The organism is Clostridium sp. FP2 (assembly GCF_011065955.2).
Lineage (GTDB): Bacteria > Bacillota > Clostridia > Clostridiales > Clostridiaceae > Clostridium_AD > Clostridium_AD tagluense.
Map to the genome: position 1 here is coordinate 288,357 of NZ_JAAMNI020000001.1, position 922,746 is coordinate 1,211,102.

Annotated in this window: 801 protein-coding genes, 10 tRNA genes, 18 rRNA genes, 2 other RNA genes, 13 pseudogenes, 9 riboswitches and 5 other annotated features (2 of these 858 running past the window's edge); of the genes and pseudogenes, 638 read left to right on the forward strand and 206 right to left on the reverse strand. The window is 31.7% G+C overall.

From position 1 onward, the window contains the following. Positions 1-1,927, forward strand: the 3' portion of a protein-coding gene (nrdD, locus tag G9F71_RS01400) for an anaerobic ribonucleoside-triphosphate reductase (protein ID WP_164950323.1). It extends 182 nt beyond the left edge of the window; only the last 1,927 of its 2,109 coding nucleotides appear in the window; its start codon lies beyond the left edge, outside the window; it ends in the stop codon at positions 1,925-1,927. 83 nt (positions 1,928-2,010) lie between these two features. After that, entirely contained in the window at positions 2,011-2,511 is a 501-nt protein-coding gene (nrdG, locus tag G9F71_RS01405; RefSeq protein WP_164950324.1) for an anaerobic ribonucleoside-triphosphate reductase activating protein, read from the forward strand. A gap of 80 nt (positions 2,512-2,591) precedes the next feature. On the opposite strand, the gene G9F71_RS01410 is transcribed toward nrdG, so the two are convergent. Beyond that, positions 2,592-3,227: an MBL fold metallo-hydrolase gene (locus G9F71_RS01410; protein ID WP_164950325.1), complete on the reverse strand. Its 636-nt coding sequence runs from the start codon at positions 3,225-3,227 to the stop codon at positions 2,592-2,594. Positions 3,228-3,539: 312 nt separating this feature from the next. On the opposite strand from G9F71_RS01410, the gene G9F71_RS01415 reads away from it, so the two are divergent. Next, the gene (locus tag G9F71_RS01415; RefSeq protein WP_164950326.1) at positions 3,540-5,348 is read left to right on the forward strand and encodes an N-acetylmuramoyl-L-alanine amidase; all 1,809 of its coding nucleotides are present in this window, start codon (positions 3,540-3,542) and stop codon (positions 5,346-5,348) included. A gap of 76 nt (positions 5,349-5,424) precedes the next feature. Here G9F71_RS01415 and G9F71_RS01420 read toward each other — a convergent pair whose 3' ends face one another. After that, entirely contained in the window at positions 5,425-7,323 is a 1,899-nt protein-coding gene (locus G9F71_RS01420) for a glutamine synthetase (RefSeq protein WP_164950447.1), read from the reverse strand. 589 nt (positions 7,324-7,912) lie between these two features. Then, positions 7,913-8,131 (forward strand) — a binding site (T-box leader). Positions 8,132-8,289: 158 nt separating this feature from the next. Between G9F71_RS01420 and ileS the strand changes: the two genes are divergently transcribed. The 4 genes from ileS (at position 8,290) to G9F71_RS01440 (ending at position 17,315) form a co-directional block, all read left to right on the forward strand. Further along, positions 8,290-11,391, forward strand: coding sequence for an isoleucine--tRNA ligase (gene ileS / locus G9F71_RS01425; protein WP_164950327.1), 3,102 nt, complete (start codon positions 8,290-8,292; stop codon positions 11,389-11,391). Between the two features lie 208 nt (positions 11,392-11,599). After that, the gene (locus tag G9F71_RS01430; protein ID WP_164950328.1) at positions 11,600-12,598 is read left to right on the forward strand and encodes a LacI family DNA-binding transcriptional regulator; all 999 of its coding nucleotides are present in this window, start codon (positions 11,600-11,602) and stop codon (positions 12,596-12,598) included. 118 nt (positions 12,599-12,716) lie between these two features. Then, positions 12,717-16,850 carry an AAA domain-containing protein gene (locus G9F71_RS01435; protein WP_164950329.1) on the forward strand — a complete coding sequence of 1,378 codons (4,134 nt, stop codon included), beginning with the start codon at positions 12,717-12,719 and terminating at the stop codon, positions 16,848-16,850. Positions 16,851-16,922: 72 nt separating this feature from the next. Then, complete coding sequence (locus G9F71_RS01440) at positions 16,923-17,315, forward strand: HipA N-terminal domain-containing protein (RefSeq protein ID WP_164950330.1); 393 nt, start codon at positions 16,923-16,925, stop codon at positions 17,313-17,315. A gap of 80 nt (positions 17,316-17,395) precedes the next feature. On the opposite strand, the gene G9F71_RS01445 is transcribed toward G9F71_RS01440, so the two are convergent. Further along, positions 17,396-17,578, reverse strand: a complete 183-nt coding sequence (locus G9F71_RS01445) for a hypothetical protein (protein ID WP_164950331.1) — start codon at positions 17,576-17,578, stop codon at positions 17,396-17,398. 187 nt (positions 17,579-17,765) lie between these two features. Here G9F71_RS01445 and G9F71_RS01450 point away from each other — a divergent pair, with 187 nt between their 5' ends. Then, positions 17,766-18,833, forward strand: coding sequence for a mannose-1-phosphate guanylyltransferase (locus G9F71_RS01450; RefSeq protein WP_164950332.1), 1,068 nt, complete (start codon positions 17,766-17,768; stop codon positions 18,831-18,833). A 128-nt stretch (positions 18,834-18,961) separates the two neighbouring features. Continuing rightward, a tRNA-Pro gene (locus G9F71_RS01455) sits at positions 18,962-19,037 on the forward strand. A gap of 35 nt (positions 19,038-19,072) precedes the next feature. Here the strand turns inward: G9F71_RS01455 and G9F71_RS01460 are convergent. Further along, a complete protein-coding gene (locus G9F71_RS01460; protein WP_164950333.1) occupies positions 19,073-20,041 on the reverse strand; it encodes a TIM barrel protein in 969 nt (322 codons plus the stop codon). A gap of 301 nt (positions 20,042-20,342) precedes the next feature. Between G9F71_RS01460 and G9F71_RS01465 the strand changes: the two genes are divergently transcribed. From G9F71_RS01465 to G9F71_RS01495, 7 genes are all read left to right on the forward strand, one after another. After that, positions 20,343-21,566, forward strand: coding sequence for a hypothetical protein (locus tag G9F71_RS01465; protein WP_164950334.1), 1,224 nt, complete (start codon positions 20,343-20,345; stop codon positions 21,564-21,566). A 223-nt stretch (positions 21,567-21,789) separates the two neighbouring features. Beyond that, positions 21,790-22,251 carry a hypothetical protein gene (locus G9F71_RS01470; RefSeq protein WP_164950335.1) on the forward strand — a complete coding sequence of 154 codons (462 nt, stop codon included), beginning with the start codon at positions 21,790-21,792 and terminating at the stop codon, positions 22,249-22,251. 420 nt (positions 22,252-22,671) lie between these two features. Continuing rightward, positions 22,672-24,024: a 2-isopropylmalate synthase gene (locus G9F71_RS01475; protein ID WP_164950448.1), complete on the forward strand. Its 1,353-nt coding sequence runs from the start codon at positions 22,672-22,674 to the stop codon at positions 24,022-24,024. A 43-nt stretch (positions 24,025-24,067) separates the two neighbouring features. After that, positions 24,068-26,002, forward strand: a complete 1,935-nt coding sequence (locus tag G9F71_RS01480) for an aconitate hydratase (protein WP_164950336.1) — start codon at positions 24,068-24,070, stop codon at positions 26,000-26,002. A gap of 4 nt (positions 26,003-26,006) precedes the next feature. Then, complete coding sequence (locus G9F71_RS01485) at positions 26,007-27,011, forward strand: isocitrate/isopropylmalate dehydrogenase family protein (RefSeq protein ID WP_164950337.1); 1,005 nt, start codon at positions 26,007-26,009, stop codon at positions 27,009-27,011. A gap of 221 nt (positions 27,012-27,232) precedes the next feature. Then, the gene (locus G9F71_RS01490) at positions 27,233-27,913 is read left to right on the forward strand and encodes a pseudouridine synthase (RefSeq protein WP_164950338.1); all 681 of its coding nucleotides are present in this window, start codon (positions 27,233-27,235) and stop codon (positions 27,911-27,913) included. A 113-nt stretch (positions 27,914-28,026) separates the two neighbouring features. After that, positions 28,027-28,572, forward strand: coding sequence for an NADH peroxidase (locus G9F71_RS01495; RefSeq protein WP_164950339.1), 546 nt, complete (start codon positions 28,027-28,029; stop codon positions 28,570-28,572). Positions 28,573-28,648: 76 nt separating this feature from the next. Here G9F71_RS01495 and G9F71_RS01500 read toward each other — a convergent pair whose 3' ends face one another. Then, positions 28,649-28,969, reverse strand: coding sequence for a DUF1540 domain-containing protein (locus tag G9F71_RS01500; RefSeq protein WP_164950340.1), 321 nt, complete (start codon positions 28,967-28,969; stop codon positions 28,649-28,651). A gap of 253 nt (positions 28,970-29,222) precedes the next feature. On the opposite strand from G9F71_RS01500, the gene G9F71_RS01505 reads away from it, so the two are divergent. The 7 genes from G9F71_RS01505 (at position 29,223) to G9F71_RS01535 (ending at position 35,029) form a co-directional block, all read left to right on the forward strand. Further along, on the forward strand, positions 29,223-30,083 hold the full coding sequence (locus tag G9F71_RS01505; protein ID WP_164950341.1) for a sensor histidine kinase: 861 nt from the start codon (positions 29,223-29,225) through the stop codon (positions 30,081-30,083). Between the two features lie 134 nt (positions 30,084-30,217). Further along, the gene (locus G9F71_RS01510) at positions 30,218-30,736 is read left to right on the forward strand and encodes an NfeD family protein (protein ID WP_164950342.1); all 519 of its coding nucleotides are present in this window, start codon (positions 30,218-30,220) and stop codon (positions 30,734-30,736) included. Between the two features lie 74 nt (positions 30,737-30,810). Then, the gene (floA, locus tag G9F71_RS01515) at positions 30,811-31,803 is read left to right on the forward strand and encodes a flotillin-like protein FloA (RefSeq protein WP_164950343.1); all 993 of its coding nucleotides are present in this window, start codon (positions 30,811-30,813) and stop codon (positions 31,801-31,803) included. A 5-nt stretch (positions 31,804-31,808) separates the two neighbouring features. Then, positions 31,809-32,063, forward strand: a complete 255-nt coding sequence (locus G9F71_RS01520) for a hypothetical protein (RefSeq protein ID WP_164950344.1) — start codon at positions 31,809-31,811, stop codon at positions 32,061-32,063. Positions 32,064-32,069: 6 nt separating this feature from the next. Next, positions 32,070-32,813 (forward strand): LytR/AlgR family response regulator transcription factor, encoded by a 744-nt coding sequence (locus G9F71_RS01525; protein ID WP_164950345.1) that lies wholly within the window; start codon positions 32,070-32,072, stop codon positions 32,811-32,813. A gap of 231 nt (positions 32,814-33,044) precedes the next feature. After that, the gene (locus tag G9F71_RS01530; RefSeq protein WP_164950346.1) at positions 33,045-34,055 is read left to right on the forward strand and encodes a phosphodiester glycosidase family protein; all 1,011 of its coding nucleotides are present in this window, start codon (positions 33,045-33,047) and stop codon (positions 34,053-34,055) included. A gap of 833 nt (positions 34,056-34,888) precedes the next feature. Beyond that, positions 34,889-35,029: a hypothetical protein gene (locus tag G9F71_RS01535; RefSeq protein WP_224626142.1), complete on the forward strand. Its 141-nt coding sequence runs from the start codon at positions 34,889-34,891 to the stop codon at positions 35,027-35,029. A gap of 43 nt (positions 35,030-35,072) precedes the next feature. Here G9F71_RS01535 and G9F71_RS01540 read toward each other — a convergent pair whose 3' ends face one another. Continuing rightward, positions 35,073-35,849 (reverse strand): 3'-5' exonuclease, encoded by a 777-nt coding sequence (locus tag G9F71_RS01540; protein ID WP_164950347.1) that lies wholly within the window; start codon positions 35,847-35,849, stop codon positions 35,073-35,075. Between the two features lie 311 nt (positions 35,850-36,160). Here G9F71_RS01540 and G9F71_RS01545 point away from each other — a divergent pair, with 311 nt between their 5' ends. From G9F71_RS01545 to G9F71_RS01570, 6 genes are all read left to right on the forward strand, one after another. Further along, complete coding sequence (locus G9F71_RS01545; RefSeq protein WP_164950348.1) at positions 36,161-38,323, forward strand: DNA topoisomerase III; 2,163 nt, start codon at positions 36,161-36,163, stop codon at positions 38,321-38,323. Positions 38,324-38,515: 192 nt separating this feature from the next. Beyond that, entirely contained in the window at positions 38,516-39,064 is a 549-nt protein-coding gene (locus G9F71_RS01550) for a phosphatase PAP2 family protein (RefSeq protein ID WP_164950349.1), read from the forward strand. Between the two features lie 278 nt (positions 39,065-39,342). Continuing rightward, the gene (locus tag G9F71_RS01555) at positions 39,343-40,635 is read left to right on the forward strand and encodes a VTT domain-containing protein (RefSeq protein WP_164950350.1); all 1,293 of its coding nucleotides are present in this window, start codon (positions 39,343-39,345) and stop codon (positions 40,633-40,635) included. A gap of 199 nt (positions 40,636-40,834) precedes the next feature. Continuing rightward, positions 40,835-41,884, forward strand: a complete 1,050-nt coding sequence (locus G9F71_RS27515; protein ID WP_164950351.1) for an O-antigen ligase family protein — start codon at positions 40,835-40,837, stop codon at positions 41,882-41,884. A gap of 48 nt (positions 41,885-41,932) precedes the next feature. Next, entirely contained in the window at positions 41,933-42,715 is a 783-nt protein-coding gene (locus G9F71_RS01565) for a pseudouridine synthase (RefSeq protein WP_164950352.1), read from the forward strand. A 140-nt stretch (positions 42,716-42,855) separates the two neighbouring features. Further along, positions 42,856-44,631 carry a M3 family oligoendopeptidase gene (locus G9F71_RS01570; protein WP_164950353.1) on the forward strand — a complete coding sequence of 592 codons (1,776 nt, stop codon included), beginning with the start codon at positions 42,856-42,858 and terminating at the stop codon, positions 44,629-44,631. 100 nt (positions 44,632-44,731) lie between these two features. Here G9F71_RS01570 and G9F71_RS01575 read toward each other — a convergent pair whose 3' ends face one another. The 6 genes from G9F71_RS01575 to G9F71_RS01600 all read right to left on the reverse strand — a co-directional run bounded on the left by G9F71_RS01575 (position 44,732) and on the right by G9F71_RS01600 (position 52,931). Continuing rightward, on the reverse strand, positions 44,732-47,284 hold the full coding sequence (locus G9F71_RS01575) for an ABC transporter permease (protein WP_164950354.1): 2,553 nt from the start codon (positions 47,282-47,284) through the stop codon (positions 44,732-44,734). Further along, on the reverse strand, positions 47,284-47,964 hold the full coding sequence (locus G9F71_RS01580) for an ABC transporter ATP-binding protein (RefSeq protein WP_164950355.1): 681 nt from the start codon (positions 47,962-47,964) through the stop codon (positions 47,284-47,286). The genes G9F71_RS01575 and G9F71_RS01580 overlap by 1 nt, the downstream gene beginning before the upstream one ends. 109 nt (positions 47,965-48,073) lie before the next feature. Beyond that, a complete protein-coding gene (locus G9F71_RS01585) occupies positions 48,074-49,114 on the reverse strand; it encodes a sensor histidine kinase (protein ID WP_164950356.1) in 1,041 nt (346 codons plus the stop codon). Beyond that, the gene (locus tag G9F71_RS01590; RefSeq protein ID WP_164950357.1) at positions 49,107-49,790 is read right to left on the reverse strand and encodes a response regulator transcription factor; all 684 of its coding nucleotides are present in this window, start codon (positions 49,788-49,790) and stop codon (positions 49,107-49,109) included. Before G9F71_RS01590 ends, G9F71_RS01585 begins: the two co-directional genes overlap by 8 nt. 288 nt (positions 49,791-50,078) lie before the next feature. Beyond that, a complete protein-coding gene (gene pepF / locus G9F71_RS01595; RefSeq protein WP_164950358.1) occupies positions 50,079-51,893 on the reverse strand; it encodes an oligoendopeptidase F in 1,815 nt (604 codons plus the stop codon). Between the two features lie 318 nt (positions 51,894-52,211). Beyond that, on the reverse strand, positions 52,212-52,931 hold the full coding sequence (locus G9F71_RS01600) for a hypothetical protein (protein WP_164950359.1): 720 nt from the start codon (positions 52,929-52,931) through the stop codon (positions 52,212-52,214). A gap of 367 nt (positions 52,932-53,298) precedes the next feature. Between G9F71_RS01600 and G9F71_RS01605 the strand changes: the two genes are divergently transcribed. The 16 genes from G9F71_RS01605 to G9F71_RS01680 all read left to right on the forward strand — a co-directional run bounded on the left by G9F71_RS01605 (position 53,299) and on the right by G9F71_RS01680 (position 68,469). Next, the gene (locus G9F71_RS01605; protein ID WP_164950360.1) at positions 53,299-53,712 is read left to right on the forward strand and encodes an RrF2 family transcriptional regulator; all 414 of its coding nucleotides are present in this window, start codon (positions 53,299-53,301) and stop codon (positions 53,710-53,712) included. 76 nt (positions 53,713-53,788) lie between these two features. Further along, positions 53,789-55,669, forward strand: a complete 1,881-nt coding sequence (gene cooS / locus G9F71_RS01610) for an anaerobic carbon-monoxide dehydrogenase catalytic subunit (protein WP_164950361.1) — start codon at positions 53,789-53,791, stop codon at positions 55,667-55,669. Between the two features lie 23 nt (positions 55,670-55,692). Continuing rightward, on the forward strand, positions 55,693-56,130 hold the full coding sequence (locus G9F71_RS01615) for a 4Fe-4S dicluster domain-containing protein (RefSeq protein WP_164950362.1): 438 nt from the start codon (positions 55,693-55,695) through the stop codon (positions 56,128-56,130). A 100-nt stretch (positions 56,131-56,230) separates the two neighbouring features. Next, a complete protein-coding gene (locus tag G9F71_RS01620) occupies positions 56,231-57,451 on the forward strand; it encodes an NAD(P)/FAD-dependent oxidoreductase (RefSeq protein WP_164950449.1) in 1,221 nt (406 codons plus the stop codon). A 549-nt stretch (positions 57,452-58,000) separates the two neighbouring features. After that, entirely contained in the window at positions 58,001-58,549 is a 549-nt protein-coding gene (locus G9F71_RS01625) for a GNAT family N-acetyltransferase (RefSeq protein WP_164950363.1), read from the forward strand. 389 nt (positions 58,550-58,938) lie between these two features. After that, on the forward strand, positions 58,939-59,874 hold the full coding sequence (locus G9F71_RS01630) for an NADP-dependent oxidoreductase (protein ID WP_164950364.1): 936 nt from the start codon (positions 58,939-58,941) through the stop codon (positions 59,872-59,874). Positions 59,875-60,126: 252 nt separating this feature from the next. Beyond that, the gene (locus tag G9F71_RS01635) at positions 60,127-60,705 is read left to right on the forward strand and encodes a TerD family protein (protein WP_124996998.1); all 579 of its coding nucleotides are present in this window, start codon (positions 60,127-60,129) and stop codon (positions 60,703-60,705) included. Between the two features lie 123 nt (positions 60,706-60,828). Further along, positions 60,829-61,395 (forward strand): TerD family protein, encoded by a 567-nt coding sequence (locus G9F71_RS01640; RefSeq protein WP_164950365.1) that lies wholly within the window; start codon positions 60,829-60,831, stop codon positions 61,393-61,395. Positions 61,396-61,609: 214 nt separating this feature from the next. Then, positions 61,610-62,365, forward strand: a complete 756-nt coding sequence (locus tag G9F71_RS01645; RefSeq protein ID WP_164950366.1) for a CAP domain-containing protein — start codon at positions 61,610-61,612, stop codon at positions 62,363-62,365. A 303-nt stretch (positions 62,366-62,668) separates the two neighbouring features. Beyond that, positions 62,669-62,968, forward strand: coding sequence for a DUF4491 family protein (locus tag G9F71_RS01650; RefSeq protein WP_124997004.1), 300 nt, complete (start codon positions 62,669-62,671; stop codon positions 62,966-62,968). A gap of 344 nt (positions 62,969-63,312) precedes the next feature. After that, on the forward strand, positions 63,313-63,765 hold the full coding sequence (locus G9F71_RS01655) for a pyridoxamine 5'-phosphate oxidase family protein (RefSeq protein ID WP_224626146.1): 453 nt from the start codon (positions 63,313-63,315) through the stop codon (positions 63,763-63,765). A 90-nt stretch (positions 63,766-63,855) separates the two neighbouring features. Then, positions 63,856-64,698, forward strand: coding sequence for a CPBP family intramembrane glutamic endopeptidase (locus G9F71_RS01660; RefSeq protein ID WP_164950368.1), 843 nt, complete (start codon positions 63,856-63,858; stop codon positions 64,696-64,698). 228 nt (positions 64,699-64,926) lie between these two features. Further along, complete coding sequence (locus tag G9F71_RS01665; RefSeq protein ID WP_164950369.1) at positions 64,927-66,117, forward strand: ABC transporter substrate-binding protein; 1,191 nt, start codon at positions 64,927-64,929, stop codon at positions 66,115-66,117. Next, positions 66,101-66,976, forward strand: coding sequence for an ABC transporter permease (locus tag G9F71_RS01670; protein WP_164950370.1), 876 nt, complete (start codon positions 66,101-66,103; stop codon positions 66,974-66,976). Before G9F71_RS01665 ends, G9F71_RS01670 begins: the two co-directional genes overlap by 17 nt. A 7-nt stretch (positions 66,977-66,983) precedes the next feature. Beyond that, complete coding sequence (locus tag G9F71_RS01675) at positions 66,984-67,793, forward strand: ABC transporter permease (protein ID WP_164950371.1); 810 nt, start codon at positions 66,984-66,986, stop codon at positions 67,791-67,793. A 10-nt stretch (positions 67,794-67,803) separates the two neighbouring features. Beyond that, a complete protein-coding gene (locus G9F71_RS01680; protein ID WP_164950372.1) occupies positions 67,804-68,469 on the forward strand; it encodes an ABC transporter ATP-binding protein in 666 nt (221 codons plus the stop codon). Positions 68,470-68,535: 66 nt separating this feature from the next. On the opposite strand, the gene G9F71_RS01685 is transcribed toward G9F71_RS01680, so the two are convergent. Further along, complete coding sequence (locus tag G9F71_RS01685; protein WP_164945870.1) at positions 68,536-68,796, reverse strand: spore coat protein; 261 nt, start codon at positions 68,794-68,796, stop codon at positions 68,536-68,538. A gap of 36 nt (positions 68,797-68,832) precedes the next feature. Further along, a complete protein-coding gene (locus G9F71_RS01690; RefSeq protein WP_124997358.1) occupies positions 68,833-69,039 on the reverse strand; it encodes a hypothetical protein in 207 nt (68 codons plus the stop codon). A 281-nt stretch (positions 69,040-69,320) separates the two neighbouring features. Here G9F71_RS01690 and G9F71_RS01695 point away from each other — a divergent pair, with 281 nt between their 5' ends. The 7 genes from G9F71_RS01695 to larB all read left to right on the forward strand — a co-directional run bounded on the left by G9F71_RS01695 (position 69,321) and on the right by larB (position 75,932). Next, a complete protein-coding gene (locus G9F71_RS01695; RefSeq protein ID WP_164950373.1) occupies positions 69,321-70,352 on the forward strand; it encodes a glycosyltransferase family 4 protein in 1,032 nt (343 codons plus the stop codon). Between the two features lie 4 nt (positions 70,353-70,356). Beyond that, positions 70,357-71,346 carry a YbhN family protein gene (locus G9F71_RS01700; protein ID WP_164950374.1) on the forward strand — a complete coding sequence of 330 codons (990 nt, stop codon included), beginning with the start codon at positions 70,357-70,359 and terminating at the stop codon, positions 71,344-71,346. A 70-nt stretch (positions 71,347-71,416) separates the two neighbouring features. Beyond that, positions 71,417-72,601: a glycosyltransferase family 4 protein gene (locus G9F71_RS01705; protein ID WP_164950375.1), complete on the forward strand. Its 1,185-nt coding sequence runs from the start codon at positions 71,417-71,419 to the stop codon at positions 72,599-72,601. Positions 72,602-72,759: 158 nt separating this feature from the next. Then, a tRNA-Ala gene (locus G9F71_RS01710) sits at positions 72,760-72,836 on the forward strand. Positions 72,837-73,007: 171 nt separating this feature from the next. Further along, complete coding sequence (gene larC, locus G9F71_RS01715; RefSeq protein WP_164950376.1) at positions 73,008-74,255, forward strand: nickel pincer cofactor biosynthesis protein LarC; 1,248 nt, start codon at positions 73,008-73,010, stop codon at positions 74,253-74,255. A 129-nt stretch (positions 74,256-74,384) separates the two neighbouring features. Next, on the forward strand, positions 74,385-75,170 hold the full coding sequence (larE, locus tag G9F71_RS01720) for an ATP-dependent sacrificial sulfur transferase LarE (RefSeq protein WP_164950377.1): 786 nt from the start codon (positions 74,385-74,387) through the stop codon (positions 75,168-75,170). Between the two features lie 15 nt (positions 75,171-75,185). Beyond that, positions 75,186-75,932: a nickel pincer cofactor biosynthesis protein LarB gene (larB, locus tag G9F71_RS01725; RefSeq protein ID WP_164950378.1), complete on the forward strand. Its 747-nt coding sequence runs from the start codon at positions 75,186-75,188 to the stop codon at positions 75,930-75,932. Between the two features lie 72 nt (positions 75,933-76,004). Here larB and G9F71_RS01730 read toward each other — a convergent pair whose 3' ends face one another. Next, positions 76,005-77,138, reverse strand: coding sequence for a glycosyltransferase family 4 protein (locus G9F71_RS01730; protein WP_164950379.1), 1,134 nt, complete (start codon positions 77,136-77,138; stop codon positions 76,005-76,007). A gap of 208 nt (positions 77,139-77,346) precedes the next feature. Here G9F71_RS01730 and G9F71_RS01735 point away from each other — a divergent pair, with 208 nt between their 5' ends. The 4 genes from G9F71_RS01735 to G9F71_RS01750 all read left to right on the forward strand — a co-directional run bounded on the left by G9F71_RS01735 (position 77,347) and on the right by G9F71_RS01750 (position 80,537). Next, on the forward strand, positions 77,347-78,357 hold the full coding sequence (locus G9F71_RS01735; RefSeq protein ID WP_164950380.1) for a CotS family spore coat protein: 1,011 nt from the start codon (positions 77,347-77,349) through the stop codon (positions 78,355-78,357). Positions 78,358-78,361: 4 nt separating this feature from the next. Next, entirely contained in the window at positions 78,362-78,580 is a 219-nt protein-coding gene (locus tag G9F71_RS01740; protein ID WP_124997035.1) for a hypothetical protein, read from the forward strand. Between the two features lie 49 nt (positions 78,581-78,629). Further along, a complete protein-coding gene (locus G9F71_RS01745) occupies positions 78,630-79,394 on the forward strand; it encodes a spore coat protein (protein ID WP_164950381.1) in 765 nt (254 codons plus the stop codon). An 87-nt stretch (positions 79,395-79,481) separates the two neighbouring features. After that, positions 79,482-80,537: a CotS family spore coat protein gene (locus tag G9F71_RS01750; RefSeq protein WP_164950382.1), complete on the forward strand. Its 1,056-nt coding sequence runs from the start codon at positions 79,482-79,484 to the stop codon at positions 80,535-80,537. Between the two features lie 76 nt (positions 80,538-80,613). Here G9F71_RS01750 and G9F71_RS01755 read toward each other — a convergent pair whose 3' ends face one another. After that, positions 80,614-81,741, reverse strand: a complete 1,128-nt coding sequence (locus G9F71_RS01755; protein ID WP_164950383.1) for a glycosyltransferase family 4 protein — start codon at positions 81,739-81,741, stop codon at positions 80,614-80,616. Between the two features lie 142 nt (positions 81,742-81,883). On the opposite strand from G9F71_RS01755, the gene G9F71_RS01760 reads away from it, so the two are divergent. The 18 genes from G9F71_RS01760 (at position 81,884) to rho (ending at position 101,898) form a co-directional block, all read left to right on the forward strand. Then, entirely contained in the window at positions 81,884-82,888 is a 1,005-nt protein-coding gene (locus G9F71_RS01760) for a CotS family spore coat protein (protein WP_164950450.1), read from the forward strand. Positions 82,889-83,056: 168 nt separating this feature from the next. Next, the gene (locus G9F71_RS01765; RefSeq protein ID WP_164950384.1) at positions 83,057-83,803 is read left to right on the forward strand and encodes a DUF975 family protein; all 747 of its coding nucleotides are present in this window, start codon (positions 83,057-83,059) and stop codon (positions 83,801-83,803) included. Between the two features lie 112 nt (positions 83,804-83,915). Further along, positions 83,916-84,830, forward strand: a complete 915-nt coding sequence (gene yabG / locus G9F71_RS01770) for a sporulation peptidase YabG (RefSeq protein ID WP_164950385.1) — start codon at positions 83,916-83,918, stop codon at positions 84,828-84,830. 314 nt (positions 84,831-85,144) lie between these two features. Beyond that, positions 85,145-85,402: a Veg family protein gene (locus tag G9F71_RS01775; protein ID WP_124997047.1), complete on the forward strand. Its 258-nt coding sequence runs from the start codon at positions 85,145-85,147 to the stop codon at positions 85,400-85,402. A 272-nt stretch (positions 85,403-85,674) separates the two neighbouring features. Next, the gene (locus G9F71_RS01780) at positions 85,675-87,237 is read left to right on the forward strand and encodes an SPOCS domain-containing protein (RefSeq protein WP_164950386.1); all 1,563 of its coding nucleotides are present in this window, start codon (positions 85,675-85,677) and stop codon (positions 87,235-87,237) included. A 244-nt stretch (positions 87,238-87,481) separates the two neighbouring features. Beyond that, on the forward strand, positions 87,482-88,324 hold the full coding sequence (gene ispE, locus G9F71_RS01785) for a 4-(cytidine 5'-diphospho)-2-C-methyl-D-erythritol kinase (protein WP_164950387.1): 843 nt from the start codon (positions 87,482-87,484) through the stop codon (positions 88,322-88,324). Between the two features lie 275 nt (positions 88,325-88,599). Further along, positions 88,600-88,791, forward strand: a complete 192-nt coding sequence (locus tag G9F71_RS01790; RefSeq protein ID WP_124997053.1) for a CLC_0170 family protein — start codon at positions 88,600-88,602, stop codon at positions 88,789-88,791. 41 nt (positions 88,792-88,832) lie between these two features. Beyond that, positions 88,833-90,293 carry a spore germination protein gene (locus tag G9F71_RS01795; RefSeq protein WP_164950388.1) on the forward strand — a complete coding sequence of 487 codons (1,461 nt, stop codon included), beginning with the start codon at positions 88,833-88,835 and terminating at the stop codon, positions 90,291-90,293. A gap of 33 nt (positions 90,294-90,326) precedes the next feature. After that, positions 90,327-91,442, forward strand: a complete 1,116-nt coding sequence (locus tag G9F71_RS01800; RefSeq protein ID WP_164950389.1) for a GerAB/ArcD/ProY family transporter — start codon at positions 90,327-90,329, stop codon at positions 91,440-91,442. Then, positions 91,432-92,607, forward strand: a complete 1,176-nt coding sequence (locus G9F71_RS01805; RefSeq protein WP_164950390.1) for a Ger(x)C family spore germination protein — start codon at positions 91,432-91,434, stop codon at positions 92,605-92,607. Before G9F71_RS01800 ends, G9F71_RS01805 begins: the two co-directional genes overlap by 11 nt. Before the next feature lie 60 nt (positions 92,608-92,667). Continuing rightward, positions 92,668-93,297 carry a stage II sporulation protein R gene (spoIIR, locus tag G9F71_RS01810; protein ID WP_164950391.1) on the forward strand — a complete coding sequence of 210 codons (630 nt, stop codon included), beginning with the start codon at positions 92,668-92,670 and terminating at the stop codon, positions 93,295-93,297. Positions 93,298-93,376: 79 nt separating this feature from the next. Continuing rightward, the gene (ypeB, locus tag G9F71_RS01815; protein ID WP_164950392.1) at positions 93,377-94,747 is read left to right on the forward strand and encodes a germination protein YpeB; all 1,371 of its coding nucleotides are present in this window, start codon (positions 93,377-93,379) and stop codon (positions 94,745-94,747) included. 275 nt (positions 94,748-95,022) lie between these two features. Continuing rightward, complete coding sequence (locus G9F71_RS01820; RefSeq protein WP_124997065.1) at positions 95,023-96,054, forward strand: D-alanine--D-alanine ligase family protein; 1,032 nt, start codon at positions 95,023-95,025, stop codon at positions 96,052-96,054. Between the two features lie 37 nt (positions 96,055-96,091). Continuing rightward, positions 96,092-97,075, forward strand: coding sequence for a tRNA 4-thiouridine(8) synthase ThiI (locus G9F71_RS01825; protein WP_164950393.1), 984 nt, complete (start codon positions 96,092-96,094; stop codon positions 97,073-97,075). 14 nt (positions 97,076-97,089) lie between these two features. Continuing rightward, positions 97,090-97,509, forward strand: coding sequence for a DUF1934 domain-containing protein (locus G9F71_RS01830; protein ID WP_164950394.1), 420 nt, complete (start codon positions 97,090-97,092; stop codon positions 97,507-97,509). Positions 97,510-97,910: 401 nt separating this feature from the next. Then, positions 97,911-99,515, forward strand: coding sequence for a CTP synthase (locus G9F71_RS01835; protein WP_164950395.1), 1,605 nt, complete (start codon positions 97,911-97,913; stop codon positions 99,513-99,515). Between the two features lie 312 nt (positions 99,516-99,827). After that, the gene (locus G9F71_RS01840) at positions 99,828-100,172 is read left to right on the forward strand and encodes a hypothetical protein (RefSeq protein WP_124997075.1); all 345 of its coding nucleotides are present in this window, start codon (positions 99,828-99,830) and stop codon (positions 100,170-100,172) included. Between the two features lie 253 nt (positions 100,173-100,425). Beyond that, complete coding sequence (rho, locus tag G9F71_RS01845; protein WP_124997077.1) at positions 100,426-101,898, forward strand: transcription termination factor Rho; 1,473 nt, start codon at positions 100,426-100,428, stop codon at positions 101,896-101,898. A gap of 48 nt (positions 101,899-101,946) precedes the next feature. On the opposite strand, the gene rpmE is transcribed toward rho, so the two are convergent. Then, positions 101,947-102,174 (reverse strand): 50S ribosomal protein L31, encoded by a 228-nt coding sequence (gene rpmE / locus G9F71_RS01850; RefSeq protein WP_124997079.1) that lies wholly within the window; start codon positions 102,172-102,174, stop codon positions 101,947-101,949. Positions 102,175-102,346: 172 nt separating this feature from the next. Here rpmE and G9F71_RS01855 point away from each other — a divergent pair, with 172 nt between their 5' ends. From G9F71_RS01855 to upp, 10 genes are all read left to right on the forward strand, one after another. Then, positions 102,347-102,931 (forward strand): thymidine kinase, encoded by a 585-nt coding sequence (locus G9F71_RS01855; RefSeq protein ID WP_164950396.1) that lies wholly within the window; start codon positions 102,347-102,349, stop codon positions 102,929-102,931. Positions 102,932-102,933: 2 nt separating this feature from the next. Beyond that, on the forward strand, positions 102,934-103,839 hold the full coding sequence (locus G9F71_RS01860; protein ID WP_164950397.1) for a DUF1385 domain-containing protein: 906 nt from the start codon (positions 102,934-102,936) through the stop codon (positions 103,837-103,839). Between the two features lie 34 nt (positions 103,840-103,873). Beyond that, positions 103,874-104,728, forward strand: coding sequence for a peptide chain release factor N(5)-glutamine methyltransferase (gene prmC / locus G9F71_RS01865; protein ID WP_164950398.1), 855 nt, complete (start codon positions 103,874-103,876; stop codon positions 104,726-104,728). 137 nt (positions 104,729-104,865) lie between these two features. After that, positions 104,866-105,942: a peptide chain release factor 1 gene (gene prfA, locus G9F71_RS01870; protein ID WP_164950399.1), complete on the forward strand. Its 1,077-nt coding sequence runs from the start codon at positions 104,866-104,868 to the stop codon at positions 105,940-105,942. A gap of 66 nt (positions 105,943-106,008) precedes the next feature. Further along, positions 106,009-106,602, forward strand: coding sequence for a hypothetical protein (locus G9F71_RS01875; RefSeq protein WP_164950400.1), 594 nt, complete (start codon positions 106,009-106,011; stop codon positions 106,600-106,602). Positions 106,603-106,699: 97 nt separating this feature from the next. Beyond that, positions 106,700-107,428, forward strand: coding sequence for a ZIP family metal transporter (locus G9F71_RS01880; protein ID WP_187353489.1), 729 nt, complete (start codon positions 106,700-106,702; stop codon positions 107,426-107,428). A 48-nt stretch (positions 107,429-107,476) separates the two neighbouring features. Next, a complete protein-coding gene (locus tag G9F71_RS01885) occupies positions 107,477-108,523 on the forward strand; it encodes an L-threonylcarbamoyladenylate synthase (protein WP_164950401.1) in 1,047 nt (348 codons plus the stop codon). A gap of 53 nt (positions 108,524-108,576) precedes the next feature. Then, entirely contained in the window at positions 108,577-108,774 is a 198-nt protein-coding gene (locus tag G9F71_RS01890) for a hypothetical protein (protein ID WP_124997093.1), read from the forward strand. Between the two features lie 79 nt (positions 108,775-108,853). Continuing rightward, positions 108,854-109,303: a ribose 5-phosphate isomerase B gene (gene rpiB, locus G9F71_RS01895; protein ID WP_164945777.1), complete on the forward strand. Its 450-nt coding sequence runs from the start codon at positions 108,854-108,856 to the stop codon at positions 109,301-109,303. 53 nt (positions 109,304-109,356) lie between these two features. Continuing rightward, entirely contained in the window at positions 109,357-109,986 is a 630-nt protein-coding gene (gene upp / locus G9F71_RS01900; RefSeq protein ID WP_164945778.1) for a uracil phosphoribosyltransferase, read from the forward strand. A gap of 85 nt (positions 109,987-110,071) precedes the next feature. On the opposite strand, the gene G9F71_RS01905 is transcribed toward upp, so the two are convergent. Together G9F71_RS01905 and G9F71_RS01910 are read right to left on the reverse strand one after the other, a co-directional pair. Next, positions 110,072-110,617, reverse strand: coding sequence for an NADH peroxidase (locus tag G9F71_RS01905; protein ID WP_164945779.1), 546 nt, complete (start codon positions 110,615-110,617; stop codon positions 110,072-110,074). A gap of 230 nt (positions 110,618-110,847) precedes the next feature. Continuing rightward, positions 110,848-111,543, reverse strand: coding sequence for a Crp/Fnr family transcriptional regulator (locus G9F71_RS01910; protein ID WP_164950402.1), 696 nt, complete (start codon positions 111,541-111,543; stop codon positions 110,848-110,850). A 183-nt stretch (positions 111,544-111,726) separates the two neighbouring features. On the opposite strand from G9F71_RS01910, the gene G9F71_RS01915 reads away from it, so the two are divergent. The 19 genes from G9F71_RS01915 (at position 111,727) to G9F71_RS02005 (ending at position 129,022) form a co-directional block, all read left to right on the forward strand. Beyond that, a complete protein-coding gene (locus tag G9F71_RS01915) occupies positions 111,727-112,455 on the forward strand; it encodes an ATP-binding protein (protein WP_164950403.1) in 729 nt (242 codons plus the stop codon). 219 nt (positions 112,456-112,674) lie between these two features. After that, on the forward strand, positions 112,675-113,163 hold the full coding sequence (locus G9F71_RS01920) for a deoxycytidylate deaminase (RefSeq protein WP_164945782.1): 489 nt from the start codon (positions 112,675-112,677) through the stop codon (positions 113,161-113,163). Positions 113,164-113,241: 78 nt separating this feature from the next. After that, complete coding sequence (locus G9F71_RS01925; RefSeq protein ID WP_164950404.1) at positions 113,242-114,270, forward strand: glycosyltransferase family 4 protein; 1,029 nt, start codon at positions 113,242-113,244, stop codon at positions 114,268-114,270. A gap of 78 nt (positions 114,271-114,348) precedes the next feature. Next, entirely contained in the window at positions 114,349-115,473 is a 1,125-nt protein-coding gene (gene wecB, locus G9F71_RS01930) for a non-hydrolyzing UDP-N-acetylglucosamine 2-epimerase (RefSeq protein WP_164950405.1), read from the forward strand. A gap of 682 nt (positions 115,474-116,155) precedes the next feature. Continuing rightward, complete coding sequence (locus tag G9F71_RS01935; protein ID WP_164950406.1) at positions 116,156-116,530, forward strand: ATP synthase subunit I; 375 nt, start codon at positions 116,156-116,158, stop codon at positions 116,528-116,530. Positions 116,531-116,534: 4 nt separating this feature from the next. Continuing rightward, positions 116,535-117,215: a F0F1 ATP synthase subunit A gene (locus G9F71_RS01940; RefSeq protein ID WP_164950407.1), complete on the forward strand. Its 681-nt coding sequence runs from the start codon at positions 116,535-116,537 to the stop codon at positions 117,213-117,215. A gap of 33 nt (positions 117,216-117,248) precedes the next feature. Further along, positions 117,249-117,494: an ATP synthase F0 subunit C gene (atpE, locus tag G9F71_RS01945; protein ID WP_164950408.1), complete on the forward strand. Its 246-nt coding sequence runs from the start codon at positions 117,249-117,251 to the stop codon at positions 117,492-117,494. Positions 117,495-117,560: 66 nt separating this feature from the next. Beyond that, positions 117,561-118,040: a F0F1 ATP synthase subunit B gene (locus tag G9F71_RS01950; protein ID WP_164950452.1), complete on the forward strand. Its 480-nt coding sequence runs from the start codon at positions 117,561-117,563 to the stop codon at positions 118,038-118,040. Position 118,041: 1 nt separating this feature from the next. Continuing rightward, positions 118,042-118,575: a F0F1 ATP synthase subunit delta gene (locus G9F71_RS01955; RefSeq protein ID WP_164950409.1), complete on the forward strand. Its 534-nt coding sequence runs from the start codon at positions 118,042-118,044 to the stop codon at positions 118,573-118,575. Between the two features lie 16 nt (positions 118,576-118,591). Then, a complete protein-coding gene (gene atpA, locus G9F71_RS01960) occupies positions 118,592-120,109 on the forward strand; it encodes a F0F1 ATP synthase subunit alpha (protein WP_164950410.1) in 1,518 nt (505 codons plus the stop codon). 94 nt (positions 120,110-120,203) lie between these two features. Beyond that, complete coding sequence (gene atpG / locus G9F71_RS01965; protein WP_164950411.1) at positions 120,204-121,058, forward strand: ATP synthase F1 subunit gamma; 855 nt, start codon at positions 120,204-120,206, stop codon at positions 121,056-121,058. A gap of 15 nt (positions 121,059-121,073) precedes the next feature. Continuing rightward, entirely contained in the window at positions 121,074-122,471 is a 1,398-nt protein-coding gene (gene atpD, locus G9F71_RS01970; RefSeq protein WP_124997121.1) for a F0F1 ATP synthase subunit beta, read from the forward strand. A gap of 43 nt (positions 122,472-122,514) precedes the next feature. Beyond that, entirely contained in the window at positions 122,515-122,913 is a 399-nt protein-coding gene (locus G9F71_RS01975; RefSeq protein WP_164950412.1) for a F0F1 ATP synthase subunit epsilon, read from the forward strand. A 294-nt stretch (positions 122,914-123,207) separates the two neighbouring features. Further along, positions 123,208-123,927, forward strand: a complete 720-nt coding sequence (locus G9F71_RS01980) for a YwmB family TATA-box binding protein (RefSeq protein WP_164950413.1) — start codon at positions 123,208-123,210, stop codon at positions 123,925-123,927. 27 nt (positions 123,928-123,954) lie between these two features. After that, the gene (murA, locus tag G9F71_RS01985) at positions 123,955-125,214 is read left to right on the forward strand and encodes a UDP-N-acetylglucosamine 1-carboxyvinyltransferase (RefSeq protein WP_124997127.1); all 1,260 of its coding nucleotides are present in this window, start codon (positions 123,955-123,957) and stop codon (positions 125,212-125,214) included. A gap of 218 nt (positions 125,215-125,432) precedes the next feature. Further along, positions 125,433-126,476: a stage II sporulation protein D gene (spoIID, locus tag G9F71_RS01990; RefSeq protein ID WP_164950414.1), complete on the forward strand. Its 1,044-nt coding sequence runs from the start codon at positions 125,433-125,435 to the stop codon at positions 126,474-126,476. A 230-nt stretch (positions 126,477-126,706) separates the two neighbouring features. Beyond that, positions 126,707-127,486 (forward strand): M23 family metallopeptidase, encoded by a 780-nt coding sequence (locus G9F71_RS01995; protein WP_164950415.1) that lies wholly within the window; start codon positions 126,707-126,709, stop codon positions 127,484-127,486. 120 nt (positions 127,487-127,606) lie between these two features. Beyond that, positions 127,607-127,861, forward strand: a complete 255-nt coding sequence (spoIIID, locus tag G9F71_RS02000; protein WP_164950416.1) for a sporulation transcriptional regulator SpoIIID — start codon at positions 127,607-127,609, stop codon at positions 127,859-127,861. Between the two features lie 126 nt (positions 127,862-127,987). Beyond that, the gene (locus tag G9F71_RS02005) at positions 127,988-129,022 is read left to right on the forward strand and encodes a rod shape-determining protein (RefSeq protein WP_164950417.1); all 1,035 of its coding nucleotides are present in this window, start codon (positions 127,988-127,990) and stop codon (positions 129,020-129,022) included. A gap of 107 nt (positions 129,023-129,129) precedes the next feature. Here the strand turns inward: G9F71_RS02005 and yyaC are convergent, their stop codons facing one another. Beyond that, positions 129,130-129,684: a spore protease YyaC gene (yyaC, locus tag G9F71_RS02010; protein ID WP_124997139.1), complete on the reverse strand. Its 555-nt coding sequence runs from the start codon at positions 129,682-129,684 to the stop codon at positions 129,130-129,132. A gap of 152 nt (positions 129,685-129,836) precedes the next feature. Here yyaC and G9F71_RS02015 point away from each other — a divergent pair, with 152 nt between their 5' ends. The 13 genes from G9F71_RS02015 (at position 129,837) to prfB (ending at position 142,021) form a co-directional block, all read left to right on the forward strand. Next, positions 129,837-130,520 carry a hypothetical protein gene (locus G9F71_RS02015; RefSeq protein ID WP_164950418.1) on the forward strand — a complete coding sequence of 228 codons (684 nt, stop codon included), beginning with the start codon at positions 129,837-129,839 and terminating at the stop codon, positions 130,518-130,520. A gap of 209 nt (positions 130,521-130,729) precedes the next feature. Beyond that, positions 130,730-130,804: transfer RNA gene (locus G9F71_RS02020), tRNA-Thr, on the forward strand. Positions 130,805-130,809: 5 nt separating this feature from the next. Continuing rightward, positions 130,810-130,894 (forward strand) — tRNA-Tyr (locus G9F71_RS02025). A 26-nt stretch (positions 130,895-130,920) separates the two neighbouring features. After that, a tRNA-Val gene (locus G9F71_RS02030) sits at positions 130,921-130,996 on the forward strand. 28 nt (positions 130,997-131,024) lie between these two features. Next, positions 131,025-131,099, forward strand: a tRNA-Thr gene (locus G9F71_RS02035). 5 nt (positions 131,100-131,104) lie between these two features. Beyond that, a tRNA-Tyr gene (locus tag G9F71_RS02040) sits at positions 131,105-131,189 on the forward strand. 108 nt (positions 131,190-131,297) lie between these two features. After that, a riboswitch (SAM riboswitch) is annotated at positions 131,298-131,399 on the forward strand. Between the two features lie 87 nt (positions 131,400-131,486). Next, positions 131,487-132,662 carry a methionine adenosyltransferase gene (gene metK / locus G9F71_RS02045; RefSeq protein ID WP_164950419.1) on the forward strand — a complete coding sequence of 392 codons (1,176 nt, stop codon included), beginning with the start codon at positions 131,487-131,489 and terminating at the stop codon, positions 132,660-132,662. 285 nt (positions 132,663-132,947) lie between these two features. Beyond that, complete coding sequence (locus G9F71_RS02050) at positions 132,948-135,191, forward strand: ATP-dependent RecD-like DNA helicase (protein ID WP_164950420.1); 2,244 nt, start codon at positions 132,948-132,950, stop codon at positions 135,189-135,191. Between the two features lie 30 nt (positions 135,192-135,221). Further along, positions 135,222-136,250 (forward strand): hypothetical protein, encoded by a 1,029-nt coding sequence (locus G9F71_RS02055; RefSeq protein ID WP_164950421.1) that lies wholly within the window; start codon positions 135,222-135,224, stop codon positions 136,248-136,250. Positions 136,251-136,324: 74 nt separating this feature from the next. After that, positions 136,325-136,903 (forward strand): ComF family protein, encoded by a 579-nt coding sequence (locus tag G9F71_RS02060; protein WP_164950422.1) that lies wholly within the window; start codon positions 136,325-136,327, stop codon positions 136,901-136,903. Between the two features lie 543 nt (positions 136,904-137,446). Next, the gene (gene hpf, locus G9F71_RS02065) at positions 137,447-137,980 is read left to right on the forward strand and encodes a ribosome hibernation-promoting factor, HPF/YfiA family (protein WP_164950423.1); all 534 of its coding nucleotides are present in this window, start codon (positions 137,447-137,449) and stop codon (positions 137,978-137,980) included. Positions 137,981-138,231: 251 nt separating this feature from the next. Further along, complete coding sequence (secA, locus tag G9F71_RS02070) at positions 138,232-140,733, forward strand: preprotein translocase subunit SecA (RefSeq protein WP_164950424.1); 2,502 nt, start codon at positions 138,232-138,234, stop codon at positions 140,731-140,733. Positions 140,734-140,916: 183 nt separating this feature from the next. Then, positions 140,917-142,021, forward strand: a protein-coding gene (prfB, locus tag G9F71_RS02075) for a peptide chain release factor 2 (RefSeq protein ID WP_187353491.1) whose coding sequence is annotated in 2 segments (ribosomal slippage) — positions 140,917-140,994 and positions 140,996-142,021 — 1,104 coding nt in all. Because the reading frame shifts where the segments join, the coding sequence is not laid out codon by codon here. Positions 142,022-142,137: 116 nt separating this feature from the next. Here prfB and G9F71_RS02080 read toward each other — a convergent pair. Next, positions 142,138-143,145, reverse strand: coding sequence for a YeiH family protein (locus G9F71_RS02080; protein WP_164950425.1), 1,008 nt, complete (start codon positions 143,143-143,145; stop codon positions 142,138-142,140). A gap of 152 nt (positions 143,146-143,297) precedes the next feature. Here G9F71_RS02080 and G9F71_RS02085 point away from each other — a divergent pair, with 152 nt between their 5' ends. Continuing rightward, a complete protein-coding gene (locus tag G9F71_RS02085) occupies positions 143,298-144,185 on the forward strand; it encodes a LysR family transcriptional regulator (protein WP_164950454.1) in 888 nt (295 codons plus the stop codon). Here the strand turns inward: G9F71_RS02085 and dhaS are convergent. Beyond that, positions 144,163-144,738 (reverse strand): dihydroxyacetone kinase transcriptional activator DhaS, encoded by a 576-nt coding sequence (gene dhaS / locus G9F71_RS02090; RefSeq protein ID WP_164950426.1) that lies wholly within the window; start codon positions 144,736-144,738, stop codon positions 144,163-144,165. The genes G9F71_RS02085 and dhaS overlap by 23 nt on opposite strands. Before the next feature lie 280 nt (positions 144,739-145,018). On the opposite strand from dhaS, the gene G9F71_RS02095 reads away from it, so the two are divergent. Continuing rightward, positions 145,019-146,722 carry a methyl-accepting chemotaxis protein gene (locus G9F71_RS02095; protein WP_164950427.1) on the forward strand — a complete coding sequence of 568 codons (1,704 nt, stop codon included), beginning with the start codon at positions 145,019-145,021 and terminating at the stop codon, positions 146,720-146,722. A 114-nt stretch (positions 146,723-146,836) separates the two neighbouring features. Here G9F71_RS02095 and proS read toward each other — a convergent pair whose 3' ends face one another. After that, positions 146,837-148,273: a proline--tRNA ligase gene (gene proS, locus G9F71_RS02100; protein WP_164946008.1), complete on the reverse strand. Its 1,437-nt coding sequence runs from the start codon at positions 148,271-148,273 to the stop codon at positions 146,837-146,839. 61 nt (positions 148,274-148,334) lie between these two features. After that, positions 148,335-148,554 (reverse strand) — a binding site (T-box leader). A 282-nt stretch (positions 148,555-148,836) separates the two neighbouring features. Here proS and G9F71_RS02105 point away from each other — a divergent pair. The 9 genes from G9F71_RS02105 to G9F71_RS02145 all read left to right on the forward strand — a co-directional run bounded on the left by G9F71_RS02105 (position 148,837) and on the right by G9F71_RS02145 (position 159,042). Beyond that, the gene (locus tag G9F71_RS02105; protein WP_224626150.1) at positions 148,837-150,639 is read left to right on the forward strand and encodes a sigma-54-dependent Fis family transcriptional regulator; all 1,803 of its coding nucleotides are present in this window, start codon (positions 148,837-148,839) and stop codon (positions 150,637-150,639) included. Positions 150,640-150,910: 271 nt separating this feature from the next. Further along, complete coding sequence (prdC, locus tag G9F71_RS02110) at positions 150,911-152,215, forward strand: proline reductase-associated electron transfer protein PrdC (protein ID WP_164950428.1); 1,305 nt, start codon at positions 150,911-150,913, stop codon at positions 152,213-152,215. Positions 152,216-152,237: 22 nt separating this feature from the next. Next, on the forward strand, positions 152,238-154,343 hold the full coding sequence (gene prdA / locus G9F71_RS02115) for a D-proline reductase (dithiol) proprotein PrdA (protein WP_164950429.1): 2,106 nt from the start codon (positions 152,238-152,240) through the stop codon (positions 154,341-154,343). A 9-nt stretch (positions 154,344-154,352) separates the two neighbouring features. Then, positions 154,353-154,607 carry a CBO2463/CBO2479 domain-containing protein gene (locus G9F71_RS02120; RefSeq protein WP_124997171.1) on the forward strand — a complete coding sequence of 85 codons (255 nt, stop codon included), beginning with the start codon at positions 154,353-154,355 and terminating at the stop codon, positions 154,605-154,607. After that, positions 154,607-155,332: a D-proline reductase (dithiol) protein PrdB gene (prdB, locus tag G9F71_RS02125; protein ID WP_164950430.1), complete on the forward strand. Its 726-nt coding sequence runs from the start codon at positions 154,607-154,609 to the stop codon at positions 155,330-155,332. Before G9F71_RS02120 ends, prdB begins: the two co-directional genes overlap by 1 nt. A gap of 103 nt (positions 155,333-155,435) precedes the next feature. Further along, positions 155,436-156,200, forward strand: a complete 765-nt coding sequence (gene prdD, locus G9F71_RS02130; protein WP_164950431.1) for a proline reductase cluster protein PrdD — start codon at positions 155,436-155,438, stop codon at positions 156,198-156,200. Positions 156,201-156,268: 68 nt separating this feature from the next. Then, the gene (locus G9F71_RS02135; RefSeq protein WP_124997177.1) at positions 156,269-156,742 is read left to right on the forward strand and encodes a glycine/sarcosine/betaine reductase component B subunit; all 474 of its coding nucleotides are present in this window, start codon (positions 156,269-156,271) and stop codon (positions 156,740-156,742) included. A gap of 3 nt (positions 156,743-156,745) precedes the next feature. After that, entirely contained in the window at positions 156,746-157,750 is a 1,005-nt protein-coding gene (locus G9F71_RS02140; RefSeq protein WP_164950432.1) for a proline racemase, read from the forward strand. A gap of 416 nt (positions 157,751-158,166) precedes the next feature. After that, on the forward strand, positions 158,167-159,042 hold the full coding sequence (locus tag G9F71_RS02145; RefSeq protein ID WP_164950433.1) for a sulfite exporter TauE/SafE family protein: 876 nt from the start codon (positions 158,167-158,169) through the stop codon (positions 159,040-159,042). Positions 159,043-159,678: 636 nt separating this feature from the next. On the opposite strand, the gene G9F71_RS02150 is transcribed toward G9F71_RS02145, so the two are convergent. Continuing rightward, a complete protein-coding gene (locus tag G9F71_RS02150) occupies positions 159,679-159,819 on the reverse strand; it encodes a class IIb bacteriocin, lactobin A/cerein 7B family (RefSeq protein WP_164950434.1) in 141 nt (46 codons plus the stop codon). A gap of 765 nt (positions 159,820-160,584) precedes the next feature. On the opposite strand from G9F71_RS02150, the gene G9F71_RS02155 reads away from it, so the two are divergent. Both G9F71_RS02155 and G9F71_RS02160 read left to right on the forward strand, forming a co-directional pair. After that, positions 160,585-160,776: a hypothetical protein gene (locus tag G9F71_RS02155; protein WP_164950435.1), complete on the forward strand. Its 192-nt coding sequence runs from the start codon at positions 160,585-160,587 to the stop codon at positions 160,774-160,776. A gap of 499 nt (positions 160,777-161,275) precedes the next feature. Next, on the forward strand, positions 161,276-161,635 hold the full coding sequence (locus G9F71_RS02160; protein WP_224626153.1) for a hypothetical protein: 360 nt from the start codon (positions 161,276-161,278) through the stop codon (positions 161,633-161,635). Here the strand turns inward: G9F71_RS02160 and G9F71_RS02165 are convergent. From G9F71_RS02165 to G9F71_RS02175, 3 genes are all read right to left on the reverse strand, one after another. Then, positions 161,622-162,485 (reverse strand): IS3 family transposase, encoded by an 864-nt coding sequence (locus G9F71_RS02165; protein WP_164950436.1) that lies wholly within the window; start codon positions 162,483-162,485, stop codon positions 161,622-161,624. The genes G9F71_RS02160 and G9F71_RS02165 overlap by 14 nt on opposite strands. Next, positions 162,428-162,886 carry an HTH domain-containing protein gene (locus tag G9F71_RS02170; RefSeq protein ID WP_164950437.1) on the reverse strand — a complete coding sequence of 153 codons (459 nt, stop codon included), beginning with the start codon at positions 162,884-162,886 and terminating at the stop codon, positions 162,428-162,430. Before G9F71_RS02170 ends, G9F71_RS02165 begins: the two co-directional genes overlap by 58 nt. Positions 162,887-163,291: 405 nt before the next feature. After that, positions 163,292-163,684: a transposase gene (locus G9F71_RS02175; protein ID WP_164950438.1), complete on the reverse strand. Its 393-nt coding sequence runs from the start codon at positions 163,682-163,684 to the stop codon at positions 163,292-163,294. A 144-nt stretch (positions 163,685-163,828) separates the two neighbouring features. Between G9F71_RS02175 and G9F71_RS02180 the strand changes: the two genes are divergently transcribed. The 4 genes from G9F71_RS02180 to G9F71_RS02195 all read left to right on the forward strand — a co-directional run bounded on the left by G9F71_RS02180 (position 163,829) and on the right by G9F71_RS02195 (position 167,015). After that, positions 163,829-164,506, forward strand: a complete 678-nt coding sequence (locus G9F71_RS02180; protein ID WP_164950439.1) for a DUF6431 domain-containing protein — start codon at positions 163,829-163,831, stop codon at positions 164,504-164,506. A gap of 106 nt (positions 164,507-164,612) precedes the next feature. Further along, entirely contained in the window at positions 164,613-165,872 is a 1,260-nt protein-coding gene (locus G9F71_RS02185; protein WP_164950440.1) for a DDE-type integrase/transposase/recombinase, read from the forward strand. After that, a complete protein-coding gene (locus G9F71_RS02190) occupies positions 165,865-166,668 on the forward strand; it encodes an ExeA family protein (protein WP_164950441.1) in 804 nt (267 codons plus the stop codon). Before G9F71_RS02185 ends, G9F71_RS02190 begins: the two co-directional genes overlap by 8 nt. Positions 166,669-166,697: 29 nt before the next feature. Then, complete coding sequence (locus tag G9F71_RS02195) at positions 166,698-167,015, forward strand: DUF6618 family protein (RefSeq protein WP_164950442.1); 318 nt, start codon at positions 166,698-166,700, stop codon at positions 167,013-167,015. A 242-nt stretch (positions 167,016-167,257) separates the two neighbouring features. Here G9F71_RS02195 and G9F71_RS02200 read toward each other — a convergent pair whose 3' ends face one another. Beyond that, positions 167,258-168,034 carry a transposase gene (locus G9F71_RS02200; protein ID WP_164950443.1) on the reverse strand — a complete coding sequence of 259 codons (777 nt, stop codon included), beginning with the start codon at positions 168,032-168,034 and terminating at the stop codon, positions 167,258-167,260. Positions 168,035-168,154: 120 nt separating this feature from the next. Between G9F71_RS02200 and G9F71_RS27700 the strand changes: the two are divergent. Beyond that, positions 168,155-169,620: pseudogene (locus tag G9F71_RS27700) on the forward strand (IS1182 family transposase); the annotation flags it as partial. 334 nt (positions 169,621-169,954) lie between these two features. On the opposite strand, the gene G9F71_RS02215 reads toward G9F71_RS27700, so the two are convergent. Both G9F71_RS02215 and G9F71_RS02220 read right to left on the reverse strand, forming a co-directional pair. Further along, on the reverse strand, positions 169,955-170,158 hold the full coding sequence (locus G9F71_RS02215; protein WP_207712067.1) for a hypothetical protein: 204 nt from the start codon (positions 170,156-170,158) through the stop codon (positions 169,955-169,957). A gap of 231 nt (positions 170,159-170,389) precedes the next feature. Then, positions 170,390-170,596, reverse strand: a complete 207-nt coding sequence (locus G9F71_RS02220) for a hypothetical protein (protein WP_164951064.1) — start codon at positions 170,594-170,596, stop codon at positions 170,390-170,392. A gap of 930 nt (positions 170,597-171,526) precedes the next feature. Between G9F71_RS02220 and G9F71_RS02225 the strand changes: the two genes are divergently transcribed. From G9F71_RS02225 to G9F71_RS27520, 4 genes are all read left to right on the forward strand, one after another. Further along, on the forward strand, positions 171,527-173,758 hold the full coding sequence (locus G9F71_RS02225; RefSeq protein ID WP_164951063.1) for a peptidase domain-containing ABC transporter: 2,232 nt from the start codon (positions 171,527-171,529) through the stop codon (positions 173,756-173,758). Beyond that, positions 173,758-174,918, forward strand: a complete 1,161-nt coding sequence (locus tag G9F71_RS02230) for an HlyD family efflux transporter periplasmic adaptor subunit (RefSeq protein ID WP_164951062.1) — start codon at positions 173,758-173,760, stop codon at positions 174,916-174,918. The genes G9F71_RS02225 and G9F71_RS02230 overlap by 1 nt, the downstream gene beginning before the upstream one ends. 793 nt (positions 174,919-175,711) lie before the next feature. Beyond that, a complete protein-coding gene (locus G9F71_RS02240; RefSeq protein WP_164951061.1) occupies positions 175,712-176,464 on the forward strand; it encodes a LytR/AlgR family response regulator transcription factor in 753 nt (250 codons plus the stop codon). Beyond that, the gene (locus tag G9F71_RS27520) at positions 176,452-177,783 is read left to right on the forward strand and encodes a sensor histidine kinase (protein WP_164951060.1); all 1,332 of its coding nucleotides are present in this window, start codon (positions 176,452-176,454) and stop codon (positions 177,781-177,783) included. Before G9F71_RS02240 ends, G9F71_RS27520 begins: the two co-directional genes overlap by 13 nt. Positions 177,784-177,848: 65 nt before the next feature. Here G9F71_RS27520 and G9F71_RS02250 read toward each other — a convergent pair whose 3' ends face one another. The 3 genes from G9F71_RS02250 to G9F71_RS27710 all read right to left on the reverse strand — a co-directional run bounded on the left by G9F71_RS02250 (position 177,849) and on the right by G9F71_RS27710 (position 179,087). Continuing rightward, on the reverse strand, positions 177,849-177,992 hold the full coding sequence (locus tag G9F71_RS02250; RefSeq protein WP_164951059.1) for a cyclic lactone autoinducer peptide: 144 nt from the start codon (positions 177,990-177,992) through the stop codon (positions 177,849-177,851). After that, a complete protein-coding gene (locus tag G9F71_RS27705) occupies positions 177,973-178,575 on the reverse strand; it encodes an accessory gene regulator B family protein (RefSeq protein ID WP_164951058.1) in 603 nt (200 codons plus the stop codon). The genes G9F71_RS02250 and G9F71_RS27705 overlap by 20 nt, the downstream gene beginning before the upstream one ends. Before the next feature lie 260 nt (positions 178,576-178,835). Continuing rightward, positions 178,836-179,087: a DUF7010 family protein gene (locus G9F71_RS27710; RefSeq protein ID WP_411956137.1), complete on the reverse strand. Its 252-nt coding sequence runs from the start codon at positions 179,085-179,087 to the stop codon at positions 178,836-178,838. A 114-nt stretch (positions 179,088-179,201) separates the two neighbouring features. Here G9F71_RS27710 and tnpA (G9F71_RS02260) point away from each other — a divergent pair, with 114 nt between their 5' ends. From tnpA (G9F71_RS02260) to G9F71_RS02270, 3 genes are all read left to right on the forward strand, one after another. Then, on the forward strand, positions 179,202-179,630 hold the full coding sequence (gene tnpA / locus G9F71_RS02260; protein WP_164951057.1) for an IS200/IS605 family transposase: 429 nt from the start codon (positions 179,202-179,204) through the stop codon (positions 179,628-179,630). A 1,019-nt stretch (positions 179,631-180,649) separates the two neighbouring features. After that, the gene (locus tag G9F71_RS02265) at positions 180,650-182,812 is read left to right on the forward strand and encodes a Tex family protein (protein ID WP_164951056.1); all 2,163 of its coding nucleotides are present in this window, start codon (positions 180,650-180,652) and stop codon (positions 182,810-182,812) included. 57 nt (positions 182,813-182,869) lie between these two features. Then, a riboswitch (FMN riboswitch) is annotated at positions 182,870-182,983 on the forward strand. Between the two features lie 87 nt (positions 182,984-183,070). After that, positions 183,071-183,712 (forward strand): ECF transporter S component, encoded by a 642-nt coding sequence (locus tag G9F71_RS02270; protein WP_164951055.1) that lies wholly within the window; start codon positions 183,071-183,073, stop codon positions 183,710-183,712. Between the two features lie 77 nt (positions 183,713-183,789). On the opposite strand, the gene rimI is transcribed toward G9F71_RS02270, so the two are convergent. From rimI to tsaE, 3 genes are read right to left on the reverse strand one after another with little or no spacing between them, the layout of a single operon-like run. Beyond that, the gene (gene rimI / locus G9F71_RS02275) at positions 183,790-184,239 is read right to left on the reverse strand and encodes a ribosomal protein S18-alanine N-acetyltransferase (RefSeq protein ID WP_124997192.1); all 450 of its coding nucleotides are present in this window, start codon (positions 184,237-184,239) and stop codon (positions 183,790-183,792) included. Then, positions 184,232-184,945, reverse strand: coding sequence for a tRNA (adenosine(37)-N6)-threonylcarbamoyltransferase complex dimerization subunit type 1 TsaB (gene tsaB, locus G9F71_RS02280; RefSeq protein WP_164951054.1), 714 nt, complete (start codon positions 184,943-184,945; stop codon positions 184,232-184,234). Before tsaB ends, rimI begins: the two co-directional genes overlap by 8 nt. Beyond that, positions 184,942-185,400 carry a tRNA (adenosine(37)-N6)-threonylcarbamoyltransferase complex ATPase subunit type 1 TsaE gene (gene tsaE, locus G9F71_RS02285; RefSeq protein ID WP_164951053.1) on the reverse strand — a complete coding sequence of 153 codons (459 nt, stop codon included), beginning with the start codon at positions 185,398-185,400 and terminating at the stop codon, positions 184,942-184,944. Before tsaE ends, tsaB begins: the two co-directional genes overlap by 4 nt. A gap of 184 nt (positions 185,401-185,584) precedes the next feature. Here tsaE and G9F71_RS02290 point away from each other — a divergent pair, with 184 nt between their 5' ends. From G9F71_RS02290 to G9F71_RS02345, 12 genes are all read left to right on the forward strand, one after another. After that, positions 185,585-186,205 (forward strand): CBS domain-containing protein, encoded by a 621-nt coding sequence (locus G9F71_RS02290; RefSeq protein WP_164951052.1) that lies wholly within the window; start codon positions 185,585-185,587, stop codon positions 186,203-186,205. Positions 186,206-186,445: 240 nt separating this feature from the next. Beyond that, positions 186,446-186,521: transfer RNA gene (locus G9F71_RS02295), tRNA-Trp, on the forward strand. A gap of 24 nt (positions 186,522-186,545) precedes the next feature. After that, a tRNA-Trp gene (locus G9F71_RS02300) sits at positions 186,546-186,621 on the forward strand. A gap of 142 nt (positions 186,622-186,763) precedes the next feature. Next, a complete protein-coding gene (locus G9F71_RS02305; RefSeq protein WP_164951051.1) occupies positions 186,764-187,744 on the forward strand; it encodes an NAD(P)/FAD-dependent oxidoreductase in 981 nt (326 codons plus the stop codon). 169 nt (positions 187,745-187,913) lie between these two features. Continuing rightward, positions 187,914-188,173, forward strand: a binding site (T-box leader). Positions 188,174-188,309: 136 nt separating this feature from the next. Further along, on the forward strand, positions 188,310-189,221 hold the full coding sequence (cysK, locus tag G9F71_RS02310) for a cysteine synthase A (RefSeq protein WP_164951050.1): 912 nt from the start codon (positions 188,310-188,312) through the stop codon (positions 189,219-189,221). 35 nt (positions 189,222-189,256) lie between these two features. Beyond that, on the forward strand, positions 189,257-189,841 hold the full coding sequence (epsC, locus tag G9F71_RS02315) for a serine O-acetyltransferase EpsC (protein ID WP_124997204.1): 585 nt from the start codon (positions 189,257-189,259) through the stop codon (positions 189,839-189,841). A gap of 14 nt (positions 189,842-189,855) precedes the next feature. Further along, positions 189,856-190,848 carry a tRNA epoxyqueuosine(34) reductase QueG gene (gene queG / locus G9F71_RS02320; RefSeq protein ID WP_164951049.1) on the forward strand — a complete coding sequence of 331 codons (993 nt, stop codon included), beginning with the start codon at positions 189,856-189,858 and terminating at the stop codon, positions 190,846-190,848. A gap of 38 nt (positions 190,849-190,886) precedes the next feature. Continuing rightward, positions 190,887-191,594: a lysophospholipid acyltransferase family protein gene (locus G9F71_RS02325; protein ID WP_164951048.1), complete on the forward strand. Its 708-nt coding sequence runs from the start codon at positions 190,887-190,889 to the stop codon at positions 191,592-191,594. 285 nt (positions 191,595-191,879) lie between these two features. Continuing rightward, complete coding sequence (locus G9F71_RS02330) at positions 191,880-193,073, forward strand: glycine C-acetyltransferase (protein WP_124997210.1); 1,194 nt, start codon at positions 191,880-191,882, stop codon at positions 193,071-193,073. 103 nt (positions 193,074-193,176) lie between these two features. Then, positions 193,177-194,136, forward strand: coding sequence for an L-threonine 3-dehydrogenase (locus tag G9F71_RS02335; protein ID WP_164951047.1), 960 nt, complete (start codon positions 193,177-193,179; stop codon positions 194,134-194,136). A gap of 146 nt (positions 194,137-194,282) precedes the next feature. After that, positions 194,283-194,912, forward strand: a complete 630-nt coding sequence (gene nth, locus G9F71_RS02340) for an endonuclease III (RefSeq protein ID WP_164951046.1) — start codon at positions 194,283-194,285, stop codon at positions 194,910-194,912. A gap of 83 nt (positions 194,913-194,995) precedes the next feature. Next, the gene (locus G9F71_RS02345) at positions 194,996-196,168 is read left to right on the forward strand and encodes an NADP-dependent malic enzyme (RefSeq protein ID WP_164951045.1); all 1,173 of its coding nucleotides are present in this window, start codon (positions 194,996-194,998) and stop codon (positions 196,166-196,168) included. 75 nt (positions 196,169-196,243) lie between these two features. Here G9F71_RS02345 and G9F71_RS02350 read toward each other — a convergent pair whose 3' ends face one another. Together G9F71_RS02350 and trhA are read right to left on the reverse strand one after the other, a co-directional pair. After that, a complete protein-coding gene (locus G9F71_RS02350) occupies positions 196,244-196,732 on the reverse strand; it encodes a thioredoxin family protein (protein WP_164951044.1) in 489 nt (162 codons plus the stop codon). 127 nt (positions 196,733-196,859) lie between these two features. Then, positions 196,860-197,513, reverse strand: coding sequence for a PAQR family membrane homeostasis protein TrhA (trhA, locus tag G9F71_RS02355; RefSeq protein WP_164946033.1), 654 nt, complete (start codon positions 197,511-197,513; stop codon positions 196,860-196,862). Between the two features lie 376 nt (positions 197,514-197,889). On the opposite strand from trhA, the gene G9F71_RS02360 reads away from it, so the two are divergent. The 3 genes from G9F71_RS02360 (at position 197,890) to G9F71_RS02370 (ending at position 201,481) form a co-directional block, all read left to right on the forward strand. Next, on the forward strand, positions 197,890-198,480 hold the full coding sequence (locus G9F71_RS02360) for a DUF1836 domain-containing protein (protein ID WP_124997222.1): 591 nt from the start codon (positions 197,890-197,892) through the stop codon (positions 198,478-198,480). Positions 198,481-198,617: 137 nt separating this feature from the next. After that, on the forward strand, positions 198,618-199,844 hold the full coding sequence (pepT, locus tag G9F71_RS02365; RefSeq protein ID WP_164951043.1) for a peptidase T: 1,227 nt from the start codon (positions 198,618-198,620) through the stop codon (positions 199,842-199,844). A 353-nt stretch (positions 199,845-200,197) separates the two neighbouring features. Then, entirely contained in the window at positions 200,198-201,481 is a 1,284-nt protein-coding gene (locus G9F71_RS02370; protein ID WP_164951042.1) for a S1C family serine protease, read from the forward strand. 99 nt (positions 201,482-201,580) lie between these two features. On the opposite strand, the gene G9F71_RS02375 is transcribed toward G9F71_RS02370, so the two are convergent. Further along, entirely contained in the window at positions 201,581-203,581 is a 2,001-nt protein-coding gene (locus G9F71_RS02375; RefSeq protein WP_164951041.1) for a fructose-1,6-bisphosphatase, read from the reverse strand. Positions 203,582-203,790: 209 nt separating this feature from the next. Between G9F71_RS02375 and G9F71_RS02380 the strand changes: the two genes are divergently transcribed. Further along, a complete protein-coding gene (locus G9F71_RS02380; protein WP_164951040.1) occupies positions 203,791-204,189 on the forward strand; it encodes a CoA-binding protein in 399 nt (132 codons plus the stop codon). A gap of 64 nt (positions 204,190-204,253) precedes the next feature. Here the strand turns inward: G9F71_RS02380 and G9F71_RS02385 are convergent, their stop codons facing one another. Continuing rightward, positions 204,254-205,918, reverse strand: coding sequence for a SulP family inorganic anion transporter (locus G9F71_RS02385; protein ID WP_164951039.1), 1,665 nt, complete (start codon positions 205,916-205,918; stop codon positions 204,254-204,256). 366 nt (positions 205,919-206,284) lie between these two features. Between G9F71_RS02385 and G9F71_RS02390 the strand changes: the two genes are divergently transcribed. From G9F71_RS02390 to G9F71_RS02405, 4 genes are all read left to right on the forward strand, one after another. Continuing rightward, positions 206,285-207,295, forward strand: a complete 1,011-nt coding sequence (locus G9F71_RS02390) for a MarR family transcriptional regulator (protein ID WP_164951038.1) — start codon at positions 206,285-206,287, stop codon at positions 207,293-207,295. Positions 207,296-207,576: 281 nt separating this feature from the next. Further along, positions 207,577-208,146 (forward strand): LemA family protein, encoded by a 570-nt coding sequence (locus G9F71_RS02395; protein ID WP_164945158.1) that lies wholly within the window; start codon positions 207,577-207,579, stop codon positions 208,144-208,146. Positions 208,147-208,156: 10 nt separating this feature from the next. Next, positions 208,157-208,996, forward strand: a complete 840-nt coding sequence (locus G9F71_RS02400) for a TPM domain-containing protein (protein WP_374197411.1) — start codon at positions 208,157-208,159, stop codon at positions 208,994-208,996. Positions 208,997-209,281: 285 nt separating this feature from the next. Continuing rightward, positions 209,282-210,226, forward strand: a complete 945-nt coding sequence (locus G9F71_RS02405; RefSeq protein ID WP_164951037.1) for an ROK family protein — start codon at positions 209,282-209,284, stop codon at positions 210,224-210,226. Positions 210,227-210,311: 85 nt separating this feature from the next. On the opposite strand, the gene G9F71_RS02410 is transcribed toward G9F71_RS02405, so the two are convergent. Then, positions 210,312-210,923 carry a DUF4230 domain-containing protein gene (locus tag G9F71_RS02410; RefSeq protein WP_164951036.1) on the reverse strand — a complete coding sequence of 204 codons (612 nt, stop codon included), beginning with the start codon at positions 210,921-210,923 and terminating at the stop codon, positions 210,312-210,314. Positions 210,924-211,200: 277 nt separating this feature from the next. On the opposite strand from G9F71_RS02410, the gene glgP reads away from it, so the two are divergent. Further along, entirely contained in the window at positions 211,201-212,820 is a 1,620-nt protein-coding gene (gene glgP, locus G9F71_RS02415) for an alpha-glucan family phosphorylase (RefSeq protein WP_164951035.1), read from the forward strand. A gap of 118 nt (positions 212,821-212,938) precedes the next feature. After that, the gene (locus G9F71_RS02420) at positions 212,939-213,772 is read left to right on the forward strand and encodes a hypothetical protein (protein ID WP_164951034.1); all 834 of its coding nucleotides are present in this window, start codon (positions 212,939-212,941) and stop codon (positions 213,770-213,772) included. A gap of 50 nt (positions 213,773-213,822) precedes the next feature. Here the strand turns inward: G9F71_RS02420 and G9F71_RS02425 are convergent, their stop codons facing one another. The 3 genes from G9F71_RS02425 to G9F71_RS02435 all read right to left on the reverse strand — a co-directional run bounded on the left by G9F71_RS02425 (position 213,823) and on the right by G9F71_RS02435 (position 215,967). Beyond that, positions 213,823-214,932, reverse strand: coding sequence for a branched-chain amino acid aminotransferase (locus tag G9F71_RS02425; protein ID WP_258880961.1), 1,110 nt, complete (start codon positions 214,930-214,932; stop codon positions 213,823-213,825). 153 nt (positions 214,933-215,085) lie between these two features. Next, positions 215,086-215,229 (reverse strand): hypothetical protein, encoded by a 144-nt coding sequence (locus G9F71_RS02430; protein WP_164951033.1) that lies wholly within the window; start codon positions 215,227-215,229, stop codon positions 215,086-215,088. A gap of 99 nt (positions 215,230-215,328) precedes the next feature. Beyond that, a complete protein-coding gene (locus G9F71_RS02435) occupies positions 215,329-215,967 on the reverse strand; it encodes a RusA family crossover junction endodeoxyribonuclease (RefSeq protein ID WP_164951032.1) in 639 nt (212 codons plus the stop codon). 258 nt (positions 215,968-216,225) lie between these two features. Here G9F71_RS02435 and tsaD point away from each other — a divergent pair, with 258 nt between their 5' ends. Next, positions 216,226-217,248 carry a tRNA (adenosine(37)-N6)-threonylcarbamoyltransferase complex transferase subunit TsaD gene (gene tsaD / locus G9F71_RS02440; protein ID WP_124997253.1) on the forward strand — a complete coding sequence of 341 codons (1,023 nt, stop codon included), beginning with the start codon at positions 216,226-216,228 and terminating at the stop codon, positions 217,246-217,248. 9 nt (positions 217,249-217,257) lie between these two features. On the opposite strand, the gene G9F71_RS02445 is transcribed toward tsaD, so the two are convergent. After that, on the reverse strand, positions 217,258-218,364 hold the full coding sequence (locus G9F71_RS02445; RefSeq protein WP_164951031.1) for an AI-2E family transporter: 1,107 nt from the start codon (positions 218,362-218,364) through the stop codon (positions 217,258-217,260). 279 nt (positions 218,365-218,643) lie between these two features. On the opposite strand from G9F71_RS02445, the gene G9F71_RS02450 reads away from it, so the two are divergent. From G9F71_RS02450 to G9F71_RS02470, 5 genes are all read left to right on the forward strand, one after another. After that, positions 218,644-219,111, forward strand: coding sequence for a response regulator transcription factor (locus tag G9F71_RS02450; RefSeq protein ID WP_124997255.1), 468 nt, complete (start codon positions 218,644-218,646; stop codon positions 219,109-219,111). A gap of 251 nt (positions 219,112-219,362) precedes the next feature. Further along, a complete protein-coding gene (locus G9F71_RS02455; RefSeq protein ID WP_164951030.1) occupies positions 219,363-221,390 on the forward strand; it encodes a urocanate hydratase in 2,028 nt (675 codons plus the stop codon). Between the two features lie 265 nt (positions 221,391-221,655). After that, entirely contained in the window at positions 221,656-222,768 is a 1,113-nt protein-coding gene (locus G9F71_RS02460) for a hypothetical protein (protein WP_164951029.1), read from the forward strand. Between the two features lie 126 nt (positions 222,769-222,894). Next, positions 222,895-223,311, forward strand: a complete 417-nt coding sequence (locus tag G9F71_RS02465; protein ID WP_164951028.1) for a hypothetical protein — start codon at positions 222,895-222,897, stop codon at positions 223,309-223,311. 188 nt (positions 223,312-223,499) lie between these two features. Further along, positions 223,500-224,339, forward strand: a complete 840-nt coding sequence (locus G9F71_RS02470) for a formate/nitrite transporter family protein (protein WP_164951027.1) — start codon at positions 223,500-223,502, stop codon at positions 224,337-224,339. Between the two features lie 2 nt (positions 224,340-224,341). Here G9F71_RS02470 and G9F71_RS02475 read toward each other — a convergent pair whose 3' ends face one another. The 6 genes from G9F71_RS02475 to G9F71_RS02500 all read right to left on the reverse strand — a co-directional run bounded on the left by G9F71_RS02475 (position 224,342) and on the right by G9F71_RS02500 (position 230,489). Continuing rightward, positions 224,342-224,725 (reverse strand): metal-dependent transcriptional regulator, encoded by a 384-nt coding sequence (locus G9F71_RS02475; RefSeq protein WP_124997266.1) that lies wholly within the window; start codon positions 224,723-224,725, stop codon positions 224,342-224,344. 202 nt (positions 224,726-224,927) lie between these two features. Beyond that, a complete protein-coding gene (locus G9F71_RS02480) occupies positions 224,928-226,652 on the reverse strand; it encodes an ABC transporter ATP-binding protein (RefSeq protein WP_164951026.1) in 1,725 nt (574 codons plus the stop codon). An 18-nt stretch (positions 226,653-226,670) separates the two neighbouring features. Next, entirely contained in the window at positions 226,671-227,456 is a 786-nt protein-coding gene (locus G9F71_RS02485) for an ABC transporter ATP-binding protein (protein ID WP_164951025.1), read from the reverse strand. Positions 227,457-227,467: 11 nt separating this feature from the next. Further along, complete coding sequence (locus G9F71_RS02490; RefSeq protein ID WP_164951024.1) at positions 227,468-228,481, reverse strand: FecCD family ABC transporter permease; 1,014 nt, start codon at positions 228,479-228,481, stop codon at positions 227,468-227,470. Then, positions 228,478-229,509: a FecCD family ABC transporter permease gene (locus G9F71_RS02495; protein WP_164951023.1), complete on the reverse strand. Its 1,032-nt coding sequence runs from the start codon at positions 229,507-229,509 to the stop codon at positions 228,478-228,480. The genes G9F71_RS02490 and G9F71_RS02495 overlap by 4 nt, the downstream gene beginning before the upstream one ends. Further along, complete coding sequence (locus G9F71_RS02500) at positions 229,506-230,489, reverse strand: ABC transporter substrate-binding protein (protein ID WP_164951022.1); 984 nt, start codon at positions 230,487-230,489, stop codon at positions 229,506-229,508. The genes G9F71_RS02495 and G9F71_RS02500 overlap by 4 nt, the downstream gene beginning before the upstream one ends. Positions 230,490-230,881: 392 nt before the next feature. Between G9F71_RS02500 and G9F71_RS02505 the strand changes: the two genes are divergently transcribed. The 17 genes from G9F71_RS02505 (at position 230,882) to G9F71_RS02585 (ending at position 249,287) form a co-directional block, all read left to right on the forward strand. Further along, complete coding sequence (locus G9F71_RS02505; RefSeq protein ID WP_164951021.1) at positions 230,882-231,853, forward strand: helix-turn-helix domain-containing protein; 972 nt, start codon at positions 230,882-230,884, stop codon at positions 231,851-231,853. A gap of 86 nt (positions 231,854-231,939) precedes the next feature. Continuing rightward, a complete protein-coding gene (locus G9F71_RS02510) occupies positions 231,940-232,833 on the forward strand; it encodes a GNAT family N-acetyltransferase (RefSeq protein ID WP_164951020.1) in 894 nt (297 codons plus the stop codon). 82 nt (positions 232,834-232,915) lie between these two features. After that, a riboswitch (Lysine riboswitch) is annotated at positions 232,916-233,096 on the forward strand. 147 nt (positions 233,097-233,243) lie between these two features. After that, positions 233,244-233,624: a hotdog domain-containing protein gene (locus G9F71_RS02515; protein ID WP_124997282.1), complete on the forward strand. Its 381-nt coding sequence runs from the start codon at positions 233,244-233,246 to the stop codon at positions 233,622-233,624. 55 nt (positions 233,625-233,679) lie between these two features. Then, the gene (locus G9F71_RS02520) at positions 233,680-234,507 is read left to right on the forward strand and encodes a 3-keto-5-aminohexanoate cleavage protein (protein WP_164951019.1); all 828 of its coding nucleotides are present in this window, start codon (positions 233,680-233,682) and stop codon (positions 234,505-234,507) included. Further along, on the forward strand, positions 234,507-235,160 hold the full coding sequence (gene atoD / locus G9F71_RS02525) for an acetate CoA-transferase subunit alpha (RefSeq protein ID WP_164951018.1): 654 nt from the start codon (positions 234,507-234,509) through the stop codon (positions 235,158-235,160). Before G9F71_RS02520 ends, atoD begins: the two co-directional genes overlap by 1 nt. A gap of 1 nt (position 235,161) precedes the next feature. Further along, positions 235,162-235,827, forward strand: a complete 666-nt coding sequence (locus G9F71_RS02530; protein WP_124997288.1) for a 3-oxoacid CoA-transferase subunit B — start codon at positions 235,162-235,164, stop codon at positions 235,825-235,827. A gap of 15 nt (positions 235,828-235,842) precedes the next feature. Beyond that, positions 235,843-236,880 (forward strand): L-erythro-3,5-diaminohexanoate dehydrogenase, encoded by a 1,038-nt coding sequence (locus G9F71_RS02535; RefSeq protein ID WP_164951075.1) that lies wholly within the window; start codon positions 235,843-235,845, stop codon positions 236,878-236,880. Between the two features lie 111 nt (positions 236,881-236,991). Next, entirely contained in the window at positions 236,992-238,245 is a 1,254-nt protein-coding gene (gene ablA / locus G9F71_RS02540; RefSeq protein ID WP_124997290.1) for a lysine 2,3-aminomutase, read from the forward strand. 1 nt (position 238,246) lies between these two features. Beyond that, positions 238,247-239,290 (forward strand): hypothetical protein, encoded by a 1,044-nt coding sequence (locus G9F71_RS02545; RefSeq protein WP_224626157.1) that lies wholly within the window; start codon positions 238,247-238,249, stop codon positions 239,288-239,290. 1 nt (position 239,291) lies between these two features. Then, positions 239,292-240,761 (forward strand): MutS-related protein, encoded by a 1,470-nt coding sequence (locus tag G9F71_RS02550; protein ID WP_164951017.1) that lies wholly within the window; start codon positions 239,292-239,294, stop codon positions 240,759-240,761. Between the two features lies 1 nt (position 240,762). Beyond that, the gene (locus tag G9F71_RS02555; RefSeq protein ID WP_164951016.1) at positions 240,763-242,319 is read left to right on the forward strand and encodes a lysine 5,6-aminomutase subunit alpha; all 1,557 of its coding nucleotides are present in this window, start codon (positions 240,763-240,765) and stop codon (positions 242,317-242,319) included. Continuing rightward, a complete protein-coding gene (locus G9F71_RS02560) occupies positions 242,319-243,107 on the forward strand; it encodes an OAM dimerization domain-containing protein (RefSeq protein ID WP_124997296.1) in 789 nt (262 codons plus the stop codon). Before G9F71_RS02555 ends, G9F71_RS02560 begins: the two co-directional genes overlap by 1 nt. A 520-nt stretch (positions 243,108-243,627) precedes the next feature. Continuing rightward, positions 243,628-245,103, forward strand: coding sequence for a D-alanine--poly(phosphoribitol) ligase subunit DltA (gene dltA, locus G9F71_RS02565; protein ID WP_164951015.1), 1,476 nt, complete (start codon positions 243,628-243,630; stop codon positions 245,101-245,103). Then, positions 245,104-246,249: a D-alanyl-lipoteichoic acid biosynthesis protein DltB gene (gene dltB / locus G9F71_RS02570; protein WP_164951014.1), complete on the forward strand. Its 1,146-nt coding sequence runs from the start codon at positions 245,104-245,106 to the stop codon at positions 246,247-246,249. It abuts the gene before it with no gap. 14 nt (positions 246,250-246,263) lie between these two features. Next, positions 246,264-246,503 (forward strand): D-alanine--poly(phosphoribitol) ligase subunit DltC, encoded by a 240-nt coding sequence (gene dltC / locus G9F71_RS02575; RefSeq protein WP_164951013.1) that lies wholly within the window; start codon positions 246,264-246,266, stop codon positions 246,501-246,503. Further along, on the forward strand, positions 246,503-247,702 hold the full coding sequence (gene dltD / locus G9F71_RS02580; RefSeq protein ID WP_164951012.1) for a D-alanyl-lipoteichoic acid biosynthesis protein DltD: 1,200 nt from the start codon (positions 246,503-246,505) through the stop codon (positions 247,700-247,702). The genes dltC and dltD overlap by 1 nt, the downstream gene beginning before the upstream one ends. A 313-nt stretch (positions 247,703-248,015) precedes the next feature. Continuing rightward, positions 248,016-249,287: a M14 family metallopeptidase gene (locus G9F71_RS02585; protein WP_164951011.1), complete on the forward strand. Its 1,272-nt coding sequence runs from the start codon at positions 248,016-248,018 to the stop codon at positions 249,285-249,287. 729 nt (positions 249,288-250,016) lie between these two features. Here the strand turns inward: G9F71_RS02585 and abc-f (G9F71_RS02590) are convergent. Beyond that, positions 250,017-251,942, reverse strand: a complete 1,926-nt coding sequence (gene abc-f, locus G9F71_RS02590; protein ID WP_164951073.1) for a ribosomal protection-like ABC-F family protein — start codon at positions 251,940-251,942, stop codon at positions 250,017-250,019. A 345-nt stretch (positions 251,943-252,287) separates the two neighbouring features. Between abc-f (G9F71_RS02590) and G9F71_RS02595 the strand changes: the two genes are divergently transcribed. The 13 genes from G9F71_RS02595 to G9F71_RS02655 all read left to right on the forward strand — a co-directional run bounded on the left by G9F71_RS02595 (position 252,288) and on the right by G9F71_RS02655 (position 266,015). Further along, positions 252,288-252,926 (forward strand): redox-sensing transcriptional repressor Rex, encoded by a 639-nt coding sequence (locus tag G9F71_RS02595; protein ID WP_164951010.1) that lies wholly within the window; start codon positions 252,288-252,290, stop codon positions 252,924-252,926. Positions 252,927-253,125: 199 nt separating this feature from the next. Then, positions 253,126-253,905: a short-chain-enoyl-CoA hydratase gene (locus tag G9F71_RS02600; protein ID WP_164951009.1), complete on the forward strand. Its 780-nt coding sequence runs from the start codon at positions 253,126-253,128 to the stop codon at positions 253,903-253,905. 73 nt (positions 253,906-253,978) lie between these two features. Next, on the forward strand, positions 253,979-255,118 hold the full coding sequence (locus G9F71_RS02605; RefSeq protein ID WP_124997312.1) for an acyl-CoA dehydrogenase: 1,140 nt from the start codon (positions 253,979-253,981) through the stop codon (positions 255,116-255,118). 13 nt (positions 255,119-255,131) lie between these two features. Further along, entirely contained in the window at positions 255,132-255,914 is a 783-nt protein-coding gene (locus G9F71_RS02610; protein ID WP_164951008.1) for an electron transfer flavoprotein subunit beta/FixA family protein, read from the forward strand. Between the two features lie 13 nt (positions 255,915-255,927). After that, entirely contained in the window at positions 255,928-256,938 is a 1,011-nt protein-coding gene (locus G9F71_RS02615; RefSeq protein ID WP_164951007.1) for an electron transfer flavoprotein subunit alpha/FixB family protein, read from the forward strand. A gap of 125 nt (positions 256,939-257,063) precedes the next feature. Then, positions 257,064-257,912, forward strand: coding sequence for a 3-hydroxybutyryl-CoA dehydrogenase (locus tag G9F71_RS02620; protein ID WP_164951006.1), 849 nt, complete (start codon positions 257,064-257,066; stop codon positions 257,910-257,912). Positions 257,913-258,241: 329 nt separating this feature from the next. Beyond that, positions 258,242-259,408, forward strand: coding sequence for an iron-containing alcohol dehydrogenase (locus G9F71_RS02625; RefSeq protein ID WP_164951072.1), 1,167 nt, complete (start codon positions 258,242-258,244; stop codon positions 259,406-259,408). A gap of 285 nt (positions 259,409-259,693) precedes the next feature. Continuing rightward, a riboswitch (glycine riboswitch) is annotated at positions 259,694-259,797 on the forward strand. A 138-nt stretch (positions 259,798-259,935) separates the two neighbouring features. Next, entirely contained in the window at positions 259,936-260,805 is an 870-nt protein-coding gene (locus G9F71_RS02630) for a sulfide/dihydroorotate dehydrogenase-like FAD/NAD-binding protein (protein WP_164951005.1), read from the forward strand. After that, positions 260,805-262,187, forward strand: a complete 1,383-nt coding sequence (gltA, locus tag G9F71_RS02635) for an NADPH-dependent glutamate synthase (protein WP_164951004.1) — start codon at positions 260,805-260,807, stop codon at positions 262,185-262,187. Before G9F71_RS02630 ends, gltA begins: the two co-directional genes overlap by 1 nt. Positions 262,188-262,529: 342 nt before the next feature. Next, positions 262,530-263,570, forward strand: a complete 1,041-nt coding sequence (gene gap, locus G9F71_RS02640) for a type I glyceraldehyde-3-phosphate dehydrogenase (protein ID WP_164951003.1) — start codon at positions 262,530-262,532, stop codon at positions 263,568-263,570. Positions 263,571-263,900: 330 nt separating this feature from the next. Continuing rightward, positions 263,901-264,314, forward strand: a complete 414-nt coding sequence (locus G9F71_RS02645) for a C-GCAxxG-C-C family (seleno)protein (RefSeq protein ID WP_164951002.1) — start codon at positions 263,901-263,903, stop codon at positions 264,312-264,314. A gap of 19 nt (positions 264,315-264,333) precedes the next feature. Next, positions 264,334-265,215, forward strand: coding sequence for a DNA-3-methyladenine glycosylase family protein (locus G9F71_RS02650; RefSeq protein WP_164951001.1), 882 nt, complete (start codon positions 264,334-264,336; stop codon positions 265,213-265,215). Between the two features lie 86 nt (positions 265,216-265,301). Continuing rightward, the gene (locus tag G9F71_RS02655; RefSeq protein ID WP_164951000.1) at positions 265,302-266,015 is read left to right on the forward strand and encodes a TVP38/TMEM64 family protein; all 714 of its coding nucleotides are present in this window, start codon (positions 265,302-265,304) and stop codon (positions 266,013-266,015) included. Between the two features lie 33 nt (positions 266,016-266,048). Here G9F71_RS02655 and G9F71_RS02660 read toward each other — a convergent pair whose 3' ends face one another. Next, positions 266,049-266,705 (reverse strand): TIGR01906 family membrane protein, encoded by a 657-nt coding sequence (locus G9F71_RS02660; protein ID WP_164950999.1) that lies wholly within the window; start codon positions 266,703-266,705, stop codon positions 266,049-266,051. A 319-nt stretch (positions 266,706-267,024) separates the two neighbouring features. Between G9F71_RS02660 and groES the strand changes: the two genes are divergently transcribed. The 5 genes from groES (at position 267,025) to G9F71_RS02685 (ending at position 273,220) form a co-directional block, all read left to right on the forward strand. Further along, on the forward strand, positions 267,025-267,312 hold the full coding sequence (gene groES, locus G9F71_RS02665) for a co-chaperone GroES (protein ID WP_164945202.1): 288 nt from the start codon (positions 267,025-267,027) through the stop codon (positions 267,310-267,312). Positions 267,313-267,428: 116 nt separating this feature from the next. After that, positions 267,429-269,057: a chaperonin GroEL gene (groL, locus tag G9F71_RS02670; RefSeq protein WP_164950998.1), complete on the forward strand. Its 1,629-nt coding sequence runs from the start codon at positions 267,429-267,431 to the stop codon at positions 269,055-269,057. A gap of 182 nt (positions 269,058-269,239) precedes the next feature. Further along, positions 269,240-269,337, forward strand: a riboswitch (purine riboswitch). Positions 269,338-269,686: 349 nt separating this feature from the next. Continuing rightward, a complete protein-coding gene (gene guaB / locus G9F71_RS02675; RefSeq protein ID WP_164950997.1) occupies positions 269,687-271,141 on the forward strand; it encodes an IMP dehydrogenase in 1,455 nt (484 codons plus the stop codon). Between the two features lie 32 nt (positions 271,142-271,173). Continuing rightward, a complete protein-coding gene (gene guaA / locus G9F71_RS02680) occupies positions 271,174-272,709 on the forward strand; it encodes a glutamine-hydrolyzing GMP synthase (protein ID WP_164951071.1) in 1,536 nt (511 codons plus the stop codon). A 133-nt stretch (positions 272,710-272,842) separates the two neighbouring features. Then, entirely contained in the window at positions 272,843-273,220 is a 378-nt protein-coding gene (locus G9F71_RS02685; protein WP_164950996.1) for a phage integrase SAM-like domain-containing protein, read from the forward strand. A gap of 183 nt (positions 273,221-273,403) precedes the next feature. Here the strand turns inward: G9F71_RS02685 and G9F71_RS02690 are convergent, their stop codons facing one another. The 4 genes from G9F71_RS02690 to G9F71_RS02705 form a co-directional block, all read right to left on the reverse strand. Then, positions 273,404-273,619 (reverse strand): hypothetical protein, encoded by a 216-nt coding sequence (locus tag G9F71_RS02690; protein ID WP_202017968.1) that lies wholly within the window; start codon positions 273,617-273,619, stop codon positions 273,404-273,406. Positions 273,620-273,678: 59 nt separating this feature from the next. Next, a complete protein-coding gene (locus G9F71_RS02695) occupies positions 273,679-273,891 on the reverse strand; it encodes a helix-turn-helix transcriptional regulator (protein ID WP_164950995.1) in 213 nt (70 codons plus the stop codon). 13 nt (positions 273,892-273,904) lie between these two features. Next, the gene (locus tag G9F71_RS02700; RefSeq protein ID WP_202017966.1) at positions 273,905-274,255 is read right to left on the reverse strand and encodes a DUF2178 domain-containing protein; all 351 of its coding nucleotides are present in this window, start codon (positions 274,253-274,255) and stop codon (positions 273,905-273,907) included. Positions 274,256-274,451: 196 nt separating this feature from the next. After that, positions 274,452-274,586 carry an HTH domain-containing protein gene (locus tag G9F71_RS02705; protein WP_164950994.1) on the reverse strand — a complete coding sequence of 45 codons (135 nt, stop codon included), beginning with the start codon at positions 274,584-274,586 and terminating at the stop codon, positions 274,452-274,454. 27 nt (positions 274,587-274,613) lie between these two features. Between G9F71_RS02705 and G9F71_RS02710 the strand changes: the two are divergent. Beyond that, positions 274,614-274,793 (forward strand): annotated as a pseudogene (locus G9F71_RS02710) (SHOCT-like domain-containing protein); the annotation flags it as partial. On the opposite strand, the gene G9F71_RS02715 reads toward G9F71_RS02710, so the two are convergent. From G9F71_RS02715 to G9F71_RS02735, 5 genes are all read right to left on the reverse strand, one after another. Then, positions 274,768-275,226, reverse strand: coding sequence for a hypothetical protein (locus tag G9F71_RS02715; RefSeq protein WP_164950993.1), 459 nt, complete (start codon positions 275,224-275,226; stop codon positions 274,768-274,770). The pseudogene G9F71_RS02710 and the gene G9F71_RS02715 overlap by 26 nt on opposite strands. Further along, on the reverse strand, positions 275,219-275,518 hold the full coding sequence (locus G9F71_RS02720) for a hypothetical protein (RefSeq protein ID WP_164950992.1): 300 nt from the start codon (positions 275,516-275,518) through the stop codon (positions 275,219-275,221). The genes G9F71_RS02715 and G9F71_RS02720 overlap by 8 nt, the downstream gene beginning before the upstream one ends. 8 nt (positions 275,519-275,526) lie before the next feature. Continuing rightward, positions 275,527-275,667 carry a hypothetical protein gene (locus G9F71_RS02725; protein WP_164950991.1) on the reverse strand — a complete coding sequence of 47 codons (141 nt, stop codon included), beginning with the start codon at positions 275,665-275,667 and terminating at the stop codon, positions 275,527-275,529. 516 nt (positions 275,668-276,183) lie between these two features. Beyond that, a complete protein-coding gene (locus tag G9F71_RS02730; RefSeq protein ID WP_164951068.1) occupies positions 276,184-277,737 on the reverse strand; it encodes a GxGYxYP domain-containing protein in 1,554 nt (517 codons plus the stop codon). Continuing rightward, positions 277,730-278,662 (reverse strand): fused DSP-PTPase phosphatase/NAD kinase-like protein, encoded by a 933-nt coding sequence (locus G9F71_RS02735; protein ID WP_164950990.1) that lies wholly within the window; start codon positions 278,660-278,662, stop codon positions 277,730-277,732. The genes G9F71_RS02730 and G9F71_RS02735 overlap by 8 nt, the downstream gene beginning before the upstream one ends. 206 nt (positions 278,663-278,868) lie before the next feature. Between G9F71_RS02735 and G9F71_RS02740 the strand changes: the two genes are divergently transcribed. The 19 genes from G9F71_RS02740 to G9F71_RS02830 all read left to right on the forward strand — a co-directional run bounded on the left by G9F71_RS02740 (position 278,869) and on the right by G9F71_RS02830 (position 296,575). Further along, positions 278,869-280,263, forward strand: a complete 1,395-nt coding sequence (locus G9F71_RS02740) for a L,D-transpeptidase family protein (protein WP_164950989.1) — start codon at positions 278,869-278,871, stop codon at positions 280,261-280,263. A 141-nt stretch (positions 280,264-280,404) separates the two neighbouring features. Continuing rightward, positions 280,405-280,821 (forward strand): hypothetical protein, encoded by a 417-nt coding sequence (locus G9F71_RS02745; protein WP_164950988.1) that lies wholly within the window; start codon positions 280,405-280,407, stop codon positions 280,819-280,821. A gap of 213 nt (positions 280,822-281,034) precedes the next feature. Further along, positions 281,035-283,053: a hypothetical protein gene (locus tag G9F71_RS02750; RefSeq protein WP_164950987.1), complete on the forward strand. Its 2,019-nt coding sequence runs from the start codon at positions 281,035-281,037 to the stop codon at positions 283,051-283,053. After that, a complete protein-coding gene (locus tag G9F71_RS02755) occupies positions 283,046-283,354 on the forward strand; it encodes a zf-HC2 domain-containing protein (protein WP_164950986.1) in 309 nt (102 codons plus the stop codon). The genes G9F71_RS02750 and G9F71_RS02755 overlap by 8 nt, the downstream gene beginning before the upstream one ends. A 19-nt stretch (positions 283,355-283,373) precedes the next feature. Further along, positions 283,374-283,895, forward strand: a complete 522-nt coding sequence (locus G9F71_RS02760) for an RNA polymerase sigma factor (protein ID WP_164950985.1) — start codon at positions 283,374-283,376, stop codon at positions 283,893-283,895. Beyond that, positions 283,892-284,200: a zf-HC2 domain-containing protein gene (locus tag G9F71_RS02765; RefSeq protein ID WP_164950984.1), complete on the forward strand. Its 309-nt coding sequence runs from the start codon at positions 283,892-283,894 to the stop codon at positions 284,198-284,200. The genes G9F71_RS02760 and G9F71_RS02765 overlap by 4 nt, the downstream gene beginning before the upstream one ends. Before the next feature lie 217 nt (positions 284,201-284,417). Beyond that, positions 284,418-284,972 (forward strand): RNA polymerase sigma factor, encoded by a 555-nt coding sequence (locus tag G9F71_RS02770; RefSeq protein WP_164950983.1) that lies wholly within the window; start codon positions 284,418-284,420, stop codon positions 284,970-284,972. Next, complete coding sequence (locus G9F71_RS02775) at positions 284,965-285,726, forward strand: hypothetical protein (RefSeq protein ID WP_164950982.1); 762 nt, start codon at positions 284,965-284,967, stop codon at positions 285,724-285,726. Before G9F71_RS02770 ends, G9F71_RS02775 begins: the two co-directional genes overlap by 8 nt. A gap of 1 nt (position 285,727) precedes the next feature. Next, positions 285,728-286,621, forward strand: a complete 894-nt coding sequence (locus tag G9F71_RS02780; RefSeq protein ID WP_164950981.1) for an ABC transporter ATP-binding protein — start codon at positions 285,728-285,730, stop codon at positions 286,619-286,621. Positions 286,622-286,625: 4 nt separating this feature from the next. Beyond that, entirely contained in the window at positions 286,626-286,868 is a 243-nt protein-coding gene (locus G9F71_RS02785) for a hypothetical protein (RefSeq protein ID WP_164950980.1), read from the forward strand. Between the two features lie 30 nt (positions 286,869-286,898). Next, positions 286,899-287,879, forward strand: a complete 981-nt coding sequence (locus G9F71_RS02790; RefSeq protein WP_164950979.1) for a hypothetical protein — start codon at positions 286,899-286,901, stop codon at positions 287,877-287,879. A gap of 16 nt (positions 287,880-287,895) precedes the next feature. Continuing rightward, positions 287,896-289,041 carry a hypothetical protein gene (locus G9F71_RS02795; RefSeq protein WP_164950978.1) on the forward strand — a complete coding sequence of 382 codons (1,146 nt, stop codon included), beginning with the start codon at positions 287,896-287,898 and terminating at the stop codon, positions 289,039-289,041. A 335-nt stretch (positions 289,042-289,376) separates the two neighbouring features. Continuing rightward, the gene (locus tag G9F71_RS02800; protein WP_164950977.1) at positions 289,377-290,492 is read left to right on the forward strand and encodes a LolA family protein; all 1,116 of its coding nucleotides are present in this window, start codon (positions 289,377-289,379) and stop codon (positions 290,490-290,492) included. Between the two features lie 135 nt (positions 290,493-290,627). Continuing rightward, a complete protein-coding gene (locus G9F71_RS02805) occupies positions 290,628-291,335 on the forward strand; it encodes a response regulator transcription factor (protein ID WP_164950976.1) in 708 nt (235 codons plus the stop codon). Further along, positions 291,332-292,777 (forward strand): sensor histidine kinase, encoded by a 1,446-nt coding sequence (locus tag G9F71_RS02810; RefSeq protein ID WP_164950975.1) that lies wholly within the window; start codon positions 291,332-291,334, stop codon positions 292,775-292,777. The genes G9F71_RS02805 and G9F71_RS02810 overlap by 4 nt, the downstream gene beginning before the upstream one ends. Positions 292,778-292,817: 40 nt before the next feature. Continuing rightward, a complete protein-coding gene (locus tag G9F71_RS02815) occupies positions 292,818-293,528 on the forward strand; it encodes an ATP-binding cassette domain-containing protein (RefSeq protein ID WP_164950974.1) in 711 nt (236 codons plus the stop codon). Next, positions 293,521-295,128 (forward strand): hypothetical protein, encoded by a 1,608-nt coding sequence (locus G9F71_RS02820; RefSeq protein WP_164950973.1) that lies wholly within the window; start codon positions 293,521-293,523, stop codon positions 295,126-295,128. The genes G9F71_RS02815 and G9F71_RS02820 overlap by 8 nt, the downstream gene beginning before the upstream one ends. Positions 295,129-295,243: 115 nt before the next feature. After that, a complete protein-coding gene (locus tag G9F71_RS02825; RefSeq protein ID WP_164950972.1) occupies positions 295,244-295,768 on the forward strand; it encodes a hypothetical protein in 525 nt (174 codons plus the stop codon). A gap of 72 nt (positions 295,769-295,840) precedes the next feature. Further along, the gene (locus G9F71_RS02830; protein WP_164950971.1) at positions 295,841-296,575 is read left to right on the forward strand and encodes a Fic family protein; all 735 of its coding nucleotides are present in this window, start codon (positions 295,841-295,843) and stop codon (positions 296,573-296,575) included. 102 nt (positions 296,576-296,677) lie between these two features. Here the strand turns inward: G9F71_RS02830 and G9F71_RS02835 are convergent, their stop codons facing one another. Continuing rightward, positions 296,678-297,958 carry a LysM peptidoglycan-binding domain-containing protein gene (locus tag G9F71_RS02835; protein WP_164950970.1) on the reverse strand — a complete coding sequence of 427 codons (1,281 nt, stop codon included), beginning with the start codon at positions 297,956-297,958 and terminating at the stop codon, positions 296,678-296,680. Positions 297,959-298,416: 458 nt separating this feature from the next. On the opposite strand from G9F71_RS02835, the gene G9F71_RS02840 reads away from it, so the two are divergent. Beyond that, positions 298,417-299,766, forward strand: coding sequence for a glucose-6-phosphate isomerase (locus G9F71_RS02840; RefSeq protein WP_164950969.1), 1,350 nt, complete (start codon positions 298,417-298,419; stop codon positions 299,764-299,766). Between the two features lie 4 nt (positions 299,767-299,770). Continuing rightward, positions 299,771-300,211 carry a YaiI/YqxD family protein gene (locus G9F71_RS02845; protein ID WP_164945233.1) on the forward strand — a complete coding sequence of 147 codons (441 nt, stop codon included), beginning with the start codon at positions 299,771-299,773 and terminating at the stop codon, positions 300,209-300,211. A 226-nt stretch (positions 300,212-300,437) separates the two neighbouring features. Here the strand turns inward: G9F71_RS02845 and G9F71_RS02850 are convergent, their stop codons facing one another. Further along, positions 300,438-300,617, reverse strand: coding sequence for a hypothetical protein (locus G9F71_RS02850; RefSeq protein ID WP_164950968.1), 180 nt, complete (start codon positions 300,615-300,617; stop codon positions 300,438-300,440). A 290-nt stretch (positions 300,618-300,907) separates the two neighbouring features. Here G9F71_RS02850 and G9F71_RS02855 point away from each other — a divergent pair, with 290 nt between their 5' ends. The 17 genes and pseudogenes from G9F71_RS02855 to G9F71_RS02935 all read left to right on the forward strand — a co-directional run. Next, on the forward strand, positions 300,908-302,905 hold the full coding sequence (locus G9F71_RS02855; protein WP_224626595.1) for a triple tyrosine motif-containing protein: 1,998 nt from the start codon (positions 300,908-300,910) through the stop codon (positions 302,903-302,905). 122 nt (positions 302,906-303,027) lie between these two features. Next, positions 303,028-303,744 carry a pseudouridine synthase gene (locus tag G9F71_RS02860; RefSeq protein ID WP_164950966.1) on the forward strand — a complete coding sequence of 239 codons (717 nt, stop codon included), beginning with the start codon at positions 303,028-303,030 and terminating at the stop codon, positions 303,742-303,744. A 501-nt stretch (positions 303,745-304,245) separates the two neighbouring features. Further along, a complete protein-coding gene (rnr, locus tag G9F71_RS02865) occupies positions 304,246-306,438 on the forward strand; it encodes a ribonuclease R (RefSeq protein WP_164950965.1) in 2,193 nt (730 codons plus the stop codon). 252 nt (positions 306,439-306,690) lie between these two features. Further along, complete coding sequence (gene smpB / locus G9F71_RS02870; protein ID WP_125005746.1) at positions 306,691-307,158, forward strand: SsrA-binding protein SmpB; 468 nt, start codon at positions 306,691-306,693, stop codon at positions 307,156-307,158. Between the two features lie 226 nt (positions 307,159-307,384). Further along, positions 307,385-307,737, forward strand: a transfer-messenger RNA (tmRNA) gene (gene ssrA / locus G9F71_RS02875). Between the two features lie 320 nt (positions 307,738-308,057). Beyond that, positions 308,058-308,837, forward strand: coding sequence for an ABC transporter ATP-binding protein (locus G9F71_RS02880; RefSeq protein ID WP_164950964.1), 780 nt, complete (start codon positions 308,058-308,060; stop codon positions 308,835-308,837). After that, positions 308,812-310,758: an FtsX-like permease family protein gene (locus G9F71_RS02885; RefSeq protein WP_164950963.1), complete on the forward strand. Its 1,947-nt coding sequence runs from the start codon at positions 308,812-308,814 to the stop codon at positions 310,756-310,758. Before G9F71_RS02880 ends, G9F71_RS02885 begins: the two co-directional genes overlap by 26 nt. A 296-nt stretch (positions 310,759-311,054) precedes the next feature. Then, entirely contained in the window at positions 311,055-311,726 is a 672-nt protein-coding gene (locus tag G9F71_RS02890; RefSeq protein WP_164950962.1) for a response regulator transcription factor, read from the forward strand. Next, the gene (locus G9F71_RS02895; RefSeq protein WP_164950961.1) at positions 311,723-312,742 is read left to right on the forward strand and encodes a sensor histidine kinase; all 1,020 of its coding nucleotides are present in this window, start codon (positions 311,723-311,725) and stop codon (positions 312,740-312,742) included. Before G9F71_RS02890 ends, G9F71_RS02895 begins: the two co-directional genes overlap by 4 nt. Before the next feature lie 569 nt (positions 312,743-313,311). Then, positions 313,312-314,205, forward strand: a complete 894-nt coding sequence (locus G9F71_RS02900; RefSeq protein WP_164950960.1) for a metallophosphoesterase — start codon at positions 313,312-313,314, stop codon at positions 314,203-314,205. 890 nt (positions 314,206-315,095) lie between these two features. After that, complete coding sequence (locus G9F71_RS02905; protein ID WP_164950959.1) at positions 315,096-315,284, forward strand: hypothetical protein; 189 nt, start codon at positions 315,096-315,098, stop codon at positions 315,282-315,284. A 171-nt stretch (positions 315,285-315,455) separates the two neighbouring features. After that, positions 315,456-315,908: a recombinase family protein gene (locus tag G9F71_RS02910; RefSeq protein WP_224626598.1), complete on the forward strand. Its 453-nt coding sequence runs from the start codon at positions 315,456-315,458 to the stop codon at positions 315,906-315,908. Then, positions 315,866-316,594: a recombinase family protein gene (locus G9F71_RS02915; protein WP_164950958.1), complete on the forward strand. Its 729-nt coding sequence runs from the start codon at positions 315,866-315,868 to the stop codon at positions 316,592-316,594. The genes G9F71_RS02910 and G9F71_RS02915 overlap by 43 nt, the downstream gene beginning before the upstream one ends. Next, on the forward strand, positions 316,506-317,057 hold the full coding sequence (locus tag G9F71_RS02920; RefSeq protein WP_164950957.1) for a recombinase family protein: 552 nt from the start codon (positions 316,506-316,508) through the stop codon (positions 317,055-317,057). The genes G9F71_RS02915 and G9F71_RS02920 overlap by 89 nt, the downstream gene beginning before the upstream one ends. Before the next feature lie 81 nt (positions 317,058-317,138). After that, positions 317,139-317,603: a recombinase family protein gene (locus G9F71_RS02925; RefSeq protein ID WP_224626601.1), complete on the forward strand. Its 465-nt coding sequence runs from the start codon at positions 317,139-317,141 to the stop codon at positions 317,601-317,603. A gap of 58 nt (positions 317,604-317,661) precedes the next feature. Next, positions 317,662-317,943: a hypothetical protein gene (locus G9F71_RS02930; RefSeq protein ID WP_164950956.1), complete on the forward strand. Its 282-nt coding sequence runs from the start codon at positions 317,662-317,664 to the stop codon at positions 317,941-317,943. A gap of 108 nt (positions 317,944-318,051) precedes the next feature. After that, positions 318,052-318,148, forward strand: a pseudogene (locus G9F71_RS02935) (peptide deformylase); the annotation flags it as partial. A 177-nt stretch (positions 318,149-318,325) separates the two neighbouring features. On the opposite strand, the gene G9F71_RS02940 reads toward G9F71_RS02935, so the two are convergent. After that, the gene (locus G9F71_RS02940) at positions 318,326-318,490 is read right to left on the reverse strand and encodes a hypothetical protein (RefSeq protein WP_164950955.1); all 165 of its coding nucleotides are present in this window, start codon (positions 318,488-318,490) and stop codon (positions 318,326-318,328) included. 823 nt (positions 318,491-319,313) lie between these two features. Then, complete coding sequence (locus G9F71_RS02945) at positions 319,314-319,601, reverse strand: nucleotidyltransferase family protein (RefSeq protein WP_164950954.1); 288 nt, start codon at positions 319,599-319,601, stop codon at positions 319,314-319,316. A 236-nt stretch (positions 319,602-319,837) separates the two neighbouring features. Between G9F71_RS02945 and G9F71_RS02950 the strand changes: the two genes are divergently transcribed. The 13 genes from G9F71_RS02950 to rrf (G9F71_RS03005) all read left to right on the forward strand — a co-directional run bounded on the left by G9F71_RS02950 (position 319,838) and on the right by rrf (G9F71_RS03005) (position 336,477). Beyond that, a complete protein-coding gene (locus G9F71_RS02950) occupies positions 319,838-320,200 on the forward strand; it encodes an RNA polymerase sigma factor (RefSeq protein ID WP_164950953.1) in 363 nt (120 codons plus the stop codon). Further along, on the forward strand, positions 320,140-320,391 hold the full coding sequence (locus G9F71_RS27135) for an RNA polymerase sigma factor (protein WP_164950952.1): 252 nt from the start codon (positions 320,140-320,142) through the stop codon (positions 320,389-320,391). Before G9F71_RS02950 ends, G9F71_RS27135 begins: the two co-directional genes overlap by 61 nt. Positions 320,392-320,398: 7 nt before the next feature. After that, positions 320,399-320,608 carry an anti-sigma factor family protein gene (locus tag G9F71_RS02955; RefSeq protein WP_164950951.1) on the forward strand — a complete coding sequence of 70 codons (210 nt, stop codon included), beginning with the start codon at positions 320,399-320,401 and terminating at the stop codon, positions 320,606-320,608. 221 nt (positions 320,609-320,829) lie between these two features. Further along, a complete protein-coding gene (locus tag G9F71_RS02960; protein WP_164945256.1) occupies positions 320,830-322,338 on the forward strand; it encodes a 4Fe-4S dicluster domain-containing protein in 1,509 nt (502 codons plus the stop codon). 838 nt (positions 322,339-323,176) lie between these two features. Continuing rightward, positions 323,177-323,731, forward strand: a complete 555-nt coding sequence (locus G9F71_RS02965) for a TetR/AcrR family transcriptional regulator (RefSeq protein ID WP_164950949.1) — start codon at positions 323,177-323,179, stop codon at positions 323,729-323,731. A gap of 145 nt (positions 323,732-323,876) precedes the next feature. Then, complete coding sequence (locus G9F71_RS02970) at positions 323,877-325,676, forward strand: oleate hydratase (protein WP_164950948.1); 1,800 nt, start codon at positions 323,877-323,879, stop codon at positions 325,674-325,676. Positions 325,677-326,107: 431 nt separating this feature from the next. Beyond that, positions 326,108-327,553, forward strand: a complete 1,446-nt coding sequence (locus G9F71_RS02975; protein ID WP_164950947.1) for an esterase/lipase family protein — start codon at positions 326,108-326,110, stop codon at positions 327,551-327,553. A 238-nt stretch (positions 327,554-327,791) separates the two neighbouring features. Continuing rightward, on the forward strand, positions 327,792-328,640 hold the full coding sequence (locus G9F71_RS02980; RefSeq protein ID WP_164950946.1) for a sialate O-acetylesterase: 849 nt from the start codon (positions 327,792-327,794) through the stop codon (positions 328,638-328,640). Between the two features lie 63 nt (positions 328,641-328,703). Then, positions 328,704-329,225 (forward strand): PadR family transcriptional regulator, encoded by a 522-nt coding sequence (locus G9F71_RS02985; RefSeq protein ID WP_164950945.1) that lies wholly within the window; start codon positions 328,704-328,706, stop codon positions 329,223-329,225. Positions 329,226-329,608: 383 nt separating this feature from the next. After that, positions 329,609-330,988 (forward strand): DNA repair protein RadA, encoded by a 1,380-nt coding sequence (gene radA, locus G9F71_RS02990; RefSeq protein WP_164950944.1) that lies wholly within the window; start codon positions 329,609-329,611, stop codon positions 330,986-330,988. Between the two features lie 531 nt (positions 330,989-331,519). Then, positions 331,520-333,038, forward strand: a 16S ribosomal RNA gene (locus tag G9F71_RS02995). A gap of 314 nt (positions 333,039-333,352) precedes the next feature. After that, positions 333,353-336,278, forward strand: a 23S ribosomal RNA gene (locus tag G9F71_RS03000). 82 nt (positions 336,279-336,360) lie between these two features. Continuing rightward, positions 336,361-336,477: ribosomal RNA gene (gene rrf, locus G9F71_RS03005) — 5S ribosomal RNA — on the forward strand. The 16S, 23S and 5S rRNA genes sit together here, the layout of an rRNA operon. Before the next feature lie 699 nt (positions 336,478-337,176). On the opposite strand, the gene G9F71_RS03010 is transcribed toward rrf (G9F71_RS03005), so the two are convergent. The 4 genes from G9F71_RS03010 to G9F71_RS03025 all read right to left on the reverse strand — a co-directional run bounded on the left by G9F71_RS03010 (position 337,177) and on the right by G9F71_RS03025 (position 338,870). Continuing rightward, on the reverse strand, positions 337,177-337,539 hold the full coding sequence (locus tag G9F71_RS03010; RefSeq protein WP_164952532.1) for a VOC family protein: 363 nt from the start codon (positions 337,537-337,539) through the stop codon (positions 337,177-337,179). Between the two features lie 396 nt (positions 337,540-337,935). Next, a complete protein-coding gene (locus G9F71_RS27525; RefSeq protein ID WP_224626603.1) occupies positions 337,936-338,088 on the reverse strand; it encodes a DUF4865 family protein in 153 nt (50 codons plus the stop codon). Next, on the reverse strand, positions 338,054-338,137 hold the full coding sequence (locus G9F71_RS27715; protein WP_164952533.1) for a DUF4865 family protein: 84 nt from the start codon (positions 338,135-338,137) through the stop codon (positions 338,054-338,056). The genes G9F71_RS27525 and G9F71_RS27715 overlap by 35 nt, the downstream gene beginning before the upstream one ends. Positions 338,138-338,441: 304 nt before the next feature. Then, on the reverse strand, positions 338,442-338,870 hold the full coding sequence (locus tag G9F71_RS03025; protein ID WP_164952531.1) for an N-acetyltransferase: 429 nt from the start codon (positions 338,868-338,870) through the stop codon (positions 338,442-338,444). 281 nt (positions 338,871-339,151) lie between these two features. Between G9F71_RS03025 and G9F71_RS03030 the strand changes: the two are divergent. Next, positions 339,152-339,679: pseudogene (locus G9F71_RS03030) on the forward strand (RNA polymerase sigma factor). Positions 339,680-340,227: 548 nt separating this feature from the next. Further along, entirely contained in the window at positions 340,228-340,470 is a 243-nt protein-coding gene (locus G9F71_RS03035) for a hypothetical protein (RefSeq protein ID WP_164952528.1), read from the forward strand. A 97-nt stretch (positions 340,471-340,567) separates the two neighbouring features. Here G9F71_RS03035 and G9F71_RS03040 read toward each other — a convergent pair whose 3' ends face one another. Beyond that, positions 340,568-340,894: a recombinase family protein gene (locus G9F71_RS03040; RefSeq protein WP_164952527.1), complete on the reverse strand. Its 327-nt coding sequence runs from the start codon at positions 340,892-340,894 to the stop codon at positions 340,568-340,570. Positions 340,895-341,407: 513 nt separating this feature from the next. Between G9F71_RS03040 and G9F71_RS03045 the strand changes: the two genes are divergently transcribed. The 3 genes from G9F71_RS03045 (at position 341,408) to rrf (G9F71_RS03055) (ending at position 346,366) form a co-directional block, all read left to right on the forward strand. Then, positions 341,408-342,926 (forward strand): 16S ribosomal RNA (locus tag G9F71_RS03045). A gap of 315 nt (positions 342,927-343,241) precedes the next feature. Further along, positions 343,242-346,167 (forward strand): 23S ribosomal RNA (locus tag G9F71_RS03050). A gap of 82 nt (positions 346,168-346,249) precedes the next feature. Further along, positions 346,250-346,366: ribosomal RNA gene (rrf, locus tag G9F71_RS03055) — 5S ribosomal RNA — on the forward strand. A gap of 599 nt (positions 346,367-346,965) precedes the next feature. Here rrf (G9F71_RS03055) and G9F71_RS27720 read toward each other — a convergent pair. The 3 genes from G9F71_RS27720 to G9F71_RS03075 all read right to left on the reverse strand — a co-directional run bounded on the left by G9F71_RS27720 (position 346,966) and on the right by G9F71_RS03075 (position 348,383). Then, the gene (locus G9F71_RS27720; RefSeq protein WP_164949479.1) at positions 346,966-347,199 is read right to left on the reverse strand and encodes a MerR family transcriptional regulator; all 234 of its coding nucleotides are present in this window, start codon (positions 347,197-347,199) and stop codon (positions 346,966-346,968) included. Between the two features lie 217 nt (positions 347,200-347,416). Further along, positions 347,417-347,665, reverse strand: a complete 249-nt coding sequence (locus G9F71_RS03070) for a hypothetical protein (RefSeq protein WP_164949480.1) — start codon at positions 347,663-347,665, stop codon at positions 347,417-347,419. A gap of 343 nt (positions 347,666-348,008) precedes the next feature. After that, complete coding sequence (locus G9F71_RS03075; RefSeq protein WP_224617397.1) at positions 348,009-348,383, reverse strand: hypothetical protein; 375 nt, start codon at positions 348,381-348,383, stop codon at positions 348,009-348,011. Between the two features lie 339 nt (positions 348,384-348,722). On the opposite strand from G9F71_RS03075, the gene G9F71_RS03080 reads away from it, so the two are divergent. The 3 genes from G9F71_RS03080 (at position 348,723) to G9F71_RS03090 (ending at position 352,517) form a co-directional block, all read left to right on the forward strand. After that, complete coding sequence (locus G9F71_RS03080) at positions 348,723-350,666, forward strand: serine hydrolase domain-containing protein (protein WP_164949481.1); 1,944 nt, start codon at positions 348,723-348,725, stop codon at positions 350,664-350,666. Positions 350,667-350,737: 71 nt separating this feature from the next. After that, positions 350,738-351,436 (forward strand): response regulator transcription factor, encoded by a 699-nt coding sequence (locus G9F71_RS03085; RefSeq protein WP_164947625.1) that lies wholly within the window; start codon positions 350,738-350,740, stop codon positions 351,434-351,436. Next, on the forward strand, positions 351,423-352,517 hold the full coding sequence (locus G9F71_RS03090; protein WP_164947626.1) for a sensor histidine kinase: 1,095 nt from the start codon (positions 351,423-351,425) through the stop codon (positions 352,515-352,517). Before G9F71_RS03085 ends, G9F71_RS03090 begins: the two co-directional genes overlap by 14 nt. Before the next feature lie 167 nt (positions 352,518-352,684). On the opposite strand, the gene pepI is transcribed toward G9F71_RS03090, so the two are convergent. The 3 genes from pepI to G9F71_RS27530 form a co-directional block, all read right to left on the reverse strand. Further along, on the reverse strand, positions 352,685-353,566 hold the full coding sequence (pepI, locus tag G9F71_RS03095) for a proline iminopeptidase (protein WP_164949482.1): 882 nt from the start codon (positions 353,564-353,566) through the stop codon (positions 352,685-352,687). Positions 353,567-353,670: 104 nt separating this feature from the next. Beyond that, on the reverse strand, positions 353,671-354,540 hold the full coding sequence (locus G9F71_RS03100) for a DUF1002 domain-containing protein (protein WP_164949483.1): 870 nt from the start codon (positions 354,538-354,540) through the stop codon (positions 353,671-353,673). Between the two features lie 95 nt (positions 354,541-354,635). Continuing rightward, the gene (locus G9F71_RS27530; protein ID WP_164949484.1) at positions 354,636-355,670 is read right to left on the reverse strand and encodes a 3D domain-containing protein; all 1,035 of its coding nucleotides are present in this window, start codon (positions 355,668-355,670) and stop codon (positions 354,636-354,638) included. Between the two features lie 420 nt (positions 355,671-356,090). Here G9F71_RS27530 and G9F71_RS03110 point away from each other — a divergent pair, with 420 nt between their 5' ends. The 15 genes and pseudogenes from G9F71_RS03110 (at position 356,091) to rodA (ending at position 373,384) form a co-directional block, all read left to right on the forward strand. Beyond that, on the forward strand, positions 356,091-356,810 hold the full coding sequence (locus tag G9F71_RS03110; protein ID WP_164949485.1) for a TrkA C-terminal domain-containing protein: 720 nt from the start codon (positions 356,091-356,093) through the stop codon (positions 356,808-356,810). Between the two features lie 245 nt (positions 356,811-357,055). Then, entirely contained in the window at positions 357,056-357,925 is an 870-nt protein-coding gene (locus G9F71_RS03115; RefSeq protein WP_164949486.1) for a uroporphyrinogen decarboxylase family protein, read from the forward strand. Positions 357,926-358,149: 224 nt separating this feature from the next. After that, complete coding sequence (locus G9F71_RS03120; RefSeq protein ID WP_164949487.1) at positions 358,150-359,199, forward strand: YdcF family protein; 1,050 nt, start codon at positions 358,150-358,152, stop codon at positions 359,197-359,199. A gap of 234 nt (positions 359,200-359,433) precedes the next feature. Further along, positions 359,434-360,375: a tRNA dihydrouridine synthase gene (locus G9F71_RS03125; protein WP_164949488.1), complete on the forward strand. Its 942-nt coding sequence runs from the start codon at positions 359,434-359,436 to the stop codon at positions 360,373-360,375. A gap of 443 nt (positions 360,376-360,818) precedes the next feature. Then, on the forward strand, positions 360,819-362,726 hold the full coding sequence (locus tag G9F71_RS03130) for an acyl-CoA dehydrogenase family protein (RefSeq protein ID WP_164949489.1): 1,908 nt from the start codon (positions 360,819-360,821) through the stop codon (positions 362,724-362,726). A gap of 56 nt (positions 362,727-362,782) precedes the next feature. Continuing rightward, on the forward strand, positions 362,783-363,982 hold the full coding sequence (locus G9F71_RS03135; protein WP_164949490.1) for an FprA family A-type flavoprotein: 1,200 nt from the start codon (positions 362,783-362,785) through the stop codon (positions 363,980-363,982). A gap of 133 nt (positions 363,983-364,115) precedes the next feature. Then, a pseudogene (locus G9F71_RS03140) lies at positions 364,116-364,346 on the forward strand (nitroreductase family protein); the annotation flags it as partial. Between the two features lie 252 nt (positions 364,347-364,598). Further along, positions 364,599-365,525, forward strand: a complete 927-nt coding sequence (locus tag G9F71_RS03145) for a flagellin (protein ID WP_164949491.1) — start codon at positions 364,599-364,601, stop codon at positions 365,523-365,525. Positions 365,526-365,625: 100 nt separating this feature from the next. Further along, positions 365,626-366,060, forward strand: coding sequence for a nucleoside 2-deoxyribosyltransferase (locus G9F71_RS03150; RefSeq protein WP_164949492.1), 435 nt, complete (start codon positions 365,626-365,628; stop codon positions 366,058-366,060). Between the two features lie 384 nt (positions 366,061-366,444). After that, the gene (locus G9F71_RS03155) at positions 366,445-367,125 is read left to right on the forward strand and encodes a response regulator transcription factor (RefSeq protein WP_164949493.1); all 681 of its coding nucleotides are present in this window, start codon (positions 366,445-366,447) and stop codon (positions 367,123-367,125) included. A gap of 1 nt (position 367,126) precedes the next feature. Further along, a complete protein-coding gene (locus G9F71_RS03160) occupies positions 367,127-368,539 on the forward strand; it encodes a sensor histidine kinase (protein WP_164949494.1) in 1,413 nt (470 codons plus the stop codon). Between the two features lie 108 nt (positions 368,540-368,647). After that, positions 368,648-369,436 (forward strand): DUF3919 family protein, encoded by a 789-nt coding sequence (locus G9F71_RS03165; protein WP_164949495.1) that lies wholly within the window; start codon positions 368,648-368,650, stop codon positions 369,434-369,436. A 33-nt stretch (positions 369,437-369,469) separates the two neighbouring features. Then, positions 369,470-370,504 (forward strand): ABC transporter substrate-binding protein, encoded by a 1,035-nt coding sequence (locus G9F71_RS03170; RefSeq protein WP_164949496.1) that lies wholly within the window; start codon positions 369,470-369,472, stop codon positions 370,502-370,504. A gap of 60 nt (positions 370,505-370,564) precedes the next feature. Then, positions 370,565-371,914 (forward strand): MFS transporter, encoded by a 1,350-nt coding sequence (locus tag G9F71_RS03175; RefSeq protein ID WP_164949497.1) that lies wholly within the window; start codon positions 370,565-370,567, stop codon positions 371,912-371,914. 321 nt (positions 371,915-372,235) lie between these two features. Further along, positions 372,236-373,384 carry a rod shape-determining protein RodA gene (gene rodA / locus G9F71_RS03180; protein WP_164949498.1) on the forward strand — a complete coding sequence of 383 codons (1,149 nt, stop codon included), beginning with the start codon at positions 372,236-372,238 and terminating at the stop codon, positions 373,382-373,384. A 147-nt stretch (positions 373,385-373,531) separates the two neighbouring features. Here the strand turns inward: rodA and G9F71_RS03185 are convergent, their stop codons facing one another. The 9 genes from G9F71_RS03185 to G9F71_RS03225 all read right to left on the reverse strand — a co-directional run bounded on the left by G9F71_RS03185 (position 373,532) and on the right by G9F71_RS03225 (position 382,871). Continuing rightward, positions 373,532-373,927, reverse strand: a complete 396-nt coding sequence (locus G9F71_RS03185) for a response regulator (protein ID WP_164949499.1) — start codon at positions 373,925-373,927, stop codon at positions 373,532-373,534. 16 nt (positions 373,928-373,943) lie between these two features. Beyond that, complete coding sequence (locus G9F71_RS03190) at positions 373,944-375,095, reverse strand: ATP-binding protein (RefSeq protein WP_164949500.1); 1,152 nt, start codon at positions 375,093-375,095, stop codon at positions 373,944-373,946. 22 nt (positions 375,096-375,117) lie between these two features. Further along, positions 375,118-376,155 carry a chemotaxis response regulator protein-glutamate methylesterase gene (locus G9F71_RS03195; protein WP_164949501.1) on the reverse strand — a complete coding sequence of 346 codons (1,038 nt, stop codon included), beginning with the start codon at positions 376,153-376,155 and terminating at the stop codon, positions 375,118-375,120. A 6-nt stretch (positions 376,156-376,161) separates the two neighbouring features. Further along, a complete protein-coding gene (locus tag G9F71_RS03200; RefSeq protein ID WP_164949502.1) occupies positions 376,162-376,974 on the reverse strand; it encodes a CheR family methyltransferase in 813 nt (270 codons plus the stop codon). Positions 376,975-377,048: 74 nt separating this feature from the next. Further along, positions 377,049-379,277: a methyl-accepting chemotaxis protein gene (locus tag G9F71_RS03205; protein ID WP_164949503.1), complete on the reverse strand. Its 2,229-nt coding sequence runs from the start codon at positions 379,275-379,277 to the stop codon at positions 377,049-377,051. A gap of 35 nt (positions 379,278-379,312) precedes the next feature. Then, positions 379,313-379,819: a chemotaxis protein CheW gene (locus tag G9F71_RS03210; RefSeq protein ID WP_164949504.1), complete on the reverse strand. Its 507-nt coding sequence runs from the start codon at positions 379,817-379,819 to the stop codon at positions 379,313-379,315. Positions 379,820-379,842: 23 nt separating this feature from the next. Next, positions 379,843-381,897: a chemotaxis protein CheA gene (locus G9F71_RS03215; RefSeq protein ID WP_164949505.1), complete on the reverse strand. Its 2,055-nt coding sequence runs from the start codon at positions 381,895-381,897 to the stop codon at positions 379,843-379,845. Between the two features lie 24 nt (positions 381,898-381,921). Then, a complete protein-coding gene (locus G9F71_RS03220; protein WP_164949691.1) occupies positions 381,922-382,278 on the reverse strand; it encodes a response regulator in 357 nt (118 codons plus the stop codon). A 14-nt stretch (positions 382,279-382,292) separates the two neighbouring features. Then, positions 382,293-382,871 (reverse strand): TetR/AcrR family transcriptional regulator, encoded by a 579-nt coding sequence (locus G9F71_RS03225; protein WP_164949506.1) that lies wholly within the window; start codon positions 382,869-382,871, stop codon positions 382,293-382,295. 308 nt (positions 382,872-383,179) lie between these two features. Between G9F71_RS03225 and G9F71_RS03230 the strand changes: the two genes are divergently transcribed. Genes G9F71_RS03230 through G9F71_RS03240 form a run of 3 tightly spaced genes read left to right on the forward strand, consistent with a single transcriptional unit; the run spans position 383,180 to position 385,995 of the window. Next, positions 383,180-383,353, forward strand: a complete 174-nt coding sequence (locus G9F71_RS03230; RefSeq protein ID WP_164949507.1) for a hypothetical protein — start codon at positions 383,180-383,182, stop codon at positions 383,351-383,353. Positions 383,354-383,358: 5 nt separating this feature from the next. Beyond that, positions 383,359-384,015 carry an ABC transporter substrate-binding protein gene (locus G9F71_RS03235; RefSeq protein ID WP_164949508.1) on the forward strand — a complete coding sequence of 219 codons (657 nt, stop codon included), beginning with the start codon at positions 383,359-383,361 and terminating at the stop codon, positions 384,013-384,015. Between the two features lie 3 nt (positions 384,016-384,018). Then, positions 384,019-385,995 carry a hybrid sensor histidine kinase/response regulator gene (locus G9F71_RS03240; protein WP_164949509.1) on the forward strand — a complete coding sequence of 659 codons (1,977 nt, stop codon included), beginning with the start codon at positions 384,019-384,021 and terminating at the stop codon, positions 385,993-385,995. Positions 385,996-386,177: 182 nt separating this feature from the next. Here G9F71_RS03240 and G9F71_RS03245 read toward each other — a convergent pair whose 3' ends face one another. From G9F71_RS03245 to G9F71_RS03280, 8 genes are all read right to left on the reverse strand, one after another. Next, positions 386,178-387,875 (reverse strand): methyl-accepting chemotaxis protein, encoded by a 1,698-nt coding sequence (locus G9F71_RS03245; RefSeq protein WP_164949510.1) that lies wholly within the window; start codon positions 387,873-387,875, stop codon positions 386,178-386,180. A 249-nt stretch (positions 387,876-388,124) separates the two neighbouring features. Continuing rightward, positions 388,125-390,857, reverse strand: coding sequence for a hybrid sensor histidine kinase/response regulator (locus G9F71_RS03250; RefSeq protein ID WP_164949511.1), 2,733 nt, complete (start codon positions 390,855-390,857; stop codon positions 388,125-388,127). A gap of 22 nt (positions 390,858-390,879) precedes the next feature. Further along, the gene (locus G9F71_RS03255; protein ID WP_207712057.1) at positions 390,880-391,467 is read right to left on the reverse strand and encodes a SpoIIE family protein phosphatase; all 588 of its coding nucleotides are present in this window, start codon (positions 391,465-391,467) and stop codon (positions 390,880-390,882) included. Beyond that, on the reverse strand, positions 391,467-391,928 hold the full coding sequence (locus tag G9F71_RS03260) for an anti-sigma regulatory factor (protein WP_202017927.1): 462 nt from the start codon (positions 391,926-391,928) through the stop codon (positions 391,467-391,469). The genes G9F71_RS03255 and G9F71_RS03260 overlap by 1 nt, the downstream gene beginning before the upstream one ends. Continuing rightward, positions 391,928-392,323: an STAS domain-containing protein gene (locus G9F71_RS03265; RefSeq protein ID WP_164946468.1), complete on the reverse strand. Its 396-nt coding sequence runs from the start codon at positions 392,321-392,323 to the stop codon at positions 391,928-391,930. The genes G9F71_RS03260 and G9F71_RS03265 overlap by 1 nt, the downstream gene beginning before the upstream one ends. Positions 392,324-392,336: 13 nt before the next feature. Next, on the reverse strand, positions 392,337-393,143 hold the full coding sequence (locus G9F71_RS03270) for a PAS domain-containing protein (RefSeq protein WP_164949513.1): 807 nt from the start codon (positions 393,141-393,143) through the stop codon (positions 392,337-392,339). Between the two features lie 10 nt (positions 393,144-393,153). Continuing rightward, positions 393,154-394,263 carry a response regulator gene (locus G9F71_RS03275; RefSeq protein WP_164949514.1) on the reverse strand — a complete coding sequence of 370 codons (1,110 nt, stop codon included), beginning with the start codon at positions 394,261-394,263 and terminating at the stop codon, positions 393,154-393,156. Position 394,264: 1 nt separating this feature from the next. After that, positions 394,265-395,425: a sensor histidine kinase gene (locus tag G9F71_RS03280; protein ID WP_164949515.1), complete on the reverse strand. Its 1,161-nt coding sequence runs from the start codon at positions 395,423-395,425 to the stop codon at positions 394,265-394,267. 236 nt (positions 395,426-395,661) lie between these two features. Between G9F71_RS03280 and G9F71_RS03285 the strand changes: the two genes are divergently transcribed. Continuing rightward, complete coding sequence (locus tag G9F71_RS03285; RefSeq protein ID WP_164949516.1) at positions 395,662-396,864, forward strand: NAD(P)/FAD-dependent oxidoreductase; 1,203 nt, start codon at positions 395,662-395,664, stop codon at positions 396,862-396,864. An 82-nt stretch (positions 396,865-396,946) separates the two neighbouring features. On the opposite strand, the gene G9F71_RS03290 is transcribed toward G9F71_RS03285, so the two are convergent. Together G9F71_RS03290 and G9F71_RS03295 are read right to left on the reverse strand one after the other, a co-directional pair. Further along, positions 396,947-397,396 carry a GyrI-like domain-containing protein gene (locus G9F71_RS03290; protein ID WP_164949517.1) on the reverse strand — a complete coding sequence of 150 codons (450 nt, stop codon included), beginning with the start codon at positions 397,394-397,396 and terminating at the stop codon, positions 396,947-396,949. A 73-nt stretch (positions 397,397-397,469) separates the two neighbouring features. Beyond that, complete coding sequence (locus tag G9F71_RS03295) at positions 397,470-398,441, reverse strand: helix-turn-helix transcriptional regulator (RefSeq protein WP_164949518.1); 972 nt, start codon at positions 398,439-398,441, stop codon at positions 397,470-397,472. 235 nt (positions 398,442-398,676) lie between these two features. Next, positions 398,677-398,905 (forward strand) — a binding site (T-box leader). 350 nt (positions 398,906-399,255) lie between these two features. On the opposite strand from G9F71_RS03295, the gene aspS reads away from it, so the two are divergent. The 10 genes and pseudogenes from aspS (at position 399,256) to G9F71_RS03345 (ending at position 407,240) form a co-directional block, all read left to right on the forward strand. Next, positions 399,256-400,545 carry an aspartate--tRNA(Asn) ligase gene (gene aspS, locus G9F71_RS03300; RefSeq protein WP_164949519.1) on the forward strand — a complete coding sequence of 430 codons (1,290 nt, stop codon included), beginning with the start codon at positions 399,256-399,258 and terminating at the stop codon, positions 400,543-400,545. A gap of 122 nt (positions 400,546-400,667) precedes the next feature. Then, positions 400,668-400,781 (forward strand): annotated as a pseudogene (locus G9F71_RS27535) (class I tRNA ligase family protein); the annotation flags it as partial. A gap of 18 nt (positions 400,782-400,799) precedes the next feature. Next, complete coding sequence (locus tag G9F71_RS03310; protein ID WP_224626160.1) at positions 400,800-401,252, forward strand: hypothetical protein; 453 nt, start codon at positions 400,800-400,802, stop codon at positions 401,250-401,252. Positions 401,253-401,588: 336 nt separating this feature from the next. Further along, the gene (locus tag G9F71_RS03315) at positions 401,589-401,990 is read left to right on the forward strand and encodes a hypothetical protein (protein WP_164949520.1); all 402 of its coding nucleotides are present in this window, start codon (positions 401,589-401,591) and stop codon (positions 401,988-401,990) included. A 243-nt stretch (positions 401,991-402,233) separates the two neighbouring features. Continuing rightward, positions 402,234-402,941 carry a M15 family metallopeptidase gene (locus G9F71_RS27540; RefSeq protein WP_164949521.1) on the forward strand — a complete coding sequence of 236 codons (708 nt, stop codon included), beginning with the start codon at positions 402,234-402,236 and terminating at the stop codon, positions 402,939-402,941. A 71-nt stretch (positions 402,942-403,012) separates the two neighbouring features. Beyond that, the gene (locus tag G9F71_RS03325; RefSeq protein WP_164949522.1) at positions 403,013-404,116 is read left to right on the forward strand and encodes a TlpA family protein disulfide reductase; all 1,104 of its coding nucleotides are present in this window, start codon (positions 403,013-403,015) and stop codon (positions 404,114-404,116) included. A 183-nt stretch (positions 404,117-404,299) separates the two neighbouring features. Then, the gene (locus G9F71_RS03330) at positions 404,300-404,458 is read left to right on the forward strand and encodes a CD1871A family CXXC motif-containing protein (protein WP_164949523.1); all 159 of its coding nucleotides are present in this window, start codon (positions 404,300-404,302) and stop codon (positions 404,456-404,458) included. Continuing rightward, on the forward strand, positions 404,451-405,281 hold the full coding sequence (locus G9F71_RS03335; protein WP_164949524.1) for a 4Fe-4S binding protein: 831 nt from the start codon (positions 404,451-404,453) through the stop codon (positions 405,279-405,281). The genes G9F71_RS03330 and G9F71_RS03335 overlap by 8 nt, the downstream gene beginning before the upstream one ends. Positions 405,282-405,448: 167 nt before the next feature. After that, positions 405,449-406,144, forward strand: coding sequence for a response regulator transcription factor (locus tag G9F71_RS03340; RefSeq protein WP_164949525.1), 696 nt, complete (start codon positions 405,449-405,451; stop codon positions 406,142-406,144). Next, positions 406,137-407,240 carry a sensor histidine kinase gene (locus tag G9F71_RS03345; protein WP_164949526.1) on the forward strand — a complete coding sequence of 368 codons (1,104 nt, stop codon included), beginning with the start codon at positions 406,137-406,139 and terminating at the stop codon, positions 407,238-407,240. Before G9F71_RS03340 ends, G9F71_RS03345 begins: the two co-directional genes overlap by 8 nt. 182 nt (positions 407,241-407,422) lie before the next feature. On the opposite strand, the gene G9F71_RS03350 is transcribed toward G9F71_RS03345, so the two are convergent. Then, entirely contained in the window at positions 407,423-408,286 is an 864-nt protein-coding gene (locus G9F71_RS03350; RefSeq protein WP_164949527.1) for an AraC family transcriptional regulator, read from the reverse strand. Positions 408,287-408,395: 109 nt separating this feature from the next. Here G9F71_RS03350 and G9F71_RS03355 point away from each other — a divergent pair, with 109 nt between their 5' ends. From G9F71_RS03355 to G9F71_RS03390, 8 genes are all read left to right on the forward strand, one after another. After that, on the forward strand, positions 408,396-409,907 hold the full coding sequence (locus tag G9F71_RS03355; protein WP_224626162.1) for a UDP-N-acetylmuramoyl-L-alanyl-D-glutamate--2,6-diaminopimelate ligase: 1,512 nt from the start codon (positions 408,396-408,398) through the stop codon (positions 409,905-409,907). Positions 409,908-409,963: 56 nt separating this feature from the next. Continuing rightward, positions 409,964-411,214 carry a dicarboxylate/amino acid:cation symporter gene (locus tag G9F71_RS03360; protein WP_164946448.1) on the forward strand — a complete coding sequence of 417 codons (1,251 nt, stop codon included), beginning with the start codon at positions 409,964-409,966 and terminating at the stop codon, positions 411,212-411,214. A 223-nt stretch (positions 411,215-411,437) separates the two neighbouring features. After that, complete coding sequence (locus tag G9F71_RS03365) at positions 411,438-412,142, forward strand: response regulator transcription factor (RefSeq protein ID WP_164946447.1); 705 nt, start codon at positions 411,438-411,440, stop codon at positions 412,140-412,142. 152 nt (positions 412,143-412,294) lie between these two features. Next, positions 412,295-413,215 (forward strand): ATP-binding cassette domain-containing protein, encoded by a 921-nt coding sequence (locus G9F71_RS03370; protein ID WP_164949529.1) that lies wholly within the window; start codon positions 412,295-412,297, stop codon positions 413,213-413,215. Further along, positions 413,208-413,954 (forward strand): ABC transporter permease, encoded by a 747-nt coding sequence (locus G9F71_RS03375; protein WP_164949530.1) that lies wholly within the window; start codon positions 413,208-413,210, stop codon positions 413,952-413,954. Before G9F71_RS03370 ends, G9F71_RS03375 begins: the two co-directional genes overlap by 8 nt. A gap of 41 nt (positions 413,955-413,995) precedes the next feature. Beyond that, a complete protein-coding gene (locus tag G9F71_RS03380) occupies positions 413,996-414,901 on the forward strand; it encodes a sensor histidine kinase (protein WP_164949531.1) in 906 nt (301 codons plus the stop codon). A gap of 189 nt (positions 414,902-415,090) precedes the next feature. Further along, the gene (locus tag G9F71_RS03385) at positions 415,091-415,939 is read left to right on the forward strand and encodes an undecaprenyl-diphosphate phosphatase (protein WP_164949693.1); all 849 of its coding nucleotides are present in this window, start codon (positions 415,091-415,093) and stop codon (positions 415,937-415,939) included. A 44-nt stretch (positions 415,940-415,983) separates the two neighbouring features. Next, positions 415,984-416,556: a phosphatase PAP2 family protein gene (locus G9F71_RS03390; protein WP_164949532.1), complete on the forward strand. Its 573-nt coding sequence runs from the start codon at positions 415,984-415,986 to the stop codon at positions 416,554-416,556. Between the two features lie 74 nt (positions 416,557-416,630). Here the strand turns inward: G9F71_RS03390 and G9F71_RS03395 are convergent, their stop codons facing one another. Then, positions 416,631-417,128 (reverse strand): cupin domain-containing protein, encoded by a 498-nt coding sequence (locus tag G9F71_RS03395; protein ID WP_164949533.1) that lies wholly within the window; start codon positions 417,126-417,128, stop codon positions 416,631-416,633. A gap of 182 nt (positions 417,129-417,310) precedes the next feature. On the opposite strand from G9F71_RS03395, the gene G9F71_RS03400 reads away from it, so the two are divergent. From G9F71_RS03400 to G9F71_RS03440, 9 genes are all read left to right on the forward strand, one after another. Further along, positions 417,311-418,408 (forward strand): TlpA family protein disulfide reductase, encoded by a 1,098-nt coding sequence (locus G9F71_RS03400; protein ID WP_164949534.1) that lies wholly within the window; start codon positions 417,311-417,313, stop codon positions 418,406-418,408. Positions 418,409-418,540: 132 nt separating this feature from the next. Continuing rightward, complete coding sequence (locus G9F71_RS03405; RefSeq protein WP_207712058.1) at positions 418,541-418,699, forward strand: CD1871A family CXXC motif-containing protein; 159 nt, start codon at positions 418,541-418,543, stop codon at positions 418,697-418,699. Next, complete coding sequence (locus G9F71_RS03410) at positions 418,692-419,522, forward strand: 4Fe-4S binding protein (RefSeq protein WP_164949535.1); 831 nt, start codon at positions 418,692-418,694, stop codon at positions 419,520-419,522. Before G9F71_RS03405 ends, G9F71_RS03410 begins: the two co-directional genes overlap by 8 nt. A gap of 210 nt (positions 419,523-419,732) precedes the next feature. Then, the gene (locus G9F71_RS03415) at positions 419,733-420,752 is read left to right on the forward strand and encodes a hypothetical protein (protein WP_164949536.1); all 1,020 of its coding nucleotides are present in this window, start codon (positions 419,733-419,735) and stop codon (positions 420,750-420,752) included. Positions 420,753-420,775: 23 nt separating this feature from the next. Then, positions 420,776-421,663: an ABC transporter ATP-binding protein gene (locus G9F71_RS03420; protein ID WP_164949537.1), complete on the forward strand. Its 888-nt coding sequence runs from the start codon at positions 420,776-420,778 to the stop codon at positions 421,661-421,663. 3 nt (positions 421,664-421,666) lie between these two features. Continuing rightward, the gene (locus G9F71_RS03425; protein ID WP_164949538.1) at positions 421,667-422,443 is read left to right on the forward strand and encodes a hypothetical protein; all 777 of its coding nucleotides are present in this window, start codon (positions 421,667-421,669) and stop codon (positions 422,441-422,443) included. A 139-nt stretch (positions 422,444-422,582) separates the two neighbouring features. Then, positions 422,583-423,302, forward strand: coding sequence for a response regulator transcription factor (locus tag G9F71_RS03430; RefSeq protein WP_164949539.1), 720 nt, complete (start codon positions 422,583-422,585; stop codon positions 423,300-423,302). A gap of 2 nt (positions 423,303-423,304) precedes the next feature. Next, a complete protein-coding gene (locus G9F71_RS03435; RefSeq protein ID WP_164949540.1) occupies positions 423,305-424,720 on the forward strand; it encodes a sensor histidine kinase in 1,416 nt (471 codons plus the stop codon). Between the two features lie 52 nt (positions 424,721-424,772). After that, positions 424,773-425,135, forward strand: a complete 363-nt coding sequence (locus G9F71_RS03440) for a YccF domain-containing protein (RefSeq protein WP_164949541.1) — start codon at positions 424,773-424,775, stop codon at positions 425,133-425,135. A gap of 190 nt (positions 425,136-425,325) precedes the next feature. Here the strand turns inward: G9F71_RS03440 and G9F71_RS03445 are convergent, their stop codons facing one another. Beyond that, positions 425,326-427,554, reverse strand: coding sequence for a HelD family protein (locus G9F71_RS03445; protein WP_164949542.1), 2,229 nt, complete (start codon positions 427,552-427,554; stop codon positions 425,326-425,328). A gap of 394 nt (positions 427,555-427,948) precedes the next feature. Here G9F71_RS03445 and G9F71_RS03450 point away from each other — a divergent pair, with 394 nt between their 5' ends. Next, complete coding sequence (locus G9F71_RS03450; protein ID WP_164949543.1) at positions 427,949-428,149, forward strand: hypothetical protein; 201 nt, start codon at positions 427,949-427,951, stop codon at positions 428,147-428,149. 523 nt (positions 428,150-428,672) lie between these two features. Here G9F71_RS03450 and G9F71_RS03455 read toward each other — a convergent pair. After that, positions 428,673-428,843 carry a hypothetical protein gene (locus G9F71_RS03455; protein WP_164949544.1) on the reverse strand — a complete coding sequence of 57 codons (171 nt, stop codon included), beginning with the start codon at positions 428,841-428,843 and terminating at the stop codon, positions 428,673-428,675. Between the two features lie 340 nt (positions 428,844-429,183). On the opposite strand from G9F71_RS03455, the gene G9F71_RS03460 reads away from it, so the two are divergent. Beyond that, positions 429,184-429,606, forward strand: a complete 423-nt coding sequence (locus G9F71_RS03460) for a hypothetical protein (protein WP_164949545.1) — start codon at positions 429,184-429,186, stop codon at positions 429,604-429,606. Positions 429,607-429,869: 263 nt separating this feature from the next. On the opposite strand, the gene G9F71_RS03465 is transcribed toward G9F71_RS03460, so the two are convergent. Next, complete coding sequence (locus G9F71_RS03465) at positions 429,870-430,013, reverse strand: hypothetical protein (protein ID WP_164949546.1); 144 nt, start codon at positions 430,011-430,013, stop codon at positions 429,870-429,872. A 481-nt stretch (positions 430,014-430,494) separates the two neighbouring features. On the opposite strand from G9F71_RS03465, the gene G9F71_RS03470 reads away from it, so the two are divergent. The 3 genes from G9F71_RS03470 (at position 430,495) to G9F71_RS03480 (ending at position 431,414) form a co-directional block, all read left to right on the forward strand. Continuing rightward, positions 430,495-430,794: a hypothetical protein gene (locus tag G9F71_RS03470; protein ID WP_164949547.1), complete on the forward strand. Its 300-nt coding sequence runs from the start codon at positions 430,495-430,497 to the stop codon at positions 430,792-430,794. A 253-nt stretch (positions 430,795-431,047) separates the two neighbouring features. Further along, a complete protein-coding gene (locus tag G9F71_RS03475) occupies positions 431,048-431,335 on the forward strand; it encodes an ATP-binding protein (protein ID WP_318011100.1) in 288 nt (95 codons plus the stop codon). After that, entirely contained in the window at positions 431,319-431,414 is a 96-nt protein-coding gene (locus G9F71_RS03480; protein ID WP_224626164.1) for an ATP-binding protein, read from the forward strand. Before G9F71_RS03475 ends, G9F71_RS03480 begins: the two co-directional genes overlap by 17 nt. Before the next feature lie 245 nt (positions 431,415-431,659). Here the strand turns inward: G9F71_RS03480 and G9F71_RS03485 are convergent, their stop codons facing one another. Continuing rightward, positions 431,660-432,490: a MerR family transcriptional regulator gene (locus G9F71_RS03485; RefSeq protein WP_164949549.1), complete on the reverse strand. Its 831-nt coding sequence runs from the start codon at positions 432,488-432,490 to the stop codon at positions 431,660-431,662. A 107-nt stretch (positions 432,491-432,597) separates the two neighbouring features. On the opposite strand from G9F71_RS03485, the gene G9F71_RS03490 reads away from it, so the two are divergent. From G9F71_RS03490 to pssA, 18 genes are all read left to right on the forward strand, one after another. Continuing rightward, positions 432,598-434,328, forward strand: a complete 1,731-nt coding sequence (locus G9F71_RS03490) for an ABC transporter ATP-binding protein (RefSeq protein ID WP_164949550.1) — start codon at positions 432,598-432,600, stop codon at positions 434,326-434,328. Beyond that, entirely contained in the window at positions 434,325-436,106 is a 1,782-nt protein-coding gene (locus G9F71_RS03495) for an ABC transporter ATP-binding protein (RefSeq protein WP_164949551.1), read from the forward strand. Before G9F71_RS03490 ends, G9F71_RS03495 begins: the two co-directional genes overlap by 4 nt. Before the next feature lie 357 nt (positions 436,107-436,463). Continuing rightward, a complete protein-coding gene (locus tag G9F71_RS03500; RefSeq protein WP_164949552.1) occupies positions 436,464-437,069 on the forward strand; it encodes a GNAT family N-acetyltransferase in 606 nt (201 codons plus the stop codon). Positions 437,070-437,427: 358 nt separating this feature from the next. After that, the gene (locus tag G9F71_RS03505) at positions 437,428-438,075 is read left to right on the forward strand and encodes a response regulator transcription factor (RefSeq protein ID WP_164949553.1); all 648 of its coding nucleotides are present in this window, start codon (positions 437,428-437,430) and stop codon (positions 438,073-438,075) included. Continuing rightward, a complete protein-coding gene (locus G9F71_RS03510; RefSeq protein ID WP_164949554.1) occupies positions 438,065-439,435 on the forward strand; it encodes a sensor histidine kinase in 1,371 nt (456 codons plus the stop codon). Before G9F71_RS03505 ends, G9F71_RS03510 begins: the two co-directional genes overlap by 11 nt. 61 nt (positions 439,436-439,496) lie before the next feature. Then, entirely contained in the window at positions 439,497-441,815 is a 2,319-nt protein-coding gene (locus G9F71_RS03515) for a glycoside hydrolase (protein ID WP_187353470.1), read from the forward strand. 132 nt (positions 441,816-441,947) lie between these two features. Then, positions 441,948-442,775: a metallophosphoesterase gene (locus G9F71_RS03520; RefSeq protein ID WP_164949555.1), complete on the forward strand. Its 828-nt coding sequence runs from the start codon at positions 441,948-441,950 to the stop codon at positions 442,773-442,775. Positions 442,776-443,007: 232 nt separating this feature from the next. Continuing rightward, positions 443,008-443,979: an aromatic acid exporter family protein gene (locus G9F71_RS03525; RefSeq protein WP_164949556.1), complete on the forward strand. Its 972-nt coding sequence runs from the start codon at positions 443,008-443,010 to the stop codon at positions 443,977-443,979. A gap of 90 nt (positions 443,980-444,069) precedes the next feature. Beyond that, a complete protein-coding gene (gene dhaK / locus G9F71_RS03530) occupies positions 444,070-445,068 on the forward strand; it encodes a dihydroxyacetone kinase subunit DhaK (RefSeq protein ID WP_164949557.1) in 999 nt (332 codons plus the stop codon). A gap of 62 nt (positions 445,069-445,130) precedes the next feature. After that, positions 445,131-445,781: a dihydroxyacetone kinase subunit DhaL gene (gene dhaL, locus G9F71_RS03535; protein WP_164949558.1), complete on the forward strand. Its 651-nt coding sequence runs from the start codon at positions 445,131-445,133 to the stop codon at positions 445,779-445,781. A 3-nt stretch (positions 445,782-445,784) separates the two neighbouring features. Continuing rightward, positions 445,785-446,174 (forward strand): dihydroxyacetone kinase phosphoryl donor subunit DhaM, encoded by a 390-nt coding sequence (dhaM, locus tag G9F71_RS03540; protein WP_164949559.1) that lies wholly within the window; start codon positions 445,785-445,787, stop codon positions 446,172-446,174. Positions 446,175-446,311: 137 nt separating this feature from the next. After that, a complete protein-coding gene (locus G9F71_RS03545; protein WP_164949560.1) occupies positions 446,312-446,746 on the forward strand; it encodes a hydrogenase maturation protease in 435 nt (144 codons plus the stop codon). A gap of 130 nt (positions 446,747-446,876) precedes the next feature. Further along, entirely contained in the window at positions 446,877-448,115 is a 1,239-nt protein-coding gene (locus G9F71_RS03550) for an ATP-binding protein (RefSeq protein WP_164949561.1), read from the forward strand. Positions 448,116-448,117: 2 nt separating this feature from the next. After that, on the forward strand, positions 448,118-448,993 hold the full coding sequence (locus G9F71_RS03555; RefSeq protein ID WP_164949562.1) for a DNA-binding domain-containing protein: 876 nt from the start codon (positions 448,118-448,120) through the stop codon (positions 448,991-448,993). 154 nt (positions 448,994-449,147) lie between these two features. Further along, positions 449,148-450,356 (forward strand): sodium/glutamate symporter, encoded by a 1,209-nt coding sequence (gene gltS, locus G9F71_RS03560; protein WP_164949563.1) that lies wholly within the window; start codon positions 449,148-449,150, stop codon positions 450,354-450,356. Positions 450,357-450,506: 150 nt separating this feature from the next. Further along, positions 450,507-452,219, forward strand: coding sequence for a sigma-54 interaction domain-containing protein (locus G9F71_RS03565; protein WP_164949564.1), 1,713 nt, complete (start codon positions 450,507-450,509; stop codon positions 452,217-452,219). A 388-nt stretch (positions 452,220-452,607) separates the two neighbouring features. Further along, a complete protein-coding gene (locus G9F71_RS03570; RefSeq protein WP_164949565.1) occupies positions 452,608-453,786 on the forward strand; it encodes an acetyl-CoA C-acetyltransferase in 1,179 nt (392 codons plus the stop codon). A 249-nt stretch (positions 453,787-454,035) separates the two neighbouring features. Then, complete coding sequence (gene pssA / locus G9F71_RS03575; protein WP_164949566.1) at positions 454,036-454,554, forward strand: CDP-diacylglycerol--serine O-phosphatidyltransferase; 519 nt, start codon at positions 454,036-454,038, stop codon at positions 454,552-454,554. Positions 454,555-454,659: 105 nt separating this feature from the next. Here pssA and G9F71_RS03580 read toward each other — a convergent pair whose 3' ends face one another. Next, positions 454,660-455,457, reverse strand: coding sequence for a polysaccharide deacetylase family protein (locus tag G9F71_RS03580; RefSeq protein ID WP_224626167.1), 798 nt, complete (start codon positions 455,455-455,457; stop codon positions 454,660-454,662). Positions 455,458-455,809: 352 nt separating this feature from the next. On the opposite strand from G9F71_RS03580, the gene G9F71_RS03585 reads away from it, so the two are divergent. The 3 genes from G9F71_RS03585 to hydF all read left to right on the forward strand — a co-directional run bounded on the left by G9F71_RS03585 (position 455,810) and on the right by hydF (position 459,136). Further along, positions 455,810-456,055 carry a TM1266 family iron-only hydrogenase system putative regulator gene (locus G9F71_RS03585; RefSeq protein ID WP_125000247.1) on the forward strand — a complete coding sequence of 82 codons (246 nt, stop codon included), beginning with the start codon at positions 455,810-455,812 and terminating at the stop codon, positions 456,053-456,055. Positions 456,056-456,087: 32 nt separating this feature from the next. After that, positions 456,088-457,503, forward strand: a complete 1,416-nt coding sequence (gene hydG, locus G9F71_RS03590; RefSeq protein ID WP_164949567.1) for a [FeFe] hydrogenase H-cluster radical SAM maturase HydG — start codon at positions 456,088-456,090, stop codon at positions 457,501-457,503. Between the two features lie 427 nt (positions 457,504-457,930). Further along, entirely contained in the window at positions 457,931-459,136 is a 1,206-nt protein-coding gene (gene hydF / locus G9F71_RS03595; protein WP_164949568.1) for a [FeFe] hydrogenase H-cluster maturation GTPase HydF, read from the forward strand. Between the two features lie 200 nt (positions 459,137-459,336). Here hydF and G9F71_RS03600 read toward each other — a convergent pair whose 3' ends face one another. Next, entirely contained in the window at positions 459,337-460,842 is a 1,506-nt protein-coding gene (locus tag G9F71_RS03600; RefSeq protein WP_164949569.1) for a DHA2 family efflux MFS transporter permease subunit, read from the reverse strand. A 4-nt stretch (positions 460,843-460,846) separates the two neighbouring features. Further along, positions 460,847-461,422, reverse strand: coding sequence for a PadR family transcriptional regulator (locus tag G9F71_RS03605; protein ID WP_164949570.1), 576 nt, complete (start codon positions 461,420-461,422; stop codon positions 460,847-460,849). 340 nt (positions 461,423-461,762) lie between these two features. Here G9F71_RS03605 and G9F71_RS03610 point away from each other — a divergent pair, with 340 nt between their 5' ends. From G9F71_RS03610 to G9F71_RS03635, 6 genes are all read left to right on the forward strand, one after another. Next, positions 461,763-462,449: a response regulator transcription factor gene (locus tag G9F71_RS03610; RefSeq protein WP_164949571.1), complete on the forward strand. Its 687-nt coding sequence runs from the start codon at positions 461,763-461,765 to the stop codon at positions 462,447-462,449. 99 nt (positions 462,450-462,548) lie between these two features. After that, positions 462,549-463,976, forward strand: coding sequence for a sensor histidine kinase (locus tag G9F71_RS03615; RefSeq protein WP_207712060.1), 1,428 nt, complete (start codon positions 462,549-462,551; stop codon positions 463,974-463,976). A gap of 62 nt (positions 463,977-464,038) precedes the next feature. Continuing rightward, entirely contained in the window at positions 464,039-465,343 is a 1,305-nt protein-coding gene (locus G9F71_RS03620) for a TolB family protein (protein WP_164949573.1), read from the forward strand. 595 nt (positions 465,344-465,938) lie between these two features. Beyond that, positions 465,939-466,193: a (2Fe-2S) ferredoxin domain-containing protein gene (locus G9F71_RS03625; RefSeq protein WP_125000275.1), complete on the forward strand. Its 255-nt coding sequence runs from the start codon at positions 465,939-465,941 to the stop codon at positions 466,191-466,193. Then, complete coding sequence (locus tag G9F71_RS03630; protein WP_164949574.1) at positions 466,186-467,904, forward strand: [Fe-Fe] hydrogenase large subunit C-terminal domain-containing protein; 1,719 nt, start codon at positions 466,186-466,188, stop codon at positions 467,902-467,904. The genes G9F71_RS03625 and G9F71_RS03630 overlap by 8 nt, the downstream gene beginning before the upstream one ends. 1 nt (position 467,905) lies before the next feature. Continuing rightward, positions 467,906-469,078: a SpoIIE family protein phosphatase gene (locus G9F71_RS03635; protein ID WP_164949575.1), complete on the forward strand. Its 1,173-nt coding sequence runs from the start codon at positions 467,906-467,908 to the stop codon at positions 469,076-469,078. Positions 469,079-469,116: 38 nt separating this feature from the next. On the opposite strand, the gene G9F71_RS03640 is transcribed toward G9F71_RS03635, so the two are convergent. The 3 genes from G9F71_RS03640 to G9F71_RS03650 are packed head-to-tail and all read right to left on the reverse strand — an operon-like array spanning position 469,117 to position 473,322. Further along, a complete protein-coding gene (locus tag G9F71_RS03640) occupies positions 469,117-470,853 on the reverse strand; it encodes an NADH-dependent [FeFe] hydrogenase, group A6 (RefSeq protein ID WP_164949576.1) in 1,737 nt (578 codons plus the stop codon). Positions 470,854-470,902: 49 nt separating this feature from the next. Then, entirely contained in the window at positions 470,903-472,798 is a 1,896-nt protein-coding gene (locus G9F71_RS03645) for an NADH-ubiquinone oxidoreductase-F iron-sulfur binding region domain-containing protein (protein ID WP_374197417.1), read from the reverse strand. A 14-nt stretch (positions 472,799-472,812) separates the two neighbouring features. Further along, positions 472,813-473,322: a complex I 24 kDa subunit family protein gene (locus G9F71_RS03650; RefSeq protein WP_164949577.1), complete on the reverse strand. Its 510-nt coding sequence runs from the start codon at positions 473,320-473,322 to the stop codon at positions 472,813-472,815. A gap of 533 nt (positions 473,323-473,855) precedes the next feature. Between G9F71_RS03650 and G9F71_RS03655 the strand changes: the two genes are divergently transcribed. The 5 genes from G9F71_RS03655 (at position 473,856) to G9F71_RS03675 (ending at position 478,773) form a co-directional block, all read left to right on the forward strand. Then, a complete protein-coding gene (locus G9F71_RS03655; protein ID WP_164949578.1) occupies positions 473,856-474,482 on the forward strand; it encodes a hypothetical protein in 627 nt (208 codons plus the stop codon). 295 nt (positions 474,483-474,777) lie between these two features. Continuing rightward, positions 474,778-476,058: an HD-GYP domain-containing protein gene (locus G9F71_RS03660; protein ID WP_164949579.1), complete on the forward strand. Its 1,281-nt coding sequence runs from the start codon at positions 474,778-474,780 to the stop codon at positions 476,056-476,058. Next, positions 476,059-476,592 (forward strand): DUF5317 domain-containing protein, encoded by a 534-nt coding sequence (locus G9F71_RS03665; protein WP_164949580.1) that lies wholly within the window; start codon positions 476,059-476,061, stop codon positions 476,590-476,592. A gap of 51 nt (positions 476,593-476,643) precedes the next feature. Continuing rightward, positions 476,644-478,389, forward strand: coding sequence for a methyl-accepting chemotaxis protein (locus tag G9F71_RS03670; RefSeq protein ID WP_164949581.1), 1,746 nt, complete (start codon positions 476,644-476,646; stop codon positions 478,387-478,389). Positions 478,390-478,560: 171 nt separating this feature from the next. Further along, a complete protein-coding gene (locus G9F71_RS03675; RefSeq protein ID WP_125000299.1) occupies positions 478,561-478,773 on the forward strand; it encodes a heavy-metal-associated domain-containing protein in 213 nt (70 codons plus the stop codon). Positions 478,774-478,822: 49 nt separating this feature from the next. On the opposite strand, the gene G9F71_RS03680 is transcribed toward G9F71_RS03675, so the two are convergent. After that, positions 478,823-479,680 carry a phage holin family protein gene (locus tag G9F71_RS03680; protein WP_164944838.1) on the reverse strand — a complete coding sequence of 286 codons (858 nt, stop codon included), beginning with the start codon at positions 479,678-479,680 and terminating at the stop codon, positions 478,823-478,825. 170 nt (positions 479,681-479,850) lie between these two features. Next, positions 479,851-480,342 carry a metallophosphoesterase family protein gene (locus G9F71_RS03685; protein ID WP_125000305.1) on the reverse strand — a complete coding sequence of 164 codons (492 nt, stop codon included), beginning with the start codon at positions 480,340-480,342 and terminating at the stop codon, positions 479,851-479,853. Positions 480,343-480,502: 160 nt separating this feature from the next. Here G9F71_RS03685 and G9F71_RS03690 point away from each other — a divergent pair, with 160 nt between their 5' ends. The 4 genes from G9F71_RS03690 to G9F71_RS03705 all read left to right on the forward strand — a co-directional run bounded on the left by G9F71_RS03690 (position 480,503) and on the right by G9F71_RS03705 (position 483,527). Further along, the gene (locus G9F71_RS03690; protein ID WP_369429498.1) at positions 480,503-480,859 is read left to right on the forward strand and encodes a DUF2500 domain-containing protein; all 357 of its coding nucleotides are present in this window, start codon (positions 480,503-480,505) and stop codon (positions 480,857-480,859) included. A gap of 28 nt (positions 480,860-480,887) precedes the next feature. Next, a complete protein-coding gene (locus G9F71_RS03695) occupies positions 480,888-481,598 on the forward strand; it encodes a hypothetical protein (RefSeq protein WP_164949582.1) in 711 nt (236 codons plus the stop codon). Positions 481,599-481,762: 164 nt separating this feature from the next. Next, positions 481,763-482,410 (forward strand): murein L,D-transpeptidase family protein, encoded by a 648-nt coding sequence (locus G9F71_RS03700; RefSeq protein ID WP_164949583.1) that lies wholly within the window; start codon positions 481,763-481,765, stop codon positions 482,408-482,410. 139 nt (positions 482,411-482,549) lie between these two features. Then, the gene (locus tag G9F71_RS03705) at positions 482,550-483,527 is read left to right on the forward strand and encodes a 2-hydroxyacid dehydrogenase (protein WP_164949584.1); all 978 of its coding nucleotides are present in this window, start codon (positions 482,550-482,552) and stop codon (positions 483,525-483,527) included. Between the two features lie 78 nt (positions 483,528-483,605). On the opposite strand, the gene G9F71_RS03710 is transcribed toward G9F71_RS03705, so the two are convergent. Further along, the gene (locus G9F71_RS03710) at positions 483,606-484,070 is read right to left on the reverse strand and encodes a nucleoside deaminase (RefSeq protein WP_125000320.1); all 465 of its coding nucleotides are present in this window, start codon (positions 484,068-484,070) and stop codon (positions 483,606-483,608) included. Between the two features lie 28 nt (positions 484,071-484,098). Beyond that, positions 484,099-484,740 (reverse strand): transcriptional regulator, encoded by a 642-nt coding sequence (locus G9F71_RS03715; RefSeq protein WP_125000323.1) that lies wholly within the window; start codon positions 484,738-484,740, stop codon positions 484,099-484,101. Between the two features lie 242 nt (positions 484,741-484,982). Between G9F71_RS03715 and ade the strand changes: the two genes are divergently transcribed. The 4 genes from ade to xdhC all read left to right on the forward strand — a co-directional run bounded on the left by ade (position 484,983) and on the right by xdhC (position 490,714). Beyond that, positions 484,983-486,707, forward strand: a complete 1,725-nt coding sequence (gene ade, locus G9F71_RS03720) for an adenine deaminase (RefSeq protein ID WP_164949585.1) — start codon at positions 484,983-484,985, stop codon at positions 486,705-486,707. 339 nt (positions 486,708-487,046) lie between these two features. Beyond that, on the forward strand, positions 487,047-489,326 hold the full coding sequence (gene xdhA / locus G9F71_RS03725) for a xanthine dehydrogenase subunit XdhA (protein WP_164949586.1): 2,280 nt from the start codon (positions 487,047-487,049) through the stop codon (positions 489,324-489,326). A gap of 19 nt (positions 489,327-489,345) precedes the next feature. Further along, positions 489,346-490,233, forward strand: coding sequence for a xanthine dehydrogenase subunit XdhB (gene xdhB, locus G9F71_RS03730; RefSeq protein WP_164949587.1), 888 nt, complete (start codon positions 489,346-489,348; stop codon positions 490,231-490,233). Beyond that, positions 490,226-490,714 carry a xanthine dehydrogenase subunit XdhC gene (gene xdhC, locus G9F71_RS03735; RefSeq protein WP_164944829.1) on the forward strand — a complete coding sequence of 163 codons (489 nt, stop codon included), beginning with the start codon at positions 490,226-490,228 and terminating at the stop codon, positions 490,712-490,714. The genes xdhB and xdhC overlap by 8 nt, the downstream gene beginning before the upstream one ends. A gap of 72 nt (positions 490,715-490,786) precedes the next feature. Here the strand turns inward: xdhC and G9F71_RS03740 are convergent, their stop codons facing one another. From G9F71_RS03740 to dpaL, 5 genes are all read right to left on the reverse strand, one after another. Next, complete coding sequence (locus tag G9F71_RS03740; RefSeq protein ID WP_164949588.1) at positions 490,787-492,139, reverse strand: uracil-xanthine permease family protein; 1,353 nt, start codon at positions 492,137-492,139, stop codon at positions 490,787-490,789. A gap of 29 nt (positions 492,140-492,168) precedes the next feature. After that, positions 492,169-493,098 (reverse strand): carbamate kinase, encoded by a 930-nt coding sequence (gene arcC, locus G9F71_RS03745; protein WP_164949589.1) that lies wholly within the window; start codon positions 493,096-493,098, stop codon positions 492,169-492,171. A gap of 94 nt (positions 493,099-493,192) precedes the next feature. Continuing rightward, positions 493,193-494,386 carry a knotted carbamoyltransferase YgeW gene (gene ygeW / locus G9F71_RS03750; protein ID WP_164949590.1) on the reverse strand — a complete coding sequence of 398 codons (1,194 nt, stop codon included), beginning with the start codon at positions 494,384-494,386 and terminating at the stop codon, positions 493,193-493,195. 26 nt (positions 494,387-494,412) lie between these two features. Then, positions 494,413-495,723 carry a YgeY family selenium metabolism-linked hydrolase gene (locus G9F71_RS03755; protein WP_164949591.1) on the reverse strand — a complete coding sequence of 437 codons (1,311 nt, stop codon included), beginning with the start codon at positions 495,721-495,723 and terminating at the stop codon, positions 494,413-494,415. A gap of 49 nt (positions 495,724-495,772) precedes the next feature. Then, complete coding sequence (dpaL, locus tag G9F71_RS03760; protein WP_372481122.1) at positions 495,773-496,987, reverse strand: diaminopropionate ammonia-lyase; 1,215 nt, start codon at positions 496,985-496,987, stop codon at positions 495,773-495,775. 394 nt (positions 496,988-497,381) lie between these two features. Here dpaL and ssnA point away from each other — a divergent pair, with 394 nt between their 5' ends. The 22 genes from ssnA (at position 497,382) to G9F71_RS03870 (ending at position 520,779) form a co-directional block, all read left to right on the forward strand. Further along, positions 497,382-498,713: a putative aminohydrolase SsnA gene (gene ssnA / locus G9F71_RS03765; protein ID WP_164949593.1), complete on the forward strand. Its 1,332-nt coding sequence runs from the start codon at positions 497,382-497,384 to the stop codon at positions 498,711-498,713. Between the two features lie 29 nt (positions 498,714-498,742). Next, positions 498,743-501,745 carry a putative selenate reductase subunit YgfK gene (gene ygfK, locus G9F71_RS03770; RefSeq protein ID WP_164949594.1) on the forward strand — a complete coding sequence of 1,001 codons (3,003 nt, stop codon included), beginning with the start codon at positions 498,743-498,745 and terminating at the stop codon, positions 501,743-501,745. 123 nt (positions 501,746-501,868) lie between these two features. After that, the gene (xdh, locus tag G9F71_RS03775) at positions 501,869-504,427 is read left to right on the forward strand and encodes a selenium-dependent xanthine dehydrogenase (RefSeq protein ID WP_164949595.1); all 2,559 of its coding nucleotides are present in this window, start codon (positions 501,869-501,871) and stop codon (positions 504,425-504,427) included. 126 nt (positions 504,428-504,553) lie between these two features. Then, on the forward strand, positions 504,554-505,288 hold the full coding sequence (gene yqeC / locus G9F71_RS03780; RefSeq protein WP_164949596.1) for a selenium cofactor biosynthesis protein YqeC: 735 nt from the start codon (positions 504,554-504,556) through the stop codon (positions 505,286-505,288). 50 nt (positions 505,289-505,338) lie between these two features. Continuing rightward, complete coding sequence (gene mocA / locus G9F71_RS03785) at positions 505,339-505,962, forward strand: molybdenum cofactor cytidylyltransferase (RefSeq protein WP_164949597.1); 624 nt, start codon at positions 505,339-505,341, stop codon at positions 505,960-505,962. Continuing rightward, positions 505,955-506,764, forward strand: a complete 810-nt coding sequence (yqeB, locus tag G9F71_RS03790; protein ID WP_164949598.1) for a selenium-dependent molybdenum cofactor biosynthesis protein YqeB — start codon at positions 505,955-505,957, stop codon at positions 506,762-506,764. The genes mocA and yqeB overlap by 8 nt, the downstream gene beginning before the upstream one ends. A 2-nt stretch (positions 506,765-506,766) precedes the next feature. Beyond that, positions 506,767-507,576 carry an XdhC family protein gene (locus G9F71_RS03795; protein WP_164949599.1) on the forward strand — a complete coding sequence of 270 codons (810 nt, stop codon included), beginning with the start codon at positions 506,767-506,769 and terminating at the stop codon, positions 507,574-507,576. Positions 507,577-507,628: 52 nt separating this feature from the next. After that, the gene (locus G9F71_RS03800; RefSeq protein WP_164949600.1) at positions 507,629-507,961 is read left to right on the forward strand and encodes a winged helix-turn-helix domain-containing protein; all 333 of its coding nucleotides are present in this window, start codon (positions 507,629-507,631) and stop codon (positions 507,959-507,961) included. A 134-nt stretch (positions 507,962-508,095) separates the two neighbouring features. Continuing rightward, entirely contained in the window at positions 508,096-508,635 is a 540-nt protein-coding gene (locus G9F71_RS03805; protein WP_164949601.1) for a nucleoside-triphosphatase, read from the forward strand. A 6-nt stretch (positions 508,636-508,641) separates the two neighbouring features. Further along, positions 508,642-509,658, forward strand: coding sequence for an ABC transporter substrate-binding protein (locus G9F71_RS03810; RefSeq protein WP_164949602.1), 1,017 nt, complete (start codon positions 508,642-508,644; stop codon positions 509,656-509,658). After that, positions 509,633-510,673: a FecCD family ABC transporter permease gene (locus G9F71_RS03815; RefSeq protein ID WP_202017928.1), complete on the forward strand. Its 1,041-nt coding sequence runs from the start codon at positions 509,633-509,635 to the stop codon at positions 510,671-510,673. The genes G9F71_RS03810 and G9F71_RS03815 overlap by 26 nt, the downstream gene beginning before the upstream one ends. A 12-nt stretch (positions 510,674-510,685) precedes the next feature. Then, entirely contained in the window at positions 510,686-511,450 is a 765-nt protein-coding gene (locus G9F71_RS03820; RefSeq protein ID WP_164949603.1) for an ABC transporter ATP-binding protein, read from the forward strand. A 14-nt stretch (positions 511,451-511,464) separates the two neighbouring features. Continuing rightward, complete coding sequence (locus G9F71_RS03825) at positions 511,465-512,256, forward strand: XdhC family protein (RefSeq protein ID WP_164949604.1); 792 nt, start codon at positions 511,465-511,467, stop codon at positions 512,254-512,256. Between the two features lie 38 nt (positions 512,257-512,294). After that, the gene (locus G9F71_RS03830) at positions 512,295-513,317 is read left to right on the forward strand and encodes a molybdopterin-binding protein (RefSeq protein WP_164949605.1); all 1,023 of its coding nucleotides are present in this window, start codon (positions 512,295-512,297) and stop codon (positions 513,315-513,317) included. Positions 513,318-513,345: 28 nt separating this feature from the next. Next, positions 513,346-514,140, forward strand: a complete 795-nt coding sequence (locus G9F71_RS03835; RefSeq protein WP_164949606.1) for an ABC transporter permease — start codon at positions 513,346-513,348, stop codon at positions 514,138-514,140. Next, on the forward strand, positions 514,133-514,963 hold the full coding sequence (gene modA / locus G9F71_RS03840; protein WP_164949607.1) for a molybdate ABC transporter substrate-binding protein: 831 nt from the start codon (positions 514,133-514,135) through the stop codon (positions 514,961-514,963). Before G9F71_RS03835 ends, modA begins: the two co-directional genes overlap by 8 nt. Positions 514,964-515,004: 41 nt before the next feature. Then, on the forward strand, positions 515,005-516,315 hold the full coding sequence (locus G9F71_RS03845) for a dihydroorotase (protein WP_164949608.1): 1,311 nt from the start codon (positions 515,005-515,007) through the stop codon (positions 516,313-516,315). Between the two features lie 386 nt (positions 516,316-516,701). Beyond that, entirely contained in the window at positions 516,702-517,565 is an 864-nt protein-coding gene (locus G9F71_RS03850) for an FAD binding domain-containing protein (RefSeq protein WP_164949609.1), read from the forward strand. Positions 517,566-517,816: 251 nt separating this feature from the next. Continuing rightward, positions 517,817-518,992 carry a class I SAM-dependent methyltransferase gene (locus G9F71_RS03855; protein WP_164949610.1) on the forward strand — a complete coding sequence of 392 codons (1,176 nt, stop codon included), beginning with the start codon at positions 517,817-517,819 and terminating at the stop codon, positions 518,990-518,992. A gap of 90 nt (positions 518,993-519,082) precedes the next feature. Beyond that, the gene (locus tag G9F71_RS03860; protein WP_164949611.1) at positions 519,083-519,436 is read left to right on the forward strand and encodes a CidA/LrgA family protein; all 354 of its coding nucleotides are present in this window, start codon (positions 519,083-519,085) and stop codon (positions 519,434-519,436) included. Next, complete coding sequence (locus tag G9F71_RS03865) at positions 519,429-520,133, forward strand: LrgB family protein (RefSeq protein ID WP_164949612.1); 705 nt, start codon at positions 519,429-519,431, stop codon at positions 520,131-520,133. The genes G9F71_RS03860 and G9F71_RS03865 overlap by 8 nt, the downstream gene beginning before the upstream one ends. A gap of 79 nt (positions 520,134-520,212) precedes the next feature. Further along, entirely contained in the window at positions 520,213-520,779 is a 567-nt protein-coding gene (locus G9F71_RS03870; protein WP_164949613.1) for a hypothetical protein, read from the forward strand. A gap of 116 nt (positions 520,780-520,895) precedes the next feature. On the opposite strand, the gene G9F71_RS03875 is transcribed toward G9F71_RS03870, so the two are convergent. Then, entirely contained in the window at positions 520,896-522,161 is a 1,266-nt protein-coding gene (locus G9F71_RS03875) for a VanW family protein (RefSeq protein ID WP_164949614.1), read from the reverse strand. 486 nt (positions 522,162-522,647) lie between these two features. On the opposite strand from G9F71_RS03875, the gene G9F71_RS03880 reads away from it, so the two are divergent. The 4 genes from G9F71_RS03880 (at position 522,648) to G9F71_RS03895 (ending at position 530,723) form a co-directional block, all read left to right on the forward strand. After that, positions 522,648-526,076 (forward strand): pyruvate carboxylase, encoded by a 3,429-nt coding sequence (locus tag G9F71_RS03880; protein WP_164949615.1) that lies wholly within the window; start codon positions 522,648-522,650, stop codon positions 526,074-526,076. A gap of 519 nt (positions 526,077-526,595) precedes the next feature. Further along, positions 526,596-528,329: a methyl-accepting chemotaxis protein gene (locus tag G9F71_RS03885; protein WP_164949616.1), complete on the forward strand. Its 1,734-nt coding sequence runs from the start codon at positions 526,596-526,598 to the stop codon at positions 528,327-528,329. A 109-nt stretch (positions 528,330-528,438) separates the two neighbouring features. After that, a complete protein-coding gene (locus G9F71_RS03890) occupies positions 528,439-528,942 on the forward strand; it encodes a hypothetical protein (RefSeq protein WP_164949617.1) in 504 nt (167 codons plus the stop codon). A gap of 215 nt (positions 528,943-529,157) precedes the next feature. Further along, positions 529,158-530,723 (forward strand): FAD-dependent oxidoreductase, encoded by a 1,566-nt coding sequence (locus G9F71_RS03895; RefSeq protein ID WP_164949618.1) that lies wholly within the window; start codon positions 529,158-529,160, stop codon positions 530,721-530,723. 80 nt (positions 530,724-530,803) lie between these two features. Here the strand turns inward: G9F71_RS03895 and G9F71_RS03900 are convergent, their stop codons facing one another. Beyond that, positions 530,804-531,145, reverse strand: a complete 342-nt coding sequence (locus tag G9F71_RS03900; protein WP_164944793.1) for a cupin domain-containing protein — start codon at positions 531,143-531,145, stop codon at positions 530,804-530,806. A 542-nt stretch (positions 531,146-531,687) separates the two neighbouring features. On the opposite strand from G9F71_RS03900, the gene G9F71_RS03905 reads away from it, so the two are divergent. The 7 genes from G9F71_RS03905 (at position 531,688) to hcp (ending at position 539,135) form a co-directional block, all read left to right on the forward strand. Then, the gene (locus G9F71_RS03905) at positions 531,688-532,647 is read left to right on the forward strand and encodes a methyl-accepting chemotaxis protein (protein WP_164949619.1); all 960 of its coding nucleotides are present in this window, start codon (positions 531,688-531,690) and stop codon (positions 532,645-532,647) included. 161 nt (positions 532,648-532,808) lie between these two features. After that, positions 532,809-533,576, forward strand: a complete 768-nt coding sequence (locus G9F71_RS03910; protein WP_164949620.1) for a formate/nitrite transporter family protein — start codon at positions 532,809-532,811, stop codon at positions 533,574-533,576. A gap of 165 nt (positions 533,577-533,741) precedes the next feature. After that, positions 533,742-534,428: a Crp/Fnr family transcriptional regulator gene (locus G9F71_RS03915; RefSeq protein WP_164949621.1), complete on the forward strand. Its 687-nt coding sequence runs from the start codon at positions 533,742-533,744 to the stop codon at positions 534,426-534,428. A gap of 131 nt (positions 534,429-534,559) precedes the next feature. Next, positions 534,560-535,567 (forward strand): anaerobic sulfite reductase subunit AsrA, encoded by a 1,008-nt coding sequence (gene asrA, locus G9F71_RS03920; RefSeq protein ID WP_164949622.1) that lies wholly within the window; start codon positions 534,560-534,562, stop codon positions 535,565-535,567. Then, positions 535,568-536,359 (forward strand): anaerobic sulfite reductase subunit AsrB, encoded by a 792-nt coding sequence (asrB, locus tag G9F71_RS03925; RefSeq protein WP_164949623.1) that lies wholly within the window; start codon positions 535,568-535,570, stop codon positions 536,357-536,359. Positions 536,360-536,372: 13 nt separating this feature from the next. Next, entirely contained in the window at positions 536,373-537,320 is a 948-nt protein-coding gene (gene asrC, locus G9F71_RS03930; RefSeq protein WP_164949624.1) for a sulfite reductase subunit C, read from the forward strand. A 96-nt stretch (positions 537,321-537,416) separates the two neighbouring features. After that, complete coding sequence (gene hcp, locus G9F71_RS03935) at positions 537,417-539,135, forward strand: hydroxylamine reductase (protein WP_164949625.1); 1,719 nt, start codon at positions 537,417-537,419, stop codon at positions 539,133-539,135. Positions 539,136-539,336: 201 nt separating this feature from the next. Here the strand turns inward: hcp and G9F71_RS03940 are convergent, their stop codons facing one another. Then, positions 539,337-540,098, reverse strand: coding sequence for a DeoR/GlpR family DNA-binding transcription regulator (locus G9F71_RS03940; RefSeq protein ID WP_164944790.1), 762 nt, complete (start codon positions 540,096-540,098; stop codon positions 539,337-539,339). 316 nt (positions 540,099-540,414) lie between these two features. Between G9F71_RS03940 and G9F71_RS03945 the strand changes: the two genes are divergently transcribed. From G9F71_RS03945 to G9F71_RS03955, 3 genes are all read left to right on the forward strand, one after another. Beyond that, positions 540,415-541,218, forward strand: a complete 804-nt coding sequence (locus G9F71_RS03945) for a Cof-type HAD-IIB family hydrolase (RefSeq protein WP_164949626.1) — start codon at positions 540,415-540,417, stop codon at positions 541,216-541,218. A gap of 213 nt (positions 541,219-541,431) precedes the next feature. Beyond that, positions 541,432-543,567 (forward strand): diguanylate cyclase, encoded by a 2,136-nt coding sequence (locus G9F71_RS03950; RefSeq protein ID WP_224626618.1) that lies wholly within the window; start codon positions 541,432-541,434, stop codon positions 543,565-543,567. A gap of 66 nt (positions 543,568-543,633) precedes the next feature. After that, positions 543,634-543,687, forward strand: a sequence feature (sodium ion sensor (DUF1646 type); this cis-regulatory element may regulate processes involved in with the transportation of sodium ions). Between the two features lie 98 nt (positions 543,688-543,785). Then, positions 543,786-543,929 (forward strand): hypothetical protein, encoded by a 144-nt coding sequence (locus G9F71_RS03955; RefSeq protein WP_164949628.1) that lies wholly within the window; start codon positions 543,786-543,788, stop codon positions 543,927-543,929. Between the two features lie 224 nt (positions 543,930-544,153). On the opposite strand, the gene G9F71_RS03960 is transcribed toward G9F71_RS03955, so the two are convergent. Together G9F71_RS03960 and G9F71_RS03965 are read right to left on the reverse strand one after the other, a co-directional pair. Further along, positions 544,154-545,347: a leucine-rich repeat domain-containing protein gene (locus G9F71_RS03960; protein ID WP_164949629.1), complete on the reverse strand. Its 1,194-nt coding sequence runs from the start codon at positions 545,345-545,347 to the stop codon at positions 544,154-544,156. Between the two features lie 44 nt (positions 545,348-545,391). Then, positions 545,392-546,849 carry an ATP-binding protein gene (locus tag G9F71_RS03965; RefSeq protein WP_224626171.1) on the reverse strand — a complete coding sequence of 486 codons (1,458 nt, stop codon included), beginning with the start codon at positions 546,847-546,849 and terminating at the stop codon, positions 545,392-545,394. Between the two features lie 345 nt (positions 546,850-547,194). On the opposite strand from G9F71_RS03965, the gene G9F71_RS03970 reads away from it, so the two are divergent. The 4 genes from G9F71_RS03970 to G9F71_RS03985 all read left to right on the forward strand — a co-directional run bounded on the left by G9F71_RS03970 (position 547,195) and on the right by G9F71_RS03985 (position 551,964). Next, the gene (locus G9F71_RS03970) at positions 547,195-547,953 is read left to right on the forward strand and encodes an AIM24 family protein (protein WP_164949630.1); all 759 of its coding nucleotides are present in this window, start codon (positions 547,195-547,197) and stop codon (positions 547,951-547,953) included. A gap of 90 nt (positions 547,954-548,043) precedes the next feature. Continuing rightward, entirely contained in the window at positions 548,044-548,493 is a 450-nt protein-coding gene (locus G9F71_RS03975; RefSeq protein WP_164949631.1) for a hypothetical protein, read from the forward strand. A gap of 192 nt (positions 548,494-548,685) precedes the next feature. Continuing rightward, positions 548,686-550,383, forward strand: a complete 1,698-nt coding sequence (locus G9F71_RS03980; protein WP_164949632.1) for a methyl-accepting chemotaxis protein — start codon at positions 548,686-548,688, stop codon at positions 550,381-550,383. A gap of 267 nt (positions 550,384-550,650) precedes the next feature. Beyond that, positions 550,651-551,964, forward strand: a complete 1,314-nt coding sequence (locus G9F71_RS03985; RefSeq protein WP_164949633.1) for a hemolysin family protein — start codon at positions 550,651-550,653, stop codon at positions 551,962-551,964. A 59-nt stretch (positions 551,965-552,023) separates the two neighbouring features. Here the strand turns inward: G9F71_RS03985 and G9F71_RS03990 are convergent, their stop codons facing one another. From G9F71_RS03990 to G9F71_RS04010, 5 genes are all read right to left on the reverse strand, one after another. Then, a complete protein-coding gene (locus G9F71_RS03990) occupies positions 552,024-552,281 on the reverse strand; it encodes a hypothetical protein (RefSeq protein WP_164944773.1) in 258 nt (85 codons plus the stop codon). Positions 552,282-552,349: 68 nt separating this feature from the next. Further along, positions 552,350-553,375 carry an aldo/keto reductase gene (locus G9F71_RS03995; protein WP_164949634.1) on the reverse strand — a complete coding sequence of 342 codons (1,026 nt, stop codon included), beginning with the start codon at positions 553,373-553,375 and terminating at the stop codon, positions 552,350-552,352. 183 nt (positions 553,376-553,558) lie between these two features. Further along, entirely contained in the window at positions 553,559-554,353 is a 795-nt protein-coding gene (locus G9F71_RS04000) for an acetoacetate decarboxylase family protein (RefSeq protein ID WP_164949635.1), read from the reverse strand. 37 nt (positions 554,354-554,390) lie between these two features. Next, a complete protein-coding gene (locus G9F71_RS04005) occupies positions 554,391-556,328 on the reverse strand; it encodes an FAD-dependent oxidoreductase (protein ID WP_164949636.1) in 1,938 nt (645 codons plus the stop codon). Positions 556,329-556,617: 289 nt separating this feature from the next. Next, positions 556,618-558,186 carry a PucR family transcriptional regulator gene (locus G9F71_RS04010; protein WP_164949637.1) on the reverse strand — a complete coding sequence of 523 codons (1,569 nt, stop codon included), beginning with the start codon at positions 558,184-558,186 and terminating at the stop codon, positions 556,618-556,620. 137 nt (positions 558,187-558,323) lie between these two features. Between G9F71_RS04010 and G9F71_RS04015 the strand changes: the two genes are divergently transcribed. The 4 genes from G9F71_RS04015 to G9F71_RS04030 all read left to right on the forward strand — a co-directional run bounded on the left by G9F71_RS04015 (position 558,324) and on the right by G9F71_RS04030 (position 561,912). Next, a complete protein-coding gene (locus G9F71_RS04015) occupies positions 558,324-559,103 on the forward strand; it encodes an SDR family NAD(P)-dependent oxidoreductase (RefSeq protein ID WP_164949638.1) in 780 nt (259 codons plus the stop codon). A gap of 174 nt (positions 559,104-559,277) precedes the next feature. After that, positions 559,278-560,201 carry a hypothetical protein gene (locus G9F71_RS04020; RefSeq protein ID WP_164949639.1) on the forward strand — a complete coding sequence of 308 codons (924 nt, stop codon included), beginning with the start codon at positions 559,278-559,280 and terminating at the stop codon, positions 560,199-560,201. Positions 560,202-560,547: 346 nt separating this feature from the next. After that, positions 560,548-560,700, forward strand: a complete 153-nt coding sequence (locus tag G9F71_RS04025) for a hypothetical protein (RefSeq protein ID WP_164949640.1) — start codon at positions 560,548-560,550, stop codon at positions 560,698-560,700. 222 nt (positions 560,701-560,922) lie between these two features. Next, complete coding sequence (locus tag G9F71_RS04030) at positions 560,923-561,912, forward strand: D-cysteine desulfhydrase family protein (protein ID WP_164949641.1); 990 nt, start codon at positions 560,923-560,925, stop codon at positions 561,910-561,912. Between the two features lie 222 nt (positions 561,913-562,134). Here G9F71_RS04030 and G9F71_RS04035 read toward each other — a convergent pair whose 3' ends face one another. After that, positions 562,135-563,613 carry a sensor histidine kinase gene (locus tag G9F71_RS04035; RefSeq protein WP_164949642.1) on the reverse strand — a complete coding sequence of 493 codons (1,479 nt, stop codon included), beginning with the start codon at positions 563,611-563,613 and terminating at the stop codon, positions 562,135-562,137. Between the two features lie 268 nt (positions 563,614-563,881). Here G9F71_RS04035 and G9F71_RS04040 point away from each other — a divergent pair, with 268 nt between their 5' ends. Together G9F71_RS04040 and preA are read left to right on the forward strand one after the other, a co-directional pair. Then, the gene (locus tag G9F71_RS04040) at positions 563,882-565,189 is read left to right on the forward strand and encodes an FAD-dependent oxidoreductase (protein ID WP_164949643.1); all 1,308 of its coding nucleotides are present in this window, start codon (positions 563,882-563,884) and stop codon (positions 565,187-565,189) included. A 3-nt stretch (positions 565,190-565,192) separates the two neighbouring features. Next, the gene (gene preA, locus G9F71_RS04045; protein WP_164949644.1) at positions 565,193-566,431 is read left to right on the forward strand and encodes an NAD-dependent dihydropyrimidine dehydrogenase subunit PreA; all 1,239 of its coding nucleotides are present in this window, start codon (positions 565,193-565,195) and stop codon (positions 566,429-566,431) included. Between the two features lie 19 nt (positions 566,432-566,450). After that, a riboswitch (purine riboswitch) is annotated at positions 566,451-566,552 on the forward strand. Between the two features lie 35 nt (positions 566,553-566,587). On the opposite strand, the gene G9F71_RS04050 is transcribed toward preA, so the two are convergent. Both G9F71_RS04050 and G9F71_RS04055 read right to left on the reverse strand, forming a co-directional pair. Further along, complete coding sequence (locus G9F71_RS04050) at positions 566,588-567,880, reverse strand: nitrate/sulfonate/bicarbonate ABC transporter ATP-binding protein (protein ID WP_187353471.1); 1,293 nt, start codon at positions 567,878-567,880, stop codon at positions 566,588-566,590. 32 nt (positions 567,881-567,912) lie between these two features. Further along, complete coding sequence (locus G9F71_RS04055) at positions 567,913-569,640, reverse strand: ABC transporter permease (RefSeq protein ID WP_164949646.1); 1,728 nt, start codon at positions 569,638-569,640, stop codon at positions 567,913-567,915. 494 nt (positions 569,641-570,134) lie between these two features. Between G9F71_RS04055 and G9F71_RS04060 the strand changes: the two genes are divergently transcribed. The 9 genes from G9F71_RS04060 to G9F71_RS04100 all read left to right on the forward strand — a co-directional run bounded on the left by G9F71_RS04060 (position 570,135) and on the right by G9F71_RS04100 (position 580,626). Then, a complete protein-coding gene (locus G9F71_RS04060; protein ID WP_164949647.1) occupies positions 570,135-572,222 on the forward strand; it encodes a methyl-accepting chemotaxis protein in 2,088 nt (695 codons plus the stop codon). Positions 572,223-572,249: 27 nt separating this feature from the next. Continuing rightward, entirely contained in the window at positions 572,250-573,356 is a 1,107-nt protein-coding gene (locus G9F71_RS04065; RefSeq protein WP_164949648.1) for a VanZ family protein, read from the forward strand. A 187-nt stretch (positions 573,357-573,543) separates the two neighbouring features. Continuing rightward, the gene (locus tag G9F71_RS04070; RefSeq protein WP_164949649.1) at positions 573,544-574,197 is read left to right on the forward strand and encodes a pentapeptide repeat-containing protein; all 654 of its coding nucleotides are present in this window, start codon (positions 573,544-573,546) and stop codon (positions 574,195-574,197) included. Positions 574,198-574,260: 63 nt separating this feature from the next. Next, complete coding sequence (locus G9F71_RS04075; protein WP_164949650.1) at positions 574,261-574,860, forward strand: helix-turn-helix domain-containing protein; 600 nt, start codon at positions 574,261-574,263, stop codon at positions 574,858-574,860. Between the two features lie 271 nt (positions 574,861-575,131). Further along, positions 575,132-576,118: an ABC transporter permease gene (locus G9F71_RS04080; protein WP_411956125.1), complete on the forward strand. Its 987-nt coding sequence runs from the start codon at positions 575,132-575,134 to the stop codon at positions 576,116-576,118. After that, complete coding sequence (locus tag G9F71_RS04085; protein ID WP_164949652.1) at positions 576,109-577,014, forward strand: ABC transporter permease; 906 nt, start codon at positions 576,109-576,111, stop codon at positions 577,012-577,014. The genes G9F71_RS04080 and G9F71_RS04085 overlap by 10 nt, the downstream gene beginning before the upstream one ends. A 72-nt stretch (positions 577,015-577,086) precedes the next feature. Further along, positions 577,087-578,631, forward strand: coding sequence for an ABC transporter substrate-binding protein (locus tag G9F71_RS04090; protein WP_164949653.1), 1,545 nt, complete (start codon positions 577,087-577,089; stop codon positions 578,629-578,631). Between the two features lie 74 nt (positions 578,632-578,705). Next, complete coding sequence (locus G9F71_RS04095) at positions 578,706-579,734, forward strand: ABC transporter ATP-binding protein (protein WP_164949654.1); 1,029 nt, start codon at positions 578,706-578,708, stop codon at positions 579,732-579,734. Further along, positions 579,724-580,626 (forward strand): ABC transporter ATP-binding protein, encoded by a 903-nt coding sequence (locus tag G9F71_RS04100; protein WP_164949655.1) that lies wholly within the window; start codon positions 579,724-579,726, stop codon positions 580,624-580,626. Before G9F71_RS04095 ends, G9F71_RS04100 begins: the two co-directional genes overlap by 11 nt. 112 nt (positions 580,627-580,738) lie before the next feature. Here G9F71_RS04100 and G9F71_RS04105 read toward each other — a convergent pair whose 3' ends face one another. Continuing rightward, on the reverse strand, positions 580,739-581,989 hold the full coding sequence (locus tag G9F71_RS04105) for an MFS transporter (RefSeq protein ID WP_164949656.1): 1,251 nt from the start codon (positions 581,987-581,989) through the stop codon (positions 580,739-580,741). A 223-nt stretch (positions 581,990-582,212) separates the two neighbouring features. Here G9F71_RS04105 and G9F71_RS04110 point away from each other — a divergent pair, with 223 nt between their 5' ends. Continuing rightward, the gene (locus G9F71_RS04110; RefSeq protein WP_164949657.1) at positions 582,213-583,454 is read left to right on the forward strand and encodes a tetratricopeptide repeat protein; all 1,242 of its coding nucleotides are present in this window, start codon (positions 582,213-582,215) and stop codon (positions 583,452-583,454) included. Between the two features lie 130 nt (positions 583,455-583,584). Here G9F71_RS04110 and G9F71_RS04115 read toward each other — a convergent pair whose 3' ends face one another. Further along, complete coding sequence (locus G9F71_RS04115) at positions 583,585-584,085, reverse strand: hypothetical protein (protein WP_164949658.1); 501 nt, start codon at positions 584,083-584,085, stop codon at positions 583,585-583,587. Positions 584,086-584,127: 42 nt separating this feature from the next. Beyond that, on the reverse strand, positions 584,128-584,502 hold the full coding sequence (locus G9F71_RS04120) for a hypothetical protein (RefSeq protein ID WP_187353472.1): 375 nt from the start codon (positions 584,500-584,502) through the stop codon (positions 584,128-584,130). Between the two features lie 261 nt (positions 584,503-584,763). Here G9F71_RS04120 and G9F71_RS04125 point away from each other — a divergent pair, with 261 nt between their 5' ends. The 10 genes and pseudogenes from G9F71_RS04125 (at position 584,764) to G9F71_RS04170 (ending at position 594,683) form a co-directional block, all read left to right on the forward strand. Beyond that, entirely contained in the window at positions 584,764-585,141 is a 378-nt protein-coding gene (locus tag G9F71_RS04125) for a hypothetical protein (protein WP_164949659.1), read from the forward strand. Next, positions 585,113-585,496: a 4-fold beta flower protein gene (locus G9F71_RS04130; RefSeq protein WP_164949660.1), complete on the forward strand. Its 384-nt coding sequence runs from the start codon at positions 585,113-585,115 to the stop codon at positions 585,494-585,496. The genes G9F71_RS04125 and G9F71_RS04130 overlap by 29 nt, the downstream gene beginning before the upstream one ends. Positions 585,497-585,586: 90 nt before the next feature. Further along, positions 585,587-585,925 carry a hypothetical protein gene (locus tag G9F71_RS04135; RefSeq protein ID WP_164949661.1) on the forward strand — a complete coding sequence of 113 codons (339 nt, stop codon included), beginning with the start codon at positions 585,587-585,589 and terminating at the stop codon, positions 585,923-585,925. Between the two features lie 281 nt (positions 585,926-586,206). Next, positions 586,207-587,238, forward strand: a complete 1,032-nt coding sequence (locus G9F71_RS04140; protein ID WP_164949662.1) for a PocR ligand-binding domain-containing protein — start codon at positions 586,207-586,209, stop codon at positions 587,236-587,238. Positions 587,239-587,422: 184 nt separating this feature from the next. Then, positions 587,423-588,505, forward strand: coding sequence for a glycerol dehydrogenase (locus G9F71_RS04145; RefSeq protein ID WP_164949663.1), 1,083 nt, complete (start codon positions 587,423-587,425; stop codon positions 588,503-588,505). Continuing rightward, positions 588,505-590,226: pseudogene (gene dhaK, locus G9F71_RS27545) on the forward strand (dihydroxyacetone kinase subunit DhaK). The gene G9F71_RS04145 and the pseudogene dhaK (G9F71_RS27545) overlap by 1 nt, the downstream one beginning before the upstream one ends. Positions 590,227-590,595: 369 nt before the next feature. After that, positions 590,596-591,798, forward strand: coding sequence for a NupC/NupG family nucleoside CNT transporter (locus G9F71_RS04155; RefSeq protein WP_164949666.1), 1,203 nt, complete (start codon positions 590,596-590,598; stop codon positions 591,796-591,798). A 254-nt stretch (positions 591,799-592,052) separates the two neighbouring features. After that, positions 592,053-592,505 (forward strand): hypothetical protein, encoded by a 453-nt coding sequence (locus tag G9F71_RS04160; protein WP_164949667.1) that lies wholly within the window; start codon positions 592,053-592,055, stop codon positions 592,503-592,505. A 143-nt stretch (positions 592,506-592,648) separates the two neighbouring features. Continuing rightward, positions 592,649-594,055 carry a peptidoglycan binding domain-containing protein gene (locus G9F71_RS04165; RefSeq protein ID WP_164949668.1) on the forward strand — a complete coding sequence of 469 codons (1,407 nt, stop codon included), beginning with the start codon at positions 592,649-592,651 and terminating at the stop codon, positions 594,053-594,055. 475 nt (positions 594,056-594,530) lie between these two features. Then, positions 594,531-594,683 carry a hypothetical protein gene (locus tag G9F71_RS04170; RefSeq protein ID WP_164949478.1) on the forward strand — a complete coding sequence of 51 codons (153 nt, stop codon included), beginning with the start codon at positions 594,531-594,533 and terminating at the stop codon, positions 594,681-594,683. A 130-nt stretch (positions 594,684-594,813) separates the two neighbouring features. On the opposite strand, the gene G9F71_RS04175 is transcribed toward G9F71_RS04170, so the two are convergent. From G9F71_RS04175 to G9F71_RS04190, 4 genes are all read right to left on the reverse strand, one after another. Beyond that, positions 594,814-595,899: a hypothetical protein gene (locus G9F71_RS04175; RefSeq protein WP_164949669.1), complete on the reverse strand. Its 1,086-nt coding sequence runs from the start codon at positions 595,897-595,899 to the stop codon at positions 594,814-594,816. 86 nt (positions 595,900-595,985) lie between these two features. Further along, on the reverse strand, positions 595,986-597,059 hold the full coding sequence (locus G9F71_RS04180) for a hypothetical protein (protein ID WP_164949670.1): 1,074 nt from the start codon (positions 597,057-597,059) through the stop codon (positions 595,986-595,988). A 396-nt stretch (positions 597,060-597,455) separates the two neighbouring features. Beyond that, complete coding sequence (locus G9F71_RS04185) at positions 597,456-597,773, reverse strand: hypothetical protein (protein ID WP_164948004.1); 318 nt, start codon at positions 597,771-597,773, stop codon at positions 597,456-597,458. Positions 597,774-597,916: 143 nt separating this feature from the next. Next, positions 597,917-599,614 (reverse strand): methyl-accepting chemotaxis protein, encoded by a 1,698-nt coding sequence (locus G9F71_RS04190; protein WP_164949671.1) that lies wholly within the window; start codon positions 599,612-599,614, stop codon positions 597,917-597,919. A gap of 361 nt (positions 599,615-599,975) precedes the next feature. Here G9F71_RS04190 and G9F71_RS04195 point away from each other — a divergent pair, with 361 nt between their 5' ends. The 3 genes from G9F71_RS04195 (at position 599,976) to G9F71_RS04205 (ending at position 601,935) form a co-directional block, all read left to right on the forward strand. Next, positions 599,976-600,422: a MarR family winged helix-turn-helix transcriptional regulator gene (locus G9F71_RS04195; protein ID WP_164949672.1), complete on the forward strand. Its 447-nt coding sequence runs from the start codon at positions 599,976-599,978 to the stop codon at positions 600,420-600,422. A 94-nt stretch (positions 600,423-600,516) separates the two neighbouring features. Then, complete coding sequence (locus G9F71_RS04200) at positions 600,517-601,221, forward strand: pirin family protein (protein WP_164949673.1); 705 nt, start codon at positions 600,517-600,519, stop codon at positions 601,219-601,221. A gap of 114 nt (positions 601,222-601,335) precedes the next feature. Further along, a complete protein-coding gene (locus G9F71_RS04205; RefSeq protein ID WP_164949674.1) occupies positions 601,336-601,935 on the forward strand; it encodes a nitroreductase family protein in 600 nt (199 codons plus the stop codon). A gap of 447 nt (positions 601,936-602,382) precedes the next feature. On the opposite strand, the gene ftsH is transcribed toward G9F71_RS04205, so the two are convergent. Then, entirely contained in the window at positions 602,383-604,182 is a 1,800-nt protein-coding gene (gene ftsH / locus G9F71_RS04210; protein WP_164949675.1) for an ATP-dependent zinc metalloprotease FtsH, read from the reverse strand. Between the two features lie 319 nt (positions 604,183-604,501). On the opposite strand from ftsH, the gene G9F71_RS04215 reads away from it, so the two are divergent. The 5 genes from G9F71_RS04215 to G9F71_RS04235 all read left to right on the forward strand — a co-directional run bounded on the left by G9F71_RS04215 (position 604,502) and on the right by G9F71_RS04235 (position 610,660). Further along, on the forward strand, positions 604,502-605,140 hold the full coding sequence (locus G9F71_RS04215) for a TetR/AcrR family transcriptional regulator (RefSeq protein ID WP_164949676.1): 639 nt from the start codon (positions 604,502-604,504) through the stop codon (positions 605,138-605,140). Positions 605,141-605,578: 438 nt separating this feature from the next. Next, the gene (locus G9F71_RS04220; protein WP_263488131.1) at positions 605,579-607,012 is read left to right on the forward strand and encodes a L,D-transpeptidase/peptidoglycan binding protein; all 1,434 of its coding nucleotides are present in this window, start codon (positions 605,579-605,581) and stop codon (positions 607,010-607,012) included. Between the two features lie 86 nt (positions 607,013-607,098). Continuing rightward, entirely contained in the window at positions 607,099-608,379 is a 1,281-nt protein-coding gene (locus G9F71_RS04225; RefSeq protein ID WP_224626175.1) for a D-alanyl-D-alanine carboxypeptidase family protein, read from the forward strand. A gap of 125 nt (positions 608,380-608,504) precedes the next feature. Further along, positions 608,505-609,398, forward strand: a complete 894-nt coding sequence (locus G9F71_RS04230) for an ABC transporter ATP-binding protein (protein WP_164947656.1) — start codon at positions 608,505-608,507, stop codon at positions 609,396-609,398. Next, positions 609,398-610,660 (forward strand): ABC transporter permease, encoded by a 1,263-nt coding sequence (locus G9F71_RS04235; RefSeq protein WP_164949677.1) that lies wholly within the window; start codon positions 609,398-609,400, stop codon positions 610,658-610,660. Before G9F71_RS04230 ends, G9F71_RS04235 begins: the two co-directional genes overlap by 1 nt. Positions 610,661-610,812: 152 nt before the next feature. Here the strand turns inward: G9F71_RS04235 and G9F71_RS04240 are convergent, their stop codons facing one another. After that, a complete protein-coding gene (locus G9F71_RS04240) occupies positions 610,813-613,497 on the reverse strand; it encodes an FAD-dependent oxidoreductase (protein WP_164949701.1) in 2,685 nt (894 codons plus the stop codon). 82 nt (positions 613,498-613,579) lie between these two features. Further along, a complete protein-coding gene (locus G9F71_RS04245) occupies positions 613,580-614,260 on the reverse strand; it encodes a class I SAM-dependent methyltransferase (RefSeq protein WP_164949678.1) in 681 nt (226 codons plus the stop codon). A 494-nt stretch (positions 614,261-614,754) separates the two neighbouring features. On the opposite strand from G9F71_RS04245, the gene brnQ reads away from it, so the two are divergent. Continuing rightward, positions 614,755-616,035, forward strand: a complete 1,281-nt coding sequence (gene brnQ, locus G9F71_RS04250; protein ID WP_318011101.1) for a branched-chain amino acid transport system II carrier protein — start codon at positions 614,755-614,757, stop codon at positions 616,033-616,035. A gap of 364 nt (positions 616,036-616,399) precedes the next feature. On the opposite strand, the gene G9F71_RS27165 is transcribed toward brnQ, so the two are convergent. The 3 genes from G9F71_RS27165 to G9F71_RS04260 form a co-directional block, all read right to left on the reverse strand. Beyond that, complete coding sequence (locus tag G9F71_RS27165; protein ID WP_263488132.1) at positions 616,400-616,531, reverse strand: hypothetical protein; 132 nt, start codon at positions 616,529-616,531, stop codon at positions 616,400-616,402. Between the two features lie 290 nt (positions 616,532-616,821). Beyond that, positions 616,822-617,382 (reverse strand): GNAT family N-acetyltransferase, encoded by a 561-nt coding sequence (locus G9F71_RS04255; protein ID WP_164949680.1) that lies wholly within the window; start codon positions 617,380-617,382, stop codon positions 616,822-616,824. A gap of 168 nt (positions 617,383-617,550) precedes the next feature. Then, positions 617,551-618,288, reverse strand: a complete 738-nt coding sequence (locus G9F71_RS04260) for an alpha/beta fold hydrolase (RefSeq protein ID WP_164949681.1) — start codon at positions 618,286-618,288, stop codon at positions 617,551-617,553. A 359-nt stretch (positions 618,289-618,647) separates the two neighbouring features. Between G9F71_RS04260 and G9F71_RS04265 the strand changes: the two genes are divergently transcribed. Further along, positions 618,648-618,899, forward strand: coding sequence for a kinase to dihydroxyacetone kinase (locus G9F71_RS04265; protein ID WP_125005823.1), 252 nt, complete (start codon positions 618,648-618,650; stop codon positions 618,897-618,899). Positions 618,900-619,004: 105 nt separating this feature from the next. Here G9F71_RS04265 and G9F71_RS04270 read toward each other — a convergent pair whose 3' ends face one another. Next, complete coding sequence (locus G9F71_RS04270; RefSeq protein ID WP_164949682.1) at positions 619,005-619,529, reverse strand: nitroreductase family protein; 525 nt, start codon at positions 619,527-619,529, stop codon at positions 619,005-619,007. A gap of 808 nt (positions 619,530-620,337) precedes the next feature. On the opposite strand from G9F71_RS04270, the gene abc-f (G9F71_RS04275) reads away from it, so the two are divergent. The 7 genes and pseudogenes from abc-f (G9F71_RS04275) to G9F71_RS04305 all read left to right on the forward strand — a co-directional run bounded on the left by abc-f (G9F71_RS04275) (position 620,338) and on the right by G9F71_RS04305 (position 628,689). Further along, entirely contained in the window at positions 620,338-622,317 is a 1,980-nt protein-coding gene (gene abc-f / locus G9F71_RS04275; RefSeq protein ID WP_164949683.1) for a ribosomal protection-like ABC-F family protein, read from the forward strand. 169 nt (positions 622,318-622,486) lie between these two features. Further along, positions 622,487-623,026 (forward strand): annotated as a pseudogene (locus G9F71_RS04280) (Rpn family recombination-promoting nuclease/putative transposase); the annotation flags it as partial. 89 nt (positions 623,027-623,115) lie between these two features. Further along, positions 623,116-623,259 (forward strand): hypothetical protein, encoded by a 144-nt coding sequence (locus G9F71_RS04285; RefSeq protein ID WP_164949684.1) that lies wholly within the window; start codon positions 623,116-623,118, stop codon positions 623,257-623,259. 202 nt (positions 623,260-623,461) lie between these two features. Next, a complete protein-coding gene (locus G9F71_RS04290) occupies positions 623,462-624,556 on the forward strand; it encodes an NlpC/P60 family protein (protein ID WP_164949685.1) in 1,095 nt (364 codons plus the stop codon). 260 nt (positions 624,557-624,816) lie between these two features. Beyond that, positions 624,817-625,524 (forward strand): hypothetical protein, encoded by a 708-nt coding sequence (locus tag G9F71_RS04295; RefSeq protein ID WP_164949686.1) that lies wholly within the window; start codon positions 624,817-624,819, stop codon positions 625,522-625,524. Positions 625,525-625,754: 230 nt separating this feature from the next. Then, on the forward strand, positions 625,755-627,230 hold the full coding sequence (locus tag G9F71_RS04300) for a protein adenylyltransferase SelO (RefSeq protein WP_164949687.1): 1,476 nt from the start codon (positions 625,755-625,757) through the stop codon (positions 627,228-627,230). Between the two features lie 316 nt (positions 627,231-627,546). Continuing rightward, positions 627,547-628,689, forward strand: coding sequence for an aldo/keto reductase (locus G9F71_RS04305; protein ID WP_164949688.1), 1,143 nt, complete (start codon positions 627,547-627,549; stop codon positions 628,687-628,689). Positions 628,690-628,877: 188 nt separating this feature from the next. On the opposite strand, the gene G9F71_RS04310 is transcribed toward G9F71_RS04305, so the two are convergent. Both G9F71_RS04310 and G9F71_RS04315 read right to left on the reverse strand, forming a co-directional pair. Further along, complete coding sequence (locus G9F71_RS04310; protein WP_164949689.1) at positions 628,878-630,071, reverse strand: phospholipase C; 1,194 nt, start codon at positions 630,069-630,071, stop codon at positions 628,878-628,880. Between the two features lie 725 nt (positions 630,072-630,796). Beyond that, a complete protein-coding gene (locus tag G9F71_RS04315; RefSeq protein ID WP_224626178.1) occupies positions 630,797-632,212 on the reverse strand; it encodes an ISNCY family transposase in 1,416 nt (471 codons plus the stop codon). A gap of 169 nt (positions 632,213-632,381) precedes the next feature. Further along, positions 632,382-632,562: riboswitch (Lysine riboswitch) on the forward strand. A 175-nt stretch (positions 632,563-632,737) separates the two neighbouring features. Between G9F71_RS04315 and G9F71_RS04320 the strand changes: the two genes are divergently transcribed. The 4 genes from G9F71_RS04320 to G9F71_RS04335 all read left to right on the forward strand — a co-directional run bounded on the left by G9F71_RS04320 (position 632,738) and on the right by G9F71_RS04335 (position 635,634). Continuing rightward, positions 632,738-633,580: a transporter substrate-binding domain-containing protein gene (locus G9F71_RS04320; protein ID WP_164952303.1), complete on the forward strand. Its 843-nt coding sequence runs from the start codon at positions 632,738-632,740 to the stop codon at positions 633,578-633,580. A gap of 29 nt (positions 633,581-633,609) precedes the next feature. Further along, a complete protein-coding gene (locus G9F71_RS04325; RefSeq protein ID WP_164952302.1) occupies positions 633,610-634,392 on the forward strand; it encodes an amino acid ABC transporter permease in 783 nt (260 codons plus the stop codon). 17 nt (positions 634,393-634,409) lie between these two features. After that, the gene (locus G9F71_RS04330; RefSeq protein ID WP_164952301.1) at positions 634,410-635,150 is read left to right on the forward strand and encodes an amino acid ABC transporter ATP-binding protein; all 741 of its coding nucleotides are present in this window, start codon (positions 634,410-634,412) and stop codon (positions 635,148-635,150) included. Between the two features lie 313 nt (positions 635,151-635,463). Further along, on the forward strand, positions 635,464-635,634 hold the full coding sequence (locus G9F71_RS04335) for a hypothetical protein (protein ID WP_164952278.1): 171 nt from the start codon (positions 635,464-635,466) through the stop codon (positions 635,632-635,634). 220 nt (positions 635,635-635,854) lie between these two features. Here the strand turns inward: G9F71_RS04335 and G9F71_RS04340 are convergent, their stop codons facing one another. Continuing rightward, positions 635,855-636,658 carry an MBL fold metallo-hydrolase gene (locus G9F71_RS04340; protein ID WP_164952300.1) on the reverse strand — a complete coding sequence of 268 codons (804 nt, stop codon included), beginning with the start codon at positions 636,656-636,658 and terminating at the stop codon, positions 635,855-635,857. Between the two features lie 252 nt (positions 636,659-636,910). Here G9F71_RS04340 and G9F71_RS04345 point away from each other — a divergent pair, with 252 nt between their 5' ends. The 12 genes from G9F71_RS04345 (at position 636,911) to G9F71_RS04400 (ending at position 649,551) form a co-directional block, all read left to right on the forward strand. After that, positions 636,911-637,966: a tRNA-dihydrouridine synthase gene (locus tag G9F71_RS04345; protein WP_164952299.1), complete on the forward strand. Its 1,056-nt coding sequence runs from the start codon at positions 636,911-636,913 to the stop codon at positions 637,964-637,966. A gap of 323 nt (positions 637,967-638,289) precedes the next feature. Next, on the forward strand, positions 638,290-638,760 hold the full coding sequence (locus G9F71_RS04350) for a GreA/GreB family elongation factor (protein ID WP_164952298.1): 471 nt from the start codon (positions 638,290-638,292) through the stop codon (positions 638,758-638,760). A gap of 29 nt (positions 638,761-638,789) precedes the next feature. After that, positions 638,790-639,191, forward strand: coding sequence for a nucleoside diphosphate kinase regulator (rnk, locus tag G9F71_RS04355; RefSeq protein ID WP_164952297.1), 402 nt, complete (start codon positions 638,790-638,792; stop codon positions 639,189-639,191). A gap of 296 nt (positions 639,192-639,487) precedes the next feature. Continuing rightward, positions 639,488-639,871: a BlaI/MecI/CopY family transcriptional regulator gene (locus G9F71_RS04360; RefSeq protein WP_164952296.1), complete on the forward strand. Its 384-nt coding sequence runs from the start codon at positions 639,488-639,490 to the stop codon at positions 639,869-639,871. A 17-nt stretch (positions 639,872-639,888) separates the two neighbouring features. Then, positions 639,889-641,487, forward strand: a complete 1,599-nt coding sequence (locus G9F71_RS04365) for a M56 family metallopeptidase (protein WP_164952295.1) — start codon at positions 639,889-639,891, stop codon at positions 641,485-641,487. Between the two features lie 427 nt (positions 641,488-641,914). Next, positions 641,915-643,111 (forward strand): TerD family protein, encoded by a 1,197-nt coding sequence (locus tag G9F71_RS04370; protein WP_164952294.1) that lies wholly within the window; start codon positions 641,915-641,917, stop codon positions 643,109-643,111. 282 nt (positions 643,112-643,393) lie between these two features. Then, positions 643,394-644,803, forward strand: coding sequence for a L,D-transpeptidase family protein (locus tag G9F71_RS04375; RefSeq protein WP_164952293.1), 1,410 nt, complete (start codon positions 643,394-643,396; stop codon positions 644,801-644,803). A gap of 154 nt (positions 644,804-644,957) precedes the next feature. Further along, positions 644,958-645,110, forward strand: coding sequence for a hypothetical protein (locus G9F71_RS04380; protein WP_216275562.1), 153 nt, complete (start codon positions 644,958-644,960; stop codon positions 645,108-645,110). Positions 645,111-645,157: 47 nt separating this feature from the next. Continuing rightward, positions 645,158-645,580 carry a VOC family protein gene (locus tag G9F71_RS04385; RefSeq protein ID WP_164952291.1) on the forward strand — a complete coding sequence of 141 codons (423 nt, stop codon included), beginning with the start codon at positions 645,158-645,160 and terminating at the stop codon, positions 645,578-645,580. A gap of 284 nt (positions 645,581-645,864) precedes the next feature. Next, positions 645,865-646,368: a hypothetical protein gene (locus G9F71_RS04390; protein WP_164952290.1), complete on the forward strand. Its 504-nt coding sequence runs from the start codon at positions 645,865-645,867 to the stop codon at positions 646,366-646,368. A 101-nt stretch (positions 646,369-646,469) separates the two neighbouring features. Then, entirely contained in the window at positions 646,470-647,177 is a 708-nt protein-coding gene (locus G9F71_RS04395; protein ID WP_164952289.1) for a DNA alkylation repair protein, read from the forward strand. A gap of 136 nt (positions 647,178-647,313) precedes the next feature. Continuing rightward, positions 647,314-649,551: an ATP-binding cassette domain-containing protein gene (locus G9F71_RS04400; protein WP_164952305.1), complete on the forward strand. Its 2,238-nt coding sequence runs from the start codon at positions 647,314-647,316 to the stop codon at positions 649,549-649,551. Between the two features lie 315 nt (positions 649,552-649,866). On the opposite strand, the gene G9F71_RS04405 is transcribed toward G9F71_RS04400, so the two are convergent. Further along, positions 649,867-650,541 (reverse strand): YczE/YyaS/YitT family protein, encoded by a 675-nt coding sequence (locus G9F71_RS04405; protein WP_164952288.1) that lies wholly within the window; start codon positions 650,539-650,541, stop codon positions 649,867-649,869. A gap of 358 nt (positions 650,542-650,899) precedes the next feature. Between G9F71_RS04405 and G9F71_RS27170 the strand changes: the two genes are divergently transcribed. Further along, entirely contained in the window at positions 650,900-651,031 is a 132-nt protein-coding gene (locus tag G9F71_RS27170; protein ID WP_258881030.1) for a hypothetical protein, read from the forward strand. A 399-nt stretch (positions 651,032-651,430) separates the two neighbouring features. On the opposite strand, the gene G9F71_RS04410 is transcribed toward G9F71_RS27170, so the two are convergent. Genes G9F71_RS04410 through G9F71_RS04420 form a run of 3 tightly spaced genes read right to left on the reverse strand, consistent with a single transcriptional unit; the run spans position 651,431 to position 654,194 of the window. Next, entirely contained in the window at positions 651,431-652,069 is a 639-nt protein-coding gene (locus tag G9F71_RS04410; protein ID WP_164952287.1) for a FlxA-like family protein, read from the reverse strand. A 36-nt stretch (positions 652,070-652,105) separates the two neighbouring features. Next, complete coding sequence (locus G9F71_RS04415) at positions 652,106-653,485, reverse strand: sensor histidine kinase (RefSeq protein ID WP_164952286.1); 1,380 nt, start codon at positions 653,483-653,485, stop codon at positions 652,106-652,108. A 1-nt stretch (position 653,486) separates the two neighbouring features. Next, a complete protein-coding gene (locus G9F71_RS04420; protein WP_164952285.1) occupies positions 653,487-654,194 on the reverse strand; it encodes a LytR/AlgR family response regulator transcription factor in 708 nt (235 codons plus the stop codon). Between the two features lie 331 nt (positions 654,195-654,525). Between G9F71_RS04420 and G9F71_RS04425 the strand changes: the two genes are divergently transcribed. Next, positions 654,526-654,666: a hypothetical protein gene (locus G9F71_RS04425; protein WP_164952284.1), complete on the forward strand. Its 141-nt coding sequence runs from the start codon at positions 654,526-654,528 to the stop codon at positions 654,664-654,666. A 348-nt stretch (positions 654,667-655,014) separates the two neighbouring features. On the opposite strand, the gene G9F71_RS27550 is transcribed toward G9F71_RS04425, so the two are convergent. Further along, positions 655,015-655,833: a GyrI-like domain-containing protein gene (locus tag G9F71_RS27550; RefSeq protein ID WP_164952283.1), complete on the reverse strand. Its 819-nt coding sequence runs from the start codon at positions 655,831-655,833 to the stop codon at positions 655,015-655,017. A 417-nt stretch (positions 655,834-656,250) separates the two neighbouring features. Here G9F71_RS27550 and G9F71_RS04435 point away from each other — a divergent pair, with 417 nt between their 5' ends. The 5 genes from G9F71_RS04435 (at position 656,251) to arcC (G9F71_RS04455) (ending at position 663,048) form a co-directional block, all read left to right on the forward strand. Further along, on the forward strand, positions 656,251-657,522 hold the full coding sequence (locus tag G9F71_RS04435) for a RidA family protein (protein ID WP_164952282.1): 1,272 nt from the start codon (positions 656,251-656,253) through the stop codon (positions 657,520-657,522). Positions 657,523-658,255: 733 nt separating this feature from the next. After that, complete coding sequence (gene arcA, locus G9F71_RS04440; RefSeq protein WP_164952281.1) at positions 658,256-659,479, forward strand: arginine deiminase; 1,224 nt, start codon at positions 658,256-658,258, stop codon at positions 659,477-659,479. A gap of 33 nt (positions 659,480-659,512) precedes the next feature. Then, complete coding sequence (gene argF / locus G9F71_RS04445; protein WP_202018017.1) at positions 659,513-660,514, forward strand: ornithine carbamoyltransferase; 1,002 nt, start codon at positions 659,513-659,515, stop codon at positions 660,512-660,514. A gap of 102 nt (positions 660,515-660,616) precedes the next feature. After that, the gene (locus G9F71_RS04450) at positions 660,617-662,023 is read left to right on the forward strand and encodes a basic amino acid/polyamine antiporter (RefSeq protein WP_164952279.1); all 1,407 of its coding nucleotides are present in this window, start codon (positions 660,617-660,619) and stop codon (positions 662,021-662,023) included. 74 nt (positions 662,024-662,097) lie between these two features. Further along, positions 662,098-663,048, forward strand: a complete 951-nt coding sequence (gene arcC / locus G9F71_RS04455) for a carbamate kinase (RefSeq protein ID WP_164952430.1) — start codon at positions 662,098-662,100, stop codon at positions 663,046-663,048. A 348-nt stretch (positions 663,049-663,396) separates the two neighbouring features. On the opposite strand, the gene G9F71_RS04460 is transcribed toward arcC (G9F71_RS04455), so the two are convergent. Further along, the gene (locus G9F71_RS04460; RefSeq protein ID WP_187353514.1) at positions 663,397-663,672 is read right to left on the reverse strand and encodes a hypothetical protein; all 276 of its coding nucleotides are present in this window, start codon (positions 663,670-663,672) and stop codon (positions 663,397-663,399) included. A gap of 217 nt (positions 663,673-663,889) precedes the next feature. On the opposite strand from G9F71_RS04460, the gene G9F71_RS04465 reads away from it, so the two are divergent. The 7 genes from G9F71_RS04465 (at position 663,890) to G9F71_RS04495 (ending at position 670,859) form a co-directional block, all read left to right on the forward strand. Next, positions 663,890-664,345, forward strand: coding sequence for a DUF3990 domain-containing protein (locus tag G9F71_RS04465; RefSeq protein WP_164952429.1), 456 nt, complete (start codon positions 663,890-663,892; stop codon positions 664,343-664,345). Next, on the forward strand, positions 664,338-664,784 hold the full coding sequence (locus G9F71_RS04470) for a hypothetical protein (RefSeq protein ID WP_164952428.1): 447 nt from the start codon (positions 664,338-664,340) through the stop codon (positions 664,782-664,784). Before G9F71_RS04465 ends, G9F71_RS04470 begins: the two co-directional genes overlap by 8 nt. 252 nt (positions 664,785-665,036) lie before the next feature. Further along, positions 665,037-666,965: a sigma-54-dependent Fis family transcriptional regulator gene (locus tag G9F71_RS04475; protein WP_164952427.1), complete on the forward strand. Its 1,929-nt coding sequence runs from the start codon at positions 665,037-665,039 to the stop codon at positions 666,963-666,965. A gap of 406 nt (positions 666,966-667,371) precedes the next feature. Next, positions 667,372-668,460: a 2,3-butanediol dehydrogenase gene (locus G9F71_RS04480; protein ID WP_164952426.1), complete on the forward strand. Its 1,089-nt coding sequence runs from the start codon at positions 667,372-667,374 to the stop codon at positions 668,458-668,460. 254 nt (positions 668,461-668,714) lie between these two features. Then, the gene (tnpA, locus tag G9F71_RS04485) at positions 668,715-669,113 is read left to right on the forward strand and encodes an IS200/IS605 family transposase (protein WP_164952425.1); all 399 of its coding nucleotides are present in this window, start codon (positions 668,715-668,717) and stop codon (positions 669,111-669,113) included. A 9-nt stretch (positions 669,114-669,122) separates the two neighbouring features. Next, a complete protein-coding gene (gene tnpB, locus G9F71_RS04490; RefSeq protein WP_164952424.1) occupies positions 669,123-670,208 on the forward strand; it encodes an IS200/IS605 family element RNA-guided endonuclease TnpB in 1,086 nt (361 codons plus the stop codon). 240 nt (positions 670,209-670,448) lie between these two features. Further along, a complete protein-coding gene (locus G9F71_RS04495; RefSeq protein WP_125004633.1) occupies positions 670,449-670,859 on the forward strand; it encodes a peptide deformylase in 411 nt (136 codons plus the stop codon). A gap of 124 nt (positions 670,860-670,983) precedes the next feature. On the opposite strand, the gene G9F71_RS04500 is transcribed toward G9F71_RS04495, so the two are convergent. Together G9F71_RS04500 and fliB are read right to left on the reverse strand one after the other, a co-directional pair. Further along, on the reverse strand, positions 670,984-671,724 hold the full coding sequence (locus G9F71_RS04500; protein WP_164952423.1) for an alpha/beta fold hydrolase: 741 nt from the start codon (positions 671,722-671,724) through the stop codon (positions 670,984-670,986). A gap of 122 nt (positions 671,725-671,846) precedes the next feature. Continuing rightward, a complete protein-coding gene (gene fliB / locus G9F71_RS04505) occupies positions 671,847-673,067 on the reverse strand; it encodes a flagellin lysine-N-methylase (protein WP_164952422.1) in 1,221 nt (406 codons plus the stop codon). Between the two features lie 539 nt (positions 673,068-673,606). On the opposite strand from fliB, the gene G9F71_RS04510 reads away from it, so the two are divergent. Together G9F71_RS04510 and G9F71_RS04515 are read left to right on the forward strand one after the other, a co-directional pair. After that, positions 673,607-675,565 (forward strand): ATP-dependent DNA helicase, encoded by a 1,959-nt coding sequence (locus tag G9F71_RS04510; RefSeq protein WP_224626182.1) that lies wholly within the window; start codon positions 673,607-673,609, stop codon positions 675,563-675,565. A gap of 130 nt (positions 675,566-675,695) precedes the next feature. After that, positions 675,696-675,932 (forward strand): type II toxin-antitoxin system Phd/YefM family antitoxin, encoded by a 237-nt coding sequence (locus G9F71_RS04515; protein ID WP_220322096.1) that lies wholly within the window; start codon positions 675,696-675,698, stop codon positions 675,930-675,932. A 133-nt stretch (positions 675,933-676,065) separates the two neighbouring features. Here G9F71_RS04515 and G9F71_RS04520 read toward each other — a convergent pair whose 3' ends face one another. Continuing rightward, positions 676,066-676,248 carry a hypothetical protein gene (locus G9F71_RS04520; RefSeq protein ID WP_164952420.1) on the reverse strand — a complete coding sequence of 61 codons (183 nt, stop codon included), beginning with the start codon at positions 676,246-676,248 and terminating at the stop codon, positions 676,066-676,068. 68 nt (positions 676,249-676,316) lie between these two features. Between G9F71_RS04520 and G9F71_RS04525 the strand changes: the two genes are divergently transcribed. From G9F71_RS04525 to G9F71_RS04555, 8 genes and pseudogenes are all read left to right on the forward strand, one after another. Beyond that, on the forward strand, positions 676,317-676,562 hold the full coding sequence (locus G9F71_RS04525) for a hypothetical protein (protein ID WP_164952419.1): 246 nt from the start codon (positions 676,317-676,319) through the stop codon (positions 676,560-676,562). 98 nt (positions 676,563-676,660) lie between these two features. Beyond that, complete coding sequence (locus G9F71_RS04530) at positions 676,661-676,825, forward strand: hypothetical protein (RefSeq protein WP_164952418.1); 165 nt, start codon at positions 676,661-676,663, stop codon at positions 676,823-676,825. A 2-nt stretch (positions 676,826-676,827) separates the two neighbouring features. After that, positions 676,828-677,182: pseudogene (locus G9F71_RS04535) on the forward strand (hypothetical protein). Positions 677,183-677,385: 203 nt separating this feature from the next. After that, positions 677,386-677,691, forward strand: a complete 306-nt coding sequence (locus G9F71_RS04540) for a hypothetical protein (protein ID WP_164952417.1) — start codon at positions 677,386-677,388, stop codon at positions 677,689-677,691. Positions 677,692-678,288: 597 nt separating this feature from the next. Continuing rightward, positions 678,289-678,417, forward strand: a complete 129-nt coding sequence (locus G9F71_RS27185; protein WP_263488136.1) for a hypothetical protein — start codon at positions 678,289-678,291, stop codon at positions 678,415-678,417. Between the two features lie 889 nt (positions 678,418-679,306). Next, entirely contained in the window at positions 679,307-679,528 is a 222-nt protein-coding gene (locus tag G9F71_RS04545) for a DUF3791 domain-containing protein (RefSeq protein WP_164952416.1), read from the forward strand. Between the two features lie 26 nt (positions 679,529-679,554). After that, on the forward strand, positions 679,555-679,845 hold the full coding sequence (locus tag G9F71_RS04550; protein WP_304519617.1) for a DUF3990 domain-containing protein: 291 nt from the start codon (positions 679,555-679,557) through the stop codon (positions 679,843-679,845). A 2-nt stretch (positions 679,846-679,847) separates the two neighbouring features. Beyond that, positions 679,848-680,090, forward strand: a complete 243-nt coding sequence (locus G9F71_RS04555; RefSeq protein ID WP_164952415.1) for a hypothetical protein — start codon at positions 679,848-679,850, stop codon at positions 680,088-680,090. Positions 680,091-680,568: 478 nt separating this feature from the next. Here G9F71_RS04555 and G9F71_RS04560 read toward each other — a convergent pair whose 3' ends face one another. Then, a complete protein-coding gene (locus tag G9F71_RS04560) occupies positions 680,569-680,724 on the reverse strand; it encodes a hypothetical protein (protein WP_164952414.1) in 156 nt (51 codons plus the stop codon). Between the two features lie 254 nt (positions 680,725-680,978). Here G9F71_RS04560 and G9F71_RS04565 point away from each other — a divergent pair, with 254 nt between their 5' ends. The 17 genes from G9F71_RS04565 (at position 680,979) to G9F71_RS04645 (ending at position 700,540) form a co-directional block, all read left to right on the forward strand. Further along, positions 680,979-681,542 (forward strand): HD domain-containing protein, encoded by a 564-nt coding sequence (locus G9F71_RS04565; RefSeq protein ID WP_207712094.1) that lies wholly within the window; start codon positions 680,979-680,981, stop codon positions 681,540-681,542. Next, on the forward strand, positions 681,539-682,765 hold the full coding sequence (locus G9F71_RS04570) for a MerR family transcriptional regulator (protein ID WP_164952412.1): 1,227 nt from the start codon (positions 681,539-681,541) through the stop codon (positions 682,763-682,765). Before G9F71_RS04565 ends, G9F71_RS04570 begins: the two co-directional genes overlap by 4 nt. A 103-nt stretch (positions 682,766-682,868) precedes the next feature. Next, positions 682,869-683,063, forward strand: coding sequence for a hypothetical protein (locus G9F71_RS04575; protein WP_164952411.1), 195 nt, complete (start codon positions 682,869-682,871; stop codon positions 683,061-683,063). Beyond that, positions 683,042-684,058 carry an alpha/beta hydrolase gene (locus tag G9F71_RS04580; protein ID WP_164952410.1) on the forward strand — a complete coding sequence of 339 codons (1,017 nt, stop codon included), beginning with the start codon at positions 683,042-683,044 and terminating at the stop codon, positions 684,056-684,058. The genes G9F71_RS04575 and G9F71_RS04580 overlap by 22 nt, the downstream gene beginning before the upstream one ends. A 143-nt stretch (positions 684,059-684,201) precedes the next feature. Beyond that, complete coding sequence (locus tag G9F71_RS04585) at positions 684,202-684,345, forward strand: hypothetical protein (protein ID WP_164952409.1); 144 nt, start codon at positions 684,202-684,204, stop codon at positions 684,343-684,345. Between the two features lie 104 nt (positions 684,346-684,449). Next, positions 684,450-684,596 carry a hypothetical protein gene (locus G9F71_RS04590; RefSeq protein ID WP_164952408.1) on the forward strand — a complete coding sequence of 49 codons (147 nt, stop codon included), beginning with the start codon at positions 684,450-684,452 and terminating at the stop codon, positions 684,594-684,596. Positions 684,597-685,370: 774 nt separating this feature from the next. Then, positions 685,371-685,931, forward strand: coding sequence for an McrB family protein (locus G9F71_RS04595; protein WP_164951874.1), 561 nt, complete (start codon positions 685,371-685,373; stop codon positions 685,929-685,931). Positions 685,932-686,069: 138 nt separating this feature from the next. Beyond that, entirely contained in the window at positions 686,070-686,495 is a 426-nt protein-coding gene (locus G9F71_RS04600) for a hypothetical protein (protein WP_164951875.1), read from the forward strand. After that, on the forward strand, positions 686,467-688,878 hold the full coding sequence (locus tag G9F71_RS04605; RefSeq protein WP_164951876.1) for a DUF2357 domain-containing protein: 2,412 nt from the start codon (positions 686,467-686,469) through the stop codon (positions 688,876-688,878). Before G9F71_RS04600 ends, G9F71_RS04605 begins: the two co-directional genes overlap by 29 nt. Positions 688,879-689,970: 1,092 nt before the next feature. Then, positions 689,971-691,518 carry an ABC-three component system protein gene (locus G9F71_RS04610; protein WP_164951877.1) on the forward strand — a complete coding sequence of 516 codons (1,548 nt, stop codon included), beginning with the start codon at positions 689,971-689,973 and terminating at the stop codon, positions 691,516-691,518. Then, complete coding sequence (locus G9F71_RS04615; RefSeq protein WP_164951878.1) at positions 691,511-692,251, forward strand: ABC-three component system middle component 1; 741 nt, start codon at positions 691,511-691,513, stop codon at positions 692,249-692,251. The genes G9F71_RS04610 and G9F71_RS04615 overlap by 8 nt, the downstream gene beginning before the upstream one ends. Continuing rightward, positions 692,251-694,632: an AAA family ATPase gene (locus G9F71_RS04620; RefSeq protein WP_164951879.1), complete on the forward strand. Its 2,382-nt coding sequence runs from the start codon at positions 692,251-692,253 to the stop codon at positions 694,630-694,632. Before G9F71_RS04615 ends, G9F71_RS04620 begins: the two co-directional genes overlap by 1 nt. A gap of 540 nt (positions 694,633-695,172) precedes the next feature. Further along, positions 695,173-695,451, forward strand: a complete 279-nt coding sequence (locus G9F71_RS04625) for a CD3324 family protein (RefSeq protein WP_164951880.1) — start codon at positions 695,173-695,175, stop codon at positions 695,449-695,451. A gap of 243 nt (positions 695,452-695,694) precedes the next feature. After that, positions 695,695-696,231, forward strand: coding sequence for a GNAT family N-acetyltransferase (locus G9F71_RS04630; protein ID WP_164951881.1), 537 nt, complete (start codon positions 695,695-695,697; stop codon positions 696,229-696,231). A 63-nt stretch (positions 696,232-696,294) separates the two neighbouring features. Then, a complete protein-coding gene (locus tag G9F71_RS04635) occupies positions 696,295-696,792 on the forward strand; it encodes a GNAT family N-acetyltransferase (RefSeq protein WP_164951882.1) in 498 nt (165 codons plus the stop codon). A 526-nt stretch (positions 696,793-697,318) separates the two neighbouring features. Continuing rightward, positions 697,319-698,227 (forward strand): HNH endonuclease, encoded by a 909-nt coding sequence (locus tag G9F71_RS04640; protein WP_164951883.1) that lies wholly within the window; start codon positions 697,319-697,321, stop codon positions 698,225-698,227. Between the two features lie 891 nt (positions 698,228-699,118). Continuing rightward, the gene (locus G9F71_RS04645) at positions 699,119-700,540 is read left to right on the forward strand and encodes a Sau3AI family type II restriction endonuclease (protein WP_164951884.1); all 1,422 of its coding nucleotides are present in this window, start codon (positions 699,119-699,121) and stop codon (positions 700,538-700,540) included. A 10-nt stretch (positions 700,541-700,550) separates the two neighbouring features. Here G9F71_RS04645 and dcm read toward each other — a convergent pair whose 3' ends face one another. After that, complete coding sequence (gene dcm / locus G9F71_RS04650; RefSeq protein ID WP_164951885.1) at positions 700,551-701,789, reverse strand: DNA (cytosine-5-)-methyltransferase; 1,239 nt, start codon at positions 701,787-701,789, stop codon at positions 700,551-700,553. Between the two features lie 118 nt (positions 701,790-701,907). After that, positions 701,908-703,230 (reverse strand): MutH/Sau3AI family endonuclease, encoded by a 1,323-nt coding sequence (locus G9F71_RS04655; protein WP_164951886.1) that lies wholly within the window; start codon positions 703,228-703,230, stop codon positions 701,908-701,910. A 230-nt stretch (positions 703,231-703,460) separates the two neighbouring features. On the opposite strand from G9F71_RS04655, the gene G9F71_RS04660 reads away from it, so the two are divergent. The 12 genes from G9F71_RS04660 (at position 703,461) to G9F71_RS04715 (ending at position 712,005) form a co-directional block, all read left to right on the forward strand. After that, a complete protein-coding gene (locus G9F71_RS04660; RefSeq protein ID WP_164951887.1) occupies positions 703,461-703,796 on the forward strand; it encodes a hypothetical protein in 336 nt (111 codons plus the stop codon). After that, complete coding sequence (locus tag G9F71_RS04665; RefSeq protein ID WP_164951888.1) at positions 703,765-705,003, forward strand: DUF2357 domain-containing protein; 1,239 nt, start codon at positions 703,765-703,767, stop codon at positions 705,001-705,003. The genes G9F71_RS04660 and G9F71_RS04665 overlap by 32 nt, the downstream gene beginning before the upstream one ends. A gap of 14 nt (positions 705,004-705,017) precedes the next feature. Continuing rightward, complete coding sequence (locus G9F71_RS04670; protein ID WP_318011102.1) at positions 705,018-705,488, forward strand: nuclease domain-containing protein; 471 nt, start codon at positions 705,018-705,020, stop codon at positions 705,486-705,488. A 107-nt stretch (positions 705,489-705,595) separates the two neighbouring features. Next, entirely contained in the window at positions 705,596-706,150 is a 555-nt protein-coding gene (locus G9F71_RS04675; RefSeq protein ID WP_164951889.1) for a hypothetical protein, read from the forward strand. Positions 706,151-706,941: 791 nt separating this feature from the next. Then, positions 706,942-707,103: a hypothetical protein gene (locus tag G9F71_RS04680; RefSeq protein ID WP_164947436.1), complete on the forward strand. Its 162-nt coding sequence runs from the start codon at positions 706,942-706,944 to the stop codon at positions 707,101-707,103. Positions 707,104-707,317: 214 nt separating this feature from the next. Next, positions 707,318-707,917, forward strand: coding sequence for a type 1 glutamine amidotransferase family protein (locus tag G9F71_RS04685; protein WP_164951890.1), 600 nt, complete (start codon positions 707,318-707,320; stop codon positions 707,915-707,917). Positions 707,918-708,069: 152 nt separating this feature from the next. Then, positions 708,070-708,312, forward strand: a complete 243-nt coding sequence (locus G9F71_RS04690) for a hypothetical protein (protein ID WP_164947434.1) — start codon at positions 708,070-708,072, stop codon at positions 708,310-708,312. A 209-nt stretch (positions 708,313-708,521) separates the two neighbouring features. Then, on the forward strand, positions 708,522-709,457 hold the full coding sequence (locus G9F71_RS04695) for an aminoglycoside phosphotransferase family protein (RefSeq protein ID WP_164947433.1): 936 nt from the start codon (positions 708,522-708,524) through the stop codon (positions 709,455-709,457). A 108-nt stretch (positions 709,458-709,565) separates the two neighbouring features. Further along, on the forward strand, positions 709,566-710,033 hold the full coding sequence (locus G9F71_RS04700; RefSeq protein ID WP_164947432.1) for a VOC family protein: 468 nt from the start codon (positions 709,566-709,568) through the stop codon (positions 710,031-710,033). Between the two features lie 214 nt (positions 710,034-710,247). Continuing rightward, complete coding sequence (locus G9F71_RS04705) at positions 710,248-710,781, forward strand: flavodoxin domain-containing protein (protein ID WP_164951891.1); 534 nt, start codon at positions 710,248-710,250, stop codon at positions 710,779-710,781. Positions 710,782-711,239: 458 nt separating this feature from the next. Next, a complete protein-coding gene (locus G9F71_RS04710) occupies positions 711,240-711,758 on the forward strand; it encodes a hypothetical protein (RefSeq protein WP_164947430.1) in 519 nt (172 codons plus the stop codon). A 64-nt stretch (positions 711,759-711,822) separates the two neighbouring features. Then, positions 711,823-712,005 carry a hypothetical protein gene (locus G9F71_RS04715; RefSeq protein WP_164951892.1) on the forward strand — a complete coding sequence of 61 codons (183 nt, stop codon included), beginning with the start codon at positions 711,823-711,825 and terminating at the stop codon, positions 712,003-712,005. A gap of 68 nt (positions 712,006-712,073) precedes the next feature. Here G9F71_RS04715 and G9F71_RS04720 read toward each other — a convergent pair whose 3' ends face one another. Continuing rightward, positions 712,074-713,396 carry a replication-associated recombination protein A gene (locus G9F71_RS04720; protein ID WP_164951893.1) on the reverse strand — a complete coding sequence of 441 codons (1,323 nt, stop codon included), beginning with the start codon at positions 713,394-713,396 and terminating at the stop codon, positions 712,074-712,076. 381 nt (positions 713,397-713,777) lie between these two features. Here G9F71_RS04720 and G9F71_RS04725 point away from each other — a divergent pair, with 381 nt between their 5' ends. After that, positions 713,778-714,656, forward strand: a complete 879-nt coding sequence (locus G9F71_RS04725) for an SPL family radical SAM protein (protein WP_164951894.1) — start codon at positions 713,778-713,780, stop codon at positions 714,654-714,656. Between the two features lie 111 nt (positions 714,657-714,767). Here G9F71_RS04725 and G9F71_RS04730 read toward each other — a convergent pair whose 3' ends face one another. Together G9F71_RS04730 and G9F71_RS04735 are read right to left on the reverse strand one after the other, a co-directional pair. Further along, the gene (locus G9F71_RS04730; protein WP_164951895.1) at positions 714,768-714,977 is read right to left on the reverse strand and encodes a hypothetical protein; all 210 of its coding nucleotides are present in this window, start codon (positions 714,975-714,977) and stop codon (positions 714,768-714,770) included. Further along, positions 714,971-715,444, reverse strand: coding sequence for a MarR family winged helix-turn-helix transcriptional regulator (locus G9F71_RS04735; RefSeq protein ID WP_164951896.1), 474 nt, complete (start codon positions 715,442-715,444; stop codon positions 714,971-714,973). The genes G9F71_RS04730 and G9F71_RS04735 overlap by 7 nt, the downstream gene beginning before the upstream one ends. Positions 715,445-715,705: 261 nt before the next feature. Between G9F71_RS04735 and G9F71_RS04740 the strand changes: the two genes are divergently transcribed. The 3 genes from G9F71_RS04740 (at position 715,706) to G9F71_RS04750 (ending at position 718,244) form a co-directional block, all read left to right on the forward strand. Beyond that, positions 715,706-716,332 (forward strand): FMN-dependent NADH-azoreductase, encoded by a 627-nt coding sequence (locus tag G9F71_RS04740; RefSeq protein WP_164951897.1) that lies wholly within the window; start codon positions 715,706-715,708, stop codon positions 716,330-716,332. A 166-nt stretch (positions 716,333-716,498) separates the two neighbouring features. Continuing rightward, positions 716,499-717,686 (forward strand): MFS transporter, encoded by a 1,188-nt coding sequence (locus G9F71_RS04745; RefSeq protein ID WP_164951898.1) that lies wholly within the window; start codon positions 716,499-716,501, stop codon positions 717,684-717,686. 207 nt (positions 717,687-717,893) lie between these two features. Then, complete coding sequence (locus G9F71_RS04750; RefSeq protein ID WP_164951909.1) at positions 717,894-718,244, forward strand: glutathione peroxidase; 351 nt, start codon at positions 717,894-717,896, stop codon at positions 718,242-718,244. Positions 718,245-718,408: 164 nt separating this feature from the next. On the opposite strand, the gene G9F71_RS04755 is transcribed toward G9F71_RS04750, so the two are convergent. Continuing rightward, positions 718,409-719,689, reverse strand: a complete 1,281-nt coding sequence (locus tag G9F71_RS04755) for a GH25 family lysozyme (RefSeq protein WP_164951899.1) — start codon at positions 719,687-719,689, stop codon at positions 718,409-718,411. A gap of 836 nt (positions 719,690-720,525) precedes the next feature. Between G9F71_RS04755 and G9F71_RS04760 the strand changes: the two genes are divergently transcribed. The 18 genes and pseudogenes from G9F71_RS04760 (at position 720,526) to G9F71_RS04845 (ending at position 737,067) form a co-directional block, all read left to right on the forward strand. After that, a complete protein-coding gene (locus tag G9F71_RS04760; protein ID WP_164951900.1) occupies positions 720,526-722,280 on the forward strand; it encodes an ABC transporter ATP-binding protein in 1,755 nt (584 codons plus the stop codon). Positions 722,281-722,456: 176 nt separating this feature from the next. After that, a complete protein-coding gene (locus G9F71_RS04765; RefSeq protein WP_164951901.1) occupies positions 722,457-723,329 on the forward strand; it encodes a BglG family transcription antiterminator in 873 nt (290 codons plus the stop codon). Between the two features lie 169 nt (positions 723,330-723,498). Then, positions 723,499-723,558: pseudogene (locus G9F71_RS04770) on the forward strand (helix-turn-helix domain-containing protein); the annotation flags it as partial. Positions 723,559-724,021: 463 nt separating this feature from the next. Continuing rightward, the gene (locus G9F71_RS04775; RefSeq protein ID WP_164951902.1) at positions 724,022-724,312 is read left to right on the forward strand and encodes a nucleotidyltransferase domain-containing protein; all 291 of its coding nucleotides are present in this window, start codon (positions 724,022-724,024) and stop codon (positions 724,310-724,312) included. Then, a complete protein-coding gene (locus tag G9F71_RS04780; protein WP_125004816.1) occupies positions 724,299-724,694 on the forward strand; it encodes a nucleotidyltransferase substrate binding protein in 396 nt (131 codons plus the stop codon). The genes G9F71_RS04775 and G9F71_RS04780 overlap by 14 nt, the downstream gene beginning before the upstream one ends. Before the next feature lie 88 nt (positions 724,695-724,782). Further along, positions 724,783-724,980: an RNA polymerase sigma factor gene (locus G9F71_RS04785; protein ID WP_164951903.1), complete on the forward strand. Its 198-nt coding sequence runs from the start codon at positions 724,783-724,785 to the stop codon at positions 724,978-724,980. 99 nt (positions 724,981-725,079) lie between these two features. Continuing rightward, positions 725,080-726,003 carry a serine hydrolase domain-containing protein gene (locus G9F71_RS04790; RefSeq protein ID WP_164951904.1) on the forward strand — a complete coding sequence of 308 codons (924 nt, stop codon included), beginning with the start codon at positions 725,080-725,082 and terminating at the stop codon, positions 726,001-726,003. 218 nt (positions 726,004-726,221) lie between these two features. Beyond that, a pseudogene (locus tag G9F71_RS04795) lies at positions 726,222-727,078 on the forward strand (helix-turn-helix transcriptional regulator). Positions 727,079-727,426: 348 nt separating this feature from the next. Then, entirely contained in the window at positions 727,427-727,579 is a 153-nt protein-coding gene (locus G9F71_RS04800) for a hypothetical protein (protein ID WP_164951905.1), read from the forward strand. A gap of 152 nt (positions 727,580-727,731) precedes the next feature. Then, positions 727,732-728,124: a hypothetical protein gene (locus tag G9F71_RS04805; protein ID WP_207712082.1), complete on the forward strand. Its 393-nt coding sequence runs from the start codon at positions 727,732-727,734 to the stop codon at positions 728,122-728,124. A gap of 92 nt (positions 728,125-728,216) precedes the next feature. After that, positions 728,217-728,816, forward strand: coding sequence for a DUF4272 domain-containing protein (locus G9F71_RS04810; protein WP_224626186.1), 600 nt, complete (start codon positions 728,217-728,219; stop codon positions 728,814-728,816). 39 nt (positions 728,817-728,855) lie between these two features. Then, positions 728,856-729,329, forward strand: coding sequence for a nitroreductase family protein (locus tag G9F71_RS04815; RefSeq protein ID WP_164951907.1), 474 nt, complete (start codon positions 728,856-728,858; stop codon positions 729,327-729,329). An 83-nt stretch (positions 729,330-729,412) separates the two neighbouring features. Further along, positions 729,413-729,577, forward strand: coding sequence for an SAM hydroxide adenosyltransferase (locus tag G9F71_RS04820; protein WP_309559719.1), 165 nt, complete (start codon positions 729,413-729,415; stop codon positions 729,575-729,577). Between the two features lie 832 nt (positions 729,578-730,409). Next, positions 730,410-732,050: a group II intron reverse transcriptase/maturase gene (gene ltrA, locus G9F71_RS04825; RefSeq protein WP_224626189.1), complete on the forward strand. Its 1,641-nt coding sequence runs from the start codon at positions 730,410-730,412 to the stop codon at positions 732,048-732,050. A 135-nt stretch (positions 732,051-732,185) separates the two neighbouring features. Next, complete coding sequence (locus G9F71_RS04830; RefSeq protein ID WP_164952492.1) at positions 732,186-732,998, forward strand: Rpn family recombination-promoting nuclease/putative transposase; 813 nt, start codon at positions 732,186-732,188, stop codon at positions 732,996-732,998. Positions 732,999-733,155: 157 nt separating this feature from the next. Continuing rightward, complete coding sequence (locus G9F71_RS04835) at positions 733,156-734,034, forward strand: SEC-C metal-binding domain-containing protein (protein WP_164952487.1); 879 nt, start codon at positions 733,156-733,158, stop codon at positions 734,032-734,034. 18 nt (positions 734,035-734,052) lie between these two features. Next, the gene (locus tag G9F71_RS04840; RefSeq protein ID WP_164952488.1) at positions 734,053-735,246 is read left to right on the forward strand and encodes a plasmid pRiA4b ORF-3 family protein; all 1,194 of its coding nucleotides are present in this window, start codon (positions 734,053-734,055) and stop codon (positions 735,244-735,246) included. A gap of 123 nt (positions 735,247-735,369) precedes the next feature. Further along, the gene (locus G9F71_RS04845; protein WP_164952489.1) at positions 735,370-737,067 is read left to right on the forward strand and encodes an oleate hydratase; all 1,698 of its coding nucleotides are present in this window, start codon (positions 735,370-735,372) and stop codon (positions 737,065-737,067) included. 102 nt (positions 737,068-737,169) lie between these two features. Here G9F71_RS04845 and G9F71_RS04850 read toward each other — a convergent pair whose 3' ends face one another. Next, positions 737,170-737,727: a TetR/AcrR family transcriptional regulator C-terminal domain-containing protein gene (locus tag G9F71_RS04850; RefSeq protein ID WP_164952490.1), complete on the reverse strand. Its 558-nt coding sequence runs from the start codon at positions 737,725-737,727 to the stop codon at positions 737,170-737,172. A gap of 194 nt (positions 737,728-737,921) precedes the next feature. Further along, positions 737,922-739,289: a D-serine ammonia-lyase gene (locus G9F71_RS04855; protein WP_164952491.1), complete on the reverse strand. Its 1,368-nt coding sequence runs from the start codon at positions 739,287-739,289 to the stop codon at positions 737,922-737,924. A 576-nt stretch (positions 739,290-739,865) separates the two neighbouring features. On the opposite strand from G9F71_RS04855, the gene abc-f (G9F71_RS04860) reads away from it, so the two are divergent. From abc-f (G9F71_RS04860) to rrf (G9F71_RS04905), 10 genes are all read left to right on the forward strand, one after another. After that, positions 739,866-741,518, forward strand: coding sequence for a ribosomal protection-like ABC-F family protein (gene abc-f / locus G9F71_RS04860; protein WP_164947770.1), 1,653 nt, complete (start codon positions 739,866-739,868; stop codon positions 741,516-741,518). A 423-nt stretch (positions 741,519-741,941) separates the two neighbouring features. Next, positions 741,942-743,459 (forward strand): 16S ribosomal RNA (locus G9F71_RS04865). A 338-nt stretch (positions 743,460-743,797) separates the two neighbouring features. Then, positions 743,798-746,723, forward strand: a 23S ribosomal RNA gene (locus tag G9F71_RS04870). Positions 746,724-746,805: 82 nt separating this feature from the next. After that, positions 746,806-746,922: ribosomal RNA gene (gene rrf, locus G9F71_RS04875) — 5S ribosomal RNA — on the forward strand. A gap of 117 nt (positions 746,923-747,039) precedes the next feature. After that, complete coding sequence (locus G9F71_RS04880) at positions 747,040-748,647, forward strand: IS1182 family transposase (RefSeq protein ID WP_224626630.1); 1,608 nt, start codon at positions 747,040-747,042, stop codon at positions 748,645-748,647. Positions 748,648-749,075: 428 nt separating this feature from the next. Beyond that, positions 749,076-750,374, forward strand: coding sequence for an HD-GYP domain-containing protein (locus G9F71_RS04885; protein WP_164952534.1), 1,299 nt, complete (start codon positions 749,076-749,078; stop codon positions 750,372-750,374). A gap of 55 nt (positions 750,375-750,429) precedes the next feature. After that, complete coding sequence (locus G9F71_RS04890) at positions 750,430-751,908, forward strand: methyl-accepting chemotaxis protein (protein WP_164952535.1); 1,479 nt, start codon at positions 750,430-750,432, stop codon at positions 751,906-751,908. Positions 751,909-752,431: 523 nt separating this feature from the next. Beyond that, positions 752,432-753,949 (forward strand): 16S ribosomal RNA (locus G9F71_RS04895). 316 nt (positions 753,950-754,265) lie between these two features. Continuing rightward, a 23S ribosomal RNA gene (locus G9F71_RS04900) occupies positions 754,266-757,191 on the forward strand. Positions 757,192-757,248: 57 nt separating this feature from the next. Further along, positions 757,249-757,365 (forward strand): 5S ribosomal RNA (rrf, locus tag G9F71_RS04905). A gap of 140 nt (positions 757,366-757,505) precedes the next feature. On the opposite strand, the gene G9F71_RS04910 is transcribed toward rrf (G9F71_RS04905), so the two are convergent. Then, complete coding sequence (locus G9F71_RS04910; protein ID WP_224626191.1) at positions 757,506-759,527, reverse strand: methyl-accepting chemotaxis protein; 2,022 nt, start codon at positions 759,525-759,527, stop codon at positions 757,506-757,508. A gap of 786 nt (positions 759,528-760,313) precedes the next feature. Here G9F71_RS04910 and G9F71_RS04915 point away from each other — a divergent pair. From G9F71_RS04915 to rrf (G9F71_RS04960), 10 genes are all read left to right on the forward strand, one after another. Further along, positions 760,314-761,832, forward strand: a 16S ribosomal RNA gene (locus G9F71_RS04915). 338 nt (positions 761,833-762,170) lie between these two features. Next, positions 762,171-765,096 (forward strand): 23S ribosomal RNA (locus tag G9F71_RS04920). Positions 765,097-765,178: 82 nt separating this feature from the next. After that, positions 765,179-765,295, forward strand: a 5S ribosomal RNA gene (gene rrf / locus G9F71_RS04925). 527 nt (positions 765,296-765,822) lie between these two features. Next, positions 765,823-766,512 carry a response regulator transcription factor gene (locus G9F71_RS04930; protein ID WP_164947985.1) on the forward strand — a complete coding sequence of 230 codons (690 nt, stop codon included), beginning with the start codon at positions 765,823-765,825 and terminating at the stop codon, positions 766,510-766,512. Positions 766,513-766,532: 20 nt separating this feature from the next. Further along, positions 766,533-767,576 (forward strand): sensor histidine kinase, encoded by a 1,044-nt coding sequence (locus G9F71_RS04935; RefSeq protein ID WP_164952526.1) that lies wholly within the window; start codon positions 766,533-766,535, stop codon positions 767,574-767,576. Between the two features lie 198 nt (positions 767,577-767,774). Continuing rightward, positions 767,775-768,464, forward strand: coding sequence for an ABC transporter ATP-binding protein (locus tag G9F71_RS04940; RefSeq protein ID WP_125006558.1), 690 nt, complete (start codon positions 767,775-767,777; stop codon positions 768,462-768,464). Beyond that, complete coding sequence (locus tag G9F71_RS04945; protein WP_164952525.1) at positions 768,457-770,961, forward strand: ABC transporter permease; 2,505 nt, start codon at positions 768,457-768,459, stop codon at positions 770,959-770,961. The genes G9F71_RS04940 and G9F71_RS04945 overlap by 8 nt, the downstream gene beginning before the upstream one ends. A gap of 595 nt (positions 770,962-771,556) precedes the next feature. Next, positions 771,557-773,074: ribosomal RNA gene (locus G9F71_RS04950) — 16S ribosomal RNA — on the forward strand. Positions 773,075-773,389: 315 nt separating this feature from the next. After that, a 23S ribosomal RNA gene (locus G9F71_RS04955) occupies positions 773,390-776,315 on the forward strand. Positions 776,316-776,396: 81 nt separating this feature from the next. Then, a 5S ribosomal RNA gene (rrf, locus tag G9F71_RS04960) occupies positions 776,397-776,513 on the forward strand. A gap of 79 nt (positions 776,514-776,592) precedes the next feature. Here rrf (G9F71_RS04960) and G9F71_RS04965 read toward each other — a convergent pair. Both G9F71_RS04965 and G9F71_RS04970 read right to left on the reverse strand, forming a co-directional pair. Beyond that, positions 776,593-778,377, reverse strand: a complete 1,785-nt coding sequence (locus G9F71_RS04965) for an ABC transporter ATP-binding protein (RefSeq protein WP_164952406.1) — start codon at positions 778,375-778,377, stop codon at positions 776,593-776,595. Then, positions 778,377-780,173 (reverse strand): ABC transporter ATP-binding protein, encoded by a 1,797-nt coding sequence (locus tag G9F71_RS04970; RefSeq protein ID WP_164952405.1) that lies wholly within the window; start codon positions 780,171-780,173, stop codon positions 778,377-778,379. Before G9F71_RS04970 ends, G9F71_RS04965 begins: the two co-directional genes overlap by 1 nt. 283 nt (positions 780,174-780,456) lie before the next feature. Between G9F71_RS04970 and G9F71_RS04975 the strand changes: the two genes are divergently transcribed. Then, positions 780,457-781,023 (forward strand): GNAT family N-acetyltransferase, encoded by a 567-nt coding sequence (locus tag G9F71_RS04975; RefSeq protein ID WP_164947121.1) that lies wholly within the window; start codon positions 780,457-780,459, stop codon positions 781,021-781,023. 42 nt (positions 781,024-781,065) lie between these two features. Here the strand turns inward: G9F71_RS04975 and saoL are convergent, their stop codons facing one another. From saoL to saoT, 8 genes are all read right to left on the reverse strand, one after another. Beyond that, entirely contained in the window at positions 781,066-781,800 is a 735-nt protein-coding gene (gene saoL, locus G9F71_RS04980) for a MerB-like organometallic lyase SaoL (protein ID WP_263488142.1), read from the reverse strand. A 70-nt stretch (positions 781,801-781,870) separates the two neighbouring features. Continuing rightward, complete coding sequence (gene saoA, locus G9F71_RS04985; protein WP_164952402.1) at positions 781,871-782,644, reverse strand: ABC transporter ATP-binding protein SaoA; 774 nt, start codon at positions 782,642-782,644, stop codon at positions 781,871-781,873. Next, the gene (gene saoP, locus G9F71_RS04995) at positions 782,644-783,462 is read right to left on the reverse strand and encodes an ABC transporter permease subunit SaoP (protein ID WP_239591059.1); all 819 of its coding nucleotides are present in this window, start codon (positions 783,460-783,462) and stop codon (positions 782,644-782,646) included. The genes saoA and saoP overlap by 1 nt, the downstream gene beginning before the upstream one ends. Continuing rightward, positions 783,402-784,244: an ABC transporter substrate-binding (seleno)protein SaoB gene (gene saoB, locus G9F71_RS05000; RefSeq protein ID WP_411956126.1), complete on the reverse strand. Its 843-nt coding sequence runs from the start codon at positions 784,242-784,244 to the stop codon at positions 783,402-783,404. Before saoB ends, saoP begins: the two co-directional genes overlap by 61 nt. After that, a complete protein-coding gene (gene saoX / locus G9F71_RS05010) occupies positions 784,204-785,328 on the reverse strand; it encodes an ABC transporter substrate-binding subunit SaoX (RefSeq protein ID WP_164952399.1) in 1,125 nt (374 codons plus the stop codon). The genes saoB and saoX overlap by 41 nt, the downstream gene beginning before the upstream one ends. A 177-nt stretch (positions 785,329-785,505) precedes the next feature. After that, entirely contained in the window at positions 785,506-785,982 is a 477-nt protein-coding gene (saoC, locus tag G9F71_RS05015) for a Cys-Cys-COOH (seleno)protein SaoC (RefSeq protein WP_224626193.1), read from the reverse strand. 43 nt (positions 785,983-786,025) lie between these two features. Further along, entirely contained in the window at positions 786,026-787,114 is a 1,089-nt protein-coding gene (saoE, locus tag G9F71_RS05020; RefSeq protein WP_164952398.1) for an efflux transporter SaoE, read from the reverse strand. Beyond that, complete coding sequence (saoT, locus tag G9F71_RS27190; RefSeq protein ID WP_253199363.1) at positions 787,114-787,371, reverse strand: thioredoxin-like (seleno)protein SaoT; 258 nt, start codon at positions 787,369-787,371, stop codon at positions 787,114-787,116. The genes saoE and saoT overlap by 1 nt, the downstream gene beginning before the upstream one ends. Positions 787,372-787,857: 486 nt before the next feature. On the opposite strand from saoT, the gene G9F71_RS05030 reads away from it, so the two are divergent. The 11 genes from G9F71_RS05030 to G9F71_RS05080 all read left to right on the forward strand — a co-directional run bounded on the left by G9F71_RS05030 (position 787,858) and on the right by G9F71_RS05080 (position 802,381). Further along, positions 787,858-789,576, forward strand: a complete 1,719-nt coding sequence (locus G9F71_RS05030) for a methyl-accepting chemotaxis protein (protein WP_164952397.1) — start codon at positions 787,858-787,860, stop codon at positions 789,574-789,576. A gap of 517 nt (positions 789,577-790,093) precedes the next feature. After that, positions 790,094-791,263: an ABC transporter substrate-binding protein gene (locus G9F71_RS05035; protein WP_164952396.1), complete on the forward strand. Its 1,170-nt coding sequence runs from the start codon at positions 790,094-790,096 to the stop codon at positions 791,261-791,263. A gap of 85 nt (positions 791,264-791,348) precedes the next feature. After that, positions 791,349-792,233, forward strand: a complete 885-nt coding sequence (locus G9F71_RS05040) for a branched-chain amino acid ABC transporter permease (protein WP_164947110.1) — start codon at positions 791,349-791,351, stop codon at positions 792,231-792,233. A gap of 10 nt (positions 792,234-792,243) precedes the next feature. Continuing rightward, positions 792,244-793,194 carry a branched-chain amino acid ABC transporter permease gene (locus tag G9F71_RS05045; protein WP_164952395.1) on the forward strand — a complete coding sequence of 317 codons (951 nt, stop codon included), beginning with the start codon at positions 792,244-792,246 and terminating at the stop codon, positions 793,192-793,194. After that, the gene (locus G9F71_RS05050; protein ID WP_164947108.1) at positions 793,172-793,954 is read left to right on the forward strand and encodes an ABC transporter ATP-binding protein; all 783 of its coding nucleotides are present in this window, start codon (positions 793,172-793,174) and stop codon (positions 793,952-793,954) included. The genes G9F71_RS05045 and G9F71_RS05050 overlap by 23 nt, the downstream gene beginning before the upstream one ends. Next, positions 793,948-794,652, forward strand: a complete 705-nt coding sequence (locus G9F71_RS05055; protein WP_164952394.1) for an ABC transporter ATP-binding protein — start codon at positions 793,948-793,950, stop codon at positions 794,650-794,652. Before G9F71_RS05050 ends, G9F71_RS05055 begins: the two co-directional genes overlap by 7 nt. 563 nt (positions 794,653-795,215) lie before the next feature. Continuing rightward, complete coding sequence (locus G9F71_RS05060) at positions 795,216-796,070, forward strand: DUF1186 domain-containing protein (RefSeq protein ID WP_164952393.1); 855 nt, start codon at positions 795,216-795,218, stop codon at positions 796,068-796,070. Positions 796,071-796,125: 55 nt separating this feature from the next. Further along, positions 796,126-797,571, forward strand: coding sequence for a DEAD/DEAH box helicase (locus tag G9F71_RS05065; RefSeq protein ID WP_164952392.1), 1,446 nt, complete (start codon positions 796,126-796,128; stop codon positions 797,569-797,571). 148 nt (positions 797,572-797,719) lie between these two features. Then, positions 797,720-798,679 (forward strand): helix-turn-helix domain-containing protein, encoded by a 960-nt coding sequence (locus G9F71_RS05070; RefSeq protein WP_164952391.1) that lies wholly within the window; start codon positions 797,720-797,722, stop codon positions 798,677-798,679. Positions 798,680-798,915: 236 nt separating this feature from the next. Then, entirely contained in the window at positions 798,916-800,673 is a 1,758-nt protein-coding gene (locus G9F71_RS05075) for an ABC transporter ATP-binding protein (protein ID WP_164952390.1), read from the forward strand. Between the two features lies 1 nt (position 800,674). Further along, on the forward strand, positions 800,675-802,381 hold the full coding sequence (locus G9F71_RS05080; protein WP_164952389.1) for an ABC transporter ATP-binding protein: 1,707 nt from the start codon (positions 800,675-800,677) through the stop codon (positions 802,379-802,381). Positions 802,382-802,667: 286 nt separating this feature from the next. Here the strand turns inward: G9F71_RS05080 and G9F71_RS05085 are convergent, their stop codons facing one another. Together G9F71_RS05085 and G9F71_RS05090 are read right to left on the reverse strand one after the other, a co-directional pair. After that, positions 802,668-802,859 carry a hypothetical protein gene (locus G9F71_RS05085; RefSeq protein ID WP_125003220.1) on the reverse strand — a complete coding sequence of 64 codons (192 nt, stop codon included), beginning with the start codon at positions 802,857-802,859 and terminating at the stop codon, positions 802,668-802,670. 280 nt (positions 802,860-803,139) lie between these two features. Beyond that, positions 803,140-803,988, reverse strand: coding sequence for a hypothetical protein (locus G9F71_RS05090; RefSeq protein ID WP_164952388.1), 849 nt, complete (start codon positions 803,986-803,988; stop codon positions 803,140-803,142). Between the two features lie 347 nt (positions 803,989-804,335). Between G9F71_RS05090 and G9F71_RS05095 the strand changes: the two genes are divergently transcribed. Beyond that, positions 804,336-804,932, forward strand: coding sequence for a TetR/AcrR family transcriptional regulator (locus G9F71_RS05095; RefSeq protein WP_164952387.1), 597 nt, complete (start codon positions 804,336-804,338; stop codon positions 804,930-804,932). A 94-nt stretch (positions 804,933-805,026) separates the two neighbouring features. On the opposite strand, the gene G9F71_RS05100 is transcribed toward G9F71_RS05095, so the two are convergent. Further along, the gene (locus G9F71_RS05100) at positions 805,027-806,346 is read right to left on the reverse strand and encodes an amino acid permease (RefSeq protein WP_164952386.1); all 1,320 of its coding nucleotides are present in this window, start codon (positions 806,344-806,346) and stop codon (positions 805,027-805,029) included. 986 nt (positions 806,347-807,332) lie between these two features. On the opposite strand from G9F71_RS05100, the gene ppaX reads away from it, so the two are divergent. Beyond that, entirely contained in the window at positions 807,333-807,980 is a 648-nt protein-coding gene (gene ppaX, locus G9F71_RS05105; protein ID WP_164952385.1) for a pyrophosphatase PpaX, read from the forward strand. Positions 807,981-808,071: 91 nt separating this feature from the next. Here ppaX and G9F71_RS05110 read toward each other — a convergent pair whose 3' ends face one another. Next, positions 808,072-809,727 (reverse strand): oleate hydratase, encoded by a 1,656-nt coding sequence (locus G9F71_RS05110; protein WP_164952384.1) that lies wholly within the window; start codon positions 809,725-809,727, stop codon positions 808,072-808,074. Positions 809,728-810,142: 415 nt separating this feature from the next. Here G9F71_RS05110 and G9F71_RS05115 point away from each other — a divergent pair, with 415 nt between their 5' ends. Continuing rightward, on the forward strand, positions 810,143-811,048 hold the full coding sequence (locus G9F71_RS05115; RefSeq protein WP_164952383.1) for an MBL fold metallo-hydrolase: 906 nt from the start codon (positions 810,143-810,145) through the stop codon (positions 811,046-811,048). A gap of 46 nt (positions 811,049-811,094) precedes the next feature. On the opposite strand, the gene G9F71_RS05120 is transcribed toward G9F71_RS05115, so the two are convergent. Next, a tRNA-Leu gene (locus G9F71_RS05120) sits at positions 811,095-811,179 on the reverse strand. An 88-nt stretch (positions 811,180-811,267) separates the two neighbouring features. Next, on the reverse strand, positions 811,268-812,065 hold the full coding sequence (locus tag G9F71_RS05125; protein WP_164947090.1) for a hypothetical protein: 798 nt from the start codon (positions 812,063-812,065) through the stop codon (positions 811,268-811,270). 223 nt (positions 812,066-812,288) lie between these two features. On the opposite strand from G9F71_RS05125, the pseudogene G9F71_RS05130 reads away from it, so the two are divergent. The 5 genes and pseudogenes from G9F71_RS05130 to G9F71_RS05150 form a co-directional block, all read left to right on the forward strand. Beyond that, positions 812,289-812,387, forward strand: a pseudogene (locus G9F71_RS05130) (methionine ABC transporter permease); the annotation flags it as partial. Continuing rightward, a pseudogene (locus G9F71_RS27725) lies at positions 812,356-812,505 on the forward strand (MetQ/NlpA family ABC transporter substrate-binding protein); the annotation flags it as partial. The pseudogenes G9F71_RS05130 and G9F71_RS27725, both read left to right, overlap by 32 nt. Before the next feature lie 64 nt (positions 812,506-812,569). Then, positions 812,570-813,556 (forward strand): hypothetical protein, encoded by a 987-nt coding sequence (locus G9F71_RS05140; protein WP_224626198.1) that lies wholly within the window; start codon positions 812,570-812,572, stop codon positions 813,554-813,556. 162 nt (positions 813,557-813,718) lie between these two features. After that, positions 813,719-814,054, forward strand: a complete 336-nt coding sequence (locus tag G9F71_RS05145) for a uroporphyrinogen decarboxylase family protein (RefSeq protein WP_224617448.1) — start codon at positions 813,719-813,721, stop codon at positions 814,052-814,054. 178 nt (positions 814,055-814,232) lie between these two features. Further along, a complete protein-coding gene (locus tag G9F71_RS05150) occupies positions 814,233-815,681 on the forward strand; it encodes a lipopolysaccharide biosynthesis protein (RefSeq protein ID WP_164950102.1) in 1,449 nt (482 codons plus the stop codon). A gap of 59 nt (positions 815,682-815,740) precedes the next feature. Here G9F71_RS05150 and G9F71_RS05155 read toward each other — a convergent pair whose 3' ends face one another. Then, on the reverse strand, positions 815,741-816,418 hold the full coding sequence (locus tag G9F71_RS05155; RefSeq protein WP_164950114.1) for a YARHG domain-containing protein: 678 nt from the start codon (positions 816,416-816,418) through the stop codon (positions 815,741-815,743). A 400-nt stretch (positions 816,419-816,818) separates the two neighbouring features. Between G9F71_RS05155 and G9F71_RS05160 the strand changes: the two genes are divergently transcribed. After that, positions 816,819-819,116 (forward strand): HD domain-containing phosphohydrolase, encoded by a 2,298-nt coding sequence (locus tag G9F71_RS05160; RefSeq protein ID WP_164950101.1) that lies wholly within the window; start codon positions 816,819-816,821, stop codon positions 819,114-819,116. 150 nt (positions 819,117-819,266) lie between these two features. On the opposite strand, the gene G9F71_RS05165 is transcribed toward G9F71_RS05160, so the two are convergent. Further along, complete coding sequence (locus tag G9F71_RS05165; protein ID WP_164950100.1) at positions 819,267-820,985, reverse strand: methyl-accepting chemotaxis protein; 1,719 nt, start codon at positions 820,983-820,985, stop codon at positions 819,267-819,269. Positions 820,986-821,353: 368 nt separating this feature from the next. Between G9F71_RS05165 and G9F71_RS05170 the strand changes: the two genes are divergently transcribed. The 11 genes from G9F71_RS05170 to G9F71_RS05220 all read left to right on the forward strand — a co-directional run bounded on the left by G9F71_RS05170 (position 821,354) and on the right by G9F71_RS05220 (position 835,097). Continuing rightward, positions 821,354-822,277 (forward strand): NUDIX hydrolase, encoded by a 924-nt coding sequence (locus G9F71_RS05170; protein WP_164950099.1) that lies wholly within the window; start codon positions 821,354-821,356, stop codon positions 822,275-822,277. 37 nt (positions 822,278-822,314) lie between these two features. Continuing rightward, complete coding sequence (locus tag G9F71_RS05175) at positions 822,315-822,971, forward strand: isochorismatase family cysteine hydrolase (protein WP_224626200.1); 657 nt, start codon at positions 822,315-822,317, stop codon at positions 822,969-822,971. A 22-nt stretch (positions 822,972-822,993) separates the two neighbouring features. Then, a complete protein-coding gene (locus G9F71_RS05180) occupies positions 822,994-824,484 on the forward strand; it encodes a nicotinate phosphoribosyltransferase (protein WP_164950098.1) in 1,491 nt (496 codons plus the stop codon). Between the two features lie 42 nt (positions 824,485-824,526). Then, positions 824,527-827,214 carry a sigma 54-interacting transcriptional regulator gene (locus G9F71_RS05185; protein ID WP_164950097.1) on the forward strand — a complete coding sequence of 896 codons (2,688 nt, stop codon included), beginning with the start codon at positions 824,527-824,529 and terminating at the stop codon, positions 827,212-827,214. Positions 827,215-827,521: 307 nt separating this feature from the next. Next, positions 827,522-827,839, forward strand: a complete 318-nt coding sequence (locus G9F71_RS05190; protein ID WP_125003255.1) for a PTS sugar transporter subunit IIB — start codon at positions 827,522-827,524, stop codon at positions 827,837-827,839. 93 nt (positions 827,840-827,932) lie between these two features. Then, positions 827,933-829,267 carry a PTS cellobiose transporter subunit IIC gene (gene celB, locus G9F71_RS05195; RefSeq protein ID WP_164947381.1) on the forward strand — a complete coding sequence of 445 codons (1,335 nt, stop codon included), beginning with the start codon at positions 827,933-827,935 and terminating at the stop codon, positions 829,265-829,267. 384 nt (positions 829,268-829,651) lie between these two features. After that, positions 829,652-829,969, forward strand: a complete 318-nt coding sequence (locus tag G9F71_RS05200) for a PTS lactose/cellobiose transporter subunit IIA (protein ID WP_164950096.1) — start codon at positions 829,652-829,654, stop codon at positions 829,967-829,969. 52 nt (positions 829,970-830,021) lie between these two features. Continuing rightward, the gene (locus G9F71_RS05205; RefSeq protein ID WP_164950095.1) at positions 830,022-831,335 is read left to right on the forward strand and encodes a 6-phospho-beta-glucosidase; all 1,314 of its coding nucleotides are present in this window, start codon (positions 830,022-830,024) and stop codon (positions 831,333-831,335) included. Positions 831,336-831,419: 84 nt separating this feature from the next. Continuing rightward, on the forward strand, positions 831,420-831,680 hold the full coding sequence (locus G9F71_RS05210; RefSeq protein ID WP_164950094.1) for an HPr family phosphocarrier protein: 261 nt from the start codon (positions 831,420-831,422) through the stop codon (positions 831,678-831,680). Between the two features lie 38 nt (positions 831,681-831,718). Next, positions 831,719-832,807 carry a DUF871 domain-containing protein gene (locus G9F71_RS05215; protein ID WP_164950093.1) on the forward strand — a complete coding sequence of 363 codons (1,089 nt, stop codon included), beginning with the start codon at positions 831,719-831,721 and terminating at the stop codon, positions 832,805-832,807. Positions 832,808-833,012: 205 nt separating this feature from the next. Then, positions 833,013-835,097, forward strand: coding sequence for a methyl-accepting chemotaxis protein (locus tag G9F71_RS05220; protein WP_164950092.1), 2,085 nt, complete (start codon positions 833,013-833,015; stop codon positions 835,095-835,097). Between the two features lie 141 nt (positions 835,098-835,238). On the opposite strand, the gene G9F71_RS05225 is transcribed toward G9F71_RS05220, so the two are convergent. Then, positions 835,239-835,886: a hypothetical protein gene (locus tag G9F71_RS05225; protein ID WP_164950091.1), complete on the reverse strand. Its 648-nt coding sequence runs from the start codon at positions 835,884-835,886 to the stop codon at positions 835,239-835,241. Between the two features lie 386 nt (positions 835,887-836,272). On the opposite strand from G9F71_RS05225, the gene G9F71_RS05230 reads away from it, so the two are divergent. The 10 genes from G9F71_RS05230 to uppP all read left to right on the forward strand — a co-directional run bounded on the left by G9F71_RS05230 (position 836,273) and on the right by uppP (position 848,312). Next, positions 836,273-837,406: an SPFH domain-containing protein gene (locus G9F71_RS05230; protein ID WP_164950090.1), complete on the forward strand. Its 1,134-nt coding sequence runs from the start codon at positions 836,273-836,275 to the stop codon at positions 837,404-837,406. Positions 837,407-837,482: 76 nt separating this feature from the next. Next, positions 837,483-838,601 (forward strand): hypothetical protein, encoded by a 1,119-nt coding sequence (locus G9F71_RS05235; protein ID WP_164950089.1) that lies wholly within the window; start codon positions 837,483-837,485, stop codon positions 838,599-838,601. A 136-nt stretch (positions 838,602-838,737) separates the two neighbouring features. Beyond that, positions 838,738-839,475 carry a 2,3-diphosphoglycerate-dependent phosphoglycerate mutase gene (gene gpmA, locus G9F71_RS05240; RefSeq protein ID WP_164950088.1) on the forward strand — a complete coding sequence of 246 codons (738 nt, stop codon included), beginning with the start codon at positions 838,738-838,740 and terminating at the stop codon, positions 839,473-839,475. Positions 839,476-839,630: 155 nt separating this feature from the next. After that, the gene (locus G9F71_RS05245; RefSeq protein ID WP_224626202.1) at positions 839,631-841,388 is read left to right on the forward strand and encodes a sigma-54 interaction domain-containing protein; all 1,758 of its coding nucleotides are present in this window, start codon (positions 839,631-839,633) and stop codon (positions 841,386-841,388) included. Positions 841,389-841,661: 273 nt separating this feature from the next. Continuing rightward, a complete protein-coding gene (locus G9F71_RS05250; RefSeq protein ID WP_164950087.1) occupies positions 841,662-842,900 on the forward strand; it encodes a threonine synthase in 1,239 nt (412 codons plus the stop codon). A 29-nt stretch (positions 842,901-842,929) separates the two neighbouring features. Continuing rightward, on the forward strand, positions 842,930-844,417 hold the full coding sequence (locus tag G9F71_RS05255; protein ID WP_164950086.1) for a pyridoxal-phosphate dependent enzyme: 1,488 nt from the start codon (positions 842,930-842,932) through the stop codon (positions 844,415-844,417). Between the two features lie 137 nt (positions 844,418-844,554). Beyond that, positions 844,555-845,235: a response regulator transcription factor gene (locus tag G9F71_RS05260; protein ID WP_164950085.1), complete on the forward strand. Its 681-nt coding sequence runs from the start codon at positions 844,555-844,557 to the stop codon at positions 845,233-845,235. 2 nt (positions 845,236-845,237) lie between these two features. Then, positions 845,238-846,611: an ATP-binding protein gene (locus tag G9F71_RS05265; protein ID WP_164950084.1), complete on the forward strand. Its 1,374-nt coding sequence runs from the start codon at positions 845,238-845,240 to the stop codon at positions 846,609-846,611. Positions 846,612-846,765: 154 nt separating this feature from the next. After that, positions 846,766-847,446 (forward strand): VTT domain-containing protein, encoded by a 681-nt coding sequence (locus G9F71_RS05270; RefSeq protein WP_164950083.1) that lies wholly within the window; start codon positions 846,766-846,768, stop codon positions 847,444-847,446. 77 nt (positions 847,447-847,523) lie between these two features. Continuing rightward, positions 847,524-848,312, forward strand: a complete 789-nt coding sequence (uppP, locus tag G9F71_RS05275) for an undecaprenyl-diphosphatase UppP (protein ID WP_164950082.1) — start codon at positions 847,524-847,526, stop codon at positions 848,310-848,312. Between the two features lie 57 nt (positions 848,313-848,369). Here the strand turns inward: uppP and G9F71_RS05280 are convergent, their stop codons facing one another. Then, complete coding sequence (locus G9F71_RS05280) at positions 848,370-849,830, reverse strand: amino acid permease (RefSeq protein ID WP_164950081.1); 1,461 nt, start codon at positions 849,828-849,830, stop codon at positions 848,370-848,372. Positions 849,831-850,249: 419 nt separating this feature from the next. On the opposite strand from G9F71_RS05280, the gene G9F71_RS05285 reads away from it, so the two are divergent. From G9F71_RS05285 to G9F71_RS05295, 3 genes are all read left to right on the forward strand, one after another. Next, the gene (locus tag G9F71_RS05285) at positions 850,250-852,025 is read left to right on the forward strand and encodes an N-acetylmuramoyl-L-alanine amidase (protein WP_164950080.1); all 1,776 of its coding nucleotides are present in this window, start codon (positions 850,250-850,252) and stop codon (positions 852,023-852,025) included. A 373-nt stretch (positions 852,026-852,398) separates the two neighbouring features. Next, positions 852,399-853,820 carry an amino acid permease gene (locus G9F71_RS05290; RefSeq protein ID WP_164950079.1) on the forward strand — a complete coding sequence of 474 codons (1,422 nt, stop codon included), beginning with the start codon at positions 852,399-852,401 and terminating at the stop codon, positions 853,818-853,820. A gap of 297 nt (positions 853,821-854,117) precedes the next feature. After that, positions 854,118-855,068, forward strand: coding sequence for a DMT family transporter (locus G9F71_RS05295; RefSeq protein ID WP_202017942.1), 951 nt, complete (start codon positions 854,118-854,120; stop codon positions 855,066-855,068). A 95-nt stretch (positions 855,069-855,163) separates the two neighbouring features. Here G9F71_RS05295 and G9F71_RS05300 read toward each other — a convergent pair whose 3' ends face one another. Further along, positions 855,164-856,183: a DUF3048 domain-containing protein gene (locus tag G9F71_RS05300; protein ID WP_164950078.1), complete on the reverse strand. Its 1,020-nt coding sequence runs from the start codon at positions 856,181-856,183 to the stop codon at positions 855,164-855,166. 329 nt (positions 856,184-856,512) lie between these two features. On the opposite strand from G9F71_RS05300, the gene G9F71_RS05305 reads away from it, so the two are divergent. Both G9F71_RS05305 and G9F71_RS05310 read left to right on the forward strand, forming a co-directional pair. Beyond that, positions 856,513-857,055 carry a carbonic anhydrase gene (locus G9F71_RS05305; protein WP_125003309.1) on the forward strand — a complete coding sequence of 181 codons (543 nt, stop codon included), beginning with the start codon at positions 856,513-856,515 and terminating at the stop codon, positions 857,053-857,055. Between the two features lie 110 nt (positions 857,056-857,165). Then, positions 857,166-858,353, forward strand: a complete 1,188-nt coding sequence (locus G9F71_RS05310) for an AI-2E family transporter (protein WP_164950077.1) — start codon at positions 857,166-857,168, stop codon at positions 858,351-858,353. Between the two features lie 73 nt (positions 858,354-858,426). Here G9F71_RS05310 and G9F71_RS05315 read toward each other — a convergent pair whose 3' ends face one another. Then, a complete protein-coding gene (locus G9F71_RS05315; RefSeq protein ID WP_125003313.1) occupies positions 858,427-858,915 on the reverse strand; it encodes a C40 family peptidase in 489 nt (162 codons plus the stop codon). Positions 858,916-859,162: 247 nt separating this feature from the next. Between G9F71_RS05315 and G9F71_RS05320 the strand changes: the two genes are divergently transcribed. The 4 genes from G9F71_RS05320 to G9F71_RS05335 all read left to right on the forward strand — a co-directional run bounded on the left by G9F71_RS05320 (position 859,163) and on the right by G9F71_RS05335 (position 864,484). Continuing rightward, on the forward strand, positions 859,163-860,323 hold the full coding sequence (locus tag G9F71_RS05320) for a galactokinase (protein ID WP_164950076.1): 1,161 nt from the start codon (positions 859,163-859,165) through the stop codon (positions 860,321-860,323). 67 nt (positions 860,324-860,390) lie between these two features. Continuing rightward, entirely contained in the window at positions 860,391-861,908 is a 1,518-nt protein-coding gene (gene galT / locus G9F71_RS05325; protein WP_164950075.1) for a UDP-glucose--hexose-1-phosphate uridylyltransferase, read from the forward strand. Between the two features lie 23 nt (positions 861,909-861,931). Beyond that, positions 861,932-862,936 (forward strand): LacI family DNA-binding transcriptional regulator, encoded by a 1,005-nt coding sequence (locus G9F71_RS05330; RefSeq protein WP_164950074.1) that lies wholly within the window; start codon positions 861,932-861,934, stop codon positions 862,934-862,936. Between the two features lie 105 nt (positions 862,937-863,041). Further along, complete coding sequence (locus G9F71_RS05335) at positions 863,042-864,484, forward strand: NAD(P)/FAD-dependent oxidoreductase (RefSeq protein ID WP_164950073.1); 1,443 nt, start codon at positions 863,042-863,044, stop codon at positions 864,482-864,484. A gap of 3 nt (positions 864,485-864,487) precedes the next feature. Here the strand turns inward: G9F71_RS05335 and thiT are convergent, their stop codons facing one another. Continuing rightward, positions 864,488-865,120, reverse strand: a complete 633-nt coding sequence (gene thiT / locus G9F71_RS05340; protein ID WP_164950072.1) for an energy-coupled thiamine transporter ThiT — start codon at positions 865,118-865,120, stop codon at positions 864,488-864,490. A gap of 140 nt (positions 865,121-865,260) precedes the next feature. On the opposite strand from thiT, the gene rnpB reads away from it, so the two are divergent. The 4 genes from rnpB (at position 865,261) to G9F71_RS05360 (ending at position 869,259) form a co-directional block, all read left to right on the forward strand. After that, positions 865,261-865,638, forward strand: an RNA gene (gene rnpB, locus G9F71_RS05345) — RNase P RNA component class A. Between the two features lie 150 nt (positions 865,639-865,788). Then, complete coding sequence (locus tag G9F71_RS05350; protein WP_164950071.1) at positions 865,789-866,358, forward strand: hypothetical protein; 570 nt, start codon at positions 865,789-865,791, stop codon at positions 866,356-866,358. Positions 866,359-866,408: 50 nt separating this feature from the next. Further along, positions 866,409-867,101, forward strand: coding sequence for a response regulator transcription factor (locus G9F71_RS05355; RefSeq protein WP_125003348.1), 693 nt, complete (start codon positions 866,409-866,411; stop codon positions 867,099-867,101). Beyond that, positions 867,079-869,259 (forward strand): HAMP domain-containing sensor histidine kinase, encoded by a 2,181-nt coding sequence (locus G9F71_RS05360; protein WP_318011058.1) that lies wholly within the window; start codon positions 867,079-867,081, stop codon positions 869,257-869,259. Before G9F71_RS05355 ends, G9F71_RS05360 begins: the two co-directional genes overlap by 23 nt. Positions 869,260-869,337: 78 nt before the next feature. Here the strand turns inward: G9F71_RS05360 and G9F71_RS05365 are convergent, their stop codons facing one another. From G9F71_RS05365 to G9F71_RS05390, 6 genes are all read right to left on the reverse strand, one after another. Further along, positions 869,338-870,282 carry an ABC transporter permease gene (locus tag G9F71_RS05365; RefSeq protein WP_224626636.1) on the reverse strand — a complete coding sequence of 315 codons (945 nt, stop codon included), beginning with the start codon at positions 870,280-870,282 and terminating at the stop codon, positions 869,338-869,340. A 1-nt stretch (position 870,283) separates the two neighbouring features. Further along, the gene (locus tag G9F71_RS05370) at positions 870,284-871,204 is read right to left on the reverse strand and encodes an ABC transporter ATP-binding protein (RefSeq protein ID WP_164950069.1); all 921 of its coding nucleotides are present in this window, start codon (positions 871,202-871,204) and stop codon (positions 870,284-870,286) included. Positions 871,205-871,248: 44 nt separating this feature from the next. Next, positions 871,249-872,001 carry a hypothetical protein gene (locus G9F71_RS05375; RefSeq protein WP_164950068.1) on the reverse strand — a complete coding sequence of 251 codons (753 nt, stop codon included), beginning with the start codon at positions 871,999-872,001 and terminating at the stop codon, positions 871,249-871,251. After that, positions 872,001-872,696 (reverse strand): ABC transporter ATP-binding protein, encoded by a 696-nt coding sequence (locus tag G9F71_RS05380; RefSeq protein ID WP_164950067.1) that lies wholly within the window; start codon positions 872,694-872,696, stop codon positions 872,001-872,003. Before G9F71_RS05380 ends, G9F71_RS05375 begins: the two co-directional genes overlap by 1 nt. Continuing rightward, positions 872,689-873,066, reverse strand: a complete 378-nt coding sequence (locus G9F71_RS05385; RefSeq protein ID WP_164950066.1) for a GntR family transcriptional regulator — start codon at positions 873,064-873,066, stop codon at positions 872,689-872,691. Before G9F71_RS05385 ends, G9F71_RS05380 begins: the two co-directional genes overlap by 8 nt. Positions 873,067-873,199: 133 nt before the next feature. Next, a complete protein-coding gene (locus tag G9F71_RS05390; RefSeq protein ID WP_164950065.1) occupies positions 873,200-874,411 on the reverse strand; it encodes a M20 family metallopeptidase in 1,212 nt (403 codons plus the stop codon). Between the two features lie 148 nt (positions 874,412-874,559). Further along, positions 874,560-874,663: riboswitch (SAM riboswitch) on the reverse strand. A 156-nt stretch (positions 874,664-874,819) separates the two neighbouring features. Further along, positions 874,820-874,931: riboswitch (SAM riboswitch) on the forward strand. A 136-nt stretch (positions 874,932-875,067) separates the two neighbouring features. Here G9F71_RS05390 and G9F71_RS05395 point away from each other — a divergent pair. From G9F71_RS05395 to G9F71_RS05425, 7 genes are all read left to right on the forward strand, one after another. Beyond that, positions 875,068-876,135 (forward strand): methionine ABC transporter ATP-binding protein, encoded by a 1,068-nt coding sequence (locus G9F71_RS05395; protein ID WP_164950064.1) that lies wholly within the window; start codon positions 875,068-875,070, stop codon positions 876,133-876,135. Continuing rightward, positions 876,083-876,763: a methionine ABC transporter permease gene (locus G9F71_RS05400; protein WP_164950063.1), complete on the forward strand. Its 681-nt coding sequence runs from the start codon at positions 876,083-876,085 to the stop codon at positions 876,761-876,763. Before G9F71_RS05395 ends, G9F71_RS05400 begins: the two co-directional genes overlap by 53 nt. 53 nt (positions 876,764-876,816) lie before the next feature. Next, complete coding sequence (locus G9F71_RS05405; RefSeq protein WP_164950062.1) at positions 876,817-877,662, forward strand: MetQ/NlpA family ABC transporter substrate-binding protein; 846 nt, start codon at positions 876,817-876,819, stop codon at positions 877,660-877,662. Positions 877,663-877,833: 171 nt separating this feature from the next. Then, positions 877,834-878,349 (forward strand): hypothetical protein, encoded by a 516-nt coding sequence (locus G9F71_RS05410; RefSeq protein WP_164950061.1) that lies wholly within the window; start codon positions 877,834-877,836, stop codon positions 878,347-878,349. 262 nt (positions 878,350-878,611) lie between these two features. Beyond that, on the forward strand, positions 878,612-879,418 hold the full coding sequence (locus tag G9F71_RS05415; protein WP_164950060.1) for a TrmB family transcriptional regulator: 807 nt from the start codon (positions 878,612-878,614) through the stop codon (positions 879,416-879,418). Between the two features lie 93 nt (positions 879,419-879,511). After that, complete coding sequence (locus G9F71_RS05420; protein ID WP_164950059.1) at positions 879,512-880,501, forward strand: ornithine cyclodeaminase family protein; 990 nt, start codon at positions 879,512-879,514, stop codon at positions 880,499-880,501. A 137-nt stretch (positions 880,502-880,638) separates the two neighbouring features. After that, on the forward strand, positions 880,639-880,809 hold the full coding sequence (locus G9F71_RS05425; RefSeq protein ID WP_164950058.1) for a small, acid-soluble spore protein, alpha/beta type: 171 nt from the start codon (positions 880,639-880,641) through the stop codon (positions 880,807-880,809). Between the two features lie 108 nt (positions 880,810-880,917). Here G9F71_RS05425 and G9F71_RS05430 read toward each other — a convergent pair whose 3' ends face one another. The 4 genes from G9F71_RS05430 to yjeM all read right to left on the reverse strand — a co-directional run bounded on the left by G9F71_RS05430 (position 880,918) and on the right by yjeM (position 886,443). Continuing rightward, the gene (locus G9F71_RS05430) at positions 880,918-882,873 is read right to left on the reverse strand and encodes an ATP-binding protein (protein ID WP_164950057.1); all 1,956 of its coding nucleotides are present in this window, start codon (positions 882,871-882,873) and stop codon (positions 880,918-880,920) included. A 159-nt stretch (positions 882,874-883,032) separates the two neighbouring features. After that, positions 883,033-884,160, reverse strand: coding sequence for an amidohydrolase (locus G9F71_RS05435; RefSeq protein ID WP_164950056.1), 1,128 nt, complete (start codon positions 884,158-884,160; stop codon positions 883,033-883,035). 179 nt (positions 884,161-884,339) lie between these two features. After that, entirely contained in the window at positions 884,340-884,687 is a 348-nt protein-coding gene (locus tag G9F71_RS05440) for a hypothetical protein (RefSeq protein ID WP_164950055.1), read from the reverse strand. Between the two features lie 244 nt (positions 884,688-884,931). Beyond that, a complete protein-coding gene (gene yjeM, locus G9F71_RS05445) occupies positions 884,932-886,443 on the reverse strand; it encodes a glutamate/gamma-aminobutyrate family transporter YjeM (protein WP_164950054.1) in 1,512 nt (503 codons plus the stop codon). A 267-nt stretch (positions 886,444-886,710) separates the two neighbouring features. Here yjeM and ybaK point away from each other — a divergent pair, with 267 nt between their 5' ends. The 7 genes from ybaK (at position 886,711) to G9F71_RS05480 (ending at position 893,899) form a co-directional block, all read left to right on the forward strand. Beyond that, positions 886,711-887,181, forward strand: a complete 471-nt coding sequence (gene ybaK / locus G9F71_RS05450) for a Cys-tRNA(Pro) deacylase (protein WP_164950053.1) — start codon at positions 886,711-886,713, stop codon at positions 887,179-887,181. Positions 887,182-887,496: 315 nt separating this feature from the next. After that, a complete protein-coding gene (locus tag G9F71_RS05455) occupies positions 887,497-888,843 on the forward strand; it encodes a pyridoxal-phosphate dependent enzyme (protein WP_164950052.1) in 1,347 nt (448 codons plus the stop codon). A 399-nt stretch (positions 888,844-889,242) separates the two neighbouring features. Next, positions 889,243-889,908 carry an ABC transporter permease gene (locus tag G9F71_RS05460; protein WP_220322253.1) on the forward strand — a complete coding sequence of 222 codons (666 nt, stop codon included), beginning with the start codon at positions 889,243-889,245 and terminating at the stop codon, positions 889,906-889,908. Beyond that, a complete protein-coding gene (locus tag G9F71_RS05465; RefSeq protein ID WP_220322255.1) occupies positions 889,909-890,799 on the forward strand; it encodes a glycine betaine ABC transporter substrate-binding protein in 891 nt (296 codons plus the stop codon). It abuts the gene before it with no gap. Positions 890,800-890,870: 71 nt separating this feature from the next. Further along, entirely contained in the window at positions 890,871-891,806 is a 936-nt protein-coding gene (locus tag G9F71_RS05470; RefSeq protein WP_164950051.1) for an ABC transporter ATP-binding protein, read from the forward strand. A gap of 211 nt (positions 891,807-892,017) precedes the next feature. Then, on the forward strand, positions 892,018-892,437 hold the full coding sequence (locus tag G9F71_RS05475; RefSeq protein ID WP_164950050.1) for a MarR family winged helix-turn-helix transcriptional regulator: 420 nt from the start codon (positions 892,018-892,020) through the stop codon (positions 892,435-892,437). 19 nt (positions 892,438-892,456) lie between these two features. Continuing rightward, complete coding sequence (locus G9F71_RS05480; RefSeq protein WP_164950049.1) at positions 892,457-893,899, forward strand: MFS transporter; 1,443 nt, start codon at positions 892,457-892,459, stop codon at positions 893,897-893,899. A 105-nt stretch (positions 893,900-894,004) separates the two neighbouring features. Here G9F71_RS05480 and G9F71_RS05485 read toward each other — a convergent pair whose 3' ends face one another. Next, entirely contained in the window at positions 894,005-894,514 is a 510-nt protein-coding gene (locus tag G9F71_RS05485) for a DUF2179 domain-containing protein (protein WP_164950048.1), read from the reverse strand. A gap of 314 nt (positions 894,515-894,828) precedes the next feature. On the opposite strand from G9F71_RS05485, the gene cax reads away from it, so the two are divergent. Further along, positions 894,829-895,872 carry a calcium/proton exchanger gene (cax, locus tag G9F71_RS05490; protein WP_164950047.1) on the forward strand — a complete coding sequence of 348 codons (1,044 nt, stop codon included), beginning with the start codon at positions 894,829-894,831 and terminating at the stop codon, positions 895,870-895,872. A gap of 151 nt (positions 895,873-896,023) precedes the next feature. Here the strand turns inward: cax and G9F71_RS05495 are convergent, their stop codons facing one another. Both G9F71_RS05495 and G9F71_RS05500 read right to left on the reverse strand, forming a co-directional pair. Then, a complete protein-coding gene (locus tag G9F71_RS05495; protein WP_164950046.1) occupies positions 896,024-897,121 on the reverse strand; it encodes a serine hydrolase domain-containing protein in 1,098 nt (365 codons plus the stop codon). A gap of 233 nt (positions 897,122-897,354) precedes the next feature. Continuing rightward, positions 897,355-897,897 carry a hypothetical protein gene (locus G9F71_RS05500; protein ID WP_164950045.1) on the reverse strand — a complete coding sequence of 181 codons (543 nt, stop codon included), beginning with the start codon at positions 897,895-897,897 and terminating at the stop codon, positions 897,355-897,357. 233 nt (positions 897,898-898,130) lie between these two features. On the opposite strand from G9F71_RS05500, the gene G9F71_RS05505 reads away from it, so the two are divergent. The 4 genes from G9F71_RS05505 (at position 898,131) to G9F71_RS05520 (ending at position 902,486) form a co-directional block, all read left to right on the forward strand. Then, positions 898,131-898,874 carry a copper homeostasis protein CutC gene (locus G9F71_RS05505; protein ID WP_164950044.1) on the forward strand — a complete coding sequence of 248 codons (744 nt, stop codon included), beginning with the start codon at positions 898,131-898,133 and terminating at the stop codon, positions 898,872-898,874. Between the two features lie 159 nt (positions 898,875-899,033). Continuing rightward, positions 899,034-899,183 (forward strand): hypothetical protein, encoded by a 150-nt coding sequence (locus G9F71_RS05510; RefSeq protein WP_164949913.1) that lies wholly within the window; start codon positions 899,034-899,036, stop codon positions 899,181-899,183. Positions 899,184-899,378: 195 nt separating this feature from the next. Beyond that, a complete protein-coding gene (gene abc-f / locus G9F71_RS05515; RefSeq protein WP_164950043.1) occupies positions 899,379-901,277 on the forward strand; it encodes a ribosomal protection-like ABC-F family protein in 1,899 nt (632 codons plus the stop codon). 18 nt (positions 901,278-901,295) lie between these two features. After that, a complete protein-coding gene (locus G9F71_RS05520; RefSeq protein WP_164950042.1) occupies positions 901,296-902,486 on the forward strand; it encodes an MFS transporter in 1,191 nt (396 codons plus the stop codon). A 98-nt stretch (positions 902,487-902,584) separates the two neighbouring features. On the opposite strand, the gene G9F71_RS05525 is transcribed toward G9F71_RS05520, so the two are convergent. After that, the gene (locus G9F71_RS05525) at positions 902,585-904,717 is read right to left on the reverse strand and encodes a methyl-accepting chemotaxis protein (RefSeq protein WP_164950041.1); all 2,133 of its coding nucleotides are present in this window, start codon (positions 904,715-904,717) and stop codon (positions 902,585-902,587) included. A 279-nt stretch (positions 904,718-904,996) separates the two neighbouring features. Here G9F71_RS05525 and G9F71_RS05530 point away from each other — a divergent pair, with 279 nt between their 5' ends. The 11 genes from G9F71_RS05530 to G9F71_RS05580 all read left to right on the forward strand — a co-directional run bounded on the left by G9F71_RS05530 (position 904,997) and on the right by G9F71_RS05580 (position 918,011). Beyond that, the gene (locus tag G9F71_RS05530; protein WP_202017939.1) at positions 904,997-906,229 is read left to right on the forward strand and encodes an aminopeptidase; all 1,233 of its coding nucleotides are present in this window, start codon (positions 904,997-904,999) and stop codon (positions 906,227-906,229) included. A 161-nt stretch (positions 906,230-906,390) separates the two neighbouring features. Then, positions 906,391-907,632 (forward strand): hypothetical protein, encoded by a 1,242-nt coding sequence (locus G9F71_RS05535; protein ID WP_164950040.1) that lies wholly within the window; start codon positions 906,391-906,393, stop codon positions 907,630-907,632. 82 nt (positions 907,633-907,714) lie between these two features. After that, complete coding sequence (locus G9F71_RS05540) at positions 907,715-909,040, forward strand: PAS domain-containing sensor histidine kinase (RefSeq protein ID WP_164950039.1); 1,326 nt, start codon at positions 907,715-907,717, stop codon at positions 909,038-909,040. A gap of 275 nt (positions 909,041-909,315) precedes the next feature. After that, a complete protein-coding gene (locus tag G9F71_RS05545) occupies positions 909,316-909,483 on the forward strand; it encodes a zinc-ribbon domain-containing protein (protein WP_164945318.1) in 168 nt (55 codons plus the stop codon). 336 nt (positions 909,484-909,819) lie between these two features. Further along, on the forward strand, positions 909,820-911,301 hold the full coding sequence (locus G9F71_RS05550) for a spore germination protein (protein ID WP_164950038.1): 1,482 nt from the start codon (positions 909,820-909,822) through the stop codon (positions 911,299-911,301). Between the two features lie 8 nt (positions 911,302-911,309). Continuing rightward, positions 911,310-912,404, forward strand: coding sequence for a GerAB/ArcD/ProY family transporter (locus G9F71_RS05555; RefSeq protein ID WP_224626638.1), 1,095 nt, complete (start codon positions 911,310-911,312; stop codon positions 912,402-912,404). Beyond that, the gene (locus G9F71_RS05560; protein ID WP_164950036.1) at positions 912,401-913,513 is read left to right on the forward strand and encodes a Ger(x)C family spore germination protein; all 1,113 of its coding nucleotides are present in this window, start codon (positions 912,401-912,403) and stop codon (positions 913,511-913,513) included. The genes G9F71_RS05555 and G9F71_RS05560 overlap by 4 nt, the downstream gene beginning before the upstream one ends. 2 nt (positions 913,514-913,515) lie before the next feature. After that, the gene (locus G9F71_RS05565; RefSeq protein ID WP_164950035.1) at positions 913,516-914,604 is read left to right on the forward strand and encodes an endospore germination permease; all 1,089 of its coding nucleotides are present in this window, start codon (positions 913,516-913,518) and stop codon (positions 914,602-914,604) included. Then, complete coding sequence (locus G9F71_RS05570) at positions 914,601-915,722, forward strand: Ger(x)C family spore germination protein (protein WP_164950034.1); 1,122 nt, start codon at positions 914,601-914,603, stop codon at positions 915,720-915,722. The genes G9F71_RS05565 and G9F71_RS05570 overlap by 4 nt, the downstream gene beginning before the upstream one ends. A 38-nt stretch (positions 915,723-915,760) precedes the next feature. Beyond that, positions 915,761-916,906 carry a Ger(x)C family spore germination protein gene (locus tag G9F71_RS05575; RefSeq protein ID WP_164950033.1) on the forward strand — a complete coding sequence of 382 codons (1,146 nt, stop codon included), beginning with the start codon at positions 915,761-915,763 and terminating at the stop codon, positions 916,904-916,906. 19 nt (positions 916,907-916,925) lie between these two features. Beyond that, entirely contained in the window at positions 916,926-918,011 is a 1,086-nt protein-coding gene (locus tag G9F71_RS05580) for an endospore germination permease (RefSeq protein WP_164950032.1), read from the forward strand. Between the two features lie 81 nt (positions 918,012-918,092). On the opposite strand, the gene G9F71_RS05585 is transcribed toward G9F71_RS05580, so the two are convergent. Beyond that, positions 918,093-918,257 carry a hypothetical protein gene (locus G9F71_RS05585; protein ID WP_164950031.1) on the reverse strand — a complete coding sequence of 55 codons (165 nt, stop codon included), beginning with the start codon at positions 918,255-918,257 and terminating at the stop codon, positions 918,093-918,095. A gap of 278 nt (positions 918,258-918,535) precedes the next feature. Between G9F71_RS05585 and G9F71_RS05590 the strand changes: the two genes are divergently transcribed. The 3 genes from G9F71_RS05590 to G9F71_RS05600 all read left to right on the forward strand — a co-directional run bounded on the left by G9F71_RS05590 (position 918,536) and on the right by G9F71_RS05600 (position 920,553). Further along, on the forward strand, positions 918,536-919,261 hold the full coding sequence (locus tag G9F71_RS05590) for a hypothetical protein (protein WP_164950030.1): 726 nt from the start codon (positions 918,536-918,538) through the stop codon (positions 919,259-919,261). 264 nt (positions 919,262-919,525) lie between these two features. After that, positions 919,526-919,951: an acyl-CoA thioesterase gene (locus G9F71_RS05595; protein ID WP_164950029.1), complete on the forward strand. Its 426-nt coding sequence runs from the start codon at positions 919,526-919,528 to the stop codon at positions 919,949-919,951. A gap of 50 nt (positions 919,952-920,001) precedes the next feature. Further along, entirely contained in the window at positions 920,002-920,553 is a 552-nt protein-coding gene (locus G9F71_RS05600) for a nucleotidyltransferase family protein (protein ID WP_164950028.1), read from the forward strand. A gap of 251 nt (positions 920,554-920,804) precedes the next feature. On the opposite strand, the gene G9F71_RS05605 is transcribed toward G9F71_RS05600, so the two are convergent. Together G9F71_RS05605 and G9F71_RS05610 are read right to left on the reverse strand one after the other, a co-directional pair. Then, positions 920,805-921,413: a 3'-5' exonuclease gene (locus tag G9F71_RS05605; RefSeq protein WP_164950027.1), complete on the reverse strand. Its 609-nt coding sequence runs from the start codon at positions 921,411-921,413 to the stop codon at positions 920,805-920,807. Between the two features lie 53 nt (positions 921,414-921,466). Then, the gene (locus G9F71_RS05610) at positions 921,467-921,820 is read right to left on the reverse strand and encodes an MmcQ/YjbR family DNA-binding protein (protein ID WP_125005168.1); all 354 of its coding nucleotides are present in this window, start codon (positions 921,818-921,820) and stop codon (positions 921,467-921,469) included. Between the two features lie 214 nt (positions 921,821-922,034). Here G9F71_RS05610 and G9F71_RS05615 point away from each other — a divergent pair, with 214 nt between their 5' ends. Further along, a protein-coding gene (locus G9F71_RS05615) for a sensor histidine kinase (protein WP_164950026.1) crosses the window boundary here: on the forward strand, positions 922,035-922,746 show its 5' end (the start). The gene runs 962 nt beyond the window's last position; only the first 712 of its 1,674 coding nucleotides appear in the window; it begins with the start codon at positions 922,035-922,037; its stop codon lies beyond the right edge, outside the window.

Consider the following 922,746-nt stretch of genomic DNA (forward strand, 5'->3'; position numbering starts at 1 on the left):
AGAAATACAGAATATTGTTGAAGATAAACTTTTAGAAAATGGTCATAAGCCTATTGGAGTAGCTTTTTCTAATTACAGGCGTGAACGTAATAAGATTAGAGAAATAAAATCAGATCTTATGAAAGCTATAGAAAAAATAGGAGTAGAAACAGATAGAGATAATGCTAATGTGGGCAATAATTTTAGTTCTAAGTTACTTAGAATTGCTAGTGAATCTAATAAATGGCATAATTTATCTATGATGCCTAAGCATTTAGCAAAAGCACATGAAAATGGAGACGTATATTACCATGATTTGGATAGTTACAATTTAACCGTAAATTGTTTGCATATACCAACAAAAGAAGTTTTAGAAAGAGGATTTAATACAGGCTATGGCTATATAAGGAGAGCAAAAAGGATAGAGTCTGCAGCTGAACTTTCATGTATTTTACTTCAATCAACGCAGAACGATATGTTTGGAGGTCAGTCACATCCAGATTTTGATAATGACATGGCAGCATTTATAGAATACACAAGGCAAGAAATACGTCAAGAAATTAGAGACCTGGGTGTAGATGAAGATAAGATCAATGCGTTTGCAGAGCGTAAATTAAGAAGAGCTATAGAGCAATCTATGCAAGGCATAGTATATAACCTAAATACAATGCATAGCAGAGCAGGATCACAAGTGCCTTTTAGTTCAATGAATATTGGAATACCAGAATCCAAAGACGCAGCGCTGGTATGTGAAATATTTCTAATAGAATATGAAAAAGGGCTTGGAAAAGGAGAACAACCAGTATTTCCTAATATAATTTTTAGAGTAAAAAAAGGAGTAAATAGAGAAAAAACTGATCCATATCACTATTTATATAAGCTTGCTTGCAAGGTTGCTAGCAAGAGAATGAACCCTACTTTTATGAATTTAGATGCTGATTTTAATAAATTTTACTATGATCAAGGCATTACACCGGCTACAATGGGGTGTCGTACTTATGTTTGTTCTAATATAAATGGAGAGGCAGGAACAAAGGGCAGAGGAAATATTGCACCGGCAACTATAAATCTTCCTAGACTCGGTATATTAGCTAAGGGAAATGTAGACAAGTTCTATAAATTACTTTATGTTAAGTTAGAACTTTGCAGAGAAGCACTTATGCATAGATATGATGTGTTAAAAAAATTAAAGGTTAAGGATTTACCTTTTGTAGCAGGTCAAGGACTAATGCTTGGAAGTGAAGGATTAACTCCTAATGATTCCATTGAACCTATTTTGAAGAATGGATCATGGGCTATTGGATTTATAGGCCTTGCGGAAACTCTAGCAGCGATAACAGGGAAGCATCATGGTGAATGCGAAGAGTCTAGAAAATTAGGGGTTGAAATAATATCCTATATAAGAAAGTATACTGATAAGTTAATAGATGAAACTAAGCTTAATTGGAGCACTTATGCAACGCCTGCTGAAGGGTTAAGTGGTAGATTTATACTTCAAGATAAGGCTGTATTTGGTGAAATACCAGGGGTTACGGATAAGGAATATTACACAAATAGTTATCATGTTCCTGTAGGATATCCAATATCCATTGTGGGAAAAATAGATATTGAAGCACCTTATCATAAATTATGTAATGGTGGACATATTAGTTATATAGAACTTGACGATTACCCAACAGGGGAAATTATAATGGACATATTAGATTATGCATATAAGCAAACAAACATTAGTTATTTGGGAATTAATTTCCATATAAGATATTGTAAAGATTGCGGAACTTATCTCCAAAGTGGAGTTCAAAAATGCACGAAATGTGGCAGTCATAATATACAAGGAATTTCAAGAGTAACAGGTTACTTAAGTTTGGATGAGAGATTTGGTAATGGGAAAACAGCAGAGAGAGCAGATAGGATATCTCATACTGAGGATCATGCAGCTGTCTATTAAATAAAGTTTGTTTAAAATCATGAGCAATTGTATTACTACAATTGCTCATGATTTACTTTATCATATAAAAGGCGGTGTATTTAGTGAAACTTCAAATAGGTGGTTTTTTAGATAATTCATTAGTCAATGGAGACGGAATGAGATCTGTGCTCTTTGTGTCTGGCTGCATGCATAACTGTGAAAGTTGCCAAAATCAGCTTATGCAAAGTTTTGATTATGGTGATTCTGTTTTAGTAGGAGATATTTTGAAAAAAATAGCTAAGAATAGGCCTATAATAAAAGGGGTCACCTTTTCAGGAGGAGAACCTTTTGAAAGTGCATTAGCACTATCAAAATTGTCAGAAGGAATAAGGGATCAGGGATTAAATATTTGGTGTTATAGTGGATACACATATGACGAGATAATAAATAGTGAAGATAAAGATAAACTAGGGCTACTAAAATTTATAGATGTACTTATTGATGGTAAATTTCATGAAGAATTAAGGACAGATGCTAGTAAGTATACTGGTTCTTCCAATCAGAGGATCATTGATGTACAAAAGAGTATTTCAGAAAAAAAAATTATATTATGGAATAAATAAATATGCTAAAAAGTCATATGTTGCGTAAAATGCTATTTGAACGAACTTAGCATTTTACGCAATATATGACTTTGTTCTATTTAAATATAATTTAGTATTTTAACAGACAGTGATTCTCTTAATTCACCATTGATTATTAAGTTATTACTATCTATTTTTGAGGCGTTTTTCATATACATAAGAAATGTTTCTACCCCATCTAAGGGGAAGGACACTAGTGAAGTTTTATAGTGCATGGGTATAACTATTTTGGGATTTATTTTCTTAGTAACTTCCGCAGCTTCTTTACCATCCAGGGTGTAATTACCACCCACAGGAATAAACAATATGTCTACACTTCCAATAGCATCTATATCATCATTTGAAAGACTATGGCCTAAATCTCCTAAATGACATAAGGTATAATCATCCATCTTAAAAGTGAATATTATGTTATCACCACGCTTTGCGCCTTTATCTTTGTCGTGATAAGAGGGGGTACCTTTTATAGGTATATCACATATATAGAACACACCAATTTTATCTATGATTTTATAATTACCATTTAACTCTTTAGTATAATTATGATCAAAATGCTTATGACTTATAGTTACAATATCCGGACTTCCTTTATAAATTTCATATCCTAGTGTAGTATCAAATGGATCTGTTAAAAGCTTTCTACCTTTTGAATCCTGCAAAAGAAAGCAGGAATGACCTAGCCAAGTTATTTCCATGTAAATTCTCCTTTTATTAAATGATTTTTAAATATTTCACCTTAAATTGAAACAAATTGTCTCACTATACGTATTTTATAGAGAGACAATATTTTATATGACTATTTATCATTAAATTATGGCACATTTCATGGGGTAATATACTATTTTAAAAGTAAATATATTGAATTTGAATAAATTCTTGAAAAATATTTATAACTATAGAGATGGCAATATAATTATCTTAGAATTAATACCATAATTTACAAGAAGGCTTAAAATTATATAAATAATGATATAAATAATTAAATATGAAGGGTTAGGGGAGATTATATGAAAAATATCTTTAAAGCATTTACAATTATGATTTTAACTTTTGCATTGATTATACCTATGCAAATAATAGTTAAGGCTAGTACCTATGTAGATATGGGTCCTAAAAACGATGTGGTAGTTAGCAAGCCATGGACAGTGAATTTCAATAAATCACTGAGCCCTGCTACGGTTACTAGCACAAACATTAAGGTGGTTGGAGAAAATAATAATTACATAGACGTAAATGTTAGTTTAGCTAATGACAATAAAAAGGTAATAGTAAGTCCTGTAAAAAATTATGAATCTAATAAGACATATACCTTGATAGTTACGGAAAAGGTTAAATCTAATGATGGAGAGCCTCTTCCTAAAGAAGTTAGAATGAATTTTAATACCGAAACTATAAAACCAAGTATACCTACAAAACCAAGTGAGCTTACTGTATGTATAGATCCGGCGCAGTTCTATACAGAAAACACTGGTGTAAATGGTACTAAGGCTAAGGATATAAATTTAAATGTAGCGCTGAAACTAGGTAATATACTAAAAACAAGAGGATTCAATATAGTATACACCAGAAACGCTGATTCAGTACCTTGGACCATGGCTGGCGAGGATGATGCAAAAGCTGCAATAGCAAAGAATGCAAAGGCAGATGTATTTTTAAGTATAAATACTAATAGTGCTTCAAATACTGAGGCCGGTGGTATTGAAACATATTATCTATCTGATGCTTCTAATAATAAGCTACTAGCTAGTTCAATACAGGGAGAACTAATAAAGGCAACAGCGGCAAAGGATAGGGAAATAAAGGTAGCAATGGAAACGGGGAATTTTGGGATATTAAAAAAGACAAGCTGTCCTGCTATAATTATGGAATTAGGGTTCCTAAGCAATCCAAATGAAGAGATATTATTAAATAGCGACAAGTATCAAAATAATGCTGCAAAGGCTATAGCTAATGGGTTAATGAATTATGCTGGATTCGCAAATACAGATACGAGTTATGACTCTGTTTATGAAATATCTTCAGTGAAAGATATAATGGCTAATTTACAAGTGGGTGGCACATACACATTCCCTAAAATGGTGCAAGCTACTATGAGTAATAATTCAAAAAAAGATGTTGCAGTGGTGTGGTCTCAAAATTCAGTTTGTTTAAATAAAGTAGGGACTTATGCTTATGAAGGAGTTATAAAGGATTATGATACAAAAGCTAAAGTTATAATTAATGTTACTAAGAGCACCTACAAAGTAGTAATAGACCCAGGTCATGGAGGTGGAGACTCAGGAGCGGTAGGAGTAACGGGAACGCTGGAAAAGGATATAGTTTTGAAAATTTCTTTTAAAATAGGAGATATATTAGTTAAAAATGGTGTTGAAACGGTGTACACAAGAAAAAATGACAATATACCTTATTCCAGTAGTAATCAAGCCAGAAATCTTCAAGATAAATGTGATGTTTCAAATAACACTAAACCAGATTATTTTGTAAGCATTCATGCTAATTGGTTTGATAGTTCTACAGTTAGTGGCATCGAGACTTTTTATTTTAGTGGGAGTTCAGCTGGACAAAAGCTTGCTCAAAATGTCCAAACTGAATTAATTAAAGCAACTGGAAGAAAAGATAGGAAGATTAAACCTGTTACTACAGATTTATATGTTATAAGAAATACAAATGCTACGGCTATATTGGTAGAAACATCATTTCTATCTAATCCAGAAGAAGAAAAGCTGTTAAAAACTGAAGACTACCAAAACAAATTAGCAAAGGCAATTTCAACAGGTATTCTTAAGAGTTTAGGAATAACTAATATAGTATATTAATTTAAATTATTATAAAAAATCACCTACATAGTATTTTACTGTGTAGGTGATTTTTTAATGACTTAAAATATATAATTTAAATATCTAATAAGTTCTTTTTATAGTTGCTATAACAAAGTCTAAGTTCTTCCATTTGTGCATCTAATTCTAGTTGTAAGGCAGAAAGTTCCTTGTAGTTTTCAACTTTGGAAGCTTCTTTTATTTTAGTAAAGAGGCTAGTTTTAGAATAAGTATCCTTCATAATAAAATGTCTTAAATCATTGATTTTTTGCCAATTTGCTAAATCTAAATCTAAAGCCTTTTCAGGAGTATGAATCATTTTAGAATTTCGAATTTCTTCTGCATAAGCATTTAATACTCTATTATTTATTTCAGTAACCCATCTAGTGGTTATAGCCATTTTAAAACTATTTAGTAAACTAGGAGTAAATACACCGTGAGCCTTAAGAACTTCAAGTTTTTCAGGATATTCATCAAGTCCAAGAAGATTTTCATAAATAGTTTTAGGTGCTTTTCCAAAATACTCTTCGCGATCTTCATCTGTATAGAAATCAAATACATTTTCTTCACTTCGGTATGCTCTATGTTTTTCTAGATACTCACTGTCCTCGCCGGGTGCTTTAGATAATTCACTTAAAAGGTCATCTTCACATTTATTATTTTTTATTGCGTATACAAGCCCATCTAGCATGCCCATATATAAGGTGGCTAAAGCTAGATATGTATTAGTATGTGGATTTGGCGCTCTAAGCTCAAATCTTGTAGCAAGTGGATTATCAAGATCTCTTATTAGTGCTAAGAGTATAGATCTATTTCTTGAAGGAACATCCACACTGTGGCCAAGAGAAGTTACTATGCAAACAGGAGCCTCAAAACCAGGTTTTAATCTTCTTAGTGAATCATTTGTTGGAGAAATAAATGGATTTATTACTTCGTAATTTTTAAGTATACCCATGGCGCAGGCATAACCTATAGTGCTTAGGAAATGTTTTTTAGTAGAAGTAAATAAATTAACTCTTTTTCCGTTTTTTAATTTTACAGCTACACCAATATGAACATGTTTACCACTTCCAGCTACATCTTGCACAGGTTTGGCTAAAAAGGTAACATCTAAACTGTTGCGTCTAAAAGTTTCTCTTACTAAATTTCTTATAAATAGCTCATTATCCGCACATTGAAGAGCATCAGAAAACTTCCAATCTATCTCAAGCTGTTCCATAATATGAGTTAGAGAACCAGTTTCACCTAGTTGAGCTTTTACGCCACCAACCTCTTTATGTCCCATTTCTGGCTCGAAACCATAGTCTTCCATTAAAGTAAGGCATTGCTCTAAGGCAGTTCGAACACTTCCTTTAAGCCTACTCCAATATTGCTCTTTTAGTTCTTGAGAAGTGGATAGTTCCTCTATATCTGCGTCATCATTAGGTGTTTTTACCCAAAACTCTAATTCAGTAGCAGAGGTAAGTAGGATTTCATCAATATCTTCATAGGAAAAATCAAAAGAAGCGAGTGCAGATGGATATTCTTTGAATAAATTGTGAAGAGTTGTTTTAAAGCAGTTAATGGATTTTTTCAAGATAGACCTTGAATCTACTGGAATGTTATTATGTAATAATAAACATGGAATTTTTAAGGTTCCTACAGGCAATTTTGTTTCAAAATCAATGTTTTCATAATTGTAGTCTATGAACCAATTACAATCAAAATCTGCCAGCATGTCTGTTTTAGCATTATTTAGAGTTGCAATGCCTGGGAAGACTACAGATGAACCGTCAGTTTGTATAGCACCCTTCGCGAAACCACTAATGTCATTTAAAAATATAGTCATTGGAATTCTTTCATCGGTATCATTTCCAGATAGGTCAATACCTACTAGAGAAACGAATTTCACCTCAGAGTGGGCAAGTAGAATTTCTTTAATATCTTTGTCAGAATGATTTTCTTTTGGAATTACATAAATTAAATTTTTCAAAATAATCTTCCTCCTTTAAAATATATATTTTTATTTAAAAGCCAGTAAAACGACTCCATTAATATTTTTAGAAATAGAATTATATTCTCATTAAAATAATAATCTTATTTATAGAAGTGTAAGATTTTCTTTTAATACACAACTAAATAAAATGATTTTATTATAATAATGAAAGTATGTCAATGGAAAACATCATCAATTATAATTATTAACAAAATAATCAGGATATTTTGCAAGTATGGTAAAACATAAATTCATTTACGTAAACGTATTCTGTAGCTATTTATAGTTTAAAGTATCGTGAATTTCATTTTTATCTTATATTATATCACATATATTTATGAAAATATGCATATTTCACAATAAAAGTTGTAATTATAGGCATAAAACCATAGTAATAACGTACTATTTTAATAAAATAGACATGAATGTTCGCGAAAATAACTTTTAACAACATTTCAGCACCGAAGGTGATGATTTAACAACATTATAGCATGGAAAATACAATAAAAATTAAAAAGGAATTGACAATAAAAATTCATTATTATATAATCATAAGAAGTTCATATTGATTTATATTAATTATGACTAAAAAAAAGCTTTGATTAGGAAAAGTATTTAAGCAGGTAACTTGCAGAGAGTGGGGAAAGGTGCGAACCCATAGTGAAAGTTTGAAGAAAATCACCTAGGAGCTGAAGGCTGAAAATTTAGTAAGCTTATCCGTATTTCTGCGTTAAAGAATAAAGTATGATAGTACTTTAATTTGTATTTATGGTATAGGTGGCATAGCGAATTTAACTTCGTCCTATTTAGGGTGGAGTTTTTTTATATTTAAAAATATTGTAGTCCGAAGTTTATGAGCAGTTCCGAAGAGGATGAACAAGCCCCTAGGTGATGATTTAATTATTCCGAAAATTCAGTGGAATCTAAGCGTTTATTATTAAATGAAATAGAGAAAGGAGTTTTATTATGTACAAGAAAAATGATGCTTCAAAAAGTTTTATGGATATAGAAAAAGATATACTTAAGCTTTGGAAAGAAAAAGACATTATTCAAAAGAATTTTGATTTAAATGAGGGTGGAGAGTCCTTCACTTTTTATGATGGTCCACCAACAGCCAATGGTAAACCACATATAGGTCATGTTTTAACAAGAGTTATGAAGGATATAATTCCAAGATATAAGGTAATGAAAGGGTACAAAGTTCCTAGAAAAGCAGGGTGGGATACTCATGGCCTGCCAGTAGAACTTGAAATAGAAAAGAAACTTGGTATTTCTGGGAAACCAGGAATAGAAGCTTATGGAGTAGAAAAATTTGTAGTAGAATGTAAGGACAGTGTTTTTAGCTATGTTAATATGTGGAGAGAAATGTCTGAGAGAGTGGGTTACTGGATAGATATGGATAATCCTTATGTAACTTATCATAACAATTATATTGAATCAGTTTGGTGGGCATTAAAGCAAATGTGGGATAAGGACCTATTATACAAAGGTCATAAAGTAATGCCATATTGCCCAAGATGTGGGACTTCACTATCTTCTCATGAAGTAGGTCAAGGATATAAGGATGTAAAAGAAGCTTCAGCTTATGTAAAATTCAAGGTGAAAGGTGAAGACAAATCTATACTTGTTTGGACTACAACTCCTTGGACTCTTCCAAGCAATGTAGCACTTGCAGTTAATAAAAAATATGACTATGTTGAAGTGGTTCAAGAAAATGAGACTTTAATACTTTCAAAAAAACTACTTAGTAAATTAGATGGCGAGTATGAAGTGGTACGCGAATTTAAAGGAGAGGATCTTTTAGGCCTTGAATATGAGCAAATGTTTAATTTCTATACTCCTGAAGGTAAAGCTTTCTATATAGTCCATGGAGACTTTGTAACACTAACAGATGGTACAGGTATAGTTCATATAGCTCCTGCTTATGGTGAAGACGATAACTTGCTTGGAAAACAAAATGATTTACCACTTATTAATTTAGTTGATGTAGAAGGTAAATTCGTAGATTGTGTTACTCCATGGAAGGGTGTCTTTGTTAAAGATGCGGATGCTAAAATATTAGAATACCTAAAAGAAAATAATGTCTTATATAAAACAGAGAAATTCACACATTCATATCCACACTGTTGGAGATGTGATACACCACTTTTATATTATCCAAGAGATAGTTGGTTTGTAAGAATGTCTTCAGTAAGAGAAAAACTTGTAGAAAATAATAATAAGATTAATTGGATGCCAGATAACGTAAGAACGGGAAGAATGGGTAATTTCCTTGAAGGTGTTATAGACTGGAGTATAAGTAGAAGTAGATACTGGGGAACTCCACTTCCGATTTGGGAATGCAGCTGTGGTCACCGCGAAATGATAGGAAGTATAGCAGAACTTAATGAAAAGGGAATAGATGTTCCAGAAGGAATAGAACTTCATAAACCATTTATAGATAAGGTACATTTAAAATGTCCAAAATGTAATAAGTCAATGACTAGGGTAGAAGAAGTTATAGACTGCTGGTTTGACTCAGGATCAATGCCATTTGCACAACACCATTATCCATTTGAAAACAAAGAAATGTTTGAAGCTAATTTCCCAGCTCAATTTATTTCAGAAGCAGTAGATCAAACAAGAGGTTGGTTCTATACACTACTTGCAATATCTACTACTGTGTTTGATACAAACCCATTTGAAAACTGTATAGTACTTGGCCATGTCTTAGATAAAAACGGTATTAAGATGTCTAAGCATAAAGGGAATGTGCTCAGTCCGTTTACAGTGCTTGAGAATCAAGGAGCAGATGCTCTAAGATGGTATTTTTATACTGCTAGTGCTCCATGGCTTCCTTCAAGATTTTATGAAGATGCAGTTATTGATGCACAAAGAAAGTTTATAGGAACACTTTGGAATGTATATTCATTCTACATTTTATATGCTGATTTAGATAATTTTGATCCAACTAAATATGAGGATTTCGTGTCCCAAAATATTATGGACAAATGGATGATGTCAAAATTAAACTCATTAGTTAAGAATACGGATGATCATTTAACAAACTACAGAATAACTCAAGGAGCTATTGAACTTGAAGCCTTTGTTGATGAACTTTCTAATTGGTATGTAAGACGTAATAGATCAAGATACTGGGTAGAGTCACTTACAGATGATAAGATAGGCGCTTATATGACATTATATAGAGTTATCACAACTTTTGCTAAAATAGCAGCTCCTTTTATACCATTTGTAACAGAGGAATTATATCAAAATCTAGTAGTTACCTTTGACAAAAATGCACCAGAAAGTGTACATTTATGTGCATGGCCGCAGTATAGAGAAGACCTTGTGGATACTCTCTTAGAAGAAGAAATGGATAAGGCTTATAAGACTGTTAAACTAGGAAGAAGTGCTAGAAATGCTGCTAATATAAAAAATAGACAGCCACTAGCTAAAATGTTAGTTAGCCTTAGATCTCTTCCAGAATATTATGGAGATATAGTAAAAGAAGAACTTAACATTAAGGAAGTAGAGCTAGGAGCTGATCTTTCTAAATATGTTCAATTTGAAATAAAACCAAACCTTCCTGTATTAGGAAAACCATATGGTAAATTTATACCTGGCATCAAAAAAGCGATAGCTGCTATGAATCAGATGGAGCTTGCTCAAACAATAAATAATGGCGGAGTAGTTACTATAGATGTAAATGGAATAGAAATAGAATTAAATAGTGAAAGATTACTTGTTACTATGCAAGGCCTTTCCGGCTATGCATTTGCTGGAGAAGGCGAAATGGGAGTAGTCTTAGATACTAATATAACTGATGAACTTAAAGAAGAAGGAAACCTACGGGAGATCTTAAGCAAGATTCAAAACATGAGAAAAGAAAGTGGGTTTGAAGTTGCTGATAAGATTAGACTTTACGTTTCCGGAAATGAAATGCTTCAAAATGTAATTTTAAAATTTGAAGAGCAAATCAAACGAGATACATTATCAGTAGAAGTTATGCATAATATCAAAAGAGAATACAATGCAGTTAAGGTAAATGGAGAAGATTTGCAGCTCGCTGTAGAAAAAGTATAATTAGTAATTTTGGAAAGTATGCGATATTAGTCGCATACTTTCTTTTTAATCATAAAGTGCGGATATTATTGTAAAATTTATTTAAATGGGCAACACTATAACTATACTAATAGTTAAAAGTTCGCATTATAGCTTGAAATAAGGAGATTTTATAAGTATAATGATATAATAAGAAAAATAATCGGATAAAAAAATAGGAGTTGAGAATATGGCTGCTTCAATAAAAGATGTTGCAAGAGAAGCGGGAGTTTCTATTGCCACAGTATCTAGAGTTCTGAATGATATAGATGTGGTAAACGAAGACACTAAGAAAAAGGTAAAAGACGCTATAAAAAAATTATCATATAGACCCAATATAGTTGCTAGAAGTTTAAAAACACAAAAATCTAGCACAATAGGAATAATTATACCGGATATATCAAATCAATTTTATCCTGAAATAGTTAGAGGTTGTGAGGATGTAGCTAATATTTATAATTATAATATTATGCTTTGTAATGCGGATTTAGATTTAGATAAAGAAATGGAAGCACTAAGAATACTTAAAGAGAAAATGATAGATGGAGTCATATACATGAGTAATTCCATAGGTCAAAATATTATAAGTTTAATAAAAGAGCTTGAAATGCCAACAGTTTTAGTAGAAACTACAGATGAGGATGGAATATTTCCTAGCGTTTCTATTGACAACGTAATGGCAGCATCAGATGCGGTAAAATATTTGATAAATAAGGGCAATAAAAAAATTGCATATGTAGGTACCACTACAGAAAAAGTCAATGCCTTATCTAAAAGGTACACAGGTTATAAAAAGGGCCTCACGGAAATGGAAATAAACCTGGATAATGATTTAGTTTATTTTGGTGGAGTTAAGGCTAGAGATGGTTATGCGGGAATTAATGCTATATTAGATAAAGGCATGGAGATAGATTCAGTATTCTGCGCTAGTGATGAAATTGCCATGGGAGTAATAAATGCATTAAGAGATAGAGATATCAAAGTTCCAGAAGATGTAGATGTTATGGGTTTTGATGATATTTATTCAGCTTCAATATTTTATCCTAAACTTACTACCGTATCTCAACCAATGTATGATATGGGCTCTGTAAGTATGAGAATGCTTATAAAATCCATAAATAATTTAGTGGTTGATGAAAAACATTTTGTATTACCTTATAGAATAGTGGAGAGAGACTCCTGTAAATAATTATAAGTCTTGTTAAAACGAATTCTGTTTTAATAAGACTTTTTACATTATTTGGATGTGACTTATATTGCAGCTTCGAAGAAGATGATTTAATTAAGATGTTGGAGGTAACAAAACTTTGGATATTAATAATAAAGTAGAAAAAGTATTTTCCTATTTATTAAGCATTAAAAATATGAATGAGAAAACTATAAGAAATATTAATGAATATGAAAGTGTATATTGGCAAAAAGAAATTCAAAATACTCCTGGAATTACATTTAATTGCGATGAGAATAAGGATTATTGGTTAACTATAGATGAGAGAACAAAGGTGTTATATAGTAAGTTTCAAAAAATATATTTGCAATTAGAAAAAAATAGTGAGGATTTAGAGATAATTTGGTCAAATGGGCTTTTAACTTGGCAAAAGGAAGATAAAGAAATAGTCCATCCTATTTTTACAACTAAGATGGAAATAAAATTTGACTCCATGAAAAAAGCATTTACGTTAAAGCCGTATAATAATCAAACCAATGTGGAACTTGAGTTTTTAAATGAATACTTAGAGGTAAACCTAGATAGTTTACTAGTTCTTCGCAATAAAGCAAAAGACATGGCTTTAGATGTGAGAAATATCGAAAGGGCTTCAAAAATTTTTGAAGAGATAGCTATGCTTTTAAATGCCCAGGAAGAAGGGTTCTATGTTAAGGAACTAAGTTCAAAGGAAGATATACTAGTCCAAGCTAATATACGATTTTACAATGCACCGTGCATAATACTACGCAAGGTGGACACAAGACTTTGGAATATGGAACTAAATGATGTGCTGTCGCAAATAAGAGCGGGAGTTCCTATTCCTAAAACTATAGAGGCACTGGTCTCAGAGAGTGAAGTAGTACAAGATATTGAAATGCGGGGTGAGTGGAAGGAAGTAGGAGAGGATGTGTTATTTCCACTGCCTGCTAGTCGAGAGCAGATGGAAATAACTAAAAGATTGGCTGAGAACTATGGCATTGTTGTACAGGGGCCACCAGGTACTGGCAAAAGCCATTCTATAGCTAATTTAATATGTCATTTATTGGCGCATGGTAAAAGGGTACTAGTTACAAGTCAAACAGATAGGGCATTAAGAGTTTTATCTAATAAAATACCAGAAGAAGTTAGGGCATTATGCATTTCAATATTGGGGAATGATACAAAATCACTGGAAGAATTGGATGAGTCTGTTAGAAAAATAACAGAAAATTTATCCATGGATACTAAAGAATTACGTAAAGAAATAAAGCTACTAAAATATAAACTTATTAAATGCCGTGATTCACAGAAAAATTTATATGGAGATTTAAAATGTATTGAAGATAGAGAGAATGAGAAAATAGAATATGAGGGTCGAAAATATACATTAATGGATATGGCCAGGTGGGTTAAAGATAATGAAAATGATTATTCGTGGATAGTAGATAAGCTTGCATTTAATAAGGAACAGCCATTGTGCACTGAAGAATTTAAAAAGCTAGTTTCATTATCAGGTACAATTAAAAAAGAGCAAATTTATGAAGTAAATAACATGAAGAAGTATATAGGAGTACTGCCTAAAGAAATTGATCTATGTGATAAAACAGCAGAATTATTTAAATTAGAACAGCAGAAGCAAATTCATGAGGATAATATTAAAGAGTGGAATAATGTAGATTCTATAGATTATGGAAATAGAAGGCTTTTAAAACTTGTAGATGATGCCATAGAAAGGCTTGAAGGGTTTGAAAACAACTGGCTAAATAATGTGATGACTCATTATTACTCTAATAATGAGTCAAAGGTATTTTGGCAACAATTAGTAGAAAAATGTAATGAGTATACAAAAAACATAAATAAAATAAGGCAAGAATTAAATAATCATAAATTAGAGCTACCAAAGGATGTTGATATAAACAAATTCAAAAATGACTTTGAGGTTGTAGCAAAAGCGATTAGAGAAAAAGGCAAACTTGGAATCATATTCAAGATGCTTCATGGAAATCTTAAATATTTATTTGAAGGCGTTAAGGTGGATTATGAGCTTATAAATAATAGCGATCAAATAGTGGTGGTTGATTTATATATAAAACTGAAGCTATTAGAAAGAAAACTTAAAAATTTTTGGAACAATACAATAAAAGATTATGGCACAGTGATTATAGATGAAACAGACAGAAACTATATAAGTGAATTGTCTGTGGATATTAAAAGTATTCAAAGTATTATGGACTTTGACAAGGACTTTAGAAATAATATAATTAATTTTTTGCCGAGTAAGAATATCACCAGTAAAAGTTCGTCTGGTAAAGATTTGACCGGCAAATCTTTGACCGTCAAAACTTTGACGAGTAATCTATCTTGGTATGAAAAAGAAACATATATTTATCTTAAAAAGGGATTCGAGAGTTTAAAGCATATAAATAAATATAATAAATTGTGCTGTGAAATTGAAGAAATAAAGAAGACCTTTAATAATATAGGTTGCTTAGAAAAATTACAAAATGCTATAAGCAAAAGGAGCATTGAGGACATAAAAGCTGTTTATGTAGAAATAGATAGTCTAATGAAAGTAGCTCATCAGGTGTTAGAATTAAAAGAGCTAAGTAATAAATTACAAGCATGTTGTCCAATACTACTTAAAAATATAACAAATGGTGAAGATGAAATTATGAAGAAATCACAGTGCACAGATTGGGAAAAGGCATGGAAGTGGAGAAAATGGAATGATTTCTTGTGTGAATTAGACGGAGAATCTGTAGAATCTCTAGAGAAAAATATAACTCGCGAAAAAAATAAAGAAAAATATATTGTAGGAGAGCTTGTTTCTAAAAGAAGTTGGCTTAATCAAATAGAGCGTACTACTGAAGCTCAAAAAAGAAGCTTATTCACATGGATGGAAGCTATAAAAAGGATAGGAAAAGGGACAGGTACTCAGGCGGTAAAGTATAGAAAAATTGCACAAAAGGAAATGGACAATTGCAAAGATGTAATTCCTGTGTGGATTATGCCAATAAATAGGGTTATGGAAAATTTAAAGCTTACAGATAATTTATTTGATGTGGTAATTGTGGATGAGAGCAGTCAAAGTGACATATCAGCTATAACGGTATTAATGAGGGCTAAGAAGGCAATTATTGTAGGAGATGAAAAGCAAATAAGTCCTGAAGCCATTGGAAAGGACCATACTGTTGTAGAAACTTTAATTAATACATATTTAGAAGATATCCCACATTCAGAATGGTTTGATTTAAAAACTAGTTTATATAATACAGCTCTAAGAGTATTTCCAAACAGGTTATTATTAAAGGAGCACTTTAGATGCGTGCCAGAGATAATTGGTTTTAGCAATGCATTATGTTATGCTAATGAAATAATACCTTTAAGAAGAATAGAGGCCACTCAAAAAGTTGGTCCATTTATAGTAACATCTAAAGTTATAGGCGGATTAAGGGATGAAGCTAAGGCACTAAATACACTGGAGGCACACCGCCTTGTAGACAAGATATTAGAGTGCTGTAGTGATAAGAAGTATATTGGAATGACTATGGGAGTTATATCACTTCTAGGTGATGCACAAGCTGAATTAATCCAAAGTGAGTTAGTAGAAAGACTTGGCATGGAGGAAATGTTACAAAGAAGGCTTATCTGTGGAGATGCTTATTCATTCCAAGGGGACGAGCGAGATGTGATGTTCCTATCTATGGTTATTGCAAATAATGCTAAATTCGCAGCTCTAACTAAAGGCTCAGATATAAGAAGGTTTAACGTAGCTGCCAGTCGCGCAAGAAATCAAATGTGGTTATTTCACTCAGTAGATTTAGAGAACCTTAATAATAAATGTGTTAGGTACTCCTTATTAAAATATTGCCTTGAGCAGAATCAGCCTAAGGAAGAACTTAAATCCTCTGAGTATTTATTATTAAATGATTTTGAGCAGCATATAGAAAAGAGTATAAAAGGCATTGGATATAAGCTTACACCAAAAGTTAAGCTTGGGAAATATACTATAGATTTTGTTGTAGAAACAGATTTATCATCTGAAATTCAAGGCGCTAATTATAAAAAAATAGCAGTTCAGTGTATTGGAATGCCTTCGGATGAAGATTATAATTGGCCAAAGAACTATGAAATGCAGATGTGTCTTGAAAGGATGGGTTGGGAATTTTATAAAATACGTGCTAGTGAATTCTATAGAAATCCAAGTGCAGTTATGGAGAGATTGAAACAAAAATTAAACAATTTAATTATATAGTTATCATAATAGCAATATACGAAAGTATAAATATACTAAAGTATAAATCTTTTTGATAAGAGGGTGAGAGGGATGACTAGCGAAGTGAATAATATGATGTGGATGATATGGAAAAATAGCGAAGGAGAATCCTTTAAAGTAGGAGAATTATCTAGACGAGGAGAAAAGTACTATTTCAAATATGATATTTCAGGTGTGGAAAAGGCTGAAGAATATGGATTCTCTCCATTGCCCAATTTACCTAGAATAGATGTAGAGTACTTTAGAGAAGAATTATTTAGTTCATTTTTAAACCGCATTCCTGGGAATGATAAAAGGGATGCAAGCTCTATTTTAAAGCAATATAACCTTAAGCAATATGATGCATTTGAATTACTAAAAAAAAGCGGAGGTAAAATTTCAACAGATAGCTTTGAATTTGTTCCACCTTTTGATGAAGAGTGCATTGGTTTAGAAGAAAAATAAATATGCTTAAATATAAAGTGTGTAGGATGGAAATATATATTTTCCTCCTACACACTTTATATTTTATAACTACACAAATTTTAGACTTTAGGAAATATTGAAAATTCATTAAAAGTATCATCAGGGTCATTATTATGCTTATCATGGTAGTTGTTATCTTTCGCTACATAGGCTCCTGTGGAACTTACGAGCGCTCTAAACTCTCCAAAATAATTCTCATCAGGCATGCCATCAAAAGGGTAAGGCGTATCTTTAGGGGACATAGTTTAATTCTTCCTTTCACAATATATTTTTAAAAAGCCCAAAATTGATTTTCACTATATATAGTGGATAAAAACCTATTAAATTATGCAGAAAAAAATTGTATAATATTATTTATTCCAAATTGTTCTCACAACATAGACTAAGGTTTCATAAAATGAAATGAGTAATAAATTGGGGTGGTATTTTTTGCTATATGTACTAATTTTAGCAGGTGGAAAAGGAACAAGACTTTATCCTCTATCTCGTGCCCAAAACCCAAAGCAGTTTTTGAATATTATTAATAATAAGAGCTTTTTAAGAAGCACTGTGGATAGAATAAAATGTTTAGTTAGTAATGAAAATATTTACGTAGTTACAAATGAAGATTATTTTGACAAAATTTGCAATGAGATTCCAGAAATTCGTAAATCAAATATAATTGTTGAGCCTAGTAATAAGGAGACTGCTACATGTATAGGTCTATCTGCTGCCAAACTACTAAAACAGGATAAGGAAGCAACCATGATAGTGCTACCATCTGATCATTATATAGAAAACGAAAAGGAATTTAAAGAAACTGTACTGCAAGCAGTTGAAATTGCAAACAAAAAAAGAGGCCTAGTCACTATAGGTGTTCAGCCCACAAGGCCAGAGACTGGTTATGGTTATATCGAAATGGGGGATAGGACCCCTGGCGATATACCTACGTTCAGAGTAGAACGTTTTTTAGAAAAGCCCAACACGGAAGTAGCAAAGGATTTGCTCTTGAAAGGAAATTTCCTTTGGAATAGCGGTATGTTTGTATGGAGAGCAGATGTGTTTTTGCGAGAGATGGAGAAGTACCTGCCTAAAATGTATAAACCATTAATGACGGTATATCAAGCCTTAGATACTGATGAAGAAAGTGAAGTAATAAAAAAGCAATATAATGAGATAGATGGAATATCAGTAGATTTTGGTATAATGCAGAAAACTAGAAAGGCTTTTGTTATAAAATGTGAGTTTGTGTGGGATGACATAGGTACCTTTGCAGCACTTTCAAGATTTCTAAGCAATTTACGTGGCAACAATGTTCTGGGTAATACATTTATGGAGGAAAGCCAAAATTGCTCAGTATTTGGTAAAGATAGATTGATAATTGGGTTTGGTGTAAAGGATCTTATAATTGTAGATGCAGGAGATGTTATATTGGTAATGGATAAAAATAAGGATCAAGAGATAAAGCACCTAGTTAATGAACTTAAGGAGCATGAAGGAACGGAAAAATATATATAATCTAATAGTAAGGAATAATTCCATCGCATATAATGTGGTGGAGTTTTTCGATTATTATAACTATTACAGAAATATTTGTAAATACTGTTGACAATTATGATTTTCTCTAGTATAATTTAAATTGTTAGCGGGGTGTAGCGCAGCTGGGAGCGCGCGTGGTTTGGGACCATGAGGTCGCAGGTTCAATCCCTGTCACCCCGACCAAAAAAGAGTTGTCATATGACAACTCTTTTTTTATGTTATTTTTGTAGTGCTTTATTCTGAATTGTAATATACTCCTCCAACTCTTCCAAAGATCTTGTTATAAATTCATATATAACATATTCTGGATCAATGAAATCAATAATTCTTTTTACATGTGTATCACTAAATGGCTTATGCATGTCTATTTTCATTATATGAAAAAGTACATTTTCGTTCATTTCATTAAATGGTAATTTACATTTGCGATTTGCTTGTATTTGCTCTTTTACATATTCACCTGACACGGAACAGTTAAGATGTATACCTTTTATGAATTTCTTTAATTCACCAAGATTGGTTACTGTATCTAAAATGTACTGTATTCCCTCTTTTTCATTGGTAAGGGCAAAATTAGTATTCATTAAATGAGCAGTGTCTAGCATAAATCCTTTATTGGAGTAATTAACCTTTTTCAATAATCTTAATAGCATATCTTTGTTTAGAAATGTTAAACCAGGTAGCCATAGATTTTCAAATAATAGTTTTATATTTGTATTTAAACCTTTAAAAACTTCATTTATTAATTCGGATGTTGCATCTATAATTTCCACATCAGTATATGTAAAATCATAGGTATATGCATGTTCCACTTGCACATGAGCCACATGAAAAACCACATACTCAGCACCAATTTTATCAGCCTGTTGTATTTCTTTTCTGTAATTATCTATTATGCATTGTCTAGTTGCTGCGCCATAATAATTTTTTATTTCCTCATGGCTACCAAACTGCCTTAATAATTCACTTTCCTTATTGTTCCAAAAATCAAGCCATGTAGGATAGTATTTTAGATGTACACCGCGAACTATACTACTCGGAATAATATTTTCATCCCACATTAAAGAATTTAAAAGCTCTACGCCATCCATATTATGTTTTTCTAATAAATTTGTTATTTCCCAGCTATTATCATGGAATCTATCCATATCACATTTGTAGGTTGAAAGATTTATAAGTTTTAGCAATTAGTATTCCCCCATTTTCATACGTATTTCAAATCCAGATTGCATCGATAGTGTGACTTTAAAAATAGTATATCATATATTTTTAAAAATATTTATTAATAAGAAATATATGGTTATTTTTAACTTCACAGATAATATGGTAAATAGGTATACATTTAATAAAATAAAGAATAATCTCCTCATTATAACAATTTACACAAAATACACGAAATACACATAATGTTGACACCGCGCTGACATGATAAGTGTATATGATATAAACTATAGAAACAAAATAAATTATAAATGAGGAGAGATTAATATGAAAAGTATATCTTTAAAAACAAAAATAGTAACAGGATTAATAACAGGAGGCATGCTTTTATCCTCTGTTAGTTTAGCTTTTGCAACAACTACTAAACCAGTAAGTAATAATGGAAAGGCGCCTTTTAAAAATGAGTTTAAACAACAAAAGGGTAGAATAGAAGCTACACTTAAACTAGGTGTTAGTTCAAACATAATTACACAGGCAGAAAGTGATAAAATTTTAGCATATGAAAGTAGTAAAACTAAAACTAAAGATAACAAAGAAGTGAATAAAGGAGAAAAACCTGATTTTTATAAAGAACTAGTTAGTAACGGAATATTGACACAGGCAAAGGCGGATGCTTTAAAATCAAGTGAGCAAATTCAAAGAGAAGCTAAAATGAAATTAGACTTAGAAACAAATTTGGCAAAGCTTGTAACTGATAAGACTATAACACAAGATCAATCAGATAAAATTAAAGCTGCTATGATTAAAGAGCAAGCTGCGATAAAAGTAGATTTTGAAAAGACTAAAGCTATGACACCTGAAGAACGCATGGCATATATGGATGCAAACAAGGATAACCATGTTAATCCACTAAAGGCTCTTGTAGATAGTGGAACTATAACTCGGGCTCAAGCTGAAAAAATAGGCTTTGGTGGTCCTGGAAAATCAAATGGGAAGGCAGCTTTTGGAAAGGAATTTAGACAACCAAAAGTCCAACTAGAAGCTACACTTAAGGTAGCTGTTAGCTCAAACATAATTACACAGGCAGAAAGCGATAAAATTTTAGCATATGAAAGTAGCAAAATTAAAACTAAGGATAACAAAGAAGTGAATAAAGGAGAAAAGCCAGATTTTTATAAAGAATTGGTTACTAGCGAGATATTGACACAGGCAAAGGCAGATGCTTTAAAATCTAGTGAGCAAATCCGAAGGGATGATAAAAGTAAGTTAGATTTAGAAACAAAATTAGCAAAGCTCGTAACTAATAAGACTATAACTCAGGATCAATCAGATAAAATTAAAGCTGCCATGATTAAAGAGCAAGCTACAAAAAAAGCAGATTTTGAAAAGACTAAAGCTATGACCCCCGAAGAATGCAAAGCATATATGGATGCAAACAAGGGTAATCATATTAATCCATTAAAAGCTCTTGTAGATAGTGGGATTATAAATCAGGCCCAAGCTGATAAAGTAGGTTTTGGTGGACATATGTCAGGTTTAAAGGGTAAATAATTTATTATAATAGTTAAATTAGGGCTGAGTTAAAAATGGAAGGAGCATGCTAGGGTAAACCTATCGTGCTTCTTATATTTGTAATTAAAAGATTAATAATAATTAAAGTTGAAAATTTAGGTAAGACTATGTTAAGTGTTATATAACGATATTTTAACAAATATATAGTATACTTAAAATAGTTAAGGCTTAAAAAATAAAATAGGTTAGAGGGTGTGATATTATGAAATTTTTAAGAAATATAGAAAATCAAGCCATAACTATTAAACAAATGAGTATAACTAAAGCTTTTCTCGTAATGCTTCTAGCATTATTATTGGAATCATTAGGACAAATACCTATAGGAATTTTAAATTTATTTTCTAAACAGTATACAAATATAGCACCATATATAAGTTTTGCTGCAGGAGTATTAGTTTACTATTTTACTATAATTCTTTTATTAAAGTGGTATAGTAAAGATTCATGTGAACAACCCCGTAAGAAGAGTTTAAATATAAAGAACTTTATCTATGTGGCTTTAATCATTATAGCCTTCCAATCAATAGACAGTAAGTATGCCATATTAATTCATGGGACAGCTTTTATTGTAGGAATTTCTATTTTAATTGCTGCCTATGGATGGTATATGCGAAATAAACCAGGAGATGTGTTAGCCATACACAAAGAATATATAGAAGTATAATAGTAAATTACAAAACAAGTCTTGCATTATAATTATATTTATAATGCAGGACTTGTTTATTTTATTGGTATTTTATATGGAATGCTTGTTTTAGATTATCATAATTATTGTTTTTAAAACCACATAATTATAATTTTAGATCAAAGGAATATATTGTTATGGATGGAAAATTACTTGCAGGTTTAGCTTATAAGAGAGTTATTATTAAAAAAATGACGGATTAACCATATGACATTGCATAATAACTTTACAAAACTGTCTTTTGACTATATAATAATCATTAAATTGAAATTTTAATAACCATACAATTCATAAAAGTTATAATTATATATAGTAGTTAAAAAGAAAAACAATGATCAAGGAGGATAACAAATGAATAAGCTGAAAATAACAAATTATAATGATGCGCGTAGGATGGGAATGATAAATTTACAGGCAAAGCATGAACAGCAGCCTATGTTATTCAAAGATATATTCCCATACTCGGAAATTCCAAAGGTGGTTTTTGGAAGTGAGCAGATTCCAATGTTTATACCTGAAGATATTTGGATTACAGATACTACATTTAGAGATGGACAGCAGGCTATGGACACCTACACTGAGGAACAAATCATTACAATATTTGACTATTTACATAAACTTGACAATAATTCTGGTATAATTAGACAAACGGAATTTTTTTTATACACTGAAAAGGATAGAAATGCTGCTAGGAAGTGTTTAGAGCGAGGATATAAATTTCCAGAGGTAACTTCTTGGATAAGAGCTAATAAGGAAGATTTTAAACTGGTAAAAGATATGGGACTTAAGGAAACGGGAATGCTTATGTCTTGTTCTGATTATCATATATTTAAAAAGTTAAATAAAACAAGAGAGCAGGCAATGGATTTGTATCTTTCACTTGTGGAAGAAGCCTTAGCAAATGGCATAGTTCCAAGATGTCATCTTGAAGATATAACTAGAGCTGATTTCTTTGGATTTGTAGTGCCCTTTGCACAAAAACTTATGGAGCTTTCTAAAAAATCTGGAATTAAGATAAAAATTAGGGCCTGTGATACATTAGGACTTGGATTACCTTATTCAGGAACACAGCTACCAAGAAGTGTTCAACATATCATACATGGATTAAGAGTTTATGCCGGGGTTCCTTCCGAATATCTTGAGTGGCATGGACATAATGACTTTTATAATGTAGTACCAAATGCTACTACAGCATGGCTTCATGGATGCTCGGCTATAAATACTTCTCTTTTTGGTATTGGGGAGAGAACAGGTAACTGTCCACTCGAAGCTATGGTTATAGAATACGGTCAAATAAAAGGAACTGTAAAGGATATGAATCTAAAGCTTATAACTGAAATTGGACAATACTTTGAAGGTGAATTTAAATATAGTATTCCACCTAGAACACCATTTGTAGGCAGTGAATTCAATGTTACTAGAGCTGGTATACATGCGGATGGAATATTAAAAGATGAAGAGATATATAATATTTTTGATACTGAAAAAATATTAGGTAGGCCAATTGTTGTGTCAGTTAATGAACATTCAGGACATGCGGGTATAGCAGCTTGGGTTAATACTTATTTTAGATTAGTGGAAGAAGACAAGATAGGTAAAAAAGATGAAAGAATTAATATTATAAAAGAATGGGTAGATAAGCAATATGAGACTGGTAGAAACACTGTAATGAAAAATGAGGAGCTAGAGTCAATTGTAAAAGATATCATTCCGGAGTTAAGTATAAAAAAACAAAATACTAAGGCCTGTTAGATATTTTAAGCTTAAATTATATAAGAATAAATGGAGGGATATCATGGCATATACTGTTGCACAAAAGATAATTAAGACTCATTTAGTTAAGGGTGAGATGATAACGGGTCTTGAGATTGCAATTAAAATAGATCAAACATTAACTCAAGATTCTACAGGTACAATGGCTTATCTTCAATTTGAAGCTATGGGAATCCATAAAGTACAAACTAAAAAATCTGTTGCTTATATAGATCATAACATTTTACAAACTGGCCCAGAAAATGCAGATGATCATTTGTATATACAGACTGTTGCCAAAAAACATGGAATATATTTTTCTAAACCGGGAAATGGTATTTGTCACCAAGTTCACTTAGAAAGATTCGGAGTTCCAGGACAAACACTACTTGGTTCTGATAGCCATACGCCTACAGGTGGAGGCATAGGAATGATTGCTATAGGGGCAGGAGGACTAGATGTAGCCGTTGCTATGGGTGGTGGAGAATACTATATAACAATGCCTAAAATTGTAAAGGTAGAGCTCATAGGAAAACTTAGTCCTTGGGTTTCAGCTAAAGATATTATATTAGAATTGTTAAGACGATTAACAGTTAAGGGTGGAGTTAATAGAATATTTGAATATGCAGGGGAAGGAATTAAAACTCTAAGTGTACCAGAAAGAGCAACTATTACAAACATGGGTGCAGAGCTTGGAGCCACAACTTCAATCTTCCCTAGTGATGAGATAACCTATGAATTTTTAAGTGCACAAAATAGAGAAACTGATTTTGTAGAGCTTAAGGCAGATGCGGGTGCAGTATATGATGAGACGATCCAAATAGATTTGTGCACAATCCAGCCTCTTGCTGCTTGTCCTCATAGTCCTGATAAGGTAGTTCTTGTATCATCATTAAAAGATATAAAGGTAGATCAGGTATTAATAGGAAGTTGCACTAATTCATCCTATGTTGATATGATGAAAGTGTCCAAAATACTTAAAGGAAAAAATATACCTGAAGAAGTATCACTTTCTATTGCACCAGGTTCTAAACAGGTTTTAAGTATGCTTTCTAAAAATGGTGGACTTTCTGATATGATAGATGCTGGTGCAAGAATTTTAGAAAGTGCCTGTGGTCCATGTATAGGAATGGGTCAAGCACCTTCAACAGATGCAGTATCACTAAGAACCTTTAATAGAAACTTTAAAGGTAGATCTGGAACGGTGTCAGCTAATGTTTATATTGTGAGCCCAGAAGTGGCTGTTGCATCGGCGCTTACGGGGTATATAACAGATCCAAGGGATATTGGGGCCTCCATTAAAGTGGATATGCCAGAAAAATTCACAATTAACGATAATTTAATAATAAGTCCAGCAGAAGATGGTAAAGATATAGAAATAAAAAGAGGCCCTAATATAAAACCATTTCCTAAAGCAGAAAAATTAAAAGAAAATGTGGGCGGGAAAGTTTTGACTAAATTACAGGATAACATTACAACGGATGATATAATGCCATCCAATGCTAAACTACTTCCCTTTAGGTCCAATATTCCATACCTTGCAGAATTTTGTTTAACTCCCTGTGATAAGAATTTCCCAGCTGTGGCTAAAGAAAATGGCGGTGGAATTATAATTGCAGGTGCAAATTATGGTCAAGGCTCCAGCCGCGAACATGCGGCACTGGCACCTCTTTATTTAGGTATTAAGGCTGTTATAGCAAAATCTTTCGCAAGAATTCATAAAGCTAATTTAATTAATAATGCTATAATTCCATTAGTGTTTGAGAATACTCATGACTATGAAGATATAGATGTTATGGATGAATTAATTATTGAAGATGCCGCGGAGCAGATTAAAAGAGATGTTGTTATTGTACGTAATATAACAAAAGGAGTTAAGTATAAAACTCTACCAGAAGTAACGCAAAGGGAAAAAGAAATGCTTATCTATGGTGGCTTAATAAATCTTATGAAAAATAAGAAAAAGGATGGCGAGTAGACGAATGGAGTATAATATTACACTTATACCTGGTGATGGAATTGGCCCAGAAGTAACCTCGGCTGCGGTTAAAGTAATAGAAAATAGTGGAGTTCGCATTAATTGGGAAATAGTACGCATGGGTGCTGCGGTTATAGAGGAATTTAATACTCCTATACCTGCCTACGTTTTAGAAAGTATTAAAAAAAATAAGGTTGCACTTAAAGGACCTGTAACAACACCAGTTGGTATGGGGTTTAAAAGTGTTAATGTTACATTAAGACAGGAATTAAATCTTTATGCGAACATAAGGCCTATAAAAACATTTGAAGGGGTTACCTCAAGGTATGAAGATGTAGATTTAATAATAGTAAGAGAAAATAGTGAAGATTTATATGCAGGAATAGAGCATATGATTACAGAAGACATTGCAGAGAGCATAAAGATAATAAGCAAGAAAGCCAGTGATAGAATAGTAGAATATGCTTTTAAATTGGCAAAAGAGCAAAATAGAAGTGAAGTAATAGCCGTTCATAAAGCAAATATTATGAAACTTTCCGATGGACTATTCTTAAAATGCGCAAGAAATATAGCAGAAAAGCACAAAGAAATAGCCTTTGGAGATGTTATAGTAGATGCTATGAGCATGAAGCTTGTAATGAATCCAGAAAAATACGATGTACTTGTAATGCCTAATTTATACGGAGATATTCTATCAGATATGGCAGCAGGTCTAATTGGGGGACTTGGACTAGTTCCAGGTGCAAATATTGGAGAAGAAGGAGCAGTTTTTGAGCCAGCTCATGGATCTGCACCAGATATAGCAGGTTTAAATATAGCTAATCCCACTGCATGCATTTTATCTGGGGTTATGATGTTAAGATATATAGGAGAAGCAGAAGCGGCAGATAAAATAGAGAAAGCTGTGGAAGCTGTTTTAAAAGAGGGAAAATATTTAACCTGTGATTTAGGTGGTACTACTGGAACCCAGGAGTTTGCGGAAGTTGTTATTGGAAAAATGGGAAAATAAGTATATATTAATTTAATAGTTACCCCAAAAAGGTATGATAATATATTTTATCATACCTTTTTTTATAACTATTTTAGGAAGCTTTTAGCTCTTATAGGCTCCCTTATTTATATAATGCTTTGAGTGTAAACTTTTTTTATTTATATCTAAGTTTAAAGGGATATATATTTGTTATAATGAAAGTAATACATTGGAGTAAGTGGAAGGATAAATAATTTAAAATGAGAATAAATAAACTTCTTAGCAATCATGGTATTTGTTCCAGGACAGATGCTAATAGACTTATCGCGGAAAATAGAATAATAGTAAATGGGAAGCTTGCAACGCCTGGTCAGTGGGTGGAAGAAGAGGACATTATTCTTATTGATAATGAGCCTATTCCAGTGAAAGATAAAATATATGTTGCACTAAATAAACCAGTGGGAATTACCTGTACTGCAGAAAAGACAGTGCAAAGCAATATAATTGATTTTATGAATTATCCAGAATATATATTTCCAGTTGGCAGATTGGACAAAGCATCGCAAGGGCTAATACTAATGACCAATGATGGAGATCTAGCAAATAAAATCTTAGAATCGGAAAATGAGCATGAGAAAGAATATATAGTAAGGGTGAATAAGCCTTTTGATGACTTTTTTATTAAAGGAATGTCTGAAGGCGTGGAAATTTGTAGTGTTATCACAAGACCTTGCAAGGTTAGTAGAGTAAGCGTTGATGCTTTTAGTATTGTTCTCACCCAGGGACTAAATAAACAAATTCGCAGAATGAGTAGTGCTTTTGGATACAAAGTTGTGAGACTAGAGAGAATTCGAATTATGGATATAAAGATTGAAGGAATAGATAATGGCAATTGGCGTTACCTAACAGATAAAGAGGTAATAGAATTAAAAAATGCATAAAAGTAATAAGTTATTTTTGCATTTATTAAATGAAATTTTTATAATCCTTGACTAAAATATATATAAAAGAAAGATACTATATTGAATAATTATATCGTTTAGGAGGATTATAGATGAAAAGATTTGTTTGCACTGTATGTGGATATATTCATGAAGGAAATGAACCGCCAGCCATATGTCCAATTTGTAAGGCTGATTCCAGTAAGTTTAATGAGGTAAAAGATGACTTAACCTGGGCAGATGAACATAGAATTGGAGTAGCAGAAGATGTTGATAGTGAGATTATAAGTGATCTAAGAGCCAACTTTATAGCTGAATGCACAGAAGTAGGTATGTATCTCGCTATGTCAAGGCAGGCAGACAGGGAAGGATTTCCAGAGGTTGCAGAGGCTTATAAAAGGATTGCTTATGAAGAAGCGGAGCATGCAGCTAAGTTTGCAGAGATGTTAGGGGAAGTTGTAAAACCCAGTACTAAAGAAAATTTAAAGGCGCGAGTTGAGGCCGAGTATGGTGCCTGTGTTGGAAAGAAAAAACTTGCAGCTCTTGCAAAAGAAAAAAATCTTGATGCTATTCATGATACAGTACATGAAATGTGCAAAGATGAAGCAAGGCATGGAAGAGCTTTTAAAGGGCTGTTAGAAAGATATTTCGATAAATAAAGATAAAGGATTCCTTTGGGGGGCTACAATTGTAGCCATACTAAGGAACCCTTTATTTTTTATAAAAATTATTTTCTTATTCCCTTTTAAAAGTTGAGCAATTAGTTTCTAAATATAGATTTACATTATCGCCACTGACATCTATAGACTTAGCATTGCAGAGATCATTAGAGTTATAGGTGCAGGTACCTACATTACAGGTAATTGCGCTACAGTGGTTACCATTTTCATTAATATTATTTGTAAGATCGCTATAGATTTTTGAATCTAAAAAAGAAGCACAGCTAGTGTCGCAATCTTTTTTAGCACTTTTTCCACCAACATTAATTATGTTAGCAAAACAGGTATTTTCATCATTATGAGAGCAATTTGAAACGCTACAATTAATTCTTGCCATTACATCTCCTCCTTAGGCATCCTTAAAAAATAACAAGGTAAGTTGCTAGTCTTTTTTTCAGATTCCACAATATATCTACTAAGAAGTTTAACCAAAAATAAAAGAAAATATTTATATTAAAGATTTTATTATTACTTAAAAAAATAGAGTTGTAGTTAATGGTATTTATGCTGTATCTAAATAATAAACATTCCCTTATGGTAAATTTTTTGATAAACTAGGAAGTGTAAAATATAGGAGGGACTAGAAATATATGCAGAAAAAATTAAATATTAATAAAACTATAATTACAGTAATTGTTTTAAATATAATTCAAATTATGACCATTTTAGGTGTGGTATTATACAATTATTTCAATGAAAATCTTATGAACTTTCAAGAAAAGTTTAATAACGGCGAATTGATTATATATGTATTAATAATTCTCGGGGTTATTAACAGTTTTTTTGTTATTAAAGATATTAGTTCTTTAAATGAACATAACATTGAGTACAGTATGTTAAAGGATACTTTGGGACAGTTAGAAAACTTAAATAAAACCCTTAGAGGTCAAAGGCATGATTTTATGAATCATTTACAGGTAGTATATAGTTTGATGGAAATGGAAGAATACGCTGAAGCCACAGGATATATTGAAAAGGTGTTTACAGATATTCAAAGGATAAACAAGGTATTAAAAACCTCAAATCCAGCAGTAAATGCACTGCTTCAGGCAAAAATAGACTATGGAGAAAAAAGAGGAATTAAAACAGAAATTTTAGTAACATCTACACTAGAAGAATTATTGGTGCCAGCCTGGGAATTTTGTAGAGTGCTTGGTAATATTATTGATAATGCTATTTATGCACTTCAAGAGAGAGGTGAAAATAAAATTATTAAAATCGAGCTATTTGAGGATTTAAAGACCTACAGATTTAGGATTAAAAACAATGGTCCTAAAATTTGCCAGGAATGGATTAATAGAATTTTTGACACTGGAGTTACTACAAAGGGAGAAAAAGGAGAGGGAATGGGATTATCTATTGTAAAAGATATTCTCCTAAAATATGAGGGTGATATTGAAATATTTAGTGATAATGAGGTTACTATTTTTGAAGGGTGGGTTCCAAGATAAAAAGTATAACACTGTAAATATGACATTTTAGACAAGTGTATGTATTCTTTAGCAATTATCTATTCTTTTTAGAACATAGAAAATGTATAGTATTGTCATAAGGAAAATATATAAATTTTTAAGGGGGTGGTTATATGGAATTAACAAGTTTTTTATCCAATATAAGTGCTGTTGCTATTATGTGTTTTGCATTTGGGTTTATATTTGTGATTATAGAGATGTTTCACCCAGGGTTTGGGATACCGGGAGTTTTAGGGGCAATACTTCTTATTGCAGGGGTAGTATTTACTGCAAATAGTGTTATCGAGGTATTGGTACTTCTGGGCATTATAATTGCAATACTCGGAGTAATGCTTAATTTCGTTTTGAAATCTGTAACAAAGGGACGTCTTTCAAAGACTCTTATATTGCATGAAACACAAAACAAGGAAGATGGATACATCGGAGCAGAGGATTTGGAATACTTTGTAGGCCAAGAAGGCGTTACATTAACAATTTTAAGACCCTCAGGTATTGCAGAGATAAATGGAATAAAAATGGATGTGGTTTCAGAAGGGGCATTTATTACTGAGAACACCAAGGTTAAAATCATAAAAGTAGAAGGGCGAAGGATCGTTGTAAGAGTAATTACTGAAAGTAAAAGTACTTGCTGAAAACAAAAGTAATCATTAAAAGTAAATAATGATATATTAATTAGTATTGTTTAAAAATAGAAGGAGGTAACATTATGGATAGTAATATTGCTATAGTTATTATTATAGGAGTTATAGCGTGTTTTGTAGCTTTGTTTTTAAGTTTTGTTCCAGTAGGATTATGGATTTCAGCTCTAGCTGCAAATGTAAAGGTTAGTTTTTCAACTTTGATAGGTATGAGACTCAGAAGGGTTTCACCTAAGAAGATTGTGCTACCATTAATAAAAGCAACAAAGGGTGGAGTCGAAGTAAGCGTAAATCAATTAGAAGCTCACTATTTAGCTGGAGGTAATGTAGAAGCAGTAGTAAATGCACTTATTGCATCTCATAGAGCCAGTTTGGATTTGTCTTTTGAAAGGGCAGCAGCTATTGATCTTGCAGGTAGAGATGTACTTGAAGCAGTAAAAATGAGTGTAACACCAAGAGTTATTGAAACACCAAATGTTTCTGGAGTTGCAAAGGATGGAATTGAACTTTTAGCAAAGGCAAGAGTGACAGTAAGAGCTAATTTAAATAGATTAATAGGTGGAGCGGGAGAGGCAACAGTGCTTGCTAGGGTTGCGGAAGGCATAGTAGCTACAGTTGGTACTGCAAATTCTCACAAGGAGGTCTTAGAAAATCCAGATGCCATATCTAAAACAGTTCTTGCCAAAGGGCTAGATGCAGGTACTGCTTATGAAATATTATCTATTGATATTGCAGATATAGATGTTGGAAGAAATATCGGTGCCCAACTTCAGACACTTCAAGCTGAGGCTGATAAAAATATTGCTCAAGCAAAAGCGGAAGAAAGAAGAGCTATGGCAGTAGCAAAAGAGCAAGAAATGAGAGCGTCAGTAGTAGAAGCCGAGGCGGAAATTCCAAGAGCTTTAGCGGAAGCGTTAAGATCAGGTAAACTGGGAGTTTTAGATTATTATGATATGCAAAATGTGATATCAGATACAAATATGAGAGAATCTATTTCAAAGGGTAGTAAAAATAAAAAGCAAGAAAATATCAATACAGCACCTAAGAATATCGAGGAGTAGAAGCTATGTTTAGATCTATAAACAATGGAGAACCAATAGAAATGGACGCAGAAGAGACTAGAAAATCACTATCAATGGAATATGAGAGTTATACTAACCTAACTACGATTAAAAATGAAAGTCCACAAGCAGCCCAGGTGGAAGTAGAAAAAGAAGAATTATCATATTTAGATTTAGATTTCAAAGAAGAAAACATTGTGAAAGCAATGGTGTATTCTGAAATATTTGGTAAACCAAAGTCGAAGAGAAGGAAACGGTGATTACTGTTGGAATTTAAAGTGTTAATAGGAGACGATGAAGAGGGCATGAGAATGGTCCTTAGAAAGGCCATTGAAAAAGTAGAAGGATTTAAATTGATAGGCGAGGCAGCTGATGGTGAGGCTGTTCTCACCTTTGTTCAAGAATCAAAACCACAAGTTGTATTTCTAGATGTGGAAATGCCAAAACTTAACGGGATAGAATGCGCAAAACGAATAATAGATGTAAACCCTAAAACCATAATAGTTTTTGCTACTGCACATGCTACCTATATGACAGACGCTTTTCAACTTTATGCTTTTGATTATCTTGTAAAACCTTTTAAATTAGATAGGGTTTACCAAACTTTAAACCGTATTAAAACACTAAATGGTGAGGAAGATAAGGCGGTAATGCACAAAATAATCCGACATGAAAATGGTCTAAATAAAATACTAATTAAAAATAAAGAAGGTATAAGTTTTGTAGATACAAAAGATATTGTTATCATTCAGAGAGAGGATAGAAATACGGTTATTTATACTGTAGATAATAGTTATATCACTTCTGAAGCATTAAGTGAATTAGAAGAAAGACTAGATAAAAATCAATTTTTTCGAAGTCATAAATCTTATATTATAAATCTTTCTATGATTTATAAAATTTATCCCTATGGTAGATGGACTTATGTGATAAAACTAAAAAATACTGATAAAGATGCTCTTCTTACCCACCTGCGGTACGAGGTTCTAAAAGACATATTTAGCTTATAGTGAAAAAGCAACATAGGAAAATACTCCTATGTTGCTTTTATATTATAAAAGAATATTTTTTTCATAATTTTAAAATAAGTTAGCAACTTTATATATTTGCAATACGTACTATAGTATATAGAAAAACATATTATGGTATTAATAGTGGCGATTTGATAAAATATATTGGATAATTAGTAATTTATACGAATTTCGCACAGCGAGTGTGACTTTGCAAAAGGTGGTTGTTCTATGAAATTCATAAAGAAGAGTTTGATTTTTTTCTTAAGCCTTGCATTGATTATAATTATAAACGTAACAATGGGTATAAGCTCAATTAGATTTGGAGTGTTTCCAAGAGTACAGAGTTATTTAGTCACAACTGCCATGGTTACTATGAGACATCAATATATAGCAAATATTGTAGCTAGTGACGCTACTATTAATAAAATAATGGAGGCTAATACAGTGGCAACAATTAGTGAGGATACTAATAAAGACAATATAACAATAATTGATGAGCAGCCAGAGGTGGAAGAGGTAGCAGAGGTAACTAATTTATTTAAAGATAAGGACAAACAAGATGTAAATATAACTAATATAAATAGTGATAAGTTCAAAGGTTATATACTTACTGTTAGTAACCCTAAAAAAATAAAATTAGCTGTAACAAAAGATCTAGGAGAATACGGAACAAACTTAAATGATTTAATTAAGCAGGAAAATGGTATAGCGGGAGTTAATGCTTCAGGATTTGTAGATGTTGATGGAAAGGGTAATGGTGGAGTACCTACAGGCGTAATTATAAAAGATGGAGAAGTATTATATTATGAGAAGGGCTTTAAAACCTATAGTCTTATAGGTTTTGATAAAAATGGCATATTGACTTTAGGTAATTACACTATAAAACAAATGAAAGATTTAAATATACAAGATGGGATATCCTTTGGCCCATTTCTCATAGTAAATAATAAACCTGCAACGATATATGGGGATGGAGGCTGGGGCATTAATCCTAGAACTGCCATTGGTCAAAAGCAAGATGGAACAATTATTTTTGTTGTAATAGATGGAAGGCAATTAAACTCTATAGGTGCTACAATAAAAGAGGTACAAGATATAATGATAGAAGAGGGCTGTGTTAATGCTGCTAACTTAGATGGTGGTTCATCTTCGGTTATGTACCACCAGGGTAAACTTATAAATAGTCCAAGTAGTAAGTATGGAGAAAGGCCTCTTCCAAGTGCTTGGATAATAAAATAAATAAATATAATTTAAATTCATTTTAAATTAAGTGTTTTTAAACTAATCAATGTGGTATAATAAAAATAATGCAGTAAAAGTAAACGTGCGTATTATAGAGAGAAACTCGAATATTAATTAAAAATCAGGGAAATATTAAAGTTATACGCAACTTTAAATCCCATATAGAAATCTGAAAGAAATAACATGTCAAAAATGTAACTGACTAGTTGTTTTTTTGAAGATTCTTAAATAGAAGAAAGAGGTGTCCTATTATAAATAAGGAAAATAAAAAAGAAGAAACTAAAGTTGAGATTAAATCTAACAAACACCAAACACTAGAAGAAGTTACAATTTTAAAATTAGTTAAAAAAGACGGAACAACTATTGATGGTAAAATAGATACGCAGGATTTAAAAAAGGTATTAGAAAAAGGTCTTTGGTTTGCAGAATGGAATAAAGATCTTAATAATTACTTAGCACAAAATTTAGGTACTTATTATATTGAAGAAAAAAAATATAGAAGAAAGCAAAGCCTTCAATCTTTTATATTAGATGTTCATCCAAAAGCACCTGTTAGACATATCAATGGAGATTCTCTAGATAACAGAAAAGCTAATTTAGAAGTATATGATCAAAATACAATTAATGATTATGAAGCATTAGATGAAGAAACTGTTGCAGTAATATTAAGAGATAGATATGGTAAAGAAAGATCAAGGACGTTCATTGATAAAGAAGACCTAAATAGAGTAGTAAATAATGGATATACATGGGTTCTATTTAAGAAAGATACAGAACCTTATGCTATAGCGAATACTCCTGAAGGTAAAATTTTCTTAAATAGATATATAATGGGTACAGCTGAAGATATGGTTACTCATCCTATAAATCTTAATACATTAGACAATAGAAAAGCTAATTTAGAAAATAAAAGAGCAGATTTAGAATTTGTTAAACCAGGCGAAGAAACAGATACAGAAACAGAAAACTAAAAAGCATTATAAAAGCAGTGTAGAAGATAGTTCTATACTGCTTTTATTTATTCGGGATCTGAGGAACTTTGATTTGAAATTGATTTGTTTTGCCCATAATATAAGCTAGATTAATTATAGATTTTTCATCTTCAGTCATTTCTCTTTTAAACATTTTTTCGAATTGTTTAAATAAATTACAAGTATCAAGTTTGTAATTTTCAGTATCTGGTCTAGTCACCCTTGTGTTTTTATGAGGATTATAAATTCTAGTTTTAATTTCACTGCTATAAATTTTCTTGAAAACTTCGGCTGTATAGAATGCATCATTATAAGCATCATGAAACTCACTTTCAATAGGCACGCCTAATAGCTCAGCTGCATTACCTAGTCCAATATTAATTCCTTTTTTGCAATTAAGCTTCCTAGAAGTGTAAGATTGGATGTTTATGTAATCTGTGGGTACTATGGTTGCATCTAATTCATGATACTCTATATTACGAAATAGCTCTTTTATATCTGCTACTCCCCATACACATAATACACTGGAATCGGTTTTGAAAAATTCTGTAAATTCACTATACATTTCTTTGAAAGATTTGCCAGTATCCAGTATCTCCATTGTTAGCCCAGTAAGTTCTTTTACAAAGGGATTAAGGGTAGTATATATTTCAGGTTTTACTAATACATCTAGAGTACCAATTGTTTCAAAATTTTCATTTAATTTTACAGCACCTATCTGAATTATTTCAAAAGGGCATTTGGGGTTTGTTATGCTTTTAGTTTCTTTTGCAAAGTTGAAACCTTGATTAAATTCTAAATCAAATACTATATAATTCATTAAATTACCTCTAACCTTTTTTATTTTTTTAATACCCATTATATAGTATATCATTTATGTGCATAAAAAACACTTACACGGGTTCCATAGTTTAACGACATTTTAGCACTGCAGGGGATGATTTAACAAAAAATTGAACAATCTGTATAAAGTAGTTTATAATATAGATAGTATGTATATTATATTTATATAGGATTTTGTACATATTGGGTTAATGGCATTAGTCGTAATGGAATAATTGCCTAATTACGAAATAAAAAAATTGATTAACATACAGCAAATTATTGAACATAAGAGAGGAAGTTTTATATATGGGAAAAATATTAGTTTTAGCAGAAAAACCCTCCGTTGGAAAAGAACTTGCAAAGGTCTTAAATTGCAGTCAAGGCGGAAATGGTTATTTAATGGGACAAAAGTATATTGTAACTTGGGCACTAGGACATCTTGTTACACTAGCGGGTCCAGAGGATTATGATCAAAAATATAAAAGTTGGAAAATGGAAGATCTTCCTATGTTACCAAAGGATTTGAAATTGGTAGTTATTAAAGAAACTTCAAAGCAATATAAGATTGTGAACGAACTTCTTAAAAGAGCTGATGTAGATGAGCTTGTTATAGCAACAGATGCAGGACGTGAAGGAGAATTGGTTGCTCGTTGGATCATTCAAAAAGCAGGATTTAAAAAGCCGATAAAGAGGCTATGGATCTCCTCGCAAACTGAAAAAGCAATAAAGGATGGATTTGCCAATCTTAAACCTGGAAGAGATTATGAAAATCTATTTTGGGCAGCACAATCAAGAGCAGAAGCAGATTGGCTTATCGGACTCAACGTTACTAGAGCTCTAACTTGCAAATATAATGCTCAATTATCAGCAGGAAGAGTTCAAACACCAACCTTAGCACTTATTGTTGATAGAGAAAATGAAATAAAGAAATTCATTGGAAAGGACTACTGGACAGTAAATGGTAAAGTAAATAATTTTACAGTGAATTGGTCAAGTAAAAATGGAGAATCACGTACCTTTGACAAACAAAAGGCAGAAGATGTAGTGAACAGGGTAAATAATCAAATGGGTACTGTGGTAGAAGTAAATAAGGCCTCTAAAAAAGAGCTACCTCCACTGGCATATGATTTAACAGAGCTTCAAAGGGATGCAAATAGAAGATTTGGCTATTCTGCAAAGCAAACTCTTAATTTAATGCAGAGACTATATGAAAATCATAAACTATTATCTTATCCAAGAACAGACTCAAGGCATCTTACTACTGATATAGTAGCTACGTTACTTGATAGATTAAAGAGTATAGCGGTGGGACCTTATGAAAAAGCTGCTAGAAATATAATAAAAGGTAGGATACATACTACAAATAGACTTGTGGATAATAGCAAAGTATCAGACCATCATGCTATAATTCCAACAGAGCAACATGTGGATTTATCAAGCTTAAACAAAGAAGAAAGAAGTATTTATGACTTAGTTGTAAAAAGATTTTTAGAAGTTCTAAGCCCAGCTTTCGAGTATGAGCAAACTACTGTAAAGATAGATGTAAAGGGTGAAAGTTTTTCTGCAAAAGGCAAAATAGTTAAATCAAAGGGCTGGAGAGAAATAAGTAGCTCAGATGATGGGGAAGATAAAGATCAATCTCTTCCGGAAGTTAATAAAGGGGAAGCAGTTAAACTTACCTTGGCTCGGTCTGTAAATGAAAAGACAAAGCCACCAGCTAGGTATAATGAAGCAACGCTGCTTACAGCTATGGAGCATCCAGGAAAAGATATACAAGATGAGAGTTTAAGGGAAGCCCTGGATAACACCTCGGGACTTGGAACGCCTGCAACTCGCGCAGATATAATTGAAAAATTATTTAACATCTTTTATATGGAGAGACGAGGTAAAGATATTTTCCCAACCTCAAAAGGAATACAGCTAATAGACCTAGTTCCAGAAGAATTAAAATCTCCAGAGCTTACTGCTAAGTGGGAAAAACAGCTTCAACTTGTGAGTAAAGGAAAAGCGAATTCTATGAATTTTGTAAAAGAAATGAGAGAATACGCTTCAAAACTTGTGAAGACCGTTGCAGCTTCTGGCGAAGTATACAAACATGACAATGCTACAAGAGTTAAATGTCCTGAATGTAGCAAGTATCTTCTTGAGGTTAACGGCAAGAGGGGTAAAATGCTGGTATGTCCAGATAGAGATTGTGGATACCGTAAGGGCGTTTCACAAGTTTCAAATGCACGTTGTCCTACTTGTCACAAGAAAATGGAGATTAGAGGCGATGGAGACAATAAGATTTTCGCTTGTGGCTGTGGCTATAGAGAAAAGCTTTCAGCATTTACTAAGCGTCGCGATAAAGAAAAAGGTGCTTTAGATAAAAAAGATGTTAGTAGGTTCCTTAATCAGCAGAATAAGAAAGATGAACCAACGGGTAATTCTGCTATGGCAGAGGCTTTTGCTAAATTTAATTTAAAGTAGTAGGAAAAAATAACATGATGTATAAGTGGGGGCTTATACATCATGTTATTTTAGTTTATTGGTAAATAATTATTAAGCTAAATGTAAGGTTTTTTTAATCTGTTTTTAATATTAGGATTATATAATATAAAATAGGGGAATGTTTATAGACACATTTAGTAAAGACAAGAGAAAAAAAGGGGAATGAAGGAAATGATATCATTATTACAAAGATTTGATAGCTCAATATTATTATATATAAAAGATAATATGCATGGAATTATTATGGATAAAAGTATGGTTACATTAACGTACTTAGGCAATGGAGGAATCATATGGATTATAATAGTAGCCATACTCATGGTTAATAAAAAATATAGAAAAATAGGTTTTATGGCTTTAGGAGCTTTAATACTAAGTACAATTTTAGGAGAAGAAATATTGAAAAATGTAGTTAAGCGTATAAGGCCATCAGCAGAGATACCGGCATGGAATCTTTTAATTGCAAAGCCTTTATCCTATTCATTTCCCTCAGGGCATACTACTTCCTCATTCGCAGTGGCAGGAGTACTCGCAAAGTATTTTAAACGGTATGCATTTGGATTTTTAGGTTTGGCATCTTTGATAGGATTTTCAAGGTTATATTTATATGTGCATTATCCTACTGATATTTTGGCAGGTATAGTTTTAGGGCTTATGTGCAGTGGAATAATAATTTACTTGTTTGGTAAAGTAAACAATAATATTAAGGCTAGAATATAAGAAAATATTCCTTGTACAAGTCAAAAAGAGTGTATGGGAGTCATTACTTTGTATTGCGATAGTTGTTCATATATAATAATATTTACTGCTAGTGATATATATAATTTTAAATTAAGTGAATATATGATAAAATGTAAATTGTAATTGTAGCTAATTTAGAAATCCATTGGTTTTATGAATAAGCGTAGAGGTAGTTGAATATAGACATTTTAGATTGGTAATTATGTAGCAGTTCAAATTACAAATAGTTATAAATAGTAAAGATAGGACGTGGTGTTTTGCATTCTGTAATAGGATTAATTAATCATTATGGATATATAATTTTGTTTAGTGCCTTAGTGCTAGAACTAATTGCATTTCCTCTTCCGGGTGAGCTAATGATGACATACTGTGGTTTTCTTGTTTATCAATCTAAAATGAGCTGGGTTATAAGTATATTAGTGGCTAGTGCGGGGGTAATATTAGGCATTACAATATCTTATTTTGTTGGTGCTAGAGTTGGCACGAGATTTTTTGAAAAATATGGTTCATATATTCATCTTGGTCCCGCTCAAATGGAGAAAACATCAAAGTGGTTTGAATCATCTGGTAATAGATTGTTGATTTTAGCATGTTTCATTCCTGGAGTTAGACATATTACGGGATATTTTTCGGGTATAACGGAAATACCTTATAAAAGATTTGCTTCAAATGCATATTTAGGAGCCTTTATATGGACGACTACTTTTATTTCATTAGGAAAGGTCCTTGGACCGAACTGGGATAAATTTCATAGTTATATATCCAAATATTTCATTATCGGAAGTTTAATTATATCTCTAATCTTGATTATTATTTATGCTTATAGAAATCATAAGACAAGAATTATAGAAACTACTTATAAAATGCTAAATAGAACTATAACTACCTTTAATTCTATGGGGAAAATGAAAGTTGCTATAGCTTTTGTAGCAGTTGCTTTTTTGGGGTTTGACCTTCTTGTAATTGGAGTCATACAAGATTATTTAGCACATGAGTTTCAGCAATTTGACATTGTTGTATCTTATTTAGTAAAAGCTATTTTTACTTCGGAATGGTCACAATGGATGAGGGTGTTTGAATTAGTAACTTCAATTAAGGTATTAGTATTATTGACTATTATCATGTTTATATGGATTATAAGAAGGAATACAAATCGAATTCTTGAAATGAAGTTTCTGTTTATTATAATTGGTGGAGGGGAAATTTTACAATATGCATTAAGGCATATTTTTAGGCGTTTAGGACCTTCTTCAGTAAGTTTAATAGGAAATGGTTTGAATACTTTTCCAAGTTATGAAGCTTTAATGGCAATAGTGGCATATGGTTTTTTTGCTTTTCAAATAGTAAAAAATGTGAAAAAAGCTTGGGCCAAAACTGCGGTTTTAATTATAACTTTATTTATTTGTATAGTTTCAGGGCTAAATCCAATATTCTTTCAAACTGAATACCCAAGTGATGTTTACGCGGGATATATTTTTGGCGGAGTTTGGTTGACTATAAATATTATTTTATTAGAAGTTTATCGCATACTACCTAAAATAAAATTATAAAATAATATTAAAAAACTTCATAAGGAGTGGGTTGTATTCAAGATTAAGAAGATAAAGACTATAACTAAGAAAATAGTGTATATTATTATAAAAGAAAGTGGGTTTTATTATAGGCATTTTAGTTTTATTAACAGTCATTTCCCCTTATACGAACATAATACCAGCCATATACATGACATATATGGTGTTGTCTAGAAAAGTGAGCATACACAAAAATCACTGGAATATAGGGCTTGGGTTACTATTTATATGGGCTTTGATAGCAGGTGCTGTAAATTATAGTTTTACATCAATTGCTGCATCTTTTGCTCTCTTTATGTATCTATGCATTAGTGTCTTTTTACAAGATTATTGTCAAAATGAAAATAAGGTAGAAAAGATAAGCAGGTATTTAGTGTGTTTTTCATTGCTATCAGCCATTTTCGGAATTATTGAAAAAGTTATATATGTGTGTTTTAATTACAATATTTGGGCGAAATTTCTTGAAATTACGGCTCAGCCAGTATTTAATGACAGAATATATAGTACCTTTGGAAACCCCAATGTAGCGGGGAATTGGTTTGCTATAATGATTCTTTTAGGGCTTTATTTCTGTAGCACTACATCTAAAACTACAAAATTATTCTATCGAATAGCAACATTTTGTTTTATTATTGCATTGTATTTAACGGCGTCCCGTGGGGCTTTTATGGGTCTATTATGTGGACTTTTTATTTATTATCTCCTTAAAGGTAATAAAAAAGATAGGTGGCTGTTTATAACAATATTTATAATTACAGCTGTAGTTACATTTATGCCATCACAGATTTTAGAAAATGTAATTGGCCATAATTTGGATGGTTCATTTACTAGTCGTTTTGGAATATGGAATGGATGTTTAAAAATGATAAAGCTTAAGCCTATTATAGGTTGGGGGCTTATGGGAATTACAGACCATGGAGCATATTTTATGAAAGGTTACTATTATGCAACCTTATACCATGGTCATAATATTTACATTACTATTATGACTTCACTTGGAATTGTTGGGCTTTCCATATATGCTTATATGAAGATTAATTTATTCCGAAATTTAAAGATACTTCATGCACAAGATTGTAAGTTGGCTCCAATGCTAGCAGGCATTCAAGCCATAATAATTGGACATGGGTTGGTTGATTTTACAATGATTGCACCACAAACTGGGTTATTATTTATAGCTAGTTCAGCCATAATAACTGCTCTTGCAAAACAATATGAAAATTCATAGGGCAATGGTTATTCAAATGATTTTTCAAAGGAAGAGAAGTGGTGAGATATGAGATTAGATAAATTTTTAGCAGAATCAGATATTGGAAGGAGAAAAAAGGTTAGGACTTATATCAAAGAAGGTATGGTGAAGGTAAATGGAGACGTGATAACAGAACCTGCCATAGAAATTAACGAAAGTTCTGATGTTGTTGAGTATCTTGGTAAAGCAATTGCTTATACTGGAAAGGTATATTATATGTTTAATAAACCTAGAGGTTACATTACTGCAAGAAAGGATGCAATTAATAAAACAGTATTTGATTTTTTTGATAATGTTAATATGAATGGAGTATTTCATGTTGGAAGGTTAGACAAAGATACAGAAGGATTATTGCTCCTTACCAATGATGGTGATTTTGAGCATCAATTAATGTACCCACAAAAGCATGTTGAAAAAACTTATTTTTTTTGGGCTTTGGGTTCTTTAGACGAGCAAGACCGGGAGCAATTAGGGCAAGGAATTTACATGGGGAAAGATGAAATGATAACGAAACCTGCAAAAATAGAAGTTCAAAAATCTGGAATGTATAAAGAGTTTAAACATGAGATGCCTATTGATAATTTATGCAATATAGATTCAAATCATTATAATCAGTCAGTTGTCTCTGGATATCTTACTATTTCAGAGGGGCGTAAGCACCAAGTAAAGCGGATGTTAAAGGCAGTAGGCTGTTATGTGGTTTATTTAAAGAGGGCTTCCATTGGAGGATTATTCTTAGATGAATCATTGAAAAAAGGTCAGCATCGATTCTTAACAGAAGTGGAGATTCAAAAGGTATTGGGAAAATAACATGATGTATAAGTGGCGCTTATACATCATGTTATTTTTATTTGATGGTAAATTTATGGTATAATGTACTAATTAAGTAAATTAGAATTTGCAAAGAATAATTTATAATAAACTATATTTGTAGAAAAGGAGTAATTAAAATGATGAGTGGGACAGGTAAATGGAGTTTAAAAGAGCTTTATTCTTCTTTTGAAGGAGCAGATTTTAAAAATGATGTTAAATTATTTGAAGAACTTATTAAGACCTTAACAAATTGGAGCAAAAACAACTTGAACAGCTATGAAGATATTGCCCACAAGTTAGAGTGCTATGTAGATAAAATGGAGGAGTTTCGAAGGATATATAGTAGAATAAGCGCCTTTTGCAGTTTAAGTATTTCAGCAAATGCAAGTAACTCTAGCGCAAAAAAGTATTTAAGCATGATAGAGAAGATAAAAACTAATCTTACAGAAGTTGAAGTTAGCACTGCAAAATGGATAAGTAATATGAAAGATTTAGACAGTGCTATAAATTCTTCTTATAAGTTAAAAGAGTATGAGTTTTATTTTAAGGAAATTAAGACAAAAAGCTCTCATATGTTAAGTCAGCAGGAAGAGATCTTAATAGCGAAAATGCAGTTAACAGGTTCAAGTACTTGGTCAAAATATAGAAATAACATAACTGCCAATCATAAGGTAGAGATAGAGTTAGATGGTAAAATTCAAAGTATAGGTATAAATGAAGTTAAGAACATGCAGTTTTCAAATGAGGGAGAACTTAGAAAGAAAGCTTATTTCGCGGAAAGAAAGAGCAATGATAAAATTGCGGAGGGAGTACTTGCAGCATTAAATGCTATAAAAGGCGAAGTAATTACTTTAAGTGAAATTAAAAAATATGAATCACCGCTTCACAGAACATTAGAAGACTCTAGAATGGATGAAGAAACTTTAAATGTTATGATTGAGGTTATGGAGGAAAATTTACAAGAATTCCAAAGATATTTTTTAAAGAAAGCTGAGTTACTAGGACATAAAGGCAAACTACCATATTATGATATTATGGCTCCTCTCGGCAATAAAAATATGGAATATACATTTGAAAAGGCAAGAGAATTTATAGTTAAGCATTTTAGTTCTTTTTCAGAGGAAATGGGAGAATTGGCAGTAAAAGCATTTGATAATGGATGGATAGATTGGGGAGTACGCCAAGGAAAAAGAGGGGGAGCTTTCTGCAAAAATTTACATTGTATAAAGGAAAGTAGAATTTTATGTAGTTATAATAATAACTTTAAAAATGTATGTACCTTAGCACATGAACTTGGACATGCTTATCATGGAATGATGCTTCAAAAGGAAAGTGTTTTAAATTCATCATATCCAATGCCACTTGCAGAAACTGCATCGATTTTCAGTGAAACCATAGTAAGAAATGCAGCACTAAAAACAGCAGGCAAGGATGAAGCTCTATCAATTTTAGGTACAGATCTTGTAAATTGCAGTTCTGTAATTGTAGATATTTATGCAAGATATATTTTTGAAAAAGCTGTATTTGAAAAAAGAAGTGAAGGGGAATTATCATTAGAAGAAGTAAAAGATTTAATGATATGGGCGCAAAGACAAGCTTATGGAGATGCCATTTCTGAGGAGACCTTAGACCCATTTGCGTGGATTCATAAAAATCATTACTACTATCCAGATGCAAATTTTTATAACTTTCCATACGCTTTTGGATTGTTATTTTCAAAAGGACTTTATAATATGTATTTAAATGAAGGTTCTTCATTTGTGAAAAAATATAATAAATTATTGTGTATCACAGGTAAATCTACTATATATGATGTTGCAAAATCAGTTGATATAGACATACATGATAAAGAATTCTGGAGAGGTTCCATGAATATTGTGAAAAAGGAAATAGAGGAGTTCTGCAATAGCTAAGTAACTGTAATATTATCAATATAACTAAAATATCTAAACTAGAGTTAATTAAAGATTCTAGTTTAGATATTTTATATTGAAATTTTATAATTCATATTACCTATCCTTCATTTAATCTCTCCACTATGCTCATCTTACTTGTAGTCTTATAGCATATAATAGGAATAACTGAAGAAATAACTATAAGAAATGGTAGGCAAATTGCTACTGGTACAAATGTAATATGGTAGCTAAAAAAAGTAAAACCCCCTACAATAGCATTAGCAATAATATAACTAAATGCCATGCCAAATGTAACAACAATTAACATAGTAAACAAAGCATAGTATAATCCTTCAAATAAAAGCATTTTATAAAGCTGTCTGCTAGTCATGCCTATACTTTGCAGCATTGCATGCTCCTTTCTTCTAGATATTATGCTTGTAGCCATAGAATTAGCAAAGTTAAGTATTCCAATCAATGCAATTACAAAACTAAGTGAGTATCCTACTACATTGTAAGTAGACTGAGTTTTTGCAAATTCATTTTTAAAAATATTTTTTGATGTATAACTAAGTGCAGGCTCTTTTGTTTTTACATAGCTTTTAATATAATTTTCAACACTTGGAATCTCTTTCTTTTCTACATCAAATAACGCTGTCATTATGACAGGATTCTTAACATGCGCTTTAAATTCATCAGACGGAATAGAAATCTGAACTGCCTGAGGATCTGCAGTCCTTACGGAAACGTTAAATGGAATTTCGCCTATTGCCATTACTTTATAAGTCTTTTCTGTTCCATCCTCATAAGTCATTTTAAAATCTTCACCAACATCATAATAACTTTCTATATTAGAAGTTCCTTGGAAATAAGGTCTTCCAATTATAATATAATTACCTGTTGCAAATTTTTTAGCATCAAATGTACCTTTGAAAATTTCAATTTTATTCGATATAAGCTTATCAAGTCCACCAAAGGTTAATTTCAGTTCTTTACTTTCTAATATTTTATTTGTATCTTCTGTAGTTCCAGATTTATCTTTTATGGCAGCCTCACTTTCAAGCTGACCTTTAAGCCATTTTAATGATTTGTCTGTTAGCTTATGTTTGAACTCCTTAAAATATACTCTTCCAACGTTTTTTATTCCCGTCAAAGAACTTATTTCATCCACCGTTTTTTCTTTTAAGGTATCCTGGCCTTTATATCCGACATAAGGATTAAAATAACCTGCATCAGCTATACAAAAATCGCTGACTATAATATTGTTTACATATTTGTCCATATCAAAACCTTTGACCATTGTATAAACACTATTAAGAAGTATTATGCTAAGTGAGAGGGAGATCATTACAACAATAGCCTTTTTCTTACTTCTGAACACATTATAGAACGCCATTTTGTAAACTTTAGCACCATTAGTTGACTCTTTATTCTTCCTTTTTCCATTATCCTGAACATCCGTATACCTAACTGCCTCAATAGGCGATATTTTTGCAGCTATCTTTTGCGGCTTTCGGCAGCTTATAAGTACAGTTACAAGTGAAAATAATGATGCTGCTATAAATATAAGAGGGTCAAAAGATATTTCAGTGTGCGTAACTTGTACACTCTGCATTACAAATGGTATAAGCACTGATCCCATTATATATCCTATAACTAATCCTATGGGTATTCCTATAATAGAAAGTATTATAGCCTGCCTTTTAACAATACTTCTTATCTGTTTTGATGTGGTTCCTATAGTTTTAAGCACACCATAAAATTTAGTATCTTTTGCCACCGAAATATAAAATATATTATAGATAATAAGATATCCACTTAACATAACAAGTAGCATTGCACCTATAAGCGAAACTATGCTGCCTAAATTAGATATGATTTGTTCTGAAGTATAAGCCCAATTTACACCTAGTGGTATATTGGCCTGTGTATATCCGCTATCACTTAAAATTTTCAATAGCTTATTATTTACATTAAAACTATTTGAAAACATTACATCTGCAAATACAAGTCCTGTGAGATTTTCAGTTTCTTTAAAATGACTTTTTACATATTTATCATCTATGCCATAAAGCTTTGCTTTTAAAAATTTTTCTGATACCCATGCCATACTTGCAGGAGCTACAGCGTCTCCTTTCCAGTATCCTGAAAGAATAAAGTTATCCGTAGCTTGTTTGCCATTTACAGTATAGGTTAATGTTACATTGCTTCCTATTTCATGTGGCACACCGAGCTTATCAAGTACTATGGTATCCAAAGCTATTTCATTTTCATTTTGTGGCATTGTTCCTTTTGTAGGAAGATCAAACATAAATTCTGCTTCCTTATTTGTTGCATACCTTACTTCAGTTTGTCTTGTGGAAAGCTCACTATTTTTTGCAAAACCAACTAATACTGAATATTCAATACTTTTAATAAGCTTATGATTTTTTATATGGTCAAATTCATCTTTTGTTAAATATTTAAAACTGCCGTGAAAACTTCCTCCCACCTGACGCATAGTGCTTTCCTGGAGAGATTTATTCATGCTTATTCCGATTGTTAGTAAGCTTGTAAACAATAAAGTAGTTAATACTATTGCCATTACTGCAAATATATTTCTTAGTTTGTTTGCTTTGAGGCTTTTAATGGAAAGATTACGAATAGTCCTCTTATTTGGTGTAGCTATCATTAATTATTCACCAGCCTATTCACAACTCTTCCGTCTTCAATTTTTATGATAGTATCTGCCATTTGTGCTATTTCCTCATTATGAGTTATCATAACTATGGTCTGATTAAAACGCTTCCCTGTGGCTTTTAGAAGTCCCAATACATCAAGGCTTGTTTTACTGTCAAGATTTCCTGTGGGCTCATCTGCAAGAATAATAGCAGGTCTTGTAGCCAAAGCTCTTGCAATAGCCACACGCTGCTGCTGTCCTCCTGAAAGATTATTTGGATAAGACTTAATCTTACTTTGAATTCCAAGAGCAGATATTATACTGTTTAAATATTCCTTATCAACAGTATTTCCATCCAGTTCAATAGGAAGAACAATATTTTCATAAACATTCAATATAGGAAGCAAGTTATAATTTTGAAATATAAATCCTATCTTTCTTCGGCGGAATATTGTAAGTTTATCATCATTCAATTTAAATATATCCCCGCCTTCCACTTCCACTGTTCCTGAAGTTGGCCTATCAAGCCCGCCTAGCATATGTAAAAGTGTACTCTTCCCGCTACCAGATGTTCCTACAATTGCAGCAAACTCACCCTGATTTATAACTAAATCTACATCATCTAAAGCTTTTACCATATTTTCTCCGTTACCATAATACTTTTTCAAACTTTTCGTCTGTAATACTGCCATAACAATTCCTCCCTAAAAATATTAGTTTATACCTAGGTATGTATATACTATATTCCTCAAATCTAACAAACTGCTTTCTCAAATATAACAGTTTTGTAATATTTAATATTTATTTTGTATTAGGCAGGAATACGGAAAATACAGAACCCTTATTAAGTTTAGATTTAACCTTAATATATCCACCCTCAGAGGAAATAATTTCTCTTGTAAGGTAAAGGCCTATTCCAACACCATCATATTGTGACACATCGGCACTTCTATAAAATCGCTTAAATATAAGATTAAGCTCACCCTCATTTATGCCTATACCCGTATCTTTGATATCTATACGAGTAAACATCTCATATTGGCTGACTATTACATCAATTTCACCCCATTGTGGTGTATATTTAATAGCATTTTCCAGTATATTTACAAATGCTTCGCTTGTCCATTTAACATCGTGATATGCTTTTATGTCTTCATCACAACATACCTGAATTTGTATATTCTTTTTTTCAGCATAGGAAAATACTGTCCCAATTGAAGTACTGATAGTTTGAAAGACAGGCATTAAAGTTTTATTAACAGAACTTATAATTCCTGTTTCAAGCCGGGACATTTTTATAAGAGATTCTATAAGCCATCTAAGTTTTTCAGACTGAAGCTTTATTCCACTTGCTAACTCTTTTTGCTCCTGATTTAACTTATAACCATCAAGCAGCAGTTCAGAATAAAGCATGATATTTGCTACAGGTGTTTTAGTCTGATGAGAAATATCTGAAATAAGGCTTTTTATTTTGTTGCGCTCCTTTTCAATTTCATCCGTGGTGAATTTTGACATGGCAATAAAACGATACATTTTGCTCTCAAAGGAGGAAAGCATGTTTTCTTCATATTCTGTATACATATTTTTTTTACCACTTATTGCATTATCCATAATTTCATCAATGGTCTTAATAGACCTAGTTACTTTATTACCTAGCACAGCTATAAAAATATATGCCAAAATGATCACAGCCATGGAATATACAAATATGATTAAAATAAATATTATTGTAGGATCATATATAAATAATAAAAACATGGTAATTGCTACAGTAAATAAAACAAATACTGCTCCAAAAATAATATAAGTCCTTTGAAATGAAGCTTCTGTAATTTTATTCAAAAGATTCTCCTCCAGCCCACATATATCCCATTCCATATATTGTTTTTATATATTTAGGAGAATTGGGATTATCCTCTATTTTATTCCTAAGTCTACTTACGCTCACAGTTAGAGCATTATCATCAACGTACTCCGCTCCATCACTCCAAACCTTATCAACAAGCTGAGATCTTGATAAAATACTGCCCTTATTATTCAATAAAATTTTTAAAAGTTTCTGCTCGGTCTTGCTCAATACAAGAGCCACCCCATTTTTGGTAAACTCCATGGTATCAAAATTAAATACCATATTATCTATTGTAATTTTATTATCAGATTTTATATTCCTAACACGCCTTAATATTGCCCTTACTCTTGCTCGCAAAACCATAAGGCTGAAAGGTTTGGTAATATAATCATCTCCCCCAAGCTCCAGACCTGTAACAATATCAATTTCCAAATCATTTGCAGTTAAGAAAATAATAGGCACTTGAGATGCTTGTCTAATTTCTTTACAAAGTTCAAATCCGCTTCCATCTGGTAAATTAACATCAAGTATAATTAGCTCTATTTTTTTATCACATAGCATTTGTTTAGCTTGTTTAATATTATATGCTTGCTGGATATCAACATCATTTTGACGGAGTGATAGCATAATGCCACTATTCAAAGTAACATCATCCTCAACTATAAGCATTGTTATCAAGAAATCACCTTCTCCATTCTATGTAGGATTCGTAATTTAGTTTACATTTAGCAAGATTTCCACAAAAAAAATATAAAAATTCGCATATTGGAGTTAATATTCGTCATACATCCAATTATAGAATATTATACCATGATTATTTTTGTTACTATAATATTTTCAGCCATAATAAAAAGCATCTAGATAGCAGATGCTTTTTATTACACATAAATATTATTAATTACTTATTTACTTACTTACTTAGGTTAATATACAGTTACCCATTATCGCTAATATTTTTTAAATGCATCCTTCCATATCGTCTGTAAGTTTTACTAATTGATCAATTATATCGCCTATATGCTCTATAGTATCTAATAGCGGTTTTTCTGTTGTTATATCTACTCCAGCCATTTTAGCAAGTTCTACTGGCGACTTAGTTCCGCCTGCTTTTAGCACTTTCCTCCAGTCATCAACGGCTGGTTGTCCTTCTTTTAAAATTCTGTTACTTACTTCTGTAGCTATGGTAAGCCCAGCACTATATGTATATGGATAAAGTCCCATATAATAATGTGGCTGTCTCATCCAAGTAAGTTCTGCGCCATCAACTATTTTCACAGAGTCTCCCCAGAACTTTTCTAGCACACCTTTTTTTATTTCATTAAGAGTTGAAGCCTGCACACTTTCACCTGCATCTATTATTTTATAAACTTCTCTTTGATACGCAGCTTCTAACAGATGAGTTACAAAGTTATGATAATAGGTACGGCTAATAATAGAAGATAAGACCCATCTCTTAAATCTAGGCTCATCATTTGTTTTCATAAGATAATTTGCCATAAGCAATTCATTCATAGTAGATGGGGCTTCTATAAAATATAAAGATGGCTCTGCATCAAATATATTTTGATTTTCATTAATTAACTGAAAATGCCCTGCATGACCTAATTCATGAGCAAGTACAAATGCTTCTCTCATTTTCTCAGACCAAGATATCAAAATAAAAGGATGATTTCCGTAAGGCGTAGCACAAAAAGCGCCTGTTGATTTTCCTTTATTTACAGCGAAATCAATCCATCTTTCATCATAACCCTTTTTAACCATTTCTAAATAATCATCACCGAGTACCGATAATGCTCCCTCCACATATTTCTTAGATTCCTCTACGGATATGGTTGGCTCAAAAGCAGGGTCCACTTCAAGTTTTAAGTCTGCAAAGGTCATCTCATCAATTTTATGAATTTTCTGAAGAAGTTTAGCATATTTTCTCATATGTGGTGCTAGCTTTTCCATAATTATATCTATTTGTCTATCATATAATTCCCTCTCTATTTGTTGAGGAAATAATAAACTATCTATAACAGAATCAAATCCTCTAAGAGTTGCTAATGTTTTTTCTTTTTGAACATGAGTCTGATAAAGTGCTGCTACTGTATGTTGATATTCTCCGAGTTTTGAAGAAAAAGCTTCAAAAGCTGCTCTTCTAATTTTAGTATTAGTTTCATACTCCCATTCATTTTCAAAAAGCACAAAACTAAGAGGATATTCAGTGCCGTCTACATTGAAATTTTTAAAATCCATATCAGCTAATTTAGTCGTTTCATATATGGAATAAGGAGAATCTAAAGATCCTGATAAAGCGGATAATACCTTTTCTACTTCTGGATGTAGTGAATGTTTTGTAAGTCTTTTTATTTCATTTAAATAATGGCTATTTTCTTTTGACTTTTCTATTGCCTCATCTATTATTTTCTCGTTTGCTTCCTTAATTTCACTTGTTACAAAGCTTAATCTGCTTTCTAAATCCGATGATATGTTAATAAACTTCATATATCTAGCTTGGTTTTCTATATTAGTTTGATCTGTAGAAACTGCAAGATTTGCATAAGAGCCTACCAGGTTTTCATTTTGCAGTATGACTCTCATTTTATCCAAACACTCATTTATCATATTAGCTGAATTTAGTTTTTCTTTATAGTTTTTTTCTATTTCTAATGTAAGCTCTTCTAAACCTTTTATAGCTAAATTATACTGCTCCTCGGTTTGGTACATTGAAGATAAATCCCAAGTAAGTGATTTATCTACGTCTTTTCTTTCTTTTAAAGCTGTTTTCATTATAAAGCCCCCTTTTTTTAGTTATACTGTTGTTTTAAAGTGTCTGAATATTACAAAATGTATTTTATATACATTCTATAGTAGACCCATGAATTCCTTTAAAGTGGAACATAAAGTTAGGGAGGTGTTTTAGTTTAAATAGTAGGTGGTATTAAGTTAAGAGAAATAGATACAGGAATCAAGAGTTTAATAAGGGAGCGATTATTGAAATAGAAGAATTAGAACAAGAAAAAATAGAAAAAGAAATGTTAAGATGATTAAGAAGATATGAAAAAAAACTCGTATAAACCGAGTTTTTTAAGTGTTTATTCATAAGAGTTATTTGAAAGTAACTGACTTAATTACCCCATCTAAACTTTTTGAACTTACATCGTCAGTGTATGTGCTAATGAAGCTTAAAGCATATCCATTTAAGACACAAGCATAATACTTTTGAGTCATCTTTATAGTACTAGTTTCAATAGTTGCTTCTAACACACTAAAGTTTTTTCCACCCACTTTTTCAGTATAAATTTCTTTATCAAATTTATAAGGCATAGTGCTTCCAAGAGTTTTTAATTGCTTTTTTACTTCGCCTAAGTAGTTAGAACCATCCTTTACACCTTGGAAGAAGGAAAGTTTTTCCGCTATAACTATAAAATTGGGATTTGGAGTAGATTGAACTTTTAGACCTTTTTGTGAAGTCATTAGAAGATACACTGTTCTTAATTCGCTCAAATCTAGTTCTTTAGCTTTACTTTTATCATCTTTAGAAATTACTTCTTTACCTAGTTTAAGTACTTCGGTTTTTTCTTCATCAGTTGCTACTATCCATTTATCAGGAATATTAATGTTCATCTTAAAGAAATCATTAGTATAAAGATTACCTTCATTTTTACCTAAAGTGAGTTGTTTATCTTTAGCTACCTCTTTAGGTACTTCCTTAGTTACCGATTTAGGTACCTCTTTAGTTACCTCTTTAGTAGATGTTTTACTACATCCAACAAATGAAAATGCTAGTAATAATGTTAGAAGACAAGCAGTTGCTTTTTTATACATTTTAAAACCCCCCTGAAATTTGTGCGGTTATATGCTAATTTACATACTATAATTGTATAATAATACTAAAATATATGGTATAAATTATAGCAACTTGTATAATATATAACAAAATAAAAAATTTGTCAATTAAACGCACTTTATAGTATTTAGTAGTATATTATATAATGGAGAATATAGTATAAAAAATATAAATACTTTAGTAAGGGACAGGAAGTTAATTTTTACCGGAATACATTGGTTTGCACAGAATAGGGTTTATTTCTCTATATTATGATATAAAATATAATTCATCTATTGACAAGATGGGATAAAATGTTTAAAATCAAAGTACACTAAATTGGTATACTTTAAGGAGGGATATAACATGAAAATAACACGAGAAGCAGATTATGGACTTAGAGTAGTACTTAACTTGTGTATATTAGGATATGGTAAAAAAGTAGAAGCAAAGATAATTTCAGAAAAAGAAGGTATACCGCTAAGATTTCTTTTGAAGCTTTTAAGAAAGCTTACACAAGTAGAAATTGTAAAATCTTATAGAGGCGTTAATGGAGGATATACTATAAATAAATTACCAGAACACATAAATTTAAAAGATGTTATAGAAGCAATAGATGGACCTATTGCTGTTAATAGGTGTGTAATTGAACCAAGTTTTTGCAATCTAAATAGAAGTGGTGTGTGTACTATCCATAGAGCCATGACAAAAGTACAAAAAAGTTTAAGTTCAGAACTAGAAAGTATAAATTTCAAACAATTAATGGATGGAGAAGTTTAGAAAGTTTAAGGTTTATATGATATTAAATTTAAAAATATGAGTAAAGAAGAAAGACAATATGAGGAGGAATTTTAAAATGTGTGGAAATTGTAATATATGCAAATCAGCAGATACAGTACTGGAGGGATTTATTGGAGGATTAGATGTAGAGACATCTCATCATAGAGTGGAAGGCCAAAAGGCTAAGTGTGGATTTGGTATGCAAGGTGTTTGTTGTAGACTTTGTTCAAATGGGCCATGTAGGATTACACCAAAAGCTCCAAAAGGAATTTGCGGAGCTGATGCAGATACTATTGTTGCTAGGAATTTTCTAAGAGCTGTTGGCGCAGGTTCTGCCTGTTATATACATATAGTAGAAACAACTGCTAGAAACTTAAAAGCCATAGGAGAGACTAGAGGCAAAATAAAAAGTGAAGCAACTTTAAATAGACTTGTTAACATATTTGAAATAAAAGAAGAGGATATTTATGAAAAGGCAATAAAAGTTGCAGATAAAATAATTGCAGATTTATATAAGCCAAAATTTGAGAAAATGGAGCTTGTTTACAAATTAGCATATGCACCAAGAGTAGAAAATTGGAAAAAACTTGGAATTATGCCTGGTGGAGCAAAATCAGAAGTATTTGATGCTATGGTAAAGACATCAACAAACTTAAGTAGCGATCCATTAAATATGATTTTAAATAGTTTAAATTTAGGCATTTCAACAGGATTATACGGTTTAACATTAACAAACCTTTTAAATGATGTAATGCTTGGGGAGCCAGTTATTAGACAAGCTAAAGTAGGATTTAAAGTTGTAGATGAAAATTATATAAACTTAATGGTAACAGGACATCAACATTCGGTAATTGCCCATCTGCAAGATAGGTTAATAGAGGAAGAGGTAACTGCTAAAGCAAAGCGTGCTGGAGCTAAGGGCTTTAGAATAGTAGGTTGTACATGTGTAGGTCAGGATTTACAATTAAGAGGAGAGCACTATAAAGAAGTATTTGCAGGTCATGCAGGAAATAACTTTACAAGTGAAGCTTTAATTGCAACTGGTGGAATAGATGCTATAGTATCTGAGTTTAACTGTACACTTCCAGGAATAGAGCCAATCGCAGATAAATTTATGGTTAAACAAATTTGTCTTGATGATGTAGCTAAAAAAGCAAATGCAGAGTACATTGAGTATACTTTTAAAGATAGAGAAAATATAAGTGAAAGAATAATTGAGGAAGCATTGGAAAGTTATAAAAATAGAAGAGATAAAGTACAAATAAACATCCCTAAAAATCACGGACATGACGATGTGTTAACGGGACTCAGTGAAGAGTCTTTGAAGAATTTCCTTGGTGGTACATGGAAACCGCTCATAGATTTAATTGTAGCGGGAAAAATAAAAGGGATAGCTGGAGTTGTTGGATGCTCTAACTTAACTGCAAAAGGACATGATATATTTACAGTAGAGCTTACAAAGGAGCTCATTAAGAGAGATATACTTGTACTTTCGGCGGGATGTTCTAGCGGTGGGCTTGAGAATGTTGGATTAATGTCACCATCATCCGCTAGTCTTGCAGGAGATAGCTTAAAAGAAGTTTGCGTAAGCCTAGGGATACCTCCAGTATTAAACTTTGGACCCTGTTTAGCTATAGGAAGACTCGAAATTGTTGCCACAGAACTTGCAAAATATTTAGATATAGATATTCCGAAGCTTCCACTTGTACTATCAGCACCACAATGGCTTGAAGAACAAGCCCTGGCAGACGGAGTATTTGGACTAGCACTAGGACTGCCACTTCATCTTGCAATTCCCCCATTTATAACAGGAAGCAAAGTAGTTACAAAGCTATTGACGCAGGATCTAGAAAAGTTAACTGGTGGAAAATTGATTCTTGAAGATGATGTTGTTAAAGCTGCGGATAAGTTAGAACAAATAATATTAAATAAAAGACGAGAATTGGGACTTAGTTAGTTATAAGAACAGGAGGGACAATAATGAAGAGAGTAATGATAGACAATGAAAAATGCCAGTGTTGCCTTAATTGTAGCCTTGCCTGCATGTCAGAGCATAATGAAAAAGGAAAGTCCATATATGATTTAGATCTTCAAGATATTAAGAATGTGAGCAAAAATTATATTATTCAAAATAAGGATAATAAGAATTGTCCTATGTTTTGTAGACACTGCGCGGAGCCAGAGTGTGTTATTGCTTGTATGAGTGGTGCAATGACTAAAGATAGTGAAACCGGTATAGTAAATTATAATAAAGAAAAATGTGCTTCCTGCTACATGTGTGTAATGTCATGCCCTTATGGTGTATTAAAATCCGATGAGGAAACTAAAAAAGTTATTGTAAAATGTGATATGTGTGATGGTAGGGAAATTCCAAGATGTGTGGAGAGTTGCCCTACTGGAGCAATATACTTAGTATAGTGAGCAATATACCTAGTATAGTGAGCAATATACCTAGTATAGTGAGCAATATACCTAGTATAGTGAGCAATATATCTAGTATAGTTGAGGGGTGGTAATGATGAAATACGTAATAATAGGTGCTAGTGCTGCTGGTATAAATGCAGCTAAGACTTTAAGAGTATTAGACAAGGATGCAGAAATAACTTTAATATCGAAGGATACTAAAGTATATTCAAGATGCATGCTACACTATGTAATAAGTGGAAATAAAACTGAGGAAGATATATGTTTTACTGAAGATGATTTTTTTAATAAATATGAAATTAACTGGATTTCAGGAAAAAAAATTATAGGAATTAATATATATAATAAATTTTTAACAACAGATGATGAAAGAATTGTCACATTTGATAAACTGCTTATAGCTTCTGGAGCAGATTCATTTATACCCCCAATTAAGAATTTAAGAGGAATAAATAATGTTTATGCTCTTAGACACATGGAAGATGTAGTAAACATTAACAGTGTGGCCAAAATAAATACTTCAGCAGTAATTATCGGAGCAGGTTTAGTTGGAATAGATGCAGCTATAGGTTTAATAGAAAAAGGTGTAAAGGTTAATATTGTAGAGATGGCACCAGGAATTCTTCCAATTCAGCTAGATGCTAAAACTGCAAAAGTATATGAAAATGAACTTATTAAAAATGGTGCACAGGTATATACAAGCGTATCTGTTGAGGAAATAATTATAGATGAAAATAAAGATGTGAAAGCAGTTAAATTGGGAGATGGAAGAGAAATAAATTGCGACTTTATAATATGTGCAGCAGGTGTGAGACCTAATGTGGATTTTCTAAAGGATAACAGAATTAAAATGGAAAAAGGCATAGTTATAGATTCACGATGTAAAACATCAGTAGAAGATATATACGCAGCTGGTGATGTATGTGGAATATCCCCAATCTGGCCTATGGCTGTAAAGCAGGGAATTGTAGCTGCATATAACATGACAGGAAATTTAAAAGAATTAGATGATTATTTTAGCTTTAAGAATTCAATGAATTTTTTTGGAATTCAAACTGTATCCTTAGGGGTTTTAGAAGCTCCAGATAATACTTATGAAGTTGAAGCAAGAGTGTATAAAGATATTTATAAGAAGATTATACACAAAGATGGAGTGATTTATGGAGCAATTTTACAAGGTGATATTTCTTATTGTGGAATTTTAACTGAATTAATTAAAAATAAAATTGATGTATCTAAAATCAATAAGAGCGTATTAGATATTAATTATGGAGACTTCTATAAAGTTAACGAAGATGGTCAATACATTTATTAATGTAGAAATATATAAATCCAGAATATTAGGGTATAAGTGATATTCTGGATTTGTTTTGCTTAGAGCAGGGAATATCAGACTACAAGAGTGAAGTAGGCATTGCGGAGCTTGATACAAATTGGAAGTTAAATGTTTTTAAAAAATAGGTGAATTTTTGTGAATAGATTATAAAATTGTGCTATTTTTTTGTTAGGCAAGTGATTGTGAGAAAGCAGTTTCAGTTTAAATAGTGAATAAAAATAGAGAAAATGCTATAGGAAAAATAAAGGTAAAATTGTAAAATTTATGGTACAATGAAGACAAACAAGATTAGAATAAGGACGGAAATTATAATTATTATTTTTAAATAGAAAATATGAAATCAGTGTTAGAGCTTTCTCCGTTATAAAAATAGTGTGGATATGTCACCTTAGTATTTTATTGTTCAATAACTTATAATGGAGGATTTAATATGACAGTAAAAAAGATTCATATTATTGGGGGCCCAGGAAGTGGTAAAACATATATTAATATAGCGTACACATCAGAGAATACTGCTGGAGGTAATGTATGATTATTGAAAATAAAAGAATAGAATGTAAAAGTCTAATATGGATACTTCGCTGTCCAACAAAATATGATGCAATTGAATTATCTAAATTAAGAGTTAAAATTGATGGAGAAACAGAAAATCTTGATAGAGAATCTGGTGAAGGTTTATTAACGCCAGAAGATTTTGAAAAACTTATCTATGAAGATTCAATAGCGGAAAAAAATTTGTTTTTAGTTGCAGAAGTAGAAGGGGAAATTGTTGGATTTACTCGTTGCGTGGGAAATAAACTAAGTAGATTTAGACATAAATCAGAGTTTGGAATATGTATATCAAAGGCATATTGGAGCCATGGAATTGGTAAAGTACTACTAGAAAATATTTTGATGTGGGCAGATACTGTGAAAATAGAGAAAATTTCATTAACTGTGGTACAAACAAATACAAAAGCAATTCAATTATATAAAAGATATGGATTTGTAGAAGAAGGATTATTAATAAAGGACCGTATTCATAAAGATGGAAACTATTATAATACAGTTATAATGGGAAGATTATTAGATAAATAGATATTAACAAGTAAAATATAATATTTACATATATCCACGCAAGCACCCCATATCAATTAGATGTGGGGTTTTAATATACCAATATATTTACGAATATATCTTAAATTTTAAAGTTATTATTTTCTAATCAAAAAATAAGAAAGCCTACTGTGAGAATATGATAAAAGTGGGTTGTAATTTGTTATTGGGTATGATACTGTATAAATATAAACAAATCGCATACGATTAAATATTGAAAGAAAAAATAAGATGTAAGGAAATAAGGTATGATGTTTAAAATTAGAGAATCAACTATGTTTTGACTTATATGTATGTTTTAAAAAATTAATCAAAAGAAAATGGGATTACCTATAAAAAATATATAAATAATATAAGGATGGTGTAATTAAATGAGAGCAGTTATTATTGAAACATATGGTGGTAAAGAACAGCTAAAATTAATGGATGTAGCGAGTCCAGTACCAAAAGAAAATGAGGTGTTAATTGAAATGCATGCGACTTCGATTAATCCAGTGGACTGGAAGATACGAGCTGGACATTTTAAGGAAGTAATGCCTTTCACATTTCCACTTATTTTAGGTTGGGATGCAGCTGGTGTTGTTATAAAAGTTGGTGAAAATGTGTCATCATTTAAGCCTGGAGATAGAGTGTTTACAAGACCTGATACTACATCAAATGGCACATATGCTGAATATATAACAGTTGCCGAGAATTTAGTTGTAAAAATTCCAGAGAATATCAGCTTTGATGAAGCAGCGTCAGTTCCTCTAGCTGGTGAAACAGCTTGGCAGTGTCTTGTTGATATTGGAAAAATCAAATCAAGTGACCATGTATTAGTTCATGCTGGTGCAGGTGGTGTTGGAAGCTTAGCAATTCAAATAGCTAAAAGTTTTGGAGCTTATGTAACTACTACAGGAAGTAGCCGTAATGAAACCCTTCTAAAATCTCTTGGTGCTGATAAAGTAATAAATTATGAAAAAGTTGACTTTCAAAATGAACTCAAAGATTACGATTTAGTAATTGATACTTTAGGTGGTGAGATTCAAGAGAAAAGCTTTAAAGTATTAAAAAAAGGTGGAATATTAGTTTCTATTGTTCAACCTCCAAGTGCAGAAAAAGCAAAAGAATATGGAGTAAATGGTATATTTCATATGTTAAAACCAAGTGGTGAGGATCTTGGAAAATTAGCAAGTTTGATGGCCGAAGGCAAGCTTAAAGCATTAATAGGTAAAACATTTGAATTTAATGAAGCCGGACTTCAAAATGCACATGCATTAAGTGAATCACATCATGCTAAAGGAAAAATTATAATAAAGATAAAATAAGGTAAGTCCTATACTTCTGATATGCAGTGTTGTTACTTGAGTTTTATGTTACAATGTATTACATACAGTAACAAATATAGAAAAGGAGACCATTTATGGCCTCGCTTAGCATTTATAGTTGCACATTTGGGAATAAAATGAAAGTAAGTGATTGCATATACTATAGCAATTTGTTTGGCGGAGAGTATGCAAACTTTACTATATATTAACAATTACAAAACATATTCAAAAAAAGAAAGAAGGTTTATAAAAATGGCAGTTAGTTTAAAAAAAGGTCAAAAAGTAGATTTAACAAAGACAAATCCAGGATTAACAAAGGTATTGGTAGGACTAGGTTGGAGTACAAACAAGTATGACGGTGGTTCAGACTTCGATTTAGACGCAGCAGCATTTTTAACAGGAGAAAATGGAAAAGTAACTTCAGATGCAGACTTTATATTCTACAACAATGCAGAACATACATCTAAATCAGTTAAACATATGGGAGATAACAAGACAGGAGCAGGAGACGGAGATGACGAACAAATACTTGTTGATCTATCTTTAGTACCAGCAACTGTTCAGAAGATTTCATTTACTGTAACAATTAATGAAGCAGAAGAAAGAAGACAAAACTTTGGACAAGTTTCAGATTCTTATATCAGAGTAATGAGTGGAGACGGCACTACCGAGTTAATTAAATTTGACTTGGGAGAAGACTTCAGTATTGAAACAGCTGTAGTAGTTGGAGAATTATATAGAAATGGAGCTGAATGGAAATTCACTGCATTGGGTAGCGGATTCGAAGGCGGTTTAGGAGCTTTATGTACTAACTTTGGAGTTAATATCTAATATTTAATAATAATAATAATAAACTACTGTGTACCTTAAATATTGCACAGTAGTTTATTTGGTTTATTGAAGGCAGAAACATGGGTGATGATTTAACCACATTTCACAAGGAGGAATATTAATATGGGAGTTAATTTAATAAAAGGCCAAAAAGTAGATTTAACAAAGGGTAATGCGGCGTTAAAGGCATTAGTAGTAGGTCTAGGTTGGGATGGTAGCAATGGTGGCGACACTATTGATTGTGATGCATCAGCTTTGATGTTGGGTGAAAATGGGAAATTATCTAGTAACAAGGACATAATATACTTTGGTAACAAGTCAAGTAAGTGTAAGAGTGTAATTCACCAAGGGGATAATCTTACTGGTGCAGGCGCAGGTGATGACGAACAAATAGTTATAGATTTAACAAAAGTACCAGAGGATATAGCTAAGATAGTTTTCGTTGTTAATATCTATAATTGCGCTTCTAAGAGACAACACTTTGGAATGATTAAAAATGCATACATTAGAATAATGGATAAATCAGCTAACGGTGAGTTAGTTAAATTTAATCTTTCTAATGATTATGATAACATGACATCTTTAATAATGGGTGAAGTTTACAGAAATAATGGAGAATGGAAGTTCACAGCAACAGGTGAAGGTGCAACTGCAACTGGTATAAAAGAATTATCAGCAAGATATAACTAAAAAGTAGGGGATAGGCTTCAGTCATCTCCTAGCAGTATATTGATATCTAGCTTTAGTAAAACAGCAAAATAACCATAAATATGAGCAATTACGACATAATATTACAAAATAACCACTAACAAAAGATGCAAAAACCTCATTTAGATGATATTATGTGTATACAAAGAGAAAAACTTACTTTGTGTATTAAAATTATGAAGGTGAGGTACAAAAGATGAAGAAAACTTTAAGAACATTAATATTGACGTTAGGTGTTTTAGCAACAACAGGAATAAGTTCAGCGGTGTACGCCCAAGATTGTAATACAACTAATTATAAAGTGGTTAACGCTCAAGATGCTAAAACTATTAATTGTACAGTTAAGGCAGGAGACAGTTTGAAGGATATGTGTGCTAAGTATGGTGTTGTAGTTCCAAAGGGTTTAGAGGCTAAACCTCAGGTAAGTAATACTTGCAAGGCAACAGCTACAAAGGTAGCACCAGCAAAGACGACGCCTAGTAAAGCAACACCAGCACCAGCACCAGCACCAGCACCAGTAAAGCCAGCTCCTACAAAGACACCAGCAGCAACAAATTTAACTGAGAATAATAAATTAGAAAAAGAAGTAGTGACATTAGTTAATCAGGAAAGAGCAAAACAAGGACTAGCTCCCTTAAAGGAAAATGCGCAGCTTTCAAATGTAGCTAGATATAAGTCAGAGGATATGGTAGCTAATAACTATTTTTCTCATACATCACCAACTTACGGATCTCCTTTTGACATGATGAAAAAATTTGGTATAACATATACGGCAGCTGGAGAGAACATTGCAATGGGTCAACAAACCGCAGCTTCAGTAATGAATGGTTGGATGAATTCACCAGGACATAAAGCTAATATTTTAAGTGCGAATTTTACTGAAATAGGAGTTGGAGTGGCAAAAGATAAAAGTGGAACTATTTATTGGACTCAAGAATTTATAGGGAAATAAATAATTTAATATAGATCTGTGTTTGTAAATATTTTATTTTAAAATATTTACAAACACAGATTTTTTATTTCTTTAAGTTATGTGCTTTTTTAATGTAAATAGGCAAAGTGACGCCTGGCTTAAATGGTTGGGTATCACTTTTATTTTTTGAGAGATACTAGACTTTGCAATAGTTACTGTTTATCAGAGATGTATTGCAAATGGATTAGAGTTCAAATAAACATTGAATAAATGAGTTTTGAAGGATATACTAAAAAATATAAAAAACATTGGCTACATTAATGTTTAAAGGGGGAGAGTGTAATGAGTTTTTATGGAATAATTATCGGAATTATATCATTTTCAATAATAGGTATATTTCACCCAATTGTTATTAAGGGAGAATACTATTTTGGTAAGAAAATCTGGCCTATATTTTTGTTTTCAGGAATTATTTTCATCATAATCTCTATTTACTTAAAGAATGAAATATTATCAGCATGCATGGGTGTTTTAGGATTTTCCTGCCTATGGAGTATTCATGAACTTATTCAGCAGGAAGAGAGAGTAAAGAAAGGCTGGTTTCCACAAAATCAAAGCAAAAAAATAAACTCTAAGTTATAGTATACTTAAAACCATAGTAAAAGTGTATTTGAGACATATAAATCCAAATATCCCAGTAATAAAAAAACTAAAAATCTCTTTATCGTGATAAAATAGAACTAGTTATTGGACACAGCACTTTATAGGAAAATAAATAATTGAATTTAGATCTGTGTTTTTAAATATTGATTCTGACAATATTTGAAAACAGAGATTTTTTTATGTAATAGAAGACTTTGAATAGGATTATAATAAGAATTATACATAACTAAAATTGCCATTAAGTTCATAGATTTTTGTATGAAATTTATGTTACACTTAAAAATATAATATGTAGAAAGGATAGTGAATTGTATATGAAAACAATGAGAAGAATTGAAAGACAGATGAACGAGATGGAAGTGCTTGAGCTTTTAAAGAAAGGCGAATATGGTATACTTTCTACTTGTGATGAGGATAACCAGCCTTATGGAATACCACTAAGTTATGTGCTTATAGATAAAAATATATATATTCATTGTGCAGGTGTTGGCACTAAACTAGATAATATCAGTGTAAATGATAAGGTGAGTTTCACCGTAGTTGGAAAAACTAAAGTTTTGCAAGACCAATTTAGTAGGTCGTATGAAAGTGTGGTAGCTTTTGGACGGGCTATAAGGCTTGCGGAAGAGGAAAAATATGAACCACTAATGGAGTTTATAAGAAAATATAGTCCCGAATTTATAGAAGAGGGACAGTTATATATAGATAAAGCCAAGAAAATAACTACATTAATAAAAATAGAGATATATAGTTTTAGTGGAAAGCATAGAATATAAATATATTAAACTGGAAACTAATTGGAGTAACTATTAAGGTAGGTTATTACAGTAGTTAAAGGGTTATAATAAGTTAGAGAGTGTGATAGAATGAAATTTTTAAGAAACATAGAAAATGGAGCCATAAATATTAAAAGAATGGGAATCATTAAAGGGTTTCTTGTAGTACTTCTATCAATTTTGTTGGAGGTGTTAGGACAAGTACCTGTAGAAATTAAAAATTTATTTTCTGGGAGATTTGAAAAAGCATTGCCCTATGTAATTTTTGCTTTTGGGGTGCTTTTCAAATATTATGTTGTTATCATTTTACTAAAGTGCCTTAGTGACTCAAGGAATGAGCAAAAACTTAAATATCACTTAAATCCAATGAGTTTTCTTTTTACGGCCATCATGATTATAGCATTCCGTCTTGTATTTGATAACAGTTTAACCTTGTGGGTTAGCAGAATATCAATGCCAGATTTTATAAATGGAGCCTTCGAGGAACTTACCGTTTCACCAATTATATTAATACTTAGCTCTGCGGTGGTTGCACCTATATACGAAGAAATAATTTTTAGAGGTATACTATTAAAAGGAATGGCTAAAAAAATAAATCCGACTATAGCCCTTGTGGTATCTGCATTATTCTTTGCAGTAGTGCATTTAAACGTTCCTCAAGGTATAAATGCATTTTTACTAGGTCTAGTTATTGGATTTATATATTTAACAACGGGTTCAATTTATTTAAGTATATTTGCACATTTTATAAATAACTTACTGGCGCTTTCAGTTTCCTCTAGGTTTGCATTAATAGGAGGGGAACATGCTTTGGGAATCCATGGAATGCTTTTTATTTTAGGCGTTGTACTTTTAGTCATAGCTTGCATAGGGTACGAACAAAATAAAATTAGAAAGGTACCAGATATATATAATAAATTCATAGAAATATAAATTGATTTAAATAAATAATTAGATGTTAAAGTCTATCTTCAGCCTAGGATAATTAATATTGTCATAGGGTGGAGATTTTTTTGTATTATAGCAAACTATAAATTTAAATACTTTTATAAATGGGAGTCTAAATCACTTATGAAGTGTTTAATATTGAAGCACCACAGGTGATGATTTAATGATATAATGAATGTGAAAATTATGTAAAAAAATATAAAGAGGTGTTTTATGAAGAAAAAGTGTAAGCGTATGAATTTAGTATTTTTAGTTATTTTGGCAATGTTATTTGTAGGGTGTGGGAAAATCAAAGATAATAGTGAAAAAACCGTAAGCATGTATATGTGGGGAGGTAGCGAATCTATAAATAATTATATGGATAAGTGGGTAGCTCCTAAATTGAAGGGACAGGGCATAAAATTAAATAGAGTGCCAGTAACGGATATAAAGGATACAATAAATAAATTAATTACTGAAAAACAAGTAGGTAAAGATGATGGAAGTGTAGATATACTTTGGTTAAATGGTGAAAATTTTAGACTTTCAAAGGATAGTAAAATTTTATCAGAGCCTTTTGTAGATACATTAGCAAGCTATAATAAGTATGTTGCAGTGGATTCTCCAGAAGTGAAATATGACTTTGGGGAAGAAACTAATGGCCTTGAAGCACCTTGGGGGAAAGCTCAATTTGTTTTCATATATGACTCTGAAAAAGTAAAGAATCCTCCTAAGTCCTTTAAACAGCTAAAAACATGGATGAAAAATAATCCAGGTAAATTTTCTTATCCAGCTTCAGAGGATTTTACTGGTAGTGCTTTTTTAAGACAAGGATTATTTGAACTAAATGGTGGTTATGAAAAATTCATGACAGATTTCAATGAAAAAGCCATGGAGGATGCATCAAAACCACTATGGAATTATCTTAATGAAATAAAGCCTTATCTATGGCAGCAAGGCAAGACTTATCCAGAAAACCTTGCAAAATTGGATAAGCTCTATTCTAATGGAGAAGTATGGATGACAATGGGCTATGATGAAGCAAGAGCTGAAAGTGAGATAAAAAAAGGAACTTTTCCTAAATCTACAAAGACCTTTGTACTAGATGCGGGGACACTTGCTAACACTCATTTTTTAACTATTCCATTCAACTCAAACCATAAAGATTCGGCAAAGCAAGTAATAGATTTTTTATTATCTCCACAGGCGCAAATAGCAAAATTTAACCCGAATAATTGGGGAGATGGACTGGCAATAGATATTAATAAGTTATCACCAGAGGATGTTAAAAAGGTAAATGCAATAGATAGAGGTAAATCGACTTTAGGGTTAAAAGAGCTTCAAAGCCATAGAATCCCTGAGATAAAAGCTGATTACGTAAAATTTATTGAAAAGGGATGGAATGATAATGTGGCAAAAAAGTAGACCTTATATATTAATTTTACCTTCATTGATAATTATATGTACACTATTTATTGGAGGATTAATACTAGGACTACTGCAGAGTCTGGGACTCATGGATGTTGGAGGAAATTCATACTTTACTATAAATGCATATAAACAACTTATCTTGTCAAAAGATTTTATGGATTCATTAGCTTTAACTTTAAAGGTAGCATTAGTTTCAAGCATTTTATCTGGAATTTTAGCCATAATAATAATAAGATTATTATTTATATTAGGGGAAAATAAAAAAACTGCTATTTTTAGAAAGCTTTTTCAAGTACCTATGTTGGTACCCCATGTTACTGCGGCATACTTAATAATGCTATTGCTTATGAAAAGTGGGTGGTTATCTAGTATAGCCTATTCTGTGGGGATAACTAAAAGCATGGATGCATTCCCTAGTGTAGTTAATGATTCCAATAGTTTAGGCGTTATTTTAACATATATATGGAAAGAAACCCCATTTATAATGCTTATGATTTTTCCTATAATCAGTAGAGCCAAAGACTCCTGGTTAGAAATAGCGCAGGTTTTTGGAGCTAGGAGGCAAGAATTTTTTAAGGAGGTAATACTACCGTTAATTATACCAACTTGGGTCTCCTCAGTGATTATAGTATTTGCTTTTACCTTTTCAGACTTTGAGGTACCCTATTTATTAGGTATAACCTATCCAAAGTTTATTTCTGTATATTCTTATAATATGTATTATAATGGACAACTTTCAGATAGACCTTTGGCTCTAGCTGCAAACTTTATTTTAGCCATTATTACAGCCATGCTTGGGCTTATAGCATATAAATTAGCCAAACAAGGAGATACTAAGGAAGCGAGATGGTGAAACAGCAATGAAAAAGCAGAATAAGGGTAAATACTACGTTACAATAGGGATTCTACTACTAGTTTTTTTATTGCCATTTATACCTTTGGTTATAAATAGCTTTGCTTATGAATTCAGATGGCCCAGGGTACTTCCAAGTAACACCACGTGGAGGGCCTTTAAATATGTCTTTTACGAAAATCCAAATACTTATGAGGCGATTTTTAACACTTTAATTATTGCTACATCTGTAGTTGTTATCGATGTTATAATAGCTGTTCCGGCAGCCTTTTCCTTAGTGCGATATGAATTTAAGGGGAAATTTATAATAAAAGTGGTTTTATTTGCACCTATTATTATTCCAGCTTTTACTGCAATTATGGGAATGTATATAGTTTTTATAAAACTTGGCTTAACAGAATCTGTATATGGGGTTATTTTAGCACATATTTTACCTACGCTACCTTACATGATAAAGGCTTTAATGGTAAGTTATGAAACTTTAGATACAGCCTTAGAGGATCAGGCGGCAGTGCTAGGGGCTGGGCCAATTTCTAGATTTATTTATATAAGTCTTCCACATATACTTCCGGGTATGGTTGCAGGGGCTAGTCTTTGTTTTTTAATTTCTATAAGTCAGTATTTTCTAACCTTTTTAGTTGGTGGAGGAAAGGTCATTACTATATCTATACTAATGTTTCCTTTTATAAGTGGAGGGGACAATGCAATTGGTTCAGTATATGGTTTATTATTTTCTTCACTAGCAATAATAAATTTAGTTTTAATAGACTTCTTGCTTAAAAAATATTATAAAAAGAAATATTTTAAAATTATTTAGGAGTGATTTTATGTCGAAGCTAGAGCTTAAAAATATATGTAAGCAGTATGAGTCAGGAGCTGACTCATTTTTGCTGAGTGATATAAATCTAACTATAGAAGGCGGAGAATTTATATCCATTTTAGGTCCTTCTGGCTGTGGTAAGACCACTATATTGCGTATTATTGCAGGAATTATAAAGCCAGATAGTGGTAGTATTTTTGTAGAAGATATAGACATTACAGAGATGCCTATTGAGAAAAGAAACTTTGCATTGGTAGCTCAACAGCCTTTGATATTTCCAAATATGAATGTTATAGACAATGTAGCCTTTGGGTTAAAAATGAAGGGCGTTAGTAAAGGCGAAAGATTAGACAAAGCTTTTGCGATAATTAGTAATCTTGGTTTAAAGGGACTAGAAAAAAGATTTTCATCACAGCTAAGTGGAGGAGAAAGGCAAAGAGTAGCAATAGCAAGAGCAATGGCTGTAAAGCCTAAAGTGCTTTTAATGGATGAGCCTTTTAACGCATTACATGAAGAATTAAGAGTAGATATGAGAGAGCTATTACATAAAATACATAAGGAAAATAAAGTTACAACTATTTTCGTAACTCATTTTAAAGAAGAAGCAAATTTTCTTTCTGATAAAATTCTTATTATGTCGAAAGGGAAAATAAATGAAATGAAAATTTTATAAATACATAGGACCCCTCTAAGGGAATAATACCTTAGAGGGAATTAAAATTTATAGTGGTTTATTACATTATTTTAATTCATTCATCATTTGTGTAGCTTCATTTTTTAATTGTTGAACTTCATTATCTGGAGCATCTTTTGTAGGATACCATCCTTTTTGTTTCATAGCATCAAATATCTTATATTGAATAGTTTGATTGTTTTTAAAATTATCCACTAGAGTACTTCTTAAATTTTCACAAGAAGATTCAGTTATCCCTGTACTGTAAGCAGAAATAACTTGTTTTTCTGTAGCAAGTAAGTCTTGCATTAAATCTTTTTCACTCATACTTGTATTCATATAATATCCCTCCATTTATATATATTATTGATGAGAATCAAGGTAAGTTTTTAATGTGTTGAAGTTTTGTTTGTGTGTTTGGCTAGCTTCAGTGCAAAGGTTCTTTAAATTTTGATCGGTGCACTGTGAACCATATTCATTAAACTTCTTGTTTAGCAATGCTTCGTATCCTAATTGATCTTTAATGACTTTTAGGTTGTTGCTTTCTAATTGTTTGTTAGTAGTATTCATCATATTTATTACCTCCAGTTTTTTATTAAATCCACTACAAGAATATTATCCGCCTTTTATATTAAAATATAAGTGGTAAATTAATGTAATAATATATAATTAAATCGTTATCTAAAGGTGTTTTATCCATTATAAAACAAAAAGAATAAAAAGTTTATTATAAATTTTTACAGTAAATTGTTAAAATTTAAGAAAACTTTAAGGTCACATTAATCAATTCTTAATAATAGTAGTGTACAATAAATGTATAAACAAGGTTGAATTAGATGGGAGTGACAATTATGCCTACTATAAATATGCTTTCTTCAGCAGATAAAGTCAAAGGCCAAGGTGTAGGATCAGCTTACCTAGAACAAGTAAATTTAGTGCAAAATGGATTAGATAAAGAATATAAAGTTGTAATAAATAAGAAAGTAAGAACTGAAATAATGCATTATCATACTATTGATTTTAAGCATTATTTGAGCATACCTTTTGCTAAAAAGAAAGGTGTAACAGTGGGCTACGTGCATTTTTTGCCTGAGACTATTGAAGGAAGTATAAAATTACCCAAGTTAATTGAAAAAATATTTTATAAATATATTATAAGTTTTTATAACAGGATGGACTATTTAGTTACAGTAAACCCCAATTTTATAACTAAGCTTGAGGCTTACAATATTGACCGAAAAAAAATAACATATATACCTAATTTTGTTTCGGAAGAAAAATTCTATAATCTTTCAACTGAAGATATCTATATAGCAAAAGAAAAATTAAAAATTGAGAAGGATGCTTTTGTTGTGCTTGGAGTAGGTCAAATACAAACTCGCAAAGGGGTAATTGATTTTATTGATATTGCAAGAAAAATGCCAGAAGTACAATTCATTTGGGCAGGTGGTTTTTCTTTTGGTAATATTACAGATGGGTATAAGGAATTAAAAGATCAAATAGAGCATGCACCCAAAAATATTTTATTTACAGGGATAGTTGAGAGAGATTTGATGAATGATATATATAATGTATCAAATGTTCTTTTTATGCCGTCTTATAATGAGCTTTTCCCTATGTCAATACTCGAATCAATGAATACTTATACTCCAATACTATTAAGAGATTTGGAGTTATATGAGGATATATTATTTGATTATTACTTAAAAGAACATGATAACGAAGGCTTTATTAAGGCTATAGGGAAACTTAAAAATGATTCAAGTTATTATAAAGAGGCTAAAGAAAAAGCCATAAGAGGGCATAAGTTTTATTCAAGAGAGAATGTGCTGGCTATGTGGAAAGAATTTTATAAGAAGGTATATCGAATAAAAGGACGGTAAATTAATGAAGAATTATAAATTTAATTTTATTTTGGGAATAGCTTCAGGAGTTATATTTATTTTACTTATTGTTTTCACAAATGGGTGGATGGATTTAATTCATCAAATGAAAAATTTGCGAATTGAATGGATAATTGTAGCGGCTATTGCCATGGTGTTATATTGGATTTTTGAAGCTAAAACATTGCAAAGTATTGTACGTTTAATGAAAAAAGACTATAAATTTAAAAAAGCATTTCAAGTTACTATGGTAGGACAATATTTTAATTCAATTACCCCCTTTGCATCTGGTGGACAGCCAATGCAGCTATATTCACTTACAAAACAAGAATTAGGGGCTGGTAGCGCTGGATCAGCGCTGATGATCAAATTTATTATCTATCAATCAGTATTAACTGTATATTCTTTAGTCCTTATATTTTGGAAGTCTAGCTTCTTCAAAACTAAAATGAGCAATTTATTTTATTTAATAGCCATAGGATTTACAGTTAATGCTAGCGTAATTATATTTTTAATTATATTTTCAAAATATCGCAAATTAACACATAAATTAATAACAACCTTTTCTAAGATATTAGAAAAACTTAGATTGGTAAAAGATATATCAAAGTTAGAAATGCAAATTAACGACAATTTAGATCAATTTCATGATAATATGGAGATAGTAAAACATAGTAAAGCAATGATGGCTAAGGCTGTTATTTATACAATATTACAACTAACAATAATTTTTATTATACCTTATTTTATTTATCTTAGCTTTGGTATGAGAGGTGCTAGCGTAGAAAGTATGATAGCTGGAACTGCGTTTGTAATGATGCTGACAGCGTTTATACCCTTACCTGGAGCTGTGGGTGGAGCAGAGGGTGCTTTCTTTATGTTTTTTAGTTTGTTTTTTGCAGCTAATAACATAATGGCTGCTATATTATTATGGAGATTAATTACATTTTACTCCTGTATAATTTTTGGATTTTATGCATTTATGAAGAATTAAGTACAATTAATCAAAGCATATTAAAAGAAAATTTTTACAAGGAAATTATAGGATTTAAAGGGGGCCGATTATGAATATCGGAATTTTTACTGATGCTTATTATCCACAAGTAAGTGGAGTGGTTACTTCTACTTTTATATTGAAAAATGAGTTAATTAGACTAGGACATAGTGTAACCATTATTACAGTTGCACATCCAGATGTAGAAGAGGAAGAAGGTATAATGAGATTGCCTAGCTTACCATTTTTTCTTTTACCAACTCAAAGAGTTGGAATGATATATTCACGTAAAATTATGAGTAAAATTAAAAAATTGGATTTAGATATAATACATACACAAACAGAATTTAGTATAGGTATATTTGGAAGAATAGTTGCTAAAAAATTGGATATACCTGTAGTGCACACTTATCATACTATGTATGAGGATTATATGCATTATGTATCCAGTGGTATAATGCTTAAGCCCGTTTCGGAGTTTGCAAAAAAGGCAAGTAAACTATACTGCAGGGATTGTAGTGCTATAATAGTGCCCACATTAAAGGTGAAAGATGCATTAGAGAATTACGGGTTATTAAGGCATATAGATATAATACCCACGGGAGTTGAAATTGAACCTTTCAAAAGAAGTAATTACAATCAAGAGCTTATAGAAGATGAAAAAAAATGTTTTGGAATAAAGAAAACTGAGCCAGTTGTATTATTTATTGGGCGACTCGCAAAAGAGAAAAGCGTAGATATCATTATAAATAGTATGAAAGAGCTGGTGGTGAAAATACCAAATTGTAAACTGCTGGTTGTAGGTGATGGACCAGAGCGTGAGAATTTAGAAGCTTTAGTTAGGTCACTTAATATTGAAAAATCCGTAGTATTTACTGGTGAAAAACCTTGGGCAGAAATTGGTAGATATTATCAAATGGGAGATGTGTTTGTAGGTGCTTCACTAACTGAAACCCAGGGATTAACCTTTACAGAAGCTATGGCGGCACAAATTCCTGTGGTAGCTAAGTATGATAAAAATTTAGATGATTTAATTCAAGATAGAATCAACGGAAGAATTTTTTATAAAGATGAAGATTTAGCTGGAATATTATTCGAAGTTTTAACGGATAAAGAAGAATGTGACACAATAGTGGAAAATGCGTATAATGGAATAGAGCCGTTATCCTCTAAATGCTTTGGTGAAAATGTGGAGAAAGTTTACATGGAAGTTGAAAAACAAAATTGTATGTTACAAAATCAAAAGGTAACATAATCAATTCATAAATAATAGAGCTGCTTTATGCACGAGGTTAATTAGTGGTATGGCAGCTTAATAATTTTATAAATAAATGTTTCTAAAATACTATTTTTGTAATATAATAGATTTAAAGATGGTTTTGATTAAATATTTAAAAAATCGTTTTAATATGCGGGGATGTAGCTCAGTTTGGGAGAGTACTTGGATGGCATTCAAGGGGTCGTGGGTTCGAGCCCCATCATCTCCACCAAAAAAAATCTACGTATGGTGCTTGGCAAGATTATGATATCCTAATAAATAAAAAATATTTGATGATATAAGTTTATAAAACTATATTATCAGATATTTTTTTATATTTATTATATAATATTTGTTTTTTTGGTACAATGAGATAAATACAAAAGAAATGGAGAGAATGAAAATGAAAATACTTTATTATGATTGTTTTTCAGGTATTAGCGGAGATATGAATTTAGGAGCATTGATAGACTTAGGTGTAGATGAGAAATATTTAATAGAGGAATTAGATAAGCTAAGGCTAGATGGATATGAAATAAAAGTATCAAGAGGTATTAGAAAAGGCATAGAGGGTACTAAGGTAGATGTAATGCTACAAGAGCATAATCATCAGCATTCTCATGATGGAAATGAAGATGGACACTCTCATGGACATATGAATCATAATCATCATGACCATCGAAATCTTAAAGATATTGAGAAAATTATAGATTGCAGTGAATTAAGTTCTAATGTCAAAGAGTTAAGCAAGAAAATGTTTATGAAGGTTGCAGAGGCTGAAGCAAAGGTTCATGGAAAACCATTATATGAAGTTCATTTCCATGAGGTGGGCGCAATAGATTCTATTGTAGACATAGTAGGAGCAGCTATCTGCATAAGTTATTTAAATGTTGATAAAATAATGAGTTCTTCCATAGAGCTTGGTGGTGGTTTTGTTAAATGTGCTCATGGAATTATACCAGTACCAGCACCTGCTACTGTAGAAATTTTAAAGGGAATACCAGTAAAACTTGGAGCTGTACCCTTTGAAACTACCACACCTACTGGTGCTGCAATTCTTGCAGTTAATGTTTGTGAATTTAAAGATAATAATAATTTTATTGTAAATAAAATCGGCTATGGCATAGGTAACAGGGATACTGAAATTCCTAATGTACTAAGAGTAATGCTCGTAGAAGAGAATAATTTATCGGATACTTATAAGGTAGAAAATGAAGATAAGGTATTTGAAGAAATTGTGGAATGCAATATAGATGATATGAATCCAGAGTTATATGAGTACATTATTGATAAGCTTTTTAATGAGGGTGCTTTGGATGTATATTTCATTCCAATTATAATGAAAAAGGGCAGACCAGGTGTGAAAATAAGCGTTTTATGCCAGGTAGCTAAATTAGAAAAGATGAAAGAAGTCTTATTTAGAGAAACTACTACCTTTGGGGTAAGAAGTTTTAAGGTAGATAAAACTATGCTACAAAGAGAATTTGTTAAAGTTAACACTAGTTATGGTGAAATAACTCTTAAAGAAGCTTACTACAAAGGTGAAAAGCTAAAAAGCAAGTTAGAATATGAGGAGTGTAAAAAAATAGCTGAAGATAGGGGAATATCCTTAAGAGAAGTATATGAAAATTTAACAAATGATAAAGTGTAATGTCCATTTTAAAATAAACTCTTTTTTCTTAGAGGATGCTAACAAAAGCATTCCAGCAATATATACTTTTCGTTAGAGCATCCTTTAAGAAAAAAGTTCTTATTCTACACATAATATTGGAGGCAAAGTATGTTAAAACAAAAATACGATAATTTGATAAGTTACTTAAAAAATCTTGGAAGTGTTGCCGTTGCATTTTCAGGAGGGGTGGATAGTACTCTATTACTGAAAGTTTGCAGTGATGTACTTAAGGAGAATGTGTTAGCAATTATGGTAATAGCTCCTTATACGCCTAAATGGGAAGTTGAAGAAGCTAAAGTTTTGCTAAAACAGTTTGGAGTTAAATATAAATTTATTGAAGTGGAAATGATAGATGAAATAAAATTTAGCCCAAGAGATAGATGCTATATTTGTAAAAATGCTATTTTTACTAAAATAAAAGAAGAAGCCAGTGCCCAGGGAATATATAATATCTTAGATGGAACTAATTTTGATGATACTAAAGATTATAGGCCAGGACTCAAGGCGTTAAAGGAATTAAATATAATAAGTCCTCTTTTGGCAAATGAATTTACGAAAGCTGATATAAGAACCTTATCTAAAGAACTTAACCTGCAAACTTGGAATAAGCCTGCTTATGCATGCCTTTTGTCAAGAATACCTTATGGGCAAGAAGTAATTTTCGCAGAACTCGAAAGAATAGAAGCTGCTGAGGTATATTTAATGGGACTAGGCTTTAGTGGGGTTAGAGTTAGAAGCCATGTGGATTTAGCAAGAATTGAATTGCCAAAGAAGTATTTTGACAAGATTCTAAATGAAAAAATCTTAGAGGAAATCTCAATGAAACTTAAGGAACTTGGATTTAAATATGTAACATTAGACCTAGAAGGATACAAAATGGGAAGCTTAAATTAAAAAGGTGGGGAATATATGAATTCAGAACAAACCAAGGAATTTTTGAGGTCCATAAAAAGTGGTGATTTATCTATTGAAGATGGTGTAGACAAATTAAAAGATTTGTCCTATTCAGATTTAGGATTTGCAAAAATAGATAATCATAGAGAGCTTAGAGTTGGCTACCCAGAGGTTATATATTGTGAAGGGAAAACTGTAGAGCAAATAAAGGGCATAGTTAGTGTAATGCTTACTAAGGATATAAATATTCTTGGCACAAGGGCATCGCAGTTAATGTATGAAGGAGTAAAAGAAATATGTGATGGTGCAGAGTACAACCAGCTTGCAAGAACAATTGTAATTAGAAAGAAGGAAGTAGAAATTCCAAGTTCTTATATTGCATTAGTAACAGGAGGAACCTCTGATATACCAGTAGCGGAAGAAGCAGCTATTACAGCTGAAATTTTTGGAAATAAAGTTGAAAGAATTTATGATGTAGGGGTAGCTGGTATTCATAGGCTTTTTGAAAATCTAGATGTTATAAGAGGTGCTAGGGTAGTTATTACTGTAGCAGGTATGGAAGGTGCTTTAACTAGTGTAGTAGGAGGCCTTGTGGATAAACCAGTTATAGCTGTTCCAACCAGTGTAGGCTATGGAGCCAGTTTTAGTGGCCTTGCTGCACTATTATCCATGTTAAATAGTTGTTCTAGTGGAGTTAGTGTTGTTAATATTGATAACGGCTTTGGAGCCGGATATTTGGCTAGTATTATTAATAAATTATAAGATGAATGTCCGGCATTTTACATGCACAGCATTCATAAATTGTTCAAAAAAGTAGCTGATTAGCTACTTTTTTTATTGTGATGGAGAGTTGGAATTATAAACACTCTCATAAGCCTTAAGAGTATTAATTGCCGTATGTTCCCAAGAAAATTCACTTGCTCTTTTTATTGCTTTATAACTCAATTCTTCTCTTAATTTATCGTTACTTAGCAAGTTGCCCATAGCTGAAGATATTTCTGAGATACTATAGGGATTTATTAAAATTCCACCATCGCCAACTACCTCTGGAATGGAGGTAAGGTTAGATGCTATTACAGGAGTGCCACAATTCATTGCCTCCAGTGGAGGGAGTCCAAAGCCTTCGTAAAAAGAAGGATATACAAAGGCATCACAAGAATTATAGAAAATGGGCAAATGTTCTTCTGGTACAAAACCAGTAAAAACAACATGAGAGTCTATTTTTAATTCATTTGTAAGCTTTAGAAGCCTTTGGCTGGAGTCTTTATAGCCACCTACAATAACTAAATTATAATTTTTGTTTAAGTCTTTATATACTTTAGAAAAAGCAGACAAGACAGAAGCTACATTCTTTCTTTCGCTAAACCCACCTAAATAAAGTATGAAAGGATCTGCTAAATTATAAGCATCCTTTAGAAAAGTCCTACAGAGGACTTTATCTAAAGGGGTATATTTTTTATCTGCAGCTAGTGGAGTTACAAAAATCTTGTTTTCATCTATAGGAAAAAATTTAAGAATATCCCGCTTTGAAAATTCTGACACAGTTATTATTCCATCAGAACCCCCTATGATTAAAGGCATCTCTTTTAGAAATTTTAGCAAATAGCCTTTTCCAACAGTTTCTGGCATAAGGTATGGAATTAAATCATGTATAGTGATTATTTTTTTACAATATATTTCCTCAGAAAAACCTATTCCATTTTGTGGCATATGGTATATGTCTATTTTTTCCTTTGATAAGTTGGCTGGAAAATAGTGATCCTCAAAAAATCTCTGATGTTTTTTAGAGGTCATTATTATTTTGCAGTTTTCTTTTTTTATACTTTCATAATTATTACCTGACCAATAAACATTGTAGTTATTTATAGAATCTATGTTAATTAAATTTTTAAGTATATTTTCTGTATAAGTTCCTATACCAGTGCCACTATAGAAATTGATACCTCTAGCATCAATTCCAATCCTCATAGTATTCACTCCTTAAAATTATTAGAAAAACCCTGTATTCATAATTAAATTATCACCTGGGGTGATATTAAACATCCTATTTAAAAGATAATATATATTAATATATTATTTCAACTTAAAAAGTGTGCTATTTGCATGAATATAATTGTGCACAAATTATTTAGTGTGTTCATATACTACAATAGAACAATATTGCGGAGGCAGGCATTTGGAAATCCAGGAATTAAAGGATTTAGTAAAAGACAATTATTCTCTTTGTATTAATGATATAGAGAAAATAAAAAATGTTTACAGAATAGAAACTGAAAATAAGATGTATTGCTTGAAAATCATTAATTATGACTTTAAGCATTTTTTATTTATTATTGGTGCAATAAAACATTTACAAGGCAATGGTTTTCAAAAAATACCTCAAATTATTGAGACTATTTCTAACAAAGAGTATATTGGCCTTGAAAAAAAATATGCTTATTTAACACCTTGGCTAAACGCAAGGGAATGCAATTATGATAATCCAGTAGAAATAAAATTATGTACCTCAAAGCTTGCGCAGTTGCATAAAAAAAGTTTGAATTTCAAAGTAACACCTGACATGAAACCAAGGATAGGGTGGCTTAAATGGATAGAAACTTTTAAAACCAGACAAAAAGAAATATTAGATTTCAAAAGAAGAATAAATGAAAAAGAGTGCATTACGGAATTTGATAAAAATTATTTAATAATAATGGAGGAAGAACTAGCACGGAGCAGTAGGGCCATCTATAATTTATGTAAAAGTGAATATATAGATAAAATGAAAGAGGAAATTAAACATAGGGGATTATGCCACCATGATTATGCTCATCATAACGTGTTAATAGAAAAAAATGGAGATGTGAACATTATCGATTTTGATTATTGTATATTAGACACTCATTTACATGATTTAAGTAGCCTGCTTATAAGGAGAATGAAAAATGGCAAATGGAGCCTGGAGAATGCACTTTTTATAATGGATGAGTATAATGCTACAAATTCAATATATAAAAGTGACATAGATGTAATGGCAGCATTTATGGAATTTCCTCAGGAATATTGGCAAACAGGAATTCAGTATTATTGGGAGAAAAAGGACTGGGGAGAAGAATTTTTCTTAAAGAAACTTGAAAAGATTAATGAAGATAGGATGGATAGGCAAATTTTTATTGAAAAATTAAGAAAAATAAATTATGGGAGGTAGTATTGTGGGGAAAAACAAAGATGATATGTACATGGAAGAAAGTGAAATCATTGATCCACAGGAATCCACTGTAGAGGAATATGATATGAGGCTTGAGAGGATGGAGGAGGAGGTTAAAAAACTTAAAAAAATAAAAAAAAGACAAAAGAAACTTAGAGAATTAGAATTTGAGCAAAAAGAAATATTAAAGAAGATGGACAAAAACTATAAAAAGAATAGATAGTATTTGGATATTGTAGAGCAATTAATAGATCTAATTAGAGGTGGTGCCAGTGGCAATAAGCATCTATAATGATTTTTCAGACTATATGCTGTTTAAAGGTATTAAAAATGTACAAACAACTGATTTTAAATATAAAAATATAGATGTAGACATAACTGAAGACTTAGTAATAAAGCAGTTTGATGCTATTTATGATTTTCATCAAAAATCTTGGGGCTTTAATGGATATCTCAGGAATAGGTTAAATAATAATACAGGAAAAATAATAGAAGAATATAAAATTTATATTAAAAAGCTGGTTTCTGATATAAATAACATTAAAAGAGATGAACCCAAAAATCCCTTTGAAGAGTTAATTATTGAATATGGAGAAGGAGCTGTAAAAAGAGGGCAGGCCTGTATAAGAGCAGTATATCAAACAGATTATATAGGGATTATATCAAGAAGTATGAAAAGAAATGAAGTATGCCTCGGCAATACAGATTTTCAAAACCTGCAAAAGGAGAATTATACTTACGTGGTTAATTTCGAACATTGTAGTTATAACATGGTGGAAATGGATTGTTTCATTTTGCTAAGTAAATTAAGAAGAAAGGGAGCGCAACTTGATTTCCAAAGACTTGCTAACGAATTCTGCTATATAGAAGGATTAGATACAAGTAGTTCCGAATTTCTAATAGCCTTAGTTTCTTATCCGCATGAATTTATGAAATGTTGCAATAAATATAGAGAAGGTAAAAATAAGGATTATGAGGATAGGTTTTCTAAAAAGCTTTTAAAAGCCTTAATTCAAGATGGAGATTCCTTATTTTAAATTAAAAAGGTCATAATAAAAAAACAAAACATTGCAGATTCGAAGGTGATAATAGCTGCAATAGGCACGAGTTGAAGAGGTGAGAATATGTTAGACGTTAGATATAAAGATAAAACTTATTTAAGTAAATATGATTTAGATGTAAATTTATTTAGTGAATTCGATTTATTGGTGAGTGATGTTATTCCAGTAAGGAAAGTATTTATACTTAATACGGATAAAGGTGATAAGGTCTTAAAAAAGGTGAGCTACAGCGTTTCTCTACTTGAATTTATTAATTATGGCATTGAGTATATCAAAAGTAATAATTTTAATAGAATTATTGAATTTGAAAAGGCCAAAAATAATAATATATATGTTCTTTGGAAAGATGATATATATTGTATCATGAATTTAGTGGAGGGGAGGGAGTGTGAGTATAGCAATCCAGTAGATGTTATGTTAACATCTAGGGCATTAGCTCAGCTTCACAGAGCGTCGGAGGGGCTTATTAATGAAGAGGCATTCAAAATGCTATTAGTAAAAAATCAAAAGCGGTATTTATCTGGCAAGATAATACAAAATTTTAATAAAAAATTAGGGGAGCTTAGGTTTTTTAAAAGTATAGCAACTCTATACGAAAATAAAAATGAATTTGATTATATATTTTTAGACAATGAAAAATATTATGAGGAGAATATATTACAAAGTATAAAAATATTGGAACATTCCGAATATTACAATTTGTGCAAGGAGAAAGATAAAATTGTATTCTGTCACCATGACTTAGCTCACCATAATATTTTGATTAATGTGCAGCAAGTATATTTCTTAGACTTTGATTATGCAGTGGTAGATTTAAAGGTACATGATATTTGTAATTTTATAAATAAAGCCATTAAAAATTTCGCTTATGATATAGAAAAATGCCATAGCATTTTAAATGAGTATACATCAGTAAATCCATTAGAACATCGGGAACTAGAGGTATTGTATGGTATGCTTAGCTTCCCAGAGGATTTTTACAGTATAGCAAGAGATTATTATACAAGGAAAAAACAGTGGAGTGAAGAGGTGTTTTTAAGCAGATTAAAAAGCAAGGTGGAGTATAGAGAAAATAGAGAAGAGTTTTTAGAGACGTTTAAAAATCATTATAATTGTTAGCTAAGAACCCCCCTATAGTGCTGAATACAGTATAGGGGGGTTCATATTAGTTGTTTTATGAAGATGCCTAACAATGTTATTTATTTAATAATATATTTCTATATGCTTTTAGAGTATCGGTGGCAGTATGTTCCCAAGTTAGAGTCGAGGCTCTTTTTAAACCTTTACTTATAAGAGATTTTTTTAAGTCATTATCAAGAAGCACATTATACATTTTTTCACTTAAGTCAACAATATCATATGGATTTACAAGCAGAGTTGAATCTTTAACTATTTCAGGAATTGAAGTAACATTTGAGGCAATTACAGGGACGCCGCATGCCATTGCTTCAATTGGTGGTAATCCAAAACCTTCATAAAAAGAAGGATATACAAAGAGCTGGCAAGCATTGTATATAAAGGGGATATGATCCATAGATATAAACCCTGGGAAAATAACGCTATTTTCAATATGCAGCTCTTCTGCTCTTTTTTTATACATATCGTAGGATTTACCTTTACTACCTGCAATGACGAGTTTCATATCTTTTTTTAATTTTGGTAGGAGTAGGCTAAAAGATTCTAGTAATCCAAGAATATTCTTTCTAGGACTAAATCCTCCAATATATAGAATATAATCTCCTGATATAGAATAATTTTTCTCAATAATAGATTTACTAAGAGTTTTATCATAGGGTTTATAAATATCTTCACTAGCTAAATAAGTAACATATATTTTTTCTTTTGGAAAGTTAAAGGCAGAAGCAATATCTTGCTTTGAATATTCAGACACGGTAATTATTCCATCGCATAGGGAGATAATATTGGGTAATTTTTCGTTGAAAATTTTTAAATATTGCTCTCCAACTGTATCTGGCATTTTATAGGGTATAACATCATGTAGTGTAATAACAAAGGGACAGTCTTTATCTGAAGGTAACCCAATACCATTTTGAGGAACGTGGTATATGTCCATGTTTTTGTCTATTAATGGGTTAGGAATATTCACCTCATTCCAGAAGTTATTTTGATTTTCTTGTTTAATGTTTCTTATGTGAAAATTTTCCCTAAAAGGTATGTCAAGCATACAATCCTTTGGTACAAAAAGCGAATAATCATTATAATTGTCTATTTTATTTAAAGAGTGAATTAGTTGGTAACAATAAGTTCCTATACCAGTTCCCCTATACCATTTTGCAGCTCTTGCATCAATTCCAATTTTCATTTTAAGACTCCTTAAATACTGATTGATATATGAATATACTTTATTATATTAAAAGAAATCATAAATGTTATTAAAACATGTAAGAATATATTCTAAAAAAAAATATTAGTAATATAAATTATAAGGGGAGGGGATGAGTAACATGATGAGGGAATTTGAAATTGAAAGACAATATGGTATTAAAATAGAAAGTATACGTCCCAACAAGGGAGTATATTTGCTAAAGACGGATGATGGAGCTAAATGTCTAAAGAAAATCAATTATGGAACACAAAAACTTTTGTTTGTATATGGAGCTAAAGAACATCTTGTAAATAATGGATTTGATAAGTTGGACAGATATTTTTTAAATACTGAAGGAAATCCTTATGCCTTAGTTAATGAAGATATTTATACACTATCCTCATGGATAGATGGTCGTGAATGTGATTTCCACGATGAGGAGGATTTAACTTTCGCAGCGAAACAGTTAGCATATATGCATATTGCATCTAAGGGATATGAACCACCAGAAAATAGTAAGCTAAAAACGGATCTTGGAAGATGGCCTCATTTAATGGAAAAAAGAATAAAGTCCTTTGATAAAATGAAAGACATGATTAGAAAAAAGAAGAATTTAAAAACTGATTTTGATATTAATTATATTAAGAGTGTGGATGCTCAAAAAGAACTCGGAAAAAGAGCTATGGCAATACTCGATGATTCCATGTACTTCGATATATGCAGGCAAACGGAAGAAGAAAAAGGGTTTTGCCACCATGATTATACACATCACAATATTATTTTTGATAAAAATAATGATGTCAACATAATTGACTTTGATTACTGCAAAAGAGAAGTGAAAGCATTTGATTTATCTAATTTTTTAATTAAAGTGCTTAAAAAGCAGGATTGGGACATAAAATATGCTGAAATAATACTCCAGGCATATAGTAGTGTAAATCCTCTGTTAGAAGAAGAGTATAGGCTTATATATGCATTTTTGGTATTTCCACAACGTTACTGGAGGCTTTGTAATAGATATTATTATAATGAAGTTACCTGGATTCAAAATACCTTTAACAAGAAGATGGAGGAGTTAATTTCTGAAAAAGAAAAGTGTATGGCATTTATTGAAGAATATAAGAAAGTCTTCAATCAAAAGTAGTACATTTAGCATTATGTAATAATGTCATGTAAATAAATTATTTACATGGCATTATTATTTTATGAAAGAAAAATTGACAAATAGTATAAGGTATTATACAATCACATTTAATAGTATAGATTGCCATTTAAGGTAAATAATAAAAAAATAACGCAAGGGGGAATATACATGTACACCTATTCTTCAAAATTAAAAAGCAATAAGGAAATACGTCGAGAAGCAAGGGAAAATTTGTCAGGTAATTGGATTGTAGCTATATTAGTCTGTATGTTAGCCTGGGTTTTAACAGAAATGCTTACACAGGATCCTCAGATTAAAGAAAGAGTAACTGGTGTTATTAATAATCCTATACATGGAATATTTGAATATTGGACGACAAGAAATAACGGGGATATTCAGAAATTAGGAATACTTATATCAATAATTATAGGAGGTCCCATATCTTTTGGGGTTTCAAGATTTTTTCTAAATTTAATACGTAATACTAATCCTAAAGTTCAAGATGTTTTTATGGGTTTTAAATATTTTTTTGAAACATTTTTGTTGAATTTATTAATGGGTATATTTATATTGCTATGGACTTTACTGCTTATAATACCTGGAATAGTTGTTAGCTTAAGTTATGCAATGGCATACTATATATTAATAGACAATCCGGAATTGAGCGCTATGGATGCTATAAACCGTAGCAAAGATATGATGGATGGACAAAAAGGGAAGCTATTTAGTTTATATTTAAGCTTTTTAGGGTGGTTTATATTTTGTTTGTTAACTTTAGGCATAGGGTTTATATGGCTTAAACCCTATTTACAAACATCCTTAGCAGGTTTTTATCAAGATTTAAAGGATGCTTCTAATGATAATTCAGAATATGCAGGTACTGGTGAAAACTATAAGTTAAATAGTATCGAATAGATTCAATAAAAGTTTCTCCGGTAGTTTAATAAATGGAGAAATTTTTTTTAACTTTCACCTATTAACTATATTTTCATAATATATATTACAAGCTTAATATGGAGATGATATTGTGAAAATAGGGGATATTGTAGTAAGAAAATCATATGGTGGAGACATTACATTTAAAATAATAGACATTATGTTTGTAAATAATGCGGATGTGTATTTACTTAAGGGAATAAATTTAAGAATTGAAGCAGATTCTTTAAGTGAAGATTTACAATTAGTATCAGAAGACAACGTTGGTGAAATTGATAAGGTCTTTAATAAAAAAGTAAATGCAACTATTAAAAAAATATTAATGAGCAGGATTAAAGGGGCTAGAGGATCGGCTATAGATATTAACGGGAAAATTAAAGATCTGCAGTTAAAACAAGAAAAATACAAGGAATACAAAGAATATAAAAATAAAGAAATGGTCTTTGGGAGACCAGGGAAAATACTACATGTTGATGGGGATGCAGAATATCTAGAGGTTTGCCTAAAAACATATAAGCAGTTGTCTTTAAACGCTGTAGGAAGAGTAATATCAGAAAAGAACCAGCCAAATGAAATAGTAAATTTAGTAAAAGAAATTAAACCAGATATAGTAGTAATTACGGGCCATGATGGTATGATAAAGGGAGTAACTGATTATATAAATTTAAATAGTTACAGAAATTCAAAGTATTTTGTAGAGTCTGTTATAGCTCTTAGATCTTATAATAGTAACTATGATGATTTAGTTATATTTGCAGGAGCATGTCAATCTTGTTATGAGTCAATTTTAGATGCGGGTGCTAATTTTGCTTCATCTCCGAATCGTGTCTTAATTCATTGCTTGGATCCTGTTCTAGTAGCTGAGAAGATAGCATATACAAATATAGAAAATGTTGTAGCCATAGAAGACGTTATACAGAACACTATAACAGGACTAAAAGGTATAGGAGGATTACAAACTAGAGGTAAGTATAGAGAGGGATTTCCTAAGTCTCAGTATATTTAGATAGCAATAAATCTTAAAATAATATATGTATATTATTTTAAGTACCTAAATGGTCTCCCATATTTTGTATGGGAGCTTTGTTTATAAAACTGAATATATATATAATTAAAGGAGATACTAGAAAGATTAGTATTTAAAATATATTAGTATCTTATAATGTTAAGCTCCATAAAACAGAGAAAACTCAATTCTCTGTAGAATAATCTATAAAGGTGTACTTTGTTAACATATAATTAACATTGACAAAATTGTTATATTAGTGATAAAATAATAAGTTTGCTTGACAAATATAAAAATACCCTGTATAATATAAGATGTGGAGAGAAGGTGTTTACTTGGAACAGATAAATGTATTGACTTCAATAAAAGATGAAATTGAAAGTCATGTAGGCGAAAGAGTAACATTAAAAGCTAATGGTGGAAGACGAAAAATTCTTGTAGATAATGGAGTTATTGAAAAGACATATGCAAGTATTTTTGTTATTAGATTAGAAAATGACACCCACAGAACCGTGACATACAGTTATTCAGATGTTTTGACAAAAACAGTTCAAATAGTTTTTGCAGGATAAAACGATACTGTACCTTGGTATCGTTTTTTACAATTATAAATTAGCCTGGCACATATTATATAGAATATATTTCGTTATTAATAATGGAATATATTTTACATGATATGTGCTTTTTTTTATTTAAATGTAAAATTATGATGAATTTTGAAATACGAATAAAAACATTGAATATCATATTTTATTCACTACTTCTATATATATATTATAGTAGGTATTTTAAGAGGGTAACAATTCATAAGTGTTGCCACAATAGAAATATGAGGAGGCATAGCATGGAGATAAATTTAATAAGAGAAAATATAGAGTATGAACAACTGCTAGGAGAAAATACTGCTGATACAGTAGTAAAAGAAGAATATGTAATACCAGATACTCATCCAGACGTTAGAGAAATTCTTATGTTAGACGTTAAAGCCATTATAAATTCTAAAGAAATAATTGAAGATAAGGTATACTTAGAAGGGCAACTTCAATATAATGTACTTTATATTTCAAAAGATCAAGAACGTAGTGATGTGGAAAATGTAGTATATAGTTCCAAATTTTCAAATACAATAGATTTAATGGGTGCGAGGCCTGAAATGCTTTGTGATGCTGAGTGTTTTGTAGAACATATGGAGTGTAGGATAGTTAATGAGAGAAAAATATGTCTAGAAGGTATTTTGAAGTTAAAATCTGAAGTGTATAAAAGTTTTAGTTTTCAAATAGTTAAAGATATTGAAGCTGTAAAGGATGTTCAATATTTAAAAAATCCAGCCAGCATAGATAAAGTTACAAAGAGTTTTAATGGAGAGCTTATTGGTAAAGCAAATATAAAAGTTCCAAATGATAAACCGGAAATTGTTAAAGTTATAAAATGTGATGTTAATGTTCACAAAAAAGAAGTAAAACTGTATGATGGAAAAATTCAAATTAATGCTTTTGCATGTATTAATATAATGTATAAGGGAAGAGATAGTAGGGAATTATTTTATATTGAGCAGGAAGTTATGCTAAATAAAGAGCTGGATTTCCAAGATGTAAGCCCTTATATGGAAAATTATACAGACTTTAGGGTGGATGCTATGGGATTTGACATTAAGGAAGATGATTTAGGAGAAAAAAGGATTATTGATGTAGAGTTTTTGATAAAAACTAATACCAGGGCTGTGCACAAAGAAGAAGTGGATATGATTGAAGATGTTTATTCACCAACTACAAAGCTTGAGATGGATAAAAAAGATTATGGACTTAATGTAATGCAAGGGCAATTATTAACTGAGACCTTAGTTAAGGGAGATATAGAATTAAATAATACTATGGCAAAACCAAGCAAGGTTATTATGTGTAATGCTAGCGTTTGTGTAACAGACAAAAAAGTCATTGAGGATAAGGTTATAATTGAGGGTATAATGAATGTAACCGTATTATATAGAAGCGATGATGAAGAAAAATACCTTTCTTCGGTTTCTGAGGAGATTCCGTTTACCTGTGGGGCTGAGATATTAGGAACTAAGATAAATATGAGCAGTGTGTGTAAGGTTTCTCTAGAAAATATAAATGCAGATATTGAGGTTGGAAATATAGCAATTAGAGCTGTAGTTAAAGTATATGCAAGAGTAAATTACATGGTGCAAAAGAAATTTTTAGTTGACGTTTATCCAATGGAGGGAGAAGTGCCTAAGAAAAAAGCTAGTATTACCATTTATGTAGTTCAATCTGGGGACACCTTATGGAAAATTGCTAAAAAATATAATACTACAATGCAAGAAGTTGCAAGAGTTAACGGGATAGAAGATCCTAATGTTATAAAAGTTTCACAAAAACTTATGATACCAGGTAGAATAATTATATAAACAAATTTTAATAAATAACAAGTCATTATACTAGTATATTTGACTTGTTATTTATTTTACATATGCATTATTTTAAATTATATGTAGCAATATTAAATTTGTTGTAATATACTAATTTCATTAACAAAATTTCACAAGAGAAGGCTAATCTTATATAAGTCTATGAATTCCTAGTGAGGAATAAACAATTATTAATTAATTAAGAGGCTTTAGTGGATTCACAATAAAGAGTTGGAGGAAAATCATGTTAGTAAAAGCTTATGGGAAAATAAATATATCTTTAGATATAGTAGGTAAAAGAGAAGATGGATATCATTTGCTCAAAATGATTATGCAAAATGTAGATTTATATGATTCTATGTCCTTTCAAAAATGCAATAAAGGTATTAATATAAGTTGTAATAAACCTTACATACCTACAGATGAGAAGAATTTAGTATATAAAGCTGCAAAACTTTTTATGGAAACTTATAATATTAGCGAAGGTGTAAATATATATCTCAAGAAAAATATTCCAGTCGCTGCTGGTATGGCAGGTGGGAGTACAGATGCAGCGGCTGTTTTTAAAACATTGAAAGAGTTATTCGAAATGGATATAGACGACAATGAACTTATGAATTTAGGGGTAAAAATAGGCGCAGACGTCCCTTATTGTATAATAGGGGGGACTGCACTGTGCGAAGGTATAGGAGATATTATTACTCCACTCGCCCCTTTTAAAAATCAAATTTTAGTGTTAGTTAAGCCTAATTTTGGGGTATCAACTAAAGAGGTTTACAAAAACTTAGATATTAGTAAAATCTTTAAGCATCCAGATACAGAGGCCTTAATAAAAGCTATGGAAGAAGAAAAATTACAAGATGTATGCAACAATATGAAAAATTTACTTGAAAATGTTACCCTAAGAAAATATCCAGTTCTCAAAAGAATAAAAGAAGATATGATTAGAATGGGGGCAATGGGTGCAATGATGAGTGGAAGTGGACCTACAATATTTGCTTTTTTTGATGATATGTTAAAAGCTCAAAGATGTTATGATAAATTTAAAGCTCAATATAAAGAAGTATATATAACAAGAACCATTTAGAATTAATTTTATAGTGAAATATAAGAACGTGGAAAAGCCTTTGTGGTTTTTTCACGTTTTTATGTGGTTAGACCAGTATGGGCGAACAATAAGCTAGATTTAAATAACAAGACAGTGTATTAGTATATTGTCTTGTTATTTATTTTCCGTGACTAAGTGAATATTTTCTGCAAGTGTCGTTAAAACTAGTTTAAACAAAGTAAAAGTAGCTTGCTTACATATAAAGTTTTATAATTTATTTTTTTGCTAATTATACTAAAAGAGGGAGAAAAATAATGAGAATCTTAAACTTATTTGATGTATATTTTTTAATAATGATGGTGTTACAAGGTTCAGTTGTACTTTCTGTGGATGCAAGAAATTTTAAAAAATCTGGTGATGATATTACCAGTAAAAAAGCACGTACCTTAGGCTTACTCGCAATTATCATAGCTATAATTCTATTTACACTGAGGTTCATATTTTAATTTATGTGAATTTATACATATATATAAGGAGGTGAAGCAATATGAAAGAGATGATTGATGATGAAATTCAGCTTGAAGCTGAAAAAAACATAGAGTATTTAAAAGAACTTTTGAAGGATAACTCTGATGTGATTTTTAGAACTTTCAATGTGGGAGATTGGAAGGCAGCTATAGTTTATATTGATGGAATGGCAGATAAACTTCTATTAGACCACTATGTTTTAGAACCATTAATGTTATGTTCAAAGGGAATAGAAAAAACCAAGCAAATAAAAGACAATATACTTTCAGTTACTGATATGCACGAAGTCAAAAAATTAAGTGAAGGAGTTAATGCAGCACTTTCCGGGGATACATTAATGTTTATAGATGAGTTAAATTGTGCCTATGTTATTGCAACGCGTTTTTGGCCCGCTCGGGGGGTAGGTGATCCATCTGGTGAAACTGTAATTAGAGGAGCACGAGATGGATTTACAGAAACTGTAAGATTTAATACTGCTTTAATAAGAAGACGAATTAGAGATACCAGGTTAAGAGTTAAACCTAAAGCTATAGGAGCTAGATCAAAAACCGACGTAGCCATTATGTATATTGACGATATAGTAAATAAAGAAGTACTAGAAGAGTTAAATCGTAGGGTAGATAAAATAAACATTGATGCAGTTTTTGATTCTGCCTATATTGAGCAGCTAATAGAGGATAATAAATATTCTCCCTTTCCTCAAATACAAAGTACAGAGAGGCCAGATGTAGTAGCGGCAGCGCTGTACGAAGGTAGGGTAGCGCTAGTTGTAGATAATTCTCCCTTTGTAATTATTGTCCCAACTACTTTACCTAATTTATTTCAATCTCCAGATGATTATTACCAAAGGTGGATGCATAGCTCTATGGTTAGATTTATTAGGATGCTTTCTATATTTACATCTCTTATGGCACCGGCACTTTATGTAGCAATTACCTCTTTTCATACAGATATAATACCTACTAAATTAGCCTATGCTATAGCAGCTTCTAGAGAAGGAGTGCCATTTCCTGCATTTGTAGAAGCTATAATTATGGAATTATTTTTAGCTCTTCTTATGGAGGCTGTGGTTAGATTACCAAAGCCTATTGGAGCGACTATTGGTATTGTAGGAGGACTTGTTATAGGTCAATCTGCAGTGAGTGCAGGAATAGCTAGTCCCATTATGATAATTATTGTGGCAATTACTGCTATTACTACATTTGTAACTCCTAATTATGAAGTTACTGCGGCTTTTAGACTTGTACGAATTCTCCTTATTATCGCTTCGGCAATTGTAGGCTTTTATGGGATAGTGATGGGGCTCATTATACTTCTCATTCATTTAGTTAGAATGAAGAGTTTTGGAATACCTTATTTAGCACCAACAGTAGATACGAGTATTGCGGATTTAAAAGATATGTATATTAGGGCACCAATATCCAAGCTAAAAGAAAGGCCTAAATATATGAAAACGGGAGATAAGATAAGACAAAAATAATTTGTATCATCTTTTATGTGGAGGTGAAGTATTATGAAAGATAAAAAAATAATTGGAGATTTCGCTTTATTTACTACTGTAGTGGTGGCAATGGTAGGTATAGGGATATTTTCTTGCCCAAAGGAAGTCACAGATAAAGTAGGTAGTGACGCCTGGATAGTTATTTTAACCTCAGGAATAGTAATTTTTTTATTACTATATCTTATATACCTGGTTATGAAAAAAAATGATTTTGAAGATCTTACAAACATATTGCAGAATAATTTTGGTAGATTCCTTGGAGGAGCATTTGCTATTATTTTTGCGATTTATAGTATATTTATTGTGTCTCTTGGGATGAGGGAATTTGTTGAAGTAATTAGACTATTTTTATTAAGGCAGACACCTTCAGAATTTATTTTAATTACCACGATTTTAGCAGGTACCTATTTAGTTAGAGGCGAAATAGGTGATTTAGTTAAGTTTAATGAAATTTCCTTCTGGATTATTTTCCTCCCAACTTTTGTAGTGTTCATACTTATCGCTATAAATGCGGACTTTACAAATTTATTACCAGTACTTAACAATAAACCTTCCAATTACTTTAGTGCTTCTAGATATGCAATATTCTGTTTTGGGGGATTTGAGATAGCCTATCTTATTCTTCCTTACGTTAAGAATAAGAAAAATTCACTCCGTATCCTAAGAAAGGGTATTATGTTCGTATCGATTTTTTATGCAATTGTAATGATACTTGTTTTAGCTATTTTATCTAAAGCACAGAGTAGAATTTTATTATGGCCAACTATTTCTATGATCAGATCTTTATATATACCAGGAACATTTATAGAGCGTTGGGAAGGAATAGTAATGGCGCTTTGGATACTTTTTTATTTCACTACCTTTATTAACACATACTTCTTTTCCAGTGAGATTGTAAAAAACGTATTTAAATTGAAAGATATTAAAATATCTTCACTTTTAATTATGCCTATTATTTATGTCGTAGCATTATATCCAGAAAATATAGCAGAAGTTTATACATTGCAATACAAAACCACTCCAATTATATACACTTCTATATTTGTTTTTGTGATTTTACCCATACTTATACTGCTCATGGGCAAAATTAAAGGTAAAGGGAGGTGGAAAAGTACAGATGAAATTTAAGATGGCTTTACCCATTATCCTAAGCTGCGTTTTACTTAGCGGATGTTGGGATAAAGTAGAAATAGATAGGCTCAATTTCATATCTACTATAGCTATTGACCCAGGACAAGATATTGGTAAAGAAAAGGAATTAAAAAGCATTAACCCAAAAGAGCCCTTTGCTGAGGGGCAGATTAAAAAAATCAATGTAACTTATGGATTTCCAGATATGAGTATGCTAGGGGCTGGAAAAGGTGGAAGTGCACAGGAGAAATATATTAATACGCAGGCTTACTCTATGGAAGATGCATCATCAGAAGCTATGGCTAAAAGCAGTAGAGATATATATATGGGTCATACTAAGTTACTTATATTAAGTAGTAATTTATTAGAATACAAAGATACTGTAAAAGAGGTAGTAGATTATCTGCAAAGAAATCCTAATATAAATAGGATGATGGATATTGTTGTCTCAGACGGCAAAGCTGAAGACTATATAAAATTCAAACCTATGACAGAAAACAGTACCCAATATTATATATCTGGACTTATGGCTAATAGTAAAAGAAACTCAAGGATTATGAGCATAAATTTAAATGAGTTCCTTATTCTTTTAAGTGAAAATGGGAATGCATTATTACCTAGAATAACTTTAGAAAAGGAAAAAAATGAATTGATTTTAACTGGTGCGGCTATAATTAACAACTATGAATTAAAAGGATATTTTAATCCCTTAGAACTAATGGACATACAACTTCTAAGTGGTAAATTTAACACTGGCAAAAAAGTTATTTACATTGATGGTCATCCTGTTGATTATGTAATCAATGGGTATGAAAGGAAAATGAGGGTGGAGGAAGAAGGAGATAAGTTAGTCATTAATATTGATTTAGGACTTGAGGGTCAGATAAATGGGTATTATGTAGATAAAAAAATACTGGGAAAAGAGGAATTGCAAAGGCTACAGAATACTTTTAATGACTCCATTAGTGTAGAGTGTGAAAAAATTATGAAGGTTGCTAAAGAGGAATTTGAAATAGATCCCTTTGGCGTACGGGAGCATATTGAAAAGTTTAAACCTTCTTTATGGAATAAGATAGAAAAGGATTGGAAGGGGAGATATAAAAATGCAATAGTCAAGGTTAATGTTAATACTGAAATAAGAAGAATCGGAGCGGTTCAGTGAATATAATTACATAATGTGGTAATAATTCTAATATAAATATTTTATACAGGGGGGATAACCATGAAAAAATTTATATTAACAAGCATTACCATAATTATTATAATATCAATATTTTTAAGTGGAAGTAACGTAGCTACGAAAGCTACTCAAAGCGATATTGCTGGTAAACTTATAAGGTTTCACGTAATTGCTAATAGTGATGATAAAATAGATCAAGGGTTAAAATTAAAAGTAAGGGATTCTGTTTTAAAATATATATCACCAAAACTTGTGGATTGCAAAAATATAGAACAATCAAGAAAAATTATAAATAATGAAGATGAAAATATTAAAAAAATTGCTCAAGGCGTTATAAATAAAAATGGTTTCAAATATTCAGTAGCTACAACTTTGTCACAGGAAAATTTTCCAATTAAAACTTATGGAAATATAACGCTGCCTCAAGGAAAATATGAGGCTTATAGAATAATTATTGGAAGCGGTAGCGGTCAAAACTGGTGGTGCGTTATGTTTCCGCCATTATGTTTTGTAGATATTACAAAAGGAAATGTATCTTATGATAAAACTGAGAGTGAAATGAAACAAGTATTATCAGATGATGAATATAACTTGGTGAATAATACTGCAAGTAATAATAAAATAGTTGCGAAATTTAAATTAGTAGAAATTTTTGATAAATTATTTAGTTGAATAAAATATATAGAAAACTACTGCTAGATACCAAGTCGTAATTGGTGTTTACTAGTGAGGAATTCCAGGAGGAAAATATATGAAAATGCTAAAGAAAAGAATATTGTATACAAGTGCGGTAACTATAATTGTTGTATTTTCAACTACTTTTGCTATACTAATGTTTTTAGAGAGGCTAGATTATAGAAATTATCTTCAAGGACAGTATAGTAAAAATATGTATGAACTTATTAGCTCTGTACAAAACATAAGAGTAAATCTAGGTAAAGCTGCTATTGTTGGTTCTAGAGAACAAAGTATAGTAGTTTTTGAAGAAATTTTTAGACACTCGGATACTGCAAACGATAAATTGCATTCCTTGCCAATAGAACAATCAGTTGTTGGCGACACTAGTAAATTTTTAACTCAAGTAGGGGATTTCTGCTATAGTTTAGCAAAGGCAACATCAGAAGGAAAGGACTTGAGTGCTAAGCAATATGAGTTAATTGACCAATTAGAAATGCAATCATATACACTTCAGGAGCAATTAAATTCAGTGCTATCTGATATAAATGAGGGTAAAGTGAAATGGGGAGAGATTAGAAAAAAAAGTACTTCCGTATTTGCAAAAGTAGGGGATGACCTTGTGAATGAGAAATTCAAGGGAATACAAAAACAAGTAGTTCAATATCCAGCATTAATTTATGATGGGCCTTTTTCTGATAATACCTTAGAAATAAAGCCTAAGATAATATCTCAAAAAGAGGTAAGTCAAAGTGATGCAGTTAAAACAATAAAAAATATATTTGGCGAAGATAAAATAGAAAGCATAGAAAATAAACAAGTACAAGGGAAAACTAAAATACCCTCCTACACCTTTCACGTAACATTTAAAGGGAGAGCTAAAGGGGAGCCTAAAACAGTAATAGAAGTAAGTAAAAATGGAAGTAGAATATTATATTTGTTAGATAATAGGTCTATAGGAAAGGCAACAATAGATATTAAAAAGGCAATAAAGGGTGGAAGTGAATTTATTGGAAAAATAGGATATAAAAATATGGAACCTACGTATACCTTAAATTATGAAAACACAGCAGTAGTAAGCTATGTATATAAACAAGGAGAAGTGGCTATTTATCCAGATCAAGTAAAGCTTAAGATTGCACTAGATGATGGTAGTATTATAGGAATTGAATCTGAAAAATTTTTGGTATCTCATGTTGAAAAGAGACAAATAAATGTGCCAAAAATAACTGCGGTAAAAGCGCAGGAAAGAGTTGGAAAGCGTCTGAAAATAAGTAAAATAAGCTTAGCTATTATACCTACTGAAATGAATAAAGAGGTTTTGTGCTATGAATTTTTAGGCTCATATAAGGAGAAAAACTTTATAGTATATATTAATGCTGATACTGGGTATGAGCAAAGAATAATGGAAATAATAGATACTCCTAATGGAAAATTAACTATTTAGCCGTAAGGGCTAAGACATTGCAAAGGCTACCTTACGTAAGAGAGGATATATTGCATTAAGTGCACATATATCCTCTTTTCTATTGAATTATTTTAGATTTACCATTATAATTTGTAGTGGTGTCATTATGGAGGCTGTTTAAAATTGAGAAATAAATTTTAGAAATTAAAATACAAAGTAATATAAATGATATAATATGATGATAAATTTATTTAGTAAACTTATGTTTTTATTATTCATAAACTAGTTATTATGGTTGTGAGGAGAGATGAAAAATGAAAAAGAAAATAGCGGTATTATTTGGTGGACAGTCCACTGAACACGAGGTTTCTAGAGCATCAGCAACATCAGTATTGAAAAACATTGATCAAACAAAATATGATATATACCCTATTGGAATAACTAAGGATGGGTTATGGTTTCAATATACCGGAAAATTAGATAATATAGAAAGCGGAGAATGGGAAAAGGACCAATTTTTTAAAGTGCCACAGGGGCAAAAGTTTTTATTTAATAAAGAAGTAGATGTAGTTTTTCCGTTATTGCATGGACTCTTTGGAGAAGATGGTACAATTCAAGGTATGTGTAAATTATTAAATATTCCTTGTGTGGGTCCTGGGGTAATGTCTTCTGCTATTTGCATGGATAAAATATATACAAAATACTTATTGGAAAACTTTAATATAAAGCAAGCTGATTATGTGGTAATTAATACCCATGAATATGCTGAAAATAAAGATATATTAGTAGAAACAATAGAAAAAAAATTGGGCTATTGCGTATTTATTAAACCAGCTAATGGCGGCTCATCTGTTGGTATAACAAAAGCACATAATAGAGAGGAACTAATACTCGGATTAGAAGAAGCGCTAAAATACGATAGAAAAGTTTTAGTTGAACAGGCTATAAATGCTAGGGAAATTGAGGTGGCTGTACTGGGAAATGATTATCCAGAAGCATCTATGCCAGGAGAAGTAATCCCAGCCAAAGAATTTTATGATTATGAAGCTAAATATAAAAGTGAAGCATCTAAACTTTTAATACCGGCAGCACTTAGTGAAGCTAAGCTACAAACAATTAGAGAAGAGGCCGTGAAAATTTATACAATACTAGATTGCGCCGGCATGGCAAGAGTGGATTTTCTAGTAGATAAAGAAACGGAAGAGGTTTATCTAAATGAAGTTAATACTATACCGGGTTTTACTAAAATAAGTATGTACCCTAAAATGTGGCAAGCTACAGGAAAAACTTATGGGAAACTTATTGATGAACTTATTGAGCTGGCTATAGAAAGAAATAATAAATAATATTTTTATAAAATCTAATGATTAGAGGAGGAGTTTTATGACAACAGCTTTAGCTATGGTTTCTGGAGGTCTGGATAGTATACTCGCAGCAAAACTTGTAAAAGATCAGGGCATAGAAGTTATAGGAATATGCTTTAAATCATACTTTTTTAATGAGGAAAATGCATTGAAAATTGTTAAACAAATAGATATACCCTTAGTGGTTGTGGACTTTTCAGAAGAACATTTTGAAATGGTAAAGAATCCAAAACATGGACATGGTAAAAATATGAATCCTTGTATCGACTGCCATGCTATGATGATGAGACGTTGTGGAGAACTATTAGAGAAATTTCATGCAGACTTCATCATAACAGGAGAAGTTTTAAATCAAAGACCTATGTCTCAAAATAGGTCAGCTTTAGACATAGTGAAAAATGAATGTGGAATAGGACATAAAATTCTAAGGCCCTTATGTGCTAAGAATTTGAAACCAACTGAAATGGAGTTAGATGGCTTAATAGATAGAGAGGCTCTTTTGGATATAAGTGGAAGGAATAGAAAAGTCCAAATGGAACTAGCGGAAAAGTGGGGTATTAAAGATTATCCATCGCCAGCTGGTGGGTGTAAACTTACGGAACCTAATTATTCTGTAAGACTTAGGGAACTCATAGAGCATAAAGAGGATACTTCTAAAATAGATCTAGACTTGTTAAAAATAGGAAGACATTTTAGGTTATCTAAAGATGCTAAAATTATATCTACGAGAACGCAGGAAGAGGGAGAATTAATAAAACCGCTTTTAAGGCCGGAAGATTTAATATTCCAAACTAGGGATTATAATGGCTCGACTATTGCTATAATTGGTGAAGCAACAAATGAAGACATTGAGTTTGCAGCTAAGATTTCAGGAAGATATTGTAAGGGTAAGGATGAAAAAATTGTATCTGTTAAGTATGGCAAATATGGTAACCCCCTAGATGAATCTATAGAGATAGCGCCAGCAACAGAGGAAGAAATAAATAAATATATTTTAAATTAGTGAGGAGTAAGCTTATGAAGACAAATGCAGTAATTTCAATTGTTAGCAAGCAATCTGACAGTGAAGAAGATGGAGATGCTATTGAAGTAGTGACACCTGGTGAATTTTACAAAAAAGATAATTGTTATTATGCTGTATACGAAGAGACAGAAATTTCAGGGATGAAGGGAACTACTACTACATTAAAAATTGATGAAGAACATTTTACCCTTATTAGAACTGGAACTACGAATACAGAAATGAAATTTAAAAAATATGGAAGAGATCTAACTTTATACAATACGCCCCATGGCGCGTTAGACCTAACTGTAGATACTAGGGAGTTAAAGATGAACGTGGATAATAATGGTGGAGATGTATTTATAGATTATGATATGATAATAGGAAATCAACAAACTTTAAGTACAACTTTAAAAATTAATATTAAAGCATAATAGTAATTAAGAGGCTGTTTCAAAAGTTCGGGTTGTGTGATTTTATAAAATATAAATTTCAAATGAAAAAAGCTATGAAATATAGGATAAACACCTTAATTTCATAGCTTTTATTTGTTTTGTAATAAAATTTTATATAATAAAATTCTCCAAAAAAAAGAAAACCAAAAAAAACACTGGTTAATGATAAAAAAGTGTGATAAGATATTATTATTGTTTTTGAAAACAAATATACCAGTTTACTTTACGATTGTATTTATAGGGTAATTTCTATTATAGGGTTATAAAGAACATCTGTCAAGCTATTTTTAAAAAAAGTTAGTATGAATTTTCTAAAGACATTATTAGAGTAAATAAAAACATATAAATAAAGTGGATAATAAAGCATAGGAGGAATAATTATGAATACTAAGTACATATTTGTAACAGGTGGGGTAGTCTCATCTCTAGGAAAAGGAATAACAGCAGCGTCCCTTGGTAGGCTTTTAAAGAATAGAGGATTAAAGGTTTCTATTCAAAAATTTGACCCATATTTAAATGTAGATCCAGGCACCATGAGTCCATATCAACATGGAGAAGTTTTTGTTACAGATGATGGAGCAGAAACAGATTTGGATTTAGGGCATTATGAAAGATTTATTGATGAAAATTTAAGTAAGAGTAGTAATGTAACTACAGGAAAAGTCTATTGGTCAGTTATATCAAAAGAGAGAAGGGGCGATTATTTAGGTGGTACAGTACAAGTAATACCTCATATAACTAATGAGATTAAAGAAAGAGTCTATAGAGTAGCTAAAGAAAAAGATGTAGATGTGGTTATAACTGAAATTGGTGGAACGGTTGGAGATATTGAGTCACTACCATTTTTAGAGGCTATAAGACAGGTTAAATATGAAGTAGGAATAGAGAATGTTTGTTTTATACATGTTACGTTAGTGCCATATTTAAAGATGGCAGGAGAACTTAAAACTAAGCCAACTCAACATTCTGTAAAAGAACTTAGAAGCATAGGAATTCAACCAGACATTATAGTATGCCGCTCTGAGAAGGAAATATCTGATGATATGAAGGCCAAAATCGGGCTGTTCTGTAATTTAGAAGCAGACAGCGTAATTCAAAATTTGGATGCTGAGAACTTATATGAAGTACCACTTATGCTCCACAAAGAAGGCTTAGATACTCTAGTATGTAAAAAATTAAAACTAGATTGTGGTGAAATAGATAATGCTGCATGGATTTACATGGTAAATAGATTAAAAAATCTGTCCGGAAATGTAAAAATAGCACTAGTTGGAAAGTATGTAGAACTTCATGATGCGTATATTTCTGTTGTTGAGGCATTGAGCCATGGAGGGCTTTATAATGATTCTAAAGTGGAGATTAAATGGGTAAATGCAAGCGATGTAACTTCAGAAAATGTCAGCGAAATATTAGGGGATGCTGATGGTATATTGGTTCCAGGAGGATTTGGTGACAGAGGAATAGAAGGAAAAATAGAAGCTACAAGATATGCTAGAGAAAACAAAGTACCATTTTTCGGGATATGCCTTGGTATGCAATGTGCTGCTATAGAATATGCAAGAAATGTGGTAGGACTCAAAACCGCAAATAGTTCAGAACTTGATGGGGATACGAAGTATCCAGTAATAGATTTAATGCCGGATCAAAAGGATATAGATGAAAAAGGTGGCACCATGAGACTAGGATTATATCCGTGTAAATTAACAAAAGACTCTAATGCTCATGAAGCCTACAATGATGAAGTAATATATGAAAGACATAGACATAGATATGAATTTAATAATCAATACAGAAAAGCATTAACTGATGCAGGACTTTTGATTACGGGAACAAGCCCTGATGAAAGATTAGTAGAAATAGTTGAAATAAAAGATCATCCTTGGTTTGTTGGAGTTCAGTTTCATCCGGAACTTAAATCTAGACCTAATAAACCACATGCATTATTTAAAGAGTTTATTAAGGCATCATTAGAATATAAAAAATAGTATTAAAATGTATCCTATAGAGTGGACAATGAAAAAGTCTAATCTATAGGATATTTTTATAATAAAAAAATAGTGAGTTTTATAGAATCTTAGGTTTTTACATGAAGAAGCTCTATGGTGACCTTTAAATGGTAGAGGAGTAGGTACAAAGAAAATATTACCAATAATTTCAATTAAAATTAAGCAGGAATTTCATAAAATTTATAGAATTTAATCATTAAAGAATATTATTGTGAAAAATGATTTTACTTTTGATAATTGTTTTTTGAAAAATATATTTTCACAAGATAATAAAATATGGAGGTGGAATAATTGATACTCGATACGAATATTGCTATAGCTTTAAAGGATTCTAATGGTCAATATAAGGTGGAAGAACTGACAATATTTGAAATAGAGAGTATGAGGACTAAATTTCCATGTCTATATGTTAAATTGCATAAAGGAAATGAAATATTAATTGATGTTAAATGCTGCCTATGCAATGAGTATCATTCATATCATTATAATATTAATGAACTTTTAAAAACTAATATGGTCATTGGTGGATGTGAGCAATTAGCATTGCCTATATTTTTCATTGGCAAGAATGAAAAAGTTATAAAAAAAGTAAATGAACATAAACAGATTACAGAGAAGATTTATGCTATGATATAAGATAAATTAAAAAAGACACAAACCTTAGAAGAAGTCTAAATCTCCTTCTGGAATCACTAATATTGCAGCTTCGAAGAAGATGAACAGCTGTGCAGGTTATGATTTAATATAGTGGATTAAAGTTTTAAAATAGGATATACTTAAAAAAGTATATCATTTCAAAAAATTCATTGGATAGTAAATACGTTTTTAATTCCCATGATATTTATTAAATAGATATTATATATAATATACCCTTCGGAGGTGCAGATTTTTGATAAACAAAGATTTTGAAAATATGACAGTAGTTGAGCTGCGGGAACACTGCAAAGAGCTTGGTGTTAAAAACATTTCTAAACTTAAAAAGAGTGAGCTAATAGAGGAAATAAAGAAGATGACGCCAGTTTCATTGCAAAGAGACGGAGTTATTTTAAAAGAAAAGATAAGTCCTAAAATCACTTCTAAAGTTCAAGATAATATTATTATAGAAAATTCAGAGGCGCAAGTCCCAAATAATCCAATTCAAACTGAGAAAACTCCTGATAATGAAGACATTGATACTGGTTTTAAAAATCAAAATGAAAATAAAAAAGAAAAGTTACAGGAAATGATAAATGAATCAGGGTCAGCAAGAGGAGTTCTAGAAATAATTGAAAATAATAGTTATGGTTTTTTAAGAGGGCATAATTATTTATCAGGGCAGGATGATATTTATGTTTCGCCATCTCAAATTAGAAGATTTAATTTGCAAACAGGTGATGAGGTAGAAGGTAAAGTAAGAACACCTAAAGAGGGAGAAAAATTTAAAGCGCTATTGTATGTACAGGGAGTAAATGGAGAAAATCCAGATAGAGCTGTAGGTAGAAGACCTTTTGAAAAGTTAACTCCTATTTACCCAACAGAAAGGTTGACATTAGAAACCACTCCAACTGACTTGTCTTCGAGAATGATGGATATTATTTCTCCTATAGGTAAAGGTCAGAGAGGTATAATTGTAGCACAACCAAAAGCAGGAAAAACAACACTTCTTAAAAAAATCGCTAACAGTATTTCTATAAATCACCCAGAAGTAAAATTAATTGTTGTTTTAATAGATGAAAGACCGGAAGAAGTTACGGATATGCAGAGATCTATTAAAGGCGAAGTTATTTATTCAACTTTTGATGAAGAACCAGATCACCATACAAAAGTTGCTTATATGGTACTTGAAAGAGCTAAAAGAATGGTAGAACAAGGCCAAGATGTAGTTATTCTATTAGACAGTTTAACTAGACTTTCTAGAGCTTATAATTTAACTGTAACGCCTTCAGGAAGAACACTATCCGGTGGACTTGACCCTAGTGCACTTTTGATGCCAAAGAAATTTTTTGGAGCGGCTAGAAATATTGAAGAGGGTGGAAGCTTAACAATTCTTGCTACTGCATTAGTAGAAACAGGAAGTAGAATGGATGATATGATTTTTGAGGAATTTAAGGGAACAGGTAATATGGAAGTTCATTTAGATAGAAAGCTTCAAGAAAGAAGAATATTCCCAGCTATAGACATTTATAAGTCAGGAACAAGAAGAGAAGACTTATTGCTTACTAAAATTGAAATGGAAACTATATATAATTTAAGAAAGATAATGTATAGAGAAGGTAATGCTATGGGAGTAACAGAAAAACTCCTGAATTTAATATCCACCACTAAGAATAATAAGGAATTTTTAGAAATGTTAAATAAGAACTTTGAAGTATTAGCTAGATAATATAAATAAAAAAATGGAAAAGATAATTAAATCTTTTCCATTAATATATTATTCTGCGTCAGTTTCTACTTCGTTTTTTATGTTGAATTTCTTCATGAATCTGTCTACTCTTCCACCAGCATCAATATTCTTTTGCTTTCCAGTGTAGAATGGATGGCAGTTAGAACATACGTCTACTTTAAGTTCTTGTTTAGTAGATCCTGTAATAAAAGTGTTTCCACATGCACATTTAACAACTGTGTCTTTATGGTATTCTGGATGTATTCCTTCTTGCATATTTTTCACCTCTTTCAAAAAATAGATATATACCCGTATTGTCAACTACTCAAGTTTATCATATAATTGATTATTAAGTCAATAAGAATAAAATTAAATTTGACTTTATTATATAGTGTATATTTGATAAAATACATGTAGTGAGTTTTTTTATAATATTGGAGGTAAAAGTATGTATGGACCAAAAAACCATGGTTGGGTGGAAGTAATTATAGGACCTATGTATAGTGGGAAGTCTGAAGAACTTATACGTAGGATAAGAAGAACAAAAATTGCAAAACAAAAATTACAAGTTTTCAAACCGGAAATTGATAATAGATATAGCAAGGTAGACGTGGTGTCTCACTGTGGAGAGAAGGAAGAGGCTGTTCCAGTTAAGGATAGTGCAGAGTTACTGGCTCTATTACATGAAGATACACAAGTTGTTGCTATCGATGAGATTCAATTTTTTGATAAAGGTATAATTGATGTAATTACTACACTCGCTGATAATAATAAAAGAGTTATATGCGCAGGATTAGATATGGATTTTAGAGGAGAGCCTTTTGGGCCTATACCTGTACTTCTTGCTGTAGCAGAATTTGTGGATAAAATTCAGGCTATTTGCGTGGTGTGCGGTAATCCTGCCACTAGAACCCAACGTTTGATTAATGGAAAGCCAGCTAAATATGAGGATCCCATTGTATTAATTGGAGCTACAGAATCCTATGAGGCGCGTTGTAGAAAGTGCCATATTGTTCCTAGAGAAGGGGTGTAACTATGGCTAAAAATGTTAATGTCGGAGGTCAGGCAGTAATTGAAGGGGTTATGATGAGAGGGAGTAATGGCATTGCCACTGCGGTGAGAACTGCAGAAGGGGAAATTGTAGTGGAAAAGAAAAGCTATACCTCCTATACGAAAAAGAATAAATTTTTTGGATTGCCTATAATAAGAGGGTTTATTTCACTAATTGAATCCTTAGTTATAGGTGTGCAAACTTTAAATTATTCAGCTTCTTTTTTCGAAGAAGAGGGCGAAGCTTCAAAATTAGATAAATGGATAGAAAAAATATTTAAAGATAAAAGTAACGATGTAATTATGGGGTTATCCCTTGTTATTTCGCTGGTTATATCTATAGGATTATTTTTTATTTTACCAACTCTTGTAGCTAATGTTTTTAGTAAAATGGGTACAGGCACCATAGGCATGAATATTGTAGAAGGAATTATTAGAGTTTTAATATTTCTACTATATGTATATCTTATAGGGAAAATGGAAGATATTAAAAGAGTGTACCAATATCACGGTGCTGAACATAAAACTATATTTTGTTACGAAAACAATGTTGAACTAACTCCAGAAAATGCAGCTAAATTTGGAAGATTACATCCAAGATGTGGCACGAATTTTTTATTTTTAGTTATGATAGTTAGTATAATAATGTTCTCATTTACTGGTTGGAATTCAATTGGGGAGAGGATAATGTATAGGGTTATACTTCTGCCACTAATTTCAGGGGTAAGCTATGAAATTATTAAATGGATGGGAAAAAGCACGGGACCCTTAGCTAAAATCCTTTCTTATCCAGGACTTAAGTTGCAGAACTTGACTACAAGGGAACCGGATTTGTCTCAATTAGAAGTTGCGATAAAAGCTCTTAAAGTAGCGGAGGGAATTGAAGATTAATTAGAATTGTGATCAAAAAAGGCGGTGGCTAGTGATGAATATAGGAGAAATACTTCTTAAGTCCTATGGAATTTTAAAAAAAGTTGGCATTGAGAGCTATTTGATAGATTCACAACTTTTACTGGCTAAGGTTTTAAATGTGGATAAATTGTTCATAATGCTTAATAGAGATTTTAATCTTAATGGAAAGCAAGAAGAAGAATTTTCACAGCTAATCCAGCTTAGGAAAAGTAAGATGCCTATAAAATACATTCTCGGTGAATGTGAATTTATGGGTATGAATTTAATAGTAAAGCCTGGAGTATTAATACCAAGACCTGATACTGAAATTTTAGTTGAAGAAGTAATTAAGCATATAAATGAAAAAGACTATACGCAGGTTTGTGATGTTTGTAGTGGAAGTGGAGCTATTGGAATAGCTATAGCCGAATTTATTAAAGGTGTAGAGGTAATGCTTTATGATATATCTTATGATGCAATAGCTGTGGCAAAATTAAATATAGAAAGATTTGACTTAGCGAGTAGGGTCGATGAGCAGCGTAGTGATTTATTGCAAAGCGCTATAGAGCAGAATAAGAAATTTCAAGTGGTGGTCTCTAATCCTCCCTATATAAGAGAATCGGTCATACCTACTTTAATGGAGGATGTAAAAAATTATGAGCCCTATATAGCACTTAGTGGTGGGAAAGATGGGTTGGAATTTTATAGAAGAATTACCGAAGAAAGTTTGCAAGTTTTGGAAAAGGGCGGACTTTTAGCTTTTGAAATAGGATATGATCAAAGAGAAGAAGTTCAGGACATTCTTTTAAAATCAGGATTTAAGAGCATAGAATGTATTAAAGATTTATCTGGAAATGATAGAGTTATTAAAGGCATCTTAATGGAGTAGGACACTTTAGTGGGTAATGGCATCTTGTGAATTAGATAAGCAAAGTAGAGTAAGTATATAGTTATGTTGGAATTGTATACTGTACATAACTATGGTATAATATTAGGATGTGAAAATATATATACGGAGTGATAAAAATGTTAGATAGGCTTGAGTTTACAGAAAGCAAATATGAAGAAATTACAATGAAAATCGGCGACCCTTTGGTTATTGCTAATCAAAAGGAATGGCAAAAACTTTGCAAAGAACACGCAGAATTGGAAGTAGTTGTTACGAAATATAGAATATATAAAAAAGCTAAAGAAGATTTAGAAACAAACAAAGAAATGCTTAAAGATGAAGCTGATAAAGACATGAAAGAGATGATTCAAGATGAAATAAAAGACTTGATTCAAATTAAGGAAACTATGCAGGAAGAATTAAGGATTTTGCTTTTGCCGAGGGACCCTAATGATGATAAAAACGTGTTTATCGAAATTAGAGCTGGAGCAGGTGGAGATGAAGCAGCATTGTTTGCAGCAAATCTATTTAGAATGTATACAAGATATGCAGAACGTAATAAATGGAAAGTTGAAGTAATGAGTGCTAATGAAACAGATATTGGCGGATTTAAAGAAGTGGTATTTATGGTAAAAGGTGATTCTACTTATAGTAAATTTAAATACGAAAGTGGAGTACACAGAGTTCAAAGGGTTCCAGACACAGAATCAAGTGGAAGAATTCATACATCTACGGCGACTGTTGCGGTGCTTCCAGAGGTTGACGATGTAGATATTGAAGTAAGTGCTAATGATTTAAGAATAGATGTGTTTAGAGCATCTGGTAATGGTGGACAGTGTGTTAATACAACAGATTCAGCAGTAAGAATGACGCATATTCCTACAGGACTTGTAGTTTCTTGCCAGGATGAGAAATCCCAGTTAAAGAACAAAGAAAAAGCTTTGAAGATATTAAAATCTAGATTGTTTGATAAGGCCGAGGCTGAAAGATCCGCAGGAATAGCTGAAGATAGAAAAAGTCAAGTGGGCACAGGAGATAGAAGTGAGAGAATAAGAACTTATAACTATCCTCAAGGCAGGGTTACAGACCATAGAATAGGCTTAACATTGTATAGATTAGAAGCTTTTCTTGATGGCGAAATAGATGAAATGATGAACACATTAATAACTGCTGACCAAGCAGAAAAGATGAAAGCCATGGGTAATAACAATTAGAAATTACTTTGTGGGAAAAACCTACTCATTTAGGTGTGGGAACTTCAGAAGCGAAAGGTGAGAGTAATGAATATAAATAAAGCCATTAGAAAGCAAAAAAAAACTTATAAAGGGTTTATGCTATCGATGTGCTTTATTTTTGTTTTATTACCTATTATGTTAATAGTGTCTAAAATTGCAAATATATACTTTATAATATATTTAATTTTTAATGAGCTACTTATTGTTATTGTTATTATTCTTAGATTTGATGAAGAATATATTGATTTCAAGTTGGAAGGGTATAAAATAAGCATATGGTGTGGATTTGCCAAAGATAAATTTATTATTATATGCAAAAAAGTTGTCTTTGTTCATACTGAAAATCAAGGCATGGACTTAGAAATTATTATAATAACAAAATCTAAATTTAGAAATGAAAAAATTCATCCCCTAGATATAAAATTTTTAAAAAAATACCCCTATGTAGCACAGATGTATAGGAAAATTAAAATTGAAAATCCGGAAGAAACATATTTCTATTTTATAATTAAACATGGTGGATTTAGAAAATATGTCTTATTGGATGACGTGTATAGATCTTGCGTCGGTGCAATATTTTCAGGTGATGCTATAGAAAAAATTAAAGAATATAGAGAATACTGCATAAAGCCCCATTGATGGAATAAAATTACATATAGAGAAATAAGTATAGTGTATAAAAGTTTCTATACTTTATTTTCATATGGAATTGTAATTAAGAAGTGGGGGTATAAATTTGAATAGTAAGATTGTTTTGATAATCATATTTTCTGGAGTAATAGCTTTGATTGGTACTATGATAGGGGCGTTTTTAGGTGTTCTTATAAAGAAACCTTCAAGAAAGTTCCTAGGAAATATTATAGGATTTGCATCAGGACTTATGCTTTCTATTGTGGTTTTTGAACTCATACCAGAAGCTACAGAAAAGACAGGACTTCTAGGAACCTTATTGTTTTTAAGTCTAGGTATTATTATTGTTGTAATAATAGACAAAATAAGCAATTTAAGCGGTAATTCAAATTCCCAATATACAAAGGTGGCGTTTATGGTTGCAGTTGGAATAATGCTACATAATTTTCCTGAAGGTCTAATAATGGGATTTGGGTTTGTTAATGGAGAAAATTTAGGGCTTAAAATGAGTATGATAATTGCAATACATGATGTGCCTGAAGGTTTAGCCGTTGCAGCGCCTCTAATGCTTTCGGGGACAAAAAGCGGAAAAATATTGTTTTATGCATTTTTAACAGCGCTGCCTACTGCAGTTGGTGCCTGGATAGGGATGTATATTGGGAGCATATCCGTAAATATATTAGGTAGTTCCTTAGCATTTGCCTCAGGTGTTATGTTATATGTTATTTACGGAGAGATGCTTCCACAGTCGAAGAAGCTTTGGCCGGGAATTACAAATACATTGGGAATACTTTTGGGGATAATAGTGGGGTTAATAATGACTAATGTGATTTAAGATGATTTAACGACATTTCAGATGATGATTTAATTGAGAGGTGTAAGGATGAAAACGAAGATAGTAATAATGGATGAAAATAATATAAAGCAAAATATAATTGAGGAGGCAGGGCTTGTTATAGCTTGCGGTGGATTAGTTGTTTTCCCTACTGAGACAGTTTATGGTCTTGGATGCAATGCATTAGATGCACTGGCTGTAGAAAAGATTTTCAAGGCTAAGGGAAGACCACAGGATAATCCGCTTATTGTGCATGTAGCTGATTTTAATATAGAGCCTCTAGTGAAAGAAATACCCAATATTGCAAAGAGGGTTATGGATAAATATTGGCCTGGACCAATAACTTTGATTTTTAATAAGTCTGAGCTGATTCCCATGACTACAAGTGCAAATCTGGATACGGTAGGCATAAGAATGCCTTCAAATTTAATTGCCAGGAAACTCATTGAGGCAGCGGGAACACCTATTGCAGCTCCATCGGCTAATATATCCGGTAGACCTAGTCCTACTGAAGTAGAGAGTTGTATCGAGGATTTAAGTGGAAAGATAGAATACATTATAGGTGGAGATAAAAGTGAGGTAGGTCTTGAGTCAACAATAGTAGATTGTACTTGTACGCCTCTATGCATACTAAGACCAGGAGCTATAACACTTGAGATGTTAAGAGAGATAGATGAGGGAATATATATTGATAAAACCATAATGTCTAAACCGAAGAATGATTTTAAGCCTAAAGCACCTGGTATGAAGTATAGACATTATGCACCAAAAGCCCCAGTAAAAATTATATGTGGAGATTTAGAAAAAACTATTGCAAAAATCAATGAAATAGTGCAGAATAGTATGGGCAAGAAAAAAATAGGGATTATGGCAACAGATGAAACTAAGAATAAATATCCTTGTGGCACTGTTATTTCTTTAGGTAGCAGAAAACATCTAGATACTGTGGGAAGAAATCTTTTTGAAGTTTTAAGAAGTTTTGATGCTATAGATGTAGATTTAATATTGTCAGAGGCCTTTGAAGAAAAGGGAATAGGTGTTGCTATAATGAATAGGCTTAAGAAGTCAGCAGGTTTTGATATAATTTACGTATAGGTAGATAGCAGTTTTTAATTGATATCTATTCTAGAGGAATATGAGGAGGAACTATGGATATATTGTATATGTGTAATGAAAAAATGCGAAAAAGCTATATTATAGAAGCTATTTGCAACAAAATATTTACTATAAATAATATTGGACCATATGTTGTCTATATTCCAATGTATTCAAAGTTTTTTGACGGATTAAAAAATAATGCATTCTTATTATGGGATAATACAAAGAAGATAATGGTATTTAAATAGTTTATTTAAATGCTGATATCTTCTTTTTTTGTAATATAACATATTATAATAAGAAAATAGATCTTGGAGGTGTTTTACTATGAAAATAGCATTGGGTAGTGATCATGGTGGTTTAAATTTAAAAAAACATATAATCCTGCATCTGGAGAGTAAAAACATTGAGGTAACAGACTTAGGTACTTACACTGAGGATTCTTGTGATTATCCAGACTATGCATTAAAAGTTGCAAATGGAGTAGTAGAAGAGCAGTTTGAACTAGGTATATTAATATGTGGAACAGGAATAGGAATAGGAATAGCGGCTAATAAAGTACCTGGAATAAGGGCTGCACTATGCCATGACACTTTTAGCGCTCATGCTTCAAGAGAGCATAATAATGCCAACATACTTACTCTTGGTGAAAGGGTTATTGGTGTAGGGTTAGCCTTAGATATCGTAGATGCTTTTATCAATGCTAAATTTCAAGGAGAAAGACACCAAAAAAGAATTAATAAAATTACTGAAATTGAGAAAAAATATTCTAAATAAACAGTAAAATATAAACATTTAAAATAAACATTAAATAATTGGAGGCAATATATATGAGTAAAGTAACACAAATAACACATCCACTTATACAACACAAATTGGCATACATAAGAGATAAAAACACAGGTTCAAAGGATTTTAGAGATTTAGTTCAAGAAGTTGCGATGCTTATGGCTTATGAAGTTACACGTGATATACAATTAGAAGAAGTAGAAATTGAAACTCCTATTTGTATTACTAAATGTAAGGTTTTAGCTGGAAAGAAAATGGCTATAGTTCCAATACTTAGAGCAGGTCTAGGAATGGTTGATGGTATGTTGGAGATTATACCGGCAGCTAAGGTTGGACACATAGGAATGTATAGAAACGAAGAAACATTGCAACCTGTTGAGTATTTCTGTAAATTACCTCAGGATATTAATGAAAGAGATGTAATTATTACAGATCCTATGATTGCTACAGGAGGTTCTGCAATAGATGCAATTTCAGCGCTTAAGAAAAGAGGAGCCATAAATATAAAAATCATGTGTCTTATAGCTGCACCAGAGGGAATTAAAGCTATTACGGATGCACACTCAGATGTGGATATATATGTAGCTTCAATTGATGAAAAATTAAATGAAAAAGGGTATATCGTACCAGGTCTTGGCGATGCTGGAGACAGATTATTCGGAACTAAGTAGTTAATTATAATAATTTATCATTAAAAAATAAAAGCAACTTACAGAAAACTATCTGTAAGTTGCTTTTATATTTAATTAATCCAATTTATTGAAAATATCTAGTAAGTAAACCCTTAAATGCTGCACCGTGACGTGCTTCATCTTTACACATTTCATGTACTGTATCATGGATTGCATCATAGTTAAGTTTTTTAGCTAAAGTAGCTAAGTCTTTCTTACCTTGGCAAGCTCCATGTTCAGCAGCAACTCTCATTTCTAAGTTTGTCTTAGTATCTGATGTTACTACTTCTCCGAGTAATTCAGCAAATTTTGAAGCGTGATCAGCTTCTTCAAAAGCTATTCGCTTATAAGCTTCTGCAACTTCTGGGAAGCCTTCTCTATCAGCTTGACGGCTCATTGCTAAATACATACCAACTTCAGTACATTCTCCAACGAAGTTAGCTCTTAATGCTTCTACAACTTCTGGACTTGCGTCTTTAGCAACTCCAATTTTATGTTCATCTGCCCAGGACATATCATTTTCATTTTGCGCTACAAACTTATCAGTTTTTGCACCGCAAACTGGACAGACATCTGGTGCGGAATCTCCTTCGTGGACATATCCACATATTGTACAAACAAATTTTTTCATATTATTTTCCCCCTTGTAGTTGTTTTGAGTAAATAGCAATTATTAATTGTCATTTACTTCGCATTTTTTTTATATAAATAACCATTACTATAAGTAATACAATTTACTATGTAAATAGGAAATTTGAACTTGGATTACCTATAATAATAACTATACACGAACGGATAACTATTATCAAGTAAAATTTAATATTTACATGAAAAAAGTAAAATATCTTCTATATTTTTAGATTAAACTAATATATCTTCAAGGGCCTCTAAATCTTTTATTTTCACTAAACTCTTATTAAAATCTATTAAGCCATCTTCTTTCATATTAACAAACTCCCTTGAAAGGGAAGGTCTTTGAACACCTAGATGCTCAGCAAGGCTTTTTCTAGACATAGGAAGAGTAAGGGCTGTGGTTTTTTGAATTTCGTATTGAGAGAGTAAGTAATTAGAGATCTTTTGTCTTAGTGTTTCAAAAGATAGTTCTTTAATTTTTCTATTTAATAAAAGAATTTTACTAGATAGAAGTTGCATAAAATTATTCAATACTTTAGGGTAGGAGCTACACATAGCTATAATATCTTTTTTTGAAATATAAAGTATCACTGAACCTTTAGATGATACTATGGTAGCTGGGTATATATTTGTCTCTGAAAAAGCTATTGCCTCACCAAAGGTTTTTCCTATATTTAATTTTGCCAGGGTAACAACTTTGCCACTGGCATAGTGCTTTTGTACTTCAAGCTCACCCGCCATTACAATTCCTAAATAGTCGCAGATATCGCCTTCTAATGCCACTATGCAAGTGCGGCATTCATCACAGTTTTTGCAGTTATCGGAAATGGAGTAATTTACATTTTTAATTAAATTTTGCAATTCATCATAAGTTAAATCTTTAAATAAAATACAATGCTTTAAACAATCTATTAGTTTATCCATAAAATCACCCTCAAATTTTTAATTTGGTAACATGGGTTACATATTATCATAAGTAATTCTAATATAATTTGTATATACAGTCAATTAAATCATTGCTGGGTTCGATAGAACAAATGAAATTAAGTGTTATTTATTTAAATGTAATTTAAAGAAAATATATAAAAAAATTCAGGAGGCGTTAAAATGAAAAGAGATATTATTAGTATAGATGAAAATAAATGTAATGGTTGTGGAATATGTGTAAGCGGTTGTCATGAAGGTGCCATAGAGCTCGTTTGTGGCAAGGCTAAATTAATAAGCGATGAGTATTGTGATGGACTGGGGGATTGTCTACCGCAGTGTCCTACAGATGCTATTAAAATAATCCAAAGAGATGCTGCAGACTATGATCTACAGGCTGTTGAAATAAAAAAAGAGAAACATGCTGCGAAGCCTAATTTGCCTTGTGGATGTCCTGGTACAATGGAAAAGTCCATAAAAAGAAATGTTGATTTAAAGATAAAACAGATGCCTAATAAAATAGATAAGATGGCGGAAGTATCAGTATCTTCTGAATTAAATCAATGGCCAGTGCAGTTAAAGTTAGTTAATTCTAAGGCTGGATTTTTGAATGGTGCAGATATATTGATTGCAGCAGATTGCACAGCTTATGCTTATGGAAATTTTCATAAGGAGTTTATTAAGGGAAGGGTAACTTTGATAGGCTGTCCAAAGCTTGATGACAATGATTATTATAAAGAAAAAATCTGTGAAATACTGAAAAATAATGATATTAAGAGTATTACTGTAGTTAGAATGGAAGTACCTTGTTGCGCAGGTATTGTTAGTTCTGTAAAGGGAGCTATGCTTGAGGCTGGAATAATAGTACCTTATAAAGAGGTAACTATTGGTATAAGCGGAGTAATAATTTAACACTTATAGCCACTCTTTAAAACTATATTTAAGAAAGTATATATTATGAAAAATAATATATACTTTCTTTAGTTTATAGTAAATTAATATAAATACAGTATTAAACACTTTAAATTCTTGATTTTTTAGTGTAAAATGGTATAGATTGATTATTAGATTATAGATTTAGTTTTGATTTCTCATCTACATAATTAAAATATATTTATGTGAGGTATATTTATGGGAAGAATTGACAAACATAATTATTATTTAGATATATGTGAAACCATATCTGAACGAGGGACTTGTATGCGGAGAAATTTTGCAGCTATAATAGTAAAGAATGATGAAATTATGTCTACTGGATACACAGGAGCACCTAGAGGTAGAGCGAATTGTTGCGATTTAGGGGTGTGTAGAAGAGAAGAATTGAAAATTCCAAGAGGCACAAGGTATGAACTTTGTAGATCGGTACATGCAGAACAAAATGCAATTATATCAGCTCGAAGAAATGATATGATAGGGTCAACTTTGTATTTAGTTGGAAAAGAAGTTAGTAATGGTGAATTAGTTAATAATGCATCTCCTTGCTCTTTATGCAAGAGATTTATAATTAATTCGGGTATAGATAAGGTAATAATTAGAGATAGCAAAATACAGTATAAAATCGTATATGTAGAAGAATGGATAGAAAATGATGATTCACTTCAAGGTGATGGTGGATATTAATATGTCAGCACCCTAGGTGATGATTTAAACTATATTTATCAAATAAAAACACTGTTTTTGTGAAAGAAAGGTTTTTTTATGAGTAATATTTATATTTTAGCGATAATTACAGCTTTAATTTCCTTTATAATTACCCCTTTAGTTAAGAGATTTGCAATACTTGTTAATGCCATCGATATTCCTAAGGATGAAAGGCGAGTTCACAAGAAACCTGTTCCAATTATGGGAGGCCTCGCTATATATATATCTTTTGTTATAGGCGCAATTTTATATAATGGAATTTTAACAAATTATCAACTAGGTATAATTGTTGGTGCGACTATAATTGTTATGGGTGGAATGATAGATGATATTAAAGAATTAAGTCCTAAATACAAGCTTCTAATACAAATTATGGCTGCTGTATGCCTTCTAATGTCAGGTGTAAGGATATCAATTTTAACTAATCCTTTTAGAGAATTTTATCCTTATCTAAACATAGGGTGGGCTAGTATACCTGTAACGATAATATGGATTGTAGGTGTGACTAATGCTTTTAATCTAATAGATGGATTAGATGGCCTGGCAGCAGGAATAGCATTTATATCCTGTGTTACTTTAATGATAGTATCTATAATTAGTGGAAGGCTGGAGGCAGCATTTTTAACAGCTGTTTTAAGTGGAGCGATTTTAGGGTTTTTACCCTATAATTTTAATCCAGCCTCTATTTTTATGGGGGATACGGGCTCTCAATTACTAGGGTTTCTACTAGCTGCAATTTCAATTCAATGTGCTATTAAATCTGCAACAGCATTTGTTATAGCGGTACCAATCTTGGCTTTTGCATTACCCATTTATGATACCCTTTTTGCTATGATTAGAAGGAAAGCTAATGGAAAATCTATAATGCAAGCAGATAAAGGTCATTTGCACCATCGGCTTTTGGATATGGGACTCAGCCAAAAGCAAGCAGTTATTATTATGTATTTTATAAGTGCTGTGCTAGGTGGGATTGCAATTATAGCAATGCAAATGAGTAATCAAAGGGCATATTTTTTGTTAGGACTAACAGCAGTTATAACAGTTTCAGCAGCCTGGAAATATGGTATTTTCCAGCATAAAGAGTAGTTTGCATATCCTTGAATTTAATAATTATTAAATCCATGTGGTTATAGTTTAAATTGAGTTAAATTAGGAGGTCATCTGGTGGAAAATATTAAAGTTGTAGTAATATTTGGTACAAGACCTGAGGCTATAAAAATGGCACCTCTAGTTAAAGAATTAGAGAAAAATTCTCAAATGCAATGCGTGGTTTGCGTAACCGCTCAGCATAGAGAACTCTTAGATCAAGTCTTAGAACTTTTTAACATAGTGCCTCAATATGACTTAAACATAATGAAATCAAAACAAAGCTTAACAGGGATAACCTGCTCTGTACTTCAGGGGTTGGAGGAAATCTTTGAAAGTGAGAAGCCGGATATAGTGCTTGTACATGGAGATACTACCACTACATTTGCTGCATCCCTTGCAGCTTTTTACAGAAAAATACCCGTTGGGCATGTAGAAGCTGGTCTTAGAACGCATAACAAGTTTTTTCCATATCCGGAAGAAATTAATAGGAAGCTAACTGGAGCACTAGCAGATTTACATTTTGCGCCTACTACAACATCTAAAGAAAATCTATTAAGAGAAGGAGTAGACGAGAGCGCTATTTTTGTTACAGGAAATACAGTTATAGATGCTATGAAGTTTACAATTAAAGAAGAATATATTTTTGAAAATAATGAGCTAAATGCAATTGATTATAAAAATAAAAAAGTTATTATTGTTACGGCTCATAGAAGAGAAAATTGGGGAAGTGGAATTGAGAATATATGTAATGCACTGAAAATTGTTGTATGCGAAAATAAAGATGTAGAAGTATTGTATTTAGTTCATCCCAATCCAGTAGTAAAGGATATGGTAAACAGTATTTTAAAAGGTGTAGACAGAGTACATTTGCTAAGCCCTATTGACACAGGTGAAATTCACAATTTAATGAAAAAATGTTACCTAGTAATGACCGATTCGGGAGGAATTCAAGAAGAAGCTCCTCATTTAGGTAAACCGGTTTTAGTGCTTAGGGATGTTACAGAGAGAGTTGAAGCGCAGCATGCTGGTACAGTAAAGTTAGTTGGAACAGATGTGGGGGAAATTGTATCAAATGCTAATAAGCTTTTAAGAAATTCAGAGGAGTATAATCACATGAGTAGGTCAATTAATCCTTATGGTGATGGAAATGCTTCTGCTAAAATAGTAGATTCACTATTAAAGTATTTTAAGATATACTAAATATTGTTAAAATAGGTTTAATAATTTAGAAATTAAATTATTAAACCTATTTTTTTAGTATCTTACACAAATGAAAACTTTAAAAATAAAAGTTTTCAATGTTAAGAAAATCATATCGAAATACAACAATAGGAGGTGCTTAAAAGTATTATTTATCCTGATATGCGGTATTTAAAAGCCTATAGCGAGTGTAATGAGAATAATTTAATGCATATTTTTAGTGATGAATGATAAAAATATTATAAATAATAAAAATATTATAACGAAAAAATGAATTATAAAAAATATAATATTGCAATTGTTTATAAAAATAAAAAAATTAACGAAAAATTTTTATTTTTATAAGATTTTTGTAAATGTTTAACTAAATAAAAATTATAATAAAAAGTTCTTAAACGTTGCTAAACACAGTAGTATTGAAAATTTTGAACTGAATATTAAGAATATTATGAATGTTAAGCATGTTAAAAGAAATAGAATAATTGAAAAATATAATTTCAAATTATGTGAAAAGTCGTAATATATCATAATATAGATATATTCAGAGGAAAGAGGCGATTTTCTTTAAAAAACAAACTCAAATGCTCCTATACATCAAATAAATGAGAAATTCTAGGTTTTATTTATGAAAATTAGTAGACTATAATAGAATTTGTTAGTATGTGGCGAGGAGAAGGAAAAAGTGAATAGTGATTTTAAAAATATGTTTAAAAAAATTCTTATATATGATTTTTTTATTTCCTTAATTTTTACTGCGGTGATTTATTTTACAGCTAAGCCATATGCATTATTTTTTTTATTAGGGCTATTAGTAGCAGTAATAAATTTTTATGTTAATGGAATTACAGTGGAGTATTCTCTTGATAGTAAAAATGTAAAAAATACAGGCATAATAGTAATAGGGTCTTTCATTAGGGTTTTATTGGTGAGTGTTATTGGGTTTGCAATAGGCAGACACAATATGTTCAATATAATTGCATATATCTTCGGATATAGTTCACAATTTATATCTTTAGTGTGTTACGGATTAAATAATAAGAATAGTGGAGGGAAGTGATTTAATGGATAAAGTAGTGCCGTTATTTCATATTAAATTCTTTGGGTACAGTATTGGGATTGTAGAAAGTATATTTGTTCAGTGGTGCATGATAGCTATAGTAGCTATATTATGTATATGCCTTACAAGAAACTTAAAAGTAATTCCTAATAAGAAGCAGAATATAATAGAAATAATTATGGATTTTATAAACAATCTTGTTAGAGATAATATGGGAGAAGAGTATATGGGGTTTGTACCTTATATAGCAACAATAGTAATTTTCTTGAGTATTCTAAATCTCACGGGACTGATAGGTGTTACACCTCCAACAGTGGATTATAGTGTAGCATTAGCATTAGCATTAATAACATTCGTTGTTGTTCAATGGTTTGCTATTAAAAAGATAGGCCTAGGACACTATTTTAAAGGATATGTTGAACCATATGCATTTATATTACCTATTAACCTAATAGAGAGAGTTATGTTACCAGTATCATTAAGCTTTCGATTATTTGGAAACATGACTGCAGGTGTTGTAATAATAGAATTGGCATATAGAAGTTTAGCTAGTTTAAATGGGTTTGCCCAATTAATTGTCCCAATACCATTACATTTTTATTTTGATTTGTTTGATGGAATTATTCAAATGGTTATTTTTGTTATGTTGACAATGGTTAATATAAAAGTCATAGCAGAACATTAAATCTAGTTTTAAAAAAATAAGGAGGAATTCAATATGAATAACATCGATCCAAAAGTACTTGTCACAGCGATGTCTGCAATAGGCGCAGGTCTTGCAGCAATAGGATGTATAGGAGGAGGAATAGGAACAGGTAATGCTGCGGCTAAAGCTGTAGAGGGTGTCGCAAGACAACCGGAAGCTAGGGGGTCTATAATTAGTACGTTAGTTATAGGTGCTGCTTTCTCAGAAGCTACAGCTATCTATGCATTCTTAATAGCATTAATTTTAGCATTTAAATAATATGGTACATATCAAAATGAAAAATTTTGAAATTAGGACTAAAGGGGGCTTTAATAGATTATGAATTTGAGCATAGATTTTTCTACAATTATATTCACTATAATAAATTTTATTTTATTGCTATATATCTTAAAGTACTTTTTTAGTAAGCCAGTAAATAAGATAATGGATGACAGGCAAAATGGAATAAATACATCTATTAAGAATGCTAAAGATAATGAAGAAAAAGCAGAAATTTCGAGAAAAGAAAAAGAAAGATTATTGCATGAGTCAAAGATAAAAGGAAGAGAAATAGTCGAGGAATACAAGGTTAATGCAGAAAATATTTCCCAGGATATTGTCGAAGACGCAAGAAAAGAAGCAAATCTAATTTTGGAAAGATCAAGAGTTGAAATTGAAAGAGAAAAAGAAAAAGCACAAAGTGAAATTAAAAAACAAGTTATAGATTTATCTTTAATATTGTCTGAAAAAGCTCTAGAGCAACATATAGATGAAAAAGAACATAGAAAATTGATTGAGGACTTTATATTTAAGGTAGGTAGCTAAAATGTATGAATATTTAGACAAAAGATACGCACTAGCACTATACACAGTTGCTGAGGAAAAAGGAAAAGTAGAAGAATATTTAAATGACCTCAGGGAAATTGTTTCACTTATGAAGAACGATGATGAGTTTCTTAAAGTTATTAAATATCCACAAATAAGTACTTCTGCAAAAAAGAAAATGTTTATAAATATTTTTAAGGGCAGAATTGATGAGGATCTTTTATCTTTTTTACTTATTCTTATAGAAAAAGATAGAATAATGTATACTGAAGAAAAGCTTAAAGAAATGGAAAAAATCCACTTAGAGCGTAACAATACCCTTCTGGTGGATGTTGTAACAGTAATACCTCTTGACGATTCTGAAAAAGAAAACTTACGAATGAAATTATTTAAAATGTATGATAAGAAGATTATCTTTCATGAAAAGCTAGATAAAAACATTATAGGTGGAGTATATATTAGGGTTGGCGATGACGTTATTGATGGTACAATAAAAAACAAATTAGACGAAATGAAAAAATTAATGTTTAAATAGGAATAGAGGTGAGTTTATGAATATAAAACCAGAAGAGATAACATCCATAATAAAGAAAGAAATAGAAAGATATGAAAAGAAAATTGACACTGTTGACTCAGGAACCATAATTCAAATAGGTGATGGGATTGCTAGAGTATATGGTTTGGATGATTGCATGGAAGGTGAACTTTTAGAGTTCCCAGGTGGAGTATATGGCATGGCTCTAAATCTAGAACAAGACAATGTGGGATGTGTGCTACTTGGAAGCGGAGAAGGTATCAAAGAAGGTGACGTAGTAAAGAGAAGTGGCAAAGTAGTTGAAGTTCCCGTTGGGGAAGCACTAATTGGAAGAGTTGTAGATTCTCTAGGTGTTCCAATAGATGGAAAGGGTCCGATTAAGACTACAGAGACAAGACCGGTAGAAGTAGAAGCCCCTGGAGTTATTGAAAGACAATCCGTTAAAGTACCTCTTCAAACAGGCATAAAAGCAATAGACTCTATGGTACCAATTGGGCGAGGACAAAGAGAGCTTATAATTGGGGATAGACAAACAGGTAAGACAGCCTTAACTATAGACACTATTTTAAATCAGAAGGGCAAAGATGTTGTATGTATATATGTTGCCATTGGTCAAAAACAATCTACTGTTGCACATATTGTTAATACGTTATCTGAAATGGGAGCCTTAGATTATACAATAGTTGTAGCATCAACAGCTTCTCATTCAGCACCACTTCAGTATTTGGCACCTTATGCTGGATGCAGCATGGGAGAATACTTTATGAACAAGGGCAGAGATGTATTAATAGTGTATGATGATTTATCTAAGCACGCGGTAGCTTATAGAGCTATGTCACTATTACTTCGTAGACCGCCAGGCAGAGAAGCATACCCAGGAGATGTATTCTATATTCATTCAAAATTATTAGAAAGAGCAGCAAAACTTTCAGATAAATTGGGTGGAGGATCATTAACTGCACTTCCTATAATAGAAACTCTAGCAGGAGACGTTACGGCTTATATACCAACTAATGTTATTTCCATAACAGATGGTCAAATATTTCTTGAGGCGGAACTCTTCCATTCAGGACAAAGACCCGCTGTTAATGCTGGAATATCTGTATCAAGAGTTGGTGGAAATGCTCAAATAAAAGCTATGAAACAAGTTACAGGAACTTTAAGGCTAGAACTTGCTCAATATAGGGAACTTGCAGCTTTTGCACAATTTGGTACGGATCTTGATAGCGATGCCAAAATGAGACTCGAAAAAGGAAAAAGATTAATTGAAATATTAAAGCAAGATCAATATATGCCAGTATCAGTAGAAAATCAAGTTATGATTTTCTTTGCAGGAGCAAATAATTATCTTATGGATATTCCAGTACATCAAGTAACCAGATTCGAAAATGAATTTTTGGAGTACATGGATACACATCATAGAGAAATAGGTAAGGCCATAGGAGATGTAAAAGAACTAAATGATAAAATAAAGCAACAACTTATTGATGCTATAGAAGAGTTTAAAAAAATATTTTCAATAGAAAAGTATTAATCACATTTCAAAAGGAAATACTTGATACACCACCTTTAGGTGATAATTAATTTGCCTTCATAATATATTTATGGAGGCGGAGGAGAGGTGAAACATGGCAGGTATGGGGCTTCTTGCAATTAAACGAAGAATAAAATCCATAACAAACACTACTAAAATCACCAGAGCCATGGGACTAGTCGCCACATCTAAATATAAAAAAATAAGGGAAAAAGTAGATACTAATAATAATTATCTTTATGCGCTTGAGGAAACTATTAAGCAAGTTAAAGAAAATTATGAAGAAGATAGTATCTATATGAGAGGAAATAATAACAGCAAAAAACTGTATGTTGTATTGACCTCAGACACAGGTCTCTGTGGCGGCTTTAATTGGTCAGTAGCAAATAAAATTATTGATAGCTTGAAAATTAGTAAAGAAGATTATAATATAATTATTGTAGGGCAAAAGGGACGAATTATATTTAAAAAGCTTAACATTGAAACGGTAGCTGAATACGTTGAAATTTCTGATCCACCTTCTGAAAAGGAAGCTGCTACTATTATTAATCATGCACTTAGTATGTATATAAGTGGTGAAGTGGGTGAAGTTTACATCGTTTATAAAAAGCTTGTTTCAGCGCTAAAAAATGAAGTTAAAATTGAAAAGCTACTTCCTCTAAATTTTGATAACAAAGATAACAGTAATAAAGCCTATGTAGACATTAGTGAAATAAATGAAAAAACATTTTATGAAATTATTTCTTTATTTCTAGGTGGCAAAATGCTTAATTCATTGCTACATTCAAAAGCTAGTGAGCACAGGGCTAGAATGGAGTCTATGGGATCAGCTACTAACAACGCTAATGATATACTTGATAAGCTTAATTTAAGTTATAATAGAATTAGACAAAGTGCAATTACACAAGAAATTGCAGAAATAGTTGGAGGAGCAGAAGCTCAAAGGTAAAAAGGAGAGAAGACAATGCCAGGACATATAGGAAAAGTCGTTCAAATAATAGGCCCTGTTATAGACATAAAGTTTGACTCAGATAGTCTTCCTAATATTTATAACAGCATTGAAATTCAGATGGAAGATAGAGTAGTTGTAGCTGAGGTTGAGCAACATATTGGTGACGATATTATACGAGCAGTAGCTATGGAAAGTACTGAAGGTTTAAGGAGAGGACTTGAGGCTCTTGACACAGGTAATCCAATAACAGTACCAGTTGGAAATGTAGTACTGGGAAGGCTGTTCAATGTTCTTGGAAAGCCTATGGATGAAATGGGAGACGTTAAAGTAGATACATATATGCCTATTCACAGATTAGCCCCAACTTTTGAGGAGCAGTCTGTTGAGCCTGAGGTGTTTGAAACAGGGATTAAGGTAATAGACTTAATAGCACCATATCAAAAAGGTGGAAAAATTGGTCTTTTTGGTGGAGCGGGAGTTGGGAAAACTGTCCTTATTCAAGAGCTTATGAATAATATTGCAAAAGAACATAATGGACTTTCGGTATTTACCGGAGTTGGTGAGAGAACTCGTGAAGGTAATGATCTTTATAATGAAATGAAAGAATCAGGAGTTATATCTAAAACAGCCTTAGTTTTTGGTCAGATGAATGAGCCACCTGGAGCTAGAATGAGAGTTGCATTAACTGGTCTTACAATGTCAGAGTATTTTAGAGATCATGGGCAAGATGTACTGTTATTCATAGACAATATATTTAGATTTACACAGGCTGGTTCAGAAGTATCTGCGCTACTGGGCAGAATACCAAGTGCTGTTGGTTATCAACCAACACTTGCGACAGAAATGGGAGAATTACAAGAACGAATTACCTCAACAAAGCAAGGTTCTATTACATCAGTTCAAGCTGTATATGTACCAGCAGACGATTTAACAGATCCTGCTCCGGCTACTACTTTCAGTCATCTTGATGCTACTACAGTGCTATCTCGAGGGATAGTTGAACTTGGAATTTATCCAGCAGTAGACCCACTAGAATCTACTTCAACAATGCTTGATCCTAGAATAATTGGTAGAGAACATTATGATGTTACAATAAAAGTTCGACATATTCTTGAAAGATATAAAGAACTTCAAGACATTATTGCAATATTAGGGCTAGATGAATTATCTGAGGAAGATAAAATAGTAGTATTAAGAGCAAGAAAAGTTCAAAGATTTTTATCGCAACCATTTACTGTAGCTGAGCAATTTACGGGAATGCAGGGTAAATTCGTACCTGTAAAAGAAACAGTAAGGGGATTCAAGGAAATTCTTGAAGGCAAGCATGACAAGTTACCAGAGGCAGCATTTATGTTTGTTGGAACTATAGAAGAAGCAATAGAAAAAGCAAAAACTATGGCTAGTGAATAAGATATTTTTAAGAATATATAGCTAGAAAGGTCAGTGTTTTTATATGGCAAAAAATATAAAACTAACTATACTTACTCCTGAAAAAGAGTTTTATAGTAGCGAAATCCTGAGGCTGAACACGGAAGGTGAGGATGGGAGATTTAGTATCCTTGCTGAGCATGTTCCTATAGTATCGACCTTAAAACCAACAGTTACAATATTTACAGATTTAGCTGGTAAAGAATTAAAAGTCTTTACATCAACAGGGATATTGAGAGTATATACGGGCAACGTAGAAATATTATGCAGTGCCTGTGAGTGGCCGGAAGATATAGATATTTTAAGAACAGAAAAGGCTAAGGAAAGAGCAGAAGAAAGATTACTTCATAAGGATGGAATTGATGTTAAAAGAGCAGAAAATGCTATATTAAGATCAATTATGAGAATGAAGACAAAAGAATAATAGATTACAAAATGGAGATATTAATTTATTTCCATTTTTTTTATGCTTAAAAATCTGGTTAAATTTTTTTTAGCACATTTTTATTGAAATTTTATATATTAGTAATATAGTGAATAGATTTGTAATAAAATAAATTGGTAAAATACCCCTACTAATATAATCAATGGAATAACCCTCTTCACATTTGTGCTGAGGGATGATTTTATTAATAGTAAAAATATTTAAAAACCATTATTTATAGAATAAAATAATAAATTATGGTCAACAATTTAATTGAAGGGTAGGGGGATTAAAATGAAAAGAAAAAGCATTGCACTTTTGTGTATAGTATTGTGCCGGATTATTTTACAGATTAACGTTATATCGTCCAATGCACAGGAGAAAGTTAATTTGTTTGATGAAATATTAGTACAAACTAAAGGCAAAACTGTAGAATACGGATTGAAAGCATCTTTTAAAACTGGGGAAGACCCAAAAACGGTTTGTAATTATTTAATTAAAAATTTACAATTTGACAATAGTGAAATAAAATCAAACAATTATGAAAATGAAGATTCATATTGTATAGAATTTTCAAATGGAAGTCTTAAGGGGTATATAGAAGCCTTAAAACACAATAATGAGAATGTTATAACAATAAGCATAAGCAAGATAGATAATCAAAATGGTTTAGAGTCTCTTAAAAATAAAATTAGTCATGCTATTCCCAGTAGAGGCGAAGATATTAAATACTTTCAATACTTGAAGGCGAAAATACTAGAGAGTAGTATAAGTGAATTCAATGAAGATACTTATGCTGTTAATAAAAGGATAATAAAAATTTTAAAATCTCATGGAACTTGTAATATTGAGACTGTAAATATAAACAACGGACTAAGTACTATAGCATATACAAAACAGTACGGTAGCATGGTAAACAATAACAAGCTAATTGATTTTAATTATGCTGTATGTAATTATTCATCTGGAAGGTACATTATTATAGGCACACCTGAAATAATTACAACTTATTAAAAACTAACAATATAATGGAGGAAAAAAATGGATAAATTAGTTATAAAAGGTGGGAAAAAATTACAAGGTGAAGTGAATATTAGCTCAGCTAAAAATTCAGTGCTTCCTATACTTGTAGCAACCATATTAAACGGTAATAATTGTACCATTGAAAATGCGCCTATGCTTGAAGATGTATTTGTAATTTGTGAAGTACTGAAATCTCTTAAAGCAAATGTTAGTATAGATAAAATAAATAATAAGGTGAAAATTAATACTGCTAACCTATTTGATAATGACGCTAACGATGAATTAGTAAGAAAAATGAGGGCATCTTTTTTAATAATGGGACCAATGCTTGGAAGGTTTGGAAATTTCAAAATATCACTACCTGGGGGATGCAATATTGGAACTAGACCGATTGATCTTCATCTAAAAGGATTATCTGCACTGGGAGCAGAGATATCAGTAGGACACGGGTACGTGGAAGCAAAAGCAAAGAAATTAAGAGGTAGCAATATATACTTAGATTATCCTTCAGTAGGTGCTACAGAAAATATAATGATGGCAGCAACACTTGCAGATGGCGAGACAGTAATAGGAAATGCGGCGGAAGAACCAGAAATTGTAGATTTAGCGAGGTTTTTAAGGGCTATGGGAGCACAGATAAGTGGCGAAGGAACAGACACTATAAGGATTCTAGGAGTTAAAGATTTTAAAGAAGTTGTTTATAAACCTATATATGACAGAATTGAAGCGGGGACATTTATGATAACCGCAGCGATTACCAAAAGTCTCATTAAAATTAATGGTGCTGATGGAGTCCATTTAAAACCAATAATAGCAAAGCTTACAGAAATGGGAGTTGCAATAGAAATAAATGAGAATAGCATAATAGTCGATGGAAGGAAAAAACTAAACCCCGTAGATATAAAAACTATGCCATACCCTGGATTTCCTACAGATATGCAAGCTCAGATGATGAGTTTATTATGTACTGTAAAAGGTACAAGTATAATTACAGAAACTATATTTGAAAATAGATTTATGCAAGCCGTAGAACTCAAGAGAATGGGAGCAAATATAAAAATAGATGGTAGAAGTGCGGTAATAGAAGGTGTCGACACGTTTACGGGTTCAGAGGTCACAGCTACAGATTTAAGAGCGGGAGCTGCATTAATCCTTGCAGGGCTTACTGCAGAGGGGGCAACTACAATAAGTGATATATATCATATCGATAGAGGGTATGTTTCTATTGAACAGAAATTAAAGGGGTTAGGTGCAGATATAGAAAGGGTGAGTTCTTAAAATAGTAGAGAAACCAAATTATAATGGGATATGCAGTTAATATTATAGTTTCAAAGGTGATAATTTAATATAAAATTTAGAGAATTGAGATATAAGTTATTAATATATTTCAATTCTTTTATTCATTAGAGAATTAGCGCCTTAAAAAAAAGTAATATTACTTATATTTATTTAATATGTATAAAGTGATATTTATTTTATAACGAGAGGAGAAAAGAATGAGAAGAGTTTTTATTACAGTACACTTGAAAAACTTTATTCTATTAAGTGTTGCATTTATTTCTTTTATAGTTATAGCTTCTGTGTTAATAGTGGGAGTAGGGGATAATAAAAGCTTAAATAAAAGTGAAAAGTATAAAATTAAATCAGAAGAATACAAAAACATTATTAAAAGTAGCTCAATTCCAAAAAATTATAAGATAAAAGTATTCATATCAAAGGAAAATACTATAAAAGAAATTGATTTAGAAGAATATATTACTGGAGTTGTTGCATCTGAAATGCCTGCAGAATTTGAGCTGGAAGCTTTAAAAGCTCAAGCAGTGGCATCTAGGACTTACGCTTTGGCTCATGTTACCGAATTAGGGGGAATACTATGTAAAAATGCTAATGGAGCAAATTTATGCGATACAGTCCATTGTCAAGCCTATATGAACAAAGAAGATCGCATAAAGTTATGGGTTAAGGATGGTAGAAAATATTGGGATAAGATTGAAACAGCGGTTAAATGTACACAAGGTCAAGTTCTAACCTATAACAATAGCTTGGTAATGGAGCCTTATTATTTTGCAACTAGCAGTGGTAAAACGGAAAACTCAGAAGAGGTATTTAGCAATAAGATACCTTATTTAAGGAGTGTAAAAAGCGGAGGTGAAGAAGGAGCACCAAAGTTTAAGAGTAGTAAAATTTTTGGGTACAATGAGCTAAGTCAGATTATAAATAACAATTACAGTAATGCTAAGTTGACTTCGGCTAGCATAAAAAAGCAAATAGTAATAATTGATAGAACCAAGGCAGGAAGTGTTAAAAATATCAAAACAGGTAATGTAACTATGACAGGCAGTAAATTTAGAACTATGCTAGGCCTGAATTCATCAAATTTTGAAATAGTGTTTAATTTAAAAGGTGTAGAAATAGATTGCACTGGTTATGGCCATGGGGTAGGAATGAGCCAATGGGGTGCGGATGCTATGGCTAAGGAAGGCAATAACTATACTCAAATATTAAATCATTATTACATTGGAACGGTTATATCCAAATAAAAATTATACTGATAAGTTAGTTATCCTTTTTACAAAGATAACTGGCTTAATTTTTTTTGGATAAACTTATAATATTAAAAAATAAAGAATGTTAAATATAGACTATATTTCAACATATAGAAGGTAAATTTGAAAAAATAAAATAAAAATGTTAAATAAGTGCAAAAAAAATTTATAAAATATGTATGTTTTAATACAATATGGACAAAAATACAAATGGAGGTGTTTGTATGGATAACAAAGCAAACAATAAGACATTAAATTTTTTTAAGAAAGAGGGCTTCTATGTAGTTTTATTTATTTGTTTATGTATAGTAGCAACAGTAGCAACTATAACGGCAGGTAATAATAAAAAACTTTCAAGTAAGCAAGCAGCAATTCAAAAGGAACAAGCAAATGCAGGAGACGTTCTGAAAGAGCAAGAAAAACAATATCAAGACGCTCTTCAAGTAAAAAAAGAAAATTTGGCTAAGACTGAGGGGCTTAAACCAGTACCTAATATTAAAAAGGTTACAACTGGAAATTTAACTGCGCCAGTTTCTAAATCAGTTAATGCTATATTTGAAAAACCTGTAGCTAATGGACTCTTAGCAAGAGCATATTCAAAAGATATTGATCCAGTTGTGTGGAAGACCGATGGAAGCTATAGAACTAACTTAGGTATTGATATTAAGGCAAATATAGGTGAGCCAGTAATAGCCGTTATGGACGGAATAGTTAAAGAAGTTGGAACTGACTTAGCTAAGCAAAAGGGTAAGATGGTTATAATAGATCATGGAAATGGCTTTATTACTAAATATTCCAATTTGGAAGAAAAAATATTAGTAAAGATAAATGATAAAGTCACCAAAAAACAGAAAATTGGTTCTGTAGGAAACACTAGTTTAAACTCATATAAAGAAGACTATGGATCACATCTACATTTTGAAGTTTTGCAAAGTAGTAAGAACATTGATCCTGCTAGATATGTAAAATATGAGAAATATCAACCGGTAGTAATGAAACAATAACCAAAAGCCATATCAATTAGTCATTTTTCCGAAATATATGGCAAAATGACTAATTGGAATGGAATTTAAAATGGAGTTAATGCATATTTATAAATAGAGAAGGGTCAAGGAGGTAACACTTTGAAAGACTATATTGAAGATCGAGTACTAGAAGTTGCTAAGTATATTATTGAGTCAAAAGCTACAATAAGAAGAACTGCCAAAGTGTTTGGAGTTAGCAAAAGTACTATACACAAGGATATGACGGAAAGATTGCCTACAATAAATCCTCAAATTGCCAGCCAGGCAAAAATAATTTTGGACTTAAATAAATCTGAAAGGCATATTAGGGGAGGAAGAGCAACAAGACTTAAATATAAGGCAGTAGAAGGATAAAAACATTTCAAGCAAAAACAAAAAAATATTAAAGCTAAAAAAAGAGGGTTTTTTTATGGCTTTATAGAATAGAGTTTAGTATAATTTAAATAATGAATATACTAAAGAGCAGGAGTGAGTTTTGAGATGTTTTTTTTTAGAATGGGTACAGACATGGGAATAGATTTAGGTACAGCAACAGTGCTTGTATATATCAAGGGAAAGGGTGTTATCTTAAAAGAGCCGTCTGTTGTTGCCATAGATAGAAATAACAATAAGGTATTGGCAGTAGGAGAAGAAGCGAGGCAGATGATAGGAAGGACACCAGGCAATATTGTGGCCATACGTCCTATGAGGGATGGCGTTATTTCAGATTATGATATAACAGAAAAAATGTTGAAGCATTTTATTAGTAAGGCTTGTGGTAAAAGAAAGCTGTCAGCTCCAAGAGTTGTCATATGCGTTCCTTGCGAGGCAACTGAGGTAGAACGAAGAGCGGTACAAGATGCAGCTAGAAATGCTGGAGCTAAGAAGGTTTATCTTATAGAGGAGCCACTAGCGGCTGCAATCGGAGCAGGACTTGATATTACTCGCGCAAGTGGTAATATGGTTATTGATATTGGTGGAGGGACTACAGATGTTGCAGTTATTTCTTTAGGCGGCATGGTTGTACATGAATCAATTAAAGTAGCTGGAGATAAGTTTGATGACGATATTATAAAGTATATAAGGCGAAAACATAAGCTAATGATTGGTGAGAGAACTGCGGAAAATTTAAAAATCAATATAGGCTGTGCTTATAAACAAGATGAAGAGACTACAATGGAAATAAGAGGAAGAGATTTAATCACAGGACTTCCTAAAAACTTACAAGTAACCTCGGAAGAAATGCGAGAAGCTTTAAAAGAGGCTGTGAATTCAATAGCAGAATGCACGCATTCAGTGTTAGAAAAAACGCCACCAGAGCTTTCAGCCGATATAGCTGACAAGGGTATAATTATGACTGGTGGAGGTTCACTGTTAAAAGGACTAGATAAACTTATACAAGAGATCACTAAGGTCCCGGTATACCTTGCTGAGGATCCCGTTTCATGCGTAGCACTGGGAACAGGTAAAGTATTGGAATATATGGATAACCTAGATAGTTCATTTAATGGTGGAGAAAAATATTTAGCAGACTAAAAAGTGTAAACAAGCTATATGAATAAGCAATACAATTAAACTTAATAATTGTATTGCTTATTTTTTTGTTATATAATGCACTTTCAATTTAAAACTCTGGGTAATTATTAAATTGGATTTGAATTTTTATCTTCATTATTAAGTGAATATAAATAATATGAATGCAAAAGTGAACGGCTCAAAACAGAAGCAATTTCCATTACTAAACTAAGTCTTATGTTTCTATTAGTGAATAATTCACTATCATCACTTGAATCTACTATACCTATTAATGAAACATTACCTACTTTAGGAAGTGTTTTTCCTACACCTTTACCAGGATGAATTGGATAATTTCTAGCTTGGATTTCACCGATATTCGATATGTCTCCTAAACATGCATCTACACCTATTATAGTGCAATTCGGGTGTAGTGCATTTATTTTAGATAATTTACTATCGATGTTTAAGGCATGGATTGGGTTATCTATAGTGCCATATACAGGTAGTGGGAAGGAGCTATCTTTTAAAAATGTACCCACCAGTGGGCCGAGACAATCACCTATACATCTATCAGTGCCTATGCAAACAACTAAAGTGTTTTGGTCAATATAGTCTTTTAGAAAGTTAGAAATTGTATAGTATGCTAAAGGGTCTTTATAATGGGTTTTAGCTTTACTCAAGAAATATACCTCCTTGTATTGCGCTGTGAATAAATTATTTTCCTACCAATAATTTATATGAAAAAATTCTGTGTATTATTATGAAAAAAGAATAAAAAAGCGATAAATTGGAAAATAATCTATATATATTAATTATTTGAGGTGATATTAACATGAAGAAAAAAAATTTATTCTTTGTTATTATATTTTCTACTGTTGTAAGCATATTTAATATGTTGTATTACAGTAGCGTTGTAATTAAGGAAAAGTATTATGAAGAAAACAACCTAAGAAAACAGGTAGTAGCTGAATGTAAAAAGGTTTATATCTGCCCCGAAAATATAAACAATAACCAGGGTAAAGTGGTGAAAGAAGCTGAGGAAGAATATTCTAATGTAAGAAAAAATTTAGGAAAAGAGGATTTGGCTAAGAAGGAATTAAGCGATGAAGAAAAAGGTAGTAATAATTTGAATATAAATTCATTAAGTGAAGATATTGAGAAAAAAATGGATAAAAATATGCTAAATGACATAGATTCACTTGGGAAAGAGGATAGCCAAGAAGAATTAAATTATAATACTAAAAAGCAGGCACAATCAGTATTTAAAGTCTCGACAGGGAAAATACAAGAAAATTTAACAACTTCTGATAAGGTAAAATTACTATATGTAAGCCTTCAGTTAGGCAAAGAGAATTATAAAAAAGTGGAAGAATATTTATATGCAGTGGATGCCGAGGAAGGAGTTCTTAAAGCCCTTAAATTATTAAAAGACGATTTATCAAAAAAAGAATATGGAAAAGTGAGAAAAATAGCTGGAAAGTTTATAGATATGGATGCGGCAGAAAGACTAAAATAAATTATATTGTGGTAATTGGTATAAGAAAGAGTTATCTTTTTTTTACTGCGAATAATAAGTTGTATTAATGCTTAAAATAGAGTAAATGTGCGAATGATATAGCAATGTAGAGAAGGAATCGCTATTTGGAAGAAAATGAGCTTGAAATTAAATGATTATAGTTATATAATAATTCTTGTCGACAGGGTAAAGATACAAAAACAAAATATGCTGGCATGGCTCAACGGTAGAGCAGCTGACTTGTAATCAGCAGGTTGTAGGTTCAATTCCTATTGCCAGCTCCAAAAGTGGAGGAGTTCCCGAGTGGCCAAAGGGGGCAGACTGTAAATCTGTTACGTAATGTTTCGATGGTTCGAATCCGTCCTCCTCCACCATTTTCATTAGACTTATAATAAATTATGGGAGCATAGCTCAGCTGGGAGAGCATCTGCCTTACAAGCAGAGGGTCACAGGTTCGAACCCTGTTGTTCCCACCATAATAATCTTTTTAAAAATAAAATGTATGCTGGCATGGCTCAACGGTAGAGCAGCTGACTTGTAATCAGCAGGTTGTAGGTTCAATTCCTATTGCCAGCTCCATATATGGAGGAGTTCCCGAGTGGCCAAAGGGGGCAGACTGTAAATCTGTTACGTAATGTTTCGATGGTTCGAATCCGTCCTCCTCCACCAAAAGACATCTGTAGATGTCTTTTTTTATTTATTTAATTTTAAAGTAAATAGGAATTGTTGACACTGAAAAGCTTATGTGGTATTATAATTAAAACTTAATATTGATAACTCTTATCAAGAGAGGTGGAGGGAAAAAGGCCCTATGAAACCCGGCAACCGGTCAATGTACCATGGTGCCAATTCCTGTAGATTTATTCTGCGAGATAAGAAGGATGGTTAAAACACCTCTTCTTATAATTAGAAGGGGTTTTATTTTTTTAAAAACAAAATTTTTCCGTATTAGAAAGGAGAATTATAATGAAAAGACTATTTACATCAGAATCAGTTACAGAAGGACATCCAGATAAAATTTGTGACCAAATCTCAGATGCTATACTTGATGCTATTTTAGAGCAAGATCCTTATGCTAGAGTTGCTTGTGAAACCGCAGTTACTACAGGGATGGTTTTAGTTATGGGGGAGATAACAACTAGTTGTTATGTAGATGTTCCTAAGGTTGTTAGAAATACTATTGAAGGTATAGGATATACTAGAGCAAAATATGGATTTGATGCTAGTACTTGTGCTGTTCTAACATCTATTGGAGAACAGTCAGCAGATATAGCTCTGGGAGTTAACGAAGGATTAGAGTCTAAGAAAGGCACGCAGGATAAGATAGACTCCACAGGCGCTGGAGATCAAGGTATGATGTTTGGATTTGCAACTAATGAAACGCCGGAATACATGCCACTTCCAATTGCTATGGCTCATAGACTGGCAAGAAGATTAAGTGAAGTAAGAAAGAATGGCAAGCTGAACTATTTAAGACCAGACGGAAAGACTCAAGTTACTGTAGAGTATGAAGATAATAAGCCAGTAAGAATAGATACTATTGTTATTTCAACTCAACATGGAGAAGAAGCAACTCATGATCAAATTGAAAGTGATCTAATAGAACATGTAATAAAACCTATAGTTCCAAGTGAATTATTAGACGAAAACACTAAATATTATATAAATCCTACAGGTAGATTTGTAATTGGAGGACCGCAAGGAGACTCTGGTTTAACAGGAAGAAAAATAATAGTAGATACTTATGGCGGATACGCAAGACATGGCGGCGGCGCATTCTCTGGTAAAGACCCAACAAAGGTTGATAGATCTGCTGCATATGCTGCAAGATGGGTTGCTAAAAACTTAGTAGCAGCAGGAGTTTCAGAAAAATTAGAGATTCAGTTAGCTTATGCTATAGGGGTAGCTAAACCGGTATCTATAGAAGTTGAAACTTTTGGAACAGGAAAAATTGAAGATGATAAAATTGTTGAAATAATCGGAAAAGTATTCGATTTAAGGCCAGCTGTTATTATAAGAGAATTAGACCTTCGAAAACCTATTTATAAGCAGACAGCAGCTTATGGACATTTTGGAAGAATAGATTTAGACCTTTCCTGGGAAAGACTAAACAAGGTTGAACAAATAAAAAAATATTTATAAAATAAAATAGAAAATATTTATAATGAAAAGAGGGATAACAATTATTAATTGTTATCCCTCTTTTTTCTAAGTAATAAAAAAGTTTACTCCAAGACAATTGAGATAATTATAAATATATTAAATTTTATTTTATTATGTGGATTATTAAATGGTATTTTGATAAAACTTAAGATAGGGGTATACTGAAGGTGAAAAACGTAAAGTACATATGATATAATAAGAACAATACTTATATTAATATTAATAGTATTGCTACTGTATAAATTTATAAATAGGGGAGATTTTATGCCAGAAATACAAGGAATCATAGAAGATATAGTATTTCACAATGAAGAAAATGGGTATATTATTGCTCATTTGCATGCTGTAAAGCAGCAAATAACCGTTGTAGGAATTGTACCCTACATAAGTGAAGGTCAAAATTTGAAATTAACGGGAGAATGGGTTAATCATCCTCAATTTGGAAAGCAATTTAGAATAGTTTCCTGTGAGGAAATAATACCTAGTTCTATTGCAGGTATAGAAAAATATTTAGCTTCAGGAGTTATTCAAGGAATTGGACCAGTAACTGCTAAAAAAATTGTAAAGCACTTTGGAGAAAATACCATGAATATACTAGATAATGAAATCCAAAGGCTAAGGGAAATTGATGGTGTAGGAGAAAAAAAGATTAAATTAATTTTGGAATCTTATTCTAAGCAACGAGAAGTTAAAAACATAATGATATTTCTTCAAACCTATGGAGTAACACCTAATCAATGCGTTAAGATTTATAAAAAATATGGAGGAGACGCTATAAAGGTAGTACAAGATAATCCATATGTGTTAACAGAAACTATTGCTGGCGTAGGATTTAAAATTGCTGATAAGATAGCTCGAAGTTTAGGTATTGACAAAGAATCACCTTTTAGAATACAAAGTGGAATTAATTATGTTGTTAATGAATTTTGTGCTATGGGAAATACTTATATGCCCCTGGTCAGGTTACATAAGGAAGCTAAAAACATTCTTGGAGTTTCCGAAGAAGAAATTGAGAAGAATATTTTTGACAATGTTGTGCAGGGAAAATTGAAAGTGGAAAATATTGAAGAAGAAAAATGTGTATTCACTATGCCTTTCTACTATTGTGAATTAAGTATTACTAAAAAAGTTATAAATTTATCTATAGCAAAATATGAAAAATTAGATTTAGACATTGAAGAGGAAATTGAAAAATTTGAAAGTGAAAAAAATATAAAATTTGCAATGTCTCAAAAAGCTGCTATTTGTGGTGCTGCGGCAAATAGTATAGAGGTTATAACTGGAGGTCCTGGAACAGGCAAAACTACTATAATCAATTGTATTATAGATGTGTTTGAAAAAGCGGGAATGAAAGTATTTATGGCTGCGCCTACTGGGAGGGCGGCTAAAAGAATGACAGAAGCTACTGGTAGGGAAGCTAAAACTATACATAGGTTACTCGAGCTTGGAATGGGCGGCGATGATGGGTCGCAGTTTTTTAGAGGCGAGGAGACACCTTTAGATTGTGATGTGCTAATTATCGATGAAGCTTCTATGATAGATATAATGCTTATGAATAGTTTATTAAAAGCTATCAGCATAGGAACTAGACTTATAATTGTGGGTGATGTTGATCAATTGCCATCTGTGGGTCCAGGGAATGTATTAAGGGACATAATTGATAGCAACTGCGTTAAAGTAGTTAAGCTTAAGGAGATTTTTAGGCAAGCTAGGGAAAGTATGATTATTGTAAATGCTCATAAAATTAATAATGGTGAAATGCCTATCTTAAACAAAAAGGATAAGGACTTTTATTTTATTGAAAATGATGAGCCAGACAAAATTTTAGACAGTATAATCACGTTAATTAATACAAGGCTTCCGAAATTCAACAAAGAGTGGGACAAAATGAAACATATTCAAATACTTTCACCTATGAGAAAAGGAATACTAGGTATAGAAAATTTAAATGAAAAGCTTCAGGCAATATTGAATCCTAAGTCTAAATATAAGAAAGAAAAGGAATATAGGAATACTATATTTAGGGTAGGGGACAAGGTCATGCAAGTTAAGAATAATTATTCTATGAAATGGAATAAATTGAGTGCAAATCATGAAAAAGATGGCGTTGGAATTTTTAATGGGGATGTAGGGTATGTTTGCGATATCGATGAAGATAATGAAAATGTCATTGTAGTTTTTGATGACGATAAGCGGGTAGAATATGAGGGAGTATTTTTAGATGAACTAACTTTAGCTTATGCTATTACTATACATAAAAGTCAAGGTAGTGAGTTTGAAGTTGTAATTATGCCTATGTTTATGGGACCACCACTTTTAATGAACAGAAATTTGCTTTATACAGGAATAACTAGGGCGAAAAACATGGTTGTTTTAGTGGGAAAAATAAAAGCTATTAATTTTATGAAGGATAATAATAGAAGTTTTGAAAGATATTCTGCGCTAGGATGGAGAATAAGAGAAATAGTAGATGCGGATTTAAGCCATGATGAAAATCAGCACAATTAAATTAATATTTAGCTGTAAAGGAGATTTTACATGTATTTCTACGCAAATTTAAACCTTAGTAAGGAAAAAGATGAAATTAGCAAAGAAATTTTAAACTGTTCATTAAATGGCAAAAAAAGAATTGATGTTGTGTCCATGTTTTATAATTCCTCTGATATATTGCTTGAAACTATAATTGCATATGCTAATGAAAAGAAAAATATATTGTATATAACTAACGAAGATGTGCGCAAAATTGATATTATTTACTTTATAGATAATTTTAGTAATTTAGGAAAATATGTATGTACCAGTGGAGCAAATTATAGCAGTGTCAATGAGCATTTATATATATGCAATCATGAAAGTGCATTAGGACTCCAAGAAAAATTTGATTTGGTTATTTATAATGAGATTAGAAATTTTCCTAAATATAACAAACAACAAATAAAAAAAATATTATTGAAAATGTGCAGTGTAGAAGGTACAGCTATAGCTTTTTCCGTAGAGAATATTTTAGGTGGAGGTGCAACTATTATATTTCCGTTAACAAATAATAAAATTCCAATTATAGAGCCTAGAATTATAACTACTAGAATAAATCTTAATATTGACATACCTTTGGTAGTTTATGAATATCTAAATTGGTCAATTATATCTAATAGAAAAGTAATAATTTTTACGCCAGACGCCGAAAAAGCTACTACTGTATTTAAGTATTTAAGCAATTTGAAAGAAAAGTTGAGTGAGAATTTATTTTTATATATTAGTAAAAAAAGTGATGCGAGTATTCCCATAGTGTTTATGAATAAAGATAAGGGAATAATAGTAACTAATGACTTTGAAGAAAGCTATCTAGAATTCCATGCGGTGGATGTTATAGTCTATTTTGCTGATAATATCAAATTTAATCATAAGCAACTGTTATATCTATCAAGTAAGGTTGGAAGATATGAAAATATACAAAGGGGTGAGGCGATATTTTTAGCTAATGTTGAAACTACGCAAATGGATAAGGCTCAAAATATAGCTAGAAAATTTAATGAGAAAGCGTGGGAAAAAGGATTATTAAATATATAAAAAATTTAATTTATTGTTTAGTTCAGCTTATATATTCAGGTGATGAAAATTGTGTGATCTGCAATGAATATACCATGGAGTGCGAACCATTATGCACTCATTGTAGGAAAAAATTAAGGCGATGCACCGAAAGCTTTTATATATGCCATAATGAAGAAAAATATCTTGTTTGGTCAGTGTTTTATTATTCAAATATAGTAAAAGAGTTAATTATCAGGCTAAAATATAAAAGCGATTTTGCATGTGGAGAAATTTTAGCAAAATACATGCTAGAACTTGTAAAAAGCAATGAACTAAAGTTTGACTTAATAGCTTACGTACCCATGACTAAAAAAGCACAAAAAAATAGAGGCTATAACCAAAGTGAGTTTTTGGCAAATTATTTATCAAGGTTTCTAGATATACCCGTATTTTGTAATTTAATTAAAACTATGGATACTAAGGATCAAATAGGTCTAAGTGGTGAAGAGCGTTGGAGTAACATGGAAAAATGTTTTGAGATTAAAGAAAATAAATTTATAAAAAATAAAAATATTTTAATAGTTGATGATGTTATGACTACTGGGGCTACAGCCTTTAATTGTGCACACAGGTTAAAAGAAAGTGGAATAAATAATGTTTGCATATTGACTATAGCCAAAAGTAAGGTATAATACTTATTGTAGTAAGTTAGGTTTGTGGTTGAAAGTCGATGCCAGTCGCAGGCGAAACGATCCACGTAAGTTAAACAAAGTTTAGCGAGCATGGTGCGGCTTAGAGGTTAGTCCTGCCGTTTAGTAGACGAGAGTGTAAGTAGTGAGAGGTTAATTCCGGGTAGCAAAAGCTCCAGCAGGCGAGTGTGGGGTCAAAGACCAGGTCAACTAACTTAATACATAAAAACTCCTAATATCATATTAGGAGTTTTTATTTTTTTTTGCATATAAGAATATATATATATTTAATTCAATATGTTTTTTTGAAAATTCGTGTAATTTAACTATACCATAAGGTGAGCCTATAAACAATGTACAATATACGTAAATAAACAGGGGAATAATAAGCAATATTGTGATAACATGCTTTAAATTGCAATAATATTATGTAAATTCTGATTTTAATGGTTGCTATTTAGTATTAAAAGTAATATTATAGAAATACACTATATAACATGCTTAGCAATCTAGCATTGTATAGATATTAGAAAGGGGCTGGACAGTATGAAAGTTAGAATAATAGGAAAAAACATAGAGATAACAGAGGCCTTGAAAAATATTATGGAAAAGAAAATATCTAGATTCGATAAGTATTTTAATCCGGATGTTGAAGCTCAGATAACTTTGGGTGTTCATAAGAATAGACATACTATAGAGGTTACAATTCCTTTTAATGAAGTTGTTTTAAGAGCAGAAGAGGAAAATGAAGATATGTATACTTCATTAGATCTTGTTGTTGATAAATTAGAAGGACAAATTAGAAAACATAAAACAAAATTAGAAAAAAGAAATCGTGGAACTTCTCTTAAGTTTAAGGGTATACCATTATATAGTAGTAGCCAAGAAGAAGACCTGGATCCTAAGATAGTAAAGACAAAGAAATTTGCATTTAAGCCTATGTCAGCAGAGGAAGCAGTACTTCAAATGGAGCTCGTTGGTCATAGCTTTTTCGTATATATGAGTGATGAAACATCAGAAGTGCACGTAGTATATAAAAGAAAAGATGGGAATTATGGATTGATAGAGCCAGAATTTTAATACTTATTAAAAGGACTAAAGTAAGGATAAACTTACTTTAGTCCTTTTTTATTTAAAAAATATGATAGCTTTTCAAAATCATTTTTTAAACCTGCATTCTACACAATATGACAATGGAAGAATATTAACAATAATTTTACAATTAACAAGTCATATAAGTTGAATACGAGCAAATTAAGTGGTATAATTTAAATAATATATTTAGGAATTATTAATAGGAATTATTAATAGGAATAGTGAGGATGGAAATTATGAAATTTTTCAATAAGTTATTTGGTAGTTATAGTGATAGAGAAATAAAAAGGATAATTTCAACAGTAGATAAGATAGAAGAATTAGATGCAAAAATGACTAGCTTAACTGATGAAGAGCTTAAGGCGAAAACAGCAGAATTTAAGACTAGGCTAAGTAATGGAGAGACTTTGGATGATATATTACCTGAAGCCTTTGCAGCAGTAAGAGAAGCTTCATGGAGAGTTCTTAACATGAAGCATTTTAGAGTGCAATTAATAGGTGGTATAATACTACACCAAGGAAGAATAACTGAAATGAGAACTGGTGAAGGAAAGACACTAGTGGCTACACTCCCATCATATTTAAATGCGTTGACAGAAAAGGGTGTCCACATAGTTACAGTTAATGACTATCTTGCAAAAAGAGATAGAGATGAGATGGGGAGAATACATGAATTTTTAGGACTTACTGTGGGAGTAATTATTCATGATTTAGACCAAACTCAAAGACAAGAGGCCTATAATTCAGATATAACTTATGGAACAAATAATGAATTTGGATTCGATTATTTAAGAGATAATATGGTTGTTTATAAAGAAGAAAGAGTTCAAAGAAAACTAAATTTTGTAGTGGTGGATGAGGTTGACTCCATATTAATAGATGAAGCTAGAACACCCCTTATAATATCTGGAGAAGGAGAAAAATCTACAGATTTTTATAAAGTAGCAGATTATTTTGTTAAGGGACTTGTGAAGGAAGAAGACTATACTATAGATGAAAAAGCTAGTGCGGTTATAATGTCTGATGTTGGTATAGACAAAGCAGAAAAATATTTCCACTTAGAAAATTATGCTGATGCAGAAAATATGAATGTACAACATCATGTGGTTCAGGCTTTAAAAGCAAACTATATCATGAGAAAAGATAAAGATTACATGGATAAAGATGGAGAAGTTATAATTGTAGATGAGTTTACTGGAAGACTTATGGAAGGCCGGAGATACAGTGATGGACTTCACCAAGCTATTGAAGCAAAAGAAGGCGTTAAAATTGAAAAAGAGTCAAAAACTCTTGCTACAATTACCTTCCAAAACTATTTTAGAATGTATAATAAGTTATCAGGTATGACTGGTACTGCACTTACAGAAGAAAATGAATTTAGAGAAATATATGGACTTGACGTATTAGTAATACCTACTAATAGGCCACTGGCGAGAGTTGATAATGCAGATTTAGTTTATAAAACTGTTAAGGGAAAATATAAGGCTATAGTAGATGAAATAGTTGAGACATATAAAATTAAGCAACCTGTTCTTGTAGGTACTGTTAGTATAGAGAAATCAGAATTATTATCTGAAATGCTTAAAAGGCGTGGAATTCCTCATCAAGTACTTAACGCTAAATATCATGAAAAAGAAGCTGATATAATATCCCATGCAGGAGCACTTGGCATGGTTACTATAGCAACTAATATGGCAGGTCGTGGTACGGATATTAAGCTTGAAGATGGAGTTGTTGAAGCTGGAGGACTCAAGATAATTGGAACTGAAAGACATGAATCTAGACGTATTGATAATCAGCTTAGAGGACGTTCTGGTCGTCAAGGAGATGTAGGAAGCTCAAGATTTTACATATCACTAGAAGATGATTTAATGAGAATATTTGGTTCAGAAAGACTTCAAGGAGTAGTAGAAAAATTAGGTTTAACTGATGAAGATGCTATCGAAAGTAAAATGGTAAGTGGAGCTATAGAAAGTGCTCAAAAGAAAGTTGAAGGAAATAATTTTGATATAAGAAAGAATGTTGTTCAATACGATGATGTAATGAATCAACAAAGAGAAATAATATATAGACAAAGAACAGAGGTTCTTCAAGGAGAAAACATAAAAGATCAAGTTGAAGAAATGATAAAAGATGTTGTTTTAACTGCAGTGGAATCTCATATTACGGGCATAGAGGAAAGTTTTGATGAGGAATTAGTAAAATTAATTAATTTCCTTGAACAAATATATCTTCCGAAGGGTATTGTTTCAATAGAAGAATTGGGTAAAACATCTAATGAAGAAATTAAGACTACTCTTTTAGACATAGCTGTGAAAATGTATGCCGAGAAAGAAGAACATTTCGGTGAGGAACAAATGAGAGAAGTTGAAAGAGTTATTCTTCTAAGGGTTGTAGACAGCAAATGGATGGACCATATTGATGATATGGAGCATTTAAAGCAAGGTATTGGACTTAGAGCTTATAAGCAACAAGATCCATCACAAGCCTACCAAATGGAAGGTAGCGATATGTTTGCTGAAATGATTGAAAACATAAAGACGGAAACAGTTAAATACTTATTCCACGTGCAAATAGAAAAAGCACCTGAAAGAGAAATGGTTGCCAAGATTACATCAACCAATCATGATGATTCCGCTAAAAAAGAGCCAAATAAAAAAGAAGTTAAACCAGGAAGAAATGATGACTGTTCTTGTGGGTCAGGGAAGAAATATAAAAACTGCTGTGGCAGAGGCTAATAATTATTAGTTGTTTCGGAGAACTTAGCAAGGGTTAGTAATTCTGGATAAAATAAGGAATAGTAATAGTTGAAAATTGACAGATGACAGTTGACAGTTGACAGTTAATAAAATTTTTCCCAGTGGAAAAACTAAAACTAAACTGTTTACTGTCAATTTTTAATTAAAAAAGGGGTGCAATAATTGATAGTACAAATAGAAGAAATAGTAAGTGAATTAAATGTAGTAAAAGTTAACGTAGAAGAAATCAGGGTGTCTCTTTGACATAACAACATTGGAAAAAGAATTAAGAGAGTTTGAATTTAAAATGCAAGAAACTAGTTTTTGGGATGATACTGACCTAGCACAAGAAATTGCTCAGAAAGCTAAGTCGATTAAAGACAAAATTGATAGATTTAACCTATTGATCAGTAAAATAGAGGACTTAGATGTGCTTATTGAGCTTAGTACAGAGGAAGAAGATGATTCCTCTATAGGAGAAATAAAAAGCGAATTAAGAGATGTAGCCCATGATATTGACAGGTTTAGGATAGAAATTTTACTGTCTGGAAAATATGATATAAATAATGCTATTTTAACCCTTCACAACGGTGCAGGTGGAAATGATGCTCAAGATTGGACAGAAATGCTGTATAGGATGTACTCAAGATGGTGTGAAAAGAAGGGATATAAAATTGAAGTTTTAGATTATCAGCCCTCTGATGAGGCAGGTATTAAAGCAGTTACATTAAAAATAACTGGTGAGTTTGCCTATGGATATCTAAAAGCTGAAAAGGGAGTGCATAGACTTGTAAGAATTTCACCCTTTAATGCAAATGGAAAAAGACAAACTTCCTTTGCTTCTTGCGAAGTGCTTCCAGAGCTAACTGAAAGTCAAGATATCGATATAAGACCTGATGACCTCAGAATAGACACTTACAGGTCTGGTGGTGCTGGAGGTCAACATGTAAATAAAACTGAGTCAGCAATAAGGATTACGCATATACCTACGGGCATAGTAGTTCAGTGTCAAAATGAAAGAAGTCAGCATAGTAATAAACAAACTGCAATGAAGATGCTTATGGCAAAACTTTTAGATTTAAAGGAAAGAGCTAAAAAGGATAGAATTGAAGATTTAACTGGAGATTTAAAAGATAATGGCTGGGGAAGTCAAATTAGATCTTATGTATTTCACCCGTATAATTTGGTTAAAGACCATAGAACTAATACAGAAATGGGAAATGTAGATGCGGTTATGGATGGGGATATAGATATTTTCATCGAAGAGTACCTTAGAATGAATAAATAAAATAATCCGGTAGAATATTTAATTATTCTACCGGATTATTTTATTTAAGACATACGTGATAATTAAGTAGAAAGGGTGAATTTAAAAATATTAGTGGAACATGAAAATGTAGGTTTTTACATTTGTTTTGTTATAACTTGCACAGCTATACTAACAATGGCAACTGTAAACCAGACTATAAGACCTAAAAAGATAGGCTTAACACCATTTTTCATCATTTTCTTAAAGTCAGAGGATAAGCCTATAGCTGAAAGAGCCATTACTATCATAAATTTGCCCAAAGTATTTATGTAAGATATGCTGTTTCCTTTAAATAATCCTAAAGTATTTAATAGTGAAGCTACTAAAAACCATAATATGAACCAAGGAAATATTTTACTTATGCTGAAATTAACAGTATTATCGATTTTTGCTTCTTTTTTCTTTTTAAAAGCAACTACGATACTAAATATAATTGAAATGGGTATGATTAAAGTAGCTCTTGTAAGTTTAACTATAGTTGCATAGCTTCCTGCTGCATTACTATAAGCGTAACCCGCAGCAACCACTGAGGAAGTGTCATTAATAGCAGTACCAGCCCAAAGTCCAAAGGCTTTATCGGAAAAATGAAGTAAATGGCCAAGGGGTGGGAAAATAAGAACTGCAATAATATTAAATAAAAATATAGTAGAAATTGAGTATGCTATTTCCATTTCATCAGCTTCTATTATAGGAGCTATTGCAGCAATGGCGGAGCCTCCGCATATGGCAGTACCTACACCGATTAAAGATTTTAGCTTTGAAGGAATGCCTAGTAATTTCCCGAAGACATAAGCCGATATAAAGGCTGCAGATAAGGTGAAAAACGTAACAGATAATGAATCCATACCTGTTTGTAATACCTTAGTAAAACTTAATCCGGCACCAAGCACAATTATTGCCCATTGAAGTATTTTTTTAGAAGTGAAGCCTATCCCTTTTAAAGTATTTTTGGGTTTTCCAATTACATTATTTATAATAATACCTAAAACGATACCAAATACAGGGCCACCAACTATTGGTAAAATACTTCCTAGCCAGGTGGAAATAAGTGCTATAACAAATGCAAATAGTATTCCTTGAATGTTTTGTTTAAACCAATTCATAATAACGTCTCCTCATCTTTTATCCTTGTCACTTACTAATAATAATAATACCAGTTTAAATTAAAATCAAATTATAAATGCTTATACAAGTATAAGCATTTGTTATATGTTATCATAAGATATAACAAATTATTATGATTGGAGAGATAAATTTGCTAGATATTAGACTTGTAACATTCATAACCCTTGCCAGCACTAAAAGTTTTACAAAATCAGCAGCACTATTAAATATAACTCAACCAGCTGTATCACAGCATATAAAATTTTTAGAGGAAAGCTATGAAGTTCGTCTTATTGTAAAACAGGGCAAGGGCTTTAATTTAACGCAGGAGGGCTTAATCTTATTAAAATACGCTGAGCAAATAGATGTATTATATAGAAGGTTAGAAATGAATTTAAAGAATAAATCAGCAAGCATAAAAACCTATAATATAGGTGCTAGTATGACAATTGGAGGCTATGTTTTACCCTATTTATTAGGCGAGCATAAGAAATTATATGAAAACATAGATATTTTGCTCCAAGTAAATAATACAGAAGAAATATTAAAAAAACTAGTAAATGGAAAAATCGATTTTGCAATGATTGAAGGATTATTTGATAAAAATAAATTTAAGTATAAGAAATTTAAAGAGGATGAATTAGTTCTAGCTGTTTCAAAAGATCATGCTTTTGCAAAAGCAAAGGAAGTTGATATAGAAGATGTAATTAATGGTAATCTTATATTAAGAGAAAAAGGGTCAGGAACTAGAGATATATTAGAAAATAGTCTTATTAAACTTGGTTATGAACTAAATGATTTAAAGGGTTATATGGAAATAGGAAGTATTAGCGCAATTAAATCTTTAGTTGAGTTAAATCTTGGGTATACAATTATATCAAGAGAAAGTATAAGGAAAGAGCTTAAAATCGGAACTATAAAAGAAGTTGCAATTGTGGGGTTTCATATCAAAAGAGAATTTAATTTTGTTTATTTGTACCAAGAAAAATTTATTGAGGAGTTTATGGATTTTTGTTTTAAATTTCTTTATGATAAGTAGCATATCTAGTTAAAGCACTTAGCATACTTCCTTCAATCATTTCATTTAGGTTGCCTACAACTGTTTTTGGGGATTCCCTCATGCTATTTTTTATCCATTGGACGGTTATACCTACAAAAGCATAGGTGTAGAAATCTGCAATAAAGTTTTTATCTTTGTCTGAAACTTTTATTTTTGAGGATATATCGTTTATTACTCCCATAATAAGATCATAGGTTTTTTCAAAAAGATATCCATCAAATGCATTTTGGCCTGGAGTATTAAGGGCGTTAATATAAAAAGATTTATTACTCAAAAAATAAACTAAAGTTTTATACATGCCATCAGTCCAATGGGCATAGTTTTTACAATTATCTATATTTTCTATTGCCTCAGTATAATAAATCCAATTTACAAGATCAAATTTATCTTTAAAGTGATAATAAAAGGTTTGTCTGTTAATTCCACAGTTATCCACAATTTCTTGTATTGATAATTTGGATAATGGGATTGTTTCCATTAATTTTTTAATTGATAAGGCAAGAGCTTTTTTTGTTAGCTGTGATCCTGACATTATTTTCACCTACAAGCATAAGTATTAATAAAAGATAATAATATTAACTTTTACTAATAGTATTATAACAAAAAGAATAGGAGCATTCAACAAAAGCAATTTTTATATATGTTATAATATTAAGAAAGTATCCACTGGGATATATGTGTTTTATTTGTAATAAGAAGGAATTCTATACCATTATGTAGAAGAAATACAATGAAGATATTGTTTTTAATTATAATTTTAAAATAGTTTAAAAACAAATAATAAAATAAAATATACTTTAGGGGGATTAATAATGGAAAGAAAAACAGCAGGATTTAGCTTACTATTTTTTTTGCTTTCTGCAACGATTTTTAATATGTTATTTTTAAATTTAGCATCCAAATCGTTTAAAACAGTGCTTTCTCAGGGTAATATACCAGCTAAGGAATTGGAAATTGTATCATTAGGTATAAATAGTATTTATGTAAAATATAATATTGGACTTAGTTTGATTTTTAGCATTGTGCTATTTTGCATTATTTTAATATTAATTAAAAATATGAATCACTCAATGAAAACTATAGATAATCAAACAAAAAAATTAGCAGAAGGGCAATTTACAGTTAGAGTAAAAGCAAATGGAGTTGGTGAAGTTATTGCTACAAATATTAATGAAATAGTCCAAAATATAAGAAAGGTATTGTGCGAAGTTATGCAAGTCTCACAGATGAATAGAGACCTTGCAGATACGCTCCAAAGTAGTGCGCAGCAAACGGAGGCAACGGCCAATGAAATATCCACTGCCATTTTAGAGGTAGCAGTAGGTGCAACAACTCAAGCGGAGGCTTCAATTTCCACAAAAGAAAACACGCAGCAGATGTGGAAAAATGCGGATAAGATTGCTAAGTTTGCAGAAAATGCAAAAGATATTGCGAAAAATATGATTCAGGTAATCCAGATCAATACTGAAATGTTTGCTAAATTCACTGATAAAATGGAAGACACAGCATTATCTAACTCCAAACTAGCGCATACAATTCAGACATTGCAAGATGAGATTCATAAGATTAATACTATAATTCAAGTTGTTACAGACATTAGTGAAAGGACCAACTTACTTGCATTAAATGCTGCAATAGAAGCAGCTAGAGCTGGAGAACAAGGAAAAGGGTTTGCAGTAGTGGCTGATGAAGTGCGAAAACTTGCAGAGCAATCCTCGAGTTCAGTAGGAGACATTGGGAAAATAACCACAAATATTATCGAAAAAATTTCTATAATAAGTATAGAAGCTAAAGAAGAAGTAAAAAAAATTGAAGAAAATGTTGAATTTGTAGAGCAAGCAAAAGAATCTTTTAGCAAAGTAATCGATTCAACGAAATTAACTTATGATGCTGTAGATGAAATTTCTATACTAGCAGTAGAAACTGCCAGCGAAGCAGAACATGTAAATGAACTTATGGATAAAGTAAGCTCAATAACACAACAGTCACTAGCTATTACAGAAGAAGTTTCAGCAGCGGCGCAAGAACAAACCACAACAATGCATAATATGTCCGTGATAGTCGGGAAGATGAACAAGACTGCAGATGAAATTGATGGTCAGTTAAAGAATTTTACAAATAATATTACCTTAGGAGAAAAAGAAAACAATATTATAAAAGAAGGGCTAGAGATATTGAAGTCAATTGCAATAGAATTAAGTTCAAAAGGGTATTCAATAGAGCATACTTCTGAGCTATTGAAAAATAGAAAAAGCTCATATATGCAATTTGAATATATTGGAGTTATAGATTCAGAAGGTAATATGAGATTTGCAACAGAAAATATAATTAAAGGCAGTAATAATTACTCCTTTAGGCCTTATTTTAGAGCTTCAGTAGCAGGAAAAGAATTTAGGAGTGAGCCATATATATCTAATGTCTCTTATAATTATTGCATTGCTATTTCTGTGCCTTTTAAAGATAATAATGGTGAAATAAAAGGGGTTGTCATGGCCGATATTTGTATAGTGAATTAGTTGAAAATTGTACAGTGTTTATTAAAAAATGCAAAAAAAATCGTATCACTTTTTTATAAAGTGATACGATTTTTATTTTTATTTTAAATTTAATCTTAGAGCTGACGTCTAATTTTAGTAAGCTCTACCCCAAGTTACTATAGCTTTAGCTGGTTTTCCACAACATAAGCAAACACCTTTTTTCTCTGGTTGATCCAGTGGCATGCATCTAGAAGATGCGCCAGCTACTTCTTTTACATTTTCTTCGCAAGCCAAATCTCCACACCATGGAGCATCAACAAATCCTAAAGTTTTATCTAGAAGATTTTTTAGTTCTTCTACTGTAGTTGTACTAAAGGTTCTTTTGTTTTGTATATTTCTAGCTTTTTCAAGTAGTGAATTTTGAATATCTTTCAAAATCTCTGGTACTAATGCTTCTAGTTCAGGAATTGGAACAATAATTTTTTCTCTTGTATCACGTCTAACTAATACTACTTGATTTTTTTCTATATCTTTTGGTCCAACTTCTAGTCGTAGTGGGACACCTTTCATTTCGTATTGGCTAAATTTCCATCCAGCCATTTTGTCGCTGGTATCCATTTTTACTCTAGCTACTTTTGATAACATATTTTTAAGTTCTGTAGCTTTTTCAATTACGCCTTCTTTATGAAGTGCAACTGGAACTATTATAAGTTGAATTGGAGCTACTGCTGGTGGCAGAACCAAACCACTTTCATCACCATGAACCATGATTATAGCACCGATAAGTCTTGTAGACATTCCCCAAGAAGTTTGGTGAACGTAAGCAAGTTTACCCGTTTTATCTGTATATTGAATGTTAAATGCTCTGGCAAAACCATCTCCAAAGTTATGAGAAGTACCACATTGCAGTGCTTTTCCATCATGCATTAAACTTTCAATTGTGTAAGTGTCTTTTGCTCCTGCAAATTTTTCTTTTTCTGTTTTTTGACCCTTTATAACTGGAATTGCAAGGGTTTCTTCACAAAAAGTTGCGTATATATTTAACATTTTAAGGGTTTCTGCTTTTGATTCTTCCGCAGTTGCATGAGCTGTATGACCTTCTTGCCATAAAAATTCTGAGCTTCTAAGAAAAGGTCTTGTGGTTTTTTCCCATCTTACTACAGAACACCATTGATTATATAGTTTAGGAAGATCATTGTAAGATTGAATTATCTTTGCATAGTGATCGCAAAATAATGTTTCGGAAGTAGGCCTTACGCAAAGTCTTTCTGCTAATAATTCGTTACCACCATGTGTTACCCAAGCAACCTCTGGTGCGAAGCCTTTAACGTGATCTGCTTCTTTTTTTAGAAGACTTTCAGGAATGAACATTGGCATATATACATTTTCATGATCGGTATCTTTAAACATTTGATCTAAAATTTTCTGAATATTTTCCCAAATAGCATATCCATAAGGCCTAATTACCATACAACCTCTAACGCTTGCATAATCAGCAAGCTCTGCTTTTTTAACAATATCTGTATACCATTGTGCAAAATCATCTTCCATAGAGGCAATAGATTCTACAAATTTTTTTTCTTTTTCCATAATTAATCTCCTCTCATTTAACAAAATATTTAAAAATGAATACAAAAAAAGCTCCATCCCCAAAAGGGACCGAGAATTATCGGTGGTACCACCCTAGTTGATATAAAAAATATCCACTCAGATTCTAGATAACGGTAGAAAGCCGCTGTAGCTTACTGCAAAAAAAACATTTCGTACAGAACTCCAAGGTGGGTTCAAAATGATCTTTTAAAAATCTTACACCAATGATTTTCTCGCTGTGAAAAGATTTCATTTTTACTAATCCTTTTCTTTGTATTGGGTATATTCACTTTTAATGATAGTTTATTTTATACTTTAGAATTAATCATAGAATAAAAATAATAATATGTCAAGACTATTTTTACCTCAAATTAGGAGTTTTAACATTTTGCATACAATTTAATGAAATATGCTTGAAGAGGTGCATGTATATTAAAGAATAGAGCAAAGTAATTAGAGTATAGAATCCTAATAATTTTTATATAATTCAAGGGTTTGCTTTGTTATTTTAAATAAAGTTAGTATAATGAAATAAATAGGGAAATAGTAAAGAGGGTGATGAATTGGTAATTGCAGAAATGTTTTACACTGTAAAGGAAATTATGAATAAAAAATTCATAAAAGTAAAGGCCAGTGAAAGCATCAAAGAGGCTTTAAATAAAATGATTGATGCAAACAAAGATGAGGTTTTAGTAGTAGATTCAGCAGGTATGCTCATTGGTGTTTTTACAAGAAAAGATATAGCTAAAATTAAAAAAAATAAAAACATATCCTTTCAGGAAGAAGTTATAAAATATACTAACAAAAATGTAGTCACCATAGACATGAATGCCTCTGCTAGAGTTGCAAGAAATTTAATGATAGAGAATGGAATAGGAAGATTACCAGTAATAGAAAATAAAATAATTAAAGGAGTAATTACTAGCAATAATATAAGAGACACTTTTTATTTGAAAATTGATGAAATGTTTGATCTTCAAAATAATATTATTGATAACTTACATGAAGCAGTATGTATTTGTAGTGATAGTGGAATAGTAAACTATTGGAATAAAAGTTCAGAACAACTATATGGTGTAAGGGCTGAAAACATACTTGGACAATATATTGGATCTTTTTTTCCAAATGCATTGATTATGAAGACTTTAAAAGATGGAAAACGAAGAGATAATGAGGGGAATGAACCTGTTAAAGGTAAATTTGTTGTTCTAAGTACAGTACCCATATTCAATAATATAGGGAAATTAGTGGCGGTAGTATCTACAGACCGAGATGTTACGGAAGTGGTAACGTTATCAAAACAATTAGAAAAAGAAAAAAGGAAGGTTGAATTATTACAGATTGCGTATAAGAAAGAAATTGCAGCAAACTATACTTTTTCTTCAATTGTAGGAAAAAACAAAAAAATAATCGAAGCTATTGCAATGTCACAAAAGGTAGCGCAAAGTTCTGCTAGTATATTAATTACTGGGGAAAGTGGTACAGGAAAAGAGGTGTTTGCAAGATCGATTCACGAAGCTAGCGGTAGAGTGGGGAATTTTGTAGCGGTGAATTGTAGTGCAATTCCTGAGAATTTAATTGAAAGCGAAGTTTTTGGATATGTAGAAGGCGCTTTTACTGGTGCCATCCGAAAAGGAAAAATGGGAAAATTTGAATTTGCTAGTAATGGAACTTTGTTTTTAGATGAAATTGGGGATATGCCCATGGAAATGCAGGTAAAGCTTTTAAGGGTGCTTCAAGATGGCATAGTATATAGAGTGGGAAGTGAAAAGGGCGTTGCTACAGATACACGCATCATAGCTGCCACAAATAGGAATCTGAATGATTTAATGAAAGAAAAAAAATTTAGAGAGGATTTATATTATAGATTTGCGGTTGTTCAAATTGAATTGCCACCACTTAGGCAACGAAAAGAAGATATAAAGGAATTGGCAGATTTATTTATAAACCAAGTAGCTAATAAAGAAAATATAGACATAAATAGCATAGATGAAAGAATATATCCACTGCTTGTTAATTGTAAGTGGGAAGGAAATATTAGAGAACTAAAAAATGTAATACAGAGAATGATTGTACTTTCTACAGAAGGAAAAATTACATTAGATACCCTTCCAGAATACATTCTAGAAAATAGTGAAGACAAAGAAAGGCTAGCCTTATATACTAATGAAAGTGAAATTTTGGAACAAGAGCAAAATAAATATGATTTGGAAAAAATTGTAGAGAGTGTGGAAAAAAACACCATAGCAGAAGTATTGCTATCTGTGGGTGGAAATAAGCAGAAGGCTGCAAAAATATTAAATTTAAAGAGAAGTACCTTATATTACAAATTAAATCAATACGGTCTTTTAGAAAAGCAAAGTTAATAGTGTCAGAAAGCTGAACAGTGTGTCCGTTTTTCGACACTACAAATACCACTACAAAGCGTTATAAAACGACTTTTAAGTAGTGAGATCTAAAAATAGTGTCAGAAAACAGACGCTATTTTTTTTGATTAAAAAAGAAAAGTGAGTATTGAAGAACCCTATAGACTGATAAACCAGTATTTGCAACATCTATAGGTGAAGCATAAAATCCTTCAAAAGTTGGCATACTAATTGCGTATATATTTAAGTGAAATAATATGGAGGTGGTTTTATGCCAATGATCTATAAATTTCCTCTTAAAATGCATGTAGGTGCACCTTCTACTACAATTGTAAAAGAAGGACAAATTGTTAAAAGAGGCGAATGTATTGCAAACCCAGAGGGATTAGGAGCTAAAATTCATTCTAGTATCACTGGAAAAGTAACTAAAATTACGGAAAATGAAATCTTTATTTTAGCTGACGACAATCAGAGTACGGAGTACATAAAAATCAAAAAATGTGGAAAAATAGAAGATACTGCTTATGAAGCAGGTATTGTTGGTGCCGGTGGAGCTGGATTTCCTACTCATATTAAATTAAAGTCGCAGGTGCCTGATGGATATGTAATCGCAAATTGTGTTGAATGTGAACCAGCATTACATCATAATATAGAAGTTTTAGAAAAAACCCCAGAGTCTATTATCAAGGGAATAAGATATGCTATGACTGCAACTGGGGCACCAAAGGGTTATATAGCAGTAAAAGCAAAAAACAAAAAAGCTATTGCATCAATTAAAAAAGCACTTTCTGGAGCAACGGATGTAGAAGTAAAAGAATTAAGAGATATATATCCAATGGGTGAGGAAAGAGCATTGATTCATGAAATATTTGGAATATGGCTTAATCCTGATCAATTGCCTTTTGAAGCAAAATGTGTAGTTCTAAATGGAGAAACTTTAGAAAATCTAACAAATGCTATGGAAAAAGGTAAACCAGTAATAGATAAAGATGTTACAATAGTTGGAAAATTAAAAGGCGGAAATGAAAGTCATGTTTTCTTACAGGTACCTGTAGGAACTCCAGTTAAATACCTAATTGAAAAAGCGGGTGGAATAGATGGAGAATATGGTGAAATCATTATTGGTGGACCATACACAGGAAAATCTGAAGATATAGAAAGTGCAGTTGTTACAAAAACATCAGGTGGTGCAATTGTTACAATACCACTTCCAAAATATGAAGGACCAATAGGACTCCTTGTATGTGCTTGTGCAGCAGATGAAGCAAGACTACGAAATGTTGCAGAAAAAATGCATTCAGATGTAGTTGGGGTTGCAACATGCAAAAATGTAGTTAAAGTAAGAGGTTTAAATAAATGCTTAACTCCGGGAGATTGTCCAGGGCAAGCAGAAGCAATACTTTACCTTAAAAAACAAGGTGCAAAAAGAGTATTAATAGCAAATTGTAGTGACTGCTCAAATACAGTAATGTGTTGTGCTCCTAAAATGGGGATTCCAGTATATCACCACACAGATCATGTATTTAGAACAATAGATTATCCACTTACAAGAAGATTAGCAATGGAAGAAAAGTAAAAAAAATAAGGAGGTTATGTTCATGTCAATGAGTGATGAGCACGCAGCAGAGTTTAAAAATGAAGTCGCAGTTGTATGTTGTAGAACAGAAGAGGGAACAATTATTACTGCAGCTAATTTAGAAGATCCATCAATATTCCCAGATTTAGTGGATTCAGGATTGTTAACAATACCTGGAAATTGCTTAAAAATAGGTCAGGTTATTGGGGCGAAACTTACTAAGACAGTTGATTCACTAGTACCATTAACACCAGAAATAGTAGAGGGTGCAATTGATACTACAGAAGAAAAGAAAGTAGTAGAGTTAACTGATGGTAATGAAAAGGCAGTATTAAAAGATAATAAAAGTGCAGGAGATGTTATTAAAGTTGAGGATTTAGAAAACCCGATGCATTTTGATAAACTACAAGACTCTCTACTTCTAAAATTAGATGAGAGTGTTTTAAGTAGAAGCGAAGTAATTGGTGCAACTTTAAAAATAGATGCAGTAGCATTAACTCCTGTAACTCCAAGCATGTTAGAAGGATTTAAGGAGGAAGTGTCTATGAAAGCTGAAACACCAGTAATGTCATCTGTTATAAGTGGTGGAATGTTAAAAATTAAAATTGCAGAAGGTAAGGGTATTGATATAGAAATCCCTCTTAATTCATTTAGTCAAAATGGAATGCAAGCGGTAGAAACAGTAAAAACAGCAACGGCTGCAATGCCTGTAGCTAAAGAAACTATAAAAGAAAGTAAGGCTCCAGAAGTAAAGCTTGAAGACAAAATTGTAAGAAAGCTTGTTAAAAAACACTTCAAAATAGAAGAAGTTAAGTTTGGGCCTGAAACTAAAATTGAAGGAACTACACTTTATATTAGAGAGAATATCTGCACAGACGCTGTAAAAATAAGCCAACTTGTTACAGATATAAAAATTGATATAATTACACCAGATAAGTACAACACATATAGTGAAACAATCATGGATGTACAGCCAATTGCTACAAAAGAAGGAGATCATAAATTAGGTCAAGGGGTAACAAGAGTATTAGATGGCGTTATCGTTATGGTTACTGGAACAGATGAAAATGGCGTTCAAATTGGAGAATTTGGTTCTTCAGAAGGTATTTTAGAAGAAAATATTATGTGGGGAAGACCAAGTGCACCAGATAAAGGTGAAATTTTCATTAAAACTCAAGTTACAATAGTAGCAGGAACAAACATGGAAAGACCAGGTCCTTTTGCTGCTCATAAAGCAACTGACATGATTACACAAGAAATTAGAGAAGCTCTAAAGATACTAGATGAAAGCTTAGTAGTAAATAATGAAGAATTTGTTCAATATAGAAGAACTGGTAGAAAGAAAATAGTAGTAGTAAAAGAAATCATGGGCCAAGGAGCAATGCATGATAACTTAATTCTTCCAGTAGAGCCAGTTGGCATACTTGGTGGAAAACCAAACGTTGATCTTGGAAATTTACCAATTGTACTTTCACCACTAGAAGTATTAGATGGCGGAATCCATGCATTAACTTGCATAGGACCAGCATCAAAAGAGTGCTCAAGACATTATTGGAGAGAGCCACTTGTTATAGCAGCAATGAATGATCCAGAAGTTGATTTTTGTGGAGTTGTACTTGTAGGAAGCCCACAAATTAATAGTGAAAAGTTTTATGTATCTGAAAGACTTGGAATGACTATTGAGACAATGGATGTTGCAGGTGCTATTGTTACAACAGAAGGATTTGGAAATAACCATATCGACTTTGCAAGTCATATTGAGCAAATAGGTATGCGTGGAATTGGCGTTGTAGGAATGTCTTTCTGTGGAGTTCAAGGTGCTCTAGTTGTTGGTAATAAGTATACTAAGTACATGGTTGACAACAATAAATCAGAAGCAGGAATTGAAAATGAAGTTTTAGGATGTAATACACTTTGCAAAGAAGATGCAATTCGTGCACTCGCAATGCTTAAAACTGCAATAGCAGGAGAAGAAGTAGTAGCAGCAGAAAGACATTGGAATGCGAATGTTAAGGAAAGCAATCTTGAATCTGTTGAGAAAACATATGCAGTTTCTATTGAAAGAGTAGAAAATGAAACTTCAATTCCAGTAAGTAAAAAAAGATTAGAAAAATATTCAGGAAAATAAGGAGATACAATGAAATACGGAGATAAGATAATAGAAATGTACGGAGTTATAGTAGAAGTACATGATGGATGTGTTTCAATTGATCTAAAAGGAAGATTAGGCTTCATGAAGATACCAATGAGGATGTTAATTACAGATTATCCTGTGCAGGTAGGTCAAGAAGTCGGATTTAGAATGAGTTTCATTGAGGTTCTTTCTGAAGAACCCAACGAAAAATACGTTAGCAATATAGAGACAAGAAACAGAAAGGAAGGGAAAGTATAATGAGTTTAACAACCGTTAAAGGATTACAATCAGAAATATTTGTACCAATTACACCACCACCAGTTTGGACACCTGTAACAAAACCATTAAATGAAATGACAGTTGCGTTTGCAACAGCTTCAGGAGTGCATTTAAAAACAGACAAGAGATTTAATTTAGCAGGAGATTTTACATTTAGAGCTGTACCAGGTGATGCAAAATCTAGTGATTTAATGGTATCCCATGGTGGATATGATAATGGAGACGTAAATAAAGATATAAATTGTATGTTCCCCATTGATAGATTAAGAGAACTTGCAGCTGAAGGATTTATAAAAGAAGTTGCTCCAATGCATTATGGATTTATGGGCGGCGGCGGAGACCAAGATAAGTTTAAAAACGAAACTGGTCCTGCTATTGCAAAGTTACTAAAAGCTGAAGGTGTAGACGCAGTTGTTTTAACAGCTGGCTGAGGAACTTGTCACCGCTCCGCTGTACTTGTACAGAGAGCGATAGAGGAATCAGGGATTCCTACGATACTTATTGCAGCATTACCACCAGTAGTTAGGCAGGCTGGAACACCAAGATCTGTTGCACCACTTGTTCCAATGGGAGCAAATGCTGGAGCACCAAATGATAAAGAAATGCAAACAGGCATATTAAAAGCTACATTGTTACAACTTGTAGCAATACCATCAGCTGGAAAAATTGTTCCATTACCTTTTGAGTACGCAGCAAAAGTTTAACGACATTGCAGCACCGAAGGTGATAATTAAATAAAAATTAGGAATGTCGCCAAATTTAATTTTGGCGCATTCCTATATAAAAAAATGAATTGTGGTGAGATGTATGGAAAATGAAATTGAAATGCGAAAATTATTGATTAAAACATTCCATATTGAAAAAGTAGAGTTTGGTAAAAAAACTCTTATCCAAAATAAAATACTGTACTTAAGAGAAGATATAAAGATGGATTTAATACAAGAATCTATAGATATTATAAAGTGTATCGAAGTGAAAATAGTAAATCCAAAACAACATGATTTTTTTGTTAATAGCATTATGGATTTTTCACCAATAGCAACTAAGGTTTTAGGGAAAATTGGTGATGGAATAACACATACTTTAACAGGAGTCTATGTTATGCTCACGGGTATAGATGAAATGGGAATTCAAGTTGCAGAATTTGGATCTTCAGAAGGCATTTTATCAGAGCAAGTAGTGTTTGGTCGTGCAGGTACTCCAAATGAAACAGATATTATAATTCATGTAGATGTAATACTCAAAGATGGAATGGGCTCAGTAAGGATAGGACCTACGGCAGCACATAGGGCCTGCGATAGATTAGTTCAGGAAATAAGAGAGTCTTTAAAGAAAATGAATGGAAAATTATACGATGAAAAGTTCGAATATTTCGATAAAATTAAGCTTGGTAAAAAGAAGGTAGTTGTTATAAAACAGGTAGCAGGTCAAGGTGCAATGTATGATACGCAATTACTTGGAAAAGAACCAGGTGGCTTTGAAAGTGGTAGATCCATTATAGATTTAGGAAATGTACCAATAATACTAAGCCCAAATGAATGTAGAGATGGTGCTTTGAGGGCTATGCATTAAGTGTCACTTCCAGTTTCATTGTAACCTATGTTTCGTTAAAATATATAATTCTGGCGAGGAGGAATACTATGGGAGTTGGTCCATCTACAAAGGAAACAACACTGCATCATTTTAGAGATCCACTGCTGGATGTTATATCTAAGGATGCGGATATTGACTTGTTAGGCATAATTATTGTTGGAACACCTCAATCTAATGAAGAAAAATTATTCGTTGGACAAAGAGCAGCAGCATGGGCAGAAGCCATGAGAGCTGATGGTGTTATTATATCTGTAGACGGTTGGGGGAATAGCCATGTAGACTATGCCAATACTATCGAAGAAATTGGAAAGAGAAACATACCGGTAGTTGGGCTTAGCTTTGTGGGCACTCAAGCACAGTTTGTAGTTACAAATAAATATATGGATACAATTGTTGATTTCAATAAATCAATAGAAGGTATTGAAACAGAAGTAGTAGGAGAAAATACAGTTTGTGAATTAGATGCAAAAAAAGCAGTGGCGCTTTTAAAACTTAAAATAAATAGGAAGATGAGGGGATAAATTATGAAAGCAATGAGAATGATTAACGCAGTAGATTCACATACAATGGGAGAACCAACAAGAATTATAACTGGTGGAGTGCCGGTAATTCCAGGAAATACTATGCCTGAAAAGAAAGAATACTTGGAAAAACATTTAGATTATTTAAGAACAGCAATAATGCTTGAACCAAGAGGTCATAATGACATGTTTGGATCTATTATTACTGCGCCAACAATGCCAGAAGCTGATTTGGGAATTATTTTTATGGATGGTGGCGGATATTTGAATATGTGCGGTCATGGTTCTATAGGAGCTGCAACGGTGGTTGTAGAAACTGGAATTATCCCTATGGTAGAACCTTATACATACCTAACTTTAGAAGCACCAGCGGGACTTGTTAAAGCAAAGGTTAAAGTAGAAAATGAAAAGGTAAAAGAAGTTTCTATCCAAAATGTTCCTTCTTTTCTTTATAAGGAAAACGTACAAGTAGATGTTCCTGAACTGGGTAAAATAACTTTTGATATTTCTTTTGGAGGAAGTTTTTTTGCACTTGTTAAAGCTACTGATTTAAATATTGATATTTGTCCTAAAAATGCACAAAAATTATGCGAAGTAGGAATCAAAATTTTACATGCAATTAACGCATCTGTTTCTGTTAAGCATCCATTACTTCCTCATATAAACACAGTAGATTTGGTTGAAATATATGGACCTGCTAAAAATCCAAAGGCTACTCTTCAAAATGTAGTAATATTTGGCGACGGACAAGTAGATAGATCTCCTTGTGGAACTGGAACAAGTGCTAAACTTGCATATTTATATGCAAAGGGACATTTGAAACAAAATGAAGAATTTGTATATGAAAGTATTGTTGGAACTATGTTTAAAGGTAAAGTGCTGGAAGAAGTGCAAGTAGGCGAATTTAAAGGCGTCATTCCAGAAATAACAGGCAGTGCTTATATTACTGGATTCAATCAATTTGTTATTGACGATGAAGATCCTTTAAAATATGGATTTAAGCTATAATTAACAGGTAATATTTAGTATTAAATATTAGTATATACCATTAGTGGAATAAACTGAATTGTCTATTAAATGAATAATTTATAGACAATACAAGTATAATGTAGTAAAATGAAAGTCTAAACATTATAATTTTATGTGATTTTTTTAACTAAATTATTAAAAAATTAACGATATTTCAGAAGGAAAGACCCTCACTTCTATAAGTGTGGGGAAATAAATTGAGAATTGTTATCTGCTCTAGAGGTCTAGGGGGTAAATATCCTTCTGAAGTCTTTAATTGAAGCATCACAGATGATGATTTAATAAGAAATGTATACTTTGTGGTAACGGTTAACATGAACTCTTTAAAACTCTTTAAAACTCTTTTTAAAGAGTTCATGCTAATAATATATTAATTAAACAAGGGGGAATTCAAAATGTTAACTGCAGTATTATCAGCACTAGGTCTTTTAACCCTTTATTTTGCAATAATTTTTCTTAAGGATTACATACTAGCTTCAAAGGAAGGTAGACTTGAAAAACCAAGTTTTTTTGCTACAGGAGGTGTAGGATTTGCCACAAATTTCTTTGATGCGCTAGGTATTGGTAGTTTTGCACCTACAACTGCACTTTTAAAACAGTTTAAACTTACAAATGATAGAACATTACCGGGAACATTAAATGTATCATGTACAATTCCCGTAGTAGTAGAAGCATTCATTTTTATTACAGTTATAAAAGTTGATCCCATTACACTTGTTACTATGCTTTTCGCAGCAACGGTAGGATCAATTCTTGGAGCTGGATTTGTTGCTAAACTTGATGTGAAGAAAATTCAATTGGGAATGGCAATTGCATTACTTATTGTAGCGGTTGTTATGATACTCCAACAATTAAAAATATTTCCAACTGGAGGAGATGCAATTGGTCTTTCTGGGATAAAACTAATAATTGCTGTTATAGGTAACTTTATTCTAGGGGCGTTAATGACACTTGGAATAGGCCTTTATGCTCCATGTATGGCACTTATATATGCACTTGGATTAAGCCCGGCAATTGCTTTTCCAATTATGATGGGTTCTTGTGCATTCTTAATGCCAGCAGCATCAGTTAAATTTGTTAAAGAAGGAGCTTATGATAGAAAAGCTTCTATGGCTATAACAGTAGGCGGAATAATAGGCGTAATTTTTGCAACAAAAATTGTTAAAGAATTACCACTTGAAATATTAAAATGGGTTGTTATTGTGGTTATTATCTATACATCTGCTACAATGTTCAGATCTTTTTCAAAACCAGCTGAATTAAAAGCATAAAATTCATTTAAATATATCACTAATATAAAAAACCTATGCTAAATTAAAAAGATGATTTCTGTATTGAACAGGAGTCATCTTTTTTAGAACCCGGTGATATTTATTAGAATAGATCTTATATTTTTTTTGTTTCATTCTTTAACCCTAGTAATGTTTGACATGTTTTATGTATGCCTCATCTTTGAAATGTCCAAAGAGTGATTCTTGTGGATTATTATCCAAGAAAGTTGCTATTTTGAAAATGGATTGTCCTAGACCACAGCGTTTAAGTAGCTCTTGAAAGGTTGGATTTGTATAATGGTATCCTTGAGCTGAGTAATAAACGCATCTTTAGATAAGGTAATATTTGTATTATATTTTAACAGTGGTATAGAATATTCTGGAAATTTACAAGTGTGCCAAGCGAGTAATATATACTTTTTAAAAGAGTTAAATTTAAAAAATGAACAAAAGAGCTTGGCAAAGCTGGTTTTTAAAAAATCATAAAAAGAGTAATGTCTTATATTTAATAAAATGTATTCTTGAAATAAATATAGGCTATTTTGGAATAGCCTATATAAGCATTTGTTATTGGTTGAAAGTTGCTTCCGGTTAAGGAGCAATTTAACTTATTATATAAAAATTTAAAGCGAAATGTTATTTAATTGGAAATTTAAAAATAGGAGTTATACGAGGATGAGTATCATCTGTAATCGTCACCTTTCCATTTTCCCATGTTATTGTAGGGACTGCTCCTCCATTAATATCCATTAATTCATTTTGATTTAATTCTATCATTATTCATCAATCTCCTTCGTCTGTTTATTATGTTGTTTATCATTGTACAAGGTTATAATTACTCTCAAATAGCTACTTGATAATGAAATTATAACATAAAAAAACACCATTAACACATTCATTCAGGGTTAAAAAGCCAACGCTTAGGGTAATTTTAACTTTTTGTTTTGAATTTTATATATAAAATTCAAAACAAAAATAACATGTGCATTTGAAGTTAAGTATTACAAATGATTGTAACAAGAAATTACATGACTAATGTATTCATTTAAGATAAAACGATATTAGGAAGCGATAACATGAAGATTATTTATGATTCACAAGAAAAAAACAGGTAGTCCGTAGATGTTTTTGAAGAGGTAAGGAATTGGAATATTTTATGAGCTTGATGGAGAATGTCCCTAAAGAATATTAAAATCTACGGTAATATCAAGACGAAATAGCGGGAAACTGCAATAGTTTGCTACGATTATTACTGTTTTTATTTTTCTTGGTTTCTAATTCAATGTTTTGTGAAAGAAGTCTGACATTCTCTTCCCTGAGAATATTTATTTTTATAGTAAGTGCAATAATATATAGCACCATTGAGCAGTTAAAGAAAATGGGCTACACACTATGACCTATCCAACCTGTTTATTAAGGATGTGAACGTATAAAAATGATTTCCCGATGTGTTAATAAGGGTGAATCATGGATGGAACAATAAATTCAGTGATCAGTTACGGTAGTCATTATGAAATATATATTTAAAGTGGTCCAAGTATAATGGCTTTGGTAGAAAAGACTTCTTTAGGTACATTTGCTTGCATACCTGATTTTAGTGCTGGTTTTGATTTATCGAATTTAAAAGACTTGTTTTATAGCACGGAAAAACTTTGCCAAGTTATTAATAAAGTAGATGGCATAACCGTTGCCTGTTCACTGCCTGCTATTGCAGATAAGATAAATTTTAAATAACATTATTAACTATTTAAGCCGGAGGCATTTTGTTATAGAAAACCCTCGGTATTTTTTGAAAGTGCTTGCTGCAAATTGGTATGACCAATAACAACAAGTTGTCTTTCAGAGTTTATTACAAATAAGTATTCAATAAACAGCATTTAAAAAATAGCATGGGATATACGACAGATTTTCCATTGTCTAAGCGGTAATACTTTTAAGTTAATTCTCTTATGATAGAGAAATTCACGTATTTATCTATATTTATTAGAACATAGTTTTTCAGAATCAATGGTCTAAAATTATTTTTGCTTATAAAAAAAGGGGCTGTCTCAAAATAGAAAGTGATTTCTACAGTAAAGTGGTCCCCATGTCAAGGACATTTATAAAAAAAAGCATTAAATCTTAAATCAAAATCATGTATCTTATCCGTAAGGAGAAGATGCAGCCAAAATGAGCCAACATTGAATCCTATGTATTTAATGTTGGCTCATCTTAATAATTAACTGTATCTTATATGATTATCATGAATAAAAGATTTATAGAAAACTTAAATAGTTTTAAGGAATTTATGTTAAGTGATGATGTTCCCCGTTATGTTATTCGCTATTGTAACCAGCTTAATGAGGTAAAGTGGATATGGCTCTATGCCCAAATGATAGAAGCTGTGATGATTACAGATGAACTGGAATATCTGTTTTATGTACTGAAATGGATTTTAAAAACTGATTTCCACGACCTCACCTATGAAATGTATTTCTATGATATGACCAATCCAGAGTGTCGGTCACAATCACTAATTAAGGACGAATACTGGACCGCGTATAGTGAACATTACCATGCACAATTCATGGAAGACACGTCTATTCCTTATTGAGTGGATGTTCTCCAGTTATCAGATATTCTGAATATTGATTTGGTGCTAACTTAGCCAGTTTCCACTGATAGCGTTCATCTTTCATATGTCCGAAGAAAGATTCTTGTGGTGCATTATCCCAGCAGTTTCCCCGTCGTGACATAGACTGCCTTAATTCTTTGTCCTTCAGCAACTGACGAAAGGAAATGCTGGTATAATGACATCCCTGGTCTGAATGAAGAATGGCATCTGTACGAAGATCCTTGCCATGTTTCTCGATAAGTATATTGACCGTTTCTAAAACAAAATCCACCTCAAGAGATTCGCTTACTACATATGACAGAACTTGTTTTGTGCACGCATCTTTTATGACGGAAAGATACGCTTTACAGCCGTGGTTATAAAATAAATATGTGATATCAGTAAGAAGAATTTTACCTGCGCCGTGTTCTGTGAATTCACGTTTTACAAGGTTAGCATATACAGCATTTGTCTTGAGCGCTTTAGCCATCCTGCGGTATGGATTAGCTTTTCTGATTGGGCAAAAGAGATTATATTTTTTCATAAGACGGCTAATTTTTTTCTGGTTCATTCTCACTCCAATATGAAGTAGGCGCATATATATTCCACGTCTGCTTTTATCATAGCCTCGGTACTTATAGGCTTCCAATATCAACTCAAAGTCAGCTCTGTCCTGTTGGTCCTTATTACTTCTTTTTTCAGATGAATGAAGCCAGTTATAATAACCACTCCGTGACACACAAGCCATTTCACATAGCCAACTTATATTTAATTCATTGTTATCACGTTGTGTCATTTCTTGCATGAGTTTGAATTTTTCTTCTGCCGTTGCTTCCGTTTTTCTTTCCATTCGGCTTGTTTGTCTAGAAATTCTATTTTTTTTAAAAACTCATTTTCCTGTTTTAGATAGTTAATTTGATGTTCCAGTTTGCTAATTCGTTCAGTATCGGTTAAATCCTTTGTAACTGGACGACCTGAGTGATTTTTTCTTATATCTTCAAAGCCATCTGCACGCAACTCACATTTTTTTATCATTGCGACAAGTCCATCTTTACGTCTTTTCCCTAATAATTGATAATTGATTTCACATTCAGCTAATATTTGTGATGGTATTTTACCTGCACGGTATTCTCTTGCAAAAAGTTCTCTAAATTCAGTTGTGTAAGTTATAGATTTATCACTAACTTTTTTGATATAAGGATTTTTTCTCAATTCTTCTTGTTGTTCTTCTGTAAAATGATTAACACCCATAAAAACCCCTCCAAATATATTATAATTAATTGTAACAAAAAAAAGACCCTATAAAATAGAGTCAGTGAGAAATTTGGCTTCAGATGCCTTTTTTTCTAACTGTCCATTCTATAGGGTCCATTTTACAGCGAGATGGCTCTTTTTTCTTTTCCAAATACAAAAGTGGACTCCAAGGAGTCCACTTTTGGTGTATAATTTAAATATGATAAATAAAGAAATTACACAAAAGAATTATACCAATAATTGCGAGGTTTATCAATTAGTTTTTCTTATTGAAACAGGAATTTTGATACCCGAGGATGATTCAGTGAGACTGCTAAGCCAAATATTGGAGGAATTATATTATAACTATAAACGAGCGAATTAGCTAACAAATTACTCCATTTTAAATTAATGTCAACTATCCTAAACTATTTTTAATATTTTAAAAATAGCTTCAAGCGATATTCCTAGGTCAGCTTGATTAAAAATCCAAGATACTCGTTCTTTTTTAGATTGGTTCCTTGCGATTTTAATTCCAACGCTGAAATTTAACGTACCATTACTTACTTCTAATTCACAGTATATGTAAGTCATCATTAGTAGCAAGAAGTATCTATTTATACTACGGTTACTTCTTACTTGATAATGATTTAAACCAAGATGTTTTTTAGTTTCTCTAAAAAATGTTTCAATTGGCCATCTATGTTTATAGTGATTTAGTAGTTCTTCAATTGTGATAGTTGTATCTAGACTTATGAATGCTCTTAAACATCCAGACTTAAAAAGAGCTTTTTTAGGCCAACTGTAGTGCGTCAAAATATAGCTTTATGAAACTGCATTCCTAAGTAAAATTATAACTATAATACTAATAATTATCTAGTTATTAATTGCTTTTTTAATAAGCACATTATTGCTGTAACAAAAACTCCTAATGACTTGACATCATTAGGAGCTTATTTTATGCTTATTATTAAAACTAGAGAAAGGAAAAGGGAGAAACCCAGCCAACCAAAGCAACGTTCTCCCTTTAAAATAAGAGTTAAAAACTCTTATAAAACTACTATTATGATAAGATTATTTTCACAATTATGCAAGTGTTTTAAGCAAATTTCTTTTGAAAATGAGATAGCTGCCTTTGATAAATATGTAAGCTCTGTTAATATAGAGACTTTAGTATGTCCATTTTGTGGCGCTAAACATGCATTATCTCCATTTGCGTCTTACAAACGCCATCTTGTGACTTATAATAATACCGATCAAGATAATATAATCATCATTTCTAGATATATTTGTTCGTCATGTAAACGTACCCACGACCTCCTACCTTCGGTAATTGTGCCGTATATGTCATTTAGTTTTAAATTCACTGTGTACCTCATCCATGACTATCTTGTACATAAATATCACTCTGTGGAAGCTATGTGTGAACATTATGGCATTGCTATATCTACATTCTATCGAATTTTAAAGAAGTTTAAAGAACATAAACAGATATGGCTTGGACTTTTAGAGGCCAAGCTCATTTCAAACTTAAGTTTTGTGCAGCATATCATAAATAGTTCCTTTGATAAACTTGAGTACTTCATAATACAATTTTTCAAGCAAAATGGTTCATCGTTTTTTCAAGGAACGTCATAGTTTAGCTATAAGCATATATTTTTAATTTTAATTTAGACAGACCACTTAATACGATAATGGTCATTGAAATACCTATATGATACCATTTTTCTAGAGGTGATAATAAATGAATAACAAAGAAATAATCGAAATAGCATCTATTAGATTAGCACTAATAGCCCCTGCTATAAATAATACTTTTACTGAGCAATCTAAAATTGCTTATTATAGACGTGTTTCTATTAACCCTGTAAAATTACCTAACGGTAATTCAGTCTTGTATAGCCCGGGGACACTTTCTAATTGGGAATCAGAATATAATAGATTTGGTTTTGATGCCCTTCTTCCGAAGACACGTAGCGATATAGGTCAAACTAGAAAACTTAGTGATGTAGCCATAGAGCAGATATACACTTTAAAAAACAACTTTCCTAAAATTAATGCTACGCTTATATATTATAAACTCATCGAAGATGGCTTTATTAAAGAAAAGGATCTATCAATTTCAACAGTTCAGCGGTTTATAAAAAACAAGGACCTTAAATCTGCTAGATGTATCAACATGAAAGACAGAAAAGCTTTTGAAGAAGAGTTTGCAACTGGAATGTTTCAGGGAGACACATGCTACGGGCCATTTATAACTGAAAATGGTGAGCGTAGACGTACGTACGTAATTATGCTAATAGATGATGAGTCTAGGCTAATAGTAGGAGGTAGATTCTTTTACAATGATAATTCTTATAACTTTCAGAAAGTGCTTAAAGAGGCTGTAGCCAGGTATGGAATTCCAAAAAAACTTTACCTGGATAATGCTTCTCCGTACAGAAATGAGCAATTAAGCCTTATCTGCGGTTCCCTTGGAATAGTAGAACTTCACACAATGGTAAGAGACGGTGCATCAAAAGGGAAGGTAGAAAGGAATTTCAGGACATTAAAAAGCAGATGGCTAAATGCTTTAGACGTAGAATCCATTTCCTCCTTAGCGGAGCTAAATGATGAATTATTCACCTATATTAATAAGCATAACATAACTATTCATTCTTCTACAAAGCAGCGTCCTATTGATAGGTATAAGAGCGATTTAGCTCATGTAAAAGTAGCATCTGACAGTGAATGGCTAGATAATTGTTTTATGAATCGCGTACAACGGAAAGTAAATAATGATGCAACTATAAACATTGATAAAACCTCTTATGATGTACCTATGCAATTTATAAGGCAGAAGGTTGAAGTGCGATATCTACCTGATGACATGGACAGTGCTTATATTTATTATGAAAACATTAAGTATAGCATTAGAAAAACAAACAAAGTTGAAAATGGTAAAACTAAACGTAAAAATCCACTTAATATAGACTATTCAAAGGATGGTGTTAAATATGTTTAAGCAGTTTTATGGTATGACCTTAAACCCTTTTGAAAAAGGTATTAAAGAAAAAGATGCATATATCTCAAGGGATTTAAAAGAAATGATATCAAGACTTGATTATCTTAATGAAACTAGAGGCATTGGATTATTTACGGCGTCGCCTGGTAGTGGAAAAACTTTTGCTCTAAGATGTTTTGCGAAGAAAGTTAATCCAAATTTAACAAAGGTTATTTATCTTTGCTTTACTACCGTAACTACTGCTGAGTTTTATCGTCAGTTTTGTATCTCACTAGGACTCGAACCTTGCTCTCGTAAGTCAGATATGTTTAAAAATATAAAAGACTATATGGAAAATATGAGCAGTGATAAGGGTGTCCATTACATACTTGTATGGGATGAAGCACAGTATTTGAGTAATGATATATTGAAGGATCTAAAACTACTCATGAATTTTTCTATGGACTCAAAGGACTGTTTTTCACTGGTTTTGATAGGTCAACCTATACTTAATAACATATTAGAAAAACAGATACATGAAGCATTAAAGCAAAGGATCATAATAAATTGTGATTTTGAAGGGTTTTCAGAGACTGAGGCTATAGAATACATTCATTCTAGACTCTCATTGGCAAGTGCTTCTTCTGAAATAATTGATGATAATGCCATTTTAGCTGCATACAGAAGCTGTGCTGGTTCTATAAGACGTCTAAATATGATATTAACAAAAGCTTTAATAATAGGTGCACAGCACGAAAAAACGGTAATTGACACTGACACAATAATGGCTTCCGCCAATGAAATGTCGCTTCGTTAACCGTAGAATATTTTTTAGGAGGATTTTATATGCCAATTAAATTTGAATGCACAATGAAAACAGGCAAAAAAATAGAAAGCTGGTCTGGGATGATAACTAAGTTAACTAAATTTGGAAGTCATTATGAGCTTAAGATTGAAAGTAGAAGTGGATTTATTGTAGTTATAGGCAAAACAACTTATGGCAATTTTGCTTGTATTCCTGATTATGATGTAGGATGTCATCTTTCTACCTTAAACGATTTATTTTGGAACTCTGAACGCTTACGTGAAATTATGAATAAAGTAGATGGCATAACTGTGGCTCACGCCTTACAAGCTGTCGATGAATATATTGATTTAAACTAATATACTTGGGTAGCTATTATTGCTACTCTTTTTTATATAAAAGTAGCCTAACGGCTAAAAAAAATATATTAATAAAATGATTTTTCCTTATTGATAAAGTGATTTCATAGGTATAATCTGACGTAAATAACCTACTAATAATAGAAATAAAATGACGTTTTAATTAGTTATAATTTGACGTTTAACAGCCAACAAAGAGCTATCAAAGAATCCTTTGCGTCATTAAGCTTTCCCCTATATGTCTAGACATAATATTCATTATTGCCAACTTTGACTAGGTCGACATCATCTTTAGTTAATATCTCACACATATGATTAAGCTTAATTCCAAGTTTTTCACGACCTTTTGGATATATTACTCTATTGGTTCTTAAACCGCCAATATAGGCGTAGCCTGAATCTTTAGAAACAGCAAACAATTTTTTATTACTATACCAGCTATCACATAAAACATAACCTTCATTTACTGGCTGTGGTAAGGATTTTATAAACTCAATTGCCATTTGAATTTTACTCATATTTTCTTTATCGTAGATTGCCATAGTATATGGCAAAACAAGAGTATCAGACAATAACATAACGGTAACTAATTGATGACCATAAACTGTTTTACCTTTTAAATGAGAATGATGGAATCCACATTTTTCAGTAGGTTTCTTAGCCTTTGACGAGGGCACTGTCTTCTCTGAAATAGTGTCATCTATTACAATATAAATAGGTTTTCCAGTTATTTTAGACGTCTCCCATATTCTCATAATTACACGTTTTTTAAGGGCTTCTTTAACAAAATCCTCATCCCATGGACTCTCAGATAAAAACTTTCCAATATTAGTCCTATGCCTAACCGGCATAAAGTCTGAAACGTCAGTTATTTTTCCACAGTAGCCTTTTGTCACCATAGAATTTATAAATAATATTAGATGATGAATTTGAGGCGTTGTAAGATAAAGAGTTATCTTTAATTCAATTAAAAATTTGTATATTGCCGATGATTTTGTTACAATTGATTTTTTAAACATTTATGTTTTCTCCTTAGTTATGTTTTTGTGTAGTAACTTAATTATAACAGGAGATTGCATAGATGTTTTTCTTTTTTTAATTTATGGAAATTAATGGAGATGTTTTCGCTCATTTATAGTTATAAAAATTTAAACGAGGCGTACTCTTCACAAGGAAGAAAACCGGCAGTTGAACCGAAGATTCTATTTAAAATATTAGTTTATGCTTATATGAATGACATTTATTCAAGTAGAAAAATAGAAAAAGCTTGTAAGCGAGACATCAACTTCATGTGGCTTTTACGAGGCCGAAAGGCCCCTGATCATAATACAATAGCTAGGTTTAGAAGCAAAAGACTTGTTGGTGTTGTAGATGATTTATTTAATCAATTAGTTGAAAAGTTAAAAACCTACGGTGAGGTTGAATTTAAGAATATATTTATTGATGGAACAAAAATTGAAGCCAATGCTAATAAGTATACTTTCGTATGGAAAAAATCTACGGACAAATTTCAAGCGAAGCTTCAAGAAAAAATAAAGGAAAATATTGAAAAAATAAATTTTGAATTTAAAACAGAATATATAATTTCAGAGCCGGAGGCTAAAATAGAATATCTTCAAGAGATTTTAAAATTTTTAAATAAAAATAGAGAACATGAGAATATAGAATTTGTGCATGGACAAGGCAAAAGAAAAACTAAAATACAGAAGTTTATAGAAAATCTTTCAGAGTTTATAGAAAAGCAAAAAAATATGATGATTATACCAAAACTTTTGATGGGAGAAATAGTTTTTCAAAAACTGATAAAGATTCAACCTTTATGCATATGAAAGAAGATCATATGAGAAATTCCCAACTAAAACTAGGATATAACATGCAAATAGGAGTGGAAGGTGAATATATTGTTGGGATAGATATTTCTAGTGAAAGATCTGATCAACTTACTTTTATTCCATTTTTAAAAAAATTAAGAGAAAAATTATCACAAATATTTGATAGTGTAATAGCTGACGCTGGATATGAAAGTGAAGAAAATTATATGTATTTAGAATCCACTGGGCAAAACACATTTATAAAACCTCAAACTTATGAAAGCATGAAAAAGAGAAGCTTTAAAAATAATATAAGTAAGCGAGAAAATATGAATTATGATGAAGTAAATGATGAATATACTTGCCATAACAATAAAAAATTAAAGATTCTTTATAACACGATAAGAAAGTCAAAGTCTGGATATAAAGCTAGTGTAACAGTTTATGAATGTGAGGATTGTGATTCATGCCAGTATAAACCAAAATGTACAAAAGCAAAAGGTAACAAAAGACTAAGTGTATCTAAAAAATTTATACAAAAAAGATTAAAGTCATTAGAAAATATAACAAGTTTAGAAGGAATAATGTTAAGAACTAATAGGTCAATTCAAGTTGAAGGAGCATTTGGAGTTTTGAAAGAAGATCATGAGTTTAGAAGATTTTTAACTAAAGGAAAAATCAATGTTAAAACTGAATTTACCCTTTTATGCTTTGGATATAACATAAATAAATATCATAACAAAATCGAAAATGATAGATGTGGAATTTTATTGCATGAAATAAAATCAGCTTAAAGTTCAAAATAAAAAACAATATTTTAAAATTAGGAGATTTAAAGATCTTCTTTTGTAGTGTAAAAAATAAAAACGAACTAAAAAATAACAATAAAAAGAGTAGTTTTTTATTGCTTTTATTAAAATCAAGAAGGAAAAGAGGATGTCTCAAATGATTTTTTAATCATTTTGAGACATCCTCTTTTTTTTATACTTGTCAACAGTTTGGGTATTAACTATAACCATACTGAACTGTAGTACAATCTAAATGGGCTTTATAGAAAATCAATAGATTAAGTCGGTTAACCATATTGATTTAATTTATTGAAGATAAAGACTTGGTTAACTCCTAAATTTAGTATCTTCCGTTACTATTGTTCCATAGACCACCGGTGTCAGTTCTGCCCCTTTGATTCCAAGCATTTTTTGCACCCTCGAAAAGTGCTGATCCTAAAGCACCTTTAACAACGTCCTTAACAACCTCCACTACAACCTTTCCTGTCCCACCACCATTAACTTCCGTTAACTCTTCTTTTGTTAAACTAACTAAATTATTCATAATTTGCTCCTCCTTAATAATATATAATTTTTTTTGATTGTTATTTTTAATTATCAAATAGCTACTTGACAATTAAAATTATACCATAAAAATACAACATGACCACATTCATTTAAGGTCAAAAAGTCAACGTTTAGGGTGTGGAGTATAGTAGTAACTATAACGTACTGAGTTGTAGTACAATCGATAAGGGCTTTTAAAGGGAATTAATAAATTAATTAACGCCTAAACTTAGTATTTTCCAATACTATTGTTATATAGACCGCCGCTACCGGTTCCCCTAGAATCCCAAGCACTTTTTAGAAAATCGGAAGCGATTTTTGCGATTGCTCTTGGAGCCATTATTGGACCATTTCTGAAATCAGATATGGGCATTCTAGCTCTACCACCAGTAACTTCTATTAACTCTTCATTTGTTAAACTAACTAAATCATTCATAATTTGTTCCTCCTTAATAATGTATAAAAAATTTTTGATAATTAAAATTATACTATAAAAATAAGGCATTATCACATTCGTTCAGGGTCAAAAACCCAACGTTTAGGGCAAAGCAAGTAATGGGTAGGGCATTTTGCATTGAGAATGTCCTAACCGTTGATTGTTTGTTATAAATAGATTTATATAGCAACTCATTTTAAAATAAAGCTAAGTACAAAGCTAATCATATTTAAAGCAACTCAATACATTTGTTTATTATAAGTTTCTGAAATAGTAGGGTTTCTATAAATGGAGAGATTTAAAAGATAAATTGAGTTGGTACCATATGCAGAATAAAATTTAATTTCAGGATATAAGTCATTTAGTTCTTTAAGTTCATAAATTCCAGTCACAGAATCGTGACGTGATGCATTTACAATTTTAATATGGATAGGTAGGTTTTAAAAGCTAGCACAAACAATAAGCCTATGAAAAGAATGACCATAAAAGTATTTTTCGCTGAAACTATGCCGTCGCCAGGTTGCACTAGGTTTATTAAATTTGCAAAAGTATAATTTTTTAGCATAAGGCGAAACCTGTGTAGTCATACATGTTCCATCAGCTAAGGGTGATAAATTTTTATTTATTATAGTCGTTATAATCTCTCAACTTAAATGGTAGATATCAATTCTCTAAACTTACAATCCTATGACATTATTTATCTTTGTAAAGGTTTTAATTTTACTCAAATAATTACCTTATAATAACACAAAAAACATCGTGATTGCCATTCATCCGGGATTAAAAAACCAACGTTTAGGGTGAAAAATACAACGTCTAGGGTGATTTTAACTTTTTGTATTATATTATATATATAATATTCACTATAAAAACGAATAACAAAAATAAGGTATATATTGAAAAGTTCACATTACAAATGGAGGATAACTAATGAAAAATTATTTTAAAAGATATGTGTGTATTAAACAGCATGACTATAAAGATTGTGGCGCCGCTTGTTTAGCAACAATATCAAAGCAGTATGGGCTTAAAATACCAATTTCTAAGATACGTGAAACCGCTGGAACGGATAAACAGGGAACTAGCGCACTGGGGCTTATAAAAGCATCCGAAAAGCTTGGATTCTCAGCTAAGGCAGTTAGGGTAACAAAACCTGAAGATATTTTCAGTGAATTTCCATTGCCGTGTATTGCTCATGTAGTAATAGATGAATCACTACTACATTATATAGTTATACATAAAGTAAGTAAAAAAGAAATTTTAGCGGCTGACCCAGCAAAGGGGATGGTTAAATATGTTCCGGAAGAGTTTTTTAAAATATGGACAGGCATATTGATATTTATGGTTCCTAATGTTGAATTTAAAAAAGGGGATGAAACAAAAGGATTATTTTCAAGATTTATTTATCTTCTGAAACCACAGAAAAAATTGATGGTTAATATATTTTCTGCATCTATAGTTTTAACCTTATTAGGAATGATAGGTTCTTTTTATTTTAAATTTATTATGGATGATATACTTCCATATGGGTTAAATAAAACTTTACACATACTTTCTATTGGTATGATTGTATTAACTTTATTTAAGATTTTATTGGGGGCATTTAGAACTCAGCTTCTTTTATATTTAAGTCAGAGGTTGGATATACCATTAATGCTTGGTTATTATAACCACGTTATTGAACTTCCTATGAATTTCTTTGGCACAAGAGAAGTGGGAGAGATTATATCTAGATTTAATGATGCTTCGAAAATAAGAGAGGCTATTGCAGGAGCCACCCTTACCATTATGATAGATACATTTATGGTTATCTTTGGAGGAACGATTCTTTATACTCAGAATAGTAAACTTTTCGCTCTTACTTTAATTCCTTTAGTTTTATATGGAATTATTGTTTTTTCATTCAATAAACCTTTAGAAAAAATAAACAGAAAAATCATGGAGGATAATTCAAAGTTAACTTCTTTTTTAGTAGAATCATTAAATGGAATCCAAACTATAAAAGCATTTAATGCAGAGAAGCAGGTTAATGTCGAAACAGAAAAAAGATTTATAAAGCTTTTAAAAAGTGTTTTTAAAAGCGGCTGTATTGGTAATCTTCAAAGGTCCTTAGAAGGTGGAATAAGAGCTGTATTTGGAATTGTAATATTATGGATAGGGACATGTGAAGTTATACAAGGGAAATTAACAGTAGGACAACTTTTGGCATTCAATGCTTTACTTGTGTATTTTCTAGATCCTATTGAAAATTTAATAAATCTTCAGTCAGGACTTAAAACAGCTATGGTAGCTGCAGATAGACTTGGAGAAATATTAGATCTTGAATTAGAAAAAAGCGAGGACGAGGATAAAAAGATAAATCCAGCTTCCTTAAAGGGCGATATAGAATTTAAAAATGTTTCATTTAGATATGGAACAAGACAATTAATTCTTCAAGACTTAAATTTACATATAAAATCAGGAGAAAAAATAGCTCTAGTAGGCGAAAGTGGATCTGGAAAGACAACATTAGTAAAGCTTTTATTAAACTTTTATCAATGTGAAAAAGGCGAACTGCTAATAAATGGTTATAACATAAGAGATATAAATATAGAAGCTTTGAGAGATAAAATAGCATACATATCACAGGATATATTTTTATTTAAAGGGACAATAAAAGAAAATTTATGTTTTGGAAATGAACAGGTTGGCTTTGAGAAAATGGTTGAAGCTTGTAAAAAATCAAAAATACATGATTATATAAATGAGCAACCTTTAAGATATGACACTATGGTTGAGGAAAGTGGCTCTAATCTTTCAGGAGGACAGAAGCAGAGAATTGCAATAGCAAGGGCTATACTGAGAAAACCAGATATATTAATCATGGATGAGGCTACAAGCAGTCTAGATTCGATTACAGAAAAAGCTATAGAAAGAACAATGTATGAATTTAGTAAAAATACAACAACGCTAATAATAGCCCATAGATTAAGTACGATTATGAGGTGCGATAACATCTGTGTTATGAATAAAGGTAACCTTGTAGAAAACGGATCACATAAGCAACTAATAGATAAAAGAGGGAGATACTATGAACTTTGGAAGGAGCAACTTCCAAATAGTTATGGTTTTAATAGTTGGAATGAAGTAGCAGTAACAGAAGATGGGGGCGGTGATGTTTAATGAAGAGTGAAGTACATAATCTAAAAGATATAACAGATAGCAAAGAAGTATTAGAAGCAAAACCTCATCCGTTCACTAGCATGTTAATTTATATATTAATTACATTATTAGTGACTGCAATAGTATGGTCATATTTTGGAGAAGTAGACATAGTAATTAAATCCAATGGCGTGGTACGACCTAATGAAAATGTGAGTAAAATTATTAATAAGATATATGGGAAAGTAGAAAGTATAAATATGCATGAGGGTCAAAATGTAAAAAAAGGAGATATTTTATACACTATCGAATATACTAATCTTACATTAGAAGAAAAAACTTTTTTTGATGAATTTAAAAAGGTTACGAAGGAAAATAGTAACCTCTCTAAGTTAAAAGAAAGTATTGGTAATAACAAGAATTACTTTGATAATAATAATGAAGATGAAAAAGACTATTATAATAAATATTTAAAATACTATTTAGATAACGAAAAGTTGAAATTAGAAAATAAGCAATCACAAATTAGGTTGGAACAAACAAAAAATGAGAAATCAATAATTCAAAAAAAGTTAGATATACAAGTTAACAATACTGAGCAAGAGATTTTTAAAATACAGATGTCAAAATACAAAATAGATACATTAGTTGATATTGATGAAAACATAAAAATTAATAAAACCAAAATACAAGAATTAGAGAAAAACATAAAAGCTATTAATATTAATATAGATGATTGTATTGTAAAATCACCCATGGATGGAGTAGTAAGTATTATTAAAGATGTAACTGTTCAAGAATTATTGCAAAGTGGAATAGAAATAGCAACAATTAATCCGAATAATACCAATAACTATAAAATTCAGTTATATTTAGCAAATAAAGATATAGCCGATATAAAAGTAGGAGACAAATTAAAATATCATTTTCAAGCTCTTCCATATGAGGAGTATGGTGAACTTACTGGTACACTTACTAAAATAAGTGTAGATGCAAAGGTGGATGAGCAATCAGGAAATAGCTATTATGTTGCAGAATCTTATGTGGAAAATAAAACCTTATATAGCTATAAAGGTAAAAAGTCAAAGCTAAAATTAGGGATGTCCTGTGAAGCACAGATAATAACAAAACGAAAAAAAATTTTATATTATTTACTTGAAAAAATAAATTTAAAAGATTAGATTAGCATCTTTAATTCAGATTCTATTAAAGAAGCGTTTTATCCAACTAATAAGGTTATAGATTTGAAATCTATAGCTTTTTATTTTTAGTTTTTTTTATAATGTATTCCCAATTTTATAGTAGAGTAAATAGGAAGGCAATCTAAGTGTGAAATAAAGCGTGAAGTAGCTAAAATAGGTAATATTATTGAATAGCGAGTTAACTATATGAATAAGTGTAGCGAAGAAATTAGCCGTTTTTAAGGTGTTATGAACTCCGTAAGAAATAAAGTTAAAAGAAATAAAATGTATTATGCCCATCTTTACAGTTTATGAGAGCGAGGCGCAAATGAGAACATCAATAAAATGATGCGTCGGTTTATCCCTAAAGGTGTGGATATTTTAGCATTTACAGGAAAGCAAATTATGCAAGCAGCATTGGATTAATAATTATTTTTGAAAAATTTTCAGTGGTCCTACTGCTAATATGATAGAACGGAAAATATTTACGACTTAACATTACATTTTTCCTCAAATTATAGATGTTTTATGTTAAAAGTTATAAAAAAAGATAAAAAATGAGTAACATTGACAAAAAAAGTCGAATATGGTATAATATATATATATTGTAGAATACAACATCTAAAGTGATAACATAAAAGGGAAATAAGGTACATGAGAATAAATAACAAGTCAGAGTTTTTAGTATATTTTGTGTAATACAAAAAAATAGATTTCATCGATAGTGCACTATAGATGATGGATACTGATTTGGTATCCATTTTTATGTGTCAAAAAATAAGGAAGTGATAGTATGCTTAGCATAATAATTTGTGAAGATAATATAAGGCAGCGTGAGCGAATTAAAAAAGTAGTTGTAAGCACAATAGGTGATAATTTGTTGAATTTAAATATATCATTATGTACAGATAATCCTGAAAGTGTTATTGCATATTTAGAGAAAAACAACACCAATGTAGGGATATATTTTTTAGATATAGAACTAAACTCTAAGATAAATGGACTTGCTCTTGCTCAGTTTATTAGGAAGCATGATCCAGATGGATATATTATTTTTATAACTGCTCATTCAGAACTTGCATGCATGACTTTCGAGTATAAAGTTGAGGCTATGGGGTTTATTCCTAAAGAAGATGTGTTTTTTTTCAACAATAAAATAAGAGATAATTTATTAGATGCTTATAATAAATATAATAATAAGGTTGATTGTGAGAATGAAAGCAAAACCAATTCCATAACTATTGAAACAGTAGGTAAAAAGATGATTATTAAATTAGAGGATATCTTATTTTTTGAGACTGTTCCTACTGGACATAAAGTTAGAGTTCATACTTTTAAAAAACAAATAGAATTTTACAGCAGTATAAAAAATTTGAAAAATTCACTAAATGATGATTTTTATCAAAGTCATAGAAGTTATTTAGTAAATACAAAAAATATAAGTGAAATCGATAAAAAAAGATTGCTTATACATATGAAAAATGAGGCGGAGTGTTATGTGTCTTTAAGACAGTTAAGGGGGTTAGTGAAAAAGTGGAAGGGATAATAAAAAATATCGTAGTATCTTTAATTTTGGGGATAAGTATTTTTGTGATTATAAATAATTTGAAAGCCATCAAATTTAACAATAAGAGTATACTATTTTGTATATTAGGAAATATGATGATAGGTGTTTGTGGAATATATACCCAAGAATTTTTAACATTACCTCTCTCAGTAATGTTTATGTTTATCTTCTTGTTTTTGGTTAGTAGATCAATTTACAATTCAATCATGATTATGACTAGTATGTATTTTATTTCTGCAATAAGTGATGCAATTTGCACTATTATTTTATTAAATATACTTAAAATCGATTATATTTTTATTAAAGAAGATATATGGATGGCAATAATATTACATTTAATGATTCTATTTTTCAGTTATGTTATTAGCAAAGTAATTTTCCAGTTTTTTTTTAGGAAAAAGATTCAGCTTCAAGGTGTAAGGGAAGTGACTTTGAAAAACAATATTATTGTACTAATATATGTAAGCTTATCTTTGCTTTTAATTTATCTAAATAGAGTAATTTATAAATATTTTTTCGCGGGTACAAGTAAGCGTATTGTTTCAATAAATATGAGTTTAATATTCGTTTATTTTATTTTTGGATTTATAACAATATATTTTAGTAGCAAAAATATTAAGAAACAAATGACTTACGATAATAGGCTTAAAGAATTTGAACAGATGATGGAATATACAGACATAATTGAAAATATGATTGATGAAAGTAGAAAATTTAAGCATGACTATATAAATATTTTATCTACTATTAACGGTTATATTCAAGATAAGGATTTAAATGGGTTAGAAAAATATTTCAGCGATGAAATATTACATGAAGGTGCAAAAGTGAGGGATAATAAATATTTCAATCTTCAAAACATTAGAATTTCAGGGTTAAAGGGACTTTTATCTGCAAAAATCATTAACGCATCATCTTTGAATCTAGAAGTAAACACAGAAATTATTGAAGTGATAGAGGATATTTCAGTTAACAGCATAGACGTTTTTAGAGTTATAGGTATACTATTAGACAATGCAATTGAGGCCGCAGTTCTAACTGAAGACAAAAAGTTCGATATAGTAATAATAAACAATGATGATTCTATAGTATTTATTATATCAAATTCATTTTTAGGACGTATTCAACCTATTAATAAATTATATAAAAAAGGATTTTCAACTAAAGGTAAAAATAGAGGTCTTGGATTAGGTATAGTTAAAGATATTATAGAGAATTATCCTAATATATTATTAAACACAGAAATTAATAATAATTTATTTAAACAAGAATTAGTAGTATACAATAAAAGTAAGTAAAGGATCTAAGCAGTAATAATTCAAGTTGCAACTTGAATTATTACTGCTTAGATCCTTTCAAATTATTAATCTTTTTTATATAAGGATTTAGGCATTTTTGGTTCACCTAATCCCCATAATGAACATAAGCTTGATGAGGTTGCAGCTATGAATAAAGCGCAGCAACTTATAATAAAAGCTAAATATTTTTTAGAATTTAAAACTTTCATAGTTTTTATAACTCCTTCCGAATATCGTATAAACTAATGGCGTTGTTAGAATTGATTCTATTAAAATACTGAAAGTAATAATATTTTTATAAAAATGATTTGTTAATAATAGAGTAATCAAGAAAAACATAATGACTATAAATACAGAGGCCTTTTTTAGTTTGTTCCTTAAGTTTTTACTTATGAGAGGTCGTTCAGATGTGTCTGATGGTGCGTATAAAATAACAAGTAATAGGCTAAAACTAAATATTAATGGCATATAAAAACTATTTATATGTATATGAATACTGAAATATACTATAGCTGTAAAAATGAGAATTGTGGAAATTGTACAGGATTTGCTAGAACTAGCATGCATACCTGATGCAAAAGCTCTAAGTGAAGAAAAACTTATTAAAGCAACTAGTGTATATGTGATTACATTAAAAAAGTATGCAAGTACCAATAAAATTGATAACTTAGAAATATTTAAAAAAAACACATGCAAACCATACTGGATTTTTTCTAATTCTTCATCTGCGGTCTTTATATTATTTTTAATAAAAGTAGTACAGTTTTTGCTGTATTTTTCTGATAAATCCATAGAACAGCTCCTTTAAAATAATATTTATAATCTTCTAAAAAATATTGTATCATAAAATAGTATTACATATATGTTCATTTAGGGTTAAAAACTCATCGTATAGGAAAAATAAAGAATAATTTGACATTATTAAAGAGTATCTTTGAATTTTCTTTTATGAGATTACCGAAAATTCGGGGACTTCAGCCTCAATAGGATTTTTAGTATTTTAGATAACAAATACTTATAAATTAGGAATTTAGATTATTGTTTATGTTGATTTAGAGATTCTTACAGATGTTTTTTTGTTTGTAATCTAAGCAAATCCATACATTTAATATAATTACTGAGACTAGCATTGACAATGGAATACACCATAAATACAAAAGGCTGATATTCCATCCAATTATAGTAATCAATATAGATATAAGTGGTGCCATTTTCATATAAAATTTAGTATCATGTAACCAACCATAAGGCAATAAATGGGCACCTGTTATAGCTGTAAAGAATATTATAATTTTATTTTCTATGCGTAAGGTTAAAACTACCGACTTTCAGTCTGTTAGCTTTTAGCGTAAAGGATAAGAAGGCTTTAGCATTGTAGCAAATATGAAAAAGTTGTAAAATCATATTGGGTGATAAAAATGGTAGATTACAGAAAAGATGCTCATACTGTATATGATATAAAATATCACGTAGTATGGGTAACAAAATATAGATATCAAATATTAAAAGGGCCAATAGGATATAGATTAAGAGACCTATTAAAACAGGGATGTGAGACAATGGGCATAGCAGTTGTGAAACGAAATATAACAACAGATAATGTACATATGTTGTTATCATGTCCAACAAGTATGGCACCAGCAAAAATAGTACAATACTTAAAAGGCGAATCATCAAAGTTAATACAAGATGAATTCCCAGAATTTAAAAAGAGATATGGGGGACAACACTTGTGGGCAAGAGGATATTTTTGTGCAACAGTTGGAAGTGTAATAGAAGAAATGATAAAACAATATATAGAAAATCAAGGTAAGGACGAAGAAGATACATTTAAAGTTACAGAGTGAGGTTACTCGCAAACTTTAGAATACTTTTAGTATTCAACTTTAGTCGGCTTCAGCCGAAACAGGACTTTCAGTCCTAAAAGCAACCCACCTACTTTTAGTAGGTGGTCGTTGAGTTTAGAAAAATCAATTCTAAAAATAGCCTAATTTAAATATTTAGCATTCACAGCCCATATACTTACATTTTACAGATTGGGTTTGCTATACCTATTTTTAAGTTTTTTACATTTTAAATGGTAAGTCATGAGCGATTTCTAATAAATATATAATCCATATTTGTTCCACTTGAAAAATTTAACATTATCAATTAGTTTACTAATTCACTTATAGTGCCATTTAAATACGGACCTAAATGGTCAAAGTGTGTCGAAACAATTATTGGGCGAGAGATACTTCCTTGCCTTCGAAATAGCTTTACAGGGGTCTCTGAGACGTCGAAAGTGATAAAACAACCAATGCTGTAATTCCTATCTAATAAATCTTTAACTCAAGGGCTTCTTTAAAATCAACATTATAAACAAAATCTTTAATTATTTTGACTCGGCTGTCTAATACTTTTAAATATGGCCTACCATTAATTTTTTTATGATATAGCACTTTAAATCTTTAAAGTTCATTACCTTTATAATATTTTAAGCCGTTATTTTTGAGCTGCGAGTTAATATAAGGAGCAATTTTCGCATTTTCTAAAGTGATAGTAGGTATATCTTTAAAGCAATCTAAGGAGATATATTTTGGTACACATTTGTAGGATTGAATCTATATAGGGTATAATATATATGTGAACTATAAAAAAATACAAAGGGTTAAAAATAAGAACATATTAAAAATTTCATATATTTCTCCTGAAAATTTTTATCTTTATATAGATATTAAGGTAGAACTTGGGGTATGATTAAATATGTTAATTTTGAGACCTTAGATTTAAAATATAAATTACGAGAGGAGGACTGACTATTTAGGCGCATAAAATACTGACCAGTTGTTTGTCTTATGTACCTTAAAAAAATAGTTAGGAAAATATGGAAAATATAGAAAGCAGATTAATAAGTGAATTTGGAATAAGCAAAGAGCAATCGGAAAGTGTAATCCAGTTATTAGATGAGGGGAATACAGTTCCTTTTATAGCTAGATATAGAAAAGAAAGAACAGGTGGACTTGATGATATAGTACTTAGAAATTTCACAGAGAGACTTATATATCTTAGAAATTTAGAAGGAAGAAAAACAGACGTACTACGTATTATTGGAGAACAAGAAAATCTAACAGAAGAAATTGAAAATTCCATAAAGAAATGCGAGACTCTTACAGAAATAGAGGATATTTATAGACCTTTTAAGCCTAAGAAAAGAACAAGAGCCATCATTGCAATAGAAAAGGGACTAAAGCCTCTTGCTGAAATTATTTTTAGTGGTGAGTTTAAAGGTGATATAAATGAGTATGCGCAGAAATTTATAAGTCAGGAAAAAGGAGTTACTACATCCATGGAAGCATTTGAAGGCGCTGGTGATATTATCAGTGAGATGATTTCAGATGAAGCTGACTTCCGAAAATGGATTAGGGCACTTGTGCATAATCAAGGCATTGTAGAAACTAAGGGTGCTTCGGATGAGACTACACCTTTTGAAATGTACTATGAGTATAAAGAAGGCGTTAAATCTATTCCACCACATAGGATTCTTGCTATAAATAGAGGTGAAAGTAGCAAGATACTTTCTGTGAAAATTAAAGCTGATAATGATAAGATTAACCAGTACTTAAGAGATAAATGTTTAAAGGGAAATAGTGAAACAGATAAGTATATAGAACTAAGTATAGTTGATTCTGTAAAAAGACTTATATTTCCATCAATTGAAAGGGAAATAAGGTCAGAACTCACAGAAAAAGGTGAAATAGGTGCTATTGAAATATTTAAAGCTAATTTAAAAGCTCTTTTAATGCAATCCCCTATAAAAGGGAAGGTAGTACTTGGATTTGACCCTGGGTTTAGAACTGGGTGCAAAATAGCAGTTCTGGATGATACGGGAAAGGTTTTAGATATGGCTACAGTATATGCTACTGCGGGCAGTAAGGATGGCGTGCAAAAATCCATAGGTATCATTAAAGCATTAGTAAATAAGCATAATGTAGAAGTAATATCCTTAGGTAACGGAACTGCTAGTCGTGAGTCTGAAGAAATTCTAGCCCAGATAATTAAAGAACTTAAAGAAGAATGCGCAAAAGATTTGTACTATGTTATAGTTTCAGAAGCAGGTGCATCCGTATATTCAGCTTCAGAGCTTGCATCAAAAGAATATCCAGATATAGATGTATCTATTAGAGGAGCTATTTCTATAGGAAGAAGACTTCAAGATCCTTTAGTGGAGCTTGTGAAAATTGATCCTAAAGCTATTGGAGTTGGACAATACCAACATGATGTAACGCCTAAAAAACTTGATGAATCCTTAAAAGGAGTAGTTGAAGACTGTGTTAATGCCGTTGGAGTAGATCTTAATATTGCAACCCCTTCACTATTGTCTTATATATCAGGGATAAATGCTACAATAGCTCAAAATATAGTAGCCTATAGAGAAGAAAATGGTAAATTTATAGCTAGAAAAGAATTATTAAAAGTGAAAAGATTAGGCGCAAAGGCATATGAGCAATGTGCGGGATTTTTAAGAGTCATGGAGAGCAAAGAGTTTTTAGATAATACTTCAGTTCATCCTGAGTCATATAATGCTACAAAAAAAATGCTAGATTTTCTGCAATATACAAAAGAAGATCTTAAATCACTAAATTTTAAAGATATGGATGAGCGAGTTAAAAATATTAATCTAAATGAGCTGGCTGAAAAATTAGAAATAGGAGTCCCAACGCTTAGAGATATTATTAAAGAAATTAAAAAGCCAGGTAGAGATCCAAGAGAAGAATTACCTAAGCCACTATTAAAAACAGGTGTAGTTCAAATGTCTCATCTTAAACCAGGGATGAAACTTATGGGTACAGTTAGAAATGTATCTGACTTTGGAGCTTTTGTTGATATTGGAGTTCACCAGGATGGGTTAGTACATATAAGCCAACTATCAGATAAATTTGTAAAGCATCCATTGGATGTAGTTACAGTTGGAGATATAGTAGAAGTTAGTGTGCTAGAAGTTGATGAGAAAAGGAAAAGAATATCATTATCTATGAAAAATATATAATTTGTATATTGCTTTTTCTATTAAATGTAGATATAATTAAATTATAAAATAAAATTTGATAATCTTCAGGGCGGGGCGAATTTCCCCACCGGCGGTAAAGCCCGCGAGCCGAAAGGCAGATTCGGTTTAACTCCGAAGCCGACAGTAAAGTCTGGATAAAAGAAGATGTGATATATGCGAATTCGCCCTGACATAGTTCTATGTCAGGGTTTTTATTATATCCATCCCTAGAAGACATATTAATTAGGGGGTATAAAAATGAGAGACGAAAAACTTGTTAAACTTATTAAAATTTCACTTTTATCTGTTATGGCTTTTCTTTTGATGTACATTGAATTACCAATACCTATATTTCCGGAATTCTTGAAATTTGATATCAGTGACCTGCCAGCGCTGTTAGGTGCATTTGCATTAGGGCCAATAGCAGGCGTTATTATTGAACTCATTAAAAATATATTACATGGATTGCTAGCTACTAAAACAGCTTTCGTTGGAGAACTAGCAAATTTTTTATTAGGCTCAAGTTTAGTATTAGTATCTGGATTTATATATAAGGCTCGCAAAAACAAGGGTGGAGCTATTGTTGCATTATTAATAGGAGTAATTTGTATGTCAATTTTTGCAGGGATATTAAACTATTTTGTTGTTCTACCGCTATACGAAAGTGTATTAGGATTCCCAATAGCTGCTGTTGTAGGAATGGGATCAAAAATAAATCACAATATTGTGGATTTGAATTCTTTCATTATTTGGTCAATTATTCCTTTTACTTTTATTAAAGGAATAGTAGTATCATCAGTAACCCTAGCTCTATATAAAAGTGTTTCTCCTATACTTCATAAAGAAAACGCAGAGAGAGAATACAAAAACAGACAAGGCAATTATCAGTCGAAAATATAGAAAATAATGGCATAAACGTAAAGGGGTACCTATTTCATAGGCACCCCTTTACTAGTTAATATTTTTCATGATTTATGTTACAGATTACGATTCCACATAATTACTGCATCTTCTCCGTTGTCTTCATAATAATGAGGTCTAACACTTACCTTTTCAAAGCCATGTTTTTCATATAAGTTTATAGCAAGAAAATTTGAACTTCTAACTTCTAAGGTTATAGCTGTTACTTTTTGCTTTCTACAAATTCTAAATAAGGCTTCTACGATTAAATCTCCACCACCGTGGCCTCGGGCGTCAGGGTGAATTGCAACATTAGTAATATGGGACTCATCTATAATTAACCACATGCCTCCATAACCTACTATAGAATCACCCTTCTTGAGTACTACATATTTAGCAAATTTATTGTCTAATTCACTTTCTAGGGATTCTAAGCTCCAAGAAATCGGAAAGCTTAATTCACTAATATTGAGGATAGATTTAATAGATGACTTATCCATTGGGCAAATTTTAAAATCGCTATTCATTTTTATTTTGCCTCATTTTTTCTTCATACTCTCGCTCTGCTTGGGGTTTTCGAAGGTAAATAGGCACTGACGCGTATAAATCATCCACTGTTCCTTTAGATAATAGCTTAAGACCTAATTCTCCTAGGGATGATGCCCTAGCTAAATTTAAATGAGCTGGCGCAAATCTGGCCATGGGAAAGTGTTCTATAAGTTTTTCTCTGAATTTTGGAACAGCATCTCCTACAAAAGAAATATTGCAGTTTTTCTCTTTAAGTATGTTTATTAATTCATCTATAGAAATATTTATGTAGTCAGTAATGCGGTTAAGCTCGCAATTATTAAAAGTATATAATGCTGTATAAACATTATCCCGCAGTGCATCTAGTATAGGACAGACAATACCATCTGTATATGCTAAGTTAAATGCTAAGGAATCTAAGGTAGATACGGTTACAAAGGGCTTCCCTGTGCCTTGGCTAAGCCCTTTAATGGTAGAAAGTCCTATTCTAAGGCCTGTAAAGGACCCAGGTCCCTTTGAACCTACAAAGGCATCTATATCGCCTATGTTCATTCCTACATTATTAAATAATTCATCGATTATAGGCATAAGTATTAGAGAATGTTGCTTTTTATAGTTAAAAGTTATCTCGCCAAGTACATTGTCATCCTCAAGAATGGCACAAGTAGCTGCAGCTGTAGCGGAATCTATACTTAAAATCTTCATATTTTTATCTCCTTTATATAATCATATCTTTTATCAGAATAGCATGCGCTGATTTTTCTATAATTATCTCCAAATTCGGGAAGCTTTTCGATGGTAATGGTTAAATTATTCCGTGGAATCAATTCCTCAATATAATTAGCCCATTCAATAATACTAACTGCATCACTAAATATATATTCATCAAAGCCTATAGCTTCTATTTCGTCCGGATCATTTACCCTGTATACATCAAAATGATATAAGGTTAAACGACCTGTATATTCATTTACAATTGTAAAAGTAGGGCTAGTTACATGGTCTTCAATACCTAAGCCTTTTGCAATTCCCTTTGTTAAATGAGTTTTGCCAGTACCTAGGTCACCAATTAAGCAGATTATATCACCTGAATTTACAAGTTCACCTATTAGTTCTCCTATTTTATAAGTTTCTTCTACTGTAGTTACTACAAATTCCATAAGTTTCACCTCACTAGATATTTTATCCTAAAAAATAAAAAAAGAAAAGGTAATCTAGGAGATTGACCATAATATATGGATTTATTTTTATTAATTATATTTCTAAAATAAAAAACAATTATTTACACATAAATTATAAAATAATGTATAATAGCTTATATACCATATTAAGGAGGGGAAAATAATGTTTGTTAATAATTTGATGCTATTAAGAGAAAAATTAATTACGGTAACACCAAAGGTAACAATAGGTAAAGCTTTAGAAATTATGGATCAAAATAATTTTTTATCAATTCCTGTGGCTGAGGGTAATAAATTTATTGGATCAATTTCAAAAGAAAGAATTTATACTTATTTTTATGAAAATTGTCTTGATAAGAAATGCTTATTATCTGATTTTATGGTTGAAAATGTAATGAGGATTGATGTACCTGTTATTAATCCGATGGAGCAAGCAGAAGAAGCAGCACATTTTTTAGAGACAAGAAGTGTTTCGTTTGTTGCTGTAGTGGATAACAATGGTGATTTTAAAGGTATAGTTACACACCATGCTATATTTCATCAATTTACTGAGTTATTTGGGCTTAATAAAGGAAAACGTTTAGCTGTTATAGCTTATGACATTCAAGGCCAGATATCTAAGCTTTCAAAAATAATAACTGAAAACAAAGGTGATATAATTAGTTTTGTAGTTATTGATCCAAAGAGTCTTACAGAGGTTAAGGAAATTGTTGTAAGACTTGATACAGAAAATTTTGATGACATCGTTGCAAAAGTAAAGTCAGCAGGTTTTAAAGTGGAATAATCGCTAGTAATAAAATAACTATTAAGAAGCGCAGAGTGTGCAGGAGGTATTTAACCTGTGTTTCTTAATAAGTTGAATCATCATCTGGGAAGCTGTAATATTAACGACTTCAGAAGGTTTCTTCTTGTTATAGTATGTAATTCCTACTTATAGAGGTAGTAGGTTTTCCTTCGGAAATGTCCTTTAAATATAAAACACTTGCATTTATTAAAGATACATGATACACTTTGAATGTAAATTAGGGGTATGGCTCAATTGGTAGAGTAGTGGTCTCCAAAACCATTGGTTGTAGGTTCGAGTCCTACTACCCCTGCCATTTTAAAAATTTTATACGTAATAAAGGGGTATGGCTCAATTGGTAGAGTAGTGGTCTCCAAAACCATTGGTTGTAGGTTCGAGTCCTACTACCCCTGCCAAATAAAACCTGTGAAATTATTTTCACAGGTTTTTACGTTTATTTATAATGGAGTATCAAATTTTAGTATTAGGCGTTTCCAAAAATCGACTAGCATATCGACTGGCCATTTTTTTAGGTGCCTTAAAATAGGAGGGTATGTAATGCAGCAATATGACATAGTGGTAATCGGGGGAGGCATCGCAGGCCTTGCAGCTGCTATTTCAGCTAAAGAACACTACGAGGGTGAAATCCTGATTTTGGAAAGAGAAAATCAATTGGGAGGAACAATAAATCAATGTATCCATAATGGGTTTGGTGTGAACACTTTTGGTGAAGACTTGACTGGACCTGAATTTGTACAGAAATTCATAGATAAAGTTAATAAAATGGGTATTTCATATAAGTTAGACACCACGGTTTTAAATTTAAGTCCTACTAAAGAAATTAATGCAGTGAATACTTATGATGGAATTTTTAAAATAAAAGCCAAAGCTATAATAATTGCCACTGGGTGTAGGGAAAGACCAAGAGGATTTTCTAATCTAGCAGGTACCAACTGTGCAGGTATATATACTGTAGGGTCTGCGCAAAAATTTGTAAATATAGAAGGATATATGCCAGGAAAACAAATTATCATATTAGGTACAGGAGATATTGCATTAAAAATGGCAAGTAGACTTTCTATTGAAGGGGCTAATGTTAAAGCTATAGTTGAAGGTAAAGATTATATTGATGCACTTGATAAAAAACTGGGTAATTCTCTTAATGATTTTAATATACCATTAAGAACAAAGCAAAAGATTATTGCCATTGCAGGCAAAAGTAGAATTGAAGGCGTTACTTTAGTGAAGTTAGATGATAATAACGAAGTTATTAAAGGGAGCGAGGAATATATTTCTTGTGATGCGTTACTTTTATCTGTAAAATTATATCCAGATAATGAACTCGCAAAACAAGCGAAGATAGAAATTGGCTCATCAACAGGACAAATTCTATTAAATGAAAAATCACAAACTAATATAGCAGGTATTTTTGCTTGTGGAAATGTTGCTCTTGGTTATGATTTTTCTGAGAATGTTGTAAATCAAAGCCAAAATATAGGTATCGTTACTACTCAATACTTAAAAAAATATAATATTTAGGAATTATCTGTTAGTTTATTCTAACAGTTTTTTTTGTAGAAAATTATAAGATGACATTCCATCATAACTACTCAGAAAAGCAATGTACTAAAATAACTAAATAGTATTGACATATTTTGATGTTAAGAATATAATATAATAAAGAAAAGTAAATCATACTAAAATACTAGGAAATACTGAGAAAAAGGAAAGTAGTATAAGAATAATATACAGAGAGAGAGTCTAAAGCTGAGAAGATTCTTATGGGAAGCTTATATGAAGTGCCCTTTGGAGTTGTGCACCGAATTAGGTATATGCCTATGGTAGGCTGCATCGGGATTCCCCCGTTATAGGGATAGAGCATAGCGCTGTGCTTGAAAAAGTGGCTTTATAATCACTATAGTGATTATAACTTAGAGTGGGACCACGAAGCAAAACTTCGTCTCTAGATTAGAGGGAGTTTTTTTTTGTACTCAAAAATTTTCAGATAATTCACTGATGAGTATATAACTTTTATTTTATAATTTTAGAAATTTATATAGATCTTAAAGTAAATCAATTATTTTAAATTTGGAGGGATATTATTATGATGTATAATAACGTTTTAGATATGATAGGAGCAACACCGGTTTTGAAATTAAATAAATTAGTTAAGGGTGACATGGCTGATATTTATGTGAAACTTGAAAAGTTTAATCCAGCTGGAAGCATAAAAGATAGAGCAGCCCTTGGGATGATAGAAAAAGCTGAAAATTTAGGATTATTAAAAGAAGGATTCACCATAGTTGAACCATCTAGTGGAAATATGGGAATAGCTTTGGCCATGATTGGGAGAATTAAAGGGTACGAAGTGATTATTGTAATGCCAGATAGCATGAGCGTTGAAAGACGGAATTTAATTAAGGCATATGGAGCACAACTCGTGCTTACTGATGGTACCAAGGGCATGAAGGGTGCTATAAACAAGGCTAAGGAAGTAGCAGAGGGAAAACCTAATTTCTTTATACCGCAGCAATTTACTAATTTAGCAAATCCAGAAAAACATTATGCTACAACTGCAGAAGAAATAGTGGAAGATGTGATGGATTTAGATGTGTTTGTATCGGGAGTGGGAACTGGTGGAACAATTACCGGAGTAGGAAGAAGATTAAAAGAAATTAGAAAAGACATTAAAGTAGTCGCAGTTGAACCAGAAAAATCTCCTGTATTATCAGGTGGAGAACCTGGACCACATAAAATACAAGGAATAGGCGCAGGTTTTACACCAGATATTTATGATACAGGCGTTGTTGATGAAATAATAAAAATATCTGATGATGAGGCCTTTGAAATGGCAAAACTAATGGCCAGTGAAGAAGGTATATTAGTTGGGATTTCAACAGGGGCTAATATCGCAGCAGCTATAAAAATTGCAAGTAGAATAGGTAAGGGCAAAAAAGTTGTTACTGTTGCACCGGACGGAGGAGAAAAATATATCTCCATGGGGATTTATGACTAAATCAACAATATTGCTTTGTAGGAGTGAATAGTTATATGCTTAAAATGCTGAAATATGAAATTAAAAATGTATTAGAAAAGGATCCAGCGGCTAAGAATTGGGTGGAAGTAATACTTCTATATCCATCTACACATGCTATAATATTATATAGAGTAGCTCATTTTCTATATAATCATAAAGCTTATTTTATATCTAGAGCGCTATCACAACTAGCTAGGTTTTTTACCGGAATAGAAATTCATCCAGGGGCAAAAATAGGAAAAGGGTTATTTATAGATCATGGAATGGGCGTAGTAATAGGAGAAACAACAGAAATAGGGAACAATGTAACCTTGTACCAAGGGGTTACACTTGGTGGAACAGGTAAGGATAAAGGAAAAAGGCATCCTACTTTAGGAAATGATGTGGTGGTAGGTGCTGGTGCTAAAATTTTGGGACCAATTAAAATAGGATCTGGTAGTAAAATTGGTGCCAATGCTGTAGTTTTAAAAGATGTATTAGCTAAGGCAACTGCTGTTGGTATTCCTGCTAGAATAATTTTTGGGAAAACTATTCCCATAATAGAGATTAAGGATTATTTAGGGAAGACTAAAAGAATGTATAATGATATGATAATATAAAAAGGACTGACAATATGAGCATTAAGGAAGAAATCATAGAGTTTTGTATGAAAATTGGAATAGACACAATAGGATTTAGCGAGTGTAGAATTTTTCATGAGCTAAATCCTTATTTTGAGACAAGAAAGAAGCTTGGACTAGAAAATGAGTTTGAGGAACATAGCGTAGATAAGAGGATAAATCCATTTTTATATATGCCAGAAGGAAAAACAATAATTACCATTGCGTTTCCCTATCTATATAGTTTAGATTTCGATAAGAAGACGCAATTTTCCAAATACACGCTTGGAAGGGATTATCATGTTGTTACAATCGAGTATATGGAAAAAATTTGTAAATTTATTGAGAGTATGGGCGGAAAAGCTATGTCTTTTGTGGATAGCAATGCGCTTCCAGAGAGATATATCGCCTGTAATAGTGGAATAGGGTTTATAGGGAAAAATAATACCTTGATAACAGAAAAATACGGATCATATGTTTTTTTAGGTGAAATTATAACAGATTTAATAATCCTACCAGACAAACCAATTGTTCAAAAATGTGGTAATTGTGAGAGATGTCTAGAATCATGTCCTACAAATGCTATAGTGAAAGGTAAAGCAGGAATAAATAATGATGCAAATGTATGTCTTTCTTACATAACTCAAAAAAAACATATAGAGGATTCCTGGTTTGAAAAATTAAATGGTAGACTATTTGGGTGCGATACCTGTCAGAGAGCTTGCCCATACAATAGTGGAATCCAGTTTAGTGATATCAGTGAATTTAAACCATATGAATATATGAAAAACGTGGATGTAAAGACTTTAATGAATATGGATAATGATTTATTTAAAGATAAGTATAAAATAACTTCTTGTGGGTGGAGAGGTAAAAATATACTTAAAAGGAATGCAATTATTAATGCGATTCACAGTGAAAGGGTTAAGTTTATAACTGTAGAAAAGGATACATCACCTTATATAAGGGATTATTATTATAGACTTTTAAAGTTTTTCAAATTATAATAATTTTATAAATACTTTTTATGAAAGGTGGAATTTTAATGGTTTCTCCAGTAGTGCTAAGAATAATAGATTTTTTGCCGGATAAAGTTGTATCATTTATAGCAAATAAATTAATTGATTCATACATTAATAAATACGCAAATATAAAAACTTCTGGAATGGAGAAAATTGTTGGAGCTAAATCTCCTATAATTTTTATATGCAATCATTTAAGTAATGCTGATGGTATAGTTATGAATAGGCTATTAAAGGATAACAATGTAACTTTTGTTGCTGGTGTAAAGCTAACAGATAACAAGCTTACTAAACTAGGGTTTCACGTGGCTAAGACTATAAATATAAAACCTAATTCTGCAGATAAGGAAGCTATATCTAAAATTGTCAATACGTTAAAACAAGGAAATAACATTATGATTTTTCCAGAAGGAACCAGGAGTAGAAATGGGAAAATGGCAGAAGCTAAGAAGGGCCTTTTATTAATGGCTAAATTATCAAAGGCAACAATCGTTCCAATGGGCATTTGGGGAACAGAAAAATTATTACCTATTAATGAAAATAACATGGCCTCAGAAAAATTCAATTATGCAGATGTAAACATTAGTGTTGGTGAGCCTATTATGCTTCCTATTAAAAATGTGGATGAAGATAAAAATCAGTATCATGATAGGGCCATGCATGAAATAATGTGGGGGATAGCTATGTTACTTCCTGAAAAATATAGAGGAGTATATTCTGATTTAAAATAGGTAATAATAAAAAAATGATTAAGAGCAAGAGTTGTGTTTAAAAACCGAAATCTTGTTTTTAGTTGTGTCTTATATAGCATAAGGAAATAGAAAATAATAATTGACAGTGATGGAAAAAATTCATAAACATAAAAAAATAAAAGAAATATTGCTTTTAAGGTAAGGATTTTGCAATTTAATTTGGCATTTGGAGCTAAAAGATATATAATGAACTTGTGATTAAATATAAAATTCTTATATGTTTTTATAAGAATATACAAAATAAAAGGTTGGAGGCATGTTACCATGGGAAGTAAAGTATTAGGGAAATTTTTAAAAGATAATTTAGATGATTTAAAAAGTAAAGGTTTGTATAACGTAATAAATGTACTAAAGAGTTCAAATGGACCTGTTATTAAAATTGGTGATAATGAATTAATTAACCTATCTTCAAATAACTATTTAGGTCTTGCTACTAATCCTAGAATGATTGAAGCTACTATTGAAGCAACTAAGCAATATGGTTCAGGAGCAGGTGCCGTTAGAACAATAAATGGTACATTAGAAATCCATACTAAATTAGAGCAAAAACTTGCTAAATTTAAACATACAGAGGCAGCTATTGCTTTCCAGTCAGGATTCAATTGTAATATGGGAGCAATTTCAGCAGTAATGAATAAAAAAGATGCTATTCTTTCAGATTCCTTAAATCACGCATCAATAATAGATGGGTGCAGGTTATCTGGTGCAAAAATCATAAGAGTAGAACATTCAGATATGGTGGATTTAAGAAATAAGGCAAAAGAAGCAGTGGAATCAGGCTTATATGAAAAAATAATGGTTATTACTGACGGTGTATTTTCTATGGATGGCGATGTAGCTAAACTTCCTGAAATTGTAAAAATAGCAGAAGAGTTTGACTTAATAACATACGTAGATGATGCTCACGGTTCAGGAGTAATGGGAAAAGGTACAGGTACCGTACATCACTTTGGTTTGTCCGATAAGATAGACTTTCAAATTGGTACATTATCAAAGGCTATTGGTGCTGTAGGTGGATATGTAGCTGGAACAAGAGACTTAATTGATTGGCTTATGGTTCGTGCTAGACCATTCCTATTCTCAACATCACTAACTCCAGGGGCAGCAGGCGCTGCTATTGAAGCTATTAACATTCTTACAGAAAGTACGGAGTTGCATGATAAACTTTGGGAAAATGCAAATTATTTGAAGAAGGGTTTAAAAGAACTTGGATTTGATATTGGAAACAGTGAAACCCCAATTACTCCATGTATCATAGGAGACGAAGTTAAAACTCAAGAATTCAGTAAAAAACTTTTTGAAGAGGGCGTCTACGCAAAATCAATAGTGTTCCCAACAGTTAGAAAGGGAACTGGAAGAGTAAGGAATATGCCTACAGCAGCTCATACAAAAGAAATGTTAGATAAAGCATTAATTATTTATGCAAAAGTTGGAAGAGAAATGAAAATAATAAAATAAATAAAAACAGAGTATAACGCCTAATAATTAGGTGTTATACCTATGAGCTTAAATTAAACGTTTGCAACATTATGCGTTGTTAGCTAAATATGGAGGGAATATAATGAAAAAAATATTAGTAACAGGAGCCTTAGGGCAAATAGGTTCAGAACTTGTAATGAAAATGAGAGGAATTTATGGTAGTGAAAATGTAATAGCTACAGATTTAAGAAAGCTAGAGGGTAGTCCCGTAGTTACAACCGGGCCTTTTGAAATATTGGATGTAACTGACCATGAAGCTATGCTTCACCTTGCTAAAAAATATGAAATAGATACATTAGTTCATTTGGCGGCTTTATTATCAGCAACAGCAGAAGCGAAACCACTTCTAGCTTGGAATATAAATATGGGTGGGCTTGTAAACGCTTTAGAAGTTGCAAGAGAAGTAAAATGCAAGTTCTTTACACCAAGTTCTATAGGCGCATTTGGACCATCTACGCCTAAAGATAATACTCCTCAAGATACAATTCAAAGACCAACAACTATGTATGGTGTGAATAAAGTTGCAGGAGAATTATTATGTGATTATTACTATAAAAAATTTGGTGTTGATACAAGAGGAGTAAGGTTCCCAGGACTAATTTCTTATGAAGTTCTTCCAGGAGGCGGAACAACTGATTATGCAGTTGATATATACTATGAGGCGTTAAAGTCAGGTAAGTACACCTCATTCATTGCGAGTGGTACAAAAATGGATATGATGTATATGCCAGATGCAATAAATGCAATAATTAATTTATTGGAAGCTGATGCATCAAAATTAATACATAGAAATGCATTTAATATTGCAGCTATGAGTTTTGAACCAGAAGAAATAGCGGCTGAAATCAAAAAACATATGCCTGAGTTTATTATGGATTATAATGTAGATCCAATAAGACAAGGAATCGCTGATTCATGGCCAAATTCAATGGATTCAACTTGTGCTAAAAATGAGTGGGGATTTGTAGCTGAATATGATTTAGCAAAAATGACTACTGATATGCTTCAAAAATTACGTGCCAAAGGAATTGGCGCTAAGTAATAGTTATAATTTATACGTTGTTTTCCTCACATATGAGGAAAACAACGTATTTTTATTAATAATTCTAGAATTAAATTATTTTGGTATAGAATGTGATAGAATAATCCTAAGGAAACATTCTTGCTAGTAAAAAGTAGGTGATTTATATGAATAAGAAAACAATTAAAACAGTGCTTGAAATTCTTAATGAAACATACGCAGGTGCAAAGTGTGGCCTTAATTTCAACAATCATTATGAACTTTTAGTTTCAACTATACTATCAGCACAATGCACTGATGAGCGAGTAAATATTGTTACAAAAGAGCTGTATAAGGAATATAATACACCTGCAGCTATGATTACTTTATCACAAGAGGAACTAGGAGAAAAAATTAAAAGCTGTGGATTTTATAATAATAAGAGTAAAAATATATTAGGTGCTACAAAAGTTATATTAGAAAAACATGGGGGCCTAGTACCAAGCACTATGGAAGAATTAATAGAGCTGAGCGGTGTAGGTAGAAAGACAGCCAATGTGGTATTATCTAATGCATTTGGTATTCCAGCCATTGCCGTAGATACACACGTTTTTAGAGTTTCAAAAAGAATTGGTCTTGCCTCAGGTAAAAATGTAGAAGAGGTAGAGCAAGAGCTTATGAAAAACATTCCTAGAAAAATGTGGAGTGATGCTCATCATTATATTATATGGCATGGTCGAAAAATATGTAAAGCTAGGAAGCCTAATTGTGATATGTGCCCTATAGCACCATATTGTGAATTTTTAAATGGAAAATAGATATTTATATGCTTATTTATAAAAAAATAAATATTAAAATAGTAATCGATATAGATGCTAGACAATAATAAGGAGGGTTTCATATGTCAATACAAGAAGAATCATTGAAGATGCATAAAGAAAACAGGGGAGTTCTGGAGGTAATAGGAAAAATAAAACTTGAAACTAAACATGACCTATCTATTGCTTATACACCAGGGGTAGCAGAGCCTTGTTTAGAAATCGCAAAAGATAAAAATAAAGTTTATGATTACACTATAAAAGGAAATACTGTGGCAATAGTTACTAATGGTACAGCGGTTCTTGGACTAGGCAATATTGGTCCAGAGGCAGGACTGCCTGTAATGGAAGGTAAGGCTCTATTATTCAAGAAATTTGGAGGAATAGATGCTTTTCCTATATGCCTTGACACTGAAGACCCTGAAGAGATTATAAGAACTGTTAAGTTAATATCACCAGTATTTGGAGGGATTAATCTTGAAGATATAAAAGCACCAGAATGTTTTTATATAGAAAAAAGATTAAAAGAAGAATTGGATATACCTGTATTTCATGATGATCAACATGGTACTGCAATTGTGGTTTTAGCAGGACTTTATAATGCTTTAAAATTTGTTAATAAGAAATTAGAAAGTGTAAAGATAGTAATTAATGGAGCTGGATCTGCGGGGATTGCAGTATGTAAGCTGTTATTAAGTGCTGGAGCTAAAAATATAGTACTTTGTGATAAACATGGAGCAGTAGCAGAAGGTGACACTATTTTAAATCCAGCTCAAGCTGAGATTGCTAAAATTACAAATAGAGATATTGAAAGAGGAACTTTAAAAGAAGTAATTGTAGGCATGGATGTTTTTATAGGAGTATCTGCACCAGGGGTATTAACAAGCGAAATGGTTTCAACTATGAATAAAAACAGTATAGTCTTCGCCATGGCTAATCCAACACCAGAGATTATGCCAGATGTCGCAAAAGATGCTGGAGCTGCAGTAGTGGCAACTGGAAGATCAGACTTTGCAAATCAAATAAATAATGTTCTGGTTTTTCCAGGAATATTTAAAGGTGCACTAGCAGTTAGAACAAAAGAAATTAATGATGAAATGAAACTGGGAGCAGCTAGAGGAATTGCTAATTTGATTAGTAATGAAAAATTAGCAGCAGATTATATAATTCCAGATGTTTTTGATCCTCGAGTTTGTGAATCTGTAGCTACAGAGGTTATGAGAGTTGCAAGAGAGATGGGCCTTGCTAGAATTTAGCGCCAGTGCTTAAAATTGATGGATAAAGCCCTTTAATGTTTGTAAACATTAAAGGGCTTTTGGATTTCATAAAAATCATAGAATCATATCTAAAAGTTCTTCTTCAATAAGGTCATTATATTTCCCAAGCCTATAATCATTAACCATATTTTTCTTTTCTTCAATTTTTAAGGACATCATCTTTTCTAGTAGTTTTTTTGGAAACTCTACATAAGCTCCTTTTGGATTCATTTCTGAATCAAAAGTTATAATAGTCGGAATCCGAACGTCACCTGTGTATTCTTCTAAAAAGCTTTCATAACCGCTTTTGGGAAAACAATATAAGTTTATGCTTTTATTTTCCTGTGCCATTCGTTTAATTAAGGGTAATGTAACAATACAATCAGGGCAGTATCCTTCAGAAAAAACTGCTACATTAATAGTGGAAGTTAAATTTTTAAGAGATTCTTTAGTGCTTGAAGACAAGCTAGTAGAATTATAGGCTATAAGCTGTATATCGCCATTTTCTAGTTTGGATTTTTCCAAATACTCTTCAAAAGTTAAACCCTTTGATAAATTTATCATAATTAACATCCCTACTTTCAGTGAAATTATTAACTTTAACTGTACTATTTAATAATAGTGCACATGAAAATAAATAACAAGTCAAAGATATTTCTACTGACTCTTTATGTGACTAGATAATACAAACCTAATTAATGTACATTATGTACTTAAACATAAGTATATAAAGGCAAAGACTACCCAGCATTATAAAAATATGAAATATTTCATGAAATCCAAAAAGCTTAAGATTTATTTTGGGCCATTTAGTTGCATATATAAGACCTCCTATAGTATAAAAGAGCCCACCAGCTAAAAGCCACATAAAGCCACCTAAGGATACAGCTTTTATAATAGGTACAACAGCAAAAATAGAAATCCAACCCATTAAAATATAAAATCCAGTGTACAACCATCTAGGGGCATCAAACCAAACTATCTTAAGTATAATTCCGATAAGAGCCAGTAGCCAAATAACTACAAAAAGTACAGTTCCCATAGTGCCTTTTAAAGCAATTAAGCATATAGGAGTATAAGTCCCTGCAATTAGAACATATATCATAGAATGATCTACCCTTCTAAGTATTTTTATAACCTTTTTTGAAGATGTAGATTTATGATAGGTTGAACTTGCGCAGTAAAGTAGGATTGAGCTTATTCCGAATACTGCGAGGATAATAGTGTTATGAACGTTTGTGGTGTCTAAAGAGTACTTAATAAGAAGTATTAACCCTATTGTGGATAAGATGGCTCCAATTAAATGTGTAATGCTACTTACAGGTTCTCTAAATTTTGATAACAAATAGATCACTCCTTCTAATTTATAATTTTTTATTTATAGGTAATAATATAAAAAACAAAGACAAAACTCCTTGTGATATGTACTGGTTAAATATAGGGTATCCAGTTATAAAAATCATATACATGGTTTTTATAACTACGTATGACATGCACTAATACTACAATATAAAATGATATATATCAATAATGATTTTATCCATATTTATACTGAATTTAGGCAATAATTTAAATTGTTATTAAATTGCAACATATAGCTTAAAAATGCTACAAATATATTAAAGTAATTCTAGTAATTCATAAGCACTAGTACATATAGATTACTCTTATTTGTGGATTACTAGTAATTAATACTATATAATGAAGAGGAGGTGAAAGAAATGGATTATAACAAGGAAAGCTTAGATAAATTGGTAGAAGAGATTATAGGAACAAAAGATATTACTTTAATGGAAATACCTTGCGTAGATTTATATATGGATCAAGTTACAACTTTCTTTAATGAAAAGCTTGGAAGTCTTAAAAGAAATGATGATGATAAGATTCTTACAAAAACTATGATTAATAATTATACCAAGGGTAAAGTATTGATGCCGGCAAAAAACAAGAAATATACTAATGAGCATATGATACTGTTAATGCTTATTTATAATTTAAAGCAGAGTATATCAATTAATGATATTAATATAATTTTTGATTCTATTATTGACATGAAAGCTCCAAAGGGTACAAGTCTTTCATTAGAAAATTTGTACAATAGTTTTTTAGATATCAAAGAAGTTCAAAATCAAAATTTTGTAAGTGATATAGATAAAGATAGGGAATTTATAAAGGGTAGAATTAAAGAAATGGGAAAAGCGGATGGTGAGTTAATAGAATTAATATTAATGGTACTGTTACTTATTAATAAAGCTAATATGCAAAAGAGAATGGCAGAAAAATTAATTGATAATTTTTTAAATAAAAAATAATAAATTTTATAGATCTTATTTTTGAAATATAAAAATGTCTTATTATCATTGTTTAAAATTTGGACTTATTGTAGTATAATGTAAATGTATACAATAAATAAAATCAATTAGGTACATGAAAATAAGGAGATGGGTGTATGTCAAAAGTTGTAGAAAAATTTTTAAAATATGTAAGCTACGATACTAAATCTGATGAGGAATCAACTACCGTTCCAAGTACAAATGGTCAAATGATACTTGGTAAACAATTAGTTGCTGAATTAAAGGAAATGGGTATACAAGAGGTAAGTATAGATGATAATGGATATGTAATGGCGACTATTCCGTCAAATGTAGAAAAAGATATACCAACAATAGGATTTATAGCACATATGGATACGGCTCCAGATATGTCAGGAAAAAATGTTAATCCTAAATTTGTTTACAACTATGATGGAGAAGACATAATATTAAATAAAGAAAATAATATAGTATTATCCCCAAAAGATTTTCCAGAGCTCAAGAATTATATAGGAAAAACTCTTATAACTACAGATGGAACTACACTACTAGGAGCTGATGATAAGGCTGGAATTTCTGAGATAATGACTGCTGTAGAATATTTAATAGAAAATCCTAGCTTTCCACATGGTAAGGTTTGTATTGGATTTACACCAGATGAAGAAGTGGGACGTGGGGCAGATCTTTTCGATGTGAAAAAATTTGCTGCAGATTTTGCATATACTATGGATGGCGGTACTATTGGGGAATTAGAGTCTGAAAATTTTAATGCGGCAGGAGCAAAAATTTCTATTCATGGCAGAAATGTTCACCCAGGTTCAGCAAAAGGAAAAATGATTCACTCTACACTTATAGCAAACGAATTTATGAATTCATTGCCATCAAATGAGACACCAGGTACTACAGAAGGGTATGAAGGATTTTATCATTTAATATCTCTTAATGGAGACGTTGAAGGAACAAAACTTCAATATATCATAAGAGATTTTGATGCTGAAAGCTATGAAAATAGAAAAACATTTATCAAAAATATAGTAAAGACACTAAATGACAAATACGGTACTGGAACCGTTGAAATAGAAATAAAGGACCAGTATTTTAATATGAAAGAAAAAATAGAGCCAGTTAAACATATTGTAGATACAGCATTTTTGGCTATGAAGCAGGTAGGGGTAAATCCTATAATGGTACCTATTAGAGGCGGTACAGATGGTGCAAGGCTTTCATTTATGGGACTTCCTACACCAAATATATTTGCAGGTGGACATAATTTCCATGGTAAATATGAATTCATACCTACATTTGCTATGGAAAAAGCTGTTGAGGTAATACTTAAAATAGTTGAACTATATGCTGGTAAATAATAAGACCTGTGAAAATCAATAACAACTCAATGATGAATTGTAGTTAAATAGTGAAATCATTATATTTTATATAATAATTTCACTATTTTTTTATAAATACAAATAATTGTCTATACTAACCAAAGAGTAAATAATAAATAATGTTTTAAAAATGTACAATATTTATTAAAGGTTTGTTAATAAAGTTGACACTAAACTGTAACATATAAGTATTAATATATACTTAAAGGTAAAATACAAGCAGAAATTCAAAAAGGAATATAAATATCCTATTTACTATAATTTAAAGTTAGATAAGAGATAATAACTTTTATATACCTATAGAAACCAATTCCAATAAGGAGGTAAATAATATGAACGAAAATAATAATTGGGGTGAGAATATAAATGACTCACAGGAAAATATTAATACTGAGCAAAATGTAAATGTAACTAAAGATGTGCTTAGTGAAAAACAAAGTGAAACGTTGCGTCTACAATTAGAAGATACTAAATATACTGAAATAAATGATAAAAATGTGAAAAAAGATAAAGGTGGTATGAGAAAAAGAATAGTATCCTATATAATAGTAGGTGCGATATGCTCTACACTTGGAGGTGTAGGTTCTGCTGTTGTTACGATGAATATGATGAAAAATGCAAGCACTACTAATACACCCCAAACAACTGCTACAACGGTTGCTAGTAATTCAAAAGCAAAGCTTATACCTGCTAGTAGTACAGAAAATTTAACTGTACCTGAAATTGTAAAAAAGGTAAGTCCAGCAGTAGTTGCAATTTCTACCAATAGTACGAGTGTAAGTAGCGCGGTTAGAGGGCAGGGTACTCAGCCAGAAGGTGTTGGTACTGGTATGATATTTAGTGAAGATGGATATATTTTAACTAATTATCATGTTATAAGCGGAGCACAGAATATTAAAGTTATGCTTAGTGATGGACGGGAAGTTTCTGCAAAAATAGTTAATTATGATGCTGCAGCAGATGTGGCTGTAATTAAATTAGCAGATGGAACTAAAGTTCCGGGTGTTGCTCAATTTGGAGATTCAGATAAGCTTGAAGTAGGAGAATCAGTAGTAGCAATTGGTAATCCCTTAGGAAAAGAATTTTTAGGATCTGTTACTACAGGAATTGTTAGTGCAGTTAATAGGCAAGTAAGCATTGAAAATAAAGATTTGAAATTTATCCAAACAGATGCAGCTATTAACCCAGGGAATAGTGGTGGCCCACTTGTGAATACTAAGGGGCAAGTTATAGGAATAAATACTGCTAAAATAGGTCAAGAAGGTGTAGAAGGATTGGGTTTTGCAATACCAATTAATACAGTAAACCCTAAAATGGATGCTTTAATTAAACCAATTCTTAATATTGGAATTTCTTGTAGAGACATAACCGCAGACATTTCCAAGCAATACAATATTCCAGTAGGCGTGTATGTTTCACAAATAAAGGAGTTTAGTGCTGCAGAAAAAGCCGGGATAGCACCTGGGGATATTATTGTACAGTTCGATGGCAAAAAGATTAAAACTGTGGATGAACTAAATAAGATTAAAGGTACACATAAAGCCGGTGATGTAGTTAAAGTAGAATTAGTTAGAGATAGTAAAACAATAAAAGTAAATTTAACACTTTCTGTTTAAATTAAAGCCACTTGGCGCAATATGCGTTAAGTGGCTTTAATGGCATTCTAGAAGATCACTCACCTATTTCTGTAGGTGAGTGATGATATAGAAAGTTAGTTATAGGGTTACCCGTTGTTCTTTAATAAGGCCTTTTCTATATGCTGTAAGAAGTAGCTCTAAATCTTTAATTTGATCCTTAATTTCGAGGCCTACATCAGTATCTGTTACACGAATACGATTCGTAGATTTTTCTAAAACTATAGTAGAAGAAAGAATATCCTTCCCTTCATCGATAGCTTTCTGAGTAGATTCAAAAGGAGCATGGGATGCCAGTAGCAATCCATAGGAATTATAAATAAGAGTATATCCAGCTATGCCTGTCTCTGGTTGATAGGCCTTAGAAAAGCCACCATCAATAACTAAAAGTTTACCATTAGCCTTTATAGGACTTTCACCTTGTTTGGTCTTAACTGGAACATGACCATTTATAATATGTGATTCATTGGGGTTTAATTCAAATTCAGACAATATATTATTGCATATTGATTCATCGTCTCTATAGTTATAATATGGGTTCTTAATTTCTTTATGAGTACTTTTGTCATTTATAAAGTACCTTTCAAAGGTAGTCATTTTATCTTTACCAAATAATGGAGAGTTTGAACCGCACCATAAATACCATATGGAGTCTAAGGCATAAAGCTTAGATTCCGAATCAACTTTCCCAAAGTAAGCTTCTCTTGCTATTCGCTCAGTTCGATCTATATAGGATTTTCCACTATAAGTAATATTGTCTATTTTCATTTTCTTAAAGCTACCATCTGCGTTTAGTGCAATACATCCATGATAAAGCAAGTTGGAGTTGTACTTTAAGTACATACTTCCTTTAGAATATAGAAAACGTACATGTTTTTGAAGCTTTTCACTATTTGAGAAAGAAGATTTAAGCTTGCCTACAAGTTCTCTTTCCTCCTGGGTTAATTTATAAGGGTCTTTGGGATCTATAGTTGGGAAATTAGTATCGTTTAGTATATATTCTTTTCCGTCGATATCTATGGTACCCTTTTCATAATCTATTTTATGGAGAAGTAATCTGTTTTGCATTTCATAATTAGGGCATCTTTTTATTATAGCACCTTCAAGTTTAAACTGAATTATAGTAATGGCCTTATGCATTTGAGACATTAAATTAAGGTCATTTTCTCTATAATTATTTTCAGGGAAAAGTTTAGGCTTAAAGGATTTGCAGGGGTCATCTTTATAAAAATCTAAGGCGAAGGTTGCTAGTGGTAATAAGTTTATACCATAACCTTCCTCCACAGTATCTAAATTTGCATATCTGGTTGAAATACGAAGAACATTAGCAATGCAACTTTCAGAGCCAGCGGCGGCTCCCATCCAAAGTATATCGTGGTTACCCCATTGTATATCAATAGAGTGGTAGTGCATAAGGGTATCTAAGATTATATGAGCACCGGGACCTCTATCATAAATATCGCCTAAAATATGAAGTCTATCTATAGTAAGCCTTTGAATTAGGTTTGAAATAGCAACTATAAATTCTTTAGCTCTACCAATTTTAATTATAGTTTGAATAATTCCATTGTAATACTCCTGTTTATTAAAGGTGTTTTGTTGTTCGTGGAGTAATTCTTCAATAATGTATGCAAAATCTGGAGGCAGTGCTTTTCTAACTTTAGATCTAGTATATTTAGAGGAGATGGTTCTACAAATTTTAATAAGCTTATGAAGGGTAATTTTGTACCAATCATCTATATCAAGTTCTTCTCTAAGTGCTAGGTCTAATTTTTGTTCTGGATAATATATAATGGTTGCTAGTTCTTTTTTCTCAATCTCTCTAAGTGAATTACCAAAAATATCATTAATCTTTCGTTTGATTACTCCAGAGGCATTCCTAAGAACATGAGTAAAAGATTCATATTCCCCATGAACATCTGTAAGAAAATGCTCAGTTCCTTTAGGTAGATTTAAAATAGCCTGTAAATTTATGATTTCTGTACAAGCATCTGGAATTGTAGGATACTTGCTAGCCAATAACGTAAGGTATCTCAAATCTTCTTCTATAGTATCAACTGGTGTCTCACTAGAAAATATCATTTTTGACTCTCCTTTATAACTTTCATAATTTTATTTGTGTAGCCTATTTAATATAAAGGCTACACTTAATATTATAATACATTATTATGGAGTATTGTATTATGAAAACAAAATATTTTTTATTTTAATATGGATTAGTTGACAAAAACACTACAAAAGTATAATCTTTAGATAATTATTTAATAAAGCAAAAAAAATAGGAGGTATATATGAAAGATATAAAAATTAAAAGTGATGAAATGGTTAAAATGAAGAAGTGGGCATTAATTGGAGCATCGCCAGATGAAAGTAAGTTTGGATATAAAATATTAATGCTACTTAAGAAAAAGGGATATACAGTGTATGGAATAAATCCTAAATACGATGAAATAAATGGAACTAAAATTTATAATTCATTAAAGGATTTACCAGAAGCTGTAGATGCAGTTAGTGTTATAGTAAATCCTAATGTAGCCTTAAGAGCTCTAGATGAAATTATAGATTTTGGAATAGATAATGTATGGTTTCAACCAGGTTCTTATAACCAAGAAGTTTTAGATAAGGCCAAAAATAATGAACTAAATATTGTTTTCCATGAATGCTTATATGTAGAATTAGGTAAAATTTAATTATATGGTTTAAAAAAAGGTGCACGGCTCATGCCAGTGCACCTTTTTTAAAACTTACAAAACTTTATATTTTAAGTAGTGCATTAGGTTTTTCTAATAAGATATTAGCTCTTTCAATAGCTTCATCAATATTATTGCAGATATTTTCTACTCCTAAAGCATCTATAAATCCGTATTTACCAAGAACAGTAGTAGGCTGTGACTGAAGATTTAATATTATTAAGTGAGTGTGATGTTTTTTGCAAATATCATAAAGCATTTCTAATGCATGGTATCCTGTGGCATCCATAGCCGGTACATTGGACATTTTTACAATTAATATTTTAGTAGGAATACCTATTTCTCTAATTGCATGCATAAACTTGTCTGCTGCACCGAAAAAGAAAGGACCATTAATTTCATATAAAGATACATTTTCAGGAGTTTTTATGCTATCGATAAGTTCTATTTGATCTTTATCTTCATATTCATCAAGAATATATCGCACATCTGAAACATCGGCCATTCTTTTCATAAATAGTAATGAGGCAAGAAGTAGACCTATCCCTATAGCAATTACTAAATCAAAGAAAATTGTTAATGAAAAAGTAACTAAAAGCACTATAGCATCGCTTTTAGGAGCTTTAAGTATTCTTTGGAAAGCTTCCCATTCACCCATATTATAAGACACTATAATTAATATTGCGGCTAAAGATGACATAGGTACAAGTTTTACATAGGGCATACATACTAGAAGTATCAGTAATAGAGCCAGTGAATGAACAATACCCGCAATGGGTGTTCTACCACCATTTTTTACATTTGCCGCAGTTCTTGCTATGGCACCAGTTACAGGAATGCCGCCCACGAGTCCAGAACAAATATTAGCGACGCCTTGAGCCACAAGCTCCATGTTAGAACGGTGTGAACCACCAATCATACCATCAGCTACTACAGCAGATAATAAGGATTCTATTGAACCTAAAATTGCGATGGTTAGAGCTGGAAGCATTAGCTCTTTTATCATAGCAAAAGAAGTATGAGGAAGAGAAATAGCAGGCAATGAACTTGAAATATCACCAAAACGACTTCCAATGGTCTCTATATTCAAATTAAATAAAAGAGTTATTATAGTAGTTAATACTATTGCAATAAGCGTTCCTGGAATTTTTTTATTTATTTTAGGCCAAAATATAATTATTAAAAGTGAAAAAATACCCATAAGCATACTTTGTAAATTTAAAGTGTTAAAACTATTTAAATAAGCACCCCATTTAGGAATAAAGTCTGAGGGCACGGTTTTCATGGTTAGACCAAAAAAATCTTTAATTTGAGTGGAAAAAATAATAACAGCAATACCGCTTGTAAATCCAGTGGTAATAGGGTAAGGAATGAATTTTAGCATACCGCCAAATTTAAAAAAGCCCATTATTATAAGAAAGAAGCCTGCCATTATTGTAGCTACGATTAGGCCATCAATGCCAAATTTCTCAATAATACCAAATACAATAACTACAAAAGCGCCGGTGGGACCTCCAATTTGAACCCTACTTCCTCCTAGTAAAGAGACTATAAAGCCACCTACAATAGCAGTGTAAATTCCTTTTTCAGGAGAGACGCCAGATGCTATGGCAAGAGCTATAGCTAGAGGTAGGGCAATAATGGCAACAATAATTCCAGCAATAAAATCTTTAACAAATTGATCCTTTGAATAGGTTTTTAAACAGGTAAACAGTTTTGGCACGAACATATTTTCACTCCTCTATTTAATTAGTATTCGAATATTAGAAATAAAGTATATTCAAGTATTATTTTACTTGAAATTAGTCATTTCTAACATTATCTTATTATAAATATATTAGTTCTTAAGATAAAAATCTTAAAAACAATAAAATTATATTTAACTATACGCAATATTAAATACTACATATCATGTATAATAATATCATATTTTGCGAAAAAAAACAATTAGTAATGTGCACTTTATCATAAGATGAAATCCTTTTGTTGATTTGCTATAATATCTTTGGTACAATCTATTAAACAATAGGCAGCAAATGAAAATAGTGATTTATATAAATAATAACTGGCATATTAAAGCATATAAGGGGATATTATGGAACAAAGTGAGTATTTGTTTAATGTACATTCGTTATATAATCTAGCAAGATACGCTTTTTTGAAAATTGAATCTAATTATGGACGGATGGTGGAACCTTCTGGTATAACACTACCACAACTTAGGGTTCTTTGGATTATTAAAGTGTATCCAGGAACTTCACTTAGTAATATTGCAAGAATTGGATGTTGGACTTCACCTACAGTTAGTAACATGATTAAGATTTTAATGAATAAAAAGTTGATATTTAAAGAAGAAACTATAAATAAAAAAGTATACAAGTTTCAATTAACAGAAATGGGTAATTGGCTTATTGATATAAACAAACAAGATAAGCAAAAAAAGTTTTATCTTTTTGACTTAATAGGCATATTTTCGCATAGTGAATTAGATTTTATTATAGATATTTTTACTAGAATTATCATAAAAGAAAAGAAAGAATTTATTTTCGACTATATTAAGAAGATTAATGAAATGAATTTAAAAATTGATTTCAAAGATTTTGATATGAATACGGTTAGTATTATAAAAAAGACAATTAGTATATATAACCTTCTGAGAACATTCATTTTAACTGTTAAAAGTAATCATAGAGAACCACTTAAGGAATTTAATGTTACGTATCCTCAACTTAGAGCCTTATGGATAATAGCGGCTTTCCCTGGAATTACTTCAAGCGAATTAAGTGAAATTAGTTTTTGGTCACCTTCTACAGTTCATGTGATAGTAAAAAATTTAAATAATAAGGAATTTATTCATAAAGAAAAGGCTTTAATAAAAAATGCCCATTACTTAGATATATCGGAGCTTGGTGAAAATTTGATAATAGAAGACTACACTAAAAATCAAAAAACACTCTTGATATTTGAAGAATTGAAAGATATAAATTCTAAGGATATGTTAAAGTTAAATGGCCTTTTAAGTAAAATGAATAATAGATTAGGAAATCATAAAACAGAGGAATATATAAAAAAGACCTTTGATATTATTAAAAATAAAGCATTTTGACAATTGAAATTTCTAATATAGCCCATGGAGTTGCTGATTTTATTTTTATGGTAACGGGGCTTATTTTTTTTTTGCTTTTATTATTACAAAATATTTAGAGCGCTTTGTGGTATATTAAGAAAATATCTTTCTCGAATAATACATAATTTTTAATAATAAATAGCAAATTAGTATAGTATCCTTATACAATTCATAACTTATTATATAAGGGCAAGTTTGATTTAATAATTAAATAATTAACAACTATTATAAATTCTATAAAATAGAAAGGTGGTATAGAGATGAATAAAACTTTAAGAACCATTGCAATTGTTGTAGCAATTATTCTAGTAATAGCAATGCCTATTATTGGAGGCTACAATAAAATGGTGAGTTTAGAACAAAAGGTAAAGGTGGCAGAAGGAAACATAGATACTCAACTTCAGAGAAGATCGGATTTAATCCCAAATTTAGTAGAAACTGTGAAGGGTTATGCCTCTCAAGAGAAAGATATTTTTATTAAAATAGCTGAGGCTAGGGCAAAACTGGGAGGTGCACAAACTGTAGGGGATAAAGCAAAGGCAGATAGTGAACTTGGTAGTGCACTTTCAAGGCTTTTAGTAGTTGTAGAAAGGTATCCAGATTTAAAATCTAGTGCTAATTTTAGGGATTTAACAGCAGCATTAGAGGGTACTGAAAATAGAATAGGGATAGCAAGACAGGATTATAATAAAAGTGTAGATAATTATAACACCACTATTAAAAAATTTCCAAATACAATCATTGCAGGAATTTTTAGATTTCAAGAAAGAGCATATTATAAAGCTAGTGAATCAGCTAAAGAAGTGCCAAAAGTTAACTTTAGTAAGTAGGAGTTAAATTATGAAGACTTATTTAATTAAATTAACGAGAAAGAAGATTAAACCGAAAAACATTTTGGCGCTTATGATAAGCATATTTTTACTAAGTGGGATAATGGCGATTGATTTAGTAAATGCAGAGATTAAATTTCCAAGACCTACACAGTTAAAATATGTTAATGATTATGCCAAAGTGATAGATGGTGACTCCATGCAATATATTTTGTCAGTAGGTAAGGAATTAGAAGATAAAACAGGTGCCCAGGCTACTGTTGTGGTTATAGATTCACTGCAGGGAGAAACTATAGAATCTTATGCCAATGGTATTTTTAGAAACTGGGGTATAGGGCAAAAGGATAAGAATAATGGATTATTAATTTTATTATCAGTAAAAGATAAAAAATGGAGAGTAGAAGTAGGTACAGCTCTAGAAGGAGCTATTACAGATATATACTCCTCAAGGGTAATGAATGATTTTGCAGTGCCAAAATTCAAGGTAAATCAATATGGACAGGGAATTAGGGCAGCATATTCAGTTTTATCTGATAGTATAGCTAAAGAATATGAAGTGAAGCTAGATAAAAATATTAATGTTCCAAGGTATAGTGAAAGTGCAAAAAATCCAAACATGACTAAAAAGTCCAATGGAATTTTAGTAATAGGAGTTATTGTATTAGTGTTTCTTGATTTTATTTTTAATAGAGGCAGAATAACTAGATTTATAATTACATTACTATTTTGGAGTTCCATAGGTAGACGGGGTGGAAGAAATGGTGGCGGGTTTGGAGGCGGTTCAGGAGGTGATTCTGGAGGCTTTGGAGGAGGGTCATCAAGTGGTGGAGGTTCCTCAGGAGGATGGTAAGATATTGATTTAGTGGAATATAATAAAAATCAACTAAATTATTGGATTATATTACAGTGTTAATTTTATAAATTTAAAAGTATAATATTAATAGGCATATTAAAAATGTGGCCTCTAGTATCATGCTAGAGGAATTAAAGGTTAAAAAGCAGAAAAACAATTTACTTTCTGCTTTTAAACATTTATAAGATTATATTATATAAATTATCAGAAAATAGACTAGTACTCTGACTAGGTATTTTTTAAAAGAAGAGCTAATTAAAGATGAGAGGATAGGTAAAAATTATGCGCATAGGGATTGATTTAGGTGGAACTAATATAGTTGTAGGTATTGTTACAAATGAAGGGGATATAGTCCTTAAAAAAAGCACACCAACTTTAGCTTCAAGAAGCTCACTAGTAATAATCGAGGATATGGTTAATTTAATATATAAAACCTTGGAAGTCTCCCATATTTCTATAGATGACATTGAACTTATAGGTATTGGAGTTCCAGGATTGGTTGATTATAAGAGCGGAATAATAAAAGAATGTGTAAATTTAGGATGGAAAAATGTAGATATATGCAAAATACTTAAAGAAAAAACTGGTAAAAGAATATTCATAGAAAATGATGCAAACGCTGCAGCTGGTGGTGAGTATTTATTTGGAACAATGAAAAATCATTTAAATTCAGTCTTTTTAACCTTAGGAACTGGTGTTGGAGGCGGAATAATTTTAAATGGTAAATTATATAGAGGGAAAAATGGAGCGGCAGCAGAAATAGGACACATGACAGTAGGAGAAAATTTTTATAATTGTGCTTGTGGTAATAATGGTTGCTTTGAAACCTTTACTTCAGCCACAGGTATAATTAAGTATGCTAAAAAATTGATAAATGAAAATCCGCAGGATACATTAATACTTAAAAAAGTAAATGGTTTGGATGAAATCGATGCTAAAATAATTTTTGATTCTGCAAAACAAGGAGATAAATTAGCTAATTTAGTTGTAGAGAGATTCGTTAAATATTTTTCTATAGGAATTTGTAATATATTAAATATCTTGGATGTAACAATGATAGGCATTGGCGGTGGAGTTTCAGCAGCTGGGGAATTTTTTATGGAATTGCTACTGAGTGATATTAAAAAACACAAATTGTTTAAAGAAATACCCGTTTGTTACATAAAGATTGCAACGCTAGGAAATGATGCTGGTATTATTGGGGCGGCGATGTTGGACAAACTATAGATTTAACGATATTCTTTTAATCACTATGAAAACTTATTAAATTTGATAAATTTTCATGGTGATTTTTTTAATTTTTAAATGTGATTTATTTGAAAATTATGGTTACATTTTCAAAACCCATATCCCATAAAATGCCTTGTAAAAGCAATTTAGCATTAGCATTAGCGCCCTCTAAAAATCCTGTTTTAATTAAATCGCCTTCAACCTTGTTTTTCTGATTACTGATTTCATTTATCATATCCTGAATACTAAGTTTGTTAAACATTGAGGATTTTTCATCATAAACAAAAAAATCTTCATTATTTATTACATGATCAAGAATTTTAGATTTTTTTAAAGTTATAGTAATATTTTTTTGAAGTACAACAATATCTAAATCTTTTAAATCTACCCCTGCTTTAATATAGCCACTGTATTTGATTAAAAAGGACTTTTCAGTAAAGGGAATATGGAAATCTTTGATTTTTTTGCTATCTGTTAGAGCTATTATATTAGAATAGCTATATTTTGTTGTGGATAGCTCTGATATTTTTGATAACCTTTCTGCAATAACAGTAGTGCTTATAACTTTATCCTTATTAAAATTGTTTATAATGGAATAAATCATTATTGATGAGATAGTTATACATAATAGTATAATTAAAAAAATAAGTTTATTTTTGCGTTTTATAGGTTTGAAGGCTGATTTTAAATTCATGCTAAAGCAACTCCTTATAATAGTAAAATGATAATATAATATGGCTAATATATTATATGGTAGTTAATAGCATTTCAGAAGAAAAGATCATTACTTGTATAAGTAGGGAAAAATAATTAATAGAAAATATTTTAATGCAAACGGTTGCACTAATTAAAAAAATTATGTATAATAACTATAAAAGCTACAATTAAAATAGACTGAAAATTTATTAAGACATGAAAATTAAAATAGATGATGATTTAATATTAAAAAGAATTATAGGAGGGGAAAATTAATGGATAATAATAATCTTCCAAGAGTTGCTTATTTTTGTATGGAGTATGGGCTACATCCAGATTTTAAAGCTTATGCAGGAGGCCTCGGAATACTTGCAGGTGACCATTTAAAAGGAGCTAAAGATTTAAATCTTCCACTTGTGGGAATAGGGCTTAAGTGGAAACAAGGATATACTGATCAACTTATAGATAAAAATGGAAAAGCTTATGATACATATCATAATTATGAATATGATTTCATGCAAGATACAGGGGTGAAAGTAACTGTTAAGATAAGGGATATAGATGTAGTGTGTAAGGTTTGGAAATTAGAGGAATTTGGAAATAACCCACTATACCTTTTAGATACTGATATACCAGAGAATGGTGATAACTGGATAACTGGACAGCTGTATGGCTGGTTTGGAGAAGAAAGAATTGCTCAAGAAATAGTATTAGGTATTGGGGGAGTTAAAGCTTTAAGAGCCCTAGATATTCCTATAGATGTATACCATTTCAATGAAGGTCATGCAGCCTTAGCCGCTACAGAACTTATAAAAGAAAAAATGCAATCAGGATTTAGTTTTGAGGAGTCTTGGAATAAAACCCGTGAAGAGGTAGTATTTACAACTCATACGCCAATAGTTGAAGGTAACGAATCTCATGAGGTTTCCAAATTAGAGTATATGGGCGCATTTAATGGATTAACTAGGCAGCAAATGATTAGATTTGGTGGAGAACCATTTAATATGACGGTAGCTGGACTTAGATTATCAAGAAAGGCAAATGCCGTAGCACAGCTTCACAGCTCAACAGCAAATAAAATGTGGAAAACTGTTGCTGGAAGGTCCGAAATTATTGGTATAACTAATGGAATTCATAAACCAACTTGGGTAGATGCTCGAATTACTAATGCCTATGAAAACAATGGAGACTTATGGGCAAACCACATGATTGTTAAAAAGGAGCTAATAGAATTTATTAAGGAAAGAACAGGCGCAGAGCTAGATGCAGATAAGTTACTTATTGGATTTTCAAGAAGGGCTGCACCCTATAAGAGAAGCGATTTGATATTTACAAAGGAAGAGATTATATCTCCACTACTAAAAAGTGGTAAAGTTCAAATTGTATTTTCAGGAAAAGCTCATCCCCTTGATGATATAGGAAAAGAAATAGTGGCAAAGCTTGTAAGAATGATGAAGAAGTATCCAAACAGTGTAGTATTCCTAGAAAATTACGACATGAATATAGGAGGAATGCTAACTAGAGGTTCAGATATATGGTTAAACAATCCAAGAAGACCTTTGGAGGCCAGTGGAACTTCAGGAATGAAAGCTGCGATGAATGGTGTCCTTAACTGTTCTATTCTAGATGGTTGGTGGCCGGAAGCTTGCAATGATGGTGTAAATGGATGGCAATTTGGAGATGGAGTAGGTCTTGATGATTTACCTCTAGTAGAATTAGATAAACATGATACGCAGGCTCTTTATGACACTTTAATAAATAGAGTTATGACTACTTATTATGGAAATAGAGAAAAGTGGGCAGAAATGATGAAAGAAAGTATTAAAACTACAAGCTATGAATTTTCAGTAGAGAGAATGTTAGATGAATACTATAATAAGCTGTATATAAAATAATAAAAAAACCATGATAAAATCATGGTTTTTTTCTATTTACAATGGGAAATACTAGAATTTACAATGGAGATAAGTTATTATATAGGTAGGTATAGCTACATAAAAGGAGATGAAATTAATGAGGTTATTTGGTCCTACACATGAAGATGTATGGAAAATGCTAAGTGCTGATATAGAAGCTGAATTTATTGTTAAAGATGCAGTTTTTAAGAATTACGAAGTTATAAAAAAATTTCATGATTGGATTATTGTTTTAGATACTTATAATTCACATAGTAGAAATGAGCCTGTATATACTAGAGTTTATTGCGTATTTTCAAATAAACATGGTTTTAGATTTAAGGTGTTTGGTGAGTATTTTAATAATTATTTCCTGAATTTTTTTGATATGCAGGATATAAAAGTAAATTATGATGATTTAAGTGATAAATTTGTTGTTAGAAGTAACAGTGATGTGGCTATTAAAAGATTTTTACAGAATAAGACTATTAGAGAATTAATAAACACCCAATCAGATATATTATTGGAAATAGTAAGTGAAGAGGTAGGTCAATCTCCTGCCAAGACTGAAAGTACAATTAGTGTTAAAATTCCTGGAATAATTAAAAATAACGAGGTTCTAAAAGAGTTATTTGAATTAGTTGGAGAAAGCCTTTTAGAAATCGAAAATATAAATAATGAGTTTGAAAATTTACAATTCAATAATTTCACTCGTTTTGATGTAATTAAAAATAGTGTGAAAAACACTATATTTGAAAGTGATTCATATACTAGGCTTAGCAAAGACGTAATTGATAATGTAAATAAGGTTATAGATAATACAATTCATCACCATTCACATCTAAAAGATGCAGGAGGCAGGGACCTATTAGTAAGAAAAAAAATTACAAATAAAAATGGAACTAATGAAATATCTTACACAGAAAATGGTAATAAGGAAATAAAAAAATAAAAAAAGGTTTACCAATATAAAAATTGGTAAACCTTTTATTGTACTAATTATTATTTTACTTCTACAATCCATCCTTTTGGAGCTTCTACGTCCCCAAATTGGATTCCATAAAGAGTATTATAAAGTTTTGTAGTAACTGGACCTACTTCTGTCTCACTGTGGAAAACATGAAGTTCATTTTTATACTCTATACCACCGATAGGAGATATTACAGCAGCAGTACCACATGCGCCTGCTTCTTTAAATTCAGAAAGATTGTTAATTAGAACATCTCTTTCTTCTGTTTTCAATCCTAAATATTCTTTTGCAACGTGTAATAGTGAGTATTTAGTTATACTAGCAAGTATTGATGGTGATTTTGGAGTTACAAATACATCATCATTAGTAATTCCAAAGAAGTTTGCAGCACCAACCTCTTCAATTTTAGTATGAGTTGCAGGATCAAGGTAGATACAGTCTGCAAATCCTTTTTCTACAGCTTGTACATGAGCTAAAAGACTTGCAGCATAATTTCCACCAACTTTTGCAGCGCCAGTTCCGTGTGGTGCTGCTCTATCAAATTCTTCTGAAATCATAAAGTTTACTGGAGACATTCCACCTTTGAAGTAAGCACCTACAGGGCAACAGAATATGCCGAATAAAAATTCAGGTGCTGTTCTTACTCCAAGATTATCACCAATACCTATTACATAAGGTCTAAGATAAAGTGTTGCGCCAGTTCCATATGGTGGAACGTAAGCTTCATTTGCTTTAACAACTTGAATACATGCATCAATAAATTTTTCAACAGGTATTTCAGGCATAAGAATACGATTACAACTTCTATTGATACGTTTAGCATTTTCATCAGGTCTAAACAGTTGAATTTTACCATCCTTTGTACGATAAGCTTTTAAGCCTTCGAAACATTGTTGTCCATAATGAATAGCTGTTGAAGCCTCACTTATAGTAATATTGTTATCTTCAACTAGATTTCCTGCGTCCCAATTGCCATCTTTCCATATTGAAACATACCTTAAATCTGTCTTCATGTAATCAAAACCTAAATTATTCCAATCGATATTAACATTTGTTTTCATATGAATCCTCCTATTATGTAATTTTTTTTTGAAACTAAAATATATGTAATATATGAGTATTATAACATAAAATGTGGACATGTCACATTATTATTAGCAATTTAATAAAATAAATTCAGAATATTTTTAAAATGAATAAAAAGTTGCATTAATAGAATTTTCAATTCATTAATGCAACTTTTTATTCATTTTATGATTATTAAACTCATTATTGTATTGTATTATTAAAAATTATCACTCTAATCCTTCAGGATTATTTTTTTTATCCTGAAACTTATTATTATGCATATTATTTAAAGATTCAAAACTCGTACTGTTTTCCATGTTATTTATAGCCTCATTAATCTTTTTGTTCTTAGTTTTTTTATTTCTGTTCATGAGTGATGTCTCCCTTCATATTTTATATTAATAGCATAGCCATATTTATTGGTATTATGTATATATGAAGAGGGACAGTTTATTCCATTTTGAAATTTATTAAAATAATTTTTTGAAGCAGGTTTTGCAGAGCGAAGTTTTACCTTTGTTTGCAGAAATACAGTTATCCTTTAATACTGATTTTCCACATATTTCACATATGAGTTTTGAGGAGCAGCTATTAACCACCACAGAACTTGATTTATTAGCTTTAGAACCTATTATTTTTTTCTTATTTGAAGGTGGATCATAATTAATAGGTTGCTTCTTCTCTTTCTTTTCAACTATTGAGTAATTCATAGCATAGGTACTTTCACCAAAAAGCTCTAATTCAAATCTGGGGTTTTCCGTATCATAAAACTCCTCAATAATGAGTCTTGTAACTTGGGCATCATTTACTATAAGTCCACTTTTCTCTATACCATCAAAGATACTCTTTGTTATGTTGTTTGTGTCCGGATGTCTTTTTATACTTTTATAATATACCTTTAGAACAGCAATAAGAGACTCTGTTAAAAAAATATTGGAATTTTGAATTCTACATTGATAAGCAATTTCTTCTTCATATAAAGCATATCTATCATGGTATTTGCCGGAATTATAAGGCAAAATAGCTCTTCCATTCATGTTGAATAGTTTAAAATTAGATTTTGAAATAGGCGAGCCTTTTATTATGACCTTTGCATAGGTGTTACTCATATTTTCCCCCTAGAATCTATTTCCAATAGATGATAATTATTAGTCTTAACTTAATTTTCTATGATATAATCACATACACAATTATATCATAAAGTATAGATACTCAGTAAGGACACTTAAAAATGCATATAAAGATTTGAAAAGCTAAACTCAATAAAGTATAATTAATTTGTGTTATTAATAGATACGAAAATTTTTAGAAGGCTTATGAACATAGCTGGAAAATTATATAAACTATATTAAAGGTGGGTAAAAATAATGGAAAAGAAGATTAAAATACTTGCAATAGAATCGAGTTGTGATGAGACAGCGGCAGCGGTAGTAGTTAATGGTCGCGAAATTTTATCAAATATTATTGCATCACAAATAGATATACATGAAAAATTTGGAGGCGTTGTTCCGGAAGTGGCATCTAGGAAACATATAGAAGTAATAAGTGCTGTAGTTCAAGAGGCTTTAGATGAAGCTAAAGTCACACTAGATGATATAGATGCAATAGGAGTAACTTATGGGCCAGGGCTAGTTGGAGCATTACTTGTAGGTGTTCAATATGCTAAGGGACTGGCATATGCAACTAATAAACCATTAATTGGAGTTAATCATATAGAAGGTCATATTAGTGCTAATTTCATTCAATATAAGGAGCTAGAGCCACCATTTGTATGTTTGGTAGCTTCAGGTGGGCATACATTTGTTGTATATATGAAAGATCACGGTGAGTTTGAAGTTATGGGTCAAACTAGAGATGATGCAGCGGGAGAAGCCTTTGATAAGGTGGCTCGTGCTATTGGACTTGGGTATCCTGGTGGGCCTAAAATAGATAAAATAGCAAAACAAGGAAATGCAGATGCTATAAAATTTCCAAGAGCTAATTTTCATGACAATAGCTTAGATTTTTCCTTTAGCGGAGTTAAATCTTCGGTGCTAAATTACCTAAATAAAATGAACATGAAAAACGAGGAGATTAATGTACCTGATGTGGCAGCATCTTTTCAAAAGGCTGTGGTTAATGTTTTGGTTCATAATGCATTAGAGGCATGTGAAATAAAGGGTGTAGATAAGATAACAATAGCTGGTGGGGTAGCATCAAATTCTTGCCTTAGAGAAACTATGATAAAAGAAGGGCAAAAGAAAAATATAAAAGTTCTGTTTCCAGAAATGGTGCTTTGCACTGATAATGCAGCTATGATTGGAAGTGCAGCTTACTTTGAATTAATTAGAGAAAGAGTTTCTGGTCTAAAACTCAATGCAATACCAAACTTAAAACTTGGAGAAAGATAGGAAAGGATATTATAACTTAATATCCTTTTCTTTTAGTCTCCTATTAATGAATCTTTCAGCCAGTAGTATAACAATGGCCATGGTGGGTACTGCAAGGAACATACCAAGAACGCCAAAGGTTCCACCACCTATTAGTATGGAAAGGATAATAAGCAGGGGACTTAAACCAACAGATTTTCCAAGGATCTTTGGACCTAAATATAATCCATCAAATTGTTGAAGAATAATTATGAATAAAAGTACCCAAAGAGCTTTTACAGGGCTATCAAGTAGAGTAATAAAGAAAGCGGGAACCATTCCAATTAATGGTCCAAAATAAGGAATCATATTTGTAACTCCGACTATTAAGCTTATAAGTGCAACATAAGGCATTTTTAAAATGCTAAGGCCCACAAAACATATAAAACCAATAATAACAGAGTCAATAAATTTACCTATAACAAAACCTGAAAAAATAGAATTCGCTTCTTTACTAAATTTTAGTAAACTATCTGCATTTTCTTTTTTTAAGATTGCATAAATCAGTCTCTTTATATTAAGTATTAATATCTCTTTATCCTTTAAAAGATACAGAGATACAACAAATCCAAGCAAAAACTTCATAAAAGAAGAGGTAAAGCCTACAGCTGTGAGGAAAGCGAAATTAATACCTGTATTTAGGTACCTAGTTAAATTAGACATGAATGTTGAGGCAGTTTCTTCTAAATATTTGGTTATACCATATTTATCAAGTAATTGAATCTTATCCATATTATTAGAAACCCAAATTTGAGTTTTAGCTATGTACCCAGGAGTGGCATCTGTCAATTCACGAATACTTACACCTATATTGGGGGTTAGTATGGTGATACTAAAAAATGATATGCCTAAAACACATACATATATAATAAGTAAAGTTAAAGCACGTTTTGTATGGAATTTTTTTTCAATACTAACCATTATAGGGTTTAATAAGTAAGCAATACCGAATGCCCATATAAAGGAACTTATGTAGGATATAAAAACGCTAAAGGAAGTTGTAAGTACTTCTATATCATTTACTACTCTTAATAAAATAAATGATAATAAAATTATAGGAATTAATTTTATATAAGGGATTTTTTTATCGTTAAACAAGTTTAATTCACTTCCTTAATTAATGATTTTTTTAGTAATAGTGTCATTAAACGATTATATCATAAATTTTGTATATAAAATATCAGTAATCTGTATTTTTTATGTAAAAGAAATTGTAAAGCTTTAAATATAATGGTACACTTTTCTTATGTGCAATAGATTCTAAATTATTACTGATTTTATAACTCATATAAAATCATAAAAGTTTTTTTATTTAGTAAAATAAATATTAAAAGAGTAACAAATCATATAAAAAATATTTTGAATAGGAGAAAAAATATGTATAAAGTACTCTTAGTTAATGATTGTAAATTTGAAAATTTTATTATGAGGGACATGCTTATAAATTTAGGCTATGAGGTTATCATAAGTAATGAATTTAATGCAGTTAGGGATGCAAGGGAGTTAAACTGTAACTTTATTATAGCAAATTTCATTATGAAAGAAAAAACAGGTGATAAAATACTGAAACAAATAAAAGAAATGTATCCTGAAACAAAGTGTGTTTTATCCTCAAGTAATGATATTAAATTAGAGGATTTTAATAATAGTGTAATAGATGGGTTTATACATACTCCCATAACTAAAGAAAAATTGGAAAAAGTTATGGTTGAAAATGAACCATTATTAAATAAATACAGTAAACATATGAAGCCCTTGTTTTGTACATACTGTGGGGTAAAAATGGATGATGACGAGAAACTTGCGAAATTTTGTAAATATTGCGGTGAAAAATATAAATTTTAGTTAATGAGTATATGAATAATTAAGGGGGATAACAATTATTAATTGTTATCCCCCTTAATGTTCCTATACTCATTATTTATAGTAGTGTAGCATAATGAAGTATTAACGTGTAAACAATATTTAATGGCTATTTATAGTGAAAAATTGAAGGGATATGTAAAAAAGTGCAGAATATATTAAACATGAAGAAAATAATAATACTCAGAGTAGTTACATAACACAATAGTGTTAAAATATAGGAGGGCACATATATGATTAATAATTTTGATATTGAACAGGCTATGACTATTAAAATAGATGACGAACTACCAAGTATGCCTGAGTTTACAGCGGGGATAAGAAGAGCACCAGACAGAGGATTTACGCTTACAAAGAATCAGACTGAGCTTGCTCTTAAGAATGCACTTAGGTATATTCCAGAAAAATATCATGCAAAGCTTGCACCAGAATTTATGGAGGAATTAATTACAAAAGGAAGAATATATGGATACCGTTTTAGACCACAAGGCAGAATTTATGGTAAGCCTATAAATGAATATAGTGGTAATTGCTTAGAAGGTAAAGCTTTTCAAGTAATGATTGAAAATAATCTAGATTCAGATATAGCATTATATCCTTATGAATTAGTTACCTATGGTGAAACAGGACAGGTATGTCAAAATTGGATGCAGTATAGACTGATAAAAAAATATTTAGAAAATTTAACGGAAGATCAAACACTTGTACTAGAGTCAGGACATCCACTTGGACTTTTCAAATCATCACCGCAATCACCAAGAGTTATTATAACTAATGGGCTTATGATAGGAATGTTTGATAATCCAAAGGATTGGCATGTAGCAACCCAACTTGGAGTTGCAAACTATGGTCAAATGACAGCAGGAGGATGGATGTACATTGGACCACAAGGGATAGTACATGGTACATTTAACACCTTGCTTAATGCAGGAAGATTGAAACTTGGAATACCAGACGATGGTGATTTAAGAGGTAAAACATTTATAACTTCTGGACTTGGTGGAATGAGTGGGGCTCAACCTAAAGCTATAGAAATTGCAAATGGAATTGGAATTATAGCAGAAGTTGATTATTCAAGAATTAAAACAAGACTGGATCAAGGATGGGTAAATATTGCCTCAGATAACCTTCAAGATATATTTAAAATTGTGGAAGAAAAAATAGAGAAAAAAGAGTCTATATCTATTGCTTATCACGGGAATATAGTGGATTTACTTCAATATGTAGTAGATAACAACATAAAAATAGATTTACTATCAGACCAAACCTCCTGTCATGCACCATATGATGGAGGATATGCACCTCAAGGAGTTACCTTTGATGAGCGAACCAGGTTATTAAAAGAAGATAGAGATAAATTTACAAAGTTAGTTGATAAAACCTTGATTAAACATTTTGAGTTAATTAAGAAAATGGTAGCTACAGGAACATATTTCTTTGATTATGGTAATTCATTTATGAAGGCTGTTTATGATGCAGGCGCTATAGAAATATCTAAGAATGGTGTAGATGAGAAAGATGGATTTATATTCCCATCCTATGTAGAAGACATAATGGGACCGATGCTTTTTGACTATGGTTATGGACCATTTAGATGGGTTTGCTTAAGTGGCAATCATGAGGATTTAGTAAAGACAGATAAGGCAGCTATGGGATGTATTGATCCAAATAGACGGGGGCAGGACAGAGATAATTATATATGGATAAGAGATGCAGAAAAGAATAAATTGGTAGTTGGAACTGAGGCTAGAATACTTTATCAAGATGCACAGGGTAGAATAGATATTGCCTTGAAGTTTAATGATATGGTGAGACTGGGTGAAGTTGGTCCTATAATGCTTGGCCGTGATCATCATGATGTTAGTGGAACTGATTCCCCATTTAGAGAAACTTCTAATATAAAAGATGGAAGTAATGTAATGGCAGACATGGCAGTTCAATGTTTTGCAGGAAATGCTGCCAGAGGCATGAGTTTAATTGCTCTTCACAATGGTGGAGGGGTAGGTATAGGTAAATCTATTAATGGTGGTTTTGGGCTTGTACTTGATGGTAGTGATAGAATAGATAGTATTATAAAGTCATCAATGGCTTGGGATGTTATGGGTGGAGTGGCAAGGCGTGCTTGGGCTAGAAATCCACACTCAATAGAAACAAGCATAGATTACAACAAGAAAAATGCTAACATTGATCATATTACATTGCCATACTTAACAGATGATGTAATTATTTCAAAAGCAATAGAAAAAGTTTTTAATAAATAAAAAAAATATTTATAAGTAAAGAAAAAGGCATTAGTTAAATTAAACTTATGCCTTTTTTTACTTATAAATATATTATCAATATTTATAAAAAATGAAGAAATGTAAGTGTGATATAAGAAGTGACTAAATGAATATTTTAACATATAGAAATTGTGTTAAATATAAAACATTCTAGTTGATACACTAGTATAAGTGGGGTATAATGGTCTAGGTTTCAATGATTTAAAATAGCAATTATTTTTATGTCTGTAAGAGGAGCAAAATTATGAATATCCATGGGAAAAAAGTAAATAAAAATTTCAAGTTATTCATTATTGCTTTGTGTTTAGTTTTAAGCATAATTGCTCTAATGGCAGGTCCAAATAAAATATTGAAGATTATTAAAAATACAAGTGAAAATAAAGAAGTTATACCCCGTGAAAAGACTGAAGTTAATAATGACGAAAAAATTGTAGTTAATAGTAAAATAACAAAGATAGCATTTGAAAAGAATAACAATGTCTATCTTTATGATGAAATAAAGCAGCAAATTAAATCCATAGGTGATGATTCAAAATCTAAGGATATATTAAAGCTTTCTCCGGATAAAACAAAAATAGTATTTAGGTATTTTAATGAAAAAAAAGCAACATATCCACCGCATATAGTTATTTACGATGTTAAAAGCGAAAGCCTAACAGATATTGTTATAGATAATAAAAACGTCCAACAAATTATTGACATGAAATGGATAGATAATGTGAATATTTTAGTCACAGGGCACATTAATCCTTCAGTTTCAGGATATGCAGTATATAACATAAAAAGTAAAGCAGAGATAATATCTTGTGTGGGTACTATAAGAGATGTTACTATAAGCAAAAAAAATATTCTTTACAGCAATACACCGCATATATTCCCAGCACCAAAAGCTAATTTATTCCTTAATGGTAATAAGATATTTGAGTCGAATAAGGATAAAGAAGAAATATTCGATGCTGTAATATCTAAGGATGGTAAAAACATTGCCTTCAGAAGTTGGGTGGCCAGTGAAAAAAATCCAAAGGATAAGGTAAGTGCCTATCTTAATACAGCTAAAATTAATAGTGATAATAAAACAATAAGCAATTTAAAGCAGATAAGCATAAGTATTGATACAACTGGAGATATGAAATTCGATAATAAAAATAATATAAGCATTATAGGTAATGAGTTTATATACAAATTAGAAGCTGATAATCTTATCAAGGTGAAGAATACCTTAGCAAAGAAGCTAGAACTTTCTAACGAGCAGCTTGCATCATTTAAAAAAGTTTTGGCTAAAATATTCCCTGAGGATGCTATTTCAGAAGGAACACTATTGGAAGATATTGATATATACAATATGGAACTTTTTTAAATTTTAAAAAATTATGACAATATAGTTTGATTTTGTGTTTAGATATAAAATATTGTTAACAAATATTTAAAAATTTGGTATAATAACCGTATGAGTTTTGGAAAAAAATATGGAAGAAGGGTTATTATGAAAAAGAATAATACTAATAGGTCTCTAAACACAAAAGCACATGTAAAATCTAAGCCAAAGTCTATAACAAAATCAATAGTTAGCAAATTGGCTATGTTGCTGGGCGTTATTATACCAGTAGCTGCATTGATAGGTTACGCTATGGATATGAACTTTTTTTCTATTACAATAATTTTATCAGCTTTTGTTTTAATTATAAGTATAGCAGCTTATTTAAAAGATGAGGTCATTTACCCTAATCCTAAAGCAATACAACACGATAATACATTAACTACTAAAAAAAATGGAATAAGCCAAAAACATAGCAGGGAATTTTCAGTTTTAATAAAAAAGGGAACAATTCAAGTAGTATTATGCATGATAATAATTATATTATGTACTTATTTAGGACAAGTTATATATAAAGCTAATTAATAATAAAACCCATTCAGATTTATTATTTAGGCATCTTAAAAATATAGGCTAGTATATACTAGTTATTTTTTGAAGATGCCTTATATAGGTATTAGGGATAAATAATTCAAATTGATTTTAATTATTTATCCCTTTATTTTCATTAAAATATTGTTAAAAGAATAATAAATGTTATAAGGAGTTTTAATATGGATAAATCGATGTTAAGCACAAAAGAAGTATGTAACTATGTAGAATCCCTTGGAATACAAAAGGCAAATAATAAGTTTATTCAAACGCTTATTCTTGGAATATTGGCAGGGGCATTTATAGCTATTGGAGGATTTTCAGCAGCAATGGCATCTCATAGTATAGAAAATGTAGGAGTAGCTAAACTTGTTTCTGGAATAATATTTCCAGTAGGACTTATGCTTGTTATAATTTGCGGTGCTGAACTTTTTACTGGAAATTGTTTACTTACTGTAGCTTATGCTCAAAAGAAAATAACACTAAAAAAAATGCTTAAAAATTGGGCAATAGTATATTTTGCAAATTTCATTGGTGCATTTATTATTGTAGTTTTAATATATTATAGTGGGTTATTAAGCACAAGCGGAGGGAAATTTGGTGGATATGTAATAAAGGTAGCAGCTTATAAATGTGGACTTACATTTAGTCAAGCTTTTACAAGCGGAATACTTTGTAATTTTGTAGTATCATTAGCAGTTTGGGGATCCTATGCAGCTAAGGATGTAGTTTCCAAGGTGTTTATTTCTTTCTTCCCAATAATGGCATTTGTTATTGCAGGTTTTGAACACAGCGTCGCAAATATGTACTATCTCTTATTAGGGTTATTTGCAAAAGTTAATCCTGCTTATGTAGAATTGTCTCACCAAAGTGCAGAAAAAGTAGCAAATATTAATTTTGTACATATTGCTCAAAATTTGATTCCTACAACACTGGGGAATATAGTTGGAGGCGGGATTTTTGTAGGACTAGCCTATTGGTTAATATTTAATAAATCAGTTTTAAAAGATGTTGATAGGTAATATCATTTTTCTTTTGTAAAATTAGAAAGGAATTGTTGCATTGCATAAATCGAATCACTACTGATAACATGCTCAATTGCGCAGGCATCTTTATCTGCAATACGAGCATCAATCTTTAAAACCTCTACGAACAATCTCTGAATCACTTCATGCTTTTTGGATGTGAATTCAGCCAGTTTAAGTCCTGTGGGAGTAAGGAATACCTCCTTGTATTTTTCGTTTATAATCAATCCTTTTTCTGAGAGAGTTGACATGGCACTATTAGTGCTTGCTTTTGTTACATTAAGAATTTCAGCTATATCGGATACTCTTGCTCCTTTTCCCTCAGTAGATAGGTTATATATAGCTTCAAGGTAGTTTTCCATGGTAAAAGTCAGGTTTTTCATTAGTTTTCCTCCATATCAAAAATCAAGTTACACTATTTTAATACTTTAATTATAACCTGTTGTTTAATAAAAATAAAGAGTATTTATAAAACCTAAAATGCAAGGTGTATATGAAATAGACTTATATTATTGCATGAATATAAAATATCCTGTCAAGAAGAGGGTTCTTCTTGACAGGATATTTTACTAGTTGGAGTAGTGGTTATGAAGCTTGCATAGAACACAACTTGGCATAGGAACCTCCTTTTTTCATAAGTTCATCATGAGTACCCTGCTCGGCAATACCTGCTCCAGCTAGAACCACAATCTGATCTGCTGAGCGGATTGTGGATAACCTGTGGGCAATAACAAGTGTGGTACGCCCTTTGAACAAGTATTCTAGGGAATGCTGGATTTCTCTTTCTGTTTTAGTATCCAACGAAGAGGTTGCTTCGTCCAAAATTAGAATAGGCGCGTTTCGTAGCAAAGCTCGAGCAATAGAGATTCGCTGTTTTTGTCCTCCGGATAGGCGAACTCCACGTTCACCAATAAGGGTTTTATAGCCATCCTCCAATGTTTCTATAAATTCATGGGCATTGGCGGCCCTAGATGCTTCTATCACCTGTTTATGTGATGCATTTTTACAGCTGTAAGCGATATTCTCGTATACTGTGCCGTTGAATAGAAAGGTGTCTTGAAGTACCATGCTGACGTTGCTACGTAGACTTTTAAGGGATGTGTCCCGAATGTTGATTCCATCTACTCGTATTTCACCTTCAGTAGGGTCATAAAAGCGGTTGAGTAAGCTGGCAATTGTAGATTTTCCCACTCCTGTGGTGCCTACTAAAGCAACTGTTTGACCTGGCTTAATTTTTAGATTGATGCCAGAAAGTACTGTTAAATCTGGATTGTAATGAAATGTAAGATTGCAAAATTCTACCGCGCCCTTTACATTTTTTAATTCTGTGGGATTTTGATTTTCCTGTACACTAGAAACCTCGTCCATAACCTCAAATACACGCTCGCAGCCAGCAATAGCGTTATTTAGGTTCTCGTTAACGTTGGACAGGTTGGTTATGGGTTCATAAAACAGTGTAAGATACATAATAAATCCTACTATGTCGGCGATAGAAGCCTCCCCTATGGAGTTAAGATAGCCACCGTAAATAATAACGGCTACAGAACCTACTGAACTAAGAAACACAATAGACGGGTGAAACAGTTCGCCCATTTTTGTGGCATTAAGGAAGGCATTGGTTTGGCGACGTGCAAGACTGCCAATTTTTTCTGTTTCATAATCCTGTTGATTGAATACCTGAATCTCTTTCATTCCAGAAAGATTATCATGAAGGGCACCGCTCAGTTCCCCCAGGGCTTTCTGGTTTAGGCGCCATTGTGGGCGGACATATTTGGAATATCCTACATTAGCAATCATCAAAAATGGAATGGCAATTAGGCTGATAAAGGCCAATTTAACATTAATGAGAAAAAGCATCACAGCCACACTTGCAAGGGTCAACACATTAACTATTAAATCAGGCACAGCATGGGCAATCAAAAGCTCAGTATTAACCACGTCGTTCATGATGCGACTAGCCAGTTGGCCTGTTTGCTTATCATTATAATATCCCATGGAAAGATGTTGCATTTTGTTATACAAAGCTGTACGTAAATCTGCAACATAGTGATACGCTCCGTAGTGAGTGAAGTATCCTTTGGTAAAAGAACAAAACCATCTCAGAACGTAGGTTGCAAGCAGTATTAGTCCCATGCTAAGGGATTTAGAAGCGATTTGGGGATCGCCATTTATGGCAAGAGCAGTGAGCTCCCGAATTACCCAGGGAGAATAAAGCTGAAGTAGTGTAGAAATAATTACAGAAATCATTCCAATAAATATATAAATCCAATATTTTTTTGCACCTTTCAGAACTCTTAAGCAAATATTCAAATGATAACACCTCTTTTTTTATTTGAGTAAATTATAGGTAATGCATACGGGTCTTCCGGTACTAGGTTCATGAACAATCTTGGCATCGATAGTGAATACTTCTTTTAACACAGGGACAGTCATCACCTCTTTTGGTGTTCCATGCTTAATTATGTCGCCGCCACGTATGGCAATCATATAATCGGAAAAGCGCGCTGCAAGGTTTAAATCATGTAGCACCATTACAATGGTACAGCCTTGATTTTTGTTTAGGGAATGGAGAAGTTCCAACACCTCCAACTGATGTGAAAGGTCAAGGTATGTTGTTGGTTCATCCAGAAGAATTAGGTCTGTCTGCTGTGCAAGGGCCATGGCTATCCATACCCTCTGACGTTGACCTCCTGAAAGTGTATCCACCTCTCGGTGTTCAAGCTCCGTAAGCTTTGTTATCTCAAGAGCCCATTTCACAATTCTATTATCCTCTGCAGTCAGCCTTCCAAAGCCTTTTTGATGGGGGAAACGTCCGTAGGCTACCAGTTCCTTCACGGTTAATCCACTGGGAGCCGTTGGTGTTTGGGGGAGCACAGCCATTGCCTGGGCAACCGCTTTTGTGGAGAGATTTCGAATATCCTCGCCGTTCAAATAAATCAGGCCATTTTTCGGTTTTAAAATACGGCCCACAGCCTTTAATACCGTAGACTTGCCGCATCCGTTAGGACCAATAATAGAGGTAATCTGTCCATGGGGAATATTCATATTAAGCGCCTTTACAATCAATGTTTCGTCATAAGCTATATCTAAGTTATCTGTTACAATACTGTTCATATATATGCCTCCTAATTTGCTTTAGCTAGTAGGTAGAGAAAGTATGGAGTACTCAAAACGGTGATGATAATACCGGTTGGAATATTCGTGCCTAAACTTACCGTACGAGTGATAGTGTCTGCAACAAGTACAACTAGCGATCCAATTAGTGCAGAAGCAGGTATCAGTACTTTATGATTGGGGCCAATCAGTTTGCGCCCTAGGTGGGGGCTAATCATCCCAACAAAGAAGAAATTTCCACCTAGTGCCACGCTACCAGAGGACAGCGCCACCGCCGCTAGAGACAGTCCTAAAAACTCTTTTTTAACTCTAACGCCCAGACCTGTGGCCGTCTGATTTCCTAAATTCAAGGCATTAAGCATTCGAGACTTATAAAGTACATAAAAAAACAGCAGCAGTGTCCATGGAAGCAAAACTGCAATATATTTCCAATCGGTCCCCCACAAGTCACCCGCCTGCCAGCGCTGCGCAAACTCGAACTGTGCTTTGTCAAGCTTAAGGGTTATCATTAGTGATAGGGCGCCGTAGCCGCTACTCATGGCAACGCCGGTGAGAATCAGACCTATTGAGGAGATATTCCTACCTTTATGATAAGATAATAGGAAAATTAGTGCAGCAGCGGTTATGCCTCCAACAAAGGACATCAAAGGTAGTGTGAATGCGGATGAATATCCATTCGTGGAAAATACAGCCACATAAATTAGCATAAATAGCCCAGATCCAGAGCTGATGCCAAGGGTGCCAGGGCTTGCCATATCATTTTTAAGAAGGCTCTGCATGATGCAGCCCGACACTCCCATACCGATGCCTACAAGTATGGAAAGCAGGATGCGAGGCACCCGGAACTGGAACACAATAAGGTTCTGCTGATCCGTACCCTTGCCTAAAATTACACTTAGTACCTCTACCGGCGATAGGTTCATCTTGCCAGAATTCATACTGAAAATGGAGATAGCTAGCACAAGTACAACGAGAATCAATAGGGTAAGTAAGCCTTTTTGAAGGGTATACTTTTGCTTCTTCATTCAAATTGCCTCCTTTGTTTTCTGGAGAGATAAAGAAAGTACGGAACGCCTACAATAGCAAAGATAATACCCAGGGGTGTTTCGTAAGGGCGGTTAATGAGTCGTCCCAAAAAGTCTGCTACAACCAAAAACCCGGCTCCGTACAATGCTGATGCAGGAATGATATAGCGGTAGTCTACACCTACCATATACCGCACGATATGGGGGACTATAAGACCAACGAAGCCAACAGGGCCAACCGTAACTACCGAAAGTCCAGTAAGCACCAGTACAATAAGTGTGGAGATTGCCTTGACACGTGTTGTGTTAAGTCCAAGTCCCGCGGCAACTTCCTCTCCAAGGCTAAGTACGGTGACGGAGGGGGAAATAATAATTGCAGCCGCTGTACCAATAAAAAACAGAGGACTAATGGCTAGAAGTTCAATCCATTTCGCACTAGCTGTACCCCCTGCGGTCCAATAGGTTAATGCTTGTCCTATATTGTATTTTATTGCAACGGCAGAGCTAAAGGCCCCGAATAACATAGAGATAGACATACCTGCCAAAACAAGGCGTTGGGATGTCATACCTCTTTTTCCCATAGATGCAATAAAATAAGTTAAACCGGTTGTTACTGCAGCACCAAGGCATGCAAAGAGCATAGTTTGAGCATAATTGCGTTCAGGTAAAAAAGCGAAGCATAGTGCCATTGCAAAGGCGGCTCCAGAGCTTATGCCCATAAGTCCAGAGTCCGCAAGTGGGTTTCGAGTAGTTCCCTGCATAATTGCACCTGTTACTGCCAGACTGGCTCCCACAATCATATCTGCCACCGTACGGGGAAATCGTAGGCTTTGTATAATACGGTGCTCTGTCAGACTAGAATCAAAACTGAAAATTGCGCCCCATGCCATTGACAAATCCATGTCGGCTGCGCCGAAGGAAATTGAAGCTGCAGTTGCCAGTAAAAGGAGTGCTACTCCTAATATCATATAGAGGGTGAAGTTGAGCTGTCCATTTTTTTTCGGATCTATAGAGCTTATGTCTGTCATTGTTTATCCTTTCCAATTACCTTACTGCTCTGAGCTTTAAGCAAAGCATTTGTAATATAATTCACTTGGGCATTTGCTGAATAAATATCCGTGTAATAGCTCAAACCAAATTCCATTTCAATTAGGCGATTATTTTTGATTGCAGGAAGTGAGTTCCATATCTTATTTTTTGTTAAATCCTCTACACCTTCATATACATTACGAATAATATAATCGCCACAATACTCAGGAAGAACTTCAAAGGAAACTTCTTCTGAGAAGGAATCCTTATCTATAATATTTTTTTGAACTTTTTCTGGTGCTTTTAGTGAAAGGGCATTGTATGCTACCATTCCCGTACCAAATTTTCCGCCCTTCACACCCATACTTTTTTGGTCGCCTTCTAATACTGAGATTGTTAGGTTGTTAAATCCAGCTTCTTGCAATTTCTTTTTTGATGCTTCAATATTTGCGTGATAATTCCCAATAACCTCCTTAGCTTCTTTTTCTTTATTTAATGCCTGTCCAATCAGTGTTACTCTTTCTTCTGTTGAGATATCCCCATAAGGAACATAAACCGTAGGTGCAATTTTAGAAAGCTTTTCAGACTGTTCTTTATTAATGGTGATAATCAAATCAGGCTTCAAAAGCATAACAGCTTCAACATCCCAGCTTCCAAAGTGTCCTAAGTCTTTAATGCCAGCAGTTATGTTATGATATGCCGCGCCGGTATATACTTCAGATATACCAACGGGTTTAATGCCAAGGGATATAACGTCTCCCATGAGATACTGTACAATAACTCTTTTGGGATTTGCAGGAACTTTTACATCTCCAAGTTTAGTTGATATGGTGCGAGTTGCAGAAACATTTTTCGACGAGTTTTCCACAGTCAAAGGCTTAGTATCAGGCGATTTGGAAGTACTTGCGGTGCTGCAGCCTACTAGTCCAGATGCCAGAATTACTCCTGCGCATAATAGGGAAATCAATTTGTTTTTCATTTTATATATTCCTCCTTTTAGATAAAAACAAGTTTTTCAAGGCTAGTGGGCATCATAAGGACGATTTTATAAAGCCTAGAGGGTAAATGTTAGGCTGCTCTAACTATTAGCAATTGTATCAATCACTTTTTAGTCTGTCAACAGGACAGCTTGTAACTAAGTAGAACTTAGAAGACAATGGCAATTGACTTAAACACAGTATGCAACAGTATTTTCCAACTTTTTTTCTATTTATAATTTATTCATTTTGGAGTAGGATTGTACCGTTTTGGGATATTTTTTATGCTTGTCCCATATTTATGGAAATGTTATAATACACTATAATTAGCGGTTTGTAATACAAAGTATCATAAAGTGTTGTGTTTACTTTATGAGGAAAGAGGGGTGTCAATATGACTACGAATGAATATCAATTGGGTTTTGGAGCTATGGCAGCCAACTTTGGTTTGGAGAAACGGCCTTATGGCAATGGCATCAAATACAACTTCCCACCGAGTTGGGAAAATGGCTGGATTATGGAAATGCATGCAGCCAAAGGGCTGTTTGTAAGCAGCGCTTGGTTCACTCCAACTAAGACGATGTCATATACAATGGAGATAGAAAAGCCTTGCATGTTGATATTCTGCGTGGATTGCGGGGATATTACATTTACCCAGAGGGGGAAGTCAGCAAAACACTTGACTCCAATAAATCATGTGATTGTTAATCCTAAAAAGCCACTAAAAATAACCTTCCCCGCAAATGTTCACACTTGCTATACCTGTGTTCTGGTTTTTGAAGAGTTTATTCAAAAATTTCTTAAGGATAGGCCACTTGACCCACCTTTTTCAATGGATAATCTAGGTTGTTTAAAGGAAACTCATTACAATACCCCAAATATCACCCTTGTTCTTGAGCAAATACGGTGGGGTGTACGAAGCGGTGATATGCCACTGATGAATTTCGAATGTAAGATGGGTGAGTTATTGTCGTTGATTGTGTGCAATACACAGCGCGAAAGGACGTGGAGTGATAACCGTCGCAATCATGTGACATGGGAGAATGAACAAAAAACATACGGGGTGAAGGTAAACATAGACCAGGACATATTGAACCCTCCCTCTATGATTGCTATGTGCCGACTTGCAGAGATGAGTGAGACAAAGCTGCGAAGCTCCTTCAAGCAACTTTACCATATGACAATCTTCGACTATATTCGCACAGAAACAATGAAGCGGGCAATGATGTTTCTAGGCGCTGATGAACTAAGCATCAAAAACATCGCAGAAAAGTGCGGTTATGAAAGCCCATCGAAATTTACAGCGGCATTTAAGAAAATACATGGCATAACACCCAGACAATTCCGAAAGGGTTTCGGATTGTGATGAAATAAAAACTATAAAAATTTATAGCGAAGTAGATAAATTGCGTTTATTATTTATTGGATAAATGATTAAAAGGGGATGAGCCAATGGAAATTAAACAATTTAAAATAATATCTTCTCAGCAGAAGAAGGAACTATATAATTTCATTAAAAGTACAGATTTAACCTATAATAAAACCTATATAGAAATGACTAAAATATATGAAAGTGATACTTTTAATGAGGGAGACACTGTTTTTATACTATTTGATAGGGGACACATTAAAGGAAGCATCGCTGTAATAACTAAGGAAATCAGTATTAAAGGAGAAGCATTTATTACAGATATTTGTGTTGAAAGAGAAAATGCAGAAAAAAATTTATGCTTTTTAATGGAGACAATAGTTAAATGTTGTAATGCATACACTGCCCAAAATATAAAAATTGGTATTCGTAAAAATGAAGTACATCTTATCCCATATATTCGTAAATTGGAATTTACTCATATTTATGATGCAGTAGTAATGAAATATAAAAAAGATGAAAATATGGTTTTAAAAGTAAATAACAATATAGATCTTAGGCCTCTTTGTATATTAAATTCACATAAATATATGAATATTCATAATGAAACCTTTAGAAATAGTCCTAATGGAGGAACTATTAATGACCTGGATGTAAAGGATTATATAGTTCAATATGCTAATAATGAAGATTTGATTGGAATATGTTTTGACCAAAATAATCCATGCGGTATATATGAGCTTTCTATAGATGGGAATACAGGATGGGTTGATACCCAAGGAATTACGCCTATTTACCAAAGAAAAGGGTTGGGAAGTGCATTAATAGTAAAATGCATTAAAAAGCCATATGAGAAAAATATAGATGAAATTAAACTTTTAGTAATTACATCTAATGGTATTGCGGTGAACATGTATAAACGGATGGGATTTGAAGAGGAAAGTGTATTTTCTTATTGGTTTGAAAAAAAATATTGATTTTTTTGAAGAAAAGTATTGTATTTGAATTATTAACAGATTATAATTCAATTGAGAACAATAAATTAAAATTTAATAAATTCACATAAATAGAGGTGCAAAAAAAGAGGTAGTTTTTGAATGCTAAGGATATGGACATCCAATATCAAAAACGAAGGATTTATTTGCCGAAAGAGTATTTTGGTTCTTCAAGATATTCTTGGGGATAGAGAGTAGTATTTCTATCACTGCCATAAAGATTTTTATGGAGAGCTATTTATGTAATGGAAAGTAATTTTTCATTGCATTAATAGGTTGAGTACTTCTGTTAATTAAGGCACTGAAAATTCAGCGCCTTTTTTTGTTTTTAAAATAAAAGTAGCATAAGTATTGCAATCCTGACAACTACAATAAAAGAGGAGGAAATTAAAATGAAATCGTTAATCAGATTGAGAATGAGTGCGCATGATGCACATTATGGTGGAAATTTAGTGGACGGAGCAAGAATGCTTCAATTATTTGGTGATGTAGCTACAGAACTTTTGATTTTAAATGATGGTGATGAAGGATTATTCAAAGCATATGATGCTGTAGAATTTTTAGCACCAGTTTATGCAGGAGACTTTATCGAGGCTGTTGGAGAAATAGTGAAGGTAGGGAATTCATCAAGAAAAATGATTTTTGAAGCAAGAAAAGTTATAGTACCAAGACCGGATATAAATGATTCAGCTTGTGATGTATTAGAAGAGCCAATAGTAGTTTGTAGGGCCAGTGGAACTTGTGTTGTTCTAAAAGATAAGCAAAGAAAATAACGTCGAATGTAAACTTTTTCATTTAGTAATTGATATTTAAAGAGGGGGTTACAACGTGGGAAAATTAATTATTACAGCAGCTATATGCGGAGCAGAAGTTACAAAAGAACATAATCCAAACGTACCATATACTGTTGAGGAAATAGCAGTAGAAGCTGAAAAAGCATATAGGGCAGGGGCTAGCATTATTCATCTACACGTAAGGAAAGATGACGGGACACCTACTCAAGATAGGGAGAGATTTAAAGCCTGTATGGAAGCTATTAAGGAAAGATGTCCAGACGTTATTGTTCAGCCTTCTACAGGCGGAGCAGTTGGTATGAGTAACGCAGAAAGATTACAACCTGTTGATCTAAAACCTGAAATGGCAACTTTAGATGCTGGAACCTGTAATTTTGGTGGAGATGACGTTTTCGTAAACACCGAAAACACTATTAAAGAATTTGGCCAAAAGATGATGGAACTTTCCGTAAAGCCAGAAATAGAAGTTTTTGATAAGGGCATGATAGACATGGCTATAAGACTTCAAAAGAAAGGCTTTATAAAAACTCCAATGCATTTCAATTTTGTTATGGGTGTAAATGGAGGGATTTCTGCAACACCAAGAGATTTGGTATTTATGGCAGGAAGCATTCCAGCGGGAAGTACATACACTGTATCAGGTATAGGTAGAAGCGAATTTCAAATGGCAGCCATGGCTATTATCATGGGTGGACATGTAAGAGTTGGATTTGAAGATAATGTATATATTGAAAAAGGCATACCAGCTAAATCAAATGCAGAATTAGTAGAAAGAGTAGTTCGACTTGCAAAAGAGCTAGGCAGAGAAATAGCTAGTCCAAAGGAAGCAAGAGAAATATTAGGTTTACAGGGGGAGAAATAATGAATAAAGTTGTATCTTTAGAAAGAGTCAGACCGTTACTTAAAGATGGAATGTCAATAATGATAGGTGGGTTTTTAGCCTGTGGAACACCTGAAAAGATGATAGACTTATTAATAGAAACAAAGGTTAAAGACTTAACTATAATAGCAAATGATACAAGTTTTATAGATAGAGGTATAGGTAAACTTATAGTAAATGGTCAAGTGAAAAGGGTTGTAGCTTCTCATATAGGAACAAATGCTGAAACAGGAAGACTTATGACAGAAGGAAAAATGGAAGTAGAACTTGTACCACAAGGAACATTAATTGAAAGAATAAGAGCAGCGGGAGCTGGTCTTGGTGGAGTGCTTACGCCTACAGGAGTTGGTACTATGGTGGAAGAAGGAAAACAAAAACTTACCATCGAGGGAAAAGAATATTTATTAGAACTTCCAATTAAAGCAGATTTAGCACTTGTTTTTGCGAGTGTTGTAGATGAAATTGGAAATGCAGTTTATTATGGGACAACAAGAAACTTTAATCCACTAATAGCTACTGCAGCGGAAATTGTGATAGTAGAAGCAGAAAAAATTGTGAAAGTTGGAATGCTTGATCCAAACAATATTATTACTCCAAGTGTATTGGTTGATTATATTATAGGGGAGGAGAGCTAATATGATTACAGATAGTAAGCTTGCAAAACAAATTATTGCAAAAAGAATTGGTAAAGAATTAAAAGATGGACAACTTGTTAATTTAGGAATAGGACTTCCAACATTAGTTACAAACTATATTCCTGAAGGTGTTCATGTTACTTTCCAATCAGAAAATGGTATGGTTGGCATGGGAGCTACTCCGCCAAAGGGAGAAGAAAACAAAGATATAACTAATGCAGGTGGTCAATTTACTACAATACTACCTGGTGGAGCATACTTTGATAGTGCTATGTCTTTCACTTTAATAAGAGGTGGACACGTTGATATGACTGTTCTTGGAGCACTGGAAGTAGATCAAGAAGGTAATTTAGCTAATTGGATTGTACCAGGTAAAATGGTTCCAGGTATGGGTGGAGCAATGGATTTAGTAGTAGGAGCTAAAAAGGTTATTATTGCAATGCAACATACAGCTAAAGGAACTCCTAAAATATTAAAGAAATGCACATTACCACTAACCGCAAAAGCACAAGTTAACCTTATAGTTACAGAACTTGGAGTAATGGAAGTTACGGATAAAGGGCTTGTACTTATTGAAATTCATAAAGAGACAACAGTTGAAGAAGTTAAATCACTTACTGGGGCAGAACTCATAATATCAGAAAATCTAAAAACAATGGATGTATAAGAGGAGGAACTCATGATGAATAAAGGATGTAAATACGGAACTCACAGGTCAATTGAACCAAAAGGTGTATTACCACAACCAGCAACTAAAATATCAAATGATATGAATATATTCGATAATGAAATTTTAATTGATGTTCAAGCTTTAAATATAGACTCAGCTAGTTTTACTCAAATAGAGGAAGAAGCGGGACATGACATTGAAAAAATAAAAGCTAAAATCATTGAAATCGTAACGCTTAGTGGAAAAATGCAAAACCCTGTAACAGGTTCAGGCGGAATGCTTATTGGAACAGTTGAAAAAATAGGCGAAGCTTTAAAAGGCAAAACAGATCTTAAAGTTGGAGACAAAATCTCCACATTAGTTTCATTATCATTAACACCTTTAAAAATAGATGAAATTATAGATATTAAACCAGATATTGATAGAGTTGTAATAAAAGGAAAAGCTATTTTGTTTGAAAGCGGACTATATGCAAAACTTCCAAAAGATATGGATGAAAATTTAGCCTTAGCAGCATTAGACGTTGCAGGAGCACCAGCTCAAGTTGCTAAACTTGTTAAACCAGGTCAATCAGTTCTACTTCTAGGTGCAGCAGGAAAATCAGGAATGCTTTGTAGTTATGAAGCAGTTAAAAGAGTAGGACCAACAGGCAATGTTATAGGTCTTGTAAGAAACGAAGAAGAAGCAGCAAGACTTGCAAGATTAGGACTTAAAATGCAAATAGTTATAGGAGATGCTAGAAACGCTCTTGATGTAATGAACACTACTCTAGCACATAATAATGGATGCGAAGTTGATGTAGCAATAAACATGGTTAACGTTCCAAATACTGAAATGTCAACAATTCTGCCAGTAAAAGATGACGGAATAGTTTACTTCTTCTCAATGGCTACAAGCTTTACAAAAGCAGCACTTGGAGCTGAAGGTGTAGGTAAAGACGTTACTATGATCGTAGGAAATGGATACACTAAAGGACATGCAGAAATAACTCTTGAAGAGTTAAGGGAAAATGGAATATTAAGAAGTGTATTCGAAGAATTATACGTTTAATTTTGTTTTAGAGAATACAATATAAAGCTATATTGTATTCTGTCTAAGATGTATTAATATATCAGCTACACATCATGCAAATAAAAATTATTATACGATGGAGGTATTAATATGAAAGTTAATAGAAGATTTGAATTATTTAAAGATGTAACAGATGAGCAGTGGAATGATTGGAAATGGCAGGTTAAAAATAGAATTGAAACTGTAGAGGAACTAAAAAAGTATATACCTCTAACAGAAGATGAAGAAGAAGGGGTCAAACAATGTATTAAAACATTAAGAATGGCAATAACTCCTTACTATCTATCTTTAATTGACCCTAGTGACCCACATGATCCAATAAGAAAGCAAGCTATACCAACTGCATTAGAATTGCATCAAGCAGACGCTGATCTATTGGACCCATTACATGAAGATGCAGATTCTCCAGTGCCAGGATTAACTCATAGATACCCAGACAGAGCATTAATATTAGTAACTGATATGTGTTCAATGTATTGCAGACATTGTACAAGAAGAAGATTTGCAGGACAAAGCGATAGTGCTATGCCAATGGATAGAATAGATAAGGCTATAGAGTACATCAGGAATACTCCACAAGTTAGGGATGTATTATTATCAGGTGGAGATGCACTACTTGTTTCAGATGATAAATTAGAATATATAATCAAAAAATTAAGAGAAATTCCACACGTTGAAATAATAAGATTAGGTTCAAGAGTGCCAGTAGTTCTTCCACAAAGAATTACGCCAGAACTTGTAGATATGTTAAAGAAATATCACCCAATTTGGCTTAATACTCATTTTAATCATCCAAATGAAATTACAGAAGATTCAAAACTTGCCTGTGCTCGAATGGCAGATGCAGGAATACCTTTAGGGAACCAAACAGTTCTTTTAAGAGGGGTTAATGATTGTACACATGTAATGATGGAACTCGTTCATGATCTTGTTAAAATTAGAGTTAGACCATACTATATCTATCAATGTGACCTTTCTATGGGACTTGAGCACTTTAGAACACCAGTAGCTAAAGGAATAGAAATTATTGAAGCACTAAGAGGGCATACTTCAGGATTCTGTATACCAACATTTGTTGTTGATGCACCAGGTGGCGGTGGAAAAATTCCAGTAATGCCAAGCTATCTTATATCTCAAAGTCCTGAAAAAGTAGTACTTAGAAATTTTGAAGGTGTTATAACTTCTTATGAACAACCAACTAGCTATACATCAGACTGTCATTGTGACGTATGCGAAGGTAAGAAAAAGGTTCACAAAGTAGGAGTAGCGGGTTTATTAAATCATGAGGGAATGGCAATGGAACCAGTTGGACTTGAAAGAAATTTAAGAGCGCATCACGAGTAAAATGAAACTTAATCAAGAAATGCTCAGTATTTTCCAAATGGTTCAAAAATATGAGAGTATTTCTATAATAGGGATGAATAAAAATGTAGGAAAAACAACAACCTTAAATCATATATTAAAAGAGGCCAGAGGGATGATATCCCTCGGCCTTACCTCTATAGGAAGAGACGGAGAAGATCAAGACATAGTAACTGCAACAGAAAAACCTAAAATTTATGTAGAGTGCGGAACTTTGATTGCTACTGCGAAACAATGTTTATTAAATAGTGATATAACTCGAGAGATTTTAAAAACTACCGGTTTTAATACTCCCATGGGAGAAATAGTTATATGCAGAGCACTAAGTGACGGATATGTAGATTTAGGCGGCCCATCTGTAAATTCTTATATGACTTTAATATGTGAGGATCTTAAAAAGTTTGGAAGTAAGCTTACAATTGTGGATGGAGCTCTTAGTAGAAAAACTTTTGCGTCTCCAGCAATTACAAATGCTACAATTTTATCAACTGGAGCAGCACTTTCAAAAAGTATGGCTGCGGTTATAGAAGAAACTAGTCATGCTGTTAAATTATTATCCACAGAAAATGAAGTAGATGATGAAATATTAAAGCTGGCCAGTGAAGTTTTGTGCAAAGGAAGAATAGGTATTATTAGCCGCGGCAATAATATGAAAATTCTAGATGCACTTACAGCGCTCGGATCTTCTAAGGAAATTGCTGAGGCAATGGACGAAACTACTTCTTATGTAGTTATTAAGGGTGTAGTTTCGGACAACCTTTTAGAAGATATTATGAGCACCACAAAAATGTATAGAGGAGTAACTTTCCTAGTTGAAGATGGAACAAAGCTGTTTTTAACTAGGGATACCCTTTATAAATTTAAAGTTCAAGGTGGAATCATAAAAACAATGAATCCAATCAATATAGTATGTGTTACATCTAATCCAAAATCACCTTATGGGTACGAATTTGATAAGTATAAGTTTTTAGATGGACTTAGGAATAATTTAAATGTACCTGTATTTGATGTAATTGGAGGGGAGTAAAATGAAATTTTTAGATAAGCAGCAGAGAGAACAAATTGGGTTTTCTTTTGTTATGGATAAACTAGGAATAACTACCACATATGGACTTGAGGAAAGAAAAAATATTAAGCCCTTTAAAGCTTCAGAAATAAATGAATTAACTCATGAATTAAATAGCTTAGAAAATACAATTAAGTCCATGAGATTATATACTCAAGAGTATAATCAAATTGGAAGAATTTTTTGTAAGCTCAAAGATATTAGAAATTCTATTAAAAGATGTAGTGAATCCGAAATATTAGACGAAGTTGAATTATATGAATTAAAATATTTTTCAATATTAGTATCAGAATTAAAGAACATTTTGGAAAAATTACATCTTGATATAGAAGAAGTTCATCTGAACTCTTTAGAAGAAATTATTTCTCTCCTTGACCCACAAGGCAGTGGAATACCGACTTTTTATGTTTATGACGAGTACTCTAAAACTTTAAAGTTTATTCGGGAAAAGAAAAGACAAAAGGAAAAAGAGATTTTCATTGCAGAAACTCAGGAAAAAGTTAGTGAGCTAAAGCAGTTGAGGTTAGATTTAGTTATAGAAGAAGAAGATGAAGAGTTAAGGATTAGAAAAGAATTAACATTGCAAATCTCTCAAAAAGCTGATAGCTTAAAGCAGAATATAAAAGCTATAGGTAAATTAGATTTTTTAATTGCTAAAGCAAAATTATCCATAGACTATAATGGTATAAGACCAGAAATTTGTGATGATATGAAAATTCACCTTACTGACGCATTTAACCCTGAAGTTAAAGAGATATTAGAAAAAGGTAAAAAAAGATTTACCCCAGTTAGTATAGACCTAAGTTTCGGTACAACTATTATAACTGGAGCTAATATGGGTGGGAAAAGTGTTACTCTAAAGACTATTGTTCTAAATTTACTACTAGGTCAAATGGGTTTTTTTGTATTTGCAGAAAGTGCACAATTTCCAATTTTAGGATTTATTCATTTTGTTTCAGATGATATGCAGTCTATCTCCAAAGGTTTAAGCACATTTGGAGCAGAAATAATAAAACTAAAAGAAGTGGTAGAGTGTGCAAAAAGAGAGAATGGATTTATAGCTTTAGATGAGTTTGCAAGAGGTACTAATCCGAAAGAGGGGTATTACCTTGTGAAATCTCTTTCTAAATACTTGACTAAATTTAAGTCAGTAAGTTTAATTTCAACTCATTATGACGGAGTAGTAGAGGATAATATGGATCACTATCAAGTAACGGGCCTTAAAAATGTAGACTTTAATGACTTGAAATATAAGATAGATTTGAATAAAACTCACTCTGTTGAAATAATACAAGAGCATATGGAGTATAAGCTAGAGAAGGTTTCAAAAGAAAATAAAGTGCCAAAAGATGCACTTAACATAGCCGTATTATTAGGACTTGAAAAAGAAATAGTAGATATAGCAAAAACATTTTATAATGAGGAGGAATAATATGGAAAGCAAGTTGAATTTAAATTGGGCTGTAGTCGACAAAGCTAGACAATCAGCTAAAAATATAGCAAGAGATACTCAAGAATTTATTGATATACATACTACAGTAACAGTAGAAAGAACTGTTTGTAGACTTTTAGGCATTGATGGGGTAGATGAAGCTACCGTACCTATTCCCAATATCGTAGTAGACAACATTAAAAATGGCAATGGATTAGGACTTGGTGCTGCAATGTTTATTGGAAATGCTATGATTGAAACTGGCCTTTCAACACAAGAAATTTCAGAAAAAGTAGCAAAAGGTGAAATAGACTTAACTAAACTTCCTATGCATGATGCATTCGAAATCAAAATGGCTGTAGATAAAGTTGCTAAAGAAATGGTTGCTAAAATCAGTGAAAATAGAGGTAAGAGAGAATCATACCTTGAAAAGTTCGGTGATAAAAGTGGTCCATATCTTTATGTAATAGTTGCTACAGGTAATATATATGAGGATATAATTCAAGCAAGAGCAGCTGCAAAGCAAGGCGCAGATGTAATAGCGGTTATAAGAACTACAGGACAAAGCTTACTTGACTTTGTTCCCTACGGAGCTACAACAGAAGGCTTCGGAGGAACAGTTGCAACCCAAGAAAACTTCAGACTTATGAGAGCAGCTCTTGATGAAGTTGGAGAAGAGGTTGGAAGATACATAAGACTTTGTAACTATTGCTCTGGATTATGTATGCCTGAAATAGCTGCTATGGGAGCTATAGAAAGATTGGACGTTATGCTAAATGATGCTCTATACGGAATTCTATTCCGCGACATCAATATGCAAAGAACTATAGTTGATCAATATTTCTCAAGAATAATCAATGGATTCGCTGGAGTTATAATAAACACTGGAGAAGATAACTACTTAACTACAGCAGATGCGGTAGAAGAAGCTCATACTGTACTTGCATCTCAGTTTATAAATGAACAATTTGCATTAGTTGCTGGACTTCCAGAAGAGCAAATGGGACTTGGTCATGCTTTTGAAATAAGTCCAGATGTTGAAAATGGATTTTTATTTGAACTTGCACAAGCACAAATGGCAAGAGAAATCTTCCCTAAAGCTCCACTCAAATATATGCCTCCAACTAAGTTTAAGACTGGAGATATATTTAAAGGACAAGTGCAAGATGCATTATTCAACATGGTTACTATTATGACAGGACAAAAATTACATCTTCTTGGAATGCTTACAGAAGCAATACACACTCCATTTATGGCAGATAGAGCGATATCAATAGACAATGCTCAGTATATATTTAGAACTATGAAGGATTTAGGATCAGAAATAACCTTCAAAAAAGGTGGCATGATGGAAACAAGAGTTGATGAGGTATTAAATAAAGCAGCAGACTTAATTTGCGAAATTGAAAAAGAAGGGTTATTCAGAACCCTTGAGCAAGGAAAATTTGCAGGAATCAAAAGACCTTTAACAGGTGGAAAAGGCCTTGCAGGAGTTGTTCAAAAAGAAAAAGCTTATTTCAACCCATTTATAGATTTAATGTTAGGAGGGAAAAAGTAATGAGCGAAGGACAATATTCATTAGAAGTTAAAGAGTATGATAAAAGTTTAGATTTAAAAAAGCTTAAACCTTATGGAGATACGATGAATGATGGTAAGGTTCAAATGAGCTTTACACTTCCAGTAGAGGATAATGAAAGAGGAGTAGAAGCAGCACTTCAACTTGCTAGATCTATGGGACTTAAAGATCCAATCTGTGCTCATCATGGTTCTTTAGATAAAGAATTTGCTTTCTATGTGATTTACGGTTCATTAACACATACTGTAAACTATGAAGAAATCCATGTTCAAACTGTAGAATGTGAAGTAATGGATATGAAAGAAGTTGGAGAGTATATAAAAGAAAACATTAAACGTGAAGTTATAATAATTGGCGCTAGTACAGGTACAGATGCTCATACAGTTGGTATAGATGCTGTAATGAACATGAAGGGTTTTGCAGGACACTATGGTCTTGAGAGATACCCTATGATAGAAGCTTTGAACTTAGGAAGTCAAGTTGAGAATGAAGAATTTATTAAAAAGGCTATAGAACTTAAAGCAGATGTTCTTCTAGTTTCTCAGACTGTAACTCAAAAGGATGTACACATTCAAAACCTTACTAACCTAGTAGAATTATTAGAAGCAGAAGGAATCAGAGATAAAGTTGTATTAATTTGTGGAGGTCCAAGAATAACACATGAACTTGCTAAAGAACTTGGATACGATGCAGGTTTCGGACCAGGAAAATTTGCTGGGGACATAGCAAGTTTTGCAATTACAGAAATGGTTGAGAGAGGACTCGTTTAAAAAATAAACTTAGAGAGAAATCTTAATGGGTTCAGCTTGAAATATTTTAATATAATTATCTTATTTATAATACATTGAACGTAAGAAGTCACTATTTAAGTCTCCACTCCTTTAAAATAAACTGAAGGAATGGAGACTTATTAAGTTTATTATGTTTTTTTGAACGTAACTGTAATTGCTATGGTGTTACATTCCTTATAATTTAAAAGACATCATTTTTATAGTGCAAAATAATATATTTCAATATTATTTTGCACTATCTTTATATCAACATGTAAGAGAATAATTTAGTTCATTAAAATAAAATGCATTATCAAAACAAGATAAATTTTTATGAAAAAAAATATTAAAATATGAATTTATGCAAAGTACTGATATAATAAATTTTAGTGAAATAGGAATTAAGTAGAATTGTGGGGTTTAATTGGAGTAATAATGTTATTTTGAATTGATAATTTTAAAATTAAAAGAAAGGAAATGTAAGAGATATAAATTTATATAGAGGAAGGAAGGCGAATTTATGAATTTTATTGATATAATTGAGAGTTATTGTAATACTAATAAAATAGCTCATATCTATAAGAATAGCAACTTAACTTATAAAGAGTTAAAAACAAAATCTGATTCACTTGCTGTAAATATTATAGAGTTATTTGGGAAAGACAAAACTCCAATAATAGTTTTTGGACATAAAGATCACTTAATGCTTATAAGTTTTTTAGCTTGTGTAAAAAGTGGACATGCATATATTCCAGTAGATAGCTCAACTCCAAGTACAAGGCTTAAGGATATTTTATTTATTTCTGGTGCTAAACTAATTATAAATATATCAGATAAGTTAATTGATATTCCTGCAGATAGAGTATTAAATAAGAATGAAATAGAAGAAAATGCATTACAATATAAGGATAAAATTCCAAATGTGAGTTATAGAATTAAGGGGGAAGAGGTTTATTACATTATATATACGTCAGGAAGTACTGGTAAACCAAAGGGAGTTCAGATAACCCAAAATTGTATTCAAAGTTTTATTGATTGGAGTATGGATTTAATTGATAAAAAAGATAAAATATTTATGAATCAAGCACCTTTTTCTTTTGATTTATCTGTTATGGATACTTATTTATCATTGGTTTCTGGTTCAATATTATATAGTATTGATAAAGAGATGATAGCCAATTTACTTGAGCTTTTTATAAATTTCAAGTCTTCAGGAATTACAACTTGGGTTTCTACTCCTTCCTTTGCAGAAATGTGTTTGCAAAGTGAGCAATTTAATGAAAAATTGTTACCTGAATTGAGGCAGTTGTTATTCTGTGGAGAAACACTTTCCAAGGAATGTGTAAAAAAATTATTTGAAAGATTTCCTAAGATTAAAATAATAAATTTCTATGGTCCAACAGAGGCAACAGTGGCAGTAACTGCAATTGAAATAAAACAAGAAATGCTTTTAAGTAAAGAAAGTCTTCCAGTTGGGTACGTAAAAAAAGACTGTGAAATAATCATAGAAGAAAATACAAATGAAATATTAATAGTAGGTGATAGTGTAAGCATAGGCTACTTTGCTGATCCTATTTTAACAAAAAAATCCTTTTTTAAAAGAGAAATTTCAGATGTTGAAAAGAGGGGTTATAGGACAGGAGATACGGGGTATATTGATAATGGGCTACTATATTATGAGGGACGAATAGATAATCAAATTAAACTTAATGGTTATAGAGTAGAAATTGAAGACATCGAAAATAATATAAAAAAACTTCCTTTCATAAAAAATGCCGTTGTAGTACCTATTAAGGAAAAAAATAAAATTAAATATTTGGCAACAGTTGTAGTGATAAATGATAAGTTTGAAGGAAACATAATTATCTCAGTTAAAAATTCCTTGAAGGATTTATTGCCTTCATATATGATACCTCGCAAAGTAAAGGTAATAGAAGCTTTACCTATGAATAGAAATGGAAAAATCGATAGAAAAAAGATAATGGAGGAATTTTAGATGCTTCCTTATGGAGATTTTTTGTATTTTTATTTAATGATTTTGGTACTAATTCCGGCAATTGTCGTTGGTTTGCTTGGCAAAAGGATAAAGTGGTATGGTCTACCGGCAAGCTTATTTATGATCTATTTGATTTTTGGTAATTCAAGACAACAAGTTGAATATTTAATTGTATTTTTTGTAATGGAATTTTTATTAATTATAATTTATAGCTTTATGGTAAGAAAGTTTAAACAAAGATGGTTACTTTGGATTATAATATTAATTGGTCTATCACCCTTAATTTACTCAAAGTTCAGCAATATATTTATACACAAAGAGCTTGGATTTTTAGGTATTTCTTATTTAACTTTCAAAGTTATTCAGATGTTAATACAAATTTTTGATGGGTATATAACCAAAATAAATATTTTTGATCTCGCTTATTTTATATTGTTTTTTCCAACCTTAAGCTCTGGACCCCTCGATCGTTCAATTAGATTTATGGAGGAAAGCAATAAGGTTATTAAACCCAGACAATATGTTGAATATTTAGGTGATGGACTATTTAAAATTTTACAGGGAGTAGGATATAAATTCTTAATAGGATATTATATACAAGAACATTTAATTAATATAATCTTATTAAGACAACACACTTTAATAAATGCAATTAAATATATGTATTCTTATAGTTTTTATTTGTTTTTTGATTTTGCCGGTTACAGTTTAATTGCCATAGGCGTAAGCTATATAATGGGAATAAGAACACCTGAAAACTTTAATCTTCCATTTATAAGTAAAGATATAAAAGATTTTTGGAACAGATGGCACATGAGCTTATCTTTTTGGTTTAGAGATTTTATTTATAATAGATTCGTAATGAGTGCTCTTAAGAAAAAGTGGTTCAAGAGTAAATATACAGCTTCATATATTGGTTACATGATAACCATGACAACCATGGGGCTATGGCATGGAATTCAGTTAAATTATATTGTTTACGGTGCATATCATGGGATTTTGATCATAGTTACAGATTATTTTCAGAGAAAAGTAATCTACAAAAAAGTCAAAGGAAAGGTTTGTTTTAAAATTGCTTCAACTGTTGCAACCTTTAATTTGATATGTTTTAGCTTTTTAATATTTTCAGGATATTTATTTAAATAGAAGGAGGAATTTATATGCAAGAATTAATTTATAATATATTAGAAGAAATTACTGGGGAGGATTTACGCAGTGAAAGTGATGTGAATTTATTTGATAGTGGAAGATTGGATTCATTAGGAGTTATTGAACTGATTGTAGCAGTAGAGGAAAAAATTAATATTATACTTGACCCTGCTGTTGTTGAAAGAAAAGATATAGAAACACCAAATAAAATTATTGAATACCTTGAAGCCCTCTCTGAATGTAGAATATAATGAAAAAGGTCATAGCTTTATTTTGTTCTATTATTATTAGTATTGTTTTTTTGTTTTGTTATCAAAGCCATTATGAAAGTCTTATTTCAAAAAAATATTATGACAAGTTTGGAGAAAATTTAACTGCTAATAAATTTAAAAGTGTAATGCTTCAAAAAATGGGAGCAAGAGAAGGGGATAATCTTTTGATGTTTGGTTCCTCTGAGTTTGTAGCCAGCAATGGGTATTCTACTCATCCATTTAAATTTTTTAATGGCAAAAAAGATGGTTTCCAAATCAATCTTATAGGTACATCAGGTTATAAATGTTTAGTGCATGTTGCTGATTTTGGGGCACTTGGCAAAAATTTAAAAGGACAAAAGGTTGTTTTTGTGCTCTCGCCTCAATGGTTTACAAAGGCAGGTATTGATGAAAATACCTTCGAAGCTAATTCTTCTGAGCTGCAGGCATATGGTTTTTTGTTTAATAATGATATAAATTTAAGCACAAAAAAAGAGTTCGCAAAAAGAGTAATATCAATTACTTCAAAAAAACCTAATAGAGATTTTCAGCGTATGAGGACATATTGCTCTCTTTATAGTAATAAGGACTTACTAAGTATAACTAAGAGATATTTAATGACACCATATTATTGGATAAAATATGAGCTATTAACATTAAAGGATGATATAAATAGCAATAAATATCTTAAGCTTAATACCGAAATTGTAAAATATCAACAACCACAGCATACAAATATTAATTGGAATGAGGAATTAAAAAAAGCTGTGGAAACTGCTAAACCAAAGTCAAATAATAATAAATTTGGCATGGAAAATCATATTTATAATTCCAGAATTAAAGGAACCTTTGAAAAACAAAAGGGATCAATGAAAAAAGATACCTATAAGGTATCTCCAGAATATGAGGATTTTAAATTGCTGTTAGATGTTTGCAGGGAGGAAGGAATTAAACCATTAATTTTAAATATACCTGTAAACGGAAAATGGTATGATTATGCTGGATTTAATAAAAGGGATAGGCAAGCTTATTATAAAAAGATAGATGATATGGTTAGTTCTTATGACTTTGAAGTTGCTGATTTTTCAATGCATGAAAATGAAAATTATTTTTTAAAGGATGCTTCCCATTTAGGATGGAAAGGTTGGGTGTATGTTAATGAAGCCATTGATAAGTATTATAATGAAATTAAAAAATAATATAATCTTTATGATAGCCATCTATACAATTGTCATCTTAGGTTGTGGTTATATGTTTATATTTGAGCCTGATGCAAAGGTTACTTATATTTATAATCAGTTTTAAATCTAGTGTGTGGCTCTTGATATTTCAAGAATAATATTCATTAATCAACAAGAAAGCACGTAAAAATTCTTACGTGCTTTTTTGTTGGTTTAAATATGTTGAATTGATTGTAAATTTAAGCTTATTTTTGATATATTCATTTAAAACTGTAACATTTTTCATTAAATTTCATAAAATAGTACTATAAGAAATTTTAGGAGGGGGAATTTGCAAATCCTAAAGATAGGCTCAAGAGGAACCGAGGTAATGGAAATACAAGCACTACTTAATAAATTAGGTTATAGTGTGGACGGAATAGATGGAATTTATGGACCTAAAACTGCAGCAGCAGTATCGATGTTCCAAAGATATTTTGGGTTATTACCTACCGGAGTAGTAAATGACGACACTTATAAACTCATGAATAGATTTTTAATGGGTTATGATACCTACAGAATTAGACCCGGGGATACACTATATCTTATAGCAAGGAGATATTACACTACACCGCTAAGTATAATTACTGCTAATCCTCAAATAAATCCTAATAATTTGAAAGTTGGAAGTGAGATTATAGTTCCTTATTCATTGGAGGTTGTTTATACAAATATTGACTACACTTATGATATTATGAAAAAAGATTTAGAAGGACTAAAGGCTAGGTACCCATTTATTGAAGTTGCCAGTGCAGGCAAGAGTGAGCTAGGAAAAGAACTTTATTATGTAAAACTGGGGAATGGACCTAATAAAGTTTTTTATAATGGGTCTCATCATGCTATTGAATGGATAACTACTGTACTTTTAATGAAGTTTATTGAGAATTTTTCTAAAGCCTATGCTACAGGACAAAATTTAGAAGGTTACAATGTCCAGGATATATGGAATAAGAGCAGTATATATGTGATGCCTATGGTGAATCCAGATGGTGTTGATTTAGTGCTTAATGGTCTAGATAGGAGTAATCCATACTACAATGATTTAATTAAGTGGAATAATGGAAGTACGGATTTTTCTAAAACTTGGAGTGCAAATATAAGGGGCGTAGACCTTAATCATAATTATGATGCTCTATGGTTAGAGTCAAAGGAGGCAGAAAAAAGCTATGGGGTGTATGGACCGGGGCCTACAAGATATTCAGGTACGTCGCCAGAATCAGAATCGGAGTCTAAGGCTCTAGCAGATTTTACAAGAAAAAATAATTTTAGATTAGTAATAGCTTATCATAGTCAAGGGGAAGTGATATACTGGGATTTTGAAAATTTGGCTAGTCCGGAAGCTAGAAAAATAGGAGAGATATTTTCAAAATTAAGTGGTTATGAACTCGCAGAAACTTATGGAATTACAAGTTTTGCAGGATATAAGGATTGGTTTATAGATAAATATAGAAAACCTGGATATACCATTGAGGTTGGACTTGGAGAAAATCCTCTTCCAATAAGTCAATTTAATAAAATTTATAAGGATAACATCAAAGTATTATTAGAAGGAGCATTGGTTTAACTATTTATAAATATTAAAAGAGTATGAAATTTAATTAAGCGTTTTTTCTTATATTAGGCTATAAGGTCAAGTATATATTGCTAAAATGCTTTCACTTCGCCAAGTAATTCTAAAATTTATTTTATTTGCAGCTGCTAAAAAAAGCAAACTCGCTGTCGCTCAAACATGCTTTTTTCTTTACGCAGCTGCAAAAAAATAAATTTTGAATTACTAAGGCTTGTTCAAATGCATTCTGCGCAATATATACTTTTGTTAGCATAATCTAAGAAAAAATACCAATACCTATTATTTTTCATAGTAAAAGACCTTAAGGTTTACTAAATAAACTAAGGGTCTGTAACTTATTATATATTTCTGAACTTTTGTATTCTATCTGCAGTCTTTTTGATGCTTGTTAAAATAGTAATGTATTGGGAAGTATGAAATTTATCCGTAGTGCATTGCAATAAGAAGCGAAGAAACATTGAAATTCCATTTAAAAATTCTTCTTTTGCGATATAAAATTTCCGTAAGCCTGTCAGGACGACAGGCTAGTGAACCTGAGCCAGGATGGCGAATGTGAGCGATAGGAAATTTTATATCGCAAAAGATTAGAATTTTAAATGGAATTTCCAGTTTCGAGCTCGTTTGCAAGGCACGCAGGATAAATTTCATACTTTTCATTGTACTTCATCAATAAAGTCAAATTATAATCATTCCGAACCTTAATATGCTTAAAATAGATTTTTTTTATTCTGCGTCATCTAAAAAGGCTTCCCAAGCTGCATAAAGATCTTGAAGTTCCTTTTTGACATTTGAAAGTTGATTATTTACGTCAGAACTTCGAGTAGGGTTTGAATAAACCTCTTCAAGGCATAGATCGTTATTCAATTTTTCCGATTCTTGTTCCAATGAAGAAATTTTATCTTCGAGGTCTTTTAGGTCCGTTTTCTTTTGTTTTTCTAACTTTGATTCTTCTCTTTTCTTCTTTTTATCAAAATTAATTTGAGTTTTTGACATCCCGGCCTGGGCTTCTTCCACTTGGAACCTAAGAGGGTTTTTCTTTTTTTCTATATAATAATTATAATTACCTAAATACTCTTTGAGGCCATCTTGATTTAATTCAAGTATTTTAGTAATTACCTTGTTTAAGAAATATCTATCATGAGATATTACAATAACGGTGCCGTCATATCCTAGGATTGAGTCTTCTAAGGCTTCACGGGACATAATATCCAAGTGATTTGTTGGTTCATCTAATAGTAAGAAATTGGATTTAGATAGCATGATTTTTAGAAGATTAATCCTACATCTTTCTCCACCACTTAAAGCGGATATACTTTTAAATACATCTTCTCCTATGAATAAAAATGCAGCGAGTGCACTGCGCACTTCTGTGGTGGTAAGTTTAGGGAATTCATCCCAAACCTCATCTATTATAGTTTTTTCATCATTCAAATTTGATTGTTCTTGGTCATAATATCCTACAAAAATATTTTTTCCTAATATTTTTATGCCTGTATCACTGGCCATTTTATCCATAATAATTTTAAAAAGAGTGGTTTTACCGCGACCATTTTCACCAATAAGAGCAATCTTATCTGATCTTTTCATATCTAAATTTAAATTCTGGAACAAAAGATTATCTCCAAATGATTTTGATAAATTTTCTATATGCAGAACGTCATTTCCACTTTTAATTTCTGTTTCGAAATTCATCCTAGTTTCTTTAGGATCTCTATCAGGTAGATCAATCTTTTCCATTTTGTTTAAAGATTTTTGTCTGCTATCTGCGGCCCTTACACTTTTTTCTCTATTAAAGGACCTATACTTAGTTATAATATCCTCTTGCCTTTTTATTTCTGATTGCTGCAAATTGTAGGCTTTTAACTGAATCTCATAATTTTTCTTCTTTAAGTCAATAAAAGTTGTATAGTTCCCATTATAACAATCTACATGACCGTTAAGCAGTTCAAAGGTTTTATTAGAAATAGCATCTAAAAAGAATCTATCATGGGATATTATAAACATAGTCCCTTTATAGGATTTCAAATAATCTTCTAACCATTCTATAGCATCTAAGTCTAGGTGGTTAGTAGGTTCATCCAATAAAAGTACATCTGGATTTTTAAGTAATAACTTGCATAGTGCAACTCTAGTTTTTTGACCACCGCTTAATATGTTAATTGGCTTATTGTAATCTTCTTCCATAAAGCCAAGTCCTTTAAGAACCCTACTAATTTCTCCTTTATAGGTGTATCCGCCGCGATTATTGTAAAGGTCATAGGTTAATGTATACTCTTTTATTATTCTGTTAGTGTATTCTTCTTTTGACGCATCATAAGGTTCATTCATTTTTGATTCTAAATCTTTAAGGTTTTTTTCTAAGGCTAATAGATTATCGAATACTAAAAGTGTTTCTTCGTATATAGTATTATTGGAATTTAATCTTAAATCCTGAGATAGATAACCAATTCTTTTGTTTTTATCTATAAATAGCTCACCATTATCAGAATCCAATTGATTTGTAAGTATTTTGAAAAGTGTAGATTTACCAGCTCCATTAGCACCAATAAAACCGACCTTTTCACCTTCATTTATACTAAAAGTTATTTTGTCTAAAATAACATCTATACCATAACTTTTGTGAATATCTTTGCAACTTAGAACTATTATTATGTTCACCTTCCTACTCTGTAGTATTAAAATATTATTACAATAATAAAATGCAATGTTATTTGAAGTAATTAATGTAGTTGAATTGCTAAAAATATGAGACTCTATTAATTATAAATAACAATTAAAGTTCATTCATATATTATTGTACTATTTATATTGAAACTTTTGTAGTGAAAAACAAATATATGTGGGATTAATTTTAAAAAACAGTGTAGAAAGGAAGTAAAATGGGGAAAATACAATAAGAACTATTAAATTTGTAATAAAAAGTAGTGTTAACTTATAATAGTGTGGTAAAATAAATAATATGAAATTTATGATGTTGGTGGAGGGATGTAAACTGTGGAAAGAAAAAAGAATATATCAATGGCAGTTATTAAAAGATTGCCTAAATACCATAGATACTTAAGAGAACTTTTAAAAAATGATGTAGATAGAATATCCTCAAAAGAATTAGGGGAGAAAATTGGGTTTACAGCATCTCAAATTAGACAAGATTTGAATTGCTTCGGAGATTTTGGACAACAAGGGTACGGGTATAACGTAAAAGAATTATTAAACGAAATCAGCGGAATACTAGGATTGTCAAAAGAATATAAGATGATAATAGTAGGTGCAGGCAATATTGGGCAAGCTATTGCAAATTACACTAATTTTGAAAAGCTGGCATTTAACTTAGCAGGTATTTTTGATATTAATCCAAAGCTTATAGGACTGAAAATTAGAGATGTTGAAGTAATAGATATAGATGGATTAGTGGCGTTTTTAAAAGAAACACCCATAGACATTGGCGTAATCTGTGTGTCCAAAATCAATGCTCAAACAGTGGCTGATATGATGGTAACAAATGGGGTTAAGGGTATATGGAATTTCGCACCTGTAGATTTAGAGGTACCGGAAGAAATAATAGTGGAGAATGTCCATTTAAGTGAAAGTCTTTTAACCCTCAGTTGTTTAATGAATGACAGGACATATCCATAAAATAGTGGTGGAACACTTAGTATAATTAAAAGTTGGAAAACACTGTTTTTAAATAAAAAGGTGTTTTTTTTGTTGAAATAAGTGACGTAAAGAGATATAATGTAATTGGGGCAAAGTACCTCAACTATTTTTTCAATCTTAATTGTTATATTATTAACGAATTGTTAATAATAGATTAATTCGTAAGGAGTGAATTGTTGTGGAATACAAAAATGTTTTTTTTCAAAAAGAAGACAAAGTTGCAGTTATTACAATTAGTAGACCCAAAGCTCTAAATGCATTAAACACAGAAACATTAAAAGAGCTGGAACTCGCAATTGATGAAATTGCAAATGATGACCAGATTTACGCAGTGATTATAACAGGAGAGGGGAAAGCTTTTGTAGCAGGAGCTGATATCTCAGAAATGAAAGATCTAGATGCAATGGGTGGTAGAAAATTTGGTAATTTAGGAAACCGTGTATTTAGAAAACTAGAGACTTTAGAGAAACCTGTAATAGCGGCAGTAAACGGTTTTGCGCTAGGTGGAGGTTGTGAGCTTTCTATGGCTTGTGATATCAGAATAGCTTCATCAAAAGCAAAATTTGGACAACCAGAGGCAGGCCTTGGAATAACACCTGGATTTGGAGGTACACAAAGACTTGCTAGACTTGTAGGCACAGGTATGGCTAAACAATTATTATTTACTGCAGAAATTATTAATGCAGAAGAAGCCTTAAGAATAGGGCTTGTTAATAAGGTAGTAGAACCTGAGAATTTAATTGAAGAAGCAAAACTATTAGCTAAAAAAATTGTTAGCAATGCACCTATAGCTGTTAAGTTATGTAAAACAGCAATAAATAGAGGTATGCAAATGGATATAGATACAGCTTTAATTTATGAAGCTGAAATTTTTGGCGCGTGCTTTGCCACAGAAGATCAAAAAAGTGGAATGACAGCATTTCTTGAAAAATCAGAAAAATGCTTTAAAAATAAATAAATACAAAATTTAAAAAAACAAGATAAAGATAATAATTATTATTTTTATCAGAGAATAGTGAGGAGGAAGTGTTATGGATTTTTCATTGACAAAACAACAAGAATTTGTAAAACAAATGGTAAGGGAATTCACAATAAATGAAGTTGAACCAATAGCTGCAGAAATAGATAGAACAGAAAGATTTCCTATGGAAACTGTAGAGAAAATGGCTAGATATCATATGCTTGGTATTCCAATTTCAACTGAATTTGGTGGAGCGGGTGGCGATAATTTATCTTACGTTATTGCTGTTGAAGAATTATCAAAAGCATGTGGAACTACAGGCGTTATACTTTCAGCCCATACTTCATTATGCGCGGGCCCAATAGATATGTTTGGTACATTAGAGCAAAAGAAAAAATATCTAATTCCACTTGCAAAAGGTGAAAAATTAGGAGCTTTTGGATTAACTGAGCCCAATGCAGGAACAGATGCGTCTGAGCAACAAACTACAGCGGTTTTAGAGGGCGATAATTATATATTAAATGGTTCGAAAATATTTATCACGAATGGCGGAGTAGCAGATACATTTATAGTCTTTGCTATGACTGATAAGAGCAAAGGAACAAAAGGAATTACTGCTTTCATAGTTGAAAAAGAGTTTCCTGGATTTTCAATTGGTAAACACGAAGATAAATTAGGAATAAGAGCCTCTTCAACTACTGAACTTGTATTTGAAAATTGCATAGTTCCAAAAGAAAACATGCTTGGAAAAGAAGGAAAAGGCTTTGGTATAGCAATGAAAACTCTTGACGGAGGAAGAATTGGTATAGCAGCTCAAGCACTAGGAATTGCAGAAGGAGCACTAGAAGCAGCAGCTAAATACATGAAAGAAAGAAAACAATTTGGAAAACCTCTATCAGCATTCCAAGGACTTCAATGGATGATGGCTGAACTAGATGTTAAAGTTGAAGCTTCAAAACTTTTAGTATATAAGGCAGCATGGAATAAAGATAATGGCCTTCCATACAGTTTAGAAGCTGCTAGAGCAAAATTATACGCATCAGAAACAGCTATGGAAGTTACAACTAAAGCTGTTCAAATCTTCGGAGGATATGGATATACAAAAGAATATCCAGTAGAAAGAATGATGAGAGATGCTAAGATAACTGAGATTTACGAAGGAACTTCACAAGTACAAAAAATGGTTATCGCTGCAAACTTATTAAAGTAGGAGGGGATTAAAAGTGAATATAGTTGTATGTTTAAAACAAGTTCCAGATACAAATGAAGTTAAAATAGATCCAAAGACAGGAACCCTTATAAGAGAAGGAGTTCCATCAATCATAAATCCAGATGATAAAAATGCACTAGAGGAAGCACTAAGATTAAAAGATAGCGATGGTGCTCATGTAACCGTTATAAGTATGGGACCACCACAAGCGGAAAAAGCATTAAGAGAAGCACTAGCTATGGGAGCGGACGACGCAATATTAGTATCTGATAGAGCATTTGCAGGAGCAGATACATTAGCTACATCACATGCACTGGCAGCAACTTTGAGAAAATTAGACTACGATGTAGTTTTTGCAGGTAGACAAGCAATTGATGGAGATACAGCGCAAGTTGGTCCAGAAATAGCAGAACACTTAGGTCTTGCTCAAATAACATACGTTGAAAAAGTTGAAATAATTAAGGGCGGATTAAAAGTTAGAAAAGCTTGGGAAGATGGATATGAAAACATAGAAGTTAAAACACCGGTTCTTTTAACAGCTATAAAAGAGTTAAATCAGCCAAGATACATGAATATAAAAAACATTTTTGATATGTATCAAAATAAAGAAGTTAAAGTTTGGAATGCAGATATTATTGGAGCAGATAAAGCTCTTCTTGGACTAAGCGGTTCCCCAACAAAGGTTAAGAAGTCTATGACTAAAGAACCTAAAGGAAACGGAGAACTTGTAAAGTTACCACCTAAAGAAGCAGCTCAGTATGTAGTTTCAAAATTAAAAGAAAACCACTTTATTTAAGGAGGGATTTAGCATGAATATAGAAGATTATAAAGGAATCTGGGTCTTTGCTGAGCAAAGAGATGGAGAACTTCAAAAAGTATCACTTGAGATTTTAGGTAAGGGACGGGAAATAGCAGATAAATTAAAAGTAGAATTAACAGCGGTAGTACTTGGAGATAAAACAGATGCTATGACGGCTGAACTCATAGCATTTGGCGCAGATAAAGTTATAGTAGCTGAGCACCCACTACTTGCACACTTTTCAACTGATGCCTATGCAAAAGTTATTTGTGAACTTGCTATCGAAAGAAAGCCAGAAGTCATATTTATTGGAGCAAGTTATTTAGGAAGAGATTTAGGACCAAGGGTAGCTGCAAGACTTTCAACAGGACTTACAGCTGACTGTACTTCCTTGGATGTAGACACAGAAACTAAAAATTTACTTATGACAAGACCAGCATTCGGAGGAAACTTGATGGCTACAATAGTTTGCGGAGATCATAGACCACAAATGGCTACTATTAGACCAGGAGTTTTTGAAAAATTAGCTAAAGATAAAAATAGAACTTGCAAGATTGAAAAAGTTACTGTAAATCTAACAGAAGCTGATATCAGAACTAAAACTTTAGAAGTTGTAAAGCTTGCTAAAGATATAGCAGATATTGGAGAAGCGAATATCATTGTATCTGGTGGTCGTGGCGTTGGATCTAAAGAGAACTTTGCAATACTGGAAACACTAGCAACTAGCCTTGGTGGGGTTGTTGGAGGATCTAGAGCAGCGGTTGAGAATGGTTGGGTAGATAAATCACTTCAAGTAGGACAAACAGGAAAAACTGTTAGACCAACTGTGTATATAGCTTGTGGTATATCAGGAGCAATTCAGCATTTAGCTGGTATGCAAGATTCTGATTTTATAATAGCTATAAACAAGGATGCATCTGCACCTATCATGAAAGTTGCAGATATTGCAATAGCTGCAGATTATACAAAAGTTCTACCTGAAATGGTAGCTCAAATCAATGCATTAAATGATGAAAAATAATATAATTAAATAGATTTAATTAAAGTGAACTTGCTCTAATGCTAGAATTTAGTATTAGAGTAAGTTTTAAAAATAGTTACTATTTTTAGTTTTAAATAAAATGAAATTTGAGGAGCGTGTTATTTATGGAAAAGATTTTTGTACTTGGAGCTGGAACTATGGGAGCTGGAATTGTTCAGGCATTTGCAGCTAAAGGATATGAAGTAATAATAAGAGATATAAAAGATGAATTTGTAGATAAAGGACTTGCTGGAATCAAAAAAAATCTAGAAAGATTAGTTAGCAAGGAAAAAATAACAGTAGAAAATATGGAAGAAATACTTTCAAGAATCACAGGAACTACTGATATGAGTTTAGCAGCAGATTGTGATTTAGTAGTTGAAGCTGCTGTAGAAAACATGGAAATCAAGAAACAAATTTTTGCAGAACTCGATAAAATCTGCAAACCAGAAACTATTTTATCATCAAATACATCTTCACTTTCTATAACAGAAGTAGCAGCTGCTACAAATAGACCTGATAAGGTTATAGGAATGCATTTCTTTAATCCAGCACCAATGATGAAGCTTGTAGAAGTAATAAAAGGAATGGCAACATCAGAAGAGACTTTTGGTCTTGTAAAGGAAGTTGCTATATCTATTGGAAAAGATCCTGTAGAAATTGCAGAAGCACCAGGATTTGTGGTAAACAGAATATTAATACCAATGGTCAATGAAGCAATAGGAATATTTGCTGAAGGTATTGCATCAGCAGAAGATATCGATAAAGCAATGATGCTAGGAGCTAATCACCCAATGGGACCACTAGCACTAGGTGACCTTATAGGACTAGACGTATGTCTTGCTATAATGGATGTTTTATATAAAGAAACTGGGGACTCTAAATACAGAGCTCATAGTCTTTTAAGAAAATACGTTAGAGGCGGATTATTAGGAAGAAAAACTAAAAAAGGATTCTTTAATTATACAAGATAATATAATATTTTAATATGAGAAATGAATCTAGAGGGTATTATAACTTATAGCAAGTTATAATGCTCTTGTTTTTCGTACTTGCTAAAAATGAAAATTATCTATATCTCAAACATGTAAGGTTTAAGTAAAAAGAGTTAGTATTTAAAACTATTTTACCAAATATATCAAATTTTGTCGCTTGAAGGTTGACTTTAAATTGCTGACGTTATATAATTAACAATGTAGTTAAACAAATAACAAAGTTGGCATAAGTATTGACAAACATATAAATATAAAAGTATATAAGTATAAAAACATATGATTCTATATATAAATAGGGGGGAAATATGATGAATAGATTTACACTACCAAGAGACATTTATTTTGGAGAAAATTCATTAGAAGTTTTAAAAACTATAAAGGGTAAAAAAGCAGTAATAGTTACTGGTGGAAGCTCTATGAAAAAATTTGGATTTTTAGATAAGGTTGAAGATTATTTAAAAGAAGCAGGAATTGAAGTTAAGCATATTACTGGAGTAGAACCAGATCCATCAGTAGAAACAGTTATGAATGGTGCAAAAGTAATGAGAGAATTTGAGCCAGACTTAATAGTATCAATTGGTGGGGGCTCACCAATTGATGCAGCAAAAGCAATGTGGATTTTCTATGAATATCCAGAATTTACTTTTGAACAAGCGGTTATACCTTTTGGTCTTCCAGAACTAAGACAAAAAGCTAAATTTATAGCTATACCATCAACTAGTGGAACAGCAACTGAGGTTACAGCATTTTCAGTAATTACCGATTATAAAGCAAAAATAAAATATCCACTAGCAGATTTCAATTTAACACCAGATATAGCAATAGTTGATCCTGCACTGGCTCAAACAATGCCACCTAAATTAGTAGCGCATACGGGCATGGATGCATTAACTCATGCAATTGAAGCTTATGTAGCAGGACTTCATTCAAGCTTTTCAGACCCATTGGCAATGCAAGCTATAACTATGATTAAAGAAAATTTATTAAAGTCCTTTGAAGGAAATGACCAGGCAAGAAATGAAATGCACATTGCACAATGCTTAGCTGGAATGGCATTTTCAAATGCACTACTAGGAATTGCTCATAGTATGGCACACAAAACAGGTGCTGTATTGCATATCCCTCATGGCTGCGCAAACGCAATATTTCTTCCATATGTTATAGATTTCAACAAAAAAGCTTGTGGAGATAGATATGCGGTTATTGCAAGAAGTTTAAGTTTAAGTGGAAATACGCAAGATGAATTAATAGATTCATTAACTAATATGATAAGAGATTTAAATAAAGTTATGAATATACCATGTTCTTTAGCTGAATATGGAATAACTAAAGAAGAATTTGAAGCAAATGTAGATTTTATGGCTGAAAATGCTATAAAAGATGCATGCACAGGATCTAATCCAAGATCAATAAATGTGGATGAAATGAAAAAAGTATTTACTTGCACATTTACAGGAGAAAAAGTTAATTTCTAGACCTAAATGATTAGAATAAAGCAATATAGAATAAATTTGCAATTTTAAAAGATAATTTTAAGTTGCAAATTTATGCTATTTTTATGCTACTTATAGAAAAAACAAATAGGAGATAAGCTAGTTTATGTTGACTATATACGTAGAAAGACTTAAACTATAAATGTAATTTAATATGGGTGGATGATAATTGTTGGAGATATCCCGTATACTTTGGGGTAACCGAAGAAGAAACGAGTAAATTTTGCTAAGAATTACTCGGAAGCTTTCAGGTAGAGTACAATAATTGGACATGTCCCTGGAGAGATCCATTTAATATGGGCATCGAAGAAGAAACTCAAATAGTTTACTATTTTGAGGAAACTTTCAGATAAAAGGACAGGTAGTGAATAGCATTAGTATTTCTATGCTCTTTACTGCCTGTCTATTTACTTTAGGTATCTATACAAAGATGCCCTGCAATCGTTTTACTAATAAATATGTTGCAAAAAATTAAATATAAAATCATATATGAATATGGAGGAATAAAAATGTATAAAATCATTGAGAAAAGAGCATTAGCACCTCAAATATTTTTAATGGATATTGAGGCACCAAGAGTAGCTAAATCAGCAAAACCAGGTCAATTTGTAATTATCAAAATGGACGAAAAAGGTGAAAGAATACCACTTACAATCTCTGACTATGATACTAAAAGAGGTACAGTTACTATTGTAGTTCAAACAATAGGCTGCTCAACAAAAGAAATGGAAAACTATGAAGTTGGTGACTCGTTTTTAGATTTTGTAGGACCACTTGGACAAGCATCAGAATTAATGAGTGAAAGCATTGAGGAACTAAAGAATAAGAAAATTATTTTTATAGCAGGTGGACTTGGAACAGCTCCAGTTTATCCTCAAGTTAAATGGTTAAATGAGCAAGGTGTAAAAGCAGATGTAATAATAGGCGCAAAGGCTGAAGAATATGTGATTATGGAAGAAGAAATGAAGAGTGTAGCAGGCAACGTTTATCCATGTACTGATGATGGTTCTTATGGATATAAGGGACTTGTTACAAATAAATTAAAAGATTTAGTTCAAAATGAAGGCAAAAAATACGATTTAGTTATTGCCATTGGACCAATGATAATGATGAAATTTGTTTGTAAATTAACTGAAGAACTTGGAATAACAACTATTGTAAGTATGAACCCTATTATGGTAGATGGCACAGGAATGTGTGGAGCTTGCAGACTTACTGTAGACGGTGAAACTAAGTTTGCCTGCGTTGATGGCCCAGAATTTGATGGTCATAAGGTTAATTTTGAAGAAGCAATGCGAAGACAAACAATGTACAAAACGCAAGAAGTTCCTAAAAATGAAGGCATTAAACCAGGCTGTGGATTAGGAGGTACTAAATAATGAGTAAAATGAATAGAGTGAAAATAGCAGAACAAGATCCGAAAATAAGAGCAACTAATTTCGAAGAAGTATGTCTAGGTTATACAGAAGATGAGGCAGTTGAAGAAGCTGCAAGATGCTTAAACTGTAAAAACCCAAAGTGCGTTACTAAATGTCCTGTAGCCATAGATATTCCTGGGTTTATCCAACATGTTAAGAATAGAGAATTTGAAGAGGCAGTTAAAGTAATAGCAAAATATAGTGCATTGCCAGCTGTTTGTGGAAGAGTCTGTCCACAAGAAACTCAATGCGAAAGCAAATGTATACTGGGAATAAAGGGAGAAGCTGTAGCTATAGGTAAACTTGAAAGATTTGTAGGTGACTATTCAAGAGTACATAATGTTGATATTTCACAAACAAAGCCTAAAAATGGTAAGAAAGTTGCTGTAATAGGAAGTGGTCCTGCTGGACTTACATGTGCAGGGGATTTAGCTAAAGATGGATATGATGTAACTATTTTTGAAGCACTTCATGAAGCGGGTGGAGTTTTGGTATATGGAATTCCAGAATTTAGATTACCAAAAGGAACAGTTGTTAAACATGAAGTTGAAAATGTTATAAAATTAGGAGTTAAAATAGAAACAAATGTTATTGTGGGAAGAACTGTAACAATAAATCAGTTAATGGAGGAGGAAGACTTTGTTGCTGTGTTTATTGGTTCAGGTGCAGGACTCCCAATGTTCATGGGAATACCGGGAGAAAATTTAAATGGAGTATTCTCTGCTAATGAATATTTAACTAGAAACAATTTGATGAAAGCATATAAAGAGGGTTACCGTACCCCTATTAGAACAGGCAACAAGGTTGCTGTTGTAGGTGGAGGTAATGTTGCAATGGACGCTGTACGTACAGCAGTAAGACTAGGTGCAGAAGGTCATATAGTATACAGAAGATCAGAATCAGAACTTCCAGCAAGAGCTGAAGAAGTGCATCATGCAAAAGAAGAAGGAGTTATAATGGATTTACTTGTGAATCCAATTGAAATCCTAGGAGATGCTGCGGGAAATGTTATAGGAATGAATTGTATAAAAATGGAGCTTGGTGAGCCAGATGCTTCAGGTAGAAGAAGACCTATAGCTATTAAAGGTTCAGAATTTGTAATTGATGTAGATACAGTTATAATGTCACTAGGAACATCACCAAATCCATTAATTGCATCAACAACAGAAGGTTTAGAAATTAATAAATGGAAGTGTATAGTTGCAGAAGATGAAACTGGTTTAACTTCTAAAAAGAATGTATATGCTGGTGGAGACGCTGTTTCAGGAGCTGCTACAGTTATTTTGGCAATGGAAGCAGGCAAAAAAGCTGCTAAAGCTATAAATGAAATGCTAACAAACTAATAAAAAAATAAATATTAAAAAAACTCCATAAACTTTAGTTTATGGAGTTTTTTTAATATTTATTTTTTTTAGATAATCAAAGCAAACATAAGCAATAAGTAGCTAATAGAATATATAATTACATATTTAGAAAAATATTCACAAATTCACTATTGACAAAAGTGTAGTACATTGATATAAATAGTATAGCACATAAAATTATATATATTACATTTGATTGTAAACGGTTTAATATATTATATAAAACTATATTAAATGCTGAAAATATGTGCGTATTTAAAATTATATAAAGAAATAATGTATCACAATACATAAAATAAGATGTATATTGGAGGAGTAAATATGTGTGTAAAAATTGCTATAAATGGGTTTGGAAGAATAGGAAGGGTTGTATTAAGAATTGCACAAGATAATTTACATGAGGGAGCAGAAATAGTAGCTATAAATGCAAGAGCAGATGTAGAAACCCTTGCACATCTTTTTACCTATGATTCTTGTTATGGAACATTTAAAGGCAAAGTAGAAACGCAAGGTAACTCATTAATAATAAATGGTAAAGAAATTAAAGTGTTTAATGAAAAAGAAGCTAAGAATTTGCCTTGGAAGCAACTAGGCATAGATGTTGTTATAGAATCAACAGGGATATATACAAAGAGAGAGCAGGCTATGCAACACATTGAAGCAGGAGCTAAAAAGGTAGTAATTACCGCACCGGCAAAAAATGAGGATATAACAATAGTTATGGGAGTTAATGATGAAAAATATAATCCTCAAAAACATCATATTATTTCTAATGCTTCTTGTACTACCAATTGCCTTGCACCTTTTACTAAAGTATTAAATGAACAATTTGGTATAGTTAATGGATGTATGACAACAATACACTCATATACTAATGATCAAAAAATACTAGACAAAACTCATAAAGATCTAAGGCGTGCTAGAGCAGCAGGGGAATCGATAATTCCTACAACTACTGGTGCTGCGAAAGCGCTTGCAAAAGTAATTCCTAGTCTTGAAGGCAAAATCAATGGTTCATCTTTAAGGGTACCTACCGCAGCAGTGTCTATAACAGAGCTTATATGTGAAATGTCAAGGGAAGTAACTGTGCAGCAAGTAAATAGTGCATTCCAATATGCATCGCAACATGAGCTTAAAGGTATATTAGGTTATTCAGAAAAACCATTAGTATCTATAGATTATAAGGGTGATGATAGATCATCTATAGTTGACGGACTTTCAACCATGGTCATAGGCAAAAACATTTTAAAGGTACTAGCATGGTATGATAATGAATGGGGATATTCATCTAGAACAGTAGATTTAGTAAATCTTGTAGCAAGTAAAATAAGTAATACAAAAAATATGAAAATGGTAATATAGGTGCTAAGGATTAGTATCTAAAATGAAGGAATGATTTCTAACCATTATAAAGCAAATGAGAAAATTAACTGCATTTTATAAATGATTTTTGTAGGAGAAACGGGGACGGTTAACAATTATTAACTAGTTTATTAGTTAATAATTATTAACCGTCCTTTTCTAGTTTTAAACAGTGAATTGTGGAGTTGCTTAAGTGGAAAATGGGCAAAACATAGGGACGGTTAACAACTATTTGACATTAAAGCACTAAAAGGATTAAAAAACACAAAAAATTCATAACTAAGTGATAATAATTTGATATAATAAGGTTAAACAATGGGGGCGATATTTATGTTAATTGATAAAATAAACAAATATTATACTAAAGAATATGATTTAAGTTGTTCTGAGGTGATGATTTATGCTGCTAGTGATGAATATAATATGAATTTAAAAAGTGAAACATTTAAAGCTATGTCATCCTTTGGTGGTGGAATGGGTGTTGAAAGCGTTTGTGGGGCTATAACAGGTTCACTTTCAGTTATAGGTATATTATTCACTAAAGAAAAAGCACATGAAGGAGAGCGAGTTAAGAAGCTATGTCAGGAGTTCTTCCAAAAGTTTGAAGCAAAGTTAGGTACAGATAATTGTGGGTTACTTAAAGCAAAATATAAAAAGCAAGATAGTGGTTGCAGGGTTATGATTGAAACAGCTACTGAGATATTAGATGAAATTGTTACACGAGAATTAAAAATAAATAACTGAACTAAAGAAAGGGAAAATTATGGATTACAAAAATATTGAATCATTTAATGAAGGTATCATTATAAAAGATGTAGAGAATTTTGAACTAGACCATATATTCGAATGCGGCCAATGTTTTAGATGGAACAAACAAGCAAGTGGTAACTATATAGGAGTGGCATATGGCAAGGTTATAGAAGTAGAAAAGAAAAATATGCAGGTAAAAATATATAATATAAATGAAGAAGAATTTAATCTACTTTGGTGTGATTATTTTGACCTTAAAAGAGATTATACAGTTATCAAAGATGAATTTCAGAAAGATCCTCTTCTTAAAAAATCCGTTGATTTTGGCTATGGCATCAGACTATTGCAACAGGAGCCTTTTGAACTTACCATGTCATTTATAATTTCTTCAAATAATAGAATCCCCATGATAAAAAGAGCAATAGACAATTTGAGCAGAAAATGGGGGAAAGCAATAGAATATAAAGGCGAAACCTACTACACCTTTCCAGCTGCTGCAGATTTAGAAGGAGCGTCACTAGAAGATATTCAGAGTTGTGGTCTAGGATTTAGGTCTAAGTACGTAAAAGACACAGTGCATAGGGTATATACTGGTGAAGTGAATTTGGAATCTATTAAATCTCAGGAAGATGATGTTTGTCATGAAGAATTAAAAAAACTTAATGGTATTGGCCCAAAGGTTTCTGATTGTATCATGTTATTTTCTATGCAAAAATATTCTGCTTTTCCAGTGGATGTATGGGTTAAGAGAGCTATGCAATTTTTTTACTTAGCACCAGATGTGTCTCTACCAAAAATAAGAATTTTTGCTAGAGATAAATTTGAAAACACGGCAGGGTTCGCACAACAGTATTTATTTTATTATGCAAGGGAAAATAACATTAAAATTGAATAAAATAGTAAAAATTAAGCAAAATACTAATAGTAGATAAGTATAGGGAATAATGTTGAATTTTATAAGAATGATGAGGATAAAAAACAATGAAAATAATATGGAATTCTATCACAATAAAGCTATCAAAATATAAACAATATATAGTACTATCATCAGTCTTGCTGTTTTTCATATATATTGGATATGAATATTATTTCAAGTATTCATACATGTTTAAGAATCCCAATATATTAAAAGAAGTTATTCGTTCTTATGGGAATTTCAGCATTTTAGTTTTTATTCTGATGCAGGTTATACAAGTTGTCGTTTTCTTTATTCCAGGTGAATTTATACAAGTGGCTGGAGGATATATTTTTGGTACTTTCTTAGGTGGAATAATATCTTTAATGGGTATTACCTTAGGAAGTATAGTAGTATATTTTATATCTAATAACTATGGTAAGCTTCTTGTAGAAAAATTGATACTAAATAAGAAGGTAAAATTTTTTAGAAAAATATTAAAAGCAGGAAGTAAGAAATTTGTTGTATTTATATTTTATTTAATCCCAGGAATACCAAAAGATGCCCTAGCATATATATGTGGAGTATCAGATATTTCTTTTAAAGATTTCTTTATATATTCAACCTTAGGTAGAATTCCAGGCATTTTTATATCTTCTTACTTTGGACAAAAAATATATGCATGGGATGTTACAAGTTTAATAACTATAGGCATAACCATGACTATTTTATCCCTAATAGGAATATTTAAAGGGAATGCAATAATCAAGGCTATTATTAAAAAGAAAAAAACTTATTGAAAAATTAAGGAGATTGCATTTGATAATATCTTCTTATAAAGAATGCTGTTTTTTGTATTGTGATTTATATATACATCTTAAGGTTATGCTGATTATAATAATGGAGAAAATTATTAATAGTGAGCAATGAAAGAAAAAATCCTGTGGAAGGATTGTTATTATTGGGTCAGTTGTAACATCAAATAGCCAGTAATCATTGTTGAAGAAGATTTGATGAAAAACAGTGAAACTTTTATCGAAATTAATTATAAAAGGTATAAGTAACATTATTGGTATTATTATTAAAACTATGGAGCTGCGGAGCAAGTATCTTATTTTTTTATTCCTCTTGTTTACTAATACACCTAAAATGCTTATTAATATGGAGAAAAACAGCATTATCTTAAGTTTATCAAATATTACTTTAACTTCTTTAAAGTGAATTTTGCCATGATCAGATGAAGGAAGTGTTGGAAGATTGAATTCTTCACTTGTATTTTTGGTTAAATATGTAATTAAATAGTCGTAATTAGCTTTTAGTTCCCCTTTATTTAAATTGGTGGAATCTTCAATATTTAAAACATTAATATCCATATAATATAAGGGCTTAAAAAGCAAAGTGAAATAAACGCTTAAGGTTATAAAAGAAAAAGTAAAACACAAAATAAAAAATGTTTTTAACGAGAATTCAAAAAAAGTTTTTATATTCATAAAATCACCTCTGGTTATTAATTTTAACAATATATTAAAGCATATTCAATGATTATAATTATAAATAAGGCATATTAAATGGTGTTAAAATGCAATAGGAATACAAATTATAGAAAAATAAAGTAAATGAGAGATAAACTATAGAATTCCATGATAAACAAACATAGTTTGAATATCTGGCTATAAATGGTATAATATATAGAATAGACGAATTTGATATTATATCCATTATTAATTAGTATATTAGTTACAGGTTACATTAGCACTCAGATGTGCGGAGTGCTAACAAAAACAAAAAATATATAAGGAGGGGTTTAAAATGAACATTAGACCACTTAGTGATAGAGTATTAATTAAAAGATTAGAAGCAGAAGAAACTACAAAAAGTGGAATACTTCTTGCAGGGGCTTCAAAGGAAAAACCACAAGAAGCTGAGGTAGTAGCTGTAGGACCAGGAAAAGTTGAGGATGGAAAACTAATTAAAATGGAAGTTACAGTAGGGGATATAATATTATTCTCTAAATATTCAGGAAGCGAAATAAAATATGATGGGATTGAATATATCATATTAAAACAAGAAGAATTACTAGCTATAATTGAAAAATAATTTAATTAAACGCAATAATGATTAAGTGATAATCCAACAATTAAACAATAATATTAAATTATTGTTTAATTGTTGATAGATTATTATTTAATTATTAGCGTATAGGAGGGTTTAAAATGGCTAAAAATATATTATTTGGAGAAGACGCAAGAAGAGCTATGCAAAGAGGTGTAGATAAGCTTGCGGATACAGTTAAAATTACACTAGGACCCAAAGGAAGAAATGTTATTTTAGATAAAAAATTTGGTTCACCATTAATAACAAATGATGGTGTTACTATAGCTAGAGAAATAGAACTAGAAGATCCTTATGAAAATATGGGAGCACAACTTGTTAAAGAAGTTGCTACAAAGACAAATGATGTAGCAGGAGATGGAACAACTACAGCTACACTTCTTGCTCAAGCTATAATAAGAGAAGGTTTGAAAAATGTTACAGCTGGTGCCAATCCTATGCTAATAAGAACTGGTATAAAAATGGCTGTGGACAAAGCAGTTGAAGAAATCAAAAAATCTTCTAAACCAGTTAACGGTAAAGAAGATATAGCTAGAGTTGCTGCAATATCAGCTAGTGATGAAGAAATTGGAACTCTAATAGCTAATGCTATGGAAAAAGTAGGTAATGAAGGCGTTATAACTGTAGAAGAATCAAAATCTATGGGCACTGAGCTAGATGTAGTTGAAGGAATGCAGTTCGATAGAGGATATTTAAGTCCATATATGGTTACAGATCCTGAAAAAATGGAAGCAAACCTTGAAGAAGCTTATATTTTAATAACAGACAAGAAAATTACTAACATACAAGATATACTTCCAATACTTGAGCAAATTGTTCAACAAGGAAGAAAGCTACTTATAATAGCTGAAGATATCGAAGGTGAAGCATTAGCTACACTAGTTGTTAATAAATTAAGAGGAACATTTACTTGCGTAGCTGTTAAAGCTCCAGGTTTTGGTGATAGAAGAAAAGAAATGCTTCAAGATATAGCAATCTTAACTGGTGGAGAAGTTATATGTGAAGAACTCGGAAGAGAACTAAAAGATGTTACTGTTGATATGCTTGGAAGAGCTGAAAGTGTTAAGATATCTAAAGAAAACACTACAATAGTAAACGGAAAAGGTGAAAAAGATTCAATACATGATAGAGTTTCTCAAATTAAGAGACAAATTGAAGAAACTACATCAGATTTTGATAGAGAAAAATTGCAAGAAAGACTTGCTAAACTTGCAGGTGGAGTAGCTGTAATAAAAGTTGGAGCTGCTACTGAAACAGAACTTAAAGAAAAGAAACTCCGTATAGAAGATGCTCTTGCAGCTACAAAAGCAGCAGTTGAAGAGGGAATCGTACCTGGTGGTGGAACAGTTTATATTAATGCTATTTTAGAGATTGCCAAATTAACATCAGATATAGCAGATGTTCAAGTGGGTATCAACATAATTAAAAGAGCATTAGAAGAACCATTAAGACAAATAGTTACAAATGCTGGCGCAGAAGCTTCAGTTATAATAGAAAAAGTAAGAGAAAGCGCTGGAGAAGTTGGATATGATGCATTACGTGGAGAAATGGTAAACATGATAAAAGCGGGAATTGTAGATCCAACAAAAGTTGTAAGATCAGCACTACAAAACGCGGCATCTGTTGCAGCAACATTCTTAACAACAGAAGTTGCAGTAGCAGACATTCCAGAAAAAAATGCAGCTCCAATGGGCGGCGGACCAGGAATGGGAATGGAAGGAATGTACTAAAAGTAATTTAAATAATAATAATTTTAAATGAAAATATATTAAAATAAAAGAATTAACTAGGACTTAACCTAGTTAATTCTTTTATTCCGTTAAATATTAAAACTATGTTTCTAATAGTTTTAAGAATTAGTAAGAAATAGTCATTGACAAATTCTTAAACATTTACTATTATTAATAATAACTTTAAAAACAATAGCGTCACTCATATATCCCTTGAATATGGCAAGGAGTATCTACGGTCAGCCGCAAATTGACTACTATGAGTAATTTTAGTGTGAGCTTACTTTAGGCATGCTAATTTTACTTTAGTCAAAGTAGGATTGGTATGCCTTTTTATGCTTTGCAGCTTATGTAGAGTTGTGAGTGCAAAATTTTATTTTGCAGTCACAAAACTATACAAAGAGAGAATATTAGTAGCTCTCTATAGCTTAGCAGCTCTTGCTAGATAGCTTTAAACTTTTAATTTACCCCATATTTTAAGAGTTTGAAGCTATCATATTTTAAAAATATGGTATATATAAGTATTTTTATGCTAATTATAAAGGTGAATTACAAATATCCTAAATGGATATGAGTCTTAAACCTAATTTTATAAATTTAAAATAGAATTCTGAAAGGATGTTGATTAAATGGCAAAGATACTAAAACAAGCATATACATTTGATGATGTATTGCTAGTTCCAAATAAGTCAGAGGTATTACCTAGAGATGTTAGCTTAGTTACTTACCTTACAAAAAAAATAAAACTTAATATACCTCTAATTAGTGCAGGTATGGATACTGTTACTGAGTCTAGAATGGCTATTGCTATGGCTAGAGAAGGCGGAATAGGAATTATACATAAGAACATGAGTATTGAAAGACAAGCCGTTGAAGTTGACAGAGTAAAAAGACAAGAAAATGGCGTAATTACAGACCCTTTCTTTCTATCACCAGATAATCTTCTAGAAGATGCACTAGCATTAATGAGTAAATATAGAATATCAGGAGTTCCAATTACAACAAAGGGTAAATTGGTTGGAATAATTACTAATAGAGATATAGTTTTTGAGACTGATTATAGTAAAAAAATCAAAGATATAATGACAAGTGAAAATTTAATTACTGCATCAGAAGGAACAAGTATGGAAGAGGCTAAACAACTTCTTAAAAAACATAAAATAGAAAAATTACCTTTAGTAGATAGTGAAAACAATTTAAGAGGACTTATCACAATAAAAGATATAGAGAAAACTATAAAATTCCCTATTGCTGCAAAGGATTCTAGGGGAAGATTATTATGTGGGGCAGCTGTTGGTGTAACAGCAGATATGATGGAGAGAGTAACAGCATTAGTAAAGGCTGGAGTAGATGTAGTAACTCTAGATACAGCTCATGGTCATTCTTCAGGAGTAATGGACGCAGTAAGGAAAATAAAATCTGTTTACCCAGAACTTCAAATAATAGCAGGAAATATTGCTACGGCGCAGGCAACCCGCGATTTAATTGAGGCAGGAGCTGACTGTATAAAAGTAGGCATAGGTCCTGGATCAATTTGTACTACAAGGATTGTAGCTGGAGTAGGAGTTCCACAACTCACAGCAGTTATGGATTGCGTAGAAGAGGGAAATAAATACGGAGTACCTGTAATTGCAGATGGTGGCATAAAATATTCAGGAGACATAGTTAAGGCCCTAGCCGCGGGAGCTAAAGTAGTTATGATGGGATCTATGTTTGCAGGATGCACTGAAGCACCAGGTGAAATGGAAATCTATCAAGGAAGAAGCTATAAGGTATATAGAGGCATGGGTTCACTAGCTGCTATGGCTTGCGGAAGCAAGGATAGGTATTTCCAAGAAGGAAATAAAAAGTTAGTGCCAGAAGGAGTAGAAGGAAGAATACCATTTAAAGGAGACGTTGTAGAAACTATATATCAACTGATTGGTGGTATACGTTCAGGAATGGGATATTTAGGATCAGCAACTCTAGAACAATTATTTGAGACTTCAACCTTTGTTATTCAAAGCTCAGCAGGACTAAGAGAAAGTCATCCACATGACGTACACATTACAAAAGAAGCACCAAATTATAGCGTAAATAACTAAGGAAAAAACCTTAAGCCTACAAGGAGGAAAAAATATTGAATAATAGAGAATTAATATTAGTAGTTGACTTTGGTGGTCAATATAACCAACTTATTGCAAGAAGAGTTAGAGAAAATAATGTTTACTGTGAGATAATACCATACACATTTTCAGCGGAAAAAATAAAAAATATGAATCCAAAAGGAATAATATTCACTGGCGGTCCTAATAGTGTATACGCCAGCGGTGCTCCAAAAGTGGAAAAAGAAATATTTGAGATGGGTGTTCCCATTTTAGGAATATGCTATGGTGCTCAATTAATGGCACAAACTTTTGGTGGGAAAGTTATAACACCTGATGTTCGTGAATATGGCAAAATAGAAGTTGACCTAAGCAAGGATGCTATTATTTTTGCAGGAATAGACGAAAACCAATGCTGGATGAGTCATACAGACCATATATCTAAAGTACCAGAAGGATTTGATATAATAGCAACTACTAAAGATTGTCCTGTAGCTGCTATGGCTAATGTTTCTAAAAAGCTCTATGGAGTTCAATTTCACCCAGAAGTAAAACATACTCTTTTTGGTGAAGAAATGATTAGAAAGTTCTTATATGATGTATGCGAAGTTAAGGGTGATTGGTCAATGTCATCTTTTGCGCAGGAAAAAATAAAAGCTATAAAAGAACTAGTTGGAGATAAAAAGGTGCTTTGTGCTCTTTCTGGAGGAGTGGATTCCTCAGTTGCTGCAATGCTTGTACATAAAGCCATAGGAAAGCAGTTAACTTGCGTATTCGTAGATCACGGTCTACTCAGAAAAGATGAAGGAGACCAAGTTGAAACAATATTCAAAGGCGAATTTGATATGAATATAATAAGAGTTAATGCTCAAGATAGATTCTTAGGTAAGCTTAAAGGTATAAGTGATCCAGAGCAAAAGAGAAAGATAATTGGAGAAGAATTTATAAGAGTTTTTGAAGAAGAATCTAATAAACTCGGACAATTAGATTTTCTTGTGCAAGGAACAATATATCCTGATGTAGTTGAAAGTGGTACTGCGACTTCAGCTACTATAAAGAGTCATCATAATGTTGGAGGACTTCCAGAAGATATGCATTTTGAACTAATAGAGCCACTGCGTGAATTATTTAAAGATGAGGTTAGAGCAGTTGGAGAAGAAATTGGAATTCCTCATTACCTAGTATGGAGACAGCCATTCCCAGGACCAGGTTTATCTATAAGAGTACTTGGAGAGATAACAGATGAAAAATTATTTATAACTAGAGAAGCTGATGCGATATTCAGAGATGAAGTAGCTAAAGCAGGACTAGAAAGTGAAATATGGCAATACTTTGCATGTCTGCCTAACATTAAGTCCGTTGGAGTTATGGGAGATGAGAGAACTTATTGTCATACAGTTGCTCTAAGGGCTGTAACTAGCTCAGATGGAATGACTTCAGATTGGGCTAGGATACCATATGAAGTATTAGATAAGGTATCTAGAAGGATTGTTAATGAAGTTAAAGGGGTAAACAGAATTGTTTATGATATTACCTCAAAACCACCTTCAACAATTGAGTGGGAATAGAATAAACCACTTCTAGATGCAGTAATGCCAATGTTTATATAAAATAAAAAGTGTCTTAGATTTATTTTTTAATGAAGATAAATCTAAGGCACTTTTTCGTGTTTTTGTGTCTTAAAAAGGAGGTAGTTTAAAGGTGAAGTATGGAGAAGTCAAAGGTACTCAATTATTCAAGCAGAGGCAGGAATGTAAAAAAACTTACAAGGAATTATTTGAGGAACTTGTATTATCTGCAAAAATTAAAGGAAGAAGTAAATATACACTAAAAAGTTATCATTATCACAATAAATATTTCATGCAATTTATTGGTGAGAACACTTTATGTAATATTATCAATCAACAAACTTTAGAGAATTACATTTTATATATGCGAGATGGAAAAGGTTTAACCAATGGTGTGACGATTAATAGTTATTTACACAATATAAGTCCTATTTTAAAGTTTGGCTCTAAAAGAGCCTATTTAAGTGATTTTCAAAATATCACCTCTCACTGTAAATTTACAGTGAGTTAATTCGTATTAAATTAATGATTTAAGAGTAATTTAATTATTAATTACATAACTTTTTCTATAGGTTTTTGAAATACATAAAACTGATGTAATAATTTTATTACACTTGTAAAAATTTATGAAAAACTGCTATAAATAAAAAGGAGCTAAACTTTAAAATACAGCCTAACTCATTAAATTCACAAACTATTTAATAAAAAGGGATACAACTCCTATAAGTATCATTATAATTCCACCTAGAAATTGTCCTAGTCCAGAAGCTTCTCCCATTAATAACAAGTAAAAAATATTATTTTTTCTTTGGGACTTTCCTACCAAAATGTTCTCTTTTTTCATCTGATACCTTCCCCATAATACTAAAAGCACTCCAAAAATTATAGCAAACAGTTTTAAAATTATCATAATATTTTCCTCCGTTTATTGATTATTATTTGTATTTTTGCCAACAATTCCATTACATACTATTCTTGTAATTGGTCCTCTTCTTCAAATATAAAAGTTTCTTCAATTGGTAATTTAAAAACTGAAGATATTTTATATGCTAGTAAAACAGATGGATTATATTGTTGTTTTTCTAAAGATATAATTGTTCTTGAAGATACGCATACTTTATCAGCTAAGTCTTGTTGTGTTATTCCATGTTCTAAACGCAATTCTTTTACTCTATTTTTCATACAGTTCTCCTAATTAAAGAAAATGATTATAATATTTTTTAGCTAATCCGTTAGTAATCATACAAAATATTATAATGATAAATAAAGTAGTATCTGTTGGGATGGAGATCCATCTTAAAAGAAACATCATAAGTAAAATCACAATCATTAAAGTATTCATGGTAAAGAGAGAAGCTTTTCCGTCTATTAAATCATCTCTCTCATCATATTGCTTTGATAGTTCACTTTCCAACTGTTTGCGATTGGCATTACATTTAACATGATGAATTATAGTGTAAACTAAAAGCATTGATCCTACGAATAAATTTATAATACCAAAATACAATTCATCTGTAGTATTAGTTTTGGTGTAATTGAAAATCATTTCAAAAACTCCCATTGTAAGAATTACTAATGAGAATAAATAAAGCTGTGTAAATTTATTTTTCATACAAATCGCTCCTAATATAGTATAATGTGAAATTAACTTCATATGAAGTTTGTTTCATGTGAACTTAACTTCATATTACGCTGTCTTGGAGTAAATGTCAAGAAAAAAATTATTTTATTTATTTTATTGTTTAATTTGTAGGTAGTTCTTCTTCAATATTCTTGCGACCTCTTGCATTAAAGGCATCAACAATTATAATTCCAGACTTCAGCTCATGGATCCCATTCCTTATAGTATCACGGCTAACATTAAACTCTTTAGCCACTGCTGATTGACCGCCTTTATCAATTGACTTTATGAAGTTTCTTATCCAACGGTAAGGCTTCGTTTAGATAAACTTATTCAAAAAATTGAAATTAACGATAAAAAATTTAATGAACCTTTTACATCTTTTATCAAAGAACTTGCATTGGATGAGAAAATAGATTTGGAGACAGCTAAACTTATCATTGATCAATATAAACATACCTAGCATCTCCATTACCACATCCAAAAGCTGTATCAACAGCAAACCAATACGGGCCTTCAGTAATTTTAAAAGTGGCACTATGAATATTAAAATATTGTAGCTGCATATAGCTAACAGTGTGTAATAATTGATTTTCTTTAATTATAGCTAAGGCTTCTTCTTTAGATATTGAATTTTCTAAATTGGATTCAACAACAAGATCAAAGTTAATAAAGCTTCTTCTATCGAACCATGCACCTTTTCTTAGACCATTTTTAGTTACGCCTACTACTAAAACTAAGGGCTGACCTGCAACTGAATTAGTAATAGAATCTATTTTTTTTATATCAGTTTTTATATACGTATTGATACCAACTAAAGGCTTATAAAACAATGTTGGAATGAGTATCAGAAAAAGTATAAAACATACAAGTAGTATAATTAATCTTTTATTCATATAACCTCCAAAATACTTTAATAATATAATAAGATTCATTTGTATCATAATTTTCTGTATAGCCATTAAATACAACAGAATGATAACCATACACTTTGTCTGCTGTTTTATGACCCCGATATAAGATAGTACCAGGATTGTTAGCATTGATTTGAGATTTAAGGTTAACATAATTCTTAGTCATAAGTACTGAAGCGAAACCATAACCTCTAGTTGTAAAATAGGATTGTAATCCATTAATATAGCCATCTATAATTGTAGCATCACCAACAATTACGCTAAACGTCCCCATTAGATTCTTTATTTCTTTACGCCACTACTTGTGTCAATATTCAAATCAACACTTGCGTCGTTTGTAAAATAGAAAGTTTCTTCTTTTTGAGATGTATCTTCTATTTTAACACCATACACAAAAGATTCTTCCATTTTAACACCATACATAGAAGGCCCATCATAAATTAATGTTTTTTGTTTTTTATTAGTATTTTTAAATTTTGTGGAAATATAGCTTTCTAAGTACCTGTTGTAAGGTGATTCCCCTAAAGCGTATTCTAAAATTTGATTGTCTGATGGTCTTAGTAAAACATATCCAATAATATCATTTTTATTAGTTATGTTAAATAGGTATGCGCTTAAATCGCCAGTAGAACCATATATGCTAACTTTTTTACTGATGTCTTTGTTTTTCCAAATAGTAAACTCCTCATTACTTTCGAGCGAATTTAAAAACGTTGCTATTCTTTTTTCATGAAAATCTCATAGGCCACCTTCAACTATTGAGTGGGAATAAGATAAAGAATTATAAACCTAGCAATATCAATAAAATGTTATAAAAAAGAGTATCTATGATATTTTCTATAAAGAGAAATGTCATAGATACTCTTTTTGCTTTTTAATAATTAAATTGCTAGATAGATTTGGGCGTAGCTATGAGGATATAATGAGACAATGGAATAACTACTGCTTAACATTCGTCTTTATAAGTTCCATAAATGTTTCAGGTGTGACTATTCTCACTTTAGAATTTTCCTTTAGTTTATTTACAACCCTTTCAATATTACTAAGGCTTTTGCTCCAAACATGAACATAAACAAAGGTATAACTATTAGCATTATTAATATCTACTTGCCCAGAGTTAATCCGTTTATTAATATTTTCCACTAACTCATTTTCACTTTCCAGACTATCCCAAAGTAAATCTCTACAGGACACTATAGGCTTATTATTTGACCAAATAATTTCTCCATGATAGTTGTCATGCCTATGATAATCAAGATAAAAGAGTCCGCGAATATTAGGCTTAACAGTAAATTTACTCCAAAGCTCATTATTGTGAAAAGAGGAGTCATCAATAATTGCTATATAGCTCTGATCTACCTTTTCCATATAATCGTTTAATCTATTAATATACATTCCAAGCGTATTCTTATCAAATTTACTTGGGTACATATAGCCATTTCCAGATGGTGGTACTATAAAATAATCATTAGTAGAACCATGAGCTGCACTCTCATAATATAAGTTAAATACAGTAGGCGCTAGGTAATATAAGGATGGACTTAAGGACCAACCCAAATTGAATCTACCCTTATAAGGGGAACCATACCATTTGTGAGAACCATAATTAGTTCCAAGGTTCCACTGCTCATTATCCCCATCAGACATAATAAATGTTACATTATGAACATTTTCTTTACTTAGAACATTCATTAACGTTTTTTGAGTCATTGGTAATGAAGGAAATGAACTTAAAACAGTTAAATTATAAGACCAATCTGCAGCAACCATACTAATACCATATTTTGAGGTTGTACTAACATTAATAAATTCATCTGGTCCCCAACCGAGGCAAATGGAGTCATTTTCCATGGAAGAAAATATTTTATCGCGAAGAGATGTATCGTTAATTTTATCCTCATAAAATACTAGTGATTTGGTCATTATGGCATAATCTCTTAACGCGGAAGCTTTGCCTGGAGATAACTCAATTACTATGGAATGGTTGAGTCCAGAATTCCATAAATTATTGTAAGCCCAGGCTTCATCTGTGTTCCTACAGTCACCTTTAATATTTGTGATACCATAGGTGCGTACTTTATCTTGGATAACTTCATCAACTGCAATGCAATTATTTAATGAGGCAAGTGAACAAGCATTATTTATTGAAGGATCTTTCAGAGATTTATTATTATAAAGTACATATCCATCTATATAATCTTTAAATATATCTAATAATCTCCATGGCTCTGAGACATTTTCATATGAAATTCCATATCTATTTTTTAAATCATCTAGCCATATTTGATAATCTGGTTGTGAGGTGTTAAGTGTATATATTTGAGATGAGGAATGACTATTAACCAACCCTTGAAGAGTAGTTATCATTGTTCTTTCACTAGACGTCATTGAGTTTTGAGAAACAACATATAAATAAGTTGGAATTGTAGGATTTTTTATATAATTATTAGTATCGAGAGTTTTTCTCCAATCACTCCATGTAATATTAATCATCAATATTTTCCTTGCAATATTTATAAAAGTTTTGCAAAAAATTAATTCTTTCATTATTGTTAAAAGATTTAATATGACTCTCATCAAAATTTGCTAATAATAGTTGCCTATTTATAATATCATCAGCTGCAACTTGGTGGGAATTTTTAAGCATATCATACATAATCATGAAGGTAGTAGTCCTTCCTATTCCTTGTTTGCAGTGAAAATGAAGCCAGGTATTTTTAGGTTGTATCTTTACTAACGCAACAAAGTAATCGACCATGTCATCTGATGGCACCTTCCCATCAGTAACGGGGATGCGAATATATGATAGTGATTTAGAATTAACAAGATAATCTTCATCTTCAACTTCTCTTGGAACTATAGTTATATTGGGATGATTATAATAAGTAATAGGCACACCTAATTTAATACTACTTAGTTTAATATATTCGTCTAATAAAACTTGACCCATTGTTAAACCTATGTTAGCATCATTTCTTGCATTAGTCCAACTAACAGGAGTTCCATTAATAAATCCGTGTGATTCTTGTCTTAAGTCAATAACTGTTATAGGTAATGAGGCCCCTATACTATCTATTATATGAGGTAAATTGAACTTGGAAAATTGTTGACTACCAGAAATGTTTAATGTGTTTAATCCACTAAGATTTAATTCTTTATTGCTTTGCGTATTTATTAAATCAGAAGATTTACGAAAATGTTTTGGCATGTCATTATAATTTTGAGAATCTGAAACAAGATTTATATTGTTGTCATTTAAGGCCACTTCAGAAGCCTGGTTCATTCCACTTTTTACTTCTCTAGGAGATATGTTTTTATCATAACACCTTATCATATTGGCAAACATAATTTCATTGTTCACCTGCATATATTTATTTAATTTCAGCATGTTATAGAAATAAGGATACCTGGTATACATATAAAACCTCCAAAAAATATAATATTACAATATATTATGCTAAAGAAATGTTTTGGTACTGGTTCCAAATTAAATCTATGTTTGAAGTAACAGATAAAAACAAATTTCAGACTTACTATCTACATCTTTAGTTTTAAAATCAAAAATACAAACATATTATAAACTAGTTATAATATTTAAATTTTAGATGAAAGGTATAAATCGGTATGAAGAATGTTGATATAAAAAAGCTTTTTAGAAGCAAGGGGACAGGAAATGTTATTATTTTCATAGCTTCAATTTTACTAATATATTTAATTATTTCCCTATACTTTTCTAAGCATTTCTTTTTTAATACGGTAATAAATGGGGTAGATGTGTCATTAAAAGCACATGAAGATACAGAGGATGCAATTAGAGGATATGTTATAGATTATAAGTTACAGTTAGCAGAAAGAAATGGGGAAATAGAAGAGATAATAGGAAGAGATATAGGAATGGAGTACAATGAAAAAAATAGTATTGATAAAGTTTATCCAGGGCGAAACTCTTTTAAATGGATAATTTCATTACTAAAGGATCAAAAATATTATGTTGAAGATTTATTTGTTTACAATAAAGATAATTTAAAAAATAAGATAAATGGATTAAATTGTTTAACTGCAGATATTATAGAACCTCAGAATGTAAGCTTTAAGTATATAAATGGTTCCTATAAAGTCATTGAAGAAGTATATGGAAATAAGATAATTAAAGATAAATTATATGAAAATATAGAAATGGGCATATTAAAAGGAGTAAGAAAATTAGATTTAAATGAAACCCGTTGTTATGAAAATCCAAGGTACACTTTAAGTTCTTATAAAGCGCTTGTTACTAAGAATTTACTAAATGAGTATGTGAAAGCAAAAATCACTTATAAATTTGGGAGTGAAAAGGAAATATTAGATGGAAATATAATAAATGAGTGGCTTAGTATTGATAAAAATTTAGAAACGGTCATAAGCAAAATAGCAGTTATGAAATATGTTAAAAAATTAAGTAAAAAATATGATACCGTTGGAATTGCAAGAAAATTTAAAACCTCTATGGGAAAAATAGTAGAAGTTAGCGGTGGACTTTATGGATGGAAAATTAATCGTGAGGCTGAAACAGAAGCATTATTAGAAAATATAAAACTTGGTAATGTATTTGAAAAAGAACCTATATATACTAATAAGGCTTTATATAGGGCGGAAAATGAAATAGGCAATACTTATGTAGAAGTTAATATAACAAGGCAGCATTTATGGTTTTATAAAAATGGAGAGCTTATAACACAAGGTTCTATCGTCACAGGGAATCCAAATAGAGGACGTTCTACTGTCCTTGGAACTTATATGCTTAATTATAAACAAAAGGGAGCAACATTAACTGGACCTGGTTATGAAGCTCCAGTAACTTATTGGATGCCTTTTTTCGGGAATATAGGAATACATGATGCAAGCTGGAGATATTCTTTTGGAGGAGAGATATATAAGAGAAGAGGAAGTCATGGATGCATAAATGCTCCAATATATTTGGCTAAAGCAATTTTTGATAATATAGAAGAGGGAACTCCGATTATTTGTTATGAAGAATAAAACTATTTATAAGAAGATGATTATAAAACATAATATATATTAAAGTATGGCATAATAAATATATAAATATTAGGTAGCAAATTGAAGAATGTATTTAAAAAGTATTTAAAAATAAATATATATTTGAAGGGTGTGTGAAAAATGAATAAATTAGAAAAGCTAATAGATGCTGGATATAAGGTGAAAATCCAATCAAGTTCTAAATTTTGTTTAACTTTAGATGATGAAACACCTTGTATGAGCTTTAATTCGGATAGTATAGAGGAAGCTATTGATTCAGCTTATGACTTTGTAAAAGAAAAGAAAAAAGTAGCAAATAAAACTGAAACAGAAGAGAAAATAACAGATTACAAAATTATAATTGATGTACCACAAAAACAAGAACTAAAAATTGATGAAGATATGCTTAATGGGGAATTTAAAACCACAACTACTATTAGATTGTATTCAGAAGTTTGGGAGCAGTTTAAGGATTTTACCCAGACATATAAAGACTATAAAAGCATGGATTTAGTTAGCATGGCACTTCTAGAATATATTGAGAAATATAAAGAATAATGTATAAGAATAGATATTCAACAATTAGTAATTATTATATAAAGTGGTTTGGCTTAGGCTGAATCTTTTTTTTATGCTCTCACCTCCTATGGTTGAATATTAACTTACTAAATTGCTATTTTTGTAGTGTAACTTTTTTTTGATTTTTGCGTCTATAAATAAGAAGCTTCGAAAAAAATTAATATCAATAAATGAAAAGGAGATTTTATATATATGGCATTCTTACAAAAAATAATGGAGCACTTTCAAAACTTAGTTATATTAAGTGATTTTTCAATTAAGTTAATAGGGATATGTCTTGTTTTAACAGCTATATTATCCCTTTATTATCTGTTTTTCAAATCACAGCTTTACGAAAAATATATGCCTTGGTTAGGTGTAGCTATAAGGGTTTTAATGTTTATAGGGTTTACAATAGAATTTGCTCATCACGCTAAAATAAGCCCGCTAATGGATTATTCTGAAGGGAAAGAGTATGCCATGGTTCAGCTTTCAAAATATGTATTCTTTGCCTATATTCTTGTAGTTGGGGTTTATGATGTTCTTACAATAGGTATAAATAAATTCAGAGGCTTTTTTTACAGTTTCGATATAGCCATGGTAAGTATACCGGTTATATATGCTTTTACCTCAGCAGCAATTTATTTACCAAAAGAAGGATTTGATTTAACCAGTCTTTTATATTTAGTACTGCTGATTATTATGGTTTTAATGATTTTTCTGTTTTTTCAAGTCTACTGGAAACAAAACATAAAATGGTATGTTATATTTTTTCTAGTGGCAATTCCCGAAGTAAGTATTTTATCTTATTTGAAATCTGAATTCCCTTATGCTCTGGCTATATTTCTATTATTGCTAGGACTATATGAATGCTCAAGGCATATAGTGGAGCACATAAAAGTTAAAAGTACAAAGGCTTTATGGAATGGGTTAAAGCTATGTTCATCAACATTTATTTTAGTAGTTGTTATATTTGGATTAACCTTTTGTGGAATTAATCCAATAAGAAGCAATGAGAGTAGCACGGTTTACATGTTATTCAACAAAAGTATCAAGTTAGCTACAGTGCAAGAGGCTGAAAAGGCAGCTAGAACTGCATTAGGAGATGATAAAAGTAAATTTGCATTAAATTCAGTAACCTCAATGGATTTTTATAATTTTTTCTATATTATTCTAGGTGACTATAAAGTGGATGTCAGTGAGGGTACAGGAAAAGTATCTCAAATTCATAATAGTAATCCAAAGAAAGCTAAGGAACCCGGTACATTAAAACTTCATGAAGTTAAGGATAAAACAATTTATTTTTTAAAACAATGTGGCTACACTTATGAAGCTAAAAAAACAGAAATGAATATTCAAGAGAAAGATAACAAATATGAAGTGGTAATTAAAAATAAATTTTCTAATGGCAAATCAGATAACTTAGAGGATTCAAACAATCTAGAAATTAGTTGGTTTAAAAATGGAAAACTTAGTGATATGCTTGGGTTTGGTAACTTACTAGATTTAAAAGATTATAAGGAAATTAAAATAAATGAAAATGTAATTGAAAAAAGTATAAGCACATGGTATGGAAAGCTTGGAGAAAAAGTCCCAACTTATGCATTAGACGGTTTATCTGGTTTCATATCTTATTGCAAATATAATACATTGAATATAATCTGTGATAATGGTAATTATCTAATGTTAGATATTAAAGATGGTACTGTGCGAAGTTTTCAGCGTGATAGACGAAGTAGGGTAGAATTTGATAAAGCCCTATACGAAAAGTATCAAGACAAAGTCCTAGAGTTGTATGAAAAAATAATTCCAAACAATGAGAAAAGTAAATATATACTTAATAATAAAGATAATGGATATGCTTCCTACTCATTTATAAATGAAAACGAAGGAGTAATTAGTGAAATAGATATCAGTCTAGATAATCGGGGTAAACTTAGTTCTTATGGACAATTTAGCTATGGAAATAGAAGGGTATACAACGGAAAAGAATTTAAAGTTTCCCAAAATCAAGCCCTTAAGCTAGTAACTAATAAATACAAATTCTTTAATATATATACCAAAAGAGCTAAACTTATTGAAGAATTACAGCCCAGTGGTGATACTAAGCTAAAGTGGATGGTCGTTATAATGCCTTATATGAGTAGTGAACATCATATATATTTTGTTGATGTAAATAATGGAGAGATTAATGCTCTTCAAAACTATAGGGGAGGGTTAAGAAATGAATAGAGATAAAAATATATGTTCTGCATTTAAAGACTTATATCCTTCCTATATAGATGGAATGGTTGAGGATGAAACAAGGCTGTGGATGGATAGGCATATACAAGAGTGCGAGGATTGTTGTATATGGATAAAAAGTTACAAGGGAGACAGTGATCTTAAGGAAACCAGTCATATTATCCAGGTGGATACTTCAATATTTGAAGAAGATAAAAAAGCAATAAAAAAGGCTAGAATATTTATAGCACTTGGTTTGGTAGCAGTAATAATGCTGGCCATATGGACATCAATATGGATATTCGTATGAAGTATAGGAGTGCAATTTTATGAATGAGCAAGTAAAGACACTAGAGGATATTTATAAAAAACATAGGGTAGATATTTATAAATATTTATATTACCAAACAACTAATTGTCATGTTTCCGAAGAACTTTGCCAGGAAGTGTTTTTAAAGGCATTTAAAGGACTTAGTTCTTATGAGGGCAGGTCTTCTATAAAAACTTGGATCTATAGCATAGCACATAATGTATATGTATCCTGGTATAGAAAAGAGATAAAAATCGAGAGTGTTCCCTTGGAGCAAAATATAATTAGTTCTTTAGTGGCAATAGACGGTAACCCAGAAGCTATTATAGAAAACAAAGAAAACACTGAGCAAGTAACAAAAATTTTATATAAATTAAAAGAGGAATATAGAACAGTATTAATTCTATGTGAACTTAATGAACTATCCTATGAGGAGATAGCTAATACTTTAAATTGGAATTTATCTAAGGTTAAGATTACTATTTATAGAGCCAGAATTCAGTTCAAAACATTCTTTGAAAAAGAAGGTGATTTACTGTGAAGTGCAGTGTAATTAGAGACTTGCTACCGCTTTATGAAGAAAAACTATGCAGGGCAGAAACCGTTAAGTTATTAGAAGAGCATCTTAAAAACTGTTCTGAGTGTAAAATACTTTATGATGATATGCATGAAGATATTGGACTCAAGGAAGTTGTAGGATTAGTTGAGCCTGTAGATAGTTATAAACTTGATATAGAGCATGAATTTTGGATGAAATATTATGGCAATCTTATATTAAGGAGTGTGGCTATTTTCTTAATGGTATATATAATAACTATTTCTATTGGTATGATTTTTAAAATGTGAAAAACAAGTATAACCACCCTTTACGAAGGGTGGTTATACTTGTTTTCTAAATGAATATATAATTATTTGAACTAGTAGTATTTACATTTTAACAATTTTCAACTTTTATATCCTACTAACGATAAATAACTAATAATATTAATATTTTAAAACTATTTGAACTGTTTTTACGAATATATAAATAGAATGCTTAGAAAGTGAGAGTTAGTGGTGAAATATGGACAAGCAAAAACAATGGATTAGGCAGATTAAATTAAAATCAAATGAAGTTGCAGCAAATGAGCTTATTTATAAATACTATAAAGAAATATATGCCTATATATATAAACAAACATTAAATAAAGAGCTATCTATGGACCTTACACAGGAAATATTTATAAATATGTTACAATCCATAAACAATTACGATGAAGGCAAAGCTGCATTTAGAACTTGGCTGTATAAAATAGCAACCAATAAGCTTATGGATTATTATCGCTCAAGAAACTATAAATACAATACTATAGTGATGTCTATTAATGATTATGATTTACATGATACTGAGGATTTTACAATTAATATTGAGAATAAACAGGAGGCTCAAAATATTATAAATATAGTAAATAGATTTGATGCCTCTTCTCAGCTAATTCTTAGACTTAAAATTTTTGCACAGTACACCTTTTTAGAAATATCAGAGGTGCTTAATATATCCGAATCTACAGTAAAAACAAGGTATTATTCAATAATTAAAAAAGTTAAAATAATTTTAGGGGAGGATAAAAATGGGTAAACATGAGCCTTATATAGATTTTCCAGATGATAGCACAATAAAATTTCAAATAAACAGTATAGTAGCCAAAGGGCTTAATCCCCAACAATCATTTTATTCTTATGTAAAAAACATGTATAAACAAATAGGTCTAAGAAATTTATTTCATGACATAACGGAGATTGTTTTCGCAGTCGCAATTATCCTGTCGGTTCTAGTTTTTATATCTATTAGCTCTAACATTCAAAAGAATATAGAAAATGGAAGTATATATTCTTTTATTTTTGTGTTCTCACCTATTTTATATTTAGTTATATCCTTAGTATCTTTTATAAACACAAAGCAAAAGGATACCTATGATATAGAAATGACCTGTAAATATAATATATATCAGTTAGCGGCCGTTAGAATGCTTGTGTTTAGTGTTTTTTGCATCACTTTTAATATTTCATCTCTCTATTTGTTATCTGCACTTTATAAACAAATAAACTTCCTACAAGCTTTCATGATTTCAGTTACTTCTCTGCTGTTATTTTCAATAACTTTTTTATATATAATTTTTAAAATGCATTCGAAATTTACAGTATTTTTTGTAATATTTGCTTGGGTAATTATAAACTTAGGAGTAGCCACATTTAGCACGGAAATTTATAATATGTTTCTAAATGAGATTCCTATTTACGTATATTTGGTTGTAACTATTACTTGTTCATGTGTTTATATTAATAACCTTAAAAAACTTATTACTTTTAAAAATATAAAAGGGGTGATTTAAAATGCTAGTAGTTAACAATGTTAGTAAGGATTTCGGAGATTTTTGTGTGCTTAAAAATATTAATCTTGAGTTTGTAAATGGTGTTTATGGTTTACTCGGACCTAATGGTGCAGGTAAAACCACGCTGATCAAGATGCTTACTACACTCATTTTCCCCACCAATGGGGAGATACTATACAATGGTACTGATATAGTAAAACTAGAAGAGAAATATCGTGATATATTAGGTTATCTGCCCCAAGAATTTGGATATTACAAAAGCTATAGTCCTAGACAATATCTGATATATATATCAGCACTAAAAGGCATGGATCATAGTAAGGCTAAAGACAAAGTAGGAGAGCTTTTGAAGCTTGTTGGACTTGAAAATGTAGAAAATAAAAAAATGAGAAAGTTTTCTGGAGGTATGATTCAGCGTGTAGGCATAGCTCAAGCAATGCTAAATGACCCTAAGATTCTCATTTTAGATGAGCCTACTGCTGGCCTGGACCCAAAGGAAAGAGTGCGATTTAGAAATATACTTTCAGAACTATCAAGAGACAGAATAGTTATTCTTTCAACTCATATAGTATCAGACGTGGAGTCCATAGCAAATGAAATTATTATGATAAAAGATAAGAAAGTGCTTTATAAAGATAACATCAGAAGTATTTGCAAAATAATTCAAGGGTATGTTTATGAAACAGAAATCGAGTTTGACCATGCTCAGGGCTTTAGAAAACAATATTTATCATTATCTGAGAAACAAGAAAATGGAAAGTTAGTAGTTAGGTTTATTTGTGAAGAGCCTATTGGTAATGAGTCTACTCGTGATAATTGGAGGGCTGTTTCAGCAAACTTAGAGGATGTATTTCTCTATGTTTACCAAGATGAACCATTAGTACAGGAGTCATAGAGTTATGCGTATAAAATTGTATGAACTTAAAAAGGTGATTAAGTCCCCAGTTGTAATTGGATTAATAGCTATATTTATTGCTTTTAATATTTTTATTATATTCAGTAATACACATCTCACAAGTGAATTAAAAATTTTGAATAAGATTGTAGACAAATTTGGTTATAAAATAAGTGACAAAATGATGGATGACTTTGGAGTATATTATAATGAGCAGCTAAAGAAGTTAAATAGCATTACTTCATGAAAGACTTCTAAAACCTATGAGTCTGCTGCAATGCTTTTAAATGATTATAAGCAAGTTGATATTTACAAAAAAGAAGAGCTTGAATTTTTTAATGAAGTAAGGGTTATAGAAAACTATTATTATACTGCAAAAGATATTGATAAAAATTACAAGAATATTGATATAGTACAAATTGGAGAGTCTGGATTAGCTATGTGCAGGCTTAGTGGTAAGGCTGCTGCTACAGTAAGAACGCAGTATTCAAAGCTATCTAAAAGATTTGACAAATTAAAAGAAAATGGCGAATATAAGAATTTATTTTTCATAGGAAAAGCTTATAAAATGCATACATTACTCTTTAAAACTTTGTTTAGGGCTTTTATTTACGAAATAATGATTTTAGTTGTTCTTATTACAGGATATTTGACTAACTATGAGTTTGAAAACAAGACTCAATCTGTAGTATATGCAACCAAGAGAGGAAGAAAGCTTGATATAGATAAATTTTATGTATCTATATTTTCCAGTATACTGGTTACCACAATAATTATTGCTATTTCACTGGTAGTATATTTTAGTGTAGTAAGCTATTCTGGACTTTTGGGTGTGCCTATAAGCAGTGGATTCAATTGGGAGTATGGACCATATATATCTTGGTGGAATATGTCGTTTGCTAAATATTTGTTTTATTGTATTGGGCTTGTTTATTTATGTGAAATACTTTTTACGTGCATTACTTTTATAATATCAAGTTTTATAAAAAACAGCTATATAGTTTTCTTTACCTTTGCCATAATATTTGGAATAGCCCTAGTTATACCAGGTGTTATGCCAGTTAACAGTAATGCTGTTTTCCTAGCTTACGTCACCCCTTTTGCACTTATCTCAAATCCGTTTTTGTGGTTTATGGAAAAAGGCCCTTTTGCTACTTTTAAGTATTATGAAGTTATTACAATAGCTGTATGGTTACTGATTCTCTTAACTATATGTGGCATATGCATAAGAAGATTTAAAAAACAAAATCTGTATTAGGGAAAGGAAGTATATCATGAGGATAGTTTTTAATGAGATAAAGAAAATTTTTAATTTTAAGATGGTTATTATGATTATGTTTATTAGCTTAATAATGTATTATCTATTCATAAGTTTTGATTTTAAATATTTTCCTAATGGAAGACCAGAAAAGGACAATTATAAAATAAGTATTCAAATGTTAAAGGATTATGGGACTTCTATGGATAAAAAGGAATTTATAAACTTTAAGGAACTATACAATAACCAGATTCAGGAAGCTAACAAGTATCTTAAGGCTAGGCCAGAGTTTGCATCTGCAGGAATAACTACCTATAAAAAATTCAAAGCAATAGATAGGAATAATGAGAAGTTATATAAATTACACGATAAAGTTGTTTTTGAGGATAATGTAGATATTTTCTGGGAATTGCAGGCTCGAGAAGGATTAATAGAAGCATACGAATATATTAATGAGTTTGTAAATAGCAATTTTTCTGATTTAAATAAAAATCAAATAAAAAGATATAATGAAATAGTTAAAAATGGTTCTATAACATCGATACTTCCATGGTTTGTTTTTGAAAATTATAATAGGTTAATAAAAAGTGTAGCAATGCTTATAGTCTTAAGTATAATATTTATGATTTCACCTATTTATATAAAGGATAGTATAAATAAGGTAAATTACCTTCAATATACATCTAAGACAGGAAGAAAAATATTTAAGAATAAGCTAGTTTCAGCGTTAATATCAAGCTTTATAATAATAAGCATACATCTTGCTTGTTTTTTCATGTTATATTCACATAATAAAGTAGGAATGTTTTTAAATTCTAGCATAAATTCAGTTTTTAACAATAGGTTATACTGGTATAATATTAACTTTGTGCAATATATAGCACTTACAATAATAGCAATATATGTTTTAGGCTTTGCTGTTACTTTAATAGTAACTTTTATTTCAAGAATAGCGCCTAATTATATAACTCTTATAGGAGTACAAGTGCCAATAACTTTTATTATCATAACTATGTCTTCTAAATACCTTATGGACAGGTTAACAAATATTTGGTTTCCTAAATATTTTTTACCTTTAGCTTATTTCATTTTAGTCTCTATTGGATTGATACTTATAAATATTAGGTGGAAAAAAGAAAAAGTGGTAGATATTATTAATTAAATATTTATTTGTAAGGTGATACCCTTTTTAAAAAATATACTAATCAGTTATTGGCTAGTATTTTTATAGGAATAGAATAAAATTAACTAATTATAATCAATACGTAGATAGCATAATTTTAAAAAGTGTTTATGATATTTCTTTAATTAAGAAAATGTTATAAACACTTTTTGTATTATAATTATAAAGAATTTATTAAGTTTCATGACAAGCTATAATATGATTATATAATATAAATTGTAAGAGATACAATATTGAAATATCTAATAGGGCATACGCGAACCCCTGATGGATATGTAAAATTAATTTATATAATTAGAAAAGGGGAGATTATTATGAGTAAGAAGAAGATTATGACTATGTTTATCGGAGCAGCACTTGTAGCATCAATATTTACAGGTTGCAGCCTTAAAGGGGATGTATTAATACCAGAAGACGTAATAACAAATGTAATGAAAGCAAATGAGAAAACTAAGTCTTATTATGGAGAATTTAAAATGGATAGCTACGAAAATGACAAGCTAAAAGAAAGCATGCGTTTTAAACAATGGAATGATAACTCTAGCGGTAAAATAAAAACACGTATAGAAACAGAGGATAAGACCTCAGGAAAAGTTGTAACCACAAATGATGGAGATAAACTTATATCCTATACGCAAAAAGATAAAAAAGCGATTAGTATGAAAATAGGTGCTGAGTTAGATCAAAGTGCAAATGCAAATTATAAGGATCAATTAATTAGTCAACTGGGAAATATAAGTAAAACACACGGGTTAACTTTAAAAGGAGAAGAGAATATTGGAAGCTTTAAAACCTATCATGTTTCAGCAGTGCCAAAAGAAAAAAATAGTATTATGGGAAATCAAGATTATTGGATAGAAAAGTCAAACTGGTTTTTAGTGAAAGCTTCTTCAGAGATTGGAAATAACAAATCAATTTTAGAATATACAAAACTGGATTTCTCACCTAAATTGGAGGCTAGTTTATTTGTACAAAAGCTCCCAACTGATGTTAAGGTTGAAAGTATAGATGATATTGCAAAAAACAATGAAACTACTATAGATTTAAAGCAGGCTGATAAAATAGCAGGAAAACCCCTATTACACATGAAAGAAAATGCATCTTATAAGTTAAAAGAGGTTAAGTATTTAAATATTGAAAAAACCAAGCATAAAGAAATAAATCAAATTTACGAAAAAGATGGAGCTGTAGCCTTTACTTTAACTACCGTAATGGATGGTAATAAAAAGACTGATAGCAATGAAGAAAATTTAAAAGTACCAGGTGAAAAGGAAATAAGTATAAGAGGTAAAAAAGCATCAGTTATGGAGTCTATTAAATGCATGTGGTGGAGTGAAAATGATCTTAATTATAGTATATTTATGGATAATCCAAAACTTACCATGGAAGATGCTAAAAAATTAGTGGAAGGTTTAGTGCTTACAAATTAATAAAAAACATTACATGTACAACACTTGTACATGTAATGTTTTTTTATCAATGAATTTAAAAGGTAATCATACCCTATAAATAGATATAAAATGGTATAATATTGTATATATAAGCATTTTATGGAGGAATAACATATGAAAGAAAAAATATTAATAGTTGAAGACGATGAGGCTATTGCTAGCATAATTAAAGAGCATTTGCTAAAAGAAAATTACGAAGTAATATGGTCGTCTACAGGTAAAGAAGGGCTAGAAGATTTTAAGAAAGAGGAATTTCAGCTAGTTATGGTAGATGTTATGCTTCCGGAAATGGACGGATTTACCTTGTGTAAAAACATACGATGGCTAAATGAAGATGTACCAATAATAATTGTTAGTGCAAAACAAACAGATTTAGATAAGGTAAAGGGACTAAAATCAGGTGCAGATGACTATATGACAAAGCCTTTTAGCCTTATGGAGATATCTGCTAGAATCGAAGCTCATTTAAGAAGAAATAGGAAAAGAGAAAACAGTATCCCATTAGATAGAAAATTAGAATTTAATAAAGGGTTAACAATAATTCTAGAAGATAATAGAGTAATGCTTGAAGACTATGAAATATCCTTAACTTCAAAAGAATTTGATATTTTGCTTTTAATGGCTCAAAACCCCAATAAAGTATTTTCAAAAGAAGACCTTTATAAGCATATATGGAAAAATATTGACGTAAAGGGCAATAATACTGTTACTGTGCACATTAAAGCTCTTAGAGAAAAAATAAAAGATAATATAAAAAATCCAACATATATTCAGACCATATGGGGGACTGGGTATAAATTTATAGGAGAGCGCAACATATGAAACTGAAAAAATGGCTTAGTCTATCTCATTTAGTTGTAATGTTAGCACCAATAATTACTGCTGCATTATTGTTTAAGTTTATCATAGATTACAATAAAAATAATGATTTAAAAGATTATTTACTCATTATGAGTAAATTTAAAGTTTATGAAGATAAAATACAAAGCCCTGAAATATACAATTTAAACTTAGTAAAAGATAGAGAATTTGTAACAAGTAAAGAGAAAAATTCAGTGCTAATAGAATTATATAATGATGCAGGAGCAGAAATATATAATTCTAATAAAAGTAATATGTTCTATAGTTCAAAACAAGAATTGTACTCTGATTTGTACAAGGTTGTTACTGGGTATAAGGCTTATACCTTGAAAAAACCAGTATTTGTGGATAGTGATTTAATAGGATTTTATAAAATTACTATTGCAAGAAATAGTTTTGTTAAGGAAGTAAACAATAAAACCATAATTGCAATAATCTGTTTCATAGCTGTACTTATGATAATTTATGTAGTAGTAATATTATTACTTAATAGAAAATTTAATAAACCTATAAAACTCTTAGTAGAGGGAATGAATAATTTTGCCACAGGAGAGGGTAATACAGTTAAATATGAAAACAAGGATGAGATAGGTGAAATAATCGCCAATTTTAATAGCATGAAAAAAGATATAGAAGATAAAAGGAAAACTATAGAAACACAGCAAAAAACAAAGGAATATATGATTTCTGCAATATCCCATGATCTAAAAACCCCTTTGACAGCTATAAGAGCTTATTCAGAAGCCATTATTAATGAAAAGGATTTAGATATGGTGAAAATTAAAAATAAAGCCTCAGTTATATTAAATAAAAGTGATTACATGAAAAAAATGATAGATGATCTATTAATGTACAACCTACTAACTACAGATTACGAAATGAATTTTGTGGAGGTTGAAGGTCATGAACTTTTTGAAATGCTCTTTTCGGGCTACGCTGAGGATTGTGAAAAAAATGAAATTAAGCTTAGCACCGAAATAAGTCTTCAGGGTAAATGTATGGTGGATGTAAGCCAGATGACAAGAGTGGTGGATAATTTAATGTCTAATGCTCTAAGATACACTCCTAAAAATGGACATATTTATATGGGTGCACTTTCAATGAAGGATAAAAATCTTACACAATGGCTTAGCCATAAGGATATTGAGGAGATAAAGCTCCATAAAAATGAAGGGTGTATACTTTTAATTAAAAATGAAGGTGTGTGCATTTCAAAAGAGGATAAAAATAAAGTGTTTTTACCTTTTTATCAGGGTGATGACTCTAGAAGCAAAAAAGCAAGCACTGGTGTGGGCCTGGGCCTTAGTATTGTTAATTTGGTAATAGAAAGGCATGAAGGCGAAGTCATGATATTTTCAGAGGGTAATAGTACAATTTTTGCTTGCTGGATTCCACAAAAATAAAATAAAAAAATAAGGTAAAGCAATGAGGAGGAATAATAAAATGAAATTAGTTCTTAAAGATATAGAAAAAAATTATGGGGAGAAACAGGTGCTAAAAAAAGCATCTTATACCTTTGAAAAAGGGAAAATATATGGACTACTAGGACGAAATGGGGCAGGTAAGACCACTCTTTTTAACTGTATCAGTGGGGAACTTAAATACGAAAGTGGTAGTGTGAGTATTATGGAAGAGGGACAAGCTATTCAGGGAATAGATTACAAAAAAGTAGGATATGTTTTTTCAGAACCCGTACTACCAGAGTTTTTAACAGGATATGAGTTTTTGAAATTTTATATTGATATTAATAAAGATAAGATTGAAAACTTACTTACCATAGATGAGTATTTTGATATTATAAAGATTAAAGATGAAGACAGATATCGTTTGATGAAGGGATATTCTCATGGAATGAAAAATAAAATGCAGATGGTTTGCCTTTTAATTACTAAACCTCCTGTGATTTTGCTAGATGAACCCTTAACTTCTTTCGATGTGGTGGTGGCACTAGAAATCAAGAATTTGTTAAAGGAAATGAAAAGTGAGCACATTATTATTTTTTCCACCCATATTCTTCAACTGGCTACAGATTTATGTGATGAAATATTGGTTTTAAATAATTGCATTTTAGAAGAAGTGGATAGCGAGATTCTAAAAAGTGCTGAATTTGAAGAGAGGATTATGGAAATTTTGAAGGAGGAAGGTAATGATTAATACATTTATAAATAGTTTTAAGGTGTCTTTTGTAGAGCGGGCTAATACCTTTATATATTTCCTTAAAAGGATACCCCTTTTAGGAAAAAAGATTCCTGATAATATATATAAAAGAACTCATGCTAAAATAGTTATAGGAGTTATACGTGAAATTTTAGGGGCGCTTGGTGGATTTTTAGGCAAGGTTGCTTATTTGGGAATAATGATTATTCTACCCGCCTATTTAATGACTAAGGACATAGCAAAGATGCAACCAATTTTTCTACATATATTTTTCTTTTTAAGCTTTCTTTCGGCACCACTTATTAAAACTATAATTTTTGAGAAAACCAACAAATCGGCCTTTAATATGATAACCTTAATGAGGGCTGATGCAAGAGAATACTACCTTGGGGAAATAATATATAGAAATATAAAAGATTTTATATACTTTGTCCTTCCAGTAATAATTATAGGTTTAATAATAGGATTTTCACCCTTAAAAGCTGTAGTGCTTGTAGTTGAATTAATAGCTTTTATATTGATTGGAGAGTGGGTGCAACTTTTTATATATGATAAGATAGGAGTGGTGTTATCACATAAATGGTTATTTATGTCGGTAGTAATTATTTGTGGACTTGCCCTTGCCTATGCATTGCCATTATTAGGACTTACTATTGATTTTAATCCAATATTATTTAATATTTTTGTGGTGATTACTGTATTAGGACTAGGTGTGGTAGCTTTTACATACCTATGGAGATATAGGAAATATACACCAATAGCAAAAACTTTATTAACTAAGGATAATTTATTTAATAAAGAGGCTTTTAAAACAGATATGAATTTTGGAAATGTGAAATTAGATGAAAAGAAAATGAGCAAGGAAGACTTAAACACAAAGAAATATAACAAGAAGCAGGGGTATGAATATTTAAACTCATTATTTTTTCTTCGCTTTAGAAGAATAATGGTAGGACCTATACAGGGAAGAGTTATTTTCATAGGTATTGTATTTTTAATAGGTATGTTTTTGGTGTTTTTTATGCCAAGTAAAAAGGGGAATATGGTCATGGAAATTAAAAAAAGTATTCCCATGTTGGTATTTATAATGTATAGCATGTCAACGGGAGAAAGAATTTGCAAGGCTATGTTTTACAATTGTGATGCAAGTTTATTAAGATATGGTTATTATCGAGAAGCAAATGTGATTTTAGCAAATTTCACTTCAAGGCTTAAGAGGGTAGTTATTCTTAACTTGATACCAGCTTTAACTTTATGCCTTGCTATAGCTTGTATTATTTTAGCTAGTGGTTATAGTTCAGAGCTTATTTACATGATGCCATTATTTTTGTGTGTAATTTGCTTAGCTTGCTTCTTCTCTATACATCATTTGTTTATGTACTATGTGTTGCAACCCTATACAGCACAATTAACCGTAAAAAGCCCATTATTTAAGTTCGTAAACATGGTGGTTTATATGGCTAGCTATATATGTCTTCGAATTAAGACGCCACCATATTATTTTACAGCAGGGGTTATTATAACAACTATTGTATATATGGTGGTTGCACTCATTTTAACCTATAGAGTAGCTCCAAGAACATTTAAGTTGAAATAGATATTCCTAAGAAAATGGGAAAGAATACTTACTTTATTATCCTATAAGGAATTATTAATTAAATCTACGAATATAAGTTATATATATCAAATGTATAAGGAGATTTAAGTAGATAATGAGAGGTAAGAGGTTTGCTCCATCAGGTATAATTCTAAAAAATAAAATTATAATAATCACTTTTCTAATTATATTGATAATATTATTAAGATTTCTATATTTTTACGGAAAGAATAAAGCATTAAGTGCAATACCTAAAGATGGTAATATGAAATTTACGGTTCAATTTTTTAGTGCAAATTTAATACAAAATAATAGCGTGGGCAACAAGTGGAGTTATGAAGTAAAAATTAATGGTAAAAAGATTAAAGAAGGTAGAAAAATAAATATAACAGCCACAGCCAATGATAAAATAAGTTTTAGTGCAAGTGCAAAAGAACATGACTTCGTACCAGACAAAGGAGATGGAAGTATAAGTGTAAATGTTAAGGAGCTAAAGTTAACTGAAAAAAATACATACCTAATTGATATTACAGTTGCCGAAAATAAAGGCATATACACAGGAAATACAGCTATATGGAAGTTTAATTTTAGTGTTATAAGGAAAGTAAGTCTTTCAGATATAGTAAAAAATATATTTTAGGATATAATATAAATAGTGAACATTAATGAGCTGGTAAAAGAAACAATTTATAATATAGACCGGGGGTAAATTATGTTTAAACAAATAGATGAGAAAAAGGTACTATTAGATGACAGAAGACCATTAAATGGCAATGCTATAGACAATTTGAAAAAGTATTTTGATGTACAACTTACATATAATTCAAATGCTATAGAAGGAAATACCCTAACAATTACAGAAACTAAAGTGATTTTAGAAGAGGGACTAACCATAGGAAGAGGCAAGAGTTTACGTGAGCATCTAGAGGTAATAAATCATAAAGAAGCAATAGATTATATAGAGGATATAGTGAGTAAGAACATAAATATATCAGAAAGAGTTATAAAAGATTTGCACTATATAATATTAAAAAGTATAGATAATAAAAATGCTGGAGAATATAGAAAAACAAATGCTTTAATTAGTGGTAGTGAGCATAGACCAGTGGAACATTTCTTAATTCATGAAAGAATGGAAGAATTGATCAATTGGTATAGTGAAAATAAAAATAAATTACACCCAATCTATTTGGCTGCTGAATTTCATTTCAAATTTGTATATATTCATCCGTTTATTGATGGCAATGGAAGATCAGCTAGGTTACTTATGAATTTAATTTTAATGAGTAATGGATATCCTATCACCGTTATAAAAGCAGAGAATAGAGACATTTATATGAAAGCATTAGAAAAAGCTAGCACACAGAGTGATATTAGCGAATTTGTAGATATAGTATCAGAAGCTGTGGATAGAAGCTTTGATACATATCTTTATATAACATCGTAACATGAGTATTTTTTCTTAGATTATGATAACAAGAGGATATATTGCGTAAGATGCATTTCTAGCGATATATCCTTTTAGTTATAGCATAATCTAAGAAAAACTCTAAAGTAATTTTTTTATATCAAATAGTGAATTTTGAACCAGCCAAGCTTGAGGGAAGTATTTTCCGATGGTCCAGTAGCTAACTCCGCCTAAATTATATGCATTAGCTGTTCTAAGTTTAGCGTTCATACTCCGAGCATCTTCGAACCAAACTACATGTCTTTTTCCATTAGCATCGTAATAGTTAAAGAATGGCGCTTGAGAAGTATAGTCATATTGAATAGATGCAAATACTTTTCTTGCAAGATCTACTGCTTCTACATTACCAAGTGCAGTTGCTTTAGTTCCTTTTACATAAGGCAGCGTCCAATCATAGCCATAATTAGGTATGCCCATAAATATTTTTTTGCTTGGAATTACTGTTACAGCATAATCAAGGATTTTTTTTACTTCATTAATTGGAGCTACAGCCATTGGTGGACCTGCTGTATATCCCCACTCATAAGTCATAAGTATGACATGGGATGCTATTGCACCATGGAATGGATAGTCATGAGCTTCATAAAGTAATCCCTTTATATCACCATTGGGTTTAGGAGCTAAAGCGGTAGTAACAATATAGCCTAAGGGCTTTAGTTTGTCTACTGTTTTGCGTAAAAAATTATTGTAGTTTTGCTTATCCTCTGGGTAGATATATTCTAGATCTATAGCTAAACCATAATAATTTTTGGTTTTTAATATATCAATTATGTTATCCAATAGTGTATTTTGAATTTTTTCATCTGTAAGTATAATATGGGCTAGGTCACTATCAAATCCTCCGCCCTCTTTTAAATTTGTAATTACCATCATAGGAGCTACTTTAGCTTTTCTAGCAGCCTCGATTAAAGGAACATCATTTATGCCTTTTAAAGTCCCATTAGCTAATATCTGATAACTAAATATACTAAGATAAGTGAGACTAGGAAGAGTTTTTACAAGAACATCCATATCTGTACTAGGAAGAGCATAGCCATTAACTTCAAGGGAACCTAATTTTTGCGTAGATGGAGGTATAATAATAATTTCACCAGGATAAATTAGTGTATAGTTTGTAAGGTTAGGATTTGCATGGATTAAATTTGAAACAGTTACACCATACATTTTAGCTATCATGTAAAGAGATTGACCAGGAAGGACTTTATGTGACCTCGCAGCCTGAAGTATTACAAGGGTTTGACCTACTACAAGGTCATTTGGGTTTGTAAGTTCATTATCAGAAGCAATTTTATTATATGAAACTCCATATAATTTAGAAATTTCATATAAACTTTCTCCGCTTTTTACAACATGAATAATCAAAAAAATCACACCTCATATAATAATATAATTTAATATATGCAACAGCATGCAATGAAGTACATCCTATATTATTTTTAATTTAATATGTGCAAAAATTATTAGAATAAATAAAACATTCACAGAAAATACTAAAGCTAGTAAGTAGAGTGAATATTTAATTATGAGATTTTTTTAAAATTCAATTTTATAGTGTTTCACAAATTACAATAGCATAATATGTTATAAATACTAAATTATATTTAAAAACTTGATTTATTTAACCGAATAAACTAGAATTATTGTATGTTATTTTAACAAGTTAACCTATAAGCCAGGCAACTGCTAGCTGTCCTAAAGGGATACCGGTTGTACGCCCAATTTTATAAAAGTTTATAGATTTTATATACTAAATGAAAAAATAAAGAGCAAAACAATTATTGGTTGTTTTGATTTCAAGAGACAAACAAGGAGGAATATTAATGGAAAAGATTTTATCTTTAGATTTAAGCAAAACAGTTCCCTATTTAGGTGAACATGAAGTTTCTTATTTTCAACCAATGGTATCTACTGCGCACAAAATGCTTAGTGATAAAACAGGCCCAGGAAATGATTTTTTAGGCTGGATAGACCTTCCTGTAAATTATGATAAATCAGAATTTGATAGAATTAAAAAGGCAGCACAAAAAATAAGAGATAATTCTGAAGTCTTAATAGTAATTGGAATAGGTGGATCTTACCTAGGAGCAAGAGCTGCTATTGAAGCATTATCTCATAGCTTTTATAACAGTCTTTCAAACGAAAAAAGAAAATCTCCGGCAATATTTTTTGCTGGAAACAATATAAGCTCTACATATATGGCAGATTTACTTGACGCTGTAGAGGGAAAAGATATTTCAGTGAATGTAATATCAAAATCAGGAACTACTACAGAGCCAGCTATTGCTTTTAGAATATTTAAAGAATTATTAGAAAAGAAATATGGAAAAGCAGGAGCAAAAGAAAGAATTTTTGCTACTACGGATAAATCCAAAGGAGCTCTAAAAAAATTAGCAGATGCAGAAGGCTACGAAACTTTTGTAATTCCAGATGATATAGGCGGAAGATTTACAGTGCTAACACCTGTAGGATTACTTCCAATAGCAGTAGCAGGTATAGACATTGATAAGATGATGAAGGGTGCAGCGGATGCTAGGGAAGTATACAGCGTTGAAGATATAAATAACAACGATTGTTATAAATATGCAGCAGCTAGAAATGCGCTATATAGAAAAGGCAAGGTTACAGAAATCTTAGTTAACTATGAGCCAGCACTTCAATATTTTGGAGAGTGGTGGAAACAGCTTTATGGCGAAAGTGAAGGAAAAGATCAAAAGGGAATATTCCCAGCGGCGGTTAATTTTTCTACAGATCTACATTCTATGGGACAATATATTCAAGAAGGTGTAAGAAATATATTTGAAACAGTTATAAATGTAGAAAAGCCAAGAATAGAAGTGGTAGTAAAAGAAGAAAGTGGAGATCTAGATGGATTGAACTTTTTAGCAGGTAAAACTATGGATTTTGTTAATAAAAAAGCATTCCAGGGAACAGTACTTGCTCATAATGATGGAGATGCACCTAATATTATTTTAAATATTCCAGCACTCACAGCATATAATTTTGGATATATGGCTTATTTCTTTGAAAAATCTTGTGCAGTAAGCGGATATTTATCAGGGGTTAATCCTTTTGATCAACCAGGAGTAGAAGCATACAAGAAGAATATGTTTGCTCTTCTTGGAAAATCAGGATATGAAGATATTAAAGCAGAACTAGAAAAAAGGCTTTAGAAAAATGAGAATTATTGTTGATGCAGATGGGTGCCCTGGAAAAAATCTAATAGAAAAAGCAGCTATAGAGCACTCTATAGAGCTCATTATGTATTGCGACATTAATCATGTTTTAAATAGTGATTATGCGCAAATAAGGTATGCGGATAGTGGGTTTCAAAGTGTTGATATGAAAGTGGCTAATGAAGCAAAATCTAAGGATATAATAATTACTCAAGACTTTGGAGTTGCCGCTATGGTTTTAGCTAAAGGAGCCTATGCTATGGGACCTAAAGGACATATCTATGATGATGATAACATTGATAAGCTATTATTTGAAAGGCATATGTCTGGTAAAGTAAGACGTAGTGGAGGTAAAACCTTTGGTCCTAAAAAAAGAACATCAGAAGATGATGAAAGGCTTTATCACAATTTAATTAAATTGATTTTAAAAGCACAATCATAGCAGTAAAATGATTGCTATATAACATTTGAAATATACAAACATAGCCAGTAACTGCGGCTATTAGACATGTTAAAGGTTATTTTAGAGGACTAAACAATTCATAATTGTTTAGTCCTCTAAAACTTTCAAGTGTTTAACAGAATTTCAGATGATGATTTAACTTAGGTAATGCATGATTAAAGTCACAAGAGTGCAGGTGAATTTTTCAAATGGTCATAAAAAATAATTAATCTGCGGTATTCATATCTTTCATATCGATGTTGTCTTTGATAGATTCAGGATATAGGGAAGCGTTATTTACCTGCTCTAGCATAGGATAACCAGCCTTATTGCTTTTATCAATAGTTATGTCTTCTTTTTTGTAAGGATAATTTGGATTATAATGATCTAGTTTTTTGTGGGTCATAATATCTCTCCTTTCAACAATTATTAAAAATAATTTACGGTTATAATAGTTTTACCCTATTAATAAATATTATAATAACAATATCAGTACCATAAAAAATTATAAAATTTGTAATATTATTATTTTAAATTAAAATCATAAGTATTTATGTCATTAAATAAAAGAAAAAAAAGAAAGTAAATGCTGTTACAAATTATGGAATCATAGTATAATATACCAATATAGAGGAAGATTTAAAAAAATCCATTGTGTAGCTTATTTATAAAGGTAGGTGAACTTGAGTGAATGAAATGAATATATTGTTTAACATAGAAAATCCTGAAGAAGAACATAAAGAAATTGTAGTAAGCATTGAAAATGAAATAGAAGATAATCTGGACTACAAATTTCTTATAGGAATGGAAGGTACGTGGACTACTTTAAAGGAATTAAGTGCAACTACTTCCGTTCTATGGAAACCGGAAGCAGATGCTAAGTATTCAATAATGGTACAAGCTAAAAGAAAAGAAAGCAAAAAAGCTTTTGATTTTATGTCGAAAACCGAATATGTAGTTGGCAATTTTTATGAAAAGTTAATAAGTGATATTTACATAGACAAAAAAGAAATAATGGTAGGTGAAAAAGTCACCTTAACAGTAGAGACAAAGCAGGTTCCTATTATGTATAGGTATTGGATACGTAAAAATGGAAATTGGCTACTTATAAAGGATTATTCATCAGAAAATGTAATGACTTGGGCTTCAAAATATTCTGGAGAGCAAGAATTTTTGGTAGAATGCAAGAATTTAGATTCTAAAAATATTTTTGATGACTTTATGAAAATACAATTCACTGTAAAATCTGTGCAACCCTTAGAAATTATGAAATTTAAATGTTTGACCGAAGATTTGCTTTCAGGTAGGGAACTAGTTTTTGACGTAGAGGCAAGCCATGAGGACAGCAGAATGATTTTATACAAATTTGTAAAAATTAATCCTGAAGGGGATAGTAAATGCATACAAGATTATTCAACTAAAAAATTAGTTAGTTATGTTGAAGAAGATATGGGAAGTTATAAGCTATTATGCATGGCAAAGGATATGTATTCACTTCATGAGTTTGATGATAGAGCATTGATTCATTATACCGTAAAGCCTTATGAAGAAATAGATATACAAAGTTTTACTAGTGATTTAAGTTCTCCACAACTATGCGATACTCCTATTAATTTGAGATGTATTGCTAGAGGTGGGAAAGAATTATTGTACAAATTTAAAATCAATGGAAAGTGCATAGAGGATTCAGGTTATATTAGAAAAAATAATTATATATGGACACCAAGTGAAGCAGGAGAATATAAAGCTTGCTTGTGGGTTAAGGACTCATCTTTTGAAGGAGAATATGAGAAGAGTGTTTGTTTAGACTTTATGATTGATGATATAGGAAATACAAATGTTATTATTGATGATATAATTTTGGATAAGAAAAATCCTGTACTAATAAATGAAGTTGTTCATGTAAAAGTTAAAGCAACAGGAGGAACTTCTCTAAGATATGGTTTTTCGATTTTTGAGAATGATACTGAAATAGAAAGAATTGAATTTGGGACACACGATTTTGCAGATTTTACTCCAGGAAAAAGCGGTAAATTCAAATTAGAGGTAAGAGTAAAAGATAAATACTCTAAAAGAGAATTCGATTGCCACGCAGTGGTATATATTGAGGCTTTGGTGTGTATTCCAGCTAAAATAGACTATATTTTAATGCCCACACGAGAATATTATATGGTAGGGGATACTATTGCACTGGAAGTAATATCTGAAAACACAAGAAATACCCTTGTGAATTATATTTTGAAAATAAATGGTCATTTAGTGGAACAAACAAACTTTGTGCAGCATAAGAATTACGAGCTTAAACCAAAATCTAGTGGAAATTATTTAATAGAGCTTAGGGCGAAAAATAAAGCTAGCATAGAGGAATATGATTGTATGAAGGAAATAAAAATACAAGTACATGAGACATTACCTATAACAGATACAAGGATTTTATGCGATAAGACAAATTTTAAGGCCAATGAAGCAATAACATTTGTAACGGAAAACCTGGGAGGCAGAGATGTCGTATATGAGTTTTATCTTATGGAAAAGGAGGAATGGACCTTAGCACAAAGATTTAGCAAGAAAAATGATTATACATTTATGCCCTTTACTAAAGGAATGTATAAAGTGCTGGTATTATCAAAAAATTTTTATAAGAGTATTTCATATGAAGATTATGATATAATGGAGATAGAAGTATTAGAATAAAGTTAAAACAGCTTTTCAAGGCTGTTTTTTTTATGAGAAAAGGGTTTATAATAATTGTATATAATAATTATTTTATATGTTTTACTATTGGTTTTAAGAAACAGTTGAGGAGATGAATTTATATGGAAAGAATAGACAAAGTATTGTCAAATTTAGGTCATGGAACAAGAAAAGAAGTAAAGGGATTATTAAAAAAAGGAAAAGTAGAGATTGATGGAATTATAGCTTCAGATAGTGCTATGAAGATTGATCCGGATAAGGCTGTAATAAAGGTATCTGGTGAAGAAATTAAATATAGGAAACACATATATTTAATTATGAATAAGCCAGCGGGTGTTGTTTCTGCTACTGTAGATAATCATGATGAAACTGTAATTGATTTGTTAGATGAGCAGTACCATTCCTTTAAGCCATTCCCTATAGGCAGGCTTGATAAAGATACAGTGGGATTACTACTAATTACTAATGATGGGGAGTTAAATCATAAATTAATAGCACCTAAGAATCATGTAGATAAAGTGTATTATGCTGAAATTAATAAATTTATAGATGAAAAGGATATTTCCACCTTTAAGAATGGTGTTGTAATAGATGACGGATATAAATGTATGCCAGCAATACTAGAAGTATTAAGTGCAAATGAGAATGGATCAGAAGTAATGGTTACTATTCAGGAAGGTAAATTTCATCAGGTAAAAAGAATGTTTGAAAGTGTAAATAAAAAAGTTGTATTTTTAAGAAGAATTAGTTTTGGACCATTAAAATTAGATGAAAGTTTATCAGAAGGACAATATCGAGAATTATCAGAAGAAGAAATAAACTCATTAAAACAGGTTTAATGACATTTTATAATATAATAATATAGGGTTAAAATGAATAAAATATGAATAAAATGTCGCCATTTTAAAAAATATTTACAATAAAATCTCAAAAAAACCTTGCAAACTTTAGTTAAGTTTAATATAATTAAAGAGTAAAGATAAATAGAGAGATAAATAGCCCCCTTTTTATTTATTATAAAACAGCCCAACCCCAAGGGCTGTTTTATTTTGCAAAAAAAGTCGATTTCTGAGAAGAAATGTTTATACATAGTATTACGACAAAACGCTCACATTAAATAAAACTATTTAATGTGGGCATTTTTTATTGGGAAATGGGGAAGTATATAATCATATAGTATATACTAGATGTATTTTTTGGATTATAATAAAAGTAACAAATATAGAATTAGAGTTATAATTAACCATAATAATTAGTTAAAACTAAAGCTATAATGAATATTATTCAGGAATAATTTAAAAAATAAATTAATACAGAAAATTATATAGGAGGAAAATCTTATGGATATAAAAGAAACACTAATAAGCTTTATGACAGAACAAGCATACAAGCCCATGAACATAGCGGAATTATCTAAAGTATTTAGTATTAAAAAAGCAAACATGAAAGACTTTACTAAACTATTATCTGAAATGGAAAAAGATGGTCAAATAGTTAAAACACGCACTGAGCATTATGGTATTCCAGAGAAGATGGGTATTGTAAGTGGTAAATTCCAAGGTCATCAAAGAGGTTTTGGATTTGTAATAGCGGACGAGGAAAGACCAGATATATTTATTCCAGCAGATAATGTGAATGGAGCAATGAATGGTGATAGAGTTCTTGCAAAGATTTTAAAAGAAGTAAACAATGGTAAGAAATGTGAAGGTGAGATTACAAGAATAATAGAAAGATCTAATAAAACAATAATAGGGACTTATGATGACAGCAAAAACTTTGGTTTTGTAGTAGCAGATGATAAGAGGATTGCTCAAGATATATTTATCCCTAAAGCAGAAAGAAATGGTGCAAAAACAGGTCAAATAGTAATAGCTGAAATAACTGAGTGGCCAGAACAAAGAAGAAATCCTGAAGGAAGAATTGTAGAGATTCTTGGAAATAAAGGGGATCAAGGTATAGACATATTAACTATAATTAAAAAACATAAGTTGCCAGAAGAATTTCCAGCAAAAGTTGAAGCCTTTGCAGACAATATAGTTGAAAAAATCCCAGAAGAAGAATATACGCGAAGAACAGATCTACGAGAACTGCAGATGGTAACTATAGATGGTGAGGATGCTAAAGATTTAGATGACGCTGTATCTATTGAGATTTTAGATAATGGCAACTATCGTTTAGGTGTTCATATAGCGGATGTTTCTCACTATGTTAAAGAAAAAAATCCACTGGACATAGAAGCTCTAAATAGAGCAACTTCAGTATATTTAATTGATAGGGTTATACCAATGCTTCCTAAAAAATTATCTAATGGAGTTTGTAGTTTAAACCCTAAAGTAGATAGGTTGGCTCTTAGTTGCTTTATGGAAATAGACAAGACTGGTAAAACTATAGATCATGAGATAGTAGAAACCATTATAAAAACTAATGAAAGAATGACTTATACTGATGTTACAAAAATACTAAGAGATAAAGACGCAGAAGCAATCGAAAAATATGATTATTTATATGAAGATTTTAAACATATGGAAGATTTATGCGCCATTCTTAATAAAAAGAGAATGGGTAGAGGTGCTATAGATTTTGACTTTACTGAGTGTAAAATATTATTAAATGAATTTGGAAAACCTGTAGACATTGTTCCTTATGAAAGAGGAATTGCAAATAGAGTAATTGAGGAATTTATGCTAATTGCTAATGAAACTGTAGCTGAGCACATGTTCTGGCTTAATGTACCTTTTGTATATAGAATCCATGAGGATCCAGATGAAGAAAAGTTAATACATTTTAGTGAATTTGCACATAATTTAGGATACCCTATAAAGTGGGGAAAAGAGATACACCCTAGAATGCTTCAAGAAGTAATAGCAAAAGTAAAAGGTGAGAAAGAAGAAATGGTGCTAAGCACATTGTTACTTCGTTCTATGATGAAAGCAAAATATTCTCCAGAATGTAGCGGTCATTTTGGCTTGGCATCCAAATATTATTGTCACTTTACCTCACCAATTAGAAGATATCCAGACCTCATGATCCATAGGATAATTAAAGAGGTTATAAATGCAGGCTTAAGTGAAAAAAGAACAGAAAAATTAAGAAAAGAAGTAGAGATAGCATCAAAACAATCCTCAGATATGGAAAGAATAGCAATGGAAGCCGAAAGAGAAGTAGATGACTTAAAGAAAGCAGAATATATGAATGAAAGAATAGGTCAAGAATTTGACGGTATTATTTCTTCAGTGACTAATTTTGGATTGTTTATAGAACTTCCAAATACTATAGAAGGATTAGTTCATATGAGTAGCTTAGATGATGATTATTATGTTTTTGATGAAAGACATTTAACCCTTGTAGGTGAGAGAACTAAGAACATGTATAAATTGGGCGAAGAGGTAAGAATCATAGTTAGTAAAGTTGATTTAGCTTCTCATGAGGTTTATTTTGATATAATTAAAGAAGATAAAGATAAAGAAGAAAAAGAAGAAGAATATTCCGTTAAGGATTTAGATGAACTTATAAAAGATGATTCTACAAAGTAAAAGTACTGTATTGTAGAATAATTTAAAAATAAAAATACAGAAGAGGATTAACCTCCTCACTTGAGAAGGATTAATCTCCTCGAGTAGGAGAATTAATCTCCTCAAGTGAGGAGAATTAATTGCCTCTTCTGTTTATTATTTTAAAGAGCGATTTGTGAATCTACAGCCATGTAAACATAATCCACATTTTCTTGAAAAAGAATGGGTTATAGAGTATAATTATATATTAATAAGAATAAAGTAGGTGAGGTTATGGCAAAGGAAACAGGAAACAAAACACTAGTGGAAAATAGAAAAGCAAGACATGATTATTTTATAGAAGAAGCAATGGAAGCTGGAATAGAACTTGTTGGTACAGAAGTAAAGTCTATTAGAGCTGGAAAGGCAAATTTAAAAGATAGTTATGCAGATGTTATAAACGGTGAAGTATTTATAAAAAATATGCATATAAGTCATTATGAAAATGGGAACCAATTTAATGCTGATCCATTAAGAGTTAGAAGGTTATTACTTCATAAAGAACAAATAAATAGACTACAAGGATTTACATCACAAAAGGGGTTTACTCTAGTTCCATTATCTATTTATCTTAAAAATACTAAAGTGAAAGTTAATCTTGGTATTGTTCGCGGTAAGAAAGATTATGATAAGAGAGATGCTATGCTTGAAAAAGATGCCAAGAGAGATATGGCTAGGCAGTTCAAGGAAAGTATGAGATAATAAGCACTATTACACAAGAAATACATAATATTAGCACTTGATAAAGCTCCTAATATAGTGTATTATTAAGACATAGACAGCAAGGCAATAAAACATTAAAAACTAAAGTTTAATCCATTTACAAAAACACAAAAACAAAATAAATATAAAATTGCGTTATAAATATGCAATAGGATACACACATTATTGCATTGCAAGGGATTTGAATTAAATCTTTTGACAATACGGGGGCGTACTTGGTTTCGACGGGGGTACGTTGCATCGAGGAAGCGAGCCGAGGGAACCTATGGACCCGCGTAAAAAACTATAGGGACAATTTAAACGCAAACGATAATTTAGCACTAGCAGCTTAGTTCTGCTACGTCTTACCTTTGATTACCGCGACTTAGGATAGGGCGCCGACAGCGGTGAACCGAGTCTGGGAAAGCTTTGACCCAGAAACGGAAAATATGAAGCTACCAAAGCGTGAATCTCGTTAGTAAGAGTCACATAGAGGGAATGCTAAAGTACTAACTACGCTCGTAGATGCCTAGGTGTTATGGCTTTCGGACAGGGGTTCGACACCCCTCGCCTCCACCAGTAAAACCTTCGACTAATTAATAATTAGTCGGGGGTTTTCTTATGATTTAATTTAGTTGGATTAGAATGATGAAGTGTGAACTCGAAAAAGAAGACAAGAGCTTAAATGAATTATGTTTCCTCAGACTTAAAGTGTCTGTGGAAATTTTTTTTGCGACTTTTTATTATTGAAATAATCAAACTTATATTAACATAACAAAAATGTAATGTTAATGAAATACACATCGGTGGTTGCTGCAAATAAAATTGTATATAATAAGTACATCAGATGGAGTTAAAACAATTAAATTTAAAATAAAGAAAAAAAGGGAGAGTTATAAATGAAAACCATATTAAGTGTAGAAAAAATTGAAAAGTATTATGGAAATAAAGATAGTGTAACAAAGGCTATAGATAATATCAGTTTTAAGGTAGATGAGGGTGAGTTTGTTGGGATAATGGGACCTTCAGGAAGTGGTAAAACAACATTGCTTAATTGTATATCAACTATTGATAATGTCACTACAGGGAAAATAATAATAAATAACAGTGATATTACTAGGTTAAAATCAAAAGCATTAGATAAGTTTAGACAAAATGAGTTAGGTTTTATATTTCAGGATTTTAACCTACTAGATACCCTTACAGCTTATGAAAATATTGCATTAGCATTAACAATAAAAGGTGAGAAAAGTTCAGAAATTGATGGGAAAATAAAATCAGTAGCAAAATATTTAGGCATTGAACTAGAACTAAATAAATATCCTTATCAAATGTCAGGTGGACAAAAGCAAAGAGTTGCTTCTGCAAGAGCAATAGTAACAGATCCATCCTTAGTACTTGCTGATGAACCAACAGGGGCGCTAGATTCTAAAACAGCTAGATTATTACTTGAAAAACTTGAAAGTCTAAACAGAGATTTAAAGACCACAATACTTATGGTTACCCATGATGCTTTTACAGCAAGCTATGCTCATAGAATCCTTTTTATTAAAGATGGAAAAATCTTTAGTGAGGTAGTACGAGGTAAGGATACTAGAAAAGAATTCTTTAATAAAATTATAGAAGTTATAACTCTACTTGGAGGTGATGATAATGTATTCCAAAATAGCTGTAGGTAATGTAAAGAAGAGTTTTAAGGACTATGCTATATATTTCTTAACACTAACTTTAGCAGTTTGCATATTTTATAGCTTCAACTCAATTGGGTCACAAAAGGCACTTATACAAATGAAATCTGTATCTAAAATAATGAAAGTTATGTCGTATGTGTCAGTATTTATATCCATAATATTAGGTAGTTTAATATTATATGCAAATAATTTCTTGATAAAAAAACGTAAAAAAGAATTAGGAATATACATGACACTCGGTATGGGGAAAAGAAAAATATCTATAATATTAGTAATGGAAACTTTTCTAGTTGGAGTTATATCTTTAATTAGTGGACTTATACTAGGAATTGGAGCATCACAAGGATTATCCACCTTTGCATTAAAGTTATTTGATGTACCGGTTAATGAATATAAGTTTGCAGTTTCAACAGGTGCAATAGGTAAAACTGTATTATACTTTGGAATCATGTTTTTACTTGTTATGATATTTAATGTATTTGTTATATCTAAATACAAGATAATCGATTTATTAATAGCAGGTAAAAAAAATCAAGATGTTAAATTCAAAAATTCTATTATATATTTAATAGCATTTATTTTATGTGTAGTATCACTTGGGTTTGCATATAAATCAATACTAAAAGTAGGTTTAAATGTACTAGACCCTATGGTCTTAATATCAATAGCTTTGGGAATATTAGGTACAGTGTTATTTTTCTTTAGTTTATCTGGGTTTATATTATATGTGGTAAAGAAAAATAAAAAGGTTTATTTTAAAGGGTTAAATATATTTATAGTAAAACAGATAAATAGTAAAGTTAATACAAACTTCATATCAATGTCTTTAATTTGCTTAATGTTATTCTTCACAATAGTAAGTTTATCTATGGGAATAGGCTTTAAAACAGTTATGGATGCAGGAATTAAAAATGCAACGCCCTTTGATGCCAGCATATCAGTAACAAAAGTGGATGGAGGCTACAATATAGAAGATGTTCTAAAGAAAATTAATTTGAAAATAAGTAAAAATGAAAAATCCGTAGCTCATAATGAATATCTTATAGGTATGAAAGCTAGTGAGTTTTTAACAACATTTGGAGCTTTTGAAGACGACTATGTAAAATGTGTTAAACTATCTGATTATAATAAAATTTTAAAATTTAAGAATGAAAAAGAAGTAAATTTAACTAAGGATGAAGTTTTAATTTTATCAAATACTAATGAGTTTATGAAACCAATAAATCAAAAAATAAAAAATAATAATAAAATTAACATTAAAGGGAAAGAATATGTAATAAAAAACCCTAAAGTTATAGAAGAAAATCTTCAAACTGCTTATTTTACAAAGAGTTTTTTTATAATAATTATAAATGATGAGTTTTTATCAGGTTACAAAAGTACTTGCTCAGTACTTAATGTAAATTATTTAGATAAAAATAGAGAAAAATATAATGGAAAATATCAAAAACGCGAGGACTATGGTAAAGGTGGTTATATACTCGGTATCTCAAAGGATAGGGTTTATTCAGAAAATATGGAAACAACAAATGTATTAATATTTACAATAATATATTTAGGTATTGTATTTTTAATAACTAGCATGGCAGTACTCTCTCTTCAACAATTATCAGAAGCTAGTGACAGTATAGAAAGATATAAATCTTTAAGGAGACTTGGTGCAAACGAAAAAATGATAGATAAAACAATTTTTGTTCAAACATTGATATATTTCAGCCTTCCAGTTAGTCTTGCATTAATTCATTCAGTGGTTGGAATTAAAGTAACTAGCGATTTAATAAATAGCTTACAAGAAACAAATATTAACTCTTCAGCATTAGTAGCAGCTTTAATATTTATTGTAATTTATGCAGGATACTTCTATACAACATATGTAGGATATAAAAATATTGTTAAGAATAACTTATAAAGAGATTTATTTTAGACTTAATGCATATGTTTGTGTTGATGTATATAAACCAATGAAGAATGATGCAAATAAAATAAGTAATAAATTAAAGAGGTATTTACTGAAAAGTAAGTACCTCTTTAAGGTGCTCCCAAAATGGGCACAATCTAACGGGTAAAAGTCCCGATTAGGAGTGGATAGAGCTGAATATGTACTTTAATATTTAAGATATATAGAAAGCCTTATATTTTATAAAATTTAGAATATGTTATGATATTAGGGTACAGGATAAAATAAGTAGGGAGGCACGAGTACATATGAAAAAAATTATTATTATTGAAGATGATGAAGTTATAAGAGGAGAATTACAAATTTTTTTAAAAAGGTATGGATACGAAGTAAAAGCTCCTATAAACCTTAATAATATAATACAATATGTTGAAAATGAAAATGCAGAACTTATATTGTTAGATATTAATCTTCCAGTGTTTGATGGTTATTATATATGTAGAGAAATACGAAAAACTTCAGAGGTTCCAATTATAATAGTTACAAGTAGAGATAGTGATTTAGATGAATTAATGAGTATGAATTTAGGCGCAGATGATTTTATAACAAAGCCTTATAATATAGAAATATTATTAGCAAGGATAAGTAATATTTTAAGAAGAACAGGTGGAAGTTCAAAAATTAATAATATATTAAGCTATAGAGATTTTAATTTAAATCTTTTAAATGCATCGGTTATTTATAAGGATAAATGCTTGGAATTAACGAAAAATGAGGTTAAGATACTCTCTTACTTAATAAACAATAAGGGAAATATAGTAAAACGAGATTCGTTTATGGAATATCTGTGGAAATCAGATTATTTTGTAGATGATAGTACTTTAACTGTTAATATTAATAGATTAAGAAAAAAACTTGAAGAGATAGGCATAGAAAATCCAATAGAAACAAGAAGAGGGCTCGGGTATATAATGCCATGAGTATAGGTCAATTTATTAAAGAAAAAATGGTGGTAATAATATCTAACATGCTGTTATTTATCATATTAGCAGCTATAATGATTATTATTAATGTTAATTTCATTATAATTTCATTTGTTTTTTGTATTTGGTTTTTGCCATTAATTTCTTATATGGCTTTAGAGTTTATAAAATTTAAAAATTATTATGATGAAATTAATAACATATTAGAAAATTTAGATAAGAAATATCTACTTCCCGCGGTAATAAAGGAAGCGAACTTTATACAAGCGCAAAAGTTAAATTCTATACTTAAAGAGATAAGCCGCGATATGCACGAAAATGTAAAAAAATATAAGGATATGCAGGTGGAATATAGAGAATACATAGAGACCTGGGTACATGAAATTAAAACACCAATAGCTTCTACAAAGCTAATAATTGAAAATAATCGAGATGAAGTAACTAATAAAATAGATTTCCAGATAGATAGAATTGAGGGGTTTGTAGAACAGGTGCTTTATTATTCTAGAAGTGAGGATGTTAGTAAAGATTATATTATAAAACAAATTAATCTTGATAATGTAGTAAGGAATGTAGTTAAAAGAAATTATAGAGATTTTATTCATAAGAAAATAAAATTAGATATAAAAAATATTAATGAAATTGTATATAGTGATACGAAATGGACTGAATTTATTATTAATCAGATAATAGGAAACTCTATAAAGTACTCAAGTAGTAAAGATCCAATGATAAGTATATATTCAATAAAAAAAGCTAATTCAGTAATGTTAACCATAGAGGATAATGGAGTAGGTCTTTTAGATAAAGACATAAATAGAGTGTTCGAAAAAGGATTTACGGGTGAAAACGGAAGAAAATTTAGTAAAAGTACAGGAATGGGCTTGTATCTATGTGAAAAACTATGTGCAAAACTGGGCTTAAAAATTACTATTGATTCTGAGGTGAATAAAGGAACTAAAGTTGCATTAATATTTCCTTTGTCTGGTATGGTAAATTTTACAGATGATTAAGGCTTCATATTTTCGGATAGTTCAAAACAGTTCGGAAGCAGGCGAAGAGTAATAATATACTGAACCACGTTGAAGTAATCTACAACGTGGTTTCTTTTAGAATTGTTTAATTCTCAAGTTATAGTAATTTAAAATTACATTTTATTTATATAATTCATTTTTTTTAATGGACAGTGATATAGTTAGGTACGGTTCGCCTCCACCAGTGAAACCCTCGACTAATTAATTTTAGTTGAGGGTTTTCTTATTTTTTGATTTAGTTGAATTAGTGGTATCATTATTTATTTTTAGTAAGTTATTATTGTAAAAATTTCATTCAGAATTATGTTGATAAGATAATTGTTTGTAAAGACCACGTTGAAGCAACATTCAATGTGGTCTTTACTATTTTAAAGAATTAAGAATCTTAAAAGATAAAGTCTTATGTAAAGAAGACTACTCTAAAATAAAGGTTATCTTGATAAGAGCTAAATCCCTGTTTTTTTTATGAGCCTCTAAGTGTTCTTTATATTTAAATATTGTAATATATTTAAATATAAAAATAATTTGGTGGTTTAGAGGGGGAAAAGATGAATACATTAAAGCATTTATCTAAAGTTTTTGAGTCATCGGAGGAAATTATTTTCGACGATTTCTCCAAGATTGTTTTAATGAGTGATTGCCATAGGGGTGATGGGAATTGGTCAGATAATTTTTCAAAGAATCAAAACATTTATTTTGCGGCCTTAACACATTACTATGACGAACATTATACTTATATAGAGATTGGTGATGGAGATGAACTTTGGGAGAATAAAAGACTTTATGTCATTAAGAGGGTACACAACGATGTTTTCTGGCTTCTGTCTAAATTTTATAATGAAAATAGGCTCGAATTTATTTATGGAAACCATGATATAGTAAAAAGAAACGATAAATTTGTAAAAAACAATTTATACAAATATTTTGATGAGCTCAAGAAAAGGTATATTCCTTTATTCGATAATATTAGGTTCCATGAGGGGATAGTCTTGAGGCATAAAGTTACTAATGACAAAATCTTTCTAATACACGGGCATCAAGTGGATTGTCTAAATGATAAAATGTGGAGATTAACCAGATTTTTAGTTAGGTATTTATGGAGACCTCTTAACTTCTTTGGAGTAAATGATCCAACCAGAACAGCACAGAATTATCATAAAAAACAAGCAGTAGAAAAAAAGCTTATTGAATGGGTAATAAAAGAGAAACAGATGATGATAGCGGGACATACACATAGGCCTATGTTTCCTGAAATAGGTGAGCCTCCATATTTCAATGATGGAAGTTGTGTTCATCCTCGATGCATAACAGCAATGGAAATTGATTTTGGTAATATTAAACTTGTAAAATGGTATGTTAACACAAAGGAGGACGGAACTTTGTTCGTAGACAGGGAAGTACTTGCAGGACCAAGAAAATTAAAGGATTACTTTGACATTTAAAGTTAGTCTAAGTAACTTGCTATAAGCTAAACCGTACCACAAATAACGTGGACGGAATAGTAGTTATTGGTGCTTACTTTTACATTTATGAAAAAATAAGCCAATGCAATGGGTTTATAACGCACTAGGATAGTAAAAGAGCAACAACTATAGATTTCAGTTGCTATACGTTATCCTTCCTCGCAAGTACCCTAGGAGTGTAAAATTTGGTGATTTTGCAATGATTAAAACTAAATAAAGGAAGGATATCAACAGCGCGAAGCTACTGATGAAACAATGGGAGGATTCAGAGGGTATAGAAGATGTCTTCCTGGAGCGAAAGAAAAAGCCTCTAATGAATGGTTAGAATCAGTTACAGTCCCATAACAAGTTATTTCAACTTATTACCACATTTTGTAATCCGCACAAACCCTTAAGATAGCTACATTAGAACATAAAAAAATATACATATTACAAAAAAACAAAAATACCTTATTAATATAAGTATAAAAATTCCCTATACAAGTGAAAATTGAAATTTAAAAACTCAACTGCAGTGCATATCCCCATGATAAATTTGTAATGTACTAAGTGAATTAATGATAAAGCCTTATATATCAATGAACTAAGTTAATTACATATTTCATATTTAGTTACAAGATTACTATAATTAAAAATTTTTCGTAATAATTTAACAATTTTACTGCAAAACTCCGCGCAAGGGCATATATGTTTACTGAAAGTGTATACAAAGCAATGCTTGCTATTTTCCAGGGATTTATCTTAGATATAATGCTTAGGGGATCTAAGCCGTACAAAAGTAAGAAAGTATAAGTGTTTTGAAATGTTTCAAGTGAAATAATGCTTAGTGAACTAAGCCGTACAAAAGTAATTAAGAGGTTCGGAAATTTATGAGAGGTAAAATTACAGAAAGATTTATAAGTGAAATACATGATTATTTAACAGATTACATAATGGAACATAGTAGTAAAAATAAAAGCAGGAAATTTACCTGTTTTAATAAAAGTGCACATAGCCATAAGGATGAGGATATAAGTGCAACCATTGTGCCAGGAAGCAGTAGTTGTGAGTTTGATTAAACTGTTCCTTGAGGGTAAGACATCATCAGGTGCTGTTCTACATTGAATGTAGTTTTTTAGTTTAAATATGGAACTCAACTACCTTGGAATCTAGAATAGAGGTATAGCATGAGAACAGTAAGGGAGATAAATCAAAAGAAAAATCTGTTTTAAAAACCTAAAAAACTGAGAATATGTGCCTATGTTAGAGTATCCACTGAAAGCGTAGATCAGCTATGGTCACTTCAAAATCAAACAGAATATCATCAAAAAAAATTCACAACAAACTCTGAATTTGAATTTTGTGGCATCTTTTCAGATGCAGGTATATCTGGGGCAAAGAACCACCGACCGGGATTGGTGGCTATGATGGAAAAAGCTAAAGCCGGAGAAGTAGATTTAATTATAACTAAATCAATATCTAGGTTCGCAAGGAATACATTAATACTTTTAGAAAGTGTTAGGGAATTAAAAGCAATTGGTGTTGGAGTTATTTTTGAAGAACAAGGAATTAATAGGCTACATTCTGAAGGTGAATTGCTACTTACAGTATTAGCTGCAATTGCTGAAGAAGAGCGAAAAGCTGTAAGAGAAAATGTTAAATGGGCAGTAGAAAAAAGTTCAAGCGCGGAGAGGCAATTGTAGATGTTAATCGTTTGATTGGCTATGACAAAGATGAAAATGGTAGAATTGTAATAAATGAAGAGCAAGCAGAAATAGTAAGAAAGATATATAAGTTGTTCTTAGCAGGAGAAACCGGATATAAAATTGCAAAAGATTTTAATGAGCAAAATATACCCACATTTACAAATATGCCATGGCAATCAGTTAGGATATTAGGAATTATATCTAATGAAAAATATAAAGGAGATTGCCTAATGCAGAAGACTTATGTAACTGATAATGGCAAGGGAATTATTAATAGAGGACAAAAGGCAAAGTATTATGTAGAAAACTCTCATCCTCCTATAGTAAGTAGGAGCGATTGGGAAAAGGCTCAGCTAACTCGTGAAAGTAGAAAAACAAAAACATATCCTTTTTCAAATATGTTCCGTTGCAAATACTGTGGTGCAACCCTTATAAGAGTGGTTCATCAAGGTAGATGGGTAAGCTGGATATGTGCAACATATATACAAAAGGGCAAAGATGTTTGTGAAGGCACGAGAATATCAGAAGGAAAATTGCAAGAAGTTACTAAAGGTATTGTCATAAATGAACCTATGGTTGTAGAGGAGGTTACAAATGGCAATTATTCAAAGAAGAGGTCCGAAAAGAGTTTCCGTATTATACCCGTTACCGAATACTATAGATTCAGGAACAACGGAGAATAATGCAAAGAAACTAAGGGTAGCTGCATATTGTAGAGTATCTTCTAGCAGTGAAGAACAGATAGCGAGTTACAATGCACAAGTTCAATATTTTAAGAAATATATTATAGAAAACCATGGTTATGATTTTGCTGGTATCTATACTGATAAAGGCATCTCAGGAACTAATCTTCAAAAGAGAGAAGGTTTCAATAGGCTTATGCAGGATGCTAGAGAAAAGAAAGTTGATATGATTATTACAAAAAGCCTGTCTCGCTTCGGGCGAAATACTCTGGACTGCTTAAACAGTATAAGAGAACTTCGAGCGTTAGGAGTGGATGTATTTTTTGAGAAAGAAAATATCCATACAAAAACAAGTGCAGGAGAAGTTCTTCTAACCTTAATTTCAGCTGTTGCACAAAATGAAAGTTTAAATCAATCAGAAAATGTAAAATGGGGAATACGCCGCAAATATGAAAAAGGTTGAATACAAAGCATACCAAGTGGGAAGTTCTTTGGATATGACAAGGATGAAACAGGTAATCTTATAATCAATGAAACACAGGCAATTACTGTTAAAAGAATATATCAAGAGTTTCTTGATGGGTATGGGTACTATAAAATAGCAGAGCATCTTACGGAAGATGGAGTTGTTACTGAATGTGGGAATTTGGTATGGAACTGGAGCACATTAAAAAAGATTCTAACTAATGAAAAATATAAAGGGGATACACTTTTTCAAAAGACCTACAATGTAGATTATCTTACAAAGCGGAGAGCAAAAAACAATGGAGATTTACCAAGATTTTATTATGAAGACACGCATCCTGCGATTATAGATAAAAATACCTGGGAATGTGTCCAGCTTGAGTTTGAAAGACAAGATGGATTTATTACGGAGCATAGAATGAACAAATATCATCAGCACAGTAAGGAACTTCCATTTTCTGGTAAATTAATTTGTAAGCACTGTGGGAATACTTTAGTTAGAAGAGAATCAAAGAGAACAAAAGAGAACAAAAGACAAAGGTGAATATTATTGGTGTTGCAAGAGATATAGAGCAGGGAGATATTCACCAGTCGAGCCAGGGATGTGTTGTAACGGAATAAGAATAAAAGATGATGCTCCAGTGGGAATGTTTATAAAGGCATGGAATCAGCTTGTAGAAAATCAGGAATGGCTGCATAGTACAAGTGATAAAGGTGTGCTTGAAAAGTACAGATTAGCTGAATTAATTAGGCTCAAAAATAGTCTAGGGACAATTGATAAGATGCCATATGAGCTGATGCTGAAGACTTTGGATCATATTAAGATAGGACTTGATGGTAGAGTAGCGGTAATATTTCTAGCTGGAGCAATAGTAAATATATAATTGAATGATTGATATAGGAATACCCGTAGGATTAGCAAAGTCTGCTTTTCTTACGGGTGTTTTTTTATGCGGTTGATATGGCAGAGACTATGTATAACACAGAAAATGGTGACTGGTACAGGAGCTTTAGCAAAATGATTGCCATGCAATAGACCATTTAGAAGGTATTTTCTTTACTGATTTAGTTACTGAATATATAAAGTAATGTAATTGAACTTATGAACTTATGAACTTAATGTAAGTAATTTGTAGTTGAAATTGAGGAACAATATTTTTGAAAGACGACATAAAAATACCGTAAAATTCAATTGAATAATACGGTATTTTTAAGGGATTATTCTATTTTATTAGTTGTGACGTTTTAAAAGAAAAATGCGTCTTACTATGCATCATAACCAATACTTATTACTTTATTACAATGAGGACAAATATAAATAACAGTGGAGGTAAAAAAACCTTTATATAATCGTTCTATTGTATCCAATTCCTTCTCGCAATGTGGGCATAAAGGTATTTTGTCTACATCAACAATTTTAATTTTTGCCATATTCTCACCCCTTTTCGACCTAACTCTATAGAAATTATAACATATTATACATATTTGTACATCAATGTATTTTTAAATACCGTATTATTCAATTTTTAAAGAGCACTATTCGTATTTTCAATTTCAATAGTTACGTCGTTTAATTCTCATATGTCGTCACAACAAACCCATATTAAGCAGATAGGGTTTTTTAAAAAATAAATTTAAAAGTTATTTATGTGGCCCTTGTTAAGTAGAGCAAAGTATAAAAAAGATTGTAGCAAAGTTGTTCTTGGCTGACTATAAGTTCATTGGCACGAAGGGGTGTGCACTTTTTGGCGGAAACCCTATACAATTTAGCGATATTAAAATTAATTGCTTCATTAATATAGTCGCTAAATTGTATCAATATCTTAGTCGTTAGACATACATAAACACCAATTTTGATACAATGGAAAACCCTTGAATTCAGGGGTTTTCGTTGTTTTTTTGGATTAAAGTGCAAGGCGAAAATTGAACTGAAAGCCATGAAATTATAGGTTAGAATAGAACAAATGCACACCCCTTATGGATTTTTAGCAGGGGGGTGCATTTTTAGGGTGGGGTGTGCACTTTTTAGCGGAAATAAAATTTACTATAAAAGGCTGATTTAAAGAGTTTTTAAAGGTAAAATTGAGATATAGAATAAGAAAATAGCCTACTCATCATAATCATATATTTAATTTTTACCCAATAATGAAAATAATAATCGTAGAGTTACAATTGTCATATTTTTAGGTGAATAAAATAGGATAGCCTAAGCTACCCTATATCTTTTTAATCATTATTTATTATTTGAAAATCTCTATTGTTCATAAATATCAATCACCTTATTTATCTTTATTAATGAATTTTCATCGATAGGCGCATGAATCAAATCTACTTCTTTATGCAATTTGTTTTCAATTTCATCTTTTATATCATATAACATGAATAATGATACATTGGAAGATAGAAATTCCACAAGCAAATCAATGTCGCTGTCTTCATTTGCACTGCCATCAGCATATGATCCAAACAATGATATTTTCTTTATTGGATATTTAATTATAATATCATTTATTGATTCTCTAATATTATTCACAGTAAACATCTTAAACCACCTTCTCCGAAATTAATTAAAACTTTTCTAATTAAAGTATACCATATAAATTATATTTATAAACAATTTTTAGCAACGATTCTCTCTCATGATTCATATTATAAAAATTTATATAAATAAATTTTACATCTTGAATTATTTTAACTAAAAAACTTATGCGATTTTTCAAAGATTTCTTAAGAACTAAGACACTTCATAATGAAGTGCTTTATAGGAGGTGAATGTTGATGAGAAAGGAAGAGGGATTATCATCTGTCGATAAAGATAACAGGTGTACCAATTTAGAGAAAATAATTTCCAGGTATGATAAGAAGATATACAGTTTCGTATATAATATAGTGAGAAATAGAGAAGAAGCTATGGATATTACTCAGGACTCTTTTGTTAAAGCAATTAAATATATTCATAGTTATGATTCAGGCAAGAACTGTTCTACATGGATGTTTACTATAGCAAAGAATACTACTTACGATTATTTGAAAAAAAGAGTCATAACAATACTGCTAACAGTATTGAGAATGAGGAATCAATGCAATCATCATATATTAATAGTCCGGAAGTGCTCTATCAAAATAAAGAGACGTTATTAGAAATGGCTAATATTATTGATAATTTACCTATAAAATATAAAGAGGTGATTCATATGAAATATATGCTCGGATTAAGTTATGAAGAAATTAGTAAAAAACTTATGATTTCAATCAGTAAAGTTGAATCACGGCTGTATATTGCTAGAAAAAGGCTTCAAAAAGAGAAAGGAAAACTGAAAGGAAAGGAGTAGTTAGATTATGAACTGTTTGAGTGTGCAGAAAAGGTTATCAGCTTACATGGATAATGAAGTAAACGAGCAAACGGTTAAAGAAATAAGTAATCACTTGGCAAAATGTACAAAATGTAATTATGCTGTTGCAGCTATTTACAAGCAGACTGGATTTCCAAAGGGATTCAGAGAAGAGCTTATCTATAGAAATAGAAGTACAGTCATGATAGTTATTTAGCAATTGCTTTAAATGAAAAAGAATTCCTAATCATGTGTTGAATCACAAATCTTTCACTTTTGAATGTGTTGGGGGTGGAAATTACTTTTGCAATTGAGGAACACTAAATAAGTAAAATAAATACATAAATAAAATTGACTAAATTGTTACCATATGATATTCTAACGAGGAATTTATATATTTGGAGTTTTTATAAATATTAAAACATAAAAGGAGTTACAATGAAATACGAATATAAAACACTTGCTGATATTAGACACAAAGTTTTTACGGCCGTAAGTAAGATGGCTTTTGAAGACAATTTAAAAGAAATAGAGAATATCCCATATGAGATCATTCCTGGAGATGTGGGTAAGTATAGAGAAAGTACATTTCTTGAAAGAGCAATAGTTAGTGAGCGAATCCGTTTGGCAATGGGACTAAATTTAAGACCAAGTGATAAATCAAGAGCAATTACGGAGGGACTAGAGGGGGCAACAAAACCTTCAAAATATTATGAACCGCCACTTGTAAATATTATAAAATTTGCTTGTAATTCTTGTCCAACAGATAGCTATGAAGTTACAAATATGTGCCGTGGCTGCCTAGCACACCCTTGTGTAGAAGTTTGTCCTAAAAGCGCAGTTAGTATAGCTAATGGGAAAAGTGTTATTAATCAGGAAAAATGTATAAAGTGTGGTTTATGTGCTAAAGTGTGTCCGTATTCAGCAATAATAAAACATGAGCGACCATGTGCCATGGCATGTGGGGTGGATGCAATATATACGGATGAATATGGCAGAGCATCAATAGATTATAATAAATGTGTTAGCTGTGGAATGTGTATGGTAAATTGTCCTTTTGGAGCAATATCTGATAAAAGCCAAATATTTCAACTAATTCAGGCAATTAATCAAAAGGAAGAAGTAATTGCAATTGTAGCTCCATCATATGTGGGGCAGTTTGGTAAAAATGTTGGATTTAATGATTTTAAAAGAGCAATGCTTATAATTGGATTTAAAGATGTTGTTGAAGTTGCAATTGGTGCAGATATTTGTACAATTGATGAGGCAAAAGATTTTATAGAAAATGTACCTGAAAAACTTTCATTTATGGCTACTTCATGCTGCCCTTCATGGTCTGTTATGGCTAAAAAATTATATCCTGAATATGCTGAAAATATTTCGATGACTTTGACTCCAATGGTTTTTGCTGCTCGACTTGTGAGAGAAAAACATAAAGATGCAAAGATTGTTTTTGTTGGACCATGCAGCGCGAAAAAATTAGAAGCTTCCAGAAAAAGAGTAAAAAGTGAAGTGGATTTTGTAATTACATATGAGGAATTATCTGGAATATTGGAAGCCAAAGAAGTAGAAATAATTGGTACAGATAAGAGCCTGAGTAATGAAGCAACTGGTTCGGGAAGAGGCTTTGCTGTTGCAGGCGGAGTCGCTAAGGCTGTAGCTGATTTGATAAAAAAAGAACATCCAGGGCAAGAAGTGAAGATTAAAGCTGCGGATGGACTGAGAGAATGTAGGGAAATGTGTAATGATGCCATAAAAGGAAAGTATGATGGATATCTCCTTGAGGGAATGGCGTGTCCGGGTGGCTGTGTGGCTGGAGCTGGGTGTATTGTCAAACCTAACATATCCGGTGCTCAGGTTAAACAAGTGGCTAAAAATTCTGAACTGAAGATTTCAGATGAGTCTAAATATGCTGATAAACTTTACTTGTTAGATGAAAAAAATTAGAGGAAGAATAACGAAATCTTATTCCATCAAGATACAAGAAATTTTTAAAATAATTTAGAAAAATTAAAATTGCAGCTTAATTGAAGAGGTTGAATAATAACTTATTTAATATTATTAACAATGATTTTGATTTCTGGTAACTTTGATATGGATTTTCTACTTTCTGATAAACAGATTATGAATAGGTGGATGAGAACCCGTCTGTTCATACGTGGGGAGTCGGCATTTCTCACTAATCTGTTCAAAAAATCAATAACCGATGTCTGGCTTGCTACTATGGGTCTTAAAGCAGAAATTCTATCTGAAGAAGATAAGGTTGACCTCCACTCTGAGTCGATTGGCAGCGACAGTAAGATAGACGCAATATTAATCTTACGTACCCCCTTTAATCCAGGGGGTATATCTTTACGCAAAATTAATATTTCTGTGTTTCAGTATCACTTTACTGCCAAAACACATGTGGAGTGCTGTTCGCTACTAACTAGAAAAAAATAGAGGTGCGATAATTAAAAAAGATAGCAAAACTTTGTAATAAGGTTTTGCTATCTTTTTTATTTGGCATTATTTAAAATAGGGTTTTCAACTTAAATAGGTATAAAAGCGAAAAATATACATGTGGAATAATGATAGAATAATGTAAATAGATTATATTATAGGTATTCATGAATTTGAAGTTACAGTATGCCTATAATGTGAGTGCGACACGTTGCTAATTTAAAAGATTAGCCATTAACCGTAAGGTTAAGAGAACTGGATTCTTAGCCTAAATGTATAGAACTACACATCAGCTTAAAGTATAATGTCTTATGTATACCGACAATTAAGGGAGGTTATTACTTTGCATAATGAGACGAAAGCTTTACTAGCAAATGCTTTAATAGTTATGCTACAAAAAAGGCCAATCGACAAAATAACTGTAAAGGATCTTGTTGATGAATGTGGATTGACGCGACAGACTTTCTATAACCATTTTTATGATATATATGAACTTGTTGAATGGATTTACTTACAGGCTGCTGAAAAATCACTTGCAGAAAATAAGGATTATGATACCTGGCAGCGGGGCTTTTATCAAGTGCTGATTTCCATTCGCAATAATAAAGTTCTAATGCAAAACACCTATCGATCTACTAATCGGGATTCATTAGAAAAATATATGTACACTGTAATCTATGATCAGATTATTGATGTAGTGGAACGGCAAGCCCTTGGAATGTCTGTTGATCAGAAACACAAAAATTTTATTGCACATTTTTATAGTCTAGCTTTTATAGCACTCATTTTTGAGTGGATAAAGGATGGGATGAAAGAAAAACCAGAAGAAATAGTAGAGCAAACGGGTGTATTAATAAAAGGTGATTTTGAAAAAGCATTGAAAAAATACGCAAAGTAATCATAATTTACAAATAAGGGGGAGTGTAAAAAATGTTTACATTCCCCCTTATTTGTAAATTGTTTTAATAATCCTCATGACTTATATTATATACAAGACGATGTCTTACAAATAAAATATAAAGATGAAAGAGGGTTACATTATTATGAATATTTACACAACTATGTATCATCCTCACACGCCAGCGGGGATTAATGGACGTAAAGCTCATATCGTAGGAGGAGGTATTGCCGGACTTGCTACTGCAGCTTTTTTGATTGACGATGCCAAGATGTCTGGAAAGAATATCACCATTTATGAAAAGAAACCAGTCATGGGCGGTTCAATGGACGGAATTAGAAACGAACAAGGCTATCTTTGCCGTGGTGAGCGTGAACTTGAACCATATATGGAGTGTCTCTGGTATCTGTGCAGCAAAATACCTTCTCTAGAAAACGAAGGACGTACCGTGCTTGACGATATCGTAGACTTCAACAGGGATGAACCTATTCATACCGAGTCCCGCGTTATCATAAATCAGGGCGAGATAGACAGCCACTATCATGAATATAAACTTGATCCAAAATATGTTGCAGCTATGAACAAGATTGTTGATTCATCCGAAGAAGAGCTTGCCGATAAGAGGCTTGATGAGTTCTTTGACGAAGCTTTCTTTAAGACTAACTTTTGGACTTGCTTCCACAGTCAGCTAGCTTTTAAGCACTACCACAGTGCTATTGAGTGCAGACGTTACTGGCAGAGATTTACATTCGTTAACCGTCATGAATATCTGGAGGGATTTATCCATACAAAATATAACGAGTATGATGCTATTATTCTCCCAGTTGAAAGATGGCTCATTGACAAGGGCGTAAACTATGTTAATAACTGCTCAGTATATGATTTAGATATGGATGCTCACTGCAATACGGTACAAGCTATCCTAATGCACCAGAATGGCGCCGAAAAGACCGTACGTGTCGGCGTTGAAGATTTAGTGTTTGTAACGAATGGCTCAATAAGCGAAAACAGCTGCTTTGGTGACAACAAGACTATTGCGCCTACAAACCGCGACACAAAAGACATGGGCACCTTTACTATCTGGCAGAACCTTGCCAAAAAAGACGAAAAATTTGGTTACCCAGAAAAATTCCTCGGTGATATCGACAGAACAAAATGGCTTTCTTTCTTCCCAACTGTCAAGGGCTATCCTGAGTTCTTTAAAAAAATTGAAGAGATGTCCGGAAGCCCAGCAGGCACCGGCGGTCTGATGACATTCAAGGATTCCAATTGGGATATATCCTTTGAAATGCATCACAAGCCTTTCTTCCCGTATCAGGCTGATGATGAAGAAGTCGGCTGGGGCTATGGCCTGTATGGTGAGAACATCGGCAACTATATTAAAAAGCCTATGTGCGACTGCACTGGTGATGAGATACTGACAGAGCTTCTCTATCATCTTGGAATGCTTGATATTAAAGACGAAGTTCTAGCTCATACTTATATGTCTACTGCCATGATGCCTTATGTTACAAGTCAGTTTATGCCACGTAAGGTAAGTGATCGCCCAAAAGTTGTACCTGATGGATGCACTAATTTAGCATTCTTAGGTCAGTTTGTCGAGGTCGATGATGATGTTGTATTCACAGTTGAGACTTCCGTTCGTACTGGACTTGAGGGGGTTTATAAACTTCTAAATTTGGATAAGGATATCATTGAGGTCAATCCTTCCCGCTTCGATGTTCGTTACATAATCGAACGTGCAAAGAAGTTCAATGGAATAAAGGGTGCTGTTAAGGAAGAAGATCTGCCAAATGTTGATCCAGCAATGCTTCCTGCATTCAAGAAAGCGGTTGTTAACAAGATTAACAGCATACCACCGTATTATCAGATGTATCTCGGACGTGACAAAACTGTGCCATTAAAAAATTCAGTTCTTCACCCTGGAGCACCACTGAGTAAATAAGTATAAATCAGATGCATAATAGAAAATAATATATTTAAAGATTCTTTGAAAAACTTGTTCAGATGTTTTAATTGTAATTCTGAATAAAAGTGACTTCATAGATTTCATGTAAAAATTGATTTAAGGGCTTCCTTTTAGAAAAGCATGATGCTTATTAGTTCAAAACGAAATTGAAAGCTCTTTTGGGGTAAAGATTAGTAAAGTGAATATGACTTCTATGCCTAGCTTTATATCATTGAATATATTTAACTTCCCAGTTGTTAGACAGTGAAATCCTCGACTTAGGTCGGGGCTTTTTTTCTATGGGTTTATTTTAGTTGTATCAACAATAGGACTATTGGTTTTAATTGCTAAACATGGTATAGTAAAAATATTTAAGAAACCGTTATATTTAATTAATAAAATTGAGAATTAAAGGGTGGATATAAATTATGATAGCATTTATAATAACTACTGTCTTATCAATACTAATAATTAATATCATATGCTTGGATATTAATGACAAGATACATTTACTGCATAAAAGTTTCATGAGTATATACTTTATTTTTGCCCCTCACATTGTTTTGTTAGCATATTTTTTTAGCGAACATACTAAATTTGGACAAGATAAAGTTATATGCAAATGGATTATTTTACTTCAAATAATTCTTTTTATTTTTTATATTATGTTAAAAGTAAATATAGTTCCATATACCAAGAAACAAATTGTTAACGTTAGATTAAAGGTAATGTTAGGTGGCAAACGTCTTGTTCTCTATGGACTGTATGTAGCATTTATTCAAATTTTAATATATATAATAGGGTTTAAAGCAATAAAAGACTCCGTTATTCCTAATAATATCGTTGTAATAGATATTATTATTATGGTATTGACTACTATTACTTTACTTACAAATGGAATGTTACGAATCTTATGTACTTCAAGAAGGTTAAGTATATTAAAAAGATATATAGTAGCCGTTATGGTCTTTATTCCCATTATAAATATTTTTATAATGTTGTATGCTTGTCATATTGCAAAAATAGAGTATGATCATGAGTGTTATAAGGTAATTAATAATGAAGCACGTGTTGACTTAGATGTATGTAAAACAAAATATCCTCTTGTGTTAGTTCATGGTGTTGGATTTAGAGATTTAAAATACATTAATTATTGGGGAAGAATACCTAAGGAATTGATTCGTAATGGAGCAACAGTTTATTATGGAAATCAAGAAGCTTGGGGAACAGTGGAATGTAATGCGCAGGATATTAAAGATAAAATTCTTGATATTGTTAAAGCAACAGGATGTGAAAAGGTAAATATTATAGCACATTCAAAAGGAGGACTCGATTCACGTTATATGATTAGTAAGTTAGAGATGGGGAAATATGTTGCATCGCTAACAATGGTTTCATCACCTCATAGAGGATGTAAGTTTGTTGATATTGCTTGCAATATGCCTGATAAGCTTTATAAAGCTATCGCAAAATTATCTGATAAATATTTTAAGATTTTGGGTGATAAAAACCCTGACTTTTATACTGCAAGTAGACAGTTTTCAACTTATCATAGTAAAAAATTTAATGAAGGCGTGAAAGATGTAGATGGAGTGTATTATCAAAGTTACGCAACAGTAGTAAAGAATATGTTTAGTGATTATATAGTGACCATTCCTTATATTTTAGTGAAGCTAACAGAAGGTGAAAATGATGGTTTAGTATCTATTAATTCTGCTAAGTGGGGAGAATTTCAAGGTGTGCTACAAAATAAACATAGGCGTGGAATTTCTCATGGAGATATTATAGATTTAAGAAGAGATGATTATAAAGGATTCGATGTAATAGAAAAATATGTAGAGATTGTATCAAAGCTTAAAAATAAAGGCTATTAAATAATCGCTTTATATAATAAGTTGTCATTTAGAATTTTTGTGGATTAGCTTTACTTTAGAAAAAAATATAGTTGACAATTAGTCTAATTAGACTATAATATTTAAGTGTTAATAGTCTAATTAGACTATGGCTGTAATGGCTAAAAAATCAAATAAATAAGCAAGTAACTATTTAACATTTATTGAGGACTGGAAACATTTCTTCATAAATATTAAATAAAAAGAAAGGATGAAAAAAATGGTTAAATCATTTTTAATGTTAGGACAGTCGAATATGGCTGGAAGAGGGTTTATTCATGAAGTAACCCCTATTTATAATGAAAGAATACAAATGTTGCGCAATGGTAGATGGCAAATGATGACTGAGCCTATCAATTATGACCGTCCTGTTTCAGGAATAAGTCTGGCCGGTTCATTTGCGGATGCATGGTGTCGTCAAAAGCAAGAAGATACTATTGGCTTAATTCCTTGTGCTGAAGGTGGAAGCTCACTGGATGAATGGGCTGTAGACGAAGCACTTTTTAGACATGCAATAACTGAATCTAAATTTGCTATGCAAAGTAGTGAGTTAACAGGAATTCTATGGCATCAAGGAGAAAGTGATAGTATCAATGGTAACTACAAAGTCTATTACAAAAAATTGCTTTTAATTATTGAGGCTCTTAGAAAGGAGTTGAATGCTTCAGATATTCCATTCATTATTGGCGGGTTAGGAGATTATTTAGGCAAAGAAGGATTTGGAAAAAGCTGTACTGAATATAACTTTATTAATCAAGAGTTACAAAAATTCGCTTTTGAACAAGATAATTGTTACTTTGTCACAGCATCAGATTTAACTTCTAATCCTGATGGTATTCATATTGATGCAATTTCTCAAAGAAAATTTGGTTTACGATATTTTGAAGCCTTTTCTAATAAGCAACATTTATTGAAGCCATTAATTAATGAAAATGAGTTGATAAATCTTAATCATGCTAGAACACATACCAAAGCAGAAAAGATGTATATGAAAATTATGGATTTGGCATTAGGAAAAATATCATATGATGAATTTGAATCTCAACTCATACAAATCAAAAATAGTTAAACTTTATAATTATGGAATAGCTATTAGCATAATTTTGATGAAGAATATAAAGGAGGTGGTTTTTTGATACCATTACTAATTTTAGGTTTATTAAAACAAAACCCAGGTTCTTACGGATACGAATTATTAGCCTTAATGGAAGAGAGACACTATAAATATATAGTAAATTTCACTAAAGGGTCATTCTATTATAATCTTCAACAATTAGAAGAAAAACAGCATATCGAAAAAGTTGATAAATTAGAAAATATTAGAGATACACATAATTATATCATCACTGAACTAGGAGATAAAGAATTTCAAAAATTGATGTACAAGTATGGCTCTAAGACAGAGTATATAAATTTATCTTTTTATGCAGCAATGCTATTTACTAATGAATATAAAAGTGAGGAGCTAACAAAACTAATAGAAATACAAATCGAACAAACTAAAAAGAAAATTTTTTTATTAGAACAATCTCTTGAGCATTATGAAACTACCCTTAGTTATTTTAGAAGAATGTTGGAAAATTCACTTTCTCATCATTTAGTAAATGTTCAATGGTTTGAAGGACTGTTAAAAGATATAAGAAATGAAAATTAATGAATGTGTATTTTTTAACTTTTAGGATAACCTGAAACCGAAAAAAAGGTAGTTTCAAAAATTGCTAAAGGAATTATTACGATTATTAGAATATTATATAGTAGAAGAGATTGGCTAAATTTATTATAGATAAAACCACTAACAGGGAGTTAAATTCCCTGTTTTTTCTTGCATTAAAACAGTTGTGTTGACTGTAAAAATGATTTGTTGTTATAATTGAAGTAATAAAGTTATTTCATTGCTTTTAGAGCAATGCAAAAACTAAGAGGATAGTTGTTCATATTGATCTAAATTAATGAAAAAAAATAATATGTCTTAATCAATATATTGCAACAAAATAAATGATTGAATAGATGATGACGATAATAAGGAGATGTATTTAATTGGCTAAAGATAAAAAAGTTTACATTTGTAAAGGCTGTGGGTCACAATCACCAAAATGGATGGGGAAATGTAACGATTGTGGTGACTGGAATACATATGAAGAAAAAATAGTTAAGGCAAGCTCTATTAAATCTAACTCAAGTAGAATGGTAATAACAACTAACCCAACAAAACTAAGAGCAATTGTACAATCTAACAGCGACAGGATAGTTACAGGAGTTTCAGAATTTGATAGAGTTATGGGTGGTGGAATAGTTAGAGATAGTATAAGCATAATTTCAGCACCTCCTGGGATGGGCAAGTCAACCCTTTTACTGCAACTCGCAAATTCTCTGTCTTTAAAAGGATATAAAATTTTATATGCATCTGGAGAGGAAAGCAATAGTCAAATTAAAAATAGAGCTGACCGTACGGTAAAAGAAATAGCTGATAATTTCTGGGTAGTTTCTGATACTAAGTTAGATGAAATATTACAACATATAGAAACAGTTGATGCAGACTTAATAATACTTGACAGTATTCAAACATTTACGTTAGAAGAATATTCAAGTTCGAGAGCTGGATCTCCTACTCAAGTAATTGAATGTGCCACAGCTTTAAAGGATAAAGCAAAGAATCCAGATAGACCAAGAGCTGTATTTCTCGTTGGCCAAATGACAAAGGCTGATGAGATGGCGGGTCCTCGAATATTAGAGCATTTAGTGGATACCGTATTGTACATAGAGGGAGAAGATGGAGAAGAACTGAAACATTTAATTAGCAAAAAGAATAGATATGGTGACACTTCTGAGAGTGGACTATTTCGCATGTCAGAAATAGGGATGGAAGAAATAGCTGACCCGTCCGAGTTTTTTATGACCAAAAGGGAAGAGGCAGTTCCAGGGAGTGCTTTAGCCGTTATAAAGGATGGTACAAGACCAATTGTTGTAGAGGTAGAGAGCCTTGTATCTAAGTCTTTTACTCCTTATCCAAGTAGACTAAGTGAGTGTTTTGCAAGGAAGGAACAACTAGGGACTCTTATCTCAATTCTTGAGGAAAGGGGAGGAGTAGGACTTTATGATAAAAATGTTATTATAAAAGCAACAGGTGGTCTTAAGTTAACTGAAACATCAGTAAATCTTGCTGTAGTGATGAGTATTGCATCCTCCGCATTAAACCATGGAATATCTACTGATACAGTTTTTATAGGAGAGCTTGGTCTTACTGGTGAATTAAAAAAAGTACCATCATTAGAGCAAAGATTAAAGGAAGTAGATAGAATGGGTTTTAAAAAGGCATATATACCGATGAATTGTTTAAAAACAGGAGTTAAATTTAAGAACATAAAGGTTATTCCTTGTAAGAAATTAATAGATGTTATTGAAAAGGAAATCAAATAGTAGCAAATATAGTGTAGCTAATTAGATAGTATTCTACAATACATTTCTATATAGATATAAAACGATGAGTAAAGTTAAAGTATCCTGTCTAGAGGTGTAATATGTATATTATCTTTCTCTTACTGATTAGCTTTAGCTAATTTAAAGTGGAGACTTGTGAGGTTTTTAAATATATAAAGTACAAATAGATGATAATTACTTAACCACGAGTATCGTAATGCGAAATATTGAATTATTTGTACGTATATGTAGGGATGTGAAGATAATCTAGCTAGATAACTTATTGGGTGAAATCATGCTATTATTTATATGATAGAATACTCCTTGTCGTCACATGATGGCAAGCAAGTTGGTCTTTGAAAATTAAACAGAGAAATAGGTAAAATAGCGAAATAATATTTCGCTTGACCAGTTAATTACTTTAGATAAAAAAGTAATTTTAGTCGTAAGACTAAAAAGTATGTAATGAGCTTGCTAACCAGCTTAACAGTTGGCGCAGATTATTCATTTCAAATAAAAAGTGTAAACTTTTAAATTGAGAGTTTGATCCTGGCTCAGGACGAACGCTGGCGGCGTGCCTAACACATGCAAGTCGAGCGATGAAACCCTTCGGGGTGGATTAGCGGCGGACGGGTGAGTAACACGTGGGTAACCTGCCTCAAAGAGGGGAATAGCCTCCCGAAAGGGAGATTAATACCGCATAATATGTTTTGATCGCATGATTGAAACATCAAAGGATTTTTCTTTTAGAGAATTCCACTTTGAGATGGACCCGCGGCGCATTAGCTAGTTGGTGAGGTAACGGCCCACCAAGGCAACGATGCGTAGCCGACCTGAGAGGGTGATCGGCCACATTGGAACTGAGACACGGTCCAGACTCCTACGGGAGGCAGCAGTGGGGAATATTGCGCAATGGGGGAAACCCTGACGCAGCAACGCCGCGTGAATGATGAAGGCCTTCGGGTTGTAAAGTTCTGTCTTCTGGGACGATAATGACGGTACCAGAGGAGGAAGCCACGGCTAACTACGTGCCAGCAGCCGCGGTAATACGTAGGTGGCAAGCGTTGTCCGGATTTACTGGGCGTAAAGGATGCGTAGGCGGACATTTAAGTCAGATGTGAAATACCCGAGCTTAACTTGGGTGCTGCATTTGAAACTGGGTGTCTAGAGTGCAGGAGAGGTAAGTGGAATTCCTAGTGTAGCGGTGAAATGCGTAGAGATTAGGAAGAACACCAGTGGCGAAGGCGACTTACTGGACTGTAACTGACGCTGAGGCATGAAAGCGTGGGGAGCAAACAGGATTAGATACCCTGGTAGTCCACGCCGTAAACGATGAATACTAGGTGTCGGGGGTCGAACCTCGGTGCCGCAGTTAACACAATAAGTATTCCGCCTGGGGAGTACGATCGCAAGATTAAAACTCAAAGGAATTGACGGGGGCCCGCACAAGCAGCGGAGCATGTGGTTTAATTCGAAGCAACGCGAAGAACCTTACCTAGACTTGACATCCCCTGCATAACCCAGAGATGGGCGAAGTCCTTCGGGACAGGGTGACAGGTGGTGCATGGTTGTCGTCAGCTCGTGTCGTGAGATGTTGGGTTAAGTCCCGCAACGAGCGCAACCCTTATCATTAGTTGCTACCATTTAGTTGAGCACTCTAGTGAGACTGCCCGGGTTAACCGGGAGGAAGGTGGGGATGACGTCAAATCATCATGCCCCTTATGTCTAGGGCTACACACGTGCTACAATGGTGAGTACAAAGAGATGCAAGACCGCAAGGTGGAGCCAAACTCAAAAACTCATCCCAGTTCGGATTGTAGGCTGCAACTCGCCTACATGAAGCCGGAGTTGCTAGTAATCGCGAATCAGCATGTCGCGGTGAATACGTTCCCGGGCCTTGTACACACCGCCCGTCACACCATGAGAGTTGGTAACACCCGAAGTCCGTGAGGTAACCGTAAGGAGCCAGCGGCCGAAGGTGGGATTGATGATTGGGGTGAAGTCGTAACAAGGTAGCCGTAGGAGAACCTGCGGCTGGATCACCTCCTTTCTAGGGAGTAGATGCAAAGACTTCGGTCAATGCAACAAGAAGAATTTAATTATTCTTCAAAATGTCTACTGTAATTACTCGTAACCTATTCTCTGTTTAATTTTGAGAGACTAATTTTAGTTAACTCTTTGGAGTTGACTAATAGATAGTTTTTCTAAAAATGTTCTTTGAAAATTGCACAGTGAAATTAAAGTTGTTTTAATAAGTTAAAGCCATGTAAATGGTGTATAGATGAATTTAATACAATTTCGCAAAATGAATTAAAACGTTTATATAAATAAACGAAATTATCTACGCAAGTAGATAAAGATAAAGGTTAAGCTACAAAGGGCGCATGGCGAATGCCTTGGCACTAGGAGCCGAAGAAGGACGCGTTAAGCTGCGATAAGCTTTGGGTAGGCGCAAATAGCCAGTGATCCAAAGATTTCCGAATGGGGGAACCCACATAGTAACAACTATGTACTGCATACTGAATAAATAGGTATGCAGAGGTAGACCCGGGGAACTGAAACATCTAAGTACCCGGAGGAAGAGAAAGAAACATCGATTTCCTAAGTAGCGGCGAGCGAAAGGGAAAGAGCCCAAACCTAGGTCTTTGACCTAGGGGTTGAGGATAGATCATAAATACTGCAATTCCTTAATTGAAGATAGCTGGAAAGCTGCTCCGCAGAAGGTAATAGGCCTGTAAATGAAAAGGAAAAACAGTCAGATCTAATCCAGAGTACCACGAGACACGTGAAACCTTGTGGGAAGCAGGGAGGACCACCTCCCAAGGCTAAATACTACCTAGTGACCGATAGTGAAGAAGTACCGTGAGGGAAAGGTGAAAAGAACCCCGGAAGGGGAGTGAAATAGAACCTGAAACCGTGTGCCTACAACCGGTCGGAGCACTTTTTATGTGTGACGGCGTGCTTTTTGTAGAACGAGCCAACGAGTTACGATATGTAGCAAGGTTAAGTACTTAAGGTACGGAGCCGAAGGGAAACCAAGTCTGAATAGGGCGCTATAGTTGCATGTCGTAGACCCGAAACCGGGTGACCTATCCATGGCCAGGATGAAGCGGAAGTAAAATTCCGTGGAGGTCCGAACCACGTTGGTGTTGAAAAACCATGGGATGAGCTGTGGATAGCGGAGAAATTCCAATCGAACTCGGAGATAGCTGGTTCTCCTCGAAATAGCTTTAGGGCTAGCGTCGATTAATTGAGTAATGGAGGTAGAGCACTGAATGGGCTAGGGGCTGACAACAGTTACTGAACCCTATCAAACTCCGAATGCCATATACTTTTATTTCGGCAGTCAGACTGCGAATGATAAGATCCGTAGTCAAAAGGGAAACAGCCCAGACCATCAGCTAAGGTCCCAAAGTGTAAGTTAAGTGGAAAAGGATGTGGGATTTCTAAGACAACTAGGATGTTGGCTCAGAAGCAGCCACTCATTCAAAGAGTGCGTAATAGCTCACTAGTCAAGAGATCCTGCGCCGAAGATGTCCGGGGCTAAAACTTACCACCGAAGCTATGGGTGTACACTATGTGTACGCGGTAGAGGAGCTTTCTGTACTGGCTGAAGTCATACCGTAAGGAGTGGTGGACGGTACAGAAGTGAGAATGTTGGCATAAGTAGCGAGAGTTAAGTGAGAATCTTAACGGTCGAAAACCTAAGGTTTCCTGAGGAAGGCTCGTCCTCTCAGGGTTAGTCGGGACCTAAGCCGAGGCCGAAAGGCGTAGGTGATGGACAATCGGTTGATATTCCGATACCACCAATGGACGTTATTAGAAATGGGATGACGCAGGAGGATAAGATGTGCACACTATTGGATGTGTGTCTAAGCATTTAGGCGGAGCAAGCAGGCAAATCCGTTTGCTCTTAACGCTGAGATGTTATGGGGAAGGGAATTTATTCCTGAAGTATCTGATTCCACGCTGCCAAGAAAAGTCTCTATCGAGGATATTGGTGCCCGTACCGCAAACCGACACAGGTAGGTGAGGAGAGAATCCTAAGACCATCGGAAGAATTGCTGTTAAGGAACTCGGCAAATTGACCCCGTAACTTCGGGAGAAGGGGTGCCTACGAAAGTAGGTCGCAGAGAATAGGCCCAAGCAACTGTTTAGCAAAAACACAGGTCTCTGCTAAAGCGAAAGCTGATGTATAGGGGCTGACGCCTGCCCGGTGCTGGAAGGTTAAGGGGATTACTTAGCGCAAGCGAAGGTATGAACTTAAGCCCCAGTAAACGGCGGCCGTAACTATAACGGTCCTAAGGTAGCGAAATTCCTTGTCGGGTAAGTTCCGACCCGCACGAATGGCGTAATGATTTGGGCACTGTCTCAACAGCACATCCGGCGAAATTGTAGTGCCAGTGAAGATGCTGGCTACCCGCGATTGGACGGAAAGACCCCGTAGAGCTTTACTGTAGCTTAGCATTGAATTTCGGTATTGTCTGTACAGGATAGGTGGGAGACTGAGAAACATGGGCGTCAGCCTGTGTGGAGTCATCCTTGGGATACCACCCTGACAGTACTGAGGTTCTAACTGGAGGCCATGAATCTGGTCACAGGACATTGTTAGGTGGGCAGTTTGACTGGGGCGGTCGCCTCCAAAAAAGTAACGGAGGCGCTCAAAGGTTCCCTCAGCGCGGTTGGAAATCGCGCGAAGAGTGCAAAGGCAGAAGGGAGCCTGACTGCGACACCTACAAGTGGAGCAGGGACGAAAGTCGGACTTAGTGATCCGGTGGTACCTCGTGGGAGGGCCATCGCTCAACGGATAAAAGCTACCTCGGGGATAACAGGCTGATCTCCCCCAAGAGTCCACATCGACGGGGAGGTTTGGCACCTCGATGTCGGCTCGTCGCATCCTGGGGCTGAAGTAGGTCCCAAGGGTTGGGCTGTTCGCCCATTAAAGCGGCACGCGAGCTGGGTTCAGAACGTCGTGAGACAGTTCGGTCCCTATCCGTCGCGGGCGTAGGAAATTTGAAGGGAGCTGTCCTTAGTACGAGAGGACCGGGATGGACAAACCTCTGGTGCACCAGTTGTCACGCCAGTGGCATCGCTGGGTAGCTATGTTTGGAAGGGATAAACGCTGAAAGCATCTAAGCGTGAAGCCCACCCTGAGATGAGATTTCCCATAACTCGTGCGTAAGCACGGTGTTAGTAAGACTCCTGGAAGAACACCAGGTTGATAGGTTAGAGGTGTAAGCATGGTAACATGTTCAGCTGACTAATACTAATAAGTCGAGGGCTTGACCTTAATATATATAAAGCGTAAGCTTCAAGCGAAAGCGAGAAGATAATTTCACTGTGCAATTTTGAGAGAATATATATTTTCTCAATCTGGTGATTATGGCATGAAGGTAACACCCCTTCCCATACCGAACAGGTCGGTTAAGCTTCAATGCGCCAATGGTACTGCAGGGGTAACTTTGTGGGAGAGTAGGTCGTCGCCAGGTAAACAAAAAGCCACTAAGTCTAACTTAGTGGTTTTTATTTTGCGTAAATATAATTTAGATTTTAGATTATCAATAAAAATAACAATACTGCACCTAGGGGGATCCCAGTGCAGTATTGTTTTCATTAGTTCGTTATTTTTTATATAAAAATGGATGGGTATTTAAATTATAGACTATTCTGCAAATCTTATTCACTTTATTTGAAATTAAAGGAACAAGAGCATTTTAGAGAGTATTTACATGATAAAGCACTGTGCTGGAAGTACCCAGGGAGAAATCCTTGGGGCTTATTTTTTTGTATGAAAATAGCTAGGCGCTTACATAGCTAATTAGGTAGGACTTATAAAAAGTGTTAATCCAAGGATAATTAAGCAGGAAGGTATTTAAGAAGTTATAGAGAGATGTTTAAGTACTTCAAATGCATTTAGAAAGTATTAAAGTATTCTTTTTACTGATTTAGGTACTGAATATATAAAGTAATGTTATTGAACTTATGAAGTTATGAACTTAATGTAAGTAATTTGTGGTTGAGATTGAGGAACAATACTTTTGAAAGACGACGTAAAAATACCGTAAAATTCCATTCTGAATAATACGGCATTTTAAGGAATTATTCGGTTTTTATAGTTGTGACGTTTAATACGAAGAAAGCGAATTAACTTCAACCGTATATTATCGCAAGCCGGATGCTTTTGAAAATTACTTTGGAAAAACCCGTAACTGTACAGATACCCCATTTGGGTCATAAACATAGAAATATCGAGTTTGAATATCAGGGTTCTGGATGGCAGAAGGGTTAAGACCTTTGTCCTCCGCAAGTTTATGCATTACATCTAGTTTATCCGTCTCAAAGCAAATGAACATACCTTTGCCTTCAAACTTCTGACCCTGTGGCATGCAGACAAGTTCAATCTCGGTTTCTCCACTACCATTTGTCAGAAATGCAACTTCTCCAGGTCCTGCTTTAAAGCGGCGGGAAATAGTTAGTTCTGTAATCGTCTCATAAAATTCAATAGATTCTTCAAAATTGTTGACCATTAAGGTCACATGCTGAATATGCATAGTATATCTCCTTTTCTTTGTGTAATCTTAAACAATTATCACACAATAAAATATATAATTCAAGAAGTGTTTTCCTCAATATAACTCATCAAAAAGTCCTTTTCATTGATGAGTTATGATTCTATTTTTTTACAACTTCGACCTAGCTCTATAGAAATTATAGCATATTATGCATATTCCTATAATAGTAAATATTTTCATTTTAAAATATTTACTATTATTCAATTTTCAAAGAGCATTGTTCGTACTTTAAATTTTAATAGTTATGTCGTGTAATTTTCAAATTACCTACCAATACTTTTGAATTGCGCACTAAAAATGCCATAAAATTCACTTCTGAATAATACGACATTTTAAATATTTTGTATTGAATTTTTGGAGTCTCTGCAAAATCATTTATTGAGATAGTTTTTCTTGTGATATATGAAGTATATTATAAATCACCCCTTTTTCTGCTTTTACTTTTATTAAATCATCTATAAAGTAAAAAACAATGTATTTCCATTTATCTGGGTTATAGATAACTATATACTCTGTCTTTAATAATATTCATATCATAATTGCTTGGCAATATAATCTTATATTGTGTTGCTATCATTAATTATATCCTCCTTTTCACTTCTTTTTTTAAAAATAATTATTATATACAAACTTGAAGTATATAATAATTATTATATACTAAATTTAATTTTTTTCCAGTATATATTTCAAAAAAAGAAGGTGTTTTACACACCATATTATTCAATTATCAAAGACCATTGTTCGTATTTTCAATTTCAATAGTTACGTCGTTTAATTTTCAAATTGCCTAGCGATATTTTTGAAAGACGACGTAAAAATACCGTAAAATCCATTTCTGAATAATACAGTATTTTTTAATTGTACATTTAATTGTATATTAACTATTTTTCACCAAAGCACATAGTATATTCCATCTCTTTTGTATCCTCATGGATACTTTCATCTAGGACTGTAAAATCGTTTTTAGAATAGAAATTTACTGCCTTTTTGTTTTTTGTAAAGACATCTAATATGAGATATGGATACCTAGATTTACAATGAGCTATCAGTTTCTGTCCTATCCCTTCTTTTTGATATTCTTTTTTTACAAAAAGTCCTGCTATATAATTTTGTTCTAAAACTCCTATGAAACCTTTTATAAGATTATTCTCTTCATATACATAAATATCAGCAGATGGCAACATTTGTTTCACCACATCAAAATTTCCAATCCAGTATTCTTTAGGTGTAAAACTGTGAGCATCTATGTTAGTTTCAAGCCAAATTGCCATTACATCATCTAATTTACTTACATCAAATTTTTTAATCATGTTATTCTCCTTCATTTTTTAAAATATTAAAAGTAGGAGTAGAATACACTCATGAAGTTCACCCTTTCTATTACTTTTCTAATAATATATTTTATACTATTAGAAAACTCTATTAAATTATATAAATGTTCTTTATTATATCATATATTATTCAATTATCAAAGACCATTGTTCGTACTTTCAATTTCAATAGTTACGTCGTCCAATTCTCATATATCGTTACAACAAAACCCATATCAATCAGAAAAGCAGAGGAAAATGCTAAAGCTTTGGTTGATGACATGCATGTAGTTCAAAGTGTTGGTAAAGTTAAGAATGGATTTAAGGCTGATGAACTTGAAAATGATAAGAAGATATACAGTTTCGTATATAATATAGTGAGAAATAGAGAAGAAGCTATGGATATTACTCAGGACTCTTTTGTTAAAGCAATTAAATATATTCATAGTTATAATTCAGGCAAGAACTTTGCTACATGGATATGTACTATAGAAAAGAATACTAATTACGATTATCTAAAAAAAAAGAGTCATAACATTACTGCTAGCAGTATTGAGAATGAGGAATCAATGTAATCATCACATATTAATAGTCCGGAAGTGCTCTATCAAAATAAAGAGACTCTATTAGAAATGGGTAATATTATTGATAGTTTACCTATAAAATATAAAGAGTTGATTCATATGAAATATATGCTCGGATTAAGTTATGAAGAAATTAGCAAAAAACTTATGATTTCAATCAGTAAAGTTGAATCACGGCTGTATATTGCTAGAAAAAGGCTTCAAAAAGAGAAAGAATATATCTAATGCATTGTCAAAAGGGCATCCAGCGTACATTATAGAAGAAAATCATTTCGAAAGCATAGAATCAGCCCAAATATTCTATTTGTTGTTACCCAAAAGATTAAAACTAGCTATAAGCTTAAGGGAATAACTTATTCCAAAACTAAGGAAAATTCTTGTTCAGTAGTTTTTCAATATAAAGATGATAATAATAATGAGCTTAGGCTAGAATACCATTCAAAGGAAAATAATATTGAAAGTAATTCTGATTTCCGTATTGTAAATCCTGGCATTGTTAGAATTGAGACTGAAAAGGGATATGGAATAGCACAAAACGAAACCAAGCCAGTAGGGAATAATATTTTGACTTCGAAATTCTTGTATTTCTAATTACCTAAATATGCCATAACAGCTAATTTATTTTATACTGAAGAAGTTAATACATTTGATAAGTCCGATGATGAAACTTTAAATACATCATATATAAAAGATATAAAGACAACCCGTCACATGTCTTTAACGTTACAGCTATTTATGAAAATGCCGAGGGAATTCAATTATCAATTAACTATATGACGTTTGAAAAAAGTGGAATACATGTTAATAATAATACATTTGAACAAAGAAATATTTACAAAATTCAGTGTGATGGAAATGATAAGGGATCCCTGATTCCATATATAGAAAGACGGTTGCGTTATCAGTTCAGTAATTTTGATATGAATATATACTTGCAGTATAAATCGGATGAAGCTGACTACGACAATAGTTATGATAATGAATTGAGAAAGATAGTGGAAAGTATAGAAGGGTAGATATAAATAGAATTTATTAGACTCCTCCCTTAATTTTAGATTTGTATTTTTTCAACTTCAAATAATAGATCAACATATAATTGGCGTAGTTTATTGGTTACATCAAGTATATCTCTGTGTTACGTCCAAATCGGCTAATTGACTTTGTGATAATACGTTCAATTTTCTTGGCTTTACAGTCTGCCAACATTCTTTGAAATTCAGCTCTGCCAGAAATGTTTTTCACAGATTTGATATCTGCATAAATATCGACAAGCACCCAATTTATATGGCTGCTAACCATCTGTCTATAATATTCTATTTGATTAGACAGGTTTTCAATTTGTTCTGCATGCGCTGTGCTAACTATGAAATAAAGAGCAACATTTGTTTTCCATTTTGTAGATATATGATTAATCCTTGTAAATTTTCTCACATTGCCCATGTAAAAAGAACCTTCCTTTATAAAAGTTCGTAATTAGCCTACACATGTAAGTTTACCAAATATTTGAAAGATATAATCCGGAAATGTAAATTTATATAAAGCTATGAGTGGTAATAGTATGATTAATTCAGCCACAAAGGAGGTTTTTTAAATATATGAAGTGCAAATAAGGGATAATTACTTAACCACGAGTATCGTAATGCGAAATATTGAATTATTTGTACGTATATGTAGGGATGTGAAGATAATCTAGCTAGATAACTTATTGGGTGAAATCATGCTATTATTTATATGATAGAATACTCCTTGTCGTCACATGATGGCAAGCAAGTTGGTCTTTGAAAATTAAACAGAGAAATAGGTAAAATAGCGAAATAATATTTCGCTTGACCAGTTAATTACTTTAGATAAAAAAGTAATTTTAGTCGTAAGACTAAAAAGTATGTAATGAGCTTGCTAACCAGCTTAACAGTTGGCGCAGATTATTCATTTCAAATAAAAAGTGTAAACTTTTAAATTGAGAGTTTGATCCTGGCTCAGGACGAACGCTGGCGGCGTGCCTAACACATGCAAGTCGAGCGATGAAACCCTTCGGGGTGGATTAGCGGCGGACGGGTGAGTAACACGTGGGTAACCTGCCTCAAAGAGGGGAATAGCCTCCCGAAAGGGAGATTAATACCGCATAATATGTTTTGGTCGCATGACCTTTACATCAAAGGATTTTTCTTTTAGAGAATTCCACTTTGAGATGGACCCGCGGCGCATTAGCTAGTTGGTGAGGTAACGGCCCACCAAGGCAACGATGCGTAGCCGACCTGAGAGGGTGATCGGCCACATTGGAACTGAGACACGGTCCAGACTCCTACGGGAGGCAGCAGTGGGGAATATTGCGCAATGGGGGAAACCCTGACGCAGCAACGCCGCGTGAATGATGAAGGCCTTCGGGTTGTAAAGTTCTGTCTTCTGGGACGATAATGACGGTACCAGAGGAGGAAGCCACGGCTAACTACGTGCCAGCAGCCGCGGTAATACGTAGGTGGCAAGCGTTGTCCGGATTTACTGGGCGTAAAGGATGCGTAGGCGGACATTTAAGTCAGATGTGAAATACCCGAGCTTAACTTGGGTGCTGCATTTGAAACTGGGTGTCTAGAGTGCAGGAGAGGTAAGTGGAATTCCTAGTGTAGCGGTGAAATGCGTAGAGATTAGGAAGAACACCAGTGGCGAAGGCGACTTACTGGACTGTAACTGACGCTGAGGCATGAAAGCGTGGGGAGCAAACAGGATTAGATACCCTGGTAGTCCACGCCGTAAACGATGAATACTAGGTGTCGGGGGTCGAACCTCGGTGCCGCAGTTAACACAATAAGTATTCCGCCTGGGGAGTACGATCGCAAGATTAAAACTCAAAGGAATTGACGGGGGCCCGCACAAGCAGCGGAGCATGTGGTTTAATTCGAAGCAACGCGAAGAACCTTACCTAGACTTGACATCCCCTGCATAACCCAGAGATGGGCGAAGTCCTTCGGGACAGGGTGACAGGTGGTGCATGGTTGTCGTCAGCTCGTGTCGTGAGATGTTGGGTTAAGTCCCGCAACGAGCGCAACCCTTATCATTAGTTGCTACCATTTAGTTGAGCACTCTAGTGAGACTGCCCGGGTTAACCGGGAGGAAGGTGGGGATGACGTCAAATCATCATGCCCCTTATGTCTAGGGCTACACACGTGCTACAATGGTGAGTACAAAGAGATGCAAGACCGCAAGGTGGAGCCAAACTCAAAAACTCATCCCAGTTCGGATTGTAGGCTGCAACTCGCCTACATGAAGCCGGAGTTGCTAGTAATCGCGAATCAGCATGTCGCGGTGAATACGTTCCCGGGCCTTGTACACACCGCCCGTCACACCATGAGAGTTGGTAACACCCGAAGTCCGTGAGGTAACCGTAAGGAGCCAGCGGCCGAAGGTGGGATTGATGATTGGGGTGAAGTCGTAACAAGGTAGCCGTAGGAGAACCTGCGGCTGGATCACCTCCTTTCTAGGGAGTAGATGCAAAGACTTCGGTCGATGCAACAAGAAGAATTTAATTATTCTTCAAAAATGTCTACTGTAATTACTCGTAACCTATTCTCTGTTTAATTTTGAGAGACTAATTTTAGTTAACTCTTTGGAGTTGACTAATAGATAGTTTTTCTAAAAATGTTCTTTGAAAATTGCACAGTGAAATTAAAGTTGTTTTAATAAGTTAAAGCCATGTAAATGGTGTATAGATGAATTTAATACAATTTCGCAAAATGAATTAAAACGTTTATGTAAATAAACGAAATTATCTATGCAAATAGATAAAGATAAAGGTTAAGCTACAAAGGGCGCATGGCGAATGCCTTGGCACTAGGAGCCGAAGAAGGACGCGTTAAGCTGCGATAAGCTTTGGGTAGGCGCAAATAGCCAGTGATCCAAAGATTTCCGAATGGGGGAACCCACATAGTAACAACTATGTACTGCATACTGAATAAATAGGTATGCAGAGGTAGACCCGGGGAACTGAAACATCTAAGTACCCGGAGGAAGAGAAAGAAACATCGATTTCCTAAGTAGCGGCGAGCGAAAGGGAAAGAGCCCAAACCTAGGTCTTTGACCTAGGGGTTGAGGATAGATCATAAATACTGCAATTCCTTAATTGAAGATAGCTGGAAAGCTGCTCCGCAGAAGGTAATAGGCCTGTAAATGAAAAGGAAAAACAGTCAGATCTAATCCAGAGTACCACGAGACACGTGAAACCTTGTGGGAAGCAGGGAGGACCACCTCCCAAGGCTAAATACTACCTAGTGACCGATAGTGAAGAAGTACCGTGAGGGAAAGGTGAAAAGAACCCCGGAAGGGGAGTGAAATAGAACCTGAAACCGTGTGCCTACAACCGGTCGGAGCACTTTTTATGTGTGACGGCGTGCTTTTTGTAGAACGAGCCAACGAGTTACGATATGTAGCAAGGTTAAGTACTTAAGGTACGGAGCCGAAGGGAAACCAAGTCTGAATAGGGCGCTATAGTTGCATGTCGTAGACCCGAAACCGGGTGACCTATCCATGGCCAGGATGAAGCGGAAGTAAAATTCCGTGGAGGTCCGAACCACGTTGGTGTTGAAAAACCATGGGATGAGCTGTGGATAGCGGAGAAATTCCAATCGAACTCGGAGATAGCTGGTTCTCCTCGAAATAGCTTTAGGGCTAGCGTCGATTAATTGAGTAATGGAGGTAGAGCACTGAATGGGCTAGGGGCTGACAACAGTTACTGAACCCTATCAAACTCCGAATGCCATATACTTTTATTTCGGCAGTCAGACTGCGAATGATAAGATCCGTAGTCAAAAGGGAAACAGCCCAGACCATCAGCTAAGGTCCCAAAGTGTAAGTTAAGTGGAAAAGGATGTGGGATTTCTAAGACAACTAGGATGTTGGCTCAGAAGCAGCCACTCATTCAAAGAGTGCGTAATAGCTCACTAGTCAAGAGATCCTGCGCCGAAGATGTCCGGGGCTAAAACTTACCACCGAAGCTATGGGTGTACACTATGTGTACGCGGTAGAGGAGCTTTCTGTACTGGCTGAAGTCATACCGTAAGGAGTGGTGGACGGTACAGAAGTGAGAATGTTGGCATAAGTAGCGAGAGTTAAGTGAGAATCTTAACGGTCGAAAACCTAAGGTTTCCTGAGGAAGGCTCGTCCTCTCAGGGTTAGTCGGGACCTAAGCCGAGGCCGAAAGGCGTAGGTGATGGACAATCGGTTGATATTCCGATACCACCAATGGACGTTATTAGAAATGGGATGACGCAGGAGGATAAGATGTGCACACTATTGGATGTGTGTCTAAGCATTTAGGCGGAGCAAGCAGGCAAATCCGTTTGCTCTTAACGCTGAGATGTTATGGGGAAGGGAATTTATTCCTGAAGTATCTGATTCCACGCTGCCAAGAAAAGTCTCTATCGAGGATATTGGTGCCCGTACCGCAAACCGACACAGGTAGGTGAGGAGAGAATCCTAAGACCATCGGAAGAATTGCTGTTAAGGAACTCGGCAAATTGACCCCGTAACTTCGGGAGAAGGGGTGCCTACGAAAGTAGGTCGCAGAGAATAGGCCCAAGCAACTGTTTAGCAAAAACACAGGTCTCTGCTAAAGCGAAAGCTGATGTATAGGGGCTGACGCCTGCCCGGTGCTGGAAGGTTAAGGGGATTACTTAGCGCAAGCGAAGGTATGAACTTAAGCCCCAGTAAACGGCGGCCGTAACTATAACGGTCCTAAGGTAGCGAAATTCCTTGTCGGGTAAGTTCCGACCCGCACGAATGGCGTAATGATTTGGGCACTGTCTCAACAGCACATCCGGCGAAATTGTAGTGCCAGTGAAGATGCTGGCTACCCGCGATTGGACGGAAAGACCCCGTAGAGCTTTACTGTAGCTTAGCATTGAATTTCGGTATTGTCTGTACAGGATAGGTGGGAGACTGAGAAACATGGGCGTCAGCCTGTGTGGAGTCATCCTTGGGATACCACCCTGACAGTACTGAGGTTCTAACTGGAGGCCATGAATCTGGTCACAGGACATTGTTAGGTGGGCAGTTTGACTGGGGCGGTCGCCTCCAAAAAAGTAACGGAGGCGCTCAAAGGTTCCCTCAGCGCGGTTGGAAATCGCGCGAAGAGTGCAAAGGCAGAAGGGAGCCTGACTGCGACACCTACAAGTGGAGCAGGGACGAAAGTCGGACTTAGTGATCCGGTGGTACCTCGTGGGAGGGCCATCGCTCAACGGATAAAAGCTACCTCGGGGATAACAGGCTGATCTCCCCCAAGAGTCCACATCGACGGGGAGGTTTGGCACCTCGATGTCGGCTCGTCGCATCCTGGGGCTGAAGTAGGTCCCAAGGGTTGGGCTGTTCGCCCATTAAAGCGGCACGCGAGCTGGGTTCAGAACGTCGTGAGACAGTTCGGTCCCTATCCGTCGCGGGCGTAGGAAATTTGAAGGGAGCTGTCCTTAGTACGAGAGGACCGGGATGGACAAACCTCTGGTGCACCAGTTGTCACGCCAGTGGCATCGCTGGGTAGCTATGTTTGGAAGGGATAAACGCTGAAAGCATCTAAGCGTGAAGCCCACCCTGAGATGAGATTTCCCATAACTCGTGCGTAAGCACGGTGTTAGTAAGACTCCTGGAAGAACACCAGGTTGATAGGTTAGAGGTGTAAGCATGGTAACATGTTCAGCTGACTAATACTAATAAGTCGAGGGCTTGACCTTAATATATATAAAGCGTAAGCTTCAAGCGAAAGCGAGAAGATAATTTCACTGTGCAATTTTGAGAGAATATATATTTTCTCAATCTGGTGATTATGGCATGAAGGTAACACCCCTTCCCATACCGAACAGGTCGGTTAAGCTTCAATGCGCCAATGGTACTGCAGGGGTAACTTTGTGGGAGAGTAGGTCGTCGCCAGGTAAACAAAAAACCACTAAGTCTAACTTAGTGGTTTTTATTTTGCATAAATATAATTGAGATTTTTGATAAGGTAATTATTAACCACATATGACTTTTTATATTCTCAGATAACTTTATGCCTTCTAATTTTCATAAAATGTTATACAATATATATGAACATATCTTTTAGAAGCGGTAGTATGAAAATTGTAGCGAAATCGATAGAAGTAGTTGATTGGACTGATAAAAAGCGGAATATATGGCCTTCGCTATATATAAATTCTCTCCCTATTATTGTATTAAACCAAATTTTTTTATCTCAAATAGAGTTGATGCTTTAAAATAGTTGTTTGAAGTAGAGCAAACTAATTAATAGAAAATATGAATTTGATGCAGTGTAAAAAAAGCCATAGGTTGTAATTTTAACCCAGGGAGAAATCCTTGGGGCTTATTTTTTTGTATGAAAATAGCTAGGCGTTCACATAGCTAATTAGGTAGTACTTATCCAATAAAACGTGTTAATCTAAGGATAATTGAGCAGGAAGGTATTCAAGAAGTTATAGAGAGATGTTTAAGCATTCCAAATACATTTGGACTTATAACATTACATACGGCCACTCTCATAGGTCGGAAAATAACAATATTGCTATTTGAGGGTCTGTACTGTCAAGTATGATTTTCACTGACTTTATAGGAATATCCAGTTCCCTCAACAGTAGTACAAGAAGTACACGCTGTAATGCTTCAGTGTTGTATATACGCCAACCAGATTGTGGGTCGCGCTGACTGTTAAAAAGCACCTTTTCTTCCCAGCGACGAAGCGTGCAACTCGTCAGTCCAAGCTTCGCTGACACCTGATGAATTGGTTAAAAATGGCTCATTCAAACACCTTCTTTTCAATATATGAGGTTCCCAATAGGATAAAATATCATTTGACACTGCGTCAATTGCAATAGAAATTATTTTTTTGCCACGAAGATACTAAACAGTAGTTACGTCACATTTTACTATTCATACACAATATAAAAAGTGTATCTTAGTATAATTTCAACTATATCTATTGTATTGATTTTAAATAATAGATATAAAAATTAATATAATAGATATAATAAATGGTTGTATTGATTCCTTTTTCTTTTTATCATAAAAAAATATTATTCCCGAAATGATAAGCATTGCTATTCCTGCTATGATACTTAATAATACTGTAATTTGATTAATAATCTTGATATACGATATTTCATAAATAATTCTTAAAATAAAATAACCTATAGCAAAACCAAGAGATACAGACTCTATGTTGTTGGTAAATGTTTTCATATAATCACCCCACGACACAAATATTTACTTAATTATACTATTTATACCATGAATTCTATATAAAAAATTAAAATACATTTTGCTTATTATAAAATAAAAACCACTTAATATAATAATAATAATAATAATGAAAAAACACAAAAATCATGAAATATGCGTTTCATGATATTTTAAAAAGATACCCTCTCTCGATTCTCTTAGTTAGTTCCCTATACTTTTGGAGTGCGACGTAAAAACACCGTAAAATTCAATTGAATAATACGATGTTTTTAAGTGGTTATTCAGTTTTATTAGTTGTGATGCTTAATAAGAATAATGCGAATTAATTAACTAAAAATTATGCTTATACACCATAGTGTATAACATATTTATTTTCAGATATTGCCTTTCTTATCAATATCAATAAATCAATCAGTTGTATTGATGATTTTGATTTCTTATCTTTTGAAACAATGTTATAAAAAGCCTCTAATGATTCTGGCGGAATAAGAGTAACTCCCCACCTATCAAGTGCAAAATCTGGTCTACTATAGTAACCGTGGTAAGTTTTAATTAAAATCAATTCATCCCACCAATCGTTCAAAATATCGTCATTAATAGCGACACAATTATATTTTTTAGGTTCATAATAAGAATAATCTTTATCTTTTTCAAATTCATCTATAATACCGAATTCAGCAACACAAGCCACATTAGCACCTACCTTCTTGATATACAAGTAGTCCTACCGTTTGAGTGAATATTTTACAACCTCGACCTACTCTATGGAAATTATAGCACATTATACATATTTATACATAACTATATTTCCATAATAGTAAATATTCTTATTTTTTAATACCGTATTATTCAATTTTCAAAGAGCATTGTTCGTACTTTCAATTTCAATAGTTACGTCGACCTTTTCTCATATGTTGTCACAACAAAACCCATATCAAATAGTGTATGGGTTTATATTTTTATATATAAACTTTATTTTTTCGTAAGAAAAAAGTTAAAATCAAAAATTTGTTTTGATATAAAATCTAACTATAGAATAATTAAGGAGTTGAAAATTATGAAGATGAAAGCAAAAAAAAATATGTTAATATTATTAAGTACCATATTGATAAGCTCAGGGTTACATAGTAATAGCTTTGGAAAGGAAATAGAGAAGAAACATTTAGAGGTGAATAACAGTCAGGATTTACAGAGATTTACAGATGATTTTTTTAAAAAGAATATGGAAAAGTATTTAATTCCAGGAGCAGCTATAGCTGTTGTAAAGGATGGAAAAGAAGTATTTAAAAAGGGATATGGTTATAGTGATGTAAAAGCAAAAGTATCAGTAAATCCAGATAAAACTCTTTTCCCAGCAGGATCAGTAAGTAAATTGTTTACTGCAACAGCTATTATGCAATTGTATGAAGAAGGAAAAATAGATTTAAATAAAAATATTAATAATTATATAAATCCTTACAAGGTTGATAATCCTTATAAGGAAGCAGTAACTTGTGGTAATTTATTAACGCATTCTAGTGGAGTTGATGAAGCTAGTGAGCTTAATGGTGGTACGAGAGATGAAAAGTCAATAAAATTACAGGAGTATTATTTTGATAACCATACTCCTAGGGTAGTAAGAGAGCCTAATGCTGTTAGTAGATATTCTAATCAAGGTTATAACCTTCTAGGGTATGTTATAGAAAAGGTATCTGGTATTAGTTATGAGGAATATATAAAGAAAAACATATTAGAAGCTTTAAAAATGGATAATAGCTTAGTTAGATTAAAAAATAATAATACAGTTAAGTGTTACGGGTATGGAGGAATAGGCGGAGAGTATAATGAAAGTCCTTTAGGCTATCAACATACTTCCGGATCTTCAGGAATAAATGCAACAGTTAAAGATATGGAAAACTTTATGATAGCTCACTTAAATAATGGAGAGTTTCAAGGAAAGAAAATTTTAAATGAAAAAACATTAGCAATAATGAAAAATAAGCAATTTTCAAATAATAATAGTTTACCTGGAATGGGATATGGATTCATAAGAAGCAATAGAAATGGACAAGAAATATTAAAACATGAAGGTGCATTAATGGCAGGTAGTACTACTACATTATTTTTAATGCCAAAGGAAGGTTTAGGGATATATGTCGCAACCAATTCATTAAATCCACTTCCGTTTAACTTTGAAGAAGAGTTTTTAAATAAATTCTATCCTACCACTAATAATAAGTTTAATGAAATAAAGAAAAATCCATCTAAGGATTTTAGTAAATATGGAGGAACATATAGAAGCTATGATGGAATATCAAAAAGTAATATTATGAAGCATTATGTTTTATTTATGTCTGATTTAAATATGAAAATTAAAGATAATAAAGATGGTACATTGACTCTTAAAGAATATACTCCTGCTAAAGAAGAGATTACTACAAATCTTGTAGAAATTAAAGATGGCGTATTTGCTAGGGAAGATGGTAGAGGAGATTTTGCATTTAGGATGAATGATAAGGGCAAAGTAACTTATGCATTTAATGATTTAAGTGAAAGTTCTTTCGAAAAGATAAGTTTTTTTGATGAAGTAAATTTTAATATAGCTATATTTGTTATAGCTATGGTTATGTTCATTATTAATATGATTGGAACAATAGTTTTTTTTATAAGAAGGAAGTTTAAACAAACAAGGTACAAAGCTTGCAGGAGCATTAAATTAACTAGGGTAGTAAACTTAGTTATTAGTGTGCTTAATATAGTTGGAATATTTGGAGCAATTATAATGGCAATGGTTATGATTAGTACTAATGATTTTACCTTTGCATGGTTACTTTATACCTTTTTAGGTTTTCTAATAGTATCAACGGTTTTAAGTATTTCTGGATTAATTACTTTAATATATATTTGGATTAAAAAGAGAGGGCGAAAAGCAGAGAAAAATTATTTTACGATTATAACTATAGGTAATTTTATTTTTATATGGTTTATATGTTACTTTAATTTTTTGGGATTTAAAATATAACCTGAAACATCAATTATTTTAAAATGTGGTATAATTTTGTTTAAATAGTTATTACGGGGGAGATAAGCAGCATGTTTAATATATTGATTGTAGATGATGAAGTAGAAATAATTGAACTTATGGAAGTATACCTAATAAATGATGGTTATAAGGTATTTAAAGCTACAAATGGCGTAGATGCACTTAATATAATTAATGCAGGAAAAATTCAACTTGTGATTTTAGATATAATGATGCCAGGAATGGATGGGTTACAGGTTTGTATGAAGATTAGAAAAGAGTATAATATTCCAATTATAATGGTTAGTGCAAAGGGACAAGACATAGATAAAATACAAGGATTATCTACAGGGGCGGATGACTATATGGTAAAACCATTTAACACAATGGAACTCCTTGCTAGAGTGAAAGCTCAAATAAGGAGATATGTATATCTTAATGAGAATCACAAACCATTTGATAATGAAGATGTTATTGAAATAAAAGGGATTACTATAAACAAAAGGAATCACAAAGTTCATTTATTGGGGACAGAATTAAAATTAACTCCAACAGAATATGAGATATTGCTACTATTGGCTAGTAACAGTGGGAGAGTATTTAGTGCTGAGGAAATCTTTAAAAAGATTTGGAAGGAAAAATATTTTGAAGGGAATAACACTGTTATGGTTCATATATGGAGATTAAGAGAGAAATTAGAAGATATTCCTAAAGAACCTAAAATAGTAGAAACGGTGTGGGGAGTTGGATATAAAATTGAAGAACAATAGCATTAAATACAATATACTCATAAATTTCTTTATAGCTACGTTAATGTCTATAATATCAACATTAGTAGGAGTTTTTTTAGTAATTATGTGGCTACATATTTTCTGTCCAAGCCTATATATGAAATTTACTAATGATTATAATACAAATAGTTCAGTTATGCTAGGGTTTATAATAGAAATTTTTGTAATTTTTATAGTGCTAATGTGCTTAATATTTATCAAAAGAATGAATAGAATTACTGATTATATAGAAGAAATATCACAGAGCTTAAATATAGTAGCTAATGGAAATATGAATATAAATATACCTATTAGAAACAAGAATGAGTTAGGAACATTAGCTTCAGCTGTTAATAAAATGGCATATAGTATAAAAGAACTTATGAAAAAAGAAAGACAGTGGGAAAAGCAGAAGAATAATTTGATTACAAATTTATCTCATGATTTAAGGACTCCACTTACATCTATTCTTGGATTTTTAGAGTTAATTCAAAATGAGAATTATAAAAATAATGATGAGTTGCATCATTATTGTGAAGTTTCATTAAGTAAAGCAAAGGAATTGAAGAGTTCAGTGGATCAACTTTTTGAGTTTACAAAGATAAGTAATGGTGATGTAAATTTAAATAAATCTAATATATATCTACAGCAATTAATAGAACAAGCTACCATTGGATTTATACCGTCCTTTGAAAATAGTAGCATGGAATATAGAATATCTTCAAAAGATGCAGGTTTAATAATAAATGGAGATGCTATTTTACTAGTTAGAGCCTTTGAAAATATAATAGCTAATGCCATTAAGTACGGTAGTGAGGGAAAGTATTTAGATATAAATATAGAAAAAGAAAATAATATGGCTGTAGTCAGCTTTGTAAATTATGGAGATATAATAGAAGAAGAGAATTTGAAGAATTTATTCCAAAGGTTATATAGGGTAGAAAAATCTTGTGATAAAAAAGAGGGAACTGGACTTGGGCTTGCAATTGTAAAAACAATAGTAGAATTACATAATGGTGGTATAGAGGTTAAAAGCTCTAAGGGAAAAACAGAATTTAAAATAAAACTGCCTTTTAATTAGTAAGAATAAAAAATTAAAAAAAGAAATAAAGCAAAAATAAATTAAGTACCTCCTTTAGCAAAAAAACTGTTCCAATTTTTGTAGGGGATCTGACGCCTTACAAAGATTGGAACATTTTTTGTTGTTGGGGGCTATATTACGGTGAGAGTCATCTCATGCTTTTACAACTAGTCGTTTTTATTCAACCACTTATTAAGCACATCTATATATTTTTCATTCTCTTCTACGAAGGGCATATGGCGACTGAATTCAAATAATTCCCACTGCGAATTTGGAATCTTGTCATACATTGTTTTTGCAATAAGTGGTGAGCAAAGATCAAGCAAACCGCTGATGATTAAAGAAGGTTCTTTAATATCTTCAATCTCTTTCATAAAATCAAAGTTTTTTAAGCTGCCAGATGGGCTGAATTCATTTTGACCCCATGCAGTTACATAAGCTTCTGTTCCAGAAACCTTTGGACGGCTTAAGCATTTTGGTGAATTCGGTCCTAATAGGCCTGCGCAGTGACGAAGCATGAATTCTGCTTCTGCTTCCTTATATTCTTTTGATGAATAATCGACCGCTTTTTCTGCTTTTGCAATGGCATCTTGCATTTCTAGCGGAAGATATGCAACTCTTCTACGCTGTTCCTTTTCCCAAAGCGAGGCGGATGGTAAAGTACTGGATAAGATGTAACTCTTGATTCCTTCTGGTTTGTATTCGCAAGCATATTGAATTGCCTGCATCCCTCCCCAAGATTGTCCCAATAAGTGGATTTCGTCTAGGCCTAAGTGTTTACGTAACTGGATTAATTCTTCAATCCATGTTTTCGCACACCATAAGTCAGGGCGGGAAGGTATTGCGGACAATCCGCATCCCAATTGGTCATACATAATAACCGCACGTCCATCTTCCGCAACTTTGTCAAGTACTTCAAAATAATTATGTGTAGAACCCGGTCCGCCGTGTAATAAAACCAATGGTTTTTTATTTCCTGTGCATTCACCTACTATACGATAGTAAGTCTTATATTCTAGATATGGAATATAGCCTTCAGTAATCTTCATAATCAATCTCCTTATGTATATTTGTATTTAGTAACAATAATTATGTCTTTTGTAAATTCGTAAACTTTAGTATTTAATTCTTATACCTCTCATGTTCATCTCATTTATGATTTTAAACTATCTGATATTCCTTTGAAGAAATTTCCAATAGAGGCACAAATACTTGCAAACCAACCTTTAGCCTTATCACTATCTAATGTATTTTTCATTGTACTAGCTACACCCTCAAGCTGTCCTTTTACTTTGCTGTAATCCAAGTTTAATTTATTTACATTTGTCATTAATCCAACAATACCATTTACATCATCTTTAGACAGAGTGTAATTGTAATTATTTGTTACATTATTTACTATTTTTGTTATACCTTCCTCAGTCTTAGGTTTATCTTTTATAACTTCATTCTTTACTTCATTGATTAATCCCGCAGCTTTATCTTGTCCAATTTTTTCACCTAGTTTGCCTGTAACTGCGACCTCTTCATTAGCTGTTTTCTTTGTACTTTCATCTAATTTCTTACCGTCTTTACTATTTTCGAATCCCTTTAATATGCCAGTCATAGCTGCCGTACCTGATACGGAGAATGGTGCAGAAACTTTAACATCAGCATTCTCAATGCCTGCTGTAATTAGGGCATTCTTTATCATACTAGCATTTACCCAAGTTACATTATGTGTATTAACTACTAAACCACCAGTAGTTGTCGGCTCAATATAGGAACATGATATCGCCTTATTACCTAATTGATCTTTAGATACTGTACCTCCTAGATATTTCTTCTCCTCGTTAGATGTTACTTCAACAACACTTGCACTATTCTTATCTACACCAAAATACTTTAGCATGTCCTCTTTCTGTTGATTCGTCAAATCATACCCTATAGTAACACTCTTATATGAATCAGCGTAGACATTGCTTATAGGTGTTGCAAACAAACTTGCTGTTAACATTACACCTAAGACTAATTTTTTATTCATTTAACAAGACCTCCATATTCTACATTATTTTACTGTTGTGACTTAGATATATTATAACCTAAATTATATTAATTTGGTAAACGAATTTTTTGATATTAGTTTATTATACGGATTCTTACATTTCTTCGGCCCCAATTAAGTACTTCAGCTTCTGTATTAAAAAATACATCTATGATACTACCTTTAATAGCGGAACCAGTATCTGATGCAATAGCATATCCGTATCCTTCTATATAAACTTTAGAGCCCATTGGTATAACACTAGGATCAACAGCTATAGTGCTATATCCATTTGGATTTCTAGTTGTTCTAGAACCTGATGATGTAAAACCGCCCATTGAATATGCGGTTGATTGTATAATGAAGTAGTTAGTTGGTTTTGATAAATCAATAGGTATAGCATCAGAATTAGACGTTGAACTTTTACTAGAAGCTAATTGTCTAGACATAGTAGCGGTCTTGATTGCTTCTAATTCTTTTAATATTTTTGCAGCGGCTAATTCTTTTGCATTTTTGTCAGCAATTAATTTAGTTTCTTTTTTAGTTACGTTGCTAAGAAGCACTTTGTGTTCCTTTATGTCTTTACTTAATTTTGTTAGAATAATTTCATTATTTGTTTTTAGCGCTGATAATTTATTATTCTCATTAGTTAATGTGTCTTTATGTTTTATTATAGAAGTTCTTTGTTCTTCTATTTTAGCAATGAGATTTTTATCATACTCTATTATCCTTTCAAGTGTATCTACTCTCGATATAAGATCACTAAAACTAGTTGAAGCTAAAAGTACCTCAAGATAACTATCTACACTATTTATATACATAGCTCTTGCTCTTTTTTCAAACAAATCTTCTTGATCGATGGCGCTTTTTTCTACAATTTCTAATTTAGTTTGTGTTTTGTTTATATCTTGAGAGATGTCATTCATTTTAGCTTTGTTAATGTCAATTTTATTTAACACCTTATCAAGTTCATTGTTGAAATTCTTTACTTGTATTTGTAAAGCTTTTTTGCTGCTTTGAGCTTGTTCTAATTCAGATGTTTGATTAGTACTTGGTGCAGCAAAAGTATTCACATTGATAGTTAGTGTTAATATTAGCATCATAACAACAGATATTATTTTTTTATTCATTTACTAACCTCCTTAAAATGGCTATCAATATTAATAATATTTTTTATTATATTATAACGTGATAAATAATTATGTTAAAAAGCGTATATTTGCTATTTTTTAAAAAAGACTAATTAATTTCTCTTTTAAATTTTAGGCTATGTTAGACAACAATGAGGATAATATATATAGTATTAAAAATAACCCTTTTCATTTCCTAATCCTCCATGCTCTATTAATTATCTTCATTTTATATCATTGTTGCTACACTTCATTATACAATTGTTTCTAATCTTGATGCAAACTTTTTACTTATATAATCCATTTCTTCCAATAGACAGTGATATATAAGATGACCTATCTTCATAAATAGTTGCAGCATTATACAAAAGCAGGTAAAATTAATTTATAATTGTATGTTTTTTATGAGGGGATGAAAAAATGTCTATTAATCTAGCTTTATTAATATTATTATTTCTAGTTATCTTATATATTACCATTATTGAAATATTTACAATAATTTTTATGATTACTGGAGTGTCTAATACCAGGGCTAAATTTCAAGTTATTTCACTGCTTACAAATTGTGGTTTCACAACAACCGAAAGTGAAATAATTGTTTCTTCTCGAAAAAGGCGAAAAATTGCTATTACAATTATGCTTTTCGGTAATATCTTTAATGTGGCCATAGTTTCACTTTTGGTCAACATGGTTATATCTTTTTCAAAAAATAAAGATTTCAATGCATTCCGATCTATTTTATATCTTTTGAGCTTTATGGTTTTTATTACAATAATAAGGAAGATACCATTTTTTAGAGTAACCTTTGATAATATCGTAAAGCGTATAGCAACAAAGGTAATCTTTACTAAGAAGGCGAATCCGATGTTAATTTTTGATAATTTTAATGGATTCGTAATTGTAGAGATAAAGATTGTTGAGGTCCCTGAAAAGCTTAATAATAGGACTTTATTGGAGTCAACAATTAGCAAGGACTATGGAATAAGAGTTCTAAATATTAAAAGAGATGATTTGTTAATGGGGGATATTTCAAAGGATGAAGTTATTATGAAAAATGATAGAGTACTGGTTTATGGACCTTTAGCAAATATCATTGATGTATTTGAACAAAAGCCTTCCCTTTATAGTAGAGCAAGCTAGAATTATAAAGGTACATATGTTTGAGGTATGCACATTTTAGCTAAAAAAACAAAATTGCTATTTTATTATCATAGGAATAATCTATAAGGAAAGATTTGATTATAGAAAATATCAATTAGACAGGTATTATTAAAGATGTTACACTGATGCGTAAACTATGGACCAAACAATATAAATATAGAGGAATTGATTTAAGGAAACAAAAAATATTAGAATGGCTTCATAAATAAAAAGGAGGGATTTGCATGGGTAAAATCATTGACTTTAATTGTACATATGATAATTCTATAGGAATGTTTAAAGAAGTTACACAAAAAACAAATCTGCAGTTTCCAGAAGCTTATAAACATTGGGATAGCATGACGATACTTGCGAAAGAGTTAAAAGAGCATGATAAGTCACCATTTTGTGAATTACCATTTTGTCATACAGTTGAAGGGGAGGCAATGGGTGGAAGCATTAATTATGGGGATGATAAAATAGGGCCAAGAGCGAAGGATTATATATGCACAACTGCAGAAGAGATATTAGCCTTACCAGAAATTGATTATTCAAAAGGACGTATATCAGAAGTCTTAAAAGCCTGTGAATATCTAAGGGAAAAGGGAGAAAATGTTGTGCTGTATGTTTCAGGTCCTTTTACTATTATGAATGTATTGATAGATCCACGTCATGTTTTTAAGATTTTCAAAAGAAACCCAGAGGCTATGAAGGATATTTTTCATAAGTTCCAAAATGAAATATTGCGTTTTATAGCAGAGGCTCAAAAATCGGGGGTCAATATGATTAGTTATGGTGATTCATCTGGAGGATTAAATATTTTAGGGCCTAAGGTTTCAGAGCAAGTGGTAGAGATGTTTACTTATCCATTACTAAAAAGTATAGAAGAAATCTTAAGTAATGAAACCATTGTATTACTTTGTCCAAAAACCACCTTTGCATTACTCGGAACAGATAAAGCGGTATGGAAAGATATTCAAATGAAAGCCCCTATAAAATATGCCAAGGCTTGTGTAGAAGTGATTGGTAAAGCAAAATTTATTGGACAAATGTGTATTAAAAATAAAGAATTTGAATTGAAAAATGGAATAATTAAAGCAATTAATTTGCTTTAGTTGTTATATTGAAGTGTACTTTATGTTCCCTCAGACTAATCTTTGAGGGATTTTTTGCAATTAAACAAGACTGATATTCTTATTTTAAAAAATAATTCTGCTATATTAAAAAAAATATAGAACTTTTATGATATAAGTAATACAATGATATTAAAATGTAGAAATATAAAGAAAAAAGTATAATAAAAATATAAACTAAAATTAAAGAAAGGAGGTCTTATTATATGGAAGCAATAATTATTATAATGACTACAATAGTTACATTAATTGTTTTTCTAGCATCATTTTTAATAGATAAAAGAAGACTTATAAATGGCTTTTTATTTAATATATTTTTGATGTCACTATTTATGGCTATAACATATTGTGCATTCAAAACTCAAAATCGTATTTTAATTGGCTTTGTACTTATTATATTTATTATATTAGGAATAGTCCTATTCTTTGCTGTTTATGCACTGATAATTGCATTACTAATTAATTCAAAAATTGTTATAAAGAAAGAAGGACGAAGCATTTCTAATTTGTTAACACTATTTTTAGCAATAGGCTTAATAGGTATATTAATATGGTCAGCTATTAATCCAGAAAGGTTTTTGCCAAAAGAGGCAAATGCGGTATTAAGTTGTGTTTACTTAATAGGGGTCTACTATTGTATTGATATATTTAATTTTTTGGTAGCATCTTTAATATATCAATTTAACAAACCTAAGCTAAATCAAGATTTTGTTATTATATTAGGATGTGGATTAAATAAAGACAAAGTGACACCTCTACTTGCTAGTCGTATAAACAAAGGAATTGAATTTTACAAAAAGCAAGCAAGAGTAACCACACCTCCAAAGATGATTTTTTCAGGAGGAAAGGGTAATGATGAGGAAATATCAGAAGCATTAGCTATGTGTAGATATGCAATTTCTAATGGAGTTCCAGAGGAAGATTGTATTATGGAGGATAAATCAGTAAATACATTGCAAAATATGAGATTTTCTAATGAGATTATGGAAAAAATAAAAGGTAGTAGTGTATATAATAGTATATTTGTTACAAATAACTTTCATCTATTTAGAGCAGGAATTTATGCTAAAAAGGCAGAATTAAAATCTCAAGGAATAGCTTCCAAGACAGCAAAGTTCTTCATTCCAAATGCATTAATTAGGGAATATATCGCAATAGCAGTTATGTATAAAAAAAGACATATAATTGTAGTAAGTATTATTTTAGCAATAGGTATTGCACTAGCCTTTGTTGAACATTTTGCTATAGTAGGTTAAAAACATATAAAATAATATTCCATTAAGAAAATGCTTAGTTGAGTAGCTTTTTTCTTCAAGTCTGCTTATACGACTACTCCATCAGTAATATTCAAATTTAAATAAACATGGTATAATAAAGTGAAAAAATTGTATGAACAAAGAACAATCACAAATTTAGTTGTTTTAAATGGCAAGTGGCGTGTGTCACATTGATAGAAAGGTAACTATGTAAATAAAGGAGCTATTAGATATATGAATTTTTATTTCGCACCTATGGAAGGTTTGACTGGGTACATTTATAGAAATGCCCATAATGCTTTTTTCAATAATATAGATAAATACTTTTCACCTTTTATTTTTGCAAATCAAAGTGAAAGTTTTAAAACTCGGGAATTAAATGATATTTTGCCTGAAAACAACCAAGGACTAGTTTTGATTCCACAATTACTAACCAATAATGCAAAAGATTTCATACATACTTCAAAGAAAATAAAGCTGATGGGATATAATGAGATTAATTTAAATTTAGGATGCCCTTCTGGAACTGTAGTTTCAAAAAATAGAGGAGCTGGATTTCTTTCAAAAAGAGAAGAACTTGATGTGTTTTTAGATGAAGTTTTTTCTCAATCCATAACAAAAATCTCATTAAAAATCAGGATAGGAAAAGATAAGCCGGAAGAATTTTATGATTTAATTGAAATATTTAACAAATACCCTATAGAAGAGCTTATTATTCATCCAAGGATTCAAAAAGATTTTTATAAAAACAAGCCTAATCTGAAAATATTTAAGGAAGCCTTGAGTTTAAGTAAAAATCCTGTTTGCTATAATGGTGACATTTTTACAATCAAAGATTACAAGGAGTTTTCGGCTGATTTCCCTAGTGTAGATACTGTAATGTTTGGCAGGGGATTATTAGGCAATCCTGGACTAATCAGCAGTATTACAAATGATATTAAACTTGAAAAAAAATTACTAAAAGACTTTCATGATAAAATTTATGAAGATTATAAAAGAATACTCTTTGGAGATAGGAATGTCTTGTTTAAAATGAAAGAATTATGGTTTTATATGATTACAGTGTTTTCTGATAATGCAAAATATGCAAAAAAAATTAAGAAATCAGAAAGGTTATGCGATTATGATGAAGCTGTTTCAAGCTTATTCAGAGAACAGGATGTTTTAGAAAATTGAAAAATATTTTTATTGAAAAAGCAAAAATCATATTGGAAAACTCCAATATGATTTTTGTTTTTTGAAGAGTAGATTCGGGAAATACGCACTTATTAATATGAATTTTAGACGTTTGCGATGTTACATAAAGGTAATTGAGGAACATAAAAAAAGGACAGTGATATAGTTAGTATCGGTGAAAATAAAGTTTGAGTTAAGCTTGTAATGTATATCTCTTAGGTATACAATGAAAGTATACGGTTTTGGTATACATTTGAGGAATGTGTTTACAAGTATGGTTGATACAGTAAAATATATTAATTAGATGGATTCCAAAGGTGAAAAAGAATTGGCGGAGTCACCTGAGTTTGATGAGTTTTGATTGCGGCAGTTCAATGTTGTGGTTTTACAGATTTAACAAAACGACATTCATGAAACCGTATTAATTAAAGGGAGGTGTATTAATGTTTTTTAAGACTATGGAACAACATGAAATTTTGAGGACAAAAATAAGAGAGTTTGCGCAGGAGGAAGTTAAACCTATTGCATTTATGTTAGACCTAGAAAATAAATTTCCAACGGATGCAATTAATAAGTTAGCTGATATGGGGATGATGGGGATCCCATATCCAAAAGAGTACGGTGGTGCAGGTCTGGACATAATTAGCTATGCAATCGCCGTTGAGGAATTATCAAGAGTGGACGGTGGGACAGGCGTAATACTATCCGCTCATACATCCTTGGGTGCGTACCCAATTTCTGCCTACGGAACAGAGGAGCAGAAACAAAAATACTTGGTTCCATTGGCAAAGGGAGAGAAAATTGGCGCATTCGGTCTTACCGAAGAAAATGCTGGTAGTGATGCAGGTGGTACGGAGACAACAGCAGTCCTCGAAGGTGATTATTACATTTTGAATGGTGAAAAAATCTTCATAACCAATGCAGGGAAGGCTGATATTTACATTGTTTTTGCAGTTACATCGCCGAATATAGGTATTCGTGGCATCAGTGCGTTTATTGTAGAGAAGGGCCTAGAAGGATTTAGTATTGGCAAGCATTATGACAAGATGGGTATTCGTTCGTCAGCCACTGCAGAGCTGATTTTCAACGACGTGAAAGTTCCTAAGGAAAACCTATTAGGCAGTGAGTGTGATGGTTTCAAGATTGCTATGGCAACTTTGGATGGTGGCCGTATTGGTATTGCAGCTCAGGCTCTTGGAATAGCGCAAGGCGCTTATGAGAATGCTTTGGAGTACTCAAAAGAAAGAATTCAATTTGGCAAACCTATCTGTCAGCAACAGATTATCGGTTTTAAGTTGGCCGATATGGCGACAAAGCTTAGAGCAGCTAGATTACTTATTTATAGTGCTGCGGAGCTTAAAGAAAATCATGAACATTACAGTATGGAAGCTGCTATGGCGAAACAATACGCTTCTGACGTTTGCCTTGAGATTGTAAATGATGCTCTTCAAATATTTGGTGGAAACGGCTATTTGAAAGGTATGGAGGTTGAGCGTGCTTACAGGGATGCTAAGATTTGTACAATATATGAAGGAACTAATGAGATTCAACGTGTGGTTATAGCTGCTCACATAATAGGTAAGATGCCGAAAAGCGAGCACGCAAGTAAAGTTTCGAAGCCTGTGCCTGCAACGGGTTATCGAAAGAAAGTTATTTACAAAAAAGGAACACCACAGGAAAGAGTCCAAGCTCTTGTGGAAGCTCTTAAGGCAGATAATTATGACTTTACAGTTGGAATTCCTTTAGATACTCCTATTACTAAGGCTGAAAGGGTAGTTAGCGTAGGTCTAGGCATAGGGGAAAAACAAAATATGAAGCTTATAGAAGACTTGGCAGTTCAAGTTGGTGCAGCTATAGGGTCTTCACGTCCAGTAGCTGAAACACTTAAATATTTACCACTGAATCGCTATGTTGGTATGTCTGGTCAAAAATTCAAGGGAAACCTTTACATTGCCTGCGGTATTTCAGGGGCAGGTCAGCATTTGAAAGGTATAAAAGATGCGACTACAATAGTTGCTATAAATATCAATCCTAATGCGAAAATTTTTAAGAACTCAGATTACGGTATTGTTGGTGATTTAATGGAAATATTGCCATTACTCACTGCCGCTTTAGATAATGGAGAAACAAAGAAGGAGGCTCCACCGATGAAGAAGATGAAGATGGCCGCTGAAAAGAAAGCTATTCCAACTTGGAAACATTATGTATGTAACGGATGCGGTTATGAATACGATCCTAGCATTGGTGAACCAGAAGGTGAAGTAGTACAGGGTACTCTCTTTGAAAATATACCGCAGGAGTGGACTTGCCCTGCTTGCGGTGAAGAAAAAGATATGTTTATAGAAGTCTGATTCCTATAATAATTAAACATAATAATGTGTTTTTAGTGTAAAGGAGGATTATATGTATGTATTGTGTTAGAAAAATAACTGAGGATCTTTATTGGGTTGGTGGAAGCGATCGTCGCCTTGCTCTCTTTGAAAATATTCATCCAATTCCACGAGGTGTTTCCTATAACTCTTATCTACTAATAGACGAGAAGACAGTACTTTTTGATACAGTGGACTGGTCAATTTGCCGTCAGTTCCTTGAGAATATTCAACATGTTCTAGGCAATAAATCTTTAGATTATATGGTGATTAATCATATGGAACCGGATCATGCAGCGTGTATTGAAGAAATTATTCTTCGTTATCCGGATGTAAAGATTATATGTACCCAGAAGGCTTCCTTGTTTATGCATCAGTTCGGTTTCCATATCGATGGCAACGTAATAGAAGTTAGTGAAGGAGATACTATGTCCTTTGGAAAACACAACGTTACATTTGTGGCAGCTCCAATGGTACATTGGCCAGAAGCTATGGTGACATATGATGCTACCGACGGTGTATTATTTTCCGCTGATGCCTTTGGTTCTTTCGGTTCTTTGGATGGTCAGCTGTTTAATGATGAGCTGAACTTTGACCGGGATTGGATTGACGATGCCAGAAGGTATTATACAAACATCGTAGGTAAGTATGGGCCTCATGTTCAGAATCTTTTGAAGAAGGCGAGTAGCATTGACATCAAGATTATCTGCCCGCTACATGGACCTGTATGGCGTAATGATTTGGGATACTTGTTAGATAAGTACGACAAGTGGAGCAGGTACGCACCTGAGGAAAATGGTGTAATGATAGTTTATGGAACAATGTACGGCAATACAGAGGCCGCTGCAAGCGACTTGGCAACAAGGCTTGTGGAAAAGGGAATGACGAATGTGGTTATGTATGATGTTTCAAAAACTCATGTTTCTTATTTGATTTCTGAGACATTCAAATATAGTCATGTGGTTCTTGCTTCAGTAACATATAACTTGAAGATTTATCCACCGATGCTGAATTATATAATGGATATGAAGGCATTAAATCTTCAAAAACGAACTTTCACTCTTATAGAAAATGGTTCATGGGCTCCTCAATCCGGAAAATTGATGCGTGAACTTTTGGGTGAGATGAAAGAAATGACTATTTTAGATAATGAGATGTCATTGAACTCCAGCATGAAAGAAGATGATGCGGATTCAATGGATGCCATTGCAGACAGCATTATCGAGTCAATGAAATAATTTAAGAAAAACATAAATTTGGGACCTGCTCATGGATAAAATTCGTGATCAGGTCTCTTTTGCTATACATGTTAATATTAAATTTATAATCTCATTTTGATTTTAAGACTATTGACTAAAGTAGGTAATTAATTTACTAAACTTCATTAAATTTAGAAGAACTATAAGACAATTTAAGGATAAAGAAGTAGAAGAAGAAAAATTATCGAAAATCATAGAAGCTGGAAGATTTACTCAAACTGGTAGTAACATGCAAGATGTTTCTTACATAGTTGTAAGAGAAGGACTACAAGAGCTTAAAACTTTAACGCTAGAAACTTTAAAACAAATTGGAGAACATATGCTGATAAGGCGCAAGATAGAGGATATAAATCGGAAGAAGAAATGTAGCACTGGCTGAAGCTGGTGCTATTTTTTATATTAATAGATTTATAAAAAAACTAGAAAAATATAAATATCAGAAAAAATTTAATATATAGGTAATAAATATTAAAAAAATAGTTACATATAATAGAAAAAATGTCTATAATATAAAGTAATGGTAGCAACAAAATGTATATATAAATTTTGGATGCAAAGACTGACTGCCACAAAATTGTTACATGGAGGCATTTATATGATTATTAATCATAATATTAGTGCTATGACGGCATGTAGATATATGAATATAAATTTAGCACTTGCAAATAAGGCTATGCAAAGGATTTCTTCAGGTCGTAGAATTAACAGTGCTGCAGATGATCCTGCAGGACTTGCCATTTCAGAAGGCATGAAAGCACAAATTAGGGGACTTCAACAGGCTTCAAGAAATGTACAAGATGGTATATCTGTACTCCAAGTTGCCGATGGAGCTTTAACTGAAACTCATTCAATGCTTCAAAGACTTAGAGAATTAGCAGTTCAGGCTACTAATGGTACTCTATCTCCGGAAGATCGAAAAAATATACAAATAGAGGTGGATCAATTAACTTCAGGAATTAATAGAATTGCTACAGATACAGAATTTAATACAATAAAAATACTAGATCCTAGTACTGGAAAATATGATGCAGTTGATTCCCAGCTTAAAATTCAAATTGGTGCAAATTCAGGTCAGGTTATGGCAATTCCAATTGTAGATATGAAATCAAATGCACTAAATATAAGTGGCACAGCAGGTGCTGTGGTAACATCTAAAGATGGAAGTGTTAAAGGTAGATTTTCTACTACTAAGTGCAGTGATGCATCAGGGTATGCATTAGATGTTTCTACACCTGAAAATGCAGGTGCTGCAATAAAAATTTATGATGATGCTATAAACCAAGTATCATCTTCAAGAGCTACTTTAGGCGCTATGCAAAATACATTAGAATATAGAATAGGTTATCTCGACAATACTGCTGAAAATTTAACTGCTGCAGAATCCAGAATAGTGGATGCTGATATCGCAAAGGAAATGATAGAATATTCAAAGCATAATATGCTTTATCAAGTTTGTCAGGCAATGCTTATTCAAGCAAATCATCAGTCAGAAAGTGTAATTGAACTTTTAAAATCTTTGTAAAATGCTACCTGCTATCTGGTGGCTTATTGTCTATTTTTATTTAGATAGGCATATTGCACAGATGGGCAGTGAATCTAAAAAGTAGGAAGGAGTACATATAATGAAAATATATATTGCGGCTCCATTGTTTAATGAAATGGAGTTAAAAAGAAATCAAGAGATAGCATATATTATTGAAGAATTAGGGTTTGATACATATTTACCTCAACGAGATGGTGGGAATTTAGCGAAACTATTAGAAAATGCTACTGCTGAAGAGGCAGTGGTTATTGAAAAAAATATTTTTCTAATGGATATAAATGCTATGAATGAATGTGGTATGATTATATTTTTAATGGATGGGGGTTCCCTTGATGAAGGTTCATGTTTCGCATTGGGGCATATGTATGCTAAAGGAAAGAGGACTATAGGATATAAAACTGATATCAGAAATTTTGCAAATGGAAAGGACAACTTAATGATTCAACAATCCTTGGAAATAATATTTAATAATAGGTGTGAGTTGAAAAATTTTTTTAATAAACTCAAAGGATAGTCTTATTGGAAGAACAACAAAGTAACATTATGAAGAGAAATTTTTAATATACCAACTCAAGACTGATAGAAATCAGTCTTGAGTTGGTATATTTTAATTATAACATCCAGAACCACCAGGCATTTAATGATAAAATCGGACGTTTTGCTGAAAAAGCTTTCAATAGAAATTATAAAAGAGTTTGGCAAAGGTTTTGGTATGAGAAATTCAAGCGTTTTTGTTATGAAGTTTTTGGGGAAAAGTTAAGTTTTTTAAATTTGACTATTATACAATTTTAGACAAGTAATTTGAAAATTCTACAATTTTTACGTATAATAAGCAGGAACTACAAAATCCTATAAGTACTTTGAATGCTTTTGGATATATAGGAAGGAGGGGTTTAAAATGAAAATTTTACTTATAGATGACGAGGAGAGCATTTTAAATTTAATCCGTATGAATTTGGTATTGGAAGGATTTGAGGTAGTAACTAGTGCTACTGGTAATATCGGAATCAAGAAATTTCAAGATGAAAAACCAGACTTAGTTCTACTTGATTTAATGCTACCTGATTTAAATGGCTATGAAGTTATGAAGAGAATGCAACAGATTAATAGGGAAATTCCCATTATTCTTCTTACTGCAAAGGGCCAACTCAATGATAAACTCCTAGGTTTACAGTTAGGGGCAGATGATTATATTACAAAGCCCTTTGATAGTCGGGAAATTATACTGCGTATACGAGTAATTTCAAGGCGAATAAATCAATCAAAGCTTCTTAATGAAAATTCTGAAAATAAAATAGAAAAAGGATTCATTAAACTACTAAAAGCTGAAAGAAAGATTTTTATAGATTCTGTAGAAGTGCAATTTACTTTTCGTGAATTTGAAACTATAAATCTTTTAATACAAAATATTAATAAGGTTTTTACTAGAAAAGAGCTACTAGAAAAGCTTTGGGGCTATGATTATGAGGGTAACACAAGGGCTGTTGACATTCATATAGAACGAATTCGTAAAAAGTTTAAAATGCATGGAAATGCTATTCAAACTATTTATGGTGCCGGATACAGATTAGAGGTATGAAATGAAAATTGGTATAAAAAATAAAATCGTAATTATGAATATAGCCATTTTACTTCCAGTTTTGCTTATTGTATGCTTAATTACTATTGGTAACCTTTATAAAAATATACTAGGTAGTTCTATTACCATGTTAAAACAAGAGAGTTACAACAGTCAATTAAATATCATTACATATTTAGAGAACGAAAAAAACGTAGGGTTGCCAGTGCTTCTTAAAAATATGGGCCCTTTTATTGCTAAAAATTTATCTGATCATTATAAATTCAGAATTCAACTATACAACAAGGATGGACTAGTAGGAGATTCTGAAGAATACCCTATAATTTCAGAGAATAAAGATGTGATTCATGCACTTTCAGGAACCAAATCCTATATTATAAAAAAAATTGAAAATAAGCAATACATTTTATTTTCCAGTCCACTTTATTTTGAAGAAGAAACTATTGGTTGCTTTCGATATATTTACCCCTTAGATAAAGAAATCGGACTAGTTAAAAATACCAGTGTAGCTATGTTGCTTCTAGGCATATTAGCGCTGTTTTTTTCTATTTTCTTAAGCAATATATTTTCTAGAAAAATTGTAAGTCCCATTGTATCCTTAAAAAGAGCTTCTCAGAAGGTTGCAAATGGAGATTTTACAAATACTATAGAAATCGATACCACAGATGAAATCAAGGACTTAGCGGACTCTTTTAACCTTATGTCCACTAATATCAGTAATTCTATTTTAAAATTAAAAGATGAAAAAGCAAATCAAAAAAGATTTTTAGATAACGTTACCCATGAATTAAAAACACCTATAACCTCAATCATTGGATATGCAGATTTACTCCCTAGAGTAAAGACGCAGGAAGACAAAATTCAATGTTGTGATTATATCCAAAAGGGTGGACATCGCTTACTTTGTCTTGTGGAAGAATTGTTAAACCTCTCTAAATTAAATAAGGAAGATTTCCAAATGGAAGCAAAGCAAACAAATATTAAAGTAGTAATAGAGGAAAGCTTGTTAATTTTAAAGCCTAGATTAGAGAAATACAATATTTCTATAGAAACATTGTTATTTGACCATTTCCTTTGGATAGATGAACAAAGAACAGAACAAGTATTTTTAAATATACTTGACAATGCTATTAAATATAGCGATTGTACTTCTATTGTTATAAAAATGTTCGACGCGGCAGGTCCATTAATTGTTTCAATTTCAGATAATGGTGAAGGCATACCAAAGGAGCATTTGGAAAAGATTTTTGAGCCTTTTTATACTGCAAATAAAACGCTACAAAATCAATATGGGGGTATGGGACTTGGACTTGCAATTTGCAAGGAGATTATGAAAAAAGAGCAGGGTGATATTTCTATAAGTAGTGACAAGGGAACAAAAGTGGAATTATTTTTTGAATTGTTACAAAGCTGATACAATTTTGATGTAATTCTGAAAACGTTTTTTGCTATTATAAGGAGGAAGAGAAAAATAAATATTTTAAAGAAATATAAAAAATTATTTATTATTTATTTTGTTTTTATGCTATCGTTAGGAATCATAATATTTTGGCAATATAAAAAAAATTATGATCATTTAGTACTTATTCAGGATAGAGAACAAGTTTTAGAGGCTGCACGGACCTCTACGCCTGTAAAATTAGAAGTTTATAGTAACCGTTGGGGGAAGGCTGTTATTTCTGATAGTAAGACTATTGAGAATATATGGAATGTTATAGACGCGATGTCTAAGAGCAGTCCCTTGCAAGAGAGCCAAAATACGTATAATTCTGATGAAATCAGTGGCACCATTTATTATTTAAATGGTAAAAAATCTACATTTAGCTTAGGAACTTACCTAAAAATTAGCGCTATTATATATGGAAATCCTAAAGATAAGCCTTATGTGGATAAGCTTAAAAATTATGTGTATGAAATTTTATGTCGTCCTGAAAATCTAAGCAACCTTATTAATGAACGAAATAAAGTTACCGTAGTAGATAGCAATAATAATATACAAAAATGTGGTAGTGATGATAAAACCTCTATTTGTAATAAGATACTAAAATGTTCTAAAATTCAGGATAATGAAGCACTAGAAGAAGCAATAAATACAAAGGGAAAAGTGTTATACCATATAAAAACCTATATGGAAAAAGAAAGTAGTTCTATTATAAATACAAAAGAAACTTCCTATGCAATTATAAATATTGATGTATATAAAAATGGATATATTGTTATTCAAGATTTTAGTAATGAGGTAGTAAATGCAATATATATGAAAGGAAATTTACTAGAGGTTTGTAAAAACATCAGTAAAACTGGTATTTAATTTTTATATTTCATATATTTTGGAGGTATCTTAATGAAAGCTTATAAATTTACTGTATTTATTCTACTCTTGTTTTGTTTTACATTGTTCACTGCATGCAATAAAAACCAAGGTGCCTATCCTAATTTACAAGGTGAAAAAATTTTGGTTTATGTAGCCTTTCATGAAGATGAGGCTAAACCATTATTAGAAGGGTTTAAACAAAAGACTGGTTGTGAGTATTCCATTTTGCGATTTCCTACTGGGGAGGCTTTAGCTCGGGTAATGGAGGAAAAAAAAGATCCTAAAGCAGATGTTTTTTTAGGAGGCACAGTAGATGCCCATGAGTCCATGAAAAGAGAAGGCATAATTGAGAAATATATATCTAAAAATGCCAGGTCCATTTCTGAAAGATATAAAGATAAAGATGGGTATTGGACAGGACTTTATATAGAAGCCTTATCTATTGGTATCAATAAAGAACGATGGGACGCGGAGTTTAAATCAAAGGGTATAAAGCAGCCAGAAAGCTTTGAAGATTTGTTAAATCCTGCTTTTAAAGGTGAAATTATTATTCCAGATCCAAAAACCTCTGGCACCGGCTACACTTTTGTTTCTTATCTTGTACAATCTATGGGAAAAGAAAAAGCCTTAGAATATCTAGGCAAACTCAGCCGTAATGTGGCACAAGTTACTGCAAATGGATTTACTCCAGCACAAAAGGTAGGTATTGGTGAATATTTAATTGCTGTTAATTTTATAAATCAGCAGCTTATAGTTAAAAAATCTGGATTTAATATAGAATCTAAAATTCCTAAAGATGTGGGATGGACCCTTTGTGCAGTTTCTAAAATTAAAAATGGTCCAGACTCTAAGGCCGCAAATGCTTTTATAGATTATTGCTTAACGCTAGAGGCTGGCAATGCTCTAAAAAATTTTTCTATGGCCATGTCTACAAGAGAAGATGTATCCATTCCAGAGGGGGGGCAAAAGTTAAAGGATCTTCTAGCTAGTGAAAAATATGATTTTAAAAAAGCAGCTATTGACAAAAAAGATATGTTAGATGCCCTTGAAAAGATCAATCCCTAAATTTATATATAAATCAATATTCTTAAATAAAAAAATTAAAAAGAAAGGTGGATGAAACCAATGGGAAATTTATTTAGTTTTTTAAAACCTGCTGCACCTATTGAGAGATTACCAAAAGAAAAAATTGATCCAGCTTATAAGAAATACCGTTTACAAGTGTTTATAAGTATATATATTGGTTATATGGGTTACTACTTTGTTAGGAGTAACTTTTCACTAGCTAAGATGTATCTCATTCATGAAGGATTTACAAAAACACAGCTTGGTTTAGTTGCCTCTGCGCTAGGAATGGCTTATGGTATCAGCAAATTTGTTATGGGTAATGTATCTGATAGGTCAAATGCGAAGTATTTTCTAGGTATAGGTTTAATTTTGTCTGGGATTATAAATTTATTTTTTCCACTTACCTCAAGCCTTACCGTAATGTTTATATTGATGCTTGCCAATGGATGGGTTCAAGGTATGGGATGGCCACCATGTGGAAGAATAATAACCCACTGGTTCTCAGATAAAGAACGTGGACTTAAAATGTCTATTTGGAATACCGCACATAATGTGGGTGGTGGATTTATAGCCGTTATTGCTCTTCTTGGTGTTCAAATATTTGGAAGTTGGAAAGGGATTTTTTATTTACCTGCTATTATTGCAATTGTAATTGGAACAATGTATATGGTTTTTGCAAAAGATACACCTCAATCTGTGGGACTTCCTCCTATAGAAGAATATAAAAATGATTACCCTGCTGTAAAGGTAAAAGATAGGGAAAAGGAAATGACTGGAAAAGAAATACTATTTAAATATGTACTCAATAATAAATATTTATGGTATATCGCTCTTGCAAACGGTTTTGTGTATATGGTAAGATATGGTATTATTAATTGGGCTCCACTATACCTACAAGAAGTAAAAGGTTTTAATGTTAAAGAATCAGCAATTGCATTTTCTTTATTTGAATATGCTGCAATTCCGGGTACTATACTTATAGGATGGATAAGTGATAAAATATTCCACGGTCGTCGTGCACCAGTAGGTGTAGCTTGCATGGTAGGGGTTACAGCTGGAGTGTTTATTTATTGGCAAAGTACAAGTATTTTAGCAATAAACATTACATTGGCTTTAATAGGGGCCTTAATATATGGACCCGTTATGCTTATTGGAGTAAGTGCCTTAGATCTAGTTCCTAAAAAAGCCGCTGGTACTGCTGCTGGATTTACAGGACTCTTCGGATATCTTATTGGACAAGTTTCAGCTGAAATTGTAATGGGAATGGTGGTAGATAAATTCAACTGGGATGGAGGATTCACGCTTCTTATGGTTTCTGCTGTACTTGCTATTGTATTTCTATCCCTTACTTGGAACGTACATGATAGGTCAAAACCAGAAGCTGAAGATACTACTGTTGCAAGTTAAATAGATACTTAACATAAAAAGTATTCATTATAATGGGTTATCGCGCTATAGAAAGTATTTTCTACAGCGCGATAGCTCCTTTTTATACATTAAGTTAGTTGTCCAAAATGTTAGCCCACTTTTGATTTAGGGAAGTCTTGGCACAGCATAAGTAAAATAAATTTCACTCCATATTTCAGGATGCTTAACTCAATTGATATTGTGTACACTCAGCTTAATTAAGTCATGTTTTAAGGAAAATATGACTTAATTCTCAAATTATATGATATACTTCTAAGTATGAAATATACTGCTAAGTATAAAAAATATAAGGAGGATAATATGCTTCAGATGTTTAAAATTAATAAAAAGTTATTTAGACAATTAGATTTTGGCATAATAATTATTTGCATAATTATTGTGTTATTTGGTTCGTTAAATATTTTAAGTGCAACTCAATATCTTTATAAAGGAAATAATATGGCTAGTACCGCTTTGAATTTTCATTTTCTTAAGATGCATTTAGGATGGCTTGTGGTAGGGCTATTTGTAATGTATTTAATAATTCTTATAGATTACAAAGTTATCCAAAGTTATGCAAATATAATATATTGGTGCGGCATATTTCTACTTATACTTAATGCACTAATGCCAGTAAAGGTTAATGGAGCAGAGTCCTGGCTAAAACTTGGACCGTTACCACAATTTCAGCCCTCGGAATTTGTAAAGATTGCATTAATAATTATGATTGCTAAACAATTAGATGAAATGGAAGGCAATATAAATAATATTAAAAACTTTCTTAAACTTTCGGTTTATGCTATTATCCCAGTGATCTTTCTATTAAAGCAGCCTGATATGGGAATGACTATGTTTTTTTTCTTTATCCTTCTAGGAATGTTTTTTATGGCGGGGTTAAATTCTAAGGTTATTATTGGTGGCTTACTAGGAGTGTCTGGAACTATAGCATTAGTTTGGAATTCAGGGTTAATTAGACCTTATCAAAAGAATAGATTGATATCTTTTTTATATCCAGATAAAGATCCCACAGGTACTGGTCTTCAACTGACCATGTCTCAAATTGGAATAGGTAAGGGTGGCATTTTTGGTACTGGATTTTTAAAAGGCTCCTGGGCGGCAGTGGGAAGCACTCCTGAATCCAGCACAGATTGCATTTTTTCAGTGGTGGGAGAAGAGTGGGGGCTCCTTGGTGCAATTTTTCTTCTAGCTTTGTATGGATTATTAATTTATAAGCTAATTAAAATTGCTAAAGAGTCTAAGGATGTATTTGGTACAATGTTAACTGCAGGTATTATATCTATGTTCTTGTTTTCTATTTTGCAGAATATAGGTATGAATATAGGTATTATGCCTATTACAGGACTTACTCTTCCTTTTATGAGTTATGGAGGAAGTTCAATAATTACAACTTTCATATGTGTTGGTATTGTTTTAAACGTAGGCATGAGAAAAAAGAAAATCAACTTTTAGGTGCGGAATTATGGGGATCTGATAATATAAGAAAGGGCTGTTGGAGAATCTCCAATAGCCCAATTATGAGTAGCTCATTAACCAATGATACTCTAAAGAAATTCTCATAAGTTGAAATAAGCTTATTATTCCGTATACCTATTTTACTTATGCTATTAGCCCTAGATTTTTCATAACAAGAATAAATTTATCTATTTCAATTGGTTTCCAAGCGTAGGCTTCACAACCAGAATCGTAGGCTTTTAGTACTGTTTTTTTATCATTTAGTGCTGTGGTCATAATTATTTTTACTCTTTTTTCTGTTTCAATATTATTTTGTTTTTCAATATCTCTAATGGATTTGAGTACCTTCATTCCATCAAGTCTTGGCATCATAATGTCAAGGCAAATTAAATCATAGCTATTTACGTCTTTTATTGAATTTAAGTAGGCATCAAGAGCCTCTATACCATCTACGACAACGTCACATTCTCCATATTTAGAAAGAAACTTGCTCATAAATAATCTGCTTGTAAAGTCATCCTCTGCTATTAATATTCTCATTTATAACACCTCTTTGTTAAAATTTAACTTTCGGGATATTAATATAAAAACAAGTACCGTAAGCTTTGCTTGAAGTAAATCCAACAGACCCATTTAAGTATTTCTCACCTAAAAGCTTCATACTATAGGTGCCCAGGCCCCTATCTTTTCCTTTTGTAGAAAAAGCCCTCTTAAAAATGCTGTTTTGCACGTCTGCTCTAATATAGCTAGAATTCCTTATCCAATATTGTACAAATTCATTTGGAGCCATACTGCAACCCATAGTAACAACTCCATTATCCATCGTAGCTTCAAGTGCATTTTTAAGCATATTTCCTACTACCCTTTTTAATAAGGTGATGTCATTTTTTAAATCTATACTTATAGAGTCTTCAGCTATTTTTATTGTCTTATTTAGAGAATCACTATAACCCTTATAAAGCTTTTTTAATGTGCGTAATACCTCTTTAGAGTTAAATTCTTCTAGTTCTATAAAAAGCTCATTATTTTCGGCAGCTAGGATTTGCTTTTGAGATTGTATTTCATCTATAAGCCCTTCAAACAAGCCCTCAACTTGTGCGACTTCATTTTCATATATGGGAGGAACTTCAGTTTTTAATAAATTAAGTATCCCTTTTAAAGCGCCTGCGGTATTTATTACATCATGAAAAAATATTTTTTCCATAGATCTCTTTTTTACAGAATCTGTGGCATCAATAAAGGAAGCCAAATAGAAAATCTCCTTATTTATTTCTATAGGTACAACCTTTGCGAATGAATTAACTGGTACATCAAACCCGTCTATTTTTCTAATTATTGAAACTTCATCTTCTACTTCCTGATTTAAAGCAATTGATTTCAAAACTATATTACGTCCACTACAATTTTGACAAGCAGATGAAGTTCCACAGCCATCCTCATTTTTAAAAAAATTGATACAACCTAAGCTTTCACCTAATCTTTTCCCTAAAATATCTGATATATCTTTAATATTTAATAATTTTAAATAAGTCTTGTTTGCATATACAATCTGTCTATAAGAATTCAATATGATTATGAAAATATTCATAGAGTCTAAAGCTTTAAGGTAAGGATCATTAGCATTAAAATTTTGTGACTGCTTTTTTACTACTTCCATATCCAATCTTTCAGCGGTGGTATAAAATTTTTTTAAATCTGGTATAATCATTATACTCATCCTTTTTGTCATATTATTTTTTATCTTCTAGTATAGAATAAACTAACTTAGGAATATTTTTTAAGGATGCTTGTTTAGTTACGCCGCCAATATCATAGGCCACTTTAGGCATACCGTAAACCACGCTAGATTGTTCATCTTGTCCAATGGTATATGCACCTTTTTGCTTCATTTTCATAAGACCTTTTGCTCCATCATAGCCCATTCCAGTTAAAATAATTCCAATAGCTGTACTTCCTGCTATATCCGCTACTGAATTAAATAGTACATCCACTGAAGGACAATGTCCATTTACTTTATCGCCGGTAAAACATTCTACATAATAATTATTGCCACGCCTATTTAATTCCATATGTTTATCTCCTGGGGCAATAAGGATTCTTCCTGGATGGACTATATCCCCCGTTTCAGCTTCTTTCACTTCCATAGGGCAGAGATTATTTAACCTATCAGCATACATTTTTGTAAATACAGCGGGCATATGTTGAGTTATTATAATTCCGGGCATATCCGGCGGAAAGTCTTTAACCACTTCAAGAATAGCTTGAGTTCCGCCTGTAGATGCACCGATAGCAATTACAGTATTATTATTTCTAGAATTAATTTTGCCTATACGTCTCTCACTGGTGTTATCCTTTTTAAGGTGCCCCACCTTTGCCATAGATGCAATTTTAATTTTTATAATTAATTCATTTATAAAGATTTCCTTATTAGTGCCCGTTACTGAGTTCATTTTTGTAACAAAGTCTACCGCTCCAGCATTTAAAGCATCAAAAACATTATCACTTACTGCACTTACAACAACTACTGGCATAGGATACTGAGGTATTAGTCTTTTTAAAAATTCTATACCATTCATCTTTGGCATTTCAACATCTAGGGTCATAACATCTGGCTCAAACTCTATTATTTTGTCCCTTGCTGCGAAGGCATCGCCTGCAGTGCCAACAACTTCTATTCCACGATCAAGAGCTATGCCTCTTGCAATTGCTTCTCTAAAAAGTATAGAGTCATCTACAACTAATACTCTTATTTTTTTTGCTATATTCATGTTCATCTATCCTTTCCTGTAAACAGCAGGCATAATATAATTATAATTGGTCTCATTTTTATTTACTGACTCGGAATGACCTATAAAAAGATACCCTCCAGGCTCAGTCATTTCGTAGAATTTATTAATTAATTCTGTCTTTGTTTTTGGATCAAAGTATATCATCACATTTCTGCAGAATATAATATGAAACTTTTTTTTAAAAGGAAATATGTCAGTCATTAAATTAAAATTTCTATATATTATTTCATTTCTTATTTCCTCACAAATTTCATAGTTTTTATCTGCAATTTTGTTGAAATATCTTAGTCCCCAATATTTTGGTATAGTATTCACTGCTTCCTGGGAATAAATTCCCTTTTCAGCTATTTCTAATACCTTTTCTGATATGTCTGTTGCCAGTATCCTTGTATTCCACATAAACTTTTGATCTCCAAAGTAATCCGCGATTATCATGGCTAGGGTATAGGGTTCCTCTCCGCTAGAACAGCCTGCACTCCAAATCCTTAAATCTTTATTTTTAGAGCTTGCTTCTAGGTATGGTAGCACTTCATCTCTAAAGTATTCAAAGTGATCCGCCTCTCTCATAAAAAAAGTATGATTAGTAGTAAGCTTATTTATAAGGGTAGTAATTTCATTCCCAGAACAATCTTTAAAAACAAATTTTAGGTAGTCAGAAAAACTACTAAAACCCTTTTCTGTAATCATATTACTAAGGCGACCCTCAATAAGTAGCTTTTTTTCTGTAAGGTTTATTCCATAGTTAGTTTTCATATATGTTGTAAGTTCTCTAAATTCGCTGTCTTTTAAATTTATCATATCTTCACCTTTATTTTTTATTAGACCATGCCACTTTACTTTAATAAAGTGACATGGTCTTAATAGAACTTTTATTAATATTTTCCAAAATCCGTATTACTTAGGGATATTTTTGGTTTGCTTTTAGTTGCGGATGCCTCAGCATGAGCTGGAAATTTATTATTTAATTGGCTTATATTTTGCGGGCCTCCCAAAGATACTTCCATGTAAGAGGAAGTGGAACTTCTTTTTAGGTTAAATTTTCCTACCATACTCTTAAGCATTGATGCTTGACTTGAGAGTTCTTCACTAGCGGCCGCACTTTGCTCTGCAGTTGCGGAATTAGTTTGTACCACATCTGAAACTTGCTCTATGCCCTTATTTATTTGATATATTGCAGTTGCTTGTTCATTTGAAGCTGATGCTATCTCTCCAACTAAAGTTGCTGCTTTTGATATACCTACAACTATTTGATCAAGGGACTCTGCAGTATTATTAGCGATTTTTGTTCCAATCTCAACTTTTTTTATAGAACCTTCCACTAAATCTGTAGTTTCTTTTGCTGCTTTGGCACTTCTTGCTGCAAGATTTCTTACTTCCTCAGCTACTACTGCAAAGCCTTTACCATGTTGTCCTGCTCTTGCGGCTTCAACTGCAGCGTTTAAAGCTAGCATATTAGTTTGGAAAGCTATATCATCAATAACCTTAATTATTTTTGAAATACTTGAGGACGACTCGTTGATTTCCTCCATAGATTTAAGCATCTCTTTCATATGGGAATTTCCAAGGGCTGCTCCTTCTTTAGCGTTAAGTGCAAGTTCATTTGCTTGACTAGCATTAACTGCATTTTGCTTGGTCTGAGCTGCCACTTCCGTAATGGAAGCAGTTAATTCTTCTATAGAGCTTGCTTGTTCTGTAGTACCCTGAGAGAGGGCCTGACTACCATCTGAAACTTGATTTGAGCCTGCAGATACTTGATCTGCAGCAGTATTTATTTCTGTAAAAACTTCATTAAAGGATTGGATTATAAGATTTAATGCATCCTTTATCTGAGCAAAGTCTCCTTTATATTCATTATTAATGGTTAGTTGAAGATTTGAGTTAGACATTTCATCTAAAACCTCTGAAATTTCAGTTACGTAGGAGGATAATGAATCTATAGTATCATTTAACGCATTTTTAATATCCCCATGATCTCCTTTATAATCTCCTTTAACTTGCACTTTTAAATTACCATTTGCCATTTGTTTTAATATTTCTGAGGCCTCTTTTACAGGCTCAATTACTGCATCTAATGTCTTGTTTATACCAAGTACAATTTCTTTGTATCCACCCTTAAATGCATCTTCATTTCCTCTAATACTAAGTTTTCCTTCAACAGCAGCTTTAGTTAGCATTTGTGCCTCTGCCACAAGTTTTTGAAGCGTTTCTAGTACAAGTTTCAAGCTCTTTGACAGCACATCCTTATCTGATTTTGGTATAATTTCTACGTTAAGGTCTCCCCTTGAAATTTTTTCTGCCGATTGGGCTTGACTCTTAATATTATCTACCATCTTAGCAAAGGATACCATTAATTTACCAATTTCATCCTTTGTTTTTGCTGTTATATTTACGTCAACTTCTCCTACTGCTACTTTGTCTGCTGCATCTGCTAAAAGTTTCAGTGGTTTACTAATAATATTGCTGAGGAAAAATCCTAAGGTTATTGCTATAAGTACACCAGCAATAAGCAGGATAATCATGATGTCAATTGCTCTGTTAGCATTACTTGAATTATTCTCTGATTTAATGTTAGCATCTGCTGATTTCATTGTAATTAATGAATCTATGGATTCCTGCAGGGCCTTTGATGATTTTCCCGAAGCTCCAGTGGCACTTATTAAAGCCTCAGCTTCAACATTCTTGTTAGTTTTTGCTAGACTTAATACACTATCCAATTGAGCCTCAAAGTCATCTTTCTTCTTAGTATAATCTTTAAATGCAACTTGCATTTTATCTGAAAGGATAGTCTTTTCATATTCAGTTGATAACTTTTGCATCTCCACTCTTTTTGTATTTATAGAATCTTCAATTACTTGCATTTTTTCAGCCTTTGTCTCAATAATAATATCTCGTACATTTACACGTATCATTTGAAAGTTTTTGTTGATTTCCGCCAATTGAGTTGTTGGTACTAATTGATTTTCATAAAGCTCTGTATCTGATTTATCAATACTTTTCAAACTTATAATACCTACAACACCTATAGCGGCAGCAATAATAGCAACCATTATAAAACCTGATAGAAGTTTCGCTGAAATTTTAATATTCATATACCATTTCATAAACTTATCCCCCTAATATTAATTTATTTTGAGTTTTAATAATTAGCAGTTTCTATTGTATTCAAGCTATCTAGTTCATCATCATTAAGCAATTTATCACAATCTAGTAGCAGTTTAACTTCATTTCCTACTTTTCCGATTCCTCTAACATAACGATTGTGAAAACCTGTCTTTATATCCGGTGGCGGAACAATATTACTATCATCTATATTAATTACTTCAGCTACATTATCCACAATAAGCCCAACAGAAATTTCCTTTATGTCAATTACAACTATGCAAGTCCTATCATTGTAGTCCTTTTCATCTTTTTTAAACCTAAGCCTTACATCAATTACCGGAATAATCTTTCCCCGAAGATTTATTATTCCTCTTATGTAATTAGGTAATTCAGGAACCTCTGTTATTTCCTGTATGCCAATTATTTCTATGACAAACTTAATTTCGATGCCATAAGATTCCCGTCCAACAGAAAATGTGAGAAATTTACCCTTTTGAGTATCTTCTGCAGTTTCTACAATTTCATCTGAAACCTGTGCCATTTTTTTACCACCTTTCTTTAGTTTTACCTGTCTAAAATTCCACTTATATCTATAATAAGACTTATGTTGCCATCACCGAGTATTGTACATCCAGCGATACCATTAGCTTTTTTAATATAAGGTGGTAAAGACTTCACTACCACCTGTTGTTCACCGATTAAAGAATCTACAAACAAACAGGCAGCTTTTGTATTATCCTCCACCAATACCAGTATCCCTTCATTTGAAGAGGTTACCTCTGTATTTATATTGAATATTCGGTGAATTCTGTGAATTGGATAGGCTTCCCCTCGTATCATTATCATTTCATTACCTTCGCTGTCTCCAATTACTTCATTTTCTTTTGGCCTAAAAGACTCACGAATGGCTGTAATAGGTATTGTATATTTAGATTTTCCAACAGCTACCTCTAATCCATCAATTATCGCTAAGGTTAGAGGAATCTTGATTGATATTTTACTCCCTTTTCCTTTTGAGCTTTCAATAGAAATGCTTCCACCAATGCTATCGATATTTTTCTTCACTACATCCATTCCAACGCCACGACCAGAATACTCTGTAACACTTTCATTTGTGGAAAATCCAGGTAATAAAATATTTGAGAAAATTTCTTTATCTGTTAACTCATCCTCAGGCTTAGTAATTAGCCCTTGAAGTTTAGCTTTCTCATATATACTTTTCTTGTCTAGTCCACGTCCGTCATCACTAACAATTATAAATACATCACCACCAGCATTTTTTGCTTCTAAAGTAATTTTTCCAATTTCCGGTTTGCCAGAAGCTACTCTTTCCTCTTTTTCTTCTAGTCCATGATCTAAGGAATTTCTCACAAGATGCATAAGTGGATCAGAAATATGATCAATAATATTTTTATCTACCTCTGTGTCCTCACCAATAATTTCAAGCTCAACTTCTTTATTTAGTTTTTTACTCATATCTCTCACAATTCTATTCATCTTGTGAAAAGTCATGGATACTGGCACCATCCTTATGGACATAACAACATCCTGTAATTCATTAGTAAGTTTTCTTAGTTGTCTTGCAGCTTTATTAAAATTGTCTAACTGTAAGCAATCTAAATCTGGATTTTTTGTAACCATTGCTTCTGTAATTACAATTTCTCCTACTAAATCTAAAAGCATGTCCAGTTTTGAAATATTTACGCTTATAATGCTTTGTCCTTTTCCACTTATAGTTAAAGGCGCTGACTCTTCTTTATTGGTCTCAACACTTTTAATGTTCTCTATTGGGTCTTCAAGAATAATTTCTTTTTTTTCCTTTAATGTTTTAAGCTCTGGTGGATATTCTTCCACTTGTATCAGTTCTAATTCTTTTAAAAAAATAATTTCATTTAATTGCTCTTCAATTTTTTTCTTTTCCACATAGGTAGAAAAACCTATTAAAAAGCCGCTCTTTCTAATTTCCTCCACACTGTCGTTACTTTCTATAATATCTTTAGGGAGGTGACATATTTCGTAAGCTATGTCTTTAAGATTGTGAATTACAGTATAAGCACGCACATTTTCCATCTCACAACCATCTTCATAAAAAATTCTTGCCACATACTTTTGTGCAGCTTCTTTACCTACGCTTTGATAAGAACTAATATAATATTTAGCATCCTCATTTTGCTGTGTAAAATAATCTTTGATAATTTCTCCGTTAGCCTCTTTCATATCCCGAAGAAGGTTTGAACTTTTTAATACCAAGCTTTCACTAGATCCATCTGCATCACAGTCATTTTGGATTTTAGAAACTTCTCCCTTGATAAAGTCAATACCAGAAAGCACCAAATCAAATAAGTGTTCAAAGTTAATAGTTACATCTTTGCTTTCACGAATAAAGTAAAACAAATCTTCCAGTGAATGTGCTAGAACAGATATATTGTTAAACATCATCATAGCTGATGAGCTTTTTATGGTGTGCATTATTCTAAAAATTTCATTTATTGCGTCCTTACTAATATTTTTGCTCTTTTCACATTCAATACTAATTTCTTCAAGTTGCTCCATTAGTTGCGTGGCTTCAAAAATATATACTTCTAGCATTGGTTCTCTGCTCATTCCACCTTCTGACATAATAGTCCCCCTTTTTTTTAAAAATTATTTTAATTTTGAAAAAGCTTTTACTATTGTTTCTTCAATAAATGGTTTTATTACAAAGCCAGTAGCACCGAACATCACAGCTTCTCTTACAATTGTTTCTTGTCCCATTGCAGAAATCATAATAATTTTTGCGCTTTTATCAAATGCTTTTATATGTTTTAATGCCTCAACTCCATCCATTATTGGCATTGTAATATCAAGCGTTACAATGTCAGGTTTAAGAATCTTATATTTTTCGATAGCAATAGCACCGTTTTCAGCCTCGCCAACCACTTCAAATCCGTTCTTTTCAAGCATGTTTTTTAATGATAATCTCATAAATACTGCATCATCTGTAATTAAAACCCTTTTCACCAAATTCATCTCCTCTAAAAATCTATTATATTATTAACTGCTAAAAGAATTCGCTCTTTAACATCAAAACTGCAATTTTCCATTCTCCATAAAAAAGTAGTAGTCCATAAAATACTAAAAATTGAATCTGTAAGTGCTTGTATATCTTTATTTAATGAAACCTCTTTTTTATCAATAGCTTTTGAAACAAATCCATATAATAAATCATATCTATTTTTAATAATATTTTTCATTTCCTTGTTAGCATCTTCATCATACTTAAAAATATCGAAAGAAAACATTACAGTAGTAATTTCCGGATAGTTTTGGTAATATTCCGCATAAGCCCTACAAAAATATTTAATCGATTCTTTGCCACCCATATTATTGTCTAGTATTGTGTTTTTTATTACTTCGTCATAAATCGAGTATTTTCTAAGAATTTCTTTAATAATTTCTCTCTTACCATTAAAATGCCTATAAATGGCAGGCTCTGATATATTCTGTCTTTTAGCTATTTCCTTTATTGTCATTCCATTAATACCGGCTTCATATAACACTTCAATGGCTGTTATAATTATACTGTCTTTCCTTTTTAATATATCAATTTTCACTTATTATACCTCCAAGTTAGTTATAGCTAACTAACTTTAGAACATTGTACTACATACTTTTGTATATTACAACATATATTGGGTTTTTTTTATAATACAATTAATCTTTTTATTAAAATTTAATTATTAAAGAAGTATCTAGCATTTTTATAGTTTTTTATAGGATTTCCTAATAATTTAAGGCCGCTTTTATTTGATTTTTACATTATTTAATATTATAATGTTGTAAAATGCAGAATATTAAAAATTTGCCAATAAAAAAATCCATTAACATTATAAAATGTAATTAATATGAGGGGTGAATCCATATGAGATTCAAGATTAATACTATAATTATTCTTTGTGTATTTCATATTTGTAATGTAATGTACTTATCTGGATGCAATAAAGGCACCAAATCCATAAAGATTGGTATTTTAGGCACTATGTCAGGAATTAGTTCAGATTTATCTCAACTACCAGTGGACAGGCAGAGATTTTAGCTAATATGGCTAACAAAAATAATGATAAAAAATTTGCGGTTTTATACGATTTAGAAAACAAGGGATTTACAGATGCTCTTTATAATAATTTCAAAAAACTTCTGGAGGTAAATAGCGGTAAGATTATTTTAACAAAAACCTTTAGTTCCAGTTTAAATGTAAACTATTCAAGTCTAGCTAAGGAGGTCTTAGAGTCAAAGGCTAATGCGCTTTTCATTATTGGAGATTCAAAAGCTAATGCAGAAATAACTCAGCAGATACGAAAACTAGGATCCAATGTTCATATTTATGCACCCTTATGGTCAAATACAGCTGATTTAATTAGAAAAGGTGGAAATGCTATTGAAGACATGCTTATTGTAGGTGGAATTGATCTCTCCGATAAATCAGTAAATTTTGTAAAATTTAGAGATGCTTATCTTGATAAGTACGGTGAAAGTCCTACATTTTCATCTGCGTATTCCTATGAAACAGTCGCGGCTTTATTTCTGGCCATAAAAGGGGGTCCTAATTTAAGGCCTTCTACCATTAAAAATAATATAATTAAGATTGGAAATTTTCAAGGTTTACAGGGAAATTACAGCATTGATAAGTTTGGAGATAGTAATAGAAAATATATGATTTTTAAAATAGAAGGTGGACAGCTTAAAAAAGGAGATTAACCTATGCAAAGAATCTTTAGCTTAAAGGGTCAGATGTTATTAAACAATATATTTATATTTATTTTGCCCACTTTAATAATTGGATATATTACAATTTCAATATCTAATCATCAGGTTCAGGAGAGTGTTAAACAATCAAATAATATTATGCTCTTAAATGTTAATAATCAAGTTGAGAATTTCATTAAAAGTCCAATAAATATTATAAATGGATTAGAAAAAGAATTACTACTAAAAGACAATATTTCTGATGAAAAAATAAATAAATACCTTGATGAAATAATTAAAATATATCCTTATTTTAATAATATTCAAATTATTAGCAAAGATGGTTTTGTTAAAAATACAGCTCTTTCTAATAAAGAAAAAATCGGAACAAATGCGACAAATGAAGACTTTTTTAAAAAAATAGACAAATCTGGTAAGTTGGTATGGTCCAGTGTATTTATATCTGACCAGATACAGAAACCTACTGTTTCTATTTCTCTTTATGTTAATGGAAATTTGTTAGTGGTAGATTTAAATCTGTCTACAATAATAAAAATTTCTCAAGACACCACTTCGGGTTCAGTACAAAACATTTCTATATTGGATGGGAAAGGAATATATCTCATTGACAATAATTATGATAATGTAAATCAACGAAGACAATTTGCTTATTTCAATGAAATTAAGAATGAAACTAAAAATCAAGAAACTACTATAGGTGATAAAAATAATAACAAGTTAATTTTGTATTCAATGAAAAACAAACATACTGGTTGGTATTCTGTTATAACCCTAAACTCGAATAAAGTATTTGAGCCAATTATAAAAATTAAAAACACTTTTTATATTTCTTTCGCAATAATGCTTTTATTATATTTCATTCTTTCCGAACTCAGTATTGTAAATATAACTAGAGATTTCAATAATCTTATCAACAAAACTAAACTTATTTCTGCTGGAGATTACAGTATTTACCCTAAGGTTAGAGGTTATAGTGAATTTGTTGAACTATATAAATATTTTGACATAATGAAGGAGCATGTGCAGCTTCGGGAAAATGATATATTATCCTTAAATTTAGAACTAGAAGATAAGGTCGTTAAAAGGACTAAACAATTAGAAGATAAAATAAATGATAAGTTAAAGCAAGCAAATAGTGATCTAAAAAAAGAAATTTTGGAAAGAATAGCAATTGAGGAGCAATTAACTAAATCAAAACTTGAAGCAGAACAAGCAAATATTGCAAAAAGTCAATTTCTTGCAAACATGAGTCATGAAATCAGAACTCCTATTAATGGAATAATGGGAATGACGCAATTAGCGTTAATGACTGATCTAGATGAAGAAGCTAGAGAATACTTGACCTTGGTAATGAAATCAACCAAGGTATTGCTTGCAATAATTAATAATGTTTTAGATTTTTCTAAAATTGAAGCAGGTAAAATTATTATTGAATCTAAGCCATTTAAGATTAAAGATGTTATTAATGAGGTTACTACCTTATTTGATATTAGTGCAAATGAAAAAGGTATAGTACTAAGCGCTGAAATTGATAAAGACATACCCATTATTTTAAATGGCGATGTTATAAAATTAAGGCAGATATTATCAAATATAATTGGAAATGCAGTTAAGTTTACTGAAATGGGTAAGGTAATCGTAGGTCTGTCAATGGATTATATCGATGAAAACACTGTAAAGGTAAAATTTTCAATAAAAGATACTGGAATTGGAATCTCAAAGGATAAACAGGGATTATTATTTGAAAGATTCGAACAATTAGATAGTACCTACACTAAACAGTATCAAGGCTCAGGGTTAGGACTAGCCATATCTAAAAATCTAGTAGAGTTAATGGGCGGAGATATTTGGCTTGAAAGTGAAGAAAGGATTGGATCTACGTTTTATTTTACTACTAACCTCCAAAAGGAAACAGGTGTATGTATTTCAAAAGTTATTGTTGTTAACGGGGGACCTGGTGGTATTATTTGAGGATAAAAAGGAGATGGCTTCCAGCCATCTCCAAACCCATTTTTACATTGTGATTCTAGTTTTACTGGACAGAGTGCATTTTAATTGTATTAGCATATTCATGATAAATTTTACGGAATTCATCCTGGATTTCAATAAAAGCATTAACTAAATAACCTCCTTGCCCTTCGTAAGAGACTTACTTAAAGCTTGAATTTATTTAACTCTTTTGTTAATTGATCTGCAGAATCCGTCAAACTTTGTGCAGTACTAGATACAGAACCTGCTGAATTTTTCATCTCTGCTGTTGATGCTGCAATTTCCTCTGAGGCAGCTGAATTTTCTTCTGCTACAGCGCTGGTACCCTCTAGCTTAAGCATTACTGGAGATATGCCTACATTCAAATTACCAATACCTACTGAAATTTTTTGTATATCAGGTATAATACTTTCTACAGAGTTTATTATAGATTGAAATGATTCCACAGCTGTATTTATTGTTATTACTTCATTGGCTAAGTCTTTATTAACATCGCCTGTGGTTTTTACTAAATTAGATGTCTCTGATGACACATTACTAAGTAACCCACTAATTCTGTCAGAAGAGTTTTTACTCTGATCTGCTAGCTTTCGTATTTCATCTGCTACTACTGAAAAACCTCTTCCAGATTCTCCTGCCCTAGCAGCTTCAATAGCTGCGTTCAGTGCAAGTAAATTTGTCTGTACTGAGATATTGTTTATTAAGCCTGTTATTTCATTGGCTTCATTTATACTGCCTTCAAGCTCTTTAATTTTATCGATAACACCTTCAAAGGAGTTGCTAATATTGTTTAAAGAAATAACTAGTTCCTCTAGTTGTTTGTTACTTGTACTTGCCATGCTACCAATGCTGCCTGCTGTAGAATCAACGCCTCCTGTTAACGTAACGAATATACCTAATGCATTTCCAAATTCCTTTATAGATTCATTTATAGACATTAATTCGCCGGCCTGGGTAGTGGAACCATTTGCTACTTCTTCGATTGCCGTTGAAACCTCATCAGAGGTTGAATACATTTCTTCTGATAATGCAGATAGATTTGACGCACCTTCATCAATGGTGCAAGAAACAGTTCTTACATCTCTTAATAAACCCGCTACAGAATTCCTCATAGTATCTAGTTGCTTATTCATATCACCAAATTCTGTATTTGGAGAAGTGTCTATGACAGAAGTAAAGTCCCCTGATGCTATCACCTTTATAGTATTGATTGTTTCTTTTAATAATAACTTCAGCTCAGATATGAATACTGCAGATATTATTAATAATAATAAAGTAGAAAAAATTGCAACTGCCACAAGTGCTCTATTAGAAGAGGCAGACGCACTTTTATACTCCGCTGTTTCAGCTATTATACGCGCGTTTTCTTTAGATAAAGCAGTTTTTATTCCATCAGTAATGGTGGCACCTACTACTGTAAATTGTTTTGATTGGTCTGATGTTATTGTTAAATTTGCTTTTCTTTTAGTCTTTACGTCATTATATATATCCATGTAGCTTGTATAGCTATTTTCTATTTCGGTTATTGCCGCGACTTGGCTGCTGTCTAATCCTAGGGATTTTATCTTTTTAAAGCAGTCTTTTACTGTGGCATCTGTATTTTCAACATCAGTAATCTGTGCATCTGTATATGCTCTATCTAAAACCTTGGTTAAATATGTCCTTAGTTCGTTAAAACTCCCGTTCATATCTCCATACGTCTCTATTGTAGCAACACCGTTAGAGCTTAACCTAGTGTAGTAGTTATTAAGTTTGGAAGAAGTTGTGAAACTGATAATAACTATAGCGCACAATGCTATAAATGCTATAGATATCAAAGATATGGTCCCTTGTACTAACTTTATTTTATTTCCTACTCTCATTTTTATGATTCCCCCACGTAAATTTTTTTGTTTGTTTCTAAATTTGTACTATAATAATAAAATGCCTTTCTGAAAAATTATCCACATTCCCTTGTGTAATTTGTTTCCTGTAAAATAAAAAAAAGGTATTTGTGTATTATTTTATTATACACAAGTACCCTTATTTCGACAATGAAAAATATCATGTTTTTACCCCGAAAAATTCTAGATTTTAGCATTTATTTTAGATATACAAATTTATTTTGAAGTCTAAAGGGTAGTTATTTTAAGTTTATTCATCAAGGCTTTTAGTATTTCTAAGGCTTCCTTGAATTTATATTTTGAAAGAAGTTTATCAAGTTCTGTAGCGTGTATTTGAGTTTCTATTGGCCAAACTAATTTTCTGTATTTTAGCATTACTTGCGCACATTTTTTAGGTTTTCGAGTTTCTATGTAAGGTTTAAGTTCTTCCAAAATATTTAGTAGTTCCGCAAGTGAGGAACTAGGGCCTGTAAGCATCACTGTCTGCTTCTCTTCTGGTAATGCCTTTTCAATGTGTTCTATCATTTTAGCAAGCATAACATTAGTTTCTTGTATTAAGGGGCTTAATTTGTGCTTAGAAGTATGGTTTCGAATTGATCCTTCCAAATTAGCAGCCCTTTCCTCAATCATAACAGCACCAATACTTCCAGATACTCCTTTTAAAGTATGTGCCATACGTTCTGCACTAGACCAGTCTCCTGCTGAAAGCATTTTTTCAATTTCTATAAATGTATCCTTTTGTCCAAAAATATATTTTCTTAATAGATTGATATAAGATTTTTTCTTACAAAGTACTCTTCTTAATCCAAGGGATGTATCAAGTCCTGGAATGCTAAATCCAAGTTCCACTGCAGAAGTTTTCATTGAAGATTGCGCTTGTACTTGTAGCATATTTATTTTTTTATGCGGAATCCAATTTAGGAGTATTGTAAACAATTTATTTGGCTCTATAGGTTTGGCAACATGGTCATTCATACCAGCCGCTATACACTTATTGCGATCACTGATCATTGCATTGGCAGTCATTGCAATAATTGGTAGTGATGAATGCGCTGGGTTCTTTCTAATTTCTTTTGTTGCTGTAACACCATCCATTACCGGCATTTGCATATCCATAAGTATAATATCATACTGATTTTCATTAACTTTGTCTACTGCAATTTTTCCATTTTCAGCAACATCTATTGAAAAGTTACCTTCTTCCAACAATTCAAGGGTAACTTGTACGTTTAATTCATTATCTTCCACCAATAATATACGTGCACCTCGGATTCCCGTAAGATCTTGGTTACTTATATTTGTTGGGAAATATTCCACAGCTTCAGGGTTTTCAGATTTTTCTCCGCCCAAGATACGAATTACAGAATCCTGCAACACTGTAGAATTAACAGGTTTAACTAAAACCATATCAATGCCAGCACTTTCTGCCTCCTTAAAGACTTCCTCACGGCCATAACCAGTAACCATAATGCAACAAGGGTTTATTTTAAGAGGCATTGTATGAATTCTCTGCATTGCTTCTATACCATTGATACCAGGCATTAGCAAATCCATAAATACAATTTCATAAGGATCTTCTCCATTATTTGATCTAGCAATTAGTTGTAGTGCTTTTTCACCGGAGTCTACATCTGTTACACGCAAAGACATACCTCGTAGCATTTCGGAAAGTATTAACCGTGCTTGTAGGTTGTCATCTACAACAAGCACATTTCGATTGCGTAAATCTTCAGGTAGTAAATATACCGTTTCCATTACCTTGTTAATACTCATCTTAGCAGTAAACCAAAAGGTGCTTCCCTTTCCACATTCTGATTCAACTCCAACATCTCCATCCATCAAGCTGGCTAATTTCTTAGAAATTGCTAGGCCTAGTCCAGTGCCACCATATTTCCTAGTTATGGAAGTATCTGCTTGTTGAAAAGATTGAAAAAGCTTACTACTCTGCTCCTCTGTCATGCCAATTCCTGTATCCTGTACCTCGAATTTTACGAAACAATCTTTGCCAACTTCTTGTTCTTTGCGAATTCTTAGAATGATTTCTCCTTTTTCAGTGAATTTAACTGCATTGTTTACATAATTAATAAGAATTTGACCCAATCTTAACGGATCACCGCATAAATTGTTTGGTAATTCAGGATCTAAGTCAAAAATTAATTCAAGACCTTTTGAAGCACATTTTTCTCCAATAAGATTTCCTAAATTATCAAGTACAACATCTAACTTAAAATCTGTTTTTTCAATCACAAGTTTACCGGCTTCAATTTTAGAAAAATCTAAAATATCATTTATTACAACCAGTAGATGATGGCTAGATTTCGATATTTTATCAATATAGTCTCTTTGTTTCACATTCAAATCTGTTTTTTGAATTAAATGAGTCATTCCCATAATTGCATTCATGGGAGTACGAATCTCGTGGCTCATATTTGCTAGAAAATCAGACTTTGTTTGGGCTGCATCCTCTGCACTCTCCTTGGCGTCTCTCAATTCATCTGCTTGTAATAGCAATACATCATTCTTTTTTTTTAACTCATTCATAAGTTCCGCTCTTGAGGGTAAAGATAGTTCTCTTTTGAACTCCTCTATCAATCCATCACTTATAGAAAGATTTACATCACTTATATAAGAAAGTGCTTCGATATACAATGAATCATCTTTAGAATTATTTATTGAATATTTATCAAAAAATTGATTGCCAAATATAAGATTTTCACTGGTTATAATTTTAGTTAATTTAAATAATAGGGCACCTTGTGCCCTATTATTTATTATAAAAATTGAAATCATCATTTCACTGCTGTCACGATAACATTTACGACATATCTCTGATATAGCCGTCTCTATTCTTGTAGCTTTAATTTCAGTATATCCAAGCATTGTAACAAGAATATGAATTTTCTTTCTAATTTCAATTATGGAATCACTATTTATTATTTTGAGACTACCTAGTTCAATCATTTTAGTCTACCTCTTCTTAATTTTATATTAAATATTTTAATACTATACAGGATGCATCGTCTTGTTTTTTTTCGAATCTTTTCAATATACCTTGTGCAATGTCCACTGCACTTTCTTTTAATAAACCTGCACATTCAAAGAGTTCAAAATGCTCTTTGATTCCATCAGAATGTAAAAGCAAGATATCACCTTCATAAAGCTTTAAAATCTGTTTTTGAGGCTTTGCCATTATGTAGCCAATGACACCATCCTTTGGTACAAGTCTAGTGAATCTTGACCCCATAATTCTCACCGTAATATTTCCTATTCCTACATAACTTAGTTCGCCCGTTAGAACATTTAAATTGCATATTGCTGCAACAGCTCCGCGGGTTCCCTTTAGATGTTCATGAAGACCATTCATAAGGTCGATACTATCTTTTTCATAATTATTTTCAAGGTATAGTTTTGCATAAAGTGCTACTTCCCTAGCCTCAGAGCCATGTCCAAGTATGTCAATCAATGCTAAAAAACAATAATTGTCATACTCTTTAATAATACCTATATCACCACATTCTGATTCTTCACAAAGCAAAGCTTTATATGTCATTCCTAAATCAATATCTGCCATTATTTTTTCCACTTACGTGCAAGTACACGTGTTCCCTTTCCGAGTATAGATTCGATATAAAATTCGTCCATTATCCTTTTTACACTTGGTAGTCCAAGGCCCAAACTGTGAGGCAAAGAACTATATTGATCCTGCATAGCAAGATTAATATCCGCTATGCCAGGACCTTTATCATATGCAAAAAGTTCTACACCCTGTCGCCCATCCTTTATATTTCTTATAATACTAATGGTTATTTCACCGGTTTTAGCATACCGAATAATATTTGTTGCTAATTCTGAGACGGCAGTAGCAATCATAGTCTCATCTGTACATTGGAAACCAGCCTTTATAGCCATTTGTCTTGTGATAAATATTGCATATCCATTTTCAAAATTTTCTACTAGTTTAACAAGGGATTCCTCCACCACGCTTACAGTTTTTCCAGCGTAAAGAGTAAAATCACCTTCCATTGTACCCATTAATTGGTGCCTCTATTTTTATTGCACAAAATATCAGATATCATTTTAAGCCCTTGTTCTAAGTTCAAAGCGGCTTTTATGCTACTGACATCCACATTTAAATCTAGTAAAGCAGATACAACGCCAGGCCTGAAGCCTATCCATACAACAATAACGCCCATAAGGGAGATTGCTTTTGCAGTTTTTTCTAATGCTGTGAATGAATAAGAATCAAGTACTGTTACCCTACTTAAATCAAGTATTGCACCAACTGTTGAAGTCGCATTAGCCTTATTTAAAATTCTACTCATACCTATTTCAATGGCCTCATCTGTCATTTCATTTGGCAAAGTTATAATGATACAGCCTTGTACTATGGTTACCGAGGTGTTTAAATCATAATCTAAATTTTTCATATGCTCTTCTTCCTTAAGAATTATTTTTAACTTCTAGATTAAGTATCAAAAAAGCTTCCGCTAGTGCATCACTTAAGGTGGATTTTGTCTTTATATCACCCATTTCAATGCCAAGTTGTATAATTGTTTGCGCCACTGCTGGAGATATTCCTGAAACTATACATTCGCACCCCATAAGTTTTGTAGCTTTTGTTATTTTAATGAGATGATTTGCTACTGCAGTGTCTACGGCAGCTACACCTTGAATATCCATTATTATAACTTTAGAATATGTTTCCATTATTTTGTTTAGCATACTATCCATCATATGTTGCGCCCTCATAGAGTCTACAACTCCAACTATGGGAAGCAATAAAACATCATCCCAAAGCTTTATGGTTGGTGTTGACATCTCTCGTATAGTTTTACTTTGATTTTTCAATTGTGCTTCATACTGAACTCTTTCTGTTATATTAACGGCAAACTCAAGTCCTCCAATTACAACATTGTTTTCATCTTTCAAGGGTACACAAAAGTATTCCATATATATTTTCAAACCATTAGCGTTTACTTCATTACGTCCAGAACAAATTTTCCCACTATCTATAGCTTTGCGCATACGGCATTCCTCTGTATTGCAATGAAGGGAATTAAAAAGGTTATAGCAGGCTTTTCCTAGAATATTTTCACTTGTTCCATTGAGTATTTTTTGTGCTGCATTATTGACATAAATCACATTTAGTTTATTGTCTACCGCAAACACAGAAGTGGGTAGTTGGTCGAGAATTTGCATTTTTAGCATAATATCTGCTTCTTGAAAATTTGTAACAATTTTATTCATATCTTCCTCCTTATATTTCCTTTTTAACTATGCGACTGCATTTGAAGTTTGAAGGAGTTGTTCCTGTATATTTTTTAAATAGTTTACTAAAATACTCAACATCCTTATAGCCTAATTTATCCGCAATCTCATAATTTTTTATACTATTATTCTCAAAGAGTATCTTTGCTCTTTCCATTTTAACCATGGTTATATATTCAACAAGTGAGGTTCCTGTTTTTTCTTTGTATACGGTACTTAGATAAGAGTGATTTAAAAAGAGTTGATCCGCAATTATTTTAACAGAAACCTCAGCATCTATATGTTCAAGAACTACTTTACATATGTTGCGAATCATACTATTTACTTCATGGCCAAAGTCAAATTTTTTGATGTGGGTAATGAGGTCTCTTATTATTTCTAAAAAAGTTGTTTTGCTATTAGAAAAGTCAGGACACTTTGTAAAATCAATATTAACATACTCTGAAATATTTACAAGTTTGGTTAACCAGGGGTAGATTTCTTGCAAAACTTCAATTAAAGTTGATGTCATCCGATTTAAAATATAGGCCACTTTCATGGGATCATAATTAACTGCTACTCCAGTTGTTTCAACTATACTAGAAGCAACTTCAACGACGTTTAGGTCTACATCTTTAAACAGTTTGATTATTTTCTCAAGATCTTTCGCTACATAGAAAGTTTCTATTTTTTCTTCAAACTGTACTTCCAATTTCTTTAATTTTTCTTTTTTTAATTTTTTTTCACTTATGTATTTTGCAACTTTTAGAAGTAGCTTCTCTATTTTATCTTCATCTATAGGTTTTATAATATAATCAAAAGCTCCATATACAAGACCTTGCCTTGCATATTCAAACTCACTATATTCACTCAAAAAAACAACGCAAGAACTTAATTCTTTGTTAATGATATTTTTCAAAAGATCTACCCCATCCATTAGTGGCATTTTAATATCGGTAATTACAAGGTCTACTTTTCTCTTTTTCAGTTTTTTAAGAGCTTCTTGTCCATCTTTTGCCTCTTCTACAACAATAAACCCAGTGCGCTCACCCCATATTTTCAATCTTTTTAAATCTCTTCTCATAATTTCCATATCATCTACAATCATAACTTCAAACAATCTACTTCACCTCTTCTTCACTGAAGTTTGTAAGTTCTTTAATTGCACTGGGTAGCGTGAAATATATGGTTGCGCCCTCATTTAATTTACCTTCAATCCATGTTTTTCCTCCATGTTTTTGAATTATTTTACCAACTGTAGCAAGGCCTATTCCATTTCCCTCAAATTCATCCGTTGAGTGTAACCGTTGAAATATTCGAAATAGCTTTCCGCAAAACTCCATATCAATGCCCACTCCATTATCCCTTACATAGAAAATATACTCACCTACACCCATTTTACATCCAACAACAACAAGTGCTTTTTCTCTGTTTCTAGTAAATTTTATAGCATTGGAAAGTATGTTGTAAACAACTTGTTTTATTAGGAGGGTATCGCCTAAAACAGGGGGAATCCCTGTCTCAAACTCAAGTTCAATAAATCGTTCTAAATAAAGAGACTTGAGTTGTGAAAAAGCCGAATTAAACATTTCACTTATATTTACGGGTTCTTTGCAGATTTCTAGACGAGTAGTTGTAGAATACTCCAATAATTTTGAAATCATAGCAATCATGTCATTGCAAATATCTATAATATTAGAAAGCATTTTATTCTCATCTTCATCTAGTGTTGAGCACCGCTCTTCAAGAATTATTCTACTATATACTTCAATGGCTCTTAAGGGTGATTTTAAATCATGGGATACAGTATATGAAAAAGCTTCAAGCTCATTGACCATAGCCTGAAGCTCCACTGCTTTTTCTTCAAGGATTTGATTTTTTTCCAATAACTCATATTTAGCAAGCTTCAAAGACAAATGGGTACGGACTCTTGCTTTAACCTCAAGAATTTCAAAGGGTTTTGTCACATAATCCACAGCACCCAATTGAAATCCTTTTGATTTGCTTATTATATCTGTCATGGCAGTCAGAAAAACAATGGGAATATCCGCTGTGAGTTTATTTGCTTTAAGCCGCCTACATACTTCATAACCATCCATACCTGGCATCATAATATCTAGCAGAATAATATCAGGAGTCTCAATTTCCACATTTTCCAGCGCGCCTTCTCCATCCATAGCAACTGAAATTTCATAGTCATCACCAAGCGCTGCTACAAGAACATCCACATTTGCTTCTGTATCATCCACAATTAAAACTATACATTCTGAAAGCTTTTTCATTACACTCTTACTCCTGTTCAAATAGTTTATTTTATTCAGCATTTTTACTTAATTATAGCATAAAAGGAAAACTATAAGGATTTATATTTACATTGTTTTATTTGGTTCATTAAATGATTTAAGCATATACACTTTCATATTTTTCATATATAATTGGAACTTACAATGTTGAGTTTAAATGTGGTTAAATCTAATTTAAATGAAAATAGAAAAATGAAACTTAGTGAGGTGTATGTATGTCAAAAGTTATTATTGTTGGCGGAGGACCTGCTGGTATTATGGCAGCCATTAGTGCAGCAAAAAATAGTGAAGTTATATTATTAGAAAGAAATAAAGAAATTGGTGCAAAGCTAAGACTTACAGGTGGAGGCAGATGCAATATCACAAATAATAGAGATATAGAGGAATTTTTTGGTAAAATAGTTAGTAATAAAAAATTCTTATATAGCGCTCTTTATACATTTTCAAATCATCAACTTTTAGAATATTTTAAAGAAAATGGATTAGAATATAAGGAAGAGCTTGACCAAAAGGTATATACCAAAAGTAATAGGGCAGATGAAGTTATAGAATTATTAAAGGTTGATTTAGAAAGAAATAAGGTTAAGGTTATGTATAACAGTAAAGTTCAAGAGTTAATAGTTGAAGATGGAGAAATTAAAGGGGTAGTAACTGCTGATGGCAAGCGGATTTTAGGGGAAAAGGTAATTGTTACAACAGGAGGAAAGAGCTACCCGGATTCTGGTTCAGATGGTTCTATGTTTGAAGTATTAAGAAAGAATGGACACACTATAACCCCATTATATGCAGCCTTAATTCCACTAGTTATAAAGGAAGAGTTTGTTAAGAGCCTGCAAGGGGTTGCAATGAAGGATGTTGTAATTTTAGCTAAAATTAAAAAAAGTAGAGTAGAGAAGTTTGGTGATATGATATTTACTCATTTTGGAATATCGGGACCTGCAGTGTTAAAGCTTTCATCTTATATAAACAAAGCTTTAGCCCTGGGAGAAGTAGAAGTTACTTTAGACTTTTTAAGAGATAAATCTAGGGAGGAAATATCAGAGATAATGAGGAGTAATCCAAATAAGACTGTACTTAATAATTTAAAAGGGGCTCTTCCACAAAATTTCTTAAAAGAAATCTTTGATTTGTTAGGACTAACCGAGGTTAAGATTAGTGATTTAAAGAAGGCAGACGAGAATAAGATAATTGAGTATATGAAGGAAATGAAATTAACAGCTAGGGAAACACTATCAATTAAAGCAGCTCAAGTAACTTCAGGTGGTGTTAAAGTCAAAGAAATAAATGCTTCAACTATGGAATCAAAGCTTATAAAAAATCTTTATTTTGCAGGAGAAGTTATAGATATTGATGCTGAAACAGGTGGATATAATCTTCAAATGGCATTTTCTACAGGATACTTAGCGGGAAGTAATTAATGAATAAATCAAATAAATTATAATTTATTATAAAGCCATAAGGATTTAATTTCCTTATGGCTTTTTTATAGAATAAAAAATATTACTTAATAGGTATATATATATCAAATTCTCCATTGTTCATAAATCTCTCATCGTATAGTTCTAGTTGTGGTCTATATTCAATTTCATACCCTGAGGCTGGAAGTAACTTGGTAAATATATTAGTGTAAAACTCACCTAAATCTTTTATAGCTCCTCTATAAGTATAAACCAAATGTCTACCCTCTGGAACAACCTTTGTTACCATACCTTCTGGTACATCTAAAAAGCTGTCTACTTCGATGCAAGCGGTATATTGAAATCTACCTTCTGAATCCATTCCACAATCACATATACCATAACAGAGCATGGACTTACTTTTTTGCTTTATGTCTTTGTAGTTTTGGTTAAATGCTTCCCAAAGGGTAGCAATTTCACCATTACTATTGTTTCCAAAGTAAGGTATACCCACAGCCTTAAACCCTTTTATGCTTACTATTTTTGCTTCCATAATTATGACCTCCATCTATTTATTTAATATGTTAATTATATCAAGTAATCATTGCCAACAGTATGTCAGGAATTTATTTAACTTTATATAAATTTAAAATTTTATTTATTTTTTTTATTACATACTCTCTAAGTTCTATAGGTTCTAAAATTTCAAGCCGATCACTTAAAGGAAAGATTACATTGCAGGCAGTTTGAAAACTTATCATATCTATATCATAAATCCAATTATCTGCAACTTTAATGGAAGAAAGTATATAAAAGCCTTCAAGAGTTCGTTTCTTTTCCTCATAGAATTTAATTTTAACAGGATATGAATCATGGTTTACCTTAAGGTATGCTTGTCTTATAAATTGATGCTTACTATTTTCCCAAAACTCTTCCAGATAAAATTTAAGCGGTATGTTGAAACTTTCAGCTAGCACTTCAATATATTCAATTCTGCTACACTTAAAAATCCTAATCTCATTTTTAAATTCACAAAAGGCTATTACATACCAATCCGAATTTTTTACTACCGCACCGTAAGGGCGTATAATCCTTTCAGATATTTCCCCATTATATTTTTTATAATGAAGTTTTAATTTTTTTAAATTGAGTACTGATTTTTTTATTATATCTACATTCTGATTTTGTATTCGTTTGCCCCACCAAGGGTCTGAATCAATAAAGAACTTTTCCTTGGCCTTTATAATTTCTTCTTTATGTTCTTTTGATACAGTATTTTCAAGCTTAATAATGGAGTTTTTAAGTTGTTGTGCCATTTCAGTGTTTTTTTCTGAGTGGACACCCATACTTGAAAGTAATAGGTTAACCACATCTCCACTCTCTAAGTCATTTGAATTGATTTTATAGCCCTCCATAAAAGAAAAACCTCCACTGGGACCTGGAACTGACAGAATAGGAATGCCTGTTTCGCACAATATGTCCATATCTCTGTATATAGTTCTTTCTGAGGTTTCGAGTATTTTAGCTAAAGCTCCAGCTTTCATTATTCCGCGGGAATTAAGCAGCATAATAATTCCGAGTAGCCTGTGAAGTCTCATGAGATCACACTCCTATTTTGATTTTTTTACTGAGTAAAATACCATAGGTGAAAATATGATTTTATTAAAGTCTAGCACAGAATATTACTTATAACCATTATAAGGAATTAAAGAATTTATTTAAAGAGATTTTTGTAAAAGTATGGTTTTGGATATATACCGCAGGATTTAATATAGAAAAAAAATTGTATTGACAATTAAAAAAATAAGCGGTAATATGTAGAGAATGAATATTCAGAATTCTTTGAAGGGAATAGTAAATATTATCTTAGTATCCAAAGCGAGTAGAGGGCAGTGAGAGCTCTACGAGAAAAGTAATATTGAAATGACATCCTGGAGATACTTATTTGAAATATATAGTAGGATAAGTCGGATTCCACCGTTAAAGGGATTAGAGATGATTTAGTTGATTTTTAGCTTTATCGAATTAGGATGGCACCGTGAATATAGCTTTCACTCCTATTATGGAGAGATGGCTTTTTTTTAGTTGCTTTAATTTAACTAAACAGTTGAATTAGTGGTATATCAATAGAAGAGCGCAATCTATTGATGGTGTTATTTTAATATTTGATAAATTTGAATTAGCGTAGTTAAACAAGGGTGGTACCGCGATATTTTTGCCCCTTGAGCTTATGGCTCAAGGGGTTTTTAATTTTTCAATCAAAAGGTGGATCTGTTAAAGAAAATAGATAATAGGTAGGTGTTGTTAAATGTTTTTTTAGGGTAATTTTTTAATAAGTAAGTAGGTTAGAATTAATTATTAATGACAGATGATGTATAAAATAAATTATAAAAAAATGAGGAGGAAAAAATTATGGAAAGAATTATGGTAAATGAATTAGAAAATCACATAAATAAGAAAGTTGAAATAAAAGGTTGGGTATATCGTGTAAGAAAGTTAAAAACTATTACATTTATTATTCTAAGGGATAGAACTGGGCTGGTGCAATGTGTTGTAGAGAATAGTTGTATGGATATTAGTGGAGTAAAATTAGAGTCAGTTGTATCAATAATTGGAGAAGTTAAAGAAAGTAATAATGCGCTAAATTCTTTTGAAATATTAATTGAAAAATTTCAAGTGATTAATGGCTCAATAGGAGAGTTACCAATTGAAATAAATAAGGATGAATTAGAAGTAAATTTAGATACTATGTTAAATAACAGAGTATTAAGTTTAAGACATGCAAAAGTAAATTCAATATTTAAAATTCAAAATATTATAGTTCGAGGGTTTAGACAATTATTAATTAATGAAGGATTTACCGAGATATTTACCCCTAAAATTGTTGCAGAAGGAACCGAAGGTGGAACTGACATGTTCCAAGTGAAATATTTTGAAAATATAGCATACCTTGCTCAAAGTCCTCAATTTTATAAACAAATGATGGTTGGAGCAGGTTTTGAGAGAGTTTTTGAAGTAGCACATGTGTATAGGGCAGAGCAACATAATACCACTAGACATTTAAATGAATATATAAGTATGGACCTTGAAATGGGATTTATTAAAGATGAAGAAGATATTATGGAAATGGAAGAAAGGTTATTAAAGTTTATATTAAATAAAGTAGAAGAAGAGGGTAAAATATATTTAGAAACATTAAATGCAGATATGCCAAAGATAGAAGACAAAATACCAAAAATTAAATTTAGTGAAGCTTTAAAAATATTAGAAAAGGAATATAATAAAACAGATTTAGATGGAGACTTAGACCCAGAAGGAGAAAAATTAATTTGCAGATATGCTAAGGAAAAGTTAGGCTGTGACTTTATATTCTTAACTCATTATCCAAGAAGAAAAAGACCCATGTACACTATGCCTTATGGGGAGGAAGAAACAAGGAGCTTTGACTTATTATTTAGAGGTGTTGAGATTACTACTGGAGGACAAAGAATTCATGATTATAATATGTTAATAAAAAACATTGAATATAAAGGCTTAGTTCCAGAAAATTACGAGAATTATACTTCATTATTTAAACATGGAATGCCTATCCATGGAGGGCTTGCTATAGGACTAGAGAGAATAACAGCACAATTATTAGGACTAGAAAATGTTAGAGAGGCATCTCTTTTCCCTAGAGATAGAACAAGACTCGTGCCTTAGTTTTTGTATTATTTTATAACATTGTGAATTAATAAAGAAACGTCTGCCAATTATCATATAGAGTTTCAAACTAAAAATGAGACAACCATGGCGATAAGAGTGTTTGAGTATGTGTTCAATAGATAAGATACTTTTTTATAGCAAATGCTCCTGAGAAAAGAGATGCAGATTTTTCATGGAGAGAATTTATAAATAATAATAATGGTGAATTATTAGGCGCTTATGGGAATTTGGTCAATAGAACTTTAGTGTTTGTGAAGAAATATTTTAATAATACAATTCCAAATGGAAATGTAAATGAAGAAATTAGAAAAAATGTAGAGCAGTTGTATAAAAGTGTGGGTAGCAGTATTGAAAAAGGAAATTTAAAAATAGCTATTGAAGAGGTATTTGAGTTTATTAGAAGTATAAATAAATATTTTGATGAGAAAAACCCATGGATTACTGTTAATAGCAATAATGAGGAGTGTAGTGACAGCATTTATAATTGTTTATTTTCAATAATAAATATAGCAAATCTATTAAATTCATTTTTATCTTCATCTTCGCATAAGGTAAAAACTTGGTTAGGATGTGATGTTAGTAACTGGAGATGTGTTGATTTGAAAGCTAATATTGTTATAGGAGAGTTTGAAATATTGTTTGAAAGATTAGATAAAAAACTAATTGATGAAGAGTTAAATAGATTGAAGGGAAGTCTAAAATAGGAGTATAGAAAATAATTTATAAATAACCAAATAAAATAATAATTTCCAAAAATGTATTGAAAATGTATTTGTAAGATTGTAATATATTATTATATTCAGTGAGTGTACCTAGTTTATACTAGCGGTACAGGGACCATCCTACACGTAGATAACTCTGCGGAGTCACTTCTTAAGTGATTTCGTGGAGTTTTTTTGTTTTACAAAAGCTTAATATGAAAATACCAGTGTATAAGAGGGGGGATAAAAATAGATAACAAAAATATTTATACAAATACAGCAAAATTTTATGATAAGGGTAATGAAATTTAAAAATAGTTAAGAAAAGAGGGATGCATAATGAATTTTAAATTACAACAATGTGTTGGTCACATAGATGAATTTGATGCAATAGAAAATTATAATCTTTCAATTGGAGTAGAGATACAGGGTTTTGCTACCTCTCAATTATTAGATGAGGGTTGGGAATTAAGAGTAGAGAAATATAAAGAAAAAATTAGTGGGTTTAAGGGCACAATTTCTTTACATGGTGCTTATGTTGATTTAAATCCAGGTAGCTCAGACAAGAAAATTGTAGAAGTTACCAAAGAAAGATATCTCCAAACAGTTAAAATTGCAAAGGCAGTAAAAGCATCATATATAATATTTCATAGTCAGATAAATGTATCAATTAAAGTTTTATATTCCTCTTGCCATAAAGTAATCATCTCTCCTCTGTTCGAGAAGATCATATATTATTAGAATATTTCTTAGTAAAATCAAATCTTAAGAAATCTTAAGGTTTAATTACAATTTTCTTAAGGTTATTTTTGTAATATAAGAGAGTAAGGAATATGCATTTTACTACGAGCATCTATATAAGAAGTTTTAAAAGATTTTGTTTGAAATTCTGGGGGGTGAGAATAAAAATTGCTCTCCACGATTGAGATATAGGGGGACCCAGGGTCTCTGAGCTACCTAAAAATAAATAAGGAGGAGTTTAAAGTGAAAAAGAAAATTACAATAATTTTGATTTTAGGGATTATAGGACTAATGTACATAAATAGCAGATATGGTAGCCTAAAAGTTATAGGGGATGTAATTGAGAGGAACACTTTTATTGAAGTTGTCAAAGATTCGTTTAATGACAATAGCAATGTAGATGATGGTAATTTGATATTAGTGAATAGAAAAAATGAACTAGATAAAGATTATGTTCCAAATCATTTAAAAGTTCCAAATATCAGGTTTTATTCTACGGTGTCAAATGAAGAAATGAAGATGGAAGGGGCTGCAGGTGATGCACTTAAAAAATTATTTGAAAAAAGTGAACAGGAGGGCATTATACTTTACGCATTATCTGGTTATAGATCTTATGCAACTCAAAAGGAGTTATATAAAAATAGTATTAAAAAAAACGGAAAAGGATATACATATAATTATGTGGCAAAGGCAGGTAAAAGTGAACATCAATCAGGACTTGCAATGGATATAACTAATTCTAAAAAAAGTACAGGTTTTGAATATACCAAAGAAGGTATATGGCTTAAAGATAATGCTTATAAATTTGGATTTATAATAAGGTATGGAAAAGGTAAAGAAGAGATTACAGGTTACAATTATGAGCCTTGGCATGTAAGGTATGTGGGAACGCAGAATTCAGGGGAAATTTACTTGAGGGATATTACTTTGGAGGAGTTTTTAAAATCTTAAACAATGAAAGTATATAAGGAGCATGAAAAATAAAATATAGAAAAATACGTAATAGATTAAGGAGAATTATTATGAAAAGAAAATTTTTAACAGTTTTAATATTAGCAGTATTTTGTGTATCCATGGTGGCATGTAACAAATCTACAGCAGAAAAATCCAAACAAACTAAAACTGAAACTAAAAAAACAGATACTGTAAAAAAAGATAAAAAAGAGGTAGAAAGAAAATTTGAAGATTTGGGAATTGGATTTAACTTACCTGATAAGTGGAAAAGTAAAGGACGAAATATAGATGTATATGCAACATTACCAGAAGAAAATATAGGAGGACAGGTAATTGTTAGTTTGATACTTGATGAGACTATGGATAAGGCAAAAAAAATAAATAAGGATTCAGAGAAAATTCCAGAAACAGATAAAGTAAAAATCAAAAAAGTTGCAACGGAACTTATGGATTTAACTAAAGAATTTAAAGAATTATGTAAGATAGTAAATATAGATAAGAGCAAAACAGAAGGTAAAGTTCAAAAAGAATTATTCTTAAAATATAAGAACAAGGATTTAATAGGTAAAGAGGGTAATATTGAATTTTACTTATTATACAATGATAAGCCTGATATTAGTGGTTTATCAGAAAAATCTAAGAAAGCCTATGAAGAAATATATGGAGAAATAAATAGTTTTAAAAGTTTAATTAAGACATTTAAACCAGTATCCGAAAAAGAAAAATTAAGCAAACATAAGAAAGTTGAATTTAAAACTAAAACTATAGATGGTAAAGAAATAGATAGTAGTATTTTTAAAGATAGCAAGCTTACAATGATAAACATATGGGCTACATATTGCGGCCCATGTATAGGAGAAATGCCTGACCTTCAAAAGCTTTATGAGGAAGTTAAGGGAGAGAAAATTAATGTGATAGGTCTTATTTCAGATACACCAGATGAAGATAATGAAGAATTAGCTAAGAAAATTTTATCGAAAAAAGGTGTGAAGTTTACTAATATTATTCCAGATGAAAGCATTAAAAATAGTATATTAAAAGATGTTTCAGGAGTTCCTACTACATTTTTTGTTGATAGGGAAGGAACTATTGTTGGAGAGTTTATAGTAGGTACTAGAGGAAAAGAAGAGTATAAGAAGTTAATTGAAGATAGATTAAAAAATATAAAATAGTAAAATACATATCTCATCTTATAATAGGGGAGGTATGTATTGCCACTGGGATTAATACATATAAGCACGGGTGATAATTTTATGATTTCACGGCAAATCATTTAAATTAGTTTTATAATTTCAAGAGTGGATGTTTTATTATGAGATAATTATAATAAATGATGTATCAAGGATGTGAAATTTATGAATGCAAATAAATTCAACAAAAGCGAAGTATTTATAAAATATAGTATTTTAATTATGAGTATTTTATTGATTTCTACTGGTATATATAGAAATGAAGTAAGAATTATATTAAAGAAAGCAATAAACATATGTCTGGAGTGTATAGGAATTGGATAAAAGGAGAATAGTTCAAATTATTGTAGCTATAACCACAAATGCAAATGTAAATGGGTTTTTAAAAGGTAATATCTATAAAGGAAATGCGAAAAAAATCTGTGTTCCAGGTCTAAACTGTTATTCTTGTCCTGGAGCTATGGGTTCTTGTCCCATAGGTTCTTTGCAGGCTGTTATGGGAACTATAAAATATAATTTTTCATTATATATAGTTGGACTTATGTCTTTATTTGGTGTTACATTTGGTAGGTTTATATGTGGTTGGTTATGTCCCTTTGGTCTTATTGAAGATTTATTACATAAAATACCTTCTAAAAAGATAAATGTAAGTAAAAAGGTAAATGATGTACTTAAATATTTAAAATATATCATGTTAGCCGTATTTGTTATAATATTGCCTATTTTTTTAGTGAATGAATTTGGAATAAGTCCGCCATATTTTTGTCAATACATATGCCCAGCAGGAACGCTAGAGGGTGGAATACCGTTAGTTTTTCTAAATAAATCCTTAAGGGGAGCTGTAGGATATTTATTTGCCTGGAAGATGTTTTTACTAATTACCATTATTATAGCATCAATATTTATATATAGACCATTTTGTAGATATATCTGTCCCTTAGGAGCTTTCTATTCATTGTTTAATAAAATTAGCTTTTATAAATATGACATAGATAAAAATAAGTGTACAAACTGTAATGCCTGTACAAGAAAATGTAAAATGAATATAGAAGTTTATAAAAATCCTAATAGCCCTGAGTGCATAAGATGTGGGGAGTGTGTAAAGGCATGTCCTACAAAAGCTATAAAAAAAGAAGTTGAATTTTAGAGTCTTAACTGTGTATAAGCACAGAGTACTTAGTTAAATTTTAGTAGAGACAATTTTTGCGTTTCTATATTGATGTTAGACAAATGTATTTTTAAAATATATAATTATTAAAGATGTATAAGTTATAGGATTAAAACTCTATAAGAGTAAACAAATGGAGTGATTATATGAGTAAAAATATATTAATTGTAGATGATGATAAAGAAATAGTTAATTTAATTGAGATATATTTAACTAATGAAGGTTACAATAGTTATAAGGCATATGATGGGGAAGAAGCTTTGCAGGTTATTGATAATTGTGATATAAGTCTTATAATACTAGATATAATGATGCCCAAAATTGATGGATTAGAAGTATGTAACAAAGTTAGAAAGAAGCTTAATATACCTATAATTATGCTAAGTGCTAAAAATCAAGATTCAGATAAAATAAAGGGGTTATTGATAGGAGCAGATGATTATATGGTAAAACCATTTAATCCTTTAGAGCTTATGGTTAGGGTTAAGGCCATATTTAGAAGAGTTTACGAATTTGATAAAAATAGTGATGAATTAAAAGATAGCGATACTATAGTTATAGGAGCACTTAAAATAAAAAAATCCACTCATCAGGTAGAAGTATATAATAAGATTATTGCTTTAACCTATACAGAATTTGAAATATTACACCTATTAGCTAATAATACAGGAAGAATTTTTAGTGCAGAAGAAATATTTCAAAGAGTTTGGAAAGAAAAATATTATCAATCAAATAATACAGTTATGACTCACATGAGTAAATTAAGAGAAAAGCTTGATGCGGTTTTAGATGGTGAGAAACTTATTCATACTATATGGGGAGTAGGGTATAAAATTGAGTAAAAATAGTACATATAAATTAGAGTTAAAAATAGTGTTTGGTATAGTACTTAACTTTGTATTTTCAGCGTTAACTATGATAGCTATATACGTTATGTGGAGATTTTTGACGGATATTATTTTAAAGAATTCACAAGACTTGTTAAACATGATTTACATTTTAAGGCACCATATTAATTTCAGGACAGTTGCAATTATAATATGGATAATAATTTTTATAATCTATTTTCATTTATCAATTTATAAGAAGATTAAGTATTTTGTGGAAATTGATGAACATATGAAAGCTATAGTTAAGGGTGAAATAGAAAAAAAGATACCAGAAAAACCGAAATCAGAGCTTGGAAAAATGGCTAAAAATATGAATGAAATAATAGATAAATTAAATAAATCAATAGAAGAAGAGCGGAGAGCAGAACAAACAAAATATGAATTAATAACAAATGTATCCCATGATTTACGCACTCCATTAACCTCAATATTAGGGTATCTTGAACTCATAGATAAGGATAAATATGAAGATGAAGTTAGGCTTAGATACTATGTAAGTATTGCCTATGAAAAATCAAAGCGATTGAACACTTTAATTGATGACTTATTTCAGTATACCATAATGAGAAATAGCACTTTAAAATTAAATAAAGAATTAATAAATGTAATTGAACTTTTAAATCAAGTGGTATTGGAATTTAATCCACAGTTTAGAAAAAAAAATATAGAGTGTAGGACATATTTTTCGGAGGATAAACTTTTAATAGTGGCTGATGCAGTTAAAGTAGCTAGAGCATTTGAAAATCTAATTTCTAATGGTATGAACTACGGAAGTGGAACTGAGTATATTGACATATGTACTAGGAAAGAAAATAATAGTGCGGTTATAGAGGTAATTAATTATGGTGAACCAATACCAAGTATAGATGTACCTTTTATTTTTGAAAGGTTCTATAGAGTTGAAAAGTCACGTTCAGAATTTGCTGGAGGTTCAGGATTAGGTCTTGCTATAACTAAAAGTATAATAGAGCTTCATGAAGGTGAAATTTTTGTTGAAAGCAATTATGAGAGAACTGTTTTTATAATTAAATTACCCTTGGGTAGTTAATAAGGTTTTAGAAATTAATTAGGAAATACATTGTGGATAATAAGATTGCCATAAAAAAACAAGAGTGATATAGAATATAATGGTACCTATAGGATGGACATTTTAAAAAAAATGTTTGGACTATAGGTAATTTTTTTGTAAAATTTATATAAGGATAAGGGATATGGAAAATTTTGTTGTAGTTATATATTGGATTTATAATATTGCTTAGGTGATAGCTCAAATTCCTTTTTAAAGGCGCGTACAAAGCTGGAATAATCCCCAAAGCCACATTGCCCGCAAACTTCTCCTGTCTGCATGCCACTTTTTATAAGATCTGAGGCTTTTATAATTCGTTTTTTTTGTATATAGTTATATATTGTATAGCCAGTTTCTTCTTTAAATAAATGCATCAAATAATACTTATTTAGATAAAATTCTTTTGATAGCATTCCTATAGATAAATGCTTATCTAGATTTGAGTTTAGAAAGCTCAAAATATTTTCAATTCTAGGGTCATATTTAATATCATCAATGTTTTTATTAATATCCATTCCAAGAAATAATCTATTTATTTTTACCATGAACTGAAGAAATAAGGCGTTTTTTAATATAGTACTACCAAAAGCCATATCTTGCACCTCTTCTTCAAGGTCCGCTAGATTTTGCTTTAAGGAATTTATATTCTTGCTACACAATCTAATAAGATTGAGCTTTCGCTCAGATGCCAATTGAAAACAACTTAGAAGATCACAATTATTTTTATTATGTCCTTCTAAAAATAATGGATTTAGCCACAGTATCATTCGTACGTAAGGCACAGTTGGGCTTATTATCGGTAGGTGAAGATCATTTCTACCAACTAGTAATATATCCCAAGGTTTTAATTTATAAGACTTTCCTTCAATTATATATGTAACTTCTCCTGAGACGAAAATAATTATTTTATTAAAGTCATGGTAGTGAATTTCAAATTCAGTTTTTTTCTGATCTTTTAGGTTAAAGAAGAGGAAATCTTCATTAAGGTATCCTCTTTTTACTTTTTGCGTAGAAATATTATCCTTCATATAGCACCTCAAATATTAGAAGTTTATTACATTATAGCACTTTATGCAAGGAATTAAGCATTAACTACAATAAAAATAGTAAATGTAGAGCATATAATAGTTAATAGGAATGAGTAGTAAATATTGCAGCTTCAAAGAAGATGATTTAACAGGAGGGAATAATGTGAAATTATATGAGATATTAAAAGGCATAGATCACGAGATATTAGTGGGGGATCTTAATTTGGAGGTATGCAGTATAACCTGGGATTCAAGAAACATAGACAGAAATTCACTTTTTATTGCAGTGAAAAATAAAAATATAGATAGACATGATTTTGTATTGGACGCTATAAGTAATGGGTCTATAGCATTGGTTGTAGAATATGAAATTCCTAATATACCAGAAGACATTACAGTTATTAAAGTTAAGGACGCAAGAAAATCAATGGCTATCATAGCTAAAAATTACTATGAAAATCCAACAGAAAAACTAAAGATTATAGGGGTTACAGGTACTAATGGAAAAACTTCAGTTAGTTATTTTATATCAGAAATACTCCAAGCACTTCAAGTTAAATGTGGAATTATTGGCACTATAGAAAATACTGTTGCTGGGAAGAAGATGAAAACTAAAAAGTTAAATCCGACTACACCTGATTCAATTGAGCTTCAAGGATCCTTTGCAGAAATGCTGTGTTATGGAGCAACCCACGCAGTTATTGAGGTAACATCTTCAGCATTATCCCAGGATAGAGTTTATGGATGTAAATTTGATATTGGTGTATTTACAAATTTAACTCAAGACCATTTAGAAGAGCATGGCACTATGGAAAATTATAAAAATGCTAAATTAAAGCTATTTAAAATGTGTAAAAAAGGAATAATAAATATAGATGACGCAGTCGCGGCTTATATAATGGACAATGCAAATTGTGAGATTATAACTTATGGCATAGAAAATGATTGTGATTTTAGAGCAATTAATATCAAGTATACAAGCAGTGGCGTGAATTTTAATCTTGTTCATAATAATGAAATTAGAGAAGTTCAGCTTAGTATACCAGGAAGATTTAGCGTATATAATGCACTAGCTGCAATTGCAACCGTCTACTGGTTAGGACTAAATTTAGATGACATAATAAAAGCTGTTAAAGAAATAAAGGGAGTACCGGGAAGATTTCAAGCTATACCAAATAGCAAAGGCATTTTAACTATAGTAGATTATGCTCATTCACCAGATGGCCTAGAAAATATACTAACATCAGTTAAAGAATTTGCCAAAGGTAGAATAATTTTAGTTTTTGGTTGTGGTGGAAATAGAGACACAGGTAAAAGATCAATAATGGGTGAAATAGCAGGGAAATATAGTGACTATTGTATTATTACCTCAGATAATCCTAGAAAAGAAGAGCCAAAATTAATAATTGATGAAATCGAAGTAGGAATGATTAAAACAAGTTGCAGCTATGAAAAAATACAGGATAGAAGGCAAGCGATTTCTAAAGCACTCGGTATGGCAGAAGCCTTTGATACAGTAATAATTGCAGGAAAAGGACATGAGAATTATCAAGTACTAAAGGACGAAACTATACATTTTAGTGACGAGGAAGTAGTGAGAGAGTATTTTTTTAGCAATTAATATTGCAGCGATGCAGTTGAGGATTTAGCTTTAATATTGGAAGGAGTTAAATATATATGAAGAACTTTTTAAATAATTATAAAATGTCGTTGGTGCTACTTTTATCAATACTACTAGGTGGAATAATAGGTATTATATTAGGACCAAAGGCTACAGTACTGGAACCCTTTGGACAAATATTCTTAAACTTGATGTTTACTATAATAGTGCCTTTAGTGTTCTTTAGTATAACGTCGGCTATAGCTAATATGACGGGTATGAATAGACTTGGTAAGATAATGATAAATATTGCAATAGTTTTTGTAATTACTGCATTGATATCCGGTATTTTGGCTATTGTGGGAGCATTGATATTTAATCCAACTAAAGGATTAGATGCTGAGGCTATTAAAACTATTTTATCTAAGGTGGGAGGGGAAATTGGAACAGAAGCTGGAAAGGTATCTTTATCACAACGCTTAGTAAGTACAGTTACAGTGGGAGATTTCTCAGGGTTATTTTCTAAAAATAATATGCTTCAAATAATCATTTTTTCTGTGTTATTTGGAGTATCAACAGCATTAGTTGGTGAAAAAGCAACAGTTGTAAAAAACCTTTTAAATGCAGCTACAACTATAATGATGAAAATGGTAAGCATTATTATGTACTATGCTCCAATTGGACTCGGATGTTATTTTGCATCAGTTGTAGGGCAGCTGGGAACACAGATATTACAAGGATATTTAAAGGTGTTCCTCTTATATTTAGGATTGACAACAATAAATTATTTTGTATTTTTCAGTATATATTCCTATTTATCAGCAGGTAAAATGGGATTTAGAGCATTTTGGAAAAATGCAATTTCACCAACAGTAATAGCATTAGCTACTTGTTCAAGTGCTGCATCAATTCCTGTTAATCTTGAAGCCACTAAGAAAATAGGTGTGCCAAAAGACATTGCAGAAACTGTAATACCACTTGGAGTTAATACGCATAAGGATGGTTCTGTTATGGGAGGAGTGTTAAAAATAGTATTTGTATTTGGCTTATTTGGTAAAGAAATTAACAGTATTCCAATGATATTATCGATATTGGCAGTAAGTTTTTTAGTAGGAGCAGTTATGGGAGCAATACCAGGTGGAGGAATGATTGGAGAGATGCTTATAATAAGTGTTTATGGATTTCCACCTGAAGCACTTCCTATAATAGTTGTTATTAGTACAATTATAGATGCACCGGCTACAGTGTTAAACTCAACAGGGAACACAGTGTGTGCAATGATGGTTTCAAGACTTGTTGATGGGAAGAAGTGGCTAAATGTTAGTTAAAGAATGAAAAGCGAAATAGTATAAGTCAAATTAATAAAACATTCAAGAAAACAGGTTTATTTTAAATATATTAATTTACACATTCATACAATGTAGGAAGGAACCATGGTAAAATATAGATAGAAAAGCATAGAAAATTATAGAATTTAATGCTATGACAACTGCATTAAAAGATTGCAAGAAACCTTGTTGTAAGAGAGCAAGTTTTGGAGAGGGCTAAAATATGGATAAAAGAGCTAAGATTTTAGTAGTTGAAGATGAAAAGGATATTAATAAATTACTTTGTACTATTCTTGAAAATAAGGGGCATAGGGCTAGAGCAGCGTTTTCAGGGACAGAAGCTTTAATGTGTGTAGAAAATGAATGGTGGGATACGATTTTATTAGATTTAATGATTCCAGGGATTAGTGGAGAAGAAGTTATATTAAAAATTAGAGAAATCACAAAAGCACCAATAATTATAGTAACTGCAAAAACATCCCTAAAAATTAAGGTAGAATTATTAGAAAGTGGAGCGGATGATTTTATTTGTAAGCCATTTGATCCAGATGAAGTGGTTGCAAGAGTTAATTCTAATTTAAGAAGATATTTAGAATTTTCCACCCATGAGAAAAAGAAAAATGAAGATAATATTTTGCGTTATAAAGATATTAGTTTAAATACAGAAAGTAAAGAAGTAAAAGTGGGACAAAACATAGTTACGTTAACTGCAAAAGAGTTTGCATTGCTAGAATTATTATTAACTAATCCCAATAAGGTATACAGTAAATCTAATATTTTTGAAAGTATATGGGGAGAAGAATTTTTAGGTGATGATAATACTGTAAGTGTACATGTGAGTAGATTAAGAAATAAGCTATCTAGTGCAAATAATAGTGAAGATTACATAGAAACAATTTGGGCAATGGGGTATAAATTAAGAAAATAGTTAATATTGCAGCATCGCAGATGATGATTTAATATAAAAAGCAATAATTAATATTATCTATTAAGAAGATTTAAGACTTTTGAAAGACTTTAGCAAAGTTTTCTTATGAAACATAAGTTATGATAAAAGTATGATTTATAAGGAGGTAAAAAATGAGTGAATATATAATTAGAGCCAGTAACATTACAAAAACATATGGTAATCACAAAGTTTTAGATGATTTATCCATAAACATTAAAAAAGGTGATATATATGGAGCTATAGGAAAAAATGGTGCTGGAAAAACAACTATTATTAGAGTGCTTACAGGTCTTGTTATACCTAATAATGGACAAGTTGAACTATTTGGGCATAGTGAGGAGAAGGAGATTACTAAGGAAAGAAGTAGGCTTGGTACATTAATAGAATCTCCAGCTCTTTATCTTAACATGACTGCGGAGGAAAATCTTAAACTTGTTAAAATTCAAAGAGGAATTCCAGGAAACAAATGTATTGATCAGACTTTAAATTTAGTAGGACTTAAGGATGTAGAGAAAAAGAAAACCAAGAATTTTTCATTAGGAATGAAACAAAGACTAGGAATTGCTATGGCATTATTAAGTGAACCAGAATTTTTAGTTTTAGATGAGCCTATGAATGGATTAGATCCAATTGGAATAAAAGAAATAAGAGAGCTTTTACTTAAATTAAATAAAGAAAGAGGAACAACTATTTTAATATCAAGTCATATGTTATCTGAACTTACGCACATTTCAAATAGATATGGTTTTATAAATGATGGGAAATTAATTGAAGAAATGACGGCCGATGAACTTTTAAATAAATGTAGAACTTATCTTCATTTGAAAGTAAATGATTCTTCGGATGTCTCAGTTATTTTAGAAAATGAGATTGGAATAAAAGACTTTGAAGTTTTTCCTAATAATATCATAAGAATATATGATGAATTTGACGGAGAAAGGGTTACTATGGCTCTATCTAAACATAACATAGGAGTTAAAGAAATAATGCAAATGGGTGAATCTCTTGAGGAATATTTTACCAAGTTAGTTGGAGGAAAAGGTAATGAGTAATTTAATTAGAGGAGAATTTTACAAATTAAAAAAAAGCAATTATTTTATTGGGATAATATTTTTAGCAATAGGGGCTTCATTTTTTTTAATTACTGTATGGGATAAGGATATACAACGACTTCAGAAAGCACATTCTAATTTTCTTATGAATGGAGTATATTCAATAGAATACGCATTCGAATATATTATATATACCAGTTTTATATTTGCATTATTAGGCGGAGAATTTATTGCTAAGGATTTTAAGAATAATAATATAAGCAAAAGTTTCAGTTATGGATATAGGAGAAGTAAGGTTATACTAAGTAAATTAATAGTATTTATAATGGCTTGTTTATTTTTAGAAATAATTTATACAACAATTTTAGTTATACATGTTTCAATAATTTATGGATTTTGTGAAGTCTTAAATTTAAGTACTATTTTATATTTAACCAGAGTAATTATTATTGGCATAATGTATAATATAGCCACAATATGTATAATTGCTATGATTGCTATGATAACAAAGAGTGCTCTTTGTACATTTGTTTCACCAGTTATATTTTTTTTGAGTGTTCAGTTGTCTTTTTCAAAAATAGGTACATATATTCTTCTTCCTTATGTTGCTGGGCGAGGAGCAATATCAAGATTTGCACTTAAAGAAGATATTATACTTGGAATAATTTCATCGCTTTTAACTTTTAGTATAACAATTGGAGTGAGTATGTTATATGTAAGGCATGAGGATATTAAGTAAATGATAAGTGAAAATTTTATTATATGAGTAGGAGAAATGAAATGCATTTAGGTATTTTTTTAATGATTATTTTTCTAGTATTAATTTTGGCAGTAGCACTTATTAAGCTACATTTATATAAAAGAGAAATAGGAGCTATAACTAAGCAAATTAAAAATTTTAGAGTGAGAGAAAACAATAAAAAAGTTAATACTGAAATAGCTGATAAATATATAGAAGACTTAGCTTTTGAAATTAATGAATATTTAGAACTTTACAGAAGAAATGAACAAGAAAAAGCAATGTTTGAAAATACATTAAAACAAGGGATAGCTAATATGTCTCATGATTTAAGGACACCCTTAACATCAATAATAGGATATTTGAAACTTCTTAAGCAGAATGAGATAGATAAAGAAGAGGCATTAGAAATAATTGAAGATAAAACTAATAAATTAAATGTTCTTATAAATGATTTTTTTGAGTTAGCTTTAATAGAGAGCGAAGATTATGAATTAGAGATTACAAAAGTGAATTTAACTAATATAGTACGCGACGAAATTTTATCACTTTATGAAGCTTTTCAGAGCAAAGGGATAGAACCCAAAATAAGCATTTCAGATAAGGCAATTTTTATAATGGGCGATAAGGATAGTTTAGAGAGAATAATAGATAATTTGCTTTCTAATACATTAAAATATGCAGAGAAAGATATTCAGATTAAATTAGAAGAATGTGATGATAAAGTAATTTTTAAAATTTCAAATATATGTACAGGCATTGAGGAAAAAGATGCATTACATATGTTTGATAGATTCTATATGGCAGACAAGGTGAGAACAGGAAAAGGTGTAGGACTTGGGCTTTCTATTGTAAAAAGTTTAATGGAAAAGATGAATGGAGTAATAATATCAAAGCTTGAAGAAAATAGGATTTCTATAATGTGTGAATGGAAATGTATAAAATAATATTATTAAATATGAACTTGATGTAAAATAGCAAATGGATAGTTTAACTATTTATTTGCTATTTTTATTAAAAATTACGAATCTTACATACACGTCATATTCCTGTAAGCTTTACAGATAGTAAGTTATGTATTATTATTATAAACTATGTATATATATTTATAATTAGTTTCGAAGGAGTGATAAATCATCGATATAATATTTTTATTAAAAGCAATTGTAATAGCAATAGTAGAGGGGCTAACAGAATTTGTGCCAGTATCTTCTACAGGACACATGATATTAGTTGGATGGGCAATGGGGTTTCAAGGAAAATTTGCAGAGATGTTTGAAGTTGTAATTCAGCTTGGAGCAATAATGGCAGTGGTTGTTTTATATTGGAAGAAGATTAAAGAAAGCATAATAGAATTTTTTAAGTTTATATTTACCAAAGGAAAAGAGGGTAAAAAAGGATTTAAATTTGGGATAAACGTTATTACCGCATCTATCCCCATGGGAATTGCAGGAGTATTACTATACGATAAAATAAAATCTAAATTTATACCAGAAGCTGTCATAGTAGGATTTATAGTTGGTGGATTATTGTTACTAATAATCGAAAAGAGATTTGGAAATAAGCATCATAAAGTAGGAAGTATAGATAGCATAACTCCTGTTCAATCATTTAAAATTGGTTTATTACAACTTCTTTCTATGTGGCCAGGAATGTCAAGAAGTGCTTCTACAATCATGGGTGGATGGATTGCAGGATTATCAACACCAGTAGCAGCAGAGTTTTCATTTTTCATAGCCATTCCCGCTATGATAGGGGCAACAGGGAAGGATTTATTTGAATTTGATTATTCTATAATGACACTGACATTGTGGATTGCATTAATAGTTGGAGTTGTTGTAGCTTTTCTAGTAGCTTTAATTGTTATGAAAAAATTTGTTGATTACTTGAAAAAGAAGCCAATGAAAGTCTTTGCAGTATATAGAATAGTAGTAGGTACTTTACTTGGGATATTAGTATTAACTAAGATCATTACTTTAACATAATTACTGATTTGAGAGGAAAGCATAGAGAGGATGGTTAAATTAAAATGATTTATTATTTAGGAAATTCTATAAATTTAGGATGGGATAAATTTTTTATTGCTATTTCAAGCTCTTCGGACACAACTCCTCAGTTTTTATTAACCGCATTAGTTTTTATTATATTATATCTTTTCAATAAGAAAGTAGAAGCTATTTGTTGTGTATTTAATATCGGATTTACTGGTTTTACAAACTTGATACTTAAAAATACAATAAAAAGAGATAGACCAACGGGAATATGGTTAATGGATGCTGATGGCTATAGTTTTCCTAGCGGTCATTCTTCTATTTCTACGGCTATAGGAATTGTACTTATTTACATTATATTTAAACGAATAAAGAATAAAAAAATCGCTTATTTTATGAGTGGGCTTATAGTTATATATTTAATTCTTGTAGGAATTAGCAGGGTTTATGTGGGAGTCCACTATCCAGGAGATGTTTTTGGTGGATGGATTATAGCTGGAATATGCTCTTATATTACTATTGTGATTTATAAGTTTTGTATGAAAAAAGGTCTAAATAAATATTTAGATAAACATTTTACTATTAAATTCAAGATGTTTAAAAGCAAATAAAAATATAATATTAATATAGTGAGACCCTACTAGAATTATTTATTCTAGTAGGGTCTTTAATTATAAAGTCATATTTATTTTGTAAGCTTAATTATTATATCCTTATGTTCAGAGTATTTATTTAAGAGAACATCTCTTTCAATTATTTCAAAATCTTTAAAGTCGAATCCAGGTGATACCATGCAGCCAACAAGAGAGTATCCTGGGCTATTCATAGCAGAACCAAAGATATGATTCTTAGGTACTAGGAACTGCGGAGTTTCTCCATTTTCTATATTAAGACCTAATTGCTTTGTAGTAAGTTCTCCATTTGGACTTATCATATATATTGTAAGAGGGGAGCCCGCATGGTAGTACCACATTTCATCTGATTTTAATCTATGAAAACTTGAAATTTCTCCATCTCTTAATAAAAAATAAATACTAGTCCAAAGTATTCTTTCACCTTCAAACTTAGTTTTAAGGTTATTGGAGCTAATATTTTCACAAGAGCAGAAGCTGCTTTTGTAAAAACCACCTTCAGGATGAGCTTCCATATTTAATGTGTCAATAAAGTATTGGGATGAGTACATAATTTATCTCCTTTGTTAAAAAAATTTGATTGTATTTAATTATAATCAAATAGGTTAATAGTGACAAGCTTATTTGTAAGGTTTATTTAAGGTTAATGTCATCAAGAGATAAGGTTGACCTTATATAATGTACTTATAGCGTAAGGGTAAAAATATGAGTTGTAAATAAAGGAGAATTGATTATGAAAAGAAAATTTCTAACAATATTAATAGTAGGGGTGCTTTGTATATCTATGGTGGCTTGTAATAAGGAAACCAAAGAAAATTCAAAACAAACTCAAAATAAAACGGAACAAACAGAAACTAAAAAAGAAGATGCAGGAAAGAAATTTGAAAATTTAGGTGTTGAATATAAATTACCAGATAAGTGGAAAGCAAAAGAGAAAAATATAGATTTACTTGGACTTGATGGAGAAGAAAATATAATAGGACAGCTTATGTTTAGCTTTATAGCTACTGAAACTATGGACAAGATGGAAAAATTAAACAAGGATTCGCAAAAAATACCAGAAACAGACAAAGTAAAGATGGAAAAGTTTCAAACAGACCTTATGAATTTATTAAAAGAAAATAAAGAACTATGTACTATTGTAACTATAGACAAAAGTAAAACCCAAGGAAAAGTACAAAAAGAATTGTTCGCCAAGTTTAAAAATAAGGATTTATTAGGTAAAGAAGGTAACTTTGAAATCTACTTATTATATAATGATGTACCTGAGGAAAGTGGATTATCAGATAAATCTAAAAAAGATTTTAAAGAAGTATATGGAGAAATTAAGAATTTTAAAAGTTTGATTAAAACATCTAAACCAGTATCAGAAAAAGAAAAATTAAACAAATATAAGAAGTTTGAGTTTAAAACTAAAACTTTAGATGGAAAAGAAATAGATAGTAGTATTTTCAAAGGTAGTAAGCTTACTATGATAAATATATGGGCTACATATTGTGGACCATGTATACAAGAAATGCCAGATATTCAAAAGCTTTATGAAGAGGTTAAAGGTGAGAAGATTAATGTGATTGGTCTTGTTTCAGATACACCTGACGAGGATAATGAAGAATTAGCTAAAAAAATATTAGAAAAAAAGGGCGCGAAGTTTACTAATATTATTCCAGATGAAAGCATTAAAAATAATATATTGAAAGATGTTTCAGGAGTTCCTACTACATTATTTGTTGATAGCGAAGGAAATATTGTTGGAGACTTTATAGTTGGTTCACATAGTAAAGAAGACTATAAGAATGAAATTCAAGCTAGGCTCAAAAGTATAAAAAATTAAACATAGTTTAGAAATAACATACCTCACCTTATAACAGGTGGGGTATGTATGGTAATTGGGAAATATAATTTTAAGAGCAGAAATTTTATTATAAACTAATTACAGCAAATGAAAAACAAGGATGTGAATTATATGAATTCAAGTAAGGTTAGTAAAAATCAAGGTTATATAAAATATGGGATTTTAATGATGAGCATCTTATTTATTTCTACTGGATTGTATAGGAATGAAGTGCGAATTGTATTTAAAAAAGCAATAAATATATGTTTGGAGTGTATAGGGATTGGATAAAAGAAGAATAACGCAAATTGTTGTAGCTATAACCACAAATGCAAATGTAAATGGGTTTTTAAAAGGCAACATATATAAAGGAGCCACAAAGAAGGTTTGTGTTCCAGGCTTAAATTGTTACTCTTGTCCTGGAGCGCTGGGGTCTTGTCCTATAGGTTCTTTGCAGGCGGTTATAGGAACCGTAAAATATAATTTTTCATTATATATAGTTGGCCTTATGTCTTTATTTGGTATTATATTTGGTAGATTTATATGCGGGTGGTTATGCCCCTTTGGTCTTATTCAAGACTTATTATATAAAATACCTTCTAAAAAGATAAAAGTAAATGAAAAAGTGAATAATAGACTTAAATATTTAAAATATATTATATTGGCATTATTTGTTATAATATTACCTATGTTTTTAGTAAATGAATTTGGAATAAGTCCTCCATATTTTTGTGAATACATATGTCCCGCGGGCACGCTAGAAGGTGGAATACCATTAGTTTTAATGAATAAATCACTAAGGGGAGTAATAGGATGCTTATTTGTATGGAAGATGTTTGTACTAATTAGTATTATTATCGCTTCAATATTTATATACAGACCATTTTGTAGGTATATATGTCCCTTAGGCGCATTTTACTCATTATTTAATAAAGTGAGTTTTTACAAATATGAAATAGATAAAAAAAAGTGTACAAACTGTAGTGCTTGTGCTAGAAAATGTAAGATGAATATAGAAATATATAAAAATCCTAATAGTGCTGAATGTATTAGATGCGGGGAATGTGTAAAAGCATGTCCTACAAAGGCGATAAAAAAAGGATTTGGATTTTAATGGATGAAATTTTCTTAAACTTGCCACTTGCCATCTAGGTGGCACTTTTTATTATGTAAGGTTTATTTAAGGTTAATGTTATCAAGAGATAAGGTTAGGGTTATATAATGTACTTATAGCAAGATAAGATTTTAACGGATGACATTCACTTAAACTTGCCACTTGGATTCATCTTATTCTAAGGTGGCACTTTTTATAAGGAGGAACAAAATGATATATTGGGAACTTAAAAAAATATTTAAATCAAGAACTGGAGTAATTATAGCAATAATATTTATTTTACTTTGCGGATCAATGGCTTTAATAAAACCACAGATGGAAACGCAGAAATCACATAGAAATGAGCAATATGATTTAATTAAAGATACAAGACTAGCCACGGTAATTGCACAAGAAAAGTTAGATGCAAAAATAGGCACTATAAGGGAAGCCGCAAATAGTCAGGAGAAAGATGATTTTAGTAAAGCTATGAAGGAAATATCCCATAAAAAACTGAAAAGTATGGAAGACACTAAGTATAGTGATGTTAGCTTCTGGAAGGTATTCGATTATAGAGCAACCAATACACTTATGGCATTCTTTATGGTGGTAATTCTAATCATAGCTTGTTGCAATATATACACGGATGAAATTGTGTCTACAGTAGAAAATTTGATTCTTACATCAAAAAATAAAAATAGAGCTTTATATTCAAAATTAGGACTTGGAATATTAATACCAACAGTTTTATATGGGTTTTATCTAGTAATCCAATTTATAATAACAGCACTCCAATATGGACTGCCAATAAATGGACAACTACAAGCCATAAGAATAATAGACAACCCTATTTTAGTAAGAGATGCATATACTATAATTCAATTTATAATATTAAAGATAGGCATAATGATATTGATATTAGCTACACTAGGTGTAATTGCATGTTTATGTTCATTTTTAACAACAAGCTCAATTGCAGCTACAAGTGGATTCTTGATATTTATTATTATTCCAAAATTGTTAACAATGGTAAAAGTAATTCCAGGTAATGTTCAAATGGTATTAAATAATATTAATTTTGTAAATTTACTATTCTATTTTAACCAGTTTGCTGGCGTGTATTATGGAAATGTAAAATTCTTTGGGATGAACTTTGATTTAATTAATCTTTGCCTTGGGATATTGGGAATGATTTTAGTGGCAGGAGTTACAATGAGCATAGTGTCATTTAAAAAAGTATTAGTAAAATAATTAAAATTAAAGGAGGAACAATAATGAATAAACTTGAGATAAAAAACTTAACAAAAAGCTTTGGGAAAAAGAATGCCAACAATAATATAACACTTACTTTAGAAAATGGTGTATATGGACTACTCGGACCAAACGGAGCGGGTAAAACTACACTAATGAAACAAATAGTAACATTAACAAAGCCCACAAGTGGAGAAATTATTTATAATGGGAAAAGTATTTATGAAAAAGAAGATGAGTATAGAAATATTATTGGATATTTACCACAAGAATTTGGTGCATATAAGAATTTTACAGCAAAACAATTTTTGAAATATGTGGCTGCATTAAAGGGAATAGACAAAAATAGTGCTTCTAAAAAAATTGACGAACTACTAAACCTTGTTGGCTTATATGAAGTTAGAAATAAAGCAGTTGGTAAATTTTCTGGTGGTATGAAAAGAAGAGTTGGAATTGCACAAGTATTATTAAATGACCCTCAAATAGTTGTACTTGATGAACCAACAGCGGGCCTTGATCCTCAAGAAAGAGCAAGATTTAGAAATCTTATAGCTGAAATATCAAAAGATAAAATAATAATACTATCAACTCATATTATTTCAGATATAGAAGCTGTAGCAAGAGAAACTATAATGATTAAAAATGGTAGCGTTATAATAAAAGGAAATCATAAAGATATATTAGATGGCATGAATGGAAAAGTATATAAGATTACAACAAATAAAGAAAATGAAGTTATGGATATACAAAGAGATTATAAGGTAGTTAACCTTCAAAGGGGCGCAGATATTACAGAACTCAGAGTAGTAAGCGATAAAATGCCGCTATATGCATCAGCGCAAAGTATAGAACCAAGATTTGAGGATGTATATATGTTTTACTTTGATTTAGAAAATACTAGGGAGGTGTAACTTATGGGAATTCTTATAAAATCAGAAATAAGAAAAATGTTATTAAAACCTAGCATAATAATAACTTGGATTGTTTTACTTTTATTTTGTAAAATTTTAATTAGGCCAGATACAGGTTCAGAGGTTTGGGCAGATGTCTTTAGTAAAATTTATGGAATTGTACCACTTATAGGATTAATAACATTTATGATAATTTCAGCTACATATACACTTGAATATAGCTCTAATATGAATGAACTTATCAATACAACCCAAAATGGAAAGAAAAAGGTTGTAATGGCAAAATGGATTGGTGCAGGTATATCAACATCAATAGTTAATGTATCAATAGTACTTATAATATATGTAGATGGATTAATAAAATCAAATTTTAGTGGGTTAGACTTACCATTAAAAGAGCTTTGGTATTTTGGAAATAGTGGTTCAAACATAACTGTATTGCAGATGATGATTATACTTATAATAACTGTTATAATAGGTTCATTCTTTTTCTCAGAACTCGGATTATATCTATCAGCAATAAGTAAATCAGCTTCTATACCTTTTATTTTTGGGGGTCTACTTATGGGAGTGCCCTATATACTAAGTGGTATATTATCTCAAGGTGGATACGCAAAATATTTTGGGGTAACTCCACTTTGGGGAATGATGTCATCAGAATTAATAAGATACAAGGTTCCAATGGCATTAATAATAGTTCAAATAGTAATAGTTATTGTTGGCTTTGTATTTTTACCAAAGGGTACCTACAAAGCATTTATAAAAGAAGGAAAAAGATAATAAGTTAGTTTTTATGGTATTATATAGTTAGAAACTTAAAAACATTTCAAAAGACTAAACAATTAATAATTGTCTAGTCTTTTGAAGTATTTAAGACAACATCTTTATGTGATGATTTAATTTTTAAGAGGTGGTAATTATGGAAAATTTAATTAATAAAAGTAAAATACTAATAGTTGATGATGAAGAGGACATATTAAAACTTTTATCTACTGTACTTAAAAAAGAGGGTTTTGAAAATATATATACTGCAATAGCGGCAAAAGAAGCAATAGATTTAGTATCCTGTTTAGACCCAGATATTATTCTTTTGGATATAATGATGCCGGGTAGAGACGGATATGATGTATGCAAAGAGATAAGAAAGACTTCTAGAACCCCAATTTTGTTTATGTCGGCTAAGACGGAAGAGCTAGATAGGATTTTGGGTTTTGCTTTAGGGGCTGATGATTATATTACAAAGCCCTTCAGTCCCAAAGAGGTTGCCTATAGGATAAAAGCTCATTTAAGAAGAAATAATTATATTGATGAAGATAAGAACGAAAAAGGCAAAACCATAGTTTTTGGACCTTTTGAATTAAATGAGGAAAAGATAGAGTTTAAAAAGAATGGTGAGTCAATACAGTTAAAAGCAAAAGAATTTAAGATGTTAGCTTATATGTTGAAAAACCCAAACCAAATCCTCAGCAAGGAAAAAATCTGCAGTGGAGTTTGGGGAGAAGATTATATAGGCTTTGACAATACAATTATGGTTCACATAAGAAGACTCCGAGAGAAAATAGAGGATAATCCTTCATTGCCCAAATATATAGTTAATATTAAAGGCCTGGGATACAAATTTGTTGTAAAGGGCGAATAGATATGAAATTGAAATTAATAGCTAGATTCATGTGGACTGTGGTTTCTGTAGTTATAATTGTAATGATTATAAATATTATTGCAATTTTTTCTTTTGCAATTCATAACAATAATACGAAAAACACCATAATAGAGAAAAAATTAGAAGGTTTAGGGGCAGAGGATTATACTAGAAATTTTAGTGAATATATTGTAGGTAATAAAGAAACTATTTCTGTAGATAATAATGGGAAATTAAGTTTGAGTAACAACGATATATGGATACAGATATTAGATGAGAAAAGTAGTGAGATATATAGTTATAGAAAACCAAAAGGTACAAAAGAAAGTTATACTCCTTTTCAATTGATCCATGAATATAAATATTCGGATGAAAAAGCATTATCAACTATTTTTGTAGGTGAAAAAAAAATAGAAGGGCGTGCATATAGCTATATAATAGGATTTCCACGTGTTAAGGTTGAAAGACAAGTATTTACTATTAGCATGAATAATTTTGTGGAAACTATCCGTAGAACTATTTATAGCATCTTAATATTAGACGTACTCATTGCATTATTTTTTGCATATTTGTTCTCGAGAAGGCTTACTAGACCTTTAAGTAATATAATAAATGGGGTTCTAGTATTATCGGATGGAAATTATAATTTAGAATTATCCGAAAAGGGTATATACACTGTGGTCTATCGAAACCTAAACAACCTTTCATCAACTCTTAAGAGCAATGAAATAGAAAGAAAAAAACTTGATAAGATGAGAGAAGAATGGATTTCAAATATGTCACATGATATTAAGACACCTCTGGTATCTATAAAAGGATATGCGGAACTTTTAAGCAGCGATGATTATGATTTATCAAAAGAAGAGGTAAAACAGTATTCAAAAATAATAGACAGTAAGGCCAACTATATAAAAGAACTTGTAGATGATTTGAATTTAACAACAAGATTAAAAAATAAAGTATTGAAGTTAAACAAGAAAAAAGTAAATATGGTCAGCTTGGTACGAAATGCTGTAATTGACATACTAAACGACCCGAGTAACGCTGAGGTAGATATTGATTTCATTTGTGAATATGAAGATATAGAAGCTTTTGTGGATGCTAGTCTTATAATGAGGACTATGAAAAATTTAATATATAATGCAATAGTTCATAATGAAGAGGGCGTAAATATAAAAGTGTCCGTTGAAAAGAAGGATAATTTGAAAATTATTATAAGTGATAACGGAAAAGGAATAAGACCGGAAGAGCTAAACCATATATTCGAAAGATATTATAGGGGTACAAATACCGGAAAGGGACATGAGGGTTCAGGGCTTGGAATGGCTATTGCAAATGATATAGTAAAAGCACATGATGGAGAAATTAAGATACTAAGTGAACTTTACCAGGGTACGGAAATAGAAATCTATTTATAAATAAGTATTTTTTTAAAAGTTTTTTCCAGCATAATAAAAATGGAGGTTTACGATGAATTTTATAGGTAATATTATTTGGTTATTATTTGGCGGGATAATTTCAGCTATTGCATGGTCTTTAGCGGGGTTAATTTTGTGTGTTACAATTATTGGTATACCCTTTGGCATTCAATGCTTTAAGATTTCAGTATTTGTATTGTGGCCTTTTGGAAAAGAAATAGAGCTTGGTAATTTTGGGGTTGGAGGATTGATTTTCAATGTGATTTGGATAATTTTTTTAGGCTGGGAGCTTGCCATAGGCCACCTTGTTACAGGTTTGATTTTTTGTATAACAATTGTAGGAATACCATTTGGACTTCAGCATTTCAAATTTGCTAAACTTGGGCTGATACCATTTGGAGCGGAAATACAATAGACATAAATTGGCGCTCTATTATTCATAGAAAATTTAAGACTTATTAATTAATGGAGGCTTTTTATATAAAAGGATATTAATAATATAAAAGAAGATACATGCTTTAATTAGCATGTATCTTCTTTTATATAAATTTAACGAAATTTCAACTCAAGAACATCTATATTAAAACCATGACATTCAAATAATCTTAAATAAATTCACTTTTTTCTCCAGTATAATAAATAGAAAGCTGATGTAGCGCTCTTGTGCAAGCCACATACAAAAGATTCCTATCAAACTCACTGTTATAATTGTCCTTTGAAACATTGCACACAAGTACTACATCAAATTCTAGACCTTTTGATATATAAGAAGGGATAGCAAGGGTACCCTTTATACTTTCAGTATTTTCTGTATTTAACAATTTAATGTTCGTTAAATTAGATAGTTTTTTTTGAACCAATAGTGTTTCTTTCTCTGTTTTACAAATAACTGCAATAGACTCATAACCACGACTTTCATAGTTATGAATATCTTGGATTATAGCCTCATAAAGCAATTCTTCATTATCTTTAAATATAATTTGTGGCTCTGATTCATGTCTCTCAAAGGAAACAAACTCCTGCTTGCTATTTAATATTTTCTGAGTAAATGCATTAATTTCCATGGAAGACCTAAAACTTTTATTCATAGAAAGCTTTATGCTCTTTTTCTTGCAAAGAATTTTATCTATATCATCATATATAGATTTATCACCACGTTTTTCGAGAGTTTGGTTAAAGTCACCGAGTACCGTAAACTTAGCTCTAGTAAATAGAAGATTGAAAACTTCATATTGAAGTGGATAATAATCTTGGGCTTCATCAATAACAACCTGCTGTATAGCTGAAAACTCGCGACTGCCGTTAAGTTTTAGTTTAATATATAAAAGGGGAGCACAGTCTTCGTAATTAATATAGCCTTTATGGAGACTTCTAGTGGTTTCGAGTATCATTTGATCTATATTTTTAGGAAGTTCCAATCCATTGGAAAGTTTTAAAAGAAGTCCTGTTTTATTAAAAAGTAATTTATATAAATCCGCATAATCAACCTCCGTAAACTTATGAAGATGTCTCATTAATACCTTAGCTTCTTTAATTGCCATTAATCTACTAAAAGATCTTATTTCTAATTGATGGGAAGCTCCATTTTCAACAACCCTCTGAATTTTCTCCAGCCTTAATTTTCTTAAAGGATGGATTTTATTAAGCATCATACTTTCAATTCTTTTAAGTCTTCTTGATATTGGCAGATCCATTTTACTGTTTAGAAAAAGATTATTTAGCTGCTCCTTTGTTTCAATAATTTTTCCATCATAATATAAGTCCTCAAAATAAGTTAATTTATGCTCATAATACTTTATTAATCTATCCAAAATAGTTGCAAATGTTTTAGAGCCTTTAAATTTAGTGTTCTCCATTTTTATATTTAAATTTTGCTGATTATCGTTAATAATCAAAAACTCAAGTTGCTGTTTTCTACTTTCAAATATAAATCTATTATCTAAAAAGTCAACTACAATATTGTCAAAAGTAGTTTCTTCTACGTTTTCCTCACCCAATTCGGGTAAGACTCCAGAAATATATTTGCTAAAAACAGAACTAGGAGAAATTATAATAATATTGTTGGAATGCAATTTTGATTCCATACCAACATAAAGCAAATATGCAATTCTATGTAGTGCTATAGATGTTTTACCGCTCCCAGCTACGCCTTGTACAATCAGAAGCTCATTTTCGGTATCTCTAATAATTACATCTTGCTGCTTTTGAATGGTTTCAACAATATTTTTCATATTTGAGGAAGAATTGTGGCATAACACTTCTTGTAGGATTTCATCATTAATTGTTATGCTGCTATCAAAAAAATACTTAAGCTTAGAATTCTCAATTTTATATTGCCTCTTCATAAAAATATCACCGGAAATTACTCCAAAGGGAGCATTATAAGATCCTTTACCAATTTCACATTGATAAAACATACTTGAAATAGGGGAGCGCCAATCGTATATCAAAATTGAACTTGTATCATTATCTATTAAATTATAAAGACCAATATAAATCTGATCAGTATCATCATAAGTATCTTCCTTAAAATCAAATCTTCCAAAATAAGGGGAGTTTAAAATTCGTGTATACTTTTTTATTCGGTCTAGTGTTTTTTCGTAATTAAAGTTTTGACTATCAACTTCTGAAAGATGTTGAAGCATTTCTGGAATTCTATCAAAATCATTTGAAGAATGAACAGATTCTTGCCACATTTCTTTCCTTGAAGAAATAAGATTCCTTTTCCTGAAGGTTATGTCATATTCATCTTTCTCTAATTCTTTTTTTAGAAAGTTAATCGTATCATCAAGATATAACAATTCTTCTTGATGATTTAATTCATAATCATTCATTTTATCACGCTCCTAGGTTTTTTTTGTAAAATCTATTGACATATGCACTCATTATGTGATATAATAAAAATGAAATATAAATCATAATTAATATTATTATGCCCTATATTCAATTATAGCTAAATATTTTATTTAAGTAAAGCTTTTACATGATTTTTTTTTATTTTGGTAATAACATTTTAATTGCAGAAATATAGAGGGCATTTACACAATGTCATTAAGTTAAGAAATTGAAACAATAGTTTTAAAACAGAGTATGTTTAAAAATGCATACCCTGTTTTTTTTATATAATTTTCAGAGAAATTCCAGGGAATTTCCAAAAAAAACTTGACAAATAGTAAAAAAAATGTGGCGAAGCCCCTTAATTACAAGAATTTTTAAGGAGGCTCACTTATGAATGAATATGCAGATTTAATAAAGGGAAAATTGGACACTGTGTTAGCTGAAATGCATGAAAACTCGAGGCTGTTTGTTAACGACCCCGAGGAGGATCTTACTAGAAAACGAAAACTGTATTTCAAAGATAAGCTGAATATTTTACTTTCTATGGGAGGTAATAGTCTGAAACTTGAACTCATGAAATATTTTTCATAGTTTCACATCATCGGCAGTTAATCCTAATTATTATGATGGTTATCGAATGTTAGCGGTTGATGGTTCAGATGTATGTATTACACACAACCCAAAAGATGATTTCAATTGGATATAATTCTATTTGTCACAAGATGGTTAACTTAATGACATTGGGCATTTACATGCCTTTTTTATTTGCATTAATCAAAAACTTAATTCTCATATGTAATCCCTCCGTATATTCATGTATTTATATTACTATATTTTAAAGATTTACATTATTATCTATAAACGAGCAAAATCACTTATAATATTTTGCCGTGTCTAGGCGCACTTACTCTGTGACAGTTTAAGAACATGAGAAATAGCTTCTTTGCTTACTCCATTTTGAGGCTGTATAAATACCTAATTAATTAAATTTTGCACAGAATTTTTGCGAGCTATTTTTAAACCTTTTCCAAATTTGCAGTGAGTTTCAGATACACCAAAAGTACAATAAAAGTATGATAATTGGGTCAAAATCCAAAATCTTTTTACTGCTTTTTCACTGCGTACTTGATAAGTATCCTAAGTCCATTTTATTTTGGTGAGAAAATACTTCAATTGTCCAGCGTTGAGTATACTGAAAAAGGAGGTCTTCTGCCGTAAGACTAGTATCTGTTGATATAAAAGACCTTAATGCATTTTGATTATATAAAGCATTTTCTGTAGGCATTTTTCATCCATCCTTTGGTTATATTTCTTTGCAGTAATATAGTACCTTAGTATGGTGAAAATGTCTATTTTTATAATATTTTTCCTATTTCCAAAATATGTTATGAAATTCGCTCATTTATAGTTATTATTTATTTGCTGACATATATATACATATATATGCATATATCATTCATTGTAATTCCCTTTAATAATCTTTATATTTACTTTTAAACTTAATTTATAACAATATTAACCTTATTTCGATAGGTGAAAGTCGAAATAAGACTAATATTTTTGTTTGACTTTATGGATTTTTTAGACTAATATGTAAATATAACAATTTAAAGGAGGAATTTTCTATGAAAAATTTCAAATCGATTATTTTATGTGGGTTTATCGCACTAGGTCTTTTATTTACAAATGTAACGTCAGCAAAAGCTGCTGATGGACATGATGGTATGGTTCTTGTTATAAATGTGAATGGTTATCAAACAAATCAATACACTAATATGTATACATATCCTAACAAAATACATGTAAATGAAAAGCTTAGTGGGTTTTTTATTTTTGATGATAATGGACATGATATTAGTATGGGGTATGGTACCGATAGTGCTAATGGTTTCCAAAATTATAATAGTAATGGTTGGGAAAGCGCTAAAATGCAATCTTTCTCAGATATTTCATTCTCAACACCTGGAAAACACCTTATTTATGCAAATATGGCTTGTAAACAAACGGGAACAAGTAAATTCGTATCATTTTATATTGATGTAGTATAAAATTAAAATACTTAGATATATTTGTAAAAGTATATCTAAGTATTTTTATCCTTATATTAAAAAAAATATTATTTTCTAGCTTCTATATATTCTTTAGTAGTTTTGTTTTTATTATTTCTTGCAGCTCACTAATTAATTTTCTTATTATCTGTTACGATTCTAAACACATGAGAATATTCTAAGAAATTACCAAAAATCTCAACACAGCCTATATATATTTTTGAACTTCTTTCTTAAGCCATTGATTAACGTTTCTATAATAATTAAAACACTTCCTTTTCATTCAATTTTGAATAATTTTCTATAATTTGATTTTGAACATCTACAAAGCCCAAACCGTCATTTAATTTGCTTGTATAGTCCATTCCTGCACCTTCAAAATATAATGTTTTTACCTCTTTATTCATCTACATCCTCTCCATTATTGAAACTCATACTCAGATATAAATACATCAATAGATTTTTTTGCACACATAGGCAAGTCGTTATATTTAAAAGTTACTATTCAAAACCACGTTCTATTGTATTAATTCTCATACTTAATCCCGCCATATATTCATGTGTTTATCTTATCATATTTCCCAAAACTACATTATTCTGTGCTTGACAATATATATCATTCATTATAATTCCCTCAAATAATCTTTATATTTACTTTTAAACTTAATTTATAACAATATTAGCCTTGTTTCGATAGGTGAAAGTCGAAATAAGACTAATATTTTTGTTTGACTTTATGGGTTTTTTAAACTAATATGTAAATATAAAAATTTAAAGGGTAAATTTTCTATAAAAAATTTCAAATCGATTATTTTATGTAGTTTTATCGTACTAGGTCTTTTATTTACAAATGTAACACCAGCAAAAGCTGCTGAAGGACATGATGGTATGTCTGTTGCTATAGGGGTGAATAATTATCAAACAAATCCATACATGAATCAGCAGGTATATCCTAACAAAATACGCGTAAATGAAAAATTTAGTGCATTTGTTTTAGTTGTTGATCAGGGACATGATATTAGTATGTCGTATGGTACCGATGGTGCTAATGGTTGGGAAAGCACTAAAATGCAATCTTTCTCAGAAGTTTCATTCTCAACACCTGGAAGACACCTTATTTATGCAACTATGGCTTGTAAACAAACTGGAACAACTAAAAGCGTATCATTTTATATTGATGTAATATAAAATAAAAATACTTAGATATATTTATATAAATATATCTAAGTATTTTTATCTTTATAACTTTTCTGTTTTGTTGCATATATAAGGTGCTAGGGTAAAATCCAAGCTGATTATAAAAAACATATCGTTGATTCATTATCCTGGGACATGGTTACTCCAATCATTTTACAATTCATTTTCTTCATCCATTCTAGTAATAAACCATTCTTAACAAAAAAACATTAGTACTAACTACAGATAAGTATTAAACTATATTATATGTTTAATAAAGTATACTAATAATAATGAGGTACAAATGGAAATATTTAAAGAAAACAATAATGTAATATTTTCTATAGTGAATGGATTAGAGGAAAGTAGTGGAGAAAATTTAGAAAATATATGGAATCCTTTTTATGTGCTTGAAAAATCAAGGAGTAAAGAACTTTCTGGTACAGGACTAGGTCTATCTATAGTAAAGAAAATATTAGAAAAACATAATCTCAACTTTGGGTTAGAGAAAAAAATTGGAAGGTTTAGGGCTTGGAATGGCTATTGCAAATGATATAGTAAAAGCACATGATGGAGAAATTAAGATACTAAGTGAACTTTACCAGGGTACAGAAATAGAAATCTATTTATAAATAAGTATTTTTTAAAAAGTTTTTTTCAGCATAATAAAAATGGAGGGTTACGATGAATTTTATAGGTAATATTATTTGGTGGGATAATTTCAGCTATTGCATGGTCTTTAGCTGCTAGGTTCAGCTAGGCTCGCATCCACCATTGAAACCCTCGACGTAAGTCGGGGTTTTTTACCTTTTGTTTAAGGATTATCAAAGGTGAAGACTACCATAAATGACGTAGACTTTTTTAAAAACTTTTTCACTTAAATAGGGATTTTAACTTCAATTAAAATTTGAGTTAAATAATTGTCGTAGCCTTTACCTGTTACTTCATCTAAAAGAAATTCTTCATAAGAATATTTTCCTATAGCTATATTAGAGTTTTTTAAAAATTGTAGTATTTTATTATAGGTTTTGTCGATAGAGTTATAGTCTCCTTCGTGATACGCGATGCAATAGAGTCCTTTTGGTTTAGTAAAAGTAAAAGGAATATCATTATTAGAATCTAGTTTTGTATATAAAAAGGAATAATTTTCAGCTACTCCTTTTAATATATTATCCTTACTAATCATTGCTCCAATAGAATGTCCCGCGTTAAGATTATTTAAAGTGCAATAATTCATATGCTCGGACACAATTTTAAAATAATCTTTATGGCTTACATTTTCAATTGAAGCACTAAGAACTAGATGCTCCTCATCAAAATATTCTAAACTAATCTTAGAATGATCTATTATACACGCATTTTCTGTTAAAGAAATTTTTGTTTCCATGAGTTTACGTATTCTTTTTAGATTTTCTATTTCAATATCTATATCCAATACTTTATTTTTTAACAATTCAACGAGTGTACTGGGGCTTCTATTATCAAGGTAAGCTTTAATCTCTTTCAAAGACATATTTGTTTCTTTTAAAATAGTAATAACATTAAAAACATCAAATTGTTGATAGGAATAATATCTATATCCGTTATCATCTCTTATTTCAGGGGAAAAAATGCCAATATCATCGTAATGGAAAAGAGTTTGTTTCTTTACATTACATAACTTCGCAAAATCTCCAGTATTAAAATATTTATTAAATTTTTCATTCATAGCTAATTTCTCCTCTTGACTATACGGTAACTGTATACTTTATACTTATATTATAGCGTTATGCAATAACATTTCAAGAATACTTAAAAAGGGAGCGAATATAAGCAATGAAACTAATATTAAAATACATAAAAAAGTATAAACTGCTTCTAGTCCTGAATATAATATCAATTTTTGGATTTGCATTAGTCGAGCTCGGCATTCCAACAATAATGGCTAGAATAATTGACACTGGAATAGCTAATAAGGATATAGCCTATACAAAACATATGGGTATTATAATTGTAGGAATATCTATAGTTGGTGCCATGGGTACAATATTATTAGGATACTGTTCTTCAAAAATCTCTACCAGTATGATTAGAGATATAAGAAACGATATTTTTAAAAAATCTCAAGAATTTTCACATAGTGAATATAATAAGTTTGGAATATCATCAATGATTACAAGAACAACCAATGATGTTTTTCAATTAGGACAGTTTACAACCACACTCTTAAGAACAGCATTACTTACACCCGTTATGTTTAGTGTAAGTTTAGCGATGATTATAAGGACGAGCGTGCAATTATCTGCAGTATTAGCAATAACAGTGCCATTTATAGTACTTGGGGTAATTATTATAGCTAAGGTATCTTATCCAATATCAGAGAAACAACAGAAAAAATTAGATGAATTAAATAGGATTTCAAGAGAAAATTTAACTGGAACAAGGGTAATCAGGGCTTTTGGTAATGATGAGCATGAAAAAGAAAGATTTGAAGAAATTAATAATGACTATACAAATATATCTAAGAAGTTATATAAGCTTATGGCAATCTCTCAACCAATTTTCTTTTTGTTAATAAATTTAGCTATTTTAGCTATCTTTTGGATTTCTAGCAAAATGATAAATTTAGGAACACTACAGGTTGGACAACTGGTAGCGTTTATAGAATATTTATTCCATGCAATGTTCTCTATTATGCTTTTTTCAATGGTGTTTATCATGTATCCAAAAGCACAAATTTCAGCAGATAGAATTCAGGAGATATTAAATGAAGAGCCTATTATTAAAAATCCTAAAGATGGTGTTAAAGATACAGCTATTAGTGGTATTGTAGAGTTTGATAATGTTACATTTACTTATCCAGATGGAGAGATTCCAGTCTTAAGAGATATATCCTTTACAGCAGTAAAAGGAGAAAAAGTAGCATTTATAGGAAGTACAGGCTGTGGGAAAAGTACATTAATTAATTTAATTCCAAGATTTTACGATGTTACAGAAGGTAGCATAAGGATAGATGGAGTAGATGTAAGAGATTATGATTTAAAGGCACTACGTGGAAAAATGGGATTTATACCTCAGAAGACCTTGCTGTTTACTGGTAGTATAAGCACTAATATTAAATTCGGTAAAAATGATGCAGATAAAAAGGAGCTTGAACATTCTGCTAAGGTAGCTCAGGCTTATGATTTTATTAATAGTAAACCTGAAAAATTTAAAGAATTAATAAGTGAAGGTGGATCTAATATGTCAGGAGGGCAGAAGCAAAGATTATCTATTGCAAGAGCATTAGTTAGAAAACCTGAAATTTATATTTTTGATGATAGTTTTTCTGCTCTAGATTTTAAAACAGATGCAATGCTTAGAGAAAAGTTAAAGGATGAAACTAGAGAGTCCGTACTTTTAATAGTTGCACAGAGGATAGGATCTATAATTGATGCTAATAAAATTATAGTATTAAATGAAGGCGAGATAGTAGGAATAGGAACCCATAAAGAATTACTAAAAACCTGCGAAATCTATTATGAAATAGCATCATCTCAACTTACAAAGGAGGAACTTAAGCAATGAAAAAGTTAAAGGATACTATAAGAAAAATTTCTCCTTTCGTAAAACCATATAGGAGAGCACTTATTGGCGCAATTTTATTTATAGTAGTAGCTGCTATCTTTACAGCTATTGCTCCAAAAATAGAAGGATTAATTACAACTAGTCTTGCCAAAGATGTTGTGAATATAGCAAAAGGTGCAAAAGGAGCTTTTGTTAACTTTAATTATATTTTAAGAGTATTAGGAGTATTGGCTTTTATCTATATTTTTGGAACATTATCCACATATTTAGCAAGTTTATTATTAACTAATGCTATTCAAAATACTATGAAAGACTTAAGAAACGCTGTTCAAGGTAAAATTAGAAAATTACCTATAAGTTATTTTGATAAGAATAGCTATGGGGATGTGATGAGCCGTATAACAAATGATATAGATACTATTTCCAATGCACTCCAACAGAGTTTTAGCCGAGTTATAAATTCAATATTGTTACTAACTCTAGCTATTGTGATGATGTTTACAATTAATATAAAACTTGCATTGTTAGCTATACTTATAATACCTATAAGTTATTTAGTGTTAAAATATATAGTTAGTAAATCACAAAATCTATTTTATAAACAGCAAAGCGCTTTGGGAAAAATGAATGGTAAAGTGCAAGAAATATATACTGGCTTTAATGAAATAAAACTATATGGAAAGCAAGAAGATGCTATAAAAGATTTTGAAAATATTAATGAAGAACTTTTTAATACTGGATTTAAGGCGCAATTTATATCAAGTATAATGTCTCCATTAGTTTCATTAGTAAGTTATTTAGGAGTTGCAGCCATTGGAATTCTTGGCGCAATATATGCTATAAATGGAATAATGACAGTGGGTAATCTTCAAGCGTCTATTCGTTATATTTGGCAAATAAATCAACCGATTTCTGAGGTGACACAATTATCTGCTGCAATACAATCAGCCTTTGCAGCAATTGAACGTGTATTTGAAATATTAGATGAAAAGGAAGAAATTCCAGATAAAGTTGATTTTATAAAATTAGAAAATTCGCTTGGAAATGTTACTTTTGAACATGTCAAATTTGGATATAATGACGATGAAGTTTTAATTGAGGACTTAAGTGCAGAGATAAAAAGTGGTCAGATGGTTGCTATAGTAGGTCCAACAGGAGCAGGTAAAACAACATTAATAAATTTATTAATGAGATTTTATGATATTCAAGGGGGAGCTATAAAGATAGATGGAGTGGATACTCGCGATATGAAACGCGAAGATTTACGTTCTATATTCGGTATGGTTCTTCAGGATACTTGGTTATATAATGGAACAATTCATGAAAACATTGAGTATGGTAGATTTGGAGCTAGCACGGAAGAAATTATTGAAGCAGCTAAAATAGCTAACGTACATCACTTTATTAAAACTCTTCCAGATGGGTATAACATGTTTCTAAATGAAGAGGCGTCTAACATATCTCAAGGAGAGAAACAACTTTTGACTATAGCAAGAGCTATAATATCAAATCCAGCAATATTAATATTAGATGAAGCAACTAGTTCAGTTGACACTAGACTCGAAATATTACTCCAAAAAGCTATGAGGAATATAATGAAAGGAAGAACTAGCTTTGTTATTGCACATAGACTTTCAACTATTCGTAATGCAGATTTAATATTGGTTATAGATCAAGGAAATATTATAGAACAAGGAACCCATAATGAGCTAATGAAAAAGGGTGGTTTCTATGAAAAACTTTATAATAGTCAATTTGGGAGTCAGGTAGCAAATTAAATTAATTATCCTAATTTTATTACAAGGGTTTATTTCCATTTATCAAAAGAGTTTGAAAATGAAATTAGAAAACAAGGATAACGATACGTTATTAAAATAAATGCATTGGTCCAAGGAACTACATGAAACTGTAAGACTACAAAATAAGAATCTTCATGGTAAAAAAGATTAAAATAAAATCCAGTAGAAATTCCTCTCAAATGTAATTTTGCTAAAATGCGATGATAATGTATGTCATATATGTTATAATTATCCTATAATCAAGGCATAATTGTATTATCATTTAAGTTAGTCGTTTTTCAAACTGACAGATAAATAGGAATTTGGCAGATTATTTATATTAGTGGAGGTAATGGAATGAATGTTGAAATTAAAAAATTGACACCTGCTCACGTAGAAGAATATATAAACTTTTTCGAGACGACGCCACATGATGACAATATCCCTGAGCATACCTGTTATTGTGAGTGTTGGTGTAGTGCCGATCACCGTTTCGGAACAGGTATTCCATCGCGTGAAGAAAGAAAAGCAATGGCTATTGAATATGTTAAGAGCGGAAAAATGCAAGGATATTTAGCATATTTTGACGGTTGTATCGTTGGTTGGTGTAACGCAAATACAAAGACAGAATGTTTGAACTGTATCGGCTGGTATCGTTTTATGCCCCAAGTAAATGAATTGGAGATTGACGCAAATGATAAAGTAAAATCTATATATTGTTTTCTTGTTGCACCTGATATGAAAAGAAAAGGAATAGCAAAACAATTATTGCAATATGCTTGTCAAGACGCGACGAATGATGGTTATGATTATGTTGAAGTATATCCCGAAAAGGAAACTACAGATGAACTTAAACATTTTATGGGGTTTGTTGATATGTATAAAAACTTGGGCTTTACTATTCATGCAGAAACAAAGCAAAAATTTGTAATGAGGAAACAGCTAAAGGGCACTATAGTATGAGCATTATATGAAGCAGACAAATTCCAATATTACGAGTATATTTAGGGGAACAATTTTCTTATTTAACCAACAATTAATAAAATTGAATAGTTTTCTAGGACACCGCATTATTCAGAGATGGATTTTGAGGTGTTTTTTAGTTCGCAATTCAAAAAAAATAACGAACTATAGCTACTTTATTAGTTTCAATTACATCATTAAATAATATACGAACTTTTTGCTTATCTAATACGAACTATAATATATAATAAGAGTATAGATTAAAAGTGAGGTAATAAATGTTATAGAGAGAATACTTATCTTTTGGTATAATCTAAATAAAAGCTATAGTGCTAAGTTGTGAAAAGGAGAGGTTTAATTGAATATACTAATTGCTGATGATGAAAAACAAATGGTGAAAATCCTTTCAGCCTATTTTCAAAAGGAAGGGTTTAATACAATTACAGCAGTAGATGGCGCGGAAGCCTTAGATTTATTTCATTTGCATAAAATTGATTTAGCAATTTTAGATTGGATGATGCCTAAAGTTAGTGGTGTTGAGGTTTGCAAATATATTAAACAGAATAGTAATACAAAGGTACTAATTTTAACGGCGAAAACACAAAATGAAGATGAAATTAAAGCATTAAATTGTGGAGCTGATGAATACATAAAAAAGCCTTTTGATCCTAGAATACTTTTAATAAGGGCGAAAAAACTTATAAATATTAGTGATGTGATAAATATTAATGATATAAAAATAAATACAGATGAGCAAAGGGTATATAAAAATGGAGAAGCTTTGAAATTAACAAAAATAGAATATGATCTTTTGATTTCCTTTGTTAGAAACAAAGGAATTATTTTATCCAGAGATAGGCTAATAGATTTAGTTTGGGGGATGGATTATGAGGGAGATTATAGAACGGTAGATACCCATATAAGAAGGCTCCGATCAAAGATAGGTGAGGATAGCATAAAAACTTATAGAAGACTTGGTTACAGTATGGAGGCTGATGAAAATTAAAATAAGTAAAAAATTGAGATTGTCTATAGCCTCAGTTACAATTTTTGTAACTATAATTTCTATGGTAATAAATATATTCTTTATTGATAGATATTATATATTTAAAAAAACAAAGGCATTAAATAAGATTTCTGAGGGCATAAGCAGAGAAAAAATGGATTATATTTTAAAAAATATAGGACAAATAGAAAAGAAAAATGGTGTCACTATAGTTTATTCAGAGCTAAGTAATGGCATTAATAATATTAATGCGGAGTTAATAACTAAATTTGATTTGAAAAAAATTAAGTTAAATAAATTTTGGGTTACAGAAGATACTTTGAGCAAGCTATCTAGTACAAGTGTAAATAAGATATATGATCAAGGAGTAACAAAATATAAGGTATTAACAAAGTTTATAAAGGTTGATAAGTACATAGTTGCTATAGTAATGCCACTACCTTATATGGGGGAAACTATAGATATTGTAAATAAGTTTAATATATATTTAAATATATTTTCTATAATTTTAATATTAATTTTAGTTAATATTTTTTCGAAGAAAATGATAAAACCATTAGAACTTATAAAAAATTTATCAAAGGATATTGCTAGTTTAAATTTTAGAAAAGAAGAAATTAAAACAAATGATGAAATAGAAGAACTTGCTATAAGTATAAATAGTATGAGTGAAAGCTTAGAGCGGGCACATAAAGAAATTAATCTTCAAAATGAAAGGCTGAAGACTTTGATTTCGGATATGGCTCATGAAATTAAAACTCCCTTAGCTTTAATAAAGGTGTATGGACATGGTATTGAGGATGGGTTAGATGATGGAACATATATGGATATAATTCAAGAGCAAATAGGCAATATGGATAGTTTAGTAGAAAATATTTTATTTTTGTCAAAACTTGAAAAAAAAGAATTAAGAAAATCTAGTTTTAGTTTAAAGAAAAAGGTTAAAGATGTTTTAAAAAAATACAAACTACTTATAGGTGAAGCTAACATAGAATTTATATTAAATATAAATGAAGATGATGAATATATTATTTACGGAGATGAGGAAGGGCTTGATACTGTATTAAATAATTTAATTACAAATGCAATAAAGTATACTAATAATAATGAGGTACAAATAGAAATATTTAAAGAAAACAATAATGTAATATTTTCTATAGTGAATGGATTAGAGAAAAGTAGTGGAGAAAATTTAGAAAATATATGGGATCCTTTTTATGTGCTTGAAAAATCAAGGAGTAAAGAACTTTCTGGTACAGGACTAGGTCTATCTATAGTAAAGAAAATATTAGAAAAACATAATCTCAACTTTGGGTTTAATGTAAAAGAAGATAAGATTGAATTTTATATAATATTTTAAATATAGATTTTGTAACATTGGTGTAACATTTCTATAGTATTTTCTTTATGAGGTGATTTAGTTGAAAAAAAGAATATCATTATTTTTAGTAGCGATAACAGTAACAACATTATTTTCAGGTTGTAATAAAGCTGTTTTAAGTAATAACAAAGTAGTTTTAAGTAGTAAAAGTAATACTATGGTTGAAAATTTAGATTTTAAATTTAAAGTCCAACCTGAAACATTTAAGGTAACAGTAGAATCTAATGGAACCACAGAAACAGTATCAGAACCCTTAGAAAAAATGGAAGTATCAAACTTAAAGAACAATGGAGATAAAATATCTTGGAGTTATAAAAAGAAAAATATTGATGTGCAAATTCAAAAGAAAGATAAGTATTTAGATGTATCCATAAAATCCAGTATTAAAGAGGGTGAAAATAAATTTTCATGGCCCAAAGTAACGGGAGAAGCATATATGCTTCCATTAAATGAGGGCAAGTATATTCCAAAGGATGATAAAGTTTGGAAAGAATATTTAAATGATAATGAAATGAAAACTTTAGAGTCTTTTTCTATGCAGTTTTTTGCATCAAGCAAAAAGAATTATTCCTTATTATATATAATTAACAATCCTTATAATAATGAAGTTAAATTTGATACTAAAGAAAACATTAAATTTACTTTTAATCATGAATATCCTTCAATAAATAAAAATAAGGATTATGGGTTTAGAATTTATCTAACTAAGAATAATCCGATAGATATAGCTAAAACTTATAAAAATTTTATTCTTGAACAGGGAAACTTTAAGTCTTTAGAGGATAAGGCTAAGGATAATAAAAATATTGAAAGGCTTTATGGAGCACCACATGTTTATTTTTGGGATAGGTCAGCAATATCTGAGGAAAATATTAAATGGAATAAGCTAAAAGGAAGAATGCCACAAGATTTAAAACTTTGGATGCAGAAGTTACTAAAAACAAAGGTTGAAGATGGTGGAGAGCTAGCTACTGCTTTTAATGATATAGATTCTTTAGAGTATATTGATAAATATACAAAAGATAGAATTATAAAAAGTTTTAATTCGCTAGTACAATTAAAGGAGTTTTACAATCCTAAGCTATTTGTGAATTTAGATAAAAAGAGTAAAGCATTGATAGGAAAGGACATACATAAGTTAAATCCAGTGGAATTAATAGATTTAAATAAAAGTTTATTAAAATTATGTTTAGGAGATGTAGCAGATCCTATTGAAAGATGGGCAGATGCTAATTCTGTTAATGTACTTTACGATATGAAAAAGTCAGGTATTGATAAAATGTGGCTAGGATTAGATGACTGGCAGGAAGGCTTTTTAAATCCAAAATTAGTTAGTGAGGCAAATAAACTGGGATATTTAATAGGTACTTATGATTCTTATCATTCAATTCATAAGCCAGGAGAAGAAAAGTGGTCCACAGCAAAATTTTCAGATACATCTCTTTATGAAAATGCCACTGTAACCAATAAAGAAGGTAAGAAGATAGAGGGGTTTAATGGAACGGGAAGAAAATTAAACCCAAATTTTGCTATGCCAAGTGTAAAAGATAGAGTGTCATCTATTTTAAAGACTGGTTTAAAGTTTAATTCTTGGTTTTTAGATACAGATGCAACAGGAGAAGTGGTGGATGATTATTCTAAAGCGCATCCTACAACGCAAGCAGAAGATATAAAGGCAAGAATAGAAAGAATGGAATACCTTCAAAAACAGTTTAATATGGTGGTTGGAAGTGAAGGCGGAAATGATTTTGCAAGTAAATCCATAGCCTTTGCTCATGGAATAGAAACCCCAGCCTTTTCATGGATGGATAAGGATATGAGTAAAAATAAGGATAGTAAATATTATGTAGGAAGATATTATTCAAGTAATGGAGGAGTAGCAGAGTTATTTTCAAAGCAGGTACCTATAAAGGATAAGTATAAGAAGTTATTTATGGATACTGCTTATACAATTCCATTATACAAATTAGTTTATAATGATTCAGTCATAACTTCTCATTGGTGGGGTTTTGGTACATTAAAAATAAAAGATGAAGTGAAAAATAGAATGTTATATGAGGTTTTATATAATGTGCCACCACTTTATCATATTGATAAAAATGAGTGGAATAAGAATAAAGAGGTTATTGTAAAACATACGAAGACTTGGTCTGATTTTAGTAAAAAGGCAATTACTATGGAAATGACAGATTTTAAAATTCTATCAAAGGATAGATCCGTTCAAATGACTAAATACGGAAAAGATTTAAAGGTAATAGCTAATTTTTCTAATAAAGAAGTTAATGCTTATGGAGAAAAAATTGCTGCAAAATCTCTTATTATAATTGATGGAAAAAGTAAAATTAAATATACCCCATAAAGGACTAAGGTCTAGCTTATAAATTATATATAAGCTAGAGCTTTTTCATTTAAAAGGTAAAGGCATGTAACATGGGACATTTATTTGGATATTAGAATAATTTAAAACTAAAGTTAAAGGATATGATAAAAAATGAGAATGAGAAAAAAAATTATTATTTGGACAATATTATGTATAAGTTTACTAGGGATATATACAACATTTATAGAAAGAAATTTATTAATTGTAAAAAGGCATAATGTTACAATCAATAAAAATGGAAAGGAAGAGTTAAAGGTAGTGCAAATTACAGATATACATCTTGGACAATTTTACAATTTAGATCAGCTAGAGAAGGTGGTCCAAAAAATTAATGCTTTAAATGCTGATATAGTAGTATTTACAGGTGATTTAATTGATAATGCTTCAACCTATGACGAAATTTACAATGTAGCAGGCACACTTAAAGGAATAAAATGTAGGATAGGTAAATATGCTATATACGGCAATCATGACTATGGTGGAGGTGCTGTTAGATACTATGATGATATAATGAATAAAGGTGGATTTAAGGTTTTGAAAAATGAAGGGACAAGCATTTTGTTTAAGGATAAGCATGTAAGAATTTTTGGAGCAGATGATGGGTTAATGGGAAATCATAATGTAGATAAAACAATGAATGGAATTAGCAATAAGTCTATAAATTTATTATTGCTACATGAGCCAGATTTAATAGAGGGATATAGTAATTATCCAGTTGATTTAGTGCTTAGTGGACATAGTCATGGTGGACAAATATACATTCCACTTTACGGTCCATTAAAGAAAAATGTACTATCAGAAAAATATACAAAGGGATTTTATAAACTAGACAACCCTAGAGGCACAAAAATATATGTTAATAGTGGACTCGGAAATACAAAAGTACCATTTAGATTGTTTAATATTCCACAAATTTCGCTTTTTAATTTAAAAATATAATATTTAATTGTGTGTAAATGCATAACTATTTGTAGAATAAACTGTGAAAGTCAGATGTGCAGGTTGACAGTAATTTAAGCATATATTACTATGTTACAAAGCAATAAAAAATTAGATTAGAGCTATAAAAGAATTTCCTCAAAGTATAAGGAAAGACGTTATGTAGTAATGAATAATTTAAGTCTAAATAAAAAATATACCATATTAATGGTAGTAGGAGAACAGTTGAGAAATGATAAAATATATACAATCGAAAACAGTTAAGATAACCTTGTCTGCCACAATAGCAATTATCATATCAAATTATTTGGGATTAGAATTTGGTGTAACTTCAGGTATAATTGCAATATTAAGTATTCAAGATACAAAGAAAGAAGCATTATTAGTTGGGGGTAGGAGAATAATCTCATCTGCGGTGGCTATTGCTTTATCGTTTATGCTATATATGCTACTTGGAAATAATCCTATAGTGTTTGGATTATTTTTACTTGTATTTATACCAATAACAAATATCTTAAAAATAAATGAGGGGATGGTTATTGGAGCAGTATTATCAACGCATCTTTTAATAAGTACAAATATTAGTATTTCTTGGATTATAAATGAAATAGGGTTAACTATTATAGGCATTGGAGTTGCCATGGTATTTAATCTATTTACAGCACCTCTGGAGGAGAGTTTTGAAAAGAATAAAGAGAAGATAGAAGAGCAATATAGATTAATATTATCAGATATGGCAAGGAGTTTAGTTACTCAAGCTGTACCAATTTATGAACAAGAGGTGATCTTGAGTATAGAGCAACTAATTGTAAGTACTAAATTTATGACACAAATAATAAATAATAATAATTTATTTAAGAGCAATAATTATTATGTAAGCTATATAGATATGAGAATGACACAATTAGATGCAATAAAAAGAATGAAAAGACATTTTTCAAGGTTCTATATGACCTATGAACAAACTAGAATATTATCAGAGTTTACTGAAAATGTCGCAATTAATATTCATGAAGATAATGATTGTATTGAGCTTATAAGTAAACTCGACTTACTTAGGAGTGATTATAAAATGATGGAACTACCGAAAAATAGGAATGAATTTGAAAATAGGGCGTTGCTATTTCAATTTTTAAATGATTTAGAGGATTTTTTAATTATTAAAAAAGAATTCAAAGAATCTATTGATAATTTATACAAATAAAAAATATTGAATGCATTGGAGGAATGCTCATTATTATGTAGAACATAAAAGGTATACTAAGTTTTATTTATTAAATGGAGGCGATTATAGATGAAAAAACTAATTAATAACCCGGAATTTGTTGTTGATGAGATGCTGGAAGGTATAGTAATGGCATATCCAGATTATGTTAGAAAACTTGAAAATGTAGATGTACTTGTTAGAAAAAATTCGCCTATATCAGGAAAAGTTGCATTAGTTAGTGGGGGAGGAAGTGGACATGAACCAGCACATGGCGGATATGTAGGAATGGGAATGTTAGATGCAGCAGTGTGTGGTGCAGTATTTACATCTCCAACTCCAAATCAAATATATGAAGCTGTAAAAGCAGTCCACGGTGGACTTGGAGTTCTTCTAGTAGTTAAAAACTATACAGGAGATATAATGAATTTTGAAATGGCCAGTGAAATGGCTGAGATGGATGGAATAAAAATTGCAAGCGTTGTTGTTAATGATGATGTAGCAGTTGAAAATAGTCTTTTTACAGCTGGAAGACGTGGCATAGCTGGAACTGTATTTGTTCATAAAATAGCTGGGGCAAAAGCAGAAACGGGAGCAAGTCTTGAGGAGGTTAAGGCAGTAGCTGAAAAGGTAATAGCAAATGTGCGAAGTATGGGAATGGCAATAACGCCCTGCATAGTTCCTGCAGCAGGCAAACCTAATTTTAGTTTAGCCCAAGATGAAGTTGAAATTGGCATGGGTATACATGGGGAACCAGGTACTCATAGAGAAACTCTAAGTCCAGTTGATGAAATAGTAGAACACATGCTTTTGAAAATATTAGCTGATATGCCACTGGAGCCAGGGGCGCAAGTTGCAGTTATGGTTAATGGACTTGCAGCTACACCATTAATGGAGCTTTATATTGTTAATAGAAAAGTTCATAAGATCTTAGAAGAAAAGGGTGTAAAAGTTTATAAAACATTTGTTGGAGAATTTATGACCTCTCTTGAAATGGCAGGATTTTCTGTTACATTATTAAAACTTGATGATGAATTAAAGGTTCTATTAGATGCACCGGCAGATACACCAGCGTTAAAAGTGTTATAGCCTAATAATGCCTCTGATGACTTGAAATCAAAACACTTTAGTATATAGGGGAGGTAATAAAAATGAGTATTTCAGGATTACAAGTAATTTTAATATTAAATAAAATCGCAAATGTAATTGAAGAAAATAAGAATTATTTATGTGAGCTAGATGCAGCTATAGGTGATGGAGATCATGGAATTAACATGAATAAGGGGTTTAATGCTGTTAAAGAAAAATTAAGAGGCGATAATGGATGTGACATTGGAGAAATTCTTAAGAACACCGGAATGGCATTAGTTTCAAACGTAGGAGGTGCATCAGGACCACTATATGGCACAGCATTTATGAAAGCTGCGCTAGAAGTTAAAGGAAAAGCAAATATAGATATTGAAGATTTTATTAAAATATTAGAGGCAGCCTTAGGCGGAGTTTTGATGCGAGGAAAAGCGGTTAGCGGAGAAAAGACAATGATAGATGCAATAGCACCAGCTATTGATGCTATGAAAGAAGCTTTAAAGGCGGGATTAGTGCCAATAGATATTTTAAAAGCTTCAAAAGATGCAGCAATAAAGGGAGTAGAATATACAAAAACTATAATTGCTACTAAGGGAAGAGCTAGTTATCTTGGAGAAAGAAGTATTGGTCATCAAGATGCAGGCGCAACTTCAAGTTATTTGATATTAAATACTGTTTATGAAGGAGTAAAAGACATAAAAGAAGGATTGGTGTGATATATGGTAGGAATCGTAATAATTTCTCATAGTAGTAAAGTGGCAGAAGGCGTAAAAGAGTTAGCACTTCAGATGGCGGATAATGCGCCTATTGTAGTAGCTGGTGGTACTAGTGATAATGGGCTAGGAACAGATATAGAAAAAATTATTTTGGCAATAAACAAAGTATACTCAGAAGACGGTGTAGCAATATTATTTGATCTTGGTAGTGCATATATGAATGCACAGATGGCTATTGAAACTCTTTCAGATGAAATGCAGAAAAATGTTGTGATTATTGATGCGGCTTTAGTTGAGGGAGCTATTGTGGTGGCAGTGGAAAGTAGTATTGGTAAAAATTTAACAGAAATTCAAGAAGCGGTTAAGGGTTTATGTCTTCATAAAATGCCATAAAAATCAACAAAAAGACTGTATCGGAAAATTCCAATACAGTCTTTTTTTTATTTACTAATTATAAAGTAAATACTACATAATGGAAAGATTTTTTCAGTATATATATATGAGGTATAAATAGGAGGAGTTGAGTTAATATGGGCAAAAAAGTCATTGCTATAGGGAATAGGTTAATGATGGATGATGCAGTATCGGTAATGATTTTAGAAAAAATTAAAAATGAGTTAGAGGATAAAAATATAGAAACTATTGTAGGGGAAACAGATGTGGACTTTTGCTTTTCAAAATTAAACCAACAAGATATATTCTATATTATAGATTCAACATATTATGGGAATGTTCCAGGTACGGTAACTTTTAAAAAATTAAAAGATATTAAAAATACTAGCGGCTACTGTAGGTCTATTCATTCTTTAGGTTTAATGGAACTAGTAAATATTTATAAGATGGATATTAAGGGTTATTTTATAGGAATAGAAATTGCTAATATAGATATAAATATTGGACTAAGTCATATGCTGCAAGGAGAAATAGATTATATATCTAGGGACATATTGAACTTTATAATATAAGTTTTTTTATGATTCTCAAATAGACTAGCCCACGACTTGTTATTTATTTGAATGTGCTTTATTATTAAAATGAGGATTTTCACAAAAGATATAGGAAAGATAAATAATATTTATTTTTTTGGAGGGCTAGATGTCAAAAATAAACAAATATATTATAATATCATTAATTGTATCCCTATTTGGGGAGATATATTTTTATCCATTTGAAAGCGGACTCAAATTTTCCGCAGGGGTAATTATTTTTAATTTATGTGTACTTATGTTGGAGGATATGTCAGAAGTAACAATGGGGATTTTATGTGGCCTAGGGGTATTTATGACAAGAAATATTTTTGGTGTATTAATTTTACACAATAATATTATAGATACATTAGTTTTAAATTTTCCATCACTTTTATATTATTTAATCTATGGAGTTCTTCTTAAGATTACTAAAGTTAGGAAATATAAAAACAGTATAGTTAATGCAATTTTTATATTGGCATTAACTGATTCGTTTTGTAATATAGGTGAAGTTGTTATGAGAAATGGTATTAATATCTATATTGTAAGAATTATAATTTTTGTGGGATTTATAAGAGGGTCTATAACTTATCTGGCTTCCCTTACTTATAATAAACAAAAATTATTTATTTTGAATAGTGAACATCAGAAGAGATACACTGAGTTAAATTTGTTAAATTCAAATATACAGGCAGAAATGTTTTATTTAAAGAAGTCTATGAAGGATATTGAAAAGGTAATGTCAAAAAGTTATAGTTTATATGAAACCTATAAGAATAATGAATATTTAAGAGAAAAAACTTTGGACATTGCTAGAGAGGTGCATGAGATAAAAAAAGATTATTATAGAGTTTTAAAGGGATTTGAAGCACTTATAGATAATTTTGAAAATGAAGATGACATGACACTTTCCAACATTTTCACTATAATTAAAGATAACACTAGTAGATATATAAAAGAAAGCAACAAAGAAATAGAAATATCATTCCATTTTGAAAAAGATTTTGCGGTTAAGGATCATTGTAATTTATTTGTTATACTTAATAATCTAATTGTAAATAGTATAGATGACTGTGAAAATAGTGATTTCATTAAAATATCTGAAAAAGAGGATGAAGATAATATATATTTTGAGGTAACTGATACGGGAAAAGGGATTGATGAAGATATTTTTCCTTATATTTTTAATGCAGGTTTTACTACTAAGTATGATGATATAACAGGAGAAGCCTCTACGGGCATAGGACTTTCACATGTAAAGAATATTATTGATAATTTAGGTGGATATATAGAAGTAAAATCAGAAACAAATCTAGGTACTACTTTTATATTAAAAATACCTAAAAACTCACTGAATGGAGGATAATTATGGAAATGACTTTTTTGATTGTTGATGATGATATTAGCATTAGAAAAATGCTAGGACTTCTCATAAAAAAAAATAACCTTGGAAAAGTTATATGTGAAATAGACAGTGGCAAGGATGCTGTGCAAGAGATTCTATTCTATAATCCGGATATAGTACTTATTGATCTTTTGTTACCTATAGTGGATGGAATTGAAATAATGAAAGCTAGCAAGAAACAAGGATATAAGGGCAAGTTTATTATGATATCACAGGTTGAAGATGAATCTGTGGTATCAAAAGCATATGAAAATGGAATAATTTTTTTTATAAGCAAACCTATAAACAGTATAGAGGTTATTAATGTTATAAAAGGCATATGTCATAATATTGAGTTAGAACATTCACTAGCTCTTATAAAGAGCGCAGTATTAAACTTAAACAGTGATAAAAATGTAACAAGAGAATTATTTATAGATGATGGAATAACTAATATTTTCGCTGATATAGGTATCGCTGGTGCCGTAGGAAGTAATGAGTTAATAAAAATCATACATAAAATAATGGACTTTAAAAAAAGGAATCCAAACTCCACCTATAAGCTACAAAAAATATACTATGAAATCATACAGGAAGAACATGTGGAGGGAAATCTAAATGCAAATAAAAGAGCTTTAGAACAAAGGGTTAGAAGAACTATTCAAAAGGCTTTAGAGACTATATCAGAGCTAGGTTGTGATGACTACAGTAGTAGTGTTTTTATGGAATATAGCACTTTATTATTTGACTTTAAACAAGTAAGGCAAGAAATGAGACATATAAACAATGATTTAGAGGAACCCGGAAAAATAAATACAAAAAAATTCATTGAAAGTATTATTACTAAATTAGGCTCTTAATGATTTTAGTAATATAGCTTAAATTCACAATAAATGGTATGAATAGTTTGAAAATTTAATTTTAAGCTGTAGTATCTTGTAGTATTCCGTTGTTATTTGTATAAGCCCCTTACAATATATTATAATGTAGGAAAATTATAAGGAGGCATAACAAATGGCTTTTAAATTAGATATGATTCAAGCGGTAGCATTGGCAGTTGTTGTTCTATTTATAGGACAAAAAATCAAAAATAAATTGGAAGTTTTAGATAAATACTGTATACCAGCACCTGTAATTGGAGGATTAATTTTTGCAATAATTACTTTAATACTAAAATTAAGTAACATATTGATTTTTGATATGGACATAACACTTCAAAAGGTATTTATGACCGCATTCTTTACAACTATTGGGTATACTGCAAGTCTTAAATTACTTAAAAAAGGTGGAAAAGGAGTTTTTATTTTTTTAGGAATATCCATATTACTTTGTGTTCTTCAAGACTTTACAGGAGTCGCACTTGCTAAGATGTTCGGTTTAAATCCACTTATAGGCCTTTCTACAGCTTCTGTTCCTATGGTTGGTGGACATGGAACATCAGGTGCCTTTGGCCCAGTATTTGAAAAAGCAGGAGCAGTAGGGGCTACCACAGTAGCAATGGCATCAGCAACTTTTGGTTTAATTATGGGCAGTATCATTGGAGGACCTTTAGGAAAAAGATTAATTGAAAAAAATAATCTTTCATACCCTATGAAAATGATTAATTCACATGATTACAAAGAGGCAGCTGTAATAAAAGAAAAGACTGAAAAACAGCTAAATCCTGACAATTTTATGGGTGCTACGTCTCAGATTTTTTTAGCCATGGGAATAGGTACAATTATATCTTTTTTACTAGAAAAAACAGGTAGGACTTTTCCACCATACATAGGTGCTATGTTTGCAGCCGCAATACTTCGAAATATATCTGATTCTACAAATTTATATAAAGTTTATGAAGATGAAATCGATATCATAGGAGGAGTTTCATTATCATTATTCTTATCTATGGCGCTTATGGGACTAAAACTATGGCAATTAGCAGATTTAGCTTTACCTCTAATAGTAATGTTATTAGCTCAGACGATTTTAATGGGATGTTTTGCATATTTTGTAACCTTCAACTTAATGGGGAGAGATTATGATGCAGCTGTAATGGCTTCTGGTAATTGTGGGTTTGGCATGGGTGCTACACCAAACGCAATGGCCAACATGGGAGCTATGACAGCAAAATATGGTCATGCTCCAAGGGCGTTTTTTATTGTGCCACTGGTGGGAAGTTTATTTATAGATTTCTGTAATACTGGAGTTATTACAATGTTTATTGATGTTTTTGGGAAATAATAAGCATGCACATTTTACCAAATAGTTAAAAGTATAAGTAATAATAAAAAAGTCGAAAATAAAGTCTTTGTAAAGGATTTTAAACTTATAGCTTGATAAAAAAAAGTATGAACTTTATAATTAAAGCATAAGCTTTAAGGAAGGTGACAAATGGATATAATTAATGATTACTATAATGAAGTTATATGCAGTATTAATGAAGGTGTTATTGTTATAGACAATAAAGGCATCATAAAAATCATTAATAAAGCTGCTGAAAAAATGTTAAGGGTTAATGCACAAGATAGCATAGAAAAAAATATATTAGATATATTTCCACATAGTGAATTATTAAAGGTATTTGAAAAGGGAGAAACGCAAGGAAATATAAAAGAGGGAAAGTTTATTGTAACCCGTAGCGCAATAACTGTTAAGGGTGAAGTTATAGGTGCACTCCAAATATTTAGTGAAGAAAAAGAAGGTAATCTATTTGTAAACCTGCGAGATGATGGTGACGATTCCGAAAGCATTTTAAATACAATTATTAATACTGTAAATGAGTGTGTAGTTGTAGTAAATAAAAATGGAATAATAACTATGATGAGTAATGCATATAAAGAACTTATTAATTGTAAAAGTCCAGAGGGAAAGCATGTGACCCAGGTTATTGAAAACACAAAATTACATATAGTAGCAAAAACTGGGGAAAAACAATTTGGAGAACTTCAAGAGGCTAATGGGCATAAAATGATTTCTATGAGAGTTCCTATAAAAGAACATGGTAAGGTTGTGGGGGCCATTGGAAAAGTAATGTTTAAGGATTTGAGCAATTTTAAAATATTGAGTAATAAATTGTGGAATTTGGAAAAAGAAGTTGAATACTATAAAAATGAGTTATGCGGAGATGGAAAAGCAATATATACTTTTAAGAATATTATAGGACATGGTGCTAAGAGCCGCGAGGTAATGAAAATGGCCAAAAGAGTAGCTAAAATAGAGTCAAACGTTTTAATTACTGGTGAGAGTGGAACAGGTAAAGAACTTTTTGCTCATTCTATTCATAATGCCAGTAGAAGGTGTTTAAAACCTTTTGTAAAAATCAATTGTGGAGCTATCCCAGCAGAGCTTTTTGAGTCAGAAATGTTTGGATATGAAGAAGGCGCTTTTACTGGTGCTAAAAGATCAGGCAAGAAAGGTAAGTTTGAACACGCAAATGGAGGCACCATTTTATTAGATGAAATTGGTGATATGCCTATGAATATGCAAGTTAAACTTTTAAGGGTTATTCAAGAAAAAGAGTTAGTCAGGGTTGGCGGAAACGATGTTATAAAAGTTGATGTACGTATTATTGCCTCTACTAATAAGTCACTAGAAGGGTTAATAAAAGATGGAAAGTTTAGAGAAGATCTGTATTACAGATTGGATGTTATGCATTTGAAATTACCATCCTTAAGGGAAAGGACGGAAGATATTGAAGAATTATCAAATGAACTTCGAAAAAAAATAAGTAAAAAATATGGGGTTTATTCCGAAGGTATTTCTAGCGAGGCCATTGATTATTTAAAAACTTATAGTTGGCCTGGAAATATAAGGCAACTTGAAAACGTAATAGAAAGAGCTATAAACTTGCTTGATGCAGAGCTTTGTATAATGCCAAGGCATTTGCCAGAAAAGATAACTAAAAATAATATAAAAAAATATTCATTAGAAAATAATTATTTGAAAGATGTCGTTGAAACTATCGAAAAGGATCTTATTATGGAGTGTATAGGAAAAACAGGCGGAAATAAAAGAGAAACAGCGAAAAGATTAGGGCTTAGCAGAGCTGGATTATACAAAAAATTAAATAGGTATAATTTAATGGAAATAGCCAATCTACAATAGTACACATGTAAACTTTGTTTACATGTGTTGTTTCATATAAATAATAGTTATAGTATATTGGGAGAGAATTATCTAAAGAACTAAATGTATACATATATCAAGGCATTGAAAATACTTTCGGTGATTTTTTTAACAATAAAGTTATAATATTAACAAAATTAAAATGAGAAAATTAATGGAACTATTAATGTAAACTAAGTTTACACTTGAAGCCATAAGTTGTGTTATAATAAGAGAAAACGTTGATATAGTGTGATTTACAGGATTTTCTTAACTTGGCACGAAAAATGCTATGTATACATACATAGGAAAAAAGTTAAAGCAAATGATAAATTCCTATTATATTGTAATAAGCTATTATTGGAATAAATAAATGGAGGTTATATATATGAGAGATGTAGTAATTGTGTCAGCAGTAAGAACAGCAGTAGGAAGTTTTGGTGGAGCATTAGCAAAATTGTCAGCTGTAGAAATAGGAACTATTGCAGCTAAAGAGGCTATAAAAAGATCAGGTGTTAAACCAGAACTAATACAGGAAGCTGTTATCGGTAATGTAATACAAGCAGGACTTGGACAAAATGTTGCAAGACAAATAGCTATATACGCTGGGATGTCTGAAGAATCTTCAGCTCTTACAATAAATAAAATATGTGGTTCAGGACTAAGAGCTGTAAGCATGGCAGCACAATTTATAATGTGTGGAGACGCAGATATAGTACTAGCAGGTGGAACGGAAAGCATGAGTAATGCTCCATATGCACTTCCAAACAATAGATGGGGTGCAAGAATGGGAGATGGAAAAATAGTTGATACTATGATTAATGATTCTCTTTGGGATGCATTTAATAACTATCATATGGGCGTTACTGCAGAAAATATCGCAGAGAAATGGAATATAACAAGAGAAGAGCAAGATCAATTTTCTTTAAAAAGTCAATTGAAAGCTGAAAAAGCTATAAAAGAAGGCAAATTTAAAGATGAGATTGTTCCAGTTTCAATCCCTCAAAGAAAAGGCGACCCAATAATATTTGATACAGATGAATTTCCAAAAGCTGGTTCAACTATAGAAAAACTAAGAAAATTAAAACCTGCTTTTAAAAAAGACGGTACTGTAACAGCTGGTAATGCATCAGGAATAAATGATGGTGCAGCTATGTTTATAGTAATGTCAAAGGCAAAGGCTGAAGAACTAGGCGTTAAACCTTTAGTTACAATAAAAGCTTATGCATCAGGTGGGGTAGATCCAAAAATAATGGGATATGGACCAGTTCCTGCATCTAGAAAAGCATTAGAAAAAGCAGGAATGACTGTAGCGGATTTAGATTTAATAGAAGCTAACGAAGCATTTGCTTCTCAATCATTAGCTGTAGCTAAAGATTTAGGATTTAATACAGAAATAGTAAATGTTAATGGTGGGGCGATAGCATTAGGTCACCCAGTAGGGGCTTCAGGAGCAAGAATACTTGTTACATTAATACATGAAATGATAAAAAGAGATTCTAAAACTGGACTTGCTACCTTATGCATAGGTGGAGGTCAAGGAACGGCCATTATTGTTCAAAGATAAATTAAATGAAAGACCAGTAAAAATACTGGTCTTTTTTATTTGCAAGAAAACCATGTAATTATTAATTAATCTTTCTGAAATTAATTAAAAGAGAGGTTAAATATTTATATATTATCAAAAAATAATTTGATTTTTTATGGTAAATTACGGGTAAAAAAAAATTTAAGATGGATTTAATAATAATGTGGCATAATACTAAAGAATAACTGGAACTATTATGGTATAATTATAATTATAGGAGTGATATAGATGGTTAAAATAAAAAATGCGCTTCCAAACATTTTCACATTAAGCAATATGTCTTGTGGAATTATGTCTATACTTATGAGCTTTGAGAGCAATTATAAATTAGCAGCACTATTTATTCTTTTAGCAGGAATATTTGATAGATACGATGGAAGAATAGCTAGGTTTTTAAAAGTAGATAATGATTTAGGCAAAGAGTTAGATTCATTATGCGATTTAATATCTTTTGGTGTAGCACCTTCCATATTAATATTTAATATTTATAATTTTGTGGAGCTAGGTTATATTGGATATTTAATGGTTTTAGTTTTTCCAGTAGCAGGAGCTTATAGATTAGCAAAATATAATATTACAGATTTTGATGGAGTTTTTTCAGGAATTCCTATCACCATTACAGGCACATTTTTGGCGCTGTATGCACTGTTTGTTTTTAATCGACCTCTAAATTTAGGACCTACTATTTTTTTAATGATTGCATTATCTTATTTGATGGTAAGTAAATTTAAATTTAAAAAAATGTAATAGTATAATAAGACATAAGTTTAAATAATATTGTAATGGAATTTTAATGAAATATATTTTAAAATGCAATTATTGTAGTTGCCTCACTTTATGGTGAGGCTTTTTTTAATTTTTAAGTCTGTAGTAATACTCAGGCGTATCTTCAGTAATAGCTTTAAATTCATAGCCTAAATCTTTATAATATTTTATGATTTTAGGTAGAGCAGCTACAGTGTTTTTATTATTGAAATTGCAATGCATTAGAATTATGGCTGCATCTTTATTGCCTTTAATTATTTTTGAGTTGCAAATAAGCTGGTCGACGTTTAAATTAGGGTTTACACCATCATATATATTAACATTCCAATCGTACACTTTAAAATTGTTTTTATGAAGATCATCTAAGGAAAGAGCATTTAAGCGCTTAGAACTACCACCAGGAAACCTAATAATCTTAGGAGCAAAGCCTGTAACCTCATTTATTTTATGAGAAGTTTTTGTCATTTCATCAATAAAACCCTCTGTGCTTCTATATATTTTTTTGAAATTATGACTGTAGGTGTGAAGACCTATACTGTGACCTTCGTTATATATTCTCTTAAGAATTGACTCCTTTCCTTCAATTTCCTTACCTACCACAAAAAAAGTAGCTTTTACATTTTGTTTTTTTAATACATCTAATAGCGCAGGTGTAACAATATAAGTAGGGCCATCATCAAAAGTTAAATAAGCAATTTTTGAAGGGGTTATATCAGCAGAGCTTTTACATAATAAATTTAAGGATATAAATGCTGGGCTATTTTTTACTATATTATTTTTGCCAGCACTGTTAGTTGAAAATAATAGAATAATAGGAGTAATAAAAAAAAGAAGAATATATCTTTTTCTAAGAGTCATATTATCGCCTACCTTTAATTTTTTCATAATTAGTTTACCCAAAGAAATGTATATTAAAGCAGTATATTTTTAATTTATCAATCATTGATAAATGATTGACAATGAATACTAAAATTTTGTATAATTACCTTGTTCCGTATAGAAAGAATTTTCTGACTGTATGGAAAACAAAATAATTAATCGGAACTTTAGGTGATGATTAATTATTATAAATTCGAACCTAATTGTTAAGAGTTTATCTAAGCAAAAGGAGGGTAAAAGTATTAAACATTAATAGGTATACTTTGACCTTTTACATTTTGTAGAAGGTTTTATTATTTGGCGGAAATTTTGGATACCTTGTGCTAAAAAAGCATGGCATAAAGAATAGAGGGATAATATGGAAAAAAGGATTGGCGTTGTAGGAATTATAATAGAAGAATTTACTAATGCTACTTTTGTTAACGACATACTGCATGATTTCGGCGATTTAATTGTAGGAAGAATTGGAGTGCCTTACAAGGACAGAGGAATATTTGTAATTTCTATAATTGTAGATGGAACCATGGACGAAATAAGTGCAATGACAGGTAAGATTGGAAAGATTCCAGGGGTAAATGTTAAAGCTGCAATAACTAAGCAATAGAAAAAAATAAAAAATATTGGAGGAATTTAAAAATGAAAGAATATAAAGCTGAGGATTTTATCATTGATTCTGAAATAAATGAGTCTATAGAATATGGAAAGAAAATGGCTAAGGATAAAGCTTTTGTAGTGGAACTTTTAAATAAAGCTAAAACCTGTGTTGGGCTTACTCATAGGGAGGCTTCTGTGCTTTTGAATATAGAAGATACTGAATTATTACAAGAAATGTTTAAAAGCGCTAAAGAAATTAAAGAAAAAATATATGGAAAAAGGATAGTAATTTTCGCACCATTATATGTAAGCAGTTTTTGCATAAATAACTGTCAGTATTGTGGGTATAAGCATTCAAATGATAGTATTTCAAGAAAAAAACTTAATATGGAAGAGCTAAAAGAAGAAGTGAAAATTTTAGAAAGTTTAGGGCATAAAAGATTGGCCCTTGAAGTGGGAGAAGATCCAGTTAATACACCAATTGAATACGTACTTGAATGCATAAAAAACATATATTCAATAAAATTTGAAAATGGAAGTATAAGAAGAATAAATGTAAATATTGCGGCTACAACCGTTGAAGAATATCAAATGCTTAAAGATGCAGAGATAGGAACTTATATATTGTTCCAAGAAACCTACCATAAAGAAACCTATGAAAGATTCCATCCAAAGGGACCAAAGCATAATTATAATTATCATACAACAGCAATGGACAGAGCAAAGCAGGCAGGGATAGATGATGTAGGTATTGGAGTGTTATATGGTTTATATGAATATAAATACGATACAATAGCAATGCTAATGCATGCAGAGCATTTAGAAGAGTCTACAGGTGTTGGACCTCACACTGTGTCAGTACCAAGATTAAGACCCGCAGAAAATGTAAGTCTTAAAGATTATCCATATTTAGTAACAGATGAGCAGTTTAAAAAATTAGTTGCGGTGTTAAGACTCGCCGTTCCTTATGCAGGAATGCTTTTATCTACAAGAGAAGATATAAAATTTAGAGAAGAAGTTTTAGCATTAGGTGTATCTCAAGTTAGTGCAGGTTCTTGTACTGGAGTTGGCGGATATGCTGATGAATATAGTGGTCATAAAAGTGAAGAAAAACCACAATTTGAGATTGGAGATCATAGATCGCCTAAAGAAATCATAAAAAGCTTATGTGAAAGTGGATATATTCCAAGTTATTGCACTGCTTGCTATAGAGAAGGAAGAACTGGTGACAGATTCATGAGACTTGCAAAAAGTGGACAGATCCATAATGTATGTCAGCCCAACGCTCTTCTAACATTAAAGGAATTTATGTTGGATTATGGTGATGAAAATATTAACAAAATAGTAGAAGAAACTATAAGAAAAGGACTTGAAGAGATACCAAATGAAAAATCAAGAGAGGCAACGAAGGAGAAACTAGATAGAATAGAAAAAGGGGAGAGAGATTTAAGATTTTAGTAGATGTAAGGTTGAAAAAGTATGAAGTTTATCCTACGTGATTTGCATAAGAACTCAAACTGGAAATTTGATTAAGAAATTCTAGTCTTTTGGAAATATAAAATTCTCTAACGGGACCATTCGGCGTCCTGCCTCAGGGTCCCTAGCCTGCCGTCCTGGCAGGCTTACGAGAATTTTACATTTCCAAAAGAAGAATTTCTAAATCAAATTTCAATAGTTTATCGTTTCTTATGCAAATCGCTACGGATAAACCTCATACTTGATATTATAGTTTCTATCACGATTCAATCATGTTAGAGAAAAGTAATAAAAATATAAAAATATAGTTTTATAGGTACTTGTAGGGTTTAAAAATAAATGGCTGTGGAATTTCACTTTTATGACTATTTTTTTAGAGGATGTATATAGAACAAAGGAGGTATGGAGGATGCAGCAAACACCGAATGCTAATAGGCTTCATATAGCTATATTTGGAAAAAGAAATGTGGGTAAGTCAAGTTTAATTAATGCACTTACGGCGCAAGATATTGCTTTAGTATCGGATTTAGCAGGGACTACTACAGACCCTGTATATAAGGCTATGGAGTTACTTCCAATAGGGCCTGTTGTGATTATAGATACTGCAGGACTTGATGACACAGGCGCAATTGGAGAGCTTCGGATAAAGAAGACTAAAGAAGTTATGGATAAAACGGATTTGGCTCTTTTGGTTATAGATGGAGATGTGGGAGATTTAACTTTTGAGAGCGAATGGTATGAAGATTTAAAAGGAAGAAAAATTCCTGTAGTTGGAGTTATTAATAAAGTTGATAAAGGCGATGTGGAATTAGATAGGATTCAAAAGGTTATAAATATAGATTTTGTTAAGGTTAGTGCTAAGGATAAAGTGAATATTGATGAGCTAAAAAAAGCTATTATGAAGTTGGCTCCAGAGGATTTCGAAAAGAGCACAATTGTTGGGGACATAGTAAAACCAAAGGCAAGAGTAATAGTTGTAGCTCCACAAGATATTCAAGCACCAAAAGGGCGATTAATACTTCCGCAGGTTCAAATAATAAGGGATCTTCTTGATAATGATGCAATGGCACTAGTTGTAAAGGATAGTGAACTTGAGGATGTTTTAGCCTCGCTAAAGGATAAAACAGATTTAGTAATTACGGATTCACAGGTATTTAAGAAAGTTAATTCTATAATACCAAAGGATGTACCACTTACTTCCTTCTCTATACTTATGGCTAGGTATAAAGGAGATTTAAACAGTTTAGTTAAAGGTGCAAGGGCCATAGATACTTTAAAACCAGGAGATAAGGTTCTTATAGCGGAAGCCTGCACTCACCATCCCTTAGAAGGAGATATAGGCCGCGAAAAACTTCCTATATGGCTTCAGGAAAAAGTAGGTGGTAAGTTAGATATCACAGTCTGCGCGGGAAGTTCTTTTCCGGAAGATTTAAGCGAATATAAGCTAATACTTCATTGTGGAGCTTGTATGTTTAATAGACAACAGTTAATGTCTAGGATTAAAAAGGCTAATTTAGAGGGATTACCTATTACCAATTTTGGTATAGCTATAGCCCATATAAATGGTATTTTAGATAGAGTGCTTAGTGCTTTTGAAGAATATTCTATAAAATAATTTATATAGTGGTGTCTTTTTTAAACTCAACTAAGCCATCATATTTTTCAATATAGCATTGTTTTTATATAGGTATAGTAAAATTTTCACTAAGTTTGTAAAATTTTATTAAATAATTATTAAATGGGGACGGCTATCAATGGTTGCTTTTTAGCAAATAATTGATAACCGCCCCCATTTTTCATCCAGGCATTTTGCACTTATGCAACTTGTTCTTCGGTATTATTTTTTATAATATCACTGTTTCGCTTTTTATCACTTAAGAAGAATGATATAACTAAACAGAGTACAGCTATTCCTGTAACCACCATAAAGGTTGTATTCATACCTTTTAATGCAGCATCCAACATTCCTGACTTATAAAGTTCCATGTTTGTTTTAGTCAGAGCTTTATTTGGAGCATTAGAAGCAGATACATTAGACATTACAGTTATCAATATTGCAGTCCCAAGAGCTCCGGATACTTGTTTTGCCGTATTAACAACGGCAGATCCATGTGCCAACAGTTTATTAGGCAGCGCATTCATTGCGGCTGTTTGTAATGGCATTATAGCAAGTGCGATTCCAACATATCGAATTGCATATAACGCAGTAATTGACATAATGGATGTATTCCTATTCAAATTCACAAAAGGCAAAGTTGCAATAACCAATAGAATAATACCAGGTATAGCTAATTTTTTTACACCATGCTTATCAAATAGACGTCCAGATATAAGCATCATAACTGCCATTATTAATGCACCTGGCAAAAGTACTAAGCCACTAGTAAAAGCTGATTTTCCAAGAATAGATTGAAGGAAAATCGGCACCATAATACCTGCTCCGATGGAAACTATACTTAAAATACTACCTATTATAGTTGTCATTGTGAAGGTTTTTGATTTAAAAACACGCATTTCAAGCATTGGGGTTTCCATTGCAAGCTGGCGCCATACAAATAAAGCAATTACAACTATTCCTATAATTATAGTTCCAATAACGCTAATATCAGTCCAGCCTTTATTTCCAGCACTACTAAATCCAAACAACATTGCTCCAAATCCTACTGTTGATAGAATAATGGATAGAAAGTCTATTTTAGGATTTTTTAATGGTATAACATCCTTCATAAAGAAAGCTGTAAAAATTATGTCTAATACTATAATAGGAATTAACATATAGAATAAGTAATGCCAGTTCCATTTATCGATAATCAATCCTGCTAAAGTAGGTCCAATAGCTGGGGCAAAGCATACAACCAACCCATAAAGACCCATTGCTGAACCCCTCTTTTCAGGTGGGAAAATTAAGAGAAGTACAGTACTTATTAAAGGCGCTGTTATTCCTGCTCCAACGGCTTGAATTATTCTTCCTATAAGAAGTACTTCAAAACTTGAAGAGAGGGCACATATAATAGTTCCAATTCCAAACATAAACATAGAAAACATAAATAATTTTTTAGTTGAGATTTTCTCAAGTAACAACACTGTTAGAGGAATCATTATTGCATTAACAAGCATAAATGCCGTTGTTAACCACTGCCCTGTACTTGCGGTTATATTAAAAAATTCCATTATCTGCGGTAATGCAGTAGACAGTACTGTCTGGTTTAAGATTGAAACAAATGATCCAATCATCATTGCAATTATAAGCAGCATTCTGTTATACTCTTTTCCATGAATATCTTTATTAACACACTTTTCTTCTAAAACTCTTTCTTTCATTAATTCATCTTCCCTCATCTTCAAAATTTTGTTCTGAAAAATTTAAATAATTGTTATTATATACATTTCTAACCCAGTCACACCATTTAAGATCTAATATAGCCTCATTCAAAACCCTTTGAGTCAATATATAAGCACCAAATGGGGGTACAGCTTTGGGATTCTCACAGAATTTGAGTTTGATTTTTTCTATAGAGCTTTTATATTCTTCGATTTTTTTCTTATATCTTGTCTCAAGTTCATTAAGAAGCTTTTCTACTGCTTCAGTATCCATGTATTGAATGCAATATAATTTTAACGTCATTTCATCCCTAACAACGGCATCACTTGTTTCAGAGGTGAACCATTTATGTAAAAACTCCTTACCCTGAACTGTTAAGTTATATATCTTTTTATCAGGCTTACCATCTTGCTTTTTCAATATAAATTCAATGTACTTGTTTTCTTCTAATTCTGAAAGCAAAGGATAGATGGCACTGTGAGTAGAGCGCCAGAATCTATTAATCTTCGACGTTAAGTCATAACCTGTCATTGGTTCAGTTGATAATAGGCTTAGAAGGCCATAAGATAATTTGTTCATAAATATCATCCCCTTATACAATATTACTTCTTCTTCACACCGTTATATGTCATTAGTGACATATGATTATATTTAATATTCTACACTGATTTTATTTATATGTCAATAATGACATATTGATTATTAGATACCATCGTTACGGGGTTTTAGATGTAGAACTTCTACTCTCAAAAACGCCTACGCTAAAGTTGGATATATTCCATAGGTGAAGTCCATGGAAATAAGGTTGGTTGTTCCAAAATAACTTGGCTTGTTAATGATATTTTTTAGAATATATGAGATATATGTTATAAATTTGTAACAACTGTATTGTATACTTATTGAAGTAAGGGGGTTGGCTATGAATAATAATATCCTTATAATTGAGGATGATGAATGTATAAGAGAAATTTTGACATATTCATTTAAAGAAGAAGGGTTTAAAGTTTTTGAAGCTGCAACAGGTATAGAAGGATTAAAAATCTTAAAAAATCAATATATAGAACTAATTATACTGGATTTAATGTTACCTGATATAAGTGGTTTTGAAATATGTAAGAAAGTATCGGTAGAATATAAAATCCCTATAATAATGCTTACGGCAAAAAATGATATTATGGATAAACTAGTAGGCTTAGAACTTGGAGCAGACGATTATATTACCAAGCCTTTTGACATAAGAGAAGTAGTTGCAAGGGCAAAAGTTAGTATAAGAAGGATAGAACAATTTAAAAATATTAAGGATAAAGAAAATATTATAAAATTAGAAAAAAATATAACAATATTTAAAGATAATTATGAAGTATTTAAGGGAGATAAATTAGTGAATCTTACAGCAAAAGAGTATGAATTGCTATATAAACTTGCAGAGAATAGGGGAAAAGTATTTTCACGCGATAAACTTTTAGAAACTATATGGGGTTTTGATTTTGAAGGCGAAAGTAGAACTGTAGATGTTCATATTCAAAGGTTAAGAAAAAAATTATCTAGTGATAAAAATAACTCTGTTATAAAAACTGTATTTGGAGTAGGTTATAAAATTCTGTAGGAAGGGGATGTATTTTTCATGAAAATGTCTATAAAGCGTAAATTTATCATTGGTTTTTTACTTATATTTTATATAGGGTATAACACAATGAGCTTTTTCATGAATAAGCTTATTGTAGAAAATAATAAAGAGATAATAAGTAAGGAATTAGTAACCTTTGAAAAGGATTTGAACACATATTTAAGACAGTATTTTGAATTGAAAAATAAGGATATGTATTCTAATAATTTTAATAATTCTAGCAATGGTATAGCTTCAGATTTGTCTATAAAGGTTGGAAATAGAATAATGATTTATTCATACGAAGGAAAATTTTTAGTTGATTCTGCAAATGCAAATGGAAAAGTGCTAAATTATGAGGATAGTGATAATAAAAATAATTATAGTGATGAAGATTTAAAAATATCTATTAATAACAAGTCTGCATTTACAATAGTACCCGTTAAAGATAAATATTTAGTTGTTTTTTCATGTCCTATTATAAACAACAAAAAAAGTATAGGAATTGTTAGATCTGTTATGGATTATTCAGAAATATTTAGTTCTAGTAAAAATTTGTTAAAGCTAACTAACACCTTTGTATTATTAGTTTTCGGAGTAATTTTCTTATTTGTAGTATTGGTAGCTACAAAAATAACTATACCAATATTGAAATTGAGTAAGGTTATAAAAGAGGTTGCAAAAGGCAATTTTGAGGAGGATATAAATATTACTTCTAAAGATGAGATAGAGGAACTATCCTTAAATTTTAATAAAATGAAAAATAGGATAAAAAATCAAATAGAAACTATAGAAAATGATAGAGATGATTTGAGAAAGATTGCAGGCCACAGGAAAGTTTTCTTTGATAATATAACTCATGAAATGAAAACTCCTTTGACTATAATATCTGGATATTGTCAAATACTTGTTAAGCAAGACTTTAAGGACAAAGAATTCGCTAGAAAAAGTATGAAAAAGATAAATGATGAAAGTGAAAGAATGCATAACATGGTAATTGAACTATTAGAAATATCAAAGGTTGAGTCAAATTTAATCGCCTATATTGAAGAAGAAGTTAATGTATCACAAATTTTGGGTGTAGCGTGTAATGATATGAAAATAAGAGCAAATAAATATGAGATACATATAGAAAAAGTTATAGATAAAGAGGTTATTGTATTAGGTAATCCAAACGAGATTAGAAGGGTAATTATAAATATAATAGATAATTCTATTAAATATGGAAATGTTAACTCTACTATAAATGTGAAGTTATCCAAGGAAAATGGTAACTGTAATATAATTATTAAAGATAAAGGACAAGGAATACCTTCTAATAAATTAGAAATGATATTTGAACCTTTTTATAGGGTGGATAAACAAATCTCAAGAGAAGCAGGAAGTTCTGGACTCGGACTATCTATAGTAAAAAAAATTATAGATAAACATAATGGAAGTATAAAAATAATTAGTGAAAAGGGAAAAGGCACTGAAGTGCATATAGTAATTCCTCTAAAAGTTTACAACATTGTAACATCGTGTTAACTCAATGTTACAACTTTTGTTTATAATTAACTTATAAAATTTAAATTTAGGAGGAAGAAATTATGGGACAAGGAAATAAGAATTGGAAAGTAGGGGCCGTAGTTGCAGGGATATTAATGCTCGGGGCAGTGAGTGTAGTATATTCATACTCCAAGCCCTTAATGGCAAGTAATAATTCTGTAGTGGTGTCGGCCAACAAATTAAAGGCAGTGGCCCCAGATGAATATAAGCCACTTCAAGTAGTAAAGAGTGAAAAAACAGATAGAATAGAAGGACTTAATAATATGATAGGCCTGGTAGGAGATAACCAAGCTATTGTTCAAATAGGACTCAGTAGAAAAGATATAGAGGAAAAAATTAAAAAGCTTGATAAGGAAAATACAAATGAAGAAGAAGAACTTAAATTTAGTAAGGAGGTTACCGGAGGCACCTATAAGCTTAACTTATCCACTTTTGAAAAATCACCTTCCAATTTAGAATATGGAGCTAGAATTTCTCCCGATAAAACAAAGTATATATATGACACAAAGGATATCTATGACACAAAGGAAAATGGTGAAAACTGTTATTACATAGTTGATATAAAAAGCAATTCCAAGAAGAAGATTAATACGAAAGGTAATATATTGCTAGATTGGTCTGTAAATAGTAAATATATAATAGGATTAACATTTGCTAAAAGCCCATCAATAGTTGTATATGACGTGGAAAATGACAAATTGAAAGAATTTAAAGAGGGTAATCAGAGAATAAACCAATTAGCAGGTGTTTATAGCAATAATGGAAAAGATGTTTATTTTGTAGGGATTACTAACGTAAAAAACAATGAAAAAACAATTATAACAGAAGGTATTTATAAGCTAAGTACAGATGATGGGAAAGTTCAACCTGTGATGGTTTTACCATCTGCTGAAGCAATGTTACATAAAAATCGTATAGGTAACCATAGTTTTGCTGTTATTAATGATGGACAAATGATAGTTTTTGAAGGAAATATAAATGGGGAAAATGGCTTATTTATCTATGATGTAAATAGTAAAAAAACAAATAAATTTGCACAATCATTAGGACGCCATATTGTTCCATTTTGGATTTCACCGGATGAAAACAAAATTGTTTATGCAACATATAGTGGTGAAGATGATAAAGGAGTATGGAGTATATATGCAGCAAAGTTTAATGGAAACGAAATAGTTAATAAGATTTTATTGCTTAAAGATATAGATTATTATAATATGTATAACGGCAATAAAGTATTTTGGAGTAATGATAGCAATAAAGTTACAATTTTTGAATCTAAAAATTTTAATTTAGCTGGTAGGATCTTTGCTGAAAATGGAAGTATTCATAGCATAGATTTAAAATAGAAAAAAGTAATCCTATTTAGAATGGTTATGAAAGACTGCATCAAATCATCATCTGCGATGCTGCAATTAACGACTTCAGAAGGAGATTTAGACTCCTACTGAAGTTTTTTATTTGTTATAGCTTGTAACTCCCACTTATAGAAGTGGGAGACTTTCCTTCTGAAATGTCGTTAAATGATAATGCTTTTGTTGATTCTCTCAAAATGAGTTAGTTAAATTATATATAAACAAGTCTCAAAAACCTTCGTTTTTGAGACTTGTTTTGGTTTTAAGCGAATTTTAATAAAATGGCATCAAAACTTATCTCAAAATCATAGTATTAATACTTGATTGTTAAGTTATGAGACTATGTATTAGTTGTTTGGAAACTTGATAGACTTGGCAGATACTTAAAGCATTTAATTGAAGTAATGTAGATAACTTTTATCGAAATAATCTTTGTTATTCTGTATGTTAAAAAAGCCAAAGATATTGTTAAAAATAAATCAAAGCTCCTATATTAATTTTTGAGTAATTGGTGTAAAATTTAATTATGGAAAAATAAGAAATAGCATAAAATAAATATAAGGTAACTTAATTTGAAGGGATGATAATAATGATAACTATTAGTATTTGTGTTGGAAGTGCCTGTCATTTAAAAGGGTCTTATAAAGTAATAGAAGGGTTACAAAAGCTAATCAAAGAAAATAAGATTGAAGATAAGGTGGAAATTAAAGGAGCATTTTGTATTGGAAGATGCACAGAGGGAGTTTCTGTAACTGTGAATGATGATGAGTTTTTTTCCTTAAATGAGAATAATGTAGATGCATTCTTTCATGAAACTATTATGAGAGGTATATCAAATGAGTAATATGAATTTTTCTAAAGCATATTGCAAAAATTGTTATAAATGCCTTCGTTCATGTCCTGTGAAGGCCATAAAATTTGAGAATGAGCAAGCTACTATAGATGAACAAAGATGTATAGAATGTGGTCATTGTCTTACTATATGTCCACAAAACGCTAGAGAAATTAAAAGTGATGTGGGGGTTGTTAAACTTGCTATAAATTCGGGGAAAAAAATTATAGCAAGTTTAGCACCATCCTTTGCTGGTTATTTTGATGTGGAGCAAGGACGCGTGGTAGCGGCTTTAAAGAAGTTAGGATTTAGTATAACAGAAGAAACTGCAGTAGGTGCGGAAATAGTAGCTGATTTATATAATAATTATATTGTGGAGAATAAGAGAGATGTTTATATAACCACAGCATGCCCATCAGCTAATTACTTAGTAGAAAAATATTTTAAAGAAATTATTCCATACTTGATTCCTGTAGTATCTCCAATGATAGCTCATGGTAAATTACTAAAGGAAAAATTTGGTGAAGATAGCTTTATTGTATTTATAGGACCATGTCTCGCAAAAAAATCTGAGTTTGAGTATTTTTTAAAAGATAATGTGATTAATGCAGTATTAACTTTCGATGAATTGAATTCTTGGATTACTGAAGCTGGTATAAAAATACATGAGCTAGAAGAAGAGAATTTTAATGTTAATCCATATAGTAAAGGTCAAGGATTTCCTATGGGTGGAGGTATTATTGAGGCAATGGGGAGTGAGTTAAAGCAAAGTTCACTTAGTGTTATTACGGTAAGTGGGATGGAAGAGTGCATAGAAGTATTTAATAGCATTAAGAATGGCGATTTAAAGGACGTATTAATTGAAGCTAGTGCCTGCAAGGGAAGCTGCATAGGCGGACCAGTCATGGTTAAAAATGGTGAAAATTATTATACAAAATTAAGAAAAGTTAAAACCTATATAAAGAGTCGTAAAAACTATAATGATCCAATAAATACTGAGATACCGACTAATATAAATTTTAACAGAAAATTTACTGAAAAATCAATTAAAAGGGCTATAGCCACAGAAGAAGAAATTATAGCAATTATGAAAAAAATGGGTAAATATGAACTTATAGATGAACTTAATTGTGGAGTGTGCGGGTATAATTCTTGTAGAGAAAAAGCCCAAGCTGTTTTTGAAGGTATGGCTGAAACTAATATGTGTCTTCATTATATGAGAACTAAAGCAGAAAGTCTTTCTAACGAAATTGTTGAAAACACTGCAAGTAATCTAATTCTATTAGATGGAGAAATGAATGTGCGAGAGATGAATCCAGCTGCCAAGGCTATATTTAAAATACAATCTCAAAATATCATAGGAAAACCTATATCCCTACTTATTGATGATACAGATTTTAAAAATGTAAGAGAATCTGGAGAAAACATAATAGGTAAAAAGGTTGCTTATCCACAGTATGGCGTGGTGTTTATAGAAAATATAGTATATCTTCAAAAGCAAGACATGGTACTTGCAAGTATGATTAATATTATGACTGAAGAGAAAAATAAAAAAGAATTAATGAAGGTTAAAGAAAATACTTTAAATGCTGCTCAAGAGGTTATAGAAAAGCAAATGAGGGTTGCCCAAGAAATAGCAAGTCTACTTGGTGAAACCACTGCAGAAACGAAGATTATTTTAACTAAGTTAAAGAAAATAGTAGCAGGTGAAGATGGTGAATAAAATGGATTTGTTTATTGATGTAGCTTATGATAGTTTGATAAAAAAAGATGAGGAACTCTGTGGGGATAGGGTGGAAATAATAAGACTTAAGGATAGCACTATAATTGTCATGGCAGATGGTCTGGGTAGTGGGGTGAAAGCCAATATACTAGCTTCCTTAACATCTAAAATTGCTAGTACTATGCTTAAAGAAGGAGCGGACATCTATGAAACTGTAGATACTATAGTAAACACACTACCTGTGTGTAAGGTACGAGAGATTGCCTATTGTACCTTTACTCTAATGAAAATTTATAATGATGGAAGAGTTTATATTGCAGAGTATGATAATCCGCCTTTCTTTTTAATAAGAAATAATAAAGGCATTGAAATAGAGAAAAAAGAAAGTATTATTAATGAAAAAAAAGTATTTGAAAGCCAATTTGTACTGGAGGAGGGGGACGTGATTACGGTTGTCAGTGATGGATGTATTCATGCAGGAATAGGGAATATATTAAATTTGGGTTGGAGCTGGGATAATGTACAAAATTACTTAATTCGTAATACAAAATGTAGACGAAGTGCAAAAAATATTGAAAAGGATCTGATTCAGGTATGTTGGGATTTATATGGAGGAAGACCTGGAGATGATACTACTGTTGTATGTGTAAAAGCTAGAAAGTCAGAGGTTATTGATCTATTTACCGGTCCACCGAAGGACGCGCGAAATGATAGCTATGCTATTAAAGAATTCATGAAAGGAACTGGAAAAAAGATAATTTGTGGGGGAACCACTTCTAATATTGTAAGGAGAGAACTTGGCCTTGAACTTAAAGTAAACTTAGATTTTTATGATAAAGATGTACCACCTACAGCAACTATGGAGGGAATAGATTTAATAACTGAGGGAGTTTTAACTTTAAGCAAGGCAATAGAAAAGTTAAGTAATTATGAAGCAAGTTTTACGTCTAAGGGGACATATTGTGATTTAGATGGTCTGGACGGAGCTAGTAGGCTTGTTAAAATGTTAATAGAGGATTGTACACATTTTAATTTATGGGTAGGAAAGGCGATAAACCCAGCGCATCAAAACCCTAATTTTCCTATAGATTTGAGCATTAAGTTAAAGCTTGTGGAGCAATTAAGAGGGTACATGGAAAAATTAGGGAAACATGTTAACATTAATTATCTATAAAAAAACAGCAGATATATCTGCTGTTTTTTTTAGGTGTATTATTTACGTTTTATATATTGTGTATGAAGAAGTTCATGAGCTTTAACGCCATAGGGCTCTCCAAGGAATTCTTCATATATTTTTTTGATGTATGGATTTTCATGAGATTTTCTTATAGTTTTGTTTTTATCTTCATTATATAAAACAGACATTCTCTTTGTTAATATATCTTTATAATCATTTGCATAAGGTTGCCCACCACCATTAATACATCCACCAGGGCAAGCCATGATTTCAATTAAGTGATACTTAGCTTCTCCCGTGCGAATAGCTTCTAATAATTTACGAGCATTGGAAAGTCCACTAGCTATAGCAACTTTAACATCAATGTCGTTAATTTTTACAGATGCTTCTTTTATGCCTTCCATACCGCGTACTGTTTCAAAATTTACATTCTCAAGGGTTTCATTTGTGAGCCACTCATAAGCAGTACGAAGTGCTGCTTCCATAACACCTCCAGATGTACCGAATATAACTCCAGCACCAGTAGATTCTCCTAGTGGATTATCGAAATCTTCTTCTGGCAATGAATTAAAATCAATTCCAGCTTCTTTAATCATTTTAGCAAGTTCTCTTGTGCTTATAACTATATCAACATCTGGGACTCCATTTGTAGCCATCTCAGGCCTCGCAGCCTCATATTTCTTTGCAAGACAAGGCATTACAGATACAACTATCATATCTTTTGCTTCTACATTCATTTTTTCTGCAAGGTATGTTTTAGCAACAGCACCCCACATTTGTTGTGGTGATTTACAAGTAGATGGAATATCTAATAAATCATTAAATTGGTGCTCGAAGAATTTAACCCAACCAGGACAACAGCTTGTAAGCAGTGGAAGTTTTCCGCCATGTTGTAATCTATGAATAAATTCGCTAGCCTCTTCCATTATTGTTAAGTCAGCTGCAAAATCCGTATCAAATACTTTAGTAAAACCTAAAGCTCTTAGTGCAGCAACCATTTTTCCAGTAACAGCAGTGCCATGTGGAAGTCCGAATTCTTCACCTAGGGCGGATCTAACTGCAGGAGCAGTTTGAACAACAACAATTTTTTCATTTTGATCTAGAGCATTCCAAACTTTAGAAGTGTTATTAACTTCTGTTAAGGCACCAGTTGGACAGACAGAAACGCATTTTCCACAGAAAGTACAAGTTGTTTCTCCCATTGGCATTGAAAAAGCAGGAGATACAACAGTTTCAAAGCCACGGCCTACACCGGATAAAACTCCAACAGTTTGAACTTCATTACACATAGTTTCACAACGTCTGCATAATATACATTTATCTAGATTTCTAACAATGGAGCTACTTGAATTATCTATAGGATAAGTTGACATTGCACCTTTATAGCGAATTTCACGAACACCTAGTTCAGCAGCTAATCTTTGCAATTCACATACAGTGTTTTTTTCACATAATAAGCAGTCTTGTGGATGGTCAGATAGAATTAATTCAAGCACAGTTCTGCGGGCTTTAATAGCTCTAATTGAAGTTGTCTTAATTACCATTCCATTTGCAACGGGAGTGCAGCATGCAGGAGCTAAGTTTCGTCTTCCCTCAACTTCAACAACACATATACGACAAGAACCTGGATGGTTTGTAGTTTTTCCATCATGCATATTTAAATGACATAATGTAGGTATATTTATATTGAGCTTTCTAGCAGCTTGCAGAATAGTTGTGCCTTGTTCTACTTGAATTTCTTGATGGTTTATAGTAAGAGTAAGTAAACTCACAGCGTGCACCTCTTTCTTATAGTTTATATTTGAAAAACGCATTTATATGTTATTTTTTAATGATTGCATTAACTGGACATGCACTTTGGCATGCACCACATTTAATACATTTATCTTGATCAATAACATGTAATGTTTTAACTTTTCCACTGATACAGTTAACAGGACATTGCCTTGCACATTTTGTGCAGCCTATACATTTATCCGTAATGTTGTATTTTAATAAGTGCTTACAGACTCCAGCAGGACAAGTTTTATCATAAACGTGAGCCTCATATTCACTTAAAAAGTATTTCATAGTACTTAATACTGGATTTGGAGCAGTTTGTCCCAGACCACATAGTGAAGTATCCTTAATGGTATTTGCAAGTGATTTTAGCTTATGAAGGTCTTCTTTTGTTCCGTTTCCTTTTGAAATTTTTTCAAGCATTTCAAGAAGACGTTTATTTCCGATTCTACAGGGAGAACATTTACCACAAGACTCTTCTACAGTGAATTCTAAATAGAATTTAGCTATATCAATCATACAATTATCTTCGTCCATAACAATCATACCGCCAGAACCCATCATAGAGCCTATAGCACCTAGTGATTCATAATCTATTGGAGTATCTAAGAATTCTGCTGTAATACATCCGCCGGATGGACCGCCTGTTTGGACAGCTTTAAATTCACGACCGTTCTTAATTCCACCACCAATATCAAAAATGATTTCCCTTAGTGTAGTACCCATTGGAACTTCTACTAGTCCAACGTTATTTATTTTGCCAGCCAGCGCAAAAACTTTTGTTCCTTTAGAGGTTGCAGTTCCTATAGAACTATACCAAGCAGCACCTTTGTTAACTATAGCTGGAATATTTGCAAGAGTTTCAACATTGTTAACACAAGTTGGCTTATTCCATAATCCACTTTGAGCTGGGAATGGTGGTTTATTAGTTGGTTCTCCACGTGAACCTTCAATAGATTGAATTAATGCAGTTTCTTCTCCACATACAAAAGCACCAGCACCATATTTAATTTCTATATCAAAGCTAAAATCAGTTCCTAAAATATTTTTACCGAGAAGTCCTAATTCACGAGCTTGGCTTATAGCCGTTCGAAGTCTACTAATTGCAAGAGGGTATTCTGCTCTAATATAAATATCTCCGATTGAAGCACCAATACTGTAACCTGCTATTGCCATAGCTTCTAGAACACTGTGAGGGTCTCCTTCAAGAATAGAACGATCCATGAAAGCACCTGGGTCTCCTTCATCAGCATTACAAATTATATATTTTTGATCAGCATCGTACATTTTAGCGAAAGCCCATTTTTTACCAGTTGGAAAGCCACCGCCGCCTCTGCCTCGAAGTCCTGAATCGATCATTAGCTTTATAATTTCATCTTGGGACATTTCTGTAATTACCCTTCCTAATGCTAAGTAACCATCTTCAGATATATATTCTTTTATGTCTTCAGGATTAATAAGTCCACAGTTTCTAAGAGCAATTCTTACTTGTTTCTTATAGAAAGGCATATCTTCTTGTTTTTTTATTTTTATACCCATACTTGGTTCTTCAAATAAAAGCCTATCAACTATGATACCTTTTAATAAGTGCTCTTTAACTATTTCCGCGGCGTCAGAAGGTTTAACATTAACGTAAAATACGTTATCAGGAGAAACCTTAACAATGGGACCTTTTTCACAAAATCCAAAACAACCAGTAATAGCAGCAGTTACTTCATCAGTTAGTCCGTTTGCTGTGATTTCTTTTTGTAGATTTGCGAGTATTTCATCACTTTTAGCGGACTTACAGCCAGTACCACCACAAACGGATAAGTACCTTGTACATCGATTACCTTCAGAAGCTAACTCTTTTTCTTCGTTCATTTCCCTAAGGTCTAACAATGTATTATATCTATTTTGAATTTCTTTAAGTTCATCAAAAGAATTAATTTTATTCAATGTATTTCCCCCTCCTATTCAGCATACTCGGTTGCAACGTACTCGCCTGTGGCGTACTCAGATAGTATCTTATTTACTCCATCTACTGTAACATGTCCATAAACTTTATCGTTTATAGTTACTACAGGTGCAAGACCACAAGCACCTACACATCTTAATGAGCCTAATGTAAATTTACCGTCACCAGTAGTTTCGCCAGTTTTAATCTTTAACTCCTTTTGAAATTCTTCAAGTACATCTCCAGAACCTCTAACAAAACAAGCAGTGCCCATGCAAACATTTATTACATATTCACCTCTTGGTTTAATAGTGAAGTAAGAATAGAAAGTCACAACACCATAAACTTTTGAAACTGGAATATTTAACTTTTCTGCTACAAAAGATTGTACCTCTTGAGGTAAGTAGCCGAATAGACCTTGCGCTTTGTGAAGCACTTCGATAAGGGCACCTTCTTTACTTGGAAGGTCAATAATAAATTTTTCTAAAACTTTGAAATTTTCTGCGTTTAAACAATTAGAACACACTACAATATACCTCCTTTAAAATCTATGATTACATATAGACATATTATAAATTTAAAATTACAACTCACCATAACCCTACATTACACTTGAATATTGTGAAAAATTAAACTTTAACAAATAACATTATAATTGTTTTTGTAGTGAATATATGAACTAACGTCGTTAATGTATTAAATATACGTAAAAATTAAAGAGGCACATTGTTATACATTTCAAAGTAAATCTTATTATTCATATATTCATAAAAATTCAAGTATACTGCATGAAATATATTATAATGGAATTTTAGCGAAAAATCTAGTAAATAATTAGTTAATTTTGATTATTGAAAAAATAAGGAAAAGTATAGTAAAACATAAGGGAAAGTATAGTAAAAAATAAGGAAAAGTATAGTAAAAATTAACATAAAAATTAACAATGATATGTTAATTTTAGATGAATAGTAATACTATAATGAAGAATATGTAAAATCTTGTATATCATTAATGGATGTGCTATAATTTTCTTATTGTTGAAGGGGAGAGATGTATATTATGGATTTTGATATTTTTAGTGAAATGATAAATAAATTAAATGGTGTTACTAGTACAAAAATAATACATCAAGATAATGATATTCAAGAGATACATATATTGGCTAATACTTTAAGGGCACCAAAGCAAATAGTTAGAGATATTGAGTCTATTCTTTTAACCTCCTTTGATTATAGAATAGATAGAAAAGTTATTAGTATTGCACAAATTGAAACAGATGATTGTGACCCTATTAAAATAATAAAATTTGGGGGTATTTCTTTAAATGTGCAACCCAACATGTTAGAATGTAGCGTTAAGCTCCTTTATGAAGAAGAAGAATTTTTTGTAACACAAGTGGGAATAAAAACTGTAGCTAACAGAAAAAAAATAGTAGCTAAAGCAACTATTGATGCTGTAGAAAAAATTCTTGGACAAGTCTTTATATTTGATGTACAAGATGTAATTAGTACTACTAACAGGGATATAACCTTTATATCAGTTCTTGTAAATATGGTTATAAATGAATCAGAAGAAACCATGGTAGGATCTGCAATTGTAAAAAATGATATAAATGAAGCTATTGCAAAAGCCACCCTAGTAGCTATAAATGGAAGAGTACAAAAAACAAATTTTAACAACTGTTAAAGTTGTTAAAAAGCCACTAAGTGGCTTATAAAATTGCTTTAAGGGCCGATACCTTAACATTTTTTAAAAAATTAGTTTATGAAATTATTATTTCAATTGTTTACCATAGCGGAGAGAAATTATGATAGGTTATAGCGTAGCCCTATTAATTTAAATCAAAGGGGGATTTTAATAATGAAAAAATTAACTACAATATTATTAGCTATATTAGCACTTGCTATAGCTGGTGGATCAACAGCTAGTTGGATGTGGTAATTTAAGACTATCGGCCTTTAAGATATATAGGAGGAAAATAATGAAGAAATTGCCGTTAAATTTAAAAATATATATTATAACTATATATATTATAACTTTTATATCTTTCCTCGTTTTCTTTAAAATAGAATATATAATTTTTTCCTCAATAAAATTTGATGTTTTTATATTTTTTATATTTTTAACAACTTTAACAGAAAGTCTTACAGTGATTTATAGAAAAATTTCTTTTAGTACAAGTTTTGCGATTACAGTTGCTTCGTTTCTTCTATTTAACACATTTAATGCAATAATAATTTTAGTATTAGGTTTTTTATTTAGATTAACTAAAGATAACAATAAATATAAACATATATTTAACACACCTTTTTATGGAACATTATTTAATTGTTGTGGATTTACATTGCCTATTTTATATGGTAGTTACTTTTACAAATTAGTAGGTGGAACCATATATAATGGTAAATTAGATAGCAATTTATTACCAATTATTGTATTTGGAATTGTATTTTATATAATTAATACTTTTATTATATCAATTGTATTTTCAATCACTAATAAAAAAGGTATTTTATATTCATTTTTAGGTAATTTTAAACTGGTATTATTAAATACTTTTGCTATGACTCCTTTTGGAATACTATTAGCTTATATATTTAATTTATACAGCTATGCTGGTGTAATTCTTGTATTATTTCCCATAGTATTAGCAAGATACACTTTCTCCTTATATATACAATCAAAATCTCAATATGTCCAAACTGTAGATGCTCTTATGCTTGCAATGGAGGCAAGAGATAAATACACAGAAGGACACTCTAAAAGGGTCGCTGAAATATCAGCAAATATAGCTAAAGAATTAAAATATAATGACTGGAAAATTGAACAATTAAATATGGCAGCCTTACTTCATGATGTTGGAAAAATTGGGATTAATGATGAAATTTTAAATAAACCAGGTAAACTTTCTACTGAAGAATTTGATATCATAAAAACCCATCCACTTATAGGTTATAACATTTTAAAAGATATTAAAAATCTTGAAAATGTACTACCAATTATACGCAATCACCATGAGCAATATGACGGAAATGGATACCCAGATGGAAAAAAAGTTGAAGAGTTAAGCCTCGATGTTTTTATTGTGCAACTTGCAGATTCTATAGATGCTATGTCTACAGATAGACCCTATAGAAAAGCTTTAAATCATGATATGGTTATAGAAGAAGTGAAAAAATATTCTGGAACTCAATTTCATCCAAAGGTAGTGGCAGCATATTTTAAAGTTCTAGAAAAACAAAAAAGTAAAGTGAGGATTTAAATGTTTATTGAAGCTTTAATTTTTGCAGTGATTATTGGATACATATTAAAAGGAAATATAAGAAATTTAGAAAATGTAGACATAAAACGCACACATCTTGTTTTTATATCTTTCTTTATAGAATTTTTTATTGTTATTTGCATAAGAAAGGATTTTTTTAATATAGGTATCTTTACATATATATTAAATTCAATCATGTATATTTTACTTGTAATTTTTACTTATTCTAACAGAAAAAATAAGTATATTGTACTTATGGGATTAGGATTTTTGCTAAATGCTATTCCGATTTTTTTAAATGGGGGAGCAATGCCAGTAAGTGCTAAAGCAGCGAATGCAGCAGGGATTACTTTAAATATTAGCAAAGAAGGACTTTATTCCTTAATAAATGAAAATACTAGGGTATGGTTTTTAGGAGATATTATTCCACTAACGTTCCTAAGGAACTTTGCCATAAGTATTGGGGATATTATTGCAGTGCTAGGACTGATGTTATTTATAATTATGGGGATGAAGAAAACAGCTAAAAATTAGCTGTTTTTGTTATAGTTAACAAAAATTTATTCATAGAAGGAGAAAATTAACATGAGAAAAGGTATAAATGAAAAAAAGAAAACATCTATAAGTGATAAATTGAGTAAAAGAATAATGTTATTAATAATTTCTATATTTTTAATAATAATTGTTGCTACATATTTATTGCTCCAATCAACTGTTAAAAAAGTAGTAGTGGGAATAGGACCTGTGATTACTACGGCAATTACTAATAGGCTAGAAAAAGTGGATTATGATAAGTTTTTAAGTGAAAAAGATAATAGTGACATTTATAAGGAGCTTAATAATGGAATAACTTTTCTAGGTGACAAAGGAGTAGATTTTATACAAGGAATATCTATAGTTACTTTAAATGGCGATAATAAGTGGATATATATTGTAGATAAAACTAAGGAAAGTACTGTCAAGTTTGGAGATGCTTTTGAAGATGCTGCTAATAAAGAAATAATTGAAGAAGCTATAAATACTGGTAAAGCAACAACTTCGGAGGTGCAAAGAGACGTAATTGATAGGACATCATCCATGACTACATATATACCTATGAAGACACAAAAGGGAATGAACACCTTAGTAATATTGAAGATTAAATTAGATACTATATTGAAAGCGCAACTATTAATTTTATTAAGTGCAATTGTATTTTCCGCTATAGTTCTTTTAATTATAAAATTCATGGTGGGGAAAATTACTAAAAGCCAAACTAAATCAATAAATATACTAGTAGAAAAAATGAGCGATATGTCTAATTTAGAAGGGGACTTAACAAAAAGAATACAAATAGATAGTAATGATGAAATAGGAGAACTTGCAGAATCAACTAATAAAATGTTAGATACTTTCCAAGAACTTTTAGTTCATATTACTAAAACTTCTAAAGAAATTTATGATATTGAAGAAAAATTTACCAATGCATTTCATAGAAATGTAGAGGGGTTTAAGGAAATGAATACATTGACTGGCAATATTGCTACGAGAATAGATAAGCAAACGGAAGAATTGAATAGTTCTGCTGATAGCATTCATTATATTAATGATGCAGTAGGTGAAATTGCTAATAATTCACAAATGGTTACGCAGCAAGCAATTGAGGCTAAAGATAATGCAAGTGAAGGAAATAAAACTATGATGGAACTTGCAAGAAAGTCAAAAGCAATAGTTGAGGAAGTGGGAAATACTTCGCAATTAGTTAAAGACTTAGATGAAAAATCAGAAGCAATAAATGGTATAGTAGTTGCTATTACAGCTATATCTGAGCAAACTAATTTATTAGCACTAAATGCTTCTATAGAGGCTGCAAGAGCTGGGCAGCAAGGTAGAGGTTTTGCAGTAGTTGCAGATGAAGTAAGGAAATTAGCAGAAGAATCATCAAAATCTGCTGAAGAAATATCTGAGCTTATTAAACAAGTTCAAAGAGGAATAGCAGCGGCAGGGGGTTCCATGGAAGGTGTTGCAAGTAGGGTTAAAGAGGTATATAGTTATGTGGACATTGCAGCGAGCAAGTTTGATAACATAGCTAGTTCTATTGGCAAGGTTTCACAAAAGGTGGAAGAGGTATCATCAGCTACGGAGGAAATGTCCGCAAATGCATCTACTATAAATAATCAGATTGAAAATTTAGTAAATATTTCAAAAGAAAATAATGATGCTACGGAAAGCGTAGCGGCTAGCATTCAATTTGGAGTAGATGAGGTAACAAATTTGCAACTTGTATTAAAAGAATTAGATAACTTTACTTTGGAATTAGTGAAGAGGCTATCAAAATTAAAATTAAAATAAAAGGTAAAAATTATAAAATAGAATTTATTTTGTTTTTTTGGATATAATATTTTAAATATAAAATAAAAAGAATTTGTGCCATTATATAAAATTTAGTTGACTTATTGATTATATAATCTAAAATGAAACATATATAATAATATAAATTAACAATTGAAAGGGGAATTATAAATGAAGAAAAAGATATATATTGATGGAATGAGTTGCAGTCATTGCGTAAGTCATGTTAAGGAAGCACTATTGGACATTGGTGCTATGAAAGTAAGAGTTGACTTAGAAGAAAAATTTGCTATAGCAGAATTTGATGATGAGATAAATGATAGTGAAATTACAGAAGCTATTGAAGAAGTAGGATATGAAGTTACTGAAATAGAAGAAGATTAACACAATTAACTTTGCCCCTGTTTATTTACATTAACAGGGGCAAAGTCAATTATATGGTTTTACGTGCATCAATTATTGTTTGATATAAAATTATTACAATACAATCAATAATTTGGATTTTTTTCTCTCTTGTTGTTTTTGTGGAATAACAAATAATTTTTAGTTTTTCTAGGCACTTATCTACTTTAGGTTGATTCACTTTAGAAAAAAAATCAATATATTTTGTGGGGATTTTTTCTTCTGACCATTTTTTATTCATATCCTTAAGGCCCAACTCTATTGTGGACAGTATCCTATAAAATAATATATCTGGATTATCATTAGTAGTTTCATCTATAAGAATGATTTGATTAATAGTAGATTTCATTACATCACATTTAATTTCTAAAAAGTTTCGAATATATTTATCCTCAAAAGCGGGAATTTGATAATTTATTATATCATCAATATCAGAAAATTCACTATGCTTGTCCTTGGAAGTTTTTAACATAGCATCTAATCCTGGTATCTTTAGGGTCTTAATTAATATAGGCAGAATATTAGAAGGTATAGGAACTCCCAGTAGGGTTAGATTTTCTAAAATACTAACACTCTCTGTAATCGCTAGAAAAGCTATTATAATTTGGGATAACATGGTGGTGATTGTTATGGGAGCTAAAATAGTCTCTAGCAATCTAACTGTAATTACGCAAAGGGAATAAGTGATAATCTTTTTAGTAGCTTTACGTAATCCTGCACTGGAAAACCTTTTATATTTTATAGCAGTAAATATCCCTGTAATAGTATCTAAAATAATAAGCATCAAAAGAATAATATAGGAGGTTTGCATGTTATTAAACATTTCGCAAATAAAACCTAAGATTCCAGATACTCCAAATATTTTTAACAAGAAGTCATTCTTGTGCATTTTTTCATCTCCATTAATAATCGACAAATATAAATATGGAATAAACAATTCCAATAGATTATTTATTCCATATAATATATGCTGTATTAAAGAAAAATGCTATCGTCGTATTCACCTATATGGCAAACCCTCTTTGGCGAGTTTAAATAATAACGCAGTAGATATGATTATTAATTGAAAAAATTTAATTGAACATTTATTTTCTTATCTTCAATCTCTAAAATAACATAAGAATACCATGGTTCCCTCCGCTTGTAAGATGGTGAGCCTGGATTTATCATAAGGACTTTGTTTTTAGTTATAATCAGTGGTTGATGACTGTGGCCAAAGATAATTATATCTACTTTATCGCCACTAAATTCCGCGTAAGCTCTCTCAAGTGTAGATTTGTCATTACCATGACCATGGTACAAACCAATTTTGTATCCTTCTACGGGTATAATTATCTTTTCTTTTAATAAATCTCTAATGTATCCCTTATCATTATTTCCCCATACTCCAATAAAGTTCTTATGCTCTCTTAATTTTGCTACCACACTAGAGGAAACATAATCACCTGCATGAATTATCATATCAGATTCTCTAGATATATTATCTATGAATTTGAAAAGTTTATCGCTATGTTTTTTTACATGAGTATCAGATAGTATTGTAATTTTCATATTCATCACCTTCTAATAGTATATTATCTTATAGTGTGCATTGATACACAATTAGTATTTAAGTGTAAAATACATTTTTAAATTAATTCCTTTATCATAAAACTTTTGGTATGATTATAATATAATATAGTATAACTAAATAAAAGGGGATGAAAAATTAATGTTTATGTTTAACATTATCCAATTTATGGTTCCAGTTATATTTATGATAATATTTGGTATAATTATATTCGGCATAATTAAAGGCATAGGTCAATGGTCGAAGAATAATAAACAACCTGTTTTATCAGTAAAGGCAAAGGTAGTAACTAAAAGAGCACATACCACCAGTAGTAGTATGAATGATAATCAACCAGCCCATAGTAGTACATTTTATAATGTAACCTTTGAAGTAGAGAGTGGAGACCGAATGGAACTGAAAATAAGTGGCAGTGAATATGGCTTATTAGCAGAAGGTGATGTTGGAAAGCTTACATTTCAAGGCACAAGATATAAAAACTTTGAAAGAGAATTCTAATATATTTTTATAAATGTGAGGAGAAAAAATGGGACAAGCAGAAGATGTAGTCTATATTTTGGAGCAATCAGGAATAAACATAAATAATGAGAAATCACTGCACTCATCCATTAAACAATGGTATGCTATTCCAGGGGATAGATTAGAGGTAAAAGTAGATAAGTATATAATTGATTTAGTAAGGGAAGATTCATTAATAGAAATTCAAACGAGAAATTTCAGTGCAATTGGCAATAAGCTAAGAGAACTGGTTAAATACAATATGGTTACGCTAGTTCACCCTATAGCTATTGAAAAATATATAGTAACAATGGATGACTCGGATAAAGTAATTAGTAGAAGAAAATCCCCTAAAAAAGGCAAATTAGTGGATCTGTTTGATGAGTTAATTAGGATACCAGATTTGATAGATGAAGAAAAATTTATACTAGAAATCTTAATGACTAAAGAGGAAGAAATAAGATGTAAGGATGGCAAAGGGAGCTGGAGAAGAAAAGGCATTAGCATTGTGGACAGAAAGTTAGTGCAGGTAGTAGAAAAGGTAACGTTTAAAGAAGGAAAAGATTTTTTAATGTTTCTACCAGAAGAACTGCCAGGTAATTTTACAAATAAAGATTTAGCGAAAATATTGAAAGTTACTGTATATAAGGCGAGAAAAGTAACTTATTGCTTAAGGAAAATGAAGATTATAAAAGAAGTAGGAAAGCTACGAAATGAACTCATATTTGAGAGGCGATAAATCAGAGGTATTAATTTTTGATTTTATTTATAATAATAGAAATGTTATTGAGAAGGAAAGTATAAAATTTAACTTTGATATATTTGCAATTATATGATAAATTAGATTTAATATAAAAATAGTGAAAAATATATAGTATAAAAAAGATAGAAAGGAAGATATAAGTGAGAAAAAAAAATATAGTTATTGGAGCCTTGCTTGCAGTTGGAGTAGTAGGAGCCTATGAATTTTATAAAAGCAATTTTAAAACTTGTGATTCTAATCTTGGTGAAGTAAATGAAGCAGATAAACAATTTATATGGACTCTAGAGGGAGAAGGCTTGTTTTTTACAAAACCTGAAGAAGAACCACAAAAGGTAGGTATAAAGGTATACAAAGGTATAAGGATATTAGAATTATATGGAGATGGTAATCTAATAGGTAAATTTAAAATTGCAATAGGGGGAGCTCCTATTGGTGATAAACATATGGAAGGAGATAGAAGAACCCCTGAAGGCAAATATCATATTTGCACAAGAAATGATAAAAGTAAATATACCTTATTCTTAGGACTTGATTATCCCAGTGTACAGGATGCTCAAAGAGGACTTGAAAATGGGTTAATAGAGGAACTTGCATTTAAAGAAATAAATACTCAAATTGAAAGTGGTAAAAGACCGGATTGGAACACTCCTTTAGGTGGGGCAATAGGCATACATGGCGGGGGAACACTAGGTGATTGGACTTCTGGATGCATAGCTCTATCAGATGATGATATTAAGATTGTTTGGGAATATGCTCAAATGAATACTCTTGTGGAAATTTGTGAATAATTAAAGCTATTGGTGATGAAGCTTATAAAGGTGGTATAATAATAGAAATAAAATAGTTTGAATTTACTCGGAATCAGTAAAAAAGATATTTGTAATTATAAAACTCTATTCAAGAGGAATACAAGGAGGCTGGGATATAATGGATAAGAAAAAAGTCTACATAACAAGAAGAATACCAGATGAGGCTATTGAACTTTTAGAAGAACATTTTCATGTAGAAATAAATCCGCAAGATAGAGTTTTATTAAGAGAAGAACTTTTAGAAAAGGTAAAAGGCATGGATGCAGTTTTATGTCTTATAACTGATAATATTGATAGTGAGGTGCTAGAGGCAGCGGGTACTAAGTGTAAGATATTTGCTAACTATGGTGTGGGCTATAACAATATTGATATAGTAGCAGCTACTGAAAGAAGAATAATAATTACAAACACTCCTGGAGTATTAGATGATGCAACTGCAGACCTTGCATGGACGCTACTTATGGCGGTATCCAGAAGAATAGTGGCAGCAGATAAATTTACAAGAAATGGTGCTTTTCAATCTTGGGATCCTATGATGTTTCTTGGACGAGACATTACGGGTAAAACCTTAGGACTTATAGGGGCAGGACGGATTGGATTTAACTTTGCAAAGAAAGCTAAGGCTTTTGATATGAAAATACTTTACACCGGCCTTAGGCATAATTCAAAAATAGAAAATGAATTAGGCGCTATTTATGTGGATAAAGAAACCTTGCTTTCGGAAGCGGACTTTGTTTCATTACATGTGCCACTTTTGCCCTCTACTACTCACTATATTAGCGATCTGGAATTTTCAATGATGAAAAAAACTTCAGTTATTGTTAATACATCTAGAGGACCAGTAATTGATGAAAAAGCATTGGTTAAAGCCCTTAAGCAAGGTGAAATTTGGGGGGCTGGACTTGATGTATATGAAAATGAGCCAGAAATTGAGCCAGAGCTTTTAGATATGTATAATGTTGTAATTGTTCCGCATATTGCGTCAGCTACAATGGAAACTAGAACAAACATGGGATTAATCGCCGCTAGGAATATTATTAAAGTGCTTTCGGGTGAAAAGCCGGATACCTGTGTTAATACGCAAGTATTAAAGTAATGAAGAAATATTGAAATAATGTAGATAAAAAAGCACTTCCATTCAGATGAGTGAATAGAAGTGCTTTTTATTTATTATTTAATATTGAACTCTGTCCATCTTACCTTTCCATTTTTTAAAAGGTTCTAGACTCTCTTCTCTATCAATCTGTATAACCTCAACTTGTAACTGCGTTGCAGTACCATTGATTACGTCATATATGTATTGGTCATCAAAATCGATAGCTGCAGCATCGTGCCTTGTTGAACCATAATAAAGCTTTTTTATTTTTGCCCAATGAATTGCTGCAAAACACATAGGACAAGGTTCACAGGAAGAGTATATTACGCAATCTGATAAATCAAATCTGGAAAGTATGTTAGAAGCCCTTCTTATTGCTGTAACCTCAGCATGTGCAGTAGGGTCATTTGTATGAATAACTTCATTATGAGCCCTACTAATAATTTCACCATTTCTCACAATAACTGCTCCAAAAGGACCGCCATCATTGTTTGCCATTCCTACCATTGCTTCATCTATAGCTATTTTCATAAATTCATTCATTTTCAAACCACCTTATTTTCAAATTATATTAAAGTTTATTTTTAATATCTATATAATTGTATATTGAGTATTTTGAAATACCAAAAAAGTTCGCTGTTTTATCGCCAGCTTTTGTAATTAAGAAAGCACCGGCATCATTAAGAAATTGAATAGCTTGTATTTTTTCATCTTTACTCATAAGTGCCACAGGTTTACCTACTTTTTTTACCGATTCATCTAATAAGTCATCTAATAGTTGATTTACATTTTGAGGAATGTTACTTACATCTTCAGTATCCTCTTTATGGCTAAGCATTGAGTCTAAGCAATTTTTAGCTATAGTAAGCTCAGTAATATCATAATTTATAGAAAATATCCCTGTAGGTTTATTTTGACTATCTCGTATATAAATGGTACTTGATTTTAGAGTCTTACCATCATGAGTTTTGGTAATATAGTTTAATTTATCTTCCAGTGAATTAACGTCATGTTTTAACGCATTTAAAACAACACGTGAAGTGCTAGTGCTTGTATCTCTGTGTGTAACATGACCATTTTCAATAAATATAATTGGATAATCTAAATGATCAGATGATAGGTCATGAATAACCACTTCGCAATTTCGTCCAAATTCAGATGATATACCCTTTGCTAATCTTTTTAAAAAATCTAAATTACAATCATTATCCATACAAAAACCTCGCAATTCATATTATAAAGTGTGAAAATAAAGAAACTTACAAATATTACATGGAATAAGTATATCAATGTTTATTTTTAAAATCAATATAATTTGTGAAAAACATTTTTAATTTACAAAATTTTTTTAATGTTATGAAAAAAATGATGAAATATTCTGTAAACTTTATTGACTTTTATTTTCTGAAATGATAATCTGATGAAATAAAGCACCATAAAGGAGAATGTTTTGCTATGAAATTAAGTAAAACCAAAAGTTTAATACAGGTAGCTACAGCTAGAAAAAAGGCAGATTTAGTCATTGAAAATTGCAATGTTGTAAATGTTTTTTCGCAGGAAATAATATATGGTAAGCTAGCCATTAGCCAAGGTATATTTATTGGTATTGGTGATTATGAAGCTGCAGAGATAATTGATGGTGAAGGGAAATATATAGTTCCGGGTTTAATTGATTCCCATGTTCATATAGAGTCATCTATGGGTTCACCATATCAATTTGCAAGAGCTGTACTACCAAGGGGAACTACCACTGTTATTTCTGATTGTCATGAAATAGCTAATGTTAAAGGTCTTGAGGGTATAAAGTACATGATTGAGTCTAGTGAAAATCTACCTCTGGATGTGTATATAATGCTACCATCTTGTGTTCCAGCTACTATATTTGAAACATCAGGTGCAATATTAGAAGCAGAAGATTTGGAAGAACTTATGCAGCATGAAAGAGTATTGGGACTTGGAGAACTAATGAATTATCAGGGAGTTGTGTTTACAGATGAAGGCATCATGAAAAAACTACAGCTTACTGATAAATATCATAAAATAGTAGATGGCCATGGGCCTATTATAAAAGAAAAAGAGTTAAATGCCTATGCACTATCCGGTGTTAAGACAGACCATGAATGTATGAACCATAAAGAGGTATTAGATAGACTTAGAAATGGAATTTATATTGCAATAAGAGAGGGCTCAGCGGCAAAGAATCTATTAGATTTAGTTGGTGCTGTAAATCCGTTTAATGAACGTAGATTTACATTTTGTACGGACGACAGGCATCCTAAGGATATTTTAAAAGAAGGGCATATAGACAATAACATTAGACTCGCTATAAGAGCGGGGGTTAGTCCTATAACTGCCATTAGAATGGGTACATTAAATTCAGCAGAATGTTATGGTCTTAAAAATCTTGGTGCTATTGCCCCTGGCTATATAGCAGATTTTATAATAGTTGATAATTTAACGGATTTTAATGTGTTAAAAACTTTTAAAAAAGGTAAACACATAGTGGATGATTGGTATAAGTCTATAGAGGAAGATAAAAAACTTTTGGAAATTGTATCTAACAGTGTTAATATAAAAGATTTTGCGGTGGAGGATTTAAAAATAAAATTATCGTCGAACTCTGCAAAAGTAATTAAAATTATGGATCATAGTCTTTTTACAGAAAATGTAACAAGAGCGGTGAACGTAGATGGAAATGGATATTATATATATAATGAAGCGGTTGATATTTTACCTATTTATGTATTTGAAAGGCATAGTGGAACAGGCAATATTGGTAAAGGTTTAATTGAAGGATATGGTCTGAAAAATGGAGCCATTGCCTCCACTATAGCACATGATTCACATAACTTAGTTGTTATAGGTGATAGTCCAATGAATGTTAAAATAGCTGTCGAAAAGATAATAGAAATTGGCGGAGGCCTGGTAATTGTTAAAAATGGAGAGGTAAAAGGATGCTTGCCTTTAGATATTGGAGGCATTATGTCTAGTAGTGATTTAGAGACTGTATCAAAAGGCCATGAAGAACTTAATAAAATTGCTATGGAGGAATTGGGCATTAATGAGAATGTAAATGCTTTTATGACCTTAGCATTTATGGCATTGCCAGTTATTCCAAAACTTAAAATTACTGATAAAGGCTTGTTTGATGTAATAAAATTTGAGCTTACCAGTTTATAAGCAGATATAAGATTTAAAATTTTTACATTAACTTTCTAGCCTTATGATATTAGGTAAATCTAGTTTTAAAAAAATTGTAGAAATAAAAAAAAATTGCAAAATATTATTGACTTACTTTTTTGTAATGATATACTAAATTTATATTTAAGTACTAAATTAATAATACTATATCTAGTATTATTAGAAGATTAGTTAGGAGATAATTATAAAAAAAATAATATTATTGAAATATATCAAATATATTGTAACATGTGATGATAATGAAAATTTATTTGAAAGTATAAATATGTATATAGGAAGCTATGCTGTGGCAAAAAAATTTATACAGGGAGGAATGAAATGAGTATAGGGAAAAGTATTAATAGGGTTGATGCTTTTGATAAAGTAACTGGGCGTGCACAATTTACAGATGATTTTAAATTAAATAATGCACTTGTTGCTAAAATTCTTCATAGTACCATTGCAAGTGGAGTTGTTAAAGTCATTGATATTTCGGAGGCTATGAAACTTAAGGGAGTCGTGAAAATTGTAACTTGCTTTGATGTTCCTGATATTCAATATCCAACAGCAGGGCATCCATATTCACTAGACCCTGCCCATATGGATATTGCAGACAGGAAATTACTAAATAAAATAGTTAGATATTATGGTGATGACATAGCAGCTGTAGTGGCTACAGATAGTGTAACTGCAACAAGAGCAATTAATCTTATAAAAGTTGAATATGAGGAATATGAACCTATATTGTCTATTGAAGCTGCACTGAAGCAAGGAGCAAATAAAATTCATGAGGAGTATCCGGGTAACATTCTTGCACATACAAGTTATGAAATCGGTAATTATGAAAATGCTATAAAAGAAGAGGGACTTATTGTTTTTGAAGGAGAATATGAACTTTCTCCGGTTAAACATTGCCATATTGAAAATCCAATTTCTTATGCCTATGCAGAAGGAAAAAGATTGGTTGTGGTATCATCAACTCAGATTCCTCATATTGCAAGACGTGTAATTGGGCAAGCTCTTGGTATAGATTGGGGTAAAATAAGAGTTATTAAACCATATATAGGCGGAGGATTTGGGAATAAACAAGAAGTTCTTTATGAACCACTTAATGCTTATTTATGTAAGGTTATTGGTGGAAGATGTGTTAAACTTGATATTTCGAGAGAAGAAGATTTTGTTAATACTCGTCTGCGTACTGCTATGAAAATTAAAATAAAAAGTTATGTACGAGCAAATGGACGTTTTGTTGCAAGAAAGTTAGAAATGTATGGTAACAAAGGTGCTTATGCATCTCATGGCCATAGTGTGACAAATAAATCAGGTCATGCATTTAAACAGATATATAAAGATGAAGTTGCAACTAAAGGTGATATGTACTCAGTCTATACAAATATGCCTGCATCTGGTGCCATGCGTGGTTATGGTATACCACAAATCACTTTTGCCCTTGAATCTCATGTTGATGATATAGCAAGTAAACTGGGTTTAGACAAGATTGAAATGAGGAAACTTAATGCTATGAAATTAGGATTTATTGATAATCAGGTTAAATGTAATAGTAATGGTCTAGCAGAATGTATTGAGAAAGGTAGAAAATACATTGATTGGGATAATAAACTTATAGAGTACAAAAATCAGACAGGGACTGTAAGGCGAGGTGTTGGTATGGCAATATTTAGTTATGCAGTAGGTGTTTTTCCAATATCACTGGAAACAGCAGCTTGTAGGATTGTACTTAATCAAGATGGATCTGTTCAAGTTCAAATGGGTGCCACAGAGATAGGGCAAGGAGCAGACACGGTATTTGCACAAATGGTATCAGAAGTTCTTGACATTCCTATTGAAAACGTACACACTATATCAACTCAAGATACTGATATTACACCCTTTGATACAGGAGCTTATGCATCTAGACAATCTTACGTATCAGGTATGGCAGCTAAAAAAGCTGCTATGGAACTTAAAGAAAAAATAATAGAACATGCAAATTTTATGTTAAGACTTCCTGCTGGGAACCTTGAACTTAAAGATAATAATATCATAAAAAAAGAAACTGGTGAAGTTTTAGCTTCACTTAAAGACGTTTCTATGCATGCACTTTATAATACAGAAAAATCGGTTCACATTACATCAGAGGTAACAAACCAATGCAAATCAAATACATTTGCATTTGGAGTATGTTTTGCTGAAGTTGAAGTTGATATCCCTGTGGGGAAGATTAAAGTTATTAAGGTTATTAATGTTCATGATAGTGGCACGATTCTTAATCCTGCACTTGCTGCAGCGCAGGTACATGGTGGCATGAGCATGAGTTTGGGTTATGGTTTAACAGAGCAACTTTTATTTGATGATGCGACAGGTAGAATGCTCAATGATAATCTACTTGACTACAAACTTCCAACTACTATGGATACACCACATTTGGAGGCACAGTTTGTGGAAACCTACGATGTGTCAGGACCTTTTGGCAACAAGGCGCTAGGAGAACCTCCTGCAATTCCAGTTGCACCTGCAATTAGAAATGCTGTACTTAATGCCACAGGAGTTAATTTTAATATTGCTCCTTTAACGCCACAAAGACTAGTAGAAAAATTTAAAAAGGAAAATTTAATATAAAGGTGGGGGTGAAATAATAATGTATGATATAGAAAAAATATATCAAGCAACGTCAGTTAAAGATGCAATAAACCATCTTGCAGCTGATCCTAAATCCATAATTATTGCAGGCGGAAGTGATGTACTTATCAGCATTCGTCATGGCAAGCTTGCAGGGTGCTCCCTTGTTAGTATTTATGGTCTGGAGGAACTAAAAGGAATAACACTTGCTGAAGATGGCAGTATAAAGATAGGCGCTATTACAAGTTTTTCTAATATAACAAAAAATGAGATTATTCAAAAATATATTCCGGTACTTGGGGAAGCTGTTAATGATATAGGAGGACCACAATTAAGAAACATTGGAACAATTGGAGGAAATATTTCAAATGGAGTTACAAGTGCTGATAGTGCATCCACGTTATTTGCGCTAAATGCTAAGCTTCAAATTGAAGGACCCACAGGTATTCGAGTTATTCCTATTTCAGAGTACTATGTAGGGCCAGGAAAAGTTAGTTTGAAAAATGGTGAATTACTTACAGCTATCTATATTACAAAAGAAAATTATGAGAATTTTACAGGCAATTATATTAAATATGCTATGCGTAATGCAATGGATATTGCAACCCTTGGATGTAGTGTAACTTGCAAACTTAGTGCGAGTAAAGATACTATTGAAGATGTACACCTTGCCTTCGGTGTTGCAGGCCCTATACCTATGAGATGTCCAAAAGCTGAAGAAGCTATAAAGGGAATGAAAATTTCTGATGAAATGTTCAATATTTTTGCAGAAGTTGCAAAAAGCGAAGTTAATCCGCGTTCTTCTTGGCGTGCATCTAAAGACTTTCGTCTTCAGCTTGTATGCGAACTCAGCAAACGGGCCTTAAAGGAATCAATAAGAAAATCGGGAGGCATAATAAATGGCTAATGGAATTTTAAACTGCACAGTAAATGGCGAAGCTAAGCAAATTATGATAGATGATAGAGAGTCGCTTACGGATGTTCTAAGAAATCAGCTAGGCCTTACAAGTGTTAAGAAAGGTTGCGAGGTTGGAGAATGCGGAGCTTGTACCGTGCTTATTGATGGTGAAGCATTTGATTCTTGTATTTACCTTGCAATTTGGGCAGAAGGTAAAGAAATTCGTACAGTTGAGGGACTTATGGATGCTGAGGGGAATATATCAGATATTCAAGAAGCGTTCATTGATGAAGCTGCTGTTCAATGCGGTTTCTGTACATGTGGGACTATTATGTCATCCATACCTGTTCTTGAGGACAGTAAAGAGTACACAACAGAAGAAATTAAAAAAGAACTTTCCGGTAATCTTTGTCGTTGTACAGGTTATGAAAATATATTAAATGCTGTAGAAAAAACTAAAAAGCACCGTTGTGAAAATTGTAAAAATTAAGAACTATACTGATAAAATAAACAGAAATAAAAAAACAATTCGCTTTATCTAATAATGCGAATTGTTTTTTATTTACATGCCTTTTGTTTGGCAGTTAGCTTTAGTAATAATAGCATCTTCAGGTTTATCTTTAGGTAAGATAAGATTCAGTGCTATTGCAACTAATGTTGTAACAACAATGGATGATTTACCAAATATAGATATAAACCATATTGGAAATAGAGCAAATGCATTAGGAACTTCAACAATACCTATACCGAGTGCAATTGCAATGCCTACCACCGCTGAATTTCTCATTGTAAGATCATTTGAAGCAATCATTTTAACTCCTGTCATTGTTATTGTGGCAAAAACAGATATGGTTGCACCACCAAGGACACATTGAGGAATAGTTGTAAGCAGTGAAGCAAATTTAGGAATAAGACCAGATAAAATTACAACAAAAGAAGCAAAAGCAAATACCCATTTATTGATAACTTTATTTGTAATTACTATACCAACATTTTGGCTATATGTTGCAGTTGGCATACAACCAAATAGTGCGCCAACTATACTCGAAAATCCGTTTCCAATAATACCACCGGAAAGCTCTTTATGAGTAGGACTTCTATCCATACCACCACCGGTTGTAGCTGATAAATCACCTATAGCTTGAACAGAATTCACAATGTACATTATAGCCATAGATATTATAGCTGTAGTATTAAAACTTATGCCAAAGTGTAGTGGGGTTGGAGCTTGAAAAAGTCCTGCTGAAGTCACCGCATCAAAAGATACCATTCCAAGAAATATAGAAATAATATATCCTACCACCATACCTATTAAAATAGATGCTAGTTTGAGAGTTCCCTTAGTAAAGAAATTTAAAAACATTACAACAGCAAGTGTTATTAGAGCAACGGCCCAGTTTTTAGGAGAACCAAAAGTTGGAGAGCCAACGCCGCCAGCTATATATTTAATAGCAACTGAATACAGGGATAATCCTATGGAGAATATAACTGTACCAGTAACAAGTGGTGGAAAGAATTTTATAAGCTTTTTAAGGAATATTCCGAAAATTATAGAAACTAAACCACCTACTATTTGGGCTCCAAAAACCGTAGCAATATTAAATTCACCGGTAATAGCAGCCAGGGTTGGAACGTATGCAAAACTTACTCCCATAATTACAGGTAACCTGGAACCTATATGCTTACCCAGTGGGAATATTTGAATTAAAGTTGCTATACCAGCAAAAAACAGTGAGGACTGTACAAGTAAAATCTTATCAGCAGCAGTAAGGTTTGCAACTCCAGCAATTATGAGAGCAGGTGTAACACACCCAACAATCATAGCAACAACGTGCTGCATGCCGAGTGGTATAATTTCTTTGAGTGTTGGCTTGCCCTCAAATTGGAATAATAAAGACTTTTGATTAGAACTCATAAAAACTCCCCCTCAGGATTTAATTTGAATTATTTTATAATAGTACCTGTTTTGCCTGCTATACCATCTTTAGCCTTTTCAAGTAGTGTTATAAGTGAGTATCTTCCCTCTTTTGATGAGGCAAAATCAATTGCAGCTTCTACTTTAGGCAGCATTGAACCAGGTGCAAAGTGTCCTTCTTTTGCATACTGTTTAATTTCAGAAGTTGTAATATTATGGAGCCATTTTTCATTTGGTTTTCCAAAGTTTATAGCAACTTTCTCTACGGCTGTTAAAATAATAAGACAATCTGCATGGAGTTCTTTTGCAAGAGTACAACTAGCAAAATCTTTATCTATGACAGCGTTTACGCCTTTTAGATGATTACCTTCTTTTATAACAGGTATACCACCACCGCCACAGGCGATAACAACTTGTCCCATTTCAACTAATGATTTTATTGTTTCAATTTCTATAATACCTACTGGTTTTGGCGAAGCAACAACTTCTCTATATCCGCGGCCTGCGTCTTCAATAACCACTTTACCACTTTTCACGGAAATATCAGCTTCTTCTTTTGTCATGAAACTTCCAATAGGTTTTGTTGGATTTTCAAAGGCTTTGTCCTTTGGGTTTACTTCAACTTGTGTTATTATTGTTGAAACACTTTTGGTTATATTACGGCTCAGAAGTTCTTCTCTAAGCGCATTTTGCAAATCGTAACCAATATAAGCTTGGCTCATTGCAACACATACTGACATAGGGCATAGTGAATATTTAGGATTATTTTTATGTAATTCACTCATAGCAATATTAATCATACCAACCTGAGGCCCGTTTCCGTGGGATATAACAACTTCATTTCCAGCTTCTATAAGATCGACTATAGCTATAGCAGTAGATTTTACAGCCACCATTTGCTCCTCTAAATTGTTTCCAAGAGCATTACCACCTAATGCAATTACTATTTTTTTCTTCATAATATCATCCTCCTAAAACTATTTTTATACAGTAAAAGGCTAGGTAGAATTTATAATCCACTCTAGCCTTTCATTATAAAAGTGATTTAAACTATTATTTTATTTTACGGCTTTTATTGTTTTTCTCAAGCATAGATAAAACTCCCTGTGGATTTTTAATTTTACTTAAAAAGATCATGGAAGCGATTGCATAAGGTTTATAACTAGCTTCTTTGTAAAGTGGTTTACGGTAACGATCAAATACAGAAGCATCAACTTCTCCAACTTCGCAGCTAAGTCCTGAGATATCAGCTGGTAGACAGTGAAGATAAAGCGCTTTTCCATCTTTTGTTGTTTTCATAAGCTCTTCAGTACACTGCCAATCTTTATGTGTAGCATTTTGTGCAAGTAGCTCTTTTTCAAGTGAATTTATACCAGCATTATCACCTTTTGCATATAAATCTGTACGCTTTTCCATAGCAATAAATGGAGCCCAGCTCTTAGGATAAACTATGTCAGCATCTTTGAATGCTTCTTCCATAGAATTTGTTTTTGTAAATGAACCACCAGATTCTTTAGCATTTTTCATTGCAATTTCTTCTACCTCACTCATAACTTCGTAACCTTCAGGGTGTGCAAGAACAACATCCATACCAAAACGAGTTAAAAGTCCTATTATTCCTTGAGGAACTGAGAGTGGTTTACCATATGATGGAGAATATGCCCAGGACATAGCGATTTTTTTACCTTTTAAATTTTCGATTCCACCAAATTCATTAATAAGATGAAGAGCATCAGCCATACATTGAGTAGGGTGATCTATATCACATTGTAAGCTAACAAGAGTTGGACGTTGTTCTAAGGTGCCTTCTGCGTTACCTTCTTGTACATATTTAGATACGTCTCGCATATAAGTATTGCCTTTTCCGATATACATATCGTCACGGATACCTATAACATCTGCCATGAAAGAAATCATGTTAGAAGTTTCTCTTACTGTTTCACCATGTGCGATTTGAGATTTTCCTTCGTCAAGATCTTGAACTTCAAGACCTAGGAGGTTACAAGCAGAAGCAAAGCTAAATCTTGTACGAGTTGAATTGTCACGGAATAGTGAAATTCCAAGACCGCTATCAAAAATCTTTGATGATATATTATTTATTCTTAATTCTTTAAGAGCTTCTGCAACAGTGAAAACTGCTTCTAATTCATCGTTTGTCTTTTCCCATGTAAGTAGAAAATCATTATTATACATTTTTTTAAAATCTAGAGAGTTAAGTTTCGTTACATATTTATCCATTAAAGCCATTTTAATAGTCCCCTTTTTATTTAAGATTATTTATTTTTACAATAAATTGTTGGAAGAGCAGCATATACAGCAGCACATTTAACCAGGTCTGCTTTCCAAGTTACTTCATTTGGAGCATGTGCCTGAGATTCTGCACCAGGTCCGAATCCTATGCATGGTATTCCATGACGACCCATTATAGCGACACCATTTGTTGAGAATGTCCATTTATCAGTAAGCGGACGAGCTTTTCTCATTTCATCAGTGCTATTAGAACCGCTTCTTGTTGTTCCAAACATCCCTTTGTATGATTCTTCCATGGCCTTAACAACAGCATGATCTTCAGGAATAACCCATGTAGGGAAGTAGCAATCCTGAGGGTATGAAAGTCCAGTCCAGCTTTTTTTGTCATATTTATACATAGTAACTTCAGCATTGTATTTTTTAGCAGCTGGAAGTTGACGAATTTCTTCTAAGCAACTTTCAAAGGTTTCTCCAGATGTCATACGACGATCTAATGAAACCGCGCAAGAGTCAGCTACAGCGCAACGGCTTGGAGAAGTAAAGAATATTTCTGATGTAGTTACAGTACCACGTCCTAAAAATTGAGCTTCTTCGAATTTAGGGTTATATTTTTTATCTAACATTTTTACGAGACCTTTGATTTCTGTAGAATCAGCAGCATCATTTGTGTTAAGGTTTTTGATATCCATTAATATTTCAGCCATTTTGTAGATTGCGTTGTCTCCTCTTTCTGGAGCTGAACCGTGGCATGAAACACCCTTAACATCAACACGGATTTCCATACGTCCTCTATGTCCTCTGTAGATACCGCTATCAGTTGGCTCTGTGCTTACAACAAATTCAGGTTTGATTTTATCCTGTTCTATGATGTGCAGCCAACAGTTTCCATCACAGTCCTCTTCCTGTACTGATCCAACTATGAGAGCTGTGTAGTCTTCGCTTAACATGTCAAGATCTTTCATTATCTTAGCGCCGTATACAGCTGATACGATACCACCAAGTTGGTCAGACGTACCACGTCCACCAATTTCTTCCTCAGTTTCAAAACCTATATAAGGATCAAAAGTCCAGTTAGAGAGCTCTCCAAGACCAACAGTGTCAATATGAGCATCAAAAGCTATAAGAGTTTTACCTGTTCCAACATAACCTAAAATATTTCCCTGTGGATCAATTTCTACTTTGTCAAAACCAAGAGAAATCATTTCTTGCTCTATTCTTTTAACAACACCTTTTTCTCCACAGCTTTCGCCAGGGATAGCAATTAAGTCACGTAAAAATTTTGTCATTTGTGCTTTATAACCCTCTGATTTTTCTTTAATAGCGTTAAAATCCATAATACATTCCTCCTATAATTAGTATAAATTTTTACCTAATATTAATATATTATAATGATGAATAATCACCATTCCAAACGATTTCACGGAAAAAATCCGGGTCAGTATTTCCTTCTGTTGAAAACAATAGAACTTTTGAATTTTCATCAAGCTTCAGAGCTTCTTTTAAATCTTTTAGCTCATCATTTTTCATTATTTCAAAAAGAACACCCATTGTTACAGCACCAGATTCACCAGAAATAACTTTAGGATCTCCCTTAAGAGGTACAGCGTATGTTCTCATACCTTTAGCAGAAATATTATCTGGGCAAGATACAAAGAATGAACTATTATTTTTCAAAATGTCCCATGCTATTGTATTTGGTTCACCACAGGCAAGTCCTGCCATAATTGTTTGCATATCATCAGTAACAATTCTTATATCACCATCTTTAGCTGTGGCTGAACGGAATATACAATCTGCTTTATTTGGCTCTACCACAGTAACTATTGGTGGATTATTTGGATAAACGTTTGCAAAATATCCTTGAACTGCACCAGCAAGAGAACCCACTCCGGCTTGTATAAAAATATGAGTTGGTGCATCACAATTATTATCATGCAATTGCTCGTTCGCTTCCATTGCCATTGTTCCATAACCTTGCATAATCCAAGTAGGGATTTCTTCGTAACCTTCCCAAGCCGTATCTTGAATAACTACAGAACCAGGAACTTTTGCGGATTCAGCCATTGCAATACGAACACATTCATCGTAATTTACTTCTTCTATTGTAGCTATAGCATTTTCTTTTTGAATGTTTTTAAGTCTAATTTCGGATGAACCTTTTGGCATAAAGACAACACATTTTTGGTTTAATCTATTAGCTGCCCAGGCAAGACCTCTTCCGTGATTTCCATCAGTTGCTGTGAAGAAGGTTGTTTGTCCGAAGTTTTTAAGGACTTCTTTTGATGTAATAGTATTGTAAGGAAGCTGCGATATATCTTTACCTAATTTTTTTGATATGTAACAACCTATAGCAAATGAACCACCTAAGACTTTAAAGGCATTTAATCCGAATCTGAAAGATTCATCTTTTATATACAGATTTTTAAGACCAAGGAAATTAGCCATATTATCTAGTTTAGCTAAAGGTGTTTTAGTGTACTCTGGAAAACTTTTATGAAAGGAAGCTGCCTTAGCAATTTTTTCAGGGGACATTATATTTAGCATATTATTATCGGTTTTGGGTAGTTTATTTGATACCCACTTTATTTTGTTCATAATAGAACCTCCTAAGTTATTAAGCTACGTTGTCGTTAATTAAATTCATTTTAATATGAACATAATTTTATAGTGTTATATTATATAGCCTATATGTTTTATTCTTTAGTTATAAATGAAATTGGGCTGTATAATTTTTTAAAAAATTCCTCTGTTTAGATAAAAAATCTAGAGTTAAAAGAATCTTATAAATATTTTATAAATTCAGTATATCAATATTTATTTCTAAAATCAACAATTTTTGCAAAAATATTTTTTATTTACAAAAATATTTTTTAAAACAAATTGACTAAAATAGGAAAACGGTGATAGAATGGATTTAAAGAATTAATAAGAATAATCAATTAATTGATCATGTATTGTTTTAGAATTATAAATATATTTTAGGAGGAGTATTATGATATTAATAGGTAATGGTAAGTTATTGACGAGAGATGCTGATAATACATTTATTGAGGATGGCTGTGTATGTATTGATGCTAATATTATTGTTGATCTGGGAAGCACGCAGCAAATGAAGAAAAAGTATGAGGGTGCTGAGTTTGTAGATGCTAAAAATGGTTTAATTATGCCAGGAATGATTAATACTCATCATCATATATATAGTGCATTTGCAAGGGGACTTTCTATTAATGGTTATAACCCTAAAAGTTTTGGAGACATACTTTCCGGAATGTGGTGGAAAATAGATAGATTGTTAACCTTAGAAGATACAAAATATAGTGCCTATTCAACTTATATAGATTGTATAAGAAATGGTGTTACAACTGTTTTTGACCATCATGCAAGTTACGGTAGCATTTCCGGAAGTCTATTTCAAATATCGGATGTAGCTAAAGAGCTTGGCATTCGTACATCTCTATGTTATGAAGTTTCTGATAGAGATGGACAAGAAAAAATGAGACAAGCTGTTAGTGAAAATGTTGAATTTATGAAGGCAGCTAAAAAGGATTCTTCTGATATGCAAAAGGGTATGATGGGACTTCATGCATCATTTACGTTAAGTAACAAGACTCTAGAATATTGTGCGCAAAATATGCCTTATGATGCTGGATACCATGTGCATACAGCAGAAGGTATAGATGATGTATACGATTCATTAAAAAAATACAATAAAAGATTAGTGAACCATTTATTTGACCTTGATATTTTGGGTAGTAAAACTATTGCTGTTCACTGTATACATATTAACCCTGCTGAAATCGATTTACTAAAGGAAACAGATACAATGGTAGTACATAATCCAGAATCTAATATGGGTAATGCTGTTGGATGCACACCTGTGCTAGAGTTTGCACGAAAAGGATTGATTGTAGGGCTTGGAACTGATGGATACACAAGCGACATGTTTGAATCTATGAAGGTTGCGAATATTTTGCACAAGCACCATAACTGTGATCCGACTGTGGCATGGGGAGAAGTACCACTAATGATTTTTGATAACAATGCAAAAATTGCCAATAGATTTTTTGAAAAACCTCTTGGAGTTATAAAAAAAGGAGCCTATGCTGACATTATAGTAGCAGAATATGATCCACTAACACCATTAAATGCGGATAATGCAAACTCTCATATCTTATTTGGAATTAATGGAAGATGCGTAACAACTACAATGATAAATGGTAAAGTTCTTATGAAGGACCGTAAAATTATGGTTGTTGATTCCGAGAAAATTATGGCCAAATCAAGAGAAGTATCAAATAAATTATGGACTAAAATAAATAGTTAAAAATAAATAAAAACTAGGGGGAATTAATTATGGGTGATAGAATGACGCCTATTCCATTTAAAGAACTAATGGAGTGGATTATTGAGGAGAATAAGAAGTACGGTAAGATATTTGGAGTGAATAAATTTTTTAAAAAGCAGGATGACAAGGTGCTTGAAATATTCGGAGAAAAAATTGAAACTCCTTTTGGTCCAGCAGCTGGTCCACATACACAATTAGCACAAAACATAATTGCAGCTTACGTTTCTGGATGCAGATTCTTCGAATTAAAAACAGTACAGACTCTTGATGGTGAAGATTTACCTGTGTCAAAACCATGCATAAAAGCAGAAGATGAGTGCTATAACGTAGAATGGTCAACAGAACTTAGAGTTCAAGAAGCATATGCTGAATACGTTAAAGCCTGGTTTGCACTAAAAATATTATCAAAAGAGTTAGAACTAGGAAGTACAGATGGCTTTATTTTTAATATGAGTGTAGGATATGATTTTGAAGGAATTTCTTCACCTAAAATAGATGAATTTATTATGGGACTAAAGGATGCATCTAAGAGTAATATCTGGAGAGAATGCACGCAGTATGTATTAGACAATATAGAAAAATTTAAAAATATAGATAAAGAGTATGTTGAAAGTATATCACCTAAGGTATGTAGGTCAATAACATTATCAACATTACATGGATGTCCATCAAAAGAAATTGAACATATTGCAACATATCTATTAAATGAAAAAGGACTAAACACTTATGTAAAATGTAACCCTACATTATTAGGATATGAATTTGTACGTAAAACCTTAGATAGTATTGGATTTGATTATGTTTCATTTGATGAGCATCATTTCCAGGAGGACTTACAATTTGATGATGCTATTGTTATGTTTAGAAAACTGCAAGATTTAGCAAGCCAAAAGGGATTGTCCTTTGGTGTTAAATTAACTAATACTTTTCCAGCGCTTATTAAAAATGCAGAATTACCAGGCGATGAGATGTATATGTCAGGAAAATCTCTATATCCTCTTTCCATAGCGATGGCATCTAGGCTATCAAATGAATTTGATGGGAAATTAAAAATATCTTATTCAGGTGGAGCAGACTTTTTTAATATAAATAGTATATTTGAAACTGGAATATGGCCTATAACTATAGCAACAACAATGTTAAAGGTTGGCGGATATCAAAGATGTGTTCAAATTGCTGAAAAATTAAGTAAGTTAGAATATGCAAATAAATATGTTATGAATAACGAAAAATTAAATGAGTTAAAAGATGAATCAGTAAAAGATATTCATCATATAAAACCTATAAAACCAAATTATACTGGCAAAATAAATAAAAAAGTATCACTAGCTGATTGTTTTATTTCAGCATGTGAAGAGGGATGTCCTATATCTCAAGATATTCCAGAATATATAAATTTTGTAGATCAAGGTAAATATCTTGAAGCACTAAGGGTTATAGTAGAAAAAAACCCACTCCCATTTATTACGGGAACAATATGTAGCCATGCATGTATGGGCAAATGCACTAGAAATTTCTGCGATGAGTCCGTTAATATAAGAAATATAAAATTACAAGCAGCAGAAAATGCATATGAGGATTTATTAAATGAACTTGTGAAAACAGAAAAGAGTGGTGGACGAGTAGCCATAGTCGGTGGAGGAACTACAGGTCTTGCAGCAGCATATTTCCTTGCAAGAGAAGGAATGGATGTAACTATCTTCGAGAAAAGAAATGCTTTAGGCGGAATAGTGAAACATATTGTTCCGGAATTTAGACTGCCACATGAGACTGTGCAAAAGGACATCGATCTTGTTTGTAGCCTGGGAGTTAAAGTTGAGTTAAATTCAGAGCAGAATTCTGTAGAGAATTTGAAAAAACTTGGATATAAATATGTCTTATTTGCTATTGGTGCGTGGAAACCAGGTAAGTTAAACATTGAAGGTGAAAATGTAATTAATGTACTACAATTTTTAGAGAGATTAAGAAGTAAAGATAGTACATTAAACCTTGGAAAAAATGTGGTTGTAGTAGGTGGTGGTAACACTGCTATGGACGCAGCTAGAGCAGCTAAAAGAGCAGAAGGAGTAGAAAATGTATATTTAGTTTATCGTAGAACTAAAAAATACATGCCTGCGGATATGGAAGAATTGCAGCTAGCAATTAAAGAGGGAGTAGAATTCAAGGAATTACTAGCACCAGTTAAAATTACAAAAGGTGTTCTCAGTTGTGAGATTATGGAACTAGCAGAACCAGATGAAAGTGGTAGAAGAAGACCAGTTGCAAGTGGCAAGATGATAGATATACAAGCAGATATTGTTATATCAGCAGTTGGTGAGAAGGTAGATGCTGTAATATTTAAAGAAAATAATATTAATGTAAATGAAAAAGAGCAAGCTATTGTAGACGTTATAACATTAGAAACAAATATTAAAGGGGTATATGTGGCAGGAGATGGGCTACACGGACCTGCTACTGTAGTAGAAGGAATAGCAGATGCAACAAAAGTTGCAAGAGCTGTAGTTAAACAAGAAAAAAACCATGATTTTACAATGAGATTGCCGGAGGCAAACAAAAATATTGAAGCTATAATAGCTAAAAAAGGTATACTGAAAATGTCCCTGAGTGGTAAAGCAGAATGTGAAAGATGTCTTCAATGTTCAACAGTATGTGAAGCATGTGTTGATGTATGTCCTAACCGTGCCAATATTGCTATAAAAGTAAAAGGAAATAGTATGCATCAGATAATTCACGTTGATAAAATGTGTAATGAGTGTGGAAACTGTGAAATGTTCTGTCCTTATGATAGTGCTCCATACAAAGAAAAGTTCACATTATTTGCTAAAGTTTCAGACTTTGAAAATAGCGAAAACATGGGATTTGTATTAATAGATAGCGATAAAAAAATTGTAAGAGTTAGATTACAAGATAAGGTTTTAGAAGTTAATCTTAATTCAAGTAATACAGGAATACCTAAAGATATTGAGAATATGATTTGGGCTGTAATTTCAAATTATAACTATATGGTTTAAGAATTGATTAGGTGAAATTAGAGGTCAATTATTATAAAAGGTGGAAGTATTGTAACTCCAAAAGGGATCACTATAAGTTGAAAGTGATCCCTTTTGGAAAATATATAAAAGGAGGGGGCACTAATGTTTAATTTTGTTGTAAATGGGGATATGGTTTATGCAAAAGAAGATAAAAAATTAATTACTTTTTTAAGAGAAGACTTGAATTTAACATCAGTTAAGAATGGGTGCTCTGAGGGTGCATGCGGAACCTGTATGGTTTTAGTTGATGGCGTGGCAAAAAAAGCATGCGTGTTAAAAACAAGCAAGCTTGTAGATAAAAACATTATAACTGTTGATGGTCTAACAAGCAGAGAAAAAGACGTATATGGATATGCTTTTATGGAGGCAGGTGCAGTTCAGTGTGGTTTTTGTACTCCAGGAATGGTTATAAGTGCAAAAGGTCTTATTGATAAGGTAGAAAATCCAACTGAGATTGAGATAAAGAATGCTTTGAAAAATAATATTTGTCGTTGCACTGGATATGTAAAAATAATTGAAGCTGTGAAGCTGGCTGCAAAGCTAATACGAGAAAATACAGAGGTACCTAACTGTACTTGCAAAGGAATAGTGGGAGAAAAATTAAATAGAGTTGATGCTGTGGACAAAGTGCTTGGCATAGCAGAATATGTAGATGATATGCGTATAGATGGTTTAATTTACGGGGGAGCAGTTAGAACTAAATATCCCCGTGCTTTAGTAAAGTCTATAGATATTAGTGAAGCTAAAAATTTAAAAGGGGTTCATACAGTAATAACAGCAAACGAACTTCCCGGAAATCAAAAGATTGGTCATATTGTAAAGGATTGGGATGTATTAATACCAGTGGGAAAGATAACTCACTGCATTGGAGATGCTATAGTTCTAATAGCTGCCGATTCACCAGAAATACTAGAAAAAGCTAAATCACTAGTTAAAATTGATTTTGAAGAATTAACACCAGTTACATGCCCAGAAGAGGCACTAAAGGGTGATGCTCCGCAAATACACGCAAGTGGTAATGTACTTACAACTGAAAATTTAGTATTCGGTAATGCAGATAAACATATAAAAAATTCAAAATATGTTGTAACAAATAAATACAGTACACCATTTACAGAACATGCTTTTCTAGAAACAGAAGCAGCAATTGCTGCGCCGGATGGTAATGATGGGATGATAATATATTGCGCAGACCAAGGAATTTATCAAACGCGTAAGGAATGTGCAGAAGCCCTGGGAATGGATCAAAGTAAAGTAAGAGTTATAAGTAAAATAGTTGGTGGTGGTTTTGGCGGAAAAGAAGATATGAGCGTTCAACACCATGCAGCAATTCTTAGCTTTTTATCTAACAAGCCTGTGAAGTTTGCATTAAGTCGCAGTGAAAGTATAATGATACATCCAAAACGTCATGCTATGGAGATGGAGGTTACAACTGCTTGCGATGAAAATGGATATTTGACTGCTATGAAAGCTATAATAATAGCTGATACAGGAGCCTATGCATCACTAGGCGGACCTGTGTTACAAAGGGCATGTACTCATGCAGCAGGGCCTTATAATTATCAAAATATTGATATAATTGGGAAAGCGGTATATACAAATAATCCGCCAGCTGGTGCCTTTAGAGGGTTTGGGGTAACGCAAAGTTGCTTTGCAATAGAGTCTAATTTAAATCAGCTTGCAGAAATGGCAGGAATAACTCCATTTGAAATAAGATATAGAAATGCCATTAGGCCTGGACAAGTAATGCCTAATGGTCAAATTGCAGACTCATCGACATCTATTGTGGAAACACTAGATGCAGTAAAAGAGATATGTCTTCAAAATCCTAAAGCCGGAATAGCCTGTGCTATAAAAAACAGTGGTGTGGGGGTTGGACTTCCTGATATTGGACGTTGTAAACTGATTATAAAGGATGGTAAGGTAAATATTTATACCAGTGCAGCTTGTATTGGACAAGGACTTGGAACTATATTAACGCAAATAGTTTGTGAAACTCTTAATATGTCACCGGATAAAGTTGTGCATGCAGCCCCAGATACTTTGACTTGTCCTGATTCTGGAAATACAACAGCTTCACGTCAAACACTGTTCACAGGTGAGGCAGCAAAAAGGGCGGCTAGAAAACTTCTAGATGTACTAAGCTATCAAACATTAGAAAACTTAGAGGATCAAGAATTTGAGGGGGAATTTAAAGGAATAACTGATAAAATGAATTCAAATAAACAAAACCCTGTAAGCCATGTAGCCTATGGCTATGCAACACATGTCGTTATTTTAAATGATGAAGGAAGAATTGAAAAGGTTATTGCAGCTCATGATGTTGGGACTCCTATAAATCCTAAAAATATTGAAGGACAGATTGAAGGCGGTGTTGTTATGAGCCTTGGATACGCGCTAACAGAAGATTATCCACTTATTGGTAGTGTGCCAACTGCAAGATTTGGAACACTAGGACTTTTTAAAGCAACAGAAACACCAAAAATAGAATGTATTATACTAGGTAGAGGAAATACTAATCTTGCTTATGGGGCAAAAGGCATAGGGGAGATATGTTCAATACCTACAGCTCCTGCAGTGGCAGGTGCATATTATAACTATGATAGAGAGTTTAGAACAAAGCTACCTCTTCCGAATACACCATATAGTAAGAAAAAATAGAAATATGGGTTATTGTTCACTGTTAATTAAATAAGTTAACAGTGATATGATTTAAATCAAGCATGTGAAAAAAATAACTATTCTACGGGCTAGTTATTTTTGAATATGCAATAAGTAGGTGATAGCATGATGCTGAGCAATTATATTGGACTAGTGGAAAAAGATATTTTATCTATTGTTGGGGCTGGTGGAAAAACCACCATGATGTTTAAGCTTGCAGAAGAGCTTAGAGGGAGTAACAAGATTTTAGTGACTACAACTACTAAGGTATATACTCCAGCACTAAATAAATATGATTTTATTTGTACTGATAAAAATGATTTTTTTAAATATTGTAATATGAAGGAAAATGGCATTTATATATTAGGACTGGGAATAAATGATGAAAATAAAATATTAGGACTTAGTTACAAAGAATTAGATGAGTTAGCGCCTTATTTTGACTATATATTAATAGAAGCAGATGGAGCAAAGAAAAAACGACTAAAAGCATGGAATGAATTTGAGCCAGTTATATACGGAAAAACTACGAAAACTATAGGTATTATGGATATACAATCATTAGGTATGGTAATAAATGAGGATAGTGTTCATAGAAGTAAAATATTTCGAGAAATAACTGGGGCACATGAAGGTGAAATTGTTAAATCTGAGCACCTATCTGAGATAATAGTGAATCCACGAGGATTGTTTAAAGGCGCGATAGGGGAAAGAATATTATATATAAATAAAGTAGAAGATCCTAAGGATTTAAGATTAGCTGAACTGTTAGTTGAAGAAATAAATTCAAAGAATAAAGAATTATTAAATAGTGTATTTATCGGAAGCTTAAATAACAATGTGTATTACATTAAAGTATGAAATTTATCTTAAAGTGGAAATGTAAAAAAATGAAATAAGACTTTAACTATATGGTTATGGATAAAGGCAGGTGCTTAATAATGGTAAGTGCAATAATACTAGCAGCAGGGTACTCAAGGAGAATGGGTAAGAATAAGCTTCTTTTAAAATATAGGGGCAAATCACTGATCCAGCGCACTATAGAGACTATTGAAAAGTGTGATTTTTCAGAGGTAATTCTTGTAGGGAGAGAAGAAGAAATAATAGAAACTGGTAATAGGTATGGTTTAGTTGTTATTAAAAATGAAAATGCAAATAAAGGAATAAGTGAATCTATTAAACTGGGTGTAATGCAAGCGGCGCAAACAGAGGGATATATGTTTTTTACGGCAGATCAGCCTTTTTTAGATAGGGATACAGTTAAAAGATTAATTCGTGAATTTACAGAAAATCCAGCATATATAATTGTTCCGCGTTGTGATAAGAGTCGTGGGAATCCTGTAATATTTCCCTACAGTCTTAAAGAAGAGTTTTTGCAGTTACAGGGAGATGTTGGTGGAAAACTAATAATAAATAAAAATTTGGACAAAGTTAAATTTGTAGAAATAAGTGATAGCTTAGGACTATTTGATATTGATACTAATGAAAATTATGAGTATATTCTAAAACTAGAGGAGAATAATGAATATGTTTAATGAGATCATCATTATACGTGGTGGAGGAGATTTAGCATCTGGTACAATTCAAAAACTATATAGAAGTGGATTTAGGGTATTAGTTTTAGAAGTTCCAAAGCCTACTGCTATTAGACGGGATGTATCTTTCAGTGAAGCGGTATATCAGGGAGAAGTAGAAATAGAAGGAATTACAGCTGTACATGTATGCTGTTTAAGTGAAATAGAAAAAGCCTGGAGTAATAAAAAAATCCCAGTGATTATAGACCAAGAAGGTAAATATATTAAAAAAATAAAGCCTAGAATTGTAGTGGATGCTATTATTGCTAAGAAAAATATGGGAACAATAAGGGATATGGCAGAAATAACTATTGCTCTTGGACCTGGATTTATAGCAGGAGAAGATGTAGATATAGTCATAGAAACTGCTAGAGGGCATAATCTCGGTAGGTTGATTTTTCATGGAGGAGCTTCGGAAAATACAGGGATTCCTGGAAGTATCATGGGTTATTCTAAAGAAAGAGTTATACATTCACCTTGCGTGGGAATAATGGAAAATGTTCTCCATATTGGTGATGTGGTTGAAAAAGATGATGTAATTGCCTATATAGGAGATGTAGAAGTAAAAGCAAAAATATCAGGATTGTTAAGGGGGATTTTACATAGTGGAAGCCCAGTAGTTGCGGGATTTAAAATAGCAGATATTGATCCAAGGTTGTCAGAAAAAATGAATTGTTATACTATTTCTGATAAAGCAAGAAGTATAGCAGGGGGAGTATTAGAAGCAATATTTTATTTGATAAATCAATCTAAGGAGGATTAACGGTGGAAGAGAAAATTTTAAAAGAAATTTATGAAAGTTTATCAAAAGGACATAAGGCAGCATTAGTCACTATTACAGATATAAAGGGTTCATCGCCCAGGAAAAAAGGATCTCTTATGGCAGTTTGGGAAGATGGAAGAATTGAGGGAAGTGTTGGAGGAGGTAATATTGAGTATTCGGCCATAGAAAAAGCCATAGAGTGTATTAAGAAAGAAACTGATGGTCAATTTGAATTTGAATTGAATGATGAAGGGGATTTGCATATGCAGTGTGGAGGAAAAGCTACTTTATATGTGAAGATATTTAAACCTAGATCAAAACTACTTATAATAGGGGCAGGCCATATAGGAGTAGAACTCTTTAAGCTAGCAAAGGTATTAGATTTTTATACTGTAATATTCGATGATCGGGAAGAATTTGCAAACGAAAAGCGATTTACCTCCGCCGATGAGATAATTGTAGGCGACATTGGGGGCAAGCTTTCACAGTATCCTATTGATGAAAATACCTATATTATAATAGTAACAAGAGGTCATAAATGTGACGCTGATGCTCTTAAGGTTACAGCTGAATCTGATGCTTCATATATTGGAATGATTGGAAGTAGGAAAAAAACAGAGTTTGTTATGAAGAATCTCATAGGTGAAGGAATTGGAAGGGAAGCACTTAAAAAGGTATATGCACCAATAGGAATTAACATTTCTTCGCAGGAGCCAAATGAAATTGCTTTTGGAATTATGAGTGAAATATTAATGGTTAAGAATAAAGGGTCACTACAACATCTAAAGGATATAAAAAAGGTGGATTTTTAGATATACCATAGGAATATGTAGTTAAAATTTCAGAATAACTAGGAGAAGTAAAATGAATGTAAATTGGAGAATTTACTTAAAAGAAGACAATATAAAGGTCTTTGGCAAGGGTCCTAAAATGTTACTTTTAAAAATTGATGAATTAGGATCTATAAGAAAGGCAGCAATTTCTATGAAACTTTCCTATACAAAAGCTTGGAATATGATTTTAAATTTAGAAAAGGGTACTAACATAAAGGTACTTGAAAAGCAAATTGGGGGTAAAAATGGAGGTGGGTCTATACTTACCGAGGAAGTTAGAATTTTGATTAGAAAATTTGATGAACTTGAAATAGAAGTAGGAGAGTGCATTATAGAATTATTCAATAAAAAATTCAAGGAATAAACCATATTGATATTATTTGTAATAAAAGGATTCATTATAGCAACCGTTATGTATTAGAAAACATAACCTGTTTTCTACCTAGAATTATGAGGAGTAAAGAAAATTTAAAAACACAAAGAAGGGAGGACAGAAAATTGGGTAATAAAAATATTTTTTTAACAGGAGATGTTCATGTTGGAAAATCTACTGCTATTATTAGATTTTTAAATAAGTATATTTCAAATTCCAGTAGTATTGCAGGTTTTAAAACAAAACCACTTTATGAAAATGGATCTCTAAAAGGATATTATATAGAAAACCAGATAGAGCCTAGAATTTCTAATATTTTAGAAAATATGGTAGGTATTAATACTGATTTTGGTAAAGGAAAATCTTGTTACGGTATTCCGGAAGTATTTGAAAAAAAAGGTGTTGAAATATTATGTGAGTCTTTAAAAATACCAAATTCAATTATATTAATGGATGAACTGGGCTTTTTTGAGAAGGATGCTCTAGAATTTAAGGCGCAAGTACATAGAACCCTTGATAGTCAACATAGTGTATTAGGAGTATTAAAAGAAAGGACAAATGAATTTCTAAATTCTATTGCAGCTAGGGAGGATGTTAAAGTGATTCGGGTTACCCTAGAAAATAGAGATAGTGTTGCAAAGGAAATTAATAAATATTGGGAGTGATTAATTATGAAAATAATAAAAAAAAGTTTTGTTTTATTTTTATCTTTGATAGTTTTACTTACAGGTTGTTCTAAACAAGCAATTGTAAAAAAAGAAGATACAAAAATAAATAAAAGTATTAGAGTTATTACAACATATAAACCTGCTACGGATATTGTACTTGCACTGGGAGGAAAAGATAAATTAGTGGGAGCAAATGATGGATCTAAAAAAGACCCACTTCTTGTGAAACTTGATGAAAACCTGGTAAGTAAATTAGCGGAAGTTGGTTCAAAGAAAAATGGTATAAATATTGAACAAATAGTTGCTTTAAAACCTGATGTAGTAATTCTATACCCCACTAAAGAATCCGATGACACTATGAAAAAATTAACTCAGCAAAATATAAAGGTTATTAGTATTAATCCTGAAAGTATAGCTTTGCTTCAATCTGATATTATTAAAATTGGAGATGCTATAGGAGAAAGTGAAAATTCAAAAAAATTAGTAGCTTATTATAAAGAAAAAATTGAAGATGTTACTAAAAAACTTACTACCATTAAAGATAAAAAGACAGTATATTTAGCTGGTGCTCATGGTGTTCTTTCAACATGCTCAGGAGATTTTTATCAACATGAAATGATAGAAGCGGCTGGTGGAATTGATGTTGCTGCTAAGTTAAAAGGTGGATGGAATGATGTATCTGTGGAGCAAGTAATTGCGTGGAATCCTGAGGTAATAACATCAGTTATGTATTGTAAGGATGGGAGTCCAGCTAAAATTATGGAAAAGGCAGAGCTTCAAACAGTAAGGGCCATAAAAGATAAAAAAATTTATCAGATACCATCTAATATTACACCTTGGGATATGCCGCAACCTAGTAGTATATTAGCTATATTGTGGATGAGTAAAACACTATATCCAGAACAATTTAAGGATTTAGATATTCATGCCGTTGCAAATAAATTTTATAGTGATTTTTATGGTAAATCCTTCGATGAGTTAGGAGGGACACTGCTTGGGAAAAGTAGTACCAAAAAATAAATTACTCCATAAAATACTATATCACAAATGCCTTTTATTTTTTATTATTTTCATTGTAGTCTTTGTGGTATCAATATTTATGGGTAGATATAAAATGAGTATTGCTGATTATAAAAATGTGTTTTTTAATTTACACAAGTTTCTCCTAGGCGAAACAATAGAGGATCCAAGTATTTTAATACTATATAAAGTCAGGCTTCCAAGAATCTTGCTTGCATCTTTTGTGGGAGCTGGCTTATCCATTTCAGGGCTTGTTTTTCAACAGGTATTTAAAAATCCCATTGCCTCGCCAGATATTTTAGGTGTTACTGCAGGTGCCAGCTTTGGTGCAGCCCTGGGAATCATATTGCCTTGGCAATTTCCCGGTATAGTTCAAATATGTGCATTTATTTTTGGAATACTTGCAGTGAGCATTGCTTATGGCTTAAAAAAGGCTTCGAAGGATAATAATATACTGTATTTGGTACTGTCCGGAATTATTGTTTCAGCTTTTTTTTCTGCACTACTGTCAATGGTAAAATATTTTGCAGATCCTTACCAGCAATTGCCCTCCATTGTTTTTTGGTCAATGGGTGGATTATACAGAGCAAATTGGATAAATGCAATTGGCACGGGAATAGTTGTTATTCCTAGTATTTTTATTATAAACAGTTTAAGATTTAAATTAAAAATGCTTTCACTTAATGATGACATGGCAAAAACCATGGGTATGGAGGTTTCAAAGTTTAGGAATTACATTTTGTGCTTAGTCTCTTTTGTAGTTTGTTTTTGCGTTAGTATATCTGGAACAATCAGTTGGATTTCACTTATAGTACCCCATATTACAAGAATAATTCTTGGATATAAGAATAAATATATTTACTTAATCACTAGTTTGATTGGTGCCACAACTTTAATTTTATTTGATGATATTGCAAGGACTATTAGCACTACAGAAATCCCCGTTGGCATACTTACAGCGGCTATTGGGGCACCTGTTTTAGGATATTTATTAATATTTAAGAAAACAATATAGTTAGGAGATACTATGGATATAAAAGTAGAAAATTTCTATTTTAGCTATAATGATAAGTCCATATTAGAGAATATTAATTTAGAATTCAAAAGAGGAAACATGTACGCATTGCTGGGTAGAAATGGATCAGGAAAAACTACCTTAATAAAACTAATTTTAGGTCTACTTAAGTTTAAGCGTGGATCAATTACCATTGAGGGTAAGAACTCTTATGATATTCCCATTAAGGATTTGTCCAGGTTAATAGCTTATGTTCCACAAAATGAGGAAGCGATATATGGAATTAAAGTTATTGAACTAGTGGTAATGGGGAGAAATCCCTATTTAAATTTATTTGATATGCCCTCTTGTAAGGAATATGAATTAGCCCGAAAAGCTCTTGAAAATCTAGGCATAGAACATTTAGCGCAGAAAAGTTATTCTGAAATTAGTGGTGGAGAAAGACAATTGGTTTTAATTGCTAGAGCATTAGTGCAAAATACAAAATTCATTTTAATGGACGAGCCTATTTCTAATTTAGATATTCGAAATCAGCATGAAGTATTAGGAAAAATTAAAAATATAGCAAGGGATTTTAACATAGGAATAGTACTTTCCATTCATGATCCTAATCTTGCAATGAGGTATTGCAATCAAGCAATTCTACTTAAGGATGGTAAAGTGTTACATTCTGGAAAAACTGAGGAAATACTATGTCAGCAGAGTCTACTCCAGGTATATGATATGAAATTTGAGGTGCTGAATTCAAAAAATGGTATAAACTTTGTTAGTTTATAAAATAGGAGAGAAATATGGAATTAGAATTACTTAGTATTATAAAAAATGAACTTATGGAAGATAAAAAAATTTGTTATGCTTTTATTATTGAACAAGAAGGGGCCACACCAAGAGGCGTAGGCACTTCAATGGTTATAAAGGAAAATGGAGAAACATTTGGCAGCGTAGGAGGTGGCAAAGTAGAACTTACAGCTATAGCGGCAGCCAAGAAGTGTATTAAAGAAGAAACTAGTGAGTCAATTTCATCAGATGTCTATGTTTATGACAATGGAGAAAAAATATGTACAGGAAAGGTTAAAGTATTTATCAAGACTTATATGCCACAAAAGAAGCTTATAATAGCAGGAGCGGGTCATGTAGCACATTGTCTTTATAAACTTGCTACTTTAGTAGGGTTTTCTGTATACGTTTTTGATGATAGAGAAGATTTATTAACAAAAGAAAAATATCCAAATGCAACAAGATTGATACATGGAAAAATTTCAGATACTATAAAAGATTATGATTTAGATAAAAATTCTTATGTAGTGATTACAAGCGGTTCACATAAATCAGATGAAGATATATTGAAGGAAGTTATAATGAAAAATACTGCATATGTAGGAATGCTTGGTAGCAAAAAGAAGATTTCTACTATAATGGATAACTTGTTAAGCCAAAGTATTGATGCAGAATTCTTGAAGAAAGTGTATGCACCAATAGGGATTGCAATTGGTGGAGAAACACCAGAAGAAGTAGCATTAAGTATATTATCAGAAATAGTTTTATTGAAAAATAAAGGGTCGTTGCAACATTTAAGAAGCTGAATTTTATATGATGAAAATATAAGTTAGGGGTGTATAATATGAAAAAAATACCTGTAAAAGATGCAGTTGGATCCGTTTTATGTCATGATATTACTCAGATTATTCCAGGAGTAGTAAAGGATATAGCATTTAAAAAAGGACATATAATTAAAGAGGAAGATATACCATTATTACTTTCCATAGGTAAAGAAAATCTATTTGTATGGGAGAAAAAAGAAGGATATCTTCATGAAAATGATGCTGCAGAGAGGTTAAGAGCCTGTGCAGCAGGTCAAGGCCTTACTTTTAGTGAAGTAAAAGAAGGTAAAATAAATTTTATAGCGGAGTATGATGGACTTCTTGTAATTAATACAAAGCTATTATATGAGCTTAACTCCTTAGGGGAGATAATTTTAGTTACACTACACAATAACTATCCTGTAAAAAAAGGACAAAAAGTTGCAGGAACAAGAGTCATTCCCCTTGTAATTGATGAGGATAAGATAAAAAAAGCAGAGGCGTTAATGGAACAGCAGAAAATTGTAAGTATCCTACCTTATGTGGCAATGAAAGTAGGAATTGTTACTACTGGTAGCGAAGTATATCACGGTAGAATAAAAGATGCTTTTGGTCCAGTAATAAGAAAAAAAGTTGAGGAATATGGCTGTGAAGTGCTTGGACAATCTATACTTTCCGATGATGAGAATAAAATAACACAAGCAGTTCAGGAGTGGATAGACAAGGGCGCTGAAATGGTAATTTGTACGGGTGGTATGTCAGTGGATCCTGATGATGTTACTCCTTCAGCGATTATAAAAACAGGAGCAGAGCTTATAACCTATGGGGCACCAGTGCTTCCAGGAGCAATGTTTTTATTAGCCTATAAAGGAGATATTCCAATCTTAGGACTGCCGGGCTGCGTAATGTATAGTAGAACAACTATATTTGATTTAGTTTTGCCAAGGATACTTGCAAAGGAAAGATTGTGCTTTGCTGATTTTGCAGCTTATGGACATGGCGGGCTTTGCAATGAATGTGAGGAGTGCAAATATCCTGATTGTGCCTTTGGAAAAGGAGTTTAGGGAAGAAAACTTAGAATAGAGGGCTGATATGAAAGACAAAGGATTATTTAGGATAATTTTAGCTTTAATATGCGGTATATGTGTTTTATTTTTAATAACACCTATCATTGCACTTTTCACTTTTCCTTGGGGGAGGTCACTGAATTTAATTTTGGATTCCTTTGTATTGAAGGCAATTATTATTAGTTTGAAAAGTACTTTTTTTTCACTATTAATAATTATAGCAGTGGGTATGCCAACAGCTTACTATATGGCAAGATACTCCTTTTGGGGAAAGAGATTTGTTGAAATAATTATGCAACTACCACTTGTATTGCCTCCAGCAGTAGCAGGGTTACTATTATTAGTTACATTTGGTAGAAATGGACTTATTGGAAAGCATCTAGCGCCCTTCGGTATTCAATTGCCTTTCACTTTTATAGCGGTGGTTATAGCGCAGGTGTTTATAGCAATGCCTATATTTATTCAGTCAGCACGCACTGGCTTTGAAAAGGTTGATAGGGAACTAGAGAATTCAGCAGCGGTTTTAGGAGGTTCTAATTTACAAATATTTTACCATATTACTATGCCACTATCAAAAAATTCCTTGATAACTGGTGCTATTTTATCTTGGGCAAGAGCACTTGCAGAATTTGGGGCAACTATGCTATTTGCAGGTAATTTAGCGGGAAAAACACAGACCTTGCCTCTTGCTATTTATACAGCAATGGAAGTGGATCTAAATATATCCATGGGGATTTCAGTATGTCTAGTGGTGGTATCAATTGGAGTTTTGGTCATATTAAAATGTATTGTAAGGTCGGAGGAGGATATCAATGTTTGATAGATATAGAAGAAAAAAGATGAAAATCAGGTATATTAGAATAATGTCAATTATAATGAGCCTGCTATTAATTATGTTAAGCGGAGGATGTAAATCAAAACAGGGGGGGAATGCAGTTAAACAAGAGATTACTGTATTTGCAGCATCTTCTTTAACAGAAAGTCTTCAAGAAATAGTAAAGTTATTTGAGAAAGAAAATCCAGAGGTAAAAGTAAAGCTGAATTTGGACAGCACAAGCAGATTAAGATTACAAATAGAGCAGGGAGTAGAAGGGGATGTTTTCTTTTCGGCAAACAAGCAGCATTATGATGCACTAAAAGAAGAGGGATATATCACTAAAGGACAAGCCCTATTATATAATTCCATGGTTGTGATTCTGCCAAAGAATAATCCAGCACATATAGAAAAAGTAGAGGACTTGCAAAATAAATGTAAACTTGTTTTAGCCTTGAAGGAAGTACCTGCTGGAGACTATGCAAGAAAAATAATTCACTCTTTATCAGGGAGCATTGGAGCAGAATTTGAGAAAAAGGTACTAAATAATATTGTGTCAGAGGAAAATAACGTAAAACAGGTGGTAAATAAGGTTGTAATGGGGGAAGCTGATGCAGCATTTGTTTATTCATCAGATATTACACAAAGTGTGAAAGATAAGGTTAAAGTGGTGGAAATTGCACCGAAGTATAATGTACGTGCAGAGTACTTCATTGGTAAACTGAAGGCTAAAAATGAAAATCAATATATTAAAAAGATCTATTCTTTTCTAATAGGAGAAGAAGCTCAAAAGATTTTTAAAAAATATGGATTCAATAGCATTAAATAGCAGGAAAATTCGTAATATAAATAGAAGGGAAGGGATAGTAGATGTTTGATTTAGGGATTGTAAATGGAAGGATATATATAGATGGGCGTTGGTATGAAGGAAATTTGTATATAAAAGATAATAAAATATCAACAATTTCCAATGAAGTACTAGAAGCTAAAGAAGAATATGATGCAAAAGGAAGAGATATATTACCAGGTTTTATTGATCCACATGTGCACTTTCAACTTACAGTAGGCACGCGTACCTCAGCGGATGATTTTTATAAGGGCTCAAGAGCTGCAGCCTTTGGGGGCATTACAACATACATTGATTTCTTAGACCCAGTAAAAAACAATATATCATTAAAAAAAGCTTTTAATATAAGAAGGACTTTGGCTGCAGATAGTGTAATTGATTATGCCTTCCATGCAACTATTGCTGATTTAGATGAGAAGCCTATTAGCTTTATAAATGAAGTTAAAGCCTTAGGAATTCCCACAATAAAACTATTTACCACCTATTCAAGTTCTGATAGGCGTACAAAGGATAGAACTATAGATAGACTTTTAAGCCATACTAAAGAAACAAGAACTCTTTTACTAGCACATTCAGAAAATGATGGACTAATACTTGAAGGTGGCAAAATACCTGTGATTCAACATGAAAGATCAAGACCTGCAATAGCAGAAATAAGTGAGGTTATAAAGCTTGCTGAAATGACTAAATATAGAGATGGAAGAATGTATATTGTGCATACAAATTGCGGGACAACCGTTGAGAGACTTAAAGAAAATTATAGGTCCATTCTCAATAGGGATTTTATCCTTGAAAGCTGTCCACATTACTTTATTTTTTCTTCTTCTAAATATTTACAGAGAGATGGGTATTTATACACCATGACTCCACCTCTTCGAAGTGATAGGGAAGTAAAAAAATTAAATGATCAAATAGATAATATATTTACAATAGGTACAGATCATTGTCCATTTAATTCCACAGAGAAAAATAGAGAATTTATTGATGAAATGCCTATGGGTATAGGGGGAGTAGAATATTCTTTCTCACTTATGTATGCAAAGTTTGGAGAAAAAGTAATTGATAAGTTCACAAAAAATCCTGCAATTGTACATGGATTGTATCCTAAAAAAGGAACCCTGATTCCAGGATCAGATGCAGATATAGTTATATTTGATCACAATGAACAGTATATTATAAAGGAAAATCATTCAAATGTAGACTACAATCTATATAAAGATATGGAGATAACAGGAAGAGTTTGTTCAACTATTTCTAAGGGTAAATTTGTAGTTAAAGATGGCGTTTTCATAGGTGGGAAAGGTGAATATTTGAGTCGAGAACTTAAATATTAATAATTTAAGAGATTTTTCTTAGATTATGCCATAAGGAAAAGTATATATTACTATATATAAATTTACATGAATTATGCGGAAAATGAACGCGAAAGGCTGCTATCAAGTGAGAAATTCTGATGCCAGATATATTATTTAACTTTAGCATTTTTATAATGCGTAAGTTATAATGGTGTATCTGGCATTTTAACGATATTTCAGATGATGGTTTAATGTGGAGTTAAATTTCAGTGATGGTTATGAAATAATGAGATTTATTAAGCAGAAACATAGACAAGGTAAAGGAGAAATATGGGGATAAATATTAGGCGATTTATGTATATATGCATGATATAATATTAGTATTATAGAAGCAAGTTCTCTAGCTTCAAGAAGGGGGAAGAATTATGACAGAAACTTTTATACCTAAAAGTAAGGAAGAAGCCTTAGGGCTCTTAAAACAAAAAAAATGTATAATTTTAGCAGGTGGCACTAATTTAATGGTAAAAACAAAGAAATGGTCTGAAGGAATATCTGACCTTGATAGTGATATTATCCTTATAAAGCATTTGCAAGAACTTAAAAATATTGACATAAATAATAGATATTTATCCATCGGAGCTGCTTGTACACTTTCTGAATTAGCAGAAACTATATTATTACCCAACTATTTTAGTGAAATAATATTAGATATGGCATCTCCAGCTATTAGAAATGCTGCTACTATAGGAGGAAATATATGCAATGTGGCATCAGAAGGAGATATATTACCTCTTTTATATGCTTTAGATGCCATATTAATAATAGAGTGTTTAAGTGGAACAAGAGAAATAGCAATAGCAGATTTTATTTTGGATAGGGGTAAAAAAGATTTAAGAGCAGAGGAACTTTTAGTGGAAATTAGAGTTCCTACAAATATGTTCAAATCATTTTATTATAAGAAAGTAGGCACAAAAAGATCTAATTCTCTTGCAAAGGCATCTTTTATTGGATTTTATATATTGGAACATGAGAGAATTGTGGATATAAGAATGGCATTTGGATCAGCAGGAGCTATGGCTGTAAGGTCTAGAGAGCTTGAGGATAGACTTAAAGGGCTTAGTAAGGAAGAAATGGAAATAATTACGAAAGATTTAGAGCAAGAGTATATTAAAATTATATTATCTATTGATGATAAGAAGATTACAACTGAGTATAAAAAAGAAATTTATTTGCAGTTAATTAGGGAGTTTTTGGTGAGTATTTATGATAGTAATTCAACAAAAAAATAGAGCAACAGAATGCCACCAACATGCCATTTGCCATGTTGGTGGCAATGTTTTTTAGAAAATCTAAGTAAATGAAACAATTCCATATCTATGAAATTATGATTATCGTTTACTAAGCCCTATTCTTCTGTGTTTGCCTTTTGACTGCTACAGGAAAGAATGTTATACCTAATTAGACTGGTTTTTACTATTATGAGGTGCATAAGTAATTATTAGTGGATTATATTTAAGATTTATATAAGGAGTGATAGATTTTGGTTGCTGATAAACTGTTTTATAAAACTTTATTAAAAAACATGTTTTCTGATTCATTTGGAATTGTGTTTTGGGATGGGAGTGAAGAAAACTACGGTGAAGGTGAGTCTAAATTTAAAATTATTTTTAATGAGCCAATACCAAAAGGTGATATTATAAATGATCCATCAATAGCCTTAGGAGAAGCATATATGACTAAAAAAATAGATATAGAAGGTAGTGTGCAGTCTGTTATAGAATCCTTATATAACAATAAGGAAAGCTTTTTGAGAAAAAGTGAGATGTATCAAAAACTAATTAAAATAGTAAAAAGTACTATAAAAAAAAGCAAAGATAACATACAATTTCATTATGATATTGGTAATGACTTTTATAAATTATGGTTAGATGATAATATGACTTATTCGTGCGCATATTTTGAAAAGGATACAGACTCTTTAAATCAAGCTCAAAAGAACAAAATAGATTATATTTTAAAAAAATTAAACTTAAAGCAAGGTCAAAGCTTACTTGATATAGGTTGTGGATGGGGTGAACTCATAATTTCAGCAGCTAAACAATATAAAGTGAAGGCTACTGGAATTACCTTAAGCTCAGAACAACTTCAAAAGGCTAATGAAAGAATAAAAGCTGAAGGATTAGAGGAGTTAGTTCAGGTTCGGCTTGTAGATTACAGAGAATTGAAGAATATGAGTTTTGATAGAATAGTTAGCATAGGAATGCTAGAGCATGTAGGAAAAGAAAATTTGCCTGAATACTTTGATGTAGTAAATAATCTTTTAAAGGAAAAAGGTCTGTCTTTACTTCATTGTATAACAGGAGTAAATGAAAGCGGTACAAACACATGGATAGATAAATATATTTTTCCAGGTGGAGACATACCTGGAATTAAAAACATAATTACTTATATAGCAGAACGGAAATTTGAATTAATAGATATAGAAAATCTTAGAAGACACTATGGAAAAACATTGGAACATTGGGCTGAAAATTTTGAGAATGCTCTTCCTATAATAGAAAAGAGTAAAGATGAAACATTTATAAGAATGTGGAGACTATATTTAAATTCCTGTGCAGCATCTTTTAATTGTGCTAATATAAATCTTCACCAAATATTATTTGTAAAAGGTGTAAATAATGATTTGCCTTGCACAAGAGAGTATATGTATAAATAGGTAAATGCCTTATGAAATTTAATAATAAAATTACAAAGATAGATTTTTGATTGCATGTATGTAAATATTATATAAAAAGTAGGTGAAATAATGAAGTACTTAAGACAATTAATGATTATTTTGATTCCATATCTTATTGGAACCGTATTACAACTAATATTTAATTTGCCAATTCCAGGATCAGTAATTGGACTTATTTTATTGTTTTTAGGATTACAAATAGGAATAATTAAAGTTGAAATGATAGAAGAACTTTGTGAGTTTCTTTTATCAAACATGTCTTTTTTCTTTATTCCTGCTGGAGTAGGTTTAATGACAGCATTCGGTGTGTTAAAAGGAAAATGGATACCATTTATCATTATAGTTATTATTTCCACGTGTTTAGTTTGGATTGTAACAGCCTTCGTAGTTAAAATTTTGAGGAGTGGACGTAAATATGAATAATTTAATTGCCTCACCAGTTTTTGGTGTGCTAATATCCCTTATTGCTTATGAAATTGGAATTTATATAAAGAAAAAAGGAAAACTTCCAATTTTCAATCCACTTTTAATAGCAATTATTATATTAATAGTTTTTCTTACAAAATTTCATATTAAATATGAAGACTACAATAACGGAGGGCAAATAATCTCGTTTTTCTTATTTCCTGCTACAGTGGCATTAGCTTTGCCTATGTATAAGAAATTTTCATTATTTAAAGAAAATGCTATTCCAATACTTATAGGAATTTTTAGTGGTGCTATTGTGGGTTTTGTATGTGTAGTGTCTCTTTCAAAATTATTTGGGATTGACAATGTAATTATTGAATCTTTGATACCAAAGTCTATAACAACACCTATAGGAATAGTTTTATCAAAGCAGTTGGGTGGACTTCCATCAATTACGGTTGTAGCTATAATAATGACCGGGATTATAGGTTCAATTGTGGGCCCCTTTCTATATAGTATTTTTAAAATTAAAGATAAAGTTGCCCTAGGAATTGCTATGGGAGCGTCTGCTCATGCGCTTGGGACAGCCAGGGCTATGGAAATAGGGGAAACTGAGGGGGCAATGAGTGGCTTAACTATGGCTATTTCAGGAATTGTTGCTGTTCTTTTATACCCTGTTTTGTGGAAAATATTTCTTGCATTCTTAAAATAATTTATTAATATACTGTATTTTAGGTGGCAGTTAAATTGTGTCTACAAACATAATATAAGCTTGATAAGGAGGTATTTTTATGGAGAAAAATGAAAACAAAGGGCCGCTAAATAAATTATTTGATTCAATAGACAATTTAGTATCTGATGAGAAGGAGCAAAAATTAAGAAGTAAATTGGGAAAAGAGATACGCAGGTGTATTTTTACAGATGATATAATTGAGAAACTTAATGAGAATGATTTTACAGGTTTGGTTGAACAAGAAGAAGAATTAATAGAGCTTTTTTCTATGATATTTCCTGTTTTTGTTGAAAAGAATGATGTTATATTTAGGTTATATAAGCATAAAATTGAAGTTGATTTATCAGAAAAAATGAGTGATAGATATATTTATATCTTTTCAGATGGTAGACTTACATCAGGTTTATTTGAGTGTTTTAAGCTTTATGATGATGAGTACATTTATGGAGTAAAAAAGATAATAAATATCATCCCAAGTTTTAGAGAAACTATACTAGAGGAGCTAATAAATTTAGATAAAAATGAAAAGCTACATAAAGAAAAGATGGGAAATTATAAGGACAGAGAAATAGTAGCTAAGAAAAATTTCAATGAATTATTAGAGAACTTAAATAAAGTTAAGTAAATGTGTGTAAATATTGTATATAGGAATTCTCTTGTGGATAAATAATTAAATAGTGGATTTTAAAGAGGCAGTAAGGTTGCAGAATATTTTGCAAACTTGCTGTTTCTTTTTTTAGGTTATGTTTTGCTAATAGTATCGGTGTAAAGCAAAGATTTAGATAAGAGGTTGCCATTCTCATAAGTAACCCTAAAAACATTTACCTTATCTCCCACCACTTCATTAATAACCTCATATTGTTTATTACTAAGAATTGAATTTGAGTACACATTAAATGTTACAGTTTTGTTTTGCACTATAGATTCTATATATATTGGGTAAGAATATGTATTTTTAAACCTATAATCCAGAAGTCCGTAGGCAACTGTAGCATCTAATCCTTGACCAATATATGCGGAATGTAAAGTGTGAGGGTACCTTTCCACAGAAATTATATTAGTTCTCAAAATAGCATTATAGAGTGTAGTTGAGACTTGGCACACTCCACCACCTATGTCATCTACAATTTTATCATCTATAATTCCTTTTGCAGTTTTATATCCTCTTTCAATAGATCTTTCACCTACTTCATCATTAAAGCTGAAAATATCACCTGGCATAAGAATTTTTCCATTTATAGCGCTGGAAGCTACTCTAATATTTTCTGAGCGATTTTCACTTGAATTCTCAAAGTCAGTTGTAACAGTAGATATCATAGTATTTATACCTTTTAAATCATTTTCTTTAATCTTTGGTTCAATTTTTTTTAATTCAGCTTGGACTATTAAATTTTGTTCTTGTTCAATATTATTAATTTTGTTAATTATAGCTTGTTTTAAAATTGCGGGATCAACCGTATATCCATATTCCTCTTTAGCTATAAGCAATTGCCCCAAAGTGTTTTTAATAAGAGTTGCATTGGTTGCTTTTTTACTATTCTCTTTAACAATCTCCTTAAGAACTGTATCTACAATATTATAATTGTAAGTATGCTTAAGCTTAAGAACTTTCTCACCATGTGAATTTATAGCAAGAAAATTTTTGAAAATATTATCTTTTCTGCCAATATCATAAGCACTATCAAGGACTTTAATATAATTATATTTCATATCAAGTTTTGATGTATCAATAGTATATTGCTTGTTATTAAGTTTTACTGTTATGTTTTTTTGCGCAATGAGGTTATTTTGATTTTCAACAATAGCTTTTTTTGCTTCATCCACTGTCTTTCCACCTACATATACATCTTCTACCCATACCTTTGGATATATTTTTGATTTGTATTTTGTTATGTTATAATACATGCTAATTCCTTGTATACTAAATAGAACTCCAATTATAACAAATACTGGCTTTTTTCTTTTTTTCGTTTGTTTTTCTGTTTTTGTAATAACATTTGACAACATTGTTGTTGCACCTCTTCTTATGATTAATAATAAATATATTATATATGTATAATAATAAAACTATTGTAGATGTTTTACAATAGCATTACTCTTATATATTTAATATTTTTCTAATTGATTTTAAATGATAACAAGTACATCTTATTATTATCTATTTTATAGTTCAATATTTTCAAATACTCATTTTCTGAGAAATATTATTATACTGCTAAATATAAGGTTATAGGTGATAAATGCAGTGTAGGCCGTGAACATTCCAATAGAATTATATAATGCTATCAGCATATAAATATATGGGTTTGATAAATCTGTTTGCAACTAGCAATATAATCTATATGCCACCCACATGCCAATTGCCATGTGGGTGGCACTATTTTGACGGAAAAATAAAAAAAAATTGCATTTATTCTAAAAATCATGTATTGTAGTTGGTAATGAACAATGAAAAATAAAGTGCGCAAAAGCTTAATACAGGGGGTATAAACAGTGAAAAAATTTAAAAGAGTACTAGTAGCAAATAGAGGCGAAATTGCCATAAGAATTTTTAGAGCCTGTCATGAACTCGGGATTCGTACCGTGGCGATTTATTCCAATGAGGATAAATATTCACTTTTCAAAACTAAGGCAGATGAAGCTTATTTAATTGGAGAAAACAAGAGTCCCGTTGAGGCATATCTTAACATTGAGGAGATAATAAGTCTTGCACTTAAAAAAGGAGTGGACGCCATTCATCCAGGGTATGGTTTCTTATCAGAAAACCCTGAATTTGCAAAAAAGTGTGCTAGTGCAGGTATTGAATTTATAGGACCCACAGCAGAAATGATGGATAAACTGGGAGACAAGATTAAATCAAAAATTGTAGCAAATGCAGTGGGAGTTCCCACTATACCTGGAGATAAAAAAGAAGTTGAAACAATTGAGCAGGCAAAGGAACTTGCCGCGAAATGTGGATATCCCGTTATGATAAAGGCAGTTGCTGGTGGCGGTGGGCGCGGTATGCGAATTGTAAGAAACGAAGGAGAACTTGCCTCTTCTTATAGAAGTGCTAAAAGTGAAGCAAAAAAAGCCTTTGGTATTGACCAGCTTTATATAGAAAAATATCTTGAAAAGTCTAAACATATAGAAGTGCAGGTTCTTGGAGATAAGTTTGGCAATATTGTTCATTTGCATGAAAGAGATTGCTCTATTCAAAGAAGGCATCAAAAGGTTGTAGAATATACTCCTGCTTTTTCAATATCGCAGGAAAAAAGAAATGAAATATGTAGTGACGCACTAAAAATAGCTAAATCAGTAAATTATAGAAGTGCTGGAACCTTAGAGTTCTTAGTTGATACCCATGGAAATCATTTTTTTATAGAAATGAACCCTAGAATTCAAGTTGAGCATACTATTACAGAAATGGTGACAGGTATTGATATAGTTCAAAGTCAAATTTTGATAGCAGAAGATTACGCACTAAATTCCGAAAATATTGGAATCTCTTGTCAAGAGGATGTTAAAGTTAACGGATATTCTATTCAGTGCCGAATAACAACAGAGGACCCTTCTAATAATTTTGCACCAGATACTGGGAAAATAGAAGAATATAGAACAGGTTCTGGATTTGGAATAAGGCTTGATGGTGGTAATGGTTTCGCAGGAGCTGTAATTAGTCCTTATTACGATAGTCTACTCGTAAAAAACATATCTTGGTCTAGAACCTTTCAAGATGCCATAAAGAAATCTATAAGGGCTGTGGAAGAAACTAAAATTACGGGAGTAAAGACAAATGTAGGTTTTTTAATTAATGTATTGAATCATCCTACTTTTTTAAAGGGAGAATGTAATACAGATTTTATTGAAGAAAATCCAGAATTAATATCCATTGCACCTAAGGCAGATGAAGAAAGCAAAGTGTTAAAGTTCATTGGTGAAAAAGTGGTAAATGAAACTAATGGCATTAAAAAGCTTTATGATGTGCCACAAGTTCCCAAAATTATAATGCCAGAAAAATTAAGTGGGACAAAACAGATATTAGATATGCAGGGGACAGAAGGTCTTTTAAAATGGGTGAAAGATCAAAATAAATTATTGTTAACAGATACTACTATGAGAGATGCTCATCAATCCTTAATGGCGACTAGAGTGCGAACAAAGGATATGTTAAAGATAGCAAGTGCAACATCTGTTTATGGAGGAGATTTGTTTTCCCTTGAGATGTGGGGAGGAGCTACTTTTGATGTAGCTTATCGTTTTTTAAATGAATCCCCATGGGAAAGGCTTTCGCAGCTACGAACGAAAATTCCTAATGTGCTTTTCCAAATGCTTATACGTGGAGCAAATGCAGTAGGCTATAAAAATTATCCGGATAATATAATTCGGGAATTTATTAAAGAATCTGCAGAGACTGGTATTGATGTTTTTAGAATTTTTGATTCACTGAATTGGTTAAAAGGAATGGAAGTTTCAATAGAGGAAGTTCTTAAAAGTGGAAAGGTTGCAGAAGCGTGTATTTGTTACACTGGGGATATCTTAAATGATAAAAAAGATAAATATAATTTAGATTATTATATTAAGCTAGCAAAGGAAATTGAAAAAACAGGAGCTCATATTTTGGGAATAAAAGATATGTCTGCATTACTTAAACCTCATGCTGCATTTAAGCTAATAGATGCTCTGAAAAAAGAAGTAGGAATGCCTATACATCTTCATACCCATGATACTACGGGCAATGGAGTTGCTACAGTTTTGATGGCGGCAGAGGCTGGTGTGGACATTGTGGATACTGCTTTTAATAGTATGTCAGGACTTACTAGTCAACCAGCTCTAAACTCAGTTGTTGCAGCACTTAAGAATACTGACAGAGATACTGGTATAGAACTTAAAGGGATTCAAGGAATTTCAGATTATTGGGATGCAGTAAGACCAGTTTATTCTAAGTTTGAATCGGGACTAAAATCTGGTTCTGCTGAAATTTATCGATATGAGATTCCAGGAGGTCAATACTCTAACCTTAAACCACAGGTAGAAAGTTTCGGTCTTTCCCATAAATTTAATGAAATTAAAGAAATGTATAAGGTAGTAAATGATATGGTAGGGGATATTGTAAAGGTAACTCCATCCTCTAAAATGGTTGGGGACTTTGCAATATTTATGGTTCAAAATGACCTTACACCAGAAAATATATACCACAAAGCAACTAATATGTCTTTCCCAGATTCCGTTGTAGCATACTTTAAAGGAATGATGGGTCAACCAATGGGAGGCTTTCCAGAAAAGCTTCAGAAATTAGTTTTAAGGGGGGAAGAGCCAATTACCGCAAGGCCTGGTGAATTGCTTCCTGACGAAGATTTTAGTAAAATAGAAAAACACTTAATAGAAAAATTTAATATTGTTCCAGATAAAAAAGATTTGCTAAGCTATTCCTTATACCCTGAGGTATTCGATGGCTATATAAAATACACTAAGGAGTTTGGAGATTTAAGTAGAATTGGAAGTGATGTTTATTTCCACGGGCTAAGCGAAGGTGAAACCTGTGAAGCTGAAATTGCTGATGGAAAAGCCTACATGATAAAGCTACTTAAAATAGGTAAATTAGATTTAGAAGGCAACAAAGTTGTGGCTTTTGAAGTGGATGGAAATAGAAGAGAAATAAAAATAAAAGATAGAAATAACAAAGTTTTACAAGAGTTCCAAGCCTCAGAAATGGCGGATGCATCAAATCCTTTAGAGATTGGATCGCCAATACCTGGAACTGTCTCAGCCATTTTAGTGGCGCAGGGAGATACAGTAACTGAAAATCAACCATTAATGATAGTTGAGGCTATGAAAATGGAGACTAGAGTAAGTGCAAGCATAGCAGGTGTGGTTGAGTCAATTAATGTTAAAGAAGGGCAACAAGTAAGGGCTGGAGAATTGCTAATAAATTTAAAATAAAAAGTAACAGCCACGTGGCAAGCGTGTGGAAGATATATAACATATTTAATGCGTTGGTAGAGAGAATTGAAATTCTTGAACCAGCGCATTTGGCTTTTATTTTGATTATAATAAGGGAATAAGTTTTATTAAGATTAGATTTGTAAAAATAACAGGTATTTTGACGAAACAAATTGCAAAAAAATAAATAAATGATTTAAATATGTTATTATTAAGTACAAGTTACAAAACTAGTAAAAAAAACACAGCAAACGATTGATATAAATGTAAAGTAAATAGTAATTTAATCGATAATAAGGCATAGGATTATAATTATTTTAGAACAGGCTTAAAAATAAAAAGCACGTAACTTAAATGATTACTACAGTAATATAGGATTAGGCATGAAGGTATTGCCGAAGGGGGAATATTTTAAATGTTAAAAAAGTGTGGATGACATAATCAGATTTTTTATAGTAAAGCACTTTAGGTACGATATATTAAGGAATGTATGATGAAAAAAAGAAGGGATGAGTTAAAATGCAATTTTTTATAAATTTAAGTTTAAAGAAAAAACTTATATCAGTATTTTCAGTAATTTGTATTTTTATAGTTTTAATAGGAGCAGAGGGTATAGCAAGTTCATTAAAGATAAATAAGGGTTCTAAGATTATATATAGCACTAATTTAAGAGCTATCGAAGATTTAGAGGAAATTAAAGGAAAATTAAATTATGGTAGTGCTAATATGCTTAGAATTGTTTTTGAAAGAGATAAGTCTAAATTAGATGAACAAATAAAAATCAATAATGATTTAACAGATGAAAATGAAAAGACACATCAAACATATAATAGTTTGCCAGCCGAATTAAATCTTGATGTAGAAAAAGAAATGACAAAAATCGATGACGATTTTAAAAATGAATTAGCAAAATATACAGAGTTAAAAACTAAGAGTATTGAACTTGTGAAAGCAGGAAACTATGAGGAAGCAGTTAAAATTTATAACACACAGGAAGCCTCAATAAGACAACCTGTTTTTGATGCCTTAGTTAAATTAATTGCTATAAATACAAAATCAGCGGAGCAGGTAAATTCAAATAATACAGCCCAATTTAATAATGCTAGAAATTTAATTATAATTTATACAACCATAGCATTTTTAATCATAATTCTTATGGGGTACATATTAAGTAAGAATATAATGGGGCCATTAAACAAAATTAAAGATTTAGCGCAGAGATTATCGTCTTATGATTTCTCAACTCCAATTACTATTACAAGAAAAGATGAATTTGGACAAACAGCTTTAGCTTTAAATACTTCACAGGAAAATGTAAGTAGCTTAATAAAAGAGATAATGAACAATTCTTCTGATATGAGTGCATCTTCTGAAGAACTTTCAGCTACAACTCAGGAAATAACATCTAGAATAGAAGTTATAGATCGTTCAACAGCGGAAATAAATAGTTCGGTTCAAGAAGCCAGTGCTACATCAGAGGAAATAACTGCATCAGTTGAAGAAGTTAATGCAAGTATGGAAGAACTATCTTCAAAGGCTATGGAAGGTAGCGGTAATGCTGCTCAAATTAAGGATAGAGCCAAAAATGTTCAGGAATATGCTAAAAGCGCATTGGAAAAAAGTAACAGTATTTATGAAGAAAAGGAAAAGAATATATTAAAAGCTATAGAAGATGGAAAAGTTGTAGATGAAATAAAAGTTATGGCTGATGGAATTGCAGCAATTGCAGCACAAACTAATTTACTTGCATTAAATGCAGCTATTGAAGCTGCTAGAGCTGGAGAACAGGGCAAAGGTTTTGCAGTAGTTGCAGATGAAGTAAGAAAGCTTGCAGAAAAATCCTCAGAAACTGTAAATACTATTCAAAGTACAATAGTAAAAGTTCAAGATGCATTTAAGAATTTATCAGGAAATAGCAATGATATACTTAAATTCATTATAGAAAATATTAAACCTGTTTTAGAACAATATTCAAGAGCAGGAAAACAATATGGTGAGGATGGTGACTTTATAAGCGCCATGTCAGAAGAAATTGCATTAATGTCAGAAGGGGTGGAAGCTACAGTAAATCAAGTTAGTACGGCAGTTCAAATTTTGGCTGAGAATTCACAGCTTTCGGCAGAACGTACAGGAGAGATTCAAATTAGTATTGATGAAACCTCAAAAGCTATGGAACAAGTAGCACAAACTTCACAAATTCAAGCAGAATTTGCACAAAAGCTTAATGAATTGGTACAGAAGTTTAAGATTTAACAAGAAATAATAAGGTATGTAATTATAAAAACTATAGAAAATTATTTTTATAAAGAGTAAAATGAGAGATATAAAAGTTTGTTTGTTAAACAAATGAGGAGGGATAGTTATGGAGATTAATAAAATATCACAACTGGTGAAGACTATAAGTAATGGAGCAACGCAATCAACAAAAGGAATTTTAGGTAACGATTCAACAGGAGATGCTAGTTCTAGTTTTGAAGCTTTACTTAATCAGATAGTGAACAATTCACAAAATACGACTTTAAATAATGCTGGGACAAGTATTCCTAATGTTAATAGTAAGGATAATATAGTTAATGGACTAGATAGTGTATCATTACAATCTCAAAAGACTGAGCAGCTTCAACAAATGGTTATGCAACAAATGATGCAGATTATGACAAAACAAGATACAAATAGTAGTTCAAGTATTGGTACTGTTGAAAGTGAAGATAGTTCAAATAGTCTTTTTCCAAGTACGAATAGCAGTAATGACATGTCTAAATTACTACAAACTATAGTGCAAGAGCAAACTAATACTAGTACTACCAATAATAAACTAGATAATTCAAGTCAAGTTAATGCTATTTTAAGCAAGAGCAATCTTTAAATTTAGATTTTAAAGAATACTTTTCATATTTAAATTACGAATTAAGGGAACTCATTTGAGTTCCCTTAATTCGTAACTTAAATATTTCTTATTAGCTGCAACAAGTCTTTTTTCTTATAACTTCATATTAAAGCATTACTAATAATATACATATTTTTAGTTATATAAACACAAAATAGATACCTCCATTTTTTTAAAAAGGAAGGGTGTTATTTATGAATGAAAAAAATAATATAGGTATTAATGATGAGCCAACCGCTAAATCTTATTGGCTGGATTCAACTCCTGAAACAAACTATCCTAGGTTAGAAAAAGATATTAATGTTGATATAGTAATTATAGGAGGAGGCATTACAGGAATTACAACTGCTCTCCTTTTAAAAAACGAAGGTTTTAAAATAGCATTAATAGAAGCAGATAAAATAGCTCAGGGAACTACAGGACACACAACAGCTTATGTTACTTCACAACACGATATAATATATAGTGATTTAATCGAAAGAATAGGAATAAAAAAAGCTAAGCAGTATGCAGATGCTAATGAGGGTGCCATAGATTTTATAGAAAACACAGTAAAAAAATATAATATTGATTGTGACTTTTGTAGGGTGCCAGCATATACCTATACAACAGATGAAGATTATGTAGAAACCATTATGGCAGAAGTAGATGCAGCCATAAGCCTAGGTATAAAAGCAAAATATGTTGAAAAGTTAGATTTGCCATTTTCAATAAAAGGTGCACTATGTTTTGAAAATCAAGCTCAATTTCACCCTAGAAAGTATCTTCTTAAAGTTGCAGAAAATATCTCTGGTAATGAAAGTCAAATATATGAACATACAAGAGCTGTAGATATAAAGCATGATAATTTATATACTGTAATAACAGATACAGGCTTTAAAGTAAGAGCTTCAAAGGTTATTTTAGCTTCGCACTTTCCATTTTATGATGGATTAGGATTATACTTTGCAAGACTTCGGGCAGAAAGGTCATATGTAATAACAGCTAAAATAAAAGATGAGTTGCCAAAAGGTACATTTGTAGATTCAGGAGAGGCAGGGTGGTATTTTCGCTCACAAAATTATAGAGATGGTCAAATGATAATTATTGGGGGTCAAGACCATAAAACTGCTCATGGTGGCGACATGGTGGAGCATTATGACAATTTGAAAAAATTTGCGCAGGAAAATTTTGCTGTTGAGGGATTTTTATATAGATGGTCGACTCAAGATTATATAACAATAGATGGTGTACCTTATGTAGGTAATCTTACTTCTAAATCAGAAAATATTTATGTAGCTACAGGTTATGGCGAATGGGGAATGACAAATGGAACCGCAGCTGCAAATATATTAAGGGATATTATAGTTAAGAATAAAAGCCCCTATGAGGATGTATACAATCCATCGCGCCATATTTCAACTGATGGAATTACGAACTTCGTTAAGGAAAACTTTGATGTTGCAAAGGAATTAATAAAAGGAAAACTTGAAATTGGGCAACACAATATTGATTTAAAAAATGATCAGGGAAAGGTTGTAGATATTGATGGAGAAAGATATGGGGCATATAGGGATAAAAACGGTGAGCTTCATATAGTTGATATAACGTGTACACATATAGGTTGTGAACTAAAATGGAATAGTGCAGAATCATCTTGGGATTGTCCTTGTCATGGGTCAAGATTTACTTTTGAAGGCGACATTATAGAAGGGCCAGCTGTTTGCAGGTTAAATCACTACAAAGAAGGTAAAAATACCATTGATTCAAATATAATTTGATAAAAATTATGCTATATAAAAACTCGAAAATACTTAGCCTAGGTTAAGTATTTTCGAGTTTAAAGAAGCTTTTTATTCTATTAGCCTTTAACTATAACTAACATCATTTTAAATCTTTCATTAGCCTCTAAGCCATGGGGTATGTTGGCTGGCATTAATATTATTTCACCCTCTTTAACTATAACAGGCTCATTATCCCCTATTGTTATTGTAACCTGTCCTTCAGTTACATATACTAATGCATCTCCAGGTGCTGAATGTGTACTTATTTCTTCTCCTTTATCAAAGGCAAATAGTGTTATACTAACGTTATTTGTTTGTGTTAGTGTTTTACTTACAACTTGTTTTTCTACATATAATACCTCTTCTTTTAGTCCTAATGCCGTTGCAACTTCAATATTTTTAAAAAATTTCCCATTCATAATTATTCCTCCTTATATTTCATTATTATTATTATTATTATTAAAACTTTTGAAGCTTAATATTCATTTCTTTAAATCTAGTTGTAATATTATTCAAAGGTACTTTAGCAAAAATCAAGAAAGGCTTACTATAATTTCATTATGCTTTAAATCTATTTAGTCCAAGTACCTTGCTTTCTTATAACTCTATTGTATGTTTAATTTGATTAGAAAAATATGATTCAAATCAAAATATAAAAATAAATTGAATTTACATTTTTAGAGTTTGGCGAAAATTATGAGGCTTATCCAGCAGCGAGACTAGTTACAAAATCACTCTATAATATCTTGTATAATAATAAAAGGTGTAACAGAAGTTACCGTATATTTACATTGAAATAGTTATAATAAAAATAAAAATAAAAATAAATTTTATCTATACATATTTTATAGTATATTAATATAGATTAAGCTTTTAAATACTAAGGTGATATAAACTATAAGTTTAAGGAAATTTCAGAATGATTCTAATGTTAGAGAAAAATTAGGAGGAAGATAAACAAATGAATTTATTTAAAAATACAAAATCCAGAGAATTAGAAAGTAATCAGGACAAGGGTGCTGAAGAAACAACACAGAAGGAAGTTCAATTTCATAATGAAACTAAGGGCTTTATTCAAGATTTGAGCAAGTTGTTAGGGGAGACTGTAAAGCAGCACCATATTGTAGATAGTGAGCATGATGTTTTAGGCGAACTTGCGAGTAAAGTAAAGGTACATATGAATGAAATCTCTCATTTAACAAAAAATACTAATGGCTTAACTGATAGTCTATATTTAGAGGGAAATAAGCTTATAGAAATTACAGAAGACACAGTTAAAAAATCTTATGAAGGTAAGGATGCCATTTATGAAATGGTGGAAATAATAAAGTCTTTAGAAAGTGAAAATAGGAATAATACCCAAAGTATAAATGAATTGGCAAGAAAGTTTGGCCAAGTACATGAAGTTGTTCAGTTAATAACGAGCATTGCAACGCAAACAAATCTCTTGGCTTTAAACGCAGCAATTGAAGCGGCTAGAGCAGGAGAACATGGTCAGGGGTTTGCAGTAGTGGCAGGTGAGATAAGAAAACTAGCAGAAATGACTAAACAAAGCACTAAGGACATATCAAATTTAATAGGTGGGATAGAAGATGAAACAAAGATAGTTTTAAATAATTCAGGTAAATCTAATGAAGTTATTGCCAGGGGGGTGAGGGCTTCTAATAATGCTGCAGAAAAAGTAGACGGAAGTTTATCCTCTATAGCAAAAGTGGAACAGGAAGTAAGGGGAGTAATGGAGCTTTTAACTGATCAAAAGCATCACATTAAAAACATGAGTAAAGAAATAGTAGATGTTGATGAAATCTTAAAAATAACATCTCAAAGTATAATAAAACACATAGAAAAGGCAAGTGTTGTAGATCGCCAATTGGAAGAAACTAAAAGACAACTAACAACTTATAGTAAGAAATTAATCTAGAGAATGTTTATGCAGCAGGGGATGTATCAGTTAAATGGGAGGATAGTGGCTAGTGCCATAACAGTGGACTAACTTTTAGAAAATATGTGATATTAGTCACATATTTTTTTTGTGTGTAATGATAAAATGTGGATATGATTTATATAAGGAGATGGTATATCTTGTTTAGTGAAGAAATTAACAAAGTCTCTGCATCAGCGGTAAAAAAATCTGAACTCTTAAAAAAAAGCAAAATGAGGTACCTTACTTGTGCGGCGCTAGCTGGTGCTTATGTGGGATTTGGAATTTTATTAATATTTTCTATTGGAGGGTCATTTGCAGCAGCTGAGTCTCCGGCAACAAAAACTATTATGGGAGCTTCCTTTGGCATTGCCTTAAGTCTTGTAATAATGGCGGGCTCAGAGCTTTTTACAGGGAATAACATGACTATGACCATAGGGTCTCTAGAAAAGAAAGTTTCGTGGCTTAATTCAATAAATATTTGGATATACAGTTTTATAGGAAATTTTTTAGGATCAGCAGTGATATCCGCAATATTTGTAGGTGCAGGACTTGCAAAGGGAAGCACAGCCACCTTTATTTTAAAAACATCACAAGTAAAGATGGCAACGCCAAGCATAGAACTATTTCTAAGAGGATTACTTTGTAACATGTTAGTCTGTTTAGCAGTATGGTGTGCTATTAAATTAAAGGAAGAAACGGCTAAACTTATAATGATTTTTTGGTGCCTATTTGCATTTATAACTACGGGGTTTGAACATAGTATTGCGAATATGACTTTGCTTACAACGGCATTATTTATCCCCCACACCCCATCAGTTTCCATAGGGGGATTAATTCATAACTTGATTTGGGTTACCTCAGGCAATTTCGTAGGTGGTGCTGTATTTATTGGGGCAGCATATTGGTATGTATCAAAGGAGAAATAAATAATAAAAGTATATATTACTATAGTTTGAATTAGTTAAGGTAAATATAAACTTTCTTTTTGTTGGTCAATTTTAAAATTCATTGTTGTATAATAAGAGTATAAGTATAATAGGAGTATTTTTATAATAATGAGGTTCAAAATGAGCTCATAAGGAGAAATTAAGATGGCACAAATAACGCTTAGGCAATTAAAAGATCTTCCTTTATTTGAATGTGTTGAGGATAAAACTTTGGATTTAATAAGAGAGAGTGTTATAATAAAAAAAATAAAAAAATCACAGATTTTGTTTGCTGAGAGAGAAATTATAAATAATATATATATAGTGCTAGAGGGAAAGGTAACCATGTACAGATTATCGGAAAAGGGTCAAAAGAGGGTTATCTATATCCTAAATAGTGGTGAGATTATAAATGAAGTAATTTTCGATAATAGTACAGCCTCAATTAATTGCGAAGGCTTTGAAGACAGTGAACTTATAAGCATATCAAAAGCAGACTTATTAAAAATAATGAAGCAGGATTTTAAGCTTACAGAAGTTATATTATACTCTATGAGTAAAAAAATAAGAAGACTGTACAGACAGATTAAGAACACAGTTCCTATTAAAATGGATAAGAGGGTAGCCGCAAAGCTTTGGAAATTGTCTAAAGATTATGGTGTACAAACAGAAGAGGGCGTTTTAATAGATATTAAGATAAGCATAACTTATTTGGCAGATATGTTAGGGAGCTCTCGCGAAACTATTTCAAGGGCAGTAAAAGAACTTGAAATCATGGATATGGTTAAAATAAAACATAGAAAATTCATAGTTAACAGAGAAAAGTTAAGTAGGTATTTTAAAGGTGTGTGATGAAAATCACATATTTTTTTTTTGGTTTAAAATACACTATGTATAGTTAGTTATAAATTAAGTTTTTATAGTGAATTAATTAACAATATTTGATGATTAAGTAATATTAATATAATGGAGGGTATGCATTTATGGGATTTAAGCTTACAATAGAGAAATTTGATGAGCATCTTGAGATATTGCGACGTGAATATAAGGTATATGCACCAGTAATTCTAAAGGGAAAAGGAACTTTTGCGGATACAGATACTATTAGGTATAAGGAAATAAAGAGTATAAGGGAAGTAGAATTTAAACTTAAATCTAGTTTTTCTCCTAAAGAAATAATACTTCCAATTACTCAAACATTATTTTATTTTACTGAAAATGATTGCGTAGAGCCAAAAGAAGATGAGAAGAAAATATTAATATTCTTAAGAAGTTGTGATATTCATGCCATGAAAAGGCTGGATGAAATTTATTTAAGAAATGGAAATGAGGATTATTATTATAAGGTTTTAAGAACTAAAATTAAGTTTGTGCTTATGGGTTGTAGTGAAAGTTTTGAAAATTGCTTTTGCGCAAGTATGGAATCCAATAAGACCGAAGATTATGATATGTACACTAAAATTCAAGATCATGAGGTTTTTGTGAATTGTAAATCAGAAGAATTAATGAATTACTTTAACATAGATAAAATAAACCAGGTAGAAGTATCTCCAGAATTTGTGAAGGCTAACGAAATAGTGGTTACTATACCAGAAAATTTAGATCAAAGAGTTTTCAAATCAAAAATGTGGGATGAGTATTCTTCAAGATGTATCGCTTGTGGTAGGTGCAATTTTGTCTGTGGTACTTGCTCTTGTTTTACTATGCAGGACATCTTTTATAAAGAAAATAAAAAACTAGGAGAGAGAAGGAGGGTTTGGGCATCTTGTCACGTAGAGGGGTACAGTGATATGGCAGGTGGACATGGTTTTAGAAAAGACAAAAAAGATAGAATGAGATTTAAAGTTATGCATAAGGTTTATGATTTTAAAAAGAGAGCTGGATATCATATGTGTATAGGTTGTGGCAGATGTGATGATATATGCCCTGAATATATATCTTTTTCAAATTGTATAAACAAATTAAATACTGCAATGGATGAGGTGGAATAGATGAAAAATATATACATGCCTTTCAAATCTAAAATACTTAAAATAAGTAAGCATACAGAAACGGATTATACCTTTAGAATGGAGTTCGATGGAGTTGTAAAGCCGGGACAATTTTTTGAAGTATCTATACCGAAATTTGGAGAGTCACCTATATCTGTTAGTGAGATAGGTGAGGGTTATGTAGATTTTACAATAAGACGTGTAGGAACAGTTACAGATGTAATTCATAGTTTTTTTGTAGGAGGAACCTTGTTTTTAAGAGGCCCTTATGGAAATGGATTTGATGTAAACCTCTATAAAAATAAAGAAATTATTGTAGCGGCAGGTGGAACTGGACTGGCACCAGTAAAGGGAATAGTAGATTATTTCGCAAAAAATCCAAAGCAGTGTAAGGGCTTTAATCTAATGGCAGGATTTAAGTCACCTAGTGACATCTTATTTAAAGAAAATTTCAAAGTTTGGGAAAAGAATATTAATGTAACTTTAACTGTGGATAGTGCAGATGAGGGTTATATTGGAACTGTAGGACTCATAACAAAATACATTGCGGATATTCCAGTAGAAAATATGGATGAGGTACAAGTTATTGTAGTAGGGCCTCCAATGATGCTTAAATTCACAGTAGCTGAATTTATAAAAAAAGGAGTAAAAGAAAAAAATATATGGGTATCTTATGAGAGAAAGATGTGTTGTGGAGTTGGAAAATGTGGCCACTGTAAAATTGATGATACGTATATATGTTTAGAGGGACCTGTTTTTAACTATTTGGATGCAGTTCATCTAGTAGATTAAGGGGGAGAATGTAATGGATATAAACACTAAATTGCTTAAAAAAAATGCATACAGAATAACTAAGAAAAGAGGTAAAATCGCTATAAGAATAAGGGTACCTGGTGGTCATATAGAAGCTAAACATTTAGAGGTTGTGCAAAAGGTAGCAGAGACTTACGGAGATGGCAGCATTCATATAACTATAAGACAAGGTTTTGAAATACCCAATATTGATATAAATAAAATACCAGAAGTTAATAAGATGATTCAATCAGTAATCGATGGCCTTGAAATAAATCAAATTTCACCTAGTACTGGATATTCTGCTGCAGGTACTAGAAATGTGTCAGCTTGTATAGGGGCAAATGTCTGTCCATTTGCAAATTATAATACTACGGAGTTTGCAAAAAAGATTGAAAAGGAAATCTTCCCTAATGATTATCATGTGAAGGTAGCACTAACAGGTTGTCCTAATGACTGTATCAAAGCTAGAATACAAGATTTTGGGATTATAGGAATGACAGAGCCTCAATATGAATCTTACAGATGTATTAGTTGTAAATCCTGCGTAAATAACTGTAAAAAAAGAGTTACCGGTGCGCTTAAAATGGAAAACTTCAAAGTAGTACGAGGTCCGGACAAATGCATTGGATGTGGAGAATGTATAGGCAAATGTCCAACAGGTGCATGGAGTAGAAGCCTTGAGAAATATTATAAACTTGTGATAATGGGTAGAACTGGTAAGAAAAATCCTAGACTTGCTCAGGATTTTATAACTTGGGTGGATGAGGATAGTATTATTAAAATAATAAAAAACACTTATTCATATATAGAGGAATATATGGATGGAGATGCTCCAGGAGGAAAAGAGCACATCGGGTATATTGTTGATAGAACAGGATATCCAGTGTTTAAGGAGTGGGTCTTAAAAGATGTAAACTTAGGAGAAAAGGCAGAGGTTAAGAAACATATTAACTGGTAACGTAGGGTACCGACAATATAATTATAAATCTGTATACTAATCTCATAACACAAGCGCAAATAGTGCGTAGAACAGTGAAAATGGAGGATGATTTGTATGTCTATGTTTTGTTATCAATGTCAAGAAGCAGCTAATTGTAAAGGCTGTACGGTAAAGGGAGTCTGTGGTAAGACTGAAGACCTTGCAAAGGCTCAGGACTTACTAATTTATATAACTAAAGGAATATCTGTATACAGTGTTCGTGCTAGAGATAATGGTATAGTTAATAAGGAAGTAGATAATTTTATAATAGAAAGTTTATTTGCAACTATAACTAATGCAAATTTTGATAGAAATGTATTTATTGAAAGAATCAGAAAAGGATTAAGCTTAAGGGAAGAAATAAAAGGGCAGCTTCTAAAAGCTGGTGTTAAGTTAAGCGATAAAGGCGAAAATGCTAGTTGGCTTAGTAAAATATTAAATACCTTTGGATTTGGAAAAGAAGAGGAATTAAACGTGCCAGATGCAGCGGTTTGGTTTTCTAATGATTTAAAAGCCTTTGATGTAAAGGCAGGGAAAGTTGGTGTGCTTTCAACAGAAAATGAAGATATAAGATCCTTAAGAGAATTACTTACTTATGGACTTAAGGGTATGGCTGCATATGTTAAGCATGCTGATAATCTTGGATACGAGGAAGATGGACTTCATGCATTTACTCAAAAGGGATTAGCTTCTACTTTGGATGATAGTTTAGGAGTAGACGAACTTGTAGCACTAGTTCTTGAATGTGGTAAGTACGGCGTTTCCGCCATGGCATTACTGGACAAGGCGAACACTTCTAGTTATGGAAATCCTGAAATAACAAAAGTTAATATAGGAGTTAAAAACAAGCCTGGTATATTAATTAGTGGACATGACTTAAAGGATATGGAAGAGTTATTAAAGCAGACAGAAGGTACTGGGGTAGATATTTATACTCACAGCGAAATGCTTCCAGCCAATTATTATCCTGCATTTAAAAAGTACAAGCACTTGGTTGGGAATTATGGAAATGCATGGTGGAAGCAGAATCAGGAATTTGAAAGCTTCAACGGACCAATACTTATGACTACAAACTGTATTGTAACGCCAAAAGCATCTTATAAAGATAGAATATACACTACAGGAGTAACAGGCTTTGCAGGTGTTAAGCATATAGCAGATGGGATAAATGGAAAACCGAAAGATTTTTCTTCAATAATTGAACAAGCTAAAAAATGTGCGGCACCTAAAGAAATTGAAAAGGGTGAAATAGTAGGAGGCTTTGCTCATAATCAAGTTATAGCTCTTGCGGATAAGATTGTAGATGCTGTTAAAACTGGAGCAATAAAGAGATTTTTTGTAATGGCGGGCTGCGATGGAAGAATGAAGAGTCGCGATTACTACACAGAATTTGCTGAAAAACTACCAAAGGATGCAGTTATACTTACAGCAGGTTGTGCAAAATATAAATACAATAAATTGAATTTAGGTGATATTGGCGGAATACCAAGAGTATTGGATGCAGGACAATGTAATGATTCATATTCATTAGTAGTAATAGCACTTAAACTTAAAGAAGTATTTGGCTTGGATGATATAAATGAACTTCCGATTTCCTACAATATTGCATGGTATGAACAAAAGGCAGTTATAGTATTACTTGCACTACTGCATTTAGGGGTTAAAAAAATTCATTTAGGACCAACTCTACCAGCCTTTTTATCACCAAACGTGGTAAATGTATTGGTTGACAACTTCGGAATTGCTGGAATAACTAGTGTAGATGATGATATAAAGATGTTTATGGAAGGCTAATACTTAGATTAGTGAACTACAGGAAGCTGTGGCAAATTTCTAGATTAACGCTTATAGATATGCAGAGATAATTGAAAATATAGAGGCACTAAACTTTTAATTGAGTTTAGTGCATTTTATTTTATTGTAATTTCATTTTTATTAAGATACTCTCTTAATATATTAGGTGAGAAAATTTATTGGATAAATTTATAAATATGGCTAAATTAATTTTATAGTTGAATTTTCCAGCTTTTCTCGAATCTCATCAGCAAGATCTGAATCCGTGATTATAACATCTATGTCCTCTAAAGTAGCAAATCTATAGGTGCCATCTACATTAAATTTTTCTTTTTCTACAAGTAAAAATACCTCTTTACTATTAGAGACTATAATTTCTTTAACATTACCATCTTCTAAGGTAACAGTATCTACGCTGTTTGTTATTAAATTTATGCCTGAACTTCCTAGAAAACCTTTATTAAAGGTATATTTAGATATACTCTTAGTCACCTCTGAACCAAAAACTCCACCAGATTTATTATTATATACTCCACCTATACAAATTAGCTTAACGGTTTCATTATCATTAAAAAGGGGTGGTATTATTGACATATTAGTTATTAAAGTTAACTTCTTAGTACCGTTAGATATTAATTTAGCTAACAAAAAATTGATACTTGAGGTATCTAAAAAAACTACATCTCCATCATTTATAAGGGCAAAAGCTTTTTGGGATATTAACTCTTTGCTATTTAAGTTTATATTCATCCTAGTAGCTATAGAACTATTTTTAGAGATTTTTCTATTTAGGATAGCTCCGCCATAGGTCCTTTGAAGAGCTTCAGCTTTTTCTAGCTTTTGTAGATCCTTCCTTATCATCCCTTCTGAAACATTAAATCGCTGACTTAGGTCTTTTACTTTTATTCTACCAGTTTTATTAAGTATACTTAAGATTTGTTCTAGTCTTTCTTCAGTAAACATTTAAGCACCCCATCAATCATTATCATTTAGTGTTGCTAGTGATTAATATTATAACATTACTATCTTAATTTACAAAACATCTTGAAAAAAAGCTTTAAATAGTATACAATGATAACAAACAATAAACAATAATACAAAACAACTCGAGTTGATCAGAGGAAGTATTTGAAGATGGTATAATTTAGCGTCATAGGGTAATACCTAGCGTGATATTTTATATATTTAGGCATCTGATAAAAACTACTCATAATGGTTAGTTATTTTTTGAAGATGCCTAATTAATAAGTATTAAAGAAAAAATGCTAGGAGGGAAAGTATGTACAAGCTATTAGCTATTGATATGGATGGCACATTACTAAATAGTAATAAAGTTATTTCAAAAGGGAACAAGGCAGCAATAAAAAAGGCTATAGAAAAAGGTGTTAAGGTTGTTATAACATCTGGAAGAGGACTTAATGGGTTGGATAAATTTTTAGATGAAGTCCATTTAAGAGGAGAAAATGAGTACCTTATTGCAAATAATGGGGGAACTATATATAGAACCAGTGATTTTGAATGCATTAACTATAAAGGATTAAAGGGTAGGGACTTAGTAAAGGCTCATGCTTTAAGCATGGAATTTGGACTTAATATGATTGCGTATACTCATGAAGGTTCTATTGCATCAGAGGAAAATGAGTTTACAAGGTTTGAAACAGAATACGTTGGAACCCCTGTTAAAATTCTTAATTTTAATAGGGATGTTAATGATGAGGATGAGATTACTAAGATATTATTTTCTCAGACAGAGGAACTTCTTGAAAAAAAAATGCTTGAGTTACCAAAAGAATTTTATAGTGAATATAATGTGGTAAAGACTATGCCTATAGTATTAGAAGTTATGGATAAAGATTGTAATAAGGGATACGGTGTAAAAGTTTTAGGGGATATGTTAGGGATTAAAAAAGAAGAGATAATATGCATTGGAGATGAGGCAAATGATATTGAAATGATAACTTATGCAGGTCTTGGAATTGCAATGGGAAATGCTATAGAGGAACTTAAAGATGTAGCTGAATATGTAACTTTAGATAATGATAATGATGGAGTGGCAAAAGCTATTGAAAGATTTATATTATAGGTACAAGAAGGTTTAAAAGGCTCTACTAATATGACACTTGCCACCTGGGTGACACATAATATTTAATGGGAATTGCAGTTATATCAATAGTTTGATATGACTGTTATTTTTTAGAGGAATTTTAATTAGTTTATAGAATTATAGTAAAATAGATTAATTATACCTTTATGTTACTTATTGAGGGTTAATGTAGAATTACTATTTTGGGGCGTGATGATATTGAAGAAACTTTCGAAAATATTCTTAGTTGTTTTAATTATACTATTCTCTTTCAAAAAAAATGCATTCTCAAATTCAAATATTATGGTATCTTTAACTAGCGAAGAGCGGCAGTGGTTAGCTAAAAATAAAGATAGGGTCTTAACTCTTGGCATAGACTCTTATTCTGGAAGTGAGTATTTCAAATATAATGGTGAGGAAAAAGGCTATTTAATTCCTATTATAAAAATTATTAATAAAAACTTGGGAACAAATATAAGACTTGAAGCATCAAAGCCTTGGGGAGAAGTTTATTCAGGACTTCAGAATGGAAGTGTAGATATTATTTTTGGGGCAAACAAAACCGCAGGAAGAGAGAAGTTTATGACTTTTACTAAGTCTGTAAGTAAGTCTCCATATGCACTTATAGCAAAAAAAGATAGGGATATACATACCATAGGAGATATTGATGAAAGATCAATTGGGTTTCTTAAAAATGATATTGTAATGGAACTATTGCCTGAACTCTATAAGAATATAAAGTATGACAAAAAAATCTATAACTCTGAAATAGATCTAATTTCAGCATTAGAGAATAATAAAATTGATGCATTTATAGTATCAGGTGGTGATGCTGTATATAATTATATTTATGAGTTTCCAGATTTGAATTATGCCTTTAAGATAGAAAAAATCACCTCTGACAGAACTTTTTCCACAAGAAAAGATGATAAGATTCTGGCATCAATATTAGACAAACAAATTAGTAATTTGTTAGGAAGTAATCTACCTCAATTGATTAAGCAAAGTAAGATTGAATATAACATGAAAATTATGAATCTTACGGAAAGGGAAAGGGACTGGATTAAGAATAATGGTGAGGCAATTATAGGAATTACAAAGGATTATCTTCCCTTTGATTACTATAAGGATGGTATTTATGGAGGCATAAGTGGAGAAATTATAAAAGATATAACTGATAAAATTGGTATAAAATTTAAATATATTTATGGTGATTTTGATATGCTAAGGCAAAAGCTTATGAAAGGTGAGATAAATGTTTTAAATATTGCTAAAACTGATGACAGATTAAAAACCATATTGTACCCAAGACCTTATAGCACTGAAAGAGATATAATTGTGGGCAAAGTAGGGGTAAAAGATGCTAGGGATGTTTTTGATCTTGAAGAGAAAAATGTTGCTGTCATAAAAGGTTTTTGGCATAAGGAATATCTAAGGAAAAACCTCACTAGTGTAAATATTATAGAAACTAACAATATTAAGGAATCATTAAAGCTAGTTCATGAAGGAAAGGCAGATTATCTTATAGAGAATCCAAGTGTACTTAGCTTTTATGTTGAAAATATGCAGCTATATGATATTGTTCAAAAGGGGATAACAAGTACAGATTCATATCTATATTATGGAATTTCAAAGAATAGCCCTGAACTTGCGAGTATAATTGATAAGGTTATACCCCTTCTAGATATAGATGAATTATTCAATGTGGGGTATACGGAGGTACCTAATCAAACAAGTAATCAAAAGTATGAGAGGCTTATTTTTATAATTTTAGGGTTGGCTGCTATAATATTTTTTATAATATTATTTGCAATTAAATTATTTAAAGATTTGTTAAATGAAAAAACTAAAACATCGATTCTACGGGAAAAGGAGCATCTTTTATATACAGATGCATTAACCAATGTTTACAATAGAAACTACTATAATGATAAAGTAAAGGATAAACTAGATGGTTATGAATATCCTCAGACAATAATTGTTTCTGACGTAAACAATTTGAAAATCGTTAACGATAATTATGGACACCTTATTGGTGATGAGTTATTAAAATGTTATGCTGATATGCTGAGACAAGCGTTTCCAGACTGTAGGTTAATTTTAAGAATGGGTGGAGATGAATTCCATTTAATATTGGACAATACAAATCAAGATCAGGTGGCAAATGATATATCAAAGGTTAAAAAGATTATTTCAGAAAAACGCTTAACAGTTGATAAGAATAAAACTATTAAAATCTCAGTAGCATTTGGATATGCTACAAGAAAATGTTCTAAGGAAAAAATTGATAGCATAATTGCTCTTGCTGACAAAAGAATGTATGAGGATAAAAAGAGAATTAAAAAGTAAGAGCTTCAGTCGAAAATTGAATTAATATGAGTTTTGTAGTATTATATTAATATAATATTTTTTATCGGTTGGACAAACTTAGGTTTGATTCCAAGAAATTTGTTTCTAGGGTGGGAAACTCTTATTTGAGTTCCCCACCTTTTTGTTTTTTGATAAAATTATTTGTAAACGCTAATAGATAGCGGTAGCCACGGGTACCAATATGAGGAGGTAATTATATGAATGGTCAAGATATAATGGTAGCAATTACTGTTGGAATATTAATTGTAGGATTTGTTTATTTTAGTTTTGTTTTTCCGAAAAGACTTGAAAAGGAAGAAAGGGAAAAAAAAGAAAACCAAAAATCACCAAATAAAAAATAAAATATACATAGAGCTAATAAGCACTAAGGATTTGTTTTGATCTTTGGTGCTTATTTTTTTCATTCCACATGGCAGGTGCCACTTGTCTATAGGAAATATCTATTGATATATTTACAACTATTAGTATTTTGAATTTTTAATGATAAAGAAGATGTGCTATATTTAAATTTAATGTAATAAAATAAAATGTATTTTAATATATATGGAGTGTAAATTATGGAAAATTAAGGTTTTACATTACTAATTTGATTATTATCCAAATCTAAATCAGTAGAATCATTTTTCACTGATAGATTCCTATTATTTTTGTCTCCAGCGTTCTGGAGTTTTATTATATCATTAACATCATACTTTAAATTATCTTCAGTAGGAAGTTGTATTGTATCTTTTATTAAATCTCCAGTTGGAAATTCAACGACTTTAATATCTGAAACTTGATTACTGGTACTTGTTAATGTTTGTTTAGAGGTAATAATTGTATTTGAAATATCTGTTTTGTCTAGATTTCTACAGTAGGCGCTAGCTGGAGAAAAATCTTCGATTTTATTAGGGTCTAAATTTATATCAGTCAATTTAATCAAGTCTTTTAAAGGCTCCATGTTGTTCATTTGATTAGTAGCTAAATCTAAATTAGTTAAGCTCGCGAGTCCTTTTAAAGGTTCTACGTTACTCATTTGATTAGTAGCTAAATCCAAATTAGTCAAGTTAGTTAAATCCTTTAAAGGTTCTATGTTACTGATTTGATTAGTAGCTAAATCTAAATTAGTCAAGTTAGTCAAGTCCTTTAGAGGTTCTATGTTGGTCATATCATTAGTGGATAAATCCAAACAAGTTAAGTTAGTCAAGCTTTTTAAAGGTTCTATATTAGTCATTTTATTGGCAGCTAAATTTAAATTAGTTAATTTTATCAAGCCTTTTAAAGGCTCTATGTTAGTCATTTGATTAGTAGCTAAATTCAAATGAGTTAGGCTAGTCAAATTTTTTAGAGGCTCTACGTTACTCATTTGATTAGTAGATAAATTTAAATCAGTCAAGTTAGTTAAACCTTCTAAGGGTTCTATGTTACTGATTTGATTATTACCCAAATTTAATGAAGTTAAATTAGTTAAATTTTCTATTCCTGAAAGATTCTTAATACATTTGTCTTGAGTGCTTTGAAGCTTAGTTATATTATCAACATCATCTTTCAAAATATCTCCAGTAGGGCATTGTATCTCATCTCTTATTGTTTGCTCTAAGTTTTTATCTGAAAATGTAATGACGGTACTTTCTGTAATCTGGACACTTACTGAATTTTTCTCTGCTACACTAGCTGAAGGGGGAAACTCTTTAGAACTATAACCAAGAATGTTAATACTAAATAGAAAAATAACATAAATAGTTAGCCACTTAAATTTAATGCAAAATACGTTTCTCATGTTCATAATCCTCCATTTGTATTAATAATTAAATTATGTAAATACTACGAATAAACATCTGAAAGTTCAACTTTTATACTTTCATCTTCACTTCTAACTTTGTTACTATAGAGCATATTTTCCTGGAGTACTTTCTCTGACGGAAGAGTAACTGTAAACTTACTTCCTTTTCCAAATTCACTTTCAGCATAGATACTACCACCATGTAATTCAACAATAGACTTAACTAAACTAAGGCCAATACCCGTGCCTTCTGCATTTCTTGATAGGGATTTGTCTACCTGTTTAAATCTATCAAATATCATATCCAAGTTCTTTTCTTCAATTCCAATGCCATTATCTTTAACAGAGATTTCAACAAATTTATTTTTATCTTTAACATCCACAAATATTTCATCACCAATTTTCGAGAATTTTATAGCATTTGATATAAGATTTAATACTATCCTCTGTATCATTTCCGGATCACAAGCAATAATATTTTCTTCTACATCTGTATCAAAAATAATATGTAGCCCTTTAATATCTGTAAAATTAGTTACAGACATCACTATTTCTTCTACAACTTCCACTATATTGTTATTTGATAAGTTCAATTTAAAGAACCCTGCCTGAATTTTTGATGAATCCACTATGTTATTTATAAGTTTAGATAGTCTGTAGGAATTTAGTTTCATTGAGTCAAGATATTTAATAATAGTTTCTCGCCTTTGGTCTAATGAGCCATTTTGGCAATACATTTGAAATAACTGGATAGCAGAAAAAATTACATTTAATGGTGTTTTAAGTTCGTGCGAAATATTTGCCATAAATTCTTCATGTGAAACTAGCAATTTTTGTAATTCCTTGTTCAGTTCATTTTTCTTCTTAACTTCTTCATAGGTATAATTCCATATATACCTAATAAACATAAGATTAACCAAGGCAAGTAGACTACCTAAAAAAATCAATAGGTACCGTTGAAACTTTTGGGCGCTTATAACTTTGTTACGTGAAATGTTTACCTCTAAATTAATTTTATTTATTAGTATGTTATCAGTTGCCCTAAACTTATCAACTAAACTTTTACCTTGATTCATATTTAAATTTGCTTGATGTGAATTACCATTATCAACCAATACCATTTGTTGTTTAAAAAATGTTTCAATGGACTTCATCTGATCAGTAAGTTGATTAGTGGTGTCCAGTCCTAATGGTGTATATTTCAAATTATCCAGAGAATTGTAGTATCCTTGTACTTGTTTACTTCCTAAATAATAGGTGTCTAAAAAATTTTTATCTTCTGTAATGATATAGGCCCTGATACCAGTTTCTTGATTAATTAGTGAGGTTAAGATTTCCGTTGAAAATGTTTTTGCTGGAAGTATTTTTTTTATAATAAAATCAGACTCATTACATACCTTATTCATACTATAAATACTAAATAATATTATTATTAATGATAGACAGGCAATTGAAATATATCCCAATACCATAGTCCGTCTACTTCTACTTTTACTCATAATAATTCCAGCTCCTTAAAAAAATTCTACTCTAATTTAAAATTACTTATACCTTATAACATATTACTACAATATGCGACAATTTACTATATACTTAAGAACTAAGTCATTGCATTCCAGTATTATTTTTTTATTACCAACATATCACTTGATACGTGAGTGGCACTTTTTCATCTTAATCATAAAAAAACGTCAGTTTAATGTTTATTTATTACAATTTTGTCGATTTTATGTTGCATATGATTATAGTTAATGGTAATATTGTACTTACAATAAAGGAAATTCTTAAAATATGAATAAATTGATACCTTGAAAATTCAAATAAATAATTGGAGGAAATTAATTATGTTTAATCCTGATTTTTCAGATGCAGTAAGAGTAATGGATAGTTCAACAAGTAGTAATAATACTATATTCGAAGTAATTGAATATAAAAAGCCTAGAAGTGGCAGTGCTTTTAACAGTAATGCTGTAAACCCATATCCCATACAATATGATGGGGAAAAGCTTCGTCAAGTCAGAATTAGCATTAATGGCGGAGGGGTACTAGTACAACCTGGGGAGCTCCAATTTATGAAAGGACCTATCGAAATACAAATTCAGAAAAATGCTCCTTCTGCCTCCAAGGGGTTTTTTAAAAGCGTGGGTACTGGCGAAGCATCATTTACATCAAGGTATTACGGGAAATACGGTGAAATATATTTAGACCCCTCATATAAATATTTTTATATTCTAGAGTTATCTAATGAAGAGATTATTTTAGGTGATGGAATGTTTTATTGTTGTGAAGACAGCGTTGAGCTTTCTGTACACACAAATAAAGATATTGCCACAGGCATGTTAAGCAGCGATGGGTTTAGACAACCGAAACTAAGTGGAAGTGGCATCGCCATTTTAGAAAGTGATGTTCCCTTCGATGAAATCATCATTTATGAGTTGAATAGTGAGACATTAAAAATAGATGGTAATTTTTCAATTGTTATACGAGGTAAAATAGAAACAAAAGTAGAAAAGTCAAAGCGTGAAGGATATTTACACACCTTCGTAGGAACTGGTGAGGTTTGGATTGCACCTACCAAAAACAACAGACCAATGAATGTATAAATGGCAACACAAAATGTTGAAAAATCAGCAAGGTACCTATATTAATTTGTACATAAAGAACTTATAAATAATATGGAGAGGGAGAGTTTAATGAACTATAGTTATATATTTATAATGGTGGCGGCTGTTGGTGTTGTGGGTGTATCAGTACTTAAATCTAGAAGACGTGATGAAAATTATAATACAGTAGAAAAAACAGAATATGCCGTATTTATGACGGATACATTTACCAAGGATGATGCTGAAGTTATGAAGCCTATTTTTACTATGGCATTAACTGAAAATGTTATTAGAGAAGAGTTAATATTATGTAAGGTACTAGATGGAGATGGTGAGTTAACTATTAAAGATGCTGAAGGATTGATGATTGAGAATATGAAAGATGCATTAAAAAACAAAGCATTTATTGAAAGCTTTATATATGAAGAAAATTGTTCAATTGAAGAAAAATTGATAGCGCATAATCTTAAAAAAGAGATAAGTATTCTATCAGAAGCCTCCGCTTTGAGGAGTGAAACTAAGAATTATCATATAAAATAGTATATTAAATATCAAAGAAATCACGCTAAACATAGCGTGATTTTGTACTTATAAGACTAGATATTTTTGTCTTTATATAGTTACTATTGTTAAAAAATGTTGACAGATATGCGAAATAATACTATTATTATTTTATCAAGCTAAAGTGTAATTATAATCTAATTAAAAGAATGTTAAAAAGGGGTGAAAGCAATGTATTTATCAAAGTTTTTAAAATTAATGAGTGCAATTCTTATTATGTTAATCGTTAGTACTGTTATGACTGTATATCTTCTTAATAAAAACTTTGCAAAAGCGACGAATGCCGTAAATAACCAGGTTATATTTAAACAATTAGGTTTAGATTTAGCTGATGCTTCAAACTATTTAACCGACCAGGCAAGAAGATACGTAATTGATGGAGATAAAACATTTTATGATAATTATTGGAAAGAAGTAAATGAAACAAAAACTCGTGATAGGGTAGTAACAAAATTAAAAGAACTTAATGCACCACAAGCTGAATTAGATTTAATAGAAAAAGCAAAAAATAATTCTGATGCACTAATTAAGACTGAAGAAGCGGCAATGAAAGCAGTGGAAGCTAAAGATTTAGATAAAGCAAGAAAACTAATGTTTGATAGTAATTACGATAAAAATAAAAGTGTAATAATGGAACCTATTAAACAATTTCAAGAAATGATGAATATAAGAGCAGAAAAAGAAGCACAAAATGCCAAAAGCAATGTAAATATGGATCTTATAATTACTGATAGCTTAATAGCAGTACTAGCTATATGCATAATTTTCGCTTTCCTTATACTATTTGTTAAAATTTCAAAACTTCTAATTATTTCGACTAAATTGACTGAACTTTCAAATAACGAAGGAGATTTAACCTCAAGATTAGAAATTAAAAGTAAAGATGAAGTAGGTCAAATCGCAATTGGATATAATAAAATGATATCTAATCTACAAAATCTTGTTAAAGAAATTCGTGGTACAGTTGAGCATTTTGTACAATCATCTGAACAATTAACTGCGACTACTGAAGAAATTTCGGCTACAATGGAGATGGTAAATGAATCTATTGATCAAATATCTAAAGGTTCTATGGACTTATGTGCAACAACTGAAGAGGTATCTGCATCAACAGAGGAAATTGCGTTAACAACTGCTAGTCTTTCAAAAAAGGCTGAGGATTCAAATGATGCATCTAAAGAAATAAAAAATCGTGCTACTAACGTTAAAAAGAATGCAATTGAGGCTATTAAAGAAAGTCATGAGATATATGAAAAACAACGTGTAAATATAATTAAAGCTATAGAAGAAGGCAAGGTAGTGGAACAAGTTATAGTAATGGCAGATTCCATTGGAAATATAGCGGATCAAACAAATCTTCTTGCACTAAATGCAGCTATTGAAGCAGCTAGGGCAGGAGAGAGTGGAAAAGGATTTGCAGTTGTAGCTGAAGAAGTAAGAAAATTAGCTGAGCAATCATCTCAAGCAGTTACAAATATTCAAAATACGGTAATTCAAATAAAAGCTGCATTTGATAATTTATCTCAAAGTGGAAGAGACATATTGAAGTTTATTGATGATAAAGTAAAACCAGATTATAATTTCCTTAATGAAACGGGTATACGGTATGAGGAGGATGCAAATTTTGTAAATGAAATGTCAGCAGATATTGTTTTAGCTACAAAAAAAATGTCAGAAACTATATTTGAGGTAAATAGTGCTATTCAAACTGTATCAGCAACGGCAGAAGAATCTACAGCGAGTACAGAGGAAATATTAGCAAGCATTAATGAAACAACAACAGCTATTCAGGGAGTTGCAAGGTCTGCACAGGATCAAAGTGAATTAGCAGAAAAACTTAATGGATTGATTCAAAAATTTAAGATATAGCATATATCCTTAAAAGACTTAATATTAACTATGAAAAAATCAAGAAGTGCCTCCCATATTCCATTTGGGGGGCATTTTTATTTATGTTGAATTAATTTTACAAAGAGATTACAAATAAAAAATTAAAATAAAGTATTGACTAAATTTTCTACTAATATGGGGAGTAGGAAAGAATAAATTAAATAATTTTTATATTATCAATAAAGTGTTCAGATTAGTGTTATTATTATAATATGAAAGTTTTTTATTTAAGAGGAGGAATTTTTAATGGATTCAAACCCTGACCCCGCGCTAAGTAATATAATGGCGCAATTTATACTAATTGGTATTTTAACACTGATAAATGCATTCTTTGCATCAGCAGAAATGGCGATGGTATCATTAAACAAAAATAAAATTAAACATCTTGCACAAGAGGGTAACAAAAAAGCACAGCTTTTAGTAAAACTTATTGAAGAGCCAACAAAATTTTTATCCACTATTCAAATCGGAATTACGCTTGCTGGATTTTTATCTAGTGCATCCGCAGCTACGGGTATATCTAATGATTTTGCAAAATTTTTAAGCAGTTTAAACGTACCTTATAGTAAGCAAATTGCTTTAGTTAGCATAACTATTGGTTTATCTTATATAATGATTGTATTTGGTGAATTGTTTCCAAAGCGTATAGCACAGCAAAAACCAGAAGCTATTGCAATGTTTTCAGTAGTACCCATTCTTTGTGTATCTAAAGTGATGATTCCCTTTGCAATGTTACTTTCAGTATCCACTAATGTTTTAGTTAAGATTACTGGTATTGATAGTAAAAAAATAGAGGAAAAATTATCCAAAGAAGAAATAAAATCACTTATAAAAGTTGGGCAAGAACGCGGCGCCATAAACGAAACTGCAAAAAAAATGATAAATAACATTATTGAATTTGATGATAAATCAGCTACAGAAGTCATGACTCCAAGAACAGAAGTGTTTTTGATTGACATAAATGATCCTGCTTCCAAGTTTTTAGATGAGTTATTAGAGGGGAAATATTCTAGAGTGCCAGTATATGACGGTGATATTGATAATATCATAGGAATACTTCACATGAAAGATTTTATAATAGAGGCTCGTACAAATGGTTTTGAAAATATAAACATTAGGAATTTATTACATTCTCCTTACCTTGTTAATGAAAGCAAAAATATAGATGAATTATTTAGAGAATTAAAAAAAGCTAAAAATCATATGGCTGTACTGATAGATGAATATGGAGGATTTTCAGGAGTAGTTACTACTAAAGATCTTATAGAAGAAGTTATGGGGAATATTGAAGATGAATATGATTATGACGAACCTGATATAAGAAAAATTGATAACAATACTTATATAGTGAGTGGATTGCTATCAATAGACGACTTAAATGACAATCTTGACTTGAATTTAGTATCAGAAAATTACAATACAATAGGAGGTTTTTTAGTTAGTCTATTGGGATGTATTCCAAAGAAAAATGAAAACAAAACTATTGAATATGGTAATGTAATATTTACAATAGAGGAAGTTAAAGAAAGAAGAATAGGAAAGATTAAAATATGCATATAAATAAGAGACTTTAGCATAAGTAGCTAAAGTCTCTGTTATTTTAAATGCTTAAATTGGCTTTATTTTTTAATGTTGGTATCAGAGTCATCATTATGAAAAATTTTAGCAACGACGGTTCTTATTGCAACAACGGCGATTCCTATTGCAACAACAATTATTGTTACCGCAATTATTGTCATCAAATAGTAATAATAATAGTATCCACCAACAACCCATACATATTTCCCCCCTCTCTGAAGGCAAATATTAAAAATGATTTTTCTTAGGTTTCTTCCATTAATATTTCTTTTGTTAGTATATAATATTACTCTTATCATAAAAAAGTTCCAATTATGAATAATCAAAATGAATTTCTGGTAAATAACCGGGTTTTATCACTCCTTAACTAAATGTTTTTATGTTTAGCATAAAATTCATTGTAGTTTTTTAATTCTCTTTTTAAAAGATTTGGAGTATCAAGCTTATAAGGACAATGATTTTTACAGTGCCCACATTCTATGCAATTATTTATAAGCTTCATCTTTTCATTAAAGCTATCCTCTAAAAATCCTTGATAAGGAGCTCTTTTAAGAAGAAGTGATATTCGGGCAGAGGTGGGAATTTCGATTCCAGCAGGGCATGGAAGACAATACCCACAAGCACGACAGAAATCTCCTGAAAGTTCAGTACGATCCTTGTTAATAATGGACCACATGGATTCATCCAATGGTGGTGGATTTTTTTCAAGAGAAATGAATTCATCTAACTCAGTTTCTCTTTGTATTCCCCATATTGGTACAACGTTATCAAATTGCCTTAGAAATGAAAAGGCCGAGGCTGCATTAGTTATTAGTCCTCCGGAAAGAGCTTTCATTGCAATCAGTCCTACATTTCTTTCACTACATTCTTTAATTAAGCTTAAATCAATATCAGCAGATAATGAACTTAAGGGGAATTGTATAGTGTCATATAATCCTGAAGATGCGGCATCCATTGCATTTTTTATTTTATGATTTGTAATTCCTATAAAACGAACAAGTCCTCTTTTCTTAGCTTCTAGAAGGCCTGCATAGACTCCTTCTGGATCTTCAGGATTCGGAAGAATATCTGGGTTATGTAACTGAAGGATATCTACATAATCTGTTTTTAAATTTTTAAGACTTATTTGCAAATGCTCAAGTAAGGTTTTTCTATCATTTGCATGGCTTTTAGTTGCGATTATGATTTTATTTCTCACATCTGCAAGAGAATATCCTATTTTTTCTTCACTATCAGAATATGCTCTTGCAGTATCAAAAAAGTTTATACCATTGTCATAAGCTTTTCGTAGAATCTTTTTAGCCTCTTCAAAAGAAACTCTCTGAACCGGTAATGCACCAAAGCCACTTCTTGTAACCATTAAATTTGTTCGTCCTAATTTTATTTTGTCCATTTATATTCCTCCACATCTTTTATAATTATAGTTTTTTATAAGTAGACCTGCAATTATATTTCTATTATATACCAGATGGGACTCTTGCTAAACAGTAAATTAGGATTAATCTAAATTTAATTAATAACTATTCCTTTTGATGCTTTTTATATAGAAAGCAATATATAGATGTAGGGGGCACATTTATTTAGCCCACCAATCCCATTTTGTGAATGAGTATGGAACAAATCCCATAGGATCAATCTTGTTAAAATACAAATTTTCACCAGGCTCTAATGTATTTGTACTAACCATATATTGAGAACCTATCATTCTTACTACTTCAAGTTCTGCCCAAGGGTCATGTGGAGAATCGGTCATAACTATAGTAGATGTAGCTAATTTATTTTCTGTTATTTCAGCTACTGCGAGTTTTTGTTTTATTAAAGTAGGGCTTAATAAGAAACCGCATCCATCTGATGATTTTGAATAGGTTACATTATACATAAATTCACTTATGGCTTCATTAAGTTCGGACGTTTTACCATCTTTATTTAATTTTCCTGACAGATTAGCGTTAACCGTGAAAAATTCTATCCCATTACGACTAATTTTCCCTACAGCGGTACCGTTTTTAACTTCAAAATCTATACTTGCCATTTTTTTTGGGAATCCACAAACTTCCCTCCCCATTGACATTGCCATTCCATCGGTTATTGGCATAGATAAACAGTATCTACCCAATACTCCATCACATTCTGCAAGAATAAATAGTCCAGCTTCTTTGTATCCAGGAGCAAAGCTTGTTTTGGGATAATTTGCTATAAAAGTTGAAACTAATGGTTTATCTTTTACTGGTTTTAATGGAGCCGGAAGTAATTTTGCTATAATTTCTGGTTTTGTTTCCCAAACTGTGTTTAAGGTTTCCGCAGCATAAAATATTGTCTGTTTTCCTTGTAATGATTTTATTTGATCCATCGTCTTTGTAAAACTATACATAATATAAGCCCCCCCATTTAAATTGTTTTATATCTCACTAAAGCACATATGCTTTTTCAAATCCATTTAGCACTGCATCCACAACTCTACCTGGTTTACAAACATCTCCTAATAGTTCAACAATATTATAAATTTCTTCTACTCCTTTTACCATTTCAACATTCGATTTAACTCCCAAAGATAATACTAATGCATCGATTTTTAGTGTAGTCACTTTTTTATCTTTAGTATTCTCAATATCTATTTCACCATCTTTAATATTTGTAAGTTTGCTACAGGGCATAAGCGATACGCCTTCTTTAGCAAGTCTCATACTTATATCAATTACATTAGGTAAATATCCTGAGGGTCCAATTTTATCTGCCATCTCAATTACTGTTACTTTATTCCCCTTAGATGCTAATAGTTCAGCTATTTCAAGACCTGTCATTCCAGAACCTGCAACTACTATATTTTTATTTTCTAATATAACGCTGCCTTCTAAAATATCAGTTGATGTATATACAATACTTTGGTCTATTCCTGGAATTTTAGGTATTATAGGATTTGATCCTGATCCAATAAATACTGCATAAGGATTAATTTCATTGATTTTTTCCAAAGTAGCTTTTTCATTTAGTCTTACGACTACATTTAATTTCTTAATTGCTAATTTTTGATACTCTAGGAACCAATCCAATTTTTCTTTTAATGGAGGTTTAGTAGCTAGATATACATTTCCACCTAAATATCCTTTTTCTTCAAATATTATAGGTGCAAATTTTCTTAATGCTAGAACTCTTGCAGCTTCTATTCCTGCTGGCCCACCTCCAATAATTACAACTTTTCTACCTTCACCGGTTTTTGGAAAATCTGGATATTCTAGTTCGCGCCCTACCCTTGGATTAACTGCGCATTTAATGTTTTCGCATTTCATAACGCTTTCTATACAGTTTAAGCATGATATGCAAGGTATAATGTCTTCCTCCCGGCCTTCTTTTGATTTAATGCCCCATTCTGGATCTGCCAATTGGGCTCTACCTAGTGCAACAAAATCCAAATTATCATCCTTTAATATAGTTTCAGCCATATCAGGTTTTCTAATTACATCACAAGCGATTACAGGTATATTAACAGCTTCTTTTATAGCTTTAGCTAAATGTCTTTTCCATCCTTGAGGATATGAAATTGGTTCTATAATTGTAGTAACTGATTCGTATGTTCCAGAACTTACATTAATAACATCTATGCCCAATTTTTCTAAATAAATAGCTTCTTGAATTGCTTCTTCTAAAGATATACCATCTTTAACAAATTCATTTCCATCGATTCTTACTGATATTGGAAAGCTAGGACCACACTTTGCACGTATGCCCATGATTATTTCAGTTATAAATCTCATTCTTTTTTCAAAACTACCGCCATATTTATCTTCTCTATGATTTGATTGTGGGCTCATAAATTGTGCAACAAGATATCCATGAGCAGCATGGATTTCTACTCCATCAATACCTGCCATTTTAGCAAAGACAGCACCTTTTACAAATTTTACAACTAGTCCTTCAATTTCATCTATTGTCATTTCTCTAGGCATTTCACCAATAGCTGATGACATTATGGGACTTGGGCCAGCTATTTGACGACCATCTATCATCATAGCGTGATTTTCTCTACCTGGATGATGTAATTGCAAGAATATCTTTGTATTATATTTGTGCATTGTGCGAGCTAAAGTTTCTAATCTTGGAATTTGTTTTAAATTCATAGAGCACAACTGATTGGGCATGCCTACGCCGGTTTCATCATCAATTCTAGTTATTTCAGTAATTATGAGGCCACATCCACCCTTTGCTCTTTCTTCATAATAACGAATGATTTCATTAGATGCTTCCCCAGTATATGAAGCTAGATTCGTTCCCATTGCAGGCATTACTATCCTGTTTTTTATTTCTAAGTTACCTATTTTACCTTTAGTGAAAAGCTTTTCATATTTCATTGTATATTACCCTCCCATACACCTTTTAATTATCTTTTAGATTAATTGAAGTATAACATTGTAGAAAATTGGATGCTATGGATGAAAATCCAAAAAAAAATATGCGCGTTGTGCGTTATGCACTATAGCTTTAACCATATTTCCTAAGTCGTTAATAGTGAAACACAGTAAGTGATGATTTAGCTACATTTGAGTATAAAAGTTTCCCATTTTTATAGGTGGGGTAAGATACTCTAACCCAAAAAAATAATCTCTGAAAAATCAGAGATTATAAAAGGAATATTTATCTTTATTTACTTTGTGAATCAATAAGTTTTTTATAAAAACTTATTGATTTGCAAGCATAATATAATTTAAAACTATTATCATTTTTATCTAAATCTATCCCTATTAAGTTTACAATTTGTTGTAATCTATATCTTAGCGTATTTCGATGTATAAACAATTCTTCTGATGATTTTGTCATATTATGATTATTTTTTAAATATGTATATAATGTTTTATACAACTCCGAACTATTTGTGTAATCAAATTTTTTTAATATATATATAGAATTATTATAAAAATCTTCCTTTAATATTTGACCTTTTGCCATATAAATGAAATTATAAGGAACAATATCTTCATGCTTATATACACATTTTTTTTCACCAAGGATGCTGCCTATTTCTAAAGACCTTATTGCTTGATGATAGTAAATGCTACAATCCTCTATTGAAGAAAACTCACTACTTATTCCCATCTTTAAATTATTTTCCAATAAAAATTTTTTAATGCTTTCAGTTTTATTTTCATTTTCTATGTACTCTTCCCTATCATCAATTATTACAATAGCTCCATTATAATAAATTGAATTGCTTATTGGAAAAAGATTAAGTAGTGCTGTGCTTAAATATCTGGAATATATAGATTGTCTAAGTTCAAAATTTGATATATCAATTACCATCACGAAAATATGCTTACTAAATACTAAAGAACAATTTTTTAACCTTTCTTTAATTATTTCTTTATTTTCAATAGTATTTTCTAATAAATCATATAATATTTCTTCACTTAGAACATTTTTTGTGTTTTTGTAAAACTGTTTTTTTCCTAATTCTTTGGAAATTATTTCACTTATCAATATCAGATAATCATAGTCATCAGGGGATACCTGTTTTTCACATTGGAGTAATAAAATATTTCCTATAGTTTTATTATTTATTTCTATCTTGAATACAATTTTTTCGATAGGACTTATGGGGCAGGTCACAATGAAGGGACGTTTTGTTTGTCTTCCTTTTTTTAGAGTTTCTAATTTTGTTAATTCAGCTATAAATTCATAAGAACAATAGCCTTTTTTAACATTATCCATCCACAATAAATCAGTAATGTTTTCTATGGGTGAACTAGCTAATACTTTGAAACTTAGGTCAATTACAATTAGAGGGTTACCAATTAGTTTTGAAGCAGTGTTTATTATTTTATATAGGCCTTCTCCGGAAAGAAAAGCTTCTAATAATGATATTTTAAATTGATTATATTTTATATCTCTACGAAAAAAACATTTTACTTCATTAAAGATTTCTAATATATTTTCATTTTGATTTATCTCAATTATTTTTAATTTATTATCAATATATTTTTCGAGTTTTGTACAATCATCATTTATTAAAATAAAGCAGGCATCATTTATTTTATCCAAATTTCCTTTAAATATAGAGGTATTAGCAACATATACATAATCTTTTAAATAAACTATTTTTTCCTCTGTAACTAACTCTGTATCAATAAAATTGATATCAGGTTCTATATCAAAGTAGGCCCCTTTAGTTTTTTTTATAAAATATTCACGTAATTTATTAAAATTAATACTCATAATCCACCTCAATTCTATTATAGTGCATTTCGCACAACTAAGACAATAGCTTTTGGATGTTTTAATATAGTAACAAATTTTTCAATATGATATACTGTAATATATTAATAATATATTACAGTGGGAGGGAAAACATTATGAAAAATGTAAATGATTTATCAAATATTAAAGGAAAAGTAGCTATTGTTACAGGTTCAGCAACTGGAATTGGTCAAGCAATCGCAGTAGGACTTGCAGAAGCGGGTGTAGATATTGCTGGAACATATTCTAGTACATCCTTTGAAGAAACTAAAGCTCTTGTTGAAGCAGCGGGACAAAAGTTTTTCCCAATACATGTTAATGTAGCAAAACCAGAAGAAGTAGCTACTATAATACCTTTAGCTCTTGAAGAATATGGAAAATTTGATATACTTATAAATAGTGCAGGAGTAGAGTCACATAATCCTATTGGTGATACTTATAGCGAAGAAGAATATCAACGTTGTTTGCAAATAAATTTAAATCAAGTTGTTGCACTTATAGCAGAAGCTGGGAAATACTTTATAAAAGCTGGCAATGGCGGAAGAATTTTAAATGTGTCTTCAATTGCTGGCTATTTAGGAATGAAATCTGGAATGTCACCATATGTTATTACAAAGCATGCAATAAGAGGAGTTACTAGATCCTTTGGACTTGAACTAGCACCTTATGGAGTTACTGTAAATGCTATTGCTCCGGGTCCTATTTTCACTAAAATGACTGCAACCACACCAACGAAAAAATCAATGATGGATAAAGTTGTTGCTGCAAAATGTCCAGTAGGACGTTGGGGATTCCCAGAAGACTTTAAAGGAATCACAAATATGCTATGCTCTGAAGCTGGTGGATTTATCACAGGTCAAACCATTTTAGTTGATGGTGGATATACATTGACTTAATTGTAGCGACCTAGGAGATGATTTAATGGGGTCATATTATGATTCTGTGCAAAAAAATATAAATGCCTTAAACTCTTAATTGAGCTTAGGGCATTTTATTTTATAGTAATTCAAGGTCTTTATTAAAGAATGAAGAAATATATTTAAATATGATAGTAGTGAGGTGTATCTATAATGATAGCTAATATATATATGACTATTTATTTAAATAAATCATTGATGCTTGATTCTTATTCTATATTAGGTGAGGGATATATAGAGAGTAGGTCTATTAGGTGTGTTGCCGATAAATCTGACAACATAAAGCTACAAATGTCATCCAAAAACCAAATAGTTGAAGGTGAAAAAATATCAAATAATGATAAGGAAAAGAATAAAGCAAATGATACTACAAGCACTAATATCGGAGATGTCTTAGGTATGGTAGACGATAGGAATATAAATAGGAATGAGATTACCATAAAGAAAATATATACTAGTTTTAATCTTTTTAATAACTTTAGAAATGATATGTTTAATAAAAAAATTTGTAGGGTAATAGATGAAAATAACATTATTGAAAATGATATAGTATGCGGAGAGTTTGTAGAGCTCGAGGCAACTCTTATAGACTACTCCTTGAGTAACTATGTGAGCAATCTTATAGATGTTATAGAGTGCTATGATAGCAAGGAACTAGATAAGCTATTAAAAAATGCAACGCTACCTAATAGTATAATAAATTACTCAATTATTCTAAAACAATTAAAAGTATTAAAGGTTTATTTAGAAAGAAATAGTACAGTAAATATGATAATGAAAATGGGTGCTTGTACTGTAGTTGCAAATGTAAATCTAAATTTTTTTCAAGATAAGAATTCATATATATATGACAATGCTAATTTCAAGTCTAAGGTCTTATGTAAAATCGTTAAAAGTGGAGAACTCATAAATTTACTTTCAAAAACTGGAATGGAGTATTATAATAATGAATTTTTAATTTCAATAGCTCCATATATTAATATACTTAAAGAGAACAATATAATCATTCCTGAGAATTGTATAACAGAAATAGTTAAAGAGGCTATTGAAGTAATTCCTATTGCTATATACATATAAACCAGAAGTACTAATTATAACTGTTTAAATGTTTTTAAGGCTTTCGTGAAGTTATGTTTAGATATGAAATTATGCATAAAAAATTACTTTAATAATATAAGATTATATAGTGTAGTTACCCGTTGATATTGGGAAGTAGCATAAATAAAGGAATGTATATAAATTTACCTCAAATATACTTGTTTTATTGATTTGTATTGTATAAATTCACACTATATAGTATTAGTGTTTAAAATTGATGTTTTCTAAATATTGGAATATAATTAAAATGTATATAATTTATAAAAAATAAGACGTAGTTGTAAAATATGGTGAAGAAATTTTTAGTGAAAAAGGGGGAAGATTTATGGGTATTGTTGGTATGTTAAGTTTTATTAATTTAATAATCATTGTAGGTTTGTTTGGAATAGGGATTTATGGGTTTATGTTATTTGTAAAACTTGCTAATAGAGGAATTAAAGCACTTGATATTTATATTAATGAAAAGACAAATAAGTGAAAATAATGAGTTAAATGGGCATACTTTAGTAAAAAGATTTCTACTTAATAATATTCTTATATATGTCGTTATAGTTTATATTTTCAAGGTTTATATTGCTTTTTCATAAAGGTTATTTATGTGGGGTACTAAGAAATTAATTTTTAGTTACATACTATGGCGTGGTTTGGTCTAGTATAGTAAAATTAAAATATAGTTTCATAAATAAGGAGGGTTTATTTAATGATTAAAATTCCCGAAAAAATAATATTTGCAAACCTACCAACAAGGATAGAAAAATTAGAAAGGTTATCTCAAAAGCTTGGTGGACCCAATATTTATATAAAAAGAGATGATCAAACAGGAACAGAAGTTTCCGGTAATAAAATAAGGAAACTTGAATTTTCTGTAAAGGAAGCTCTTAATCAAGGCTGTGATGTACTTATTACTTGTGGAGGAATTCAATCTAATCACTGCAGAGCTACGGCAGCAGTGGCTTCAAGGCTTGGAATGAAATCAGTCCTTGTTTTAAGAGGGGACTCAGAAACAGAATTAGATGGCAATTTGTTTATAGATAAGCTTTTGGGGGCGGAGATTCAATTCATTACTCCAGAACAATATAAAAATAGTAAAGCTGAAATTATGGAAGAAATCAAGGCGAAATTAGAGAAGCAGGGCTTTAAACCTTATATTATACCAGAAGGTGCTTCTAATGGAATTGGTGGATTTGGATACTATAATGCCATGGAGGAAATTATTTGCCAGGAAAAAGAGATGGGTGTACATTTTGATAAAATTGTACTTGCAGTAGGATCTGGTGGAACTCATTCTGGACTATTACTAGCAAGTAAAACACTAGAGTATACTGGTGAAATCTACGGTATTAATGTTTGTGATGATGCGCAGCACTTCAAAAATGAGATTTATAAAATATTGCAGGAAAGTATGAAATACATTGATGTGAATTTACATATTTCAAAAGATGAAATTCATATTATGGATGGATATGTAGGAAGAGGATATGCGCTTAGCAGGCCAGAAGAGCTTAGCTTTGTTCATGACTTTGCAAAACTAGAGGGAATAATTTTAGACCCTGTGTATACGGGTAAAGCCATGTATGGATTGGTAGAAGAAATTAAAAAAGGAAGCTTTGAAAATTGTGAAAATATCTTGTTTATTCATACTGGAGGAGCATTTGGATTGTTCCCGCAGAAACACTTATTTAAGCTTTAAAAATCTTTAAAAATAGTAAACTAGTATAAGAAAGTAGCCTGTGCATAAGGCTACTTTTTTTGAAGACCATCTGATTTAACGACATTTCAGAAGGAAAATATCCCACTTCTATAAGTGGGGGTCACATATTACAACAAAAAAAACTTTAGCAGGAGTCTAAATCTCCTTCTGAAGTCGTTAATTACAGCTCCGAAGGAGATGATTTAACGACATTAAGTGTGACTAAAAATATATATCTGAAAGTTCTAAATTAATTAATTCTAAATTTTTATTGTTTTTAGATTCTTGAAGGTTTTCTGGATTAGTATTAACTGTTTCTACTTGCGCATTAGGTAACTCGATTATAAATTCGCTACCATTTCCAATAGAAGTAATAAGGTCTATTTTACCATTATGCAATTCAACAAGAGACTTTACAAGAGATAAACCTATACCACTACCTTCTCTATTTCTCGAAGTGGATTTATCGACTTGTATAAATCTTTGGAAAATTAATTTTTCCATATCTTCTTTTATACCAATACCTGTGTCTTTAACGGAGATTATTGTTTTATCTTGCCCATCATATATATTTACATATATGTATCCCTTAGAAGGGGTGAATTTAATAGCATTAGAAAGCAAATTAAGTATTATTCGTTCTATTTTATCTGGATCACAGGCAATGATTTTTTCTTCTGTTTCAGTATCGAAAATCAAGTTGATATTTTTATTTTCAACATACTCTGCAACGGATAAGGTAATGTCTTCAACCACTTTAACAATGTCATTATTTGATAAATTAACCTCAAAGTAACCGGCATCCATTTTGGTTATATCTATCAAGTTATTTATTAACCTAAGCAACCTATAAGAATTTTGCTTTATTGTATGCAAATACTTGTCTGTTTTTAAATTTTTATTAATTTCTGAATCCTTTGTCTTTAAAATCATATCTAACATTTGCTGAGCACAAAAAATCACATTCAAAGGAGTTCTTAGTTCATGTGAAATATTTGCGAAAAATTCTGATCGCAGCTTTTCATATTCAATAGCTTTATTATAAATTTCTTTTTTTTGAATATAGTTTTTTACTGAAAAATTATAATTCATAATAGATAATATAATGGCAAGTAACATTGTCACAAAAGCATTATTAAGTTGAGCGTAAAATTTAAATGGATATAAATTAATTGCTTTTAAGCCTATAATTAGAATTATAAAATTAGTAAAGTGAATAATTATGTATTCTTTAGGATTTAGGATTATTGGAATTGAAAAACAAAACATGGCGACAATATATCCCGTAATTTCCCCTTGATATAATTGAGCATTTATAGAAGTAATAGTACCTAGTATTATATTTAAAAAAACAAATATAACCAGTATGCTCCGAGAAAACTTTATACTTTTATTATTGAAATAATTAGTATAAAGTCTAAGCAAATATATGGCGCTAAATAGTATAGTTAATAAACAAATATAATTTAAATTTCTATATGCTACTATAACGCTTTGATTATTAATGGTTTTTGTAGTTTGAAATAATAACTGAATAAGGTTTACAAATATTAAAATTAGGCATACAATAGGAGTTCTGTTATTATTTTCTTGTAATATTTTCTTATCAAAGTCTTCTCTATAGATTATAGGTATATCATAAAATACACAATTTTTAATTTTATCAATAAATTTATATATGCTTATATTTCTTAATTCCATAGTGATTACCGCCTTGTTTTTATTTTTGTATATAATTCATATAGTAATTATATACAAATAATTATAAAATTTCCACATATTATGATTAAATTCATAAAATAATTTGTTAAATAGGTGTAGATTTTGTTGCGGAAATAATGAAGATATAAAGCATATCAATGGAAATCATGCAGAAAAAAATACATTCACTGTTAAAACAATGCCAAACATGTTATGGCATTGACGAATTAGTAAATATATATAGTTTAGAAAGGGGATAAGTACTTAAATGGAAAATAAAAAATACTTGGAACAAACAAAAATTGGGCTAACACCCCTTTTAGCAATGGAAGAGGCAGCAAGATGTCTTTTATGCCATGATGCACCTTGCAGCAAGGCATGTCCTGCTGATACAGAGCCAGCAAAATTTATTCGCTCACTTCGTTTTAAAAATACAAAGGGTGCTGTCGAAACCATTAGAACAAACAATATTTTAGGTGGAATATGCGCTAGAGTATGTCCTACAGCTCAATATTGTGAAGGGGCTTGTAGTAGATGTGGTATAGACGAGCCAATAAGAATAGGTGATTTGCAGAGATATGTAACTGATTATGAAAAAAGTATAAATATGAAAGTTTTAGATAAAGTAGAAGCTATAAATGAAAAAATAGCAGTTATAGGTTCAGGTCCAAGTGGAATTGCAGCAGCGGCATCACTTGCATCAAAAGGATATAAAGTAACGGTATTCGAAGAAAAAAGTATATTAGGCGGATGGTTAAATTATGGAATACCACCTCAAAGATTACCAAAAGAAGTTGTACAAACAGAAATGAATTATGTAAAGGACTTAGGGGTAGAGTTTAAGACAAATTGTAAAATAGGAAAAGATATTAAGCTAGAAGACCTTAGAACAAAGGGTTATGAAGCATTCCTAGTTTCATGTGGAATGCAAAAGGGAAAAGATATAGACGTTAAAGGGTCGGAACTTAAAGGTGTTTTAAATGGAGTGGATTTTCTTTCAAAGGCTAAAATTAATGAAGGCAACGTTAAGATAGGTAATCATGTGATTGTTATAGGTGGTGGAGATGTTGCTTTAGATTGTGCTTCAACGGCTAAATTGCTTGGATGTGAAGATGTCAAAATAGTATATAGAAGAACTATAGAAAAAATGCCAGCAGATGTAGCCGAAAGAGAATATATACAATCATTAAATATTCCGATATTTACAGGGTTCAAACCATTAGAGATTAAAGGAGAGAATGGATTGGTTTCTGCTTTTAAGGCCGAAGGAATGTTTGATTCATCTCTATTAGAACTTACAGCAGATATGGTCATATTTGCAGTAGGACAAGAATCAGAAGATATAAAAATCATTGCAGATATAGAAGTCGATGGAAAAGGAATAGTTGTTACAAAAAACTGTAGAACAAATATTGAAGATATATTTGCAGCAGGAGATATAGTTTGTGGTGATAAGACGGTTGTGCAAGCTGTTGCATCTGGTAAATTAGCTGCAGAAGAAATTGAAGGATATTTGACTGCAAAAAGAGAGTCTAGGCAAGTAGATAGACAGGTAGCATCACCTAAGGAGGTTTAAGTTATGAAAAAGAAAGATCTTTCAATAGAATTTTGTGGAGTAAAGTGTGAAAATCCGTTTTTCCTGGCATCATCACCAGTTGGAAATAATTATGAAATGTGTGCAAAGGCATTAGAGGCCGGTTGGGGTGGTATAGTATTTAAAACAATCGGAGTTTTTATACCAAATGAAGTATCACCACGTTTTGATGCTCAAAGAAAAGAAGCTACGCCTTTTACAGGATTTAAGAATATGGAACAGATAGCAGAGCACCCACTTGAGTGGAACATTGAGCAGATGAAAAAGTTAAAAGAAAACTACCCAAGTAAGATTCTTATTGCTTCAATAATGGGAAGTAATGAGCAGGAATGGACTATGCTTGCAAAACGTGTTACAGAAATAGGAGCGGATATTATTGAATGTAACTTCTCCTGTCCACAGATGACATCTCATGCTATGGGTTCAGACGTTGGACAAAACCCTGAGCTTGTTAAGTCATATTCAGCAGCAGTAAGAAGAGGAACGCATCTTCCGATAATTGCAAAAATGACGCCTAATATAGGTAATATGGAAGTGCCTGCAATAGCAGCTATTGAAGGTGGAGCAACAGCAATTTCAGCTATAAATACAATAAAGTGTATAACTGGAATAGACTTTGACAAGCAAGTAGCATTGCCAATAGTAAATGGAAAATCATCAATATCCGGATATTCAGGAAAAGCTGTAAAACCTATAGCACTAAGATTTATAGCTCAGCTTTCAAAAGAACCAAAACTTAAAAATGTTCCTATAAGTGGTATTGGTGGTATAGAAACTTGGGAGGATGCATTAGAATTTATAATGCTTGGGTCTTCTAATCTTCAAGTGACTACAGCAATTATGCAATATGGTTATAGAATAGTTGAAGATTTAATAAGTGGAATTTCATATTACATGGAAGAAAAAGGAATTGAAAAACTAGAAGATTTAGTAGGAGTAGCTCTTGAAAATACAATCCCAGCAGAGGAATTAGATCGTGGATACATAGTATATCCTAATTTCAAACATGAAAATTGTGTAGGCTGTGGAAGATGTTACGTATCTTGCTTTGATGGAGGTCATCAAGCAATTATATGGGATGAAGAAAATAGAAGACCTTCACTAGACAGGGAAAAATGTGTAGGATGCCACTTATGTTCTTTAGTGTGTCCAGTAGATAACTGTATAACTAAAGGTGATATAAAATTTAAAGATGGAGAAAAAGAAAGAAAAATAGATTTATAAAAATTTAAATAAATCTATGAAAATGTAGTAAAAATTTATCTATATAATGCTAAAGATATGGTTTAGTAGTTTCTACTTGAATACCTTAAATATTCTAGCTATAGATAAATTTATGCTACATTTAAAATTTAAAGATATTGATTTTTAATAATTGATTTAATCTTCTATATATAATTCTTCTGAATCGCCGTCATAACTAAATAATTCTGCATATCTTCCCCAATCAATAATAGAATCCATGATAACATCGATTTGTTCCTCTGGGAAATGACCTATAAATATTTCTTTGAAAAATTCTTCTTTCATTGTATGATTCTTTTTATTGCCCAAAACATTCATAATCAAACGAAAGGTTGAAATTTCCTCTAATTGTTCTTTGAAGATAGTTTTACTTTCGTCAATGTCTGCTTCTACAAATTTAAGACCTACATCCGTAATGAAAATATCTCCTTCCTTTATTTTAATAAAGTCAAGCAATCCCAGTCCTTCAATATTAGGAAGTAAATCATTTATTTCCATCATTAAATCTCTGCCTAGCTGGTAAATATCCATTTCTCCGTTGTTATCATCTATCATCTCTAAGAGGCCCGACAATACGCCTATAGGAGCTTTAGGTATTAGTACAGGCTTATCTATGTTTTCATTACCATCATTAGGTGGTATTTCTGTTTTACCTTTTTCTAATTCATTAAACTGACCTTTAGTAATAACCCTATAAATATTATCTACTATGTTTTCAAACTCAGGAGATTTTCGATTTCTTGGATGAGGCAGTTCGACTTTTATCTCCGTAACTATTCCTGCAGGCTGCTTACTTAAAATTACAATTCTATCTGCCATAAGCACCGCGTCTTCAATCGCATGAGTAATCATAATAATACTCTTTATAGGCATTCTTTTGTCTGTCCATAAATCTATTAACTCTGTTCTTAGATTTTCTGCTGTAAGAAAGTCTAAGGCTGAAAAAGGTTCATCCATACAAAGTAGTTTTGGTTCTACAGCTAGTGCTCTTGCAAATCCTACTCTTTGCCTCATACCTCCTGAAAGTTCTTTCGGGTAGGCTTCTTCGAAACCATCAAGGCCTATCAGGTCTATTAGTTCCTCTGCTTTTCTTCTTGTATACTCTTTGGGAAAGCCCTTGGCTTTAAGTCCAAGTTCTACATTTTCTAATACAGTTAACCATGGATAAAGAGCGAAAGTCTGAAAAACAATAGAAGCATATGGATTTACCCCGGTTACCTTTTCTCCATCAAAAATAATTTCGCCTTCAGAAGGCTCGATTAAGCCAGTAATTGCCCTAAGTATTGTAGACTTGCCTGATCCAGATGGACCAAGTATGGCAATAAATTCTCCTTGATTAATGGTTAAGTTTATATTTTCAATAGTTGGAACTTTATTTTCTCCAAAATACTTTGTAAGTCCTGTTACTTTAATAAATTCTTTTTTCATATATAGCACCTCACTTATGTTTAATATTGTGGTTATATTTCAATCTTAAACCTTTCTTCTGATAGACTGTAAAGTTTCTTCCATAGGACTTTATTAACGCATACAACTACAATACACATTACAATTGTACTTACTATAAGTAGTGGGAAATTTCCAGTCTCTGTTGCTTCTGAAATTAATGCGCCAAGTCCGATGGTACTTACTGTTTGTCCGCCGAAACTTACATATTCTGAAACAATACTTGCATTCCAACAGCCACCGGTAGCTGTTACCATTCCTGTTAAAAGGTGAGGAAAAATTGAAGGTAAAATAAGTATCTTCCACTTTTTCCATCCTTTTAAACCATAAACTTTAGCAGCTTCTTTTAAATCTTCTGGTATTGACATTGCCCCTGCGATTACATTGAATAAAATGTACCACTGGGTTCCAAGTAGCATGAGGAGAATAGATGCAAAACTTAATCCTCCAAATATATTTATAAAAAATGCTAGTACGATTGGGAATATTGCAGTGGCAGGGATAGATGCTATTACTTGTATAATAGGCTGAAGTATATTTGCGATTTTTTTATTCATTCCAATTGCCACTCCTAAAGGAACGGTCCATGCTAGTGCAATAATTTGTGCCACAGCAACCCTTAAAAAGGAATATGTAACAGCTGGAGGTATTTTAGCAAGATCCCTTATCGAAATATCTGAAACTATTTTTATAGCTCCATAAGTTGAGTATATAAAAAATCCCATAAAAACCATGCGAATTGACCATTTTATAATTTGACCTATTGTACTTTTTCTGCTGTTTTTGTTACGTTTATTTTTTTCTATTTTATTTACAAAGCTATCTATTTTTTGATTTACCTTTGCAAATAAAGGAGCTAGTGCCTTTTCGGTTACTGTCTCTATAATTACAGAACGCCTAATCATTGTTAATATAAAAGAATGTGGTGCATCTTGTGAGCCTGTAAGTTCCACTTTAAATTTATCTGACCATGCAATGACAGGTCTCCATATGAGCTGATCTAACAGTACAATTACTAAAATCAAAGTTAGAATTCCCCAAAACAAAGCTTTTTTGTCTCCTGCATTGGAAGCAGTTTGCAAATAAGAACCAAGTCCAGGTAATCTGAAATCCTTACCTTTTAGTCTAAACATCTCACAAGCCATTAGGAAAAACCAGCCTCCAGACCAAGACATCATGCTATTCCAAACTAATCCAATGGCTGAAAAAGGAAGTTCAAGTTTTTTAAACTGTGACCATTTATTTAATTGGAAAATTTCGGAAGCTTCTCTTAAATCTTTTGGAATAATTTTAGTGGAATTATAAAAACTAAAGGTCATATTCCACACCTGGCCAGTAAAAATTAAAATAATACAAGAAATTTCAATACCTAAATTACCATTTGGGAAAATTGCCATTAAGCCCAATACAACCGCGGGCAAAAAAGATAAAACAGGTATAGATTGCAAAATGTCTAATATAGGTATCATAAATTTCTCTGCTTTTTTATTATTTGCAGCTATATATCCATATACAAAAGTAAAAATTAGTGAAAGAATATATGCAATCATCATCCTTCTTACAGATAGAAATGCATACATAGGAAGGTTTGCTATGTTTGTAGAAATTTCTATTCCACTTGGAGTCACTTGTTTACCTATACTAGGAGAAATAATTAGGAACAGTAACGCACCCAAACTTATAAAAATTACTATATCCATCATTCCAAATTTCCGTCTTATATCTATTTTTTTTAATTTCATGTTATAATCCCCCTTATTTTAGGGAATGAGACTTTAATCTTTTAAAATCACACTCCCTTGTGTTTTTTTTATTATATATATATTATGCCAACTGGCATACTCATCCATACCATCATCACCTTTCATAAAAAATAAAAGAGCCCTAAAAGGACTCTCCAAATTCAACACAACATACAATGTAAGTGTTACTTACATTGTATGTCTATACTGCTTGATTTGCAAGGTATTAAAGGTTAGCATAAGTATATCAGTTTATTTTTGTGCACAACTTCATTAAATATATTAAAGAGGGAGAAAATATATGAAATTTAATAAGTATGTGGATTCATTTATATACAATATTGTCTAAATATAAAAAAAGAAAAAATTTATACCTAAACAATTCGCAAAAATAGTCGATAAGGTAATATAATATTGTATTTTATTTAAATATATTGAAAGAATACTGCGAATATTTATAATAATTTACAATTATGCTAAGGAGGAGATTTTTTTTGAAAAATAAGATTAGTAGTAAAATAATTATTGCTATAGTGAGTTGCTCAATTTTAGTATCGGCAATTGTGGGAATTACAAGTATTGTTAAATCTACAAGTATAATTAAGCAGGAAGCCACAGAGAAACTATTAAATATAGCTTCTAGTAGAGGAAATGAATACACAATACAAACTACGGTGGTGGAAAACACTGTAAAGGAGTTAGCTGGACTAGTTTTAGGTACGATGCAAGGTTCTAAGGTTAAAGACTCAAGCTATATGAATACATATGAAAAAGAGTTAAGTTCACTAATGAAGAGTATAGGGGATAGCAATAAAGGTCTTGTAGGACTATACATAAATTTCGATCCTAAATTTACAAAGGTCAGTAAGGCTTACGATGTAGCTTATGAGTATGATGAGCAAAAAAAAGATAGCAATGTTAATGCCAATTCATATTCACTAGAAGATTATAAAGAAAACAATGAAAAATTAGCATGGTATTATAATGCTATAAAAGCAAAGCAAGGAGTGTGGTCAAAACCTTATATAGACTCAGAAAGTAAAATAAATATGATATCTTATACTATGCCTGTATATGCAAATAACCAATTAGTTGGAGTTGCAGGTATTGATATTTCATTTGAAAGTCTAAAAAAGATGATTTTAAGCACAAAGGTATATGACACTGGTTCTGCATTTTTGCTAGATAAGGATTATAGTTTTGTAGTGGATGTAAGCAAAAAAGCTACTGATAAATTAGATACCTTAGAAAACGGAAAATATAAATTTATAACTGAAGAATTGAAAAACAAAAAATCTATGGCGCTAGAAATAAACTTTGAAGGACATAAGCAGATGATGAGTTATTATACTTTGAATAATGGTCAAATTATGGGGGTGAAAGTGCCTAGCTCAGAAGTATTCAACAATTTAAACAATTCAATATATGTTATTATTTTAATTATAGGCCTAGGAATTATAGGTTCAATAATTATTGCATTAGTTATTGGTAGAAGAATATCTAGACCCATAGAAGTTGCAACAAAATTTATAGGAAGATTAGCTAAGCTAGACTTAACTTATAATGATAAGAATATTAATCAGATGCTCTTAAGCAAAGATGAAATAGGTGTTATGGGAAATAGTTTAATAGAACTAAGGGAAGAATTAATAAAGGTTGTTGATGAATTAAAGAAGGATTCTGCAGAAGTATTGCAATATTCGAATACTATCTCTTTAAATGCTGATGAAACATCAGCTTCTATTACTGTTGTGGCGCAGACTGTTGAAGAACTAGCTAAAGGAGCTGTTGAACAAGCAAAAGAGGCACAAGATGGCTCATGTAAATTGAGTATACTTGCAGGTGAGATAGAAGAAGTTGTGGTGAGTAGTAATAGTCTTAAGGAATATTCAATAGAAATGGAGAAAATGCAAGAGAAGGGTAGTAAAGCAATAAAGGAACTCAATGTAAAACTCGGAGTAAATCTGCAAGCTACTGAAAAAGTTGCTGGTAATATTGATGAGCTATCAAATAAATCAAGTTTAATAGGAGAAATTATAAGTACCATTCAATCTATCGCAAGTCAGACAAATTTACTAGCTTTAAATGCTGCAATTGAAGCAGCAAGAGCAGGTGAGAGTGGCAAGGGCTTTGCGGTGGTAGCAGAGGAAATTAGAAAGCTAGCAGAAAAAACAGCCACATCTACACGTGAAATAGATGATATAGTAAAGCAAATTCAAGGAGAAATAAGCTTAGGAAAAAACAATATGGATGAAGCTAAAAATACTGTTAAACAAGCAAATGTTGTAATGATAACATCCACAGAAGCTTTTGAAGCTATAGGAGAAGGAATATATAATATTAAATTTAAAATACAGTGCATTGCATCCAGTATGAATACAGTAGATAATGGAAAAGATGATATAGTTGACGCTATTCAAGGAATATCTGCAATAACAGAGGAATCTGCAGCGTCCACGGAGGAAGTGGCAGCAACAATGGAAGAGCAAGAAGCTGCAATTAAAAATATATCAGAAAGCGTAGAGGAATTAAAAGAATTAGCGGTTGTATTAGATAAAATAGTAGGTAAATTTACTGTATAAAACCCGAAAATATAGAGAGGTGATATTATGAATTCATATATGTTTCCTATTAAGGTAGCACTTATAACATTCCCTGTTTTGGCCTTTATTCTTACGGTACCATTTTTAGTGCACCAGTATAAAAAATATAGATATATAAACAAATTTAGGGCATTTGTTTTATATTCATTTTTATTGTTCTTAATGGTTTCCTATTACTTGGTTATACTGCCACTTCCAAATACACATGATGTGAAAAGTCTACAGGCTATAGGTACTAGGCATTATAATTTAAGGCCTTTTACATTTGTACATGATTTCTTAAAAGAAACACATGTTGTATTTAATTCCCCTTCTTCTTATATTAGAATTTTAAAAGAAAGGACATTCTTACAGGTGGCTTTTAATGCAATATTGATTGCACCACTTGGAATCTACTTAAGATACTATTTTAAAAAAAATCTAAAGCAAACAGTAATAATATGTTTTTTATATTCTTTGTTTTTTGAACTAACTCAATTAACGGGTGTATATGGTATATATAATGCAGCCTATAGACTTTTTGATATAGATGACTTAATGCTAAATACCTTTGGAGGATTTATAGGATATATAATAGCTCCTGTATTTACTTATTTTTTACCCGAAGTTGATAAGTTAGATGAAAATATTAAGCTAGAGTCTATGCCAGTAGGATATATTAGAAGGTTTATAGCATTTCAAATAGATTGGTTTGTTATTGGGATTGCAGTTAGTATATTACCAATAAGTAGAAACATCATAGTAGATGCAGTAATTGTATTTTTATATTTTATTGTATTGGTTTATTTCACAAATGGAAAAACTTTTGGTAGTTGGCTTGTTAAAATTAAAATACAGGGTGAAAAACAAAAAATAACTCCTTTAGAATTAGTCAAAAGGTATGGAGTCTTGTATTATGGAGTATTTGGTTTTAACTATATTTTATCAGAAACTTTTAATGCAAATAGATATGATAGTACATATTATGTTCCGGTATCAATAGTATTATTGATTATGTTATTTGTTTTTAATTTAGTCGTTTTTATACATCTTTTGCTTCATGTTTTCAGTAAGGATAAGGAATTATTTTATGAAAAAATGAGTAAAACTAAAGTCGTAATAATACCTAAATAGTTATTAATGATGAAGAAACAGGATAAAGATATATTAGTTAATAGGTGATACTCAAGGGACTATTTATGAGGTATAATAGATTAATAAAATAATAAACTATAATTTGAAAATATTCATTATGAAGATTAATTTAGAAAAAAATACAATATACAGGGTATTTTTTAGATTAAAATGGGGGCAGGTATACATGGAAAATAATAAAATAAAAACAAAAGTTTTAAGACCTAAATTTGATAGCGATTTAGATATTATAGAGTTATCTAAAGAAAATATAGTGGATGAGTCTATATTTTCTTATGGAATAATTAGTGATTGCAATCTAGAAAACCATGAAGCAGACAGGGTTAATTTTAAACACGTAATATTTAAGAAAGTTATTTTTAGCAAAATAACTTTTAGACGTATAGAACTAGTGGATGTGAGATTTGAAAATTGCGATTTATCAAATGTAGATTTTAATGAAGCTTCATTGCATAGAGTAGAATTTGTAAATTGCAAAATTATTGGTATTAATTTAAATGAAGCCACATTTAGAGACGTTATTTTTGAAAATTGTAACGGGGAGTTTGCTTTTTTTAGTTATTCTAATTGTAAGCAAGTCGCGTTCCTTAAATGTCAATTACGATCTTCAGATTTTCAAAATTCAAAATTTGTAAAAGTTGAATTTCAAGAGTCTAATCTGCTTCAGGCTCAAATGAACTTTACAAGTCTTAAAGGAATAGATTTTACAAGTTGCGATATTGAAGGTATAGGAGTAAATATTGCTGATGTTAAAGGTGTAAAAGTTACCGCTATGCAAGCAGTTTCTCTATCAAGCATATTAGGTCTCATTATTAAATAAAATGAACTTTATAAAAAAACATCATATATACTGAAAGTAGCAATGTAAAAAGGGGGTGCGAGTTTGTCAAATAATGATGAAAATTTAAAAGAAGAAATTGTTAATCTTATTAGTAAAGGGGATAATGATAGAGTAGAATTTAGGCATCATAGTGGAGGACCCAGTTTATTAGGTAAGATTATTTCATCTTTTGCAAATGCATCAGGAGGCAGATTGATTTTGGGGGCAAATAATAAGGGTAGAATCTTTGGATGTAAAAAAGAAGATGTAATGGAAACTTTTAATAAATCTAAAGAAAAATTGATACCATGTCCTATTGTTTCAATAGAATTTATTGAAATAAACAAAAAAATATTGGCTATTATTTCTATAGAAAAAACCGAAAAAATAATTTCCTCTAGTTTAGGAGTATTTAAAAGAGTTAATAATTCTGAAGAAATTATGGTAACAGAAGAAATAAAGAGTAAACAATTAAGTGCAGTTATTAATGATGAAGTTAAAGATACCGTTGGAGAAATGGCTCAGCAAATTTCACAGCTTACAATTACATTAGAAGATACAATACAAAGATACAGAAGGCAAAATAAACTAAGTAGAAAAATTTTTGAATGGATAGCTTGTGGAATAATTGGAATTATCTTATCAATGATTATTCATTTGTAGGGGAGAACTTTTATTTGCTAATGATATGGAGATGCATAAAAATAAAAATGAGTTTATTTGACAAAAATAGAAATATAGTTTAAAATGCATATGTAAGAGCAACATCAATATTGTGTAAGAATTTAGGAATAAGACTAATTTTTTTTGAAAAATAATTTAATAACTATTTAAGTTAAACCACGAAGGTTCTGCTTTTTTTTATTTTGAAAAAGCATCTGAATTTTCGTGGTTTTTATGTTTTTCATGTCCCTTAAGGAAAGGATAGGATCTAGTGAATGATGTAATTTACATGGTGAAAAAAGTAATGCAGTTTATTTTTGTTATATTTATGTTGTCTATAATTGTCTTTTATATGGCAAGATTGTCACCTGGTGATCCTCTAATATCTTATTATGGGGAAGGTGCTGAAAGGATGAATACTACAGAAAAATTGGAGGCAATGGAAAAGCTGGGGCTAAATGAACCTATATATAAACAATATATTAGCTGGTTTTCAAATGCATCTAATGGACAGTACGGTATATCTTATAAATATAAACAGGACGTTACCACAGTAATTGGAGATGTTTATAAAAATACAATTATACTGGGTGGGCTTGGATATATATTCACATTTTTGTTTGCTCTGCTTTTAGGGATTTTTTGCACAGTACATGAAGATAAGCTCATTGATAAAATTATCTGTAAAGTAGGGGTTATAACTACTTGTATTCCAGCATTTTGGTTATCGCTAATACTAATATTGATTTTTAGTATTAATTTAAGGATATTACCTTCAAGTGGTGCCTATGCCATGGGTAAGTCAGGTAGCGTTGTAAGTAGAATAGAGCATCTTGTCTTGCCTTTAATTGTGCTTATACTTAGCCACCTGTGGTACTATACCTACATGATTCGAAATAAATTAGTAGAAGAAATCAGACAAGATTACGTGTTATTATGCAAAATTAAAGGTTTAAGTAAAAAGAAAATTGTATATAAACATTGTTTGAAAAACATTATGCCCTCCTATATTAGTGTTATGGCAATATCCGTTCCTCATATTTTAGGAGAAACTTATGTGGTAGAAAAAGTTTTTTCTTATCCTGGACTTGGCTCATTGTCTTTTGAGAGTGCGAAATATCACGATTATAATATGTTGATGTTGCTTTGTCTTATAACGGGGATACTAGTTGTTTTCGTAAATATGATATCACAAGTAATTAACGATAAAATAGATCCTAGAATGAAACATGATGAGGGGGAGCAAGATTGGAAGTAGAAGGTAGCGACTTTGAAATAGTTGGAGAAAATTATATTTCAGAGGAGATAAAAGTAGCGCAAAAAAAAAGCTTTAAAAAAAACCTGAAAGAAAAACCGTATATCTCAATAGGAGTCTTGCTCATAATAATCCTTGGATGTACCTTTTCCGGGGAAATATTAAAATTAAATCCGGGTTATATGGACTTAAGCAATATTAATGTGGCTCCCAGCAGCACCTTTTATTTCGGTACAGATTCCTTGGGCAGAGACATTTTTACTATGATTTGGTATGGTGGTAAAATCTCTCTATTTATCGGGGTATTTGCTACAATAATATCAACTACAATGGCAGTTGTATATGGAAGCATAAGTGGTGTTGCGTCAGAACTTATAGATGATATGATGATGCGATTTACTGAAATACTACTCAGTATACCATCTATTTTAATCGTGATTTTCATTCAAGCAATGATAGGTAAGGCAAATCCAGTATCCATAGCCATTGTAATTGGTGTTACTAGTTGGATGAATATTTCTAAGATTGTACGAAGTGAGGTAAGGAAAACTAGAAATAGTGGATATATTTTAGCAGCAAAATGTGCAGGTGGTAAATTTTTTTATATTTTAAAGAGGCATCTGATACCAAATTTTATTTCAGCAATAATGTTTATGGTGGTAACCAATGTTGGAAGCGCAATTGCAATAGAATCAACTTTGAGCTTTTTAGGAATCGGTCTTCCGCTTGAAATTATATCATGGGGTAGCATGCTCTCACTTTCAGAGAAAGCATTATTATCAAATTATTGGTGGATTATCTTGATTCCAGGTATATTTTTGGTGGTTACATTGGTTTGCATCACAAATATAGGGGATTATGTAAGAAAGAAAAACAATAAAGAATTTAGCAACTTATAAAGAACGAAAGTGTCGATATTACTTTCAATATAAAATGCAAATATTGAATAATAAACATTTAGGGGGACAATTATGAAATTAAAAAAAATGATTATTTTGGGATTTACACTGGTAATGAGTATAGTTTTATTGGTTGGGTGTGGTGGGGATAAAACAGCATCTAATGAAAAGGTTTTAGTTTATGGAAGTGGGGATTATTCAAGTATTAATCCAGCATTATATGAACATGGAGAAATTAATTCCCTGATTTTCAGTGGACTTACTGCACATGACAAAAACAATAAGGTTATTCCAGGACTTGCAAAAAGCTGGACCATTGATAAAGCTACAAATACATATACTTTTATGTTAAGAAATGATGTTAAATGGCATGATGGTAAAATTTTTACGGCGGAAGATGTGAAGTTTACGCTGGAAGCCATTATGAATCCTAAAAATTCTTCGGAAATAGCATCTAACTATGAAGATATTACAAAGATTGAAGTAGTGGACAAGACTACCTTAAAAATAACTTTAAAAGCACCAAATGTAGCCATGTTGGATTATTTGACAATTGGTATCTTACCTAAGCACCTACTAGAAGGAAAAGATATTGCAACAGATAAATTCAATCAATCACCAACGGGAACGGGTCCATTTAAAATGGAGAGCTGGGATAAAGGACAAAGTATTACACTTGTAAAAAATAAAGATTTCTACAAAAAAGAACCACAAATTGATAAAGTTATTTTTAAAATTGTGCAGGATACCAAAGCAAGAGCCCTGCAATTAAAATCTGGAGAATTGGATTTAGCACAGATTACACCCCAGGATGCAGCGCAATTTGAAAATAATAAGGACATTACTATCTATGATATGAAAACATCCGATTACAGAGGAATTTTGTATAATTTTAATAGCCCTCTATTTAAAGAAAATAGAGAATTACCTAATGCTTTAAGTTATGCTATTGATCGAAAAGCTGTTTTGGACAGCGTTTTATTAGGTCACGGAAAAGTAGCCTATTCACCAATTCAGGTTGGAGAATATAATGATCCTAACATGGAGAAATTTGACTATAACCCGGAAAAAGCAAAAAAAGAGTTGGAAAAAGCGGGTTGGAAGCTTGGCTTGGACGGTATATATATAAAGAATGGTAAAAAATTGTCATTTACTATCAACTGCCAAGAAGGAGACCAGGTCAGAGTAGACATGGCGAATATCTGTTCTCAACAGTTTAAGGCGATTGGCGTAAATATGAAGGTGGCCGTACTGTCAAAAATCGATTGGGAAAATCAAGACGCACATCTGATTGGATGGGGGAGCCCTTTTGACCCGGATGATCACACTTATAAAGTGTTTGTAACGGGTAAAGGTAATAATTACAGTAGCTATTCAAATACTAAAGTTGATGAGTTATTACGCAAAGCAAGAGAAACTGATGTGAAGGCTGAAAGATTAAAATATTATAAGGAATTCCAAATTGAATTAACCAAGGATATGCCATATACATTTATAGCTTATATAGATGCATTATATGGTGCAAAGCCTAATATAAAAGGAATCACCACAGAAACAGTTTTGGGACATCATGGTGTGGGCATATTCTGGAATATTTCAGATTGGACAATTGAGTAGAAAATCCAGAAAACAAACTGAAACCACAATGGTGCCTATGGCTCCTTTGTGGTTTCTAAAGGATAGGAGCGAATATGAAGGATTTGTTAGAAGTAAATAATTTAGTTGTAAGCTTTTTAACTAAAGCAGGTGAGGTGCAAGCGGTTAGAGATGTTTCTTTTTCTCTTAAAAAAGGAGAAGTTTTAGCCATACTTGGAGAATCAGGCTGCGGAAAATCGGTATTATGTAAAAGCATTTTACGAGTACTTCCAGAGAATGCCTGTATAAAAAGTGGAGAAGTTATTCTTAATGGAGAGAACTTAATAAATTTATCCAATAAATCTATGGATAAGGTTAGAGGCAGGGAGATATCTATGATCCTTCAAGATCCTATGACTTCTTTAAATCCTACTATGTCTATTGGCAAACAGATTATGGAAGCGGTCTTGATTCATCAAAAGATTAGCAAAAGTGAGGCAAAAAAGAAAAGTATAGAGCTCATGGAGCTTGCTAAGATTGACCATGCAGAAAAAAGATTCCATCAGTATCCCCATCAGCTCTCTGGAGGAATGATACAGAGAAGTGTTATTGCAATTGCACTGGCCTCCAAACCCAAAGTATTAATTGCTGACGAACCAACCACTGCTTTAGACGTAACTACTCAAGCACAAATAATAGAGCTTATTCAAGAATTACAAATAAAAACTGGGATATCAATCATATTTATCACACATGATTTAGGAGTTGTTGCCAAATTAGCCCAAAGGATTGCAATTATGTATGCAGGAAAAATTGTTGAAATAGGTACTAGGGAAGATATTTTTTATGATCCACGGCATCCTTATACCTTAGGATTAATGTGTTCTTTACCTAATATGGATTCTGACGCAGAAAATTTGAATTGTATACCAGGAATGCCCCCGAGTTTATTGAATCCGCCAAAAGGTGATGCCTTTGCACAGAGGAATAAATATGCATTGAAGATAGATTACCTAGCTGAGCCACCTATGTTTAAAATCAGCGACACCCATAGTGCTGCAACTTGGCTTTTACACAAAGATGCTCCAAAAATAAAGCCACCCATTAGATTTAAAGAATTTAGGGTGATGCAAAATGAAGACTGAAAAAATATTAGAAGTGAAAAATCTAAAACAATATTTTAAATTAGATAGAAATACTGTAAGTAAAGCAGTTGATAATATATCTTTCGATATTTACAAAGGAGAAATATTGGGACTAGTGGGTGAATCAGGTTCAGGTAAATCAACAACAGGTAGAAGCATTATTAATATCTATAAGCCAACAGGGGGAGAAATCTATTATAGGGGAAAACTTATATCAGATCGTAAAATTTATAGAGCTGAAAAAAAATTTATAAATAGAAATATGCAAATCATATTTCAAGATTCAACTTCGGCTCTAAATTCAAGAATGACAATAAAAGAAATTATTGAGGAGCCTCTTATAATTCAAAAATTGTATAAGAAGAAAGAAGAGCGCAGGGAGAAAGTTTATAAGCTTATGAATTTAGTGGGACTAGATAAGATTTATCAGGATTACTATCCCTTTGAATGTTCAGGTGGACAGAGGCAACGTGTAGGAATTGCAAGGGCGCTCAGCGTAGATCCAGAATTTATAATTGCGGATGAACCCATTGCATCTTTAGATGTTTCGATTCAAGCGCAGATTATAAATTTATTCAAAAAGCTTCAAAGAGAAAACGGCCTAACATGTTTATTTATTTCACATGACCTAGCAATGGTGAAATATGTATGCAACCGGGTAGGTGTTATGTATCATGGGAAAATTGTTGAACTGGCTGAAACTAAGGAATTATATCGCAATCCCATTCATCCTTATACCAAAGCATTGTTTTCAGCAATACTTGTTCCAGGTCTAGAGTGCGCGCAAAAGAGAACTCGTATCAAGTATAATCCAATTAATGATGATCTTTTGGAAAAAGTAAGTCAGTTGGTAGAAGTATCAGAAGGCCATTTTGTGCTACAATGTATATAACATTAGATTAAATATTTTTTTCTTATTATTATAAAATATAAAAACCCAATGGAGTATTTCACGTACTCCATTGGGTTTTATGGTTAAGTAAAATCAAATGTTTACGGTTCTTTTATGATGCTTTATTTTGGGCTACATTAATTTCTGTCTTATCTAGAGTATATAATTTATACATCATTAAAGAAGCAATTACAGCTAAGATTGCCACTAGAATCCATAAATTTCTAATGTTAGTATACTTCACATAAAAACCTGCCATCATAGGTCCAATCATAAATCCAAGTTTTCTTATTATAGGAAATACCGAATTAAATCTTCCTCTATGAGTAATTGGTGTATGACTAGCAATATATACACTTGTATTAGTTGCTACAAGTATTTCTCCCACAGTCCATGTAGCCGTTGAGATAATAAATAAATAATATGCATTTATAAAAAACATCATTCCAAATCCAATTGCATACAATAATCCTCCAATAGCTATACATAAGGATGCTTTAATATTTTTAGTTGCAGAAGTAATAAATATCGTTAGTATACTGCAAATTACTGCATTTACCGTCATAAGACTTCCGAATATTGTAGCACCATTATTACTAAAAATGTCACCAATCTGTATTGAAAGTCCAAATGTAAACTGTGAAAATACTATAAAATATATAACTATAATAAAACAAAACATTAACAAGGTGGGTCTTTTTAAAAGAGCCCTTACTAAACTGCCTTCTTCTGCACTTTCATAAGTATTAACTTTTGACTTTTCCATTTCTTCTTTACTTGGTTTACTCTCAGGTACAAATATTGATACAAGTACTATGGAGATGAGCGTTGTAATAGCATCCCCTAAAAAGAACCACATTAAATAATTTTCATATAAAAACCCAGCTAAAAGTGGACCTACTGAAAATCCAATATTCATTGCCATGTAATTTAGAGAAAAGGCTGCATTTCTCTGATCCCCCTGCGTTAAATCTGTAGTTATTGTACTGTACACAGGATGAGAAAATCCTCCCACAAAACTTGAGACCATTAATATACTGGTAATAATAATTGGATTATTTATAAATGCACACATCCCATATCCTATACCTGCTGCAATTCCAAAAACTATAAGTACCTTTTTTCTTCCTATGCTATCTATAAGCTTGCCACCTATCATGGTACCTATCATACCGAGTCCAGCATTTACTGCAACTATAACTCCAACGTGGCTAATACTAATTCCAATCCTATAAGTTAAAAACATTGTTAAAAATGGTCCAACAAAATTCCCTATGTTGTTAACTATAGAAGCAAAAAATAATATATATATGCTCATTGGTAGCCCCTTGTATGGCTTAAAACAATTAATTATTCTTTTCACTTTTATCCCCACCTATCTTGTTGAATTATTTATTTAAATAATTATATACTTTAAGTTTAAAGACTTTTGGACTAAATTCCAACCTATTTATATTGAAAAAATCTTATTAATATCCTCATCTAATGCTATAATATTATATATAATTCACTATAAATGGTGAAATTTACATAAAATGTTCAGTTGGCAATAAATATGTATGTATAAATAAGAAGGAGCTTAATTTATGAAAGATACAGTGGAGATATTTGGTAAAGAATTGGAATATGATTTTTTATCAGGTTGGATTAAATATAATAGATTGCAAAATGAAATTAGCCAAGGTGCATTAGCCTATGGTATATGTTCTATAAGCCACTTAAGTTATTTTGAAAATGGTAAAAAAAGATTAAGAGGTGAAATAATTGAAGCACTTTTAAAAAAGCTAAATATACATCAAATCGAAGAGTTTGGTGACATTGGTCTTATAAGACAGCAATTTTATAATATGATGTTTCAAATAGAAAACTTGAATCATGAAGATGCAAAAATAATATATAAAGAGTTACTAAATGTAGAAGATTTAATAAGCACCTCCCCCTATAATATTGAGTATAAAATATATCAACTTATGTATAATACCTTCGTAGAACATTTGAGTTATAATGATTTAAAGCAGGATATAATAGCTTTAGACAAAATTTATTCTTCTTTAAGCCAGGAACTTCAATATTTGCATCTATTTATAACTGGAAGAATTATATACAAATATGATGATCATAATGAAGGTATAGAAAGATTAGCTAATGCCTATAGGCTAAAAGAGACTCCTTGGGTTAATTATAATTTAGGATTTTCATACTGTTTTAATAATGAACACTTGAAGGGAACCTACTATCTAGAAAAAGCACTAGAAAGCTATGAAAGAAACGGAAGGTACATTAATGCGCTATGGTGCCATAACTATATAGGAATATGTTATACAGATTTAAAAATATATGAAAAAGCAGAAAAACACTTTAAAGCAGCATTAACAGGAGCAAATCATTTTAATATCAATAAAATTTTAGGTCATTTATATATCAATTTGTCTTACTTATATTTTTGCAAAGAAAACTATGAAGAAAGCATAGTTTGGACTAAAAGGGCTTTAGAAACAGATAGTGATCCACTTTTATCTGCTTCAAATTATGTAGAGGCATGTATTAAGTTAAACAGAATTGAGGAATGTAAAGAGATGTTTAATAAGTATTTAGTAAAAGAATATGAATGCTCAATTTACTACAATTTACTATATTTTTTCTATTTAAGTATTTTTAACTTTGAAGAAAATATATTTTATGAAGAAGTTACAAAAAAAATACTACCTTACTATGAGAATATAAATTATTTTAATCTTTGTAAACCTATGAAACTTAAATTAATAGAGCACCTTGAGAAAAAAAGAAAATATAAGGAAGCTAATAAAATATATAAAGAGATTGTATGATAAAAAAGAATTTGCAGAGCAAACGAATGCGCGAAATACTCAAGTATTTCGCGCAAAATATAGAAATTAATAAAAGCTTAATTGATTTAAATAAGGATAGCTAATCATGAAAAAAAATAAGTAAATTTTTTCAGGACATCGAACACATAACAATAATTTCATAGGGCGTGGTTTGGGCTGGGATACTTTTTGTGGTAGCGCCATAGACAACAATTAGGTTTCGGTTTGCAGGGTTTAGGGTAAAGGCTTGCCCGTTTTCCAATACTATCTGAGTATAGGGGGCAATGTTTAATTTTAAATAATTATCGCTACTCACCAATTGACTGTTAAAATAGTCTACTTTCACATTTTGATATGGTGTATTTATTGCCATAACAATTGCTTGAAATTGTGGAGGAAAAATCATAGGGACAGGTGCATTTGCATCATAAAATCCAGTTAGATTATCTCCTAATCTAACCATTACATGGTCTACAAAATAAGTCACCGGTGTCACCACAAAATTTACTACAGTTCCAAATTCATCTTCTACAGACATTAATTTATAACATCCTGCACCTTCTCCACTTTCATTTATCCAAAAATCATTAATCATGGTAATGAAACCACTAAAAGATTTAAACTGTATCATTTTCCACCTCCATTCCTATTTAAACTCCTAATCTATAGTATTTTAAAAGCATTGGAAACTACGAATATCCCTTAAATCCATTCCAAAATATCTCCAAGTATTTCTATTAAAGCGAAAGCCTGCTACAGATCTAGGGCCCACGAATACAAGCCATGCCCAAAATCCGTTGCCTCTTCTTGGCCATATATATACAAATCTATATATGCAAGGTCTAATTGCACCTGGGTCTATAGCTAGAGGAGTAGCGCCAAATTGTTGTGATTTAGGTTCAGTTGGTGTAAAGTTTGGAGGGCCAGAAGGTGGCATGCCCTGAGGACCTATTTGTCTGTATTGATACGCCAGTGGAAGATATTCAGTATCTGGTTCATACATATATCTTTGATTATAAGATCTAATAGAATCTTCATCAATATACATTAAATTAACTCCTAAAAGTATTTACAATTACAGTATATGATGCACTATAGTTTTTTGTTATTTAAATTTAGTACTTATTTATTAATAATATGGTTAATATTGCAGCTTCGCAGAAGATGATTTAATTCAACAAAAGTTAATAATTAGTATCCAATATATTAAAGAACATAGGCACCTTATACATAATATGCATACTATATATAAGGTGCCTTGGAAAAATAACAGGGTAGATACCTAAATACATATTGTATGAGGTGCTTTATGGATTTATTAATATTTGAGAAACGTAGATTGCTTAGATATAACTTATTATTTCAATTATATAGGGACTTCTTTACTTATGGCTATGAAGTGTGTAGTAATATTGATTATGAGGTTCCTAATAATTGTAGAATTGAAATAATTGCAGCTCTTTATTTCATATACTATAGAAGATGGATTTTTTTTAACATAGAAAGAGACAAAACAGTTTCTGCTTATGTTTTAGGTCGTGGCATGGAGGAAGTGGAAAATTATCTTATTGAAACTGGTAAATTTGCAGTTTCTAATATATTTGAAGATTTGCTAATACCTGTTATAAATAAAAAAGAAAAGAGTGGAGGTACAGTTAATGCCGATTATAATGGAGCCTTTATATGATAAAAAGGCTAACTTTGTTGGGTGGTTATTAGAATATAGTAATGTATTTGATAAAGATTTAAAATGGGTAGCATATGTATATAACAATTATGTTTGGGCAACAAAATCTAGAATATGGATTGGTGGGCTCAGGGGTACTAACCTTTTAGATAGAGATGGTAGGATTGTAGCTTGGAGTACTAGCGGACCTGTAGTGGGCGGTATAGGGTTCACAAAGGCGCCACTTGATATTGGGCCTCAAATTATTCCAGTTTCACCAATTATTCCTGGACTTCCATTGAATCCTGGGTATGCGCCTGAGCCGGCAGGTGAATGGTCTAAACTAACTTTCACTCAGTGGCTTAATCAAAGGTAGGTGTTTAATGACATAGAAGGAAAGTCGTCTACTTCTATAAGTGGGAGTTACACGCTGTAATATGAAGCTCCGCAGGAGATGATTTAATTTATGCTACAGATAGAAAGAGATTTAATTAGAATTCAAATTTTATTTGAGTTATATGAATATTTATTTTGTATTTGCAATTACAAAGATATTACAAGGCAAGAATACAAAATAGTAGGTGCAAACAAGTGTGAGATAATTGCAGCTCTATATTATTTAAGTGACAGGGGGTTTATTACTATAAGGAGTACAAATAAAGATGATGTTCTTATTATCTTTATTAGATCAAGGGGGATTGATGAAATTGAACTTAAGATAAAAAAAGCTACCACAGTTGCTCTAACTTGCAACGTAAGTAAGCTACTTACTCCAAATTTTGATGATGTGCCTAATAACTGCTAAAAACAAGAAAGGCTTATACTGCATTTGTTGTTCTATAATTGCATTTCAAAATCTTATTATAGTATTATCTGCGTATGCTATAATATAGGTATTACTATATATAACAAGTCCACACCAGAAGATGATGGCTTTGAGCAAGGTTATGCAGGGAATTGTAATCTTTCTTATATAGAAGAATAGGTATGAAAAAAGCTTATGTACACTCTTAAAATCAAAATATATAATATGAAATTTAGAGATGATTTAATATAGTACCTTTATTAATGATTGGAGGAAGTATTTTGAAAAACGCTTTGTTACATCTAGATGAGATTATTAATGTAGATAACTTTCAAAAAATTCAGGATGAAATATCAGAGGTAACAGGTATAGCTATGGTAACTGTGGATTATACAGGAAAACCAATTACCCAGCATAGTAAGTGTAGCGAATTTTGTGAATTCATAAAATCGAATTCAGACTTAAGTAAGCTATGTGAAAAATGTGACTCTAGAGGAGGCCTTGAGGCTGCTAGATTACAGCAACCATACATATATACATGTCATGTAGGGGTTTTAGATTTTGCTATTCCTATTATAGTAGATGGACAATACTTTGGTGCGGTAATGGCAGGACAAGTTATTATTAAGGAGAAAGAAAAGGAAAATTTGGAACAAGTAGTTAATAATAAATATTTTAAGGCGAATTTAGAAGAAGAAGCAAAAATGAAACGCTTATATGAAAAGTTGCCGATAATGACGATAGGTCGAGTGAAATCGGTTGCTAACATGATTTTTCATATTAGCAACTATATCGTGGAGGAAGCTTTATTAAAAATAATTTCAAATAAAATCAATGAAAAGGTTTTAACTGTGGGTTCATTTAAGAAGACAAATTTAAAATTCGGAAAAGTGGAACAGGATTTAAAAGAAGTTAATGGCTTAAATGTTAGCAAATCAGATATTAGTGAAGATACAAGTAATAAAATATTAGATGGTAAAAATAATGTTTTAAAACCAGCATTGGAATATATACAAAAGAGATATAGTGAGTCAATTACACTTGTTGATATGGCATCGCTATGTAACATTAGTCCTAGTTATTTTAGCAAGCTTTTTAAAAAAGACATTGGCGATAATTTCTCTAAATATATAAATAAGGTGAGAATTAAAAAGGCTAAGGAGTTCCTTGAAACATCAGATATTCCAATAATAAATTTATCCATTGATTTGGGTTTTGAAGATTGTGGTTATTTTATAAAGGTATTTAAAAAAATCGAAGGGATAACACCCGCCGTATATAGAAATAAATATAATCTAGGAAAACAGTACTAAGTTAAATTAGTGCTGTTTTTTCCTATTTCAAGAGTAAGTACAAAAAAGTACTATGAAATTTTACATAAAGTAAGCGACTACATTCCATATGAATGCAATTTAATCCAATGAAATTTTAAGAGGTGGGGTTTATAATTTAGACAAGTTAGAAAATTAAATCAAATTAATAAGGAGCGGATTAATAATGAAAAAAATGTTAATATCACCTTCAAAATATATTCAAGGTCAAGGAGAATTATGTAATTTGGGGGATTATGTAACCGCTTACGGCAAAAAAGTATTATTTGTGGCTCATAAAGATGATCAAGCAAGAGTCCAAAAGCAATTAGATAAAACATTAGAAAAAGGAGATTTTGAGCTTGTATACGGTGAGTTCAAAGGCGAATGCACAATAAATGAGATTGAAAGACTAAGAAAATTAGCAGTTGAAAATGAATGCGATGTTTTTGTAGGACTAGGTGGCGGAAAAGCTATTGATACAGCAAAGTCAGTTGCACATTATCAACATAAAGCTGTAATTGTTATACCTACAATTGCAGCAACAGATGCACCTTGCAGTTCTTCATCAGTGATTTACACGGAAAATGGTGAATTTCAAGAGTATATGTATTTAAATAGCCCAAATGTTATCCTAGTTGATACAGAAATAATAGCAAAAGCACCCACAAGATTTTTGGTTTCGGGAATGGGAGATGCACTTTCTACTTATTTTGAAGCTAGGTCATGTTTAAGGTCTTTTGCAACGGTAAATTCTGGTGGAAAAAGTACAAAGGCAGCTTTTGCAATGGCAAAGCTATGTTATGAGACTTTACTTGAAGATTCTGTTAAGGCTAAGGCGGCTTGCGATGCGAATGTAGTAACTAAGGCTCTTGAAAACATAATAGAAACTAATATACTTTTAAGTGGAATTGGCTTTGAAAGTGGCGGTTTGGCTGCAGCTCATGCCATACACGATGGATTAACTGTACTAGAAGAAACTCATAAATATTATCATGGTGAGAAAGTAGCCTTCGGAACAATAGTTCATTTAGTACTAGAAAATGCACCAAAGCAGGAAATAGATACTGTACTTGCTTATTGTAAGTCTATGGGACTGCCAACTTGTTTAAAAGATCTTGGAGTTAATGAAATAAATGAAGCTAGGTTAATGGAAGTTGCAAAACTTTCTTGTGCAGATGGAGAGTCAATGTATAATATGCCTTTTAAGGTAACTGCCCAGGATGTATATGCAGCAATACTTACAGCTAACATACTTGGAGGAGAATAATGAAAAAGATAATAAATAATGTTGACGATATGGTTTTAGAAATGTGTAAAGGAATGGTAAAAGCACATCCAGATAAATTAGTACTTAGTAAAAAATATAAAATAATAAAAAGAAAAAACTTAAATCAGAACAAGGTAAGTCTTATTAGTGGTGGCGGAAGTGGTCATGAGCCTGCACATGCAGGATTTGTTGGAACTGGAATGTTGGATGCAGCAGTATGTGGCGATGTTTTTGCATCACCATCTACCATACAAGTTTATAACTCAATAATAGAAACTCAGTCCAAAAAAGGAACACTTTTAATTATAAAGAACTATTCAGGAGATTGTATGAATTTCGATGGGGCAGCAGAAATGGCCTTAGAAGATGACGATATAAAAGTTGAAAAAGTTTATGTGAATGATGATGTGGCTGTTAAAGATAGTCTTTATACAGTGGGCAGAAGAGGTGTGGCAGGTACAGTATTAATCCACAAAATTGCAGGAGCCGCGGCAGAACAAGGAATGAATCTCTTAGAGGTTAAGGATGCAGCCCGAGAAGCTATTGCAAATGTTAGGACAATTGGATTTGCATTTACTTCTTGCACAGTACCAGCAAAGGGAACTCCAACTTTTGTATTAGGTGAAGACGAAATGGAATTTGGTGTAGGAATTCATGGAGAACCTGGAATAGCAAGGGAAAAAATAGTATCATCAGATGAATTAGCAGACAAAATGCTTACACGAATTATTGAAGATCTAAAATGTGAGTCTGGGGATGAAATCGCGTTATTAGTAAATGGGTTCGGTGCTACGCCACTGCAAGAATTATATATTCTAAATGGTTCTGCAAATAAAATTTTAGAAGATAAAAATATTAAAGTTTATAGGACATTAATTGGAAACTATATGACGGCAATAGATATGGCTGGTGCATCAATTTCTGTACTTAAGTTAAATGATAAGCTTAAAGGCCTTCTAGATTTCCCAACTGATACTCCAGCTTTAAAGTTTTAACTACATTTCAGAAGATGATTTAATAAAAAACATTAGATAATCTAATGTACCTAATTATGTACTAGAGAAAAATTGGAGGAATAGCAAATGAATAAGTTGATAACAAAGGACATTGTTAATATAGTAAATAATATGTGTGACATAATAATAAGAAATGAAGTATATTTTTGTGATTTAGATTCTCCAGCAGGAGACGGTGACTTTGGAATGTCATTATCCAAAGGTTTTAAACAACTAAGAAGTGAATGGGAAGATATTTCAAATGAAGATATTGGAAAGTTCTTAAAAGGCTGCGGAATGATAATTACAGAGCATTGTGGCGGTGCATCAGGTCCAATTTGGGGATCAGCATTTAGAAGCGCAGGTAAATATGCCAATGGAAAATTAGAATTAAGTTTAAAAGAATTTGCAGAAACACTTCAAAGTGCAGCTGATGGAATACAAAAAATAGGTGGAGCTAAACTGGGGGATAAAACATTACTTGATGCTTTGATTCCTGCAATAGAATCACTTAAGGTCAGTGCTAATGGTGATGGAGAAATATTAGAGGCCATGAAGAAAAGTGCAAAAGAGGCTGTAATAGGTGCCGAGAATACAAAGAAAATAGTGGCATCTAAAGGAAGAGCAACTTATGTTGGTGAGAGAAGTTTAGATCATCCTGATGCTGGAGCAACAGCTATTGGAATTATATTTACGGAAGTTGTAGAAAATTTAATTAAAAGCTAATTCTAATAGAAAATTAACACAGTTGTATTAGTAAATAAAGAAATATATATAATAACATAAGCTTATTTCATAGAGTAATCTATGGGTAGGCTTTTTTTGAATTTTCAAAAAACAATACAATAAAATGTAATATTTTTTTTAGAAACTTAGTTTTTAATATTAAATTCGACAGATTATTCAAAAAAAACACTGATATCGATAAACCTAAGGTATAATAATATTATAAGATTATAAAAATAGGTGTATAAAATAATCTAATAAGACATTTAAAAAAATGGACTAGCGTATTGACTTGTTATTTTTTTTGGAGAATTCTAAAGGGAAAAGAATAAGTATCCAAAGATACGCATTAAAAAGAGGAGGGAATTTATGATAATAACAAGAAATTTATTAGGAATTATAATTTTACTGGGCATTTTATATTTAGTATCAAATAATAAGGGCCTTATTAATAAGAAACTAATTATTAAGGCATTTGTTATACAATTCGTAGTGGCATTCTTATTAGTTAAAGTTCCATTGGGAAGAATAGTTATACAAAATGTATCAGATGGGGTTAGTAATGTCTTAAACTATGGTAGCCAGGGTTTGAAATTTGTATTTGGATCATTAGCAGATGCTGCGGCACCAACGGGAATGGTATTTGGTATACAAGTATTAGGTAACATAATATTCGTATCAGCATTGGTTGGAGCTTTATTTTATCTAGGAGTTATAGGCTTTGTTGTTAAAATAATAGGTGGAGCAATACAAAAAGTTATTGGGACAAGCAAAGTAGAAAGTTTTGTTGCAGTAGCAAACATGTTTTTAGGGCAAACAGATTCACCATTACTTGTAAGCAAGTATTTACCTAAAATGACTGAAAGTGAAATAATGCTAGTGCTTATATCAGGTATGGGGAGTATGTCTGTTAGTGTAATAATGGGATATGTTGGTCTTGGAATACCTATGGAATATCTTTTAATTGGTAGTACATTAGTGCCACTTGGAAGTATAATTATCTCTAAAATATTAGTTCCAGAGGTAGAAGGAGTTAATGAAATAGATAATTTAAAAATAGATAATAAGGGTAATAATGAAAACTTAATATCAGCTATTTCAGAAGGAGCATCTGCAGGACTTAATATGGCTCTTGGAATTGGGGCAGTGCTTATAGCAATAGTAGCACTAGTTGCAATGGTTAATGGGTTTCTTGGAATCTTTGGAGCATCACTGGAAGGGATACTTGGATATGCATTTGCACCAATAGGTTATTTAATGGGTGTACCGAGTGGAGAAATATTACTTGCAGGGCAATTACTTGGAAGTAAGATGGCGTTAAATGAGTTTGTAGCATTTGGGCAACTTGGTAAAGTAATGAGTACATTAGATTATAGAACAGGACTTATGCTTGCAGTGTCATTAACAGGTTTTGCAAATATATCAAGTATGGGAATCTGTGTATCAGGAATATCAGTATTCTGTCCAGATAAGAGAGGCCAACTATCAAAACTTGCTTTTAGAGGAATGATAGGTGGTTTCTGTGTAAGTATATTAAGTGCATTAATCGTAGGTTTAATTATTGCAATTTAGAATATCATAAAAATTAAATAGCTTTGTTAATTACACTTTTTTATCTTTAATCAGTTAAAAATTTGAATTTTTTAACAAGTCACAGTTACCTTCTATTGATTATTAACTAATTCTGACCAAATTCATAACATGTACTTTACAATGAACTGTTAGAATAATTGAAACGAATACATTTTAGAAACGTATTATGTATAAGTAGCTTTTAAATTTTAGTTTTATTAATCTAATAATTTATTAGAAAGGTGAGGATTAAAATGAATGAAGAAGAATTGTTATATAATGTAATTTTCCCGCAAGATGAGGATCCTAATTATATTAATTATGGTTATTTTATAGGGAGGAACAAAAAAAGCATATATAAATTGAAAGCTACTATTAATGAAGGTCCACTAAACCCAATATTAATTTGCGATGGCAATAATGAAAATGCTTTTTTTGCTAAAGTTTTTCAAAATGAAGTAGATAGATTTTTGAAGATTGTCAATGATTTTAATTTTAAACAAATTAATATTAATAAGAATTATATGAATGAAGTAAAGCAGATGTTTGGTGAAGAGGTAATAGAACACCAAAAAAAAGTGTACAAGGCACATAGATATCAATATCCACAAAAATTCACAAATGGAATTAAAAATTGGGAGATACCATATATAAAAGCAGTAGATCCAATAAAGGAACATAAGCCAACCTTAAAAAGAGCAATTTAATATTTTACAATTAATTATCCCTTTACAAACAAAATTTATAATAAGTGTTTTAAGTAGGTAAGTCCGAACATAAAATGAAATGTAGATTAAAAAGGACGCGTACTTATTATAAATTTTGTTTTGATTTGAAGGGGTGAAATATTATGGAAAATGAAGTAGAAAAGCAAATAATAAGATTAATTAAACAGCACAAGAAAATTGTTATAGGTATTATAATTTCTATTTTTACTTTACTTGTTATATATTTTGGAATGGCAATATATTTCATGAATCATTTTTATTTTGGTTCTACAATAAATTGCATTAATGTTTCAGGTAAAAATGTGGAGGCAGTAAATAAGCAAATGGCATCTAAACTTGAGACTTATGCGTTAAATCTAAAAGAACGAGGCGGTAAAAATGAACAAATTAGAGCCAATGAAATTGGTTTAAAATATAATTCGGATGGGCAATTTAAAGAATTAAAAGATAGACAGAATCCTTATAAATGGATTTTAGCATTTTTTAATACAGATGCATCTAAAATGATAGAAGGAATTAAATATGATAAGCAACTATTAAAAAAACGAGTGGACACTCTCTCTTGTTTTGTTAATAGTAATTTAATTGAGCCTAAAAATCCTAGCTTTAAGTATATAGATAAGAGCTATGTGATTGTAAGTGAAGTCCATGGAAATAAGGTTAATAAAGACATTTTATATGATCATATATTAGATGCAATACTTAAGGAACAAACTACAATAGATTTGGAGTTTATTAATTGCTACGTTAAACCACAATATACTTCCAGTTCACCCAAAATTATAGATACAAAAAACATGCTTAACAAATACGTATTTTCAAAAATTACCTATACTTTTGGAAACCATAAAGAAATTTTAGATGGTTCTACAATAAATAAGTGGCTTACAGTTGATGAGAATCTTGAGGTCATATTTGATGAAAAAGAAGTGAAAAATTATATAGATCGACTTTCTAAAAATTACAATACAGTTGGTAAGAATAGAGATTTTGTTTCATCATCAGGAAAGACAATAAATATTGGAGGGGGCGATTATGGCTGGTCAATTAATAGAATAAAAGAGGCGCAAGCTTTAATTACAGCCATAAAAGAAGGGCAAACCATAGCAAAAGAGCCGGCATATATTCAAACTGCCATTTCCTATGGTGTAAATGATATTGGGAATACCTATGTAGAAATAGACCTGACAAAACAGCATCTATGGTTTTATAAAAACGGTGATTTAATAGCAGAGGGAGATGTTGTTACAGGTAATGCAAGCTCTAATCATATAACGCCAAGAGGCATTTATAAGTTAAAATATAAACAAAGTGATGCAGTCCTTAGAGGTCCAGGGTACGTTTCTCCTGTTAACTTTTGGATGCCCTTTAATGGAGGCATAGGAATTCATGATGCAAGCTGGCGAGATGCGTTTGGAGGAAAGATATATAAGACAGATGGGTCTCATGGGTGCATAAATTCACCATACTATTTAGCAAAAGCAATATTTGATAATATTGAGGCAGGTATTCCAGTTGTTTGTTATTAGCAAATATGCTTCACAAAACATATTATTTTGTGGATTATTAGTAGAGAGCAGTTTTTTTCTTGCTAACTTTTATACAATAAAAAAGAACTGATTATATTAACCAGTTCCTTTAAGGGATAATATTAAATATATATTTAATTAAAGGGGGACTTTAATTAAAAAATTAATTACTTTCTATGTACTTATAATAACAATTATATATGTCAGTATAGTGACAAAATTAATAATTAATTGTAAATTAAAAATAATTTTAAAAAAATACATTTCATAAGATAAACTGGAAGTTTATGATTGCTGATAATGTTTTAGATATGTGTATTTTGAGTAAAATATATATTATCACCCAAAGGACTGTTTTTGGGGTATAATAGATTAATAAAATAACAAATCATACCTTGCAAATATTCATTTGGAAGGTATCAGTTAGTTTTTTAATGTAAAAGATGTAAAAAATAAAAAAAAGAAGGTAAAAAATATGAAAAATGATATGAATAAAAGCATGGAACTAATGAAAAAAATTATTGAAGAAAAAAAAGTAAAGTCTTCACAGCAAAAAAATACTAAGAGAGCAAAGATTTACGGATCACAAAGCCCAGCATCAGGTGGTCAAGGCTTATATGGCAAATAATTTATATGTATAGAATAAAAATTATCATAATTAACAAGAGAAATTACTGCAAAAGCCTGATATTATAAAATTCCATAAAAAAAGTATCAAGATTGTTAATATTCTTGATACTTTTTCTTTAACTATATTATTACTTGATTAATCCTTCCGCTACGTTAACTATAAAGTCTTGGATATTTGTAACTAATGTCTTAACTTCTAATGTTCCTCTATCAGATAATTTGTTAACAGAGAACTCTTGTATATCTATAGAATATATATATACGGGTCTAACAGTCCCATCTTTTACAGTGTACGATGGAGTCATATTTCCGGCAGCTATGGTATGAAGTACTGATGATAAACATATAAGCATAGTTGCCTTTCTAGTATGTTTTCTCATAGCATTTTGCGATTCATACACATTATCATAAACACCTGGCAATGCATATCGATCTCTTATACTACCAGCAAGTACTACAGGAATATCATTTTCTACGCAAGCTTTTATTATACCATCTTTAACTTTACCTGAATTTATAAGCTCTGCAAGGGATCCTGCTCGTCTAGCCTCATTTATAGTTGCAATATAGTTATAATGAGCATTTTCACGAGACTCAAAAATTTCTTGACCTGAAACTGTTTTGAACATTCCATTTTCTAAATCATAAGTAGCCAGGTTATTTCCAGATAAAACAGCTTGAGCATACCCATTTTCCACTAGTGAGGCAAAGGCAGCTCTTGATTTCTCATCTAATGCAATTGAGGGTCCTAAAACCCAAACTATTTTACCATCGTGTTCTTTTTCATATTGCATAATTTCATATAATTCATCGTAGTCTTTTGAGAAGGCAGTTTCTCTTGATCTCCCACTTCTGAATGCAAATGTATCAACATCTCCATCATCAGAAGCAAACCCTTTAGTATACATATATATACCTTCACTTCCATTTTCAGTTCTTCCTACGACAACTTTATCGCCAGCTTTTAAATTTCTAAATTCCACAATATTTATGTCATCATCTGCAGTAACAACTGCAACACTATCCATACGGCTTTCACTCGCTATTACCCATTTCCCTTTAATCTTAAAATATTCAGGATATATTGATAATGCATGATAACATTTATGAGTGACTCCGTCTTTAATTACTTCTTGGGTTGTACAGTCTGGGGCATTAACAAGGAAATCTTGCGAGAAATCCGGCGGTGTAAACTTTGGCAATTCAAAACTCATTTAAAATCTCCTCCTACTAATATAATAATGTATGTTAGTGCGTTTAGAAGTAAATAGGGTAAATTATCTTTTTCAAAGCTGCTATATTAACTCAAGTTTTTTTGAAGATTAACCACAAAATCTTGAACGTTAGTAACTATTGTTTTAACACCTACGTATTCTCTAGCAACTGATACTTGGTTAACTGCATATTCGGCAATATCTACGGAATAAAAATATACTGGTCTTACTTTTCCGTCTACAACTCTATAAGATGAAGCTAAGTTTGCAGTTGCCACTGAGTGAAGAACTGTAGCAAGACAAATTACTACTGTTGCTTTATCTGTTTGTGCTTTCATAGCATCCAGGGCACAAGATACATTATGATAAACAGATGGAAGTGGCCCATCATCCCTTATAGATCCAGCAAGAACTATAGGTATATTCTTTTCTATGCAGGTTTTCACAAACCCATCTTTTATGTTGCCTTCACTCAGTAATGCTTCTATTGAACCTGCGCGTCTAGCCTCATTTATTAGATCTAAATGGTTATAATGACCCATTGGAACAGATTCTTGAGTATATATATTTTGACCCAATGCTGTTCCCAGGAGCCCTCCTTCTAGATCATGGGTTGCCATAGCATTTCCAGCCATAAGAGCGTTTACATACCCATTTTCAGCAAGTGCGGATAGTGCAGCTCTAGTATCATAATCAAAAACCACAGCTGGTCCTAGAACCCAAACTATATATCCATTATTTTCTTTTTCATATTCTAGTAATTCATATAATTCACTATAATCTCTTGAAAATGAAGATTCAACAGATCTCCCTAGTCCTACATTGGGTAAGTTATCAAATCCACTAGTATATTGGTATATACCTTCACTTCCATCTTTAGATTTTCCTAAAACAACTTTATCGCCAACTTTAAGGTTTCTAAATTCCACAATTTCTATAGTGTTGTTATCGCGAACGACAGCAGTACATTCTATAGATGTTTGGGTTGGAAGTACCCACTGTCCCTTAACTTTAAAATATTCAGGCAATATAGAAGTTATTAAGAAACCTTTGGGAGCAACTCCATCTTTTTTAACTTCACTTATTTTAGCATCTGGTGCATTAACAAAAAAACTCTGCGAGAAATCTGCTGATGCGAACGTTGGTAATTGAAAACTCATTTGAGAGTTCCTCCTTTAGTCGAATGTATTTAAAATAATAGTTAAATTATTTTATAAAATATAACTCATTATAACTAATAATCATATAAAAATAAAGGATAACTAAGATTTTAAATTGTTATTATGCATTATTCTATATATTTAGTGCTGTTTTTGTCAAAAATGGTACAATTTTATTACAAGACAAAGAGAACTAGAATTTATAATAAAGCCATAAAGAAATTCAGTAGAGGTAGAAATTAATGATGAAAATCAAAGAAAGTACTTATGGTTTCTCAAAAGAAAGCAGCTTTAGATGTAATCTATAATCGCTACGCTAGAATTAATTCAAAGATGATAATAAAAACAATATTTATTTAAGTTCATGTTAAATATTTGAAATTTATATTAATTTATCTATAAAATATCATAAACTTCTTCTTGCTCATATTTCATAATTATATCAAAAACCATAGTTGCCACATCATCTGGCATAGCATTATTTAAAAATAATAATCCAATATCGTTATATCTAGTACCAATAACATCTTTTACAATTACTTTCCCACTATATCCTTGCAAAATATCTGTAATATGTTTTCCAGGTTTATCAGGAAATTCTTTTTGGTTCCATGATGTAAATCCAATCAATGATTTTGCCATTTCTGGATTAATTCCTTTCTTTATCAAGATTTCATGCCAGGTTAAGCAGATTGAATCAGCTTTTATTATCATAGGGAACACTCCTCACAAATTTAAATTTATTATATATTGTATAGAGTTAAGTTTATTAATTAAAAATATTCATTTTTTTAATATAAATAAGTAATAGGAGCAGGTACCTAACCAGAAATTGGTTGTGTATCTGCTCCTTATGACTATAGTTTAAATTTATTTACTTCTTCTATAGTTCTTGTTGCAATTGAAGATAGCTTTTCTGCGCTAATTGCCACGTCCTCTGAGGATGCACTCATTTCCTGTGCAGAAGCTGCTATCTCCTCTGAAGCTGCTGAATTTTCTTCTGATACTGCAGAAGCGTTTTCAATTTTAGATATTATGGAATTTTTGTCACTATTTATTTTATTCACTTCTAAATTTGTATTTTCAATTAAAGGTAGCATTTTTTCGATAGCAGTAATAATATCCTTAAATACAGATATTGAACTATCAATTATATCAACTTGATCCACAAGGTCAGAATCCACTTTACTAGTAGTAACTATGACCCCTTCTGTTTCCAATGAAATAGTTTTCAGCAAAGTATCTATCTCTGTAGAAGAATTTTTACTTTGCTCTGCAAGCTTTCTAATTTCATCAGCAACAACGGCAAAGCCTTTTCCAGATTCTCCAGCCCTAGCTGCCTCGATAGCTGCATTAAGTGCTAATAGATTTGTCTGATTTGCAATGTTGTTTATTAAAGTAGTGATTTCATTTATTTTATTAATACTTGTACCTAACTTAGCAAATTTTGTACTTACATCTTTAAATGCACCACTAATATTAGCAACAGACTTCACCAAGTCCTCTAGCTTCGTATTACTATTTGTAGCCATATTATTAACACTCTTGGCATTAACTTCAACCTCTTCAACAGATAATACTATATTATTTATGGCATTACCAAAGGCACTTAGATTAGAAGACATTTCAATTAAGTCCGTTGATTGAGAAGTTGACCCCTCTGCAACTTCATGTATAGCATTTGCAACCTCTTGGGTTGAAGCTGTCATTTCCTCTGATATAGCAGACAAGGATAGCGATTGTTCACTAATAGTATCTGTATTTTCTTTTATTGTCTTTAGTATCTGACTTATAGCACTGATAGTCATTGCTAATTCTCTTTTCATTTTACCAAATTCATTCTTACCAGTTTTATCTAACTCAATAGTAAAATCTCCAGTTGAAATAACAGCTAATGCATTTGAAAACTCTTTAATAGAAGATTTAACTAAGGATATTACTATTAAGGATATTGATGTTAAAATTATGAAAAGAATTATACCCATTGCAATAAATATATTTCTACTGCTATTATATTGCTGCAACGACTTATTATATATATCTTCTGCTGATTTTTGATTTAATTTAGTAAGTTCAAGCATACTTTTAGATAAGTTAGTTCCTGATATACCATATTGTGCAACTTCTTCATTTGTAGCATTTTGACCCTGCTTTTTCTTTTCTTTTACTACATTTATACCGGCAAAGTAATCTTCATAATTTTTCTTAAGAGAATTGAAAGATTCCTTTCCTGCTGATGTAGTGCAGTATTTTTCGATTTTAGCTGTATTTTCTTTAAACAATTTGTCGTTTTCATCTAGAATGGTTATAATAGCTGAATTAAAGGGTCTATCAATTAGCTTAGTGAAATTTTGTCTTATTAGTCCTAATTCCCCATTAAGCTCTGCTAATATGGAGATAGACATAAGTTGCTGTGAATATATTGTTTCTACATTTCCATTTAATTTTTTCATGTTGATAAATCCATTTACTCCTATTACTAATGAACAAATAAGTGATATAATCCACATTGCAATTACGCTATTAACAATTTTTAGGTTTTTAAGATTTTTCAAAGTTATTCCCCCTACAATTTAGTTCAATAGTTTATTTTATCTACTTATTTATCGACTAATTTAAGGTTATCTTTAGTGTATAAATACAAGCAAATTGTTGAATTTTATAACATAATATATAATTATGACGAGAATGTGAAAGGCAAACAAAGGAACCTTCTTGCTACCATTTATATAGACCTATGTAATTCAGATAAATTGTTTTACTAGCATATACAAATATGATAATATTAGTTAATAGATAGAATAAACCTTTAAAAAATAATTAGTCGTTATTCAATACATTCTGTATTTTACTTTATAGTGAGGTCTTTGTAAAAAAAAGCTTGACGATATTACTAATTAGTAATATATTATAGGTATGGATAAAGAAAAGAATACTTATGGAGAAGTGGTAGATTTAAATTTAAAGGCATTAATAGCATTGAGTAGATGTACTCAAAATGTTCATAAAAGAGAATATAAAACTATTAAAGAGGGAGGGTTAACAGTTTCTCAGTTTGCAGTACTTGAGATATTATATCATAAAGGCGATTTAAGAGTCTGTGAAATAATAGATAAAATCCTTTCTACTGGTGGCAATATGACTGTTGTTATAGATAATTTAGTTAAGGGAAATCTCGTTAAGAGATGTACTGATCCAAAGGATAGACGAGTTAATTTGATAAGTATTACTGAAGAAGGAAAAACCCTTATGAGTGGTATATTCCCAAAACATTTAGAAAATATAAATGAAATCTTTAGTTCATTAACAATAGAAGAAAAGAAAAATTTAATAGTTTTACTTAAAAAATTATCAGGTGTATAAATATTTACACCATATATTTTAATTATATATAACTAGTTAGTAATAAACTAAGTAGTTATATATAATAATTTATTCAATGAAAGGAGATTTTAAAATGTTAAGAAAAATAGAAAGTATAAAAATGGGACAGAGTGATCTTGGATGGCTAAAAAGCAAATTTCATTTTTCATTTGCTGAGTATTATAACCCGAATAACATGGGATTTGGAGTATTAAGGGTGATAAATGATGATTTAGTTAATTCTCATACAGGATTTGATACTCACCCTCATCGAGATATGGAGATTATATCCTATGTGGTTTGTGGGGAGTTAACTCATGGTGATAGTATGGGTAATAAAAGTACATTGAAGCGTGGGGATGTTCAATATATGAGCGCTGGTACAGGTATTTATCACAGTGAGCATAATTTAGGAGAAAAGACAGCAAGATTCCTTCAAATATGGATACTTCCTGATAAAAATGGACATAAACCTAATTACGGTGAATATAGATTTGGATGGAATGAAAGAAAAAATAAATGGCTCAATATGGTATCAAGTAATCAAGGAGATGCAGCTATAAAAGTCAATCAGGATGTAAATATATTTACATTAGAATTAGAAGAAAGCAATGAAATAAATTATTCAGTTAAAGCAAATAGGCAAGCGTATTTAGTTCAAATAGAAGGAAAATCAAATATTAATGGAATTACTTTAAATGAAAGAGATGCTATGGAAATTGTTGAAGAAGATATAAAGATAAAGGCAAAAGTACTTTCACATTTTATTGTTGTAGAGATGAAAAAGTCTAAGAAGTAAGATTATTCTTAAAAGATTTGTCTTATGCTTTAAATGATATAAAAAGGGATACATTAGCTTGTATTTGTAAATAATGAAAAAATAGTATTTAATAAAAATTGGAGGAATAATAATATGAAAAAAGATTTTTACACTGCTGTAGCAGAAAGACGTTCATTTTATGGAATTAGTAAAGAAAAGGTAACAACAGATGAAGTAATTAAAGAAGTTATTGAACAGGCCGTAAAGAATACACCATCATCATTTAATTCTCAAAGTACGAGAGTAGTTTTACTGCTAGAAAAACATCATGATAAATTATGGGATATTACAAAAGAAACTCTAAGAAAGATAGTTCCTGCTGATAAATTCGGTGAAACTGAGGATAAAATAAATTCATTCCGTAATGGATATGGCACAGTTTTATTCTTTGAGGATGTTACTGTAATTGAATCTCTTCAGAGTCAATTTGCTCTCTACAAGGACAATTTCCCAGTTTGGTCTCAGCAATCAAGTGGAATGCACCAATACGTTATATGGACTGCCTTAGAAATTGAGGGATTTGGTGCATCACTACAACACTATAACGAACTTATTGAGGAAGATGTAAAAAAAGAATGGAACGTGCCAGGCAACTGGAAACTTATCGCACAAATGCCATTTGGAAAACCAACAGCACAGCCTGATGAAAAACAGTTTCAACCATTAGAAGATCGCATTAAGGTGTTTAAATAATTTGCACATTAATAAACCAATAAAAAAGAAAATGCTCCATTAGAAATAGCATAAAATTAAAAATAGTATATTCATTAATCTCCTACATCAATAAAAGATGTAGGGGATTTTTATATAACTAACTAGATTAGAAAAGGGGTGCCTATTAATATAATGATACTATTGCTAAAATGTAGTAGATACTAGACAAAAATCAAAGGAATGCACATGGTTGTGTCATTCCTTTGAATCTTATTACTTATTATATTTTTTAAGGAGTAATATTAAGTTTATATTTAATTAAAGGGGGACTCTAATTAAAAAAATCAATTGCTTTCTATGTATTTATAATAACAATTCTATGTGTCATTAGTGTGACAAAATTGAGAATTGTTTGTAAACTATAGATTTTAATTTTGACCAAAAAAAATAAAATCACAGCTATGGTAGCCTGTGACATATTATTAATTAGCTTTTTGCAAATATTTCTTGGAAATCCACTGCTTCAAGCTTTTCTCGTACTAAAAGCTCTTCCGCAACAGCATTAAGTTTACTTCTGTTATCAGTTAGTAATTTTAATGCTTTTCTATATGCTTCATCTATAAGTTTTTTTATCTCTCCATCAATTTTGTTTAGAGTTTCTTCACTAAAGCTTTTACCTTTACCCATGTCTCTTCCAAGGAATACCTCATCACTGCCTGAACCAAAAGCAATTGGTCCAAGAGTATCACTCATTCCGTAGTCCATTATCATTTTTCTTGCAATTGAAGTTGCTCTTTCAATATCATTGCTTGCACCAGTACTTATATCTCCAATAACTAGTTTTTCTGCAACTCTGCCGCCTAATAGTCCTACAATTTCCTCTTCAAGTCTTGATTTAGACATATATGATCTGTCCTCATCTGGAAGACTCATAGTATATCCGCCAGCCCTTCCTCTTGGAACTATACTTATTTGGTGAACAGGATCTGACATTGGAAGTAAATTCATTACAATTGCATGGCCTGCTTCATGATACGCTGTAAGCCTTCTATCGGCTTCGCTTACCACTCTACTTTTCTTTTCAGGTCCAGCAATTATTCTTGTAACTGCTTCTTCAAGTTCATCCATTCCTATAAGTTTTTTATCTTTTCGTACAGTTAAAAGTGCTGATTCATTCATTAAGTTTTCAATGTCTGCACCTGTAAATCCAGGTGTTCTTTTTGCAAGTACGCTAAGCTTAACTTCAGGTTCAAGATGCTTATTTTTAGAATGAACTGCCAAAATTGCTTCACGACCCTTAGTATCAGGAACTCCAACGAATATTTGTCTGTCAAATCTACCTGGTCTTAGTAGTGCTGGGTCAAGTACATCTGATCTATTTGTAGCTGCAATCATTATTATTCCTTCATTTTCTCCAAAGCCATCCATCTCGACTAACAGTTGGTTTAATGTCTGCTCTCGTTCATCATTTCCACCACCAACTCCTGCACCTCTTTGTCTTCCTACAGCGTCAATTTCATCTATAAAAATTATACAAGGGGAGTTCTTTTTTGCCTGATCAAATAAATCTCGCACTCTGGAAGCTCCAACGCCTACGAACATTTCTACAAAATCTGAACCTGAGATGCTGAAAAATGGGACTCCAGCCTCTCCTGAAATAGCTCTTGCAAGAAGTGTTTTACCAGTTCCTGGTGGGCCCACAAGTAAAACTCCCTTTGGTATACGAGCACCCATTTCCATGTATCTTTTAGGTTGCTTTAGAAAATCCACTATTTCGGCAAGCTCAGCTTTTTCTTCATCTGCTCCTGCAACATCATTAAAACTAACTTTTTTCGCAGTAGGGTCAGCAAGTTTTGCTTTGCTTTTACCAAACTTCATTACACCGCCGCTTCCACCGGCGCCCTTGGATTGTTTCATGAATATAAATCCAAAGCCTACAAGCATTAATATGAATAGTAAATTAGGCAAAAACTGTAACCACATTAACATACCGGATGGTGCTAGGTATGTTTCGGAAATCGGTGGATTTTTTGGATGATCTTTAATAAACTGAAATAATCTAGCAGATGGAACAATGGTTTTATATGTAGTTCCATTTTTTAAAGTTCCAGAGACTGACATCTGATCATCTTCCACCACGAAGCTTTTTATAGTATTATTTGTCCAATTGGTTTGAAATTGATTAAAATTAATAATTGTTGAATTCTGATTTGTTTTAGAAAACATAAATACTGCGATAATAGCAAGGATTATAGCCCAAACAGCAATACTTGATTTCTTTTTCATCAGAGATCACCTCTCTTTCTCAATATATACTTAACTTTTTAGGTTCTTAGTCTTTCACTTATTATATACTTAAGCCTAATAAAATTCTATTAATTTCATAATAGGCTCTATAATCTCATTATATTAAATAATAGTTTCCATCAAAGGCATTTTTAAAATATCATAAATCTACAACTCCTCGATTCTTATCCTTTATAAATGAGAGTATATCATAGCAAATAATAAAACACAATAGTTTCAAAACTATTATGTTCAGTTATGTTGAAAAGATGTTTACAGTGTGATATATTTATGGAAAGCAGAAAATGGAGGCTAGGGGATGGATATAATAAATAAATCCGATTTCATTGAAAATTTTGAAGGAAAAGTCCCAGGTAAGATTGGAAGACCTGTAGATAAACGGCGTGATGTCGCTATTCTAAAAGCTGCTTTGGATTTGGTAGCGGAGCAGGGGTATGAGTGCGTCACCATGGATTCTATTGCATTAAGGGCCCATGCAGGAAAAGCTACATTATACCGCAGATGGAAATCTAAGCCGTATCTTATAGCAGAAGCCATAAGGTTCATGATGCCTTGTGAGCAGAAGGTTGATATGGAGCGCTGCGGAGACAATTTAAGAGATTATTTGTGTGAATCACTTAGCATATATTTCGGGATAAAAGACGAGGTTAGGCAAAAAGTAATGCTGTCCATTGCAACAGCAATAAGCAGAGATAAATTATTATCCGAAGCTATTAACTTGGATTGCATAACGGATCAAACATGTATATTTAGTGATGCCATAGAGTGTGCCATAAATAAGAAGTTAAACAAGGAGCAATTGAAACTTCTTGCAGATGTGGGCCCAGCATTATTATTTTATCAACTCATAATTACTGGCAAACCCATTAAAATGAGCTATGTAGAACATATTGTTGATAATTTAATAATTCCACTTATAGAACTGAATAAAAAATGAAAAACTCATGTTGCTTTTCTATAATTCATTCAAGTTTATCGGTTGTATGATAATAGAAGATTCATTAATCCCTTACATTAATAAAAGATGTAGGGGATTTTTATATATCAACCTTACCTGAGTTTATAAAGGAAGGGCTAGTCTTTTTATCATGGGAAAGTTAAGATATTTAATGTTTTTTTCAAGTCACAGTTACCTTAGGGAAAATTTTTCTACAAACAATGCAATTGTGGACACGTTTACAGCATTGATATTATTGGATTTTATATGTTCTACTTTATTTTTAATTTTAGGGTGGCACATAATTTAAAAAAAATACCTCTTTCATAATTTATTTAAAAGATGTATTATTATATTTGCGTTGTTATTTGTAGTAGAAGGTTAGTACATAAAATGAAATGTAGACTTAGGAAGGACACGTATTAAGTCGGCATTTTATTGCAATCAGAAGGGGTGGGAATTACGGAAAATGAATTAGAAAAGTCAATAATAAGGCCAATAAAAAAGCGCAAGAAAATTGTTACAGGTATTATAATTTCTATTTGCACTTTACTTGTTATATATTTTGGAATGGCAATGTATTTCATGAATCATTTTTATTTTGGTTCAGAAATAAATGGCATTAGTGTTTCAGGTAAGATTGTTGAGAATGTAAATAAACAAATGGCATCTGAAATTCAAAAGTATAAGTTGAATATAAAAGAGCGAGGCGGTAAAAGTGAGCAAATTAATGGTAAAGATGTTGGATTAAAGTATAATTCAGATGGGCAATTTAAGGAGTTTAAAGATAGACAGAATCCTTATAAATGGGTTTCAGCAGTTTTTAATAAAAAAGATTCTAAGATGGTAGAAGGAATTAAATATGATAAGAATCTATTAAAAGAGCGAGTGGACAAGCTATCTTGTTTTGATAGCAGTAATGTAATTGAGCCTAAAAATGCTAGCTTTAAGTATACAGATAATGGTTATATGATTGTAGGTGAAGTTCTTGGAAATAAGGTTAATAAAGATATTTTATATGAGCATGTGTCAGCAGCAGTAAGTAAGGGGGAAGCTACAATTGATTTGGAATCAATCAATTATTATGTTAACCCGCAATATACTTCGAAATCTAAAAAAGTCGTCGACACCAGAAGCATGCTTAACAAATATGTATCTTCAAAAATCACCTATACTTTTGGAGAAGATAAAGAACTTTTAGATAGTTCTACAATAAATAAGTGGATTGTAGTTGATGAGAATATTAAAGTCACATTTGATGAAAAAGAAGTTGAAAATTATATGGACGAACTTTCTAACAAATATAATACAATTGGTAAGAGCAGAAATTTTGTTTCATCATCAAAAAAGGCAATGAATATTAACACTGGTGATTATGGATGGTCAATTAATAAAGATAAGGAAACAGAAGCTTTAATTTCGACTATAAAAGAAGGGAAAACTATAACAAAAGAACCAGAATATACTCAAACTGCCTTATATCATGGTAACGATGATATGGGGAATACCTATGTAGAAATAGATTTGACAACGCAGCATTTATGGTTTTATAAAAATGGTTCACTGGTAGTACAAGGGGATGTTGTCACAGGTACTGAAGGGTCGGTGAATGCAACACCACCAGGTATTTATAAGTTAAAATATAAAGAAAAAAATGCAACCCTTAAAGGTCAAGGTTACGCTGCTCCTGTTAACTTTTGGATGCCTTTTAATGGAGGAATAGGAATTCATGATGCAAGCTGGAGAGATAAGTTTGGAGGAGTGCTATATAAGAGCGCTGGGTCCCATGGTTGTATAAATTCACCATACGATTTAGCAAAAACAGTATTTGATAATATTGAGTCAGGTACTCCAGTTGTTTGTTATAATTAGTAAAAAGAAATCGCTAAATAAGGCGATTTCTTTTTATTGGTATTAGATTAGGTGCACAATAAATTAAAGTAATGGAGAGATGAAAGTTGAAAAATAAAAAGTTTTTAATTTTAATTGTATTATTTCTAGTGTTTTCTATGAGTTCAAATATTTTCGCTGCGGGTATAGATGGCACTACTGATTTGACGACAATATATGGGAAAGCAGCAATAACTGTAGATGTTGCAACTGGCGAAATAATTTATGCGAAAAGTGTAGATAAACAAATGTACCCAGCAAGTACAACAAAGCTAATGACGGCACTATTGCTGGCTGAGAACATGGGGAAAAATGATGAATTGAAATATACTCAAAGTGCAAAATCTCAACCCGCGGATTCATTAAATGTTAATTTTCATCCAATCGGGATTGATGAAACTATGTCAGCTGCGGATGTAATGGATGGACTGTTACTTTATTCAGCAAATGACCTAGCGTATATGATTGCAGACAACGTTTCAGGAAATTCTACAAATTTCATGAAAATGATGAATGATAAGGCAGCAAAATTGAATATGACAGGAACTCACTTTGTAACTTCTAATGGTCTTCATAGTCCAGATCATTATACTACGCCTTATGATATGAGTATATTGGCTAGAACCTCATTTTTAAACCCCTGGGTAAAAGAGTCAATGAATAAAAAGAAAAATACTTTATCAACATCAAAGGGTACAAGATTTGTTATTGAAAATAGTAATAAACTTCTTGGAAGCGATGGTTGTATTGCTGGGAAAACAGGGTATACTTCAAAAGCTGGGAGATGTCTTGTAGCCTTTTATGAAAGAAATGGAAGAGAAATTATGGGAGTCGTTATGGGATCAGTTCATGATGCCAATGACACTTATGTTTTCAATGATATGAAAAAAATAATTGACTATAGCTATAATTTACAGCAGACAGTATTACATGCAAAGAATGACATTATAAAAACCGAAACATTAAAATACAAACCGCTTGGCTCCCTTGGTCCAGAGAAAACTGTTAGTGTACCACTTGTGGCTAAAGAAGACATTAGCTATTTCAACAACGAAGCGAATAAAAAAGAGTTGCAGGAGAATATAAACTTAACAAGTACTGACCTTTCTAGTCTTAAAGGGAATAAGAGCATTGGAACCTTGTCATTAACTGAAAAAGGAAAAGTCAAAACTTATAAGCTTTATTCAATGGCTTCTAGTGGAACTTTAACAAAAAATATTATACTTATATATCTTATGGCTGCTGGAATATTTATTTTATTCTTAATAGGAATAGTTGTTATAATAAGAAAAATTAATTTAAGTAAGAAGAAAAAAAGAAAAAGTAAATTTAAAAGGAATTCAAGATAAAACAGACAATTTTTAACTAGATATTTCAAATTTTGACAAGTTAATGTTATAATATCAATGTATGAAAATTTATGGTTATATAAGGTGCATCAAAATAAATGCGTCTTATGCAAGGGGGAAGTAATATGGCACTAGAGATATCATCCGTATTAAAGAAGTTTGGAGAAAAAACTGTAGTAGATAATCTTTCTTTTGAAATTGAAAATCCAGGTGTGTTTGGTTTGCTTGGAACAAATGGAGCAGGCAAAACCACAACAATAAGAATGATTTTGGGGATTCTTGAAAAAAATAGCGGAACAATTGAATGGAATGGAAAGGCTGTTACAAGAGAAACTGTGAAATTTGGATACCTACCAGAGGAAAGAGGTTTATATCCTAAGGCTAAGGTAGTAGATCAACTTTCATATTTCGGAAAACTTCGAGGTATGGATGGAAAGTCAGTAAAAAAAGCTATAAACTATTGGTTTGATAGGCTTAAGGTATCTGAATACTCAAACTTTACTGCAGAGCAATTGTCTAAGGGTAATCAACAAAAAATACAATTGATAACAGCACTCTTGCATGATCCAGAATTGATTATTCTAGATGAACCACTAAGTGGTCTTGACCCAGTAAACGCTGATTTGTTCAAAAGTGTAATTAACGAATTAGTTGAAAAGGATAAATTTATTATAATGTCCAGTCATCAAATGCAATCTATTGAAGAGTATTGCAAAGATCTTGTAATATTAAAAGATGGACAAACTATCCTAAAGGGTAATTTAAAACAAATAAAGGCTGGTTATGGAAGAACAAATCTTACTGTGAACTGCCAAGAAGGAATTGAGGATCTCATAAAAGAGCAAGGCATGAATATTTTATCAAAAACCGCTACTGGGTACGAATTTAAAATTAAATCAGACCAGCAGGCATACAGCCTTCTTGAAAAAATCATAACATCAAAAATAAGACTTGATAAATTTGAAATTCGTGAACCCTCTCTTCATGAAATATTTATTGAAAAGGTTGGTGAACAATAATGAAAGAGTTTCTTGCGGTTTTAGTCTATACATTTAAAGAAAACTCCAGAAAAAAAGCATTTATTATTTCAACTGTAATCACACTACTTTTAACTGTTTTAATAATTAGTTTGCCAGCTATAATAAAGACCTTCCACAATGATGGAAATAATAAAACAGAGCAACAATCAAAAGGTGGCAAAGCTAAGGGAGTTATTTATGTAGTTGATGCTAAGGGTATTCTAAAGGGAGATTTAAGTAATCTCGGCAAAGCCTTTTCAGAATATGAAGTTAAGTCTCAGCCTTATGGTAGTGTTGATATGCTTAAAAGTAAAGTTAAGGATGGAGATAATAATACGCTAATAATTCTAGATGAGAAAAACGGTGTACCCACCTTTGATTATTTAGTTAAACAAGCTGGCGATGGACCAGATTCTACGGGAGTAAGTCATATAATAAAAAGTACTTTTGTAACTAACCTATTAAAAGATGCTAAGGTATCTGATGACGTATCTAAAATGGTACAAAGCGATATTTCCTTTAAGGTTAATGAACTTGGAAAACCAAAAATGAATAGCTACATTTCAAGTATGGTTATAAGTATGTTGTTGTTCTTTGTAATTTATTTTTATGGATATGGAGTAGCCATGTCTGTGGCTTCTGAAAAGACTTCAAGGGTAATGGAACTCCTTGTAACCTCCACGAAACCATCAAAAATAATTCTTGGAAAGAGTGCCGCTATGGGACTGCTTGGGTTAATTCAACTGTCTTTGGTTGTATTTACTGCTGCATTAACTTACAAATTAACTTTTCCAGAGGACTTTGCAATAGCAGGTCAAATGCTTGATTTTTCTAACTTCACGCCCTTTAGTATTGCAATGATAGTTGTATACTTTATACTGGGTTATTCATTGTATGCTATGATGAATGCTGTTGCTGGGGCTACTGTAAGCAAGGCAGAGGATGTCAATTCAGCCCTTATGCCTATAAATATGGTAACCCTGGTAGCATTTTACGCAGGATATTTTTCACTGTCTGCGCCAAAGGGTAGTGTATCAATTATAGCATCTATTGTTCCATTTTCTGCGCCATTTTCTATGCCTTGTAGGATTTTAGCTACAGAAGTTCCTACCTTACAAATTGTAGCTTCATTATTTTCTTTGGGAATAACAATTGCTATTATAGCTTGGATGTCAATAAAAATATACTCTTCCGCTATACTTCATTACGGCAGACGTTTAAAACTAAAAGATTTAGTGAAAATTTCAAATAGAAATAAATAATGAAGCAGAATATTATGAAAATATAGTATCCATTGATAGTAATATAATTGAAGTAAATTACTTGTGATATACTACTAAAAAAACCTCCTCAGAATAAATATTATTTATTCTGAGGAGGTTTTGCTTTGAGATAGGCTAGCAAGCAATATTTTCTATTTGCGTAAGGATTTTTTAACCTTATGGACAAAGATTCTACCTTTACGCTTAATCATGTTTTTAACAATTATCGGTTTAAGCTTTTCTAGCGGTACGCTTGAAGCGTCATATTTTCTGACAAGTGAAATAGCATCGAATTTACATCTGGTTGTACATGCACCGCATCCTATACACATGTATTCATCTCTAGTTGTAGCACCGCAGCCAAGGCAACGTTCTGCTTCCTTCTTCACTTGATTTTCTGTAAATGTACTACGTAAATCTTTAAAGGTTTCTTTTGATTTTTTTCCATCCACAGGAAGTGCTCTTTGCCTTGGCATACGGTCATAGCTTTCAAGAGTCAAGTTTTCTTTATCAAGTGCATGATACTCTCTCCTGTCACGACCAATAATTAAGCTCTGTCCTGGGTGAACATAACGATGGATTGAAATTGCACCTTCTTTACCCATAGCAATAGCATCGATAGCAAACTTTGGACCTGTCATTGCATCTCCACCAGCAAATACATCTGGCTCTCCTGTCTGAAGTGTAAAAGAATCTGCTTTGATTGTCTTGTTTGGATTTAATTCTATGTTGCTGTTTTCCAGCAGGTTGCCCCATTCTATTCCTTGACCTACTGAAATCAAAACATTATTTGTCTTAACAATCACAGTTTCTTTTTCATCAAATATAGGACTAAACTTTCCATTCTTATCGAAAACTGAAACACATTTTTTGAATTCTATGCCGGAAACACGTCCATTTTGTTGAAGAATTCGTTTTGGACCCCAAGAATTGTTGATACCGATATCTTCTGATAATGCTTCTTCAATTTCTTCTTCAAGGGCTGGCATTTCTTTTCGACTCTCAAGGCAATACATATCAACTTTGGAGGCTCCAAGTCTTGCAGCTGTTCCTGCAACATCAATAGCAACGTTACCGCCACCGATTACAACTACGTTTCCTTCAAGTTTTATGTCATTACTAAGGTTTACAGCACGGAGGAAATCAACACCTGTAATAGCGCCTTCTGCATCTTCACCCTCTAACCCTAAGTTTCTACCTGCCTGAGCACCAATTGCAACATAGAATGCTTCATATCCCTCATTTCTAAGTTCGCGAAGGCTAACATCATTGCCAACTTCAATACCTGTCTTGAACTCAACGCCGAGTTCCCTTAAAATATCAATTTCTGAATTAATTACTTCTTTTTCCAATCTATAAGCTGGAATTCCAAGTGTAAGCATACCACCAAGTGCTCTTTGTTTTTCAAACACAGTTACATTATAACCGTCAATAGCTAAGTAGAAAGCACAGGAAAGACCTGATGGGCCAGCACCGATAATGGCAATTTTTTTTTCGTATTTATGTCTCAATTTTGGTACATAGCGATTATCCACATTTAACTCTTGATCTGCAATGAATTTTTTGATTTCATCTACAGCAACAGGATCGTCGATATCGCCTCTTGTACAGGCGGATTCACATTTTCTTGGACAGATACGTCCGCATACTGCTGGAAATGGATTTTCGTGCTTGATAAGTTCAAGGGCTTCTTTATATTTTCCCTTAGAAGCGAGCTTAATGTATCCTTGAACAGATATGTGAGCTGGACACTCTGTTTTACAAGGACTTGTACCGGTTTCAACAACATTTTGCCTATTAGTACGATAATCCACATTCCATTTCTCTGGACCCCACTTTGTATTGGATGGGAAATCCTCTCTTTTTTCTGGAGTAATTGGTGTTTTAGTACATAAATTTTGACCTAGTTTCAATGCATTAACAGGACAAACCGCAACACATTCTCCGCAAGCAACACATTTATCTTTATCGATTTTTGAAACATAATTTGAACGCACAAAATCATTGTTAAGGAACATTGAGGCATTTCTCGTAGATAAACAGGAACAACCGCAGCAGTTACAAATGGCGTGGGTTTTTCCAGGACCATCTGTATTGGGTATTTGATGCATCAAACCATTTTCTTCGGCTTTTTTAATAATTTCAAAAGCTTCCGCGCGGGTAATCTTTCGGCCTCTGCTTGTACGGATATAGAACTGGGCAGCATCGCCTAGCTGAATACACATATCTTCCTTCAAGTGACCGCAACCTTCTCCCATAGCTTCTCTTGCTGTACGGCAAGAACAATTGGAAACTGAGAAAACAGTATTTTCATTGAGATATTTAGAAATTTCCTCATAGGATGCTCTTCTAGTTTCTCCTTCAATGGATTTTTCGATAGGGATTACACGCATCACGCCTGTTCCTATAGGAAAAAGACCTGCCGCTATAGGAGCTCTTCTTTTCCCGTACCCATCAAAAGCCTGGCCAATTTGCTTAAAGTTTTTAATGTTTTCCCTATGTGGGTGGTTAACTATCAGTTCCATATGGCCCGGAACCCAAATCTCAAGCCAGTATTTATCAACACCTTCTTTTTCACCAACGAGGCAAGCACCGGCAACGGCTAATTCCCATAGGAGTCTTTCTGTTTCCACTACAGATTTACCGCAGATTGCTGCAACTTCCTTCGCACTTTTTGGTTTATGTAATTCAAGACAAAGTGCTACTTCTGCCATTTCTTCTGTAACAACAGGTTCCAAAATTTTATATTCCGGATGTTCCCGCGTAATTTCTGATTTTGAACCACGCTTTGTCTTACTAATCTTATTTGCAAGATCCAATACTTTTTCATTTACCATATATAGTCCCTCCCCCATATTTAGTTTCAACTTTATTCTTCTAAAAAAAATCATTTATTTAACTTGATCATCTTGCAGTATCCTATTTTTTATTTTCCCAGATAACTTGCATTTGATAAGCATTTCTGGAAATTTTACATCCTGGCAAATTAGTAGTAAATAAATCTTTGAATTTCTCCTCTGATAAATATCTATCTGAAGCTAAATGCTTTAGCCAATCCTTTGAAATATTAAATTTAAATATTCTAAATCCAATCTTTACACCAAACATTTTACAATTTGGTATAAGTCTTTCAAACGCTTCAATAATACTAAATATTGTTGGTTCTTTTTCAAAGTTAGATATAACATCTACAATTACAATTTTACCGCCAGGGTTAACCATATCCTTAATTTTTGTGAGTAATAATGGAATATTATTTATATGATGAAAGGTTGTCCGACTTGTTATAAAATCAAATTTTTCATATAACTTCAACTCATTAGCATCCATATTTATATATTTTATATTTGGTGATTGTCTTTTATTTGAAGCAATATGTAACATTTCTTCTGATATATCAATACCTATTACTTTATCGTAATGCTTTGACAACTTGTATGCCAAAATACCTGACCCACAACCTATATCCAATACTGAGCCTTTGTTATCTGACATTTCTAAAATGAAAAATTTACTATTATCAAACAATGATTCCATAAAATCATATTCCTCTGCTACTTTATTAAATTGCATTTTAGTTTTGTTTATAGAATTATTCATATTTGTTCCCCTTTAATAAGTTTGATAGTCTTAACACTATCTTTGTTGGTTACTTCTATTAGGAATTTTAAATAGTTCGTCACATCATACCAGCAGGACATAAATCATTTATTTAATTATACCATTATTACCGTAAATTGGGTAAAAAAATGAATATATGATTTTATGTGAAATCATGTATAAAGCGGCGTGATTCATAAAAGGAGAGATGGAAATTTTATAAATTATATTATTGCTAGATAAGTTATGATGCAAGTAGTTCATGTAGTGTTACAATCACTATGGAATTTGATTTTTTTAAAAAGTCACATTAAGGTGGCTTTGACAGATACATATAAAAATGATAAAATGAAATATTGTTATAATTTTGAGTAAGGGCATATTAGAGTTAAAGTTATAAGGGTAATATGTATAAAGCAAATCGTTTTTTTAAAGAAGTACTGATTTATTTGTTATAAAAACTATAAAGATAAATTAAAATGGAGGTTATGTAAATCAAAAATTCAACAAAACATTCAATAGTTATAGGTTTTGCATTATTTGCAATGTTCTTCGGTGCGGGAAACCTGATTTTTCCACCAACATTAGGAAAAGCGGCAGGGGATAAAGTTTTATCATCAATTATGGGCTTTCTTATTACAGGAGTTGGTCTTCCTCTATGTGCGGTAATTGCCTGTGCTAAAATTAATGGTACTTTTGAAAAAATGGCAGATAGAGTAGGACGAGTATTTTCTGTAATAGTCTCTATAGCTTTAATTCTTGTTATAGGACCTTTATTTGCAATTCCAAGAACAGCTGCAACAACTTTCGAACTGGGAATTCAGCCTTTATTTCCATCAATTGGACAAAATATATCGATTATAGTGTATTTTGCAATAGTGCTTGCATTTGCGCTTAAACCTTCTTCAATAATTGATAATATAGGTAAAATACTTACACCAGCACTTTTATTAATGTTAGCTGTAATTATAGTTAAAGGAATAATAGATCCTATTGGACCAATTGTAGCTACATCTTACCAAGGTGGATTCTCAAAAGCTTTAATAGAAGGATATCAAACAACGGATGCTATGACTGGTGTTATATTTTCATCAATAATTCTTGCATCTATTAGAGCAAAAGGTTATAAAAGCTCAAAAGATATAATGAGGATAACTATGAAATCGGCTGTAGTGTCTTTAATAGGTTTATCCTTTGTATATACGGGACTTATGTACCTTGGGACTCAAACAACTACTTTATTTCCTGGAAAGATATCTAGAACTAGTCTGGTTACAGAAATTGTTAGATTAGACCTAGGTAGTATTGGTAGTTGTATACTTAGTTTATGTGTTGCTATTGCATGTTTAACCACCGCTATAGGAATACTTTCAGCTGGATCACAATTCTTTGTTAAACTTTCTAAGGGTAAATTATCTTACAAAGCGATTGCTATTAGTATGGCTTTAGTAAGTGGAGTAATGGCTACAAAGGATGTTGATAGTTTAATTAAAATGGCAGGTCCAGTTTTACAAATTATATATCCAATTGTAATTGTTCTAATAGTTACTACTTTGCTTGGTGATATAGTGAAAAATAATAAGGTAGTTGCTATAACTACATACACAGTTTTAATAGTAAGTGTTTTAAATACTATTAATAATTTAACAGCAAATAGCATTGGATTCTTTAAATATGTTCCTTTATCCAGTGTAGGATTTGGATGGGTTATACCAGCTACACTTGCTTTTGTAATTTCTAACAGGTTAGTAAAATCACTAAAAATAGAGAGTTAGAAGGTTAATTCACTAGATTCGATAAGTCTATAAATTAGTAAATATAAACTTCCGGTTATTGCCATGGCATTAGAAGCTGTAGTAAAAACTGGAAGTTTTTACTTTGTATTTTCAAACTTAAAGGATTTTTACTGGAATATGCAAATGGAACCCAAAAACAGGAACAGCAAATGTTGCAGACTATTAAAAATAATAGTGGGTAAATAGATATATTCTATTTTTTAGGCGGATGAGATGACCCTGTTACAGGAATTAGTAATGTAGTGGAAAACTCATGGTTGATATAAACTTTAAGATAAAATTCAATTGATAATACGGTATTTTAAGGGAGTATTTGGTTTTAATATTTGCTTTATTAATTTAACTATCCAATAAGCTCTTTTGCTTTTTTATTTCTTTTGTTAGTTATTAACAGCCCGATTAATTGAAGCCCAAATCCAATTCCGATTCCTATTCCATATACCCAAGGTAAATTTACAATCATCTTTGTTATCATTGTTATTACAATAAACAACAATCCGACAATTCTTAGTATCTTAGTAATATCTTTTTTCAATTTAATCACTTTCCTTTCAATAATTAATGCATTAATATTACATTAAAATATCCGTTAACTTGAACTATAAATCCTTTTAAGTTCTTCTCAAATTTCATTTAAAAACCTCCCTTTAGTATCAGCTAGTCCTATTATTCTACAAATAGTATTTTCACTATTATTATTTTTTACAGTTGTAACGAAACATTCATAAGTTGCGTCACAATTAATACTATAATTTGTATGAGATATTACTGAATTTTAAAGTCTTCTTTTAGTATCGAATACATATTACAGTCCTCAAATCCAGAAATACTTTTGTACTTCTGCTTTGCAAAGCCTTCAAATGTCATCCCTGATTTTTGCATAACCCTACCTGAAGCAGGATTGTTTATGGAATGATAAGTCTCAATCCTATTGAATCCAATATTCTCAAATGCAAAACTTAATACAGCTTTTAGTGCCTCTGTGGTAATACCTTGTCCCCAATATTTTTTACCTATAGAGTATCCTACATCTCCACAAACATCATTTTCATTAATTATAAATAGACCAATTGAACCTATAGGTTCATCGCTTTCTTTCAATGCAATAGCCCATATATAAAAAGATGATCTATTATAATCAAAGAGCCACTGGTTTATTATCATTTTAGTTTCTTCTATATTTTCATGCTGTTGCCATCTCATGTATTTAGATATGTCCTCATCGCTAGCCCAATTATTAAACATACTATCTGAATCGTCACTAGTAAAACGTCTTAATATTAATCTTTGAGTTTCAATTTCTATCGTACCTTTGTGATTTAACATGACTTTCAACTCCTTTATTTTACTAATAAATATATTAGTAGCTTTATAATTTACAACTTCGACCTAACTCTATAGAAATTATAGCATATTATACATATTTTCACATTAATGCATTCCTATACTAGTAAATATTTTCATTTTTAAATACAGTATTATTCACTTCTGAATCTATTTACTCATTCCATTAACTATCCATTTTATTGCATCAATCACTACCTGGGGCTTATCCTTCTGTATATAATGACCGCTATCCTCAACAATAATGTGTTTACTATAATCTGATAATGATACTAAGTCATTTTGATAGTTTAACCAGGTTTCTTCTGTAATGCTAGAAGGTTCTTCACCTTTATGGTCAGCAGTAAGGACAATTATTGGAATATTCCTTAATGCATCCTTTTCTCTTATTTCTTTTACTTGTTTAGCACTAATTAGTAATTCATCAAAAGTTTGCTCCTCACCAATCAATTGGCTTTTCACGATTTCTATTTCTTTTGAAGAAGAACATTTCACCCTATCTTCAAATTGATTTTCATGTGAACAATCAACAAATACAATACCAGACACTTCTTTAGGATATGTACCTGCAAATAATCTTGCATTATAGCCTCCAATTGAATGCGCAACTATAATATAGGGGGCTTTAACCTTTGATTTATTTAAAACAGTATGTAACTCGTGAACTTGGTCTAAGCTGCTTATTGGTAAATCACTTGTATCACTATTTCCGAGACCCGCTCTATCATAAGAAAATGTTCTTGTATTTTTTGAAATTTCATTTTGAACTACCTCCCAGTCAAAATGAGTACACCCTAGCCCTGATTCAAATATGACAGTTGGATCCCCTTTTCCATAACAATTAACATATAGCCTCGGCAATTTCGTTTCTTTTATTTTTATAAACATACAATCCCCCTCTGGATATTATATTTTATCCATGTAATGCGTTAGTATTAATTTATGTGTATTATTGGTAGGCCTCCTATAAGGGTATATAAAATTGCCACATTGCCATACTACCATTTTCATATAAAATAGTATATATTTGTTTTAAAGTGCATATTATTTAGTTGTCAAAGAACATTGTTTATACTTTTAAATTCATTAGTTAAGACGTACTTTTATCAGTAGTCTATACATATCTGCATTACGTAGCAACTAATAAAAAATGTTCTTTGAAAATTGAATAGTGTGATATTAAAAAAGCATGTTATAATTAGCCAAAATACAAATCAGAATTTGTAAAATAGAAAAGGAGAATAATTATGCTTGAATACAGATTTGATACGCAGTTATTAATTGAAGGAGAAAAACTTTCAGAAGATAAGATAAACGAGTATATTACAAAAAACATTGAAGGTGATTGCTTACTTGCGGTTGGTGATGAGGAACTGATTAAAATTCATTTTCACACAAATACTCCATGGAAAGTACTTGAGTATTGTGCTTCATTAGGTGATATTCATGATGTTGTTGTAGAAAATATGGAACGACAGACCAATGGTCTTAAAGGTTAAACAATAAATATAAATCCAATTTATCAGTGAGGGGTAAACACTAGTAAAAACACCGTAAAATTCAATTGAATAATACGGTGTTTTTAAGGGGTTAGTTGTTTAAGTTTATAACCAACTTACAATGTTTTCAGAAATATCCTTTCTTTTAGATTTTACATCCTTTCCACTCGGATATCCAACGGATATAACCGCCATTAACTCTAAGTCCTCTGAAACCTCTAATAATTCTCGTACTTTATCTTCGTTTTTTAATATTTCCCCAATCCAGCAAGTTCCTAAACCAAGATCATGTGCAACAAGTAGCATGTTTTGTATCGCAGCTCCTATTGATTGAGAATGTTTCAAGTAAATGCTTGGGAATTTATCGTCTAGATATTTGTTATCTAGGAATACTGCTATCAAACAGGGAGTATTTTCCACCCAATTATGGTATACCGTAAGAGAAGATAATTTTTTTATCAGTTCTCTATTATTATTTACTACAGAGAACCTCCATGGTTGCATATTGTTACCAGATGGAGCCCAATTAGCTGCATTTAATAATAACATGATATCATCTTTACTTACTTCTTCTGGAGTATATGCCCGGATACTTCTGCGATTTAATATACATGACATTACCGAATTCATTTTAACACTCCTTTTCATATGTAAATTTTCTGTAGTTTTTACTTCTTATATTATTATACAATTTCTACTCAACTCATATAAATAATAACATATTTACTATGTTTAATCATAATTGTATTTTCACAATAGTAAATAATTTTATTTTTTAATACCATATTTAACTTATCAAAGACCATTGTTCGTACCTTGAATTTCAATAGTTACGTCCTCTAATTCTCAAAGTTCGTCATAAGAATTACTAAAGAAATTATGTAATTAAGATCTAAGATTAATATATAAAAAATACATTAATTCAACTTATTTACATTGAATGAAAAAGGTGATATAATAAGAAAAAATGTTGAAAGGGGGAAGTAAGTTATGACACCAGCTAATTGCTAATATTAATTTAAAATTAATATATATTTTATAATGAGTTTTAATTTGCCTAATTATATTTAGGTTTTATTGTTATGCTCTTTATGGAATAAGGCATTTAGAAGGTAACTTACTTTACTGGAATTCAACATTATAATTTATAAGATATTTCAAAAATTTATTTTGAAATATTAAGCCAGAGTTTTTTGGAAATTTTGGTGCAAGATATATCAGAATAATTAGATGGATTTATTAACGCCATAAAATTTTTGTTTATATCTGATTTTAATAAATTATAGTAGTAATAGAGTATTTCAGACTGTAAGAAGAGATGGTCTTCTTATGGTTTTTTTTATTTTCATATTACTTTAAAAGATTATAGTAGATAAGAACTTTTTCTGCCTGTCCATAGAGTTCTAAATTTAAAATATGGATGAAAGAAGGAATTTTTATGTTTGAATTATCGTTAAATGGTGTAAAAAAATATATGGATGCCACACTTGTTGTCAAGAATATAAGCTTTCAAGTTTATTCAGGAGAAAAAGTTGGTATAGTAGGTGTAAATGGAAGTGGAAAGAGCACTATCCTTAAGCTAATTGCGGGAATAGAGCCTATGAATTATTATCCAGGTTACCCCCAAACCTCAAGCTATGGATATGATGAAGGGCTTATTAACATGCCCAGAGGAGCCAGCAGTGCTTACCTTGAACAAATACCAGAGTATCATGAGAGTTTAAAGGTTATTGATGTTTTAAACTTAGCTTTTGAGGAAATTCATAGTATAGAGAATAAAATGCGTAAATTAGAAGAAGAAATGAAATTTTTAGAAGATACTGTCTTGGAAAAAGCATTAAAACAGTACAGTGAATTGGTTCAATTATATGAAGTTAAAGGCGGATACGATGTAGAAGAAAAATTAAGTAAGATTTGCACGGGCTTGAAGCTTGATGGTAGCTTTTTAGACAAAGACTTTACTTTATTAAGCGGTGGTGAAAAAACTACGGTAGTACTTGGGAAGCTCTTGATTGATAATCCGGATATATTACTACTGGACGAACCTACAAATCATTTGGATATGGATTCAATTGAATGGCTTGAAGGCTATCTTAAGGCTTATAAGGGAATTGTAATTATTGTATCTCATGATAGATATTTTCTTGATAATGTAGTAACAAAGATTGTAGAAGTAGAGGATATGGAATCTATAACCTACAAGGGTAACTATTCTTCTTATGTTAATCAAAAGGAAGAAAATATGCTTGAACAATTTCATCAATATAAGGAACAGCAAAAGCAGATTAAGACTATACAGAAGAATGTAAAGGAATTAAGGGATTGGGCAACTAGGGTAGATAATAATAAATTCTTTAAAAGAGCTGTCAGCCTGCAAAAAAAACTTGATAAAATGAAAAGTAGTGACACTGAAAGTAATAAGGCTTATCGATCCAGAGGTCAATATATAAGAACTGAAAAACCGAAGTTTGAAAGAAAGAATATGAAGCTTAACTTTAAAGAAACTGAAAGATCTGGTAATGAGACAATTAAGGCTGAAGGACTTTCTAAATCTTTTGAAGATAAGGTTATTTTAAAAGATGCAGATTTAATGATTAATTTCGGTGAAAGAGTGGCGCTAATCGGACCAAATGGTTGCGGGAAAACCACCTTCTTAAAACTGCTCTTAGCTGAAGAGTTTCCAGATGCAGGTGTAGTGGAATTAGGTGCCAATGTAATGGTGGCATATTTGCCACAGAAAATTACTTTTAAAAACGATGAATTCACTGTGCTGGATTGTTTCAGGGAAGATGTTTTTCTGCCAGAGGGGAAAGCACGGGAATACCTGTCCAAATTTATGTTTTATGGGAGCAGTGTCTTTAAGAAAGTAAAGCACTTATCCGGAGGAGAGAAAATAAGGTTAAAGCTCAGCAAATTGTTATATGAAGATGTAAATTTATTAATACTAGATGAGCCCACCAATCATCTTGATATTGATTCCATAGAAACCTTTGAGGAAGCGCTGGAAGAGTTTAAAGGAACTATATGTTTCATTTCTCACGACAGATACTTTATAAATAAAATCAGTGAAAGAGTTATTGCTATTGAGGACAATGCTTTTAAAAGTTATCCTGGTAATTATAATTATTATAAAAGTGTAAAAGATGAGCTGACCCAACAGGCCATTAAAGAGCCGGTGGTGAAGAGTGGAAAAGTTAAGAAATCAAGAAACATTGATGAAAGAAAAAATATGGAATATGAAAAGGATAGAGCTGGGGCCAAGGTTACAAGTCTTGAAAATGAAATAAGAGAGATTGATTTAGCTATGGCTGACTCAAGGGTACATTATGAGGAGCTTAATAAGCTGTACTGTAGGAAGGAGGAGTTAAGTAAAGCGATGGATGGAGCTATGGAATTGTGGGTAAGTCTTAATAATTAGAGGTAAAAATAAAGGTTTCCATAAATCTTACGAGCAATGCGAATTTGTTAATAAATGGTTTGGAATAAAATATAATTTTCTGATAAAATAAAGATAAGCAGAAATGAATATAATAATGAATAATAGTCAAAGGTAAATATTGAGGATGTGATAAAACAAGTTAAAGAAATGTGTAACTATAAATATAGTAGATTTCAAATGTACGCCACTAAAAAAACTGTATTCTAGTTATCATTTGACAGAAGATAAAACAGGTTATAGATTGACGGATATAATTGAGGTACACTTCTTGGAAATCCCAAAATTATTTGACGAAGATATAGAGAAAGATGAAAATGATCCAATAGTTCAGTGGATGGAATTTTTAGATGCAAAATCGAAGGGAGAGATGGAGATGCTGGCAGAAAAGAATAAGGATATAAAGAAAGCCTATAACTTATTGCAAATAATAAGCAAGGATGAGAAGGCTAGAATGTTATATGAAGCCAGACAGGCAGAAATCAGTGACCAGCTTACTAGGATAAAAGCAGCAGAAGAAAGAGGAATAGAAAAAGGAATAGAAAAAGGAATAGAAAAAGGTGAAAACAGAAAAGCAATAGAAAATGCCACTAATTTTCTTAAACTTGGAATAAGTGAAGAAATAGTAGCCAAAGGCACAGGCATACCAATAGAAAAAATAATTGAAATAAAAAAGAAAATGCTCCATTAGAAATAGCATAAAATTAATAATAGTATATTCATTAATCCCTTACATCAGTAAAAGATGTAGGGGATTTTTATATAACTAACTATTATGCAGTGCTGCAATCGGTTCTAGGCTATATTAGCGATATTCTTTCAGTCCAGTATCTGGGCGAAATAGCTTGTGATACTGATAAAAGCTACCATCAATTTGCAAGAATAAAAAGTAAAGCCATAGAAAAACTGAAAACACTAATATAAATTTATATATTAAAAAAATCGCACAAAACTTTGTAGTGGCGCACTTGCTAACTAACTATGTATACCAAAAATATCCTTCATTTATAATTAATTCCTTTACATTTTTTTTGTTTTTGTGTATTATAGTAATTAGATTTAAGCAATAAAAGTATTTGTTGAATAATTTGTCGAAAGATTAAATTATATATAGGAGGATTGAAAATTGAATAAAAAATTTATTTTAGCCATAATGGTATTTGGTGTAACTATGAGCGCTGGTTTTACTAGTGTATACGCAGATACTGCGTCGGATAAGGCGAAAATTCAACAGGTTCAAGCTCAAAGGAGCAGCCTTGAAAGTAAAGTACAGATGATGGACAATCAGATTGAAAAAATCATGTCTAAAATCAATAGTAATGAAAATAATATAACTAATATACAAGAACATATTAAACAAACTGAAATAAATATTGCAAAAGCAGAGGCTGATATTAAAGCAGAACAGATTCTTTTTGATAAAAGAATGAGAGCAATGTATATGAATGGGACATCAAGCTATATAGACGTTATACTAAGCTCAAATGGTGTGGAGGATTTAATATCTAGAGTAGAAGATCTCAAAACGATAATAACCTTTGACCAAAATGTTATTAGTGATTTAGAAACAAAAAAGGTAGGGATTAATTTAAAGAAGGTAGAGCTAGATACAGAAAATACAAAGTTGATGTCTTTAAGAGTTGACAATAAAAAGAAATTGGATACTTTAACCAAACAAAAATCAGAACAAACTGTATTGGTAGCACAATTAAATGCTCAAGAAAATCAATATAAGGCACAACTGGCAACAGACCAAGCTACGGAAGCAAGACAAGCTAATGCAGCAAGACAAGCTGCAGCAGATAAAATAGCAAATGCGGCTCTTAGCGCCGTAAATCCGGCTCCTAGTGTAACACCTTCAAGAGGTGGAGCTACATTTTCTTCTAATGCACTCTTAGCATATGCTTCAAATTTTCTTGGGGTTAATTATGTATGGGGTGGGACAAGCCCTTCAGGCTTTGATTGCTCAGGCTTTACACAATATGTATTTGCACATTTTGGAGTAGACATACCAAGAGTTTCAGAAGACCAACAAAATGTAGGAACACTTATATCTAGAGATAATCTTCAACCAGGAGATTTGGTATTTTTCGGAAGTCCCGCTCATCATGTAGGTATATATGTTGGGAATGGTGACATGATAAATGCACCTCACTCAGGTGCTGTAATTAGAATTCAAGCACTAAATAGCGATTTTACATATGGACGTAGAGTTAATTAAATAAAAATTCATTTAGAAAAAGCATCTATATTAATTTATAGATGCTTTTGTATTTATAAAAAATTACAACTTCGAGAATAACTGAAGATATTATCAATTTTAAGAGGGAAAGTATAAATAATTTCTTAAGACAAAAATAAACTTCAAGTTAAATGAAAAAACCCTCTAATAAATCATATCATGTATCGTATATAATAGTGAAATGATAAAACATGTGATAACAGTTAATAATTGTTATATACATAAGAGGAGGAATTAACATGAAAAACACAAAATTAAGTTTATTTGTACTCGCTTTAACATTATCAATTGGTGTATCATCTGGGGTTTATGCATGTGAACAAAATAAAACTACGAAGGGTGTAAAACCAACTTCTGTAGCACAAAAAATAGACTCCAAAGAGGCGAAAACTCAGCAATGGGAAGCAAAATTCCTTAAAAATCATGAAGATAAGAAAAATTTTAATAAATGTCATAAAGACTTCGAAAAGGAAAATGAACATAAATACGACAAAATTAAGCCAGTTATTAGTGTAGCAGATAAAGCCGCTTTAAAAGTTAAAACAGATAAAATAGCAATAGTTAAAGACGCTAATAAGGTTTTGAAAACTACAATTATAAAAAATGCAGAAGCAGTCAAGGTAGAATTAAAAAGAATTGAAGATAGTAAGATAGTATTAGATCCAGTAGTAAAAACTGAAGCTGATTCAGTTTTGTTAGCTGTAAAAGATGCAACTACTAAGAAAACTTGTGTAAATCCAGTAGTTGTACCAGTTAGTGTTGTAGCACCTGTAGTACCCATAGTTGAGCCTATAGTACCAGTAGTACCTGTGGAGAAAAATTATCTAGAAAAATTAAATGAAAGATTAGACAATGTATTTCAAAAGTCTACAGAAAAAAACACACAGTTAACTACTTTAGGAACTAGACTTTTAAATCTTTTAAATGCTTTAACACTTATAAAATAGAATAGTTGTAAAAAAATAAAAGTCTTGAATTTAATTCAGGACTTTTTTTGATTTGTAAGTATTATAAATACAAGAGTTCTCATATATTACAATGTAAAAAAGGGTATAATAAATTGACAGAAGTAGAAACTAAAAGTGGCTGACTTGTATTGGTATAGAAAGTAGATAACTAAAAATATAATAGAATGCATTATTTTTACTTTATGTAAAATAAAAGGAGTGGAGATAGGATGACAGAGAGAAAAAGAGTAATAGAAACAGGATGGAACTTAGAAAACAGTTATGCTCGTCTACCAAAATCATTTTTTAACATAATCAAACCAAACCCGGTATCCTCACCGAAGTTAATCATTCTCAATTATTCCTTGGCAACATCCCTTGGGCTTAACGGCCAGGCGCTACAAAGCAATGATGGCATAGCGGTGCTTGCTGGCAACCAGGTTCCAAAAGGAACTTTACCTCTTGCGCAGGCTTACGCAGGGCATCAATTCGGGCATTTTACGATGCTTGGGGATGGTAGGGCTATGCTTATTGGCGAACAGGTCATGCCTTCAGGGGAAAGAGTTGATATTCAGCTCAAGGGTTCAGGTAAAACACCATACTCACGAGGGGGTGATGGTCGAGCAGCACTTGGACCGATGCTACGCGAATACATCATTAGCGAAGCAATGCATGCGCTTGGTATTGACACAACCCGCAGCCTGGCAGTGGTGACAACCGGTGAGCTTGTAGTCCGTGAAACCCAGCAACTTGGTGCAATTATGACTCGCGTGGCTGCAAGTCATCTCAGAGTTGGCACCTTTCAATACGTTTCAAAAGTGGGCACAGCTATGGATCTTCGGGCCCTTGCTGATTATACATTGCAAAGACATTTTCCAGCGGTTGATGTGGGTGGGAACCAATATCTTTTTCTACTTCGGGAAGTAATTAAGCGTCAAGCCACGCTGATTGCCAAATGGCAACTGATTGGCTTTATTCACGGAGTTATGAACACGGACAATATGGCCATTAGTGGAGAAACCATTGATTATGGTCCTTGTGCCTTCATGGATACCTATGACCCAGAAGTGGTATTCAGTTTCATTGACATTCAAGGTCGCTATGCCTATGGCAATCAGCCACATATTGCTGAGTGGAATCTTGCGCGATTTGCGGAAACCCTATTGCCACTGCTACATGTTAATCAGGCTCAGGCTGTAAAACTAGCTCAGGAAGCGATTTCAGATTTTACTAAGTTGTATCACTACAATTGGCTCACGGGAATGAGAGCAAAACTGGGAATATTTAACGAGGAGATACAGGATGAAGCCCTTATTGAAGAACTCCTCGGTTTGATGCAGAAGTATCATTCGGACTATACTAATACCTTCATTTCATTAACTTTTGATACACGGTGGGAGGCTGCACTATTTGGCAGCACAGAATTTGCTCATTGGCATGAGCTGTGGCAGGAGAGACTAGGTAGGCAGAAAGAACCGAAAGCCTCCTCCCATCAGTTGATGCGGAGTTCAAATCCAGCTCTAATCCCTCGTAACCACCAGGTAGAAGCGGCACTAGAAGCAGCAGTAAAACAAGGAGACTACAGCGTGATGGAGCGTCTTCTAGATGTTCTCAAAGACCCCTACGCGCATTCCACAGAGCAGGCTGATTACGCTACACTGCCTGCGATATCAAACCGTCCTTATCGAACATTTTGCGGTACTTAATTTAGAAGCATAAAGAGTTATCTTTAATTCAATTTTAAATTTGAATATAGTTGAGAGTTTTGATATAATTCACTTGTTAAACATTTATGTTTTCTCCTTAGTTATTTTTTTTGTCATAACTTAATTATAACAGGAGATTTCATAGATGTTTTTATTTTTTAGAAGATTATTGGAATCGTTTTCTATAATTTATAGTTTATAATAAATTGAAGATAATGTATTTACTATATATAATCGAAATAAACAAATTGAGAGTAATATTTTATAATGAATATTGTTCTCAATTATGTTTTATATTTAAAAAGGAGATAGGTCTATGAATTATACTGAATATGGAAAAACTGAGAAAAAAGTTTCTGTAGTTGGCTTTGGAGGCTTAAGATTTGACTTAAGTAAAAGTAATGAGGAAAATGCAGAATTAATTAAATATGCCTATAGTAAAGGAATAAACTATTTTGATACTGCTCCCGGATATTGTGATGATAGAAGCGAGGATATATTTGGTGTTGCTTTTAGAGAAATGATAAAAGAAGGAAAATTAGATTTTATTGTTTCTACTAAGGGAAAACCTAAGGTGTATGATACCGCAGAAAAAGCAGTTAATGCTGTAAAGACCTCTTTAAAGAGATTAGGAGTTCCTAAAATTCATTTTTATCATGTTTGGTGTATAAGAAAGATGGAGCACTATGAATTGTGCATGAAAAAAGGAGGTCAATACGAGGGATTACTTAAATGTAAAGAGGATGGTTTGATAGATCATATTGTTTTTTCCTCCCACCAACCAGGTGAAGAAGTAATAAAGGTGCTAGATGAAAATAAGTTTGAAGGAGTTACCATGGGAATTAATTTACTCAACTTCCCGTATAGATGGAAGGGGGTAACTCATGCTTATAAAAATGAATATGGTGTTGTGGCAATGAATCCATTAAGTGGAGGGTCTATTCCGAGTCATGAAAAAGAATTGGATTTTTTAACAAAAAACGGAGAAACAGCCACACAATTAGCCTTGAGATTTAATATATCTAGTCCTGAAATTACTATAACTTTAGTTGGGTTTGGAAGCAATCACGATATTGATGAAGCTTGCAGGATAGCTGATGAATCAAAGCCTTTTACAAAAGAAGATATTAATAATCTAAGAAATTTAGTAGGCGAAAACATGAATGAGATTTGTACAGGCTGTGGATATTGTAAAGTTTGTCCAAAAGGAATTAATATACCAGGATACATGTTGTTTTACAATGAAAAACAAATGTTTAAGAAAAGTGACGAAGAAATGAGTCAGTCTGTTTATGGCTTAGAATATTGGAATTATTCTATGAGTAATAAGAAATTTGCTGCTGAATGTGTTAAGTGTGGCAAGTGCCAAGAAGAATGCACCCAACATCTCCCTATAATAGATAGGTTAAAACAAATTACGAAATGGGAAGAAAAGGGAATTAATGATGTAACTGTATAAGGTGTCTCTCAAAATCTATAAAGTTAACCATTTCATAATTGCCAATTGCCATGTGGATGCTACATTATGCAGCTAAAGAAATCTGATTCAATTAAAAAGAGACTAGCACCTCAATCCAATTGAACTGAGCGTTAGTCCCTTTTAGTAAATGCTAAATCTCTCTTTTCTTGGTGGTGTTTTAAGAACTCTTATTTTAAGCTAAAAGGCATCGTATAAGTTGTGGTTCCACTTAACCATGAAGAAATATTTGTATCTTGCCTTACATCCCCACCAATAATCACCTTCATATATTCAGGCTTCCAATCATCTCCTGAAACAGTAAAATTATCTTTTCTTAACCATGTATTTGTAATGGTTGCCGCATCAACAGTTTTAGGTAAAGTAAAATTATAGTTATCTGTTTGATTTCTTTCAAGGTCATTTCCTGCATTGTCTAACTTCCATTCAAATTTTTGCCCATCATTTGTTTCGAAGCCAAAGTATACATAATCGTCTGTACCAGCATTTAATAAGTCCGCAGTTTTTATAACAACTTGTAATTGATTAAAGTTCAATGAAGCTACTGGCATAGTATTTGATGCTTCATTTATAAAGCGATATAAGAACAATGCAATGCTTTTTTGAGCATTTGGTAATGCTTGTCCTAGAGAATAATCCCAATCTGCCCATGAATTAGACATTGTAGATTTGGTGAAATACAAACCTTTTGAAATCTTTCCCCAATAAGTATTGTTTTTTGTGATCCAATGTGAAAAATCATCTGTCGTAATAGAATTTGAATATACAGAATTCATTGTGGTTTCATTCATTGTACTAACAAGATATTTATCTCTGTTTTCATCTGCATATGTCTCATATTTCACATGTCCTGGGCTATCTACAGCAGTAATATTCGCCGCATGATAAGGACAATTGATATCTCCTAAGTAGTGGATTGCTTGTCCAAGTAATCGTTCACCACTTTGAAAGTTTCCCTTTTTCCATTCACTTAAAGCCAATGCCGCAAATTTTCTACTTTGGCTGTCTGCAGTTTCTGTAACAGTATAACTTGTATACCATGGTGCTGTATGAGTGAAATTATACCCTGTATCTGGATCCCAGAAGTGATCTTGATACAAATCATATCCATTTGGATCATAATCTGGGAAAGTAGACCCAATTTTCAAATCATTAATATATTGATTTAAAATTGCTACATTATCTTTTACTTTCTGTGGTTCTCCTTGATTTAAGTCATGAGTTAACATTTGCACTGCTTGCTCCGTAATCACCGCATGGGTGCCTGTCCCCTCCTTAGTTCCATTCCAACCATAAGTCGTAATGGGCACACAAAGTGTTGCAACTGTAAGAAGTGAAGCAAGTAAAAGTTTTGTTTTTTTCATAATTTCATCCTCCTTGTATTATATACTTTTTTATCCTTTGAAAACCCAATCTCCATTTCTAAAGATTGCTTCTCTATTTTCATCTTTTGTTTGCTCATTAAATACCGACTTTGCACATTTTTTAACTGAATAGCTATGCTATAATACTTTATTGGATAATATGTCAGTATTTGCATTTTTCTTTTTAACTATATCAAATAAACGATTAAAAGTAAATATTTTGTTCGCTTATTTAACGAATATTTTAATTACTTGTTGAATTTTAATAGCATGTGACAAATTCAGTTTTTTCCAACAACAAAGGTAAAGTAGGTGTCAAGCATTTTTGAAAATGTCCTCAAATATTTAAAACATTAGCACCAGTTTTTCTGGTGCTTTTATTAATTTTGGTTACTTAATGAATGTTGCACAAAGTGGCTATAAGATTATTTAATTACTTTGAAATTTTCCTAAAATCTTTTCTAAATATCTTTTAGCCGTAGGCTTCTAAATTTTGATACATTAAAGCTTAAAGGTCATTTTTGAAAATGTGTATGAATCCTTCTATTTATATTAGCGTAGCTAATGGATGAGAATCCATTTCTTTTTATTAATTTGATTTTATTATTTATGACTTCCATTGGTCAGTTTCTTAATCTATTATCAAAGTATGTTTTGGGTTCACTTAATAAACCTTTGAAGATTGTCTTTTTCAAAGATCTAAAATGAACAGATTTTTAGTGTTTCTATGCTACATTATTGTTACGGTGAGCCTGTTTCTTTAAATACCGCTCAAATGAATCTTGTTTCCAAGGATGACTCATTGGTGGTATGTAGCGTTTGCTAGGTTGGGTATTTGGAACTGCTAAATCAAAGTTTTTGGAGGAGAGTTCATGTCCAGGTAATAAATCTAGCGCATAAACTTTCTCATCTACACACAAGAAAATCTCGCCATTAAATGATTGAATTACCGTTCCAACTGTTCCTTTGCGATAATGTACAGGATATCCATTGCAATCAACAGGCAAATAATAATTCTTTTTAAATTTGATACAACTTCCGTTATCCACCTTCCTACTGGTCAATACGGCAAGAGTTAAGTTGATTTTTTCAATATCTGGTTGCATTTCAAAGACAGATTTGATATTATCAACAGGTAATGCAAACTGAGCATTGAATTCTTTTATGTAGGAGTTTAAGAATTCGTTTGCTTGCTCAATTGTGTTTATACCACTTATCCGCATTTCCAAGGGGAGGCGTGATTGTAACGTCTGAAACATTCTTTCTACGCGTCCCTTGGCTTGTGGAACACTACTGGTTTTAATTTCAATACCTAATTGTTTACATGCATAGCTAAATTGTGTAAATGTGTCCTCTTCAACTGAAGGGGAATTTTTTTGTTTATATTCAAAGACAGTACGTCTATCAGTGAATAACATGTAGGGAATACCATAGTTAGTAAGTACTTGGTGTAGTACATGATAGTACCCATTTAAAGTTTCTTGTGAATCGAAATAAGCCCCCACAATAGCGCCAGTAGCATCATCTACTGCGATATGCAACTGACTTTTCTCGTTACCGAACCAAAGATGTACCGAAGCATCCATTTGAAGCATTTCGCCTGCATAAGCACATCTTGGACGTCTAGGATGTGCATCCTCGGCAGCAATTATGGAACTTTGAATTTTAGCAATTTCTTTTATAGAATTAGTTGCCTTTTGCAGCTCCTTTAATTCAGCCTTAATTCTTTTTCTTGTAGCACGCTTCGCCTTAGGGGACAGGATGAAATCCTGCATAAGGATGGAACGAATGGTGCTAGTAGAAACCGTTATATCCTCGTGCTTTTTTAGCAATTCGCAAAAATGGGTAATATTAGCTTCAGGGTATTTGGTGCAATATAAATCTAGGATTAACTGCTTGGTATTAGCATCAAGAGCATGTGCGGGCTTTCGCCCTCGATTACCATGAATAAAGAATTCTTTCCCACTTTCTTTATACCCCTTAATTATTCTGTTAATATGCCTAACCGAACAATTGAGAGCAATAGCTGCTCTCTTTTTATTGCCATCTGTTTCTATTAATTTTTTTATAGTAGAGTACTTATCCATTTCTTCCATAGTTAAATTCACCTTTCTTATTATCAGCACCTCATTTCTAGTCATGAGGTTTATTATACAATGTTTTCATATTTGGGACATAATCAAATGTGGTATAGTAAGACATTATCATAAATCAATCATATTTTTTCCAACAACAAAGGTAAAGTAGGTTGACAAATTTAATATATTGTTATACACTAAACAATATAATTTTATAAGACCTCACTTTTATATGTGGGGTAGAGGCGCGACATTTAACAGTCTTTAGTGGAGTTTGAGAAGCATTGATACTAGAGAGAAGGAAAGGTCGCCGAAGCAAATAAAATCTCAATATTATTTGCTGGGTCTGCAGTTAAGAGTTGCAGGACTGTCTCAATAAGCTTCCCGGTTTATTGAGTTGTGCTATCTCATTTGGGAAAAGAAGAGGTTTAGGGACAACTATGCATGTTGAGACCTGAGTTTATCTCAGGTCTTTTTTTGTTTGGGGAAATTCCTAAGAGGATTAAATAGTGCCACCTAATGTACAGGTGGCATTTTTAATTTAAATATATTATATGAATCTAGTACAAAAGAAGGAGAGAAGTAGTTATGAAAAAGAAATTATTATTATTAATAGTAGCATATCTATCAGTAGTTATGCTTTTAACAGGATGTGGGTCAAGCAGTAGTTCAAAAGAGGCAAAAGCAGAAGAGGCGGGTGGAAAATTTAAAGTAGGTCTTGAAGCTGGATATGCACCATTTAACTGGACTCAAATGGATGCTTCTAATGGTGGGGTTAAAATTGAAGGCGGCTCAGAATATGCAGGCGGATATGATGTAGAAATCGCTAAAAAGATTGCCAAAGATTTAGGAAAAGAATTGGTTATTACTAAAACTGAGTGGGATGGTCTTGTACCAGCATTAGCTTCGGGTAAAGTAGATGCAATTATTGCAGGTATGTCACCCACAGCAAAACGTAGAGAGGTTATTGATTTCTCGGATAACTACTATAAATCAGATTTAGTTATGCTTGTTAAAAAGGGTGGAAAATATGATGCAGCCACTTCTATTAAGGATTTTAAGGGAGCAAAAATAACTGCCCAATTAAATACATTCCACTATTCAGTAATAGATCAAATTCAAGGCGTAAACAAGGAACCAGCTATGGACAACTTTCCTGCCATGAGAGTTGCTCTTGAATCAGGAATGATTGATGGGTACGTATCAGAACGTCCTGAAGGCGTTAGTTCGGAGGCTGCAAATAAAAGCTTTAAAATGGTAGAATTTAAAAGTGGATTTACTACAACAGACGCGGATACGTCAATTGCTGTAGGGATTGCAAAAGGTAGTGATTTAACTGTGAAAATTAATAAAACATTAGCTGGCATATCAAAAGCAGATCGTAAAAACATTATGGATGCTGCAATAAAGAACCAACCATCAGCTAAATAGTATTTATTTATGATATAAGGAGGAGAAAGATGAGCTTTGAATGGGTAGTAAAAATCATTTCAAATAACTGGCCAATGTTCATACGTGGAGCAGGTACGACACTCTTAATTTCCATGGTGGGTACTATTATAGGTTCCATAATCGGTTTATTAATAGGGGTTGTACGTACTATTCCAATGCCCCAGCGAGGAATAAAAAGAGTCATGCTTAAAGCTGTTAATGCTATTCTTTTTGTTTATATAGAGATATTCCGTGGAACGCCTATGATTGTACAAGCAATGGTAATTTATTACGGATCTGCTTTAGCATTTGGTATAAATATGAATAGGTTATATGCAGCAATTTTTATCGTTTCAATTAATACAGGGGCTTACATGTCAGAAATTATCCGTGGTGGTATTGTTTCTATCGATAAAGGACAATTTGAAGCAGCTCATGCTATAGGTATGAATCATATTCAAACTATGACGAGTGTAATAATACCACAAGTAATTCGTAATATCTTACCAGCAACGGGTAATGAATTTGTAATCAATATAAAAGATACATCAGTACTTAATGTAATTTCGGTAACAGAATTATATTTCCAAACAAAATCAATTTCAGGAAATAATTTTAGATATTTTGAAACATTTTTTGTTGCATGTATTTTGTATTTTATAATGACCTTCACAATAACAAGGATTTTGCGCTACATTGAAAGGAAATTAGATGGTCCGGACAATTATATTATGTATGCTAATCAAATGCAGGTAGAAACTCCGGAAGATATGTGTCGTAGAACAAGAAATAGTGACGAGAATAAATATTAGGCGAAGGAGTAGGAAGTATGGAAAAAATAATTAATATACAGCATTTAAGCAAATCATTTGGAAATCATGAAGTGTTAAAAGACATTGATTTTTCAGTAAATAAAGGCGAAGTAGTCTGCGTCATAGGTTCTTCTGGATCTGGTAAATCTACTCTTCTTCGGTGCGTTAACCTTCTAGAAAAACCTAGTGGTGGTGAAATCATCTATAAAGGAGAAAACATTTTAGATGATAAACATGATATCTACGCCTACCGTACAAAGCTTGGTATGGTGTTTCAACAATTCAACTTATTTAATAATCATAATGTTTTAAGCAACTGCGTGGTTGGACAAATAAAAGTGTTAAAGCGTTCCAAAGAGGAAGCAGAAAAAGTAGCTATGAAATATTTGAAAGTGGTTGGAATGGAGCAATATGTTAATGCAAAACCAAAACAATTATCAGGTGGCCAAAAACAACGTGTGGCTATCGCAAGAGCACTTTCTATGGAACCAGATGTGATGCTCTTTGATGAACCAACATCAGCCCTTGATCCTGAGATGGTAGGTGAAGTTCTTAAAGTTATGAAGGAACTTGCGGAGTCTGGTCTTACTATGTTAATAGTAACTCATGAAATGGAGTTTGCAAAAGAAGTATCTGACCGTGTAGTATTTATGGACAAAGGAATCATAGCAGAAGAAGGAAGTCCAGCGCAAATTTTCAATAATCCAAGGGAGGAACGTACCAAGGAATTCTTAAAGCGTACATTAAAGCAGATGTAATATAATTTGTGAAGGATGATAAATATATGTATTTGCAAAAAGGAAATTAAAAGCAATCCATGCCTTTGAAAAAGAATATTTAGGTTAAGGGAGAAATCTCTTAGCCCTTTTTTTTTCACTGAAAGTAACTAGTTGTCTTTTGTGTAAAGTATATATTAGTTGTAGGTGCTACTCAAAGGGGTGTTTGTAGGGTATAATAAATTAGTAAAATAACAAGGCCTACATTAAAAATATTTATTGTGAATATTAATTTAGAAGGTATAAGTTATGAATTTTTTTAAGCTGTAAAAATAAAAAAAAAGAGGGTAAAAATATGAAAAATGATATAAATAAAAACATGGAATTAATGAAAAAAATTATTGAAGAAAAAAAAGCAAAATCTTCCACGCAAAAAAATAATAAGAGAGGAGCAGTCAATGGAGCACAAAGCGCATCATCAGGTAATGGTGGAGGTTTAGTTGGTAAAAATAACAGGGGACTTTAAATAATGAAAAATTTAATTTTTGTTGTTTATGGATTTTTAAATAAATATAAAAATATAGAACAAAACAGCCTGCTTACATAATCAGCAGGCTGTTTGTCTTTTTAACTTCTTCAATACTTAATCCCTTTTCCTTAGCAACCATTTCTATATCTTCTAATTCATCATATGGCATTTTAACTATTGCATAACATATAGTTATTGTTTGCTAAGTTCATAATATCTACAGTTGAATAATATCTAAATCATCAGGAACAATAATATTCCCTGAAAAAAATTCCTTACCTTCATCAATATATAGTTTTTTTCTGCTTAATATATTTTTATCTTCAGTATGAAACATAACTAAGGTTTTTACATTTAATTTAGATGCGGTTTCACATGCGTCCCTTACTGTAGCATGATGTTTTTCATAAGGTTTAAAGATATCCTTTTCTGAATACAAACAAAAAGCTTCATGAAAGAGGTAATCTACATTATTTGCATATTCAAGTAAAGCTTCCTTATAAGGCTCGTCTCCTAAAAATGCTAATTTTTTTCCGTTTTTAAGGATTGTGGTAAAGCCAAACTGAAGTTGTTTAGTGCTTTTAATATCAAAAAACTCTACATTCCAATCTAATATAGTACACGTACAGTTATTATGAATTTCATTAAATAGTATTCTATTTCCAATGTGTCTTGTAAGTTTTTCATCTAAAAGTATGCTGGTTAATGTATTTATTGCGTCAATATTATCTTTATGACAATAAATAATTAGATTACCTTCATACTTTCCATTAATAATTTGCTGAGCCACAGCCCTAATAATCCAAACAATACCAGAAATATGATCGTTATGTCTATGGGATATAAAAACATGATGGATTTCATTGATACCTATATCTAATTTTTCTAGGTTTGAAAGTATAGTATTTCCACCACCAGTGTCCACCAATAAATGTTCTTTACCCTTTGAAATCGTAAAACATGTGTTATAACATTTTGTAACCATAGCATTTCCAGTACCTAAAATATTAACTAATTCCATATATATTCATTCTCCTCTATATTAGGTTGAATTTCTGACCTAATCTCTTATTATAATATCACTTATCATTATTATTACAGGAAAAAAAATCTTTTTCAATAGCCTATAATCTGTTAGGAACTCCCTATTCTATTAGTATCATTTTAGAAACTATGAATAAAAAAAGTGCGTACTTGCATTAAGTTTATATTAAACTTAGAATAATACTATTGGCCAATAACAAATTAAATAGTGAAATAGGAGTGTGGAATTTTGAAAAAATTATTTACAGAGTTTAGTATTAAAAATGTAAAAATGAAGAATCGTATTTGTGTTCCTCCGATGGTTATTGGATTTAGAGATGATGGATATGTAGCATTTGAAAATGTAGAACGTTATAAAGAATTAGCTAAAGGTGGAGCAGGACTCATAATTCAAGAAGCTACCTGTGTTAATGGTGATGGTAAACTAATGGAAAAGCAGCTTGGAATATGGAAAGATGATCAAATTGAAGGATTAAAAAGTATAGTTGATGCAGTTCATGAAGAAGGTTGTCCAATATTTATTCAAATTCATCATGCAGGAGTTGTTGGAATATCAGAAGATCCAATATGTCCAAGTCCCTATGAATATAAAAATTATGCTGGAAGTGTTGTTGGACATGAAATCACTAGGGAAGATATAAAATCTATACAAAATGATTATATTGAAGCTACAAGAAGAGCTTATAAAGCAGGCTATGATGGGGTTGAACTTCATGGATGCCATGCATATTTAATAAGCCAGTTTTTAAATAAAAAAGTAAATAAGAGAACTGATGAATATGGCAAAAATCCTGAAAAATTTGTTGTAGAAATAATAGATGGGATTAGAAAAGTAACACCAAAAGAATTCATTGTTGGAATCCGTTTGGGAGGATTTGAACCAACAATAGAAGATGGAATACATTATGCTAGAGTATTGGAAAAAAATGGAATAGATTTCCTTGATATTTCTTATGGATTTATGAGTGAACAGGAAATGCATGTAAATGAAGAGTATAAATACTCTAATGCTGTTTATGCAGCGCAAATAATTAAAGAACAAGTTTCAATTCCAGTATTTGCAGTTAACGGAATTAATTCCGCGGAGATTGCAGAAGAAATATTAAATGAAATAAATGTAGACATTGTAGATATTGCTAAAGGATTTCTTATAAATCCTAATTGGGCAAATGATGCCAGAGAAGGTAAAGATACTGGAAAATGCTTGAATTGTGCAAAATGTATGTGGTTTGGTCAGGCTAAGGTTTGTGCAGGAAAAGTTATATTTGAGAGAGATAATAAATAAAAGTAATAGTAATAAGTACAAAAATTTAATTATAAAAGTTGAGCATAAACTCCTAGTTTTTACTATGATCTCTGAGGTCATAGTAAAAACTAGGAGTTTTAATTATATGTTCGCTAATAGTGATTCATAATTTTAAGCCAAATTATCGGTTGAAAAAACATGCTTTAGTTCTAGAGATATGCTACCATTATTGACAACGATTGTAAAGTGAGCTATGATGTTATTATATATTCTAGGCATCTCCCTTATGCATTTGTGGGAAGTGTCTTTTATGTTGTTTAATAGAATTTCATTTAATGTATTATAAAGGAGATATAATTATTATGCATTCAAGTAATGAGCTGACATCATATGCTTTTAGAGCTATTTTAAGTCATTTGGTTGATATGGAGGAAAGAAAAAATGAAATAGCAAATGAAATTTTTAGTGACTTTTCAAGTTTGCATGACGATTTTGACTGCTTCATAGATAACTATTTAAAAAAGCTTGAGGAACTGATAAAAACGGTGAAAATTGTTGATAAACCAAGTCGTGAAAAATTAAAGTCCCTAAACTATTTACCCTATGTGATTATTGGAAGTACAGTTGACCTGGAGAATATAAACAACCTTAATAACCATTTTTTTAAGATTGTTAACCCTTACCATACTTCCAATTCAAAAGACAACTTATCTTGTTTATCAGCGTTAGGTAAATCCTTAATGCTTAACAAACCTGGAGATATTATCAAAACTAAACTTAACGAAGATGAAGATGAATGTCTCTATAAAATTAAATCAATACGGTATAATTAAATAATTCTACGTGAGAGGAGCACTTACAAATGTCTCGAAAAATATTTATAACTGAATCAGACAAGCATAAATTATTGGAAATAATTAATAAATATGAAGATTCAAAAAACAAACAAAATCTAAAAGACCTTGAAGCAGAAATAAATAGAGCAGACGTCACTAGCCATGAACAAATGCCCAGCGATGTTATCACTATGAATACAAAGGTTATCTTATTAGTTGGAGATACTGAAGAAGAAATTAATCTCGTATACCCAAGTGAAGCTGATATTTCAAAAAATAAGATTTCTGTATTATCCCCTATTGGGACAGCTATTCTCGGTTATTGTGAAGGTAGTATTATAGAATGGAAAGTGCCAGACGGAACAGTGCAGATTGAGGTAAAGAAAGTCCTTTTTCAACCCGAGGCTCAGGAGCATTATAAGTTATAACTGTTAGCAAAACAAAATTGTGCTTACAATTTGTTCACGTTACCCCGGTAGGTTGTGCGATAATTAGTTTTTAAATATAATCCACATTTGAACTAGAAGTTTCAAAAGGTTAAGGGAGAAATCTCTTAGCCTTTTTTTCATTATATAGGAAACGACTTACGCAAATGATTGTGGATAATATTTGTACTCGACTGTAAGGAGATTTTATTTATGTAAACAAATAAAATACTTGACAATATATTCCTACAAGCGTAATCTGTATTTAAAGACTACACTTGTAGGAAGGAGGTTGTTATATGAATGAAATAAATTTAAATATATCAGATGCGGAGTGGATTGTTATAAAAATATTGTGGGAAAAGTCTCCACTGACATCTACCAATATAATTGAGGCTTTAAGTCCTGGAACCAATTGGAGTCCTAAAACTATTCATTCATTAATTAGTAGATTAGTTAAGAAAGGAGCTGTAGGTGTTAATAAGGACTGTTCTCAGTTTCAATTTTATCCTCTCGTAGAAAAAAAAGATTGTGTAATGAAAGAGACTAGATCATTTATAAAAAAGGTTTATGACGGCTCACTTAAGCTTATGGTAACTAATTTTATTAAGGATGAAAAACTATCAAAGGATGAAATTGAGGACTTACAAAGGTTACTTAATGAAAAGATGAAGAAGAAATGAAAGGTAGGTAAAAGCTAATGAATTGGGCCAACTTGTTTGAACAAATTCTATTACTATCTATAATGGGCAGTATAGTATCAATGGCTATACTGGTTATAAAAGCTGTTTTTAGACAAAAGCTCAGTGCAAAGGTTCATTACTATATTTGGTTTTTGCTTGTACTCAAAATTATAATACCACTGAACATTCAAAGTCACTTAAATCCATTTAATTTTATTAATGGTGAATCACAAAGATACGATGTATATTCAATGGTAAAGCAAAATCTTGCAAGCAGTACAACTTTAAATATAAATAATAGTACTAACATTAATAAAATGCAAGAAAGCAGTGTAGTTAAGGAAAAATATGAAAATACTAGGGTGGTAGATAATAATAGACTGGGATTTAACTATAAAACTGGAGCTTTAATTTGGTTGATTGGAGCTTTATCAATTCTATTATATATAATCATTGTAAATATAATGTTATGGATTAGTATAAAGAAAAGTCCTCATTGTGAAAGACCGGATATAGATAAAATATTACAAGTAGCTAAATTAAGACTAAAAGTACATTCTAAAATATCTGTTATTTATGAAAAGCATCTAAAATCACCTGCGGTTTATGGAATTATAAGGCCTAAAATATTAATTTCAGAAAATATCATTAATAGATTAACCCCAGAAGAACTTAAATTTGTGTTTTTACACGAGGTAACTCATATAAAAAGGAAAGACTTGGTAATAAATGTAATGGTAATGCTTCTTCAAGTTATTTATTGGTTTAATCCACTAATTTGGTATTCACTTTATCAATTTAAGCAGGATTGTGAAGTAGCCTGCGACGCAACAGCACTTACTGTTCTAAGTTCTAAGGAGATTATAGAATATGGGCAGACTATTATAAATATGCTTAAAATACTTTCGAAATCCGATTTGGCTATGGGTACTCTTGGTTTTTCTAATAAATATAGTAAAAGGAGAATAACTATGATAACATTATTTAGTAAAAAATCTATAACATGGACTATTGTAGCTTTGTCTTTGGTCCTAATGGTAGGGTGTTCAAGTATAACTAAACCATCAAATGATAATAAAGGTAAGGAAGAAGTTACAACTGTATCTAATGTTCAGTCAGATGCAGATGGGAATACGTCTTCTTCAAATAATGATGCTAAAGAGGCTAAAGATACTGACAGTGATAGTGCTGAGCGTATTATAACTAAGTATATTAACACGTATTACACAATAACAAAAGAAGACATAGAATTGTACAAAAAAATAGTAGGTGGTAATAAAGATATAAATGTCCTTGTAAGTGACAGTAATAAGGCTAATGAAAAGTTTAAGAATTTAATGACGGATACTGCATATGCAGCCATTGTAGCTGGTAGAATGTCTTATTTAAGATGTAAAGAAGCTAATGAAAACAACTATTATGTAGCTGTAAAAAGCATAAAACTTGAAAAATATTCAGAGGAGACGCAGACCAAAGTATATTATTATGATATAGAATTAACACAAAGGTCTATATCAGGAAATAAAGTAAAAAATATCAAAGATAGAAAGCAAATGACTGTATCTAAGATTAAAGACAATTGGAAAGTTAGTAATTCATATACACATGGTTATTAAAAGAAAACCTTTAATGAATTTTCTATTTGCGACAAATCAATTTAAGTTGCCTCCTATGATGTCTGAACAGTAGCCTAAAAACAGGTAGGGTGCAAAATTTAAATATAAAAGTTGAACATAAACTCCCAGTTTCTGTTATGATCTCTGAGGTCATAGTAAAAACCGGGAGTTTATACTTTCTAGTTAAAAAAAGCATGAAAAATATCTAATAAACAGTTATAAGATCCAGTTTATTAATCCCCTTGCTTAAATTTATTATTCTAACTTTCTTATCCTTGTCTATGTATGATTTTAACACAGTGTATTTAAATATCTGTTTACAAGGCTTTACTACTTGTTTGGGAGCAACAGTTCATAGTAGAATGTAATATAAGGCATTATTATAAGTTTCAATTATCAAGACTTATCAAAAGAAAGGTGGATATATATGAATCAAGAGTTAAAAACAGGGGGTAACACATCTCTTAGTTCTTCAAAAGGCTCTGTTATTGTAACACATGATATAGACAAAAATATAGATGTATCTTTAACAGCTTTTCTTGTGACAGATGCAGGAAAAGTTTTAGGCGATAGTGGAATAGTATTCTACAACCAGATGGAAGGACCAAATGGCATAGCTACATTTATTCCTTCTGTTGACAGCGGAAGTACAAAAACACATAAAATTGATTTTGATTTAAGCAAGTCATCAGGAGGTATAACTAAAATAGCTGTAACTTTGACAGAGGGAAACAACACTGGATTTGCAAGTGTGAAAAACTTAAAAGCTGAAATACAGGTAGGCAGTGACGTTATTCAGCTAATACCCTCAAGTTTCACAACTGAAAATGGTATAGTTGTCACGGAGTTGTATCTAAGAAGCGGAAGTGCAAAAGCTAAGGCAGTATGGAAGGGCTTTGCAGCAGGTCTAGATGGATTATGTTTAAATTATGGAGTAGAAGTGGAAGCAGAAGAAAAACAACCTGTACAACCTGTGAAGTCAGTTGTTAACCTTAAGAAGACCAGTGGTAAAGTAAATTTATCTAAAGGCGAGAAGCCTATTTTAATTGAAAAAACTACCCAAATAACAGCATCAGTTTCTTGGGATTCTGGTACAGACTATGATATTTATGCACTAGTATACACTAAATCTGGTAAACAAATTGATGTAGCTATGTTCGGTGCTAAAGGTGTACCAGTATTGCAAAATTTTGATAACGGTACTGTAGAGCATATGGGAGATGTAGGAAGAGGTAAAAAACTAGGTTGGGGTAAGTCAAAAAAAGAAGTCAGCAAAACAGAGACAATTAAAATGCGTTTTAATGACGATATTATTGCAGTAGTTCCTGTAGCTTACTCTGCACAGTCAAATGGCTCTGGTTCTTTCCATAAGTATAAGGTATCGATGTGCATAGATAATAACGCAGGTACAGAAGTTACGATTTCCGCAGAAAATGCAAATAATAATAATGGAATATACACCTGTGTACCAGGCATGTTATTAAACACACCAGATGGGGTAATAATAAAACCTATTGAAATGTACAGTACTCAAGGTTCGGAGAATAGACCAAAGTTAGAGGAGGGTGCTGACGGTAACATAGAGATAGTTATGGATAAAGGACCGAAAAATAACTATAAATAAGGATAAATTATTATTTACTAAGGCGTTGGTCTAAAGCTTGTGGCGATAAAGTTATATCTTCCATTACTCCTATCCTAGTGCTTAGTTGTAATAAGCTTGATTTGCACAAGTATTCACCAGTAAATAGGCATATATAGACTGATACACTATTGTAGTAGTGTTAATAAAAATGTTAAAGGTACACCAACGACTTACGCTTTAATTACTATATATTTAGTTAATAGATGTTACTTAAATGATTGTTTTGAGGTATAATTGATTAATAAAAGAGGGGGTGAAATTATGGAAACTGAGGTAGAAAAGTCAACAATAAGGTCAATAAAAAAGCGTAAGAAAATTGTTTTAGGTATTATAATTTCTATTTGTACTTTATTTATAATATACTTTGGGATGGCAATATATTTTATGAATCATTTTTATTTTGGTTCTACAATAAATAAAATTAGTGTTTCAGGTAAAAGTGTAGAGGCTGTAAATGAACAAATGGCATCTGAGATTCAAAAATATAAGTTAAACATAAAAGAACGAGGCGGTACAAATGAACAAATTAGCGGGAAAGAAATTGGCTTAAAGTATGATATGAATGTGGAGTTTAAGGAGTTTAAAGACAAACAGAACCCTTATAAATGGGTTTCAGGAGTTTTTAATACAAAAGATTCTAAAATGATAGTAGGAGTTAAATATGATAAAGATTTATTAAAAGAACAATTCGATAAGCTTTCTTGTTTTGATAGTAGTAAGGTAATTGAACCTAAAAATGCAGGATATAAGTATATAAATAATAGTTATGTGATTGTGGATGAAGTCATTGGAAACAAGGGCAATAAAGACATTTTATATAAGTATGTGATAGATGCAGTTAGCACAGGTGAAACAACAATAGATTTGGAGTCAAGTAATTACTACGTTAAGCCGCAATATACTTCAAAATCCCCAAAGGTCGTTGCTACAAGGGACATGCTTAACAAATATGTATCTTCAAAGATTACCTATACTTTTGGGAAAGATAAAGAAATTTTAGATGGTTCTAAAATAAATAAGTGGGTTACAGTTGATGAAAATAGTGAAGTAACATTTAATGAAGAACAAGTTGAAATCTATATGGACGTACTTGCTAGTGAATATAACACAGTTGCAAAGACGAGAAATTTTGTTTCATCATCAGGAAAGGTAATTAATATTGGTGGCGGTAGTTATGGATGGGCCATTAATAAGGTTAAAGAAATCCAAGATTTAATTTCAATCATAAAGGAAGGGAAATCTATAGAAAAAGAACCTGCATATTATCAAACCGCATTGTATCATGGCAAGGATGATATTGGAAAAACATATGTAGAAATAGATCTTTCAGGGCAACACTTATGGTTTTATAAAAACGGAGTGCTGATAACACAAGGGGATGTTGTTACAGGTAATGATGGATCTGATAAGACTAGAACACCCAGCGGCATTTATATGATCAATTATAAAGAAAGAAATGCAACGCTTAAAGGTGAAGGCTACGCTTCGCCTGTGAATTATTGGCTACCTTTTAATGGAGGAATAGGAATTCATGATGCAGGCTGGCGAGATAAGTTTGGGGGAGTGCTGTATAAGACAGGCGGATCCCATGGTTGTATAAATTCACCATACGATGTAGCAAAAACAGTATTTGATAATATAGAGACAGGTACTCCAGTTGTTTGTTATTAGTAGCAGATAAATTCACTTAATTTTAAAACAGTAGCTTATTTCATAGAGAAATCTATGGGGTAGGCTTTCTCTAATTGATTGAGAGAATGGAATAGTATTTATTTAAATAAATGGTATAATATACAAAATAAGTTGGAAACTAATGCAAGTTCAAATGGAGGCAGTCTTATGTAAATCAGCCGGTAGCTTTTTGGCTCGCGATTCAAAAGTTTTCAATTCTTTAGTCATGTCGCTTCCGTATATAAGTATTGTTGTAGTAGCTGTAGTTAAAAATTGTTATGAATTAACAGGATTTTTAGTGATATAATATTAAAATAAATCATAATTGATAATTTTAAATTAGGAGTGAAGCGAATGGCAATTGGTGTTTATATTAATTTTAATGGAAACTGCCGCCAAGCGGTAGAGTTTTATGCACAGGCTTTTGGAACGGAAAAACCACAAATTATGACTTACGGTCAGACTCCACCTGACCCAAAATTTGTTATCCCAGAAGAAGCAAAGAATCTTGTGTTGCATGCACTGCTTAATATTACTGGAAGCAATATTATGTTTTCAGATGTTTTTCCGGGTACTCCTTTTACTAGCGGAAATAACATAACTCTTGTAGTAGGTAGTAAGAATATAGATGAAATTAAATCTTTATTTAATAACCTAAAAGAGGGAGGCACTGTAGACATGGAACTTCAAGAAACATTCTGGAGCAAGTGTTACGGTAGCCTAACGGATAAGTTTGATATTGGATGGCAATTTAGCTACGACAGTAAAGAAATGTAAAAGCAAAAAAAAGAATAAAAATGGTATAGAACTTTCTTATAAAGAAAAAGTTCTATACCATTTTTGCATCTAACCATTAGCAAATCAAATTGTGTTTACAAATTGTTCATGCCCCCTGGGGCAATGTCATTAATGATTGAAGATAAGACAATTAGAAAAATGAGTTCTTAAATGGAGTTATATCAAATGTAGTGCATTTTAAATCTTTATCTATTGTTGCATAATTAACTTATTAGTTGAGGGAAACTAATAAAATAAATCACCTAAACTCAGGAGGGATTAAAATGAATAAAAAAATAATAGTTTTAACATTAACGGCTTTATATGCTATAGGATCAACTACCAGTGCATATGCAACTAAGAGCATACAACCTGAAAATAGTAAAAACATTGAACAAAATGTAAAAGTTAAAAACAGATATGAAGTTATAGGAATTACTAATGTGAAAGAATTCGAAAAGTCTTTTAATATTATAAAATCTTTAGTTCAGAATAACGAAATATCAAAAGTTGCTAATTATGTTAGCTATCCTTTAAATGTTAACAAAAAAGATAAAAAAATAAAAATAAAATCCAAAGAAAATTTTATAAAAAGCTACAATACAATTATTACTGAAGATGTAAAAAAAGCATTATTAAATCAAGATGTTACAAAAACTTTTGTAAATTATCAAGGAGTTATGGTTGGTGATGGTGAGGTGTGGTTCACTCATATTAAGAATAAAGCCATGATTTACGCTATTAATATATTTGAAATTAATGAAAAACACGGGGTTAAAGACAGATAAAGTTCATAATTAGCAATAGTATTATAATAGTCATTAATAAGCGATGCCGTTGACATTATTAATTTATGAATTTTACTATAAATTTCAAGGAGATGTTACAAATGGAACTAAACGAAATCATGGATGAACTGAAGTCCCTTGGTAAAGAACGTATGAAAAAAATTTACATGAGCAATGGAGCGAGAGAACCTGTTTTTGGCGTAACCATAAACGATATGAAGCCGATTTTCAAGAAAATAAAATACAATCAGTCTTTGGCAGAGAAGCTATATGCAACAGGAAATTACGATGCCATGTATTTAGCCGGCATGATAGCTGAGCCAAAGAAAATGGTGGAAGAAGATTTTAACAGATGGATAGATGGCGCTTATTTTTATATGATTTCGGAATTCATTGTAGCAGTAACCCTTGCCGAAACAGATATTGCATTTTCCGTTGCCGACCGCTGGATTGATAGCGGAAAAGAATTAGAAGTGGCGGCTGGCTGGAGTTGCTACGAGTGGTTGTTAGGCACTCGTAAAGACAGTGAGTTCGACAAGGATAAGCTTTTGGCAATGCTTAATAGGGTGCGTGACACGATACACAACCAGCCAAATCGTGCTAAATTTGCTATGAACAATTTTATTATATCTGTTGGCGTTTCATATTTGCCGCTTCATGAAGAAGCAAAGAAAATTGCGCGTGAGGTAGGAAAGGTAGATGTCTTTATAGGCAAAAAACTCTGCCTTACGAATATTGCAATAGAATATATTCAAAATGGAGTTGATAAAGGAAAAATAGGATTTAAACGTAAACATGTAAGATGTTAAAGTATGGTGACAAGCACCGAAGTTATCCAGTTATTAGTACTAACAGAAAAACCGTGGGATACCACAAAAAAGAGATGCTATGAATTAGTTGAAATTTATATGAAGTAGTTTGGATGTATTTGAACAGGAGGATAATATGGGATATGAATATATTGAAATTATAGGGGCAAGGGAAAACAACCTGAAAAACATCAATTTAAATGTACCAAAAGGGCAGATAACAATTTTTACAGGGGTATCAGGTTCTGGTAAATCATCCATCGTTTTTGATACGATTGCGCAGGAAGCTGGAAGGCAGTTAAATGAAACCTTCAGTAAATTCGTTCAAGTGTTTATGCCCAAATATAGACATCCTGATGTTGATGCTATTAAAAACTTATCATTAGCGATTATTGTGCAGCAAAAGAGAATTGGCGGAAATTCCCGTTCAACATTGGGTACAATTACAGATATTGATCCAATAATACGATTATTATTTTCACGCATCGGGCAGCCTCATATAGGTCCTTCCAGTTATTTTTCTTTTAATGATCCAAATGGAATGTGTAAGACCTGCGAAGGCATTGGAAAGATAGTTACATTGGATCTTGACAAGGCCTTGGATAAAGAAAAATCATTAAACCAGGGTGCAATTTTACTTCCAGGTTTTAAAGTAGGAAATTGGATTTGGAAATCCTATGCAGCAACAGGCTTTTTTGATTGTGATAAAAAAATTAAGGATTATACAAAAGATGAATACGACAAGCTCGTATTTTGCAAAGAAGAAAAAATAAAATCCCCATTAATGGAGGACATTAATACTACATATTTAGGACTAGTTGAGCGATTTATCAGGTCAAACATTAAAACTGAATTTGAGAAATCAGAGGCATCCAAAAAGAAAATTGCGCCTTTTACAACGGAAGGACAATGCGATGATTGTTGTGGAAAAAGATATAATAAAACGGTATTATCATCAAAGATAATGGGTTATACAATCGCAGATTTTACTGCAATGCAAGTAGATTCACTTTTAGAACAGGTACAAAAGATTGAGGACAAAAAAGTAAAACCTATAATTGATAACTTGTCAGAGCGATTGAATGATTTGATTCAGATTGGGCTGGATTATGTAAGTTTGAACAGAGAAACATCCACTTTATCGGGTGGTGAGTCACAACGTGTTAAAATGGTTAAGCACCTTACCGGCAGCCTGATCAATGTTATGTATATATTTGATGAACCAAGCATAGGCTTACACGCTAGAGATGTCCATAGGTTGAATGAATTATTAGTTAAGTTAAGGGATAAAGACAATACAGTTATTGTAGTTGAGCATGACCCAGACGTTATAAAGATAGCAGATCATATTGTAGATGTTGGTCCAAAGGCAGGTATTAACGGTGGAAGGGTTATGTTTGAAGGCTCATACAATGAACTTTTGAGTTCAAATACATTAACGGGTGAATACATCGGAAGAAGCTTGCAGATTAAGAGTAAGCCAAGAATTAGTACTGATTTTTATGAAACAAAGAAGAGTAACCTACACAATTTGAAAAACGTTAGTCTAAGAATACCTAAGGGGATATTCTCGGTTGTATCAGGTGTTGCAGGTTCTGGCAAATCAACACTGGTTAACGGTGTCTTTGCGAATGAATATAAAGATGCGATTATTGTTGATCAGTCAGCAGTAAGCTCTAACCTACGTTCTAATCCAGCCACTTTCACAGGAATTATGGATATGATTCGTAAATCATTTGCTGATGAAAACAAAGTTAGTGCGGGATTGTTTAGTTATAATTCGGAAGGTGCTTGTGAGGCATGTAAAGGACGCGGTTTTATCGAAACAGATCTTTCATTTATGAATTCAGTGGAAACTATTTGTGAAGAATGTGGTGGCAAAAGGTTTAAGAGAGAGGTTTTAGACTACAAGTGTAATAAAAAGTCCATAGTTGAGGTTCTTGACATGACAATAGCAGAAGCCGTAGAATTCTTTACGCAAAAAGAAGTCATCAATAAGCTGAAGCATATCGCAGATGTTGGTCTTCACTATATGACATTGGGTCAGCCATTGGATACGCTGTCAGGTGGCGAATCTCAACGCTTAAAGCTTGCTAGAGAGTTGAGTAAAAAGGGTAATATCTATATAATGGATGAGCCTACAACAGGTCTCCATATGTCTGATATTACGAGTATTTTGAAAATCATTGACCGCCTAGTGGATAAGGGTAACACGGTTATTGTTGTTGAGCACAACCTTGATGTCATCCGGAACGCCGATTGGGTCGTTGATATGGGTGTTGAGGGAGGCAGCCGTGGTGGTCAAATTATTTTTGAAGGGACACCAGCTGACTTGAAGAACTGTAAAGAATCCATTACTGCAAGGTACTTGTAAATGGCAGCTAATGGTAACTTAATTGGCAAGAAAGATGCTAAAATAATCACTACTGATACTAGTACAGTTGATGTAGCTTAGAAAGGATAGTGCCTGTGAAAGGGCACTATTTTTTTTGCCGTTTGATATTCTGTTCACATGCCACGGTCTTTGTGAAAGTGTTCATTAGTGCTGTTGCAGAACCAAAATGTATTATCTTAAAAGATTTTAGTTTATTGCCATCTAGCTCATCTAAAGTTAACAATTCACCAATACATAGCATTTTGTTCGAAAATACGCCTCCTAAATCCAATTATTATAAATTACCTTTTAAATTTAAGCCCTTAAAGATACACTTTCTTCATTTTCAATTTCATCTTCAGTTTGATTTTTAACAATAATATTTACGAACTTTTCTCCATAGGGAAGACAAAATTGTATGAATGGACCTATTAACAATGCAGATATTATTGTACCTATTCCCAATATTCCGCCAAGGGTAAATCCAATTATTAAAAAACTAATATCTAATGCCATACGAATCCAACGATATTCTAAATTAGTTTTATCTTTAATAATAAATGGAATAATATCATTTGGTGCAACACCTAGATCACTTGCTTTAAGTATAGAAAATCCAATTGCAATTAAAGCACAACCGATTATAACTAAAAGTATTTTTATACCAATATTTAAAGATGCAATTGGGAAAAATGAAACAGCCTTTACTCCAAGGTCAATAATGGGTCCTACTCCAACAACGCATATAATTGTTCCTATCTTTATACGATGTCTTTCAACTACAAGTATTATGCAAAACAATACAAATAAAATAATCATATTAGCATTTCCTGGTGTTTTATTTAATAAAAATGATAATCCTTGAGTGAATAGAGTAAATGGATCGGAACCAATATTAGTTTTTAAAAACAAAGCTACTCCAATCTGTATAATACTCATTCCTACAAAAAATATAATTAGTCTTTTAATTAGATTTATTTTTTTAGTCATATTTTCATCCCTTTCTTTATATTTTATAGTTGCTTAATGTGCAACCTATTTATTCGATGTGAGAATACAAAACATAAATTTGTAGAAACACAAAAGCATCTTTTAACCAAGGTTTATTTGTGTTTGATTATGTTTGTTTTTGTTTCGATTGATTTCGTTTGTTTTCATTTTACTATATCTTAGTAAACGGTGTCAACAGTTGAACCTTTTAAAATTTATATTAATAAATGCCATTATCACTAAACGGAGCAGTGGTAATGTTTTATCCTAGCGTAATTGCTAGGTTTTTTATAGAACACTGAATGTATGTTTCAAAATGCTAACAATAATATTGTGCAATATTATCGAGGTGATGTTATTGGAATTAGAGTGGAACCAACAAAGAGTAACAGCTGAGATTATGAAATATAAAGAATTATTAGATGAGGGCATTATAACAGAAGAAAAATATCTAAAAGCCGTGTGTGGCAAGACCGCAAGCACGGTTTGATGAGGAGAAGGAGGCGAGTCAAGTTTGTCAGATGTCTCTTCATTTTCAGGTGCAACAAACTATACTTTGGAATAATATTGCCATTGGGTAGTTAATAAGGTTTTAGATATATTGTGATTTGCTTTTTTATTAAGCAGATTATTACTATAACAAAGCTCCTAATGACTTGACATCATCAGGAGCTTATTTTTTATTATAAAAACTAGTGTTTTTACTTTCTAAAGCATATTTAATACTTGATTCATTTTATAAAAATATTCCACAACAGTTGAAAGACATTATGCTATATTGATAGGTATAATTTAAATTTTCCCAGGGTAAATTGTTGAGAAATCTCCTCCAAGTTCCATCCTATCTATAAATACGGCATCTATAATGTCTCCCATCTTTGTTACATCCCTATATGAGCAAATTTGTTCGAGGATTAGCTGGACCACCATTTTCCATAATCTTATATGTAGAAATAGCATCTTTCTTCCTCTTTTTTTCAGCAATAGCTTTTAGAGAGTCACGAGTATTAAAAACATCAGAAGAATTGGTTTCTTCCGGGAGTAGAACAGTTGAATTTTCTGAAGTGCTTTTTACTTTTGTTTCATTTGTAAACCCATTTTGAGTAGTAAAACTTTTCAATAATTCATAAGCAGATTTAATTTTACCCTCACTAGAAGAAGGGTCATCTTTGCATTCAATATTTTTAGCGGTGAAACTGGACTTTTTATTGTCGCTGTTCTTTGAGGATTCCTTCACTTTTTCACTTTGCTTTTTCATTTTTTCTGCCTGCAACTGCTGTATCTCACTATCCAAAGCCTGGCATTGGTCTTTTAGAGGTCTAATTAACTCATCCTTAGGCTTGGGTGGTGCAAAATCATTTTTTATATTTTCAATTTCTTTGCTCAAATCTAATTTTCTTTTCTGAAGACCTTGGATTTCTTTATCAAGTTGTTTTTGTTCTGTTTCAATGTCTTTTGTAGAATCTTTACTACTATTAGCTAGGCATTGTTTTAACGGTGAGTTACAAGCATTTGAATGGATTTTCATTTAATACATCTCCTTTTGTAGTCAGTGCATAAGATATCACTGATCTTCTTTTACTTTAAGCATAAGATTCAAAATGAATTTATTTTTTTCTTCTACAATATCCAAGATTCCATTATATTTGTTCACTATCATTTTTATATTGGAAATTCCTATGCCATGATTGGCTTTATCATGTTTTTGAGTCACGATTATATTCTCTTTATATTGAAGTTTTCCTATGGTACTATTGGAAACTTCAATGATTAGGTATAAATCACGAAGGTAAGAGATAACAGAAATTTTTCTACAAATAGATTCATCTTGAATCCTCATACAAGCTTCAATCGCATTATCTAAGGTGTTGCTCAAAATGATACATAAATCTACGGGATCTAGCAGAAGTTCTTTAGGGATGATGAAGTCAGAGACAAAATCGATACCTTCAACTTTGGCAATATTATATTTTTCGTTTATAATTGCATCAGAAACAGCGTTGCCTGTTTTAATTTTACAATCCAGTTTGTCTATAGTTTGTCCAAGTGCATCCAGATATTTATTTATCTCTACTGTGTTCTCCATTTTAGCTAAAGTTTTCAAGCAAAGAAGATGGTTGTGCATATCATGCATGATGCTATGGATACCACTATAAAGACCTTCAAGATTTTTACTGTGATCAATTTGGAGTTTAAATTGTTGTTCCATTAGTAAGTTTTTTTGCTGAGTTTCTTCACCTTGAAGCATTTTATTAAAGGTATATGCAGCAACAAGGATGGAAACTAATAAAGAAATACTTACAATAGGTACAGCAGAATAAATCTCAGGAAAAATGGAAAGTAGATAATACTCTTTATTGTCAACATGAATGGCTTGAACAAAATAGAAAATCAATATCAAGCTATAGGTTGCCAAGCAGGGGATAAGTAAATATAAGCTTTGATAGGTGTTTACATTCCTTTCTTTCAAATTTAAAAGTTTGCATATGTTTTTCAAAAACAGGTAAAATAGAGCTAAATCTATAAGTTCTCGGGCAAAGTTTATTAGGCAAAGAATGAGAATAGCGCGTGCAGAAGCCGTATTTAATGTGCCTATATAGGCTACAATATGGAAATCAAAACTTAAAAAAGTGATATAAATAAGTAATGAAATTGCATCTGGTACAATGGATGCATAGAGTTTTAGAAAAAAGTTACCATAACATAAGTAGTATAAAATTGTAAACCAAAGCAAATCATTTACTATAATTTTTAAGGGAGAATGTATGTTAAAAGTTAAAAGATTTAAAATAGTAAGAAGAACTACGAAAAAAATAAATATCCAGGTTTTATTCTTAAAGCCTAGGAATCTCTTTAAGAAATAGTACTGGATTATATAATGAAAAGGAATGGCAAGGGTGGTAAATAAAAACCCAATTCTATCAATAATTTCTGAATTCCCCATATTATAGTCCCTCACTTTTTAAATAATACATAAAGGCCTTTGAAAAATCAGGAAATTTATATTTGGAAACATATATCTTTTCACCAGTTTTTAAGGTTATAAAGACAGAGTCATAGTTTCTTACATACTTTAAATTTACAATATAGCTTTTATGGCATCTGAAAAAATTGGAGTCCTTCAATTCCTCTTCAATATCAGATAGTTTATAATAATATTCAGTGACGTCATAAGTTGTGTGAATCTTTATTTTTCTAAGCTGTGATTCTATATATAGTATGTCCTTAATAAGAATCTTGGTGGACTGGCTAATGGTTTTTGCAAGAATAAATTTATCTGTATCATCAAAATGTGCTAAAGTAGAGTAAAGAACTTCTCTTAACTTTTCTTCTACTACAGGTTTTAAGATATAATGAAAAGCTCTCACATCAAAAGCTTCAAATACATATTTTTTAAGTGCGGTTATAAATATAATAATTGCTTTTTCATTTGTTTCCCTAATTTTCTTTGCTGTTTCTATTCCATTGAGTTGGTTCATTCGTATATCTAAAAAGTACAAATCTATTTCGAATTTTGACTGTAGCAATTCTTCGCCACTTTCATATTGATATAACAGATATTGTATGTTTTTAAGTTGCAACGCTTCTTTTATCATATGTATAAGTGGGATTCTTTGATAAACTTCATCATCACAAACTGCTATTTTTAGCATAAAATCACCTCGGCAATAATTATATCATATACTTCCTCCCTTCGAGTAAATACAACAATTCATAGAACAATGTATAATAAAAAAAATAAGAATTATGTTTTTCACACAGTTCTTATATCGGAAGTTATTTTTCTTAGTTTAGGAGATTGTAATAATGGGGTTTGAAAATGTAATGAGTAGTTTTATTTTAAATTATTTCTTTCGATGTATTTAAAAATATTAAATCTCTCTTTTTAATAAATTTACCCATATAGTCATCTGAAGTATCATTAGATAAAAGAATTATCGCTTCATATAAGGTAACCAATTTAGTTAGTACTACTTTGGTAAGATGTATTATGGAGAGAGTGATAGAGTAGCGGCTAGCTTTGGTTCCTTATCTCAAGATGGCGGAGAAAATAGATTAAATGTTGCTATCAGTAGAGGTTGGAATATTATTAGAATTTGGAGCAAGGATTGGTGCCTGAATTAATAGTTTGTAGTAGATGCGAACATGAACATAAAGCACATAAATATAATGGTTACATGCATATTATCCACTGAGCATCACTTTAATACTCGACCGTAGGGAGATTTTGTTCTTTTCAAGAAATATTTATTTTTCATTTTGTGTATTTTTAGTTTGATGACATTGGCCTCGGGGGTATTTGTAAATAAATGGGCGAAGCATAGCGGAGAACATTTTTTTACTTGCTAAAAGATATAAATTATAAGGGCTGGTTAACATACTCTAGAATAAGAGTTGTTGTCCACCCCTGAATTTATTAGCGAGACTATGAGGATTTAAATCCTATGTTATTAGCAAGAATGTAACTTCTAGTTATAACAGTTTTCTAATAGGTATTTGTATTTCAGATATATATTCATTTTCAGAATCTGAAAAGTCATAATCTACTATATTTTTTTCGATAGAGTCTCCCAATATTTCGTATCCATTTTCTTCAATCCATTCAATAAGAACAGTATAGTGATTTTCGATATCTTTATAGGGTCCTAAAAAAACAACATAAGCAAACTCATTTTCTGGAATCGTTATCAAATCCAACTCTATTATATTTTCAGTTGACAAGATTTCGATGAAATATTTAAATTTATTAAAATTTCCACTTGTCATGTTTTCTCTTGAAAGAGAAGTGTATATTTGACCTTCAATAAGCCAGGAACTGAGCTTTAAATATTTTTCGTTTTTTTTAACGCATTCTTTAAGTTCGCACTCGTTTTTACTATCTTTAATGTCTAAAACAACTCCAATTCTTTGAGGCAAGCGCTTTATCTTTACAGTATTCAGCTCATGTTTTATATTTCCAAGTAGCTCAAGTTTTGTATTTATTTTGTTTTTTAAATTGACTAACTTATTTATTTTTACATCAATTTCCTCTTCCTTATTTTTTAGTAAGGTCATTAAATTATTTGTATTTTTATTATTCATATATTTTTTAATATCCTTTAATGAAATATCAAGATTTTTAAAAAATAGGATTCTGCTTAGTTTGAAAAAATTCCGAACACTATAGAATCTGTATTTATTTTCAACATCACAATTAGGTTTTAAAAGATCGATTTTGTCATAATGCCTTAAGGTATCTGTGCTTATATTAAAAAGCTTGGCTAATTCTCCAATTAAAAAAGTATCCTTCACAATTATGTCACTTCCATTCGATAAATATTAAACTATTTATCACTATTATTATAAACCACTAAGTAACATTAAAGCTATTAAAAAATATGAATGTAACATATTGACATTAGACCAGCTCTAAGGTTTATGCTCTATTTTATAGAGTTTTAATTTTATTGTCGCAGTCATTAAAAAAAATCTGTATGTTTAGCATAAAATTCATTGTAGTTTTTCAATTCTTTTTTTATAAGACTTTGAGTATATATCATTTATCAAAATCAAATTTCTTAATGTATCTTTAAGTTTTCCTCGTGATTTCTCTTTATTTTTAAAATAATAATAATACCTATTGACATTAGAGCTAGTCCAAGGTTTATGATTTACTTAGATGAATTTTAATGATTCTATCAATAAATATTACAAAAGGGGAATACTATTATGAGCGACTATAACGCAGTATTAGCAAGAAATACGGAAAATGCTCCAAAAGGTATCGGTCCATATTCACAAACTGTAGCTTACTCTCATTACAATAATCTTTCAGCTCAATTACCTATCGATCCAAAATCTGGTGAATTGGTAGCTGGTGGTGTAAAAGAACAGGCGAAGCAGTGCTTTGAAAATATCAAGGCAATTGTAGACAGCATCGACCATGTTATGAGCGATGTTGTTAGAATCACTGTATTCGTTAAGAATATTAAAGATATTGACGCTGTAGACGAAGTTTATAAAACATTCTTCCTAAGCTATATTCCTACGCGGACTATAGTCGCAGTTGCAGCTTTGCCTATGGATGCTTTGGTGCAAATTGAAGCACTTCTTTCAAACGGTGAAGGTACAATTCCAAACGCACCACAAGCAGGCGACCTCATAAAGCTTACAAATAACACGGCAAATGCGCCAACAAGCCCTCTATCTACGCAAGCTGTAGCTTTTTCTCATTACAATAATCTTTCAGCTCAATTACCAATCGATCCAAAATCTGGTAGAGTGGTAGCTGGTGGTGTAAAAGAGCAGGCGAAGCAGTGCTTAAAGAATATCAAGGCAATTTTAGAAAGTATCGACGTTCCTTTTGACGATATTGTTAAAATTAATATATTCCTTAAAAACCTTTCGGATATTGAAGCCGTAAACGAAGTTTATACAACGTTTTTCCCAGACTCCGCTATCGCAAGGGCCGTAGCCTATGTCCCTGCACTGACAACGGTTGCAGCTTCAGCGCTGCTTATGGATGCTTTGATACAAATTGAAGCAGTGGTGTCACACGGAGATGGTACGCCCCCACAACTTGTTGAAGACAGGCATGGACTCATCATAGAAGCAAACAATACGGAAAATGCACCAAAAAGTTCTCTATATACACAAACTGTAGCTTTTTCTCATTACAATCATATTTCAGCTCAATTACCTTTAGACCCAAAAACTGGTGAAATGGTAGCTGGTGGTGTAAAAGAGCAGGCGAAGCAGTGCTTAAAAAATATCAAGGCAATTGTAGAAAGTGTGGATCACGTTATGGAGGATGTGGTTAAAGTAAATATCTTCCTTAAAAATATCGCAGATATTGATGCTGTAGACGAAGTTTACACAACATTCTTCCCAGGCGGTGTTCCTGCACGAAGAACAGTTGGAGTATCAGCTTTACTTAAAGATGCTTTAGTACAAATCGATGTAGTTGTATCAAACGCTGAAGGAACACCTCCAAAAGCATAACAGGCATTTGTTTGTAAATACAGGAACTATCAAAGTTACTTGTTAATGCCCACAGTGAATGCGAAATTGCATATCCTAATCATAAAAAGAGGCTGTCTCAAATGAAAATTGAGACAGCCTCTTTTTAATGACATTTCAGAAAGAAGTCTCCCACTTCTATAAGTGGGGGTCACATACTACAACAAAAATACTTCTTTGTTCAAGGTAAATATTCAGTTAGTTTGTATTTCATTTAAAGTTTATTTTATGAGTAGCTCTCATAGAGACTTTTTAAGTGGCAAAACTATGAACGATTTGTTAACAATAAGATATCATCAATGATTTTAATGCAATATAATGGATAAAAATGAGTTAATATGTACAACGATGGGCAATAAAATCACAAACATGCAAGCTATGTCGATTTTTGATAGATAATAATATACATTTACAGGTATAAACATTCAAAAAAAAGTTTATTGAATATTTATACCTTGTTTTTTTCATTATACACAGTAAATTAAAAGATTGTGAATATATATGCAAACAATTCAACATTTCTAATTGTCAAATGTAAACATACATAGCATTATTGCGCAAAATAAAGCTTAGCATAAGGAATGCGGTGTTAAATTAATATAAATGATAATAGGCATGATATATATCTAATTATAGTAAAATATTCAGTTTTCCTTATGAAATCGTATACTCCATAATGATGACATAGACAAGAAACAACAGGGAGGCAAATTAAATGAAGTCATTTATAAATGTAACTTCTGAAATAGGAAAACTTAATAAAGTAATGCTACATAGGCCTGGGAGAGAAATAGAAAATTTAGTGCCAGAGCTTCTTGAAAGATTACTTTTTGATGATATTCCTTATTTAGAAGTAGCAAGAAAAGAGCATGATATATTTGCAAAAATATTAAAAGAAAATGATGTGGAGGTTCTTTATTTAGAAGAACTTGCTACTGAGGCCTTAAATGATGATAAAGTAAAAAAAATATTTATACAACAGTTTTTACAAGAAAGCCATATTAGTAATAAAGAGATATATGAATCCCTTTATACATATTTAATATCAAAGCCTACAAGTGAAATGATTGATATACTTATGGCTGGAGTTAGAAAAAATGAGATAGATGTTAAGGGAATGCATTCGCTAAGAGGATTAATATCAAATCAATATCCTTTCTACTTAGACCCTATGCCTAATCTTTACTTTACAAGAGATCCAGGCGCTTCAATTGGAAATGGTATTACAATAAATACTATGCAAACTGAAGCTAGAAGGCGCGAGACATTGTTCCTTAAATTTATTCATGAATATCATAAATCTTTTAAACAATATGAAGTACCACTTTGGTACGATAGAAACCTTCCTAATAATATTGAAGGTGGGGACGAGCTTGTATTATCTGCCACAACTCTTGCAGTAGGATGTAGTCAAAGAACTTCACCTGAGGCTATAGAAGTGGTAGCAAAGAATTTGTTTGCGAAACATGCTTCTTTCGATAAAGTATTAGTATTGGAGATTCCAGCTTGTAGAGCATTTATGCATCTTGATACTGTATTTACTATGGTTGACTATGATAAATTTACAATACATCCAGCTATAGAAGGACCCCTTAATGTTTTTGAAATTACAAAAGGTGTTAATGGAGAATTGCACATTAAACAATCGAAAGATGTATTGGAAAATATATTAAAATCTGCATTAAAGGTGCCTTCAGTTGAATTAATAAGATGCGGTGGCGGTGACTCTATTATAGCAGCAAGAGAACAATGGAATGATGGATCAAATACTCTCGCTATTGCACCAGGCAAGGTTATAACTTATGAAAGAAATTATGTTACAAATGAAATTTTATCAAAACGTGGTATAACAGTGTTAACAATGCCAAGTGCTGAACTTTCGAGAGGAAGAGGCGGTCCAAGATGTATGAGTATGCCTCTAAACAGAGATAACTTATAAAAACAAAAAATAACAAAATATTAGGAGGAATTTATTATGTTTAACTTAAGAAACAGAAACTTTTTAACTTTGATGGACTTTACTCCAAAGGAAATAAACTATTTTTTAGATTTAGCTAGGGATTTAAAAAGAGCTAAGTATGCAGGTACAGAACAGCAAACATTAAAAGGCAAAAACATTGCGCTAATATTTGAAAAAAGTTCTACAAGAACAAGATGTGCTTTTGAAGTAGGTGCACTAGACCAAGGAGCACATGTAACTTATCTTGGACCTACAGGAACTCAAATTGGTAAAAAGGAATCTGTAGCAGATACAGCAAGAGTTCTTGGAAGAATGTATGATGGAATAGAATATAGAGGATATGGACAAGAAGTAGTAGAAGAATTAGCTAAATATGCAGGAGTGCCAGTTTGGAATGGCTTGACTACTGAAGATCACCCTACTCAAATTCTTGCTGACTTTTTAACTATTAAAGAACATTTTTCTAAACCATTAAATGAAATCAAATTTGTTTATGCTGGTGATGGAAGAAATAATATGGCAAATGCCCTTATGATAGGAGCTGCCAAGATGGGTATGGACTTTAGAATAGTTGCTCCAAATTCATTATTTCCTGAAGATGCACTAGTTAATAAATGTAGAGAAGTAGCCAGTGATACAGGAGCAAAAATCACTATTACGGATGATGTAGCGCAGGGAGTAAAAGGTGCAGATGTTATATACACTGACGTTTGGGTATCCATGGGAGAAGCAGATGAAGTGTGGGAGCAAAGGATTAATATATTAAAACCATATCAAGTTAATAAAGAAATGATGAAGTTAACAGGCAATAAAGATACTAAATTTATGCATTGTCTGCCAGCATATCATGATTTAAAAACTGGAGTTGGTAGAGAAGTATTTGAAAAGTTTGGAATGAATGGTGTTGAAGTTACAGATGAAGTATTTGAAAGTGAGGCTTCAATAGTATTTGATGAAGCAGAAAACAGAATGCATACAATCAAAGCAGTTATGGTTGCTACACTTGGTGACTAGGCTAAAATAATTTATAAGAATAAGGTTAATTAGTGAGGGTAATATTATCGCCCTCACTAATTTAAAATATTGCAAATGCACTGAGCAGAAGGAGAATATAAAATGGAAAAAGAAAAGAAGTTAGGATTGTCACTATTAGTGGCTCTTGGTGTTGGTTCCATGATCGGAGGCGGAATTTTCAATAGCCCAACTGATCTTATAGGTAAAGCAAATCCTCAATCAGTACTTATTGCATGGGCAGTTGGTGGACTTGGTGTGGCATTTCTAGCACTAGTATTTCAAATGCTTGCAAACAGAAGGCCCGAGCTTACAGGGGGAATTTTTACTTATGCAAAGGAAGGCTTTGGAGAGTTTATTGGATTCAATTCAGCCTGGGGATATTGGTTAAGTGCTTGGCTTGGAAATGTTGCATTCTTTATTCTTATATTTAAAACCTTTAATAGTTTAGTAGGTGACATGAGTCCTATAATATCATTTATATTAGCGTCTGCACTATTATGGGGAATTCATTATATACAAATGAGTGGAATTAAAAGCGCTGGAATAATAAACGCTGTTGCTACAGTGGCAAAAATTATTCCATTATTAATGGTAGTTGTATTTGGACTTGCAATATTTAAATTTGGAACTTTTAATGTGTCAAATTGGAAAACAGTGTTAGCGGCTACTGGAGATTCTACTACAGTATTTGCGCAAGTTAAAGGAGCAATGGGTACAATTTTGTGGTGCTTTATTGGTATTGAAGCTGCAACGGTACTTTCTGAGAGAGCAAAATCTCAAAAGATTGTTGGAACAGCTACAATAATAAGTTTAATTGTAACTTTAATACTTTATGCACTGGTTTCAACAACAGCTATGGGCGTAATTTCAGCTAAAGCTCTTGCAGGATCAGCTACACCACTAGCCGATGTACTAGCAAGTACGGTAATTGGAAGTGTTGGAGCTTTAATTGTTAAGGTTGGTTTAATAGTTTCACTTGTAGGCTGCCTAATTAGTTGGATTATGCTTGCAGCAGAAATCCCTTATGTTGCGGCAAAAGGAGGTACAATGCCTAAATGGTTTATGAAACAAAATAACAATGGTGCTACAGTAAATTCATTATTGCTAACGGATGGATTAACTCAAATATTTTTACTTTCCCTACTTTTACCAGCACTTCAAACTGCCTACAATAGTGTGTTTTTAATTTCTACAACATGTATTTTGATTCCATATTTGCTTTCATCATTATATGCAGTTAAGGTTTCATTAGCAGATGGACTAGGACTTAAAGATAAGGTAGTTTCTATATTAGCCTGTATTTATTCATTATATGTAATTTATGCAGTAGGAATTAAATATTTAGGAACAGCAGTAATACTGTATGCAATTGGTATATTTGTATATCTAAAGGCTAGAAAAGAAAAGAACGAAGTTGTTAGTTTAAATGAGAAAATAGGAATGGCAGCGATTATGATAGGAGCAATCTTGATGATTATACTGCTTGCAATTGGTAAAATTCAACTTTAGATGTAATTTCAATAAAATATAAAAGCTGTTAAATAAAATATATTTACTAGCTTAACGTAAAAGGAGAGATAAATATGGCAAGAATAGTAATAGCACTTGGTGGAAATGCCCTTCAAGCAAATCCTAAGGATACTACAGCTGAAGCGCAGTTAGTAACTGCAAGAGAAACTTCTGGAGCTATTGTAGATTTAATTGAAGAGGGGCATGAGGTAATTGTTGCTCATGGTAATGGACCTCAAGTAGGTCAACTTATAGCTACTTATGAAGCAGCCGCTTCAATAAATGAAAATAGCCCAATAATGCCTTTTCCTGAATGTGGAGCTATGAGTCAAGGTTATATAGGTTATCATCTACAACAAAGCATTAGGGCGGAGATGAGAAAAAGAGGGATAAATAAGGAAGTCGCAACAGTAGTTACTCAGGTAATAGTAGACCCTAATGATGAAGGATTTAAGAATCCAACTAAACCAGTAGGTTCTTTCTTTACAGAGCAGCAAGCGAAGAAACTAATGACTGAAAAAGGATATATAATGAAGGAAGATTCAAATAGAGGCTGGAGACGAGTAGTTGCGTCACCACTTCCAATGGCTATAGTTGAAGAACCTATTATAAAAACATTAGTTGAAGCTGGACATGTTGTTATAACTGTTGGTGGAGGTGGTATACCTGTAATTGACACAGGAAATGGAACACTTGAAGGAGTACCAGCAGTAATAGATAAGGATTTTGCTTCTTGTAAAATAGCAGAACTTCTAAATGCTGATGCATTGGTTGTACTTACAGCAGTTGAACAGGTTGCTATTAACTTTGGAAGGCCGGATCAAAAGAATCTTTCAAGTATAACAGTAAAAGAAGCTAAAACTTATATCGAAGAAGGACATTTTGCTCCTGGTTCAATGCTTCCTAAAATAAAAGCAGCTCTTAGCTTTGTTGAAGCAAAAGAAGGTAGAAAAGCAATTATAACATCCCTTGAGAAAGCTAGAGAAGCTATAGGTGGAACGGCAGGAACTGTGATAACAAACTAATTAAATTAAGATGTAAGTCCTAAGAAGAAAATTCTTATGACTGGTATTACTCACTTCATCCATAAGTTGATGTAGCTTAGAAAAATAGTGCCTGTGAAAAGGCACTATTTTTTATTGCAAAAATGTTCTCAAATCTAAACCTCTAATAGTGTTACTAAGTTCTCAGGTCAAAATAATGTAGACAAACAGCCTGCTTGCATAATGAGCAGGCTGTTTGTCTTGCAGGTATTTTGAAAGTTAACACAATAATGTCGAATGATAGGGATACATATGACTTTATTAATTTTGCTAAGACTAAGTTAGGTAGTGGAGTCCCCAACTAATTAATTTGCTGTTCACTAGTCTTTTTTATAGAAGTTTTTTAGCAAATTCCATATTATCCAATTTATTTTCTTTTATATAATTTAGCGAATCAACTAAATATGTTGTATGATGTTGATGTTCTATGGTCTTTGAGAAAGACTGGATAAATTCAACCATATCTTTTTTGTTATCTTCCTTAGTACATAGATATTTCCCAACTAAATAAAATCTAATAAATGAGTATTTTGCTAAAAGCAAAATATATTCATCAAATATTGATTCCGATTCAGTTAGACTAGAATTATTTACTGTTTTTACCAAGTCGCAGTTACCTTTGTGGGTTCTCTTTTGACTAGCAAGGAGGAGCGGTGTTAAGGTTAGTATTTATTTAAATGGTTATAATTAATAGAAGAGAAATTATAAAAGTGATATAATAAAAAGAAGCTAGTAAATAATCATATCAGTATGTAATTAAAGTTAAAATATATAATTTTATTATAGCAAAGAAGTAAATATGTACGAGAGAGGTGAGTATTTTATGTTGTATCATGCTTCTGGAGAAGTTGTTGAATTTCCGGAGATAAGAAAAAGTAAATACACAAAAGATTTTTCATGGGGATTTTACTGTACCAATGATTTTGAACAAGCTAAAAAATGGGCTAAAAGAAATAGAATGTATGGTACAGTTAATTATTATACTTACACAGAGAATAAAGAGTTAAAAATATTAAAATTTGAAAATATGACTGATGAATGGTTAGATTTTATTTCAGTTTGTAGACAGGGATTAGTACATGATTATGACATAGTAGAAGGACCAATGGCAGATGATACTGTTTGGAATTATGTAAATGATTTTTTAGCAGGAGAGATTACTAGAAATATTTTTTGGGAGTTAGCAAAGTTTAAATATCCTACTCATCAAATAAGTTTCCATACATTGAAAGGGTTAGACTGCCTTAAGTTTGAGAGGAGTGAAATTATAAATGAATGATACTCAAAAAAATAATTTATTTTATGTTTGTTCACTCATAGAGTTTATAGGAAGAAAGACGAGTAATAGAAGAGCAACTATTGTAAAAATACTTGGTAAGAAGGAGTTAGATAGGCAATTAGAACTTGCTGATGTTAATCATTGTTTATCATTTGAACAAGTATCAGATGAGATAATAGAGTATTTTAATATTCAAGAAGGTGATTTTGATTCAGTAGGGTTATGTAAATATAATGTACCAAGTTTTCAAGCAATAGGCAAAGAATATCAAAGGTTAATAATAGATGTAAGTTCAGAACAAGATAATATAGTAGAGGTACTATACGCAGTATTTCAATCATTTATTAGTGATGAGATTTCAGATTTTAATTCATCAGTATATTATAGTAATCCAGAATACTTAAAGTATTCTTATTTAGAAGGAAAACTATTGGCATAAAATTAACAATTGAGTTGAACCACGCACACTTGTGACTTCAGGCGTGAGTTAGTGGTTCTTTACGATACTAAAAGCATCTTTAGAATTTGCAAAAAAATATAACAGTAAGCCATGACTAATATATAAGAGTATAGTTATGGCTTTTTATGATGTGTTATATTAATTTTTATAATAAAATAGTATAATAAAATAAAATGTCACTTTCTACGTGAGTGGCAATAAGAGTGCTAAGGATGCAAGGAGATGAAGATTATGGTAGGTTATATGGAGTTTATTTCAAAGGCTTGGAAAGAGTTTGTGGAACAAGGATATATGAATAATGAGGTAAAATTAGAAATAGCAGATTCCTGGAAAAGGTGCAAGGAATATGGTGTAGATTTCATGGATGGGCGTGGTAATGATGACTACCTTGTACCCTTAGAATCTAAAATCAAAGATAATTCAGAACTTGTTTCCATATCCCGCTCTATAATGGAAGATATATATAATATTATAGCGGGTTCTGGATTTGCACTGTTTCTTTCAGATAGAGATGGATATATACTTGAGGTTATTGGAGATAGTAATATTATGCAAAAGGCAAATGAGCTAAATTTTGTAAAAGGAGCTCTTTGGACAGAAAAAGCGGTGGGAACTAATGCTATAGGAACAGCACTTTATTTAGATAAACCTATGCAGACTATAGGAGCTGAACATTATGGGGAAAATCAACATTCTTGGACGTGTTCCTCAGCACCTATTCATGATGAAGAGGGAAATATAATAGGGTGTATAAATATGTCGGGAATTTATTATGATGCACACTTGCATACCTTGGGAATTGTTACAGCGGCGGCGGAGTCCATAAAAAAGCAGCTAGCGCTTATTAGTTCTTATAATTTATTAAATATAACATTTGACTCAATTGTGGAAGGTATGATAGTAATTGATGAGAATTTTCATGTGAAAAGGATAAATGATAAGGCTAAAAATATTTTAGGCATAACACAAAGTGAAATATTTAAAATGAATATAATAGAAACACTAAAAGATGTAAATTTTAATTATATGCTGTCAAATTCTCTACAAGCTTATAATAATATAGAATGTGATTTTCACATAAAAAATAAGAGGATAAAATGTATAATAAATGTAGTTGCTATGAAGGATAATAATAAATTTTCAGGTGTGGTTATAACTTTTAGGGAAGCAGAATATGTACATAAATTGGTTAATAAAGTAGTGGGCTATAAGGCTACCTATAAATTTGAAGATATTATAAGTAATAATGAAAAGATGAAAAGTTTGATAGAATTTTCAAAGAAAGCTGCAAAAAGTGATTGTAATATACTAATTGAAGGCGCAAGTGGTACAGGTAAAGAGTTAATTGCTCAATCAATACATAATTATAGTAAAAGGGCACAGGGTCCTTTTGTAGCTATAAATTGCGCCTCTATACCAAGAGAATTGGTTGAAAGTGAACTATTTGGATATGATAAGGGTGCCTTTACGGGAGCTATTAAAGAGGGCCACCCTGGAAAATTTGAGCTTGCAAATGGAGGAACTATTTTTTTAGACGAATTAGGAGAACTTCCTCTAGATATTCAATCAAAACTATTAAGGGTATTAGATAACAATAAAATAGTTAGAGTGGGCGGAACCTATGAGAAAAAATTAAATGTTAGGATTATATGTGCAACCAACAAAAGGCTAAAGGAAGAAGTTAAAAAGAAAACCTTTAGAGAAGACCTTTATTATAGGTTAAATGTAATGAACATAAAAACTATTCCACTGGTAGAAAGAAAAGAGGACATAGAAGTACTAACAAAACATTTTGTAGATATACTAAATATAAAAAATAATGATAAAATCAAAGTCATGAATAAATCTTATATTAGAAATCTTAAGAAATATGAATGGCCAGGTAATGTGAGAGAGCTTAGAAATGTTATAGAAAGAGATTATTATTCAAGTGAAGATAGTATAACTGGAGTAGAATACTTAAATACAGGAGAAATAAGTGAATATGTAGAAGAAAATAAAGGAATCAGCATTATTCCTATAGGTATTTTAGAGATTGAAAGTATAATAAATGCTCTTAAATTTTGTGATGGAAACCTAGTTAAAGCTGCTCAAATGTTAAAAATAAGCAGATCTACTATGTATAGAAAAATTAAAAAATATAATATTAACAATGTTTAAGAAAATGTACTAAATTTTACTTTTAAATCGGGAGTAACTAGCTATATAATGTATCAAAAAGACAGTAAATATCTGTAAAATGTCAAAATGACACACTAACTAGTGTGTCATTTTGACATTGAAGATGCTTTTTTAATTTTATAGAATTTTTTTAGAAGAAATATAAAAATAATTGATTTTACATTATAACTAAGGGTTACTAATGTTCAATAAGAGTATTTTACTAGGATAACCCAAGTGATACTTACTTTACATCAATGATTTAAGAGACCTTAAGCAGTGATAAAAATGTTTTTTAAGTAATGTTTTCAGCAATTAATATTTTGGTATATTAATTGCTATATAAATATGTGAGAGAATTAACAATCAAAATATATAATTTTATTATAAAGGGGTAGATTTTATTATGAAAGCAGCATTATGGTACGATAAAAATGATGTTAGAGTTGAGGAAATAGATGAACCAAAGGTTACTAGTGGAAATGTTAAAATTAAAGTGAAATGGTGTGGAATATGTGGATCAGATTTACACGAATATTTAGCAGGACCGATTTTCATACCAGTTGGACAACCTCATCCTCTAAGTGGTAACGTTGCACCAGTTGTTTTAGGTCATGAATTTTCTGGCGAAGTTGTAGAAACTGGAGAAGGCGTAACTAATGTTAAAATTGGTGATAGAGTTACAGTAGAACCTATTTTAGCTTGTGGTAAATGTCCAGCTTGCAAAGAAGGAAAATATAATCTTTGTTCATCATTAGGATTTCACGGACTTTGTGGAAGCGGCGGTGGACTTGCTGAATATACTGTATTCCCAGAAGAATATGTACATAAAATACCTGATAACATGTCTTATGAACAAGCAGCATTAATAGAGCCAATAGCAGTTGCTCTTCACTCTATTAGAATGGCTAATTTTAATGCAGGAGATACTGCAATTGTACTTGGTTCAGGCCCAATAGGACTTGCAACAATTGAATGTTTAAAGGCTGCAGGAGCAAGACTTATTGTAGTATTACAAAGAAAATCAATAAGACAAGAATATGCTAAGAGAGCAGGAGCAAACGTTGTTCTTGATCCAAATGAAGTTGATATAGCTACGGAAGTTAAAAAACTTACAGGTGGTGTAGGAGTAGATGTAGCTTTTGAAACTACTGGAGCAAAAATAGGTTTTGATATAGGTATTGATAGTTTAAAATATGCAGGTACCATGGTTATAACAAGTATTTGGGAAGGTGACATTAACTTTAACCCAAATGTTCTAGTATTTACTGAAAAGAAAATAGTAGGAACCTTAGCTTATAGGCATGAATTCCCAGCAACAATTGCATTAATGAGTGATGGAAGGATTAAGGCAGAAGGATATATTACTAAAAAAATAGCTCTTGATGATATAGTAGAAGAAGGTTTTGGAACATTAACCGGAGCAGAAAAGAAGAAACATGTAAAAATACTTGTAACTCCAGATAAGTCGCTTTTATCTGGCGGTCAACTGTAGTAACTATTAAATTAACATTATTAAATATAAACTTCCAGTTTATGTAGCGACCTTGGGGACGTAACAATAACTGGAAGTTATTGTTTGCTCTAAGTTTATTTAACAAAATGGGCGGAATTCTCCCATCCTCTATAGGTGGGATATGGATAGCCCTTATTATTTTAAGTTCGATACCTAAAATAATAATTCCTTGACGAATAACTATACATGATGTATTCTCGATTCAGTAGTAAATAAATAAAAGAGGTAAACAAATGAATTTAGATACAAATAACCATTCAGTATTCTTGCTAAATTATCATTTAGTATTGGTTATAAAATATAGAAGAGAAGTAATAAATGATAAAATATCAAATAGGTTAAAGGAAATATTTGAGTATATATGCCCTAAATATAATATTACGTTAGGCGAGTGGAATCATGATAAAGACCACGTACATCTGCTATTTAGAGGTTCACCAAATACAGATATATCAAAATTCCTAAACGCTTATAAAAGTGCCAGTAGTAGGCTTATAAAAAAAGAGTTTTCATCAATAAGAAACCAATTGTGGAAAGAGAATTTTTGGAGTAGGAGTTATTGCCTTATAACAACTGGTGGTGCGACCATAGATATAGTTAGAAAGTATATTGAAAATCAAGGAATGAAATGAGGTGAGGAAATGCTAAAGGCTTACAAATTCAGATTATACCCAAATGAAGAACAAAGAATATATCTAGCTAAAACTTTTGGATGTACTAGATTCGTATATAACAGAATGTTAGCTGAAAGAATTAAGTCCTATGAAGAAAACAAAAACCTAGATATTAAGACAATGAAATATCCTACGCCTGCACAGTACAAGTATGAATTTGAGTGGTTAAAGGAAGTTGATAGTCTTGCATTAGCTAATGCTCAAATGAATTTAGACAAAGCATATAAGAATTTTTTTAGAGATAAGTCAATTGGATTTCCTAAGTTCAAAAAGAAAACCAACACCAATAACTACACGACTAACAATCAAAATAGGACTGTGTATATTGAAAATAATCATATCAAAGTACCTAAACTAAAGTCTATGATTAAGATAGATCAACATAGACAATTCACTGGATTGATTAAGTCATGTACTATATCACAAGTACCTAGTGGCAAGTATTTCATATCAATATTAGTTGATGCAGAAATTATGAAATTGCCTAAAACAGACAATAAAATTGGTGTGGACTTAGGTATCAAGGAATTTGCAATAACAAGTGATGAAGAATTTTTCGGCAACCCCAAGCACTTAAAAAAATCAGAAAAAAAATTAGCTAAACTTCAAAAGAACTTATCAAGAAAACAAAAAGGTAGCAACAACAGAAAAAAAGCTAAAATAAAAGCAGCAAAAATTCATGAAAAAATAGCTAATCAAAGAAAAGATATGTTACACAAAGTAAGTACTCAATTAATTAACCAAAACCAAGTTATAGTCATTGAGGACTTAAAAGTAAGTAACATGGTAAAAAATCATAAATTAGCTAAATCAATAGTTGATGTTAGTTGGTCAGAATTTAGAAGAATGTTAGAGTATAAAGCAAAATGGTATGGTAGAGAAATAATAATAGCACCAGTAAGTTATGCAAGTAGTCAGTTATGTTCTAATTGTGGTAATCAATCAAGCCAAACAAAGGACTTATCTTGCAGAACATATATATGTCCAGTGTGTGGAATGATAATGGATAGGGATATAAATGCGAGTAAAAATCTACTAAAACTAGCAATGTAATAAAAGATATATTGTTAGAGAGGTTGGAATGACCTTGATAGCTTGGGTAAACTTGTAGCATTAGTTATATTGACCAAGAAGCTCCCACCTCTTAGGTGGTGAGTAGTTCACTAATGCGGTTAGATATAAATGCAATATTGACGAAAAAGAAATTGAGTTATTTAATGAAGGTGAAGAATGGTGGATTCTAGTATAGTACAGAACATAATAAAAAAGACAAATATTAAAGGGGTATAACATATGGTTAGATCAATTATGAAAGACATATTCTTTCTTAATCAAAAATCAGAACTTGCTACAAAGGCAGATGCTCAGGTGATACAGGATTTGCTTGATACGCTTAAAGCAAATAAAGAAGGCTGTGTAGGGATGGCAGCTAATATGATTGGTGTCAAAAAAAGAATTATTGTGATCAGTATGGGCGATATGGACGTTCCGATGATTAATCCTATGATAGTGAATAAAAGGGGTCAATATGAAACAGAAGAAGGATGTCTTTCACTTATAGGTGTTAGAAAAACTAATAGATTCAAAGAGATAGAAGTAGAGTATTTTGATTCGGGATTTAAGAAGCGAAGGGGAAAATACTCAGGATGGATTGCTCAAATTATTCAACATGAAGTAGACCATTGTGATGGGATAGTCATATAGAAAAAAGGTAGATAGCTGCTAAAGGTGGAATCACAGCAATTAAAGAAATACACAATTATCCCTCGACATAAACCAGCAGATAGCAGGTTACATAACGAGGGATTTATTGCTGAGCTTGCACTCCCTAATTTCCACTCATAAATTGAACTATAGATTTTCCTATAATATTTTGCTGCTCATCTCTTGTTATAGTTGCTGTATTGTCACCCTTTTGGAATCCATACCAACCATTTTGAGAATGATTACCTCCACTTATAGGAAGCCATTTTGTATTTGTTGGCAATAATTTTTTAGATTCATCAATCTTATCTTTTCCGACGAATCCATCTTTAGTTCCATACATTGATAAAACATTTACTCCACTTGAGGATAAATTGTTACTTTTTTGCGGATATGATGCTAAGAGTATTAAACCATTAATTTTATCTTGGTTTTTGTATGTAAATTGAGCGGCCATAACCCCGCCAAGGGAATGACCAGCTATATACCACTGCTTAATTTTCGGATGTTTTTCTATTACCTTTTCAGCTTTATTAGGAGAAAGTACAGCGAGATTCAAGGGCATTGGTACAATTACAACTACAAAACCAGACTCCGCTACTTTCGCGGCTAGTGGTGCATAAGCCTCAGGTGAAACTTTTCCACCTGGATATATAATTAGACCTTTGGTAATTGTTTTGTTTTTAGCGGTATATTCAATCCAAGGTGAATCTTTATATTCAACCTTATCAGTTGAACGCAACATACTTTTAGCTTCAGGCATAGCTCTATAATAATTATTTGTATATATTGCAATTATTGTAACTATTATTATTGGAACTATAAACAGATAATATTTCCACTTTTTCTTGATAAAGATTTTCATATTGTATCCCGCCCAATACATAAATTTCTCTTTTATATAATATTCACTACTTTAAGGTGTGTAACAGTTATTCCCAAATCTAAAAAGTAAGAATGATATTTATATTTATGGTATAGTCTTTTTTATAGAAGTTTTTTAGCAAATTCCATATTATCCAATTTGTTTTCTTTTATATAATTTAACGAATCAACTAAATATGTTGTATGATGTTCTATGGTCTTTGAGAAAGACTGGATAAATTCAACCATATCTTCTTTGTTATCTTGCTTAGTACATAGATATTTCCCGACTAAATAAAATCTAATAAATGAATATCTTACTAAAAGCAAAATATATCCATCAAATATTGATTCCGATTCATTAAATGGGAACATATAGTTATACATAAAATTCACTAAATAATTTTCAAAAATATAGCTATTATTATTTATAAAATTTTCAGTATAATATTCAAATGTTTTTATATATAATTCAGAGTATTTGCTAATGTCTTCTTCTTCATCAAACTTGAATCCACTTATAATTTGCTTAGTATATTCTTTAAAAGAAGGACTTTCAACTTCTTTAGATACATTTAAGAAACTCATCATCTTTTTGAAAAAATCCATCTGCATAATATAACTTGATTGATTTTTTTCATAAGAATCATTAACTGAATTCATATTATATTGTTTAATAAATCTAGGTACATCATTATACTTATTTTTAAGTTCTTTTTCTAATGTATTTACAAAATCACCTAATATGTACAGTCTTTCACTTAAATTAAATTCTCTGTTTTGTATTATTTTAATACTCAAATCTCTAATTTCTTTAAAATATTTAAGGGGTGAGTTATTATATTCTGTAGATGTAGTTTCAATATCACTCGATAATATATGTTTTTCTAAAGGTCCTTCACTTTCCGTAAATTCAATTCCTTCTTCTTTTAATAAAAGAATTCTTGCAGCTTCGGGACATGCTACATCAAGGGATATTTCATAATACCTATCTACTTTATTTGTTATTCTAGGAAAAGATGTGCAAACACTTGAAAGATATTTCTCTCCAATTTTAGAATGAATTATACAGTAATTTTCTTCATCTAAAAAGGCACAGCGTTTCCCACTTTTTAATTTTATTTTTGCATAATCTATATCAGGGCTTAGGTAATAATCATTAATATGTACATTTTTCTGTAACATGAGCTTCATTTCTTTGTCTTGAACTTTATAATACTGCCTGAAGGTGACCTCATCAATATCTATATCCCATCCAATACAACAGCTATCTGTACATTTTCCACCTATACATTTAAATTCTTTAAGATATCTTGGATATCGCATTTTTACATTTTCTCTCATTGTATACTTCCTTTGCATATAAATTATTTCAATTTTAAGTCTACATCACTTTTATATATAATGCTAGTTGATTTTCCGGCAAGGTATTCACCTGCACCATAATATCAAACAATAACTTCCAGTTATTGTAACGTAACCCGAGGTCAAAGTAAAAACTTGAAGTTTTTACTTTCTAATATTGCAACCTGTTAATATTGAGAAGGTAGCTGACCTTATTTCTAGTGAATCAAAAGATTTAATCACTTATGTAACAAAAATTATCAGTTGAAAAAATACTATTCTTCATGGGCTTATGACCATTGATGGTGAGCATATGTCCATAGAATATATTTACTGTTTTTACCAAGTCACAGTTACCTTATTAAAAGGTGTAATTTTTTTCTCCATTGTTAATGTTATAATACTTATTGAAAAAGTTTAGAATGTAAGGGTGTTTATGCTTAGTATATAAAGAAAAACTATGTGCATGTACATAACTTACAGTATTTTTTCAAATAATATTTTCTATGGTATTCCATAGTTAACAGGAGGATAAAATTTTGCATAAGAAAATAGGGCTCCCTTTTGATTATAAAACAAAAAAAGAGTTTCCAAGTAAGTTGATGGATTGGATTGGTGATGTTTTTTACGATATTCTTCCGAAACATGGATATGAGATACGTGATGAGCAAATATATACTGCTTTTCAGCTTGCTGATGCAGTTTGTAATAAAAAAGTTCATCTGGCTGAGGCTGAGGTCGGTACCGGAAAGACCTTCGCCTACTTACTCACTGCAATTGCCTACGCTGGTTTTAGCGGAAAACCTGTAGTAATTGCATGTGCCCAAGCAGCACTTCAGGAACAGCTGGCAGGGCCAAAGGGAGATATTCAAACACTTTCCCGAATACTGGGATTAGAAATAGATGCGCCAATGGCAAAGGATCCTCGTCAGTATGTTTGTGATGAGAGAGTTAGTGGAATAGGGGGAGTGTTTGGCGATGCGACAGCCTCTGATGAGATTAATCAATGGTTAGCCAGGACTACAAAAGGTGAACGCTCAGAAATGCCGAATATATCCGATAGTGAATGGAGACAGATTGGATGGGATGAGACTATGCCCTGTGATGCCTGTCCCAGAAGAGGATTTTGTAAACTTGTTAAGGTAAGGGAACATTACAGATCTTCGAAGGATTTAATTATCGCAGATCATAGTATCTTTTTTCAGGACCTGTGGACAAGGGATGAAAGAATTGCAGACGGTAAAATGCCTATGCTTCCAGATTACTCGCTGGTGATTTTTGATGAAGGGCATAAAGTCATACTGCCGGCAGCCATGGGTGCTGGAAGACAAATTCATAAAGAGGATATTGATAATATTATCCTTTCAATAGAGGAAATCCAGGGAGCAAGAACTTCACTGGGTGTAAGTGCAATTGCCTTGGAACAGGCCACTTCTAACTTTTTCGAAAAACTTAATCAAAACGTGATAGATGATGAGCAATCAGAGCGTCTGGCGGTTCGCACCGATGATATACTTCTGAAAGCAGCTGATACTTTTCATAAGGCGCTAGATCGGTTGCTCTTAGAGATACAAATCGAGGAAGAGCTATACATAGACGGGCTACCGGAAAGCACGTTACATACCTTTGAAATTCAAATAGAACTATCAATTACAGCCTTAGCTAGGTTTGGTAGGAATAAAGGTAGAGAGGTTATTACTTGGGTAGATAGGGCAGACGGCAGCTTTTGGGTAGTTCCTCGGAATTTGAGCAATATGCTAGATAAACATTTATTTTTGAAAAAATTGCCTGTGGTGTTTACTTCAGGAACTTTAAGTGATGAGGGGGATTTTGGTTACATTATGAGGACTCTTGGTTTAAAAAACCCAGCAATATCAACGGTTGGAAGTCCCTTTGATATTGAGCAGCAGGTGGTGGTTTATTTACAACAGCCATCCTTTGAGGAAACTGACAGTGCCAAGTTTTCACGCAAAATTAAACAATTACTATGTTTGCTGAAAGAAAATGGAGGAAGAGCGCTGATACTTGCGAGCTCTTTGAAGGAAGTTAGGAAAATAAGAAAAGAAATTAGTGGATACGCGCTACCTTTTGAAGTTTTATGGGAGGATAAAGGTGAGCGAGGGTACCTTGTCCAAAAGTTTCGTGCGGAAGTTACATCTGTATTAGTAGGTTCTACCTTTTGGGAGGGAATTGATGTGCCCGGGGAGTCTTTATCTCTCGTTGTAGTTTGGCAGCTTCCCTTTCCTTCCCTAGACCCTTTGATTGAAATGAGGCGCAAAGAAGCAGAAGAAGAGGGGATGAACCCACTTATAACCGTTGATTACCCTGAAATGGGATTGAAGTTAAAACAAGGTTGTGGCAGATTAATTAGAACAAAGGATGACCGTGGAGCAATAGCTGTCATGGACCAAGTAATAGGAACCCCATGGGAAAAGGTGGTTATGAGGGCTCTACCTAGAGGAGTGAAAATCAAAACTTTGGAACATAGGGAGATTTAAAATACCACACCTTCTTCAATAGAAGGATCTAACCTAAGCAAATTTATTTAATATGCTTAGGTTATAATATATATTTTAAAATCATATCTTATTTTTTATGAAAAATATAACTGAAAAAGAGGTACAAATTATGATAAAACCAATTGTACCAATTTCTCGCTTTAATAAAGGTGAAGCTGGTAAAATTTTTGATGAAGTAAAAAGTGGTGGATTTAAAATTGTTGTAAAAAACAATGTCCCAACTTGCGTTCTAATTACACCTGAAAAATATCAGGAATTAATGGAAAAAGTAGAGGAGTATAATTTGTTAACTGTTGCTGTAAAACGTATGGAAAATGTTAAGGATAGTGATTTTATAGCTAGTTAAGAAGTTATGAATGAGTTTGAAATTGAACAAAGTGACCTTGATGATATTGAGGTTGAATGATTTTTGCTCTCTGTTTAGATATATCCAGCTGTATACGAGTAACTCTGCTTCCAAAATTATTCAAAACTTCAAATCACTCTATCTGATCTTTCTCAGTTAAGTCCACAGCTTTATTTATAGTATAATTATACGATTTAAACTTATTTCTTATTTGTATAAGTAGATTTTTTACATCCTCATTTGATAAAAACTTTTTAGCTTTACAATATTCAAATATACAGTCATCATCTTTGTTTAAAAGTACTCCAACAGGCACTTGGCACTCTTGGATGCTTTCTTCAATTCTTTGAAAATAAAATTGTTAAATTCTTTTTTCAAAAACACATGGAAAAATATTATTATGAAAGATATTATTATATATATTTAGATAAATATGTGATATGGAGAGCAAGATTGCATAAAAATAATGGTATTATATCAATATTAAATAAATATAAACTTTTCCTTCTTGAAGATAGAAACAGTGGTAAATTTGATGCATTAATTGTTGACGAATTAGTATTTCCGCAGGATGGTGGAAGATTTAATTATATCATACCAAGTGAAAAAACCAGTATTGATCATTTATAGTTTCTAACAATAGAGTTATTATAATGATGTAATAGTTTATTATAATATTATATTGGTATATAATATTATATAAATAGTTTGAAGTGGAGGTATTAGATATGGAAGATAAAAGCAAAGAAATATATGATATTTTTTTGAGTCAATCCTATAGTCAATTAAAGAATTTATTTAAAAAAGCAAAGAGTAAACAAGAGCAAGATTTTTATATTATGTTATCTAATATGGTTCTACAAAGAGAACAAGAAAAGGTAATAGGTAAATAATTATGCCAACGTACACAATATTTGCAGGTACTAATGGTGCTGGTAAAACATCAATATATAAGTCTATTTATTATAATGAAAATAAAGATGAAAAAAGAATAAATACTGATGAAATTGTAGCTAGTATAGGTTCATGGAAAGATAACAATCTTCAAATGAAATGTGCTAGAGAAGCAGTGAAACTAATAAAGAGTTATATTTCACAAGAAATTAAAAGGGGCCATTGAAATATGTGATGAAATCAATGTATATGATAATACAGAAGTATTTAAGGAGATAATTGATTTCAAAGATGGTAATATAATTTGGAAAGATAAAAATATGCCAAGCTGGACAAATGATTTATTAACTAGATGAGGTGGTAAATGATTTGAAGGAAGAAGAATTATCTGAAAACACCAATTTAGAATTTATCAATAAAGTGAAGCTATAGAAAATAAGGATTTACCCTACTTTGTATGTATTGATGGAATGAATTTAGCAAGAGTAGAGTATTATTTTAGTGAGTATTTGAGCCTGATAGAGAGTAGAAGAAGAGATAATAACAGACGGTATTTTTAGTGGTAGCAGCTATAATAGTTTGGATTACTTATACTACATTATACCTTTTAAAAAATGCAGAAACATTGCATGAGCTTCATTTTAAAAACAGGCTAGAAATTGAGTTGTATAAGCTTTTAAAGGAGATTTGTGTAGATAAAAAAACTAGAATTATTAGAAGAACGGAGTATTTTTTAGTTGGTGGTGTTAGGATTGAGATATTGAATGGTAAGAAGGTTAGGATTGAAGATGAAGTGGTTGGGTGGGAAGAGATAAGGGAGAAGGTTAGTTATTGTTTGGAATGTAAGAGAGATAAAAATAAATGACAATAAACTAGTTTATGAGGAAGTGCTTAAAACATTCACTTTATTGTGCGTGTTTTTTATTTTGCAAAGAAATAAGCTATCATTATTCAATAATTTTACATCTATATTTTGACATTAAATTGTAAGACTTTGAAGTAATTTCAATATATTTGTAGAATAACTGTATAGTAGATAAAATGGAGTGGAATTGATAAAAAGGGTATTAGGCAGTTATTAACAAATTGTTCATGAGCCTCTAGGGGCATGGCCATGGAAGAATGACGGAGCTTGCTACTTAAATTAGACTCAAAATGTAACAAATGAATTCGTATATCTCTTAGCAAGAATAAACTGTCTTCAGTTTATTCTATGGGGTTTGGACAGCCACCTAAAAAAAGGTAATAAAGCAGAGTCATGGCTAGAAGGAACTGTTTGATTAAGATTCAAATGAAAATAAGTTGAGTAGAAATGTTTATTGTGAAGCGTATTTTTTACATTTATTAGGTTGCAGGTGCAACCCCGTTATAAAATATGGAAGCGTATGCGGACAGATTTTACTTGCTATGAGCTTGCTAAAAAATGGGACACTTAATATAAATAATTTAAGTTGGTCTTGTTATGAATACAGCTAGGTATATATTATTTAATCTTATTGAAGATGTACCAGAAAATGAAGTATTAGAGGTTATAGATTTTATAGGATGTTTAAAAATAAATAGTGAAGAAAGCACTAATCTTCATGTATAGGTGCTTTTTTATTTTTGCAGTTAGAACATTAAAGAAGGATATAAAAAATGTTTTTACTGTACTTAATGGAAAAGTGACCTTGATGATATTGAGGTTGAAATAGAATAGATGAACTGGATAATAGGATATTTAGATAAAGCTAAAGCTTATCAATACTTTTAACTTGTCCACTTGTCCAGCATATAAATGGCTTGTTTACTAGGTTTTAATACATATTAGGGACAAGGTGGACAAGAATGTCTTACGCGGATATACGTATTAGGCACACCTACCCTTGTTATTCTACCTAATTTACATACTTCTATAGAGAATTCTTGTCCCACTTGTCCCAAAGGAGCTACAAACCCTTATTTTATAGGGCTTTGTGTGCTGGGACAAGGTGCGGGACAACCTAAAAGATACTGTCCACACTGTCCCATAGATTCTCTTATAAAAACTCTTTGTCTGCCGTAAATAGGCAATTGTCCATTCATCGACGTCTGCCAGAAAGCGAGATATTATAGGCATCGGTATCTTGAAAATAGGGGTTGGAATATTATATAGAATATGGAGTAAAGATTGGTGGACAAGTCCTCAGAGGGAAGTTGAGAGAATTGTGAATAGAGTTGGTGAAATAATGGAGGGGATAAGAATTAACAGGTGATTTCTGTATTTTTGATGGGCTTATTACAATATTGGTCATCTTATGTCCATTAGGCTAGAACTATTTACTGTTTTTTTTCAAGTCACAGTTAACTTAGTGAGTCATGAAGTGGCCCACTTGCTCAAATTTGCTATAAAATTAAGTCAGTAACTATTCTCGAAAGATATTGACATAGCACAAAGTAATTGAGGTATAATAATACTAAATAATGAATTAAAGAAATATCAAAAAAATGGAGTGAGTAGTGTGAATGAAAATATTTTAGAATTCACGATTTTTTGTGTGGAAAGTTTAGCAGAACAATTAAATATAAGCGCAAAAAAAGCTTATAAATTACTTAAGTTTGATACAGATGTTTTAGAACACTATATTATACCGTGCTATGAAGCATTACATTCTCAAAGTAAACATTATATTGTAGAAGAATTGATAGAAGTGTTAAAAGAAAAGGGCATAAAGCGCAATTAAATATCTATAGCCTATCTTTAGAAGATATAAATAAAGATTATAAGGTTAAAGAATTCTTGAGTTATGATATAGAGTGGTTAGATTTTATTTTAGATTCTAGAAATGGTAGCAAAGGTTATTTGGAATATGATGTAATTATAGGTGGCATAGCTGATGATAGGGTATACAATACAATTGAATTATATCAGGATAATTTAATTGATAAAGAAGAAGCTCTTAAAAGGCTGAAATTTTTTAGACCTAATCACCAAATGTGTATAGTTAATCAAGAAATTATTGATAGATATTTAAAATATGAAGGCAGTAAGGAAGTGTAAAGATGGAAGCAAATAAAATTCTATTACAATCTTTATATAAAAAAATAATCCTTGAATTTTCAATTCGAACAGGTAAAGATTTAGAGCAGAGTATGAATTATTTTTATACTTCACAAATGTATGAGTTGATTAGTGGGGGAATAAGTGACTTGCATTGCAGAGGCGCTAAGTATTTGGCAGAGGAATTAATGCTAGAGTATGGATTTATGGAGCATATAGGTTATCCTAAAGATTTTAGAAGATAGAGAGCAATTAAGAAATGTATTTTTACCAAGTAACAGTACTAATCCAATTAGGTTTATTGAATTTATGAATAGTTCAGAATTTACACTAATTGGAGAATATAAAGATACTAATTCATTAAAACGATATACTAATTTTAATCTATATCTCAACAAAATAAAAACAGAATAATATAGCTAAACACCGTAAAATTTAGAATTTTACGGTGTTTTTACTGTGTGCCAGGTATTTCAATTAACTAGGTCTTAGCAAAACAAATTGTGTTCATAATTAAATCTTTTTTAAATATGCTTCTTTTACTAATTCTTTATAGCTAGCTAATAAATCACTTTGTTTTTTTATATGAGATTCAGTAATGCATGGGCAGTCATCCCAAAGTAAAGGATATTTATTTTCCAAGAAGTCATAGAGTACTTGTTTTTGTTTCTTAGTTGGGGTTGTATATGCTCTTGGTATAGGGATTTCTTCACGTAATGATAGTTAGTCAGCATTGCAAGAACTATAATTAAGAAAATTTTTCAAGGCACTAGAATCATTTCTATCTATTATAGTAGCTGCTGAATCTATCTCACATCTATTAAATTCAATGGCAACTAATTTTTCGGGTTTGTGGTTTAATACTTCGTAAAAAAGCACAACTTCTAATATTGTTGTATTAGATAATTGAATAATTGTTTTGGAGTCATTATAATAAGATTTTGGTACTTTATGAATTTCATTTTTATTGGATATGTACTTTTGGTTTTAAAAAATTACATAATACATTTGTTGTAAGCGTTGCTTGTGATAAAATTACAACAAGAGGCTGGGTTGTAAATTTAGAAACTGCAAAATATGAGAAGGTAATATTATAAAAATACAATTTTAGTATGGACAAAGGGGAAATTCATATGGTTTATATGGTTGATAGAGAAGAACTTACTAATATACTTCTTAATAACAATGGAGATGTGATTTTACCTTATGCGGATAAAATCTTAGAATTGGTGCCTGAATTAATAGTTTGTAGTAGATGCGAACATGAACATAGAGCACATAGATATAATGTTTATATGCATATTATCCATGTAGATGCAGGGGTAGATAGTGATTTAACACTTAAGCTTGCAGCATTATTTCATGATATTGGTAAGCCTTATGCTAAGAAAAAGGTCAATGAAAAGGTTCGCTATTGGGGACATGGGGATATCAGTGTTGTAATTACTAACCTTGTGCTTAACAGACTTGGCTATGATGAAAGTAGAATAAATGATGTATGTAGTTTAGTAAAAATTCATGATGAAAAAATTAAACCTACAATTGATGGTAAGTTTATAATTATGTTGTATGGGGTTGCTTGTTATAAATTGGTAAATATAAAGATTTTTTATATAAACTTTTGCTGGCGCTACCTAAATTTTAATATTTCTTATAGCTTTTATAAAATTTTAACTTATCAAAGGAGGAGAAAATGAAAATAGGTAAATTCACTATGCAAAATAATATAACTATTGATGCAGTGAGATACTACATAGAATTGGGGCTAATAATACCTGAAAAAAGTGGAGGACAGTATGACTTCGATGAAAGATGCAAGAGTGATCTTGAAAAAACAATTAAACTTAAAGGCCAAGGGTTTACGCTAAATGAAATTAAAGCAATATTTGTACTTAAGAGGATTGGTAAGCTTACCACATATCAAGAGAATGAATATTATAGGGACATTTATTGTAACAAGAAAATTGAACTTTCTAGTAAAATTAAAGAATTGGAAAGGTTTAGAGATAAATTAGAAGAAACGATAGAGGATCTATCTAAAATAAAATGTATGGATAATTTTAAAATTGGTATAGATATTGAAGCTTTAAAACTATTCAGCTGTCTGAAATGTGGAAAAGAGTTGATACTTTCTGATGGAATTATTACAAATAATCAGGTGATGGAAGGCAATCTTAAATGTACTTGTGGTGAAGATTATAAAATTGAAGATGGAATTTTACTAGTTGGAAGCGTACAATCTGAAACTAATTTAAGTGCACAATCTGAAACTAATTTAGATATAGTAGATTATGTTAATTCAACTGATTCAGAATACCTAGATAATGTTTACTCTGGGCTTGAGTATATGAATAAAAAAATACAATTTGAGGAATTAAATAATAAAATTATATTGGAGATAGGTTCTGGTGCAGGTTTCTTTCTAAGGAGTATATATATTGATTTGCCGGATGATTCCTTATATATTGCAGTAGATAATGATTTGAATAGGCATAAATTTTTAAAGTCAATGCTTCAAAAATCTGAGTACAACAAAAGGGTGATATTTTTATGTTGCGATTTTTTAAAAATGCCATTAAAAGATAATTTAGTTGATGTTTTGATAGATTTTAATGGTACAAGTAATTACTCATTCGAACATGAAGAGTTTTTGCTGAATTTAATTGATAAGTCTTTAAAAAGAAAGTTGATTATGATTGCTGCATACATTACATTCAATAATTTTAGCATTGACAGCAGCATTATAGAAAAAGTAAGGAAAAATTTTATTTTAAAAAGTATAAAAAATAATATTTTAAATTTACAATACAATATAATCGATGAAAAAACATCTAAATCAATATCTAAGGGCGGTAAATATGAAAATTATTTTAAGTGCAATGAAGGAATTTCTTCATATATTGTATATGCAAAAAGGTAGCCTTTACACCATGTTTTATTTAAAAAAATTAAAAATTAAGTAAATTAAGCTATTGACGTGGTGTAAAGCCCCTTATCTAAAATATAGATAGGGGGTGTTTTCTATGTTTAAGATATTTTCTAAAGATTCAATTAATAAAAAAGAATTATCTAATTTGTTGATTTTTTCCTGCGCAAAGCTTGTTTCATTATTTGGGAGCGCAATATACGCTTTTGCACTGGGATTGTATGTATTGAAAACTACCGGTTCAGGATTATATTTTAAGGAGGTTATCAGATGGAAATTTACTTTATCTTAGTAATACTAATACTTGGCTTAATATTGATAGGGGCACTTTTCCCAACTTGGACACCTACTATTAAGGGTAAAAATAGTGTTAGGGTATATGAGCAAGTTTCAATAAACGGCGCTAAACATCAACTTATGATACGAGGTGTAGATAAGAATAACCCTATTTTAGTTTTTGTACATGGTGGGCCAGGGTGTTCGGAAATTCCATATGTAAGAAAATATCAAGATATTTTGGAGCAGAAATTCACCATAGTTCACTACGACCAACGTGGAACTGGCAAATCATATCATTTTTTTGAGGACTACTCAAATTTATCTCCAGAATTACTCGCAGATGACTTAATAGCAGTAACTAGATATATTCGTAAAAGATCTGGAAAGGATAAGGTGCTGTTAGCTGGTCATTCCTTTGGATCTTATATTGGAATGGTGGCTGCTGCAAAAGCACCAGAAAATTATATTGCCTACATCGGAATTGGACAAGTATCAAATTTTAATGAAAGTGAAACAGATTCTTTAAATTATTGCATTGAAGAGGCAAACAAAGCAGCAAATAAAGACGATATTGCAAACCTTGAAAAAATAAGAAGCCAAGTTGAAAAGGGAGATATTTTCGTTCCACGTAATTACATAGGAAAATATGGTGGTGGTTCACGCCTTATTGATGAGGACGGCCTTTATACCAAAGGCTATCTTACAAATCGGGAATACAATTTACTTGACAGAGTTCGTCTTAATTTAGGCGTAAAAAAAAGTGAGGTTATGATTGGTGACTTACTTTTGAATCCTTTGCCAAGTCTTGTTAAAAAACTTGAAATACCATGTTACTTCCATATGGGACAATATGATTATAAGGCTTCATCAAAAGCCGCAAAGAATTATTTTGATTCTATTACATCACCTGAAAAAGAATTTATACTATATTTGGAATCAGCGCATTATCCACAATTTGAAGAAAAAGAAAAATTTGCTGAGTGGCTTATTAAGAAATTCTCAAACTAACATATCTTACAAATAATGAGGACTTTCGGTAACTTGAATATATAGAGATATGGTTAGATAGCAAACAATAACTTCTAGTTATTGTAACGTCCCCCAAGCTAAGATGATTCAAAGACTCATCACAAAATTATGAAAATACAAATTTGGTTATACTTTTTAATAAGCTAAAGAAAAAACTTGAAAGAGAAATTGAAATTGAAATTGAAATACTTAAGCAGAAACTGGCAACTTATGAAGATATAAGAGTAGCATTATTAAATATTACATCTAAAATTATCGCATTATAAAAAAGAAAGGAGAGAAAAGTGAATACATTACTGACATATGAAATTAGAATTTTTAATGGAAAAGAAAAAATATAAACGTTCATACAAAATATAGAGGTGATAATATGCCAGCAACAGTGACAATAGTTAGACCTAATATTACACGGGAAGAAGAGACGAAAGCTTTTGAGCGTATATCATGCACATTAGAAAAGATAATGGCAAAAGAGTATGGAATTAAAACTAAATTTACGTTAAACCGCACAAGATAAAAAGTAACGCACTAAAGATATAAAGTAGATTTAAAGAATAAAGTTGTTAGTTAATTTGATATTAGATTTTATTAAATTCTAATTAAGTTCAGTTAAGTGCTTAACATGATATTTTTAAACTAAAGATTGCAAACGAAGGGAATTTAAAAGTAAAAACGTCGCCAATGCACTCTAATAACGATTTAGGGTGTTTTTTATTTATGATTTGTTAGTGTACTTACAAAAATAAAAATAAGCAGAAGGCTATGTTAAACCTTCTGCTTATTCTATTGTTAAGATACGTGCTGTTTGATGTGCTAATTACTACATATGCACTTCAAAAACGAACCCGTTGTCTTCATGTATAGGTGCTTTTTTATTTTGCAGTTAGAACATTAAAGAAGGATATAAAAAATGTTTTTACTGTATTTAATGGAAAAGTGACCTTGATGATATTGAGGTTGAAATAGAATAGATGAACTGGATAATAGGATATTTAGATAAAGCTAAAGCTTATCAATACTTTTAACTTGTCCACTTGTCCAGCATATAAATGGCTTGTTTACTAGGTTTTAATACATATTAGGGACAAGGTGGACAAGAATGTCTTACGCGGATATACGTATTAGGCACACCTACCCTTGTTATTCTACCTAATTTACATACTTCTATAGAGAATTCTTGTCCCACTTGTCCCAAAGGAGCTCCAAACCCTTATTTTATAGGGCTTTGTGTGCTGGGACAAGGTGCGGGACAACCTAAAAGATACTGTCCACACTGTCCCATAGTTTATCTATGATTGAAATAAAAGAATATTTACAGAATATAGTAAACTATATTAATTCTATTGGATTCATTTACACCTATGAAGATATATGCAATTTTTATCTTTCTTTAAAAACTAAGCCATTCATTATATTAGCTGGAATAAGTGGAACAGGTAAATCTAAAATTGTAAGATTTTTTGCTGAAGCAGTTGGAGCAAATAATAGTAATGGAAGATTTAGAATGTTATCTGTAAAGCCAGATTGGAATGATAGTACAGAATTATTTGGGTACAAAAATGTTACTGATAAATTTATACCAGGTGTTTTAACAGAAATTATAAGTGAAGCTATAGAAAATAAGGATTTACCCTACTTTGTATGTATTGATGAAATGAATTTAGCAAGAGTAGAGTATTATTTTAGTGAGTATTTGAGCCTGATAGAAAGTAGAAGAAGAGATGGAGAAGAAATAATAACAGACGGTATTTTTAGTGGTAGCAGCTATAATAGTTTAGATTACGGAAAACTACATTTGCCAGAAAATTTATATATTATTGGAACAGTAAATATGGATGATACTACATTCTGATTCAGTAGAAAGGTATTAGACAGAGCAAATACTATAGAGTTTTCTGAGGTAAGTTTTGAAAATCTATTTTTAGAAAATGAGCATTTTGATGAAAGTGGAAATTTAACCTTAAACAATGATTTTCTTAAATCTACATATTTGAATGTACAAGAAATTGAAGAAGAGTATAGAGCCTATGCAGGTGAAATAAACAAAAAAATAATAGCTATAAATAACATATTGAAAAAAAGTAAAAAGCATTTTGCATATAGAGTTAGAGATGAGATTCTATATTACATGGTTGAAAATAAAAAGTTAGCGTTATTGGATGAAGATATTGCTTTTGATTATCAGATAATGCAAAAAATATTACCCGCTGTAAATGGTAGTGAAGCTATTATTAAAGATATATTAGTTGATTTATATAATGTATGCATAGGAAAAAATGCTGTGTTATCTGAAACGGATTATTTAGAGGATGCACAAACTTATTTAAAAGATGCAATATATATAAAAAGTGCAGCAAAAATAATAGATATGTTAAGAGGATATAAATATGATGGGTTTTCAACATTCTGGTTCTAGCACTACTCTTTTATATATAGAAACTGAGGATTTTAAACTATATATTACAGGGAAAGCAGAGAATAAAAAGTTTAATGCAATAAATGCAAATATAAATATAGAAGCACACTTATGTGTGGATACTTGTTGCGAAAGGATTATTAAAACTATAAATGAATCAGGAGAACTAGATATAAATGAAAGCAATTCCATGAAACCTAGTTTTTTTGAGGATGGTAATTATCAATTAATTGTTGAAAAATTTAACAATGATTCTATTACTATATATCATTCAGATAAAGAAATTAGAGAGAGCATTATAGCTATAGGAAATAATTACTATGGTAGTTTTTCTTTTAATGGTGATATAGGTCATTCTACATTCAGGATTAGAAAAAATAACAAGGAAATACTTACTCTAACTGTAGAGGTTTTCCCATCAAAGGTTGATTATCTAAAAGATTATAAGGAAATCTTAAATGAAGTAAATGAAGAAATATCCTCTTTGGTTTTTGATTTTCTTGGAAAGACCTTTCAACAGGCAACCTTAAAGGATGTATCAAAGCAAACTGGAGTAGAATTTACAGAAATATTACTAGGAATATATGATAAGTTTGAAAAAGCATTAAATCTAATTGAAAAACATCCAAAGCACGGAGTATTGAATAAGGAAAATATTAAAAATATAGATAAAGTAAAAAGAGTTTCAAGAAGTTCTGCAAATTATATAAGAAAACATAGCAATTTGTTACAACAGAGTGACAATGGCTTTATTGAAATAGATTCAAATAAGTATATACCATTAAAGGTAGTAGAGAATAAAAAAGTTACTACCATTGATATTTATGAAAATCAATACGTAAAATACATTATTAAAACAGTTATACATAGAGTTAGAAATATTAAAGAAAATATACTGCGCTTGTACGGAATTGAAAACAATTACTATACATCACTTAACAATTTTGAAAATAGGCTAATTAAACACCAAAATGGATTTTTTAAAGATATATCTGATTTACATGGAAAAAGAAGCATGTCTTTAGTGTTTAAAATGTCCTTTGGATACAGAGAAATATTTTATTATTATATGATGCTTAAAAAAGGTCTGGATATTAGTGAAGGCTTGTATAATATTACGCCAAAGAAACTTTGGAATTTATATGAAATATGGTGCTATTTAAAGCTTCATAAGCTATTAAAGGAACTAGGTTTTACCACATTGAAAAATGGAATTATAGAAGCCAAAGATAATGGCATAACCTTATCCCTTACAAGAAATAAAGAATCAAAGATTACATATTGTAATAGCACAGGGAAGAACCTTGAACTTTGGTATAACAAGGCTTATTCTCATTTGCCAACAACTAATCAGACACCAGACACCGTTTTATGTCTTAGAAATATGGATAGAAGCGATAGGATATATATTTTTGATGCAAAATATCGATTATCAGTGGATAGAAATAATGCTATTGGCCCAATGGAAGAAGATATAAATGTAATGCATAGATATAGGGATGCTATAGTAAGTGAACTGGATGATAGCCTTCAATTTAAATACAATACCTTTGGAGCATATGTAATGTTCCCTTATAGCAATGAAAGTGAATTTATAAAACATAGGTATTATAAAAGTATAGAAAAAGTAAATATTGGGGCTTTTCCTATGTTACCAGGAAGTACTAGCCTGATAAAAAACCATCTTTGCAAAATAGTAAGTGAATCCTATATTGAATCTACAACAAAGCTTCCAACTTATGAAGTAGAAGATGATTACCCGAGGTTTAAGAATACAAATGTTATGATTGCAAATATAAGTAATAAGCAGCATTTAGAAGCTTATAAGCAAAATAAATTTTTTCATATACCTTCAAATAAGCTATCAAATGTAAGATTAGGAGTAGAATATATAGCATTTTATCAGTCGAAAAACTCTTTTGGAGATACATCCGGTATATATTATTATGCAAAAATAAAAGAAGTAAGAAAATATAAAAGAAAGGATTGCTCTGAGCTTCCAGTTTTAAGAGGGAATGAAGAACAGGACTATTTAAGATTTGAACTAGAAGAAATTTTTTCTGTAGGACCTATAAAAACTGTTGAATATGGGGTAGAACTTATTACTTATACTACATTATACCTTTTGAAAAATGCAGAAACATTGCATGAGCTTCATTTTAAAAACAGGCTAGAAATTGAATTATATAAGGTGTTAAAAGAGATTTGTGTAGAGAAAAAAACTAGGATTAATAGAAGAGTGGGGTATTTTTTAGTTGGTGGTGTTAGGATTGAGATATTGAATGGTAAGAAGGTTAGGATTGAGGATGAGGTAGTTGAGTGGAGAGAGATAAGGGAGAAGGTTAGTTATTATTTGGAATGTAAGAGAGATAAAAATAAATGAGAACACTCACTTTATTGTGGGTGTTTTTTATTTTGCAAAGAAATAAGCTATCATTATTCAACAATTTCACATCCATACTTTTCCACGAAATTGTAAAACTTTGAAGGAATTTCAATATATTTGTAGAATAACTGTATAGTAGATAAAATGGAGCGGAATTGGTGAGTGTTGCTAAGAAGCTAAATTACTTATTGACAGTATGTCTAAAATGGGCAGTGCGCGCCTTGTTTCCGAACAATCTATATAGAAATATATAATAAAATCGGACTACTAGTGAAGGATAAAAGCAAGTAGAACTCGTCATTTGAATCGGCAGGGGAAGTACCTGCCTGAACCCGTGTGAGGGGTTACAAAATTTCTAATACTCCGACGTGCCCAAACAATAGCATGTTTGATGTGCGAAGCTCGGTGAAGTTGCGAAAAATATTATCTGTGATGATAATAAGTACGCTGGGAGCTAAAAAACAGTCATGCTTAGAATGTCTTAAAGACTGGCGAATAACCGAAAGTACGGCTCGTAAATTATAGGGTTTCAAATAAGAAGAAACTCGCCCCATGTGGGATACTGTCGTTGAATTACATATACTTCGGTGGAATTTAACTGAAAACCGTAAAGGTCCAAGGCTTTTAATATAGAAATCACACTAATTGAAAGTGACAGTCGGGTTAAAGGGTAGAGCTAAAACTGTTATGCAAAGCTAAAGTGACGGGAACAAGGGAACTGCAATAGGATATGTGAGAAAACGTAATGGGTGATGTACCAGTTCTAATCAATAGGAAATGATTGGTGAAATTGCAGGGCAACTACTTAAAATTTGAAGTAGAAGTTTTAGGAAACGACTTGGAAATTCACATTAAAAAATAGCTGTATAGATGGAACGCCGTATGATGGGAAACTATCACGTACGGTGTGAACCGTGGGAAAGGCGACTCTGACTACCACCTTTGGTGGTAAAAGCGGTGGCTCACCTGTCGGTATTGGCATAAAGATTAGATTATTATACCAACGATTGATGTTTATTTTAAAGAGCAGGTTTTGAAAATTACTTATTTAAAAAAGCAATTAATATTTTATAAGGAGGAAATGTAAATATGCCAGAATGTAATCTAGAATGGGATGCAACGCCAAGCTGGAGCGGATACAACTATCAGGGAAAAGTAGCTCTGTATGTAGTTTTAGATAAGCTATGCGAACTTTACATGGTTGGGAAAAGAGCTGAAATATCGGATTGGAGTCTTGAGTTAGAGTGGATTGAAGACTTTTCATTAATGCATAAAAGTGGTGATGGGAATGATTGTAAATCGATTCATCAAGTTAAGGCACTTGATACAACTGAAATAAAGGATTATGGAGAAGCTATTTTTGGATTAGCTGCAAAAGTTATCGAATATAATACTATTGATGAAGCTTATTTACATACTTGGAAACCTATTAATATAGCTGATGCTGATTGGAAAATTAACATAAAAATACTTGCTAATAGACACCGTAAAGAAACTGACCTTATATCAAAAATGGAAAAACTGTTAATTGATAATGCAGAGTTTACTAATACTTTTAATAGGATACTAAAACCAAAGTCTGGATCTGCTCCGGATATAATAAAAAGAATACAACCCAATATAGAAGGTAAGATTACTATTGAAACCGTAAAAGTTGCTATAGAAAAGGCAATAGTATTTGGAAAACAGGACAGTACTAGATTTATGGCAAAACTAACGGATGAATGTATATCTAAAATTCATCTATTTAGTTATGGAGATTCTAATCACTGCGATTTAGATGCCATTAAAGGTAAGATTCTAGAGAAAACTAATAAACACCTTGAGCTGCAAGGAGGTGGATGGAGAAGATCCGATATAAGATATAAGGATATCATATATCATTATTTAATGGCGGAAATTGATAAAAATGTTGTTGAACGTCATAAGACTTACGCACAAAATAATAAGATTACAATACCATTTGAAGTGTTTGAAAATATATTGAAAAGTCAAGAATTAAGTGATCACTCAAAAGAGTACTATCTATTCCACTTGAAGAATAAGTTTTTTGAACTACATGACGATTACTGCAAAAGATGTACAAAAAAAGATGAAGATATACAGATTTGTTTAAGTTGTAATTTAGTTGTAGCAATTGATGATGTTAAAAATATGGATATAGAAACCTTTGAAAAATTTTGTAGAATATTATGTCCGGATGTAAAAGGTAAAATGGATGCTATTGAAGTGTTTCAAAGAATATTTGAATCAAATGGAGTAAACTCCTGTTTTTTTAGGGCATTAAGAGCTATTAAAAAGGAATATGAAATTAAAAGAGAAATGATTAGATACACTTCAAAGGATAAAAAGACTCTATTGCTGACTTCATTGGCAAATAATGGTACGGACAATGATTCTTCGCATGTTTGCCTTAATATTATTCAAAACAAAGATATAGATTGTATACTAATGGATATAGATGAGTTAGTAAGTAAAGATTTTAACGAGGAATCTATTTGGGAATGCGCAAATAAAATAGGACAGATTGATGAAGTTTCCGAAGGTGGCTTTAACTATTCCGACCATATATGCCATTGCAAGAAAGTTTCTATTAAGCCCATAGACGATGTTATAAGGAGGTTAAGCAATGATTGAACGTGTAATTCTAAACATATTAAAGGAAAATGGTTTTGATGGATATGAGGCACTTCTAATAGACTATATAAAAAATTCAGTTTTTACTTACCGAAAAAATGATACAAAAATTGAATTTTTCATAGTTGTTTCTATAGATCAAAAAGACTTTCTATCTATTGATGAAAATAAAATATTTTCAGATATTAACAAATCCTTAAAAAACACTTTATCTTACACAGCGGAAGTGGATAAAAATACCTCGTTAGTGCTTTGCGTGGCAAAAGATAGCAAGCTAACATCATTTGATGAATTAGAAAAAAAGGAGTTGCGAATTGAGGAAAATCCATATTTCTTTAAAAAATATGTTTTAACATATGATGAAAAAATTGCGCAAGAGGTATTTGGAGAAGTGCTAAAAACATATAATGAATCATCAAGTTTAACGAAATATATTGAAAGTATTGTTACTAATCCAGAAAGATTTAGAAACTTTAAAATAAATGCAATTAATAATGAAGATTATATGCTACTTTCAAAGATCGTTATGAAAGTTCCTGTAATGCCAGTTAAAGTTCCAGACAATCAATCAATTAAATCTTTAGAAAGTATGATACAAGACAATGTTATTTCAAAGAACCTACAAAAATCTCAAGGTTTGGTAGCAATTTTATCTAGTGAGAATAGTAGAGAAAATGTAGAAAAAGATGATATCTCACAAATAATTGATTATTGGTTAAAGGAGCAAGTATAATGAGTAACTATAGGATTTCAAGAATATATTTAGATAATTATAAACTATTTGTCCAAAGAGAATTAATTTTTACTGATTGCTCTTTAGCTGTTTTTGATGGACCAAATGGATATGGAAAAACAAGTGCTTTTGATGCTATAGAATTGTTAGTAACTGGAAATATCAAAAGAGTTTCGGATAATTCAAGCATATTAAAAACTGAAGCTTATGAAACTGTATTTATAGCTGGTAATCCTAAAAAAGATGTGATAATAAAAGGGGAATTTATATCAGATGATAAGACTACTTTAGTTATAGCCAAGGTGATACCTGCCGCAAGTAAAATCAAAAAAGGAAAGAAAAATAATCCTACAAAATTGGGTGAATTGACGAACACTTATATCTTGCCATCATATGAAACTAATGATTATGATGACATATATAAATGTGACCATGCGGATGTTATAAGTAAGTTCGGTAATGATGTAATTTCCTTTTTTGACTTATTTTATTATATTAAACAAGAAGATAGGCTAGATTTTTTGAAAAAAACAGAAAAAGATAGAATGGCTGGAATTAACCGACTTTTTAATATGCAAAAAGAAAAAAAAGATTTAGACAATGCTAATAAGGTAATTCGGCAATTTAATAAACTACTTAAGGATTTAGAAGGTATAATAAGTAGTAAAGAAACTGAAATCAAAGGGATAGAGAATACCTTACAAAATAACACTAATAGTGATGTAAAATATGAAAAATTACTCTTTTGGAAAAAAGAAACTGAAATTTGGGATGAACAAGTTATATTAATTAATGATACTAATAAAAAGGATGAAATCATTAATAATATTAAAGGAATACAGCTATTTATTCAGAACTATAATGAGTTTTCAATCGAGCAAAAAAATAATTGGTGCAGTTCTTGGTTGGATAAACAAAACCTTTTCAGATATTACATGATTCTCTATCTGTTCAAAGACGATATTGATAACACTAAGGCTACATTAGCTTCACTTAAATTTTTGAAGCAACAAGTGCAATTATTTTCGGATGCTAACTACTTGAGCATTAACTTTGCAAAAGTAGCTGAAACATTAAAGATAAGTGCTAATATACAATTAATAAATGAAATTGTTTCGCAAATAGCCAACTATGATAAAAGTTCAAATAGTTTAGCAAAAGCGGCTAGTGAGCTGAATCAAGCGAGGGAAATCCTTAATACTAAGTCACTAGCGTTCGCTGAAACACAATCAACTGATGGACGATGTTCCTTTTGTGGATATGATTGGGGAAGTAGTAATGAGCTAGCAAAACATATATCTAGAACTTCAGAATCATTTAAAAACTTCTCCGATGAAAGTACACTTCAAAAGGATAGTAAAATTGCAGAGTTAAAAAATATTTATGTCGATCTGTTCTTACCAGAAATTAATAAATATTTCGAGAAGCATAAAATTTTGGATAATGATCAGTTTGAATATATTTTTAATCCTAAGAATAAGGTGGAGGAAACGTTCAATTCTTTCGTTGAAGGCTGTACTAAGTATAATATAAATATTGAAAAGTATATGGTGGAGCGCAATAGCCTAACTGCAAGTGAAAACATAGTCCAGGAGTTTGTAAGTGAACTTTCAACTTCAATAAAGCCACTTACAAACGAATATATTGCCGCTCGTAGTACAAATGATTTCTATAAAATTTTTAATAGTTACTTTAATGAAAACACTTATAATATAAACATAACTACGTTAGAAAAAGTACAAAATAAGGTAGCATATATTGAGTATAATTATTATAATACTACCTTTGAAAAAATTGAACAATTAAGAAAAGAACTATCTAAAAATGTAGGTGTAAAAAATATTTTAAGTGAAGAAATCATACCTGAGACAATTCAATATAAGGAAGTCCTAAAGAACAGTATTGAAAAATATCAAAATCAGGTTATTAAGAATATAGAAATTCCATTTTATATATACAGTGGAAGGATTATGCAGAGTTATCAGGGGGGACTTGGAATCTTAATTAAAGAATCTGATAATAGTTCAGAAACAGAAAATGAGTCAGGTTTAAACAGTATTAGGTTTATATGCCCATCCAGACCAGCTCATGATATTATGTATACTTTAAGCTCTGGGCAGCTATCGACTGTAATTATTTCTTTTACGTTAGCACTAAACAAGATTTACTCAAATGATAAATTTAAATGTATTTTTATTGATGATCCTGTTCAAACAATGGATGAGTTGAATATTGCATCTTTTGTGGAATTGATGAGAAATGAGTTTCAAGATAGACAAATCATATTATCTACACATGAGGATACGTTCTCACGATATGTTAGGTATAAGTATTCAAAGTATGGATTGAAGGCAAATTCAATAGCTTTAAAAAGTAACTAAGTATACAAATAGCAAATTATTGGTATGATTGATAATCAGTTTTTCAACTACTTATCAGGCTAATAATGGGTATTTGATGTAGTTACAATAAAACATATAAGTGCTGAATGAAATTTAGGATAATGAATGGTGAACCGTATCATAAGTAAGTGAGGTTTTTGTCCTTAGGCATTGAGATTACTTGTCTAAGGTTGTTTTTATAAATAAAAATACCGTATCACAAGTAAGTAGATAAAATGCTTCTAATATACAATATTTAAGTTAATGATTTGAAATGTAGACCAATATTGTTAATATAAACCTAATAATATATAATTAGATAAGGAAGGTGGTGGTACTATGAAAATCAATAGGATTTTTAGAAGTTTTAAAACTTGCTCCTGCAAAGACTACAATGAAACAAAAAGCAATGCTTTACCAGGAGCCTAATTTAAAAAATGCTTTAAAATAGATGTTAATTAACTTAGGTTCTTTTAGCACATTACTGAGTTTTTAGTAGTTTTTGCAATCAAATCTATAAAAATAGAGGAGGGCAAGACGTTGAAATATATTAATGGAAATAATGTGTTACCAGAAGAGATGATAAAAGCCATACAAGAATATGTTGATGGAGAATTTGTTTATATACCAAGAAAAAATGATAATCATAAAGCTTGGGGAGAAAAAAGTGGTACAAGAGATATGTTAAAAAATAGGGATATTGAAATTTTTCAAAAGCATAATGAGGGCATGAATGTAATAATGTTAGCACAGATGTATTACTTATCAGAGCAGAGTATAAGACGTATTATAAGAGAGAAGAAGAGATTATGCGCATAATTAAGACATAACTATTTATGAAATTGAAGGTTTATTTAAAGTCATGATATGATTTCTTTAGAGCGTTCTATAAGAAAAATTTATCTGATTTTAGGTAGACATTGTAAGTTGAATTTCAAATTTAATATAATGTCCTATTTATAATCAGCATGCTAATTAAAGTGAGAATTAGCATGCTATTTAAAGTGAGAATTAGCATGCTATTTATTTTTAAATTTATATTATTAAATGGAGGGTGAGATTTTGGAGGTTAAAGTAGTTTTGGCAAATGAAGAACATGCAAATATTATAAAGAATATTTATCCATTGTATTTGCATGACATATCAGAGATTTATGGAAATGTACCTAATGAATATGGGATTTACGAGGATGAGCCTATCAAAACATTAATTGAGCAATATGATGTTCAAAATACTTGGTTTAAAAATCCTAATTATCTATTCCCATTTATTATAATGGTGGATGGAAAACCAGCTGGATTTGACTTGGTATCAACTGGTGAATTTGCACCAGAAGGAATGGATTATTACGTTTATGAGTTCTTTTTATTAAGACCATATAGGGGAAAAGAGATTGCATCCATTGCAGCAAAGCAGATATTTGATAAATTTTCAGGAAAATGGGGATTATATGTGGCTCCACCAGCGATAAATCAAAGGGCAGAAAAGTTTTGGAGAAAAACTATTAGTGATTATACTAAGGGTAACTTTGAAGAAAAGCAGGGGGCAACATTTGATGGAGATAAACTAATATTTACATTTAATAATACATCCAAATAGATAGTAAATTTAAGTTATTTCAAGAGGTGTAATTAAAAACAAATTAGTTGGGGGATTTATAAAATGAATTTAAATGAAACAAAACTAGAAAGAATAACAGTAGACTCAAAAGCAAAGCTAGAGAATTTAATGAGCATATATTTACACGATTTATCAGAGTTTGCAGCTGATTTGAAAATTAATGAGGAGGGAAGATTTGAATATGATGGTTTAGAATTGTATTTTAAATCAGAGGATTTAACTCCTTATTCTATAATTTATCAAGGTGAAGTGGCAGGTTTTATTCTCTTTAATAAGGGAAAATACGTTCAAAAAGATATTGATTATGTTATTCATGAGCTATTTATATTAAAGGGGTTTAGAAAGAAGGGTATAGGCAGTGCTGCAATTAGAATTTTGTTAGATGAATGTAAAGGAAAATATAGAATAGTACAAATATCAACGAATAAGACAGCAGTGAATTTTTGGATAAAATTTTATGAAAAGCAAGGTATTAAATATATAGAATCAAAAGAAAAACTTGATGATTTAGAAGGAAATGTTCAGATATTTAATGTGTAATCAAAGACAGATACCACATTCAAGTAGCAGAAATTACTATAGAAATCATTAAATTTTGATAGAGTAAAAAACTATAAGAGTGGTTACCTGCTTAGATAAATCAATAAGTATGTATATTAAAGCAGGATTTGTAAGAGTATTAGAGAAAGCTAGGTAATTTATGATTTAGAATTATATCGTAATTGTGTAGATTTTATACATAAGGATAAAATAGGAAAACCTCACTTAAAGAGGATACGGAGAACCGTACCATAAGTAAGTGAGATTTTTAGTCTTAACCATTGATATTACTTGATTAAGACTAGTTTTGTTAGGAGAGATGCCGTATCATAAGTTAAAGGTAATTAGTTGTATAATTTTTAAAAAGGCTCTATTTTAAATAAATATTGATTTTGGAAACCTTATTTATTAAGGAGCTAAAGTTTGTCCAAAATTAAAAATAATACTTTAATTTGTAAATTTATTTTTTATGAAAATGGTGATATAATAGCGGAGTATGTAATAAAATAAAGGCATGGGGTAAAAAATGATGTTTGGTATAATTTTAACTTTATTTATAGCATGGAAAATCTATGAATATGTGTATTATAAGGGGGAAAATTTTGAAAAATTAAAAAAAGGTTTGAATAATTATATCGTAAGTTGCAATGAGTTAAATGAGCATATTGAGGAACTCAAAGAAACTTATTCAGAGGTTAGAAAAATTGACTATGGGACTGCGCAATTAAATGATGCAAGTAGATATAATTTTAAAAGAAAAGAACAATTAAAAGCAAAAAAATCAGAATATATTTATGAATGTTCTGCATCTGTATGTAAAAATGCTGAAATGCAACCTTTTAAATATTTATGCAAGTATTTTAATATAAAATCAGATGAAGAATCACTGGAAAGTTTTGAAAATGTTTTAAATAATTTTTCTGCTGCCGAAGAGGGAAAACAATTACTTAGTAATGAACTTGAAAAGATTAAAGAATCTATTAAAAATGATGTACCATTTCTTATTAGAACATTTAACATGAAAAAGTTTATGCTAAAGTTAGGCTTTAAAGTAATTGATTTTAGTACATTATATTTTCCAGTTTACACATTCAGATATGTAAGTCCTGGTGGAAATAAATCCACTCATTGTGATATTAAATTAGATATAAATAATCTAAATAATTTTGTAGAATATTTTTCAGGGATTGTTAAATTTAAAAAAAGTGCAGCAGGACAAAGAGCATTAATGACTTCAAAGTTAAGAGAAAAGATAAAACAAAGGGATAATTATACTTGTCAAAAATGTGAGTTATCTACAAATGATGAAAGAAATCTATTGCTAGAGATTGACCATATAATGCCAATTTCAAAAGGTGGTATGTCTACAGAAGAAAATTTGCAAGTACTTTGTTGGAAATGCAACCGTACAAAGGGTGCAAAAGTAAATAGTTAAGTCTTAATGGACTGGTAATTCAGTCCTTTTTTATAACATTACTAGGTTTATGGTTATAAAAATAATTGAATCTGTTTTAAATGTTGATTTTAGAAACCTTATTTATTAATGGTTTAAAGCTAGTCCAATAATAAAAAATAATATAGTTTAATCTATTAGAATTATAGTGTAATATCAACATAGTATTAAAACACAGCCTTAAAAGAAGCTTTGTAATCACGATAAATTAAGAGTAAAATTTATCGTGTTATATGATAAAGTACAACAAGGAAGTATGGTTGGAAATCAAATATTATTAAATTGCCACAAAAATCGGATATATTATCAAGAAGAAGCTGTTCCAAGTTTCTTCTATGGGGTCAGACTCCGTTACACAAATTAGTAACGTAGTGGACAAGTTCTGTTTGTTAATAATGAATTGGAACGGGTTACAACTTCCGAGGAGGATATGGAGTTGATATTTGGTGAGTTATTTCGCTAGAGGCATAGTAAATAATAAGCAGTGTATTTTAAGAATAATAAAGGGCATTCAATTTTTGGTTGAGTGCTTTTTATTATGCTTAAAATTTATTTTTTATTGAAAATATTGGAATAAAATGTTATAATTAGTTAGAAAATGAAAACAAATAGAGTGAAATAGAAAGCATAGTCATTTAATTCCATAGTGGTGTTACTTGCTATGGAGGGCTTTGTATAGTTATTAATAAAAATTTAAAATATTATAAATAAATTAGACATTAGTAGAATTAATTAGAATAATTTGTTAAACTCAAATCATAGAATATTTAAATTTGTTTAAAGTAAGGCAATATTAAAGTAGTAGATGCTATTAAGTTATTTTTAAAAGACATGTATTTATATATTACAAAAGCATAAGTTAGAGGTGTTATAATGGTTTACAATCCAAGTAATAAAGAATCAATCGAGGACTATGCAAGACTATTATTAGATAAAAACCTATCTACTGTCCTAGGCCTTGATTTTATTCATAGATTCAATAATAAAGATTCAAAAGGTAGATTAGGACAAGTTGTAGAAGAAGAGTATTTTGGATATAAAGTTAATTCCAGAAAGGAAGCTGATTTTAAAGAAGCTGGAATAGAACTTAAAGTTGCGCCATTAAAGGAAATAAAACCTAAAGAAAATTCTGATTCCTTAAGAGAAAAACAAGGTATTTCAGCTAAGGAGAGAGTTGTTTTATCAATAATAAATTTTATGGAAATTCATAAAGAACAATGGAGTAGTAATTCTTTATTTGATAAATGTGGACAACTATTACTGATGTTTTACATTAATGAAAAGGATAAACCTATTGAAGAATTAATATTTAAGATAATTAATATTTGGAGTCCTTCAGAAGAAGATTTTCTAGTAATTAAAAAAGATTGGGAAATAATTATTAATAAAATTAATGCTGGAAAGGCTCATGAAATTTCTGAGGGAGATACAATGTACTTAGGTGCATGCACTAAGGGAAGTACAGCAGCAAAAAGTAAAAGATCTCAGCCATTTTCAGAAATATTAGCGCCACAAAGAGCATTTTCATTAAAAAGATCATATGTTGATTCTATAATAGAAGAGCTTTTACAAAGAGAAGTATATTTTACAAAAGAAAATGCAAAAGCTATCAGTGCTACATTTAAAGATATATCTTTTGATGAAGTTATACTTAATTTATTTAAAGATTTACAAGGATCTTCGCTAGCAAAAATTATCAGCAAATATGATATTATAAGAGAGAGAAAAGCTAAAAATTTTAATAGACTAATTGTAGATGACATTTGTAAAAAAACTTTTGGTGATAAATTAGATAACTTAGAAGAATTTAAAAAGGCTAATATTGAAGTTAAAACAATACTTCTTAAACCTAGTGGAATGCCTAAGGAGTCTATGTCATTTGAACAAATAGATTATTGTGATATTACTAAAGAAATATGGGAAGAATCATCTATTAGGGATAAATTCGAGAATAAAAAGCATCTATGGATTATATTTAAAGCCACAAAAAACTTTGAGAAACAATCAGAATTAAGTTTAGATGAAATGTTAGTAGATAATATTATGTTTTGGAATATGCCAATAGTAGATTTGGAAGGTAGTATGCACTATGTATGGGAAAATACTGTGGATAAAATATTAGGTGGAGAGTATAACAGTTTTATTAAAATAAGTGACAAGAAAATTGCACATATAAGACCTAAAGGAAAAGATAGTAATGATGTTATGTTAACGCCTCAAGGGAGTTATGAAAGAAAAAAATGCTTTTGGCTAAATGCAAGTTATATAAAAGAGCAAATAGAAAAAGAAGGCTAGAAATTAAAATCTAGTCTTCTTTTTCTATAATATTATGTAGAGTTTTAGCCAGCAATGTAACTATATCCACAACTAAAGCGTTACCCATACAGAAATATCTAAATGAATGAGGCATGCCTGTATTGGTCCAATCAGCAGGGAATCCATTGATTTTTTCGCATTCAATAGGCGTTAACAGACGTAATTTCTTAGTAGTTAAATCTGCTACAACATGGGTACTACGATTTTTGCTTGCTTCGCTAGTAAGCATAGTTCTTGCAGGTTTATCAATAGAATCAGGGAATGATAAAGCGCCCTCTCTAAAAGTATATTTATGTCCCGTTTTAGAAGTTCGTTCTATTGCTTTCCCACCCTTCATGAAGTGCCATTTTTCGAAATCTTCTTCGGAAAGGTAGTATCTTTCATCAACTGATTTTTCAAGTAAATTAAATAATGTTAATGGTGGATTTTTTATTAAATTATTTGGTGTAGTTTTAACTGTAGATATTCTACCATCAAAGCAAACACCTGAGTTTCTAAACTCAAACTCAAAATTATTAGATATATTTAAAATATCTAATATATCTGAAGGATATAAACAATTCATCTCTTTATGAGAAATTTCTTCTTCGGTAAAATCACTAACATTAAATGTTGAGCTAAAGAAGCCCTCAGACTGCAATATAGATTTAACATCTTTTTCTCCTGTAATATAATAATTAGTGCTTTTATGAGCTGCAAATATGAATGTGCGTCTTCTACGCTGTTGGAATCCGTATTCAGCAGCATTTATTACTCTCCATTCAACATAATATCCTAAATTATTCAAACAAGCGAGTATTATACCAAAATCACGACCACGTTGAGAAGTTGGTGATTTTAAAAGTCTATCAACATTTTCAAGTAAAACAAATGGAGGTGTTTTCTCTTTTAGTATTCTTTCAATTTCCCACCATAGGATACCTTTTTTACCATGTATACCTAAAGCACCAGTAGAAGCGACTGAGTAATCCTGACAGGGAAAGCCGCCAACCAGTACAGAATGTTCTGGAATCATGTCTGTTGGTACCTTAGAAATATCGGTATTACTATACTCGTTAATTCCACCATGTTCTTCAAAATGAGTTTTATAACATTCAAAGGCATGTTGAGTTTTTTTATTTGGTTCCCATTGATTTGCCCACACAGTAATCCAGTCTTCGCAGGATTTTTCAAAACCCACTCTGAAGCCACCTACACCAGCAAATAATTCACATATAGTTTTATTCACATTATGACCTCCTTTGTTAGACTTATAAATTATACTACACTTATAACATTATGTGAAGATCAAATTGTAAAATAAAAAATAAAAACCTATAGATTTTCATTAGTTATATGCTTAGAAATTATTTATGTAGCTTTGAAAATAGAAAATCTTTGGAAAGCATAAAACAAGTTTTTGTAGTATCATTATCAAAAAAAGTATTATAAGCATTAGCACCTTTGCCGCCTTTAGGAGCTATTTCTAAAACCTGATTTTCAAAAGAATTTGGACGTGGTAACAAAAGTGAATTCCTTTTCTGAATTGATTCTCTAATGCGATTATAAGACTCTTCAAATAAATCTATGTCATTTGCGTTAAATGTGATTTTTTCAATAGAATCAAGTTTTCTAAAGCCTTGTTTTTCGCCATTAGTACCTTCATAGCATATTACAACTATTGTAACTTCTTCAAAGAAGGTTTTCCACTCAGAATACTCCCATTCTAAATCAAACTCAGATAGTGTTAAATTTCTAAATGATAGTCGCTCTAAAGGGTATCCATTCTTATCAAAACTTGCATTTTTTATTATATAGTTAGTCTTATTAAATAAATCATCTTTACTTGGTAAATCAGAATCTTTACCCAATAATTTATTTGAAATCATTTTATTAAATTGATTAGGTACTGGCAAAGAACGTCTTTCCCCAGTTAACTTTTCCCATATATCGATTTGTGTCATACTAAAGTATGGCAATAAAATTGTATTTATATACTCCGTTACTGTTTTGAATTTAGTAGTGTTTAATTGTTCGGAATTTAAACTTCTTAAAATACCAGTCATGTATGAGTTTTTCAAAGAAAATCCTCGGGATTTAGCATCCATTATTGAATTAGGTTGTTTAACAAGGTTAGCCCCTTGTCCCTTTGTAGCTGCACCTAAATAAGAAGTATCACCTTCTGATAATTTATGGGCTTGGCCTAAAATTACTTTATTTCTTATAATGTTAAAATCATTTCTAAAAATATCTTCATCTATATTCATATTATATAGCTGGAAATTATGAATTAGAAAATCGCCATAGTTAGTGGAATTTTCTTTTTTATATTCATACCAGATTACTAATAGTTTTCTATTTTTTGAAATTAACTTACTAAACTCAAATTTTTCATTAATTATTTCAAAATAGTCAATTTTACTTAATGATAGTCGTTCTTTAGCTGAGAGAGTTTTATTTTTATTACGTACAAATCCAGTAACCTTTAATTCAATTCCCAAATCAGGAAAATCTGCTTTTGCATTATTATTAAGAGGATACTTATAAAAACCAGTTTCAACAATCTTACCTAAAACACCCTTATCCTTAATTCCTTTAGATAAAAGGTTGAGTGTATCAAGTTCTTTGAATGTTTTTCCAATGATATTTTTAGTATACTCTAATAAATTTTTTTCAGTTTTAAATTCCATTATAAGATCACTCCTTGGACTTATTACTTAGTAAAAGTATATGTTATAATAATAGCATATTAATTGGTATAAATTTCATATTTAGGTGTAATAATTTCGATAAAGAAGGGTATGAGGGAAATAAATACTATTGAATTTATAAAGGTTAATTTAGAAAATTAGGCAGGTTAAAATATGATTTTTCAGATGAAGATATTCAGTGTAAAGTTTTAAAGAATAATTTTTTAAAGATGGGAAATAAGCATTTTGGGTATAGAGTTCGTGATGAGATAGTGTTCTATATGCTTGAAAATAAAATTGCTGGGTTACTTTCAGAGGACAACGCCTTTGATTATCAAATTATGCAGAAGGTTCTACCCATAATTACAGGTAGCGAATACATAGTAAAAGAAATACTTATTCAGCTTTTTAATTATTGTAGTCCAAGTGGTGAAATAGCTGATGGTACGGAATATTTAGAAGCTGCTGAAAAGTTTAAAGAGAATGCACTATATATTGAAAGTGCAGATAAAATTATAAAGATGTTAAGAGGTTATGAAGATGGTTTCTCTTCTTTCTGGGGATAATGTAAATATAATTTCTATTAGAACAGATGATTTTACACTAAATTTTATGGGTAGTATAAGTAATAAAAAAGCTGAGGCAATTAAGGCTAATTTAAATATTCCAGCTTTTATAAAGGTCATAAGTGATGAGTATTTAGACGTAGAAACAAGAACACTATGCACAAATGGAGAGCTTGAAGTAAAGGATGGGTATAATATGTTTCCTTGTTTTTTTGAGGATGGAATTTACCAAATTTGGCTGGAGAAAAATACTGAAAGTAGTATTGAGATATACCACATTAGCAGTGACATAAGAAAAAAAATAACCTCTATTGGGAAAAATCTTATAGGGGCTTTCTCCTTTAGTGGAGAGATTGGGTATACTACTTTTAAAATTAAAAAGCAGGGCAGAATAGTCTTAGCGCTGACCATTGAAGTTTTTCCAACAAAAGTGGATTATAGAAAGGATTATTTTGAAATCATGAATGATGTAAATGAGGAAATTGCTTCTTTAGCTTTTGAATTCTTAGGTAAAGCCTATCATAGTTCGGGCCTTTCTGATGTTAAACATCAAACGGCAGCAGAGTTTGTTAATATCTTAAAGATTATATTTGAAAACTTGGAGAGGGCTTTAATTCGTATTGAGAGAAATCCAAAGCATATTATGTTAAACAGCGATATGGTTAATAAATTTGAAAAGGCTAAGAAACCATCTAGAAATTCATTGAATTATTTAAGGAAGCATCCTCATGTATTAGTAAAAAGTAGTAGGGGTTTTATAAATATTAGTCAAGATAAGTATATACCTACGCAGTTAGTAGAAAATAAGAAGATCACCACCATAGACATATTTGAGAATAGGTATGTAAAATATATTTTAAAATCTATAATAAAAAGGCTCTCTATAATTAGAAATACTGTGCAAATTAATTATGTAGTAGATAATGAATATTATACTTTAATATGTAATTTGAAAAAGAAGCTGGAGTTTCATTTAAATTCATTTTTCAAAAATATAGGTGAGTTAACTGGAAGAAAGAGTATGAGCTTAGTATTTCAGATGGCTCCTGGATATAAACAAGTTTATTATAATTATATGCTTTTGAAAAAAGGGCTTACTCTAAGTGAGGATATTTATAATATAACGCCTAAAAAGCTTTGGAAGCTTTATGAAATATGGTGTTATATGAAACTGCATAATATTTTAAAGAATATGGGTATGAAGTAGAAAACTATGGAATTATTGGAGAAAGAGATAATGGATTATCTCTTTTTCTAATTCAAGATAAAGAAGCGGGTATGACTTATTCTAATAATGAGGGAAAGAAAATAGAACTATGGTACAACAAAAGTTATTCAAAGCTGCCAACTGCAAGCCAAAGACCAGATACGGTTTTGTGTCTTAAAAGTTCAGACAATGATGAAAGAATTTATATATTTGATGCTAAATATAGGCTGTGTGTAGAGAGCAACGGTGATATAGGACCTATGGAGGATGACATTAATGTAATGCATAGATATAGAGATGCAATTGTTGAAGAAATGGGTGAAACTATGCAATTTAAATATAAAACCTTTGGTGCTTATGTTATGTTTCCGTATAGTGATGAGAGTAAATTTTCTCAACATAAATATTATAAAAGCATTGAAAGTGTTAATATAGGAGCATTTCCTATGCTACCAGGTAGCACAAATTTAATTAAAAGCATTTAGAGAAAATATTATGTTTATCAACCATTGAAGCAAAGCAGGAAAGAGTTGCAGTTGATGAATTTGATGATTATGGAAAGTTTAAGCTTGAAAATGTGATGGTGGTTAATGTGAAGGATGAAGAGCATTTAAAGGCTTATGTTAAAAACAAGTTTTACCATATACCTGCAAGTAGATTGTCTAATGTTAGGCTGGGAGTTGCGTATTTAGCTTTTTATGAATCTAAAAAGTCATTTAGTGAAGGTAGCGGCATGAATTTCTACGGCAAAATAAAAGAAATTAAAAGATATAAACGTTGCATGTGCACAGAAATTCCAGTTAAAAGGGGTAATGAGGAAGAACAATATTTAAGGTTTGAATTAGAAGAATTAACTGAAATTAATAATATTAAACCTGTGGAATATGGAATGCAGCTCATTACATACACCACACTTTATTTGCTTAAAAATGCAGGGAATATCCATGAGCTTAAACTTAAAAATAGGGACGAGATTGAACTTTATAAAATTTTGAAGAAAATATCAAAAGAAAGGGGACTGAAACTTCTGAGGAAGAGGGATTGCTATGTTATTGATGGCAAAGATATTGAAATGTTTGAAAATAGAAAAGTTAGAGTTGATGGGAGGATAGTTGGGTTTGGGGAATTTGATGGTGAGTGGGTGTAAATGCAGCACTTAATTTTCTCGGACAGGCTTGTTTTAATTCAGAATAACTCAAATTTATGCATTAGCACATAATCGAAAGATAAGAAATAGGAGAGAACGATGTAAAAATAAGTGTATTGCTTGGGAAATAAAGAATAGATCAAGTATAAGTGATAAAGATGGAGGCCTTACGAATAATAGATTTATAATTTGGGCTATGTTTAAGAAAGATATTACTTATGACAATTTTTAAGAGCGGTCATAAGTATAGGCTTCCCTTAGTTGCTGTGTCTTCATCATCACCAGTAGCCCTACTATTACTACAACCAGTAATAATTAGAAATAACAATCCAAGTACAATACATAATAGTTTTTTCATAGTAAATCACCTTCCTTTCTCTATTCTATAAATTAGATGTGTATATGGGAGAAAAAGTTTTTCATAAAGCGAAAGTATTAAATCTATAATACTTGGTCATATGCACAACCACTTTGTCTTATTCAATTATATATAATATACATACAATAATTCAAAATAATGTATTATAAATTTACTTTGTGAATTTAATTTTTTATTTTTGTAGTTCTACTATCTTTTAATAACCATATGCCAATATCTGAAAGGTGCTTGTCACCTTTCAAAAATTGGAAATGAATTTTCGATTCTTGTTGCTTTTATTTGTAAAATATAGAAGATGTGTTATAATTTATTGTAAAATATGCATAATCTAGAAACACAATACACACAACATTGTAAAATATTATAAAATAATTTGTATGATTATAGGTATTATTAAATTTAAAAGGGGGAAATGTCAAAGGACTTACAGGTTGGGACAAGCGTGTCGCTTAATTCAGATCTAGTACTGTTGGTTAAGGACAAAAATATTAGTAAGTTTCAAATATTAGGAGCTGTCATTTCGATGCTAGGTGGATTAGGATTGATAATAAGTTTTAAAGATAACACTATATAGTCATAACATTCTTAAGTTGCGTCACAACTGTTAAATATAGCAAAACACTAAAGGGGCAATTTTTATGGATTTAAAAGAAAGAGAAGCGGTTACTGATGAATTAAATTTAGCTTTGATTGCAGGTTTTGAGATTAAAGAGAAATATAGATGTTATAAATGTATACTTAATTATTATTTGTTATAACTAATAAAATTTTAGAAAAGAGGTTATGTAATGAAAAAAACTGTATTATTTGTTATTTTGGATAAGTATGCTGATTGGGAAGCTGCTTATGTATCTTCGCTAATTCTTGCATTGGGTCAAGAGGTATATTCTATAAAAACCGTTTCCTTGACGAAAGATAGTATTAAATCACTAGGTGGATTTACTGTTATTCCAGATTATGATATTAAATCTGCTCCAACTGATTTTGAAGGCTTAGTTCTAATTGGTGGAATGTCATGGAGAACTGAGGAAGCTCAGCAGGTTAAGCCTTTAGTAGAAAACGCTCTGAATAACAAAAAAGTTTTAGGTGGTATTTGTGATGCTTCAGTTTTTTTAGGTAAAATGGGTATTCTAAACAATGTAAAACATACTAGTAATGATTTAAATGATTTGAAGCAATGGGCTGGGGATTCTTATATGGGCGAAGAAAAGTATATGATGCAACCGGCAGTGAGCGATAATAATATTATTACAGCAAATGGCACAGCGCCTTTGGAATTCGCTAAAGAAGTAATGATTGCGTTAGAAGTTGCACCTGAAAAAAGTATTCTTGAATGGTACAATTTTTATAAATATGGTTGTTATGAAGCACCTATGCCACATATGTAGATTTTAATAGAGTTATTACTGTATGAAACTGACAAATTCAAGTTTGTAGATTTGATGTAACGTAATTTTATATTCAGTTCTGTCGTATCTTTCATAAGTTGCATCACAACTGTAATATATTGTTCATTCATATAAAGAGGGGGAGAAGTTAAATGAATAATACAAAAAACATAAAATTAATTTGCTGTATTTTAGGTGGTTTTATGCTTACATTACTACAGAGTCCATCTTTTTTTAAGGCAACATATTCAATGTTTGGGGGCGGTTCAGGTGCAAATACATTTACACAGATGATTTATAGACTATTTGGAGTTATTTCTTTTGTTGGAGTTATATTGGTAATAATATTTTCATGTATTCTAATTATAAACAATATGAATTTCAAAAATAAATAATTTAATAAAAGTTATAAAATTGTAACTTCAAATTATATAGTTAGTGAATAATATTCTAATATTGGTTAACAAGTAAAGCACTTTATGGAATTAATATTCAGACTGTGGACGATTTTTACACGTATGTCGGCTGCACTCGAAAATTGGATGTGGGTTCACTTCCAAATGCAGTTGTGTAGGTTCATTTTGATTGCAAAGGAGAAAATCAAATGGAAAATAGAATAAGTGATAACAGTTTTATAGATATACCATCATATTCTGAATGGATTAGCATTGAGCAGATTAATAAAGGTTGGTCGAAAGATAAAAAATATTATATAAAGAATAATATTGACGAAAAATTTTTACTTCGCATTTCAGATTTTGATGTTTATGATATCAAGAAAAAAGAATTTGAAAGCATGCAGGAAGTATACAAATTAGGAATAAATATGTCAAAACCAATTGATTTTGGGATATGTAATGAAGGAAAATATACATATTCTCTTCTATCTTGGATAGATGGACAGTCAGCAGATGAAGTGATATTAAATTTTTCTTATAAAGAGCAGTATAAATTAGGAGCTGAAGCAGGAAAGATACTTAGAAAAATGCACAGTATAGTAGCACCTATTGGTCAAGAGGATTGGGAAAAAAGGATGATTAATAAAATAAGTAATCATCAAATAAGATACGAAAAAAGTGGAATTAAAGTTAGAAATGATGAATTTGCTATAAAGTATATCAGTAATAATTTACATTTATTAAAAAATCGCTCTCAAGGATATCAGCATGGCGATTTTCATATAGGCAACCTTATAATTACACCCAATAATACTATAGGTGTAATTGACTTTAATCGTTGGGATTATGGTGACACAGTTGAAGAATTTTATAAAATGATACTATTTAGTAGAGAACTTAGTATACCATTTGCAACTGGTCAAATTAATGGATATTTTGAAAATAAAATTCCTAAAGATTTTTTTGAAACATTAGCATTATATGTTGCAGATGTAATATTATTTTCAATAGTTTGGGCAATTCCATTTGGTAGTGATGATGTAGATGGGATGATAAAGCGTGCTGAAATGGTATTAGATGATTATAAAAATTTTAACTCAATTATTCCTAAGTGGTTCGATAATAAAGAGAAATACGATTAAAAAACTTACTATAGAAATACTAGACTGGATGTATATACTTAGGACGTCTTAGTAAAAAACAGCGAAGTGAAGATTATTTTTATAATCCCTATGAGGAGGATAAGAAAGATGAAATATACAAGTACACTGATTGTGGTGAAAGATATTGAAAGAGCCAAGCAATTTTATCATGATGTATTAGGCTTAGATGTTATTGCCGACTTCGGAGCAAATGTGACTTTGACAGGTGGTATTGGATTACAGACTGTTGATACTTGGAATGATTTTATCCATAACCAGGATAGTGAAATTGTTTTCTGTAACAATGCGAGTGAACTGTATTTTGAAGAAGATGATATGGATGGATTTGTTGAAAGGTTGAAGGATATAAAAAATATTGACTATGTACATCCACTGATTGAACATTCATGGGGACAGAGAGCGGTGCGTTTCTATGATTTGGATAAGCACATCATTGAGGTTGGCGAAAATATGGTTATGGTTGTTAAACAATTTTTAAATAGTGGTCTTTCTATCGGAGAAACTGCTGTCCGTATGGATGTACCTGTTGATTATGTCAAATCCTGTTTAGAGTAGGAAATGAGCAATATCTGTAATTGAGTTAATTCGCTTTTTTCATTTATTGTTTAACAAGCAAAACACGTACTGGAATTAATATCCATAATGTGGCCGGTTTTTGCACGTATGTCGGCTGTGCTTGTAAAAGGGATTACAAAATTCATTTGCTTTGTTACGGAATCGTAGAATGTTGTGACACATTCAACAATAAATTGGTTAGGGGTTAAAAAGTATGAATACTATTGTAATTTATAAATCTAAAACAGGGTTTGTAAGGAATTATGCAGAATGGATTGCAGAAAAACTATCAGCGGACATTTTTGAGGTTTCAAAAGTTAGTATCAATATGTTAACTAAATATGATACCGTGGTTTATGGTGGTAGTTTGCATGCAGTGGGTATTAATGGTGTCAATTTCATTACGAAAAACATTGATAAACTCAAAGATAAAAAGTTAGTTGTTTTTGCTTCGGGGGCTTCTCCATCAAGCGAAAATGTAATAAATGGAGTTATAAGCAATAACTTTACTTCTGACCAACAAAAATATATTAAGTTCTTCTATTTACGTGGTGGATTTAACTATAATAAACTGCCAACTTTTGATAAAGTGCTTATGACACTATTGAAATGGAAAATAAAGAGTAAAAAGAAACAAAAAAAAGAATTAATGCCTGATGAAATAGGTATGCTTGCTGTATTAGAGAACCCAGCAGACTTTACACGAAGAGAGAATATAAATGAAATAGTTATTTATGTTAATTCGTAATGTTCATATACGTCGTCGTAACTACTAAAAATAATAACAACAAAATTTATTATATATGGCACTATTATATTTGAGTATACAAGCCTTAAAAATATATATTAAAAAAAATAAATAAAAAGATTTGATAATGGGGTAAAGTAACGATATTGATATTACTCGATTTAATGTCAACTTATTTATAGGAAAGTAAAAATAAAGTTTAAGAGCTAATATTCATAGCTGGAGACACAAGTAGAATCATAAACCGTATTTCTGAAATATTCAAATAATTGTAAAAAATGCGAAATAAATTATTAATGTGGGTTAAGTTATGGATAATATTATTAATTCTATACCAAGTAAAAATATAGACTATAATTAAAACATTACTATAGACGATATTGAAAACAATATATTAAAATATAAGGAAGACCATTTATATGAATATCAAATGAAGCTGGAGCATCTAGGAGGCTTATATGCAAAGAAAATGGAGTAAAGTTAAAAAAAATTTAGAAAGTTTTATATGTGAGGCACTTAAAGACAGAGTGAACTTTTTTGTTGTAAATTACAAGAAAGCACATGATGGGTTAGGAAGAGCATATATAACTGTTGATAAAAAAGAAATATTAAGTATGTGTACATATATAGCGGAGGGTAAGCAGAATATCAAATATAATGAATTAAGATTTTCAGATGCCAATTATAATATGGATAACTATGATGAAAACAGAAGAATTTCAGATGAAGCACATGAATTACTTAAAAAAGAAGGGATTTTTGGACAATATGATTTCTTTAACGCATTAGAAATTTATTTTAGTGCATCAATTGAACAATCGCTAAATTCAGACAATATGCTTATTAAAATTTTTGCACTAATTGATAAGCGAACAGGAAAAAGAACGTTAGAGAAATTAAAAGACTTAATTAAAAACGAGTCAGAACTTGTTAACTATTTCTATAAGTTAAGATGTGAAGCCGAGGGGATAATATAAAAGTAAAAATATCGAAGCAATAATAATTCAAAAGAAGAATACAAAAAATTACCATCAGTAAAATTTGACTCAAAAACAATTAGTAGATGAGTTTAATGGGCAATATGGTTATGCATTTACAAAAACAACTATTAGCCAATACGAAAATAACAAGAGAATACCAGAAGTGAAATTCAAGATATTCTATTCTGAGGCAGGTATTCCTGCCTCTTTTATTGTTCCAACTACAAAATGGAATCTAAGATAGAACAGCTGATGCGTATTCAGTGATTATTCCTCTGACCATGCAAGTTACCGTGTAAGCTGATGAAAAAACTACAGCTTTGCTTTAACAGTATTTATATATTCTAACTTTTCATAAACTTTCTTTTCAAGACCCTCTTGGGTGGGCTTATAATATTGTCGGTGTTTCAAATTATCAGGCAGACACTGCATGTTAGTAAGTTTTTCATCTGCGCTATGGGCGTACTTGTAGTCCTTTCCATAGCCAAGGGAATCCATAAGTTTTGTAGGGGCGTTTCTTAACTGAAGAGGCACACCCTCGGCAATGGTATTTAAGGCATCTTCTTTTGCACTTTCATAAGCAGTATAAAGAGCATTGGATTTTGGCGCCATTGCAAGGTAAACTACAGCTTGGGTAAGATTTACTGTACATTCTGGCATTCCAATATAGTGAGAAGCTTCATAGGCTGAGACTGTAATTTGAAGAGCATTAGGGTCTGCAAGTCCAACATCTTCAGAAGCAAATCGAATTAATCTTCTCGCAACATACAAGGGATCTTCTCCACCCTCTAACATGCGGGCAAGCCAGTAAACAGAGGCATTTGGGTCACTGTTTCTCATAGACTTATGGAGAGCTGAGATTATATTGTAGTGTTCGTCTCCTTTTTTATCATAAAGGAGAGTTTTTTTGCTTAGACATTCTTCAATTATTTTTTTAGTTAAATTTAGTTTACCTGACTCCATAGGCGTACTACTAATTGCCAATTCCAACAGATTGAGCGCTGTTCTAGCATCTCCGTTTGAAAAAACCGCTATAATCTCAAGGAGAGAACTCTCAACAAATATTGGTAGCCCCGCATACCCTCTCTTGTCCAATAGTGCATTTTTTAAAACCTTGATTATGTCATTAATGTCTAGAGGGTTCAAAACAAATACTCTAGAGCGTGATAATAAGGCTGAGTTAACCTCGAAGGAGGGATTTTCAGTGGTCGCACCAATGAGAACTATATTACCTTTTTCTACATGGGGAAGAAAAGCATCTTGTTGAGACTTATTGAAGCGATGAATCTCATCAATAAACAAAATAGTTCGGATACCTTGTTGTCGATTTTCTTTTGCTTTTGTCATGACTTCTTTAATTTCTTTTATTCCCGAAGTAGCCGCACTAAAGGTTATGAAATTAGCACAGGTAATTTCTGCAATAATCATAGCAAGAGTAGTTTTTCCAACCCCGGGGGGACCCCATAAAATCATGGAAGAAACATTATCAGATTGTATAATATTTCTCAAAATCTTGCCATTTCCTATAATATGCTCTTGACCCACATATTCCTGAAGAGTTCTAGGACGGACTCTATCAGCCAGTGGAGCCTTATGTAACATCTTATCAAATATTGAATTTTGCACATAATCCATTTTAACACCTTCACTTTTTATTAATAAAATACAAGTACATAAGCTAAGTTATTTTTCATTATAACGCTATATTAACTTAATTAGCAAGTGGAAAAATGGTCTCCGCTATGCTATACATATTTTTTTACAAAGACTCCAGATAGACTGAGCAAAAGGGTGTTACTCAGTTAAAAATTTAGAGGGAAGGCCTATTAAAGTCTATGGCAAGGAAAGGACTATTTGCAATATTAGAGTATAATATGAAAATAGAGTTTACTCAGTTGTTTACAATAATGCAGGCAAATGAAAAAAAAAATATATGTATTAAATAACACGTAGATAGAAAGTGAAAGACCTGAAACATCATTTAACAAAAAGTATTTCAACAACAAGGAGAACATTATGCATGAAACAGAGGTAAAAGGTATTTTATCAGCTCAAAATGGAATAAATATATATCGTGGCTGCACTCATGGCTGCATTTATTGCGATTCAAGAAGCAAATGCTATCACATGCATCATGACTTTGAAGATATAGAGGTAAAGCTTAATGCGCCGAAGGTTTTAGAGGATGGCCTCCGAAGAAAAAGGAAGAAATGTATGATAGGCACTGGGGCAATGAGTGATCCATACATTCACCTGGAGGAAAAACTGGGGAATACTAGAAAATGTATTGAACTTATCCATTCTTATGGGTTTGGACTGGCCATACAGACCAAGTCTGCAAGAATTTTAAGGGATCTGGATTTACTTAAAAAAATTAATGAAAAGACAAAGTGTGTTGTTCAGATGACCCTTACGACTTTTGATGAAGCACTGTGTAAAATCATAGAACCCAATGTCAGCACTACAAGAGAACGGTTTGAGGTGTTAAAGATAATGCGTGATAACGGGATTCCTACGGTAGTTTGGCTCAGTCCTATTTTACCATTTATCAATGATACAGAGGAAAATATCCGGGGAATTCTGGATTATTGTATAGAAGCAAAGGTACATGGCATTATTTGTTTTGGCATGGGATTAACCTTACGAGAAGGAAACAGGGAATATTTCTATAAAATGCTGGATGAGTATTTTCCAGGAATGAAGGCTCGATATATAGAAAGATATAACTATGCATATCAGTTACCAAGTCCTATTAACGACAGGTTGATGAATATTTTTAAAACAACCTGTAAATCCCATGGTATATTGTGTGATATTGATGAATGCTTCAATTATCTTCATAAATTTGAGGAAAGAAATGAGCATGAGCAGTTAATGCTGCCTGGACTAGATTAGCTTATAAAACCCACGTGTCATGTGAACATTAAAATTAATTCAATTAAACATTGATTTAACAGTGTCTAGCAAGGCGATGACATCCAGTCATCGCCTAACATATTACGTTCTTCAATCTACCACATTATCATCCACCATAAAGTCTACATCAACATTCTTCTCCCGAAGTTTACTAATATAAACCACAGCACACCTAAAAGTCTTTTTATTCTTTGGATTTTCTTGTCTAACTGAAAAATTCACAGGCTTATTATATCTATCCAAAGCTTCTACTGCCCATACCCCTGAAGTTAATATTTTGAGGCATTCTATATTTACCAAACGGGTCTTAGCTTCGATGGCAATTTACCTTCACTCGTTTCATAAACTAATTTAGTTAAATCTTTTTTAAGCATTTGCATTCGTTCAGCACCTATATTCTCACTCCAACGTTGCTCAATTTCAGTTAGTATCTCATTTTTTGCTCTCATTACTGATAAACCTCGTTCGGTCAGAACAATAATTTTTCCTCTCTTATCAGTAGGGTGAGTTTTGCGCATTACATAGTTATTTTTTTCAAGATAATCTATTATTTTACTAACAGCTTGCTTTGTAATTCCTAAATATTCAGCTAGTTCTATACCTGTTGCTCCATCAGGGGTGATACAACTAAACATAAAACCATGTACGGGTCTAATATCTTCAAATCCCAATTCCATCAATCTGTCATGTAATTCGTTAATAGCTGTACTAAAAGATAATAAAAAAAGTGATGTAAGATCTAATTCGTTAAATGTTTGATGATTCATACATGAAACCTCCTCAAAAAGTCAATTAGGTTGACTTTATTTTATTTTTATTATACTATATACAATATAGTCAATCAAATTGACTATATTGCTTTTGTTATGAAGAACTAGGTTCTCTAAAAAATCAATACACTATGGAGGTTATATTTAATATTTTTTCTATTTTATCGTCAGTATACCTAATAATAACAATTGCAATGCAATACCTATTTTTAATGATTCATATAACAACGTAAGAGGAAATAACAGGAGGTAAAGAGAATGACAACAGTTTTATTTGTAAAAGCAAACAATCGTCCTGCAGATCAGGCGGTTAGTGTAAAATTATTTGAGGCTTTTTTAGCAAGCTATAAAGAATCACATCCAAATAATACAGTGGTAGAACTTGATTTATACAATGAAGAATTGCCATATGTAGGAGTAGATATGATTAACGGTACTTTTAAGGCTTGCAAAGGACTTAATTTAACAGAAAAGGAAGCGAAAGCAGTTGCTGTTGCTGATAAATATTTAAATCAATTCCTTGCAGCTGATAAAGTTGTATTTGGGTTCCCACTATGGAATTTGACAATCCCAGCTGTACTACACACATATATTGATTACTTAAACCGCGCTGGCAAAACATTTAAATATACGCCAGAAGGTCCAGTAGGTCTTATTGGACATAAGAAAATTGCATTATTAAACGCAAGTGGCGGTGTGTATTCTAAAGGACCAGGAGCTGAAATGGAAATGGCCGTTAAATATGTAGCAACCATGATGGGCTTCTTCGGGGTAAAAGATATAGAGACGGTAGTGATTGAAGGGCACAGCAAATCCCCTGATAAAGCGGAAGAAATTATTTCTGCTGGACTTGAAAAGGCTATTAAAGTAGCAAGTACGTTCTAACTAAGAAAATGCTTGTCACTCTATATGTCAGTACCAATACTTTTATAGAGTATTGATACTGCCTTTTTATTCGCTTACCGCGCTATTTTGGAGTGATAACAACCCAACTGCTGCGAGCTTTTCATTTTCAATTTATTAAACTGATAGAAAGAGGTGTTTTAATATAATGGAACGTTTATGGACAAAAAACTATATAATGCTGACAATTACAGCATTTTTGCTATTTAGTGGTTTTTATTTACTAATGCCAACACTACCTATGTTTATTAAACAATTAGGTGGAAGTGAATCTCAAGTTGGATTTATTATTGGAGTGTTTACAATTTCTGCAGTAATTATTCGTCCTATTGTTGGAGGATTAATGGATCGATATGGCCGACGAGTATTTATAATAAGTGGACTACTATTTTTTGCAATTACAATGTATTTTTATAATTGGGTAACAGGAATTATTTTTTTAGTGGCATTACGTATGCTCCATGGAGTTAGCTGGGCAATTGCTTCAACTTCCATAGGAACGGCTGTGACTGATGTTATTCCACAATCTCGTCGTGGAGAAGGAATGGGATGGTATGGACTTGCAATGACTTTAGGCATGGCTTTAGGCCCAATATTAGGTCTTTGGGTAGCAAAATCATTTTCATTTCATTATCTATTTCTTCTATGCACAGCATTAGCACTTATTGCATTCATGCTTGCATTTAATACAAAAATACCAGCTATTCAACATACTGAAAAAAAGCCAATATCTTTTTTTGAAAAAAGCGTTTTACCAATCGCTATTGTTACATTTTTCCTATCATTTACTTTTGGTGGTATTACAACATTTTTACCACTGTTTGCGGCAAAAATTCAAGTTGATGTTGGTATTTTCTTCTTAGTCTATGCTGCGACACTTACAGTGATTAGACCGCTTGCAGGTAAGATATCTGATAAATATGGAGAAGGGGCCATTATTGTTCCTGCACTTTTTACACTGATTGTCGCATTATTAGTCCTAACATTTACAAAAGGAATCGTTGGACTGGTTATTACAGGTATTTTGTACGGAATTGGATTCGGCTCAGCACAACCTGCTCTTCAAGTAGCAATTTTAAAATTAGCTCCACTAGAGAAAATGGGAGTAGCGAATGCTACATTTTTTACTGCTTTTGATTTAGGGATTGGCTTAGGATCTATTATTCTAGGATTTGTTTTACAACTCATGGGATATAAAATGTTATTTATTGTTTGTGCTGCATCTGGTCTTATTAGTCTGTTAATTTTTGTTTTATTTGTAAAAAAGACATTAAAATATTCAGGTGTTGCATTAAGGAGACGCTCCAATATTGGCACTGATAATAAAGTTGCTTAAAGATATTAATGATACAAAAAGCAACTAATGGAACTATCTTATCCATTAGTTGCTAATATTTTTTGTCAAGTAGTTAAGTGATACCTAGATGCAATAACTGAAATTAAAATAACTTTTTAGTTATAAAAAAAATCTTATGACTTTTAAACCATGGCTTCCAAGTAAAGTTTTATAGAAAGCCAGCTTCAATTATGGTAGCAGCAAGAAATCTTCACTACATTCCAATTTCTTGAAGCGCCTAATGAAAATTATTTAAATTTTCCGTGTACTCAATTCCCAAAGCAATTTTCAGGAAGTAGTGCAGATATGCAAGAGTTTTGTCAATCATGCTATGTAGTCTCTTTTACTATGTTTGAAAACATAGATGTGAATGGAGAAACAGAACATCCATTATTTAAATATTTAAAGGGTGAGGCAAAAGGTCTTGTAAGTAAGGAAATAAAAGGGAACTTTACTAAGTTTCTAATAGATTCTGAGGGGGAGGTAATAAAGAGATATGGTCCTACAGTATCTCTACCAAAAATAAAGGTTGATATTGAGAATTTATTAAAAATCTAAAGCGCTTTTCATCAAATAAAAATATTGAATAAAAAATAAAAAAATTTATATAAGTAATTAAAAGGTCGATGCTGAACTAAAGTCAGCATCGCCTTTTGAATTAATTTATCGGCAAATGAAAAAATGTTTTATTTTTGGTTATAAATGAAGTGATTTTCTTGCTCTTATCTAGATATATATATTTTTATTGATACTAAATTTGAGACATCATTAAATACATCTAACGCTTGCACCTGAAAATTATATGTTTTTCCAATTTTTAAACCAGTTACTGTGATGAAATTATTAATATTTGTTGAAATCCAAACACCATCTTTATAAACATTATAACCTTTTAGATCTATTTCAGTGTTTTTATTCCAGCTCAAATTAACTGAACCTTGCGAGGAATTAAATCCATTCAAGTTTATTGGTTTAGACGGTGGCATTATTAAATCAAGTGAAGGACACCAGCTTTGATCCATGTTTGTATACCCACCAATGATTGCGGATTGCGTAAATTGCCAAATATTCCAACCCTTCCACCCACCAAAACTCATAGGCGTATCATCACTAAACTTCAAATAATTACTATATTCATAGTATTCAGCATTCCAAAGAGGGAGATTATTTATTGTGATGATATCAGAATTAATATTCCAGTCATTAAAGAAAGACCTGTTTGTATATATCATTATTGTTCTACCTGTATATGCCTTAAAATGGTCACAAAATACTTTAGCCCAGTCAATTATTTGTTTTCCCGTAAGTCCGACATCAATTTGGCCAAGTGGAGGTTCTATATCTAAAACAGGAAGTAAGTCACCATATCCACTTATACCAGCTTTACTCATAAGACTTAATATATGGTCAGCGTATTTTTCGGCCTCAACATTGGCTTTATTTAAATCGTAATCTAAATTAGACCAGTGTGGAACATAATAGAATCCTACTAACAGGTCTGCAGATTTTATTCCTAGGGTATGTTTTTGTGCCATATAATCGGGGTTATATCCCTTATTTAATACACTATTTCCAGCCCTAACGTAAACAAATTTTATTCCATCGTTTTTAATTTTATTCCAATCAAATTCGGGTTCATAAAAAGAAACATCAGTGCCTTTGACAAAGCCAGAATATTGGTTAGCTTTTGACCAATAAACTATGCCAAGAGAAGTTGTAATACTTACTCTTGCAATATTGCTGTAACCGGAGAAAACTCTGCCAACAGTATAAGATGTTACCTTATACTCATAAGTTTCGCCAATTTTAATAAACGCATCTACAAAAACTCTATTTGGGGTAGATCCTATAGGAATATTATTTCTCAAAATATAATATCCACTCACCGGCACATTATCGTATGCAGGTTCCCAAAATAGCACTACACTAATTAACGTATTTCTTTGCACTATTAGGTTCGTTGGAGCTCCTGGTGTGGCTCTATGATTCATTTTTAAATCCAAATCAAATTACCTCCTTATATGTATTCTATAATCAATATATTCATTTAATAATTTTATTGTGCATCAGCTGTTTTTTTTCTTAGTCTAAGAAAAAATAAACCCCCATGTCATTAATATGTCTATATACAGTTATGAAGGCTCTTATTAGAATAAGGGAATTTATACCCCAACATTCCTTAATTTATTGCTTCAGGTTGGTGTAGACCGGATTATGTTTTCAACTGACTATCCATTCGGATCGATGGCATCGGCACGCACCTTCCTTGACCAACTGCCAGTAAGCACCGCGGACAAAGAGCGGATAGCAACAAGAAATTTTCACTACATTCCAATTTCTTGAAGCGCCTCGATGGAAGTGACAGAAGTTGGAAATGTAATAGACAACTTATATTTTTATTTTATTATTAACATATGCAAGTCGACCTAACTCATGGCTGAAGCCACGAGAGTGCGGTTGAGGTCTTCAAGTAAAACTCCTCTATATTCCTAATTAATTTATCTTCTAAATCCTTTTCAATTAGAGGCTTATTTAGTGTAGAATAAAATGTAATTTTCTGATAAAATAAAGAAAAGTAAGAATGAATAGAATAACAAATGATAGTCAAAGGTAAATTTTCTCACCATAAATATTATAAAAGCATTGAAAGTGTTATGTTTGATGTTTCGTATTTAGCTTTTTATGGCAGAATAAAAGCTATTGAAAGATATAAACGTTAAAAAATAATTATAAACATTCTTTTCATTGTGTTTAGTTAAATACTATTGGTATAATATAATGAATAGAAAAATATAGGTTAAATTACTTCATTTTTCAGACAAACAGAAAGGGTGAAATCATGGACATTTTTAAAAAATTTATTAATTATTATAAGCCTTACAAGCTTCTTTTTTTTGCAGACATGTTTTGTGCACTAGTAGTTTCTGCGGTGGATATATCTTTTCCAGTAATTCTTAGTTATCTTTCGAAAAACTTCTTTACAAAAGATAAACAAGTTATTCTTCATAACATTGGCTATATTGGTATAGCGTTGGTGTGTATGTATATAATAAAATATTTCTGTCAATATTTTATAGCTACTTGGGGACACATTATGGGGGCTAGAATGGAAAATAATATGAGAAGAGATTTATTTAGTCATCTTCAAAGTTTACCATTTTCATATTATGATGAAAATAATACTGGAGAAATGATGTCTAAGCTAATATCAGATTTGTTTGATATTTCAGAACTTGCACATCATGGTCCGGAGAATGTACTTATCTCAGCACTTAAAATCTTAGGCTCCTTTACAATACTATTATTCATAAATGTGAAAATGACACTCATTTTGCTGGTCGTTACAGTAGTTATGGTAGTCTTTTCAACTTATCAAAATTTGAAAATGCGTAAAATATTCTTGGATAATAGGAAAAAAACAGCAAATATAAACTCTGCAGTGCAGGATAGTTTATCAGGAATTAGAGTTGTAAAGTCATTTGCAAATGAAGAAATAGAAAAGAAAAAGTTTAATAAAAGAAACAAAGAGTATTTAAATTCTAAGGTACAAAGCTATACTGCAATGGGTAAGTTTATTGCTGGAAATACTTTTTTTGAAGGAATTTTATATGTTGCAATAATAGTAGCTGGATCATTATTTATTATTGACGGTTCTTTAAAAGTCTCAGATCTTGTAGTCTATGCTCTTTATATAAATATATTTATAAACCCTATAGATATATTAATTAATTTTACAGAGCTATTTCAAAAGGGATATGCAGGGTTTCAGAGGTTTAGGGAAGTTATAGAAACAGTGCCTGTTATAGTGGATAAAGAAGATGCTGTAACTCTTACCAACGTGAAGGGAAATATAGAATATAAAAATGTAACCTTCAGTTATGGTGATGATCATAATGTTTTAAATGATATAAGCATAAAGATAAAGGCCGGGAGAAACATAGCATTTGTTGGTCCGTCTGGTGGTGGAAAAACTACAATCTGTTCACTTCTTCCAAGATTCTATGACATAACATCTGGAAGCATTACAATAGATGGAAATGATATAAGAGATCTGACACTTGAATCCCTTAGAAATTCTATAGGTGTTGTACAACAAGATGTATATATGTTTGCAGGTAGCATAAAAGAAAACATTGGATATGGTAAAATTAATGCTTCTGATGAAGAAATTATGGAGGCAGCTAAAAATGCCAATATTCATGACTATATAATGGATCTTGATGAAGGATATGATACCTATGTTGGTGAGCGTGGAGTAAAACTTTCTGGTGGACAAAAACAGAGGCTTTCCATAGCAAGAGTATTTTTAAAAAATCCTCCCATTTTAATTTTAGATGAAGCGACTTCAGCATTAGACAATGAAAGCGAGAGATATATACAAAGTTCCATTGAGAAACTTTCAAAAGATAGAACTACTATAGTTATAGCCCACAGGTTAAGTACAATAAAGAAATCAGATGAGATAATAGTTATTAATAATGAAGGCATACAAGAAAGAGGCAATCATAACGAGCTTCTTAAAAATGAAGGTATGTATGCATATTACTATAATATGCAATTTGAAGGATTGGATTCTAATAGTAAAATATTTTAGATATAAGGTAGTTACTTCATTTCATTTTCAATTTATGAAATACTTCTGCCCCCTAAAAGCATTGAACCTAAATATGGTGGTATAATGGTATAGAGTTGAATTTTAGAAATTACACAGTTTTCTAATTCTATGTTGTATATACGAATTTTCCATAAAAACATGGGGGGGTAAAGCTAATGAAAATTGCAACTTCTGATTTTAATGTGATTAAAGTGTTTAATAACAATATTGTGTTAGTTTACCAAGCAAGTGTAGAAAAAATTCTTTGTGAAAAAGGAATAGGACTTGGAAAGCATTCAGGCGATAGTATATCTAGGAATGCATCAATTGAGAAAACATTTTTTATTAAAAACAAAATTAATAAGGTTAATTTTCATGAACTGGTAAATAGTCTTGACGCAGAAGTGATTGGGCTTTGTGAGGAAATAATATATATGATCTCCAAAGAACTAAATGAAGATTTACATGAAAAAGTTCATATATCACTAATTGACCATATAGCGTTTACTTTAAAGCGACTTAAAAACGGTGATAATATAGAAAATCCATTTTTAGATGAAATTGAGACACTTTTTCCAATAGAATTTGAACTAGCCCAAAAAGCGGCAACTATAATTGAGGATAAAACAAAGATTCACATTCCAGATGATGAAATTGGATTTATAACTCTGCATATATATTCTGCAAGGAATGAGAGAGGATTAGCTAATACAATAAAATATGCGTTTGTATCAAATACCATTATAAAAATGATTGAAGATGAATTAAATGTTAAAATAGATAGAAAGTCTCTTGATTATGCTAGATTTATTACTCATATTCGTTTTGCTATTCAAAGGATTTTAGGCAATATTCCTGTTAAAAATAAATTAGTAAATACTATAAAACGTAAATATGATCCTTGCTTTAAGCTGGCACAAAAAATTTCGAAATTTGTTGAAGGAGAGTTTGAGCTAAAAGTTGTTGAAGAGGAAACTGCATATTTAGCTATACACATTCAGAGATTTAAAAGTAATAGATTGAAAAAACGAAAAAAAGTTATTTTTTAAAGTAGGGACTAGCACCAAGGGACAGGAATCCGCTTAATGTTGGGGATAAAAAATATGAATGATATTACAATTAAATGTATTATAAGTAAAAGACTTACTCTAAAAGGTAAGTCTTTTACTTATATCTACATATTAAATCTGCAGAGATACATAATAGATATAATTATTTGGATGCACTAGGTTTGTATATAATCGAATGTTGGCTGAAAGAATAAAGTCCTATGAATAAAATAAACATATCAAAGTACCTAAATTAAAATCTATGATTAAGATAGAGCAACATAGAAAGTTCTAGCTTCGCAGAGTTGACCAAGAAGCTCCAACCGCTTAGGTGGTGAGTAGTTCACTAATAGTACATTCAGTAATCCCTTATTGATGTTGAAAATATGTTTTAATAGCATTATAATGAATTAGTCAATGCTACAAGTTAAATTGTTATTATTTTAGAAGAATAGGCAAAAGGACAGTAATGTAATTTGAAAAACACCCTTACTTTTCAAATGAAATAGGGTTAGAGTTATATTATAATAAGTAAAAATTCTATTATAAAATAAAATTATGAAAGATAGAATGAAGTTAAATCAAAGTTTTATTCATCAAGTATGATTATAAAAAAATGGCATATTAAATAATTTGAATTATTTGTTTACCGCGTGGATAAAAAAATTAAGTACAATAGGGGAGCGAGTATATTGAATTTAGAAAATAGAATAGTTAATAAAATAGTTGATATATCAAAGAAACATAAATATATTGATAAAATTATTATCTTCGGGTCACGAGCACGTGGTGATAATTTATTAAAAAGTGATATTGATTTAGGTGTGTATTCTGATAATTCTATTGCAGAATTCAAAAATGAAATTGAGGAGAAAGTTAGTACTTTATTAGAGTTTGATTTTTCACATATGAATAATATTGAAGATAAGTTTTTTATAGAACAAGTTGAAAAAGAAGGGGTGATTATTTATGAGAAACCTTGATTTTAAGTATATGAATTTGAAAAGGGCATACGATAGACTTAAAGAAGTTAGTGATTTATACGACGGTAAAAATGAAATAATAAGAGATAGCTTAATTCAAAGGTTTGAATTTACCTATGAGCTCACTCATAAAACACTTAAAGAGTTTATGAATTTCCAAGGAGTAACCCTCGAGAACTCATTTCCACGTACAATATTTAAAAAGGCATATGTTAACAATATTATATCAGATGAATTGGTATGGATTAATTTATTAGAAGATAGAAATTCTACATCACATATTTATAACGAAAAGTTAGCTAATGAAATTGCAGAGAGAATAGCCAATAAATATGTTGACTCCATTGGTGAATTAATTAAAAACTTAGAATTATTAATGTAGTGTAGTAAGGGGTCAGACCCTTGTAGAAATTTAGTTAAATTGCAATATATTACAATTGAAATGCAAGAACTATGATAAATCCTCCTTTATGGAATTTTTTAAGATTTACGAACGATATTTGTACAGCATATGCCATAGTTACACTCAAAATGAACAAGATTCTCTTGATATTGTACAAGAAACTTATATAAAAATTTTTAAAAATATTTCAAGGTTTGACGAGACAATGCCTTTTCGACCTTGGATACCAAGAATTGCAGTAAATACAACTATGTTAAAAGTTTAAATAATTACATTGCTACGTTGTATAATTCAATAAGGACAAAATAGTTAAATGTGGAAAATTAAGCTTATTTATATTAGGCGAAAGTTAGGAGAAGAGAAAATGAGAAATTGTATATTGGATGATTTAATTGAATCAGTTAAAACGCAAAATCTTCATGTCCTTAATGTGGTAGTAAGAAAGGATGGAGATATAATTGCTGAACATGATTTTGAAAAAGAAAAACCAACCCTTTTATGGTCTGTAAGCAAGACATTCACATCTATGGGAATCGGCATTGCAGAAAATGAGGGATATTTTAGCCTGAATGACAAAATTGTAGATTATTTTGCAAATGATATTATACAGATGAGTGATTTTTTTAAAAAAATGACTATTCATGATTTACTTTGTATGGGCACAGGACATGCAAGATGCCCCGTGACAAAAGCAATGGAGGAAAATAAGCCGCTTGATGATATTAGCAAGCTTTTCTTTGAAGAGCCTCTTGTGTTTGAACCAGGTACACATTTTTTATATAATAACGCTGCAACTTATATGCTTTCAAAGCTTATTAGTATTACAACTGGGTATAGTCTGAAAGAATATTTAATGCCTCGTATTTTTAAGCCGCTGGGAATATCTGAGCCACAATGGGATTCCGATGTAAATGGTATATCATTTGGATGTTCAGGATTATATTTAACGGCAGGAGAATTATCAAAATTTGGTCAACTCTTACTTAATCATGGAGTATGGAACAAAAAACAGCTTATACCTGCAGATTATATTGAACAGGCTACGAAATCGCAAATTGATACATCTGAATTCAATGAATATTTTGCAACTGCTGATCATAAACAAGGATACGGTTACCAAATATGGATGAATTCATATCCTAATTCCTATCGAATGGATGGATTGTATGGACAATATGTAGTAATATTGCCAGATAAAAATGCAGTAGTTACGTACGTTTCAAATGAACCATCAAATATGACAGGAGTTTTAGAATTAACATGGAATACAGTAGTTGATAAACTATAAAAGATACCTTAATTTCTAGAAAATAAAAAAGCCTACCATTTTTCAACAGTTGACTTTCTAATTATAAATCACAATTAAACCCAACACTTCAAAGTGTTGGGTTTAATTATGCTAAATCATTTATAGAAGTCTTAAACATCAAAACATATAGCCATTGGAAATTATGAAAATCGAGCAGTAAAGGGGCGATTGCTATTAAAATTTACAGACTAATTGGTATTCTAACTACATTACTACAAAATGAAAAAGTAACAGCCCCATACCTTGCAGAAAAATTTGAGGTTTCAAGGCGAACAATAAATAGGGATATTGAGGATATTTGCAAAGCGGGGATCCCAATTGTCACATTTCAGGGAGTAAATGGTGGTATAGCTATTGCTGACGGATATAAAATAGACAAAACTATTTTCACTTCAAATGAGTTAGGAGCTATTTTTACAGGGCTTAAAAGCCTTGATAGCATTTCACAGACAGCAAAATACAGGCAGCTAATAGATAAGTTTTCGTCTGGTAAAAATAACGTCTACTCTGCCGAAAGCAATATTTTGATTGACCTATCCTCCCACTATAAAAATACACTATCCCCTAAAATTGAGAATATCAAAACAGCAATTGCGGAAAATCGAGTAATATCATTTGATTATTATTACAGCAAGGGGGAAACACAGAAACTAATTGAGCCATACTTAATTGTATTTCAATGGTCGTCATGGTATGTTTTGGACATTGCTGTGAAAAAAAAGATTTTCGCCTGTTCAAACTTAATCGTTTGTGGAATTTAACTGTTACGGAGCAACATTTTGAAACGAGAGATATACCACAAAAGCAAGTTGACTTTGATAGCTATTTTAGTGACAAAATTATGCTTGTCGCAGTATTTGATAAAATTATGAAACATAGACTGATTGAAGAATATGGTATAGATAGCTTTTCATACACATATGACGGGAATATACTCTTTAAATTTGGTTTTACAAATAAAGAAAACTTGCTCAGTTGGGTTCTAAGCTTCGGCGATAAAGTTGAAGTTATTGAGCCTTCGCCTCAGTCATTGAGGGTGAAGGAGGTAGGATAATAGAGCCAGAGGGATATATATTCAGCATACTTAATTAAAAATGTTAATGATGATTTATGTTAGCATACATCTTAATAACTAAATTCATTATTTAATTTAGTTATAGGGGGAGCGATATAAGTCTCTCTTTTTTTATGTAAAGGAAAATATAAAATAATAATTGGATTGAGATGATTCAAATAAATGAAATGAAATAATGGCATTATTTAAGGTAGGAGTAAATATATACAATGATATAAAAATTTACATTTAGTATAAAATTTTAAATACGCGCTACAGTAATTTATGGTGAAGGATTTATATATAGAATTTATGGCATAGGCATCTTTTAGCTTATCGGATTATCTGTTGAGAGTAAAAAAAGCATCTACAAGTACTGAAAAAGTGATAAAGGTAGCAGAAAAAATGATAGTAAAAGGGCTTTCCATAGATGATATAGCTGAAATAACTGAGCTTACAGTAGAAAGATTAATTGAAATAAAGCATAATATGGTGCATTAGAACCATAGGGAGCATAACTAAAGGAAAATATCCACCGCTTGGGTAAGATGAATTTATCCAGGCGGTTTTTTATATTAAATTATTTGGAGGTGTTATGTAGTCAGCGGCATAAATTTTTATGGTAAAATAAAAGAAGTTAAAAGATATAAACGTTGGAATTAGGAGCTATTGTCACCCCCGGGGGTAAAGCAGGATTAAGGAGGCAAATGTGGGAATATTTAATAGGAAAAAAAAGGAAGATAAAAAGGAAAAAGGAAAAAGGAGTACTAACTTTATACTCAATTACTTTAGATAGTCAAAATATTTATGAAATAGCAAAGGAAGAATTTTTAGAACAAACAAAATCAATTAAAAAAATAGATGGTGGTATAGAATTTATCTTTAAAGATGATACATACTTAGATTTGCATTTGCAAGATAATGAAGATTATATAATTACGCAAACAAATGGAATTGCAAATTTTTTTTCACAAGCACCATTAGTAAACAAAGAAGTTTTAGAGCAAGCGATATTGCAAATTCAATTGCAAGTTCAGATATATTAAAAAGAGAAGTAGAAGCAACAGCTAAAGATGAGGAAAGATATAAAAGAATTATTAGGGAATGCGATGAAAAGAAGATAGCACATACGAATTTTATGTTAGGTACACAAATCATGGAAGAAGAAGTTGCTGTCCCAATTGTAGAAGCAATAGTTAAGAGGTCGGTAGCTATATTTTCTTCTGCTTTATATGCAGAATGTTTACTAATGGAAGATGGATCTGTAGGACTTGCAAAATATGAATTTGAAGAAATGAATAAAATATATGGAGTTATAAATTATCTTAGTAATAGTGAAAAAGAATATATAGAAATGAATGAGCCAGATAGAGTCACATCTATACAGTTTGCATGGCAATATGAAAGATGTGCTATATTAATATGGGCTCTTGGATTTATAGAATTAAATCCATCAACTGAAATTTGTAATGTTAGTAAAATTGCTGAAGTATTAAGACGTTATGATTCTTTGAGTGCATTAATACAAGATTCTAACATTAGAAGTAGCGAAGAGTTATTGGACATGCATACAAGAAATTTATATTATCACTGGGCTTGTGTGGAGGCAAGGATAAAAAACCAAGAGATATTAGCAGGATTAGATTCAGGGGTAGTACAAGAACAACATTATGCTTTAAATTGGCTTGTTAGTGCCAATGGAGAATGTGATTGGGATGAAATTTGTCCTAACACATAATCTGGAGATTGAATACTAATACTTGAAACATTGATATATTTGTCGTATGAAATATATCAAGTTTCTGGTACTTTTAAAAAATCTAAATTATCTAGGGAAGTAATAGTGAATTCTAATGAAAAGGTAGTTTGTGTTATATCTGTGGGATATAAGGATGAGACTAGATCTGATTTTGCTAAAAAAAATTTCAAATCAACTAATAGAAAACCAGTTGATAAATTAGTCCTTAATCACGAGAAAGTGCTAAATGTACCTGAATATATACAAAAGAGCATAGAGTATGCTAGGATTGTACCTTCTGCGATAAATAGGCAACCGTGGAAATTTAGAGTATATGAAAATGAGATAGATATGCTGCTTGATAAAGGTATAATCAAGATTGATAGGCTTATAGAATCTAAAAAACTTGATTTAGGAATAGCTCTTTTCCACATTGCAGTTGTACTTAATCATTATAATAAAGAGTTGAATATATCATTTGAAAAAGAAGTCTTTGCAAAAATTACGGTATAGGGTACATTACCATTAGCAAGTAAAATCTGTCAGCATACACTTCCATATTTTACAATGGGCCCACTCTTGTATACAACAATTCTATAGTTTATAGGAAATCATTTGCAGACGTATACGTAAGTGAGCAGTTAATTTATGTTAACTCAGTATACCGTATGGCGGTTGCAATAAACCAAGGGAACTTTGCCAAGGCTTATATCATCGGAATTGGAATACATTGGAGTATAGAGTTTAAAAAAATAGATTAGAGGTTTTGAAAAGAATAGAAACGAAATGATAACTTATGGGCGATAATAATTATATAGGGTACTGCAAATATTATAAGCAGAATCATTAAGTACTTATAAGGGCTTTTTCATTTTAGTGTAGAATAAAACGTAATTTTCTGATAAAATAAAGATAAGTAAGCATGAATAAAATAATGAATAATAGTCAAAGGTAAATATTGAGGATGTGATAAAATGACTAAGAAAAAAGTAAAATCAATAGATGACAATTTCATAATGTCACCAAAATATGATTTTGTATTTCTGTGACGAGAGGTCGGTTTAAAAGCTGCCTAAGTATTAACTAAACTTTTGGGCTATCCCTACCATTTGGGGTAATGCTACCACAGGTGCATTTTTGGCAACAGAAATGTACTAAGCTGTTGGGACAAAGCGGGAAAAATGGGAAACCTTATCCTATCTACTGCAAGCATAAATGATGTGTTATGAACAGGATAAACAAACTGTTGCAAGGCTCGTTAAGTCAAACAAGCGAAAAAAGGTTGACACGCTTGGACAAAAAAGGTGAGAGATAAGGGCATAATGTCTGAAAATGCAGTATGCAAGATGGTCAGTATCTCCGGGCTATAGACAGGTTCTAAGGCACATTGAATTGGTTTTAAACTGGAACTCGGTAAGCCCTATACAGGCCCTTTTTTTTATGGGAAGTAGAGGGTATAGGAAAGTATAAAAAGCGAAAGATCTTCTGTAATGGAAGGTATAACTCTTCAATATTTGGAGTGATCCGAAAGGATGCTGACTTATACTATGGTGCTTGATTACATTAAAGGAATGAATCTTACGAATAAGGGAGATGTGTATACTGTTAATTAAACAGACTGCAAACTTAGACGAAAAACAAGCAAGCTTTTATTGGAAAAGCATTGATTGGAAAAACATTGAAAAATTCGTTAATAAGATTCAAGCTAGGATTGTAAAGGCGACTATTAATAAAAATTGGAAACTTGTAAAAGAATTACAGCGAATGCTGGTTCATTCCCACTATGCTAAACTAATGTCAGTAAAACGTATAACAACAAACAAAGGTAAGAAAACACCGGGCATAGATAATATACTCTGGAATTCAGCAAAGAAAAAATGTGAAGCAGTAAAGTTGCTTAACAGTAAGAACTATAAACCTAAACCATTAAAAAGAGTAAATATACGAAAACAAAATGGGAAATTGAGACCGCTTGGAATAGCTACAATGCATGATAGAGCTATGCAAACATTATATATGATGGGATTGGATCCTGTTGTAGAAAGCATGAGTGACAAAACATCATTTGGATTTCGAAAAAACAGAAGTTGTGTAGACGCTATGTCACAAATATTTATAAACTTTAGTCGCAAGTCATCCCCAACATGGGTTCTAGAAGGAGACATCAAAGGCTGTTTTAATAATATATCACATAAATGGCTAACAGATAACTCTCCTATGGATACTAATGTATTAAATAAGCTTATTAAATCTGGATATGTATATAAGGGGAAACTATTCTCTACAAAAAGCGGAACCGCACAAGGTTCTCCAATTAGTCCTTGTTTAGCTAATTTTACTCTTGATGGTATAGACGAATTATTGAAAAGCACATTTAAAAGAAGTACAAAAATCCGAAATAATGAAAGACCCAAGGTTAATCTAATCCGCTATGCGGATGACTTTATTGTTACAGCTCCCGACAGTGAAACTGCTATAAAAGCAAAAGAAATAATAAAAAGTTTTTTAATCCAAAGAGGGCTAGAATTGTCAGATGAAAAGACAATAATAACTCATATAGATGAAGGCTTTGATTTTATTGGATGGAATATAAAGAAATATAAAGGTAAGTTGCTGATTAAGCCATCTCAAAAATCAATTAAAAGGGTAATAAGTAAAATTAGTGCGATTATAAAGGGGAATAAATCAGTAGAACAGGATATATTAATAATAAAGTTAAATCAAATAATAACTGGATGGAGTAATTACCATCAATGTGCTGTATCAAATGATATATTTCAAAAGATAGACCATATTACATTTCAAATGTTATGGAAATGGGCAAAAAGGAGACATCCTAACAAAGGCAAAAGATGGATAAAATCAAAATACTGGAAAGTACACGGTGCTAGAAATTGGGTATTCAAGGATAATAAGAAGCTGATTTTAATGAGTGATAAGAAAATAATCAGACATATACCACTAAAGCTTAATAAAAATCCATATACTGATACTCAATATTTTGAAGAGCGAAAGTACAAATTGGGAGCAAAGAAGCTAACCGGAATATTTAAAAAATTATGGGTAAAACAGAATGGAAAATGTACTATATGTGGATTATCAATGGACACTGCTGAAGAAAGAAGTATAACATATAATAATAATAATAATAATAATAATAATAATAATCCTATTGGAAATAAACAAAAGGATAAAGTATTATTAGCACATAGGGCTTGTACTTTAACCAATTGACCAATTATTAATAGAAACCGGCATTTTCATGCTAAAGAATGCTTTCAGGGGCTTGAGCCGTATGAAGGGAAACTTTCAAGTACGGTTCTTAGACGGGAAAGTGGAAGTAATTCCACCTACCTAGTCAGCAAGTATATATTTGGAAACGAAAAACATAAAGATTTACTAATAGCACTACTAAGTGATGTATTAGGTGTCCCAGAAGAAGAATTTGAGGGAATAGAAATAATAAATAGTGAACTAATAAAAGACTTTAAGGAAGACAAAAAAGGGATTCTTGATGTACGAGTAAAAACAAAAATAGGAAAGCAAATAGATGTTGAAATACAAATATTGCCAACGGATTACATGGCAGAACGTACTATTTTCTACTGGAGCAAGATGTATACAAGTCAGATAAAACCAGGAGATACTTACGACAAGTTAAAGAAATGTGTAACTATAAATATAGTAGATTTCAAGTGTACACCACTAAAAAAACTGTATTCTAGTTATCATTTGACAGAAGATAGAACAGGTTATAGATTGACGGATATAATTGAGGTACACTTTTTGGAAATCCCAAAATTATTTGATAAAGATATTGAGAGAGATGAAAATGATCCAATAGTTCAGTGGATGGAATTCTTAGATGCAAAATCGAAGGGAGAGATGGAGATGCTGGCAGAAAAGAATAAGGATATAAAGAAAGCCTATAACTTATTGCAAATAATAAGCAAGGATGAAAAGGCTAGAATGTTATATGAGGCTAGGCAGGCAGAAATTAGTGACCAGCTTACTAGGATAAAATCAGCAGAGGAAAAAGGAATAGAAAAAGGCGCAACGGAGAAAGCAATAAAGGTAGCCGAAAAAATGATAATAAAAGGGCTTTCTATAGATGATATAGCTGAAATAACAGAGCTTACAGTAGAAAGTTTACTTGAAATAAAGCGTAATATCCTGCATTAGAAATAGACTAGTATTAATAATAGTATTAAGTAAAGCATTTCATTAGAGTGAAATTTAATGAAATGTTTTTTGTATTTATAGAATGTCCATTATAAGGTGAATTGGAAACTAATGGTTATTAGCAAAGTGAAATTAAAATATAGATTAGGAGAAAAAAATGAAAAACGATGTAGTAAATACGCGTAAGATATCTATAATCAAAAAAGAAATTCAAAAAGAGTTGGTAGTTAAATCAAAGTTTTATTCATCCAGTATGATTATAAAAGAAGTCTATTGCACTAATCCCATGTGTGAGTGTAGAGATTTGACGTTGAAATTCTTGAAGGTTGATGAAATGAATAATGAAGGCAAAATACTTTTTAGTATAAAATTAAACCTTGATACCTTTAAAGTAATAGATAAAGTTAGCTATGATAAGGCTATTAAGGTTGATGAAATAATAACAGAGTTTTTAACTGGACTTGATATCGAAATAAGAGATAGATTTAATGAAAATTATAAAATTTCTAAGGGGTTGGAAGGTGAAAAAAAAGTAAAACCTATTAGTGAGAAGGTGGTAGAGATTACAATGAGTGGGGGCTGTGTATCTTTTAATGAAATTTTTGATAATGTAGAAACAATCAATTTTAGAGATGAAAAAAGCAATTTAATTTATATTGATGACCTATATTGTATGAATCCTAAGTGTCTTTGTAATGAAGCGTATCTTTCTTTTATAGCGGTTAATGAATTGGACAATAATGGTGAAAATGTTTTTACATTAAGATACAAGTTAAAGAGTGGAAAATATGATGTTGAATCTAAGTCATGTACTGATGAATATATGAATGATATATTAAAGGCATTTAATAAAGAAGAAAAACAAATGCGGGAGAATTTCAAAAAACGGTATAAGGATATGAAAGTAATTGGTAAGCAAATACATGATAAAAATAAGATGAATACAGCACCACAAACAGCAACGCTACAAGTAGGAAGAAATGATATTTGTCCTTGTGGAAGTGGTAAGAAGTATAAAAAATGCTGTGGTTGTTAATGAAAGAGGTGCATAAAAATGGATTTATCAATATGTGAAGAAAATATTTTGCAGCTTGTTCAGGATTTCAATACATTTATGGAGTATATTGAAGAGGAAAAACCTGTTTTATCTGTTAAAAAAGAGGTTCTTGGAAAAAGTGACTCTTTTAAGCTTAATTCTAAGCTTAACTTTAATAAGGCTGTGACAGCACCAAATTATAATCAAGACCAATACTTTAGTATAGACTTAATGTTTTCATTGGCTGTTGATAGTGGATTATATGTAGTAGCAAATGATGAGAAAGAAAAAATGAACTTGGTAAAGACTGAAAAAGTAGAGTTGTTTTTAGAACTTAATAATTTTGAAAAATATGTATTTATAATTGAAAACTACTGGTCAAAGTATGACTTTTGTAAAAAATACCCAAGATGGAGTGGTACAATAGCTTTATGGAATATTGTAGCATCTATTGCTAAGGGAAATTTGGGAGAACCTATTTTAAAACAAGAAAATACGCAGATAGTATTTTCAACAGCTGTTTCTTTTCTCTGTCAGTTGTCTTATTTTGGTTTATGTAGCTTGGAACTTATTGAAGGTGTTAAAAATAAGTATGAAGACACAGTTAAGGCTATTATTCCAACAGAATTAGGTATAGTAATTTGTAAAAAGCTATTAACTGAAGGGTTTAATTTTTGGAATATGGAAGATGTGGAAACGTTAATGGAACATTTAGGTATAAAAAGAGGAGAAAAAAGTTTATTCTTTGTACTTAAAGATATATTTCCAGATAATATAGTACAAAAAACTATTGAAAATGAAGTTCAAATAGATAGAAGTGGTGTATATACTTTTAAAGTTAGTCTTTCTAAAAGTTTGTGGAGAAAGATAAGAATGTCACATAGAAATACTTTTGAGGATTTACACTTTGCAATTCAAAGTGCTTTTAATTTTGATAATGATCATCTGTATGACTTTTATATTGGTGGAAATAGGCGCACTGCAAAAATTACTTATGCTGGAAATCCTCAGGAGGGAATAGTAGATGATATTACTATAGGGGAAGCTAGTCTTTACAAAGGACAGAAGATTAAATACATTTTTGATTTTGGTTATCAATGGGAATTTAATATAATAGTAACTGATATTGATAAAAATGCAACATTGCCTATACAGCCTGAGGTTATTGAATCAAAAGGGCAATCGCCAGAGCAATATCCAGAATGCTACTAGCAAACCTATAATTTTATTAAAAAGTTGCACATTTGATGAAGATTGATGATTTCATTCTTCCTATAATTATATTATCCTATAGTGGAAGTATATAGTAATCAACATTTAGGAAGGTGAATATTTATGGGAAATTATCAAAACATTAATACTTTAGAACCAGAAGGCATTGAAAACAAAAGAGCGTATTTGGTTGGAGGGGGTATAGCCTCTCTTGCGGCTGCCGCATATTTAATACGAGATGGTCATATGGATGGTAAAAACATAACTATTTTAGAACAATCACATATTATCGGTGGTAGTATGGATGGATGCGGAAATGCAAAGGACGGTTATATTGTTCGAGGTGGAAGAGAGATGGAAGAGCACTATGAGTGTTGCTGGGATTTATATGGCAAGATTCCATCTCTAACTGCTCCTAATCGAACTGTTTTAGATGAATTCCGCGAGTTAAATGATGCTGACCCTAATGAGTCAACTTGTAGATTGCTTCAGAATTGTGGTGAAAAAGCAGATTTTTCTTCTCTTGGGCTTAAGGATAATCACATTAAGCAACTTACTATGCTTTTCCTTGCAACCGAAGAAGATTTGGGAGCTGCAACTGTTGAGCAGTATTTTGATCAATCCTTTTTAGAAACTGATATGTGGTGTTTCTGGCGTTCTATGTTTGCATTTGAAAATTGGCATAGCGTTGTGGAAATGAAACGTTATATGCAACGTTTTATGCATTTGCTTCCTGGAATGAGCAGTATGAAAAACATTATGTTTTCAAAGTACAACCAGTATGAATCTATGATTCTTCCACTTGAAAAATGGTTGCAATCTAAAAATGTAGTCATTGACCTAGATTCAAAGGTTACAGATTTAGATATTGACATAGAGGCAGATAAGAAAACAGTTACTGCAATTCACTTGGTGCACAATGGTAAAGATGAAGTAATTCATACAACAGTGAATGATTTAGTATTTGTTACTAATGGATCTATGACAGAAAACTCTACTATTGGAAGTATGCATGAACCTGCAATAACTAATCGTGGGGCTTCTGGCTGCTGGGATTTGTGGAAAAACATTGCAAAGAAAGATTCTTCATTTGGAAAACCAGAAGTATTCTGTAGTGACATCGACAAAAGTAAATGGGAATCTTTCACTATAACTAGCAAAGATGCTAGAATGGCAGACCTGCTTAAGGAACTCACCGGCAGAGATCCATACTCTGGTAAAACAGTTACTGGAGGCATTATAACTATTAAGGATTCAAACTGGCTTTTGAGTGTAACTTGCAATAGACAACCTCATTTTATTGACCAACCTAAGGATGTTTTAGTAATATGGGCTTATGGTCTTTTCCCTGACAATATTGGTGATTTTGTGAAAAAGAGAATGAGCGATTGTACTGGTGAAGAAATGATGACAGAGCTTTTATACCATTTAGGCATCAAAGATGAGATATCAGAAATTCTTAAAAACGTTAATGTTATCCCTTGCATGATGCCTTATACCACAAGTCAATTTATGCCTCGTGTTAAGGGTGATCGTCCTGATGTTATTCCACAAGGGAGTACCAATCTTGCCTTTTTAGGACAATTTGCAGAAGTTGCAGATGATTGCGTATTCACAGTTGAATATTCCATTCGTTCAGCTATGATGGCGGTTTACACATTACTTAACCTTGATAAAAAGGTGCCAGAAGTATATCCTACTAAATATGATATTCGTGTGGTTGCAGCAGCTGCAAAGGCATTATATAGTGGACGACCTCTCCCAGGAGAGACTATTGTGCGCAAGCTTTTGAAAAACACAACACTTGAAGGTTTAATTTAAATATATAACAAAAAGAACAAGAAAGTACATGCTTTCTTGTTCTTTTTGTTATATATTTTTATAGTAGCGGTAGTGGCCATAGATTAGTATGAGCAATTGCTATTACTGCATTTCACATTTTAATAATGCTCTATGGATATCCCCACTAATTATATTAGCTAGATTATCAATAATCTGATCAGATTCATTAATCATATTGGTTCTTATCCATTCAAGTAATAATCCTACAAAAGCAAATTTGTAAAAATTAACCACAAATTCTTTCTTTTCCTGTGAAACTTTCATGTCCACTGCGATTTCATCTACAACGTTAACCACGAGGGTATACACTGCGCTGTATAAATGGGTCTCTAAGTGTTCACGTCCAATGGAGTTATAGGTATTTAACACCATTTTACGATTTTGATCCAAATAGATCAATATCTTCAAAAATCCCTGCTGCCATGTTTGATAGGTTGTATTTTCTTCCATGGCACTAGCAACTTCAGTTCTGAAAATCCATTCTAAAAGTGCATAGATATCTTGAAAGTGATAGTAGAATGTACGGCGATTAACTCCACAGTCCGAAACAATATCATTAATTGTAATTTTTGCTAAGGGTGTGGTATTCATTAGTTTTTTCAAGGATTCTGCTAAAGATTCTTTTGTAGTTTGGTGCATACATTATATCTCCTTTCCATTGGCGTTATATATATTATATTTAAAGTAAACTCTTTAGTCAATGTGAGATAAGTCAATACATGGGAGTAAAATTTTGTGCCTAACAATAAGGGGTTTTGGAAGAATTGTGTTTAAGTTCTAAGGAAATATATACGTTGGTAAATTTCAAAGGCCTTAATTTTTATTTCTATATGCTATATAAGTTGCTGATACTTATGGCCTTTTTCGTAATAGGATTCCATTACATCATTTGGAACCATGCTTCCTCCAGTAGCCCAGGCAATGTGCGTAGAATTTTTCATTTTGTTTTTTAAATTATGACTCTCTATATACCTTTGTCCTGCTTCATCTTTAAATACATGAACTAAGCCAGGTATACCCGCTAAAGCAGAAGGTTCAAGATTAATATTTTCAAGGTCCGCTATTGTACTTAAAAGCATATATAAATTTTCGTCTTGTACTGTGTATACTCCACTAATCAAGTTTTCTAATGTTTTCCCCACAAAACCTGAAGGCCTACCAACAGCAAGTCCATCTGCATCCGTAATATTATCTATTCCAAAATCTTGAACACATACTTTATCATGCATCTCTGTGATTAATCCTATAAGCATACATGGAGAATGGGTTGGTTCAGCGAAGAAACAATGTACATTATCCTTGAATACTAATTTTAAACCAAATGCAACTCCACCTGGTCCGCCACCAACTCCACATGGCAGATAAACAAATAGTGGATGGTCTCCATCTACAAGTACAGCCATTTCTTCTAATTGAGTTTTTAACCTATAAGCTGCAACTGCATATCCCAGGAATAAATCAGTTGAACTTTCATCATCAACAAAATACATGTTTGGATCCGCAAGTGCTTGTTTTCTACCTTCTTCTACTGCTTTACTATAGTCTGATTCATATTCAATTACTGTAACACCCTTACTTCTAAGTAGGTCCTTCTTCCATTTTTTTGCATCAGCTGACATATGAACATATACATTGAATCCTAGCTTGGCACTCATTATTCCAATGCTAAGACCTAGATTTCCAGTTGATCCTACTGCAATAGAATATTGAGAAAAAAACTTTCTAAACTTATCGCTATGGATAATTGAATAATCATCTTCTACTGTTAATATATTATTTTTAATAGCCAAATCTTCTGCATGTTTTAATACTTCATAGATACCACCTCTTGCTTTAATTGATCCTGAAATAGCAAGATGGCTATCACATTTTAGAAGTAGTTGACCTAAAATTTCTTGATTAAACATTTCCTCAATTTTTTTTTGCATATTAGGAATTTTAATAATAGGAGATTCGATAATTCCATTATTTTTTATTGTTTCTGGGAAAACCTTAGCTATATAGGAGGCAAATCTTTTTAGCCTTTTTTCTGCATCTTTTACATCCGATTCTGATAAAGAAACCTTTTTTATAGCATCTTCAAACTTTCCATATTTAGAATTAGTCCAAAATACTTCTTCTGTCAAAATAATTTTGTTTATTAAAGGAATTTCTTGTTCCCATTCCCTTATAGTTTTTCCTTCAATTATTTTATTTTTCATTGGACACCCCTTTTTCTTTAATTCATTCCATGGATGAATGTTTCCATAATCAGTAAAAGAATATTGCCTTAATAAAAATCTTTTAATTAAAACTATTTGCCTCGTAGGTACAATAAGGAAAGTGTAATTATTGTATCATAAAATACATAAGATTTTCATGTGAGATTTTACTATGAACTATAGTTGCATTATTTTTTCAATAAAATTGGCAATAGCTATCGATTGTAAGTGGCAATAAAGTTTTAAGTTAACAGCTTTTGAGGAAAAACTATCATTGACAATATTTATTCTTAATTCTATAATTAGGTATAATCTATGAAAGGTAAGGTATTTGGAGATATGAGAATATAATTCACTTAAAGAATTTTTTTAATAAGACGATGATAAATTCCCAATTGAGGATTTTTTTGTTGTACATTTTATTGAAATTGTGAGTGGATATTAACTTGTTGATGTGGATATTACCTTAAATGTTATTCCTAAGAGTATTATTTAAAATACTTTAGGGTATTTTTATGATAATTATTAAACTAAAGCAAACTATTATCCTCTCCAAATTAAAGGAGGGGTTTTTTTATGTTATTAATTGAAGGTATAAATATAAAAAAATATTATGGAGACAGACTTATACTTAATATAGAAGATTTTAAAATATACTCAGAAGATCGGATAGGTCTGGTGGGACTTAATGGTTCGGGTAAGACTACACTTATTAATATACTTTGTGGCGAATCTGAACCTGATGAAGGCTTGGTTAGAAGGTACGGAATCCATAGCGTGGTAGATCAACTTGGTTCCAAAGAATATGAAGACATAGACAAAAAAGTAGCTAATCAATTTGGTACTCAGCATAAATGGAACAATAATTTAAGTGGCGGTGAGAAAACAAGATTTAAAATGGCTAAATGCTTTGATAAAGGTAATAATATAATATTCGCGGATGAGCCAACCAGTAATTTGGATGTGGAGGGTATAGAGCTTCTTAATAATAAGTTTAAGGAATATAGGGGCGCCCTGCTAATCATATCTCACGATAGGGAGTTTCTAGACAAGTTATGTAATAAGATAGTAGAGATAGATGAGGGAAAGCTAAAGGAATATAAGGGTAATTATACAGACTTTAAACTTCAAAAGGATTTAGACATAGAAAGAAGTTTATTTGAATTCAATAAGTATGGGAAAGATAAAAAAAAGCTTGAAGATGCCATGGATGAGACAAAACAAAAGGTTGGGGCTATGAGAAAGGCTCCAGCAAGAATGGGGAATTCAGAAGCAAGACTTCATAGTAAAATGGGCAACCAGAAGGCAAAGGCTAATCTAGATAGAGCTGCAAGAAACATGAAAGCTAGAATGGATCATCTTGAGGTAAAAGAAAAACCTAAAAAAATTCAAAGCATAAAGCTAGATGCATTAGATAATGGTGAGCTTTATAGTAAGATAGTTATTTCAGGAAAGAATATAAGTAAGTCTTTTGGAGATAAAATTATATTTAATAATACAGAGTTTGATATTTATAATTGCTCAAGAACTGCGCTTATAGGGCCTAATGGTAGTGGAAAGAGTACTCTTATTAAGATGATTTTAGAAGGAGACATATCAATTAAAACAGCTAAAGGTGCAAAAATAGGTTACTTCAGCCAGGACATGAATATTCTTAATGAGGAGTTTAGCATTCTGGAAAATGTAATGGAAAATAGTGTTTATGATGAAACTTTTGCACGAATCCTATTAAGCAGACTTCTATTCAAAAAAGAAGAGGTTTATAAGAAGGTTAAAGCACTAAGTGGAGGGGAAAGAGTAAAGGCTTCTTTTGTGAAGGTATTTTTGAGTGATATTAACTTGCTTGTTTTGGATGAACCAACAAATTATCTGGATATATATTCCTTAGAGGTTGTGGAAGCGGCATTAAAGGAATACGGGAGAACCCTTCTATTTGTATCACACGACAGAAGATTTATAAGTACAGTTGCAAATAGTATATTATCCATTGAAAAACACAAATTGATCACTGTTCGTGGCAGTTATGAAGAATTTATGGAGAAAAGCAGTAATAAAACAGATGTAAGAGCAGAAGCTTTGGAAAATCAAATCTTTGTTCTCGAAAACCGCCTGTCAGGGATTATCAGTAAGCTTTCCGTACCGTCTAGAAAGGATGATCCTGAGAAACTGGATAGGGAGTATTTTGATGTATTAAAGAAGTTAAAGGAACTTAAGATAGAAATAGATTAAGGTATATCTAATTTAACGGTAGTTATATTCAATGTTATAGGAGAACAGAAAAATAAGGATACGAAATTGGTATTCTTATTTTTATAATACTTAGCCTTGTGTATCGGAATACGGAATGTAGAAATATTTATACTTATATGTAGGGATATGAAGATAATACAGTTAGAAGACCTATTGGCCATATTTATGCTCTTATTTATATGATACAATACTCCTTGTCGTCACATGATGGCAAAGCAAATTGGTCTTTGAAAATTAAACAGAGAAATAGGTAAAATAGCGAAATAATATTTCGCTTGACCAGTTAATTACTTTAGATAAAAAAGTAATTTTAGTCGTAAGGCTAAAAAGTATGTAATGAGCTTGCTAACCAGCTTAACAGTTGGCGCAGATTATTCATTTCAAATAAAAAGTGTAAACTTTTAAATTGAGAGTTTGATCCTGGCTCAGGACGAACGCTGGCGGCGTGCCTAACACATGCAAGTCGAGCGATGAAACCCTTCGGGGTGGATTAGCGGCGGACGGGTGAGTAACACGTGGGTAACCTGCCTCAAAGAGGGGAATAGCCTCCCGAAAGGGAGATTAATACCGCATAATATGTTTTGATCGCATGATCGAGACATCAAAGGATTTTTCTTCGGAAAATTCCACTTTGAGATGGACCCGCGGCGCATTAGCTAGTTGGTGAGGTAACGGCCCACCAAGGCAACGATGCGTAGCCGACCTGAGAGGGTGATCGGCCACATTGGAACTGAGACACGGTCCAGACTCCTACGGGAGGCAGCAGTGGGGAATATTGCGCAATGGGGGAAACCCTGACGCAGCAACGCCGCGTGAATGATGAAGGCCTTCGGGTTGTAAAGTTCTGTCTTCTGGGACGATAATGACGGTACCAGAGGAGGAAGCCACGGCTAACTACGTGCCAGCAGCCGCGGTAATACGTAGGTGGCAAGCGTTGTCCGGATTTACTGGGCGTAAAGGATGCGTAGGCGGACATTTAAGTCAGATGTGAAATACCCGAGCTTAACTTGGGTGCTGCATTTGAAACTGGGTGTCTAGAGTGCAGGAGAGGTAAGTGGAATTCCTAGTGTAGCGGTGAAATGCGTAGAGATTAGGAAGAACACCAGTGGCGAAGGCGACTTACTGGACTGTAACTGACGCTGAGGCATGAAAGCGTGGGGAGCAAACAGGATTAGATACCCTGGTAGTCCACGCCGTAAACGATGAATACTAGGTGTCGGGGGTCGAACCTCGGTGCCGCAGTTAACACAATAAGTATTCCGCCTGGGGAGTACGATCGCAAGATTAAAACTCAAAGGAATTGACGGGGGCCCGCACAAGCAGCGGAGCATGTGGTTTAATTCGAAGCAACGCGAAGAACCTTACCTAGACTTGACATCCCCTGCATAACCCAGAGATGGGCGAAGTCCTTCGGGACAGGGTGACAGGTGGTGCATGGTTGTCGTCAGCTCGTGTCGTGAGATGTTGGGTTAAGTCCCGCAACGAGCGCAACCCTTATCATTAGTTGCTACCATTTAGTTGAGCACTCTAGTGAGACTGCCCGGGTTAACCGGGAGGAAGGTGGGGATGACGTCAAATCATCATGCCCCTTATGTCTAGGGCTACACACGTGCTACAATGGTGAGTACAAAGAGATGCAAGACCGCAAGGTGGAGCCAAACTCAAAAACTCATCCCAGTTCGGATTGTAGGCTGCAACTCGCCTACATGAAGCCGGAGTTGCTAGTAATCGCGAATCAGCATGTCGCGGTGAATACGTTCCCGGGCCTTGTACACACCGCCCGTCACACCATGAGAGTTGGTAACACCCGAAGTCCGTGAGGTAACCGTAAGGAGCCAGCGGCCGAAGGTGGGATTGATGATTGGGGTGAAGTCGTAACAAGGTAGCCGTAGGAGAACCTGCGGCTGGATCACCTCCTTTCTAGGGAGTAGATGCAAAGACTTCGGTCAATGCAACAAGAAGAATAATTAATTTTATTTTTCAAAATGTCTACTGTAATTACTCGTAACCTATTCTCTGTTTAATTTTGAGAGACTAATTTTAGTAAACTCTCTGAGTTTAAATTGACTCTTTGGAGTTAACTAAAAATTTAATCTTTCTAAAAATGTTCTTTGAAAATTGCACAGTGAAATTAAAGTTGTTTTAATAAGTTAAAGCCACGTAAGTGGTGTATAGATGGATTTAATACAATTTCGCAAAATGAATTAAAACGTTTATGTAAATAAACGAAATTATCTACGCAAGTAGATAAAGATAAAGGTTAAGCTACAAAGGGCGCATGGCGAATGCCTTGGCACTAGGAGCCGAAGAAGGACGCGTTAAGCTGCGATAAGCTTTGGGTAGGCGCAAATAGCCAGTGATCCAAAGATTTCCGAATGGGGGAACCCACATAGTAACAACTATGTACTGCATACTGAATAAATAGGTATGCAGAGGTAGACCCGGGGAACTGAAACATCTAAGTACCCGGAGGAAGAGAAAGAAACATCGATTTCCTAAGTAGCGGCGAGCGAAAGGGAAAGAGCCCAAACCTAGGTCTTTGACCTAGGGGTTGAGGATAGATCATAAATACTGCAATTCCTTAATTGAAGATAGCTGGAAAGCTGCTCCGCAGAAGGTAATAGGCCTGTAAATGAAAAGGAAAAACAGTCAGATCTAATCCAGAGTACCACGAGACACGTGAAACCTTGTGGGAAGCAGGGAGGACCACCTCCCAAGGCTAAATACTACCTAGTGACCGATAGTGAAGAAGTACCGTGAGGGAAAGGTGAAAAGAACCCCGGAAGGGGAGTGAAATAGAACCTGAAACCGTGTGCCTACAACCGGTCGGAGCACTTTTTATGTGTGACGGCGTGCTTTTTGTAGAACGAGCCAACGAGTTACGATATGTAGCAAGGTTAAGTACTTAAGGTACGGAGCCGAAGGGAAACCAAGTCTGAATAGGGCGCTATAGTTGCATGTCGTAGACCCGAAACCGGGTGACCTATCCATGGCCAGGATGAAGCGGAAGTAAAATTCCGTGGAGGTCCGAACCACGTTGGTGTTGAAAAACCATGGGATGAGCTGTGGATAGCGGAGAAATTCCAATCGAACTCGGAGATAGCTGGTTCTCCTCGAAATAGCTTTAGGGCTAGCGTCGATTAATTGAGTAATGGAGGTAGAGCACTGAATGGGCTAGGGGCTGACAACAGTTACTGAACCCTATCAAACTCCGAATGCCATATACTTTTATTTCGGCAGTCAGACTGCGAATGATAAGATCCGTAGTCAAAAGGGAAACAGCCCAGACCATCAGCTAAGGTCCCAAAGTGTAAGTTAAGTGGAAAAGGATGTGGGATTTCTAAGACAACTAGGATGTTGGCTCAGAAGCAGCCACTCATTCAAAGAGTGCGTAATAGCTCACTAGTCAAGAGATCCTGCGCCGAAGATGTCCGGGGCTAAAACTTACCACCGAAGCTATGGGTGTACACTATGTGTACGCGGTAGAGGAGCTTTCTGTACTGGCTGAAGTCATACCGTAAGGAGTGGTGGACGGTACAGAAGTGAGAATGTTGGCATAAGTAGCGAGAGTTAAGTGAGAATCTTAACGGTCGAAAACCTAAGGTTTCCTGAGGAAGGCTCGTCCTCTCAGGGTTAGTCGGGACCTAAGCCGAGGCCGAAAGGCGTAGGTGATGGACAATCGGTTGATATTCCGATACCACCAATGGACGTTATTAGAAATGGGATGACGCAGGAGGATAAGATGTGCACACTATTGGATGTGTGTCTAAGCATTTAGGCGGAGCAAGCAGGCAAATCCGTTTGCTCTTAACGCTGAGATGTTATGGGGAAGGGAATTTATTCCTGAAGTATCTGATTCCACGCTGCCAAGAAAAGTCTCTATCGAGGATATTGGTGCCCGTACCGCAAACCGACACAGGTAGGTGAGGAGAGAATCCTAAGACCATCGGAAGAATTGCTGTTAAGGAACTCGGCAAATTGACCCCGTAACTTCGGGAGAAGGGGTGCCTACGAAAGTAGGTCGCAGAGAATAGGCCCAAGCAACTGTTTAGCAAAAACACAGGTCTCTGCTAAAGCGAAAGCTGATGTATAGGGGCTGACGCCTGCCCGGTGCTGGAAGGTTAAGGGGATTACTTAGCGCAAGCGAAGGTATGAACTTAAGCCCCAGTAAACGGCGGCCGTAACTATAACGGTCCTAAGGTAGCGAAATTCCTTGTCGGGTAAGTTCCGACCCGCACGAATGGCGTAATGATTTGGGCACTGTCTCAACAGCACATCCGGCGAAATTGTAGTGCCAGTGAAGATGCTGGCTACCCGCGATTGGACGGAAAGACCCCGTAGAGCTTTACTGTAGCTTAGCATTGAATTTCGGTATTGTCTGTACAGGATAGGTGGGAGACTGAGAAACATGGGCGTCAGCCTGTGTGGAGTCATCCTTGGGATACCACCCTGACAGTACTGAGGTTCTAACTGGAGGCCATGAATCTGGTCACAGGACATTGTTAGGTGGGCAGTTTGACTGGGGCGGTCGCCTCCAAAAAAGTAACGGAGGCGCTCAAAGGTTCCCTCAGCGCGGTTGGAAATCGCGCGAAGAGTGCAAAGGCAGAAGGGAGCCTGACTGCGACACCTACAAGTGGAGCAGGGACGAAAGTCGGACTTAGTGATCCGGTGGTACCTCGTGGGAGGGCCATCGCTCAACGGATAAAAGCTACCTCGGGGATAACAGGCTGATCTCCCCCAAGAGTCCACATCGACGGGGAGGTTTGGCACCTCGATGTCGGCTCGTCGCATCCTGGGGCTGAAGTAGGTCCCAAGGGTTGGGCTGTTCGCCCATTAAAGCGGCACGCGAGCTGGGTTCAGAACGTCGTGAGACAGTTCGGTCCCTATCCGTCGCGGGCGTAGGAAATTTGAAGGGAGCTGTCCTTAGTACGAGAGGACCGGGATGGACAAACCTCTGGTGCACCAGTTGTCACGCCAGTGGCATCGCTGGGTAGCTATGTTTGGAAGGGATAAACGCTGAAAGCATCTAAGCGTGAAGCCCACCCTGAGATGAGATTTCCCATAACTCGTGCGTAAGCACGGTGTTAGTAAGACTCCTGGAAGAACACCAGGTTGATAGGTTAGAGGTGTAAGCATGGTAACATGTTCAGCTGACTAATACTAATAAGTCGAGGGCTTGACCTTAATATATATAAAGCGTAAGCTTCAAGCGAAAGCGAGAAGATAATTTCACTGTGCAATTTTGAGAGAATATATATTTTCTCAATCTGGTGATTATGGCATGAAGGTAACACCCCTTCCCATACCGAACAGGTAGGTTAAGCTTCAATGCGCCAATGGTACTGCAGGGGTAACTTTGTGGGAGAGTAGGTCGTCGCCAGGTAAACAAAAGGGGCTGTCTCAAAATAGAAAGTGATTTCTACAGCGAGATGGCTCTTTTTTTCTTTTCCAAATACAAAAGTGGACTCCAAGGAGTCCACTTTTGGTGTATAATTTAAATATGATAAATAAAGAAATTACACAAAAGAATTATACCAATAATTGCGAGGTTTATCAATTAGTTTTTCCTATTGAAACAGGAATTTTGATACCCGAGGATGATTCAGTGAGACTGCTAAGCCAAATATTGGAGGAATTATATTATAAAAATTTAAATGAGGCGTACTCTTCACAAGGAAGAAAACCGGCAGTTGAACCGAAGATTCTATTTAAAATATTAGTTTATGCTTATATGAATGACATTTATTCAAGTAGAAAAATAGAAAAAGCTTGTAAGCGAGACATCAACTTCATGTGGCTTTTACGAGGCCGAAAGGCCCCTGATCATAATACAATAGCTAGGTTTAGAAGCAAAAGACTTGTTGGTGTTGTAGATGATTTATTTAATCAATTAGTTGAAAAGTTAAAAACCTACGGTGAGGTTGAATTTAAGAATATATTTATTGATGGAACAAAAATTGAAGCCAATGCTAATAAGTATACTTTCGTATGGAAAAAATCTACGGACAAATTTCAAGCGAAGCTTCAAGAAAAAATAAAGGAAAATATTGAAAAAATAAATTTTGAATTTAAAACAGAATATATAATTTCAGAGCCGGAGGCTAAAATAGAATATCTTCAAGAGATTTTAAAATTTTTAAATAAAAATAGAGAACATGAGAATATAGAATTTGTGCATGGACAAGGCAAAAGAAAAACTAAAATACAGAAGTTTATAGAAAATCTTTCAGAGTTTATAGAAAAGCAAAAAAAATATGATGATTATACCAAAACTTTTGATGGGAGAAATAGTTTTTCAAAAACTGATAAAGATTCAACCTTTATGCATATGAAAGAAGATCATATGAGAAATTCGCAACTAAAACCAGGATATAACATGCAAATAGGAGTGGAAGGTGAATATATTGTTGGGATAGATATTTCTAGTGAAAGATCTGATCAACTTACTTTTATTCCGTTTTTAAAAAAATTAAGAGAAACATTATCACAAATATTTGATAGTGTAATAGCTGACGCTGGATATGAGAGTGAAGAAAATTATATGTATTTAGAATCCACTGGGCAAAACACATTTATAAAACCTCAAACTTATGAAAGCATGAAAAAGAGAAGCTTTAAAAATAATATAAGCAAGCGAGAAAACATGAATTATGATGAAGTAAATGATGAATATACTTGCCATAACAATAAAAAATTAAAAGTTATTTATAACACGATAAGAAAGTCAAAGTCTGGATATAAAGCTAGTGTAACAGTTTATGAATGTGAGGATTGTGATTCATGCCAGTATAAACCAAAATGTACAAAAGCAAAAGGTAACAAAAGACTAAGTGTATCTAAAAAATTTATACAAAAAAGATTAAAGTCATTAGAAAATATAACAAGTTTAGAAGGAATAATGTTAAGAACTAATAGGTCAATTCAAGTTGAAGGAGCATTTGGAGTTTTGAAAGAAGATCATGGGTTTAGAAGATTTTTAACTAAAGGAAAAATCAATGTTAAAACTGAATTTACCCTTTTATGCTTTGGATATAACATAAATAAATTTCATAACAAAATCCAAAATGATAGATGTGGAATTTTATTGCATGAAATAAAATCAGCTTAAAATTCAAAATCAAAAACAACATTTTATAATTAGGAGATTTAACAATCTTCTTTTTGTTGTACAAAAAAATAAAAAGGCACTAAAAAATAACAATGAAAACAGTGATTTTTATTAAAATCACTAAGGAAAAGAGGCTGTCTCTTCAAATGATTTTCTAATCATTTTGAGACAGCTCCTTTATTTTGTATTAAGCTTAATTGCACTCTAAAGGCAACTCCATGGGAGATTAAGTCATCACCAGGTTAAAAAACGCTGTATTATAAAATACAGCGTTTTTGTTGTTATGATACTAGGTATAACATGAATTATGGAATAATAGAGGAAATTTCTTGTTAGAAAAGCTCATAAAATGGTATAATATGACTAAGCGCTAAAGAATGCTAGTGATTTATTAAAAGCATTAAATATAAAAGAAAGGTTTTGGCATAATGAATTTAACATTTCAATTTTCAGAATTAGTGGTTAGTATAACTGATACCATAGACTTAATAAGTCCAGTTGTCTCTAATCACCACAAATTAGTAGCATATATCTCGTATTGTTTAGCAAAACAATTAGGACTACCTAATGGTGAACAGATTAAATTAGAAATTGCTGGATCATTACATGATATTGGGGGATTAACACTTAAAGAAAGACTTAAACCCACTGAATTTGAATATAAGGATTTAGACTTCCACGCTGAAAAAGGATATTTATTATTAAATGGATTAAAACCATGTTTAGGTATTGCACAAATAATACGCTATCACCATAATAGTTGGGTTAATGGAAATTGTGTAGGTGTTAATAATGAAAAAATTCCTTTTGGAAGCCATGTATTAAATTTAGCTGACCGTGTTTCTGTGTTAATTAAGGAAAAAGATAAAAATATCCTAAATTCAGTTGATGAAATACGCGAAAAAATAATTAAAAGAAAAGGAGCTATATTTCATCCTGAAATAGTTGATGCGTTCATGGAAATATCGAAAAAAGATAGTTTTTGGCTAGGAACTCAGTATCTTTGTACTCCAAATTTTATAACGCAAAATAATATTATTGGTTTTGGTGATTTTAGCCATAGCGACTTTGAAGATTTTATGATATTTATGAGTCGGTTGGTAGATTTTAAAAGCCGATTTACAGCATCACATTCATCATCAGTAGCTGCTTGCGCTGAAATTATTGCTAAATATGTGGGATTTAGTGAAAGTGAAACTAAAGTTATAAAATACGCAGGCTATATTCATGATTTAGGAAAATTGGCTATCCCAACTGAAATACTTGAAAAGCCAGGGGCGCTTTCAAAAGAAGAATTTGATTTAATGAGAACACATGCTTATCATACTAACAGAGTTTTAGAAAATGTAACTGCTTTTGAAACTATAAGGATATGGGGTGCACTTCATCATGAAAAATTAAATGGAAAGGGATATCCTTTTGGATTAAAGGGTGAAGAAATTCCTTTAGGTTCAAGAATTATTGCGGTTGCAGATATATTCACTGCTATAAGGGAAAAAAGACCCTACAGAGATCCCATGACAAAAGAAAATACAATAAATATTTTAATTGCAATGTCTAATTCTCGTGAAATCGATAACAATCTGGTTGAAATAGTGAAAAAAAATTTTGATGAACTAGATATGGTTAGAGAAAAAGCACATGAAGATACACTATTTGAGTATGAAGAACTTAATAATCAAGTTGAAAAATATAAAAATAGTAGATTGGATTTAGGATTACTATAATGAATTAAATTTATTTTAAGTATATTAAATTTTATAAAAATGGAGGAAAATTACTATGAATTTTTTTAAAAAGGCACCTTGTGATGAAGCGATTTGTATAATTAAACATGTTGAAGATAGGATTAATGGAAAAATAGTGGAACCTCTTAAGGTAGATTATCCGATTCACAAAAAATTGTTTAAAACCTTTGATAAGCTTTTAGCAAGTGAAGAGAGAATGTCAAAAAGTTCTAAAAAGATGATTAATATTACATCATCTTTAAGTAATTTCGATGTTGAAATGGCACATTCTTCATATAAGTTAATTAGATTTGCAAATGATATGTCGGCTATAAGTGAATCTAATCTATCTGTGGTAGAACAGATTACTGCAAATATGAGTGAGGTAAATGAAACAATTATAAATACCACTGAAACAATGAATCGTCTTCATAAATCTTCTAAAGATTTAGTTCAAAAGAATGATGAAAGCATATTTCAATTGAATGAAGTTAATTTATTAAAAGAAGATGTTATAAAAGATGCCACAATAATGAGTGAACAAATCAAAATGTTAGTTGACATGGCTACTAAAGTAAATGAGATAGTAGGTGGAGTAGAATCCATAGCAGATCAAACAAATTTGCTAGCATTAAATGCTGCAATTGAAGCTGCTAGAGCAGGGGAAGCTGGAAGAGGTTTTGCAGTGGTTGCTGACGAAATTAGAAAGCTTGCGGATAACACTAAAACAAATTTAAAAGATATGAGAAGCTTTGTAGATAATATACAGAAAGCAGCCATTGGCGGTCAAGAAAGTATGAATAACACAATAGATTCTACTAATAACATGAATTTAAAACTAGATGCTATATCTCATACAATTAAAGAAAATGTATCTATGTTAAAAACTACAATTAAAGATGTGGATAAAATAACAGAATCATTGGGAGATATAAGTGGAGCAGCTGAGCAGATAAATCAAGCAATGGACGAATCTACTAAAGATGTAGAAAAACTTAATGACATGACACAGGTTATTCATGCTGATGCAATACAAAGCAAAGAAAGTGCTAAACAAATATCAAAAATTGATGAAGAACTTAGTGACATTGTAAGAGAGATGCTCTCATCTTTAAATGGTGGGAAGAATGCAATAACAAATGAGGAGTTGCTTAGTCATCTCTCAAAAGCCAAAGAAGCACATGGCTCTTGGATAAAAAATTTAAAACGAATGGTAGATGAAATGAAGGTTTACCCTATTCAAACTAATTCAAAAAAATGTGCTTTTGGTCATTTTTACCACTCTATTAATTTAACCCATTCTGATATAGCTAAAGAGTGGACAGCCATTGATAAAGTGCATAACGAATTGCATAGTATGGGCACCAAGGTAATAGACGTAATTAATATTAATAATTCCATACAGGCCAATAGTTTTTACTTGCAAACAGAAAAACTATCTAAAGAAATATTTGTTCTTATAGATAATGTTATTAAAGCTATTGAAAGAAAATCCCAATCAGGAATAGAAATATTAGAGGCGGTTAAAGAATAAAGGTATCAGAAGCAATATACAATTAAATTCAAGGTAGTGATTATAAAACATAATAAACTAATCCTAGTGTATCAGTGTAAAAGAAACTTGCTTATTAGTAGTATTATGAAGAATACTACTAATAAGTATCTTATTGAAAGGATTAGTATAAACACATTGTATTGGAATATGATAGAATACTCCTTGTCGCTACTAGTGAGTAACGATAAAGGTAAACATTACATTGATAAGTTAGCATTTAATATTTTAAGAATAAATTTAAAAAATATTAAAAGAAGTTGTTGACAAAACAAGTAATACCTAGTAAAATAGTAGAAGTCGTCACTTGATGACAAAGCAAATTGGTCTTTGAAAATTAAACAGAGAAATAGGTAAAATAGCGAAATAATATTTCGCTTGACCAGTTAATTACTTTAGATAAAAAAGTAATTTTAGTCGTAAGACTAAAAAGTATGTAATGAGCTTGCTAACCAGCTTAACAGTTGGCGCAGATTATTCATTTCAAATAAAAAGTGTAAACTTTTAAATTGAGAGTTTGATCCTGGCTCAGGACGAACGCTGGCGGCGTGCCTAACACATGCAAGTCGAGCGATGAAACCCTTCGGGGTGGATTAGCGGCGGACGGGTGAGTAACACGTGGGTAACCTGCCTCAAAGAGGGGAATAGCCTCCCGAAAGGGAGATTAATACCGCATAATATGTTTTGATCGCATGATCGAGACATCAAAGGATTTTTCTTCGGAAAATTCCACTTTGAGATGGACCCGCGGCGCATTAGCTAGTTGGTGAGGTAACGGCCCACCAAGGCAACGATGCGTAGCCGACCTGAGAGGGTGATCGGCCACATTGGAACTGAGACACGGTCCAGACTCCTACGGGAGGCAGCAGTGGGGAATATTGCGCAATGGGGGAAACCCTGACGCAGCAACGCCGCGTGAATGATGAAGGCCTTCGGGTTGTAAAGTTCTGTCTTCTGGGACGATAATGACGGTACCAGAGGAGGAAGCCACGGCTAACTACGTGCCAGCAGCCGCGGTAATACGTAGGTGGCAAGCGTTGTCCGGATTTACTGGGCGTAAAGGATGCGTAGGCGGACATTTAAGTCAGATGTGAAATACCCGAGCTTAACTTGGGTGCTGCATTTGAAACTGGGTGTCTAGAGTGCAGGAGAGGTAAGTGGAATTCCTAGTGTAGCGGTGAAATGCGTAGAGATTAGGAAGAACACCAGTGGCGAAGGCGACTTACTGGACTGTAACTGACGCTGAGGCATGAAAGCGTGGGGAGCAAACAGGATTAGATACCCTGGTAGTCCACGCCGTAAACGATGAATACTAGGTGTCGGGGGTCGAACCTCGGTGCCGCAGTTAACACAATAAGTATTCCGCCTGGGGAGTACGATCGCAAGATTAAAACTCAAAGGAATTGACGGGGGCCCGCACAAGCAGCGGAGCATGTGGTTTAATTCGAAGCAACGCGAAGAACCTTACCTAGACTTGACATCCCCTGCATAACCCAGAGATGGGCGAAGTCCTTCGGGACAGGGTGACAGGTGGTGCATGGTTGTCGTCAGCTCGTGTCGTGAGATGTTGGGTTAAGTCCCGCAACGAGCGCAACCCTTATCATTAGTTGCTACCATTTAGTTGAGCACTCTAGTGAGACTGCCCGGGTTAACCGGGAGGAAGGTGGGGATGACGTCAAATCATCATGCCCCTTATGTCTAGGGCTACACACGTGCTACAATGGTGAGTACAAAGAGATGCAAGACCGCAAGGTGGAGCCAAACTCAAAAACTCATCCCAGTTCGGATTGTAGGCTGCAACTCGCCTACATGAAGCCGGAGTTGCTAGTAATCGCGAATCAGCATGTCGCGGTGAATACGTTCCCGGGCCTTGTACACACCGCCCGTCACACCATGAGAGTTGGTAACACCCGAAGTCCGTGAGGTAACCGTAAGGAGCCAGCGGCCGAAGGTGGGATTGATGATTGGGGTGAAGTCGTAACAAGGTAGCCGTAGGAGAACCTGCGGCTGGATCACCTCCTTTCTAGGGAGTAGATGCAAAGACTTCGGTCAATGCAACAAGAAGAATTTAATTATTCTTCAAAAATGTCTACTGTAATTACTCGTAACCTATTCTCTGTTTAATTTTGAGAGACTAATCTTAGTTGACTCTTTGGAGTTGACTAATAATTTAATCTTTCTAAAAATGTTCTTTGAAAATTGCACAGTGAAATTAAAGTTGTTTTAATAAGTTAAAGCCACGTAAGTGGTGTATAGATGGATTTAATACAATTTCGCAAAATGAATTAAAACGTTTATGTAAATAAACGAAATTATCTACGCAAGTAGATAAAGATAAAGGTTAAGCTACAAAGGGCGCATGGCGAATGCCTTGGCACTAGGAGCCGAAGAAGGACGCGTTAAGCTGCGATAAGCTTTGGGTAGGCGCAAATAGCCAGTGATCCAAAGATTTCCGAATGGGGGAACCCACATAGTAACAACTATGTACTGCATACTGAATAAATAGGTATGCAGAGGTAGACCCGGGGAACTGAAACATCTAAGTACCCGGAGGAAGAGAAAGAAACATCGATTTCCTAAGTAGCGGCGAGCGAAAGGGAAAGAGCCCAAACCTAGGTCTTTGACCTAGGGGTTGAGGATAGATCATAAATACTGCAATTCCTTAATTGAAGATAGCTGGAAAGCTGCTCCGCAGAAGGTAATAGGCCTGTAAATGAAAAGGAAAAACAGTCAGATCTAATCCAGAGTACCACGAGACACGTGAAACCTTGTGGGAAGCAGGGAGGACCACCTCCCAAGGCTAAATACTACCTAGTGACCGATAGTGAAGAAGTACCGTGAGGGAAAGGTGAAAAGAACCCCGGAAGGGGAGTGAAATAGAACCTGAAACCGTGTGCCTACAACCGGTCGGAGCACTTTTTATGTGTGACGGCGTGCTTTTTGTAGAACGAGCCAACGAGTTACGATATGTAGCAAGGTTAAGTACTTAAGGTACGGAGCCGAAGGGAAACCAAGTCTGAATAGGGCGCTATAGTTGCATGTCGTAGACCCGAAACCGGGTGACCTATCCATGGCCAGGATGAAGCGGAAGTAAAATTCCGTGGAGGTCCGAACCACGTTGGTGTTGAAAAACCATGGGATGAGCTGTGGATAGCGGAGAAATTCCAATCGAACTCGGAGATAGCTGGTTCTCCTCGAAATAGCTTTAGGGCTAGCGTCGATTAATTGAGTAATGGAGGTAGAGCACTGAATGGGCTAGGGGCTGACAACAGTTACTGAACCCTATCAAACTCCGAATGCCATATACTTTTATTTCGGCAGTCAGACTGCGAATGATAAGATCCGTAGTCAAAAGGGAAACAGCCCAGACCATCAGCTAAGGTCCCAAAGTGTAAGTTAAGTGGAAAAGGATGTGGGATTTCTAAGACAACTAGGATGTTGGCTCAGAAGCAGCCACTCATTCAAAGAGTGCGTAATAGCTCACTAGTCAAGAGATCCTGCGCCGAAGATGTCCGGGGCTAAAACTTACCACCGAAGCTATGGGTGTACACTATGTGTACGCGGTAGAGGAGCTTTCTGTACTGGCTGAAGTCATACCGTAAGGAGTGGTGGACGGTACAGAAGTGAGAATGTTGGCATAAGTAGCGAGAGTTAAGTGAGAATCTTAACGGTCGAAAACCTAAGGTTTCCTGAGGAAGGCTCGTCCTCTCAGGGTTAGTCGGGACCTAAGCCGAGGCCGAAAGGCGTAGGTGATGGACAATCGGTTGATATTCCGATACCACCAATGGACGTTATTAGAAATGGGATGACGCAGGAGGATAAGATGTGCACACTATTGGATGTGTGTCTAAGCATTTAGGCGGAGCAAGCAGGCAAATCCGTTTGCTCTTAACGCTGAGATGTTATGGGGAAGGGAATTTATTCCTGAAGTATCTGATTCCACGCTGCCAAGAAAAGTCTCTATCGAGGATATTGGTGCCCGTACCGCAAACCGACACAGGTAGGTGAGGAGAGAATCCTAAGACCATCGGAAGAATTGCTGTTAAGGAACTCGGCAAATTGACCCCGTAACTTCGGGAGAAGGGGTGCCTACGAAAGTAGGTCGCAGAGAATAGGCCCAAGCAACTGTTTAGCAAAAACACAGGTCTCTGCTAAAGCGAAAGCTGATGTATAGGGGCTGACGCCTGCCCGGTGCTGGAAGGTTAAGGGGATTACTTAGCGCAAGCGAAGGTATGAACTTAAGCCCCAGTAAACGGCGGCCGTAACTATAACGGTCCTAAGGTAGCGAAATTCCTTGTCGGGTAAGTTCCGACCCGCACGAATGGCGTAATGATTTGGGCACTGTCTCAACAGCACATCCGGCGAAATTGTAGTGCCAGTGAAGATGCTGGCTACCCGCGATTGGACGGAAAGACCCCGTAGAGCTTTACTGTAGCTTAGCATTGAATTTCGGTATTGTCTGTACAGGATAGGTGGGAGACTGAGAAACATGGGCGTCAGCCTGTGTGGAGTCATCCTTGGGATACCACCCTGACAGTACTGAGGTTCTAACTGGAGGCCATGAATCTGGTCACAGGACATTGTTAGGTGGGCAGTTTGACTGGGGCGGTCGCCTCCAAAAAAGTAACGGAGGCGCTCAAAGGTTCCCTCAGCGCGGTTGGAAATCGCGCGAAGAGTGCAAAGGCAGAAGGGAGCCTGACTGCGACACCTACAAGTGGAGCAGGGACGAAAGTCGGACTTAGTGATCCGGTGGTACCTCGTGGGAGGGCCATCGCTCAACGGATAAAAGCTACCTCGGGGATAACAGGCTGATCTCCCCCAAGAGTCCACATCGACGGGGAGGTTTGGCACCTCGATGTCGGCTCGTCGCATCCTGGGGCTGAAGTAGGTCCCAAGGGTTGGGCTGTTCGCCCATTAAAGCGGCACGCGAGCTGGGTTCAGAACGTCGTGAGACAGTTCGGTCCCTATCCGTCGCGGGCGTAGGAAATTTGAAGGGAGCTGTCCTTAGTACGAGAGGACCGGGATGGACAAACCTCTGGTGCACCAGTTGTCACGCCAGTGGCATCGCTGGGTAGCTATGTTTGGAAGGGATAAACGCTGAAAGCATCTAAGCGTGAAGCCCACCCTGAGATGAGATTTCCCATAACTCGCACGTAAGTGCGGTGTTAGTAAGACTCCTGGAAGAACACCAGGTTGATAGGTTAGAGGTGTAAGCATGGTAACATGTTCAGCTGACTAATACTAATAAGTCGAGGGCTTGACCTTAATATATATAAAGCGAAAATTTCACTGTGCAATTTTGAGAGAATATGATTTTCTCAATCTGGTGATTATGGCATGAAGGTAACACCCCTTCCCATACCGAACAGGTCGGTTAAGCTTCAATGCGCTAATGGTACTGCAGGGGCAACCTTGTGGGAGAGTAAGTCATCGCCAGGTAACAAATAACGTTGTATTTTATAATACAACGTTATTTTATCGTTATGGCACTATAATACATATAAAATTTTTCACTACTCTATAAAAAAATAAAACCAGCAAAATGCTAGTTTTATTTTTTTGTGTAGGGGAGTGATTTGTTAAATTTGAAATTGATTTATTTTATTATTTAGCTCTTTGGTCAATTCGTCAAGTGTAAGTATACTTTGATAAACTTTTGAGAAGGATTGAGATTGTTCTTGTATTGTTGCTGCAACTTCTTCTGTAGCAGCAGCAGTTTCTTCTGAAACAGCGGATATATTAGTTATGTCAGCTACAATAGTATCTTTAAAATTACTCAATTCATTGATAGATTTGCTAGATTCATCAATTTCAAAGATCATGCTTTGTATATTTGTAGAAATTTTGTTAAAAGCATCATTTACATCTAATACACTCTTACTTTGTTCATCTATAACGGTGAGAGTTTCTGAAGTTTTGGTTACTGCATCCTTTACTTGAGATTGAATGGAAAGTACTATGGTTTTAATTTCGTCTACAGATTTAGAGGAACCTTCCGCTAATTTTCTAATTTCGTCTGCAACTACTGCAAATCCTCTTCCTGCCTCACCAGCTCTTGCAGCTTCTATGCTTGCATTTAAAGCAAGTAAATTGGTTTGTTGAGATATGGAATTAATAGTATCTAGTATAGTTCGGATATTATCGGATTTTACTGCTAATTGTTTTACTGTTCTTTCAATAGATTGGGCAGCTTTATTTGTAAAATTGTTTTTTTCTTTCAAAATTTCAACTACATTTAATCCTAATTTGTTAATAGATTCAGCATCTTTAATCGAAAGATTTAGTACTTCACTATTTTTTAGCATTTTACCGAATTTTGAGTCCAAATCCATGGCAACCCGAGCGGCGTCATCAATGTTTTTTGCTTGAGCTGTTGCACCAATGGAAATCTCGTCTACGGCTCGTACCGTTTCTATAGAAGAAATATTTACGGTTTTGGTTATGTCGGATAATTCAGAGGAAAAAACTGAGATTTTTTCGCTAACATCTTGCGTATTGAAAATTAAATTTTTAATAGTTTTCGTCATATCATTAAAATTACCTTGAATTTGGCCAATTTCATCTTCAGAATTTACAGTTAATGAAACATTTAAATTTCCATTTTTAACTGAATTCATTGCTACTAAAATTCCTGGTATCTCTTTTAAGGTATGCTTCATTCTTAAAAAAGTAGCAGTAAATAGAAGTAAAAGTGAAATAATATATATTAAAATAATTAGATTTCTAATTTTATTTACATTTGTTAATATTTCTGATTCAGGTTGAACTGCAAGTAAAGACCAGCCACTTGAAGAAATAGGTGCATATGATGCAATTTTTTTTTCATTATTATAGGTATAGTGAGTTACAGCTTTTTTTCCAGCAAGCATATTGGCGGTTATATCTTTAAATTGATCAGGCATTTTTTTTAATAACTGTGTTTTATCTGGATGCGAAAGCACAGTTCCATCTTTAGATATTAATGATAAATATCCGGATTGTCCTATTTTGTACTGAGAAACGGTAGTTATGATTTCATCAAGGGTGATGTCAATTCCAGTGGCGCCCAAAGTCTTTCCGTCTTTAATAACTGGTTGGGTTACACTTATAACCATCTTACCTGTTGTAGCATCGGTATAAGGTGCAGTAAAAAAAGTAGTTGCCTTTGCTTTAGTATCTAAATACCAAGGCTTTTTAAGCAAGTCCCAGTCAGCAGGTACACCTTGTTCATTATGTTTTATAATGGCATTTCCAGATTCAGATACAAAGAAAACTAAATCAATATCTGAACCGTTGGAGTTTTTTGTATTTTGCAAGGTTTTTATTACATCGGGGTACCCAGGGTTGGTCTTTATTGCTTTTCGTGAAGGTAAAGTAGACATGAAGTTTATAATAGACTGTTGATTGGCAAGCTGTTTTACAAGCATGCCTTTTTGTGCCAGCGAGGTATTAATTTTTTCTGTTACTAATTGTACCTCATTACTTAAGGACTTTTCCTCGATTTTAATTATATTTTGTTTAATAAATATGGTTAGGATAACCATAGAAGCAATGAAAGTGATGGTAGTAATTGTCATGAAATTTAGAATAACTTTACCAGTAATAGTCTTTAGGCCTCTCATAATTTCACCGCCCTTTTTAATTAGATAATAAATTTATTTAATTATATACTGAATTTTCACAATTTTCAACAAATATTTCTTTTTAATGCAAAATTTCTCTTTTAGGATATATTTAGTTTTAGTTTACAGGGATCCTACAATATTGAAGAACAGCTTAATAAATTGAGGGTTTTTTCATAAAGCCATAATGATACTGGGTACCATTATAAATATGAAGTAATTTATTAAAAGTATTAGGGTCGCCTATTAAGTAGTTAGTTAATTAGGATAAAATTCTTAGAAGTTTAGCTATAAGCTGTGGTAAGTTGAGAGTGTTATTGATAAAAATAAAGTATACGAACCCTAGCGTATCAGTGTGAAAAAAACGCAATAATCAGTAGTATTATGAATAATACTAGTTATTATTGCTCTATTGGAGGAATTAGTATAAACACATTATGTTGGCGCATGATAAAATACTTCTTGTCGCTACTAGTGAGTAACGATAAATGAAAACATTGATAAGTTAACATTTAATATACTTAAAAAATATTAAAAAAAGTTGTTGACAAAACAAGAAATACCTAGTAGAATAGTAGAAGTCGTCACATGATGACAAAGCAAATTGGTCTTTGAAAATTAAACAGAGAAATAGGTAAAATAGCGAAATAATATTTCGCTTGACCAGTTAATTACTTTAGATAAAAAAGTAATTTTAGTCGTAAGACTAAAAAGTATGTAATGAGCTTGCTAACCAGCTTAACAGTTGGCGCAGATTATTCATTTCAAATAAAAAGTGTAAACTTTTAAATTGAGAGTTTGATCCTGGCTCAGGACGAACGCTGGCGGCGTGCCTAACACATGCAAGTCGAGCGATGAAACCCTTCGGGGTGGATTAGCGGCGGACGGGTGAGTAACACGTGGGTAACCTGCCTCAAAGAGGGGAATAGCCTCCCGAAAGGGAGATTAATACCGCATAATATGTTTTGGTCGCATGACCTTTACATCAAAGGATTTTTCTTTTAGAGAATTCCACTTTGAGATGGACCCGCGGCGCATTAGCTAGTTGGTGAGGTAACGGCCCACCAAGGCAACGATGCGTAGCCGACCTGAGAGGGTGATCGGCCACATTGGAACTGAGACACGGTCCAGACTCCTACGGGAGGCAGCAGTGGGGAATATTGCGCAATGGGGGAAACCCTGACGCAGCAACGCCGCGTGAATGATGAAGGCCTTCGGGTTGTAAAGTTCTGTCTTCTGGGACGATAATGACGGTACCAGAGGAGGAAGCCACGGCTAACTACGTGCCAGCAGCCGCGGTAATACGTAGGTGGCAAGCGTTGTCCGGATTTACTGGGCGTAAAGGATGCGTAGGCGGACATTTAAGTCAGATGTGAAATACCCGAGCTTAACTTGGGTGCTGCATTTGAAACTGGGTGTCTAGAGTGCAGGAGAGGTAAGTGGAATTCCTAGTGTAGCGGTGAAATGCGTAGAGATTAGGAAGAACACCAGTGGCGAAGGCGACTTACTGGACTGTAACTGACGCTGAGGCATGAAAGCGTGGGGAGCAAACAGGATTAGATACCCTGGTAGTCCACGCCGTAAACGATGAATACTAGGTGTCGGGGGTCGAACCTCGGTGCCGCAGTTAACACAATAAGTATTCCGCCTGGGGAGTACGATCGCAAGATTAAAACTCAAAGGAATTGACGGGGGCCCGCACAAGCAGCGGAGCATGTGGTTTAATTCGAAGCAACGCGAAGAACCTTACCTAGACTTGACATCCCCTGCATAACCCAGAGATGGGCGAAGTCCTTCGGGACAGGGTGACAGGTGGTGCATGGTTGTCGTCAGCTCGTGTCGTGAGATGTTGGGTTAAGTCCCGCAACGAGCGCAACCCTTATCATTAGTTGCTACCATTTAGTTGAGCACTCTAGTGAGACTGCCCGGGTTAACCGGGAGGAAGGTGGGGATGACGTCAAATCATCATGCCCCTTATGTCTAGGGCTACACACGTGCTACAATGGTGAGTACAAAGAGATGCAAGACCGCAAGGTGGAGCCAAACTCAAAAACTCATCCCAGTTCGGATTGTAGGCTGCAACTCGCCTACATGAAGCCGGAGTTGCTAGTAATCGCGAATCAGCATGTCGCGGTGAATACGTTCCCGGGCCTTGTACACACCGCCCGTCACACCATGAGAGTTGGTAACACCCGAAGTCCGTGAGGTAACCGTAAGGAGCCAGCGGCCGAAGGTGGGATTGATGATTGGGGTGAAGTCGTAACAAGGTAGCCGTAGGAGAACCTGCGGCTGGATCACCTCCTTTCTAGGGAGTAGATGCAAAGACTTCGGTCAATGCAACAAGAAGAATAATTAATTTTATTTTTCAAAATATCTACTGTAATTACTCGTAACCTATTCTCTGTTTAATTTTGAGAGACTAATTTTAGTAAACTCTCTGAGTTTAAATTGACTCTTTGGAGTTAACTAATGATTTAATCTTTCTAAAAATGTTCTTTGAAAATTGCACAGTGAAATTAAAGTTGTTTTAATAAGTTAAAGCCATGTAAATGGTGTATAGATGAATTTAATACAATTTCGCAAAATGAATTAAAACGTTTATATAAATAAACGAAATTATCTACGCAAGTAGATAAAGATAAAGGTTAAGCTACAAAGGGCGCATGGCGAATGCCTTGGCACTAGGAGCCGAAGAAGGACGCGTTAAGCTGCGATAAGCTTTGGGTAGGCGCAAATAGCCAGTGATCCAAAGATTTCCGAATGGGGGAACCCACATAGTAACAACTATGTACTGCATACTGAATAAATAGGTATGCAGAGGTAGACCCGGGGAACTGAAACATCTAAGTACCCGGAGGAAGAGAAAGAAACATCGATTTCCTAAGTAGCGGCGAGCGAAAGGGAAAGAGCCCAAACCTAGGTCTTTGACCTAGGGGTTGAGGATAGATCATAAATACTGCAATTCCTTAATTGAAGATAGCTGGAAAGCTGCTCCGCAGAAGGTAATAGGCCTGTAAATGAAAAGGAAAAACAGTCAGATCTAATCCAGAGTACCACGAGACACGTGAAACCTTGTGGGAAGCAGGGAGGACCACCTCCCAAGGCTAAATACTACCTAGTGACCGATAGTGAAGAAGTACCGTGAGGGAAAGGTGAAAAGAACCCCGGAAGGGGAGTGAAATAGAACCTGAAACCGTGTGCCTACAACCGGTCGGAGCACTTTTTATGTGTGACGGCGTGCTTTTTGTAGAACGAGCCAACGAGTTACGATATGTAGCAAGGTTAAGTACTTAAGGTACGGAGCCGAAGGGAAACCAAGTCTGAATAGGGCGCTATAGTTGCATGTCGTAGACCCGAAACCGGGTGACCTATCCATGGCCAGGATGAAGCGGAAGTAAAATTCCGTGGAGGTCCGAACCACGTTGGTGTTGAAAAACCATGGGATGAGCTGTGGATAGCGGAGAAATTCCAATCGAACTCGGAGATAGCTGGTTCTCCTCGAAATAGCTTTAGGGCTAGCGTCGATTAATTGAGTAATGGAGGTAGAGCACTGAATGGGCTAGGGGCTGACAACAGTTACTGAACCCTATCAAACTCCGAATGCCATATACTTTTATTTCGGCAGTCAGACTGCGAATGATAAGATCCGTAGTCAAAAGGGAAACAGCCCAGACCATCAGCTAAGGTCCCAAAGTGTAAGTTAAGTGGAAAAGGATGTGGGATTTCTAAGACAACTAGGATGTTGGCTCAGAAGCAGCCACTCATTCAAAGAGTGCGTAATAGCTCACTAGTCAAGAGATCCTGCGCCGAAGATGTCCGGGGCTAAAACTTACCACCGAAGCTATGGGTGTACACTATGTGTACGCGGTAGAGGAGCTTTCTGTACTGGCTGAAGTCATACCGTAAGGAGTGGTGGACGGTACAGAAGTGAGAATGTTGGCATAAGTAGCGAGAGTTAAGTGAGAATCTTAACGGTCGAAAACCTAAGGTTTCCTGAGGAAGGCTCGTCCTCTCAGGGTTAGTCGGGACCTAAGCCGAGGCCGAAAGGCGTAGGTGATGGACAATCGGTTGATATTCCGATACCACCAATGGACGTTATTAGAAATGGGATGACGCAGGAGGATAAGATGTGCACACTATTGGATGTGTGTCTAAGCATTTAGGCGGAGCAAGCAGGCAAATCCGTTTGCTCTTAACGCTGAGATGTTATGGGGAAGGGAATTTATTCCTGAAGTATCTGATTCCACGCTGCCAAGAAAAGTCTCTATCGAGGATATTGGTGCCCGTACCGCAAACCGACACAGGTAGGTGAGGAGAGAATCCTAAGACCATCGGAAGAATTGCTGTTAAGGAACTCGGCAAATTGACCCCGTAACTTCGGGAGAAGGGGTGCCTACGAAAGTAGGTCGCAGAGAATAGGCCCAAGCAACTGTTTAGCAAAAACACAGGTCTCTGCTAAAGCGAAAGCTGATGTATAGGGGCTGACGCCTGCCCGGTGCTGGAAGGTTAAGGGGATTACTTAGCGCAAGCGAAGGTATGAACTTAAGCCCCAGTAAACGGCGGCCGTAACTATAACGGTCCTAAGGTAGCGAAATTCCTTGTCGGGTAAGTTCCGACCCGCACGAATGGCGTAATGATTTGGGCACTGTCTCAACAGCACATCCGGCGAAATTGTAGTGCCAGTGAAGATGCTGGCTACCCGCGATTGGACGGAAAGACCCCGTAGAGCTTTACTGTAGCTTAGCATTGAATTTCGGTATTGTCTGTACAGGATAGGTGGGAGACTGAGAAACATGGGCGTCAGCCTGTGTGGAGTCATCCTTGGGATACCACCCTGACAGTACTGAGGTTCTAACTGGAGGCCATGAATCTGGTCACAGGACATTGTTAGGTGGGCAGTTTGACTGGGGCGGTCGCCTCCAAAAAAGTAACGGAGGCGCTCAAAGGTTCCCTCAGCGCGGTTGGAAATCGCGCGAAGAGTGCAAAGGCAGAAGGGAGCCTGACTGCGACACCTACAAGTGGAGCAGGGACGAAAGTCGGACTTAGTGATCCGGTGGTACCTCGTGGGAGGGCCATCGCTCAACGGATAAAAGCTACCTCGGGGATAACAGGCTGATCTCCCCCAAGAGTCCACATCGACGGGGAGGTTTGGCACCTCGATGTCGGCTCGTCGCATCCTGGGGCTGAAGTAGGTCCCAAGGGTTGGGCTGTTCGCCCATTAAAGCGGCACGCGAGCTGGGTTCAGAACGTCGTGAGACAGTTCGGTCCCTATCCGTCGCGGGCGTAGGAAATTTGAAGGGAGCTGTCCTTAGTACGAGAGGACCGGGATGGACAAACCTCTGGTGCACCAGTTGTCACGCCAGTGGCATCGCTGGGTAGCTATGTTTGGAAGGGATAAACGCTGAAAGCATCTAAGCGTGAAGCCCACCCTGAGATGAGATTTCCCATAACTCGTGCGTAAGCACGGTGTTAGTAAGACTCCTGGAAGAACACCAGGTTGATAGGTTAGAGGTGTAAGCATGGTAACATGTTCAGCTGACTAATACTAATAAGTCGAGGGCTTGACCTTAATATATATAAAGCGTAAGCTTCAAGCGAAAGCGAGAAGATAATTTCACTGTGCAATTTTGAGAGAATATATATTTTCTCAATCTGGTGATTATGGCATGAAGGTAACACCCCTTCCCATACCGAACAGGTCGGTTAAGCTTCAATGCGCCAATGGTACTGCAGGGGTAACTTTGTGGGAGAGTAGGTCGTCGCCAGATAAACAAAAAACCACTAAGTCTAACTTAGTGGTTTTTATTTTGCGTAAATATAATTACAAAGAATTTGTGCGGAAAGCCCACTCTCTTTAGGTGTGGTATGGATAGCACTACTAAAATATACCATTAGACATGGTTATTTTAGTACGATATAATATACTTAGGTTTTGAAACGAGCCATATACTATCGTTAATGTGTCAATTGTGATGCTTGATAGTGAAATTCTTGAAGAAAATAATTAGTTTTTATATGTTGTAATTTATAGTTTTTATTATAAATGAGAGTATAAAAGAAGTTATTTAGTATTCAAGAACCCCATTCATTTATGTGTGGGAGTTTCAGAATAGTTAATAAAATAGATTTGTATTAAAACCTTACTTTAACACAAAGTAGGGTTTTAAGTTTTAGCGACATTTTAGAAGGAAAGCGTGGGAATTTCAGTTATAACTTGTATGGAATAATACTTTTACTTTTGATACAATAATAAGAGGGAATAATTAACTATTTTGTAATGGAAGGGACTGTGCATATGCAAAACATTCTTATTGTAGAAGATGATGTTATGTTGAATAATGGAATATGCTTTAATATTAATGCAGATGGTTTCAAAACTGAATCCGCATTCACTTTAGAGGAAGCTTACATAAAATTAAAAAATGATAAAATTGATATGATAATACTTGATGTTAATTTGCCAGATGGTAGTGGTTTTGATTTTTGCATAAAAGTGAGAGAAACTTCAAGTGTGCCTATATTGTTTCTTACAGCTTGTGATATGGAAATTGATATTATTACAGGGTTTAAATTAGGTGGGGACGATTATGTTACAAAACCTTTTAATTTAGGTATTTTGAGAGAAAGAATTTTAGCTATATTTAGGAGATATAACATAGAAACAAAGGAGAATACTGATTTTATAATAGATGACATGGTATTTAATTTTGAAAAGATGACAATTTTGAAAGGTGGTAATAATCTTGCATTAACGCCTACAGAATTTAAAATTTTAAAGGTGTTGCTTATTAATAAGGGACAAGTACTAACAAGGCGAGTGTTAATGGAAGAGCTTTGGGATAAGGATTTAAACTTTGTTGATGAGCATGCACTTACAGTTAATATCAATAGATTAAGGGCTAAGCTTGAGGAGGAGCCATCATCACCTAAGTATATTAAAACTGTATATGGCATGGGTTATATTTGGGCAGGTGATATAGTGTGAGGGATCTAAAAAAAAATTCGATGAATAAAATCTATAGTATATATATTTTGATTTTTGTTTCTATAAGTATTTTGTTTTTTTTGTATTTATTTAGATCATGCAATAGAATACTGAAAATTAATCCTAATTTAGTTTATGATTTAAATAATTTTAGAATTTCTATAATAGCTTTTTTGTTTATATTCTTAGTTATAGCTATAAGTTTTGTATGGCTTACAAGCATTAAAGTGGTGAAATTTTATAATAATCTCTGTGAGGTTATTGACAATGTAATAGCTAAAAAAGAAAATACGACTTTTGATACAGATAAAGAAACCTTATTATCAAAATTTGAAAATAAGATTAAGCAGCTAGTAGATATGGTAGAAAGTGAAAGAGCGGAGTTTAATAGCGACCGAAACAAGCTTAAAAGTATAATATCAGATATTTCTCATCAGGTAAAAACCCCGTTAGCGAATATAACTATTATTAATGAAACTTTAATAGAGAGAGAGTTAACAAAAGCGCAAGAAAAAGAGTTTTTGAAAAATATGAAATTTCAAATAGGAAAACTGCAGTGGCTTATAGAAGCTCTTATAAAAATGTCTAGACTTGAAACGGGTATAATAGTTTTAAATAAAGAAAAATTACCGCTTAGTGAAACTATAGCCCAAGTAGTTGGAAGTGTATATCTTAAAGCACAGAAAAAAAACATACATATTGAGATAAAATGTGATGGGGCTATTATGCTATGTCATGATAAAAAATGGACAACTGAAGCTATATTTAATATTGTAGAAAATGCTATTAAATATACTGAGTATGGTGGGAATATAAATATTGAAGTTGTACCTTTAGAAATTTTTACTGAAATTGATATAAGTGATGATGGAATTGGAATATTAGAGGAAGAGATAAACAATATATTTAAACGATTTCACAGAGGGCGTGAAGTGCAACAAATAGAAGGCGTAGGTATTGGACTATATTTAACCAGAGAAATCATAAGTAAGCAAGGCGGATACTTAAAAGTTAAATCTGAAAAAGATATTGGAAGTAAGTTCTCTGTATTTTTGCAGAATTAAATATAACAATATTGTGATATTTAATATATATTTTGTGAGGAGTTTGTTACATTGTTTTGTTAGGATATATTTATAGCCATTATTTAGTAATTAGGTATGAAATCATGATTCATAGTGGTTTTCTAGATTAATAGTTACCGTAAATTTTAATTGTACTAAATTTAATCTGGCTAAAAAATATATATGGGGGATGGGAAGATGTCGCTTTTAAAAACTGAGAATCTAAAAAAACATTATGGTAAGGATAGTAATTTGGTAAAAGCACTAGATGGAGTTAATTTTGAAGTTGAAAAGGGTGAATTTGTTGCGATTATAGGAACTTCTGGAAGTGGTAAGAGTACACTTTTACATATGCTTGGTGGATTAGATAGACCTACAGAGGGCAAAGTTATTGTTGATGGAAAAGATGTATTCAGTATGAATGAGGAACAGCTAACTATCTATAGACGTAGAAATATAGGTTTTATTTTTCAAAATTATAACCTTATACCTATACTTAATGTATATGAAAATATAGTTTTACCTATAGAACTTGATGGAAATAAAATTGATAAAGATTATATTGAGGAGATTGCGAGTATTTTAGGGTTAAGTAGCAAGCTTAATAATTTGCCTAATAATCTTTCAGGAGGACAGCAGCAGAGAGTTGCCATTGGAAGAGCAATAGCTGCAAAGCCTTCTATAATACTTGCAGATGAACCTACAGGAAATTTGGATACTAAAACAGGGCAGGAGGTTTTAGGACTTCTTAAAATCACAAGTAAAAAGTTTAATCAAACAATTGTTATGATAACCCACAATGAAGAGATAGCACAGCTTGCAGATAGGATTATAAGAATTGAGGATGGCAAGATTGTGTCTTCAAGGGGGCAGATTACAAATGTTTAAAAATAATAATAGAAAAATATCCTCTAAGCTTGCCAAAAGGAGCTTTAAGGCAAATAGAACGAGAAATATTTTTGCGCTTTTAGCTATAGTACTTACAACTGTATTATTTACTGCAGTATTTACTATTGGTATGAGTTTAATTGATTCTATGCAAAATGCAACTATGAGGCAGGTAGGTACAAAAGCTCACGGTGGATTTAAGTACCTTACAAAAGAGGAAACAGATAAATTAAAGCAGCATCCACTTGTCAAAGAATACGGAACTACAGTTACAATATCAGATGTAGAGAATAAAGAGCTCCGAAGTAATGCCGTAGAGCTGCATTATGTGGATGAAAATTGGGCAAAATGGGGATTTTGTGAGGCAACCACAGGAAAGTTACCAGAAAATGAAAATGAAATAACTACAGCTACTTGGGTGCTTGATATGCTTAATGTACCCCACAAAATTGGAGAAAAGGTCACAGTAGAGTACACTATAATGGATAAAAAATATACAAAGGACTTTGTTTTAAGTGGTTTTTGGAAAGGAGATAAAGCAATTGCAGGCGCAGGTATTGCAATAGTTTCCAAGGATTTTGTAGATAAAAACCTTAAAGATGTGGATTTAAATAAAAGTATGAAGGATGGAAAGTATACAGGGTTAACTGACCTTTATGTTATGTTTGATAAGGCTTCAGATACTAAAAATAATTTGAAAAAAGTTATTAAAGATACAGGTATAAGTTTTTCAGAGGAAAGATATGCTGTAAATTGGGGATATTTATCTAATCATGATACAGAGTTGTCAAATATAATTCCTTTTATAATTATAGGATTACTTATAATGGTGAGTGGATACCTCTTGATTTATAATATATTTTATATTTCAGTAGTGAAGGATACTAAATATTATGGATTATTAAAAACCATCGGGACTACTAAAAAACAATTAAAGTGCATAATACGAAAACAAGCATTTATGCTATCTTTAATTGGTATTCCTATAGGCTTAATTTGTGGATATTTTATAGGGGCGGTTCTTGTGCCTATATCACTTAGTGCGTCAAATATGAGTGATAGTACAACAATATCGATAAATCCTATTATATTTGTAGGTTCAACATTGTTTTCTTTAATAACTGTTTTTTTAAGTTCAAATAAGCCAGGTAAGATTGCGTCTAGGGTATCACCAATTGAAGCAGTAAGATATACAGGAATAGAAATGAAAGATAAAAAAGGAATAAAAAATTCTACAAGTGGTGCAAAACTCTATAAGATGGCTTTTTCAAATATATTTAGAAATAAGAAAAAAGCAATTATTCTTCTAGCATCGCTTTCATTAAGCATTATATTGTTTAATTTTATTTCTACTCTAATTGGAAGTTTTAATATGGATTTGTATCTTAAAGATAGCATACGAGGTGAATTTGTTATTAGTAATTATTCTAATTTTGGAAAAAATATATTTAATGGTGTAAGTACAGTTGATGAAAAAATGTGTAATGGATTAAAAAATATTCAGGGGGTAAAAAAAATAGATAAAATTTATTCAGGATTTGCACAGGACAAGATTGATGCTCATAAGCTTGATGTTATGAAAAAAGCTTCTGTAAATGAAGAGGTTGTTAAAGCTAATATGCAAAGTATAAAAGAAGTAGAAGTTCAGCTTTATGGTTTAGATAATGGTTGCATGGATATGTATAATAAAAGCACCATAATTAAAGGTGAATTTAACCTTGAAAAATTCTCAACGGGTAAATATATATTGATAAATCAATCCTTTGGATGTGATTATTACAAGGTAGGAGATAAAATAAAACTTAATTTAAAAGATGGAGGAGAGAAAACTTTTGAGGTTATGGCATTGGTAGAAGTAGTGAGGACATTTGATCTAAAAATTTATAATCCAACAGGATATAAAGCCTATATAGCATCAAAGGAATTCATTTTATTTATTAAAAAACCAGTAATAATGACAGCGCAAATATTTATTGATAAAGAAAAAAGCAGCACTATAGAAAATCATATTAAAAAACTTCAGAGCAGCAATAAGGATTTAGAGTATCGATCAAAAAAGGATTATGAAAAGGAATATAAAAATTTTACAAAGACTTTTTCTATAATAGGCTATAGCCTTAGCGCTGTAATATTTATAATAGGTCTTATGAATTTTATTAATACTATGCTTACAAGCATTTTAGCTAGAAAACAAGAATTTGCCATACTTGAAAGTGTGGGAATGACTCGAAAACAGCTTTTGAAAATGCTTATATTTGAAGGACTTTACTATGCTCTTATTACTACTGCTATTGTATCGACTGTTGGAATATTTATAACACATTTTGGAATAAGCTTACTTTGTAGTGGAATTACAATTTTTAAATATAATTTTAAAATTATCCCTATTGTAGTATGTTCCTTAGGATTAATGATTTTTGCTATTTTTATTCCCAAGTTGTGTTATGGTAGTGTTTCTAAAAACAGTATCATTGAAAGATTGAGAGAAAATGAATAAGGCACACGAAAAGATTTACCTGAAAGGGTAAGTCTTTTTTGCTAGATCAATTTATATATAATCAAAAACAAAGTAAGTTATAAGATAGCCAATACCATAAGATCTAGATAAGTTGGATTAAGTGGCTATGGAGTTATAATACTTAACCATGCGTATCGGAATGCTAAATATCGAATTATTTATACTTATATGTAGTAATATGAAGATAATCTAGTTAGGTGACATGTTGGTTGAAATTATGCTCTTATTTATATGATAGAATATTCCTTGTCGTCACAAAGCAGTGGCGAAGCACGCTAAATGTTAATTACTATTTAATATGTTTTCAAATGAAAATTAATTTTAAAAAGTTATTGACAAAACAAGAGAAACCTAGTAATATAGTAGAAGTCGTCACATGATGACAAAGCAAATTGGTCTTTGAAAATTAAACAGAGAAATAGGTAAAATAGCGAAATAATATTTCGCTTGACCAGTTAATTACTTTAGATAAAAAAGTAATTTTAGTCGTAAGACTAAAAAGTATGTAATGAGCTTGCTAACCAGCTTAACAGTTGGCGCAGATTATTCATTTCAAATAAAAAGTGTAAACTTTTAAATTGAGAGTTTGATCCTGGCTCAGGACGAACGCTGGCGGCGTGCCTAACACATGCAAGTCGAGCGATGAAACCCTTCGGGGTGGATTAGCGGCGGACGGGTGAGTAACACGTGGGTAACCTGCCTCAAAGAGGGGAATAGCCTCCCGAAAGGGAGATTAATACCGCATAATATGTTTTGATCGCATGATCGAGACATCAAAGGATTTTTCTTCGGAAAATTCCACTTTGAGATGGACCCGCGGCGCATTAGCTAGTTGGTGAGGTAACGGCCCACCAAGGCAACGATGCGTAGCCGACCTGAGAGGGTGATCGGCCACATTGGAACTGAGACACGGTCCAGACTCCTACGGGAGGCAGCAGTGGGGAATATTGCGCAATGGGGGAAACCCTGACGCAGCAACGCCGCGTGAATGATGAAGGCCTTCGGGTTGTAAAGTTCTGTCTTCTGGGACGATAATGACGGTACCAGAGGAGGAAGCCACGGCTAACTACGTGCCAGCAGCCGCGGTAATACGTAGGTGGCAAGCGTTGTCCGGATTTACTGGGCGTAAAGGATGCGTAGGCGGACATTTAAGTCAGATGTGAAATACCCGAGCTTAACTTGGGTGCTGCATTTGAAACTGGGTGTCTAGAGTGCAGGAGAGGTAAGTGGAATTCCTAGTGTAGCGGTGAAATGCGTAGAGATTAGGAAGAACACCAGTGGCGAAGGCGACTTACTGGACTGTAACTGACGCTGAGGCATGAAAGCGTGGGGAGCAAACAGGATTAGATACCCTGGTAGTCCACGCCGTAAACGATGAATACTAGGTGTCGGGGGTCGAACCTCGGTGCCGCAGTTAACACAATAAGTATTCCGCCTGGGGAGTACGATCGCAAGATTAAAACTCAAAGGAATTGACGGGGGCCCGCACAAGCAGCGGAGCATGTGGTTTAATTCGAAGCAACGCGAAGAACCTTACCTAGACTTGACATCCCCTGCATAACCCAGAGATGGGCGAAGTCCTTCGGGACAGGGTGACAGGTGGTGCATGGTTGTCGTCAGCTCGTGTCGTGAGATGTTGGGTTAAGTCCCGCAACGAGCGCAACCCTTATCATTAGTTGCTACCATTTAGTTGAGCACTCTAGTGAGACTGCCCGGGTTAACCGGGAGGAAGGTGGGGATGACGTCAAATCATCATGCCCCTTATGTCTAGGGCTACACACGTGCTACAATGGTGAGTACAAAGAGATGCAAGACCGCAAGGTGGAGCCAAACTCAAAAACTCATCCCAGTTCGGATTGTAGGCTGCAACTCGCCTACATGAAGCCGGAGTTGCTAGTAATCGCGAATCAGCATGTCGCGGTGAATACGTTCCCGGGCCTTGTACACACCGCCCGTCACACCATGAGAGTTGGTAACACCCGAAGTCCGTGAGGTAACCGTAAGGAGCCAGCGGCCGAAGGTGGGATTGATGATTGGGGTGAAGTCGTAACAAGGTAGCCGTAGGAGAACCTGCGGCTGGATCACCTCCTTTCTAGGGAGTAGATGCAAAGACTTCGGTCGATGCAACAAGAAGAATTTAATTATTCTTCAAAAATGTCTACTGTAATTACTCGTAACCTATTCTCTGTTTAATTTTGAGAGACTAATTTTAGTTAACTCTTTGGAGTTGACTAATAGATAGTTTTTCTAAAAATGTTCTTTGAAAATTGCACAGTGAAATTAAAGTTGTTTTAATAAGTTAAAGCCATGTAAATGGTGTATAGATGAATTTAATACAATTTCGCAAAATGAATTAAAACGTTTATGTAAATAAACGAAATTATCTATGCAAATAGATAAAGATAAAGGTTAAGCTACAAAGGGCGCATGGCGAATGCCTTGGCACTAGGAGCCGAAGAAGGACGCGTTAAGCTGCGATAAGCTTTGGGTAGGCGCAAATAGCCAGTGATCCAAAGATTTCCGAATGGGGGAACCCACATAGTAACAACTATGTACTGCATACTGAATAAATAGGTATGCAGAGGTAGACCCGGGGAACTGAAACATCTAAGTACCCGGAGGAAGAGAAAGAAACATCGATTTCCTAAGTAGCGGCGAGCGAAAGGGAAAGAGCCCAAACCTAGGTCTTTGACCTAGGGGTTGAGGATAGATCATAAATACTGCAATTCCTTAATTGAAGATAGCTGGAAAGCTGCTCCGCAGAAGGTAATAGGCCTGTAAATGAAAAGGAAAAACAGTCAGATCTAATCCAGAGTACCACGAGACACGTGAAACCTTGTGGGAAGCAGGGAGGACCACCTCCCAAGGCTAAATACTACCTAGTGACCGATAGTGAAGAAGTACCGTGAGGGAAAGGTGAAAAGAACCCCGGAAGGGGAGTGAAATAGAACCTGAAACCGTGTGCCTACAACCGGTCGGAGCACTTTTTATGTGTGACGGCGTGCTTTTTGTAGAACGAGCCAACGAGTTACGATATGTAGCAAGGTTAAGTACTTAAGGTACGGAGCCGAAGGGAAACCAAGTCTGAATAGGGCGCTATAGTTGCATGTCGTAGACCCGAAACCGGGTGACCTATCCATGGCCAGGATGAAGCGGAAGTAAAATTCCGTGGAGGTCCGAACCACGTTGGTGTTGAAAAACCATGGGATGAGCTGTGGATAGCGGAGAAATTCCAATCGAACTCGGAGATAGCTGGTTCTCCTCGAAATAGCTTTAGGGCTAGCGTCGATTAATTGAGTAATGGAGGTAGAGCACTGAATGGGCTAGGGGCTGACAACAGTTACTGAACCCTATCAAACTCCGAATGCCATATACTTTTATTTCGGCAGTCAGACTGCGAATGATAAGATCCGTAGTCAAAAGGGAAACAGCCCAGACCATCAGCTAAGGTCCCAAAGTGTAAGTTAAGTGGAAAAGGATGTGGGATTTCTAAGACAACTAGGATGTTGGCTCAGAAGCAGCCACTCATTCAAAGAGTGCGTAATAGCTCACTAGTCAAGAGATCCTGCGCCGAAGATGTCCGGGGCTAAAACTTACCACCGAAGCTATGGGTGTACACTATGTGTACGCGGTAGAGGAGCTTTCTGTACTGGCTGAAGTCATACCGTAAGGAGTGGTGGACGGTACAGAAGTGAGAATGTTGGCATAAGTAGCGAGAGTTAAGTGAGAATCTTAACGGTCGAAAACCTAAGGTTTCCTGAGGAAGGCTCGTCCTCTCAGGGTTAGTCGGGACCTAAGCCGAGGCCGAAAGGCGTAGGTGATGGACAATCGGTTGATATTCCGATACCACCAATGGACGTTATTAGAAATGGGATGACGCAGGAGGATAAGATGTGCACACTATTGGATGTGTGTCTAAGCATTTAGGCGGAGCAAGCAGGCAAATCCGTTTGCTCTTAACGCTGAGATGTTATGGGGAAGGGAATTTATTCCTGAAGTATCTGATTCCACGCTGCCAAGAAAAGTCTCTATCGAGGATATTGGTGCCCGTACCGCAAACCGACACAGGTAGGTGAGGAGAGAATCCTAAGACCATCGGAAGAATTGCTGTTAAGGAACTCGGCAAATTGACCCCGTAACTTCGGGAGAAGGGGTGCCTACGAAAGTAGGTCGCAGAGAATAGGCCCAAGCAACTGTTTAGCAAAAACACAGGTCTCTGCTAAAGCGAAAGCTGATGTATAGGGGCTGACGCCTGCCCGGTGCTGGAAGGTTAAGGGGATTACTTAGCGCAAGCGAAGGTATGAACTTAAGCCCCAGTAAACGGCGGCCGTAACTATAACGGTCCTAAGGTAGCGAAATTCCTTGTCGGGTAAGTTCCGACCCGCACGAATGGCGTAATGATTTGGGCACTGTCTCAACAGCACATCCGGCGAAATTGTAGTGCCAGTGAAGATGCTGGCTACCCGCGATTGGACGGAAAGACCCCGTAGAGCTTTACTGTAGCTTAGCATTGAATTTCGGTATTGTCTGTACAGGATAGGTGGGAGACTGAGAAACATGGGCGTCAGCCTGTGTGGAGTCATCCTTGGGATACCACCCTGACAGTACTGAGGTTCTAACTGGAGGCCATGAATCTGGTCACAGGACATTGTTAGGTGGGCAGTTTGACTGGGGCGGTCGCCTCCAAAAAAGTAACGGAGGCGCTCAAAGGTTCCCTCAGCGCGGTTGGAAATCGCGCGAAGAGTGCAAAGGCAGAAGGGAGCCTGACTGCGACACCTACAAGTGGAGCAGGGACGAAAGTCGGACTTAGTGATCCGGTGGTACCTCGTGGGAGGGCCATCGCTCAACGGATAAAAGCTACCTCGGGGATAACAGGCTGATCTCCCCCAAGAGTCCACATCGACGGGGAGGTTTGGCACCTCGATGTCGGCTCGTCGCATCCTGGGGCTGAAGTAGGTCCCAAGGGTTGGGCTGTTCGCCCATTAAAGCGGCACGCGAGCTGGGTTCAGAACGTCGTGAGACAGTTCGGTCCCTATCCGTCGCGGGCGTAGGAAATTTGAAGGGAGCTGTCCTTAGTACGAGAGGACCGGGATGGACAAACCTCTGGTGCACCAGTTGTCACGCCAGTGGCATCGCTGGGTAGCTATGTTTGGAAGGGATAAACGCTGAAAGCATCTAAGCGTGAAGCCCACCCTGAGATGAGATTTCCCATAACTCGTGCGTAAGCACGGTGTTAGTAAGACTCCTGGAAGAACACCAGGTTGATAGGTTAGAGGTGTAAGCATGGTAACATGTTCAGCTGACTAATACTAATAAGTCGAGGGCTTGACCTTAATATATATAAAGCGTAAGCTTCAAGCGAAAGCGAGAAGATAATTTCACTGTGCAATTTTGAGAGAATATAATTTTCTCAATCTGGTGATTATGGCATGAAGGTAACACCCCTTCCCATACCGAACAGGTCGGTTAAGCTTCAATGCGCCAATGGTACTGCAGGGGTAACTTTGTGGGAGAGTAGGTCGTCGCCAGGTAACAAAAAACCACTAAGTCTAACTTAGTGGTTTTTATTTTATATAAAGACTAAAAGGTTCATTAAATTGATGGAAAAATTCAAGCTCTAACATACCACTGAGCTTGAGCTTCATACATTTCAGAGTATTTACCACCCAGATTTATTAACTCCTCATGTGTTCCTATTTCGGCGATTCTTCCTTCATCCATAACTATAATTCTGTCAGCTATTTTAGCTGAGCCTATTCTGTGGGTAACAATGATTGAAGTTTTACCTTTTGATAGGTCGGCGAATTTTTCATATAATTTTGTTTCTTCTACTGGATCAATAGATGCTGTTGGTTCATCAAGGATTATCATGTTGTGGCTCTTGTAGAAACCACGAGCTAGAGCTACCCTTTGCCATTGTCCACCAGATATATCTGTACCATCAAACTCACGAGAAAGCATGGTGTCATAGCCTTCTGGGAAAGTTTCACTTTCTATATCAAGATCTGCTTTTTTAGCGGATATATCTAAAAGTTCAGCTGAATCATCATCCATATGGCTTATAGTTATATTTTCAGAAAGATTCATTTTATATTTTTGATACTTTTGGAACACCCCAGAGGTATGTTTGTATATTGATTTCGCAGATATTTTTCTAGTATCAATACCACCAAACTCTACAGCACCTTCTGTTGGTAAATATAGCCCCGTTATAATCCTTACAAGGGTCGATTTACCAGCACCATTTTCTCCCACCACAGCAATGATTTCCTTTGGGCTTATTTCTAAGGAGATATCTTTTAAGGAGTAATCTTTTGCTGACGGGTAGATAAAATTTACATTTTTAAGTGAAATTCCATCCTCAGCACTAAGTTCTACATCCTCACCACCCCTTTCAGGAAGGCTAAAGAAATCAATAAAATTTCTTATGGTTCCAAGTTCTTTTGTTAAATCTCCAATGTGCATACATATTATCTCTTCCATTACACTAATCATAAAACCTACTGATGCAAATACTGCAGAAAAAGCTCCTATGGTTATATTTCCTATAAGTAAAGAACGAAATAAAAGATAAAGCACTCCCAAATAACCTACAAGGGTTAAAAGCTTCATGCAAAGTTCTATAAGGCCGGTTTTCTTTTCTGCCTTCCACACCTTTTGTCCTAAAAGATCCATGGAGCACTTATAAATATCTTTAAAATAATTAAAACCACCTAAAATGCGAGTTTCCTTAAAATATTCTCTAGCACAAATACAACTTTCGTAATAGTCATATTCACGACGTATAGGTGCTATTTCATCTTCAAGCTTATCAAATACCTTTACCCGTATAAGCTGAGAAAAGGCCACAGGTATAAATATAAATACTAAAGATACTGCAAGTATATTATCAAGCCTAAAAAGATATACTCCCATAAATAAAAAATAAGGCAAATAAAAAGTAAATAAGCTTGTAAGAACTATGAATAATCCAATGCTTCCATCAACACCCTTTTGAGCCTTGTTTATACTATCTAATAGCTCTGTATCTTCATATATTATAGGGTCAATATTTGCAGATTTCTCGTTGATTTTTTTATATAAATGTCCAGCTACTTTATTTTCAAACACTCCGTACATAAAGTTAGTAACACCATTTAATATTTGAGAAACAATAAGAGCAAGGCCTAATATAAATGCTAGCATAATTGCTTTATTTATTGTTCCATTACCACTTACAGTTTTGCTTACTCCATCAAAGAATTTCTGAGTTGCGACGGTGTTAATAGCAAAAGATACTCCATGAAAAATACTGAGTGTTAAAAGTATAATCGTAATAATTGGACAATAATGAAACATCATAGGAATAATCTTAGCTGTAATTTTAGTTAGAGATATTTCTTTTTTCTTTTCCATTATAGGTACCATCCTTTTTGACTTTCATACATTTCTGTATAAACTCCGTTTTTACTTATAAGCTCATTATGATTTCCACTTTCAACAACTTGTCCATTACCAAGTACAAAGATTTCATCGGAAAGCTTGGTAGAACCTAAGCGATGGCTTATAAATATAGTAGTGCCTCCACGACTTATCTCCTCAAATTTTTCGTAGATGTTGCTTTCACTTATAGGGTCAAGGGCTGCTGTAGGTTCATCCAGTATTCTAAGAGGTGATGGGCTTATAATAGCTCTTGCCATAGCTATACGCTGCCACTGTCCACCAGAAACATCAACCCCTTTGCTTTTAATTTTTCCAAGAGGAGTATCCATTCCATGTGGAAGAGACTCTATTACATCATTAAGTGACATAGTAGAAACAGCATCCTGAATAAGCATATCATTTCCTTTATTTTTAATGCCATTTATCCTACCAATAGAGAGATTGTCCTTAAAGGAAATATAATACTTAGCAAAATCTTGATATACTACTGAACATAGGGCTTTAAGGTAGCTCTGGCTGTATTCCCTTATATTGTTACCATCAATTAATATATCGCCTTCATACTCATCATAAAGACCAGTTATAAGCTTTGTTATAGTTGTCTTACCTGCTCCATTTGATCCTACAAAGGCATAGTGTTTTCCATGTTCTATAACAAAGGACATTCCATCTAATATATAATTTTCAGTTTGTGGATACTTAAACCTTACATTCTTAAACTCTAAACTCTTAAATTTAACTGGGGTTTCTAGAGGATTATCAGTAGCTCCTTTTTCTTCCTTAAGAGAAGAGAAATTAGTTAAATCTTTTAAATACTCTATGTTTTTTGTAAGTTCACCTACAAGAAAGGAAAGATTCCAAGATAACATTTGAATAAGTGAAGTTACAGCATTTACAAGTGCTATAAACATACCAATAGTTATCAGTCCTGATGTAACAGGTTTTATAAGCACGATTATTATAAAAATAGATATAAAAGATGTAATAATACCGCCTGCCTTCATTCTTATAAACCACTTAGCTTCAGTCTTTAGAATTATCTTTCTAGAAATTTCATATTGCTCCCACCACTTTTTATTTATGTTATTACTAAATCTAAATAGACTCATTTCATCAACACTTTCCCTTCCCGTGAGCACTTCTTTAAGATATTCATATTTTCTTTTGTATTTCGATGTTTCTTTATCAGCTTCATAGGTAGCCTTTCCACTCTTCATAGATAACATAAATAGTGGAACAGAGACAGCTAAAATAATTAAAGCAGCCCACCAAACCTGAGCTATAAGTATAAATAAAAGACCAGCAACTTTTATGATCATTGATATTAGAGCTAGAAAATTAATATAGGCTTTGCTTAATTTGCTTTCTGGATCTTTGCAAACCCTTGAAATTAAATCCCAACTCTCACTATTTTCTATGTATTTATAAGATAATCTTGCTCTTTTTTTTACCATACCTAATCTAAGGTCTTCTCTAAGCTTAATTTCTAGCTTAATTTCCACAAATTTTATAAGTCTTACTGAAATCCAGCTATACCCAACTAGTGCGACTACAAGGAATATTGATGGGAAAACTTTTTTAAGGTCTCCACTCGAAGATACTACTGAAATTGAAATATCTATAAATTTTGCAGTAGCAAGTATTAGTAAACTAGGAATTATACCATCTAATATTTTTGAAATTGCTATTAGTATCCCATAAAGTGGTGAACAGTTTAATGGAAGTCGTACAATATCAAGTATAGTATACTTTTTATTTTCAATTAGCATATTTAATCCCCCTAAACCTAAATTATGTATATAATTAGATTAATTCATACAAGTAATATTATAATGATATTACAAATTATATATAAAATCAACAAATTTAACCAATGTAATTATAATACCAATATTGTGAAATTAGTTTAAATATGATATAATTTATTAAGAGGAAGTCAACTGTTGAAAAATGGTGGGCTTTTTTTGTTTTCCCCAAATTAAGGCATTTTGAAAAACATCTAATTAGAAGCTATTTACAAGATGCTTAATATAAAGAAGGAGTTGTAAAAAAATGCTCAAAATTGATTCTATATTTAATGAATTTCCTAAACTTGAGACTGAAAGGTTTATATTAAGAGAGGTAGTAGAAACGGATTATCCAGCTATATATGATATATATTCTGATGAGGATGCAGTAAAATACCAGCAAATAAAATCTATGGCAACTATTGAACAAGCAAAGAAGTCAGTGGAGTTTTTTATAAATGGATTTAAGACTAAAAAGTTCATTAGGTGGTGTATTACACTTAAGAAAAACAATCATGTTATAGGGTTGATCACACTTCATGATTTTGACACTTGGAATTCAAAATCAGAGATAGGTTATATGCTTAACAAAAAATATTGGGGACAAAATATAATGAGTGAAGTTTCGAAAAAAGTAATATGTTATGCATTTGAGGTTATAGAGCTTAATAGGATAGAGGCATTGATAGATCCTGAAAATACTGCTTCAATTAAATTAAATATAAAACTTGGATTTGAAAAAGAGGGTTTAAAAAAGGAAGCAGCTTATAATAGAAGAACAGATAAATATGAAGATAGGTTGGTATTTGGTATTATAAAAAGTAAAAGATAAACCATAACTTTTGTGTAAGTTATGATTTTCTATTTTTAAACATTAGACGTTAGCATAAGGAAAGTCTTTTGAAAAGTTTGAGTTAAATATCATTTTTGCAACTAGTATGGCCTCTTGAATATTCAGACAGAAAATATCTTCTTCTGGAATTTGCATTTTATTAACCCAAGTATCATAATGTTTCTTCGTACAGAAGAAATTCATAATATTTCAGCAGTTGCCTGACCAGTTTTGGTTTTTATTTAAATCTACATGGAGTACATGTGTAAGCTCTGGACTATAATTAGCGAGTTGTCCATTTTTAATCTCAACAAAGATATCCTCTCCACATTCGCTACACTTAGAATTAATTTTTATATTTTGATTAAATGTAAAAGAAGATCCCATAGCATCAACTGCACACATTGCACTAAATACGCGTCCATCTGATAAATGAACTTTATGATTAGTATTAAAAGCTGAAACTGGATAAATAAAATTCACATTATTATCTTCATCCATTACCATAGCATTTTTACTAACTAAACTATCTAAAATTTGCTTAAATTTTTCTTTACTGATATTTAGTTTTTCTAATATAATAGAAGATGTCTCTTTTGAATTAAAAGGTATGGCATTATATATAATATAATCCATTATTAATCTTCTTACCTCATTTTCTATTAAAGATAATCTTGAATAAATACTATCAATATATAATCTTTCTGAGGGATAATTTTTGAAAGTAAAAGCATTACCATCTATATCTTTAACTATAGTATTTTTCATATAACTCATAATTATTTTCTCCTATTCATTTATTGCTAACTAATATTTCAGAGTTAGCACCATAAAATTCACTGTAACTCTACACCACCTTAGAATCGTCTCTATTTAGTGCTTTTTTCAGTATATTTGTAAGAGTGTCTTTATATTTTTTATATTTTTCACTCTCGCGATCTCGCGATCTTTCAAGGTCAATATTCATATCTTCTAGTATTTTTCCTTTTTCAGTAGACATAACAATAACTCTATCACTCATATAAACAGCCTCATCAACATCATGAGTCACCATAATTACTGTGGTTCTGTCTTTAAGCCATAAAGCTTCCAATTCTTCTTGAAGTATTTGTCTCATTTGAAAATCTACAGCGCCTAAGGGCTCATCCATTAATAACACTTCTGGTTTACATGCTAGGGCACGTATAACCGCTGTCCTCTGTTTCATTCCTCCAGATAACTGGTGAGGAAATAAATTTTCTTTTCCCAGTAGCTGAGCCATTTCTAAAAGTTCTCCAAGTTTTTTTTCTCTTTCTGCCTTGGGAATTTTTTGTTCCTTCATAGGAAACAAAATATTATCGGCTACAGTCATCCAAGGAAATAGTGCATAGTTTTGAAATACAAATCCTCTATCTGAACCCGCGCTAGATACGTATTTACCACTAACTGAAATTTTACCTGATGTTGCTGGCTTAAAACCTGCAATTATTGTTAAAAGAGTAGTTTTACCACAGCCTGAAGGTCCAAGTAATGAAATAAACTGTCCTTCTTTAACATCAAAACTTATATCTTTTAATACCTCATGAACTTCTTTATTATTATTATTAAATGTCTTACATACATTCTCAAGTCTAACCTTCATTACTGAGCATACCTCCATTTTGTAAGCCTTTTATTTAAAAGTTGTAATATTCTATCAATACCGAAACCTACAAGTGCTGCAAAAACCATTAGTGCTATTAACATATCTGTTTGCATTCTTGTTTGAGCTTCAACCATAGAGAAACCTAAGCCGGCACCTGCCGCTATGTACTCCGCTCAGATAACGGACATCCAGCCAGTACTAATAGCCAGTCTAGCTCCTGTCAAAATATCTGGTATAGATGCTGGTATAACAATATTTTTGAAAATGCTTAAGTGGCCAGCTCCCATACTTCTTGCAGCATTATAGTAATCCTTTGATATACTTTTTACACCGTGTATAGTATTTAAGATTATAGGGAATATTCCAGAAAAAGCAATTAAGAATATTGTTGGACCATCTCCAATACCAAACCATACAATTGTAAGTGGTACCCACGCCATAATTGGAACCTGTCTTACAGAGTCCACTATCCAACTAATTAACTCGTTTGCTAGTGGAAAGCTTCCCATTAAAAATCCTAGTGGCAAACCCAAGGCTAATGACCACAAAAATCCTTTTAATACACGTCCTAATGTAATTAATATATTGGTTACTATTTCAATGCTAGTAATGCAGTGAAAAAATGCAATTGCTGTATTCTTTGGATAGGGTAATATTATTTCTTTATCATAATGCATAGCAGTTAATTGCCATATTCCTATTAAAGCTAAGCCAACCAATATCTTATAAAAAATATATTTAGTATTTTTATTTTTTAGTTTACTAAGTTTGTTTGTGGAATTATAGGTACAAGATTTATATTCCATCTTCGCCATTCAGATAGCCACCTTTCAGTAATACTAATATTTACATAACCTTTTAATTCTTCTAACAATACATCTTCTGATTCTAATTCCTTTACGGATTTTTTATATGCAGTTATAAACTTTTTATAAACAGGATTTTTTTTAAAATCATTTCTGACTAAAAGTACATATGTAACATAATCTCTATTTACTGAAATTTTATCTTTGACTCCATTTAGCATCCATCCTTTAGTAACATCTAATATAACCCCATCCACTAGGTTATTTTCTAATGCATAAGGCAGGGCGCGTCCAAGCATAGGAACTGTTTCACATTTGTTACCAAAGCGGTCTTTCACTATTTGTTCTTGATATTTTTTATTTTGAGTAACACCTATTTTTTTAGGTGTTACTCCACTTTTTGTTACAAATATATCTGAGTTTTCAACACAAACTCCAACAATTTCAAATCTTGGATCCTTTTCAATGAATTTTTCTGCTGCATTTACACATACAATTGCTAGGTCTAAAACATCAGAGCTCAATGCCCATTGAGCAGTGTTACTTCAGCAATCATTCATTGTATAGCTTTCAAAATCCTCATGAATATCTGCATTATTTAATCTTTTATTTTTAATCATATAGTCAATAACCATGCCAGAGATATCATTAGCCACTCCGATTTTTATTTTATCATTAAGCTTTTCCTTTGGCATAAAGCTAATTCCTATTATTAATAAAATTGTAATAATAAAAGCTAAAACTATAGTTTTATTTATCGATTTCATTGGACTTAGCTTTCCAATTTTCAAAAGACATCCCTAGTGGGAATACAGCATTTACTTTTTCTTTTATAAATTTATCGAAATCATCAGCACCAGATTCATCTAAATATTTAGTAATAACAATGTCCTCATATTTATTTGAATCACTATATAATCCTTTGCTTATTTCAAACTCCATTTCATGCTTAAATTTTTTAGGGTCAACTTTCCAAGAAAGAGTTCTTCCTTCTCCTACTGTCTTTTTATACACAGTTAATAAAGCCGCTTCTTCAGGTACATTATAGTTTTTTGCAAAGATTTTTGCTGCTTTTAATGGATGTGTATAAATGTATTCTATTGCTTTTGTATGAGCTAATACCATTTTCTTAGCAAGTTCAGGATGTTCCTTCGCAAACTTCTTATTTAGAGAGAATACACAGCAATTCCCCAGCTCTTTTCCAGTCATTAAATGTGTACTTAAAATGCGTCCTGTTTTTTCAAATTCAGCCATGGATCCCCAAGGGTCACAACATACATAGCCTTTAATTTTTCCTGTTTTCATAGCAAGGTATTTAGCTTGATCTGAATCAAAATTTATTCCTTTATAATTTTCGCCTTTAACAGGTATACCTGCATCATTAGCCATTTGTTCCCAATTATAATCTGTTTGTTCTGGCTTTGAACCAATTCCCATAGGTTGTCCTATTAAATCCTTTGCTGGATTCTTAATATCATTTGACACTACCAAATAGTATGAACCGCCATCATGATTATTAGCAGCAACTATTATAGGAGACCCTTTAGCATAAGCCGTATTTAAACCTTTAAATCCTATATATCCAGCATCCATTTGTCCTGCTGCCATAGCTTGTGGAATTTTACCATTACCAGTAACTTCAACCTTTAAACCAAGTTGGTCAAATATTCCTGCATCTTTTGCTACACATGCTGCAGTCATATGATCACAGTTATAGTACCCAAGCTTTATTGTGTAATCATCCTTACTCTCAACTTTTGTACTATTTGATGAGGTAGTTTTAGCTGTTTCCCCCTTATTTCCACAAGCTATTAATGAAGATGCCATTACAGCTGCTAATGATACTACTAATGCAATTTTCTTTAATTTTAACATTTTTTTAGTCCCCTTTACTATTTATGATTTTTATATTTAATGATATTTCAGAAGGAAAGTCTCCCGTTTTCCATAACTGGGAGGATAACAATTGAGAATTGTTATCTGCTACAGAGATTTACAAGGAGGTAAATATCATTGTGAAGTCGTTAATATTGCCTCTTTGAAGAAGATGATTTAACAACAGTCTTCCATGTCATTTCCAAATAAATTAACAATCTTCATATTTTGGAGTCTAAAAATTGCATATCCTACTTGTCCATTCTTAGAACCTGAAACAATAACCTCTATTTGGTCTTTATCATCTATATTTTTAAACTTTATTATTTGATTTTCCATTGGAGCAGGTACTTCATTGCTACATTTATAATTATGCTCTTTAGCAATAACTATTTTCATAGCGTTTTTAGTTTTGCTCACTCTATATATGATCACTAAATCTTTAGTATTATCATTATTTACATCTTCTTGTCCACATAAAATAACTTCATTATCAGGGTGTAGTTTAGTGAAATATTTAAGTAATGGATTATCACTGGTAACTCCAATATTCTTTAATTCTTTGTCTTTAGAAGGCGCGCTAGCGCATGCACTAAACATAAATGTAATTATGATTAATACTAATACATATAAAATAATTTCTTTTTTCCTCATAATACAAATAACCTCACAATTTAATAAAGATAACTCTATTTGTCTAAGCCTTTTTGCTAGCAAAAAAGTTTTTAATATTTGGTGAAATTGCACGGATGCAAAATAAAAATATAATAAATGAACATAAATATTTTAACCATTCTGGTGCAACAAAAATAATTTTATTAGCTGCGCTTATTGAATTATCTACTCTATCAAAGTTCATAGCTGGTTTAAAATTAGGCATTAAAATTAAATTAGTTATATAACCAACTAATACTGAAGTTGTAACAATTACTGAGGAATATATAATAACCGTACGTTTACCTATGATTTTGTAGATGCTTATTAATTCAGGGAGATTGGTTGCCGCTCCAGCCATTAAAAATGTAATAGCTATTCCCGGTGCTGCTCCACTGGCTATAAGTGCTGCAACAAAAGGAATATGTCCTACGGCACAAACATACATAACAGTTGCCAGTAATGTTATAAATATAAGTGAAATAGCACTTGGATTTCCAAGATAATCTTGAATGTATTGCTGTGGAAGTGAAGTTAGTAATAATCCTGCCAATAACATTCCTGGAATTACATATTTACTAACAGATAATGCTAAATTACTAAATGACCAAGCCAGGCCTGAAACCATTTTATCTTTTAAACTTATATCATCATCCAATTCCAATAATCTTGCTTGAATATTTTCGTCTACACCGGGTGCTTTTAGCTCTGAACCTCCAAAAGTATTACCTATAATTCCAATAATAATTGGAACTACAAATCCAGTAATTAAATAAATTATTGAAATTTCTGGACCTAAAAGTCCAAAGCATAATATAACTGCTATGGGATTTATAATTGGAGTAGCTACCATAAACGCTAGTGTTGGTCCTAAATATGCTCCTGAATAATACATACTCAAACCCAATGGAATTACTCCACAGCTGCAAATAGGTAACAGCATACCGGATATAGTACTTTTAATTAGTGAGCTTATTTTTTTATTACCAAGCATTTTTTGAAATTTATCAGGGGCTAATATATCATGGAGTAGTCCTGCTAAAATGAAGCTAATGACTAGCCATACTGAAGCACCATTTAATATATTAATTGAAGCAAGTACAATTTTTTCTATGTAATTTAAAATTGACATTAGCTATTTATCACCGCCTCTTCAATTGCTCTCGAAATTACTCCTTCTGATAAATTTTGAATTTTCTTTTTTTCGTTAATAACTATCATACTTTTAGTAACCATTCCGTATTTCTTTATGTAGTCAAAATCTTTACCTACATGATAAATTTTTAGCTTCACTTTTCCATTATATTTTTTCACTTCATCTTCAACGAAGACAGCATATTTATTACATCACGCACAGGTATTAACAAATTCAACTAGAATATTATCCATTATTTTCACTACCTTTCTTATAAACAAATCAGTAATATAGCTATTTATTCTTTTTTTCTTCGTTTTTCTTTATTATTTTGTATAATATAACGATTAATGACATATATATATTACCACATGATTCATTAGATGTAATATCTTGTTTTTATATACATAAACTCATTGCTATAGATAAACATAATAGACCTAATTTTACAAAAATTTGAGCTAAATCAAAAATTTATTATTTTTATTTGTACTTTACCAAAAATAATGGTTAATTATCCTTTATAGTAGTCCTGATGATTGGTATTTTAGAATATGCTTGAGCTTATAATGGTGATATATTCTGTTATATATTATATTTAGGTAAGTTTATATAAAAAATCGGAAAAAGTCAGAATAAATAGAATCTTCTGCTAAAGTTGACGCATATTTTAACGATATATTTAATGTTAAATTAATTATTTAGTGTTATAAAATTAAATTAAAAAGGGAGAGAAAATTATGGGATTAATTAAAAATGCTAAGGTGAAAACAAAAATACTATTATCCTTTATTATTATGCTCTTATTATCATTAACTGTATCTACATTGTCTGTGGTTAGGGTAACAGATCTTAAAAATTCCTTTACTAATATTAAAGATAAGGAGATGAAAAAATTAGATCTTATGTACAAAATGAGAGGTGAATTAAATAATATTAGTAGCTCATATAGTGATATGCTTATACACCAAAATATTAAAGATATTGCCGATGATTCAAAAAAAATAGATTTAGATATAGAAAATTATAAAAAGTCATCAGAAGAATTAAATTCTATGATTACCACACCAACGGGAATAGATGGCATGAGTAAAGTTAAACTAGCAGAGGAAAAGGGATTTAAACTTTTGGATGAGTTTGAAAAACAAGCACAAAGAACTGATTTAACTAAGGGGGAAATTATAACTTTAAATAATCAATTATCTACTATTAAAAATGAATGGATGGGTAGCATAGAAAATATTGTTAATATAATAAACACATATCTTGATAATCAAAATAAAACAGTAATGAATATGATTACTTCTACTATAACAATTATATTTATAACATCTGGAATTATTATTTTATTAGCAGTAGTATTAACTTCACTTATAACTAGAGATATAACTGTACCTTTATCAAAAATAAAGCAGTTTGCAGAAAATATGGCACAGTATGATTTTTCAACACCTATTATTATAAGTAGAAAAGATGAATTTGGTGATACTGGAAATGCTTTAAACAAAGCACAAGAAAACACTAAAGACCTTGTAAAAATTATTCTAGAAAAATCAACGGATTTAAGTGCTGGTAGTGAGGAATTGTCAGCTACAGTAGAAGAAATGACTTCAAAATTAGAAGTAATAAATGAAGCAACTAAAGGAATCGTTAATTCGGCTCATGAATCAAGTGCAGTAACAGAAGAGATATCAGCATCAGCTGAAGAGATAGATTCAAGTATAAATATACTTTCAAGTAAAGCATTGGAAGGAAGCACTGAATCTTCTAAGATAAGCCAAAGAGCAATTCAAGTTAAAAATAAAGCGCAAATTTCAAGCAATGAGACGCAAAGTCTTTATAAAGAAAAGCAAAAGGAAATAATGGCAGCTATAGAAGCCGGAAAGGTAGTTAATGAAATAAAAGTTATGGCTGATGCCATAGCAGCTATTTCAGGGCAAACTAATTTGCTAGCATTAAATGCTGCAATAGAGGCTGCAAGGGCAGGGGAGCAAGGTAAAGGGTTTGCTGTTGTTGCAGAAGAAGTTAGAAGACTTGCAGAAGAGTCATCAAAGACTGTATCTACAATACAAACAACTGTAGAAAAAGTACAATTAGCTTTTAAGAACTTATCATTTAATACACAAGGAGTACTAAAATTTATAGATGAAAAAGTAATTGGTGATTATAATGATTTTGTAAAAACAGGGGAGCAATATAATGTAGATGCGGAATTTTTAAATGACCTGTCTGAGAATTTAGCATCTATGTCGGAAGAAATATATTCTACCGTAAATCAAATAAGTGAGGCAATACAAGGTATGGCAGAAAATACTCAAAGTTCAGCAGAAAATTCAAATGAAATACTAAATAGTGTAGGAGAAGCAACACAAGGAATGGAGCAAATGGCACAAACTGCTGAGGGTCAAGCACAACTGGCTCAAACATTAAATCAAATAGTACAAAAATTTAAAATTTAATATGGTGTAAGATTTGAACGAATTGTAGGATTATTGCAAGAAAAAAGTTGACACATGTCAAAATTCGTGATAATATCATTCCCAACAGGAAAAACTAATTAGTTTAAAGTACTAATATTATACAAGAATTTAAAAACGATGACGAAGAAAAAAACTATGCGAAAGTTGATTACAGAGAACCGGATAAGCTGAGAACCGGATTGACCAGATAGAAATAATCACTTCAGAGTTGTATGGCTGAAAATTAGTAAGCTATACCGTAAGGCCACGTTAGAAAGCCAAGGTTTGATAAGAACCTACAGAGTCCTATTTACCGTAAGGTAATAGTTAAATAGAGTGGTACCGTGTTAATCACACCTCTATATGTATTTTTATACATATAGAGGTGTTTTTTTTTATGAATTTAAAAAGAGGGGGAGATTTTTTTGGAAATAATAACACAAGCTGATGAGGATGATATTAGGCCTTTATGAAAAACCATGTAAAAAAATATGACAACAAGAGGAGAGGAAAAAATATGAAAAAGAAAGTTTCATTATTATTGGCATCATTATTGGTAACAGCTTCATTTACAGGTTGCGGTAAAAATACAGCATCGGAACCAAAACCCAAGACTATTAAGGTAGGTCTAAATTATGAATTATCCGGGCCAGCAGCTACATATGGACAAGGTCTAGTAAATGGAATTGAACTTGCATTTGAAGAAATAAATAATAAGGGTGGGGTTCTTGGTAAAAAGCTAGAAAGTGTTAAGGCTGATAATAAATCTGAAAATACAGAAGCTGCAAATGTAGCTGCAAAACTTGCTACAAGAGATAAGGTTGTTGCAATGCTGGGACCTGCAACTTCCGGAAATACAAAATCCGCAGCACCTATAGCTGTTCAAAATAAAGTTCCACTTATATCCGCTTCTGCTACTGCAGACGATGTTACTGTAGATAGAAATGGTAAAGTGCGAGAATATGTGTTCAAAACTTGTTTTAGTGATTCCTTCCAAGGAGTTGTAATGGCAACCTTTGCCTATAAGGATCTTGGCAAGAAAAATGTAGCTTTACTTGTAGACAACACAAGTGATTATAGTAAAGGACTTGCAAAAAACTTTAAAGAAACCTATACAAAGCTTGGTGGTAATATTGTAACAGAGCAGGCCTACCAAGCTAAAGAAACAGATTTTAAAGCAGTTCTTACAAAGATAAAAGGAACAAAGGCAGATGTATTATTCCTTCCTGGTTATTATGAGGAAGTGGGGTTAATTGTAAAACAAGCTCGAGAATTAGGAATTACTATGCCGATTCTTGGAGGAGACGGGTATGACTCACCCAAGCTGTCAGAGCTAGCAGGAAAGACAGCCTTAAATGATATTTATTTTACTAATCACTATTCTTCTAAGGATACAGCGCCTGAAGTTGTAAAATTCCAAAAGGCCTTTAAAGCAAAATATAATAAAGATGCAGACGCATTTAACGCTCTTGGATATGACATGGTATATTTACTTGCAGATGCTTTAAAGAGAAGTGGAGAGGTTGATTCTATAAAACTTAAAGATGCTATTGCCTCCACAAAAGACTTTAATGCAATTACAGGTAAGATTTCCATAGATAAGAACCATAATCCAGTAAAAGCAATCACCATACTTCAAATGAAAAATGGACAGCAAACTTTTTTAAAGAAACTCTCTCCACAATAATGTATTTAAAGTTAATTTCAAAATAACAAAGCACAGGAAATAACTGCTGTGCTTTTTACTAAATTTTAGAAGGAAGTGATATAAAGTGAAACAACTTTTACAGCAGCTTATCAACGGTCTTACTTTAGGAAGCATATATGCATTAATAGCTTTAGGCTACACTATGGTATATGGGGTTATAAATTTAATAAATTTTGCTCATGGTGATATATATATGTTGGGAGCCTATATAGGGTTTGCAATTACAACTTTTCTTCATCTAAGTTTTTTCTCAGCACTGCTTATCACTATGCTACTCTGTGCAATTTTAGGGGTTGTACTTGAAAAAGTGGCATATAAACCCATAAGAAAATCTACTCGAATTGCGGCACTTATCACCGCAATTAGTGTCTCATTATTTTTAGAATATGGGACCATGTACTTTGTAAAAGCGGAAACCAGAACTTTTCCAGAGGTAATTGCAAGTAAGAGCTTAAAGCTGTTTAATGGGTCAATTGTTGTAAATACTATTGAAATCTACATCATACTTACCACCCTAGTATTAGTTGTACTGCTTCAATATATAATACATAGAACAAAAATGGGAAAAGCAATGAGAGCAGTAGCCATGGACAAAGAGGCAGCACAATACATGGGCATAAGTATTGATAAAACAGTATCTTTTACTTTTGCAATTGGTTCTGCTCTTGCTGGAGCCGCAGGAGTCCTTGTTGGAGTATATTATAATTCTATAAATCCTCTTATGGGAGTTATACCTGGACTTAAAGCCTTTATCGCAGCGGTAATAGGTGGGATTGGTATTATACCTGGAGCTATGATTGGTGGATATTTTCTTGGTATGACAGAAACCATGGTAAGTGCTTATGGAGGGTCCTTATATAAAGATGGAGTAGCCTTTGCAATTTTAATACTGGTACTTTTAATAAAACCCAACGGACTTTTAGGTCGAAATGTAAAAGAAAAGGTATAGGAGGTATAATATGAAAATATTTAATAGAAACAATATTTTGGGTGCATTCATAGTGATTTTAATATATATATTGGGACAAGTACTCATAAATGCTGGAATTTTAGATTCATATATTTTTCTTAATATAGTGGTTATTGGAATAAATATTATACTTGCTGTAAGTCTTAATCTTATTACGGGGTTCACTGGTCAGTTTTCACTAGGACATGCGGCTTTTATGGCAATCGGAGCCTATGTGTCAGCTGTAGCTACTATGAACTTTGGACTACCTTTTGCAGTAGCCCTGATTCTTGGAGCTGTAAGTGCAGCTCTAGCTGGTATTGTTATAGGGATTCCTACATTGAGATTAAAAGGGGACTATTTAGCTATTGCTACTTTGGGATTTGGAGAGATAGTAAGAATTATAATTTTAAATAACGAATATATAGGTGGGGCTAGCGGCTTAAATGACATTCCTCAAAGTACAAACTGGACATGGCTTTATTTTATGACCGCAGGTACAGTTATACTTATAAAAAACTTCATAAGTTCAAAGGGCGGAAGAGCTTGCATCGCCATTGGTCAGGATGAGATTGCTTCAGAATCCATGGGCATTAACACTACTTTTTATAAAGTACTTGCCTTTGCCATTGGTGCTTTTTTCGCAGGTATTGGGGGCGCTTTATATTCCGGATATTTCTTTTTTATAAAACCAGAAGCCTTTGGATTTATGAAATCTATAGATATACTTGTAATTTTAGTATTTGGGGGTATGGGAAGCATTGAGGGCTCTATTGCAGGCGCAATTGTACTTTCGTTAATCTCCTTAGCACTTCAAAATATACCTGAGCTTAGAATGGTGATTTATTCTGTTATACTTTTCCTTATTATGGTCTATAGACCTCAAGGGCTTATGGGAAATTATAAAATCAAACTATTCAAAAAAGGAGGTCTTGAAAATGTCAGTATTAAAAGTAAGTAATTTATCTAGATTTTTCGGAGGAGTAAAGGCCGTATCTGGTGTTAATATGGACATAAAACATGGCGAAATAATAGGCCTTATTGGTCCTAATGGTGCTGGTAAAACCACTTTTTTTAACTTACTTACAGGCATATACAATCCAACGGAAGGAAACATTGTATATAATTTTAATAAGGGAAACCCTATAAAAAATAAGGCCCCTTATAAAATTGCAGCTTCTGGCGTTTGTAGGACCTTTCAAAACATAAGACTTTTTAGCAATATGACAGTAGAAGAAAATGTAAAGGTAGGACTACATAAAAATATACATTATGGGGCATTGTCATCTTTTTTTAGAACAGGTAGATTTTATAGTGAGGAAAAAGTTGCGCAGGAAAAAACAATAGAACTTCTTAGAGTCTTTAATCTTTATGATAAAAAAGATTACTTAGCTAAAAATTTGCCTTATGGACAGCAAAGAAGACTGGAAATAGCAAGAGCACTTGCGTCTGGTCCTAAAATCCTCCTCCTTGATGAGCCTGCTGCTGGTATGAATCCAAATGAAACAAAAGAATTGATGGAACTTATAAATTGGATTAGAAAGCAGTTCGATATTACTATTTTGCTTATAGAACATGATATGCCTCTTGTAATGGCACTATGCAGCAGAATTTATGTACTTGATTATGGTCAGCTTATAGCAGAAGGAACACCAGAAGAGATAAAAAGGAATCCTAAGGTTATAAAAGCCTATCTTGGGGGGGAGGATGAAGCATGTTAGAACTAATTGATGTAAATATATATTATGGTGCAATTCATGCATTGAAAGGAATAAGTTTAAAGGTATTGGAGGGTGAGATTGTTACTTTAATTGGTGCCAATGGAGCCGGCAAAACTACTGCTCTTAAAACTATATCAGGAGTTTTAAGGCCAAAGAGTGGGAAGGTGTTATTTAAAGGTAATGAAATACAAAAAATAAATGCAGAAAAACTAGTGGGTCTTGGAATTTCCCATGTACCAGAAGGCAGAAGAGTTTTTATGAATATGTCCATTATGGAAAATCTTGAAATGGGGGCCTATTCAAGAAAGGACAAGTCTGAAATTAAAAAAGACTATGAAAAAATATTTCAAACCTTTCCAAGACTTTTAGAGCGTAAAAATCAAATGGCAGGAACACTTTCAGGTGGAGAACAGCAAATGCTTGCTATTGGTCGTGCACTTATGGCAAGACCTAAACTTCTTCTTTTAGATGAACCTTCTATGGGACTTGCACCTTTAATGGTAAAACAAATTTTTTCTATAATAAAAGATATTAATGAAAAGGGAACTACAGTTTTATTAATAGAACAAAACGCAACTATGGCGCTTAAAATTGCAGATCGGGCTTATGTAATACAAAATGGATGTATCCAAATGACAGGGAATGCCAAGGAACTTTTAAATGATGATAGTATAAAAACTGCCTATCTCGGAGCGTAAAGGGCCTTAGCAATTTTATAAATTAAAAAGTGCTGTAATTCCTTAAATTAAAGGAGCTGCAGCACTTTCTATTATATTGATTTTTAATTTGAATTGTTTTTTTATGAATAAAGATATTTTAGCTAAATATATAAAATGTTAATTGTAGTCTTTAGCTGAAACTCCCACACATAAATGAATGGGGTTCTTGAATACTAAATAACTTCTTTTATACTCTCATTTATAATAAAAACTATAAATTACAACATATAAAAACTAATTATTTTCTTCAAGAATTTCACTATCAAGCATCACAATTGACACATTAACGATAGTATATGGCTCGTTTCAAAACCTAAGTATATTATATCGTACTAAAATAACCATGTCTAATGGTATATTTTAGTAGTGCTATCCATCCCACACCTAAAGAGAGTGGGCTTTCCGCACAAATTCTTTGTAAATAGTGCGTAAAGCACGAAAACAGGATATAATAAAGTAGAGTAATTAGAAAGTTTAATTCCACCATAGATAAGTAATGGGGAATTTTAGTAAAAATTCAAATGAAGAAGGAGTTTTATTTAATGAATGAATTAATTAAAGAAATTGAGTATAATAATGGAAAGTTTCCAGAGGAGCAATTAAAGGAAATAATAAGTCGCAAGGAAGAATTTATACCTGAATTACTTGAGATATTAGAAAATGCTAAAGAAAATTATGAAGAGATTTTAGAAAAACCTAATTATTTTGCACATATATATGCAACGTTCTTGTTAGCACAGTTTAAAGAAAAGAAAAGTTTTAAGCCAATTATAGATTTAATTAGTTTACCAAATGAAATTCCAGACGATATTTTTGGAGATTTTCTTACAGAGGATTTACATAAAATTTTAGCATCAGTTTGTGGCGGAGATGTGTTACCAATAAAAAATCTAGTGGAAGATAGCAATGTTAATGAATATGTTAGATGTGCTGCTATTAAATCATTTATTGTACTACTAGGTGAAGGTGTTATATCTCAAAGCGAAGTTATTGAATACTATAAAAGTTTATTTGAAGGAAAACTTGAACGTGAATTTTCACAAGTTTGGAATGAGCTTATATATGATTCTTGCGAAGCAGGTCCTAGCGAATTATATAAATACATAGAAAAAGCTTATGCGGATGAATTAGTTGACGTAGAATGTATATCTTTAGAAGAAGTAGATGGAGCTGTTAAAATCCATGATAAAGAAAAATTTCCTAAATTAAAAGATGAAGGGTATTCATTTATTGTGGATACTATAGAGGAGTTAGGCTGCTGGAGATGTTTTACTAAGAGTAGCACTGAGTCTAAATCTCAATATATGATGGGGATTAATAAGATGAAAAAAAATAACAAAAACAAAACAAATAAAAAGCAGGTAAAAGCTACTAAGAAGAAGCAAAGAAAAAAATAATATAACAACCTAAAGATACCAGCAGTAGTGGAAATATAAGAAAAGAGATGATCATATGATAAAAGCAAATTTTGAGGATTATAAATTAAGTAGTGACATATTAAAAGCAATTAGTTTGTTAAATTTCAAAGGTTTAACAAAAGTACAGCAGCAGGTTATACCTGCGGTGCTAGCGCAAAAGGATGTAGTAGTAAAGTCACAAACAGGAAGTGGGAAGACTGCGGCATATGGCATTCCTATTTGTCAGCTTGTAGATTGGGAAGAAAATAAACCTCAAGCACTAGTGCTTACACCAACAAGAGAACTTGCTATTCAAGTCAAAGAAGATATTTTTAATATAGGAAGATTTAAAAGACTTAAGGTAGCTGCAATTTATGGGCAGTCACCTTTTTACAATCAGAAAAAAGAACTTACACAAAAAACACATGTAGTAGTTGGTTCGCCTGGGCGTATTATAGACCATTTGGATAAAGGCACATTGGATACATCAAATATAAAGTATCTTATAATAGATGAAGCTGATGAAATGCTTAATATGGGATTTGTAGATCAGATAGAAATAATAATAAAGAGCTTACCAAAAGAACGTGTCACCATGTTATTGTCAGCTACAATGCCAAAAGATATAGAGACTTTATGTAGAAAATACATGAAAGACCCTATACGTATTGACATAGAAGACCAAAATAAAGCCTCAGATAGAATATCTCAAGAAAGATATAACGTAAATGAACCCGGTAAAATAAATCTTTTAAGAGATATAACCGTAGTAGAAAACCCAGATAGCTGTATGATATTCTGCAATACAAAACTAAAGGTAGATGAAGTTTACAATGAGATGGTAAAGCTTCATTATACTTGTAAGAAAATACATGGTGGAATGGAACAAAGTGATAGATTAAGAGTAATGAATGATTTTAGGAGTGGTTATTTTAGATATTTGGTAGCTACAGATGTTGCAGCTAGAGGGATAGATATAGATAATATTACCCTTGTAATTAATTATGATATTCCAGAAGATAAGGAAAGCTATGTTCATAGGATAGGAAGAACAGGGCGTATAGGTAAGCTGGGCCGCGCAATAACTTTTGTGACCCAAAATGAAAATAGGTTTTTAGAAGATATACATGAATATATCGGTAAAGAGATTCCTTTGATGACAAAACCAGAAGTTGAGACTGTAAATAATGCTAAAGAAGAATTTGAGGAGAAGATGAATACAAGACCTGAAATTAAAGAAGCAAAAGGCGCAGAGCTTAGCAAAGAAATTATGAAATTACATATTAATGCAGGTAAGAAAACAAAGATGAGGGCCATGGATATAGTAGGTACTCTTTGCAATGTTAAAGGCATGACAAAGGATGATATAGGAATCATCAATATAGTTGATATATCTACTTTTGTAGAAATATTAAATAATAAGGGTGAGTCGGTGTTCCAGGAATTACAAAATACACCTATCAAAGGCAGACTTCGTACAGTAAGTAAGGTTGATATTTAACACCAGGATAGTTATGTAGTAGAATAGAATATATTCAAGAAGATGGAAATTATTTTTATAATCTATCTTCTTTTTTTGTTTAAGAATAATTGCATATGTTATATAATAAGTAATCTAGTACTAGAAATAGAAAGAAGGTCAATAACAAATGCGACGATTTGATGAAGATATGAACATGTTTAGATATATTATTGGATCAAAAGAAATTACTCAGGATAGTGTAGTATACAACATTTCAGTAGAATTTGGTGAGGGGAATATAATAAGTTACAGTGCAATGCCTGGAATTGAAGTTACCTATAATGATTTTGAGATATATAAACCATTAAGTGAAAGCTTTAATTTAAGTATTGATTCCTTGGAAATAAATTATTGTTTAGAAGGATATTTGGAAAGCGAATTTGCAAATAAGAAAATAGTTTATATGGGTGATGGTGATATTTCTATTTTTGGGTATAAGACAGGAGTTGTTTTAGCTGATTTTACAACTAAACATTATAAAGGTGTAACAGTAATGGTCTATATAGATGAGGCTTCTAAAAGTATAGGAGATATGCTTGGAGTTTCTGATGCTGAAATTAAAAGCTTTATTATGGCTTCTTTTAATGGAGATACTTGCATAGTAAATCATGCCAGTCAAAGTTTAGAGCATATTTTTAAAGAATTTTTTGTACTGCCTGAAAAATTTAAAAATTATTTTTTAAGAATAAAGGTGGTGGAGCTTTTACTTTATATATTAGGAAATTCTGATTATAAAACAAGTAACAAGAAATATTTTCCAAGAACGTTTGTAGATAAAATAAAGGATGCTAGAAGAATTATATTATCTGATATAGATTCTCATATTACAATAAAAGAACTTTCGCATAGGGTAGGAATTAATTCAACTGATTTGCAGAAGGGGTTTAAGGCAATTTATCAGTGTCCTATATATGCGTACCTTAAAAGTTATAGAATGAAAAAGGCCAAAGAACTGCTTATGAAGGAAGAATTAACCATAGCGCACATAGCCAATTTAGTAGGTTATACAAATAACAGTAAATTTTCAAAAGCTTTTAAAGAAGAATTTGGATTATCTCCATCTAAATATAGAATTTCTAGTAGATAAAAATCTTTCAAAATTATTTTGAAAGATTTTTTTTCGTTTATAGGAACGTGAAAAGCTAAGCAAATCCTTACTTGTTGTTAAAAAACTCTAAATAGCAATCCAAATTTAATAACTGATATTAAATATCAAATGAAAAGTAATTTCAAAAAGGTACATTTACAAATTAATGGAGTAGATAATATTTCTGCCATGAAGTATTCTTTAGTTACAAAAAAAAGAAATGGCAGGTGAAAGTTGTGAATGAAAAAAAACAAAATCCTTTATCAATATTATTTAAATGGGCAGGAAAAGAAAAATACAAGCTTTACTTCTCTATGTTTTGTGGCTTTGTAAGTGGGTTAATGGTGATAGCTCCATATATTGCAATATACAAAATTATAGAAAATATATATTTTAAACAACTAACAAGAGAAATACTACTTCAATATAGTATTTTACTTACAATTTCAATTATATTAAGATATTTTTTTATGGCAGTTGGTATAGTAGCATCGCATAAGGGCGCCTATAATGCACTTTATAATGTTAGATGTATGATTATAAATCATATGGCAAAAATACCTTTAGGATATCTTAATGAAAAAAGTGCTGGAGAAATTAAAAAAGTAATTAGTGAAGACATAGAAAAGTTGGAACTTTTCTTAGCACACCATCTTTCAGAAATTTTTATGTATTTAAGTGGACCAATAGCTATATTTGGTTATTTATGTACTGTAAATCCTATTTTAGCTCTTATTACGCTAATTCCAATACCTATTTGTGTATTATTGCAGTTTATGATGTTTAAAGGTCAAAGCACTAGAATGAATGAATTAAACAAGGTAACTGGAAATTTAAATTCAGTAATGATTGAATATATAAATGGAATGAAACTTATAAAAGCTTACGATATGGGGGCTGATTCTTATAAGAAGTATAAAGGAGCCATTGATGAGCAACATAGTTTATGGAAGAAAATTGCTTATAAAATGGGACCTTTGTATGCAGTTTTTGTAATAGTCCTTCAATGTGGAGTTGTATTTGTAATTCCTATGGGTGGGTTCATGTACAATCATGGAAGTGCTAAAGCTGGGGCTTTAATATTATTTGCATTTGTAGGAAGCCTTTATCTATCAGAACTTCGTCCGTTAATGGAACTTGGTTCAAATTTTTCTCAGGTTCTTAATGGAATTAATAATGCAAAAGCAATTATTGAAATACCTGCTTATGAAAAGGGGGACAAGGCGTTTCCAAATAATACAGAAATTAAACTTAAGGATGTAAGCTTTTCCTATGATGGAAAGATAAATATTTTAAATAAAGTTAACCTTACCGTTAAAGCTGGCGAAAAAATAGCTTTTGTAGGAAGGTCTGGAGCTGGAAAAAGTACAATAATGCAGCTTATTGCAAGGTCTTTTGATACAAATAAGGGGAGAATTTTAATAGGCGGAAAGGATATAAAAGACATAGATTATGAAACTCTTCTTCAAAATATATCCATAGTGTTTCAAAATACTTTCCTAACAAAAGAAAGCATACTTGAAAATATAAAAATGGGTAAAGAGGCAAGTCTTAATGAAGTAAAGACGGCAGCTAAAAAAGCACAGATTCATGATTTTATTGAAAGTCTTCCAGAAGGATATGATACAAAAGTAGGGAGTTATGGATCGCGTTTTAGTGGAGGAGAAAAACAAAGGATTGCCATTGCAAGAGCAATACTTAAAAATGCACCAATACTTATACTTGATGAAGCTACCTCAGCAGCGGATCCAGAAAAGCAACAGGAAATAGATGTGGCTATAGATGATTTGTGCAAAAATAAGACAGTAATTATTATTGCTCATAGACTTAATATAGTGAGAAAATGTGATAGAGTGGCCATAGTAGAAAATAATACAGTAACAGATATAGGAGTTCATGATGAACTATTAAAAACCAATGAGTATTATAGACAAATATGGGACTTTTATGATAAATCTAAGAATATTCAGTATTCTGTAAAGGCAGGTGAATAACATGGAAAATCATACGTGGATAAAAAAGGATAAAAGATTAATTGTTTCAATTTTTCTTAATATAATAGAAGGGATACTTACAGGTTCTGTTCTTGGAAGCATATTTTTAACCATAGATTCATTATTTCAAAATAAATTTGATTTAAGTAAGCTAATAAACTTATGTATATTAGTAGCATGCATATTCATTGTACGTTTAGGATTGTATTCTATAGGATATACATTAGGGCATGTGGGTGCGTCATCTACGGCAAAAGGTATAAGACTTTTCCTCGGAAATAAGATAAAAAATCTTCCTCTTATAAATTTTTCAAAATATAAGACAGGAGAATTTATTAATGTAGTAACTCATGATGTAAATAACTACGAAGATATCTTAGGCCATAAAACTGGAGAAATAGCTAAAAATTTAACTTTAAGTACTGTAACCTTATTATTTTTATGCAGTGTTGATATTAGTATTGGTGCAGTAAATTTAATTATTGCCTTGTTAATTATTCCTTTCATGATTATATCTTCTAAAATGGTAAAGAAGTATGGAGGAATGAAAAAGGATATACTCAATGATAATGTTAGTGATTTAGTTGAATATATAAATGGTATCCAAACCTTTAGAAGTTATGGACTTGGTGGAGTAAAAAATAAAAAAATAAATAGATCATTAAAGAATATAAGTGATATAAGTTATAAATTTGAATCTAAAGTAGTACCCATAGGTTGTATTTATAGGGTAGTAGAAGATATAAGTGTCCCATTATCTATTATTCTTGGAGGAAACCAATGGATTTTAGGTAAAATATCCTCTTCGCAGTATGTTATTTGTGTAATTTTAGCATTGTTTATATCACAACTTATGGGAAATCTATTTATAGATTTAACCAGCTATAAAAATCTTATGATTTCAAAAAAATCTATGGATAATTTGGCAAAACAAAAGGAAGATGCTTACTTAGAAATTGAATTTGAGCCAGCTAATTATGATATTGAATTTAAAAATGTTTCTTTTAATTATATAAAAGATCAACCTATTTTAAAACATATAAGTTTTAAAGCCAAAAATGGTGAACTTACTGCGATTGTAGGAGAGTCAGGATCAGGAAAATCTACAATACTTAACCTTATTTCAAAATTTTATGAAATAGAGAAGGGGGATATAAAAATAGGAGGAGTAAATACTAAGAATATCAATGGGGAGAGAGTCCTTAAAAATGTTTCAATGGTATATCAAGATGTTTTCTTATTTAATGATAGTATAAAAAATAATATAAGATTTGCAAAACCTGAGGCTTCAGACCAAGAAATAGTAAGTGCGTGTAAAGCTTCCAATTGTCATGAGTTTATTTCAAAGTTAGAAAAGGGATATGATACTTTCACTGGTGAAAATGGAAATAGGCTATCAGGCGGAGAAAAACAGCGTATTTCTATTGCAAGAGCTATACTTAAAGATAGTCCCATAATTCTTCTTGATGAAGCTACAGCATCTTTGGATATAGAAAATGAATTATATGTTAAGGAAGCAATATCAAAGCTTATAAGTAAAAATAAAACCTTAATTATAATTGCCCATAATCTTTCTGTAGTTAAAAACGCAGATAATATTTTAGTTGTATCTGATGGAAAAATTATTGAACAAGGTAATCATGAAAAACTTATAAAAAAACGTGGAAAATATTATTCAATGTGGGGAGTTGAAACGTCTATACGTTGATGTGTTGTTAGTATTGCAGTTCCGAAGGAGATGATAAAAAGGATGATATATTTAATATACCATCCTTTGTAGAAATATTAAAGTCAGTGCTCTAGGAATTACAAGATACACCTATTAAAGGAAGACTTCGCAGGGTAACTAAGGTTGAAATATAAATATTTTTTAAACATGCACATTTTATACTGAAATTACATACAATATAATTGTTTAGTCTATATGATAGAGATACCGCAGGACACAACAGATTAAGAATCAGTAGTTTAAAATAGATAGTACGCCTAACTATCTATTTTATTTTTTCAGGGTCTTTAGCCACTTCGATACCAAACTCTGTTTCAGACTGATCTGGTAATTTGGTACGAGCCTTTATATTAAAATTTACTTTATCTTTAGAAAAACAAATTACTGCGGATGTCACACAAAGAACAGCTATTAAGGTAATACAAAACAGCATGAACATTTGGATACTATCCGACATTTAATTCTTACCCCCCTCCAAATTTGTTCCTGCGGTGTCCCATAATTAGGGAGGTATTAAATCTATTGTGAAAATATTAACTACATGTAAATATATGGTATAAGTATAATATATACCTATTTTAAATTTAATTCAATATTTAATATAATACAATAAACTACAAAAAATATCCTTTTTTGTCCTTTCTATCTTTCGTTTAGATACTGAAATGTATTGTATCATTTTTATCGTAGAAAATGCCACCTTTATTTGTTAAAAAATTTGTTGGGGGATTATAGAATTAGAAGCTTACAGATTCAACTTGACCACGTCGAAAGCTGGTCCCAGATTTTCCAGTGTGAAGCTGCCAAGTGTGCCAGAATACATAAGGTATAATCAATATTGCGTTTATGATACCCCAATATTTCAAGACATTTGGATTGAACCATGCTGAGGAATCCATTATTGCAGGGAATAGGTTTGGTAGGCAGGCGCGAAATAGCATATGTGTTGCCAATGTGTATACCCTAGAAGTAATGTAAAGTTCAGGACGCCCTTTGATAATTGGATATATTTCTGCAGCCATTAGAATACATACTGAACTTGCAAAGAAACTATGACTTTCACCATACACGAAGCATAAATTCCAGGTTGTATATAGGAAGTTCCAAGCAATTGTAGTGTATGAGATTAGATCGCCACGGTCTCCATGCTCCGCAGATATCTTCCAAAACTTTGGAGCATAGGGCATAGTTACGCAAAGTAAGAAACCACAGAGTGAGTTGAAGTAGTTTCCTGTTTGTAGATCTTTCACAGTGGCTTCCATGATATTAAGGAATAGAACACCAAAGAGGACCCAAAGCACCCAGTCTTTTTGCAGTGCTGTCCAAAATTTGCCCTGCCTCTTTTCATAGTGGGCAACTCTAGAAAATCCTAAAAATATGGTTGGAATTATAACGCTTATAATTTTAAACCAACGAAACCAACCTACTACGCCTCCTGACATAAGCCAAATCGGAAAAGTTAATAGTGATGCAAGCCAGAACCAGTTTGAAAACTTGCAGTATTTGCGCATGCAACCTACTATAAATATGAGTAATGTAAAATACGAAGCCATGGAAAGTACATACTTCCATACAGGAATGTTCATAATAATGCCCCCCTTTTTTTCATCAAATCACAAAATACACAGAATACTAATATTTAGTAATCTGTGAAGTGAGGGACATTGAAATAAACAACAAGTCAGTATGCTAGTCTATTTTCATGTCCCTAAGATAAATAATGCAGTTGTATTGTTTAAGATGTAAAGCATAACATAACAAGTGTTCGGTATAATAATTAGTATAGCACCATTTATGCGATTGTCAATATATAACTGTGAAAAAATTACACATTATAAAATGTGAGCAAGTTTTGCGTTTTTTTAGAAAAGATGGAATGTAAGAAATATGTTATAATTGGATGGGAAACAATAGGCTTGGGGGTGTAAAGCACATGTCAATAGAGGGGAAATCACGTATTATTCAGGCGGCTAAGTGTGTCATTAGTCGAAGTGGTATAGCGGGTGCCACCATGCGAGGTATTGCTGAAGAGGCAGGTCTTAGTACTGGGGCTATATACCATTATTACAGTAGCAAAGAAGATATTCTTTATGAAGTAATGGATGAGAACCTTTCTGAAACACTGCGCATAGCTGAGAAATCCAAGGGAGTAAAACGCAGTAGTGAGGAGCTCATCGAAGAAATTTTTGAAAATATAGTTAAACGATTTGAAAAGACTGATGAAAATCGTATTCAGTTATATCTAGCTCAGGAAGCCATTCAGGGCAACTCTGAACTTAAAGAAAAATTCAAGGATAAATATCAGGAATGGGTAAGTAGGACAGATGAATTAATGCAGCATATGTATGGGAAAGTACCTACTAAATACAGTAAGGCATTGTCATCCCTTCTTATTGGAGCAATAGATGGCATTGTTATGCAATTTCTACTGGGTGCAAATCCAGCGGAATTAGATGACATTTTAAAAGTATATCATCATATTCTTAAAGATGGAATTCCAAATTTTTTAGACCAATTGGCTGAAATATAAAATGGACTTTTAAATAAACTTAAAAAAATTAAATTAAATATAATATGAGCCTAAATTTTAATTCACTGCGAATTGAGATTTAGGCTTCTATATTTTATTTAGCAGTTTTATTTTTTCTCATATAATATATAGGTAATCCTATTGCTGTAACTACAAGACCTAATCCTGCATTAAGAGGTTGAGTAAACATGGTATTTATTATTATATAAAGTCCTCCTACTATAGCTATAATGGGAATTACAGGATAAAGAGGTACTTTATAAGGTCTTATAAGATCTGGTTTCTTCTTCCTAAGAACCATTACTGCAATAAATGTCATGACATAGAAAATCCAAAGTACAAATACTAACAAATCTGTTAATTGATTAAAATTTCCTGATAATGTCATTACTATTGCGATAACTCCAATTAAAATACCAGAGTTGATTGGAGTACTAGTTTTAGGAGTTAATTTTGATAACCATTTACTCCACGGTAATTTATTTTCTAGTGCCAAAGCATATGGAACTCTCATTCCTGTTAGTATATTACCATTTAAAGTTCCGAATATTGATACCAAAATTCCAACGGTAATAACTTTTCCACCAGCTGCTCCAAAAAGTAATGTTGCTACATCTGTAGCAGGTGTTTTTGTTGCTGCAAGTGCAGATGCGGGTAATACAAATAGATACGCCATATTAATCAATATGTAGGCAGCCATTACAAATAACAGTCCACCAATAATTGCTTTTGGTAAATCTTTTTTTGGATTTTTTAATTCACCTGCTATATTTCCAACGTGTATCCAACCATCATAAGCAAACATGGTTGCTAAAAGTGCTGACCCCAAACTTGTAGCTATTGGATGGGTAGCAACTGACACTGGAAATAACCTTACTACTCCACCATTACCATTAATAAATCCAAAAACGATAATTGCAAGTATAGGAACCATTTTACCTATTGTAAATACAGTTTGAATATTTCCACCAACTTTTGCGCCTAAACAATTCATAACTATTAAAAATATAATGCTTATTATTGCTATTATAATTAACATTTCATCACCCAAGCCTAACAATGAAACCGCTTGGGTTGCAAATATTATTCCGAGTGCAGCTATATTGGCTGGGAAAGATATAACTGTTTCAACCCAACCTAATAGGAATCCCCAAACTTCTCCATATGTTTCCTCGAGCCAAACTATCATTCCACCAGTTTTAGGTATTGCAGCTGCCACTTCGGCTGCTGTAAGTCCTCCAGCTATAGTTATTAATCCTCCGATAATCCATGCAATCATTCCCAGGCCTGGTGCTCCCGTTGCAGTATAAATAGCTGTAGGTTTAAAGAATACTCCTGAACCTATAACCATGCCTATAACAACTGCACTTGCTGCTAAGAGGCCAATTTCTTTTTTTAATGTGCTTTTTCCCAATTCAATTTCCTCCCTTACATGTTATTTTAATGTACCTTTTTATTAATTTAGGGTTATAGAACTTCTTAAATAAATATTGAATAAATTTATCATTAATAGTCTTTGCAAGTTCCTCTGAAGATATGCGGCCTTAATATTTATAAATGTACATTTGAACTTCTTGCAAGATAAATTTTTTTAATATTTTATAACAACTTATAAGGCACATGAAAATAACAAGTCAGTAGACTAGTCTATTTTCATGTGCCTTATTTTTAAATATTATTTAGCGCCAATTCCTTTAGCACTTAATTTTTCAAGAATATCAGTAGTCATTTTTGCCAAATCATATTCAGCTTTAAAACCCCACTCATTTTTAGCACAAGTTAGGAGTGGAGTAATAGTTTGAATGAATATAGAATTGAGTGGATTAAAGCATAATTTGTGTAGTGTGGTAGTAGCGACTACCTAAAAAAGGAGTTCAATTTATGAACTCCTTTTTAATATATGATATATTTAATTTTGAACTATGTCGAGTATAGTAACTGTTTTTCAATTAAAGTATTTTTCTTTGTCTTATTACATATCTTAAAGACCTTTTACTTATAAAAGTATACTACCCTCTAAAAACTCTGAAAATTTAATTTGAACCATTGGACTATCCCCTTTCTATTAGCAAATTTTTTAGTTTATCTAATGAAAGTTAATATCTAAGTGGAATCACTTCCACTTGTTATACTGGTTTTAAATTTTGTTACTTTGTTTATAAAGTAATAATAACATGGAAATAGATACTTGTAAAGAGTTATTTTTAAATAATAATTAATACTATATAAAGATTAGAAAAGTTAAAAATAAAAGTGCTGTGGTTGAATTTAGGTAAATAGTGCATATGGTAAGAAAAAACGATATAATGAAGTAAGTTTAGAAACTAATTGTTATTGTAAATAAGTGATTTAAAAATATCATAGTAACTCTGCTACTGGAGTTAATAAGGAGAAAAATTTATGGCTATTCGGAATATTTTATTTGATTTAGATGGGACGCTGTTAGATACTAATGAATTAATTATACAATCATTTCAACATACTTATCAAAGGCACTTGAATAAACAGGTGGATAAAGAGAAAATCATTAAAAACTTTGGAGAAATTTTAAAAATTACATTAGATAGGGAATTTGGTGCGGCTGGTGAAGAAGCTATTAAAACATATAGAAGCTTCCAAATTGAAAATTTCGAAAAGCTAATTACCATACACAGTGGAATAAAGGAAGGAGTAATAGAGCTTCATAAGCAAGGTTATAAGCTTGGAATAGTAACTTCGCGTTTAAATGATTCTGCCCTGAGGGGATTAAACCATTTTGGACTTAAAGATTATTTTGAAAGTATTGTAGGAGCAGATAATACAGATGTACATAAGCCAGATCCTACTCCAGCATTTATGGCTTTAAAGCAATTGGGAGGAAAACCTGAGGAGACATTGATTGTGGGTGATAGTCCTTATGATATCTTATGTGGAAAGAATGCAGGGATTACCTCTGTGCTTGTTGGGTGGAGTGCACTACCTATGGAGCTTCTCCTTAAGTATGAGCCTGATTATATTGTAGATAGTATGGAAGAACTGGTGTCATTGGTTGGAAAATTAAAGGATTAATCCGAATTATCGGATTAATCCTTTTTCAATTGATGTATATTTAACTAATTTAAACAATTTGTTGCCAATTAAGATCGTAGCATTATTTAAATTATTTTAGTAATGATTTTATTGCAGCTAGTTCTTCACGTAGGTTACCATCCTTCATCATTTCAAGTGCGGAATTAAGTAGTACGCGAACATCATGCTGTCCTTTATAAATAGGGGTTAGTCTTTTATTTAGATTTAGGAATTTATAAACAGCAATTTGTGCACCTCTTACGGAATAATCCATAGTAAATACTACATCATCTTTTATTTCACAGAACTGTCCAAGTAATGCTAAGTTAGTTGAACCTTCAGGTATGTTTGCTGGTCTATCACCCTTTGCTCTAGTTAAAAATTGTGCCGTTGTAAAAGGTAATATACATGGAATGCAAATAGATGTTTTAAGAATCTTCTTCATATCATCTTTAAAGTTTAGGTGATATAATACCTCAGTTAATATTTCCTCACCAGTACAATCTACCATTCTCTTCTTTACGAAATCACCCTTTGCATATGGGAACAGTGAATATCCCCAGATAATTTGTACAGTATCAGGTTGACTAAGAAAATGTGGTTGATTGTGTAAAACTATTGTCATAAGCCATGAGGAATCTCTAAATGTCATATGAGCACCAGTACCAGGTTCATTTCCTGAGAATTCTACTATTTTCTTAAACATTGTTGGGTCTTTAAGGGTAACTGTGAAAGACTCCCACATTGATTCTTCCACACGGTCATCAAAAACCTGTGGTTTACCAAACTCAGGACGTCCCTTGGCTATTTTCTCCCAAAGCTCCCATGCTCCACCTACATGTTTGTCATTAATTTTTGCTGGTGTAGTCATAGATCCAAGGCTTGTACCAGCAGTTAAAGAACCAATAGTAACAAAAGCAAAATCCTTATTTCCAATTTCTATTCTAGTTTCTTTCCCGTTTTTAACACATTTGAATGCTGTAACTGTAGTTTCAGTATCTGATGGCTTAAATTCTAAATCAGTTACTCTACAGTTTAATTCAAAATTAACACCTTGTGACTTTAACCATTCTGTCATAGGTAATAACATTGAATCATATTGATTGTATGGTGTACGGCGAATTCCAGATAAATCTTTTAAACGTGGTAATTCTTGAATAAATCTATGAATATATCTCTTCAATTCTACAGCACTGTGCCAAGTCTCAAATGCAAAGAGTGTAGTCCACTGAAGCCAAAAATTTGTTTTGAAAAATGAGTCTGGGAAACACTCTTGAATAGTTTTTGTGCCCAAAGAATCTTCTGAGTTTACAATTATATCCATTAATGCAAGTCTATCAGCGCGAACAAACCCTAAAGTTGATACATCGGTTATTTTAGCATCATTATCTATTAATCTTGCCTTTGCAGAGGTATGAATTTTTTTGTTAAAAGCATTAAATTCATCCAATATTGAAACTTTAGGATCGGTTAATGAAGGTATACTTTCCATTATTCCAAAAGTACAAGCATAAGCTTCCCTATCAAACATTCTTCCACCACGGATTACATAACCATGCTCAGCATCACCATTTCCATCCATACTACCACCTGTTATATTTAATTCTTCATATATATGAATATTTTTACCTGGTACATGTCCATCTCTAATTAAATATATTGCAGCCGCCATCGATGCAAGTCCAGCACCAACCATGTAAGCATTTGTTTTTTCAACATCAATAGTTTGATCAAAATTAAATTTCATTTTAAACCCCTCCATTTGAAAAATTATGTCATAAGCTATGAGCCTAAACAAATTTTATAATTTACCAAGTTGTCAACTTGCTATAAGAGCAGTATAAATCTAACTATAAATATTGGGTACAATCACTTTTGTAAAACTGTCTGAAAATTATACATATATATTAAAGTGTATGGTTTTGCTTAAAAACTACAAAAAAAGCCAATTGGCCTTGATTATAAATTTTCTGATGGTATTAATCCATCTTATATTGTATTATAGAAATACAAAACGTGAGATTTAAAATTTATTGTTAATGTTTGTCATAAATGAGTTTTGCTTAAAAAAAGAAAATGTACGTTAATAATAAGAAAAGAAAGGAAGTGACTATTTGGTGTTTTTGTGTACTAATAGCACACTATCTCGCTAAATATAATACATGGAAATAAAAGAAATAAAGGGAAATACATTTTGTATCGATACTGGAATGACATATATACCTTTTTATAAAATTAATAATGAAGAAATTATTATGTTGGATTCAGGGTGGGCAGAAGGTGAAAGAGAAGGAATAGATAAGCTTTTGGAAAAAAATAAGTTTAAGGTAGCGGCTATAATATGTAGTCATGCACATATAGATCATGTAGGAAATAATGCATATTTGAAGAAAAAATATAACTGTATTATAGCTATGCCAGCCTATGAAGCTCTTATTTGCAGTTCGACAGTGAATCTCAAACTTTATTATAATATCCAAACATTATCCGAAGTTACAGAGCATTTTGGACATATGGTTTGTGAAACGGACATTATGATTTCGGATAACCAAGATAGCATAACTGTTCGGGATATTAAATTTAAGATTATACATACACCAGGACACAGTCCAGCACATATATGCATTACTACCCCTGATGATGTTGCATATCTAGGGGACACTCTTATAAGTTATGAAGTAATGAGGGGTGCTAAAATGCCCTACGCTTATATACTCAGTGAGGATTTGAAAAGTAAATTAAAGCTTTATGACTTAAAATATAGCAAGTATGTGGTGGCGCACAAAGGTATGTACGATGATATTACAGAACTGATAACTGATAATATAAACTTTTATAAGGGCAGGGCTTCAAGAATATATACTGTCATTGAGGGTTCTATGACAATGGAAGACATCCTTAAGGCTGTTATTGAAAATTTTAATATTCATGTAAAAAGCAAATATAGATATACTATAATAGTAAGAATGTTAAGGTCTTATGTTGAATATTTAAATGAAACAGGAATGATAGAGCTAAACATGGATAAGGGATTTCTTAAATATTCAAAGGCTTCATCATATATGTAGTAAATTTTGAGAAATAAAAAAAGCACTCATAAAATGAATGCTTTTTTGGTGCAGATGACAGGAATTGAACCTGCACGCCGTAAAGCGCTAGATCCTAAGTCTAGTGCGTCTGCCAATTCCGCCACATCTGCATAGATTGTCATTAATGAAAACGTTTCATTAATATAAATTATAATATCATCTATCCCTATATATGTCAACACAATATTTTGTTTATTTTTAAAGTAAAGCATTTATTATTTTGGTTTCATTGTCTTTAGTTATTGTGCCTACAGCAACAAGGGTATCTAGCCTTCTATGCAATTCTAGCTTTTGTGAATCATCATTGGAAATTTTAGCAAGATTTATTACCGCGTTCCTTTGATCACCATTGATAGTTCCTATTGAAATTAACTTATCAAGTTTGGATAGTAAAATATCATTAATAGTTTTAGAGGTGGATTTTTTACAATAGGTAAAGCTATTTAATATAGTGATTTCTTGATTTTTACTTATAATTTTATTTGTAACAAGGGTATCAATATCTATAAGCCCCTCTGTGCTAGCTTCAGAAGTAGGAAATAAATTCATAATTTCTTTTTTCTGAAGCTCAGTAATAGTTCCTAAATCTATAAGGCTGTTTAGTCTAGAACTAAAATTATCCTTAATAGCTTTTGAGATAGAATTTTTATAATTTGCAAAAAGATTGGTTATAATAGCTTCATCTGTTTTAGAAACCTCTCCAGTAGTAGATAACTTATCAATACTTGGGTTTGGTATTGCTTGTTTATAAGTTACAAGATATTTTATCACAGCGGCTTTTTGAAATTGGTTAATACTTCCTGAAGTAACAAGACTATCTAATTTATTTATAATATTGATACTGTTTTTATAATGTTGCGCATTTAAAATTTTGGTATTTTGTGATTTACTATTTGATGAAGTAAGCGCATAAGCGGATGAACCTGAACCAGATACTGATACTATAATTGCTAGTGCAGCAATTTTGTTAAATTTAACTTCTTTTATTTTTTTCATTATTGTAGCCTCCAATATGTATATTTTATTGTGTGAAATCTGAAATTCAATCATAAATATACCATATCTATAGCCTATTACATTTTAATGACAATGGGGTGGCAAAATTATTAACTTTTAATGAAGGCTATAAAAAAACAAACTCTAGATTTTCATTGGGCTAAAATATATGATTTGAAAAATGATGGTAGAAGTAAATCACTAAAGATGAATTTTATAAACATTTATTGCTAGATTAATAAAAAGTAGTTTAAAAGAAGTAAATCCTAGCTTAATAGGAGCAGCTAAATCTTTTGGGGCTTCAAATAGGGTTATATTCGAATAAAGTCAAGAAGATATCTGATATTAAAGATGGAATGACAGTTGCAGTATCTAATGATAACTCTAATAGAGCATTAGCATTAAAGTTATTGGATAAAGAAGGAGTAATTAAGAGGAAAATCCAATAAAACAGGAATTAGATTTAGGGATAATAAATTAATTTGGAATGGATTAGAAACAGATGTGATTATAAATAAAAATGATGAATATGCAGAAATTTCGCTATTAAACAAAGTTAAATATTGTAGAATAGTTAGAAAATTTATTCGTGGAAAATATAAATATTATATTCAATTAGTTTTAGATGGTATTCCTCCTGTTAAATATAATAAAGAAACTGGGGAAGTTAAAAATAGTATAGGGAAGGGCAATGTTGGAATAGATATTGGAACTCAAACTATAGGAATTGCTTCAAAATATGATGTTAAATTATTAGAATTAGCACCCGAAATTAATAATATTGAAACAATTAAAAGAAGATTATTAAGAAAACTAGATAGACAAAGGAGAATTAACAATCCTAATAATTTTAATGAAAATGGTACAATAAAACATGGTGTAAAATTAATATGGGTTAAATCCAATAAGTATATTAAAATGCAAAATGAATTAAGAGATATTCAAAGGAAACAAGCTGATATAAGAAAGCAAAGTCATAATATTTTAGCTAATAAAATAGTGGGTTTAGGTGATAGGATATTAGTGGAAACAATGAACTATAAAGGATTGCAAAAACGTTCCCAAAATACTACCGTAAATGAAAAAACAGGAAAATTTAATAAGAAAAAAAGATTTGGAAAGTCTTTAGCGAATAAAGCACCAAGTATGCTTTTAACTATATTAGACAATAAATTAAAGTGGAATAATACTGAATTATATAAAGTTAATACTTATAAAATAAAAGCATCACAGTATAACCATTTTGATGAGAAGTATAATAAAAAAGAATTAAGTGAACGTTTCAACATATTTAATATAGATAATGAAGAAATTAAAATTCAAAGAGATTTATATTCTAGTTTTTTAATAATGAATGTAAAAGAAAATTTAGAAGAAATAGATAGAGAAAAGTGTTTCAGCGAATACGGTAATTTTAAAATGCTTCATGATAAAGAAATAAATAGATTATTAAGTAGTGAAAATAAGAAAATACCAAGTATGGGAATATAAAAAAAATAAGGTTTTGATATGAGCCTTTAAACTATCGTTAATTTATCCATTGGGACAATTGGTAGTAAAAGTCTTAGAGAAGTCATTTAGTTCTTATATGTTGTAATTTATAGTTTTCATATAAATGAGAGTATAGGAGAAGATAATGTATTTAAGAACCCCATGCCTTTAGGCGTGGGAGTATCAGGTGATCTGAATATATCGGCTTTTAGTGTTGATAATTGTGAAGATATAGAAGAAGTGAAAAATGTACTAGGGAACAAGATGTGTTTAGTTGGGAATATTGATCCTGTTTCTGTCATAAGAGATGGAACAGTTGAGGATGTGTATAGAGAGGTTAAAAACTGTATACAAAAGGCAGCGGATAGTCCAAAAGGGTATATAATTGGAACAGGATGTGATATTCCTAGTGGCGCTCCAATTGAAAATATAAAAGCAGTTATAGAGGCAACTAAAAAATATAGTGGTAGAGTGTCTATTGGGAAAAGAAATAAATAGGACATTAAATGGTTATAATTTATAGAAAAGTATACAATATAATCCTGTTAAGGAGTATAATTAACACTGCATATGAAATGCTGTCCATATGCAGCTTTTTTTATGTTTTCTTGAGATTAAGGCATCCTCAGAAACAACTAACTAGCATAATGGAAATACGACCAATGGGGGTATACTTATGAGAAAAAGCAAACTTATTAAAAATTCTGCAATATATACTATTGGAGATTTATTGCCAAGATTAATTTCAGTTTTTATGATTCAAATATATACAAATGAGGCGTATTTAAGTATGAGCCAAAAGGGAATAATGGATACTATAATGCCTATTACATCTATATTTTCTACTTTCTATTTATTGGGATTAGATGCAGCGCTAAATCGATTTTATTACAGTGATAAAGATGAGGAAAAGCAAAAAGTACTTATTAGTACTTTATGGATATTTTTATTTGCATATACTTTGATATTAAGTGCCGGTTTAATTATATTTGGACAAGGATTGTGCAAGTTAATATTTAAGAATATACCCTTTGACCCATTCTTTAAATTAATGATTATAAATTGTTTTTTTTCAACGTTTACTATAATGCCCTTAACCCTTTTCAGAATGAAAGAACAAGCATTAAGATTTGGTATATTCAACATATTAACCACACTTTTAAATGTAAGTTTTTGTATCTATTTTATAGTTTTCTTAAAACAAGGAGCAGAAGGAAATATAAAGGGATATATACTTTGTAATTTTGTATTTGCAACAATATATTTGGTATTAACATTTAAAGATTTAAAATTTAAATTTTCCTTGCCTATTTTAAAAGAAAGCTTAAAGTATGGTATTCCTCTTATTCCACATGCTATTGGTGGATGGGTTATTAATGCTTCGGATAGGTGGTTTATTCAAAGATACAGAGAGCTTGCAGAGGTAGCTATTTATGGACTAGCATATCAAATAGGTTCATTACTAGATTTCTTAATTGGAGCAATAAATAAGGCATATGTGCCATTTTTCTTTAAAACTATAGATGAGGATGAAAATGCTAAAACAATATTCGAAGATATATTAAAATATTATTCAGTGTTAATACTATCATTAGGTCTAGGCATTGCTATGTTTGCCAAAGAAATAATTACATTGTTGGCTCACAGTAATGCTTACATCGTAGCATATAAGATAATACCTATAATTGCATTAGTTTCAGTTGTTCATGGATACTATTTTATGAGTGTGAATAGTATATTTTATGCTAAAAAGACTAAGTTTTTAGCAACGGTAACAGCTATATCAGCAGTTATTAATATAGTACTTAACTTTATATTAGTTCCTAAGTATGGGATGTATGCAGCGGCATATACAACGCTAGTAGCATATTTATTTTCGTCTATTGCCACCTATATTGTTGCACAAAAATGCTATTATATAAAATGGCATTGGAATGTTATTATTACGAATATGGCAATATGTTTGGGTGTTTATTTTGTAAGTATGATAGGGTTTGGTAATATATTTATCAATATAATTTACAAAACAATTATATATATGGGATATATTTCAGTATTATTTATGTTTAAGATACTTTCCTTTGATAAGTTTTTATATTATAAAAGCAAGATTTTGAAAAGATAAAAGGCATTTAGCATATAAATAAATTTAAGGGACTGATATCATATCAGCCCCTAGGGTAGTTATTTTTCATATTTTGAAATTAATTGTATGTTATGCATTTCTATATCGGTTAATTCTCCATCAGAGCCTTGAAAGTTAGGATTTGGTTTATACCAAGATTTTTTTTCGAAATAACTCTTAAATTGTTCAGCCTTAAATACAAACCCATGTCTAGCATAGATTTCATTTCTAGCCAAGGTTAAGTTTTCTTTGATTAATTTAGAAACATCAGATTCTATTAGATTTTCACTTGCACTTTTAGGGAAAATATAATAATCCGGGGAATTGAGGTTACTTATATCTGTTTTATCTGCAGTTGCAGAAACAGTTGGTTTTATATTAGCATCTTTTTTAGTGCTAGTATCAGTAGGTGTAATCTTATTTTTTGTGGTTGTCTTCTCCGATTTTTTAGAACTATCAGAGAAAAATTTTGAAACTGAAATGTAATAGCTACCAAAGCCTACAGATAAAAGGAGTATTAAAACACCAAGTATTATAAAAACTTTTGGTTTAGTGGATTTAGTACTAATTATTTTTGAATTAGTTTGTTTAGTATTAATTTCTTTTGAAGAAGTATTAAAATCTAAGCTTGGTTTTTTTTCAGCAGGTATTGAATTATTATATATATTTTTACTACCACATTTTCTGCAAAAATTCGTGCCATCTTCTAATTTATAGCCACATTTAGAACAATACATAAATTATCCTCTCCTCACTAAGGTGTATAATAGATAGTATACTAAAATAAACGTATGTTTTAAAGCTTATAAGATAGAAAAATAAACAATTCATAATAAATTTATATTGTGAACTTCCTTTAGATATGCATATTTTTTTAGCTAAACAGCCGTGAATAGCAAGAGTGGAAAGGTTCTGTAAACCAAGAAAGCTTAATTGTAGTGGTGTGAGGGTTAGTTAAAAACAAGTAAAAATCAGAATAAAAAGAATGATGTATAAATTCAATTTATTCACAATAATCTTGTAATAATTAATTGAAAATATGCGTAATAGGTAGTAAAATATAACAATAAGGAGGTTGTTATTACTATATTTATTATTATAATAAAAAAAATAAAATATAGAGCTAGTGAGGTGAACATGATTAAAAGCAGAAGGAAATATTACTTTATCGCTATATTGTTTGCATCATTTTTTATTTTAAGTACCTCTGAAATATATGCTAATTCTGAGAACATTAAGAGCATAAGTGTTGTAATGGATGATAATTATCCACCTTACTCTTTTCGAGATAGTGACGGAAATTTGCAAGGTATAACTATTGATCAATGGAAACTTTTCCAGGCCAAAACGGGAATAAAACCTGTAATCACTGGCATGGAATGGAGTAAAGCATACTCAGCCATGAACAATAGTGAATTTGATGTTATTGATACAATTTCTTATAATGTGAAAAGAGAAAAGGCATTTGATTATACGGAGCCTTATGCAACTATTGATGTTCCAATTTTTTCTCAAAAGAACATTTCAGGAATTACTAATGTAGAGTCTTTAAAAGGCTTTACTGTAGGGGCAAAAAAAGGTGATAATAGTATCGATATTCTTAAGAAAAACGGAATTACAAACATAATAGAATATAATAGTGCAGAGGATATTGTTAAAGCTGCTAAAAAGCAAAAACTTGTGATATTTGTTTTGGGTAAATCTCCAGGACTTTACTATTTATATAAGATGCAAATCCAAGATAATTTTAATTATTCAAGTTCATTGTACACAAGTGAATTTTATAGAGCAGTAAAAAAAGGTGACACAAATATTCTAAATGTTATAAATGAAGGGTTTTCTACCATATCAAAAGCTGAATATAAGTCAATTGATGAAAAATGGTTTGGGAAAACAGAATCAAATTTTTATAAGAGTAAGATTTTTAAGTTCGGTGCATTAGGGATAATAGGTATTATTTTATTTGCATTGTTACTTATTGTTTGGAATAGATTACTACATCGCAAGGTTAAACAGAAGACCAAAGAATTATATGATTCTATTGAAGAACTAAAAAATAGTGAGTCAAGAAGCAGAGCACTCTTAGAAGCTGTTCCAGATATGTTTATTTTGGTTAATAGGGATGGCAAAATCATTGATTATAATTCAATGGAAGAGAAAATCAAATATTTTAATAAGGAAAATTATATAAATAAAAATGTTTATGACATATTGCCTAGTGAGATATGTATGCAAATTAATTTTTTAATTAATCAGGATTATATAATAGAAAAAGTTAAGACAATTGAATATTGTTTAAATATAGAAGGTTGTAGGAGAGATTTTGAAGCTAGATTGGTGGGAAGTAGGAATAATACTGTGGTAGGCATTATTAGAGATATCACTAAGCGAAAACAAATGGAACAAAAGTTAGAATCTTTAGGGTACCAAGATCAACTAACAGGATTATATAACAGAAGGTTTTTTGAAAAAGAGGTAGAACGACTAGATTTGGAAGAAAACTTACCTTTAACTATTGTTATGGCGGATGTCAATGGCTTAAAGCTTGTCAATGATTCATTTGGACATGCTGTTGGAGATGGTTTGCTTAAGGTGGTTGCTGAAGTTATTTTAAGGGGGTGCAGAGCTTTTGACATTGTTGCTAGACTTGGAGGAGATGAGTTTGTCATTCTACTATGCAAAACAGATATTTATGAAACTGAGCAAATCATTAAGAAGATACAGACAATCGCCCAAGAGGAAAAAGTAGGGTCTGTTGATATATCCGTTTCTTTTGGATATGCAACAAAGAATAGTATGAGCGAAAAAACTCAAGAAGTTTTCAAAAAAGCTGAAGACCATATGTATAAGAGAAAGATATTTGAAGGGCCTAGTATGAGGGGGAAAACAATAAATACTATTATTAAAACTCTTCATGAAAAAAACAAAGGGGAAGAGCAACACTCCCATAGAGTATCCTCACTATGTGAAAGTATGGGTAGAGCTATTGGCCTAAATGAAGTGGGAATTAATGAACTTAAAACCGTTGGCTTACTTCATGATATAGGAAAAATAGCTATAGATGAAAATATACTTAATAAACCTGGTAAGCTTGATGAGGGTGAAAGGGATGAAATTGAGCGTCATCCTGAAATCGGATATAGAATACTTAGCACAGTAAATGACATGTCTGAAATGGCAGAATATATCTTAGCACATCATGAAAAGTTGGATGGTAGTGGGTATCCTAAAGGTCTAGAGGGCGAAAAAATACCACTTCAATCAAGAATAATAGCTATAGCAGATGCTTATGATGCAATGACTAGTGAAAGGAGTTATCGCAGTGCATTATCAGAAGAAATTGCAGTTGCTGAATTACAAAAATATGCAGGTACTCAATTTGATGCAGAACTTATAGAGGTGTTTGTGGAAAAAGTGTTAGGCAAGCACACCTAACTTTGAACCGGAAATCAAAATGAAATCCTGGACTTATAAGTCCAGGATGGAAATGTAGCTAGATTTGTCTACACTTTAGCACACTTCAATGCAAATTTCATTATTGCTAATATCCATAAATGCAATGGATAAAAAACACAAAATAACAAATTATATTTTAAACTTTTGAATTACCTCAGTAAGCTTTTGAGAAAGTTCTGCTTGTCCTTGTGCTGTTGATGCAACTTGTTGTATAGCAGCTGTAGTTTCATCTATGCTCTCTTTTATTGTTTCTGATTGTTCGCTTGATTTTTGTGATGTCTGGGCCATGTTTTGAATAGATTCACTTACTTGCCCAACTGTAACAGTAATACTCCCAGACATAGAAGTAATTTCCTCGGATATTTTACTTACAAGATCTGCATCATTATAATACTGATTACCTATTTCTACATAAGCATCAAATTGTGCTTGTACATCTGTATTGATAAACTTTAATATATCACTACCTGTATCTATACTGCTTTTAAATGCTTGATGAACTTTCACAATAGTTTCTTGAATGCTTGTTACTGCTTGTGAAGATTGTTCTGCAAGCTTTCTTACTTCGTCTGCTACCACTGCAAAGCCTTTTCCGTTTTCTCCTGCTCTTGCTGCCTCTATTGCAGCATTTAATGCAAGTAAATTTGTTTGCTCTGCTATACTTCCGATGGTATCTGCCATAAATTTTATACTATCTACTACTTTTCCATCTTCAATTGCTTTTAACATCTTATTTTGTTTTTCAGCATATATTTTTCGAGTCTCCTCTAAAGCTTTCTGACTATTACTTTGAACTTTTATAGCTCTTTCTTTAGACTGTTTTGCATTATGACTTCCTTCCATAGCTTTTGAAGTTAGTTCATTAATACTTGAATCTACTTCTTCAACAGAGGCACTTATTTCCTCTGTGGCTACACTGGAAAGTTGAGCACCAGAAGTAATAGTATTTATTGCTTCATCAATAATTTCAGTTTTGCAAGATAATTCTTCAACAGTTGCGGATAACTCTTCTGAGGAAGCACTTAAATCCTGTGAATTTTCCATAATTATTTTTACTAAGCTACTCATGTTTTCCTGTGCAGCATTTAAAGCTATAGCTGTTTGTCCAAATTCGTCTTTCATTGTAATCGTGATTGCAGTTGAAAAATCGTAGCAAGATAACCTACTAGCTAAATCTTTTATTTTGTTTAATGGATCCACTATTTTCTTACTTAATATGTATGCCATAAAAATTATAATTAAAAATGCTATAGTTGTATAAATTATAATAGAATTTTTAACACTGTTAAACTGAGTTATGTTATCTAAATTTTCCTTTTCAGCTGATTTCCCATTTATGTCGATGCATTCTTGTAGTTTTGAAAGCATAGCAATTGTAAGTGTAGCTACATCTGAATTATAGATTTTAGTTGCTTCATCATAATTATTAGATTTTACAAGTTCTATTACCTTACTTTTTGATTCCCTATATTTTAATAAGTGATTTTTAAAATCATCATAAATTTTATCCTCTTTTTTTGATATTGTATTTATACTATCGTATTCACTCATATATTTTTCATCTTTTTTACCTAAATCATCAATAGTTTTTATAAGATTATCTAGATTACTTCTATCTTTTTCAAAAATGATTTTTAGCATATTAGAATTAGTTTCATTTATACCACCACGCATTTCTTCTAAATCCCTAATAGATATTAAGTTATTACTGTACATTTTATTTCCATTTTTACTTATTTTTGAAGAACTTAATATACCCTCTACTCCTATTAAAACCATAAAAATACAAATCACTGAAAATACAAATATAATTTTTTTTCTTACACTTAAATTTACAAAAAAATTCATTTTGACGCTTCCCTTCTTTTTCATAATATATTTTGAAATCATGGTGATTATTAGAAATCTATGAAAACTAGAATATGTAACTATATATTTTCTTTAGAACTATTTTCAAGGTTGCACAAACAATTGAATATTAACATATTATTGTATCAAAAAGTCGAAAATATATACAAGATGCCTATAGGGCGGTTATATAGCTATTTAGTAGGCCTGAATTACAACTAAATCATGAGAAGATTAAATCTTTAGTAGTTATTTCAAATGTATTGACTTTGTACTAAAATGGTGCTAAGGTTATAGTATCAAAACAATACAAAGGTTGCTGATTCTACATAGTCATAAAAATAACAAATAAGAAAGGAAAACTGATTATGAGAAATATAGATATGAAAAATAAAGACGGATTAACTGAGAAGGAGTTTTTAGATAGTTACATACCCGGAGATTATGATAGGCCAGCGAATACAGTGGACATGTTACTTTTCACGGTGGATGATGTACCCATAGAGGGGAAAGACCCAGATAAAGCACTAAAATTGCTTTTAATAAAAAGGGCAGACCATCCATACATGGGATGCTATGCTATTCCAGGAGGGTTTGTACATATTGATGAGGCCTTAACTACTGCTTGCTTTAGAGAATTGAAAGAAGAAACTAATGTTGAGAGCGTATATTTTGAACAGTTAAAAACTTTCGGTGATTTAGTACAGCGAGATCCAAGGATGAGGGTTATTTCAATAGCTTATTTAGCCTTAGCTGATAAAACCAATATTAAGGAAGTAGCGGGAGATGACGCAAGTTTTGCACAATGGTTTACGGTAAGAAAGGATTTTATTTCTTCTAATAATTCAGGAATAGAGAGAGTGGATACATACAATTTAACTTTTGTTTCTGATGATGGCGAGGTTAGGATAGGGTATCTTGTCACTGAGAGATTTATTAAAAATGGTGTTATTTCAATTAAAGTACCTTCTTATGAGCTTTTAGGATGGAGTAAAGAGGAACTTGCCTTTGATCATATTGATTTGGTGTATTGTGGCATTGAAAGATTAAAAAATAAAATAGAATATACACCTATAGCATTTACCCTTTTACCTAAATATTTTACGCTAAGGGAAATTCAAAAAGTTTATGAAGCAATACTACATTTAGAAAAGCCTTTTTCAAGAGCTAATTTTAGAAGGAAAATCAAAAAAATGGTAATAAAGACTGAAAAAGAAAAATTAACATCAGGAAGACCTGCAATCTGTTATATGTTTAATGAAAGTTGGGAACATAGTTTTTTTGATGAATAATGGAAATAAAATATTAAATTTAGAAAGAGGGATTTATATGATGGCTTTAATGATAAATAAAATATTTGATATGGAAAAGGAAATAAGGGGTAAGAGCCTTAATTTATCAGACCTTTCAAAAGAAAAAACAGCACTAATTGTAGTAGATATGGTAAATGGATTTGTACACCAAGGTGCACTATCATCACAAAGAGTTACAGAAATAATAAATAATTTAGTAACTATTAATAAAAGGACAGATGGGTATAAAAAAATATTTTTTTTAGATGAGCATGATGAAAATTCAGTGGAGTTTAAAAATTATGCTAAACATTGTTTAAAAGATAATATAGAGTCAGAGCTTATTCCAGAGTTAAGATGTCAGGATGTTACTTGTAATAGCAACACTACAATGATATCTAAAAATAGTACTAATGGTTTTCATGCACCAGAATTTGAAGTATGGCTTGATGCAAATGAGGAGAGCATTGAAAACTATATTATTGTAGGTTGTGAAGTAGATATTTGTGTAAGCCAGTTTGCTACAACATTAAAGACATATTTCAACCAAAAAAACCTGCGTAGAAGGATAATTGTTCCTGTGGACTCCGTTGAAACCTTTGATTTTGGAATCCATGATGGAGATTTAATGAAAGTTATTTCACTATGGGAAATGCAATCAAATGGTATAGAAGTAGTAGATAGTATAATTTAATAATTAAGAGGGAGCGATATAAATGAGTAAAATATTAAACAAATTCAATCTTAAAGATGAAAGAAACCTTTCAATGTTAATGGATTTTTATGAACTAACAATGTCAAATGGGTATTTTGTAAATGGGCTTTCAGATACTATTGTGTATTTTGATATGTTTTACAGAAAGAATCCAGATGGAGCAGGTTACTCAATAGTTGCAGGATTGGAGCAACTTATTGATTTTATCAAAAAGCTTAAATTCACTGGAGAAGATATTGACTACTTAAGAAGTAAAGGAATTCTAGCGGAGGAATTTTTACAATACTTATTAACCTTTAAATTTACTGGAGATATTTATGCAATACCTGAAGGAACACCGGTATTTCCTAATGAAGCACTTGTAACTGTTAAATCTAAGGTAATTGATGCACAACTTATTGAAACAATGATTTTATTAACAGTTAATCATCAAAGCTTAATAGTTACTAAGGCTAATAGAATTGTTAGGGCTGCAAAAGGGAGACCAGTTTTAGAACTAGGAGCAAGAAGGGCACATGGAGCTGATGGAGCTATAATGGGCGCAAGAGCTTCTTATATAGGTGGCGTTGCGGGTACTGCAACTGTAATGGCAGAAACAATGTTTGGAGTTCCTGCAACTGGTACAATGGCTCATTCCTGGATACAATTATTTGGAGATGAATATAAGGCATTTGAAACCTATGCAAAAACTTACCCTGATTCCTGCACACTGCTTGTTGATACTTATAACGTTTTAAATAGTGGTATTCCTAATGCTATTAAAGTTTCGAGGGATGTGCTAGAACCTATTGGAATGAGATTAAAAGCAATTAGGCTAGACAGTGGGGACCTTTCATACCTTTCAAAGCAAGTGAGGATTATGCTTGACGATGCAGGTCTTACAGATTGTAAGATAGTAGCTTCAAACAGTTTAGATGAATATATCATTACTGATTTATTAAATCAAGGTGCTAAAATAGATATATTTGGTGTTGGTGAAAGAATGGTTACTGCTAAATCAGAACCGGTATTTGGTGGAGTTTATAAATTAGTAGCTGTTGAAGAAGATGGAGAGATCTCACCAAGAATTAAATTAAGTGAAAATGAAGAAAAAATTATCAATCCAGGATACAAAATGATTTGGAGATTATATGACAAGGATACACATAAGGCAATTGCTGATGTTATAACATTGGCGGAGGAGGATATAAATGAATCAGTACCTTATAATATCTTTGACCCAGTTTATACTTGGAAGAAGAAAAAAGTCACCAATTTTTATGCTAAAAAGCTTCAAGTTCCAGTTTTCTTTAAGGGAGAATGTGTATATGAATTACCAACCATAGAAGAAATAAGAATTTACTGTAAAAATCAAGTAGACAGCATATGGGAGGAAGTTAGGAGATTTTCTAATCCTCATAAATACTATGTAGATTTATCTTTGGAACTTTGGCTTGTTAAACAGGAATTAATTCAAAGGTATAGGAATTCAGAAGAGAAAAACAAAAAGTAATTTATTATTCCCCAAAAAAAATAATAATATAGGGGTGTAAATATGAAGAGAATTGATATTATTTATGAAAATTTAAAAGCCATATGTTATCAAGATGGAATTAATGCAAACGATTTAGCAGAAGCATTAGGGCTTACTAGAGCGAATGTAAGTAGTGATTTAAATAAATTATGTGTTGAAGGTAAAGTAAAAAAAAGTAATAGTAGACCTGTATTATTTACTGTTAATTATGAAAAGGTTCAGTGCAAGAATGAATGTGTATTTGACAGATATTTAAGAGAAAATAATAGTCTATCAGTAGCAGTTGAATACGCTAAGGCAGCTATATTATATCCGCCTAAAGGAATGCATACGCTGATTTTAGGCGAAACAGGTGTTGGAAAGTCAATGTTTGCAGAGCTAATGTACAGATATGCATTAGAAGCAGGTAAAATCAAGAAGGATTCTCCATTTATAATTTTCAACTGTGCAGATTATTCAAATAATCCACAACTTCTTTTAAGTCAGTTATTTGGTGTGAAAAAAGGCGCATATACTGGGGCTGATAGCGATAGGCAGGGTTTAATAGAAAAATCACAGGGGGGGATATTATTTTTAGACGAAGTTCACAGATTACCATCTGAAGGTCAGGAAATGCTCTTTACAGTTATGGATAAGGGTATATTTAGAAGGCTTGGAGAAAGCGAAAAGGAAAGAACGTCAGAAGTGATGTTCATTTCAGCTACTACTGAAAATCCAGATTCTAGTTTGCTTACAACTTTTACAAGAAGAATTCCTATGATTATAAAAATACCTAGCTTAAAAGAACGCGGATTTCAAGAAAGATTTAAGTTAATAAGAACTTTTTTTACAGAAGAATCTCATAGGCTAAGCAGAGATATTTCAGTGTCCATTAATTCCTTAAGAGCACTTTTTAGTTATGATTGTAAAAATAATGTTGGACAACTTAAAACAGATATTCAGCTTTCTTGTGCTAAGGCATATGCTGATTTTTTAAGCAATAAAAAACAGGTCGTAAAAATAAATAGCTCTGATTTGCCTGTTTATGTTAGAGAAGGTTTATATAAGGAAAAGGAGCATAGACAAATTTGGAATAGTATTATTGGTATAGATAACAAGTATTACGTGTTTAATAATGAATCTAATGAGGAAATTTTCGATTTTGAGAAAAAACAACAAAGCATATATGAGATTATTGATGAAAAGGCTAATGAATTAAGAGCTAAAGGAATTAGTGATATTTGTTTAGAAAAAACAATGGAAGAAGATATTGACAGATATTTTGCACAATATATAAGTAGAGTAAACAATAATATAAATGTATCTAATATTAAAAATGTAGTAGATCCATTTATTGTACATGTGGTGGAAGAGATTTTAAAGTATAGTGAATTAAAGTTAAATAAAAGTTTTAGCCAAAAGGTATATTTTGGCCTATCATTCCATATAAAAACCCTTGTTGATAGAGTTAAAAATAATAAAATAATAATTAATCCTCAAATTAAAAAAATTAAAAATGAATATAAAAATGAATTTAATGTAGCATTAGAATGCTTAGAGATAATAGAAAGCAATCTAGATATAAAATTACCAGTGGATGAGGCTGGATTTATAGCCATGTTTTTTGTGTTAGACCATAAAAATATTCAAAATACAGTTAATAACCCAGGTGTACTTGTTATAGCACATGGAAATAGTACTGCTACATCCATGGTGCAAACTGCTAATACTCTCTTAGGAATAGAGTATGCTGTAGCTTTTGATGCACCTCTTGATGTTAGTGCTAATGAAATCTTAAATAAAGTAAGAGAATATGTAAGAAAAGATACTAGAAAAGCTGGATATATTTTTTTAACTGATATGGGATCATTAACTACTTTTGGTCAAATTATAGAAAAAGAATTTGAAATTCCAGTTAAAGTAATTTCTTTGGTTAGTACGCTGCATGTTATTGAAGCAACAAGAAAATCATCTCTTGGATATAAATTAGATGATATATATAGGGATTGTTATGACATAATGCCATTTGTTGAAAACGAAACCATAGAAAAAACAAAGTGTAAAACAATGGCAATAGTGACAATATGCATGACTGGAGAGGGAAGTGCAATAGCAATTAAAAATTTACTTTTGGATAACTTAAAAATTGATGATAAATTATGTGAAATTATTCCACTCAATTTAATTCATAAAGAAAAAATTGAGAGTAGAATAATTACACTCGGTAAGGAAAAGGAAATTATAGCAATAGTGTCTCATTTTAATATAAATACTGAAATACCTCAATTTAGCTTAGAACAAGTTATAGGGTTAAATGCTATTAGTGACATACAAAAAATAGTTGATATTCAAAGTACCTATTACGGTATGGGAAAAACCTTGAAAAATCATTTGAAAAATGTTGAGGGGGAAAAAGTTTTTGAAGATGTAGAACAATTTATTTCTAAAATTCAGAAAAGTATAAAAGAAAAAATAGCTGTTGAAGATTTAATTGGTATTACCCTTCATATTAGTTGCATGATAGATAGATTAAAATCAGGAGAAAAATTTATAGAATACGGGGATAAAAATAAATACATCCATAACAACAAAGGCTTATATTATATAGTGAAAAATTCATTGTTCTCTATAGAAGAGAAATACAAGATAAATATAATGGATGATGAAGTATGCTATATTATGAATATAATAGAAAAAAGGAAAATGCAATTTGAAAAGCTTGAAGAATAAAACACTATTTAAATAGTGTTTAAAAAAAATGCATTGTAAACGAAACCATTAAAACACTAAGTGAATTATTGAAACACTATAAAATATATTGAAAAAAGGTAAAACAGTGTAAACTGTAGACTATATTATGGTTAGCTGTAAGTTTCACTTTTATAAATATTTTGGATTAAAATAAGTAGCAACAATAATGGTTCCATAGCTGTAAATGGTTTGTAGGACTATCTATTAATTTAGCAACATGGTGTTTTGGCACAGATGTTGCTATTACTATATGTATACAAATTTAAAATGTGATGGGGGGTTGGAAATGAATATTTTATTATGTTGTGCAGGTGGAATGTCTACAAGTTTGCTAGTCAAAAAAATGCAAGAAGCTGCAGTACAAATGGGTATAGAGTCAAAAATATGGGCTATAGGGGAAGCTCAAGTAGTAGATAATATACAAAATGCAGATGTTTTATTATTAGGACCTCAAATTAGGTTTAAACTTAATGATTTGAAAAAAATGGGAAAAGAGCAACACATACCTGTTGAAGTAATTAGCATGATTGATTATGGAAGAATTAATGGAAAAGCTGTACTTGAGTATGCAATGAAGTTAATTGAACTTCAGAAGGAAAGTTAGTTCTATAGGAAAAGTGAAAATTACGGTGATTTATCATTGTTAAGGGGAGTAATAATTAATAATAATTATTATTAATTACAAGGGGGCATTAATGTGAATAAGATATTAGCATTTCTTGAAAAAAGACTCATGCCAGTTGCATCTAAAGTTGCGGCCCAAAGACATATGCAGGCAATGAGGGACGGTATGGTTTTAGGCATGCCACTTTTAATTGCAGGTTCTATATTCTTAATTTTATGTAACATACCTTTACCTAATGGTGCATGGCCAAAGTGGTTGGCAAGTACATTTGGACCAAATTTTCAGGGAATGTATTTAGCAGCACCGGCTCATGCTACTTTTTGGATATTTTCTCTAATAGTGTGTATGGGTATTTCTTATTATTTAGCTCAAAGTTATCATGTTGACCAACTACCAGCAGCAGTTATAGCCTTAGCATGCTTTTTCACAGTAACGCCACAGGACTGTGGAGGCGTAAAAGGTGCATGGGGAGTTTCATTTGGTAATATGGGTCCTGGAGGAGTTTTTGTTGCAATTATAGTTGCATTTATATCAACAGAGGTATATAGACGTGTTATACAAAAAAATATAACTATAAAAATGCCGGAAAGTGTACCGCCAGCAATTGCAAAATCATTTGCAGCAATGATTCCAGGTATAGCATGTATTTTTACTATGTTCATTATTCATTGCTTATGTGGATTAACACCTTATGGAAATTTACACGCACTTATTACCAAATTAATACAAATACCACTTAGTAATTTAGGCACAAGTTTACCAGCAACATTACTTATTGTATTTTTAATTCATTTATTATGGATATGCGGACTTCATGGCGCAATTATAGTTGGTGGGTTAATGGAGCCAGTATGGTTAAGTTATATGGAAACAAATTTAAATTTATACAAAGCAGGTAGTCCAGTTACTCAAATTATTAGTAAGCAGTTTTTTGATTCATGGGTTTATGTAGGAGGATCAGGGGCTACTTTAGCACTAGTTATTTTAATGGTAGTAAGGGCTAAAAGTAAGCAAGGCAAAACTTTTGGTAAATCAGTTATTGGAAGTTCATTATTTAATATTAATGAGCCAGTTATATTTGGTATGCCAATTGTAATGAATGCATTACTTATTATTCCATTCATATTAACACCATTAGTGTTGGTTGTAGTTACTTATTTCTCTATGAAGTGGGGATTTGTAGCAAAACCAGTAGGAATAGTCGTACATTGGGCCACACCACCGATTATTGGAGGATTTCTAGCAACAGGTGGAAAAATATCGGGAGCTGTTCTTCAAATAGTTAACTTCGGAATAGCAATGGTTATATATTATCCTTTTTTCCTTGCATGGGACAAAAAGTGCGTACAAGAAGAAAGTCAAGCTACAACTACTTCAGCGAAAGCTAAAGCTAATGTGAATATCTGAAACTCCCACACATAAATGAATGGGGTTCTTAAATAGTAAATAACTTCTTTTATACTCTCATTTATAATAAAAACTATAAATTACAACATATAAAAACTAATTATTTTCTTCAAGAATTTCACTATCAAGCATCACAATTGATACATTAACGATAGTATATGGCTCGTTTCAAAACCTAGGTATATTATATCCTACTAAAATAACCATGTCTAATGGTATATTTTAGTAGTGATATCCATACCACACCTAAAGAGAGTGGGATGGATAGCAGAAATTCTTTGTAATATTTTTTAAAATTGAGAATTGAGAATTGAGAGTGAAGAATTGAAAATATAATTAACTCTCAGCTCTTAATTCTCAATTAATAAAAAGGGGATGTTAATTATGGACAATGTGGATAATCAAGAAGTAATAATGCAACTTATAGTTTTAGGTGGAAACGCTAGAAGTATAAGCATGCAAGCAATAGTAGAAGCTAAAAATGGTAATATTTTAAAAGCAAAAGAAACCCTTAAGGAAGCATCAGTAGAATTAAATAATGCTCACAAAATTCAAACACAATTAATACAAAAAGAAATATCAGGACAAGGAGTGGAGATATCTTTATTAATGATACATGCCCAAGATCATTTGATGAATGCGATAACAGTAAAGGATTTGGCAACAGAATTTATTGCTTTATATGAAAAGATGGCAGACTAAGTAAAATGGAGTTATGCATGGCTATGTGCGATATATAAAGGAGAGTGCATATATGATGGGGCTTAAAATTGTTACAATAGGTGGGGGTTCAAGTTATACACCAGAATTAATAGAGGGATTTATAAAAAGATATGATACATTACCAGTAACAGAAATTTGGCTTGTAGATATTGAAGAAGGCAGAGAAAAATTAAACATAATATGTGAATTAGCCAATAGGATGATTAAAAAATCAGGTTTACCAATTAGTGTTTATGGAACTTTAGACAGGACAACTGCATTAAAGGATGCTGATTTCGTAACTACTCAAATACGAGTAGGGGGACTAGAAGCCAGAATTCTAGATGAAAAGATTCCATTGAAATATAAAGTTATAGGACAAGAAACTAACGGATCAGGGGGTCTATTTAAGGCTCTTAGAACTATTCCAGTTATATTAGACATAGCCGCGGAAATGGAAAAACTATGTCCTAATGCATGGCTTATAAATTTTACTAACCCAGCAGGGATGGTTACAGAAGCAGTTTTAAAATATGGAAAAATCAAAAAAGTAGTGGGGCTATGTAATGTACCGATACATATGGAAATGAATATTGCAAAAGCTTTAGAGGTAGAACCAAACCGTATACGTGTAGATTTTGCAGGATTAAACCATATGGTTTATGGACTTAATGTATATTTAGATGGGGCGCGCGTTACTGAAAAGGTTATAGAGACTATTCTTAATGGTAATGTATCTATGTCTATGAAAAATATAATAGATTTAGACTGGGAAAAAGATTTTATAAAGGCATTAGGTGTACTCCCTTGTCCATATCATAGGTACTATTATAAGGCAGATGAAATGCTAAACAATGAATTAAGCGAAGCAGAGACCGTAGGAACAAGAGGTGAGGTTGTAAAACAAATTGAGAAAGAATTATTTGAACTTTATAAAGATCAAAATTTAGATATAAAACCGCCACAACTTGAAAAGCGTGGAGGCGCTTATTATAGTGATGCGGCTTGTAGATTAATTGAATCAATTTATAATGATAGGAAAGATATCCAAGTAGTTAATACTAGAAATAATGGTGCAATCTCAGGTATTCCGAGAGATTCAGCAATTGAGATAAGCTGTGTTATTACAAAAGAGGGACCTGTCCCATGCACCCTAGGTGAACTTCCTATAGCAACAAAAGGGCTTATAATGCAAATTAAAGCTTTTGAAATTATATCAGTAGAAGCTGCAATAACAGGTGATTATCATAAAGCATTACTCGCAATGACTATTAATCCATTAGTTCCATCTGATACTTTGGCTAAGAAAATACTTGATGAAATGCTTGAGGCACATAAAAAATATTTACCAATATTTTATAGATGATGATTTAATTTAAATAAAAGTAATTACTCTTATAATTATAAAAAAGTATTGATGTTAGATAATTTATGGAAAGGAGGAAATACATTGAGAAGTGAAAAAGTAATTTTGGGAAATGAAGTAGGACTTCACGCGAGACCTGCTGCTTTACTTATAAAAGAAGCATCAAAATATAAAAGTCAGATAAATATTATAAAAGAGGAAAAAAATTATAATGGAAAAAGTATAATATCAATTTTATCAATGGCTGCAATAAAAGGTGATGAGTTAACCGTATTAGCAGAGGGTGAAGATGAAGCAGAAGCAGTAAATTCACTTAAAGAATTTATAGCAAATTATAAGGACTAACTGGATTTTCTGAAAATATAATTGTGGAGGCAATAAAAATGAATAAACTTGGGATCTCAGTGTACCCTCATAATGGGAGCAAAGAAAAGAACTTAGCATATATTAAACTTTCAAGTAAATATGGATTTAAAAGGATGTTTACTTGCTTAATTTCTTTAGAGGATAGAAATTTAGAAAAGAGCATAATTGATTTTAAAGAAATGGTGGCTTTTGCAAATGAATGTGGTATGGAAGTAATTGCAGATGTGGAACCAGCTGTGTTTAAAAAATTTGGAACAACTTTTAAAGATTTATCATTTTTTAAAGAACTAGGTGTATATGGTATAAGATTGGATTTAGGTTTTAGTGGAATAGAAGAATCTATCATGACGTTTAATCCCTATGGATTAAAAATTGAATTAAATATGAGTAATGGAAGCAAATATGTGGATAATATTTTATCTTATAAGCCTAATGTGGATAACATTTTAGGCTGTCATAATTTTTATCCTCATGTTTATACTGGATTAAGTTATGAACACTTTATAAAGTGTAGCAAACAGTTTAAAGAATTAGGCATTAGGACTGCTGCTTTTATAAATTCTAAAGTGGCTAAGTTTGGGCCTTGGCCTGTATCCGAAGGCCTTTGTACTTTGGAAATGCATAGAAATTTACCAATAGAAATACAGGCTAAGCATTTACTATGTACTGGAGTAATTGATGATATAATAATAGGCAATGCATTTGCAAGTGAAGAGGAATTACAAAAATTAAGTAGGATAAACAAGGATATGTTGCAATTTACAGTAGAATTGCAGGATCATATTCCAAGATTGGAAAGAAAAATTGTTTTGGAAGAGTTTCATTTCAATCGTGGTGATGTATCAGAGTATGTTGCTAGATCCACGCAAAGTAGAGTCAAGTACAAAGATTGCGAATTTCCCCCTTTTAACACTCCTGATATTAAAAGAGGAGATGTTTTAATTGAATCCTCCTTATATACAAGGTATGCAGGAGAACTTCAAATTGCATTAAAAGACATGAAAAATAGCGGTAAAACTAATGTGGTTGGAAAAATTGCAAAAGAAGAAATATTTTTATTAGAATATTTAGAGCCTTGGATGAAATTTGGGTTTGTAGAAAAATAGCTATAATATCAATTGATAAAATTAACTGTAAAGTTAGCCTTATCAATTTTTTTCGTTTTAACCAAAAATTTTACAATCACAGGTTAAAAAGGAGTTTACTTAATGAATCTTCTCTTAAGAATGATGCTAATGTAAAAAATATATAAAGGATTTTAAAATAAAACCGATAAATGTATAAACTAAAAATAAAAATTAGGAGGAAATTATGAAACAAGCTAAAGATTCAAGCTTTAAATTATTTAATAGAGCAAAGAAAATAAATACAATTATATTAACATCAATTTTACCTGTATTTTTAATAACTGTTATGGCTATAGGAATCTTTGCTTATAATAATTCGAAAAAAACAATAAGTAATGAGATTGAGCAAAAAATGAATCATCAATTAAAAGAAACGATAAATTCCATACAAACAGACTTACAAAAACATGGTCAAATTCCGGCTTCAATATCAAGAAGTGTGGAATCTTTAGGTAAAAGTATGAAAAAAGATAATTTTGTTTCTCTTACACAAAAGAGTATAAGTACTAATGAAGATACTTTTGGACTCGGAATATGGTTTGAACCTTATAAATACGATGCAACTTTAAAGTATTTTTCGCCATATGCATTTAAAGAAAATGGGAAACCAAAATATTCAGATGAGTACATAACTACACAATATGAATACACTAAACAGGAATGGTATACTTTGGGAAAAAATACTGAAAAGGTTGTTGTTTGGTCTTCGGCATATGTTGATGCCGTAACTAAGTTTGATATGGTAACAGCTACAGCTCCTTTTTATGATGCTAATCATAATTTTATTGGAGTTACTACAGCTGATATGAGTTTAGTAGCCATTCAAAAGAAAATAGCTGGAATTAAAGTTGGTAATGGTGGGAAAGCTGTCCTTTTAAGTGGTGACGGAACATATTTAGCAGGTACTAGTAAAGAAAATATAATGAAATTAAAGGTTAGTGATAATTCTAATAAAGATATAGCTGAAGTAGGTAAAAAAATTGTAAAAGATAAAAATGGTAATGCTGGGTATAAAGATGTAGATGGTAAAAAACAAGTCTATTATGAATTAGTACCGGAAACAGGTTGGATAGTTGCATTAGTAATGCCTGAAAGCGAACTTTATGCATCACTCCAAAATTTATTGTTAAAGATTACTGCAATTCTAATAGTAGCTTCAATTTTAATTATTATCGTAGTTCTTCTATTTAGTTCATACATAACAAAAAATATAAAGAGGGTAAATGATCTTTCTTTCGCTATTGCAGAAGGGGATTTAACGAAGATATTAGATATTAATAGTAAAAATGAATTAGGGGAAATGGGAAGTAATTTAAATAAAATGACTAATAATTTAAGAAAGCTAGTTACGAGTACCATAGAAAGTTTAGAACAGGTTGTAGCAACATCAGAAGAGCTTACAGCAAGTTCAGATCAAACTCAGGAGTCAGCAGAAGAAATATCACTCGCTATTCAAAAGGTTGCCAAGGGAAGTGAAAAGCAGGTAGTGATTGCCCTTGATGCATCAAGAGTAGCAAAAGAGATATTTAAAGGTATAGAACAAATATCACAAAATATTCAACAAGTTACCAATGTTTCACTAGCTACATTTACCAAAGCTGAAAAAGGTAATGGAGTTGTAAATTCTGCTGTTCAGTATATGAATAATATTAGTGAAAAAGTAGCTATTTCATCACAAGTAGTGTCAGTATTAGGAGATAAATCTACGGAAATAGGAAGTATAGTATCCTCAATAACGTCTATTGCAGAGCAAACTAATTTACTCGCTTTAAATGCAGCTATTGAAGCGGCTAGAGCAGGACAGCAAGGTAGAGGTTTTGCTGTTGTTGCTGATGAAGTTAGGAAACTTGCAGAGCAATCAGCGAGGGCGGCAGGAAATATATCAGGATTAATACATGAAATTCAAAGTGAGATTGTAAATGCGGTGCAAGCTATGAATAATGGTACTATAGCTGTGAATGACGGAACTAGAATGGTTAGTGAGGCAGGTAAATCCTTTGCAGACATATTGCAGGATGTTAATTCTATGTCATCTCAGATGCAGGACATAGCTGCTGTAGTAGAAGAAATAAGTGCAGGTACCCACAATATGCTTGAGGGTGTTGAAAATGTATCGAGAATATCTAATGAATCATCAGGAAATTCTCAGAATGTATCAGCTAGTTCACAGCAGCAGACAGAATTAATGAAAGAAGTAGCGAGTGCTGCTGAAAACTTAACTAGTATGGCTGAAGAATTACAAAATTCCATGAGCAATTTTAAATTGTAATGCTTTATGATTTTTCAAAATACAAAAAAAGGGAGTTCATTTAATGAACTTCCTTTTTTAAAATATATATCATTATTTTAACTCCTGCAAAACAATTGTACTTAAATATCTAATGCTAATGAAGAGTTTGAATGTAGCATCTTAGGTAAAATATGCTAGATTAATTATATCTTTTGAACGTCTTTGATTCCAAAGTAAGTCCAAATTTATATCTCGATGCTCGCCATAGGTGGAAACTGAAATATAATATATATTATCTTTTGAATTAAGCAATAAATCAGTAATAGTCATCCAGTGCCAAGTATATTCTTTGAATTCCACTAGTGGGTGTTTAAGAACTAGGATAGCAATGGGAAGTTTTTGAGATAGTGCCTTAGAAATAAAGTTTATAGCGTCTTGCATAGTAGAGGCATTATCATCTAAAATGTGAGGGACCAAAGATACACCTCTTTTTTTTGCAAAAGCTAAAACACTATCAGAGAACTTTCGAACAGAGGTAAGTCCAAAAATTCCTGGCTTTACGTATTTTCGGATTTCAATCATATGAAAAGTAAAATCCACCTTATTTGCAATACCCTTATAAGGATATAGCGCATGATATTTATCCTCAAAAGTTTGAGCTAAATATGCAGTTATATTTGCAGCAGCAACAGGGCCACAACCGCTAAGTTTATGAAATTTCTTTGGAAACCAGTACTGGCTTCCACCATAATATGAAGTTTTTGAATCATATATATTAAATTGAATCTCTTCAAAGTTAGTACTTTTAGGCCTAATGAAACTTTCCATGGTTATCACCCCTTTATAGGATTTTTAAATTATTTTGTATTAGATTGCAATAGTCAAGATTGATTTTGTTTATTATCTAATATACTATAGTTCTTATTAGGTGTAAACAAGGTTAATATGGAATAGAAATAAGATAAAGTTTGTGAATTTAATATATTATATTCTTAATTATAAAATGGCTCATATTTATATAAAGTATACTCATTCATTTTTAGTAAGTTAAATCATAAATATATATAGTAAAATAATAATGTTACCGGTTATGGAGTGTTTATAAGAAATAATGTCGTAAAAAAGGGATTTCGGAAGTGAGTATAGAAAATTATAAATAGATGAATTTATTACAATTGTTATGTGCTCTTAAGGATTAATAGGAGGTTTTAAATATGGGATTATTTAACTTTATTAAAAATCAATTTATTGAAGTAATAGAATGGACTGATAATACTACAGATACAATGGTATATAGATTTCCAGTAGAAAACAAAGAGATAAAAATGGGAGCGCAATTAACTGTAAGAGAATCTCAACTTGCGGTATTTGTTAACGAGGGTGTTATAGCAGACGTATTTTATCCAGGTAGATATACTTTATCTACTGAAAATATGCCTATAACTAGTAAACTAAAATCATGGAAGTATGGCTTTGATTCTCCTTTTAAAGCAGAAGTGTATTTTGTTAATTCAAAACAATTTACAGATCAGAAGTGGGGTACGTCAAATCCTATAATGATGCGTGATAAAGAGTTTGGAATGCTTAGATTAAGAGGATATGGTATTTATTCTTATGGAGTTGTTAATGCTGAAATATTCTTAAAAGAGGTTTTTGGAACTAATCAGCAGTTTGATACTGAAAGCATTTCAGGACAACTAAAACGTACTATCTTATCAGGTATTACAGATTTACTAGGTGAATCTAAAATACCTGCACTGGATCTTGCTATGAATTATGATGAGTTAAGTGAGCAAGCTAAAAATAAATTACAACCTAAATTTTATGAATTTGGATTTGAGCTTAAAACTCTAATAATTGAAAATCTATCTCTTCCAGAAGAAGTTGAAAAAGTTATGGACAAGAGAACCTCTATGGGGGTGCTTGGAAATCTAAATCAGTATACTCAGTATCAGGCTGCAGAAGCAATAAGAGATGCTGCTCAAAATCCAGGTGGTATGGGTGGCGTAGGAGCTTCTATGGGAGCTGGGGCAGCTATTGGTAATATTATGGCAGAATCACTAAAAGGAAATTCGTATTCGCAAAATTCTTCTGAGATTAGTACAGTTGAATGTCCTCATTGCCATTCACAAGTATCCAGCAATCATAAATTTTGTAATGCATGTGGAAAATCATTAGAACAGTTAAAGAATAAATGCAGTAAATGTGGAGCAGATGTTGATAGTAATGCAAAATTCTGCCCTGAATGTGGTTGTTCTCAGAATTTAGAAAAGTTTTGCTCAAATTGTAGAGCTAAAATGTCCCCAAGTGCAAAATTTTGCCCTGAATGTGGAACTTCAAATGCTTAAATCTTAAAAAATATTATGAGGGAAAATATATTAGCTTAATGATAATTTTTCAAGAGATGTATTAGGGGGAGAGAATATGGGTGAAACACCTTGTGCTGAAAATAATACTATTAAACAGGAACAAACAGAACGTTTTCTTTGCTCATCTTGTGGCGGAAATATGGTATTTGAGCCTAAAAAACAAAAATTAGTGTGTTTATATTGTTCAAATGAAAGTGAAGTTAACTTTGAAAAAACAAATATAATTGAAAATGACTTTTATATTGCAGAAAATACTAAAAATAAGAATTGGGAAAATGAAAAAAGAATAATTAAGTGTGAGAGTTGTGGAGCGCAGACCTTGCTTGATGAAAATAGTACTGCACAGTTTTGTGCCTTTTGTGGTTCTTCACATATAATAAAAACCCAGGAAGTTGTAGGTATAGTGCCAGAGTCACTAATCCCCTTTGTTATATCCAAAGATGCTGCAGGAGTATTATTTTCAAATTGGATAAAGAAGTTATTTTTTGCTCCTAGAGCACTTAAATCTAGTTATAATATGAATAAAATGAAGGGGGTATACATACCTTTCTGGACATATGATAGCCATACATTTTCAGATTATACTGCAGAAAGAGGCACCTATTACTATGTAACTGAAACTGAATGGGTTGAGGAGGATGGTGAAAGAAAGCAGGTTACAAAGCAAGTTAGAAAAACATCATGGAGCTATGTATCTGGAGATTATTCTAAGTTTTATGATGATATTTTAATTAATGCGTCAGCGCAAATTAATAATCATATAATAAGTAAATTGGAACCCTTTAATCTAAAGGAACTTGTCTTGTATAAACCAGAATTTTTATCAGGGTTTTTAGCTGAAAGGTATAGCATAGATTTAAAATCAGGTTGGAAAATAGCTGAGGAGAAAATAGAAAGTGATTTAAGTGGTGAAATTAGGCAACATATAGGTGGAGATGAAGTCAGAAACTTAAGCTTTTCAACTGCCTATGATGCTATAAAATTTAAGCATATTTTATTACCTATATGGATTTCTGCGTATATTTATAAAACTAAGGTATACAGGTTTATGATAAACGGGCAAACCGGTGAAGTTGATGGTGAATCTCCAGTTAGTACTGTAAAAGTAATGTTACTAATTTTAGCTATTCTAGCTGTTATTGGTGGAGCATATTTTTATTTTTCAAATAAGTAGGGGGTAGCCTATTTTATAAATAAGCCTGGTTTTAGCTTTATTGGATATGTACAATGATTTGGAGTATAATAATCTAAATACAAATAATTTAAATGCAAATAATCGTAGTATATAAATTAATAAAGGAGTGATTAAGTTGATTAAGCTAGTATTAATAAGACATGGCGAAAGCCTTTGGAATAAAGAAAATAGATTTACCGGTTGGACAGATGTAGATTTATCAGAGAATGGTTTAATTGAGGCAAGGAAAGCAGGTGAAATTCTTAAACAAAATGGGTATACCTTTGACATAGCATATACTTCTGTATTAAAAAGGGCAATTAGAACTCTTTGGATTGCACTGCATGAGATGGATTTAATGTGGATTCCTGTATACAAGTCATGGAAGCTCAATGAAAGACATTATGGCGCATTGCAAGGTTTAAATAAGACGGAAACTGCAGAAAAATATGGAGATGAGCAAGTTCATAAATGGAGAAGATATGTAGATGTAAGACCACCAGAACTTTCGAAAACTGATGATAGATATCCAGGGAAGGAATTAAAATATAGTGAATTAAGAGAAGATGAGATTCCTGCAACTGAAAGTTTAGAGGATACTGTAAAGAGAGTAATGGTTGAATGGTTTGGAGAAATAGCACCCAAAATCAAAGAGGGTAAGAAGGTTATAATTTCTGCACATGGAAATACTTTAAGAGCATTAGTAAAATATCTGGATAACATATCCAGTGATAATATTGTAAATTTGAATATACCTACAGGAATTCCACTTGTATATGAACTAGATGATAATCTGAATCCTATTCGGCATTATTATTTAGAGCTAGATGGCAAGTTGCCACAAGATGCAATTCCAAAAACATTTAAGGAATAAAATTAGACTTGCAATACTAAAAAAAGCCCGTATCTTAATTTACTTACTAATTAAGATATAGGTTTTTTTTATTTACTTTACTTAAATATACAAAAAGTTTAAAATCAGTATTAGGTACAGTTTAAATTATTATTTGCGAAGGAGGAATAACAGTATTGAACTCCATATTGAAAAACATACAGGAAGCAGTAATTAAATATGCAAATATTATATCCCAGATTCTTCAGGTAGAAGTTGAAATAGTAGATGATAATTTAATTAGAATAGCAGGTACAGGAATCTATAAAGATAAAATAGATGAAGATATATCGAAAGAAGGGTACGTTTATAGAAAGGTTATAAAATCTGGAGAATCACAGATTATATATGAGCCAGGAAAAGATAAACTTTGTATACCTTGCCCTAAAAGAGAATTCTGTGGAGAAGAATTTGAAATGAGTACACCTATAAAGTTAAATGAGGACACTATAGGTGTAATTGGTTTAATATGTAGTAACAACGATCAAAAGGAACATCTAATGGCAAGCTTTGATATATACATGGCCTTCCTTCATCAGATTTCGGAATTTATAAGTAGTACCGCCTATGAAAAAAGAGAAAAAATGAGAACACAGACATTGCTACAACTTCTTAATTTTGTTGTAGATAAAACTGAGCAGGGTGTAATTATACTAGACAAAGACAATTGTATTACCAATATAAATGAAAATGGTTTAAAAGAACTAAATTTGTCAGGAAATTTTATAAATCATAAGGTTCAAATTAAGATAAGTGGAGATAACGTTTTTGATCTTCAGGAATACAAACTAATGGTAGATAAAGAGGTTTTCTTTGTTATTGGTAGCATATACCCTATAAAATTTAATGAAGCGCAATATGATAGGATGTTTTTCTTTCAAGATGCAAAAAAATTCAAAGAAAAATTATCGAATTTTGCTGCCTTTAATAAAATAATAAAGAGTGTGGACATTTTTGGGAAATCAGAACAAATTTTAAAATTAAAGCAAAAAGTTAAGAAAATTGCAATGTCTTCATCTACAGTTCTTATAACTGGAGAAAGTGGAACTGGAAAAGAGATGTTTGCAAGAGCTATACACGATGAAAGTAACAGGAAGGACAAGTCTTTTATTGCTATAAATTGTGGAGCTATTCCAGATATGCTTCTGGAAAGCGAACTTTTTGGATATGCAAAAGGTGCTTTTACAGGTGCAGATCCTATGGGTAAAATGGGTAAGTTTGAATTTGCGAGTAAAGGTACCATATTGCTAGATGAGATTGGGGATATGCCTCTTTACCTTCAAGCTAAACTCTTAAGAGTCCTGCAAGAGAGAAGTATTACAAGAATAGGGTCAAATAAAACTATTGATATTGATGTTAGGGTGATAGCCGCAACAAATAAAGATTTAGTAAAAGCCATAAAGGAAAACAAATTTAGAGAGGATTTATACTATAGATTAAATGTAATCCCTCTTGAAATTCCTCCACTAAGAGAAAGAAAGGAAGACATAAAACTACTTATAGAAACTTTTATTGAAAAATATTGCAGTTTATTCAATAAAAACTTTTTAGATATAAAATTAGGGGGTGACATATGGCAAATATTTTATAACTATGAATGGCCAGGTAATGTACGAGAACTAGAGAATACTGTGGAATATATTATTAATATGATGGGTACTGATGGTATAATAACAAAAGAAATTTTACCTAAAAGTATTTTTCATAATACAATTAATATTTTTAATAATGAGGATGAGATATATACACTTAAATATCTTGAAAAAAACGCTATAAAAAATGCACTGGAAAAGTGCGGTGAAACCACTGAAGGTAAAAAAAATGCAGCTATGAAACTTGGTATAGGAATAGCGACATTATATAGAAAAATCGAAGAATATAATTTATCAAAATGATAAATTATATTCTTTAACACCTTGGAAGAGTGAAAATTCAGATTAAGAGTGTTTTTATCATAATGATAATATTTATCATTATGATATTTTTTTTTGAAAATTTGAAGAAATACCTAATTTAAGCATTGATATTAGCTATGTAACTACTCCATAATTTGGCACAATTGTTGCTTGGTAAATTATAGATTTACAATTTAAATTTCCCTATATATTAGTATGACTAAATTAATTTTTACAGTTTGTGTAAAAAAATAAAAAAGGCAGAGGTGAAACATGAAAAAAATTAAGCACTTGAAATGCTCTAAATGTGGAGCGGTTGTAAGCGAAGAAGTCATGTATAATTGTCCTCATTGTGGCACTTCCGGCACCCTTGATGTCATTTATGATATGGAGCTCATTAAGAATGAGCTGACTAAAGAATATTTAAAGGAAAATAAAAATACTAATATATGGAGGTACCTACCAATTCTTCCTTTGGAAGGATTAACAGGAGCGGCACCGCTTCAAATAGGAATGTCGCCTTTATATAAATCTAGCAGACTTGAAAAACTTTTAAATATAAAAAATATTTATGTGAAAGATGAAGGAAGAAATCCTACTGCCTCCTTTAAGGACAGAGCTTCAGCAGTTGGTATTGCGAAAGCTATTGAACTTAAAAAAGATATAATATGTGCTGCTTCAACAGGTAATGCAGCATCTTCAGTATCTGGCTTTGCCGCTTGTATGGGCATTGAAAATTATATTTTTGTTCCAGAGGCAATTCCAGAAGGCAAGCTTGCACAACTTTTAGTATTTGGAAGCAAAGTAATTCTAGTGGATGGAGATTATGACACAGCTTTTGATTTCTGCCTAAAGGCAGTAGAGCATTTTGGATGGTATAACAGAAGCTGCGCCATTAACCCATATTTGGTTGAGGGAAAGAAAACTGCAGCTTTTGAAATATGTGAGCAGCTAGATTTCAAAGTTCCTGATAAGGTAATTATGTCCGTTGGTGATGGTTGCTCTATTGCAGGAGTGTGGAAGGGTTTCAAAGAATTCTATGACCTTGGCTTAATTGATAAGCTACCAGTAATGGTATCAGTACAAGCTGAGGGGTCAAATCCTGTGAACAGAGCGTTTAGAAACAACAAATTCGAATTTGATTATATAGCTCCAAAAACAATAGCAGACAGTATTTCTGTAGGTATACCTAGAAATGGATACAAGGCACTTAATGCCCTAAATGAAAGTAAGGGAATTGCAGTAGATGTAAGTGATGAAGAAATATTAAATGCTATGACAGTTCTTGCAAGACATACAGGAGTATTTGGAGAACCTGCGGGTGTAACAGCCTTTGCAGGACTTATGAAACTAGCAGGTGAAGGAGCTATAGGGGCAGATGAGAGTGTAGCCTTTATTGTTTCTGGTAGTGGCCTAAAGGATGTAAAATCTGCTCAAATGGCTGTTAAAAAGCCAGACAAGATAAAACCACAATTAGATTTGCTTATAAAATATTTTGAAGAAAATAAATAAAATTATCTATACACAGAGGAGGATTTTAAGTGAAAAATTTAATAGATTTAACAATCAATGAAGAGCAACTTAAAAAAACTGTACAGAGTGCTAAAGAAAGAAATGTTGTAATACCAACTTTTGCTCAGATGAAGGACCCAAGCAAGATCCCAGCTGAAATTAAAGAGAAATTAAAAACCACTGGTTTATGGGATATTGATCCTGTTAATTTGTTCAGAATTTCTTGGAAAAATCAACCTGTAAAACAAGGTGGACTATACAACGAACTACCAAACTATATCGAGATTCCGCCAGAAATATCAGGTGTTAAAGCAAGGATTTTTGCTATGGTTGGAAAGTATTTTCCTGTTGGATGCCATAAGGTTGGAGCAAGTTTTGCTTGCCTAGTTCCACGTTTAGTTACTGGACAATTTGACCCTACTTATCATGAAGCAGTTTGGCCATCAACAGGTAATTACTGCCGTGGTGGAGCTTACAATTCTGCATTACTTGGATGCAAAGCTGTTGCTATATTACCTGAGAATATGAGCAAAGAACGTTTCGACTGGCTTTCAAAAGTAGCTGGGGAAGTTATTGCAACTCCTGGTTGTGAAAGTAATGTAAAAGAAATTTATGATAAGACATGGGAATTAAGAGAAACTAGAGATAACGTTGTTATATTTAATCAGTTTGGTGAACTTGGTAATCATTTATGGCACTATGAAGTAACGGGTAATGCAATGAACGACATTGTTAAAGCTGAAGCAGGTGAAAATGGAAGACTTGCCGGTGTATGCTTAACCTCAGGTTCAGCAGGTACACTTGGAAGTGGAGACTTCTTAAAAGATCAATACCCAAATGCTAAAATTGCAGTTGGCGAAGCGCTTCAATGTCCAACACTACTCAATAATGGCTTTGGAGATCATAGAATTGAGGGTATTGGTGATAAACATATTCCTTGGATTCATAATGTCCGCAATACAGATATGGTTGTTGCTATTGATGATAATGATGCATTAGCAATGTTTAAATTATTTAATGAACCAGCTGGTAAGGCCTATTTAAAACAGCAAGGTATTTCAGAAGAGCTAATTTCTAAACTTTCATATGTTGGTATATCTGGTGCTGCAAATATCTTAACTTGTATTAAATTTGCTAAATACTATGAGTTAACGGAAAATGATATGGTAATGACTGTTCTTACAGATTCTGCGGAAATGTATGGATCAAGACTTGCAGAAATGCAAACAGAAAGAGGCAGAGATTATTCAGAAGTTGATGCTGCCATTGACCATAACAGAAGTGTTTTAGGTGTTAGAACAGATAGTATGGAGGAATTAACATACCAAGGTAAAAAGAGAATTCATAACCTTAAATACTACACTTGGATTGAACAACAAAAGTATGATTTGGATGAGTTAAATGCACAATGGTATGATTATGATAATTATTGGGGAAAATTACATCAGATGGGTCCAGAACTAGATAAACTTATTGAACAATTCAACGAGAGAACTGGAATTATAAAGACAAAGTAATCAATAAAAATAGAAGCTATTGCTCAGGTGCAACAGCTTCTATTTTATTGGGAAAAATATATATTTATGCTTTAAAAGTATATAATATAAAATGCATACATACATCATGTATAATAGTATAAAAAGAAGGTGGTAATTTGAAGGATTTTAGAATTCTTTTAGTAGAAGATGAAAAGCTAATCTCGATGTTTGTTGAAATGGAATTAGATCATGAAGGATATAAAGTTGATTTAGCCTGGGATGGACGCGAAGCTCTAAATATAGCAGAGGAAAGTCAATATGATTTAATACTTCTTGATATTATGATACCTGGAATTAATGGAATTGAGGTTTGCAGGAGAATAAGACAATCGTCTATGGTACCCATAATTATGCTTACTGCAAAAAGCGATATATCAGATAAGGTCTTGGGCCTTGATGTAGGTGCAAATGATTATCTTACAAAACCCTTTGCAATAGAAGAACTATTAGCACGAATTAGAGTGTATGAAAGGAATAAATCCATAAGCGATAATAGATGTGAAATCAAAGTTAGAGATATTGTCATAGACAATAAAGCTCATAATGTTAAGCGAAGTGGCAAGGAAATTGAACTTACAAAAAAGGAGTATGACCTTTTAGAGATGCTGTTAATAAATAAAGATGTTGTGCTTACACGCGCACAATTAATTGAGAAGGTATGGGGTTATGACTACATAGGGGATACTAATGTAGTAGATGTTTTTATAAGATATTTACGAAGTAAAATTGATGATGGATTTGAAGATAAACTTATAACTACTATAAGAGGGGTAGGATATGTTGTTAAAGGTGATTAATTATGAATTTTAAAATCATTAAAAGTGCAAAAGTTTCTGTAAAATTAACTATAGTTTATGCTGTGATGTTCTCACTCGTATTGCTGATTTTAAATGCTTCAATATTATACGGAACAAAATATTACTTGTATAGCCAGGCAAATAAGCAAATAGATGATGTTAAAATAATGGTATTAAATAAGGCTGTGTCAAAGACAAAGCAGGTAGATTTATCCGATAAAAAAATAATTTCAGATGTTCCATCTAAAGAAAATATATCCATAAGGATACTAAAAGAAGATGGAAAGGTATTAAACATATCAAAAGAATTTAATTATAGTATTAAAACTGAAGAACCACTTGATAAAGTGAAAAATTTCAAAGAGCATGATAAACATCTGGTATTTAAAAATTTAAGAATTGAAACTGTGAAAAATGGACCTGCGTATATTCAAATAGTGAAGGATATGGAGAATGAATATGACTTCATGAAAATCCTATTTGTTCTCATGGCAATAGCTGACTTTATAGGGATTATTGCTTCGCTTATATTAGGATATAGTATAAGCAAAAAAATGTTGGAACCTATTGATTATATAACTAAAGCTGCTGATAATATTAGTATTAATAATTTAAGGGAAAGAATAGAGGTCACAGGTCCCGATGATGAACTTAAAAGACTAGGTAATACTTTTAATAAAATGATAGATAGGCTCCAGGGAGCTTTTGACCGGCAAATTCAATTTGTATCCGATGCATCCCATGAGCTTAGAACTCCTATTGCAGTTATTCAAGGGTATGCAAACCTACTTGATAGATGGGGGAAAGATGATAGGCAGGCCTTAGAAAAATCTATTCATGCTATTAAGCTAGAAAGTAGTAATATGGAAAACTTAGTTGAAAAACTATTATTTCTTGCAAAAGGTGATAGTGGAAATCAAATAATAGAGAAAAGTGAATTTTGGCTAAATGAGCTTATTTCCGAAGTGGTGAGTGAAAGTGTGCTTATAGATCCTAGTCATATAATATCCAGTGGAAAAAATGATGCTGCATTTATATTCGGAGATTATAAAATGATAAAGCAAATGCTTAGGATATTTATTGAAAATAGTATTAAATTCACACCAGAACAAGGGAAAATTGATATAAGTTCAGAAATCCAGAATAAAACAGTAAAAATTACTGTTAGTGACAGTGGCGTAGGAATACCAAAAGGCGAAATTCAAAATATATTTGAAAGATTTTACATTGTAGATAAATCTAGATCTAAAGAAAAAGGTGGCACAGGCCTTGGACTATCTATTGCTAAATGGATTGTAGAGGTGCACAAAGGAACTATAAATGTAGAAAGCAAGGAAGGTAATGGAACAAAAATAAGTATAATATTAAACATCTAGATTTCAGATTTATCTGTTATCTAGGTGTTTTTTATTATCGCTATCATACTTCTTAAGCTAAATCTAAGACTCTTTTAATCTAATTTTAATCTTTAAAATATATAATATAAAAATTGAAAGATTAGAAGCAACTTTCAACGAAAGGGGAAAAAATATGGGTATTTTAATTAACCTTATAAATGCATTAATGCATATTGATAAGTATTTAGCTTTAATAATACAGCAGTATGGAATATTAACATATGTTATTCTTTTTTTAATTATCTTCATTGAAACAGGATTGGTTGTTATGCCAATTTTGCCAGGAGATTCAATGTTATTTGCAGCAGGAGCACTTGCAGGGATTGGATCAATGAATATATTTACTCTTTTATTAGTAGTATATCTTGCAGCGATACTGGGGGACACTGCTAATTATCATATTGGTAAAAAGATTGGGAAAAAGATACTCGAGAAAGAGGAAGTAAGGTTTATTAACAAAGAGTATTTAAAAAAAGCTCAGGAGTTTTATGAAAAACATGGTTCACTGACAATAGTAATAGCAAGATTTATTCCTATAATTAGAACCTTCGCACCTTTTGTAGCTGGTATTTCCGAAATGAATTACTCTAAATTTATACCTTATAATATGATTGGTGGTGGAATATGGGTAAGTTTATTTTTAGGCATGGGTTATTTCTTTGGTAATCTATCTTTTGTGAAAAATCATTTTTCTTATGTGCTAATAGCTATAATAATTATTTCATTACTGCCTGGAGCTGTAGTGTTTATAAAAGAAAAGAGAAAAAGAAAGAGAAATAATGAAGATGATATCCTTAGCACAGAGATCAGATAGCTCATGAAAAGTTATTTATTTTTTATAAAAAAATAGTATAAAATCATTATAAAATTTTAAAGCAGAGGAGAATTTATATGAATATTTTACAAGCTATTGTTTATGGAATAGTACAGGGAATTGGGGAGTTTCTCCCGATATCTAGCACAGCTCATTTAGTATTAATTCCATGGATTTTTGGATGGAATGATCCTGGCGTTGCTTTTGATGTAGCATTACATCTAGGGACTTCAGCAGCAGTAATTCTATTCTTTTGGAAAGATTGGATTAAATTAATTAATGCTGGAATTCGCAAACCTAAATCAAAGGATGGAATGTTATTTTGGCTACTTGTTTTAGCTACAATTCCTGGCGGTTTATTTGGAGTTTTATTAGATAAATATATGGAAGTCTTTAGAAATCCTGCGCTTATTGGAGTTACACTTATTATTTTGGGTGTAATATTATATTATGCTGATAAAAATAGTCATGAAAAAATTAAATTAGAAGATATTGGACTTAAAAGAAGTCTTATAGTTGGTATTTCTCAAATATTTGCAATAATACCAGGCGTATCACGATCAGGCATTACGATGTCTGCAGGGCGTTATTTAGGAATGGAAAGAGAAGCTATAGCTAAGTTCACTTTTCTACTGTCAACTCCCATAATAATTGGAGATGCATTATATCATGCCACAAAAATGGGAACTGTCACCATAGATAAAACTCCATTTATTGTAGCTGTTTTAACAGCTGCAGTAGTAGGCTTTTTAAGTATTAAATTTTTACTAAATTATTTAAAGACTAAAGGATTTGGGGTATTCTCAATATATAGATTTGTTTTAGGGGTTGTAGTTATAGTTACATATTTTGCTAGGTTAAAATAATAGAAGTAACAAAAGAGCTAAAGCCTGCACGCTTTAGCTCTTTTGCTACAACTTTCTTTAACTTATATCCTCTGACCCATTTATAGCATTTTTATTATTTGATATCTTTGCAATTAAAGGTAGGATAAGTCCGAGTCCTAAAAGAACAAATGGTGTTAATAAATTAAGTACAAGTTGGAAAGTATACTCTGATGTGTTTGCTTTTGCTTTTGGAAACATTCCCATGATACATGCAAATGCTGTAAATGCAAAGCACCACAAACCAATAAAGAAGGCTACCTTATCATTTTTTATAAATTTATATTCAGATGAGAATTTCTTTTTAGCAAAGCCTCTTAAAGCCATATATGCTAAGAATACCCACAAATACCTTATTGGCATAACAATTGAGTTTAGGTCTAATAACCAGTTGAATAAAGTATTCATATCTCCAATACCTAAGGCTGGTACAATTATTAAAATTCCAACTAAAACTGCAGTCATTTTATATCCATTAATTGGAGCTCCATATTTATTTGTTTTCATTAGGCTAGCAGGAATGTATTTTTTATCTCCCTCTGCAAATAATATTTTTAAAGGGGCATCAATTGAAAATGCTAATGCAGAAATTTGAGCTAGCATATTTGCAATTGCATATAAGATTAAAAGTAAGTTTCCTACGCCATAGTAGTTACCCAAGGTTTTAAATGCGTAGTACTGGCCATTCATTTTTAAATCTACTGGAATGTTATTTGCATCAAACATCATTCCCATTGCAACTGAACCAAGTAGTGCTGATACTGCAACCATTATTGCAAGTGCAATCATTCCCTTGGGGAAATTTTTTGATGGCTCTTTAGTATCGTTAACATAAGGTGCTATTTTTTCACAGCCACCTACTGCAAACACTAGCATAGATATTGTAGTAAAATATGCAAAGTTAAAATCTGGAATAAATGATTTCAATGTTATGTGTGCTGTTGCAATTTTTACTCCTGTAATTGATGGTGCTGCAATCATCATCACTATGTATAGCATTGACATTACAAATACGGATATCCCCGCTATGGTTCCTATTTTCTTCAAGGAATTAACACCTCTTGAAGCAAACCATAGGAAAAAGAGAAATAGTAATAATGTTATTGATTGCAGCACCAGTGGACTAAAACCTTTAATGAATTTTCCATTTTGTGTTGTTACCCAACCTAGTGCTATTAAAATTGACTGAGGTTTTTGTGCTAAATAGGGTACATGCACTACCCAATAAGTCCATCCTGCGAGATAAGCCAGTTTTGGACTCATTGTAGATTTTATCCATGTACTAACGCCTGCTTTACCATCTTTAAATGTAGAACCTAATTCCCCTACCATTAGTGCATAGGGTATAAAATATAATGAAATAATAAGTCCCCATGATCCAACAACTTTTAAACCTTGATTGGCAAAGTTATTAACAACATTTCCAAATCCCCATACCATTACAAAAGCTATAAGTGCCAGATTTTGCCACGTAAGCTTTTTAACCCCTGTCTCGTTCATATTATGAACTCCCTTCAATTAATTATTAAAAACGTTTACAAAGAATGTATTTCTCCAAAATTTTCCTAGATATTTATTATGATAACATTATTCGTACTATTTTGCAATATTTCATGCTATTTTTTTTACATATGAAATATTTTAAGTCATTTTTCAATTCAATATATACTTTTTTAAATAATTTCTGCTTTGCGAGTTTTCTTAGTAATAGAATTAGTATCAAAGATTAAAGCCTTATAATAAATTTTAATATATGTTTTAAATTTATTAAAAAAATGTTTATAAAACATGGAGAAGAGAATAAAAGTGTAGTATACTTAACTCAGAATTGATACCACAAATTACAATCATATTTAAAATTATACAAACTATAATATAATTAATTAAATATGAAAACTATGGGGAGTCGGGAGGGCTATATGAAAAATATTTTTAAATCATTTTTAATTGTAATCTTAACTTTTGCATTGTGTATACCTATGCAAATAATCGTTAAGGCTAGTACGTATGCGGATATAGGAACTAAAAACAATGTGGTGGTTAGTAAACCTTGGACAGTGAGTTTTAATAAATCACTGAGTTCTAATACTGTAAATACCACAAATATTAAGGTGCTTGGAGAGGCGAATAAAAGCATAGACGTTGATGTTAGTTTAGCTAATAACAATAAAAATGTAATAGTAAAGCCCATAAAAAATTATGAAGCTAATAGTGAATACACTTTGATAGTGACAGAAAAAGTTAAGTCTTCGGATGGGAAGGATCTTCCTAAAGAAGTTAGAATGAGTTTTAATACTGAAAGTGCAGCTACAAAGCCAAGTGAGTTTACTGTATGCATTGATCCAGCTCAGTACTATAAAGATATAACTGGTAAAAATGGTGCGAAAGCTAAGGATGTAAATTTAAATACAGCATTAAAACTAGGTAATATATTAAAAACAAGAGGATTCAATGTAGTATATACTAGAGATAGTGATTCAGTAACTTGGGACAAGCTTAATGAGGATGAGGCAAAAGCTGCAATAGCGAAGAAGGCAAAAGCCGATGTATTTTTAAGTATAAATACAAATGCATATTCTTCAGATACTGCAAACGGAATTGAAACATATTACCTATCTGATATTAGCAATAATAAAGTGTTAGCAGAGCTAATGCAAAGCGAACTTATAAAAGCAACAGAAGCTAAAGATAGAGGAATAAAAGCAGCAAGTAAAGAAGAAAATTTGGCAATATTAAATAAATTAAATTGCCCTGGGGTAGTTTTGGAATTGGGCTTTTTAAGTAATCCAGAAGAAGAGATATTACTAACTAATGCAGATTATCAAAATAACGCTGCAAAGGCTATAGCGAATGCGCTAATGAAATATACGGGTTTTGCAAATACAGATACTAGTTATGATTCTCTTTTTCAAATATCTTCAGTGGGAGATACAATTGTTAATTTAGAAGTTGGTGGCAAATATGCATTTCCTAAAACTATACTTGCTACTATGACTAATAACTCGAAAAAAGAGGTTGGAGTAGAATGGCTTCAAGATTTAGTTTCTTTTGCTAAGTCAGGTACTTATACCTATGAAGGCGTTATAAAAAATTATGATAAGAAAGCTAAAGTTATAATTAATGTAAAAGAGGCAGTTAAAAACAAGTATAGTGTAGTTCTAGATGCAGGTCATGGGGGAGCAGATTCAGGAGCAGTAGGACAAATGGGCACTAAAGAAAAGACTATAGTGCTAGCAATTACTTTAAAAGTGGGAAATATATTAGCTAAGAATGGTGTTGGAGTTACTTACACAAGAACAACTGATAAAACTCAGGGTCTTCAACAAAAATGTGATGTTTCAAATAATGCTAAGCCAAATTATTTTGTAAGTATTCATGCAAATAGTTATTCGGCGCCTACAGTTAGTGGCATCGAGACCTTTTATAAGAGTGGTAGTGCAGCTGGACAAAAGTTGGCTCAGGCTGTTCAAACTGAATTGATTAAAGCAACTGGAAGAGTGGATAGAAAGATTAAAACTGCAGGGTTTTATGTTTTAAATAATACAAATGCTACGGCTATATTGGTAGAAACATCCTTCGTTTCTAATCCAACAGAGGAAAAACTATTAGTTACAGAGGCCTACCAAACAAAGTTAGCTCAGGCAATTTCAACGGGAATTCTTAAGAGTTTAGGAATAAGTAAAATAGTATTTTAAAGAGATATAGGAGCTAAAAAAGAGTGGAATAGATTTCACTCTTTTTTCGCTACTAATATGCATAATTGTCTTATAATTAAATTGTAGATTATGTTTAAGTTTGATGTTAGAAATGTCCAACATAAATTTATTGATGACTATGTAAACCTTATAAAGGAAAGATTATTAGACAATAAAAAGGATTTAAGTATTAATTAATATTACATGAAAACCCAAAAACAAGGCATAATAAACTTGATTATATGTAGCTAATACTGATATAATCATACTCAATGACACCTTACTATTGAATTTTTGTTGAATTTAGATACAACAATTATATCATAAGGGGGGGGGGTAATTATTTTATATATACAAAGGAGGAATTTGTTTAATGGCAGAAGATAATAAGAAATTAGGACTTGGGTTACTTGTAGCTTTAGGTATAGGTACTATGATTGCATCAGGTATTTTTAATAGCCCTACAGACTTAATAGCAACAACAAATCCAATGGCAGTTCTCATTTCATGGGGTATTGGAGTTTTTGGCGTAATAATGCTCGGAATGGTATTTTATTTGCTTACAAATGAAAAACCAGAATTAAAAGGTGGGATTTATTCCTATGCTAAAGAAGGCTTTGGTGATTTTGTAGGTTTTAATTCAGCGTGGGGTTACTTTACAAGTTCTTTCATTGGTAATGTTGCATTTATTATTTTAATTTTTAAGACTATAAATAGTTTAATTGGAGAAGGATATTCAATGCCTCCTATTTTAGCATTTTCACTTGCATCTATTCTTTTGTGGATATATTATTTTGTAATAGCAAAGGGTATTAGACAAGCTGGTATACTGAATTTAATAGTTACAATTGGTAAAGTTATACCACTACTTTTAGTAATTGTATTTGGTTTTTCAGCCTTTAAATTAGGTATATTTAATGTGGAAAATTGGCAGACGATTTTAGCATCCACTGGAAAAACCGCTAGTTTAGGAAAACAGATAAGTGGGGCCATGGGAACAATTTTATGGTGCTTCGTAGGTGTTGAAGGTTTAGTAGTTTTGTCTGAAAGAGCGGAATCTCAAATAGTGGTTGGAAAAGGAACAATAATTTCACTTGTTATAACAGCCACACTTTATATATCAATATCTATATTGTCAATGGGTATTTTGCCTGCTAAGGATTTAATTGCAGCACAAACACCACTGGCAGCAGTCCTTGCACAAACCGCATTGGGAAGTTCTGGGGCTATTATAGTTAAAGTAGGTATTTTAATTTCTCTTATGGGTGCTTTGCTTTGCTGGTTTTTGTTAACTACAGAAATTTTGTATGCTCCGGCAGCACAGGATGGGTTAATGCCTAAGTGGTTTAAAGTAAATAATGATAAAAATGTACCTATAAATGCTCTTTTATTTTCAATTGTGGCAACACAAATAGGTCTTCTAGCCATGCTTTCGGAAGCTTTGCAAAAGGCTTATTATGTTGCCACACATATGTGTACAACTAATATATTAATACCATATTTATTATCTTCTATGTTTGCATTTAAGGTATTTAATAAAGAAAGTGGACACATTAAGGAGAAAATTATAGCAGTACTCGCAGGTATATATTCAATTTATGTTATATATGCAGTAGGAATTGGGTATTTAGGGCTAGCATTCGTAATTTATGCATTAGGGATAGGATTTTACTTAAAGGCTAAAAAAGAAAAAAATGAAGTCATTACTAAGAGGGAAAAGATGGCAATGATAGCTATGGTTATAATGGCAATAGTTATGATAGTAGCGGCGATTACCGGTAAAATCTCTGTTTAACGATATTTTATAAGGATTTTAAGAAAAAACGTATTTGAGAAATCAAATACGTTTTTTTATTTTATCATTGCCCTGTCAATAAACTATATAGTAGAGAGGTATTAGTGTTAAATTAATCATGTAAGCCTCCAAATAGAATTATTATAATGTTGGGTTATAATGAAAATAAATGATTAGTTACATTATATTGCTTAAGTAAATAGTGCATAGGGCAAGAAAAAAGCATATAATAAAGTGAGATGGAAACTAATTTTTATCTGGGGGGGCTTTATTATACAACAAATAAAGGGGTATTTAATGATTGCGCTAGCAGGAAGTTTATGGGGTACTGTAGGATTGTTTGGAAAGGTATTGTTTAATTATGGATTCGATCCAAAACTTGTAGTGTTTTGTAGACTATTTGTAGGATTTCTTATAATGTTTATATTTATTTTGTTTAAAGATAAAAAATTATTAAAATTTGACAAAAGAGGATTAAAGTATACTGCTTTAATCGGTTTTTTTTCACAAGCACTTTTCAATCTGCTATATTTTGAAACTATTAAAAGGACTACTATAGCTACAGCAGTTATTTTATTATATACAGCTCCTATTTTTTTAATAATTATGGGTAGGATATTTTATAAAGAATTGCTAAGCACTATTAAGATTTCTGCACTGGTTTTATGTATGATAGGCTGTTTTCTAACTGTTACCGGAGGCGCACTTGATACTTTAAACATCAACTCATTAGGTGTTCTAATGGGAATAGGAGCAGGTTTAACATATGCTTTAGTTACTATTATAAGTAAAGCAATCATAGATGATTATCATCCATTGACCATTATTTTATATAGTTTTCTATTTGGGTGGATATTCTTAGTGCCATTTTCTCACCCAGTAAATCTTTTATATGTAAAATATAGTTCGCCTGTAGTTGCAAGTATTATAGGTTTAGGGTTAATCCCAACTGTACTTGCATATATTCTGTATATTACTGGATTATCTTATGGAGTTGAAGCATCAAAAGCAGGTATAATATGTTCTATGGAAATCGTGGTTTCTGTTATCATTTCCTATTTATTTTTTGAAGAAGTGATTTTAGGAGTTAAACTATTGGGAATTGTAATGGCTTTAGGTTCTATTTTTATAATTAAATTTGATAAGCATGTAATACTTCCTAATGAAAAACAAGGAAATATAGATGAAAAGTCAAACTATATAGGGGATTGTCTGGATGATTTGATGGATCCACCAGAAATGATATAGGAAAAAAATGATAATATTTGCCAATTGGAATTTTTTTTAATTGTGCAAAAAAGACTGGTAATTAGTAAAACTAATCACCAGTCTTTTTCTATAATTTATTTTATATCTATTTTGCTACTTCTATCTACAATATTCCAGCAAGTCTTTCCAGGATTTAATGGTAAATCATTACCTTCCTCATCGGTTAGAAGAGTTTGTGAAGTAGCATCTTTTTTAGACCAGTGCATTTTAATAAACTTACCATTGCTAACAACATAACCATCTCCTGTGCCAACAAGAGCAATATCTAAATGTAGTTCATCATTTTGTGTTTTAATGGAAGTGATTTGCACCACTATATTTTTAAAGGATAAAGGAGTTTTATCCTCTTTATTAGTTGAAGACTCGCCATCCATGCTCTTAAAGTAAAGACCATCTTTATAGGTGTAACTAGTGTTGTAAAGGTTGTTTATTCTTAAAAATATATTTGTAGCTGGGGAAAGTTTATTGCTATCCCAATAGCTCTTGTCAAATTTTAAATTTACTGTAGGCGCTTTCACAAAATTTTTTATTTTAACAAGCTCCCTTAATTTCTCTGTAGAAGTATAAAGGTTATGAGGAGCTTTCCGGGTCGAATCTCTCCAATAAGTAGAGGCATATTTCATTTCATTCATACTCATTAAGTTTTTATTTTTAATTTCATCTAGAGCCTCCTGGCTTCCTCCACAGTGAGCAAAGGGTAGGTTATATTCTTTTGAAATATCTAAAAAGTAAGATCTGGCACTTCTAATTGGTCCGATTTTTTGCACATTGCCACTTTGAAATAATGCAATGAATCTTGGTGTGCCACCCTCAGCAAGGGTTTCATAAACTATATCCGCAGCGTTTATTCCAGATTGAGGTCTTGCAGCCTTTGAGTTTTCGACTATGGCAAGTACAGCAATGTTATCTAATATTTCTTTTTTTACCTCTTCACCAGTATAGGGAGAAAAGTATTTTTGCTCGGTTTTCACTGGGGCTTCCGTTTTTTTAGGGTTTGACGGGGTAGCAATGGGTTCAGCTTTTTTTGTGCAACCCTCTGCAATAAAACACATTGAAATAATTATACATAACAATAGCTTAGAAGTATTTTTCAAATTAAACATCTCCTTAATAAATTCAAAGATAGTAAAGGGCCTACTGAGGTACATATTACAATTGGAAAAACATCATTATATTCTTTCCTCTATTTTAAACTATTAAAATTATGGTGTATATAGTAGCATGATATCATAACATTATATGTTATAGTATTACATTACAATTATATATATGTATGAAAATGTGATATTATAAACTATCCCAAAAATCAATTATATTTCTAAAGTTAGGTTGCAGTATTAGAAATTAATAGGTTATGATATAATAAAAATAAATTTTAACTGACAATAAAAAATATAGAAAAATTTAAGGAGATAAAACCAATATGGATAGATTAATAAAGATTAATAATAAAGAGGATATATTTTCAGAATATAAAAATACGCCCATCAGTGTTTTATTAGAATACCATAACTTAAATACGCATTATAAAGCTGTAAGTAGTCCACAGATGTTAATAGGAATGTGTATGGATAATAGAAAATATCTTCATATACCGGACAATTTTGCATATATTATTCGTTCTGGTGGAGGAACTTTGCGTTTTAGTGAATTTAAGGTTTCTTATACAATAGCAATAGGAAAAATTAAAACTATTGCACTTATAGCCCATAATCACTGTGGAATGGTTAATCTGATGTCGAAAAGGGAGCAGTTTATTCAAGGGCTTGTTGATGTAGTGGGTTGGGAGAGGCAAAGAGCAGAAGATCATTTTATGAATTTTGCTCCAATGTTTGAGATTGGTAATGAGATAGAGTTTGTTTTGGAGGAGGCTAAGAGGCTAAGAAATAAATACCCTAATATTTTGATAGCGCCAATTTATTATAATCTAGACGACAATCTCTTATATTTGATTAAGGAAGATTAAAAAATTAACTAGAGCAATAAGTAGTAATTTAACCTTTACCTTGCCATTGAATTTGTTATAATGTAAAGTAGTAAGAGAATCAGGAATCTAGCTACGACGGGGAGGGTAAAATGAGAATAGATAAAAAATTATTAAAATACTGTTTATATGCTACAGGCACCGTGCTTCTAATTTATATAGGCATAACGATTTTAAATAATATAGGTGATATATTTTCACTATTATCAAGTACAATAGGAAATATTATTGGACTTGTGAAACCGCTTCTTATGGCATTAATAATTGTATATATATTGAAACCTGTGGTGCAAATTATTGAAAAATTCTTAGAAAAGAAAAGAATATTTAAAAAAGCATCTACTAGAAGAGCAGTTGGGATTTTAGGAGTGTATACATTAGTAATTGCTGTTTTCATAGCTATTGTTAGTGGAATATATATTATGGTTGGCGGAAAAATTTCTAATAATATAACCATAGCTAATATGACAGAATATCTAACTAATTATTTAAAGAACTCTACATTGTCAGTTAGTGCTATTAGTGAAAAGTTAGAAAGGACAAATATTTCAATATTAGGAGATTTAAATGGTAAGATTGCTAAAATTGTAAGCTATGTACAATCATATTTTTCTACAAGTATTGGAGCGATGACAAATTCTGCTGTATCTATAGGAGGAAATATAGCTTCCTTTTTTATAGCTATAGTATTAAGTATTTATTTAATACAGGACTCTAAGTACTTTATAGATTTATGGAATAAAATTTTTAATCTTATATTTCGAAAAAGTGAAGCTGGGAATAAAGTGAAAGAAATATTATCTATTATAGATGATACCTTTTATAAATATATAAGAGGACAATTATTAGAAGCTTGCATTGTAGGAGTTTTATCAGGCACTGTACTGTTTTTTATTGGAATAGATTACGCTTTAATAATAGGCGTCATTGCAGGTATTTGTAATATGATACCATATATCGGACCTATTGTTGGAACTATTCTTGCAGTAATTATGGCACTACTAAGTGGACAACCTATTACAGCAGTTTGGGCAACTATTGGAATGATTGTAGTTCAACAAGTTGATAACAACTTGCTGGCACCTAAAATTGTTGGAAATAGTGTGGGATTACATCCTGTATTCACAATGCTTGCGATTATTATAGGGGGAAGTTTAGGTGGACTTATAGGGATGCTAATAGCTGTACCTATTGCTGCTTCTTTGAAAATATTAATTAGTAAATGGTATATTTCTCACATGGAGCAATTAACTGCAGAAGCAAATAATGGTGAGGAATAATTTCCACATGATGAGAAAGGGCATCTGCATATTTAAATATGCAGATGCCCTTTAATTTATTATAGCTTTGCTACTATAATATCCTTCTGGCCGTGTTATAATTTGGCATATATTTTAGTTCTGCAATTTTAACACTTGACCCTGGCTTAGGTGAGTGTATAAAATTACCATCACCAACGTAAATACCAACATGACTTATTACACTACCAAAGAAAACCAAATCTCCTATACGTAAGTTAGCTTTACTAACCACTGTACCTTTTGATGTTTGACTTTCGGCGGTGCGTGGTAATGTTATGTTAAAATTACTAAAAACATGCATAGTAAAACCAGAGCAATCAAATCCAGCTTTAGTAGTTCCACCGCTTTTATAGGGTATACCGGTGAGTTTCTTTGCATAGGCTACAATATCAGCGCCTGTAAGCTTACTTTCTTTTGAAGCTACTTCAACACTGTTTCCAAATAGAATTTCTGTAGCTTGTACATTCGTACAGCGTATACCTATTGATCCTGCAAAAATTAAAGCAAGAGCAAAAGATGTAACACTTTTAACTTTTTTCATCTATATTCCCCCTATGTTTATAACTTGTAACCATTTTGTAACCGTTTCCTACTTGTAGTATTCTATATAAATATGGGATTTCCTTCTATAAAACAAATATTTATGTGATTATTCCAAATATATTGAAAATTTAAGATGCTTAATGTAATAATTTTACTAAAAATATTGAAGTTTTACTAAAAAAATGATAAGCTACAAATATAAAGGTTTACAAAGAATTAATTACTATGGAAAGGAGCTGAATAATATGATTGAAAAGTTGAAAGAGATGTTTAAAAAAGTTTACTGTGAAGAAGTAGAAAAAGTTTTTTTTGCACCAGGGAGGGTTAACTTAATAGGAGAGCATACGGATTATAACGGAGGTAATGTTTTTCCTTGTGCATTAACTTTTGGTACCTATGCACTAATTAAAAAGAGAGATGATAAAAAAATAAGATTCTATTCAAAGAATTTTGAAGCTCTAGGAATAATTCAGATGAATATAGATGAGATAGAATATGACAGTGAACATGATTGGGCAAATTACCCTAAGGGAGTAATTTGGGCTTTTGAGAATAATGGTATGAAAATAGATAGTGGATTTGATATATTGTTTTATGGAAATATTCCAAACGGTGCAGGACTATCTTCTTCAGCATCTATAGAAGTGGTTACAGGTGTTGTTTTAAAGGATTTATATAATTTTCCTATTCATATGATTGATATTGCAAAGCTTAGTAAAGAAGCTGAAAATCAATTTATAGGTGTAAATTGTGGTATTATGGACCAGTTTGCTATAGCAATGGGTAAAAAGGATTGCGCAATACTTTTAGATGCAAATACATTAAAATATGAATATGCCAATATCAAACTTAATGGAGCATCTATAGTAATAGCAAACACCAATAAAAGAAGAGGGCTTGCGGATTCTAAATATAATGAAAGAAGAGCAGAATGTGAAACAGCACTTAAAGATTTACAAACTGTGCTTCCCATAAATTCTCTTTGTGAATTAAATGAAGAAGAATTTGAAAAAAGTAGACATCTTATAAAAGATGAAGTATGCGTGCGGCGTGCAAAACATGCTATTTATGAAAATCAAAGAACTCTAAAGGCGGTAGAAGCCCTTGGAAATAGTGATATAGAGTTATTTGGGAAGTTAATGAATAAGTCTCATATATCGCTAAGAGATGATTATGAAGTTACTGGAATAGAGTTAGATACATTAGTTGAAATTGCTTGGGAAACACCAGGAATTATAGGATCGAGAATGACTGGTGCAGGTTTCGGAGGTTGCAGTGTAAGTATAGTTAAAGACGAATTTGTAGATGATTTTATTAAAAAAGCTTCAGCGGAATATAAAATCAAGATAGGATACGAGGCACTGTTTTATGTAGCTCAAATAGGTGATGGCGCAAGAAAAATATAATAGGTTTTGCTTGGAATTTTCATAAGAATAATGTAAATGGAGTCGATGATAAATAAGGGGTGATAGCATGGCGGTAAATATTTCCATAGAGATTCAAAAGCTACTTTATTATGCAATAAGAAAGCAATTAATAATACCAGCGGATATAATATATACAAGAAACCTGCTTTTAGAAGCTTTATCACTAGATGAAATTGAAAATTTAATGGAAGTTATTGAGGATAAGAACTATGGATTACAACAAGTTCTAGATAGTATAACGGATTGGGCTTATGAAAATGAAAAAATAGAGGATAATGGTATAGTTACTAGGGAGTTGTTTGATACAAAAATAATGGCTTGTTTAATAGGAAGACCATCGGAAATAATAAGAGAATTTAAAAAACACTATAGTGAAAGTCCAAGTAGTGCAACGGATTATTTTTATGGATTGTCAATTAATTCAAATTATATAAGATGGGAAAGTGTGCAAAAGGACCTAAAGTGGAAATGTGCAACTGAGTTTGGTGATATAGATATTACTATTAATTTATCTAAACCAGAAAAAGATCCGAAAGCCATTGCTAGGGCTAAGAACTTAAAAGCAAGTGGCTATCCAACCTGCTTGCTTTGCAAAGAAAATGAGGGTTACGCAGGCAGAATAAACCATCCAGCTAGAGGTAATCACAGGATTATACCTGTTGAATTAAATAGTGAAAAATGGTTTTTGCAATATTCGCCTTACGTTTACTATAATGAACATTGCATAGTACTTAAGGGTGAACATGAGCCTATGAAAATATGCAAAAATACCTTTAAAAGGCTACTAGATTTCGCTAGGCAATATCCACATTATATTATAGGCTCTAATGCAGACCTTCCAATAGTTGGAGGCTCTATATTAAGTCATGACCATTTCCAAGGTGGAAACTATGAATTTGCTATGGCAAAAGCACCTGTGGAGGAAGAATTTGTGGTGGAAGGTTTTAAGGGAGTAACTCTTGGTAGAGTTAAGTGGCCTATGAGTGTTGTTAGAATAGTGGGTAATGATAGAGAAAACCTGGTTAATTTAGCCTATTACGTTTTAAATAGTTGGAAGAATTATTCTGATGAAAGTGCAGAGATAAGGGCATTTACCGAGAGCGTACCCCATAATACAATAACACCTATAGCTAGAAGAAGAGGGGAGGCCTATGAGATAGATTTAGTTCTAAGGAATAATAGAACCTCGTCCGAGCATCCAGATGGGATTTTCCATCCTCATAGTGAATTACATCATATAAAGAAAGAAAATATTGGGCTTATAGAGGTTATGGGACTTGCAGTATTGCCAGCAAGACTAAAAACAGAGATAAAAGAACTTAGGTATTATTTAGTAAATAAAAATAAAATTAATGATTTGGACAATTGCCAGGAGCTTGTGAAACATAAAAAATGGGCATTGCAATTAGTCCGAAAATATTCGGATATAAATGAAACAAATGTAGATGAAATCTTAAAAAAAGAAATAGGCACTATATTTTTAGAGGTTCTAGAACATTCTGGGGTATTTAAAAGAAATGAAAGTGGAATAAAGGCTTTTAATAAATTCATAAAGAGTTTATAGAAAAATAAGTGAGTGTGAAAATTATGGCAACAATAAAAGATATTGCAAACCTAGCTGGAGTATCAATTGCTACTGTATCTAGAGTGTTAAACTTTGATGATAAGTTAACTGTAACAGACGATACAAAACAAAAAATATTTGAAGCGGCTCAGGAATTAAATTATATAAAAAAGAAAGAAAAAAATGTTAAAAAAAGTATTTATAAGGTAGCCATAGCAAATTGGTACACTGAGAAAGAAGAAGTACTAGATCCATATTATTTATCTATAAGAATGGCTATAGAAAAAAAATGTGCTAGTGAAAATATAGAAGTAGTAAAATTATCACCATTTTTTACCACATATATAAAGGAAGTAGATGGAATTATAGCTATTGGGAAATTTGGTGATTTGGAAGTAGAAAAGCTTAGAACAGTATCTAAAAGCATTGTGTTTGTTGATTCATCACCTAAAAGTGAAATCTATGATTCTGTAGTATGTGATTTAAAGTATGCTACTATTGATATAATAAATTACTTAGAGGACCTAGGGCATAAAAAAATTGGACTTGTCGGTGGAAAAGAATATATTAACGGGAATAAAGAAATCTTTGTTGATAGACGGGTCAAGACTTATAAAGAAGAAATGCAGAATAGGGGCATAGACTACAAGGATAATTTGTACATAGGTGAATTCACACCACAAAGTGGATATGAGCTTATGAAAGTGGCATTAGGAGATAAAAACAAGGTAACAGCCTATATAATAGCCAATGATTCTATGGCAATAGGGGCCTACAGAGCTATAAACGAAGCTGGCTTTAAAATACCAAAAGACATTAGTATTGTGTCCTATAATGACAATATAACCGCACAGTTTATAGTGCCTGCCTTAACTACTGTTAAAATACACATGGAGTTTATGGGTGAAACAGCTGTAGAATTAATAATTGAAAAATTAAAAAATAGAAGAAAAATAGCTAAAAAAATAGTTATACCAACAAAGCTTATACTGAGAGAGAGCTGCTGCTTAGTAAATAAAAACCTATAAAGTATAAATATCTATTATAATACATATATTTATACTATAATAGATATTAACAAAGATTAATTATTTAAATTCAAATACTAATAAAAGGTTAAGAGGGAGATATTTATGTATGATGTAGTTATTATAGGAGCTGGAGTAGTAGGATCTGCTATAGCTAGAAACCTTTCAAGATACAATTTGAAAATAGGGATTTTAGAAAAAGAAGATGATGTTTCAACTGGAGCGTCAAAAGCCAATAGTGGAATAGTTCATGGGGGATATGCGGCTAAGTATGGTACATTAAAAGGACAATTATGTGGAAAAGGTAATAAAATGTACAGAAAGCTACAGGAAGAATTAAATTTTGGATACAGAAAAACAGGAGCTTTGGTCATTGGATTTAACGAAGATGACGAGAAGAAAATTAAGGAGCTTTATGAAAATGGTCTAAAAATGGGATGCGATGATTTAGAAATAATAAGAGGGGATAAACTAAAAGAAATAGAGCCAAATTTAAATAGTGATGTAACGGTAGCACTATATGCTAAAAGTGTAGGGGTTACCTCACCTTATGAATTTACTATTGCATTAGTAGAAAATGCTATCACAAATGGTGTAGAGCTTAAGCTTTTAAGTGAAGTATTATCTATAGAAAATCTAGAAGAAAAATTTATTGTACATACAAATAAAGAGGATATTGAAGCAAGATACGTTATAAATGCTGCTGGACAATACAGCGATAAAATAGCTAATATGCTAGGTATGGATGATTTTAAAATAATGCCTAAAAAAGGTCAATATATTTTGATGGGAAAAGATCAAGGTCACTTTGTGAATACTGTTATTTTTCAAGTCCCCACAGATAAAGGCAAAGGAATATTAGTAACTACAACCTATCATGGTAATTTTATGATAGGACCTAACTCAGAAGAAATAAGTGATAAAGATGATGTAGCAACTACAACTGAGACTTTAAAAGATGTTATAGACACAGCTAGAAGGTCTATACCTGATTTTGATGTAAGAAAGACGTTAACTACTTTTTCAGGTATAAGAGCTAGCAGCAATACGGGGGATTTTATTATTGAGGAAAGCCCCGTTAAAAGATTCATAAATGTGGCTGGTATAGATTCACCAGGACTTACATCATCACCAGCAATAGCTGAGATGGTAGCGGATATACTTGTGAAATCAGGATTAGTGCTCCAGGAGAAAGACAATTTTATTTCATATAGAAAAGGAATAATAGTTAAAAAAGATAATAATTTTCATGGAAAAATTGATGATGAAGATCCAGCAAAGAATATAATATGCAGATGTGAGGTAGTTACAGAAGCAGAAATTGTGGATGCTATTCATAGAAATATACCCATTAATTCTACAGATGCTATTAAAAGAAGGACAAGAGCTGGAATGGGAACTTGCCAAGCAAATTTTTGTAGATCTAGAGTTAAGGCTATAATAGCTAGAGAACTTAATATTGATGTGGATAAAGTAACAGTAAGAGGAAATAGTTCATCTAAAACACCTGTTAGAGCGGAAATAAATTTGATTAGGAAATTGAAATAATAATTAGTTATTTAAAACTATTTTGGATAATCGTTTTAACGGTAAAATTGCAATAATTACACAGGTAAGAATGGTTTCCACACCCATGTATGAACCGTTATATAAAAAGGAATATAAATAAACAGAGGTTCCCTTTGGGGCATAACTTCCGAAGAATACCACACCAGATATAAAATGGCATGCAAATCGTGCTAGCATTGCGAGGATTACGCCCATAAGTTTTCCGTTAATATTGCTGTATCTAAAGTAACCAACTATTCCAATAGCCATAAAAGGAAGTGGATAATCAAATAGCACTTGCACAGGATGGAGAGCAACTGGGGTCATTAGAAAATTAATAATTCCAAATAAAAAGCCTGTTAAAAACCCAACCTCGGGACCATAAAAAAGCGCAATAAGTACAATGGGAACCATACTTCCAGCAGTAACGCTACCACCTTGGGGCAATTTTAATATAGTTATAAATTGTAATACAGTAGCTAATGCAATAGATAAACCAACTAAGGTTATCACATGTGTAGTAAATTTAATTTTCCTGATTTTTAAAACTGCATAGATTAATAAGAGCAGACCTAATAGTGCAAAAATAGCAATAGGACTTTTTGTAAGTTCAGTGATTCTTTGGTTGAAATTCATTTAAATAGCCTCCACATATTGTACTACAGAAGTATTATTATTTACTTTAATTATACAATAATATGGTATATTTTACAATGATTTTGAGGGATTAGAAATAAATTCGACATTTGTGATGAAATGTGATAAAATAGTTAATGCGAGTAAGCCAGACAATCGCTGCTGTAGAAATACAGGAGAGGAAAGTCCGAGCTCCATAGGGCAAGGGTGCTGGCTAACTACCAGTGGAGGCGACTCTAAGGAAAGTGCAACAGAGATATACCGCTAAAGGTATTCTAAAAGGTCAGTTTTTCTGAACTTTTGAATATACTAGTAAGGGTGGAAAGGCGAGGTAAGAGCTCACCAGCGCAATGGCGACTTTGCGGCTATGTAAACCCCATCTGGAGCAAGATCGAATAGGAAAGCATTTTGGGACTGCCCGTCCCGCTTTCGGGTGTATCGCTTGAGCCTATTGGTAACAATAGGCCTAGATAGATGATTGTCTAATACAGAACTCGGCTTATAGACTTACTCGCACAAAAACACTAGCATTTGCTAGTGTTTTTTTATTGCCATAATATTAGAGTGTTTTTTTGATTTTCTTAATAAATTTGTAAGAATTATGATAAGTATTTTGTAAAAAGTACCTTGTATAATTATTTATAGTTAATTATTTGGGGGGATATCAAATGAAAAAAGTAAGCTTAATTATATTTGTTTTAGTAATAACAAGTATGGCAATAATATTTTCAACAAATATTAAGCAATATACAAAAGCAGATAGTCTATATAAAAATGAGAATTTATATAATTTTTTAAAGGATGAAGCAAATAGAAAAGATGTCTATGGTTCTGCCATAGAATTAAATCAAGGCAGTTCAGAAAATACCTGTGTCTATTTTATATCAGAAGTGCTAAGAAAAAACAATTTCATGGTACCTATGGAAACGAGCAATACACAGCAAATGATATCGTTACTTACGGAAAAGGGATTTAAAAAACAAAAGTATTATAAAAATTTAATGCCTGGAGATATATGTTTTACAACAGATGCCAATGGAAAACAAAAGGGATTTCCAACTCATACATATATATTCATGAAATGGGTAAAGGAAGGAAACTATGATTATGCTTATATATGTGATAATCAAGCAAAAGATTATAAGGGACAACTTTATCATATACGGAATATAAATGTTATAGCTAAAGTCAATGGTTTTAATAAAGATGCTTTTGCATTCTTCATGAGAAAGGGGTGATTGTAAAGTTTTTTAATTAAGATATATAATAGGGGGAAGGGGTGATTGTCATGACTAAGTTTAACGTTTTAATTGTAGACGATGAATATGAAATAAGGGAAGCAATAGAAATATATTTAAAAAACGAAGGTGTAACAGTATTTCATGCTATAGATGGTATAGAAGCCTTGGAGGTTTTGAAAGCCGAGGAAGTTCATCTTATATTAATGGATATAATGATGCCTAGAATGGATGGAATTAAAGCTACCTTTAAAATCAGAGAAAGTAAAAATATTCCAATAATAATGCTATCAGCTAAATCAGAAGATAGCGATAAAATACTAGGTCTTAATATAGGTGCAGATGATTATATTACAAAGCCATTTAATCCAATGGAACTTGTAGCTAGAGTTAAATCTCAGCTGAGAAGGTATACGAGCCTTGGCAATTATAAAGAATGTGAGAATGAGATAAATGTACGTGGGCTTATATTAAATAAAGACTCAAAAATGGTAACAGTGGAAGACAAAGAAATGAGTCTTACATCTATTGAATATAAGATATTGGAACTTTTAATGGCAAACAAGGGAAGAGTATTCTCAATTGAAGAAATATATGAAAGAGTTTGGGAAGAAGCCTTTTATAATGGGGAAAATACTGTGTCAGTTCATATAAGGAGAATAAGGGAGAAGATAGAGATAAACCCGAAAGAACCTAAATATTTAAAGGTGGTGTGGGGTATTGGATATAAAATTGAAAAATAAATATGTATATATTACAGCTTTTATTATATGTGTATATATGTTTGGGCTCTCAGCATTGTCAGCAAATGATTTTATAAAAAATAGAAAGTATCTAGGAGAAGATCCCTATTTTACTAGTTCAGAGTTTAAAAATGAATTAGTTGGTTATTTTAATAATATACAAGCACTAAATGGCGTATATAAAAATTATTCACAGAAGTCAGATGATGAAAAAGTTACAAAAGCAGAATTAATGTCATCTAAAACCTTATATGATTCTAATTTGAGAAACAGAGAATATGAAATAATCAGTAAATATACTAGTGAGCTAGTAGCAGCGGATAAAGAAGGTATTAAGGAGACTGTTAGTAGGTTAACAGAGGGAAAAAATAAAGAACTTGATAAATTAAAAAAGCAGAATGCAAAAACTTTAGAGGATTTTAAAAAGGAAATAGCTGCATATAAAACTAAAGACTATGAAAATGTTAAAAAAGCTGTAGAGGGGAAAAGTATAATAAAATACTATATAACAAGAGGGAAAAACAATGCTATAGATACTAATATTGGAAATGTATCAGATATAGATTTATATGTAAAAAATAATGCCTTATACAGTATAAAATTTCCTGAGAAATCTTTAGTGAATAATAATGAATTGGTTTCAATAAATCAATCTTTAGGTACTAATGGAGAAGCATATTTTATTATTCCACAGGACATAGATAAAAACAGTTATATATATGGCAATTATGTTTATTATAATTCTGTAGGTCACAGAATTATTAAAGAAGCAATAATAGGGGCTGTATCATTTAGTATAGGACTTCTAATGTTAATATATATATTAAAGAAAAACAATAAAGAAATAGTTTATACTGAGAAATTAACAAGGTGGTACAACAAAGTCCCCTTAGATTTGAAGGTACTTATATTTATAATTTATTCATTTATAATGAGTGTATATTTAAATACAGTGGTATTTTTCTATAAGCCATATAGTTTTGGGCAAATTTATAAACTTACTATTGTAGCATTTTATATATTCTACTTTATTTTTAATGTATGGATGGTAGTTAATTTAAAAAGAAATAAAGAGGAATTTATGGCAGAGGTAAAGAAATGTTTGTTCCATAAATTATCTAATTTTATGAAAGAAAGCCCTGTGACTCAAACTACTAAGTTTAAAGTAAGAGGAATTATCATACTTACTTTGCTGGCAGGAGTAGCAATACTAGCAGCAATTGCCGCATTAGTGAACTATTCAATCCTTGCAATAATACCAATAGCGTATGTACTTTGCTACCTGTTATTTATATTAATTTACTCCCTTAATATAATTAAAGCTTTTGGAGGTATTCTAAAAGGAACACAGGAAATAGTTTCAGGAAACCTTAATTATACTATAAAAGAAAGAGGGAGAGGTGATCTTTTTAAACTAGCCCATAACATAAATAATATGAAGGCTGGGTTTAAAAAATCCCTTGAAAATGAGATAAAAAGTGAAAGGCTTAAGTCTGAACTCATAACTAATGTCTCTCATGATTTGAAAACTCCACTTACATCCATTATAAATTATGTGGATTTGCTAAAAAAAGAAGATTTATCTAATGAAAAAGCACAAGGGTATATAGATGTATTAGATAGAAAATCTCAGAGACTTAAAATACTTATAGATGATTTATTTGAAGCATCTAAGATGGCTAGTGGCGCAGTGGAACTTAATATGGAAAAAGTAGATGTAACTGCACTACTTTCGCAAGCATTAGCAGAGCTTCATGAGAAAATTAATAATTCATCCTTAATATTTAAGTTAAAGGTGCCTAAAGAAAAAGTCTATGCTAATTTAGATGGGAAAAAGACTTGGAGAGTATTTGAAAATCTCATAAATAACATATTAAAATACTCGCTTCCCAGGACTAGAGTATATATTGATTTAGTAGTGGATGATTATAAAATAATTATAACTATGAAAAATATTTCCTCTTATGAAATGGATTTTGACAAAGAAGAAATATTCGAAAGATTTATTAGAGGAGATAAGTCTAGAAATACTGAAGGGTCAGGTCTAGGACTTTCCATTGCTAAGAGCATTTTAGAGCTTCAAGGAGGAAATCTTAGTATTGAAATTGATGGAGACCTATTTAAAGTCAAGTTAACTGTACCATGCTATCAACCATAGGCTTAAGTAAATTGTTCAAGAAAATAGAAACAGAGCTTGTCAGTTTGATGACAAGCTCTGTTTTAAGTAATATAAATATTATGCTACTATATCTCTTTTGGTAAAACCTATATATGAAATAACATTAAAAATTACAAAATAAGCTATAAGTACAATAATTGAAAATGTCATTGTCATTCCTTCAATTAATGGCTGTCCATTAGCATATTGAGTCAAATTCGTATTTGCAAATAAAATATATTTTGCCCAAGTATATTTCATACTGATTAGTCGTGTTATTCCCGGAGCTATAGTTAAAAGAAAAACACCAATTCCTATAGCCATTGAACTATTACGGAAAACAGAAGAAATCATAAAGGCTAAAGTAACCATCATAAGTAAGTTTATACACTGAAGTCCGTAAATCGAAATCATATGTGATATCATATTAACTTCAGTAACTACTCCACTGGAATTTGTAAGGAATGGTGTACCTGACCCCTTAAAGCTAAATAATATTCCTCCAAGAAGGAATGACACTATTAAAAGTACCAAAAGCATTAAAAGAGTATACCCTATAACAGAAATATATTTTGAAAGTAGAATTTTCCAGCGTTTTGAAGGTCTAATTAGTAATAGTTTAATTGTGCCTCCTGAAAACTCATTGGCTACTATTCCACCACCCATTACAATGGCAAAAAGGGCGATTAAAGTTATTAGCATACTGTTTCCCTCTACAAATCCCCATAAGGAGTTACCTTGCACTGGTTGTATATCATTCTTAAGACGATATTCATTAGTTTGTAAATTATTTGTAATGCTATCCTTGTCCTTTTTAGATATTCCTGGCTCAGCCAATGATTTTTTTAGCTCCTGATTTTGAATTGTTATATCTGCTTTCCAATCACTTTTAGGTGCCTGGGTGCCTGTAAATCTAGTTAACAGACCAGCTGCTACTACCAGGAGAACTAATATTCCCATCATTATCCATGTGCTAAGGTGATGTGCAAGCTTCATATTTTCATTACGAACTAAATTTATCATCTTACGCAATTTCATTACCTCCTGTCATTTCTAAGAATTTTGATTCTAAGCTTTGTTGAACTTTGTGAACACCGTAAATTTTAATTCCCTGACTCACAAGTTTTTCAACAAGTTCAGGAACCTTTTCTATATTTTCTTTAATTTCAATTTCTTTGTCATTTATTTTTGGTTTATATTTGCTACTAAGACTTTCTAAATATGTTTTTGCCTTTTCAATTGGAGTAACAGTTAGTGCTATAACTGAATCTACCTCATCTTCAAGCATTTCTTTCATATCCTGGATTCTAACCAGTTTTCCGTTTTGAAGTATTCCAACCCTATCGCACATAAGTTCCATTTCTGAAAGCAAGTGACTTGATACAATTACTGCAACATTTTCTTCTCTTGCAAGGGTTCTTAAATGATTACGCAATTCATGAATACCGGCAGGATCTAGTCCATTAGTAGGTTCATCTAGTACCAATAGTTTTGGAGAGTTAAGTAGTGCTTGTGCAATCCCTAGTCTTTGACGCATCCCTAGTGAATATGTTTTTATTTTGTTGTGTATTGTTTTTTCAAGGCCCACAATTTTTATAACTTCATCAATACGTTCCTTCTTTATATCTGGGTACATTCGAAAGTAATGAAGGAGGTTTTGATATCCTGTTAAATATTTATACAAATCTGGATTCTCAATAATCCCACCTACTTTAGCAATGGCCTTTTCAAAATCCTTCTCAACATTAATTCCATCAATATACATTTCACCTTTAGTGATAGACATAAGTCCTAAAAGCATTTTAATAGTAGTAGTTTTACCAGCACCATTTGGTCCGAGAAATCCAAACACCTCAGCGGAACGTACGTCAAAAGTAAGGTCATCTATTATCACTTTTTTACCGATTTTTTTTGTAACATTCTTAATTTGTACTATAGTTTTCATTTGTATGTTCAACCTCCTGATATTAGTTTTAAATTATTACGAGTTTATGATAGATCTAATTTTTTATCTATTAAATAGGTAGTGCCTACGAAGAAGCCTACAAAAGTAATTATATCAAATATGGTACTAGCAATATTTAATTTTCCACCTGAAATAGAGAAACCAGAATTAGATGCTCCAAAATTATTAGCTATTGAAGAACCACCAAAGTTAAGTGTTTGAGGAAATATGCTAGTAATTTTAGTAGATAGCCAGCTTAGTGCTATTGATAGTATTATAAAAATTATGAAAGAACCTATTTTACCTAATTTTTTACCTTTTAAAGCTACTTTGCCAATAACCATGCAGAAATATATAAAAGTCAAGGAAGAAAAAACACTCCATATATATACAACTATAGAGAATAACACTTGACTGAGCTTAAAATCTTTAAATAAATTAAAAAATGTTTTGTCTTCTACAGTAAAATTAAACATTAAAATGGATACAAAAAGGACAATAGATATTTGAATTAAAGCAGTTATCAGCCTGGATGCTATTATTGATGCACCAGATTGTGGAAGTGTAAAAAATAAGTATCCTTCGTCTCCATATAAGTATTTACTCATAATTTTTAATGAGGATATAAAAATTACTATTATTGCAGCAATAATTAAGCATGCAGATAATCCAGGTACTGCAACGTCCCAGGTGCCTCTCTTTGTCATAAGAAATAAGTTAGCAATTATAACAGATATACAACTACCAAGTATGGTTAAAAAATTTGATCTTAATTCATATTTTATAAGCTTAAACATTATTGAAATACCTCCCTGTAGAGTTCATCGATTGACTTTTTCTTATCTAGTCTTAACTCTTCGGCATTGCCTTGTAGTACTACCTTTCCATCAGATATAAATGCTACATCATCGAAAATTCGCTCTATATCATTTACAAGATGTGTAGTAATTATCATAGAACTATTTTCAGTAAAGTTATTAACTATAGCATTTAATATTTGTTCTCTAGTAGTAGGGTCTACGCCACCAAGTGGTTCATCAAGTATATAAAGCTTTGCGGCTCTTGAAAGTACCAAGGTAAGCTTTAATTTTTCCTTCATTCCCTTTGAAAGGCTTTTTACACTGCTATTTTCATCAAGTTTCATAAATAGAAGCATTTCCTTTGCTTTTTTTTCATCAAAATCAGAATAAAAGTCCTTAAAATACCTCACGGCATCTTTTACTTTCATCCACTTTAGAAGATACTCATTATCAGGTAAATATGAAACTATAGATTTTGTATAAACACCAGGCTTTTGACCATCTATAAGTATTTCTCCACTAGACGCATGAAGAATGCCGGCTGCTATTTTTAAAAAGGTAGTTTTACCGCTACCATTAGGGCCAAGAAGTCCTACAATTTTTCCAGGCATTATTTCTATGTCTACTCCTCGCAAGGCTTTTTTATTTAAGTAAGACTTACATATTCCTTCAGATTTTAATATATTAGTCATTCTGTTTTACCTCCGTAGTTTCATTTGAAATAGATTCAATTATTTCATTAGTAGTAAAGCCTAAGCTTTTCATTCTAAGTATAAAGGAATCTATAACTTCCTTTGCCATTTCTTTTTTTAAATTATCTACCATATTTTTCTCCTCCCCAACAAATGTTCCGGTGCCCCTTTGTGTAAAAACAATTCCAAGTCTTTCAAGCTCTTGATAGGATCTTTGAAGTGTATTTGGATTTACCTTCAAATTTATTGCCATTTCCCGTACTGAAGGTAATTTGTCATTTGATTTTAACTTTCCTGTAACGATGTCCATTTTTATAAGGTCCATAATTTGTAGATATATAGGCGTTTTGTCATTAAAGGTTGTATCCATTATTCCATCTCCTTTGAGAAAGTGCATCTATGTTCTAGTGACATATGTTAATAGTACACTAGAACATTAGCAGTGTCAACATGGAAATTAAAATAGTTTTATTATATGGCAGGAAATTAAAAGTAAGGGAAGGTTATTCAGCAGCTAAAGCTCTATGAAATTCATCTGTTATAGTTTTAAGTTTATCCTCATAAGCTAACAGGGAAAGCCCGGTAAGTGCTATGGCTTTAGCACCGAGAATCAAAGCCTCATCTCCCTGTTTTGATATTGCTGCATCACAAAATTCACTAGTATGACCCACTAAAGTGTCAGGTCCAATTTTAATAGTTGGCTGAATTGTTGGAACAATATGGCTTATATTCCCTACATCTGAGGAGCCTATACCAGATGCATTTTGTATATCTAAATCAAATCCTAAAAATTTCAAGTTTTCTACAAAGATATCATCAAAGGCACTATTTTTAAGCATATTATCTACCTTGTTTTGAAAAGCAATAATATTAACCAAGCAGCCAGTAGCAAGAGCGGCGCCCTTAGCTATATTTTTAACTTTATTTGTTACTACATCGCAACTTTTTCGGGTGGCAGCTCTAATGAAAAATCTTGCTTTAGCATATTCAGGAACAATATTTGGAGCATCTCCTCCATGAGTTATAATGCCGTGTATACGTGCATCTTTTGTTAAATGCTGTCTTAAGGCATTTATTCCATTAAATAATTGTATAACACCATCTAGTGCATTTATACCTTTTTCAGGACAAGCAGCTGCATGAGCGGGTCTGCCTATAAATTCAAAGTCTAATGGATCTACACATAGTGAATCACCTGTAATACAAGTTCTGCTTGAAGGATGAGCGATTATACAAGCATCTATGCCTTTAAGCAAACCATGGTTTACAAAGCTTGCCTTTGCACTTCCATTTTCGCCTCCTTCTTCTGCAGGAGTACCTAAAACTACTATTTGACCACCTAACTCATCTATTACCTTTGATAGAGCAATAGCAGCAGCAATACTAGTGGCACCAATAATATTATGACCACAAGCATGCCCAAGGTTTGGAAGAGCATCATATTCTGCTAAAAAACCAATAGTTGCACCTTTTTTTTCCTTGGAACACTTTCTCGCTATAAATGAAGTTGCATGACCAGCTACTCCTTTTTCTATAGTAAATCCCTGTTTTTCTAAGGTTTCAATAAGGATACTAGAAGCAAAAAATTCTTGGTTTCCTATTTCAGGTTTTTCATGGATCTTGTGACTTATTTCTATGTAATTTTTCTTGTTGGCTTCAATGTTTGATAAAACTGCCACTTTTAATTTGTTGATTTTTCCTAAAGTAAATTGCATAAAATCTCCTCCTATTATTTTTTTGGGGTATACTAAAAAATAGAATTTTCAATTGCAAAATGATTGTGAAATAAGTAGTTAATTCAATTTAAACAAAAAAACCTCTTCTATGAAAAGAAGAGGGTTAATTTATAGTTTAAATATAGCCGTCTTATCTTTAAAGAATCATTTTGCTGGAATTGGCACAGTATTCTAAAAGGACCCGCTGCCGAGGTTTCAAAGGGCCAGTCCCTACACCTCTCTTGATAAGAAATTTGTTATTAAGTTGTTTAAAAGTTATAATAAGGCTTTTATTTAATATTGTCAACAGTAAAAAATGTTTTGAATTTATTGTTGACATTTATAAAAGTAGTAAGTATAATGAATCTCAAGCAATCAAAAATTGCATAAATAAAAATTTAATAATTATTCTTATCAAGAGAAACTGAGGGATTGGCCCGATGAAGTTTCAGCAACCACATGTTATTATTTGCATGTAAGGTGCTAAGTCCATCAGAACATTGCTTCTGAAAGATGAGTGAAGGTACTATTAAAAGTCAACCCTTCTATGGGTTTTTTTATGTATTTATCCTCTTCTTTTTGAAAAGAAGGGGATTTTTTATTGAGATTTTTAGCGGTATTTCAGTTGGTAAGATGATAATTTAAGGAGGGGAAATATGATTTGGATTAAAGGAGTAAGAAAAGTTTATGTAAATAAACAGGGAACAGTTGAAGCATTAAAAGAAATCAATTTACATGTTGAAAAGGGTAAAATTTTTGGAATAATAGGGTACAGTGGAGCAGGAAAAAGTACATTAGTACGCTGTATAAACTTATTGGAGAAGCCCACTAGTGGACAGGTTATGGTTAACAATAAAGAATTAACTAAGTTACCTGAAAAAGAGCTAAGAAAAAGCAGAAAAAAAATTGGTATGATCTTTCAACATTTTAACTTAATGAGCAGTAGAAACGTATTTCAAAATGTTGCATATCCACTTAAGGGAAATATCTATACCAAGGAAGAAAAAAAACAGAAAGTTTTAAGCCTGCTAGAATTAGTTGGGCTTAGTGATAAAGTTTTATCATATCCATCACAATTAAGTGGGGGACAAAAACAGAGGGTTGCTATAGCCAGGGCTCTAGCAAACGATCCACAGGTTTTATTGTGTGACGAAGCAACATCTGCAATAGATCCTCAGACAACAGCATCAATTTTAAAATTGCTAAAGGAAATTAATGAAAAGCTAGGTTTAACCATAGTAATCATTACCCATCAAATGGAAGTGGTAAAAGAAATTTGTCACGAAGTTGCGGTAATGGAAGCCGGACAAATAGTTGAAAGTGGAGGGATAATTGATATTTTTACGAATCCAAAAGCTGAAATAACCAAAGAATTTATATCTACTGTTTTTAATTATGATAAGATATATGATTTCCTATGCCATGAAGAATTTGAAGCAGGGGAAAGCGTAGCTAAAATATCATTTGTGGGACAAAAGACGGGTCAAGCCTTTATTTCTAAACTTTCAAGAAAATTTAAAATAGATGCCAGTATTTTGTTTGGGAATATTGAAATTATTCAACATATACCTATTGGCAATTTGATTGTAAAATTTAGCGGAACTAAGGAGGGAATAGTAGAATCAATAAAATACCTAGAAGAAAATAATATAAATGTAGAGGTGATAAAGCATGCAGCAGTTTTTAGTGAATTACCTGCCAAACGTAGTGGGATTATTTCCTGATATGATAAAAGCATTATGGGAAACTATTGGGATGGTGAGCATATCAGGATTTATTTCTACACTTATAGGAATTCCTTTAGGAATCATTTTAGTAGTTACAAGGCCAGACAATATTTTAGAGAATAGCGCAATTTACAATGTGGTGGGTAAAAGTATAAATATATTCAGAGCAATACCATTTGTAATATTACTTGCTGCAATAATACCTTTTACTCGTCTTGTGGTGGGGACTACTATTGGAATGAAAGGGGCTTTAGTCCCACTAGTTATTGGTTCAATTCCATTTGTGGCAAGACAAATTGAATCAGCACTTTTGGATATTGACAAAGGAGTTATAGAAGCAGCTCAGGCCATGGGATCAAGTTCTTTTGAAATAATATATAGAGTTTTACTTAAAGAAGGGCTTCCTGGAATTGTATATGCACTTACAATTACTACTGTAAGTTTGATTGGATTCTCTGCAGTGGCTGGAACTGTTGGTGGAGGGGGCTTAGGTGATTTCGCCATCAGATACGGTTATCAATATTTTAAAACAGATATAATGGTGGCAACAATATTAATTCTTCTTGTATTGGTAACTTCAATACAAAGTTTTGGAGAATTTATACTAAAAAAATTAAGTCATTAAAATTAAAACAAAGATAGTGTTAACACTATCTTCAAAATAAAGGGGGATTTATTATGATAATAAAAAAAATATCAGTATTAACAGTAGTGGCGTTAATTACAATAACTGCTTTAGTAGGCTGTGGAAGTTCAAAAGGGGTAAGTACTACGCCAAGTAATACACCAACCAAAAAACAAGTAATTAAATTGGGTGTCACAGGAGATGAACATGTGCTTTGGGATAAGATAAAAGTAAAATTAGCTAAAGAAAATATTGATCTTCAATTAGTAAATTTTAGCGACTATATAAGACCTAATCAAGCATTAAATGATGGGGAAATTGATGCAAATGCCTTTCAAACAATAGGTTACTTTAACAAATTTAAAGCAGATCATAAATTAGACCTTACATCAATAGGGAATACTGTTTTAGCACCTATGGGAATATATTCTAAAACAGTTGTGGATATAAAAACTCTTAAAGATGGAGCCAAAATTGCTATTCCAAATGATGCAAGTAATGGTGGAAGGGCACTTATATTAATTCAAGAAGCGGGATTAATTAAATTAAGGGATGGAGTAGGTATAACTCCTACAGTAAAAGACATTATAGAAAATAAAAAAAATCTTAAGATAATTGAACTTGTTGCTACTCAAATTCCAAGATCAATACAGGATGTAGACATTGCTGCTATAAATAATGGTGTGGCAGTAGATGCAGGCTATTCACCACTAAAAGATTCTATTTATACTGAAGATGTTAAAAAGGAAAGTGTAAAAAATTACTTTAATATAATTGCTGTAAAAACTAAAGATAAAGACAATGAAACATTAAAAAAGTTAGTTAAGGCATACCAAACAGATGAAACAAAGAAGGTTATACAAGAATTATACAAAGGGGCTACTTTGCCAGCATTTTAAGTAAGCCTGGCTTTACTAATGTTATGGTTGTTTATTATGGAACAACAAAATGATAATTAAGTAGTTTTGTAACCATTTTGTAGTAAAATTGACATTGATTTGATACAAAGTGGTGGAGAACATCCCATATAATAAGTATTATTAGATAAGCTTATTAGAAGGGGCGATTTTATGAGAAAAATAGCTGAATTAGCCATAGTGATATTATTAATATTATTCACCGTGGCATACACATCAAAGGCTATGACTAAAGGTAATAATCCACGTTCTAAACAAACAGTTCAAAGTGCTAAAGAAACCCCTGAAAAAAATATCAGTTTTAAAAACTATATTAAATTGATAGGCTTAAGAAAAAAAGAACTTATAGCAAAGCTTGGAGAGAAAGCAACTACTATCGATGATGGGGGATTGGAGTTTTCACAATTAGATATTCGAGTTTGGTTTAAAAATTATGGGAATGGACCAGTAGAACAGATATACATTGATAACAAGGATATCGATTTTAATGGTGCAAAACTTGGTAGTAAAATAGGTAGCTTTCAGAGTGTATTTGGAAAAGCTGTGGAAGAACGTACCACTTTTGCATATAGTAATTTTAAATATGATGGAATAGTGTTATCTATATATTATGATCCAAAAACAGAAACAACTTTTGCTGCATATATTTTAGATGAAAATATTAACTGAAAATGTAACTACAGTGAGAGTTTTTTAGAAAGCTTAGCAAGTAACGCTAAGGTTATTTTATATATAGATTTTACGAAAGGCTATAGACCCGCTGGATAAATATAAGATTTATTCATCGGGTCTTTGACGCGTCAATATAATATTTTTATAATATCTAAAATTACTATGGAACATCGCTACTCATTTTTTTATTGACATATTTTCATCAATATTATATGATAGTCACCATAGGTAACTACTATTTTAAAGGAGAGACTAGTTTATGGAAAAAATAATTTTACTTTTAAAGTCGCTTGAATTAAATGATTCTGAAGCGAAAGTTTATGTAGAGCTCCTAAAGAATGGTCCTTCAACGGGTTATCAAATTAGTAAAATATCTGGGGTAGCACGGTCGAAAGTATATGCGGTACTTGAAAACTTGGTTCGGAAGAATTTTTCAATTTGTTCAAAATCCGAAAATCCTAAATATTACACCTGTATTCCTGTAAAGGAACTAATATCAAAAAAGAAAGATAACTATAATTCTTTACTTGAAGAGATAGAAAGTGAACTTTTAGAATATGACAAAAGTATAAATATGGATTTTATTTGGCATATAAAAGGGTACAATAATATTTTTGATAAGTGTAGAGAGATTATAAAAAATACAAAAAAAGAACTTTTTATTCAGATTTGGCGGGAAGATATAGATGAAATTTTTGATGGATTAAAATTATTAGAATCAAAAAAAATAGATCCCCTGGTTATTTTGTACAGTGCAGGTCAGAAATACGATGTTGATTTGAACATTCTATATAAGCATGGGTTCGAAAGTGAAAAACTTAAAGATATTCCTGGAAGATGGGTTACTATAGTTTCCGATTCAAATGAAGTATTATTTGGCTGCATAGAAAACAATAAGATATGTGAGGTTATTTGGACCCAAAACTATGCAATGGTTTTTATGGCTAAGGAATATGTGAAACATGATGCTTATTGTCTTAAACTTATAAAATCAGTCAATAATTCCGATAATGAAGAACTTAAGAAATCAGCAGGTAATATTAGAGATATTTTCGAGAAAATCTAGATATCATCGAAAAATCTCTTTTAATATAAAACTGCTTTTTTATTAATAGATATTTTTAAAGGTTAGTTTAAATAAAAACACAGGAGGTACAAAATGTTAGTACTTACAAAACATGATATAGAAAATATTTTCAGCATGAAAAATGCAATTGATTCGGATAAAACTGCTTTTAAATTATTTTCACAGAATAAAAGTGTGGTTCCATTAAGAACAAATATTGATATTCCAAAATTGTCAGGTCAAAGTTTGTTTATGCCCGCTTATGTGGAAGACATAGATAGTATAGGGATAAAGATAGTTTCTGTATTCCCAAAGAATGTTGAAAAAGGAATGCCTTCAGTACCGGCAAAAATGATACTAATGGATGGAAAAACTGGTGATGTCTGTTGCATAATGGATGGAACATATCTTACTCAGTTAAGAACAGGAGCAGGTTCCGGTGCTGCCACTGATATGCTTGCAGTTAAGGATGCTAAAAAAGGTGCTCTTATAGGTACTGGTGGACAAGCTGAGTGCCAATTAGAAGCAATGTTAACAGTAAGAAATCTAGATTCTGTAAAAATATTTGATATGAATTTAGAAAGGGCTCAGGAGTTTTGTACAAAAATGTCTGAAAAATTTGCTAAATTCGGCACAGAAATAAGCGTTGCAAAAACAACAAGGGAAGCTATTGAAAATGCAGATATCATAACAACTGTAACAACTTCAAAAATGCCTGTTATTGATGGGAAATTTGTAAAAAAGGGTGCTCACATAAATGCAGTAGGTTCATATACTCCGGTTATGCAGGAAATAGATGAATATACAATAAAGAATGCAGACAAAGTATTTGTTGATTCTAAAGATGCAGTTCTTTCAGAATCAGGAGATCTTATAATACCAATAAATAAAGGTATTATTGATAAAAGCAGAATAGACGGAGAAATTGGGGAAGTTCTGCTAGGAATGATTGAAGGAAGAAAAAATGATAATGAAATCACCATTTATAAAACAGTAGGTATAGCTGTTATGGATGTTGTAACTGCATATGATATTTATAATTGTGCTTTAAAAATGCATATGGGCACAGTTATAGAGTTATAATTAATATATATAACATTGCAAAAACACTGATGATTAGCATCGGTGTTTTTTTTGATAATGAAAAAATATAACTTACATAGATTAATAGCGAATGGCAAATGCTATCCTATAATAAATGATAAAAGGATGGTGTTTTTATGAATGAAAAGATAAACAATGCCAAAAATAAAACTGAGCAAGCTCAGCTTATGGGGGTAAAAATACCGAAGAATGATTACTGGGGGGATTATAGCTCAAAAACCTGTGGTAGCGTTGGCGGAGCAACGAGTGATAATTCTACAAAAAATGATGCTGAGAGTTCTAACTAGAAGTAAAAGATATTAGTTCTACTAAATAAAAAACAAGCCAATATAAATAAATTTTAATATTGGCTTGTTTTTGTAGCATGTAGCTTGTGAAATTTACATGCTAAGATATCATGAATAAATATCAGAAAACTCAATGTTAATTGTTTGAAGGTCACTTTTTATACTTTTATTTTCAATTGTGTCAGAGGGTACTGATACTATTCTGTTTGGTAATTCTATTGTAAATTTGCTACCTTTTCCTATTTCACTTTCAAGGTTAATACTTCCGCCATGAAGTTCAACAATTGACTTAACAAGGCATAAACCTATACCGCTTCCTTCAACATTTCGAAATAATGACTTATCAACCTGCCTGAACCTTTCAAATATAACATCTAAATAAGCACTCTCAATCCCTATACCCGTATCTTTTACAAATATTTCAACACTATGGACTTTATCGTGTACATTTACGAATATTTCATCTCCCTGCATAGAAAATTTAATTGCATTGGAAATAAGATTTAACATAACTCTTTCAATATTAGTAGGGTCACAAGCAATAATTTTCTCCTCAATGTCGGTATCAAAAATGATCTTTAATCCTTTATTTTCAACATATTCAGATACAGATTGAACAATTTCTTCAACAACACTAACTATATTTGTATTGGACATATGTAACTTAAAAAAACCAGATTGAATTTTGGATAAATCTACTAAATTATTAACTAATTTTGATTGTCTATTGCAGTTTTGAGTTATAACCTTAATATATTTCTCAAGCTTACCTTGATTTTCTATTAATGAGTTATTTTTCATATATAAGTCAAATAATTGAGTGGTACTAAAAATAACATTTAAAGGAGTCTTAATCTCATGGGAAATATTTATAAAAAATTCTTCCTGCATTTTCAAGTTCTTTTCTAGTTGAAGTTTAGCTCTAGTTTCTTTAGTTATATCAAGTATAATTGCTATTACTTGTTTGATGTCACCCTCCAGGCCAAGTATTGGCTGATATAATACATTTACAAATGTTTTCTCCCCGAATATAATTAACTCCTTATATTTTATATAGGATGTTTCTTTCTTGTCTTTAATCATTTGAAAATGATAAAAAACATCAGTTTTATCAAACTCTGTAATAATATCTGTATAATTTCGTCCTTTAACAATATCAATAGAGTTCATTTTAGGATTTAATCCCTCTATAATATTTAATGCTTTTTGATTAATGTCTGTGATGCTAAAATCAGGATAGGATAATCTTATAAAGGGTAAATCTAGGGTATCTATGGTCTTGTGAAGAAGGTCAAACTGGCTTTGTAGTATTTTTTCATGCAATACATTTTCTGTAACATTATTCAAACATTGTATTCCGGCAATGAAGTTTCCCTTATCATCATAAATAGGAATACCATTTATATCATAAAAAGTAATACTAGTATTATTAGTTTTCATTACTCTATATCCTGATATTTTCTCACCTCTTAATATTCTAAAACCTGGCATATCTTCATGGGCAATTAAATCTCCGGAAATATCATAATATTTATTATCTTTAAGACTTGCGCCTAGGCTACTAAAGTTATCAACTGTAGAAGGGAATATATCCCTGGCTGATTTATTTAATGTAGTGTAGTTACCATCCTTATCAAAGATGAATAATGCCTCAGATATATTTTCAATAATTGCATTTAATTTTTCATTGCTTTCATATACCGTTTGCTCAAGGTCCCTTTTATTACTCACATCACGGCCAGCTCCATAGATAATTCCTTTATCCCACTCAAATTTTATATTCCATGAAAGCCATTTGAAATTGCCATCTTTGCACTTATATCTAAATTCTAAATTTACAATATCTTGTTGCTCTTTATGAGCTAATAATAATGTATTATTTAGGTTGTTTTTATCATCTGGATGTATAATAGAAAATATATTTAACTCTTTTACTTCACCATTACTATAGCCAAAAACATTATTAAAGGCTGGGTTTGCATATTCAATTTTACCGTCAAAGTAAGCCATATATAAAATTTGTGGAGTTAAGTTTACCATTTTTTCATAATCTTCTTTATCCAATGTTGGTGCCTCCCAAACAGAAGTAAACTTTACAAATTATTTAAAATGACAATATCTTTTCTTTTTCGTTTAAACTTCTTTTATAATCTTATCACTATTTACAATTTTTATAAATAACTTTTACAAAGTAGTATACTCATTTTTGCATAATTCGTGCTTTTATTTTAAGGTTGCAATGCTATAAAAAATATCTACACCTGTCTTAATAATACTATCTGGGAAATCATAATCAGCAGTATGAAGCTGGGGCTGCAATTTGCCATCACCCAGGCCGAACATTGCGCCCTTTATATTTTTTAAATAATATCCGAAATCTTCAGACCACCTAAAGGGAGATTGAAGTTCTTCAATATTATAATCATTAGTATTGCACACTGCTAGTATTTTATTAATACATGTATCATGATTTCTTGTCTCAGGAAACTCATCAGAATAACTTATGTTAAAGTTTATTTCATGCGATCTGCAGCACTGCTCCACAAATACTAATATGTGGTTTTCAAGTTTCATTAAATCCTCTTCATTTTCTCCTCGTAATGTTAATAAAATTTCACCTGAGGATGCAGCTGTACCAAAGGCTCTTTCTCCAATATTTATATTTACGATAGTGCAAAGAACCATTCCTTTGAAAATAGTGGATTTAGTACTATTATTTAAGAAATTAGTAATATCAGCAGCAGCACTAGATGGATTTATACCATATTCAGGATAAGCTGCATGCGATGGCTTTCCCATCAAAGTAATTATAATTCCTTTTGAGGCACAAGCAAATACATCTCTTTTATAAAGAATGTTTCCTCTCTCATATCCAGGTATGTTGTGAAGTGAATATATTTCATCAATTTTATTTTCCACTAAAAAACCATCCTGAACAATTTTTCTAGCACCTTCACCAACTTCTTCAGAAGGCTGAAATAATAAAAAAATATTCCTATGCTCTATTGGTTTTTTTTCTATTTCTAATGCTAATCCTGCGAGTATGGCACAATGTCCATCATGTCCACATTTATGAGCAGCGTCTGTATTATTGGATTTATATTCAATATCGGTTGTTTCTATCATGGGAATTGCATCCATATCTGCTCTAAATGCAATATTCATGGCATCTTTGCAGACTATCTTTTCTGCAATGAAATATCCATCTTTAGCAATTATATCGAACTTAGTATTATTTCTCAGGAAATCTATTAATATCTCCATAGTTTTATTTTCATTACCAGAAATTTCAGCATTTTTATGAAGCTTATGTCTTAAATTTATACACAGAAGCTGATTGTTATTATCCATTAGTATTCACCCCTTTATAATGTTTATATTAGATTATAATTATAATATAGTATACTAAATATTTTTTCAATCATTATAATTGGGAAGATGCAAAAATTATGTTAAATATATAAATAACCCAATGTAGTTTAAGTACATCATTGGGCTATATATAACCTTGTTGCAATTTAAGTAATAAACTATTCTCCTATATCGTCTCTATCTGTCATATCCATCATAGGATTCATACCCATCTGATCCATAGGCATCATGTGCATCATAGGATTCATACCCATGTGACCCATTGGCATCATGTGCATCATGGGATTCATACCTGTCATTTGATTCATTGGCATCATTGGCATCATTTGCATCATTTGACACATACACATTTGCATCATGTGCATCATGTGCATCATATGCATCATAGGGTCCATTGGCATCATTTGATTCATAGGCATCATGTGCGTCATAGGATTCATCCCCATCATTTGATTCATTGACTTCATGTCTTTAGCTTTTTTAGGCCTCATTGAATAATTTTCCATACATATCTCCTTATAAAAATTTTCTACAATATATTATTATGATAAATAATATTTTATGTTACTGTTTTTTTATAAATTAAGAAATTATGGCCAAATCATCACAAGTGCAGCTGTTCATAGTATTACCGACTTCAGAATCAGATTTAGACTTCAATTGTAGTTCATAGAGTTGATACATGAAAAAAGCCTACCCTTTAGGGTAGACTTTTTAAGTGAAAATATGATTTGTTTTATTGAAACTGGATTATAAAGATTTATTTAAATAATTTTTTTCATAGCTGTTATACATTGACCATGCAACTGCCGTAAAGAATATTGGTCCAGCTACACTCCAAATTGTTGTTGGTAAATCTCCTTCGAGTGCTGGTTGTATTATTGAAAAGAAATTTGCAAATCCAACAGTGAACATAACAACTACTGTCCATATTAAAGCACTTCTGTCAGTTTTGAATATTTCAAAAGGCTTAACAATAGCTTTGTTTTTCTTAAATGGTAAGAAAGCAAAGGATATAAACATGTATGGAAGAGTCATAGCTACGTTAGTCATTGAAACTAATATTTCGATGAACTTTTTCATAGAATCTCCACCAACAACAGAAACAAGAAAAATCATAATACAAACTATCGCCGCTTGAACCCACATAGCTTTTTGAGGCATTCCGTTTTTCATTTCTGCCATTTTTCCAGGCCATAATTTAGCTGGGGTACCTTCGATTAATTGTTTTAATGGTGAGAACATTAGTGTAAAGAAAGCACCAGATAAAGCTAAGAACATTGAAAGTCCAACGAATCTAGCTACACCATGTCCCATTGCTACTGAAGTAGCTTGGCTTGCTCCGAAAGCATTACCAAGAGAATATCCTAGGTTAGCCATTACTACATAACCAGCATTAGCTAAGTTAACGCTCTTGTCATTCATAACGCTTGACCAATTTGTGAATATACCAACAAGGAATATTCCAAGTGAGTAACCAATAGATATAACAACCGCTGAAATAACAACACCCTTAGGGAAGTTTTTTTCAGCATTTTCTGTTTCGTCAACCAATCCTCCAACAACTTCTATACCACCATAAGCAAATATAGCAAATACTACGAATGCAAATGATTGAAGTACATTCCCAACAAATTTAGGATTTGGTGAATCTATGAATGAACTAATTCCAGCTATTGGTTGAGCTAAATGACCATGATTTCCTATAAATACTAGTATGGCTCCAATAAATAAAACTATATTTAATAATGCAACTGCGCTACCACCTAGTGAAGTTACTTTTTTAATTTTGTCTAATCCCTTAGTTGATATAAATGTAACAAATATTATCCAACATATACCAAGTATTCCTAGAAATTTTGGACCCGTTAATCCCAATAGACCCCAAGTCTTTGTTGTATCTGTACCAAATATTGCATTTGATATTGGAATCCAAACTGTTGATGCAACGTTAACCATCCAAATTACATAAGATGAATACCACATGAAGGTTCCTATAAAAGCAAATTTTGCTCCTACGGATTTTGCCATCCAAGAGTATATTCCACCCTTTTCGTTTTTGAAAGCTGCACCAAATTCAGCCATCATGAAAGCAAATGGGATGAAGAATGTTATTCCTGATAAAATATACCATGGTATAGCCGCATATCCCATTTTATAAAATGATCTTGGGATGTTATTGAAACCATAAACTGAGGTAAAAATCATTAAGACCAATGATACCAATGTTAAATGTTTTGTACTTTTAATTTTTTCTGACATGTTTTTTCCCCCTAAAATGTAAGCGATTAATAAAAGTTAATAATTACTCTTATTATTATATATCAATCGACAAAAAGTTCAATACTTTTTTAACAAACATTCATAGAATTTGTCGACAAATTCTATTGTATAAATATATAATAGCTGAATTAACATTAATTTCTAGATATTTTGGTGATTAATGGTTAGCTTATACTACGTATGGTAAAATAGTAATAAATGTAGCAATGGAGTAAAGTAAATAGTTAATCAATAAAGGAGAAAATAATGATAAAAACAAATGCTATGCGGATTTTAGATAAAATTAAGGCCGAATATGGGGTTATAACTTATGATGTTAAAGATGATAAAATAGATGGGATATCTGTATCAAAAAAGATAGGTAGAGAAGAAAAGTATGTCTATAAAACTTTAGTTACAAAGGGAATTTCAAATAACATTTATATTTTCCTGATTCCAGTTAGAGAAGAAATAGACTTTAAAAAAGTAGCTAAAGTGACTAATGAGAAGAGAATAGAAATGTTAGATTTGAGTGAACTTCAACACTATACGGGATATATTAGAGGTGGATGTTCCCCTATAGGTATGAAGAAGCAGTATAGAACATTTATCCATGATACTGCTTTAGAGATAGAAACCATAATAGTAAGTGCTGGGAAAATAGGATTTCAAATAGAAATTAATCCGAATTCGTTAAAGGATATTGTGGGCGGAGAATTTGAAGATTTGATAAAATAAACTAAATAATATTAAAGAAATAATAATAAAAACTTCCTCATATTTGCAAATTTCGACTTAAAATGCTATACTTAACATAAGGAAAGCATAGTAAAATGTGTATTTGGAGTGGATGAGACCATAAGCAATAATATACTTGAAGCTTTTAAGTAAGATTAAAAAATTCAAAAAAATTATAACTGCATTATGAGCAGGGCATACTATGTTAGATAGTAAAGTTTGAAGTTTAAGAACGTCAACTCTAGCTCTAACATTTAACAAATGAGTTAGAGTAATTTTAAAATTTATTTCTAACTAAATGTTGAAGGAGAGATTATGCGAAAAAGTGGAAGAACACCCTTAATGAGAGCGAAGAAATTAGAAAAAATATTAAATATCGGAGAGATATATCTGAAGCTTGAAGGAGCTAATCCATCAGGACATAAATATGACCGTATTTCAGAGATTTTAGTAAAAGATGCTGTTGCTAATGGTTTTAAAGAAATTTTAGTTGATGGTTCTGAAAGTTACATAAAATCAGTAATGTTATTTGCAAAATTAAAGGAACTTGAGGTCAGGGTTCCGCTATTCAAAAATGAAAAATGGAAAATATCTCGTTTAGATAAAGATATCTTATTAGATTTACGAGATAAAAAAGATAGTGCCTCACGTCCGGAGCTAAGAAATATAGCAGAGCAAAGCAACATGTACTTGACATGTGAATGGGATTTAAACACTATTATAAGTCATCTTATATTTGAAGACATGACTAAAGAATGTTTGGAACGTATGAATTTTAAAGTGGATACAATAACAACTAAATTAGGATTTGGGTATACACTTTCAAGCATTTATAGTGGCTTAATAAAAAGCTGGGTGCATGAAGAATTAAGTGAATTACCTCAATTATTATGTGGTGCGAGTCTATCATGGCAAGAGGATATAAATCAATATGTTAGGAAAATGAACATTAGCCAAATTGAAAGTAATAATACTAAAAAAACAGCTTTGTCTTCACCAGGAAGACATACAGATATGGTTGAAAGTATTAATAAAATCATTGTTGAGACTGATGCTTGCATGATTGATATTGAAGAAGAAGATCTGAGGCAGGCAGTTACTATGCTACGTGAATATGAGGGCGTTATTGTTTCTAGGAAAGAAGCATATGCAATGGCAGCATTTATCAAAAAAGTAAAACACGGACAACTTAAAAGTGGTAAGCATTTAATTATTTTAAATGATGCAAGAAGTGAAGTTGAGGTATGTGAAATTACAAGTTTTAATGATAAAAACAAAGATGAGTTACTGAACATGACACGAACTTGGCTAGCAGATTATAATGATTCAGTGGGAGAGACAGTAGATGCTATAGAAAAAGCCATGAAAGAAGGATTTTTGTTAATAGCCAAGCGAAATGGAGAAGAACAAGGCATCTGTATTGTTGTTAATATGGGATTTGAGACGTTTATCTCCACATATCATTTAGCTTATATTGGTGTTAAACCCGGTAATAAGGGGCGCGGTGTGGCATCAGAACTTATTGGGCGTGCAATAGAACTTACAGATGGTAACCTGTCACTTCACGTAGATCTTGATAATAAACGCGCGAAAAATCTTTATCGTAAGATGGGATTTAACCATGTATATGACCGTATGATTTATAACCATCCAATGGATTAATCTAAAAGGTGAAAAACATCGAAATATATTTATATTTCGGTGTTTTTTTTGTGATTAAACTAGATATATTTTCAATATTAAGGGGTTATCATCTAAAACTAAAAAATTAAAGTTGGCATGAAAATTTTGTTAATTTAGAAAGAAAATTGAGAAAAAATAACATATAACAAATAGAAGCTATTTGAATTTACAGAAAACACTGTATATAACAATTGCTTTTTCTTGACAATGTTTGTCCGAGGAAATATAATGAAAATATAAGAAAAACAATGTAAATTTCTAGAAGTTTTGCTCTGTATATTTATATAAGAAGTGCTTACTAATATAAAACATAATTTAATTTATATTTTAGCAGTACTGCAAGGAATATATTTTAAGGAAAGGGACAACAGGTGAAAAATGAATTTTATTTTAGAAATTTTTAAACTATATAGCTCTAGATTTGATTTTTTTGTTCAATTATTTATCCAGCATATTTTACTCTCTGGAACAGCAATTATTTTTATTACAATAATCGGTTTGATCCTTGGGGTATATATAACAAGAAATAAGAAGGCCGCTGTAATAGTGCTTGGAGTAGCAAATTTTTTATATACTATACCATCCATTGCCTTGTTTGGGTTCCTAGTTGCAATATCTGGTATAGGAAATAAAAGTGCTTTAATTGCACTTACGGTTTACGGAGTGCTTCCTATCATAAGAAACACTTATGTGGGAATAAGTGAAGTGGATTCACAGATAATAGAATCTGCAGTAGCTATGGGAAGTACAAATAGTCAGTTACTTTTTAAAATACAGTTTCCATTAGCATTACCAGTAATAATTGCAGGATTTAGAACTATGGTGGTAATGACTATTGCCCTTGGTGGAATAGCTTCCTTTATAGGAGCAGGTGGTCTTGGCGTAGCAATTTGGAGAGGTATAACTACGAACTTTCCTGAAATGACAGCAGCAGGGAGTATACTTGTGGCAGCCCTTGCAGTAGTGTCAGATTTTACCTTAGGTATTATTGAAAAGAAGATAAGAAAAAGAGTTTTTGGAACAGTCAAAATTGGAGGAGTATAAATGAATAAAAAAATACTTGCAAGTGCTTTAGCTTTGATTATGCTTGTATCATTAGTTGGGTGTGGTAGTAAAGCAAAAAAAGTTGTGGTAGCATCAAAACCAATGACAGAGCAATATATATTAGCAGAAATGATAACGGCTTTAATTGAAGGTAATACAGATATAAAGGTAGAGAAGAAATTAGGTATAGGAGGAGGAACTTCAAATATTCAACCGGCAATGATTAAGGGTGAAATAGATATATATCCAGAATATACAGGTACAGGTTGGCTTTTTGTACTTAAAAAAGATTTAATTAGGGATCCTGTTAAATTATATGAAGAAGTGAAAAAAGAGTACAAAGCTAAATATAATATAAAATGGCTTGGGTTATATGGATTTAATGATACCTATGCTCTTGCAATCAAAAAATCCGTTGCAGACAAGCTAAACATAAATACTTATTCTGATTTGGCTAGCAAGAGTGATAGCTTAAAATTTGGTGCAGAACCCGATTTTTATGAGAGAGAAGATGGATATAAAGGGCTACAAAAGGAATATAATTTTAAGTTTAAAGAAAAGAGAGAGCTTGACATAGGACTTAAATATGAAGCAATAAATTCTGACAATGTAGATGTAATAAATGCTTTTTCAACAGATGCTCTTCTAAAAAAATATGATATGAAAGTTATTGTGGATGATAAGAATTTTTTTCCATCATATTTTGCTTCAACTTTAATACGTGAAGAGACACTTAAGAAATACCCAGAACTTGAAAATGTACTTAATAAACTCCAAGGAAAAATAAATGATAAAGAAATGATTCAGATGAATTATTTGGTGGAAAGTGAAAAGAAAGATCCAAAAGATGTAGCAGTGGAATTTTTAAAGGGTAAAGGGTTATTAAAATAGTAATCGGACCTGCCAGGTTCCGCTTACACTATATTAGCACCAAAAGGTTTGTAAAGAAAGGACTAATATAAATGGAACTTATTAAATTCGAAAATGTAGAGAAATCTTATAAAAATGGGATAAAAGTAATAGATAATCTGAATTTTACTATACATAGTGAGGAATTCATAACTTTAATTGGTAAATCTGGTTGTGGAAAAACTACTATGCTTAAACTTATAAATGGTCTAATTAAGCCAGATTCAGGGAAGATATTTATAAGTGGTAAAGAGATAAATCAGTGGGATATTATTCAGCTTAGGAGAAGTATAGGATATGTAATCCAGCAGATAGGTCTATTCCCACATATGAGTATAGAGGATAATATAGGTTATGTGTTAAATATTAAAAAAGTATCAAAAGAAGAGAGAGTTAAGAAGGCTAGTGAATTAATAGAACTTGTTGGTCTTAGCTCAGAATATTTAAAAAAATATCCAAGAGAATTAAGTGGTGGTCAAAATCAGAGAGTTGGAGTAGCTAGAGCTCTTGCATCAAATCCGGAAATAATCCTCATGGATGAACCCTTTGGTGCAGTTGATGATATAACAAGGAGAGTGCTTCAGGAAGAAATATTAAAACTTAACGAGAAGTTAAAGAAAACTGTAGTATTTGTAACTCATGATATAGATGAAGCCTTTAGACTCGGAAGCAGAATAGTGCTTTTTGATAAGGGAAAAATAGTTCAACAAGGAAATAGAAAAGAAATGATATTTAACCCTAAAAATAAGTTTGTAGAAGATTTTTTTGGGACTAAAAATTTTACTGCATATCTAAATGTAACCCTTGTACGGGATGTTATGATTCCAAATTTTGAAGCGAAAAGTATTCCTAGGGTTAAAGAGGAATCTTCACTTATGGAAGGAATTAAAATATTGTTTAATTATGGACTAGAAGACATAGCAGTGGAAGATAAAGAGGGGAAAATCCTTGGAATGTTTTCGCTAAAGCATATAAAAGATAGAATTTAAAACAAATGATAAAAGGAAATGAGATAAAATAAATCTTATTTCCTTTATTTTAGGTTAAATTATGTGATTATAATAATTTAAATAAGGAAATATGTGTATAGTTGACTTGTCAACGAAATTCAATTATAATAAGGTTGACTTGTCAATTAAAATAACAAAAGAAAAAGATGATTATATATAAGGAAGGTGAAATATTTTGCAGGAAGGCATAATGTACTTAATTAAACTCAATAATAAAATTTTCAGAACTACGCAAGTTTATTTGGATAAGGTGTTAAAAGAATATGAATTAAGTAGCGGTTCTTACCCATATCTACTTATATTAAGGGAAAATGAAGGTATTAGCCAAAATAAAATAAGCGAAGAAGTAGGTTATGATAAGGCAATGTCAGCTAGAACCATTACAAAACTTATAAAACTTGGATATATAGATAGGAAAAAAGATGAAACTGATTCTAGAGCCTATAAGCTATATTTAACAGAAAAGGCTAAGGTTATAATTCCAAAAGTTTTAGATGAAATTCATAAATTAGTACATTTAATAACAGTGGATTTAAATGAAGAGGAAAAGGATATAACCATAGATTCCTTGAATAAGATTCTAAATAATATAAAGAAAATTAAAGTATAAGGATAAAAGGAGAATAGAGATGAGTTTGAAAAATAATAGTAATAATAAAAATAGATGGGTAATTTTATTTATAGTTGTAATGGTAACTTTTATGTGTACTTTAGATAGTAGTATTGTAAATGTAGCTTTACCTGTGATGGCTAAAGCTTTGAATGTATCATCAGGGAATATTCAATTGGTAGTAACAAGTTATTTAATTATAATTTCCGCAACTATATTAGTTTTTGGAAGATTGGGCGATGTAGTTGGTAAAACAAAGGTATTTAAGTTTGGACTAGCACTATTTACACTAGGCTCTTTACTTTGTGGAATAACAAGTTCTCTTCCAGTTTTAGTGTTTGCAAGAGTAATACAGGGAATAGGCGCTGCGGGTACTATGGCCAATAATCAAGGGATTATAACTGAAGTATTCCCAGTAAATGAAAGAGGAAAAGCACTAGGAATCACAGGAACATTCGTGGCGTTGGGGTCATTGGTAGGACCAGCATTGGGAGGATTTATAGTAAGTACTACCAGTTGGGAGTATATATTTTTAATAAACGTACCAATAGGTATAATAACACTATTTTATAGTTTAAGGATACTTCCTAAAGGTCATAAAACAGCAAAGGTAAAATCAGATGGACTTGGAGCCTTATTATTTATGTTTGCTATAGTTCCTCTATTTGTAGCTTTAGGTAAAGGACAAGAGATAGGGTTTACCAATCCAATAATTTTATTAGGCTTTTTAATAGCAATTATTTCTTTCATTTCATTTATTAAGGTGGAAAAATTGCGTGAAAGTCCATTATTACAGCTGGAAATTTTTGAGGATAAATTGTTTTCGCTTAGCATATTTTGTGGATTTATATCCTTTGTAGCCATTTTTTGTTCAATTATTATTCAGCCTTTTTATCTTCAGGATGTGCTTAAGTTTTCACCAGCATCTACTGGAGTAATTCTTATGATCTTTCCATTGATTTTATCAGTAGTGGCACCAATTAGTGGACATTTGTCAGATAAAATAGGTTCCGAAATTCTTACTTTTATAGGACTTGTACTTACAAGTTTGGGGCTACTATTAATGTCAACTTTAAATGAGCAGTCTTCAATAATAAGCATGGTAATTTTTATAGCAACTATGTCGGTAGGAAATGGTTTATTTCAATCACCTAATAATTCTTTGGTAATGTCTACAGTACCAAAGGATAAGCTAGGTATTGCAGGAAGTGTGAATGCACTTGTGAGAAATTTAGGGATGGTGTGCGGGATAGCTTTAGCTACTACTATTTTGTATAACAGGATGAGTTATAAAATTGGTCATCGTGTAACTGATTATGTAATTGGGAGAAATGATGCATTTATTTATGGCATGAAAACTGTATATATAACTGCTGCCGCTATTTGCATGATTGGAGCGATTTTAACCTTTTTAAGATTACACAGAAGTAAAGCTAAATTGAAAAAGGTTTCATTAGAGTAAATGGAAGAAAACACTGTGGAAGTATACTGTATATAATTCATAAAAAAGAGCTGTCTCATTCTATAAATTACTTTCTAGTTTGAGACATCCTCTTGTTTTTAATTTTTATTTTTTAATACCATAACCACCATATATAGTTTTAGTATCCATTAGTGAGATTACAGCCTTTATATGAGAATTGTGTATTATTTTTAATATTTGAGATTTTCTTTTTCTTTTAACATGGAAGATAAGCATTTTCTTATCTTCTTTTAATCCTTCTGCATCAATAATAGTAACACCTACATTTTCTGCTCTCAATATTTTAGCCAGGGTATGGCCATCTTTTTCAGATACTATTGCATTTATGGTCATGAGTCCTAGTGCTAGTTTATCTTCTAAAATACACCCAATATAATTTCCACAAGAGAATCCTAATGCATAAATTACCATTTTAAATGGTTCTTTACTTATTCCAACAAGTACAGTACTAATTACATATAACCATATAAGTACTTCAAAAAAGCCAATAATAGCTCCATAAAATTTTTCGCCTCTAGTTATTAGTACTACTCTAACCGTGGTTAAGGAAACCTCAATTATTTTAGCGAAAAAGATAAGGATATAACCAAACATACGCAACGCTCCTTCATGAAAGTATTTAATGCTTGTGCGTCTTATAATATATAGCATGCTCCATTTAATGAGTTTTTACAAGACTTATTCATGAAAGTTAATACATATTTAACTAATATGATATACATTCTTTAGTTATAATAATTAAAATAAGTGAAGAAAAATTGGTCAGCGTGTAACTGATTATGTAATTTGGAGAAATTTAAACTATATTATGGTATAATTATTTGATAATAATGGTTTCATTTTTAAAATTTATATGATAGGGGTGAAAAACTGCTAGAAAAAATAAGTTTTCATGGCAGTAAAGGATTATGAAGTATCTTAGATATTTATTAATACTAATACCAGTTAGTATAGTGTTTAAATTTATGCATTTAAGTCCTACTTTAGTTTTTGTTACGTCGGCTCTTGCAATTATACCTTTGGCGGGACTCATGGGGGAAGCTACAGAAGAAATATCAGTGTATTCAGGGCCTAGGATAGGCGGATTTTTAAATGCCACATTTGGAAATGCTACCGAACTAATAATAGCTTTCTTTGCTCTTAAAGAAGGCTTGTTCGAAGTAGTTAAAGCATCAATTGTTGGGTCTGTAATAGGAAATATATTACTTGTGTTAGGGGCAAGTATGATTTTTGGTGGTTGCAAGTTTAAGACACAAAGTTTTAACAAAAAAGCTGTTGAAGTTTCTTCTAGTATGCTTTTATTTTCAGTAATAGGTCTAAGTATACCAGCAATATTTACTCATACAGTTAAGGTTGATTTATTGACTTCAAAATATGAGAGTTTAAGTATAGCTGTAGCTCTAATTATGTTCCTTATATATATTTTGGGATTGTACTTTTCATTTTTTACTCACAAAGATATATATGGATCTGAGCATAAAGGTGAGGTTCAATCAAAGTGGAGCTTGAAAAAATCTATTTTAGTTCTTATAATTGCAACGCTATGTATAGCTATTGAGAGTGAATTTTTAGTTGGATCAGTAGAAGCAATGACGAAAGCTATAGGCTTTAGTAGTTTTTTTGTAGGAATAATTATTATACCTATAATAGGAAATGCTGCAGAACATAGTACGGCAGTTATAATGGCACTAAAAAACAAAATGGATGTAGCAGTAGAAATTGCAATAGGTTCAAGTTTACAAATAATATTATTTGTTGCTCCAATATTGATTTTTTTAAGTTTGTTATTTAAGCCTATGAGTATTATTTTTAATGAGTTTGAGCTAGTGGCACTAATAGTATCAGTGATTATAGCAAATAGAGTTGCTAGCGATGGTGAATCAAATTGGCTTGAAGGAGTTCAACTTATAGCAGTTTATATAATTATCGCTATATGTTTTTTAATACTTTAGCAAGCTCGTTTAGGTCTTACTCATAAAAGCACTAAGAATGTAAAATTTAAATAAAAATACAGTTTGGTATCTTAATAGAAATGTAGAGTTTATGCATAAAAAGTCCAACAAAACTTAAAGTTTTGTTGGACTTTTTATTATATCAATGTTTTTATTTAATATAATCCTTTAATAAAGCTGTTATCTCACCAAAAGGCACATCACCGAAATTGCTTACAATTATAGCTGTAGTATTTTTTTCTACATTTCTAAGTATGTAGCTTCTATACCCATTACCTACTCCAAAATGCTCATAATAAGACTTATCATTTAAATCTTTATATATATACCAGCCATAGCCATAATTGCTTTTATAAGGTGTATACATTTTAGCATAGGAATCTTTATTTATAAGTTTTTTATTTGTCAAAGCTTTATCCCATTTTATCAAATCTTCTACTGTAGAACAGAGCCCTGAAGACCCACGGACTACTCCAATATTTGTTTCAGTCCAAGATTTTTCTGCCTTATCTTTTTTATATGATAAATACCCCACAGCCAAGTTATCAATAGATGAATTTTCATTTTTAAAGCCTGTGTTTTTCATATCTAGTGGGATAAAAATATTTTCAGCAAAATAAGCATCTAAAGTTTTACCAGATGTTTTTTCGATAATATAACCTAATAAAATATATCCTGTATTGCTATAGCTAAAACTTGAACCTGGTGTGAAGGCTAGAGTTATTTCCATTTTTTTCGCAGTAGCAGTGTCTATTTTACTTGAAGGTCTAAATTTTCTTATATCAAATTTATCAGGATGTTCTGGCAATCCAGAAGTATGATTTAATAATTGATGAATTGTTATTTCATTTCCATGTGGAAACTGAGGTAAATATTTATCAATTTTATCATTCACATTAAGCATTTTTTTTTCTTCAAGTTGCATAACTGAAAGTGCAGTAAATTGTTTTGTTAAAGAAGCTAAATCAAATTTGGTTTGAGCTGTATTGCCTGTTCCCTTTTCAAAATCTGCCTTACCATAACCTTTATCTAAAATAATGGAGTTGTTTTTGATAACATACACATACCCACTGAATTTGCCTGAACCAAAGAAGTCAGTAAATAATGCATCAGTTTTCGAACTTACATCTTGTACTTTTTCAGTGTTAACATTTGCAGCTGGAACTGTATCATTATTTTTTGCTCCGCACCCCATAAATAGAGACATAGATAAAATTGAAATAATACTAAATAGTGTTATTTTTTTCATTTAGAGCTCCTTTCTAAAATGCAATATATTACTTAAAATACAATTTTAACATTAAGGAAATGTTTTAGCAAGACGATTCTATGAAAGTTAAGGATCGTGGTGTAACCCACGTGGTAAGTGGCATCTTTAATGTGAAAATTGATTTGTAGGGCGCAAAATCCAATTAGTTAAATAGAAATAGAAAAATCAGTTAACCAATCCAATGGCTAACTGATCTTTTATTTTACATTATACTATTTTTTCATTTCCTGTTTTCCAGTAACTTTACTTGTAGAATCTATTTTGAATGTGGATTTAGCTTCAGCTGTAGTAAAATATACATTTCCATCAACTGTAGCATCTATTAACTTAAGATTGCTTGCTGAAACATAAAGATCCCCTTTGAAGGTTCCATGTTCTATACTACCCATAGGACTGTTAAAAGTTAATTTGGGAGCAGTCAAAATAAATCTAGCAGTTACTTTACGCGCTTCATCCTGAGTGTATAGAGCTATTTTACGTTGTATAATATCTTTGCCAGCGGTATCCTTTTTGCCGTTTTTATACTCGCCATTAACTACTAGTTCTTTATTAATAACCAAATCTTTTGTTATTGCAATAATCCATGTACCTTTGCTACTTATAGCTTTTTCGAAGGTTGCGGCGGTATTTACTATTGAAGCTGTAGTTACTACATTTGGCGTTGTTTCGGGAGGAGTTGCTGCAGGCTTTTTAGCGCAGCCTACAAAGAATGCAGTTAATAAAGCTGATGTTAATAATATGACTTTTTCTTTCATTAAAAATCCTCCTCATGAGTGTTAGTTTTTACTTCTAATTTATTATAACCAAATTGATAATAATTAATGTTTTTAAATAAATATACAAAAAATAAAAAATGAGTTTTAACAAATAACTTCACACCCTGTCATCCGCAGGAAAGATTAGACAACTGTATAATATTTAATATAGACAAAATAGAAGGATGTGATATGATTTCTATAGAATACTAATCAGAAGGGAAGTAAGTACTATGTCATTTATTTTAGAGGTTTGTGTGGATTCTGTAGAATCAGCTATGGAAGCAGTAAAAGGTGGAGCAAATCGTCTGGAACTTTGTAGCGCTCTAATTATTGGGGGTACTACACCTAATATAAACCTATTCAAGTTAATAAAAGAAAAAACAAATATAAAAATGAATATTTTAATTAGGCCTAGATATGGTGATTTTTGTTATACAGAAGATGAATTTGAGATAATGAAAAGAGATATACAAATGTTTAAAAAAGCTGGTGCGAGCGGAGTAGTTATAGGAATATTAAAACCAGATGGATCATTGGATATAGATAGAATGAAAGAGCTTATAGAGGTGGCAGAAGGAATGCATATAACCCTTCATCGCGCCTTTGATGTGTGCATAAATCCTTTTACTACCTTAGAAGAAGCAAAGAAATTAGGAATCAGTTCTATTTTAACCTCAGGCCAGAAAAATAAATGTACGGAAGGTAGAGAACTTTTAAAAGAACTAGTAGAAAAATCAGAAGACAAGATTGAAATTCTCATAGGAAGTGGTATAAATTCAGGTAATGTAGAAGATGTAATAAGATATACTAAATCCTATGCGGTACACACTTCCGGAAAGATGGAAATTGAGAGCGATATGAAATATAGAAAAGAAGATATAAGTATGGGATTTCCTATACTTAGTGAACATATTATTCTAAGAACACAGAGTGAAGAAATAGCAAAAGTTAGGGAGATTTTAGAAAAATTCTAGATGAAATGGACAAGGAAATGAGTATAGGATTAGTAATAGAAGGTGAGTTACTTAAAAAAATAAAAAAAACCAACAATAAAATAAAAAATTACATTATTGATATTAAATAAAATTTATGGTAATATTAAATTAGTAAGATTTTAATATACGGAGGTGAAAATGATGGCTAAGTTCTTTTTAGAAAATACAATGTTAGATAGACTACCAATGGCATTATCTGGAATTACACATACTGATTTCAATTTTACGGGAGAAGTCTATCCAAAATTGAATATATCACTAAAAAGAAGTGAGTTATCTTTGCCCTAAATACATTATAATTATGTTATTTTGAAACCAGGTGAGGATTATCTTGCCTGGTTTTTTACTGCGATTATATAATGAATTAGTATATCTAATTTAGATTAAAATCAAAATAGGGGAACCCTGGCAAGTATTTATTGCTGGGGTTTTATTATTTTGTAGAGAAAAATTCATATTGCAAATATATAGGAGGAATTAATAATGATAGAATTAGCGTTAAAAGAAGTAGAAAAATATTTTGGGGGAAACAGGATTTTTGAAAGTATTACTTTTGAAGTTCAAAGTGATGAAAGAGTTGGCTTAATAGGAAGAAATGGTTGTGGTAAAACTACAGTTTTCAAAATTATTGCGGGTTTAGAAAGCCAAGATAAAGGTAGCATATCCATAAGAAAAAATGCCACTGTAGGATACTTACATCAAATACCAGATTATCCGCAGCAGTTTAAAGTAATAGATGTTTTAAAAATTGCTTTTAAAATTCAATACCAAATAAATAGAGAACTTAAAATATTAGAAGTGCAAATGGCTAGTTTAAAGGGAAGTGAATTAGAATGTGCATTAAGAAAATATGGTGAACTCAATGAACTTTATGAAGCAAAAGGTGGTTACGAAATAGAAGAAAAAATGAGTAAGGTATGTACTGGATTAAAGTTTACTGAGGAGTTTTTAAGTAGGGATTTCATAAGCCTAAGTGGTGGTGAAAAAACCATTGTGATATTAGGCAAAATTTTACTTGAAAATCCAGATATACTTCTTCTTGATGAGCCTTCAAATCATTTAGATGTGACATCTATAGAATGGCTGGAAGCTTATCTTAAAGGATACAAAGGTACAGTAATAGTTATTTCACATGATAGATATTTTTTGGATAGAGTTGTAACAAAAATAGTTGAAATTGAGGATGGCGAAACATCATTTTATAATGGTAATTATTCTTATTACGTCAAAGAAAAGGAAAGAAGGGTTCTTGAACAATTTGAAGCATTTAAAGATCAACAGAAAAAAATAAAGGCTATGGAAAAAGCAATAAAACAACTAAGGGCATGGGCTATTCAGGCGGATAACGAAAAGTTTTTCAAAAGAGCAGCAAGTATGCAAAAAAGATTAGATAAAGTAGTAAGAGTCGATAAGCCTCTAATAAATCAACCTAAAATTCAATTGGATTTTGCGGAGACTGATAGATCTGGCAGGGATGTAGTAAGTATTAAAGGTTTATGTAAAAGCTTTGACCAAAAGGAAATATTAGAGGATTTAAATTTAGAGATTAGATATGGTGAATGTACGGCTTTATTAGGAGATAATGGAAGCGGTAAATCAACTATTATAAAAACGCTTTTAGGTGAAGTTCAGGGGGATTATGGTGAGGTCAAGTTAGGATCTAACACCAAAATAGGATATCTTCCTCAAAATATAACTTTTAATAATGAAGATTTAACAGTGATTGATACTTTTAGAGAGGATATGTTTATCTTAGAAGGTCCAGCTAGAGGAATACTTGCTAAGTTTTTATTTTATGGAGAAAGTGTTTTTAAAAAGGTTAAAAATCTATCAGGAGGAGAAAAAAGTAGACTTAAGCTTTGCATGCTAATTCAAAATGACATAAATCTTTTGATACTTGATGAACCTACAAATCATTTGGATATAGATTCAAGAGAGAACCTTGAAGAAGCTCTAATGGAGTTTAGTGGAACTATATTATTTATATCTCATGATAGATTTTTCATAAACAAACTTGCGATAAGAATATGTGAAATAGAAGATAAAAAGATTGTAAGTTACCAGGGAAATTATGAATATTACAAAGAAAAGAAAAATGAATTTAAGCGAAATAAAATAGAGACTCCTAATAAGGAAAAAGAGAAAAAGTCAAAGAATAAAGAAAACAATCAAAAACAAACAAGCAATAATAAGCTAAGAGAAGTAGAAACCTTAGAAAGTAGAATACAAGAGCTTGAATCAAAACTTAAAGAGATAGATATTGAAATGAATCAAAATGGCCGTGAATATGAAAAATTGTTAGAATTAGGTGGAGAAAAAGAAAAAATCAAAGAACAATTAGATAAATCCATTGAAAGGTGGATGGAAATAGAAAACTTTTAATAGTGGGGGGGGGGCAAAATGGAATATAAAAATAAATTAAGAAAAAATGTATTTAAAAATTATATATTTACTTTTATTAATAGATTTGATCTTACACGCGGAATATGGATGATATATTTAGCATCAAAAGGTTTATCTTTAACGGAAGTTGGTTTGGTAGAGGCTATATTCCACATAACTTCATTTCTAATGGAAATACCTACTGGAGCAGTAGCAGATATTTGGGGAAGAAAAGCTAGTAGAATATGTGGGAGAATCAGCACATTAATAGCTGCTATTATATTAATATATTCAAATAGTTTTTGGGGCTTTGTAATAGGATTTATAGTATCAGCACTGTCTTACAATTTAGAATCAGGTGCAGGGGAAGCATTATTATACGATTCTTTAAAAGAAATAGGGGAAGAAAAAAAATATATGAAGGTATTAGGTAAAAATGAAATAATAATGCAAATGGCTCAGACCTGTGGGCTATTACTTGGAGGTTTTTTATCCAATTATGGTTATGTTTATGCTTATGGTGTAACTATAGTAGTTAGCATGGGATCTATAATACAAGCTTTTTCTTTTACTGAACCTAATATTAAAATAGAAATTGAAGAGAAGAGCTTCAAAATATTAAAAAAACAAGTAGTTGAGAGTTTTTACATTATAGCTGGGAATAAAAAACTAGCATTTTTAATTGTGTTTTCACAAGGGATTTTTATGTTCAATGCAAGCATATTCTTTTATTTTCAGAACTACTTGTTGGATAGGGGGATTTCAAAAGGGAGTATAGGTGTAATGCTAGCTACTTCAGCATTAGCTGCTGCGATTACATCATCTCAAACACATAAAATTGAGAAGAAAATAGGAGAGAAAGTAATCATAACACTATTTCCTATAATAATATCTATATGTATATGGGGAGTTGCCTTAAGTAAGTACTATTGTATATTTTTTATAGTAATAAATACTATAGATTCTATTGTTTTTGTAGCAGTTGGAGATTATATAAATAAATTAATACCATCAGAAAAGAGGGCCACAATACTTTCAATGGCAAGTATGATATTTAGTTTATACATGATAGTGTTATTTCCTATTATAGGTAAAATTGGAGATGCGTTTTCTTTGCAAATTGCGTTTCAGGTTTTAGCTATCATAGCAACTATTATGGCCGTTATAAATATTATGGTTCTTAGGCGTAATAAAAAAATAGAATATTAGATAGCCTGTAAACAATTTAGTGTAAACTAAATAAAAATACTCTTTCTTGGCAATAATGGAGAAAATAAATCTCTAAATATCGCAAGAAAGGGTATTTTTTATAATTTAAATATAGACACAACTTCTTTTAGATTTTCGGTGCTTTGTGCGCTCTTTTTAACAAGCCCATTTACTTTATTTATATTTTCAAGTATTCCATAAGTTTTTTCAGAAATTGAGTGTGTGCCCTGTGCCCCTTGATTTACAGTTGTAGTTACTTCATTTATTGCAGTAACTATTCCGGTTATGGAGCTTGAGAGTCCGTTCATCTCTGTTCCTACTGATGTAACGAAACTACCTATAAATTTAGAGTCCCTATTGTAAATTTCACCTGTGTTAACCATTTCTTTATAATCCTTCAACACTTGGCTATCAATAAAATCTAATATTTGTTCAGAACTTGTTGAAAGATTTCTTACGGATTCAACAACTACAGAGGTTACGTTTTGAATTTCACTTACAGTAGATTTTGACTGCTCTGCAAGCTTTCTTATTTCATCTGCAACAACTGCAAAACCACGGCCTACTTCTCCAGCCCTTGCAGCTTCAATTGCGGCATTTAGTGCTAAGAGATTAGTTTGAGATGATATTTTAAGTATTGAATCTGAAAGAACATTTATCTTTTCTACAGATTGTGATTTTTCTATTGCTAGAGATAAAGCATCCCTTGTTTCATTATATAGGTCATAAGCTTTTTTAGAAGAATGGAGTGCATTATTTTTAAGTTCTTCCGCCCTTAGCTTTATTTTTCGTGACGCTACCTGACCTCCATCTGTTCTAGTTTTCATATTTAACACATTAATTTGCATCTCACTTGTAGATGCATTCATCTCCTCTGCTGAGGCAGCGGTTTCTTCCATACCTGCTGCAAGTTCTTCAACAGTGGCTGAAGTTTCATCCGTTTGCACAATAAGATCGTCCATAGAAACTTGAACAGCTTTAAACACATCTTCTATTTCAGATGATTTATTTACTACATTTGAAATTATGCTTCTAAGCTTTATGATTGTAGTATCCAGGGCTATCATCATTTTTCCAATCTCATCATTAGTTTTATATGAGCCATCTATATTAATGCTTAAATCTCCTGCGGACATTCTATCTAATATTTTTAAGGTTTGTGATAATGGCTTTGTTATCTTATGTACACTAAACATTATTATAGTTATTAATAAAATCAATGAAAGAATACCTGTAATCAAACAAATACTAAGCATTTTATTATAATCAACTAATATATTATTCTTAGGTATAACACTTGAAAAAGCCCATTTTATATCAGAACCCTGAATTGAAATTGGGACTGTTACCCTAAGTACCTTTGTTTTTAGGAGACTTGAAGTTTCAAAGTCCATGTAATTCTTATTATTATCAATAGTATCAAGTATAGTTTTCCAATTTTTATCTTTTTCTAATGGATTTTGAAGTATAAGCTTGGGATTTAGGGGTTGTGCTGCATAAATTCCATTTTGGCTATTTATTTCAACATATCCTCCCATAGGCTTTATTTTAGATGCTAGTATTTGTAAGTCAGATACTCCAACATCTAGAACAATAACACCGGCAAAGGTATTATCATCTTTAATTATTGGAACAACAACTTGTGAAATCATCACATCTTTATTATCTATTGTATAATTACCTGGTTCACTTAAATAAGTTTTTTTACTTTCTTTTACAGAATCATACCATTCCATTTCCTCTTTTGTGCTGTTATCTGGAAAACCTGATTCTACTGCATATCCAGTTCCACTTCTTGATACATATGGTTTAAATAAGCCCTTTTTGCCATATATAAATTCCTGTGATTTATTTTTGGTATAATTAATATCTTTTCCATCAAATGCATTTGGCTCATAAAAAACTCCAACTCCAAATATGGAAGGCGTTTTTTTCAATATGTGTTTTTCAATTTCTATAACTTGCTCTCTGGTAATTTGATTTTTGTTTCTAAGTGTTTCTATGTTGCTTGCCATAGTTTGTGCAATTACTACTTTTTCATTAAAAATATTCTGAATCTCCATAGAATATCTATGTGAAGTTTCAATTGCAACATTTTGAGCTTGGGTAAGACTTTGCTTATAAATATTATTTAGTAGTATAGAAAATATACCTAAAAAACATACCAATAAAACGAATGTCATAACTAGGATTATTTTGCTAGATATGTTTAGGTCTTTGTAACTTTTCATATTTAATCTCCAATCTATAAATATATGTATATTATTTACAAATGAGTATTTATAAATATATATTTACAAACTATACTACCATACATGAAATATTTGTCAATATTTGAAGTGATTTGTATTACTATCAGCAGATAAATGACTTATTCATTATCTTTAATAAGTAATCTAATATTAAATACCTAAAATGACCTTTTGTGGTATTATTTTCTCGAAGTATATGTTAGAATATCATAATTAGATTTTATACTATTATTAAATTGTATAAGGAGGAGTTTTATTGTGAAAAATGAATTATTAGAAAAATATGCTCTTTTATTGGTAAAAACAGGGATTAACATTCAAAAGGATCAAATACTTGTAATCAATTCGCCTATAGAGTGCGCTTCCTTTGCTAGAATCCTATCTAAAATTGCTTATATTGAAGGTGCTAGGGAGGTAGTTATAAATTGGAGGGATGAGTTATCTTCAAAAATAAAATTCATGCATGCTCCAGAAGAGGTTTTTGAAGAATATCCAGACTGGCAGAGAGATTTTTATGTGTCAAATGTACGCAAGGGAGCTGCTTTTTTAAATATTTCAGCCTCTGACCCTGAGCTTATGAAGGATGTTAATCCTGAGAGAATGGCAAAATCACATAAAGCAGCAAGTAATGCAATAAAGGAATATAGAGATAGGCTTATGAGCAATAGAAATGTTTGGTGTGTTGCATCAATTCCAACTATAGCCTGGGCAAGAAAAGTTTTCCCAGAATTATCAGAGGAAGAAGCAGTGGAAAAACTTTGGGACTCTATATTTAAAACAGTAAGGGTAGATACAATTGACCCTGTTGCTTCATGGGAAACGCACAAAAGTAACCTAAAGAAAAGCATGGACTTTTTAAATGGGAATAATTTTAAATATCTAAAATATAAGAATTCATTGGGCACTGATCTTGTAATTGAACTTCCAGAAAATCATTTATGGCTTGGAGGATCAGAATATACACCAGAAGGCGTGGAGTTTATAGCTAATATGCCGACTGAAGAGGTATTTACACTTCCTAAAAAAACTGGAGTTAATGGAGTAGTAGTTTGCTCAAAACCTTTAAACTATAATGGAAATCTGATTGAAAAATTCTCCCTTACTTTTAAAGATGGGAAAATTGTAGATTTCAAAGCAGAAAAGGGCTACGACATTTTAAAGAGCATCATTGAAACTGACGAAGGATCACATTATCTGGGTGAAGTAGCATTAGTACCACATGATTCTCCCATATCAAATTCAAATATATTGTTTTATAATACACTGTTTGATGAAAATGCCTCTTGTCATTTGGCTATCGGAAAGGCATATCCAGTATGCATAAAAAATGGTGAAAATTTAAGTGATGAGGAACTTTCAAAATTAGGAGTTAATGATTCTACTGTGCATGAAGACTTTATGGTTGGCACAGATGACTTGCAAATAATAGGTATTACAGAGGATGGAAGTGAAGTAACTGTATTTAAAAACGGAAATTTTGTAGTATCCTAGGTGATAATTTAACTTATAATTTGAATATCATAAAAAATAACAAGTAAGTATGCTATCATACTACTTGTTATTTTTTTATTATGTATATTTTTTTGAATAAAACATAAATACATGTAAATAATTACAATATATATAATAAATAAGATAATAAGGAGTAAACTATGGAAATAATTGATTTGAAAAAAATGTTAGATAAGGAGGTGGAACCTGTTTGTAAATTAGAAGGAAAACTCTTTTTAAGGGAAACAGTAAAAGTTTTTGATGACTTGCTTAAAGACTCAGACATTATAAATTATTACACTTATGATATTGAAAATAATAAAATAAGCCATATTAATATAGGTAAAGAAAAAATATTATTAGATTTTTTTCAGCAGAGCGAAGTGGAGGGGGAGGATGGCTTTTATTATCTTACTGTTAAAAAACAGATTTTGATTAACGAATATACGTTGAATAGTGTTAACATAAATACTTCTGAGATTACATCAGTACTTAAATTTGAAATGGACACGCGATTTAATAATTTGTTAATAGAAAAATTAGAAGTGGGTGAATTTTTAGTGTTTTTCAAGCAAGAACATCAATTAACTTTTGAAGAATTTGAGAGTTTTGAAACGTCAATTGAAAGTTATGGGTATGAAAAGGCAATACTTTATAATGTAAATAATGGTAAAAGTTTTGAAGTAGAGGATAAAGCCTTCTTAAGGGGACTTCGCTCCGTATTTTTTAAGACCACTCTAAAAAACGAAGAATGTGTAGTTTATGAAGAAAATTATTTAGAACCTTATGATAAGCAGCAAATATATAATGAGGTGCATAGAGGGAGAAAATCTAAAAAAGATCAATTTTTTTACTGGGATAGTCTTAAATACTTACCACTAAAAAAATTCATTAGTGAAATTGAAGGTGGCTATGAAAAATTAAGCTTTGTAGATATGGAAATTCAGGGTCTTGATGGTTATGAGTTTTTTTCTGGAGTAGATAAAGAGAATATTTATTATGAAGTAAATAAGTTTGGAAAAGAAAATAGTGATGCTATGATTATATTAAATAAGGAAAGCCTTGAAAAAAAGACAATTAAATTACTTTCAGAATGTGAGGGTGATGCATTTATAAGTTCTTCTGATTATTATTGGAATTTAGATGGTAAGTATAAAGTTATTTTTCGAAAAAGCCTTATTTCTAATAAGCAATTAAAGGTGAAAGAAATTATAAATGGTAATATTGATTATAATTATGAAAAAAAATTAGGGTATCCAAAGGAGTGTATAAACAGTCGTTATTTAATTACTTCTACTATTAGGGAGGGGCCAAATACGTCTATTATTGATATGGAAACAGATAAGATACAAACACACAAAAAGGAACATACAGTTTTTGATGATTATTTAGTTTTATTTTAAGTTATAAATAGAGGAAAAAATGTATTTATGTGTAATTATATAGTATGGTAATTATTGTATCAAAAGGGGGGTATCATTAGATATGATTCTATATGCTCATATTGCTTTTATAGTTATTGCACTAATACTTATTAATTTTTTTCTTTTTGGAAATATTTTAAAACATACAAGGGTAAAGAAAGGGATAGTAAAAGAAAAGAAAATACTTCAAGCTATATTAGACTCAACTGGGGATGGTATTTTAGTCGTAAATGAAAATGGCAGGAAAATTCACCATAACAATAAATTTGCTAATATGTGGGGAATGTCTGAAGAAATTTTACAGAGAAATAATAATATAGAAATGATTAATTATGCTAAAAACCAATTAATAGATCCAAATGAGCTTGATAAAAGTATAAAAGCAAAGCTTAATGCTTTGCAAAGTGAAATAAACTTTATTAATTTTAAAGATGGAAGAGTAGTTGAACTATTAGTTCAACCGCTAATAATAGAATATAAATCAAGTGGTACGGTTTGGAACTTCAGAGATATTACTGAAAAAATACAAATAGACGAACTGCAGAAGGAAGTTAAGATAAAAGAAAACTTAATAGAAAAAGCAAAGGAATATGAAAACATAAAGGATCAATTTTTTAGTACTATATCTCATGAATTAAAAACACCTTTAAATATAATATTAGGTGTTGTTCAATTAATAGATAAAACTTTTTGTCAGGAAAAATTTTGTGCTAATCATGAAAAACTAAAGAAGTATATGAATATATCTAAGCAAAATTGTTTCAGACTGGTAAAATTAATTAATAATTTAATTGATATTAACAAGTTTGATTCAGGGTTTATGCATATGGAGTATAAAAATTATAATATTGTAAGTGTGGTAGAAAATATAACGCTTTCTATTGCAGAATATGTAGAGAGTAAAGGAATTCAACTTATATTTGATACAGAAATAGAAGAGAGAATAGTTTCCTGTGATGCAGAAAAACTTGAAAGAGTTATGTTAAACTTACTTTCTAACTCTATAAAATTCACAAAATGTGGGGGAACTATAATGGTGAGCATATATGATAAAGTGGAAAGTATACTGATTTCTGTAAAAGATACTGGTATAGGAATACCAATGGATATGAAGGAAAAAGTATTTGATAGATTTACACAAGTGGATTCTACCTTAAGGAGAGAAGCAGAGGGAAGCGGAATTGGGCTTTCACTTGTAAAAGCAATTGTAGAACTACATAAGGGAACGATTAATTTGGAAAGCAGTGTTGGGATTGGAAGTGAATTTATAATTGAATTCCCAGTGGTAGTAGTAGAGGAACAATCTTATGTTAGAGAAGAAGTAGCTGCATCCATTCACAGCAATGTAGAAAGGATAAATATTGAATTTTCTGACATATATTCATAAAATCACAGTGTTATCATATTTCAATTCGAAACAAACAGGGAAACGTGATTTTTAAGTGGCAATATTTGATTAAAAAAATTAGATATAATATATAAATATATTAAAAAATGTATTGTAAGTATTTATTAAATATGTTAATATAAGCATATAATAGTAATGAAAAATTACTATGTAGAAGAATCTAATCTGATAAACAACATATCCTCTTTTGTTTAGGAAATTATTGTTAATCAAATTTAGATCTTAATTTTCAAATAAAAGGGGGAATATTTAAAATGGCAGACAAAAATTTAATTTGTAAAGACTGTGGAAAAGAATTCGTATTCACTGAGGGTGAACAAGATTTCTACAAAGAAAAAGGATTTGAAAATGAACCACAAAGATGTGCTGAGTGTAGAAAAGCAAGAAAACAACAAAATAACAAACCATCTTTTAGAAAATAGTTTAAATAAGTAATTTACACCCTATAAGAATTTAATCTTATAGGGTTTTTGTTTTTTTTAATATTTAACATAATATTAAGGCAATTAGGCGAAATTTATCTATAAGAGCACTGGATATAATACTGTTATGCAGGAAGTATCTAGTGATCTTATATTACTTTTAAGCTATGAAATCTATTATTGGAGTTAGTAAATAGTTAAAATTAACCTAGGAAAAATAAAAGTGGATATTTTAGATAAAATAAGAGAAACTATGTAATATAAAAATAAAAGTGGAATCAAATTATTAATAAATCCAATTATACTTATATATGAGAAAAGGGGATGGTAATTGAAATGGAAAATGGAGATCTAAATGGAAATATTAATTTAATTAGAGAGGGACTTGGCAAGCAAAGTCCTATGGTGGTAAAGCATTTTTATATTGGTATGGATGAACCTTTGGAAGCTGCTATTATCTATGTTAATGGAATTACAAACAAGGATATTATTGATAGAGACATATTAAATCCTCTGATGATTCATACAGGAGAAAATTTAAATGGAAGGGCAAATATAGGAGATTATCTATGTAAAAGATATATTTCCATGAGCAACACATTGGTAGAACTCGATTTAAATGTAGTTGTTGATCATCTTAAAAGAGGAAAAACTGCAGTGGTGATAAATGGCGCGTTAGAAGTGATAATAGCTGACACTACAGGGGGACAACAGAGGGCTATTATGGAGCCTATGAATGAAACAGCAGCAAAAGGGCCAAGAGATGGTTTTGTAGAAAATTTAGAAGTAAATATTAGCCTTATCCGAAGAAAAGTCAAGGATAAGAATCTTAACATTGAGTTGTTTAATTTAGGAAAAAGACTTCAGAGTGACGTGGCAATGGTTTATATAGACGATATAGTAGATAAGCAGGTATTGGGAGAATTAAAAAAGAGGATAGAAGCCGTTGATTTAGACGCTATACTTTCATCGGGAAAGCTTGAGCAATATATTGAAGACTATGCATATACCATTTTTCCACAAGCCTATGGTACAGAAAGACCAGATAGAGCTATTGGCAATATGTTAGAAGGACGAATAATTCTTCTTATAGAAGGAACACCAATGGTGCTATTATATCCAGCAACATTCATGCAATTTTTCCAGGCCACAGAGGATTATACTCAAAGAGTTATTGTAGCTTCTTTTGCAAGACTTCTTAGGATTTTGGCGGCGATTATTGTTGTTACCCTGCCTTCTATTTATTTAACATTAATAAAGTTTAATGTAGAACTTATACCTATAAAATTTGTAACCCCCATTGTTCAATCAAGGGTAGGAATCGCTTTAACTCCATTTTTAGAAATTATGGCTATGGAACTAGTTGTGGAGTTTTTAAGAGAGGGAGGCTTAAGGTTACCTACCAAAATAGCTCAAACATTAAGTTTAGTGGGTGGTATTATTATAGGTGATACCGCAATTAGATCTAAAATGGTGAGTCCTACTACCTTGCTTATAGTGGGAATTACTGTAATAACTACCTTCTTAATTCCTAATTATGATATGTCTCTTTCTATTCGATTGTTACGGTTTCCAATGCTTATATTAGCAAATATTATGGGTATATTTGGAATAGCGGTAGGGTGGTTTTTAATTTTAGCTCATCTTTCCTCTTTAGATAGTCTAGGTGTACCATATTTTGAGTTTCATAAAAGTGATATGAAGGACACCTTTATTAGAGCACCCTTGTGGAAGATGAACAAACGGCCAGAGGCAATTCCCCATGGAGATCCAATAAGGCAGACGGATTTTAGGAATAAGTTTAAGAAAAAAAGGTAGTGGATAAAATGCAAGGAGGCTCTAATAAAAAACAAAATTACTTAACCGTAAGTCAGTTTGCCCTTATTATATTTGGTAGCATTGTTGGAGTTGGTGTTTTATCGCTTCCAAATGCTGTGGTAGAAGTTGCTCATCAGGATGGATGGATTTCCACTTTAATAGGAGGAATATATCCCTTGTATATTGTCATCCTAGCTAGCTATATAAGCAAAAAATTTCCGAGTGATAGTATATTAATCTTAAGCAAAAAATATTTTGGTAAAATAATTGGGACTATTTTCAATTTAATTTTCGGGACTTATTTTATATTTATTGCATCCATGGTAGCTAGTTATTATACCAACCTAATGCGAAATTATATAATGGGATTTTTAACTCCTTTTAAAATAATAGCTATACTTTTTATCTGCATTATTTATGTGGCTTCTAGAGGGGTGAAGGTGGTAGGGAGAATGAGTGAAATTTCTTTTTATTTTACAATAATTCTACTTTTGTCAACTGTAGTAGCACTGCGAGATGCGAACATGACAAATATTTCCCCTATATTTGGTTCTGGTATTAGTTCAATAATAAAGGGAAGTGTGAAATCAGCTTTTAGTTATGGAGGAGCAGAAATAATTTTAATTATTTATCCTTTTCTTAAAGAGAAAAATAAGATGTTGGTCTCTTCTCTTATAAGTGTAGCTATAGGTATAGTTCTTTATGTATGGAGTGTATTTATAACCACTTATTATTTAGGACCGGATATTGTGTCCAAAAACTATTGGTCACTTTTATTGGTGATGGGTAGTGTAACAGTATCAGTAATCAATAATTATAAATATATTTTTATGACTTTTTGGAGTTTAATTGCATTTAGCAGTATGAGCATTAACGGATACGCAAGTATATATATTTTAAAAGATTTTCAACCTAAAATGGAGATGAAAAAAATTTACTTTTTAATTTATCCACTTCTTGTATATTTGGCAGTTATATATGGCAATGAAATAAGTAGACAAAACATTAGTGAAAATATCATGCCTTTCTATATCATATTTAATTTATTATATATGACGGCTATTGCTGTATTTATTTTTTTCAAGGGAGGTGGGAAAGCTTGAACAAGAAAAAATACGCTATCATAATCATCGGTGTACTTACTTATGTGTTTATTATGCTTGGACAGGGTAGGGTTCCTATTGAAGAGGTCACAATTATTAATGGCATTGGCTATGATATAGATAGAAAAGGTGAAGATACTATGGAATATAGCATACCAATTAGTACTAATATTTACAAATCAAGTGGTACCCAAGTAAATTTGCTATTTAAAGATGAAGGTAAAAGTTTAGGAGAAGTAATTCAACAAAGGCAAAAAAAGATGGATAAAAAGTTTGTCCAAGGACATGAACACGTAATTTTAATTAGTGAGGAGTATGCAAGATATGGTTTAAAAACAATGATCGAGGATAGATTTAGAAATGCAGAAGCAAATGATATGGCTTATATGGCAATATGTAAAGGAAAAGCAGAGGATTACTTGAAATATCAGAAAAAGGGGTATATCAGTGCTTCAGAGTATATAGGTGGGCTTATAGAAAATTATGGCGATTACAGTTTTTTTTCTAATAATTATAAGTTAATTGATGCATATGTGAGGATTGGAGCGGAGGGTAGAAATCTAGTTCTTCCATATATAGATATAACAGAAGAAGGAATAGAAATTACTGGCTTAGCAATTTTTAATGAGGATAAAATGGTAGAACTTGCAGATGTAAAAAACGGTAGAACTCTTAATTTATTGAAAAATGATGGAGTTAAAGGGCGAGTTTCACTGCAAAAGAATTCTAAGGAATATATTGATTTTGATGCAAAAACTGGCAAAAGAAAAGTGAAATGTTATAGGCAAGGGGATAAATATAGTTTCATTATTGATTTAGCCTTCACAGGTACAGTTTCTAATAATGAAATGTATGTTGATATGATAAAAAATATAAACATACAAAAAGAATTTGAAAAAGACATGGCAAAAAGTATAGAGAGTGGATGTTATGATTTTATAAAGGTAATGCAAAATGATTATAAGCTTGATTGTATTGAACTGGGAAGAGAAGCTGCCGCCAAGTATGGAAGGCAAAAAGGTATTGATTGGAATGAAGTGGCTTCCAATGCAGATATTAAAGTAAATGTAAAGGTTAAGGTGGATTTACAGGGTAGAGGAGATTATTAAGGATGCAGATAGAAAAGAAAAATCTACTAACTCCAAATGAGGTTACATTTTTATTAATAGGAATTATGCTTGATGTAACGGCGGCAAGTTTACCTAATGATGTAGTGGAGGCTGCAAAACAGGATGGGTGGATTTCTGTAATAATAGGGGCTATATATCCACTATATGTAGCACTTTTAGCTATATATGTTAGCGGTAAATTTCCTAAGGAAAATATTTTATTGCTGAGCAAAAGATACCTAGGTAAGACCTTTGGAACCATATTAAATTTTCTTTTTTTACTAAGCTTTTTTAGTTATTTTCCACCCTTGATTTCAACAATTGGGATTATTACAAGAACGGAGGTAATGCCTAATTTAACTCCACTAAAAATTTATATAGTTTTGTTTTTTATAGGAGCATACGCGGCTAGTAAAGGAATTAAAGTGCTGGGAAGGATAGGTTCCATAACCTTTTGGATGGTGCTAGGAATTATGATCCCTACTATTTCTATTTTAAAACAAGGAAGCTATTTAAATATAAGTCCTGTATTTGGTACCGGCATTGTAAACATTTTAAAAGGAAGTCTGGATTGTGTTTATGATTATTCATTAATGGAACTTATATTTTTAATTTATCCCTTTATAAATGATAGTAGCAAGATAAAGGCAGCAACTTTAAAGGCAGTAGGAATTACTACTATTATATATACTTGGATTACTTTTATAACAATCTATTATATGGGGAAAGATATCATTCCTAAGACAATATGGAGTTTTTTTACAGTTACAGTAGGAGTAAAGGTTGAGATAATAAATAATTTTACATATATTTTTATATTTTTCTGGATAATTATAGCTATTAAATCTGCAGCTATTTTTAATTATGTGTGTGTGTTTATTTTAAATGATATTAAAAAAATAAAAAGCAAAAGAATAATATATGCAGTTATTGCTGCTTCTGTTATTATCATTGCAAAGACCTATTATGGAGATAAGGTATCGTTGGACGAAATTACAAAATATACATCTCCTATCAGTACTATATATAATTTAATATATATAACCCTTATCACAATTTTAATATGGATAAAAAAAGGAGGTGTAAAATGAAAAAATATATGAATATAATATTTATTGTTTTTTTATGTAGCACTTTCTTTCTTGTATTTTTTACTGGTAAAAAAATGGGCTCACTAAGTGTGGAGGATTTGGGTATCTCTGTGGGGGTAGGAATGGGTATAGATAAAAATAGTGAAGGGGATATAATATATAGGGTTTCTACCACTGCTAATGAATATAAACAAGATGAGAGTGTGGAAAGTATATTAAGTATTGGTGTAGGCAGTACTATTGGCAAGACAAGAGAAGATAGACAAAAAAAGCTAGGGAAAAAATTTTTTTTAGGGCTTTCAAAAATTTATTTAGTAGAGGAGGGGTATGCTGAATATGGAATAAGAGCTTTAATGGACGTTAATTTTAAAAATCCTGTGGTTAATGACAATTCATTTTTAGTGGTATGCAAAGGTAGGAATGAAGAATATTTTAAATACACCATCCCCGGATATGATAATTCAGCAGACTATATAAGCGATATGATTAAAAATTCATCAAACTACAATTTTTTCAAGGAAAACTATTTGTTTAAAAATGCAATATTATCAATGGATGCAGAAGGAAAAAATATAGTTAGCCCATATATTGAAATAATGGAAGATGGAATTAAAATAACAGGAATGGGAGTTTTTAAAAAGGATAAGCTTGCTGCTATTTTGGATATGAATGATACAAAAATAATGAATATGCTACGGGAAAATAAGGTGAAAGGCATATTAACTATACAAGACCAATCAGGAAAATATGTAAATTATGAGGCTCAATCTAAAAGAAAAATTAAATGTATGAAAATAGGTGATAAATATAAATTTATTATTGACTTAAATTTAGAAGGAGAAATTATTAACAATACACTATATAAAAATATGGCAGGAGATACTAAGGTAATTAAAAAGTTTGAAGAAGACATGTCAAAAAAAGTTAAAGAAATGTGTGCTACTTTTTTATATAAGATGAAAAATGAATATAAAGTGGATTGCCTGCAACTAGGATGGGTGGCTGCAGCGAAATATGGAAGAGATACTGGGGTAGATTGGGATGATATTGTTTCTAACTCTGACATTGTGGTAAATGTAAAGGTTCATGCGGATAAAGTAGGAAGAGGAGAGTACTAAATATAAGATAAGTATGAAGAAATAGAAGGTGATACCTTTTGAAAAAGAAAAAAATAATAATTATGTGTTTAGTGGCCCTTATATTTCCCGTTTATGCAGAAAAATTAAATGTAGTTCCTATGGAGCAACTAAACATAGCCGCGGGATTTGGGTATGATATTGTAAAGGAGTTAAATGGTAATGTTCAATATAGCATTCCTTTTAGTATATATGATTTTAGCAAGAGGGAAAAAAAAGGTGCAAAGAGCACTGATAAAAAGGAAGAAATTACAGAACAAGGCAGTAGCAATATAAAGGCAAAGGCGAGCAGTATTGGTGAAACAAGGGAACAAAGACAACTAAATTCTAGCAAACCTATAATAATCGGAACTGAAGAAATAGCTATAATAAGCGAAGAGGCGGCAAACTATGGCATTAAGGATATAATAAATATACTGTTTGCCAATGCAAAAACTAATGATAGTGACTTTTTTTCAGTATGCAAAGGGAAGGCAGAAGATATATTAAGGTTTAAGGTTGAAGGGTATCCTAGTTCTGCAGATTACATGGGAGGAATTATTCGAAATTCCATAGACTATAATTTTTTATCTATAAACTATAGTCTGTGGAATATATATGTAGCATTGGATTCGGAAGGAGAAAATTTAGTGCTCCCTTACCTAGAAATAAAAGATGAAAAGATTTGTATTACAGGTATGGCTTTATTTAAAGGAGATAAAATGGCTTATGTAATACCTATGGAGGAAAGTAAAATTATGAATATGCTTAGAGAAAAAAAAGGAAAAGGGATTTTAAGTTTGCAGGAAGGCCCAGATAAGTACATTAATTATGATGCAATAGTTAAAAGGAAGGTGAAATGTAATAAGACAGAAGGAAAATATGAATTCATTATTGAGTTAGATTTTAAGGGAGACATCATAAATAATATGTTATACAAAGATATGAAAAAAGAAAATGAAAGTGAATTTGAAGAACTCATGGAAAAAAAAATAGAGAATATGTGTTATGGTTTTCTTAATAAAATGAAGAATGTTTATAAAATAGATTGCTTAAACTTAGGAATGGTTGCTGCAGCCCAATATGGCAGGGAAACCGGCGTTGATTGGAACAAAGAGGTGAGTAATGCAGATATTAAAGTAAATGTAAAAGTGGAAATAGATAAGATGGGAATAGGGCAGTACTAAAGTACAGATGGAGAAAAAAATGGAGAAAGTAAAAAATAACTTGTTAGAAGAGGTCGAATGCATAGCAATGGTAGTGGGGTTCGTAACCAGCATAGGTCTTTTATCATTACCCAATGGAGTAGTACAGGATGCAAAGCAAGATGGATGGATTTCAGTGCTTCTTGGTGGACTATATCCGCTATTTTTGGCTTTGTTAGCTATCTATTATGTAAAAAAACATCCCAATGAGGATATATTGGTTTTAAGTAAAAAATATTTAGGGGTAATTCTTGGGAACATATGCAACATTTTATTTATGGCTCAGTTTGGTATATATTTGATAGCGATTGCCTCTGGAATGAGTAATGTTTATAGGACTTATGCAACAACTTTTTTAACACCAATAAAGATTTTTATTCCGGCTATATTAGTAGCTACTTATTTAGATCTTAAAGGGGTAAAAGTATTGGCAAGAATAAATATAATTGCTCTTTATGCTGTGGTGATGTCAGTATTAACGTTATCAATAGCCTTACAACGTGGTAATTATCTGAATTTTATTCCTGTTTTTGGAAGTGGGTATAAGAATATTTTAAAGGCAAGCCTTGAATCCGCTTATGCTTATGGTGGAATAGAGGGAATGTTTTTAATTTATCCTTTTATGAGAAATAAAGATAAAATTAAATCAGTAGTGTTTAAATCTACTTTTTTAATTATGGTGATTTATACTTGGATAACTTCTATATGTATCTATTCTTTAGGATATAAGGTTACTTCTAAAGCATTATGGCCGGTTTTACTAGTAACAGAAGGAGTAAATTTACCGGTACTAAATAGCTTTCGTTTTGTATTTTTGTTTTTATGGAGCATGGCTATATTTAGGACCTTAGCAAATTATCAGTATTCAATTACATATATTTTAAGTTATATATTAAAAGTAAAAGATAAAAAGAAGAGTTATTGGTTTACAGTTCCTATTGTAATTTACTTATGTTTAAAAATTGGAGGAGAAGTACAAAGAAGAGCTTTTCTTGGATATATTATTCCGAAGGTAACATTGTTTAATATTGCATACGTATCTATTATTGCTATATTGATATTTATAAAAGACAAAGGTCGAAAATAAAGTTGCAAGTAAATGATGTGAGCAGATAACTAACCAAAAATCGGTTGGTTATCTGCTCCTTATGACTGTGGTGATAAAATACTATTTGTTATGAGATAATTTAGAACGCTTTGTGAATTTGTTATTATTTGCATCTATTTTTTCACCATTTTCAATTCCTATATCCCCACCACTTTGCGGAAACATTTTTCTAAGTTCTGCATTAGTTTTTTTATCAGTTTTCATATGACTTTTATTATTGTCCATAAATATTCCTCCTTTTATACTAATTTGTAAGGTATCCTTTAAAAATAATTATTCAGTATTATAGTTTAACTTTTCAATTGCTTATATTAATATAACCCTAATATCATGAAAATATTTGTACGAAAAAATCATTATAAATACTTTTTTATTTTTAATTAACCAAATAAAATAATAATTTATAAAATTTGTATTTATGAATTTTAAATAGTGTGTATAATACTAATATGGAGTATTTTATGTATATAATAAAATAATAATTTACAAGGAAGTGACTTTATATGCCATTTAATGTATATGATAGAAATAAAAAATATTTAGGCTTTATTCAATCAGCATATCCTCAATATACAAATGTATTTATGGTTGCTAGTACAGATGTAAAGCTTTCAGATAACGATTTTAATATAAATAAGATTAAATCTGAATTAGCTGGGTTTTTAGGCTGTAAAAGTATTTTAGGTAAAATCAATGAACTTAGATTAACTAAAAGTATAGACAATATAATAATTAAAGAATTTGGTAAATTCAAAGATAATACTTATGATGAATTATTGAAACTGGTATATCTTAGAATATTACGGTATGAAGAAAATGTTTATTATAAAAGTATTAAAAAAGAACAAATTAATGCGTATTTTTTGATTGATATTAATAATGTTGTAATTGAAAATAACTCTATAATTATAGATGAGGAAATAGATTATATTAATAGTGAAAAATTAGAAAATCAAATTCCTATGGTTGCAAAAATCATTGATTATCCAAGAATACAAATTGATAGTATATCCTCAGGACAGGGTTTGCTATTAGGAGCAGATCTTGCTGATTTGTCCTTAAGAAACCATGTCCACAAGACAAAACTAAAAATAAAATCAGGGAATTTTGCTTATGAACTTAATTTACCTGTAGAATTGTACTTGAAAAAAGGCGATACAATTCAGATTTATGTAGATAATAGAGTTATTAAGAGGGTGTTTTGTGATGGTATAATATATGACTTCTAATATTTTATAAGTTAAGCGTTTTTTCTTAGACTATGCTATAACAAAAGTATATTTTGCTAGAAATGCGTTCACTTAGCCAAGTAATTCTAAAATAAATTGTGAATTACTAAGGCACATTCAAACGCATTTTACGCAATATATACTTTTGTTAGCATAATCTAAGAAAAAACATCTAAGCTATAAAAGGATTATTATAGGGGCAAAAACCATATTAATCTATTTAAGAGAGTTGACCTAATATTTATGCAGATAGGAGAAATGAACATGTACATTAATGAAACAAAATTAAAAGTAAGGTATGTAGAGACAGATCAAATGGGAATAGTGCATCATTCAAATTACTACGCTTGGTTTGAAGTAGGTAGAACAGAATATATAACAGAAATAGGAATGACCTATAAAGAAATGGAAGAAAATAACATTATGTTACCAGTGGTAGAGAGCTCTTGTAGGTACAAAGAAGGGGCAAAATATGAGGATATAATTATAATTCAAACATTTATGAAAGAGTTAAATGGTGCTAAAGTAATATTTAACTATAATGTCATTAGAGAAAAAGATGGAAAAATTTTAGCTAAAGGTAGTACAACTCATGCTTTTGTCAATGAAAAATTTAGAGTTGTAAATCTTAAAAAAGCTAATGGAGATATGTGGAATAGGTTTCAAAAACTCTTTGAAAAGACAGAATAACGTCCTATTAATAATAATGAAAACAATATTTAGTTAATTAGGGGGAAGAAATGATTTTTGAAGCTTTAAGTTATATTGGTGAAAAATTAAATGAAAATGGAGTTGTATGGGCTGTAGGTGCATCTATCTTATTGCATCATTATGGACTTATAGACAATCCTAATGATATTGATATTTTAGTAGATTTAAGTGATATTGAAAAAGTAGACAAAATTTTAAAAAGTATTGGTGAAAAGAAAGTCAGGAAAAAATCAGATACATATTCTACAAAATATTTTTACGAATATGTTGTCCATGGATTTGATATTGATCTTATGGCAGGACTTAGCATTAATTACAATAATGGAACATATGAATACATCTTTAATCATACTTCTATTTCAGAATACAAAAAAATTAATGGAGTAAATATACCATTGAGTTCTTTAGAAGACTGGTATGTAATTTATCAATTAATTCCTGGTAGGGATATAAAAGTAAATATGATAGAAAATTATCTATCATTAAATGGAGTAAAGAAGTACGCTTTATTAGAAAGAGCATTAAAAGGCGATTTACCAGAGGAAGTTAGAGATAAAATTCAAGGAATATTAAAATCGTAATAGTCCTGTATCATTTCTTAATATGGGTAAAGCTAGTAGTAATATAGTAAATGTAACTTTTGAACTTTATTGTTTTTTATTGGATTATGCTAACAAAAGGATATATTGCGTAAAATGCATCTCAGCAAGTTCTAGTAATTGTAGAATTAATTAGCGATGTGAATGCATTTTTAGCGATATATCCTTTTAGTTATAGCAGAATCCAAGAAAAAACTCGTAAATTGTAATAGCACATTGTATACCCTTAAAAATTACTTAGCAAGCTGCGAAAAATAATGTTTAGGGATAAAACCTTTCTTAATGCCTTCTGTTACTAGTAAATAAGTTGCAGTAGTATCAAATCTAGCGTCATGAAAATTTGCAGTATCTCCAAAATATTCATTACTTTTTAAATTTATTTCATGTTCATTTAATTCAAGGAAGGTAATGGCTTCTGATAATTTTGGATTTTTATAGCCTCCACGTGCAGAGTAAAGTTTGCATATGTCTTTATAATACTTCATTGTACAAAAAATATGGTTAGGATTTAGAGTATGTCCACAATTTTTGAGCTCGTGAGTTAAAAATTTTATATCAAAATTAACATTGTGTCCTATAAGAATATCGGCATTAACAAAATCATCAATAAAATCTTCATAAGAATCTTCAAAAGTTTTGCCATCGCTTAGTGCAAATAATGCATCTACACTAAAACCATGTACATCTTCGGCAGAAGGCTCTACGTAGTCTACCGTAAAGAATGTATTTTTACCTATTGTTTTTATAGGTTTATAACTAGTATCAACAAGTATGTAACTTAACTGACATATGTTTCCTGGTCTTATACCAGTAGTTTCTGTATCAAAAAAAATCATTTTCATTAAAGACCCTCCTGTCGTTATCTGGGGCACGAAGCAATTATTAATTGCTTGGCCTATTCTAGTTCTTCTTTTTCGCTTTTCTTTAATCCAGTATATACAAGGTCGAAAGATAAATCCACTAGAAAGAGGATTTTATCATCAGAAATTGAACCATCAAGAATTATAGTGTTCCAATGTTTTTTATTCATATGGTACCCTGGAATAATTGAAGCAAAGTCTCTACGTAAATCTAGGGACATAAAAGGCTCACATTTTAAGTTTATTTCGAGTATTGGTTTATTGATATTTGTTAAGGCAAACATTTTAGAGCCAACCTTAAAAACTAGTGTTTCATCATCAAAAGGGAAACACTCTGTAACGCCTTTTTTGCTTAGGCAATATTTTCTGAAAGTTTCTAAAGATAACATAATAAATCACCCTTTATCTTTTTTATTCATTTAAAATAACGTTACATCAATTATAGCATAGATTTTATATCTTTATATATTAGAGAATATTGTATATAATATTTATAAAACCTTCTTTATGTACATGAGAATAAATCAAGCTAGAATAGACGAGGCTAGTATGCTGACTTGTTATTTATTTGAATACGACGTTAGGTGAAATGGAGTTATATGTATGATTGAACTTTTAAGAAGTCTTACTAATAATTTAGGTTATGTAATTCTTATTGCTTTTTTTGTTTCTAGGATAGCAAGCTTTAAGAATATCGTGCAAAGGGATAAATTTAAAAAAAGAGATTTAATTATGCTTTCAATAATTTTTGGATCATTTGGAATTTTGGGAACCTACACAGGCACAGAAGTTAATGGAGCTATTGCCAACACTAGAATTATTGGTGTAATGGCAGGGGGAATACTCTGTGGTCCTTTTGTAGGGCTCATGGCAGGAGTAATTGCTGGAATGCACAGGTTACTAGTAGATATTGGAGGAATTACATCAATACCGTGTACCATAACCACTATAACTTCAGGAATATTTGCAGGAATCTTATATAAGATATCAAATGAAAATAACAAGTGGGTGTATGGGTTAATTGGTGGACTTCTAATGGAAATTTTAGAAATGGTTTTAATACTTACAATGGCACACCCTTTTAGTAAAGCTTTAACTATTGTAAAAAATATATATTTTCCTATGAGCTTTACTAATGCCATAGGTATTGCAATATTAATAGTAATAATTCAAAAAATCTATGATGAAAAGGAAGAGATTGCAGCAAAGCAAGCACAAATAGCACTGGAGATAGCTAATAAAACCTTGCCATATTTCAGAGAAATGGATGAAAACTCATTAGAACAGATATGTAGTATAATAAGAGAGTCTATAG

Bases quoted from the DNA above. Each gene is read 5' to 3' on its own strand.
- G9F71_RS01410 (WP_164950325.1), bottom strand. From the start codon at position 3,227: ATGGAAATAACTTGGCTAGGTCATTCCTGCTTTCTTTTGCAGGATTCA.
- G9F71_RS01415 (WP_164950326.1), top strand. From the start codon at position 3,540: ATGAAAAATATCTTTAAAGCATTTACAATTATGATTTTAACTTTTGCA.
- ileS (WP_164950327.1), top strand. From the start codon at position 8,290: ATGTACAAGAAAAATGATGCTTCAAAAAGTTTTATGGATATAGAAAAA.
- G9F71_RS01430 (WP_164950328.1), top strand. From the start codon at position 11,600: ATGGCTGCTTCAATAAAAGATGTTGCAAGAGAAGCGGGAGTTTCTATT.
- G9F71_RS01440 (WP_164950330.1), top strand. From the start codon at position 16,923: ATGACTAGCGAAGTGAATAATATGATGTGGATGATATGGAAAAATAGC.
- G9F71_RS01445 (WP_164950331.1), bottom strand. From the start codon at position 17,578: ATGTCCCCTAAAGATACGCCTTACCCTTTTGATGGCATGCCTGATGAG.
- G9F71_RS01465 (WP_164950334.1), top strand. From the start codon at position 20,343: ATGAAAAGTATATCTTTAAAAACAAAAATAGTAACAGGATTAATAACA.
- G9F71_RS01470 (WP_164950335.1), top strand. From the start codon at position 21,790: ATGAAATTTTTAAGAAATATAGAAAATCAAGCCATAACTATTAAACAA.
- G9F71_RS01475 (WP_164950448.1), top strand. From the start codon at position 22,672: ATGATAAATTTACAGGCAAAGCATGAACAGCAGCCTATGTTATTCAAA.
- G9F71_RS01480 (WP_164950336.1), top strand. From the start codon at position 24,068: ATGGCATATACTGTTGCACAAAAGATAATTAAGACTCATTTAGTTAAG.
- G9F71_RS01485 (WP_164950337.1), top strand. From the start codon at position 26,007: ATGGAGTATAATATTACACTTATACCTGGTGATGGAATTGGCCCAGAA.
- G9F71_RS01490 (WP_164950338.1), top strand. From the start codon at position 27,233: ATGAGAATAAATAAACTTCTTAGCAATCATGGTATTTGTTCCAGGACA.
- G9F71_RS01495 (WP_164950339.1), top strand. From the start codon at position 28,027: ATGAAAAGATTTGTTTGCACTGTATGTGGATATATTCATGAAGGAAAT.
- G9F71_RS01500 (WP_164950340.1), bottom strand. From the start codon at position 28,969: ATGGCAAGAATTAATTGTAGCGTTTCAAATTGCTCTCATAATGATGAA.
- G9F71_RS01505 (WP_164950341.1), top strand. From the start codon at position 29,223: ATGCAGAAAAAATTAAATATTAATAAAACTATAATTACAGTAATTGTT.
- G9F71_RS01510 (WP_164950342.1), top strand. From the start codon at position 30,218: ATGGAATTAACAAGTTTTTTATCCAATATAAGTGCTGTTGCTATTATG.
- floA (WP_164950343.1), top strand. From the start codon at position 30,811: ATGGATAGTAATATTGCTATAGTTATTATTATAGGAGTTATAGCGTGT.
- G9F71_RS01520 (WP_164950344.1), top strand. From the start codon at position 31,809: ATGTTTAGATCTATAAACAATGGAGAACCAATAGAAATGGACGCAGAA.
- G9F71_RS01530 (WP_164950346.1), top strand. From the start codon at position 33,045: ATGAAATTCATAAAGAAGAGTTTGATTTTTTTCTTAAGCCTTGCATTG.
- G9F71_RS01535 (WP_224626142.1), top strand. From the start codon at position 34,889: ATGGGTACAGCTGAAGATATGGTTACTCATCCTATAAATCTTAATACA.
- G9F71_RS01540 (WP_164950347.1), bottom strand. From the start codon at position 35,849: ATGAATTATATAGTATTTGATTTAGAATTTAATCAAGGTTTCAACTTT.
- G9F71_RS01545 (WP_164950348.1), top strand. From the start codon at position 36,161: ATGGGAAAAATATTAGTTTTAGCAGAAAAACCCTCCGTTGGAAAAGAA.
- G9F71_RS01550 (WP_164950349.1), top strand. From the start codon at position 38,516: ATGATATCATTATTACAAAGATTTGATAGCTCAATATTATTATATATA.
- G9F71_RS01565 (WP_164950352.1), top strand. From the start codon at position 41,933: ATGAGATTAGATAAATTTTTAGCAGAATCAGATATTGGAAGGAGAAAA.
- G9F71_RS01570 (WP_164950353.1), top strand. From the start codon at position 42,856: ATGATGAGTGGGACAGGTAAATGGAGTTTAAAAGAGCTTTATTCTTCT.
- G9F71_RS01575 (WP_164950354.1), bottom strand. From the start codon at position 47,284: ATGATAGCTACACCAAATAAGAGGACTATTCGTAATCTTTCCATTAAA.
- G9F71_RS01580 (WP_164950355.1), bottom strand. From the start codon at position 47,964: ATGGCAGTATTACAGACGAAAAGTTTGAAAAAGTATTATGGTAACGGA.
- G9F71_RS01590 (WP_164950357.1), bottom strand. From the start codon at position 49,790: ATGCTTATAGTTGAGGATGATGTTACTTTGAATAGTGGCATTATGCTA.
- pepF (WP_164950358.1), bottom strand. From the start codon at position 51,893: ATGAAAACAGCTTTAAAAGAAAGAAAAGACGTAGATAAATCACTTACT.
- G9F71_RS01600 (WP_164950359.1), bottom strand. From the start codon at position 52,931: ATGTATAAAAAAGCAACTGCTTGTCTTCTAACATTATTACTAGCATTT.
- G9F71_RS01605 (WP_164950360.1), top strand. From the start codon at position 53,299: ATGAAAATAACACGAGAAGCAGATTATGGACTTAGAGTAGTACTTAAC.
- cooS (WP_164950361.1), top strand. From the start codon at position 53,789: ATGTGTGGAAATTGTAATATATGCAAATCAGCAGATACAGTACTGGAG.
- G9F71_RS01615 (WP_164950362.1), top strand. From the start codon at position 55,693: ATGAAGAGAGTAATGATAGACAATGAAAAATGCCAGTGTTGCCTTAAT.
- G9F71_RS01620 (WP_164950449.1), top strand. From the start codon at position 56,231: ATGAAATACGTAATAATAGGTGCTAGTGCTGCTGGTATAAATGCAGCT.
- G9F71_RS01625 (WP_164950363.1), top strand. From the start codon at position 58,001: ATGATTATTGAAAATAAAAGAATAGAATGTAAAAGTCTAATATGGATA.
- G9F71_RS01630 (WP_164950364.1), top strand. From the start codon at position 58,939: ATGAGAGCAGTTATTATTGAAACATATGGTGGTAAAGAACAGCTAAAA.
- G9F71_RS01635 (WP_124996998.1), top strand. From the start codon at position 60,127: ATGGCAGTTAGTTTAAAAAAAGGTCAAAAAGTAGATTTAACAAAGACA.
- G9F71_RS01640 (WP_164950365.1), top strand. From the start codon at position 60,829: ATGGGAGTTAATTTAATAAAAGGCCAAAAAGTAGATTTAACAAAGGGT.
- G9F71_RS01645 (WP_164950366.1), top strand. From the start codon at position 61,610: ATGAAGAAAACTTTAAGAACATTAATATTGACGTTAGGTGTTTTAGCA.
- G9F71_RS01650 (WP_124997004.1), top strand. From the start codon at position 62,669: ATGAGTTTTTATGGAATAATTATCGGAATTATATCATTTTCAATAATA.
- G9F71_RS01655 (WP_224626146.1), top strand. From the start codon at position 63,313: ATGAGAAGAATTGAAAGACAGATGAACGAGATGGAAGTGCTTGAGCTT.
- G9F71_RS01660 (WP_164950368.1), top strand. From the start codon at position 63,856: ATGAAATTTTTAAGAAACATAGAAAATGGAGCCATAAATATTAAAAGA.
- G9F71_RS01665 (WP_164950369.1), top strand. From the start codon at position 64,927: ATGAAGAAAAAGTGTAAGCGTATGAATTTAGTATTTTTAGTTATTTTG.
- G9F71_RS01670 (WP_164950370.1), top strand. From the start codon at position 66,101: ATGTGGCAAAAAAGTAGACCTTATATATTAATTTTACCTTCATTGATA.
- G9F71_RS01675 (WP_164950371.1), top strand. From the start codon at position 66,984: ATGAAAAAGCAGAATAAGGGTAAATACTACGTTACAATAGGGATTCTA.
- G9F71_RS01680 (WP_164950372.1), top strand. From the start codon at position 67,804: ATGTCGAAGCTAGAGCTTAAAAATATATGTAAGCAGTATGAGTCAGGA.
- G9F71_RS01685 (WP_164945870.1), bottom strand. From the start codon at position 68,796: ATGAGTGAAAAAGATTTAATGCAAGACTTACTTGCTACAGAAAAACAA.
- G9F71_RS01690 (WP_124997358.1), bottom strand. From the start codon at position 69,039: ATGAATACTACTAACAAACAATTAGAAAGCAACAACCTAAAAGTCATT.
- G9F71_RS01695 (WP_164950373.1), top strand. From the start codon at position 69,321: ATGCCTACTATAAATATGCTTTCTTCAGCAGATAAAGTCAAAGGCCAA.
- G9F71_RS01700 (WP_164950374.1), top strand. From the start codon at position 70,357: ATGAAGAATTATAAATTTAATTTTATTTTGGGAATAGCTTCAGGAGTT.
- G9F71_RS01705 (WP_164950375.1), top strand. From the start codon at position 71,417: ATGAATATCGGAATTTTTACTGATGCTTATTATCCACAAGTAAGTGGA.
- larC (WP_164950376.1), top strand. From the start codon at position 73,008: ATGAAAATACTTTATTATGATTGTTTTTCAGGTATTAGCGGAGATATG.
- larE (WP_164950377.1), top strand. From the start codon at position 74,385: ATGTTAAAACAAAAATACGATAATTTGATAAGTTACTTAAAAAATCTT.
- larB (WP_164950378.1), top strand. From the start codon at position 75,186: ATGAATTCAGAACAAACCAAGGAATTTTTGAGGTCCATAAAAAGTGGT.
- G9F71_RS01730 (WP_164950379.1), bottom strand. From the start codon at position 77,138: ATGAGGATTGGAATTGATGCTAGAGGTATCAATTTCTATAGTGGCACT.
- G9F71_RS01750 (WP_164950382.1), top strand. From the start codon at position 79,482: ATGTTAGACGTTAGATATAAAGATAAAACTTATTTAAGTAAATATGAT.
- G9F71_RS01755 (WP_164950383.1), bottom strand. From the start codon at position 81,741: ATGAAAATTGGAATTGATGCAAGAGCTGCAAAATGGTATAGGGGAACT.
- G9F71_RS01760 (WP_164950450.1), top strand. From the start codon at position 81,884: ATGATGAGGGAATTTGAAATTGAAAGACAATATGGTATTAAAATAGAA.
- G9F71_RS01765 (WP_164950384.1), top strand. From the start codon at position 83,057: ATGTACACCTATTCTTCAAAATTAAAAAGCAATAAGGAAATACGTCGA.
- G9F71_RS01775 (WP_124997047.1), top strand. From the start codon at position 85,145: ATGTGGAGAGAAGGTGTTTACTTGGAACAGATAAATGTATTGACTTCA.
- G9F71_RS01780 (WP_164950386.1), top strand. From the start codon at position 85,675: ATGGAGATAAATTTAATAAGAGAAAATATAGAGTATGAACAACTGCTA.
- ispE (WP_164950387.1), top strand. From the start codon at position 87,482: ATGTTAGTAAAAGCTTATGGGAAAATAAATATATCTTTAGATATAGTA.
- G9F71_RS01790 (WP_124997053.1), top strand. From the start codon at position 88,600: ATGAGAATCTTAAACTTATTTGATGTATATTTTTTAATAATGATGGTG.
- G9F71_RS01795 (WP_164950388.1), top strand. From the start codon at position 88,833: ATGAAAGAGATGATTGATGATGAAATTCAGCTTGAAGCTGAAAAAAAC.
- G9F71_RS01800 (WP_164950389.1), top strand. From the start codon at position 90,327: ATGAAAGATAAAAAAATAATTGGAGATTTCGCTTTATTTACTACTGTA.
- G9F71_RS01805 (WP_164950390.1), top strand. From the start codon at position 91,432: ATGAAATTTAAGATGGCTTTACCCATTATCCTAAGCTGCGTTTTACTT.
- spoIIR (WP_164950391.1), top strand. From the start codon at position 92,668: ATGAAAAAATTTATATTAACAAGCATTACCATAATTATTATAATATCA.
- ypeB (WP_164950392.1), top strand. From the start codon at position 93,377: ATGAAAATGCTAAAGAAAAGAATATTGTATACAAGTGCGGTAACTATA.
- G9F71_RS01820 (WP_124997065.1), top strand. From the start codon at position 95,023: ATGAAAAAGAAAATAGCGGTATTATTTGGTGGACAGTCCACTGAACAC.
- G9F71_RS01825 (WP_164950393.1), top strand. From the start codon at position 96,092: ATGACAACAGCTTTAGCTATGGTTTCTGGAGGTCTGGATAGTATACTC.
- G9F71_RS01830 (WP_164950394.1), top strand. From the start codon at position 97,090: ATGAAGACAAATGCAGTAATTTCAATTGTTAGCAAGCAATCTGACAGT.
- G9F71_RS01835 (WP_164950395.1), top strand. From the start codon at position 97,911: ATGAATACTAAGTACATATTTGTAACAGGTGGGGTAGTCTCATCTCTA.
- rpmE (WP_124997079.1), bottom strand. From the start codon at position 102,174: ATGCAAGAAGGAATACATCCAGAATACCATAAAGACACAGTTGTTAAA.
- G9F71_RS01855 (WP_164950396.1), top strand. From the start codon at position 102,347: ATGTATGGACCAAAAAACCATGGTTGGGTGGAAGTAATTATAGGACCT.
- G9F71_RS01860 (WP_164950397.1), top strand. From the start codon at position 102,934: ATGGCTAAAAATGTTAATGTCGGAGGTCAGGCAGTAATTGAAGGGGTT.
- prmC (WP_164950398.1), top strand. From the start codon at position 103,874: ATGAATATAGGAGAAATACTTCTTAAGTCCTATGGAATTTTAAAAAAA.
- prfA (WP_164950399.1), top strand. From the start codon at position 104,866: ATGTTAGATAGGCTTGAGTTTACAGAAAGCAAATATGAAGAAATTACA.
- G9F71_RS01875 (WP_164950400.1), top strand. From the start codon at position 106,009: ATGAATATAAATAAAGCCATTAGAAAGCAAAAAAAAACTTATAAAGGG.
- G9F71_RS01885 (WP_164950401.1), top strand. From the start codon at position 107,477: ATGAAAACGAAGATAGTAATAATGGATGAAAATAATATAAAGCAAAAT.
- G9F71_RS01890 (WP_124997093.1), top strand. From the start codon at position 108,577: ATGGATATATTGTATATGTGTAATGAAAAAATGCGAAAAAGCTATATT.
- rpiB (WP_164945777.1), top strand. From the start codon at position 108,854: ATGAAAATAGCATTGGGTAGTGATCATGGTGGTTTAAATTTAAAAAAA.
- upp (WP_164945778.1), top strand. From the start codon at position 109,357: ATGAGTAAAGTAACACAAATAACACATCCACTTATACAACACAAATTG.
- G9F71_RS01905 (WP_164945779.1), bottom strand. From the start codon at position 110,617: ATGAAAAAATTTGTTTGTACAATATGTGGATATGTCCACGAAGGAGAT.
- G9F71_RS01910 (WP_164950402.1), bottom strand. From the start codon at position 111,543: ATGGATAAACTAATAGATTGTTTAAAGCATTGTATTTTATTTAAAGAT.
- G9F71_RS01915 (WP_164950403.1), top strand. From the start codon at position 111,727: ATGAAAAGAGATATTATTAGTATAGATGAAAATAAATGTAATGGTTGT.
- G9F71_RS01920 (WP_164945782.1), top strand. From the start codon at position 112,675: ATGGGAAGAATTGACAAACATAATTATTATTTAGATATATGTGAAACC.
- G9F71_RS01925 (WP_164950404.1), top strand. From the start codon at position 113,242: ATGAGTAATATTTATATTTTAGCGATAATTACAGCTTTAATTTCCTTT.
- G9F71_RS01940 (WP_164950407.1), top strand. From the start codon at position 116,535: ATGGATAAAGTAGTGCCGTTATTTCATATTAAATTCTTTGGGTACAGT.
- atpE (WP_164950408.1), top strand. From the start codon at position 117,249: ATGAATAACATCGATCCAAAAGTACTTGTCACAGCGATGTCTGCAATA.
- G9F71_RS01955 (WP_164950409.1), top strand. From the start codon at position 118,042: ATGTATGAATATTTAGACAAAAGATACGCACTAGCACTATACACAGTT.
- atpA (WP_164950410.1), top strand. From the start codon at position 118,592: ATGAATATAAAACCAGAAGAGATAACATCCATAATAAAGAAAGAAATA.
- atpG (WP_164950411.1), top strand. From the start codon at position 120,204: ATGGCAGGTATGGGGCTTCTTGCAATTAAACGAAGAATAAAATCCATA.
- atpD (WP_124997121.1), top strand. From the start codon at position 121,074: ATGCCAGGACATATAGGAAAAGTCGTTCAAATAATAGGCCCTGTTATA.
- G9F71_RS01975 (WP_164950412.1), top strand. From the start codon at position 122,515: ATGGCAAAAAATATAAAACTAACTATACTTACTCCTGAAAAAGAGTTT.
- G9F71_RS01980 (WP_164950413.1), top strand. From the start codon at position 123,208: ATGAAAAGAAAAAGCATTGCACTTTTGTGTATAGTATTGTGCCGGATT.
- murA (WP_124997127.1), top strand. From the start codon at position 123,955: ATGGATAAATTAGTTATAAAAGGTGGGAAAAAATTACAAGGTGAAGTG.
- spoIID (WP_164950414.1), top strand. From the start codon at position 125,433: ATGAGAAGAGTTTTTATTACAGTACACTTGAAAAACTTTATTCTATTA.
- G9F71_RS01995 (WP_164950415.1), top strand. From the start codon at position 126,707: ATGGATAACAAAGCAAACAATAAGACATTAAATTTTTTTAAGAAAGAG.
- G9F71_RS02005 (WP_164950417.1), top strand. From the start codon at position 127,988: ATGTTTTTTTTTAGAATGGGTACAGACATGGGAATAGATTTAGGTACA.
- G9F71_RS02015 (WP_164950418.1), top strand. From the start codon at position 129,837: ATGAAGAAAAAAAATTTATTCTTTGTTATTATATTTTCTACTGTTGTA.
- metK (WP_164950419.1), top strand. From the start codon at position 131,487: ATGAAAAGACTATTTACATCAGAATCAGTTACAGAAGGACATCCAGAT.
- G9F71_RS02050 (WP_164950420.1), top strand. From the start codon at position 132,948: ATGCCAGAAATACAAGGAATCATAGAAGATATAGTATTTCACAATGAA.
- G9F71_RS02055 (WP_164950421.1), top strand. From the start codon at position 135,222: ATGTATTTCTACGCAAATTTAAACCTTAGTAAGGAAAAAGATGAAATT.
- G9F71_RS02060 (WP_164950422.1), top strand. From the start codon at position 136,325: ATGGAGTGCGAACCATTATGCACTCATTGTAGGAAAAAATTAAGGCGA.
- hpf (WP_164950423.1), top strand. From the start codon at position 137,447: ATGAAAGTTAGAATAATAGGAAAAAACATAGAGATAACAGAGGCCTTG.
- secA (WP_164950424.1), top strand. From the start codon at position 138,232: ATGAAATTTTTCAATAAGTTATTTGGTAGTTATAGTGATAGAGAAATA.
- G9F71_RS02080 (WP_164950425.1), bottom strand. From the start codon at position 143,145: ATGAATTGGTTTAAACAAAACATTCAAGGAATACTATTTGCATTTGTT.
- dhaS (WP_164950426.1), bottom strand. From the start codon at position 144,738: ATGTCAGGATCACAGCTAACAAAAAAAGCTCTTGCCTTATCAATTAAA.
- G9F71_RS02095 (WP_164950427.1), top strand. From the start codon at position 145,019: ATGGAAAGAAAAACAGCAGGATTTAGCTTACTATTTTTTTTGCTTTCT.
- proS (WP_164946008.1), bottom strand. From the start codon at position 148,273: ATGGAAAAAGAAAAAAAATTTGTAGAATCTATTGCCTCTATGGAAGAT.
- prdC (WP_164950428.1), top strand. From the start codon at position 150,911: ATGCCAATGATCTATAAATTTCCTCTTAAAATGCATGTAGGTGCACCT.
- prdA (WP_164950429.1), top strand. From the start codon at position 152,238: ATGTCAATGAGTGATGAGCACGCAGCAGAGTTTAAAAATGAAGTCGCA.
- G9F71_RS02120 (WP_124997171.1), top strand. From the start codon at position 154,353: ATGAAATACGGAGATAAGATAATAGAAATGTACGGAGTTATAGTAGAA.
- prdD (WP_164950431.1), top strand. From the start codon at position 155,436: ATGGAAAATGAAATTGAAATGCGAAAATTATTGATTAAAACATTCCAT.
- G9F71_RS02135 (WP_124997177.1), top strand. From the start codon at position 156,269: ATGGGAGTTGGTCCATCTACAAAGGAAACAACACTGCATCATTTTAGA.
- G9F71_RS02140 (WP_164950432.1), top strand. From the start codon at position 156,746: ATGAAAGCAATGAGAATGATTAACGCAGTAGATTCACATACAATGGGA.
- G9F71_RS02145 (WP_164950433.1), top strand. From the start codon at position 158,167: ATGTTAACTGCAGTATTATCAGCACTAGGTCTTTTAACCCTTTATTTT.
- G9F71_RS02150 (WP_164950434.1), bottom strand. From the start codon at position 159,819: ATGATAGAATTAAATCAAAATGAATTAATGGATATTAATGGAGGAGCA.
- G9F71_RS02155 (WP_164950435.1), top strand. From the start codon at position 160,585: ATGGCTTTGGTAGAAAAGACTTCTTTAGGTACATTTGCTTGCATACCT.
- G9F71_RS02160 (WP_224626153.1), top strand. From the start codon at position 161,276: ATGATTATCATGAATAAAAGATTTATAGAAAACTTAAATAGTTTTAAG.
- G9F71_RS02165 (WP_164950436.1), bottom strand. From the start codon at position 162,485: ATGGAAAGAAAAACGGAAGCAACGGCAGAAGAAAAATTCAAACTCATG.
- G9F71_RS02170 (WP_164950437.1), bottom strand. From the start codon at position 162,886: ATGGGTGTTAATCATTTTACAGAAGAACAACAAGAAGAATTGAGAAAA.
- G9F71_RS02180 (WP_164950439.1), top strand. From the start codon at position 163,829: ATGCTTATTATTAAAACTAGAGAAAGGAAAAGGGAGAAACCCAGCCAA.
- G9F71_RS02185 (WP_164950440.1), top strand. From the start codon at position 164,613: ATGAATAACAAAGAAATAATCGAAATAGCATCTATTAGATTAGCACTA.
- G9F71_RS02190 (WP_164950441.1), top strand. From the start codon at position 165,865: ATGTTTAAGCAGTTTTATGGTATGACCTTAAACCCTTTTGAAAAAGGT.
- G9F71_RS02195 (WP_164950442.1), top strand. From the start codon at position 166,698: ATGCCAATTAAATTTGAATGCACAATGAAAACAGGCAAAAAAATAGAA.
- G9F71_RS02200 (WP_164950443.1), bottom strand. From the start codon at position 168,034: ATGTTTAAAAAATCAATTGTAACAAAATCATCGGCAATATACAAATTT.
- G9F71_RS02215 (WP_207712067.1), bottom strand. From the start codon at position 170,158: ATGAATAATTTAGTTAGTTTAACAAAAGAAGAGTTAACGGAAGTTAAT.
- G9F71_RS02220 (WP_164951064.1), bottom strand. From the start codon at position 170,596: ATGAATGATTTAGTTAGTTTAACAAATGAAGAGTTAATAGAAGTTACT.
- G9F71_RS02225 (WP_164951063.1), top strand. From the start codon at position 171,527: ATGAAAAATTATTTTAAAAGATATGTGTGTATTAAACAGCATGACTAT.
- G9F71_RS02230 (WP_164951062.1), top strand. From the start codon at position 173,758: ATGAAGAGTGAAGTACATAATCTAAAAGATATAACAGATAGCAAAGAA.
- G9F71_RS02240 (WP_164951061.1), top strand. From the start codon at position 175,712: ATGCTTAGCATAATAATTTGTGAAGATAATATAAGGCAGCGTGAGCGA.
- G9F71_RS02250 (WP_164951059.1), bottom strand. From the start codon at position 177,992: ATGAAAGTTTTAAATTCTAAAAAATATTTAGCTTTTATTATAAGTTGC.
- G9F71_RS27705 (WP_164951058.1), bottom strand. From the start codon at position 178,575: ATGGATTTATCAGAAAAATACAGCAAAAACTGTACTACTTTTATTAAA.
- tnpA (WP_164951057.1), top strand. From the start codon at position 179,202: ATGGTAGATTACAGAAAAGATGCTCATACTGTATATGATATAAAATAT.
- G9F71_RS02265 (WP_164951056.1), top strand. From the start codon at position 180,650: ATGGAAAATATAGAAAGCAGATTAATAAGTGAATTTGGAATAAGCAAA.
- G9F71_RS02270 (WP_164951055.1), top strand. From the start codon at position 183,071: ATGAGAGACGAAAAACTTGTTAAACTTATTAAAATTTCACTTTTATCT.
- rimI (WP_124997192.1), bottom strand. From the start codon at position 184,239: ATGAATAGCGATTTTAAAATTTGCCCAATGGATAAGTCATCTATTAAA.
- tsaB (WP_164951054.1), bottom strand. From the start codon at position 184,945: ATGAAGATTTTAAGTATAGATTCCGCTACAGCTGCAGCTACTTGTGCC.
- tsaE (WP_164951053.1), bottom strand. From the start codon at position 185,400: ATGGAATTTGTAGTAACTACAGTAGAAGAAACTTATAAAATAGGAGAA.
- G9F71_RS02290 (WP_164951052.1), top strand. From the start codon at position 185,585: ATGTTTGTTAATAATTTGATGCTATTAAGAGAAAAATTAATTACGGTA.
- G9F71_RS02305 (WP_164951051.1), top strand. From the start codon at position 186,764: ATGCAGCAATATGACATAGTGGTAATCGGGGGAGGCATCGCAGGCCTT.
- cysK (WP_164951050.1), top strand. From the start codon at position 188,310: ATGATGTATAATAACGTTTTAGATATGATAGGAGCAACACCGGTTTTG.
- epsC (WP_124997204.1), top strand. From the start codon at position 189,257: ATGCTTAAAATGCTGAAATATGAAATTAAAAATGTATTAGAAAAGGAT.
- queG (WP_164951049.1), top strand. From the start codon at position 189,856: ATGAGCATTAAGGAAGAAATCATAGAGTTTTGTATGAAAATTGGAATA.
- G9F71_RS02325 (WP_164951048.1), top strand. From the start codon at position 190,887: ATGGTTTCTCCAGTAGTGCTAAGAATAATAGATTTTTTGCCGGATAAA.
- G9F71_RS02330 (WP_124997210.1), top strand. From the start codon at position 191,880: ATGGGAAGTAAAGTATTAGGGAAATTTTTAAAAGATAATTTAGATGAT.
- G9F71_RS02335 (WP_164951047.1), top strand. From the start codon at position 193,177: ATGAAAAAAATATTAGTAACAGGAGCCTTAGGGCAAATAGGTTCAGAA.
- nth (WP_164951046.1), top strand. From the start codon at position 194,283: ATGAATAAGAAAACAATTAAAACAGTGCTTGAAATTCTTAATGAAACA.
- G9F71_RS02345 (WP_164951045.1), top strand. From the start codon at position 194,996: ATGTCAATACAAGAAGAATCATTGAAGATGCATAAAGAAAACAGGGGA.
- G9F71_RS02350 (WP_164951044.1), bottom strand. From the start codon at position 196,732: ATGATAAATTTATCAAAGGGTTTAACTTTTGAAGAGTATTTGGAAAAA.
- G9F71_RS02360 (WP_124997222.1), top strand. From the start codon at position 197,890: ATGGATTATAACAAGGAAAGCTTAGATAAATTGGTAGAAGAGATTATA.
- pepT (WP_164951043.1), top strand. From the start codon at position 198,618: ATGTCAAAAGTTGTAGAAAAATTTTTAAAATATGTAAGCTACGATACT.
- G9F71_RS02370 (WP_164951042.1), top strand. From the start codon at position 200,198: ATGAACGAAAATAATAATTGGGGTGAGAATATAAATGACTCACAGGAA.
- G9F71_RS02375 (WP_164951041.1), bottom strand. From the start codon at position 203,581: ATGATATTTTCTAGTGAGACACCAGTTGATACTATAGAAGAAGATTTG.
- G9F71_RS02380 (WP_164951040.1), top strand. From the start codon at position 203,791: ATGAAAGATATAAAAATTAAAAGTGATGAAATGGTTAAAATGAAGAAG.
- G9F71_RS02385 (WP_164951039.1), bottom strand. From the start codon at position 205,918: ATGTTCGTGCCAAAACTGTTTACCTGTTTAAAAACCTATTCAAAGGAT.
- G9F71_RS02390 (WP_164951038.1), top strand. From the start codon at position 206,285: ATGGAACAAAGTGAGTATTTGTTTAATGTACATTCGTTATATAATCTA.
- G9F71_RS02395 (WP_164945158.1), top strand. From the start codon at position 207,577: ATGAATAAAACTTTAAGAACCATTGCAATTGTTGTAGCAATTATTCTA.
- G9F71_RS02400 (WP_374197411.1), top strand. From the start codon at position 208,157: ATGAAGACTTATTTAATTAAATTAACGAGAAAGAAGATTAAACCGAAA.
- G9F71_RS02405 (WP_164951037.1), top strand. From the start codon at position 209,282: ATGCGCATAGGGATTGATTTAGGTGGAACTAATATAGTTGTAGGTATT.
- G9F71_RS02410 (WP_164951036.1), bottom strand. From the start codon at position 210,923: ATGAATTTAAAATCAGCCTTCAAACCTATAAAACGCAAAAATAAACTT.
- glgP (WP_164951035.1), top strand. From the start codon at position 211,201: ATGGATAATAATAATCTTCCAAGAGTTGCTTATTTTTGTATGGAGTAT.
- G9F71_RS02420 (WP_164951034.1), top strand. From the start codon at position 212,939: ATGAGGTTATTTGGTCCTACACATGAAGATGTATGGAAAATGCTAAGT.
- G9F71_RS02425 (WP_258880961.1), bottom strand. From the start codon at position 214,932: ATGTCCACATTTTATGTTATAATACTCATATATTACATATATTTTAGT.
- G9F71_RS02430 (WP_164951033.1), bottom strand. From the start codon at position 215,229: ATGAACAGAAATAAAAAAACTAAGAACAAAAAGATTAATGAGGCTATA.
- G9F71_RS02435 (WP_164951032.1), bottom strand. From the start codon at position 215,967: ATGAGTAACACCTATGCAAAGGTCATAATAAAAGGCTCGCCTATTTCA.
- tsaD (WP_124997253.1), top strand. From the start codon at position 216,226: ATGGAAAAGAAGATTAAAATACTTGCAATAGAATCGAGTTGTGATGAG.
- G9F71_RS02450 (WP_124997255.1), top strand. From the start codon at position 218,644: ATGTATAAAGTACTCTTAGTTAATGATTGTAAATTTGAAAATTTTATT.
- G9F71_RS02455 (WP_164951030.1), top strand. From the start codon at position 219,363: ATGATTAATAATTTTGATATTGAACAGGCTATGACTATTAAAATAGAT.
- G9F71_RS02460 (WP_164951029.1), top strand. From the start codon at position 221,656: ATGAATATCCATGGGAAAAAAGTAAATAAAAATTTCAAGTTATTCATT.
- G9F71_RS02465 (WP_164951028.1), top strand. From the start codon at position 222,895: ATGAAAAAGAATAATACTAATAGGTCTCTAAACACAAAAGCACATGTA.
- G9F71_RS02470 (WP_164951027.1), top strand. From the start codon at position 223,500: ATGGATAAATCGATGTTAAGCACAAAAGAAGTATGTAACTATGTAGAA.
- G9F71_RS02475 (WP_124997266.1), bottom strand. From the start codon at position 224,725: ATGAAAAACCTGACTTTTACCATGGAAAACTACCTTGAAGCTATATAT.
- G9F71_RS02485 (WP_164951025.1), bottom strand. From the start codon at position 227,456: ATGAACAGTATTGTAACAGATAACTTAGATATAGCTTATGACGAAACA.
- G9F71_RS02490 (WP_164951024.1), bottom strand. From the start codon at position 228,481: ATGAAGAAGCAAAAGTATACCCTTCAAAAAGGCTTACTTACCCTATTG.
- G9F71_RS02495 (WP_164951023.1), bottom strand. From the start codon at position 229,509: ATGACAGACATAAGCTCTATAGATCCGAAAAAAAATGGACAGCTCAAC.
- G9F71_RS02500 (WP_164951022.1), bottom strand. From the start codon at position 230,489: ATGAAAAACAAATTGATTTCCCTATTATGCGCAGGAGTAATTCTGGCA.
- G9F71_RS02505 (WP_164951021.1), top strand. From the start codon at position 230,882: ATGACTACGAATGAATATCAATTGGGTTTTGGAGCTATGGCAGCCAAC.
- G9F71_RS02510 (WP_164951020.1), top strand. From the start codon at position 231,940: ATGGAAATTAAACAATTTAAAATAATATCTTCTCAGCAGAAGAAGGAA.
- G9F71_RS02515 (WP_124997282.1), top strand. From the start codon at position 233,244: ATGAAATCGTTAATCAGATTGAGAATGAGTGCGCATGATGCACATTAT.
- atoD (WP_164951018.1), top strand. From the start codon at position 234,507: ATGAATAAAGTTGTATCTTTAGAAAGAGTCAGACCGTTACTTAAAGAT.
- G9F71_RS02530 (WP_124997288.1), top strand. From the start codon at position 235,162: ATGATTACAGATAGTAAGCTTGCAAAACAAATTATTGCAAAAAGAATT.
- G9F71_RS02535 (WP_164951075.1), top strand. From the start codon at position 235,843: ATGAATAAAGGATGTAAATACGGAACTCACAGGTCAATTGAACCAAAA.
- ablA (WP_124997290.1), top strand. From the start codon at position 236,992: ATGAAAGTTAATAGAAGATTTGAATTATTTAAAGATGTAACAGATGAG.
- G9F71_RS02545 (WP_224626157.1), top strand. From the start codon at position 238,247: ATGAAACTTAATCAAGAAATGCTCAGTATTTTCCAAATGGTTCAAAAA.
- G9F71_RS02550 (WP_164951017.1), top strand. From the start codon at position 239,292: ATGAAATTTTTAGATAAGCAGCAGAGAGAACAAATTGGGTTTTCTTTT.
- G9F71_RS02555 (WP_164951016.1), top strand. From the start codon at position 240,763: ATGGAAAGCAAGTTGAATTTAAATTGGGCTGTAGTCGACAAAGCTAGA.
- G9F71_RS02560 (WP_124997296.1), top strand. From the start codon at position 242,319: ATGAGCGAAGGACAATATTCATTAGAAGTTAAAGAGTATGATAAAAGT.
- dltA (WP_164951015.1), top strand. From the start codon at position 243,628: ATGAATTTTATTGATATAATTGAGAGTTATTGTAATACTAATAAAATA.
- dltB (WP_164951014.1), top strand. From the start codon at position 245,104: ATGCTTCCTTATGGAGATTTTTTGTATTTTTATTTAATGATTTTGGTA.
- dltC (WP_164951013.1), top strand. From the start codon at position 246,264: ATGCAAGAATTAATTTATAATATATTAGAAGAAATTACTGGGGAGGAT.
- dltD (WP_164951012.1), top strand. From the start codon at position 246,503: ATGAAAAAGGTCATAGCTTTATTTTGTTCTATTATTATTAGTATTGTT.
- G9F71_RS02605 (WP_124997312.1), top strand. From the start codon at position 253,979: ATGGATTTTTCATTGACAAAACAACAAGAATTTGTAAAACAAATGGTA.
- G9F71_RS02615 (WP_164951007.1), top strand. From the start codon at position 255,928: ATGAATATAGAAGATTATAAAGGAATCTGGGTCTTTGCTGAGCAAAGA.
- G9F71_RS02620 (WP_164951006.1), top strand. From the start codon at position 257,064: ATGGAAAAGATTTTTGTACTTGGAGCTGGAACTATGGGAGCTGGAATT.
- G9F71_RS02625 (WP_164951072.1), top strand. From the start codon at position 258,242: ATGAATAGATTTACACTACCAAGAGACATTTATTTTGGAGAAAATTCA.
- G9F71_RS02630 (WP_164951005.1), top strand. From the start codon at position 259,936: ATGTATAAAATCATTGAGAAAAGAGCATTAGCACCTCAAATATTTTTA.
- gltA (WP_164951004.1), top strand. From the start codon at position 260,805: ATGAGTAAAATGAATAGAGTGAAAATAGCAGAACAAGATCCGAAAATA.
- gap (WP_164951003.1), top strand. From the start codon at position 262,530: ATGTGTGTAAAAATTGCTATAAATGGGTTTGGAAGAATAGGAAGGGTT.
- G9F71_RS02645 (WP_164951002.1), top strand. From the start codon at position 263,901: ATGTTAATTGATAAAATAAACAAATATTATACTAAAGAATATGATTTA.
- G9F71_RS02650 (WP_164951001.1), top strand. From the start codon at position 264,334: ATGGATTACAAAAATATTGAATCATTTAATGAAGGTATCATTATAAAA.
- G9F71_RS02655 (WP_164951000.1), top strand. From the start codon at position 265,302: ATGAAAATAATATGGAATTCTATCACAATAAAGCTATCAAAATATAAA.
- G9F71_RS02660 (WP_164950999.1), bottom strand. From the start codon at position 266,705: ATGAATATAAAAACTTTTTTTGAATTCTCGTTAAAAACATTTTTTATT.
- groES (WP_164945202.1), top strand. From the start codon at position 267,025: ATGAACATTAGACCACTTAGTGATAGAGTATTAATTAAAAGATTAGAA.
- groL (WP_164950998.1), top strand. From the start codon at position 267,429: ATGGCTAAAAATATATTATTTGGAGAAGACGCAAGAAGAGCTATGCAA.
- guaB (WP_164950997.1), top strand. From the start codon at position 269,687: ATGGCAAAGATACTAAAACAAGCATATACATTTGATGATGTATTGCTA.
- G9F71_RS02690 (WP_202017968.1), bottom strand. From the start codon at position 273,619: ATGATAATTTTAAAACTGTTTGCTATAATTTTTGGAGTGCTTTTAGTA.
- G9F71_RS02695 (WP_164950995.1), bottom strand. From the start codon at position 273,891: ATGAAAAATAGAGTAAAAGAATTGCGTTTAGAACATGGAATAACACAA.
- G9F71_RS02700 (WP_202017966.1), bottom strand. From the start codon at position 274,255: ATGATTTTCAATTACACCAAAACTAATACTACAGATGAATTGTATTTT.
- G9F71_RS02715 (WP_164950993.1), bottom strand. From the start codon at position 275,226: ATGAATAAAAGATTAATTATACTACTTGTATGTTTTATACTTTTTCTG.
- G9F71_RS02720 (WP_164950992.1), bottom strand. From the start codon at position 275,518: ATGGGGACGTTTAGCGTAATTGTTGGTGATGCTACAATTATAGATGGC.
- G9F71_RS02725 (WP_164950991.1), bottom strand. From the start codon at position 275,667: ATGTATGGTGTTAAAATGGAAGAATCTTTTGTGTATGGTGTTAAAATA.
- G9F71_RS02730 (WP_164951068.1), bottom strand. From the start codon at position 277,737: ATGATTAATATTACATGGAGTGATTGGAGAAAAACTCTCGATACTAAT.
- G9F71_RS02735 (WP_164950990.1), bottom strand. From the start codon at position 278,662: ATGTATACCAGGTATCCTTATTTCTATAACATGCTGAAATTAAATAAA.
- G9F71_RS02740 (WP_164950989.1), top strand. From the start codon at position 278,869: ATGAAGAATGTTGATATAAAAAAGCTTTTTAGAAGCAAGGGGACAGGA.
- G9F71_RS02745 (WP_164950988.1), top strand. From the start codon at position 280,405: ATGAATAAATTAGAAAAGCTAATAGATGCTGGATATAAGGTGAAAATC.
- G9F71_RS02750 (WP_164950987.1), top strand. From the start codon at position 281,035: ATGGCATTCTTACAAAAAATAATGGAGCACTTTCAAAACTTAGTTATA.
- G9F71_RS02755 (WP_164950986.1), top strand. From the start codon at position 283,046: ATGAATAGAGATAAAAATATATGTTCTGCATTTAAAGACTTATATCCT.
- G9F71_RS02760 (WP_164950985.1), top strand. From the start codon at position 283,374: ATGAATGAGCAAGTAAAGACACTAGAGGATATTTATAAAAAACATAGG.
- G9F71_RS02770 (WP_164950983.1), top strand. From the start codon at position 284,418: ATGGACAAGCAAAAACAATGGATTAGGCAGATTAAATTAAAATCAAAT.
- G9F71_RS02775 (WP_164950982.1), top strand. From the start codon at position 284,965: ATGGGTAAACATGAGCCTTATATAGATTTTCCAGATGATAGCACAATA.
- G9F71_RS02780 (WP_164950981.1), top strand. From the start codon at position 285,728: ATGCTAGTAGTTAACAATGTTAGTAAGGATTTCGGAGATTTTTGTGTG.
- G9F71_RS02785 (WP_164950980.1), top strand. From the start codon at position 286,626: ATGCGTATAAAATTGTATGAACTTAAAAAGGTGATTAAGTCCCCAGTT.
- G9F71_RS02790 (WP_164950979.1), top strand. From the start codon at position 286,899: ATGCTTTTAAATGATTATAAGCAAGTTGATATTTACAAAAAAGAAGAG.
- G9F71_RS02795 (WP_164950978.1), top strand. From the start codon at position 287,896: ATGAGGATAGTTTTTAATGAGATAAAGAAAATTTTTAATTTTAAGATG.
- G9F71_RS02800 (WP_164950977.1), top strand. From the start codon at position 289,377: ATGAGTAAGAAGAAGATTATGACTATGTTTATCGGAGCAGCACTTGTA.
- G9F71_RS02805 (WP_164950976.1), top strand. From the start codon at position 290,628: ATGAAAGAAAAAATATTAATAGTTGAAGACGATGAGGCTATTGCTAGC.
- G9F71_RS02810 (WP_164950975.1), top strand. From the start codon at position 291,332: ATGAAACTGAAAAAATGGCTTAGTCTATCTCATTTAGTTGTAATGTTA.
- G9F71_RS02815 (WP_164950974.1), top strand. From the start codon at position 292,818: ATGAAATTAGTTCTTAAAGATATAGAAAAAAATTATGGGGAGAAACAG.
- G9F71_RS02820 (WP_164950973.1), top strand. From the start codon at position 293,521: ATGATTAATACATTTATAAATAGTTTTAAGGTGTCTTTTGTAGAGCGG.
- G9F71_RS02825 (WP_164950972.1), top strand. From the start codon at position 295,244: ATGAGAGGTAAGAGGTTTGCTCCATCAGGTATAATTCTAAAAAATAAA.
- G9F71_RS02830 (WP_164950971.1), top strand. From the start codon at position 295,841: ATGTTTAAACAAATAGATGAGAAAAAGGTACTATTAGATGACAGAAGA.
- G9F71_RS02840 (WP_164950969.1), top strand. From the start codon at position 298,417: ATGGAAAAGATTTTATCTTTAGATTTAAGCAAAACAGTTCCCTATTTA.
- G9F71_RS02845 (WP_164945233.1), top strand. From the start codon at position 299,771: ATGAGAATTATTGTTGATGCAGATGGGTGCCCTGGAAAAAATCTAATA.
- G9F71_RS02850 (WP_164950968.1), bottom strand. From the start codon at position 300,617: ATGACCCACAAAAAACTAGATCATTATAATCCAAATTATCCTTACAAA.
- G9F71_RS02855 (WP_224626595.1), top strand. From the start codon at position 300,908: ATGAATATATTGTTTAACATAGAAAATCCTGAAGAAGAACATAAAGAA.
- G9F71_RS02860 (WP_164950966.1), top strand. From the start codon at position 303,028: ATGGAAAGAATAGACAAAGTATTGTCAAATTTAGGTCATGGAACAAGA.
- rnr (WP_164950965.1), top strand. From the start codon at position 304,246: ATGGATATAAAAGAAACACTAATAAGCTTTATGACAGAACAAGCATAC.
- smpB (WP_125005746.1), top strand. From the start codon at position 306,691: ATGGCAAAGGAAACAGGAAACAAAACACTAGTGGAAAATAGAAAAGCA.
- G9F71_RS02880 (WP_164950964.1), top strand. From the start codon at position 308,058: ATGAAAACCATATTAAGTGTAGAAAAAATTGAAAAGTATTATGGAAAT.
- G9F71_RS02885 (WP_164950963.1), top strand. From the start codon at position 308,812: ATGTATTCCAAAATAGCTGTAGGTAATGTAAAGAAGAGTTTTAAGGAC.
- G9F71_RS02890 (WP_164950962.1), top strand. From the start codon at position 311,055: ATGAAAAAAATTATTATTATTGAAGATGATGAAGTTATAAGAGGAGAA.
- G9F71_RS02895 (WP_164950961.1), top strand. From the start codon at position 311,723: ATGAGTATAGGTCAATTTATTAAAGAAAAAATGGTGGTAATAATATCT.
- G9F71_RS02900 (WP_164950960.1), top strand. From the start codon at position 313,312: ATGAATACATTAAAGCATTTATCTAAAGTTTTTGAGTCATCGGAGGAA.
- G9F71_RS02905 (WP_164950959.1), top strand. From the start codon at position 315,096: ATGAGAGGTAAAATTACAGAAAGATTTATAAGTGAAATACATGATTAT.
- G9F71_RS02915 (WP_164950958.1), top strand. From the start codon at position 315,866: ATGGGCAGTAGAAAAAAGTTCAAGCGCGGAGAGGCAATTGTAGATGTT.
- G9F71_RS02920 (WP_164950957.1), top strand. From the start codon at position 316,506: ATGGCAATTATTCAAAGAAGAGGTCCGAAAAGAGTTTCCGTATTATAC.
- G9F71_RS02930 (WP_164950956.1), top strand. From the start codon at position 317,662: ATGTGTTGTAACGGAATAAGAATAAAAGATGATGCTCCAGTGGGAATG.
- G9F71_RS02940 (WP_164950955.1), bottom strand. From the start codon at position 318,490: ATGGCAAAAATTAAAATTGTTGATGTAGACAAAATACCTTTATGCCCA.
- G9F71_RS02945 (WP_164950954.1), bottom strand. From the start codon at position 319,601: ATGTTTACTGTGAATAATATTAGAGAATCAATAAATGATATTATAATT.
- G9F71_RS02950 (WP_164950953.1), top strand. From the start codon at position 319,838: ATGAGAAAGGAAGAGGGATTATCATCTGTCGATAAAGATAACAGGTGT.
- G9F71_RS27135 (WP_164950952.1), top strand. From the start codon at position 320,140: ATGCAATCATCATATATTAATAGTCCGGAAGTGCTCTATCAAAATAAA.
- G9F71_RS02955 (WP_164950951.1), top strand. From the start codon at position 320,399: ATGAACTGTTTGAGTGTGCAGAAAAGGTTATCAGCTTACATGGATAAT.
- G9F71_RS02960 (WP_164945256.1), top strand. From the start codon at position 320,830: ATGAAATACGAATATAAAACACTTGCTGATATTAGACACAAAGTTTTT.
- G9F71_RS02970 (WP_164950948.1), top strand. From the start codon at position 323,877: ATGAATATTTACACAACTATGTATCATCCTCACACGCCAGCGGGGATT.
- G9F71_RS02975 (WP_164950947.1), top strand. From the start codon at position 326,108: ATGATAGCATTTATAATAACTACTGTCTTATCAATACTAATAATTAAT.
- G9F71_RS02980 (WP_164950946.1), top strand. From the start codon at position 327,792: ATGGTTAAATCATTTTTAATGTTAGGACAGTCGAATATGGCTGGAAGA.
- G9F71_RS03010 (WP_164952532.1), bottom strand. From the start codon at position 337,539: ATGCATATTCAGCATGTGACCTTAATGGTCAACAATTTTGAAGAATCT.
- G9F71_RS27715 (WP_164952533.1), bottom strand. From the start codon at position 338,137: ATGATAGCAACACAATATAAGATTATATTGCCAAGCAATTATGATATG.
- G9F71_RS03025 (WP_164952531.1), bottom strand. From the start codon at position 338,870: ATGATTAAAAAATTTGATGTAAGTAAATTAGATGATGTAATGGCAATT.
- G9F71_RS03035 (WP_164952528.1), top strand. From the start codon at position 340,228: ATGACGTTTGAAAAAAGTGGAATACATGTTAATAATAATACATTTGAA.
- G9F71_RS03040 (WP_164952527.1), bottom strand. From the start codon at position 340,894: ATGGGCAATGTGAGAAAATTTACAAGGATTAATCATATATCTACAAAA.
- G9F71_RS03070 (WP_164949480.1), bottom strand. From the start codon at position 347,665: ATGAAAACATTTACCAACAACATAGAGTCTGTATCTCTTGGTTTTGCT.
- G9F71_RS03080 (WP_164949481.1), top strand. From the start codon at position 348,723: ATGAAGATGAAAGCAAAAAAAAATATGTTAATATTATTAAGTACCATA.
- G9F71_RS03085 (WP_164947625.1), top strand. From the start codon at position 350,738: ATGTTTAATATATTGATTGTAGATGATGAAGTAGAAATAATTGAACTT.
- pepI (WP_164949482.1), bottom strand. From the start codon at position 353,566: ATGAAGATTACTGAAGGCTATATTCCATATCTAGAATATAAGACTTAC.
- G9F71_RS03100 (WP_164949483.1), bottom strand. From the start codon at position 354,540: ATGAATAAAAAATTAGTCTTAGGTGTAATGTTAACAGCAAGTTTGTTT.
- G9F71_RS27530 (WP_164949484.1), bottom strand. From the start codon at position 355,670: ATGAATAAAAAAATAATATCTGTTGTTATGATGCTAATATTAACACTA.
- G9F71_RS03110 (WP_164949485.1), top strand. From the start codon at position 356,091: ATGTCTATTAATCTAGCTTTATTAATATTATTATTTCTAGTTATCTTA.
- G9F71_RS03115 (WP_164949486.1), top strand. From the start codon at position 357,056: ATGGGTAAAATCATTGACTTTAATTGTACATATGATAATTCTATAGGA.
- G9F71_RS03120 (WP_164949487.1), top strand. From the start codon at position 358,150: ATGGAAGCAATAATTATTATAATGACTACAATAGTTACATTAATTGTT.
- G9F71_RS03125 (WP_164949488.1), top strand. From the start codon at position 359,434: ATGAATTTTTATTTCGCACCTATGGAAGGTTTGACTGGGTACATTTAT.
- G9F71_RS03130 (WP_164949489.1), top strand. From the start codon at position 360,819: ATGTTTTTTAAGACTATGGAACAACATGAAATTTTGAGGACAAAAATA.
- G9F71_RS03135 (WP_164949490.1), top strand. From the start codon at position 362,783: ATGTATTGTGTTAGAAAAATAACTGAGGATCTTTATTGGGTTGGTGGA.
- G9F71_RS03145 (WP_164949491.1), top strand. From the start codon at position 364,599: ATGATTATTAATCATAATATTAGTGCTATGACGGCATGTAGATATATG.
- G9F71_RS03150 (WP_164949492.1), top strand. From the start codon at position 365,626: ATGAAAATATATATTGCGGCTCCATTGTTTAATGAAATGGAGTTAAAA.
- G9F71_RS03155 (WP_164949493.1), top strand. From the start codon at position 366,445: ATGAAAATTTTACTTATAGATGACGAGGAGAGCATTTTAAATTTAATC.
- G9F71_RS03160 (WP_164949494.1), top strand. From the start codon at position 367,127: ATGAAAATTGGTATAAAAAATAAAATCGTAATTATGAATATAGCCATT.
- G9F71_RS03165 (WP_164949495.1), top strand. From the start codon at position 368,648: ATGCTATCGTTAGGAATCATAATATTTTGGCAATATAAAAAAAATTAT.
- G9F71_RS03170 (WP_164949496.1), top strand. From the start codon at position 369,470: ATGAAAGCTTATAAATTTACTGTATTTATTCTACTCTTGTTTTGTTTT.
- G9F71_RS03175 (WP_164949497.1), top strand. From the start codon at position 370,565: ATGGGAAATTTATTTAGTTTTTTAAAACCTGCTGCACCTATTGAGAGA.
- rodA (WP_164949498.1), top strand. From the start codon at position 372,236: ATGCTTCAGATGTTTAAAATTAATAAAAAGTTATTTAGACAATTAGAT.
- G9F71_RS03185 (WP_164949499.1), bottom strand. From the start codon at position 373,927: ATGAGAATATTAATAGCAGAGGATGACTTTACAAGCAGATTATTTATG.
- G9F71_RS03190 (WP_164949500.1), bottom strand. From the start codon at position 375,095: ATGATTATACCAGATTTAAAAAAATTTTATACCACCGCTGAAAGATTG.
- G9F71_RS03195 (WP_164949501.1), bottom strand. From the start codon at position 376,155: ATGAATATAGCAAAAAAAATAAGAGTATTAGTTGTAGATGACTCTATA.
- G9F71_RS03200 (WP_164949502.1), bottom strand. From the start codon at position 376,974: ATGATAAATTTAAAAGACAGCGAATTTAGAGAACTTACAACATATATG.
- G9F71_RS03205 (WP_164949503.1), bottom strand. From the start codon at position 379,277: ATGAAATGGTATATGAATATTAAAATTTCAGCGAAACTTCTATCAGGT.
- G9F71_RS03210 (WP_164949504.1), bottom strand. From the start codon at position 379,819: ATGGCACAGGTTTCAGATGAAATTGTAGAAACTGCAGAAGATACTCAA.
- G9F71_RS03215 (WP_164949505.1), bottom strand. From the start codon at position 381,897: ATGTCAGAAGGTGGAATGAGCAGAGAACCAATGCTAGAAGTATATATT.
- G9F71_RS03230 (WP_164949507.1), top strand. From the start codon at position 383,180: ATGAGATTCAAGATTAATACTATAATTATTCTTTGTGTATTTCATATT.
- G9F71_RS03235 (WP_164949508.1), top strand. From the start codon at position 383,359: ATGGCTAACAAAAATAATGATAAAAAATTTGCGGTTTTATACGATTTA.
- G9F71_RS03240 (WP_164949509.1), top strand. From the start codon at position 384,019: ATGCAAAGAATCTTTAGCTTAAAGGGTCAGATGTTATTAAACAATATA.
- G9F71_RS03245 (WP_164949510.1), bottom strand. From the start codon at position 387,875: ATGAGAGTAGGAAATAAAATAAAGTTAGTACAAGGGACCATATCTTTG.
- G9F71_RS03250 (WP_164949511.1), bottom strand. From the start codon at position 390,857: ATGATTGAACTAGGTAGTCTCAAAATAATAAATAGTGATTCCATAATT.
- G9F71_RS03255 (WP_207712057.1), bottom strand. From the start codon at position 391,467: ATGGCAGATATTGATTTAGGAATGACATATAAAGCTTTGCTTTGTGAA.
- G9F71_RS03260 (WP_202017927.1), bottom strand. From the start codon at position 391,928: ATGGGTACAATGGAAGGTGATTTTACTCTTTACGCTGGAAAAACTGTA.
- G9F71_RS03265 (WP_164946468.1), bottom strand. From the start codon at position 392,323: ATGAAAAATTTAGATTATGATTTAAACACCTCGGTAACCATAGTACAA.
- G9F71_RS03270 (WP_164949513.1), bottom strand. From the start codon at position 393,143: ATGAATAAAATTGTTACAAATTTTCAAGAAGCAGATATTATGCTAAAA.
- G9F71_RS03280 (WP_164949515.1), bottom strand. From the start codon at position 395,425: ATGAAAAAGCTTTCAGAATGTATAGTTTTAATTGTGGATGATACAGAA.
- G9F71_RS03285 (WP_164949516.1), top strand. From the start codon at position 395,662: ATGTCAAAAGTTATTATTGTTGGCGGAGGACCTGCTGGTATTATGGCA.
- G9F71_RS03290 (WP_164949517.1), bottom strand. From the start codon at position 397,396: ATGGAAGCAAAAATAGTAAGCATAAAAGGGTTTAAGGCTGTGGGTATA.
- G9F71_RS03295 (WP_164949518.1), bottom strand. From the start codon at position 398,441: ATGAGACTTCACAGGCTACTCGGAATTATTATGCTGCTTAATTCCCGC.
- aspS (WP_164949519.1), top strand. From the start codon at position 399,256: ATGGAAAGAATTATGGTAAATGAATTAGAAAATCACATAAATAAGAAA.
- G9F71_RS03315 (WP_164949520.1), top strand. From the start codon at position 401,589: ATGAATTTTAAATTACAACAATGTGTTGGTCACATAGATGAATTTGAT.
- G9F71_RS03325 (WP_164949522.1), top strand. From the start codon at position 403,013: ATGAAAAGAAAATTTTTAACAGTTTTAATATTAGCAGTATTTTGTGTA.
- G9F71_RS03330 (WP_164949523.1), top strand. From the start codon at position 404,300: ATGAATGCAAATAAATTCAACAAAAGCGAAGTATTTATAAAATATAGT.
- G9F71_RS03340 (WP_164949525.1), top strand. From the start codon at position 405,449: ATGAGTAAAAATATATTAATTGTAGATGATGATAAAGAAATAGTTAAT.
- G9F71_RS03350 (WP_164949527.1), bottom strand. From the start codon at position 408,286: ATGAAGGATAATATTTCTACGCAAAAAGTAAAAAGAGGATACCTTAAT.
- G9F71_RS03355 (WP_224626162.1), top strand. From the start codon at position 408,396: ATGAGTAGTAAATATTGCAGCTTCAAAGAAGATGATTTAACAGGAGGG.
- G9F71_RS03360 (WP_164946448.1), top strand. From the start codon at position 409,964: ATGAAGAACTTTTTAAATAATTATAAAATGTCGTTGGTGCTACTTTTA.
- G9F71_RS03365 (WP_164946447.1), top strand. From the start codon at position 411,438: ATGGATAAAAGAGCTAAGATTTTAGTAGTTGAAGATGAAAAGGATATT.
- G9F71_RS03370 (WP_164949529.1), top strand. From the start codon at position 412,295: ATGAGTGAATATATAATTAGAGCCAGTAACATTACAAAAACATATGGT.
- G9F71_RS03375 (WP_164949530.1), top strand. From the start codon at position 413,208: ATGAGTAATTTAATTAGAGGAGAATTTTACAAATTAAAAAAAAGCAAT.
- G9F71_RS03380 (WP_164949531.1), top strand. From the start codon at position 413,996: ATGCATTTAGGTATTTTTTTAATGATTATTTTTCTAGTATTAATTTTG.
- G9F71_RS03390 (WP_164949532.1), top strand. From the start codon at position 415,984: ATGATTTATTATTTAGGAAATTCTATAAATTTAGGATGGGATAAATTT.
- G9F71_RS03395 (WP_164949533.1), bottom strand. From the start codon at position 417,128: ATGTACTCATCCCAATACTTTATTGACACATTAAATATGGAAGCTCAT.
- G9F71_RS03400 (WP_164949534.1), top strand. From the start codon at position 417,311: ATGAAAAGAAAATTTCTAACAATATTAATAGTAGGGGTGCTTTGTATA.
- G9F71_RS03405 (WP_207712058.1), top strand. From the start codon at position 418,541: ATGAATTCAAGTAAGGTTAGTAAAAATCAAGGTTATATAAAATATGGG.
- G9F71_RS03415 (WP_164949536.1), top strand. From the start codon at position 419,733: ATGATATATTGGGAACTTAAAAAAATATTTAAATCAAGAACTGGAGTA.
- G9F71_RS03420 (WP_164949537.1), top strand. From the start codon at position 420,776: ATGAATAAACTTGAGATAAAAAACTTAACAAAAAGCTTTGGGAAAAAG.
- G9F71_RS03425 (WP_164949538.1), top strand. From the start codon at position 421,667: ATGGGAATTCTTATAAAATCAGAAATAAGAAAAATGTTATTAAAACCT.
- G9F71_RS03430 (WP_164949539.1), top strand. From the start codon at position 422,583: ATGGAAAATTTAATTAATAAAAGTAAAATACTAATAGTTGATGATGAA.
- G9F71_RS03435 (WP_164949540.1), top strand. From the start codon at position 423,305: ATGAAATTGAAATTAATAGCTAGATTCATGTGGACTGTGGTTTCTGTA.
- G9F71_RS03440 (WP_164949541.1), top strand. From the start codon at position 424,773: ATGAATTTTATAGGTAATATTATTTGGTTATTATTTGGCGGGATAATT.
- G9F71_RS03445 (WP_164949542.1), bottom strand. From the start codon at position 427,554: ATGAATGATTATGAATTAAATCATCAAGAAGAATTGTTATATCTTGAT.
- G9F71_RS03450 (WP_164949543.1), top strand. From the start codon at position 427,949: ATGAATGAATATGCAGATTTAATAAAGGGAAAATTGGACACTGTGTTA.
- G9F71_RS03455 (WP_164949544.1), bottom strand. From the start codon at position 428,843: ATGCCTACAGAAAATGCTTTATATAATCAAAATGCATTAAGGTCTTTT.
- G9F71_RS03460 (WP_164949545.1), top strand. From the start codon at position 429,184: ATGAAAAATTTCAAATCGATTATTTTATGTGGGTTTATCGCACTAGGT.
- G9F71_RS03465 (WP_164949546.1), bottom strand. From the start codon at position 430,013: ATGAATAAAGAGGTAAAAACATTATATTTTGAAGGTGCAGGAATGGAC.
- G9F71_RS03470 (WP_164949547.1), top strand. From the start codon at position 430,495: ATGTCTGTTGCTATAGGGGTGAATAATTATCAAACAAATCCATACATG.
- G9F71_RS03480 (WP_224626164.1), top strand. From the start codon at position 431,319: ATGGCTATTGCAAATGATATAGTAAAAGCACATGATGGAGAAATTAAG.
- G9F71_RS03485 (WP_164949549.1), bottom strand. From the start codon at position 432,490: ATGAATGAAAAATTTAATAAATATTTTAATACTGGAGATTTTGCGAAG.
- G9F71_RS03490 (WP_164949550.1), top strand. From the start codon at position 432,598: ATGAAACTAATATTAAAATACATAAAAAAGTATAAACTGCTTCTAGTC.
- G9F71_RS03495 (WP_164949551.1), top strand. From the start codon at position 434,325: ATGAAAAAGTTAAAGGATACTATAAGAAAAATTTCTCCTTTCGTAAAA.
- G9F71_RS03500 (WP_164949552.1), top strand. From the start codon at position 436,464: ATGAATGTTGAAATTAAAAAATTGACACCTGCTCACGTAGAAGAATAT.
- G9F71_RS03510 (WP_164949554.1), top strand. From the start codon at position 438,065: ATGAAAATTAAAATAAGTAAAAAATTGAGATTGTCTATAGCCTCAGTT.
- G9F71_RS03520 (WP_164949555.1), top strand. From the start codon at position 441,948: ATGAGAATGAGAAAAAAAATTATTATTTGGACAATATTATGTATAAGT.
- G9F71_RS03525 (WP_164949556.1), top strand. From the start codon at position 443,008: ATGATAAAATATATACAATCGAAAACAGTTAAGATAACCTTGTCTGCC.
- dhaK (WP_164949557.1), top strand. From the start codon at position 444,070: ATGAAAAAACTAATTAATAACCCGGAATTTGTTGTTGATGAGATGCTG.
- dhaL (WP_164949558.1), top strand. From the start codon at position 445,131: ATGAGTATTTCAGGATTACAAGTAATTTTAATATTAAATAAAATCGCA.
- dhaM (WP_164949559.1), top strand. From the start codon at position 445,785: ATGGTAGGAATCGTAATAATTTCTCATAGTAGTAAAGTGGCAGAAGGC.
- G9F71_RS03545 (WP_164949560.1), top strand. From the start codon at position 446,312: ATGGGCAAAAAAGTCATTGCTATAGGGAATAGGTTAATGATGGATGAT.
- G9F71_RS03550 (WP_164949561.1), top strand. From the start codon at position 446,877: ATGTCAAAAATAAACAAATATATTATAATATCATTAATTGTATCCCTA.
- G9F71_RS03555 (WP_164949562.1), top strand. From the start codon at position 448,118: ATGGAAATGACTTTTTTGATTGTTGATGATGATATTAGCATTAGAAAA.
- gltS (WP_164949563.1), top strand. From the start codon at position 449,148: ATGGCTTTTAAATTAGATATGATTCAAGCGGTAGCATTGGCAGTTGTT.
- G9F71_RS03565 (WP_164949564.1), top strand. From the start codon at position 450,507: ATGGATATAATTAATGATTACTATAATGAAGTTATATGCAGTATTAAT.
- G9F71_RS03570 (WP_164949565.1), top strand. From the start codon at position 452,608: ATGAGAGATGTAGTAATTGTGTCAGCAGTAAGAACAGCAGTAGGAAGT.
- pssA (WP_164949566.1), top strand. From the start codon at position 454,036: ATGGTTAAAATAAAAAATGCGCTTCCAAACATTTTCACATTAAGCAAT.
- G9F71_RS03580 (WP_224626167.1), bottom strand. From the start codon at position 455,457: ATGAAAAAATTAAAGGTAGGCGATAATATGACTCTTAGAAAAAGATAT.
- G9F71_RS03585 (WP_125000247.1), top strand. From the start codon at position 455,810: ATGGAAAAAAGGATTGGCGTTGTAGGAATTATAATAGAAGAATTTACT.
- hydG (WP_164949567.1), top strand. From the start codon at position 456,088: ATGAAAGAATATAAAGCTGAGGATTTTATCATTGATTCTGAAATAAAT.
- hydF (WP_164949568.1), top strand. From the start codon at position 457,931: ATGCAGCAAACACCGAATGCTAATAGGCTTCATATAGCTATATTTGGA.
- G9F71_RS03600 (WP_164949569.1), bottom strand. From the start codon at position 460,842: ATGAAAGAAAGAGTTTTAGAAGAAAAGTGTGTTAATAAAGATATTCAT.
- G9F71_RS03605 (WP_164949570.1), bottom strand. From the start codon at position 461,422: ATGAACAAATTATCTTATGGCCTTCTAAGCCTATTATCAACTGAACCA.
- G9F71_RS03610 (WP_164949571.1), top strand. From the start codon at position 461,763: ATGAATAATAATATCCTTATAATTGAGGATGATGAATGTATAAGAGAA.
- G9F71_RS03615 (WP_207712060.1), top strand. From the start codon at position 462,549: ATGAATAAGCTTATTGTAGAAAATAATAAAGAGATAATAAGTAAGGAA.
- G9F71_RS03620 (WP_164949573.1), top strand. From the start codon at position 464,039: ATGGGACAAGGAAATAAGAATTGGAAAGTAGGGGCCGTAGTTGCAGGG.
- G9F71_RS03625 (WP_125000275.1), top strand. From the start codon at position 465,939: ATGATAACTATTAGTATTTGTGTTGGAAGTGCCTGTCATTTAAAAGGG.
- G9F71_RS03630 (WP_164949574.1), top strand. From the start codon at position 466,186: ATGAGTAATATGAATTTTTCTAAAGCATATTGCAAAAATTGTTATAAA.
- G9F71_RS03635 (WP_164949575.1), top strand. From the start codon at position 467,906: ATGGATTTGTTTATTGATGTAGCTTATGATAGTTTGATAAAAAAAGAT.
- G9F71_RS03655 (WP_164949578.1), top strand. From the start codon at position 473,856: ATGGATTTTGATATTTTTAGTGAAATGATAAATAAATTAAATGGTGTT.
- G9F71_RS03660 (WP_164949579.1), top strand. From the start codon at position 474,778: ATGAAGAAATTGCCGTTAAATTTAAAAATATATATTATAACTATATAT.
- G9F71_RS03665 (WP_164949580.1), top strand. From the start codon at position 476,059: ATGTTTATTGAAGCTTTAATTTTTGCAGTGATTATTGGATACATATTA.
- G9F71_RS03670 (WP_164949581.1), top strand. From the start codon at position 476,644: ATGAGAAAAGGTATAAATGAAAAAAAGAAAACATCTATAAGTGATAAA.
- G9F71_RS03675 (WP_125000299.1), top strand. From the start codon at position 478,561: ATGAAGAAAAAGATATATATTGATGGAATGAGTTGCAGTCATTGCGTA.
- G9F71_RS03680 (WP_164944838.1), bottom strand. From the start codon at position 479,680: ATGCACAAGAATGACTTCTTGTTAAAAATATTTGGAGTATCTGGAATC.
- G9F71_RS03685 (WP_125000305.1), bottom strand. From the start codon at position 480,342: ATGAAAATTACAATACTATCTGATACTCATGTAAAAAAACATAGCGAT.
- G9F71_RS03690 (WP_369429498.1), top strand. From the start codon at position 480,503: ATGTTTATGTTTAACATTATCCAATTTATGGTTCCAGTTATATTTATG.
- G9F71_RS03695 (WP_164949582.1), top strand. From the start codon at position 480,888: ATGGGACAAGCAGAAGATGTAGTCTATATTTTGGAGCAATCAGGAATA.
- G9F71_RS03705 (WP_164949584.1), top strand. From the start codon at position 482,550: ATGGATAAGAAAAAAGTCTACATAACAAGAAGAATACCAGATGAGGCT.
- G9F71_RS03710 (WP_125000320.1), bottom strand. From the start codon at position 484,070: ATGAATGAATTTATGAAAATAGCTATAGATGAAGCAATGGTAGGAATG.
- G9F71_RS03715 (WP_125000323.1), bottom strand. From the start codon at position 484,740: ATGGATAATGATTGTAATTTAGATTTTTTAAAAAGATTAGCAAAGGGT.
- ade (WP_164949585.1), top strand. From the start codon at position 484,983: ATGAAATTAAGTAAAACCAAAAGTTTAATACAGGTAGCTACAGCTAGA.
- xdhA (WP_164949586.1), top strand. From the start codon at position 487,047: ATGAGTATAGGGAAAAGTATTAATAGGGTTGATGCTTTTGATAAAGTA.
- xdhB (WP_164949587.1), top strand. From the start codon at position 489,346: ATGTATGATATAGAAAAAATATATCAAGCAACGTCAGTTAAAGATGCA.
- xdhC (WP_164944829.1), top strand. From the start codon at position 490,226: ATGGCTAATGGAATTTTAAACTGCACAGTAAATGGCGAAGCTAAGCAA.
- G9F71_RS03740 (WP_164949588.1), bottom strand. From the start codon at position 492,139: ATGAGTTCTAATCAAAAGTCTTTATTATTCCAATTTGAGGGCAAGCCA.
- arcC (WP_164949589.1), bottom strand. From the start codon at position 493,098: ATGAAGAAAAAAATAGTAATTGCATTAGGTGGTAATGCTCTTGGAAAC.
- ygeW (WP_164949590.1), bottom strand. From the start codon at position 494,386: ATGGCTTTAATGGATAAATATGTAACGAAACTTAACTCTCTAGATTTT.
- G9F71_RS03755 (WP_164949591.1), bottom strand. From the start codon at position 495,723: ATGGATTTTAACGCTATTAAAGAAAAATCAGAGGGTTATAAAGCACAA.
- ssnA (WP_164949593.1), top strand. From the start codon at position 497,382: ATGATATTAATAGGTAATGGTAAGTTATTGACGAGAGATGCTGATAAT.
- ygfK (WP_164949594.1), top strand. From the start codon at position 498,743: ATGGGTGATAGAATGACGCCTATTCCATTTAAAGAACTAATGGAGTGG.
- xdh (WP_164949595.1), top strand. From the start codon at position 501,869: ATGTTTAATTTTGTTGTAAATGGGGATATGGTTTATGCAAAAGAAGAT.
- yqeC (WP_164949596.1), top strand. From the start codon at position 504,554: ATGATGCTGAGCAATTATATTGGACTAGTGGAAAAAGATATTTTATCT.
- mocA (WP_164949597.1), top strand. From the start codon at position 505,339: ATGGTTATGGATAAAGGCAGGTGCTTAATAATGGTAAGTGCAATAATA.
- yqeB (WP_164949598.1), top strand. From the start codon at position 505,955: ATGTTTAATGAGATCATCATTATACGTGGTGGAGGAGATTTAGCATCT.
- G9F71_RS03800 (WP_164949600.1), top strand. From the start codon at position 507,629: ATGAATGTAAATTGGAGAATTTACTTAAAAGAAGACAATATAAAGGTC.
- G9F71_RS03810 (WP_164949602.1), top strand. From the start codon at position 508,642: ATGAAAATAATAAAAAAAAGTTTTGTTTTATTTTTATCTTTGATAGTT.
- G9F71_RS03820 (WP_164949603.1), top strand. From the start codon at position 510,686: ATGGATATAAAAGTAGAAAATTTCTATTTTAGCTATAATGATAAGTCC.
- G9F71_RS03825 (WP_164949604.1), top strand. From the start codon at position 511,465: ATGGAATTAGAATTACTTAGTATTATAAAAAATGAACTTATGGAAGAT.
- G9F71_RS03830 (WP_164949605.1), top strand. From the start codon at position 512,295: ATGAAAAAAATACCTGTAAAAGATGCAGTTGGATCCGTTTTATGTCAT.
- G9F71_RS03835 (WP_164949606.1), top strand. From the start codon at position 513,346: ATGAAAGACAAAGGATTATTTAGGATAATTTTAGCTTTAATATGCGGT.
- modA (WP_164949607.1), top strand. From the start codon at position 514,133: ATGTTTGATAGATATAGAAGAAAAAAGATGAAAATCAGGTATATTAGA.
- G9F71_RS03845 (WP_164949608.1), top strand. From the start codon at position 515,005: ATGTTTGATTTAGGGATTGTAAATGGAAGGATATATATAGATGGGCGT.
- G9F71_RS03850 (WP_164949609.1), top strand. From the start codon at position 516,702: ATGACAGAAACTTTTATACCTAAAAGTAAGGAAGAAGCCTTAGGGCTC.
- G9F71_RS03860 (WP_164949611.1), top strand. From the start codon at position 519,083: ATGAAGTACTTAAGACAATTAATGATTATTTTGATTCCATATCTTATT.
- G9F71_RS03865 (WP_164949612.1), top strand. From the start codon at position 519,429: ATGAATAATTTAATTGCCTCACCAGTTTTTGGTGTGCTAATATCCCTT.
- G9F71_RS03870 (WP_164949613.1), top strand. From the start codon at position 520,213: ATGGAGAAAAATGAAAACAAAGGGCCGCTAAATAAATTATTTGATTCA.
- G9F71_RS03875 (WP_164949614.1), bottom strand. From the start codon at position 522,161: ATGTTGTCAAATGTTATTACAAAAACAGAAAAACAAACGAAAAAAAGA.
- G9F71_RS03885 (WP_164949616.1), top strand. From the start codon at position 526,596: ATGCAATTTTTTATAAATTTAAGTTTAAAGAAAAAACTTATATCAGTA.
- G9F71_RS03890 (WP_164949617.1), top strand. From the start codon at position 528,439: ATGGAGATTAATAAAATATCACAACTGGTGAAGACTATAAGTAATGGA.
- G9F71_RS03895 (WP_164949618.1), top strand. From the start codon at position 529,158: ATGAATGAAAAAAATAATATAGGTATTAATGATGAGCCAACCGCTAAA.
- G9F71_RS03900 (WP_164944793.1), bottom strand. From the start codon at position 531,145: ATGAATGGGAAATTTTTTAAAAATATTGAAGTTGCAACGGCATTAGGA.
- G9F71_RS03905 (WP_164949619.1), top strand. From the start codon at position 531,688: ATGAATTTATTTAAAAATACAAAATCCAGAGAATTAGAAAGTAATCAG.
- G9F71_RS03915 (WP_164949621.1), top strand. From the start codon at position 533,742: ATGGCACAAATAACGCTTAGGCAATTAAAAGATCTTCCTTTATTTGAA.
- asrA (WP_164949622.1), top strand. From the start codon at position 534,560: ATGGGATTTAAGCTTACAATAGAGAAATTTGATGAGCATCTTGAGATA.
- asrB (WP_164949623.1), top strand. From the start codon at position 535,568: ATGAAAAATATATACATGCCTTTCAAATCTAAAATACTTAAAATAAGT.
- asrC (WP_164949624.1), top strand. From the start codon at position 536,373: ATGGATATAAACACTAAATTGCTTAAAAAAAATGCATACAGAATAACT.
- hcp (WP_164949625.1), top strand. From the start codon at position 537,417: ATGTCTATGTTTTGTTATCAATGTCAAGAAGCAGCTAATTGTAAAGGC.
- G9F71_RS03940 (WP_164944790.1), bottom strand. From the start codon at position 540,098: ATGTTTACTGAAGAAAGACTAGAACAAATCTTAAGTATACTTAATAAA.
- G9F71_RS03945 (WP_164949626.1), top strand. From the start codon at position 540,415: ATGTACAAGCTATTAGCTATTGATATGGATGGCACATTACTAAATAGT.
- G9F71_RS03950 (WP_224626618.1), top strand. From the start codon at position 541,432: ATGATATTGAAGAAACTTTCGAAAATATTCTTAGTTGTTTTAATTATA.
- G9F71_RS03955 (WP_164949628.1), top strand. From the start codon at position 543,786: ATGAATGGTCAAGATATAATGGTAGCAATTACTGTTGGAATATTAATT.
- G9F71_RS03960 (WP_164949629.1), bottom strand. From the start codon at position 545,347: ATGAGAAACGTATTTTGCATTAAATTTAAGTGGCTAACTATTTATGTT.
- G9F71_RS03965 (WP_224626171.1), bottom strand. From the start codon at position 546,849: ATGAGTAAAAGTAGAAGTAGACGGACTATGGTATTGGGATATATTTCA.
- G9F71_RS03970 (WP_164949630.1), top strand. From the start codon at position 547,195: ATGTTTAATCCTGATTTTTCAGATGCAGTAAGAGTAATGGATAGTTCA.
- G9F71_RS03975 (WP_164949631.1), top strand. From the start codon at position 548,044: ATGAACTATAGTTATATATTTATAATGGTGGCGGCTGTTGGTGTTGTG.
- G9F71_RS03980 (WP_164949632.1), top strand. From the start codon at position 548,686: ATGTATTTATCAAAGTTTTTAAAATTAATGAGTGCAATTCTTATTATG.
- G9F71_RS03985 (WP_164949633.1), top strand. From the start codon at position 550,651: ATGGATTCAAACCCTGACCCCGCGCTAAGTAATATAATGGCGCAATTT.
- G9F71_RS03990 (WP_164944773.1), bottom strand. From the start codon at position 552,281: ATGATAAGAGTAATATTATATACTAACAAAAGAAATATTAATGGAAGA.
- G9F71_RS03995 (WP_164949634.1), bottom strand. From the start codon at position 553,375: ATGGACAAAATAAAATTAGGACGAACAAATTTAATGGTTACAAGAAGT.
- G9F71_RS04000 (WP_164949635.1), bottom strand. From the start codon at position 554,353: ATGTATAGTTTTACAAAGACGATGGATCAAATAAAATCATTACAAGGA.
- G9F71_RS04005 (WP_164949636.1), bottom strand. From the start codon at position 556,328: ATGAAATATGAAAAGCTTTTCACTAAAGGTAAAATAGGTAACTTAGAA.
- G9F71_RS04010 (WP_164949637.1), bottom strand. From the start codon at position 558,186: ATGAGTATTAATTTTAATAAATTACGTGAATATTTTATAAAAAAAACT.
- G9F71_RS04015 (WP_164949638.1), top strand. From the start codon at position 558,324: ATGAAAAATGTAAATGATTTATCAAATATTAAAGGAAAAGTAGCTATT.
- G9F71_RS04020 (WP_164949639.1), top strand. From the start codon at position 559,278: ATGATAGCTAATATATATATGACTATTTATTTAAATAAATCATTGATG.
- G9F71_RS04025 (WP_164949640.1), top strand. From the start codon at position 560,548: ATGGGTATTGTTGGTATGTTAAGTTTTATTAATTTAATAATCATTGTA.
- G9F71_RS04030 (WP_164949641.1), top strand. From the start codon at position 560,923: ATGATTAAAATTCCCGAAAAAATAATATTTGCAAACCTACCAACAAGG.
- G9F71_RS04035 (WP_164949642.1), bottom strand. From the start codon at position 563,613: ATGGAATTAAGAAATATAAGCATATATAAATTTATTGATAAAATTAAA.
- G9F71_RS04040 (WP_164949643.1), top strand. From the start codon at position 563,882: ATGGAAAATAAAAAATACTTGGAACAAACAAAAATTGGGCTAACACCC.
- preA (WP_164949644.1), top strand. From the start codon at position 565,193: ATGAAAAAGAAAGATCTTTCAATAGAATTTTGTGGAGTAAAGTGTGAA.
- G9F71_RS04050 (WP_187353471.1), bottom strand. From the start codon at position 567,880: ATGAAAAAAGAATTTATTAAAGTAACAGGACTTACAAAGTATTTTGGA.
- G9F71_RS04055 (WP_164949646.1), bottom strand. From the start codon at position 569,640: ATGAAATTAAAAAAAATAGATATAAGACGGAAATTTGGAATGATGGAT.
- G9F71_RS04065 (WP_164949648.1), top strand. From the start codon at position 572,250: ATGAATTCATATATGTTTCCTATTAAGGTAGCACTTATAACATTCCCT.
- G9F71_RS04070 (WP_164949649.1), top strand. From the start codon at position 573,544: ATGGAAAATAATAAAATAAAAACAAAAGTTTTAAGACCTAAATTTGAT.
- G9F71_RS04090 (WP_164949653.1), top strand. From the start codon at position 577,087: ATGAAATTAAAAAAAATGATTATTTTGGGATTTACACTGGTAATGAGT.
- G9F71_RS04095 (WP_164949654.1), top strand. From the start codon at position 578,706: ATGAAGGATTTGTTAGAAGTAAATAATTTAGTTGTAAGCTTTTTAACT.
- G9F71_RS04100 (WP_164949655.1), top strand. From the start codon at position 579,724: ATGAAGACTGAAAAAATATTAGAAGTGAAAAATCTAAAACAATATTTT.
- G9F71_RS04110 (WP_164949657.1), top strand. From the start codon at position 582,213: ATGAAAGATACAGTGGAGATATTTGGTAAAGAATTGGAATATGATTTT.
- G9F71_RS04115 (WP_164949658.1), bottom strand. From the start codon at position 584,085: ATGATACAGTTTAAATCTTTTAGTGGTTTCATTACCATGATTAATGAT.
- G9F71_RS04120 (WP_187353472.1), bottom strand. From the start codon at position 584,502: ATGTATATTGATGAAGATTCTATTAGATCTTATAATCAAAGATATATG.
- G9F71_RS04125 (WP_164949659.1), top strand. From the start codon at position 584,764: ATGGATTTATTAATATTTGAGAAACGTAGATTGCTTAGATATAACTTA.
- G9F71_RS04130 (WP_164949660.1), top strand. From the start codon at position 585,113: ATGCCGATTATAATGGAGCCTTTATATGATAAAAAGGCTAACTTTGTT.
- G9F71_RS04135 (WP_164949661.1), top strand. From the start codon at position 585,587: ATGCTACAGATAGAAAGAGATTTAATTAGAATTCAAATTTTATTTGAG.
- G9F71_RS04145 (WP_164949663.1), top strand. From the start codon at position 587,423: ATGAAAAAAATGTTAATATCACCTTCAAAATATATTCAAGGTCAAGGA.
- G9F71_RS04155 (WP_164949666.1), top strand. From the start codon at position 590,596: ATGATAATAACAAGAAATTTATTAGGAATTATAATTTTACTGGGCATT.
- G9F71_RS04160 (WP_164949667.1), top strand. From the start codon at position 592,053: ATGAATGAAGAAGAATTGTTATATAATGTAATTTTCCCGCAAGATGAG.
- G9F71_RS04165 (WP_164949668.1), top strand. From the start codon at position 592,649: ATGGAAAATGAAGTAGAAAAGCAAATAATAAGATTAATTAAACAGCAC.
- G9F71_RS04170 (WP_164949478.1), top strand. From the start codon at position 594,531: ATGAAAAATGATATGAATAAAAGCATGGAACTAATGAAAAAAATTATT.
- G9F71_RS04175 (WP_164949669.1), bottom strand. From the start codon at position 595,899: ATGAGTTTTGAATTGCCAAAGTTTACACCGCCGGATTTCTCGCAAGAT.
- G9F71_RS04180 (WP_164949670.1), bottom strand. From the start codon at position 597,059: ATGAGTTTTCAATTACCAACGTTCGCATCAGCAGATTTCTCGCAGAGT.
- G9F71_RS04185 (WP_164948004.1), bottom strand. From the start codon at position 597,773: ATGATAATAAAAGCTGATTCAATCTGCTTAACCTGGCATGAAATCTTG.
- G9F71_RS04195 (WP_164949672.1), top strand. From the start codon at position 599,976: ATGGATAAAGAAAAGAATACTTATGGAGAAGTGGTAGATTTAAATTTA.
- G9F71_RS04200 (WP_164949673.1), top strand. From the start codon at position 600,517: ATGTTAAGAAAAATAGAAAGTATAAAAATGGGACAGAGTGATCTTGGA.
- G9F71_RS04205 (WP_164949674.1), top strand. From the start codon at position 601,336: ATGAAAAAAGATTTTTACACTGCTGTAGCAGAAAGACGTTCATTTTAT.
- ftsH (WP_164949675.1), bottom strand. From the start codon at position 604,182: ATGAAAAAGAAATCAAGTATTGCTGTTTGGGCTATAATCCTTGCTATT.
- G9F71_RS04215 (WP_164949676.1), top strand. From the start codon at position 604,502: ATGGATATAATAAATAAATCCGATTTCATTGAAAATTTTGAAGGAAAA.
- G9F71_RS04230 (WP_164947656.1), top strand. From the start codon at position 608,505: ATGGCACTAGAGATATCATCCGTATTAAAGAAGTTTGGAGAAAAAACT.
- G9F71_RS04235 (WP_164949677.1), top strand. From the start codon at position 609,398: ATGAAAGAGTTTCTTGCGGTTTTAGTCTATACATTTAAAGAAAACTCC.
- G9F71_RS04240 (WP_164949701.1), bottom strand. From the start codon at position 613,497: ATGGTAAATGAAAAAGTATTGGATCTTGCAAATAAGATTAGTAAGACA.
- G9F71_RS04245 (WP_164949678.1), bottom strand. From the start codon at position 614,260: ATGAATAATTCTATAAACAAAACTAAAATGCAATTTAATAAAGTAGCA.
- G9F71_RS27165 (WP_263488132.1), bottom strand. From the start codon at position 616,531: ATGATAACAAAGATGATTGTAAATTTACCTTGGGTATATGGAATAGGA.
- G9F71_RS04255 (WP_164949680.1), bottom strand. From the start codon at position 617,382: ATGTTAAATCACAAAGGTACGATAGAAATTGAAACTCAAAGATTAATA.
- G9F71_RS04260 (WP_164949681.1), bottom strand. From the start codon at position 618,288: ATGTTTATAAAAATAAAAGAAACGAAATTGCCGAGGCTATATGTTAAT.
- G9F71_RS04265 (WP_125005823.1), top strand. From the start codon at position 618,648: ATGCTTGAATACAGATTTGATACGCAGTTATTAATTGAAGGAGAAAAA.
- G9F71_RS04270 (WP_164949682.1), bottom strand. From the start codon at position 619,529: ATGAATTCGGTAATGTCATGTATATTAAATCGCAGAAGTATCCGGGCA.
- abc-f (WP_164949683.1), top strand. From the start codon at position 620,338: ATGTTTGAATTATCGTTAAATGGTGTAAAAAAATATATGGATGCCACA.
- G9F71_RS04295 (WP_164949686.1), top strand. From the start codon at position 624,817: ATGAAAAACACAAAATTAAGTTTATTTGTACTCGCTTTAACATTATCA.
- G9F71_RS04300 (WP_164949687.1), top strand. From the start codon at position 625,755: ATGACAGAGAGAAAAAGAGTAATAGAAACAGGATGGAACTTAGAAAAC.
- G9F71_RS04305 (WP_164949688.1), top strand. From the start codon at position 627,547: ATGAATTATACTGAATATGGAAAAACTGAGAAAAAAGTTTCTGTAGTT.
- G9F71_RS04310 (WP_164949689.1), bottom strand. From the start codon at position 630,071: ATGAAAAAAACAAAACTTTTACTTGCTTCACTTCTTACAGTTGCAACA.
- G9F71_RS04315 (WP_224626178.1), bottom strand. From the start codon at position 632,212: ATGACTAGAAATGAGGTGCTGATAATAAGAAAGGTGAATTTAACTATG.
- G9F71_RS04320 (WP_164952303.1), top strand. From the start codon at position 632,738: ATGAAAAAGAAATTATTATTATTAATAGTAGCATATCTATCAGTAGTT.
- G9F71_RS04325 (WP_164952302.1), top strand. From the start codon at position 633,610: ATGAGCTTTGAATGGGTAGTAAAAATCATTTCAAATAACTGGCCAATG.
- G9F71_RS04330 (WP_164952301.1), top strand. From the start codon at position 634,410: ATGGAAAAAATAATTAATATACAGCATTTAAGCAAATCATTTGGAAAT.
- G9F71_RS04335 (WP_164952278.1), top strand. From the start codon at position 635,464: ATGAAAAATGATATAAATAAAAACATGGAATTAATGAAAAAAATTATT.
- G9F71_RS04340 (WP_164952300.1), bottom strand. From the start codon at position 636,658: ATGGAATTAGTTAATATTTTAGGTACTGGAAATGCTATGGTTACAAAA.
- G9F71_RS04350 (WP_164952298.1), top strand. From the start codon at position 638,290: ATGCATTCAAGTAATGAGCTGACATCATATGCTTTTAGAGCTATTTTA.
- rnk (WP_164952297.1), top strand. From the start codon at position 638,790: ATGTCTCGAAAAATATTTATAACTGAATCAGACAAGCATAAATTATTG.
- G9F71_RS04360 (WP_164952296.1), top strand. From the start codon at position 639,488: ATGAATGAAATAAATTTAAATATATCAGATGCGGAGTGGATTGTTATA.
- G9F71_RS04365 (WP_164952295.1), top strand. From the start codon at position 639,889: ATGAATTGGGCCAACTTGTTTGAACAAATTCTATTACTATCTATAATG.
- G9F71_RS04370 (WP_164952294.1), top strand. From the start codon at position 641,915: ATGAATCAAGAGTTAAAAACAGGGGGTAACACATCTCTTAGTTCTTCA.
- G9F71_RS04375 (WP_164952293.1), top strand. From the start codon at position 643,394: ATGGAAACTGAGGTAGAAAAGTCAACAATAAGGTCAATAAAAAAGCGT.
- G9F71_RS04380 (WP_216275562.1), top strand. From the start codon at position 644,958: ATGGAGGCAGTCTTATGTAAATCAGCCGGTAGCTTTTTGGCTCGCGAT.
- G9F71_RS04385 (WP_164952291.1), top strand. From the start codon at position 645,158: ATGGCAATTGGTGTTTATATTAATTTTAATGGAAACTGCCGCCAAGCG.
- G9F71_RS04390 (WP_164952290.1), top strand. From the start codon at position 645,865: ATGAATAAAAAAATAATAGTTTTAACATTAACGGCTTTATATGCTATA.
- G9F71_RS04395 (WP_164952289.1), top strand. From the start codon at position 646,470: ATGGAACTAAACGAAATCATGGATGAACTGAAGTCCCTTGGTAAAGAA.
- G9F71_RS04400 (WP_164952305.1), top strand. From the start codon at position 647,314: ATGGGATATGAATATATTGAAATTATAGGGGCAAGGGAAAACAACCTG.
- G9F71_RS04405 (WP_164952288.1), bottom strand. From the start codon at position 650,541: ATGACTAAAAAAATAAATCTAATTAAAAGACTAATTATATTTTTTGTA.
- G9F71_RS04410 (WP_164952287.1), bottom strand. From the start codon at position 652,069: ATGAAAATCCATTCAAATGCTTGTAACTCACCGTTAAAACAATGCCTA.
- G9F71_RS04415 (WP_164952286.1), bottom strand. From the start codon at position 653,485: ATGGGGAATTCAGAAATTATTGATAGAATTGGGTTTTTATTTACCACC.
- G9F71_RS04420 (WP_164952285.1), bottom strand. From the start codon at position 654,194: ATGCTAAAAATAGCAGTTTGTGATGATGAAGTTTATCAAAGAATCCCA.
- G9F71_RS04425 (WP_164952284.1), top strand. From the start codon at position 654,526: ATGTATTATGGAGAGAGTGATAGAGTAGCGGCTAGCTTTGGTTCCTTA.
- G9F71_RS04435 (WP_164952282.1), top strand. From the start codon at position 656,251: ATGAGCGACTATAACGCAGTATTAGCAAGAAATACGGAAAATGCTCCA.
- arcA (WP_164952281.1), top strand. From the start codon at position 658,256: ATGAAGTCATTTATAAATGTAACTTCTGAAATAGGAAAACTTAATAAA.
- G9F71_RS04450 (WP_164952279.1), top strand. From the start codon at position 660,617: ATGGAAAAAGAAAAGAAGTTAGGATTGTCACTATTAGTGGCTCTTGGT.
- arcC (WP_164952430.1), top strand. From the start codon at position 662,098: ATGGCAAGAATAGTAATAGCACTTGGTGGAAATGCCCTTCAAGCAAAT.
- G9F71_RS04465 (WP_164952429.1), top strand. From the start codon at position 663,890: ATGTTGTATCATGCTTCTGGAGAAGTTGTTGAATTTCCGGAGATAAGA.
- G9F71_RS04470 (WP_164952428.1), top strand. From the start codon at position 664,338: ATGAATGATACTCAAAAAAATAATTTATTTTATGTTTGTTCACTCATA.
- G9F71_RS04475 (WP_164952427.1), top strand. From the start codon at position 665,037: ATGGTAGGTTATATGGAGTTTATTTCAAAGGCTTGGAAAGAGTTTGTG.
- G9F71_RS04480 (WP_164952426.1), top strand. From the start codon at position 667,372: ATGAAAGCAGCATTATGGTACGATAAAAATGATGTTAGAGTTGAGGAA.
- tnpA (WP_164952425.1), top strand. From the start codon at position 668,715: ATGAATTTAGATACAAATAACCATTCAGTATTCTTGCTAAATTATCAT.
- tnpB (WP_164952424.1), top strand. From the start codon at position 669,123: ATGCTAAAGGCTTACAAATTCAGATTATACCCAAATGAAGAACAAAGA.
- G9F71_RS04495 (WP_125004633.1), top strand. From the start codon at position 670,449: ATGGTTAGATCAATTATGAAAGACATATTCTTTCTTAATCAAAAATCA.
- G9F71_RS04500 (WP_164952423.1), bottom strand. From the start codon at position 671,724: ATGAAAATCTTTATCAAGAAAAAGTGGAAATATTATCTGTTTATAGTT.
- fliB (WP_164952422.1), bottom strand. From the start codon at position 673,067: ATGAGAGAAAATGTAAAAATGCGATATCCAAGATATCTTAAAGAATTT.
- G9F71_RS04515 (WP_220322096.1), top strand. From the start codon at position 675,696: ATGATAAAACCAATTGTACCAATTTCTCGCTTTAATAAAGGTGAAGCT.
- G9F71_RS04525 (WP_164952419.1), top strand. From the start codon at position 676,317: ATGGAAAAATATTATTATGAAAGATATTATTATATATATTTAGATAAA.
- G9F71_RS04530 (WP_164952418.1), top strand. From the start codon at position 676,661: ATGGAAGATAAAAGCAAAGAAATATATGATATTTTTTTGAGTCAATCC.
- G9F71_RS27185 (WP_263488136.1), top strand. From the start codon at position 678,289: ATGAATACAGCTAGGTATATATTATTTAATCTTATTGAAGATGTACCA.
- G9F71_RS04555 (WP_164952415.1), top strand. From the start codon at position 679,848: ATGGAAGCAAATAAAATTCTATTACAATCTTTATATAAAAAAATAATC.
- G9F71_RS04565 (WP_207712094.1), top strand. From the start codon at position 680,979: ATGGTTTATATGGTTGATAGAGAAGAACTTACTAATATACTTCTTAAT.
- G9F71_RS04570 (WP_164952412.1), top strand. From the start codon at position 681,539: ATGAAAATAGGTAAATTCACTATGCAAAATAATATAACTATTGATGCA.
- G9F71_RS04575 (WP_164952411.1), top strand. From the start codon at position 682,869: ATGTTTAAGATATTTTCTAAAGATTCAATTAATAAAAAAGAATTATCT.
- G9F71_RS04580 (WP_164952410.1), top strand. From the start codon at position 683,042: ATGGAAATTTACTTTATCTTAGTAATACTAATACTTGGCTTAATATTG.
- G9F71_RS04590 (WP_164952408.1), top strand. From the start codon at position 684,450: ATGCCAGCAACAGTGACAATAGTTAGACCTAATATTACACGGGAAGAA.
- G9F71_RS04595 (WP_164951874.1), top strand. From the start codon at position 685,371: ATGATTGAAATAAAAGAATATTTACAGAATATAGTAAACTATATTAAT.
- G9F71_RS04605 (WP_164951876.1), top strand. From the start codon at position 686,467: ATGATGGGTTTTCAACATTCTGGTTCTAGCACTACTCTTTTATATATA.
- G9F71_RS04610 (WP_164951877.1), top strand. From the start codon at position 689,971: ATGCCAGAATGTAATCTAGAATGGGATGCAACGCCAAGCTGGAGCGGA.
- G9F71_RS04615 (WP_164951878.1), top strand. From the start codon at position 691,511: ATGATTGAACGTGTAATTCTAAACATATTAAAGGAAAATGGTTTTGAT.
- G9F71_RS04620 (WP_164951879.1), top strand. From the start codon at position 692,251: ATGAGTAACTATAGGATTTCAAGAATATATTTAGATAATTATAAACTA.
- G9F71_RS04635 (WP_164951882.1), top strand. From the start codon at position 696,295: ATGAATTTAAATGAAACAAAACTAGAAAGAATAACAGTAGACTCAAAA.
- G9F71_RS04640 (WP_164951883.1), top strand. From the start codon at position 697,319: ATGATGTTTGGTATAATTTTAACTTTATTTATAGCATGGAAAATCTAT.
- G9F71_RS04645 (WP_164951884.1), top strand. From the start codon at position 699,119: ATGGTTTACAATCCAAGTAATAAAGAATCAATCGAGGACTATGCAAGA.
- G9F71_RS04655 (WP_164951886.1), bottom strand. From the start codon at position 703,230: ATGGAATTTAAAACTGAAAAAAATTTATTAGAGTATACTAAAAATATC.
- G9F71_RS04660 (WP_164951887.1), top strand. From the start codon at position 703,461: ATGGGAAATAAGCATTTTGGGTATAGAGTTCGTGATGAGATAGTGTTC.
- G9F71_RS04665 (WP_164951888.1), top strand. From the start codon at position 703,765: ATGAAGATGGTTTCTCTTCTTTCTGGGGATAATGTAAATATAATTTCT.
- G9F71_RS04680 (WP_164947436.1), top strand. From the start codon at position 706,942: ATGTCAAAGGACTTACAGGTTGGGACAAGCGTGTCGCTTAATTCAGAT.
- G9F71_RS04685 (WP_164951890.1), top strand. From the start codon at position 707,318: ATGAAAAAAACTGTATTATTTGTTATTTTGGATAAGTATGCTGATTGG.
- G9F71_RS04690 (WP_164947434.1), top strand. From the start codon at position 708,070: ATGAATAATACAAAAAACATAAAATTAATTTGCTGTATTTTAGGTGGT.
- G9F71_RS04695 (WP_164947433.1), top strand. From the start codon at position 708,522: ATGGAAAATAGAATAAGTGATAACAGTTTTATAGATATACCATCATAT.
- G9F71_RS04700 (WP_164947432.1), top strand. From the start codon at position 709,566: ATGAAATATACAAGTACACTGATTGTGGTGAAAGATATTGAAAGAGCC.
- G9F71_RS04705 (WP_164951891.1), top strand. From the start codon at position 710,248: ATGAATACTATTGTAATTTATAAATCTAAAACAGGGTTTGTAAGGAAT.
- G9F71_RS04710 (WP_164947430.1), top strand. From the start codon at position 711,240: ATGCAAAGAAAATGGAGTAAAGTTAAAAAAAATTTAGAAAGTTTTATA.
- G9F71_RS04720 (WP_164951893.1), bottom strand. From the start codon at position 713,396: ATGGATTATGTGCAAAATTCAATATTTGATAAGATGTTACATAAGGCT.
- G9F71_RS04725 (WP_164951894.1), top strand. From the start codon at position 713,778: ATGCATGAAACAGAGGTAAAAGGTATTTTATCAGCTCAAAATGGAATA.
- G9F71_RS04735 (WP_164951896.1), bottom strand. From the start codon at position 715,444: ATGAATCATCAAACATTTAACGAATTAGATCTTACATCACTTTTTTTA.
- G9F71_RS04740 (WP_164951897.1), top strand. From the start codon at position 715,706: ATGACAACAGTTTTATTTGTAAAAGCAAACAATCGTCCTGCAGATCAG.
- G9F71_RS04745 (WP_164951898.1), top strand. From the start codon at position 716,499: ATGGAACGTTTATGGACAAAAAACTATATAATGCTGACAATTACAGCA.
- G9F71_RS04760 (WP_164951900.1), top strand. From the start codon at position 720,526: ATGGACATTTTTAAAAAATTTATTAATTATTATAAGCCTTACAAGCTT.
- G9F71_RS04765 (WP_164951901.1), top strand. From the start codon at position 722,457: ATGAAAATTGCAACTTCTGATTTTAATGTGATTAAAGTGTTTAATAAC.
- G9F71_RS04780 (WP_125004816.1), top strand. From the start codon at position 724,299: ATGAGAAACCTTGATTTTAAGTATATGAATTTGAAAAGGGCATACGAT.
- G9F71_RS04785 (WP_164951903.1), top strand. From the start codon at position 724,783: ATGGAATTTTTTAAGATTTACGAACGATATTTGTACAGCATATGCCAT.
- G9F71_RS04790 (WP_164951904.1), top strand. From the start codon at position 725,080: ATGAGAAATTGTATATTGGATGATTTAATTGAATCAGTTAAAACGCAA.
- G9F71_RS04810 (WP_224626186.1), top strand. From the start codon at position 728,217: ATGTTAGGTACACAAATCATGGAAGAAGAAGTTGCTGTCCCAATTGTA.
- ltrA (WP_224626189.1), top strand. From the start codon at position 730,410: ATGTGTATACTGTTAATTAAACAGACTGCAAACTTAGACGAAAAACAA.
- G9F71_RS04835 (WP_164952487.1), top strand. From the start codon at position 733,156: ATGAAAAACGATGTAGTAAATACGCGTAAGATATCTATAATCAAAAAA.
- G9F71_RS04840 (WP_164952488.1), top strand. From the start codon at position 734,053: ATGGATTTATCAATATGTGAAGAAAATATTTTGCAGCTTGTTCAGGAT.
- G9F71_RS04845 (WP_164952489.1), top strand. From the start codon at position 735,370: ATGGGAAATTATCAAAACATTAATACTTTAGAACCAGAAGGCATTGAA.
- G9F71_RS04850 (WP_164952490.1), bottom strand. From the start codon at position 737,727: ATGCACCAAACTACAAAAGAATCTTTAGCAGAATCCTTGAAAAAACTA.
- G9F71_RS04855 (WP_164952491.1), bottom strand. From the start codon at position 739,289: ATGAAAAATAAAATAATTGAAGGAAAAACTATAAGGGAATGGGAACAA.
- abc-f (WP_164947770.1), top strand. From the start codon at position 739,866: ATGTTATTAATTGAAGGTATAAATATAAAAAAATATTATGGAGACAGA.
- G9F71_RS04880 (WP_224626630.1), top strand. From the start codon at position 747,040: ATGATAAATAAAGAAATTACACAAAAGAATTATACCAATAATTGCGAG.
- G9F71_RS04885 (WP_164952534.1), top strand. From the start codon at position 749,076: ATGAATTTAACATTTCAATTTTCAGAATTAGTGGTTAGTATAACTGAT.
- G9F71_RS04890 (WP_164952535.1), top strand. From the start codon at position 750,430: ATGAATTTTTTTAAAAAGGCACCTTGTGATGAAGCGATTTGTATAATT.
- G9F71_RS04910 (WP_224626191.1), bottom strand. From the start codon at position 759,527: ATGAGAGGCCTAAAGACTATTACTGGTAAAGTTATTCTAAATTTCATG.
- G9F71_RS04930 (WP_164947985.1), top strand. From the start codon at position 765,823: ATGCAAAACATTCTTATTGTAGAAGATGATGTTATGTTGAATAATGGA.
- G9F71_RS04935 (WP_164952526.1), top strand. From the start codon at position 766,533: ATGAATAAAATCTATAGTATATATATTTTGATTTTTGTTTCTATAAGT.
- G9F71_RS04940 (WP_125006558.1), top strand. From the start codon at position 767,775: ATGTCGCTTTTAAAAACTGAGAATCTAAAAAAACATTATGGTAAGGAT.
- G9F71_RS04945 (WP_164952525.1), top strand. From the start codon at position 768,457: ATGTTTAAAAATAATAATAGAAAAATATCCTCTAAGCTTGCCAAAAGG.
- G9F71_RS04965 (WP_164952406.1), bottom strand. From the start codon at position 778,377: ATGGAAAAGAAAAAAGAAATATCTCTAACTAAAATTACAGCTAAGATT.
- G9F71_RS04970 (WP_164952405.1), bottom strand. From the start codon at position 780,173: ATGCTAATTGAAAATAAAAAGTATACTATACTTGATATTGTACGACTT.
- G9F71_RS04975 (WP_164947121.1), top strand. From the start codon at position 780,457: ATGCTCAAAATTGATTCTATATTTAATGAATTTCCTAAACTTGAGACT.
- saoA (WP_164952402.1), bottom strand. From the start codon at position 782,644: ATGAAGGTTAGACTTGAGAATGTATGTAAGACATTTAATAATAATAAT.
- saoX (WP_164952399.1), bottom strand. From the start codon at position 785,328: ATGTTAAAATTAAAGAAAATTGCATTAGTAGTATCATTAGCAGCTGTA.
- saoC (WP_224626193.1), bottom strand. From the start codon at position 785,982: ATGAGGAAAAAAGAAATTATTTTATATGTATTAGTATTAATCATAATT.
- saoE (WP_164952398.1), bottom strand. From the start codon at position 787,114: ATGTCAATTTTAAATTACATAGAAAAAATTGTACTTGCTTCAATTAAT.
- G9F71_RS05030 (WP_164952397.1), top strand. From the start codon at position 787,858: ATGGGATTAATTAAAAATGCTAAGGTGAAAACAAAAATACTATTATCC.
- G9F71_RS05035 (WP_164952396.1), top strand. From the start codon at position 790,094: ATGAAAAAGAAAGTTTCATTATTATTGGCATCATTATTGGTAACAGCT.
- G9F71_RS05045 (WP_164952395.1), top strand. From the start codon at position 792,244: ATGAAAATATTTAATAGAAACAATATTTTGGGTGCATTCATAGTGATT.
- G9F71_RS05050 (WP_164947108.1), top strand. From the start codon at position 793,172: ATGTCAGTATTAAAAGTAAGTAATTTATCTAGATTTTTCGGAGGAGTA.
- G9F71_RS05055 (WP_164952394.1), top strand. From the start codon at position 793,948: ATGTTAGAACTAATTGATGTAAATATATATTATGGTGCAATTCATGCA.
- G9F71_RS05060 (WP_164952393.1), top strand. From the start codon at position 795,216: ATGAATGAATTAATTAAAGAAATTGAGTATAATAATGGAAAGTTTCCA.
- G9F71_RS05065 (WP_164952392.1), top strand. From the start codon at position 796,126: ATGATAAAAGCAAATTTTGAGGATTATAAATTAAGTAGTGACATATTA.
- G9F71_RS05070 (WP_164952391.1), top strand. From the start codon at position 797,720: ATGCGACGATTTGATGAAGATATGAACATGTTTAGATATATTATTGGA.
- G9F71_RS05080 (WP_164952389.1), top strand. From the start codon at position 800,675: ATGGAAAATCATACGTGGATAAAAAAGGATAAAAGATTAATTGTTTCA.
- G9F71_RS05085 (WP_125003220.1), bottom strand. From the start codon at position 802,859: ATGTCGGATAGTATCCAAATGTTCATGCTGTTTTGTATTACCTTAATA.
- G9F71_RS05090 (WP_164952388.1), bottom strand. From the start codon at position 803,988: ATGAACATTCCTGTATGGAAGTATGTACTTTCCATGGCTTCGTATTTT.
- G9F71_RS05095 (WP_164952387.1), top strand. From the start codon at position 804,336: ATGTCAATAGAGGGGAAATCACGTATTATTCAGGCGGCTAAGTGTGTC.
- ppaX (WP_164952385.1), top strand. From the start codon at position 807,333: ATGGCTATTCGGAATATTTTATTTGATTTAGATGGGACGCTGTTAGAT.
- G9F71_RS05110 (WP_164952384.1), bottom strand. From the start codon at position 809,727: ATGAAATTTAATTTTGATCAAACTATTGATGTTGAAAAAACAAATGCT.
- G9F71_RS05115 (WP_164952383.1), top strand. From the start codon at position 810,143: ATGGAAATAAAAGAAATAAAGGGAAATACATTTTGTATCGATACTGGA.
- G9F71_RS05125 (WP_164947090.1), bottom strand. From the start codon at position 812,065: ATGAAAAAAATAAAAGAAGTTAAATTTAACAAAATTGCTGCACTAGCA.
- G9F71_RS05145 (WP_224617448.1), top strand. From the start codon at position 813,719: ATGCCTTTAGGCGTGGGAGTATCAGGTGATCTGAATATATCGGCTTTT.
- G9F71_RS05150 (WP_164950102.1), top strand. From the start codon at position 814,233: ATGAGAAAAAGCAAACTTATTAAAAATTCTGCAATATATACTATTGGA.
- G9F71_RS05155 (WP_164950114.1), bottom strand. From the start codon at position 816,418: ATGTATTGTTCTAAATGTGGCTATAAATTAGAAGATGGCACGAATTTT.
- G9F71_RS05160 (WP_164950101.1), top strand. From the start codon at position 816,819: ATGATTAAAAGCAGAAGGAAATATTACTTTATCGCTATATTGTTTGCA.
- G9F71_RS05165 (WP_164950100.1), bottom strand. From the start codon at position 820,985: ATGAATTTTTTTGTAAATTTAAGTGTAAGAAAAAAAATTATATTTGTA.
- G9F71_RS05170 (WP_164950099.1), top strand. From the start codon at position 821,354: ATGAGAAATATAGATATGAAAAATAAAGACGGATTAACTGAGAAGGAG.
- G9F71_RS05175 (WP_224626200.1), top strand. From the start codon at position 822,315: ATGATGGCTTTAATGATAAATAAAATATTTGATATGGAAAAGGAAATA.
- G9F71_RS05180 (WP_164950098.1), top strand. From the start codon at position 822,994: ATGAGTAAAATATTAAACAAATTCAATCTTAAAGATGAAAGAAACCTT.
- G9F71_RS05185 (WP_164950097.1), top strand. From the start codon at position 824,527: ATGAAGAGAATTGATATTATTTATGAAAATTTAAAAGCCATATGTTAT.
- G9F71_RS05190 (WP_125003255.1), top strand. From the start codon at position 827,522: ATGAATATTTTATTATGTTGTGCAGGTGGAATGTCTACAAGTTTGCTA.
- G9F71_RS05200 (WP_164950096.1), top strand. From the start codon at position 829,652: ATGGACAATGTGGATAATCAAGAAGTAATAATGCAACTTATAGTTTTA.
- G9F71_RS05205 (WP_164950095.1), top strand. From the start codon at position 830,022: ATGATGGGGCTTAAAATTGTTACAATAGGTGGGGGTTCAAGTTATACA.
- G9F71_RS05215 (WP_164950093.1), top strand. From the start codon at position 831,719: ATGAATAAACTTGGGATCTCAGTGTACCCTCATAATGGGAGCAAAGAA.
- G9F71_RS05220 (WP_164950092.1), top strand. From the start codon at position 833,013: ATGAAACAAGCTAAAGATTCAAGCTTTAAATTATTTAATAGAGCAAAG.
- G9F71_RS05225 (WP_164950091.1), bottom strand. From the start codon at position 835,886: ATGGAAAGTTTCATTAGGCCTAAAAGTACTAACTTTGAAGAGATTCAA.
- G9F71_RS05230 (WP_164950090.1), top strand. From the start codon at position 836,273: ATGGGATTATTTAACTTTATTAAAAATCAATTTATTGAAGTAATAGAA.
- G9F71_RS05235 (WP_164950089.1), top strand. From the start codon at position 837,483: ATGGGTGAAACACCTTGTGCTGAAAATAATACTATTAAACAGGAACAA.
- G9F71_RS05250 (WP_164950087.1), top strand. From the start codon at position 841,662: ATGAAAAAAATTAAGCACTTGAAATGCTCTAAATGTGGAGCGGTTGTA.
- G9F71_RS05265 (WP_164950084.1), top strand. From the start codon at position 845,238: ATGAATTTTAAAATCATTAAAAGTGCAAAAGTTTCTGTAAAATTAACT.
- G9F71_RS05270 (WP_164950083.1), top strand. From the start codon at position 846,766: ATGGGTATTTTAATTAACCTTATAAATGCATTAATGCATATTGATAAG.
- uppP (WP_164950082.1), top strand. From the start codon at position 847,524: ATGAATATTTTACAAGCTATTGTTTATGGAATAGTACAGGGAATTGGG.
- G9F71_RS05280 (WP_164950081.1), bottom strand. From the start codon at position 849,830: ATGAACGAGACAGGGGTTAAAAAGCTTACGTGGCAAAATCTGGCACTT.
- G9F71_RS05285 (WP_164950080.1), top strand. From the start codon at position 850,250: ATGAAAAATATTTTTAAATCATTTTTAATTGTAATCTTAACTTTTGCA.
- G9F71_RS05290 (WP_164950079.1), top strand. From the start codon at position 852,399: ATGGCAGAAGATAATAAGAAATTAGGACTTGGGTTACTTGTAGCTTTA.
- G9F71_RS05295 (WP_202017942.1), top strand. From the start codon at position 854,118: ATGATTGCGCTAGCAGGAAGTTTATGGGGTACTGTAGGATTGTTTGGA.
- G9F71_RS05305 (WP_125003309.1), top strand. From the start codon at position 856,513: ATGGATAGATTAATAAAGATTAATAATAAAGAGGATATATTTTCAGAA.
- G9F71_RS05310 (WP_164950077.1), top strand. From the start codon at position 857,166: ATGAGAATAGATAAAAAATTATTAAAATACTGTTTATATGCTACAGGC.
- G9F71_RS05315 (WP_125003313.1), bottom strand. From the start codon at position 858,915: ATGAAAAAAGTTAAAAGTGTTACATCTTTTGCTCTTGCTTTAATTTTT.
- G9F71_RS05320 (WP_164950076.1), top strand. From the start codon at position 859,163: ATGATTGAAAAGTTGAAAGAGATGTTTAAAAAAGTTTACTGTGAAGAA.
- galT (WP_164950075.1), top strand. From the start codon at position 860,391: ATGGCGGTAAATATTTCCATAGAGATTCAAAAGCTACTTTATTATGCA.
- G9F71_RS05330 (WP_164950074.1), top strand. From the start codon at position 861,932: ATGGCAACAATAAAAGATATTGCAAACCTAGCTGGAGTATCAATTGCT.
- G9F71_RS05335 (WP_164950073.1), top strand. From the start codon at position 863,042: ATGTATGATGTAGTTATTATAGGAGCTGGAGTAGTAGGATCTGCTATA.
- thiT (WP_164950072.1), bottom strand. From the start codon at position 865,120: ATGAATTTCAACCAAAGAATCACTGAACTTACAAAAAGTCCTATTGCT.
- G9F71_RS05350 (WP_164950071.1), top strand. From the start codon at position 865,789: ATGAAAAAAGTAAGCTTAATTATATTTGTTTTAGTAATAACAAGTATG.
- G9F71_RS05355 (WP_125003348.1), top strand. From the start codon at position 866,409: ATGACTAAGTTTAACGTTTTAATTGTAGACGATGAATATGAAATAAGG.
- G9F71_RS05365 (WP_224626636.1), bottom strand. From the start codon at position 870,282: ATGATAAATTTAGTTCGTAATGAAAATATGAAGCTTGCACATCACCTT.
- G9F71_RS05370 (WP_164950069.1), bottom strand. From the start codon at position 871,204: ATGAAAACTATAGTACAAATTAAGAATGTTACAAAAAAAATCGGTAAA.
- G9F71_RS05375 (WP_164950068.1), bottom strand. From the start codon at position 872,001: ATGTTTAAGCTTATAAAATATGAATTAAGATCAAATTTTTTAACCATA.
- G9F71_RS05380 (WP_164950067.1), bottom strand. From the start codon at position 872,696: ATGACTAATATATTAAAATCTGAAGGAATATGTAAGTCTTACTTAAAT.
- G9F71_RS05385 (WP_164950066.1), bottom strand. From the start codon at position 873,066: ATGGATACAACCTTTAATGACAAAACGCCTATATATCTACAAATTATG.
- G9F71_RS05390 (WP_164950065.1), bottom strand. From the start codon at position 874,411: ATGCAATTTACTTTAGGAAAAATCAACAAATTAAAAGTGGCAGTTTTA.
- G9F71_RS05395 (WP_164950064.1), top strand. From the start codon at position 875,068: ATGATTTGGATTAAAGGAGTAAGAAAAGTTTATGTAAATAAACAGGGA.
- G9F71_RS05400 (WP_164950063.1), top strand. From the start codon at position 876,083: ATGCAGCAGTTTTTAGTGAATTACCTGCCAAACGTAGTGGGATTATTT.
- G9F71_RS05405 (WP_164950062.1), top strand. From the start codon at position 876,817: ATGATAATAAAAAAAATATCAGTATTAACAGTAGTGGCGTTAATTACA.
- G9F71_RS05410 (WP_164950061.1), top strand. From the start codon at position 877,834: ATGAGAAAAATAGCTGAATTAGCCATAGTGATATTATTAATATTATTC.
- G9F71_RS05415 (WP_164950060.1), top strand. From the start codon at position 878,612: ATGGAAAAAATAATTTTACTTTTAAAGTCGCTTGAATTAAATGATTCT.
- G9F71_RS05420 (WP_164950059.1), top strand. From the start codon at position 879,512: ATGTTAGTACTTACAAAACATGATATAGAAAATATTTTCAGCATGAAA.
- G9F71_RS05425 (WP_164950058.1), top strand. From the start codon at position 880,639: ATGAATGAAAAGATAAACAATGCCAAAAATAAAACTGAGCAAGCTCAG.
- G9F71_RS05435 (WP_164950056.1), bottom strand. From the start codon at position 884,160: ATGGATAATAACAATCAGCTTCTGTGTATAAATTTAAGACATAAGCTT.
- G9F71_RS05440 (WP_164950055.1), bottom strand. From the start codon at position 884,687: ATGGAAAATTATTCAATGAGGCCTAAAAAAGCTAAAGACATGAAGTCA.
- yjeM (WP_164950054.1), bottom strand. From the start codon at position 886,443: ATGTCAGAAAAAATTAAAAGTACAAAACATTTAACATTGGTATCATTG.
- ybaK (WP_164950053.1), top strand. From the start codon at position 886,711: ATGATAAAAACAAATGCTATGCGGATTTTAGATAAAATTAAGGCCGAA.
- G9F71_RS05455 (WP_164950052.1), top strand. From the start codon at position 887,497: ATGCGAAAAAGTGGAAGAACACCCTTAATGAGAGCGAAGAAATTAGAA.
- G9F71_RS05460 (WP_220322253.1), top strand. From the start codon at position 889,243: ATGAATTTTATTTTAGAAATTTTTAAACTATATAGCTCTAGATTTGAT.
- G9F71_RS05465 (WP_220322255.1), top strand. From the start codon at position 889,909: ATGAATAAAAAAATACTTGCAAGTGCTTTAGCTTTGATTATGCTTGTA.
- G9F71_RS05470 (WP_164950051.1), top strand. From the start codon at position 890,871: ATGGAACTTATTAAATTCGAAAATGTAGAGAAATCTTATAAAAATGGG.
- G9F71_RS05475 (WP_164950050.1), top strand. From the start codon at position 892,018: ATGTACTTAATTAAACTCAATAATAAAATTTTCAGAACTACGCAAGTT.
- G9F71_RS05480 (WP_164950049.1), top strand. From the start codon at position 892,457: ATGAGTTTGAAAAATAATAGTAATAATAAAAATAGATGGGTAATTTTA.
- G9F71_RS05485 (WP_164950048.1), bottom strand. From the start codon at position 894,514: ATGTTTGGTTATATCCTTATCTTTTTCGCTAAAATAATTGAGGTTTCC.
- cax (WP_164950047.1), top strand. From the start codon at position 894,829: ATGAAGTATCTTAGATATTTATTAATACTAATACCAGTTAGTATAGTG.
- G9F71_RS05495 (WP_164950046.1), bottom strand. From the start codon at position 897,121: ATGAAAAAAATAACACTATTTAGTATTATTTCAATTTTATCTATGTCT.
- G9F71_RS05500 (WP_164950045.1), bottom strand. From the start codon at position 897,897: ATGAAAGAAAAAGTCATATTATTAACATCAGCTTTATTAACTGCATTC.
- G9F71_RS05505 (WP_164950044.1), top strand. From the start codon at position 898,131: ATGTCATTTATTTTAGAGGTTTGTGTGGATTCTGTAGAATCAGCTATG.
- G9F71_RS05510 (WP_164949913.1), top strand. From the start codon at position 899,034: ATGATGGCTAAGTTCTTTTTAGAAAATACAATGTTAGATAGACTACCA.
- abc-f (WP_164950043.1), top strand. From the start codon at position 899,379: ATGATAGAATTAGCGTTAAAAGAAGTAGAAAAATATTTTGGGGGAAAC.
- G9F71_RS05520 (WP_164950042.1), top strand. From the start codon at position 901,296: ATGGAATATAAAAATAAATTAAGAAAAAATGTATTTAAAAATTATATA.
- G9F71_RS05525 (WP_164950041.1), bottom strand. From the start codon at position 904,717: ATGAAAAGTTACAAAGACCTAAACATATCTAGCAAAATAATCCTAGTT.
- G9F71_RS05535 (WP_164950040.1), top strand. From the start codon at position 906,391: ATGGAAATAATTGATTTGAAAAAAATGTTAGATAAGGAGGTGGAACCT.
- G9F71_RS05540 (WP_164950039.1), top strand. From the start codon at position 907,715: ATGATTCTATATGCTCATATTGCTTTTATAGTTATTGCACTAATACTT.
- G9F71_RS05545 (WP_164945318.1), top strand. From the start codon at position 909,316: ATGGCAGACAAAAATTTAATTTGTAAAGACTGTGGAAAAGAATTCGTA.
- G9F71_RS05550 (WP_164950038.1), top strand. From the start codon at position 909,820: ATGGAAAATGGAGATCTAAATGGAAATATTAATTTAATTAGAGAGGGA.
- G9F71_RS05555 (WP_224626638.1), top strand. From the start codon at position 911,310: ATGCAAGGAGGCTCTAATAAAAAACAAAATTACTTAACCGTAAGTCAG.
- G9F71_RS05565 (WP_164950035.1), top strand. From the start codon at position 913,516: ATGCAGATAGAAAAGAAAAATCTACTAACTCCAAATGAGGTTACATTT.
- G9F71_RS05570 (WP_164950034.1), top strand. From the start codon at position 914,601: ATGAAAAAATATATGAATATAATATTTATTGTTTTTTTATGTAGCACT.
- G9F71_RS05580 (WP_164950032.1), top strand. From the start codon at position 916,926: ATGGAGAAAGTAAAAAATAACTTGTTAGAAGAGGTCGAATGCATAGCA.
- G9F71_RS05585 (WP_164950031.1), bottom strand. From the start codon at position 918,257: ATGGACAATAATAAAAGTCATATGAAAACTGATAAAAAAACTAATGCA.
- G9F71_RS05590 (WP_164950030.1), top strand. From the start codon at position 918,536: ATGCCATTTAATGTATATGATAGAAATAAAAAATATTTAGGCTTTATT.
- G9F71_RS05595 (WP_164950029.1), top strand. From the start codon at position 919,526: ATGTACATTAATGAAACAAAATTAAAAGTAAGGTATGTAGAGACAGAT.
- G9F71_RS05600 (WP_164950028.1), top strand. From the start codon at position 920,002: ATGATTTTTGAAGCTTTAAGTTATATTGGTGAAAAATTAAATGAAAAT.
- G9F71_RS05605 (WP_164950027.1), bottom strand. From the start codon at position 921,413: ATGAAAATGATTTTTTTTGATACAGAAACTACTGGTATAAGACCAGGA.
- G9F71_RS05610 (WP_125005168.1), bottom strand. From the start codon at position 921,820: ATGTTATCTTTAGAAACTTTCAGAAAATATTGCCTAAGCAAAAAAGGC.